General features: G+C 68.9%; 617 protein-coding genes, 7 tRNA genes, 2 pseudogenes and 4 riboswitches. Of the genes and pseudogenes, 253 read left to right on the top strand and 373 right to left on the bottom strand.

Annotated features, from left to right (window positions below; translation table 11 throughout):
- Positions 1-94 precede the first annotated feature (94 nt).
- The 6 genes from rimO to AC1RAD_RS14300 all read right to left on the bottom strand — a co-directional run bounded on the left by rimO (position 95) and on the right by AC1RAD_RS14300 (position 6,121).
- Positions 95-1,501 carry a 30S ribosomal protein S12 methylthiotransferase RimO gene (rimO, locus tag AC1RAD_RS14275; RefSeq protein ID WP_492735508.1) on the bottom strand — a complete coding sequence of 469 codons (1,407 nt, stop codon included), beginning with the start codon at positions 1,499-1,501 and terminating at the stop codon, positions 95-97.
- Between the two features lie 82 nt (positions 1,502-1,583).
- Positions 1,584-2,144: a polyhydroxyalkanoate synthesis repressor PhaR gene (phaR, locus tag AC1RAD_RS14280; RefSeq protein ID WP_062480702.1), complete on the bottom strand. Its 561-nt coding sequence runs from the start codon at positions 2,142-2,144 to the stop codon at positions 1,584-1,586.
- Between the two features lie 69 nt (positions 2,145-2,213).
- Positions 2,214-2,537 carry a hypothetical protein gene (locus AC1RAD_RS14285; protein WP_492735510.1) on the bottom strand — a complete coding sequence of 108 codons (324 nt, stop codon included), beginning with the start codon at positions 2,535-2,537 and terminating at the stop codon, positions 2,214-2,216.
- Positions 2,538-2,804: 267 nt separating this feature from the next.
- A tRNA-Val gene (locus tag AC1RAD_RS14290) sits at positions 2,805-2,881 on the bottom strand.
- 38 nt (positions 2,882-2,919) lie between these two features.
- Complete coding sequence (locus AC1RAD_RS14295; RefSeq protein ID WP_062480706.1) at positions 2,920-5,109, bottom strand: RelA/SpoT family protein; 2,190 nt, start codon at positions 5,107-5,109, stop codon at positions 2,920-2,922.
- A gap of 58 nt (positions 5,110-5,167) precedes the next feature.
- Positions 5,168-6,121, bottom strand: a complete 954-nt coding sequence (locus tag AC1RAD_RS14300; protein ID WP_492735512.1) for an alpha/beta fold hydrolase — start codon at positions 6,119-6,121, stop codon at positions 5,168-5,170.
- 68 nt (positions 6,122-6,189) lie between these two features.
- Between AC1RAD_RS14300 and AC1RAD_RS14305 the strand changes: the two genes are divergently transcribed.
- Positions 6,190-6,960, top strand: coding sequence for a 3-hydroxybutyrate dehydrogenase (locus AC1RAD_RS14305; RefSeq protein ID WP_095747591.1), 771 nt, complete (start codon positions 6,190-6,192; stop codon positions 6,958-6,960).
- Between the two features lie 64 nt (positions 6,961-7,024).
- Here the strand turns inward: AC1RAD_RS14305 and AC1RAD_RS14310 are convergent, their stop codons facing one another.
- Both AC1RAD_RS14310 and AC1RAD_RS14315 read right to left on the bottom strand, forming a co-directional pair.
- Entirely contained in the window at positions 7,025-7,732 is a 708-nt protein-coding gene (locus AC1RAD_RS14310) for an SIMPL domain-containing protein (RefSeq protein WP_062480709.1), read from the bottom strand.
- 54 nt (positions 7,733-7,786) lie between these two features.
- The gene (locus tag AC1RAD_RS14315) at positions 7,787-8,224 is read right to left on the bottom strand and encodes a hypothetical protein (protein WP_223301309.1); all 438 of its coding nucleotides are present in this window, start codon (positions 8,222-8,224) and stop codon (positions 7,787-7,789) included.
- A gap of 95 nt (positions 8,225-8,319) precedes the next feature.
- On the opposite strand from AC1RAD_RS14315, the gene ompR reads away from it, so the two are divergent.
- Both ompR and AC1RAD_RS14325 read left to right on the top strand, forming a co-directional pair.
- The gene (gene ompR, locus AC1RAD_RS14320) at positions 8,320-9,051 is read left to right on the top strand and encodes an osmolarity response regulator transcription factor OmpR (protein ID WP_007837017.1); all 732 of its coding nucleotides are present in this window, start codon (positions 8,320-8,322) and stop codon (positions 9,049-9,051) included.
- A 77-nt stretch (positions 9,052-9,128) separates the two neighbouring features.
- The gene (locus AC1RAD_RS14325; RefSeq protein WP_062480711.1) at positions 9,129-10,550 is read left to right on the top strand and encodes a sensor histidine kinase; all 1,422 of its coding nucleotides are present in this window, start codon (positions 9,129-9,131) and stop codon (positions 10,548-10,550) included.
- 15 nt (positions 10,551-10,565) lie between these two features.
- On the opposite strand, the gene ispF is transcribed toward AC1RAD_RS14325, so the two are convergent.
- Positions 10,566-11,057, bottom strand: coding sequence for a 2-C-methyl-D-erythritol 2,4-cyclodiphosphate synthase (ispF, locus tag AC1RAD_RS14330; protein ID WP_307693747.1), 492 nt, complete (start codon positions 11,055-11,057; stop codon positions 10,566-10,568).
- Positions 11,054-11,767, bottom strand: a complete 714-nt coding sequence (gene ispD / locus AC1RAD_RS14335; RefSeq protein WP_492678801.1) for a 2-C-methyl-D-erythritol 4-phosphate cytidylyltransferase — start codon at positions 11,765-11,767, stop codon at positions 11,054-11,056. The genes ispF and ispD overlap by 4 nt, the downstream gene beginning before the upstream one ends.
- 118 nt (positions 11,768-11,885) lie before the next feature.
- Between ispD and mfd the strand changes: the two genes are divergently transcribed.
- The 3 genes from mfd to AC1RAD_RS14350 are packed head-to-tail and all read left to right on the top strand — an operon-like array spanning position 11,886 to position 17,139.
- A complete protein-coding gene (mfd, locus tag AC1RAD_RS14340; RefSeq protein ID WP_492735515.1) occupies positions 11,886-15,368 on the top strand; it encodes a transcription-repair coupling factor in 3,483 nt (1,160 codons plus the stop codon).
- Complete coding sequence (serB, locus tag AC1RAD_RS14345; protein WP_062480719.1) at positions 15,365-16,078, top strand: phosphoserine phosphatase SerB; 714 nt, start codon at positions 15,365-15,367, stop codon at positions 16,076-16,078. Before mfd ends, serB begins: the two co-directional genes overlap by 4 nt.
- The gene (locus tag AC1RAD_RS14350; RefSeq protein WP_492735517.1) at positions 16,075-17,139 is read left to right on the top strand and encodes an Ldh family oxidoreductase; all 1,065 of its coding nucleotides are present in this window, start codon (positions 16,075-16,077) and stop codon (positions 17,137-17,139) included. Before serB ends, AC1RAD_RS14350 begins: the two co-directional genes overlap by 4 nt.
- Positions 17,140-17,145: 6 nt before the next feature.
- Here the strand turns inward: AC1RAD_RS14350 and AC1RAD_RS14355 are convergent, their stop codons facing one another.
- On the bottom strand, positions 17,146-17,472 hold the full coding sequence (locus tag AC1RAD_RS14355) for a DUF6172 family protein (protein WP_369632675.1): 327 nt from the start codon (positions 17,470-17,472) through the stop codon (positions 17,146-17,148).
- A 57-nt stretch (positions 17,473-17,529) separates the two neighbouring features.
- Here AC1RAD_RS14355 and AC1RAD_RS14360 point away from each other — a divergent pair, with 57 nt between their 5' ends.
- Positions 17,530-17,757 (top strand): hypothetical protein, encoded by a 228-nt coding sequence (locus AC1RAD_RS14360; RefSeq protein WP_013541760.1) that lies wholly within the window; start codon positions 17,530-17,532, stop codon positions 17,755-17,757.
- Between the two features lie 9 nt (positions 17,758-17,766).
- Here AC1RAD_RS14360 and AC1RAD_RS14365 read toward each other — a convergent pair whose 3' ends face one another.
- Positions 17,767-18,954, bottom strand: a complete 1,188-nt coding sequence (locus AC1RAD_RS14365; protein ID WP_062480728.1) for an aminotransferase-like domain-containing protein — start codon at positions 18,952-18,954, stop codon at positions 17,767-17,769.
- Between the two features lie 175 nt (positions 18,955-19,129).
- Between AC1RAD_RS14365 and nth the strand changes: the two genes are divergently transcribed.
- The gene (nth, locus tag AC1RAD_RS14370) at positions 19,130-19,777 is read left to right on the top strand and encodes an endonuclease III (protein WP_095745121.1); all 648 of its coding nucleotides are present in this window, start codon (positions 19,130-19,132) and stop codon (positions 19,775-19,777) included.
- A gap of 21 nt (positions 19,778-19,798) precedes the next feature.
- Positions 19,799-20,656: an Ivy family c-type lysozyme inhibitor gene (locus tag AC1RAD_RS14375; protein WP_492735520.1), complete on the top strand. Its 858-nt coding sequence runs from the start codon at positions 19,799-19,801 to the stop codon at positions 20,654-20,656.
- A gap of 10 nt (positions 20,657-20,666) precedes the next feature.
- Here AC1RAD_RS14375 and AC1RAD_RS14380 read toward each other — a convergent pair whose 3' ends face one another.
- Genes AC1RAD_RS14380 through AC1RAD_RS14395 form a run of 4 tightly spaced genes read right to left on the bottom strand, consistent with a single transcriptional unit; the run spans position 20,667 to position 24,533 of the window.
- Complete coding sequence (locus AC1RAD_RS14380; protein ID WP_492735522.1) at positions 20,667-21,239, bottom strand: histidine phosphatase family protein; 573 nt, start codon at positions 21,237-21,239, stop codon at positions 20,667-20,669.
- A complete protein-coding gene (locus AC1RAD_RS14385; RefSeq protein ID WP_492735524.1) occupies positions 21,236-22,030 on the bottom strand; it encodes an adenosylcobinamide-GDP ribazoletransferase in 795 nt (264 codons plus the stop codon). The genes AC1RAD_RS14380 and AC1RAD_RS14385 overlap by 4 nt, the downstream gene beginning before the upstream one ends.
- Positions 22,027-23,070 (bottom strand): nicotinate-nucleotide--dimethylbenzimidazole phosphoribosyltransferase, encoded by a 1,044-nt coding sequence (cobT, locus tag AC1RAD_RS14390; protein ID WP_159277114.1) that lies wholly within the window; start codon positions 23,068-23,070, stop codon positions 22,027-22,029. Before cobT ends, AC1RAD_RS14385 begins: the two co-directional genes overlap by 4 nt.
- Positions 23,067-24,533, bottom strand: a complete 1,467-nt coding sequence (locus AC1RAD_RS14395; RefSeq protein WP_492735527.1) for a cobyric acid synthase — start codon at positions 24,531-24,533, stop codon at positions 23,067-23,069. Before AC1RAD_RS14395 ends, cobT begins: the two co-directional genes overlap by 4 nt.
- Before the next feature lie 90 nt (positions 24,534-24,623).
- On the opposite strand from AC1RAD_RS14395, the gene AC1RAD_RS14400 reads away from it, so the two are divergent.
- The gene (locus AC1RAD_RS14400; protein ID WP_492735529.1) at positions 24,624-24,863 is read left to right on the top strand and encodes a hypothetical protein; all 240 of its coding nucleotides are present in this window, start codon (positions 24,624-24,626) and stop codon (positions 24,861-24,863) included.
- A gap of 16 nt (positions 24,864-24,879) precedes the next feature.
- On the opposite strand, the gene AC1RAD_RS14405 is transcribed toward AC1RAD_RS14400, so the two are convergent.
- The 4 genes from AC1RAD_RS14405 to AC1RAD_RS14420 form a co-directional block, all read right to left on the bottom strand.
- On the bottom strand, positions 24,880-26,343 hold the full coding sequence (locus tag AC1RAD_RS14405) for an efflux transporter outer membrane subunit (RefSeq protein WP_095947752.1): 1,464 nt from the start codon (positions 26,341-26,343) through the stop codon (positions 24,880-24,882).
- Positions 26,344-26,368: 25 nt separating this feature from the next.
- Positions 26,369-29,641, bottom strand: a complete 3,273-nt coding sequence (locus AC1RAD_RS14410; protein WP_192196552.1) for an efflux RND transporter permease subunit — start codon at positions 29,639-29,641, stop codon at positions 26,369-26,371.
- Positions 29,642-29,681: 40 nt separating this feature from the next.
- Positions 29,682-30,935, bottom strand: a complete 1,254-nt coding sequence (locus AC1RAD_RS14415) for an efflux RND transporter periplasmic adaptor subunit (RefSeq protein ID WP_062479898.1) — start codon at positions 30,933-30,935, stop codon at positions 29,682-29,684.
- A gap of 155 nt (positions 30,936-31,090) precedes the next feature.
- The gene (locus AC1RAD_RS14420; protein ID WP_070060505.1) at positions 31,091-31,972 is read right to left on the bottom strand and encodes an alpha/beta hydrolase fold domain-containing protein; all 882 of its coding nucleotides are present in this window, start codon (positions 31,970-31,972) and stop codon (positions 31,091-31,093) included.
- Between the two features lie 181 nt (positions 31,973-32,153).
- Between AC1RAD_RS14420 and AC1RAD_RS14425 the strand changes: the two genes are divergently transcribed.
- Positions 32,154-33,068, top strand: a complete 915-nt coding sequence (locus AC1RAD_RS14425; RefSeq protein WP_070060504.1) for a LysR family transcriptional regulator — start codon at positions 32,154-32,156, stop codon at positions 33,066-33,068.
- Between the two features lie 205 nt (positions 33,069-33,273).
- On the opposite strand, the pseudogene AC1RAD_RS14430 reads toward AC1RAD_RS14425, so the two are convergent.
- From AC1RAD_RS14430 to AC1RAD_RS14510, 17 genes and pseudogenes are all read right to left on the bottom strand, one after another.
- Positions 33,274-33,381: pseudogene (locus AC1RAD_RS14430) on the bottom strand (FMN-binding negative transcriptional regulator); the annotation flags it as partial.
- Positions 33,382-33,624: 243 nt separating this feature from the next.
- Positions 33,625-34,089, bottom strand: a complete 465-nt coding sequence (locus tag AC1RAD_RS14435) for an OsmC family protein (protein ID WP_492735532.1) — start codon at positions 34,087-34,089, stop codon at positions 33,625-33,627.
- 39 nt (positions 34,090-34,128) lie between these two features.
- Entirely contained in the window at positions 34,129-34,857 is a 729-nt protein-coding gene (locus AC1RAD_RS14440; RefSeq protein ID WP_492735533.1) for an LrgB family protein, read from the bottom strand.
- Positions 34,854-35,207 carry a CidA/LrgA family protein gene (locus tag AC1RAD_RS14445; RefSeq protein ID WP_056581435.1) on the bottom strand — a complete coding sequence of 118 codons (354 nt, stop codon included), beginning with the start codon at positions 35,205-35,207 and terminating at the stop codon, positions 34,854-34,856. The genes AC1RAD_RS14440 and AC1RAD_RS14445 overlap by 4 nt, the downstream gene beginning before the upstream one ends.
- A 54-nt stretch (positions 35,208-35,261) precedes the next feature.
- Positions 35,262-36,278, bottom strand: a complete 1,017-nt coding sequence (locus AC1RAD_RS14450) for an aminotransferase class I/II-fold pyridoxal phosphate-dependent enzyme (RefSeq protein WP_492735535.1) — start codon at positions 36,276-36,278, stop codon at positions 35,262-35,264.
- Positions 36,275-37,255 carry an adenosylcobinamide-phosphate synthase CbiB gene (gene cbiB / locus AC1RAD_RS14455; protein WP_492735537.1) on the bottom strand — a complete coding sequence of 327 codons (981 nt, stop codon included), beginning with the start codon at positions 37,253-37,255 and terminating at the stop codon, positions 36,275-36,277. Before cbiB ends, AC1RAD_RS14450 begins: the two co-directional genes overlap by 4 nt.
- An 18-nt stretch (positions 37,256-37,273) precedes the next feature.
- A complete protein-coding gene (gene cobN / locus AC1RAD_RS14460) occupies positions 37,274-41,269 on the bottom strand; it encodes a cobaltochelatase subunit CobN (RefSeq protein WP_492735539.1) in 3,996 nt (1,331 codons plus the stop codon).
- On the bottom strand, positions 41,266-41,619 hold the full coding sequence (locus tag AC1RAD_RS14465) for a DUF2149 domain-containing protein (RefSeq protein ID WP_062479884.1): 354 nt from the start codon (positions 41,617-41,619) through the stop codon (positions 41,266-41,268). The genes cobN and AC1RAD_RS14465 overlap by 4 nt, the downstream gene beginning before the upstream one ends.
- Positions 41,616-42,089 (bottom strand): MotA/TolQ/ExbB proton channel family protein, encoded by a 474-nt coding sequence (locus tag AC1RAD_RS14470; RefSeq protein ID WP_492735541.1) that lies wholly within the window; start codon positions 42,087-42,089, stop codon positions 41,616-41,618. The genes AC1RAD_RS14465 and AC1RAD_RS14470 overlap by 4 nt, the downstream gene beginning before the upstream one ends.
- Positions 42,089-42,787, bottom strand: coding sequence for a 5,6-dimethylbenzimidazole synthase (gene bluB, locus AC1RAD_RS14475; RefSeq protein ID WP_492735542.1), 699 nt, complete (start codon positions 42,785-42,787; stop codon positions 42,089-42,091). The genes AC1RAD_RS14470 and bluB overlap by 1 nt, the downstream gene beginning before the upstream one ends.
- Positions 42,788-42,792: 5 nt before the next feature.
- On the bottom strand, positions 42,793-43,362 hold the full coding sequence (gene cobO, locus AC1RAD_RS14480) for a cob(I)yrinic acid a,c-diamide adenosyltransferase (protein WP_095745107.1): 570 nt from the start codon (positions 43,360-43,362) through the stop codon (positions 42,793-42,795).
- A 319-nt stretch (positions 43,363-43,681) separates the two neighbouring features.
- Complete coding sequence (locus AC1RAD_RS14485; protein ID WP_492735544.1) at positions 43,682-44,464, bottom strand: ABC transporter ATP-binding protein; 783 nt, start codon at positions 44,462-44,464, stop codon at positions 43,682-43,684.
- A complete protein-coding gene (locus tag AC1RAD_RS14490) occupies positions 44,461-45,471 on the bottom strand; it encodes a FecCD family ABC transporter permease (protein WP_095747588.1) in 1,011 nt (336 codons plus the stop codon). The genes AC1RAD_RS14485 and AC1RAD_RS14490 overlap by 4 nt, the downstream gene beginning before the upstream one ends.
- 5 nt (positions 45,472-45,476) lie before the next feature.
- Entirely contained in the window at positions 45,477-46,343 is an 867-nt protein-coding gene (locus tag AC1RAD_RS14495) for an ABC transporter substrate-binding protein (RefSeq protein ID WP_492736210.1), read from the bottom strand.
- An 11-nt stretch (positions 46,344-46,354) separates the two neighbouring features.
- Positions 46,355-46,936 carry a bifunctional adenosylcobinamide kinase/adenosylcobinamide-phosphate guanylyltransferase gene (locus tag AC1RAD_RS14500; RefSeq protein ID WP_492735546.1) on the bottom strand — a complete coding sequence of 194 codons (582 nt, stop codon included), beginning with the start codon at positions 46,934-46,936 and terminating at the stop codon, positions 46,355-46,357.
- The gene (locus tag AC1RAD_RS14505; protein ID WP_492735548.1) at positions 46,923-48,320 is read right to left on the bottom strand and encodes a cobyrinic acid a,c-diamide synthase CobB; all 1,398 of its coding nucleotides are present in this window, start codon (positions 48,318-48,320) and stop codon (positions 46,923-46,925) included. The genes AC1RAD_RS14500 and AC1RAD_RS14505 overlap by 14 nt, the downstream gene beginning before the upstream one ends.
- Complete coding sequence (locus tag AC1RAD_RS14510; protein WP_492735550.1) at positions 48,305-50,257, bottom strand: TonB-dependent receptor domain-containing protein; 1,953 nt, start codon at positions 50,255-50,257, stop codon at positions 48,305-48,307. Before AC1RAD_RS14510 ends, AC1RAD_RS14505 begins: the two co-directional genes overlap by 16 nt.
- 72 nt (positions 50,258-50,329) lie before the next feature.
- Positions 50,330-50,570: riboswitch (cobalamin riboswitch) on the bottom strand.
- A gap of 131 nt (positions 50,571-50,701) precedes the next feature.
- Between AC1RAD_RS14510 and AC1RAD_RS14515 the strand changes: the two genes are divergently transcribed.
- From AC1RAD_RS14515 to AC1RAD_RS14530, 4 genes are all read left to right on the top strand, one after another.
- Positions 50,702-50,929 (top strand): hypothetical protein, encoded by a 228-nt coding sequence (locus AC1RAD_RS14515; RefSeq protein ID WP_056581479.1) that lies wholly within the window; start codon positions 50,702-50,704, stop codon positions 50,927-50,929.
- The gene (locus AC1RAD_RS14520) at positions 50,926-51,261 is read left to right on the top strand and encodes a cell division protein ZapA (protein WP_062480529.1); all 336 of its coding nucleotides are present in this window, start codon (positions 50,926-50,928) and stop codon (positions 51,259-51,261) included. Before AC1RAD_RS14515 ends, AC1RAD_RS14520 begins: the two co-directional genes overlap by 4 nt.
- A 292-nt stretch (positions 51,262-51,553) precedes the next feature.
- The gene (locus AC1RAD_RS14525; RefSeq protein WP_492735552.1) at positions 51,554-52,381 is read left to right on the top strand and encodes a sulfite exporter TauE/SafE family protein; all 828 of its coding nucleotides are present in this window, start codon (positions 51,554-51,556) and stop codon (positions 52,379-52,381) included.
- Between the two features lie 73 nt (positions 52,382-52,454).
- Positions 52,455-52,880: a universal stress protein gene (locus AC1RAD_RS14530; RefSeq protein WP_062480532.1), complete on the top strand. Its 426-nt coding sequence runs from the start codon at positions 52,455-52,457 to the stop codon at positions 52,878-52,880.
- A 45-nt stretch (positions 52,881-52,925) separates the two neighbouring features.
- Here AC1RAD_RS14530 and AC1RAD_RS14535 read toward each other — a convergent pair whose 3' ends face one another.
- Positions 52,926-53,891, bottom strand: a complete 966-nt coding sequence (locus tag AC1RAD_RS14535) for an AraC-like ligand-binding domain-containing protein (RefSeq protein WP_492685544.1) — start codon at positions 53,889-53,891, stop codon at positions 52,926-52,928.
- Positions 53,892-54,069: 178 nt separating this feature from the next.
- On the opposite strand from AC1RAD_RS14535, the gene AC1RAD_RS14540 reads away from it, so the two are divergent.
- Positions 54,070-55,074 carry a carbon-nitrogen hydrolase family protein gene (locus tag AC1RAD_RS14540; protein WP_369647217.1) on the top strand — a complete coding sequence of 335 codons (1,005 nt, stop codon included), beginning with the start codon at positions 54,070-54,072 and terminating at the stop codon, positions 55,072-55,074.
- Between the two features lie 20 nt (positions 55,075-55,094).
- The gene (locus tag AC1RAD_RS14545) at positions 55,095-56,159 is read left to right on the top strand and encodes a phenylacetaldoxime dehydratase family protein (RefSeq protein ID WP_492735554.1); all 1,065 of its coding nucleotides are present in this window, start codon (positions 55,095-55,097) and stop codon (positions 56,157-56,159) included.
- Positions 56,160-56,180: 21 nt separating this feature from the next.
- On the opposite strand, the gene AC1RAD_RS14550 is transcribed toward AC1RAD_RS14545, so the two are convergent.
- The 8 genes from AC1RAD_RS14550 to AC1RAD_RS14585 form a co-directional block, all read right to left on the bottom strand.
- The gene (locus AC1RAD_RS14550) at positions 56,181-57,725 is read right to left on the bottom strand and encodes a malonate--CoA ligase (RefSeq protein ID WP_492735556.1); all 1,545 of its coding nucleotides are present in this window, start codon (positions 57,723-57,725) and stop codon (positions 56,181-56,183) included.
- Positions 57,726-57,752: 27 nt separating this feature from the next.
- Positions 57,753-58,535 carry an enoyl-CoA hydratase/isomerase family protein gene (locus AC1RAD_RS14555; protein ID WP_492735558.1) on the bottom strand — a complete coding sequence of 261 codons (783 nt, stop codon included), beginning with the start codon at positions 58,533-58,535 and terminating at the stop codon, positions 57,753-57,755.
- The gene (locus tag AC1RAD_RS14560; protein ID WP_062480542.1) at positions 58,532-59,521 is read right to left on the bottom strand and encodes a Bug family tripartite tricarboxylate transporter substrate binding protein; all 990 of its coding nucleotides are present in this window, start codon (positions 59,519-59,521) and stop codon (positions 58,532-58,534) included. The genes AC1RAD_RS14555 and AC1RAD_RS14560 overlap by 4 nt, the downstream gene beginning before the upstream one ends.
- A gap of 93 nt (positions 59,522-59,614) precedes the next feature.
- A complete protein-coding gene (locus tag AC1RAD_RS14565; RefSeq protein WP_492735560.1) occupies positions 59,615-61,081 on the bottom strand; it encodes a malonyl-CoA decarboxylase in 1,467 nt (488 codons plus the stop codon).
- A gap of 40 nt (positions 61,082-61,121) precedes the next feature.
- A complete protein-coding gene (locus AC1RAD_RS14570; RefSeq protein WP_062480546.1) occupies positions 61,122-61,790 on the bottom strand; it encodes a GntR family transcriptional regulator in 669 nt (222 codons plus the stop codon).
- Positions 61,791-61,980: 190 nt separating this feature from the next.
- The gene (gene lgt / locus AC1RAD_RS14575) at positions 61,981-62,811 is read right to left on the bottom strand and encodes a prolipoprotein diacylglyceryl transferase (protein WP_492695958.1); all 831 of its coding nucleotides are present in this window, start codon (positions 62,809-62,811) and stop codon (positions 61,981-61,983) included.
- 57 nt (positions 62,812-62,868) lie between these two features.
- Positions 62,869-63,138, bottom strand: coding sequence for a hypothetical protein (locus tag AC1RAD_RS14580; protein WP_492695956.1), 270 nt, complete (start codon positions 63,136-63,138; stop codon positions 62,869-62,871).
- Between the two features lie 42 nt (positions 63,139-63,180).
- Positions 63,181-63,954, bottom strand: coding sequence for an SDR family oxidoreductase (locus tag AC1RAD_RS14585; protein WP_070060483.1), 774 nt, complete (start codon positions 63,952-63,954; stop codon positions 63,181-63,183).
- Positions 63,955-64,093: 139 nt separating this feature from the next.
- On the opposite strand from AC1RAD_RS14585, the gene AC1RAD_RS14590 reads away from it, so the two are divergent.
- Complete coding sequence (locus AC1RAD_RS14590; protein WP_492735562.1) at positions 64,094-65,032, top strand: LysR family transcriptional regulator; 939 nt, start codon at positions 64,094-64,096, stop codon at positions 65,030-65,032.
- Positions 65,033-65,035: 3 nt separating this feature from the next.
- Here AC1RAD_RS14590 and AC1RAD_RS14595 read toward each other — a convergent pair whose 3' ends face one another.
- Positions 65,036-65,977: a LysR family transcriptional regulator gene (locus tag AC1RAD_RS14595; RefSeq protein WP_099796740.1), complete on the bottom strand. Its 942-nt coding sequence runs from the start codon at positions 65,975-65,977 to the stop codon at positions 65,036-65,038.
- Positions 65,978-66,083: 106 nt separating this feature from the next.
- Here AC1RAD_RS14595 and ilvD (AC1RAD_RS14600) point away from each other — a divergent pair, with 106 nt between their 5' ends.
- On the top strand, positions 66,084-67,778 hold the full coding sequence (gene ilvD / locus AC1RAD_RS14600; RefSeq protein ID WP_369632648.1) for a dihydroxy-acid dehydratase: 1,695 nt from the start codon (positions 66,084-66,086) through the stop codon (positions 67,776-67,778).
- Between the two features lie 7 nt (positions 67,779-67,785).
- Here ilvD (AC1RAD_RS14600) and AC1RAD_RS14605 read toward each other — a convergent pair whose 3' ends face one another.
- Positions 67,786-68,604, bottom strand: coding sequence for a DUF3592 domain-containing protein (locus AC1RAD_RS14605; protein WP_492735565.1), 819 nt, complete (start codon positions 68,602-68,604; stop codon positions 67,786-67,788).
- Between the two features lie 46 nt (positions 68,605-68,650).
- A complete protein-coding gene (locus AC1RAD_RS14610) occupies positions 68,651-68,908 on the bottom strand; it encodes a TIGR04438 family Trp-rich protein (protein WP_062482640.1) in 258 nt (85 codons plus the stop codon).
- Positions 68,909-69,015: 107 nt separating this feature from the next.
- Here AC1RAD_RS14610 and AC1RAD_RS14615 point away from each other — a divergent pair, with 107 nt between their 5' ends.
- Entirely contained in the window at positions 69,016-69,321 is a 306-nt protein-coding gene (locus tag AC1RAD_RS14615; protein ID WP_095745089.1) for a c-type cytochrome, read from the top strand.
- Between the two features lie 36 nt (positions 69,322-69,357).
- Here the strand turns inward: AC1RAD_RS14615 and AC1RAD_RS14620 are convergent, their stop codons facing one another.
- Positions 69,358-69,858, bottom strand: a complete 501-nt coding sequence (locus AC1RAD_RS14620; RefSeq protein WP_062482638.1) for a hypothetical protein — start codon at positions 69,856-69,858, stop codon at positions 69,358-69,360.
- A 198-nt stretch (positions 69,859-70,056) separates the two neighbouring features.
- Positions 70,057-72,054 carry an acetate--CoA ligase gene (gene acs, locus AC1RAD_RS14625; RefSeq protein ID WP_492735567.1) on the bottom strand — a complete coding sequence of 666 codons (1,998 nt, stop codon included), beginning with the start codon at positions 72,052-72,054 and terminating at the stop codon, positions 70,057-70,059.
- A gap of 153 nt (positions 72,055-72,207) precedes the next feature.
- Here acs and AC1RAD_RS14630 point away from each other — a divergent pair, with 153 nt between their 5' ends.
- Positions 72,208-72,843 (top strand): YqhA family protein, encoded by a 636-nt coding sequence (locus AC1RAD_RS14630; protein ID WP_095947778.1) that lies wholly within the window; start codon positions 72,208-72,210, stop codon positions 72,841-72,843.
- Positions 72,844-72,850: 7 nt separating this feature from the next.
- Here the strand turns inward: AC1RAD_RS14630 and AC1RAD_RS14635 are convergent, their stop codons facing one another.
- A complete protein-coding gene (locus tag AC1RAD_RS14635) occupies positions 72,851-73,759 on the bottom strand; it encodes a LysR family transcriptional regulator (protein ID WP_159277143.1) in 909 nt (302 codons plus the stop codon).
- Between the two features lie 107 nt (positions 73,760-73,866).
- Here AC1RAD_RS14635 and AC1RAD_RS14640 point away from each other — a divergent pair, with 107 nt between their 5' ends.
- Positions 73,867-74,484: an NAD(P)-dependent oxidoreductase gene (locus tag AC1RAD_RS14640; RefSeq protein ID WP_492735569.1), complete on the top strand. Its 618-nt coding sequence runs from the start codon at positions 73,867-73,869 to the stop codon at positions 74,482-74,484.
- 65 nt (positions 74,485-74,549) lie between these two features.
- Here AC1RAD_RS14640 and fumC read toward each other — a convergent pair whose 3' ends face one another.
- On the bottom strand, positions 74,550-75,947 hold the full coding sequence (fumC, locus tag AC1RAD_RS14645) for a class II fumarate hydratase (RefSeq protein ID WP_095947781.1): 1,398 nt from the start codon (positions 75,945-75,947) through the stop codon (positions 74,550-74,552).
- Positions 75,948-76,504: 557 nt separating this feature from the next.
- Between fumC and proV the strand changes: the two genes are divergently transcribed.
- The 6 genes from proV to AC1RAD_RS14675 all read left to right on the top strand — a co-directional run bounded on the left by proV (position 76,505) and on the right by AC1RAD_RS14675 (position 83,268).
- Complete coding sequence (gene proV, locus AC1RAD_RS14650) at positions 76,505-77,758, top strand: glycine betaine/L-proline ABC transporter ATP-binding protein ProV (RefSeq protein WP_139703723.1); 1,254 nt, start codon at positions 76,505-76,507, stop codon at positions 77,756-77,758.
- Between the two features lie 21 nt (positions 77,759-77,779).
- Positions 77,780-78,964, top strand: a complete 1,185-nt coding sequence (gene proW / locus AC1RAD_RS14655) for a glycine betaine/L-proline ABC transporter permease ProW (RefSeq protein ID WP_492735571.1) — start codon at positions 77,780-77,782, stop codon at positions 78,962-78,964.
- A gap of 22 nt (positions 78,965-78,986) precedes the next feature.
- Positions 78,987-79,997 carry a glycine betaine/L-proline ABC transporter substrate-binding protein ProX gene (proX, locus tag AC1RAD_RS14660; protein ID WP_492735573.1) on the top strand — a complete coding sequence of 337 codons (1,011 nt, stop codon included), beginning with the start codon at positions 78,987-78,989 and terminating at the stop codon, positions 79,995-79,997.
- A gap of 103 nt (positions 79,998-80,100) precedes the next feature.
- Positions 80,101-81,654 (top strand): fumarate hydratase, encoded by a 1,554-nt coding sequence (locus AC1RAD_RS14665; RefSeq protein ID WP_492735575.1) that lies wholly within the window; start codon positions 80,101-80,103, stop codon positions 81,652-81,654.
- Entirely contained in the window at positions 81,651-82,463 is an 813-nt protein-coding gene (murI, locus tag AC1RAD_RS14670) for a glutamate racemase (RefSeq protein ID WP_492735577.1), read from the top strand. Before AC1RAD_RS14665 ends, murI begins: the two co-directional genes overlap by 4 nt.
- Positions 82,464-82,479: 16 nt before the next feature.
- Positions 82,480-83,268, top strand: a complete 789-nt coding sequence (locus tag AC1RAD_RS14675; RefSeq protein WP_492735579.1) for a PA3715 family protein — start codon at positions 82,480-82,482, stop codon at positions 83,266-83,268.
- A gap of 15 nt (positions 83,269-83,283) precedes the next feature.
- Here the strand turns inward: AC1RAD_RS14675 and AC1RAD_RS14680 are convergent, their stop codons facing one another.
- The 13 genes from AC1RAD_RS14680 to AC1RAD_RS14740 form a co-directional block, all read right to left on the bottom strand.
- A complete protein-coding gene (locus tag AC1RAD_RS14680) occupies positions 83,284-84,600 on the bottom strand; it encodes an MFS transporter (RefSeq protein ID WP_354343524.1) in 1,317 nt (438 codons plus the stop codon).
- 31 nt (positions 84,601-84,631) lie between these two features.
- Positions 84,632-85,270: a DUF6806 family protein gene (locus AC1RAD_RS14685; protein WP_095745079.1), complete on the bottom strand. Its 639-nt coding sequence runs from the start codon at positions 85,268-85,270 to the stop codon at positions 84,632-84,634.
- 23 nt (positions 85,271-85,293) lie between these two features.
- Positions 85,294-85,385 (bottom strand) — tRNA-Leu (locus AC1RAD_RS14690).
- A gap of 98 nt (positions 85,386-85,483) precedes the next feature.
- Positions 85,484-85,557: transfer RNA gene (locus tag AC1RAD_RS14695), tRNA-Cys, on the bottom strand.
- Between the two features lie 63 nt (positions 85,558-85,620).
- A tRNA-Gly gene (locus tag AC1RAD_RS14700) sits at positions 85,621-85,696 on the bottom strand.
- A 61-nt stretch (positions 85,697-85,757) separates the two neighbouring features.
- Positions 85,758-88,199: an endopeptidase La gene (gene lon, locus AC1RAD_RS14705; RefSeq protein WP_139703709.1), complete on the bottom strand. Its 2,442-nt coding sequence runs from the start codon at positions 88,197-88,199 to the stop codon at positions 85,758-85,760.
- Positions 88,200-88,214: 15 nt separating this feature from the next.
- Complete coding sequence (gene clpX, locus AC1RAD_RS14710; protein WP_062475840.1) at positions 88,215-89,483, bottom strand: ATP-dependent Clp protease ATP-binding subunit ClpX; 1,269 nt, start codon at positions 89,481-89,483, stop codon at positions 88,215-88,217.
- Between the two features lie 110 nt (positions 89,484-89,593).
- Positions 89,594-90,202 (bottom strand): ATP-dependent Clp endopeptidase proteolytic subunit ClpP, encoded by a 609-nt coding sequence (clpP, locus tag AC1RAD_RS14715; protein WP_095745077.1) that lies wholly within the window; start codon positions 90,200-90,202, stop codon positions 89,594-89,596.
- Positions 90,203-90,325: 123 nt separating this feature from the next.
- Entirely contained in the window at positions 90,326-91,639 is a 1,314-nt protein-coding gene (gene tig, locus AC1RAD_RS14720) for a trigger factor (RefSeq protein WP_153284507.1), read from the bottom strand.
- Positions 91,640-91,665: 26 nt separating this feature from the next.
- Positions 91,666-91,752 (bottom strand) — tRNA-Leu (locus tag AC1RAD_RS14725).
- 205 nt (positions 91,753-91,957) lie between these two features.
- Complete coding sequence (locus AC1RAD_RS14730; RefSeq protein WP_492735582.1) at positions 91,958-95,137, bottom strand: efflux RND transporter permease subunit; 3,180 nt, start codon at positions 95,135-95,137, stop codon at positions 91,958-91,960.
- On the bottom strand, positions 95,134-96,336 hold the full coding sequence (locus AC1RAD_RS14735; RefSeq protein ID WP_159272046.1) for an efflux RND transporter periplasmic adaptor subunit: 1,203 nt from the start codon (positions 96,334-96,336) through the stop codon (positions 95,134-95,136). Before AC1RAD_RS14735 ends, AC1RAD_RS14730 begins: the two co-directional genes overlap by 4 nt.
- Positions 96,337-96,457: 121 nt before the next feature.
- Positions 96,458-98,380, bottom strand: a complete 1,923-nt coding sequence (locus AC1RAD_RS14740) for a potassium transporter Kup (protein WP_492736212.1) — start codon at positions 98,378-98,380, stop codon at positions 96,458-96,460.
- A gap of 79 nt (positions 98,381-98,459) precedes the next feature.
- On the opposite strand from AC1RAD_RS14740, the gene hpnC reads away from it, so the two are divergent.
- From hpnC to AC1RAD_RS14760, 4 genes are read left to right on the top strand one after another with little or no spacing between them, the layout of a single operon-like run.
- The gene (gene hpnC / locus AC1RAD_RS14745; RefSeq protein WP_492735583.1) at positions 98,460-99,386 is read left to right on the top strand and encodes a squalene synthase HpnC; all 927 of its coding nucleotides are present in this window, start codon (positions 98,460-98,462) and stop codon (positions 99,384-99,386) included.
- The gene (gene hpnD, locus AC1RAD_RS14750) at positions 99,383-100,222 is read left to right on the top strand and encodes a presqualene diphosphate synthase HpnD (RefSeq protein ID WP_492735585.1); all 840 of its coding nucleotides are present in this window, start codon (positions 99,383-99,385) and stop codon (positions 100,220-100,222) included. The genes hpnC and hpnD overlap by 4 nt, the downstream gene beginning before the upstream one ends.
- 19 nt (positions 100,223-100,241) lie before the next feature.
- Positions 100,242-101,507 carry a hydroxysqualene dehydroxylase HpnE gene (hpnE, locus tag AC1RAD_RS14755; RefSeq protein ID WP_492735587.1) on the top strand — a complete coding sequence of 422 codons (1,266 nt, stop codon included), beginning with the start codon at positions 100,242-100,244 and terminating at the stop codon, positions 101,505-101,507.
- A 4-nt stretch (positions 101,508-101,511) separates the two neighbouring features.
- Positions 101,512-101,820, top strand: a complete 309-nt coding sequence (locus AC1RAD_RS14760; RefSeq protein WP_095745072.1) for a hypothetical protein — start codon at positions 101,512-101,514, stop codon at positions 101,818-101,820.
- 18 nt (positions 101,821-101,838) lie between these two features.
- Here the strand turns inward: AC1RAD_RS14760 and AC1RAD_RS14765 are convergent, their stop codons facing one another.
- Entirely contained in the window at positions 101,839-102,480 is a 642-nt protein-coding gene (locus AC1RAD_RS14765) for a LysE family translocator (RefSeq protein ID WP_492735589.1), read from the bottom strand.
- A 108-nt stretch (positions 102,481-102,588) separates the two neighbouring features.
- Here AC1RAD_RS14765 and AC1RAD_RS14770 point away from each other — a divergent pair, with 108 nt between their 5' ends.
- A complete protein-coding gene (locus AC1RAD_RS14770; protein ID WP_062475864.1) occupies positions 102,589-102,894 on the top strand; it encodes an NIPSNAP family protein in 306 nt (101 codons plus the stop codon).
- 3 nt (positions 102,895-102,897) lie between these two features.
- On the opposite strand, the gene AC1RAD_RS14775 is transcribed toward AC1RAD_RS14770, so the two are convergent.
- On the bottom strand, positions 102,898-103,629 hold the full coding sequence (locus AC1RAD_RS14775; protein WP_492735591.1) for an HAD family hydrolase: 732 nt from the start codon (positions 103,627-103,629) through the stop codon (positions 102,898-102,900).
- 15 nt (positions 103,630-103,644) lie between these two features.
- Between AC1RAD_RS14775 and hemH the strand changes: the two genes are divergently transcribed.
- Together hemH and AC1RAD_RS14785 are read left to right on the top strand one after the other, a co-directional pair.
- Positions 103,645-104,676 carry a ferrochelatase gene (gene hemH, locus AC1RAD_RS14780; RefSeq protein ID WP_492735593.1) on the top strand — a complete coding sequence of 344 codons (1,032 nt, stop codon included), beginning with the start codon at positions 103,645-103,647 and terminating at the stop codon, positions 104,674-104,676.
- Entirely contained in the window at positions 104,673-105,524 is an 852-nt protein-coding gene (locus tag AC1RAD_RS14785) for a class I SAM-dependent methyltransferase (RefSeq protein ID WP_492735595.1), read from the top strand. The genes hemH and AC1RAD_RS14785 overlap by 4 nt, the downstream gene beginning before the upstream one ends.
- A 6-nt stretch (positions 105,525-105,530) precedes the next feature.
- Here AC1RAD_RS14785 and AC1RAD_RS14790 read toward each other — a convergent pair whose 3' ends face one another.
- From AC1RAD_RS14790 to AC1RAD_RS14835, 10 genes are all read right to left on the bottom strand, one after another.
- Positions 105,531-106,037, bottom strand: coding sequence for a DUF1993 domain-containing protein (locus AC1RAD_RS14790; RefSeq protein ID WP_489056987.1), 507 nt, complete (start codon positions 106,035-106,037; stop codon positions 105,531-105,533).
- Between the two features lie 52 nt (positions 106,038-106,089).
- Positions 106,090-106,962 carry an alpha/beta fold hydrolase gene (locus AC1RAD_RS14795; protein WP_492736214.1) on the bottom strand — a complete coding sequence of 291 codons (873 nt, stop codon included), beginning with the start codon at positions 106,960-106,962 and terminating at the stop codon, positions 106,090-106,092.
- Positions 106,963-106,985: 23 nt separating this feature from the next.
- On the bottom strand, positions 106,986-108,053 hold the full coding sequence (locus AC1RAD_RS14800) for a branched-chain amino acid ABC transporter permease (protein ID WP_062475876.1): 1,068 nt from the start codon (positions 108,051-108,053) through the stop codon (positions 106,986-106,988).
- Positions 108,054-108,066: 13 nt separating this feature from the next.
- Positions 108,067-109,047, bottom strand: coding sequence for a branched-chain amino acid ABC transporter permease (locus tag AC1RAD_RS14805; RefSeq protein WP_062475880.1), 981 nt, complete (start codon positions 109,045-109,047; stop codon positions 108,067-108,069).
- The gene (locus tag AC1RAD_RS14810) at positions 109,044-109,772 is read right to left on the bottom strand and encodes an ABC transporter ATP-binding protein (RefSeq protein ID WP_070060450.1); all 729 of its coding nucleotides are present in this window, start codon (positions 109,770-109,772) and stop codon (positions 109,044-109,046) included. The genes AC1RAD_RS14805 and AC1RAD_RS14810 overlap by 4 nt, the downstream gene beginning before the upstream one ends.
- Positions 109,769-110,533: an ABC transporter ATP-binding protein gene (locus AC1RAD_RS14815; protein WP_062475886.1), complete on the bottom strand. Its 765-nt coding sequence runs from the start codon at positions 110,531-110,533 to the stop codon at positions 109,769-109,771. The genes AC1RAD_RS14810 and AC1RAD_RS14815 overlap by 4 nt, the downstream gene beginning before the upstream one ends.
- Before the next feature lie 48 nt (positions 110,534-110,581).
- Positions 110,582-112,036, bottom strand: coding sequence for an extracellular catalytic domain type 2 short-chain-length polyhydroxyalkanoate depolymerase (locus AC1RAD_RS14820; protein WP_492735597.1), 1,455 nt, complete (start codon positions 112,034-112,036; stop codon positions 110,582-110,584).
- Between the two features lie 256 nt (positions 112,037-112,292).
- Positions 112,293-113,480 (bottom strand): substrate-binding domain-containing protein, encoded by a 1,188-nt coding sequence (locus AC1RAD_RS14825; RefSeq protein WP_492695916.1) that lies wholly within the window; start codon positions 113,478-113,480, stop codon positions 112,293-112,295.
- 156 nt (positions 113,481-113,636) lie between these two features.
- Positions 113,637-113,903 carry a hypothetical protein gene (locus AC1RAD_RS14830; protein ID WP_492735599.1) on the bottom strand — a complete coding sequence of 89 codons (267 nt, stop codon included), beginning with the start codon at positions 113,901-113,903 and terminating at the stop codon, positions 113,637-113,639.
- Positions 113,900-115,420 (bottom strand): sigma-54 interaction domain-containing protein, encoded by a 1,521-nt coding sequence (locus AC1RAD_RS14835; RefSeq protein WP_492735601.1) that lies wholly within the window; start codon positions 115,418-115,420, stop codon positions 113,900-113,902. The genes AC1RAD_RS14830 and AC1RAD_RS14835 overlap by 4 nt, the downstream gene beginning before the upstream one ends.
- A gap of 217 nt (positions 115,421-115,637) precedes the next feature.
- Between AC1RAD_RS14835 and AC1RAD_RS14840 the strand changes: the two genes are divergently transcribed.
- The 5 genes from AC1RAD_RS14840 (at position 115,638) to AC1RAD_RS14860 (ending at position 124,421) form a co-directional block, all read left to right on the top strand.
- Positions 115,638-117,380, top strand: coding sequence for an AIPR family protein (locus AC1RAD_RS14840; protein WP_492735602.1), 1,743 nt, complete (start codon positions 115,638-115,640; stop codon positions 117,378-117,380).
- A gap of 525 nt (positions 117,381-117,905) precedes the next feature.
- Positions 117,906-118,622 (top strand): TetR/AcrR family transcriptional regulator, encoded by a 717-nt coding sequence (locus tag AC1RAD_RS14845; RefSeq protein ID WP_492735604.1) that lies wholly within the window; start codon positions 117,906-117,908, stop codon positions 118,620-118,622.
- Complete coding sequence (locus AC1RAD_RS14850; protein ID WP_492735606.1) at positions 118,619-120,109, top strand: efflux transporter outer membrane subunit; 1,491 nt, start codon at positions 118,619-118,621, stop codon at positions 120,107-120,109. Before AC1RAD_RS14845 ends, AC1RAD_RS14850 begins: the two co-directional genes overlap by 4 nt.
- Positions 120,106-121,290: an efflux RND transporter periplasmic adaptor subunit gene (locus AC1RAD_RS14855; protein WP_354343500.1), complete on the top strand. Its 1,185-nt coding sequence runs from the start codon at positions 120,106-120,108 to the stop codon at positions 121,288-121,290. The genes AC1RAD_RS14850 and AC1RAD_RS14855 overlap by 4 nt, the downstream gene beginning before the upstream one ends.
- A gap of 20 nt (positions 121,291-121,310) precedes the next feature.
- Positions 121,311-124,421 carry an efflux RND transporter permease subunit gene (locus tag AC1RAD_RS14860; RefSeq protein ID WP_369632618.1) on the top strand — a complete coding sequence of 1,037 codons (3,111 nt, stop codon included), beginning with the start codon at positions 121,311-121,313 and terminating at the stop codon, positions 124,419-124,421.
- Between the two features lie 30 nt (positions 124,422-124,451).
- Here the strand turns inward: AC1RAD_RS14860 and AC1RAD_RS14865 are convergent, their stop codons facing one another.
- The 4 genes from AC1RAD_RS14865 to AC1RAD_RS14880 all read right to left on the bottom strand — a co-directional run bounded on the left by AC1RAD_RS14865 (position 124,452) and on the right by AC1RAD_RS14880 (position 128,188).
- Positions 124,452-124,787 carry a DMT family transporter gene (locus AC1RAD_RS14865; RefSeq protein WP_369632617.1) on the bottom strand — a complete coding sequence of 112 codons (336 nt, stop codon included), beginning with the start codon at positions 124,785-124,787 and terminating at the stop codon, positions 124,452-124,454.
- A 208-nt stretch (positions 124,788-124,995) separates the two neighbouring features.
- On the bottom strand, positions 124,996-126,519 hold the full coding sequence (locus AC1RAD_RS14870) for a tripartite tricarboxylate transporter permease (RefSeq protein WP_492735607.1): 1,524 nt from the start codon (positions 126,517-126,519) through the stop codon (positions 124,996-124,998).
- A 13-nt stretch (positions 126,520-126,532) separates the two neighbouring features.
- Complete coding sequence (locus AC1RAD_RS14875) at positions 126,533-127,084, bottom strand: tripartite tricarboxylate transporter TctB family protein (RefSeq protein WP_492735609.1); 552 nt, start codon at positions 127,082-127,084, stop codon at positions 126,533-126,535.
- Positions 127,085-127,228: 144 nt separating this feature from the next.
- Complete coding sequence (locus AC1RAD_RS14880; protein ID WP_070060440.1) at positions 127,229-128,188, bottom strand: Bug family tripartite tricarboxylate transporter substrate binding protein; 960 nt, start codon at positions 128,186-128,188, stop codon at positions 127,229-127,231.
- A gap of 132 nt (positions 128,189-128,320) precedes the next feature.
- Here AC1RAD_RS14880 and AC1RAD_RS14885 point away from each other — a divergent pair, with 132 nt between their 5' ends.
- The 4 genes from AC1RAD_RS14885 to AC1RAD_RS14900 are packed head-to-tail and all read left to right on the top strand — an operon-like array spanning position 128,321 to position 131,782.
- The gene (locus tag AC1RAD_RS14885) at positions 128,321-129,001 is read left to right on the top strand and encodes a response regulator transcription factor (protein ID WP_062481159.1); all 681 of its coding nucleotides are present in this window, start codon (positions 128,321-128,323) and stop codon (positions 128,999-129,001) included.
- A gap of 20 nt (positions 129,002-129,021) precedes the next feature.
- Positions 129,022-130,440, top strand: coding sequence for a sensor histidine kinase (locus AC1RAD_RS14890; RefSeq protein ID WP_185993577.1), 1,419 nt, complete (start codon positions 129,022-129,024; stop codon positions 130,438-130,440).
- A 19-nt stretch (positions 130,441-130,459) separates the two neighbouring features.
- On the top strand, positions 130,460-130,927 hold the full coding sequence (locus tag AC1RAD_RS14895; protein ID WP_492736216.1) for an RNA-binding S4 domain-containing protein: 468 nt from the start codon (positions 130,460-130,462) through the stop codon (positions 130,925-130,927).
- Positions 130,928-130,975: 48 nt separating this feature from the next.
- The gene (locus AC1RAD_RS14900) at positions 130,976-131,782 is read left to right on the top strand and encodes a polyphosphate kinase 2 family protein (RefSeq protein ID WP_492735611.1); all 807 of its coding nucleotides are present in this window, start codon (positions 130,976-130,978) and stop codon (positions 131,780-131,782) included.
- 16 nt (positions 131,783-131,798) lie between these two features.
- Here the strand turns inward: AC1RAD_RS14900 and AC1RAD_RS14905 are convergent, their stop codons facing one another.
- Complete coding sequence (locus AC1RAD_RS14905) at positions 131,799-132,479, bottom strand: hypothetical protein (RefSeq protein ID WP_369647252.1); 681 nt, start codon at positions 132,477-132,479, stop codon at positions 131,799-131,801.
- Positions 132,480-132,652: 173 nt separating this feature from the next.
- On the opposite strand from AC1RAD_RS14905, the gene AC1RAD_RS14910 reads away from it, so the two are divergent.
- Entirely contained in the window at positions 132,653-133,018 is a 366-nt protein-coding gene (locus AC1RAD_RS14910) for a c-type cytochrome (protein ID WP_139705347.1), read from the top strand.
- Positions 133,019-133,026: 8 nt separating this feature from the next.
- Here the strand turns inward: AC1RAD_RS14910 and AC1RAD_RS14915 are convergent, their stop codons facing one another.
- Both AC1RAD_RS14915 and AC1RAD_RS14920 read right to left on the bottom strand, forming a co-directional pair.
- Positions 133,027-133,815 carry a winged helix-turn-helix transcriptional regulator gene (locus tag AC1RAD_RS14915; RefSeq protein WP_492735614.1) on the bottom strand — a complete coding sequence of 263 codons (789 nt, stop codon included), beginning with the start codon at positions 133,813-133,815 and terminating at the stop codon, positions 133,027-133,029.
- Positions 133,816-134,106: 291 nt separating this feature from the next.
- Entirely contained in the window at positions 134,107-135,132 is a 1,026-nt protein-coding gene (locus AC1RAD_RS14920) for an AraC family transcriptional regulator (RefSeq protein ID WP_492735616.1), read from the bottom strand.
- A gap of 382 nt (positions 135,133-135,514) precedes the next feature.
- Between AC1RAD_RS14920 and AC1RAD_RS14925 the strand changes: the two genes are divergently transcribed.
- From AC1RAD_RS14925 to AC1RAD_RS14935, 3 genes are all read left to right on the top strand, one after another.
- A complete protein-coding gene (locus tag AC1RAD_RS14925; protein WP_354343480.1) occupies positions 135,515-136,168 on the top strand; it encodes a hypothetical protein in 654 nt (217 codons plus the stop codon).
- Positions 136,169-136,326: 158 nt separating this feature from the next.
- Positions 136,327-137,037 carry a Crp/Fnr family transcriptional regulator gene (locus AC1RAD_RS14930; protein WP_095745057.1) on the top strand — a complete coding sequence of 237 codons (711 nt, stop codon included), beginning with the start codon at positions 136,327-136,329 and terminating at the stop codon, positions 137,035-137,037.
- A gap of 42 nt (positions 137,038-137,079) precedes the next feature.
- On the top strand, positions 137,080-137,814 hold the full coding sequence (locus tag AC1RAD_RS14935; RefSeq protein ID WP_492735618.1) for an AP2 domain-containing protein: 735 nt from the start codon (positions 137,080-137,082) through the stop codon (positions 137,812-137,814).
- Positions 137,815-137,905: 91 nt separating this feature from the next.
- Here the strand turns inward: AC1RAD_RS14935 and AC1RAD_RS14940 are convergent, their stop codons facing one another.
- From AC1RAD_RS14940 to AC1RAD_RS14980, 9 genes are all read right to left on the bottom strand, one after another.
- A complete protein-coding gene (locus tag AC1RAD_RS14940) occupies positions 137,906-138,031 on the bottom strand; it encodes a hypothetical protein (protein ID WP_447743699.1) in 126 nt (41 codons plus the stop codon).
- A gap of 223 nt (positions 138,032-138,254) precedes the next feature.
- A complete protein-coding gene (locus tag AC1RAD_RS14945; protein ID WP_492735619.1) occupies positions 138,255-138,866 on the bottom strand; it encodes an alkylhydroperoxidase domain protein in 612 nt (203 codons plus the stop codon).
- A 7-nt stretch (positions 138,867-138,873) separates the two neighbouring features.
- Positions 138,874-139,497: a CMD domain protein gene (locus tag AC1RAD_RS14950; protein WP_492735621.1), complete on the bottom strand. Its 624-nt coding sequence runs from the start codon at positions 139,495-139,497 to the stop codon at positions 138,874-138,876.
- A 12-nt stretch (positions 139,498-139,509) separates the two neighbouring features.
- Positions 139,510-140,580: a putative FMN-dependent luciferase-like monooxygenase gene (locus tag AC1RAD_RS14955; protein WP_492735623.1), complete on the bottom strand. Its 1,071-nt coding sequence runs from the start codon at positions 140,578-140,580 to the stop codon at positions 139,510-139,512.
- A gap of 104 nt (positions 140,581-140,684) precedes the next feature.
- Positions 140,685-141,254, bottom strand: coding sequence for a hypothetical protein (locus tag AC1RAD_RS14960; RefSeq protein WP_492735625.1), 570 nt, complete (start codon positions 141,252-141,254; stop codon positions 140,685-140,687).
- Between the two features lie 38 nt (positions 141,255-141,292).
- On the bottom strand, positions 141,293-142,051 hold the full coding sequence (locus tag AC1RAD_RS14965; protein WP_492735627.1) for a DUF899 domain-containing protein: 759 nt from the start codon (positions 142,049-142,051) through the stop codon (positions 141,293-141,295).
- A gap of 28 nt (positions 142,052-142,079) precedes the next feature.
- Positions 142,080-142,778: a Vgb family protein gene (locus AC1RAD_RS14970; protein ID WP_159272073.1), complete on the bottom strand. Its 699-nt coding sequence runs from the start codon at positions 142,776-142,778 to the stop codon at positions 142,080-142,082.
- 46 nt (positions 142,779-142,824) lie between these two features.
- Complete coding sequence (locus tag AC1RAD_RS14975) at positions 142,825-144,045, bottom strand: helix-turn-helix domain-containing protein (RefSeq protein WP_492735629.1); 1,221 nt, start codon at positions 144,043-144,045, stop codon at positions 142,825-142,827.
- A 61-nt stretch (positions 144,046-144,106) separates the two neighbouring features.
- Positions 144,107-145,102 (bottom strand): Bug family tripartite tricarboxylate transporter substrate binding protein, encoded by a 996-nt coding sequence (locus AC1RAD_RS14980; RefSeq protein WP_492735630.1) that lies wholly within the window; start codon positions 145,100-145,102, stop codon positions 144,107-144,109.
- 104 nt (positions 145,103-145,206) lie between these two features.
- On the opposite strand from AC1RAD_RS14980, the gene AC1RAD_RS14985 reads away from it, so the two are divergent.
- Positions 145,207-146,136, top strand: coding sequence for a LysR family transcriptional regulator (locus tag AC1RAD_RS14985; protein WP_492735632.1), 930 nt, complete (start codon positions 145,207-145,209; stop codon positions 146,134-146,136).
- 18 nt (positions 146,137-146,154) lie between these two features.
- Here AC1RAD_RS14985 and AC1RAD_RS14990 read toward each other — a convergent pair whose 3' ends face one another.
- Together AC1RAD_RS14990 and AC1RAD_RS14995 are read right to left on the bottom strand one after the other, a co-directional pair.
- Positions 146,155-148,002 (bottom strand): sensor histidine kinase, encoded by a 1,848-nt coding sequence (locus tag AC1RAD_RS14990; protein ID WP_492735634.1) that lies wholly within the window; start codon positions 148,000-148,002, stop codon positions 146,155-146,157.
- An 11-nt stretch (positions 148,003-148,013) separates the two neighbouring features.
- On the bottom strand, positions 148,014-148,742 hold the full coding sequence (locus AC1RAD_RS14995) for a LuxR C-terminal-related transcriptional regulator (protein ID WP_492735636.1): 729 nt from the start codon (positions 148,740-148,742) through the stop codon (positions 148,014-148,016).
- Positions 148,743-148,927: 185 nt separating this feature from the next.
- On the opposite strand from AC1RAD_RS14995, the gene AC1RAD_RS15000 reads away from it, so the two are divergent.
- From AC1RAD_RS15000 to AC1RAD_RS15020, 5 genes are all read left to right on the top strand, one after another.
- Positions 148,928-149,137 (top strand): hypothetical protein, encoded by a 210-nt coding sequence (locus AC1RAD_RS15000; RefSeq protein WP_139705507.1) that lies wholly within the window; start codon positions 148,928-148,930, stop codon positions 149,135-149,137.
- A 138-nt stretch (positions 149,138-149,275) separates the two neighbouring features.
- The gene (locus tag AC1RAD_RS15005; RefSeq protein ID WP_492695875.1) at positions 149,276-149,713 is read left to right on the top strand and encodes a hypothetical protein; all 438 of its coding nucleotides are present in this window, start codon (positions 149,276-149,278) and stop codon (positions 149,711-149,713) included.
- A 59-nt stretch (positions 149,714-149,772) separates the two neighbouring features.
- The gene (locus AC1RAD_RS15010; RefSeq protein ID WP_095745045.1) at positions 149,773-150,306 is read left to right on the top strand and encodes a nucleoside 2-deoxyribosyltransferase; all 534 of its coding nucleotides are present in this window, start codon (positions 149,773-149,775) and stop codon (positions 150,304-150,306) included.
- 130 nt (positions 150,307-150,436) lie between these two features.
- The gene (locus AC1RAD_RS15015) at positions 150,437-150,712 is read left to right on the top strand and encodes a hypothetical protein (protein WP_492735638.1); all 276 of its coding nucleotides are present in this window, start codon (positions 150,437-150,439) and stop codon (positions 150,710-150,712) included.
- Between the two features lie 30 nt (positions 150,713-150,742).
- Positions 150,743-150,964, top strand: coding sequence for a hypothetical protein (locus tag AC1RAD_RS15020; RefSeq protein ID WP_492735640.1), 222 nt, complete (start codon positions 150,743-150,745; stop codon positions 150,962-150,964).
- Positions 150,965-151,083: 119 nt separating this feature from the next.
- On the opposite strand, the gene AC1RAD_RS15025 is transcribed toward AC1RAD_RS15020, so the two are convergent.
- From AC1RAD_RS15025 to cysS, 6 genes are all read right to left on the bottom strand, one after another.
- A tRNA-Ser gene (locus tag AC1RAD_RS15025) sits at positions 151,084-151,176 on the bottom strand.
- A 27-nt stretch (positions 151,177-151,203) separates the two neighbouring features.
- Positions 151,204-152,472 carry an aspartate kinase gene (locus AC1RAD_RS15030; protein ID WP_062480939.1) on the bottom strand — a complete coding sequence of 423 codons (1,269 nt, stop codon included), beginning with the start codon at positions 152,470-152,472 and terminating at the stop codon, positions 151,204-151,206.
- Positions 152,473-152,527: 55 nt separating this feature from the next.
- Complete coding sequence (gene tilS, locus AC1RAD_RS15035; RefSeq protein WP_492735642.1) at positions 152,528-153,505, bottom strand: tRNA lysidine(34) synthetase TilS; 978 nt, start codon at positions 153,503-153,505, stop codon at positions 152,528-152,530.
- 20 nt (positions 153,506-153,525) lie between these two features.
- Positions 153,526-154,506 (bottom strand): acetyl-CoA carboxylase carboxyltransferase subunit alpha, encoded by a 981-nt coding sequence (locus AC1RAD_RS15040; RefSeq protein WP_056582036.1) that lies wholly within the window; start codon positions 154,504-154,506, stop codon positions 153,526-153,528.
- Between the two features lie 157 nt (positions 154,507-154,663).
- Complete coding sequence (locus tag AC1RAD_RS15045; protein WP_095947831.1) at positions 154,664-155,335, bottom strand: DNA-3-methyladenine glycosylase family protein; 672 nt, start codon at positions 155,333-155,335, stop codon at positions 154,664-154,666.
- The gene (gene cysS, locus AC1RAD_RS15050; protein ID WP_095947832.1) at positions 155,332-156,708 is read right to left on the bottom strand and encodes a cysteine--tRNA ligase; all 1,377 of its coding nucleotides are present in this window, start codon (positions 156,706-156,708) and stop codon (positions 155,332-155,334) included. The genes AC1RAD_RS15045 and cysS overlap by 4 nt, the downstream gene beginning before the upstream one ends.
- A 196-nt stretch (positions 156,709-156,904) precedes the next feature.
- On the opposite strand from cysS, the gene AC1RAD_RS15055 reads away from it, so the two are divergent.
- The 6 genes from AC1RAD_RS15055 (at position 156,905) to AC1RAD_RS15080 (ending at position 160,870) form a co-directional block, all read left to right on the top strand.
- Positions 156,905-157,495: a tetratricopeptide repeat protein gene (locus AC1RAD_RS15055; RefSeq protein WP_062480948.1), complete on the top strand. Its 591-nt coding sequence runs from the start codon at positions 156,905-156,907 to the stop codon at positions 157,493-157,495.
- 104 nt (positions 157,496-157,599) lie between these two features.
- Positions 157,600-158,196, top strand: coding sequence for a peptidylprolyl isomerase (locus AC1RAD_RS15060; RefSeq protein ID WP_083259100.1), 597 nt, complete (start codon positions 157,600-157,602; stop codon positions 158,194-158,196).
- 27 nt (positions 158,197-158,223) lie between these two features.
- The gene (locus tag AC1RAD_RS15065) at positions 158,224-158,736 is read left to right on the top strand and encodes a peptidylprolyl isomerase (protein WP_070060416.1); all 513 of its coding nucleotides are present in this window, start codon (positions 158,224-158,226) and stop codon (positions 158,734-158,736) included.
- A gap of 25 nt (positions 158,737-158,761) precedes the next feature.
- Positions 158,762-159,538: a UDP-2,3-diacylglucosamine diphosphatase gene (locus tag AC1RAD_RS15070; RefSeq protein WP_390344345.1), complete on the top strand. Its 777-nt coding sequence runs from the start codon at positions 158,762-158,764 to the stop codon at positions 159,536-159,538.
- A 14-nt stretch (positions 159,539-159,552) separates the two neighbouring features.
- On the top strand, positions 159,553-160,344 hold the full coding sequence (locus AC1RAD_RS15075; RefSeq protein ID WP_492735645.1) for a M90 family metallopeptidase: 792 nt from the start codon (positions 159,553-159,555) through the stop codon (positions 160,342-160,344).
- Between the two features lie 232 nt (positions 160,345-160,576).
- Positions 160,577-160,870, top strand: coding sequence for a GYD domain-containing protein (locus tag AC1RAD_RS15080; RefSeq protein WP_095745032.1), 294 nt, complete (start codon positions 160,577-160,579; stop codon positions 160,868-160,870).
- 72 nt (positions 160,871-160,942) lie between these two features.
- Here the strand turns inward: AC1RAD_RS15080 and AC1RAD_RS15085 are convergent, their stop codons facing one another.
- Together AC1RAD_RS15085 and AC1RAD_RS15090 are read right to left on the bottom strand one after the other, a co-directional pair.
- On the bottom strand, positions 160,943-163,783 hold the full coding sequence (locus tag AC1RAD_RS15085; RefSeq protein WP_492735647.1) for a DUF349 domain-containing protein: 2,841 nt from the start codon (positions 163,781-163,783) through the stop codon (positions 160,943-160,945).
- A gap of 189 nt (positions 163,784-163,972) precedes the next feature.
- A complete protein-coding gene (locus AC1RAD_RS15090) occupies positions 163,973-167,794 on the bottom strand; it encodes a DUF748 domain-containing protein (protein ID WP_492735649.1) in 3,822 nt (1,273 codons plus the stop codon).
- A 713-nt stretch (positions 167,795-168,507) separates the two neighbouring features.
- On the opposite strand from AC1RAD_RS15090, the gene AC1RAD_RS15095 reads away from it, so the two are divergent.
- From AC1RAD_RS15095 to AC1RAD_RS15165, 15 genes are all read left to right on the top strand, one after another.
- Complete coding sequence (locus AC1RAD_RS15095; protein WP_062481551.1) at positions 168,508-169,368, top strand: lytic transglycosylase domain-containing protein; 861 nt, start codon at positions 168,508-168,510, stop codon at positions 169,366-169,368.
- A 49-nt stretch (positions 169,369-169,417) separates the two neighbouring features.
- Positions 169,418-169,544: riboswitch (ZMP/ZTP riboswitch) on the top strand.
- A gap of 38 nt (positions 169,545-169,582) precedes the next feature.
- Entirely contained in the window at positions 169,583-170,827 is a 1,245-nt protein-coding gene (gene glyA / locus AC1RAD_RS15100; RefSeq protein WP_139705484.1) for a serine hydroxymethyltransferase, read from the top strand.
- A 33-nt stretch (positions 170,828-170,860) separates the two neighbouring features.
- Complete coding sequence (gene nrdR, locus AC1RAD_RS15105) at positions 170,861-171,304, top strand: transcriptional regulator NrdR (RefSeq protein WP_007836918.1); 444 nt, start codon at positions 170,861-170,863, stop codon at positions 171,302-171,304.
- Between the two features lie 28 nt (positions 171,305-171,332).
- Entirely contained in the window at positions 171,333-172,463 is a 1,131-nt protein-coding gene (gene ribD / locus AC1RAD_RS15110; protein WP_492735651.1) for a bifunctional diaminohydroxyphosphoribosylaminopyrimidine deaminase/5-amino-6-(5-phosphoribosylamino)uracil reductase RibD, read from the top strand.
- 86 nt (positions 172,464-172,549) lie between these two features.
- Positions 172,550-173,221, top strand: a complete 672-nt coding sequence (locus AC1RAD_RS15115; RefSeq protein ID WP_492735653.1) for a riboflavin synthase — start codon at positions 172,550-172,552, stop codon at positions 173,219-173,221.
- Positions 173,218-174,372 carry a bifunctional 3,4-dihydroxy-2-butanone-4-phosphate synthase/GTP cyclohydrolase II gene (gene ribBA, locus AC1RAD_RS15120; RefSeq protein WP_489057039.1) on the top strand — a complete coding sequence of 385 codons (1,155 nt, stop codon included), beginning with the start codon at positions 173,218-173,220 and terminating at the stop codon, positions 174,370-174,372. The genes AC1RAD_RS15115 and ribBA overlap by 4 nt, the downstream gene beginning before the upstream one ends.
- Positions 174,373-174,378: 6 nt before the next feature.
- Positions 174,379-174,840: a 6,7-dimethyl-8-ribityllumazine synthase gene (ribH, locus tag AC1RAD_RS15125; protein ID WP_070060391.1), complete on the top strand. Its 462-nt coding sequence runs from the start codon at positions 174,379-174,381 to the stop codon at positions 174,838-174,840.
- Positions 174,837-175,367, top strand: a complete 531-nt coding sequence (gene nusB, locus AC1RAD_RS15130) for a transcription antitermination factor NusB (protein WP_062481565.1) — start codon at positions 174,837-174,839, stop codon at positions 175,365-175,367. Before ribH ends, nusB begins: the two co-directional genes overlap by 4 nt.
- Complete coding sequence (locus AC1RAD_RS15135) at positions 175,364-176,551, top strand: pyridoxal phosphate-dependent aminotransferase (protein WP_492735655.1); 1,188 nt, start codon at positions 175,364-175,366, stop codon at positions 176,549-176,551. The genes nusB and AC1RAD_RS15135 overlap by 4 nt, the downstream gene beginning before the upstream one ends.
- Positions 176,552-176,612: 61 nt before the next feature.
- Positions 176,613-177,071 carry a tol-pal system-associated acyl-CoA thioesterase gene (gene ybgC, locus AC1RAD_RS15140; RefSeq protein WP_062481580.1) on the top strand — a complete coding sequence of 153 codons (459 nt, stop codon included), beginning with the start codon at positions 176,613-176,615 and terminating at the stop codon, positions 177,069-177,071.
- On the top strand, positions 177,068-177,790 hold the full coding sequence (gene tolQ / locus AC1RAD_RS15145) for a protein TolQ (protein ID WP_070060387.1): 723 nt from the start codon (positions 177,068-177,070) through the stop codon (positions 177,788-177,790). Before ybgC ends, tolQ begins: the two co-directional genes overlap by 4 nt.
- A gap of 36 nt (positions 177,791-177,826) precedes the next feature.
- Complete coding sequence (locus tag AC1RAD_RS15150; RefSeq protein ID WP_070060386.1) at positions 177,827-178,264, top strand: ExbD/TolR family protein; 438 nt, start codon at positions 177,827-177,829, stop codon at positions 178,262-178,264.
- 3 nt (positions 178,265-178,267) lie between these two features.
- Positions 178,268-179,194 (top strand): cell envelope integrity protein TolA, encoded by a 927-nt coding sequence (tolA, locus tag AC1RAD_RS15155; protein WP_159277190.1) that lies wholly within the window; start codon positions 178,268-178,270, stop codon positions 179,192-179,194.
- 92 nt (positions 179,195-179,286) lie between these two features.
- Entirely contained in the window at positions 179,287-180,525 is a 1,239-nt protein-coding gene (locus AC1RAD_RS15160) for a SprT-like domain-containing protein (RefSeq protein ID WP_492735657.1), read from the top strand.
- Positions 180,522-185,741, top strand: a complete 5,220-nt coding sequence (locus tag AC1RAD_RS15165) for an AAA domain-containing protein (RefSeq protein ID WP_492735658.1) — start codon at positions 180,522-180,524, stop codon at positions 185,739-185,741. Before AC1RAD_RS15160 ends, AC1RAD_RS15165 begins: the two co-directional genes overlap by 4 nt.
- On the opposite strand, the gene AC1RAD_RS15170 is transcribed toward AC1RAD_RS15165, so the two are convergent.
- Complete coding sequence (locus tag AC1RAD_RS15170) at positions 185,725-186,096, bottom strand: YgiW/YdeI family stress tolerance OB fold protein (protein WP_492735660.1); 372 nt, start codon at positions 186,094-186,096, stop codon at positions 185,725-185,727. The genes AC1RAD_RS15165 and AC1RAD_RS15170 overlap by 17 nt on opposite strands.
- A gap of 95 nt (positions 186,097-186,191) precedes the next feature.
- Positions 186,192-189,710 (bottom strand): DNA polymerase III subunit alpha, encoded by a 3,519-nt coding sequence (gene dnaE, locus AC1RAD_RS15175; RefSeq protein ID WP_492735662.1) that lies wholly within the window; start codon positions 189,708-189,710, stop codon positions 186,192-186,194.
- A 61-nt stretch (positions 189,711-189,771) separates the two neighbouring features.
- Here dnaE and AC1RAD_RS15180 point away from each other — a divergent pair, with 61 nt between their 5' ends.
- The gene (locus AC1RAD_RS15180; RefSeq protein ID WP_492735664.1) at positions 189,772-190,557 is read left to right on the top strand and encodes a sulfurtransferase; all 786 of its coding nucleotides are present in this window, start codon (positions 189,772-189,774) and stop codon (positions 190,555-190,557) included.
- A gap of 9 nt (positions 190,558-190,566) precedes the next feature.
- On the opposite strand, the gene AC1RAD_RS15185 is transcribed toward AC1RAD_RS15180, so the two are convergent.
- The 4 genes from AC1RAD_RS15185 to AC1RAD_RS15200 form a co-directional block, all read right to left on the bottom strand.
- Complete coding sequence (locus AC1RAD_RS15185) at positions 190,567-191,490, bottom strand: pirin family protein (protein WP_492735666.1); 924 nt, start codon at positions 191,488-191,490, stop codon at positions 190,567-190,569.
- 34 nt (positions 191,491-191,524) lie between these two features.
- Positions 191,525-192,076, bottom strand: a complete 552-nt coding sequence (locus AC1RAD_RS15190; RefSeq protein WP_070060379.1) for a flavodoxin family protein — start codon at positions 192,074-192,076, stop codon at positions 191,525-191,527.
- Between the two features lie 77 nt (positions 192,077-192,153).
- Positions 192,154-192,579 carry a DoxX family protein gene (locus AC1RAD_RS15195; RefSeq protein WP_492735668.1) on the bottom strand — a complete coding sequence of 142 codons (426 nt, stop codon included), beginning with the start codon at positions 192,577-192,579 and terminating at the stop codon, positions 192,154-192,156.
- Positions 192,580-192,635: 56 nt separating this feature from the next.
- A complete protein-coding gene (locus AC1RAD_RS15200; RefSeq protein WP_492735670.1) occupies positions 192,636-193,337 on the bottom strand; it encodes a pirin family protein in 702 nt (233 codons plus the stop codon).
- A 163-nt stretch (positions 193,338-193,500) separates the two neighbouring features.
- Between AC1RAD_RS15200 and AC1RAD_RS15205 the strand changes: the two genes are divergently transcribed.
- From AC1RAD_RS15205 to trmB, 4 genes are all read left to right on the top strand, one after another.
- On the top strand, positions 193,501-194,454 hold the full coding sequence (locus AC1RAD_RS15205; RefSeq protein ID WP_095947849.1) for a LysR family transcriptional regulator: 954 nt from the start codon (positions 193,501-193,503) through the stop codon (positions 194,452-194,454).
- Positions 194,455-194,570: 116 nt separating this feature from the next.
- Complete coding sequence (locus AC1RAD_RS15210; protein ID WP_492735672.1) at positions 194,571-195,653, top strand: NAD(P)/FAD-dependent oxidoreductase; 1,083 nt, start codon at positions 194,571-194,573, stop codon at positions 195,651-195,653.
- Positions 195,654-195,668: 15 nt separating this feature from the next.
- Positions 195,669-196,574, top strand: a complete 906-nt coding sequence (gene gluQRS, locus AC1RAD_RS15215; protein WP_492735674.1) for a tRNA glutamyl-Q(34) synthetase GluQRS — start codon at positions 195,669-195,671, stop codon at positions 196,572-196,574.
- A complete protein-coding gene (gene trmB, locus AC1RAD_RS15220) occupies positions 196,571-197,344 on the top strand; it encodes a tRNA (guanosine(46)-N7)-methyltransferase TrmB (RefSeq protein WP_062478378.1) in 774 nt (257 codons plus the stop codon). The genes gluQRS and trmB overlap by 4 nt, the downstream gene beginning before the upstream one ends.
- A 21-nt stretch (positions 197,345-197,365) precedes the next feature.
- Here trmB and AC1RAD_RS15225 read toward each other — a convergent pair whose 3' ends face one another.
- Positions 197,366-197,929 (bottom strand): energy transducer TonB, encoded by a 564-nt coding sequence (locus AC1RAD_RS15225; protein ID WP_492735676.1) that lies wholly within the window; start codon positions 197,927-197,929, stop codon positions 197,366-197,368.
- An 84-nt stretch (positions 197,930-198,013) separates the two neighbouring features.
- Between AC1RAD_RS15225 and AC1RAD_RS15230 the strand changes: the two genes are divergently transcribed.
- On the top strand, positions 198,014-199,183 hold the full coding sequence (locus AC1RAD_RS15230) for an ABC transporter substrate-binding protein (protein ID WP_492735678.1): 1,170 nt from the start codon (positions 198,014-198,016) through the stop codon (positions 199,181-199,183).
- 6 nt (positions 199,184-199,189) lie between these two features.
- Here AC1RAD_RS15230 and AC1RAD_RS15235 read toward each other — a convergent pair whose 3' ends face one another.
- A complete protein-coding gene (locus AC1RAD_RS15235) occupies positions 199,190-200,068 on the bottom strand; it encodes a LysR family transcriptional regulator (protein WP_070060373.1) in 879 nt (292 codons plus the stop codon).
- A 75-nt stretch (positions 200,069-200,143) separates the two neighbouring features.
- Between AC1RAD_RS15235 and AC1RAD_RS15240 the strand changes: the two genes are divergently transcribed.
- Together AC1RAD_RS15240 and AC1RAD_RS15245 are read left to right on the top strand one after the other, a co-directional pair.
- Complete coding sequence (locus AC1RAD_RS15240; protein WP_492735679.1) at positions 200,144-200,719, top strand: GNAT family N-acetyltransferase; 576 nt, start codon at positions 200,144-200,146, stop codon at positions 200,717-200,719.
- Positions 200,716-202,239, top strand: a complete 1,524-nt coding sequence (locus AC1RAD_RS15245; RefSeq protein ID WP_492735681.1) for an MFS transporter — start codon at positions 200,716-200,718, stop codon at positions 202,237-202,239. Before AC1RAD_RS15240 ends, AC1RAD_RS15245 begins: the two co-directional genes overlap by 4 nt.
- Positions 202,240-202,245: 6 nt before the next feature.
- Here the strand turns inward: AC1RAD_RS15245 and AC1RAD_RS15250 are convergent, their stop codons facing one another.
- Both AC1RAD_RS15250 and AC1RAD_RS15255 read right to left on the bottom strand, forming a co-directional pair.
- The gene (locus tag AC1RAD_RS15250) at positions 202,246-202,938 is read right to left on the bottom strand and encodes an alpha/beta hydrolase (protein ID WP_062478359.1); all 693 of its coding nucleotides are present in this window, start codon (positions 202,936-202,938) and stop codon (positions 202,246-202,248) included.
- Between the two features lie 102 nt (positions 202,939-203,040).
- Positions 203,041-203,763: a Crp/Fnr family transcriptional regulator gene (locus tag AC1RAD_RS15255; RefSeq protein WP_062478356.1), complete on the bottom strand. Its 723-nt coding sequence runs from the start codon at positions 203,761-203,763 to the stop codon at positions 203,041-203,043.
- A 130-nt stretch (positions 203,764-203,893) separates the two neighbouring features.
- Between AC1RAD_RS15255 and AC1RAD_RS15260 the strand changes: the two genes are divergently transcribed.
- The 7 genes from AC1RAD_RS15260 to AC1RAD_RS15290 all read left to right on the top strand — a co-directional run bounded on the left by AC1RAD_RS15260 (position 203,894) and on the right by AC1RAD_RS15290 (position 212,285).
- Positions 203,894-204,484, top strand: coding sequence for an HD domain-containing protein (locus tag AC1RAD_RS15260; RefSeq protein ID WP_390344396.1), 591 nt, complete (start codon positions 203,894-203,896; stop codon positions 204,482-204,484).
- A 22-nt stretch (positions 204,485-204,506) separates the two neighbouring features.
- Complete coding sequence (locus tag AC1RAD_RS15265) at positions 204,507-205,274, top strand: class II aldolase/adducin family protein (protein WP_070060369.1); 768 nt, start codon at positions 204,507-204,509, stop codon at positions 205,272-205,274.
- Positions 205,275-205,374: 100 nt separating this feature from the next.
- Positions 205,375-206,253, top strand: a complete 879-nt coding sequence (locus AC1RAD_RS15270; protein WP_492735684.1) for a bile acid:sodium symporter family protein — start codon at positions 205,375-205,377, stop codon at positions 206,251-206,253.
- Between the two features lie 7 nt (positions 206,254-206,260).
- Positions 206,261-207,187: a LysR family transcriptional regulator gene (locus AC1RAD_RS15275; RefSeq protein WP_492735686.1), complete on the top strand. Its 927-nt coding sequence runs from the start codon at positions 206,261-206,263 to the stop codon at positions 207,185-207,187.
- A 77-nt stretch (positions 207,188-207,264) separates the two neighbouring features.
- A complete protein-coding gene (tcuA, locus tag AC1RAD_RS15280) occupies positions 207,265-208,692 on the top strand; it encodes an FAD-dependent tricarballylate dehydrogenase TcuA (protein WP_492735688.1) in 1,428 nt (475 codons plus the stop codon).
- Positions 208,676-209,905 (top strand): tricarballylate utilization 4Fe-4S protein TcuB, encoded by a 1,230-nt coding sequence (gene tcuB, locus AC1RAD_RS15285; protein WP_492735690.1) that lies wholly within the window; start codon positions 208,676-208,678, stop codon positions 209,903-209,905. The genes tcuA and tcuB overlap by 17 nt, the downstream gene beginning before the upstream one ends.
- A 100-nt stretch (positions 209,906-210,005) precedes the next feature.
- Positions 210,006-212,285 (top strand): glycoside hydrolase family 3 N-terminal domain-containing protein, encoded by a 2,280-nt coding sequence (locus tag AC1RAD_RS15290; RefSeq protein ID WP_492735692.1) that lies wholly within the window; start codon positions 210,006-210,008, stop codon positions 212,283-212,285.
- Between the two features lie 276 nt (positions 212,286-212,561).
- Here the strand turns inward: AC1RAD_RS15290 and AC1RAD_RS15295 are convergent, their stop codons facing one another.
- From AC1RAD_RS15295 to AC1RAD_RS15320, 6 genes are all read right to left on the bottom strand, one after another.
- Positions 212,562-213,977: a YadA family autotransporter adhesin gene (locus AC1RAD_RS15295; protein ID WP_492735694.1), complete on the bottom strand. Its 1,416-nt coding sequence runs from the start codon at positions 213,975-213,977 to the stop codon at positions 212,562-212,564.
- Between the two features lie 5 nt (positions 213,978-213,982).
- Positions 213,983-216,235, bottom strand: a complete 2,253-nt coding sequence (locus tag AC1RAD_RS15300; RefSeq protein ID WP_492735696.1) for a phosphocholine-specific phospholipase C — start codon at positions 216,233-216,235, stop codon at positions 213,983-213,985.
- Between the two features lie 69 nt (positions 216,236-216,304).
- Positions 216,305-216,493, bottom strand: coding sequence for a hypothetical protein (locus tag AC1RAD_RS15305; RefSeq protein ID WP_492735698.1), 189 nt, complete (start codon positions 216,491-216,493; stop codon positions 216,305-216,307).
- Positions 216,494-216,640: 147 nt separating this feature from the next.
- On the bottom strand, positions 216,641-217,639 hold the full coding sequence (phnE, locus tag AC1RAD_RS15310; protein ID WP_492735700.1) for a phosphonate ABC transporter, permease protein PhnE: 999 nt from the start codon (positions 217,637-217,639) through the stop codon (positions 216,641-216,643).
- A complete protein-coding gene (phnC, locus tag AC1RAD_RS15315) occupies positions 217,636-218,436 on the bottom strand; it encodes a phosphonate ABC transporter ATP-binding protein (protein ID WP_139706723.1) in 801 nt (266 codons plus the stop codon). The genes phnE (AC1RAD_RS15310) and phnC (AC1RAD_RS15315) overlap by 4 nt, the downstream gene beginning before the upstream one ends.
- 8 nt (positions 218,437-218,444) lie before the next feature.
- Entirely contained in the window at positions 218,445-219,380 is a 936-nt protein-coding gene (locus AC1RAD_RS15320; RefSeq protein ID WP_492735702.1) for a phosphate/phosphite/phosphonate ABC transporter substrate-binding protein, read from the bottom strand.
- A 188-nt stretch (positions 219,381-219,568) separates the two neighbouring features.
- Between AC1RAD_RS15320 and AC1RAD_RS15325 the strand changes: the two genes are divergently transcribed.
- Positions 219,569-220,435: an HAD-IIA family hydrolase gene (locus AC1RAD_RS15325; protein ID WP_492735704.1), complete on the top strand. Its 867-nt coding sequence runs from the start codon at positions 219,569-219,571 to the stop codon at positions 220,433-220,435.
- Here AC1RAD_RS15325 and AC1RAD_RS15330 read toward each other — a convergent pair.
- A complete protein-coding gene (locus AC1RAD_RS15330) occupies positions 220,372-221,301 on the bottom strand; it encodes a MurR/RpiR family transcriptional regulator (RefSeq protein WP_492678533.1) in 930 nt (309 codons plus the stop codon). The two genes, AC1RAD_RS15325 and AC1RAD_RS15330, sit on opposite strands and share 64 nt — an antisense overlap.
- Before the next feature lie 134 nt (positions 221,302-221,435).
- Between AC1RAD_RS15330 and AC1RAD_RS15335 the strand changes: the two genes are divergently transcribed.
- Together AC1RAD_RS15335 and AC1RAD_RS15340 are read left to right on the top strand one after the other, a co-directional pair.
- Positions 221,436-221,744: a hypothetical protein gene (locus tag AC1RAD_RS15335; RefSeq protein ID WP_492735705.1), complete on the top strand. Its 309-nt coding sequence runs from the start codon at positions 221,436-221,438 to the stop codon at positions 221,742-221,744.
- Positions 221,741-222,094: a VOC family protein gene (locus AC1RAD_RS15340; RefSeq protein WP_492735707.1), complete on the top strand. Its 354-nt coding sequence runs from the start codon at positions 221,741-221,743 to the stop codon at positions 222,092-222,094. Before AC1RAD_RS15335 ends, AC1RAD_RS15340 begins: the two co-directional genes overlap by 4 nt.
- A 90-nt stretch (positions 222,095-222,184) precedes the next feature.
- Here AC1RAD_RS15340 and AC1RAD_RS15345 read toward each other — a convergent pair whose 3' ends face one another.
- The 8 genes from AC1RAD_RS15345 to urtA all read right to left on the bottom strand — a co-directional run bounded on the left by AC1RAD_RS15345 (position 222,185) and on the right by urtA (position 229,374).
- Entirely contained in the window at positions 222,185-222,535 is a 351-nt protein-coding gene (locus AC1RAD_RS15345) for a hypothetical protein (protein WP_056582144.1), read from the bottom strand.
- Between the two features lie 231 nt (positions 222,536-222,766).
- Positions 222,767-223,111, bottom strand: coding sequence for a zinc ribbon domain-containing protein (locus tag AC1RAD_RS15350; RefSeq protein WP_095947570.1), 345 nt, complete (start codon positions 223,109-223,111; stop codon positions 222,767-222,769).
- A 4-nt stretch (positions 223,112-223,115) separates the two neighbouring features.
- Positions 223,116-224,348 carry a formamidase gene (gene fmdA, locus AC1RAD_RS15355; protein ID WP_307693859.1) on the bottom strand — a complete coding sequence of 411 codons (1,233 nt, stop codon included), beginning with the start codon at positions 224,346-224,348 and terminating at the stop codon, positions 223,116-223,118.
- A gap of 24 nt (positions 224,349-224,372) precedes the next feature.
- Positions 224,373-225,062 (bottom strand): urea ABC transporter ATP-binding subunit UrtE, encoded by a 690-nt coding sequence (urtE, locus tag AC1RAD_RS15360; RefSeq protein ID WP_062478384.1) that lies wholly within the window; start codon positions 225,060-225,062, stop codon positions 224,373-224,375.
- A gap of 15 nt (positions 225,063-225,077) precedes the next feature.
- Positions 225,078-225,821 (bottom strand): urea ABC transporter ATP-binding protein UrtD, encoded by a 744-nt coding sequence (urtD, locus tag AC1RAD_RS15365; RefSeq protein ID WP_492735708.1) that lies wholly within the window; start codon positions 225,819-225,821, stop codon positions 225,078-225,080.
- A 20-nt stretch (positions 225,822-225,841) separates the two neighbouring features.
- The gene (urtC, locus tag AC1RAD_RS15370; protein WP_492735710.1) at positions 225,842-227,038 is read right to left on the bottom strand and encodes an urea ABC transporter permease subunit UrtC; all 1,197 of its coding nucleotides are present in this window, start codon (positions 227,036-227,038) and stop codon (positions 225,842-225,844) included.
- Positions 227,039-227,066: 28 nt separating this feature from the next.
- A complete protein-coding gene (urtB, locus tag AC1RAD_RS15375; RefSeq protein WP_139701702.1) occupies positions 227,067-227,981 on the bottom strand; it encodes an urea ABC transporter permease subunit UrtB in 915 nt (304 codons plus the stop codon).
- Positions 227,982-228,105: 124 nt separating this feature from the next.
- Positions 228,106-229,374: an urea ABC transporter substrate-binding protein gene (gene urtA / locus AC1RAD_RS15380; protein ID WP_492735712.1), complete on the bottom strand. Its 1,269-nt coding sequence runs from the start codon at positions 229,372-229,374 to the stop codon at positions 228,106-228,108.
- Positions 229,375-229,618: 244 nt separating this feature from the next.
- Between urtA and AC1RAD_RS15385 the strand changes: the two genes are divergently transcribed.
- From AC1RAD_RS15385 to AC1RAD_RS15415, 7 genes are all read left to right on the top strand, one after another.
- Positions 229,619-233,014 carry a hybrid sensor histidine kinase/response regulator gene (locus AC1RAD_RS15385; protein ID WP_492735714.1) on the top strand — a complete coding sequence of 1,132 codons (3,396 nt, stop codon included), beginning with the start codon at positions 229,619-229,621 and terminating at the stop codon, positions 233,012-233,014.
- Entirely contained in the window at positions 232,986-233,879 is an 894-nt protein-coding gene (locus tag AC1RAD_RS15390) for a response regulator transcription factor (protein ID WP_062474629.1), read from the top strand. Before AC1RAD_RS15385 ends, AC1RAD_RS15390 begins: the two co-directional genes overlap by 29 nt.
- A 91-nt stretch (positions 233,880-233,970) precedes the next feature.
- Positions 233,971-234,741: a TIGR04325 family methyltransferase gene (locus AC1RAD_RS15395; protein WP_492735715.1), complete on the top strand. Its 771-nt coding sequence runs from the start codon at positions 233,971-233,973 to the stop codon at positions 234,739-234,741.
- 99 nt (positions 234,742-234,840) lie between these two features.
- On the top strand, positions 234,841-235,737 hold the full coding sequence (locus AC1RAD_RS15400) for an SPFH domain-containing protein (protein WP_492685444.1): 897 nt from the start codon (positions 234,841-234,843) through the stop codon (positions 235,735-235,737).
- A gap of 45 nt (positions 235,738-235,782) precedes the next feature.
- Entirely contained in the window at positions 235,783-235,989 is a 207-nt protein-coding gene (locus AC1RAD_RS15405; protein WP_492735717.1) for a type II toxin-antitoxin system antitoxin, read from the top strand.
- A gap of 86 nt (positions 235,990-236,075) precedes the next feature.
- Positions 236,076-236,903, top strand: coding sequence for a substrate-binding domain-containing protein (locus tag AC1RAD_RS15410; RefSeq protein ID WP_492735719.1), 828 nt, complete (start codon positions 236,076-236,078; stop codon positions 236,901-236,903).
- Between the two features lie 70 nt (positions 236,904-236,973).
- Positions 236,974-237,708 carry an ABC transporter substrate-binding protein gene (locus tag AC1RAD_RS15415; protein ID WP_492735721.1) on the top strand — a complete coding sequence of 245 codons (735 nt, stop codon included), beginning with the start codon at positions 236,974-236,976 and terminating at the stop codon, positions 237,706-237,708.
- 152 nt (positions 237,709-237,860) lie between these two features.
- On the opposite strand, the gene AC1RAD_RS15420 is transcribed toward AC1RAD_RS15415, so the two are convergent.
- The 22 genes from AC1RAD_RS15420 to alaS form a co-directional block, all read right to left on the bottom strand.
- Entirely contained in the window at positions 237,861-238,268 is a 408-nt protein-coding gene (locus tag AC1RAD_RS15420; protein ID WP_492735723.1) for a hypothetical protein, read from the bottom strand.
- 74 nt (positions 238,269-238,342) lie between these two features.
- The gene (locus AC1RAD_RS15425) at positions 238,343-240,580 is read right to left on the bottom strand and encodes a M1 family metallopeptidase (RefSeq protein ID WP_492735725.1); all 2,238 of its coding nucleotides are present in this window, start codon (positions 240,578-240,580) and stop codon (positions 238,343-238,345) included.
- A 655-nt stretch (positions 240,581-241,235) separates the two neighbouring features.
- Positions 241,236-242,552 (bottom strand): MFS transporter, encoded by a 1,317-nt coding sequence (locus AC1RAD_RS15430; RefSeq protein ID WP_492735727.1) that lies wholly within the window; start codon positions 242,550-242,552, stop codon positions 241,236-241,238.
- Between the two features lie 47 nt (positions 242,553-242,599).
- The gene (locus AC1RAD_RS15435; RefSeq protein ID WP_492695790.1) at positions 242,600-243,706 is read right to left on the bottom strand and encodes a porin; all 1,107 of its coding nucleotides are present in this window, start codon (positions 243,704-243,706) and stop codon (positions 242,600-242,602) included.
- A gap of 55 nt (positions 243,707-243,761) precedes the next feature.
- Positions 243,762-244,730: a PDR/VanB family oxidoreductase gene (locus tag AC1RAD_RS15440; protein WP_159272139.1), complete on the bottom strand. Its 969-nt coding sequence runs from the start codon at positions 244,728-244,730 to the stop codon at positions 243,762-243,764.
- A 23-nt stretch (positions 244,731-244,753) separates the two neighbouring features.
- On the bottom strand, positions 244,754-245,797 hold the full coding sequence (locus tag AC1RAD_RS15445) for a Rieske 2Fe-2S domain-containing protein (RefSeq protein ID WP_492735729.1): 1,044 nt from the start codon (positions 245,795-245,797) through the stop codon (positions 244,754-244,756).
- A gap of 11 nt (positions 245,798-245,808) precedes the next feature.
- Complete coding sequence (locus tag AC1RAD_RS15450) at positions 245,809-246,030, bottom strand: recombinase-like helix-turn-helix domain-containing protein (protein WP_095744981.1); 222 nt, start codon at positions 246,028-246,030, stop codon at positions 245,809-245,811.
- Positions 246,031-246,061: 31 nt separating this feature from the next.
- Positions 246,062-247,234 carry an FAD-dependent monooxygenase gene (locus tag AC1RAD_RS15455; protein WP_492735732.1) on the bottom strand — a complete coding sequence of 391 codons (1,173 nt, stop codon included), beginning with the start codon at positions 247,232-247,234 and terminating at the stop codon, positions 246,062-246,064.
- Positions 247,235-247,266: 32 nt separating this feature from the next.
- The gene (locus AC1RAD_RS15460) at positions 247,267-248,253 is read right to left on the bottom strand and encodes a Bug family tripartite tricarboxylate transporter substrate binding protein (protein ID WP_492735734.1); all 987 of its coding nucleotides are present in this window, start codon (positions 248,251-248,253) and stop codon (positions 247,267-247,269) included.
- 14 nt (positions 248,254-248,267) lie between these two features.
- Positions 248,268-249,239, bottom strand: coding sequence for a VOC family protein (locus AC1RAD_RS15465; protein WP_492735736.1), 972 nt, complete (start codon positions 249,237-249,239; stop codon positions 248,268-248,270).
- A 13-nt stretch (positions 249,240-249,252) separates the two neighbouring features.
- On the bottom strand, positions 249,253-250,728 hold the full coding sequence (locus AC1RAD_RS15470) for an aldehyde dehydrogenase (protein ID WP_095947547.1): 1,476 nt from the start codon (positions 250,726-250,728) through the stop codon (positions 249,253-249,255).
- A gap of 8 nt (positions 250,729-250,736) precedes the next feature.
- Positions 250,737-251,537 (bottom strand): aspartate dehydrogenase, encoded by an 801-nt coding sequence (locus AC1RAD_RS15475; RefSeq protein ID WP_139701716.1) that lies wholly within the window; start codon positions 251,535-251,537, stop codon positions 250,737-250,739.
- 20 nt (positions 251,538-251,557) lie between these two features.
- Positions 251,558-253,255: a thiamine pyrophosphate-binding protein gene (locus tag AC1RAD_RS15480; protein WP_492735739.1), complete on the bottom strand. Its 1,698-nt coding sequence runs from the start codon at positions 253,253-253,255 to the stop codon at positions 251,558-251,560.
- Positions 253,248-254,087 (bottom strand): SDR family oxidoreductase, encoded by an 840-nt coding sequence (locus tag AC1RAD_RS15485; RefSeq protein ID WP_492735740.1) that lies wholly within the window; start codon positions 254,085-254,087, stop codon positions 253,248-253,250. Before AC1RAD_RS15485 ends, AC1RAD_RS15480 begins: the two co-directional genes overlap by 8 nt.
- A 17-nt stretch (positions 254,088-254,104) precedes the next feature.
- On the bottom strand, positions 254,105-254,938 hold the full coding sequence (locus tag AC1RAD_RS15490) for an IclR family transcriptional regulator (protein WP_070060330.1): 834 nt from the start codon (positions 254,936-254,938) through the stop codon (positions 254,105-254,107).
- A gap of 36 nt (positions 254,939-254,974) precedes the next feature.
- Positions 254,975-255,844 carry an alpha/beta fold hydrolase gene (locus tag AC1RAD_RS15495; RefSeq protein ID WP_492735742.1) on the bottom strand — a complete coding sequence of 290 codons (870 nt, stop codon included), beginning with the start codon at positions 255,842-255,844 and terminating at the stop codon, positions 254,975-254,977.
- 31 nt (positions 255,845-255,875) lie between these two features.
- Positions 255,876-256,412 carry a cupin domain-containing protein gene (locus tag AC1RAD_RS15500; protein ID WP_062474577.1) on the bottom strand — a complete coding sequence of 179 codons (537 nt, stop codon included), beginning with the start codon at positions 256,410-256,412 and terminating at the stop codon, positions 255,876-255,878.
- A 29-nt stretch (positions 256,413-256,441) separates the two neighbouring features.
- Entirely contained in the window at positions 256,442-257,257 is an 816-nt protein-coding gene (locus tag AC1RAD_RS15505; protein ID WP_492735744.1) for an SDR family oxidoreductase, read from the bottom strand.
- A 20-nt stretch (positions 257,258-257,277) separates the two neighbouring features.
- Entirely contained in the window at positions 257,278-258,261 is a 984-nt protein-coding gene (locus AC1RAD_RS15510; RefSeq protein WP_095947541.1) for a Bug family tripartite tricarboxylate transporter substrate binding protein, read from the bottom strand.
- 191 nt (positions 258,262-258,452) lie between these two features.
- Positions 258,453-259,712 carry a D-amino acid dehydrogenase gene (locus tag AC1RAD_RS15515; RefSeq protein ID WP_492735746.1) on the bottom strand — a complete coding sequence of 420 codons (1,260 nt, stop codon included), beginning with the start codon at positions 259,710-259,712 and terminating at the stop codon, positions 258,453-258,455.
- A gap of 53 nt (positions 259,713-259,765) precedes the next feature.
- Positions 259,766-260,782 (bottom strand): 2-dehydropantoate 2-reductase, encoded by a 1,017-nt coding sequence (locus tag AC1RAD_RS15520; protein ID WP_492735748.1) that lies wholly within the window; start codon positions 260,780-260,782, stop codon positions 259,766-259,768.
- Positions 260,783-260,815: 33 nt separating this feature from the next.
- The gene (gene alaS / locus AC1RAD_RS15525) at positions 260,816-263,440 is read right to left on the bottom strand and encodes an alanine--tRNA ligase (RefSeq protein WP_492735750.1); all 2,625 of its coding nucleotides are present in this window, start codon (positions 263,438-263,440) and stop codon (positions 260,816-260,818) included.
- 261 nt (positions 263,441-263,701) lie between these two features.
- On the opposite strand from alaS, the gene AC1RAD_RS15530 reads away from it, so the two are divergent.
- The 3 genes from AC1RAD_RS15530 to AC1RAD_RS15540 all read left to right on the top strand — a co-directional run bounded on the left by AC1RAD_RS15530 (position 263,702) and on the right by AC1RAD_RS15540 (position 266,295).
- Positions 263,702-264,523, top strand: a complete 822-nt coding sequence (locus AC1RAD_RS15530) for a ferritin-like domain-containing protein (protein WP_492735751.1) — start codon at positions 263,702-263,704, stop codon at positions 264,521-264,523.
- A gap of 737 nt (positions 264,524-265,260) precedes the next feature.
- Positions 265,261-265,497, top strand: coding sequence for a hypothetical protein (locus AC1RAD_RS15535; RefSeq protein ID WP_095744972.1), 237 nt, complete (start codon positions 265,261-265,263; stop codon positions 265,495-265,497).
- 3 nt (positions 265,498-265,500) lie between these two features.
- The gene (locus AC1RAD_RS15540) at positions 265,501-266,295 is read left to right on the top strand and encodes a winged helix-turn-helix domain-containing protein (protein ID WP_492735753.1); all 795 of its coding nucleotides are present in this window, start codon (positions 265,501-265,503) and stop codon (positions 266,293-266,295) included.
- A gap of 39 nt (positions 266,296-266,334) precedes the next feature.
- Here AC1RAD_RS15540 and AC1RAD_RS15545 read toward each other — a convergent pair whose 3' ends face one another.
- The 4 genes from AC1RAD_RS15545 to AC1RAD_RS15560 are packed head-to-tail and all read right to left on the bottom strand — an operon-like array spanning position 266,335 to position 277,856.
- Positions 266,335-266,772, bottom strand: coding sequence for a hypothetical protein (locus AC1RAD_RS15545; RefSeq protein WP_095744971.1), 438 nt, complete (start codon positions 266,770-266,772; stop codon positions 266,335-266,337).
- A gap of 2 nt (positions 266,773-266,774) precedes the next feature.
- On the bottom strand, positions 266,775-267,635 hold the full coding sequence (locus tag AC1RAD_RS15550) for an OmpA family protein (RefSeq protein WP_492735755.1): 861 nt from the start codon (positions 267,633-267,635) through the stop codon (positions 266,775-266,777).
- 26 nt (positions 267,636-267,661) lie between these two features.
- Positions 267,662-272,356 carry a beta strand repeat-containing protein gene (locus tag AC1RAD_RS15555; protein ID WP_492735757.1) on the bottom strand — a complete coding sequence of 1,565 codons (4,695 nt, stop codon included), beginning with the start codon at positions 272,354-272,356 and terminating at the stop codon, positions 267,662-267,664.
- Complete coding sequence (locus tag AC1RAD_RS15560; protein ID WP_492735759.1) at positions 272,337-277,856, bottom strand: ESPR-type extended signal peptide-containing protein; 5,520 nt, start codon at positions 277,854-277,856, stop codon at positions 272,337-272,339. The genes AC1RAD_RS15555 and AC1RAD_RS15560 overlap by 20 nt, the downstream gene beginning before the upstream one ends.
- Before the next feature lie 313 nt (positions 277,857-278,169).
- Between AC1RAD_RS15560 and AC1RAD_RS15565 the strand changes: the two genes are divergently transcribed.
- The 3 genes from AC1RAD_RS15565 to AC1RAD_RS15575 are packed head-to-tail and all read left to right on the top strand — an operon-like array spanning position 278,170 to position 282,599.
- Positions 278,170-278,916 carry a response regulator transcription factor gene (locus AC1RAD_RS15565; RefSeq protein ID WP_492735761.1) on the top strand — a complete coding sequence of 249 codons (747 nt, stop codon included), beginning with the start codon at positions 278,170-278,172 and terminating at the stop codon, positions 278,914-278,916.
- A complete protein-coding gene (locus tag AC1RAD_RS15570) occupies positions 278,916-280,217 on the top strand; it encodes a FecR family protein (RefSeq protein ID WP_492735763.1) in 1,302 nt (433 codons plus the stop codon). The genes AC1RAD_RS15565 and AC1RAD_RS15570 overlap by 1 nt, the downstream gene beginning before the upstream one ends.
- A gap of 15 nt (positions 280,218-280,232) precedes the next feature.
- A complete protein-coding gene (locus AC1RAD_RS15575; protein ID WP_492735765.1) occupies positions 280,233-282,599 on the top strand; it encodes a CHASE2 domain-containing protein in 2,367 nt (788 codons plus the stop codon).
- Positions 282,600-282,806: 207 nt separating this feature from the next.
- On the opposite strand, the gene AC1RAD_RS15580 is transcribed toward AC1RAD_RS15575, so the two are convergent.
- Both AC1RAD_RS15580 and AC1RAD_RS15585 read right to left on the bottom strand, forming a co-directional pair.
- Entirely contained in the window at positions 282,807-284,036 is a 1,230-nt protein-coding gene (locus AC1RAD_RS15580) for a CaiB/BaiF CoA transferase family protein (RefSeq protein WP_492735767.1), read from the bottom strand.
- Between the two features lie 4 nt (positions 284,037-284,040).
- Positions 284,041-285,012: a Bug family tripartite tricarboxylate transporter substrate binding protein gene (locus AC1RAD_RS15585; protein ID WP_492735769.1), complete on the bottom strand. Its 972-nt coding sequence runs from the start codon at positions 285,010-285,012 to the stop codon at positions 284,041-284,043.
- A 100-nt stretch (positions 285,013-285,112) separates the two neighbouring features.
- Here AC1RAD_RS15585 and AC1RAD_RS15590 point away from each other — a divergent pair, with 100 nt between their 5' ends.
- The 3 genes from AC1RAD_RS15590 (at position 285,113) to AC1RAD_RS15600 (ending at position 287,400) form a co-directional block, all read left to right on the top strand.
- Positions 285,113-286,012, top strand: coding sequence for a LysR family transcriptional regulator (locus AC1RAD_RS15590; protein WP_095947530.1), 900 nt, complete (start codon positions 285,113-285,115; stop codon positions 286,010-286,012).
- A gap of 68 nt (positions 286,013-286,080) precedes the next feature.
- Entirely contained in the window at positions 286,081-286,524 is a 444-nt protein-coding gene (locus AC1RAD_RS15595; RefSeq protein WP_492735771.1) for an SRPBCC family protein, read from the top strand.
- Between the two features lie 48 nt (positions 286,525-286,572).
- Entirely contained in the window at positions 286,573-287,400 is an 828-nt protein-coding gene (locus AC1RAD_RS15600; RefSeq protein ID WP_390344476.1) for a transglutaminase-like domain-containing protein, read from the top strand.
- Positions 287,401-287,432: 32 nt separating this feature from the next.
- Here AC1RAD_RS15600 and AC1RAD_RS15605 read toward each other — a convergent pair whose 3' ends face one another.
- The 3 genes from AC1RAD_RS15605 to AC1RAD_RS15615 are packed head-to-tail and all read right to left on the bottom strand — an operon-like array spanning position 287,433 to position 293,469.
- A complete protein-coding gene (locus AC1RAD_RS15605; protein WP_492735773.1) occupies positions 287,433-290,843 on the bottom strand; it encodes an efflux transporter outer membrane subunit in 3,411 nt (1,136 codons plus the stop codon).
- The gene (locus AC1RAD_RS15610; protein WP_492735775.1) at positions 290,831-292,159 is read right to left on the bottom strand and encodes a hypothetical protein; all 1,329 of its coding nucleotides are present in this window, start codon (positions 292,157-292,159) and stop codon (positions 290,831-290,833) included. Before AC1RAD_RS15610 ends, AC1RAD_RS15605 begins: the two co-directional genes overlap by 13 nt.
- A gap of 32 nt (positions 292,160-292,191) precedes the next feature.
- Complete coding sequence (locus AC1RAD_RS15615) at positions 292,192-293,469, bottom strand: HlyD family secretion protein (RefSeq protein WP_492735777.1); 1,278 nt, start codon at positions 293,467-293,469, stop codon at positions 292,192-292,194.
- Positions 293,470-294,147: 678 nt separating this feature from the next.
- On the opposite strand from AC1RAD_RS15615, the gene AC1RAD_RS15620 reads away from it, so the two are divergent.
- The 3 genes from AC1RAD_RS15620 to AC1RAD_RS15630 all read left to right on the top strand — a co-directional run bounded on the left by AC1RAD_RS15620 (position 294,148) and on the right by AC1RAD_RS15630 (position 295,745).
- On the top strand, positions 294,148-294,573 hold the full coding sequence (locus AC1RAD_RS15620; RefSeq protein ID WP_062480639.1) for a CBS domain-containing protein: 426 nt from the start codon (positions 294,148-294,150) through the stop codon (positions 294,571-294,573).
- A gap of 70 nt (positions 294,574-294,643) precedes the next feature.
- Positions 294,644-295,228 (top strand): BPSL1445 family SYLF domain-containing lipoprotein, encoded by a 585-nt coding sequence (locus AC1RAD_RS15625; protein WP_095744962.1) that lies wholly within the window; start codon positions 294,644-294,646, stop codon positions 295,226-295,228.
- A gap of 61 nt (positions 295,229-295,289) precedes the next feature.
- Positions 295,290-295,745 carry a nuclear transport factor 2 family protein gene (locus AC1RAD_RS15630; protein WP_492735779.1) on the top strand — a complete coding sequence of 152 codons (456 nt, stop codon included), beginning with the start codon at positions 295,290-295,292 and terminating at the stop codon, positions 295,743-295,745.
- A gap of 29 nt (positions 295,746-295,774) precedes the next feature.
- On the opposite strand, the gene AC1RAD_RS15635 is transcribed toward AC1RAD_RS15630, so the two are convergent.
- The 6 genes from AC1RAD_RS15635 to AC1RAD_RS15660 all read right to left on the bottom strand — a co-directional run bounded on the left by AC1RAD_RS15635 (position 295,775) and on the right by AC1RAD_RS15660 (position 298,863).
- Positions 295,775-295,848 (bottom strand) — tRNA-Gly (locus AC1RAD_RS15635).
- Positions 295,849-295,894: 46 nt separating this feature from the next.
- Positions 295,895-296,119 carry a hypothetical protein gene (locus AC1RAD_RS15640; RefSeq protein WP_062472399.1) on the bottom strand — a complete coding sequence of 75 codons (225 nt, stop codon included), beginning with the start codon at positions 296,117-296,119 and terminating at the stop codon, positions 295,895-295,897.
- Between the two features lie 152 nt (positions 296,120-296,271).
- A complete protein-coding gene (locus AC1RAD_RS15645; RefSeq protein WP_492735781.1) occupies positions 296,272-296,547 on the bottom strand; it encodes a hypothetical protein in 276 nt (91 codons plus the stop codon).
- A 112-nt stretch (positions 296,548-296,659) separates the two neighbouring features.
- The gene (locus AC1RAD_RS15650) at positions 296,660-297,436 is read right to left on the bottom strand and encodes an alpha/beta hydrolase family protein (protein WP_159272163.1); all 777 of its coding nucleotides are present in this window, start codon (positions 297,434-297,436) and stop codon (positions 296,660-296,662) included.
- Positions 297,420-298,595: a DUF3182 family protein gene (locus AC1RAD_RS15655; RefSeq protein WP_492735783.1), complete on the bottom strand. Its 1,176-nt coding sequence runs from the start codon at positions 298,593-298,595 to the stop codon at positions 297,420-297,422. Before AC1RAD_RS15655 ends, AC1RAD_RS15650 begins: the two co-directional genes overlap by 17 nt.
- 7 nt (positions 298,596-298,602) lie before the next feature.
- Positions 298,603-298,863: a hypothetical protein gene (locus AC1RAD_RS15660; RefSeq protein ID WP_492735785.1), complete on the bottom strand. Its 261-nt coding sequence runs from the start codon at positions 298,861-298,863 to the stop codon at positions 298,603-298,605.
- 245 nt (positions 298,864-299,108) lie between these two features.
- On the opposite strand from AC1RAD_RS15660, the gene ligD reads away from it, so the two are divergent.
- Positions 299,109-301,637: a DNA ligase D gene (gene ligD, locus AC1RAD_RS15665; protein WP_492735787.1), complete on the top strand. Its 2,529-nt coding sequence runs from the start codon at positions 299,109-299,111 to the stop codon at positions 301,635-301,637.
- Between the two features lie 15 nt (positions 301,638-301,652).
- Complete coding sequence (gene ku, locus AC1RAD_RS15670) at positions 301,653-302,567, top strand: non-homologous end joining protein Ku (protein WP_095947520.1); 915 nt, start codon at positions 301,653-301,655, stop codon at positions 302,565-302,567.
- Between the two features lie 2 nt (positions 302,568-302,569).
- Here ku and AC1RAD_RS15675 read toward each other — a convergent pair whose 3' ends face one another.
- The gene (locus tag AC1RAD_RS15675; RefSeq protein WP_492735789.1) at positions 302,570-303,478 is read right to left on the bottom strand and encodes a LysR family transcriptional regulator; all 909 of its coding nucleotides are present in this window, start codon (positions 303,476-303,478) and stop codon (positions 302,570-302,572) included.
- A gap of 110 nt (positions 303,479-303,588) precedes the next feature.
- On the opposite strand from AC1RAD_RS15675, the gene AC1RAD_RS15680 reads away from it, so the two are divergent.
- From AC1RAD_RS15680 to AC1RAD_RS15695, 4 genes are all read left to right on the top strand, one after another.
- On the top strand, positions 303,589-304,857 hold the full coding sequence (locus AC1RAD_RS15680; protein WP_492735791.1) for an SGNH/GDSL hydrolase family protein: 1,269 nt from the start codon (positions 303,589-303,591) through the stop codon (positions 304,855-304,857).
- Positions 304,858-304,935: 78 nt separating this feature from the next.
- A complete protein-coding gene (locus tag AC1RAD_RS15685) occupies positions 304,936-305,172 on the top strand; it encodes a hypothetical protein (protein WP_070059288.1) in 237 nt (78 codons plus the stop codon).
- A 36-nt stretch (positions 305,173-305,208) separates the two neighbouring features.
- The gene (gene thpR, locus AC1RAD_RS15690) at positions 305,209-305,832 is read left to right on the top strand and encodes an RNA 2',3'-cyclic phosphodiesterase (protein WP_492735793.1); all 624 of its coding nucleotides are present in this window, start codon (positions 305,209-305,211) and stop codon (positions 305,830-305,832) included.
- Positions 305,833-305,979: 147 nt separating this feature from the next.
- The gene (locus AC1RAD_RS15695; protein ID WP_492735795.1) at positions 305,980-306,927 is read left to right on the top strand and encodes a phosphotransferase; all 948 of its coding nucleotides are present in this window, start codon (positions 305,980-305,982) and stop codon (positions 306,925-306,927) included.
- A gap of 19 nt (positions 306,928-306,946) precedes the next feature.
- Here the strand turns inward: AC1RAD_RS15695 and AC1RAD_RS15700 are convergent, their stop codons facing one another.
- The 4 genes from AC1RAD_RS15700 to imuA form a co-directional block, all read right to left on the bottom strand.
- Positions 306,947-307,873, bottom strand: coding sequence for a hypothetical protein (locus tag AC1RAD_RS15700; protein ID WP_492735797.1), 927 nt, complete (start codon positions 307,871-307,873; stop codon positions 306,947-306,949).
- A 70-nt stretch (positions 307,874-307,943) separates the two neighbouring features.
- Positions 307,944-311,294, bottom strand: coding sequence for an error-prone DNA polymerase (locus AC1RAD_RS15705; protein ID WP_492735799.1), 3,351 nt, complete (start codon positions 311,292-311,294; stop codon positions 307,944-307,946).
- A complete protein-coding gene (locus AC1RAD_RS15710; RefSeq protein WP_492735801.1) occupies positions 311,287-312,630 on the bottom strand; it encodes a Y-family DNA polymerase in 1,344 nt (447 codons plus the stop codon). The genes AC1RAD_RS15705 and AC1RAD_RS15710 overlap by 8 nt, the downstream gene beginning before the upstream one ends.
- Positions 312,599-313,399: a translesion DNA synthesis-associated protein ImuA gene (gene imuA / locus AC1RAD_RS15715; RefSeq protein ID WP_492735803.1), complete on the bottom strand. Its 801-nt coding sequence runs from the start codon at positions 313,397-313,399 to the stop codon at positions 312,599-312,601. The genes AC1RAD_RS15710 and imuA overlap by 32 nt, the downstream gene beginning before the upstream one ends.
- 111 nt (positions 313,400-313,510) lie before the next feature.
- On the opposite strand from imuA, the gene AC1RAD_RS15720 reads away from it, so the two are divergent.
- On the top strand, positions 313,511-314,638 hold the full coding sequence (locus tag AC1RAD_RS15720) for an ABC transporter substrate-binding protein (RefSeq protein ID WP_492735805.1): 1,128 nt from the start codon (positions 313,511-313,513) through the stop codon (positions 314,636-314,638).
- 170 nt (positions 314,639-314,808) lie between these two features.
- Positions 314,809-315,636: an aldo/keto reductase gene (locus AC1RAD_RS15725; RefSeq protein ID WP_492735807.1), complete on the top strand. Its 828-nt coding sequence runs from the start codon at positions 314,809-314,811 to the stop codon at positions 315,634-315,636.
- On the opposite strand, the gene AC1RAD_RS15730 is transcribed toward AC1RAD_RS15725, so the two are convergent.
- The 7 genes from AC1RAD_RS15730 to AC1RAD_RS15760 form a co-directional block, all read right to left on the bottom strand.
- Positions 315,623-316,585: a Bug family tripartite tricarboxylate transporter substrate binding protein gene (locus tag AC1RAD_RS15730; protein WP_492735809.1), complete on the bottom strand. Its 963-nt coding sequence runs from the start codon at positions 316,583-316,585 to the stop codon at positions 315,623-315,625. The two genes, AC1RAD_RS15725 and AC1RAD_RS15730, sit on opposite strands and share 14 nt — an antisense overlap.
- Positions 316,586-316,599: 14 nt before the next feature.
- Positions 316,600-317,727: a porin gene (locus AC1RAD_RS15735; protein WP_492735811.1), complete on the bottom strand. Its 1,128-nt coding sequence runs from the start codon at positions 317,725-317,727 to the stop codon at positions 316,600-316,602.
- A gap of 126 nt (positions 317,728-317,853) precedes the next feature.
- Positions 317,854-319,554, bottom strand: coding sequence for a dihydroxy-acid dehydratase (gene ilvD / locus AC1RAD_RS15740; RefSeq protein WP_492735813.1), 1,701 nt, complete (start codon positions 319,552-319,554; stop codon positions 317,854-317,856).
- Positions 319,551-320,012, bottom strand: coding sequence for an aconitase X swivel domain-containing protein (locus AC1RAD_RS15745; protein ID WP_492735815.1), 462 nt, complete (start codon positions 320,010-320,012; stop codon positions 319,551-319,553). Before AC1RAD_RS15745 ends, ilvD (AC1RAD_RS15740) begins: the two co-directional genes overlap by 4 nt.
- Complete coding sequence (locus AC1RAD_RS15750) at positions 320,009-321,304, bottom strand: aconitase X (RefSeq protein ID WP_492735817.1); 1,296 nt, start codon at positions 321,302-321,304, stop codon at positions 320,009-320,011. Before AC1RAD_RS15750 ends, AC1RAD_RS15745 begins: the two co-directional genes overlap by 4 nt.
- Positions 321,305-321,357: 53 nt before the next feature.
- Complete coding sequence (locus AC1RAD_RS15755; RefSeq protein ID WP_492735819.1) at positions 321,358-322,200, bottom strand: IclR family transcriptional regulator; 843 nt, start codon at positions 322,198-322,200, stop codon at positions 321,358-321,360.
- 89 nt (positions 322,201-322,289) lie between these two features.
- Positions 322,290-323,744: an FAD-dependent oxidoreductase gene (locus tag AC1RAD_RS15760; protein ID WP_492735821.1), complete on the bottom strand. Its 1,455-nt coding sequence runs from the start codon at positions 323,742-323,744 to the stop codon at positions 322,290-322,292.
- A gap of 166 nt (positions 323,745-323,910) precedes the next feature.
- Between AC1RAD_RS15760 and AC1RAD_RS15765 the strand changes: the two genes are divergently transcribed.
- Positions 323,911-324,906 carry a Bug family tripartite tricarboxylate transporter substrate binding protein gene (locus AC1RAD_RS15765; RefSeq protein WP_492735823.1) on the top strand — a complete coding sequence of 332 codons (996 nt, stop codon included), beginning with the start codon at positions 323,911-323,913 and terminating at the stop codon, positions 324,904-324,906.
- Positions 324,903-325,907 (top strand): Bug family tripartite tricarboxylate transporter substrate binding protein, encoded by a 1,005-nt coding sequence (locus AC1RAD_RS15770; RefSeq protein ID WP_062475649.1) that lies wholly within the window; start codon positions 324,903-324,905, stop codon positions 325,905-325,907. Before AC1RAD_RS15765 ends, AC1RAD_RS15770 begins: the two co-directional genes overlap by 4 nt.
- A gap of 27 nt (positions 325,908-325,934) precedes the next feature.
- On the opposite strand, the gene AC1RAD_RS15775 is transcribed toward AC1RAD_RS15770, so the two are convergent.
- Entirely contained in the window at positions 325,935-326,813 is an 879-nt protein-coding gene (locus AC1RAD_RS15775) for an alpha/beta fold hydrolase (protein WP_492735825.1), read from the bottom strand.
- Between the two features lie 31 nt (positions 326,814-326,844).
- Positions 326,845-327,672: a DODA-type extradiol aromatic ring-opening family dioxygenase gene (locus tag AC1RAD_RS15780; RefSeq protein WP_369647440.1), complete on the bottom strand. Its 828-nt coding sequence runs from the start codon at positions 327,670-327,672 to the stop codon at positions 326,845-326,847.
- Positions 327,673-327,772: 100 nt separating this feature from the next.
- On the opposite strand from AC1RAD_RS15780, the gene AC1RAD_RS15785 reads away from it, so the two are divergent.
- Together AC1RAD_RS15785 and AC1RAD_RS15790 are read left to right on the top strand one after the other, a co-directional pair.
- On the top strand, positions 327,773-328,708 hold the full coding sequence (locus AC1RAD_RS15785) for a LysR family transcriptional regulator (protein ID WP_492735827.1): 936 nt from the start codon (positions 327,773-327,775) through the stop codon (positions 328,706-328,708).
- Positions 328,709-328,802: 94 nt separating this feature from the next.
- Positions 328,803-330,659 carry an ABC transporter ATP-binding protein gene (locus AC1RAD_RS15790; protein WP_492735829.1) on the top strand — a complete coding sequence of 619 codons (1,857 nt, stop codon included), beginning with the start codon at positions 328,803-328,805 and terminating at the stop codon, positions 330,657-330,659.
- Positions 330,660-330,666: 7 nt separating this feature from the next.
- Here the strand turns inward: AC1RAD_RS15790 and AC1RAD_RS15795 are convergent, their stop codons facing one another.
- Positions 330,667-331,095, bottom strand: coding sequence for a VOC family protein (locus tag AC1RAD_RS15795; protein ID WP_095744943.1), 429 nt, complete (start codon positions 331,093-331,095; stop codon positions 330,667-330,669).
- Between the two features lie 85 nt (positions 331,096-331,180).
- Here AC1RAD_RS15795 and AC1RAD_RS15800 point away from each other — a divergent pair, with 85 nt between their 5' ends.
- Positions 331,181-331,774, top strand: a complete 594-nt coding sequence (locus AC1RAD_RS15800; protein WP_492695684.1) for a TetR/AcrR family transcriptional regulator — start codon at positions 331,181-331,183, stop codon at positions 331,772-331,774.
- Here AC1RAD_RS15800 and tssF read toward each other — a convergent pair.
- On the bottom strand, positions 331,771-333,651 hold the full coding sequence (gene tssF / locus AC1RAD_RS15805; protein WP_095744941.1) for a type VI secretion system baseplate subunit TssF: 1,881 nt from the start codon (positions 333,649-333,651) through the stop codon (positions 331,771-331,773). The two genes, AC1RAD_RS15800 and tssF, sit on opposite strands and share 4 nt — an antisense overlap.
- A gap of 61 nt (positions 333,652-333,712) precedes the next feature.
- A complete protein-coding gene (tssE, locus tag AC1RAD_RS15810; RefSeq protein WP_492735832.1) occupies positions 333,713-334,303 on the bottom strand; it encodes a type VI secretion system baseplate subunit TssE in 591 nt (196 codons plus the stop codon).
- Between the two features lie 438 nt (positions 334,304-334,741).
- Between tssE and AC1RAD_RS15815 the strand changes: the two genes are divergently transcribed.
- Complete coding sequence (locus tag AC1RAD_RS15815) at positions 334,742-336,130, top strand: DUF2868 domain-containing protein (RefSeq protein WP_492735834.1); 1,389 nt, start codon at positions 334,742-334,744, stop codon at positions 336,128-336,130.
- Entirely contained in the window at positions 336,127-337,551 is a 1,425-nt protein-coding gene (locus tag AC1RAD_RS15820) for a GTPase/DUF3482 domain-containing protein (RefSeq protein WP_492735836.1), read from the top strand. Before AC1RAD_RS15815 ends, AC1RAD_RS15820 begins: the two co-directional genes overlap by 4 nt.
- Positions 337,552-337,560: 9 nt before the next feature.
- Here AC1RAD_RS15820 and AC1RAD_RS15825 read toward each other — a convergent pair whose 3' ends face one another.
- Positions 337,561-338,352 (bottom strand): crotonase/enoyl-CoA hydratase family protein, encoded by a 792-nt coding sequence (locus AC1RAD_RS15825; protein ID WP_255221122.1) that lies wholly within the window; start codon positions 338,350-338,352, stop codon positions 337,561-337,563.
- Between the two features lie 140 nt (positions 338,353-338,492).
- Here AC1RAD_RS15825 and AC1RAD_RS15830 point away from each other — a divergent pair, with 140 nt between their 5' ends.
- Positions 338,493-339,512, top strand: coding sequence for an AraC family transcriptional regulator (locus AC1RAD_RS15830; RefSeq protein WP_369632415.1), 1,020 nt, complete (start codon positions 338,493-338,495; stop codon positions 339,510-339,512).
- Here AC1RAD_RS15830 and AC1RAD_RS15835 read toward each other — a convergent pair.
- On the bottom strand, positions 339,509-340,504 hold the full coding sequence (locus tag AC1RAD_RS15835) for a sialic acid TRAP transporter substrate-binding protein SiaP (protein WP_159277331.1): 996 nt from the start codon (positions 340,502-340,504) through the stop codon (positions 339,509-339,511). The genes AC1RAD_RS15830 and AC1RAD_RS15835 overlap by 4 nt on opposite strands.
- A 205-nt stretch (positions 340,505-340,709) precedes the next feature.
- Here AC1RAD_RS15835 and trhA point away from each other — a divergent pair, with 205 nt between their 5' ends.
- A complete protein-coding gene (gene trhA / locus AC1RAD_RS15840; protein WP_447743503.1) occupies positions 340,710-341,333 on the top strand; it encodes a PAQR family membrane homeostasis protein TrhA in 624 nt (207 codons plus the stop codon).
- A gap of 13 nt (positions 341,334-341,346) precedes the next feature.
- On the opposite strand, the gene AC1RAD_RS15845 is transcribed toward trhA, so the two are convergent.
- The 5 genes from AC1RAD_RS15845 to bla all read right to left on the bottom strand — a co-directional run bounded on the left by AC1RAD_RS15845 (position 341,347) and on the right by bla (position 347,282).
- Positions 341,347-342,345, bottom strand: a complete 999-nt coding sequence (locus tag AC1RAD_RS15845; RefSeq protein ID WP_070059306.1) for a tripartite tricarboxylate transporter substrate binding protein — start codon at positions 342,343-342,345, stop codon at positions 341,347-341,349.
- A gap of 34 nt (positions 342,346-342,379) precedes the next feature.
- Entirely contained in the window at positions 342,380-343,618 is a 1,239-nt protein-coding gene (locus AC1RAD_RS15850; RefSeq protein WP_369632412.1) for an acyl-CoA dehydrogenase family protein, read from the bottom strand.
- A 20-nt stretch (positions 343,619-343,638) separates the two neighbouring features.
- Complete coding sequence (locus tag AC1RAD_RS15855) at positions 343,639-345,210, bottom strand: AMP-binding protein (RefSeq protein WP_095744935.1); 1,572 nt, start codon at positions 345,208-345,210, stop codon at positions 343,639-343,641.
- A 141-nt stretch (positions 345,211-345,351) separates the two neighbouring features.
- Positions 345,352-346,347, bottom strand: coding sequence for a LysR family transcriptional regulator (locus tag AC1RAD_RS15860; protein ID WP_159277336.1), 996 nt, complete (start codon positions 346,345-346,347; stop codon positions 345,352-345,354).
- 47 nt (positions 346,348-346,394) lie between these two features.
- On the bottom strand, positions 346,395-347,282 hold the full coding sequence (bla, locus tag AC1RAD_RS15865) for a class A beta-lactamase (protein WP_492735839.1): 888 nt from the start codon (positions 347,280-347,282) through the stop codon (positions 346,395-346,397).
- A 175-nt stretch (positions 347,283-347,457) separates the two neighbouring features.
- Between bla and AC1RAD_RS15870 the strand changes: the two genes are divergently transcribed.
- Both AC1RAD_RS15870 and AC1RAD_RS15875 read left to right on the top strand, forming a co-directional pair.
- Positions 347,458-347,817: an ArsR/SmtB family transcription factor gene (locus AC1RAD_RS15870; RefSeq protein WP_062475607.1), complete on the top strand. Its 360-nt coding sequence runs from the start codon at positions 347,458-347,460 to the stop codon at positions 347,815-347,817.
- A gap of 40 nt (positions 347,818-347,857) precedes the next feature.
- On the top strand, positions 347,858-348,403 hold the full coding sequence (locus AC1RAD_RS15875) for an SRPBCC family protein (RefSeq protein ID WP_390344688.1): 546 nt from the start codon (positions 347,858-347,860) through the stop codon (positions 348,401-348,403).
- Between the two features lie 6 nt (positions 348,404-348,409).
- Here AC1RAD_RS15875 and AC1RAD_RS15880 read toward each other — a convergent pair whose 3' ends face one another.
- From AC1RAD_RS15880 to AC1RAD_RS15895, 4 genes are all read right to left on the bottom strand, one after another.
- Positions 348,410-349,033 carry a hypothetical protein gene (locus tag AC1RAD_RS15880; protein ID WP_492735841.1) on the bottom strand — a complete coding sequence of 208 codons (624 nt, stop codon included), beginning with the start codon at positions 349,031-349,033 and terminating at the stop codon, positions 348,410-348,412.
- A gap of 199 nt (positions 349,034-349,232) precedes the next feature.
- Positions 349,233-351,041, bottom strand: coding sequence for an acyclic terpene utilization AtuA family protein (locus tag AC1RAD_RS15885; RefSeq protein WP_492735843.1), 1,809 nt, complete (start codon positions 351,039-351,041; stop codon positions 349,233-349,235).
- Positions 351,042-351,049: 8 nt separating this feature from the next.
- Positions 351,050-352,018 (bottom strand): Bug family tripartite tricarboxylate transporter substrate binding protein, encoded by a 969-nt coding sequence (locus AC1RAD_RS15890; RefSeq protein WP_070059315.1) that lies wholly within the window; start codon positions 352,016-352,018, stop codon positions 351,050-351,052.
- A 53-nt stretch (positions 352,019-352,071) separates the two neighbouring features.
- Positions 352,072-353,226, bottom strand: coding sequence for a CaiB/BaiF CoA transferase family protein (locus AC1RAD_RS15895; protein ID WP_492735846.1), 1,155 nt, complete (start codon positions 353,224-353,226; stop codon positions 352,072-352,074).
- Positions 353,227-353,370: 144 nt separating this feature from the next.
- On the opposite strand from AC1RAD_RS15895, the gene AC1RAD_RS15900 reads away from it, so the two are divergent.
- The 11 genes from AC1RAD_RS15900 (at position 353,371) to AC1RAD_RS15950 (ending at position 364,603) form a co-directional block, all read left to right on the top strand.
- Positions 353,371-354,273: a LysR family transcriptional regulator gene (locus tag AC1RAD_RS15900; protein ID WP_492735848.1), complete on the top strand. Its 903-nt coding sequence runs from the start codon at positions 353,371-353,373 to the stop codon at positions 354,271-354,273.
- A gap of 34 nt (positions 354,274-354,307) precedes the next feature.
- Positions 354,308-355,054, top strand: coding sequence for a glutamine amidotransferase (locus AC1RAD_RS15905; RefSeq protein ID WP_492735850.1), 747 nt, complete (start codon positions 354,308-354,310; stop codon positions 355,052-355,054).
- Positions 355,055-355,142: 88 nt separating this feature from the next.
- Positions 355,143-355,781: a CDP-alcohol phosphatidyltransferase family protein gene (locus AC1RAD_RS15910; RefSeq protein WP_070059318.1), complete on the top strand. Its 639-nt coding sequence runs from the start codon at positions 355,143-355,145 to the stop codon at positions 355,779-355,781.
- 34 nt (positions 355,782-355,815) lie between these two features.
- A complete protein-coding gene (locus tag AC1RAD_RS15915) occupies positions 355,816-356,397 on the top strand; it encodes a glutathione S-transferase family protein (RefSeq protein ID WP_369632401.1) in 582 nt (193 codons plus the stop codon).
- Between the two features lie 103 nt (positions 356,398-356,500).
- Positions 356,501-358,897 (top strand): penicillin acylase family protein, encoded by a 2,397-nt coding sequence (locus AC1RAD_RS15920; RefSeq protein WP_492735852.1) that lies wholly within the window; start codon positions 356,501-356,503, stop codon positions 358,895-358,897.
- 3 nt (positions 358,898-358,900) lie between these two features.
- The gene (locus AC1RAD_RS15925) at positions 358,901-359,554 is read left to right on the top strand and encodes a histidine phosphatase family protein (protein WP_159277347.1); all 654 of its coding nucleotides are present in this window, start codon (positions 358,901-358,903) and stop codon (positions 359,552-359,554) included.
- 51 nt (positions 359,555-359,605) lie between these two features.
- Positions 359,606-360,568 carry a DnaJ C-terminal domain-containing protein gene (locus AC1RAD_RS15930; RefSeq protein WP_492735855.1) on the top strand — a complete coding sequence of 321 codons (963 nt, stop codon included), beginning with the start codon at positions 359,606-359,608 and terminating at the stop codon, positions 360,566-360,568.
- A 2-nt stretch (positions 360,569-360,570) separates the two neighbouring features.
- The gene (locus AC1RAD_RS15935; protein ID WP_062481866.1) at positions 360,571-360,891 is read left to right on the top strand and encodes a chaperone modulator CbpM; all 321 of its coding nucleotides are present in this window, start codon (positions 360,571-360,573) and stop codon (positions 360,889-360,891) included.
- 195 nt (positions 360,892-361,086) lie between these two features.
- Positions 361,087-362,274, top strand: coding sequence for a serine hydrolase domain-containing protein (locus AC1RAD_RS15940; protein WP_492735857.1), 1,188 nt, complete (start codon positions 361,087-361,089; stop codon positions 362,272-362,274).
- A 51-nt stretch (positions 362,275-362,325) separates the two neighbouring features.
- Entirely contained in the window at positions 362,326-363,345 is a 1,020-nt protein-coding gene (locus AC1RAD_RS15945) for an AraC family transcriptional regulator (protein ID WP_492735859.1), read from the top strand.
- Positions 363,346-363,526: 181 nt separating this feature from the next.
- Complete coding sequence (locus AC1RAD_RS15950; protein WP_492735860.1) at positions 363,527-364,603, top strand: M48 family metalloprotease; 1,077 nt, start codon at positions 363,527-363,529, stop codon at positions 364,601-364,603.
- A gap of 24 nt (positions 364,604-364,627) precedes the next feature.
- On the opposite strand, the gene AC1RAD_RS15955 is transcribed toward AC1RAD_RS15950, so the two are convergent.
- Entirely contained in the window at positions 364,628-366,367 is a 1,740-nt protein-coding gene (locus AC1RAD_RS15955; protein WP_492735862.1) for a dipeptidase, read from the bottom strand.
- A 48-nt stretch (positions 366,368-366,415) separates the two neighbouring features.
- Here AC1RAD_RS15955 and AC1RAD_RS15960 point away from each other — a divergent pair, with 48 nt between their 5' ends.
- Entirely contained in the window at positions 366,416-367,000 is a 585-nt protein-coding gene (locus tag AC1RAD_RS15960; protein WP_095744920.1) for a DNA-3-methyladenine glycosylase I, read from the top strand.
- 98 nt (positions 367,001-367,098) lie between these two features.
- On the opposite strand, the gene AC1RAD_RS15965 is transcribed toward AC1RAD_RS15960, so the two are convergent.
- The 3 genes from AC1RAD_RS15965 to metE all read right to left on the bottom strand — a co-directional run bounded on the left by AC1RAD_RS15965 (position 367,099) and on the right by metE (position 370,869).
- Positions 367,099-367,443, bottom strand: a complete 345-nt coding sequence (locus tag AC1RAD_RS15965; protein ID WP_062481853.1) for a hypothetical protein — start codon at positions 367,441-367,443, stop codon at positions 367,099-367,101.
- 197 nt (positions 367,444-367,640) lie between these two features.
- On the bottom strand, positions 367,641-368,495 hold the full coding sequence (locus AC1RAD_RS15970) for a hypothetical protein (RefSeq protein WP_492735864.1): 855 nt from the start codon (positions 368,493-368,495) through the stop codon (positions 367,641-367,643).
- A gap of 37 nt (positions 368,496-368,532) precedes the next feature.
- Positions 368,533-370,869, bottom strand: a complete 2,337-nt coding sequence (gene metE / locus AC1RAD_RS15975) for a 5-methyltetrahydropteroyltriglutamate--homocysteine S-methyltransferase (protein WP_492735866.1) — start codon at positions 370,867-370,869, stop codon at positions 368,533-368,535.
- Positions 370,870-370,969: 100 nt separating this feature from the next.
- On the opposite strand from metE, the gene AC1RAD_RS15980 reads away from it, so the two are divergent.
- Both AC1RAD_RS15980 and AC1RAD_RS15985 read left to right on the top strand, forming a co-directional pair.
- On the top strand, positions 370,970-371,896 hold the full coding sequence (locus AC1RAD_RS15980) for a LysR family transcriptional regulator (protein ID WP_492735867.1): 927 nt from the start codon (positions 370,970-370,972) through the stop codon (positions 371,894-371,896).
- A 95-nt stretch (positions 371,897-371,991) separates the two neighbouring features.
- Positions 371,992-373,257 (top strand): MFS transporter, encoded by a 1,266-nt coding sequence (locus tag AC1RAD_RS15985; protein ID WP_492735869.1) that lies wholly within the window; start codon positions 371,992-371,994, stop codon positions 373,255-373,257.
- Here AC1RAD_RS15985 and mmsB read toward each other — a convergent pair.
- From mmsB to AC1RAD_RS16010, 5 genes are all read right to left on the bottom strand, one after another.
- Positions 373,242-374,138: a 3-hydroxyisobutyrate dehydrogenase gene (gene mmsB, locus AC1RAD_RS15990; RefSeq protein WP_070059330.1), complete on the bottom strand. Its 897-nt coding sequence runs from the start codon at positions 374,136-374,138 to the stop codon at positions 373,242-373,244. The two genes, AC1RAD_RS15985 and mmsB, sit on opposite strands and share 16 nt — an antisense overlap.
- 40 nt (positions 374,139-374,178) lie before the next feature.
- Entirely contained in the window at positions 374,179-375,297 is a 1,119-nt protein-coding gene (locus tag AC1RAD_RS15995) for an enoyl-CoA hydratase/isomerase family protein (protein ID WP_492735872.1), read from the bottom strand.
- A gap of 137 nt (positions 375,298-375,434) precedes the next feature.
- Positions 375,435-376,589, bottom strand: coding sequence for an acyl-CoA dehydrogenase family protein (locus tag AC1RAD_RS16000; protein ID WP_369647469.1), 1,155 nt, complete (start codon positions 376,587-376,589; stop codon positions 375,435-375,437).
- Entirely contained in the window at positions 376,586-376,984 is a 399-nt protein-coding gene (locus AC1RAD_RS16005; protein WP_492735874.1) for a lysozyme inhibitor LprI family protein, read from the bottom strand. The genes AC1RAD_RS16000 and AC1RAD_RS16005 overlap by 4 nt, the downstream gene beginning before the upstream one ends.
- Positions 376,981-378,504, bottom strand: coding sequence for a CoA-acylating methylmalonate-semialdehyde dehydrogenase (locus AC1RAD_RS16010; protein WP_095947476.1), 1,524 nt, complete (start codon positions 378,502-378,504; stop codon positions 376,981-376,983). The genes AC1RAD_RS16005 and AC1RAD_RS16010 overlap by 4 nt, the downstream gene beginning before the upstream one ends.
- 152 nt (positions 378,505-378,656) lie before the next feature.
- On the opposite strand from AC1RAD_RS16010, the gene AC1RAD_RS16015 reads away from it, so the two are divergent.
- On the top strand, positions 378,657-379,565 hold the full coding sequence (locus tag AC1RAD_RS16015) for a LysR family transcriptional regulator (RefSeq protein ID WP_062476442.1): 909 nt from the start codon (positions 378,657-378,659) through the stop codon (positions 379,563-379,565).
- Between the two features lie 13 nt (positions 379,566-379,578).
- Here the strand turns inward: AC1RAD_RS16015 and AC1RAD_RS16020 are convergent, their stop codons facing one another.
- The 4 genes from AC1RAD_RS16020 to AC1RAD_RS16035 form a co-directional block, all read right to left on the bottom strand.
- On the bottom strand, positions 379,579-380,646 hold the full coding sequence (locus AC1RAD_RS16020) for a DUF4241 domain-containing protein (protein ID WP_492735876.1): 1,068 nt from the start codon (positions 380,644-380,646) through the stop codon (positions 379,579-379,581).
- Between the two features lie 12 nt (positions 380,647-380,658).
- On the bottom strand, positions 380,659-382,056 hold the full coding sequence (locus tag AC1RAD_RS16025; RefSeq protein ID WP_492735878.1) for a CoA transferase: 1,398 nt from the start codon (positions 382,054-382,056) through the stop codon (positions 380,659-380,661).
- A gap of 105 nt (positions 382,057-382,161) precedes the next feature.
- On the bottom strand, positions 382,162-382,800 hold the full coding sequence (locus AC1RAD_RS16030) for a 3-oxoacid CoA-transferase subunit B (RefSeq protein WP_056573812.1): 639 nt from the start codon (positions 382,798-382,800) through the stop codon (positions 382,162-382,164).
- Between the two features lies 1 nt (position 382,801).
- Positions 382,802-383,605, bottom strand: a complete 804-nt coding sequence (locus AC1RAD_RS16035) for a CoA transferase subunit A (protein ID WP_062476435.1) — start codon at positions 383,603-383,605, stop codon at positions 382,802-382,804.
- A 93-nt stretch (positions 383,606-383,698) separates the two neighbouring features.
- On the opposite strand from AC1RAD_RS16035, the gene AC1RAD_RS16040 reads away from it, so the two are divergent.
- Complete coding sequence (locus tag AC1RAD_RS16040; RefSeq protein ID WP_062476432.1) at positions 383,699-384,265, top strand: LuxR C-terminal-related transcriptional regulator; 567 nt, start codon at positions 383,699-383,701, stop codon at positions 384,263-384,265.
- A gap of 139 nt (positions 384,266-384,404) precedes the next feature.
- Here AC1RAD_RS16040 and AC1RAD_RS16045 read toward each other — a convergent pair whose 3' ends face one another.
- Positions 384,405-384,851 (bottom strand): GNAT family N-acetyltransferase, encoded by a 447-nt coding sequence (locus AC1RAD_RS16045; RefSeq protein WP_159272227.1) that lies wholly within the window; start codon positions 384,849-384,851, stop codon positions 384,405-384,407.
- Positions 384,852-385,055: 204 nt separating this feature from the next.
- Here AC1RAD_RS16045 and AC1RAD_RS16050 point away from each other — a divergent pair, with 204 nt between their 5' ends.
- Positions 385,056-385,202: a hypothetical protein gene (locus AC1RAD_RS16050; protein ID WP_172438277.1), complete on the top strand. Its 147-nt coding sequence runs from the start codon at positions 385,056-385,058 to the stop codon at positions 385,200-385,202.
- A 16-nt stretch (positions 385,203-385,218) separates the two neighbouring features.
- Here AC1RAD_RS16050 and AC1RAD_RS16055 read toward each other — a convergent pair whose 3' ends face one another.
- From AC1RAD_RS16055 to AC1RAD_RS16115, 13 genes are all read right to left on the bottom strand, one after another.
- A complete protein-coding gene (locus AC1RAD_RS16055; RefSeq protein WP_492735881.1) occupies positions 385,219-386,184 on the bottom strand; it encodes a Bug family tripartite tricarboxylate transporter substrate binding protein in 966 nt (321 codons plus the stop codon).
- A 48-nt stretch (positions 386,185-386,232) separates the two neighbouring features.
- A complete protein-coding gene (locus tag AC1RAD_RS16060) occupies positions 386,233-386,613 on the bottom strand; it encodes a VOC family protein (protein ID WP_492735883.1) in 381 nt (126 codons plus the stop codon).
- Positions 386,610-387,593 (bottom strand): hydroxymethylglutaryl-CoA lyase, encoded by a 984-nt coding sequence (locus tag AC1RAD_RS16065; protein WP_492735885.1) that lies wholly within the window; start codon positions 387,591-387,593, stop codon positions 386,610-386,612. The genes AC1RAD_RS16060 and AC1RAD_RS16065 overlap by 4 nt, the downstream gene beginning before the upstream one ends.
- Positions 387,590-388,762: a CaiB/BaiF CoA transferase family protein gene (locus tag AC1RAD_RS16070; RefSeq protein WP_492735887.1), complete on the bottom strand. Its 1,173-nt coding sequence runs from the start codon at positions 388,760-388,762 to the stop codon at positions 387,590-387,592. Before AC1RAD_RS16070 ends, AC1RAD_RS16065 begins: the two co-directional genes overlap by 4 nt.
- A 110-nt stretch (positions 388,763-388,872) precedes the next feature.
- On the bottom strand, positions 388,873-389,646 hold the full coding sequence (locus AC1RAD_RS16075) for a hypothetical protein (protein WP_492735889.1): 774 nt from the start codon (positions 389,644-389,646) through the stop codon (positions 388,873-388,875).
- Positions 389,646-390,344: a phospholipase D-like domain-containing protein gene (locus AC1RAD_RS16080; RefSeq protein ID WP_070059346.1), complete on the bottom strand. Its 699-nt coding sequence runs from the start codon at positions 390,342-390,344 to the stop codon at positions 389,646-389,648. Before AC1RAD_RS16080 ends, AC1RAD_RS16075 begins: the two co-directional genes overlap by 1 nt.
- Positions 390,344-395,611: a DNA repair ATPase gene (locus AC1RAD_RS16085; protein WP_492735891.1), complete on the bottom strand. Its 5,268-nt coding sequence runs from the start codon at positions 395,609-395,611 to the stop codon at positions 390,344-390,346. The genes AC1RAD_RS16080 and AC1RAD_RS16085 overlap by 1 nt, the downstream gene beginning before the upstream one ends.
- 12 nt (positions 395,612-395,623) lie before the next feature.
- Complete coding sequence (locus AC1RAD_RS16090; protein ID WP_390344736.1) at positions 395,624-396,169, bottom strand: TFIIB-type zinc ribbon-containing protein; 546 nt, start codon at positions 396,167-396,169, stop codon at positions 395,624-395,626.
- A 14-nt stretch (positions 396,170-396,183) separates the two neighbouring features.
- On the bottom strand, positions 396,184-398,352 hold the full coding sequence (locus tag AC1RAD_RS16095) for a flotillin family protein (protein WP_062476401.1): 2,169 nt from the start codon (positions 398,350-398,352) through the stop codon (positions 396,184-396,186).
- 121 nt (positions 398,353-398,473) lie between these two features.
- A complete protein-coding gene (locus AC1RAD_RS16100; protein ID WP_095744901.1) occupies positions 398,474-399,118 on the bottom strand; it encodes an OB-fold-containig protein in 645 nt (214 codons plus the stop codon).
- A gap of 42 nt (positions 399,119-399,160) precedes the next feature.
- Positions 399,161-399,520 carry a hypothetical protein gene (locus AC1RAD_RS16105; RefSeq protein WP_062476395.1) on the bottom strand — a complete coding sequence of 120 codons (360 nt, stop codon included), beginning with the start codon at positions 399,518-399,520 and terminating at the stop codon, positions 399,161-399,163.
- A 2-nt stretch (positions 399,521-399,522) separates the two neighbouring features.
- Positions 399,523-400,254 (bottom strand): PspA/IM30 family protein, encoded by a 732-nt coding sequence (locus AC1RAD_RS16110; protein WP_492735894.1) that lies wholly within the window; start codon positions 400,252-400,254, stop codon positions 399,523-399,525.
- Between the two features lie 12 nt (positions 400,255-400,266).
- Positions 400,267-400,683, bottom strand: a complete 417-nt coding sequence (locus AC1RAD_RS16115; RefSeq protein WP_307694001.1) for a YjfI family protein — start codon at positions 400,681-400,683, stop codon at positions 400,267-400,269.
- A 141-nt stretch (positions 400,684-400,824) separates the two neighbouring features.
- Here AC1RAD_RS16115 and AC1RAD_RS16120 point away from each other — a divergent pair, with 141 nt between their 5' ends.
- Positions 400,825-401,742, top strand: coding sequence for a LysR family transcriptional regulator (locus tag AC1RAD_RS16120; protein WP_492735896.1), 918 nt, complete (start codon positions 400,825-400,827; stop codon positions 401,740-401,742).
- Between the two features lie 15 nt (positions 401,743-401,757).
- Here the strand turns inward: AC1RAD_RS16120 and AC1RAD_RS16125 are convergent, their stop codons facing one another.
- On the bottom strand, positions 401,758-402,135 hold the full coding sequence (locus AC1RAD_RS16125) for a DUF779 domain-containing protein (RefSeq protein WP_095947459.1): 378 nt from the start codon (positions 402,133-402,135) through the stop codon (positions 401,758-401,760).
- Positions 402,135-403,655, bottom strand: a complete 1,521-nt coding sequence (gene adh / locus AC1RAD_RS16130) for an aldehyde dehydrogenase (RefSeq protein ID WP_492735898.1) — start codon at positions 403,653-403,655, stop codon at positions 402,135-402,137. The genes AC1RAD_RS16125 and adh overlap by 1 nt, the downstream gene beginning before the upstream one ends.
- Before the next feature lie 234 nt (positions 403,656-403,889).
- On the opposite strand from adh, the gene AC1RAD_RS16135 reads away from it, so the two are divergent.
- Together AC1RAD_RS16135 and AC1RAD_RS16140 are read left to right on the top strand one after the other, a co-directional pair.
- Complete coding sequence (locus tag AC1RAD_RS16135; RefSeq protein ID WP_492735900.1) at positions 403,890-405,785, top strand: sigma-54-dependent Fis family transcriptional regulator; 1,896 nt, start codon at positions 403,890-403,892, stop codon at positions 405,783-405,785.
- Positions 405,786-405,841: 56 nt separating this feature from the next.
- Positions 405,842-406,672 (top strand): class I SAM-dependent methyltransferase, encoded by an 831-nt coding sequence (locus tag AC1RAD_RS16140; RefSeq protein ID WP_492735902.1) that lies wholly within the window; start codon positions 405,842-405,844, stop codon positions 406,670-406,672.
- A gap of 7 nt (positions 406,673-406,679) precedes the next feature.
- Here AC1RAD_RS16140 and AC1RAD_RS16145 read toward each other — a convergent pair whose 3' ends face one another.
- Both AC1RAD_RS16145 and AC1RAD_RS16150 read right to left on the bottom strand, forming a co-directional pair.
- Positions 406,680-407,480 (bottom strand): DUF1266 domain-containing protein, encoded by an 801-nt coding sequence (locus AC1RAD_RS16145; protein ID WP_492735904.1) that lies wholly within the window; start codon positions 407,478-407,480, stop codon positions 406,680-406,682.
- A gap of 40 nt (positions 407,481-407,520) precedes the next feature.
- Complete coding sequence (locus AC1RAD_RS16150; RefSeq protein ID WP_492735906.1) at positions 407,521-408,522, bottom strand: hypothetical protein; 1,002 nt, start codon at positions 408,520-408,522, stop codon at positions 407,521-407,523.
- Between the two features lie 330 nt (positions 408,523-408,852).
- Between AC1RAD_RS16150 and AC1RAD_RS16155 the strand changes: the two genes are divergently transcribed.
- The 3 genes from AC1RAD_RS16155 to AC1RAD_RS16165 all read left to right on the top strand — a co-directional run bounded on the left by AC1RAD_RS16155 (position 408,853) and on the right by AC1RAD_RS16165 (position 413,850).
- The gene (locus tag AC1RAD_RS16155; protein WP_492735908.1) at positions 408,853-409,239 is read left to right on the top strand and encodes a DUF4259 domain-containing protein; all 387 of its coding nucleotides are present in this window, start codon (positions 408,853-408,855) and stop codon (positions 409,237-409,239) included.
- A 220-nt stretch (positions 409,240-409,459) separates the two neighbouring features.
- Positions 409,460-412,651, top strand: a complete 3,192-nt coding sequence (locus AC1RAD_RS16160; RefSeq protein ID WP_492735910.1) for a hypothetical protein — start codon at positions 409,460-409,462, stop codon at positions 412,649-412,651.
- A 155-nt stretch (positions 412,652-412,806) separates the two neighbouring features.
- Complete coding sequence (locus tag AC1RAD_RS16165; RefSeq protein ID WP_492735911.1) at positions 412,807-413,850, top strand: RNA methyltransferase; 1,044 nt, start codon at positions 412,807-412,809, stop codon at positions 413,848-413,850.
- Here AC1RAD_RS16165 and AC1RAD_RS16170 read toward each other — a convergent pair.
- Entirely contained in the window at positions 413,843-414,595 is a 753-nt protein-coding gene (locus AC1RAD_RS16170) for an alpha/beta fold hydrolase (protein ID WP_492735913.1), read from the bottom strand. The genes AC1RAD_RS16165 and AC1RAD_RS16170 overlap by 8 nt on opposite strands.
- Before the next feature lie 239 nt (positions 414,596-414,834).
- Between AC1RAD_RS16170 and AC1RAD_RS16175 the strand changes: the two genes are divergently transcribed.
- Entirely contained in the window at positions 414,835-416,433 is a 1,599-nt protein-coding gene (locus AC1RAD_RS16175; RefSeq protein WP_492735915.1) for an OpgD/OpgG family glucan biosynthesis protein, read from the top strand.
- A 25-nt stretch (positions 416,434-416,458) separates the two neighbouring features.
- Here AC1RAD_RS16175 and AC1RAD_RS16180 read toward each other — a convergent pair whose 3' ends face one another.
- The 3 genes from AC1RAD_RS16180 to AC1RAD_RS16190 form a co-directional block, all read right to left on the bottom strand.
- Complete coding sequence (locus AC1RAD_RS16180) at positions 416,459-416,953, bottom strand: pentapeptide repeat-containing protein (protein WP_492735917.1); 495 nt, start codon at positions 416,951-416,953, stop codon at positions 416,459-416,461.
- 134 nt (positions 416,954-417,087) lie between these two features.
- Positions 417,088-417,318, bottom strand: a complete 231-nt coding sequence (locus tag AC1RAD_RS16185) for a hypothetical protein (protein WP_492735919.1) — start codon at positions 417,316-417,318, stop codon at positions 417,088-417,090.
- 170 nt (positions 417,319-417,488) lie between these two features.
- On the bottom strand, positions 417,489-417,902 hold the full coding sequence (locus tag AC1RAD_RS16190) for an FKBP-type peptidyl-prolyl cis-trans isomerase (RefSeq protein WP_492735921.1): 414 nt from the start codon (positions 417,900-417,902) through the stop codon (positions 417,489-417,491).
- Positions 417,903-418,038: 136 nt separating this feature from the next.
- On the opposite strand from AC1RAD_RS16190, the gene eat reads away from it, so the two are divergent.
- The 6 genes from eat (at position 418,039) to AC1RAD_RS16220 (ending at position 423,929) form a co-directional block, all read left to right on the top strand.
- Positions 418,039-419,445: an ethanolamine permease gene (gene eat / locus AC1RAD_RS16195; RefSeq protein WP_492735923.1), complete on the top strand. Its 1,407-nt coding sequence runs from the start codon at positions 418,039-418,041 to the stop codon at positions 419,443-419,445.
- A 9-nt stretch (positions 419,446-419,454) separates the two neighbouring features.
- Positions 419,455-420,849: an ethanolamine ammonia-lyase subunit EutB gene (locus AC1RAD_RS16200; protein WP_492735924.1), complete on the top strand. Its 1,395-nt coding sequence runs from the start codon at positions 419,455-419,457 to the stop codon at positions 420,847-420,849.
- The gene (eutC, locus tag AC1RAD_RS16205; protein ID WP_492735925.1) at positions 420,846-421,637 is read left to right on the top strand and encodes an ethanolamine ammonia-lyase subunit EutC; all 792 of its coding nucleotides are present in this window, start codon (positions 420,846-420,848) and stop codon (positions 421,635-421,637) included. The genes AC1RAD_RS16200 and eutC overlap by 4 nt, the downstream gene beginning before the upstream one ends.
- Before the next feature lie 67 nt (positions 421,638-421,704).
- Positions 421,705-422,049: a helix-turn-helix domain-containing protein gene (locus AC1RAD_RS16210; protein WP_492735927.1), complete on the top strand. Its 345-nt coding sequence runs from the start codon at positions 421,705-421,707 to the stop codon at positions 422,047-422,049.
- Entirely contained in the window at positions 422,039-423,292 is a 1,254-nt protein-coding gene (locus tag AC1RAD_RS16215) for a type II toxin-antitoxin system HipA family toxin (RefSeq protein WP_492735929.1), read from the top strand. Before AC1RAD_RS16210 ends, AC1RAD_RS16215 begins: the two co-directional genes overlap by 11 nt.
- Positions 423,293-423,347: 55 nt before the next feature.
- Positions 423,348-423,929, top strand: a complete 582-nt coding sequence (locus AC1RAD_RS16220) for a peroxidase-related enzyme (protein ID WP_062474448.1) — start codon at positions 423,348-423,350, stop codon at positions 423,927-423,929.
- 22 nt (positions 423,930-423,951) lie between these two features.
- Here AC1RAD_RS16220 and AC1RAD_RS16225 read toward each other — a convergent pair whose 3' ends face one another.
- Genes AC1RAD_RS16225 through AC1RAD_RS16235 form a run of 3 tightly spaced genes read right to left on the bottom strand, consistent with a single transcriptional unit; the run spans position 423,952 to position 427,045 of the window.
- Positions 423,952-425,715 carry a phosphoethanolamine transferase gene (locus tag AC1RAD_RS16225; RefSeq protein WP_492735931.1) on the bottom strand — a complete coding sequence of 588 codons (1,764 nt, stop codon included), beginning with the start codon at positions 425,713-425,715 and terminating at the stop codon, positions 423,952-423,954.
- A gap of 57 nt (positions 425,716-425,772) precedes the next feature.
- Positions 425,773-426,348: a phosphatase PAP2 family protein gene (locus AC1RAD_RS16230; protein WP_070059370.1), complete on the bottom strand. Its 576-nt coding sequence runs from the start codon at positions 426,346-426,348 to the stop codon at positions 425,773-425,775.
- Positions 426,335-427,045 carry a phosphatase PAP2 family protein gene (locus AC1RAD_RS16235; protein ID WP_492735933.1) on the bottom strand — a complete coding sequence of 237 codons (711 nt, stop codon included), beginning with the start codon at positions 427,043-427,045 and terminating at the stop codon, positions 426,335-426,337. Before AC1RAD_RS16235 ends, AC1RAD_RS16230 begins: the two co-directional genes overlap by 14 nt.
- Before the next feature lie 138 nt (positions 427,046-427,183).
- Here AC1RAD_RS16235 and AC1RAD_RS16240 point away from each other — a divergent pair, with 138 nt between their 5' ends.
- Both AC1RAD_RS16240 and AC1RAD_RS16245 read left to right on the top strand, forming a co-directional pair.
- Positions 427,184-427,858: a response regulator gene (locus AC1RAD_RS16240; protein ID WP_062474437.1), complete on the top strand. Its 675-nt coding sequence runs from the start codon at positions 427,184-427,186 to the stop codon at positions 427,856-427,858.
- Positions 427,855-429,213, top strand: coding sequence for a sensor histidine kinase (locus AC1RAD_RS16245; protein WP_492735935.1), 1,359 nt, complete (start codon positions 427,855-427,857; stop codon positions 429,211-429,213). The genes AC1RAD_RS16240 and AC1RAD_RS16245 overlap by 4 nt, the downstream gene beginning before the upstream one ends.
- A 21-nt stretch (positions 429,214-429,234) precedes the next feature.
- On the opposite strand, the gene AC1RAD_RS16250 is transcribed toward AC1RAD_RS16245, so the two are convergent.
- From AC1RAD_RS16250 to AC1RAD_RS16260, 3 genes are all read right to left on the bottom strand, one after another.
- Entirely contained in the window at positions 429,235-429,657 is a 423-nt protein-coding gene (locus AC1RAD_RS16250) for an acyl-CoA thioesterase (RefSeq protein ID WP_307694017.1), read from the bottom strand.
- Positions 429,654-430,490 (bottom strand): DMT family transporter, encoded by an 837-nt coding sequence (locus AC1RAD_RS16255; RefSeq protein WP_240531399.1) that lies wholly within the window; start codon positions 430,488-430,490, stop codon positions 429,654-429,656. The genes AC1RAD_RS16250 and AC1RAD_RS16255 overlap by 4 nt, the downstream gene beginning before the upstream one ends.
- Positions 430,491-430,567: 77 nt before the next feature.
- Positions 430,568-431,350 carry an SDR family oxidoreductase gene (locus tag AC1RAD_RS16260; RefSeq protein WP_369632353.1) on the bottom strand — a complete coding sequence of 261 codons (783 nt, stop codon included), beginning with the start codon at positions 431,348-431,350 and terminating at the stop codon, positions 430,568-430,570.
- Between the two features lie 140 nt (positions 431,351-431,490).
- Here AC1RAD_RS16260 and AC1RAD_RS16265 point away from each other — a divergent pair, with 140 nt between their 5' ends.
- Positions 431,491-433,194 (top strand): electron transfer flavoprotein-ubiquinone oxidoreductase, encoded by a 1,704-nt coding sequence (locus AC1RAD_RS16265; protein ID WP_095947441.1) that lies wholly within the window; start codon positions 431,491-431,493, stop codon positions 433,192-433,194.
- Positions 433,195-433,250: 56 nt separating this feature from the next.
- On the opposite strand, the gene AC1RAD_RS16270 is transcribed toward AC1RAD_RS16265, so the two are convergent.
- The gene (locus AC1RAD_RS16270) at positions 433,251-434,312 is read right to left on the bottom strand and encodes a hypothetical protein (RefSeq protein ID WP_492735939.1); all 1,062 of its coding nucleotides are present in this window, start codon (positions 434,310-434,312) and stop codon (positions 433,251-433,253) included.
- Positions 434,313-434,377: 65 nt separating this feature from the next.
- Here AC1RAD_RS16270 and denD point away from each other — a divergent pair, with 65 nt between their 5' ends.
- The 4 genes from denD to AC1RAD_RS16290 all read left to right on the top strand — a co-directional run bounded on the left by denD (position 434,378) and on the right by AC1RAD_RS16290 (position 438,320).
- On the top strand, positions 434,378-435,394 hold the full coding sequence (gene denD, locus AC1RAD_RS16275; RefSeq protein WP_487847266.1) for a D-erythronate dehydrogenase: 1,017 nt from the start codon (positions 434,378-434,380) through the stop codon (positions 435,392-435,394).
- 55 nt (positions 435,395-435,449) lie between these two features.
- Positions 435,450-436,424 (top strand): TRAP transporter substrate-binding protein, encoded by a 975-nt coding sequence (locus AC1RAD_RS16280; protein WP_095744873.1) that lies wholly within the window; start codon positions 435,450-435,452, stop codon positions 436,422-436,424.
- 80 nt (positions 436,425-436,504) lie between these two features.
- Positions 436,505-437,017, top strand: a complete 513-nt coding sequence (locus AC1RAD_RS16285) for a TRAP transporter small permease (protein WP_062474469.1) — start codon at positions 436,505-436,507, stop codon at positions 437,015-437,017.
- Between the two features lie 10 nt (positions 437,018-437,027).
- On the top strand, positions 437,028-438,320 hold the full coding sequence (locus tag AC1RAD_RS16290) for a TRAP transporter large permease (RefSeq protein WP_062474420.1): 1,293 nt from the start codon (positions 437,028-437,030) through the stop codon (positions 438,318-438,320).
- A 36-nt stretch (positions 438,321-438,356) separates the two neighbouring features.
- On the opposite strand, the gene AC1RAD_RS16295 is transcribed toward AC1RAD_RS16290, so the two are convergent.
- Entirely contained in the window at positions 438,357-439,136 is a 780-nt protein-coding gene (locus AC1RAD_RS16295) for an AraC family transcriptional regulator (protein WP_062474418.1), read from the bottom strand.
- A gap of 108 nt (positions 439,137-439,244) precedes the next feature.
- Between AC1RAD_RS16295 and AC1RAD_RS16300 the strand changes: the two genes are divergently transcribed.
- The 6 genes from AC1RAD_RS16300 to gcvP all read left to right on the top strand — a co-directional run bounded on the left by AC1RAD_RS16300 (position 439,245) and on the right by gcvP (position 446,582).
- Positions 439,245-440,435, top strand: a complete 1,191-nt coding sequence (locus tag AC1RAD_RS16300) for an MFS transporter (protein ID WP_492735941.1) — start codon at positions 439,245-439,247, stop codon at positions 440,433-440,435.
- Positions 440,436-440,597: 162 nt separating this feature from the next.
- Entirely contained in the window at positions 440,598-441,080 is a 483-nt protein-coding gene (locus AC1RAD_RS16305) for a L,D-transpeptidase Cds6 family protein (protein WP_492735943.1), read from the top strand.
- A gap of 96 nt (positions 441,081-441,176) precedes the next feature.
- Positions 441,177-441,713 (top strand): hypothetical protein, encoded by a 537-nt coding sequence (locus tag AC1RAD_RS16310; RefSeq protein WP_062474467.1) that lies wholly within the window; start codon positions 441,177-441,179, stop codon positions 441,711-441,713.
- A 31-nt stretch (positions 441,714-441,744) separates the two neighbouring features.
- Positions 441,745-441,835, top strand: a riboswitch (glycine riboswitch).
- 12 nt (positions 441,836-441,847) lie between these two features.
- Positions 441,848-441,952, top strand: a riboswitch (glycine riboswitch).
- Between the two features lie 47 nt (positions 441,953-441,999).
- Positions 442,000-443,172, top strand: coding sequence for a glycine cleavage system aminomethyltransferase GcvT (gcvT, locus tag AC1RAD_RS16315; RefSeq protein ID WP_492735945.1), 1,173 nt, complete (start codon positions 442,000-442,002; stop codon positions 443,170-443,172).
- A 71-nt stretch (positions 443,173-443,243) separates the two neighbouring features.
- Positions 443,244-443,615, top strand: a complete 372-nt coding sequence (gene gcvH, locus AC1RAD_RS16320) for a glycine cleavage system protein GcvH (RefSeq protein ID WP_062474411.1) — start codon at positions 443,244-443,246, stop codon at positions 443,613-443,615.
- A gap of 57 nt (positions 443,616-443,672) precedes the next feature.
- A complete protein-coding gene (gcvP, locus tag AC1RAD_RS16325) occupies positions 443,673-446,582 on the top strand; it encodes an aminomethyl-transferring glycine dehydrogenase (RefSeq protein WP_492735947.1) in 2,910 nt (969 codons plus the stop codon).
- Between the two features lie 31 nt (positions 446,583-446,613).
- Here the strand turns inward: gcvP and AC1RAD_RS16330 are convergent, their stop codons facing one another.
- The 3 genes from AC1RAD_RS16330 to AC1RAD_RS16340 all read right to left on the bottom strand — a co-directional run bounded on the left by AC1RAD_RS16330 (position 446,614) and on the right by AC1RAD_RS16340 (position 449,143).
- Positions 446,614-446,862, bottom strand: coding sequence for a hypothetical protein (locus AC1RAD_RS16330; protein ID WP_062474407.1), 249 nt, complete (start codon positions 446,860-446,862; stop codon positions 446,614-446,616).
- A gap of 108 nt (positions 446,863-446,970) precedes the next feature.
- Positions 446,971-447,882: a DUF3014 domain-containing protein gene (locus AC1RAD_RS16335; protein ID WP_492735949.1), complete on the bottom strand. Its 912-nt coding sequence runs from the start codon at positions 447,880-447,882 to the stop codon at positions 446,971-446,973.
- Between the two features lie 142 nt (positions 447,883-448,024).
- Positions 448,025-449,143, bottom strand: coding sequence for a DUF2855 family protein (locus AC1RAD_RS16340; protein WP_492735951.1), 1,119 nt, complete (start codon positions 449,141-449,143; stop codon positions 448,025-448,027).
- Between the two features lie 49 nt (positions 449,144-449,192).
- Between AC1RAD_RS16340 and AC1RAD_RS16345 the strand changes: the two genes are divergently transcribed.
- Positions 449,193-449,813: a TetR/AcrR family transcriptional regulator gene (locus AC1RAD_RS16345; RefSeq protein WP_492735953.1), complete on the top strand. Its 621-nt coding sequence runs from the start codon at positions 449,193-449,195 to the stop codon at positions 449,811-449,813.
- Here AC1RAD_RS16345 and AC1RAD_RS16350 read toward each other — a convergent pair.
- The 4 genes from AC1RAD_RS16350 to AC1RAD_RS16365 form a co-directional block, all read right to left on the bottom strand.
- A complete protein-coding gene (locus AC1RAD_RS16350; protein ID WP_070059384.1) occupies positions 449,788-450,465 on the bottom strand; it encodes an alpha/beta hydrolase in 678 nt (225 codons plus the stop codon). The two genes, AC1RAD_RS16345 and AC1RAD_RS16350, sit on opposite strands and share 26 nt — an antisense overlap.
- A gap of 43 nt (positions 450,466-450,508) precedes the next feature.
- Complete coding sequence (locus AC1RAD_RS16355; protein ID WP_492735955.1) at positions 450,509-451,549, bottom strand: NAD(P)H-dependent flavin oxidoreductase; 1,041 nt, start codon at positions 451,547-451,549, stop codon at positions 450,509-450,511.
- A 129-nt stretch (positions 451,550-451,678) separates the two neighbouring features.
- Positions 451,679-452,980, bottom strand: coding sequence for a UDP-N-acetylglucosamine 1-carboxyvinyltransferase (locus tag AC1RAD_RS16360; protein WP_062474398.1), 1,302 nt, complete (start codon positions 452,978-452,980; stop codon positions 451,679-451,681).
- Positions 452,981-453,135: 155 nt separating this feature from the next.
- Positions 453,136-454,053 carry a protein NO VEIN domain-containing protein gene (locus AC1RAD_RS16365; protein WP_095947426.1) on the bottom strand — a complete coding sequence of 306 codons (918 nt, stop codon included), beginning with the start codon at positions 454,051-454,053 and terminating at the stop codon, positions 453,136-453,138.
- A 111-nt stretch (positions 454,054-454,164) separates the two neighbouring features.
- Between AC1RAD_RS16365 and AC1RAD_RS16370 the strand changes: the two genes are divergently transcribed.
- The gene (locus AC1RAD_RS16370; RefSeq protein ID WP_492735957.1) at positions 454,165-454,884 is read left to right on the top strand and encodes a hypothetical protein; all 720 of its coding nucleotides are present in this window, start codon (positions 454,165-454,167) and stop codon (positions 454,882-454,884) included.
- Positions 454,885-454,895: 11 nt separating this feature from the next.
- On the opposite strand, the gene AC1RAD_RS16375 is transcribed toward AC1RAD_RS16370, so the two are convergent.
- Positions 454,896-455,213 carry a hemagglutinin gene (locus tag AC1RAD_RS16375; RefSeq protein ID WP_447743386.1) on the bottom strand — a complete coding sequence of 106 codons (318 nt, stop codon included), beginning with the start codon at positions 455,211-455,213 and terminating at the stop codon, positions 454,896-454,898.
- 109 nt (positions 455,214-455,322) lie between these two features.
- On the opposite strand from AC1RAD_RS16375, the gene AC1RAD_RS16380 reads away from it, so the two are divergent.
- Positions 455,323-455,544 carry a DUF7661 family protein gene (locus tag AC1RAD_RS16380; protein ID WP_143599026.1) on the top strand — a complete coding sequence of 74 codons (222 nt, stop codon included), beginning with the start codon at positions 455,323-455,325 and terminating at the stop codon, positions 455,542-455,544.
- Positions 455,545-455,555: 11 nt separating this feature from the next.
- On the opposite strand, the gene AC1RAD_RS16385 is transcribed toward AC1RAD_RS16380, so the two are convergent.
- Positions 455,556-455,828 (bottom strand): hypothetical protein, encoded by a 273-nt coding sequence (locus tag AC1RAD_RS16385; protein WP_492735959.1) that lies wholly within the window; start codon positions 455,826-455,828, stop codon positions 455,556-455,558.
- A 109-nt stretch (positions 455,829-455,937) separates the two neighbouring features.
- Here AC1RAD_RS16385 and AC1RAD_RS16390 point away from each other — a divergent pair, with 109 nt between their 5' ends.
- The 3 genes from AC1RAD_RS16390 to AC1RAD_RS16400 all read left to right on the top strand — a co-directional run bounded on the left by AC1RAD_RS16390 (position 455,938) and on the right by AC1RAD_RS16400 (position 460,071).
- Positions 455,938-458,034 carry a S8 family serine peptidase gene (locus tag AC1RAD_RS16390; RefSeq protein WP_492735961.1) on the top strand — a complete coding sequence of 699 codons (2,097 nt, stop codon included), beginning with the start codon at positions 455,938-455,940 and terminating at the stop codon, positions 458,032-458,034.
- A gap of 89 nt (positions 458,035-458,123) precedes the next feature.
- Positions 458,124-458,375 carry a cell division protein FtsQ/DivIB gene (locus AC1RAD_RS16395; RefSeq protein ID WP_070095020.1) on the top strand — a complete coding sequence of 84 codons (252 nt, stop codon included), beginning with the start codon at positions 458,124-458,126 and terminating at the stop codon, positions 458,373-458,375.
- Between the two features lie 91 nt (positions 458,376-458,466).
- Positions 458,467-460,071 carry a phospholipase D-like domain-containing protein gene (locus AC1RAD_RS16400; RefSeq protein ID WP_492735963.1) on the top strand — a complete coding sequence of 535 codons (1,605 nt, stop codon included), beginning with the start codon at positions 458,467-458,469 and terminating at the stop codon, positions 460,069-460,071.
- Here AC1RAD_RS16400 and AC1RAD_RS16405 read toward each other — a convergent pair.
- Positions 460,062-461,048 (bottom strand): LysR family transcriptional regulator, encoded by a 987-nt coding sequence (locus AC1RAD_RS16405; protein ID WP_492725989.1) that lies wholly within the window; start codon positions 461,046-461,048, stop codon positions 460,062-460,064. The two genes, AC1RAD_RS16400 and AC1RAD_RS16405, sit on opposite strands and share 10 nt — an antisense overlap.
- 128 nt (positions 461,049-461,176) lie before the next feature.
- On the opposite strand from AC1RAD_RS16405, the gene AC1RAD_RS16410 reads away from it, so the two are divergent.
- Together AC1RAD_RS16410 and AC1RAD_RS16415 are read left to right on the top strand one after the other, a co-directional pair.
- Positions 461,177-462,397, top strand: a complete 1,221-nt coding sequence (locus AC1RAD_RS16410) for a M20 aminoacylase family protein (RefSeq protein ID WP_492735965.1) — start codon at positions 461,177-461,179, stop codon at positions 462,395-462,397.
- A 41-nt stretch (positions 462,398-462,438) separates the two neighbouring features.
- Positions 462,439-463,434: a Bug family tripartite tricarboxylate transporter substrate binding protein gene (locus AC1RAD_RS16415; protein ID WP_492735968.1), complete on the top strand. Its 996-nt coding sequence runs from the start codon at positions 462,439-462,441 to the stop codon at positions 463,432-463,434.
- Positions 463,435-463,449: 15 nt separating this feature from the next.
- Here the strand turns inward: AC1RAD_RS16415 and AC1RAD_RS16420 are convergent, their stop codons facing one another.
- Positions 463,450-463,650, bottom strand: coding sequence for a hypothetical protein (locus tag AC1RAD_RS16420; protein ID WP_062474379.1), 201 nt, complete (start codon positions 463,648-463,650; stop codon positions 463,450-463,452).
- 155 nt (positions 463,651-463,805) lie between these two features.
- On the opposite strand from AC1RAD_RS16420, the gene AC1RAD_RS16425 reads away from it, so the two are divergent.
- Both AC1RAD_RS16425 and AC1RAD_RS16430 read left to right on the top strand, forming a co-directional pair.
- The gene (locus AC1RAD_RS16425; protein WP_062474377.1) at positions 463,806-464,096 is read left to right on the top strand and encodes a hypothetical protein; all 291 of its coding nucleotides are present in this window, start codon (positions 463,806-463,808) and stop codon (positions 464,094-464,096) included.
- Positions 464,097-464,210: 114 nt separating this feature from the next.
- Positions 464,211-465,098 carry an amidohydrolase family protein gene (locus tag AC1RAD_RS16430; RefSeq protein WP_492735970.1) on the top strand — a complete coding sequence of 296 codons (888 nt, stop codon included), beginning with the start codon at positions 464,211-464,213 and terminating at the stop codon, positions 465,096-465,098.
- A gap of 21 nt (positions 465,099-465,119) precedes the next feature.
- On the opposite strand, the gene AC1RAD_RS16435 is transcribed toward AC1RAD_RS16430, so the two are convergent.
- The 13 genes from AC1RAD_RS16435 to AC1RAD_RS16495 form a co-directional block, all read right to left on the bottom strand.
- Positions 465,120-465,878: a tRNA-uridine aminocarboxypropyltransferase gene (locus tag AC1RAD_RS16435; protein ID WP_492735972.1), complete on the bottom strand. Its 759-nt coding sequence runs from the start codon at positions 465,876-465,878 to the stop codon at positions 465,120-465,122.
- 73 nt (positions 465,879-465,951) lie between these two features.
- Entirely contained in the window at positions 465,952-467,313 is a 1,362-nt protein-coding gene (locus AC1RAD_RS16440) for an NHL repeat-containing protein (RefSeq protein ID WP_492735974.1), read from the bottom strand.
- Between the two features lie 250 nt (positions 467,314-467,563).
- Positions 467,564-468,787: a DUF1501 domain-containing protein gene (locus tag AC1RAD_RS16445; RefSeq protein ID WP_492735976.1), complete on the bottom strand. Its 1,224-nt coding sequence runs from the start codon at positions 468,785-468,787 to the stop codon at positions 467,564-467,566.
- Positions 468,788-468,798: 11 nt separating this feature from the next.
- The gene (locus AC1RAD_RS16450) at positions 468,799-470,394 is read right to left on the bottom strand and encodes a DUF1800 domain-containing protein (protein WP_492735978.1); all 1,596 of its coding nucleotides are present in this window, start codon (positions 470,392-470,394) and stop codon (positions 468,799-468,801) included.
- Between the two features lie 116 nt (positions 470,395-470,510).
- Positions 470,511-471,185, bottom strand: coding sequence for a DsbA family oxidoreductase (locus AC1RAD_RS16455; RefSeq protein ID WP_492735980.1), 675 nt, complete (start codon positions 471,183-471,185; stop codon positions 470,511-470,513).
- Positions 471,186-471,232: 47 nt separating this feature from the next.
- Positions 471,233-472,654 (bottom strand): MFS transporter, encoded by a 1,422-nt coding sequence (locus AC1RAD_RS16460; protein WP_095744853.1) that lies wholly within the window; start codon positions 472,652-472,654, stop codon positions 471,233-471,235.
- A 50-nt stretch (positions 472,655-472,704) separates the two neighbouring features.
- Entirely contained in the window at positions 472,705-474,606 is a 1,902-nt protein-coding gene (locus AC1RAD_RS16465; RefSeq protein WP_492735982.1) for a bifunctional sugar phosphate isomerase/epimerase/4-hydroxyphenylpyruvate dioxygenase family protein, read from the bottom strand.
- Between the two features lie 141 nt (positions 474,607-474,747).
- Positions 474,748-475,524: an alpha/beta fold hydrolase gene (locus tag AC1RAD_RS16470; protein WP_492735984.1), complete on the bottom strand. Its 777-nt coding sequence runs from the start codon at positions 475,522-475,524 to the stop codon at positions 474,748-474,750.
- Positions 475,521-476,768, bottom strand: coding sequence for an MFS transporter (locus AC1RAD_RS16475; protein ID WP_492735986.1), 1,248 nt, complete (start codon positions 476,766-476,768; stop codon positions 475,521-475,523). Before AC1RAD_RS16475 ends, AC1RAD_RS16470 begins: the two co-directional genes overlap by 4 nt.
- A complete protein-coding gene (locus tag AC1RAD_RS16480; RefSeq protein ID WP_487847292.1) occupies positions 476,765-477,190 on the bottom strand; it encodes a carboxymuconolactone decarboxylase family protein in 426 nt (141 codons plus the stop codon). The genes AC1RAD_RS16475 and AC1RAD_RS16480 overlap by 4 nt, the downstream gene beginning before the upstream one ends.
- Positions 477,187-478,401 (bottom strand): 3-carboxy-cis,cis-muconate cycloisomerase, encoded by a 1,215-nt coding sequence (gene pcaB, locus AC1RAD_RS16485; protein ID WP_492735989.1) that lies wholly within the window; start codon positions 478,399-478,401, stop codon positions 477,187-477,189. Before pcaB ends, AC1RAD_RS16480 begins: the two co-directional genes overlap by 4 nt.
- A gap of 16 nt (positions 478,402-478,417) precedes the next feature.
- The gene (locus tag AC1RAD_RS16490) at positions 478,418-479,251 is read right to left on the bottom strand and encodes a shikimate dehydrogenase family protein (protein WP_062481274.1); all 834 of its coding nucleotides are present in this window, start codon (positions 479,249-479,251) and stop codon (positions 478,418-478,420) included.
- A gap of 31 nt (positions 479,252-479,282) precedes the next feature.
- The gene (locus AC1RAD_RS16495; RefSeq protein ID WP_095947409.1) at positions 479,283-480,206 is read right to left on the bottom strand and encodes a shikimate dehydrogenase family protein; all 924 of its coding nucleotides are present in this window, start codon (positions 480,204-480,206) and stop codon (positions 479,283-479,285) included.
- A 199-nt stretch (positions 480,207-480,405) separates the two neighbouring features.
- Between AC1RAD_RS16495 and AC1RAD_RS16500 the strand changes: the two genes are divergently transcribed.
- A complete protein-coding gene (locus tag AC1RAD_RS16500; RefSeq protein WP_159272286.1) occupies positions 480,406-481,200 on the top strand; it encodes an IclR family transcriptional regulator domain-containing protein in 795 nt (264 codons plus the stop codon).
- Between the two features lie 91 nt (positions 481,201-481,291).
- On the opposite strand, the gene AC1RAD_RS16505 is transcribed toward AC1RAD_RS16500, so the two are convergent.
- Positions 481,292-488,269 (bottom strand): autotransporter outer membrane beta-barrel domain-containing protein, encoded by a 6,978-nt coding sequence (locus AC1RAD_RS16505; protein ID WP_492735992.1) that lies wholly within the window; start codon positions 488,267-488,269, stop codon positions 481,292-481,294.
- Positions 488,270-488,545: 276 nt separating this feature from the next.
- On the opposite strand from AC1RAD_RS16505, the gene AC1RAD_RS16510 reads away from it, so the two are divergent.
- The 7 genes from AC1RAD_RS16510 (at position 488,546) to map (ending at position 494,242) form a co-directional block, all read left to right on the top strand.
- Positions 488,546-489,553, top strand: coding sequence for a Bug family tripartite tricarboxylate transporter substrate binding protein (locus AC1RAD_RS16510; RefSeq protein ID WP_492725965.1), 1,008 nt, complete (start codon positions 488,546-488,548; stop codon positions 489,551-489,553).
- Between the two features lie 26 nt (positions 489,554-489,579).
- On the top strand, positions 489,580-490,245 hold the full coding sequence (locus tag AC1RAD_RS16515) for a response regulator (protein ID WP_062482520.1): 666 nt from the start codon (positions 489,580-489,582) through the stop codon (positions 490,243-490,245).
- Positions 490,246-491,661, top strand: a complete 1,416-nt coding sequence (locus tag AC1RAD_RS16520; protein WP_492735994.1) for a sensor histidine kinase — start codon at positions 490,246-490,248, stop codon at positions 491,659-491,661.
- A gap of 22 nt (positions 491,662-491,683) precedes the next feature.
- Positions 491,684-492,703: a Bug family tripartite tricarboxylate transporter substrate binding protein gene (locus tag AC1RAD_RS16525; RefSeq protein ID WP_492735996.1), complete on the top strand. Its 1,020-nt coding sequence runs from the start codon at positions 491,684-491,686 to the stop codon at positions 492,701-492,703.
- A gap of 15 nt (positions 492,704-492,718) precedes the next feature.
- Positions 492,719-493,123, top strand: coding sequence for a DUF6194 family protein (locus tag AC1RAD_RS16530; RefSeq protein ID WP_492735998.1), 405 nt, complete (start codon positions 492,719-492,721; stop codon positions 493,121-493,123).
- Between the two features lie 67 nt (positions 493,124-493,190).
- Positions 493,191-493,451, top strand: coding sequence for a ParD-like family protein (locus AC1RAD_RS16535; protein ID WP_062482851.1), 261 nt, complete (start codon positions 493,191-493,193; stop codon positions 493,449-493,451).
- The gene (map, locus tag AC1RAD_RS16540) at positions 493,451-494,242 is read left to right on the top strand and encodes a type I methionyl aminopeptidase (protein ID WP_492725952.1); all 792 of its coding nucleotides are present in this window, start codon (positions 493,451-493,453) and stop codon (positions 494,240-494,242) included. Before AC1RAD_RS16535 ends, map begins: the two co-directional genes overlap by 1 nt.
- A 33-nt stretch (positions 494,243-494,275) precedes the next feature.
- Here the strand turns inward: map and AC1RAD_RS16545 are convergent, their stop codons facing one another.
- The 6 genes from AC1RAD_RS16545 to AC1RAD_RS16570 all read right to left on the bottom strand — a co-directional run bounded on the left by AC1RAD_RS16545 (position 494,276) and on the right by AC1RAD_RS16570 (position 501,207).
- The gene (locus tag AC1RAD_RS16545) at positions 494,276-495,250 is read right to left on the bottom strand and encodes a Csu type fimbrial protein (protein WP_082818355.1); all 975 of its coding nucleotides are present in this window, start codon (positions 495,248-495,250) and stop codon (positions 494,276-494,278) included.
- Complete coding sequence (locus AC1RAD_RS16550) at positions 495,238-497,484, bottom strand: fimbria/pilus outer membrane usher protein (protein ID WP_492736001.1); 2,247 nt, start codon at positions 497,482-497,484, stop codon at positions 495,238-495,240. The genes AC1RAD_RS16545 and AC1RAD_RS16550 overlap by 13 nt, the downstream gene beginning before the upstream one ends.
- 103 nt (positions 497,485-497,587) lie before the next feature.
- Positions 497,588-498,337 carry a fimbrial biogenesis chaperone gene (locus AC1RAD_RS16555; protein WP_492736003.1) on the bottom strand — a complete coding sequence of 250 codons (750 nt, stop codon included), beginning with the start codon at positions 498,335-498,337 and terminating at the stop codon, positions 497,588-497,590.
- Positions 498,338-498,370: 33 nt separating this feature from the next.
- Positions 498,371-498,895: a Csu type fimbrial protein gene (locus AC1RAD_RS16560; protein WP_492736005.1), complete on the bottom strand. Its 525-nt coding sequence runs from the start codon at positions 498,893-498,895 to the stop codon at positions 498,371-498,373.
- A 401-nt stretch (positions 498,896-499,296) separates the two neighbouring features.
- Complete coding sequence (locus tag AC1RAD_RS16565) at positions 499,297-500,421, bottom strand: 3-deoxy-7-phosphoheptulonate synthase (RefSeq protein ID WP_062475698.1); 1,125 nt, start codon at positions 500,419-500,421, stop codon at positions 499,297-499,299.
- Between the two features lie 144 nt (positions 500,422-500,565).
- A complete protein-coding gene (locus tag AC1RAD_RS16570; RefSeq protein WP_492736007.1) occupies positions 500,566-501,207 on the bottom strand; it encodes a hypothetical protein in 642 nt (213 codons plus the stop codon).
- A gap of 199 nt (positions 501,208-501,406) precedes the next feature.
- On the opposite strand from AC1RAD_RS16570, the gene AC1RAD_RS16575 reads away from it, so the two are divergent.
- Both AC1RAD_RS16575 and AC1RAD_RS16580 read left to right on the top strand, forming a co-directional pair.
- Positions 501,407-501,664, top strand: a complete 258-nt coding sequence (locus AC1RAD_RS16575; protein ID WP_492736009.1) for a hypothetical protein — start codon at positions 501,407-501,409, stop codon at positions 501,662-501,664.
- Positions 501,649-502,080: a hypothetical protein gene (locus AC1RAD_RS16580; RefSeq protein WP_492736011.1), complete on the top strand. Its 432-nt coding sequence runs from the start codon at positions 501,649-501,651 to the stop codon at positions 502,078-502,080. The genes AC1RAD_RS16575 and AC1RAD_RS16580 overlap by 16 nt, the downstream gene beginning before the upstream one ends.
- A gap of 13 nt (positions 502,081-502,093) precedes the next feature.
- Here the strand turns inward: AC1RAD_RS16580 and AC1RAD_RS16585 are convergent, their stop codons facing one another.
- Genes AC1RAD_RS16585 through AC1RAD_RS16600 form a run of 4 tightly spaced genes read right to left on the bottom strand, consistent with a single transcriptional unit; the run spans position 502,094 to position 506,115 of the window.
- Positions 502,094-503,323 (bottom strand): ROK family transcriptional regulator, encoded by a 1,230-nt coding sequence (locus AC1RAD_RS16585; RefSeq protein ID WP_492736013.1) that lies wholly within the window; start codon positions 503,321-503,323, stop codon positions 502,094-502,096.
- Complete coding sequence (locus tag AC1RAD_RS16590) at positions 503,316-504,113, bottom strand: ATP-binding cassette domain-containing protein (RefSeq protein WP_095744828.1); 798 nt, start codon at positions 504,111-504,113, stop codon at positions 503,316-503,318. Before AC1RAD_RS16590 ends, AC1RAD_RS16585 begins: the two co-directional genes overlap by 8 nt.
- A complete protein-coding gene (locus tag AC1RAD_RS16595; RefSeq protein WP_062475719.1) occupies positions 504,113-505,072 on the bottom strand; it encodes an ABC transporter permease in 960 nt (319 codons plus the stop codon). The genes AC1RAD_RS16590 and AC1RAD_RS16595 overlap by 1 nt, the downstream gene beginning before the upstream one ends.
- A 29-nt stretch (positions 505,073-505,101) precedes the next feature.
- Positions 505,102-506,115 (bottom strand): sugar ABC transporter substrate-binding protein, encoded by a 1,014-nt coding sequence (locus tag AC1RAD_RS16600; RefSeq protein WP_062475722.1) that lies wholly within the window; start codon positions 506,113-506,115, stop codon positions 505,102-505,104.
- 466 nt (positions 506,116-506,581) lie between these two features.
- Between AC1RAD_RS16600 and aspT (AC1RAD_RS16605) the strand changes: the two genes are divergently transcribed.
- The 5 genes from aspT (AC1RAD_RS16605) to AC1RAD_RS16625 all read left to right on the top strand — a co-directional run bounded on the left by aspT (AC1RAD_RS16605) (position 506,582) and on the right by AC1RAD_RS16625 (position 515,387).
- Positions 506,582-508,270: an aspartate-alanine antiporter gene (gene aspT, locus AC1RAD_RS16605; protein ID WP_492736016.1), complete on the top strand. Its 1,689-nt coding sequence runs from the start codon at positions 506,582-506,584 to the stop codon at positions 508,268-508,270.
- A 73-nt stretch (positions 508,271-508,343) separates the two neighbouring features.
- Positions 508,344-510,032, top strand: coding sequence for an aspartate-alanine antiporter (gene aspT, locus AC1RAD_RS16610; protein WP_062475727.1), 1,689 nt, complete (start codon positions 508,344-508,346; stop codon positions 510,030-510,032).
- Between the two features lie 50 nt (positions 510,033-510,082).
- On the top strand, positions 510,083-511,756 hold the full coding sequence (locus AC1RAD_RS16615) for a bifunctional aspartate transaminase/aspartate 4-decarboxylase (protein WP_492736018.1): 1,674 nt from the start codon (positions 510,083-510,085) through the stop codon (positions 511,754-511,756).
- 87 nt (positions 511,757-511,843) lie between these two features.
- Positions 511,844-513,550: a molecular chaperone HscC gene (locus tag AC1RAD_RS16620; RefSeq protein ID WP_492736020.1), complete on the top strand. Its 1,707-nt coding sequence runs from the start codon at positions 511,844-511,846 to the stop codon at positions 513,548-513,550.
- Positions 513,551-513,569: 19 nt separating this feature from the next.
- Positions 513,570-515,387 (top strand): TonB family protein, encoded by a 1,818-nt coding sequence (locus AC1RAD_RS16625; RefSeq protein ID WP_492736022.1) that lies wholly within the window; start codon positions 513,570-513,572, stop codon positions 515,385-515,387.
- A 222-nt stretch (positions 515,388-515,609) separates the two neighbouring features.
- Here the strand turns inward: AC1RAD_RS16625 and AC1RAD_RS16630 are convergent, their stop codons facing one another.
- The 10 genes and pseudogenes from AC1RAD_RS16630 to AC1RAD_RS16675 all read right to left on the bottom strand — a co-directional run.
- A complete protein-coding gene (locus AC1RAD_RS16630; protein ID WP_492736024.1) occupies positions 515,610-517,664 on the bottom strand; it encodes a LamG-like jellyroll fold domain-containing protein in 2,055 nt (684 codons plus the stop codon).
- A 207-nt stretch (positions 517,665-517,871) separates the two neighbouring features.
- Complete coding sequence (locus AC1RAD_RS16635) at positions 517,872-519,065, bottom strand: MFS transporter (RefSeq protein ID WP_062475736.1); 1,194 nt, start codon at positions 519,063-519,065, stop codon at positions 517,872-517,874.
- Positions 519,065-520,177 (bottom strand): chorismate synthase, encoded by a 1,113-nt coding sequence (aroC, locus tag AC1RAD_RS16640; protein ID WP_095947386.1) that lies wholly within the window; start codon positions 520,175-520,177, stop codon positions 519,065-519,067. Before aroC ends, AC1RAD_RS16635 begins: the two co-directional genes overlap by 1 nt.
- Positions 520,178-520,210: 33 nt before the next feature.
- Positions 520,211-520,396, bottom strand: a complete 186-nt coding sequence (locus AC1RAD_RS16645; protein ID WP_062475744.1) for a hypothetical protein — start codon at positions 520,394-520,396, stop codon at positions 520,211-520,213.
- Positions 520,397-520,450: 54 nt separating this feature from the next.
- On the bottom strand, positions 520,451-522,034 hold the full coding sequence (locus tag AC1RAD_RS16650; RefSeq protein ID WP_492736026.1) for an MFS transporter: 1,584 nt from the start codon (positions 522,032-522,034) through the stop codon (positions 520,451-520,453).
- Positions 522,031-522,399 (bottom strand): YciI family protein, encoded by a 369-nt coding sequence (locus tag AC1RAD_RS16655; RefSeq protein WP_492736028.1) that lies wholly within the window; start codon positions 522,397-522,399, stop codon positions 522,031-522,033. Before AC1RAD_RS16655 ends, AC1RAD_RS16650 begins: the two co-directional genes overlap by 4 nt.
- On the bottom strand, positions 522,396-522,776 hold the full coding sequence (locus AC1RAD_RS16660; protein ID WP_492685284.1) for a YciI family protein: 381 nt from the start codon (positions 522,774-522,776) through the stop codon (positions 522,396-522,398). The genes AC1RAD_RS16655 and AC1RAD_RS16660 overlap by 4 nt, the downstream gene beginning before the upstream one ends.
- Positions 522,777-522,848: 72 nt before the next feature.
- Entirely contained in the window at positions 522,849-524,123 is a 1,275-nt protein-coding gene (locus AC1RAD_RS16665; RefSeq protein WP_492736030.1) for an RNA polymerase sigma factor, read from the bottom strand.
- Complete coding sequence (locus AC1RAD_RS16670; RefSeq protein WP_308789317.1) at positions 524,120-524,602, bottom strand: SRPBCC family protein; 483 nt, start codon at positions 524,600-524,602, stop codon at positions 524,120-524,122. The genes AC1RAD_RS16665 and AC1RAD_RS16670 overlap by 4 nt, the downstream gene beginning before the upstream one ends.
- A 149-nt stretch (positions 524,603-524,751) precedes the next feature.
- Positions 524,752-525,018, bottom strand: a pseudogene (locus AC1RAD_RS16675) (ArsR/SmtB family transcription factor); the annotation flags it as partial.
- A gap of 20 nt (positions 525,019-525,038) precedes the next feature.
- Here AC1RAD_RS16675 and AC1RAD_RS16680 point away from each other — a divergent pair.
- Positions 525,039-525,461, top strand: a complete 423-nt coding sequence (locus AC1RAD_RS16680) for a cupin domain-containing protein (RefSeq protein WP_062475795.1) — start codon at positions 525,039-525,041, stop codon at positions 525,459-525,461.
- Between the two features lie 80 nt (positions 525,462-525,541).
- Positions 525,542-526,459 carry a DUF2167 domain-containing protein gene (locus AC1RAD_RS16685; protein WP_492725922.1) on the top strand — a complete coding sequence of 306 codons (918 nt, stop codon included), beginning with the start codon at positions 525,542-525,544 and terminating at the stop codon, positions 526,457-526,459.
- Between the two features lie 21 nt (positions 526,460-526,480).
- On the opposite strand, the gene AC1RAD_RS16690 is transcribed toward AC1RAD_RS16685, so the two are convergent.
- From AC1RAD_RS16690 to AC1RAD_RS16715, 6 genes are read right to left on the bottom strand one after another with little or no spacing between them, the layout of a single operon-like run.
- A complete protein-coding gene (locus AC1RAD_RS16690; protein WP_492736032.1) occupies positions 526,481-527,281 on the bottom strand; it encodes an enoyl-CoA hydratase/isomerase family protein in 801 nt (266 codons plus the stop codon).
- 1 nt (position 527,282) lies between these two features.
- Positions 527,283-528,113, bottom strand: coding sequence for an SDR family NAD(P)-dependent oxidoreductase (locus AC1RAD_RS16695; protein ID WP_492736034.1), 831 nt, complete (start codon positions 528,111-528,113; stop codon positions 527,283-527,285).
- A gap of 37 nt (positions 528,114-528,150) precedes the next feature.
- A complete protein-coding gene (locus tag AC1RAD_RS16700; RefSeq protein ID WP_492736036.1) occupies positions 528,151-528,567 on the bottom strand; it encodes a MaoC family dehydratase in 417 nt (138 codons plus the stop codon).
- Positions 528,568-528,581: 14 nt separating this feature from the next.
- The gene (locus AC1RAD_RS16705; protein ID WP_070059441.1) at positions 528,582-529,022 is read right to left on the bottom strand and encodes a MaoC family dehydratase N-terminal domain-containing protein; all 441 of its coding nucleotides are present in this window, start codon (positions 529,020-529,022) and stop codon (positions 528,582-528,584) included.
- Positions 529,023-529,036: 14 nt separating this feature from the next.
- On the bottom strand, positions 529,037-530,221 hold the full coding sequence (locus AC1RAD_RS16710) for a lipid-transfer protein (protein ID WP_095947377.1): 1,185 nt from the start codon (positions 530,219-530,221) through the stop codon (positions 529,037-529,039).
- A gap of 51 nt (positions 530,222-530,272) precedes the next feature.
- Positions 530,273-531,832: a long-chain-fatty-acid--CoA ligase gene (locus AC1RAD_RS16715; RefSeq protein WP_492736038.1), complete on the bottom strand. Its 1,560-nt coding sequence runs from the start codon at positions 531,830-531,832 to the stop codon at positions 530,273-530,275.
- A gap of 139 nt (positions 531,833-531,971) precedes the next feature.
- Here AC1RAD_RS16715 and AC1RAD_RS16720 point away from each other — a divergent pair, with 139 nt between their 5' ends.
- A complete protein-coding gene (locus AC1RAD_RS16720; RefSeq protein ID WP_159272324.1) occupies positions 531,972-533,006 on the top strand; it encodes an AraC family transcriptional regulator in 1,035 nt (344 codons plus the stop codon).
- A 10-nt stretch (positions 533,007-533,016) separates the two neighbouring features.
- Here the strand turns inward: AC1RAD_RS16720 and AC1RAD_RS16725 are convergent, their stop codons facing one another.
- Positions 533,017-538,167 (bottom strand): autotransporter outer membrane beta-barrel domain-containing protein, encoded by a 5,151-nt coding sequence (locus tag AC1RAD_RS16725; RefSeq protein ID WP_492736041.1) that lies wholly within the window; start codon positions 538,165-538,167, stop codon positions 533,017-533,019.
- Positions 538,168-538,353: 186 nt separating this feature from the next.
- Here AC1RAD_RS16725 and AC1RAD_RS16730 point away from each other — a divergent pair, with 186 nt between their 5' ends.
- Complete coding sequence (locus AC1RAD_RS16730) at positions 538,354-538,947, top strand: GbsR/MarR family transcriptional regulator (RefSeq protein ID WP_492736043.1); 594 nt, start codon at positions 538,354-538,356, stop codon at positions 538,945-538,947.
- Positions 538,948-538,985: 38 nt separating this feature from the next.
- On the opposite strand, the gene cydX is transcribed toward AC1RAD_RS16730, so the two are convergent.
- The 12 genes from cydX to AC1RAD_RS16790 form a co-directional block, all read right to left on the bottom strand.
- Positions 538,986-539,135: a cytochrome bd-I oxidase subunit CydX gene (gene cydX, locus AC1RAD_RS16735; RefSeq protein WP_095744810.1), complete on the bottom strand. Its 150-nt coding sequence runs from the start codon at positions 539,133-539,135 to the stop codon at positions 538,986-538,988.
- An 18-nt stretch (positions 539,136-539,153) separates the two neighbouring features.
- Positions 539,154-540,308 carry a cytochrome d ubiquinol oxidase subunit II gene (cydB, locus tag AC1RAD_RS16740; RefSeq protein ID WP_159277448.1) on the bottom strand — a complete coding sequence of 385 codons (1,155 nt, stop codon included), beginning with the start codon at positions 540,306-540,308 and terminating at the stop codon, positions 539,154-539,156.
- Positions 540,305-541,924, bottom strand: a complete 1,620-nt coding sequence (locus AC1RAD_RS16745; protein WP_095947372.1) for a cytochrome ubiquinol oxidase subunit I — start codon at positions 541,922-541,924, stop codon at positions 540,305-540,307. The genes cydB and AC1RAD_RS16745 overlap by 4 nt, the downstream gene beginning before the upstream one ends.
- A 51-nt stretch (positions 541,925-541,975) precedes the next feature.
- Positions 541,976-543,688: a thiol reductant ABC exporter subunit CydC gene (gene cydC, locus AC1RAD_RS16750; protein ID WP_492736046.1), complete on the bottom strand. Its 1,713-nt coding sequence runs from the start codon at positions 543,686-543,688 to the stop codon at positions 541,976-541,978.
- Positions 543,685-545,382, bottom strand: a complete 1,698-nt coding sequence (gene cydD, locus AC1RAD_RS16755) for a thiol reductant ABC exporter subunit CydD (protein WP_492736048.1) — start codon at positions 545,380-545,382, stop codon at positions 543,685-543,687. Before cydD ends, cydC begins: the two co-directional genes overlap by 4 nt.
- A gap of 156 nt (positions 545,383-545,538) precedes the next feature.
- Positions 545,539-546,633, bottom strand: a complete 1,095-nt coding sequence (locus AC1RAD_RS16760) for an acyltransferase family protein (protein WP_095947369.1) — start codon at positions 546,631-546,633, stop codon at positions 545,539-545,541.
- A gap of 74 nt (positions 546,634-546,707) precedes the next feature.
- Entirely contained in the window at positions 546,708-547,670 is a 963-nt protein-coding gene (locus AC1RAD_RS16765; RefSeq protein ID WP_062482679.1) for an NAD(P)H-dependent flavin oxidoreductase, read from the bottom strand.
- Positions 547,671-547,750: 80 nt separating this feature from the next.
- Positions 547,751-549,541, bottom strand: coding sequence for an acyl-CoA dehydrogenase (locus AC1RAD_RS16770; RefSeq protein ID WP_492736050.1), 1,791 nt, complete (start codon positions 549,539-549,541; stop codon positions 547,751-547,753).
- Positions 549,542-549,627: 86 nt separating this feature from the next.
- Positions 549,628-550,560, bottom strand: coding sequence for an electron transfer flavoprotein subunit alpha/FixB family protein (locus AC1RAD_RS16775; RefSeq protein ID WP_159277451.1), 933 nt, complete (start codon positions 550,558-550,560; stop codon positions 549,628-549,630).
- Positions 550,561-550,573: 13 nt separating this feature from the next.
- Positions 550,574-551,323, bottom strand: coding sequence for an electron transfer flavoprotein subunit beta/FixA family protein (locus tag AC1RAD_RS16780; protein WP_492736052.1), 750 nt, complete (start codon positions 551,321-551,323; stop codon positions 550,574-550,576).
- A gap of 137 nt (positions 551,324-551,460) precedes the next feature.
- Positions 551,461-552,750, bottom strand: coding sequence for a mechanosensitive ion channel family protein (locus tag AC1RAD_RS16785; RefSeq protein ID WP_159272338.1), 1,290 nt, complete (start codon positions 552,748-552,750; stop codon positions 551,461-551,463).
- 39 nt (positions 552,751-552,789) lie between these two features.
- Complete coding sequence (locus AC1RAD_RS16790; protein ID WP_062482261.1) at positions 552,790-553,743, bottom strand: histone deacetylase family protein; 954 nt, start codon at positions 553,741-553,743, stop codon at positions 552,790-552,792.
- An 89-nt stretch (positions 553,744-553,832) separates the two neighbouring features.
- Between AC1RAD_RS16790 and AC1RAD_RS16795 the strand changes: the two genes are divergently transcribed.
- The 5 genes from AC1RAD_RS16795 to AC1RAD_RS16815 all read left to right on the top strand — a co-directional run bounded on the left by AC1RAD_RS16795 (position 553,833) and on the right by AC1RAD_RS16815 (position 559,568).
- On the top strand, positions 553,833-554,753 hold the full coding sequence (locus tag AC1RAD_RS16795; RefSeq protein WP_062482262.1) for an AAA family ATPase: 921 nt from the start codon (positions 553,833-553,835) through the stop codon (positions 554,751-554,753).
- Entirely contained in the window at positions 554,750-555,730 is a 981-nt protein-coding gene (locus AC1RAD_RS16800) for a DUF58 domain-containing protein (protein ID WP_095947365.1), read from the top strand. The genes AC1RAD_RS16795 and AC1RAD_RS16800 overlap by 4 nt, the downstream gene beginning before the upstream one ends.
- A 13-nt stretch (positions 555,731-555,743) precedes the next feature.
- Complete coding sequence (locus tag AC1RAD_RS16805; protein ID WP_492736056.1) at positions 555,744-557,774, top strand: transglutaminase TgpA family protein; 2,031 nt, start codon at positions 555,744-555,746, stop codon at positions 557,772-557,774.
- Positions 557,775-557,839: 65 nt separating this feature from the next.
- On the top strand, positions 557,840-558,943 hold the full coding sequence (gene mltB, locus AC1RAD_RS16810; protein ID WP_492736058.1) for a lytic murein transglycosylase B: 1,104 nt from the start codon (positions 557,840-557,842) through the stop codon (positions 558,941-558,943).
- 4 nt (positions 558,944-558,947) lie between these two features.
- Entirely contained in the window at positions 558,948-559,568 is a 621-nt protein-coding gene (locus AC1RAD_RS16815; RefSeq protein WP_492736060.1) for an HD domain-containing protein, read from the top strand.
- Here AC1RAD_RS16815 and AC1RAD_RS16820 read toward each other — a convergent pair.
- The 16 genes from AC1RAD_RS16820 to glpD form a co-directional block, all read right to left on the bottom strand.
- A complete protein-coding gene (locus AC1RAD_RS16820; RefSeq protein WP_492736062.1) occupies positions 559,547-560,062 on the bottom strand; it encodes a hypothetical protein in 516 nt (171 codons plus the stop codon). The two genes, AC1RAD_RS16815 and AC1RAD_RS16820, sit on opposite strands and share 22 nt — an antisense overlap.
- Positions 560,059-561,132 carry a beta-ketoacyl synthase N-terminal-like domain-containing protein gene (locus tag AC1RAD_RS16825; protein ID WP_492736064.1) on the bottom strand — a complete coding sequence of 358 codons (1,074 nt, stop codon included), beginning with the start codon at positions 561,130-561,132 and terminating at the stop codon, positions 560,059-560,061. The genes AC1RAD_RS16820 and AC1RAD_RS16825 overlap by 4 nt, the downstream gene beginning before the upstream one ends.
- On the bottom strand, positions 561,129-561,407 hold the full coding sequence (locus AC1RAD_RS16830) for an acyl carrier protein (RefSeq protein ID WP_139706326.1): 279 nt from the start codon (positions 561,405-561,407) through the stop codon (positions 561,129-561,131). Before AC1RAD_RS16830 ends, AC1RAD_RS16825 begins: the two co-directional genes overlap by 4 nt.
- Positions 561,404-562,561: an ABC transporter permease gene (locus AC1RAD_RS16835; RefSeq protein ID WP_492736066.1), complete on the bottom strand. Its 1,158-nt coding sequence runs from the start codon at positions 562,559-562,561 to the stop codon at positions 561,404-561,406. The genes AC1RAD_RS16830 and AC1RAD_RS16835 overlap by 4 nt, the downstream gene beginning before the upstream one ends.
- Positions 562,562-562,570: 9 nt before the next feature.
- Positions 562,571-563,479 (bottom strand): ABC transporter ATP-binding protein, encoded by a 909-nt coding sequence (locus AC1RAD_RS16840; protein WP_492736068.1) that lies wholly within the window; start codon positions 563,477-563,479, stop codon positions 562,571-562,573.
- 91 nt (positions 563,480-563,570) lie between these two features.
- Positions 563,571-564,551: a BtrH-related acyltransferase DarH gene (darH, locus tag AC1RAD_RS16845; protein ID WP_095947357.1), complete on the bottom strand. Its 981-nt coding sequence runs from the start codon at positions 564,549-564,551 to the stop codon at positions 563,571-563,573.
- Entirely contained in the window at positions 564,548-564,943 is a 396-nt protein-coding gene (locus AC1RAD_RS16850) for a DarG family dialkylresorcinol biosynthesis protein (RefSeq protein ID WP_095947356.1), read from the bottom strand. The genes darH and AC1RAD_RS16850 overlap by 4 nt, the downstream gene beginning before the upstream one ends.
- Positions 564,944-564,945: 2 nt before the next feature.
- Entirely contained in the window at positions 564,946-566,082 is a 1,137-nt protein-coding gene (locus AC1RAD_RS16855; protein ID WP_095947355.1) for a beta-ketoacyl-ACP synthase III, read from the bottom strand.
- The gene (locus AC1RAD_RS16860) at positions 566,072-567,076 is read right to left on the bottom strand and encodes a dialkylresorcinol condensing enzyme (protein ID WP_492736071.1); all 1,005 of its coding nucleotides are present in this window, start codon (positions 567,074-567,076) and stop codon (positions 566,072-566,074) included. Before AC1RAD_RS16860 ends, AC1RAD_RS16855 begins: the two co-directional genes overlap by 11 nt.
- Before the next feature lie 168 nt (positions 567,077-567,244).
- Positions 567,245-568,975, bottom strand: coding sequence for an ABC transporter substrate-binding protein (locus AC1RAD_RS16865; protein ID WP_070059465.1), 1,731 nt, complete (start codon positions 568,973-568,975; stop codon positions 567,245-567,247).
- 88 nt (positions 568,976-569,063) lie between these two features.
- On the bottom strand, positions 569,064-569,372 hold the full coding sequence (locus tag AC1RAD_RS16870) for a DUF2160 domain-containing protein (protein WP_095744796.1): 309 nt from the start codon (positions 569,370-569,372) through the stop codon (positions 569,064-569,066).
- 12 nt (positions 569,373-569,384) lie between these two features.
- Positions 569,385-570,197: a carbohydrate ABC transporter permease gene (locus tag AC1RAD_RS16875; RefSeq protein WP_062476734.1), complete on the bottom strand. Its 813-nt coding sequence runs from the start codon at positions 570,195-570,197 to the stop codon at positions 569,385-569,387.
- On the bottom strand, positions 570,194-571,084 hold the full coding sequence (locus tag AC1RAD_RS16880) for a carbohydrate ABC transporter permease (RefSeq protein ID WP_492736074.1): 891 nt from the start codon (positions 571,082-571,084) through the stop codon (positions 570,194-570,196). Before AC1RAD_RS16880 ends, AC1RAD_RS16875 begins: the two co-directional genes overlap by 4 nt.
- Positions 571,081-572,151, bottom strand: a complete 1,071-nt coding sequence (locus AC1RAD_RS16885) for an ABC transporter ATP-binding protein (protein WP_062476739.1) — start codon at positions 572,149-572,151, stop codon at positions 571,081-571,083. Before AC1RAD_RS16885 ends, AC1RAD_RS16880 begins: the two co-directional genes overlap by 4 nt.
- Before the next feature lies 1 nt (position 572,152).
- A complete protein-coding gene (locus AC1RAD_RS16890) occupies positions 572,153-573,226 on the bottom strand; it encodes an ABC transporter ATP-binding protein (protein WP_492736076.1) in 1,074 nt (357 codons plus the stop codon).
- On the bottom strand, positions 573,226-574,902 hold the full coding sequence (glpD, locus tag AC1RAD_RS16895; RefSeq protein ID WP_492736078.1) for a glycerol-3-phosphate dehydrogenase: 1,677 nt from the start codon (positions 574,900-574,902) through the stop codon (positions 573,226-573,228). Before glpD ends, AC1RAD_RS16890 begins: the two co-directional genes overlap by 1 nt.
- A 122-nt stretch (positions 574,903-575,024) precedes the next feature.
- Between glpD and AC1RAD_RS16900 the strand changes: the two genes are divergently transcribed.
- Together AC1RAD_RS16900 and glpK are read left to right on the top strand one after the other, a co-directional pair.
- Complete coding sequence (locus AC1RAD_RS16900; RefSeq protein ID WP_062476748.1) at positions 575,025-575,795, top strand: DeoR/GlpR family DNA-binding transcription regulator; 771 nt, start codon at positions 575,025-575,027, stop codon at positions 575,793-575,795.
- A gap of 19 nt (positions 575,796-575,814) precedes the next feature.
- Positions 575,815-577,311 carry a glycerol kinase GlpK gene (gene glpK / locus AC1RAD_RS16905; RefSeq protein WP_492736080.1) on the top strand — a complete coding sequence of 499 codons (1,497 nt, stop codon included), beginning with the start codon at positions 575,815-575,817 and terminating at the stop codon, positions 577,309-577,311.
- A gap of 12 nt (positions 577,312-577,323) precedes the next feature.
- Here the strand turns inward: glpK and AC1RAD_RS16910 are convergent, their stop codons facing one another.
- Entirely contained in the window at positions 577,324-577,788 is a 465-nt protein-coding gene (locus AC1RAD_RS16910; RefSeq protein ID WP_095947351.1) for an SH3 domain-containing protein, read from the bottom strand.
- Between the two features lie 42 nt (positions 577,789-577,830).
- Here AC1RAD_RS16910 and AC1RAD_RS16915 point away from each other — a divergent pair, with 42 nt between their 5' ends.
- On the top strand, positions 577,831-579,651 hold the full coding sequence (locus tag AC1RAD_RS16915; protein WP_492736082.1) for a sulfatase-like hydrolase/transferase: 1,821 nt from the start codon (positions 577,831-577,833) through the stop codon (positions 579,649-579,651).
- A 7-nt stretch (positions 579,652-579,658) separates the two neighbouring features.
- Here AC1RAD_RS16915 and AC1RAD_RS16920 read toward each other — a convergent pair whose 3' ends face one another.
- From AC1RAD_RS16920 to AC1RAD_RS16935, 4 genes are all read right to left on the bottom strand, one after another.
- Positions 579,659-580,249 carry an Lcl C-terminal domain-containing protein gene (locus AC1RAD_RS16920; protein WP_492736084.1) on the bottom strand — a complete coding sequence of 197 codons (591 nt, stop codon included), beginning with the start codon at positions 580,247-580,249 and terminating at the stop codon, positions 579,659-579,661.
- Between the two features lie 124 nt (positions 580,250-580,373).
- The gene (locus AC1RAD_RS16925) at positions 580,374-581,330 is read right to left on the bottom strand and encodes an alpha-E domain-containing protein (RefSeq protein WP_062476763.1); all 957 of its coding nucleotides are present in this window, start codon (positions 581,328-581,330) and stop codon (positions 580,374-580,376) included.
- A gap of 11 nt (positions 581,331-581,341) precedes the next feature.
- The gene (locus AC1RAD_RS16930; RefSeq protein WP_062476766.1) at positions 581,342-582,838 is read right to left on the bottom strand and encodes a circularly permuted type 2 ATP-grasp protein; all 1,497 of its coding nucleotides are present in this window, start codon (positions 582,836-582,838) and stop codon (positions 581,342-581,344) included.
- A 98-nt stretch (positions 582,839-582,936) separates the two neighbouring features.
- Positions 582,937-585,405: a DNA internalization-related competence protein ComEC/Rec2 gene (locus AC1RAD_RS16935; RefSeq protein WP_492736086.1), complete on the bottom strand. Its 2,469-nt coding sequence runs from the start codon at positions 585,403-585,405 to the stop codon at positions 582,937-582,939.
- A 121-nt stretch (positions 585,406-585,526) separates the two neighbouring features.
- Here AC1RAD_RS16935 and AC1RAD_RS16940 point away from each other — a divergent pair, with 121 nt between their 5' ends.
- The 5 genes from AC1RAD_RS16940 (at position 585,527) to AC1RAD_RS16960 (ending at position 594,175) form a co-directional block, all read left to right on the top strand.
- Positions 585,527-589,027: a transglutaminase family protein gene (locus AC1RAD_RS16940; RefSeq protein ID WP_492685249.1), complete on the top strand. Its 3,501-nt coding sequence runs from the start codon at positions 585,527-585,529 to the stop codon at positions 589,025-589,027.
- Between the two features lie 78 nt (positions 589,028-589,105).
- Entirely contained in the window at positions 589,106-591,850 is a 2,745-nt protein-coding gene (locus AC1RAD_RS16945; protein WP_492736088.1) for a circularly permuted type 2 ATP-grasp protein, read from the top strand.
- A 40-nt stretch (positions 591,851-591,890) separates the two neighbouring features.
- Positions 591,891-592,712 (top strand): basic amino acid ABC transporter substrate-binding protein, encoded by an 822-nt coding sequence (locus AC1RAD_RS16950; RefSeq protein ID WP_390344945.1) that lies wholly within the window; start codon positions 591,891-591,893, stop codon positions 592,710-592,712.
- Positions 592,713-592,727: 15 nt separating this feature from the next.
- The gene (locus AC1RAD_RS16955; RefSeq protein ID WP_492736091.1) at positions 592,728-593,720 is read left to right on the top strand and encodes a transglutaminase family protein; all 993 of its coding nucleotides are present in this window, start codon (positions 592,728-592,730) and stop codon (positions 593,718-593,720) included.
- Complete coding sequence (locus AC1RAD_RS16960; protein WP_492736093.1) at positions 593,717-594,175, top strand: RidA family protein; 459 nt, start codon at positions 593,717-593,719, stop codon at positions 594,173-594,175. Before AC1RAD_RS16955 ends, AC1RAD_RS16960 begins: the two co-directional genes overlap by 4 nt.
- Positions 594,176-594,216: 41 nt before the next feature.
- Here AC1RAD_RS16960 and AC1RAD_RS16965 read toward each other — a convergent pair whose 3' ends face one another.
- Positions 594,217-595,410: an ABC transporter substrate-binding protein gene (locus AC1RAD_RS16965; protein ID WP_492736095.1), complete on the bottom strand. Its 1,194-nt coding sequence runs from the start codon at positions 595,408-595,410 to the stop codon at positions 594,217-594,219.
- 125 nt (positions 595,411-595,535) lie between these two features.
- On the opposite strand from AC1RAD_RS16965, the gene AC1RAD_RS16970 reads away from it, so the two are divergent.
- Positions 595,536-596,600 (top strand): sensor histidine kinase, encoded by a 1,065-nt coding sequence (locus AC1RAD_RS16970; protein ID WP_369647581.1) that lies wholly within the window; start codon positions 595,536-595,538, stop codon positions 596,598-596,600.
- Positions 596,597-597,229, top strand: coding sequence for a response regulator (locus AC1RAD_RS16975; RefSeq protein WP_095744783.1), 633 nt, complete (start codon positions 596,597-596,599; stop codon positions 597,227-597,229). Before AC1RAD_RS16970 ends, AC1RAD_RS16975 begins: the two co-directional genes overlap by 4 nt.
- Before the next feature lie 18 nt (positions 597,230-597,247).
- Here AC1RAD_RS16975 and AC1RAD_RS16980 read toward each other — a convergent pair whose 3' ends face one another.
- The 6 genes from AC1RAD_RS16980 to AC1RAD_RS17005 all read right to left on the bottom strand — a co-directional run bounded on the left by AC1RAD_RS16980 (position 597,248) and on the right by AC1RAD_RS17005 (position 604,156).
- Entirely contained in the window at positions 597,248-599,002 is a 1,755-nt protein-coding gene (locus AC1RAD_RS16980; RefSeq protein WP_492736098.1) for a carboxylesterase/lipase family protein, read from the bottom strand.
- A gap of 166 nt (positions 599,003-599,168) precedes the next feature.
- Positions 599,169-600,173, bottom strand: a complete 1,005-nt coding sequence (locus AC1RAD_RS16985; RefSeq protein WP_492736100.1) for a hypothetical protein — start codon at positions 600,171-600,173, stop codon at positions 599,169-599,171.
- Positions 600,170-600,922: a hypothetical protein gene (locus tag AC1RAD_RS16990; protein ID WP_159272386.1), complete on the bottom strand. Its 753-nt coding sequence runs from the start codon at positions 600,920-600,922 to the stop codon at positions 600,170-600,172. Before AC1RAD_RS16990 ends, AC1RAD_RS16985 begins: the two co-directional genes overlap by 4 nt.
- A gap of 269 nt (positions 600,923-601,191) precedes the next feature.
- Positions 601,192-601,851 (bottom strand): aspartate/glutamate racemase family protein, encoded by a 660-nt coding sequence (locus AC1RAD_RS16995; protein WP_492736102.1) that lies wholly within the window; start codon positions 601,849-601,851, stop codon positions 601,192-601,194.
- 40 nt (positions 601,852-601,891) lie between these two features.
- Entirely contained in the window at positions 601,892-603,346 is a 1,455-nt protein-coding gene (locus AC1RAD_RS17000; RefSeq protein WP_492736104.1) for an MFS transporter, read from the bottom strand.
- A 273-nt stretch (positions 603,347-603,619) separates the two neighbouring features.
- Positions 603,620-604,156 (bottom strand): peroxiredoxin-like family protein, encoded by a 537-nt coding sequence (locus AC1RAD_RS17005; protein WP_095947336.1) that lies wholly within the window; start codon positions 604,154-604,156, stop codon positions 603,620-603,622.
- Between the two features lie 118 nt (positions 604,157-604,274).
- Between AC1RAD_RS17005 and AC1RAD_RS17010 the strand changes: the two genes are divergently transcribed.
- Positions 604,275-604,928 carry a TetR/AcrR family transcriptional regulator gene (locus AC1RAD_RS17010; RefSeq protein ID WP_447743239.1) on the top strand — a complete coding sequence of 218 codons (654 nt, stop codon included), beginning with the start codon at positions 604,275-604,277 and terminating at the stop codon, positions 604,926-604,928.
- Positions 604,929-604,934: 6 nt separating this feature from the next.
- Here AC1RAD_RS17010 and AC1RAD_RS17015 read toward each other — a convergent pair whose 3' ends face one another.
- The 5 genes from AC1RAD_RS17015 to AC1RAD_RS17035 are packed head-to-tail and all read right to left on the bottom strand — an operon-like array spanning position 604,935 to position 611,122.
- Positions 604,935-605,966: an acyl-CoA dehydrogenase family protein gene (locus AC1RAD_RS17015; RefSeq protein WP_492736107.1), complete on the bottom strand. Its 1,032-nt coding sequence runs from the start codon at positions 605,964-605,966 to the stop codon at positions 604,935-604,937.
- A gap of 26 nt (positions 605,967-605,992) precedes the next feature.
- A complete protein-coding gene (locus AC1RAD_RS17020; protein ID WP_492736109.1) occupies positions 605,993-607,183 on the bottom strand; it encodes an acyl-CoA dehydrogenase family protein in 1,191 nt (396 codons plus the stop codon).
- Positions 607,184-607,223: 40 nt separating this feature from the next.
- Positions 607,224-608,192, bottom strand: coding sequence for a tripartite tricarboxylate transporter substrate binding protein (locus AC1RAD_RS17025; RefSeq protein ID WP_492736111.1), 969 nt, complete (start codon positions 608,190-608,192; stop codon positions 607,224-607,226).
- 38 nt (positions 608,193-608,230) lie between these two features.
- Positions 608,231-610,318 (bottom strand): acetate--CoA ligase family protein, encoded by a 2,088-nt coding sequence (locus AC1RAD_RS17030; protein WP_492736114.1) that lies wholly within the window; start codon positions 610,316-610,318, stop codon positions 608,231-608,233.
- 6 nt (positions 610,319-610,324) lie between these two features.
- On the bottom strand, positions 610,325-611,122 hold the full coding sequence (locus AC1RAD_RS17035) for an enoyl-CoA hydratase (RefSeq protein WP_492736116.1): 798 nt from the start codon (positions 611,120-611,122) through the stop codon (positions 610,325-610,327).
- A gap of 90 nt (positions 611,123-611,212) precedes the next feature.
- Between AC1RAD_RS17035 and AC1RAD_RS17040 the strand changes: the two genes are divergently transcribed.
- Positions 611,213-611,974: an IclR family transcriptional regulator gene (locus AC1RAD_RS17040; protein WP_159277484.1), complete on the top strand. Its 762-nt coding sequence runs from the start codon at positions 611,213-611,215 to the stop codon at positions 611,972-611,974.
- A gap of 24 nt (positions 611,975-611,998) precedes the next feature.
- On the opposite strand, the gene AC1RAD_RS17045 is transcribed toward AC1RAD_RS17040, so the two are convergent.
- Complete coding sequence (locus AC1RAD_RS17045; RefSeq protein WP_062480494.1) at positions 611,999-612,835, bottom strand: MurR/RpiR family transcriptional regulator; 837 nt, start codon at positions 612,833-612,835, stop codon at positions 611,999-612,001.
- Positions 612,836-612,994: 159 nt separating this feature from the next.
- On the opposite strand from AC1RAD_RS17045, the gene AC1RAD_RS17050 reads away from it, so the two are divergent.
- On the top strand, positions 612,995-614,740 hold the full coding sequence (locus AC1RAD_RS17050; RefSeq protein ID WP_492736119.1) for an ATP-binding response regulator: 1,746 nt from the start codon (positions 612,995-612,997) through the stop codon (positions 614,738-614,740).
- Here the strand turns inward: AC1RAD_RS17050 and AC1RAD_RS17055 are convergent.
- Positions 614,737-615,804 carry an agmatine deiminase family protein gene (locus tag AC1RAD_RS17055; RefSeq protein ID WP_492736121.1) on the bottom strand — a complete coding sequence of 356 codons (1,068 nt, stop codon included), beginning with the start codon at positions 615,802-615,804 and terminating at the stop codon, positions 614,737-614,739. The two genes, AC1RAD_RS17050 and AC1RAD_RS17055, sit on opposite strands and share 4 nt — an antisense overlap.
- A gap of 98 nt (positions 615,805-615,902) precedes the next feature.
- Between AC1RAD_RS17055 and AC1RAD_RS17060 the strand changes: the two genes are divergently transcribed.
- The 3 genes from AC1RAD_RS17060 to AC1RAD_RS17070 all read left to right on the top strand — a co-directional run bounded on the left by AC1RAD_RS17060 (position 615,903) and on the right by AC1RAD_RS17070 (position 619,172).
- Positions 615,903-616,796: a LysR family transcriptional regulator gene (locus tag AC1RAD_RS17060; RefSeq protein WP_492736123.1), complete on the top strand. Its 894-nt coding sequence runs from the start codon at positions 615,903-615,905 to the stop codon at positions 616,794-616,796.
- A gap of 77 nt (positions 616,797-616,873) precedes the next feature.
- Positions 616,874-618,037, top strand: coding sequence for an agmatine deiminase family protein (locus tag AC1RAD_RS17065; RefSeq protein WP_492736125.1), 1,164 nt, complete (start codon positions 616,874-616,876; stop codon positions 618,035-618,037).
- 34 nt (positions 618,038-618,071) lie between these two features.
- Positions 618,072-619,172 carry an agmatine deiminase family protein gene (locus AC1RAD_RS17070; RefSeq protein WP_492736127.1) on the top strand — a complete coding sequence of 367 codons (1,101 nt, stop codon included), beginning with the start codon at positions 618,072-618,074 and terminating at the stop codon, positions 619,170-619,172.
- A gap of 16 nt (positions 619,173-619,188) precedes the next feature.
- Here the strand turns inward: AC1RAD_RS17070 and AC1RAD_RS17075 are convergent, their stop codons facing one another.
- Entirely contained in the window at positions 619,189-619,836 is a 648-nt protein-coding gene (locus AC1RAD_RS17075) for a response regulator transcription factor (RefSeq protein WP_139703137.1), read from the bottom strand.
- Between the two features lie 77 nt (positions 619,837-619,913).
- Complete coding sequence (locus AC1RAD_RS17080; protein WP_492736129.1) at positions 619,914-620,414, bottom strand: hypothetical protein; 501 nt, start codon at positions 620,412-620,414, stop codon at positions 619,914-619,916.
- A gap of 230 nt (positions 620,415-620,644) precedes the next feature.
- Between AC1RAD_RS17080 and AC1RAD_RS17085 the strand changes: the two genes are divergently transcribed.
- The gene (locus tag AC1RAD_RS17085; RefSeq protein ID WP_492736131.1) at positions 620,645-622,306 is read left to right on the top strand and encodes a GMC family oxidoreductase; all 1,662 of its coding nucleotides are present in this window, start codon (positions 620,645-620,647) and stop codon (positions 622,304-622,306) included.
- Here AC1RAD_RS17085 and AC1RAD_RS17090 read toward each other — a convergent pair.
- The 8 genes from AC1RAD_RS17090 to AC1RAD_RS17125 are packed head-to-tail and all read right to left on the bottom strand — an operon-like array spanning position 622,272 to position 628,982.
- Positions 622,272-623,300, bottom strand: coding sequence for a LacI family DNA-binding transcriptional regulator (locus AC1RAD_RS17090; RefSeq protein WP_159272412.1), 1,029 nt, complete (start codon positions 623,298-623,300; stop codon positions 622,272-622,274). The genes AC1RAD_RS17085 and AC1RAD_RS17090 overlap by 35 nt on opposite strands.
- 1 nt (position 623,301) lies before the next feature.
- Positions 623,302-624,282, bottom strand: a complete 981-nt coding sequence (locus AC1RAD_RS17095; RefSeq protein WP_492736133.1) for a 2-hydroxyacid dehydrogenase — start codon at positions 624,280-624,282, stop codon at positions 623,302-623,304.
- Positions 624,282-625,235, bottom strand: coding sequence for a sugar kinase (locus AC1RAD_RS17100; protein ID WP_492736135.1), 954 nt, complete (start codon positions 625,233-625,235; stop codon positions 624,282-624,284). The genes AC1RAD_RS17095 and AC1RAD_RS17100 overlap by 1 nt, the downstream gene beginning before the upstream one ends.
- A gap of 10 nt (positions 625,236-625,245) precedes the next feature.
- Positions 625,246-625,989 carry a sugar phosphate isomerase/epimerase family protein gene (locus tag AC1RAD_RS17105; RefSeq protein WP_492736137.1) on the bottom strand — a complete coding sequence of 248 codons (744 nt, stop codon included), beginning with the start codon at positions 625,987-625,989 and terminating at the stop codon, positions 625,246-625,248.
- Positions 625,989-626,744 carry an amino acid ABC transporter ATP-binding protein gene (locus tag AC1RAD_RS17110; protein WP_056583293.1) on the bottom strand — a complete coding sequence of 252 codons (756 nt, stop codon included), beginning with the start codon at positions 626,742-626,744 and terminating at the stop codon, positions 625,989-625,991. Before AC1RAD_RS17110 ends, AC1RAD_RS17105 begins: the two co-directional genes overlap by 1 nt.
- A 27-nt stretch (positions 626,745-626,771) precedes the next feature.
- Positions 626,772-627,569 carry a transporter substrate-binding domain-containing protein gene (locus tag AC1RAD_RS17115; protein WP_159277491.1) on the bottom strand — a complete coding sequence of 266 codons (798 nt, stop codon included), beginning with the start codon at positions 627,567-627,569 and terminating at the stop codon, positions 626,772-626,774.
- Between the two features lie 56 nt (positions 627,570-627,625).
- The gene (locus AC1RAD_RS17120; protein ID WP_062474720.1) at positions 627,626-628,279 is read right to left on the bottom strand and encodes an amino acid ABC transporter permease; all 654 of its coding nucleotides are present in this window, start codon (positions 628,277-628,279) and stop codon (positions 627,626-627,628) included.
- Between the two features lie 31 nt (positions 628,280-628,310).
- Positions 628,311-628,982, bottom strand: coding sequence for an amino acid ABC transporter permease (locus tag AC1RAD_RS17125; RefSeq protein ID WP_062474717.1), 672 nt, complete (start codon positions 628,980-628,982; stop codon positions 628,311-628,313).
- Between the two features lie 135 nt (positions 628,983-629,117).
- Between AC1RAD_RS17125 and AC1RAD_RS17130 the strand changes: the two genes are divergently transcribed.
- Together AC1RAD_RS17130 and AC1RAD_RS17135 are read left to right on the top strand one after the other, a co-directional pair.
- Complete coding sequence (locus tag AC1RAD_RS17130) at positions 629,118-630,815, top strand: hypothetical protein (RefSeq protein WP_492736139.1); 1,698 nt, start codon at positions 629,118-629,120, stop codon at positions 630,813-630,815.
- Between the two features lie 299 nt (positions 630,816-631,114).
- Positions 631,115-631,864, top strand: coding sequence for a metallophosphoesterase family protein (locus tag AC1RAD_RS17135; protein WP_492736141.1), 750 nt, complete (start codon positions 631,115-631,117; stop codon positions 631,862-631,864).
- A 7-nt stretch (positions 631,865-631,871) separates the two neighbouring features.
- On the opposite strand, the gene AC1RAD_RS17140 is transcribed toward AC1RAD_RS17135, so the two are convergent.
- Entirely contained in the window at positions 631,872-632,408 is a 537-nt protein-coding gene (locus AC1RAD_RS17140) for a cysteine hydrolase family protein (protein WP_492736143.1), read from the bottom strand.
- A gap of 154 nt (positions 632,409-632,562) precedes the next feature.
- On the opposite strand from AC1RAD_RS17140, the gene AC1RAD_RS17145 reads away from it, so the two are divergent.
- The 3 genes from AC1RAD_RS17145 (at position 632,563) to AC1RAD_RS17155 (ending at position 635,261) form a co-directional block, all read left to right on the top strand.
- Positions 632,563-633,690, top strand: coding sequence for an MBL fold metallo-hydrolase (locus AC1RAD_RS17145; RefSeq protein ID WP_492736145.1), 1,128 nt, complete (start codon positions 632,563-632,565; stop codon positions 633,688-633,690).
- 176 nt (positions 633,691-633,866) lie between these two features.
- Positions 633,867-634,133 (top strand): hypothetical protein, encoded by a 267-nt coding sequence (locus tag AC1RAD_RS17150; RefSeq protein WP_492736147.1) that lies wholly within the window; start codon positions 633,867-633,869, stop codon positions 634,131-634,133.
- 174 nt (positions 634,134-634,307) lie between these two features.
- Complete coding sequence (locus tag AC1RAD_RS17155; RefSeq protein WP_492736149.1) at positions 634,308-635,261, top strand: ABC transporter substrate-binding protein; 954 nt, start codon at positions 634,308-634,310, stop codon at positions 635,259-635,261.
- Between the two features lie 22 nt (positions 635,262-635,283).
- Here AC1RAD_RS17155 and AC1RAD_RS17160 read toward each other — a convergent pair whose 3' ends face one another.
- From AC1RAD_RS17160 to AC1RAD_RS17180, 5 genes are all read right to left on the bottom strand, one after another.
- Positions 635,284-635,481: a hypothetical protein gene (locus AC1RAD_RS17160; protein WP_253252366.1), complete on the bottom strand. Its 198-nt coding sequence runs from the start codon at positions 635,479-635,481 to the stop codon at positions 635,284-635,286.
- Positions 635,481-637,877 (bottom strand): DNA topoisomerase IV subunit A, encoded by a 2,397-nt coding sequence (parC, locus tag AC1RAD_RS17165; RefSeq protein ID WP_492736151.1) that lies wholly within the window; start codon positions 637,875-637,877, stop codon positions 635,481-635,483. The genes AC1RAD_RS17160 and parC overlap by 1 nt, the downstream gene beginning before the upstream one ends.
- Before the next feature lie 87 nt (positions 637,878-637,964).
- Positions 637,965-638,900, bottom strand: coding sequence for a lytic transglycosylase domain-containing protein (locus AC1RAD_RS17170; RefSeq protein WP_492736153.1), 936 nt, complete (start codon positions 638,898-638,900; stop codon positions 637,965-637,967).
- Between the two features lie 29 nt (positions 638,901-638,929).
- Entirely contained in the window at positions 638,930-640,918 is a 1,989-nt protein-coding gene (locus AC1RAD_RS17175; protein ID WP_062474697.1) for a DNA topoisomerase IV subunit B, read from the bottom strand.
- Between the two features lie 74 nt (positions 640,919-640,992).
- Positions 640,993-641,904, bottom strand: a complete 912-nt coding sequence (locus AC1RAD_RS17180) for a LysR family transcriptional regulator (RefSeq protein ID WP_144004432.1) — start codon at positions 641,902-641,904, stop codon at positions 640,993-640,995.
- A gap of 90 nt (positions 641,905-641,994) precedes the next feature.
- On the opposite strand from AC1RAD_RS17180, the gene AC1RAD_RS17185 reads away from it, so the two are divergent.
- From AC1RAD_RS17185 to AC1RAD_RS17220, 8 genes are all read left to right on the top strand, one after another.
- On the top strand, positions 641,995-643,188 hold the full coding sequence (locus tag AC1RAD_RS17185) for a serine hydrolase domain-containing protein (RefSeq protein WP_492736155.1): 1,194 nt from the start codon (positions 641,995-641,997) through the stop codon (positions 643,186-643,188).
- Positions 643,181-644,377, top strand: a complete 1,197-nt coding sequence (locus AC1RAD_RS17190; protein WP_492736157.1) for an MFS transporter — start codon at positions 643,181-643,183, stop codon at positions 644,375-644,377. The genes AC1RAD_RS17185 and AC1RAD_RS17190 overlap by 8 nt, the downstream gene beginning before the upstream one ends.
- A gap of 131 nt (positions 644,378-644,508) precedes the next feature.
- Positions 644,509-645,735, top strand: coding sequence for an MFS transporter (locus AC1RAD_RS17195; RefSeq protein ID WP_492736159.1), 1,227 nt, complete (start codon positions 644,509-644,511; stop codon positions 645,733-645,735).
- 42 nt (positions 645,736-645,777) lie between these two features.
- Entirely contained in the window at positions 645,778-645,921 is a 144-nt protein-coding gene (locus AC1RAD_RS17200) for a hypothetical protein (protein ID WP_167395003.1), read from the top strand.
- A gap of 43 nt (positions 645,922-645,964) precedes the next feature.
- The gene (locus tag AC1RAD_RS17205) at positions 645,965-646,537 is read left to right on the top strand and encodes a class I SAM-dependent methyltransferase (RefSeq protein ID WP_492736161.1); all 573 of its coding nucleotides are present in this window, start codon (positions 645,965-645,967) and stop codon (positions 646,535-646,537) included.
- A gap of 71 nt (positions 646,538-646,608) precedes the next feature.
- Positions 646,609-647,505, top strand: coding sequence for a 4-hydroxy-tetrahydrodipicolinate synthase (dapA, locus tag AC1RAD_RS17210; protein WP_492736218.1), 897 nt, complete (start codon positions 646,609-646,611; stop codon positions 647,503-647,505).
- A gap of 150 nt (positions 647,506-647,655) precedes the next feature.
- Complete coding sequence (gene bamC / locus AC1RAD_RS17215) at positions 647,656-648,732, top strand: NlpB/DapX family lipoprotein (protein ID WP_159272444.1); 1,077 nt, start codon at positions 647,656-647,658, stop codon at positions 648,730-648,732.
- A 5-nt stretch (positions 648,733-648,737) separates the two neighbouring features.
- Entirely contained in the window at positions 648,738-649,517 is a 780-nt protein-coding gene (locus AC1RAD_RS17220; RefSeq protein ID WP_492736163.1) for an MBL fold metallo-hydrolase, read from the top strand.
- Positions 649,518-649,596: 79 nt separating this feature from the next.
- Here the strand turns inward: AC1RAD_RS17220 and AC1RAD_RS17225 are convergent, their stop codons facing one another.
- The 3 genes from AC1RAD_RS17225 to AC1RAD_RS17235 all read right to left on the bottom strand — a co-directional run bounded on the left by AC1RAD_RS17225 (position 649,597) and on the right by AC1RAD_RS17235 (position 651,578).
- On the bottom strand, positions 649,597-649,845 hold the full coding sequence (locus tag AC1RAD_RS17225; protein ID WP_056583267.1) for a hypothetical protein: 249 nt from the start codon (positions 649,843-649,845) through the stop codon (positions 649,597-649,599).
- A 94-nt stretch (positions 649,846-649,939) separates the two neighbouring features.
- Complete coding sequence (locus AC1RAD_RS17230; protein WP_492736165.1) at positions 649,940-650,446, bottom strand: hypothetical protein; 507 nt, start codon at positions 650,444-650,446, stop codon at positions 649,940-649,942.
- A complete protein-coding gene (locus tag AC1RAD_RS17235) occupies positions 650,436-651,578 on the bottom strand; it encodes a JmjC domain-containing protein (RefSeq protein WP_492736167.1) in 1,143 nt (380 codons plus the stop codon). Before AC1RAD_RS17235 ends, AC1RAD_RS17230 begins: the two co-directional genes overlap by 11 nt.
- A 14-nt stretch (positions 651,579-651,592) precedes the next feature.
- Here AC1RAD_RS17235 and AC1RAD_RS17240 point away from each other — a divergent pair, with 14 nt between their 5' ends.
- The gene (locus AC1RAD_RS17240) at positions 651,593-652,117 is read left to right on the top strand and encodes an FKBP-type peptidyl-prolyl cis-trans isomerase (protein WP_159272451.1); all 525 of its coding nucleotides are present in this window, start codon (positions 651,593-651,595) and stop codon (positions 652,115-652,117) included.
- A 70-nt stretch (positions 652,118-652,187) separates the two neighbouring features.
- Here AC1RAD_RS17240 and AC1RAD_RS17245 read toward each other — a convergent pair whose 3' ends face one another.
- The 4 genes from AC1RAD_RS17245 to coaBC form a co-directional block, all read right to left on the bottom strand.
- Complete coding sequence (locus tag AC1RAD_RS17245) at positions 652,188-652,688, bottom strand: glycine zipper 2TM domain-containing protein (protein WP_062474665.1); 501 nt, start codon at positions 652,686-652,688, stop codon at positions 652,188-652,190.
- A 189-nt stretch (positions 652,689-652,877) separates the two neighbouring features.
- A complete protein-coding gene (gene dut / locus AC1RAD_RS17250; RefSeq protein WP_062474662.1) occupies positions 652,878-653,324 on the bottom strand; it encodes a dUTP diphosphatase in 447 nt (148 codons plus the stop codon).
- 16 nt (positions 653,325-653,340) lie between these two features.
- Positions 653,341-653,781 (bottom strand): hypothetical protein, encoded by a 441-nt coding sequence (locus AC1RAD_RS17255; protein WP_492736169.1) that lies wholly within the window; start codon positions 653,779-653,781, stop codon positions 653,341-653,343.
- Positions 653,781-655,004, bottom strand: a complete 1,224-nt coding sequence (gene coaBC / locus AC1RAD_RS17260; RefSeq protein WP_492736171.1) for a bifunctional phosphopantothenoylcysteine decarboxylase/phosphopantothenate--cysteine ligase CoaBC — start codon at positions 655,002-655,004, stop codon at positions 653,781-653,783. Before coaBC ends, AC1RAD_RS17255 begins: the two co-directional genes overlap by 1 nt.
- Before the next feature lie 124 nt (positions 655,005-655,128).
- Between coaBC and pyrG the strand changes: the two genes are divergently transcribed.
- The 8 genes from pyrG to AC1RAD_RS17300 are packed head-to-tail and all read left to right on the top strand — an operon-like array spanning position 655,129 to position 661,947.
- Complete coding sequence (gene pyrG / locus AC1RAD_RS17265; protein WP_070059524.1) at positions 655,129-656,811, top strand: CTP synthase; 1,683 nt, start codon at positions 655,129-655,131, stop codon at positions 656,809-656,811.
- Positions 656,808-657,665, top strand: a complete 858-nt coding sequence (kdsA, locus tag AC1RAD_RS17270) for a 3-deoxy-8-phosphooctulonate synthase (RefSeq protein ID WP_492736173.1) — start codon at positions 656,808-656,810, stop codon at positions 657,663-657,665. The genes pyrG and kdsA overlap by 4 nt, the downstream gene beginning before the upstream one ends.
- Positions 657,662-657,952, top strand: coding sequence for a DUF1330 domain-containing protein (locus tag AC1RAD_RS17275; protein ID WP_062474654.1), 291 nt, complete (start codon positions 657,662-657,664; stop codon positions 657,950-657,952). Before kdsA ends, AC1RAD_RS17275 begins: the two co-directional genes overlap by 4 nt.
- A 52-nt stretch (positions 657,953-658,004) precedes the next feature.
- Positions 658,005-659,288, top strand: coding sequence for a phosphopyruvate hydratase (gene eno / locus AC1RAD_RS17280; protein WP_062474653.1), 1,284 nt, complete (start codon positions 658,005-658,007; stop codon positions 659,286-659,288).
- 15 nt (positions 659,289-659,303) lie between these two features.
- The gene (gene ftsB, locus AC1RAD_RS17285; protein ID WP_070059525.1) at positions 659,304-659,582 is read left to right on the top strand and encodes a cell division protein FtsB; all 279 of its coding nucleotides are present in this window, start codon (positions 659,304-659,306) and stop codon (positions 659,580-659,582) included.
- 22 nt (positions 659,583-659,604) lie between these two features.
- Complete coding sequence (pnuC, locus tag AC1RAD_RS17290) at positions 659,605-660,237, top strand: nicotinamide riboside transporter PnuC (protein WP_101492291.1); 633 nt, start codon at positions 659,605-659,607, stop codon at positions 660,235-660,237.
- Positions 660,234-660,911, top strand: a complete 678-nt coding sequence (locus AC1RAD_RS17295; RefSeq protein ID WP_492685705.1) for an AAA family ATPase — start codon at positions 660,234-660,236, stop codon at positions 660,909-660,911. Before pnuC ends, AC1RAD_RS17295 begins: the two co-directional genes overlap by 4 nt.
- Before the next feature lie 52 nt (positions 660,912-660,963).
- Entirely contained in the window at positions 660,964-661,947 is a 984-nt protein-coding gene (locus AC1RAD_RS17300; RefSeq protein ID WP_492736175.1) for a hypothetical protein, read from the top strand.
- 2 nt (positions 661,948-661,949) lie between these two features.
- Here AC1RAD_RS17300 and AC1RAD_RS17305 read toward each other — a convergent pair whose 3' ends face one another.
- Positions 661,950-662,825 (bottom strand): AraC family transcriptional regulator, encoded by an 876-nt coding sequence (locus AC1RAD_RS17305; RefSeq protein WP_307590465.1) that lies wholly within the window; start codon positions 662,823-662,825, stop codon positions 661,950-661,952.
- 106 nt (positions 662,826-662,931) lie between these two features.
- Between AC1RAD_RS17305 and AC1RAD_RS17310 the strand changes: the two genes are divergently transcribed.
- Both AC1RAD_RS17310 and AC1RAD_RS17315 read left to right on the top strand, forming a co-directional pair.
- Complete coding sequence (locus AC1RAD_RS17310) at positions 662,932-663,711, top strand: SDR family oxidoreductase (RefSeq protein WP_492736178.1); 780 nt, start codon at positions 662,932-662,934, stop codon at positions 663,709-663,711.
- A gap of 25 nt (positions 663,712-663,736) precedes the next feature.
- On the top strand, positions 663,737-664,612 hold the full coding sequence (locus AC1RAD_RS17315) for an NAD(P)-dependent oxidoreductase (protein ID WP_492736180.1): 876 nt from the start codon (positions 663,737-663,739) through the stop codon (positions 664,610-664,612).
- 12 nt (positions 664,613-664,624) lie between these two features.
- Here AC1RAD_RS17315 and hslO read toward each other — a convergent pair whose 3' ends face one another.
- Together hslO and AC1RAD_RS17325 are read right to left on the bottom strand one after the other, a co-directional pair.
- Positions 664,625-665,623 (bottom strand): Hsp33 family molecular chaperone HslO, encoded by a 999-nt coding sequence (gene hslO, locus AC1RAD_RS17320; protein ID WP_307590459.1) that lies wholly within the window; start codon positions 665,621-665,623, stop codon positions 664,625-664,627.
- A gap of 31 nt (positions 665,624-665,654) precedes the next feature.
- Positions 665,655-666,179, bottom strand: coding sequence for a gamma carbonic anhydrase family protein (locus AC1RAD_RS17325; protein ID WP_070059531.1), 525 nt, complete (start codon positions 666,177-666,179; stop codon positions 665,655-665,657).
- Positions 666,180-666,218: 39 nt separating this feature from the next.
- Here AC1RAD_RS17325 and AC1RAD_RS17330 point away from each other — a divergent pair, with 39 nt between their 5' ends.
- Positions 666,219-667,031 (top strand): ferritin-like domain-containing protein, encoded by an 813-nt coding sequence (locus AC1RAD_RS17330; protein WP_492736182.1) that lies wholly within the window; start codon positions 666,219-666,221, stop codon positions 667,029-667,031.
- Between the two features lie 8 nt (positions 667,032-667,039).
- Positions 667,040-667,720 carry a pentapeptide repeat-containing protein gene (locus AC1RAD_RS17335; protein ID WP_492736184.1) on the top strand — a complete coding sequence of 227 codons (681 nt, stop codon included), beginning with the start codon at positions 667,040-667,042 and terminating at the stop codon, positions 667,718-667,720.
- 12 nt (positions 667,721-667,732) lie between these two features.
- Here the strand turns inward: AC1RAD_RS17335 and AC1RAD_RS17340 are convergent, their stop codons facing one another.
- From AC1RAD_RS17340 to phnD, 9 genes are all read right to left on the bottom strand, one after another.
- On the bottom strand, positions 667,733-668,185 hold the full coding sequence (locus AC1RAD_RS17340; RefSeq protein ID WP_062474638.1) for a MaoC family dehydratase: 453 nt from the start codon (positions 668,183-668,185) through the stop codon (positions 667,733-667,735).
- 39 nt (positions 668,186-668,224) lie between these two features.
- On the bottom strand, positions 668,225-669,358 hold the full coding sequence (locus AC1RAD_RS17345; protein WP_492736186.1) for a thiolase family protein: 1,134 nt from the start codon (positions 669,356-669,358) through the stop codon (positions 668,225-668,227).
- A 94-nt stretch (positions 669,359-669,452) separates the two neighbouring features.
- Positions 669,453-670,034, bottom strand: a complete 582-nt coding sequence (locus AC1RAD_RS17350; RefSeq protein WP_095947288.1) for a TetR/AcrR family transcriptional regulator — start codon at positions 670,032-670,034, stop codon at positions 669,453-669,455.
- A 45-nt stretch (positions 670,035-670,079) separates the two neighbouring features.
- The gene (locus tag AC1RAD_RS17355; RefSeq protein ID WP_492736220.1) at positions 670,080-671,072 is read right to left on the bottom strand and encodes a Bug family tripartite tricarboxylate transporter substrate binding protein; all 993 of its coding nucleotides are present in this window, start codon (positions 671,070-671,072) and stop codon (positions 670,080-670,082) included.
- 44 nt (positions 671,073-671,116) lie between these two features.
- On the bottom strand, positions 671,117-672,085 hold the full coding sequence (locus AC1RAD_RS17360) for a Bug family tripartite tricarboxylate transporter substrate binding protein (protein WP_062482231.1): 969 nt from the start codon (positions 672,083-672,085) through the stop codon (positions 671,117-671,119).
- A gap of 72 nt (positions 672,086-672,157) precedes the next feature.
- Positions 672,158-673,261, bottom strand: a complete 1,104-nt coding sequence (psrA, locus tag AC1RAD_RS17365) for an iron-containing alcohol dehydrogenase PsrA (RefSeq protein ID WP_492736187.1) — start codon at positions 673,259-673,261, stop codon at positions 672,158-672,160.
- A 50-nt stretch (positions 673,262-673,311) separates the two neighbouring features.
- Positions 673,312-674,130 carry a phosphonate ABC transporter, permease protein PhnE gene (gene phnE / locus AC1RAD_RS17370; protein ID WP_062482225.1) on the bottom strand — a complete coding sequence of 273 codons (819 nt, stop codon included), beginning with the start codon at positions 674,128-674,130 and terminating at the stop codon, positions 673,312-673,314.
- Positions 674,127-674,984, bottom strand: coding sequence for a phosphonate ABC transporter ATP-binding protein (gene phnC / locus AC1RAD_RS17375; RefSeq protein ID WP_139705637.1), 858 nt, complete (start codon positions 674,982-674,984; stop codon positions 674,127-674,129). The genes phnE (AC1RAD_RS17370) and phnC (AC1RAD_RS17375) overlap by 4 nt, the downstream gene beginning before the upstream one ends.
- The gene (gene phnD, locus AC1RAD_RS17380) at positions 674,981-675,844 is read right to left on the bottom strand and encodes a phosphonate ABC transporter substrate-binding protein (RefSeq protein ID WP_062482233.1); all 864 of its coding nucleotides are present in this window, start codon (positions 675,842-675,844) and stop codon (positions 674,981-674,983) included. Before phnD ends, phnC (AC1RAD_RS17375) begins: the two co-directional genes overlap by 4 nt.
- A 250-nt stretch (positions 675,845-676,094) precedes the next feature.
- On the opposite strand from phnD, the gene AC1RAD_RS17385 reads away from it, so the two are divergent.
- The gene (locus AC1RAD_RS17385; protein ID WP_062482221.1) at positions 676,095-676,979 is read left to right on the top strand and encodes a LysR substrate-binding domain-containing protein; all 885 of its coding nucleotides are present in this window, start codon (positions 676,095-676,097) and stop codon (positions 676,977-676,979) included.
- Positions 676,980-676,993: 14 nt separating this feature from the next.
- Here the strand turns inward: AC1RAD_RS17385 and xerD are convergent, their stop codons facing one another.
- Both xerD and AC1RAD_RS17395 read right to left on the bottom strand, forming a co-directional pair.
- Positions 676,994-677,908, bottom strand: a complete 915-nt coding sequence (xerD, locus tag AC1RAD_RS17390) for a site-specific tyrosine recombinase XerD (RefSeq protein WP_307590446.1) — start codon at positions 677,906-677,908, stop codon at positions 676,994-676,996.
- Between the two features lie 67 nt (positions 677,909-677,975).
- Positions 677,976-678,950 carry a tripartite tricarboxylate transporter substrate binding protein BugE gene (locus AC1RAD_RS17395; protein ID WP_070059541.1) on the bottom strand — a complete coding sequence of 325 codons (975 nt, stop codon included), beginning with the start codon at positions 678,948-678,950 and terminating at the stop codon, positions 677,976-677,978.
- A gap of 116 nt (positions 678,951-679,066) precedes the next feature.
- Between AC1RAD_RS17395 and AC1RAD_RS17400 the strand changes: the two genes are divergently transcribed.
- Complete coding sequence (locus AC1RAD_RS17400; protein WP_492736190.1) at positions 679,067-679,984, top strand: AEC family transporter; 918 nt, start codon at positions 679,067-679,069, stop codon at positions 679,982-679,984.
- Positions 679,985-680,084: the final 100 nt, after the last annotated feature.

Genomic DNA, 680,084 nt, shown 5'->3' on the forward strand with positions numbered 1-680,084 from the left:
CTGGGCACCAAGATTGAACAGACCCTTACCAGGTCTTCTGAAAAAAGCCACCGGCCTCCGGTGGCTTTTTTCTTGGCCGTTTGAATCAGGCGCATCAAACGGGCAACGCGATCAGGTCGTGGCCTTCAGCGCCCACGATGCGTGCACGCGTGAACTCGCCGACCTTCATCGTCTTGCTGATCTTTTCAGGCGGCAACAGGCGAACAGTGCCGTCGATCTCCGGTGCATCGGCGTACGTGCGCCCCACCCCACCCTTGCGGCCCAGCGCCGGCGCTGAATCGACCAGCACCTGCATCGTCGAGCCGATGCGCTTTTGCAGCTTAGCGATCGACACGGCCTCAGCCACCTCCATGAAGCGGGCGCGGCGCGCTTCGCGCTCGGCCTCGGGCAGCATGCCCGGAATGTCGTTGGCGGTGGCGCCCTCGACGGGGCTGTAGGCAAAGCAGCCGGCACGGTCGATCCCCGCCTCGCGAATGAAGTCGAGCAGGTGCTCGAACTCCTGCTCCGTCTCGCCCGGGAAGCCGGCGATGAAGGTGCTGCGGATCACGAGTTCGGGGCAGACCTCGCGCCAGCGCGCGATCCGCTCCAGGTTCTTCTCGCCGCTGGCCGGCCGCTTCATGCGCTTGAGCACGTCGGGGTGGCTGTGCTGCAGCGGCACGTCGAGGTACGGCAGCACCAGGCCGCTCGCCATCAACGGAATGATTTCGTCCACACTCGGATAGGGGTACACGTAGTGCAGGCGCACCCAGGCGCCATACGGCTCGGCAATTTCGCCCAGCGTGCGCACGAGTTCGAGCATGCGGGTCTTGACCGGCTTGCCATCCCAGAAGCCGGTGCGGTACTTCACGTCGACGCCATAGGCCGAGGTGTCCTGGCTGATCACCAGCAGTTCCTTCACGCCGCCCTCGAACAGGGCCTTGGCTTCGCTGAGCACATCACCCACCGGACGCGAGACCAGGTCGCCGCGCATCGAGGGAATGATGCAGAAGGTGCAGCGGTGGTTGCAGCCTTCGCTGATCTTCAGGTAGGCGTAGTGCCGCGGCGTCAGCTTGAGACCGGCCACCCCGAAGGTGTTCGGCACGAGATCGATGAACGGATCGTGCGGCTTCGGCAGGTTGGCGTGCACGGCATCCATCACCTCCTGCGTGGCATGCGGACCGGTGACGGCCAGCACGCTGGGGTGCATCTGGCGCACGAGGTTGCCACCCTGGTCGCCGGTCTTGGCGCCCAGGCAGCCGGTGACGATCACACGGCCGTTCTCGGCGAGCGCTTCGCCGATGGTGTCCAGGCTTTCCTTCACGGCATCGTCGATGAAGCCGCAGGTGTTGACGATGACGAGGTCGGCGCCCTCGAAAGTCTTAGAGGTTTGATAACCCTCGGCGCTCAGCCGGGTCAGGATCAATTCGGAATCGGTCAAGGCCTTGGGGCAACCAAGGCTGACGAAGCCGACCTTGGGGGCGGTCGGCGTAACGGTACGTTCAGGGGAGGCAACTTCGCTCATAGGCCTCTATTGTCCCAGCTATCGGTGACAGCGGGGCATTCATCGGGCAGTCGCCCCATTCGGGCGGGCCGCCGCGCGGCGCTCAGGGGCGCTTGATGCCAAAGGCACCCAGCACCTGCTCGGTGTTTTTCTGCATCTGCTCCTGCATCTGCAGGAAGACGTTCTTCGATTGCTCGACGTAGTTGCCCATCAGTCCCTGGATCATCGGCGACTGCATGGTCATGAAGCGCGACCACATCTCGGGCGTCAGGCCCTCGGCCTTTTCGGCGAGCTGGGCCTGCATCTCGGTCATGGCCTGGATGTTCTTCTCGAGGTAGGGGCCCATGTAGCCCTGCATGGCCTGGCCGTAGAAGCGGATGATGTTGGCCAGCACCTGCTCGGTGAACATCGGCGCGCCGCCGGCCTCTTCTTCCAGGATGATCTGCAGCAGGATGCTGCGCGTGAGGTCGTCGCCGGTCTTGGCGTCGCGCACCACGAACTGCGCGTTCTTGATGACCAGCTGCTTGACCTCGGTCAGCGTGATGTACGTGGATGTCTCCGTGTCGTAGAGCCGTCGGTTGGGGTACTTCTTGATCACACGCTGGACCGGCTTCACCCCGGACTTCTTGCTCTGCACTACAGACTCCTTCACATGGACGCCCATGTCATCGGATGATTCTAGGGAGCGGTTTTGCTGCATCGCGACAAGGTTTACCCTGACCGTGATTCTTCTTCAGGCGTCCGGCGCCGTCGCGTACTCGGCACTGCACGCATGACACGCTGCAGCTTCGGGGCGCTCCGGGGTCGACAGCCTGAATCGCAACGGGATCTTCTGCCCGTAGACCACCCAGCACCGGGGGCAATGCTCCTGCCCCGCCGTCGGAAGGTAGGCGCGTGCGCGCTGCTCGGCGCGCTCCTCGGTCACCGGCATGCCTTGTCGTTGTGCGCGCGCGACTTCGCGTGCGGCCATGGTGTCGGCGCGACCGGCGGCAAGGTCATTGATGCCGTAGACCGCGCGCGCGAATTCAAGAGGGGCTTGCTTGAGCAATGCGGCCACGCGGTGGTCGGCGTGCGCCCGATCAACTGGCGTTGATCGCGTATTCATCAGATCGCTTATCAAGGAAATTCGAGAAGGTTGGCAGACCGCTCAAGGTAGCACAACCACATGGCTCAGGCACCTTGCCTGCACCGCGCGAAGGGCCGCCCGTGAAAGGGGTTTTCGCTTGCGCCGATCACTCAGGACGACCGGGCTGATCCAGAGACAAACACGTCGCCCAAACGACGAACGGGTTGCAGCGAAATCGCTGCAACCCGTGTTTGAATTTGGTAGGCGCGATTGGATTCGAACCAACGACCCCCACCATGTCAAGGTGGTGCTCTAACCAACTGAGCTACGCGCCTAAGAGAAGCATCGAGTATAGCAGGAGAAATGGCCCTTTTCAGCGCCGACGTGCAGATCGCACACCAGTCACTGCAGTCACCACACTCAACACCTGCGTCAAACGCGCGGCATCGGCGATTTCCACGGTGAACGTCATCCACGCCGTGCCCTTGATCGACTGCGTCTGCACGCCGATCACGTTCATCTTCTCGCGCGCAAAGACATCGGAGATATCGCGCAGCAAACCCTGGCGGTCGGCCGCTTCCACTGCCACGTCGACTGCATAGACTGGTGCATCCGCGCCCTTCTTCGGCAGGCCCCATTCGACATCGATCACGCGTTCGCCGTCCTTCGCGGCCATCGTGCGGAAGTTGCTGCAATCCGCGCGATGCACGCTGACGCCATGGCCGCGCGTCACGAAGCCACGGATCGCGTCGGGCGGCGCCGGCTTGCAGCACTTGGCGAGCTGCGTCATCAGCGACGACACGCCCACCACCAGCACGCCGCCCTTGCCCGACTTCTCGCTGCCGCGCGCCTTCTTGATCTGCACGCCATCGTCAGGGTTCAGCGCCGGCTCGGGCGGACGCAGCAGCGTCTCGATGTTGCGCAGCGAAAACTCGTCCTTGCCGACCACCTCGAACAGATGGTCCGCCGACTTGAAGCCGAGTTGCGACGCCAGGTCCTCGAGCCGCATGGCCGTCTTGCCTTCGCGCTGCAGCAGCTTCTCGACGGCTTCGCGTCCTCGCGCCACGGTCTCGTGCGTGATCTGCGCGTTGAACCAGGCGCGCACCTTGGCGCGTGCGCGGTGGCTCGCCAGATAACCGAGCTCCGCATTCAGCCAGTCGCGCGACGGACCGCCTTCCTTGGCCGCCATGATCTCGACCGTCTGCCCGTTCGACAGCGGCGTGTTCAGCGGCACCATCGCGCCATCGACACGCGCACCGCGGCAGCGATGCCCCAGCGTCGTGTGCACCGTGTAGGCGAAGTCGACCGGCGTCGCGCCCTGCGGCAACTCGACGATGGCGGCGTCGGGCGTGAGCACATAGATGCGGTCGTCGAACAGCCCCTGCCCCTGCAGCCCGCCCGACAGGTCGCGCTCCCAGGCCAGCAGCTGGCGCAGCACGGCGATCTTGGCGTCGTACTCGCCGCTGGCCCAGACACCGGCGTAGCCCTTGTGGCCCGCTTCCTTGTAGGCCCAGTGCGCGGCCACCCCATGTTCGGCGTGGTCGTGCATTTCCTCGGTGCGGATCTGGATCTCGATGGGCTTGCCCACCTTGCCGTCGACGATCTCGCGCACCACCGTGTGCAGCGACTGGTAACCGTTGGGCTTGGGCCGCGCGATGTAGTCGTCGAACTCCTCGTCGATGGGCTGGAAGTGCGAGTGCACCCAGGCCAGCGCGGCATAGCAGTCCTTCACGTCCGGCACCACCACGCGCAACGCGAGGATGTCGAAGACCTGCTCGAAGTCGAGCGACTTGCCGCGCATCTTCTTGACGATGCTGTAAATGTTCTTCGGGCGTCCCTGCACCGTGGCCTTGACGCCCTCGGCCTGCAGTTCGTGCTCCAGCTGCGAACGCAACTGCTCGACGTGGCCTTCGCGCTCGATGCGCTTCTCGTCGAGCAGCCGCGCGATCAGCTTGTAGGTCTCGGGCTCGAGAAAGCGGAACGAGAGGTCCTCGATCTCCCACTTCACCTGCCAGATGCCCAGCCGGTTCGCGAGCGGCGCAAACACCTGCAGCGACTCGCGCGCCACGCTTTCTGGCGCGGGCTGCTTGCTGGCCGCCGCGTGCCGCAGCGTCTGCAGGCGCGAGGCCAGCCGCAGCATGACCACGCGCAGGTCGCGCGAAAACGCGAGCAGCATCTTGCGCACGTTCTCGGTCTGCGCGCCGGCGCCTTCGGCGTGGTGCCCTTGCGAGGCGGTGCGCGCCTGCTCCTGCACGCGCACGAGCTTGGTGGTCTCGACCGCGAGCGCCGCGAAGTTGTCGCCGAAAACCTTGGCGATCACTTCCTGCGGACGGTTCAGGTGCTGGCAGGAATACACGAGGTAGCTCGCGGCCTGCATCGCCTCGGAGCCGCCCATCTTCGCAACGATGGCGGCCACGGCATCGGCGTGTGCCAGCGTGTTCTCGCCGGTGTCGAGCTTTTCGTCGGCAATCAGCGGCTCGGCGAACGCGCGGGCGCGCGCCAGCATGTTCTCCATGACCGGCGAGCGGTCGGCCGTGGCGGCCGACAGCGGGTAATCGACCATGACGCCGTCGGACAGGGGTGCCGTCTGAAGGTTCGCAGACTCTCGCTTCACGATGCCCTCAATCAAACAGGAAATTCGTGACGACGACGACCTGTGCGGGATCGACGAAAGTCGGCGCGTGCCCCACGCCCTCGAACTCGACGAGCGTGGCGCGCGGCCCACGCTGCGTCATCGCGGCCGCCGTCTCGGGCGACAGCAGGTCGGACGCCGCGCCGCGCGTGAGCAGCGCGCGCGCGTCGATGGCGTCGTACAGGCTCCACATCACCGCCCCGCCCTGCGCCGCGATCTCGGGCGTGATGGCCCGCAACGGCACGCCGATGGCCGGGTCGTAGTGCAGCACCCAGGCGCCCTCGCCCACCGGGCCGGCACTGGCGGTCTTGGCGGCACCGTCGGCGCTGCGCTCAGAAGCCGGCACCACCATGTGCTGCGACAGCGCGCGCCACTGCTCGGGCGTGTGCGGCCCGAACGTGGTCGACAGGGCCCACATCGCATCGGCCGCGGCCTGCACGCTCGGAAACTGGCCGCTCTTGCCCACATAAGCGCCGATGCGCTGGATGGCGGCGGGCTCGACCGTGGGGCCGACATCGTTCGCGACGAAGCGGCGAATGGGCCGTGGCAGCGGCAGCTCCTTGTGGCCGGCCAGCACGAAGCCGATCAGCCCGCCCATGCTGGTGCCGACGTAGTCGAGCGTGTCGATGGGATGCTCGCCGTGCAACTGCGCGATCAGCGCCACCATGTCGGCGGCGTACACAGGCACTTGATAGAAAGCAGGGTCGCGCAGCCAGTCGCTGCGGCCGCGCCCGACCACGTCGGGACAGACCACACGCACGTCGCCGCCCGCGCGCGCCACAATGGCTTGCGCGAGCACGTCGAAATCGCGCCCCTGCCGGGTCAGCCCGTGCACGCAGATCACGACATGTGCGCTGCGCGCGTCGCCCCATTGCCAATAGGCCATGCGATGACCGCCCTGGGCGTCGTTGCAGGCCACGTCGTGAAGGGTCGGTTCTGTCATGGAAACGGAGGGGTTCGGGTGCGGATAATGGTCTCGTTGCATCCTAATTCATCCGGAGATTGATCTTCATGCTCAAAGGCAAAACCGCGCTTGTCACGGGGTCCACCAGTGGCATTGGCTTCGCCATCGCCAAGGCGCTGGCCCAACAGGGCGCACACATCGTGCTCAACGGTTTCGGCGACGCCGACACCCCAAAGACCCAGATCGAGGCGCTCGGCGTGCGTGCCGAGTACCACGGGGCCGACATGAGCAAGCCCGACCAGATCGAGGACATGATGAAGTTCGCGGCGTCGAAGTTCGGCCGCGTCGACATCCTCGTCAACAACGCCGGCATCCAGCACGTCGCCAAGGTCGAGGACTTCCCGACCGAACGTTGGGACGCGATCCTCGCGATCAACCTCACGAGCGCCTTCCACACGACGCGCCTGGCGATCCCCGCGATGCGCGAGGCCAACTGGGGCCGCATCATCAACGTGGCGTCGGCGCACGGGCTCGTGGCCTCGGCGCAGAAGTCGGCCTATGTCGCAGCCAAGCACGGCATCGTCGGCCTGACCAAGTCGGTGGCGCTCGAAACCGCCACCACCGGCGTCACCTGCAACGCGATCAGCCCGGGCTGGGTGCTCACGGCGCTGGTGCAAAAGCAGATCGACGACCGCGCGGCCCGCGAAGGCATTTCGGCCCTCCAGGCGCAGAACGAACTGCTGGGAGAAAAGCAGCCCTCGCTGCAGTTCACGACGGTCGAGCAACTGGGCGGGCTGGCCGTCTTCCTGAGCTCTCCCGCGGCCGATCAGGTGCGGGGCGTCGCCTGGGCCATGGATGGCGGCTGGACGGCTCAGTAAATAAACAGAGACAACCAAAAAACGCCGGCGGCACTCGACCGCCGGCGCTGCGCTCTTTGTCTTCTTACTTGAGCTGCACCGAGCCGGAGACGTTCACGACCACGCTGGTCTTGCCTGCTTCCACCGGCACGGCCGAATCGGCGGCCGAGAACGACTTGGCCTGCATGGCCATCACGCGCGGGCGGATCGGGCCGCTGTCGTTCGCGTTCACCGACACCTCGCGCAGCGTGTAGCCGCCGAAGCCGAAGCCCTTGGCCAATTCGCCGGCCTTTTGCTTGAAGTTGTCGATGGCGATGTTCTGCGCCTCGGTCTCGGTCTTGGCGCGCTGCTCGCGGCTCAGGCCGAAACCGACGTTGCCCACGCTGAGCGTGCTGATGCGCCCGGCCGTCTGGGTGATGCGCGCGAAGTCGCGGCCTTCGAGCACGAGCTCGGTCGACCCCTGCCAGCCGTTGATCTTGCCGTCCTTGGTGTAGCGCGGCGAAAGGCTGAAGTTGCCGGTGCGCACGTCGAGCTGGCCCGGCTGCGCATTCTTCTTGGCCTCGGCCAGCGCGGCGTCCAGCGCCGTCTTGAGCTGGGTCTGCACGGTGCCCGCCTCGGCGGCGTCGCGCGTGGTGACGAGGGTCATGCTCAGCAGGTCTTGCTGAACTTCGACGGTGCCGGAGGCCGACAGCTGGAGCACGTTTTGTGGAGCAGGCATGACGGCATTCTGGGCCAAGGCGGCCCCGGCAAAGGTCAGCGCGGCGCAGGCCGCGATCAATTGAACAGTCTTCAAGACAGATTTCTCCCTGGTGGATGCGAGGAAAAGCCCTCGCCCGCGCCCTCTTCTTCAGTGGCGCAGGCTGCGCGGCGCGGTTTGCGGACTGGCGACGGGCTGCGGTACCGGCACGATGCGCTCGGCAGGCTGTGATTCTGCCGAATTCAGAAGTACACCCGTTCCCGCGGGCACCCACTGCCCCCGGACCTGCTGCCTCAACTCGAAGAGCTCGCCCGCCGTGAGACGGCGCCCCGCCAGCGCTTCGCCGCGGCGCTGCTCTTCCCGCTGGGCCGCCCGGTGCGCGGCCACGGCATCGCGCACTTCGCTGCGGCGCCCTTCACTGACCCGCAAAAACCCTTCGGAAGCGACGGACGTCGCACCACAGGCGCATGCGAAAAAAAGCAGAGGCAAGGCAGAAAAAGAAGGTCTCATCGCGCAATCGTCATAAGGCAGCACGGACTGTGCCACCGCCGGGCAAAGCCCGGATGACCAGACGGCGAGCGGCCGCAAGTTGTGTAACTTAGTGTCAACCACTACGGAATTCGGCAGCAATGGGGTCCTAACGCCTTCAGAATCGGCGCTGTTACAAATTCAACGTTGTAGAAATGACTCAAGTTCCCGCTCGCACCGACAAGATCGTGATCGTCGACGACGACGCCCGCATCCGCGACCTGCTGCGCCGCTACCTGACGCAGGAAGGATTCGAAGTGATCGTGGCCGAGGACGGCAAGGCGCTCAACCGCATCCTGTTGCGCGACACGGTCGACCTGATCGTGCTCGACCTGATGATGCCCGGCGAAGACGGCCTCTCCGTGTGCCGCCGTCTGCGTGCCGCCAACGACCGCACGCCGATCATCATGCTCACCGCCAAGGGTGAGGACGTGGACCGCATCGTCGGTCTCGAAGTCGGCGCCGACGACTACCTCGGCAAGCCCTTCAACCCGCGCGAACTGCTGGCCCGCGTGCACGCCGTGCTGCGCCGCCGTCCGCCGCTCGAGGCGCCGGGTGCCCCCTCCACCGAGAACGAGACCGTCACTTTCGGCCCGTTCGCCTTCGACCTCGGTTCGCGCACGCTGAAGAAGGACGGCGAGGAACTCTCGCTGACCACCGGCGAGTTCGCGATGCTGAAGGCGCTGGTGCGCCACCCGCGCCAGCCGCTGTCGCGCGAAAAGCTGGCCCAGCTGGCACGCGGACGCGAATTCGAGCCCTTCGACCGCAGCCTGGACGTGCAGATCTCGCGTCTGCGCAAGCTGGTCGAGTCCGACGCCGCGGCGCCGCGCTACATCCAGACCGTCTGGGGCGTGGGCTACGTGTTCGTGCCGGACGGCACGGCCTGACGATCTGCTGAGAGGTGGCCATCGGCCTCCATTCCGCCCGACCTGACCCGGCCCAGGAGGACGGGGCACAGGTCACGATGCCGAGCCCGCTCGAAGCGAGCGCGCAGCGTGACCGCCGCCCCGGCCTCAAGCTGGGTTTCAGCCTTTTCTGGCGCACCTTCTTTCTGCTCGCACTGCTGCTGATCGGCTGCACGGTCGCCTGGCTGCAGACCTTCCGCTCGCTCGAATACGAGCCGCGCGCCATCCAGACCGGGCACCAGATCGCCTCGCTCGTGAACCTCACACGCGCGGCGCTGGTGTACTCGGACGCGATCACGCGGGTCTCGCTGATCAAGACGCTGGCCGACCAGGAAGGCGTGCGCATCCTGCCGCGCGAACCCAACGACCGCTTCCAGCCCTACACCAGCGGCGCACTCGACGAGCGCGTCACCGAAGAGCTGATCGCCCAACTCGGCGAAGGCACCACCGTGGCCAGCCGCGTGAACGACGAGCCGGGCCTATGGATCGGCTTCACCATCGAGAGCGACACCTACTGGCTGCTGCTCGACCCCACGCGCTTCAGCCGCGTGGGCGGGCGCACCTGGCTGGTCTGGCTCAGCACGGCGATGGCGCTGTCGCTGGCCGGTGCGGCGCTGATCACGCGGCTCATCAACCTGCCGCTCAAGCAGCTGTCGCGCGCCACCTTGCAGGTGCGCGAGGGCGAGTACGAGGCGCACCGGCTCGACGAGCGCGCCCGCACCAACGAAATCCGCGCGGTGAACATCGGCTTCAACCGCATGGCCGACCAGCTCGCCAAGATCGAGCAGGACCGCGCCATCATGCTGGCCGGCATCTCGCACGACCTGCGCACGCCGCTCGCGCGGCTGCGGCTCGAGACCGAGATGAGCGTGGCCGACGAAGACGCGCGCGACCACATGGCCGCCGACATCGCGCAGCTCGACGCCATCATCGACAAGTTCCTCGACTACGCCCGCCCCGACCACGTCGACCAGCGCCCCGTGCTGCTGCGCGATGTGATCGACGCCTGCACCTACGCCGTGCAGGACTACGAAGAGATGAACATCCACGTCGACGTGCCCGCCGACCTGAAGGTGATGGGCGACGAGGTGGAGCTCACGCGCGTGATCTCCAACCTGGTCGAGAACGCGCGGCGCTACGGCAAGACGCCGTCGACCGGCGTGGCCGACGTCACGATCCAGGCGCAGGCCAACAACGACGCGGTGCTGATCAAGGTGCGCGACCACGGCGCGGGCGTCGAGCCCGCCCTGCTCGTGCAGCTGACCAAGCCCTTCTTCCGCGGCGACGCGGCGCGCACCTCGGCGGCCGGTGCCGGCCTGGGGCTGTCGATCGTGGCGAAGAACATCGAGCGCATGGGCGGCACGTTCGCGCTCACCAGCACGCCGGGCCGGGGCCTCGCGGCCCACATCCGGATGCCGCGCGCGATGCCGGCGGGCAGCAGCAAGCCCGGCGAGGTGCCGGGCAAGAAACAGGTCGCCTGAAGAAGAACCCTGGGCTCAGCGGTGCAGCAGCACCGCGGCGCGGGCTTCCATCGCCCGCCCCTCGCCCACCGGGCCGAGCTTCTCGGCCGTCTTGGCTTTCACATTGACCTGATCGAGCGCAATACCCAGCGTGTCGGCAATGCGCTGACACATGGCCGGGATGTGCGGCGCCAGCTTGGGCGCCTGCGCGATCACGGTGCTGTCGACATTGCCGATTTCCCAGCCCGTCGCCCGCACGCGGCGCGCCGCCTCGGCCAGCAGCACGGCCGAATCGGCACCGCGAAATTGCGCATCGGTGTCGGGAAAATGCCGGCCGATGTCGCCCAGCCCGGCCCCGCCGAGCAGCGCGTCGGTGATGGCGTGCAGCAGCACGTCGGCGTCCGAATGCCCGAGCAGGCCGGTGGTGTGCGGCACCTCGATGCCACCCAGGATGAGCTTGCGCCCCGCCACCAGCTGGTGAACGTCCCAGCCTTCGCCGATGCGGATGTTGAACGGTGTCGTCGTCATGCCATGGCCTTCTTGCGGCCGAGCAGCACCGCCTCGGCCAGTGCGAAATCTTCGGGGAAGGTGACCTTGAAGTTCTGCGCGCTGCCGGGCACCAGCAGCGGCGCCAGGCCGAGGGTCTCGATGGCGCTGGCCTCGTCGGTCACCACGTCGCCCACGCGCTCCAGCGCGTCGAGCAGCATGCCAATGCGGAACATCTGCGGCGTCTGCGCCAGCCACTTGTCGGCGCGCGGCAGGGTCTGGGTCGCGCGGCTGTCGGTCGACGAGACCTTCAGCGTGTCGGCCAGCCGCTGCGCCAGCAGGCCGCCGACGGCGTCGTGCTCGCAGGCGGCGATGAGCGCCTCGATCTGGCTGGACGTGACCAGGCAGCGCGCCGCGTCGTGCACCAGCACCCAGTCGTGCGGCCCGGCGCCCTTCTGGCGCAGCGCCACCAGGCCGTTGCGCACCGAGGCGGCGCGCGTCAGCCCGCCCACGCGCAGCAGATATTCGCCGGTCGCCGGAAAGCGCGGCAGCGCCGTCTGCACCTCACGGTCGTCGGGCGACACCACCACGGCCACGCCCGCGAAACGCCCGGTCAGCGCGCGAAACGCGTCCACCGTGTGGGCCACCATCGACTGGCCCGCCAGGCGCCGGTACTGCTTGGGCTGCGTGCCGCCGGCACGGTGGCCGGAGCCGGCGCAGGGGATCAGCACGTAGAAACGGGAAGAAGACATGGAGGGTGCGGCACGGGCCAATGGCCGACAAGCGAATAAGGGGCCGCCATTCTAGAATTGACGTTCGCACACCCCTCGCCGTCCGGCGCGGGGTGTCGTGCATTTTTCGAACCGCTCCATGGACCTCCCCCTTCTCCCGGCGGGCAAGCGTTTCACGCTGCCGCGTCCCCCGTTGTCGGCCGATGCGCTGATGCTGGCCCAGCTCGGCATGCGCGAGAAGGCTGCGGGTCGCGCCACCGCGATGTTCACCGCCGACGCGAACGACGCCCAGCGGCTCATCGACGAAATCGCCTTCTTCGCCCCCGAGCTGCGCTGCGCCCTCTTCCCCGACTGGGAAACGCTGCCCTACGACAGCTTCTCGCCGCACCAGGACCTGATCAGCGAGCGCCTGGCCACGCTGTGGCGCATCAGCCAGAAAGAGGCCGACGTGGTGCTGGTGCCCGCCACCACCGCGCTGTACCGGCTGGCGCCGCCGGCCTTCCTGGCGGGCTACACCTTCCAGTTCAAGGCCAAGCAGAAGCTGCAGGAGTCCAAGCTCAAGGCCCAGCTCACGCTGGCCGGCTACAGCCACGTGACGCAGGTCGTGAGCCCGGGCGAGTACGCGGTGCGCGGCGGCCTGATCGACCTGTTCCCGATGGGCTCGCCGGTGCCGTTCCGCGTCGACCTGTTCGACGACGAGATCGACTCCATCCGCACCTTCGACCCCGACACCCAGCGCAGCCTGTATCCCGTGCCCGAGGTGCGCCTGCTGCCGGGCCGCGAGTTCCCGATGGACGACGACGCCCGCGCGCGCTTTCGCAGCCGCTGGCGCGAACTGCTCGAGGGCGACCCGACCAAGAGCCGCATCTACAAGGACATGGGCAACGGCGTGGCCACCGCCGGCATCGAGTACTACCTGCCGCTGTTCTTCGACGAGACGGCCACGGTGTTCGACTACCTCGGGCCCGACGCCACCGTCGTGCTGCACGGCGACCTCGAACCCGCGTTCCAGCACTTCTGGCAGGACACGAACGAGCGCTACCGCCTGGTGCAGGGCGACCCCGAGCGCCCCGCGCTCCCGCCCGACGCGCTGTTCCTCAACGCCGAGCAGTTCTACCAGCGCGCCAAGCCGCATGCGCAGCTCGCCATCCGCGGCGACATCGCCACCGACGCGCCCTACGCAGAGTTCGACAAGCTGCCGCCGTTCGCTGTGGTGCGCGGCGCGGAAGACCCGCTGGTCGGCCTGAAGGCCCACATCGCCGCCACGCCGCACCGCGTGCTGCTGATCGCCGAGAGCGACGGGCGCCGCGAGAGCCTGCTCGACTTCCTGCGCGCCAGCGGCGTGAACCCGCCGGCCTTCGACTCGCTGGCCGAGTTCGAAGCCTCGGGCGACGAGAAGATCGGCATCGCCACCGCCGCGCTGGCCTCGGGCTTCGCGTGGCGCGAACAGGCGATCGACTTCGTCACCGAGACCGAACTGTTCGCCACCGCGCCCACCACGCGCCGGCGCAACAAGAAGCAGGAACAGGTCAGCGACGTCGAAGCGCTGATCAAGGACCTGTCCGAACTCAACGTGGGCGACCCGGTGGTGCACAGCGCGCACGGCATCGGCCGCTACCGCGGCCTGATCCATATGAACCTGGGCCAGGGCACGGGTGCCGACGGCAAGCCGCTGCTGCAGGAAATGCTGCACCTGGAGTACGCCGACAGAGCCACGCTCTACGTGCCCGTGAGCCAGCTGCACCAGATCAGCCGCTACACCGGCGTCAGCGCCGACGAGGCGCCGTTGCACAAGCTGGGCTCCGGCCAATGGGAAAAGGCCAAGCGCAAGGCCGCCGAACAGGTGCGCGACTCGGCCGCCGAGCTGCTCAACATCTACGCCCGCCGAGCCGCGCGCGAAGGCCATGCCTTCCGCTACTCGCCGGCCGACTACGAGGTGTTCGCCAACGACTTCGGCTTCCAGGAAACCGCCGACCAGAAGGCCGCCATCCACGCCGTGGTGCAGGACATGATCTCGCCCCAGCCGATGGACCGCCTCGTGTGCGGCGACGTCGGCTTCGGCAAGACCGAGGTCGCGCTGCGCGCCGCCTTCATCGCCGTCACCGGCGGCAAGCAGGTGGCGTTTCTCGCGCCGACCACGCTGCTGGCCGAGCAGCACTACCAGACGCTGGTCGACCGTTTTGCCAAGTGGCCGGTGAAGGTGGCCGAGATGAGCCGCTTCCGCTCGGCCAAGGAAATCACGGCCGCCGCCAAGGGCCTGGCCGAGGGCCAGGTCGACATCGTGGTGGGCACGCACAAGCTGCTCTCGCAGTCGGTCAAGTTCAAGAACCTGGGCCTGCTCATCATCGATGAGGAGCACCGTTTCGGCGTGCGCCACAAGGAGGCGATGAAGGCGATGCGCGCCGAGGTCGACGTGCTCACGCTCACCGCCACGCCGATTCCGCGCACGCTGGGCATGGCGCTCGAAGGCCTGCGCGACCTGAGCGTGATCGCCACCGCGCCGCAGCGCCGCCTGGCCATCAAGACCTTCGTGCGCAACGAGGGCACGGGCGTGATCCGCGAAGCCGTGCTGCGCGAGCTCAAGCGCGGCGGGCAGGTCTACTTCCTGCACAACGAGGTCGAGACCATCGAGAACCGGCGCCAGAAGCTCGAAGAAATCCTGCCCGAGGCCCGCATCGCCGTGGCCCACGGCCAGATGCCCGAACGCGAGCTGGAGCGCGTGATGCGCGACTTCGTGGCCCAGCGCTACAACATGCTGCTGTGCTCGACCATCATCGAGACCGGCATCGACGTACCCACCGCCAACACCATCGTGATGAGCCGCGCCGACAAGTTCGGCCTGGCGCAGCTGCACCAGCTGCGTGGCCGCGTCGGCCGCTCGCACCATCAAGCCTATGCGTACCTGATGGTGCCGGACACCGAAGGCCTGACCAAGCAGGCCTCGCAACGGCTCGAAGCCATCCAGCAGATGGAAGAACTGGGCTCGGGCTTCTACCTCGCGATGCACGACCTGGAGATTCGCGGCACCGGCGAGGTGCTCGGCGAGAACCAGAGTGGCAACATGATGGAGATCGGCTTCCAGCTCTACAACGAGATGCTCAGCGAAGCCGTGCGCTCGCTGAAGGCCGGACAGGAGCCCGACCTGCTCTCGCCGCTGTCGGTCACGACCGAGATCAACCTGCACGCCCCGGCCCTGCTGCCCGACGATTACTGCGGCGACGTACACCTGCGGCTGTCGTTCTACAAGAAGCTCGCCACCGCGAAGAACCCGGACCAGATCGACACGCTGCTGGAAGAAATCGTCGACCGCTTCGGCAAGCTGCCGCCACAGGCGCAGACCCTGATCGACACGCACCGCCTGCGCGTGCTCGCGCGGCCCTACGGCGTGGTCAAGGTCGACGCGGCGCCGGGCATCATCAACATCACCTTCCGCAAGGACGCGCCGGTGGACGGCATGGCCATCATCCAGCTGATCCAGAAGAACAAGCACATCAAGCTCGCCGGCAACGAGAAGCTGCGCATCGAGCGCGAACTCAAGGAGCCGAAGGACCGCGCCCAGATGGTGCGCGACGTGCTGCGCAGCCTCGGACAACCCCTCGTCAAGGAAACCGCCCCCGCATGAGCGCTACGACTGAAATCTCTCCCGGCCTCGTCCTCCAGCGCGTGAAGCCGCCGCTGAAGCTCGCCGACTTCAAGCTGATCGCGTTCGACATGGACTCGACGCTGATCAACATCGAGTGCATCGACGAGATCGCCGATGCCGTCGGCAAGAAGGCCGAGGTGGCCGCGATCACCGAAGCCACGATGCGCGGCGAGATCAAGGACTTCAAGGAAAGCCTGCGCCGCCGCGTGGCGCTGCTGCAGGGCGTGCCCGTGGCCGCGCTGCAGCAGGTGTACGACGAGCGCCTGAAGCTCAACCCCGGCGCCACCGAGCTGGTCGCAGCCTGCAAGAAGGCGGGCCTCAAGGTGCTGCTGGTGTCGGGCGGCTTCACCTTCTTCGCCAACCGCGTGAAGGACCGCCTGGGCATCGATTTCGCGCGCTCCAACCTGCTCGACGAAGCCGACGGCCAGCTCACCGGCCAGGTCGTGACACAGAGCTGGGGCGACATCTGCGATGGCGCCGAAAAGCGGCGCACGCTGCTCGAAGTGGCGTCGCTCATGGGCATCTCGCCGCAAGAGACCATCGCCGTGGGCGACGGCGCGAACGACCTGCCGATGATGGGCGAGGCCGGGCTGTCGGTGGCCTATCACGCCAAGCCGAAGGTGCGCGAGCAGGCCATGGTCGCGATCAACGAAGGCGGGCTCGACCGCGTGCTGGAAATCCTGAAATGACCGACGCCGCCCCGCTCTACCGCGCCGACGCGCTGCGCGACTACGCCAGCGCCCTGCTGCAGAAGGCGGGGCTCGCGGCCTCGATGGCCGACAGCGTGGCGCGCACGCTGGTCGAAGGCGACCTGCTGGGCCACGACACGCACGGCCTCGCGCTGCTCGCCGGCTATGTGAAAGAAATCGAATCGGGCGGCATGACCCACGACGGCGCCCCCGAGGTGCTGTCCGACCGCCCTGCCGCCGTGCTCTGGGACGGCAAGCGCCTGCCCGGCCCCTGGCTCATGGACCAGGGCATGGACCTGCTGGTGCCGCGTGCGCGCGAACTGGGCACCGCCTCGCTCGTGATCCGCCGCAGCCACCACATCGCCTGCCTCGCGGTCTACATGCTGCGCGCGCTGCAGGAAGACATGCTGATGCTGCTGGCCTGCTCCGACCCCAACACGGCCAGCGTCGCGCCCTTCGGCGGCACGCAGGCGGTGTTCACGCCGAATCCGCTGGCGATGGGCTTTCCGCTCTCGCAGGGCGGCGTGATGGTCGACATCTCGGCCTCGATCACCACCAACGGCATGAGCAACCGCAAGCGCGCGGCCGGTGAGACTTTCGCCGAGGAATGGCTCATCGACGCCTCCGGCCAGCCGTCGGACAACCCGCAGGTGCTGTTCGACCAGCCGCCCGGCACGCTGCTGCCCGTGGGCGGCTTGAGCCACGGCCACAAGGGCTACGGCATGGCGCTGCTGGTCGAGACGCTCACGGCCGGCCTCGCGGGCCACGGCCGCGCCGACCCGCCCGAAGGCTGGGGCGCAACGGTGCACCTCACGCTTCACGACCTGCACGCCTTCGGCGGCAAGGACGCCTTCCTGCGCCAGATGGACCACGTGGCCGAGAAATGCCGCGACAACGCGCCCATCGACCCGGCCAGGCCTGTGCGGCTGCCGGGTGAAGGCGGGTTGAAGCGTCGGGAAGCGCAATCGGCGAACGGGGTGCGGCTGCACCCGTCGATTGCGCGCTCGCTGCAGGAGGCGGAGCAGCGGCATGGCCTGCGGCTGGCGCAGGCGCTGATCTGACGGGGCTTATTCCTCGTCGTCGTTCTCGGCGTGGCCGGGCGCACCCGCGGGCCGCGGCTGGCGCTTGCCGGGCTTGGCCAGGATCTCGATGTAGAACTGCTTGCCGCCCTCTTTCACCACACCGTCGATGAGGCCAGTGATGGCTGTGAGGTGGATGGTTTCGGCGGATTCCTGGGCGCTGCCGAACCGGCAGTCGAAGTCCCAGAAGTCGGCGCCTTCGGGCAGGTCGCGGCGGCGCTCGCGCTTGATGTACTTGCGAATCTCGTGCTTGACGGCTTCGAGGAGACGGTCGGGGTGCTTGCCCTCGACCTGAAGCTGGAAGGTTTTTCTCATGGGTGATGGTAACCCGCTGTGTAAAGTCGGCGGTTCAAATGGAAAGCAGGTGAAGACATGGCACGCGCAAACGACTGGGCAAGCAAGGTGATGGCATTGGTGAACGGCGGCAACGCCCCGGCGGCCATCGCGCAGATCAAGGTCGCGCCGTCGGTCAAGGACCTGAAGGCACTGCAGACCATCATGACGCTCTCCAAAATGAAAGGCCGCTATCCGAACGTGGATGCGGCCATTTCAGACAACCTGGACCTGCTGGCGGCGCCCCGGCTGCACCGGTCCCCCTGAACGTCGGCGTTACAGGGCCTGGCCGAGGCGCTTCACGCCCTCTTCGATCTTCTCGATGTCGGCCGTGGCAAAGCTCAGGCGCAAGGTCGCCACATCGGGCTTCTCGGCGAAGAACGGCGCGCCGGGCACGAAGGCCACCAGCTTCTCGATCGCACGCTTGGCCAGCTCGTTGGCATCGGCCAGCTTGCCGTTGGCGCCCGTCAGGCGCGCCCAGAAGAACAAACCGCCGTTGGGCTGCGTGAAGCTCACCGCATCGCCCAGCTCGCGCTTCAGCGCGGCGCCCATGGCCTGCGCGCGCTGGCCGTAGACCTCGCGCACATGCGCCAGCGTGCCGGGCATGCGGCCACTCTTGAGGTACTGCGCGGCAGTGGCCTGCGCGAAGGTGCTGGTGTGGGCGTCGCTGAACTGCTTGCACATCGTCGCCTTGGCCAGCAGCTCGGGCGGCGCGATCATCCAGCCGATGCGCAGGCCGGGGCTGAGCACCTTGCTCAGGCTGCCGCAGTGCGCGAGCAGCTCACGGCTGCCGGGCACGTCCTTGCTCAGCGACATGATCGACGGCGGCGGTGCTTCGCCGAAGTACAGGTCGCCGTAGGGGTCGTCCTCGACGATCAGCGTCTGGTACTTCACGGCCAGCTCGAGCACCTTCTTGCGGCGCTCCAGGCTCAGCATGGCCCCGCTGGGGTTGCCGAAGGTGGGGATCAGGTAGACGAACTTGGGCTTGTGCTCGGCGATGAGCTTCTCGAGCTCGTCGGTCTTCACGCCGTTGGCGTCGATGGGCGCGCTGATGAGCTGCGCGCCGTACAGGCGGAAGCACTGGATCGTGGCCAGGAAGGTCGGTCCTTCGACAATCACCTTGTCGCCGGGCGAGATCATGGTCTTGCCCAGCAGGTCCAGCGCCTGCTGGCTGCCGGTGGTGACGATCAGGCCGCTCGGGTCCACGTCGACGCCCTTGGTCTTCATGAAGGACGAGAGCTGGTTGCGCAACGGCTCGTAGCCTTCGGTGGCGCCGTACTGCAGGGCCCCGCCGGCCTCTTCTGTGAGCGCCTTCTGGCTCGCCTCCTTCAGGCCCTCGACGTCGAACATGGCGCTGTCGGGAAAGCCGCCCGCAAAACTGATGATGCCGGGCTTGCCCAGCAGCTTGAAGAGTTCGCGGATGGCGGAGGTTTCGACGTTGTCGAGGCGGGAGGCGAATTGCATGGTCAGTCTCACTTTCTGGGCGTCATTGTCGCGAAAGCCCGGGCAGGAAAGCTGCGTAGGGCCATGGCTTTTCGACGATATATTGCATCCATCGCCGCAAACGCCGGTGCTCGCCCTGCCTTGTGCGGCATGCGCCCCGCGAGCCCCTTGCAATGAACGGCGGCCCCCACGACCCATGAAAAAATCCGACATCCCCCTCTTCTTCGCCACCCTGCAAGCCGCCAACCCCGAGCCGCGCACGGAGCTCGAATACACCACGCCCTTCGAGCTGCTGGCCGCCGTGCTGCTGTCGGCGCAGGCCACCGACGTGGGCGTGAACAAGGCGACGCGCCGGCTCTATCCGGTGGCGAACACGCCGCAGGCGATCCTCGACCTCGGGGTGGAAGGGCTGGAGTCGTACATCAAGACGATCGGGCTGTACCGCAGCAAGGCCAAGCACCTGATCGAGGCCTGCCGCATGCTGGTCGAGCTGCATGGCGGCGAGGTGCCGCGCACGCGCGCCGAACTCGAGGCGCTGCCGGGCGTGGGGCGCAAGACGGCCAACGTGGTGCTCAACGTGGCCTTCGGCGAGGAGACCATCGCGGTCGACACGCACATCTTTCGCATCGGCAACCGCACGGGGCTTGCGCCCGGCAAGACGCCGCTGGACGTGGAACTCAAGCTCGAAAAGCGCATCCCACCCGAATTCCGCCTGCACGCGCACCACTGGCTGATCCTGCACGGGCGCTATGTCTGCGTGGCGCGCAAGCCGCGCTGCTGGGAATGCGCGGTCTCCACCTTCTGCTCGTTCAAGCCCAAGACGCCGGCCCCCAAGACCGCCTGAGCGGCACACACCACCTCGCACATGACGACGACAACGACTTTCAAGAAGACGCCTTCCGCCGCCCTCCTCTTTCTCGCAGCGCTGTGCAGCGCGGGCGCCGCCTGGTCGCGCGATGGCGTGCTGCCGCCGGAGACGATGGCGCTCTACGGCGGGCGCTGGTCCGCCAACTGCGCCGACGCAGCGGCACCGACGCTGCAGGTGCGCGAGGACATGCTGATCGCCGAGCGCGGCAAGCGCCGCGTGGTCGGCCGCCAGCCGGACACGGCCCACAGCTTCTTCGGCAATCAGGCGCCGCCGCCGAACTTCGACGTGGCGCTCATGAGCCGCGTGGACAAGGGCGACAACGCGATGATGAATTTCCTGGTCTTTCGCGATGCGCGCGGCCAGTCGATCACGCTGAAGGCCGACAAGCCGGTCATGGGCCAGCTGGGGCCGGAGCTGATGAAGCCGCGCTACTGGCGCTGCGACGGTCCGGCGCGCGCCGCGGCGCCGCCCACCGAACCCGTGACCGCCGCCCCCAAGCCGCCGGCACCCGCCACGGGCAGCCCGGCCGCCCTCGCCCGGGGCCCCGCGATGGACAAGGCCTGGCGCGCCGCGCTGGGCACGCGTGAAACCGAACGCTGGCTGGTGCGCCGCGAAGGCCCGGCGCCCGAGCCGCAATGGGTGACGGTGGACGGCACGCGCTACCTGCTGCACGCCTTCTGCAAGCCGCACGACTGCTACGACCACAACGCGATCGCGCTGTACGACCAGGGCTCGGGCCGGCTCTATGGCCTGGTGCAGCGCAACGGGCAGAACCAGCTCCTGGGCGGGCCTTCGCCGCAGTTCGCGGGGCAGCTCGACCGGCTCTGGCGCGAGCAGTGGCGCGCCAAGAACTGACAGCGCCTCGTCAGCCGACCGGCGCGGCGACCACGCGCCAGTCGCCAAAAGCCGCCGCGTCGTTGGGCCATTGATCGGCCCGCTCGGGGCACGACACGCCCTGCGACAGCAGCTGCACCGCCCGCAGCACGCCTGCATGCGTGACCCACAGCGCGTCGGCGCCGGTCGCCAGCCAGTCGGCGTGCGCCAAAGCCACGCGCTGCATGAAGGCGCGCACGCTCTCGCCGTCGCCTCCGGCCGGGGCGTCGGCGAAACGATTCGTCCAGGCCTCGAATTCCTCACGGGCCACGGCCGACCACAGGCGCCCTTCCCAGGCGCCGAAACTCATCTCGGCCAGTCGCGCATCGCGCCGCACCGACAGATCGGGCCGCAGCGCGACGATGGCATCCGCCAGCAGGACGCAACGCCGTAGCGGCGAACTCCACAGCGCGATGCCGGCCGGCAGCACCGCGGCGATGCGCGCGGCGGCGGCCTGCGTGCCGTCCGCATGGGCATCGAGGTCGGTCGCGCCGTAGCACAGGCCCGCCGGCGCGATCACCGGCGCATGGCGCTGCAGCCAGAGCTGGGCGGTCGCGGCGCTCATGCCTTCCACACCAGCGCGAGGTAGATCGCCAGTTCGCACACCTGCTGCGTCGCGCCGAGCCCGTCGCCCGTGAAGCCCTGCAGCCGACGCACGAAGAGCCGCGCCATCCAGCCGCCCGCGAGCACCAGCGCCACGAGCGCCGCGCCCACATGCACCGCGTCGTGCGCACACAGCAGCAACGCCACGGCGGGCGCGGCCCACAGCACGGCGACGAGCAGCGCGCCGCCGCTGATCGCATCGGCCAGCGGCTTGGCCTTGCTGCCGCTGCTGTCGCCCACGTAGGGCAGCCAACGGATCAGGAACAGCGGCGCCAGCCGCGACAGCACATGCGCGCCGACGATCGACACCGCCGCCACGTCCAGCCCGCGCGCAGCCAGCGCGGCCAGCAGGCCGAACTTCAGGCTCAGCGCCAGCACCAGCGCGACCGCGCCGAAGGCGCCGATGCGCGAGTCCTTCATGATCTCCAGCGCGCGCTCGCGGCTGGCCGAACCGCCGAGGCCGTCGGCCACGTCGGCCAGGCCGTCCTCATGGAAGGCGCCCGTGAGCATCACGGTGGCGACGGTGCTCAGCACCGCCGCGACCAACGCCCCTGCCACGCCCGGCAAACCCGCCCCCACGGCCACGAACACGGCCGCCGCCACCCCACCCGCGATCCAGCCGATGGCCGGCAGGTGCGCCGCGGCGGCGCGCAGCATCTGCGGGCTGAAGCCGACCCAGGCGGCGAGTTTTCCCGTCACCGGCACGCGGGTGAAGAACTGGACGGCCAGCAGGAAATGGCGCACGCCGTTCATTGCTGGCGCGACACGCCCGCCGATTCGAAGCTCGCCATCTCGCGCAGGATGCGGCAGGCCGATTCGAGCAGCGGCCACGCCAGCGCACCGCCCGAGCCCTCGCCCAGGCGCAGGTCGAGGTTCAGCAAGGGCTCGAGCCCGAGGTGCTTCAGCAGCAGCGTGTGCCCGGGCTCCGCCGAGCTGTGCGCCGCCACGCAGCGCTGCGTCACCTGCGGGCGGATCGCCTGGGCGACCAGCACGGCGGCGCTGGCGATGAAGCCGTCCACCACAATCACGCGCCGCTCCTGCGCCGCCTGCAGCACCGCGCCGACCAGCGTCGCCACCTCGAAGCCGCCGAACGCGGCCAGCGCGTCGAGCGGCGCGGTCGCGCCCGCGTGCAGGGCGAGCACCTCGCGCAGCACCTCGCGCTTGCGCGCCAGGCCGTCGGCGTCGAGCCCCGTGCCGGCACCGGTGCACAGGCCGATGTCGAGCCCGGCCAGGCGCGACAGCAGCAGCGCGGCGGACGAGCTGTTGCCGATGCCCATCTCGCCCAGCAGCAGCGCGTTGCCCGGCAGCGCGCGCACCACCTCGCGGCCGTTGGCGATGGCCTGGGCGCATTGTTCGGGCGTCATGGCGGGGCCGGCCGAGGCGTCGGCCGTGCCGGCGGCGATGCGCCGCGACACCAGGCCGGGGCGCGGCTGGAAGTCGCGCCGCACGCCGCAATCGACCACGGTGAGCGCCAGGCCGTGCTGGCGCGCCAGCACGCTGACGGCCGCGCCGCCGGCCAGGAAGTTCTCGACCATCTGCCAGGTCACGTCGCTCGGGTAGGCCGACACGCCGCGCGCCGCCAGCCCGTGGTCGCCCGCGCACACCAGCATCTGCGGTGCGTCGAGCACGGGCTGCTCGGTGCCCAGGATGGTGCCGATGCGCAGCGCAAGCGCTTCGAGGCGGCCCAGCGCGCCGACGGGCTTGGTCTTGTTGTCGAGCGCGGCCTGCAGGCGCGCCGCGAGCGCGGCGTCGGCGATGTCTGGGATGGCGGGAATCAAATCGGTGTCGGTCATGCGATCAAGCCGGCAAGCACGCCGGCGTCGAAGTGGGTGTCGATGAAGTCGGCCAAGCCGTCGAAGGTGGCGTCCAGCGTGGGCGCCGTGGTGCCGAACAGCGCCTGCAGCGCGGCCGGGTCTTCGAACAGGCCGTGCAGATAGAGGCCCAGCACGTTGCCGCGCGTGTTCTGCCAGGCCAGGCCCTCGGGCATCACGGCGCGGCCGTCGTGGGCCAATTGCGGGTGGGCGGCCGTCTGGCCGTGGTGGATTTCGTAGCCGGCGATACGCACGCCCGCCAGCGCGGCCCAGGGGCCGGCCACGAGGTCGCCGGAAAAGGTCGCCTCGCGGTGCCGCACGGTCTTCTCGCGCTCGAACACGGTCACGAGCGGCAGCAGCCCCAGTCCCGGCGCGTTGCCGTCGATGCCGTGCGGATCGACCAGCGCCTCGCCCAGCATCTGCAACCCGCCGCACACGCCCAGCACCGCGCCGCCGCGCCCGGCATGCTCGGCCACCGCGCGGTCCAGCCCCTGCGCGCGCAGCCAGGCCAGGTCGCCGCTCGTGTGCTTGGAGCCGGGCAGCACGATCCAGTCGGCGCCGGCCACGTCGGCCGGCGTGCGGGCCCAGACCAGGCGCACGCCGGGCACGTTCTTCAGTGCCTGGAACTCGTCGAGGTTGCTCAGGCGCGGGTACGCGACCACCGCCACGGTGCGCGTGACCACGCCGCTGGCGCGGCTGCGGTCGTCGAACACGCCGTCTTCCTCGGGCAGGCCGTGCTGCCACCACATGGGCAGCGTGGCCACGGTGGGCACGCCGGTCAGCGCCTGCAGCTGCTGCGGCGCGGGCGCCAGCAGCGACGCATCGCCCCGGAACTTGTTGAGCACGAATCCATGGATGAGCGCCCGGTCGGCCTCGGGCAGCAGCGCCCAGGTGCCGTACAGGTGGGCGAAGGCGCCGCCGCGGTCGATGTCGGTTGCCAGCAGGCAGCGGGCCTGGGCATGGCGGGCGACGCGCAGGTTGACGATGTCGCTGGCCATGAGGTTGATCTCGGCCGGCGAGCCGGCGCCTTCGATCACGACGACGTCGTTCTCGGCGCGCAGTTCGTCGAAGGCCTGCGCGATCTGCGGCCAGACGCGCTCGCTGCGCCCGCGCCACGGCAGGGTCGACAGCGCCTCGCTCACCTGCCCCATCAGCACCACCTGGCTGTGGGTGTCGCGCTCGGGTTTGAGCAGCAGCGGGTTCATGCGCACGTCGGGCACGGCGTTCGCAGCCAGGGCCTGGAAGTACTGGGCGCTGCCGATCTCGCCGCCCTCGACCACGCGGGCGTTGTTGCTCATGTTCTGCGCCTTGAAAGGCGCCACCCGCAGCCCCTGGCGGGCATACCACCGGCACAGCGCGGTGGCCAGCCAGCTCTTGCCGGCACCGCTGGTGGTGCCCAGGACCATGACGCAGCGCGCCGGCCCGCTTGTCGCTCTAGAACTCATCCGGGGATTGTCGTTGAGCGCCGAACTGAAACCGGAAGGCCGACTCAGACGTAATAAGGATGAGGCCTCTCAGGGCCGCACCGGAAAATCATGTCCGCCCTCAACGATCTGGCGCTGACGGTCGAGGAACGCGAGCCGGGCCGGTTCTACTGGCTCCTGCTCGAAGCCGTCCACGACACCGGCAGCACCTCCGACACGCTCGGCTACCGGCCGCTGCGGGTGGCTGCGCGCCCGCAGGCCAGCTATTCGAGTGCGCTCGCGCTGGGCGCGGTGGCGCTGAAACAGGCCGCCGCTACGGCGACGCATCCGGGCCCGGGCGATCGCGCCTGAGCCCGGAAGAGCCCGATCAGCGGGTCGCCACCTTCTCGGCGGCCGGCACTTCCCAGCCGCCGCCGATGGCGCGGATCAGCCCCACCGTCGCCTGGTACTGGGCCGACTTCACCTGCAGCGCCTGGCGCCGGTTGCGCAGCTCGCTGCGGCGCGCGTCGAGCAGGTCGAGCTGGCTCACGTAGCCGTTGCGGTAGCGCGTGTCCGACAGGCTGGTGGCGCGTTGCGCCGAGGTCACGGCCTGCGCCTGCACCACCGACTGCTCCTGCAGGATGCGGATGGCCGCCAGCTGGTCTTCGACCTCCTGGAACGCCACCAGCACCTGCGAGCGGTAGCTGGCTAGTGCGCCGTCGAGCTGGGCGTTGGCGCCCTGCACGCCGGCCTCGCGGCGTCCGCCGTCGAAGATCGGCAGCGACAGCAGCGCGCCCACGCCCCACGAACGGGCCGACCACTTGAAGAGGTCGCCGATCTCGGGCGAGGCGTAGCCGGCCGCGCCGGTCAGCGAGATGTTCGGGAACCACGCGGTCTGCGCCACGCCCACGCGGGCCTGCGCCGCCATGACGGCGCTCTGCGCTGCCGACACGTCGGGCCGGCGCGTGAGCACGGTGGACGGCACGCCCGGCGGGATCACTGGCAGCGCGGTGGCCCAGTCGTCGGGCCGCATGCCGAAGCTGGAGGCCGAATCGCCCACCAGCACGGCCAGTGCGTGTTCCACCTGGGCACGCTGGCGGTCGAGCGCGAGCGCATCCGACTCGGTGGACGACACCTCGGTCTGCACGCGCGCCACGTCGAGCTCGGCGATGTCGCCGGCCTGCTGGCGACGCTGCGTGAGGCGCAGCGTGTCGCGGTAGGCGGCGACCGATTCGCGCACCAGCACGCGCTCGGCGTCGAGCGCGCGCAGCTGCAGGTAGGTCTGCGCCACTTCGGCCTGCACCGCGAGCCGGGTGCTTTGCAGCAGCGCCTCGCGGCCGGCCGCGTCGAGCTTGGCCGCATCGGCCGCGCCCGAGAGGCGCCCGAACAGGTCGACCTCGTACGAGAACGTGGCGCCGATGTTGGTCATGGTGCCGGGCCGGGTGCTGGCCGTGGCCTTGTCCAGGCCCGCGCCGCGGTTGGCGCCGGCGCCCAGGCCGATCTGCGGCAGGCGGTCGGCCTGGGCGCTGCGCGCCAGCGCGCGGGCCTCGGCCAGCCGCGCGGCAGCGGCCTGGATGTTGGTGTTGTCGACCTCGGCGCGCTGGATCAGCGTGTTGAGCACCGGGTCGTTGAATGCCAGCCACCACTCGCCGCGCGGTTGCGCCTCGGCGGGCGTGGCCCGGGTGAAGCCGGCCGGCGCCGTGGCACCCGGCTGTTCCTTGAACTGCGCCGCGGTCGGCACCGTGGGCATGCCCGAAGGCACGCTGGCGCAACCGGCCAGCACCAGGGCCGCCACCAGCGGCAATACGGCGGCGCGCAGCGGGCGCATCAGGGTTGGGATTGCGAATGTCATGGACAACCTTCTTTCTTCTTGTCGATCAGTCATGCGCGCCATGCGAGGGGCGCGGCGAGGCCGGCACCGGGTGCAGACCGCCACCGCCACCACCGTGCGACGGGGCCACGGGGTGGTCAGCCGACACGAAGTCGTCGCCGTGCGGCACTTCGCCATGCAGCTTGAGCGGCCGGTTGCCCGCCAGACGGCGCATCAGCACATAGAACACCGGCGTCAGGAACAGGCCGAAGGCTGTCACGCCGATCATCCCGGCGAACACCGCCACGCCCATCGCCTTGCGCATCTCGGAGCCGGCACCGGTCGAGAGCACGAGGGGCAGCACACCCATGACGAAGGCCAGCGAGGTCATCAAGATGGGGCGCAGACGCAGGCGGCTGGCTTCGATCGCGGCCTGGATGGGCGTGCGTCCGGCGAACTCCAGCTCCCGTGCGAACTCCACGATCAGGATCGCGTTCTTCGCACTCAGCCCCACCAGCACGATCAACCCGATCTGCGTGAAGACGTTGTTGTCGCCTCCCGAGATCCACACGCCCGCCATCGCGGCCATGATGCCCATCGGCACGATCAGGATGATCGCGATCGGCAGCGTCAGGCTTTCGTACTGCGCAGCGAGCACCAGGAACACCAGCAGGATCGCCAGCGGGAACACCAGGAAGGCGGAGTTGCCGGCCAGGATTTCCTGGTAGGTCAGCTCGGTCCACTCGAAGCTCACGCCCTTGGGCAGCGTCTCGGCCGCGATCTTGGTGATCACGTCCTGCGCCTGGCCCGACGAATAGCCGGGGGCCGGGCCGCCGTTGATGTCGGCGGCCAGGTAGCCGTTGTAGCGCATGGCGCGTTCCGGGCCGAAGGTCGAATTGACCTTCATCAGCGCGGCCAGCGGCACCATCTCGCCCGAGGTCGAGCGCACCTTCAGCATGCCCACGTCTTCGGCACGGGCGCGGTACGGCGCATCGGCCTGGACGCGCACGGAGTACGTGCGGCCGAACTTGTTGAAGTCGTTGGCGTACAGGCTACCGAGGTAGATCTGCATCGTGTCGAAGATGTCCGTCACCGGCACGCCGAGCTGGCGCGCCTTGGTGCGGTCGATGTCGGCATACAGCTGCGGCACGTTGACCTGCCAGCTCGTGAACATGCCCGTCAGCTCAGGCGCCGCATAGGCCTTGGCCATGAAGGCCTTCACCGCGACGTCCATCTGGTCGTAGCCGACCGAGGCGCGGTCTTCGATCTGCAGCTTGAAGCCGCCGGTCGTGCCCAGGCCTGCCACCGGTGGCGGCGGGAACATCACGATGAACGCGTCCTGGATGCTCGAGAACGCACCGTTGAGCTGGCCGGCCACCGCACCGCCGCTCTGGTCGGCGCGCTTGCGCTGGTCGAAGGGCTTGAGCGTGGCGAACACGATGCCCGAGTTCGAGCTGTTGGTGAAGCCGTTGATCGACAGGCCCGGGAAGGCAATGGCGTCTTCCACGTTCGGGTTCTTCTTCATGATCTCGCCCATGCGGGTGATCACCTCTTCCGTGCGGTCGAGCGTGGCGCCGTCGGGCAGCTGGGCAAAACCGATGAGGTACTGCTTGTCCTGCGCCGGCACGAAGCCGCTGGGCACCGCCTTGAAGAGGCCGAAGGTCACGCCGACCAGCGCCAGGTAGATCACCAGCATCAGCGTCTTGCGCGAGATCACGCGCTTGACGCCGCCGCTGTAGGCCTCGGAGCCGCGGTGGAAGAACTTGTTGAAGCCGCGGAACAGCCAGCCGAAGGCCTTGTCCATGCCGCGCGTCAGGGCGTCCTTCGGCTGGTCATGGCCGCGCAGCAGCAGTGCAGCGAGGGCCGGCGACAGCGTCAGCGAGTTGATGGCCGAGATCACCGTCGAGATCGCGATGGTCACCGCGAACTGCTTGTAGAACTGGCCCGTGAGACCGCTGATGAAGGCCAGCGGCACGAACACGGCCACGAGCACCAGAGCGATGGCGATGATGGGGCCCGACACTTCGCGCATGGCGCGGTACGTGGCCTCACGCGGCGTGAGCCCCGCCTCGATGTTGCGCTCGACGTTCTCCACCACCACGATGGCGTCGTCCACCACGATGCCGATCGCCAGCACCAGCCCGAAAAGGCTCAGCGCGTTGATCGAGAAACCGAGGACGTGCAGCACCGCGAAGGTACCGATCACCGACACCGGCACGGCCAGCAGCGGAATGATGGAAGCGCGCCACGTTTGCAGGAACAGGATCACCACCAGCACCACCAGCGCGATGGCTTCGAGCAGCGTGTGGATCACCGATTCGATCGATGCGCGCACGAACTGCGTCGGGTCGTAAGCAATGCGGTATTCCAGGCCTTCCGGCATGTTCTTGTTCAGCTCTTCCATCGTCTTGCGCACGTTGGACGAGATGTCGAGCGCATTCGAGCCCGGTGCCTGGAACACGCCCATGCCGACGGCCGGGTCGTTGTTCAGCAGCGAACGCAGCGAGTAGTCGGCGGCGCCCATTTCGAGGCGGCCGATGTCGCGAAGACGCGTGACGGCGCCGTCGGTGCCGCTCTTGACGATGATGTCGCCGAACTCTTCTTCGCTCTGCAGGCGCCCTTGCGCATTGATCGACAGCTGCATGTCCACGCCCGACAGGCCCGGCGATGCGCCGACCACACCGGCCGCGGCCTGCACGTTCTGGCCACGGATCGCGGCCACCACGTCGGAAGCCGACAGGCCGCGCTGCGCGACCTTCTGCGGGTCGAGCCAGACGCGCATCGAGTAGTCGCCGCCGCCGAAGATCTGGACCTGGCCCACGCCTTCGATGCGCGCGAGCGGGTCCTTCACGTTCAGCACCGCGTAGTTGCGCAGGTAGTTGATGTCGTAGCGGTTGTTCGGCGAGACGAGGTGGACCACCATCGTCAGGTCGGGTGCGCTCTTGACGGTCGTGATGCCGAGGCGCCGCACTTCTTCGGGCAGGCGCGGCTCGGCTTGCGAGACGCGGTTCTGCACCAGCTGCTGGGCCTTGTCGGGATCGGTGCCGAGGCGGAAGGTGACCGTGAGCGTCATCACGCCGTCGGTCGTCGCCTGGCTGCCCATGTAGAGCATGCCTTCGACGCCGTTGATCTGCTCTTCGAGCGGCGTGGCCACCGTTTCAGCGATCACCTTCGGGTTGGCGCCGGGGTACGTTGCGCGCACCACCACCGAAGGCGGCGCGACTTCGGGGTACTCCGAGATCGGCAGGCCGCGCAGCGCAATCAGGCCGGCGATCAGCATCAGTAGCGACAGCACGCCGGCGAAGATCGGCCTGTCGATGAAGAATTTTGAGAGATTCATGTTGGTTCTCCGGCGGGCGCCAGGGCGCCCTCCTCCGAAATCAGGACTTCGCGGCCTCGGCCACGCGTTCCGGTTGTTGTTGCTTCGTATCGAGCTTGGCGTCCATCGTCACGGTCTGCGGCACCACCAGCGCACCCGGGCGGATGTGCTGCAGGCCGTTCACCACCACGCGGTCGCCGGCCTTCAGGCCCTTGCTCACCACGCGCAGGCCGTTGATGGGCGCGCCCAGCGTCACCTCGCGGTACATGGCCTTGTTGTCGTCGCCCACGACCATCACGAACTTCTTGTTCTGGTCGGTGCCGATGGCACGCTCGCTCACCAGCAGCGCGGTGTCGTTGCGGGCCTGGCCCATGCGGATGCGGGCGAACTGGCCGGGAATGAGCGCGCCGTCCTTGTTGTCGAACGAGGCGCGCACACGCACGGTGCCGCTGCGGGCGTCGACCTGGTTGTCGATCAGCTGCAGCTTGCCGGTGAAGGGCGTGCCTTCCAGGCCGGCGGTGCCCATCTGCACGGGGATCGTGTCGATCTGGCCGCGGGCGCCGGCGTTGGCCGGCAGGTCCTTCAGCGCGCGGGTGATGACCTGCTCGTCGGCGTCGAAGCTCGCGTAGATCGGGCTCACCGACACCAGCGTGGTCAGCACGGGCGCGCCGGGGCCGGCGGCCACCAGGTTGCCCACGGTCACTTCGAGCTTGCCGATGCGGCCCGACACCGGTGCGCGCACCTGGGTGTAGCCCAGGCTCAGGCGTGCGGTCTGCAGCGAGGCTTGCGCCGCGCGCAGGTTGGCTTCGGCTTCGCGGCCGGCGTTCACGCGCTCGTCCAGTTCACGCTGCGCGATGGCCTGCTCGTCCCACAGGCGGCGGGCACGTTCCTGCTCGCTGCGGCTGAAGGCCTGGCGGGCCTGCGCCGACGCAACCTGCGCTTCGGCGCGCTCCACCTCGGCGGCGTACGGCGCGGGGTCGATGGTGATCAGCAGGTCGCCCTGCTTCACCAGCGCGCCTTCGCGAAAGTGCACCGCCTGCACGGCGCCTGCCACGCGGGAGCGCACATCGACGCGCTGCACGGCTTCGAGGCGGCCCGAGAACTCGTCCCAGGCGTTGATCTCGCTCGACGCCACGGTGGCGACCGACACCGGCGTGCCCTGTTGCGCGGCGACCGGGGCCGTGGCCTCGGCCTTGAAGCTGTACATGCCCACCACCGCGGCGGCCACGGCCAGCACCGCGGTGAGGCCGGTGACGGCGGGCCACAGCCCCTTACGGGTGATGGAAGACAGCGATTGTTCGTTCTTGTTCGACATGATGGTTCGTCCTTCTCGATGACTTTTTCGGGATGCAACAGGCCATCCCGGCGCCGGCGGCGTCAGGAGGCGGAATTCAGAGAACAGAAAGCCCTGCCACCCACCTCTGTGGAGGCGGCGGCTTGGTTCAGGGGGCGGAGCGGACCCTCGCGGGCCTAGCTGGGCTCAGGGACCGCCGGGGGCGGTGTGGTGGCGCTGAAGAACTCGCGGAAGTGCTGCTGCACGCTGGCTTCGCAGGATGCGCATCCCACGGCTTCGGTGTCGTACAGCGCCTTGGGCCAGTTGTCGGCGCCGGTCAGCACGCTGCTCGTGACCTCGATGCCGGCCGACCGCAGCCGGCCTGCGAAGGTCATGGCCTCGTCGCGCATCGCGTCGTCGGGCCCCACCAGCACCAGCGCCGGTGCCAGGGCGGCCAGCCGCAGCGATCCGCTCGGCACCGCATAGGGGTGCGTGGCGTTCGACGGACAGCTCAGGTACTTGGCCCAGCCCGTGGCCCAGCGGCACTCGGCGGCGTCGTTGGTCGCATTGCGCAGCGAGGCGGTGCCGGCGCACGGGTCGAGCATCGGCGACAGCAGGATCTGGCCTGCCAAGGGCGGATGGGCGCGGTCGCGGGCCACCAGGGCCACGCTGGCCGCCAGGTTGCCGCCGGCCTCTTCGCCGGCCAGGTACACCTGGGCGCCCTTGCCGCCGAGCTTCACGCGCTGCTTGTAGAGCCATTCGAGCGCCGCATAGCCCACCTCGACCGGCTCCGGGAACGGGGCCGCCGGGGCCAGCGGGTAATCGAGCGAAACCACCACCGCGCCCGCGCCGGCCAGCAGCCGGGCCACGTTACGGCCGTTGTCCAGGTTGCCGCAGATGAAGGTGCCGCCATGGAAATGCAGCACCAGCGGCACGGTCTCGCCCCGTGGACGCTGACCGTAGACACGGGCAGCCACGGGCTCGCGGCCGGGCAGCTCGATCGACAGATCGGACTCCACGCCTTGCGCCGCGGCAAGCGCAGCAGCTTCAGCGGACCGGGACGATGGACGGGGTGACATGGGCGACCTCAGGGGGATGGGCGATGGTTGAAATATAAGGCGCTACAAGCGCGTTGAAACAGGAAACACAGCCCTACTCTGTTTCCAAACGGAGAACAATCGGGCATACCGTAGGGGCGCATTCCTTGTGTGAGAATCCGCCTCCTTCCGGCATACGCCGGTCTCCCTGAACAGGCATTCGATGGATCAAATCCAGGCAATGCGGATCTTTGTCCGCGTGGTCGAAGCCGGCACCTTCACCCGTGCCGCCGACTCTCTGGCCCTGCCCAAGGGCACCGTCACCAAGCAGATCCAGGCGCTGGAATCGCGCCTGCGCGTGAAGCTGCTCAACCGCACGACCCGGCGCGTCACCGTCACGCCCGACGGCGCCGCCTACTTCGAGCGCGCCGCGCGGCTGCTGAACGACTTCGACGACATGGAAGCCAGCATGACGAACGCGCAGGCCAACCCCACGGGGCGGCTGCGCATCGACGTGGGCACCTCGGTGGCGCAGCAGATCATCCTGCCCAACCTGGCCAGCTTCTGCGACCGCTACCCCGACATCCAGGTCGATTTGGGCGTGAGCGACCGCACCGTCGACCTGATCAGCGACAACGTCGACTGCGTGATCCGCGCCGGCGAGCTCAGCGACCAGTCGCTGGTGGCGCGCCGCATCGGCACCCTGCACTTCGTCACCGTGGCCTCGCCGGCCTACATCAAGCGCTATGGTGCGCCGCAGCATCCGAACGACATCGAGAAGCGCCACCACGTCGTGAGCTACTTCTCGGGGACCACCCGGCGCGTGTACCCGCACGAGTTCAAGAAGGGCGACGAGTACATCGAGCTCAACGGCCCCTACCGCGTGTCGGTCAACGAGAGCAACGCCCACATGACGGCCGTGCTCGCGGGCTTCGGCCTGTCGCAGTGCATCACCTTCACCGCCGAGCCGCTGCTGGAAAGCGGCGAACTCGTCGAGGTGCTGGCCGACTGGCAGCGCGACCCGCTGCCGATCCACGTGGTGTACCCGCCGAACCGCCACCTGAGCGCGAAGGTGCGGGCGTTTGTGGACTGGGCGGCGGATCTGTTTGCGAAGAATCCGCGGTTGCAGCGGCGCTAAGGGGCGCCTTTTCCAGTCTTTTCAGGGCTGGATCAACGCTGCCAGCGCACGCGCTGGGAGCGATTCTTCCCGGGACAGGTGCTCGACCAGGCTGCGCCGGTCGGCCTCGGTGCGCTGCTGCGAAAGGAAGCGCTTGCCGGTCAGCGCGAATGTAGTTCCAGCTCGGCGCCAAGCGCCCGCTGCGCTGGCCGTTGACGTACCAGCGCGGGGAGATGAACGCGTTCGGGCTCTGGAACACGACCGTGACATCACAGCCGTTGCGCGCCTCACTGGTCCACAGCGCATGGCTGCGGGCCACATGACCTGCCAACACACCGTGGGCCCGCGATCGATCACCTCCAGCGGCAGCAGGTTGGCATCGACCGCCCCGCCCGCAACCGTGAAGAGCGTGGCCAGCGGGTAGACGCGCATGAGCCGGTGAAGCTCGTCGCGCGCCTCGATGGCGAAGAGGGGCTGGATGTGCACGGGGGAGGCCTTTCGGGGGATCGATGCGCGTCGAGTATTGCGCCCCCTCCCCTCCATCACAGTCACATGGAGGTCACCCACCCGCCACGGGTCAGTAGACCGGCTCGCAGCGCACGTCCGTCTTCACCGAATTCGCAATGAAACACTCCTCATGCGCCCGATGGTGCAAGTGCGCGATCTGCTCCCGCGTGGGCAGGTTGTCACCCGAAAAACTCACCTGCGGGCGCAGCACGACGACGGTCATCGCCATCTTTCCCTCGGCGTTCTTCTCCATCACACCCGTGGCCGCATCGACATAGCGGTCGACCACGAACTTGCGTTTCACCGCCATGGTGAGGAACCACAGCATGTGGCAGCTGGACAGCGAGGCCACGAACATCTCTTCCGGATCGACCGCCGACGCGTCGGAGAACGGCAACGGCACCACGTGCGGCGACGACGAGCCCGGCACCTGCGCTCCGCCATCGAAGCGCAGCACGTGGTGGCGGCTGTAGGTGTTGGCCAGGAAGTCCTGGTCGCCCCGCTCCCAGACGATCTCGGCGGTGTACTCGGACATGGGTCGTGCTCCTCGATGGATGGAATGAATGATCGAATGTCAGACGCTCATCAGCTTCACGATCAGCGGCACCAGCAGCGCGGTCGCGATGCCGTTCAGCCCCATCGCCAGCGCAGAGAACGCACCCGCGGTCTCGTTCACCTGGATGGCACGCGCGGTGCCGATGCCGTGTGCCGCCATGCCGACGGCAAAGCCGCGCACCGCGGGTTCCTTGATGCGCAGCAGATTCAGCAAGCCCGTGGCCATGATCGCGCCCGAGATGCCGGCGATGGCCGCGGCCACGGCGGCCAGCGACGGCAGGCCGCCGATCTTTTCGGCCACGCCCATCGCGATCGGCATGGTGGCCGACTTGGGCGCGAGCGACATCAGGAGCTCGCGCGAACCGCCGAGCACCCAGCCGATGCCGATGGCCGACACGATGGCGGCCACCGAGCCCACCAGCAGCGCCACGCCGATCGGCAGCCACAGGCGCCGCAGCCGGCCGACCTGGCTGTACAGCGGCACAGCCAGCGCCACGGTGGCCGGGCCGATCAGGAAGTGGACGAACTTCGCGCCCTCGAAGTAGGTGTCGTAAGGCGTGCGCGTGAGCAGCAGCACGCCCACGATGACGATCACCGACACCAGCACCGGGTTGACCATCGGGTTGCGCCCGCTGCGCGCATGCAGCCACAGCGCGCCCAGGTAGGCCAGCAGCGTGAGCGACAGCCACAGCAGCGGCGACTGGGCCAGGAAGACCCAGATTTCAGAGAGCTTGGCGGGCGCGTTCATTCGGCGTCCTTGCCCGTGATGCGGATCATCCAGCGCAGCGTGAGCGCGGTCACCGCCATCGTGAAGGCACCGCCCACGACACCCGCCGCCAGGAACGGCAGCCACTCGCGCCCCACCCGTTCGAAATGCAGCATGACGCCGGTCACCGCCGGAATGAACAGCAGCATCAGGTTGCGCAGCAGATGGCCCGAGGTGTCGGTCAGCTCCTGCGGCACGCCGCCGCGCACCAGCAGGCCGACGAACAGCAGCAGCATGCCGATCAGCGGACCGGGAATCGGCAGCGACAGCCACTGCACGAGCAGTTCGCCGGCAAGCTGGCACAGGAAGAGCGTGGTGATGGCGTAGAGCATGGGCCTGTTCGTTTTCCTTTTCTTGAGACGGCCCTATTGTGGTGCGAGGTGCGTTCAGCCGCTGTGTCGTGCGGCGCTGGCCCTCGCCCACGCGGCCTTCAAGGCCTGCTGGCTGGCCGGCGGCAGCACGCCCAGGCGCAGGTGCCCGGGCAGGCCGAAGGAGGCGCAGTCGCGCAGCTTGATGCCCTCGGCGCGCAGCGCGGCGGCCCGGGGCGGGTATGGCACGTCGGGTTGCGCACCGAAGAAGTTGGCGTCGCCGGGCAGCACCTGCCAGCCCAGCGATTCGCACACGGCGCGCTGCCGCGCCTTCCAGTCGCGCAGGATGTCGAGGCTGCGCGCGAGCCAGCCTTGCGCTTCGTCGCTGGTCCAGGTCGTGAGCAGCGCCACGCCGTGCGTGCCTAGCGGCCACGACGGGGCAAGACGTTCGAATCGTTCCAGCAGCGGACCTGCAACGTCGCTGTTCGCGGGTGCGATGGCGTAGGCGGCGCGGATGCCCGTGAGGCCCATGGCCTTGTTCGGTGTCCACAGCTGCCAGAGGCGGTCGCGCTGCGCGGCGTCGTGCGAGGGCTGGCCTTCGAGGCGCAGCGGCTCGTAGGCCATGTCGAGCACGCAGACGGCATCGCTCGCGGCATGCTGCGCGATGTCGGGCTGCGGCTGGCCGAACGGGCTCGACGGTTCGCAGCACCAGCGCAGCGCGGCGCCGTCGGCCTCCTCGGGTGCGCGCCGCACGCCGAGGCCCCAGGCCAAGGCCGAACGTTCGTAGTCGCCGTAGCTGTGCGCGGGCAGCCAGACTTCTCCGCCACCGCCTTGTGCCACGACCGCGCTGATGCGGTGGATGAATTCGCTCGCGCTCGCAGCGATCGCGATGCGTTCTTCGGACACGCCGTGGAAATCGGCGAGCGCAGCGCGCAGCGCGGTGTAGCGCGGATCGGGATAGTGCGCGGCGTCGGCCTCACGCAGCGCAGCCAGCACCGCGGGACACGAGCCGACCGCGTTGCCGTTGGTCGAGAAGTCGTGCGGCGCGGCACCGGTCTCGTCGGGGCCGCCGTGCACCATGGCGGGGTTCGTCATGCCCACCTCGCCAGCAACGGCGACAGCATCGCCAGCGAAGCGATCACCGCCAGCCCCCACGCCGCCCGTTCGCCGAGCTGTGCGGTGCGCGCGGTGTCGGCCGACGTGACGGCGCGCCCTTCCCCGTTCAGCGCATAGACGCCCGGCTTCGCAAGCCGCACACCCAGCAGCAGCGCCATCGCCCCCATCGGCCAGCCGCTGTTGGGCGACGGCGTGCGGCGCGCCTCGCGGGCCACGCCGTGCGGCCAGCGGCCGGCCGCGAGGGCCAGCAGCAGCACGGTGAGGCGTGCGGGCAGCCACGAGAGCACGTCGTCGGCGCGTGCGGCCCATTTGCCGAACCAGGTCCAGTCGCGTCCGCCGCGTTCGCCGCGGTAGCCCCACATGGCATCGGCGGTGTTGGCGAAGCGGTAGAGCGCCGCGCCCGGCAGGCCGAACAGCACGAACCAGAACACGGGCGCCACCAGCGAGTCGTTGAGGTTCTCGGCCAGCGACTCGATGGCGCTCTCGCGCACCTCGCGCTCGCTCAGCACCGAGACATCGCGGCTCACGAGGCGCGCGAGCCGGGCGCGGCCTGCGTCGAGCGATTCGCCCAGCGCGGCTTCGACCGCCTGCACCTCGTCGCGCAGCATGCGCCACGCGAAGAGCGGCTTGAACGCGAGCCCGAGCACCACGGCCATGCCCCAGACCGGCAGCCATTGCATCGCCAGGCTCTGCACCGCCGACGCGACGGCGAACGCCGCCATCGCGCCCACGCACCAGCCGAGCGCGCCCATCGCGAAGCCCGGCAGGTCGCGCGGCCTGGCGTCGGCGGCGCGCGGCGCGAGGCGGCTGCCGATCCAGTCCAGGTAGCGGCCCATCCACACGACCGGATGCAGTGCGGCGGGCGGCTCGCCCAGCCAGCGGTCGACGGCCAGTGCCAGCCACAAGGCGGCGACCAGCGCGAGGGCGAAGACGGTGAAGGGATCGAGCGCGGGCATGGCAGGCATTCTCGTGAATCAGGCGACGGGCACGGCCCGGCCGCGCCGCCACTGCACCAGCGCACCGACGGCCAGCAGCAAGGCAGCGCCGAAAGCGGCGAGCAGGCGCGGCAGCACGGCGGACGGCGGCGGGGGCGTTGGGGTGTCGGCGACGGGCTTCAGCTGCAGGCCGGCCACCGGTTGCGCGAGGTCCGCTGCGGCGGGCGATTCGGGTGCGGGCTGGGTCGCTGCGACGGGCGCGATGGCGGGTGCGGCGACGACCGGTGCAGGGGCCGTGACAGGCGACGGCGCCAACGCAGCCTGCGCAAACCGCTGCACCGCCTCGTTCCGCTCGCGCAGTCCCGTAGCGCGCACCGCCTCCGTGTAGGCCTGCGCCAGCTCGCGCCGCGTCGCGGCATCGGGCGCCCAGTAGTTCAGCCGCACGGCATCGAGCATGCGTTCCAGCGTCTGCGCGAAGGCGGCGCGGTTCTCGCGCTCCAGCCACTGCCGCGTGCCGAGCTTGTAGGTGTCGCGCACATAGACCTCGTGCAGCGACTGCCAATGGTCCGCGCGCACGGCCGCGGGCGCGGTCGCCTGCCAGCCCCAGAGAAACTGCGCGGTCTTGAGCACCTGCAGCGCGCCGCTGTAGCCCTCGGCCTTCTGCGCTTCGATCCACTGGGGGTGCAGGTAGCGCGTCTGCATCTCGCGTGCGATGGCGCCGGCGGCGGTGTCGGTGCGCACGGCCGCGCCGTCGCGCAGGTTCTGCACGTACAGCGCCGGGTCCTTGCCCGTGAGATGGCGCACGGCGAGCGCGATGCTGCCCAGGTACTGGAACGGGTCGTCGTTGGTCAGCACGCCGTAGAGGTTGGAGGTGCGCGCCATGAGCGCCGCATCGACCTGCGCGAGGTTGCCCGCGAAGGCGCCCGGGCGCGTGGCGCCGTCGAGGCCGCGCCCGTAGGCATGACCCATGCGGTCCATGTAGAGCCCGGCCATCTGCGCGTCGCCGCCGCCGCGCTGCTGGCCCTTCCAGAGCTCGGTGGCGAGCACCGCTTCCTCGAGCCCGGCGCCGTAGCTGCCCTGCTCGTTCGAGAACACGCGCGCGGTCGACCAGCGCCGCGCCTCGGCCGCCGTCGCGCCCCCGGCGCGCAGCGTGCGCGCCATCGCCTCGCTGTGCTGCGCGACGGCGTTGCCGGGCTCGTCGAGCGCGGCCACCTGCTGCACGGCCTCGTCGAGCCAGCGCATCACGTGCGGGAACTGGTCGCGGTAGGAGCCGGTGACGCTGATCAGCACGTCCATGCGCGGCCGCTTCAGCACTGCGGCCGGCACGATCTCGATGCCGACCATGCGCCCGGCCTCGTCCCAACGCGGCTTCACGCCGAGTGCGTGGAAGGCCTGGCTCTCGGTCACGCCCTGGTGGCGCGAGGCCTCGCCGGCCCAGAGCGTGAAGGCGATCTTCTGCGGCGCACGGCCGCCGTGGGTGCGGGCGTGCGCGGCGATCCAGTCGTCCATCGCGGCGACGCCGGTGTCCCAGGCGGCGCGCGTGGGCACGCGGCTGGGGTCGAAGCCGTAGAGGTTGCGCCCGGTCGGCAGGCTGTCGGGGTCGCGCACCGGGTCGCCGCCGTAGCGCGATTTCAGGTAGCGGCCGTCGAGTGCGGTGAGCAGGCCTTCGATTTCCTCGTTGTGGGCCAGCACGGCGTCGAGCGCGCGGGCCCGTGCGGCCAGGGTGCGCAGAGGTTCAGCGTCGGCCGTGTCGTTGCCCGCCAGCACGGCCTCCAGCCAGCGCGCAGGCTTCGACGCTGCGATGCCCTGCGCGTCGGTGAGAAACATCTCGTCAAGGTCTTCGCCCATCGCCTGCGCCACGGGCTTGCCGAGGATCTGCAGGATCGTCTGGCGCCGCCGCTGCACATCGGGCGCCTCGCCGAAGGTGGCCAGGCCCAGCGGCTGCGCGGTCTGCGCGAGTTCGTCGAGGTACGGATGCAGCACGGCGATGAAGCCGGCGAAATCGGCGCGGATGCGCGCGGGTGTCCATTGCAGGTCGCGGTCGTAGTGCAGCGCGACGAAGTCGGCGGTGAGGCGCCGCTCCAGCGCGGTCTTCACCGCGCCGGGCGACAGCGTTTCCCAGTCGTGCAGGCGCTCGTGCATGTCCCGCACGCCAGGGCGGAAGCCCGCGGGCGTGAACATGGGTGTCGAATGACTCACCATGGTCGCGCGGCCGCGACGCTTGGCGGTGGTCGCCTCGCCGAGGTTGTCCATGATGTACGGATAGACGTTGGGCACGTCGCCCAGCGCGAGCAGCGGATCGTCCTGCACCGAGAGCCCGCGTTCCTTGCCCGCCGACCATTCGACCGTGCCGTGCGTGCCCACGTGCACCAGCGCGTCGGCACCGAAGCCGCTGCGCAGCCAGAGGTAGGTGGCGAGGTAGCCGTGGCTCAGCGGCACCGCCGCGCGGTGGTACACCTGCTGCGCCTTGCCGGCCACCTGCGTGCCGGGCTCGAAGCGCGGCGGCTGGCGCAGCACGACCACCTGGCCGAACTGCACGCGCGGCACCACGAAGGCCGGTGCGCCGGCCACGGGCCGCAGCATCGTCGAGGCCTCGGGCGGGCCCCAGTAGGCTTCGATGCGGCGTTGCGTGTCGGTGGGCAACGCGCGAAACCAGGCGAGGTACTGCGACAGTGGCAGCGTGTCGGCCAGGCCCTGGTCGAGCAGCGGCTGCAGCGCGTCGCCGCCCTGCGCAGTCGGGTAGTAGGCCTTCATCGTGGCCTGCACCTGCGCGATGACTTTGTCCGCGCCCGGTGCCTCGGTGCGGTAGCCGGCCGCCTGCATCGCGGACAGCATCCGGTCGACGCTGCGCGGCACGTTGAGGAACGACGCGCCGAAGTTCGCCTCGCCCGGCGGGTAGTTGTAGACCAGCATCGCCACGCGGCGCTCGGCGGCGGGCGTGCGCCGCAGGCGCAGCAGCGCGGCGGCCTTGTCGGCCACGGCGTCGAGCTGCGCGGGCAGCGGCTGCAGGCTGCCGGTGGCGGCGTCGCGCGCGGTGACCAGCATCGGGTCGGTCATGCCTGCGAGTTCGCTCGGGCTGTAGTAGGCCGCGATGTCGGTCTGCGCGAGGCCGTCCTTGCTGCGCGCCCATTGCGCCGCATCCATGGCCAGCGATGGCAGCGTCTGCAGCACGGGCACGCCGATGCGTTCGAGTTCGGCCTTGCGTTCGTTCGGGCTGAACACCAGCGCGGCGTTGACGAGGAGGTCGGCCACGCGGCGTTCGCGCTCACCTTCGCCGGTGTGCGTCATGCGAAAGAACAGGTCCTTCTGCTGGCGCGGGCCGTAGAAGGCGTAGGCGCGCAGGCCGCGCTGCGCGAGCGCGCCGATCAGGCCGTCGAGCCAGGCGGTGTCGTCGCTGGTGAGCGTGGCGCTGTTGACGGCGATGGCGACGGTGCCTTGACCGCCCGGCAGTGCCTCGACGGCCGCGATGCTGCTTTCGACGCGCGGCCAGTCGGGGTGATAGAAGCCCGCGAGCGGCAACGGCACGGGGTCGGGCAACCCGGCGGCATCGCCGATGCGTGCCATCGCCTGCACCGAGGCCTTCAGGTTCGCCTCGCCCGGAAAGCGCCAGTAGGCACGCAGGTGCTGCGCCCAGGCCGCATCGACGCCGCGCTCGGCCGCGAGCGGCGGCACATCGGGCGGTTTCTGCCCCTTTGCCACGAGCGCAAATTCACCGATCTGCACATAGGGAACGGAGGTTCGCGCAATGACATCGCCGAAGCGCGCCGCCGCCGACTGGGCGACGCTGAGGTGCGGCGCATCGATGACCAGCAGGCGCGCACCATCGAGCGCGGCGGCCAGTGCCTCGGGCGCGTCCTGCGCAGCCGACACCACCTGCAGCGGCACGCCGGCCTCGCGCGCCGCCGCTTGCAGCCGCACCACGCGCGCAGGCGACACCAGCGCCGTGCTCAACACCACAACACGCGACCCGGCCGCCACCGCAGGCTGCGCCATCAGGCACAGGAGCCCGAGCCAGAAGACGAAAAGCCGCGTCACTTCCCGCCCGACGCCGGCACCGCGTCCGCCGGCACGTAGATCATCGTGCCGTCCTTCAGGCGCCAGGCGGTGCCGGCCTTTTCGCCGTCGCCCTGCCCCGTTGCGCCGCTGGCCTTGAAGCGCGTGACCTTCCGGCCTTCGCGCGTGATGATCTCCATGTCGGGCTGGCCCTCGTGGCGGATGACCGTCACCTTGTCCTGCGAGAACGGGTTCACCGGGTTGTTGATGACCGCGATCATCAGCATGCCGATGACGACCATGAAGACGTCGATCAGGTTGATGGTCGAGAGCACCGGGTCGTCGTCGTCGCTGTCCAGGCTGCTCAGGATGGAGAACTGCCGACGGCTCATGACAGCCGGTCCCGCGCATCGAGCAGCATCACCAGCTCGCGCATGAGCCAGCGGCGGCGCACCGTGTAGACCACGAAGGTGATCGAGGCCGAAGCCAGCGCCACGATCACGGCCGCGAACGCGGGCGCCAGGCTCTGCGCCACGCCCTGCGATTCGCCCGAGGCCACGGCCACGAGCGCCGGGCCCATGGGGATCATGGTGGCGATCAGCCCCAGCATCGGCGCCACGCGGCTGCACAGGCGCACGCCTTCGAGCTGCTTGAGCACGACCAGCTCCATCTGCTCCTGGCTGGCCTGCGCGTGGCGCTGCAGCACCAGCGCGCGCGACGGATCGCCGCGGCGCTGCCACCACTCGATGCCGAAGGCGCCGAGGCAGTACACCGCATAGACGAAAGACAGCAGCACGCCGAGCGTCACGGGCCAAAGGAACAGGCGCGCGAGTTCGAAGAGAACGGTGTCGAAGGCCAGCATCAGGTGGGCTCCACGCAAGAAGATGAAGTGGAAGAAGGATCGAACAGGTCCGACGGCCGGCCCCAGCTTTCGTCGAACACCAACGAGGCCAGCGGCGCGCGCCGGGCCCAGCGCTCACGCTGCAGCATCGGTTCTTCGTAGAACGCATGCACCGGGCCCAGGCACAGCAAGGCGATCGGCTCCGCGCCTTCGGGCAGGCCGAGCAGCACGCCCAGTTCGGCGGGTTCGAACAGCGACACCCAGCCCATGCCCAGCCCTTCGGCGCGCGCCGCGAGCCAAAGGTTCTGGATAGCGCAGGAGGCCGAAGCCAGGTCCATCTGCGGCAAGGTGCGGCGCCCGAACACATGCTTCTCGCGGCCGTCGGCCAGCGTCACCACCAGCAGCTCGGCCGCGTCGAGCACGCCCTGCACCTTGAGGCGCATGAACTCGTCTTCGCGCTGGCCGAGCGCGCGGGCGGTGAGCACGCGTTCGCGCTCGACCACCTCGTGCAACTGCCGGCGCAGCCCTTCGCCGCGCACGCGGATGAAGCGCCACGGCTGCATGAAGCCGACGCTGGGCGCGTGGTGCGCGGCGTCGAGCAGGCGGCGCAGCACCTCGGGCGCCACCTCGCCGCCAGCAAAGTGGCGCATGTCGCGCCGCTCGTGGATGGCGCGGTACACCGCCTTCGCCTCGTCGGCCGCGAACGCATGCGCCACCATCGGGGTCAGTCCTCGATGCCGCGCTGCGCCGGAATGCCGGCCTTGAACGCGTGCTTGACCATCTGCATCTCGGTGACCGTGTCGGCCAGCTCGATGATTTCGGGCGGGCAGCGGCGGCCAGTGAGCACGACGTGCACGTGCTTCGGGCGCGCGCGCAGGGTTTCGAGCACGCCTTCGAGCGGCAGCCAGCCGTAGATCAGCGGGTAGGTGATCTCGTCGAGCACCACGAGGAAGAAGTCGCCCGACAGGATCGCGGCCTTGGCCTTTTCCCAACCGTCGCGCGCGAGCTGGCCCGAACGTTCGAGGTCCTGGCTCTTCCAGCTGAAGCCATCGCCCAGGCCTTCGATGGGAATGCCGATCTGCTCGAACATGCGGTGCTCGCCGAAGCGCGCCGACGGCACCTTCATGAATTGGTAGATCTTCACGGCCTTGCCGCGGCCGTGTGCGCGCAGGGCCAGGCCGAAGGCTGCCGTGCTCTTGCCCTTGCCGTCGCCGGTGTTGACGATGACGATGCCGCGGCGTTCGCCTTCGGGCTTTTCGTAGGGCTTTTCGCTGGGAGGGGTTTCTATTTGCATGAGGGGTTCCGTTCTTGGGTGTTCTTGTGTCCGTTGTTCAGGGCGTGTGCACAGGCCACCGGGTACTTCCCTCCGCGAATGTCCCCCGGGCTTCGCCCTCCTCCGTGATTTCGCTGCGGGAAGCACCCAGTGTCCTGCGCACCTGGGCACGCTGTCGGTTCGTGGCCGATCAACGACCGCTGCGAACAACGATCACGCTGATGGGGTGCCTTGCGCAGCGAAATCAAGGAGGAGGCCGCAGGCCGGGGGACATTCGCGGAGCAAGGTGCCCCGTCGGCGGGAGCGCGCCCCGAAGCAGCATCGGGAAAGACAGCAGACGTCATCGCGGCAGCGCAATCCATTGGTCTGCCACGCGATGCACGCGAATCCGATGGTCGAACACCTGTTCCAGCGCTGCATGAGTCTTCTGGTCGGAACAGGCACCGTGATGCGTCACCCGCCCCCGATTCATCACCACCAGTTCATCCGCAGCCAGTGCCATCGGCAGTTCGTGCAGCACGCTGACCACGGTGCGGCCTTGCGCGACCAGTTCGCGTGCCGTCTGCATCCAGTCCGCCTGATGCGGTGGATCGAGATTGGCCAGCGGTTCGTCCATCAGCAACAACTCGGCCTCGACCGCCAGCGCACGCGCCAGCAGCACGCGCTGCCGCTCGCCGCCCGACAGCTGCCCCAGCGGACGGTCGCGCCAGTCCCAGGCCTGGGTGCTGCGCAATGCGCGCTCCACCGCATCGCGATCGGCTTCGCTGGGTGCCGCGAGCCAGCGCTGGTGCGGCAGACGGCCCAGCATGGCGACGTCGTAGACCATCAAGTCGTCGGCACTGCCCTCGCCCGTGCCGCTCTGGCCCAGCCACGACAGGCGCCGTGCGCGCACGCGGGCCGGCACGGCGGCTTGCGCCTCACCGAAGAGCCGCACTTCGCCGCGATGTGCGAGCAACCCTGCCAGCGCTTTCAACAGCGTCGACTTGCCGGCGCCGTTCGGTCCGACGATGCTGGTCCAGCGGCCAGCCGCGAGCGACAGGTCGATGCCGTGCAGCACCTCGACCGACCCGAGCGTGGCGCTGAGGCCGTGCGCTTCGAGCGCGGCGGATGGCGTGCGGCTCATAGGCCGCCTCCCTTCGCGCCGCGCCGGTGCATCAGCCACAGCAGGTAGCTGCCGCCGAGCACGGCCGTGAGCACGCCCACTGGCAGCTCCTGCGGCGCAATCAGCCAGCGCGCCAGCAGGTCGGCCGCCATCAGCAGCAGCCCGCCCATCAACGCCGACAGCACGATCAGCCGCGCGTGCGTAGTCTTGACCACCGAGCGCACCAGGTGCGGCGCGGCCAGGCCGACGAAAGCAATGAGGCCGGTCTGCGCGACGGCGGCGCCGGTCGCCAGCGCCAGCACCGCCACCAGCGCGGCGCGCATGGCGCCCAGCGGCAGGCCCAGGCTGCGCGCCGTGGCCTCGCCCAGCGCGAGCCCGTCGAGCACCGGCGCGAGCGCCCAGGCCAGCAGCAGGCAGGCCGCGCCGACCGCCGCCATCACGGCGCAGGCGGCCCAGCCGACCAGGCCGGTGCTGCCGAGGACGAAGCCCTGCAACGCCTGAAGAATGTCGGCCGAGGCGATGGTGATGAGGTCCTTGGCGGCGCCCAGCACCACGCCGACGATCACGCCCGCCAGCAGCAGCCGCAGGGTCTGCTGCACGCCGCGCGCCAGCGTGAGCGTGAGCAGCACCGCGGCCACCGCGCCGACAAAGGCCGCGCCGGTGAGCCCGAGGCGCATCACCCATTGCGTGCTGGTGACGGAGCCGCCGAACAGCATCAGCGCCAGCGCCACGGCGAGCGACGCGCCCGACGCGCTGCCCAGCAGATACGGGTCGGCCAGCGGGTTGCGGAACAGGCCCTGCGCCACCGCGCCCGCGAGCCCGAGCAGCGCGCCCGCGAGCCACGCGCCGAGGGTGCGCGGCAGGCGGATGTCCCACACGATCTGCAGCGCCACCGGATCGTGCCGCGCGGACAGCAGGCTCTGGAAACCGGTGCTGCCGATGCCCAGGCCGAAGAGCAGCAACGCCGCGCCCAGCACCAGCAGGCCGGCACCGAGCAGCAGCACGCGACGCAGGTGCGCGGAATGCATGCCGCTCACCGCCCCTTGTCCGCCAGGCACTGCGCCATCAGGCGCGCGGCCTCGTCCATGCGCGGGCCGGGGCGCACGACCACGTCGGTCTGCTCGGCGTCGAAGCGGCACACGCGGCCTTCGCGCACCGCGCGGATGCCGCCCCAGCCGGGTCGCTGCTCCAGCCCCATCGCGCTGCGCACGCTGACCATGATGAGGTCGGGGTTCGCGCGCACCACGAACTCGGGGTTGAGCTTGGGAAAGGGGCCGAGCGACGCCGGCACGATGTTCTTCACGCCCAACCGCGCGAGCGTCTCGCCGATGAAGGACGAATCGCCCGCCGCGTAGGGGCCGGTGTTGACCTCGAAGTACACGCGCAGGCCCTTGGCGCTGGCGGGCAGCGACTGCGCCGCGGCCGACACGGCCGCATCGATGGCGCGCCACACGGCGGGCGCCTCGTGGGTGCCGAGCACCTGGTCGAGCGCGCCCAGTACACGACGCACATCGGCGTGGCTCCTGGGTTCGAGCACGATCACCTTCAGGCCCAGTGCCTCGAGCCGCTGCGTGACGCGCGACGACCTGGCGAGCAGCACCACGTCGGGCTTGAGCGCGACGATGGCTTCGACGTTCGGATCGATCCCGCCGCCGAGCTGCGGCAGCGCGCGCACCTGCGCGGGCGAGTTGGAATAGCGGTCGACGCCGATCAGGCGGTCGCAGGCGCCGAGCGCGCAGACGCCTTCGGTCAGCGACGGCAGCAGCGAGACGATGCGCTGCGGCGGCTGCGCCAGGTGCACGGTGACGCCCCGCTCATCCACTACATCGACGGCCTGCGCCGCCTGCGCGCCCACCACCAGGGCGAGCCCGAGCAACGACGCGCGCAACCAGGTCTTCATGCAGTCGAAGCTCATGCGCCGGGCGCCTTCAGCGTCAGCGGCAGGCCGGCGACCATCAGCGTCGCGCGGTGGCAGGCGGCCGCCACGTCCTGGTTCAGCCGGCCGAGCACGTCGACGAAGGCACGGGTCTCGCGGCCCAGCGGGATCACGCCCAGGCCGATCTCGTTGCCGACCAGCACCACCGGCCCGCACGCCTCGCGCAGCGCAATGAGCAGCAGCGTGGCGTGCGCCGAGGGCGTGCGTGTGACCACGGCGGCGCCTTCGGTGCGCAGCGGCATCAGCAGGTTGGTGAGCCACAGCGTGAGGCAGTCGACCACCACGAGCGTGTCGGGCGCGCTCTGCGTGACGATGGCGCGGCCCAGCTCGATCGGCTCCTCGAGGGTCTGCAGACCGGGCACGCGCTCGGCGCGGTCGGCCTGGTGGCGCGCGATGCGCTCGCGCATCTCTTCGTCGTGGGCCTGTGCGGTGGCGATCAGCACCGCGCGGCGCGATGCGGGCGCCTGGGCCAGCCAGTCGGCCGCGCGCTGTTCGGCGCGGCGCGACTTGCCGCTTTTCTGGCCGCCGAGGATGAATTCGTGCTCAGTGAGGGGCATCGGGGGGCGCCTGTGCGGCGTGGCTGTCGAGTTCGAGGGGCATGGCGCTGAAGAGCCGCGCGGTCGCTTCCGGGCTGGACGCGAACCACGCATGGAAGTAGCTCGCGCGCACGGGGCCGTGCACGTACAGCGCCTCGCCGCCGCGCGTGCCGACGGTGCGCGCAGCGGGCGCGAGCGGCGTCTCGCAGCGCGAGTAGTGGAAGGTGTGGCCGCGCAGAGCATGCGCGCCCAGGTCGAGCTGCTGCGGGCCGAGGCCGGCCAGCCGCTTCTGCATCACCGCCCGCCCCGGCAGCACGCCCCAGAGGCGGTGCACGTCGGTCGGCTCGGCGTCGTCGCGCGTGGCGAGTTCGTCGAACAGCGCCATCATGCCGCCGCACTCGGCCCAGATCGGCTTGCCGGCCGTGACGTGGTTGGCGAGCGAAAGCCGCAGCCGGTCGCTGGCCGAGAGCACGGCCGCATGCAGTTCGGGGTAGCCGCCGGGCAGCCAGGCCGCATCGCAGGGCGGCAGCGGTTCGTCGGCCAGCGGCGAGAAGAACGCGAGCCGCGCACCGAGGGCTTCGAGCACCTCGAGGTTGGCCGGGTAGATGAACGAGAACGCCGTGTCGCGCGCGATGGCGATGGTGCGTCCGGCCAGCAGCGGCGCGACGGGCGCCGTCGGCGCGGGCTCGAAGCGCACCTGCGGCAGCTGCCCGGGTGCGCGCTGCCCCAGCGGCGTGGCGGCGAGCACGTCGGCCGCGGCATCGAGCCGCACCATCGCGTCGCCGAGTTCGGCGGCGCCGACCAGCCCCAGGTGGCGTTCGGGCAGCGCGAAATCGGCGCTGCGCGGCAAGGCACCGAGCCAGTCGCCGGGCTCGCGCAAGGCGTCCTTCAGCATGTCGGCGTGGCGCTCGCCGGCCACGCGGTTGGCCAGCACGCCGGCCCAGGGCAGGCCCGGGCGGAAGTTCTGCAGGCCGTAGGCCAGCGCGCCGAAGGTGCCGGTCATGGCCTGGGCGTCGATCACGGCCAGCACCGGCAGGCCCAGGCGCTCGGCCAGCTCGGCCGCGCTGGGCGTGCCGTCGAACAGGCCCATCACGCCTTCGACGATCACCAGGTCGGCCTCGCTCGCGGCGGCATGCAGGCGCGCGCGGCAGTCGGCCTCGCCGGTCATCCACAGGTCGAGCGAATGCACCGGCGCGCCGGTGGCCAGCGCGAGCCAGTGCGGATCGAGGAAGTCGGGACCGCACTTGAAGGCCCGCACGCGGCGGCCCTGGCGCACGTGCAGCCGCGCGAGCGCGGCCGCGACCGTGGTCTTGCCCTGCCCCGAGGCCGGCGCGGCCACGAGCACCGCGGCGCAGGTGACGGCTGTGCCGGGCGAGGAGCGACGGGTGTTTACTGCGGAGTCCACTTGAGTCCGACGTACGCGGTGCGGCCCCCGGTGGCGTAGAGCCGTGCGAACTGGTAGTCCTTGTCGCCCACATTGTCCACGCGCGCCACGAGGTTCAGGTCGCGCATGATCTGCTTGCTGGCCGACAGGTTCAGCAGCGTGTAGCCGCCGAGTTTGACGGTGTTGGCCGCGTCGTCATAACGCTTGCCCGAGCTCTGGAGCTCGGCGCCCAGCGTCCAGCCGGCGATGCGCCAGTCGGCGCCCAGCGTGCCGTGGGCCCGCGCGCGGCGTGCCAGCAGGTGGTCGGTGGCGAGGTCGCGCGGGTCCTGGTAGTCGAGCGAGGCGCGCAGCGTGACGTCGCCGATGCGGTGGCCGCCCGTGAGCGTCACGCCCTGGTAGCGCGCGCGCGCCGTGCTGGCGTAGCAGCCGAACGACGACTGGCAGCCCTTGGCGCTGCCGTCGAACACGATCAGGTTCTGCACGCGGTTGCGGTACAGCACGATGCCAGCCTGCGTGGCGCCGGCCGTGTACTGCAGGCCCAGCTCGACGTTGCGGCTCGACTCGGGCTGCAGGCTCGCCAGGCCGTATTCGCTGAAGCGCTGGTACAGCGTGGGCGCGCGGAACGCGGTGCCGGCCGACACGGTGGCGCGCAGGCTCGGCGTAATCGCGTAGCCGTAGGCGGCGCTGCCGGTGGTCTTGCCGCCGAACTCGCTGTCGTCGTCATGGCGCACATGCAGCTGCAGCGAATGCGGGCCCTGCACGTAGCCGTAGCCCAGTGCGGCGGCGTTCTGCGAGCGGTCGCGCGAGAACAGCTTGGCCGAGGTGGTCGGCGCGTTCTCGAGCGCGTCTTCGCGGCGCTCGAGCGTGGCGGTCACCAGGTGCGCGCCGAAACGGAATTCGTTCTGGAACAGGTAGCCGCGCAGGCGGGTTTCGGTGCGATAGAACGAGGGCTGGGTCTTGTAGACGGTCTGCGAATCGGTCACCTGCAGGCGGGTGCTGTAGATGTCGTTCCACTTGGCCGACCAGGTCAGGCCGGCGGTGCGCAGTTCGTTGGTCGACACGTCGTTGCGGAAGGTGATCGGCGGCTTGGTGCGAAAGCTCACCGACGGGTCGTAGGCCGTTTCGGTGTTGCTGGTGAGCAAGGTGGCGTCGATGCGCTGGTCGGGCGTGATCTGGAAACCCAGCTTCAGGTTGCCCGAGGTGCTGCGGTAGCCGTCGCGGTCGGGGTTGGTGAAGCCGTCCTTCGAGGGCGTGCGCTTGGCGATCGGCTGGATGTTGAAGCCCTTGCTTTCCTCGTGCGCCACGCCGAACGAGTAGTCGAGCAGGCCCGACTTGCCGCTCACGCCGCCTTCGATCCGGCGCAGGCCGTGGCTGCCGAAGCCGATGCCGGCGTAGGGCGACACGCCCTCCTCGCCGCGCTTGGTGAAGAGCTGGATCACGCCGCCCACGGCGTCCGAGCCGTACACGGCGGCGGCCGGGCCGCGCAGCACTTCGATGCGGTCGATCTGCGCGAGCGGAATGCCTTCCCAACCGGCGCCGCCGGTCGATTGCGAATCGATGCGCACGCCATCGAGGTAGACCGCGGTGAAGCGCGATTCGGCGCCGCGGATGAACACGCTGGTGGCGTTGCCCACGCCGCCGCTGCGCGAGATCTCCATGCCCGGCAGGCGCGCCAGCACGTCGGCCACGCCGGTCGCGCCGCTGCGCTCGATGGTCTTGCGGTCGACGATGGAGACATCGCCCACCAGGTCCGACAGCGCCTGCGGCGTGCGGTTGGCGGTGACGACGGTCTCGTCGAGCGTGGCAGGTGCTGCTGCGGCGGCTTGCGCCTGCGCGGCCAGCGGCACCAGGGCCAGGCCGCCGAAGGCCGAAGCCAGGGCAAGTGTCAGCGGCAGGCACGCGGGACGGTTGCGGCGCACGCTGGCGCGGCCGCTGGAGAGGGAAACACAGGAAATCATGGGGTGAACCGAACGAACTTCTATGCCCTGGCCGGCTTCCCCGCCGGCGCCATGGGCGTCATGGCTGCCGATGCGGCAGCCGCCTTGTTGGCCGGTATCCGGGCTGGCAGATCGACCCTTTGCCGCCTTCCCAGGCACCTGTTTCAGGGCGCCCAGTGGCTGGATGGAAAGGGGTGACGCGTTGCGGCGTCGTCTGCTTGACCGTTGCGGGGGCAGCGCAGGCGGCTTCGGCCCCGGGGGGCGTCCACTCCTGCTTCCCGTTGAACTGCGCCGTGCGAACCACGCCGCGAGCACCAACGGGCAGGATTTTAGGCCCACGGGGCGGCCACGCCACACCCGGTTTGATCACTGGCGGCGCAGGCCCCAGAATCTCGGCCACGTCCGGCGCGCGCCCGCGCGGTGCGCCGGATGTTCCGAATTCCCGGGAAACTACAATCGCCAACCATGCCCGCCTCCAGCCCCATCGACCAGATCGCCGAGCGTGTGGAACGCCTGCTCGTGCGTCACGAAGAGGTGCAGCGCACCAACGCGCTGCTGCAGGAACAGGTCGATGCGCTCACGCGTGAACGCGACGGCCTGAAGTCGCGGCTCGCCGCGGCCCGCACCCGCCTCGATGCCCTGCTCGAACGGCTGCCGGCCGAACCCCCTTCCGAAGATTCCCATCACGCATGAAGCAGATTGAAGTACAGATCATGGGCCAGAGCTATTTGCTCGGCTGTCCCGACGGCGGCGAAGCGCAACTGCGCGAGGCCGTCGACCGCGTGGACGCGGCCATGTGCAAGATCCGCGACGCGGGCAAGGTGAAGGCCCGCGACCGCATCGCGGTGCTCGCCTCGCTGAACCTGGCTTTCGATCTCGCGGCCCAACAGGCCGCTGCTGCCGCCGCACCGGCCCCCGTCGCGGCCAGCAGCACGGAAGAAACCGCCACCGACACCGACCCGAAGGCGGCCCAGCTCATTCAGAGACTCGATCAGGCCCTGGCGGGCGATGGACATTTGCTCTGAGGGCACGCGGCCCGGCACATCCGGGGCGTAAAATCCGTTTTGTCTGCAGACGTGTCGGGCTTAATATTTCCTTGTTCCAATGCTCTCCGGAGCCGGGCTTGGTACATCGCTTGACGGGCGTGATCATCTCGCGTCAGATGAACCCGAAGTCCTGCTGCCCTCGCCCACCTGAACCCTGGTTCAGGATGCGGGTCCGGCACACCATCTGCAGACACCTTTTCCCGCCACGGCCCCCTGCTTCACCGCACGGGGCCGTTGCTTTTTCAGCCGCTCGTTCTTTCCCCATCCTCCCGTGAACCTCGCCGCCCTGCTCGACCCGCTCCTGATCGCCGAACTCGCCGCGCTCGGCCTGGGCACCGGTTTCCTCGCCGGCCTGCTGGGCATCGGCGGCGGCATGCTGATGGTGCCGTTCATCACGATCATCATGGGTCAGCGCGGCGTGCCGGCCGACTTGGCGGTGAAGATGGCAATCGCGACCTCGATGGCGACGATCATCTTCACGTCGGTGTCCAGCGTGCGCGCGCACCACAAGCGCGGCGCGGTGCGCTGGGACATCGTGCAGCGCCTGGCCCCCGGCATCGTGATCGGCAGCCTCGCGGGCAGCCTGGGCGTGTTCGCGCTGCTCAAGGGCACGGCGCTGGCCATCTTCTTCGCGCTGTTCGTGGGCTTCTCGGCCACGCAGATGTTCCTCGACAAGAAGCCCAAGCCCACGCGCCAGATGCCCGGCACCGGCGGCCAGCTCGCGGCGGGCGGCGTCATCGGCTTCATCTCGGGCCTGGTGGGCGCGGGCGGCGGCTTCATCAGCGTGCCGTTCATGACCTGGTGCAACGTGGCGATCCACAACGCGGTGGCGACCAGCGCGGCGCTGGGCTTTCCCATTGCGGTGGCCAACGTGCTGGGCTACGTGCTCAGCGGCCAGTCGGTGCAGGGCCTGCCGGCCGGCGCCTTCGGCTACATCTGGCTACCCGCGCTCGTGGTGATCGCGGCCTGCAGCGTGTTCACCGCGCCGCTGGGCGCCAGGGCCGCGCACAGCCTGCCGGTGAAGAAGCTCAAGCGCGTGTTCGCGAGCATCCTGTACCTGCTGGCCGCCTACATGCTCTGGAAGGGCCTGCGGGGCTGAGGCATATCAAACACCCCGTGGCTTTCCTGTGCCATCCTATGCGGCACTTGTTCACAGTCGTAGAAGGAAAGCCATGAAAATCCTCATTGCAGTCGACGGCAGCGCCTACACGCAAAAGGCCCTCAACTATCTGCTCGCCAACCGCGCCATGTTCGTGGACGGCCATGAGCTGGTGGTGGTCAATGTCTGCACCGGCATCTCCGGCCACGTGGCACGCCACCTGAGCAAGGAAATCGTCACCGAGTACTACGCCGAGGAAAACGCCAAGGTGCTCGACCCGGTGAAGGCCTGGTTCGCCGAGAAAGGCGTGGCCAACTTCACCGCCGACGCGCGCCACGGCCACGCGGCCGAGGAAATCCTCAAGTCGGCCACCGAATCGAAGGCCGAGCTGATCGTGCTCGGCACGCACGGCCACGGCATCCTGGGCCGCGCGCTGATGGGCTCGGTCGCGACCAAGGTCGTGGCCGAGACCGACATCTCGGTGCTGCTGGTCCAGTAAGAAGACCCGACCGCCCCGGCGACGGCCGCTGCGCCGTGGCCGCGGTCATTGCGGCGAGCGCTGCCGCCGCCATTCGCGCGGCGAACACCCGAAGCGCTCGCGAAACGCGCGGCTGAAATGCGCCGCGTCGTTGAACCCCCTCCCGTACGCGATCTCTCCCACCGGCCGCCCCGCCAGGCGCGGCTCCAGCAGGTCGCGGCTGCATGCGTCGAGCCGGCGCTCCCAGATGTACTGCGAGGGCGTCAGCGGCTCGCTCTTGAACACGCGGTGGATGTGGCTCACCGACATGCCCAGCTGCGCCGCCAGCGTGCCCACCGACAGCGTCGGATCGGCCAGCTGCTCGTCGATGCGTTGCTTCACGCGCGCGAGGTGGTACGCCGTGAGCTTGCTGAGCGCCGGTGCGTGCGCCGCAGGCAGCGTTTGCAGGCCGGCCACGAGGATGTTCTGCACGCCATGGGCCACCGCCAGCGCCGAGGCCGGCTGCAGCGCGTCGAAGTCCTCGCGCAGCGTGCGGATCATGCCCAGCAGCAGGTGCCCCGCGCCCTCGCGCCCTGACACGGTGGTGGCCGTGAGCGCTTCGGTGTCGCGCAGCTCGCTGCGCAGCCGCTCGCCGGGCAGCTTGAGCACGATCTGCTCGAAGGGCTGGTCGAACAGCAGCTGGTAAGGCCGCGTGCTGTCGTACAGCGCGAAGTCGCCGGCGCCGAGCACGGCGTCGCGCCCGTCCTGGCGCACCACGCCCTGCCCGCGCGCCTGGATGCTCACGAGAAAGCAGTCGTCGCTCGACGCCGCGATGTGGCCCGGCGTGCGCATCACCTTCTGCGCCCGCGAGGTCACGACCGACATGCCGAGGCCGGGCAGCGCGTGCTGGCGGATGCTGCCCTCGAAATCGCCGCCGTCGCCGGTGCGCACCGCGTCGCATTCGAGCTGCACGTAGACGTTGCAGATCATGTCGGTCCAGTACGCGAGCCGCTGGTCGCGCGGGACGGCATCGGTGCTGAGCAAGGGGGTCATCGGGGTCCTCGGAAGGCCTTCGCAAGGCACATGCAACGCTGGAACAAGAACGCCGCCAATCCGGGTCAAGGCATTCCGGCGGCGCGAATTTACGCTTCATGCAACCCGCATGCCACCGCGCAAACCCGGTGCGCACAGTGGGGATTCGTTACGTTCATTGCCCCCTGGAGAACACCCCATGCCGACCACCGTCCACCCCCAGCTCCGCGTCGCCGCCGTGCAGGCCGCGCCTGTTTTCCTCGACCTCGACGCCACCATCGACAAGACCATCGACCTCATGGCGCAGGCCGCGAAACAGGGCGTGCAGCTCATCGCCTTTCCCGAGACCTGGGTGCCGGGCTACCCGTGGTGGGTCTGGCTCGATTCGCCGGCCTGGGGCATGCAGTTCGTGCAGCGCTACCACGACAACTCGCTGGTCATCGGCTCGCCCGAGTTCGAACGCCTGCAGGCGGCGGCACGCCAGCACAAGATCTGGCTCTCGCTCGGCTACAGCGAGAAAGCGGCGGGCAGCCTGTACATCGCGCAGGCGCTGATCGACGACCAGGGTCGTACCGTGCAGACGCGCCGCAAGCTCAAGCCCACGCACGTGGAACGCACCGTGTTCGGCGAAGGCGACGGCGCCGACCTGCACGTGGTCCAGACGCCGCTGGGCAACATCGGCTCGCTGTGCTGCTGGGAGCACCTGCAGCCACTGAGCAAGTACGCGATGTACGCGCAGAACGAGCAGATCCATTGCGGCGCATGGCCGAGCTTTTCGCTCTACCGCGGCGCGGCCTACGCGCTGGGCCATGAGGTCAACAACGCCGCGAGCCAGGTGTATGCGGTCGAGGGCGGGTGCTTCGTCATCGCGCCCTGCGCCACGGTGTCGAAGGCCATGAGCGAGCTGATGTGCACCGACGACGGCAAGCGGCAGATGCTGGGCGTCGGCGGCGGGCATGCGCGCATCTACGGCCCGGACGGTTCGCCACTGGGCACGCCGCTGGCCGAAGACGCCGAAGGCCTGGTGGTCGCCGACATCGACCTCGGCATGATCGCGCTCGCCAAGGCGGCGGCCGACCCGAGCGGTCACTATTCGCGGCCCGACGTCACGCAGCTGCTGCTGAACAAGACGCGGCGCACGCCCGTGGTGGTGCAGCTCACGCCGGAGCCCGAGGGCAGCGTGCCCGAGCCGGTCGTGGCCTGAGCCGACCACGGAGCCGCACCATGGAATCGGCCATCCCCGAGCACCTGCGCTGCCCGCGCACCCGCGAGCGCCGCGTGGCAGACGACCACACGCCGCCCTACCCCGGCTGGTCGGCGCGCGCGCCCGTGACGACCACCCAGGTCGTGATGGGCTATTTCGGCGTGCAGTCGCGCGGCCCGGCGATGCAGGGCCGGGCCTGCGCCGCGCTCCTGAAGATCGCCCGCGACTTCGCCTTGCCCGACGGCCCCGGCCACCACGACCTGGCCCACTGCGTCGACGCCGACGGGTACGACAACATGATCGCCATCGCCTACTGGCACGATGCGGCGGCGTTCGCGCGCTGGTGTGCCACGCCCGCCATCGAGGCCTGGTGGAACGCCGACGAGCGCTTGCACGAAGGCCTCGGCTACTTCCGCGAAATCGCCTCCCCGCGTGCTGCGCACTTCGAGACCCTGTTCAGCACGCCCGACCGCCTCGAGGGCATCGGCGTGGTGATGGGCGGGGTGAGCGGCGAACTGCAGGAGCACGGCTACTGGGGGTCGATGCGCGATCGACTCCCGCTCGCGCAGGCCGACGCGCTCGCGCCTTCGGGCACGCGCGCGGTGATCGCCGGCACGCCTGCACCGGGCCAGCGCGTGCGCATCGCGGGCCACACGCACCTCGCGATGATCCGTTCGGGCCAGGAATGGACCGAGACCACCGGCCAGGAACGCCAGCGCTACCTGGAAGACATGGCCCCGGTGCTACGCCAAGGCATGGACTTCCTGCGCGACCAGGGTCTGCCCATCGGCTGCTACAGCAACCGCTTCATGCACCACCTCGACGCGCACGGTGCACCGCTGCAGAAGTCCTTCGGCCTGAGCTACTGGCGCTCGCTGGCCGACATGGAGCGCTGGGCCGAGTCGCACCCGACACACGTCGCGATCTTCGGCAGCTTCATGCGCTATGTACAGGCGCTGAACTTCGAGCTGCGCCTGCGCCTGTACCACGAGGTGTCGGTGCTGAAGGCCGACGAGCAAAGCTACGAGTACATCAATTGCCATGCGCGCAGCGGGCTGATGAACGGGCTCGCGCCCGCCGCCTGAAGCCCGGGCGCACGGCGGGGCTCAGGCGGCGAACAGCCCCTTGTGTTCCGCGCGCAGCAGCGCCTTCTGCACCTTGCCCATCGTGTTGCGCGGCAGCTCCGGCACGACGAAGCAGCGCTTCGGGATCTTGAAGTTCGCCAGCTTGGCCTTGAGCTCGGCCACGATGGCGTCGGCGTCGATCGTGGCGCCGCCCTTGGGGATCACGATGGCCACGCCCACCTCGCCGAAGTCGGGGTGCGGCACGCCGATGACGGCGCTTTCGGCCACGCCGGCCATCTCGTTGATGTAGCCCTCGATCTCGGCCGGGTAGACGTTGTAGCCGCCGCTGATGATCAAATCTTTGCTGCGCCCGACGATGGTGATGTAGCCGCGCCCATCGATCTTGCCCACGTCGCCGGTCTTGAAGAAGCCATCGGCGGTGAACTCTTCCTTCGTCTTCTCGGGCATGCGCCAGTAGCCGGCGAACACGTTGGGGCCCTTCACCTGGATGCCGCCGATCTCGTCCACCGGCAGGTCCTTGCCCTCGTCGTCGCGCACGCGCAGCTGCACGCCAGGCAATGCGAAGCCGACGGTGCCGCCGCGGCGCTCGCCCTTCTTGGCGTCGTACGGGTTGGACGTGAGCATGGCGGTCTCGCTCATGCCGTAGCGTTCCAGGATGGTGTGGCCGGTGCGCTCGCGCCACTCGTCGAAGGTCTCGATGAGCAGCGGCGCCGAGCCCGCGACGAACAGGCGCATGGTGCGCACCGCCTCGCGCGTGAGGCCCGGCTCGGCCAGCAGGCGCACGTAGAGCGTGGGCACGCCCATGAACACGGTGGCCTCGGGCAGCTTGGCGACGATGCGCTTGGGGTCGAACTTCGAGAACCACAGAATCTTGCTGCCGTTGAGCAGTGCACCGTGCAGCGCCACGAACAGGCCGTGCACGTGGAAGATCGGCAGCGCGTGGATCAGCACGTCGCCCTTCGTCCAGCCCCAGTAGGTCTTGAGCACTTCGGCGTTCGACAGCAGGTTGCGGTGCGTGAGCATCGCGCCCTTGCTGCGGCCGGTGGTGCCGCTGGTGTACAGGATGGCGGCGAGGTCGTCGGGCTTCTTGATGGCCACGGTGTGGCGGTCGCTGCAGCGCGCCGCCGCATCGAGCAACGTGCCGGTGCGGTCGTCGTCCAGCGTGAACACATGGCGCGTGCCGGCCGCCTCGGCAATCGGGCGCACCCAGGCCGCGTTGCGGCCGGTGCACACGACCACGGCGGGCTCGGCGTTGCCGATGAAGTACTCGATCTCGGCACTCTGGTAGGCCGTGTTGAGCGGCAAGAACACGTAGCCCGCGCGCAGGGTCGCGAGGTACAGCAACATGGCTTCGACCGATTTCTCGACCTGCACGGCGACGCGTGCGCCCTTCTCGAGCTTCAGGCCGTCGAGCAGGTTGGCGATCATCGCGCTGGCGCGGTCGAGGTCGCGCCACGAATAGTGCAGGCCGTTGTCGGTCTCGACCGCGATGGCGTCGAGATCGGCGGGAAAGGCGGCGCGCAAGGCGGAGAACAGGTTGGCGTTGGGGGAGGACTTCGTCTTCATCATCTTCGTCATCATCGAACGGCAGGCTCAGGAAGAGCGGAAATTCGGAGGGCGCTTGCCCAGGAAGGCATCAATGCCCTCGCGGTGCTCGGCGGTGTCGGCATAGTCATACGCGGTGGCCAGCAGCTGCTGTGCCGCCGCGCCGCCACTCTTCAGTGCGGTGAAGGTGGCCTTGTGCAGGCGCGCGGCCTGCGGCGACAGCGCGGCAATGCGCGCCGCATGCGCCTGCGCGGCAGCGGGCACTTCGGCGTCGGGCAGCACGTGCAGGAGAAAACCGGCGTCGTACAGCCGCTGCGCGCCATGCACGCCGGCGGCCAGCAGCATGTCGCGCGCCAGTACGTCGCCGATGGCGCCATGCACCAGCGCGGCTTCACGCGGCGCCATCGGAAAGCCCAGCTTCGCGATCGGTGCGCCGAACTTCGACGACGCGCCGGCCAGGCGGATGTCGCAGCAGCTGGCGATCTCGACGCCGGCGCCCATGCAGGCGCCTTCGATCTGGGCCACCAGCGGCAGCGGGCAGTCGAGCATCGCCTGCAGCGCGGCCCAGACTTCGTTCTCGTGAAACTCGCGCAGGCTCGCTTCCTCGAAGCGGAACGAGGGGTACTCGGAGATGTCGCCACCCGCGCAGAAGGCACCGCCCTCCCCGCGCACGACGACGCAGCGCAGCGCGGTGTCACTGTGCAGCCCGTCGAACACCGCGCGCAACTCGCGCCACATGGCGCGCGTCATCGCATTGAGACGCCCCGGGTTCGACAGCGTGACGAGCGCCACGGCGCCTTCGCGGCGCAGCGAGACCTGCCGCTCGGTCATTCGAGCTTGGCGCCCGAGGCCTTCACGACGGTCGCCCATCGCTTGATCTCGGCGTTGACGAAGCGGCCGTAGGCGGCGTTCGTGACGTTCGGGATCTCGGAGCCGTTCTGTGCCCAGATGGCCTTCAGCTCGTCGGTGCCCAGCGCCTTCTTCATCGTGTCGATGATCTGCGTCTGCGCTTCGGCCGGCGTGCCCTTGGGCGCCCACAGGCCGTACCAGGTGGTGACGGTGTAGTCGGGCAGGCCGACTTCGGCGGCGCAGGGCACGTCGGGGAACGCGGGGTTGCGCTTGGCGCCGGCCACCATGAGCGCCTTGATGCGGCCGCCCTTGATGTGCTGCGCGGAGGAACCCAGGCCGTCGAACATCAGGTCGACGTTGCCCGCGATCAGGTCGGACAGCGCCGGGCCCGCGCCGCGGTACGGAATGTGGGTGATGAAGGTGCCGGTCTGCAGCTTGAACAGCTCGCCCGCCAGGTGGTGCGAGGTGCCCGAGCCGGCCGAGCCGTAGTTGAGCTTGCCGGGGTTGCGCTTGGCGGTGGCAATGAGCTCCTGGATGGTCGCAGCCTGCACCCGCTTGGGGTTGACCACCACCACCTGCGGCACGTTGGCCAGCAGCATCAGGGGCACGAAGTCTTTCTCGAGGTCGTAGTCGAGCTTGGGGTAGATCGACGGCGCGATCGCGTGGTGCACCGCGCCCATGAAGAGCGAGTAGCCGTCGGCCGGCAGCTTGGCCGCGATGCTCGCGCCCACGGTGCCGCCCGCGCCGCCGCGGTTGTCGATGACCAGCGTCTGGCCCGCCGCGCGGGAGAACTGGGCCGACAGCGGGCGCGCGAAGGCGTCGGTGCCTCCGCCGGCCGGGAACGGCACCACCATGGTCACGGGCTTGGTCGGCCAGCCCTGGGCACGCGCACCGCCGCACAGGGCCACGGCCCCGGCAGCGGCGGCGACGCGCAGCACATCGCGTCGTTGAAAACTCTGTTGCGTCATCTGTCTCGTCTCCTGTCGTCGTCGTTGTGGATGTTGCCGCCCTCCGGCGGTCAAGGTGCGGGCCGCAGCGCTGCCGCGGCAAAGCGAACGGACTCAGCCTTTTTTGAGGAACAGGCCTTCGATGTCTCCCGAAACCGCGATCTTGCCTTCGGCCAGCCAGGTGCGATGCCGGTCCAGGCGCTTGAGGTCGTACAGGTAGTTGACCATGAGGCCGTACGACTGCTTGAGCCCCTTGGCCGACGGGTCGCCGGCCCAGTTGAGCCGCTCGACGCGCGCGCCGTTGCCCAGGTGGAAGCGCGCCACCGGGTCGGCCGGTGTGCCGTCGACCAGCGTGCGGCCCAGGTACTCGGCGGTGGCCTGCAGCAGCCATTGGCGCAGCGGCGATTTCGCGTCGAGTTCTGTTGCTGCATCAACCGCTGCCAGCAGGCGCTCGGCCGTGGGCGGCACCGAGCCGACGAGGCGGCCGAGTTCGGCTTCGCGCTTCTCGTCCAGGCGCGGCAGCAGTTCGCCGGCGTTCTTGGCGAGCCACGCGCGCAGGCCCGGAATGGGCGACAGCGTGGCGAAGGTCTTCAGGCGCGGCAGCTCGTCCTGCAGGGTCTCGACCACGCGCTTGATGAGCGAGTCGCCGAAGCTCACACCGCGCAGGCCGGTCTGCGTGTTGCTGATCGAATAGAAGATCGCGGTGGTCGCCTTGGCCGGCTGCACCGGCACGGCGGCCTCGTCGAGCAGCGGCATGATGCCTTCGCTGATGCGGTCGACCAGCGCCACCTCGACGAAGATGAGCGGCTCGTTCGGCAGGCGCGGATGGAAGAAGCCGTAGCAGCGGCGGTCGCTGTCGTCCAGGCGGTTCTTCACGTCGGACCAGCTCTTGATGTCGTGCACCGCCTCGTAGCGGATGAGCTTCTCGATCAGCGAGGCCGGCGAGTTCCAGTCGATGCGGCGCAGTTCGAGAAAGGCCACGTCGAACCAGGTGGAAAACAGGTGCTCCAACTCGGCCTCGAGCGCGAGCAGGCGCTTGTCGGACTTCAGGCACGGCAGCAGGTCGGCGCGCAGGTCGACCAGAAAGCGCATGCCGCCGGGCTCGACCGCGAAGCGCTGCAGCAGCCGCATGCGCGGCGACACCAGCGCGCGGCGCAGGCGCAGCTCGGCCTGCCCTTCGTCCGGCGTGCCGACGGCGCTCTGGTGCTGGTCGCGCGCGCTCTTGAGCTTGCCCGCGTCGGCGGCGAAATGCTCGCTCATGAGCGCCCAGTAGTCGCGGCGCTCTTCGGGCGAAGCGCCGGCGTAGGCCTGCGCGATGGCATGGGCGCGGCGGCCGCCCTCGACCTCGCTCACGCGCGGATCGATCACGGCCTGCAGCTCGGCCAGCACGCGGCGCAGCGTGCGCGGCGACAGCGCCTCGTCGGCCTTGCGCAGCGTGGCCTGCAGCCGCTCGGCGGTGGTGCGGGCGCTGGGCTTGGGCGTGTGACGGGCCGGGCCTTTCGCGGCGCCGTTGCTCGCCACGGGAACCTTGGACGATTCGCCCATGCGCAGGCGCGCCTGGAACCACTCGGTCGCACTCATCGATCTGCTCCTGTGCCGTTGGCTGGATGGGTGGCGCCTGTCACGGCATCACCCTGGATTTCTGCTGTTGCATCACTTCGCGCAAGGCTTCGCGCTGGCGCGTCATGTGGGTGCGCATGGCGGCATCGGCGCCTTCGCTGTCGCGCGCCTTGAGCGCGGCGAACACGGCCAGGTGCTCCGACAGGCTCTGGTCGAGCCGCCCCGGCGCGTGCAGCTGCTGCAGCCGCGCCAGCTTCAGGATCTTGCGCAGGTCGCCGATCACCTGCGCCAGCCACTTGTTGTCGGCGAGCTTGATGATCGCCTCGTGAATGATGTGGTTGGTGGCGTAGTAGTCGTTGATGCGCCGCGCCTTGGCGTGGCGCACCAGGCGCTCGTGCAGCGCGTCGAGTTCGTTCAGCTCGGCGTCGCTGGCGTTGCGCGCGGCCTCGTAGGCGCAGCGCCCTTCGAGCAACGCGATGACCGGAAAGATTTCGTCGAGATCGCGCTCGGTCACCTCGTTCACGAAGCAGCCGCGGCGCGGCTCGTGGCGCAGCAGGCCTTCGGCCGTGAGCACCTTCAGTGCCTCGCGCAGCGGCGTGCGCGAGATCGACAGCCGCTCGCACAGGGCCACCTCGTCCACGAAGCTGCCGGGCGACAGCGTGCCGTCGAAGATCTGCTCGCGCAGCGTGGCGGCGACTTCGTCGTGGAGGGAATTGGGGACCAGGCGCATGCGTGAAGGACTCGGAAAGTCGGTGGGCGTTTCGCGTAATTTTCTGTAATTATGCATAATTGTGAGTGCATGGTTAACGCAATGCAAGGGCCGCGCCCTGCCCTTGCGGCCCGGAATTACCCTGAGACGGACGAAAAAAAGCGGCGCCCACCCGAAGGTGCTGCGCCGCGTTGTGCGGACGTGCGAAGGGTCAGGCGCGCGCGGTGCTGCCCGTCTTGCCGGCCCGGCCGAACCAGAACCACAGCGCGATGCCACCGATCACCATCGGCACGCTGAGCCACTGCCCCTGGCTCAGGCTGAGCGCGCGCAGGCCCAGGAAATCGTCGGGCTCGCGGAAGTACTCGGCCACGAAGCGCAGCACGCCATAGCCGATGAGGAACACGGCGGCCACCTGGCCCTGCTTGCGCTCCTTGCGCGCATAGAGCCACATCACGACGAACAGCAGCAGCCCTTCGAGCAGGAACTGGTAGACCTGCGACGGATGGCGCGGCAGCATCGAGCCGCTTTGCGGGAACACCATGCCCCAGGGCAGCTCGGGGCTGCTGAAGCGGCCCCACAGCTCGCCATTGATGAAGTTGCCCACGCGGCCCGCGGCCAAGCCGGTCGGCACGCAGGGCGCGACGAAGTCCATCACCTGCCAGAACGGCCGCGCACGCGAGCGCGAGAACCACACCATGGCGCCGACCACGCCGAGCAGGCCGCCATGGAAGCTCATGCCGCCCTGCCACACATAAAGAATCTCGAGCGGGTGCGTGAGGTAGTACTCGGGCTTGTAGAACAGGCAGTAGCCGAGCCGGCCGCCGACGATCACGCCCATGACGCCCAGGAACAGGATGTCCTCGATGTCCTTGCGTTGCCACACGCCGGCCGTGGCCAGCGAGCGGAACGGCTCGTGGTGCAGGCGGCGCGTGCCCAGGAAATAAAACAGCGCGAAGGCCGCCAAGTAGGTCAGGCCGTACCAGTGGATGGCCACCGGCCCCAGCTGCAAGGCGATGGGATTGATCTGCGGATACATGAGCATCCGACGATTGTGCCGTGGCGCAATGACGCCGCGGCCGCGGGGGCATTCAGGGCAATGTCAGCGCCCGAACTTCCACCACAGCAACCCCGCCACCAGGGCCGGCACCGCGAAGATGAACAGGAAGATCGGCAGCTCCTCGGCCACCGAGTACCCGGCCTTGAGCACGCCCACGGCCATGTTGATGCCCGCGCCGACGAACCACGCCGGAATGAACCACTTGGCCGCCGCGGCCAGCGCCATCGTCGAGCCGTCGCCCATGAAGCGGCCGGCCAGAAGAAACACCACCAGCAGCGCGAAGCCGCCCCCCATCACCATGACTGTGTGCATCTGCGTTGTCCTCCTGGGCGCATCTTGCCGGATGTCGGCGGGTCAGCGCGTGGTGTAGCCACCGTTGGCGAAGATGGTCTGGCCCGTGATCCACCAGCCCTCAGTGACCAGGAAGCGCACGATGGGCGCGATGTCCTCGATGTCGGTGAGGCCCTTCTTCGAGTACTTGCTGAGCGCGGCGGCGCTGCTGTGGTACGCCACGGCCTCGGGGCTTTCCTGGCCGTAGAAGAACGGCGTGTCCATCGGGCCCGGGCCGATGGCGTTCACCGAGATGCCGCGGTCGCCGAACTCCTTGGAGGCCGCGCGCGTGTAGTGCTCCACCGCCGCCTTGGCCGCCGGGTAGATGGCATAGAACGGCGTGTAGGCCGCGAGCAGCGAGCTCACCAGCGTCACGATGCTGCCGCCGTCGGCCAGCGTGCGGCCGGCCTGCTGGATGAAGAAGAAGGCCGCCTTGGCATTGGCGTCGAAGCTCTTGTCGTAGTCGGCTTCGGTGATGTCCAGGATCGGCTTCTTGATCACCACGCCCGCCGTGTTGATCGCCAGGTCGACCTGGCCGAAGTGCTTCACGGCCTGGTCGAACAGCTTCACGTTGTTCTCGACCACGGCGAGATCGCCCTGCACCAGCAGCGTGTCGGCGCCCTTGGCCTTCAGCGCGGCGGCCGTCTGCTCGGCCTCGGCGCGCGAACCGTCGCTGTTGTAGTGGATGGCAATGCCGCGGGCGCCGCCGTCGACCAGCTGGTGGGCGATGAGGGCACCGAGGTTCTTGCCACCGCCGGCGATGACGGCGACCTTGTTCGTGAGCGTGCGTGCGGACATGGATGGATTCCTCTGAATGAGTGAAAGACCCGGGACGGGATGTGTGACGAGCCGCCAGTCTATTGATCGCCAAGTTGCAGATAAATCATTCATTCAAGGCTAGACTGTTCTGGAAACCACGAACAATCAGCCCGCCGCCATGGACCGCATCGAACTCCTCCAGGTCTTCCTGCGCGTGGCCGAAACCGGCAGCTTCACGCGCGCCGCCGACCGGCTGGCGCTGCCGCGCGCCACCATCTCGACCGCCATCCAGCAGCTCGAGGCCCGCCTGGGCTCGCGCCTGCTGCATCGCACCACGCGCCGCGTGGGCCTCACGCCCGACGGCGAGGTGCTGCTCGAGCGGGCCCGTGCATTGGTGGCCGACATGGAAGACATGGAGCAGCAGTTCCAGCCCGCGCACAGCAGCGTGAGCGGCCGGCTCAAGGTCGACGTGCCCAGCCGCATCGCGCGGCTGCTGATCGCGCCGGCGCTGCCCGATTTCTTTGCACGCCACCCGGCGGTCGAGCTCGAACTGGGCTCCAGCGACCGCGCCGTCGACCTCGTGCTCGAAGGCGTGGACTGCGCCCTGCGCGTCGGCCCGCTCGCCAGCAGCAGCCTCGTCGCCCGCCCGCTGGGGCACTTCACGCTCATCAACTGCGCCAGCCCCGCCTACCTCGCGCGCCACGGCACGCCGCGCACGCCGGCCGACCTGCCGCAGCACGTGGCGGTCAACTACGCCTCGCCGACCAGCGGCCGGGCCGCGCCCTGGGAGTGGCAAGTGCGCGACGGCGAGACCCAGGTGCTGCGCCTGCGCAGCCAGGTGGCGGCGAACAACGCCGAGACCTACATCGCCTGCGCGCTGGCGGGGCTGGGGCTGATCCAGATCCCGGCCTACGACGTGCGCGAGCACCTCGCGGCCGACGAGCTGGTGGAAGTGCTGCCCGACGCACGCGCCGAGCCGCTGCCGGTGCACCTCGTCTACCCGCACCGACGCAATCTGTCGCGGCGGGTGCAGGCCTTCGCGGGATGGCTCGACACGCTGCTGGCGAACACGCTCGATGCGCCCTCGCCCGCCGGCCGGGCTTCGCGCAGCGCCTGAGTCTTACGCCGGCACGCGCCCCGCCCGCTCGCGCACGAAGGCCACGAAGCGCGCCAGCGCCGGATGCGCGGCTTGCGCGGGCCACACGAGGCTGGTCTCGCACACCGGCAGCGTCACGCGGCGGCGCCCCACGCCCTTGAACTCGTGGACCTGCCGGTAGACCACGCCTGCGCGCCGGAACTGCATCACGCTGTGCGGCACCCAGGCCGCGCCGATGCCGCCCGACACGAGGTTGACGATGGTCTGCATCTGGATCGCCTCCTGCGCCACTTGTGGCGTGCGCCCGGCCGCGTGGTAGAGGTCGAAGATCGCGTCGTGCAGCGAGGGCACGATGCGGCGCGGAAAGATCACCAGCGGCTCGTCCAGCACCTCGGCCAGCGGCACGGGGCGCGCTTCGGCCAGCCGGTGCTGGGCCGGCAGCGCAAGCACCAGCGGCTCCACCTCGACCGGCAGGCAGGCCAGCCCCGGCGGCGCGGCGCCCGGCGAATGCAGCATCAGGCCGGCGTCGATCTCGCCGCGCGCGAAGGCTTCGAGCTGCACGTCGCCGGTGGCCTCGACCAGTTCGAGCGCCACCTCGGGGCACAGCACGCGGAACTCGCGCACCCAGGCCGGCAGTTGCTCGAAGCCGACCGTCGAGACGAAGGCGATGCGCACGCGCCCCACCTGCCCCGCCGCCGCCGCACGCGCACGCGCCGGCAGCGCCTGGGCACGCGCCAGCAGCTCGCGCACATCGGGCAGCAGCGCCTCGCCGGCCGGCGTGAGCGCCACGCGGCGGCGCGTGCGATCGAACAGCACCACGCCCAGCGTTTTCTCGAGCTGGGCAATGGCCTGCGTGACCGGCGGCTGCGTCATGTGCAGGCGCAGGGCGGCGCGACCGAAGTGCAGTTCTTCGGCCACGGCCACGAACTGGCGCCAGGCGCGCAGGTCGATGAGGGCTTCATTCATATGCTGAGCATATTAATCCACGCTTCAAATTGGATTGGAACCAATCAATCAGAAGTCCGATACTTGGCGCTTCCCCTCACGATCTCCCCACGACAGAAGAGACACCATGGACACCAAGACCATCCAGATCAATCGCCGCAGCGCGAACATCACCGAAGGCAAGAGCCGCGCCCCCAACCGCTCGATGTTCTACGCCATGGGCTACGAGGAAGGCGACTTCAAGAAGCCGATGGTCGGCGTCGCCAACGGCCACAGCACCATCACGCCCTGCAACTCGGGCCTGCAGAAGCTGGCCGACGCGGCCATCGCGGGCATCGAAGAAGCCGGCGGCAACGCGCAGGTGTTCGGCACGCCCACCATCTCCGACGGCATGGCCATGGGCACCGAAGGCATGAAGTACTCGCTGGTGAGCCGCGAGGTCATCTCCGACTGCATCGAGACCTGCGTCGGCGGCCAGTGGATGGACGGCGTGCTGGTGGTCGGCGGCTGCGACAAGAACATGCCCGGCGGCCTCATGGGCATGCTGCGCGCCAACGTGCCGGCCATCTACGTCTACGGCGGCACCATCCTGCCGGGCCGCTACAAGGGCCAGGACCTGAACATCGTCAGCGTGTTCGAAGCCGTAGGCCAGAACGCCGCCGGCAACATGAGCGACGAAGACCTGCACGAGATCGAGAAGCGCGCCATTCCCGGCACGGGCTCGTGCGGCGGCATGTACACGGCCAACACCATGTCGAGCGCGTTCGAGGCGCTGGGCATCTCGCTGCCCTACTCGTCGACCATGGCGAACCCGCACGACGAGAAGGCCAACTCGGCCAAGGAATCGGCCAAGGTGCTGATCGAGGCCATCAAGAAAGACCTGAAGCCGCGCGACATCGTGACCAAGAAGGCCATCGAGAACGCCGTGGCGGTCATCATGGCCACCGGCGGCTCGACCAACGCGGTGCTGCACTTCCTGGCCATCGCGCACGCCGCCGGCGTCGAATGGTCCATCGACGACTTCGAGCGCATGCGCAAGAAGGTGCCGGTGATCTGCGACCTGAAGCCCTCGGGCAAGTACCTCGCGGTCGACCTGCACCAGGCCGGCGGCATTCCGCAAGTGATGAAGGTGCTGCTGAAGGCCGGCCTGCTGCACGGCGACTGCATCACCATCAGCGGCCAGACCATCGAAGAAGTGCTCAAGGACGTGCCCGACGTGCCGCGCGCCGACCAGGACGTGATCCGCCCGATCGACAACCCGATGTACGAGGAAGGCCACCTGGCCATCCTGAAGGGCAACCTGTCGCCCGAAGGTGCCGTGGCTAAGATCACCGGCCTGAAGAACCCGGTCATCACCGGCCCGGCGCGCGTGTTCGACGACGAGCAGTCGGCGCTGCAGGCCATCCTGGCCGGCAAGATCGTCGCTGGCGACGTGATGGTGCTGCGCTACCTCGGCCCCAAGGGCGGCCCGGGCATGCCGGAAATGCTGGCCCCCACGGGCGCGCTGATCGGCGCGGGCCTGGGCGAAAGCGTCGGCCTCATCACCGACGGCCGCTTCTCGGGCGGCACCTGGGGCATGGTGGTCGGCCACGTCGCGCCCGAAGCGGCGGCGGGCGGCACCATCGCGTTCGTCAACGAAGGCGACTCGATCACCATCGACGCGCACGAACTGAAGCTCGAACTCAACGTGCCCGAAGCCGAACTCGCCAAGCGCCGCGAAGGCTGGACGCCGCCGGCCCCGCGCTACACGCGCGGCGTGCAGGCCAAGTTCGCGTTCAACGCCTCGAGCGCGAGCTCGGGTGCGGTGCTCGACAAGTTCTGAAGCGGCATCAGCCCATCATCCACGCGCCGTATCCGAAGGCCGCAAAGCCCAGGCCGACGATCGCGAAGATGACCCGGGCTTCGAAATCCATCGCCGGGGGAAAGCTCTGCACGACGAAGTGCAGCAGCGCCCCCGCGCCGATGGTGAGAAAACCCGCACCGAACTGCTTCATCGCGCTGTCGTCGGGATAGAGAAACACCAGCGCGAAGCCGGCCAGGAACACCACGTTCGCCAGCACCGTGCCGCGCGTGCGCCATTTCTTCTGGGTGGGCGTCGGCTCGCGCACCGGCGCCGGCCGGCCCCTGCGGCCCTCCTTGAGCGCCATGCCGGTGAAGAACAGGCCGAACATCGTCGGAAAGCCGCCGAAGAGGCCGAGCCCCCAGACGATGCCCCACATGTTCTGGAAGTCGGCCACCAGCGCCTGGGCCGGGTCGGCGGTGCTGTAGCGCACCTCGACCGCATCGCCCCATTCTTTGTCCGACAGGCTGCCGCCGAGCCCTTTGACGCGGCGTTTCTGCCCGTCGGTGGCGGTGTATTCGACGAGGGGTGCGCGCGTGGTGGTGACGTAGCCCTTGCTGTCCTTGCTGCGCTCTTCCACGAACTCGACCAGGTTGCCTTGCGTGCTGGCCGTGCCCGCGATCGACTGGTAGCGCTGCCAGCCCACCGTGACCGCGCCGTACAGGCCGGCGCAGCCGATCAGCAAGGCGCCAACGCCGGCACCCCAGAAGAAGGTCTTGAAACGCCCGACCAGCGCGCCGACAGCCGGACCGACCAGCAGCGACAGCCCGAAGACCAGCAAGGCGTGGGTGGCGGCTTCGTCGTCCATGGCGCGCGTCCTGTCGGCATGCGGCGCGGGTGACGGAGCCGCGTGGTCAGCGGCGCGGGCGCTGCTGCCCGTTGCTGGTGCGCAGGCCCATGTTGGTCTTCTGGCGGTCGATGCGCGCCTGCTTGCGCCGCTCTTCGCGCTCGATGACCTTGCGCTTGGTATAGCCCGACGAATCGGCCCAGGCCCACCAGGCCAGCGCGAGCGCGAACGGGCTCAGCACGATCCACCAGCTCCAGCCGGCGACCATGCCCACTTCGAAATATTTGAGGGCTACACCGAGCAGGCCCAAGAGCAGAAACCACATCGCGAATACCCTCCGAGTTGGTCGGTATCGCCGCCGGTGCGTGTGCACCGCGCTACCTACAATCGCGTTGGATCGAATGTAACTCAGCCCTTACGAAAACAGTCCCCATGAAAAGAACGATGTTGATGGCAGCCCTGGGCCTCGGCCTCGCGGCGCCCGCCTTTGCCGACCTGGCCCTTGCCACCTCGAAGAACTGCATGAGCTGCCACGCGGTCGAACGCAAGGTGCTCGGGCCGTCGTTCAAGGACATCGCGGCCAAGTACAAGGACGACAAGGGCGCGGCCAACTCGCTGGCCACCAAGATCATCAAGGGCGGCTCGGGCGTGTGGGGCCCGGTGCCGATGCCGGCCAACAACCAGGTCAGCGAAGCCGATGCGAAGAAGCTCGCGGCCTGGGTGTTGTCGACGAAGTAACCGGCAGCAAAACGAAGCGCGCGGCGGCGCGCCCGGTCAGATGCTCGGGTTGATGTCGCTGGGCACCGGACGGCGTTCGATGCGGTCCTCGAGCTGCCCGATGTGCGCCGCCACCGTGTTGTCGGTCTGGTCCGAACGCAGCTTGACCGCGCTTTCCAGCTGATCCATGCGCGCCAGCAGCGCCGTGTGCCGGTCGGCGTTGTGCGACATGTGCTGCTTCTCCTGCGCTTCCAGGAAGTTGCGCAGCTCGGTGAAGCGCGAGGCCTCGGCCTTGTCGGCGAGGTCGCGCTGGGTCTGCATTTCCTTCGTGTGGCGTTTGGTCTCCAGCAGCACCGAGCTGTGCAGATACAGCACGTACACGAGGAAGAAGGCCGCGAGCACGGCCGTGAGCCCCAGCATGATCAGCCCCAGCGGCGCCGATACGCTCATGAAGCCCAGCCACACGTCGGTGGGTGCCGACAACGTGCCCCAGTTCAGCGCGGCAAGCCCCGCGATGAGCAGCACGATGACAAAAAGAAAAGCGGATCTCACGCCCATGTGGCGCCTCCTTGCAAACAACCGATCACGATGACAAAAGCCGCGCGCCTGTCGTGGCGCGCGGTGACGACATCGGTTTTACCTCAGCAAGGAGCCCGCTTTGGTGCACATGGCCGCACAAACGGCCATGTCCTACACCTCTGTACAGCGCGTTCGTGACAACTGTTCCGGATTGGCCGGATTCGGCCAACCCTGGGTTCAGTTCGTCTCGGACAGCTGATCGAGGATCGCCGGATTCTCGAGCGTCGAGGTGTCCTGCGTGATCGCCTCGCCCTTCGCAATGCTGCGCAGCAGGCGCCGCATGATCTTGCCGCTGCGCGTCTTGGGCAGGTTGTCGCCGAAGCGGATGTCCTTGGGCTTGGCGATGGGGCCGATTTCCTTGGCGACCCAGGCGCGCAGCTCGTTGGCGATCTGCTTGGCTTCCTCGCCGGTCGGGCGCGCGCGCTTGAGCACCACGAAGGCGCACACGGCCTCGCCCGTCACGTCGTCGGGGCGGCCCACCACCGCGGCTTCGGCCACGAGGTCGGTCTTGGACACCAGCGCCGATTCGATCTCCATCGTGCCCAGGCGATGGCCCGACACGTTGAGCACGTCGTCGATGCGGCCCGTGATGCGGAAGTAGCCGCGGTCGGCGCTGCGCACCGCGCCGTCGCCGGCCAGGTAGATCGTGCCGCCCATCTCTTCGGGGAAGTAGCTCTTCTTGAAGCGCTCGGGGTCGTTCCAGATGGTGCGGATCATCGAGGGCCACGGCCGCTTGATCACCAGCATGCCGCCGGCGCCGTTGGGCAGGTCCTTGCCCGTCTCGTCGACGATGGCGGCCATGATGCCCGGCAGCGGCAAGGTGCACGAGCCCGGCACCAGCGGCGTGGCGCCCGGCAGCGGCGTGATGACGTGGCCGCCGGTCTCGGTCTGCCAGAAGGTGTCGACGATCGGGCAGCGCTCGCCGCCGATGTTCCGGTGGTACCACATCCACGCTTCGGGATTGATCGGCTCGCCGACCGAACCGAGGATGCGCAGGCTGGTCAGATCCCAGTTCTTCGGGTGCACCTTCTCGTCGCCTTCGGCCGCCTTGATGAGCGAGCGGATGGCGGTGGGCGCGGTATAGAAGATCGAGACCTTGTGCTTCTGGATCATTTCCCAGAAGCGCCCCGCATGCGGGAAGGTCGGGATGCCTTCGAACACGACCTGCGTGGCGCCGGCCGCGAGCGGGCCGTAGGCGACGTAGGTGTGGCCGGTGATCCAGCCGATGTCGGCGGTGCACCAGAACAGGTCTTCGGGACGGATGTCGAAGGTCCAGTCCATCGTGAGCTTGGCCCACAGCAGGTAGCCGCCGGTGGCGTGCTGCACGCCCTTGGGCTTGCCGGTGGAGCCCGAGGTGTAGAGGATGAACAGCGGGTGCTCGGCATTGACCGGCACGGGCGCGCACTCGGTGCTCTGCCCGGCCAGCGCTTCGGTGAAGGTCTTGTCGCGGCCCTCGACGCGGTTCCACGCGGTGGGCGTGCGCTCGTACACGAGCACGGTCTTGAGCGTGTCGCAGCCGCCCAGCGCGATGCCGTCGTCCACGATGGCCTTGAGCGGCAGTTCCTTGCCGCCGCGCAGCTGGTAGTTGGCGGTGATGACGGCCACGGCGCCCGCGTCGATGATGCGCTCCTGCAGCGCCTTGGCCGAGAAGCCGCCGAACACCACGCTGTGGGTGGCGCCGATGCGCGCGCAGGCCTGCATGGCGACCACGCCTTCGATGGTCATCGGCATGTAGATGATGACGCGGTCGCCCTTGCGGATGCCCTGCGCCTTGAGCGCGTTGGCGAACTGGCTCACGCGCGCCAGCAGTTCCTTGTAGGTGACGCGGGTGACGGTGCCGTCGTCGGCTTCGAAGACGATGGCGGTCTTGTTCTCGACCGGGGTGCCGATGTGCTTGTCCAGGCAGTTGGCGCTGGCGTTGAGTTCACCGTCGCCGAACCATTCGTAGAACGGTGCCTTCGATTCGTCCAGGGTGCGGGTGAAGGGCTTCGTCCACTGGAGGTTGTCCTTGGCCAGGCGGGTCCAGAAGCCTTCGAAGTCCTGTTCGGCTTCCTTGCACAGTGCCTCGTAGGCGGCCATGCCGGCAATGCGGGCGCCTTCGGTGGCGCGGGCGTCGGGCGGGAACACGCGGTTCTCGACCAGGACGGATTCAATGTTCTTCGATGCGCTGCTCATGCTCTTGTCTCCTGATTGAATGCGGCCGTAATGTCGGGGCACGCACTTACGGGCCACTGACGGGGTCGATGTTAGTTCGCAGGGTTATCACGAGTGCGTCACTGGGAGACCTCTAGAATCGCCCGACTTTTTACACCTGTCTTCTTACTCCCCATGTCCGCCCCCGATCCTTTCGACGCCCGGAACGCGCCCGTACCAGCGCGCAGTTCCCCGCTGAAGCCCCTGCCCCGGCTCATCTTCGCGAGCCGTTGGCTGCAGCTGCCGCTGTACCTGGGGCTGATCGTGGCGCAGGGTGTGTACGTGGTGCACTTCCTGGTCGAGCTGCTGCACCTGGTCGAAGCCGCCTTCGGCAACAAGGACGCGCTGCAGGCCCTGATCGCGAGCATCGGCTACAAGACCACCGCTCCGGTCGGCTCGCTCAACGAGACGGTGATCATGCTGGTGGTGCTGGCACTGATCGACGTGGTGATGATCTCCAACCTGCTGATCATGGTGATCGTGGGCGGCTACGAGACCTTCGTGAGCCGCATGGACCTCGAAGGCCACCAGGACCAACCCGAGTGGCTGAGCCACGTGAACGCCTCGGTGCTCAAGGTGAAGCTGGCCACCGCCATCATCGGCATCAGCTCGATCCACCTGCTCAAGACCTTCATCAACGCGGACAACTACACCGACAAGGTGCTGATCGCGCAGACCGTGATCCACATCGCGTTCCTGTTCTCGGCCATGGCCATCGCCTACACCGACAAGCTGATGAACGAGGCGGCCGCCGCCAACGCCCACCACTGAGGGCCAGTCAAGCCGCATCCCAGGCCGGCACTTCGGTGAAGCGCTCGGCCAGGAAATCGAGCAAGGTGCGCAGCGCAGACGGCATGTGCTTGCGCGAGGCGTACACCGCATACACCCCCAGCACCTGCGGCTCGTGGTCGGGAAAGAGCGACACCAGCTCGCCCGATTGCAGCAACCCCGACGTCAGATAGGTGGGCAGCATCGCGATGCCCGCCCCGGCCCGCGCCAGCGCCATGAGGCTGGCCGCGTCGTTGGTCGAGAGGTTGCCGGCCACGGCCACCGAGACCGGCAGGCCGTCGGCCTTGCGCGTGAAGTTCCACAGGCTGCGGCCGAAATACGAATGCGTGAGGCAGTTGCGCTGCGCCAGCTCTTCCACGCGCTGCGGCTGGCCGTGCGCCTTCAGGTAATCGGGTGTCGCGCAGACCACCGAGCGACACACCGAGAGCCGGCGTGCGATGAGGTTCGGATCGATCTCGGACGACACGCGGATGGCGAGGTCGATGCGCTCGTCCACCAGATTCACCGCGCGGTCGAGCAGCACCAGGTCGACCGCCACGCCCGGATAGCGCCGCACGTAGTCGGCCACCGCGCCGGCCAGCTGCGCCTGCGCGAACGAGGTGCTGGCGGTGATGCGCAGCTGCCCGCTCGGCGCCTCGGCCGGATGGCGCACCGCCGCCTGCATGTCGCCCGCGAGTTCGAGCACCTGGCGGCAGCGTGGCAGCAGCTCTTCGCCCGCCGCCGTGAGGCTCAGGCGGCGCGTCGTGCGGTGCAGCAGGCGTGCGCCGGTCCATTGCTCCAGTTCGGCCACGTAGCGCGTGACCACCGGGCGCGACAGGTCGAGCTTGTCGGCCGCAGCCGAAAGGCTGCCCGCGTCCACCACGGTCACGAACACCCGCATTGCGTTCAATCGATCCATTCGAACGATTTTAGGAATAAAGAAGCGCGGAATTCGAGGTATTTCTTTCGAAACCAGAAACCTAAGATGCGGTTCATCCCCTTCCCAACTTTTGACTGGAGTCCCTCATGAGCCACATCGCCATCCTCGGCGCCACCGGACGTGCCGGCGGTCGCCTTCTCGAAGAAGCGCTGCGCCGCGGCCACACCGTGACGGCCATCGCCCGCCATGCCAGCGCGAAGCTGGCGGGCCGTGCCAACGTCAAGAGCGTCGATGTCGACGCGCTCGACGCCGCCGCCCTCGAAAGGGCCGTGGCCGGCCATGACGCCGTGTTCAGCGCCGCGCACTTCGCCACCGTGCCGCCCGCGGCCGTCATCGAGCCCGTGAAGCGCGCGGGCGTGAAGCGCCTGCTGGTGGTCGGCGGCGCCGGCAGCCTGTTCGCAGCGCCCGGCCTGAAGGTGATCGACACGCCGAACTTCCCCGATGCCTACCGCGCCGAAGCCACGGCCGGCGGCGTGTTCCTCGATGCGCTGCGCAACGAGAAGGACCTCGACTGGACCTTCCTGTCGCCCTCGGCCGAATTCATCGAAGGCGAGCGCACCGGCAAGTTCCGCCTCGGCAAGGACGACCTGCTGGTGAGCGCCGAAGGCCGCAGCTGGATCAGCTTCGAGGACTACGCGATCGCGTTCATCGACGAGCTCGAGAAGCCTGCGCACTCGCGCCAGCGCTACACGATCGGCTACTGATCGACCGGCCGGCAACGAAAAAGGACCCTCGCGGGTCCTTTTTTCATTGGGGGTTGCAGAGCGGATCAGCGACCCGTCATGTTCTCCGGCACCACCCACGCATCGAACTGCTCGGCCGTCAGGTGCCCCGACGCAATCGCCGCCTCGCGCAGGCTCGTGCCTTCCTTGTGCGCCTTCTTGGCGATGTAGGCCGACTTGTCGTAGCCGATGTGCGTATTCAGCGCCGTCACCAGCATCAGCGAACGCTGCACCAGCTCCGTGATGCGTTCGCGGTTCGGCTCGATGCCCACGGCGCAATGGTCGTTGAAGCTCACCATGCCGTCGGCCAGCAGGCGCACGCTCTGCAGGAAGTTGTGCGCCACCATCGGGCGGAACACGTTCAGCTCGAAGTTGCCCGAGGCCCCGCCGATGTTGATGGCGACATCGTTGCCGAACACCTGCGCGGCCAGCATCGTCACGGCCTCGCTCTGGGTCGGGTTGACCTTGCCCGGCATGATCGACGAGCCCGGTTCGTTCTCGGGAATGCTCAGCTCGCCGATGCCGCTGCGCGGGCCGCTCGCGAGCCAGCGCACGTCGTTGGCGATCTTGTTCATGCTGGCGGCGAGCGTCTTGAGCGCACCGTGCGCGTGCACCAGCGCGTCGACGCTGGCCATGGCTTCGAACTTGTTCGGCGCCGTGACGAACGGCAGGTTCGTGAGCTTCGCGAGTTCGGCCGCGACCTGCTCCGCGTAGCCCTTGGGCGCGTTGAGCCCGGTGCCGACGGCCGTGCCGCCCAGCGCCAGCTCGCACAGGTGCGGCAGCGCGGCGCGCACGTGCGCCTCGCCGTGCGCCAGCTGCGCCACGTAGCCCGAGAACTCCTGGCCCAGCGTGAGCGGCGTGGCGTCCTGCAGGTGGGTGCGGCCGATCTTCACGATGTCGGCGAAGTCTTCGGCCTTCTTCGCCAGCGTGCCGCGCAGCTTGGCGATGGCGGGCAGCAGCTTGTGCGTGATGGCCTCGACGGCCGCCACGTGCATGGCGGTGGGGAACACGTCATTGCTCGACTGGCTGCGGTTCACGTCGTCGTTCGGGTGCACGAGGCGCCCTTCCCCGCGCTCGCCGCCGAGCAGCTCGCTGGCGCGGTTGGCCAGCACCTCGTTGACGTTCATGTTGCTCTGCGTGCCCGAGCCGGTCTGCCAGACCACCAGCGGGAACTCGCCCGGGTGCTTGCCGGCGATGACTTCGTCAGCCGCGGCCACGATGGCGTGGGTCTTCTTTTCGTCCTGCAGGCCCAGCGCGTGATTGACCACGGCCGATGCGCGCTTGACCTGGGCCAGCGCCTTGATGATCTCGCGCGGCTGCTGCTCTCCGGAGATGTCGAAGTTCTGCAGCGAGCGCTGCGTCTGCGCGCCCCACAGCTTGTCGGCCGGCACGTCGATCGGGCCGAAGGTGTCGCGCTCGGCACGGGTCTTGGGAGAAGTCGTCATGAGAAAAATGGCTCCACGGTCTTGGATGGTTGCGCCGCTTGTCGGGCGCGGTGCCGAGTATGGTCTCGATAAGAATGGCTCGCATCTGACGAGGCCTTTCTCCCGGGTCCCACAGACACGATACGCCTGCGGGTTGACTCGCGTCATGCCAAAAAGTTATAATTAGCGGCTTCCGACGACCAACAAGTCATGTTGGTCACCCTTGCACTACTCGCGGATCTGCGAATCCCGTCGCGGTGCAAGGCCCTTCACGCCGGGCCCAGCCCGGCAAACCGGCCGGATCTTTTTTCCGGCCCCATTGCCACGTCACGCTCATCCAGGCGGCGCCCCTCGACCAGGCCCGTTGTCTGCGAATGAAGCATCCGGCGGGCACTGGCTTCGTCGCCAAGTCGTCTTCAGTGCCTGTCGGCAGCCCTCGGGGCTCGCCGGGCCATTGCATGCGCATGCGCAATCTTCATGCGCGCTGTCGGGCAGCTCCCTCATCGGGCTGATGGCGTGGCCGTTGCCGCCCTCCGGGGCGGTGCTGTGTCCACCCTTCACTCAAGGAGCCCCGGCATATGGCCAAAGGAATTCTCATCGACCATGTCTTCAAGGTGTTCGGCGACTCGCCCGAACAAGCCCTCGAGCTGGTCCGCCAAGGTTTTTCCAAGAAGGAAATCCTGGCGAAGACCGGCCAGTCGATCGGCGTGTTCGATGCCACCTTCGAGATCCAGGCCGGCGAGATCTTCGTGATCATGGGCCTGTCGGGCTCGGGCAAGTCGACCCTGGTGCGCCTGTTGAACCGGCTCATCGAACCGACCGCCGGGCGCATCGTGATCGACGGGGCCGACATCAACGAGCACTCCGACAGCAAGCTGCGCGCACTGCGCCGCAAGGACATCAGCATGGTGTTCCAGTCGTTCGCGCTGATGCCGCACATGACGGTGCGCGAGAACACCGCCTTCGGCCTGGAGCTGTCGGGCACGCGCAAGAAAGACCGCCTCGCGCAGGCCGACCTGGCGCTCGCGCAGGTGGGCCTTTCGGGCTGGGGCGACAGCTACCCCGACGAGCTCTCGGGCGGCATGCAGCAGCGCGTGGGCCTGGCGCGCGCGCTGGCGTCCGACCCCTCGATCCTGCTGATGGACGAGGCCTTCTCGGCCCTCGACCCGATCATCCGCACCGAGATGCAGTCGGAGCTGCTGCGGCTGCAGCAGGTGCAGCGGCGCACCATCGTCTTCATCTCGCACGACCTGGACGAAGCCATGCGCATCGGCGACCGCATCGCGATCATGAAGGACGGCCACGTGATCCAGGTCGGCACGCCCGACGAGATTCTGCGCACGCCGGCCGACGACTACGTGCGCAGCTTCGTGCGCGGCGTGGACGCGGCGGCGGTGTTCAAGGCGGCCGACATCGCGCGCAAGTCGCTCACCGTGGTGTGCGAGCACCCCGAGCGCGGCGCACGCGCGGCGCTCAAGCTGCTCGAAGACCAGGACCGCGACTTCGCCTACGTGACCAGCCCGACCAAGCGCTTCCTGGGCGTGGTCTCGGCCGACACGTTGCGCGGCGCGCTCGACGGGCATTCGGGCCCGCTCGGGCTGCAGCACGCCTTCCTCGAGGACCTGCCGCGCATCGACGCCGAAGCCCCCGTGGCCGGCCTCATCGGCCAGCTCGCGCAGGCGCCCTGCGCACTGCCGGTCGTGGCCGGCGACGGCCGCTTCTGCGGCGCGATCAGCAAGACGACGCTGCTCAAGTTCCTCGACCGCGACACGCCGCCGATCGAACCCGTCTCGCCGCACGCCGCCCCCGCACTCGCCGCCGAGCCGCACTGAATTCACGAAGGACCTTGAACGATGAACGACACCACATTGCCTTCCGACCTGAATGCGCCCCTGCTGGACACCCCCGTCCTGGACACGCCCGCCGCGCCCCCCGCTGCCCTCGATCCGTGGGAAGCGATTTCGGCCGCGCCTGACACCTCCACCGCCAGCGCCTGGCTCGACGCGCCGGCGAACGCCGCGCACGCCGTCGCCGGGCAGGCCGACACCGCCACCAACGGCTTCGCGCTGCACCGCCTGTGGGACGGCTCGCTGCCCGTCGAGGCCTGGATCAACCAGGGCCTGGGCTGGGTGGTGGAACACTTCCGCCCCTTCTTCCAGACCGTGCGCCTGCCGATCGACAGCACGCTCAACTCGGTGCAGGGCCTGCTCACCGCCCTGCCCGCGCTGCCGATGATCGCGCTCATCGGCCTGCTCGCCTGGCAGTTCGCCGGGCGCGCGCTGGCCGTCGGCACCGTCGTGTCGCTGATGCTCGTGACCATGCTGGGCATCTGGCCCGAAGCCATGGTCACGCTGTCGCTGGTGCTGACCTCGCTGGTGTTCTGCATGGTCATCGGCCTGCCGCTGGGCGTGCTGCTGGCCAGCAACGACCGGGCCCAGCGCGTGATGCGCCCGGTGCTCGACGCCATGCAGACCACGCCGGCCTTCGTGTACCTCGTGCCGGTGGTGATGCTGTTCGGCATCGGCAACGTGCCGGGCGTGATCGTGACCATCGTCTTCGCGCTCGCCCCGCTGGTGCGCCTGACCAACCTCGGCCTGCGCCAGGTGCGCCCCGACCTCATCGAGGCCGCGCGCGCCTACGGCGCCTCGCCCTGGCAGATGCTCGTGAAGGTGAAGCTGCCGCTGGCCATGCCCTCGATCATGGCGGGCATCAACCAGGCGCTGATGCTGTCGCTGTCGATGGTGGTGATCGCCTCGATGATCGCCGTGGGCGGCCTGGGCCAGATGGTGCTGCGCGGCATCGGCCGGCTCGACATGGGCCTGGCCACCGTCGGCGGCCTGGGCATCGTGCTGCTGGCGATCACGCTGGACCGCCTGACGCAGGCCATGGGCAAGTCGCGCCGCAGCGCCGGCCACCGCTGGTGGCACACCGGCCCGGCCGGCTTCGCGCTGCGCACGCTGCAGCGCCTCGTGGGCACGCCCTGGCGCGGCTCGCACGCCGACGACGCCGTGCCAGCCCTTTCCGCGCAAGCGCACTGACCGTCACGGAGGACAACCACGCATGAAGACCACCCGCCTCTTCTTCGCCCGCAGCCTCCTGGCGCTGGGCCTCGTCGCCATCGGCGCGACCGCGCAGGCCGCCACCGATCTGCCCGGCCAGGGCGTCACCGTGCAGCCGCTGAAAAGCTCGCTCGCCGAGGAAGCCTTCCAGACGCTGCTGGTGATGCGCGCGCTCGAAAAGCTCGGCTACAAGGTCGAGCCGATGAAAGACCTGGAGCCCGCCACCGAGCACCTGGCCATTGCCAATGGCGACGCCACCTTCATGGCCAACCACTGGAGCCTGCTGCACTCCGACTTCTACAAGAACAGCGGCGGCGACGCCAAGCTGTGGCGCCAGGGCACGTACTCCGACGGCGCGGTGCAGGGCTACCTGATCGACCGCAAGACCGCCGAGCAATACAACATCACCAACCTCGCGCAGCTGAAAGACCCGGCCATCGCCAAGCTGTTCGACGCCGACGGCGACGGCAAGGCCGACCTTACCGGCTGCAACCCCGGCTGGGGCTGCGAGCTGGCCATCGAAAACCACCTGAACGCCTACCAGCTGCGCGACAGCGTGACCCACAAACAGGGCAGCTACGCCGCGCTCATGGCCGACACCATCGCGCGCTTCAAGCAGGACAAGCCGATCCTCTACTACACTTGGACGCCGTACTGGGTCAGCGCCGTGCTGCGTCCGGGCGCGGACGTGGTCTGGCTGCAGGTGCCCTTCTCGCCCGCGCAGGCCGGCGCGCAGGTCGACACCCGGCTGCCCAACGGCCGCAACTACGGCTTCCTGGCCAACGAGCAGCGCATCGTCGCCAACCGGGCCTTCATCGAGAAGAACCCCGCCGCCGGCCGCCTGTTCGAGGTGATGAAGCTGCCGATCAGCGACATCAACGCGCAGAACCTGCGCATGAGCGAAGGCGCGAACAGCATGCAGGACGTGACGCGCCACACCGACGGGTGGATTCGGGTGCACCAGGCGACCTTCGACGGGTGGATTGCGCAGGCGCGCGCCGCGACCCGGTAACGCGGCCTCCCCCCGCGCCGGCGCCCTTTCGCCCGGCGCCGGCCTGCGGTATTGGTGGCTGAGATAATCGAGGGCGTTCCCCCTCCCAAGAAGACTCCCCACCATGACGACCACGATCCAGCAGGCCGACCTGATCGAATCGATCAGCGCCGCGCTCCAGTACATCAGCTACTACCACCCCGCGGACTACATTGCCCACTTGGCCAAGGCCTACGAGCGCGAGCAGAGTCCCGCCGCCAAGGACGCCATTGCGCAGATCCTGACCAACAGCAAGATGAGCGCCACGGGCCACCGCCCGATCTGCCAGGACACCGGCATCGTCAACGTGTTCCTCAAGGTGGGCATGGACGTGCGCTGGGGCGGCTTCACCGGTTCGCTGGACGACGCCATCAACGAAGGCGTGCGCCGCGGCTACAACCACCCCGACAACACGCTGCGCGCCTCGGTCGTGGGCGACCCGCAGTTCGATCGCAAGAACACCAAGGACAACACGCCCGCGGTGATCTTCACCGAGATCGTGCCCGGCAACACCGTCGAAGTGACGGTGGCCGCCAAGGGCGGCGGCAGCGAGAACAAGAGCAAGCTGGTCATGCTGAACCCCGGCGACAGCGTGGTCGACTGGGTGCTCAAGACCGTGCCGACCATGGGCGCCGGCTGGTGCCCGCCCGGCATGCTGGGCATCGGCATCGGCGGCACGGCCGAGAAGGCCGCGCTGATGGCCAAGGAAAGCCTGATGGACGACCTGGACATGCACGAGCTGCAGGCCAAGGCCGCCTCGGGCGCCGAGCTCAGCAAGGTCGAGGCGCTGCGCCTCGAACTGTTCGAGAAGGTCAATGCCCTGGGCATCGGCGCGCAGGGCCTGGGCGGCCTGGCGACCGTGCTCGACGTCAAGATCCAGATGTACCCCACGCACGCGGCCAGCAAGCCCGTGGCGATGATCCCCAACTGCGCAGCCACGCGCCACGCGCACTTCGTGATGGACGGCAGCGGCCCGGTTTACCTCGATCCGCCGTCGCTCGACCTGTGGCCCGACGTGAACTGGGCACCCGACGAAAAGAAGAGCAAGCGCGTCGATCTGAACAAACTCACGCCCGCCGAAGTCGCCAGCTGGAAGCCGGGCGACACGATCCTGCTGAACGGCAAGATGCTCACCGGCCGCGACGCCGCGCACAAGCGCATCCAGGACATGCTGGCCAAGGGCGAGAAGCTGCCGGTCGACTTCAAGAACCGCGTCATCTACTACGTCGGCCCGGTCGATCCGGTCGGCAACGAGGCCGTGGGCCCCGCCGGCCCGACCACCGCCACGCGCATGGACGGCTTCACCGAGATGATGCTGGCCGAAACGGGCCTGATCGCCATGATCGGCAAGGCCGAGCGCGGCCCGGTCGCCATCGAGGCGATCAAGAAGCACAAGAGCGCCTACCTCATGGCCGTGGGCGGCGCCGCTTACCTCGTGAGCAAGGCCATCAAGACCGCCAAGGTCGTGGGCTTTGCGGACCTGGGCATGGAAGCCATCTACGAATTCGACGTGGTCGACATGCCCGTGACGGTGGCGGTCGATGCCGGCGGCACCAGCGCGCACATCACCGGCCCGGCCGAGTGGCAAAAGCGCATCGCCAGCGGCGAGTTCAAGACCATTCCGCTGGAAGTCGCTTGAACCCGGTCGGCGTGTTCGACAGCGGCGTCGGGGGGCTGAGCACGCTCGCCGCGCTGCAGGCCGAGCTGCCGACGGAACGCTTCGTCTACTTCGCCGACACCGCGAATGCGCCGTATGGCGAACGCGGCGACGCCTACGTCATCGCGCACTCGCGCCAGGTGGTCGAACACCTGCTGCGTGCGCACGACATCAAGGCGCTGGTGGTGGCCTGCAACACGGCCACCACGGCGGCGATCCATGTGCTGCGCGCCGAATTCCCCGCACTGCCCATCGTGGGCCTGGAACCGGCGCTCAAGCCCGCCGTGGCGACGAGCCGCACGGGCCACATCGCGGTGCTGGCCACGCGCGGCACGCTGGCCAGCGCCAGGTACGCGGCCCTGCGCGATTCCTTTGCAGGCGCGACGACCGTGCGGCCCGTGCCGTGCGACGGCCTCGTGAAGGCCATCGAAGGCTTCGACAGCGCCACCATCGCCGCGCTGTGCGCTCGCTACATGGCGGAGGCCGGGCCCTTCGGCGACGGGCCAGGCGAAGTCGACACCGTGGTGCTCGGCTGCACGCACTACCCGCTCGTGAAAGACGAACTGCAGCGCCACGCACCGTCGACGCTGCGCTTCATCGACACCGGTGCGCCGGTCGCGCAGCAGACGCGTCGCGTGCTGGCGTCGCTCGGCCGGCTGGCCGACGACGGCAGCGAAGGCGCGCTGGTGCTCGAGAGCAGCGGCGACCTGGCGGTGCTCGAAGCCGCTGCAGCGCGCTGGCTGCCCGCACGCGCGCAAGGCGCTTCGGTGCCGGCGGCGAACGCGGCCTGACACCACACCACCAGCAATGCGCGCCCTCTTCTTCCTGCGTCATGCACTGGTCCTGCTGGGCCTGGCCTCGGCCGCCGGCCTGGGCCACGCCGCCTGCGAAAGCGGGCTGGCCGAGCGCATGCACGCCAAGCTCTATCCGAAGCAGCCGCTCGACGAGCGGCTGGCCGCCTGCAAGGTCTGGCCGGCCTTTCCCGGCCGCAGCATCGTGGTGCTGCCCATGCCGCGCGAGACCACGGACAAGGGCGCCAAGGTCTTCGACCTCGCGCTGCTGCTGATCCAGCGGCCCGACAACGGCAACACCGACCGCGACACGGTGATCGGGCGGATCTTCCTGCCCGAGGCGCTCGACGAAGACGCCACCACCGCAATCCAGGAGATTCGCGTCGACACCTCACGCTACGTGCTGTCGCCCGACACGCGCGCCTTTGGCCTGCGCGTGCGCTACCGCGGCAACAGCCCGACCTCGGGCCCGCAGGCCAGCGAGACCGTGCGCCTGTACGTGCAGCGCGGCAACAAGCTGCAGCAGGTGCTGCAGGAGATCGAGCTCGACCACGACAACGGCGGCTGGGACGCCACCTGCACCGGCCACTTCGAGAAGCTGCGCACCATGCTGTCAGTCGCCCGCACCACGAGCAACGGCTTTGCCGATCTGCAGCTGTCACGCACGCTGGTGCAAAGCCGCGCGCAGGAACAGGAAGACCAGGGTTGCGTCGAGAAAGCGCTGCCCGCCAAGTTCAGCACCGTGACGCTGCGCTATGACGGCGAGCGCTACAAGGTGCCGAAGTCGCTGCAGCAGACGCCCTGAGGCACTGACGCGCCGCTATCGCGCAACAGCCTTGTCGTGCAGTGCGGCCTTGCGGCCGCGTTGCATGTCGATCGGCAGCAGCAGCAACAGCCCGCCGACGAACAGCACGGCCGTCGACAGGATCGCGATGCGCTGGTTGCCGCCCGTGGCCCAGGTGATGGCGCCGAAGCTCAGCGGGCCGATGATGCTGGCCAGGCGCGTGGCGAAGGTCCAGAGGCCGAAGAACTCGGCCAGCTGTTGCGGCGGCGCGAGGTAGCCCGTCATCGCGCGCCCGGCCGACTGGCTCGAGCCCATCGCCAGCCCCGCGATGGCGGCGGCCCACCAGAAGCCGCCCTTGGTCGTGACCCACGCGGCAATCACGCACACCGCGATCCACGCGAGCAGCGTGGCGGCCAGCGACACCTTGTGGCCGATGCGATCCTGCACGTAGCCGAAGGCAAAGGCGCCGAGCGCGGCCGCGACGTTGAGCACGAAGATCAGCACCATCGTCTCGCTCGCGACGAAGCCGATCACCTGCTCGGCGTAGATCGCGGCCAGCGTGATCGCGACCGCCACGCCGCCCTGGTAGCAGACGGTGCAGACCAGCAGCCACATGAAGTCGCGGTAGGCGCGCGCCTGCTGGAAGGTGGTGCGCAATTGCTGCCAGGCGCTGTCCTGGCCGCGGCGGGCCTGGGGCACGGCGCGTTCGGGCAGCAGCGCAAAGGTGACGCAGGCGGCCACGCCGTAGATCGCCGCCGTGATCAGCATCGTGACCGGCACGAAGTGCGCCGCCGGCAGCCCCCGCGCCTGCGACCACAGCACGTACGCCAGGCACAACCCCAGCGCCAGCATGCCGCCGACATAGCCGAAGGCCCAGCCCCAGCCGCTCACCTTGCCCATACCTTCGGCCGTCGCCAGCTCGGGCAGGAAGGCGCCCGTCAGCGACTCACCGTAGGAATAGAAAGCATTGGAGACGATCACCAGCGCCATCGCGAGCGCAACGCCCATCGCGCCGCCCGCGAAGCCCGGCGTGAGCGCCAGAGCCGCCGTGGCGAGCACGCAGCCCGTGGTCGTCATGACCAGCACGCGCTTCTTGGCGGCGCGCAGGTCGGCCCAGGCGCCGATGGCGGGCATCGTGAGCATCACGATGGCGTACGAGGTGCTGAGGGCCGCGGTCCACGCGAAGGTGGCCCATGGCGCGCCCTTGGCGATGCCGCCCACGAAGTAGGCGGCGAACACCGCCGTGATCACGACCGTGGTGTAGCCCGAGTTCGCGAAGTCGTACATCGCCCAGCCGAACACCTCGCGCTTGCGCACGCCGGGGCGCAACGCGGAGGCTGGGAACAGGGCCATGCGGCCTTGGGACCGGGCGGTAAGGGAAAGGTCAGTGCAGGTGGCGCGGACGACGGCCACCGCCGTGACCACCACCGCTGCCGCCACCGGCGCCACCGGCACCGCGCGGACGCTTGCCGATTTCGAGCGAGTTCACGAGCGCGTCGAAACGGTCGCTGAAGAGGCGATCGATTTCGGCGACCACGCCGCCCAGCTCGGCGCCGTCGAAGTGGCGCTCCATTAGGTTGACCACGTCTTCGACCAGCAGGTCGCGCTGCACCTGCATGATCGCGGCCGGGTTGGGGCCCACGAACAGCATCAGGAAGTCGTCGCGCGATTCTTCGTCGGGGTCGCCCTCTTCCTCGTCGAAATCGGTGTCGTAGAAGGTGACCTCGATCGCGGCGCCGCGTTCGGAGAGTTCGTTCAGGCCCATGCACATCTCGTCGAGCGCCTGGCGGAAGTCTTCGTCGCCCGGCACGGTCCAGCAGATCTGCAGCGTGTGGTCCTTCTGCTCGAAGCGGATGCCGGGTTCTTCTTCGTAGGTGCTGGTGGCACCGTCGGCCAGCGATTTGGCGCCTGCGTATTTCCAGAGCGGCCGCAGCGCCTCCTGGATCTGCTCGAAGCTCACGTCCGAGCGCAGCGGCACATCGCCATGCACATGGATCTCAAATGGAGCGTTGTAGCGAGGCATCAAATACTCCCTTGTAAATATGGTGGTACCCGGAACGGGGGTCGAACCCGTATGCCCCGATTAAGGAAGCGGCGGATTTTAAGTCCGATGTGTCTACCAATTTCACCATCCGGGCCTCGGGTTGAACATCGACGATAACCCAAATGAAACAAGCCCCGGCAACGTCGGTTGGCGGGGCTTGTGTATCGGAGCCGATCGGTCTTGACGAGAGGGTGGAGGCGCGACCCGGAGTCGAACCGGGCTAGACGGATTTGCAATCCGTTGCATAACCGCTTTGCTATCGCGCCACGCTGAATAACGAAATCGAACTGCGAAAAAAAGGGAAGCTGCTTGCTTCCCTTTTTCAAAACTGGAGCGGGAAAAGAGTCTCGAACTCTCGACCTCAACCTTGGCAAGGTTGCGCTCTACCAACTGAGCTATTCCCGCGTTTCGAGCCTCAAATTATATACCAGTTTTTTGAGGCTTCACAAGTTCTGCAATCAATCGATCAATGTTTGACCGAGCCTTCGACGGCCGGCGCTCCAGCGCGCTGCTTGGCCAGTTCGGCCACCGCAGCAGCCGAAGCGGCCACCTCTTCGTCGGACAGCGGCTCGGGCATCTTCTCGAGCGCAATCTCGAGCACCTTGTCGATCCACTTCACCGGCACGATCTCGAGGCCGTTCTTCACGTTCTCGGGAATGTCCTGCAGGTCCTTGGCGTTCTCTTCGGGGATCAGCACGGTCTTGATGCCGCCGCGCAAGGCGGCCAGCAGCTTTTCCTTCAGGCCACCGATGGCGGTGACTTCGCCGCGCAGCGTGATCTCGCCGGTCATCGCGACGTCGGCACGCACCGGGATGCCCGTGAGCGCCGACACGAAGGCCGTCGTCATCGCCGCGCCCGCGCTCGGGCCGTCCTTGGGCGTGGCGCCGTCGGGCACGTGGATGTGGATGTCACGCTTCTCGAACACCTCGTCCTTGATGCCCAAGCGGCGCGAGCGGCTGCGCACCACGGTGCGTGCGGCCTCGACCGATTCCTTCATCACGTCGCCGAGCGAACCCGTGCGGCTGATCACGCCCTTGCCGGGCATGGTCACGGCCTCGATCGTCAGCAGGTCGCCGCCGACTTCGGTCCACGCAAGGCCGACCACCTGGCCGACCTGGTTCTGCTTCTCAGCCAGGCCGAAGCTGTACTTGCGCACGCCGAGGAACTCGTTGAGGTTCTCGCCGTCGACCGTGACCTTGGGCGTCAGTTGCTTGAGCAGCAGGCCCTTCACCACCTTGCGGCAGATCTTGGACAGCTCGCGCTCGAGCGAGCGCACGCCGGCTTCACGCGTGTAGTAGCGCACGATGTCGCGCACGGCGGCTTCGGTGACGGCCAGTTCGTCGTCCTTCACGCCGTTGTTCTTCATCTGCTTGGGCAGCAGGTACTTGATCGCGATGTTGGTCTTCTCGTCTTCGGTGTAGCCCGAGAGGCGGATGACTTCCATGCGGTCCAGCAGCGCCGGCGGGATGTTCATCGAGTTCGAGGTGGCGACGAACATGACGTCGCTCAGGTCGAAGTCGACTTCCACGTAGTGGTCGCCGAAGGTGTGGTTCTGCTCGGGGTCGAGCACTTCGAGCAGCGCGCTCGACGGGTCACCGCGGAAGTCGGTGCCCAGCTTGTCGATTTCGTCGAGCAGGAACAGCGGGTTGCGCGTGCCGATCTTGCTCAGGCCCTGCAGCACCTTGCCCGGCAGTGCGCCGATGTAGGTGCGGCGGTGGCCGCGGATCTCGGCTTCGTCGCGCATGCCGCCCAGCGCCATGCGGGTGTACTTGCGGCCGGTCGCCTTCGCGATCGACTGCCCCAGCGAGGTCTTGCCGACACCCGGCGGGCCCACGAGGCACAGGATGGGTGCCTTCACCTTGTCGACGCGTTGCTGCACCGCGAGGTACTCAAGGATGCGGTCCTTGACCTTCTCGAGGCCGTAGTGGTCGGCGTTGAGCACGGCCTCGGCATTGGCCAGGTCGTGCTTGATCTTGGTCTTCTTGCTCCACGGCAGGCTGATGAGCACGTCGATGTAGTTGCGCACCACCGTGGCTTCGGCCGACATGGGCGACATGAGCTTGAGCTTCTTGAGCTCGCCCTCGGCCTTCTTCAGGCCTTCCTTGGACATCTTGGCGAGCTTGATCTTCTTCTCGATCTCCTCGATGTCCGCGCCCTCTTCGCCTTCGCCGAGCTCCTTCTGGATGGCCTTGACCTGCTCGTTGAGGTAGAAGTCGCGCTGGTTCTTCTCCATCTGGCGCTTCACGCGGCCACGGATCTTCTTGTCGACATTCAGGATGTCGACTTCGCGCTCGAGCTGGCCGAACAGGTTTTCCAGGCGCGCCTTGACGTCGTCCAGGTCGAGCACGGCCTGCTTGTTGTCGAGCTTGAGCGGCAGGTGGGCAGCGATGGTGTCGGCCAGGCGGCCGGCATCGTCGATGCTCGAGATCGAAGTGAGGATCTCGGGCGGGATCTTCTTGTTCAGTTTGACGTACTGGTCGAACTGCTGCATCACCGCGCGGCGCAGCGCCTCGACCTCGGTGCCCTTCTCGCCGCCTTCGGGCGCCTCGACGGGCGTCACGTTGGCCGAGAAATGCGTTTCGCCGTCATCGATGCGGTTCACGCGGGCGCGCTGCTGGCCTTCGACCAGCACCTTCACGGTGCCGTCGGGCAGCTTGAGCATCTGCAGGATGGTCGAGACGCAGCCGACCTCGAACATGTCCTCGACCGAGGGCTCGTCCTTGGCAGCGGCCTTCTGGGCCACCAGCATGATGCGGCGCTCGGCCTCCATCGCCAGCTCGAGCGCCTTGATGCTCTTCGGGCGACCCACGAAGAGCGGGATCACCATGTGGGGAAACACCACGACGTCGCGCAGCGGCAGCAGCGGCAGGTCGAGGGCTTCGGGGGGCAATGGGGTATGACCAGACATGAGCGTCCTTGTCCTTTAGGCCTTTTTCGCCGTTTCGCGGTACACGAGCAGCGGGGGCTTGTTTTCGTCGATGGTCGATTCCTCGACCACCACCTTGTCGACATTGGTCGCGTTCGGCAATTCGAACATGGTGTCGATCAGCGACTGTTCAAGGATCGAGCGCAGGCCGCGCGCGCCGGTCTTGCGGGCCAGTGCCTTGCGGGCGATCGCCTTGAGCGCCGCGGGACGGATTTCCAAGTCCACGCCTTCCATCTGCAGCAGCTTGGTGAACTGCTTCACCACCGCATTCTTGGGCTCGGTCAGGATCTGCACCAGCGCGTCTTCGCTCAGCTCGGCCAGCGAGGCGACCACGGGCATGCGGCCCACGAGTTCGGGGATCAGGCCGAACTTGATCAGGTCTTCGGGTTCGACTTCGCGGAACACCTCGGTGATGCTGCGCTGGGCCTTGCTCTTCACTGCGGCGCCGAAGCCGATGCCCGAGGCCTCGGTGCGGTTTTCGATGACCTTCTCCAGGCCGGCAAAAGCGCCGCCGCAGATGAACAGGATGTTGGTCGTGTCGATCTGCAGGAAGTCCTGGTTCGGGTGCTTGCGCCCGCCCTGGGGCGGCACGCTGGCCATGGTGCCTTCGATGAGCTTGAGCAGCGCCTGCTGCACGCCCTCGCCCGACACGTCGCGCGTGATCGAGGGGTTGTCGGACTTGCGCGAGATCTTGTCGATTTCGTCGATGTAGACGATACCGCGCTGGGCGCGCTCGACCTCGTAGTTGCAGCTTTGCAGCAGCTTCTGGATGATGTTCTCGACGTCCTCGCCCACATAGCCGGCCTCGGTCAGCGTGGTGGCGTCGGCCATCACGAAGGGCACGTCAAGCATGCGCGCGAGCGTTTGCGCCAGCAGCGTCTTGCCCGAACCCGTGGGGCCGATCAAGAGGATGTTGCTCTTGCTGAGCTCGACCTCGTCGCCCTTGGTGTTCTTTTCCTTGTGGCGCAGGCGCTTGTAGTGGTTGTAAACCGCCACCGACAGCATGCGCTTGGCCGGCTCCTGGCCGATCACGTAGTTGTCGAGGTTGGTCTTGATCTCCAGCGGCGTGGGCAGGTCGCTGCGCGCGTCGCGCGCTTCCTCACCGGCCGGCAGCTCGTCACGGATGATCTCGTTGCACAGGTCGATGCATTCGTCGCAGATGAAGACCGAAGGGCCCGCGATCAGCTTCTTGACCTCATGCTGGCTCTTGCCGCAAAACGAGCAATAAAGCGTTTTTTCGCTGGAGGTGCCTTTTTTTTCGGCCATGGACTTTTGCCTCGTGACAGGGTATGGACAATGATAACTAAACAAAAACGGCGTTTCCCGTGTGGGAAACGCCGTTTTTGCCATTCTGGCGCCCGCAGCGCCGGGCGGCTTTAACCGCGCTGGGCGACGACCTGGTCGACCAGGCCGTAATCCTTGGCCTCGTCGGCAGTCAGGAAATAGTCGCGCTCGGTGTCCGACTTGACCTTTTCCAGTGGCTGGCCAGTGCGTTCGGCCAGGATGCGGTTCATCTGGTCCTTGGTGCGCAGGATGTCGCGCGCATGGATTTCGATGTCGGTGGCCTGGCCGCGTGCGCCGCCGAGCACCTGGTGGATCATGATCTTGGAATTGGGCAGCGAGAAACGCTTGCCCTTCTCGCCGGCCGCCAGCAGGAAGGCGCCCATGCTGGCCGCAAAGCCCAGGCACATGGTCGACACCGACGGCTTGATGAACTGCATCGTGTCGTAGATCGCCATGCCGGCGCTCACGCTGCCGCCCGGGGAGTTGATGTAGAACGAAATGTCCTTGTCCGGGTTCTCGCTCTCGAGGAACAGCAGCTGGGCCACCACGAGGTTGGCGGTCTGGTCGTTGACCTCGCCCACCAGGAAGATGATGCGTTCCTTGAGAAGACGCGAGTAGATGTCATACGACCGCTCGCCGCGGCCCGACTGCTCGACGACCATCGGGATCATGCCGAGGCCTTGAATTTCCTGTGCGCTCATGAATTTGCTCTCCGGAAAATGGATTCGTTCGCTCTGATTGAACTGTACGCCTGAGTGAAATGGGGCTCGTGCCGCAAAGCACAAGCCCCATCGGCGTTGCTGCATGCAGCGACGGAAACCAGCTTACTGCTGCTGCGCCATCAGTTCGTCGAACGACACCGACTTTTCGTTGACCTTGGCCTTGCCCAGCACGAAGTCGGTCACGTTGTTCTCGATGACCACGGCTTCGACTTCCGCCAGGCGGTTGTTGTCGCTGAAGTACCAGCGCACGACGTCTTGCGGCTTCTCGTAGCTGGCGGCCAGCTCGTCGATGTGGGCCTTGATCTGCTCGGGCTTGGCCTGCAGTTCGTTGGCACGCACCAGCTCGGCCACGACCAAGCCCAGGCGCACGCGGCGCTCGGCTTGCGGGCGGAACACTTCCTCGGGGATCGGGGCCTTGTCGGCGTCCTTGATGCCGCGCTGCTTGAGCTCGGCGCGGGCGCCTTCGATCATGCGGGCGACTTCCGACTGCACGCTGGCGTTCGGCAGGTCGAGTTCGGCGTTGGCCACCAGGGCGTCCATCACGGCGTTCTTGTTGCGGGCCAGCAGGCGGAACTTCACTTCGCGCTCGAGGTTGCGCTTGATGTCGGCGCGCAGGCCTTCCACGGTGGCTTCGGCGATGCCGAGCGACTTGGCCAGCTGCTCGTTGACTTCGGGCAGGTGCGAGGCTTCGATCTTCTTCACGGTGACCATGAAGTCGGCTTGCTTGCCGGCCACGTCCTTGCCGTGGTAGTCGGCCGGGAACGACAGCGGGAAGGTGCGGCTGTCGCCGGACTTCATGCCGCGCACGGCGTCTTCGAATTCCTTGAGCATCTGGCCTTCGCCGACGACGAACTGGAAGTCTTCGGCCTTGCCGCCCTGGAAGGGCTCGCCGTCGATCTTGCCTTCGAAGTCGACCGTCACGCGGTCGTTGTCTTCGGCCACGGCGTCTTGGGCGCGCTGGGCGAAGGTGCGGCGCTGCTTGCGCAGGATGTCCAGGGTCTTGTCGATGGCTTCGTCGCCGACTTCGGCCGACAGCTTCTCGACTTCAGCGCCCGACAGGTCGTTGATCTTGACTTCGGGGAACACTTCGAAGACCGCGTCGAAGGCGAGCTGGCCTTCGGGCGACTCTTCCTTCTCGGTGATGCGGGGCTGGCCGGCGACGCGCAGCTTGGCTTCGTTCGCGGCTTGCGAGAAGGCCTCGCCGACCTTGTCGTTCATGACTTCGTAATGCACCGAGTAGCCGTAGCGCTGGGCCACGACGTTCATCGGCACCTTGCCGGGACGGAAGCCGTCCATCTTGACGGTGCGCGCGAGCTTCTTGAGGCGCGAATCGACTTCGTTCTGGATGGTGCCGACCGGCAGGGTCAGCGTGATCTTGCGTTCGAGCTTCTCGAGAGTTTCAACGTTCACGGTCATGGTGTCTTCCTTGTGAGGGGTGTGGCTGGTGCGCGGGGCCGGACTCGAACCGGCACGTTCTTGCGAACGTCAGGACCTAAACCTGGTGCGTCTACCAATTTCGCCACCCGCGCGATGCCAAATTTCAGGTGAATGCAAAGGCGGACGGCCTCGGCGCTGCGGAAAAACCGCTGGCCCAAGACCGTCCGCCTGAAATCGGTCAACCGCGCATTTTAAACGCAAGAATGGGGGCCTTCCGGCTTCCCCCTTTGGGGGATTTCACCCACTCTCGCGCAAGGGATACGGGCCGCGCGACAACGGCCCCTGAAAAGCGCCTTGTCAGGCAGCAGCGGTTTGCGGCTCCCGCTTGATGCGGAAGGCCGCGGCGTACATGGCCGGCAGCGCCAGCAGCGTCAGCACGGTGGCCACGATCAGCCCGCCCATGATGGCCACGGCCATCGGCCCCCAGAACACGCTGCGCGACAGCGGGATCATCGCCAGCACCGCCGCCGCGGCGGTCAGCACGATGGGCCGCAGCCGGCGCACCGCCGACTCGACGATCGCATCCCAGGCCGGCACGCCGGCGGCGCGGTCGAGCTCGATCTGGTCGATCAGGATCACGGCGTTGCGCTGGATCATGCCCATCAGCGCGATCACGCCGAGCAGCGCCACGAAGCCGAAGGGCCGGTTCAGCAGCAGCAGCGCGGCGGCCACGCCGGCGATGCCCATCGGGCCGGTGATGAACACCAGCAGCGAGCGGCTGAAGCTGTGCAGCTGCAGCATCAGCAGTGTGAACACCAGGAACAGCATGATCGGCACGCCCGCCACGATCGAGGCCGAGCCCTTGGAGCTTTCTTCCACAGCGCCCGCCACCTCGATGCGGTAGCCGCCCTGCCCGGCCGCATGCCAGCCGGCTTCCAGCTCGCGCAGTTTCGGCAACAGCTGCTCGGTCACGGTGGCGCCCTGCAGGCCTTCCACCACGTCGCCCTGCACGGTGATCGCGTAGTCGCGGTTCTCGCGCCACATCACGCCGGGCTCCCAGGTGAACACCGGACGGGCGATCTGCGTGAGCGGGATCGAACGGCCCGTGGTCGTCGGAATGTAGGCGTTGCCGATGTCCGAAATCGCCTCGCGCTCGTCGGCCGACTGGCGCAGCACGATGTCGATCAGCAGATCGTTCTCGCGGTACTGGCCGACCGTGGTGCCGCTGAACATCGTGCGCGAGGCCTGGGCGATGGCCTGGCTGGTCACGCCGAGCGCGCGCGCCTTGGCCTGGTCGATTTCGAGGCGGATCACCTTGACCGACTCGTTCCAGTTGTCGTTCACGCCGCGCATGTTGGGGTTCTCACGCAGCACGGCCTTCACCTCGTCGGCGCGGGCGCGCAGCTGGGCGGGCTCGGTGCCGATCACGCGGAACTGCACCGGGTATGGCACCGGCGGGCCGTTGGGCAGCAGCTTGACGCGGCCGCGCACCTCGGGAAATTCCTCGGCCAGCAAGGCGGGCAGGCGCAGGCGCAGCGTTTCGCGCACCTTCAGGTCCTTGGCCAGCACGATGAGCTGCGACACGTTGGTCTGCGGAAACACCTGGTCCAGCGGCAGGTAGAAGCGCGGCACGCCGGAGCCGATCCAGGTGCTGACGGTCTTCACGCCCTCTTCCTTCATCACGCGCTGCTCGACGCGCCTGGCCACCTCTTCGTTGGCGGCGAACGAGGTGCCTTCGGGGAACCAGATGTCCACCATGATCTCGGGCCGGCTCGAATCGGGGAAGAACTGCTGCTGCACCTTGCCCATGCCGACGATGCCCAGTGCAAAGATCAGCACGGTGGCGCCGATGGTCAGCCAGCGGTGCTGCACGCACCAGTTCACGGCGCGGCGGAAGCTGTTGTAGAACGGCGTGTCGAACAGTTCGTGCGGCGGCGCGTCGGGGTCGTGCGGCTTCACCTTGAGCAGCAGCGTGCCCAGGTACGGCACGAAGTACACCGACACGATCCACGACAGCACCAGCGCGATCACCGTCACCGCGAAGATCGCGAAGGTGTACTCGCCCGTCACCGACTTGGCGATGCCGATCGGCAAAAAGCCCGCCGCCGTGATGAGCGTGCCCGTGAGCATCGGCTTGGCCGTGACGTCGTAGGCGAAGGTGGCGGCGCGGACCTTGTCGTAGCCCTCTTCCATCTTCCGCACCATCATCTCGACCGCGATGATTGCGTCGTCGACCAGGAGGCCGAGCGCGATGATCAGCGACCCCAGCGATATCTTGTGCAGCCCGATGCCGAAGTAGTTCATGGCCAGGAAGGTCACGGCCAGCACCAGCGGAATGGTGATGGCCACCACCAGCCCCGGGCGCATGTCGATGTACCAGCCGAAGCGCCCGCCCTTGTGCAGGCCGAGCGCGATGATGCTCACGGCCAGCACGATGGCCACGGCCTCGATGAGCACGCCGACGAACTCGTTGACCGAGCTGGCCACCGACACCGGCTGGTCCTGCACCTGCGCCAGCTTCACGCCGGCCGGCAGGCGCTGGTCGATGGTGGCGGTGGTGGCCTTCAGCGCCTTGCCCAGCGCGATGATGTCGCCGCCCTTGGCCATCGACACACCGAGCGCGATCACTTCCTTGCCCTGGTGGTGCACCTTGACGGCCGGCGGATCGACGTACCCGCGGCGGATCTCGGCGATGTCGCCGAGCTTGATCTGGTTGCCCGAGCTGCCGCGGATCGGCATCTCGCGCAGCTGCTCGACGCTGGTGAACTGGCCGCCCACGCGCACCTGCACCACGTCCAGAGGCGACTGGATCGTGCCGGCGCTTTCGACCGCGTTCTGCGAGCCGAGCTGGGCCAGCACGGCGTTGAAGTCGAGCCCCAGCTGGGCCAGGCGCTTCTGCGAGATCTCGATGAAGACTTTTTCGTCCTGCACGCCGAACTGGTCGACCTTGGCCACATCCTTCACGCGCAGCAATTGCTGGCGCACGTCGTCGGCCAGCGTCTTGAGCTCGGCGTAGCTGAAGCCTTCGCTTTCCAGCGCGTAGATCACGCCGTAGACGTCGCCGAAGTCGTCATTGAAGAACGGCCCCTGCACACCCGCGGGCAAGGTGCCGCGCATGTCGCCGATCTTCTTGCGCACCGTGTACCAGACGTTGGCCACCTCGGCGGCCTTCGACGAGTCCTTGATCTGGAAAATGATCTGCGACTCGCCCGGCTTGGAATAGCTGCGGATCTTGTCGGCGTACGGTGCTTCCTGCAGCGTGCGCTCCAGCTTGTCGGTGACCTGCTCGGCCACCTGCTGCGCCGTGGCGCCGGGCCAGTAGGTGCGCACCACCATGGCGCGGAAGGTGAACGGCGGGTCTTCGTCCTGGCCGAGCTGGAAGTACGCGAAGGCGCCCAGCACCATCAGCACCACCATCAGGTAGCGCGTGAGGGGCGCGTGGTCCAGCGCCCATTTGGAAAGATTGAAGCCGGGCGACTTGTACTCGGACGCCGGAGTTGTCGCAGGGGTTGCGGGGGTCGCAGGGCCTTCCGTCATTTGGCGGCACCCGTTGCGATCTCCTTCTTCGTCGCGGCCACGGCCTCGACGGCCTGCTGCTTCGCCTGCGCCTGCTGCTGGCCATTGGCGGCGGCCGCCATGGCCTCCTTCGACTGGTAGATGGTGACCTTCTGCCCCGGCGACAGCACGTGCACGCCCGCGGCCACGACCATCATCCCGGTCGCCAGGCCCGAACCGATCACGGCTTCATTGCCGTCGGCCGTGACCACCTGCACCGGCTGCGAGCGCACGGTCATGCTGTCCTTGTCAAGCACCCAGACCGCCGAGCCCTTGCCTTCCTGGCGCAGTGCGCTGGTCGGCAGCTTGATCACCGCGACGTCGGTGCGGGCCAGGGCCTGCGGCCTGGCGTAGACGGTGGCGCCGAGCGCCGGCGACGTGGCCGCGTCGATCGACACCTTGACCGAGTAGGTGCGCGTGACCGCGTCGGCACTGGCCGCCACCTCGCGCACCTGGCCCTGCAGCACCTCGCCGCCGGACCAGCCGCGCACCGCGACCGGCGAGCCGGGCTTGATCAGCGCGGCGCGGTCTTCAGGCACCGCGAACACCACGTCGCGCGCGCCGTCCTGGGCGATGCGCACGACCGGCGTGCCGGCCTGCACCACCTGGCCCGGCTCGGCCTCGATGGCCGTGATGATGCCTGCCACGTCGGCCACCAGCGTCGTGTAGCTGGCCTGGTTGCCTTGCGAGGCCAGTTGCGCCTGCGCCTGCTCGAGCTGCGCCTGCGCTGCCTTCCAGGTGGTTTCGCGGCGTTCCAGTTCGGCGCCGCTGATGAAGTTCTGCGATCGCAGTTCGGTATAGCGCTTGAGGTCGGCGGCTGCCAGATCGCGGTTGGTCAGCGCGGCGGCCTGCTGGGCGCGGGCGGCCTCGGCGGCCAGGCGGTAGTCCTGCGGATCGAGCTGAGCCAAGACCTGGCCGGCCTGCACGTGCTGGCCGAGCTCGGCCTGGCGGCGGATGATCTTGCCCGCCACCCGGAAGCCCAGGCGCGATTCGACCCGGGCCCGCACCTCGGCCGAGAACTCGGGCTGGGCGTCGTAGTCGCTGGTGCCGACGGTCACGAACTTGACCGCCCTCACGGGCTCCTGAGCAGGCGGTTTCGGCGAACAGCCGGCCAGAAAGATGGCGGGAAGCAGCAGCCAGGCGGCGCTGCGGGCACGGAGTGAGGCGGCGGAGGCGGTCATGAGACACCCAAGAAGAGAGGAACCGGGTCATTAATGACCCACCGGTTAGTAATCTAGGGTAAACGTTAAACAGTGTCAATGACCCGCGGGTCAGTTGACCATGTCGACAGCAATGTCTGCGCTAGGTTCTCTGCCCCATTTCAACCAGCCGGTTATCAGGAAGCTCGAAGTAATCGGATGCCCGGCCCGCGTTGCGCTGCAGCCAGCCGAACAGCACCCGTCGCACCGGGTTCATGCCCGGCAGGTTCTCCTCGCCCACCGAGGCGCGGGAGACGAAGTACGAGGTCTTCATCGAGTCGATGGCCAGGGTCTTCTGGTAGGCCAGGATGCGGATGAACTCGGGCACGTCGGCCCGCTCCATGAAGCCGTGCCGCGCGGTGACCACCCAGATGCCGTCCATCAGCTGCTCGGCCTCGATGCGCAGGCGCGCGTCCACGCGCGGCGTGTCGCACGAGAGCACGCGCAGCACGATCACCTGCTCGTGCAGCACCTGGTTGTGCTTGAGGTTGTGCAAGAGCGCATGCGGCACCGCCGTGGCGTCGGGGTTCAGGAACACGGCCGTGCCGCTCACCCGGTGCGGCATGTTCAGCGCCAGCGACTCGACGAAGGGGCGCAGCGGCAGGCTGTCGGCCGCCGCCGCTTCCAGGCCCAGGCGCCGGCCCTTGGCCCAGGTGGTGAACAGGACCATCACCCCGGCCGCCACCGCCAGCGTGAGCCAGCCGCCCTCGGCCACCTTCAGGCTGTTGGACACCACGAAGGTCAGGTCGACCGCGGCGAAGGCCGCCACGCCGACCGCCACCGCCACCTTGTTCCAGCGCCACAGGCCCCAGGCCACGATACCGGCCAGCAATGTGGTCGTCACCATCGTGATCGACACCGCAATGCCATACGCTGCCGACAGCGCGCCCGAGCTGCGGAAGCCCAGCACCAGCAGCAGCACGCCGACCATCAGCAACCAGTTGACGGCGGGCACGTAGATCTGCCCGATGGCCGTGCCGGAGGTCTGCACCACGCGCATGCGCGGCAGGTAGCCCATGCGCATCGCCTGCGCGGTGAGCGAGAAGGCGCCCGAGATCACCGCCTGCGACGCGATCACCGTGGCCATGGCGGCCAGCACCACCATCGGCAGCACGCCCCACGACGGAAAGAGCCGGAAGAACGGGTTGTCGATGGCCGCCGGGTTCGCCAGCACCAGCGCGCCCTGCCCGAAGTAGTTGAGCACCAGCCCCGGCAGCGCGATGAAGAGCCACGCGAGACGGATCGGCCTGGCGCCGAAGTGCCCCATGTCGGCATACAGCGCCTCGCCGCCCGTGAACGCCAGGAACACCGCGCCCAGCACGGCCAGCGACTGCGCCCGGTGCACCACCAGGAAGCTCACCGCCCGGCGCGGGTCGAGCGCCGCCAGCACCTGCGGCTGCTGCAGCACCTGCCACAGCCCCGCCACGCCCAGCACCAGGAACCACAGCAGCATCACCGGCCCGAAGATCCTGCCGACCACGCCGGTGCCCTTCTTCTGCACCATGAACAGCCCGACGAGGATCGCCAGCGTGATCGGGATCACCACCCGTTGCAGCACCGGCGCCTGCACCTCCAGGCCCTCGACCGCCGACAGCACCGAGATCGCCGGCGTGATGAGGCTGTCGCCGTAGAACATGGCCGCGCCCACCAGGCCCAGGACCCCGATCCCGCGCCACACCCAGGGCCGGGTCTTCGGGCCGGAAACGGCGTTGCGCGCCAGCGCCTGCAGCGCCAGGATGCCGCCCTCGCCGTCGTGGTCGGCGCGCAGCACGAACACCACGTACTTGAGCGTCACGACGAACATCAGGCCCCAGAAGATCAGCGACAGCAGGCCCAGCACCGCGTCAGGCGAGAACGGCACGCCGTGCTCGGGGTTCATCGTCTCCTTGAAGGCGTACAGCGGCGAGGTGCCGATGTCGCCGAAGACGACGCCCAGCGCCGCGATCATCAGCCCCGGCCCGGCCGGATGTGCGGTGTCGCCCGAAGCGGGAAGCGAAGTCCCGGAAGCCGCGGCAGTTGCTTTCATCGTCATGGGCGAAAGAGAGATGGAAAGTGGCGACGCCACGAGCATAGTGCCCGGACATGACGTCGCCGACAATCGTGGCGTGTCCGCCACTCCTCCTGCCAATCCTCGTCATGCCGCCGCGCCGGCCCATTACGAAAACTTCCCCGTGGCCTCGTGGCTGTGCCCGCCGCACCTGCGCCCGCCGATCGCCGCGATCTACCACTTCGCGCGCACCGCCGACGACATCGCCGACGAGGGCGACGCCTCGCCCGATGCGCGCCTGGCCGAGCTGCGCGCCTACCGCGAGGAACTGGCCGCCGCCGCGCGCGGCGACGCGCTGCCCGACTCGCGCTGGCCCCATGTGTTCGGCCCGCTGGCCTGGGCCATCGCCCAGTACCGCCTGCCCGAAGACCTGCTCGCCGACCTGCTCAGCGCCTTCATGCAGGACATCGAGAAGACCCGCGACCGCGGCACCTACGCCGACCGCGCCGAACTGCTCGACTACTGCCGCCGCTCGGCCAACCCGGTCGGCCGGCTGCTGCTGCACCTGTACGGCGTGACCGACGCGCAGGCGCTGGCCCAGAGCGACGCCATCTGCAGCGCGCTGCAGCTCATCAACTTCTGGCAGGACCCGAGCGTCGACCTGCCGCGCGGGCGCTTCTACTTTCCGCGCACCGACTGCGCGCGGCGCGGGCTGACGTCCGAGCACTTCAAGGTCTTCGCACCGCTGTCTTCCGCGCCGCCGCCGCAGGAAGCTATCAATCTGATAGCGGTGGTGGCCTTCTGGGCGCGCGAGCTCATGACCGAAGGCGCCCCGCTCGTGCACCGCCTGCCGGGCCGCGTGGGCTGGGAGCTGCGCCTGGTCGTGCAGGGTGGCCTGCGCATCCTGGACAAGATCGAGGACCTGGGCTTCGACACCTTCACGCAGCGCCCCACCGTCGGCAAGGCCGACGCGCCCGTGCTGCTCTGGAAGGCATGGCGGATGCGGAGACAATCACGGCCCATGAAAGCAGCGCCTCCCCGATGAATCCCGAGCAATACGTGCAAGACAAGGCCGCCGCTTCGGGCAGCAGTTTCTATTACGCCTTCCTGTTCCTGCCCAAGCCGCGGCGCGCCGCGATCACGGCTTTTTATGCCTTCTGCCGCGAGGTCGACGACGTGGTCGACGAGGTCTCCGACCCCGGCGTGGCCGCCACCAAGCTCGCCTGGTGGCGCACCGAGGTCGCCCAGGCCTTCGCCGGCACGCCGCGCCACCCGGTCATGCAGGCGCTCATGCCGCATGCCTCCACCTACGGCATCGAGGCGCGCCAGCTCAACGAAGTGATCGACGGCTGCCAGATGGACCTGGACCAGACCCGCTACCTCGACTTCCCCGGCCTCGCGCGCTACTGCCACCTCGTGGCCGGCGTGGTCGGCGAGGTGGCCGCGCGCATCTTCGGCCAGACCGATCCGCAGACCACCGCCTACGCCCACAAGCTCGGCCTGGCGCTGCAGCTGACCAACATCCTGCGCGACGTCGGCGAAGACGCGCTGCGCGGTCGCATCTACCTGCCGGTCAACGAGCTGCAGCAGTTCGACGTGAAGGCGCACGAGATCCTGAACCGCGTGCACTCCGACCGTTTTGTCGCGCTCATGAAGTTCCAGGCCCAGCGCGCCCACGCCGCCTACGACGAAGCGCTGGCCCTGCTGCCGCTGGCCGACCGCCGCACGCAGAAGCCCGGCCTGATGATGGCCAGCATCTACCGCACGCTGCTGCGCGAGATCGAGCGCGACGACTTCCAGGTGCTCAACCAGCGCATCAGCCTGACGCCCGTGCGCAAGCTGTGGCTGGCCTGGAAAGTCCAGGCGCTCGGCCGGATATGACGCCCCACCCTTCGTGCCCATGAGGCTCGCCGTCATCGGCGCCGGCTGGGCCGGCCTGGCCTGCGCCGTCGAGGCCACGCGCCTCGGGCATGCCGTCACCCTGTTCGAAGCCGCGCCGATGGCCGGCGGGCGGGCGCGGCGGGTCGATCACATGCACGGCATGGCGCTGGACAACGGCCAGCACATCCTGATCGGCGCCTACACCGCCACGCTGGCGCTCATGCGCGACGTGGGGGTCGATGTCGACACCGCCCTGCAGCGCCTGCCGCTGTCGCTGCGCTTTGCCGACGGCGGCGGGCTGCAGCTGCCCGCGGGCCGGCCGCCGCCGCTCGACCTGCTCATCGGCATCTTCACCGCGCGCGGCTGGACCTGGCGCGACAAGGCCGCGCTGCTGGCCACCGCCGTGCGCTGGCGCCTCGCGGGCTTTCGCTGCGCGCCCGGCACCAGCGTCGCCACGCTGTGCGCCGGCCTCACGCCGCGCGTGATGCACGAACTCATCGAGCCGCTGTGCGTCTCGGCGCTGAACACGCCCGTGCCGCAATCGAGCGGCCAGGTCTTCCTGCGCGTGCTGCACGACGCGCTGTTCGGCGGGCGCGGCGGCGCCGACCTGCTGCTGCCGCGCGTGGACCTCGGCGCCCTGCTGCCCGATGCCGCGCTGGCCTGGCTCGCGCGGCACGGCGCCACCGCGCACATCGGCCACCGCGCGCGCGCCATCGCGCCCGAGGGCGACCGGTGGCGCGTCGATGACGAGGTCTTCGACCAGGCCGTGCTGGCCTGCGCGCCCTGGGACGCCGCGCGCCTCGTGCGCGCCACCGGCCTGCCGGCCGCATCGCGCTGGTGCAACGTCACCGAATCGCTGCGCTTCGAGGCGATCGCCACGGTCTACGTGCGCGGCGCCGCACCGCTGGCCGAGCCGATGCTCGCGCTGCGCAGCCAGCCGGGCAGCGCACCGGCCCAGTTCGTGTTCGACCGCGGCCAGCTCGGTGGACCAGAAGGCGTGCTCGCCTTCGTCGTGAGCGCCAATGAAACGCCGCGCGAGACGCTCGAGAAACAGGTGCTCGCGCAAGCCGGCGCGCAGCTCGGGCAACCGGGGCTCACGCCGATCCAGACTGTGGTCGAAAAGCGCGCCACCTTCGCCTGCACGCCCGGCCTGGCGCGCCCGCCGGCCCCCATCGCGCCGGGGCTGCAGGCCTGCGGCGACTACACCGAAGGCCCCTATCCCGCCACGCTCGAAGGTGCGGTCCTCAACGGACTGGCCGTCGCGCGCGCACTTGCCACGCCGTGACCCCATGACCACGACCCTGCGTTACCTCGATTTCGACTACAGCGAAGACACCGAAGACCACGGCACCTTCGACGCCATGGCCTCGACCCCGCCCGAGCGCACGCCCGAAGTGGAAGCCGAGATCGCGCAGGTGCTGGCCTGGGCCGAGGCCACCTTCCCCGGTGCGCGCGGCGCGCTCGACGACGGTGCGGTGTGGGACTGCGACGTGCAGCGCACGCGGGAAGACAACCCGCGCCTGGACACCCTCACGCTCTCGCTCAGCGGCACCGCCGATTTCTGCGCGGCGCTGCGCGAGCGCTTCGGGCTCGACTGAAGAAAGCCGGCGGCCTTCTCAGGCCGTCTTGTTGCGCAGCCGCAGCAGGCTCAACCCCAGCAGCACGAAGGCGCCGCCCGACACGCGGTTGAAGAGCTGCGCGCGCTTGGGGTTCGCGAACTGCTTCTTCAGCAGGCGCGCCAGCAGCACGTAGGAGCCATGCGCCAGCACCGAGCCGGCCGCGAAGGTCGTGGTGAGCACGGCGAACTGCGTGAGGATCGGCGCATCGTGCGTGAGGAACTGCGGGAACAGCGCCGAGAAGAACAGGATGCCCTTGGGATTCGTCAACGCCACCGTCACGCCGTGCCCGAACAGCCGGCGCGCGGAACGCGAAGGCGTCGGCGCGGCCGACGGCTGCAGCTCGGCGAACACGCTCGTGCGGCTGCGCCACTGCCGGATGCCCAGGTACACGAGGTAGCCCGCACCCGCCACCTTCAACACCATGAAGGCCGTGGCCGAGGTGTTGAGCACCACGCCCAGCCCGCCCATCGCGGCGGCCGAGACCAGGAAGAGCCCGCAGGCGTTGCCCAGCGAGCTGATCATCGCGCGACGCGGGCCGACGGAGATGGCGTTGGAGACCGCGAGCAGCACGGCCGGACCGGGCGTGAAGGCGACGACCAGGGTCACGCCGCAAAAGAGGAGCCAGGTGGAAAGATGCATGGAAGGAAATTCGCGCGAAAGCAATGAAAGGAGGCCGTCGCAAAACTATAGTCCGGGCAGCCGCGCGCCGCTCGGGCCGCGCCGATAGTCCCCTGACGCTCCTCACCCATGATCACCTGCTACCTGCGCTACATCGTCGATCCCTTCAAGCTCAAGGAATTCGAGCACTACGGCAAGCTCTGGATTCCGCTGGTCGAGAAGTTCGGCGGCCAGCACCACGGCTACTTCCTGCCGTCCGAAGGCGCGAACAACGTGGCGCTGGCGATGTTCAGCTTCCCGAGCCTGGCCGCGTACGAAACCTACCGTGCCGATTCGATGCAGGACGCCGACTGCCAGGCCGCCTTCCGCTACGCCGAGGAAACGCGCTGCATCGTCAGCTACGAACGCAGCTTCTTCCGCCCCGTGTTCCGCTGAGGTTCAAGCGCCCAGCGCGATGCACAGCGCGTGCAGGTTGGGCACGATCAGCTGTGGCCGCGCCCCGTGCTCCCACGGGCGCTCGTCGCGCACCAGCCAGGCGGCCTGCATGCCGGCGTTGAGCGCGCCCACCACGTCGAGCGCGGCATCGTCGCCCACGTGCAGCACGTCTTTGGGCAGCAGGCCGACCGAGGCCGCCGCGGCGCGGAAGATCGGCGCGTGCGGCTTGCCGCTGCCGAAGGCGCGTGCATTGAAGGCAGTGCGGAACCACCGGCCGACGCCGGTCTTGTGGATGTCGGCGTTGCCGTTCGACACCGCCACCAGCGGGTAGCGCTCGCTGAGCCACTTCAGCGCCGGCAGTGCGTCGTCGTACAGCGTGACGCGCTGCCGCTCTTCGAAGAAGGCGTCGAAGGCCGGGTCGGCCAGCGCCGGGTCTTCGCCCGCGCGCACGAGCGCCGTGCGGATCGACTCGCGGCGCAGCGCGCTCAGGTCGTGCGCGAGGTCGGAGCGCTCCTTGGCGGTGGCTTCGCGCAGCTCGCGCAGCACGCCCGGCGTGAGCAGCAGCGAGGCCGTCTTGGGCGCCTCGCGCAGCAGCCATTCGTGCAGCACGCGCTCGGCGCGTTCGATAGTCGGCCAGATCGGCCACAGGGTGTCGTCGAGGTCGAGCGAGATCGCCGAGATGCGCGAGATGTCGAGCGGCGTGGCGCCGCCGGGCGCCGGGGAAGCGGAAGTCATGCCCGAGAATATCGCATGCCTCTCGCCCCTGATGACCGCAAGAACGACCGCACCGCCGTGCTCTGGTGCAACCTCGGCTCACCCGATGCCCCCACCGCCGCCGCGGTGCGCCCCTACCTCGCCGACTTCCTGGGCGACCCGCGCGTGGTCGAGATTCCCAGGGCGCTGTGGGCGCTGATCCTGCACGGCATCATCCTGCGCACGCGGCCCGCGAAGTCGGCCGCGAAGTACGCCAGCATCTGGCTGCCCGAGGGCTCGCCGCTCAAGGTCTGGACGCAGAAGCAGGCCACCCTGCTGGCCGGCTGGCTCGGCGAACGCGGCCACCGCGTGACGGTGCGCGACGCGATGCGCTACGCCAACCCGTCGATCGCCGCGCGGCTCGATGCGCTGCAGGCCGAGGGCGCCACGCGCGTGCTGGTGCTGCAGGCCTACCCGCAGTACTCGGCCACCACCACGGCCAGCGTGATCGACGCCGTGAACGCCTGGAGCCGCCGCCAGCGCCACGTGCCCGAGTTCCGTTTCGTCAACCAGTACCACGACGACCCCGCCTACATCGAGGCGCTCGCGCAAGGCATCGAAAAGCACTGGAAGACCGAAGGCCGCGGCGAGCTGCTGGTGATGAGCTTCCACGGCATTCCCGCGCGCAACATCGCGCTGGGCGACCCCTACGAGGCGCAGTGCCTCGAGAGCGCGCGCCTGCTCGCGGCGCGGCTGGGCCTGGCGTCCCCGCAGTACCGCACGACCTTCCAGTCGCGCTTCGGCCGCGCCAAGTGGCTGGAGCCCTACACCGAGCCCACCCTGCGCGAACTCGGCGCCAGCGGTGTGAAGCACGTCGACGTGGTGTGCCCGGGCTTTCCGGCCGACTGCCTCGAAACGCTCGAAGAAATCGCCATGGAAGGCCGCGAAGCCTTCCTGCACGCGGGCGGCGAGCGCTTCGGCTACATCCCCTGCCTCAACGACAGCCCGGCGTGGATCACCGCGCTCACGGGCATCGCCGAACGCCACCTGGCGGGCTGGCCCACCCGCCCCGACACGACCACGCCATGAAGAAAGACCTGCACGAAGCCAACCGCCAGTCGTGGAACGCCGCCACGGTGGCGCACAACAGCCACAAGGGCGACCAGGCCGCCTTCTTCCGCGCGGGCGGCTCCACGTTGTTCCCCGAGGAAAGCGCCCTGCTCGGCGACGTGGACGGCCTGTCGGTGCTGCACCTGCAGTGCAACGCGGGACAGGACAGCCTGAGCATCGCGCGCCGCGGCGCCCGCGTGACCGGCGTCGACATCTCCGACGAAGCCATCGACTTCGCCACCCGGCTCTCGGCCGAGTCGGGCATTGCGGCGCGCTTCGAGCGCGCGGACGTCTACGACTACTTCGAGGCCGCCGCCGCGCGCGGCGAGCGCCACGACCTCGTGTTCTGCTCTTACGGCACGCTGTGCTGGCTGTCCGACATCGGCGCCTGGGCGCGCGGCGTGGCGCAGCTGCTCAAGCCCGGCGGGCGCTTCGTGATCGTCGAGTTCCACCCGTTCGCGCTGGTGTTCGACCCGCAGTGGAAGTTCCACTACGACTACTTCAACGACGCGCCCGTGCCCGAGGAAGGCGTGGGCGACTACGTGGCCGAATCGGGCGACGGCCTCGTGCCCGACGACCGGCCGATGCCCGGCGTGCAGGGCTTTCGCAATCCGCACCCGAGCTTCGAGTTCACCTGGGGCGTGGGCCAGGTGACGACCGCGCTCGCGCAGGCGGGCCTGGCCATCGAGCGCTTCGAGGAGTACCCGTACACCAACGGCTGGAAGCCCTTCGAGGGCATGCGCGAACTCGGCGGACGGCGCATGGCTCCGCCCGAAGGCATGCCGCGCATTCCGCTGATGTACGCGCTGGCGGCCCGCCGCGCCTGAACGGACTCAGAAGCGGCCGAGGTAGTCCAGCTTGCCGATGGGCACGCCCTTGTGGCGCAGCACGTCGTAGGCGGTGGTCACGTGAAAGAAGAAATTCGGCAGCGCGAACTGCAGCAGGTAGCGCTGCGCGGTGAAGTGCGCTTCGCCTTCGCGCGCCTTGATGGTCACGGGGCGTTCTTCGTGGCCGTCGATGAGCGCGCGGTCCACGCCGGCCAGGAAATCCTGCGTCTTCACGATGCGCGCCAGCAGGTCGTCCCAGGTCTTTTCCTCGTCGGGAAAGCTCGGGGCCGTGATGCCCGCGATGCGCGCCGTGCCCAGCTTGGAGGCGTCACTCGCGCGCTGGATCTGGCCGGCCAGTGTGAGCATGTCGGGCGCCAAGCGTGCTTCGACCAGCGTCGCCGGGTCGATGCCCTGGGCCTTGGCGTGCGCGAGGCTCTTGTCGAGCAGGTGGGTGAGTTGCCCCAGTCCGCGGGTGAAAACCGGCACGGACAGGTCGTACATCGAGAGGGCCATGGCGAGGTGGTCTTGGAGTTGAAGTCGGCGCGATTGTGAGCGCGCCGTGCCTTCAACGACCGGCCGCGCGGATAAACCCCTCGATCGGGTCCAGTTGTTCCGGCACGTTGAGCGCAGGCGCATGGCCGCAGCCCTGCACCTCGATCACCTGCAGGCGCCCGGCCGCGCCCGGCCCGCGCCGGTGCATCTCGTCGATCACCTCGGGCAGCACCAGGTCGGACTCGGCGCCGCGCAGGCACAGCACCGGCGCCTCGATCACGTCGTAGTGCGGCCAGATCAGGTAGTCGTTGTCGTGCGCGCTGAACTGCCTGACCATCGCCGGGTCGTAGTGCGGCGTGACGCGGCCGTCAGCCAGGCGGCGCGTGGAGCTTTCGGTCAGGCGGCGCCACTGCGCGTCGCTGAGCCAGCCGTAGGGCTTGTAGACCGTGCGGAAAAAGGCCTCGAGTTCGGCCACCGTGGCGAAGGCCGGCGGGTCGCCGGCGTAAGCACGGATGCGCTCGATGGCGGCCTGCGCGAGCTGCGGCGCGTTGTCGTTCAGCGTAAGGCTGGCGATGCGCGCCTTCATGCGCGGCTCGAACAGGCCCGACGCGCAGACCGTGCCGATCGCGCCGCCCATCGAGGTGCCCACCCAGTGCACGCGGCCCAGCCGCAGCTCGTCGCACAGCGCATTGGCCAGCCGTGCGTAGAACGCAAGCGTGTATTCCTCGTCGGGCGACGGGCTCCACTGGCTCAGGCCGCGCCCGAGGGTGTCGGGGCAGATCACGCGAAAGCCGCGCGCCGCGAAGTGCTGCGCCAGCTCGTCCATGTCGCGGCTGGTGCGCGCCAGGCCGTGCCAGGCGATGACGACGGGGGCGTTGGCGGGGCCCCAATCGAGCCAGTGGATTTCACGGCCTGCGAGTTGCGCGTAGTGCGATGTCGGCGTCATGGTGCTGTTGTTGTTGCCGTCGCTCATTTCGCCGCCCTCGCCCGCAGCTTGCCGACGATGCCGGTCGGGAAGTAGTAGACCGACAGCACGAACAGCACGCCCAGCCACAGCAGCCAGCGGTCGGGCGACAGCAGCGCCGCGAGCCATGGCAGGCCGCTGGCGGCCTCGTTGCCCAGGCGCAGCAGGTCCTGCAGGTAGCTCTGCGCCACCACGAACAGCACCGCACCAATGGCCGCGCCGTAGATCGTGCCCATGCCGCCGATCACGACGATGAGCAGCACGTCGATCATGATCTCGAAGCTCAGCGAGGTGTCGGGCCCGTTGTAGCGCAGCCAGATGGCGAGCATCGCGCCGGCCAGCGTGGCGAACAGCGCCGACAGCACGGCCGCCGTGGTGCGGTACACCACCACGCGGTAGCCGATGGCCTCGGCGCGGAACTCGTTCTCGCGGATGGCCTGCAGCACGCGGCCGAAGGGCGAGTTCACGATGCGCAGCATCGCCAGCACCAGCACCACCGCCGCCACGAACAGCAGGTAGTAGCACAGCAGGCGCCCGTCGAGCGAGACGCCGAGGAAGGGCTCTTCGGCGAACTCGAAGCTCGGCGAGATCAGCTCGGGCAGCTTGAAGGTCAGGCCGTCCTCGCCGCCGGTGAAGTCCGACAGCTGCGAGGCCAGCGTCTGGAACGCCGAGGCCACGGCCAGCGTGATCATCGCGAAGAAGATCGCGCGCACCCGCAGCGAGAACAGGCCGATGGCCAGCGAGAGCACCAGCGAGATCGCGAGCGACGCGCCCAGCCCCACCAGCACCGCGCCCCAGTTGGGCCCCAGCCGCGACGCCGAGATGGCGATGCCGTACGCGCCGATGCCGAAGAACATCGTGTGCGCGAAGCTCACGATGCCGGTGTAGCCCAGGAGCAGGTCGAAGCTCGCGACCAGCACCACGAACACCAGGATCTTGGCCGCAACGCTGAGCGCCTTGACGCCCGGGAACAGGAACGGCGCGAAGGCCAGCGCCAGGAACAGGGCGAGCAGCAGCAGCGCCAGCAGGCGACTGCGTGGCATGTCGTTGGAAAGAAGTCGTTTCAGGAACATGACGGCTTTCTCCTCAACGGTTCGCCACGGGGTACACGCCCTGCGGGCGCCACAGCAGCACGGCCACCATGAGGAAGATGCTCGCGAACTGCGTGAGCGTGGGCAGCAGGAAGCCGATGTAGTTGGTCATGAGCCCCACCAGCAGCGCGCCGAGCAGCGCCCCGCCGGTCGAGCCCAGCCCGCCGATGATGATCACGATGAAGATCAGCACGTTGACCTGCGCGCCCATCTGCGGCACCAGGTTCTGCTGGAACAGCCCCCACATCACGCCGCCCAGGCCGGCCAGCGCGCTGCCCACCACGAACACGCCGACGAACAGGCGCCCAATGCGGTAGCCCAGCGACTCGACCATCTCGCGGTCTTGAACGCCGGCGCGGATCAAGAGGCCGATCTTGGTGCGGCCCAGCGTCCAGGCCAGCACGCCGAACACCACCACGCCCACGGCCACCGCGAGCAGGCGGTACTTGCTGATGGCGGCGTCGCCGATCAGCAGCGAGCCGCGCAGCGCCTCGGGCAGCGGCAGCGGAATCTGCGCCGGGCCCCAGATCACCTTGATGAGCTCCTCGCCGATGATCATGCCGCCCATCGTGATGAGGATCTGCTTCAGGTGCTGGCCGTACACCGGCCGCACGATGAAGCGCTCGAAGGCCAGGCCGATGGCACCGGCCACCGCCATCGCGGCCAGCATGGCCGGGAACACCGCCACGAGGTTGCGCCACAGCTCGCCCGAGCCGGTCCAGTCGCCCATGAGGCCGAGCACGCTGCTGGCCACGAAGGCGCCCAGCGCAATGAACACGCCGTGGCCGAAGTTCAGCACGTCCATCAGGCCGAACACCAGCGTGAGGCCCGAGGCGATGATGAAGATGATCATGCCCATCGCCAGCCCCGCCACCGTGAGCGTGAGCCAGGTCGAGACCGAGCCGGTGAGCGGCAGCGCGACGAGCGCGAGGATGGGGGCAAGAAGCAGTGGCTTCCAGTCGAAGTCGAGTTTCATAGGGCAAGTCCGAGCAGCGATTGCTGCAGTTGCGCATCGGCGGAGAACGCGGCCATCGAGCCGCTGTGCACCACGCGGCCGTTGTCCATCACCGCGACGGTGTCGCCCAGGCGCTGGGCGAAGTGAATGTTCTGTTCGACCAGCAGGATCGTCACGCCGCTCGCCTTGAGCTCGCCGAAGGCCTCGATCATGTTGTTGATCATGACGGGCGCCAGGCCCTTGCTGGGCTCGTCGATGATGAGCAGCTGGCGCGGCTCGACGATGGCGCGCGACACGGCCAGCATCTGCTTCTGTCCGCCCGACAGCTTGCCGGCCGGGTGGTTCCAGAACTTCTCGACCGCGGGAAAGAGCTTGAAGATCCACTTCAGGCGCGTGTCGTCGATGGCGTCGGCGTTCTTGGCGCCGCGCGCGGCCAGCACCATGTTCTCCTTCACCGTGAGGTCGGAGAAGATGCCCATGTTCTCGGGCACGTAGGCCACGCCGAGTTCGGCGATCTGCGGCGTGTGCAGGGCCGTGATGTCCTTGCCGGCGAACTGCACCCTGCCCTGCGACGCATGCCACAGGCCCATGATGGTGCGCAGCGTGGTGGTCTTGCCCGCGCCGTTGCGGCCCAGCAGCATGGTGAGCTGGCCCTTGGGCACGGCCAGGTCGACGCCGTGCAGGATGTGGTACGCCCCGATGTGCGTCTGCACGCCTTCCAGGGTCAACAGGTTGTCGGTGCTCATGCGGCCTCCTTCGCGATGCCCAGGTAGGCCTCCTGCACGACCGGCGAGGCGATCACCTCGGCAGGTTCGCCGTCTGCCACGAGCGTGCCGTTGTGCAGCACGATGATGCGGTCCGCGAGTTCGCGCACCACGTCCATCTTGTGTTCGACCAGCAGGATGGTCTTGGTCTTGTCCTGCTTGAGCTTGCGGATCAGGTCGAGGATGACGGGCGCCTCGGCCGCATGCATGCCGGCCGTGGGCTCGTCGAACATGAAGACCTTGGGTTCGAGCGCCATCAGCAGCGCCACCTCGAGCTTGCGCTGGTCGCCGTGCGGCAGGCTGGCCACCGTGGCGTGGGCGCGCGGCTCCAGGGCCACGTCGGCCAGGATCTGCTCGGCGCGCTCGGTCAGCGCCTTGTGGTCGCTCCAGATGCTCCACAGGTTGAGCCCGTGGCGATGGGCGCCGGCGCGCGTGGCCTGCACCGCGAGCCGCACGTTCTCCAGCACCGTGAGGTTCGGGAACAGGTTGGTGAGCTGGAACGCGCGCCCCAGCCCGGCGTGCGTGCGCGCCGACGGCGACAGGTGCGACAACGGTTGCCCGTCGAGCGACACCGTGCCGGCCGTGGCCTTGAGCTGCCCGGAGATCAGGTTGAAGTAAGTGGTCTTGCCCGCGCCGTTGGGGCCGACGATGGCCGTCAGCGTGCCTGGCGCGAATGCGCAGCTCACGCTGTTGACGGCCACGTGCCCTCCGAAGCGGATGGTCAGATCCCGGGTCTCAAGCATTGTGGAAAGGTCCTTGCGAATCGAAAAATCAGTGCAGGGTGAACGGCCTCAACAGGTGCCGATCACGTAGTAGTTGGTGCCCGTCTGCTTCAGCGTGGTCATGGCGTAGATGTTCCACAGGCCCATCGACTGGCCCGAGCCGTTGGCATAGGTCAGGCCCCACAGCGCATAAGCGCGCCCGGCCATGGTGTGCGCGTAGTTGCTCGCGGTGTAGCACGTGCCTCCGCCGCCCGGGCCCGCCGTGGTCGCGCCCGTGGCGGCCGCCGACATCGCGCCTTCGACGTTGCTCGCGTTCAGCGCGGCCACGGTCCAGCTGTAGCTGGTCGACGCGGCCAGGCCGGTGTCGGTGTAGCTGGTGCCGGCCACCGGCGAGGCGTTGACCTTGCTGCCGCCGCGGTACACGTTGTAGCCCGAAGCGCCCGAGACGCCGGCCCAGCCGATGACCATGCTGCTGCTGGTCGCGCCCGAGGTGCCCACGCCGGTGGGCGCCGGCAACCCGCCGCCGCCGGCCGAACCAGTGACGCGGTCGATCATGGCCTTCATGGCAGCCATCTGCGGGCCCGACTTCTTGGCGTAGTTGGCGCTGTCGTAGCCCCACCAGTCCCAGCAGCTGTTGGTGGCCGCGGTGCTTGTCTGCGGGTAGATCAGGATGATGTTGTTGGTGTCGGCCCAGCGGTTGTAGCCCGTCTTCTTGACGTACTGGTCGCTCACGTCGGTGTAGTTCTGCTTGCAGCCGTGCAGCACCAGGTGCACGCGGCACGAGGTGGTGGTGCAGGCCTGCGGCACGTAGAGCCAGCCGGTGGCGGCCACGCCGTGGCCGGTGACGAACTCCGACTGGTTGAACTCGGTGAAAGTGCCGCCCAGCGCGCCGTTGTTGCGCGGGTTCAGCGGACCGTACAGCTGCGTGAGGATCTCGCCCGCGAGGTCGAAGCCGCAGTTGTTGATGTACGGCGCGGCCGTGGTGCTGCAGGCGCCGCCGTAGTCGTCGGTGACCATCGCGTGGCCCGCGCCGAGGTTGTTCTTGTAGACCGTGTTGGCGGCCGGCACGAAGCTCTGGTAGTACGTCTTCAGGTCGTCCATCACCGGCTGCTTGACGGTGTTGTCCGAGGTGCCCGAGAACAGGTAGACCTTGGAGTTGCTGAGGTTCGACACCGGGTCGATCGCGCCGCTGGCGGCCCAGCTGTTGGTGGTGCTCACGAGCGTCGACACCGGAATGCTGGTGCTGTGCGTCATGCAGCGCCCGGTGGCATTGACCACCGAGCCTTCGGCGCAGTAGTACGGACCGCCGGCGACCACGCCCGCGCCGCGCTTGAAGGTGGCCGAGTAGGCCACGTGCAGCTGCACCGCCATGAAGCCGCCGGCCGACAGGCCGGACACGCTCACCTCCGCCGGGTTGGCGCCCAGTGCAGGCAGCGGCACGGCCGCCGTGGCGGCCTGCGCCGCCGCCGTGATCACCGCTGCTGCGGCAAACCCCTTCCAGTTGTTCCATCGCATCGCTGGCATCGCTGTCTCCTTCTGTTGTGTTTGATCGAACGCTTGCTTGCAGACTGACGAATTGACCGTGGCACACGACAGCTGGCGCGGACGCAGGCTGGCGCTTCGCCCGGCGGCCATCCGGGGCGAAAAGGGAAGCAGCGATTTCTGAGTCGCCGCATGTTCAAGTGAACACCGCGGAACCGGCTTTGCCGGGCCGCTGGTGTTGCCCCCGGTAGGGGGTTGGCGTAGCGACACGAAGTGCGCGCAGCCTGGGGGCGAGCTCTTACCTCTTGTTCTTGATGGGGATGTCCATCTCTTCCGGCTTGATTTCGTGCACCAGCTCCGGCACGCCCCACGCGAACGCGGGGTCGGCCTTGATCTTGAAGTGGTACATCGACTGCATCGCCTGGTGGTCTTCCTTGCGGAAGGTCATCTTGCCCTTGGGCGTGTCGAAGCTCATGCCTTCCATGGTGCTGATGAGCTTGTTGGTGTTGGTGTCGCCGTTGGTCTTCTTCAGCGCCGTCACCACCGCCATCGCGGCCGAGAAGCCGCCGGCCGTGAAGAAGTCCGGCGGCGTCTTGAACTCCTTGTAGTGGGCCGCGACCATCGCCTCGTTCACCGGGTTCTTCGGGATGCCGAAGTAGTAGTAGGCCGCGCCTTCCATGCCCGGCAGCGACTTGTAGGCCGCCATGGCCGGCAGGATGTTGCCGCCGGTGGCGATCTCGATGCCGTAGCGCTTCAGGTCGAGGTCCACGATCTTGAACGGGTTGCCCGCGCCGGCCCAGACGATCCAGATGATCTTGCGGCCCGGCTGGTCCTTGAGCTTGTCGATCAGGCGCTGCGCACCGGCCGTGAAGTCGGTGGTGGCGGGCGGCAGGTACTCCTCGTGCGCCAGCTTGGCTTTCTTCAGCGCGGCGCCGAAGGCCTTCACGCCGTCGCGGCCGAAGGCGTTGTCTTGTGCGAGCGTGGCGACGGTGACGCCGGCCTTGTCGATGGCCACGGCGTTGGAGATCGCGTCCTGGCTCGAGTTGCGGCCGGTGCGGAAGATGTACTTGTTCCACTTGTCGCCGGTGATCGAGTCGGCCACGGCGGGCTCGACGATCAGGATCTTCTTGTACTCCTCGGCCACCGGCAGCATGGCCAGCGCCACGCCCGAAGCGGTCGGGCCGACGGCGAGCGCGGCCTTGTCGTCGGAGTACGCGGCGGCCAGCAGCGACTTGCCCAGGTCGGGCTTGCCCTGGTCGTCCTTCTCGATGACCACGAGCTTCTTGCCGTTGACCATCATCGTGCCGCCGGTGGCGTAGTTCAGGCCCATCATCAGGCCGGTCTGCGTCTGCTTGCCGTAGGCCTCCAGCGCGCCGGTCTTGCTGTAGACGTGGGCGATGCGGATCTCGTTCGATTGGGCCCAGGCGGGCATGGTGGCGGCGGTGGCGCCCAGGGCGGCCAGGGCGATGAGGTGGCGACGGTGCATGTCTTGTCTCCTGATAAAGGTGACTGAATATTGCACAGTTCGTGCCACCCACCTAAGCCATTGATAACAAAGGCTTCCTCATTCGGGAGCAACCGGTTTCGCCTGATTTCAGTGCATTCACGTTGTCTTTATTTCAGACAACTGTCTGCTGATCAGTCAGGGTTTCCCAGCAGAGTCGCGGCGTGCCGCGAGCCAGTTTTCGAACTCGCGCTCTGCCCGCATCCGCAGCTCGTTGCGCGTGTGGTTGCACACCGCATGTGCGAGGCGCCGGTGCTTCTGCTGGCGCACGCCGCCCAGCGTGGCGTCGAGCAGGTGTTCGATGGTGGCCGACTCGGGCCGTCCGTGCGGCTCGTCGAAGTCCATCGGCAGCCCGCACCAATGGCAGTTCGGGCCGAAGGTGGAACGCAATGCCTTCACGCTCATGACAACCCCATTCCCGTCATGCGCTCGTACAGCGTGGCGCGCGAGATGCCCAGCAGCCGCGAGGTCGCGAGCTTGTTGCCGCCGGTGCTTTCGAGCGCGGCGGCGATCGCCTTGCGTTCCAGCTCGGCCACCTGCTGCGACAGCGGGCGCAGCAGCGCGGCCTCCTGATCGACGTCGCGCAGACTGTGCGAGGTGTCGGGCGCCTCGATCTGCTCCAGCCCCGCCTCGCGCAGGATGCGTTCGAGTTGCGCGGCATCGATGCGCTGCGAGTCGCTGCGCATCGTCACCTGCTCCAGCACGTTGCGCAGCTCGCGGATGTTGCCGCGCCAGTGCTGGCCGGCCAGGAGCGCGAGCGCGTCGGGCGTGAGCTCGGGCGGCGCCTCGCCGCTGCGCAGCGCCATGTCCTCGCCCAGCGCCTCGACCAGCGCCGGGATGTCGCTGCGGCGTTCGCGCAGCGGCGGCACGCGCAACGGCAGCACGTTGAGGCGGTAGTACAGGTCTTCACGGAACAGGCCGCGGCGCACCAGCTCGGGCAGATCGCGCGAGGTGGCGGCGATCACGCGGGCGTCGAAAGGAATCAGCTTGTTGGAACCCAGCGGCTCGATCTCGCCTTCCTGCAGCGCGCGCAGCAGCTTGGCCTGCAGGCCCAGCGGCATGTCGCCGATTTCGTCGAGGAACAGGCTGCCGCCGTCGGCCAGCTTGAACTTGCCTTCGCGCCCGCGCTTGTCGGCGCCGGTGAAGGCGCCGGGGGCGAAGCCGAAGAACTCGGCCTCGAGCAGCGTGTCGGGCACGGCCGCGATGTTGACGCTGACGAACTGGCCCTTGGCGCGCGTGGACGACGCATGGATCGCATGCGCCAGCAGCTCCTTGCCGGTGCCGGTCTCGCCCAGCAGCAGCACCGGGCTGGTGGACTGCGCGGCGCGGCGCGCGTGGCGCTTCACCTCCACGGCCGCCGGGCTGCTGCCGATGAAGCTCGCGAAGGTGTACTTGGAACGGCGCTGGCCGTCGGGTGCGTGCTGGTACAGCGGGTTGTTGCGCTGGCTGGCCAGCTCGCGGCGCGCGTCGTCGAGGTCGCGCTGCAGCAGCGCGAACTTGCTGATGAGCGGCTGCAGCGTGGTCTCGGGCTGGTCGAACAGCACGATGCCGATGGCGCCGATGACCTTGCCCAGGCCCTCCCCGTCTTCGCGCTCCTCGCGCAGCGGGATGCGGCTCACGACGAAGGTGCCGGCCTTGTTGGTCAGCAGGTCGATGAGGATCGGCTCGCCGGTTTCGAGCACGCGGCGCATCATGGTGTTGGGGATCACGTCCTCGACCATGTGGCCCATGAACTCGTCGATCGACGAGAAACCCAGCGCCGGCAGGAAGCGGCGGTAGCCCTCGTTCACCCAGACGATGCGCCCGCTGCGGTCGACCAGGAACATGCCCTGGCTGATGCTCGAAAACAGATGAAACATCGAGCGCGCGGCGAGCGCGAGGATGCCTTCGGCGTCCAGGGGAAGGTTTGATCTTGAAGACATTCCAAATCGTAGCTCGATCCCTCAACTGACCGGCCCGCCCCACCCCACCAAGAGCACCGCACAGCATGGCCGCTCTGGGCCCGACCTTCACCCTCTTGGAAAAAATTCGTATTTGTAAAAAAACATGGTGAAACTTCGGTAGACATGCACCCAAAACTCATGTAACCATATGTCAGAAAAAAGCAATCCGCACAGACCCTTCAATCTATCCTTCTCAATGAATCAAATAATCAAATCTTTGCTTTCCGATTTCATTACTGACCACCAATTACCGAGCGATATAGAAGAAGATATCGCATTTGAGCATTTCGCTACAAACCTAACGACGGGAATTTTGATAGACGAGACGCTCAACACCATCAACTGCGTTCTAGGTGAAGATGGGCAGCCCGGGGTTGATAGCATCGCAACAATTATCAACGGTCGGCTTGTACTTGATTCAGATGAAATTGAAACCTTCATCGAGATGAATTCATATCTCGATATTGATTTTGTCTTTGTTCAAGCCAAAACTTCTTCTTCATTTTCCACCTCGGCTCTAGGCGACCTTGCCGATTTTGTCGATCGCATTTTTTCTGACGGCGCATCAAGCGCGGACAACGAAAAGGTGAAGAATTTCGTCAGATTAAAAAATGCAATATACAACAAATCTCGATACTTCAAGAGACGCCGCCCCGTCGCCCATCTCTACTACGTATCAACCGGGCAAAAACCAATTAATGACGTCAACTTCGAAAACAAAGAAAAACTAATAAGGAAGCGACTACTCAGTTCCGGGGACATAGAAGACCTAAAGATAGACCTCATTGGATCAAGCGAACTCCAAAAGAGATCACTTCAAATTCAAAATTCAGTAATCAGGGAAATACTATTTCCCAGGAGGGTCACGCTACCGGATGTCCCCAATGTTGCACAGGCATTTCTTGGCGCCCTTCCAATCGCTGAATTTCTAAAACTCATCAGAGGGGAGAACGACAACCTGCTGAGTTCCATTTTTTACGACAATGTGAGAGACTGGCAGGGCCACAATAGTGTCAACGAAGGAATTCACAGCACATTATCAAAAGCAGACAGCAGAGCCCGCTTTGTTTTGATGAACAACGGAATCACCGTAATCGCGAAGAAGCTTCGCCTAACGGGGGGTGATCGACTAACACTCGAAGACTACCAGATTGTAAACGGCTGCCAGACAACGAACGTTATCTGGGAAAGTAGAGCCGATGCTGCACTTGTTGACGCGACCGTTCCAATAAAAATTGTGGCAACAGACAACGAATCGGTTGTGCAAGACATCATTCGAGCAACAAATAGTCAAACCGAAGTAACGCCCTCTCAATTGCTGGCTGTAACGGATTTTCAGAAAGAGCTCGAATTGTATTTCGGCTCTCAAGGCAGCAACTCGCTTTTCTACGAACGCCGATCAAAACAATTCATAAATAAGCCAATAGATCGAAGCAGAATTGTAACTCCTCTAGGATTGATAAAATCCTATTCCTCCATGTTTTTGGAAGAGCCGCACAAAACAACTCGGGACTTTGGCAGCATCTTGGAAAAAGTTGGATCAGAAATATTTGGGCCCGGCCACAAACATGATCACTACTACTTGGCCGCCATTGCCTTCTATTGGATTCAAACACTTTTACCAAAGATGAATCCAAAACTGGGGGTCGCCAAATATCAGGTGTTAATGTGTGTTCGGCTTCTTTACGAAGACACTCAACCTCCAGCCCCTGGAGCTCGGCAGTCAACAAAATATGCAAGCAAGTTGCTCCCTCTATTCAAAGATTCAAAGACAGCCGAGCGAAATTTGAAGCCAGCAATGGATATTGTTGCCAATTTACTCAGAGGAAAGAATCGTGACGCAGCAAGAACCAGTCCCTTTACGCAAAGCGTCAAGGATGCAGTCAAGCGAGCACGGAAGGCCTCGCGTGTAGCAAAAAAGGTTTTAGTAAAAAAATAGATCAATATTCACCCGCCTTTACGAAGACACGGGTTGTTTAGCCGGCCGAACTCCTGACATTGCAGGAGCGCGGCCGTGCTAGCGAGCTACGGCCGCGGCTGGAACAGCAATGATCTAGTGCGGCTCTTTCCATTTCTGGTTTTCAGAGGTTTCTGAAGAAATTTCGCGATTGCGATTGCGTGACAACGAACAATGCAATCACCTGTATTTCAAGCAGCTTGCCACTCCCACGATCGTCGCAAGATCACCTTACTAACGTGCACGCGCCGATCTTGAGAAGTTAAGCCCGCTTTCGAAGACCAGATCCAGACGCAGGGGATCAGCTAACCAATCCCAACTGCCTAAGACAACACGCACCTTTTTGTTGTCACTGAGATCCATTTCAACGGATGCAACCACGCGTCGTTGCGTTCCAGTTGCAACGTATGAGGCGCACACGCCCCCTCCACACAACCCAAAACAAAAGCCTTCAGCAAGCCTTAAGTAAATCAATCGTTTGATTTCATCCGTGCTCTAATCGCGCCGATGAACGCTAGGCCACCTCTCACGCCAACGCCCGTGCCCTCGCCGCGCCGCGCCCCCCGCAGCGACGGCGCCGAGGCGCGCCACCGCCTGCTGCACACCGCGCTGCGGCTGTTCGCCCAGAACGGTTTCGCCAAGACCTCGATCCGTGAGATCGCGCGCGAGGCCGGGGTGAACGTGTCGGCCATCAGCTACTACTTCGGCGACAAGGAGGGGCTGTACGGCGCCACCTTCAACGAGCCGATGGGCAGCGATTCGAACGACCTCGTGGCCGCCTGCAACGTGCCCGGCCAGTCGCTCGAGGACACGCTGCGCATCTGCATGGCGACCATGATCGATCCGCTCAAGCAAGGAGAGATCGTGCGCCAGTGCATCCAGCTGCACATGCGCGAGATGCTGGAGCCCACCAGCCAGTGGGCCAAGGAACTGGAGCGCGACATCAAGGGCCCGCACCGCGCCATCGTCGAGCTGCTGTGCCGCCACCTGCAGGTGGAGCGCGCCGACGACGACATCCACCGCCTGACCTTCGCGATCACCGGGCTGTCGATGCAGCTGTACGTGAGCCAGGATTTCATCGAGGCCCTGCGCCCGTCGCTGCTGCGCACGCCGCGCGCCATCGACACCTGGGCCGACCGGCTCACGGGCTACGCGATGGCGCTGGTCCAGGCCGAAACCGCACGCCGCCGCCAGGTGGCCGCCGAGCAGAGAAAGAAGCCATGAGACGACTCCGACGGATTGCCCTTGTTCTGAGCCTGCCGCTGGGCCTCGGCCTTGCCGGCTGCGGCCTGACGCGCCCGCCCGCCTCGGTGCAGGCGCCCTTCCCCGCACAGTGGCATGCGCCCCTGCCCCACGGCGGCTCGCTCGCCGCGCTGGCCGAGTGGTGGCGCCAGCTGGACGACCCGCTGCTGGTCGAGTTGATCGCCGCCGCCGAAACCGCCAGCCCCAACCTTGCCAGCGCCGCGGCGCGCGTGGCCGAGGCGCGCTCCACGCGCGTGCAGGCCGGCGCGGCGCTGCTGCCCAGCCTGGACGGCACGGCGTCGGCGAGCCGGGGCGTCTCGGGCTCGTCGTTCGGCGCGGGCGGCTCTTCGAGCAGCAGCAGCGCCTCCACCGCGCCGGTCACCACGCTGCAGGCCGGCCTGCAGTCGAAGTGGGAGATCGACCTGTTCGGCCGCCTGCGCGCCGACCGCGATGCGGCCCAGCAGAAGCTCGACAGCGCCACCGCCAAGTGGCACGACGCCCGTGTCGCCGTGGCGGCCGAAACGGCCAATGCCTACTTCGCCGAGCGCGCCTGTCAGCAGCAGTTGAACGTGTCCGAGTCGGATGCCAAGTCGCGCGGCGAAACAGCGCGGCTTACCGACCTGTCGGCACGCGCCGGCTTCACCGCGCCGGCCGATGCCGCGCTGGCGCGTGCCAGCGCCTCCGACGCCTCAGGCCGACTCACGCAACAGCGCGCCCTGTGCGCGGTGCAGCGCAAGGCGCTGGTGGCGCTCAGCGGGCTCGACGAACCCACGCTCGCGCAGAAGCTCGCGGCCTCGCCCACGCAGCGCGCGCTGCCGGTGGTCGGCGCCATCGCCAGCGTGCCGGCGCAGGCGCTCTCGCAGCGGCCCGACGTGTACGCGGCCGAACTCGGCGTGGCCGCGGCCAGCGCCGAGGTGGGCTCGGCCGAGGCCGAGCGCTATCCCAAGCTCACGCTCTCGGGCTCGATCGGCCGCATGCAGATCCGCACCAGCGGTTTCCGCGAATCGCTCGACACCTGGACGGTCGGGCCGCTGTCGCTCACCGTGCCGCTGCTCGACGGCGGCGCGCGCGCGGCCAACGCCGAGGCGGCCAAGGCGCGCTACACCGAAGCCGTGTCGCTCTACCGCGCCAACGTGCGCCAGGCGGTGCGCGAGGTCGAGGAAGCTCTGGTGAACCTCGACGCCACCACCGCCCGCAGCACCGACGCCGACAGCGCGGTGAAAAACTACCAGGCCTCGTTCGACGCCACCCAGGCCCGCTTCAGCAGCGGCCTGGCCAGCCTGTTCGAGCTCGAGGATTCGCGGCGCACGCTGTTCGCCGCGCAGACCGCGCGCGTCTCGCTTCAGCGTGAGAGCACCGAAGCCTGGGTCTCCCTGTACCGCTCGATGGGCGGCGGATGGAGCCGCCCCGCCGAAGCATCGTCCTCTATGACCACCACCCCGGCCGCCAAGGTCGCGACGTCGCCATGAAAACAATGAAGCGTTCCACCCTTGTCCTCGCGCTGCTGGCGCTCGTCGTCGTTGTCGCCGCAGGCCTGTGGCTCACCCGCAAGCCGGCCGACGACAAGGCTGCACCTGCGGCAAAAGGCCCCGCGCAGCGCCCGGCCCTGACCGTCTCGGTCGCCAAACCCGAAGCCACCGAGCTGACCGTCACGCTGGCCGCCAACGGCAACGTGGCGGCCTGGCAGGAGGCCGTGATCGGCTCCGAATCGAACGGCCTGAAGCTGGCCGAGGTGCGCGTCAACGTGGGCGACACCGTAAAGAAGGGCCAGGTGCTCGCGGTGTTCTCGCCCGAGACGGTGCAGGCCGACATCGCGCAGGCACGCGCCTCGCTGGCCGAGGCCCGCGCCTCGGCCGCCGACGCCGCCGGCAACGCCGCACGCGCCCGCACGCTGCAGGCCACGGGCGCGCTGAGCCAGCAGCAGATCAACCAGTACCAGACCACCGAGCAGACCGCCAAGGCGCGCGCCGAGGCGGCCGAGGCCGTGCTGGCCGCGCAGCAGGTGCGCGGTCGCAACACGCAGGTGCTGGCACCCGACGACGGCGTGATCTCCGCGCGCACCGCCACGGTGGGCAGCGTGGTGGGCGCCGGCACCGAGCTGTTCCGGCTGATCCGCCAGGGCCGGCTCGAATGGCGCGCCGAAGTCACCTCGGCCGAGCTGGGCCGCGTCGCCGTGGGCACGCCGGCCTTCGTGGTCAGCGCCAGCGGCGCGCAGGTGAAGGGCACTGTGCGCAGCATCGCGCCCACGGTCGATCCACAGACGCGCGCGGCGCTGGTCTATGTCGACCTGCCCAACGTGCAGCAGAACACCGGCGTGAAGGCCGGCATGTTCGCGCGCGGCGACTTCGAACTCGGCCGCAGTTCCGCGCCAACCGTGCCGCAAAGCGCGATCGTGCCGCGCGACGGCTTCAACAACGTCTTCACGCTGCTGCCCGACGGCCGCGTGGCGCAGCTCAAGGTGCAGACCGGCCGCCGCCTGAAGGACCGCGTGGAGATCACCAGCGCCCTGCCCGAGGGCGTGCAGATCGTGGTGCAGGGCGCGGGCTTCCTCAACGACGGCGACCTGGTGCGCGTGGTGGATGCCACGCCCGCGGCCGCTTCGTCCGCCACCCCGGCGAAGGCGGGGGCCTCCGCCCCTTCGCCTAAATAAGCCAACACAAGGAACACGCCATGAACGTTTCCGCCTGGTCCATACGCAACCCCATTCCGGCGGTGATGCTGTTCGTGCTGCTCACCTTCGGGGGGCTGCTGTCGTTCAACGCCATGAAGGTGCAGAACTTCCCGGACATCGACCTGCCGACCGTCACCGTCTCGGCCTCGCTGCCGGGCGCCGCGCCCTCGCAGCTGGAGACCGATGTCGCGCGCAAGCTCGAGAACTCCATCGCCACCATCCAGGGCCTGAAGCACATCACGACCAAGGTGCAGGACGGCGCCGCCACGCTGATCGTCGAGTTCCGCCTCGAGAAGCCCGTGCAGGAGGCCGTGGACGACGTGCGCTCGGCCGTGCAGAAGGTGCGCGCCGACCTGCCCGCCGACGTGCGCGACCCGGTCGTCACCAAGCTCGACTTCGCGGCCCAGCCGGTGCTGGCCTTCACCATCGCCTCCTCGCGCATGGACAACGAGGCGCTGAGCTGGTTCGTCGACAACGACATCACCAAGAAGCTGCTCGCGCTGCCCGGCGTGGGCGCCGTGAACCGCGTGGGCGGCGTCACGCGCCAGGTGCACATCGACCTCGACCCGGCCAAGCTGCAGGCGCTGGGCGCCTCGGCGGCCGACATCTCGCGCCAGCTGCGCCAGGTGCAGACCGAAAGCGCGGGCGGACGCATCGACCTGGGCGGCAGCGAACAGCCGGTGCGCACCATGGCCACCGTGCAGTCGGCCGACCAGCTCGCCGACATGCAGATCGCACTGAGCGACGGCCGCCGCATCCGCCTGGACCAGGTGGCGCGCATCAGCGACACCATCGCCGAGCCGCGCGCCGCCGCGCTGCTCAACGGCAAGCCGGTGGTGGGCTTCGAGGTGGCCCGCAGCCGCGGCGCCAGCGAGGTCGAAGTGGGCCGCGCCATCCAGAAGGCGCTGGCCGACCTGCGCGTGCAGCGCCCCGACATCGAGCTGACCGAGGCCTTCAACTTCGTCGACCCGGTGGAAGAAGAGTACGACGGCTCGCTGCACCTGCTGTACGAGGGCGCCATCCTCGCGGTGATCGTGGTGTGGCTCTTTTTGCGCGACTGGCGCGCCACCTTCGTCTCGGCCGTGGCGCTGCCGATGTCGGTGATTCCGGCCTTCGTCGGCATGTACCTGCTGGGCTTCTCGGTCAACGTGATCTCGCTGCTCGCGCTCTCGCTGGTGGTCGGCATATTGGTGGACGACGCCATCGTGGAGGTCGAGAACATCGTGCGCCACCTGCGCATGGGCAAGTCGCCCTACCAGGCGGCCATGGAGGCGGCCGACGAAATCGGCCTGGCCGTGATCGCCACCACCTTCACGCTGATCGCGGTGTTCCTGCCCACGGCCTTCATGAGCGGCGTGGCCGGCAAGTTCTTCAAGCAGTTCGGCTGGACCGCCTCGCTCGCGGTGTTCGCCTCGCTGGTGGTGGCGCGGGTGCTCACGCCAATGATGGCGGCCTACATCCTCAAGCCCATCGTCGGCGCCGAGAAGGAGCCGGGCTGGCTGCGCTGGTACATGCGCGCCGTGGAGTGGAGCACGCACCACCGCTTCAAGACGATGGTGATGGCCACCCTCTTCTTCTTCGGCTCGCTGGCGATGATCCCGCTGCTCAAGACCGGCTTCATTCCGGCCGACGACAACTCGCAGACGCAGGTCTACCTGTCGCTGCCGCCGGGCTCCACGCTGGCGCAGACCACGGCCGCGGCCGAGGAAACGCGCCGCCGCGTGATGAAGATCAACCACGTGAAGAGCGTCTACACCACGGTGGCGGGCGGCAGCGCTGGCGGCGACCCGTTCGCGAACTTCGGCACGCCCGAGACGCGCAAGGCCACGCTGACGATCCAGCTCGACCCGCGCGGCGACCGGCCGCGCAAGCAGGTGATCGAGAAAGAGATCCGCACCGCGCTCGAAACCCTGCCCGGCGTGCGCAGCACCGTGGGCCTGGGCGGCTCGGGCGAGAAGTACATCCTGGTGCTCACGGGCGAAGACCCGGTGGCGCTGTCGGCCGCCGCCGGCGCGGTCGAGAAAGACCTGCGCACCATTCCCGGCCTGGGCAACATCACCTCGACCGCGAGCCTGATCCGTCCCGAGATCGCCGTGCGCCCCGACTTCGCGCGCGCCGCCGACCTGGGCGTGACCAGCTCGGCCATCGCCGAGACGCTGCGCGTGGCCACGCTGGGCGACTACGACCAGGCGCTGGCCAAGCTCAACCTCGCGCAGCGGCAGGTGCCGATCGTGGTGAAGCTCGAAGACTCGGCACGGCAGGACCTCGACCTCATCGGGCGCCTGTCGGTGCCGGGCGCGCGCGGCCCCGTCATGCTGAGCCAGGTGGCCTCGCTCACGATGGAAGGCGGCCCCGCCGTCATCGACCGTTACGACCGTTCGCGCAACGTCAACTTCGAGATCGAGCTGTCGGGCGTGGGCCTGGGCGACGCCAAGACGGCCGTCGAGGCCCTGCCCTCAATCCAGAAGCTGCCGCCGGGCGTGCGCATCGCCGAGGTGGGCGATGCCGAAGTGATGACCGAGCTGTTCGCCAGCTTCGGCCTGGCCATGCTCACGGGCGTGCTGTGCATCTACATCGTGCTGGTGCTGCTGTTCAAGGACTTCCTGCACCCGGTGACCATCTTGTGCGCGCTGCCGCTCGCGCTGGGCGGCGCCTTCGTGGGCTTGCTGATCGGGCAGAAGGCGCTGTCGATGCCCTCGCTGATCGGCCTGATCATGCTGATGGGCATCGCCACGAAGAACTCGATCCTGCTGGTGGAGTACGCCATCGTGGCGCGCCGCGACCACGGCATGAGCCGCTGGGACGCGCTGCGCGACGCCTGCCACAAGCGCGCGCGGCCCATCATCATGACCACGCTCGCCATGGGCGCCGGCATGCTGCCCATTGCCGTGGGCTTCGGCGCCGCCGACTCGAGCTTCCGCTCGCCGATGGCGATGGCGGTGATCGGCGGGCTGATCACCTCCACGGTGCTGAGCCTGCTGGTGGTGCCAGCGGTGTTCACCTACGTGGACGACATCGAGCACTGGATCCGCCGTACCGTGCGCAAGGTGCGCGGGCAGCCGGCCGATCCGCACATCGACGACGACCTGGTCGAGGCGCCGCAGCGCTGAGACCTCCGAGCGCGGGCAGCGGTGAACCCGCTACCGCGCCTCGATGTTCAGCACCACCACGCCTGCCACGATGGCCAGCAGGCCGACCACGCGCGTCAGCGTGACCGCTTCACCGAACCAGACCATGCCGGCGACCGCGATCAGCGCGGTGCCGGCACCGGCCCAGACCGCGTAGCCCAGCCCCACATCCAGTACGCGCACCGCGAGCGACATGAGCCAGATCGCGCCGGCATAGCAGGCAGCGGTGAGCAGCGATGGCAACAGGCGGGTGAAACCTTCGGCATGGCGAAGGGCGATGGTGCCGGCGACTTCCGCCGCCACGCTGGCCGCAAGCAGCAGCCAGGCCAGAGTCTGTGGACTCTTCATGGGAATACCTCGTCACACCCCTGCCGTACCGGGCATGGAATGCGGGCGATGCAAGCGGTACCCCGAACGAAGCCGCCATTCTGGGGACACGCGGCGACGCGGTGATGACTGCGCAGTCAAGCCCCTTGGCGCCACAGGCGCATTCAAAAAAAATGCCGCGGGCGCCAATCGCCCGCGGCATGTGAACCGAAAAAGAAGGTCGGTTGCGTCAGGCGTCCAGCTGCGCCAATCGCTTCAGCTTGCGTTCGCTCATGCGCTTGGCCAGGCGCGGCAGCACCAGCACGGCGACGATGGCGATGATCACCACGATCGACTCGGGGCGCTGGAAGAACACGATCGGGCTGCCCTGCCCCATGGCGATGGCGTTGCGCAGGTTGGCTTCGGCGAGCGGGCCGAGGATCATGCCGACCACCACGGGGGCGGTCGGGAAGTCGAAGCGCCGCATCACCACGCCCAGCAGGCCGATGCCGAACAGCAGGAACAGGTCGAAGGTGTTCTGGCGCATGCCATAGGCACCCACGGTCGCGAAGATCAGGATGCCGGCGTACAGCTGCGGCTTCGGAATCTTGAGCAGCTTGACCCACAGGCCGACCATCGGCAGGTTCAGCACCAGCAGCATCAGGTTGCCGATGTACAGAGAGGCGATCAGCGCCCAGACCAGCGCGGCCGAGGTGGTGAACAGCTGCGGGCCCGGCTGGATGCCGTAGTTCTGGAACGCGCCCAGCATGATGGCCGTGGTGTTCGACGTCGGAATGCCCAGCGTGAGCAGCGGGATCAGCGCGGCGGTCACCGTGGCGTTGTTGGCGGCCTCGGGGCCGGCCACGCCTTCGATGGCGCCGCTGGTGCCGAACTCGGCCTTGGCATCGGCGTCCTTCGCGAGCTTCTTCTCGGTCGCGTAGCTCAGGAAGGTCGGAATCTCGGTGCCGCCGGCCGGAATGCAGCCGAAGGGCGTGCCGATGGCCGCGCCGCGCAGCCAGGCGGGAATGGAACGCTTCCAGTCGCGCGAGGTCATGTGCACGCGGGTCAGCTTGTTCTGGCCCTCGACCACGCGGCCTTCGTACAGCACGGCGTACAGCACTTCGGCCACCGCAAAGAGGCCCACCGCCACCAGCACGATCTCGATGCCGTCGAGCAGCTCGGGCATGTTGCCGGTGTAGCGGCCCTGGCCGGTGATCTGGTCCAGGCCCACGCAGCCGATGGCCAGGCCGACGAACAGCGCCGTCATGCCGCGCAGCGTGCTCTTGCCGAGCACCGCGCTCACCGTGGTGAAGGCCAGCAGCATCAAGAGGAAGTACTCGGGTGCCGCCAGGCGCACGGCGTAGTCGGCCACGAAGGGCGCGAACAGCGTGACGACCACGGTGGCGATGGTGCCGGCCACGAAGGAGCCGATGGCCGCGGTGGCGAGCGCGGCGCCCGCGCGGCCGCTCTTGGCCATCTTGTTGCCTTCCATGGCCGTGACCATGCTGGCGGTTTCGCCGGGCGTGTTCAGCAGGATCGAGGTGGTCGAGCCGCCGTACATGGCGCCGTAGTAGATGCCCGAGAAGAAGATCATCGAGGCCGTGATGTCGACCTTGCCGGTGATCGGCAGCAGCATGGCCACCGCCACGGCGGGGCCGATGCCGGGCAGCACGCCCACGGCCGTGCCCAAGGCACAGCCGATGAGGCACCACAGCAGGTTGATGGGGGTGATCGCGGCCGCGAAGCCGGTCATCAGTGCGTTGAAGATATCCATGGCGTGGCTCCGCTCAGATCCAGCCGGTGCTGGTGAGACCCGGCAGGCTGATGGCCAGGAACTTGGTGAACATCCAGAAGACCGGGGCCGAGATCGCCAGGCCGGTCACCAAGTCGGTGACCCAGGTGGCCGGTGCGTTGACCTTGGCCTGCCCGCCCGCGCGGCGCAGGCCCTGCACGGCCAGCAGGTAGCACAGCGCGCAGCTCAGGATGAAGCCGATGCTGGTGATGAGCGCCGCATTGAGCAGCAGGCCCGCCGCCACCCAGATGAAGCCGGGCCAGTAGGCGGTGTCGGCGCCCGAGGGGGCGTCGAGCTCGCGAAAGCCCCCGCTGAACGCTTCCCAGGTGATCCACGCGCCGCAGACCATCAGGACGATCGAGACCATCCAGGGCAGGAAGTTGGGGCCGACGCCGCCGTAGCCGGCTTCGGAAGAAATGCCGATGGCGCCGAAGGCCAGCGCGGCGCCGGTCAGGAGCACGCCGAGACCGACGACGTATTGCGGCCAGCGGGCCGCGCCGGAGGTGGCCTCAGCGGAATGTGAGACCGAGGATTCTGGAGTTGTCATTTTTTGCTCCCGCAGTCGTGGGGGAAAAGAACTGCCTCCTTCCAGAAACACCGCGGAACTGGCTCTGCCAGGCCGCAGGTGTTGCCCCCGGAAGGGGGTTGGCGCAGCGACACGAAGTGCGCGCAGCCTGGGGGCGAGCCAGATTCAGACCATGCCGGACTTGGCCATGATCGCGCGCAGGCTGGCGAAGTCGTCGTCGACGAACTTGGCGAACGCGTCACCCGACAGCACGGCCGGCGTCCAGTCGTTCTTCTTGAGCGACTCGGCCCACGACGGGCTCTTGAGCGCAGCCAGCACCATGTCGGTCAGGGCCTTGCGCTGCTCGGCCGAGATGCCGGGCGCGCCGTACACGCCGCGCCAGTTGCCGATCTCGACGTCGATGCCCTGTTCCTTCAGGGTCGGCACGTTGATGCCCGGCAGGCGCTGGGCGGAGGTGACAGCAATGGGTTTCATCTTGCCGGCGGCGATGTACTCGGCGAACTCGCTGTAGCCGCTGCCGCCGATGGTGACGTTGCCGCCCAGGATGGCGGCGGTGGCTTCACCGCCTCCGCGGAAGGCCACGTAGTTGATCTTGGACGGATCGGCGCCGACCTTCTGCGCGATCATGGCCGCGGCGATGTGCTCGGTGGAGCCGCGCGAACCGCCGCCCCACTTGACGCTGCCCGGGTCTTTCTTGAGCTGCTCGACCACGTCCTTCATGGTCTTGAAGGGCGAGTTCGACGGCAGCACGAACACGTTGTATTCGGTGGTCAGGCGCGCGATGGGCGTGGCCTGCGACAGGTTGACCGGCGGCTTGCCGGTGATGATGCCGCCCAGCATGACCGAGCCCATGACCATCAGCGCGTTGGCGTCTCCCTTGGAGCCGTTGACGAACTGGGCCAGGCCCAGCGCACCGGCGGCGCCGCCCTTGTTGTCGTAGGCGACGGTGTCGGCCACCTTGGCGTCGGTCAGGGCCTTGCCCAGCGCGCGGCCGGTGGTGTCCCAGCCGCCACCCGGGTTGGCCGGGATCATCATCTTGACGTTGGCGGCGGCGCGCGCCGACAGCGGCAAGGCGCCGGCAGCGGCCAGTGCGGCCAGGGACTTCAAAAAGGTATCGCGACGCATCGTTGGTGTCTCCTGAGAACTTGGGAACGGATGGAACCTGACTTGGACCTGAGCCGCTATCATGCGCCGCCCCGCTGTCAGTTGGCTGTCCACCAGACTGGGGAAAACACCGAAGTACCGACCCCTGCCCGTATGAAGCTGCTGCTCGTCGAAGACGACCCCTCGATGCAAATCACCCTGCAGCGCACCCTCGGGCGACGCCGCATCGACGTGCGCATCTGCGGCGACGGCGCGCAGGCGATCGCGCAGTGGCGCGCCGTCGAGCCCGACGTGGTCGCGCTCGACCTGAGCCTGCCGCACGTCGACGGCCTGCAGGTGCTGGCCCAGGCGCGCGCCGAGGGCCTGCGCACGCCGGTGCTGCTGCTGACCGCGCGTGGCACGGTGGGCGACCGCATCATGGGCCTGAACGCCGGCGCGGACGACTACCTGCCCAAGCCCTTCGACCTGGACGAGCTCGAGGCCCGCATCCGCGCGCTGCGCCGGCGCAGCCTGAGCGCGGGGCCCGACCCGACGCTGAACCCGCTGGAGGTCGGCAGCCTGCGCTTCGAGCCCGACAACGGCGCCGTCTACCACCGCTCGGAACTGCTCGAGCTCACGCCGCGCGAGCTCGCGCTGCTCAAGGCGCTGATGATGAAACCCGGCCACGCGGTCACCAAGGAGCGCCTGTTCGAGCTGGTGTTCCCGGGCGAATCCGAGGTGCAGTACGAGGCCATCGAGGTGGTCGTGTACCGCCTGCGCAAGAAGCTGGTGGGCACCGGCACGGTGCTCATGACGATGCGCGGCCTGGGCTATCTCTTGCGGGCCGAGACTTGAGGGCGGCCCTGCGGCGCACGATGTCGTCCCTGCGCGCGCGGCTCCTGCTCGGCATCCTGGTGCCGGTGGCGGTGTTCGTCGTGATCAACAGCGTGAGCCTGTACCGCCAGAGCCTGGCGGCCGCCACCACCGCCTACGACCGCACGCTGCTGGCCTCGGCCAAGACCATCGGCGAGCAGCTCGACGTGGAAGGCTACGACGACATGGCGCGGCTGCGCGCGATCGTGCCCTACTCCGCGCTCGAGGCCTTCGAGGCCGACAACCGCAGCCGGCTGTTCTATCGGGTGTCGGCGCTCGACGGCGAGATGGTCTCGGGCTTCGCCGAACTGCCGTTCTGGCGCGGGCGCATCCCCGACCGCGGGGCGTATGCGGCACTGGTCGATTTCTACGACGCCGAGTTCCGCGGCCAGCCGGTGCGCGTCGCCGTGATGCTGCAGCCCGTGGCCAGCGCGCGCGGCCGCGGCATGGCCGTGGTGCAGGTCGCCGAAACATTGGAGTTGCGCGAGACGCTGGTGCGCAAGCTGCTGCTCGACATGCTCTGGCGCCAGCTGCTGCTGATGGGCGTGATCGCGCTGGTCACCGTGGTCGTGGTGCAGCGCGCCACACGGCCGGTGCGCGAGCTCGGCGAAGCCATCGAGCGGCGCCCCGAAGACGACCTCTCGCCCATCGACGCGCCCGGCGCCCCGGCCGAGCTGCGCCCGCTGATCGACGCCACCACCGAGGTCATGGGCCGGCTGCAGCGGCTGCTCGATCACCAGAAGCGCTTCGTGCGCGACAGCGCCCACCAGCTGCGCACGCCGCTGGCGGTGCTGAAGGCGCAGGTGCAGTCGGCGCGCCGCGGCGACGTGGCGCCCGAGCAGGCGCTGGTCGAGATCAGCCAGACCGTCGAGCGCGCCACCACGCTGGCCAACCAGATGCTGTCGCTGGCCAAGGTGGAGCAGCTGCGCCAGCAGCCCGAGTCGGCGCTGCTCGACCTGGGCGACGTGGTGCGCCACATCGCGCTCGACCTGTCGCCCCTGGTGGCCGACAAGGCGCTCGACTTCGAGCTGGCCGCCGACGACGCCGTGACCGTGCGCGCGCACCAATGGATGCTGCAGGAGCTCACGCGCAACCTGCTGCACAACGCCATCAAGCACAGCCCCGCGGGCGCGCCGCTCTCGGTGCGCGTGCACGCCGAGGGCGACGAGGCCGTGCTCACCGTGCGCGACGACGGCCCGGGCATTTCCGCCGAGCTGCGCCAGCGCCTGTTCGCGCCCTTCTCGGCCGGCAACACCGCGAGCGGCTCGGGCCTGGGCCTGGCGATCTGCCGCGAGATCGTGTTGGCCCTGGGTGGACGCATCAGCCTCGACAACCGCACGGTACCCAGCCCCGGCGGCACCGACCGCGTGACCGGGCTCGACGCCGTGGTGCGGCTGCCGCTGTCGCGCCACAATGGCTGACCTTTCTTTTCCGACCTTCATGGACCGTCTGCGCATCGACAAGTGGCTCTGGGCCGCCCGCTTCTTCAAGACCCGCTCGCTGGCCGCGGACGAAATCGGCAAGAACCGCATCCAGGTGAACGGCGAGGTCGCCAAGGCCTCGCGCGAGGTCAAGGCCGGCGACACCGTCGCGATGCGCCTGGGCCTGCTCACGCGGACCGTGACCGTGCGCGGCCTCAGCGGCCAGCGCGGCCCGGCGCCCGTGGCCCAGCAGCTCTACGAGGAAACGCCCGAGAGCCTGGCGGCGCAGGCCGCCTTCCGCGAGCAGCGCCGCATGGGCAGCGAGCCGGCCCTGGCCATCGAGCAGGGCCGACCCACCAAGCGCGACCGGCGCGAGATCGACGGCGTGCGCCACCAGGCCGAGTGGGACAACCGCTGGAGCGCGTCGATCGACGAAAGCAACGGCGACGACGACCACCCGCCGCCGCGCGGGCGCCCGCAGCGCTGATTCGCGTACCCTGCGGGCTTCGTTTCTTTTTTGACGGAGCGTCCGCAGATGTCCAAGTTCAAGAAGTACCGCGTCGGCAGCAAGTTCAAGCTCTCGCGCATCGACCCCGACGATTCGCCCTTTCTCACGGGCGACGAGTCGGCCCAGCGCGCCGAGCTCGACACCCTGGCCGTCGAGCTGGACGAACTGCAGGACGTGCTGCACGCCGAAGGCCGGCGCAAGGTGCTGCTGGTGCTGCAGGGCATGGACACCAGCGGCAAGGACGGCACGGTGCGCTGGGTGTTCTCGCGCACCTCGCCGCTGGGCGTGCGGGTGACGGCCTTCAAGGCGCCGAGCGAGGACGAACGCGCGCACGACTACCTCTGGCGCTGCCACGCCGCCGTGCCGCGCACCGGCGAGATCATGGTGTGGAACCGCAGCCACTACGAGGACGTGCTGGTGCCCGTGGTCGAAGGCTGGATCGACGCCGACGAGGCCCGCCGCCGCTATGCGCAGATCAACGACTTCGAGCGGCTGCTCACCGAGACCGGCACGGTCGTCGTCAAGTGCATGCTGCACATCGACAAGGACGAGCAGCGCGAACGACTGCAGGCCCGCATCGACACGCCCGGCAAGCAATGGAAGTTCAGCATGGGCGACCTCGAGGTGCGCACCAAGTGGACCGACTACCAGAAGGCCTATCAGAACGCGCTGGCCGCCACCTCGAGCGAGCACGCGCCGTGGCACGTGATCCCGGCCAACAGCAAGCGGCACCGCAACATGATGATCGCGCAGCTGCTCGTGAAGACGCTGCGCGAGATGAAGCTCAAGCCCCCGCCGCCGGACCCGGCGCTCAAGGGCATGGTCGTGAAGTGAGCCCGGAGGGGCCGGCTCAGGAGCGGCGCACGGGCGCCGTCGGGCGCATCGGCGTCTGCGCCAGCACGCGGCAGTTGCCGAACTCGCAGCGCACGGCCCAGGCCACGCCGGTGGTGCACGGCACGCTGTAGCTCTCGTAGCCCGGGCCCTTGGCCGTCAGCTCGGCGCGCGGCTGCACGTTGCAGCGGCCGGCCTTGGCCAGGCGCTCGACGTTGTAGGTGTCGATGCCCGTGCGGCGCGGCTTGAGGGCGAGCACGGGGTTGAAGGTGTTGCCGTAGAACGTGTCCTGCACGTTCGGGTCGAGGTTGCGGTAGCCGCGCTTGGCCATGCAATGGACGATGGCGATCTGCTGGTGCTCGGCGATCAGCGCGCTGCTGGGGCGGGTGTTCCAGTCGATGACGGCGGCGCTGATGCCGGTGTACGAGGCCGCGGCGACGATGCCCTGGCCGTGCACCGTGATCAGGCCCAGGCCCAGCGCGGCCCACATGGCGTCACCCGACTCGCTGCGCGCGGTGATGCGGGTGGCGGCCGTGCGGCAGTCGGCCACGTCGCTGTCGTAGCGCACCTTGTCCACGCCTTCCATGGCCACCATGGGCACGTACGACATGCCGGTGCCCTGGCCGGGCCCGGTCGGCGGTGCGCTGGCGCATCCGGCCAGAACCACGGTGGCCAATGCAATGCTGAGCGGCAGCTTCATGGGAATCCCTCGTCCTCTTCGCGGTAGTTGCGAGGGATTTAACCATACATATAGTTACTCTTGAATCGACTTGTCGCGAATGAACGACGACCTCCGGCGGGGGCATCGGGGCGGCGATCCGGGGCCTGCGACAGGGCAAGGTACAGTTTTCACCCCTCCCCGGTTTCCCCTCCATGCCCTGTATTCCCCGGCTTTCCGCTCCCCACTTTCTCTCGATCGCACTCGCCGCCGCATCCTTCGGTGCCGCAGCCCAGCAGCCGCAACTTTCCGCTGTTGACCTGGCCCGCAAGAACGCCTGCATGGCCTGCCACGGCTTGGTGCACAAGCAGGTCGGGCCGGGCTTCGCGCAGATCGCCGAGCGCTACCGCGGCGACGCCGCCGCGCCGGCGCGGCTGGCCGAGAAGATCCGCAACGGCAGTGTCGGCACCTGGGGCCGCGTGATCATGCCGCGCCAGTCGCTGGTGTCGGAGGCCGACGCGCAGGTGCTCGCGCGCTGGGTGCTGGCGCAGCCGCAACAGCAGCAGCCACCCGCGCGCTGAATCGCCGCTCAGGTCGACAGCTGCGACGGCGCGGCCGACGCCACCCGGAAATCCGCCGGGAACGTCCAGCTGCCGGGCGCCTCGCGCTTGCCCAGCTGGCTCAATTGATAGCCCATGCCCCACACCGCGTGCAGCGACAGGCCGTGCGGCTGGTCGACATACAACCCGAGCTTGCGGCGCAGCTTCGACACGTTGGCGTCCAGCGTGCGCGAGCCGGCGGCCACGCCGCTTTGCCAGCCGATCATTTCCAGGTGCTCCCGGTCCAGCGGCCGGTTCATGTGGCGGAAGAATTCGGCCGCGAGGTCGAATTCGATCGGCGTCAGGCGAATCTCGGTGCCGGCCACGTCGACCATGTCGAACGGCGACAACAGGCTGAATTCCTGCCAGTCGAGGCTGCGCGGCACCACCGGCCGATTGCGCTGGCGCAGGAAGAATTCGAGCATGAAGTACATCTCCTCGAAGGTCGACGGCTCCGGCAGCACGGCGTCGTCGGGGCCGGCGTGCAACAGCGACAACCCGCGGATCTGCCGCTTGCGCGCGCTCATGATCAATGGCGTGTGGTAGCGCAGCGTTTCCCGCACCTGGCCCACGAGTTTTTGCACGCCGTCGGGCGCCGACGGAATTGAAAGCAGCAGCGCCTCGAAATTTCCGCTTGGCGCCACCTGCGAAATCAATTCGTCGACATGCGCAAATGCGACGGGCGTATAACCCAGCATCTTGACGGCACGACTGGCGTGCCACCGCGTTCGGGGAGAGGGGTCCAACACTGCAATGTGCGGGGAGTTTTGCTCAAACATTGAAAATTACCTTGCACACCGTGGCGTCACAAACTTCTATTTTTGCCCCGTTGGCGGGGAAATCGACTTTCATCATTCAACCCTTCAGGAATAAATTGCTCTGAATTGTTGAAGGCAGACGCATTTTTTTACGAATGCATTTACGGCCGGCGCAATTCCTTGGGAAGTGAATCTATTCCCAAATAAATTTCACAGGTATGAATGAAGAGAACAGAAATATGAGGATCGGGCACGGCGGCCACGCCATGCACCCATCCACCGGCCAGGGCGGCCGGGCCGGCGCCGCCCCGGTCAGCTGACGAGCAACGTGCCGTCTGCCGCGGCCTGCCCCTGCTGCAAGGCAAAGGTGCGCGGCGTGCAGCCGTACTTCTTGCGGAAGACGAGGCCGAAATAGGCCGGGTCCGCAAAGCCGCAGTCGTAGGCGACCTGGGCGACGAACCTGCGTGCGCCCTCGGGGCTGCGCAGCATGCGGGCCGCGGCCTCGAGCCGGTCGTTCTGCAGGGTTTCGAGAAAGGTCATGCCGCGGCCAGCCTTGGCGAACACCTTGTGCACGTAGCGCACCGACACGTTGAAGCTGACGGCCAGCTTCTGCGCGTCGATCTCGGTGTCGGCATGGTGCTCGCGAATCCAGGCCCGCATGCGGGCGTGCAGGTCGCCGTCGCGCGGCGACACGCGCTCGCCCAGCGCGCCCGGCTGCGCCCTCAGCCCGTTCTGTTCCAGCGAGAACGACAGCATCGACATCAGGTGCTCACCGAGCAGCTGGCGCTGCGCGGGGCTCTGGATGCTGCACAGGTGCTCGACGTCCAGCGCCCGCAGATAGCCCGACAGCATCCCGGCCCAGCCCTTGGCGCCGGCCAGCCGCAGGTCGGTGGACTGGTCCGCATGCGGCAGCCAGCGGTTCACCACCGCCTCCGACAGGCCCAGCGTCCATGAGTTGGTGGCCTCGGTCGAGCGCAGGCGCAGCGGCTGCCAGGAGTCGATCAGGACCATGTCGCCCGCAGCCAGTTCGATGCGCTGGCGCTGCTCGCTGATGGCCAGGCCGCCGTCGAGCTTGATCAGCAGGTGATAGGGATAGACCTCGGCGCCCATGAGCTGGCTCGGGCCCGTGCGCTCGATGGTCGCGCCGCTGCCGTGCACGCGCATGAAGGCCATCCCGGCCGTGTCGACGATGGTGAGTTCCTGCTGGAAGTGGCTGCGCTCGGGGCTGTCCAGCCGCCCCACGTGCGGGCCGATCTCGTCGGCCCAGAAGGCGAACCCGTCTTTGCGCGACACCATGCCGGTGTGAAAGCGCTGGATGCGACTGTCGGTGTCGGACATGCGGCACGCCCCTCTTCCTCCATGCAGCCGGCGCCACGCCAGAAGCCGCGGGTCACGAACGGGAACTCCCGATTTTTTCCTGACAGGTCCGCGTGGACCTCGGATAATTTTTACAAACGATAACAGAGATAACAGCCCGGGTGTTCGGGGGGATGACGCACCGCGCCCAACGGCGCAAGCCACGGTTCCAGGCCTTGCCGATCGCCGGTCGGCGGGCCGGTCCGGGCCCGCTTCGCCCTTCGGTCGGCGCTCGCGGCGGCAATTGCATCCGGATGTGACTCGCGACACATCCGCGCCGCGAAAGCGAATGTCAAAAGAGGGCGCGATTCGTAGCATTCCTTCGGATCGAACGTCAACCGGAACTCTCTCTACTGGGGATGAAATGGCTGCCTTGTTTTTCACGGAACTCGAACCTTTCGGCACGCGATGGCGCGCAGCGCTGGCGTCCTGCCTGCCAGCGCTGCGCCGCGACGCCGAAGTGGTGCGGCCTGCTTCTCCCCCGCCGCCGGCGGACCGGGTGTGTGCGCTGGTCTTCATCGCCAACCTCGCGCAGCTTGCCGACTCCGACGGCCCGGAGGTGGCGGCGGGCGTGAGCCGCGAGATCCGGCGCCGGCTCTTCGCGGCCTTCCCGCCGTCGGGCGACACCGACCTGAGCTGCCTGCGCGACGATTGCTTTCTGCTGCGAACCCGCCATGCGCGGCTGGACGACCTGCTGGCCGCGCTCGGGCGCGAGCCGATCCTCGTGAAGGGCATCGCCGCGCAGCCGCAGCTGCATGCCGACTGGATCGCACTGCGCGACAGCGGGCCGATGAGCCCGGCCGAGATCGAACTGGCGCTGTGGGCCGCACAACCGCATCCCGCGCCCACGGCCAGGGGGCGGCCTGCGGGCGACGTCGTGGTGGACGACATCGAGCACGTGTACGACCTGCGCATCGCGCGACAGGGAGATGCCCTGTGGCTGCGCGAGCGCTGTCTGCGAGGCGCCGAGGAACGGGCCCGGATCGACACGCTGTTCGCGCAGCTCCAGCCCGGCTGAGATGGCCTTGCCGTCTTCAGCCCGTCGCAGCCCGGCCCGGCGAAGGGGCGCCCGATGGCGAGTCGCCCCGGGGGCGCCGCACCGTCCTGTTCCTTGACCGCCGCCCGTGGATTCGCCCATGAGAACGAACCGCCGATGGTCTCGCAACCCCCTTGGCCATGTATCTCCATCCCCTGATCGCCAGCGTGCCGCCCGACGAGCGCGCCGCCTTGATTCGCAGCAGCGCGCTGCATTCCTACCGGCGCAACGAGATCGTGCTGCAGGCGGACACGCACACCGACCGCATCTACTGCGTGGCCACGGGCCTGCTGCGCGCGGTCGACAGGGACGTGACGACCGACTTCATCCGCCGGGGCGATTTCTTCCTCGGCCCCTCGCTGGGCGAGAACAGCTACCAGGCCACCTCGACGCTGGTGGCCGCCCTGCCCTCGTCGGTCTACCACCTGCCGGTGGCCGCGGTGCGCCGGCTGTGCGCGCTGTACCCCGAGGTGACCATGGGCCTGCTGGAGATCGCGATGAAGCGCGTCGCCATGGTGCGCGGGCAGTTGCGCCGCATCTCGTCGCTGTCGTCCGAAAGCCTCGTGAGCCGCGTGCTGCACGAGCTGACGCAGCTGGCGCCGGCCGCCACGGGCGGCTACGACAAGCGCATCACGCAGGCGGTGATCGCGTCGTACTCGGGGCTCTCGCGCGAGGTCGTCAACAAGACCATGCGCGACATGGAAAGCCGCGGGCTGGTGCGCCGCGACGACCAGGGCGTGCACGTGCCGCCGACCTTCGCCTCGACCGATTTCGGCAGCCTGCCGCCGGACGCCCACGAGCTCTCCGACGAGCTCTGTGCCTGGAACGGCGACAGCCCCGAAGCGCCATGACACGCCGCCTTCATCGGCCCTGACACAAGGACAGCACCGACGATGCCCAAAGGAATTCCGAACCCCGTCGACATGTATGGCATTTCGCCCCGCCCCTGGGGCTTCGAGGTGTCGCTCGTGCGAAACGGCGTGCGCTACGCGCGCCTCTTCGGCCACGCCAGCTACGGCGGCCCCCAGCAGGCGCTGCGACGCGCCCAGGCCTGGCGCGACACCATCGTGAAGGAGCATCCGCCGGTCGCGCGCAAGGACCGCGCGCAGACCCTGCGCAGCAACAACAAGACGGGCGAGCCCGGCGTCTTCAGCCGCCTGTCCGCGCAAGGCAAGCCGGTGGCCTGGCTGGCCAAGACCTACCTCGGGAACGAGGAAATCCTGCGCGCCGAATTCGACCTGGCCGACTGGGGCCCCGCGGCCCGCGCGCATGCCATCGGCGAGCGGCAACGCCAACTCGGCCGCATGGTCGGCCTCGCGCGGCTGCACCCCGCCGAAGAAGCCATCCGCCGGCGCCCGCCGCCCGACGACGAAGCGGCGCTGCCGCCCAAGCGCTCGAAGTCGGAGATCGTGCGACGCAACAACACGAGCGGCGTCAGCGGCGTGCAGTTCAAGACGCCGCGCGCGGGCCATCCCGGGTACTGGGTGGCGATCACCTACACGGCGGGCAAGGGCAGCGTGAGCAAGTCGTTCTCGGTGCGCACGCTCGGCCACGACGTGGCGCGCGACATGGCGATTGCCGAACGCCAGCAGCAGTTGCAGGCGAAGGCGTCGGACGACGACGCCTGAGCGCCGGCAGCGTCCTGACGAGGATTTGCAACACCGCCCTGGCGTGAAAGGCGCGATTTCATGCGCAGCTATTTGCGGGACACCACACCAGCTAGCGCTGGTTCTGCTGCTCGCTCCTGTGCGCAATGACCGCGTCGCGCACCGCGCGCTTCGGCGCCAGTTGCGGCTTGCCGCAACTGCTGCAGCGATAGAAGCGCAGGCCAGGCAGGAACTTCATCCACGACCGCCGGTGAATGCGTTCCAGGCCAGCCAGTCCGCATCGGCAGCGGACGAAAGGATTGCCGAATGCCGGGCCGGGCGCGCGGCCGTGGCGTGTCGTTGCGTACCCAGGAGCGTCGGTGTGCATGCGGGTCATCGTGCCGACCCACGGGCACGCCGCGCGCCCGACTGTGATCCCGCTCACTTGCCGCCGCAACAAATCTGCGCGCGGTGATCCGCGCCTAGGCGGCAGCGGGCTCCTGCGGCTCGCCCAGCGACAGCATCAACCGGTTGGCCCAGTTGAAGAAGGCCGCCCCATGCACGACGTCGGCAATCGCCAGGTCGTCCAGCCCCTGTGCGCGCAAGGCGTCGACGTGCGCGGGCCCGAAGGTCCACGGCGTGGCCGACAGCGCGACCGAGGCCTGCACGATCGCATTCCAGCGCGCGCCCAGCTCGGCCTGCACGCCCTCGTCGAGCAGGCGCTGCACGTCGTCCGCGCGCTGCGAGAAATGCGAGGCGAAACGCGCGTGCACCGATGCGCAGTAGATGCAGCCGTTGAAGCGCGAGGCCGCGGCGGCCGAGAGCTCGCGCTCGGCGCGTGGCAGGCCGGCGTCGGGGTTGTAGAAGATGTCCTTGTCGGTGCGGGTGCGCGCGCCAAGGATGTCGGGGTCGCGTGCCAGCAGGCGGAAGTACGGCGACTTGGCGCGCGACGCGTCGACGAGGCCTGCGTAGTGGCGCTCGGTCAGTTCGTCCTCGGGCAGCGGTTCGAGCCAGGGCAGCCATTCGAGCTGCGCCTGCGTGAAGGTGCGCGGATGCGTGTTGCCGGGATGGGTCAGTGTCGATTCAGTGCTCATGGGGCGCTCATGCAGAAGGGGTGGCCAGCGCGCGCAGGCCGATGACGACGCGGATCTGGAATGCGAGGAACGCCACCAGCTGCGACAAGGTGACGATCTCGGTGGTGCGCCATCCCGCGTCGAGCAGCGCCTGCAGCGCGGCCGGGCTGGCGTCGCGCGGGTGGAAGACGAGCAGGTGCGCATGCGCGAGGCCGGCCGACAGCCGTTCGCCCAGCACCGCGCGCTGCGCCGCATCGACGGCGTAGACCGGGCCGGCCACGTCCTCCACGCTCAGCGGACCTTCCGGATAACGGCCATACGGCCCTTGCGTGGCACCGCGTGCAACCTCGGCCTCGATGGCCTTTGCCACGCCCTGCCCCGCCAAGGCCTCGGTATAGAAGCGCGCCACCTCGGGTTGCCCGTGCAATCCGGCGACGAAGGCCGCGACGGCGAAACGGTCTGCGATCTCGAAGTGGCCGGCCACGGGCTCGGCCGGCGCGAACAGCGCCAGGTAGCTCTGCTGCGCCTGCGTGCGCGCCTGCTCGCGCTGCGCACGCAGCCGGTCGAGCGCGCTGCCGGGCGCGATACCCACCAGCTGGTCGATCACGTCGACAGCCTCGGGAACGGGAGAAGAAGAAACAACGGCATTCATGGAAGCAACAGCCTAGAGAAGCGCAAGCGATTGAAGGTCCGGCACGCCCGTGTCGCGCGCCCAGCCCAAGGCCGGTGCGACGACCGTGGCGGTCAGTTCGATGGAACGCAGGATGGCCGCGTGCGGCGGATCGACCGAATGCACCTGGCACACGAGGTCGGTCACGCGCGCGAGCGTGCGGTCAGCGCGCAGCGAGGCGATCACGTCGTCGGGCGAACCGACATGCACGTCGTACGCGGCGATCAGCTGGTCGAGCGGCGCATCGGCGCGGACGCGGTCGGCCAGGCCGATCTGCCCCGTGGCGGCGGCCTGCACCACCGCGCGGCGCAGCCCGGTCTCGGCCAGGCGCAACGCCTCCTTGCGGGTGTCCGCCACGAACACGCTGCGCGAACCCACGATGCGCGGCGTGCGCCCCGGCGGCAGTGCGGCCAGGTAGGCGTCGATGATCGGGTCCTGCAGGTCGGCCAGCGATGCATCGGGCGCCTGCGCAGTGCGCGGCTGCGTGCGCGAGAGCATCAGCCCGTCGCCGGCCGTGCCCGCGCGCGTGCCGCCGCCCACCGAGAACGTGGCCTGCCAGAGCCGGCCGAGCAGTTGCGCACCCGCCGGGTACAGCGTGTCGCCGCCGGGCAGCGGCCGGCCGGCCCAGGCCTCGCGCACCGTGGCGAGCTGCCGTTCGAACAGCGCCGCGCGGTCGTCGCTGTCCAGCCCGAAGGCCGCGAAGGACGCCGGCGTGCCGCCCGTGCCGACGCCCACTTCGAGCCGGCCGCCCGAGAGCAGGTCCAGCACGATCGCGTCTTCGGCCGTGCGCACCGCGTTCTCCAGCGGCAGCGTGACGATGCCCGTGCCCAGGCGGATGCGCCGCGTGCGCGAGGCCACATGGGCGAGGAAGACGAAGGGCGACGGCAGGCCGCCCTCGTGTTCATGGAAATGGTGCTGCGCCACCCAGGCGGAATCGAAGCCGAAGGCCTCGGCATGGGCGATCTGCGCAGTGACGAGGCGGTAGCGCTCGGCGGCGGGGGCATCGTCGAGCAGCCGGCTGAAGAAGCCGAGCCGCTTGCGCGGGGAAGTGAAGGTGCCGGGCATTCGAAGGCCTGTGGGGTCGAGAGCCTTCGAGTGTTGCGCCGCAGGCCGCTCGAATGGAACGCCGGTTTTCGCGTTTGCTTATGCGCTTTGCGCGCATCGCGCGTTCAGTGCGGCATCGCAGGTGATCGCCGTGTGAAGCGCCGCAGCCAGCTCACGCCCGCCCCGGCGCCGACGGCCATCAGCCCGGTGGTGGCCAGCATCGCCGCCGTGTGGAGCGCGACGGCGGCGAGCGCCGGCACGAGCGAACCACTCATCGCGCCCTTCGCTGCATCGCCCATGCACAGCGGGATCAGTGCCGGCACCAGCATCAGGCCGGCACCGTGCGCGGTGGACATCATGAAAGACCACAGCGCCAGCCCCGCATGCCCCGCCGGTGCACGTGCCATGGCAGGCAAGCGGCCCGACAGGTGAACAAGCGCGACCACCGCGAACAACCCGCCGGCCAGCCACTGCAGCAGGCCCCGGTCCATCGACAGGCCGAAGGCCACCGCAACGACCACGAGCGCCACCGAGGCGACATGCCCGACACCGATCGGCCACAGCGCCCGCAGCGCCTGCGCCCGGTCGTGCGCGCGCAGGCCCCAGGCGGCGGCGAACATCCAGCCGGTGGTGGGGTTCAGGCCGTGCAGGACGCCCATTCCCGCCACCGCCAGCCAGGGCCAGAGGCTTGCCATGGTGCGGACCGATCGACACGCCAGGTCGCGCGTTTTTCTTACGACTGCGCGTGGCAGCAACCACCCGCCGTCGCAACGGGCGCGGGCTCGTAACGGTCGTGGTGACGGATCCAGTCCATCGCGTAGGACGGGTTGTGCTCGTCGCGGCCCTTGGGCACGAGGTCGAGCATGTTGTAGGTGCCCATCATCACTTCCACGCCGCGACCGTAGGTCGAGTAGGTGTGGAACACGTCGCCGGCGTCGTCCTTGAAGAACACGCTGACGCCGGGCGCCTCCTCGCTCGGGAACGGCTGCTTCACGTAGTTGTAGGCGACCGCGCCGCTGGCCATTTCATCGGGCGTGAAGCTCACGCCGAAGTCGTGGTTGAAGTCGCTGTCGTGCGACGAGACCCAGGCGAACTGCCAGCCCATGCGCCGGCGGAAAGCCTCGATGCGGGCCAGCGGCGCGCGCGACACGGCCACCAGCGTGACGTCGCGGTGCTCGAGGTGCACGCGCATGCCGTCGGAATGGTCGGCCATGAACGAGCAGCTCTGGCAGCCCTGCTCCCAGTCGGGGCCGAACATGAAGTGCTGCACCAGCAGCTGGCGGCGGCCTTCGAACAGGTCGGCGAGCGGGCGGCGGCCCTGGGGCGTGTCGAAGACGTAGGCCTTCTCGACGCGCGTCCACGGCAGCGCGCGGCGCTCCTCGGCGATCCGATCACGCAGCTGGGTCAGTTCCTTCTCGCGCGCCAGCAACGACTTGCGCGCGTCGATCCAGCGCTCGGGGGTCACGACGGGGTGATTCACTGGGGTGTTCATGGTGTGTGCTCCTTGGCTTGTGTGTCGTTCAGGCCGTGGCCGTCTTCGGGCGCCGCACCGCGCGGACCTTGCTGGCCCGGCCGTCGCCGGCGTAGAAGAGCCCCGCGCCGTCGGACTCCAGGCCGCTCACGCCGACGCCGCTGGGCATTTCCAGCCGCGCGATCACGTCGCCGCTGGCGGGGTCGATGCGGCGGATGTCGCTCTGGTCGCCTTCCCAGGTGCCGTGCCAGAGTTCGCCGTCGACCCAGGTCACGCCGGTGACGAAGCGGTTCGACTCGATGGTGCGGCGGATCGCGCCGGTCGCCGGGTCGATCTGGTGGATCTTGCGGTCGCGGTACTCGCCCACCCAGAGGCTGCCTTCGGCCCAGGTGAGGCCCGAATCCGAGCCGTTGCCGGGCGCGGGAATCGAGGCCAGCACCTTGCCGGTGGCGGCGTCGATCTTGTCGATGCGCGCCTCGACGATCTGATAGAAGCAGGTGCCGTCGAAGGCAGTGCCAGCGTCGCAGGCGACGTCGATGCGGCGCGTGGCTTCGCCGCTCGCGGGGTCGAAGGCGACCAGTTGCCCGCCGGTGGCGGCCCACACCTGGTGGCCGTCGTGCGTCACGCCGTGAATGCGCTCCACGCCTTCGAACGGGCCGTATTCGCGCACGATCTGCGCGGCCTGCACCGCGCCTTCGAAACGGTCCTTGCCTGCCTTCTTGCTCTGACTGCTGTTGCTGCTGCTCATGGTGGGCTCCTGTAGGTGCGCCACGGGGTAGCGCATGAGCCCGACTCTATTCAATCGGCAGCGCGGCGGGGAGTAACAAGATCGTCGTGAATCCCGCCAGCGGCGGAGCCAGCCAGCGGCGCGCCCTGGCCTGCCCGATGGCACGCACGCGCCGCTCGGCCTCGAGTTCGGCCAACGCGCGCTGCACGGTGCGCTGGCTTGCGCCCAGCGCCAATGCAAGCGCCGAGGTCGACCAGGCCGCGCCGTCGGACAGCAGCGCCACCAGCGAGGCCTGCTCGCCGTCGATGGGCGGTGCCAGCACCACCACCGGACGCGCATCCAGAGGTTGGAGGATGAAGCCCTGCGGCGTGGCCTCGATGCGCGCCATCGGCTTGACGAGCGCGCGCAGCCGGCCGATCTCGACGCGCAGGCGCGCGCGGTGCGTTTCGTCGGGGTCGCGGGTGCGGAAGGCGTCAGCGATCAGCGCGTCGCGGTCGACATCGCCGGGCCAGGCTGCGGCCAGCGCACGCGCCAGCGAGAACAGCACGGGCCGGCGTGCGAGCGAACGCCAGGTGTCGCCGCCTCCGACGCCGCGGCGGCAGGCATCGACGACGAGCGCATCGGACGCGAGCAGCGCCTCGACCTCATCGAGGCGCAGGGCCTGTTCACCGCCTGCCGCGATGCGCCGGGCGGCGGGACGTTCGAGCGCGGCGCGTGCCTCCGCCACCTCGGCCAGCAGCGCCGGCACGCGCGCACGCAGGGCCGCGTCGTGCGCGCGGTCGAGCGCCGCGCGTGCCGCGGCGGTGCGCAGCGAACGCAAGGCCAGTTCCGCCGATGCCAGCTCGGCCACCGCCGACAGCAACGGCGGCAGGCTGTGCCCGTCGAGCAGCGACAGCGCGGCGGCGGCCTCGTCGAGCCGGCCGAGCAGCAGCAGCCGGCGTGCCGCAATGAGCCGCGCCTGCAGCGCATTGGCCAGGTCGTCGCGCGCCTCGAGCGTGGCCGCCGCCGCGGTCAGCGCGCGCGGCGAGCCGCCCAGGTCGCGCATCGCCAGCGCCACCTCGGCCTCGGCGACGACGCAACGTGCGCGCGCCAGTTCTTCGTGCGCGCCGAAGCCGCTCGCGGCACGCCGCAGCAGCTCGCGCGCACGCGGGTGCTCGCCGAGTTGGGCCATGGCGATGCCGCGCAGCGCGAGCGCCGGCGGGTCGTCGCGCAGGGCCACGCGCTTGAGAGCACCCAGCGCATCGCCGGCAGCGAGCGCGCGCGCGGAAGCGGCGATGAGGGAATCCATGGGGCGACAGGCTACAACACCGCCGGTGCGCCCCGGCCCGCCTCCTCACGAGGCGGCGTCTTCAGTCCAGCGAGATGCCGCGCTCACGGATCAGTGCGTGCCACTTCTTGGTCTCGGCGAAGGCGTAGGTCTTCATCAGCACGCTGTCGCTCGGCACCGGCTCCCAGCCGCCTTCCTGCAGCTTCTTGCGCACGCTCTCGTTGCCCACCGCCGCCTGCATCTCCTTCGAAAGGCGCTCCTGGATGGCGACGGGCGTGCTGGCGGGCACCACCAGCCCTTGCCACGCGTAGGCCTCCGAGTCCTTGAAGCCCTGCTCGCCCACCGTGGGCACGGCGGGCAGGATCGGCAGGCGCTTGGCGCTGAACGTCATCAGCGGAATGACCTTGCCCGACTGGATGGCGCTGAGCCCCGACGAGGTGTCCACCACCATCAACGGCACCTGCCCGCCCATCACGTCCTGCAGCGCGGGCGCGGCGCCGCGGTACGGCACATGCATCGTCGACAGGCCGCTTCGGCTCAGGAACAGCTCCATCGCCAGGTGGTGCGGGCTGCCGTTGCCCGGCGAGGCGTACGACAGCGTGCCCGGCTTGCTCTTGAGCTGCTCCATCAGGGCGCCGATCGTCTTGAGGCTCGTCGAGGGCGCCGCCACCAGCACGAGGGGCGTGCGCGCCATCAGGCCGAGCATCGCGAAGTCGCGGTCGACGGCGTAGGGCAGCTTCTTGTAGAGCGCGGGGTTGTACACGAGCACACCGTTGTCGGCCGTGAACACGGTGTAGCCGTCGCCCGGCGACCGGGCCGTGACCTCGGCGCCGATGATGGCGCCGGCACCGGCCCGGTTGTCGACGATCACCGGCTGGCCGGCCTGGATCGACATCTGCGCGCCGATGGTGCGGGCCAGGAAATCGCTGCCGCCACCGGCGGGGTAGCCGACGATCCACTTGATCGGCTTGGACGGAAAGGCCTGCGCCTGCGCTTGCGCGGGAGCCCCCGCGAAAGCCAGTGCGGCGGCCGCAAGCGAAAGAAAACCGCGGCGCGCAAGGCGATGAGAAACGGGCATGAACGATGTCTCCTGGCAGTGGTTGTTGTGATGGCGCTGCGATTGGATGCGAGCTTCATTCATGGTTCAATCAGATATTTCTTTCCTACTTATCGGACAAACCGATGAATGTCACGTTGCGCCAATTGCGCGCCTTCATCGCGGTGGCCCGCGCCGGCAGCGTGACCGAGGCCGCCCTGCGGCTGCACATCACGCAGTCGGCGCTGAGCGGCCTCATCAAGGACCTGGAATCGAACCTGGGCGTGCAGATGCTTCACCGCACGACGCGCAAGCTGCAGCTGTCCAGCGCGGGCGAGGTCTTCCTGCCGATGGCCGAGCGCATCCTGCAAGACCTGGGCATGGCGCTCGATGCGGTGTCCGACCTGCGCGAGCTGCGCACCGGCACCGTGCGCATCGCAGTGCCGCAGGTGATGGCGTGCACGGTCATGCCGGAAATCACGGCCGCCTTCGCCCGGAAGTACCCCGGCATCCGCGTGCGCCTGCAGGACTCGATGGTCGAAAGCGTGCTGGGCCGGCTCATCAACGGCGACGTGGACCTGGCCATCGGCCCCGAGCGCGACGCGCCGGCCAACGTGGTGACGCGCACGCTCTTCACCCTGCCCTTCCTCGCGGTGCTGCCCCCGGGGCATCCGCTCACCAAGAAGCAGCGGGTCGCCTGGAGCGACCTGGTCCGCTACCCCGTGATCTCGCTGCAGGGCGAGTACACGCAGCTGCTCAGTGCCGAGCTGTATGCATCGCCGGGCCGGCTGGAGTTCAGCCCGACGCATGAAGTCGCCTTCCTGACGACGGCGCTGAGCATGGTCGAGCACGGCCTGGGCGTGACCACCTGCCTGCCGTATGCGGGCGTGCTGCTGCAGCGCCAGCAACTCGAATTCCGTCCGCTCGTCACGCCCGTGCTCAGCCGCAAGTTCCAGGTGTGGCTCAACAAGGACCGGGGGCTCTCGCCGTCGGCGCAGGAGTTTCTGGACTTCCTGCTGCAGCACATCGAAGACCACCCGGCGCCCGAGGTGCGCGCGTTCCGCAAGGCGCGCTGATCACGCGCGCAGCGGGCCTCAGCTGCTGCCAGCGCCTGTCACGGGTGCCTGCACCCTCGCCGCCAGCCGCGTACCGCCATCGTCCGCATCGATCTGCAGCGTGCCGCCGATGCGCGCCATGCGCGCCTGCATGCTGCGCAGGCCCAGCCCGCCGATCGACGAGGCCATGGCCACTGCGTCGAAGCCCACGCCGTCGTCCTCGACGCTCAGCAGCACGCCCGCTTCGCCGTCGGCCATCAGCTGCACGCGCAGGGTCCGCGCGCGGCTGTGCTTCACCACGTTGGCCAGCGCCTCCTCGAGCAGGCGCGTGAGGCCCAGCACCTGGCGCGCAGACAGCGCACAGGGCCAGGCCGCGGGGGTCTGCCAGTGGCTGCGCACGCCCATCTCCTCGAACAGGCGGCCGAAGCGGTGGCGCATCGGCGCCAGCCATTGCGTGGGCGTGGCGGCGACCGGGGCCGCGCCGCCGCTGTGGGTGTCGATGATCTGGCGCAAGTCGTCGCGCAGCGACTTGAACATCGACAGGTACTGCGGCCGCTGCAGCGCCTCGCCCGACTGTTCCACCAGCGCGATCGAGCGCACCAGCGAGCTGCCCAGGCCGTCGTGCAGGTCGTGCGCCACGCTCAGGCGCTCGTGCAGCCGCACGTTGTCGAGCTCCAGGCGATGTTCGCGGCTGAGCGTGTCGGCCAGCTCGGTGCGCGCGCCGCGCACTTCGCGTGCGAGGTCGTCGTTGAAACTCTCGACGCGGCGCAGGCTGCGCGTGAAGCCGCCCGCCAGGATCAGCGACATGCCGATCATGATCAGCGGCGCCGTGACCACGGTGTAGCCGAAGCGGTCGTCGATGACGCGCAGGATCATCAACGCGTCGTGCACCGCGGCCACCAGGAAGCCGAAGGCGCACAGGGCCAGCAGCAGGTGCTCGGTCTTCTTCGTGTCGAGCGCGCGCAGGATGAACTGCACGCACACGGCCATGAAGAGCAGCGAGTACACGACGAACACCGCCAGCGTCGCGACCGACAGCGCAGGCTGCGGCAGCAGCGCGATCGCCGCCACGGCCAGCGCGGCCACGGCCCACAGTGCGCGGCTCAGGCGCGGAAAGCGCTGGCCGCCGAAGTGCCACATGAACATGCAGAAGCAGCTCACGTACAGGACCATCCAGGCCGTGATCCAGCGCGACCAGGCGTCGGTGGAGGCGAACGGCCACGGCAAGGTGCTGACCACCGTGTTGCTCGCGAACACCAGCCAGGCGATGGCGCTGAGCGCATACCAGCCGTAGGCGACCTCTTGCCGGCGCATGAGCCACAGCACGAGGAAGAAGCAACCCAGCGTGATCGAGATGACGAGGTTGACCGCGGGCAGCACGCGCGCGAACAGGCGGCGCTCGTCGTGGTACGCCACCGCCGCGTCCGCCGCGCCGAGCACCACGCGGCCCAGCCCCGAGCCGTACATGCTGCCGCCCACCACCTGCACCCACAGCGTGTTGGTGCCTGGGTTCAGCGCGGCGGCCGGCAGGAAGAAGACGCGCGGCGTGTTCCAGCTGCGGCTCAGCGGCTCGACCAGGCTGGCGTCGCGCCAGAGCAGGTTGTCGTTCAGCGAGATCGCGCCGGCCATGCTCAGGTAGTCGAAGGCCACGCCCAGCTGCGGCGCGTCGTCGCGGCCCGCGCAGGGGCGCTGCCAGTCGATGCGGTACCACACGATGCCCTCGAAGCCGGACCAGCGCGAGGCCCAGTGGTCGGGCAGCGTCACCGGCTGCCAGCCGTCGATGGGCGGCGGTGCTTCAGGCCCCGCGCCGGCGGTGGCGCGCACGGCCCGCACGCTGTCGATGTGCGGCGCGCACGCCTCGGCTGCCCATGCCGTGTGCGCGAACAACCACCACAGGCTCAGGCCAGCAAGCCACGCGAACGCGCTGCGAAAACGGCGCGCGTGCGCGAGGAAACGGTGAGCTTGCGGTAGATGTTCTTGATGTGGCATTCGACGGTGTGCCGCGACAGGAAAATCTGCTCGGCTATCTCGCGGTTGGTCAGGCCTTCGGCAACCAGCTGGAGGATCTGCAGTTCGCGCGCGGTCAGCACATCTTCGCCGACGCGCCCCGGCGTGGCCGGCGGCGCCTGCGTCAGGTCGAGGATGCGGCGCGCGATGAAGGGATCGATCGGCGCCCCGCCGCGCAGCACGCTGCGGATCGACAGCAGCAGCTCCAGGTCGTCGCGCTCCTTGAGCACGTAGCCGGTGGCGCCGGCGCGCAGCGCGTTGAGGATCAGGTCGTCGGTGCTCCAGGCGGAGATCACGAGGATGCCGGGGCCGTCGTCGGCGCTCATTGCCGCACCGGTCGGCGCGCTCATCTGCGCGATCAGCTCCACGCCGTTGCCGTCGGGCAGGCCCAGGTCGACCAGCGCCAGCGCGAACGGCTGGCGCGCGAGTTCGATGCGCGCATCGGCCAGCGTGGCCGCGAGCACCAGCACGTCGTTGCCGTAGCCCAGCTGGTTCAGGATGCCGACGATGCGCCGCTGCATCAGCGCGTCGTCCTCGACGATGAGCACGGGCGCCGGCAGGTCGGGACTGGGCGGCGGCGTCATCGCCGGGCCGTCGGGGTGGGGAGAGAAAGCGGACATCAGGACGGTTCGGACAAGGTGGGAAGCATGCCCGAATCATCACCCAGGCTTCGCGCGCGAGGCTGCAGTGTCCCCTCGCGGCGGCGCTGCGGCCATCACCAGATCTGGGGGTTCTGGTGGCACGGCGCGGCATCGGTCGGCCTTCGCCTACAGACAGGCACCACGCGAGCGGACATGGTGGGGCCATGACACATCCGATCGAACTCATCATCGACGAGCCGGCTCCCGGATCCTTTGTCTGGCGGCTGCTCGAAACCGACACCGACGGTGCGCATCCCACCGTCCTTCGCTGCGCCTTCGACCCGGTCGAGAGCTACGAGCTCGCCCTGGCCTCGGGACAGCGCGCCCTGCGCAGCGAGATGCGCGCGCACGGCACTACGACAGAAGGCCACTGAGCGTCAGCATGCGCTGACGGCGGCTTCGCGAGGCGTCCTACCGCTCTCGCGCCGTCGGTTCCTAGGATGGTTTTCGGGCGCCGGTTCTCTTGCGCTTGTCGCAACGAGGCAACCGCCGGCGCCTTCAAGGAGATGACCATGCAAAGAAAGCTCATGTGGATGTGCGCCGCTGCCGTGTCCTGTCTCACGGCCGTCTCGGCACAAGCGCAAGTGAACCCGCCGCCCGCGGCCACGGTCGATCCGGCGGTCGCCGAATACAAGGCGGCCCGCGACAAGATCTCGGCCGACTACAAGACCGACCGCGCCGCGTGCGATGCCATGAAGGACAACGCCAAGGACGTCTGCGTCGAGGAAGCCAAGGGCAAGGAAAAGATCGCCAAGGCCGAACTCGACCAGAAGATGAAGCCCAGCGACGGCAACGCCCGCAAGGTGGCCGAAGCCAAGGTCGAAGTGGCCTACAGCATCGCCAAGGAAAAATGCGACGACCAGAAGGGCGAGGCCAAGTCGACCTGCGTGAAGCAGGCCAAGGCCGATGAAAGCAAGGGCATGGCCGAAGTCAAGGCGATGAAGAAGTAACCAGCCGGGCCGCAGCCCTTCCCGTTGGCGCTGGCCGGGGGCGGTCGCATACTCGACAGATGCCCTCCTCTTCCACGCGTCCACGGGTCTACCTCGCCGGCCCCGACGTGTTCCGGCCCGACGCCGCGCAGTACTTTGCCGCGCTGGCCCTGGCCTGCGACGCGCTCGGCATGACGGCCGTGCCGCCGTTCGACGGCAAGGCGGCCGGCCCCGACCCCGCGCGCCGGATCTACGAGGAAAACATGAAGCTGCTGCGGTCGGCGGACGGCGTCATTGCCAACCTCGCGCCGTTTCGCGGGCTGGAGCCCGACTCGGGCACGGTGTTCGAGGTCGGCGTGGCCATTGCGCTCGGCCTTCCGGTGGCCGCCTATGGCGTTCCGCCGGGCACCTATGCGCAGCGCGCCGCCACGGCCGGCGTCGTCGGCCGCGACCCGGACGGCAGCCTGCGCGACCCCGAGGGCACGCTGATCGAAGATTTCGGGCTGCCGCTGAACCTGATGCTGGCCTGTTCGGTGCGCTTTGCAGACCTGGCGACCGACGCCTTGCGGGTGCTGGCCGAGGTGTTGGGGTCTGCGCCCGCCCAGCGGCAGTGAGCCGAAATTCGTGAAATAAGTCACAAATCAAAGGCAGGACATCACCAATTCTGGGGAGAAAGCCCCGAGAAGTAAGCCTTTCAGCCTCTTTTTGCGTTGGACACGCCAACGCCCCAAAAAGGAGGCCCGGATGCCCCCCTCAGATCAACAAGCAGTTTTCGAAGCGGCGGGCCGCCTGGGTTCCATGGAGGTCCTGACCACGCAGACCAGCGCCGTCGTCTCGATGCTGCGCGCGCTGTACGCCGCGCACCCCGAGCCGGCCAAGGTCCGGTTCCACTTCGACCGGCTGATCGGACAACTCCTGACCAGCCCCTACCTCAGTCACGACCCGGATCACGCGTTGATCCTCCAGGACACGGCCGCGACCCTCATGCGGCCACCGCTCGAATCCGACCCGGTGCGCTGAGCATCGGATGCACACCCAGGAGACACTGCAATGAGTTTTGAAAAAATCAAGCTTCGGTTCGGCCGGTCGTTCCGTCGCGGCGATCGCGTCGTCTGCGAAGGCCGGCTCGGCACCATCACCGGAGCGACCTATCCGCATGTGCGGGTGCGCTTCGACGGACGGCAGATTGCGGTGCCTTGCGATCCTTGTGAACTGCATCTGGGCGCGGCGCCGATCGCGACGCTGTCCGCGCTCGAACCGCAGCCGTCCTGAAGACATCGCCTCGCCTTTTCGGCGGGCAGCCACGCGTTGCAAGCGGACGCAAAAAAGCCCCGACTGGCGGGGCTCTTTTGGGCTGTTTGATCACTGCAAGGTGATCAGGAAGCCAATCCTGGCGGAACCGGAGGGATTCGAACCCTCGATGAGGCTCTACACCCCATACTCCCTTAGCAGGGGAGCACCTTCGGCCACTCGGTCACAGTTCCTGAAAGCAACCGCAATTATGCCATTACTTAAGCGCTCGGTTGGTCCAGATCGAACGCTTTATGCAGTGCGCGCACTGCCAATTCCATATATTTTTCGTCGATCACGACCGAGGTCTTGATTTCGCTGGTCGAGATCATCTGGATGTTGATGCCCTCTTCGCTCAACACACGGAACATCTTGCTCGCGACACCCACGTGGCTGCGCATGCCGATGCCCACGATGCTGACCTTGCAGATCTTGGTGTCGCCCACGATTTCGGTGGCGCCCAGCGAAGGCATCACCTTCGACTCCAGCAGTTCGACCGTGCGCGCGAACTCGTTGCGATGCACGGTGAAGCTGAAGTCGGTCTTGCCGTCCTTGCTGAGGTTCTGGATGATCACGTCGACCTCGATGTTGGCGTCTGCCACGGCACCGAGGATGTGGTACGCGATGCCCGGCTTGTCGGGCACGCCGAGCACCGAGATCTTGGCTTCGTCGCGATTGAATGCGATGCCGGATACGACGGCTTGTTCCATGTTTTCGTCTTCCTCGAAAGTGATCAGCGTGCCGGACTTGGCCTCTTCATTGATGTCGATGTCCCATGCGGTGAAGCTCGAGAGCACACGCAGCGGCACCTTGTACTTGCCGGCGAATTCCACCGAGCGGATTTGCAGCACCTTGGAGCCCAGGCTGGCCATCTCGAGCATCTCTTCGAAGCTCACGGTGGTCAGGCGGCGCGCGTCGGGCTCGACGCGCGGGTCGGTGGTGTAGACGCCGTCGACGTCGGTGTAGATCAGGCACTCGCTGGCCTTCATGGCCGCCGCGATGGCCACGGCCGAGGTGTCGCTGCCGCCACGGCCCAGCGTGGTGATGTTGCCTTCGTCGTCCACGCCCTGGAAGCCGGTGATGACCACCACGCGACCGGCTGCGAGGTCGGCGCGCACCTTGGCGTCGTCGATGCTCTCGATGCGGGCCTTGGTGTACGAGTTGTCGGTGCGCACCGACACCTGCCAGCCCGCGTAGCTCACCGACTCCACGCCCTCGGCCTGCAGCGCCATGGCCAGCAGTGCCGACGACGCCTGTTCGCCGGTGGAGGCGAGCATGTCGAGTTCGCGGTGATAGGCCACGCCGGGTTTGCCCGGGGAGAGCTCCTTGGCAAGACCGAGCAGGCGGTTGGTTTCGCCGCTCATGGCGCTGGGCACCACGATCATCTGGTGACCCGCACGCGCCCATTTGGCGACGCGCTTGGCGACATTGCGGATGCGCTCGGTCGAGCCCATCGACGTGCCGCCGTATTTGTGAACGATCAATGCCATGGATGAAATCAGAGAAAGATAAAGGGCCGCCTGGAAAGCGGCGCCCTGCAAGCCGTCAGAGCGAAGTCTTCAGCGAGGGCGGGGCATTGTACCAATGCAGCCGCTCTCCCCTGCGCTCGGCGAAGCCCGCGCCCACCTTGAGGTGGATGCGGTGGCCGCGCGTGGTGCAGGCGCGGACCTGGTCCAGCAGCTGGTCGAGCTGCGCCGCGCTCGGTGCGCAGCCGTGTGACTGCATGAGCCAGTGGCGTAGCACGTTGGCTTGCCGCGCGCGGGACAGCGCCTGCAGCGGCCGCAGCTGCGGCGGTTCACCGACCACGGCCAGGTCTTGCGCCGCCAGTTCGCTCAGCAGCTGCTGGGCCTGCGCAGCGTGGCCGATGCTGCGCGCAAAGGTGGCGCGAAACTGGGGAAAAGCTTCTGCCAATGCAGGCAGCAGCACGGCGCGAATGCGGTTGCGGGTGTAGCGCGCGTCGGCGTTGCTCGGGTCTTCGATCCAAGGCAATTGCTGCTGCGCCAGCCAGCTGCGGATGTCGGCCGCCGGCACCGCGAGCAGCGGTCGGTGGATGTTCAATCCGTCGCGCACGGCATGCGCCGGCATGGCCGCCAGGCCCGGCAGGCCAGCGCCGCGGGACAGCGCCAGCAGCAGCGTCTCGACCTGGTCATCGGCATGGTGCCCCAGTGCGATGGACGACACCGCGGGCCGCGCGCCGTCGGCCCGTGCCATGGCCGCATACGCGTCATAACGTGCGCGCCGCGCCGCATCCTCGGGGCTGTCGCCCGGCGCATGCCGCGCATCGACGCGGTGTGTGACCAACGGCACACCGAGCCGCTCGCAGACCTGCGCGCACTGCCGCTCGAAGTCGTCGGCCGCCGCCTGCAGGCCGTGATGCACATGGAAGGCGATCACCTGCCCCGGCCATCGCGCCGCGCAGGCCGCGAGCAAGGCGGTCGAATCCGCGCCGCCGCTGAAGCCGACGGCCAGCGGCAGGCTCGCCGGTTCGAACGCGGCCATGGCGCGTTCGAAGGCTTCGCTCATGATGGAAAAGGGAAAGCCGCTCAGCGGCTGTTGTCGGCCTTGGTGTCGTTGAACCGGCCGTAGCTCTGCAGGCGCTCGTAGCGGCGGTCCAGCAGTTCTTTCGTCTTCAGGTCGCTGACCTGGCGGAAGGCGTCGTTGAGCGCGCGCTTGAGGAACGCGGCCATCTGGCGATGGTCGCGGTGCGCGCCGCCGACGGGTTCGTTGACGATCTTGTCGACCAGGCCCAGCGCCTTCAGGCGGTGCGCCGTGATGCCCAGTGCATCTGCAGCTTCCTGCGCCTTGTCGCTGGTCTTCCAGAGAATGGACGCGCAGCCTTCGGGGCTGATCACCGAGTAGATCGAGTACTGCAGCATCACGAGCTGGTCGCCGACCGAAATGGCCAGCGCGCCGCCCGAGCCGCCTTCACCGATGATGGTGACGATGATGGGTACCTCGAGCTGCGCCATCTCGAAGATGTTGCGGCCGATGGCTTCCGACTGGCCGCGCTCTTCGGCGTCGATGCCGGGGTAGGCGCCGGGCGTGTCCACGAAGGTGAACACCGGCAGCTTGAACTTCTCGGCCGTCTTCATGAGACGCAGCGCCTTGCGGTACCCCTCGGGCTTGCTCATGCCGAAGTTGCGCGCGGTGCGCTCCTTCGTGTCGCGGCCCTTCTGGTGACCGAGCACCATGCAGGGCACGCCGTTGAAGCGCGCCAGGCCACCGACGATCGACAGGTCGTCCGAGAAGTGGCGGTCGCCATGCAGCTCGACGAAGTCCGTGAAGATCTCGTTGACGTAGTCGAGCGTATAAGGGCGCTCCGGATGCCGTGCGATCTTGGTGATCTGCCAGGGCGTCAGGTCGCTGTAGATGTCTTTGGTGAGTTGCTGGCTTTTCTTGCCGAGCTGATCGATTTCTTCCGAGATGTCGACCGCCGATTCAGTCTGTACATAACGCAGTTCTTCGATCTTTGTTTCGAGTTCAGCAATGGGCTGCTCGAAGTCGAGGAAGGTTCGTTTCGCCAACGTCTTCTCCTGTTTATTTCATCAATTGACCGGCCATCCGGCTCTTTTGCATTTATTCCAGAAACACCGAGGAACCGGCTTTGCCGGGCCTGCGGTGTTGCCCCCTCGAAGGGGGTTGGCGAAGCGACACGAAGTGCGCGAAGCCTGGGGGTGATCCTTAGTAAACGACCGGCACGGGGTCCAGCGATCGCCAAATATACCAAGTCGCCACGCTGCAATACGGCGCCCAGGCCACGGCGACATCGCGGGCATCGCTGCGGCTGACCGGGTCGCCCGAAAAATAGTTCACGCTGATGCCGTTGAGCAGGCCCTGATCGTCGACCGGCAGCACGTTCGGGCGCATCAGGTGAAAGATGAGGAACATCTCGGCGGTCCAGCGGCTGATGCCGCGGATGGCCACGAGCTCTTCGATGATGAGCTCGTCCGACATGTCTTTCCAGCGGTCGACGTGCACGGTGCCCGAATCGAAATTCAGGGCCAGGTCAACCAGATATTCGATCTTGCGCGCCGACAGTCCGGCGCCGCGCATGTCGTCGACCTTGAGCTTGAGCACGTTGGCCGGCGTCAGCTTGCGCGGCAGCGCCGCGAACTTGTCCCAGGTCGACTGCGCGGCCTTCACCGAGATCTGCTGGCCCACGATGCTGCGCGCCAGCGTGGTGAAGGCGTCGCCACGCGATTCGAGGCAGGCCTCGCCGAACTTCGGAATGAGCCGCTTCATCACGCGGTCTTTCTTGGCCAGGTGCTTGCAGGCTTCCTCCCAATAGTCCGGCGTGTAGATGCGCACGCTGGTCTGCTGGGTGGCGGGTACGGGGTTCGTCGTTCCGTTCACTGTGCAGCCGCCCAGGTCGTTCCCGTGGGCGAATCCTTGAGCACGATGCCCTGCTCGAGGAGTTCCTGGCGAATGCGATCGGCCTCGGCGAAATTCTTCGCCGCCTTGGCCGCCGCGCGTGCATCGATCTTCGACTGGATGGTGGCTTCGTCGAGCGTGGTGCCGGCTTGCAGGAACGCCTTCGGATCGCCTTGCAGCAAGCCCAGCGTGCCGGCCAGCGCCTTGAGCAGGCCCGCGGTGTCTGCGGATTTCGTGCGATTGACTTCGCCGGCCAGCTCGAACAGCACGGCGATGGCTTCGGGCGTGCCGAAGTCTTCGTCCATCGCCGCCTTGAAACGCGCCGCATGGGGCTGCGTCCAGTCGATGGCCACGGTCGCGGGCGCCACCAGGTCGAGGGCGGTATACAGGCGCTTGAGCGAGTTGCGGGCGTCGTCGAGGTGCGCGTCGCTGTAGTTCAGCGCGCTGCGGTAATGCGTGCGCACGAGGAAGAAACGCAGGCTTTCGGCGTCGTACTTCTGCAGCACTTCGCGGATGGTGAAGAAGTTGCCCAGGCTCTTGGACATCTTCTCGTTGTCCACGCGCACGAAGCCGTTGTGCACCCAGAAGCGCGACAGCGGCTTGCCATTGGCGCCTTCGCTCTGCGCGATTTCGTTCTCGTGGTGCGGGAACTGCAGGTCGGCGCCGCCGCCATGGATGTCGAAAGTCTCGCCGAGCGTGGCGCAGCTCATGGCCGAGCACTCGATGTGCCAGCCCGGACGGCCGGTGCCGAAGGGGCTGTCCCACTTGGCGTCGTCAGGCTCGGTCGGCTTGGCGGATTTCCAGAGCACGAAGTCGAGCGGGTCCTGCTTGCCGTCGAGCACCGCGACGCGTTCGCCGGCGTGCAGTTCGTCGAGCGACTTGCCCGAGAGCTTGCCGTAGCCGGGGAACTTGCGCACGGCGTAGTTCACGTCGCCGTTGTCCGAGCGGTAGGCCAGGCCCTTGCGTTCCAGCGTCTCGATGATGCCGAGCATCTGCGGCACGTATTCGGTGGCGCGCGGCTCGATGGTCGGCGGCTCGATGCGCAGCGCACCGATGTCCTCGTGCATGGCCGCGATCACCTCGTCGGTCAGCGCGCGGATGGTGATGCCGCGCTGGACCGCGCGGGCGATGATCTTGTCGTCGATGTCGGTGATGTTGCGCACGTAGGTCACGGCATAGCCGCTGGCGCGCAGCCAGCGCTGCACCACGTCGAACGCCATCATCATGCGGGCGTGGCCGATGTGGCACAGGTCATAGACGGTCATGCCGCACACGTACATGCGAACCTGTCCAGGTTGCAGGGGGGAGAAATCCTCCAATTCACGCGACAGCGTGTTGTAGATGCGCAGACTCATGGGACTCGGAAAGCGTTGATTCGCGCACGTGCGGTACGGGCGAGCAACGGTGTATTTCAGGGGTGACGGGGGGCGTGGCTACGAGGGGTTCGACGTGGCCCCTCGGCTACAATGCGACGCAGTATAAACGGCTGCCGCCGCGCAGCATCCGGGTGTTCTCCAGGCCCCCGCTCTCCCCCAATCCTGCCGAGGCTTCATGAAGCACGCCGCGTTCTCCAGACTCCCCATCGCCTTTGCACTGCTGTTCGGTCTGTGGGGCTTCGCCGCGCACGCCAACGACTACGACGACGTCAACCTCCTGCTGCGCCAGGGCAAGTCCGCCGAGGCGCTGGCCAAGGCCGACACCTACATCGCCGGCAAGCCGCGCGACCCGCAGATGCGCTTCCTGCGCGGCGTGATCCTCACCGAGCAGAACAAGACCGCCGACGCGATCACCGCGTTCACGCAGCTCACGCAGGACTTCCCCGAACTGCCCGAGCCCTACAACAACCTCGCGGCGCTGTACGCGTCGCAGAGCAAGTTCGACCAGGCCCGCGCCGCGCTCGAAACCGCGCTCAAGCTCAGCCCCAACTACGCCACCGCGCACGAAAACCTCGGCGACGTGTATGCGCGCCTGGCGGCCCAGGAGTACCAGCGCGCCCAGCAGTTCGCGACCACCAATGCGAGCGTCGCGCCCAAGCTCGCGCTGATCCGCCAGATCTTCACGCCCAAGGCCGCGGCCGATGCGGCCGTGCTGCCGGCCGCACCGCCCGAGGTGCGCAAGCCCGTGGGCCGCACGACCAAGTAACGGTCAACAGCCTCTTGCAATCCGGCGGTGCGCACACAGTTGCCTCCCAACCTGCGCCATCGCGGGCCCACCGCCCTCCCCTCCACCCGCACACGGAGCCTCATTTGACGACCTCTGCACTTTCCCGTTTCAGCCGCCGCGGCGCCCTCGCACTGGCCGCGGCCCTGGCCTTCGGCGCCGCCGCCGGCGCGCACGCCCAGCAGGCGGCGCCGCGCGTCAAGCTCGCCACCTCGGCGGGCGACATCGTGGTCGAGCTCGATGCGGCCAAGGCCCCCAAGACGGTCGAAAACTTCCTGCAGTACGTCAAGGACAAGCACTACGACGGCACGGTGTTCCACCGCGTCATCGACGGCTTCATGATCCAGGGCGGCGGCTTCACGGCCGACATGCAGCAAAAGCCCACGCGCCCGCCGATCCCGCTCGAGGCCAACAACGGCCTGAAGAACGACAAGTACACGATCGCGATGGCCCGCACCGGCAACCCCAATTCGGCCACTTCGCAGTTCTTCATCAACGTGAAGAACAACGACTCGCTCAACGCGCCCAACCCCGACGGCTACGGCTACACCGTGTTCGGCAAGGTCGTCGCCGGCACCGACGTGGTCGACAAGATCCGCGCCGTGCAGACCGGCAACAAGGGCGGCATGCAGAACGTGCCCGTCGAAACCCTCACCATCAAGTCCGCCACGCTGGCGAAGTAATCCCGTTTCCGAAGAAGGAGCTAACTCATGAGCAACCCCCAAGTCGAACTGCACATCAAGAACTACGGCGTCATCACGCTCGAACTCGACGGCGTGAAGGCACCGAAGTCGACCGCCAACTTCATCGAGTACGTGAAGAAGGGCCACTACGACAACACGGTGTTCCACCGCGTGATCCCCGGCTTCATGGTGCAAGGCGGCGGTTTCGAGCCCGGCATGAAGCAAAAGCCCACCGGCGCCGAGATCGAGAACGAAGCCAACAACGGCCTCAAGAACGCCAACTACACCGTGGCCATGGCCCGCACGAGCGCACCGCACTCGGCCACCGCCCAGTTCTTCATCAACGTGGCCGACAACGGCTTCCTGAACCACACCGCCCCCTCGGCCCAAGGCTGGGGCTATGCGGTGTTCGGCAAGGTCACGGGCGGCACCGATGTCGTCGACAAGATCAAGGCCGTGAAGACGGGCCGCAAGGGCTTCCATGACGACGTGCCGCTCGAGGACGTCGTGATCGAAAAGGCAGTCGTCACTGTCGAGTGATGCACTTCAGGCACGGCGCAGCGGCATGACCCCGGTGGCGAACCCGGCTTTCTCCGAGCTGGTGGCGCCGCCCGCGTGGCGCACCGTCGACCTGATTTCCGACCTGCACCTGCAGGCCAGCGAGCTGGCCACCTTCGAGGCCTGGCAGGGCTACCTGCAGACCACGCCGGCCGATGCGCTGGTCATCCTCGGCGACCTGTTCGAGGTGTGGGTGGGCGACGATGCCGCCGCCCAGCCCGGCTTCGAGGCGCAGTGCGCCGAACTGCTGCAGCGCACCGCGCAGCGCATGCCGGTGTTCTTCATGCACGGCAACCGCGACTTCCTCGTCGGCAAGGCCTTTGCCGCGCAATGCGGCCTGACGCTGCTCGACGACCCGACGGTGCTGGTGCTGCACGGCGAACGCTGGCTGCTGAGCCATGGCGACGCCCTCTGCCTCGAAGACACCGACTACCTCCAGTTTCGCGCCCAGGTGCGCACGCCCGAATGGCAGGCCGCGTTCCTCGCGCGCCCGCTGGAAGAGCGCCGCGCCCTCGCCCGCGCCATCCGCGCACAGAGCGAAGACCGCAAGCGCGATCCCTCGACCCTCTGGGCCGACGTGGACGCCGACGCTGCCCGCCAATGGCTGCAGCACGCGGGCGCCAGCGCGCTGATCCACGGCCACACCCATCGCCCCGCCGTCCACGACCTGGGCCACGGCCTGCGTCGCATCGTGCTGAGCGACTGGGACGCCGCCGCCCATCCGGCGCGCGCGCAACTGCTGTGCCTGTCGGCCGCCGGCGCGCAGCGCGTCGACCTGCGCTAGCCGCATCGCCACCGATGTTCAAGTGGCTGCGCCGGCTGCGCACCCTGCCCCCGATTCCCGACGCTGCCTGGCGCGCCACGCTCACGCGCTACGCCTTCCTGGGCGCGTTGCCGCCTGCGCAGCAGCAACGGCTGCGCACGCTGGCGGCCGAGTTCCTGCGGGACAAGGAATTCCACGGCACGCAGGGCTTCGTCATCACCGACGAGGTGGCGCTGGCCATTGCGGCGCAGGCCGTGCTGCCGGTGCTGCACCTGAAGGACGGGCTCGACTGGTACGACGATTTCGTCGGCATCGTGGTGCACCCGTCCGAGGTGGTGGCGCCGCGCAAGGTCGTCGATGACGCGCTGGTCGTGCACGAATACGAAGAGGTCGTCGCCGGCGAGGCGATGGACCAGGGCCCCGTGATGCTCAGCTGGCAGGACGTGCTCGCGAGCAGCGTCAGCAGCGAGGGCGGCTACAACGTCGTGATCCACGAGTTCGCCCACAAGATCGACATGCGCAACGGCGTCGCCGACGGCTGCCCGCCGCTGCCGGCCGGCTTCATGGGCCGACGCAGCGCGCGCGATGCGCGTGCGGCCTGGATGGCGGTGCTGCAGCCGGCCTACGACGACTTCCGCGAGAAGACCATCCTTGCCGAACGCTTCGGCGCCGAGCCGCCCTGGCTCGACGATTACGGTGCCACCTCGATCAGCGAGTTCTTCGCGGTGGCCTGCGAGGCCTACTTCGTGAACCGGCCGAACTTCGCGCGGGACTTCCCGGGAGTGCTGGTTCTCTTCGATGCGTTCTTTCGGCCTGCGCAGGCCTGACCCGCCCCTCACATCTGGTTTCCTTGCTTGCGCGCGCAATCGCGGTCCGCCTACCTCGTCCTGAGTAGGCGTTGATCGGGGGCGCCTTGCCTTTGCAAGCCCCAGGCGTAGCATCGCTGCGGCCATCGCCCTCCACAGCATCGCTGCGCGCCCGATGACCTGGAGCGTCGCCATCGGGGGCGGCGTTGCTTCATGTGATTCGCCCCCGCGGATAACAACACAGGAGCAGAAAATGGTGACCTATATCGGCATGCTGAGCTTCACGGACAAGGGCATCCAGAGCGTCAAGGAAACCACCAAACGCGCCGCCGCCGCCAAGGAAACCGCCCAGAAGCTCGGCGTCAACATGCGCGAAATCTTCTGGACCATGGGCGACTGCGATGTGGTCTGCGTGCTGGAGTCCGAGGACGAGCAGGCGCTCTGTGCATTCAGCCTGGCCATCGCCATGCAGGGCAATGTGCGCACGCGGTCCCTGCGCGCCTATACCGCCGGGGAAATGGACAAGATCCTGGCCAAATTGCCTTGAGGCGGGACGGGTCGACACGCATGAAAAAGCCCGCACGCGGCGGGCTCCGTCTCATGAACGCGCGCGGGCGCCTTACTTGCGCAGCAAGGCCTTCAGCGCGTTCTGCAGACGGCGCGCGGTGGCGGCGTCGTGCGCAGCGGCGAGCACCTTGCCGGCGTCCTGACCCCAGGTCTGTGTCGGCGTCGGATCGCCACGCTTCGTCAGCAGCTTGAGCTGCAGCGCGCGGCGTGCGTCGAGTTGCTCGGCGGGCGTCGGCACTTCGGCGGCCATCTCCAGGCGCAGCAGTGCTTCAGCGGCATCGCCCGCGGCGGCCGTCGGTGCGGCGCCCACGGCCTGCGACCACTGGGTGCGCACGGCCGGCGTCACGGCACGGCCGAGTTCCTGCACGCTGGGCAGGCGCGCGGCATCGCGCTGCTCCCAGGCGCCGAGCACCTGCGTGAGCGCTTCGCCGTGGGCCTGCGCGGCCAGCTTGCGCAGCGCCATGTCGGCACGCTCGAGCGCTTCGCGCTGCGCGCGGAAGGCGGCATCGCCCAGGCGCGGGCCGCGGTCTTCGCGCGGCGGACGGTCGCCGAAACGGCCACCGCCCGGCGCGCCGCGATCGCCACCACGGGCATCAGGACGCGGGCCGCCACGGTCGTTCGGACGGCCGGGGCCGCCGGCACCAGGACGGCCACCGTCGCGGCGATCACCGAAGCGACCCGTGCCGCGAGCGGCCGGTGCGGCTTCGGCCTTCTTGCTGCTGGGCCGGTCGTCGCCACGCATGGCGACCACGGGCTTGGGTGCGGGCTTCGGCGGCGCGGCCGGCGCGACGCTTGCGGCTTCACCTGCTTCGTGCGCGGCGCTGTCGCTGCGGGCCGAAGCATCGGCGCCGTCTGCGGGAGCGACCAGGTCGGGCGCGTCGGCCACTGCTGCCGCGGGTGCGGACGGCGTGGCTTCGGCATCGCTCGAACCCGGCGTCTGCTCGGCGCTCTCGCCGAACTCGGCAGCGGCCTGGCCGGGGGCTTCGACACCGGTGGCGCCGACCGAAGGGCCGTCGCTCGTGGTGGCGGGTGCCGGTGCGGGCGCTTCACCACGCAGTGCAGCTTCGAGGCCGGCGATGGCGGCGCGGATCTTCTGTGCGTCGCCGCCGGCATTGGCCGCGTCGAGCGCCTTGGAGGCTTCGAGCACATGGCGGTCGTGCTCGCTCATGGCGGCCGATGCCTTTTCGCGCTCGACCGTCTTGCGGTTGAAGGCTTCGTCGATGGGTGAGCGGAACGCATCCCACAGCTTCTGTTCGTGGCGGCGATCGAGCGGCACGCTCTGTGCCTCGTGCTGCCAGCGCTGCTGCAGCGCCTTCACGGCGTCGATGCGCAGCATCGGCTGGGCACCCAGCTCGGTGGCCTCGGCGATCATGGCCTGGCGGCGTTCGACGCTGGCCTTCTGCGCGGTTTCGAACGGGGCACGGGCAGCACCGAAGGCTTCGTTCCACAGCGGTTGCAGCTCGGCGAACACCTTCTCGCCCACGTGGCCGGCATCGCGCCAGCGGTCGGCAAATTGGTGCAGCGCGCGGTTGTGCGCCTTCAGGTCGGTGGCGCCGGCATGCGCTGCGGCCCAGGCCTTGACCTCTTCGATGAGTGCGACGCGCAGGGCGCGGTGTTCGGCGGCATCGGCGCGCACCTTCTCGAGCCAGGCCTCGACGACCTTGTGGGCTTCGTTGCAGGCTTCGTCGAAACGCTTCCACAGCGCGTGGTTCGGCACGCCGCCCTGGTCGGCCTGCTTCCACTGGTCGCGCAGGGCGCGCAGGGTTTCCTGCATCTTGCGGCCACCGAGGGCCTGGCCTTCGGGGCGCTTGAGCAGGCCTTCGGCCTTGGCGACGAGGTCTTCGCGCACCTTGTCGGCGCTCCAGCGCTGCCAGCCTTCGAGTTCGCCGGCAGCGACCAGTGCGGCATGCACGCGGGCTTCGAGCGGCGCGTCGACCAGCTTGCCGTGTTCCTTGAGCACGGCGCGCAGCGCGGCGGCAGCGCCGGCACTGGCCTTGCCGTGGCCTTCGGCGGTTTCCTGTTCGAGCTTGGCGAGGGCGGCCTGCACGGCGTCTTGCGCCGCGGCGCGCACGGCCGGGTCGACCTTGGGTGCGGCGGGACGGGCGGGCGCGGCGGGCTTGGGCGCCACCACTTCGCCGCGTGCGGCGCGCAGTTCGTCGGCCCAGACGGGCACCGGCGGCAGCGGCGCGGCGGCATCGGCCGCGGCGGCAACGGCCTGCGCCAGCGCGCCGTGGAACGAATCGGACACCACGAGCAGCTGCGACTTGGAAGCTTCGAGCTGGGGGGCGAACTTGGCGTCGAGGCTGTTCCAGTTGGCATCGGCCACGATGTCGGCGGCCTGCTGCTGCCAGTGGGTCACGTCGGCGCGCAGCGATTCCTCGGCGGCCTGGGCGTCCTTCCAGCCCTTGGTGGACAGCACTTCGAAGCGCTGCGCCAGCAGGACGGCGGCTTCGCGGTGGACCTGCGCACGGTGCTGCAGGTCTTCGATGCCCTTGACGCGCTCGGCCAGCTGGGCCTTCAGCCCGGCCAGCGGTTCGCGCGACAGCGGCGCGCCGGCCTTGGCGGCGTCACGCTGCCAGGCCAGTGCGTCGGCGATGTTGAGCTTGGACTGCGCCAGCAGCGTTTCGGCCTTCTGCGCCCATTCGGCGGCGATGGCTTCCTGGCCCTTGGCACGTTTGATTTCGTCGAGCTTTTCGCGCAGCAGGCGCGCGGCGCCCTTGTCGCGGCCGCTCAACTCCTTGAAGACCTCTTGCATCTGCTCGGACGAAGGGTTGCCCGCGAGCCAGTCGCGGATGCGCGCGGCGCGCTCGCCCGAGGTCGGCGCGGTGAAGGCGCCGCCGGTGAGCGTGTCGAGGGCCTGGAGGTCGTGTGGCTTGGAAGAAGTAGAGGTCACTGCGCGAAATCGTTGTCTTGGTAGAGAAAGCGAAGGCGCCGGCAAAGGCCGGCGCACATCGACATTTTCACCCAGTTGGCGAACAGCCCGCCGAATTCCGTGTCGGAACTGCGGCGCGCACCGTTCAGCGGGTTGAAAAGGGCCCGCAAGATATATGGCAAGGCGAGGCGAAAAGCCAGGCCCCGCCGGCTATTTCATGGTCAGGCTCAGCTCGGCGCCGGGCTTCCAGTCGTTGCCGCTGGCCGTGGTGCGCACGGCCCCCAGGAACAGGCGCTCGCTCGGCAGCTTCTGTGCCAGCAGGTAGTCGCGCACCACGGCGCCGCGCTCGACGGCGAGCTGGCGCATCGATTCCTCGTCGACCGGCACGCTGGCCAGCAGCAGGTTTTCCATTTCCTTCACCGGCAGGTCCTTGGCCAGGCCGACCATGTTGCGCGGCTTGGTGATGTCGGAGCGCTTGTAGACGGCCGTGAGCAACTCCGGGTATTCGGCATCGGTCACCGGCGCCACCTCGGTGCCGGTCTGGCCGCCGCGCACGGCGACGCGGCGCTTCTCGGCCTGGGTCAGCTGGCGCAGGCGCTGACGCTGGTAGGCGTCGCGCTCCTTCTCGAGGCTGGAGGTACCCACCACCGTCATCTGCAGCGTCGGCCGCTCGGTCAGGGCCTTCACGACCTTATCCAGGCTTTCCTTGGCGCCGCTGCTGAGCGTGGAACTGCCAGGCTCGAAGGTGATGGCGCTCGAGTCGCCGCTGCCGCCACCGCCGAGGCCGCCGGTCAGCAGGCTGAACGGCGCGGTCACGGCCTTGACGATCAGGTTGACCACCGCCTTGAAGATCAGCGGGCCGATGCTGAACTGCGGGTCGTTGAGCGAGCCGCGCAGCGGCAGGTCGACGTCGATCACGCCGTTGCGGTCGGCCAGCAGGGTCACGGCCAGGCGCACCGGCAGGCTGTTGGGCGCACCGGCCACCTCGTCGCCGAACTTCAGCTGGTTGAGCACCAGCTTGTTGGTGGCGGTGAGCTGGCCGTCGGGCGCGATCTTGTAGTTGACGTCCATGCTCATCTTGCCGCGCTCGATGCCGTGGCCCGCGTAGCGCACCGAGTACGGCGACAGTGGCGCGAGGTCGAGGTCGCGCATCTTGGCCGTGATGTCGAGTTCGAGCGGCTTGGCCAGCGGATTGAGCTTGCCGGTAATTTCCAGCGCCGCGGTCTGCTGCGCCTTGCCGCGCAACTCGAGGTCGGCCAGCGCCGGTCGCCCGCCCTGCCCGTTCGGCGGGTTCGACGAGAAGGAACTGAGCTTGCCGGTCAGCTCGCTCAGGTCGGCCGAGTAGTTGGGCTTGACGAACAGGTCGGTGAAGTCGATCTTGCCGTTGACCAGGCTCATCGGACCGAAGTTGATGACGGGCGTCGGGCCGCTGTCGGCCGCAGGCGCGGCAGCCACGGCCGGTGCGGACGCGGCCGGGGCAGGCTCGGGTGCACCGCCGACCATGGCTTCGGCCGACACCGGCGCACCGCCCGAAGCCCGCTGTGGCGCCGAGGCGGCCGGCGCGCGGGTCGTGGTGGTCGTGCCGCCCGGGCCCTTTTTGGTGCTGGCTTCGGCGGCGGTGGCCGCCGCGGCCTTCGAGGCTTCTTCGCCCTTTTTGGTCAGGCTCAGCAGGTTCAGGCGGCCGGTGGGGTCGACGATCACGCGGGCGAAGAAGTCGGTCAGCGTGGTTTCGCGCACGTCCACCGTCGGGGCCGCGTTGGGCGCGAGGCTGATCTGCAGGCCGCGCAGGCTCAGGGTCTTCCAGCTCAGCAGCTGGCTGTTGCCGCGGTCGAAGCCCGGCGACTGGGTCAGCGAGACGCTGTTGGCGCGGAAGTCGTCCAGCGCGGTGTCGCCGGCCAGCTTCAGGCTCATGCCGGCCGGCGCGCTCGCGTAGCGCACCGTGCCGCGGTAGTTCGCGAAGGCGCGGCGGATGTCGACATTGAGCGCATCGGCGTAATAGGCCTTGAAGGCATGCGCCGGGAACGACGCCACCTCGAGCCGCCCCTCGGCCGCCAGCGGCTTGAGCACGATATTGCCCTTGTAGTCGAAGCGCCCCGGGTCCGCGCGGCGGCCCGCGCCGATGCGGCCCGACACCTGCAGCGGCGAGACGGTGTTGGTGTCGGGTGCGATCTTCTGGGCCAGCAGCTTGAAGGCCGTGATCTCGATCGCCACCGGCGCCGAGCCGGCCTTGTCCGCATAGGACAGGCTGCCGTTGTCGACCGCCAGCGTGCCCAGCGTCAGCGCCCAGGGCTTGGTGTTGGCGCTGTTGGGACGCGCCGCGCCGGCGTCGGCCGGCTTGGGCGCCGCCACCTTGGCACCGCCGGCCGGGGTCTTGAGCCAGCGCTCGAACATCCAGCGCTTCTCGTTGTCGCGCTCGACGCTCACCTTGGGGTTGGTCGCGGTGAATGACGCGATGTTCAAGGTGTGCCTGGTCATGTCGACCTCGGCGTCGACCAGTTCGAAGCGCCCGACGCTGGCCAGCGCGGTCTTGGCCTGGGTCAGCGCCAGGCCGTCGGCGGCCAGGCGGCGCGCCTTGAACTTCAGGTCGGGCTGGGCCCAGGACACGTCGATCTGGCCGCTGAGCTTGCCGTCGAGCGTGGGCTCCAGGCTCTGCGCCAGGTACGGCGCGGCCAGCGACAGCGGCAGCGCTTCGACCTCGGTCTGCACGTCGGCGACCTTGTCGGTGGCGTTGCCCTTGAACTTCAGCGTGGCGCCCGCGACGGCGGTGCTGCCGTCGAACTGCGCAGGCTTTTCCATGGGCCAGGTGACGGCCGTCAGGTTGATGCCGAGGTCGGTGAGGTCGATGGCCGCGGCGGGCTTGACGGTTTCGTCGCGCCAGCCGACACGGCCGCCGTCGAGCGCGATCTTGTCGACCTGCACCTTGAGCTTGGGCTTCTCGGCGGCCGGGTTGCCGCCCGGGGCGCTGGCGGCGGGCGCGGGCAGCGGCGCCGCCTTTTCGGCCGCGCCGGTCGCCGGGTCGGTGGCCATCAGGTTGAGCTGGCCGGCGGCGTCGCGCGCCACCACCAGCTGCGGCTTGGCCAGCGCGACCTCGCTCAGGTGGAACACCGACTCCAGCGGTCGCACGTCGGCCAGCGCCAGCTTGAGCGAGTCGAAGCCCAGCAGGTCGCGCCCGCGCGCGTCGCCCAGCTTGGCGCCATGGGCCTCGACCGTGCCGGTGATCTTCAGGCCAATGGTGCTGGTCTGCTGGAAATCGATCTTCAGGTCGGCATCCAGGCTGCCGGCCTGCAGCTTCACCGGCAGGCCGCCGGGGATGTAGCCCAGGTAGGGCACGAGGTCGAGCCCCTTGAACTGCACGTGGGCGTCGGTCTTGCGGCTTTGCGCGAACGGGGTCGTGAAGGCGGCCGAGTCGAACTGGCTGCCGTTGAGCGCGAAGGCCAGCTTGGGCTCGGTCTTGATCTCGCGCTTGGAGGCGAGGTTGCTCAGGAACGGCACGTTCAGCATGAAGCCGCGCAGCTCGTGCCGGCGCTTGACGGTCTGGTCGTCGAAGTCGACCGCGCCGTCCTTGATCGAGATGTTGTAGATCGCGAAGCGCGCGGGCTCGGCCTTCGGATCGGGCGGCGGGCCCGAGGCCAGCTTGGCCAGGATGTCGTCGATGTCGTACTTGCCGTCGGCCAGGTGCGTGAGCAGCACCGCGGGCGCCTCGACCGTCACCGCGTCGATCACGGGCGCCAGGCGGAACAGCGATTGCAATTCAGCGTCGGCATAGATGCGCTTGATGGCCACCTGCGGCTGCTTGCCGTCGGCGGTGGCGATGCGCAGGTCATTCAGTGCGAGCTCGAGCGTCCAGGGCTTGAAGTCGATCTTGCCGACGGTGACCTGCCGGCCCAGCTTTTCGCTCGCGATCTTCTGGAGCTGGCTCTTGGCAATCGGCGGCACCGCCAGCCACGCGATGACCCACAGGGCCAACACCACCAGCAACGCGACAACCCCACGCCGCACCCATTTGTTCTGTTTGATCGAAGCAGCATCCATCCGCAGAAGTGTGCCGCAAACAGATGCCAACAAAGTCTGCGGAAACGTGAATGCGTTCCCTTTTGGCGAGGCATTGCGATGCCCACGCACCCCTCGACAGGATCGGTAGGCCGAAAGTGTGAGCCCCACAAACAAGAAAGCCCGGTGAGTCGACGAAGTGTCTTGTCACCGGGCTTGATGGCGGGCTCAAAACCCATGCCATCGATTCGCGCGACCGGAAGTAATGGTTCCCGCCGTGCTGGCAGCAAGAGATTGCCGCCGTGGAGTCCTCCATCGTTCGAGTCCTTGACTTGCACCTCGGACTGCCTGACTTCGGAAAAACGCCTGAAACCTCAGGCCCGTCCAGATTAGGCGTCTCACCCTTCCTTTGCAAATCCCTTTTTCCAAGGGATTTCCCGTAGGCCCGCGCCCCCTGGAGCCCCCTCGAACGAGGGGATTTTTCAAGCACTTATTAACATATGAAACCAAATCCTTATGCTTGACCGTGTATTTAGCCACGATAGAATCCCGCCTGCCCTTGCTGCCGGACGCAGCAGGGCCTCCCTGAATCCGCTGCCGAATTCCACCGGCGTGATCAGGCCGCCGCGCTCCCTACCCCACACCCCCTCCATGCGCGGAGCCTGATTCGTACATACCAATCCAAGCGCCGCTGCCTTCATCCACCGCCCTTTCAGGCGCTGCATGCCAGGTGCCGCACAGAAAGGAAAAAAGCGATGAGCAAGGCGTTTGATGCCACAGCCCGCGGGCTACGGACCTTCGTGTCCGATGTGGCAGACGGCTTTTTTGAAATCACCCACAACGGGTTTGCGTTGGTCGGCCTGGCCATCGTGTTCGCGGCCCTCGCCCTCGTGGCGCGCCCCGACCTGCGCAAGACCGGCGAGGAACAACTGATGGGCTGGCTGCAGTCGCGCAAGCCCGCGCCCGAACCCACCGACCTGGAGCCGACCGCCATCGAGCGCACCACGGCCGCGAGCCCCGACGAGCTGCCCAAGCAGCAGGCGGCGGTGGCCTACTGGCTCAGCAAGAAGTACCGCGTCGCGGCCGAACCGCTGAGCGTGCTGGTCTCCGAGGCCTACCAGATCGGCAAGCGCACCAAGCTCGACCCCACGCTGATCCTGGCCATCATGGCCATCGAGTCCAGCTTCAATCCGTTCGCGCAAAGCCACGTCGGTGCCCAGGGCCTGATGCAGGTCATGACGCGCGTGCACGGCGACAAGTACGAAAGCGCGGGCGGCACGCTCACCGCCTTCGACCCCGTGACCAACATGCGCGTCGGTGTGAAGGTGCTGCAGGAATGCATCGCCCGCGCCGGCTCGCTCGAAGGCGGCCTGCGCTACTACGTGGGCGCCGCCAACCTCGACGACGACGGCGGCTATGCCGCCAAGGTGCTGGCCGAGCACGAGCGCCTGCGCCAGGTTGCCGCCGGCCGCGCGCCGTCGACGATGGTCGTGCCGCCGCCGACCACGGCGCGCGCACAGCCGATCCCGGTCGTGGCACCGGCCAAGCCGGCTGGCGAAGAGCCCGCCACCGGCAGCGAGCCGGCCAAGGTCGCCCTGCTCTCCGCAGTTTCCTGAGGCCTTGCCGGCCCTCCCGGCCCGGATGCGTGCGGGCCTGCGCTACACTCGGCCTGTACGCGACTGGCGATAGGCGCAGCACCCTGAAAAAGGTGCCACGCGCTGACGTGGAATACCACTGGGAAGCGTGCCGCCTGACCACAACAGGCGTTCAGCCGTTCGCCTGGGCAGCCCTTGTTTGGTTGAACAAGGACCTCGTCTTCAAAGGACTGCCATGTACCAACGCAATATCCTGGTCGAACAGACCGATCCCGAAATCTGGGCCGCCATTCAAGCCGAAAACGCGCGCCAGGAACATCACATCGAGCTGATCGCCAGCGAGAACTACGCCTCGCCGGCCGTCATGGCCGCCCAGGGCTCGCAGCTCACTAATAAATACGCCGAAGGCTACCCGGGCAAGCGCTACTACGGCGGCTGCGAGCACGTCGACGTGGCCGAGCAACTGGCCATCGACCGCGTCAAGCAGATCTTCGGTGCCGACGCCGCGAACGTGCAGCCGCATTGCGGCGCCTCGGCCAACGAAGCCGTGATGCTCGCCTTCCTGAAGCCCGGCGACACGATCATGGGCATGAGCCTGGCCGAAGGCGGCCACCTGACCCACGGCATGCCTCTCAACATGAGCGGCAAGTGGTTCAACGTGGTGAGCTACGGCCTGGACGCCAACGAAGCCATCGACTACGACGCAATGGAACGCAAGGCGCATGAGCACATGCCCAAGCTGATCATCGCGGGCGCCTCGGCCTACTCGCTGCACATCGACTTCGAGCGTTTCGCCAAGGTCGCCAAGGACGTCGGCGCGATCTTCATGGTCGACATCGCCCACTACGCCGGCCTCGTGGCCGCGGGCGTGTACCCCAACCCGGTGCCGCACGCCGACATCGTCACCTCGACCACGCACAAGAGCCTGCGCGGCCCGCGCGGCGGCATCATCCTGATGAAGTCGCAGCACGAGAAGGCGATCAACAGCGCCATCTTCCCCGGCCTGCAAGGCGGCCCGCTGATGCACGTGATCGCCGCCAAGGCCGTCGCGTTCAAGGAAGCCCTGACGCCCGAGTTCAAGGCCTACCAGCAGCAGGTGGTCAAGAACGCCCAGATCGTGGCCGACACCCTCACCGCGCGCGGCCTGCGCATCGTGAGCGGACGCACCGAAAGCCACGTGATGCTGGTCGACCTGCGTTCGAAGGGCATCACCGGCAAGGAAGCCGAAGCCGTGCTGGGCGCCGCCCACATGACGATCAACAAGAACGCGATCCCCAACGACCCGGAAAAGCCGATGGTCACCAGCGGCGTGCGCATCGGCACCCCCGCCATGACCACGCGCGGCTTCAAGGACGAAGAGGCCCGCATCACGGCGAACCTGGTGGCCGACGTGCTCGAGAACCCGCGCGACGCGGCGAACATCGACGCGGTGCGCGCCAAGGTCCACGCCTTGACGAGCCGCTTCCCTGTCTACCGTTGATTTCGTAAATAGAAGAAGAGAAGCACTGGCCGCATGAAATGCCCTTTTTGCGGTCATCTCGAAACGCAGGTCGTCGAGACCCGCGTTTCGGAAGACGCCGACTTCGTCCGCAGGCGCCGCCAGTGCAGCGCCTGCGACAAGCGCTTCACCACGTATGAGCGCCCCGACGTCAACTTCCCCGTCGTGGTCAAGAAGGACGGCAGCCGCGCCGACTTCGACTCGACCAAGGTCCGCGCCTCGATGATGCTGGCGCTGCGCAAGCGGCCCGTGAGCATCGAGCAGATCGACAACGCCCTGCTGCGCATCGAACAGAAGCTCCTGGCCAGCGGCCTGCGCGAAATCGATTCGACGAAGGTCGGCGAGCTCGTGATGCGCGAACTCAAGAAACTCGACAAGGTCGCCTACGTGCGCTTTGCCTCGGTGTACCGCAGCTTCGAGGACGTGGACGAGTTCCGCCAGTTGCTGCGCGACATCTGACCCCCGAGAAGGCGTGAACGAACCCGGCATGTCCTCTTCCCGACACGACGCCTCCCACATCGCGACCGCTCTGCGGCTCGCCGCCTCCGCGATCCGCCTGACCGACCCGAACCCGCGCGTCGGCTGCGTGCTGTGCGACACCGACGGCCGCGTGATCGGCCAGGGCCACACGCAACAAGCCGGCGGTCCGCATGCCGAGGTGATGGCGCTGCGCGATGCGCAGGCCCAGGGCCATTCGACTGCGGGCGCGACCGCCTACGTCACGCTCGAACCCTGCTCGCACCACGGCCGCACCGGCCCCTGCTGCGACGCGCTCATCGCCGCCGGCGTGCGCCGTGTCGTGGCCTCGCTCGCCGACCCGAACCCGCTCGTGGCAGGACAGGGCTTCGAGCGCCTGCGCGCGGCGGGCGTCGAGGTCGAAGTCGGACCGGGCGCCGACGAATCCCGCGAGCTCAACATCGGCTTCTTCAGCCGCATGATCCGCCAGCAGCCTTGGGTTCGAATGAAGATCGCCGCCTCGATCGACGGCCGCACCGGCCTGCACAACGGCGTGAGCCAGTGGATCACCGGCGAGGCCGCGCGCGCCGACGGCCACGCCTGGCGGGCCCGCACCGGCGCGGTGCTGACCGGCGTCGGCACGCTGCTCGAAGACAACCCGCGCCTGGACGTGCGCCTGGTCGACACGCCGCGCCAGCCCCATCTCGTGGTGGTCGACAGCCACCTCCAGACCTCGCCCGACGCTCACATTTTCATAGCTGGCCGCGCCGTCTGGATCTACGCTGCCAGCCGGCACAACGAAGAAAAGGCGGCCGCACTCGAAGCCCGCGGCGCCACCATCACCTGCCTGCCCAACCTGCACGGCAAGGTCGACCTGCCCGCGATGCTCCAGGACCTCGCGGCACGCGGCGTCAACGAGCTGCACGTCGAATCGGGCCACAAGCTCAACGGCTCGCTGCTGCGCGAAGGCTGCGTGGACGAACTGCTGGTGTACCTGGCGCCCAAGCTGATCGGCAGCGGGCTCGACATCGCCAGCCACCTGCATGCCGAGGGCCCGCTCACCTCGCTGGCGGGCGCGCTGCCGCTCGAATTCAAGTCGGTGGACATGCTGGGGCCCGACCTGCGCATCGTCGCGCGCGTCGCCGGCCGCGACCGCTTCTGAGTCGCCGCCCACGCGGCGCGGCACATTCGCAGCCGCAAACCGGCCCTTCGGGCCGAAGACCCCTCGATGTCTGCGAAAATGTGGAAATGTTCACCGGAATCATCACCGGCGTGGGGCGCATCGCCGCCATCCACGACCTCGGCACCTCCTCCTCCTACGGCAAGCGACTCAGCATCGAGGTGCCCGACGGCTACCTCGACGACGTCGGGCTCGGCGACAGCATCGCGCTCAACGGCGCCTGCATGACGGTCACCACGCTCGCACCTGAACGCGGGCAATTCACCATCGACATTTCCGCGGAGTCCCTCGACAAGACGGCCGGCCTGACCGACGAAGGCAGCCGCATCAACCTCGAGAAGGCCCTGCGCGCGAGCGACCGCCTCGGCGGCCACATCGTCTCGGGCCACGTGGACGGCATCGGCCATGTGAGCTTCTTCGCGCCGGTCGGCGAAAGCTGGGAGCTGCGCGTGGTCGCACCGCCCGCGCTGGCGCGCTTCCTGGCCTACAAGGGCTCGATCACCATCAACGGCGTGAGCCTCACGGTCAACAGCGTGAGCGACATCGCCGGTGGCGCCGAAGTCAGCATCAACCTGATCCCGCACACCGTGGAAAACACCTCCCTCGGCGGCCTGAAGGCCGGCTCGAAGGTCAACCTCGAAATCGACACCGTGGCGCGCTACGTGGAGCGCATGCTTCAAGCCGGCATGCTCACCCCCTCTCTGACGTCTTCCACGTCTCCCAAGGACACTTCGAAATGAACGCCTCCGTCACGCCGATCGGCGCCCCGCGCGCCGACCGTGCACCCGCACCGATCTCCCCGGTCGAAGACATCGTGGCCGAGCTGGCCGCCGGCCGCATGGTCATCCTCGTGGACGAGGAAGACCGCGAGAACGAAGGCGACATCGTCATCGCCGCCGACCACATCACCGCCGAATCCATCAACTTCATGGCCCGCCACGCGCGCGGCCTGATCTGCCTCACGCTCTCGCGCGAGATGTGCGAGCGGCTGCAGCTGCCGCCGATGGTCCAGCGCAACGGCGCCAAGCACTCCACCGCCTTCACCGTCTCCATCGAGGCAGCCGAAGGCGTGACCACCGGCATCTCGGCCGCCGACCGCGCCCGCACCGTGCAGGCCGCCGTGGCGCGCAACGCCGTGGCCGCCGACCTGGTGCAGCCCGGCCACATCTTCCCGCTGCAGGCGGTGGACGGCGGCGTGCTCATGCGCGCCGGCCACACCGAAGCCGGCTGCGACCTGGCCGCCATGGCCGGCTGCTCGCCCGCCTCGGTGATCTGCGAAGTGATGAACGAAGACGGCACGATGGCCCGCCTGCCCGATCTGCAGATCTTCGCGGCCGAGCACGGCATCAAGATTGGCACCATCGCCGCGCTCATCGAGCACCGCAGCCGCGTCGAATCGCTGGTCGAAAAGGTCGGCTGCCGCGAGATCCAGACCAACTGGGGCACCTTCACCGCCCACGCCTTCGTCGACAAGCCCAGCCGCGGCGTGCACCTGGCACTGGTGCGCGGCCAGTGGGCGCCTGAAGACACGGTGTCGGTGCGCGTGCACGAGCCGCTGTCGGTGCTCGACGCGCTCGAAGTCAACCGCCCGATGCACTCCTGGAGCCTGGACGCCAGCCTCTCGCACATCGCGAACGAAGGCAAGGGCGTGGCCGTGCTGCTGAACTGCGGCGAAACCGCGGCCGAGCTGCTCGCGCAGTTCGACGGCACCGCGCGCCCCGCGCAAGCGCCCGAGCGCGGCCGCATGGACCTGCGCAACTACGGCATCGGCGCGCAGATCCTGCGCGAATGCGGCGTGCACAAGATGAACCTGCTCGGCGCGCCGCGTCGCATGCCGAGCATGGCCGCCGGCTTCGGCCTCGAGATCGCCGGTTACCTCACGAAAGACTGAACGACCATGCAAGGTTCCAACAAGGGCGAGATCACGCTCAACGGCAAAGGCCTGCGCATCGGCATCGTGCAGGCGCGCTTCAACGCCGACATCACCGACGCACTGGCCACGGCCTGCCTGTCGGAGCTCGAGGCGCTCGGCGTGGCCGCGTCCGACATCCATCACGTGCAGGTGCCCGGTGCGCTCGAAGTGCCCGTGGCACTGCAGGCGCTCGCCGAGCGCGGCGGCTACCACGCGCTCGTGGCGCTGGGCTGCATCATCCGCGGCGAGACCTACCACTTCGAACTGGTGGCCAACGAATCGGGCGCGAGCGTGAGCCGCGTCGCGCTCGACTACCGCCTGCCCATCGCCAACGCGATCCTCACGACCGAAAACCTCGAACAGGCCGTCGCCCGCCAGACCGACAAGGGCCGCGACGCAGCCCAGGTGGCGGTCGAGATGGCACAACTGCTGGCCACCCTTTCATGACCGAAGACACCTCCAAGTCCGCCAAGCCCCGCCAGTCGCGCACCGGCCTCACCAGCACGGGCGCACGCAAGGCCGCGGCCAAGTCGAACCGCAGCCGCGCGCGCGAGTTCGCGCTGCAGGCGCTCTACCAGCACCTGGTGGGCCGCAACGACCCGACCGACATCGACCACTTCACGCGCGACCTCGCGGGCTTCCACAAGGCCGACGCGGCGCACTACGACGCGCTGCTGCACGGCTCGATCAACGGCGCCGAACAGCTCGACGCGCTGATCCTGCCGCTGCTGGACCGCAAGTTCGCCGAAATCTCGCCCATCGAGCACGCCGTGATGTGGATCGGCGTGTACGAGTTCCAGAACTGCCCCGACGTGCCGTGGCGCGTGGTGCTCAACGAGTGCATCGAGCTTGCCAAGGAATTCGGCGGCACCGACGGCCACAAGTACGTGAACGCCGTGCTCAACGGGCTGGCGCCGCAGCTGCGTCCGCTCGAAGTGGAAGCCGACCGGGCCACCGGCAAGGCGCGCCCATGAGGATCTCGACGCGCGCGCAGCGCATCGAACCGTTCTATGTGATGGAGGTCGCGAAAGCGGCTGGGGTGCTGGCCCGCGAAGTGGCCCACACCGACCGTCCGATGATCTTCCTGAACATCGGCGAGCCCGACTTCACCGCCCCGCCCCTGGTGCAGGAAGCGGCCGCCCGCGCCGTGCGCGCCGGCGCCACGCAGTACACGCAGGCCACCGGCCTGGACCACCTGCGCGAACGCATCAGCGGTTGGTACAAGCAGCGCTTCAACGTCGACGTGCCGGCGCGCCGCATCGTCGTCACGGCCGGTGCCTCGGCCGCGCTGCAGCTGGCCTGCCTCGCGCTGATCGAATCGGGCGACGAGATCCTGATGCCCGACCCAAGCTACCCCTGCAACCGCCACTTCGTGAGCGCAGCAGACGGCAAGGCCGTGCTGGTGCCGACCACGGCCGAGGAGCGCTTCCAGCTCACCGCCGCCAAGGTCGAGGCCGCCTGGACCGACAAGACTCGCGGCGTGCTGCTGGCCTCGCCCTCGAACCCGACCGGCACCTCGATCGCGCCCGACGAGCTGCGCCGCATCCACGAGGTGGTGTCGCAGCGCGGCGGCATCACGCTGATCGACGAGATCTACCTGGGCCTGTCGTACGACGATGCATTCGGGCAGACGGCACTGGCCATCGACGACAACGTCATCAGCATCAACAGCTTCAGCAAGTACTTCAACATGACCGGCTGGCGCCTCGGCTGGCTGGTGGTTCCCGAAGTGCTGGTGCCGGTGGTCGAGCGCCTGGCGCAGAACCTCTTCATCTGCGCGAGCACGGTGTCGCAGTACGCCGCGCTGGCCTGCTTCGAGGCCGAGAGCATCGCCGAGTACGAACGCCGTCGCGCCGAGTTCAAGGCGCGCCGCGACTGGTTCATTCCGCAACTGAACGCGCTGGGCCTGAACGTGCCCGTGGTGCCCGACGGCGCCTTCTACGCCTGCGCCGACTGCACGAGCGTGGCCGACAAGCTCGGCATCTCGGGCAGCTGGGACTTCGCCTTCGAGACCATGAAGCGCGCCCACCTGGCCGTGACGCCGGGCCGCGATTTCGGCACGGCCGAAACCGCGAAGTTCGTGCGCTTTTCCACCGCCAGCTCGATGGCGCACCTGCAGGAATCGGTCGAGCGCCTGCGGGCCATGATCGCCCAATGAGCGTAGCGCCGGGCCGCCCCAAGCAAGCTCGCGCCGCAGTGCGAAGCACGGAGGCATGCAAGTGACTTTCGAGTTTCCGATCCGCGTCTACTGGGAAGACACCGATGCGGGTGGCATCGTGTTCTACGCCAACTACCTGAAGTTCATGGAGCGCGGTCGCACCGAGTGGCTGCGCTCCCTGGGCGTCGAGCAGCGCAAGCTCAAGGAAGCCACCGGCGGCCAGTTCGTGGTGAGCGAAACGCAGCTCAAATACCATCGGCCTTCGCGGCTGGACGACGAACTGCTGGTTACAGCCGAGCTGCGGCAACTGGGCACCGCGTCGTTGATAATCGGTCAGCGCGTGCTATCAAAAACAGAGCAAGAACGCACCGGGGCCGCGGCACCGGTCTTGCTGTGCGAAGGCACGATCCGCATTGGCTGGGTGGACGCCGCCACCTTGCGCCCTGCGCGCATTCCGGCCCAAGTTTCGGGAACCCTCGAGCACTCCAGCGGCTCCATGACTCAACCTTTCAAGCCATGAACCAAGATCTCTCCATCATCAATCTCCTGCTCCACGCCAGCTTCGTGGTGCAACTGGTCGTGCTGCTGCTGGTGATCGTGTCGGTCGCCAGCTGGGCCGCCATCATCCGCAAGTACTTCGCCCTCAAGCGCATCCGCGTGCTCAACGACGATTTCGAGCGCGAGTTCTGGTCGGGCACCAGCCTGAACGAACTGTTCGCCTCGGCGGCACAGAACGCCAAGTTCGCCGGCCCCATGGAGCGCATCTTTGCCTCCGGCATGCGCGAGTACCAGAAGCTGCGCGAGCGCCACGTGACCGACGCGGCCACGCTGCTCGACGGCGCCCGCCGCGCGATGCGCGCGAGCTTCCAGCGCGAACTCGATGCGGCCGAGCAGAACCTGTCGTTCCTGGCCACCGTCGGTTCGGTGTCACCGTACGTGGGCCTCTTCGGCACGGTCTGGGGGATCATGCATGCCTTCACCGGCCTGGCCGCCCTCACGCAGGTGACGCTGGCCACCGTGGCGCCCGGCATTGCCGAAGCGCTGGTGGCCACGGCCATCGGCCTGTTCGCCGCCATTCCCGCGGTGGTCGGCTACAACCGCTTCGCGCGCGAGATCGACAAGATCGCCATCGCCCTGGAGACCTACATCGAAGAGTTCTCCAACATCCTGCAGCGCAACCTCTCGGCCAACCCCGGCGCCGTGACGCCCGCCGCCTCGGTCACCGCCGCGAACCGCTGAAGAGCGGCGCGCACAAGAGACAAAGGACGCGACGACATGCCCGCCGTTTCATCCCGGGGCCGCGGCCGCCGCACGATCAACGAGATCAACATGGTCCCGTTCATCGACGTGATGCTGGTGCTGCTGATCATCTTCATGGTCACGGCCCCGCTCATCACGCCGAGCGTGATCAACCTGCCGACGGTCGATCGGGCCAACAAGCAGCCCGACAAGCCCATCGAGATCGTCATCAAGAGCGACGACGAAGTGCAGATCAAGAAAGACCCGTCCACCGGCACCGGCGGCGCGTCGATCCCCATGACGCAGATCGGCTCGGCGGCCAAGGCCGCGCAAGGCGGCGACGCCCAGCGCCCCGTGGTCATCAGCGCCGACAAGTCGGTGAAGTACGAAACCGTCGTGAAGGCGATGAACCAGCTCAAGCGCAGCGGCATCGAGCGCGTGGGGCTGTCGGTCACGACCACGGGCGGCAAATAAGGCATGTCGCTCGCCCTGGATCGCCCCGAGTTCGCGCCGCCGCCGCAACGCGGCACGCCCCGCGCGGTTGCGCTCGCCCTCATTGCCCATGCGCTGCTGATCGCCGCCCTCACCTGGGGCGTGCGCTGGCGCAGCGAAGCCGACGACGGCGCGGTCGATGCCGAGCTGTGGTCGACCACGGTGATGCAGGCCGCCCCACGCCTGTCGGTGCCGGAGCCACCGGCCCCCGTGCCCGCACCGCCACCGCCTGCACCCGCACCGCCTCCGCCGCCTCCCCCGGCCGTCAAGCCGCCCGAGCCGGCGCCCGCCCCTGCGCCCGACATCGCACTGGAGCGCGAGAAGAAGCTCAAGGAACAGAAGGCGCAGAAGGAGCGCGAGCTCGAGCAGCAGCGCGTGCAGCAGCAAAAGAAGAAGGAGCTCGAGGCCAAGGAGCGCGCCGAGGACGAAGCCGAGCGCAAGAAAGAGCAGCAGAAGAAGCTGGCCGAGCAGAAGAAGCAGCAGGAAGCCGAGGCCAAGCAGGCCGAAGCGAAGAAGGCGGAAGCGGCCGCCAAGCAGGCCGCCGCCGACCGCGCCGCGACGCTCAAGCGCATGCAGGGCCTGGCAGGCGCCAGCGGCAGCGACGATGCCAAGGGCAACGCCCAGCGCTCGTCCGGCCCGTCCAGCGGCTATGCCGGCCGCATTGCCGCCGCCGTGCGCCCGAACATCACCTTCCCCGATGCCGACAGCGTGAACGGCAACCCCGAGGCCGAGTTCGAAGTGCGGCTGGCACCGGACGGCACCATCGTCGGCGTCAAGCTCGCCAAGTCCAGCGGCCTGCCCGCCTGGGACGAAGCCGCCGAACGCGGCCTGCGCAAGACCGACAAGCTGCCGCGCGACACAGACGGACGCATCTTCCCGTCGCTGATCGTCACGCTCAAGCCGAAGCGCTGACAGTTGCGGTCACCCACATCGTGGGTGATTGCAAGCGACACCACCCGCTCGTTTAGGATCGTCGGCAACTCATTGTTGCTGGCGCTCCTGACATGGTCGACTCTTTCCCTGCCGTTCGCCTCCAAGACCTGACGCCGCTGCCCTACCAGCAGGCACTGGCCGCCCACCTCCAGGCGAACGAACCCGAGGCTTGGCGCTGGGCCGCTTCGGCCGAAGCGCGCGAAGAACACACGGCCGCCATGCGTGCCGAATTGCTGCGCAGCGCCTACCGCCTCGACGCCGACGCGCACCCCGACCTGCATGCCGACGCCACCCTGGCTGCGCAGCGCCTGGGCGTCACCGCGCGCATCACGCTCTACCAGGCCCCGTCCGGCGACGGCGCGGCCATGAACGCCGCGATCTACGTCGTGCCGGGCGAGGCGCACATCGTGCTCTCGGGCCCGCTGCTCGAAAAGCTGCAGTCGCCCGAGCGCCAGGCCGTGCTCGGCCACGAGCTGGCGCACTACCTGCTGTGGGAGCGCGACGGCGGCAAGCACCACGTCGTCGACCGCCTGCTGCACGCCACGGCAGCCGACCCGCGCGCCGATGCGAGCCACCTGCAGGCCGCGCGGCGCCATGCGCTGTACACCGAGGCCTTTGCCGACCGCGGCGGCTGCGTGGCCTGCGGCGCGCTCGAGCCCGCCGTGAGCGCGCTCATCAAGATCGAGACCGGCCTCACGCAGGTCAACGTGGCGAGCTACCTCGCGCAGGCCGAAGAAATCTGCTCCGACCCCAACAACAAGGCGCTGCAGACGCGCGGCGTGAGCCACCCCGAGGTGTTCGTGCGCGCCCGCGCGCTGCGCCTGTGGGCCGGCCGCGAGCACGACGCCGACGAATGGCTGGCCGCCGCGCTCGAAGGTCCGCTCGACCTGGGCACGCTCGACATGCTCGGCCAGCAGCGCGTGAGCGCCCTCACGCGCGGCACCCTGGCGCAGCTGCTGCAGCGGCCCGTGTTGCAGTCGGAGTCGCTGCTGGCGCATGCGCGCCGCTTCTTCCCCGACTTCACGCCGCCCACCTCGACGATGCCGCCGCCCGAGCCCGCGCCCGCCGGCCTGCACGACTACCTGGCCAGCGTGCTGGTCGACTTCGTCGCCGCCGATCCCGAGATGGACGACGTCACCCTCGCCGCCGCGCTGGGCCTGGCCGATGCGCTCGGCTGCGACACGCCCTTCGAACAGCGCGTGCTGAAAGACCTGGGTCTTTCCAAGCGCAACTTCACCCGCGTCAAGCGCGACGCCGCCGCCTTGCTCGACAAGGCCGCCACCTCTTCTTCGCAGGCCGCCGCCGCATGACCCTCGCTCCCGCCCCGCTCCTGCAACTCCTCGCCACCGCCGAGGCCCACGGCGGCCTGCAGACCGACGACGTGCTCAAGCTCATGCTGCCGCTGCTGCGCGAGGTCTCGGCCCTGCACGAACTCGGCCACGTCGCCGCACTCGGCAACGCCTTCGCCTACCGCGTGACCGACGCGCCCGCCGAACCCGCGCTGGCACTCGTCCAGCCCGAAGGCACCGCGCCTCGCCGCCACCCCGAGGCCATCGCGCCGCTCGAACAACCCGCCGCCTCCGTGCTGCGCGTGGTCGGCGAAACGCGCCTGACCGTCGATGCCGACGCCGGCGTCGCGCTCGAGAACCTCGCGGTGATGCCCGACGCCGGCCCCGACACCGTGCCCACGCGCCCCGTCTACCTGCCCGGCTACACCGCGTGGGAGCTGCGCCTGGGCCACCACGACGCGCTCGGCGACATCCTGTGCCTGGGCCAGGTGCTGGCCAGCCTGTCGTGCGGGCTCGACTTCACCGACGGCGACGACCTGACCCGCTTTGCCACGCACCGCGGCAACCTGTTCGAGCTGAACCGCCGGCTGCACCCGGTGGTGGCCGCCGTGATCTTCGAGATGACCGCGCTCGACCGCCATGAGCGCGCACGCGACCTGCCCTCGGTCATCCGCCGCCTCGAGACCTACCGCGACCAGCCCGTGGACCTCGGCCTGGACCGCATCGCGCCCGCCCGCGACGGCGCAGGCCAGCGCCGCCAGGCGATCCAGCTGCACCTGCGCGACCGGCTGTTCGACCTGTCGCGGCGCAACCGCCTGCTGTATTTCAAGCCGACGCAGGCCCATGTGAACCTCACCGTCGCCAGCGTGCCGCTGGTGGTCGACCTCAACAGCATCCGCACCGACCAGCTGTGCGTGTGGGACGGCCGCTTTGCCGCCGACATCGCCAGTTGCGACCCCGTGCCGCTAGCGCGCTGGCTGCGCTTCGAAGACCAGCCCTACCTGCCAGGCGCGCTCGACCGCATCCTGCAGGAGGCGCGGCGCGACCGGGCCGAGTACGGCTTCTCGCAGCTGTCGCTGGTGATCGCCTTCCTGCGCTGGCACAACCTCAAGGAGGGCGAGGCCGAACGCGCCGAGCGCATCGCCTCGCCGCTGCTGATGCTGCCGGTGGAGCTCACGCGCAAGAAAGGCGTGCGCGACCAGTACCTGCTCGAAGCCTCGGCCAGCGAGGCCCAGGTGAACCCCACGCTGCGCCATCACCTGCGCCAGCTCTACGGCATCGCGCTGCCCGAGACGGTGGACCTGCGCGAGACCTCGCTCGAGCAATTCCATGCGCAGCTGTCGGCGCAGATCGCGCAGAGCGAACCCGGCGTGCAACTGCGCCTCGTGAAGCAGCCCGAGATCGCCGTGATGCACCAGCGCGCGCGCCAGCGGCTCGAGCAGTTCAAGCGCCGCACCCGCGTACGCTCGCCCTCGGCGGTGCCGGTGGCCTCGCAAGACTTCAGCTACGCGCAGGACGACTTCCGCCCGCGCGGGCTGCAGCTGTTCCATGCGCGCGTGCGCCCCGTGCCGCTGCCGGTGCGCGAGGCCATCGGCGGCGCACCACAGCCGCGCGCGCCGCAGATGGCGGCCACGGCGGTCGACGACACCGAGCGCAAGACCTTCGCGCTGCGCGAGAGCAGCGGCAACCCCTACCAGTGGGACATCGACCTCACGGCCGTGACGCTGGGCAACTTCAACCACCGCAAGATGTCGCTGGTGCGCGACTACTCGGGGCTGGCCGAATCCGACCTGGCGAGCGAGGCCTTCGACCGCGTGTTCTCGCTGCAGCCGCGCCGCGTCGACGGCGAGACGCCGCCCGCGCTGCCGCTGGCCGACCAGTGGCCCGTGGTGCAGGCCGACGCCACGCAGACCGCCGCGGTGGCGCTGGCGCGCACCGGCACCAGCTACATCATCCAGGGCCCGCCGGGCACGGGGAAGTCGCAGACCATCACCAACCTGATCGCCGACTACGTGGGCCGCGGCCAGCGCGTGCTGTTCGTGTGTGAGAAACGCGCCGCCATCGACGTGGTGTTCCACCGCCTGCGCCAGCAGGGGCTGGACGAGCTGTGCTGCATGATCCACGACTCCCAGGGCGACAAGAAGGCCTTCGTGCAGAACCTGCGCAAGACCTACGAGCTGTGGCTCGAGGCGCCCGGCACGCTGGCGCAGGAAAGCACCGAGCGCACCCAGGTGCTCGACGCCATGGACCTCGACCTGCGCGCGCTCGAGCGCTTCGACGCCGCCATGCACGACGTGCCCGAACACATCGCCGTGACACTGCGCGAGCTGCTGTCGCGGCTGGTGGCGCTCAAGGCCGGCGACCCGTCGCTCACGCCGCTGCAGGCCGAGGCGCTGCCCGCCTTCGCGGCTTGGCGCCGGCATGCGGAGCTGGTGTCGCGCCTGCACCTGGCCGTGACCGAAAGCCTGGGCGCGCCCAGCTTCGCGCAGCATGTGTTCGCACAGCTCGCGCCCTCGCTGCTGGCGCAGGAGAAACCGCTGGCACGGCTGGTCGAACGCAGCGAACGCGCCATCGACCTGAGCGCGCCCTGCCGCGATGCGCTGGTCGATGCCTGGCCGCCGCTGGCCGAGGCCGGCGTGCTGTGGCGCGATGCGCTGGCCGTGGTGGCCGATGCGCGCAGCGTCGCCGCGCTGGCCGCGCGCGGCCAGCTGGCGCTGCTCGACGCGGCGCACCCGAGCAGCCTCGCGCTCGGCAACGCCCTCAACGAAAGACGCACGCTGCAGCAGGCGCTCGACGCGCAGCTGCAGCGCACCGCCCACTGGCGCGACAAGCTCTCGCCCGGCGACACTGAAGCCGCGCTCGCGCAGGCCCGCGCGCAGCAGGGCTCGCTGCTGCGCTGGCTGCAGCCCTCGTGGTGGCGCCTGTCGGGCGAACTCAAGCGCCGCTACGACTTCGCCGCCCATGCCGTGCGACCGCAGCCCAGCCAGATCCTCGAAGACCTGCGCGCCGAACAGGCCGCGCGCACCGCGCTCGACCAGCAGGCGGCGCGCCTCGAGGCCGACTACGGCTGCACCGACGCCGAGGCCTTCGCGCAGCAGCTGCAGGCGATGCGCGGCATCGACGCCGGCGCCGGCCTGCGCGCGGCGTTCCAGGCCCACCTGCGCACCGACGCGGGCCGCCGCAGCGTCGAACAGCTCGTCGCCGCCGCGCCGCGCGTCGACACGCTCGACGCCCTCTGGCACGACCTGCTGCACGACGCCGGCGCGCAACCGCTGGACGCGCTCGACGCCCTGGCCCGCACGCTGCGCGACCAGGCCGATGCGCTGCCGTCGGTGCTCCAGCCGCTGCAGGAACTGGCCGATGCCGACCCGGCCGTGGCCGCCGCGCTGCGCACCCTGCCGCTGCCGCCTGAGGCCATCGAGTACGCCGTCGCGCGCGAAGGGCTGGAGCGCGTGTACCGCACCGAGCGCTGGCTGCCGCGCTTCGACGGCGCCACGCTCGCGCGCCATGCGCAGCGCCTGGGCGAAGGCGAACGCAAGCTGCTCGAACGCAACGCGCGCACGCTCGCCGCCGCGGTGCGCCAGCGCTTCCGCGACCATGTGCAAAAGAGCGCCCTGCCCGCCAGCCAGCTCGACGCCGACGGCAAGGTCTTCAAGAAGAGCTACAACGCGGGCCGCCGCGAGCTCGAGCACGAGTTCGGCAAGACCATGCGCTACAAGGCGATCCGCGAACTCGCCAGCGGCGACACCGGCCGCGTGGTGCGCGACATGAAGCCGATCTGGCTCATGAGCCCGCTGTCGGTATCCGACACGCTGCCGCTCGCGGCCGACCTGTTCGACGTGGTGATCTTCGACGAGGCCAGCCAGATTCCAGTGGAAGAAGCCGTGCCCGCGCTGTACCGCGCGCCGCAGATCATCGTGGTGGGCGACGAGATGCAGCTTCCGCCCACGAGCTTCTTCTCGTCGGGCCGCGACGCCGAGGAAGACACCGTATCGGTCGCAGGCGACGATGCAGAAAGCGGCGAGGAAGGCGAACGCATCGCCGTCGTGCTCGACGCCGACAGCCTGCTGAACCAGGGCGCGCGCAACCTGCCGGCCACGCTGCTGGCCTGGCACTACCGCAGCCGCTACGAATCGCTCATCGGCTTTTCGAACGCGGCCTTCTACGCGGGCAACCTGTACACCATTCCCGACCGCAGCCTGCCCGCGCCCGAACGCGGCGAGATCGTGGTGCAGTCGCGCAGCCCGACCGACGAGTCCGTGAAGGCGCAGGTCGACGCCCTGCTCTCGCGCGCCATCAGCTTCCACCGCGTGGCCGACGCCGTGTACGAGAACCGCATCAACGACGGCGAGGCGCGCCACATCGCGCAGCTGGTGCGCGAGCTGCTGCGGCGCGAGACCGGGCGCAGCCTGGGCATCGTGGCGTTCTCCGAGGCGCAGCAGGGCGAGATCGAGGAAGAGCTGAACGCGCTCGGCGCGGTCGATGCCGACTTCGCGGCGCGGCTGGAGGCCGAGTACGTGCGCGAGGAAGACGACCAGTTCTGCGGCCTCTTCATCAAGAACCTGGAGAACGTGCAGGGCGACGAGCGCGACATCATCATCCTGAGCATCTGCTACGGCCCCAACCCCGAGGGCCGCATGCTGATGAACTTCGGTCCCATCAACCAGCGCGGCGGCGAGAAGCGGCTGAACGTGATCTTCAGCCGTGCCAAGCACCACATGGCAGTGGTCTCGACCATCCGCCACGAGGCGATCACCAACGACCACAACGAAGGCGCGGCGGCACTCAAGAACTTCCTGCGCTATGCCGAATGCCTGTCACGCGGCGACGAGGACACGGCGCGGCGCGTGCTCGAAGGCATGAACCCGCTGGCGCGCGGCCACGTGGCGCGGCATGCGCGCACGGACGAGGTCACGGCGCAGATCGCGCAGGCGCTGCGCGCGCGCGGCCATGCGGTGGACGAACAGGTGGGGCAGTCGCGTTTTCGCTGCGACCTCGCGGTGCGCGCATCGGGCCAGGGCCACTATGCGCTGGGACTCCTCGTGGACGGTGCGGCGCAAGAAGGCACGCGCCACAACGTGCTGGAACGCTACGTCTCGCGTCCGCGCATCCTCGACGCTTTCGGCTGGCAGGTGATGCAGGTGCTGGCCAAGGACTGGCTGCACGCCCCCGAGGCCGTGCTCGACCAGGTCGAGCAGGCGCTCGGGAAAAAGGCGGGGGTCAGCGCAGAACGATGATGACGCGCTTGACGTCGAGTTCGGTCTTGCCGGTGAGCCGGTCCTTGTCGAACTCGCCGCTGAGCTCGACGCGCACCTTGTCGTCGATCTTCACGCCCGGCGGGAAGTACTTGGCGTCGATCTCGACCTTCAGGCGCCCCGTGTCGTCGGCAAAGGTGTAGTGCTCGCCGCCGTCGTGCGAGACGATGAAGCCGCGCACCGTGGCGTGCTGGTCGTCCTGGCCGGTCTCGATCAGCTGCTTGACCGTCAGGTTCGGCACCGAGCTCGGGCCGGCGTACTGGGCCCAGGCCGCGGCCATGGGCAGCGCCACGCCGAACGTCAACGCGGTGGTCTTGAGGATCTTCTTGAAATGCATGCGGTCATTCCTCCTGTGAGTGGCCCAAGGCCAGGTTGCAACAGACTGATGGACCGCGCGCAGGCCCCGAGGTTCCCCGGGGCCGCGCGGCCCGATCAATCGTAGACGACCTGCGCCTTGCCCGCTTCGGCCTGCGCGGTCCAGCTCGCAAGCGCCGCATCGGTCGGGAAGAACTTGGCGCGCTCGCCCAACTGCAGCTCGACCTGCGCCCCGCCCCGCGCTATCGACAGGCGCACGGGCAGGCCGTGCACCAGGTCACCGACCTCGGTCTGCTCGGTGCGCGCCGGAAAGTCTTTCAGGAGGCGCGCGATCTCTGGCACCTTGCCGTTGACCGCCACGCGCAGGAACTTGCCGAAGCGGCAGCGCGCCGAGGCCAGGTCCCACACCTGTTGTACCTGGAAGCGCGCTTCGAAACCGCCGCGCGCGGGCTGCAGCTTGCCGCTCACGATGACGAGTTCGTCGTCCTTCAGCGTGTTGCGGTTGGCGTTGATGAGCGCCTCGTCGGCCGTGGCGTCGATGGACTCCGACTTGTCGTCCAGCTTGAAGATCGCCAGCCGGCCGCGCTGGCCGTTGATGACGCGGAAGTCGCTCACGATGCCGGCGATGACCTGCGGGTCGCGGCTGTCGAGCAGGTCGCCGATCTCGCGCTTGCAGAATCGCCGCACCTCGTGCGAGACCTCGTCGAACAGGTGGCCCGACAGGTAGAAGCCCACGGCCGTCTTCTCGAAGGTCAGGCGTTCCTTCACGCCCCAGGGCGTGGCGTCGACCAGGTCGGGCTCCTGCGTGGCCGAGCCGTGCTCGCAGTCGCCGAAGATGTCGGCCTGCGAAGCGTTGGCCGCCGTGGCAATGGCGAACTCGAAGGCGCGGTCGACCGAGGCAATGAGCGATGCGCGGTTCTGCTGGATGGCATCGAACGCGCCAGCCTTGATGAGCGCTTCGACCGTGCGCTTGTTGATGCGCTGGCGGTCGATGCGCACGCAGAAGTCGTACAGGCTCTTGAACGGCCCGCCCTCTTCGCGCGCCCGCACCACGGCCTCGACCGCGAGCTGGCCCGTGCCCTTCACGGCGCCCAAGCCGTAGCGGATGATCCGGTTGGTGACCGGCTCGAAGCGGTAGTTGCCGCGGTTCACGTCCGGCGGCTCGAAGGTGATGTTGAAGTTCTTCTGGGCGTCTTCGAACAAGAGCTTGAGCTTGTCCGTGTCGTCCATTTCCACGGTCATGTTGGCGCAGAAGAACTCGGCCGTGTAGTGGACCTTGAGCCAGCCCGTGTGGTACGCCAGCAGCGAGTAGGCGGCGGCGTGCGACTTGTTGAAGCCGTAGCCCGCGAACTTCTCCATCAAGTCGAAGATTTCGTCGGCCTTGTCCTGCACGATGCCGTGCGTGGCCAAGGCGCCCGCGCGGAACTTCTCGCGATGCTCGGCCATTTCCTCGAGCTTCTTCTTGCCCATCGCGCGGCGCAGCAAGTCGGCGCCGCCGAGCGAGTAGCCGCCCAGGATCTGCGCGGTCTGCATCACCTGCTCCTGGTAGACCATGATCCCGTAGGTCTCGGAGAGCATCTCGGCCACGGCCGGGTGCGGGTACTCCACGTCTTCGCGGCCGTGCTTGCGCGCCACGAAGCTGGGAATCAGGTCCATCGGGCCCGGACGGTACAGCGCGTTCAGCGCGATCAGGTCTTCCAGGCGCGTGGGCCGCGCGTCCTTCAGCATGCCTTGCATGCCGCGGGATTCGAACTGGAACACGGCCTCCGTCTTGCCGTCGGAGAACAGGCGGTAGGTCGGCCCGTCGTTCAGCGGGATGTTCTCGAACGCGAAGTTCTCCTGGCCCTTGTGGCGCTTCATGATGAACTCGCGCGCGATCTCCAGGATCGTGAGCGTGGCCAGGCCCAAGAAGTCGAACTTCACGAGGCCGATGGCTTCGACGTCGTCCTTGTCGTACTGGCTCACGGCCGACTCGCTGCCGGGCTGCTGGTACAGCGGGCAGAAGTCGGTGAGCTTGCCCGGTGCAATGAGCACGCCGCCGGCGTGCATGCCGATGTTGCGGGTCATGCCTTCGAGCTTCTGCGCGAGCTCGACCAGCATGCGGACTTCTTCTTCCTTCTCGATGCGCTCCGCCAGCTGCGGCTCCATCTCGATGGCGTAGTTGTTCTTGTCGCCCTCGATCTTGGTCGCGGGCGGGTACTGCAGCGTCACCGACATGCCCGGCTTGTTCGGAATCAGCTTGCTGATGCCGTCGCAGAACATGTAGCTCATGTCGAGCACACGGCCCACGTCGCGGATGGCCGCGCGCGCGGCCATGGTGCCGAAGGTGGCGATCTGGCTCACGGCGTTGCGGCCGTACTTGTCCTTCACGTAGTCGATCACGCGGTCCCGGTTGCCCTGGCAGAAGTCGATGTCGAAGTCGGGCATCGAGACGCGTTCGGGGTTCAGGAAACGTTCGAACAGCAGCTTGTATTCGAGCGGATCGAGGTCGGTGATCTTCAGGGCGTAGGCCACGAGCGAGCCCGCACCCGAGCCCCGGCCCGGGCCCACGGGGCAGCCGTTTTCCTTGGCCCACTTGATGAAGTCGCCCACGATCAGGAAGTAGCCGGGGAAGCCCATGTTCAGGATCGTGTTGATCTCGAACTCCAGGCGCTCCACGTAGCGTGCCCGTTCGGCCTCGCGCTTGGCTTCGTCGGGGTACAGGTGCTTCAGTCGCACCTCCAGCCCGTCGAACGACTCCTGGCGGAAGAACTCGCCGATCGGCATGCGCACGCCTTCGCTGATGAAGGGCGTGGGAAAGTCCGGCAGCTGCGGCTTGCCGAGCACCAGTGTGAGGTTGCAGCGCTTGGCGATTTCGACCGTGTTGGCCAGCGCGCTGGGCACGTCGGCAAAGAGCGCCTGCATCTCGGCGCTCGACTTGAAGTACTGCTCTTCGGTGAACTTGCGCACGCGGCGCGGGTTGCCAAGAATTTCGCCTTCGGAAATGCACACGCGGGCCTCGTGCGCCTCGTAGTCCTGGCGTTCGGCGAACTGCACCGGGTGCGTGGCGACCACCGGCAGCTTCAGGCGAGCGGCGAGCTTCACGGCGGCGATCACGTGCGGCTCGTCCTCGGGACGGCCGGCGCGCTGCAGCTCGATGTAGAAGCGGTGCGGGAACATGCCCGCCAGTTGCAGCGCCAGTTCGGCGGCGCGCTCTTCCTGGCCCTGCAGCAGCGGCTGGCCCAGCGGCCCGGCCTGTGCGCCCGACAGCGCGATCAGCCCGCCCTGCAGCTCCTGCAGCCATTCGAGCTTGCAGGCCGCCTGCGACTGGCCGCGGCCCACGTTCTGCGTCCAGGCCCGGGCCAGCAGTTCCGACAGGTTGAGGTAGCCCTCCATGTTCTGCACCAGCAGAATGAGGCGGGTCAGCGCGCCGGGCTCCTTGCCCAGCCCGTCGATGAAGATTTCAGCGCCGATGACGGGCTTGACGCCCTTGCCCCGGCCCTGCTTGTAGAACTTGACCGTCCCGAACAGGTTGTTCAGGTCGGTGATGGCCAGCGCGGGCTGCTTGTCGGCAGCGGCGGCCTTGATGACTTCGTCGATTCGATTCGTGCCATCGACGACGGAAAACTCGGTGTGCAGACGCAGGTGAACAAACATCCGTCGATTGTAGGAAGCCGCCCTCCACGATGTGGTGTGGCGATCCCTACAATCCCGCCCCGTGCAAGAGATTTTGAATATCGCCGCCTACAAGTTCGTGGGCATCAACGACAGCCCCGTGCTGCGTGAGACCCTGCGCGAGCGCGCGCAGGCCCTGGGCCTGATGGGCACGATCCTGCTGGCGCCCGAAGGTATCAACCTGTTTCTGGCGGGGACGGCGCAGGCCATCCACGCCTTCCTGGCCGACCTGCGCGCCGACGCGCGCTTTGCCGACCTCGAAACCAAGGAAAGCTGGTCGGCCACGCAGCCTTTCCGGCGCATGCTGGTGAAGCTCAAGCGCGAGATCATCCGCATGGACCACCCCGCGATCCAGCCCGCCGCCGGCCGCGCGCCCGGCGTGGACGCGCCCACGCTCAAGCGCTGGCTCGACCAGGGCCACGACGACGAGGGCCGCGAGATCGTGATGCTGGACACGCGCAACGACTTCGAGGTCGACGAAGGCACCTTCGACGGCGCGATCGACTGGCGCATCACCAAGTTCACCGAATTCCCGCCCGCCCTGAAGGCGCACCGCGCCGACTTCGAGGGCAAGACGGTGGTGAGCTTCTGCACCGGCGGCATCCGCTGCGAGAAGGCGGCCATCCTCATGCGCGAGGAAGGCGTGGAGCACGTGCTGCAGCTCGAAGGCGGCATCCTCAAGTACTTCGAGGACGTGGGCGGCGCACACTACCACGGCGACTGTTTCGTGTTCGACGGCCGACGGGCCCTGGCGCCCGACCTCAGCGCGCGCGCCGCCGACGCCAGCGCCCGGGCCTCGGAAGACCCGGACATCGCCATCAAGCAATAGGCCAGAGGTTCAGACCGGCGTCGTGCCCGTGTCGGGCTCGCGCACGCCGAAGGGCTTGCCCGGCAACGGAATGAACTCGGTCTCGCCGGGCACGTGGCCCATGCGCTGCGCGGCCCAGTCGGCGCCGGCCTCGAGGATGCGCTCGCGCCGGCTCGAGACGAAATTCCAGGTGATGTAGCGCGGGCCGTCCAGCGGCTCGCCGCCGATCACCATCAGGCGCACAGCGGCGGCGGCAGTGAACACCGCGCCCTGCCCGTCGGGCAGCACCGCCATCGTGTGGGCGGGCGCCGGCTCGGCGTTCACGCTCGCATCGCCGTCGACCATGTAGACCGCCAGTTCGGGCGCCAGCGCGGGCAGCTCGAAACGGCCGCCGGCCGGCAGCGCGATATCGAGGTAGACCGTCTGCGCCAGCGTCTTCACCGGCGAGCGCACGCCGAAGGCCTCGCCCACCAGCACGCGCACGGGCACGCCCTGCACCGTCAGCTCGGGAATGGCGTCAGCCGGCGTGTGCTCGAAGCTGGGTTCGACCTCTTCATGGGCCTGTGGCAACGCGGCCCACAGCTGCAGGCCGTGGTTCACGAAAGTGTCGGCCAGCAGGCGCTCGGGCTTGCGCTCAGAGTGCACGATGCCGCGCCCCGCGGTCATCCAGTTGATGGCGCCGGGCAAGATCTCCTGCACGCTGCCCAGGCTGTCGCGGTGCATCATCGCGCCCTCGAACAGGTAGGTGACCGTCGACAGGCCGATGTGCGGGTGCGGGCGCACGTCGTGCGCGTTGCCGGGCTGCTCGGTGGCCGGGCCGAAGTGGTCGAAGAACACGAAGGGCCCGACCGAGCGGCGCTGCGCCGCCGGCAGCACGCGCCGCACGTTGAAGCCACCGCCCAGGTCCTTGTCGTGGGGCCGCAGCAATTGGATTTCGGGGATGGTGTCGGTCATCGTGGTGTCCTTGTGGGCGAAGTTCGGTGGGGCGTTATGCGCGCGATCTTGCCACCGCGCCCACGCGCTCGCCGAAGGCGCGCGCGGTTTCCAGGTCGCCCTTGGGCATCTCGGCCGGGCTCGCGTCCGAGGGCGACTGCGTGAGCAGGCCGCCGTAGCCGCCGACGTAGTTCATGGCGTCGCGCGTGGCCGCCTTGTTGTTGGTCGGCAGGATGCCCATGCTGACCCAGATGCCGCTGTGCTGCATGGCCAGCGTCCACAGGTAGGTCATGGTCGTGACCTTGTCGCCGTTCATCGTGGCGCTGTTGGTGAAGCCGGCGAAGAGCTTGTCTTTCCAGCCTTGCGTGTACCAGACCTTGGACGACGCGTCGGCGAATTTCTTGAACTGCCAGCTCACGCCGCCCATGTAGGTCGGCGAGCCGAAGATGATCGCGTCGGCCGCGGCCAGCGTCTCCCAGCCACCGGCCGGCAGGTTGCCGTCGGCGTCGATGGCGAGCAGCTGCGCGCCCGCCCCGTCGGCCACGGCCTGGGCCACGCGCTGGGTGTGGCCGTAGCCGGAATGGAAGACAACGACGATGTTTGCCATGAAACGGATTTCCTCAAAGAAGCGACGAAGTCAGCAGGCCGCGCCCACGAGGTGTGCGCGGCGTGGGGGGAGCGAGCTTACTTTTTATCGATGCTGAAACGGCCGGCACCGAAGGCGGCGAAAGCCAGCAGGCCGCCTGCGATGGCGATGTTCTTGAAGAACATCAGCTGGTTCACGAAGGCCTTGTCGGCGGGCATGGCCCAGTAGTTGTGGAACATCACGGCCGCGGCCACGGTGAAGATCGCCAGCACGATGGCCGACAGGCGCGTCTTGAAGCCGACCAGCAGCAGCAGGCCGAGCCCCAGCTCCACGACGATCGCGATGACTGCCGCCACCTGCGGCAGCGGCGCGCCCACCGAGGAGATGTACCCCACGGTGCCGGCGAAGCCCATGAGCTTGCCGAAGCCGGCGGGCACGAACAGCGCTGCAAGCAGCACGCGGCCGATGAGTGCCAGGGTGTCCTGGGCAGCGTTGGGGGCGGTGGTTGTTGTGGTAATGGCCATGGTGAAAACTCCTCGTTGGTTGTTGAAGCGAAAGGAACAAAGAAAAGGACGCCGTCTCAGGCCGTCAGGTCGAACACCAGCACTTCGGCATCCTTGCCGGCGCCGAGCGTGAGTTGCGATTCGCCTTCGAGCATCGCGGCGTCGCCGCCCACGAGCTTCTGGCCGTTGACTTCGAGCTCGCCGCGCACCAGGTGCACGTAGCTCTTGCGTTGCGGGTCGAGCGTCAGGCTCGCGGTCTCGTCGCCATCGAACAGGCCTGCGAACAGGCGTGCATCGGCGTTCACCGTCACCGAGCCGTCGTGGCCGTCGGGCGAGGCCACGAGGCGCAGGGTGCCGCGCTTTTCGGCGTCGCTGAACTGCTTCTGCTCGTAGCCGGGGGCAATGCCGCGTTCCTTGGGCTCGATCCAGATCTGCAGGAAGTGCGTGGTCTCGTCGGCCTTGTGGTTGAACTCGCTGTGCATCACGCCACGGCCGGCGCTCATGCGCTGCACGTCGCCCGGCGGAATGGATTCGATGTTGCCCATGCTGTCCTTGTGCGCGAGTTCGCCCGAGAGCACGTAGCTGATGATCTCCATGTCCCGGTGGCCGTGGGTGCCGAAGCCGGCGCCCGCCGCCACGCGATCTTCGTTGATCACCCGCAGGTTGCCGAAGCCCATGTAGGCCGGATCGTAGTACCCCGCGAAGGAAAAGCTGTGGAACGAGCGCAGCCAGCCATGGTCGGCATAACCGCGTTCCTGGGATTTACGCACTTGCAACATATCGAACTCCTTGCTGCCCCACCCGTTTCGGGCGCCGGGGCTTTCGTCGTGGGCCGCGCCGGATGCGCAGCGGATGAGAAGAATTCTGGACCTCCATTCCCCTCTGAAAGACGCCCGGTTTTGATGGCATCATTCAAATTATTTGAATGATGGAGCCCGCCCCATGACGAGCGCCCGAGACGTCCTCACCCCCGACGCCCTGGCCATGCTGCAGACGGTGGCCACCACCGGCAGCTTCGCCGCCGCCGCGCGAGCGCTCGGCCTGGTGCCCAGCGCGCTGAGCTACCGCGTGCGCCAGATCGAGGACGCCCTGGACGTGCTGCTGTTCGACCGCAGCGCGCGCCAGGCCCGCATCACCGAGGCCGGCGCCGAACTGCTGCGCGAGGCCGCGCGCCTGCTCGGCGAGATCGACGCCGTGGCCAACCGCGTGAAGCGCGTGGCCACCGGCTGGGAGCCGATGCTGACCATCGCGGTCGACAGCGTGATCGCGCGCGACCCGCTGCTCGACCTGTGCACCGCCTTCTTCGCGCTTGAGCCGCCCACGCGCCTGAAGCTGCGCGACGAGACGCTGCTCGGCACCATCGAGGCGCTGACCAGCGGCGAGGCCGACCTGGCGATCGGCGCGGTGCTCGATGCCGCGAGCCTGGCCTTCACCGCCACCGGCATCCGCAGCCGGCCGATCGGCGAACTGCGCTTCGTGTTCGCGGTGGCACCGCACCATCCGCTTGCGCGCCTGCCGCAGCCGCTGAGCGACGCGGTGCTGCGCCAGCACCGCGCGGTGGCCGCGGCCGACTCGGTGCGCAGCGGACCGAGCATGACGGTGAACCTCGTCGGCGGGCAGGACGTGCTCACCGTGCCCAGCATGCAGGCCAAGATCGCTGCGCAGCTGCACGGCCTGGGCGGCGGCTTCTTGCCCGAGCCGATGGCGCGGCCCTACATCGAGGCCGGCCACCTCGTCGAACTGCAGACCGAACGCCAGCCGCCGCTGGGCACCATGCACTGCGCGTGGCGCGTGCGCAGCGCGGGCAAGCCGGGGCGCGCGCTCGAATGGTGGCTCGCGCAGTTCGAGCACGAGGGCACGCGCAAGGCGCTGCTCGAACGGCACCGGGGCCGTTGAACGCCACGCGATGAGGGCTGCATAAGGGTCGCCCCCAGCCCGGCGACGCGCGCAGACCGAGTTAGAGTGTGCACGGCCTCCTCAGTCATCACCCTGTCAAAAGAAAAGAGTCCGCCATGCCCAAAGCCAAAGCCCGCGCCACCGCCGACCGCCACCGAACTCCCGCCGCCGCCCGCCACTTCGCCGTGATCGGCGCCGGCATTGCCGGCGTGGCCTGTGCCCGCACGCTGATGCAGGCCGGGCACCGCGTCACGGTGTTCGAACGCGAGGCCACGCCAGGCGGGCGGATGGCGAGCATCGACACCGCCTTCGGCCGCTTCGACAGCGGCGCGCAGTACTTCACCGTGCGCGATCCGCGCTTTGCACAGGTGCTGGCCACCACGCCCGCGCTGTGCCGCCCCTGGAGCGCCAACCTCGTGCGCGTGCTCGACGCCCACGGCCGCGTGGCCGAGGCCGCGCTGCCCTCGCTGGAGCCGCACTGGGTCGCCCAGCCTGGCATGGACGCGCTCGTGGCCCACTGGGCCGCGCCGCTGGGCGAACACCTCGTCACCGGCACCCAGGTCACTCGCATCGAGCCCGACGCGCTCGACGCCACCCGCTGGCAGTTGCGCACCGCCGGCGCCGACGATTCGCAGCACGTGTACTCCGGCTTCGACGCCGTGCTGCTGGCCGTGCCGCCCGCACGCACCCGCGAACTGCTCGCCGGCGGCGACCGCTCGGCCACGCTGAGCCGCAAGATCGAACCCGTGCGCATCGCGCCCTGCTGGACGCTGATGATCGCCTTCCCCCAGGCCAACCAGGCCAACATGTCGCACCTCGGCCCGCAGTGGAACGTGGCGCGCAGCACCCACCACCGCGTGGCGTGGCTGGCGCGCGAATCGTCCAAGCCCGGCCGCGAGCGCGTCGAGCGCTGGACCCTGCAGGCCAGCGCCAAGTGGTCGGAAGAACACCTGCGCGACACGCCCGCACGCATCGAGGCCAAGCTGCTGCGCGCCTTCTCGGAAATCACCGGCATCCACGCCACGCCCAGCCACGCCAAGGCGCGCTGCTGGCCCGAGGCGCAGACGCAGGTGCCCGTGGGCCAGACCCACCTGTGGGACGCCAAGGCCCGCATCGGCATCGCCGGTGACTGGTGCATCGGCCATCGCGTGGAAGACGGTTTCGTTTCGGGCCTCTCGCTGGCCCTGGCCATTCTCTAAGTCCTCCAAGAAAGGATGCGGGCCACCGGCCGCTTCGCCCCCTCGCCCACCGGCCCGCTGCACGCCGGCTCGCTGGTGGCCGCGCTCGCGAGCTGGCTCGACGTGCGTGCGCGCGGCGACCAGGCGCGCTGGCTGGTCCGCATCGAGGACGCCGACACCGAGCGCTGCCTGCCCGGCATGGGCGAGCACATCCTGCGGCAGCTCGCCGACTGCGCGCTGCTCCCCGACGAGCCGCCCAAGTGGCAGACGCAGCGCACCGCGCACTACGAGGCGGCGCTGGCCGCGCTGCAGGCGCGCGGCCTCACCTACCCCTGCGGCTGCTCGCGCAAGGACATCGACCAGGCCCTGGCCCGGCTCGGCCATGCGCACGAGCGCCATGGCGAGCGCGTCTACCCCGGCACCTGCCGCGACGGCCTGCACGGCAAACCCGCACGCGCCTGGCGCTTTGCCGCGCACCACATGCCGGCCGGCGACCTGCACTGGCACGACCGCCGCCTCGGCCCGCAGCAGCAGGACGTGCAGCGCGAGGTCGGCGACTTCGTGCTGCGCCGCGCCGACGGCCCCTGGGCCTACCAGCTGGCCGTGGTGGTCGACGACGCCGAACAGGGCGTGACCGACGTGGTGCGCGGCGAAGACCTGGCCGACAACACGGCGCGCCAGATCCTGCTGCAGCAGGCGCTCGGCCTGCCCACGCCGAGCTACCTGCACACGCCGCTGGTGCGCGGCGCCGACGGCGACAAGCTCTCCAAGCAGAACGGCGCCACGGCCATCGACACCGCCACGCCGCAGGCCGCGCTGGCCGCGCTCGACACCGCCGCGCGCGCGCTCGGCCTGCGCCCCACGGCCGCCGGCCACTGCACCGCCGCCTTGGCCGGCTGGGTGCCCGAATGGCGCGATCTCTACAATTCGCGGCCCTCATGAACATTCCCGACACCGTGTCCAACGACCTCCCGCCCGGCGACGACCTGCCCGCATCCCCCGAAGACGACGCCACCGACGGCAAGCCGCATCCGCTGCACCGCCGCCTCAAGAGCTTCGTGAAGCGCGCCGGCCGCACCACCGACGGCCAGGCCCGCGCCTTCGCCGAGCTGGGCCCGCTGTTCCTCGTGCCCTACACGCCCGAGCGGCTCGACCTCACGGCAGCCTTCGGCGGCCGCGTGGGCCCGACGGTGCTGGAGATCGGCTTCGGCATGGGCGAGGCCACGGCCCACATCGCCACGGTGCTGCCCGAGACCAACTTCCTGTGCTGCGAGGTGCACGAGCCCGGCGTGGGCGCGCTGCTCAAGCGCATCGGCGAGCAGTCGATCTCGAACATCCGCATCTGCGCGCACGACGCGGTCGACGTGATCGACCACATGCTGCAGCCCGGCACGCTGGCCGGCGTGCACGTGTTCTTTCCCGACCCGTGGCACAAGAAGCGCCACAACAAGCGCCGCCTGATCCAGCCCGAGTTCGTGACCAAGCTGGCGCAGCACCTGCGCCCCGGCGGCTACATCCATTGCGCCACCGACTGGCAGCCCTACGCCGAGCAGATGCTCGAAGTGCTGGGCGCCGAGCCGCTGCTGCGCAACACCGCGCCGGACACCGGCTACGCGCCCAAGCCGGCGTACCGCCCGCTCACCAAGTTCGAGAACCGCGGCCTCAAGCTGGGCCACGGCGTGTGGGACCTGGTGTTCGAAAAACGCGCCTGAGCGCGCGTCACCTTCCCCCGCTCACTCGACGAGCTTGAAGCGGAACGGCAGCCGCATGCGGGCGCGCACCGCACGCCCGTCCGCGGTACGCGCCGGGTCGAAGTGCCATCCCTTGAGCGAATCGGTCGCCGCCTGCGACAGCAGCGGGTGCGGCGAGCGTTCGACGCGGATGTCTTCGGGCTTGCCGTCCACGCCGACGAAGAAGGCCGTGACCACCAGGCCCTCGACGCCCTCTTCCACCAGCGCCGACGGGTAGCTGGGATAGCGGCGCTGGCGGATCACCGGCTCCGTCACGACCGCGTCCGCCGCGGCCCGCGGATCGGCGCGCGGCGCCGCCATGAGGGTCGGCCCCGGCGGCAAGGCCATCGGCGGCCCCGCCAGTGGCAGCGGTGGCGGCTCGATCGTCGATGGCGGCGGCAGGGGCGGCGGCTCGATCATCGGTTGCGGCGGCTGCGGCGCCGCCACGGGCACGAAGACCTCCGGCGCGGGCAGCGCCTTTTCCACCACCTTCGATGGGGGCGGCACGACGCAACCGGCGAGCGCCACGCACATCCCTCCCAGAACCCAGGACACAGTTGTTTTCATCAGGGCAATTCTGGAGCACCCGCGCCTTCCGCCCTGGCCTCGAAATTGCTACACTTTTTTACTATTGTTAGCAAAAGGTAGCCAATGAACGCGTCTCGCAGGACATGGCTGGGAAAAGCCTCCGCAATGCTGCTTCTGGGAAGCGGCCTCGGCATCACCCGTCCCTTGCTGGCACAGACGCCACGCCCGGCCGCCGCCGGGGCCCGCGTCGTCCTGCTCGGCCAGTCGGTGCCGCTCACCGGCAGCGCCAACGAGATCGGCAACGCCTTCGCGGCCGGCAGCCGGCTCGCCGTGAGCGACTTCAACACGCGCAACGCCGCCACCGGCCTGCAGCTGAAGCTGCTGCAGCTCGACGACGGCTACGACGCCGCGCGCGCCACCACCAACGCGCGCACGCTGCTGGGCGCGAACAAGGCCGACATGCTGTTCGGCTTTGTCGGCACCGCCAGCAGCGAGGCCGGCGCCAAGGTCGCCACGCAGCAGGGCAGCCTGCTCTTTGCGCCCTTCGCCGCCTCCGACACGCTGCGCGGCCCCGAGCATCCGAACGTGTTCCATGTGCGCCCCGGCATGATCGATGAGGCCCTCAAGATCGTGCGCCAGTGCGCCACCGTGGGGCAACAGCGCATCGCGCTGGTGGGCGACGACGACGCCATGGGCCGCGCCGGCCTGGCCGCCGTGCAGCAGGCCGTCACCGAACTCAAGCTGCCGCCGCTGGTCGCGAGCGCACTGGTGCCCGCGGGCGCCGACAAGCTCGACGCCGCATTGAAGACCGTGCAGCAGCAGACGCCCCAGGCCATCGTGCTGGTGTCGCTCTCGGGCACCACGGCCAGCGCCATCCGCAAGCTGCGCAAGAGCGGCTACACGGGCAACTTCATGGCCTTCTCGATCGTCGGCATCGACCCGCTCTACGCCGAGCTGGGCAAGGACATCGGCGGCATCGTGATCTCGCAGGTGGTGCCCTCGCCGCGCCCCTCGGCCATTCCGATCGTCAAGGAGTACCTCGCGGCGGTCGACAACTCCGACCAGACCGCGTCGTACGAAGGGCTCGAGGGCTTCATCGCCGCCAAGGCCGCGGGCGAGGCCGTGCGCCGCGCGGGCCGCGGCTTCAACACCGCGGCCCTGCAGCGCACGATGACGGCGATGACCGACTACGACGTCGGCGGCTTCCGCATCAACCTGCGCCCCGGCCTGCGCGACAACGTGCGCAGCATCGACCTCATCAGCATCTCCGCCGACGGCCGCGTGCTCCGCTGACGCGCCTCACACGGCGCTGTCGCGCAGCAGCTCGGTGAAGCGCTGCTGCACATACAGCGCCGTCGCGCCGAGCGGGCGCCCCTGCAGCCACAGCATGCGCACCGACAGCCGCGGCAAGGCCAGTGACGGGCACGGCACTTCCTTCAGCGCCTTGCTGAAGCCCTCGTAGCGCGCGATGTTGATGGGCAGCACGGCCCAGCCCAGGTTGTCGGCCACCATCTCGGCCGTGCTGTAGAAGCTGTCGGAACGCCACACGCGCGGGCTGTAGGCCACCTCGTGCACGTCGTCCGCGTGCATCAGCAGCTGGCGTTGCCGCGCCAGGTCCTGGCGCCGCACCGTGCGGCCGTCGGCCAGCGGATGGTCGCTGGCCACGAACACGCCCTGGCGCACGCTGCCGATGTGGCGCTGGTCGAAGCTCGCGCGCACCGGGCCGCGGTCGAAATGAAAGGCCACGCTGGCGCGCTCCTGCTCGACGTAGTCGGCCACCTCGGTCGCGGTGCCATTCAAGAGCGTGAGTTCGAGGCTCGGAAACTTCACCGAGAGCTCGCGCATCAGCGTGCCGATGGCGGTGTACGGCAGGGCTTCGTCCAGCGCCAGCGACAGCGCGGCCTCGTCGCCTTCGTGCAGCGAGCGGGCACGCTGGTCGAGCTGCTCGGCCTGCCGCAGCAGCTCGCGCGCTTCGAGCAGCAGCACCCGGCCTGCGTCCGACAGCTGCGCGTTGCGGCGCGAGCGGTCGAACAGGGCCACGCCGAGGTCGACTTCGAGCAGCCCGATGGCGGTGCTCACGGCCGACTGGGCCTTGCCCAGGTGGCGCGCCGCGGCCGAGAACGAGCCGCACTCGGCGGTCGTCACGAACTGGCGCAATTGGTCGACGGTCCATTCCATTTCGGCCACCTACTCATCTATTTATCAGATGGATTTCATCTTTATTCATTCATTTTAATGGCGCAACATGGCGCCATGACGAATGCAAACAACAAGACGACACCGGCGTTCGAACTGAGCTGGTGCAGCGATCCTTCCCAGGCGCAGGCGTTGACCGCCCTGTTCCTGCAGCAACTTTCCCCTTCCTACATCTCCCACTCGGAACTGCAGGAGCAGCGCGCCGTGGCCCCCGGCGAATGGCGCGCCGACCTGCCCGCCGTCTTCATGGCGCAAGTGCGCGAGACCCTGGCACTGGACCCGGCCACGGCCAACGCCCGCGTGGCCGTCGCGCGAACCGACGGCGCTCTGGCCGGCTTCGCGCTGGTCTCGATCGACGACACCCGCCGCGCCGCGCGCAGCTTCGCGACGCTCGACGACCTCGTCGTCGACGCGCGCTTCCAGGGCCTGGGCCTGGGCGGTCGGCTCTTCGACTGGGTCTGCGCCGAACTGCAGCGCCACGGCATCCAGCGCCTCTTTCTCGAAAGCGGCATCGGCAACGCACGCGCGCACGACTTCTTCCACGCCCGCGGCTGCGAGACGGTCTCGGTGACGATGCTCAAGGAACTGGACGGCACCACCGCACAGCCGCACGACCGGAGGGCCACGCCATGAACGGCTTGAACCCCACCGCCAAGAAATGGATCACGCTCGGCATCGTCTCGATGGCGCTGCTGCTGATCGTGGTCGACATGACCGTGCTCTACACGGCGCTGCCCACGCTCACGCACGACCTGGCCGCCTCGGCCACCGAGAAGCTCTGGATCCTCAACGCGTACACCGTGGTCGTCTCCGGCTTCCTGCTGGGCATGGGCGCGCTGGGCGACCGCGTGGGCTACCGGCGCATGTTCGTCGCGGGCCTGGCCGTGTTCGGCGTGGCCTCGCTGTGCGCGGCTTACGCGCCGAACCCGGCCGTCCTCATCGCCGCGCGGGCCCTCTTGGGCGTGGGCGCGTCGATGATGATGCCGGCCACGCTGGCGATCCTGCGGCTGGTGTTCACCCACGAGCGTGAGCGCGCCGTGGCCATCGGCGTGTGGGCTTCGGTGGCCTCGGGCGGCGCGGCGCTCGGGCCGGTCGTGGGCGGCGTGCTGCTCGAATACTTCTGGTGGGGTTCGGTGTTCCTCATCAACGTGCCCGTGGTGGTGCTCGCCCTGGTGCTGGCCCTGTGGCTGCTGCCGACGCAGAAGAACACCGGCACGCGCCCGTGGGACTTCATCGGCTCGGTGCAGGTGCTCGCGGGGCTGGTCTTCCTGGTGCTGACCATCAAGGAGCTCACCAAGTTCGCGCCCTCGGCCACAACGGCCGCCATCACCGGTGTGCTCGCCGCGGTGGCCATGGCCCTCTTCGTGCGGCGCCAGCGGCGCAGCAGCGCGCCGCTGATCGACTTCCGCCTGTTCCGCAACGCGTACTTCTCAGGCGGTGTGATCGCGGCCATCGTGGCCTCGGTGGCGCTGATCGGTGTCGAGCTGGTGTTCAGCCAGCGGCTGCAGCTGGTGGTCGGCCTCACGCCGCTGCAGGCGGCCCTCACCCTGCTGCCGCTGCCGCTGGCCGCCTTCGTGGCGGGGCCGCTCGCGGGCCTGCTGCTGGCGCGCATCGGCTCGCGCCCCGTCATCCTGGGCGGCCTCGTGACCACGGCGCTGGCGCTGTGCGCGCTGGCACTGGCGGTCGATGCCGCAGGCCTGCTCAAGCCGGCCATCCTCGTGCTGCTGGGGCTGGGCGTGGGCGCGACCATCACGGCAGCGTCCAACGCGGTCATGAACAACGCGCCCGTCGAACACGCCGGCATGGCGGCGTCGATCGAAGAGGTGTCGTACGAACTCGGCGGCGTGCTGGGCATCGCGCTGCTGGGCAGCGTGCTCTCGGCGAGCTACACCGCCGCGCTGGTCATTCCAGACGGCCTGGCCGTACCGGCTTCGGCCAGCGACAGCATCGATGCCGCGCTGCTGGCCGCCGAAACGCTGCCCGCGCCCATCGCCTCGCAGCTCGTGGCGCTCGCGCACACGGCCTTCGACCAGGCCTTCTTCTCGGTGATGGGCGTGGCCGTGGCGATCGTGATTGCAGCGGCCTGCGCCGTGGCGTTCCTCGGCTGGCGGGCCCGCCCGACGGCTGCGCAGCGCACCGAGCGCTGCGCGTAGCCGGCCTCAGGCAGCGCTCGCGGCTTCGTCGATGAGCGCTGCCACGGCCTGCGGCTGCGAGGCCAGCGAGGCGTGGCTGGCCGCCAGCGTGATGACCTTCTTCGCGCCCAGGCGCGCCGACATGCGCTCCTGGTTCACCGGCGAGATCATGCGGTCCTCGCTCGAGATCTGGTACCACGACGGCTTCTTCTTCCAGGCCGGCGCCGTGATGGTGTCGCCGAAGGTGCTGGCCAGCGGCGCCTTCTGCGTGAGGCCCATCACCAGGCCTTCTTCGGCGCTCAGGTCCTGGCAGAAGCTCTCGTGGTATTTCTCGGGTATCACCCACAGGTAGCCGTCGCTGTCGGGTGCCAGGTTGGGCACGGCCACGGGCGGATGCTCCTGCGTGATGCCGCCGGGGCTTTCGCCCGCGTCGGGTGCGAAGGCGGCGATGTAGACCAGCCCCACCACGTTGGGCAGGTCGCCGGCCTGCGTGATCACCGCGCCGCCGTACGAGTGGCCGACCAGCAGCACCGGCCCCTGCACCTGCGCCACCATCTTGCGCGTGCGTTCGGCGTCGTCGGCCAGCGAGGTCAGCGGCAGCTCGACCGCGCGGATGGCCGTGTGGCCCTTGCGCAGCAGTTCCACGATGACGTTGTGCCAGTGCGCCGCACCACCCCAGAAACCATGGACCAGGACGACCGTCGGTTTGTTGTTGCTCATGATTCGCCACCTTCCAGTGAAGAAATAAGACACCGGGCCGCCGGAATGACGGGCCGGGAAAGTCTTATACGCCTGCGCCCTGCCCGCGCTGTGACAAGACCCTCAGCCCGTGCGCACCAACCCCTGCAGTGCCTCGAGCGACAGCAGTTCGATGCGCCCGTAGCCCAGCGACACCACGCCCTCGGTGGCCAGCGCATTGAGCTCCTTGGACAGCGTCTGGCGCGTCACGCCGAGCATCATGGCCAGCGCCTCCTGCGACAGCATGAGCTCGTGCCGCAGGTGCACCGACTGCGTGGCGTCGCCGCGCGCCAGCACCAGCAGCCGGTGCGCCACGCGCGCGCGCAGGCTGCGCAAGGTCGCGTCTTCGGCCAGGCCGTAGAGCATGCGCACGCGCGCGGCCAGCATGGCGGCGATGGCGTTGGAAAACACCACGTCGCGCATCTGCCGCACGAAGGCCTCGGGCGGCACCACCAGCAGGTCGAGCGCTTCGAGCGCGGTGGCGTCGTGCGTGCGCGGCGAGCCGTCGATGAGCGTGATCTCGCCGAACCAGTTGCCCGGCTCCAGCACCGCCAGGATGGCCTCGCGCCCGTCCTGGCGCAGCGACGAGATCTTGATCGTGCCCGCCACCAGCCCGTAGAAGCCGCCGCCCGCCGCATGGATCGGGTCGCCCTGGCGGAACACCATGGTGCCGCGCCGCACATGCAGCAGCTCGGCCGCGCCCAGCAGCGCGTCGCGCTGCGCGCGCGGCATGCTGGTGAACCACGGGTTGCCGTCGAGCGCGGCGCGGTGCGCGGCCGACAGGCGCGGCTTGGTCGAGGTGGCCATGGGGGAAAAGGGAAGAGAAAGGCGCCCGGAGGCGGGTTTACCAGAACCTCGCATTGTCAAATTCTTGACAGTTGAAGGTCAAGCGCAGGTCTACAGTGGCCGCCATCCCCAAGAACGGAGACCCCACACGATGAACGCACGGGCAAGTTTCAAGCGCATGCAGGACAGCACGCGCGAAGACTGGCAACTGATCGGCGGCGAGTTCATGCAGTTCGCGGGCGGCCTGCCCGCGCGCGTGATCAAGCACCTGCAGATCCTCGAAGGCGACTACGGCGGCTTTCCGGTCGACCGCTACACGCACTCGCTGCAGACCGCCACGCGCGCGCTGCGCGACGGCCGCGACGAGGAGTACGTGGTGTGCGCGCTGCTGCACGACATCGGCGACACGCTGGGCAGCTTCAACCACCCCGACATCGCCGCGGCCATCCTCAAGCCCTTCGTGAGCGAGGCCAACCACTGGATGGTGCAGAACCACGGCATCTTCCAGGGCCATTACTTCTTCCACCACATCGGGCTGGACCGCGACATGCGCGACACCTTCAAGGACCACCCGCACTACGAGCGCACGGCCGAGTTCTGCGCGCTCTACGACAACCCGGCCTTCGACCCCAAGGCCGAGACCCTGCCCATCAGCGAGTTCGAACCCATGCTGCGCCGCCTGATGGCGCAGCCCAAGCAGAGCGTCTACAAGACGGTGCTGCAAGAGCCGACCACCGCTTGATCAAGACAAAGGACACCCCCCCATGAACGCCACCTCCGCCTCCGAAATCCAGAAGCTCGTCTCCGCCGAAGAATGGCAGCTGCGCGTCGACCTCGCCGCCTGCTACCGCCTGGTGGCGCTGTACGGCTGGAGCGACCTCGTCTTCACGCACATCAGCGCGCGCGTGCCCGGCCCCGAGCACCACTTCCTGATCAACCCCTATGGCCTGATGTTCGACGAGATCACGGCCTCGAGCCTGGTCAAGGTCGACCAGCAGTGCAACAAGATCATCGATTCACCCTACCCCGTGAACCCGGCCGGCTTCGTGATCCACAGCGCCGTGCATGCCGCGCGCGAGGACATCCAGTGCGTGCTGCACACCCACACCCGGGCCGGCATCGCCGTGAGCGCGCAGAAGAACGGCGTGCTGCCCATCAGCCAGCAGTCGACCTTCGTGCTGGCCTCGCTGGCCTACCACGACTACGAAGGCGTGGCCTTCCGCGACGACGAGAAGCCGCGCCTGCAGGCCGACATGGGCCATGCCAACTTCCTCATGCTGCGCAACCACGGCCTGCTGACCTGCGGCAAGACCATTGCCGACGCCTTCCTTTCGATGTACACCTTCGAGAACACCTGCCAGATCCAGATCGCCGCGCAGGCCGGCGGCGGTGAACTCACGCACGTGGACCCGAGGATCATCGACGGCGTGGGCCAGGCCATGAAGGTGCAAAGCGGCGGCCTGGGCGGCATGTTCGTCTGGCCTTCGCTGATCCGCAAACTCGACCGCATCGACGACAGCTACAAACAATAAGACAGACGTCGATCCCGGTTTCCACGGCTGCCAGCGCCCGCGCGACGGGTGCCGGCAGCCATTTTTTTAAGCAGAAGAACCCAAGAGGAGACACCACCGCATGGACACCACGCTCATCGTGACCCGGTTCCTGTTCGGCGCGCTCGCGCTCGTGATGTTCGGGCTGGGGCTGTCGCTCTCGCTCGAGGACTTCCGGCGTCTGTTCAAGCACCCGAAGGCCGTCACCATCGCGCTCGTGCTGCAGGTCATCGGCCTGCCGCTGGCCTGCTACGCGATCATCGTGGGCTTCGGCCTGTCGCCGGTGTTCGCCATCGGGCTCATGCTGCTGGCGGCCTCGCCGGGCGGCATCTCGGCCAACCTGTTCTCGCACCTGTTCGGCGGCAACGTGGCGATGAACATCTCGCTCACGGCCGTGAACACGCTGCTGTCGATCGTCACGCTACCGCTCATCGCCAACTGGGCCATCGGCCACTTCGCGCAGAGCGGCCAGGTGGTGCCGCTGCAGACGCGCAAGCTGGTCGAGGTGATCGCCATCGTGCTGGTGCCGGTGGCGATCGGCATGGTGGTCGCGTCGCGAAAGCCCGGCTTCGCGGCGCGCATGGAAAAGCCGACCAAGATCTTCAGCGCCGTGGTGCTCGCGGTGGTCACGGTGCTCGCCATTGCCAACGAGTGGAAGAACATCACCACCACCTTTGCCGAGATCGGCGTGCCGGTGCTGCTGTTCAACCTCGTGAGCCTGCTGGCCGGCTACTACCTGAGCCGCGCCGCCGGCCTGGACAAGCCGCTGGCCACCGCCATCAGCTACGAGATCGGCATCCACAACTCCACGCTGGCCATCTTCATCGCGGTGAGCGTGCTGGGGAGCTTTCCGCTCGCGCTGCCGGCCGCCATCTACTCGGTCGTGATGTACATCACCGCCCCACTGTTCGGATGGCTGTTGCTGCGGCGCGGCCAGCCCGCCGCCGTGGCTGCGCCATGATGCGCGGATGGAACTGCGACAACTGCGCTACTTCGTCAAGGTCTGCGAACTGCGCAGCATGGGCCGCGCAGCGGTGGAGCTGGGGGTGGTCACCTCGGCGCTGAGCCAGCAGATCAGCCGGCTCGAAAGCGAACTCTCGACCCGGCTGCTGCGCCGCCACTCGACCGGCGTCATGCCCACCGACGCCGGCCTGGCCTTCCTGCACCAGGCGCAGCTCACCTTGCGCCACGCCGACGATGCCGTGCGCGCGGCGCAGCAGGCACGCCTGTCGGGCCATGTGAGCGTGGGCCTGGCGCCCACCACCGCCACCGTGCTGGGCGTGCCGCTGATGCAGGCCATGCAGGCGCGCTACCCCGAGGTGCGGCTGCACATGGTCGAGGCGCTGTCGGGCCACCTCACGACCATGCTGCACGCGCGCCAGCTCGACCTGGCCGTGCTGTTCCAGACCGACACGCCACGGCGCTGGAGCGTGTCGCCGCTGCTGGCCGAAAAGCTCTTCGTGATCGCGTCGCCCGCACTCACGCCGCGCCCCACGGGCAAGAAGGTGCGCCTGTCGCAGCTGGCCGAGGTGCCGCTGATCCTGCCCAGCGGCAGCCACGGCCTGCGCGCCACGCTGATGGCGGCCTTTGCGCGGGCGCGCGTGGCGCCGCGCATCGTGGCCGAGGTCGACGGCCTGGCGCTGCTGATGGATGCGGTGCGTGCCGGCCACGGCGCCACCATCCAGCCCGGCGCCGCCACCGCGCGGCACGACCGCGACGACCTCGAGCTCACGCAGATTTCGGACGCGCACGTGGGGCGCCGCAACCTGCTCGTGAGCCTGTCGGACGACGAGCTCTCGCCCGCCGCGCTGGCCGCGCGCGTGGTGGTGGCCGAAACGGCGCGCACACTGGTCAGCGAAGGCCGCTGGGCCGGTGCAAGTCTTCTCGAAAGCTGAACACCTGTTGCCTCGATCGGTCTTTCGCGTGAAGGCCGCGCTGCCTAAAGTCTCCTGCATTCCAAGGAGACCCACGAGTGATAGACGTACTGGTTGTCGGTGGCGGCAATGCCGCGCTGTGCGCCGCGCTGATGGCGCGCGAGGCCGGCGCTTCGGTGCTGCTGCTGGAAGCCTCGCCCAAGGAGTGGCGCGGCGGCAATTCGCAGCACACCCGCAACCTGCGCTGCATGCACGACGCGCCGCAGGACGTGCTGGTCGAGGCCTACCCTGAAGAGGAGTACTGGCAAGACCTCTTGAAGGTGACCGGCGGCCTCACCGACGAGCGCCTCGCGCGCCTCGTGATCCGCGCCTCGTCGAACTGCCGCGACTGGATGCGCCGCCACGGCGTGCGCTTCCAGCCGCCGCTGTCGGGTGCACTGCATGTGGCGCGCACCAACGCCTTCTTCATGGGCGGCGGCAAGGCGCTCGTCAACGCCTACTACCGCAGCGCCGAAGCGCTCGGCGTGCAGGTCCGCTACGACACGCCCGTCGCTTCGGTCGAACTCGACGGCGAGCGCTTCGTGGCCGTGCGCACCGAGACTGGCGAGCGCATCGCGGCGAAGAGCTGCGTGCTGGCCTCGGGCGGCTTCGAATCGAACCGCGAATGGCTGCGCGAAGCGTGGGGCCGGAACGAGCGCGGCGAATGGCCGGCCGACAACTTCCTCATCCGCGGCACGCGCTTCAACCAGGGCGTGCTGCTGAAACACATAATCGCCGCGGGCGCCGACCCCATCGGCGATCCGTCGCAGGGCCACATGGTGGCCATCGACGCGCGCGCACCGCTGTACGACGGCGGCATCTGCACGCGCATCGACTGCGTGTCGCTCGGCGTGGTGGTGAACCGCGAGGCGCAGCGCTTCTACGACGAGGGCGAGGACTTCTGGCCCAAGCGCTATGCGATCTGGGGCCGGCTCGTGGCGCAGCAGCCGGGGCAGATCGCGTGGTCGGTCATCGACCAGCAAGCGGTCGGGCGCTTCATGCCGCCGGTGTTTCCCGGCACGCAGGCCGGCTCGCTCGGCGAGCTGGCACAGAAGATCGGGCTGGACGAAGCCACCTTCGTACGCACCGTGCAGGACTACAACGCCGCCTGCCGCGTCGGCCGCTTCGATCACACCGCGCTGGACGACTGCCACACCGAAGGCCTCGCGCCCGCCAAGACGCACTGGGCGCGCCCCATCAACACGGCGCCCTTCCATGCGTATCCGCTGCGCCCCGGCATCACCTTCACCTACCTCGGCCTGAAGGTGGACGAGACCGCCGCCGTGCGCTTCGGCGGACGGCCGAGCCCCAACCTCTTCGTGGCCGGCGAAATGATGGCCGGCAACGTTCTTGGCAAGGGCTACACGGCCGGCGTGGGCATGAGCATCGGCACGGCCTTCGGCCGCATCGCCGGCACGCAGGCAGCGAAGGCCGCCAAGAACATTTCGAAGAATTCCCCGGAGGCCGCCCTTGCAGCAGCTCACTGACCTCGTCGCACGCGCCCGTGCGGATGCCGATGGCATCGGCAGCAACCCGTCGCGCGTCATCCCGATCCAGCCCGCCCTGCCGTTGACCGCCTCCGAAGGCGAAGTCGCGCGCATCCTGCAGATCTGCAACGCCTGCCGCTACTGCGAGGGCTTCTGCGCCGTGTTCCCCGCCATGACGCGCCGGCTCGAGTTCGGCAAGGCCGACACGCACTACCTCGCCAACCTGTGCCACAACTGCGGCGCCTGCCTGCATGCCTGCCAGTACGCACCGCCGCACGAATTCGCCGTGAACGTGCCGCAGGCGATGGCGCAGGTGCGCCTGCAGACCTACCACGACTACGCCTGGCCGCCCGCGATGGGCGCGCTCTACAAGCGGGCCGGGCTCACCGTCGCATTGGCACTGGCGGGCGGGCTCGCGCTGTTCCTCGTGCTGGCCGTGGCGATGTCGGGTTCGCTCGTGCACGCGCCGCTCGCGGGCAACTTCTACGCGATCTTTCCGCATAACTTCCTCGCGCTGGTGTTCGGCGCGGTGTTCCTGTTCGTGATGTTCGCGCTGGCCATGGGCACGCGCCGCTTCTGGCGCGAGGTCTCGCCCGCGAACGATCCCGGCAACGCGCCCGACCTGCCGGGTGTGCGCCGCGCAGCGAGCGCCGAAGCCGCGCACGACGCGCTGCGCCTGAAGTATCTCGATGGCGGCCATGGCGAAGGCTGCAACAACGCCGACGACCGCTTCACGCTCTGGCGCCGGCGCTTCCATCACTTCACCTTCTACGGCTTCATGCTGTGCTTCGCCTCCACCTGCGTGGCAACGCTCTACCACTACCTGTTCGACCTGCACGCGCCCTATGCGCTCACGAGTGCGCCCGTGCTGCTGGGCACCACGGGCGGCATCGGCCTCGTGATCGGCCCCGTCGGCCTGCTGTGGCTCAACCTGCGGCGCCATGCCGCGCACGGCGACGTGGCGCAGCGGCCGATGGACCGCGGCTTCATCGCGCTGCTGTTGCTCACGAGCCTCACGGGCCTGGCCCTGCTCGCGTGGCGCGACACGCGCTTCATGGCGCTGCTGCTGGCGGTTCACCTGGGCGTGGTGATGGCGCTCTTTCTCACGCTGCCCTACGGCAAGTTCGCGCACGGCATCTTCCGCTGCGCGGCGCTCCTGAAGTTCGCGATGGAGAAGCGACTGCCCAGCCGGTTGCGACTGGGCGCGGACTGACCGGCAGGGCCTGAAGGGGCCAAGGTCGGACAAGGCCCTACGCCCAGGGCGGAAACCCGCTGGCCGGGGCCGGCGGGGGTTATCTGCAGAATAGGCGGCCATGCATGTTCGAAAAGCCGCCGTTCTCGCCCTCGTCCTGTCCGCCCTCTCCCTCCCCGCCATCGCGGCGTCCGTTCCGAAAAGCCTCCAGTCCTCCGACGCAGCCGACGCCCGCATCGAATCGCTGATCGCGCGCATGACGCTGCAGGAAAAGGCCGGCCAGCTCAGCCTCTACGGCCCGGCCGACATCAACACGCCGAACAACCCGCAGGCCGGCTGGCGCAACGGGCAGCAGGAGACCGAGGACGTGCGCAACGGGCGGCTCACGGGCCTGTTCAACAACGCCGGCCTCGAGGGCAAGCGGCGGCTGCAGCAGGTGGCGGTGCGCGAGTCGCGGCTGGGCATTCCGCTGATCTTCGGCGCCGACGTGATCCACGGCTTTCGCACGATCTTCCCGATGCCGCTGGCCGAGGCCTCGAGCTGGGAGCCCGCGCTGGCCGAGCGCACCGCGCGCGCGGCGGCGGTCGAGGCCACGGCCGATGGCTTTCGCTGGACCTTCGCGCCCATGGTCGACATCGCGCGCGACGCGCGCTGGGGCCGCGGCCTCGAAGGCGTGGGCGAAGACCCGTACCTCGCACGCCAGTTCGCGGCGGCGCGCGTGCGCGGCTTCCAGGGCAGCAGCCTCGCGAACGCCGATTCGATGCTGGCCACGCCCAAGCACTTCGCGGCCTACGGCGCAGCCGAGGGCGGGCTCGACTACAACACGAGCGAAATCTCCGAGCGCACGCTGCGCGAGGTCTACCTGCCGCCGTTTCGCGCAGCGCTCGATGCGGGCGCGCTGTCGGTCATGAGCGCCTTCAACGAGATCGGCGGCGTGCCTTCGACCGCCAACCCCGCGCTGCTCACCGGCGTGCTGCGCGACGAGTGGAAGTTCAAGGGCTTCGTGGTGTCGGACTACACGGCCGACGAGGAGCTCATCGAACACGGCCACGCCGCCAACGGCCGCGAGGCCGCCAAGCTGGCCTTCATGGCCGGCACCGACGTGAGCATGCAAAGCGGCCTGTACATCCGCCACCTGCCCGACCTCGTGGCCTCGGGCGAGGTGCCGATGGCGCGGCTCGACGAGGCGGTGCGGCGCGTGCTGCGGGTCAAGCTCAAGCTCGGCCTCTTCGACGACCCGATGCGCGGCCTCGACGGCCCGCCGGCCGCGCAGCGCGTGGAGAACCCCGAGTTCATCGCGCTGGCCCGCGAGAGCGCGCGCCGTTCCATCGTGATGCTGAAGAACGAGGGCCAGCTGCTGCCGCTCGCGAAAACCGGCCCGCAGAAGATCGCGCTGATCGGCCCCTTCGCCGAAGGCACGAAGGACCTGATGGGCTCCTGGAGCCTGTTCCCGGGCCAGTCCGCGCCCGTGGGCATCGACGAAGGCCTGCGTGCTGCGCTGGGCACCGAGGCCTCGCGATTGACCGTCACGCGCGGTGCGAACGTCGAGTCGCCGCTGCCCGGCGGCATCGAGGCCGCCGTGGCCGCCGCGCGCGACGCCGACGTGGTGGTGCTGGCCATCGGCGAGAGCCAGAAGATGTCGGGCGAGTCGCGCTCGCGCAGCGACATCGGCCTGCCGCAGGCGCAGCAGGACCTGGCCGAGGCCGTGGCCGCCACGGGCAAGCCGGTGGTCGTGCTGCTGAGCAACGGCCGCGCGATGGCGCTCAAGGGCGCGGTGCGCAATGCGCGCGCCATCCTCGTGACCTGGTTCCTCGGCGTGCAGACCGGCCACGCGATCGCCGACGTGGTGTTCGGCGACGCCAACCCCTCGGGCCGCCTGCCCGTGAGCTTTCCGCAGACTGCGGGCCAGGTGCCCTACTACTACGCCCACAAGCGCACCGGCCGCCCGTCGCCCGAGAGCGCGCCGGGCACGGCCTTCAAGACCCGCTACCTGGACGCGACGAACGAGGCGCTGTACCCCTTCGGTTTCGGCATCGGCTATGCGCCGGTGCGCTACGACCAGGTCGAGCTGAGCACCGACCGCCTCGCCATGGGCCAGACGCTGCGTGTGCGCGCCACCGTCACGAACACGGGGACGCGCGAGGCGGAAGAAGTGGTGCAGCTGTACCTGGCGCAGCGCGCTGCGAGCGTGACGCGGCCGGTGCGCGAGCTGAAGAACTTCCGCAAGGTGCGGATTGCGCCGGGGGCATCGGAGGTGGTCGAGTTCGCGGTCGGCAATGACGATCTGCAGTTTCTGGGGCGGGACATGAAGCCTGTTGTTGAACCGGGTGAGTTCGATCTGTGGGTTGCGCCTTCGGCTGCTGACGGGATTCGCAAGCGCTTCGTGTTGACGCGGGAGTGAGTTTCTTCAGGGCGCGTGCACAGGCCACCGGGTACTTCCCTCCGCGAATGTCCCCCGGGGCTGCGCCCCTCCTCCTTGATTTCGCTGCGGGAAGCACCCAGTGTCCTGCGCACACCGAGCGCGGTCGTGGTGCTGGCCGATCAACGACCGCACTGAGGACGATCACGTCGATGGGGTGCCTTGCGCAGCGAAATCAAGGAGGAGCCCGAAGGGCGGGGGACATTCGCGGAGCAAGGCACCCCATCGGCGGGATCGTCGCCCTGAGCATTCAAAAGCTCAGTCGAACACCCCCGTGAACGCCACCCGGCTAACTACGCCCGAACTGCTCGCACCCACACCCAGCGTCACGCTGTAGCGCCCATCCTGCGAGGTCCGACGGATCGATCCCCCCATCGCGCTTTCGCTTCGGAAATTGCCCAAGCCCACGGCGTAGCTGATCTTCCCAGGCACGACCGGCGCTGCCTCCATGGCGGCAACGCCTGCAATGCCCGCATAGGCACGCCGCGCGTTCTCGTCCATCTGGCTTTGCAGGCGCGCGGCCGTGAAGTCGGTGTAGGCCTTGCCCAGCGGCAGGCCCTGCGCGGCGACGCTGTCGGTGTAGGCGTTGGCGGTGCTCACGCCCTGCTGCACCATGCCTTGCACCTGGCCCACGTTGGTCGCGTCGTCGGGCGCGCTGCCGGGCGCCACGCCGGTGAGCTGGCGGTTGCCGAGCGCCACTTCGCCGGTCGACGACTGCAACCCGCCCATGCCCACGGCCACGTAGTTCGACTGCGCGCCACGCGTGGTCGTGCTGCCCGCACCGAGCGCCACGCTGTTGGCATGCGAGGCCGATGCGTTGCTGCCCAAGGCAATGGCGTTGTCGGCGCTCGCGCGCGCCGCGCTGCCCAGCGAGATCGCCTGGTTCGCGTTGACGTACACGCCGGCGTCGGCACCGATGGCGATGTTGCCGCTGCCCATGACGTTCTGGCCTGCGCCGCTGCCCTGCGCGATGTTGTGGCTGCCCACCACGCCCTGGCCGGCCGCCGTGCCCAGCGCCAGGTTCTGGTTGCCCTGCACGCCGCCGCCCGCAGCCTGGCCCATGGCCACGTTGTTGCTGCCCGCCACCTGCGCGCCGGCCATCTGCCCCGAGGCCTGGTTGCCCGAGCCGGTGACGCCGCTGCCCGCGCCCTGCCCCGTGGCGAGGTTGTTGCTGCCGGTCACGTTGCGGCCCGCATCGCCGCCGTAGGCCTGGTTGGCGTTGCCGGTCACGTTGCGCCCGGCGTTGCTGCCGTAGGCCTCGTTGCCGTTGCCCTTCACGTCGGTGCCGGCCCAGAAGCCGACGGCGTTGTTGTAGTCGCCGGTCACGTTCTGGCCCGCGCTGCGGCCCATCGACTGGTTCCAGCCGCCGACCACGTTGGTGCCCGCGTAGTAGCCGATGGCCTGGTTGGCGTTCTTGCCCGACACGCCGGTGCCAGCGCCCTCGCCGATGGCCAGGTTCCAGTTGGTGCTGACGTTGTTGCCCGCGCCCTTGCCGAAGGCCAGGTCGTTGCTGCCCGTGACGCCGGTGGCGCCGGCCTTGTCGCCGATGCCCAGGTTGCCCTTGGCCGGGTCCCAGGTGATCGGCTGGGCCGCGGCGATGCCCATGCCGGCGGCCGAGCCGAGGGCCACTGCCAGTCCGAGCAGGGTGTGCGTGCTGTTGTTCGTGCGCTTCATGATGCTCAGGCCTTCAGGTGCAGGGCCATGGCCGGATCGCTGACGCCGGGCTTGCCGGTCTCGACGCGGCCCGCGAAGCGGCGCTCGGTGTGCCCGGCCGTGACGGTGAAGTCGTACCAGTAGCCGCTCTTGTCCAGGCTCCAGTGCAGCATGCCGGTGGCGCCCGGCGCGACCTCGAGCGTCCAGGGGCCGTCGTTGCGGTACGCGTTGGCCGTCACCGTGACCTTGCCCGCCGCCTTGCCGCTGTTGTGCACCTTCAGGTAGACCTGCCCGTCGATCGGTTCGTAGCAGACCTGCACCTCGGGCTTGAAGCCGGCGGTGTCGAAGGCCAGTGCATCGCCCTGGAAGCTGCGCACGTAGCCGTTGGTGCTGTAGACCCACAGGTCGTACTTGCCGCTGTCGCTGGCGCCGGTGTTCCAGTAGTCGGCCAGCTGCTTGCCGGCCTCGACCGTGTAGCGGCGCGGAATACGGTCCAGGTGCAGCTTGTCGTACACATGGAACACGGCGCCCTGCGTGCCGGAGTTCGCGAACACCAGTTGCACGAGGCCGCGCGGCTCGACGCGCGCGCTGGTGTGCAGCTCGTAGGGCAGCGCGCGCGAGAAGCGCGTGCCGGTCTCCTGGTACAGCGGCTGCGGCGTGGCGGGGGCGTTCCTCACGGGGGCCGTGGGCAGCAGCCGCTGCGCCGCATTGATCGCGGGGAAGTTGCTCGTGTCGGGCAGCTTGGGAACGACCGGATCGTTCGGGCTCACGAAGTCGAAGCAGGTGGTGAGGTCGCCGCATACGGCACGGTGCCACGGGCTGATCGCGTCCACCGTGATGTCGAAGCGCTTCTCGAGGAAGCGGCCCACCGAGGTGTGGTCGAACACCTGCGAGTTGACCCAGCCGCCCTTGCTCCACGGCGACACCACGTACATCGGCACGCGCGAACTCAGGCCCCAGGGGCGGATCTTGCCGGTGGTGGTGTTGTCGGCGGCGGCCAGGTAGCTGCCCACCGAGGCGTCGAAGTACTCGCCCTCCAGCGGCACGGTCGACTTGCCCATGAGCGTGCCGTTGGCGTCGTACGAAGGCACGGCCGGCATGGCCAGGTGGTCGAAGAAGCCGTCGTTCTCGTCGAAGGTCACGAACAGCGCGGTCTTGCTCCACACCGCCGGGTTGGACGTGAGCGCGTCCAGCACGTCGGCGATGAAGTCGGCCGCGCCGGCCGTGCCTTCGCTGCTGCCGGGGTGCTCGGCCAGCGCCTGCGTGGGCAGCACCCACGAGACGTCCGGCAATTTGCCCGTCATCACGTCCTGCTTGAGCTGGGCCAGGAAGTTGGTGGCGCCGTCGGCCGTGTCGGGGCCACCCGTGAGGCCGTGCTCATAGATCGGCGAGCCCGGCTGCGCGGTGCGGAAGCTCTCGAAGGCCAGGCAGCCGTGCATGGCGCCCGTCCAGTTGTTGTTCATGTTCTGGTAGATGTGCCAGCTGACGCCCTTCTTCTCCAGCAGGTCGGGCAGCGTGTCCCATTTGAAGGCGTTGTTGACGTACTTGTAGTTGTAGTCGCCCGTGATCGGGTCTTTCTGGCCGGAGCCGTCGGCCTCCTGCGGGCGGTTCGCCACCCAGTTGGACGGCTTGGGCCAGCAGCGCGAGTTCACAGGTTCGGAGTCGGTGTCGGTGCTGTTGATGCCCTTCTTGCGCAGCTCCGGGTTGAAGTTGGAGCCCGACCAGAACACGATGCGGTTCGGGTCGGTGCCGGTGAGGATGGAGCAGTGGTAGCCATCGCACACCGTGAAGGCATCGGCCAGCGCGAACTGGAACGGGATGTCCTCGCGCAGGTAGTAGCCCATCGTGGCCTGGTTCTTGAACTGGATCCAGCGGTCCATCTTTCCCTGGTTCCAGGCGGCTTGCTGGTCGGGGAAGTTGTGCGGCGTGCCCGAGCCGATCAGCGCATTGGCGATCGTCGAGTCGCGGCGGAACGGCGGAATCTCCGCGCCGCCCGCGGGGTTCGACTGGAAGTACACCGACTTGCCGTTGGCCAGCGGAATCGGAAAGCGGTCGCCGAAACCGCGCACGCCGCGCAAGGTGCCGAAGTAGTGGTCGAAGCTGCGGTTCTCCTGCATCAGGATCACGACGTGCTTGATGTCCTTGATGGTGCCGGTGTCGACCGCGGCCTCGACGGCGAGCGCCTTGCGGATCGTGGGCGGCAGCAGGGTCAGGGCCGAGGCCGCGCCGACGGCGCCGGCCGACTTGCGGAAGAAATCGCGACGGTTGGAGGGGTTCATGGGGAGTCTTTCAACGCGAGGACAAAAACAGAAGAAATGGAAGGCGTGTGGATGAAGGCGGCGCGCGGCTCAGGGCGCGCACTTCAGCGCCGGCGTCGGGGCGGGTGGCTCCGGCGTGGTGGTCGGGGGCGTGGGGCCGGTGGGCGGCAGCACCGGCAAGCCGCCGCCACCACCGCTTCCGCCGCCGCATGCGGCGAGGCTCAGGCACAGGAGAAAGCCCGCCGCAGCGAGGCCATACCGGGAAGAACGTGAGGTCATGAAGGTGTCCTTTTCTGGATCGAAGGGGCGTGGAAGGAAAAGCAGGGCGAAGCCGGGCCGTGCAGGCCTCGAAGGGCTTGCACCGGAACGGGAAGAAACGGAATGAAGTCGGGTGCCCGAAGTGGGCGCAGGGGTGGGTGTCAGCGCTCAGGCATAGCGGCTGCGCAGCCGGGCTGCGACCCTGTCGAGCACGAGCACCGTGAGGAAGATCGCGATCAGGATCGTTCCGACGTGTGCGTAGTTGTACATGTCGTAGCGGCCCTTCAGCTCCTGGCCGATGCCGCCCGCGCCCACCAGCCCCACCACGGTGGCCATGCGCACGTTGCGGTCGAGGATGTACAGCGTGTAGGCGATGAACTGCGGCATCACCTGCGGCAGCACCGCGAAGCGCATCACCTTCAACTTGCTGGCGCCGATGGCGCGCAGCGCCTCCTGCGGCTTGTCGTCGGCGGTCTCGATGTCTTCGGCGTAGAACTTGCCGAGGAAGCCCGCCGAATGCAGCGCCAGTGCCAGCACGCCGGCGATGGGACCGAAGCCGTAGGCGAGCACCAGGAACAGCGCGCTCACCAGTTCGGGCACCGCGCGGAACATGCCGACCACGCCACGCGCCAGCGTGTAGACGGCGCGGTTCGGCGTGTAGTTCTTCGCGCTGCACCAGGCCAGCGGCGCGCTCAGCACGATGGCCAGCAGCGTCGCCCAGATAGCGATCTCGAAGGTCTCGAGCATCTTCACCGCCACGTGCCAGAGGTAGCCGAAGGGCTCGACCAGCACCTCGCGCCGGTCGACCATCTCTTCCATCTGCAGCGTCTGCGGGTTGAGCTTGGGCTGGCGCGACTCCTCGGTTTCGACATGCGAGAACCACGGCAGCCGCTCGCGGTCGAAGCCCTCGATGCGCGACACCTCGGTGCGCTCCGACACCTGCGGCGGAAAGAGCGACTTGGCGATGGTGCCCAGGCCCGACAGCACCTGCGACTGCTCGCGCAGGCCGACGGCCGCGAGCACGCCCTCGCCCGTGAGCGACAGCATGCGGCCCATTTCGACGCGCTGGCCGGCGAAGAAGCCGACCACCACCACGAGCAGCAGCACGGCGAGGCTGCGGGCGCCGAAGGGGCGCGGCAGGTCCCAGGCGGATGCGGGGCGGCTCATGGCACCAGCTCCAGCGCGCCGGCATGCAGCGGCAACGGCGCTTCGGGCGCGGGCCGCGCGGGCGCCGGCGTGCGGCCATAGACCGCATCGAACACCTTCGGGTCGAAGGCCGCGGGCGCGCCGTCGAACACCACGGCGCCGTGGCGCAGCGCGACGATGCGGTCGGCGAACTCGCAGGCCAGCTCGATCTGGTGCAGGCTGCACAGCACCGTGGTGCCGCGCTCGCGCGCCTGCGTGCGCAGCAGCGACAGCACGTCGTGGCTGGTCTGCGGGTCGAGGCTGGCCACGGGCTCGTCGGCCAGCACCAGCGGCGGCTCGAGCATGAAGGCGCGCGCGATGCCCACGCGCTGCTGCTGTCCGCCCGAGAGCTCGCTCACGCGGCGCAGCAGGTGCTGCTCCTGCAGCCCGACCGATTCGATCAGCGCGCAGGCCTTGGCACGCTGCGCGTCGGTGAACAGCCCGAGCAGCGCGCGCCACGTCGGCACCGCGGGCAGCGCGCCGGCCAGCACGTTGTCGGCCACCGTGGAACGCAGCACCAGGTTGAACTGCTGGTGGATCATGCCGATGCGCGGGCGGATGCGGGCCAGCGAGTGGGCGGCAATCTGCACGCCCTCGACCTGCACCGCGCCCTGCGTGGGTTTGACCAGCCCGTTGGCCATGCGCAGCAGCGTCGACTTGCCCGCGCCCGAGGCGCCCAGCACCACGCAGAACTGCCCCGCCGGCACCTGCAGCGACACGCCGTCGAGCGCGCGCGTGCCGTCGGCGTAGTGCATGGCGACCGATTCGAAATTCAGCATGGCGACGCTCAACGCTCGGCGGACTTGGCGAGGATGCGGCCCTTGAGCTCGTCGGTCAGCAGGCCGAGCTTCTCGGCGGCGACGTTGAACTCGGCTTCCGAGAACTTGGTGTCGTAGCCGTCGATCTTGCCGCCGCCGTAGCCGCGGATCATGTCGGGCGTGACGCCGGGGGCCTTGTTCACGGTCTGGAAGGCGTCCTTGAGCTTCGCCTTCAGCGGCTCGGGCAGCTTCGAGTTGAGCGCCAGCGGCGGGTACGGAATGGGCATGCTGCGCGCCACCACCTTCACCGTCTTCGGGTCGACCACGCCCTGCTTCACGGCCTTCTCGTAGGAGTCGAACGAGAGCGAGGCCACGTCGACCTGGTCCTGCACCAACGCGGCCAGGCTGCTGGCGTGGCTGCCGGTCATGCGGATGGCGCCGAGGTCCTTGGCCGGGTCCATGCCGGCGTCCAGCAGCATCGCGACCTGGAAGGTGAAGCTCGAGGCCGAGTTGACGTCGCCGAAGGCCACGCGCTTGCCCTTGAGGTCCTTGACCGAGGCGATGGGCGCGTTGGCCTTGGCGAACATGCCCGCGTAGTACACCGAGGCGCCCTTCTCCACGCCCACGGCCAGGAGCTGCGCGCAGCCGCGCTTGTTCGCCTGCACGTACGACACGGGGCCGAAGAAGGCGATGTCGGCGAGCTGGTTGCACATGCCCTCCACCACCGCGCCGTACGACTGGCCGACCTTGAGGTCGAAGTTCAGGCCGGTGCTGCGCGTGATGGCGTTGAACACCGGCGCGTAGTCCGCCTTGGTGCCCGACTCGGTGCCGCCGTCGGCCGGGATCAGCAGCACGCGCAGCGGCCGCTCGCGCGAGCCGTCGGTCACCGATTGGGCCTGTGCCGCCAGCGGCAGCGCGGCAGTCAGCGAGAGGGCGGCGGCCGCAAGGGCCAGGAGCTTTTTCATGGTCGGTTCCTTCGTTTGGAAAGCGGTGGGCGTGCGGTTGCAACGCCCCGATGAAGAGAACTTTAGGAGCCGCAGATGACAGGGAAATGAAATAAGCTCATTTTAAAATTCAAATATCACTGAGCAATATTCAATAGAATCCGCCGCCACGGCCGAGCCCCTCAAGACGGCCCCACTCCCGGAGATCCATGAGCACGCATCACACGACAACAGGGACCACGAACGCAGGCGCCGTCCATGCGCTGGCGCAGGCCCGCCACCTGCTGGTCGACCTCGACGGCACGCTGGTGCGCCAGCAGGAAGCCATCGACGGCGCGGCCCGCCTGCTGGCGCACTTTCACGACCGCTACGCCATCGTGTCCAACAACTCCACGCACACGGCACAGGGCCTGTCGGTGCGGCTGCGCAAGCTGGGCCTGCGCGTGCCGCCCGAGCGCATCGTGCTGGCCGGCGAACTCGCGGTGCGCCAGCTGGCACAACAGCATCCGCAGGCGCGCGTGCTGCTGGCCGCCAGCCCTGCCCTGCAGCGCTATGCGCGCGCGCAGGGCTGCAGGCTGGTCTCAGCAGAGGCCGAGGCCGATGTCGTGCTGCTCGCGCTCGACATGCACTTCAGCCACGCGCGCCTGTCGGTCATCGCGAACGCACTGCGGCGCGGTGCCAGGCTGATGGTGACCAACGCCGACGCCACGCACCCGGGCCCGCACGGGCGCGTGGTGCCCGAGACCGGGGCGCTGCTCGCGGCCGTGGTCGCGGCCAGCGGCGTGCAGCCGTGGTGCGTGGTCGGCAAGCCCGCGCCGCTGCTGTTCGAGGAAGGCCTTCGCCGCCTTGGCGCGAGCGCCGGGCGCACGGTGGTGGTCGGCGACAACCCGCTGACCGACGGCGAAGGCGCCGCGCGGCTCGGCCTGGCTTGCGTGCTGGTGGGTGAATCGCCGGGGGCGGTGGCGCCCACGGTGGCCGGACTGCTCGCAGCGCCGCCGATGGAACCCGCGCCTCAGTACCGCTTGAGCGAGAGCACGTCGAAGGTCTGGCGCAGCGTGCGCACCGAGGTGTCGTAGTCCGACAGCGCCAGGCAGGCGATCAGCACGTCGATGATCGCCAGCTGCGCGAGCCGGCTCGTCATCGCCTCGGTGCGGAAGTTGGTTTCGCGCGCCATGGTGAACAGCAGCACGTCGGCAAAGGCCTGGATCGGCGACTTGCCGAAGTTGGTGATGCACACCGTGGCCGCGCCCGCCTCCTTCGCGAGGCGCGTGGCCGTCACCGTCTCGTGCGTGCTGCCCGAATGCGAAATCGTCAGCACCGCCGTCTTCGCATTCGTGAGCGAGGCGCTGATGGCCTGCACGTGCGAATCGACCACCACCTTGGCATTGAGGCCGATGCGCAGCATGCGGTAGTGCGCGTCCTCGGCGATGGTGGCCGAGCTGCCGATGCCGTAGATCTCGATGCGCTCGGCCTTGCGAAACAGCTGCACAGCACGCTCCATCGCCTTGGCGTCGAGCATCGACTGCGTGTCGTGCAGCGTCTGCACGTTGCTCTGGAAGATCTTGCGGATCACCGCGTCGGCCTTGTCCTGCGGGTCGAGGTCTTCGTGGATGAACTGCACCGGCCGCACGATCTCCTGCGCCAGCGCGATCTTGATCTGCTGGAAACCCGTGGCGCCGAGGTTCTTGCACAGGCCGACGATGCTGCCTTCGCTCGACCCGGTGCGCTCCGCCACCTCGCTCACCGACATGTGGACCACCTCGCGCGGGTTCTTCACGATGAAGTCGGCGATGCGCTGGCCCACGGGGCCCAGCGACGACCACAGGGTTTCGATACGCGCCAGCACGGCCGACACCGGAACGTCGGGTGCCTCGGCGGCGGGCGCCGCGGCAGCCTTGCCGCCGGTGGACTTGGACGTGCGGGGAGTGCTGTTGCGCTTCATGGGCCGCGAGCTTACCCGCCCTCGATGGCGGTTTCACGCACGCGGCTGGCCAGGCACGTGCTGGGTCTTCTATATTCGGCCGCTCCTCATTCGGAATTGGCTGCCTTGTGGTGACACCCGCCCCCTCATCTCTCATGACCACCGCCCTCCCCATCGACCGCCGGCTGCAACTCATCTCCGACACCCAGGTCGAGATCTACTGGTTCGCATCGAACGGATTCCTTCGCGCGGTGCTGGGCACGCACGATGGCCCGCAGTGCGCGCCGTCGTTTCGCTACCGGGTGCTTTCTGGCGACAGCATCGAGCTGATCGGCGCCGACGGCATCATCGACACGTGGACCCGCATCCGCATCGAAGGCGACCTGCTCCATGCCGAATCCGGCGGCAAGCCCAAGGCTTTCCGCATCGCACCCGAAGCCGTCGAAGAGAGTTCTAAGCAATGAAAGTCAAACGACTGGTCGCCAACTTCGCGACGCCGGATGTGGCACGCGCACAAGTCTTCTACGCCGACGTGCTCGGCCTCGACCTGCTGATGGACCACGGCTGGATACGCACCTACGGTTCGCAGGCCGAGATGAGCGTGCAGGTCAGCTTTGCGTCTGAAGGCGGTTCGGGCACGCCCGTGCCTGACCTTTCCATCGAAGTCGACGATGTCGACACGGCGCTTGCACGCATGCGGGCTGCCGGCTTTGCCATCGAATACGGCCCGGTCGACGAACCCTGGGGTGTACGCCGTTTCTATGTCCGCGATCCGTTCGGGAAGCTTGTCAACGTCCTTGCACACGCCGCCTGACGCGCGACGTCCCAACGAAAAAACGGGCCCCAAGGGCCCGTTCGTTCTTCAGGCAGCCGATGCAGGCACCGGCTTGCCACAGTCGCCTGATTACAGGCCAGCCTGGCGCGTGAACGACACGCTGGGCTTCTTGTAAGCAGCCGGCACTTCGTCGCGGTAGAACGCACGGCGATCGAGGCTGGCGAGCGGGTCGTGGGCCTTGGCGACGGCTTCAGCGCGGATCGTCGAGCGGTCGGCGGTCGAGGTGAAGGTCTGTGCGCCGGCGGTGGCGCCGTCGCTGTACTCGTTGCCGGCACGGGCGGCGGCCACGGCTTGCGACGCGACTTCCGAACGCGAGAGGGTCGAGTTCACGGTGTGCACGCCGTCATAGGTTTCGGCGTGGGCACCGGCAACAGCCAGGAGCGAGAGCGCAACGGCGGCGAGGGTCTTCGAGGCATTCATTTCAATCTCCTTCAGGTGGTGTGTCGATGGGATGAAGTTTGAGCCTGAAGCGCCCCAAAAAACGGCAGCAAAAGGAATCGCGGCGTTCACGGGATTGAAACAATCGCGCGCCGCCTGCGCATGCGATGCGGCGGCCGGAACCCTCTCCTCCAGAGGGAACGCACGAGAAAGTTCTCGCCTCCGTCATTCCTTGCATGCGTCTAGCGCATGCAAGGAATGCACGCCGAACCCTCAGTGCGAGATCATCCAGGGCCGCCGCGACGGGGCCGATTTCGCCCCGTTCGGCGCGGTCTGCGTGGCACTGCGCCGCGACGATCCCGAGCAGCAACCGCAGCCCGAGGGATGCCGCAGCCGCGCATAGTCGCGCGAGCTCGCGGGCTCGTGGCGCGCGCGTTCGTTGGTGGCCATTGCGTGCCGCGTGTCGGCCGCCATGAGCGCCAGGCGTGGCGCGGCCGTGAACACGCGCGGCGAGGCACTGCCGCAATCGGGGCAGGCGGCGGGCTCGTCGCGCTGGCCCGAAGGCCGCAGCGATTCGAAGCCGCCGCACTGCCCGCAGGCGTAGTCGTAGGTCGGCATGGCTTCAGCGCAGGTCGTGCGACAGCGGCATGTCGATGCTGCCGTCGATGAACTTCACCGGCCCCGACGCGTTCGGGTTGATGTCGAAGTCGAAGATGCCCGTGGGCAGCCACAGCGTGGCGCACGAGTTGGGCACGTCGACCACGCCGCTGATGTGGCCCTGCACAGGTGCCGTGCCCAGGATCGAATAGGCCTGCGCGCCCGAGTAGCCGAACTTCTTCAGGTACTCGATGGCGTTCAGGCACGCCTGGCGGTAGGCCACGTTCACGTCGAGGTAGTGCTGCTTGCCGCTCTCGTCGACCGAGATGCCTTCGAAGATCAGGTAGTCGTTGTACTGCGGCGTGATCGGGCTGGGCTTGAAGATCGGGTTCTTGATGCCGTACTTGGCCATGCCGCCCTTGATGAGCGTGACCTTCATGTGCACCCAGCCGGCCATCTCGATGGCGCCGCAGAAGGTGATCTCGCCGTCGCCCTGGCTGAAGTGCAGGTCGCCCACGCTCAGGCCCGCGCCGTCGACGTACACGGGGAAGAACACCTTGGAGCCGCGCGACAAATCCTTGATGTCGCAGTTGCCGCCGTGCTCACGCGGCGGCACGGTGCGCGCGCCCTCGGCGGCGGCCTTCGCCCTCGCCTCACCGGTCATCTTGCCCATGTGCGCAGTGCCGGCGAACGGCGGGTTGGCCAGGCCGGGCACGCGATCCGGGTCGGTGGCGATGAGCTTGCCTTCGCGCTCGTTCCACATGTCGAGCATGGGCTTGTCGGGCAGGCAGCCGATGAGGCCGGGGTGGATCAGGCCCGCGAAGTTCACGCCCGGGATGTGGCGCGAGCTCGTGAACATGCCCTTGAAATCCCAGATCGATTTCTGCGCTTCGGGAAAGTGATCGGTGAGGAAGCCGCCGCCGTTCTTCTTCGAGAAGAAACCGTTGAAGCCCCACAGGCTGTCCTGCTTGGCACCGATGTCCAGCAGGTCGACCACGAGCAGGTCACCCGGCTCGGCACCCTTCACGCCCACCGGGCCCGAGAGGTAGTGCACCGTGCTCAGGTCGATGTCGCGCACGTCGTCGGCGCTGTCGTTGTTCTTGATGAAGCCGCCGGTCCAGTCGAAGGTCTCGAGGATGAAGTCGTCGCCCGGGTTGACCCAGCAGGCCATCGGAATGTCCGGGTGCCAGCGGTTGTGGATGTTCTCGTTCTCCGTGGGCGGCTTGGTCAGGTCGACCTTGATCAGCGTGTCCGTCATGTGCAGTGGCTCCTGGGGTTGTGGTTAGACAGAGAGATAGGCTTTGATGTGCTCGACATCGGTCTTGTCGCGCGCGGTCTCGTGCACGAGCCGGCCGCCTTCGATGACGAAGAGCCGGTCGGCCACGTCCATCGCGAAGCTCAGCACCTGCTCGGACACGACGATGGTGATGCCGCGCAGCTTGCGGATCTCGTTGAGCGCCTTGGCGATGTCCTTGATGATCGAAGGCTGGATGCCTTCGGTGGGCTCGTCGAGCAGCAGCACCTTGGGGTCGGTGACGAGCGCGCGCGCAATGGCGAGCTGCTGCTGCTGGCCGCCGGAGAGGTTGCCGCCCTTGCGGCTTTTCATGTCCCACAGCACGGGGAAGAGCGCGTAGATTTCTTCGGGGATGCGGCGGGTCTTCGAGTTCTCCAGGCCGGTCTGGATGTTCTCTTCCACCGTCAGCGTCGGGAAGATCATCCGGCCCTGCGGCACGTAGGCAATGCCTTTGGCCACGCGGCGAAAGCTCTCGTCGCGCGACACGTCCTGCCCCGCCACTTCGATGCGCCCGCTCTTGATCGGCAGCACGCCCATGAGGCTCTTGAACAGCGTGGTCTTGCCCATGCCGTTGCGGCCCATGATGGCGATGGTTTCGTTGGCATGGCCCACGAACGAGATGCCGTGCAGCGCCTCGCTCTGGCCGTAGGCGGTGTGCAGGTCGTCGACCTTCAGCATGATGGTGCTCATGGTTCAGTGGCCCAGATAAACGTCGATGACCTTCGGGTCGGCCTGCACCTTCTCCATCGGCCCTTCGGCGAGGATCTTTCCCTGGTGCATCACGGTGACCTTGTGCGCGATCTGCTTGACGAAGGCCATGTCGTGCTCGATGACGATCACGGCGCGGTTGCGGCAGATGCGCTGGAGCAGGTCGGCCGTGAGTTCGCGTTCGCGCGCGCTCATGCCGGCAATGGGCTCGTCGAGCATCAGCAGCTCGGGCTCCTGCACCAGCAGCATGCCGATCTCCAGCCACTGCTTCTGGCCGTGGCTCAGGAGGCCTGCTTCGGTGCCGAGCTTGTCGGCCAGGCCGATCTCCGTGGCGATGGCCTGCACCTTGCCCTTGACCTCGTCGTCGCACTGGAAGGCCAGCGCGCCGAACACCGAGCGGCCCTTCGGAAACGACACCTCCAGGTTCTGGAACACGCTGAGGTTCTCGTAGATCGAGGGCGTCTGGAACTTGCGCCCGATGCCCAGCCGCACGCGCTTGTGCTCGGCCATCTTCGTGAGCTCGGTGTTCTTGAACTTGATGCTGCCGGCGCTGGCGCGCGTCTTGCCGCAGATCAGATCGAGCAGCGTGGTCTTGCCGGCGCCGTTGGGGCCGATGATCACGCGCAGCTCGTTCTTGTCGATGTACAGCGTCAGGTCGTCGATGGCCTTGAAACCGTCGAAGGAGACGCTGAGGTCTTCCACGGCGAGTGCGAAGTCGGTGTTGCTCATGAGGTGGGCTCCGGTGTCGGTCAGGCGCGCTGGCGGCCGATGCCTTCGGGCAGCACGGGCTCGGCCTGCGGCGCGGCGACGGGTGAAGGGGCCGACACGGCGGCGGGCGGTGGCTTCGTCGCGGCGTCGCGCAGGGCCTGGCGGCGCGAGGCCCACCACGGCTTGATCGTGTCTTCCCACAGACCCGCCAAGCCCATCGGGAAGGCCATGGTCACGCCGATGAAGAGCGCGGCCATCAGGAACAGCCACAGGTCAGGAAAGCTCTCGGAGAACAGCGTCTTGCCCGCGTTCACCAGCAGCGCGCCGTACACCGCGCCCACCAGGCTCATGCGGCCGCCGACGGCGCAGAAGATCACCATCTCGATCGAGGGCACGATGCCCACGAAGCTCGGCGACATGAAGCCGACCTGCAGCGCGAACATCGCGCCGCCGATGCCCGAGAGCCCGGCCGCCAGGCAGAAGGTGAAGACCTTGAAGTTCGACACGTCGTAGCCCGAGAAGCGCACGCGGTCTTCCTTATCGCGCATCGCCAGCAGCAGTGTGCCCAGCTTGCTCGTCTGCACCCAGCGGCACAGCAGGATGCTCAAGACCAGCAGGCCGACGCAGACGTAGTACAGGATGTACTTGGCGCCGTCGGTGCGGGTGTCCCAGCCCAGCAGCGTCTTCAGGTCGGTCATGCCGTTCACGCCGCCCGTGTAGCCCTGCTGGCCGATGATGAGCACCGTGCAGATCAGCGCCACCGCCTGCGTGATGATCGCGAAGTACACGCCGCCCACGCGGCGCTTGAACATCGCGAAGCTGATGAGCCAGGCCAGTGCCATCGGCGCCAGCACCACCAGCGCCAGGCTCAGCGGCAGGCTCTTGAACGGCAGCCACAGCGTGGGCAGCTCGGTGATCTGGTTCCAGTCCATGAAGTCCGGAATGCCGGGCGTCGACTGGATCTTGGTGGTGACGGGGTCGGAGGCTTCGAGCTTGAGGAACATCGCCATCGCATACCCGCCGATGCCGAAGAACACGCCCTGCCCCAGGCTCAGCACGCCGCCGTAGCCCCACACCATGACGAGGCCCACGGCCACGAAGGCGTAGCTGAGGTACTTGCCCACGAGGTTCAGGCGAAAGATGTCGAGCGACAGCGGCAGCACCACCGCGAGCAGCAGCACCAGCAGCAGCAGGCTTCCGAGCTGGTAGCGCCGGATCGAGGCCTTGAGGAAATTCATCGGGAGGTTCTCCGGGAAGGAATCGGGTTCAGCGGCGGACCTTGACTGCGAACAGTCCCTGCGGTCGCATCATGAGAATCAGCACGATCAAAGACAGCGTCAGCACCTTGGCCATCGAGCCGGTCATGAAGAACTCCGAGATCGACTGGGTCTGCGCAATGCCGAAGGCCGAGACCACGGTGCCCAGCAGGCTCGCCGCACCGCCGAAGGTGACGACCAGGAAGGCGTCGACGATGTACAGCGACCCCGAGGTCGGCCCTGTCGAGCCGATGGTGGTGAAGGCCGCGCCCGCCACGCCGGCAATGCCGCAGCCGATGGCGAAGGTGAGGCGGTCGGTCTTCTTCGTGTCGATGCCGGTGGCGTTGGCCATGGTGCGGTTGGCCACGGTGGCGCGCACCCGCAGGCCCCAGCGGCTCTTGTGCAAGGCGATGAGCACGCCGCCCGTGACCAGCGCGGTGAGCGCCAGCACGAAGAGCCCGTTGATCGGAATGTCCAGCCCTTCGTGCGGCGTCCACGAGCCCATGAGCCACTCGGGCAGCGTGGGGCTCACTTCCTTCGGGCCGATGAAGGTGCGAAAAATCTGCTGCAGCCCCAGGCTCACGCCCCAGGTGGCGAGCAGCGTGTCGAGCGGCCGCTTGTACAGGTGGCGGATCAGCGCCCACTCCACGAGCCAGCCGGCGATGAAGGCGAACACGAAGGCCAGCCCGATCGCGATCGGAAAGTAGTACGGCATGAGCGAGGGCGCCATGCGCTCCGTCACCTGCGCGGCCAGGAAGATCGAGTAGGCGCCGATGGTCATGAACTCGCCATGCGCCATGTTGATCACGCCCATCTGCCCGAAGATGATCGCGAGCCCGAGGCCCATGAGCAGCAGCACCGCGAAGAGGCTCAGCCCGGCGAAGCCCTGCATCAGGCCGATGTTCATCATGTCCGAGAGGCTCATTGCGCAATATCCGGTAAGGGTCAGGGAACAAGTCGTGAGACACCGCGGAACCGGCTTTGCCGGGCCGCTGGTGTCGCCCCCTTGAGGGGGAGGCGGCTACACGAAGTGAGCCGCTTCGGGGGAGTTACTGATACCCCTTCGGGAACGGATCGGGCTTGATCAGTTCGCCCGACTCCGCAACCACCTTGAAGCTGCCGTCGAGCTGCCCCTGCCCGATGCGCGCCTTGCTCCACAAGTGGTGGTTCGCATCCAGCTTCACGTAGCCCTCCGGCGCCGTCTTCAGCTCGATGCCCGGCGACGCCGCCACCACCTTGTCGATGTCGAAGCTGCCCGCCTTCTCCACCGCGGCCTTCCACAGCCACGGGCCCAGGTAGCCCGCCTGCGTCACGTCGCCGATCACGGCGTCCTTGCCGTACTTGGCCTTGAAGGCGGCCACGAACTTCTTGTTGTTCTCGTTGTCCAGCGTCTGGAAGTACTTCATCGACGAGTAGAAGCCCGCGAAGTTCTCGCCGCCCACGCCGGTCATTTCGTCCTCGGTCACGGCCAGCGTCAGCAGGAACTGCTTGTCGCCGGTGATGCCCGCGGCCTTGAGCTGCTTGTAGAAGGCCACGTTCGAGCCGCCCACCACCGCCGCGAAGATGCAGTCGGGCTTGGCCACCTTGATCTTGTTGATCAGCGAGTTGAAGTTGGTGTGGCCCAGCGGGTAGTACTCCTCGCCCTTGACCGAACCCTTCTGGAAGTTCTCGATGTGCTTGCGCGCGATCTTCATCGAGGTGCGCGGCCAGATGTAGTCGGAGCCGACGAGGAAGAAGGTCTTGGCCTTCTTCTCCTTCGCGCCCCAGTCCAGGCCCCAGATGATCTGCTGCGTGGCCTCCTGGCCCGTGTAGATCACGTTCTTGCTCTGCTCCAGGCCTTCGTAGAAGGTCGGGTAGTACAAGAGGCCGTTCTCTTTCTCGAACACCGGCAGCACGGCCTTGCGCGAGGCGCTGGTCCAGCAGCCGAACACGGCCGCGACCTTGTCGTTGACCAGCAGCTTCTTCGACTTCTCGGCGAAGGTGGGCCAGTCGGAGGCACCGTCTTCCTTGATGACCTTGATCTTGCGGCCCAGGATGCCGCCCATCGCGTTGATCTGGTCGATGGCGAGCTGCTCGGCCTGGATGGAGCCGGTCTCCGAGATGGCCATGGTGCCGGTGGACGAATGCAGCTGGCCCACCGTGACTTCGGTGTCGGTCACCGCGAGCTTGGTGGTGTTGACCTTGGCCGTGGGGAACTGACCCTGGCCGAAGCTCAGGCCGCTCAGGCCCATCACGGGCAGCGCGGCGGCGCCCTGCAGCAGGCGGCGGCGGCGCAGTGCGATGGCATCGAGGGAAGAAGGATCGGAATCACGCGACATCAGGAACTCCAGGCAGGTTGAAAGAAGAGTGAGCCGCGCACCATCGCAGTGCATCGGACGGTGCTGCGAGCACCATGGCTGGTACTTTAGAAATCACTTGCGTACTCGCGAATACGTCATTCAACGTAGCGATGCGCCCCTGCCCGGGCCGCAGACTCGCGAGCAGACAAGGCACGGGACAGCAGGGAGCGCTTCTTGCTGTACTTGCCGCATGCCACCGTTGCCGCCGCCGCGAGAACCCGCCATGACATCCGTCTCCGGACAGAAGATCTTTCGCATCCGCCGCGACTACAACGCCTGGGTCGCGAACGAAACGCTGGAGGACTACGCGCTGCGCTACACGCCGCGCAGCTTTCGCAAGTGGTCGGAGTTCCGCGTGGCCAACGCGGCCTTCGGCGCCACCTCGTTCCTGGCGCTGGAGGCCATTGGCGGCGCCATTGCGCTGAGCTACGGCTTCTCGAACGCGCTGTGGGCGATCCTGGTGGTGGGGCTCATCACCTTCCTCACGGGCCTGCCGATCTCGTACTACGCCGCGCGCCACGGCGTGGACATGGACCTGCTCACGCGCGGCGCGGGCTTCGGCTACCTGGGCTCCACGCTCACCTCGCTGATCTACGCGAGCTTCACCTTCATCTTCTTCGCGCTCGAGGCGGCCATCCTCGCGCTGGCGCTGCAGATGTACCTCGATTGGCCGCTGTGGCTGCTGTACCTGGTGTCGTCCATCGTGATCATTCCGCTGGTGGCGCGCGGCATCACGCTCATCTCGGGGCTGCAGCTGTGGACGCAGCCGATCTGGATCGTGCTGTTCGTCTGCCCCTTCATCGCGGTGATGGTGAAGAAGCCCGAGCTGTACGCCGACTTCACCGGCCTCGTGGGCCGCACCTCGGACAGCAGCGGCTTCGATCCGCTGATGTTCGGCGCTGCCGCCACCGTGGCCTTCTCGCTCGTGGTGCAGATCGGCGAGCAGGTCGACTACCTGCGCTTCCTGCCCGAGAAGACCGCCGCCAACCGCGGGCGCTGGTGGACGGCGGTGCTGGTCGCGGGGCCGGGCTGGATCGTTCCGGGCATGCTGAAGATGATGGGCGGCGCGTTCCTCGCCTTCCTCGCGCTGCAGCACGAGATACCGGCCAACCACGCGATCGAGCCCACGCAGATGTACCTCACGGGCTTTTCGTACGTGCTGCGCGACCCGGCGTGGGTGCTGGGCATCACGGTGCTGTTCGTGGTGGTCTCGCAGATGAAGATCAACCTGACCAACGCCTACGCAGGCTCGCTGGCGTGGTCGAACTTCTTCGCGCGCCTCACGCACAGCCACCCGGGGCGCGTGGTGTGGCTGGTGTTCAACGTGGCCATCGCGATCCTGCTGATGGCGCTGGGCGTGTTCGCGGCGCTGGAGCACGTGCTGGGCTTCTACAGCAACATCGCCATCGCCTGGGTCGGCGCGCTGGTGGCCGACCTGGTCATCAACAAGCCGCTGGGCTGGAGCCCCAAGACCATCGAGTTCAAGCGCGCGCACCTGTACGACATCAACCCCGTGGGCCTGGTCGCGATGCTGGTGGCGGCGGCACTGGCGATGCTGGCCTATTCGGGCGCTCTCGGCCAGTGGGCGCGGGCCTTCTCGCCCTTCATCGCGCTGGCCACGGCCATGGCCGTGTCGCCGCTGCTGGCGTGGCAGACGCGCGGGCGCTACTACCTGGCGCGCACCGACATCGACCGCTGGACGCCGGGCCAGAGCGTGAAGTGCTCGGTGTGTGACAACAGCTTCGAGTCGGAAGACATGGCGCACTGCCCGGCCTACAGCGCACCGATCTGCTCGCTGTGCTGCACCTTGGAGTCACGCTGCCACGACCGCTGCAAGACCGACTCGCGCGCCGCCGAGCAGATGAGCGGCTGGCTGCAGGCGCTGCTGCCGCCCGCGCTGTCGGCGCGGCTGAACTTCCGCGTCGCGCACTACCTGCTGGTCGCCACCTCGCTGATCGCGCTGCTCGCCACCGTGGTCGGCGTGGTCTACGCGCAGGAGGCCATCGCCGGCACCATCGATTCGGCGATGGCGACGGCCTTTTTGAAAGTGTTCGCGCTGCTCTCGGTGATCGCCGCCGTGGCCGCGTGGTGGGTGGTGCTGGGCAGCGAGAGCCGGCAGATGGCGCAGGAAGAATCGAACCGCCACAACAACCTGCTGGCCCTGGAGATCGAAGCGCACCGCCGCACCGATGCCGCGCTGCAGACCGCCAAGGAAGCCGCCGAGGCCGCCAACCAGGCCAAGACGCGCTACGTGGCCGGCATGACGCACGAGCTGCGCACGCCGCTCAACAGCATCCTGGGCTACTCGCAGATCCTGCTCAAGGGCGGCGACGCGGCCCTGCCGCCGCGCGAGGCGGTGCAGACCATCCACCGCAGCGGCGAGCACATGCTGGGCCTCATCGACGGCCTGCTCGACCTGGCGCGCATCGAGGCCGGCCGGCTGCAGCTGGAGCCCTCGCCGCTGGCGCTGCCCGCCTTTCTCGACCAGGTGGTGCAGATGGTGCGCCCGCAGGCCGAGGCCAAGGGCCTGGCGTTCGTCTACACGCATGCGGGCCGGCTGCCGCCGTGGGTGCATGCCGACGTGAAGTGGCTGCGCCAGATTCTCATCAACCTGCTGACCAACGCCGTGCGCTTCACCGACAGCGGCACCGTCACGCTGCATGTGGACGCGCGGCGCGAGGTGCTGCGCTTCGACGTGGTCGACACCGGCATCGGCGTGGCGCCGCAGGACCGCCAGCGCATCTTCCTGCCCTTCGAGCGCGGCGCCGCGGGCCGCCGGCGCGGCGAGCCGGGCACGGGGCTGGGCCTCACGATCACCGGGCTGCTCACCTCGCTGATGGGCGGCGAGCTCAAGCTGGCGTCGACCTCGTCGGCGGGCAGCACCTTCAGCGTGCGCGTGTACCTGCGTGAGGTGGCCGATCCCGGCCCGCAGGCGGGCTCGCGCGAGCCGGTGTCGGGCTACCTGGGGGAGCGCCGCACGCTGCTGGTGGTGGACGACCAGCCGGTGCAGCGCCAGATGCTGGCCGGCATGCTCGCGCCGCTGGGCTTCACGGTGCGCGAGGCGGCCAGCGGCACCGAGTGCCTGGACAGCCTGCGCGAAGAGCTGCCCTCGGCCATCCTGCTGGACCTGACGATGGACGACATGGACGGCTGGCAGACCGCGCGCTCGGTGCGGGCCTCGGGCTTCGCCGAGCTGCCGATCATCATCGTCTCGGCCAACATGTTCGAGAACCAGGCCGACCGGCTGCGCGCCGCGGGCTGCCAGGCCTTCGTGGGCAAGCCGGTGATCGAGTCGGAACTCATCGCCACGCTGGAGCGGCACCTGGGCCTCGAATGGCTGGCGACCGGCGACGCCCTGCCGCCGCCCGCCGACCCTGACCTGGCGCCGCCGCGCCCGCCCCTGCTCGCGCTCGGCGAAGACGACCGCGCCGACCTCATGCGCCTGGTGCAGATGGGCCACGTGCGCGGCCTGCACACCGCGCTCGACCGGCTGGCCGCGGCCTCGCCCGCCGCGGCGGCCACCTGCACCTGGCTGCGCGGCATGGTCGCGCGCTTCGAACTCGACAACCTCCGCAACGCACTGGCAGAAGATGCAGACACTCCCCTCGCCCGGTCATGAATCCGAACGCCCCGTCGTGCTGGTGGTGGACGACGCCCCCAGCAGCCTGGGCATGCTGTGCGACACGCTCGAGGCCAGCGGCTACACCGTGCTGGTGGCGGCCGACGGCGAGGCCGCGCTGCAGCGGCTCGAACTGGTGGTGCCCGACGCGATCCTGCTCGACGGCCTGATGCCCGGCCTCTCGGGCTTCGAGACCTGCCGGCGCATCAAGGCCAACGCGGCGCTGGCGCACATTCCGGTGCTGTTCATGACGGGCCTGTCGGAAACCGCGCACGTGGTCGAGGGCTTCGAGTGCGGCGGCGTCGACTACGTGGTGAAGCCGATCCGCGCGCAGGAGGTGCTGGCGCGGCTGCACACCCACACGCGCAACGCCCGCATCACGCGCATGGCGCGCGACGCGGTCGACGTGGCGGGCATGGGCGTGGTGTTCGTCGACACGCGCGGGCGCATCGCCTGGCGCTCGCCGCAGGCCGCGCTGTGGCTGCATGCGCTCGAAGACCCGGTGGCGCCGGGGCGCCTGCCCGCGTCGGTGGAGCCTGCGCTGGCGCCGGGTGCGTCGATCGCCATCGGCACCGCCACGGGCATGCGCCTGTCGGTGCGCAACCTGGGCGCGGCGGCGCTCGGCGAGACCATGCTGCTGTTCGCCATCCAGCGCGAAGGCCCGGCCGCGCGCCTGGCCGACGCGGCCCTCACGCCGCGCGAGACCGAGGTGCTGTCCTGGCTCGCCAAGGGCAAGACCAACCGCGACATCGGCGAGATCCTGGGCACCAGCCCGCGCACGGTGAACAAGCACCTGGAGCACATCTTCGAGAAGCTGGGGGTGGAGACCCGCGCGGCGGCTGCGGCACTGGCGAGCGGCATGTAAACCCCCACGGGGTAACCGCCCCCGCGGCGCTGGGCTATCGCCCCAAAAGCGCCGGTTGCGCTCAGAATGGGCAGAGCCACAGGAGAGAGAGATGCTTTCAAGCCTGCTGACCTTCCCGCCCCGTGAAAGCGCCTACCGGCGCAAGTTCCTGAACAACACGGACGAGAACCTCTTCATGGGGTCGTTCGAGAGCTTCGAGGCGGCCGAGGCCGGCGCGCCGCCCACCAAGGCCGTCGGCTACGCCAACGCCGACGCGGGCGAGCTCTACAGCCCGCAGATCTATTTCTACGACTATCCCGGCCTCTTCTGGCTGGGCCGCTCCATCGACGCGGGCCTGACGCGCGTGTTCGACCTGGGCGGGCACGTCGGCATCAAGTACTACGCCTTCCGGCGCGTGCTGAGCTACCCCGACACCCTGCGCTGGACGGTGTGCGACGTGCCCGGCGTGGTCGAGAGCGGCCGCGCGATGGCCGTCAAGCGCGAGGCGACCACGCAGCTCGGCTTCACCACCGACTACCGCGACGCGAGCGGCTGCGACGTGCTGTATGTCTCGGGCAGCCTGCAGTACCTGCCGATGCGCATGGACGCGATTCTTTCCGCGCTCGCCGTGAAGCCCCGGCGCATCGTCATGAACACCACGGCCGTGCACCCCGAGCGCACGATCTACACGCTCAACAGCATCGGCGTGGCCGTGTGCGCCTACCGCATCCAGCACCACGACGAGCTGCTGGCCGACCTGGCACGCGCCGGCTACCGCAAGCGCGACGTGTGGCGCAACGAGGGCAAGCCGATCGAGGTGCCCTTCGTCGATGGCGGCGACAAGCCCTACTACGCGGGCTGCTGCTTCGACCTCATCGTTTGATTGCCCGCGGGTACATCGGCCCGGCCCCGGCCGGCGCCGAAAACCGCTTGACGGCCTCCGAAAAGATATTAAAGTGATATCACTTTTAACGGAGGCCCCATGCAAGACACGACCCCCACCCCACCACGCAAGGTCCGCAAGGAGCGCCCCTACCGGTCCGTCAACGGCTACGGCCTCGTGGCCGTGTCGCTCGTGCTGATCGGGCTCGGCGCCTGGGCCCTCGTGCAGCGGATGATGCCGCTGCCCATGAACGTCTTGCTGATCGTCGCGGGCGTGGCGTTGCTGCCAGGGCTGTACATGCTGCAGCCGAACGAGGGCATCATCCTCACGCTGTTCGGCGAGTACCAGGGCACCGACCGCACCGAGGGCCTGCGCTGGACCAACCCGTTCCAGGCCGGCCAGAAGATTTCGCTGCGCGCGCGCAACCTGAACACGCCGCCTTTGAAGGTGAACGACAAGCGCGGCAACCCGGTGGAGATCGGCGCGGCCGTGGTCTGGCGCGTGCACGACACGGCGCAGGCCGTGTTCGAGATCGACGACTACAACAAGTTCGTCGCCATCCAGTCCGAAGCCGCCATCCGCCACCTGGCCACGCTCTACGCCTACGACAGCGGCGACGACCTGCAAAGCGACGAGGTCACGCTGCGCGCCGGGCTCGACGTGGTGGCCGACGCCCTCAAGGCCGAGCTGAACCAGCGCTTTGCCAGCGCCGGCGTCGAGGTGCTCGACGCCAAGCTCACGCACCTGGCCTATGCGCCCGAGATCGCCCAGGTGATGCTGCGGCGCCAGCAGGCGGTGGCCATCGTGAGCGCGCGGCACCAGATCGTGGCGGGCGCGGTGGGCATGGTCGAGGCCGCCCTCAAGGGCCTGTCGGAGCGCAACCTCGTCGTGCTCGACGACGAGCGCAAGGCCTCGATGGTGTCGAACCTGCTGGTGGTACTGTGCTCGGACCGCGAAACCCAGCCCGTGGTCAACACGGGCACGCTCTACACCTGATGCATCCACGGCACCTGTTCACCGCCGCCACGTCGTTGTTCCCTGATGGCCAGTCCCGGTAAGAAGTCCTACCCGCTGCGCATCGATCCGGCCCTGTGGGCTGAGATCGAGCGGCTGGCGGCCCAGGAGCTGCGCAGCGCGAACGCGCAGGTCGAGTTCCTGCTGCGCGAAGGGCTGGCCAAGCGGGGGCGCCTGCCGGCGGGGGGGGCGCCCGCCAAGGACGCGGACCCGCCCAAGCCTTCGCGCGGGTAGCTGGTAGTAACCCCGAATTTCCTGAAGGCCGATTGACAGCCTCGGCCCCTACGATGGCACGGCACGATCTTCAGGAGACACACGCCGTGACCGCCTTCGCCTTCCCCCGTTCCGCCCTGACCCGCCGCGCCGCGCTGGCGCTGGCCGCCTCCTTCGCGCTCGCCGGTTGCACCAACCTCGGTGGTGGCACCCCACCCGCCGCCACGGGCGACATCCACGTCATGACCTCCGGCGGCTTCACCGCTGCCTACAACGAGCTGCGCCCCGGCTTCGAGCGCAGCACCGGCCGCAGCGTGAAGACGGCCTATGGCGCGTCGATGGGCAACGCCACCGACTCGATTCCCAGCCGCCTCGGGCGCAACGAGCCGGCCGACGTCGTGATCCTGGCCCGCCCCGCGCTCGATGCGCTGGTGGCGCAGGGCAAGGTGGTGGCGGGCAGCCAGGTCGACCTGGTGCGTTCGTCGATCGGTTTCGCGGTGCGCAAGGGCGCGCCCAAGCCGGACATCGGCACGGTCGATGCGCTCAAGCGCACGCTGCTCGCGGCGCCGTCGATCGCCTATTCGGCGAGCGCGAGCGGCACCTACTACGAGACCGAGCTGCTCAAGACGCTGGGCATCGAGGACCAGGTCAAGCCCAAGAGCAAGCGCATCCTCAGCGAGCGCGTGGGCACGGTGGTGGCGCGCGGCGACGCGGCCCTCGGCCTGCAGCAGGTGAGCGAGCTGTTGCCCATCGAGGGCATCGACTACATCGGCCCGCTGCCCGCCGAGGTGCAGCGCGTGACGGTGTTCTCGGCCGGCGTGGCCGCGGCCTCGAAGCAGCCGGAGGCGGCGCGCCAGCTGATCCGCTACCTCAACGCGCCGGCCGCGGCGCCGACCATCGCGAAGACGGGGCTGGAGCCCATGTCCGCGCGCTGAACTGCGGCCGCACGGCCCGTAAACTGGCGGCCTTCATCCCCTCCTTCCGCCTTCCCGACGAACGGACGCCATGACCACTTCGCCCTCTTCCGCCCTCGTGACCGCCTTCGCGCCCAGCGGCACGCTGCGCGCCTCGATCAACCTCGGCAACCCGATCCTGGCCAACAAGGACGCCACCACGGGCGAACCGGTCGGCGTGTCGATCGACCTGGCCCGCGAGTTCGCGCGGCGCCTTGGCGTGGGCATCGAGCTGGTGGTGTTCGAGAAGGCCGCGGCCTCGGTGGACGCGGTGAAGAACGAGAAGGCCGACATCGGTTTCTTCGCGGTCGATCCGGCGCGCAGCGAAGGGCTGCGCTTCACGGCGCCGTATGTGCTGATCGAGGGCAGCTACCTCGTGCCCGAATCCTCTGCGCTGACCGACAACGCGCAGGTCGATGCTGCAGGCCACCGTATCTCGGTCGGCTCTGGGAGCGCCTACGACCTGTTTCTCACGCGCGAAATCAAGGCGGCCGAGATCGTGCGTCTTCAGGGCGCTGGCCCTGCGCTCGCGGCATTGCGCGCAGGCGAGGTCGAGGTGGCGGCGGGCATCCGCCAACTGCTCGAAGGCGAAGCGGCCCGCGCACCGGGGGTGCGTGTGCTGCCGGGGCGCTTCATGGTGATCCAGCAGGCGATGGGGACGCCGGCCAGCCGGGGGGCCGATGCGCAGGCGCTGCTCTCGTCCTTTGTCGAAGAGATGAAGGCTTCAGGCTTTGTGGCCGATGCGTTGAAGCGCCATCGCATCGAAGGTGCGATCGTTGCGCCGTAACTGAGCGCTCTTGTTCAGGGCGCGTGCACAGGCCACCGGGTACTTCCCTCCGCGAATGTCCCCCGGGCTTCGCCCTCCTCCTTGATTTCGCTGCGGGAAGCACCCAGTGTCCTGTGCCCGCTGGGTGCTGTCGTGGTGGCGGCGGCGGCCGGTCAGAGCTTGTGCGCCTCCACCGGTCCCTGCGAATAGAACAGGAAGTAGCCCGTCTGCGTCTTGAAGCCGTTCTTCTGCCACCCGGGCGGCACCTTGAAGATGCCGAGCTGGTCGCTCGAGATGCCGACGAAGGACGTGTTCTCCGTGTCGGTGGTGATGCGGCTCCAGCGCTCGCGCGTCACCGGCTGCAGCTGCATCTTGGGCTCGCTCCATTCGGGGGTGCGTACCTTGTCGCGCGTGATGTAGCGGTCGCCGTCGCGCTCGATCTTGACGACCTCCTTGAGCACGCCGTTGCGTTCGACGGCGTAGACACCGACCAATTCGGTCTCGGGCCCGCCGCGCGCGCCGCAGGCCGAGAACAGTGACACGCAGGCCACTGCCAGCAAAGAGTTCAGAAGAGTTTTCATGGAATTCGAATGAAGTGACGCATGCGCCGCCGAGCGGCACATGCGAGGGTTCACGAAAGTGAGTTCAGTTCAACTCAACGCTTCTGGTTCTCGCGCAGCGGCAGCTTGCCCTGGAAGCGCAGCGCGTGCGGGTACTCTTCCTTGCCGCCCGCGTCCACCGCCGCCATCTTCTGCTGGCTCAGCTGCGTCTTGGCGAGCAGCGGTGCCGGCAGGTTCAGCACGCCCTTGATCTGGTCGTACTGCGCCTGCGTGATGCGCCCCACGCCCAGCAGGCGGAAGGCATCGCGCTCGATGTTCAGCAGCAGCGGCTTGTTGCCCGCGAAGTTCTGCACCTTGGCCAGCAGGTTGCTCCACGAGGGTGCGCTGTAGTTGCTCACGTAGTAGTCCTGCCCCGTCGGCCCGGCCAGCACCGCAGTGCAGCCCGGCAGCTCGACCTGCGTGGCGTTGTTCGACATCACGAAGGTCTCGCGCTTCTCCATCGCGTCGCCGTACGCCAGCGTGACGGGAATGGTCCACGTCGAGGCCGGGAACTGGTTCTGGTTGGGGAACGACTCCTGCGTGATGCTGACGTAGGTGCGGTCGCCGGCGCATTGCGCATCGACCGTGAGCAGCGGAATGCCGGTCTGGCGGATGAAGCTGTCGCCGATCTCGCTCACCTTCTTGCCGCCGGCGGCCTTCTCCAGCGAGGTCCACAACCGCGTGGGCGTGACGTTGCCGTACGCATAGTCCTTCAGGTAGATCTGCAGGCCCTTCTGCATCGCCTCTTCGCCAATGTAGTTCTGCACCATCTCCAGCACGTGGCTGCCCTTGTTGTAGACAAAGATCGCCGGGCTGATGAAGCCGAAGGAGCCCGCGTCGTTCAGGTTGCGCTGCACCGGCACGGCGGAGGGCTTCAGGTCGGCCACGATCACGTTGTGCTTGTCCAGCACGTAGTCAGAGAAGCTGTAGTACTCGGGGTGGAACTTGATCGTGGTGCGCCGTTCGAACCAGCGCGCAAACGACTCGTTGAGCCACACGTTGTCCCACCAGTCGAGCGTGACGAGGTCGCCGAACCACTGGTGCGCCACCTCGTGCGTGACCACGGTCACCGAGTACAGCGTGGGCTTGTCGCCGGGCTTGGTGAGCACCGCATCGGCAAACTCGAAGATCGCGCCCCAGTTCTCCATGCCGCCGAAGCCGGTGTTGGGCTTGTTGTCGTAGCTGTCGTTGGCGGCCACGGTGTCGAACTTCTTGAAGGGCAGCGAGATGCCGGTGTACTTGTAGTAGTAGTCCATCGAGACCTTGGTCCACTCCATCGCGAACTTGGCCCAGTCGGAGCGGCCCGGCGGCGTGAACCAGCGCAGCGCCATGTCGCTGCCGTCCAGCGGGTTCTTGAAGGTGTCGGCCAGGATGTCGAACTTGCCGCCGCCGAAGAAGGCCAGGTACATCGGCATCGAAGGCGTCTTCTCGAAGGCCACGCGCTGGTAGCCGTCGGGCAGCTTCACGGCCTCGGTCTGCGCGCCGTTGGACACGGTCTTCCAGTCGCCCGGCACCTCGGCCGAGATCTCGAAGGTGTGGCGGAAGGCCGGTTCGTCCCAGCCCGGGAACCACTGGCGTGCGAAGTTGGTTTCACCCTGCGTCACGATGGCGTCGCTGCTCACGCCCTCGGGCGTCGACAGGCCCACCTTGAAGATGCCCGACGCGGCCGAGCACAGCGGGTTCTTCGCCATCACTTCCGGCGTGCAGTACTCGGCGTCGGAGAACTGGATCTTGCCGTCCCACTCCATGTGCAGCAGGTACTTGCCCTTGGCGATCTGGCCGTCGTTCAGGCGCAGTTGCACGAAGTCGCCGCGCGTCTGCGGCGTGGGAATCAGCGGGATCGCCTCGCCCGGCTTGGACACCTTGCGCAGCGTGGTGCGCCCGCGCGCGAAGTTGAGGTCGTGCGCGGCGACGACGATGGCGTCGACCGGCTTGAGCACGTCGATCTCCACGTCGGCGCGGCCCACGAAAGTCTTGAGCGCCGCATCGGGGCGGAACCACAGCTTGTAGTTCACGGGCCAGACCGTGTCGGGCAGTTCCATCGGCCGGGCCGAACGATCGACCGCGGCCACCGCCGAGTCGGCTGCGGCGGGCACGCCGTCGTCGGGGGTCTTCTTGGTGGTGTCGCCGCTGTCGGCCGCGGGCGCGTTGGCCAGCGACGGCGCGTTCAGGCCGGAGCCGCCGAACGATGCGCCACCGCCGCTGTCTCCGCCGCCGCCACAGGCCGTCAGCGCGGCAAGGGTCACGGCCGTGAGGGCCAGGCAATGAACGACAGGTGTATTCAGTGATTTCATGATCGCCTCTGGGTACTCTTGGTAAGGAACATGCGCCGCACCGCAGGCACCGGCGGATAGCCGGTGATGCACGTGACGCGCGCGGGATGAGTGGAACGACAGATCGACAAAAAATGCGGGCAGCACAGTGCCCTCCCGGCGAACAGACAGTTCGTCAGGAACGCAGGCTCAGGCCGGACCGCACCGCGTGTGCTGCGGAGGTCCCAGAATGCGCGGGGCGAGCGGCGCCATTCCCGTCAAGACGCGGGGTGTGGGGGGAGCGTGTGAACGCGGTGGGGTGTCGCGGGCCGGGCTCAGTGCCCGTGCATCGACGCGATGCGTTCACCCGTCAGGTGAACGGCCGGGGCCATGGCGAAAGCGATGGCGACGGCAAGACTGGCTGCGGCTCTTGTGGTTGATTTCACGCGCATTCCCTCGTCCGTTGAAGTGCACGCAGTTGTAGCTGATCGATGCAATGAGCTCAACGATCCGCGGAACTTTTCTCTCTCCAATTGTTCGCGCGCGATAGGCCGAATGGCGTCATGACATGCAACGCATGCCATGCACTACGAAGATGGTTCTGCGACCGAAACACCTGCTCACGCAGATGACAAAAACACGGGGCCTTCACTGTGACGAAGCGGCCACAGTACGAAGGTTCAAGCCGCGGCGAAGGCTACGAAAGCTGTGAACCAGAGACTGCAGCAGTGCGTTGCGCGCGCTCGCGCCACCACAGCAGAAAGCCGCACGCGAACACGACGACCTGCGTGCCGATGAGCAGTGCAAAGCCCGCGAAGAAACCCGCCGCCGACGAGGCCGCGGTGACCGCTGTGTGCGCTGCGCCACCACCGTGCGACACCGCGGTGATCACGCCGCCCATCAGCGCCGGCATGAAGCCCGCTACGAGGCTGCCCACGCCGTTGGTCACGCCGAAGGCGCTGGCCGTGTGCTCGGGCCGCGAGCAGTGCTGCACGGTGCTCGGAATGGCGGGGCTCTGCAGGCCCCAGAAGAAGTTCGCCGCCACGAGGCAGGTCGCGGCCATGTACGGGTCGCGCGCATTGATCGCCAGCAGCACCGACAGTGCCACGCCCGCGCTCGCGCCCATGAAGATGAAGGGCACGCGGTCGCGCCCCAGCTTGTCGATGAGCACGCCGCCCGTGAACACGGCGAGCACGGTGGCGTACTGCGGCAGCGAGGCGATCCAGCCCATCTCGCGCAGCGAGAAGCCGCGCGCCTCGCGCAGGTAAGTCGGCAGCCAGTTGCTGCTGCCCCAGAGGTAGGCCAGCGCCGCCGAGGTCAGCAGCGTGATGAGGAACAGGTGCCGCGTGTGCAGCGCACCTTTCACGATGCCCGCCACGCGCGATATCGCATCGCCCAGCGACGAGGGCTTGATGCCGTCGCCGTGCCCCGCAGGCATGCGCACGAAGGCCAGCACCAGCGGAATGCCCAGCACGATGTTGAGCACGCCCAGCACGTGGAACGAGCTGTCCCATTCGAACTGCGTGAGCAGGTAGCCCACCAGCGGATAGCCCACCGCCAGGCCCAGGCCCGTGCCCATGTTCACCAGCGCATTGGGCTTGCCGTTCTCGTCGCTCTTGAAGTGCGCCTTGATGTACGACGAAGCCAGCGAGAACAGCGGCCCTTCCGACACGCCCAGCAGCACGCGCGACGCCAGCAGCAGGCCGTAGCTGTTGAACATCGGCGAGGCCCAGGTCACCACGCCCCACAGAATGAGGCCGTAGATCAGGCTGCGCCGCACGCCGAACAGCGCCGAGCAGAACGGCGTGAGCACGAAGGCCGAGATGCCGTAGCCGAGCATGAAGGCCGTGGCCAAGAGGCCCTGGCTCACGCGATCAGAAGCGTCGATGCCCACGTGCTTCAGAAAGGCCGCATCGGTGATCAGCACCGCGATGTTGATGCGGTCGACGTAAGAGATCGCCACGATCACGAACAGCGTGATGACGCCGTACCAACGGAAGTTCTTGCTCTGCATGACCGGGGCTCTCTCTTGCGGGGGTGGTGCGCGCTGTCTTGCCGCGCCTAGAACATATGGCGCATGCCGAACTCGACGCCGCTGGAGGCGCGGTTGGGCCGCGTGATGGCGCCGGCCAAAGCCTGCGTTGCGCCGTTCTTGTTGCTGATGCGGGCAATGGTTCCGTACACCGCCGTGCGCTTCGAAAGGTTGTGCACGTAGCCCAGGGCCAGCTTCGACGTCGTGGGCTCGAGCACCGCATTGAGCGGCTCCAGCTTGTAGCGTGCGTACGAGGCCTTGATCTCGCCCGGCCCGATGGGCAGCTGGAAGCCGACCAGCACGCCCTTGGCGTCGGTGCTGCCCTTCGATTCCTTGTACAGCTCGCTCGTGAGCTTGAGGTTCATGAGCGCCGCATCGAAGGTGTAGGACGCACCCAGGTTGGTCACGCGCAGGTCGCCGGCGGCGTAGCGCGTGCGGCCGGTCGCAATAGCCACGTTGAGGCCGCCGCTCTGGTAGCCGAAGCGCGCGCCGGTGTGCTGGCCGTCGCGCTTGTTCGACACCTGGGTGCCGGGCAGCACCGAGGTCGAATCGTTCTCGCCCATCGCGTACATCACCTGGCCGTAGAAGCCGCCCAGGTTGGCCGGCAGGAAGTAGCCGATGCTGTTCGAGGCGCGCGTGCCGGTGGGTGCCACCAGGCCTCCCAGGCCCGAGAAGTAGATCTGGTTGGCGCCGATGCCGCCGCCGGTGCCGAAGGGGTCGAAGATCGCGGTGTTCCAGAAGGCCGGCACGTAGTCGCGGCCCAGGCGCACTTCGCCGAAGGGGCCGGCCAGGCTCACGGTCGAACGGCGGTTGAAGCTCAGCACGCCAGGCGTGCCGTTGCCGCTGGCCTGGTTGTTGGAGTTCGACGGAAAGCCCGTGCCGCTGTCGTTCTGCAGGCCCATCTCGAGCCAGAAGTTGGCCGAGTAGCCGCCGCCGAGGTCTTCGGTGCCGCGAAAACCGAGGCGGCTGAACATGTTGCCGCTGTTGCCCAGCTGCGTCTTGTGGGCCGATCCGTTGCCGCTGCCGCGCGTGTAGACCACGGAGGCGTCGACGACGCCGAACAGCGTCACGGAAGATTGGGCCAGCGCTCCGCCAGCCGCGGTGGCCGCAGCCATCGCGATCAAGTACTTTTTCATTGAATGTCTCGGTTGGTTTTTCTCTCGGCCGTCTTTTGGGTTGTGGCCTTCTCGTTCAGATGTCCAGCACCAAGCGCTCGCCCTTGCAGCGAGAGACGCAGATCATCATGGTCTTGTTGGACGCACGTTCGATCTTGGTGAGGATGCCGTCGTGGTGATCGACTTCGCCCTCGAGCACCGCCGTTTCGCAGGCGCCGCAGACGCCTTCCTTGCAGCTGTGGTCGGGGTTGAGGCCAGCGTCGATCAGGCTGTCGAGAATCGACTTGCCCGGAGGCACTTCGACACTCTTGCCGCTCTTTGCGCACTGCACCACGCAGGTCTGCGTGGCGCTGGGCGCCTCCACATGCACGGCGGCGAAGCGTTCGATGTGGGCGTTGGCATAACCCAGTTGCTCGCAGCTCTTTTCGAAGGCGTCGAGCATCGGCGTGGGGCCGCAGCAGTAGTAGTGGCTGGTGGCGCCCTTGCCGGCCAGCAGCGAGGCGAGGTCGGGCGGCGCGCCCTTCTCGTCGTCGAAGTGCCAGGTGAGCTGCACCGACTTCTCGGTGGCCAGCGCCTCGATGGCGTCGCAGAAGGCGGCTTCCTTGCGGGTGCGTGCGCAGTAGACGAACTCCACCGGCTTGCCGATGGCGATGAGCCGCTGCAGCATGCACCAGATGGGCGTCACGCCGATGCCGCCGGCCACCAGCACCGAGCGCTCGGCGCCCTCTTCCAGCTTGAAGTTGTTGCGCGGTGCCGAGATGGGCAGCGTCATGCCCACGCGCAGCTGCTGGTGCACGTAGCGCGAGCCGCCGCGGCTCTTGCGGTCGTTGAGCACGCCCACCACGTAGCGCTGGCGGTCGCTCGAGGGGTTGCACAGCGAGTAGCTGCGCACCAGCCCGTTGGGCAGGTGCAGGTCGATGTGGGAGCCGGCCTCGAAGGCGGGAAAGTCCACCGCCGGCGTGGCCGGCCGGAACTCGACGCTGACGATGCCGTCGGCCTCGTAGCGCATGGTGTGCACGAGGGCGTTCAGCGTGGGAGAAGACATGGCGATGCTCGCTTGCTTGCAGTTCAGGCCGTGGCGGCCTCGGCTTGCGCCAGCTGCGCCTGCGCGAGGTTGCGCATGTGGCGACGCAGGCGGACGATGCCCAGGTCGTGCTGGTACAGGTTCTCGTGCTGGTTGGCGTCGGCTTCCATTTCTTCGAGCATCACGCGGTCCTGCTCCAGCACGTGCCAGTGGCGTGCCTCGAGGCGGTTCTTGTAAAGGAAGCGCCAGGTGTCGCGCTCCCAGCCCGGCGACAGCTTGCGTGCGCGCCAGAAGAAGGTGGCGGTCATGCCGTTGGCCATGGGCGAGAAGGCGCCGATGATGATGAAGTTGCCGCCGGGGCCGCCGGTCTTCGGGTACGGGATCTCCAGGCGCATCCAGTGGATGCCGGTGTCGGCCCACTCGGTCCAGTCGAAGTTGACGTTGCGCTGGCCTTCCTTCTCGAACACGAAGCCGATGTCGGTCGGGCGCACGCCGAACTTGGCGCTCGAGTCGCCCTCGGCCATGGAGTGCGACTGCTTGTGCAGGTAGGTGCCGTGCATCGGGTCCATCACGTTGTCCAGCACGTAGCGGTAGTCGCCCTTCCACTCCGTGTAGCACAGGAAGTTCGAGTACTCGGCCTCGTCGGTCAGCTGCTCGGGCAGCACCAGCGGCGGCGGCACGTCGACCGGCTCCTTCGAGTTGTAGAGGAACACGGCACCCGCGCGCTCCTGCACATGGAAGTGGCGCGTGGCGCGCGAGCCTTCGAGCTTGCAGCCCGGGCTGCCGGGCACGCGCGTGACCACGCCGTCATGGCGCACTTCGACGCCGTGGTACGGGCACGAGAGCCGGTCGCCCAGCACCACGCCCTGCGACAGCGGCGCGCCGCGGTGCGGGCAGCGGTCTTCCAGCGCGTGCAGCACGCCTTCGCCGTCGCGCCACAGCGCGATCTTGCGGCCGAGGCGGCGCAGGGAGATCGGGTTCTCCTTGATGAAGTGCGAGGGGCAGATCGGGTACCAGAGGTCCTTCAGGCCGATCTCGAGCAGGTGGTCGACCGGATCGGCGGGAACGGGATGGATGGCGATGGTCATGGTGGTTCTCCTCAGGCGGCCAGCGCGGCCATTTCCTTGCGATACAGCGCCTCGGTCCATGCGAGGCCGCCCGGCGTGGCCAGGCCGCTGTCGTTCAGGCGCTGCACCAGGCCCGGCAGGTCGTGGATGCCGTCGGCGTAGGCGCGTTCGATCACGTCGCCCAGCAGGTCTTCGTAGGTGGTCGCGGGGCGCTGGCGCGCCTGGTGCGGTTGGAGAAAGCGGTCTTGTTGCATCGTGAGCCTCCGTATAGCGAGGAGAAGAATTTCAGGCGGTGGCAGCGGCGACGGCGCCCTGCGCTGGCACGCCCAGCGGCACGGCCCAGGCGTCGTAGGCGTACACCCAGTCGGCGTTGCCGCCTTCGCGCAGCCAGTTGTTGCCGCGCGAGCCGAGCTGCACCTGGCTGGCGCGCTCGATACGCGCGGTCTGGTAGGCCTGCAGCGCAGCGGGAATGCCGGCCATGGCCACGCCGTCGAGGTGGCGCGACAGCACCACGGCGTCTTCGATGGCCATGCCGGCGCCCTGTGCCATGAAGGGCAGCATCGGGTGCGCGGCATCGCCCAGCAACGCCATGCGGCCCTGCGCCCAGGCGGGCATGGGGTCGCGCTCGTACAGCGCGGTCTTGAGCACCGTGTCGCAGGCGTCGAGCAACGCGCGCGCCTCGGGGTGGTAGGCCACGTACTGCTCGCGCAGCTCGTCGACGCTGCCCGGCGCGGTCCACGACTCGAGGTGCCAGGTGTCCTGCGGCGTGGTGGCGAAGATGAAGATGTCCTTGCCGCGGTTCAGCGGGAAGGTGACGATCTGGCTCTGCGGGTTCGGGCCCCACCACTTGGTGAACGCGCCCAGGTTGGGCACGCCGGCCACGCGCTCGGCGGGCACCACGGCGCGGTAGGCGACGATGCCCGTGAAGCGCGGGCTCTCGGCACCGAACATCGCGGTGCGCACGCCCGAGTGGATGCCGTCGGCACCGATCAGCGCGCCCACGCGAGCGCTGGTGCCGTCGCTGAACGACAGGGTCACGCCCTGGCCGTCGGCCGCGATGGTCTCGGCGCGCTTGCCCAGCGCCACGCGCTCGGCGGGGAACATGTCGGCCAGCGCGGCCAGCAGGTCGGCGCGGTGGATGGTGAGCTGCGGCGCGCCGTAGCGCTGCTCGGCCGAGTCGGCCATCTCGAGGCGCGAGGTTTCTTCGCCGCTGTCGTAGGTGCGGCTGATGCGGTGCGACGGGCGGGCCGCCGTCACGCGGGCGGCGTCGCCCACGCCCAGGCCGTCGAGTGCGCGCACGGCGTTCGGCGTGAGGTTGATGTCGGCGCCGACGCGAGCGAACTGCTTCGCCTGCTCGAACACGACCACGTCGTGCCCTGCGCGGCGCAGTGCGATGGCGGCGACCAGGCCGCCGATGCCGGCGCCGACGATGCCGATGGTGGATTCGCTTGTCTGCATGGTCTCTGTCTCTCTTTGTTCTTGCGGGTGGCTCACTCGGCCACGATGTTGCGGGCCTTGATGATCCGGGCCCAGACGGCCGTCTCATCGCGGATATGGGCAGCAAACTCGGCGGGCTTCATGGCCGCGTCGGTCATGCCCTGTGCCTTCAGGCGATCGCGCACGTCGGGCTGGGCCAGCATCTCGGCCGCGTCTTTCGCCAGCTGCTCGACCACGGCCGGCGGCGTGCCCTTGGGGGCCAGCAGGCCATACCACGAGGTCACGGCGACGCCCTGGATGCCCTGCTCCGCCAGCGTGGGGATGTCGGGCGCGGCGGCGCTGCGCTTGGCTTCGGTCACGCCCAGCGCGACGAGCTTGCCGTTCTTGATGAAGGGCATGGTCGCGGGCAGGTTGCTGAACATCAGCGGCACCGAGCCGCCGAGCACGTCGTTGAGCGCGGGCGCCGTGCCCTTGTAGGGCACGTGCAGCAGGTCGATGCCGGCCTGCTGCTTGAACAGCTCGCCCGCCAGGTGCAGGCCGCTGCCCACGCCGGGCGAGGCATACGACAGCGTGTTGGGCTTGGCCTTGGCCATCGCCACCAGTTCCTTCGCGCTCTTGATGCCCGAGGCCGGCGATGCAACCAGCACGTTGGGCGCCTTGGCGAGCATGGTGACGGGCACGAAGTCCTTCTCGATGTTGAACGGGAAGTTCGGCATCAGCGTCGGGTTGATCGTGAGGTTGCCGGCCGGCACCACGAGCAGCGTGTGGCCGTCGCCCTTCGCACGCTTGACCTTGTCGATGCCGATGTTGCCGGCCGCGCCCACCATGTTCTCGACCACGGCTGCCTGGCCGTAGCGCTTGGCCAGGCCGTCCGACAGGATGCGGGCCAGCGTGTCGACCGGGCCGCCGGGCGGGAATGGCGAGACGATGGTGAAGCGGTCGCTCGACAGTTGCTTGTGCGCGTCGCTCTGTGCATGCGCGGGCAAGGCGATGGCCAGCGCGGCGGCGGCCAGCAGGGAGAAAGAAAAACGTCGTTGCATGAGGGTCACCGGGTTCATTTCTTTTCCGTCAGGAAAGCACCTTTCGGGCCCTCCGCGTTCTTCTGGCGACGCGTGTTGCCATCGAGGCCGCCGTCGACCGCCCATTCGGCGAACACGGTCGGGCCGGGTTCGAACTCGCGCGGCTGCCAGTCGGCCGTGAGCTGGTCTTCGTCGGCGTAGTACTCGATGAGGCCGCCGGCCGGGTTCTTGAAGTACCAGAAGTACGCGGACGACACCGGGTGACGGCCCGGGCCCAGTTGCGTGTCCCAGCCGCAGCGCGAGAAATGCAGGCCGCCGCCGAACACCTCGTGGATGTCGCGCACAGTAAAAGCCACGTGGTTGAGCCCGCGCTTGCCCGACGGAATCTGCAGCAGGAACAGGTCGTGGTGGCCACCCTCGGGTGCGCAGCGCATGAAGGCGCCGCGGTTCGGATAACCGTCGGACGACACGAAGCCGAAACGCTGCGCATAGAACGCGCTCGTGCCCTTCACGTCGCTCACGAAGAACACGACATGGCCCACCTCGATCGGCGTGGCGCGTTCGTAGATCGGTGCGGGCTGGTTCACGCGCGGCTTGGCGTTCCAGGTGTTCATGGCGCCGCAGTCGACCTCGACCGCGCGCTTGCGGCTGACCTGCAGGCGCACGGCCAGGCCGTTGGGGTCGGTGCAGCCGATGCGGCGCGCGCCGTCGACCGTGGTGTCGGTGAAGGCCGGGTCTTGCGCGATGGCGGCGGCGTAGCGGTCCAGGTCGGCGTCGCTTTCCACGCCCCACACCACTTCGCGCAGCGTCGGGCCCTCTTCCATCGCGGGCGGCAGGCCGGGCTTGTCCCACGCCGCAACGACCACCTTGCAGCCGTTGAGGCACTCGAAGACGAGTTCATCGGCGGCTTCGGACACGAGTGAAAGGCCCCAGTCCTGGAAGAACTGGCGGCAGGCGGGCAGGTCGTCCGCGCCGTAGGTGATCTGGTCGATGCCAAGTACGCTCATCGTGTGCTCCTGTTCAGTTCGCCCACGGGAGCGGTTGTTCATTGGTGCCCCAGTACATGCTCTTTTGCTCCATGTACTGGAAGATGCCTTCGCGGCCTTTCTCGCGGCCCAGGCCGCTGTCGCGCCAGCCGCCGAACGGCGTCGAGACCGAGAACTGCTTGTAGGTGTTGACCCAGACCGTGCCGGCCTGCACCGCGCGGCCCAGCTTCCAGGCGCGCTTGAAGTCGCGGCTCCACACGCCGGCGGCCAGCGCGTAGACGCTGTCGTTGGCCTGCGCGATCAGTTCTTCTTCGTTGTCGAAGGGCATCGCGACCAGCACCGGGCCGAAGATTTCTTCCTGGCTGATGCGGGCGTTGTTGGTCAGGCCTTCGAGGATGGTCGGCTGGTAGAAGTAGCCCTTGTCGTAGTCGGCGCCGTGCGGACGCACGCCGCCCGTGCGGATGCGCCCGCCCTCGGACACGCCCAGGTCCACATAGCGCTCGATGCCCTCGCGGTGCTTCGCCGTGATGAGCGGCCCCATCTGCGTGCGCTCCGAGGCCGGGTCGCCCACGCGCAGGGCATTGGCGCCTTCGGCCAGCCGCGTCAGGAACTCGTCGTAGATGCCACGCGCCACGAACAGGCGCGAGCCCGCGATGCACGACTCGCCCGACGAACTGAAGATGCCGTACAGCACGCCGTTCACCGCATGGTCGAGGTCGGCGTCATCCAGCACCATGGTGGGCGACTTGCCGCCGAGCTCGAGCGACACCGGCATCATCTTGTCGGCCGCGATGTGGGCGATGTGCTTGCCGGTGGTGGTGCCGCCGGTGAACGACACGCGCTTGACCAGCGGGTGCTTGGTGATCGCGTCGCCGATCACCGAGCCCTTGCCCGGCAGCACGCTCACGATGCCCTTGGGCACGCCGGCCTGCTCGCAGATGCGCGCCAGTTCCAGCGCCATGAGCGGCGTGACTTCAGCGGGCTTCACGACCACCGCGTTGCCGGCGGCCAGCGCGGGCGCCAGCTTCTGCGCTTCGCTCGCGATGGGCGAGTTCCACGGCGTGATGGCCGCGACCACGCCCATGGGCTCGTGCACGCTCATCGTGACGAAGGCACCGCGCGAGGGGGTGATGGTTTCTTCGAGCGTCTCGAGCGCGGCGGCGAAGAACTGGAAGGTGCCCGCGGCGCTGGCCACGAGGTTGCGGGTTTCGCTGATCGGCTTGCCGTTGTCCAGGCGCTGCTTCTGCGCCAGCGACTCGCCCTCTTCGCGGATCAGCTGGGCCACGCGGTGCAGCACCGCGGCGCGCTCGTGCGGCAGGCGCTGGGCCCAGCCGCTGGTGCGAAAGGCGTGGTCGGCGCGCGTGATGGCTTCTTCGACATCGGCCAGGCTCGCGGCCTTCAGGCGCGCGATGGGCTCGCCGGTGGCCGGGTACAGGCTTTCGTAGACGTCGCCGCCGCCCAGGCGCCATTCGCCGGCGATGCAGATCGGAAGGAGTTCGGTGGAGATCATGGGATGGCTCAGATGGCAAGAGGCGCGACGCGGTTGCGCAGCGCGCGCACGGCGCTGTACACGGTCAGGGCCGAGGTCTTGGGATTGGCCGCGAGCGGCTTGTTGCGCATGGTCAGCGCGAAGCTGCCGAAGGCGCCTTCGGCTTCGACGGTGTGCACGTTCTCGGTGGTGGCCGGGTCGGCAATGAGGCGCACCAGCGTCTGGTCCAGGCCCAGGCCCGCGAGCGAGACGGTGGCCGCCACGTTGGCGTTCTTCGGATAGAGCAAGGCGGCTTCGCGCGCGCTGCCTTCGAAGATCACGGTTTCGTGCGCCAGCGTGTCCAGGTTGCGGCCCTGCTCGGCCGGCGTGCCCTTCCAGGCCTGCGGCGGCTTGCGGCCCGTGTAGCGCACGCTGTCCAGGCCGCCGATGCGGGCCGCGGCCAGCGCGTCGATGCCGCCGATGGCGCCGGGAATCAGCTGCACCTGCGTGCGGCCGGCGACGGCGGCGGCTTCGAGCTTCTCGGCGAAGCCCGTGGCCGACAGCGCGCCCACCGACGCCACCACGCAAGGCGTGCCGCGTGCCAGCGCGGGCAGCACGTGCTCCTCGATGGCGGCATGGCCGGCGGTCTCGACCACGAGGTCGATGCCGTCGGCGGGCACGGCGCTACCGACCTGCGCGTCGGGCGCGACCTTCTGTGCGGCGGCAATGCCTTCGGCTGGCACGACGATGGCCACCACCTTCAGGGCGGGATCGCCGCGCAGCAGTTCGAGCACCGAGGTGCCGATGGCTCCGCAGCCGACGAGTGCGATGCGCGTGATGGCAGTGGTCATGCGTGGGGCTCCGCGTTCGCTCACTTGGCCGCGCCGAGCGCGGGAATCTGCGTGACCGTGTTGGTCGGCGGGCCGGCGAAGCTGGTCTTGAAACCGCCGATCGACAGCATGTCGATCTCCAGCAGGAACGGGCCGTCGGCGGCGAGCGCCTGGTCCAGTTGCGCCGGCAGGTCGGCCAGGTCTTTCACGCGGGCGTGCGGCAGCGCGATCGACTTGCACAGCAGGTCGTAGTCGGGCGTGTGCAGCTCGGCGTAGCACTGGCGGCCGCCGTACTGCGCGTCCTGGATGTTCTTGATCACGCCGTAGCTCTTGTCGTTCATGAGCACGATGACCATGGGGGCCTTCTCCTGCACCATGCAGGCCAGCTCGCCCAGGTTCAGGATGAAGCCGCCGTCGCCGGCCAGGCAGAAGGTCTTGCGGCCCGAGCCCGTCACCGCCGCGCCGATGGCCGCGCCGATGGCCATGGGCATGCCCTGGCCGATGCCGCCGCCCGTGGCGTGCACGCCGGCGCTGGGTTCGAACACGCGCAGCTCGCGGTTGCCCCAGGTGCTGTTGGACACGGTGACGTCACGCACCCAGTTGAACTTGCGGCCGGCCACCGACTGCAGCTGGCGCACGAGTTCGGCATACGGGCCGAGGCCGTCGCGCAGCGTGGCCACGGCCTGGTCGTGCGCGGCGCGCAGGTCGACCAGCAGCTGCGGGTTGGCCTGGTACTTCGCGGCTTCGAGGCGGTCGGCCAGGCCGTCGAGGGCCAGCGCGGAATCGCCGCAGACAAAGGCCTCGGATGCGTAGCAGCGGCCTTCGGCGGCGGCATCGGCGTCGATGCGGTACAGCGGGCGCGGCAGCTTCAGTTCGTACTTGAGCGTCTCGTTGCCGCGCAGGCGCGAACCGACCACGAGCATCGCGTCGCAGGTCTGGTAGAAGGCCTCGACCGGCTTCTGGATGTTGTAGGCGCCGAGCGATCCGGCGTCGTCCTCGGGCACCGTGCCGCGGCCCTGCGTGGTCGTGACCACGCCGAAGCCGAGTTTCTGCAGGCGCTGGATCGCGCTGCGTGCATGGCGGGCACCGCCCCCCACCCACAGCAGCGGACGCTTGGCGGTGGCCAGGCGCGCGGCCAGTGCATCGAGGCCGGCGGCCGAAGGCACGGGGCGCTCGATGGGCAGCGGCGACAGGTCGGCCGGCATGGTCGTGAGCGCCGACTGGATGTCGATCGGAATCTCCACGCTCACCGGGCCGGTCGGCGCCGTCATCGCGAGCTGCACCGCGCGCTTGAGCGTGCCCAGCACCGTCTCGACGCTGCGCACGCGCAGCGCGGCCTTCGACACCGCCTTGAGCATGGTGAGCTGGTCGGGCGCTTCGTGGATGTACGACATGCCCTTGTCCAGGTACGGCGTCTCGATCTGGCCGGTGATGTGCAACAGCGGCGCACCGGCCGTCAGTGCCTCGACCATGCTGCCCGCGATGTTGCCCGCGGCCGGGCCGGTGCTGGTGATGCACACGCCCAGGCTGGCGGTGGAGCGCGCATAGGCGTCGGCCATGTTGCCCGCGCCGGCCTCGCCGCGTGCCGAGATGAAGCGCACCGTGCCGCGCTGCGCGAAGGCATCGAGGATCGGCATGTTGTGGATCGAGATCACGCCGAAGGCTGCCTTGACGCCGCACTGCTCGAGGAACGCGGCGACGACGGCGCCGACCGTGACGGTGTTGTTGGGGTTATGCATGGCGGGAATGGCCTCCGGAAATATCGATGTGGCTGCCGGTCGTGTACGACGCGAGCGGTGAAGCAAGGAAAAGGATCGCGCGCGCGGCTTCGGTCGGAAGCCCCAGGCGACCCAGCGGGATGTGTTTGGTGGTGGCGAGCTGGCGGCTCCAGGCGGCCCAGTCCTGCGACTTGTCTTCGCGCGCCTCGAAGCGGCGGCGCCACTGGCCCGACTCGACCAGGCCGATCAGGATGCCGTTGACGCGCACGCCCTGCGGCGCGAACTCGGTGGCCATGGAGCGCACGAGGTTCAGCAGGCCCGCGCGCGCGGCCGAGGTAGCGACCATGTGCGGCTCGGGCTGGCGTGCCAGCAGCGAGTTGGCGCAGACGATGGCGGCATCGCCCAGCACCGAGCGCTGCGCCGTGAGCTGCGGCAGGAAGGCGCGCGTGGGGTGGATGACCGAGAAGAACTTCAGGTTCAGCTCTTGCATCCAGGCCGCGTCGTCGGTGTCGGCGAAGGTGGAGACACGCCCCTGCCCTGCGTTGTTGACCAGCATCGAGGCCGGGCCGAGCGCGGCCTCGCTGGCGGCGGCGAAGGCGCGCACCGAGGCGGCGTCCAACACGTCGCAGGTCTGCGCGAACAGCTTGGCGTCGGGGTACTGGGCACGCAGGCCGGCCACGGCGGCATCGAGCCGTTCGGCGTTGCGCCCGCACAGCGCCACGGCGGCACCGCAGCCGAGCAGCAGCTCGACGGTGGCCAGGCCGATGCCCGACGACCCGCCCGTGACCACGGCCACGCGGCCGGCCAGTGCGTCGGCGGCGAAGAAGGAGGAGGAAGGGGCGGAGGTCGTCATGATCGAAAAAAAGCGTGTCAGGCGCTGCGCAGCGGAACCACCTTGCTGGTGCGCGCGGGCGAGTAATTGAGCAGGCCCGAGATCTCGTCGGCGGTGCCGCGCACGCGCTGCACCATCTCGTCCATGCGGTTCTCGTCGATGTGGCCCGAGGTGATGGTGGCGCCCAGTGCCGCCACGATGTGGCCGCTGTGGTCGCGCACCGGTGCGGCGATGGTCGAGATGTTCGATTCGAAGAAGCCCTCGCCCAGCACATAGCCGCGCTGGCGGTCGGCCTGCACCATGTCGAAGAGTTCGTTCACGGTCTTGGGCGTGCTCGGCGAGAAGGTCTCGAGCTTGTCTTCGGGGTACAGCGCGCGCAGCTGCGGCAGCGTGAGGTCTTCCAGCAGGATGCGGCCCAGCACCGTGGCGTGGGCCGGCAGGCGCGTGCCCACCGTGACCGAGCTGGCGAAGGGCGTGGCCGGTGCCACCTTGGCGACGTAGACGATCGAACGACCGTCGCGCACCACCAGGTTGCAGGGCGTGCGCAGCTCGTCGCACAGGCGGTTGAGCAGCGGCGTGCCCAGCTGCGTGAGCTCCAGCGAGGCCAGGTATTCGAAGCCCAGGCGCAGCACGGCCAGGCCCAGGCGGTAGTCGCGCCCGCCCTCGGCGCGCTCGAGGAAGCCCATGTTCTCCAGCGTGGTGAGCAGGCGGAAGACGGTCGAGCGTGGCAGGTCGAAGCGGCGCGCCAGCTCGGGCGCGGAGAGCGTGCGGCTCTCGCGGCTGAACTCGCACAGCACGCGCAGGCCGCGCTCCAGCGCGGGCACGTTGTAGCGGTCCGCGCCCTCTTCCATCACTTCGTTGTCGGTGGCCATGTCTGGATTCCTCTCGGTTGTCTTGTTCGTGTCGGGTCAGCCGGCGAGCGATTCGCGCAGCAAGGCGGCGACGGCCTGCGGTTGTTCCACATAGCCGGCGTGACCCGCATCGTCCACCAATTCGAGGGGCACGCCGCAGCGGCGCGCGACTTCTTCGCAGGCGGCGGGCGGCGTGACGACGTCGAGCGCACCGCAGGCCACGCGCACGGGCATCGGCGGCGGCAGGTCGGCCAGCAGGTCGGCGTTGCACAGCAGCTCGACGGCCTGGCGGTAGCCGTGGTCGTTCAGGCGCGCCATGTTCCAGCGCACCCACTGGCGGGCGTGCTCGGAGGCACCGTCGGACACGAGCCGGCCCGCACGCTTTGCGGCCATGCCGGCAATGCCGAGGTCGTCGAGCGTGGCCAGGCGTTCGGCGCGCACCTTGGCGCGGGCGTCGATGCGCCCGGCGGCGCCGTAACCGATGGCGGGGCTCACGAGCACGAGGCGGCGGATGCGCTCACTGGCGCTCGCATCGCTGCGGGCGGCCGACGCGGCCACGATGGCGCCCAGCGAATGGCCGACGAGCACGCAGGAGCGGATCGACAGCGCGTCGAGCATTTCTTCAAGGCGTGCGGCGTAGTCGGCGGCGGTCGGCGCGGCCGAGGCCAGCGGCGTCGAGCGGCCATAGCCCGGTGCGTCCCAGGCGATGAGGCAGGCCTGCGGCGCCAGCAGCGCCGCGGTGTCGAGCCACGAGGCCGCGCCCGAACCGATGCCGTGCAGGCACACGATCACGGGGCCCTGCCCGCATTCGCGCACCGACACCACCGCGCCGCCGCCCACCGCGACGTCGCGGGCCGGAAAGCGCGCGTCGAGCCGCGCCAGCTCGGAAGCCGGCAGGGTCTGCGCGGAGATGTCGACGGTGCTCATGGCCTGTTCGCTCGCTTGCTTGCTTGCTCGCTCAGCGCTTGATCTTGGCCAGCGGGTGGTCGGCGGGGTACGTCGGCGTGACCGGCTTCTTGGCGCCGAGCATCACGCACATCAGCGCGTCTTCGTCGCCGATGTTGATCTCTTCGCGGTACACGCCGGGCGGCACCGAGATCAGGTCGCGGTCGGTCATGATGGTTTCGAAGCGCTCGCCGTCCTTCTCGATCACGACCTTGAGCTTGCCGCGGATCAGGAAGAACACCTCTTCCACGTCGGTGTGGATGTGCGGCGGGCCTTCGTGGCCGGCCGGGATCACCATGGTCGAGAAGGTGAAGTGCTCCGAGGGCACGGTGTTGGTGTCGGCCGCGACACCGGTGCCACCGGTGCCCACGTAGCGCATCTGCGCGCGGCGGAACTTGGGGTCGAAGTCGGCCTGGAACTTCAGCGCGTCCCAGTCGTACTTGCGGGTTTCGTAGCGGGCGATGCGGGTGTTCATCCACTCGGCCAGGCTGCTGCCTTCGGGCTGCGCCAGGGTGTTGTTGATCTTCTGCTGTTCGGACAAATCGCTCATGGGTGTACTCCTTGGTCGGGAAAATTCGTTCAGTGCATCGCGAAGCCGCCGTTGACGGCGAGCAGCTGGCCGGTGACGAAGCGCGCCAGGCCGGACAGCAGGAACACGGTCGCGCCGCAGACGTCGGCCGCCTGCTGCTCGCGCGGGATGGCGCGGCCTTCGAGGTACTTCTGGTGGCGCGCCATCGGCACGTACTCGGTGGCCTCGACCAGCGTGAGGCCGGGCGCCACGGCGTTCACCGTGATGTTGTCGCCGCCCCATTCGCGCGCCAGCGAGCGCGTCATGGAGATGACGGCGCCCTTGCTCGACGCATAGGCCAGCAGGTTGGGCGCGCCCCACAGCGCCGTGTCCGACGCGAGGTTGACGATGGCGCCACGGCCGCTGGCCGCCAGCGCGGGGCGGCAGGCGCGGCCCATGAGCCAGCTGCCGCGCACGTTGACGTTCATCACGCGGTCCCACATGTCGATCTCGAGCTGGTGCGCATCGCGCCCGCCCGAGTTGGTGATGGCGGCGTTGTTGACGAGGCCGTCGAGGCCGCCGAGCAGGCGCACCGCCTCGGCGGCGCCCGCCTCGATGGAGGCCGGGTCCGACAGGTCGATCGCCAGCGCGTGCGCCGTGCGACCGGCATCGCGCAGCGCCTTCGCCTCGGTCTCGGCCAGCTCGCCGAGGATGTCGGCCAGCACCACGCTCGCACCCGCCGCGGCCACGCACTGCGCGAACGCCAGGCCAAGGCCGCGCGCACCGCCGGTCACGAGCACGCGGCGGCCGGCCAGCAGGTTGGCGGGCATCTCGGCCAGCAGGGCCTGCAGGCTGGAGGGATCGACGATGGCTTTGAGGTCGGTCATGACGGGCGTCTCCGTGAGGTTCAGTCGGCCTGGATGCCGAGTTCCTTGATGACCTTGCCGAAGCGCGCGAAGTCGGCGGCGTTGGTCTTGGCCAGCACGTCGGCGTCGCCGCCCACGGGCGTGGTGCCCAGCACGGCCATGCGCGCGACGATGTCGGGCATCTTCAGGATCTCGTTGAAGTGGCCGTTGAGCGTCTTCACGATCTCGGGCGGCAGATTGCGCGGGCCCCACAGGCCGTTCCAGGCGGTGAGCTCGACGTCCTTGTAGCCCAGCTCGGCGAAGGTCGGCACCTTGGGCGCGAGCGGCGAACGCTCGCGCGAGGCCACGGCCAGCGGGACCATCTTGCCGTTGGGCATGTAGGGCGCCACGGGGCCCAGCGTGATGAAGGTCACCGGCACGTGGCCGCCGAGCACGTCGTTGACGGCGGGCGCCACGCCCTTGTACGGCACGTGCGCCAGGCTGGTGCCCGAGGCGCGGGCGAACATTTCGCCCAGGATGTGCATCGGCGAACCGCTGCCCGGGCTGGCGTAGCTCAGCGACTTGCCGCCCTTGGCCGCGGCCACCGCGTCCTTCAGGCCGGTGTAGCCCTTGGCGCCGCTGGCCACGAGGAAGAGCGGCAGGCTGCCGGTCTGCACGATCGGCGTGAAGCCGTTGAGCACGTCGTAGCCCGAGGCGCTGCCGGTCTTGAGCACCAGCTGCGCGATCGAGAAGGTGCTGGGCGCGAGCAGCAGCGTGTAGCCGTCGGGCGCGGCCTTGGACACGAAGGCGCTGCCGATGATGCCGCTGGCGCCGGGGCGGTTGTCGACCACCACGGGCTGGCCGACACGGGCCGAGAGCTTCTCGGCATACAGGCGCGCCAGGGCGTCGGTGTCGCCACCCGCCGGATAGGCAACGACCAGCGTGATCGGCTTGCTGGGGTAGGTGTCAGCCCAGGCGAGTCCGGAAGCGCAAGCGGCGGCCAGGGAGACGGCAGCGGCGATGGCGAGGCGGCGAGTGTGTGTCATCGAGGGTCCGTGGAATCGGTGGTTTGTTTCACTAAAGAAACAACGATTTATTAATGGAACACCGCGAGAATACCGACGAAGACAACTTCATGACTAGGTAAAAACCCTAGTTGAGGTGACACCGGGCTGCGCGGCCCACGAAAAAGGGCGGCCGTTTCGGGCCGCCCTTCGAGGGGGAAAGCGGGGTTGGGCTACCCGCCGTAGCGCGCCACGGTCAGGCCTTCCATGTCGATTTCGGGCGCCCTGCCCGCGACCAGGTCGGCCATCACGCGGCCGGTGCCGGCCGCCATGGTCCAGCCGAGCGTGCCGTGGCCCGTGCTCAACAGCAGGTTGGGCACGCGGGTGGCGCCGATCACCGGCGTGCCGTCGGGCGTCATGGGGCGCAGGCCGGTCCAGAAGGACGCATTGCGCACGGGGCCGCCGCGCGGGAACAGGTCGGTCACGACGTGCTCGAGCGTGTCGCGCCGCCGCGCATCGAGCGCCAGGTCGAAGCCCGAGAGCTGCGCCGTGCCGCCCACGCGGATGCGATCGCCCAGGCGCGTGACGGCGACCTTGAAGGTCTCGTCCATCACGGTGGATTCGGGCGCGCCGCTCGCGTCGGTGATGGGCACCGTGATCGAGAAACCCTTGACCGGGTACACCGGCAGGTCGATGCCCAGCGGGCGCACCAGCGCGGGCGAGTAGCTGCCGAGCGCGACCACGTAGCGATCGGCAGTGAAGCTGCCCTGGTCGGTGCGCACCCCGGTCACGCCCTTCCCCGCTTCGTGTTCGAGGGCCTGGATGTTCACGCCGAAGCGAAATTGCACGCCCTCGGCTTCCGCCAGCTTGGCCAGCGCCTGCGTGAACTTGAAGCAGTCGCCGGTCTCGTCGCCCGGCAGGCGCAGGCCGCCGACGAACTTGTCCTTCACGGCGCCGAGCGCGGGCTCATGCAGCACGCAGCCATCGCGGTCGAGCACCTGGTAGGGCACGCCCGACGCCTTCAGCACCTCGACGTCCTTGGCGGTGCCGTCGAGCTGTGCCTGCGTGCGAAAGAGCTGCAGCGTGCCCTGCATGCGCTCGTCGTAGCGGATGCCGGTGTCCGCGCGCAGCGCCTTCAGGCAGTCGCGGCTGTATTCGGCCAGCCGCACCATGCGGCCCTTGTTGAGTTCGTAGCGCGCCTGCGTGCAGTTGCGCAGCATCGACAGGCCCCAGCGCCACATGGCCGGATCGAGCATCGGCTTGATGACCAGCGGGCTGTGCTGCATGAGCATCCACTTGATCGCCTTGACCGGCACGCCGGGCCCGGCCCAGGGCGCCGAGTAGCCGGGCGACACTTCGCCGGCGTTGCCGAAGCTGGTTTCGAGCGCGGGCGCCGGCTGGCGCTCCAGCACCGTCACCGCGTGCCCGGCGCGCGCCAGGTAGTACGCCACCGAGGTGCCGATGACACCGCTGCCGAGAATCAGGACCTGCATGACAACCCCTCCCTCTTGAAAGCCGCCATGGCCTGAGGGTACAGGCTTGGCGCTCAGAGACCCAGCGAGTCCTGCAGTTCGCGTGCCGTCCAGCGCTTCGGCTGTTGCGGCCAGGCCTCGAGCAGCGCGACCATGCGCGCGTTGCGCGGCGCGCTCAGGCCGTGCTCCTGCGCGAGCCGCACCACCTCGCCGCAAAGCGCATCGATCTCGGTGCGGCGGCCCAGCGCCAGGTCGTCCGCCATGCTGGAGCGCGCCTTGGCGTCGATGCGCAGCATGCGCGCCGCGACGATGCGAAACAGCCAGTCGGGCAGCCGCAGCAGTCCGGGCAAGCGCCGCGCCGGCACGGCCGCCACCTGCGCGGGCACGATGCCGCCGGTGCGCAGCACGCCCAGCGTTTCGTCGATCAGCGCCGCGAAGCAGCGGCGGTAGCCGCGCTGCATGAGCTCGTCGCGCAGCGGCAGGCCCGACAGTGCATTGACCGGGTTGTTGAGGTTGAGCAGCAGCTTGCCCCACTGCACCGGCAGCAGGTCGGCATGCAGGTCGAGCGGCACGCCGGCGCGCTCGAACACGGGCAGCCAGTCGCGCAGCGCGGGGTCGTCTTCCGCGGCCAGCCGGCCGGGCGTGCCGCGGTGGAAGGCGCCGTCGTCGATCTCCGCCACGTTGTACGGCACCATGCCGGCGCGGATGTTGAGCGAGGGGCCGGCCTGCCCCGCGGCGGCGCAGTTCGAGATGCCGTTCTGCAGCGAAACCACCGTGGTGCCGGCCGGCAAGGCAAAGGCCAGCTCGCGCGCCGCCTCGGCCGTGGCGCCGCTCTTCACGCACAGCAGCACCAGCGCGGGCCGCGCGCCCACCGGCACCTGCTCGCACAGGCGCAGCGTGGGCGCCGCCAGCTTGTGCCGGGCGCCGTCGAGGTCGGTGAGCGTGAGGCCGTGGCGCGCGAGCTTGTCGAGCACGCGCGGGCGGCCGACGAAGGTGACGGGCACGCCGGCCGCCGCCAGGCTGCCGCCGATGAAGCAACCGATGGTGCCCGCCCCCATCACGAGCACTTCACCGGGGATCGCGTCGGACATGAAGTGCTGTGTGGGAGGTGAGCGGGAAGGACCTCAGGTCCGTTGGGCGACCCAGGCCTGCACCGATTGCAGCGCGGCCGGCAGGCCCGCGGCGTCGGTGCCGCCGGCCATGGCCATGTCGGGCTTGCCGCCGCCCTTGCCGCCGACCTGCTGGGCCACGAAGTTGACCAGCTCGCCGGCCTTGACCTTGGCGATGCTGTCGGCCGTGACGCCGGCCGCGATCTGCACCTTGTCGCCGTCCACGGCGGCCAGCACGATGGCAGCGGTCTTCAGCTTGTCCTTGAGCTTGTCCATGGTGTCGCGCAGCGTCTTGGCGTCGGCGCCGTCAAGCTTGGCCGCGAGCACCTTGATGCCGTTGACGTCCACCGCCTGCGCGATGAGCTCGTCGCCCTTGGACGACGCGAGCTTGCCCTTGAGCGCACCCACTTCGCGTTCGAGCGTCTTGACTTGCTCGAGCACCTGCGAGAGACGGCCCTGCAGCTCGGCGGCCGGCGACTTGAGCGTGGCGGCCACGCTGTGCACGGTCGACTCGAGGTCCTGCAGGTACGACAGCGCATTGGCGCCGGTGACGGCTTCGATGCGGCGCACGCCGGCGGCCACACCGCCTTCGCTCACGATCTTGAACAGGCCGATGTCGCCCGTGCGGCCCACGTGGGTGCCGCCGCACAGTTCGCGGCTGGTGCCGATGTCGAGCACGCGCACGGTCTCGCCGTACTTCTCGCCGAACAGCATCATGGCGCCGGTCTTCTGGGCCGATTCGAGGTCCATCACGCGCGCCTGCGTGGGCGCGTTGTCCAGGATCTCGGCGTTGACGCGCTTTTCGATCTCGAGGATCTGCTCGCGCGTGACCGGGGCGTTGTGCGCGAAGTCGAAGCGCGTCTTGTCGGCGTCGACCAGCGAGCCCTTCTGCTGCACGTGGTCGCCCAGCACTTCGCGCAGGGCCTTGTGCATCAGGTGGGTGACCGAGTGGTTGCGCATGGTGGCGGCGCGGCGCGCAGTGTCGACCGCGGCCTTGACCGCGTCGCCGACCTTCAGCGTGCCTTGCGTCTGCGTGCCGTGGTGGCCGAACACGTCGGCCTTGATCTTCTGCGTGTCGTCGACGCCGAACTGCACGCCTTCGGCCACGAGCACGCCCTGGTCGCCGACCTGGCCGCCGCTCTCCGAGTAGAACGGCGTGGTGTCGAGCACCACGATGCCGCTCTGGCCTTCCTTCAGCTCGTCGACGGCCACGCCTTCGAGGTACAGCGCGACGACCTTGGCGTTTGCTTCCAGGTGGTCGTAGCCGGTGAAGGTGTTGCCCGCGCCGGCGTACTCAACCTTGCGCCTCTGCTGGAAATTACTTCCGCCCCGACCCTTCTCTTTCTGCGCCTCCATTTCCGCCCAGAAGCCGGCCTCGTCGACCGCTACTCCGCGTTCACGGCACACGTCCTGCGTCAAATCGAGCGGGAAACCGAAGGTGTCGTGCAGAGTAAAGGCGATCTTTCCTGCAAGAACAGTCACTCCGTTCTCGAGTTCGCCTTCGAGGATAGACATCCCGTTGGCAATGGTTCGGAAGAAACCTTCTTCCTCGACCTTCAAGGTTTCGATGATCTTCTTCTCGTCGGCCACCAGCTTGGGGTACGCGTCGCCCATGAGCTTCACGAGGTCGGGCACCAGCTTGTGGAAGAAGGGCTTCTTCTGGCCCAGCTTGTAGCCGTGGCGGATGGCGCGGCGCACGATGCGCCGCTGCACGTAGCCGCGGCCTTCGTTCGACGGAATGACGCCGTCGGCCACCAGGAACGAAGTGGCGCGGATGTGGTCGGCGATCACGCGCAGCGAGTTGTTCGACAGGTCCTGCGTGCCCGTTTCGCGGCCGGCGGCCTTGATGAGCGCGTCGAAGATGTCGATCTCGTAGTTGCTGTGCACGTGCTGCAGGATCGCGGCCAGGCGCTCCAGGCCCATGCCGGTGTCGACGCAGGGTGCGGGCAGTTTCTTGACCGAGCCGTCGGGCTGCATGTCGAACTGCATGAACACGTTGTTCCAGATCTCGATGTAGCGGTCGCCGTCTTCATCGGGCGAGCCGGGCGGGCCGCCGGGGATCTCGGGGCCGTGGTCGTAGAAGATTTCGGAGCACGGGCCGCACGGGCCCGTGTCGGCCATCATCCAGAAGTTGTCGGACATGTAGCGCCCGCCCTTGTTGTCGCCGATGCGCACGACGCGCTCGGGCGGCAGGCCGATTTCCTTGGTCCAGATGTCGTAGGCCTCGTCGTCCTCGATGTAGACGGTGGCCCAGAGCTTTTCGGCCGGCAGCTTGTAGACCTGGGTCAGCAGCTCGAAGGCCCACTTCAGCGAGTCGCGCTTGAAGTAGTCGCCGAAGCTCCAGTTGCCCAGCATCTCGAAGAAGGTGTGGTGGCGCGCGGTGTAGCCCACGTTCTCGAGGTCGTTGTGCTTGCCGCCGGCACGCAGGCAGGCCTGCACCGAGGCGGCGCGCACGTAGGGGCGCTTGTCTTCGCCGAGGAACACGTCCTTGAACTGGACCATGCCCGAATTCGTGAACATGAGCGTCGGGTCGTTGCCCGGCACCAGCGAGCTCGAAGGCACCACCGTGTGGCCCTTGGAGGCGAAGAAATCGAGAAAGGTCTTGCGGATGTCCGCGACCGTGAATGTGGGCTGGCTCATCTTTGGATTTCGTCTGCTGTCGGGGGCGGCCTGGCGATGGCGACCCTGCGTCGAAACCACTGCGTTGAACCGGCCTAACTGCTTGATTTGCTTGAACAATCGATTATAGGTTTGCGCATGGTGCCCGGGCCCGCCGCGGGCCTTGCGCACGCGCGATCCGGGAGCCGGGGCTAATATGGACGGCTGAAGCGGTGCGCGCCCTCCCCGGCTGCAGCCTGTTTCTTCCCTGTTTTCATCGGCAACATGAATCAAGGAGCACGCATGGCGGGTCAGGCGTCGGAACACTGGAAGATCGAAGACCTCGATTTCTCCCGCATCGCACGCGAGCAGGTGCGCACGGACGAGAACCTCTTCTACCTGGTGGCGTCGGCCTCCTTCATCGAGAGCGGCTCCGACCTGTACACGCAGAACCTGGTCGATTTCTTCCGGGGTGACGACGAGGTCACCGAGTGGCTGTCGAACCACTGGGAGCAGGAAGAGCTGCAGCACGGCCGGGCCCTGCGCGCCTACGTGGACCACGTCTGGCCCGAATTTCCCTGGGAAACCGCCTACCGCGGCTTCCTCGACGAGTACGCCACGTATTGCAAGGTCGAGCTGCTGGCCCCGACCCGCGCCCTGGAAATGACCGCCCGCTGCGTGGTCGAGACCGGCACCGCCACCTACTACCGGGCCATGGCCCGCAGCACCACCGAGCCGGTGCTGCGCGGCCTGGCCACCCGCATCGCGACCGACGAGGTCAACCACTACAAGCACTTCTACCGGTTCTTTCGCCGCTACCGCGCGCAGGAGCGGCTGAACCGCTTCCGCGTGATGGGCACCATCGGCCGGCGCACGCTGGAGCTGAAAAGCGAGGACGCCGACTGCGCCGTCCGCCACGTGCTGCAGGCCCGCGCCCCGCACCGCGCCGGCGACGCGGCCTACGTGCAGCAGCTGAGCGCGCACATGAACCGCACCATCCGCACCCACCTGAGCCCCGCCGCCACGCTGAAGATGCTGATGCGCCCGCTGGAGCTGCCGGCCCGGGTGCAGACGGTGATCCAGTACCCGATCCGGCAGTTCATGGAGCATGTCTTCCTGCGCTGACGGGCCCAAAACCCCAGAAAACGCCGGAAAACGCGCAAAAAAAACCCAGCACGATGCTGGGCTGAATCTCTGGATTGCTGTCACGCACAGAGAACCCGCACTTGAAGCGAGTCCGCAAAATTTAGGGCCCGGGCCGCCCCCGGCTTGTCGGACAACACCGACAGTTCTGCACGATCGTGCGGACCGAGGGTATCCCCCGAAGCTCGAAAAAGTGCCAAATTCTTCACACTTTTTAACTTGTCCTACGGTTACGACATTTTTCAGCTGACATGCTGGGCGCGCGTCCTCACCGAGGATGCACTTGCTGTCACGCAACAGGGCCGCAAAAGAAGAGCTCTCTGTTTGCCTTAGAGCGCGCCCCTTCGGGGGCCCCTCGAGATACCCGCTCCGGCGGGTATTTTTTTGCCCGCCGCCGGCCCCCCCCCCGTCGCCCTACCACATCGCCATGACGGGTTTTCCCAATCCGGTGGGGACAATGTTGTGGAAAACCGTGTGTGCAGCGCGCGAAACCCTTGCCTGGCGGGGCCTGCAACGCGGTGCCTGCGAAAGAGGCAGTGAAGGTAAAAAACCCGGAAAAATATTTTTCCCGCCCGTTTTCCCCGCCGAGACCCGCCCGCCGCCGTCCCCGAACGGCGCTGAAAGAATTCATCAGACTCCCACCCCGAAGCCCCCGCTAGCATCGAACGACCCGGGCGGCCAGCCTGCGCCGCGCCGGGGACCCAAGGGAGCAAAACATCGTGAAGTGGATCGTGGCTGGCTTTGTGGCGCTGGTTTTCTCAGTGCTGTCGTTCAACGCATTCATTGCCAACGACCTGAGCCGCCAGACCCGCGGCAACCGGCTCATCGCCATGCTGACCGACCTGTACGGCTGGCTGATGGGCACCCTGGGCGCCGTGCCGACGGGCGTGCTGTTCGCGGCGTGCGCCGTGGGCATCGTGGTGCTGGCGGTCCGGGACGGCAAGAAGGCGTCCTGAGCCATGCCGGTGACCACGCGCGTGGCCCTGCTCGACCCGCAAGGCACCACCGGACCGCAGCTGCTGCACAGCCTGCCCCGCCTGGGCTACGACACCCTGCGGTTCTCGAGTGCGGGCGACTTCTTTGCGTTGCTGGACAGCGGCCAGCCGATCGACCTGCTGCTCCTGGTGGTCGAGAACGAGCTGGCTTCGCGCAGCCTCTTCGCCGCCTGCCGGGCGCTGAACATTCCGACGCTGCTCATCGTGCGCGACAGGCGCTGGGAGCAGCTCATGCCCTGGCGCGACGCGCCGGGCTGGGACGACTTCATCGAGCTGCACGGCGCCGGCATCGACGATGCCATCAACGAACTGGCCTGGCGCATGCGCACCCTGCTGCTGCGCGCCCGGCAGGCCGCGCAGACCGCCAGCCTCGGTGCGGCGAGCTGGGGCCCCTACCGCTTTCTCGACATGGCCCACACGGTGCTGCTGCACGAGCGGCGCATCCGCCTGCAGCCGCGCCAGTACGCCTTTGCCGTCACGCTGTTCCGCAACGCCGGGCAGGTGATCACGCGCGAGTGGCTGTGGCAGTCGATCTGGGACAAGACCACGCCCTATGAAGGCACGCGCGTGCTCGACGTGTGCGCGGCCAACATCCGCAAGCGCCTGGACCTGTGCGCCGAGAACGGCTACGAGCTGCGCGCGGTCTACAAGCAGGGCTACCGGCTGGTGTCGGTGTTGCCCGGGCGCGAACCCGTCAAGGAGAGGGAGTTCACGCGAAGAGGCCGGCCACGCCATGCCGCCCTTGCCGTGAATTGCTGACAGGCCCGGCCCCGCAGCGGGCCGGGCCCCGGGCGCGCGTCAGGCGTCCGCCCCCACACGAATCAGACGCGCCGGCTTCAGCCGGCCGTCCAGCGACGCCAGCCAGGCGCCCAGGTCCTCGTTCGACACGGGCGTCAGCAGCAGCTCGAAGGAACGCTGCGCGCGCACCGCGACGGGCACCGACTCCACGCTCTCCAGCTCCGAGCGGTGCGTGAGGTACAGCAGCGGCAGCATCCAGTCGGCCGCCTGGTGCATCGCGGGCACACGCGCCACGGTCTTCTGCGCATCGGCGTGCAGCCCCACGATCACCCCGTCGAAGCGCTGGCCCACCTCCAGCGCCTGGATCAGGTCGGCGATGCGCACGAACGGGATGAAGTCGGCCCCCAGCGCCGTCAGCGAGTTGCCGGTGCAGGCGCGCTGCAAGGCGTCGGAATCGACCAGCGCGATCCGGTACCCCGAGGGAGCAGGCGCGTTCATCGTCACTGCTCCCCTGCGATGTCGAGCTCGACGCGCCGGTTGGGCTGCAGGCACTGCAGCAGCGCCGGCGTGCTGCGGCTGCCTTCGCAGTCGGACACCACCGGCTGGCGCTTGCCCATGCCCGCGGTGCGGATCAGCTTGCGGTCCAGGCCCTGCTGCACCAGCAGGTCGCGCACGGTGTTGGCGCGCTCCAGCGACAGCGCCTCGTTGTAGGCGTCACCGCCCAGCCGGTCGGTGTGGCCCGTCACCACGATGTAGTGCAGCGAGCGGAAGTTGTTGCGCAGCTCGACGGCCAGGTGCTCCAGCCGCGTGCGGCCCGCGGGCTGCAGGTCGGTGAGCGAGGCGCCGTCGAAGCGGAACAGGCCGTCTGCATTGAGCGTGACCTTCTGCGGCGGCGCCAGCTTGGTGCTGGCCGGGATCGGCGTGGCCGCCGGCGGCTGCGCGAGCAAGGCGCAGTCGGGGTTCTTCCACCAGCCGCCGGTCATCAGCTCGCTGCCGTTGAAACGCACCATGTACTGGCAGGTGACGTGCTCGCTGCCCTTGCCCGTGTAGAAGTGGAAGATGTAGTTCCACTCGCGCACGCCCCACAGCCCTTCGCTGAAGTGCGGCCAGCCCAGCAGCTCGCGCAGCTGGTCCTTGCCCATGCCGGGGCGCACGCGCTGGAACTTCTCGGTGCCCGGGAAGGCGCCCTGCTTCCACTTGGCGCTGTCCAGCACCGGAAACTCCTCGGGTCTGGGCGGCGCCGGCTTCTCGGCCGCGGCGCGCGCCTGCGCGTCCTTGTCGATGGCGGCGCCGGGCGAGGCGCAGCCTTGAAGGGCCGCAAGCACCGCCGCCAGGGCGACCGCGGACAGGGTTCGGTTCATCTTGATCATTCTTTTGCTCTCCCGCTTCAATTGAAGACCCACTCGGCACCGACCGTGGCCGCGGCCCCGGCGCGGCTCATGCCCACGCCGCCGGTCACGCTCCAGCCGTTGTTCTCGGCCGTGCGGCGGAAGCTGATGCCCACCGCGCTCTCGCCCTTGAACGTGCCGTAGCCCACGCGCATCACCGTCTTGCCCGGCACCGAGGTGCCCGGCATCTGCACGGCCATGGCGGCGGCCACGCCGGCATACGCGTTCTTCGCCACGTTGCGGATCTCGCCACCCAGCGCGTTGGCACGCGCGTCGGTGTAGGCCATGTTGGCGGCGCCGGCCTGGTTGAGCTGCTGCACGTTGACCGCGTCGGTCGGTGCCACGCCCGGCGCCACGTTCTGCACCGTCACCGGGCCGGTGGAGGCGCCGTTGCCCATGGTCACGCTGTTGTAGTTGACGCTGCCGTCCACGTTCGTGTCGTAGCGCACCGCGCTTTGCTGCACGGCCTGCAGCTGGCGCACGTTCACCGCGTCGGTGGCCTGCGTGCCGCCGGCCACGTTGGTGATCTGGCGTTCGTTGCCGGTCGAGCCGACCGACACCGCGCCCTGCGCCGACTGCACCACGGTGTTCGAGAACATCTCGCGCTGCCCGTTCATGCCCGCGCGGTTGGCCACCGCGCCGTCGCCCAGCGCCACGCTGTTGGCCGTGCTGGCCGTGCTGTTGGCACCCAGCGCGATGCTGCCGGCCGCCTTGGCCTGCGCGTTGTTGCCGGTGGCGATGGCGTTGTTGCCCAGCGCGACCGCGTTCGGGCCGATGGCCACGCTCTCGGCGCCGGCGGCGTTCGAGTCGGCCGCCTTCGAGTTGGCGTGGAAGTACTTGATGCCGCCGCCACCGGTGGTCATGTTGTTGATCGCCTGGTTCGTCGCGTACAGCTGGCTGCCGTTCACCGCGTCGGTGCTGGTGGCGCTGATCTCGCCGGCCGCGACGTTGGTGATCTGGCGCTCGGCATCCTTCGAACCGACGCTGACCACGCCCACCGGCTTGGTGCCGGCGAACTGGTAGGTCGTGCCCTGGAGCGTGACCTCTTCGGTGGGCTTGGCCTCCGCGGTGGTCGAGTCGTTGCCCAGCGCGACGCTGTTCTTCGTGGTGACCACGGCGCCGGTGCCGATGGCCACGCCCTGGTCGGCCTTGACGGCCGCGCCCGAGCCCACCGCCGTGCTGTCGGTGCCCGTGGACGTGGGCGCCACGTAGGTCGTCGGCGACCCGGTGATCCACTTGCTGCCCGCCGCCGCAGCCTGGCTGGCCACCGCCTGCAGCTGCGCCACGTTCACGGCGTCGCTCGGTGCGGAGCCGGCCGCCACGCCGGTGATCTGGCGGAACACGCCGTTGGCGGCGTCGCCCACGCCCACCGCCCCCGTCGTGCTGGTGGTGGCCGCGATGGCATCCGCTTGTGCCGCGGTCGCCTCCGGCGGCACATAGCCCTTCACGCCCGCTGCGCGGTCTGCCACCGAGCCTGCGCCCAGTGCCGCGCCACCGGCCGCGGTGGCCGTGCTGCCTGCGCCCACGGCCACGCTGACGTCGCCGGCGGCGGCGCTCAGCGCGCCCATCGCGACGCTCGCCACGCCCGAGGCGTTCGATGCCATGCCCGCGGCCACGCTGCCATTGCCGCCGGCCCGTGCCCAGGCGCCGAAGGCGGCGCTGTCGATGCCGTCGGCAGTCGAGAAGTAGCCCACCGCCGTGCTGCGGTCGCCCATCGCCCAGGCGGCATTGCCGATCGACGTGGCGCTGACGCCCGCGGCCTGCGCCGCCGTGCCCATCGCCACCGCGTTGACGGCCGTCGCCTGTGCGTCCTTGCCCGCGGCGATCGCGTCGGCGCCCGTGGCACCGTCGTTGTTCTCGTTGCCGCCGCCGGTCGAGTTCACGCTGTAGTACTTGGTCTTGCTCTCGGCGACCGTGTCCTTGAGCTGGCTGACGTTCACCGCGTCGGTGCCGGCCACGCCGGGCGCCACGTTGGTGATCACCTTGCCGCCCGCGTCGACGCCTGCCGTGGTCACGCTCGGACCGCCGACGATGGTCAGGCCGGTGGCACCGAGGGTGACGTTCGGGCCGACGGTCACGCCGGCGTTGTTCATCACCGTGTCGCCGGTGGTCACGCTGTCGAACTTCACGTCCTTGGCTGTGGCCACGGTCAGCGTGTTGCCGTTGCGCGTGACCACCATGTTGTCGCCATTGGCGAAGTTGGCCGTGCCGCCCGGTGCGATGTTCTGCGGCGTCGCCTCGCCGTTCGCGCTCAGGTTCCAGCCCTTGCTGGCCGTGGCGTCGACCAGCTTGAGCTGCTCTTCGGTCGCTGCGCGGCCCACGGTCGCGAAGCTCGGGTCGGTCAGCGTCTTGTTGCTCAGGCCCTGGATGTCGTTGCTGACTCCGCTGAGCTTGACGGTGCCGCTGGTGACGCCGCCGGCGGCGACGGCCGTGGTGGTCGTGCCGTTGTTCACCGTCAGGCCCGTGGTGTTGAGCACGCTCTGGCCGACCGTCACGCTGTTGTTGACTTTCACGTCGTTGGCCAGCTTGAAGTCGAGGTTCGTGCCGGTGCGCGTGATGGCGATGTTGCTGTCCGAGTTGCTGAAGTCGACCTTGCCGCCCGGCGCGACGTTGCCGCCGGTGGCTTCACCGTTGGCCGCGACATTCCAGCCTGCGCTGGCGGTGTCATTGACGATCTTGAGCTGCTCTTCCGTAGCCCCACGGCCCGCCGTCGCAAAGCTCGGATCGGTCAACGTCTTGTTGCTCAAGCCCTGGATGTCGTTCGTCACGCCACTCAGGTTGACGGTTCCGCTGGTCACACCACCGGCGGCAACCACCGTGGTGGTCGTGCCGTTGTTGACCGTCAGGCCGGTGGTGTTGAGCACGCTCTGACCCACGGTCACGCTGTTGTTGACCTTGACGTTGTCAGCCAGCTTGAAGTCGAGGTTCGTGCCGGTGCGCGTGATCGCGATGTTGCTGTCCGAGTTGCTGAAGTCGACCTTGCCGCTTGGAGCGACATTGCCCCCCGTGGCCTCGCCGTTGGCCGCGACATTCCAGCCTGCGCCGGCGGTGTCGTTGACCTTCTTCAGTTGCTCTTCGGTGGCCGCACGGCCCACCGTCGCAAAGCTCGGGTCGGTCAATGTCGTGTTGCTGAGACCCTGGATGTCGTTGGTGACACCGCTGAGGTTCACGCTGCCGCTGGTCACGCCGCCTGCGGCCACTGCGGTGGTCGTGGTGCCGTTGTTCACCGTCAGGCCCGTGGTGTTGAGCACGCTCTGGCCCACCGTCACGCTGTTGTTGACCTTCACGTCGTCCGCCAGCTTGAAATCGAGATTCGTGCCCGTGCGGGTGATCGCGATGTTGCTGTCGGAGTTGCTGAAGTCGACCTTGCCGCCAGGAGCGACATTGCCACCCGTGGCCTCGCCGTTGGCCGCCACGTTCCAGCCTGCGCTCGCCGTGTCGTTGACGATCTTGAGCTGCTCTTCGGTCGCTGCACGGCCCACCGTCGCGAAGCTCGGGTCGGTCAACGTCTTGTTGCTCAAGCCCTGGATGTCGTTCGTCACGCCACTCAGGTTGACCGTTCCACTGGTCACACCGCCGGCAGCCATCGCCGTCGTGGTCGTGCCGTTGGTCACGGTGGTGCCCGTCGCCGACGTCGTCGTGACGTTGCCCGCGCCGTCGTTCACCGTCAGGCCCGTCGTGTTCAGCACGCTCTGGCCCACGGTCACACTGTTGTTGACCTTCACGTCATCTGCCAGCTTGAAGTCGAGGTTCGTACCGCTTCGCGTGATCGCGATGTTGCTGTCCGAATTGCTGAAGTCCACCTTGCCGCCCGGCGCGACGTTGCCTCCCGTGGCTTCGCCGTTCGCCGCCACGTTCCAGCCTGCGCTGGCCGTGTCATTGACAATCTTGAGCTGTTCTTCCGTGGCCCCACGGCCCACGGTCGCGAAGCTCGGGTCGGTCAGCGTCTTGTTGCTCAGGCCCTGGATGTCGTTCGTCACGCCGCTCAGGTTGATCGAGCCACTGGTCACGCCGCCTGCAGCGACCGCGGTGGTGGTCGTTCCGTTGTTGACCGTCAGACCGGTGGTGTTCAGCACGCTCTGGCCCACGGTCACGCTGTTGTTGACCTTCACGTCATCCGCCAGCTTGAAGTCGAGGTTCGTACCGCTGCGGGTGATCGTGACGTTGCTGTCGGAATTGCTGAAGTCGACCTTGCCGCCGGGTGCCACATTGCCACCCGTAGCCTCACCGTTCGCTGCCACGTTCCAGCCCGCGCTGGCTGTGTCGTTGACGATCTTGAGCTGCTCTTCAGTCGCTGCACGGCCCACCGTCGCGAAGCTCGGATCGGTCAGCGTCTTGTTGCTCAGCCCTTGGATGTCGTTGGTCACGCCACTCAGATTGACCGAGCCACTGGTCACGCCACCTGCCGCGACTGCGGTGGTGGTCGTTCCGTTGTTCACCGTCAGGCCCGTGGTGTTGAGCACGCTCTGCCCCACCGTCACGCTGTTGTTGACCTTCACGTCGTCAGCGAGCTTGAAGTCAAGGTTCGTACCGCTGCGGGTGATCGTGACGTTGCTGTCGGAGTTGCTGAAGTCCACCTTGCCGCCCGGCGCGACATTGCCGCCCGTGGCCTCACCGTTCGCTGCCACGTTCCAGCCTGCGCTGGCCGTGTCATTGACGATCTTGAGCTGCTCTTCAGTCGCTGCACGGCCCACCGTCGCGAAGCTCGGATCGGTCAGCGTCTTGTTGCTCCAGCCCCTGGATGTCGTTCGTCACCCCGCTCAGCTTGACCGTCCCGCTGGTCACGCCACCGGCCGCAACGGCCGTGGTGGTCGTTCCATCGTTCACCGTCAGGCCCGTGGTGTTCAGCACGCTCTGGCCCACCGTCACACTGTTGTTGACCTTCACATCGTCAGCCAGCTTGAAGTCGAGATCCGTGCCGGTGCGCGCGATGGCGATGTTGCTGTCCGAGTTGCTGAAGTCGACCTTGCCACCCGGTGCGACGTTGCCGCCCGTGGCTTCGCCGTTGGCCGCCACATTCCATCCCGCGTTGGCGGTCGCATCGACGGCCTTGAGCTGGCTCACGTTCACCGCATCCGTATCGACCGCGCCGGCCGCCACGTTGGTGATGCGCCGCTCGGTGCCCACGCCGCCCACCGACACTTCGCCCACCGGCACCGCACCGGCGACCGACGTTGCGCCCGGCGGCACGTAGGCCGCGTTCGCGTTCAACGTCGCCAGGTCCGTGGCCGTGGTGCTGTTGGCACCGAGCGCCACCGCGTTCGCGTAGGTGGCGCTGGCATCGGTGCCGATGCTGACGCCGCTGTCGCCCGTGGCCTTGGCACGGTTGCCGATGGCGACGGTGTTGCTGGCGCTGATGTTCTCGCCCGCGTTCAAGCCGATCGCGACGTTGGCGCTGCCCTGGACCCCGCCGCCGGAAAGACCGCCCAGCGCCACGTTGAAGGCGCCGTTGGTGCCCTGCCCCGCGGAACTTCCGATGCCCACGTTGGAGAAACCGGTCGTGACCGCCCCGCCATTCACGCCGATGCCAATGTTGGAGTCACCGGTGACGCGGGCGCCCGCGCTCAACCCGAGCGCGGTGTTGTTCCCGCCCGTCACCGACACACCGGCGCTGTTGCCGACGGCCGTGTTGTCCGCTCCCGCAACCTGCCGGCCCGCACCGTACCCGACGAAGGTGTTGTGCGAGTTGCCAGCCGCCGTGCTGCCCGAGCCGGCCAAGTTGCCGACCGCCACGGTGCCCACGCCCGCGGCCACGGCATCCACGCCTGCCGCGATCGCATTGATGCCGGTCGCGCCCTTGTTGTCGTAGTTGCCGCCCTGCGTGCCGTTGTCGTTCACACTGTAGTAGTGCGTCTGCGCGCCCTTGAGCTGGCTCACGTTGACAGAATCGGTATCGTCCGAGCCCGCCGCCACGTTGGTGATGCGCCGCTCCTTGCCCGCGCTGCCCACCGACACCTCGCCCACCGGCGCGGTGCCGGCCACGGCCGTCGCGCCTGCCGGCACATAGGCGTTCTTGAGCGCCAGCGCGGCTGCGTCCTGCGTCGCCTTCGAATCCGCGCCCAGCGCCACACTGTTGACGGCGGCAGCCTGCGCGCCATGGCCGACGGCAACGCCGTCGTCCTTGCTGGCCACGGCGCTGTTGCCGATGCTCACCGTGTTGTTGGCAGTGATGCCGGCAAACGTCGCGGTGTCGACGATGCCTGCCAGGCTGCCGATGGCGATGTTGCTGCTGCCTGTTGTTCCAGCGCCGGCCAGGGCACCGATGCCGATGTTCGCATCGCCGACGACGGAGGAGCCCGACAGGTCGCCCATGGCGATGTTGTCGTTGCCGTTCACGGCCTGGCCCGCACTGCCGCCAACCGCAGTGTTGTAGGTGCCCTTGGTCCCCATGCCGCTGTAAGCACCCATCGCCAGGTTGTAGTCGCCCTGGACACTCTGCCCCGCCGCAATGCCGAACGCAGCGTTCGAGCTGCCCGCCACGTCCTTGCCCGCAGCGGAACCCACCGCAGTGTTGCTGGACCCCACGACACCACCACCCGCTTCGGTGCCGATGCCCACGTTGTTCTGGCCGGCCAGGCCGGCGCTGGCGCCCACGCCGGCCAGATAGCCGATGGACACGCTGCGCTCGCCGTTCGCCTGCGCGCCCACACCCGCCGCCAGTGCATTGATGCCGGTGGCGCCGTCGTTGGCGTAGTTGCCGCCCTGCACGCCGTTGTCGTTCACGCTGTAGTAGTGCGTCTGGCCCGCTTTGAGCTGCGCGACGTTCACCGCATCGGTGGCTTGCGTGCCCGCTGCCACGTTCGTGATCTGGCGTGTCTGCCCGTTGCCGCCCACGCTCACCGCGCCCAACGTGCTCTTCCACGTGGCCGAGGTGTCCGTCGAAGCCAGGCCCGTGGCCGGGTCGAAGCCCGCCACGCCCTTGTCCGTGCTCGCCACCGACTTGCTGCCCAGCGCCACGCCGTCGGCCACGGTCACGCTGGTCGAATCGCCCAGTGCCGTGGCATTGGCCACGTTGACATTGACGTTGTTGCCCAGCACGAAGGTGTTGTTCGCCGCAGCGCCCAGCGTGTTGTTGTTGCCCACGCTGTAGCTGTTGGTGCCGTCGATCACGGTCGGGTCGCCGATGGCGCCGCTGTTGTTGCCGTTGACGACGTTGCCGGTGCCGATGCTGATCGACTGCGTGCCCAGCGCCTGGGCGCCGGTGCCGATCGCGATGGCGCGCTCGGCATTGGCAAATGACTGGGTGCCCAGGGCGATCGTGTCGCTCGCCGTCGTCGGCGTGATGTTCCCGGAGGCCACATCGCCGGCAAGGCCCGCGGCCGAGCCGATCGCCAGGTTGCGGTTGCCGCTCACCAGGGCCCCTGCCGTCTGGCCGAGCGCGATGTTCTCGTTGCCGTCGGCGGCAAGACCGGCGTTCTGGCCCAGCGCCACGTTGCCGTTGCCCTTGGCGATCGAGCCCGCCCCCGCGCCGATGGCGAGATTCGCATCCCCGTGGGTGCCAAGCCCCGCCCCCTGCCCGATCGCGGCATTGCCCGACCCCACGACGCTGGCGCCCGCCGAAGTGCCCATGCCGATGTTGCCGTCGCCCTTCACGAACGCGCCCGCGGCGAAGCCCCATGCGGCATTGTTGTCGCCCTCGGTGTTTGCGCCCGCCAGGTTGCCGAAGGCCGAGTTGGCGGTGCCCTTGGAGAAGATGCCCGCCCCCGCGCCGATGAAGCTGTTCAGGTCGCCCTCCGACGAGCTGCCGGCCGTCGCCCCGATGAAGGTGTTGCTGTTGCCCGACGCCGCCTGCCCTGCGTTGTTGCCGATGGCGGTGATGTCCGCGCCCGCGCTCTTGTTGCCGGCACCGGAGCCGATGAAGGTTCCCGTCAGCACGGTCGAATCCTTGCCCGCGCTTGCGCCGATTGCCACGGTGCCGCCCTTGGCGGCAGAGGCCTGGGTTCCGATCGCCACGCCGTTCGCGCCGGCCGCGTTGGCCTGGTAGCCCTGCGCGATCGCATAGTGGCCGCCGGCCGTCGCGCCATGGCCCATGGCGGTCGCATGGTCCCCGCCGGCCTTGGCATCGACGCCCGAGGCGATGGCGTTGAGGCCCGTGGCGCCCTTGTTGTCGTAGTTGCCGCCCGCAACTCCGTTGTCGTTCACGCTGTAGTAGTGCGTCTGCGCCGCCTTGAGCTGCGCGACGTTCACCGCATCGGTGGCTTGCGTGCCCGCCGCCACGTTCGTGATCTGGCGCGTCTGGCCATTGCCGCCGACGCTCACCGCGCCCAACGTGCTCTTCCACGTGGCCGAGGTGTCCGTCGAGGCCTTGCCCGCGGCCGGGTCGAAGCCCGCCACGCCCTTGTCCGTGCTCGCCACCGACTTGCTGCCCAGCGCAGCGCCGTCAGCCACGGTCACGCTGGTCGAATCGCCCAGCGCAGTCGCGTTGGCCACGTTGACGTTGACGTTGTTGCCCAGCACGAAGGTGTTGTTCGCCGCAGCGCCCAGCGTGTTGTTGTTGCCCACGCTGTAGCTGTTGGCGCCGTCGATCGTGCTCGGGTCGCCGATGGCGCCGCTGTTGTTGCCGTTGACGACGTTGCCGGTGCCGATGCTGATCGACTGCGTGCCGTTGGCCTGGGCACCCTTGCCCATGGCAATGGAGGCTTCGCCCTTCGCAAAGGCGTTGTCGCCCACCGCCACGCTGGACACACCGAAAGCCTTGCTCGCCGTGCCGATGGCCACGGCGGCCTTGTCGCCGGCGACCGCCGACGAGCCCAGCGCCACGGCGTCGTCGCCGGTGGCGCGCGACAGGTGGCCGATGGCCGTCGTGCGGCTGGCGTCGATGCCGGCCACGCCGTTGCGCTGGAACGCCTGGGTGACCGAGGTCTGCAGCTCGGCGGCGGTGACCAGCACGTTGCCGCTGCTGGCCTCGATGACGTTGCCGCTGGCGTCCAGGGTGTAGGTGCCGTCGGCCAGGCCGGCCTCGGTCACGCCGCGCGTGGCCAGAAAGCCCATGTACTCGGTCTGCGCCGCCAGGCTCGCCGCCTGCACGGCGGCCTGGGAGATCGGGGCATTCGGGTCCTGCGCGGCCAGCGCCAGGTTGGCGCTGGCGAGGGTGCCGAGCGCGATGTTGTTGCTGCCCTTGGACTGCAAGCCCGCCATCGTGCCCTGGTTGATGTTCTGGTCGCCCGTCACGAACTGGCCGGCGCGCTGGCCCACCGCGACGTTGCGGTTGCCGGCCGACAGCCCGCCCGCGCCGTAGCCCATGCCGGCGTTCTCGTCGCCCTGCACCGCAAAACCCGCCTGGTTGCCGACGTAGGAATTGCGCGCGCCATTGCCGCTCGCGCCCGAGCCGCTGCCGACGAAGGTGTTGAGCGAATTGCTGAAATCGTTCGGGTCGGTCTTGGCGGGGCGGCCCATGCCCGCGAACGTGCCGATCGCGACGGTGTCGTAGCCGGCTTCTGCGCGCGAACCCAGCGCCGTGCCGCGGCCCTCGGCCTTCGCCGAGCCCCCCAGGGCCACGGAGTTGCCTTCGGTCGCGGAGGCATAGGTGCCCACCGCCACGGAACTCCAGTTCTCGGTCGGTCCGGTGAGGCGGTCGCCGCCGCTTGCAATGGCGGCGCGGCCGATGGCGATGTCGCCGAGCTTGTGTGCCTCGGCGCCATTGCCCATGGCGACGGTGTCGTTCGCGAGCGCCTTGGCGTCGGGGCCGATCGCCACGCTGTTGACGCCGATGGCGCCCGAGTTGGCCTGGGTCGAATTGCCGACCGCCGTCGAGTTCACGTGCAGGTACGGCGTCTCGTCGACGCTCACCCAGCGCCCGCCCTTCCAGGTCACCAGGCCTTGCGTGAGGCCGTTGGTGGTGGTGCCGGGCGTGGTGTTGAAGAGCATCATCCCGTCGGCCGGCACGCCGCCAGGCAGGCCCCAGGTGGTGGCGTCGGTGAGAGCGACGCGCGGCATCATCACGCCGCGGGTGTATGAGTTGATGTCGAGGACGGCACCGGGCACGGGGTCGGGCGACGCGTGCCCCGTGTAGTCGGTGATCGTCGCCTGCGCATTTGCGTTGCCGGCACCGCCCAACAGCGCCGCTCCCATCACCCCGGCCGTGACGGCCGCACGCACCACGCTGCCGCGCTTGCCCCGCGCTCGGGTCGTTTCCGACGCGGCAACCCAAGCGCCCAGCGCCTCATTCCAGATGGATCGATAAGACTTGTTCATTTCCCCTGTTCCTCGGATGCAAGCCAGCCTTACTCCGCAGGATCGCGACATGGCGAGCGGAGATGACCGGAGATGTGGAGTGATCGGAGCGCCGGGTGGCGCTACAGGGGGCGGATGATGTCGACGGCCTTCGAGGGCCGAAGGGCCGGCGTGAGGTTTGGTCAGATTTGCAGCCAGCTTTAGGCTGCATTTGTGAATTTCTTTACTACTTCATAACCATCGCCAACAATGTTGCTAACGTTCACGCTACGGAATTCGTCAGATTTCGGGTGTGGATTCACTGTCAAAATTGCCGCCGCCACCCCTGGAGTCCATGCGCATCGCCATCCTTGAAGACGACCCGAACCAGCTCTCGCATCTCGTGCGGACACTCGAGCAGCTGTTAACAATTGGCGAGACGAATGTGACGTGCATCACGTTTTCGAACGGGTCGACCTTGCAACAGGCACTGCGGCGCGAAAGCTTCGACCTGCTGGTGCTCGACTGGAACGTGCCCGGCCTGGCCGGCGTCGAATTGCTGCAGTGGCTGCGCAAGTGGCAGACCGACAAGGTGCCGGTGCTCATGTTGAGCTCGCGCGCTTCCGAGCACGACGTGGTGCAGGCGCTGAACCTCGGCGCCGACGACTACATCGTCAAACCCTTCCGACCGCTCGAGCTGCGCGCCCGCGTGCAGCGCCTGATGGCCCGGCGCGTGCCGCTCGCGCCGTCCGACGGCGAGCGCTTCGGCCGCTGGGAGTTCGAACGGGTGTCGCAAAGCGTCCTGATCCACCCTGCCCCGGGCGATGACGCCACGCCGCAGCGGCATGCCCTCACCGACCGCGAATTCAAGCTCGCGCTGACACTGTTCCAGCACATGGGCGACACGGTGTCGCGCGCGCATCTGCTCGAAAGCGCCGGCTACAGCAACGAAGAGCTGCCTTCGCGCACGCTGGACAGCCACATCTACCGGCTGCGCAGCAAGCTCGGCCTCGAAGCCGAAAGCGGACTGAGCCTGCGCACGGTGTATGGCCGCGGCTACCGGCTCGAGGCCACGCAACACGCACCACAGGCGGATTCCTGATGGCGACGACGCACGAAACCCCTTTCCGTCTGCGCCGCCCGCACCGCCTCCTGGCCTGCGCCGCGCTGCTCGTCGCCACGGCGGCGGGCGCGCAGTCGCCGCACGTGGTGAAGCCCGGCGAAACCTTGTGGGGCATCTCGGGCCAGCAGCTGGACACGCCGCTGCGCTGGCCCGAAGTGCAGCAACGCAACCAGGTGGGCGAGCCCCGCCTGTTGCAACCGGGCACGGTGCTGTACTTTGCCGACGGCCGGCTCGTGCCCGAAGGCGCGGCGGTGGTCACTGCGGTCGAAGGCCGGGCCTCGCGCAAGCGCGCGGGTGTGCCTGAACAGGTCCTCACGCCCGGCCTGCCGATCCAGGCCGGCGACACGCTCATCACCGGCACCGATGCCTTCGTGACCCTCGGGGTGGCGGGCGGCAGCCGCGTCGTGCTGCCCTCGCGCAGCGCGCTCGAGGTGCTGGCCATCGACGCCAATACCGTGCGGCTGCGGCTCATCGAAGGCCGCGTCGAATCGCAGGTGCACAAGCAGCAGCCGAACCAGCAGTTCGAGATCCGCGCGCGGTCGATGGGCCTGGGCGTGCGCGGCACGCACTTTCGCGTGCGCGACGAAGACGGCGTGCTGACCGGCGAAGTGATTTCGGGTGAAGTGCTGGTGCAGCGCACCGCACAGTCCGAACCGCCGCTCGTGCTGCGCGAAGGCCGCGGCGCGGTGCTGCTGGAGAGCGGCCCGTCGCAAGCGCAGGGCCTGCTGCCAGCGCCCCAGCTGGTGCCCGAAACGACGGCGCGCAACGACCGCACGTTCCGCTTCACGCCCGTTGCGGGCGCGCAAACCTACCGCCTGCAATTGGCGCGCGACGAGCGCTTCCTGCTGCCGGTGCACGAACAACGCGGCCCGGGACCTTCCTTCACGGTGCCGGCGGAACTGCCATCGGGCCTGTACCAGCTGCGCCTCACGGCCTTCGATGCCGCCCGGCTCGAAGGGCTGCCGGGCGACGGCACGGTCTACCTGCCCACGGTCGAAGGCGGCGCGGGCGGCCAGAGCACGTCGACCGCACTGCCCGACGGGCGCGTGGAGGTCCGCTGGCCGGGCATCGCGGGCCAGCGCTACACCTTCGAACTCGCGCGCAGCCCTGACTTCGCCGTGTTGCTGGTCAACGAGCCCGCGGTCTATGCCACCGGCATGACGGTCGGCCCCTTCGCGCTCGGCGGGCGCTACCACTGGCGCGCGCGCCAGGCCACCCCCGACGGTGCTGCGTCCGCAGCGACCGGTTTCGGCGGAAGCTTCGACATCCCGGTGCGCTGAAGCGGGGCCACGCGCATGCGCCTCGTCGTCGAACGCCTGCTGATGGCGCTGCTGCTGCCGCTGGCCATGCTCGGCCTGGCGCACCGCCCGGGCCTGCTGCAGATGGATGCGTACATCCACGACCGCCTGCTGATCCTGGCCTCGCACCGGGCGTCGGCCGACATCCTGATCATCGCCATCGACGAGCACAGCCTGCGCGAACTCGGGCGCTGGCCCTGGAGCCGCGCGACGCACGCGCGCCTGCTCGAGCGGCTCGCGCCGGCGGCGCCGCGCGCGGTGCTGCTCGACCTCTTCCTGACCGAGCCGAGCGCCGACCCGCGCGAAGACGCGCACCTGGCGCGGGCCATGGGCCTGCTGCCCGTGTACCTGCCGCTGCTGCATGCGAGCCCCCTGGCCTTCACGAGCCACGAATGGCCGGGCTTCCTGCCACCGCTGCCGGACTTTGCCACCCAGGCCCGCGGCGTGGGGCATGCCGGCCTCGCGCCCGACACCGATGGCGTGGCGCGCACGCTGTACCTGCTCGAGGGCTATCCGAACCAGCTGCAGCCCTACGTGGGCGCGCTGATGGCACAGCGCGTCCCCTCGCCTGCGATCGACCCCGAGGCCATGTCGACCGACTGGCTTCGCCAGAGCCCGCTGCGCCTGCTGTTCGCCGGCCCGCGCGGCAGCTACCGCACCGTGCCCTACGTGAGCGTGCTGCGCGGCGAAGTGCCCGCCGAACTGCTGCGCGACAAGCTGCTGCTCGTGGGCGCCACCGCGCCCGGCCTCGGCGACCAGACGCTCACGCCCAACGCCGGCATCCGCGGCGTGCTGCCCGGCGTGGAGGTGCATGCCAATGCCATCGACAACCTGATGCACGGCCGCAACGTGAGCGTGTCGCCGCCGCTGTGGCACGCCGCCTGGACGGTGGTGCCGCTGTGGCTCGCGCTGTGGCTGCTGGTCCGGCGGGGCCGGCACGCGCTGCCGATCGCCGCCGGCCTCGCGAGCGCGTGCCTGCTGATCAGCAGCGTCGCCATGCTGGCGTGGCACCACTGGCTGCCGCCTGTCGCGCCGATGCTCGGCCTGGCCATCCTCTACCTGCTGTGGAGCTGGCGCCGTCTCGAATCGCAGTTCGTCTACCTGCGCAAGCGCGCGCAGGTGCTCGACGCCCTCCCCGGCGGCACCTTCGAAGTCATGCCGGCCCGCTCGCCGGCGCCTGCCGATCCGGCGGAGCATCCCAAGCAGGCGCTCGACCGCGCCATTGCACGCCTGCGGCGCATGCAGCAGCTCATGGACAAGGCCATGCAGGCGATGCCGGTGGCCATGCTGATCTGCGACGAAGAGGGGCGCATCGGGTCGGGCAACGCGGCGGCCTTCCGGCTGCTGGGCGCCGGTGCCATGCCATCGCACGACGACGATGGCATTGCACCGCCCGCGCTGCGCGGCGTGCGCCTGCCCGAGCTGATCGCGCCGCTGGCCGTGCCGCCCGCCAGCGGCGCGCCAGCCCGCACGGACGCCGCCCACTGGACCGACCGGCTGCACGGCGAATACACCACCTCCGACGCGCGCGTGTTCCGCCTGGAGGCCGCGGCCTTCAGCGGCGACGCGCCCGAAGACCGGGGCTGGGTCGTGATGCTGCCCGAGCTCACGGCCGAGCGCGAAGCGCAGCGCCAGCGCGACGAGTGGCGCCAGTTCCTGTCGCACGACCTGCGCAGCCCGCAGGTCACGATCCTCAGCATCCTGTCGATGCATCCCACGGCCGATGCCGACATGCGTTCGGCCATCGGCCGCGAAGCCGAGCGCACCCTCGCGATGGCCGAGGGCTTCATGGATTTCGCGCTCGCCGAATCGGACGACTACCGCTTTGCGGACACGCACGTCGGCGCCGTGCTGCTCGATGCCAGAGACCAGGTGTGGCACTACGCGCAGGCCCACGGCGTGCGCGTCGAAGCCCGCATCGACGACGCCGCCGGCGACACGATCCTGCGCGCCGACGGGGCCTTGCTGACCCGCGCCATCGTCAACCTGCTGAACAACGCCATCCGCCACAGCCCGTCCGGCCGCCGCGTGGAATTGGGCATGGCCATCGAACCCGGCGCCGACGGCGCGGATGCGACCAGCGTGCGGATTTCCGTCAGCGACCAGGGCTCGGGCATGACGCCCGGACAGCTCGACGCCCTGCTCCACGCACCGCGCGGACGGCGCGCGCCCACCGCGCCGGAAGCCGCCCCCGGCGAGACCAAGGGCACGGGCACGCGGCGCATGGGCCTGGGCTTTTCCGTCGTGCGCGCGGTGGTCCAGAAACACAACGGCACCCTGGGCGCCGACAGCACCCCCGGTGCCGGCACGACCGTCTGGCTGCGGCTGCCCCTGCCCGGTTCACGCCCTAGCACATCGAAGTGACGGGTTTTCCAATCCCGATGGGGACAATGTTGTGGAAAACCGTGTGCGCAGCGCGCGAAACCCTTGCCTGGCGGGGCCTGCAACACGGTGCCTGCGAAACAGGCAGCGACGCTGAAAAACCTGGAGAAATATTTTTCTCGGCGTTTTCGCCACACTTTCGGCGCTGAATCGGGACGCGCCGCAGCACCGGCGGGACCACCGTGGCGCTCAGTCCGAGGGCTCGCTCGCCGTGCCGTCGGCGAGCATGGCCGCGATGGTCGGCGCCTCCAGCCCGGCTTCGGCCAGGAGGCGGCGTGTGTCCGCGCCGCGACGCACGGGCGCGCGCAGCGAAGGCGTCAGCGGCTCGCTGGACGTGAAGCCGATGCTTGGCACCGGCACCCGCCGCGCGCCGTTCGGCAACGGCAGTTCCACGTGCGGCCAGTCGCGCGCCACTTGTGCCGCCGCCTGCGCGGGGCGCATCACCGGCGTGGCGGGCACGCCGTGGCGGGTCAGCAGCGCATCCCATTCGGCCGTGCTCCTTCCACCCAGTGCCTGCCCCAGCAGCGCCTGCGTGCGCGGCACATCACGCTGCTCGGCGGCTTCGTGCAGTGACGACAGCAGCGAGGCGTCCGTGCCGGTTTCGCGCAGCGCGTTCAGCAGCCCCCTTGCCTGGTCGGCCGCATTGCAGACGATGGCCAGCTGGCCGTCGGCCACCTCGAAGGTGCCCGACAGCGGGCTGCCGGAAAACGCGGTCGATGCGCTGCGCGGCATCTCCATGCCGCTGACCAGCGGCCCCGCGTAGGTGGGCGCCATCAGCGTGAGCGCCGCGCCCATCATCGACACCTGGAGCCATTCGCCGCGCACGCGCGCCTCGCCGTTCGGTCGGTCGCGCCGGTAGAGCGCGCTCATCACCGCCAGCGCCGCCTGCTGGCCCACGGCGTAGTCGACGAGCGGAAAACCCACCCGCTGCGGCTTGCCGTCGCGGTCGGCGTTGGCCGCCATGAGCCCGCTCGCGGCCTGGATCACGTGGTCGTAGGCGCGCCGGTCCGATGCAGGGCCGAAGCCGGTGATCGAGCAGACGACCAGCTGCGGATGGCGCGCGATCAGTTGCTGCGGATCGAAGCCGAGCGCCGCCAGCTTGCCGGGCCGGAAGTTCTCCAGCAGCACGTCCGCGCTGCCGATCAGTTCGGCCAGCGCCTGTTTGGCCCGCGGGTCGCGCGCATCGATGGCCAGCGAGCGCTTGCCCGCGCCCTGCGTCACGAAGGTCTCGCCCAGTCCGAGGGCGGTCAGTTCGGCATCCAGGCCCTTGGCGCGAATCATGTCGTCGCCGTCGGCGCGCTCGATGCGGATCACCTCGGCGCCGAGCAGGCCGAGCTGGTAGCCGGCGAAGGGGCCGGCCAGCACATGGGTCCAATCGATGACGCGCAAGCCGGCCAGGGGTGTGGGGGTCGATGTCATCGCGTCACTCCGGCTTGACGCCACTGTTCTTCACATAACGCGACCAGCGGGCGATCTCTTCCCTGGCGAAGCGGCGGCCCTCTTCCAGATTGAACGCCAGCGGCTGCGTTCCGCTGCTGGCGCGCAGTTGCACCGACTCGGGCGATGCCGACGATTTGCGGATGGCCGCATGCAGCGTCTCGACGATGGGCGCGGGGGTGCCCACGGGCACGAACACGGCGGTCCATCCGGTGATCTCGAAATCGGCAATGCCTTGTTCGCGGAACGTGCCGACATCGGGCGTGGCCGGATAGCGCCGCGCGGCGGCCACGGCCAGCGGCTTCAGCTTGTTCCCGTCGATGAAGACCTTGGCCACCGACGCGTCGGAGAACGCAAAGTCGATGTGCCCGCCGGCCAGGTCCGCCAGCGATTGCGGGTTCGACTTGTAGGGAACCGTGACGGCGTCGATGCCCGCCGACTTGCGAAAGATCTCGCAGGCCACCTGCGTCACCGCGTTGCCGCTGCCGCACCTGAGCGCGTTCGGATGGGCCTTGCCGTAGGCCATCAGGTCGGCCAGGCTGCGCCACTTGGCGTTGGCCGCGACGTACAGCGAGATCGGGCTGGTGCCCAGGCCCGCCACTATCTCGAACGACCCGGGTTCATAGCCGAGCCTGGCCGGGAAGAACGAGAAATTGACGGCGTTGGTCGTGGCCGAGCCGATCAGCAATGTGTACCCGTCGGGCTTCGCGCGCGCGGCCGCCGCCGTTCCCAGCGCACCGTTGGCGCCCTGCCTGTTGTCGACGATGACGGGCGTCTTCAGGATGTCCGTCAGGTCCTTGGCCAGCACGCGCGCGCCGATGTCGGTGCCGCTGCCCGCGGCGAACGGAACCACCAGCGTGATGGGGCGCGAAGGATAGGCCGCCTGTGCGCAGGCCGAGGCAGTCCCCAGGGCCCAGAAGGCGCACAGGGGGCCGAGGAAGAAAGAACTGCGAAGCATGATGGGTGTGTCTCCTGGTGGTGTCCGGGCTGAACGATAGGTTGCCGCCCGGCGCGCAGCAACCTACATTCCGTGGCGACCTTTTCCACTTTGGAAAACCATGAACTTGAACGACCTCCATCTGGCCGTGGTGATCGCGCGCGAAGGCGGGCTGAGCCATGCCTCGGCCTGCCTCGGCATTTCACCGGGCACCCTGAGCAAGGCCGTGACGCGGCTCGAGCGCGCCACCAAGGTCAAGCTGTTCGAACGGCTGGCCCGGGGCATGCGCCCCACCGAGCTGGGCCAGGCCTTCCTGAAGCGAGCGCAGCGCATCGACCTGGACGCCACCGACCTGCATGCGGAACTGCGCGACCTGCGGCAGGCGCGCGCGGGCGTACTGCGCTGCGGCGTCGGCGACGGCATTCCCGACCGCTGGGTGCTGCCGGTGGTGGCTGCGCTCATCGAGCGCGGGATCCGCGTGGACCTGTCGGGTGGCAACTCCGACTCGCTCACGCGGGCCGTCGCCATGGGCGAGCTGGAGTTCGCCCTGACCGGCCTGCACAAGAAACCGGCGGCCGCGCTGGCATGGGAAGGCCTGCGGGACGACCCGCTGCTGCCCATGGCGCCGATCGGCCATCCGCTGGCACGCACCCGGCGCGAGGTGGGCTGGGACCAGCTCGCGCAGGCGCGGTGGATCGTCATGGCGCCCGGCACCTCGACGCACACCGAGTTCGAAGCGAACTTCCGCGCGCACCGGCTCGACCCGCCCGAGCCGGTGGGCACCTCGCGTTCGTCCCAGCGCGAGCTGGCGTTGGTGCGCTCGCTGGGCGCCTTGATGCCGGTGCCGCGTTCGGTGCTGAAAGAGCCACCGGTCGCGGCGCAGTTCGTGCCGGTCAGCCCCGTCGGCGGATGGCGATCGACCCGCCGTGTGGGCATCGTGCGGCGCGCCGGCGGCTACCTCAGTCCCTCGGCGTCGCAGGCGATGGAGGCGCTGGAAGCCATCCTGCGCAAGGAGCGCTGACGACTGGAGGCGCAAGGCATGGTGCGCCGCGTGCGTTAGGCTCCACGATCCCTTCAACCCCTCCTCCCATGCACATCGAAGAACGCATCCACATCGCCGTCCCGCCCCGGGTCATCGACCGCATCTGGAGCGAGGTCGACCGATGGCACCTGTGGGACCCGGACACCAAGGAAGCTCGACTCGACGGCCCCTTCGCCGTGGGCACCAAGGGCCGGATCGTTCCGCAAAAAGGCATGGGCGTTCCGATGGTGGTCACGGAGCGCTCCGAGGGCCAGTCGTTCACCGCGCAGGGCTACATCCCCCTGTTCCGCATGCACTTCAAGCACACGGTGTCCGCAACGGACAGCGGCTCGGACGTGGTGCACCGCGTGTGGTTCACCGGCGCCCTGGCCTTCCTGTTCGGGCCGGGCGTCGCCAAGCAGGTTCGACAGGGGCTGCCCCGGACCATGCGGTCGCTGAAGGCCTATGCCGAGCAGCGCCACGCCACGTCGGGGTCCGGCGACGCCCCCTGAAAGCCGCCGCGCGCTGGCATCGCACCGCGAATTCCCGCACGCCCGCGAATGAAGGCGCATCATGGGCCGATGAACATCCAGCTCGGTTTCGAGATCGCCTACCAGTTTCCCCGGCCGACGCCGATGATCCTGGCCCTCAGCATTCACTACTCGCGCGCCTCGGACCTGCTGCGCCCGGACCATCTGCTCACGAAACCGGCCGTTCCCACCACCGCGTACCGTGACCTGTTCGGGAACTGGTGCACACGCCTGGTCGCCCCCGCGGGCCGCTTCGTGCTGAGCACGGACACCGTGGTCCACGACAGCGGCGCACCCGACATCGTCGTGCCCTCGGCGCCGCAGGTGCCGGTGGAGTACCTGCCCGAGTCCACCCTGCTCTACCTGCTGGGCAGCCGGTACTGCGAAACCGACCTGCTGTCCGACTTCGCCTGGCAGCGCTTCGGCAACGGCCCGACCGGCTGGGGCCGCGTGCAGGCGGTGTGCGACTTCGTGCACCAGCACATCGAGTTCGGCTACGAGCATGCGCGGCGCACCCGCTCGGCGTTCGAAGCCTTCAAGGAAGGGCAAGGCGTGTGCCGCGACTATGCGCACCTGGCCATCACGCTGTGCCGCTGCCTGAACATTCCGGCCCGCTATTGCAGCGGCTACCTCGGCGATGTCGGCACCCCGCCGCCGCACGGCACGATGGACTTCGCGGGCTGGTTCGAGGCCTTCCTGGGCGACCGCTGGTACACCTTCGACGCGCGCAACAACGTGCCCCGCATCGGCCGCGTGCTGATCGCGCAAGGGCGCGACGCCAGCGACGTCGCACTGTCCAACACCTTCGGGCCCAACGAACTGGATGGATTCAGGGTGTGGTGCGACGAGGTGCAGTGAACTGAATCGCCGCTCTTCACCGACGCCCCGCGCTACGCGCTGCCCCAGCCCCCGCCCAGGGCCTTGTACAGGTTCACGGTGTTCACCGCCGCCTTGAGCTGCAGTTCGATCAGCTGCTGCTGCCCGGTGTAGAGCTCGCGCTGCGCGTCCTGGCTGGAGAAGTAGTCTTCCATGCCGCTGCGAAAACGCGTGCGCGAGATGCCAGCCACTTTCTCGAGCACCTGCACGCGCGCCTGCTGCGCCTCCAGCTGCGGTTGCAGGTGGTCGCTGGCGATCAGCGCGTGGGCCACCTCGCGAAAGGCGACCTGCGCCGCCGACTCGTACCCGGCCATCGCGGCGACCAGCCGCTCCTCGCTGGCGCTCACGTTGGCCGACCGGCGGCCCCAGTCGAAGATCGGCAGCGACACGCCCAGCACGCCGGCCCAGCTGCTGTTGCCGCTGCTGAGCAGGGTCGACAGCTCCTTGCTCACACCGCCGGCCAGCGCCGTGAGCGAAATGGTCGGCAGCATCGCGGCCTTGGCCGCGCCCACGCCGGCGTTGGCGGCCTCGACGCGCGCATAGGCCGCGAGCAGATCGGGCCGGCGCTGCAGCAGGCTGGACGGCAGGCCGGCCGCGACCTGCGCGGTGGAACGCTCGGGCCAGGGCCGCGCGCTGCCCGTCTCGGGCGGCACGGGGCGCCCGACCAGCACGTTGAGCCACTGCAGGTCCTGCGCGACACGCATGCGGTATTCCTCCTGCCGCACGCGCGCGGTCTGCAGCAGCGACTGCACGCGGTACACGTCGAGCTGCGCGGCGCCGCCCACGGCGCGGGCGCGACCGATCGTGTCGGCATTGGCGTTCAGCGCGGCCTCGTTGGACTCGGCCAGCGCGAGCAAGGCGCGGTCGGCGCGCAGCGTGAGGTAGGCGTTCGACACCTCGCCCACGAGGTTCATGCGCGCGGCGGCGTGGTCCTTGTCGCCGGCCTCGGCGAGCGCGCCGCTTTGTTGCGCGGTGCTTTGCTGCCGGCCGAAGAAATCCAGCTCGTACGACATCACGCCAGCCTGGACGTCGAAGCTGTTGGACACGCGCCCGTCCGACGGCAGGTTGCCGACCGGGCTGAGCGAGCCCTGCGGCGTGGTCTGCGCGCGCTGGGCATGCGCCGACAGGCCCAGCGCCGGGAACAGCGAAGCGCGGTTGCCCGCATAGTTCGCGCGCGCCTCGCGGGCCTTCGCGGCATAGGCGCGCAGGTCGCGGTTCTGTTCGAGCGCGATGGCGATCAGGCCGCGCAGTTCCTCGTCCTGTACGAAGCTGCGCCAGTCCACGGGCTGCGCGCCCGGCGCCGTGGTGCCCGCCGGCCATTGCGAGGGCACCGACAGGTCGGGGTCCTTGAGCGGCGGCGTGAGGTTGCACCCGGTCGTCACGAGCACGATGCACACCGCCAGCACCGCGAAGAGCAGGCGCAGCGACAGGCGCGCGAAGCCCGCGCCCGGTGCGCGCATGCCCGCGCTCGCGAACAGCGCCGACGCCGCCTGCCAGGGCCGCACCTGCACGGCCACGTGGCTCGGCGGCACGTTGAAGACATGGCGCACGAGGTCTTCGCGCTGCGCCTCGGTGGCGGCGAACTTCAGCTCGGCGCCCGCCCTGCCGCGCGCGGCAAGGTGGGCCGGCAGCCAGCCCACCGGCTCGACATGCACCTCCAGCGGCTGCCCGACGCGCAGGCGCTTGAGCGGCCCCCGGCCTTCGAGCAGCGCGCCGTCGGCCGCGATGTTGACGAAGCGCGACTCGCCCTCGCCCGCCGCCGTGCGCACCCGTGCCCGCGCACGCCAGGGAAAGCGCTCTTCCTGCTGCGGGCGCGGCAGGTCGACGCAGGCCATGAGCGCGCTCAGGCACAGCACCAGCGCGATGCCGGTCCACACGAGGTTGAGCTGGTCGCCCGGCGTGAGCGCCTCGCCGCCCAGGGCCGCCATCGCGGCCGCGCCCTGCAGCGCGACGAGCAGGCCGCCGAAGACGGCCACCAGCTTCCAGTGCACCACGGTGCGCGAGCGGTCCAGCCCCTTGGCCGTCACCTTGAACGGATGGCCGAAGGGCTTCAGCATCGCGCGCGCCAGCGTGCCGCTCACGGCCATCGCCGCCACCAGCTGGCTCACCTCGCTGAACACGGGCAGGCAGCGGCGCTGGCTGACCCAGTAGCTGTAGGCCCAGAACATCACGAGCGACGGCAGGCCGTAGGCCGCAAAGGCCTGCGGCGTGGCATGGAAAGCCGAGACGCCGGCATACCAGTACAGCGCCGGCGCCAGCAGCACCAGCACCATGAAGGGCTTGCCCAGCCAGTGCAGCAGCCCGTGCAGGAAGTGCATCCGCGCCGACAGGCTGTAGCCCGGGCCGCGCAGGGGCCCGTCGGGCAGCAGCGCGAGCTGCACGGTGCCCAGGCACCAGCGGCTGCGCTGGTTGATGTAGTCGATGATGCTCTCGGCCGACAGCCCGTTGGACAGCCGCTCGCCCAGCCAGCGCGTGATGCGGCCGTGGCGCAGCAGCAGGTAGGTGGTGTGGATGTCTTCGCACACGCTGCCCACCGGGAACCCGCCGGCCTCGGTGATCGCGTCGCGCCGCACGATGAACGAGGTGCCCACGCAGAACGCCGAATCGACCGCGTCCTTGGCGGGCTGCAGCACGTCGAAGAACACGCGCTGCTCGTCGACCCAGCTGTCGGTGGCGCGCAGGTTGTGCTGGATGGGGTCGGCGTTGTAATAGAACTGCGGCGTCTGCACCAGCCCCACGCGGCGGTCCTCGAACAGGCCGAGCATGCGGTAGACGATCTGGCGCTGCGGCGCGAAGTCGGCGTCGAGCACGAGGATGAACGGCGCGTCGGTCACGCCCGCGGACAGGCGCATGCCGTTGTTGAGATTGCCGGCCTTGGCATTGCGGTTGTCGGGCCGCCGCGCGTAGTGCACGCCGCGGCGCTCGCAGTACTCGCGCAGCCAGTCGCGCCGCGTGTCGTCGAGCACCCAGACGTTCAGCCGCGGGTAGTCGATGGCCTGCGCGGCGATGATGGTTTTCTCGAGCACGGCCAGCTCTTCGTTGTAGGTGCAGATGAAGACATCGACGGCCGGCACCTCCTCGCCACGCGCATGGCGTTCGCGCAATGCGGCCTCGCCCCGGTCGGCCTGCGCGCGGTTGTCGCGGCGCCGCATGAGCATGTGGATCGACATCAGCGTGTAGACGATGGCCGTGAGCTCGAAGCCCAGGAACACCCAGGCGAACAGGGTTTCGAAGCCCAGGTCCGAGGGCGGCATGGTGGCCACGATGCGCCAGACGGCGTAGCGCAGCAGCAGCAGCGCCGTGAGCGCGCCGAACAGCATGCGGTGGGTGATGCGCTCGACCCTGGCCCAGGTCATGAGGAGCAAGGCGAGCCCCCCGACCAGGGCGTTGAGCTGGAATTCCGGTGTGGCGATCAGGCTGGACATGAGGGGACTTCCGATGCGGCGGTCTTGCCGGTGAAGGGGTTGAAACCCGTGGCGGCCAGGGCGATCCAGGCGGTCGCGCCCAGATGCGGCCAGCGGTAGTAGAAGAAATCGGCACCGGTCGAATCGGGGCCGATAGCCAGGCCGGTGGCGATGCGCGCGCCCGGCGTGGCGTAGTACAGGCCGTTGCCGGCGCGCTGCGAAGCGAGCAGCTGCCACAGCGCCTCGGGCGCCGCGCCCTTGCGGGCCACCAGCGTGGCGGCCGCCTGCGCGCTGCCTTCGGTCCAGATGCCGTCGGGCTCGCGCGAGAAGCCGTAGCCCGCGCCGACGCGGTGGTGCTTCTCGACCCAGTCGAGGCTGCGCACCCAGGCGCAGGAGCCCTCGGGCGCCGCGAGCAAAGGCCACAGCTGCGCATCGAGGCCCGAGCCTTCGGTGGAGACAGTGGCGCCATCTTCCTTGGTGCCGATGTGAAAGCGCTGCTCCGACGGGTTCCACATGCGGCCCACGAAGTCGAGCGCGGTGCGCGCCTGCCTTTGCTCCGCCGCGTCGGGCTGGCCGTCGGCGCGCACGGCCCGTGCGGCCCACGCCGCCGCCACGGCAATGTCCAGGTTGTGCTCGGTCGACTTCCAGGTCTGCGCGCGCTGCGCGTTGTCCCAGCCGTGGCGCCCGCCGTTGTAGCCGTCGGGGCCGTTCCGGGCGCGCGTGTTCTGCTCCGTCCAGGCCAGCAGCCGGCGCGCGGTCGCCAGGTAGGCGGGCGTGGGTTCGGCCTGGTGCAGGTTCAGCAACAGCAGCGCGGCCCAGGCCACATTGCCGGTGGCGGTGCTGACCTGGTAGGCGTCGGCGATCCACTGCTTGCGCCCCGCGTCCCAGCGGCCGGGCAGCGCGGGCTTTTCCTCGGTGACCGGGCCGGCGCGGTAGGCGTTGCGCACGCGCCCGTCGGGCATGGTCTGGTCGTGCGCCACGGCCCGCACCACGGCGTCGCCGATGCGCCGGGCGGCGGCGCGCTCGCCGCACGCCAGCAGTGCGATGCCGGCCAGCGCGTTGTCGTAGGTGAAGCCGGCGCCCGCCAGCGCGGGCTCGAACGGCGGCTCGCCCTGTGCATTCGCCGGGCGGTAGCTGGTCAGGAACAGCGGTCCCGACGTCGCGCCACCCTGGTCGTGCGCGACGGCACGGCGCAGCCCGTCGCAGCTCTCGCGCGCAAGGGCCTTTTGCGTGGCGCCGGGTGAAGGCGAAGGCGCGGCAGCAGCAGCGATGCCGGCGAGCGCCATCGATGCGGCGGCGCACCGTGCCACGGCACGGAAAGAGAAAGGGATCGACATGGCGTTCTCGGTGGGCTGCGCGACATGCTTTCTCACGCCTTGGCGAGGCTGGCCGAGACCACCTTGCCCGGCACGCACAGGGTCTGGCGGCTGCCGTCTTCCGAGGGCGGCGGTTCGGGCGCCTCGATGCGTGCCACCGCATAGATCGAGCCCTGCTCGGCAAAGGGGAAGGGCACGCTGTACGTGCTCTGCAGCGCGTCGGAAGCCACGGGCAGCAGCTGCTCGACGCGCGCCTGCACGTCGACGTTCTGCGCCACCTTCACGTCGAGCTTGGAGCCGACGCTCAGCCGCTTGGCCAGCCGCGCGGGAAACACGGCGACGACGCCGATCCGGCTGCAGTCGGTCACGCGCACCAGCGAGGAGCCCGCCGTGACATACGCGCCCTCGGGCGCCAGCACCGTGTGCACCATGCCGGGCTGGCTCGCCTTGACCTCGTAGGCGGCGAGCTTGTCGACGCGGCGGCGCTCTTCGTCCTCGAGCTGCGTGATCTGCGCGAGCTGCTTGACGATCGCGGTGCCGTCCTGGCGCGCGCGGTCGCTGCTGTTGCGCAGCGCTTCGCGCCGGCTCGCGAGCGTCTGGAACAGGCTGTTGCCGCTGGTGCCCACGAAGGCGCCCTGCCCCGCGCTCGCCACCGTCTGCGCCTGTCCCGCGAAGGCCTGCTCGGCCACCGCTGCATTGGCACGCGCGGTGCTCAGCTGGGCCTCGGACGCGTTCATCACCTGTTCGCTGATGGCGCCTTCTTTGAGCAGCGCTTCGTTGGTGCGCACCTTGTTCTCCTGCTCGGCCACCACGCTGTGCGCCACGTCGCGCTGGCGCTGTGCGATCTCCCAGGCGTCCCAGGTCTGCGCCAGCGAGGCCTGGCGGGTCACCTGCGCCTGCTGGCCGATGGAGCGCATCTCCTGGCTGTCGGACTTGTACTGGTTGCCCAGCTGCGACAGCTGGCTCTGCAGGGCCAGGCGCTGCGTGGTCAGCGTGGTGAGGATCTCCTGGCTGACGGTCGGGTTGCGCACCGTGGCCACCAGCGTGCCGGGCGCCACCGCATCGCGCGTGCGCACCGCCATCTGCGTCACCTCGCCATTGATCGGCGACGTGACGATGCCGACCGGGGCCTGCAACACGGCGCGCGTGGCCTGCGAGGACAGGAGTGGCTCGACCAGCGTGGCCACCATCAGCCACAACACGAAGGCCAGCAGCGCATAGGCCGCCAGCTTGGGAACGAAGGCGCCCCGCTGGCGCCGGGCACTTCCGGCACCCGGGGCGCGCGGTCGGCCCGGTTCCGACGGAAAAGGAATGGGTCTGGACACTCGCATAACCACCTCTTGGAAACATCGACGGCATGCCGGCGAACGGCATGCCGTCTGGTGAAGAAAGAGACTCGAATCAACCTCCCGACCCCTCGGTCCGCGCCTCGATTTGTCGTGCTGCGGTGCAATAAAGGTACGCCCAAAGCGCGGCCGACCCTGCTTCCGGGAGAAACAAGATGTGCGAACTTCACATCTACTTTTCGGCCGCGAACCGGGCGAAGTCCTACATAGGTGTTGCGGCGGTGGGGGTTGACACGGGCTGGGCGTGTCGGCACGCGCGGAACAGCGCGTGATCGCGTTTGTCTCGAAGGCCCACGGGCATCGCACGGGGCAAGGTCCGATGAAGCGGCCCGCCGCGCGCGCGGCATCGAGAACGCGGCTTCGGCGTCGCGTTCAACAGGCCGTAACGATATTGCCGCGATTGGTCACAGCCGCCGCGGGGGCGATGTGGCGGGCACGCATCAGCGACGGTCATCAACCCCGGCGAGCCCCATGCCCTTCGCGACATGGGGCTGCGGCATGCGCGCGTTCTTCCTTTGCACCACCGGCTTTTCGGCGGTTGTCCTACACCTTGGGCCGCGCAGAAGACTAGACCTGTAGCTGCGCCGGCTCAGCGCCGTGCGCACCCCTTTTCCTGCCATGAACCACGGCCGCCCAACTTACTTTTTCTTCAAAGGATTCCAGATGCGAAAAGTCAACGCTGTGATGACCCGCGATGTCGAGGTCATCAGTCCCGACGCCACCCTCGCGGAGGCCGCCAGGCGCATGCGCGACGGCGACTTCGGGATGATGCCGGTGGGCGAGAACGACCGCATGATCGGCGCGATCTCGGACCGCGACATTGCCGTGCGCGGCATCGCCGAAGGACACGACGGCAACGCCAAGGTGCGCGACGTCATGTCGGACGGCATCCGCTGGGCCTACGAGGACGACGCCGTCGATCATGCGGCGCAGCTCATGGCCGAGCACCAGATCCGGCGCCTGCCCATCGTCAACCGCGACAAGCGGCTGGTGGGCATCCTGGCGCTGGCCGATGTCGCGGTGAAGGAGCCCAAGGTCAAGCCGGCCGCCGAGGCGCTGTGTGGCATCTCGCAACCCGTCGAGGCCTGAGAAGGTCTGACCAGGCGAGGTCCTTCACCCCGATTCACTGTCCCTTCCCTTTCTTCCTGGAGGACTTGCCATGCACGTCGCACCTTTCCACCTGCTTGCAGCCGCCGCCATCGCGGCGAGCCTCGCCGTGACCGGTTGCACGGTCACCCGCCCCAGCGGCGCAGCGAACGACATCCCGGCCTCGTCGGCATCGGCCATCGACGCCCAGGTCGACGCATCGCTGGCCCGGCTCTATGACACCGTCGCCGGTTCGCGCGCGCTCGTCGCTGGCGCGCAGGGCGTGCTGGTGTTCCCGTCCGTGGTGGGCGGAAGCTTCGGCATCGGCGCCGACTATGGCCGCGGTGCCCTGCGCAGCGGCGGCCGCACGCAGAGCTACTACAGCACGACCGCCGGCTCCATCGGCTTCCAGGCCGGTGCGCAGTCGAAGGCCGTGTTCTACGTGTTCACCTCCAGGGAGGCGCTGGACAAGTTCCGCCAGAGCCGGGGCTGGACGGTGGGCGTCGACGCGACGGTGGCGCTGGCACGCTACGGTGCCAACGGCGTCGTCGACAGCAGCACCTTCCGGCAACCCGTGGTCGCTTTCGTGATGACCAATGTGGGCCTGGAGGCGGGTGCGTCGGTGCAGGGTGCGAAGGTCACCGAAATTCGACCTTGATACGGGCATGACATGACGGGCATCCGGTCGGAAACGCCATCAACAAGGAGTGCCCGCCATCATGCTCAACGGAGCCGAAGCCCACCCGATCCAATCCGCGACGCGCGCGTTGTTCGACCGCTATGAGCGGGAATTCAATGCAGGGCTGACCGGCGAAGTCGACCTCGAAGCCGTGGCGGCGCTGTACGCCGCGTGCTTCATTGCCGCTTCGCCCGCCGGCGTCTTCACGGGCAAGAACGATGAAGAACTCAGGAGCGTGTCCGCGAAGGGGTTCCAGCATTACCGCGACACCGGTGTGCAGCGGATGACCGTGCGCAACCTGGACATCTCGGCCATCGACGATTTGCACGGGCTCGCCCGCGTGGCGTGGAGAGCGATCTACAAGGTCGAGGGCGCGCAGAAGGTGATCGACTTCACCAATGTCTATCTGGTGCGGCTCGAGGGCGGCATCGCGAAGGTGTTCGGCTGGATCACCGGCGATGAGGCCGAGGTGCTGCGGCAGCACGGCATCGGTTGAGAGGCTGCCGGGCGCCGAGGAATGTTGGCTGGAGCGGGTGAAGGGAATCGAACCCTCGTATGAAGCTTGGGAAGCTGCCGTTCTACCATTGAACTACACCCGCAGCAGGCGCGGATTCTAACGTCAGTTCACTCGCACACGGCGCACGCTCAGGTCTGCAGCGCATCCCTTCGCAACCGCAGCGCCGCACGCCCTTGCGGCGTGATGAGCAGGACGACGGCGACGCGCGGGCCCGTGCCGCTGGCGGCCGGTGGCAGCACGGCTTCGATGAGGTGCGCGGCGACCAGCATCGTCGCGCAGTGGATGTCGGCTTCGTCGCGGACCGCCATCGGGAACGACGCGTCTTCGATGCGCTCCAGAAAGTCCATGGGCATGGGAAGGCTCCTGAGGAAACGAGGCGCAGTCTAGGTCGTTGCGCCCCCGAAATGCGGGTCCAGATAGGTCGCTTTTGTAACCAAATCGACAGGTCGCACGGTGCGAGCGCCGTGCGAGAACTTTCGCCCGACAGCGCCTCGCCACCCGCGTCTCAGCGCGGTGCATGCATCCGCCCGAAATCGCCGCAGGCCAGCACGATGGGCCCGCGCGGATCGGCCCGGAAGCGCGCCACGGCCGCCGCCGAAATCACGTCGAAATGCCGCTTGCAGGCATGCAGCGTGTGCTCGCCGATTTCCTTTGCGCCGAGCGCATCGTGCAGCACGTCTTGCGAAATCTGCGCCAGCACGCGCGCGCCGTCGGGACCGTCGGGGTACACGGCGAAACGCACCGTGGCCGTATCGAAGCAGTAGATGCCTTCGAAGTCCATCTCTTTGTCTCCGTCACCATGGGGTCAGTATTCGGCGCGCGCAACGCGACGCGTGGTGATGGACTGGCGCGCATGTTCGGGAAGGAAGCGGCCTACAGCCTCGGCGCGTGCCTCAGGCCGAGCCGCTAGACACCGGCCTGGTGAGCGTCGACGTCGCCTTGGCGCCCAGCGTCATCTCGGTGATCCACGACACGAGCAGCGCGCCATAGGCCTGGCGCGATTCCAGGCGCGACAGCGCGTGGTCCGCGCCGGACAAGGTGCGGTAGGTCGCCGAGCGCACGCGCTTGAAGGCGGCGAGGTAGTTCTCGATAACGGGGTGCGGCACGGTCTGGTCGTCTTCCGATTCGACGATGAGCACGTCGCCGGCGAAGGCCGCGCAGGCCGCGAGCGCGCGGTTGTCGTCGGGCCCGACGAGCGTACGGCGGTAGGCCACGAGGTCGGAGCGGCTCAGCAGGCCCTTGGGCGTGTCCCACTCGCCGTCGCGGTACAGCGCGGGCGCGCGCAGCGCGAGCCAGCGCACGGGCCGCATCGCGCTCACGAGCGCGGCCAGGTAGCCGCCGTAGCTGCTGCCGACGATGGCGACGGCCGCGGGGTCGACGGTCGGGTGGCCCACCAGCGCGTCGTAGGCGGCGAGCACGTCGCGCAGGTTGTCTTCGCGCGTCACCTGCTGGCGCAGCCCTTCATGGCGCGCATGGCCGCGCAGGTCGAAGGTCAGGCAGACGCAGCCGAGCGCGGCGATCTCCTGCGCGCGCTTGAGGTACTGCTCCTGGCTGCCGTCCCAGCCGTGCACCAGCAGCACGCCCGGCACCATGCTGGACGCAGCGAACAGCGTGCCCTCGATGTGATGGCCGTCCACGGGAATGTCGATGGAACTATGGCGTGTCGGCATGCGGGGTGGTGGTGTTTTCGATCACCGTGTATTTGCACAGCGGCCCGGTCTCGGGGTCGTTGCCCTGGTAGGCCACGATGGCGCCGGCGGGCACGCGGGCGGCCTCGCCGTACACCTCGAAGCAGGACGCGTGCACGCGCTGGCACGCCGGGTCCTGGTGGAAGGCTTCGAGCGCCGCGATCTCCGCGCCCGTGGCGCCACCGACGCGCCACGACTGCTCCAGCACGCCCGAGCGCCAGTCGCCCTGGCCGTCGAGTCCTTGCGCCACGTCGTAGTTCACGCGCGAGGCGAAGAAGCCGGGGTAGCAATCGATCACCGCGCGGTGGTAACGCCGGGCCTGCTCGATCGCGCGGCGCAGCGGCGGCGGCGGATCGACGCGGGCCAGCAGTGCGTCGAAGTCGCCGCGCACCAGCAGCAGGTCGGAGCCGCCGTAGACCTCCTGCCCGGCGTTGTCGCGCGTGAGGCGCTGCTCGCCGCAGTAGCTGACGAGGCGCTGCGCCACGATCAGCTGCCCGACGCTGTAGGTCAGGGGTTGTTCCAGATTGGTTTCGAGCACGAGGCCTTCGGTGGCGATCGCGCGGTCGTCCATCGCATCGAGACAGTGCTCGAGCGCATCGATGCCGTCGACCACCTGCTGGCCGCGCCCGCCGGTCGCCGTCACGGGCTTCAGGCGCACGCGGCCGATGTCGAGCAGCGCCCTCCCCGCAACGCGCGCCTCGTCCAAGCTGAAGCAGGTGAAGCCGGGCAAGGCGGCATCGGCGATCTCCACCGCGATGCGCGCCGACCAGCCCAGGGGCCGCACGGCGTCGGGGCCGATGAGCGGATGGCTGATCGCCTTGGTGGCGACGAAGGCATGCGGCACCACACCGCCGAAGAGGTCGTCCACGCCGGCGATGCCCATGGCGCGCGCCTGGTGCGGATCGGTGAGCGTGTCGCTCGGCACGAAGTAGAGCGGGTCCGGCCCCGGCTGGCTGGCGTCGTAGGCGCCCGCGAACGCCCAGCCCTGGAGCGCCGCCAGGCGCTGCGCAACGTTGGCGCGCGTGGCGTGCTCGTGTTCGCTGCAGTAGCCCTGCGGACGCACGTCCCAGGTGACGACGCGGCGCGTGGCCGGGCCGGTGGCGGGTTCCGGGGCCATGACGGTGTTCAGGCGCAGGTCCATCGGGGCCTCAGGCGTCGGCCTTCTTGTCCTTGTCCGCATCGCCCGATGGCAGCTTGACCTTCGTGACGGTGACCGACACCGGGTCGCTCGCCGGAAAGGACTCTTCCACGCCGCTGTCGAGCGCTTCTTCGCTGGACGGTTGCTCGGTCGGCTTGGCGGCCTCGGTGGGTGGCTTGCCGTGGTTCTCGGACGTGGGAAACGGAAACTTCTCCGGCGGGTTCTTGTCCGGGCTCGCCGGCTTCGGGTCGGGGGTCTGCTTCGAAGTCATGGGGTCTCCTTGGTGCGATGCACACGGGCTCACATGGCTGCCTCCTCCGGGTTGGCGGCTGCAGTGCCTTCATGTTCTGCGGATCGCGCGGCGCGCCGGTCGGAGGGCACAGCGCCTGCGCGTGGGACCCGTCTGGCACCCGCCTGACCGTTGCCCCGTCCTCGCGCGCGCGTGCGGCCTTGGCCCACACGAAGACCGGACACCTGGCCGATGCGGCGCGGCCCGAATGCGGGCACACAGAGGGCATGGCCCGTTCCGACACGCCCCTCGCAACCTACCAGGCGAAGCGCGACTTCGCCGTCACCGACGAACCCGCCGAAGGCGGCAAGGCCCGGCCGCACGCGCCCGCGTTCGTGATCCAGAAGCACGCGGCGCGGCGGCTGCACTACGACTTCCGGCTGGAACTCGACGGCGTGCTGGTGTCATGGGCCGTGCCCAAGGGGCCGAGCCTCGACCCCGCGCACAAGCGCATGGCCGTGCATGTGGAAGACCACCCACTGTCGTACGCCGGCTTCGAGGGCACGATTCCCGAAGGCCACTACGGCGCGGGCGACGTCATCGTGTGGGACCACGGCACCTGGGAGCCCGTGGGCGATCCGCGCAAGGGCCTGGCCGCGGGCAAGCTCGCGTTCCGGCTGCACGGCCAGAAGCTCGAAGGGCTGTGGGAGCTCGTCAGGATCGCCAAGGGCGGCGAGCGGCAGGAGCCCTGGCTGCTGTTCAAGAAGCGCGATGCCTTCGCGCGTTCGCATGCCGAGTACGACGTGGTGTCCGCGCTGCCCGACAGCGTGGCCGGGGCGGGCAAGACCGCCAAGGCCAAGGCCGCGCCCGCCTTGCCCGCAACGGGCGCGGTGAAGGCACGCCTGCCCGCCAGACTTTCACCGCAGCTCGCGACGCTCGCCACCGGCGTGCCCGAAGGCGCGCCCGGCGACTGGATCTTCGAGATCAAGTTCGACGGCTACCGCCTCATGGCGCGCATCGGCAACGGCAAGGCGCGCCTGCTCACGCGCGGCGGCCACGACTGGAGTGCGAAGCTGCCGAAGCTGGTGGCCGAGCTGGAGCGCCTGGGCATCGGCAACGCCTGGCTCGACGGCGAGATCGTCGTGCCCGACCAGAACGGCACGCCCGACTTCAACGCACTGCAGAACGCACTCGACCGCGAACGCGCCGACCCCATCGTGATGTTCCTGTTCGACGTGCCCTTCTTCGAGGGCTTCGACCTGCGCCACACGCCGCTCGCCGAACGCCGCCGCCTGCTCAGGCAGCTGATGGACGCGCGTGCCACGCGCCGCCTGCGCTTCAGCAGCGACTTCGAGGCCGATGTCGACTCGATCCTGCAATCAGCCTGCCGCATGAACCTCGAGGGCGTGATCGCCAAGCGCGCCGACGCGCCGTATGTCTCGCGCCGCAGCGACACCTGGCTCAAGCTCAAGTGCATCCGGCGCCAGGAGTTCGTGGTGTGCGGCTACACGCTGCGCACCGACAGCCCGACGCGCATCGGCAGCCTGATGCTGGGCGTGCACGCGAAGAACGGCCAGCTGGTGTCGGTCGGCGGCGTCGGCACCGGCTGGAACGACCGCGAGGCGCGCGACATCCGCCGCCAGCTCGCCGCGCTGGACACCGACCACGCGCCATTCACCGGCGGCGAGGCCAAGCCCGGCCGCCGCCGGCCGGGCGGCACGCGGCACTGGGTGAAGCCCAGGCTCGTGGCCGAGGTGCGCTTCGCCGCATGGACGCCGGACGGGCAGGTCCGCCACGCGTCCTTCGTGGCGATGCGCGACGACAAGCCGGCGTCGGAGATCGTGCATGAAGAGCCCCGTGACATCGCACTTGTCCCTCGCGAAAAAGGCATGAAGGCCATGAAGACCTCATCGAAGAAATCCGCCTCCACCGTCGGCGGCGTCGCCGTGAGCCACGGCGAGCGCGTGATCGATGCGGCTTCGGGCCGCACCAAGCTCGACCTCGTGCGCTACTACGAATCGGTGGCCGACGACATGCTGCCGCACCTGAAGGGCCGCCCCTGCGCGCTGGTGCGTGGGCCGCAGGGCGTGGGCGGCGAAATCTTCTTCCAGAAGCATGCCGAGAAGGTCCACATCGGCGGCGTGAAGCAGCTCGACCCGGCCCTGTGGCCCGGTCACCCGTCGATGCTCGAGGTCGGCACGCGCGAGGCCTTGCTGAACGCGGCGCAGTTCAACGTGATCGAGTTCCACACCTCGAACGCGACCTCGACGCACTTCGACCGGCCCAACCGCATGATCTTCGACCTCGACCCGGGCGAAGGCACGCCGTGGCCGCATGTACAGGAAGGCGCGCTGCTGATGCGCACGCTGCTCACCGAGCTGGGCCTGGTGTCATGGCTCAAGACCAGCGGCGGCAAGGGCCTGCACGTGGTCGTGCCGCTGCGCATGCATTACGACAACGACACGGTGAAGGCCTTCTCGCGCGCCATCGTGCAGCACATGGCCCACGTGATCCCGTCGAAGTTCGTGGCCAAGAGCGGGCCGTCGAACCGCGTCGGCAAGCTCTTTGCCGATTACCTGCGCAACGGCGTGGGCGCGACCACGGTGGCGGCCTACTCGGCGCGCGCGCGGCCCGGCATGGGCGTGTCGATGCCGGTGAGTTGGGACGACCTCGGCAGCCTGAAAAGTGGCGCGCACTGGACCATCGCCACCGCGCGCGAGCACCTGTCGTTCCAGTCCGAAGACCCCTGGGCCGACTACTGGACCACGCGCCAGCCGCTGGGCGAGGCGATGAAGCGGCTCGGCTTCAAGAAATAACCAAGGAGACACACCATGGCCACGAGAACCCTCTGGAAAGGCGCCATCACCTTCGGGCTGGTCCACATCCCCGTGGGCCTGCACACCGCCAGCACCGAACAGGGCATCGACTTCGACTGGCTCGACAAGCGCAGCATGGACCCCGTGGGCTACAAGCGCATCAACAAGCGCACGGGCAAGGAGATCGCGCGCGAGCAGATCGTGAAGGGCTTCGAGTACGAAGACGGCAAGTACGTCGTGATCTCGCCCAAGGAGATCGAGGCCGTCTACCCGCGCACCACGCAGACCATCGAGATCCAGCGCTTTCTCGACGTCGGCGAGATTCCCTTCGTGTACCTGGAGCGCCCCTACTACCTCGCGCCGATCAACAAGGGCCAGAAGGTCTACGCGCTGCTGCGCGAGGTGCTGGTGAAGACCGGCAAGGTCGGCCTGGCCAAGGTGGTGATCGCGACCAAGCAGCACCTGGCGCTGCTGATTCCCTTCGGCAAGGTGCTGGTGCTCAACCTGCTGCGCTGGGGCGACGAGATCAAGGACGCCGACGGGCTCGACCTGCCGGCCGCCGGCATCAAGGGCGCGAAGCTGTCGGCCGCCGAGATGAAGATGGCCGAGCAACTGGTCGGCGACATGTCGGGTCCGTGGAACCCCGACGAATTCAAGGACGAGTTCAAGCACGCCGTGATGAAGATCGTCGAGAAGAAGGTCAAGGCGGGCGACACGGAGACGGTGGTGCAGCCGGAAGAAGAAGCACCTGAGGGCGGCGCCGAGGTGATCGACCTGACCGAGCTGCTCGCGCGCAGCCTGCGCAGCGGCAAGCGCACGCCGCCTGCGGCGAAGAAGCGTGCGGCGAAATCGACGGCTTCTGCACGCAAGACCGCGCACAAGCCTGCGGCGGCCAAGCGCGCGAAGAGCGTGGCCCGCAAGGCGGCTTAGGCTTAACGCCGCGGCGCTTTCGACGCGCCCGGCAGCGCCGCCACGCGCTGCGCCAGGAAGTCGACCAGCACCTGCACGCGCAGTGGCAGCTGCCGGCGCGGCGCATAGAGCAGGTGCAGCTCCTGCGCCGGCCCCGTGTGCCGCGCGAGCACGCGCACCAGCCGCCCCTGGGCGAGCAGGTCCGCCACCATCCAGGTGGGTTGCAGCGACACGCCCGCGCCGGCGAGCACGCTGTCGAGCAACGCCACGGCGTTGTTGACGCGGTAGCGGCTGCGCACCGGCACGGTCACCGCGCCGTCAGGGCCCGTGAGCAGCACGCCGTCGTCGCCCGCCGCATAGCGCAGGTAGTCGTGCGCCAGCAGGTCCTGCGGCGTGCGCGGCTTGCCGCGTGCGGCCACGTAGTCCGGCGAGGCGACGAGCACGCGCGGCCAGCTTCCGAGGTGGCGCGCGACGAGGTCGGGCGGCAGCGCGCCGCCGACGCGCAGCGAGACGTCGATGCGCTCTTCGCGCGGATCGACGAAGCGGTCGTCGAGCACCAGCTCCAGTTCGATGTCGGGGTACAGCCGCAGGAACTCGACCGCCATCGCGTTGAGATGCCGCTGCCCCAGCGTGACCGGCGCGCTCACGCGCAGCAGGCCGCGCGGCTGCTGCACCTGCGCACGCGCATCGGCCACGGCGTCGCCGTAGTCCTCGAGCATGCGGCGCGCGCGTTCGTGAAAGCGCTGGCCCTCCTCCGTGAGGCTCAGGCCCGTGGCCGCGCGCCGCAGCAGCCGCACGCCCAGCGAACGCTCCAGCCCCGCGACGAGCTTGCTCACGGTGGGCTGCGTGGTGTCGAGCGCGCGGGCCGCGCCCGAGAGGCTGCCGAGTTCGACGCTGTGCACGAAGGCGGAGAGTGCGCGAAGGGTGTCCATGGGGTCATTCGAATCAGGAATGCGATGCATGCCATTCTGCCTCCTACCCCTCGCGATTCGAATAGAAGAAAGTTCGTCCATCGACACTTCTTTCACCTGAGGACATTCACATGACCGCTTCGCGACTCACCTCCCTCCTGCGCCAGGGCGCGCTCGCCCTTTCCCTCGCGGGCGCCGCCACCGTCTCCGTTGCAGCGCCCACCCACTGGAGCCCCAGCTGGATGGCCGCCACCCAGCCGCTGTGGGACCCAAGCTTCGTTCTGCCCGTCGGCATTCCCGCCCGCTTCGAGCGGCAGACGCTGCGCCAGGTGGCGCGCCTGAGCATCGGCGGCACGCGGCTGCGCGTGGTGATCAGCAACGAAGGCGGCACCACGCCGCTGCACATCGGCGCGGCGCGCGTGGCCCGCCATGCGAGCGGCTCGGCGGTCGTCGAAGGCAGCGACCGCGTGCTGCGCTTCGGCGGCCGCAGCGACGTGACGCTGCCGCCCGGCGCGCGCCTCGTGAGCGACCCGGTCGACCTGCCGCTGCCCGCGCTGAGCGAGGTGGCCGTGTCGCTGTACCTGCCGGAGTCCAGCCAGCCCGCGGGCTTTCACTTCGATGCGCGGCAGACGCTGTACATCGCCGACGGCGACCTGAGCGCCACTGCGCGACTGCCGGCCGCCGCCACATCGTGGAGCACGCGCGTCTACGTGAGCGGGCTGATCGTCGAGACGCCGCAAGCGCCCGTCACCGTCGTCGCGCTGGGCGACTCGATCACCGACGGCAACGGCTCGACGCCCGGCGCCCACACGCGCTGGCCCGACGCGCTGGCCGAACGGCTCGCGCCGCGCGGCGTGGGCTTGCTCAACGCCGGCATCTCGGGCGGCCGGCTGCTGAAGGACGGCATGGGCCGCGCGGCGCTCGAACGCGCGGGCCGCGACGTGTTCGCGCAGCCCGGCGTGCGCGCGATGGTCGTGCTGTTGGGCACCAACGACATCGGCTGGCCCGGTGGTCCCTTTGCGCCGCAGGAACCCGCGGTGCGCGCCGAGGCGGTGATCCAGGGCTTTCGCCAGTTGATCGAGATGGCCCATGCCCACAACGTGCGCGTCGTGGGCGCCACCATTCCGCCGAACGAGCGCGCGCTCGAAGGCACGCCGCTGGCCGGCCACCACTCGCCCGAGAAAGACAAGGTGCGCCAAGCCATCAACCGCTGGATCCGCGAAAGCGGTGCCTTCGATGCGGTGGTCGATGTCGACGCACTGCTGCGCGACCCGGCCCGGCCGACACGGCTGAAGGCCGCCATGGATTCGGGCGACCACCTGCATCCCGGCGACGCCGGCTACCGGGCGATGGCGGCGGCCATCGACCTCGACGCCCTGCTCGGCAACGATCTTCGATAGACTGCAAATATACTGTACATAAATACAGTCTTTTCTCTAGAATGGATCGTCTCCAAGAACAACATTCGAGGCGACGCCATGACCACCGCCAACCCGCCTGCGCCCTCGGCGCAGGTGCTTTTTTTCTCCTCGCGACAGCATCCGTTGCAGTCGCGTTCGCGCACCACCGGCAAGACAGGCCGGATTTCGAACTGGCCCTTCCGCGTGACGCGGGAGCACGGCCACGACGACAGCAACGAACAGGATGACATCCGCGTTCAGGCGGCGCGCGTCATCCGGACGACGGCCGCGCACTGGTGGCCGCCGGAGCCCTGAACCGCCTTTTCATCCTTCTTCCCCCGGAGAACTGCAATGGACGACTTCCACCGTGGCGATGCGTTTGCGAACGGGCCCGAACCCGACTGGGACTCCCCCGCTTTCGAGAGGCAACGCCACCTTCTCATCGCGCTGTTTCCCGAGCCCGAGGTGCAAGCGGCGATCGAAGCGCACCGCAAGGAATGGATCTGGCCCAAGGGCCACTACTTTCCTCGCAGCCCGCGACTGCACCTGACGCTCCACTGCTTCGGCGACCAGCCCAAGGAGGTCGAGAAACGCCTGCGCGAAGCGCTCGCCCAGGTTCGGGTGCGGCCCATGAGCCTCGTGCTGGACAGCTCGCGCACATGGCGCAACGACATCGCGGTGCTGCAGCCCGCCGAGCACGGCGCCTTGCGCACCCTGCATGCGGACATCGGCCGTGCCGTCCAGAAGGCGGGCATCGTCACGGAAACGCCGACGTTCACACCGCACATCACCATCGCCCGCCGCACCGAGGGCGCGGCCTACCCGATGCGCCTGCCGCCGATCCCGTGGCGCGTGAGGAAATTCCTGCTCGTGCGCTCGTTCACTTCGCATCCCGTCGAGCACAAAGTGCTGGCCACCTACGAGGCCGACGAAGAAGACAAAGAAGACAAAGAAGACAAAGAAGACGCCGTCTGACAACGGCGGGCCGGCTTTCGTGGCCTTATCGGGTGAGACAATTTTCGGCGCCCATCGAACCCACGCCACGCCCGCCGCATGCTGACACCACCCGATATCGCCCCCGACGCCGTTCAAGCGTGTCTCGCCGAAACCTACGACCTGCAAGTGACACGCGCCGAATTCCTCCCGCTGGGCGCCGACGTCGATTCGGCCGCGTTCCGCATCGAGGCATCGGACGGCCGCACGTACTTCCTCAAGCTGCGCCGAGGCGGCTTCACACCCGCCGTGGTCGACGTGCCGGCCGTGCTGCACCACACCTGTGACATCGACGCCGTGATGGCCCCGCTGCTCACGCGCACGCGGCGGCTCAGCGTGCAGGACCATGGTTTCGACTGGGCGCTCTATCCGTTCTTCGACGGCGCCGACGGCTTCACACGCGCACCGACCAACCGGCAATGGACCTTGCTCGGCACCGCGCTGAACGCCATCCACCGCACCGAACTGCCCGAATCGCTGCTCGCCAACCTTCCGCGCGAAAGCTATTCGCACCACTGGCGCGAAGGCGTGCGCCGCTACCAGCGCCGCTTCATCAACGGCGTGGCGGGCGACGATCTGGTCAAGCGCTTCCTCGCCTTCTGGGACGCGCACGACGAAGAGATCGATTCGATCGTCTACCGCAGCGAACAGCTTGCCTCGATCCTGCTCGAGAAGTCGCTGCCGCAGGTGCTGTGCCATGCCGACCTGCACGCGGGCAACGTGCTGCTGGGCGACAACGACCGCCTGTGCATCGTCGACTGGGACACGCTGATCCTCGCGCCGAAGGAGCGCGACCTGATGTTCATCGGCGGCGGGGTCGGCGGCGTGTGGAACCAGCCGCGCGAAGAAGCGCTGTTCTTCCAGGGCTACGGCACGAGGGAGGCGGTCGACACACTCGCCCTCGCCTACTACCGCCACGAACGCATCGTGCGCGACCTGCTCGAGTTCTGCGACCAGATGTTCGACCCGCAGGCCAGCCGCGAAGACCGCGAGGAAGGCCTGCGCCAGATGGCGAGCCAGTTCGATCCGGGCAACGTGGTCGCCGTCGCGCACCGCGACTACGACGCCATCACCTGAAGCACCTGCAGGGCGCCGCTCAGATCAGCAGGTCCTGCGCGTCGTCCTCGAAGCCCGCCACGGGCTGCGCCTTGGCCAGCGCCAGCCACACCGAAAAAGGAATGCGCTCGAAGGCGCGGAGCACCGCGGCGCGCGCCACCACGAGGCGCTCGCCCTCGAGCACCATCACGCCGCATTCAGCCGGAATCTCGTCGGGCGACGCGATGCAGCGGCCCTTGGCGTCGTTGCCCAGCACGTACCAGCACTCGCCGCCCAGGTCGAGATAAGCCGCGCGCTTGTCGGGCTTGCGCAGGTCGCCCAGCAGGTCGGCGCGGCTGACCTTCACCTCGTGCACGATCGGGTGCGCATAGGCCTCGACGCTGGTGTTGCGGATCGAGAAGACGTCGGGCCGCGCCATGCACCAGCGCGGCTTGCCACCCTCCTCCAGCGGCGGCAGCCGGGCGCGCAGGCCCAGGCCGCGCCAGGCGATGCGGCCGCCGCGCGTCATCTCGCGCGCCACGCGCTCCACCAGCGCCTCGTGCGGCGACAGCGCCGCGCGGTTGACCGTGAGCGTGGTGGCGATGCGTGCAATGCCCGCGTCGGTCACGCGCAGCGTCTCGTGGCCCAGCGCGCCGCGCACGCGTTCAAGAAAACCGCCCGCGAGCAGTTCGACCTCGATGGTGTCGCAGCAGGGCCAGCCGGCCGAACGGTAGATCTCGCGCAGGCGCCGTGCGTGCGGCTTGCCGAAGGGCACGGCCGTCTGCAGGGGCGGCGGGTCGGTCACCGGCGGCGGAAAATCGGGGTCCGTCACCGGGGGCACGACCGGCGGCGGATCGCCTTCGGGCGGCAGCACGGGCGGCGGCGGTGGCGGCATGGGCACATCGGGCGCGGGCGGCGGCGGGCCGATCGGCGTGGCGACGACCTCATCGGCAAGGGCAAATCCGGCGGTTGCGGCGAGTGCGGACATGGGAGGAACAGGTTAGCGAAAAGTGAGGGGCGGCGCGAGGCATGGAACGATCGGTTGCATTCGCAATGCCTCAGTGGAAGTCGCGGCTGGTGTTGCTCTGCGCCAGCCGGCCCAGCAGCGGCGTGAGGTCCTTGAAGCCCGTGGCGATCAGGTGCTGCACCTTGCCGCCGCTGTCGTCGTCGCGCTGCCAGGTGCCCTGCACCGCGAGCAGGTGCGACTTGAGCAGCGGCTCGCGCCAGGCCTCGATGACGTGGCTCCAGACGATCACGTTGACGTTGCCGGTCTCGTCCTCCAGCGTGACGAAGATGGTGCCGTTGGCGGTGCCGGGCCGCTGCCGGCCCTTGACGATGCCGCAGGCGCGCACGGTCTGGCCGCTGCGCGCGGCGCGCAGTTCGACCGCGCTCAGGAGCCGCATGCGCGCGAGGCGCGGGCGCAGCAGCGCGAGCGGATGGCGGCGCAGCGTGAGGCCCAGCGCCGCGTAGTCGCCGACGATTTCCTCGCCCTCGGGCGCGGCCGGCAGGAGCAGCGCCTGTTCGTGGATCGGCACGCCCTTGAGCAGAGCCGACGAGCGATGCTGCGCCGTGGCGTCCCACACCTGCTGGCGCCGATGGCCCGAGAGCGACATCAGCGCATCGGCCGCGGCGAGCGCGGCCATGTCCTTGCCTTCGAGTTCGGCGCGCAGGGCCAGGTCTTCGGTGCTGGTGAAAGGCGCTTGTGCGCGCGCTGCGAGCAAACGCCTGGCGCCGGCTTCGCTGAGGCTCAGGACCCGGTTCAGGCCCAGCCGCACGGCGGGCTGGTTCTCGTTGCCCAGGCGCTCGGCGTAGCGCGTGTCGGTGCCTGGCAGCATGCGCGGCGCATCGGGCGCGCGGGCTTCGAGCGTGGTGTCGATCTCGCTGCACGTGACGTCGACCGGCCGCACCTCGACGCCATGGCGGCGCGCGTCCTGCACCAGCTGCGAGGGGCTGTAGAAGCCCATCGGCTGCGAGTCGAGCAAGGCGGCGAGGAAGCAGGCGGGTTCGTAGTTCTTGAGCCAGCTGCTGATGGTGACCAGCAGCGCGAAGCTCGCGGCGTGGCTTTCGGGGAAGCCGTAGTCGCCGAAGCCCATGACCTGCTTGAAGATGGCTTCTGCAAAGCTGGCCTTGTAGCCGTTGCCAGTCATGCCGTTCACGAGCTTGTCGTGGAACTTCCCGAGACCGCCCTTGCGCTTCCAGGCGGCCATCGCGCGGCGCAGTTGATCGGCTTCGTCGGCCGTGAACTTCGCTGCGATCATCGCGATCTGCATCACTTGCTCCTGGAAGATCGGGATGCCCAGCGTGCGTTCCAGCGCCTCGCGCAACTCGTCTTTCTCGTAGTGGATCGGCAAGCCCTTGAGCACCCGCTCGCGCTGCTTGAGGTACGGATGCACCATCCCGCCCTGGATGGGCCCCGGCCGCACGATCGCCACCTCGATCACCAGGTCTTCATAGGTACGCGGCTTCAGGCGCGGCAGCATCGACATCTGCGCCCGGCTCTCGATCTGGAACACGCCGATGGTGTCGGCGTCGCAGATCATGTCGAACACGTTGGGGTCGTCGTTGGGGATGTGGTGCATCTCCATCGTCGAGTTGCGCCAGCGGTTCATGTGGTCGAGCCCGCGGCGGATGGCGCTGAGCATGCCCAGCGCGAGCACGTCGACCTTGAGCATGCCCATGGCTTCGAGGTCGTCCTTTTCCCACTGGATGACGGAGCGGTCTTTCATCGACGCCTTCTCGACCGGCACCAGCCGCGTGAGCTTGGTGTGCGTGAGCACGAAGCCGCCGACGTGCTGGCTCAGGTGGCGCGGAAAGCCCTTGAGCTTTTGCGTGTGCTCGATCCACTGCATCAGCTTGAGCCGGTCTTCCTTCACGCCGACGCGCGCGGCGGCCTTGTCGAGCTGCTCGCCGAGCACGGTGTCGTCGAACCAGTAGTGGTCCTTGGCGAATTCGTCGACCAGCCGCTCGTCGATGCCGATGGCCTTGCCGACGTCGCGCAAGGCGCTGCGCGAGCGGTAGCAGATGACGACGGCGGCGATGGCGGCGCGCTCGCGGCCGTACTTCTCGTAGATGTACTGGATGACGAGTTCGCGTTTCTGATGCTCGAAGTCGACGTCGATGTCAGGCGGCTCATTGCGATGGCGGCTCAGAAAGCGCTCGAACAGCAAGGTGGCCTTGTCGGGGTTGACGGCGGTGATGCCGAGGCAGTAGCACACCGCCGAGTTGGCCGAAGAGCCGCGCCCCTGGCAGAGGATGTCCTGCGAACGCGCGAAACGCACGATGTCCTCCACCGTGAGAAAGAACATCTCGTACTTGAGCTCGGCGATCAGCACGAGCTCTTTCTCTACCTGCGCGCGCACCTTGTCGGTAATGCCGCCCGGGTAGCGCATTGCCGCCCCTTCCCAGGTCTTGCGCACCAGCGTCTGCAAGGGTGTCTCGCTGTTTCCCACGGTTTCGAGCGGGTACTTGTAGTTGTCGCGAATCACCTTCGGATCGAACCTGCACCGCCCGGCCACCACCAGCGTGTTCGCCAGCATGTCGGGCAGATAAAGCTCTGCCAGCCGCATCCGCTGACGCAGGTGCCGCTCCGCATTCGACTCCAGCGCAAAGCCGCACTCGGCGACGGTCTTGCCCTCGCGCACGGCTGTCAACACGTCGTGCAGCGGCTTGCAGGCACGCACGTGCATGTGCACGTCGCCGGCCGCCACGAGCGGCACGCCCGTCTGCTCGCTCGCCTGCATCAGCGTGACGAACCTGAGGTCGTCGTCGAGCTCGTTGAGCATTTCCACGGCCAGCCAGAGGTTGCCCGCATACAGCGCCTTGGCAGCCAGCAGGTCTTCATGCAGCGTGGCGACATCCATCGCATCACCCGGGCTGCACTGCGGAACGAAGAGCACCTGGCAGTCCTGCAGCGAAGCCACGTCGCTGCCCTCCCAGCTCACGCGGTACTCGCCCTTGGGCAATTCGGTGTTGCGCGCAGCGGTGATGAACTCGCAGAGGTTGCCCCAGCCTTCGGTGTCGTTCGCGATCACCACGAGCTTGAAGCGCTCGAAGTGGAATTCGCTGCCGAACAGCAGGCGGAAGGCGGGGTTGCGCGGGATCGGTGGTTCATCCGGGTGCTCGCGCTCGTACGCGTCGAGCTTCGCAGGCAGATCACGCAATGCGACATAGGCACGCACGATGCCCGCCACCGAGCATTCATCGGTGATCGCCAGCGCCGAGTAGCCCAGGTGATAGGCGCGCTCCACCATGTCCTCGGGCATCGATGCGCCGCGCTGGAAGCTGAAGTTCGTGAGGCAGTGCAGCTCGGCGTAGTCGGGCAACCCCGGCACCGGCTTCTGCCGTTGCGGCAGCACATGCACCTTGGCAGGCTGGCGCTTGCGCTCTTCCTTGCCGCTCAGGTCAGGCATAGAAGCCTTGCAGGTACCAGCGCACCTCGCCCGACGAAAAGCGCGTGGCGGGCCGCTCGCGGAAGATCCACACCAGGCCGGCCTCGGGGCTTTCGGCCACGTAGTAGTCGCGCATCGCGGGCTGGCCGCCGTCTTCTTCTCCGCCCCACCAGCCGGCCTCCACGCGCTGCGGCCCGACCAGCTTGCGCAGCGGCCCGCAGTAGCACGGGCGCTCGCCGTCCATCTCGAGCCGCAAGGGCTCGGGCAGCAGCCAGGGCGGGTAGATCGCATCGGGCTGCGAGGCGGCGTCCTTGCGGGCCTTGTCGGGTGCCGGGGTTTTCTCTTTCTGCAGCGCGGGCCGCCACCGCTGCTGGCGCTCGGGCCGGTGATCGGCCTGCGCGATCGGCACCACCACCTGGTCGGCGCCGAGCCGCACGCTGAGCCGTTCGACCATCTCGTGCAGCTTGTCGCCCTTGCGGTTGTCTTCCGGCAGGAAGCTGGTGCTGGCGCCGGCCAGCGGATCGGTTTCGAGCGTGCGCAGCTTCAGCCAGCTCGCGGGCGCGGCCAGCGTGGTGAGCGCGAGTTTTTCGGACAGCAGGCGGCGCAGGTGCGCCATGTCCTGCGTGGGCTCTGCCGTGCGCACGGTGAGCTGCTGGTGCGGCGGCAGGGTCACGCCGTTGAGGCGCCGCAGGTCGAGCGTCCATTGCAGCTCGAGCGCACGCGCGCCGCGCTGGCGGGCGCGCAGCCAGATCTGCAGCGCCGAGAGCAGGCGGTTGGCCGACCACATGAGTTCGGGCCCGGTCTCGGCCAGCGCGGGCAGTTCGAGCTTCTGCTCGAACACGTCGGGCAGCGTGAGCCAGGCGTGGCTTTCGGGGCGCAGGCCCCAGGCGATGTCGAGCGCCTCGCGCAGCCCGGCACCGAAGCGCCGCGCCAGCCCGCCGCGCGGCAGCGCCGCCACCTCGCCCCAGGTGCGGCAGCCCAGGCGCGCGAGCAGGTCGAGGTGGCCCTGCGCGGCCGTCAGCGTGTCCAGCGGCAGGCCGGCCGGCACCTCGGCGGGCCGGTGCTCGTCGCGTGCGAACAGGCGCAGCCGCGCCAGCGCGATCAGGCTGGTGGCGCCCTGCGCGCCGCGCATGCGCGCGTCGGGCGCGGGGTTGAGGGCCAGCAGCTGGCGCATCAGCGGCGCGCGACCGCCCCACAGGCGTTCGCAGGCCGAGACCTCGAGCATCAGCGCCTCGTCCTGCCAGGCGACGTGCGGCGTGAACTGCAGCGCCCACCAGCCCAGGGCTTCGGGCGGGGGCATGTCGGGGGCGTCGGCTTCTTCGGACTCAGACGACCACTGCAAGGCGATCCAGTGCATCCGGGCCTCCTTTCCATGCGTCGATGCGCACCACCGTGGCCGACGGCGCGGCGGCGGCCGGCGCCACGGGCGGCTGCAGGCGCAGCTGGCGTCGCACGCGGGCGGCGGCCAGCAGCGCGCTCATGCGGGCGTTGCGCGCCGTCACCCGCACCGGCGCGGCCAGCGGCGGCCCCCGGCGCTTGAGCAGATGCAGCGCGATCTGCGCCGGGTCGTCCGGGCAGCGCTCGGCGCGCAGGCGCAGGCGCGCGGGCGAGGCCGACAGCGCCACCGACTCGGGCCGGCACACGAACAGCAGCACCTCGTGCTGCGCGGCCGCCAGCTGCAGCCGCCGCAGCTCGCCCACGCGGGCCTGCGGCAGCCAGGCGACGACGGCGGCGATCTCGGCGCAGCGCAGCGCCTGCTCGCAGGCCCACAGCCGCGCGGCCGGGGCGTCGCTGCGCACGCACATCAGCGCCTCCACCGGCAGCCCCTGCGCCGCCAGCGCGGTGCCGCAGGGTTCGTAAGGCGCGCCGACCAGCACCACCGGCCCGCCGCGCGCTTCCACGGCCTGCGCCAGCGCGGGCAGCAGCAGGCGCCAGACATGGGCCTCGGGCGTGGCCTGCAGCAGCTCCGTCATCGCGCCCACGGGCCAGCCGCCGCCGGGCAGCTCGGCGTCGAGCGCGGCATGCCCGGTGGCCACGACCTGCGCGTCGGCCAGGCCGAGTTCGTCGGCGTGCCAGACGCCGCGGCCCGCGGCGGTGGAAAAGGAGTCGAGGAAAGGGAGGCCCATGATTGCAGTTGTTAACTGTATTTTTATACAGTATTCCCCAGGTCGCAACCAGCGATCGATTTACCTGCGAAGGCCCGCGCCTTAAGATCGGTTTATTAACAATTAGTGACCATGAGACACAAAATGATTCACCTGCGGTTTCTGGCCCTCGCCGCGCTCGTCCTCGCAGGGGCGCCCGCCTCGGCCCAGCCCGCCAAGCCGCTCCTGATCGGCCAGACCTACGTGCAGACCGGCCCGCTCGCGTCGCTGTCGACCGAGCCGCTGGTGGGCATCCGTGCCATGTTCACCGCGCTGAACGCGAGCGGCGGCGTCAACGGCCGCCCGGTCGAGCTGCGCCAGCTCGACGACGCCTACGACCCCGCCAAGGGCGCCGAGAACGTCAAGACCTTCGCGCGCGACGGCGCCATCGGCGTGCTGATGCCCATCGGCACCTCGTCGGCGGTCGGCGCGCTGAAGGCGGCCAACGAGCTGAAGATTCCCGTCGTCGGCCCCTACACGGGCGCGGGCCCGGTGGTGAAGTTCAGCGAGTTCGGTTTTCCGGTGCGCATCAGCTTCGACGAGGAATACAGCCGCATCGTGAACCACCTGTTCACCATCGGCCTGTCGCGCATCGCCTTCGCGCACAACGACAACCCCGGCGCGCGCTCGGCGATGGAGAGCACGCAGAAGTTCATTGCCGAACGCGGCGACAAGATGGTCGGCAGCGTGGCCATCAAGAACGACGGCTCCGACGCGGCCGAACGCGCCGCCGAGCTGGCCAAGCTCAAGCCCAAGGCCGTGGTGCTGTCGGCCACCAACGACGTGGCGGCGAAATTCATCGCGGCCTACCGCGCGACCGGCGGCGAGACGGCCTTCTATTCGTTCTCGTTCCTGAATGGGCAAAAGCTGTTCCAGGACATCAAGAAGGACGCGGCCGGCGTGGTCATCTCGCAGGTCGTGCCCTATCCGTGGAACAGCGCGATGCCGGTGATCGCCGAGTACCAGGCGGCGATGAAGAAGATCGGCATGACCGAGTTCAGCTACGCCAGCCTGGAGGGCTACGTCACGGCCAAGGTCATGGTCGAAGGCCTGAAGCGCGCGGGCGCCAACCCCACGCCCGAGTCGCTGCAGAAGGGCCTGGAGTCATTCAAGACGCTGGACCTCGGCGGCATCGCCGTGTCGTACCGGCCCGGCGAGCACCGCGGGCTGACCTTCTCGGAACTGTCGATGCTCAAGGCCGACGGGCGCTACCTGCGCTGAGCCCTTCCGCCCGCCGGCATGGCGGGCGCAGAATTTCGTTCGTGACGCCCACCACGAACGCGCCCCTCCTCCCAGCCCTCACGCGCGCCCGGTTGTTCCGACTGGGCGCAGCCCTGTGCGCAGGTGCCGCGCTCCCCTCCTTCGCCCAGCAGCCACCCCGCAGGCCCGCGATGCAGATGACCACCCGCCCCATTCCCTCCACGAAGGAAGCCCTGCCGATCGTCGGCTGCGGCACCTGGATCGGCTTCGACCAGCGCCCCGGCACCGACGAATACAGGCGCCTGCCCGGCGTGCTCGACGCGCTCTTCGCGGCCGGCGGCACGGTGATCGACAGCTCGCCGATGTACGGCCGCTCCGAGGAAACCACCGGCGAACTGCTGGCCGCCGCGAAGCCGGGCGCCAGGCCCTTCCTCGCGACCAAGGTCTGGACCTCGGGCCGCGAAGCCGGCATCGCGCAGATGGAGCAGTCGTTCGCGCGGCTGCGCACGAAAGAGATCGACCTGATGCAGGTGCACAACCTCGTCGACTGGCGCACCCATCTCGCCACGCTGCGCGGCTGGAAGGAGAAAGGCCGCGTGCGCTACATCGGCATCACCCACTACACCGCCTCGGCCTACGACGAGGTCGAGGCCGTGCTGCGCGCCGAGACGCTCGACTTTTTGCAGATCAACTACTCGCTCGATGCGCGCGATGCCGAACAGCGCCTGCTGCCGCTCGCGGCCGAGCGCGGCGTGGCGGTGATCGTCAACATGCCCTTCGGCGGCGGTGGCCTGCTGCGCCGCCTGCGCGACAAGCCGCTGCCCGCCTGGGCCGGCGAGATCGGCTGCACGAGCTGGGCGCAGGTGCTGCTGAAGTTCGTGCTGAGCCACCCGGCCGTGACCTGCACGATCCCGGGCACGGGCCGCGCGGAGCACATGGCCGACAACGCCGCGGCCGGCGCCGGCACCTTCCCCGATGCCGCCTTCTGGCGCCGCGAGGCCTCTTCTATTCGAACTTGACGTTGTGCTCCCGCACGGTCGCGCCGAAGGCGTCGTACTGCGTGCGGAAGAACTCGGCGAACTTCGCGGGGCTCATGCCGTAGCCCTCGAAGCCCTGCTGCACCAGTTGCGCATGCACGTCGGGCCGCTTGAGCGTGTTTTGCAGTTCCTGCGAGAGCCTGTCGGTGATCTCCTTCGGCAGCCCCGGCGGCCCGAAGAAGCCGGCCCAGGGCGTGATCGTGAGCTTGCCCAGCCCCAGCTCGCCGCCCGTCGGCACATCGGGCAGCAGGCCGCTGCGCTGCGGCAGCAGCGTGACCAGCGCGCGGATGCGTCCCTCCTTCACGAAGCCTGGCGCCAGCGTGCCGGTGGTGAACATCATCTGGATCTGCCCGCCCAGCAGGTCGGTCATGGCCTGCATGTCGCCCTTGTAGCGCGCGTTGACCACCTTGCGCTCGCCCAGCAACTGCAGCATCGCAAGCTCCGAGGCGCTGTTGCTCGAGGCCGAGTTGAGCGCGCCGGGCTTCGACGCCACGAGCGCCAGCAGCTCGTTCACGCTTTTCACCGGCAAGCTCGACGGCACCACGAGGAACATCGAGAACTGCCCCGCCGAGCTGATCGGCGTGAAGGCCTTGAACGGGTCGTAGGGCGAGGTCGGCCGCAGCGTGGGCGCGGCGACCATCGCGGTGTTGGTGCCCATCAGCAGCGTGTAGCCGTCGGGCTTGGCCGACGAGGTGGCCTGCGCCGCGAGCACGCCGTCGGCGCCGGGTCGGTTCTCCACGATCACCTGCTGGCCGAGCTGTCTCGACAGCCCCTCCGCGATGATCCGCGTGAGCGAATCGGCGCCGCCGCCGGGCGCGAAGCCGACGATCAGCCGCACGGGCTTGTTCGGATAGGCGTCGGCGCTCCAGGCCGCAGCGCCGGGCAGTGCCGTGGCGGCGAGGGCCGCGAGAGTCAAGGTTCTGCGTCGCATGAAAGCCTCCTTGTTCAGAAGAGGTGCCGCACACCGAACTCCCAGCCCGACGAGCGCATTCCGCCCGCCGGCGCGCTGCCGCCGCTCACCACGTAGCGCGCCTGCCCGCTGTTCATCAGCCGCGCGTAGGTGCCGTACAGCGCGGTGCGCCGGGAGAGGTTGTGCACGTAGCCGATGCCGAACTGGCGCGCGTCGTCGCGGTTGCGCGGCATGCCGTTGGCGTTGCGCAGGCTCTCGTCGCTGCGGTCGTCCAGGTAGGCGTAGCTCACGCGGATGCGCCCGACCTCGAAGGCCGGGATGTGCGCGCCGATCTCGACGGTGTTCTTGCGCAGCGTGCCGGCCGCGAGCTTCACCGTCACCTTGTTGTAGAGCGCGAAGAACTTCGCAAAGCCCGCGTCCCACGAACCGCCGATGTTGGCGTGCGTGTAGTTGCCGATGGTGGAGGTGGCGTTGAAGTGCGAGCGCGTCACGGCCGCGGCGATGTCGAACGCGCCCGAGGCGAAACCGAACCGCGCGCCGCCGAAGTTGCCGTCGTCGCGGTTCGGCGCCGTGGAGTTGTTCTCGCCCGAGCCGATCATCGCCATGCCGTAGAAGCCGCCCAGCTTGGCCGGCAGCCAGTAGCTCACCGTGTTGCTGCCGGTGATGGCCGTGGGCAGCGGCCCGGTGCCCGCGCCGGCGAAGGTGAGGTTGCCCGCGCGCGCCACGCCGTTGGCATTGAAGGGGTCGAAGTAGATGCTGTTGTAGTGCGTGGGAATGAAGTCGTGGCCCAGCCGCACTTCGCCCAGCGAATCGTGCGACAGGCTCACGAAGGACATGCGGTCGAAGGTGATCGGTCCCGCCGGGCCCGCCCCGCTCGTCTGGTTGTTGGTGTTGCTCGGCCGGCCGGTGCCCAGGTCGGGGTTCAGGCTGCCTTCGAGCCAGAAGCCCGCGCGCAGGCCCCCGCCCAGGTCTTCGGTGCCGCGAAAGCCGATGCGGCTGGTCGAGAGCCCGCCGTTCGACAGCGCCTTGATCGAACCGCCGCCCTCGCCTTTTGTGTACTGGACGCCGAGGTCCATCACGCCGAACACGGTGACGCTGGATTGCGCGTGCGCCGCGCCGCTGCTGGCCAGGCCAATGGCCGACCACATCAAAAGTCTCTTCATGGTTTCTTGTCTCCTGCTCTTTTCTTGGTTGAAAACTCTGGAATCACTCGGAATGACGCGCAGGGCTGCGCCACCGGGTGCGCACGGGGGTGCGCACCGGTTGGCGAAGGCCGGGGTGAAAAAGGTCTAGCTGGCGGGCTGCGGGCGCTCCGTGCGCACGAGCACTGCCCCCTTGGACAGCGGGCTCACGTTGCGCCGGTACTGCTGCAGCCAACCGGTGTCGAAGGCCGGCGGCGGCGCCTGCCAGTCGGCGCGGCGCGCGGCGAGTTCGGCGTCGGTCAATGCGATGTCGAGGCGGCGCGCGTCGAGGTCGATGGTGATCACGTCGCCGTCGCGCACCAGCCCGAGCGGACCGCCCAGTGCCGCCTCGGGCGACACCTCGGCCACCACGAGCCCCTTGCAGACGAGACCCGAGAGATGCCCGTCGGTCAGCAGCGCGACCTGGTCGCCGAGCCCCGCGCCATCGACCGCGAAGACCACGCGCGATGCGCCGCCGCCCATGGCCGGTCCGCCGCACGCGCCGGCGCCGCGCATCACGACCACCTGGCCGGGGACGATCTCGTTGTTCTTGATCGCGGCGATGGCGGCGTCCGAGGTCCAGAAGCACACGGCCGGCCCGGTGAAGCGCCGCACCTTGCGCTCGGCGATGCCGGTCTTGATGAGGCCCGACTCGGGCGCGAGGTTGCCACGCAGCAGCACGATGGCGGGCAGCGGCGCAACCGGGTGGTCGATGGGGCGGATCACCTCGGCGTCCCTCACTTCGGCGTGGCGCAGGTTGTAGTCGACGGTGCCGCCGGTCACCGTGCGCGCGCCCGTGTCGAGCAAGGGTGCGAGCTGCTTCATCAGCGCGCGGCAACCGCCCGCCGCCTCGAAGGCCTCGATCGAATGCGCGCCGATGGGCCGCACGCCGGCCAGCACCGGCGTCGTCGGGCCGAGGCTTTCGAAGAGGCCGTACACGTCGACGCCGCACTCGCCTTCGGTCGATATCGCCTGCAGGTGCTTGGCCGTGTTGAGCGAGCCGCCAACGGAGAGCACTGCACGCACCGCGTTGGCGAAGGCGCCGGCCGAGAGGATGTCGCGCGGCTTCAGGTCGTCCAGCACCATCTGCACGATGCGCGTGCCGGCCGCGCGCACGTCGTCCATCATCTTCGGGCTCAGCGCGGCGACCGGCGCGCTGCCGGGCAAGGCCATGCCGAGCGCCTCGCACACGATGTGCATCGAGTTCGCCGTGCCCAGGCCCGAGCACACGCCCGGCCCGCGGATCGCCTCGCGGCTCATGCCCACGAGTTCTTCCACGGGCAGGTGGCCGGTGACCGCGTGCATCGCGCCGATGAACACCTCCTCGATGTCCATGTGCTTGCCGCGGTACTCGCCGCTGGGCTGGTAGCCGCAGGGCACGAGCAAGGTCGGGATGTTGAGCCGTGCGGCCGCCATGAGCTGCCCCGGCACCGTCTTGTCGCACGAGGTGAGGCAGACCATGCCGTCGAGCTGCGCGCCTTCGACCGCGACTTCGATGTCATTGGTCACCAGGTCGCGCGCGCCGAGCATGTAGGCGCCGCGCGCGCCCGCGCCGGTGATGAAGTCGCTGGGCGCGGCGGTGCGGATTTCGAACGGCACGCCGCCCGCCGCGCGGATCGCCGCCTTGATCTCCGCCGCCACCTTGTCGAGGTGGCTGAAGCACGCGGCCAGTTCCGAAGAGCTGTTGACGATGGCGATCTTGGGCTTCTCGCAATCCTCTTCGGGAATGCCGAGCGCGCGCCAGTGCGCATTGCGCACCGACCAGAGATAGGAGCCGCGCGGAAAGTTGCTGCGCAGGGGGCGGGTCATGGGCGGTCTCCGGTCTTGTGGTTCTTCTTGGTGATCTCGATCACGCCGCGGTCGGCGTCCACGCGCACCCAGTCGCCGGTCTCGATGCATGCGAGCGGGTCGCGCTCGAAGTCGGTCATCGAGGGCGAGTGCGTCACCACGGCGCCGAGCGCCATCTTGGTCGTCATCTCGTTGAACAGGAACGCCGCGGGCGCGGAGTTCATGAGCCGCGTCATGTGGAACATGGCCGACCAGCCCGACGAGCCCTTGGCGCCCGGAAACACCAGCACCTTGCCCGCGAAGCTCTGGCCGCGCAGTTCGTGCCGCGTCTCGATGACGGTGCCGGTGCGCGGATCGATGCCGCCCCAGCCCGAGATGCGGTCGCGCGTGACCAGCGCCTCGCCTTCCGCGACACCGCCGACCACCTTGCGGCCGCGGATCACGATGGTCTTCTCTTCGGTCATGACGGCGGCGTTCATGCGTAGCCTCCGTTCCAGCGACCGGTGCAAGCGGCGTCGATGCATTCGGCCGTGCTGCCGAACCACGCCTGCACACCGAGGATGGCGGGCAGGTAGTGCGCCTGCTTGGCCGAATCGAGCGCCACGGTCTTCGTGCCCTTGGGCACGGCGCGGCTCATGGCCGAGCAGCTGTCGCTCATGAGGATGCCGCCCGCGTCCTCGATGATCTTCGTGTAGCCGTTGCGGTCGGCCAGCGACTTGATGGCGCGCGGCGTGAAGATCCACAGCTCGCAGTCGGGGTGCACACGGCGCCCTTCGATGAGCTGCGCGGCCTCCCAGATCTGCTCGATGGTGTAGTGCGGGCAGCCGAGCATCACGTACTGGACTTCGCTGTCCTTGCCGGTGACGTTGATCTTTTCGTAGGTGGCGCGGCGCTCGGCCTCGCCATAGCGCAGCACCTCGATGGGCGCCTTGCCGCCGAGCGCCTGCGCCAGCGTCAGCGCCTCGGGCGTCACGCCGGCGATGTGGTACATCTCCACGCCGCCTGAGGACGAGGCGGCCGCGCCGAAGTGCTTGAGCCGCGGCAAGTTCGGCACGCGGCCGATGCCGCGCCGGCTGTGCACCACCGGCACGCGCTCCTGCACGTGCTCGCCGATGTAGTAGCCGAGCAGGCCCCAGTCCTGCACCGACTCGACCTCGATGTCCAGCTCGATCACATGCGTCGCGCGGCGGTTCTCTTCGAGGTGGTAGCCCCAGTAGGGAATGCGCCCGGTGAGCATCGCCGCGCCCGTGCTCTCGCGGCCTTCAGTGTTGGTGCGAGCGCCCAGCACCGAGTTGCAATACACCACCGCCGACGATTCCATCCATGCGCAGTGCTCGCCGCGCGTCGGGATGTTGCCCACCTGGTAGGGCGTGCAGGTGTTCATGATCTGCGCGCCAAGGCCGGCCGCATGGCGCTCGCTCTTGTTGTAGAACTGGACGATCTCCTCGCTCACGCCCATGCGCTCGGGCTGGCCGGGGTCGAAGCCCAGCTGCAGGTGGCTCGTGAAGACCTTGAACTTCGGGATCTCGACCGTCTCCTGGCTGTCGAGGCTGAATTCGGAGAACACCGCGTCCATGCCGCCGCCCTTGGCGAGCGCGAAGTCGCGCTGGAAGGGCGTGGTCGAGGTGATGGTGGCGCAGACGTTGCGCGTCTCGACCAGTCGCTCGGCGCCGAGGGCTTCGCCATAGCGCATCAGCAGGTCCATCGCCTTCTGCACGGCCGGTCCGTCGCGGCCGTCGTACATGGCTTTTTCTTCATCGCTCAGGTGCATGACCTGTGTCTCCGTTCTTCTATGTCGTGGGGGATCGAACCCCGGCCGGGTTGCTAGCCCGGCAAGGGCGTGGGCACATGCCCGCCGATGTCGCGCGCGATAGTGAGCGCGATGTCGTGGAGACGCGGTGCGAGTTCGTTGCGCAATCTGTCTTCGGTGAACACGAAAGCGGCGCCGCCGCCGTTGAGCGCCATCACCTCGCCGTCGGGGCCGATGAGCGGCACCGACACCGAGTTGATCTCGCGGTGGAATTCGCCGAGCGAGAGGCAGTAGCCCAGCCGCTTGGCTTCGCCGATGGCGCGCGTCATGGGCGCGGCAATGCCGTCCCACTCGGGGCCGCGCAGGAGGCGCATCGAATCGACCAGCTGGTTGCGCTGCGCATCGGGCAGCGCCGAGAGGTACGCGCGGCCGAGCGCCGAGTTCGGCAGCGGCGCACGCGAGCCCACGTCCAGCCGCGCCGAGAGCATCGAGGAGCGCGGGCGGCAGGCCTCGATCAGCACCATCTCCATGCCGTCGCGCACCGCGAGGTAGACGGATGCGCCCACCTCCTCCGCCATCGCCTGCATGCTGGGCCGCGCGGCGGCGCGCACATCGAGGCTGCCGAGGAACACGCGCGAGAGCGACACCACGCCCGGCCCGAGCATGAAGCGGTCGGGCGCCTGCGCGGGCTTGAGCATGCCCAGCGAGAGCAGCGTCGCGACCAGCCGGTTGACCGTGGGACGCGGGATGCCGGTGATGCGCGCGACGTCGGCGTGGCCGAGCACCGGGCGGTCTTCGCTGAAGCAGCGCAGCACCGAGATGCCGCGCTCCAGTGCACTCACGGTGTCGGAACGTTCGCCGCGCGACTCGGACGCATCGGCCGCGGAAAGAGAGCTGTCGTTTTTATCGGTGGACATGGAAGGACCCTTTGAACGCTTTGCAAGACTCTGCAATGTAGAGGCTCGCGAAAGGAGGTCGGCCGGGTTCATGGCAAAAAGGGGCCGGCTCAGGCGCTGGCTTCGGCCGCGACGGGGGCCGCGCCCTGCCCGGCTTCGCCCCCGGCCCGCAGGTACACGCCCTGCGCCAGCAGCGCGGACTGCAGCGCGCCGGTGTCGACGAAGCGCGGCGCGATGCCGCCCTGCGACGCCAGCGCCGCCGCCACGCCCGCGGCTTGGCCCGTGATCCAGCACTGCGGAATCTCGCGCATGAAGCCATGCGAGTTGCGGTCGCACGAGATGTGGCGCCCGCACGCCACGAGGCCGTCGAGCTGCTGCGGCACCAGCGCGCCATAGGGGATGGAGATGTTCGGGAATTTCGGCGACACCGCGGGCGTCACGCCGATCTCGTCCGCCAGCGCCACGCCGTCGGGCCACTGGCTGCGCAGCACCGCGCCCACGCCGGTGAGGCGCCGCGCATGGCGCACGCCGATCTGCGGCGCGCTCAGCATCAGGTAGGCGTCCTCGAAGCCGGGCGCGTGCGCCTTGAAGTAATCGAGGTGCGCGGCCATGGCGCGGTGCGAGCGCACTTCGACGGCCGTGAGGTCGTCCACGTCGAGTGCCGAGTAGCCCGACTGGCGCGGCCCCATGAAAAGCGCCACGTCGTTGCGCCACGAGACGAAGGGCCGCTCGAAAAGGCCCAGCTGCTCGCGTCCGCGCGCCATGAAGCCGGCGAAGGCCTCGGGCTGACCGGCCTTGAAGTCGATCCAGCGGTTCATGTCCACGCCGCCGAAAAGCCACGAGGTGTTCATGCAGTGGTGCACGTCGGCTTCTTCGATGTCGTTCACGTAGGCGGCGCCGGCACGGGCGAACAGGTCGCCGTCGCCGGTGGCGTCGACCACCACGTCGGCCATGATGGCCATGCGGCCTTCCTTGCTCTCGAAGACCACGCCCTTGACGGCACCGTCCTGCACGATCGGAATGGCGGCCCACGAGTGGTAGATGAGCTTGACCTTGCGCTCCAGCACGATCTCCTGCGAGAGCAGCTTCAGGCGCTCGGGGTCGATGGTGGGCGACCAGGTGACGATGCCGTGGTAGGCGGCCGTGCGCTGCGACCAGTGCGCGGCCTTGGCCACGTCCTGCGAGCCCCAGTCCTCGCGCTGCGGGCCGGCAATGGCGTCGGCGGGCAGGCGGTCGAACAGCTCTTCGGCGAAGCCGCGGATCACCAGCTTGCCTTCCCAGTCGGTCATGCGGTCGATCCAGATCACGAGGCCGCCGGTCGACAAGCCGCCCAGGTGGTTGTAGCGCTCGAGCAGCGCCACGTCGGCGCCCGCACGAGCGGCAGCCGCGGCTGCGGCGGTGCCCGACGGGCCGCCGCCGACCACCAGCACGCCGCAGCGGTGATAGACCGGAATGTTCTTGCCGGGCTCGGCCCAGCTGCCGTGGTCAGGGCGCTTGACGCGGCTGTCGCGGTCGAAGATGTCGGAGGACAGGATGCGCTCGTCGGTGCGGACGACAGTTTTCATGAGATGGGTGTCTTGGATGGGCTGTTTCGTCGTATTTTGATTTCAATGTTCATTTTGTCAAATACAAAAGCCAGTAAAAGGCGTTTGTTCGGGGTATTCCCTAGTCAATATGGATTTTTATGATTTTCTAAATCAATATTAGGAGAACATTCCAACGGAGACATCGATGAAGAGACTCAACGGCACCCGCCGTGCGTTCGGCACGGCCCTCGGCGCCGCGGCTTTGCTGGGCCTGGCGCCGCTCGCGTTCGCGCAGGACTTTCCGGCGCGCAACAAACCGATCCGCATCGTCGTGGGCTTCACCGCCGGCGGCGGCACCGATGCGCAGGCGCGCATCGTGGCGCAGAAGCTCGGCGAGGTGCTGGGCACCAGCGTGATCGTCGACAACAAGCCCGGCGCGAGCACCATGCTCGCGGCCAACGAGGTCTCGCGCGCCTTGCCCGACGGCTACACGCTGCTGTACGCGCCCTCGTCCACGATGGCGCAGAACCCGCACACCTTCGCGCAGGTGCCCTACGACCCGTTCAAGGACTTCACCGCCATCTCGATGGGCGGGCGCGGGCCACTGGTGCTGTCGGTCAGCACCACCGTGCCCGCCAACAACGTGAAGGAGCTGGTGGCCTACGTGAAGGCCAACCCCGGCAAGGTGAGCTACGCCTCGTTCGGCGCGGGCACCTCGTCGCACATCTACGGCGAGGCCTTCGTGAAGAAGACCGGCGTCGATGCGGTGCACATCCCCTACAAGGGCGGCTCGGACGCGGCCAAGGACCTGATCGGCGGGCGCGTGCAGTACATGTTCGACTCGGCTTCGTCGGCCATCATCACCTCGGCCACGGGCAAGGTGAAGGTGCTGGCCATCGCGGCGAACGCGCGCATCCCGGCGCTGCCCGACGTGCCCACCTTCGCCGAACAAGGCTACGCGGGGCTGGACCTGCCGAGCTGGCTCGGTTTCTACGGGCCGGCGCGCATGCCGGCGCCGGTGGTGGCCAAGCTCAACGCGGCGCTCACGCAGGTGCTGGCGATGCCGCAGGTGCGCGAGTTCTATCGCACGGGCGGCTACGAAGCGGGCGCGACCACGCCGGAAGAATTCGCCGGCATCACGCGCACGACCTACGAGCGCTGGGGCGCGATGGTGCTGCAGGTAGGCTTGGCCAAGCAATGAGCCCTTCTTCTTTCATCACCCGACGCAGCGCGGCCGCATGGCTTGCGCTGGGCGCGATCGCCCTGCCGCTGTCTTCATTCGCAGCCTCACCGGCGGACTTTCCGGTCAAGGGCCGCAGCATCCGCATCGTGCTCGGCCTGGCGGCCGGCGGCGCCTCCGACGCGCAGGCGCGCTTCGTCGCCAACAAGCTCGGCGAGGTGCTGCAGACGCCGGTCATCGTGGAGAACCGCCCGGGCGCGAGCTTCATCCTCGCGACCGAGGAGGTGATTCGCGCGGCGCCCGACGGCTACACCTTCATGTACGCGCCCTCTTCCGTGGTCGCGCAGAACCCGCAGACGCTGGCACAGGTGCGCTACGACCCGTTCAAGGACCTGACGCCGATCTCGCTCGGCGCGCGCGGCCCGCTGGTGCTGACGGTGCACACCAGCGTGCCGGCGCGCAACGTGCAGGAGCTGGTGGCGTACATCAAGGCCAACCCGGGGAAGATGAGCTACGCCTCGTTCGGCACCGGCACCTCGTCGCACATCTACGGCGAAGCTTTCGCACGGCAGGCCGGGCTCGACGTGGTGCACGTGCCCTACAAGGGCGGCGCCGATGCGGCGAAGGACTTCCTCGCGGGCCGCGTGCAGTACTACTTCGACGCGGCGCCCAACGCCATCCAGAACACGGCCACCGGCAAGGTGCGCATGCTCGCGGTGGCGGCGCCCAAACGCAGCGCGATGCTGCCCGACGTGCCCACGATGAGCGAGCAAGGCGTGAGCGGCGTCGACATGGCGAGCTGGCTCGGCTTCTACGGCCCGGCGCGCATGCCGGCACCGGTGGTCGCCAAGCTCAATGCCGCGCTGGCGCAGGTGCTGGCGATGCCGGCCACGCGCGACTTCTTCCGCCAGGGTGCGTACGAGGCCGAATCGTCGACCCCGCAGCAACTGGCCGACCTGACGCGCACGACCTACGACCAGTGGGCCGAGACCATCCGCAAGCTCGGCCTCACGAAGCAGTAACGGAGTAACGGGTCGCGGCTGCGAAGTTCAGCCGAAGAACTTCAGCAGCCGCGCATTGGTCTCGGCGGCGCGCTCGTACTGCACCCAGTGCCCCGCGCCGTCGATCACCACGCCTTCGCGGCCAGGACCTTCGCTGGCCAGTTGCGCCACCAGCGGGCGCGAATCGGCGGTGACGTCGAACTCGCCCCACAACAGCAGCGTCGGCACGCCCAGCGTATCGATCGCGGTCTGCAGCCCGCCCGAGAGCGACACCTCCTTGCTGCGAAAGCGCGTGCCGTGGCACGAGAGGTCGTGGATCTCGAAGGCCAGCGGATCGATGGCGGCGGGCGCGTGCAGCATCAGCGCGCCCAGGTTGTGCATGAGCGCGGCGCGCTCGGTCTCGCGGTCGGGGGCGGCGCGCCAGTTGATCATCTCGACCGTCATGCGGCGCAAGGTGCCGTGGCCGCCGCTGCCCATCAGCGCCAGCCGGCGGATCGCGCCGCGCCGCACCGCGAAGCGCGCGGCGGTGAGCCCGCCGAACGAGAAGCCGCCCAGGTCGATGGGCGTGCCGGCGCCGATGAGCGCGTCGAGCGTGCCGCCGAGCGCGGCCTGGAGCGGCACCAGCGCGTCCTCGCCGGGCGCCACGCGCGGCAGCGCGTCGGAATCGTGAAAGCCGGGCATGTCGGGCAGGAGCAGCGTGCGCTGCGCCGACAGCGCCTCGGCATTGCGCAGCCAGTGCATCCAGCTGCCGTGGCCGCCGTGCAGCAGCACGATGGGCGGCTGCGTCGTGTCGGTGCCGAAGCGGCGCCAGCGCACGCGAATGCCGTCGTGCACCGGGTCGTGCGAGGTGGACAGGGCTTCGATGCGGGCAATCTGGCGCCGGGCTTCGGCGGATTCGTCGGGGGTGGGAAGAGCGGGCGTGGGCATGGCTTCATTCTGCCGCGCGGCCCGCGTGCCTTCAGGCCGCGCCGAAGCGGTAGCTCGACACCACGAGCCCGCCCATGAAGGCGTCCTCGTGGTAGACGCGCTCGCCGACGTCGCCCTCGGCCGCACCCACCGCGACCATCAGCGGAATCAGGTGCTCCTCGCGCGGGTGCGCCATACGCGCCGACGGGGCCGAGGCCCAGTCCTGCAGGCGTTGCACGCGCGCCTGCGGCGTGGCCTGCACGGCCGTCTCGTCGAGCCAGTCGCCGAAGGCCTTGGACACGCCGTGCGCCTGCGGGCCGAAGTTGCGCAGGTTGTGATAGCTCAGGCCGCTGCCGACGATGAGCACGTTCTCGTCGCGCAGTGGCGCGATGGCGCGGCCCAATGCCAGGTGCTCGGCCGGGTCGAGCCCGCGCCGCAGCGACAGCTGCACCACCGGCACGTCGGCGTTCGGGTACATCGCGGCCATCGGCGAGAACATGCCGTGGTCGTAGCCACGCTCGGGGTCGATCTGCGCCGGCAGGCCGGCGGCGGCGATCAGCGACTGCACGCGCTGCGCGAGTTCGGGCGAGCCGGGCGAGGCATAGCGCACCTCGTAGGTGTGGGCCGGAAAGCCGCCGTAGTCGTAGATCATGGGCGGGCGCGGGTTGCCCTGCACCGTGAACACGGGCGACTCCCAGTGCGCCGAGACCATGAGGATGGCGGCCGGCGTGCGGCCGATCTGGCGCGGCATGTCGGCCAGCGAGGCGGCGAGCTGGTCGTAGGTGGCGCCCATCTCCTTCTTCATCCAGGGCCAGGGGCCGCCGCCGTGCGAGATGAAGTACGTGGGCAGGCGGGAAAGCGTGTTGGTGTCGTGGGTCAAGTCGATGCTCCTTGAAGGCGTTGGATCGACTGTAGACATTTCCTTTCAGGAAATCGACAGGCTACGATGCATCGAATCCTTTCTTCACAGGAAATCATCGATGGACCGCATGACCAGCCTGCGCGTGTTCCGCGAGGTCGTCGAGGCCGGCAGTTTCGTGGCGGCGGCCGAGCGCCTGGGCCTGTCGGCGCCGATGGCCAGCAAGCACGTGGCGCAGCTCGAAAAATCGCTGGGCGCGCGGCTGCTGCACCGCTCGAGCCGCCACCTGAGCCTGACCGAGGCCGGCACCGCCTGGTACGAGCAGAGCCGCCGCGCGCTCGACCTGCTCGACGCGGCCGAAGCCGCCATCGGCCAGACCAGCGACGCGCCGCGCGGCCAGCTCAAGGTGAGCGCGCCCGTGTGGTGCGCCACGCCGCGCTTTGCGCGCGTGCTGGCCGACTACCGCGCGGCGTACCCCGAGGTGCTGGTCGACATGCACCTGGAGAACCGCAAGGTCGATCTCGCGGCCGACGGCTACGACCTGGCCTTGCGCGCCACGCAGGAGCCCTCGCCCGCGCTCATCGCGCGGCCGCTGTGCCGCGTGCCCTTTCATCTTGCGGGCACGCCGGCCTACCTGAAGCGCCACGGCGCCCTGCCCGCGGTGCCGGCCGACCTCGCGAAGCTGGGCGCGATCGTGCCCAGCTACGTGAACCTGGACAACCTCGCGCTCAAGGGGCCGGGCGGGCGCATGTTCCCGCTGCGGCTCACGCCCGCAATGCGCTCGGACGACACCACGCTCACGCTGCACGCGGTGCGCGCCGACATGGGCATTGCGTACCTGCCCGTGTGGCTCATCGACGAAGACCTGGCGCAGGGCCGGCTGATGCGGCTGCTGCCCGCGTTCGAGGCCACGCCGGTCACGCTGTTCGCCGTGTACACGAGCCGGCAGTACATGTCGCCCAAGCTGCGAACTTTCATCGACTTCCTGAGCGCGCGGCTGGGGGGCATGGAAACAAAGGCAGCACGGGCCGACGACAGCAAGGTGCGCCGCAGCTGAAGGGTTGCTGAAGGCACCGGCCACGAACGCACCTTTTCGGGGCAAGGTCATGCATGCAGGGCTACATTCGAAGGCTCTGCTGGAGACCGATTCCTTGTTCCGCTTTTTCGAAAAACTCCTTCCCCCGTACCCCGCCGCCGAACCGACGCTGCCGCCCCAGGGCTTCTTTGCCTTCCTGTGGGCCTGCACGCACGGCGTGCGCGGCAAGATCGCCGCGATGGCGGTGCTCACGGCGGTGATGTCGACCTTCGAGGCCGCGCTGTTCGCGATCCTCGGGCGCATCGTCGACTGGCTCGGCGGCCAGGTGCCCTCGCAGCTGTGGGCCGAGCGCGGCGACACGCTGCTGTGGCTGGCCGCGTTCCTGGTGATCAGCATCGGTGTGGTGGCGCTGCAGACCATCGTGAAGCACCAGACGCTCGCGGTGAACCTGCCGATGCGCCTGCGCTGGAACTTCCACCGCTTGATGCTGGGCCAGAGCATGGCCTTCTACCAGGACGAGTTCGCGGGCCGCATCACGGCCAAGGTGATGCAGACCGCGCTGGCCGTGCGCGAAACCGTGTTCGTGCTGGCCGACGTGCTCGTGGCCATGGGCGTGTACGTGGCCACCATGATCATCCTGGTGGGCGTGCTCGACGCGCAGCTGGTGTGGCCCTTCGTCATCTGGCTGGCGCTGTACATCGCCTCGCTGGTGTACTTCGTTCCGCGCCTGGGCAAGGTCGGCAAGGCGCAGGCCGACGCGCGCGCGCTCATGACGGGTCGCGTGACCGACGCCTACACCAACATCGCGACCGTCAAGCTGTTCTCGCACACGCAGCGCGAGGCCGGCTTTGCGCGCGACGCGATGCGCGAGTTCATGAAGACCGGCTACGGCCAGATGCGGCTGGTGAGCGCCTTCGAGATCGTCAACCACACGCTGAGCATGGGCCTCACCGCCGGCATGGCGGGCATGGCGCTGTGGCTGTGGTCGCACGGCACGGTGGGCGTGGGCGCGGTGGCCGCCGCCACGGCGATGGCGCTGCGGCTGCAGGGCATGTCGCACTGGATCATGTGGGAGATGACCAGCCTGTTCGAGAACATCGGCACGGTGCAGGACGGCATGAAGACGCTGTCGCGCCCGCGCACGGTGCTCGACGCGCCCCATGCCACGGTGCTCGACGTGCCGCACGGCGAGGTGCGCTTCGAGCAGGCGAGCTTCCGCTATGGCGATGCGGGCCGCCGCGTGATCGACGACCTGAACCTGGTCGTGAAGCCCGGCGAGAAGATCGGTCTGGTCGGCCGTTCGGGCGCCGGCAAGTCGACGCTGGTGAACCTGCTGCTGCGCTTCCATGACCTGGAAAGCGGCCGCATCCTGATCGACGGGCAGGACATCTCGAAGGTCACGCAGGATTCGCTGCGCATGCACATCGGCATGGTCACACAGGACACGTCGCTCATGCACCGCTCGGTGGCCGACAACATCGCCTACGGTCGGCCCGACGCCACGCTGGCGCAGATCGAAGCGGCCGCGAAGCGTGCCGAGGCGCACGACTTCATCCAGACGCTGGGCGACGCGGGCGGACGGCGCGGCTACGAGGCGCATGTGGGCGAACGCGGCGTGAAGCTCTCGGGCGGCCAGCGCCAGCGCGTGGCGATTGCGCGCGTGATGCTGAAAGATGCGCCGATCCTGCTGCTCGACGAAGCGACGAGCGCGCTCGACTCCGAGGTCGAGGCCGCGATCCAGCAGAGCCTGTACACGCTGATGGAAGGCAAGACCGTGATCGCCATCGCGCACCGGCTCTCGACCATCGCGGCGATGGACCGGCTCATCGTGCTCGACGAAGGCCGCGTCGTCGAAGAAGGCGACCACCGCACGCTGATGGCCCAGGGCGGCCTGTATGCGCGGCTGTGGGCGCACCAGAGCGGCGGCTTCCTGGGCGACGGGCTCGAAGAAGACGAAGCCCTGCGCGCCTGAGCGGGCGTCAGGTCGGCAGCGCGCCGGCTTCGTACAGCTGCACGAACTCCCCGCTCGGCGGGATCGGCTTGATGATGTCGATCAGCACGCCGTTCGGGTCGCGCGTGATGAAGTGGCGCTGGCCGAAGGCCTCGTCGCGCAGCGACAGCAGGATCGGCAGGCCCGCCGCCTTCAGGCGCTCGTGCACCGCGTCGGGGTCTTCCACCTCGAAGTTCAGCAGCAACCCGCCCGCCACCTGCCCGCGCGCCTCGGCGGGAATGGTCGTGTGGCTGCCGTCGAGCACGGCGAGGTTCACCGAGGCATCGTCCGCCAGCTGCAGGTGCACGTACCAGTCGGTCGTGAACAGCGACACGAACCCGAAATGCGCCTGGTAGAAGGCCGCGGTGCCGGCCACGTCGTTGGTCATGATCACCGGGTAATAGCTCGTCACTTTCATGGGATGACTCCTTCGTGGATAAAACGTACAAACTGCATGTAAGTTAAATATTAATCCACAAACAGACTGCATGTAAATTAGGGTCATGGCCAAAACCCCGGCACGCACCAACCGCGAACGCACCGAAACCACCCGCCTCGCCCTGACCGAGGCGGCCCGCACGCTCTTCGTCAGCAAGGGCTACGGTGACACCTCCACGCCCGAGATCGCCATGGCCGCCGGCATCACGCGCGGGGCGCTGTACCACCACTTCAACGACAAGCGCGACCTGTTCCGCCAGGTGCTGCTGCTCGAGGCGCAGGCGGTCGCGGCCGACATCGATGCCGCCACGCCCGACGAGCTCGGCCCGCGCGAGGCCCTGCTCGTGGGCAGCGAGGCCTACCTGAAGGCGATGACGGTGCCGGGGCGCACCCGGCTGCTGCTGATCGACGGGCCCGCCGTGCTGGGCCTGGCGGAAATGATGTCGATGGACGACGCCACCTCGGCGAACTCGCTGCGCCAGGGGCTGGCGCGCGCCGGCATGGGCCGCGGCGAGGTGTCGCTCGACGCCCTCGCCCGCCTGCTGTCGGCCGCCTTCGACCGCGCGGCCCTGGAGATCGACGCCGGCGCCGATGCCGCCAAGGTGCGGGCGGCCATGCTGTGGCTGCTGGAGCAGGCCCTTCCGCCGAAGAGAAACTAGACCGCCCCTCGCCCGCCCATGCGCACGGGCCATTTCGCGACGGTGCCGCGCTGCATCGATTCGAGCGTGGTCTGCGTGAACACGTTGATGCTCACGTGCCGCGCGAGGTAGTGCTCCAGCACCAGCCCCAGCAGGTACGGGCTCGTGCCCGAGAACCCTTCTTCATCGACGCTCAGCGTGCACTGCACGCCGCGCCCGTAGATCAGCGGCCCCGCGCCCGGCAGGCGCCGCGTCACGGGCTCGATGCGCGAGCCGACGAGGCAATCGATCTGCCGGCGCAGCACGTCGTTGTCGGCGGTGACGAACAGCCGCAGCATGTCGCGCAGCGCCTGTGCGCCCTCGCGGTGCGGCATGTCGGCCAGCGGCAGGTGGTTGAAGCCCAGCTGGCGGATCAGCCGCCACGCGATCTCGCGCTGCGCGAACGGCGACTTGGGCGTGCTCGGCGCACGGATGAGGCCCACGGCCGACACCGGGATCGAATCGGCCACCGCGAGGTCGGCCTGCCCGTTGCGCGGCACGAGGCACGGCAGGTCGCGGTTGGTGAGCATCGCCTTCACCGACAGGTAGCGCAGGCTCTCGGGGTACGGCGCCTCCTGCTGGTCGACCAGCGACAGGAACACCTCGGTGCCGATGTACGGCGTGCGGGTGCCGTACTTGCGCGCCGTTTCGGACACCAGCCGCGGCTCGCGCCGCACCGAGAAGTAGCGGCCGTGGTTGCCTTCGTCTTCGTTGAGCGTCTGGTAGAGCGGGCGGAAGTCGATCTCGGCCGTGGTGCGCGCCTGCTGGCCGGCGATGCGCTGCACCGAATACACCTCGAAGTCCATTGGCCGCGAGCGGTCGGGCACGAGGTGGAACTCGGTCTGCGCGCTGTCGAGCTCGATGCGGTCGGTGCGCCGCTCGAACAGGTTGACCACCGGCGTGCTGAACAGCGCGAACTGCGCCGCATCGACCAGCGCCCCCAGCGCGCCGGGCGGCTTGCTCAGCAGCACGACGATCTCGACCTCCTTGCCGGGAATGCGCGCCAGCCCCGGCGCGAGCTGCGTGAGCGTGAAGAAGTAGAAACGCTCGGGGCACGCGAAGTACTCGTGCAGCAGGTTGTGGCCGTGGAAGGTGTTCCAGGCCAGCGGCAGCAGGCCTTCGCCCGGCCCCAGCCCTTCGTGCACCAGCGCGCCTTCGGTCACGACGTGCGGCCGGTCCATCAGCTGACCGGGCTCGCCGACAAAGGTCGCGACCGCCGAGGTGTGCAGCAGCTCGAACAGGTGCGACGCCACCTGCTCGTTGCCGCGCAGGTAGATCGGCAGCCGGTCGAGCCCCGACAGTGCCGAGAAGCCCATCTCGCCCACGATGCGCAGCCGCAGGCGCAGCGCGCCCGTCACCTGCACGTGCGGCGGCACGTAGCGCTCCAGCGCCGGGATGTCGGGCGGCGCGCCGGTGAGCCGCGCCTCGGCGATCTCGAAGGGCCACAGCGTCACGTCCTGGCTGGAGCGGAACTCGCACGGCGTCTGCTCGCCCGCGGGCACGCGCGCATGGAAGGCCGTGCCGCGCGGCACCACGAAGCCGCGCGTGAAGTCGCCCTCCTTCACGCTGGGATGCAGCTGCGCCACGGCCATCGACGGCGTGGGGCTCAGGTAGTTGGGGTACAGCACCTCGAGCAGGCGCTGCGTGAAGCGCGGAAATTCGGCGTCGAGCTTGATCTGCATGCGCGCCGACATGAAGCTGAACGACTCGATGAGCCGTTCCACGTACGGATCGGCCACCTCGATGCCGTGCATGCCCAGGCGGCGCGCGATCTTGGGGTGCGAGGCGGCGAACTCGCTCGCCGCCTCGCGCATGTAGACGAGTTCCCGGTTGTAGTACTCGAGGAGTTGCGGGTCCATGACGGTGAGCCTTCCCTGGCGTGGTTGAAGTAAAGGAGAAATGAAAAGAGACAGACAGGCTTCAGTCCGCCGCGCCGACGATGCGCATGCGGTTGGTCTCGAGGTCGACCGCGCTTTGCACCGTGAACGCCAGCGGGTACGGCTTCAGATGAATGAGCGCGCGGATCTCGAACAGCAGCACGTTGTAGGCCTCGGCCGCGCCGTCTTCCTTCATGAGCGGCACCACCTGCACGCTGTCGGGGATCAGGCGCGGCTCGTAGTCGCGGATCGCGCGGCGGATGATGCGTTCGATGTCCGCCCACTTGCGCTCCGACAGGTAGCTGCCGGCCAGCGGCGGCACGCCGTAGTTGACGGTGGAAGACGCCGCGTCGGCATGGCGCGTGCGGTCGATCAGGTCTTCGGCGTTGGTGGTGTTGAACAGCAGGGCCAGGTCGCGCTGGATGATCTCGCGCATCCGGGCCGGCGTGGCCGTGTACTCCGACGGCAGCTCGGCGCTGCGGCCGGGCGCCTCGTCGCGCAGGCGGTCGAACAGCGTGGGCAGCAGCTGCGCGTTGACGCGTGGCGCGGCGGGTGCATCGGGCCCGCGGGGCGCGCGGGCGCCGGGGTGCGCGGGGTGGGAACCTGTGAACGGGCATTGCTCGGTGAGCCGCATGACCTGGCCTTTTCTGGAAGGGGCAGAGTCTTGCGTGGATGCCCGCCGCTCATTGCAAACAATGGTCACACAGCGGGCCGGTCGCGCACGCCCACACCCATCTCGGGCATTTGTCGCCGTGTGCGCGCTTCGCGAGTCCTACAGCACGCACCGTCCCTCGCCGACACCCGCGCGCCGGCGGGCGCCCGATGCTGGGTCATCGCCAACCACAAGGAGCCTTCGCGTGAATTCCATCATCTACATCGTCGGCCTGGTCGTGGTCGTCGTCGCCGTGCTGTCGTTCTTCGGCCTGCGCTGAATCCGCAAGCGCAGCGCCACGGGGCCGTTCGCGGCCCCGTTTCTCTTGGGCAGGCCTTCTGCATGCGCCGGGCATAATTTGCGCGCCCCGCCGCCGCTTTGCTGCGCCGGGGCGTCATTGGCGAAGAAGAAGGGACCCTGTTGATCACCACCACCGCGCTGCGCGCACCTGCTTTTCCGGATGCGGTGATCACCGAGGCGGTCCGATGGACCGAACAGAACGGCCCGCTCGACGACGCGTCGGCCCTTCGCACCGCGGCCTCGCGCGCAGCCGACGGCCCCACCCGCATCGTTGAACGCGCCCGCCAGCTCGGCGAGCGCATGGGCCTGCAGGCCGAACTCGCGCGCGGCCGGCAATGGGCGCCGTGGGTGCTGCTGGCGCTGGTGGCGCTGGTCGTGATCGCGGGGCTGGGCCTCGCCGGTCAGGTGGTCGGCGGCAGCGACCGCCACATCAACGTGATCGTCGCGCTCGTCAGCTTGCTGGGCCTGCATGCGCTCACGCTGCTCTTGTGGCTGGCCGGCCTGTGGCTGCCGTCGGGCACCTTCGGCACGGCTTCGCTGGGCTGGCTGTGGCTGTCGCTCACGGCGCGCGTGGCGGGCGGCCAGCGCGGCCAGGCGCCGCAGCTGGTGCGCGCGGCCACCGGGCTGCTCACGCGTGCGCGCCTGCTGCCCTGGGCCTTCGGGCTCGTGAGCCACGGCATCTGGGCGCTGTCGTTCGCCGTGGTGCTGGCGGCGATGCTGTTCGCCCTCGCCTTTCGCAGCTACACGCTGAGCTGGGAAACCACCATCCTCGAACCCGACTTCTTCGTGCGCGTGGTGCAGGCGCTGGGCTGGCTGCCGGCGCAGTTCGGATTTCCCGTGCCCGATGCGGCCACCGTGCAATCGGCCACCCCCGTCGCTGCGGCCCAGCGCACCTGGGCGCTGTGGCTCACCGGCTGCATCGCGGTGTACGGCCTGCTGCCGCGCCTGGCGCTGGTGCTGCTGAGCGCCGCCGTCTGCCGCCAGCGTCGCCCCGCCTTGCAGCCCGACTGGCAGGCGCCCTACTACCGCAAGCTGCTGGCCCGCTTCGCCGCGCTGGCGCCACCCGCCATCGTCGATGCCGACCCGGGCCGTGCGCACCCCGCCGCACCCACGGGCCTGCCGGCCTCCGAGCAGCACGACGGCCTGTTCGTCGTCGGCTTCGAGCTGCCGCCCGACCTGCCCTGGCCGCCCGCCGGCTTGCCCGCATCGGCGGTCCGCATCGACGGCAGCGCCCCGGCGCGCCGCGCGCTGCTCGACCAGCTCGCGCAGGTCCACCCGCGCACCGTGCTGCTGGTCTGCCATGCGGCCTCGAGCCCCGACCGTGGCACCGAGCGTTTCCTGCGCGAGGTGCTGACGCATTGCGGCGAATGCCGCCTCTGGCTGGCCGACGCGCCCCACGCCGCCGCCACGCAGCGATGGCGCGACTGGCTGCGCGACGCCGGGCTGGCCCACGTGGTCGCCAGCGACCGGCTCGATGCCGTCTTCACGGAAGGCACCGCCACCGCATGACCTCCCCGACTCCGATCCGCATTGCCGTCGTCGGCCACACCAACGCGGGCAAGACCTCGCTGCTGCGCACGCTCACGCGGCGCGTGAACTTCGGCGAGGTGTCGCAGCGCCCGGGCACCACGCGCCATGTCGAGTCGGTCGATCTCGAGGTGAACGGCCAGCCGGCCGTGCGCTTCCTCGACACGCCGGGCCTGGAAGACGCGGTCGCGCTGCGCGAGCACCTGGCCGGCCTCGACGCCGCCGCGCAAGCCACGCCGCCCGAGCGCATCCGTCGTTTTCTGCAGGGCCCCGAGGCGCAGGGCGTGTTCGAGCAGGAGGCCAAGGTGCTGCGCGCGATGCTCGACATCGACGCCGCCTTTCTCGTGATCGACGTGCGCGAACCGGTGCTGCCCAAGTTCCGCGACGAGATCGAACTGCTGAACTCCTGCGCGCGCCCGGTGCTGCCGGTGCTCAACTTCGTGCGCGACGTCGCCAGCCGCGAGCCGGCCTGGAAAGAACTGCTCTCGGCCTACGGCCTGCACGTGCAGGTGCGCTTCGATGCGGCGGCGCCTTTCGTGGGCGCCGAGCACGACCTCTACAACGACCTGGCCACCCTGCTGCGCGACCGCCGCGACGCGCTGCGCGGCGTGGTCGACGCGCTCGACGCCGAGGCCGACGCGCGCCGCCAGTCGGCCTGCACGCGCATCGCGGACCTGCTGGTCGATGCCGCGGCCGTCCGCCGCACCGTGCCGGCCGCCGAGTTCGCCGACGCCACGCGCCGCCAGGCGCTGGTCGCCAGCGTGCAGAAGGACGTGTTTGACAAGGCCCAGCGCTGCACCGACGACCTGCTCGCGCTCTACGGCTTTCGCCAGGGCGATGCCGACGAAGCGCCGCTGCCGATCATCGAAGGCCGCTGGACGCTCGACTTCTTCAACCCCGAGGCGATGAAGGACGCGGGCCTGCGCCTGGGCAAGGGCGCGGTCATCGGCGCCGCCGTGGGCGTGGTCGCCGACCTCGCGGTGGCCGGGTTGTCGCTGGGCGCGGGCGCGGCGCTGGGCGGCGCCATCGGCGGCGCGGTGTCGCAGGGCTGGGGGCCGCTCGGGCGCAAGCTGGCCAACAAGCTGCGCGACATGCACGAGCTCACGGTGGAAGACAGCGTGCTGTTCACGCTCGCGGCGTGGCAGCTGCAGCTGGCGCAGGCGCTGGAACGGCGCGGCCATGCGGCCGTCGAGCGCATCCGGGCCGAGGCCCCGTCGGCTGACGAGGACGACACGCTCATGCGTGCCGCCGCCGGCGCGGTGCGTGCGGTGCAGCCGGCGCGCAGCCATCCCGAGTGGGAATCGACCGGCGCCCTCACGCGCAGCTTCTGGCGCCCCGCGCCGCAGCGCGAGGCGCTGGCGGGCACGCTGTCGATCGAACTGCGGCGCGCCTTCGACGCCTGAGGCCTCGCCTCAGCCCGCGACCTGTTCGGGCGTCACTTTGGCCAGCGACTTGTCGACGAACGCCCCCAACCGCGTCTGCACTTCCCCGCCGGTCTGCACCACCGCCGCCATCAGCGACTCGGCGAACATGCCGTCGGTGGCCGACATGTCGGCGATGCGGCTGATCGACGTCACCATCGCGTAGTTCGACAGCGCCGCGTTCTTCGCCACGCGCTTGGCCAGCACCATCGCGGCGCGCAGGCTCTCGCCGGGTGCGGCGATCTCGTGCGCCAGGCCCAGCGTCTTGCCGGCGCGGGCGTCGAGCACGCGGCCGGTGAGCATCATCTCGACCATGCGGCCCGGCGTGATGATGCGCGCCACGCGCACCGTCGCGCCGCCGCCGGTGAAGATGCCCTTCTGTCCCTCGGGCAGCGCGAAGTAAGTCGACGGGTCGGCCACGCGCACGTGCGTGGCCGCCGCCAGTTCGAGCCCGCCACCGACCACCGCGCCATGCAGCGCCGCGACCACCGGGATGCCGCCGTACTGGATCTTGTCGAAGGTGCTGTGCCAGCGCTGGCACACGCGCATGAAGTCGACCGCGGTGCGTTCCTTGTCGTGGTGCTCCTTGAGGTCGAGCCCGGCACAGAAATGCGGCCCCGCGCCGGTCAGCACCACGGCCTTGGCCTCGCGCGGCAGCGCACTGAACACGGCGTCCAGCGCGGCCAGCGTGGCCTCGTCGATGGCGTTGCGCTTGGCGGGACGGTTCAGGGTCACGACGGCGACCTCTTCGTCCATGTGCAGGGTGACGTTCCGTTCGATCACGGCAGGGCTCCTTGGGTTGTTGCGGGTTCCGCCACCGGAATGGGGCGCTTCAGGGCTACGATAGCCCTGGGCGTCGCGCCATTGCTTGCAGATCACGCCCATTCATTTGCAAATTCCGCCAACCGTCTTTTGAGCCCGCCATGCCGCCAGAGCGCGCCACCGTCGCCGTCAGCTTCCTGCAGCACCTGCTGAGCGGTGCGCGCCGCCAGCTGAGCCCGCGCGACATCGACATGCTGGCCGCGCAGGCCGGCCTCTCGCCCCAGCTGCTGCGCCAGGACGGCGCACGCGTCACGCGCGAGCAGTTCGTTCGCATGTACGAGTGCGTGTCGCTCTTCATGGGCGACGAGATGCTGGGCCTGTGGTCGCGCCCGATCCGTGCGGGCGCGCTCAAGTACCTCGGGCTCAGCCTGCTCGACGCGCCCTCGCTCATGGTCGCCATGTACCGCTTCACGCGCTTCTGGAACCTGCTGCTGGACGACCACCGCCTGCGCATGACGCGTGCCCACGGCGTGGCCACGATCGCCATCGCACCGCACCCCGAAGCCGCCGCGCGACCCACCACGCCCTTCGGCCATGCGCTGATGGTCAAGCTGATCCACGGCGTGGCCTCATGGCTCATGGGACGGCAGCTGCCGGTGCTGGGCGTCGGCTTTGCCTTTCCGCGACCGGCGCGCTTCGACGAGTACGCCAACCTGTTCCCCGGCCCGTTGCAGTTCGAGCAGGACACGTCTTCGGTGCGCTTTGCCGAGCCGGTGCTGCGCCAGACCTTCCAGCGCACGCGCGCCGAGCTGCTCGACTTCGTGCGCCGCGCGCCCGACGACTGGATCTTCGTCACCTTCGACCACGACACCACCAGCGCCACGGTGCGCGAGTTCGTCGCCGCACACCTCGCCTCGGACGCCACGCTGGGCGCGGCGGCGCGCGCGGTGCACATGTCGGAGCGCGCGCTGTCGCGCCAGCTCGCGGCCGAGGGCACCAGCTTTCGCGCACTGAAGGAAGAGGTGCGGCGCGACCTCGCGATCCAGCGCCTCGTGAAGACGCGCGAGCCCATCGACCGCATCGCCGCCTCGGTCGGCTTCGACAACACGCCGGCCTTCCACCGTGCCTTTCGCACGTGGACCGGCAGCACGCCGCGCGGCTACCGGCAGCGAGCCGGTTAGTTCGCCGCGCCGGCCAGCGCCTGCAGCTTGGCGAAGTCGCCCGGCCGCGCGCCCATCTGCTCGGGCGTGGAGCGCTTCGTCACGCGCTCCAGCAGCGGCAGGCGGTTGACCGGCTGCACCGTCATGCCCTTGCCGCGCAGGAACTGCTCGTCTTCGAGCTCGCTGGCGATCACGCCGACGTTGGTCCACTTGGCCGTGTCGGCCAGCGTCTTCTCCACCATCGCCTGCTGCGCCGGCGTGAGCCGGGCCCAGGCCGCCTTGCCGATGACGATGCCCAGCGTGTCGTAGATGTGGCCCGTGAGCTGCACGTACTTCTGCACCTCGTACAGCTGCTTGGCGCGCACCGTGCCCAGCGGATGCTCCTGCGCCTCGACCTCGTTCTTCTTGAGCGCGCCGTACAGGCTGTTGAAGGGCAGCGACACGGGCTTGGCGTCGAGCGCGGTGGCGAAGAGCTGGTAGGCCGCGGCGTCGGGTACGTACAGGCGCAGGTCGCGAAAGTCCTCGGGGCGCTGCAGCGGCTTGCCCGAGGTCACCTGCCGCGCGCCGTAGTAGACCGACGCGACCATGCGGTTGCCGCTGCGTTCGTTGTAGCCCTTCATCAGGTCCGCGAGCAGCGGGCTCGCGAGGTACTTGCGCACGTGGTCCAGGTCCTTGAAGGCGAAGGGGTAGCTGCCCAGGCCCAGCGGCGGGTAGCCCTCGGCCAGCGTGGCCTGGCCGACGTAGGCGATCTGCATGGAGTCGTTGGCAAGCATCAGCGCGTAGTCGCGCTCCTGCCCCAGCTTCGAGGCGGGCACCACCTCGATCTTGATCTTGCCCTCGGACTGCTCGGCGATCTTGCGCGCCGCCAGTTCGGCCTGCTGGTGAAAGATGCTCGCGGGCTCGTAGATGTGGCCCCACTTGAACTGCTGCACCTGCGCACAAGCGACAGCGGCGCTCCCCATGGCGACGCACAGGACAGCAGCCCGGCGCCACGACATCAAACGTTTTTTCATCGGCAGTCCCTCACGGTGAGAAGGCCCGCCGGCGCGGGTGCGCCAAAGCACGCGGCGGGTGTCGGGAACGCATCCCGGCCGCTGAATGTAAACATTTGCAACCAGAATCCAGACAGGGTTTGCCCGGTCACGGGGCAGTCATGGCCCTTGCCTAGCATCCGCGTGCGCCCGACGCGCCCACTTTCTCACCGCACCTCAGCACCTCATGTACCCCGGCGAACGACTCAACGGCTACAGCCACCTGTTCGGCCTGCTGCTCGCGCTGCCGGCCGCCGCGTTGCTGCTCGCCAAGACGCTGCCCACGGGCGACCCGGCGCGCATCGCGGGCGGGCTGGTGTTCTCGCTCTCGGCCGTGGCGCTGTACGCGGCCTCCACGCTCTTTCACAGCACGCGCGGCCGCAGCAAGCGCCTGTGGGAGCGCGCCGACCACTGCGCGATCTTTTTGCTCATCGCGGGCACCTACACGCCCTTCGCGCTCGTCACGCTGCAAGGCCCCTGGGGCTGGCTGCTGCTCGCGGCGATCTGGAGCGCGGCGTGCTTCGGCATCTGGCGTGAACTGAAACCCGCTTCGGCCGACGCGGCGAAGAAGCCTTCGCTGCCGCTGTACATCGGCATGGGCTGGCTCGGCGTGCTGGCCGCCGCGCCGCTGGCGGCGAAGCTGCACGCCACGGGCCTGGCCTGGCTGGTCGCGGGCGGCGTGCTCTACACGGTGGGCACGGTGTTCTATCGCAACCGGCGGGGGCTGCGCCACGCGCACGGCGCCTGGCACCTGTTCGTGCTGGCCGGCACCACGAGCCACTACGTGGCCGTGGGGTGGTTCGTGCTCTGACGCAGCCTGCTTCTTACAACGGCTGCAGCTTCGCGGTCTTCATCATCCGCTCGGTCAGTTCCATCTCGCTCGCGAAGCCCTGCACGTAGGCCTCGGTCGTCGACGGGCTCACCTCGCTGCCCAGCTCCGTCAGCGCGGCGATCACCGCCGGCTGCTTCAGCGCCTGCCCGAACACCTCGTAGATGCGCGCAGCGATCGCGTCAGGCGTGCCTGCCGGCACCGAGACGCCGCCCCACGACGTGAGCTCGACGCCGCGCAGCCCCAGCTCGGCCAGCGTCGGCACCTGCGGCAAGGCCGCGTTGCGCTTGGCGCCGGCCACGCCGAGCGCGCGCAGCTTGCCGCCCTGCACGTGCGGCAGCGCCACCGAGAAGATCGGCATGCCGAAGTTCACCTGGTTGCCCAGCACCGCGTTGACGATTTCCGAGGCGCCCTTGTACGGCACGTGCGTGGCCTGCACGCCCGCCGCCTGCAGGAACAGCTCCACGCCCAGGTGCGAGGGCGTGCCGACGCCGCCCGAGGCGTAGTCGAGCTTGCCGGGGTTGGCGCGCGCACGTGCCACGAGTTCCTGCAGGGTCTGGATGCCCGAGCCCGCATTCACCACCAGCAGCACATCGGAGGTGGTGAGCCGCATGATGTGGCGGAAGTCCTTGAGCGCGTCGTAGCCCGGGTTCTGCTGCATGCGCATGTTGGCGGCCATGGGCGCGCTGGAGTAGATCCAGGTGTAGCCGTCGGGCGCGGCCCGTGCGACCTGGCGCGCGCCGATGTTGCCGGCCGCGCCGCCCCGGTTCTCGATGACGACCGGCTGCCCCAGCAAGGGCCCGAGCGCTTCCGCGAGGATGCGCGCGCCGTTGTCCGGGCCGGTGCCGGCCAGGTACGGCACGACCCACTTGACCGGGCGGGTCGGCCGCCAGGCGGAGGCGTTCGCGCCCGCTGCGCGAGCAACGGCCGGCAGCAGCGCCGAGGCCGCGATCGCGCCGCACAGCGCGCGGCGATGGGCATTGATGAGAGTCATGGCTTGTGGTGTCTCCTGATTGTCTGGTCCGGCCTCAGGCCGCATCGCCGATCAGCTCGCGCGCGATGATGTTCTTCTGGATCTCGCTCGTGCCCGTGAGCACGCGGTACATGCGCAGCATGCGGAACAGGAACTCCACGCGCCGCCCCTGCACGATGCCTTCGCCGCCGTGGATCTGCACCGCCGCGTCGGCCACGCGGAACGCGGCCTCCGAGCAGAACAGCTTGGCCATCGAGGCCTCGGCGCGCGGGTCGCCGCCGGCGTCGATCTGCCGTGCGGTCGACAGCATCAGCGCACGCGCCGCGCACAGCTGCGTCGCCATGTCGGCCAGCGAATGCTGGATCGCCTGGAACTGCGCGATGGCGCGGCCGAACTGGCGGCGTGTGCGCGCGTAGTCGCGCGCGTCCTTCAGTGCCACGGTCGCCAGCCCCACCATGCCCGGGCAGTGCAGCAGCCGGTTGACGGTGATGCGCCCCAGCGCCAGCGCCAGCCCCTTGCCGGGTTCGCCGATGAGGTTCGCGGCCGGCACGCGGCAATCGGTGAGCACGATGTCGCCCGTGGTCGACTGGCCCGCCATGGTCTTGTAGCCCGCCTGCACCTGGACGCCCGGCTGCGTCAGGTCGACGAAGAACGCCGTCACCTCGCGGCGCGCCGGATCGTCCGAGGTGGACGCCATGAGCACCGCGAGATCGGCAAAGGGCGAGCCCGAGATGAAGCGCTTGCGCCCGTTCAGCACATACACGTCGCCCTCGCGCCGCGCCTGCGTCTGCACCGCGCCGGCATCGGAGCCGGCCTCGGCCTCGGTGAGCGCGAAGCAGATCGCCTTCTCGGCCTGCGCCACGGGACGGATGAATTTCGCCATCTGCTCCGGTGTCGCGAACTTGGCCAATGCGCCGACGCGCGGCGGCCCGCTGAGTTCGCCGAACACGTGCGGCGCGAGCGGCGAGCCGCTGGCGTAGATCGATTCCTTCACCAGCACATGGTCGAGCAGCGACAGGCCCAGGCCACCCATCGCCGGCGGCAGCGTCATGCCGTAGAAGCCCATCGCGTGCGAGCGGCGCCAGACGTGGCGCAGCGTCTCCCTGTCGGGGCCGTGCTCGTGGTCGATGCCTTTCTCGCGCACCAGGTCGGCCAGCTCGCCGTTCAGGAAGTCGCCGATGCGGGCGATCAACTCGGCCGCACGCGGCGAGCCCTCGAAGGGGCCGTCGAACAGCGGCGCGCGGATGGCCGAAGCCTCGGTGGGTGCGGCGGAAGGGGTCAGCGTGGTGTCCATGTCGTTCTCTCCGCTCTTGTTCAATTGACGCGCCGCGCGTGGCCGGCCCAGTACGGCGTCTGGATCGCCTTGCGCGCGACCTTGCCGTTGGCGTTCTTCAGCAGCGACTCGACGAACTCGATGCGGCGCGGCCGTTTGAAGCCCGCCAGCCGCGCGGCGCAGAAATCGTCGAGCCCGGCCGTGTCGGGCGAGGCGCCCGGCTTCAGCACGATGTGCGCGGCCACCGCCTCGCCCCACTTGTCGTCGGGCACGCTGAACACGCAGGCCTCGGCCACCGCCGCGTGCTGGTACAGCACGGCCTCGACCTCCGAGGGGTACACGTTGAAGCCGCCGCTGATGACCATGTCCTTCTTGCGGTCGACGATGTAGATGTAGCCCTCGTCGTCGGCGCGCGCGAGGTCGCCCGTGTGGTAGCGGCCCTCTTTGAGCACCTCGGCCGTGAGCTCGGGCGCGCGCCAGTAGCCGGCGAAGATGTCCTCGCCGCTCACCACGATCTCGCCCACCTCGCCGGGCGCCACCGGCTGGCCTTCGTCGTCGACGATCTCCACCAGCGATTCGAGGAACGGCCGCCCGCACGAGGCCAGCCGCTCGGGCATGGCGGCGCGCGCGAACAGGTGGTCTTCCACCGAGAGGCCGCACACGCCCGAGGTGGTCTCGCCCGCGCCGTAGCCCTGCGACAGCACGGGGCCGAACACGTCCATCGCCTGCATGATCCGCGCGGGCGCCATCGGCGCGGCGCCGTAGCCCAGGCGCTGCAGGTCGGGCAGCGGCCGGTAGCGGCCCTGCAGCTCGGCCAGCAGCATGTTGATCATGGTGGGCACCATGAAGGTGTGGGTCACGCGCTCCTTCTTCATGTCGTCCAGGAAGCGCGCGGGCTCGAAGCCCGTGAACAGGCGGATGGTCGCGCCGCTGCACAGCGCCGGCACGATCTGCATGCCCGAGGCGTGCGTGATCGGCCCCACCAGCCCCAGCAGGTCGCCGGGGCGCAGGCCTTCGCTGCGCGAGAGGAACTTGCGCAACTGGGCCAGCCGGTTGCCGAAGGTCTGCATCGCGGCCTTGAGCACGCCGCTGGAACCCGAGGTGTAGTGCAGCACGGCCAGCTCGTCGGCGCGCACGCGCTCGCAGGTGAAGGCGTCGCTCGCGCGTGCCAGCTGGCCTTCGTAGGAGGCAGGCGTGCCTTCGGCCGCGTCGAGCAGCAGCAGCTTCGGGGCCGCGCCTTTCAGCAGCGGCAGGAAGGTCTCGGCGCGTGCGGCGGTGGTGACGATCAGCGCGGCGTCGCTGTTCTCGATGACCTCGGCCACCTCGACCGGCGCGAGCCGCGCGTTCATCGGCGCCTTCACCAGGGCGGCCTTGTAGCAGGCCAGCTCCAGCTCGACGATCTCAACGCAGTTGGGCAGGTACACGCCCACGCGGTCGCCGCGCTGCAGGCCGAGCCCGCGCAGGGCATTGGCCAGGCGGTTGGCGCGCCGGTCGAGCTGTTCGTAGGTGCAGGCGCGCTGCGGGCTGGTCACGGCGATCTGCCGCGCATGCAGGCGGGCAGCGCGGGATGCGAGTTCGCCGACGTTGGCGACCTCGGGCGAAAGTGAGGGCAAGTTGTCTCCTTGAGGCCGGTGCCTGTGCACCGTGGGGAGAACTTTCGCAAACAACGCCGCTGCACAACAAATACCGATTGCTGATGCGCGGCCATCACAAAAGATGATGGCCCCGGCGCACGGCACCGCCGTGCGCGATGGCTACGCCTTGCCGTCGCCCAGGAACTGCGCGTCCCAGCGGCCCGAGGCGATCATCGAGCGCGCCTCGTCGGCCAGCGCCTGCCTCACGACCTGCGTGGCCGCATCGGGCGCCTTGCCCGCTGGCGTGGCCAGGTGGTACGTGCGCGCCAGCTCGGGCTCGACGATGCGTGCGATCAACCAGTTCGGCTGATCGCCCGGGCCGTCCGCAAGTGCACAGGCGGGCGTGACCGTGAAGCCCGCGCCCGCCAGGTACAGCGAGCGCAGCACGCGCGCCGAGTCGTGCTCGTGCACCACGTTGAGTTCCACGCCCACCGCCTCGGCCGCCGCCTCGACGCGCTGGCGGATGCTGAAGCGGCGCGACTGCAGCACCAGCGGCAGGTTCGCGGCGCGTGCGAAAGGCACCGTGGGACGCGCGGGCGCACCCTTCTTCGCGCGCCCACCCTTCGCACTTTTTCCGAGCAACGCCGCCACCTCGCCCTTCGCATCGAAGCCGCAGAGGAACATGCCTTCGCGCACGAAGGGGCGCACGTCCAGCCCCTCGACGCTCGGGGTGTCGACGAGCAGGCCGATGTCGGCGCGGCGATCGACCATGGCCTTGCGCACCATCAGGCTCAGGTCGTCGATCACGAACACGCGGATGCGCGGGTGCGACTGCTTCAGCCGCGCCAGCACCGGCCCGAGCAGCAGCGAAGCCAGCAGGAACGGCACCGCCACCGTGACCGAGCCCTCGGGCCCGTCGGGCGCGCGCTGCAACCGCTCGCGCATGGCCGCGGCATCCGACAGCAGGCGCCGCGCGTCCTGGTACAGCTGCAGCCCCGCGGCCGTGGGCGTGACGCCGACGTGCGAGCGGTCGAACAGCTGCGTGCCGAGTTCGGCCTCGAGCTTCTTGATCTGCGCGGTCAGCGCGGGCTGCGCCACGTACAGCGACGCCGCCGCGCGCGACAGGCTGCCGGCTTCGAGCACCGCGATGAAATAGCGAAGAGACCTCAGGTCCATGGGGCGACGGGGAAAGATGGGGCGCCCATTGTGGCCCCGTCGCCGACTCAGCCTGCCAGGGCTTTGACGGCGATGCGCGTGGCCGAGGCGACCACATCGTTGCGGCCCTTCGCGTCCTTGTCGGGGAAGGTCAGGTAGACCGACAGCACCAGCGGCGCGCCCGACGGCGGCCACAGCACGCCGACGTCGTTGGTGCTGCCGTAAGAACCCGCACCGGTCTTGTCGCCCACACGCCAGCCTTTGGGCACGCCGGCCAGGAAGCGCTCGGTGCTGGTGGTGTTGCCGAGCAGCCATTCGCGCATCTGCTCGCGCTGCGGCGCGCCGAGCGCGTCGCCCAGCGCCAGCCGCTGCACCGTGTCGGACATGGCCGCGGGTGTGGTCGTGTCGCGCGGATCGCCGGGGATGGCGGTGTTCAGCTCGGGCTCGGTGCGGTCGAGGCGGAAGGTGGTGTCGCCGATGCGCCGCGCGAACGCGGTGACGGCGGCCGGCCCGCCCAGCACCTTCAGCAGCAGGTTGGCGGCGGCGTTGTCGCTGTACTGCATGGTGGCAGCGCACATCTCGTTCACGGTCATGCCGGTGGCGAGGTGCTTCTCGGCGACCGGCGAGTGCGACACCAGGTCGCTCTTGCCGACACTGACGCGGCGCCCGAGCAGGCTGGCGTCGGTCGCGCTGCGTTCGAGCACGGCCGCGGCGAGCACCAGCTTGAAGGTGCTGCACAGCGGAAAGCGCTCGTGCGCACGGTGCTGCAGGCGCGCGCCGCTGCCGGTGTGGAAGCCCGACACGCCCAGGCGCCCGCCGCAGGCGCGCTCGAGTTCGGCGAGCTGCGTTTCGGCGTCCGACTGCGCGCCCTTCTTCGGCCATGCGCTGCAGGCGCCGGCGAGCGGGGTCACGGCGGTGGCGAGCAACAGGGTGCGGCGCTGGATCAGAGGGTTCATGTGCGTGCGTCTTTCTTTTCGCGAGTGGATGGAATGAAAGGCATCGTAGGAGCGCCGCCCTCGCGCTTCCAGCGCCCGGGGCGCGCACGGCGTCCCGGGTGTATCAGGTGTAACGCCATTTCATCATTCAACCTTCGGGTTGAATTTTCTTCGCGACCGATCTATATTCAACTTCATGGTTGAACTTGAAATCGAAGACGAACGGCTCGACGCCGTGTTCCACGCCCTGGCCGACAGCACGCGGCGCACCATGCTGCAGCTGCTCGCGCAGGGCGAATGCAGCGTGGGCGAGCTGGGTGCGCCGTTTCGCATGTCCTTCGCGGGCGCCTCCAAGCACGTCAAGACGCTGGAGCGCGCGGGGCTGGTGTCGCGCACCGTGCAGGGCCGCGCGCACGTGTGCCGGCTGGAGCCGGCGGCGCTCGCCACGGCCGATGCGTGGCTGCGTGCGTACGAAGTCTTCTGGAACCACCGCCTGGACGCCCTGGCGGATGCGCTGCGGCGCGATGCCCACGACGACGGCCACAGCCGCGCGTGAGCGCCTTCTCTCCCCTCATTCACCCAAGGAGCACCGACCCATGACCACGACCTTGAAGCACAGCCTGGGCACGCAGACCGAGCCCGGCACCCTGCGCATCGAGCGCACCCTGCCCGGCCCCATCGACCGCGTGTGGACCTACCTCGTCGACCCGGAGAAGCGCCGCAGCTGGCTGGCCGGCGGCACCATGGCGCAGGCGCCGGGTGCGGTGTTCGAGCTGCGCTTCCAGCACACCGAGCTGTCGGGCGAGGTCGCGCCCGAGCGCTTCGCAGCCTACCGCGAAACCCATGTGCAGCACTCGCGCGTGCTGCGCATCGAGCCGCCGACCCTGCTGGTCATCAGCTGGGGCAGCGAGCGCGAGGACGCGTCCGAGGTCAGCTTCGAACTGTCGCCGCAGGGCGCGCAAACAACGCACCTGGTGCTCACGCACCGCCGCCTGCCCGACCGCAAGGAAACGCTGAGCGTGGCCAGCGGCTGGCACGCGCACCTGGGCGTGCTCGACGAGGTGCTGCACGGGCGCGCACCGCAAGGCTTCTGGACGCAGCTGGAGGCCGCCGAGGCGGCCTACGCGACGCACATCCGCTGAAGGGCGTCAGGCCCGGCGGGCGGGCTGCGAAGGCGCGCGGCAGGGCTGCACGCGGACCGCGCGGCTGATCACCTGGCGCTGCTCGCGCGCGCTCTTGAGCAGGCGCTCGGCCGCGACCCTGCCGTGGGGCACCGGCGCGCCCTCGCCCATCTCCGACACGGCCACGAACACCGTCTGCCCGCCTTCGAGCACAGCCTGCGTCTTCGGTTGCGACTTGCCCGCGTACAGCGGCGCATCGTCGATGTAGGCCTCCAGCGAGTGCGCGCCCGGCGCCACGCACAGGCGCGTGAAGCCGTTGGGCATCAGCGCGGCGTGGAACTCGCCATCGACATACACATGCGCCGCGCCCATGCTGGGCGTGGACGTGGCGCGGCGGAAGAACACGACCTGCGCCAGCTCGGGCACCACCGCGGGCGCGGGCCGGTACACGGCCCCCTTGCGCGCGGTCGTGGCCGACACCGCGACAGGCACGGCCATGTTCATCGGTTCGGAAGGCGGCGGCATCGGCGGCAGGGGCACGTACGGCGTGACCGCGACGGGGCCGCAGCCCGCGACCAGCGTGGAGGCGGCAAGCAGCCAGCGGCCCGCGCGCAGGCGGGGATGGAAGGAAAGGAATCTGGACAAGGACATGGCGTGCTTCGAGCGCCTTCAAGAAAAAAGGCGGCCATCTGACGAAGAAAAGGAAGAGCGGGCCGGCCGGAAAACGGCCAGCGCTCAGGGAACGAAGCACTCTAGGAAAAACCGTCGCGGCAGGCCATCGGACGAATCCGAAAGCGATGCGCGATGGCGTGGGCCCGCGCTGAAAACGCGGGCCCGGCGGCGCGTCGGCTCAGGCCGCGCGCAGCTGGCGGGCCGCGATGCGCACCGGCATCGACAACAGGATCTGCGCCATGCTCTTGCCCAGCGGGTCGGTGCGCAGCGAGGCCATGCCGCCGCCGCCCAGCGCTGCTTCGCAGACGAAGTTGAAGGCGCCGATGCCGGGCAGCTCGTAGCGCGTCACCTCGCCTTCGACCAGGTGCGCCATGTAGGCGCGCACGGCCTGCGCGGTGAGCTGCTCGCGCAGCACGGGCAGGTAGCGCGGCTCGCGCGCGAGGATGCCGATGTTCGAGACGTCGCCCTTGTCGCCGCTGCGGCCATAGGCCAGGCGGATCAGCGGCACCTCGAGCCATTCGTCGTCCGTGTCCGGGTCGGTGGCGTCTGCCTGCGGCGCCACCTCATCGGCCATGGCGACCTGCGCCGCCTGCGCCCTCACGGCCACGGGCCACGACTCGCCGGCCATCTCGACCACGGGCGTGAACAGCGCCTTGTCCACGAGCAGCGGAAACTGCCGGATCGACAACGCCACCGACGGCCGCCCGCCGCCCAGGCCGGTGGTGCCGGGCGCCCACGAGGTGCCGGCCGCCGAGATCTCGCGCGCGAAGAGTTCGAGCGGCGCCTTGTCCGCGTGCGTCACGGCCACGCGCAGCACCGCCTGGCGCGGCGGCTGGGCGGTGGCGTGCGGGCCGTAGCACTGCTCGGCGCCCAGCACGTCGATGTGGGTGGCCGAGAAGTCGGCCCAGCCGCGCTGCGCGAACAGGTCGCGCGTGCGGCGCAACATGGCTTCGCCGCTGCGCTGCGCCTTGGCGGCGGCGTCGAAGCCGACGATCAGCAGCTCGGCGTTGCAGCGGTAGCCCGCGGCGTAGGTGGCCGTGACCTTGTAGCGACCCGAGGGCGCACGTCCTCTCGCGCCCGAGACGCGCACCCGGTCCACTCCCACGGCCTCGATCTGCACGGTGCGAAAGTCGCAGGTCACGTCGGGCAGCAGGTAGGCCGCGGGGTCGCCGATCTCGTACAGCAGCTGCTCGCCCACGGTGGCTCGGCTCACCAGCCCGCCGGTGCCCGGCGGCTTGCCGACGACGAAGCTGCCGTCGGCCGCGCATTCGACCACCGGGTAGCCGATGTGGGCCCAGTCGGGCACCTGCTCCCAGTCGGTGTGCAGGCCGCCAGTGGCCTGCGCGCCGCATTCGATGATGTGGCCGGCCAGGCTGCCGCCCGCGAGGCGGTCCCAGTCGTCGTCGGCCCAGCCGAATTCGTGCATCAGCGCGCCGAGCGTGACGGCGCTGTCGACGCAGCGGCCGGTGATGACGATCTGCGCGCCGGCATCGAGCGCCCGCGCGATCGGCACGGCGCCCAGGTAGGCATTGGCGCTCACGAGGCGCTCGGGCAGCGGCGCACCCGTGCCCATGTGGCCGATGCCCTGCGCGCGCAGCGCTTCGGCGTGCGGCAGCGCGTCGTCGCCGGTGACCACGGCGATGCGCGGCGCGAGCCCCATGCCGGCCGCCAGTTGCGTGAGCGCGGCGGCGCAGGCGCGCGGGTTCACGCCGCCGGCGTTGGCGATCACGCGGATGCCCTGGCGCATCACGTCGGGCAGCACGGCGGCCATGGCGGTGGTGACGAAGTCGGTGGCGTAGCCGGCGTCGGGGCTCTTCAGCTTCGCGCCGGCCAGCAGCGACATCGTGAGTTCGGCCAGGTAGTCGAACACGAGGTAGTCGATGCCGCCGTGCGCCACCAGCTGCGGCGCGCCGGTGCTGCTGTCGCCCCAGAAGCCCGAGGCGCCGCCGATGCGCACGGTCTTCTGCTGCGTGTGGGAGCTGTTCATCGCGCGGCTCATTCGGGCTCGATGCCGGCGGCGCGGATCACGCGGCCCCACTTCTGCGACTCGGCGGCCTGGAACTTCGCGAGCGCCTCGGGCGTGCCGGTGGCGGCCTCGCCGCTGGAGATGGCCTGGTAGGCGACGATGGCCGGCGAGGCCGACACCTTCACCAGCATCTCGTTGAGCTTGCGCGTGACGGCCGCGGGTGCGCCCGGCGGCAGGTAGACCGCCGTCCAGTACGACATGTCGTAGCCCTTCACGCCCGCCTCGGCCACGGTCGGCAGCGCGGGCACGGCGGCCAGGCGCTTGTCGCCGCTCACGGCCAGCGCGCGCAGCTTGCCGCTCTTGACGTGCGGCAGCGCGGTGGGCGCGTCGGCGAACATGAAGTCGACCTGCCCGCCCAGCAGGTCGGTGATGGCCATCGGGTTGCTCTTGTAGGGCACGTTCACCATGTCGATGCCCGCCATCTGCTTGAGCAGCTCGCTCGCCACGCGGCTGGACGAGCTGCCGCTGCCGAAGTTGAGCTTGCCCGGCGACTTCTTCGCCGCCGCCACGAGGTCGGCCACCGACTTGATCGGCGAATCGGCCCCCACCAGCAGCAGCATGTGGCCCTTGGACAGCAGCCCGACCGGCGTGAAGTCTTTCACCGGGTCGTAGGGCAGCTTCTTGTACAGGTGCTCGTTGGCGGCGTGCGTGGTGTTGGTGGTCATCAGCAACGTGTAGCCGTCGGGCGCGGCCTTGGCGACGTACTGCGCAGCCAGGAAACCGCTGGCGCCCGCGCGGTTCTCCACGATCACCGGCACCTTGTATTCGACGGTCAGGGCCTGCGCGAAGCTGCGCGCCTGCTGGTCGGTGCCGCTGCCGGCCGCAAAGGGCACGACGACGGTGAGCGGCTTGGCGGGGTAGTCCTGCGCGTGGGCAGGTGCCGCCGCCGCGACCGCGAAGGCCAGGACCGCGCCGAGGCGGAAGATGGAAGTGCGCATGGGTGATGTCTCCGGTGGGATGTAGTTCTTGAGAAGGGAAAGGGTGCGGTCGCTCAGGCGCCGTCGCGCTGCGGCACCGGCGGCGCGCCGAGCGCCGCGTTGTGCTCGCCCAGCCGGGGCGCGACCGCGCGGTGCGCGGGCCGCACGCCGTCGATGGACATCGGCAGCGCCGTGAGGCGGAAGTCTTCGCCCGGCACCGGCTGCAGCATGCCCAGTGCCTCCACCTGCGGATGCGCGACGGCCTCGGGCACGGTGTGCACCGGCGCGCAGGGCACGCCAGCGGCGGTGAAGCGCGCCATCCAGTCGGCGCGGGTGCGCGCGCGCAGCAGCGGGCCGATCTCGTCGAAGAGCGCCGCCTTGTGCTGCAGCCGCTGCCGGTTGCCGGCAAAGCGCGCGTCGGTGGTCCAGTCGTCGCGCCCGAGTTCGTGCGCGAACTTGGCGAAGAGCCGATCGTTGCCGCAGCAGATCAGGAGCGGCGCATCGGCGGTATCGAAAGATTCGTAAGGTACGAAGCCCGGATGGCCCGAGCGGTGGCGCTCGGGCAGCCGGCCTTCGTTGACGTAGGCGTCGGCCTTCTGGCCGGTCCAGACCAGCGCGGTCTCCAGCAGCGAGGTGCTGACCACGCCGCCCCGGCCCGTGAGGTGGCGGCGCTGCAGCAGCGCCAGCGCGCCGATCACGGCCCACATGCCGGTGCCCTGGTCGCAGACCGAGGCGCCGGTGCGCATGGGCGGATCGTCGGGCCCGCCGTTGATGCTCGACAGCCCGCTGAAGGCCTGGATCAGCGGCTCGTAGCCCGGCTGCATGCGCAGCGGGCCGGTGTGGCCGAAGGCCGAGATTTCGCAGTAGATGAGCCGCGGATGGCGCGCGCACAGCGACGGGCCGTCGATGCCCATCGACTGGGTGACGCCCGGGCGCAGGTTGTGGATGAGGATGTCGGCGCCGGCCGCCAGGGTCTCGAAGGCCGCCATGCCGTCTTCGCTCTTCAGGTCGATGGCGACCGAGCGCTTGCCGCGGTTGAAGACGTGGAAGTTGAGCGCGTCGCCGTGGCGAAACGCCGGGCCCATGTGGCGCGCGTCGTCGCCGCCCTCGACGCGCTCGAGCTTCACGACGTCGGCGCCGAGGTCCGCCAGGATCGCGCCCGCGAAGGGCCCCGCCAGCACCTGTCCGAGCTCGAGCACCCGGATGCCTTCCAGAATTTTGGTGTCCATGTCACGGGGGCGCGTGGGCCCCTTGTCTCCGTGTATCGAATGCGCCAGTCTCGGCGTCGCGCATTGATCTGTGAAGAACAATATTCCTATATCTGTGATAACTTGGATGGATCAATCCACAGCCACTCCGAGGGAGCCGCATCCGTGCGAGTCGACATCACGCTGCAGCAGCTCGAGGCCTTCGTCGAAGTCGCGAAGACCACCAACTTCCGCGCCGCCGCGCAAGCGCTGCATGTGTCGCAGCCGGCGCTGAGCCGCACGGTGCGCATCGTCGAAGACCTGGTGGGCGCGCGCCTGTTCGACCGCGACACGCGGCACGTCGAGCTCACGCCGGCGGGGCGCGAGCTGCTGCCGATCGCGCTGCGCATCCTGGAGAACTTCAACAGCTCGTTCAGCGAGCTGTCGCAGTTCCTCGAAGGCCGCAGCGGCCACCTCACCATCGCGGCGCTGCCCTCGACCGGCGTGGCGCTGCTGCCCGGCGCCATCGCCGAGTTCCGCCAGCAGCATCCGCAGGTGCAGTTTTCGCTGATCGAAGGGCCGGCCGAGGCGGTGCGCGCCGCGGTGGACGAAGGCCGCGCCGACTTCGGCCTCAGCGTGCGCCCCGGCACGCACGAGCCCCTGCTGTACCGCCACCTGCGCGACGACCCCTTCGTGCTGCTGTGCCGGCGCGACGACCCGCTGGCCGCGCGGGCCTCGGTGTCGTGGTCGGTGTTCACGACGCGGCCCTTCATTGCGAGCAGCTTCCAGAGCAGCATCCGGCCGATCACCGACGCCGCCTTCCTGCAGCGCGGCCTGCAGGTGCAGCCCGCGCTCGAATACCCGAGCGTGGCCGTGGCGGGCGCGCTGGTGGCGGCCGGGCTGGGGCTCACCGCCCTGCCCCGGCTCGCGCTGCAGCTGTCGCAGAACGACGAGCTGGCCACCGTGCCGCTGCAGCGCCCGCTGATGTCGCGGCCCATCGGGCTGGTCACGCGCGCGGGGCGCTCGCCCTCGCCCGTGGGCCGTGCCTTCATGGACCTGCTGCACCGTCGGGAATCCTCCCGGCGCTGACCGGCGCACGGTGCGCTGCGGCATGATCGACGCCATGCACAGCACGCCCCCGTATCCCCTGGTCATCGTCAAGGTCGGTGACACCCATGACGCGCTGCGCGAAGGCCGCGGCGACTTCGAGCATTGGATCGCCGACGGCCTCGGCACGCAGACCCTGCCCCTGGTGGTGGTCGACCCGCGCCGCGGCGACACGTTGCCCGCGCCCGGCCAGGTCGCGGGCGTGGTCGTCACCGGCTCGCACGCGATGGTGTCGCACCGCGAGCCCTGGAGCGAAACCACCGCCGCCTGGCTCGCCGAACTGGTCGCGCGCGACACGCCCGTGCTCGGCATCTGCTACGGCCACCAGCTGCTCGCGCACGCGCTCGGCGGCGAGGCCGGGCACCACCCGCAAGGGCCCGAGGTCGGCACGGTCACCGTCACGCTCGACGCGGCCGCCGCCGGCGACGCCCTGCTGGGCGACCTGCCCGCGCAGTTCCCGGCGCAGGCGATCCACTGGCAGAGCGCGCTGCGCCTGCCCGAAGGCGCGGTGAAGCTGGCCCACAGCGCGCACGAACCCGTGCACGCCTTCCGCGTGGGCGCGCAGGCCTGGGGCTTGCAGTTCCACCCCGAGTTCGACGCCCGGACCATGGGCGGCTACATCGAGCTGCTGGCCCGCGACCTGGCCGCCGACGGGCTCGATGCCGCGGCGCTGCGCGAAGGCGTGCGCCCCACCGACGCGGCGGCGGGCCTGCTCGGGCGCTTCGCACGGATCGTCGAGGCCAAGGCGCAGCCAACCGTCTGAGGGCGCCGATGGGGCGTCGGCGCGCGACTACAAAAAGCGGGCCCCGCTTGGGTTAAGGTGCGGTTCCTTTCGCAGCTTTCCCCGCCTCATGACCACGCCTTCGTCCCCGCCGGCCCGCAAGCACTTCTCGATGATCCGCGGCTTTCACCTGGCCGATGTGTTCACGCTCGGCAACGCGGCCTGCGGCGTCGGGGCGGTGTTCTTCGCGATGGCCTTCATGCGCAGCCAGTCGCTCGTGCACTTCTACTGGGCCGCGGCGCTCGCCCCGGCCGCCTTCATCTTCGACGTGCTCGACGGCCGCATCGCGCGCTGGCGCCAGACCCAGTCGGCGCTCGGGCGCGAACTCGACTCGCTGGCCGACGTGATCTCGTTCGGCGTGCTGCCCGCCGCGCTCGGCTTCGCCGCCGGCCTGGACGGCGGCTGGGACTGCGCCGTGCTCATCTATTTCGTCGGCTGCGGCGTGAGCCGGCTCGCGCGCTACAACGTGACGGCCGAGGCGCTCTCGGCCGGCGCCGACAAGGTGAAGTACTTCGAAGGCACGCCGATCCCGACCAGCGTGGTGCTGGTGGGCGTGCTGGCCTACGCGGCCTCGAAGGGCGCCCTCGGCGCCAACGTGTGGGGCGGCGCCTGGACGCTCGGCCCCTGGCAGCTGCACCCGCTGGTGCTGCTGTTCGCGCTCTCGGGCACGCTGATGATCAGCAAGACCCTGCGCATTCCCAAGTTCTGACCGCAGCTCTGCCCCGCTCACCAAGGAGACCCGCATGACGATGAAGCTGTATTTCGACCCGCGCAGCCGTGCGCAGGTCGCCAAGTGGATGCTCGACGAGGCCGAGGTCGACTACGAGATCGTGCCCACCCTCATCCGGGAGGGCGCCCACAAGCGCCCCGAGTTCCTGAAGATCAACCCCGCCGGCAAGCTGCCCGCGCTGGTCGACGGCCGCACCCGCATCTTCGAGAACGCGGCCATCTGCATGTACATCGCCGAGAAGTACCCCGGCAAGCGCCTGGCACCGGCCGTGGGCACGCCCGAGCGCGGGCGCTACCTGTCGCTCATGGTCTATTCGACCGCGCAGCTCGAACCCTCGATGGGCGACAGCCTGCTGAAGATCAAGAGCAACAACAGCGCGCGCGGCTGGACCGATTTCGAGCAGGCCAAGGACGCCGTCGAACGCGAGCTCGGCGACGGTCCCTACCTGTTCGGCGCCCAGTTCACGGCCGCCGACGTGATGATCGGCTCGATGCTCATCTGGCACCGCGCCTTCGGCGGGCGCACCAACCGGCCCAAGCTCGACGCCTACATCCACAGGCTGCAGGCACGGCCCAAGGGCATGAAGTTCGGCTGAGGTAAGTGGCAAGGCGTGCCGCGCTGGCGACAGTGCGCGGCGGAGGTTCATCCTCTAATCGGTCCCTCTTTTTCGACCCTTTTCTCCACCTCACGCCCGCCCCATGACTTCGAACACCTCGCGCTCCCGGTTCTCGTTGACGGCCCTCTCCCTGGGCCTGGTCGCCCTGCTCGGGGCCTGCGCCAGCACGCCGCCGCCCGGCAGCCGCAGCGTGAGCATCGAGCGCACCACCTTCGGCATCGCGCACATCACGGCGCCCGACTACGAAGGCCTGGCCTACGGCACCGCCTACGCGCATGCGCAGGACAACGTCTGCCAGACCGCCGAGCACCTGCTGACGCTGCGCGGCGACCGCGCGCAGTTCCTCGGGGCGCAGAACACCGGCGACTTCGGCCTGGGCCGCATGCCCAACGCGCAGATCGACCTGTTCGTGCGCTACCACATGGACGACGCGGCGCTGGCCCGCGCGGCGGCCACCACCAACGACGAGGTGAAGGCCGCGCTGCGCGGCTACGTGGCGGGCTACAACCGCTACCTGCAGGACGCGGGCCCCAATGGCCTGCCCGAGGCCTGCCGCGGCAAGCCCTGGGTGCGCCCGATGACGGCCTCCGACCTGGCGCGCGCCACCGAGCAATCGATGATCCAGGGCGGCCTGGGCGCGCTGGCCGGCGCGGTGCTGGCCGCCGTGCCGCCGGCCCCGGGCGTCAAGACCGGTGCGGCGCCGGTCGCGCTCGAGCAGGCGGTGGCCGAAATCGGCCGCCACAGCTTCAACGCCAACCCCGAAGGCGGCGAGCTGGGCTCCAACGGCTGGGCCTTCGGGCGCAACGCCACGCCCGACGGCAAGGGCCTGCTGCTGGGCAACCCGCATTTCCCCTGGAACGGCACCAACCGCTTCTGGCAGATGCACCTGACCATTCCCGGCCAGCTCGACGTGATGGGTGCCACCGGCGGCCTGAGCCCGGTGGTGTCGATCGGCTTCAACAAGGACGTGGCTTGGACCCACACCGTGTCGACCGGCAAGCGCTTCACGCTGTACGAACTCAAGCTCGACCCCAACGACCCGACCGTGTACTGGGTCGACGGCCAGCCGAAGAAGATGGTCGCGCGCACCGTCGCACTGCCGGCCGCCGCCACGGCGGGCGGCGCGCCCGTGCAGCACACCTTCTACGCCACCGACTGGGGCCCCGTGGTGTCGCTGCCGCGCGCCGGCCTGGGCTGGACCGCCCAGAAGGCCTATGCGATCCGCGACGCCAACACGCTCAACGTGCGCTCCGCCGAAAGCTGGATGAAGATGGGCCGGGCCCGCAACGTCGCCGAGCTGCGCGCCGCCATGGGCAACCAGGGCATCCCGTGGATCAACACCCTGGCGGCCGACCGCGAGGGCAACGCGATGTACGCCGACCTGTCGGTGGTGCCCGACGTGTCGGCCGAGATGCTCAAGGCCTGCGCGCCCTCGCCGGCCGCCGCCGCGCTGCTCAACGCCGCCGGCCTGCCCGTGCTCGACGGCTCGCGCAGCGCCTGCGCCTGGCACCGCGACCCCAGCGCCGCTGCGCCCGGCATCATCGCGCCGGCCCGCATGCCGGTCGTCGTCACGCCCGACTGGGTGCAGAACAGCAACGACAGCTTCTGGCTCAGCAACCCGCGCGTGCCGCCGATGGCCGGCGTGTCGCCACTGGTCGGCTCCGTCGGCGTGCCGCAGCGGCTGCGCACGCGCAGCGGCATCATGGAAATCGAAGGCCGCTTGGCCGGCACCGACGGCCTGCCGGGCAACCGCATGGGCGCGGCCGAGCTGCGCAGCGTGATCTTCCGCGACAGGAACCTCGCCGGCATGCTGGTGATGGACGACCTGAAGGCCGCGTGCACCGCCACCGGCGCCGCGCTGAGCGCCGACCAGGCCCTGGGCTGCCGCGTGCTCTCCGCCTGGGACCGCACCAGCAACGCCGAGTCGAAGGGCGCCGCGCTGTTCCGCGAGTTCTGGCGCAAGGCCAAGGACCTGCCGAAGGTCTGGCGCGTGCCCTTCGACCCGGCGCAGCCCGTGACCACGCCCACCGGTCTGGACATGGCCACGCCCGCCACGCGCGAGGCGGTGTTCAAGGCGCTGGGCGACGCGGTCGGCATCGTGCGCACCGCCGGCTTCGCGGCCGACGTGGCGCTGGGCGTGCCGCAGTCGCGCACCGTGCGCGGCCAGAAGATCGCACTGCCCGGCGGCGACGAATTCGAAGGCGTGCTCAACAAGCTCGAATCGCAGGGCCAGCCGCTGATCGACCCGAAGGGCTACGCCATCAACTACGGCAGCAGCTACATGCAGATCGTGACCTTCGACGCGCGCGGCCCCGTGGCGCAAGGCCTGCTCACCTACGGCCAGAGCAGCGACCCGGCCTCGCCGCGCGCCTACGACCAGCTGCCGCTGTTCGCGGCCAAGCAGTGGCATCCGCTGCCCTTCCACCCGGCCGACGTGCAGGCGCAGCGCGAAGGCAAGCCGCTGCAGCTGGCGTACTGAACCATGTCCTCGAGCCCCGTTCCCTTTCCCGCCCACGCCGCCACAGGCATCGACCTGCTGAACCGGCTGGCCGCCGAGCAGCCGCTCGCCCCGGCCTGCGACCACTTCTACTTCCTGCGCCACGGCCAGACCGGGCGCAACGCGCTGCGCGTCTTCCAGGCGCCCGACGAGCCCCTGAGCGCGCTCGGCGAGCAGCAGGCGGTGCAGGCGGCCGAGCTGCTGGCCGGCGAGCCGATCGGCGCCATCGTGTGCAGCGACGCGCGCCGCGCCTTCGACACCGCCCACACCGTGGCGCGCGCGCTGGGCCTCGTGCCCTCCGCGCACGAGAACCTGCGCGAGCGCAACTTCGGCGCGCTCATCGGCACCTCGTCGGCGAACATCGACTGGGCCTGCGAGCCCGAGGGCGGCGAGACGCTGGCCCAGTTCGTCGACCGCAAGCGCCAGGCGCTGGCCGCCGCACTCGCCGCGCAGCCCGCGCCGGTGCTGGTGGTGGCCCACGGCGGCACGCTCTACGCGCTGGCCGCGCTGCTGGGCGTGGCGGTCGATGCGAGCATCTTCGGCAACGCGCAACCCTTGCGCTTCACACGTGCCGGCCCCACATGGGCCGTGACGCCGCTGCAACAGCGGCAAGCCGACGGCGGAGCAGCCCTGGCCTGACCTGGCTCCCGGTTGATCTGTACGCCGTCCTGAAAGGAATCACCACCCACCATGGAATTCAAGGACTACTACAGCGCACTGGGCGTCGAACGCACCGCGTCCGACGACGAGGTGCGCAAGGCCTACCGCAAGCTCGCCCGCAAGTACCACCCCGACGTCAGCAAGGAGCCTGACGCCGAGCAGCGCATGCGCGACATCAACGAGGCCAAGGACGTGCTCGGCGACAAGGACAAGCGCGCCGCCTACGACGCGCTGGCCGACCGTGTCGCGCGCGGCGGCCGCCCCGACGGCAGCTTCGAGCCGCCGCCCGGCTGGGACACCGGCTACGAGTTTCACCGCGGCCCGCGCCAGGGCCCGGCCGACCACGCCGACTTCAGCGAATTCTTCTCCTCGATGTTCGGCGACGCCGAGCGCCGCGGCGCCACACGCCAGAACTACCGCGCGCGCGGCGAAGACCACCATGCGGCCATCGAGATCACGCTCGAGGACGCGCTGAACGGCGCCGAGCGCGAACTCACGCTGCGCGCCCAGACACTCGACACGCAGGGCCACCCGCAGTGGGAGAACCGCACGCTCGCCGTGAAGATCCCGCCCGGCGTACACCCCGGCCAGTTCATCCGCCTCGCGGGCCAGGGCATGCCCGGCCACGGCGGCGAGCCGGCCGGCGACCTGTACCTCGAGGTGCGCATCGCGCCGCACAAGCTGTACCGCGTGGAAGAGCGCGACCTGTACATGACGCTGCCCATCACCCCCGCCGAAGCCGCGCTGGGCGCGCAAGTGCAGGTGCCCACGCCCACCGGCGGCGTGGTCGAGGTCACCGTGCCGCCCAACGCGCGCGGCGGCATGAAGCTGCGGCTCAAGGGCCGCGGCTTCGCGGGCAAGACGCCCGGCGACCTGTACCTGCTGCTCGAGATCGCACTGCCGCCCGCCGACAGCGAGGCCGCACGCAACGCTTACGCGCAACTCGCGCAGGCGACCTCCTCGTTCAACCCCCGCCAGCACCTGGGAGTCTGAGCATGGCGAACTTTTCTTCCGTGACCACCACCACGGCCATCGGCGTCTCGCACCCGCTGGCCGCCAACGAACTGGCGCACGCCTGCGGCGCCGACACCGCCTGGGTCGTGCAGCTGGTCGAGGTGGGCATCGTGCAGGTCACCACGACCGACGCACCGCCCGAGCGCTGGGAGTTCTCCAGCACCGACCTGCAGCACGCGCTCGAAGCGCGCCGGCTCGAACGCGACTTCGGCGTGAACCTGGACGCCGCCGCGCTGATCCTCGATCTGCAGCATGAGGTGCGGCGGCTGAAGGCGGTGCTGCAGGCGCACGGCGTGGGCTGAATCACGCCGCACGCGCGTCGCGGGTCACGCGCGTGCAATGACTGCCAGACCTGGACAGCCGCCCGCCATTTGCGAACAGGATTGGTGAGCCTGCGGCCCTAGATTGCCGCTGCCTGCGGAATTTCGCATGGCAGGCCGGCGCGCAGGCAACCCTTCACACACCGCCCGGCCTCCTCACACAGGAGACAAGAAGGCATGACCTCGCACAGGCTGAAGACCGCACTCGACGCAACGCTGCACCAGACCGTTCACCGCCACGGCGGCGCCCCCGGCGTCGTCGCGATGGCGACCGACCGCACGGGCAATTTCTACGAAGGCGCCGCCGGCACGCGCGAACTCGGGCTCGACCGGCCGATGGCCACCGACAGCGTGTTCGCCATCTTCTCGACCACCAAGGCGATCACGGGCACCTGCGTGATGCAGCTGATCGAGGAAGGCAAGATTTCGCTCACCGACCCGGCCGGCGCCTACGTGCCCGAGCTCGACGAACTGCAGGTGCTCGACGGCTTCGACGCCGACGGCCGGCCGCGCACGCGCGCGCCGCGCCGTCGCATCACGGTCAACGACCTGATGCTGCACACCTCGGGCCTGGGCTACGAGTTCTTCAGCGAAGACGACCTGAAGTACCGCGCCGCGCTGAACATTCCCACGGTGGTGTCGGGCAGCTTCGAATCGATCCGCACCGTGCTGCTGCACGAGCCGGGCGCGGCCTGGACCTACGGCGCCAACATCGACTGGCTGGGCCGCATCGTCGAGCAGCAGCGCGGCAAGCGCCTGGGCGAGGTGATGAAGGAGCGCGTCTTCGAGCCGCTGGGCATGCAGGACATCGGCTTCGGCATGTCCGAGTCGATGAAGGCGCGCCGCGTCACCATCCACGACCGCGCGGCCGACGGCCGGCTCACGCCGCTGCCCGAGCTGGTGCTGCCCGAGCCGCCGCCGATGGACATGGGCGGCCACGGCCTGTATGCCACGGTGGGCGAGTACATGAAGTTCATCCGCATGGTGCTGAACGACGGCGCCGGGCCGCACGGGCGCGTGCTGAAGGCCGACACGGTGCAGCGCATGGCGCAGGACGGCCTGGCCGCGATGGACCTGTCGGTGGGCGGCTGGCGCACGTCGGTGCCCGCGCTGAGCAACACGGGCGAGTTCCTGCCCGGCACCGACAAGGGCTGGGCCTACACCTTCATGACCAACCGCGAGCGCGCGCCCACGGGCCGCCCGGCGAACTCGCTGATGTGGGCGGGCCTGGCCAACAGCTTCTTCTGGATCGACCGCGAGAGCGGCATCGGCGGCTACTGGGCGACGCAGATCCTGCCGTTCCAGGACTGCGCGAGCTACCCGGGCTTCGTGGCTTTCGAGACCGCGGTTTACCATCACCGCTGAGCCGTTGCCCCCGGGGCGCGGCGCCTTCTTCTCCTTGAACCGAGGTGCGCGATGGATGCGATCCGCAACGTGCTGGTCACCGACGCCCGCGGGCAGCCGAGCGAGCGCCACCGCCTGGTGGCCTCGCACGACTGGGACGACATCCGGCGCTGGTCGGACCGCATCTACATGCCCTACCGCGTCACGCCCATCGGGCGGGCGCGCACGCCCGACTCGGTGCTGGACGCCACGCGCATCGGGCACTTCACGCTGAGCCGCTTCCACTACGGCATTCCGGTGAACATCAAGGACTTCTCGCCCGACAGCGGCGTCGGCATGGTGCTGACGACCGTGCGCGGCACGGGCCGCCACTGGTCCGAAGCCAACGCCTATGCCGACACCGGCGTGGGCGACGCCTTCGTGGTCGACACCTCGCGCACGCACTACTGGGTCGACTTCGACGCCAATCACCTGCAGGTGAACCTCAGCTTCTCTCACGACGCGCTGGCCGCGCTGCACGCGCGCTGGTTCGGCGCTCCCGCCGACGAGCGGCTGTGGACGCGCAAGTTCAAGTTCGGCGGCGCCCATTCGAGCTGGATCGCGCTGCTGTCGTATGCCTGCCGCTGCGTGACCGAACTGCCCGAGGCGGTCGACACCGGCCCGCTGGGGCGGCACCTCGAGGAGATGATCGGCGTGCACGTGCTGACCCAGTGGCGCGCGCAGCTGGAGCACCCGGCCGAAGCCGTGCAGCACCGCATGGCGCCGCGGCATGTGCTGGCGGCCGAGCGCCACATCCGCGAGCACGCCCAGCACGCGCCCACGCTCGGCGAACTGGCGAGCGTGGCGGGTGTCAGCGTGCGCACGCTGAACAGCGCCTTTCGCGAATACCGCCAGGCCACGCCGATGCGCGCGCTGCGCGAACAGCGCCTGCAGGGCGTGCGCGCCGAACTGCTGATGGCCGACGCCGGCGCAACGGTGCGCTCGGTGGCGCAGGCATGGGGCTACGCCAACTTCGGCCTGTTCGCCGCGGCCTACCAGCAGCGCTTCGGCGAGCTGCCCTCGGCCACGCTGCGTTCACGCAAGACGGGCTGAGCCTTCATCTGATCTTCAGCTTGGAGCGCGCTCGCGCTCCCACAATGCCAAGCGGGCGCGGCACCTCGCCTTGCCTGGAACGCCCGGTCGCCATCGCCACCGGGCAACTCCCCTTCCCTCGATGGCATCTGGCATCGCGTCTGCGCCTGGATGCGACCGATGCCGAGCACCTCTTGAGCGAATGAACACACCTCGCCCGTCCTTCTTCCCGGCCTGCGCGTCGATCGCGGCCACCTTTGTCCTCACGGCCTGCGCCGCCTCCATCCGGCCGGCCAGCGACGACCCCGACGTCGTGCAGGAGCAGGCCCTGCAGCAGTCGCTGTCGCTGAACCACCGCATGACGCTGCAGCGCCGGCTCGACGACGTGGCGATCCCGCTCCTGGAGCACAGCGCGCCGTTCTGCGGTGGCGACGTGCGGGCCAGCCTGGGCGCGCACATCGCCAGCCTGTGGAGCTTCGAGAAGGAAGAACGCGCGGCGGTGAAACAGACCCTGCTCCTGGACGACCGGCTGACCGTGCTGTGGACACTCGACCGGCAGCAGGCGCCGGCCACACCGCTGCGCGCCGGGGACGTGCTGCTGTCCGTCGGCGGCAAGCCGCTGCCCGCCGGCGAGAAAGGGATCGATCGGCTCAACGACGTGCTGGTCGACGCCGCGCGCGCCAAGCCCGCGAAACGCGAGGGCTGGCTGGAGGCCGTGGTGCAGCGCGAGGGGCAGTCGACGGCGCTGCGCCTGCCGTACACCACGGCGTGCAACTACACCGCCGTCACGCGCATGAAGAACGAGGTCCATGCGGAGAACGACGGGCACGAGATCGTCGTCAACTCGGCGTTGATGCGCTTCTTTCCCGACAACCGCGACCTCGCGATCGTGCTGGGGCACGAGCTGGCCAACGGCGTGCTGTCGCATGGCGGCAAGACGCGCGCGGTGGGCATCGCGGCCGGCATCGTGGATGGCGCGCTGGGCGGCACCGGGCTGGCGCAAGAGGCGCTGTCGTCGCCGTTCTCGCAGCAGTTCGACGCCGAGGCCGACTACCTCGGCCTCTACATGGTGGCCGCGGCGGGCTACGACATCGACGGCGCCGAACGGATCTGGCGCGAGCTCGGCGTGCACACGGCCGGCACAAGAAAGAAGGGCTTCATGAGCCCCCCGCCGAGCTCCGCCAAACGCTTCGTCGCGATGCGGCGCACCATCGCGGAAATCCAGGCCAAGACGAAGAACGGGGCACCGCTGGTGCCCCTGGCGACATCGAAGTCCTGACGCGCCGCGCCCCGGCGCCGGCCGCTACTGCATCTGCTGCAGGTTGCCGATGCGCACCAGCATCTCGGTGAACATCTGCATGTCGGCGTCGAGGTCGGGCACTTCCTTGTATTCCTTGGCGTTGTGCGCCGTGTACTTCTTGCCGGGCATCGCGGGGCCGAAGTTGATGGCGTTGGGCATCAGCTTGGCCGTGGTGCTGCCGGCGGTGGGCACGGGCTTGGCTTCGAGGCCAGTGGTGTCGCCGAAGATGTTGAGCAGGGTCGAGAGCCATGCGCCCTTCGGGTCGCGCGCCATCCAGTTGCCCTGGTCGTAGGCCAGCTCCAGCTTCACCTGGCTGGCCGTGGCCCAGCCGTTGACCTTGGCCGCCACCTGCGCCTTCAGTTCGTCGGGCGTGCGGCCGCGCGGCATGCGCACGTTGGCCGTCACCTCAAGGCGGCCGTCGGCGCCCATGCGCACCAGCGTGGGCGACATCGTGAGCGGACCCATGAAGTCGTCCTGGTAGCCCAGCCCCATCTTCTCGCCGAGGTAGCCGGTGCCGTAGAGCGCGTCGATGTACTGCACGGCGCGCAGGTAGGGGTTGGCGGCCAGCGGCACGCCGGACTCCTTCAGGAACAGCGCCAGGCGCGGCACGGGGTTCACGCCCTCTTCGGGCCGCGAGCCGTGGGCCGAGGTTCCCGTGACCTTCAGCTCGACGGCCTCGGCGCTACGCGCGATGTCGATCGCGAACTTGCCGCCCTGGCCCTCGTACTTGCGCACGAAGGCGGCCTTGGCGGCCTCGAGCTTCGCGGCCACGGCCGCGAGGTCGCCGCCCTTGAGCGTGGCGGTCGCGGTCTGCGGAATGGCGTTGGCCGAAGCGGCGCCGCTCATCGCGGTGATGGCGGTCGCGGCGGGGTCGGCCGCTTCCGCGGGGAAGAACACCTTGAGCGCGCCCGAGCCCTTCTCGGCCACGACCGCGGGATACTTGCTGTCGAGCACGATGTTGTAGGCCGGCAGCGGCGTCTTGTCGCGGTAGTACTGCATCGCGTCGCCGCCGGTTTCCTCGGTGGTCTCGATCATCAGGCGCACGCCGCGCTCCACCGGCAGGCCGCTGTCCTTCACGGCCTTCATGGCGTAGAGCACGGCGGCGATGGAGCCCTTGTCGTCGATGGTGCCGCGCCCGTAGAGGAAGTCGCCCACGCGCGTCATCGCGAAGGGGTCCAGGCGCGTGCCGTCGTCGAGCACCCATTCGGACAGCACGGCCGGCACCACGTCGGCGTGCGTGAGGATGCCGAACTCTTCGCTGCCGCGGCCCTTCAGGCTCACTTCGAAGACGCGGCCGTCGACGTTGCGGTAGCCCAGCCCGAAGTCCTTCGCCATCTTCTCGACCAGCTGGCCGAACGCGACCATCGGCGGGCTCTCGTGCGGCGGCACCTGCACGTTGCGCACGGTGGGCAAGGCCACCATGGTGCCGATGCTGGCGATCACGGCCTGCTGGTTCTGCAGCCGGTTGTACAGGCCGAGCAGGCGCGCGATGTTGACGAGGTCGTCGCCCGCCAGCGCCTTGCCGCCGGTGTAGGCCGCCACGCTGGCCTGCAGCGCGGGCTGGGCCTGCGCGGCCTGGGCCAGGAAAGCCTTGAAATCGGGCGCCGTGCGGCCGCCCTTCCAGGCGGCGGCGAGCTGGTCGAGCGCGGGCTTCTTGAGGGTCTCGGCACCGGCCGGGACAGCGACGGCGAGCGCCATGAGAGCCAGCGAAAGCGCCGACAATGAAAGACGAGACTGCTGCATCAGGGTCACCCCCTCATTCCGAAAACATTCCCCGACGATAGCCGAGCCATGCCTCACGACGACAGCCAATCTTCGCCCCAGCGATGCGCCTGGGCCCGCACCGATCCGCTGCTGGCCAGCTACCACGACGCCGAATGGGGCGTGCCCGAACGCGACAGCCGCGCGCTGTGGGAAAAGCTGATGCTCGACGGCTTCCAAGCCGGCCTGTCGTGGCTCACCATCCTGCGCAAGCGCGACGCCTTCCGTGCGGCCTTCGAGGGTTTCGTGCCCGAGACCGTGGCGCGCTTCACGCCGGCCGACGTCGAACGCCTCATGCAGGACGCGGGCATCGTGCGCTCGCGCGCCAAGATCGAGGCCGCCATCGGCAACGCGAAGGCCTACCTCGCGATGCAGGCGGCGGGGGAAGACTTCTCCGATTTCGTCTGGGGTCTGGCGGGCGGCCAGCCGGTCGTCAACACCACGGGCACGGTGCCCACGCAGACGCCGCTGTCCGAAACGATGTCGAAGGCGCTGAAGCAGCGCGGCTTCAAGTTCGTCGGACCGGTGATCGTCTACGCCTGGATGCAGGCCACGGGCATCGTCGACGACCACGCGCCCGACTGCCATTGCCACCGCAGCCATCGGCGCGCCTGAGCACAGCACAGACGTGAAAAAACCGGACGGTGCTGTCGCACGGTCCGGTTCTTTCGGGTGGTGGTCTTGCTAACCGAGGCGGCTTGCGCCGCCGTCGATCACAGGCCAGCCTGGCGCGTGAAGCTGCGTGCCTGCGAGGGGATCACGCTGCCGGCGAAGGATTCGCGGCGCAGGTTCTGGCCGGGAGCGTGGGCGGCTGCCACGGCTTCGGCGCGGACCGAGGCGCGGTCCACCGACGAGGCCAGCACGGGGGCCACGCTGGCCGACACGGCGTCGCTGTATTCGTTGCCGGCACGGGCGGCGGCCACGGCTTGCGGTGCCACGTCGGCACGGCTGTAGCCGGAGGTCACGGCGTGAACGCCTTCGTAGGTCTCTGCGTGGGCGGCGCCAGCGGCGGCGAGCAGGGAGAGAGCGGCGGCGGCGAGGATGTTCGAGGTCTTCATTTCAATTCCTTCTTGATCGGGCTTTGGATGCCCTGAAGTGTGCGCCAAATTCCTAGGGTAAACCCCAGTCAATCTGAATCGCAGTGTTCACGGAATTGAAACAATCACGGGGAACTTTCCGACATGCGGGGTTCGCGTGAAACTTTTTCGTACAAACGCCCCCGAGTTTGCAAACTTTGGCGCGCTTTCGTCAAGTCTCAGGGCCGCCCCCAGCTGCGCACCAGCGTGCGGATCGCGACCGCGCCGCTGCCCTTGACCTCGGCGCGGTAGCTGCCGAGCAGCGCCTCGCGCTCGGCGGCGGCCTGCGGTTCGTTGCGCCAGGCGAGCAAGGCGGCCACGTCGGCGTCGGGCAGCGCCAGGAGCAGCGCCTGCGTGACCAGCTTTTCGAACTCGCGCGCCACGGTCATCAGGTTGCGCGGTCGCGGCGACGTCACGCCGCGCGACCACAGCGAATCGAGCGCGGTGTCGAGCGTGCGGTCGGGCAGCGAACTGAACTGCCCAGCATTCCCGCGCGCCAGCTGCTTGACCACCGCGCTCATGAGCAGTTGGCTCGAGAAATCGATCTCGCGCGCCTCGGCCACCGTCATGCGCGACAGCAGTTCGACGCGCGCCGGGTCGGCCGGCCGCGCGTGCTGCTGGTGGAAGAAGGTCACCTTGCCGGGCTCGTCCATCGCGGCGTAGTCGGCGCGCAGCTTCGCCAGGCGCGCCACGGCCTCCAGCACGGGGGGCGCCGGCGCGGCGGCGCCCTGCCCGGCCGCCGCCACGTCCTGACGGATCGCGGCCACCGAGGCGTTCACGTCGAAGGCGCGACCGGCCGCCACGTCGAGCGACTGCAGGGCCTTGTCGGCAATGGCAAGGTCGGGCGGCTCCAGCAGCTCGCGCGCGCCGCGCGACACGGCGCCGGGGCCGTAGGCGTTCTGGTAGCGCGCCTGCACGCCCTCGAACTGGAGCAGGGCCTGCGCGCGGTCCTGCGTCCACCCCGTCAAGGGGGCGAGGAGCAACGACAGCAACAAGAGGCAACGGGGCGACGACAGGCGGGACAGCAAGGACATCCCGCATTATTGGCACACCGCGATCCCGCGCCCTTCGTCAGGCCTGCGCCAGCTCCCCGCGCAGCAGCTTCGCGGCCGCCACCATGTTCGACAGCGCCGCCTCGGTCTCAGGCCAGCCGCGGGTCTTGAGCCCGCAGTCGGGGTTGATCCAGAGGTTCTCGCCCGGCACCACCTGCGCGGCCTTGCGCATGAGGCGCACGATCTCGTCGACCGAGGGCACGCGCGGCGAGTGGATGTCGTACACGCCGGGGCCGATCTCGTTCGGATAGCGAAAGCCGCCCTCGCCGCCGAAGCCGCGCAGCAGCTCCATGTCCGAGCGGCTGGTCTCGATGGTGATCACGTCGGCGTCCATCGCGGCGATCTCCGGCAGGATGTCGTTGAACTCCGAATAGCACATGTGCGTGTGGATCTGCGTCTGGTCGCGCACGCCCGAGGCGCTGATGCGGAAGGCGTGCGTGGCCGCCTTCAGGTAGGCCGGCCAGCCCGCGCGGCGCAGCGGCAGGCCCTCGCGGATGGCGGGTTCGTCGATCTGGATGATGCCGATGCCCGCGCCCTCGAGGTCGTTCACCTCGTCGCGGATCGCCCAGGCGATCTGCTCGCAGGTGGTGGCGCGCGGCTGGTCGTCGCGCACGAAGGACCACTGCAGAATGGTCACGGGGCCGGTCAGCATGCCCTTCATCGGCAACTTGGTGAGGCTCTGCGCATAGGCGGTCCACTCGACCGTCATCGCGGCCGGGCGCGCCACGTCGCCGAAGATCACCGGCGGCTTCACGCAGCGCGAGCCGTACGACTGCACCCAGCCGTTGGCCGTGAAGGCAAAGCCGTCGAGCTGCTCGCCGAAGTACTCGACCATGTCGTTGCGCTCGGCCTCGCCATGCACCAGCACGTCGATGCCGAGCTCTTCCTGCTTGCGCACGGCCAGTGCGATCTCGGCGCGCATCTTCTCGCGATAGCCGGGGGCATCGAGCTCGCCGCGCTTGAAGGCGGCGCGGGCCGCGCGGATCTCGGCGGTCTGCGGGAACGAGCCGATGGTGGTGGTCGGCAGCGCGGGCAATGCGAAGCGCGTGCGCTGCAGCTGCTGGCGCTGCGGGAAAGCGGACGCGCGGCGGTCGTCGCCGGCCACGCTGCGCGCCAGGCGCAACGCCACGTCGGCGCGGTGCACGCGCGGGCTGGCGCGGCGCGCGGCCACGGCGGCACGGGCGGCCGTGAGTTCGGCGGCCACCGAGGCTTCGTTGCCCTCGACAGCGGCGCGCAGCACGCGCAGCTCGTCGAGCTTCTCGATCGCGAAGGCGAGCCACGACTTCAGTTCGGTGTCGAGCTTCGTCTCGGCCGCGAGGCTGAACGGCACGTGCAGCAGCGAGCACGACGGCGCGATCCACAACTCGCCCTGGTGCTTCTCGGCCACGGGCTTGAGCTTGCCCAACGCCACATCGACGTCGGTGCGCCAGATGTTGCGACCGTCGACCACGCCGACCGACAGCACCTTGTGCGCCGGCAGCCAGTCGGCCACGCCGGTCAACTCCTGCGGCGCGCGCACGGCATCGACGTGCAGGCCGGCCACGGGCAGCTGGCAGGCCAGGCGCAGGTTCTCGGACAGCGGCGAGAAGTAGCTCGCCAGCAGCAGCTTCGGCGCATTGCGCGCGATCTGCCAGTACACGCGTTCGAAAGCATTGCGCCAGGCCTCGGGCAGGTCGAGGCCCAGGATCGGCTCGTCGATCTGCACCCATTCCACGCCCTGCTGCTTGAGCCGGCCGAGCACCTGCTCGTACACGGGCAGGAGCGATTCGAGCAGCGAGAAGCGGTCGAAGCCGGCCGCCTTCTCCTTGCCCAGGTACAGGAAGCTCAGCGGCCCGAGCAGCACGGCCTTGACCGCGTGGCCGGCCTGCTGCGCCTGCGCGACCTCGTCGAACAGGCGCGTCGATGCCAGCCTGAACTGCGTGGCCGCATCGAACTCGGGCACGAGGTAGTGGTAGTTGGTGTCGAACCACTTGGTCATCTCGAGCGCGAAGGTGCCTTCGGCGCCGTGGTTGCAGCTGTCGTCGTGCACATGGCCCGCTTCGTCTTCCACGCCGCGCGCCATCTTGAAATAGCGCGACAGCTCGGGCTCGTCGCCGCTGAAGCCGAAGCGCGCCGGCTCGCAGCCCAGCAGCTGGATGTGGTTGGCCACGTGGTCGTAGAAAGCGAAGTCGCCCACGGTCACGAAGTCGAGCCCCGCGTCGCGCTGCGCCTGCCAGTGGCGCGCGCGCAGCGCCTCGCCGACGGCCTCGAGCGCCGCGTGGCCGGTCTCGCCGCGCCAGTGCTTCTCGAGGGCGAACTTGAGTTCCCGGTGGGCGCCCATGCGCGGAAAGCCGAGGATGTGGGTACGGGTGATCATTGCAGGTAGTCCGGTCGCTGGTCTTGGAAACCGGTGATGGTCGGCGTTTGGCGCATATGATTCAAACGAAACCTTTTGCCTGTTCGCTTGAATCATTTTCATGATGCAGTCCATCCTCGAGATCCGTCACCTGCGCACGCTGGCCGCGTTGCGCGACACCGGCAGCCTGGTGCGCGCGGCGCAGCTGCTCAACCTCACGCAGTCGGCGCTGTCGCACCAGATCAAGCTGCTCGAAGAGCGCTACGGCGCGCAGCTGTTCGAGCGCAAGTCGGTGCCGCCGCAGTTCAGCACCACGGGGCTGCGGCTGCTGCAGCTGGCCGACACCGCGCTGCCGCTCGTCGAAGAGGCCGAGCGCGACGTGGCGCGGCTCGCGCTGGGGCGCAGCGGGCAACTGCGCATCGTGGTCGAGTGCCACACCTGCTTCGACTGGCTGATGCCCGCGATGGACGCCTTTCGCCAGCGCTGGCCCGAGATCGAGCTGGACATCGTCTCGGGCTTTCACCCCGACCCGATCGCACTCGTGATGCAGAACCGCGCCGAGGTGGCGATCGTCTCCGAGCAGGACCCCGATGAAACGGTCGACTACCACGCGCTCTTCCGCTTCGAGATCGTCGCGCTGCTGGCCAACGACCATGCGCTGACGGCCAAGGCGCACCTCACGGCCCGGCACTTCGCCGACCAGACGCTCATCACCTACCCCGTGCCCGACGAGATGCTCGACATCGTGCGCCAGGTGCTGGCACCCGCCGGCGTCGAGCCCGCGCACCGGCGCACCACCGAGCTCACGGTGGCGATGCTGCAGCTGGTGGCCAGCGGGCGCGGCGTGGCCACGCTGCCGCTGTGGGCGGTGCAGAATTACCTCGACCGCGGCTACGTCACGGCACGCCGCGTGGGCGCCAAGGGCCTGACGGGGCGGCTCTACATGGCCTGCACGCAAGCGACCTCGGCGCGGCCCTGGCTGGACGACTTCGTGCGCGTCACGCGCGAGAGCTGCTTCAAGAGCCTGCCGGGGATCGAATTGCTGTGAGCCCTGTGAGCCCGATGGCGGGAGGATCACGTCCGAATCCGGCCAGTGCGTGGTGGTGCACGGCCTGAAGATCGACCACCACCACGGACCGCCCCATGACCCCTCCGAAGACACTCGACACCCCTGCCATTCCACGCCCCCGCTTCTTCCACGGCTGGCTCGTGGTCGCCGGCGCCTTCGCCGTCATGTTCGTGGGCTTCGGCTGCGCATACACCTTCAGCGCGTTCCTCGATGCGCTGCAGCGCGACTTCGGCGCCTCGCGCGGCGAGGTGTCGCTGGTGTTCTCGCTCGCGGGCTTCCTGTACTTCGGGCTCGGCGTGTTCAGCGGCCCGCTCGCCGACCGCTGGGGCGCGCGGCGGCTCGCCGTCGCGGGCATGGTGCTGGTCGGCCTCGGGCTGGTGCTCGCGGGGCAGGCGCGCAGCCTGACGCAGATCTTCTGGGCCTACGGGCTCGGGGTGGGTCTCGGCGTGGGGGCCTCGTACGTGCCCGTGCTCGGCGCGGTGCAGCGCTGGTTCGTGCGCCAGCGCGGCTTCGCCTCGGGGCTGGCTGTGAGCGGCATCGGCGTGGGCACGCTGGCGATGCCGCCGCTGGCCTCGTGGTTCATCGACACGCTGGGCTGGCGCGATGCCTACCTGGCGCTCGGCGTGCTCGCGGCCGTGGTGGGCGTGGGCATGGCGCTCCTGGTCGAGAACGATCCGCGCGCACGCGGCCTCGGGCCCGATGGCGATCCGCCGCAGGCGCAGGCCGCCACCGCGCTACCGCCCGGCGCCTCGGTGCGCGAGGCCGTGGGCTCAGGCCGTTTCGCAGGGCTGTACGCGGCCTGCCTCATCAGCTCGTTCGGTTTGTTCGTGCCCTTCGTGCACCTGGTGCCCTACGCGCTCGACCACGGCGTGGCCGCATCGTCGGCGGTGCTGCTGCTCGGCGCGATCGGCGTGGGCAGCACGGCGGGCCGCTTCTTCCTGGGCGGGCTGGCCGACCGCATGGGCCGGGACCATGCGCTGCCGCTGATGTCGGCCGGCATGGCACTGTCGCTGGTGGTGTGGGCCGTGTCGGGCGGGTTCTGGGGGCTGGCCCTGTTCGCCTTCGCCTACGGCGTGTTCTACGGCGGCTTCGTGGCGCTGCTGCCCGCGCTGGTGATGGACTGGTTCGGCGGGCGCCACATCGGCGCGATCATCGGCATCCTGTACACCAGCGTGGCCATCGGCACGCTCATCGGGCCGAGCGCCGCGGGCTTCGCCTTCGACCTCACGCGCAGCTACCTGCTGCCGATCCTCGTGGCGATCGGCGCCAACCTCGTGGCGGCCGGCCTGCTGCTCGCGATGGCGCGGCGCGGTCGGCGCGCCGTTCAGCCGGCTTTCTGAACCAGCTTCAGCACGCTCGAGAAATCGAGCGCGCCGTGGCCCGCGAGGCTGTGCGCCGCGTACAGGCTGCGCGCCAGACCGCCCAGCGGCGTGGCCGCGCGCACGGCGGTGGCGTTTTCCTGCGCCAGGCCCAGGTCCTTGAGCATCAGGTCAGTGCCGAAGCCGCCCGCGTAGTTCTTCGAGGCCGGCGCGGCTTCCATCACGCCGGGCACGGGGTTGTACTTCTCGAGCGCCCAGTTGCCGCCCGAGCTGCGGCGCATGATTTCGGACAGCACCTTCGGGTCGAGCCCGTTGGCCACGCCCAGCGCGAGCGCTTCCGAGGTGCCGATCATCAGGATGCCGAGCAGCATGTTGTTGCAGATCTTGGCCGTCTGCCCCGCACCGGCCGCGCCGGCGTGGAAGATGTTGGCGCCCATCTTCTCGAGCACCGGGCGCGCGCGCTCCAGGTCCTTGGTGTCGCCGCCGACCATGAAGGTCAGCGTGCCGGCAATGGCGCCGCCGGTGCCACCCGACACGGGCGCGTCGATCATCGCGACGCCCTTGGCAGCGGCGGCCTCGGCCACCTTGCGCGAGGTGGCGGCGGCGATGGTGCTGCTGTCGATCACGAGCGTGCCGGCCTGGATGCTGTCGAGCAGGCCGGGCTTGCCGGCGCCGCCGAGGAACAGGCCCTCGACGTGCGCGCTGGCGGGCAGCATGCTGATCACCACCTCGGCGCCGGCCACGGTCTCGGCCGCCGACTTGGCGATCGGCAGGCCTTCGGCAGCGAACTTCTTGCAGGCTTCGGCCGAGAGGTCGAAGGCGCTGAGCGTATGGCCTGCCTTGTGCAGGTTCAGGGCCATCGGGCCGCCCATGTTGCCCAGGCCGATGAATGCGATCTTCATGTGTCTTGTCTCCGTTGTTCTGTGCAGGGAATGGGGCCGATCAGGTCAGCGAGGCCAGTTCCGCCGGCATCTCGCCACGCGGACGCAGGTGGTCTTCGACGAAGGCCGGCGTGATCTCTTCGAGCGTGGCGGGGTTCCAGCGCGGGTTGCGGTCCTTGTCGACCAGCACGGCGCGGATGCCTTCGGCGAAATCCTTGTTCGCGCAGAAGCCCAGCGAGGCCCAGTACTCGAGACGGAACACCTCGGCCAGCGACATGCGCGGCACGCGCTGCCAGAGCTCGAAGCTCAGCGCGATGGAGCTCGGCGCGCCCTTGGCGAAGGTCTTCGATGCGGTCTGCAGCCAGGCGTCGTCGCTTTGCACGTCGCGCAGGCGCCTGGCGATGTCGAGCAGGTCGTCGCCGGCCATCAGCGCGTTGATGGTGTCGTAGTGCTCGCGCACCTTCGAGGCGGGCATCTCGGCGCCCTCGCCCGCCTGGGCCAGGATGCGCGACAGCGTGGCGCGGTCGGCCTTGGCGTCGCCGCCGGCCCACTGCGTGGACGCGATGGCCTCGATCACCGCGCCCTTGCGCTCGTGCGGCACCAGCACGTCGGCGAGGCCGCAGAAGATGGTGTCGTGCGCGTTGATGTTGGCGGCCGTGAGCGCCAGGAACAGGCCCGTGCGACCCGGCGTGCGGCGCAGGAACCAGCTGCCGCCCACGTCGGGGTACAGGCCGATGTTGATCTCGGGCATGGCGATGCGGCTTTGCAGCGTCATCACGCGGTGCGAGGCGCCCGCCAGCAGGCCCACGCCGCCGCCCATCACGATGCCGTGGCCCCAGCACAGGAAGGGCTTGGGGAAGGTGTGGATCAGGTGGTCGAGCTCGTACTCCTCGCGGAAGAAGTCTTCGGCGTAGGTGTTGCGCGCGGGGCCGCAGTCGAGCAGCGTCTGGTACAGCTGGCGCAGGTCGCCGCCGGCGCAGAAGGCCTTCTCGCCCGCCGCGTCGAGCAGCACGCCGACGATGCCGGCGTCGGCCGCCCATTCGCGCAGCTTGGGCGTGAGCAGGCGCACCATGTCCACGGACAGCGCGTTGAGCGAGGCCGGCGCGTTGAGCGTGGCCACGGCAAAACGCTGGCCGCCGGCGGTCTTGATTTCGTTGAAGAGAACTACGTTGTCTGTCATGTCATTCACGGAAAAGAAAACCCCAAAGGATACGTGCGCGGAATACCGCGGAACCGGCTTTGCCGGGCCGCTGGTATTGCCCCCTGCAAGGGGGTTGGAGGCCACACGAAGTGGGCAAGCCTGGGGGTGTGCCTTGTTTATCGGATGTCGCTGTCGCCTTCCAGCAATTTTCGCGCAACGATGACGCGCATGATTTCGTTGGTGCCTTCGAGGATCTGGTGCACGCGCGTGTCGCGCACCAGGCGCTCGAGCGGGAACTCGCTCAGGTAGCCGTAGCCGCCGTGCAGCTGCAGCGCGTCGTTGCAGACGTTGAAGCCCGCATCGGTCGCGAAGCGCTTGGCCATCGCGCAATAGGTGCTCGCATCCACGTGGCCCGCATCGAGCTTGCTGGCGGCCAGCCGCACCATCTGCCGCGCGGCGACCAGCTCGGTCGCCATGTCGGCCAGCTTGAACTGCAGCGCCTGGAAGCTCGCGATCGGTTTGCCGAACTGCTGGCGCTCGTGCAGGTAACGGCGCGCCGCGTCGAGCGCGCCCTGCGCCGCGCCCACCGAGCAGGTCGCGATGTTGATGCGCCCGCCATCGAGGCCCTTCATGGCGATGCGAAAGCCCTCGCCTTCCTTGCCCAGCAGGTTCTGCGCGGGCACGCGCACGTTGTCGAAGTTGATGGTGCGCGTGGGCTGGCTGTTCCAGCCCATCTTGTGCTCCTTCTTGCCGTAGCTCACGCCCGGCGCGTCGGCCGGCACCGCGAAGGCCGAGATGCCGCTGGCGCCCGCGCCGCCCGTGCGGGCCATGAGCACCAGCACGTCGGTCGAGCCGGCGCCGGAGATGAAGGCCTTGCCGCCATTGATGACGTACTCGGCGCCCTGCAGTTCGGCGCGCGTCTTCAGCGACCCCGCGTCGGAGCCCGCACCCGGTTCGGTCAGGCAGTACGACGCCAGCTTGCGCCCGCTCGTGAGGTCTTCGCCCCACTGCTGCGCCACCGCGTCGGTGGCCCAGGTGCCGAGCATCCACGTCGCCATGTTGTGGATCGTGATGAAGGCCGTGGTCGACGGGTCGACCGCGGCCATTTCCTCGAACACCAGCGCCGAGTCGAGCCGCGGCAGGCCCAGGCCGCCGATGCGCTCGGGCGCGTACAGGCCGCAAAAGCCCAGCTCGCCGGCCTTGGCGATGGCCTCGCGCGGAAAGACCGCCTCGGCGTCCCACTGCGCGGCATGCGGGGCGAACTCGGCCTGCGCGAAATCGCGCGCGGTCTGCGCAAAGGCGTTCTGTTCTTCGGACAGTTCGAAATTCATGGTTGACGACCCTTCCAGAGGTCCAGTTCGGCGGCGCGTTTGCGGGTCGATTTTTCCAGGCACGCGTTGAACACCAGCGGCCAGATCGAGCCGCCTTCGTTCGCCTTCGCGGCCCGCTTGCACCCCGGGTCGCGGCCCTTGAGCCAGGCCCGCTGCTCGGTGCGCAGCGCGACGCGCATCTGCGGCGAAAGCGTCTTCATCACCTCGCCGTAGCGGATGTTGAGCTCGGCGTCGGCCGCGCGGAAATCGCGCAGCGCGCAGTCGTTCATCTGCTGCTGGTTGCCGTTGGGGTTGCAGTCGACCGGCTCGTCGGAGCCGGCCGCCTGCGCCCCGCCGGCCAGCAGGGCAAGCGCCGCCGCGACGGCCCAGGCTGCGACGCGAAGCCCCTGCCTCACTTGAGGCTGATCGTCGTGTTGACGCCGTGCGAGACGGTGCTGTCGTCGAACCAGCGTGCCGTCACGGTCTTGGTCTGCGTGTAGAACATGATGACCTGCTTGCCGTACGGGCCCAGGTCGCCGAGCTTGGAAGCGCGCGAACCGGTGAACGAGAACATCGGGACCGGCACCGGGATCGGCACGTTGATGCCGACCTGGCCCACGTCGATGTCTTCCTGGAAGCGACGCGCCGCGGCGCCCGACTGCGTGAAGATCGCTGTGCCGTTGCCGTTCGGGTTGCTGTTGATCAGGTCGATGGCTTCGTCGATCGTCTCGGCGTCGGCGATGCACAGCACGGGGCCGAACACTTCCTGTTCGTAGATCGTCATGCCGGGCTTCACGCCGGTGAAGATCGTCGGGCCGACGAAGTTGCCCTTCTCGTAGCCGGGCACGGTCGGCTTGCGGCCGTCGAGCACCAGCTTGGCGCCGTCGGCTTCGCCGCGTTCAATGAGGCTGTTCACGCGGTCGTACGCTGCGCAAGACACCAGCGGGCCCACGTCCACGCCCTTTTCAGTGCCCGCGCCGATCTTCAGCGTCTTGGCCTTCTCGATGAGCTCGGGCACCCAGTTGCGCGCCTCGCCCACCAGCACCGCGACCGACACGGCCATGCAGCGCTGACCGGCTGCACCGAAGCTCGCGCCGGCCAGTGCGTTGAGCGTCTGCTCCTTGTTGGCGTCGGGCATCACGATGGCGTGGTTCTTCGCGCCCATCATGCATTGCGCGCGCTTGCCGGCCAGCGTGGCGCGGTTGTAGACGTGCGTGCCGACCTTGGTCGAGCCGACGAAGCTGATCGCCTTGATGTCCTTGTGGTCGCAGATGCCGTTGACGACGGCTTCGCCGCCGTGCACCACGTTCAGCACGCCGGGCGGCACGCCGGCTTCGAGCGCGAGTTCGCACAGGCGCATCGTGACCATCGGGTCCTGCTCGGAGGGCTTGAGCACGAAGGTGTTGCCGGTGACGATGGCCATCGGGAACATCCACAGCGGGATCATGGCCGGGAAGTTGAACGGCGTGATGCCGGCGCACACGCCCAGCGGCTGCAGCAGCGTGTAGGTGTCGACGCCGTTGGCCACGTTGTTGGCCAGTTCGCCCAGTTGCAGGTTGCCGATGTTCGAGGCGTGCTCGACCACTTCGAGGCCGCGGAACACGTCGCCTTCGGCGTCCGGCAGCGTCTTGCCCTGTTCGGCCGTGAGGATCGCGGCCAACTCGCCCATGTTCTCGCGGATGAGCTGCTGCAGCTTCAGGAAGATGCGGGCGCGCGCGCCGAGGGGCGTCTTGCGCCAGGTCTTGAAGGCTTCCTTGGCGGAGGCCACGGCGGCGTCGAGCTCGGCTTGCGTGGCGAAGGGCACGCGGGCCAGCACCTGCTGCGTGGCCGGGTTGACGACGTCGCGCCATTCGGTGGTCTTCGATTCGACGAACTTGCCGCCGATGAGCAGCTTGACGGTGGCGACCTGCGTCGAGGGGGTGGTGGTGGCGTCCATGGGGGTTTGTCTCCTGTGAATACGGGACCGGTTCGAACCGGTGCAGCCTGCATCCTAGCTTTGCAGATTTGCCATGACAATAGACAAATATGCGTCATCGCTTTGCAAAAATGCAAAGCACCGCACGCCACCCCGCACGAGGCCGCACGCACATGGACTGGGACAACCTGCGCTACTTTCTCGAACTCGCCCGCTCGGGCACGCTGATGAGCGCGGCGCGCCGGCTGGAGGTCGACCACACCACCGTCGCGCGGCGCATCCAGGCGCTCGAAAAGGAGGTGGGCGCGCCGCTGTTTTCGCGCGAGGCCGGCGGTCATCGGCTCACCGAGGCAGGCCGCCGGCTGCAGCCCCAGGTCGAGGCGATGGAGAGCGCGTTCCAGGCCGTGGAGAGCACCGCGCCGGCGTCGCAGGAAGGCTTGTCGGGGCTGGTGCGCATCGGCGCCACCGAGGGCTTCGGCACCGTGGTGCTGGCGCCGCAGCTGGCACTGTTCGCGGTGCAGCACCCGAAGCTCACCATCGACCTGCTCGCGATGCCCCGGCTGGTGCACCTGTCGCGGCGCGAGGCCGACATCGTGATCTCGCTCGAGCGGCCCGCGCGCGGGCCGGTGGTGGTGACCAAGCTCACCGACTACACGCTGCGGCTTTACGCCTCCAAGCAGTATCTGGCCGCACACAAGCCCATCAAGACCCGCGAAGACCTGCGCGGCCACACCTTCATCAGCTACGTGGACGACCTGCTGTTCAGCAAGGAGCTGCAGTACCTCGATGAACTTCACCGCCCCGACAGCTTCGCGCTGCGCAGCACCAGCGTGCTGGCGCAGCACCGGGCGGTGGCGGCGGGTGCGGGGATTGCGGTGCTGCCGGCGTTCATCGCGCAGGACGACCGCGCGCTCAAGCCGGTGCTGCCGGATGCGGCGAACTTCACGCGGACCTTCTGGATGTCGATGCCGGCGGAAACGAAGCACCTGGCGCGCATGCAGACCGTGTGGGAGTTCCTGCGCGCGACGGCCACGGCGCAACAGCAGGTGCTGTTGCCTGACAGCGCGGCGAACGCCAGGTGACCGGCTCGCGCGCTCAGGAAAACAGGCGCTTCAGGAACCCAGGCTTGGCCGCCAGCGCCGGCATCGCCGCCTTTTCGAGCAGCGCGATCAGCCCCTCCACGCGCGGCTTCTTGAGCCGGCGCGCGTAGTCGATGTAGCTCTCTTCCTCGTCCATGCGATAGAACTGCGGCGGCATCGGCAGTTGGCCCGGCAGCGCCGCCAGCAGCACGCGCAGCGCGTCCAGCTGGTTCATGCGGATGGCGCTCATGATCGCGGTCTCGCCGAGCGAAGGGACGATCTCGTTGGGCTGTGCGAGCCCGCCGTCGAGCAGGGGCTGGACCGCCGTCGCATCGCCTGCGACCGCTGCCGCGCCCAGTGCCTCGAGCGCCGCCAGTTTCTCGGGCGAGAGGCTGGCCACATAGGCGTCGCTGCGCTTGTCGTCCTCGTCGCGCGCGTCGCCGCCCTGCATGACCATGAAGTCGGTCACGAGCGCCACGGGTTCGCCCGCCGCGTCGAGCGCCCAGAAGCTCGGGTAGCTGCCGTCGCCCCAGCCGGCGCTGAAGATCAGCACGTTGTTCGCGCTGCCCGCGCCCAGCGGGTAGTGGTCGGCGATGTCGGCCGAGGCGAGGTCGGCGCCGAGCACGTCGTCGTAGTAGCTCACGTACTCGGGGTTGGTGGCGGACTCGCGCGCCTCGCGCTCGGCCATGGCCTTGGCGCCGTCGGCATCCATGAAGCAGCCGACGCCGGCATCGACCGGGTAGCCGTAGAACTCATCGCTGCCGAGTTCGTCCTGCGATTGCCCTTCGAGCAACGCCGCCTCCCAGTGCAACTCGCTCGCCTGCAGGCTGCCGCGCTCACGCAGCCACAGCACGGCCAGCGCATGGCGGCCGCCGCCTTGCAGCACCTCGACGGGGAATGCGCCCCGCCCGCTCACGCTGCGAACGAAAGGCTCGCGCTCGGGTTGCACCAGCGGATCGCAGGCCACGATGCGGCCGCTCGTGATGTTCAGGGCTCCGCAAGGCTGGCGCTGCAGATGCCGTGCGCGCAGCGCCTCGTCGTCAAGAAAAATGCTCTGGAGGTTGTCGATGTCTAGATAGGCCATGCGCCCAGTTTCTCATTCCCCGGCAACGGCAGGCCACACGGGCGGATGGCTGCCCAGCGGCATCGACGGCCGCGGCCAGGCGGCCGGCGTGCGCGACAGCTGCGCGCTGTGGCGCACCGCCGCCAGTTCGCCGAAGCCCGAGGCAGACGTCTCTACGTACGGCGCGACATCGGCCCGCGCGATCGACAGCCCGCCGTCCACGCGGCCCAGCCCGCGCAGCCACTGCCCTGTCTGCGCCAGCGACACCTGCACATGCCAGCTGCCGCCCTCCTGCTGCTGTCGCCACAGCGCCGCGGCGGCACCGAGGGCGATCAGATAGCCGCTGGCTTCGTCGAGGATCTGCATCGGCATCGGGCGCGGCTTGCCGTCACCCGCGGCCTCGCCCTCGGCATGGTTGAAGCCCATGGCGGTCTGCACCAGCGAATCGAAGCCGCGCCGATCGGCCCACGGCCCCTGCGTGCCATAGGCCGTGAGCGAGACGCAGACGATGCCCGGCCGCTCGCGCGCCAGCGCCTCGGGGCCGAAGCCCAGCGCCGCGATGCCGCCGGGGCGGTAGCCCTGCACGAAGACATGCGCATCGGCGACGAGGCCGTGCAGCACCGCGCGACCTTCGTCCGTGCACAGGTCCACGTGCGTCGAGAGCTTGCCGCGGCTGGTGTCGGCGATCGATTCGATGTTCGGCAGGTTCGGCGAATTGACCAGCATCACGTCGGCGCCGTACGCCGCCAGCGCCCGGCCGCCGACCGGTCCCGCGAGGATGCGCGTCAGGTCGAGCACGCGCAGGCCTTCGAGCGGGCGCTGGTCATCGCGCAGCGGCGGCAGCGCGCGCGGTGGTGCGTCGCCGATGCGCTCGATGGTGAAGAGCGGCTGGGCCGCGACCGCCTGCCCCTGCGGCGTGACGTCCCACTCATCGAAGCGGCGCAGCGCGGTCGCCACCAGGCCTTGCGCGGCGGCGGCCGTTTCGAAATCGATCGCGCGCCAGCCGGCCATCGCGGCCTCGGCGTCGGCGCGCGTGGCGTTGGCCGGGTCCAGCTTCATGAGGCGCAGCGCGCCTTCGCGGTGGTGCCTGAAGTTGGCGTGGATGCGCACCCAGCCATCGGCGCAGCGGTACACGCCCGAGAAGGTGTCCCACAGATCGGGCACGCGGCCGTCGAGGCTGAACCAGCCCGTGCAGTCGAGTGCGGCGTGCAGCGTGTCGACCGCCACCTCTTGCCGCGCCACGCCGCGCCGGTGTCCCAGTTCGCAGGCCGCGAGCGCGGCGGCCGCGATGCTGGCCTGCGCCGCGAGGCCGACCGCGAAGGACGACGGCAGCACCGGGTCGGCGCCCGTGAGCCGCGCGAAAGCCAGCGCCTCGGCGGGCAACCCCGCCAGTTGCCAGAGACCGGCCAGGACTTCTTCACTCGTTGCCATGCGTCGCCCCTTCAGGGAAGGAAAAAAGAAATGAAAAAGGCAGGGTCCGCTTGCGCGGCCCTGCCCTTGTTGCTGTCGTTGCGTTCGCGACCTTGTGCGGGTTGCTTACTGGATCAGCTTCGCACCGGTCTTGGCCTGCAGCGCGTCGAAGCTCACGCCCGGCGCCAGCTCGATCACCTTGAGGCCTTCAGGCACGACGTCCATCACGGCCAGGTCGGTGATGATGCGGTCGACCACGCCCACGCCGGTCAGCGGCAGCGAGCATTGCTCGAGGATCTTCAGGTCTTCGGTGCCGTCCTTCTTCTTGGCCACGTGTTCCATCAGCACGATCACGCGCTTCACGCCGGCCACGAGGTCCATGGCGCCGCCCATGCCCTTGACCATCTTGCCGGGGATCATCCAGTTGGCGAGGTCGCCCTTGGCGCTGACCTGCATCGCACCGAGGATCGACAGGTTGATCTTGCCGCCGCGGATCATCGCGAAGCTGTCATGGCTGCCGAAGATGGCCGAGCCGGGCAGCGTGGTGACGGTCTGCTTGCCGGCGTTGATGAGGTCGGCGTCGACGTTGTCTTCGGTCGGGAACGGGCCGATGCCGAGCATGCCGTTTTCGCTTTGCAGCCAGACTTCCTTGGTGCCGGTGTGGTTGGCCACCAGGGTCGGAATGCCGATGCCGAGGTTGACGTAGAAGCCGTCTTCGAGTTCTTGCGCGGCACGGGCCGCCATCTGGTCTTGGGTCCAGGGCATCTCAGGCTCCTTCTTTCTTGTTGACGGCCTTCACGGCCGATTCGCTGCCGGCGGCGGCGGCCTGGGCGATGGCGGTCTGGGCCTCGACCTTGGCGGCGGCGGCATCGACCGAGGCGCTCACGGTGCGCTTCTCGATGCGCTTCTCGGGCGTGGCGTTGAGCACCAGGCGGTGCACGTAGATGCCCGGCAGGTGGATGTCGTCGGGGGCCAGTTCGCCCACTTCGACGATCTTCTCGACCTCGACGATGCAGACCTTGCCGGCCATGGCGGCGGCGGGGTTGAAGTTGCGTGCCGTGAGACGGAAGCGCAGGTTGCCGGCCTTGTCGGCCACGTCGGCCTTGACCAGTGCCACGTCGGGCACCAGCGAGTGCTCCATGACGTAGGTCTCGCCGCCGAACTCGCGCAGTTCCTTGCCTTCGGCCACTTGCGTGCCCACGCCGGTCTTCGTGAAGAAGGCCGGAATGCCCGCGCCGCCGGCGCGCAGCTTCTCGGCCAGCGTGCCCTGGGGCGTGAATTCGAGGGCCAGTTCACCGGCCAGGTACTGGCGCTCGAACTCCTTGTTCTCGCCCACGTACGACGCAATCATCTTCTTGATCTGGCGCGTCTCGAGCAGTTTGCCGAGGCCGAAGCCGTCGACGCCCGCGTTGTTCGAGATGACGGTGAGGTTCTGCACGCCGGAATCCTTCAGCGCGTCGATGAGCGCTTCGGGAATGCCGCACAGGCCGAAGCCGCCGACCGCGAGCGTCTGCCCGTCGGCCACGACCCCCTTGAGTGCCGCGTCTGCGGAGGGATAAATCTTGTTCACTCGGGCTCCTTGATGGGTGGTGGAGAGTGGGTGGGAAAGGCTTCAACGATACTACCTACTCGTATACGTAGTATTTCGTAATGGTGACACCCGATGCCCGAGATCGATTACCGGCTGGCTTTTGAACATGCACCCGTCGGCATGGTGGTCTCGAGCAACCGCACCATCGTCGCCTGCAATCAGCGTGTGTGCGAAATTTTCGGCGCGGAGCCCTCTGCCTTGGTCGGGCATTCGTTCAGCATCCTGTACCCCAGCGTGGCGGAGTTCGAGCGCATCGGCAAGCGCATGGAGCCCTTTCTGAACGCCAGCGGCCACTATGCCGACAACCGCATGATGAAGCGCCTGGGCGGGCTGCACGGCGCACTGGCCGGCGAGACTTTCTGGTGCCACGTCACCGGCCACGCGATGAACCGCGCGGCGCCGCACGAGGCCGGCATCTGGACCTTCGAGGACCTGGGCTCGCGCCGCGCGGTGAAGGCCGAGCTCACGCCGCGCGAGCGGGAGGTGGCGGCGCAGGTGATGCGCGGGCTGACGTCGAAGGAGATCGGGAAGGCGCTGGGCATCAGCCATCGCACCGTTGAATTGCATCGGGCGCGGTTGATGCGCAAGTACGCGGCGGCGACGACTGCGGAGCTGGTGCAGAAGCTCATCGCGGGGTGATGCTTTTCAGGGCGCGTGCACAGGCCACCGGGTACTTCCCTCCGCGAATGTCCCCCGGCCTTCGGCCTCCTCCTTGATTTCGCTGCGGGAAGCACCCAGTGTCCTGCGCACACTGAGTGCGGTCGTGGTGCGGGGCGCGCTAGAGCACCATCTCCATGCGGACCAGATCCCGCAGCGGAATGCCGTTCTGCTTCGTCGCCTTGCCCCAGCGGCGCACGAAGTAGTCGACGTCGACTCCAACGATGCGAAAGCCGAAGCGCTGGTAGAAGGCCAGCTCGCGCAGGCTGCTGTTGCCTGTGCCGACTTCGAGCCGGTGCGCGCCGCGCTGCCTGGCAAGAGCTTTCGCCTTCTTCAGCATCGCGGTGCCGATGCCCTGGCCCTTGTGCGCTTCGGCCACGGCGATGTTCATGATCTCCCAGGTGTCGACGCGCGTGGCCATGAGCACCATCTGGCCGACGACCTCGCCCGCCTGTTCGGCCAGCCATTGCTCGCCGCGCAGCAGGTACTTTTCGATCTCGGGGCGCGGGCCGTCCGCGTCGAACAGGAGCGGCCAGGGCACCGCATCCGCCGGGGTGGCCCTGCGCATCGTCAAACCCTTCAGGTGTGTGTTTCGTGCGTTCCGTTGCATGACCCTATTCTGAGTTCTGAGCAGAAGTTCCCTGCCAGAGCCCCCGGATCGTTGCGAAAACGGAAACGCCGTGTCGACAAAACCCGTGCGCCATCGCCAGTTGAGAGGCCTATCGTGGAACCCACGCGAACACACCGTTCGCCCCACACAGGAGCAGACACCATGTCCACACCCCTTCATTCGGAAAAGAACCTCCTTCAGCAGACGAAGCTGTCCGTGGCCCAGGCCCGCGCGCTGGCCGGGCACCAGGTGCCCGTGGCGCTCGGCCTCGCGGCGGTGATCCTGTCGGTGCTGGGCGTCAAGCCCTGAACCTGGCCGGGGGCGTTCACTCCGGCTTGATGTCGGCGCCCTTGATCACCTTCGACCAGGCCGCGAGTTCCTGGTCGACAAACTTGCCCAGCGTCGCGGGGTCCATGTAGGTCGCGAAGGCGCCCTGCTCGTCCACCTTCTTGCGGAAGGCCTCGCTCTCGACGATCTTCCTGATCTCGGCGCTGAGCTTGTTCACCACCTCGGGCGGCGTCTTCGCCGGCGCGAACACCGCGAACCACGACTCGACCTCGTAGCCCGGCAACCCGGCCTCGGCCGAGGTCGGCACGTTCGGCATCGACGCGTGCCGCTTGCTGCCCGTGTACGCCAGCGCCTTGATGCGCCCGCCCGCGAAGTGGCCGATGACCGAGGGCGGCGTGGTGATGAAGATGTCGACATTGCCCGCCACCAGGTCGTTGATGGCCGGCCCCGAGCCCTTGTAGGGCACGTGCGTGGCCGGCTGCTTCGTCTGGCGCGACAGCAGCTCGCCGGCGATGTGCTGGATCGAGCCGTTGCCCGACGAGGCGTAGAACAGGCCGCCCTCCTTCTTCCTGCCGTACTCGATGAGTTCCTTCATCGTGGTCACCGGCAGCTTGCCGCTCACCGCGACCACGTGCGGCGCGCGCATCACCATCGCCACCGGCACGAAGTCCTTGCTCGGGCTCCAGCGCAGGTTCGGGTACAGCGACGGGTTGCCGACGTGGTAGCCCGAGTACTGCAGCAGCAGCGTGTAGCCGTCGGGCGCGGCGCGGGCCACGAACTCGGTGCCGATGTTGCCGCTGGCGCCGGGCTTGTTGTCGACCACCACCGGCTGGCCCAGCGCGCGCTGCAGCGGGTCGGCGACCAGCCGCGCCATGATGTCGGTGGAGCCCGCGGGTGCCGTGGGCACCACGAAGGTCAGGGGTTTGGAAGGCCAGGTGTCGGCGTGCGAGGCGGCGGCGGCCAGCGCGAGGCCGACCGCGAGCAGACGGTGAGCGGGGTTCATGGGTTTGTCTCCGGTGGTTTTTTTGGGGCTGTCTTCAGGCTGCGCGCGTCAGGGCGCCAGCTCCGAAATCTCGATGAGATTCAGGTCGGGGTCGCGCACGTATACCGAGCGGATGCGCGCAGTGGCGCCCGTGCGCATCACAGGGCCCTCGAGGATCGGCACGCCCCGCGCCTGCAGCCGCGCGATGACTTCTTCGAGCGGCACGCTGGCGATGAAGCACAGGTCGAGCGAACCGGGCGTGGGAAGCTCGGCCTTCGGCTCGAACTCGTGGCCCTTCACGTGCAGGTTGATTTTCTGGTGGCCGAAGCGAAAGGCCTTGCGGCCGGCGCCGAAGGTTTCCAGCGTCATGCCCAGCACCTCGACGTAGAAGCGCACACAGGCTTCTTCGTTGGCGGTCGTGAGCACCAGGTGATCCAGGTGGTCGATCATGCGTTCTCCTTCTTGATGGGGCGCGCCTTTGCGCGTTCGACGATGGCGTTGAAATCGGCCGGCGGCGCATGGCGCGTCAGCCGGTGGCCGGCGCGCGAGACCTGGCCAGGCAGTTCGTGCTGCACCAGCGATTCGAGTTCAGCCGCAGTGCTGATCAGGCCCTCAAGGTCCATGCCGGTGTCGTAGCCCATGCACTGCAGCATGTGGACCACGTCCTCGGTCGCGACGTTGCCAGTGGCTCCGGGCGCGTAGGGGCAACCGCCGATGCCGCCGAGCGACATGTCGAGCCGATCGATGCCCGCTTCGACCGCAGCGATGGTGTTCGCCAGGCCCATGCCCCTTGTGTTGTGGAAGTGCGCGGTCCATTCCAGCGCCGGGTGCCGCGCGCGCACGGCCTCGCACACGGCTTGCACCTGCGTGGGATAGGCCATGCCGGTGGTGTCGCACAGCGTGAGGCCCTGCACGCCCAGCGCTGCAAAGCGGTCGGTCCAGCCGAGCACCGTGGCCAGCGGCACCTCGCCTTCCATCGGGCAGCCGAACACGCAGGAGAGCGACACGTTCACCGGCACCTTCGCCTGCTTCGCCAGCGCGATCACCTCAGCCAGCTGGGCGAACGACTGCTCGCGCGTCATCCGCAGGTTGCTGAGGTTGTGCGTCTCGCTGACCGACATGACGACGTTGAATTCGTCGATGCGGCTTTCGAGCGCGCGCTCGGCGCCGCGCACGTTGGGCACGAGCGCGGTGTAGACCACGCCCGGCCAGCGCGCGATGCGCTGCATCACTTCTTCGCCGTCGCGCAGCGCGGGAATGGCCTGGGCCGAAGTGAACGAGGTGACCTCGATCTTGGCGTAGCCGAGCGTGCCGAGCCGGTCGATCAACGCGATCTTGTCGTCCGTGGGGATGAAGCGGCTTTCCATCTGGAAGCCGTCGCGCGTGGCGACCTCGTTGATGAACAGCCGCGTGCCGTTGCCGGTTTTCATAGGGCCTCGCTTTCCGCGCTGCGCACCGGCCAGCCCGCGCCCTGCAGGTCCGCCGTGTGTTCACCCAGGCGCGGCGCCGCGTGCGCGATGCGCCCCGGCGTGGCGCTGAGCTTGGGCACCACGCCCGGCACCTTGAGCAGCGCGCCGTCGGAGCCACGCGTTTGCACGATCATTTCGCGTGCCAGGTACTGCGGATCGGTCGCGATGTCGGCCACCGTGTAGATGCGACCGACCGGCACGCCCGCCGCGTCGAGCACGGCCAGCACCTCGTCACGGCTGCGCTGCAGGGTCCAGGCTTCGATGGCCGCATCGATCTCTTCCACGCGCAGCACGCGGCCGTCGTTGTGCACGAGGCCGGGGTCGTTCTCCAGGTCCGCGCGGTCGATGGCGCGCATCAGCCGGCGGAAGATGCTGTCGCCGTTGCCCGCCACCAGCACGTAGTGGCCGTCGCTGCAGCGGTAGGCGTTGGTCGGCGCGATGCCCGGCAAGGCGCTGCCGGCCCGCTCGCGCACGGCACCGAAGGCGTCGTACTCGGGCAGCAGGCTTTCCATCACGTTGAAGACCGATTCGTACAGCGCCACGTCGATGAACTGGCCCTCGCCGCCGTGGGCGGTGCGGTGGTGCAGCGCCGTGAGCACGCCGATCACGCCGTGCAGCGCGGCCAGCGTGTCGCCCAGCGAGACGCCCACGCGCACCGGCACCCGGCCGGGCTCGCCGCTGAGGTAACGCAACCCGCCCATCGATTCGCCGAGCACGCCGAAGCCCGGCTTGTCGCGGTAGGGGCCGGTCTGCCCGTAGCCCGAGATGCGCAGCATGATGAGCCGCGGGTTCAAGGCATGCAGCTGCTCCCAGCCCAGGCCCCAGCCTTCGAGCGTGCCGGGCTTGAAGTTCTCGATGAGCACGTCGGCCTCGAGCGCCAGCGCGCGCACGGCCTCCTGCCCTTCGGCGCTGCGCAGATCGAGGCACACCGAGCGCTTGTTGCGCGACTGCACCTCCCACCACACCGAGGTGCCATCGCGCAGCAGCCGCCACTTGCGCAGCGGATCGCCGACGCCGGCGGGCTCGACCTTGATCACGTCGGCGCCGAACTCGGCGAGCGTCTTGCCGGCGAACGGGCCGGCGATGAGCTGGCCGAGCTCCAGCACCTTCAGGCCTTCGAGTGCGTTCATCTTTCTCTGTCTCCAGGTGGGTTGCCCCGACTCTAGGAACAGATGGCGATGAACGGAATTGCTCGGATGGCAGCAGGCCTTCGCGAAACGCGAAGACCCGGCGGTGCGCCCTACTTTTTCTTCAGCGTGGACGCTGGCCTGGCAACCACCGGCGGCTCGGCCGGCGTCTTCACCCAGCCGCGCAGCATCACGCCCAGGCAGATGCCGGCCGCGAAGATGAGCCAGTACACCCACGACGGCAGGTTCTCCACGCCGCTGTGCAGGTTCATGCCGAAGGCCGCGCCGATGGCCATGAGCGGAAAGGTCAGTGCGGCGATGGTGTTGAGCTTGTGCTGCGCACGGCTCATCTCGAGGGCCGAGTGCGCCTGCGCCTCGGCCGCTCGTGCAAGCCGGTAGTCGAGCGACATGCGCGTGTCGGCCAGCAGCAGCTCGAAGCCGCGTGCGATCTCCACTGCGAGGTCGCGCTGGTCGATGAGCATCAGGTCGCCCTTGACCGCATCGCGCGCGGCCTGCAGGGTGTCCTGCATGTTCCGCGCGGCGCGGGTGAGCGGGATCAGCGGGCCGAGGATCTGGAACAGGTCTTCCGAGGTCTCGGCGGCCTGGTGGCGGATCTCGAAGGTGCTGAACGCCGCGCGATAGCTTTCGAGCAGCTTGGCGAGCGCGCGCTCGCCGGGGTTGTTGCCCTTGTGCAGCCACGCGCCGTCCGGCTTGCGCAGGAACACGATGGGCTTGCGTTCGGCGCCGGTGCCCAAGGGCGGCTCGTGCAGGATCACCATCAGGTGCTCCTGCTCATGGATGATGCGCTGCGCGCCGTAGGTACTGCCGCCCAGCCGCTGCTGCATGGCAGCGGGCAGTTCCCAGTCGTAGTCGATTCGTCTTGGCATCAGGGGGCCTGCAGTTCTTTCCACAAGGTGTCGAATTCGTCCGCGAAGCGGCGCACCAGTGGCGGGTCGTTGCTCAGCACCAGGTTCTCCTCGTTGTACTCGCAGGCGCTGCGGGTCCAGTTGTAGCTGCCATTGAGCAGCCGCGCGCCGTCGAAGATCGCGAACTTGTGGTGCATGTGGGCCTCGGTGCGGTCCACCGCCACCGGAATGCCGGCCGCGCGCAGTTGGCCGACGTCGCTGCCGCGGTCGTACTCCTTGTCGTTGTCGGTGATGAAGCGCACCGTCACGCCGCGCCGGTGCGCGGCCAGCACCTCGGCGGTGATGCGGTCGTCCGAGAGCGTGAACACGCACAGGTCGACCGCGCGCTTCGCCGTTCGCAGTTGCTGGTTGATCGCCTGCAGGCAGGCCGTGCCGGGGCTGAAGTAGGCCTGCGATCGCACCGTGACGCTGTCGGGTGAACGGCCGGTGTCGATCGCGCGCACCACGCCTTCGAGCCACTTGAGCAGCGACAGCTGCTCGGGGTCGGCGGTGCGCGAACGCACGAGGTCGAAGGCGCGGTTGCGCAGCTGGCGCAGGCCGTCTTCGGGGGGCGAGGCCTCGCGCAGAGTGTGGACCAGCACGCGGCGCTCGTCGTCGCTCAGGCGCGTGTCGGCCAGGGTGGCGTCGAGTTGGGCCAGCAGTTCGGGCAATGCGGACATCAGTGATCCTTGTCGGCTTTGGGCGGAGATGGTGGCGGTGGCACGCGCTTGGGCGCGGCCCGCGTGGCCTGCACCTCGGCGGCGAGGCGCTCCATGTCCTGCTTGATCGAGCGGTCGAGTTCGAGCCGGCGCTCGGTCGCCGTCACCAGCGGCAGGATCAGCTCGCGGTAGGTCACGGCGATCTGCAGCATGGCGTCGGCCAGGCGCTGGCTCTCGTTCGGTCCCTCTGCGGCAGGCTTGGGCTCGGGCTTGAGCGCGTCGACCGCGCGCGCCACATCGAGCATGCTGCTCGCGATGCGCTGGCTGCCGTCGACGTCGGCGCCGCCGAGCTTGCGCTGGCGCACGAACTCGTCGCAGATGGCGCTCCAGCGCGCGCTTTCCTCCGGCGTCGGACTGCCGAGCAGTTGCGCGAGGCGCAGCAGGTTTTCTTCCGCGCCGGTGGTCAGCGTCTGGGCCTCGCCGCGGTAGTGGTCGCGCAGCAAGGCGTCGAGCTCGTCGTCGCGCATCAGCGCGGTGATCTTACCGGCGAGCTTGGTCATGTTGCGGTAGCTGCCCTGCAGCTTGAACGGCGGCGCGACACGGTAGGTCTCTTGTTGCGCGGCCGATTCGATGTACGCGAGGTTCACCTTCAGCAGCAGGTCGCGCGCCCGGAACAGGCGCTGCAGCAGCGCCTTGATCTCTTCCAGCTCGACCGAACTGTAGGCGTGCGAGAGCGCGCTGCTCGGCACGTCGTGACCCTGCGCCATCTTCACCAGCAGCTGCACGTCCTTCGGATCGCGCGAGGCCAGCGGCATCAGCGTGGGGTTGGAGGTCAGGCTGTTCTCGATGTACGAGAGCGCGAACGCCGCCTCGCGGCCCGAGAGCACGTCGCCCAGGTTGTAGATGTCGGCGCGGTTGGCCAGCATGTCGGGGATCTTGAACACGTCGCCCGACTCGGTGTACGGGTTGCCCGCCATCACGATCGCGAAGCGCTTGCCACGCATGTCGTAGCTGCGCGGCTCGCCGTTCCACACGCCCTCGATGCGGCGCGTGCCGTCGGCCAGCGCGATGAACTTCTGCAAAAACTCGGGGCTGGTGTGCTGGATGTCGTCCAGGTACAGCATCACGTTGCTGCCCATCGCCAGGCCCAGGTTGAGCTTTTCCAGCTCCTGGCGCGCCGCACTGTTGGGCGCGTTCGCCGGGTCGATGGCCGTCACGCCGTGGCCCAACGCCGGGCAGTTGATGCGCACGAAGATCAGGCCGAGGCGGTCGGCCACGTACTCCATGAGCGTCGTCTTGCCGTAGCCGGGCGGCGAGATCAGCAGCAGCAGGCCCATGCGGTCGGTGCGGCTGCCCTCGCCCGCCGAGCCGATCTGCTTGGCCAGGTTGTCGCCGATGATGGGCAGGTACAGCTCGTCGATCAGCTGGTTGCGCACGAAGGTCGACAGCGGCTTGGCCTGGAACTGGCTCAGCTTGAGCCGCGCCTTCTCGCGCTCGAGCAGTTCGTGGCGCAGGCTGTGCAGCGCCTCGTAGCCCGGCACCGCGTGCATCGTGTGGAACAGGAAGCGGCGCCAGAAGTCGTTGAGGTTCAGCGTCAGGCGCCCTTCGGCGACGCGCGGGTGCTCGCCACGCAGACCCTCGACGGTGCGGTCGAGCGCGGCATTGACGCGGGTGCGCTGCAACGGCATGGCCAGCACGCTGGCCGCGTCGTCGGTCCAGTCGACCGATTGCGGGGCCTGGTGCGCCGCGTAGGCGCGTACCCAGTCGCGCGCCAGGCGCCAGCGCTCGGCCGGCGGTGCGGCATCGAGGTCGTGCTGCCACGCGTCGCGCCGGCCGCCGCGCTCCAGCTCGCGCAGCAGCGCCGCCGCAAGGTCTTCGCCTGCACCCGACACGGCCCAGGTCTCGCCGCCATGTGGGCCGGCAAGTTCGCGCACGAGGTATGCGGCGGCCTGGTCGCACAGGGTGGTCACGCGGCCGTCGTGCGCGTCGCGTGTTTCGTCGTTTGCGGTGTCGGCCACGGGCAGCAGGTCGGGCACCACGTCGCGGGCGAAGTGGTTCAATGCGCGCGCGATGTCGGCTTCGAGCTGCTCCAGCGCATCGCGCCGGCCGAAGAGCGCCAGCATCTGCATCGCGGCACGCGCGCGGCGCAGCATCGATTCGCGGTGCGCGATCAGATGGCCGTGCTGCCAGTAGAGCAAGGCCAGCGCGCGTTCCGTCGGCCCCCAGGCGAGCAGGCCCGCCTGGTCCTGCATGCCGACGAGCGCGCCCAGCAGGCGCATCGCGTCGTCGTCATGGATGCCCTTCTGGTAGCCCTCTTGATACCGCGCCGCAGCGAAGCGGCGAACCATGTCGAGCAGCTGCGGATGCAGCGGGTCTTCGGCCAGCAGCGTGAGCACTTCGGCCCACGCGCGCTCGGCCTTGCCGTCGAGCAGCGCCTCCAGCAGCCGGCCGGCGAGGTATTCGGCGCGCGACAGCTCGGGCGTCTCGGACACCAGCGACTGGTTCCAGTAGCGCTGCAGCGGCAGCAGCCGGGGCTCGTCGACCGGGCTCTGGTAGTCGGTGCCCGTCACCTGGTAGGCCATGCCTTCGTCGCGGGCCACGAGCGTCAGGTCGACCGGCTGGCGGTGCACGGTGAAGGCGTGGCGGCCCAGGCGCAGCGTGTCGCCGCCCTCGCTCACCAACTCGCGCTTGTCGCGGATGGAGCGCAGGGCCTGGTCGCGCGCGGTCTTCAGGCGCGTGTCGAGCTCGTCGGCCGGCACCGCAGCGCCCAGCGTGCGCAGGTCGGCGATCAGCGCGTGCAGCTTGCCGATCATCGGGTCGGCCGCGAAGTAGCTGTGCACCTGCGTCAGGTCGCCGAACTGCGCGATGCGGCGCGGAATGCCGTCGAGGATGCGCCCTGCCGCGTCGACCACGCCCTGCGCACGGCGCTGGCGCGCGTCGACCAGGCTCTGGCGGCGCGCGGACAGCGCCTCATACACGGTCTCGCGCTTTTCGGCGATGTCGGCCAGGAAGTCTTCCTGCTCGGCGAAGCGGCCTTCGATCTCTTCCAGCTGGGCCAGCAGGCGCGTGAGCGCGTCGTCGCACTTCTCGGGCGTGTCGGCGAACTCCAGCGCGTTCTCGACCGCCTGGCTGAAGAGCTTGAACTGCGCGCCGAATTCGGCACGCGCCTCGGTGGCTCCGAGCGACTTGCGCCGCGCGCGTGCATCGGCGCGCATGCGGTTGATGTCGGCGTAGATCAGCGAGATGCGGTCCAGGATCGACGTGCGAATGACCGCGTCGCCGCCCGGCAGGCTGCCCAGCTGTTCGGTCAGCAGGTCGAGGCCGGCCGCCTGCTCGTCGAGCGTGGCCAGCATCTGGCCGAGCGCGGGCGAGGTGGCCAGGTTCGGCAGTTCGAGCGCGAGCTTGTCCAGCGCCTGGCGCTGGCCGTGGAAGGCCGTGTCGGCCGCCAGGAACTGCATCGCGCGCTCGCCGATGCGCTGCTGCTCGACCTCGAGCGCGGCGTCCATCGCGGCGATGCGCGGCAGGTCGGCATAGCGCAACTCCTTGAGCATCTGCAGCGCGCCGCGCCGCTCGCGCAGCCGGCTCAGCGCCTTCACGAAATCGTCGGGCGCGCGCCAGAGGGTGCTGGCAATGTCGACCAGCAGCGCGTGCTGCTCGTCTTCCGCGCGGGCCAGCGCACGCGCGGTTTCGCGGCGGATGGTGTCAACCTTTTCGAACTCGGCCAGCGTGCTGCGCGCCACCTCGGCGATGCTGCGCAGCTCGGCCATGAGGCCGGCGGCCTCGGGCGCGTCGAGCCAGAAGTAGGCGTCGCTCACGCGGGTGCACTGGCGGATCAGGTCTTCGTAGGCGGCGCGCGTGGGCGCCTGCTCGCGCACCGCGCGGGCGATGCCCATGAGGTCGCTCACGCCGCGCACCAGCTCGGCGTTGCCGATCTTGCCGAAGAAGCCGGTAGCGGGCGGCTGCGCGCTCACGTGCTCTTCGCTGGCGAAAGGCGTTTGCCACAGCTGCATCGGGTGCACGCGCGTGGGCTCGACGTCGTCGCCGTTGAACACCAGCATGCGGCCGTCGGCACAGCGCGCGTAGCCGTTGGCGATGATCGGCGTGGCGAGCTTCTTGTCGATCAGGTTGTAGTTGAAGAGCGCATAGCGCCCGGGCTTCGGGTCGTAGAACACATAGGCCACGTCTTCGCCGTTGGGCGAGCGCAGCATGCGCTTGAAGCGCAGGTTTTCCACCACCTCGGCCGGCAGGTCGAAGCGTTTGTACTCGCCCGACTGCAGGTAGTAGCCGCCCGGAAAAATGATGCCGTGGTCTTCGGGCAGCTGCACGCAGGAGCCGCCGATGGCGTCGATGCGCTCGACCTGCTGCGTGCGGATGTTGAACACCAGGTAGCGCGTGACCTGCTCGCGGTAGGGCTTCACGCGCAGCAGGATCAGCATGCCGAGCTTGGCCCATGCGATCTCGGCGTCGGTGAGCGACTGGCTCTTGTCCTCCACCGGCTCGCTGTAGATGCCCAGGCCGGTCTCGGTGTTGTTCTCGATCTTGACCGTGAGGTCGCCGCCCAGCGTCTCGACGAACACGGTGTCGAGCACGTTCACGTGCGGATGCTTGCCGCCCACGTGGTCTTCGCGCGTGGCCACGGTCCACTCGAAGTCGTGGCTCGCGGGCAAGGCGATGTCGCGCTCGCCGCGGTTGTCGATGTAGTTGATGCTGCCGTTGCGCTCGATGGCCCAGCGGAACACGCGCACGTCGTGCAGCTGCTGGCCGATCTGGAACGAGGCGAGCAGCTTGTCCTGCGTCACGCGCAGCTGCAGCAGCGTGGCCTGCTTGTAGTAGGCGTAGAGCTCGCGGAAGTCGGAGGCAAAACGCGCGTCTTCCAGGAAGGTGCCGGCCAGCGGCACGGGCTGCAGTTCGTCGTTCTCGGTGGCGGCTTCGCCCGGCGATGCGAGCCGGTACAGGCCGAACACGTCGCCCACGGCCGTTTCCTTGCGCAGGCCGATGAAGACGTTGTAGCCGAACAGCAGCAGGTCGCCGATGCGCACGATGTCGCGCGCCACGGCGTTGTTCTCGGTGCGCGCGCGGGTGCGCAAAATCAGCGCCTGGTCGGAGCGGCCGAACTCGGCCAGCCGCTGCTCGTTGAGCGCCTGCGTCTTCTTGAGCAGGCCCTCGCCCTGGGTTTCGAGCCGCTTCTTCAGCAGGTCGTAGCTGCCGCTGCCGGAGACCAGCGCTTCGGTGGGGTCGATGGGGGCCTGGGCGCCGGGCGGCGCTGCGGTGTCGTCGGTGGGTTGCATGGATCGGCGCGGTCAGTCCGCGCGCAGCAGTGCGAGCAATTCGTCGCGGTGAGGCTGGGTGTCGAGCCAGGCGCGGATGCGGTCCAGCTCGTCGATGCAGTCGTCGCCGTAGCGGCGGCGCAGCGCGGCCAGGCGCGCCTCGCGCACCTCCTCGGTCTGCAGCCTGCGCTGCCAGCCGTCGGACAGCAGCTCGTCGAGCCGGCCGGCCAGGCCGCGGCTCACGAGGGCGCGCCATTCGCCCTGGTCGAACCAGAGGTTCTGGCAGGCCACGCAGCGGTCGATGCGAAAGTCAGGCCCGGCGCTCACGCGCAGGCGCTGCATCAGGCGATCGCATTCCGGGCAGTGGCGCACGGCGGCGATGTCGAACACCTCGATCACCTCGTCGTCGACCTCATGCGGCACGCGCTTCGGGTCGGCGGCCTTCCAGCTGCGCCAGTCGTCCATGTCCATCACCATGCCGTGGCAGTCGCCGCACTGCACGCCGAGCAAGGCTTCGGCGAGCGCGACGGGCTGCATCGCGGCATGGGCGGCGCAACTGCACTTCAGGTTCGGGTTCATCGCGCGCCCCCGGCTCAGTTGCGGAAGGAGGAGATCAGGTTCTGCAGCGCCGACTTCTGGCTTTCGGTGCCGTCGTTGGCGATCTTGCTCATCAGCGATGCGACGCTGAGATTCTGGATTTCGCCCGACGAGTTGCCCAGCGCGCCGACGATGTCGCGCAGGTCCTTCACCACGTCGCGCTCGCCCGAGAGCTGTTCCTTGAAGGCGACCTGCACCGCCTGGCTCTTGGAAATGACGCCGTCGATGCCCTTGCCCACGGAGAGCGAGCGCACGAAGCTGTCGAAGTAGTCGCCCGAGCCGCCCACGATGTCGATCTTGGCGTTGGCGAGCGCGGTGCCCAGCACGTCGGCCTGTTCCTTGGCGATGGACGTCTGCGCGTCGATGCCCTTCATGGTTTCGATGTGCGACTTTTCCAGGCGCATGCGGAACTCTTCGTGGTCGCGGGTTTCGGGGCTCATGGACTTCATGGCCTCGAACTTCTCGTGCAGGCCCTTCGCCTCGGCGTTGAAGCGCGCTTCGATGACCTGTGCATCGGCCTGGCCCGACTTGAGCGTGGCCTCGGCGTCGGCCGTGCGCACGTTGACTTCGGCGAGGCCCAGCTTTTCCTTGCCCGACGCCTCGGCCTCGAACTTGGCACGCATGCCGGCCGCTTCGGCCTGCGAACGGGCTTCGATGACCTGCGCATCGGCCTGGCCGGCCTTGAGGATCGCATCGGCATCGGCCTGGCGCACATGCACGTCGGCCAGGCCCAGCTTTTCCTTGCCCGACGCCTCGGCTTCGAAGCTTGCGAGCTTGGCCTGGGCCGTGGCGATTTCGACCTTGGCGGCGGCCAGGCCCGGTGCGGCGGAAATGGCTTCCACGCCTTCGGCTTCGCGCTTCTTCGATTCGGCGTCGCGTTCGGCCACCTTGAGCTTGGCGTCGGCCAGCGTGAGTTCTTCGGCGGCCTTGTGGCGGGCGCGCTTCTCTTGCGTTTCGGCGGCCTTCACGTCGAGCACCATCTTCTCTTCGGCCTGGCCCTCGGCCATGATCACGACCGACTTCTTGGTGCGCTCAGCCTCGGCGACCACGCGCAGTTCCTTGATGGCTTCTTCCTGTTCGGCCACGGTGCGCTCGACCACGATGCGCTCGCGGATCACGTCGGCAATGGCCTTCTTCTGCACTTCGACGGCCTTGTCCTTCTCGATGCGCTGCAGGGTCACTTCCTTCTCACGATCGACGATCTCGAGGTCGCGGGCACGCGTGACCTTTTCTTCCTCGATGGCCACCGCGCGCTTGCGGTTGTTCTCGGCCACTTCCTTCTCGCGCTGCACGTTCTCCTGCTGCACCGAGACCGACTGCTCGGCCATGAGGCGCGCGGTTTCGGACTTGGTGCGCTCTTCGGACTGGATCTTGGAGGTCTCGGCTTCTTCGCGGGCGCGCACGCTGGCAATTTCGCGCTGCTGGCGCGCGGTGGCGTCGGCCTGCTGGCGCTCGAGCTCGAGCAGCGCTTCTTGCGTCTCGACGTTCTTCTTCTTGATCTGCATTTCCTCGTTGCGGCGCAGCTCGTTGGTGCGCACGTGCTCGACCGCCGTCAGCTCGGTGATCTTCTTGATGCCCTGCGCATCGAGGATGTTGTTGGCGTCGAGTTCCGACAGCGGGGTCTGCTCGAGGTAGTCGATGGCGGCGTCTTCGAGCACGTAGCCCGAGAGGTCGTTGCCGATCTGGCTGATGATCTCGTCGCGGAAGCCGTCGCGCGCCTGATAAAGGTCGACGAAGTCCATCGACTTGCCCACGGTCTTGAGCGCTTCGGAGAACTTGGCGGAGAACAGCTCTTCGAGCGTCTCGTGGTTGGAGGCCCGCGCGCAGCCGATGCCTTGCGCCACCTTCAGCACGTCGTCGGCGGTCTTGTTCACGCGCACGAAGAACTTCACCTTGATGTCCGCGCGGATGTTGTCGCGGCAGATGAGGCCCTCATTGCCCGAGCGGTCGATCTCGATGGTCTTGACCGAGATGTCCATCAGCTCGGCCTTGTGGATGATCGGGTAGACCATGCGGCCGGTGAAGGTCACCTCGGGCTCGGCGCGCAGCGTGTTCACGATGAGGGCGTGGCCCTGTTCGATCTTGCGATAGAACTTGGCGAACATCGCGAACAGGCCGAGGATGACGACGGCCAGTATGACCACGGCGAAGATGATGGGCTCCATTTTTTCTCCAGATGCTTTAAGAGCGAGCGAACGAACTTGGGTGAGGGATGCGCGCGGGCAGAAGGTGTGAGTGAATCCGGCGTGGCCGATGAACGGACATGGCGGGTTCGTTCACGCCTTCTCAGACGATGTCTTCGTGCGCCGCGATGAGGTAGCGCGCGGCCACCTCGTCGTATTCGAGGATGAGCGCGTGCGAGCCGCGCTTGAGGGCGTTGGGCGTGGGCGCCCAGACGCGGATGTTGAGGCTGGCGCCGCGGCGCGCCACTTCGGCGCGGCCGTCCTTCTCGTTCACCACGCCGGTGACGACGCGGCAGACCTGGCCCACCAGCGCCGCGTTGCTCACGGCCGTGTGGCTCACGAAGAGGCCCTTGAGCGGGCGGATGGCCACCGCCGTCACCGGGATGGCAAGGGCTGCACTGGCCACCAGCAGCACCGTGCCGGCCACCAGCTTGAGCACCATCGTCGGCACCAGCGGCAGCAGCCACTCGCCGCCCAGGCACGAGAGCGTCCAGGCCACGAGCACCAGCAGGCTCACGGCCACCGAGAACGGCACGCCGTTCAGGCCGAAGGCGACCACGTAGCTCGCGATCTGGCCCATGTCGCTGGTGTCGCCGTCGGCATGCGTCTGCAGGTCGACGTCGATCCCGCTGCTCTCGAAGTCGACCATGCCGACCACCGCGAGCACCCAATAGATCACCACGACGCCGAGCAGCACCGTGTAGATCGCGGTGGGGTACCCCGTCACCGCTCCCATGAAATCGCCCATTGATCCTCCCGCGTGCGGGTTGGTTGTTGTTCTCTTTTCTTCTTACCTGCCGCCCGGCTTCTTCGTGCCGGTGTTCTTCTTGTTCGCCTTGCCTGCAAAGGCAATCAGTTCGCGCGTGGCCCTCTCCTTGATGGCCAGGCGGTCGTCAGGTGACAGACCATACCGCGCCGCCAGAAATTCGTAGTCGGCCGTGTTCAACGACACCGTGAGACGCGGCCGCTTCGGCTTCGAGGTGGTCGCCAGCCCCAGCACCTGCCGGATCTGGTCGGGCGTGGACACATGCTGCTCGAACGCCGCGGTGCGCACGGCCTCGAGCACGGCTTCTTCCACGTCGAAGGCCACCTGGACCGCGCGGATCGCCTCGTCCGAGCCCTGCCAGCGTACCGGCTTGACCCGCACCATCGTCACTCCGACGCCGGTTCGGACGGCTTGGGCGGTTCGGACGGCTTGGCCTGCCGGGCGCGGATGCGCTCCATCACCTTGCCGGTGCGGTCGACGTCGTTGCCGATGCCTGCCGCGGCCAGCTTCTTCTCGAGCGCGCTGTGGCCGAGCTCGTCTTCGAGCTGCTGGCCTGCCGCCATGCGATCAGACAGATCCTCGTGGCGCGAGCGGATGCGTTCCAGCGACTCGCGCGCGCTGGCCAGGCGCGAGCCGCCGCTGCCGATGTTCTCGGAGATCGACTGCGTGGCGCGGTAGACGCTCTCGGTGGTCTTGGCGATGCCGATCTCGCGCTCGTGCTCGCGGATGCGCGCCTCGGCCGACTTGATCAGGTCCTTGAGCCGCGACACCTGCAGCGCATACGAGGCGTGGGCCTTGGCCTGCTCCTCGAGCTCCTGCTCGAGCGTGCCGACCTTGGCGGCCACGTCGAGCGCCAAGCCTTCCTGGGTCTTGTTGAGGGCTTCGAGCGCCAGGCCTTCGTAGCGCGCGACCTCGCCCTTCAGGCGTTCGATCTCGCGGGCCGACTGCATCTCCTTGGCCATCACGCCCGTGAGGTCGCCCTTGGCCTTTTCGATGCTGTGCTTGGCGTCGATGATTTCCTGCTCGTAGATGCGCGTGGCGTTGCTGTCGATCACGCTCTCGCCGATTTCGCGGGCGCTGCCGCGCAGCAAGGTGACCAGCTTCTTGATGACTGTCATGATGATCTCCGCTTAATTCAGGAATTCGGACAAGGCGTCGAGCGCATCGAGCGCGTTGTCGCTGAGCACGGCCACTTCGCGTGCGATGTCTTCCACGCTCGCGTTGCGCCCCAGCGCCCCCGTGAGCACGTAGCGCCCGCCCACGCGCCCGAAGGACGACAGCGGGACCGAGGGATTGAGGTCGAGCAGCGATTCGAGCAGCTCGGTGCGCCGCGCGGGTTTCACTTCTTCCTCGGTCCAGAGGTAGCAGATGCAGATGATCTGCATGTCGGAACTCGTGACGAAGATCGGCAGCTCATCGCGCCCTTCGATGCTCACCTGGACCACGGGCGTGCTGCCCGGAATCGGCTGCAGCTGAACAGACAGCCCGCCCATCGCAGCACCGGCCAGCACATCGAGGCCTTCGAGTTGATCCAGCAGTGATTGCATACCTCTCCTTTGGGTTGTCTACCGTGGGAAGCGCGCGATGCTTCGATGGATTCACTATAGGTGCAGCGACATAACATGTCAAAAATTCTTTTAACCCGTGCGCATGACTTTCGGCACTGGCGCGCTCTCTAGAATCCGCCGATGGCCAGCACCATCAACCCCGCGCGTGTCGATTTCGTGACGCTGCGCCTGTTCTGCGCCGTGGCGCAGTCGGGCAGCATCACCAAGGGCGCGGAAGCGTGTCACCTCGCGCTCTCGGCGGCGAGTCGGCGCCTGTCCGAGTTCGAAGCCGCCACCGGCTCCAAGCTGCTCGAACGCAGCGCCCAGGGCATCGCGCTCACGCCCGCCGGGCATGTGGCGATGCAGCATGCGATGCGCCTCTTCCAGGGCTTCGAGCAGTTCAGCAACGAGCTGGGCGACTACGCCAGCGGCGTGCGCGGCCACGTACGGCTGTGGGCCAATATGTCGGCGCTGACGGAGTTCCTGCCGACCACGCTGGCGGCCTTCCTCGGACAGCATCCCGATATTCGCGTCGAGGTCGAGGAACAGCTGAGCGGCGACATCGTGCGCGCGCTGGTCGATGGCCTCGCCGACGTGGGCGTGTTCGCCGAGAACACGCCCGCCTACGGCCTCGACGTCGCGCCCTTCCAGACCGACGAGCTCGTGGTGCTGTGTGCCAAGCCACATCCGCTAGCCCGACTGCGCGCAAAGCAGGTCGATTTCAAGACCTGCCTGGCGCACGAATTCGTGGGGTTGAACCGCAGCAGTTCGCTGCTCGAGCTGACTTCGCGCGCCGCTGAACAGGCCGGCATTCCGATGCGGCTGCGCGTGCAGGTGCGCAGCTTCGATGCGATGTGCCACATGATCGCGGCCAACCTCGGCATCGGCGTGGTGCCGCTGGCCGCCTGCAAGGCGCAGGTGGCCGCGCTCGACCTGAAGGTGGTGCACCTGAAGGACGCGTGGGCCACGCGGCGCCTGCTGATGGCGACGAAGACGGGCGCGGCGCTGACGCCGGCTACGCAGCTGCTGGTGCGGCAGCTGCTCGCTTCGTCGAACTGACGACCGGCCCGGGCCCTACTCCGCCCCCTCGGCCTCGAGCACCGCCCACTCCGCCTCCGTGAACAGCCGCGAGCGCGTCAGGAAGCGCACGCCCAGCGGCCCTTCCAGCGAGAACATCCCGCCGCGCCCCGGCACCACGTCGATGATCAGCTGCGTGTGCTGCCAGTACTCGAACTGCGGCCCGCTGATGTAGAACGGCATGCCGCCGATGCGGCCCAGCAGCCGGTCGTAGTCGCCCACGATGAACTCGCCCTGCGCGTAGCACATGGGCGCGCTGCCGTCGCAGCAGCCGCCCGACTGATGGAACATCAGCGGGCCGTGCCGTGCGGCGAGGTCGTCGATGAGCGCGAGCGCCGCGTCGGTCGCGGTGACGCGCAGGACCTCGCCGGTCATCAGAAGAAGCCCAGCTTGTTCTCGCTGTAGCTCACGAGCAGGTTCTTGGTCTGCTGGTAGTGGTCGAGCATCATCTTGTGGTTCTCGCGCCCGATGCCCGACTGCTTGTAGCCACCGAAAGCCGCATGCGCCGGGTACTGGTGGTAGCAGTTGGTCCACACGCGGCCGGCCTGGATGCCGCGGCCCATGCGGAAGGCGCGGTTCATGTCGCGGCTCCACACGCCGGCGCCCAGGCCGTAGAGCGTGTCGTTGGCAATCGCCAGCGCTTCTTCCTCGTCCTTGAACGTGGTGACCGACACGACCGGGCCGAAGATCTCTTCCTGGAAGATGCGCATCTTGTTGTGGCCGCGGAACACGGTCGGCTTCACGTAGTAACCGTCGGCCAGGTCGCCGTCGAGCTGCTGGCGCTCGCCGCCGATGAGCACCTGCGCGCCCTCCTGCCGGCCGATGTCCAGGTACGACAGGATCTTTTCCAGCTGCTCGCTCGAGGCCTGCGCGCCGATCATGGTGGCCGCGTCGAGCGGGCTGCCTTGCTTGATGGCGGCCACGCGCTTCAGTGCACGCTCCATGAAGCGGTCGTAGATCGACTCCTGAATCAGCGCGCGGCTCGGGCAGGTGCAGACCTCGCCCTGGTTCAGCGCGAACATCGTGAAGCCTTCGAGCGCCTTGTCGAAGAAGGCGTCGTCGCGCTCCATCACGTCGGCAAAGAAGATGTTGGGTGACTTGCCGCCCAACTCCAGCGTCACCGGAATGAGGTTCTGGCTCGCGTATTGCGAGATCAGCCGGCCGGTGGTGGTCTCGCCGGTGAAGGCGATCTTGCCGATGCGGTTGCTCGACGCCAGCGGCTTGCCCGCCTCCACGCCGAAGCCGTTGACCACGTTGAGCACGCCCGGCGGCAGCAGGTCGCCGATGACCTCCATCAGCACCAGGATCGACACCGGCGTCTGCTCGGCGGGCTTGAGCACCACGCAGTTGCCGGCCGCCAGCGCGGGCGCGAGCTTCCACACGGCCATGAGAATCGGGAAGTTCCACGGAATGATCTGGCCGACCACGCCGATGGGCTCGTGAAAGTGGTACGCGAAGGTCTCGTGGTCGATCTCGCTGATGCCGCCTTCCTGCGAGCGGATGCACGAGGCGAAGTAGCGGAAGTGGTCGATGGCCAGCGGCAGGTCGGCGGCCATGGTCTCGCGGATCGGCTTGCCGTTGTCCCAGGTCTCGGCGGCGGCCAGCATGGCCAGGTTTTCCTGCATGCGGTCGGCGATGCGGTTCAGGATGTTGGCGCGCTCGGTGGTCGAGGTGCGGCCCCAGGCGCCCTTGGCCTTGTGGGCGGCGTCGAGTGCGCGCTCGATGTCGGCGACGCTGGAGCGCGGCACTTCGCAGAAGACCTTGCCGGTGACGGGCGTGATGTTGCCGAAATACTGGTTCTCCACCGGCGCGACCCATTCGCCGCCGATGTAGTTGCCGTAGCGCGCCTTGAAAGGCACCGCGGTACCGAATTTGCCCGGTTCGAGCATGTCCATGGGTTGTCTCCGTTGGGTAAGGTGTGAACGGGCGCCACGACATGCGGCGGCCCGCACAGGCACCGCAAGCGGCATACCCGCGCGGATCGGGACAATCCCCAAGCCCCGCGCCACAGGGGCGCGGCCCGCGCAGAGGGTTTCCATTCGCAATCTGCGACAGATGGGCGCGACGGCGGCGACTACGATGTCGCACAAGGCGAATCGCCGGCAATCCCGCCCACGGAGTTCCGCAAGATGAGTGAAGCTTCCGCCCCCTCGGTCAGCGTCGCACAGGCCCGCGAGCTGTTCTTCGCGCAAGGCCGCGACCCGGCGCCGTGGATCGCGCCGCACATCTCGCGCTCGTGGCAGCGCAGCCGGCCGGTCGATCCGCATTGCATCGACCCGACGCCGATGGCGCCTTCGCTGCTCAACGAGCGGCGCGAGCAGGCGATGCGCCTGCTCAGCTGCGCGCAGCCCGAACTCGACGGGCTCGCCGAGCATGCGGTGGGCAACGGCTGCATCGTCGCGCTGTCGGACGCCAGTGGCCTGATCCTCGAGGAGATCGGCAGCCCCGACTTCCTGCCCAAGGCCCAGCGCGTGGCGCTGCAGCCCGGCGTGGAATGGTCGGAGAGCCACCGCGGCACCAACGCCATCGGCACCGCGCTGGCCGAGCGTGTGGCGCTGATGGTGCTTGGCGGCGAGCACTACCTGGCGCAGAACGGCCGGCTGGGCTGCGCGGCGGCGCCCATCTTCAACGGGCGCGGCGAACTGGCCGGCGCGCTCGACATCTCGGGCGAGACCGCGCGCGTGAACCACCACGCCCTGGGCCTGGTGCGCATGGCGGCACAACAAGTGGAGCACCGCATGCTGCTGGCCGAGGCCTCGGGCCATGTGCTGCGCTTCCACGCGCGGCCCGCGCTGATCGGCACCGCGCGCGAAGGGCTGATGGTGATCGAGGGCGGGCGCATCGTGGCGGCCAACCGCGTGGCGCTCGACCTCTTCGGGCGCACGTGGGAGGGCCTGCTCGACCTCGACGCCGAAGAATTCCTGGGTGCGCAGTGGCCGCGCATGGAGCACCGGCGCAGCCTGCTCACGCTGCCGGGCGGACGGCAGATCGCGACCGTCATGGAGCGCACGGGCACGGCGAACAGCGGCACGGGCCGCTCCGGTGGTGCGCGGCAGGTGATGGCCGCGAACACAGCGCCCGTCGACAACGACGACGTGGTGCGCCCATTGCTGGCGCGCGCCGTGCGCGTGCTCAACGAAGGCGTGCCGGTGCTCGTGAACGGCGAGACCGGCAGCGGCAAGGAGGTGTTCTCACGCCGCCTGCACGCCGCCAGCCGCCGCAGCGCAGGCCCCTTCGTGGCGGTCGATTGCGCCTCGCTGCCCGAGACGCTGATCGAGGCCGAGCTGTTCGGCTACGAAGAAGGCGCCTTCACCGGCGCGCGCCGCAAGGGCATGCCGGGGCGCATCCGCGAAGCGCACGGCGGCGTGCTCTTTCTCGACGAAATCGCCGAGATCCCGCTCGCGCTGCAGACGCGCCTGCTGCGCGTGCTCGAAGGCCGCGTGGTCACGCCGCTGGGCGGTGGCCAGGGCGTGGCGGTCGATTTCGATTTGATTTGCGCCACACACGCCGGCCTGCCCGCGCTGGTCGAGGCCGGGCGCTTTCGCGCCGACCTGATGTACCGCGTGGCCGGCTTCACCGTCGCTCTGCCCGCGCTGCACGAGCGTGCCGACAGGCGCGCGCTGATCGCGCGGCTGTTCCTCGAATCGGGCGGCGCCGCCAAGCACCTCTGCCTGGAGAACGACGCGCTCGAACGCCTGGCCGCCTACCGCTGGCCCGGCAACGTGCGCGAGCTGCGCAGCGTGCTGCGCGCGCTGGTGGCGCTGGCCGACCCGGGCGATGCCGTGACGGCCGATGCGCTGCCCGCGCACCTGCAAGACGCCGCACCCCTTGCCGACTTCAGCGAAGCCACACTGTCGCAACCCGACGCGCCCCTGCAGACCATCACGCGCCACGCCATCGACGAAGCGCTGCGCGCCTGCGACCACGATGTGGCGCGCGCGGCACGCCGGCTCGGCGTTCACCGCAGCACCGTGTACCGCCACCTCGCGCGCCAGCGCCCGCCCGCGGGCAACACCAAAGACTGACTTGCCCGCACGCGCGGGAGCGGCCAGACTTTGCGCATGGCCCTGCCCCCGCATTCATGACCACCGGCAAATCCGCGCGCAAGCTCTCGGCCGTGCCGTCCACCTTGCGAATTCCGCTGGCCGCGCGGGCCTCGGGCGATGCGCTCTTTCCGCAGATGGCCGTGCGCGACGCCTACGCCGCCGGCATCCTCGAGCAGATCCGCGACGACGACCATGCCCTGCCCGACGACCGCACGACCATCTACGGCATCCTGGCGCGCACGCGGCGCTTTCGCAGCCTGGCGCAGGACTTCCTCAAGCTGCACCCGGGCGCGCGCGTCGTGAACATGGGCTGCGGCCTGAGCCATTACTTCCAATGGCTGGACGACGGCAAGTCGCGCATGACCGACGCCGACCTGCCCGAGGTGCTGGCCCTGCGCCGCGAGCTGCTGCCCGAAACCCATCCGCGCCACGACCTGCGCGAACTCGACCTCACGGCGCCCGACTGGTGGGAGCAGCTCGGCCTGCCGCGCAAGCGCCAGGCGCAGCCGGTCTTCCTGTTCACCGAGGGCGTGCTGATGTACCTCACGCCCGAGCAGGTGAACGCCGTGTTCGCCACCTTCGGCGAACGCGCGCCTGCGGGCTCGGTGCTGGCCTTCGATGCGATGTGCTGGCTGGCCGTGGGCCGCGCGCGCCAGCATCCTTCGGTGCGAGCGACCGGTGCGGAGTTCCAGTGGGGCCTGCGCCGGTACGAAGACCTCACGCAGCCCCATCCGCGGCTGCACCTGGACGGTACCTACCGCGTGATGGAAGGCATCGGCTGGCCCTACACGCTGTTCGCGCCGATGGTGCTGTTCTTTCTCGGCGTGCCGATCTACGCGGTATACGCGCTGAGGGCGAAGGACTAGGACCTCTTCAGGCGAACGGCACGCTGCGCCACGGGCTGCGCGTGTCGCTCAGCAGCAGGCGGTTGGTGCGCAGCAGATGCTCTTCACGCGCATCGGAGTACTGCCAGATCAGGCCCGCCGCGATGTACGCGGCGCTCACCTGCGACCAGTTGGCATAGGCCGCGCGCACCTGCGATGCCAGGCCGCCCGCAAAGTCCGCGAACTCCGCGCGGTCGATGAAGCCCAACTGCACGGCCCAGCGCGACAGGTTGGCCAGGCGCACCGCGTCCCAGGCCACCAGGTTCGTCAGCTGATCCGGCGCCACGCCGAAGTGCTTGCGCAGGGCGCCGACCCAGCTCTGGCTGCCCGTCATCAGCTGGCTCAGCTCGGCGCTCGAGTGCCCGGTCTGCGCGGACAGCGCCCGCATGTCCAGGTGCTCGCGCGCCTTGATCTGGAAGAACGCGGGAAACCACGCGTCCATGACCAGGCGCAGCACGCCGGGCGTGGACTGCACCGCCGCATCGATCGCGCCGATGGCCTTCCAGGCCGGCAGGTACTTCGCGCGCTGCCCTTCCTCGGTCAGCCAGCGCGCGGTCTGCTCGAAGCTCGCGCGGTCGCTCACATTCCACACCTGCGCGATGCCTTCGCGCAGGGTGTCGTTGTCCTTGCCGGTGAGCACCGCGTTCACGCAGTCGCCGTTGAAGGCCGACAGCGGCGTGCTCAGCGTGACCAACCATTGCTCCTGCGCGGAAAGCGCGGGCGCTGCGGCGTCGAACTTGAGCTTGTCGTTGTCGAGCATCGCGTGCGCGAGCGTGTCCTTGAACCCCATTAAAACTCCTCCGAATCTTGTTGAATGGCGCGCGGGCGGATCAGGCCTTCGATTGCAGGCGCACAACCTCCTGCTGCAGAAACGCGAGGAAGGGTGCGCGCAGCGATTCCTTCATGTGCGCGGGCAGCGCCATCGGCGGGGTCGAGCCCGTCAGCAGCTGGTCGCCCTTCTCCCCGATCTGCAGCGCACGCACCTCCACCCGCTCCAGCGCGATGCGCAGCGGCGACTCCATCAGGTCCTTGCCGTACAGCGCCTGCGCGGTGAGCGCCACGCCGTAGGGGCCGCCGAAGAGCGGAAAGTCGGCCAGCGCGAACTGCAGCGTCTCGCCCGCGGGAATCTGGAACTTGTCCGTCACCTTGCCCAGCTTCTTGGCCAGCTTCGGGTTGGCGGGGTCGAGCAAGGTGTCGACTGCACCGTGGTCGGCCACCAGCTCGGCCAGCGTCCAGACGCGCTGCTGCGCCTGCCGCTGGCTGCCGTTTTCCGCGTGGTACGCGAGCACCGCCGCGACCGTCGGTGCCAGCAGTTCGCCGCAGCGTTTGAGCAGCACCGGCTCGGGCGCGTCGGCCACGCCGGACCAGTCTTTCCATGCCTTGTAGCGCGCCAGCAGCGTCGAGACGAACGAAGGTGCATCGTCCGCGCGCGCAGGCAAGGCATGGCCCTGCGCCGGTGGCGGTGCGGCCGACAGCACGGTGAAGTCGTCCTGCACGTACACCGCCTGGTCGGTCAGCAGCAGCCCTTGCGAGGTGCGCTTGCCGCTGAGCCGGTTCATCGCGTGGTAGCCGAGGAAGAACAGCGGAATTTCGTCGCCCAGCCACGGCCTGGGCAGGTACATCTGCTCGACCGCCTGCGCGAACACCTGCGGCGCGTCTTCGTGGTCGGGGTGGTCCGCCTGGTCGGGCAGGAAGGAAAAGGCCGACAGGTCGGCATGCAACGGCGCCTGCACCTGTTGCTGCACGCGTGCGCGCAAGGCATCGCCGTGGCGCGCGCGTTCGGGCGGCAATGCGCCCAGGTGGTCGGTGAACGACGAAAAAACGAATGACATGCTGAATCTCTCCCTGAAACCGTGGTTGTGAATGGGTAAGCGGCCCGGCATCTGCTTCCGTGGGCCATGCACGGCAGATCGGCCGTGACCGCGGCGTGTCCTGGAAGGACACCGCCGCAACGCCGGCCCAAGGGAAGTGTTCCCCGGCGGCTCACGGACTGGATGATCACGCGCCCCCATGTCAGGAGCGCGGCCATGCTACTGGGAAGCGTCGCCTGGCATTCTGACGAATTCTGCGAGGCCGCGCGATCACGAGATTCGCGCCGCTAGCATCACCGCATCTTCAAACCGTGGCCGCACCGCGACACGCCACACACGGGAGTCAAACGAATGGGTACATGGTCGACAGCAGGCTTCGGCAACGACGAGGCGCTCGATTGGCTGGCGGAACTGCAGGAAGCCGATGACGCGCTCGCCTTCATCCGCGAGACGCTGGATTCAGGTTCGACCGAAGGCACCGTCGCCGCGGCCGAAGTGCTGGCACTGCTCGCCGGACACGGCAGCGCCGACGTGCACCCGGACGCCGTCGACTGGTGCGCCGGCAAGGCCGCGCCGCCGGCCGACTTGCGCCATGCCGCCGCCGACGCGCTGCAGGCCATCCTCGACGACCCCGACGCGGACGGGCACGACACCTGGGCCGAGCTGGGCGAGGACGACGAGGACTACCTTGCGTGGCTGACCAACCTGAAGAGCCTGCAGGTCCGGCTGCGCGGCTGAACCGCGCTGAACGCGCCCGGCGTTCCGGCCAAAGCGTGCGCCGTGTTACGTAACGAGTGGCGACAGCTGCCCGTTTTGCACCATTGGCCTGACAGGGCCATTTGCACAAAAATCGTTTCGAATCAAAGAGATACGGCGTTTCCGGTCCGTCGTTGACGGCCGAAGTCGAAGGCGGCACGCATGTTGCCCTCTGTAGTCATTTATTTGACGAGGAGGCCGCATGACCACCACCGTATCGCCGATCGCTTCGATCCCCGCCGCCGCCGAAAGCGGCGCTCCCGTGGTGCTTGCACAGGCCAGCGTCACGCCCCTAGGCCCTGTCGGGTCGAGCACTCCCATGGCCGCGCCCGCCGGGCCGACCAGCCTGGGCACCCTGTCCAACGCCACGCCCGGCACGGTCGTCATGCGCGACGGATTTCGCATGCCGGTGGACGGCAACCAGACCCTCATCGCCGGCGACCGCGTGATCGTGCCCGACGGCGGCCAGGCCAACGTGCTCTTCCCCGGCTCGGCCACCAACAAGGCGCCGCTGGCCGGTGTGTTCGCGGGTGGCACCGACGCCACCATCACCTCGACCAAGCTGTCCAGCGGCCTGGAGCAGGTGAACGTCGACGTGGCCGCGGGCAACCTCGATGTCACCTCGCCCGACAGCGACGCGGAAGCCGCGGCGCTCGCCGTGAGCAAGAAGACCGCAGCCGGCAGCGGCATCGGCCTGGGCGAATTCGCACTCGGCGCGCTGGGCGCCATCGGCCTGGGCGCCGCGCTGAGCGGCGGTGGTGGCGGCGACGGCGGCGGGTTCCCGCTGTTCGTGTCGGGCATCGGGGACAGCGACGCGGATGCCGATTCGGATGCCGATGCAGACGCCGACGCCGACTCGGATGCAGACGCCGATGCCGATGCCGATTCGGACGCCGACGCGGATTCGGATGCAGACGCCGACGCTGATGCGGACGCCGATTCGGACGCGGATGCCGATGCCGACGCAGACCACCTGCTCGATCCGGGCGACGGCCTCGCCGGGCACCTGCTGGGCGCCCTCGACAACGCGCTCGGCCTGGGCGGCGGTGCGACCAACGTGCGCAGCGCCTCCGGCTCGTCGGGCACGCTGGCCTCGCTGATGCCGGTGGCCGACGGCCTCACCGACCTCGTCGACGACCTGCTCTCGCCGGTCACCGGCGAGGAGTTCAAGCCCAACGATCCCAACGAGTTCGAGCCGGTGGACAACGCGGTCGAAAACATTGCCGTTCACGTGGGCGGCGTGCTGACCCCCGTGGTCGACGGCCTGCTCGGCGATGGCCTGACCGACGCCCTCGTCGGCTCGCTGATCGGCCAGGTCGACTACCTGACCGACGCGCTGGGCAATGCGCTGGAGAACGTGCTGGGCAGCGAAGGCCTGCTCGGCGGCATCACCACCCCGCTGGGCCTGGACGGCCTCGTGGACGACCTGCTCGGCACGGACGGTGTCGTCGGCCAGGTGCTCGAGGGGCTGCTGGGTGACGGCAGCCTGCTGGGCAGCGTGCTCGGCGAAGACGGATTGATCGGGCAGTTGCTGGGCGATGACGGGCTGCTCGGTGGCGTGCTGGGCGATGGCGGTTTGCTGGGCGGCGTGCTCGGTGGCGAAGGCGGCCTGCTGGGCGGTGTGCTGGGTGACGACGGCCTGCTGGGCGGTTTGCTCGGCGGTGAAGGCGGCTTGCTTGGCGGTGTGCTGGGCGATGACGGCCTGCTGGGTGGTGTCCTCGGCGGTGAAGGCGGCTTGCTCGGTGGTGTGCTGGGTGACAACGGCCTGTTGGGCGGCTTGCTCGGTGGCGATGGGGGTCTGCTCGGCGGCGTGCTGGGCGACGACGGCCTGCTGGGCGGCGTCCTCGGCGGTGAAGGCGGCTTGCTTGGCGGTGTGCTGGGCGACGATGGCCTGCTGGGTGGCGTCCTCGGCGGCGAAAGCGGCCTGCTCGGCGGCGTGCTGGGCGACGACGGCCTGGTCAACGGCCTCCTCGGCGACGAAGGCATCCTGGGCGGCGTGCTCGGCGGCGACGGCGCCCTGTCCGGCCTGCTCGGCAGCGAAGGCCTCACCGGCGGACTGCTCGGTGGCGACGGGCTCGTGGACAGCCTGCTCGGCCCCGACGGCGCAGTCGGCTCCCTGCTGAACGCGACCCCGCTGGCCGGCCTGCTCGGCGGCAAAGACGGCTTGCTCAGCGGCCTGCTGGGCGATGACGGACTCCTGGGTGGCGTCCTCGGTGACGACGGCCTGCTGGGCGGCGTGCTGGGCGACGACGGCATCCTCGGTGCCGAAGGCCCGGTCGGCGGCCTGTTGAATGGCGTCCTTGGCGGCGACGGCGGCGGCCTGCTCGGCGGTGTGCTGGGTGACGATGGTTTGTTGGGCGGACTGCTCGGCGGTGACGGCGGCCTGCTGGGTGGCTTGCTCGGCGACGACGGCATCTTGGGCGGCGTCCTCGGTGGCGACGGTGGCCTGCTCGGCGGTGTGCTGGGTGACGACGGCCTGCTGGGTGGCGTCCTCGGCGGCGAGGGAGGCCTGCTCGGCGGCTTGCTGGGTGACGAAGGCCTTCTGGGCAGCCTGCTCGGCGGCGGCGACGGCGGATTGCTTGGCGGCGTGCTGGGTGATGACGGCTTGCTGGGCGGTGTCCTCGGCGGCGACGGTGGTCTGCTCGGTGGATTGCTGGGCGACGACGGCCTGCTGGGTGGCGTCCTTGGTGGTGACGGCGGTTTGCTTGGTGGCGTGCTCGGTGACGACGGCCTCCTGGGTGGTGTCCTCGGCGGTGACGGCGGTCTGCTCGGTGGTGTGCTCGGTGACGACGGCCTCCTCGGTGGTGTCCTCGGCGGAGACGGCGGTCTGATCGGCGGCGTGCTCGGTGACGACGGCCTGCTGGGTGGTGTCCTCGGCGGTGACGGCGGTCTGCTCGGTGGTGTGCTCGGTGACGACGGCCTCCTGGGTGGCGTCCTCGGCGGCGACGGCGGTCTGCTCGGTGGCGTGCTGGGCGACGACGGCCTGCTGGGCGGCGTCCTCGGTGGCGGCGAAGGCGGCTTGCTCGGCGGCATCGTCGGCGAAGACGGCCTCGTGGGCAGCCTGCTCGGCGGCCTGCTCGGAGGCAAGGCCCCCGTCGCGGACATCCTGGAGCCGGTGTCGTCGGTGCTCTGCCATGCAAGCGACGCCGTGGCACCGGTCGTGGCCGAGGCCACGCAAGCCGCATCCGGCGCCGCGGTGCCCGCGGCCGACATCCTGGCCGGCGCCAGCTCGGCGGTCGCCCCAGTGGTCGCGGAAGTGGTGAACACCGTCGAGCACGCGGTCACGCCGCTGGTGTGTGAGGTCGTGGCCCCGATCACCAGCCTGCTTGACCACAGCGGCACGGGCTCTGCGCTGGCGCCCGTGACGAACATCCTGCACGGCCTGCTGGGCTGACCGAAGGGAGGGAGAGGCCGGCAACGGCCCTCCCCTTTGTTCCAATTCGCGCACACGAAGGCGCAGCGCACCGTTTCTGGCGCGCTGCGCCTTCGCACGCCTGCCGTGCACAATCGGCGCTCCCGAGACCAGAGCCCCCTTGCCCCACGCCGCGCATGCGAATCCACGAACTGAAACGACGACTCCGCGAGGCCGGGGCCGGTCCCAGCCACGAGCAGCGCATCCTGCGGCTGTGGTCGCATGCGCTGCCGCGCAACAGCGGCAGGCGCCTGCCGGCCACCTTCTTCCCGTCGTCGCTGATGGAGGCCTTGCCGGCCATCGAGGCCGAGCTTGCGGGCCTGGCGCGCATCCACGCGGTTCATCCCGGTGCCGACGGCTCCGAGCGGCTGCTCGTCGCGCTGGCCGATGGCCAGACCGTCGAGAGCGTGCTGCTGCCGCGCGACGGCCTGTGCGTGTCGTCGCAGGTCGGCTGCGCCGTCGGGTGCCAGTTCTGCATGACGGGCCGCGACGGCCTGCTGCGCCAGGTCGAGAGCGCCGAGATCGTTGCGCAGGTCGCGCTCGCGCGCCTGCGCCGGCCGGTGCGCAAGGTGGTGTTCATGGGCATGGGCGAACCGGCCCACAACCTCGACAACGTGATCGAGGCCATCGAGCTGCTCGGCACGGTCGGCAACATCGGCCACAAGAACCTGGTGTTCTCCACCGTCGGCGACCCGCGCGTGTTCGAGCGGCTGCTGCAGGCGCGCGTGCGGCCCGCGCTGGCGCTCTCATTGCACACGACCAATGCCGAGTTGCGTCGCAAGCTCCTGCCGCGCGCACCGAACCTGACGCCCGAAGCCCTCATCGACGCAGGCGAGCACTACGCCCGCGCCACCGGCTACCCCATCCAGTACCAGTGGACGCTGCTCGAAGGCGTGAACGACGGGCCCGAGGAAGTCGAGGGCATCGTGCGGCTGCTGTCGGGCAAGTACGGCGTGCTGAACATGATCCCGTTCAACACGGTGGAGGGCGTGGACTTCGGCCGCCCGTCGCGCGCGCGCTGCGAGCAGATGGCCCGCACGCTGCACGAGCGCGGCATCCTCACGAAGCTGCGCTACTCGGCCGGCCAGGACGTCGATGGCGGCTGCGGCCAGTTGCGGGCGCGCGCGGCCGAGGTGCGGGTGACGGTGCCGATCCGCCGCGCCGACGAGCGGCTCAGCTGAGCGAGGCCATCCAGTCCCACACCGCTGCGGGCGCCTCGACCATCACGTTGTGGCCGTGCGGGCCCAGGTCGCGGGCTTCGGGGTCGAGGGAGCGGGTCTGTTCCATCGTTACCAGCGCATCGTGGCGGCCCTGGCCGAGATGGACGGGGCAGCGCGCCAGACTGACCAGTTCGGACAGCGGCGGCTTGCCCACGGCGTTGGCGCGCGGGTCCATCGCGAGGCGCCAACCCTCCTCATCTTTCGTCACGCCGCGCGCCACGACGGGCGCCGTCGCATCGGCGATCGCGGCCAGGCCGGAGACCTTCAGGTAGCGGTCCCACGCCTCTTCTTCCGTTGCAAAACGCTTGGCGGGCTGCGTCGCCAGCATCTCCATGCGGCGGACCTCTTCATCGCTCCATGCGACCTTGATGCCCGCCGCGAAGACCACGTGCGGTACGACGCCGAACCATCCCGTCGCAAGAGCGAGGCCGATCACCCCGCCCAGTGAATGGCCGAGCACCACGAGGCGGCCTTCGGGCTGCAGATGCGGCAGCACTGCGCGCGCCACGGTGGCGGCGTGCTGGCCGATGGCGTAGGAGGCCTGCCGGTCCGATGCGCCGTGCCCGGGCAGGTCGAGCGCAAGCCAACGGCCGCGCCATCGCGCATCCGCCTGCGCACACAGCGGCGACCACACCGCGCTTGTCGCGCCCATACCGTGCAGCAGCACCAGCAGGTCCGGGCCTTCGCCGCCTTGTTCCGTGTACATGTCCTTTGTCTCCTGGCACTTTCGATGGCGCGAGAATACCCGCCGACGCCCCGAAAAGGGCCCGATCGGCACCCGCTGCCGCAAGACAGCGCGGGGCCTTGTCCGGCCCCGTTTGCGCGGAATGGCTGACGCGCCGTACCCTGTGGTCCGGGGCATGCTTGGCGTTGTTTTTCCCCCGTCTCCCCGACGCTTCTCTTTTCCCTTCTCCTCCAAAGGCTTTCGCCGCCCCTCAAGAACCCATGCTTGATCGCCGATCCTTCCTCGCCGCCGGCAGTGCCGCCGCCGCACTCGCCGCCCTGGGACTGCCCGAAGAGGCGCTGGCCGCCAACGGCCTGCAACTGAGCCAGCCGGCGCCCTTCTCCTTCGATGCGCTCGTCGCGCAGGCCAAGCGCCTCGCGGCCCGCCCCTACACCGCCGCCGCGCCGCTGGCGCCGCAGGTGCTGGAGCGCATCGACTACGACGCGCACGGCAAGATCCGCTTCGACCCCGCCAACGCCCTCTTCCGCGACGGGCCCGGCGCGTTTCCCGTCACCTTCTTCCACCTCGGCCGCTTCTTCCAGACCCCGGTGCGCATGCACGTGCTGGAGACCGCCGGCGGCGACAGCTTTGCGCGCGAGGTGCTCTACAGCCCCACGTACTTCTCGATGCCCCCCGACAGCCCCGCGCGCGCGCTGCCCGAGGGCGCCGGGTTCGCAGGCTTCCGCCTGCAGGAAAGCCGCTTGGGCGATCAAAGCAAGCTCGACTGGCAGAAGAACGACTGGGTCGCCTTTCTTGGCGCCTCGTACTTCCGCGCCATCGGCGAGCTCTACCAATACGGCCTGTCGGCGCGCGGCATCGCACTCGACGTCGCGGTGCCCGACAAGCCCGAGGAGTTTCCGAACTTCACGCGCTTCTATTTCGAGACGCCCGCCGCGGGCAACACCACCACGATGACCGTCTACGCGCTGCTCGAGGGGCCGAGCGTCACGGGCGTGTTCAAGTTCGTCATGCAGCGCGGCAAGGCCGTGATCATGGACATCGACGCGCGCGTGTTCTTGCGCCGCGACGTGTCGCGCCTGGGCCTGGTGCCGCTCACGTCGATGTACTGGTACTCGGAAACCATCAAGCCCACCGCCATCGACTGGCGCCCCGAGGTGCACGACTCCGACGGCCTCGCGATCTGGAACGGCGCGGGCGAGCGCATCTGGCGACCGCTCAACAACCCCACGCAGACCCGCGCCTCCGCGTTCGCCGACACCCGGCCGCGCGGCTTCGGCCTGCTGCAGCGCGACCGCAACTTCGACCACTACCAGGACGGCGTCAACTACGAGAAGCGCCCCAGCCTGTGGATCGAACCGCTGGGCGACTGGGGTGAAGGCTCGGTCCAGCTCATCGAGATCCCGACCGACGACGAGATCCACGACAACACCGTCGCCTTCTGGGTGCCGAAGGCCGATGCAAAAGCCGGGGCAAGCTACAGCCTGCAATACCGGCTGCACTGGACCGACCAGGAGCCCTTTCCGTCACCGCTCGCGCGCTGCGTCGCCACCCGCATCGGCCGCGGCGGCCAGCCCGGCCAGCCGCGCCCGCAGGGCGTGCGCAAGTTCATGGTGGAATTCATCGGACAGCCGCTCACCACGGTGCCCTTCGGCGTGAAGCCCGAACTGGTGCTCACCGCGCCACGCGGCAAGTTCTCCTACGTCTTCGCCGAAGCCGTGCCCAACGGCGTGCCGGGCCACTGGCGCGCGCAGTTCGACTTCACGCCCGAGGGCACGGAGCCGGTCGACATGCGGCTGTATCTGAAGAACGGGGATCAGACGTTGACGGAGACCTGGCTGTATCAGTATCAGCCGGGGTGAGTGGGAGCGACTGCATCCTGCAGCCTCAGTTAATGCGCGCGTTGGTCAGCTGCATGTTTTCGAACTGACTTCCCGTGAAGTCGACCTGCTCGCCCTGCAGGTTGGTCGCACTCACTTGCGTGCCTCGGCATTCGAGCAGCTTCAAACGCGACCACTGGCTCGCATCGAAATTGAGTGCGGTCCAGTTGCACCGGGTGAAGGTGCAGTCGCTGAGCGTGCTGGCTTTCAACTGTGAGGCGCTGAAAGTGCAGTCGACGAAGGTGCATCCGCTGATCGCGATGCGCTGCATGTCGCACTGGCTGAAAGAGCAACCGCTGAACTGGCATGCGGTCCAGACGGCGTCCTGAAAAGTGGTCGATGTGAAGCTGCTGCCGCTGAAGGCGCTGGACGAGAAGGTGATCAAGTTCAGGTCCAAGCCAGCGTAGGCATTGCCGTCGCTCTGGCCAGAAAGACCCGCTGGCGCACCGCCTGCGCCTTTTCGCCACTTGTCGTGGTCCTCAATGATTTGTTTGGCGCTCATGGTGCCCTCAACCTATCCGACCGCACATGACGAAACACACGAACGCCCAATAGAGCCCGCAAAGCACGACGAGGAGCGCAAGAACCGCCCACAGGATGGTTCCAGCCACCGATCCTGGCTTTTTCTTTTCCTGCTTAGCCATGTTGGACAACTCCCTGCGCATCGCGGCCGAGATCGGCAGCCTCGCTCGCGCCAAGGTTGAGTGCGTCGGGGCTCTTGAGCAGCAGCTCGTACTCGAACAAGCGGTTGACGCCTTCGCGCCCATACAACCGAACCGGCTCGAGCGCCGGACGCCCCAGAAACACCGGAATGGCGGTGCTGTTGATGTCGAGCGTGCGCGTTGGCGCAGCACGGAGTGCGGACATGTATTCCTCCCTGAAGCCGCTCCTGTGGATCAGGAGTCAGGCCGCGGATTGTGGGAGGCCCATGCGCGCAAAAACGAGAGGAAAGAATCGGGCAACTATTGCGAAGCGAGCAGCGTGACGGACTGCACGCACCGCTCATTGCCCAGGCCGGTCCTGACCGGCCTCAGCCGCTATCGCTTCGTGACCGACACCAGCTCGACTTCGAAATTCAGCGTCGCATTCGGCGGAATCAGGCCGTTGCCCGCACCGCGCGCACCGTAAGCAATCGACGCCGGGCAGGTCAGCTTGGCCTTGCCGCCCGGCTTCATCTTCTGCACGCCTTCGGTCCAGCACGGGATCACACCGTTGAGCGGGAACTCGGTGGGTTCGCCGCGCTTGTAGGAGCTGTCGAACTCCTTGCCGCTGTCGGGGAAGGTGCCGCGGTAGTGCACCTTGACCACGTCGGTGGCGGCGGGCGATGCGCCGGTGCCTTCCTTGAGCGACTGGTAGATCAGGCCGCTGGGCGTGGTCACGGCGGCGGATTGCGCAAAGGCTGCGGGGATGGCAAAGACGGACACGAGCGCGGCACAGACAAATGACTTCACGAAACACCTCGGTGGTTGAAAAGCTGCCGATTATGGACAGCCCCCGTGAAGCCGCCTGTACGCCGATGTATCCGATGGAACGGCCCTTGCTTTGGGAGGGGTGCACTGTCACCATCCGCCCAGAGAGGAAGCCCCCATGCGCGCCAACGACGCTCCGCCGGCCCCCGTCGCCGGCACCGGTCATCTCAAGAAAGTCCTCGGTCCCGTTCAGTTGTGGGGCATCGCGGTCGGCCTCGTCATTTCGGGTGAGTACTTTGGTTGGAGCTACGGCTGGAACACGGCCGGCACGCTCGGCTTCCTGGTCGCCACGGTGCTGGTGGCGACGATGTACACGACCTTCATCTTCAGCTTCACCGAGCTCTCGACCGCCATCCCGCACGCGGGCGGCCCCTTCGCCTATGCGCGGCGCGCCTTCGGGCCGTGCGGCGGTTTCGTGGCGGGCTTCGCGACGCTGATCGAATTCGTCTTCGCGCCGCCGGCCATCGCGCTGGCGATCGGCGCCTATCTCAACGTGCAGTTCCCTGGCATCAACCCGAAGTGGTTCGCGGTGGGCGCGTACGTGATCTTCATCGGGCTGAACTGGATCGGCATCGGCATCGCGGCGGCGTTCGAGCTGTTCGTCACGGTGCTCGCGATCTTCGAACTGCTGGTGTTCATGGGCGTGGTCGCGCCGGGCTGGTCGATGGCGAACTTCGTGGCCCACGGATGGGCAGGCGGCAATGTGCTGAACGGCGCGGCGGTGTCGGGCATCTTCGCGTCGATCCCGTTCGCGATCTGGTTCTTCCTGGCCATCGAGGGCGCGGCCATGGCGGCCGAAGAGGCGCGCGATCCGCACCGCACGATTCCGCTGGCCTACACCAGCGGCATCGTCACGCTGGTGCTGCTGGCCTTCGGCGTGATGATCTTCGCGGGCGGCGTGGGCGACTGGCGCCAGCTCGCGAACATCAACGACCCGCTGCCGCAGGCCATGAAGGCGGTGGTGGGCGCCAACAGCGGCTGGCTGCACATGCTGGTGTGGATCGGCCTGTTCGGCTTGGTCGCCTCGTTCCACGGCATCCTCATGGGCTACTCGCGCCAGATCTTCGCGCTCGCGCGCGCCGGCTACCTGCCGGCCTACTTCGCCGGCCTGAGCCCGCGTTTCGACACGCCGCACCGCGCGCTGCTGGCCGGCGGCGTGGTCGGCATCGCCGCCATCTTCAGCGACGAGTGGGTGCAGTTCGGCGGGCAGACGCTCACGGCCAACATCGTGACCATGGCCGTGCTCGGCGCGATCGTGATGTACCTGATCTCGATGGCCGCGCTGTTCAAGCTGCGGCGCACCGAACCCGACCTGCTGCGCACCTACCGCGCGCCCTTCTATCCCGTGTTCCCGGCCATCGCGCTCGGGCTCGGTCTGGTGTGCCTGGGCGCGATGGTCTGGTTCAACCCGATGCTCACGGTGCTGTTCCTCGTGCTGATGGCGGCCGCCTACGGCTACTTCCTGCTCACCTCGGCGCAGCGCGACGCCGCCGCGCCGGACGCGATGCTGTCTTCCACGCCCTGACAAACAAAGATGCGCTACCGCACCACCATTGCCGGCCAGGGCTTCGCCTTCGACGATCTGCGGCAGGTGCTCGCCTGCGCCAGCCCCGCGCGCTCGGGCGACTACCTCGCGGGCCTCGGCGCGGCGACCGCGCAGCAGCGCATGGCGGCGCGCCACGTGCTGGCCGATACGCCGCTGAAGCAGTTCCTCACCGAGGCGCTGATTCCCTACGAGCAGGACAACATCACGCGGCTGATCATCGACACGCACGACGTGCAGGCCTTCGCGCCGGTCGCGCATCTCACGGTCGGCGACTTCCGCAACTGGCTGCTGTCGGAACAAGCCACCATAGAGGCACTCGCCGCGCTGGCACCGGGCCTCACGCCCGAGATGGTGGCGGCCGTATCCAAGCTCATGCGCAACCAGGACCTGGTCGCGGTCGCGAAGAAGTGCCATGTCGTCACGCGCTTTCGCGACACCATCGGCCTGCCCGGCCACCTGGCCGTGCGCCTGCAGCCCAACCACCCCACCGACGACCTGCGCGGCGTGGCTGCCTCCACGCTCGACGGCCTGCTCTACGGTGCGGGCGACGCGGTGATCGGCATCAACCCCGTGTCCGACAGCCTGCCGGTGCTCGGGCGCCTGCTGCACATGCTGGACGAGGTGATCCAGCGTTTCGAGATCCCCACGCAAAGCTGCGTGCTCACGCACGTGACCAACACGCTGAAGCTCGCGGAGGCCGGCGCGCCGGTCGACCTCGTCTTTCAGTCGATCGCGGGCACCGAGAAAGCGAACCTCTCGTTCGGCGTGACGCCCGCTTTGCTCGACGAGGCCCATGCCGCGGCGCAGTCGCTTGCGCGCGGCACCGTCGGCAAAAACCTCATGTACTTCGAGACCGGCCAGGGCAGCGCGCTCTCGGCCAACGCCCACTTCGGCGTCGACCAGCAGACCTGCGAGGTGCGCGCCTATGCGCTGGCTCGGCGCTACCAGCCGCTGCTCATCAACACCGTGGTCGGCTTCATCGGCCCCGAGTACCTGTACGACGGCAAGCAGATCATCCGCGCCGGGCTCGAAGACCACTTCAGCGGCAAGCTGATGGGCCTGCCGATCGGCTGCGACATCTGCTACACCAACCACGCCGAAGCCGACCAGGACGACATGGACACGCTGCTCGTGCTGCTGGGCACGGCGGGCATCAACTTCATCATGGGCATCCCGGGCGCGGACGACGTGATGCTCAACTACCAGAGCACCTCGTTCCACGACGCCCTCTTCCTGCGCGAAACGCTGGGCCTGAAGCGCGCGCCCGAGTTCGAGGCCTGGCTGCAGCGCATGCAGATCACCGACACCACCGGCCGGCTCGCACCGCCCACCGCCAACCGGCTGCTCAGCGACATGGGGGGGCTCTCCGCGCTGGCGCCATGAGCGATTCACCCGTCACCCCCAACCCCTGGGCGCAATGGCGCGCCGCCACGCCCGCACGGCTCGCACTCGGCCGTGCCGGTGCCGGCATGCCCACCGACGAAACGCTGCGCTTCGGCTGGGCCCACGCGATGGCGCGCGACGCGATCCATGCGGCGCTCGATGTCGACGCGCTCGACGCCGCACTGCGTGCCGACCAATGGCACGTGAACCGTGTGCGCAGCCGCGCCCCCGACCGCACCACCTACCTGCGCCGTCCCGACCTGGGCCGCCAGCTCGACGCCGAAGACGCCGCGCACCTGCGCGACGATCGACCCGTGGGCGGCTGCGACCTCTGCCTGGTGATCGGCGACGGCCTCTCCTCGCTCGCCGTCGCCCGCCACGCCGTGCCGCTGCTCGCGGCGCTGCGCCCGCAGTTGCCGCCCGGCACCCGCCTGTCGCCTGTGTTCATCGCCACCCAGGCGCGCGTGGCACTGGCCGACGAACTGGGCGAAGCGGTGGGCGCGGCGCTGTCGGTCATGCTCATCGGCGAACGCCCGGGCCTGAGCTCGCCCGACAGCCTCGGCATCTACCTGACCCATTCGCCACGCCGCGGCCGGCACGACGCCGAACGCAACTGCATCTCGAACGTGCGGCCCGAGGGGCTGTCGTACGCGCAGGCCGCCTTCAAGCTCGCGTGGCTGGTGCGCGAATCGCTGCGTCGGGGGCTGAGCGGTGTGGGGCTCAAGGATGAGAGTGACCTGGCGGTGCTGGAGCCACCCGAAGCAAAGCCCCCGGGGTTGACCGCATAGGCTCGCTTCCAAAATCCAAAAATACGCAATAAAATGACTTTTAAGCCGTTTAACAGTCACTTTATTGATGCCAAAGAGCAGCCGAAGCCTTTCATCCCTGCCGTCGCAGACCATCAAGCCCCTTGAGGGCCTTGGCCTGCGCCTGCGCGCGCACCGGGTGCACCGAGCATGGACGGTCGCTGAAATGGCCGAGCGCCTGATGTGCTCGCCCAACACGCTGCGAGCCCTCGAGTCCGGCAAGCCCGGCACCAGCATCGGCCTGCTTGCCCATGCGCTGTGGCTGCTGGGCCAGATCGATTCGCTCGACGGCGTGGCGCCGGCTCCCGCGGAATTGGCGGCGAAGCGCCGTGTGCGCCGATCGGCCGCACACGGCACTGCGGGTGTGATCGCGGAGGGCGAACGTGACTTCTGACTCGCTCGACGCCGAGCGGCGCATCTACGTCGGCCTCGCACACCGCACGGGCGAGCCGGTGCAGCCGGCCGGCCTGATGAAGGTGGTCCGCCGCGGGGTCGTGGAATCCGGCGAGTTCGCTTACGGCCGGCGCTACCTCGAAGACCCGGCGGCCACACCGCTGAACCCCGAGACCCTGCCGCTGCGAGACGCGGCGTTCGTGCTGGCCGAGCAACGAATCCGCGACGGCGGCGCCATGCCGCTCACGCTGCGCGATGCACTGCCCGACAGCTGGGGCCGCAAGGTGCTCGAAATACGCCAGGGGCAGCCTCTGTCCGACATTGACGCGCTGCTGCTGACCAACGAGGACCGTGTTGGTGCCATGGTGTTCGCCGACGCATTGCCCATCCGCAGCGACGAGCCGCCCGTCACGCTCTGGTCGCTGCAGGAGCTTGCCGAGGCTTCGCGCCGGATCGAGGACGGCATGGAAATCGGACCCGACATGCACCTGCTGCTGCGCGGCGGGAGCCTGGGCGGTGCGCGTCCCAAGGCTGCCTTCGTGCATGAAGGCCGTCGCTGCATCGCCAAGTTCGCCTCGCGCGGCGACGACCATGACGTGGAAGTGATCGAAGCGGCCACGCTCTGGCTGGCCGATGCCTGCGGCATCGCGGTGCCGCCTTTCCTGCTGCAACCTCTCGCCGCCGGGCACGCCTTGCTGGTCGAGCGCTTCGACCGGTCCGGGCCGGTGACCGACGAGCGGCGCTTTCACTATCTCTCGGCCTCGGCACTGCTCGACGCTCCTTACGAGTCCAGCCGGGGCAGCTACGTCGAACTGGCGCAGCTGCTGCGCCGTATCTCGCGGCAACCGCAGGAAGACCTGGCAGAGCTGTTCCGGCGCCTGGTGTTCAACCTGGCGGTAGGCAACAGCGACGATCACGTCAAGAACCATGGCGCGCTGCGGGGCGACGACGGTCTCTGGCAGCTGGCACCGGCCTTCGATCTCGTCATGCAACTGGGCGTCCACACTGGCTACCAGGAACTCGCCATCCTTCCGGGACAGCACGCGTCAAGCCTGGCATTGGCACGCGCCGCAGCGCCCCATTTCGGCCTGTCGACGGTGCAGGCGGATGAAGTCATCCACACCATCGAAGAAATCGTCGGCGTGCAAGCCGCAGCAAGTGTCGAGGCCGCTGGGGGCAACCACGACCTGGTGCGCCGGGTGGCGATGTTCATCGCGCAGCAGCACGAGCGCATCCGCACCTAGGCGAAGGGGCGAACGCTTGCCTATGATCTTGTCATTCCACCCAGGAGACAAGCAGATGAACGCCCCTCGCTACCCCCTCGCCGAACTGAAAGACCTGCCCGACGACATCCGCACCGCGATCCTTGCCGTGCAGGAAAAGGCCGGCTTCGTGCCCAACGTGTTCCTCGGCCTTGCGCGCCGCCCCGCCGAGTGGCGGGCCTTCTTCGCGTACCACGACGCGCTGATGCTCAAGGAAGAAGGCTCGCTCACCAAGGGCGACCGCGAGATGATCGTCACCGCCACCAGCGCGGTCAACCAATGCCTGTACTGCGTGGTGGCGCACGGCGCGCTGCTGCGCATCTACGAGAAGAAGCCGCTGGTGGCCGACCAGGTGGCGGTGAACTACCGCAAGGCCGACATCACGCAGCGCCAGCGTGCGATGCTCGACTTTGCGATGAAGGTCTGCGAACGCTCGCACGAGATCGATGACCGCGACTTCGGGCCGCTGCACGCGCACGGCTTCGACGACGAGGACATCTGGGACATCGCGGCCATCACCGCCTTCTTCGGCCTGAGCAACCGCCTGGCCAGCTTCAGCGGCATGCAGCCGAACCCGGAGTTCTTCCTGATGGGCCGGCTGCCGCGCGAAAAGAAGTAAGAAGCCGAAGCTGCGGGCGGGCTCAGGCCTTGCCGCGGCACGAGGCCAGCGCATCGAGCGCGGGCTTGTAGGTGGGCGTGGTCACGTCCATGAGGCCCAGCACCGTGTGATACAGGTTGTCGTGCGTGAGCGGCGCATCCAGGCCTGCCTCCATGCACGAGCGCGAGAGCTTGCGGCGCTCGCTCATGCCGTCGCCGAACCAGGTGACCATGGGCACGTGCTTCTGCGCATCGGGCGCGAAGCTGTAGGGCACGCCGTGCAGGAACAGGCCGTACTCGCCCAGCGACTCGCCGTGGTCACTCATGTACAGCAGCGCCGTGTCGTACTGCTTGGATTGGGTCTGGAGCCAGTCGATGGTCTGGCCGAGGAAGTGGTCGGTCTGCGCAATCGAGTTGTCGTAGACGTTCATCAGCTCGGCATGCGCGCACTCGGCCAGCGCGTTGGTCTTGCACTCGGGCGTGAAGCGCTTCAGCTCGGGCGCAGAGCGCTTGTAGTAGGCCGGGCCGTGGCTGCCCATCTGGTGCATCACGAGCACGACGCCCTTGGCGCGGCGCTCGGCGGGCAGCGCGGCGATGCGTTCATCGAGCCCCTTGAGCATCACGTTGTCGAGGCACTCCTCGCCGTCGCACAGGGCCTTCTTGGTGGCCGCATCGAGCCCGTCGAAGGCCGAGGCGTTCGGGATGCGCGCGCACACGCCCTTGCAGCCGGCCTGGTTGTCGAGCCAGAACACGGCCAGGCCCGAGGCCTGCAGCACGTCCATGAGGTTCTCGTACTCGTCCTTGCGCGACTCGTAGCCGGTCTTGCCCAGGGGCGAGAACATGCAGGGCACCGAGGCTAGCGTGTTGGTGCCGCACGAGCGCACCTCGCGGTAGCTCAGCACGTTGCGCTTCGCAAGCTCGGGCGTGGTGTCGCGGGCGTAGCCGTTCAAGCCGAAGTGGTCGGAACGCGCGGTCTCGCCCACCACCACGACGAACAGCGGCGGGCGCTTCTGCGCCGCATAGCTCGCGCCCAGCGCCGTGCCTGCAGTGATCGGGATCAGCTTGCTGCTGCGCTTGAACATCGGCTTGAGCACCACGGCGCCGGCCGAGTACAGGCTGGCGATCGGGTTCATCATGTAGCGCAGGTGCACGTTGTTGCGCATCAGCGGCGCGAGCTGCCGGTTCATGGCCACGGCCGTGACCACCGCCACGACGGCGGCCAGCACCAGCAGCAGCGCGTTGCGCCAGACGTGCGACAGCAGCCCCATCGGCACGATGCGCACGCGCCAGATCGCCCAGGCCGCCGGCAGAACGACCACGAGCACGTTGAAGGCCATGCGCCCGCTCAGCAGGTCGCGCGCTTCGTTGGGGTCGGTCTGGAACGCGTTCGCGATCATGCTCGGGTCCATCACCACGCGGTACTGGAGCATGTAGTGCTGCGCCACCGCGGCGATCACGACCACGAGCAGCCACAACGGCTTCATCCAGCGCGACCAGGCCGTGAGCGACAGCATCGCCACGGTGCCGCAGAAGGTGAGCATCCCCAGCGCGGCGATGGTCGGCATGTAGGTGCTGGGCGCACCGCCCAGGCGGGCCAGGTCGTTCAGCAGCGGCCAGTTGGCGGTGAGGCCGAGGTACAGGCTGAGCCAGACGATCACCTGCCGCGTCGAGCGGGGCTGCGAGATCCAGCGGTCGATGCGTTGCCAGAAAGTGCCGGCGGCGCCCGCATCCGACAGCGGCGCGGGACGGGATTCAGATCGGCTGGGAGCACGCGCCAGGAGCGCGGAGTCGAGACGCGAAACAGACATGCCGCCAATGTAGGCAGCGTGCCTGAAGAGAGCCTGAACAGTTCATTCAGAGCGCATTCAGGCTCGGCCGATGCGCGCGCGGCGCAGCAGCCGCAGGCGCGGGCTGCGCGACACCGCACGGCCGGCGGGGCGGCTGATGCCACGCTCCACCACGATCGAGACCAGCGCCGCCAGGATCGCGGCGGCCGTCACGTCGGTCGGGAAATGCAGGCCCAGGTACAGCCGGCTCCAGGCCACCACCACCGCCGCCACCAGCGCCAGCCGCATGGGCGTGCGCCACGGCAGGCACCACAGCGAGAAGGCCGCGGCAAACGTGCCGGCCGCATGCAGGCTGGGGAAGCCCGGGCGCGCACCCTGCGGCACCCACTGGATGCCCAGGCCGTAGAACGCGGGCCGAGGGAACGGCAGCACCGAGCGGAACACGTTCACCACCAGCCACACGACGAGCACGCTGACCAGCGCGGTGAAGAAGGCGTGGCGCCAGCGGCGATCGAAGGCCGCGGCGGCCGCGATGGACAGCGCCAGCAGTGTCGGCAGCACGTCGGACGCGAACATCGCGAAGCGCAGGCTCCACGCCGGCGCGGAGGCCGAGGCGTTGATCCAGCTGAACAGGGCGAAATCAAGGGCTTGCATGCAGGGGCGCGGTGCGCTCGATGGGAGGGGACGTGCGGCGGCGCGTCGCCACCAGCTCGATGAGGAAGCCGACCGTCCAGCAGACCCAGGCGGTCCACAGCGTGTGGCTCATGTAGTGCGCGCCGCGCATCTGCTGCGCCACGCCGAGCACGAAGCCGGCGGCCAGCGCCACGCACAGCCACACGATGGCGCCACGCGGCGCCACATGCCGCAGCACGAAATACCCGCCGAGGTAGGCAAAGGCGGCCGAGGCATGGCCGGCCGGGAAACAGCCGCCCGGCCCGCCGTCGTCCTGGCCCCAGGCCCAATGCGACACATAGCGCGCCACGCCGCCGAACGCCTTCAGGTCCCAGGGGCAGCTGGTGTCGCTCGCGTGCTTGATCAGGCTCACGGCCAGCACCGAGGCCAGCACCGTCAGCGCCAGCTGCACGCGGGCGCCCGTGTCCAGGCGCCGCAGCACGCCCACGGGCCAGCGGATGGCGGCGAACAGGCCGATCACCAGCAGCCAGCTGAGGTTTCTCGCGCCCTCGTGCATCACGTGCACCAGGAAGGGGTTCTCGCGCCAGGGAAAGCCCATCGGCGTGCCGGCCAGGCGGGCCAGCGGCAGGTCGCCGCCAAGGGCGTCCCAGATCATCAGCAGGGCCAGGGCAAGCAAGGTCAGGGCTCCGAGACGGAGATGCGGGGTACGACGGGTCATGAAGAAAAACAGGCCTCGGAACAGACTGGCGCGAGCCTACGCACGCGGGATGAACCCAGTCTGAAGCGACCTGAACGATTCCTGACGCGATCGCCAGAGGGGCGGCGCTAGACTTCGAGTTTTTGTAAGGGCCACCGCGTGCGAATCTTGCTGGTCGAAGATGACAGTTCGTTGGCAGACGCGGTCTGCAGCTACCTGGTCGCCAAGGCGTTCGTCGTCGACGTGGCCCCCAGCCTGGCCGAGGCGCGCGGCGCCCTGCTCTCGGTGCAGTACGCGGCGGTGCTGCTCGACCTGCACCTGGGCGACGGCGACGGCCTCTCTTTGCTGCCGCAGGTGCGCGCGCTGCGCGAGCCGCCCATCGTCATCGTGCTCACGGCGCGCGACCAGGTCACCGACCGCATCCGAGGCCTCGATGCCGGCGCCGACGACTACCTCATCAAGCCGTACGACCCGGCCGAGCTGCTCGCGCGGCTGCGCGCCGTGGAGCGCCGGCGCAGCGCCAATACCTCGCCGGTGCTGCAGCTGGGCACGCTGGAGATCGACCTGGCCCACGACCGCGTGCGCAAGGACGGCGTGCCCGTCGTGCTCACGCAGAAGGAATGGGCCCTGCTGCGCGTGATGGCCACGCGGCCCGAGCGCATCCACACGCGCGACAACCTGGCCGACGCGCTGTACGGCTTCGGCGACGAGGCCGACAGCAACACGCTCGAGGTGTTCATCAGCCGGCTGCGGCGCAAGCTCGGGCGCAGCCACATCCAGACGCTGCGCGGCTTGGGCTACCGGCTGTCGTTCTCCGCGGACGACGAGGAATGAGCGGCTCTCTGCTGCGCGACCGCCGCGATTCGCTCGCCGGACGCCTCACCCGCACGCTGATCCTGTGGGTCGGCGGCGTGTGGCTTCTGTGTGTGTTCGCCGTGGTCTGGTACGTGGACCGCGAGATCAACCACAACTTCGACAACGAGCTGGTGGAGGTGTCGCACCGCATGTTCGACATGGCGGTGCAGGAGCTCGAGAAGCTGCGCCTGCGCCATGAAAGCGGCAAGCAGGACACGCCGTTGATCGCGCCCAAGCAGCTGTTCTCCGAAGACGCCGTGATGTACCAGGTGGTCGACGTGCACGAGCATGTGCTGCTGCGCTCGGCCGAAGCCCCCGACGACGCCTTCGACGTGCCGCTGGCCGCCGGCTTCGCCAACAACCAGACCTGGCGCATCTACACCGTGCGCCACCCCACGCTGGGCCTGTACTTCCAGGTGGCCGACCCGCTCGACGAGCGCCGCCGCGCGCTGAACCGCACGCTGTTCGGCCTCATCATCCCGCTCGGCGCGGTGCTGCCGCTGCTGGCGCTGGTGCTGCGCCGGGTGGCGCGAACCGAGCTGCGCGTGCTGCAGCAGCTGGCCGCCGAGATCGAGAAGCGCAACGGCGCGGACCTGCGCCCCATCACCCTGCCCGGTCTGCCGCAGGAGTTGCGCGCGGTGGGCGACCATGTCAACCGGCTGCTGCAGCGGCTGTCGCAGTCGCTCGACGTAGAGCGCGCGCTGGCCGCCAATGCCGCGCACGAACTGCGCACGCCCCTGGCCGCCGCGCGCCTGCGGTTGCAGACCGCGCTCGACCACGACCTGAAGCGCACCGACGTCGAAGGCGCGCTGCAGGCGCTGCAGATGCTGAGCCACCGCGCCGAAAAGCTGCTGCAGCTGTCGCGCGCCGAATCGGGCGCCTCGCTCACACGGGCGCGGGTCGACCTGGTGCAGCTGGCGGGCACGGTGGCACAGGAGTTCTGGCAAGACCCGCAGATCAACGAACGACTGAAGCTCAAGGTGCCCGACAGCGCGGCGCCGGTGGCCTTCGGCGACGTCGATGCGCTGGCGATCGCGTTGCGCAACCTCGTGGAGAACGCGCTGCGCTACAGCGGTGACGGCCGCGTGACGATCGAGGTGGCCGCGCCGTGCGTGCTGGTGGTGCGCGATGCCGGCCCCGGTGTCAGCGCCGAACAGCTGCAGTCGCTGCACCAGCGCCATGTGCGCCACGGCTCGGACCGCGCCGGCTACGGCCTGGGCATGTCGATCGTGGGCACCATCGTCGAGAAGCACAACGCGACGCTGGAGCTGGCCTCGCCGCCGCCCGGCATGGCACGCGGCTTCGAAGCGCGCATCGTGCTGCGGCCGGCCTGAGCTTTTTTCGTCAGCGCGTCTTCAGTCGCTGACGATCTCGCGCAGCCAGTCGGGCAGCGCCAGCGCCTTCTGCTTCGGAAAATCGACCCAGATGGTGGTGGCGCCGCCGGCCGCACAGAGCACGTCGGGCGCGTCCTCGCGGACCATGGTGGCCCAGCTTTCGAAGGTGGTGCGCCCCGGGTCGCTCACGTACATCTGGATCCGCACGTTGCCCGGGTACTCGATCTGGCGGTAGAAATTGCAGAAGGCGTTGACGATCACCATGCCCTCGCCGCCCGGCGTGGGCTCCACGCCGAGCGAGCGGATCCAGTCGATGCGCGCCGTTTCGAGGTAGCGGAAGTAGGTGCCGTTGTTCAGGTGACCCATGGCGTCCATGTCGCCCCAGCGGATGGGGATCGACATCTCGTACACGAGCTTCTTCTTTTCGGGGATTTCGATTCTCATCGGTGGGCCTTGATGGATGCGAGGATGCCCAGGACGAACAGCGCCGCCGCCACCCATTCGGTGGCCTGCGGCCAGCGGCCGTCCCAGAGGAAGGAATAGAGCAAGGCGAACAGCGTCTCGCTCACGATGAGCTGGCCGCACAGGCTGGCCGAAAGGCGCTGGCTCGCGACGTTCCAGAGAATGGTCGCGAGCCACGACGAGCCGAAGCCGCTCGCCAGCGCGATCCAGATGAAGAGCATGCCGTCGGGCTGCGACCGCAGCGTGGCGACATCGCTGCCCGCCACCGCCCACAGCAGCAAGGCCCCGAGGCCGGTGGCGATGCCCAGCCAGTTGGCCCAGTCGGCCGCATGCACCTCGCGGTGCCGTTGCAGCCAGGCGGCGTTGAGCAGGCCGTAGACCGTCCAGCTCACCATCGAGCACAGCGCCAGCGCAATGCCCCAGCCGAAGCGCGCGCCGCCGCCACCACCACCCGCGCCGTGCTGCGCCGACCACGCGCCCCAGATCATCAGTGCGATGCCCGCGCCCGTGAGCAGCAGGCCGGGCAGCAAGGCCCGCATGTGCAGGCCCGCGGGCCGGCCCAGCAGCATCATCCAGACGGGAATGGTGCCGATGATGAGGCTGGGCACCTCGGTGCCCGCCGCAGCGATGCCGAAGGCCAGCAGCAGGTAGTAGCCGCTGAAGCCCAGCACGCTCAGGCCGAGCGCCGCCAGCGCCTGCCGGCCCGTGGGCCAGCGCACGGCCGCGGGCCGCGCGAACACCGCCAGCGCCGACACCGCGCCGAACACCGCGAAGCGCGCCGCCGTGATGTCGACCATGCCGAAGTGGCCCACCATGCGCGGCGCCACGAACACCAGGCCCCAGAGCGCGCCCGCGCCCAGGCCGGCGACGATGCCGATCCAGGCCCGGGGGCTCAGATCGCGAACCCGTCGTCGGCGGCGATGACCGCGCCGTTCACGAAATGGCTCTCGCCACTGGCCAGCAGCACGATCAGGCCATCGAGGTCTTCGGGCTTGCCCACGCGCTTGCGCGGCAGCATGCTGACCAGCTTGGCACCACCTTCGGTGCTCCAGTGCTCCTCGTTGAGCTCGGTCGTGATGTAGCCCGGGCACAGCGCGTTCACGTTGATGCCGAAGCGGCCCCATTCGAGCGCCATGGCCTTGGTCATCTGCACCACGGTGGCCTTGCTCATGCAGTAGGTGCCGATCTGCGGCATGACCTTCAGCGCCGCTGACGACGCGATGTTGATGATGCGTCCGCCGATGTAGGTGCCCGGCGCCTTGCCCTGGGCGCGCGCCAGCATGCGCTTCCCGACCTCCTGCGCGACGAAGAAGGAGCCCTTCACGTTGGTGTCGAAGATGTAGTCGTAGTCCTCGGGCGTGACGTCCTGCAGGCGCTGCGTGGCGCTCACGCCCGAGTTGTTGACCAAGATGTCGATGGGCCCCACCTCGGTTTCGGCGCGCGCCACGGCGGCCTTGATGCTGCCGATGTCGGTCACGTCGAGCTCGACCACGTGGGCGTCATGGCCCTCGCCTTCGATGCGCGCGCGCAGCTCCTTGAGCTTCTCGACGCGGCGGCTGGCCAGCACCACGGCGGCGCCGGCACGGGCCAGTGTCTTGGCGAACTGGGCGCCCAGTCCGCTGGAGGCGCCGGTGACGAAAGCCACGCGGCCGGAGAGATCGATGCTGTAAGCCATGAGCTGAATCCTGTGGAGTCGCGCAGGTGACGCAAGGCGCCTCGCCTGCCGGCGACAAGGCCTCCGCCGGACGCCGCATAAAATGCCCGGCGAACCGGGACGCCCCCGCGCCTCTAAAAATCATTATCGACCCAACCCACATGACGCACGACGAAATCCTCGCCCAGTTCGGCCCTCGCGAAGCCATGGAATACGACGTGGTCGTGGTCGGCGGCGGCCCCGCCGGCCTCTCGACCGCGATCCGCCTCAAGCAGCTCGCCGCCCAGCAGGAGAAGGAAATCTCCGTCGTGGTGCTCGAGAAGGGTTCCGAGCCCGGCGCGCACATCCTGTCGGGCGCCATCATGGACCCGCGCGCGCTCAACGAATTGCTGCCCGACTGGGAGGAACTCGGCGCCCCGCTGAACCAGCCCGTGACCGACGACGCCATGGTGTTCCTGAGCGAAAAGTCGGGCCTGCGCACGCCCAACGCCTTCCTGCCGGCCTGTTTCCAGAACCACGGCAACTACATCATCAGCCTGGGCGCCTTCACCAAGTGGCTGGCGCAGCAGGCCGAGAACCTGGGCGTGGAAATCTTCCCGGGCTTCCCGGCCGCCGAAGTGCTCTACAACGAGAACGGTTCGGTGCGCGGCGTGGCCACCGGCAACATGGGCGTCGGCAAGGACGGCGAACCCACCGAGAACTTCCAGCTCGGCATGGAACTGCTGGGCAAGTACACGGTGTTCGCCGAAGGCGCGCGCGGCCACCTGGGCCGCCAGCTCATCGCCAGGTTCAAGCTCGACGAAGGCCGCGACCCTCAGACCTACGGCCTGGGCGTCAAGGAAGTCTGGGAAATCGATCCCAAGCGCCACCAGCCCGGCTTCGTACTGCACACGGCCGGCTGGCCGATGGACAACAACACCTATGGCGGCGCGTTCCTCTATCACATGGAGGACAACAAGGTCACGATGGGCTTCATCACGGGCCTGGACTACAGCAACCCGTACCTGAGCCCGTTCGAGGAAATGCAGCGCTGGAAGCTGCACCCCAACATCCGCTGGTACCTCGAGGGCGACGAAGCCAAGGGCATCAAGCCCGCCAAGCGCATCGGCTACGGCGCGCGCGCCATCACGGCCGGCGGCCTGATGTCGCTGCCCAAGACGGTGTTCCCGGGCGGCGCGCTGGTCGGCTGCGAGGCCGGCTACCTGAACGTGAGCCGCATCAAGGGCAGCCACGCCGCCATCAAGACCGGCATGCTGTGCGCCGAGGCCGCCTTCGACGCGGTCATGGCCGGCCGCCAGCACGACGAACTCACGGCCTACCCCGCCGCGTTCGAGAAGAGCTGGCTCTACACCGAGCTGAACAAGGCGCGCAACTTCAAGGCCTGGTTCAAGAAGGGCCTGGGCATCGCCACGGTCATGAACGGCGTCGAGCAGTGGCTGCTCAAGGGCCACATCCCATGGACCCTGCGCCGCAACAAGCCCGACCACCAGTACCTGAAGCCGGCCGCCGAGTGCAAGCCCATCGTCTATCCGAAGCCCGACGGCAAGCTCACCTTCGACCGCCTCTCCAGCGTATTCATCAGCAACACGAACCATGAAGAGCAGCAACCCGCCCACCTGACGCTGAAGGACGCGTCGGTGCCGGTCAACGTCAACCTCGCCAAGTTCGCCGGCCCCGAAAGCCGCTACTGCCCGGCCGGCGTGTACGAGTTCGTGCCCGACGAAGCCAGCGCCGGCAAGGAACGCCTGCAGATAAACGCGCAGAACTGCGTGCACTGCAAGACCTGCGACATCAAGGACCCGACGCAGAACATCGTCTGGGTCACGCCCGAAGGCGGCGGCGGGCCGAACTACGTGGGCATGTAAGGCGCCCCTCAAGACACATCAGAAAGCCCTCCTCGGAGGGCTTTTTTCATGGCGCTTCAGGCGAGGTACGCGGCGACCTCGTCGGGCGTGAGGAAGTGCACCAGCGACACCTGCGGGTTCTGCTCGGCGTGCAGCACGTGGGTGAATCCGGTCCAGCCGCGCGCGGGCTTGTCGTCCGTCTCCAGCGCGACGAGCACCGGCCGCCCCTGCCGGCGCGCGTTCTCGCGCAGCGTGCCTTCGCCCCAGGACCACGCCATGCGGTCCACCAGCTCGCCCTGGGCGAAGGCCGTCGCCTGCAGCCAGAGGAAGGCGGCGGCATCGCTGTCCGCGTCGCGGCGCGCGCGCGGCGGCTGCCGGATGCCCAGCGTCTGAGCGTGCGTTTCCATCAGGTCCTGCAGCAGCGAGAAGGCGTGGAAGTTGTTGTTGATGCCCTGGGCGCGAACGACCATGCCCGCGCGCGACGTCGGCAGCAGAACCACCAGCTCGTCCTCGTACGACAGCTGGGCCGCGGCGCGCAGGAAGTGCAAGGCCTCGAAGGGCAGCGAGTCGTTGGCGTACATCGCCTCGATGTGCGCGAGCAGGCCTGCGTCCGCCACCAGCGACTGGTGGTTGCGCACATCGCGCACCACCATGGTCATGAGCGGCAGCACCAGCAGGTCGACCGCGCGCTGCAGCGCATCGACCTCGAAACGGGCCTGCGGCGACAGCGCCGCGAGCGCCGCTTCGGCGGCCTGCCAGGCGGCGAGTTCCGCCTCGTCCTGCGGTTCTTCGTCGTCCTCATCGGGTTCGTACGGCTGCGCCGCGCAGTAAGGCGCCAACGACGCCAGCAGGCGCCCCGCCAGCTGCCGCACGGCGTCGAACATGAGCTGCGGATCGGCGCCGTTCTCGACCAGCGCACCGCAGAACACCGCCAGCAACGCGGCCCGGTGCGGATGCAGCTCGCCGAGCCGCGCGATGGCGGCCCGCAGCACCTCGTCCTTCGCCGAGCCCTCCACCACCTCGAAGTAGAGCGCACGGACCTCCGGCCGCTGGAAGAAGGAAGCCTGGGTGTCGAGGTCGGCGTCCTGCAGCACAGGCAGTCGCAGGGTGGCGAGGAGATCGGGAGGCAACATGGGCATGCGCAAATTGTGCGATACCACCGACGCTATCCTCGCGACACAAGGACACAAGGAGACAGGACCCCATGCACATCGTCATCACTGGCGGCGCCGGCTTTCTCGGCGCGCGCCTGGCGCGCACCCTCCTGGCGCTGGGCCAGCTCTCGCTCGCCGGTGCGCCCGCCCGCGACATCGCCCGCATCACGCTGGTCGACCGCGCCCCGCCGCCGCCCGACCTCGCGGCCAACCCGCGCATCGCGGCCGCCACCGGCGACCTCAACGCCCAGCTGGCCGACGACGGCGCCACCTTCTGGCGCGAGGCCGACGCGGTGTTCCACCTGGCGGCGGCCGTCAGCGGCGAATGCGAGGCCGACTTCGACCTGGGCATGCGCAGCAACTTCGCCGCCACGCACGGCCTGCTCGAGAAGCTGCGCGCGCTCGGCACGCGGCCGGTGCTGGTGTTCTCCAGCTCGCTCGCCGTGTTCGGCGATTCGCCCGAACAGCCGCTGCCCGCGCTCATCGACGACCACACGCTGCCCACGCCGCAGACCAGCTACGGCATCCAGAAATTCATCGGCGAGCAGCTGGTGGCCGACTACACGCGCAAGGGCTTCGTGCAGGGGCGCAGCGTGCGCCTCATGACGGTGAGCGTGCGCCCCGGCCAACCGAACGGCGCGGCCTCGGGCTTCTTCAGCGGCATGATCCGCGAGCCGCTCGCCGGCCTGCGCGCGGCCTGCCCGGTGCCCGACGAGACGCCCGTGGCCATCGCCTCGCCGGCCCGGACCATCGAAGGCATCGTGCGCGCCGCCGAAGCGAGCGACGCCGACTGGGGTCCGCGCACCGCGCTCAACCTGCCCTCGCTGGCCACCACCGTGGGCGAAATGGCCGCCGCGCTCGAACGCGTGGCCGGCCGCGCCGCCACCGACCTGCTCGACCGCACGCCCGACGCCGCCATCCGCCGCATCGTCAAAACCTGGCCCGGGCGCTTCGACACGCCGCGCGCGCGGGCCCTCGGTCTCACGGCCGACGAGAGCTTCGATGCGGTGATCCGCGCCTACGTCCGTGAAAGTCCCGACGCGGTCAAACTGGTTATTGGTGCATAGTCATTTCCTGACCTGCGCCTGACGCGCTTTCGACCCCCAACTCCCCGGAGACACCATGAAATTCGGCCACATCGCCGCCGCCTGCCTTTCGCTCGCCCTGGGCACCGCCGCCCTCGCGCAGCAACCCACCGTTCTCAAGATCGGCTATGCGACGTCCAAGGAATCGCATTACGGCGTGGGCTCCACCGTGTTCTGCGAAGAGGTCGAGAAGAACACCCAGAACCGCTTCAAGTGCCAGCACTTCGCCAACTCGGCGCTGGGCGGCGAGCGCGAGCAGATCGAAGCGATCCAGCTCGGCACGCAAGACCTGCTGAACACCTCGACCGGCCCCGTGGGCAACTTCGTGCCCGAGGTCAAGATCGTCGACATCCCCTTCCTGTTCCGCGACTACGACCACGCCCGCAAGGTCATGGACGGCCCCATCGGCCAGGACATCCTGACCAAGTTCCCGAGCAAGGGCATCATCGCGCTGGCCTGGACCGAAAACGGCTTTCGCCACATGACGAACAGCAAGCGCGACATCGTCAAGCCCACCGACGCGGCCGGCCTGAAGATGCGCACCATGGAAAACAAGGTGCACATGGACGGCTACCGCACCTTCGGCATCCTGCCCACGCCGATGGCCTTCCCGGAACTGTTCGGCGCGCTGCAGCAAGGCACGGTCGACGGCCAGGAAAACCCGATTCCGGTGATCCTGTCCTCGAAGTTCTCGCAAGTGCAAAAGCACCTGTCGCTCACCGGCCACGTCTACTCGCCGGCGCTGCTGCTGCTGTCGCCCAAGGTGTGGAACAAGCTCTCGGACGCCGACAAGAAGGTGTTCACCGAAGCGGCGAAGAAGGCCTCGATCGCGCAGCGCAAGAAGGTCAACGACGACGAGAACAACGGCATCGCCCAGCTTGAGAAAGACGGCATGAAGGTCACGCGCACCGTCGACGGCGCGGCCTTCCGCGAAGCCCTGAAGCCGGCCTATGTGGGCTACGCCAAGGAATTCGGCGCCGACAACATCAAGAAGATCACGGACGTCAAGTAAGACTGCTCCGCCCCGACCGCGCCCGGCCCGCCTCAGTGTGCCGGGCGCTTCGCATTTCCGACACCACAGAGAACCACAACGTGCAAGCCTTCGAGCGCTACTTCCTCGCCGCCAACCGGTGGGCGCTGATCCTCCTGCTGGCGGCCATGTCCGTCATCATCTTCACCAACGTCGTGCTGCGCTACACCACGAACCAGTCGATCGAATGGGCCGAAGAGGTGTCGCGCCACATGATGATCTGGCTCACCTTCCTGGGCGCCGGGCCCGTGCTGCGCTACGGCGGCCACATCGCCGTCGAGAACCTGCAGGACGCCCTGCCCCGGCCCGCGGCCGTGGCGGTGCGCATCGTGGTGGCCGGGCTGCTGTTCGCCTTCTTCGGCTTCATGGTCTGGTACGGCTGGCTCTACATGGAACGCACGATGTTCCAGCTCACGGCCGTGACGCAGATTCCGTTCGCCTACATCTACAGCGCGATGCTGATCGGCGGCGTGCTGCTGATCGTGCACTGGCTGCTGGTGGTGCGCGGCTACGTGCTGAACCGCGAGTTCGCGTCCGACGCGCATTTCGACGCCAACGCGTCGGCCTCGCTGTAAGGAGAAGACCATGGATGCCAGCATTGTCCTGATCGTCTCCGCCTGCGTGTTCCTGGCCATCGGCGTGCCCGTGGCCTTCGCGCTCGGCCTGGCCACGGCCGCCACCCTGATCCTCGCGGAAAGCTACCCGCTGATGGTGCTGCTGAAGGAAACCTTCACCGGCATCGACAGCTTTCCGCTGATGGCCGTGCCCTTCTTCATCCTGGCCGCCGAACTGATGAGCGGCGGCTCGCTCACCGAGGTGCTGCTGCGCTTCGCGGGCCAGTTCGTCGGCCACCGGCGCGGCGGGCTGGGCTACACCAACGTGGTGTCGCTGACCTTCTTCTCGGGCATCTCGGGCTCGGCGCTGGCCGATGCGGCCGGCCCCGGCTCGATGCTCATCAAGATGATGGACAAGGCCGGCTACGACCGCTCGTATGCGGCGGCGCTGACGGCCTCCACGGCCATCGTGGGGCCGATCATTCCGCCCTCGATCATCATGATCATCTACGCGCTGCAGGACGAGACCGTGTCGGTCGGCCAGCTGTTCGTGGCCGGCATCGTGCCGGGCATCCTGATCGCGGTGGCGATGTGCGTGGTGAACTTCTACGTCTCGAAGAAGCGCAACTACAAGGGCGACGGCCAGACGCCGCCGCTGCGCGAGATCCTCATCACGACGTGGAAGGCGATTCCCGCCATCCTGCTGCCGGTGGTGATCCTGGGCGGCATGCGCGCCGGCTGGTTCACGCCCACCGAAGCCTCGGTGGTGGCGGTGTTCTACGCGCTGGTGTGCGGCAAGTTCATCTACCGCACGCTCGAGTGGAAGATGCTGCCCGACATCCTGTCGCGCTCGGCCCTGCTGTCGGCGTCGGTGCTGATCATCATCGGGCTGTCGGCCTCGTTCGCCTGGGTGCTGACCATCGAGGGCATTCCGCAGCAGATGGCCGAATGGCTCATCAGCATGAACCTCTCGCCGTGGATGTTCCTGATCATCGTCAACGTGTTCCTGCTCCTGTTCGGCATCTTCATCGAGCCGCTGCCGGGCGTGATGGTGCTGGCGCCGATCCTTGCGCCGGTGGCGATCAAGCTGGGCGTCGACCCGGTGCACTTCGCGATGATCGTGATCTTCAACCTCACGCTGGGCATGATCACGCCGCCGGTGGGCGGGCTGCTGTTCGTGACCTGCAACGTGTCGAAGGTGCCGATGTCGGCACTGGTGAAAGAGCTGGTGCCCTTCCTGTGGGCGCACGGCGCGGTGCTGATGCTGCTGACCTTCGTGCCGATGCTCAGCACCTGGCTGCCGCGCGCGCTCGGGTTCAAGTAGCGGCGCAGGCCGCTCCCGCCCACGCCTTCACCCGCCTCAGGCCGGCGGGTGCAGGTACTGGCTCGGCGGCACGCCGAGCGTGCGGCGGAACATCGCGGTGAAGGCGCTCGGGCTCTCGTAGCCGTGCGCCAGTGCCACCTCCAGGATCGACGCGCCCGCGGCCAGCCGCGGCAGGCTCAGCAGCAGCCGCGCCTGCCGGCACCACGCACCGAAGGTCATGCCGGTCTCGCGCTCGAACAGCCTCGCCAGCGTGCGCGCATTCATGTGCAGCCGCGCGGCCCAGCCGTCGAGCGTGGCGGGCTGCGCGGGGTCGCGGATCAGCGCCTCGCACAGCGCGGCCAGGCGTGCGTGGCGCGGCATCGGCACATGCAGCGACAGCGCGGGCGCGGCCTCGATCTCGTCGAGGATCAGCTCCATCACGCGCTCGTCGCGCCCGCCCGGCGGGTAGTCCAGCGGCAGCGACACGGCCGCCACGATCAGCTCGCGCAACAGCGCCCCCACGTGGATCACGCGGCACTCGGCGCCCAGGTCGGCGCGCGTGCCGGGCTCGACGAAGACGGTGCGCATCTTCACCTCGCCCGCCATGCGGATCTGGTGCGTCATGCCCGGCGGCACCCAGACGCCGCGCCCCGGCGGCACCACCCAGCTGCCGGCCGCCGCGCCGACCATCATCACGCCCGAGATCGCATGAATGAGCTGCCCGCGCCGGTGCGCATGCGGCGGAATGAAGGCGTCGCCCGCCGGATCGGTGGCCAGCACGGCGACCGCGCGCGGGGTCGATTCGCCCTCGTCGGGGCGCAGATTCAGTTTGTCCATTTCACGACGATGTTTGCACATTCGTAGCGAGAACATCTTTCCGTGTCTTCCTACGATGGCTTTTCCTCCCTTTTTCTCAAACCGGACATCGAAGAAAGAAGCCATCGCATGAACACGCGCCGACTCGGGCTGCTCACCGGCACCCACGCCGTCAACGACCTCTACCAGGGCCTCGTGCCCGCGCTGCTGCCCTTCATGGTGCTGGAGCGCGGCTACAGCTACACGGCCGTGAGCGGCCTGATGCTGGCGGCCACCGGGCTGTCGAGCGTGGTGCAGCCGCTGTTCGGCCTGTACGCCGACCGCCACCCGCGCGCCTGGCTGGTGCCCGTGGGCTTCCTGGTGGCGGCGCTGGGCGTGGTGCTGGCGGGCCTGAGCCAGAGCTACCTGCTGACCTGGATCGCGGTCGCGCTGTGCGGGCTGGGCATCGCGGCCTACCACCCGCCCGCCACCGTGGCCGCGCGCGCGGCCGGCGGCGCCTCGCAGAAGGCGATGAGCGTGTTCTCGGTGGGCGGCACCATCGGCGCCTCGTTCGCGCCCGTGCTGGCGGCCACGGTCGTCGGCGGCGGCAGCCTGTCGCGCAGCTACCTGCTGGGCATTCCCGCGCTGGCGATGGGCGTGGTGTGGGTCGCGGCGAACGCACGACGCAGCGCGGCCGCCCAGCACGCGGCAACGGCAGCGCGCGCAGCGCAGGCCCGCGCCCAGGTGCTCAAACCGCACAACGACTGGCGCGCCTTCAGCCTGCTGGTGGCGACCATCGTGGGCTGGTCGATCCCGTATGTCACCGTGCTGTCGATGCTCTCGCTGCGCATCACGCGCGACCTGCACGGCAGCACCTTCCAGGGCGCCGCGGCGCTCACCGCCTTCACCGCCGCAGGGGCCGTGGGCACGCTGGCCGGCGGCTGGCTCGGCGACCGTATCGGGCGCATGGGCACGATCCGCTGCGGCTACCTGCTCGCGCTGCCGGCGATGGCAGGCCTCGTGCTCGCCTCGACGCCTGCCGCGGCGCTGGCCTGCACCGCATGGCTCGGCATGAGCATGTTCCTGCCCTTCGCCGCGCAGGTGACGCTCGCGCAGGACTACCTGCCGCGCAACCCGGCCACCGCCAGCGGCATCACGCTCGGTCTCGCGCTCTCGGTCGGCGGACTGGTGTCGCCCCTGTTCGGCCTGCTGTCGGATGCGCGCGGACTCGGCGTCACGCTCACGGTGGTGTTGTGCGTGCTGTGCGTCGCAACCGTGCTGGCCTTGCGGCTTCGCAATCGGACGGTGCAGGTGATGGCGGGCGAGGCTGCGGCGGCCTGAGCCCTGCCCCGCGCTCCCGGTGTCCTATGGACGCGCCCTGAACCACGGACCACCGAAATCCGTGGGCGATTCAACGCCGCACGCCTCCTCTTTCACTGCCAGAATCGACGCAAGCTTCGACGTCGAGCCTGACAGACAAGAAGAAGGAAAGAGAAGGACGCCATGCACCGAATCGTCGCCCAGGGCAGCAGCCTTGTCGCTGCCGGCTTGCTGGCCACCGCCGGTATCGCGGCCACGCCGGCCGCCGCGCCCGTTGCAGCCGTTGCACCAGCAGCCGCCCCCGCCAACCCCATCAATCCCGTCACCCACCTCGCCGAAGTAGAAACCGCCGTGCGCGCCTGGGCCGCCGCCTGGTCCGCGCGCGACGTCGAGCGCTACCTCGCCGCCTACGCGAGCGACTTCACCCCCGCGCGCGGCCAGACCCGCGAGCGCTGGGAGGCCGACCGGCGCGCCCGCATCACGGGCAAGTCGCGCATCAGCGTGGGCATCGAGGGGCTGGTGATCAGCGTTCAGGGCACCTCGGCCAGCGCGCAGTTCCGGCAGATTTACAGCGCCGACGCACTCACCGAGACCGACCGCAAGACGCTCGAGCTGCAGCGCGTGGGCACGCGCTGGCTGATCCGCAAGGAGAGCGCGGGCAACTGACGCGCGCCGCCTTGTCCCTGTAAGGCAAATGGTTCACGAAGATGTCACCACTTGCAACGATGCTGCAGCCTTCGACCTCCGAAAGCTGTGGCCGCCATGTTCCCCACCAAGACCGAGAAGGCACGCGACGAACTCCAGGCCGGGCAGCGCACGCTCAGCCAGCGTGAGCGCGCCCTGCTGCTCATGGCCGACGGCCGGCGCTCGCTGACCGACTTCAGCCCGCTGTTCCCCAGCCGCGTCGAGGCCGAGCAGGCGATCCAGGGGCTGATGCAGCGCGGCTACCTGCAGGTCGCACGACCGGTCGCGCCACCGCCCGCACCGGCCCCCACGCCCGTCCCCGCCGCCGAGCCGATCCAGGTCGCCACCTCGGCCGACAGCTTCGACGGCAAGCGCTCGCTGGCCACCACGCGCATGTTCCTGTTCGACATCTGCGAGCGCATGTTCGTGCGCCGCGACCCGCGCTTCGCCAACCAGATGCGCGACGCCTTGCGCGAGGCCCGCGACCGCGAGGCCATGCTGACCATCGCCGCGCTGATGCTCTCCGAGATCGAGAAAGCCGCCGGCCCCGAGCGCGCCGACTCGCTGCGCGAGCGCATCGACAAGCTGCTGCCGCCGGCCGAAACCGTGCACTGAGCCGCCAGCCCCGGCCCCGCGATCCACTACACTCGCCGGGTCAGGAGAGAGCCCCGCGCGACGGGGCCGCCGAAGGCGCAGGGGTTCCCCGAACGCTCAGGCAAAAGGACTGACAAGACGCCGGCAACCACCGGCGTTTCCTTGCTGGAGAGAGGCCGTGGCATTGCACGCGGCCCACCGAAGGAGCAAACCCCGATCGTGGGGCGAATCTCTCAGGTAAAGCGGACAGCAGGGGTGGCCCGTGGCGTTGCAGCCATGGATTTCGACTGCCCCTTTGGAGTGCCCCGTGGCCGCTTCCTCCGCTTCCGACGCCCAACTTCTCAAGACCCCGCTGTACGACCTCCACGTGGAGCTCGGCGCCCGAATGGTGCCCTTCGCCGGCTATTCCATGCCCGTGCAGTACCCGGCCGGCCTGATGGCCGAGCACAAGCACACGCGCGATGCGGCCGGCCTGTTCGACATCTCGCACATGGGCCAGCTGCGCCTCGTCGGCCCCGATGCCGCCGCCGCCTTCGAAACCCTGATGCCCGTCGACGTGATCGACCTGCCCGCCGGCAAGCAGCGCTACGGCCTGCTGCTGAACGACGAGGGCGGCATCCTCGACGACCTGATGTTCTTCAACGAAGGCAACGGTTCGATCTTCGTGATCGTGAACGGCGCCTGCAAGGTGGCCGACATCGCCCACATCCAGGCCAGGATCGGCGCGCGCTGCCAGGTGCAGCCACTGCCCGACCACGCCCTGCTCGCACTGCAAGGCCCTCAGGCCGCGGCCACGCTGGCGCGGCTGTCGCCCGGCATCGAGCGCTTCGTGTTCATGACCGGCGGCGCGGTGCAGATCGGCGGCATCGCCGCCTTCGTCACCCGCAGCGGCTACACCGGTGAAGACGGCTTCGAAATCTCGGTGGCTGGCAAGGACGCCGACGCCCTCGCCCGCCTGCTGCTGGCCCAGCCCGAAGTGAAGCCCGTCGGCCTGGGCGCGCGCAACTCGCTGCGGCTCGAAGCCGGCCTGTGCCTGTACGGCAACGACATCGACACCACCACCACCCCGGTCGAAGCCTCGCTCAACTGGGCGATCCAGAAGGTGCGCCGCGCCGGCGGTGCGCGCGAAGGCGGCTTCCCGGGCGCGGCCAAGGTGCTGGCCCAGCTGACCGCCGTCGCCTCGGGCGCGGCCGGGCACACCGACCACAAGACGCTCACGCGCAAGCGCGTCGGCCTCGTGGCGCTCGAACGCATTCCGGTGCGCGACGGCACGCTGCTGCAGTCGCTCGAAGGCCACGACATCGGCACCGTCACCAGCGGCCTGCTCGGCCCCACGGCCGACCGCTGCGTGGCCATGGGCTACGTGGCCGCCGCCTTCGCCGAGCCCGGCACGCGCGTGCAGGCCATCGTGCGCGGCAAGCCGGTGCCGATGGAGGTGTCGACGATGCCTTTCGTGCCGACGCGCTACTACCGCGGCTGACCGACACTGAACACCGCAGACCCGGCTAGGCTCTGCATCCCGATTCCACTTTTTCCACGAGGAGTTTTTTCATGAGCATCAAATACACCAAGGACCACGAATGGGTGGCGGCCGAAGGCGGCGCCGCCACCGTCGGCATCACCGTGCATGCGCAGGACGCGCTGGGCGACGTGGTGTTCGTCGACCTGCCTGAAGTGGGCAAGACCTTCGCGCAAGGCGAGGTCGCCGGTGTGGTCGAGTCGGTGAAGGCCGCCGCCGATGTGTTCATGCCCGTGTCGGGCGAGATCACCGAAGTGAACGAAGCGCTGCGCGCCGACCCGTCGCTGGCCAACAGCGACCCGCTGGCCGCCGGCTGGTTCTTCAAGGTCAAGCTGAGCGAACCCGCGCAGCTCGACGCCCTGCTCGACGCCGCCAGCTACGACAAGTTCGCCGCCGAATCCTGATCCGCTGAACAGCAGCTTCCTCGCACCTTCGTTCCTTCTCCCCGAGCCTTCACCGCCATGCCGATTCCCGCCCTTCCCTCTTTGCAAGAACTAGAGAACGCCGAAGAATTCCTCGCCCGCCACATCGGCATCGATGCAGCGGACGAGGCGCGCATGCTGCCGGTGATCGGCTCGGAAACGCGCGCGGAGCTCATCGACGGCATCGTGCCGGCGGCCATCCGCCGCGCCCGGCCGATGCGCCTGCCCGCGCCGGTCACCGAGGCCGACGCGCTGGCCGAGCTGAAGACGCTGGCGTCGAAGAACAAGGTGTTCAGGAGCTTCATCGGCCAGGGCTACTACGGCACGCACACGCCGGGCGTGATCCTGCGCAACATCCTGGAGAACCCCGCCTGGTACACCGCCTACACGCCCTACCAGGCCGAGATCTCGCAGGGCCGCATGGAAGCCCTGCTCAACTTCCAGACGATGGTGTGCGACCTCACGGGCATGGCCATCGCCAACGCCTCGATGCTCGACGAGGCCACGGCCGCCGCCGAAGCCATGACGCTCGCCAAGCGCAGCGTGAAGAGCAAGAGCAACGTGTTCCTCGTGTCGGGTGACTGCCACCCGCAGACCATCGAAGTCATCAAGACGCGCGCCGCGCCGCTGGGCATCGAGGTGAAGGTGAGCACCGTGTCGGAAACGCTGCCGCACCTGATGGTGAGCGGCGAGTTCTTCGGCGTGCTCGCGCAGTACCCCGCCACCACCGGCCACGTGCACGACCTGCGCCCGCTCGCGGGCCACGCGCACCAGTGCGACGCCGCCTTCATCGTCGCGGCCGACCTGCTGGCGCTCACATTGCTGGTCGCCCCCGGCGAGTTCGACGCCGACATCGTCTGCGGCACCACGCAGCGCTTCGGCATGCCGCTGTGCAACGGCGGCCCGCATGCTGCCTACCTGGCCTGCCGCGATTCGTTCAAGCGCTCGCTGCCCGGCCGCCTCGTCGGCGTCAGCGTCGACACGCACGGCCAGCCCGCCTACCGCCTCGCGCTGCAGACGCGCGAGCAGCACATCCGCCGCGAGAAGGCCACCTCGAACATCTGCACCGCGCAGGTGCTGCCGGCCGTGGTCGCCAGCATGTACGCCGTGTACCACGGCCCCGACGGCCTCACGCGCATCGCGCAGCGCGTGGCCGTGCTCACCGCCATCCTCGCCAAGGGCCTGTCGCAGATGGGCCGCGAGCCGGTGAACACCACCGCCTTCGATTCGCTCACGATCCGCACCGGCGACGACACCGCCGCGATCATCGAGCGCGCGCAGGCCGGCGGCGTCAACCTGCGCCAGCGCCTGCAGCAGCACCTGGGCATCTCGCTCGACGAAACCACGACGCGCGCCGACATCGAAACCCTGTGGGCGCTGTTCGTGCCCGCCGGCACCGCGATGCCGCGCTTCGACGAGCTGGCCGCCAACACCACGCCGCTGATTCCCGAGGACCTGCGCCGCACCAGCGCCTTCCTCACGCACCCGGTGTTCAACACCCACAAGAGCGAAACGGCGATGCTGCGCTACATCCGCAGCCTGTCGGACAAGGACCTGGCGCTCGACCGCAGCATGATCCCGCTGGGCAGCTGCACCATGAAGCTCAACGCGACCAGCGAGATGATCCCCATCACCTGGCCCGAGTTCGCCAACATCCACCCCTTCGCGCCCGCCGACCAGCTGCAGGGCTACGCCCAGCTCGACGCGCAGCTGCGCGCCTGGCTGTGCGAAGCGACCGGCTACGCGGGCATCAGCCTGCAGCCCAACGCGGGCTCGCAGGGCGAGTACGCGGGCCTGCTGGCCATCAAGTCCTTCCATGAAGCCAAGGGCCAGGGCCATCGCAACATCTGCCTGATTCCCTCGTCGGCCCACGGCACCAACCCGGCCAGCGCCCAGATGGTGGGCCTGCAGGTGGTGGTGACGGCCTGCGACGCGCAGGGCAACGTCGACATGGACGACCTGAAGCGCGCCTGCGAAAAGCACAGCGCCCACCTGGCCGCCGTGATGATCACCTACCCCAGTACGCACGGCGTGTTCGAAACCCGCGTGAAGGAACTGTGCGAGCTCGTGCATGAACACGGCGGCCGCGTGTACGTCGACGGCGCCAACATGAACGCGCTGGTCGGCGTGGCGGCACCGGGCGAGTTCGGCGGCGACGTGAGCCACCTGAACCTGCACAAGACCTTCTGCATCCCGCACGGCGGCGGCGGCCCGGGCGTCGGTCCGGTCTGCGTGGTCGAGGACCTCGTGCCCTACCTGCCGGGCCACGCCACGGCCGGCGTGCCTTCGAATGGCGTGGGCGCCGTGTCGGCCGCGCCGCTGGGCAATGCGGCCGTTCTGCCGATCAGCTGGATGTACTGCCGCATGATGGGCGCCAAGGGCCTGCAGGCCGCGACCGAAACGGCCATCCTCAGCGCCAACTACATCAGCGCCCGCCTGAAGGACCACTACCCCACGCTGTACGCGAGCCCCAACGGCCACGTCGCGCACGAGTGCATCCTGGACCTGCGCCCACTCAAGGACACCAGCGGCGTCACCGCCGAGGACGTGGCCAAGCGCCTCATCGACTACGGCTTCCACGCGCCCACGCTGAGCTTCCCCGTGCCCGGCACGCTGATGGTGGAGCCCACCGAAAGCGAACCGCTGGCCGAGCTCGACCGCTTCGTCGACGCGATGATCACCATCCGCGGCGAGATCCGCCGCGTGGAAGAAGGCGTCTGGTCGAAGGACGACAACCCGCTCAAGCACGCGCCGCACACCGCCGCCAGTCTGCTGGGCACGGAGTGGAGCCACCCGTACTCGCGCGAACTCGGCGCGTTCCCGCTGGCCGAACTCAAGCAGGCCAAGTACTGGCCGCCGATCGGGCGCGTCGACAACGTCTACGGCGACCGCAACCTGTTCTGCAGCTGCGTGCCGGTGGGCGAGTACCAGGAAACCGAAGAGGCCTGACGAAGGCGCGGCGGCGCAGGCCGCCCGCCGTTCAGCCTTCGCGCCGGTACATCGCCCACTTCACGGTGAGCAGGTCCGCGGCGATCTTCGCGGCGTTCACGCCCGCGTAGGTTTCGGACGGATCGAACGCGAAGGCCGCCTGGTAGCGCTTGATGTGCGCGTAGTCCCGATCGAAGGTCATCGGGCCCATGAGTTCGGTCGGGTCGGTGCCGGCGGGAAGCGCCAGGAATTTCCCGGGGTCGGTGGTGCTCTGGTAAAGATCGACGCTCATCAGGTTCATGGCTTGCCCTCGAAGTCGTAGGCGCAAATCATCTCGGCCCTTCGCGCCGCATGCAATCGGCCCGCGCCTACAGGGCGTGCAGGCGGGGCGCTGTCAGTGCACCGCGCCTCAGGGCTGCTTCTTCTTCGCGATCTCGCCGGTGGCGATCTGCGCGCGCAGCCCGCGCAGGCTGGCCTTCATCTTGCGCTCGTTCTCGGGGCCCATGCGCACCAGGATCTTCTGGCCGGCCGAGAGCGTTTCGAGCTTCGGATCGGCGTACTCGTAGCGCACCCAGGGCCGCTGCGAGGGAATGTCGCCCTTCACCTCGACCAGCTTCACCTGCACCGGCCCGGTGGGCTCGGGCGCCTGCAGCAGGTGGTCGATCACGGCGATGAAGCGGTCATTGAAATAGCGGCCCGGATAGCCCAGCTCTTCGTACGCCTGCTGGAACAGCGGGTACAGCCGCGCATACACCGCCGCCGCCTTGGCCGGATCGACCGCCCCGGCCAGCATCACGATGCCGTTGTAGCGCGCAGCGTTGTTCGCCGCGATGGTCTGCACGCCGCCCTGCTGCGGCCCCTCGGTGATGAAGCGCTGCGGCGCGGGCTGCACGGGCCACTTGCTCGCGGGCGCCTGCTCGCGCGGCAGGTTGTCGACCGTGGCGACGAAGCGCCGGACCACGCCGTCGGACTGCAGGTAGGCCGCGACGGCCTTGCCGCCCAGCAGCTCGGTGAGCGCCTTCATCACGCGCGCGTCGGAACTGGCCAGCGCGGGCAGTGCGGCATCGGGCGGGGCCAGCGCCTCGACCGGGTTCTGCGGGCCCTTCGGCTCTTCGGCCTTGGGCGGCTCGGGGGGCGCGTCGTTCGGGGCGACGGCCACGGGCGCGGTCGGCAACGGCGCCAGTTGCTGCTGCTGGTACCAGCGCCAGCCGAAATAAGCCGCCACCAGCACCACCAGCGCCAGGCCGACGATGGTGCCCATCGGCGCTTCCTTGCGGGGTCGGAATTCAGGGGTGTCGCGGGGGGAGTCGGCGTCGGACATGGGCGGTTTCCTTTTGCGGGATGGCAGTGGGGAGACGAAAGGCAATGGTGCACCAGGATGGCCTGCACGGCCCGCACGATCGCCACGTTCTCGTAACCCCCTGTGACGCCCCACCCGCGCCGAAGTTCAGTCGGTCAGCGCGTCACGCGCCGCCGATGCGCACCACATGCGCCTCGCGCGGATCGACGCGGCCCGCGTGCAGGTCGGCGATCACCGCCTGCGCATGCGCGAAGCCACGGCCTTGCGCGAGCGTCATCCAGCGGTTGCCCGGGCGGCTCAGCTCGGCGATGAAGCGGCCCTGCGCGTCGTTGAAGCGGCGGTTGACCTCCTGCGGGCCCCAGTCGGCATTGCGCTTGCGGATCTGCACGGGCGCGAAGTAGAGCTTCGGCGTGGGGCCGGGCAGCGCGCTGGTGTCGCCCAGGAATTCGGTCTTCTGCGCCGAGCCCGCATAGCAGTCGTACATCAGCGACTCGCCGAAGTGGTGGTGCACGGTGGCGCGCAACGCGTCGTGGCCCGCGAAGTCGACATACAGCGTGGGCACGTCGGCCGCCAGCGTGGCGATCTCGCCGTAGGCCACCGTGCGGTCGTAGCAGCCCAGCGCCTCGACGAAGGCGCGGTTGCCTTCCGACGTGGCCGCGATCAGCTGCAGGCCCTCGCGGCGGCCGAGGCAGAAGGCCGTGCCGAACGCCGTCTTGCTCGATGCGCTCGACACCACCACCTGCGTCGCACCGAAGAAGCCGTTGTCTTCTAGGAAGTCGGCCAGCATGAACGAGGTGATGAACAGCGGGCGCACCAGCATCTGGTAGTCCTCCAGCGCGGCGACGTAGCCCGCGTCGTGGCTGCAGCGCATGTACTGGTTGTAGGCCGACACCAGTTCGCTGCGGTGCGCCGCGCCGTCGTAGAAGCCGCGCGGCGTCACGCGCACCGGCTGCATGCGCAGGTGGCTCGCAATGGGAAAGTAGCCGTAGAAGCGCTCGCCCACCGCCACGCCTTCCACGTTCGACGCCACCACGTCGGCAAAGCCCCAGGCCGGCATGTGGCCCCAGTCGGCGTCGCCGGTGGGAAAGAACTGCCAGTACTTCATCACCGCATCGCCGAAGGCCGCGTAGGTGATGTTGTTGGTGGTGAGCGAGAAGCGCTCGATCTGCATCAGCACCTCGCCCGGCTGCAGGCTACCGTCGTCTTCCGAAGTGACGATGCGGGTGGTTCCGAGTGCGTTCTTGCGCGTTTCGAGGCGGGTTAAAGTGAATGCGTTGTTCATTCGCAAACTGTAGGACGGCCCGCTTCGCTGCGGGTTCGGAAAACCGTCGATGCCCGCCGCACCCCGCTCCAAGCCCCTGAAACGCCCCACGCAGGCGCGCGGCAAGTTCACCGTGCAGGCCATCTACGACGCCTTTGTTCGGATTTGGCGCACACAGGGCTGGGAGGGCGTGACCACGCGCGCCGTGGCGCTCGAAACCGGCATCGCGATCGGCACCTTCTACGACTACTTTCCCGACAAGGAAGCCCTGCTCTCGGGCTATGTGCGCCACTGCGTCGAGGCGCTGCTCGCGCGGCTCGACCAAGACGTGATCGCACCACCGGATATCGACTGGCGCGAACGCACGCAGCGCCTCGTGCGCCTCACCTGCGACACGCGCATCGACGGACTGCCCGCCTTCGACCACGAGATGCTGATGCTCGAACACCGCGTGGCGGAGCCCAAGCACCACCGGCGCGTGTACGACGAGCTGCTCGCGCGCTGGACGCAGGCCTTCGCCGCCTGCCGCGACCTGCAGCCGGCGCCCTCGCCCGCCACCGTGCAGGCGCTGCTGACCGCGGCCTGGGGCGGGCGCCGCTACCGGCTGCTGGTGCAGCCCGACGACGCGACGGGCGATGCGTGGGTCGACGAGATGGAAGCGATGGTCACGGCGCGGCTGTTGGCGCGCTGAGCGCCTGCAGCCACGCCAGCGTGCCCTGCAGCTCGGCCGGGCGGATCTCGTGCGCGCCCGGGAAGTCCGAGCCCGACAGCGCCAGCGGCAGCCCGCGCGCCAGCTCGCGCGTGGCCTGCGCGGCGCTCGGCGGGATCACGTTGTCGGCGCTGCCGTGGCTCACCCACAGCGCCTTGCCCGCGAAGGCCTCGGGCGGCGCGATGTGCGGCACCACCTCGGGCAGCAGCCGGCTGTGCCACACCAGCGCGGCGCGCAGCTTCTCGGGCTGCGTGAGCAGCAGCGACAGCGACATGATCCCGCCCTGGCTGAAGCCGCCGACCACCACGCGCTCGGGCGGGATGCCCAGCTGCTGCGACGCCGACGTGACCATTTCGCCGATGAGGAAGCGGCTTTCGCGCTCCTGTTCTTCGTCGATGCGGCGCCCGCCGTCGGCCAGCACCTGGAACTCGAACCACGCGTAGGAACCGGGCGACAGCACATACGGCGCGCGCAGGCTCAGCACGTGGAACTGCGGCGGCATCATGCGCGCCAGGCCGAACAGGTCCTGCTCGTTGCTGCCCACGCCGTGCATCAGCACGAGCAGCCAGGGTTCAGGGCCGCCCGAGGGTGCGGGGTGGTGCAGGAACTGCAGGGGCAGATGGAGCGATGTCATGGGGCGGAAGGGTTTCGAAAAAATGACGGACGAATGACGCGGCTCAGCGAAAGCCCTTGGCCAGCGCCCGCGTGACCTCGGCCGAGGACACCTCGCGGCAGCCGGTGGCGTTCTGCCCCGACCACAGCGGAGAGAAGTCGCCACTGCCCTGCGCCTCGGCCTTGGCGCGCAGCGGCGCGATGCCCGAGGTGGCGAGCGGAAATTCCGGCGCCGGGCCGATGGGCCCCAGCTCGCGCATCACGCGGTTGACGATGCCGCGTGCCGGCCGGCCGGTGAACAGGTTGGTGAGCGCCGTGTGGCGCGCGGCCTCGCTCTTCAGTGCCGCGCGGTGCAGCGCGCTGGTCATGGCCTCGGGCGTCAGCAGGTAGGCCGTGCCGACCTGCACGCCGGCGGCGCCCAGCGCCATGGCCGCGGCCACGCCGTCGGCATCCGCGATGCCGCCGGCGGCGATCACCGGCACCTTCAATGCGTGCACCAGCTGCGGCAGCAGCGCGAAGGTGCCCAGCTGCTTCGTCAGGTCGTGCGACAGGAAATGGCCGCGGTGCCCGCCGGCCTCCAGCCCCTGCGCGATGACCGCGTCGACGCCCTTCGCCTCGAGCCACAGCGCCTCGTCGACGGTGGTGGCCGAAACCAGCACCTTCGCGCCCCAGCCGCGCACCTTGGCCAGCAGCGGCTCGGGCGGCAGCCCGAAATGGAAGCTCACCACCGGCGGCTTGAACTCGGCCAGCAGGTCGGCCACCTCGGCGCTGAAGGGGTTGCGCCCGGGGCCAGTCGGGATGCCCGCGGGGTCGATGCCGAACTCGGCGTAGTACGGCCCCAGCGCGGCGCGCCAGGCGGCCTCGCGTGCCTCGTCCGGCGTGGGCGGTGTGTGGGCGAAGAAATTGACGTTGTAGGGCTTGTCGGTGCCCGCGCGGATCGCCGCGAGTTCGCTGCGCATCGCATCGGGGCCGAGCATCGCGCACGGCAGCGACCCCAGCGCGCCTTCGTTGCACACCGCGATCGCCATCGCGCTGGCCTGCGCGCCGGCCATCGGCGCCTGGATCAATGGAAGTTCGGTGCCGAGGATCTGTTGCAACGTCGTCATTCGGGGTGCGCTCCTGTGTCCGTGTGTCGAATGCACGGCATTGTCCGGCCAAGCCGTTGAGCGCGGCGCCCGCGGGGTCATCGGGCAGCGGGACAGGTCAGCAGGAGTAGCGCGCAGCCTGCCGCAGGCTCACTCCTCGCTGGTCCACTCCACCTGCACGCCCAGGCTGCGCAGGTTTTCCACGAAGCGCGGATGCGCGCGCCGGATCGGCGTGGCGTTGCGGATCTCGGACTTGCCCTCGATGCTCGCGGCCACCATGAACAGCGCGATCGCCACGCGGATGATGTAGGGGCTCTCGACCACCGCCGGCGTGAGCGCATGGCCGCCGAAGGTGATGAGCCGGTGCGGGTCGGACGAGAACACATGCGCGCCGAACTTGGACAGCTCGCCGGTCCAGCCCAGCGCACCGTCGTACACCTTGTTCCAGAACATTGCGTTGCCCTGCGCGCGCACGCCCAGCGCAATGAAGATCGGCAACAGGTCGACCGGGAAGTACGGCCACGGCGCGGCCTCCACCTTGGTGAGCACGTTGCTCGTGAACGGCGTCTGCACCTTCAGCGGGCCGCTGCGGATGGCGCGCGACCAGCCGTCGGCATGCTCGATCTGCACGCCGAATTTGGCAAAGGTGCGGTCGATGAGCGGAAAGTTGCCCGGCGCGCTGTTGCGCACCACGACGTCGCCGCCGGTGATCGCGCCCAGCGCCAGGAAGGTGGTGATCTCGTGGAAGTCTTCGTCGAAGCGGAACTCGCCGCCGCCCAGCGCGCCGCCGCCATGCACCGTGAGCCGCGAGGTGCCCATGCCCTCGATGCGCACGCCGATCATCGCCATGAAGCGGCAGAACTCCTGCACGTGCGGCTCCGAGGCCGCGTTGGTGAGCGTCGAGGTCCCGCCCGCGGCGGCCGCGCACAGCACGAAGTTCTCGGTGGTCGTCACCGAGGCGTAGTCGAGCCAGTGGTCGGTGGGCGTGAGCCGGCCGGGGGCATACACCAGCAGCGAGCCCTCGGTGCGCTCCACCTGGCCGCCGAAGCGCTGGAACACCTCGACGTGCGGATCGATCTCGCGCACGCCCAGCGTGCAGCCCTTGACGTTGTCTTCCAGCCGCGCCACGCCGAAGCGCGCCAGCAGCGGCGGCACCAGCATGATCGACGAGCGCATTTCCTCGGGCAGGCGGTGGAGCGCCGCATCGAAGGTGGTGGCGCGGTGGTGCAGTTCGAGCGTGCCGCTCTCGTGGTCCATGCGGACCTCGCTGCCCAGCGTGCGGAAGATGTCGAGGATCTTGCGCACGTCGGTGATGTCGGGCACCCCGTGCAGCCGCAGCGGTTCGCCGGTGAGCAAGGTGGCGCACAGCACCGGCAGCACCGCGTTCTTGTTGGCGGAGGGAATGATGCGGCCGCGAAGGGGCGTACCGCCGTGCACGATGAGGTTGGACATGAAGGGGGCGAACAGAGGGGGCGAAGGCACGAACTGTTCGCGCCGGACGGCGGAACTTTACCGTTGGAAACGACGGGTTTCCGGGGGCTCAGTTGTAAGAATTTGGAAACGCCCGCGGCGCGCCGGTGCAGCCGCGGCGTTGCCAGGGAGGCCGGTCAGGCCTTGCGCTGGAAGCCCGGCGCCTGGTCGACTTCGGTCGGCTTGTAGATCTTGTGCGCCGCCGTCGCGCTGCCCGCGTCGGCCACCACCAGCAGGCGCCACAGCGGCTCGCGCACGGCGCACAGGCTTTCCTCGGGCGTGAGCGCGAAGGTCGGTAGCGCCGGGGCGGTGCCCTTCACGACCACCTTGAGCAGCATCGCGCCCTTGGCGTTCGACACCTCGATGTCGTAGCCCAGCGCCTTGCTGGTGACGTCTTCCGCGTTGTAGCCGTAGCCCTTGAAGTGGCCCATGACATAGGCCATGGCGGCGGCCTGCACGGCGTCGGTCGTGGTCGGGCCGGCCGGGGCCGCGTCGGCGTCATCGGCCGCCGGCACGCCGCCACGGGCCTTGGCGGCCGTGATGTCGGCCTCGGTCGGCACCCAGCCGCGCGCACCGCGCACCAGCACGGCGAGCTGTTGTTCAGGCTCCCAGCTCGCGACGTGCCATTCGGCGTCGTCGCGCACGCGGGTCGACACCTTGGCGCTCTTGTTGCTCTCGAGCTCGGCGATGGCGACGCGGTTGGTCTGCAGCACGGCGCGGAATCCCTGGCCGGCGTCGAAGGTGCGCTTGAGCAGGGCCAGGCGGTCCTTGGCGCGCTGCGCCTGCTGGGCGCTGCGCACGCCGCCGCCGGGGCGGCGCTGGGCGTCGAGCGATTCCAGGTAGAACCAGCGGCCACCGGCCGCCACGCTCACGTACTCGCCCCAGATGGTGGCGATGACGTTGTCGCCCGTGGCGAGCCAGGCGTGCTCGAACGGCTTGTCGCGTGCGTCGAACACCCCCATCTTGGCGACGATTTCGACCGGCGTGAGGCGCGGTCCGGAGAGCCGCATCTCATCGATGGCGGCGAGCACGGAGGGGTCGACTTCCTTGTCCATTCAGCGGAATTCTGGCGAGTTGGGAGGGGGTGGGAGTATGCCGCATCGGCCGTCGCTTCCCGGTGCCCGGCGCCGCGCCGCGTGTACCCTCCGTGCCTTGAAAGCCCCCGCATGCACGACCTGCTGACCTCCTACTTCTGGCACGGCGACACGCTGCGCAGCCGCAGCGTGAGCGGCATCGTGCATGCGGCCCAGCTCGACGTGCCCGAGCCCCCGGCCCGCCTCGTGGCCGACTGGCAGCGGGAGATCGCCACGAACGTGCCGCTCGAACCCGGCGACGTCGAGCCCATGCCGCTGGCCCGCGCGCGCACGCGCTGGCCCGACTACGCGCAGTGCGTGCAGGCGATGTCCGGCTGGCTGGGCACGTTGGGCCTGCCCGCGTCACTGCTGGCCGCCAGCGACGTCGCCCTGATGGCCTGCCGCGGCGCCCGCTACCACCACGACGGTGCGCAGTACGGCGGCGCGGCCTTCTGCAACCTGTTCCTCAGCGAGGACAAGGGCCTGGACGTGCACTTTCCCGTCACCGGCCACCGCATCCCGCTCACGCGGGGCACGGCCCTGCTGTTCGACACGGGCCAGCCGCACGCGGTCGTGCCGCGCGGCACCGACCACGGCTTCGATGCGGCCGACTTCCCGTCTTCGCTCGATCGCACGCAGCTGTTCCTGACCTGGGAACTGTCGATCGAAGACGCGCAGGTGGCGCGCCTGCTCGGCGTCGGCTTCGATGTCGATCCGGTCACCGCGTCGCAGCTCGATGAAGAACAGGTCCGGGTGAACGGCGAACAGGCCGAGGTCTGCGCGAACTCCGGCCGCTGGCTCAGCGACACGTAGCGAACGAACGATCAATCGCCCTGGCGGTAGTGAGTCCCCGGCCGCGCCGCCGAATCGATGATGTCCCGCCACGACTTTCCCGCGCTGCGCAGTTGCTCGATCGACGGGCCCAGCGTGTTGCCGTAGCGGCTGTGCGACCGGGCTTCGAGGGCCTGCAGCTCGTGCGAGGGCGTCAGCGCGCGGTAGTGCAGCTTGAGATCGTCCCGCTGCGCGAAGATCCAGCGCGCCACCTGTTCTTCACTCACACCGTCGGCCAGCATCCGCGCAGCGGCAGGCCCCAGCTCGGCCACGGCCGCTTCGTAGGTCTTGCGTACGTTGAGGTCTGCCATGCGGACTCTGGAGTGGATGTGACGGGCGATTCGGCCCATTGTGCATACGACGAGGGCGCTACAGTGGCGGTCCCCTCATCTCTTTTCGTGCATGCCCGGAGCCCCGACGATGCGCCATCTCTTCAACGTGTTCGGCCGCACCCTGCGCGTCGAAATGACCGATGCCCGCTGGCGCAGCCACTGGGTCGGTGCCGACGGGAAACTGGGCCTCGCCCAGCTTGCGATCCCGCCGGACGTGGCGCCGGCCGACCTCGCGCAGTACCTCTACGACATCTACCACGAGAACGCGACGCCGACGAACGGCGATGTCTTCGAGATCGGGGCGAAGTGAGTCCGGCGCGGCTACTGCTTCGTAGCCGCCTTCGCTGAGCGGCGAAACACCAGCCAGGCCACGCCGCCAAACGCCAACACAAAGACAAGCAGCGGCAACACCTCCCTAGCCCTGAAGCCCTGGCTCGCCAAGTTGCCAAGCAAGGTCCACGGCACCAGCGGAAACGCGAGCAGCACCACCACCGCGGGCACATGCGCGTGCAGCGGAAAAAGAACCAGCGCAAGACCCGTCGACAGCAGGCTCGCCACCAGGTACGCGAACAGAAGCTTGAACACCACTTTCATGCGGCGATTCTGACCGCCCTCTTTTGCCCACGCCGGGGTGACAGATGACACGGCAATCTGCTACACCTCGCGGTACCCACCCGTCCCCCTGCGCAAGGAGAACCGACCGATGGCCCCAGCCAAGAAGCGCGTCGCCGCGAAGAAGCCCTCGCCCGCTGATACGAAAGTCCCCAGGATGCCGCACGGGGTGCTGACGCCGGCGCTGTCGTCCGGCAGCGTGCGGCTCCACGTAACCGGCCAGATCAAGCTCCTCAACAGCTGGGTCGACCTTCCGCCGGAGATGGCCGCCGCGATGGTGGCGCAGTCGACGCAGGCCGATGCGCCCGCCGCGGGCCACCTGCCGGGCGAAGCCTCCCCCGCCCTCACCGCCGCGCTCGCCGGCACGGCCGACGCGCTGTGCACGCGGCTCTCGCCGGTGTCGACCTTCGGGCTCGCACAGCTGCAACGCCTGCCGATGGATGTCGAAACCTCGATGGACCCGCGCCTGCAGTTGGCGGTGATGAACCGCCGCGCGGGCAAGCAGAGCATGCCCATCTCGTCCGCCGACGGCGACTCGGTGCCGGTGGTGGCGCGCGTGACCAGCCATGCCGAATGGGCCGACATTCCCGACGTCGATGCGGGCTCCGACATCGGCACCGCGGACGACGGCACGGCGCTCGTCACGGGCCGCATTCCGCTGGGCAAGGCCGAGGCCATCCGCCAGCATCCGGCCGTGCTCAGCATGAAGGCCTCGCAGCCCGTGCTGCCGGCGCTGAACAACACCATCGCGTCGATGGGCGTGCAGGCCGACAACCCCGCGCTCGCCGGCACGGCGGGCGGCGCCGGCGTGGTGATCGGCGTGGTCGACTCGGGCGGCGACTTCGCGCACCAGAACTTCCTGAAGGCCAACGGCAAGACGCGCCTGCTGGCGCTGTGGCAGCAAGGCGCGCCGGCCAAGGCCAACAGCCCCTACGGCTACGGCCGGCTCTTCGAGGCGGCGGACATCGACAAGGCGCTGAAGAAGGCAGACCCGTACAAGGCGCTGGGCTACGACCCCGGCGCGGGCATGCCGGGCAGCCCGGGTTCGCACGGCACGCATGTGATGGACATCGCCGGCGGCAACGGCCGGGGCTCACTGCAACCTGGCGTGGCGCCGAAGGCCGACCTGATCTTCGTCGAGATGTCGGCCCGCGACATCGCCTGGACCGGCCACAACGCGGTGTTCAGCTCCTTCGGCGATTCGGTGCAGATGCTCGAGGCGGTGAAGTTCATCTTCGACCGCGCGGGCGACAGGCCCTGCGTCGTCAACCTGAGCCTGGGCACGAACGGCGGACCGCACGACGGCACCTCGCTGGTCGAGCAGGGCTTCGACGCGCTCGTGTCGCAAAAGTCCAACCGCGCGATCGTGCTGGCGGCCGGCAATTCGCAGGAAGACAACACGCACACGGCGGGCACGGTGCCCGGCAACGGGCACCTCGACGTGTCGTGGACCCTGGTCAATGGCAAGGGCGGCGAGTTCGAGCTCTGGTACGGCGGCAGCCAGCGCCTGCGCGCCGAGCTGCTGGGCCCCGACGGCGAGGTGCTGGCCAGCGTCGCACCGGGCGAAAACTTTCCGCTCGGCGCGGGCAACGGCGAGATCGCCGCGTTCCTCAGCAGCCGCATCACCGACCCGAACAACAAGGACAACGTGATCGGCATCTGGCTCGCACCCAACTGGCCCGATGGCGAGTTCAAGGTGCGGCTGCATGCCCTGGCCGCCGACGACGTGCCGTTCCACGCCTGGCTCGAACGCCTGGACAGCGGCCAGTCGTACTTCGGCCAGCCGGTGAAGTCGCACCTGCTGGGCTCGCTGTCGACAGGAAAACTGTCGATCGTGGTCGGCGCGTACGACGCCCGCAAGACGGGCGAGCCCGCCGCCAGCTTCTCGAGCGCGGGCCCGACGCGCGACGGCCGGCCCAAGCCCGAGGTCAGCGCACCCGGCGTACAGGTGAAGGCCGCGCAGTCGCGCACGAAGGACGGCATGGTGAAGAAGTCGGGCACCAGCATGGCGGCGCCGGCGGTGACGGGGCTGGTCGCGCTGATGCTGGCCAAGGCCCACAAAGCGGGCAAGAAGCTGACCATCGCCGACATCCGCGCCAGGCTGAAGGCGGGCGTCAAGCCCGGCGCCGGGCCGGCCGGCTGGGACCCGCAGCGCGGCGACGGCCGGGCCGGCAGCGGCGCGATCTGACGATCCAGCCATGACCCCCACGCCCGGTGCGGTTGTGCCGAACCCGAGCGGGGGGTGTAATCTGTGTTCTGGCCCCCATCTGCCCTCTCATGCCCATCGATTTGCGCTCGCTCAAGAAGCTCGACTTTTCGGCCGCCCCCGCGCCGGTGTCGGGCGAGCGCGTCGTCGTGCTGGTCAAGCTGTGCGAGGGCGCCGAGCGCCCGGACTACATCGCCGCGCGCGCCGACATCTCGCCGGGCCTGTTCTCGGCCGAGATTCCGCTGGACAAGCTCCAGCAGCTCGAAGCCGACCCGGCCGTCGAGTCGGTCGAGCTGTCGCGCCGGCTGCCCAACATCTCCTGACACGCGACCCACCCGGGTCGCTGCCTTCGCGCATGCCATGCCGGCAGGCGCCCGCACACGCGTGCCCCACAACCCCTCCCAAGGAACACCCATGAAAGTGCTCGACGATGCCGCGCGCGCGGCGGTCCGGTCGGTGATCGCCACCCACCAGGCGCAGTTGGCCGCCCTGCCCGGCTACGTGGCGGCGGAGCCGGGCTTTCCGCTGGTCGATGGCCGCTTCCTGCGCGAGCCCGCGGTGATCGTGCTGGTCGACCGCAAGCGGCCCTTGTCGGAGGTGCCCGTGGCCGAGCGCGCGCCCCGGCAGCTCGGCCCGTACCGCGTCTGCGTGATGCAGGCCGACCCCGCGCGGCAGCTGACCGCCAGCGCGGACTTCGAGGACACGGTGAACGCGCTCGCCGAAGCCGCCGTCGGCCTCGTCTACGAGCCGCCTGCGGGCCAGCCCATCGACAAGGTCTACAACGTGAAGCAGCCCTTCCTGTGCCACGTCGGCCCCGACGCGGGGTGGCCGGTGCTGCGGCCCTTTCTCGAAGGCACGACGCGTTCGCTGTCGGTGGCGATGTACGACTTCAACGCCGACCACATCGCCCAGGTCTTCATCGACCTCGTGCGCAACGGCGGCATCGCGGCGGCGCTGAGCTGGGACGACGGCATGACGAAAGAAGAACAGGTCATCCGCAAGAAGCTGCGCAAGCTGCAGCAGGAGGCCGACTTCAGGGCCTGGCTCGTGCAGTGCGGCAAGGGCCGCCGCTTCGCCAGCGCGTACCACGAGAAAGTGGCAGTGCGCGACGGCAAGGCCTTCTGGTTGTCGAGCGGCAACTGGAGCAAACGCAGCCAGCCCGACATCGACCCCGTGGCCACGCCCGCGCAGGCCAAGGGCATGTTCAGCAAGGGCAACCGCGAGTGGCATGTGATCTGCAACGACGCCGCGCTCTCGAAGGTCTTCGAGAAGTACATCCTGCACGACCTCAAGGCCTCCGAGAAGGAAGAAGCCGACGGCGCGGCCGACGCGGCGCTGGACGTCGCGCCCAAGCTCACATTGCCCGACGTGTTCGTTCCACTCGACCACCTGCTGGAACAGGCCGTAGCCTTCGCGGGGCTGGTGGTGCCCGTCGAGCCTGCGCGGCTGCCGGCGGTGAAGACCACGGTGAAAGTCCAGCCCGTGCTCACGCCGGACAACTACCTGCCGCACATCAACGCGCTCATCGACAGCGCACAGGTCTCGCTGTACCTGCAGTTCGCCTACATCACCTGGAGCGATGCCGACAAGGACGCGGACTTTCGCGCGCTGCTGCGCAAGCTCGCGCAGCGCAGCACCGAGCCGGACCTCGACCTGCGCATCATCCTGGGCAGCACCAGCGCGGCCGACAACATCCGCAAGCTGGTCGAGGCGGGCTGCAACCAGGACGTCTTCCGCGTCCAGGGCAGCATCCACAACAAGGGCATCATCGTGGACGGCCAGGCGGTGCTGGTGAGCAGCACCAACTGGTCGGGTGACGGCGTGCTGCGCAACCGCGACGCCGGGCTGATCATCCACAACGAAGAGGTGGCGCAGTACTACCAGCAGGTCTTTCTCGACGACTGGGATTCACGCGCCAAAAGCCGCGTGGACGACGATCCGCCGGTGACGCTGGCCTCAGCCGGCGCGCCCACGCCGCCGGGCATGGTGCGCATGTCGTGGAGCGACTATCACGGGTGAGGCAACGGGGCGTCCGGTGCCGCCTCGATGAAATCCACCGAGTGCAGCACCCGCCGCAGCTCCGGATCGTCCGAGGCCTGCCACGCCGGCAGCTGCGCCAGGAAGTGCGCGATGAAACGCGCCGCCGCGTGCGACGGCGCCTCCTGCGCGCGGCGCACGATGCCCACGACATTGCTGTGGAAGCGCTCGCGCAGCTGCAAGGTCACGAGCGCATGGCGCAGGCTCTCGGTTTCCACCAGCGGCCAGGGGCAGAAGGTGAGCATGTCGGTCTTGCGCACGAGGCCCAGCATCATCGACGGCGAATGCGCCAGCTGGATGCGCTGCACGGGCGCGGCCAGGCCGTGCTGGCGGAACAGGTTGTCGAGAAAGCTCGCGCCCTCGCCCGGCGTGAAGTTGAGCACCCAGTCGTCCTGCAGCAACTCGGCCATCGACTGCGCGCCGGCCCGCGGATGGCCGCGGCGCGCCACCACCGTCATGTCGTAGCGGAACAGCGGTTGCGCCTGCAGCCCCTGCATGGCCTCGTCGGGTCCGATGCGGCCGATCAGCAGGTCGAGGCTGCCTTCGCGCAGCCGCGGGTAGCTGAGCGCCGACAGGCCGTCGAACATCTCGAGCTGCACGTGCGGCAGCTCCTCGCGGAACAGCGACACCACGCGCGGCAGCAGGGTCTGCGTGATCCAGGGCGTGATGGCCACGGTCAGGCGCTGCTGCGCGCCGGTGTCGCGGTGGCGTGAGAGCGTGTCTTCGGCCTGGCGCAGCTGGGCCAGCACGCGCTGCGCATGCTCCAGCAGTTCCAGGCCGGCCGGCGTGAAGGCGATGCCGCCGCCGTGGCGCGTGAACAGCGCCACCTGCGCATGCGCCTCGAGTTCGCGCAGGCCCTGCGTGACCGTGGCCTGCGTGACGCCCAGTGCCCGCGCGGCGGCGCGGATGCTGCCTTCGGAGGCGACGGCGGCGAGATAGCGGAGCTGGTGCAGCTTCATGACGGCCGATTATCCGCAGCCGTCCGCAGCGACAGGCAGCGCCCGCCCCTGCATGGCGGCGCCTGTCTGCCCCCGCAGGCAGCGAATTCCTAGACTCGCCGCAAGACAGCAAGGAGACAGATTCCCCCATGACGACCTACACCGTCGACAACGCCGCCGCCCTCGAGAGCGTGCTGCCCGCCGTGCGCGAGGTCGCGCCCGAGATGGTCGGCCTGCGCCACCGCATCCACGCCCACCCCGAGCTGGCCTACGAAGAGCACGTCACCAGCGAACTGGTGGCCACCCGCCTGGCCGACTGGGGCTACGAGGTGCACCGCGGCCTGGCCGGCACCGGCGTGGTCGCCACGCTGCAATGCGGCACGGGCACGCGGCGCCTGGGCCTGCGCGCCGACATGGACGCACTGCCGATCCAGGAAGCCACCGGCCTGCCCTATGCCAGTCAGGTGCCCGGCAAGATGCACGCCTGCGGTCACGACGGCCACACCAGCATCCTGCTGGCCGCCGCGCGCGTCATCGCGCAGGAGCGCAACTTCGACGGCACGCTGCACCTGATCTTCCAGCCGGCCGAGGAAGGCCTGGGCGGCGGGCGCCGCATGGTGGAAGAAGGCCTGTTCGAGCGCTTTCCCTGCGACGCCATCTTCGCGCTGCACAACATGCCCGGCTTTCCGGCGGGCAAGTTCGGCTTCAAGGAAGGCTCGTTCATGGCCTCTTCCGACTCGGTGACGATCACGGTGACGGGACGCGGCGGGCACGGCTCGGCGCCGCACCTGTCGGCCGACCCGGTGGTGGCGGCGGCGCACATCGTCGTGGCGCTGCAGACCATCGTGTCACGCAACGTCGACCCGCGCGAGATGGCGGTGGTGTCAGTGGGCGCGATCCACGGCGGCGACGCGCCCAACGTGATTGCCGACAGCGTGCAGATGCGCCTCACGGTGCGCGCCTACCGGCCCGAGATCCGCGCCATGCTGCGCGAGCGCATCACCGAGCTGGCGCAGGCGCAGGCCGTCACGCTCGGCGTGAAGGCCGAGGTGGACTACCACTGGCGCTACCCCGCACTCGTCAACGACGAGGAATCCACGCGCTTCGCACGGCAGGTCGCGCGCGACTGGCTGGGCGACGACGGCCTGCTGCCGCCGCTGGCGCCGCTCACGGGCAGCGAGGACTTCTCCTTCATGCTCGAGCGCTGCCCCGGCAGCTACCTGATCGTGGGCAACGGCGAAGGCGAGCACCACCGCACCGGCGGCTGCATGGTCCACAACCCCGGCTACGACTTCAACGACGCGATCCTGCCGATCGCGGCCAGCTACTGGGTGCAGCTGGTACGCCGCTTCCTCGCCGCACAGGCCTGAGCGGGCCTTCTCCTTTCCCACTCTTTCGTACTGGAACCGCGATGACCCGTCTTGCTTCTTCTTCCGTTTCGCGCCGCGTGGTCTTGAGCGCGATCGGCGCCGCCGCCTTCTGTGCCGCCGCCCCCGCCTTCGCGCAGGGTACCTACCCCGCCAAGCCCATCAAGCTGCTGGTCGGCTACGCGCCGGGTGGCTCGGTCGACATGGCCGCGCGCGTGGCGGCGGACATTCTTTCGGCCAAGCTCGGCGCGACGGTGGTGGTCGAAAACGTGACCGGCGCGGCGGGCGTGGTCGCGGCGCAGCGCGCGGTGAGCAGCCCGGCCGACGGCTACACGCTGCTGGCCGGCTCCAGCAACGAAATGGCAGCCACGGTGCTGGTGAACCCCGCACAGCGCTACGACCCGGTGAAAGACCTGACCCCGGTCAGCCTGCTCGCCGTCGCGCCCGTGCTGCTGGTGGCGAGTCCGAAGGTGGGCGTGAAGAACCTCGACGAGTTCATCGCCCTGGCCAAGCGCAACCCCGGCAAGTTCAGCTACGGCAGCTCGGGGGTGGGCTCGACGCTGCACTTCGTGGGTGAGCAGATCAAGCAGCGCGCGGGCCTGTTCCTCACGCACATTCCCTACCGCGGCACCGCCCCGCTCACGAGCGACCTGGTCGGCGGCACGCTCGACTTCGCGATCGTGTCGCCCACCGCCGCGGCGCCCTTCCTGCAGGGCGGGCGGATCGTGCCGCTGGGTGTCTCGTCGGCCAAGCGCTTTCCCGGCCTGCCGCAGGTGCCGGCGCTCGGCGAGCATCCGCAGCTGAAGGGCTATGAGCTGAGCGGCTGGTTCGCGCTCGCGGGCCCGAAGGACCTGCCCGCGCCCATCGTGCAGAGCCTGCGCGCGGCGCTGCAGGCCGGCCTGGCCGACCCGGCGATCCGCCGACGGCTGGAAGAAGGCGGCTCCATTCCCGCCACGGGCAAGGAAGACCTCGGGCAGATCATGCGCGAGGACACGGCGAAGTACGCAACGCTGGTGAAGTTCGCGAACATGCGCGACTGAGGCCCGCTGGCCGTTTCAGCGCGGGGCGTCGCCGCCCTGGCGCTCCTCCACCCACCACTTCGCCTGCGCGGCATTCATCGCGCGCGCGTTGACAATCATTTCCTCGATCTGCGCACGCGTGGCCGGTGAATCGACCATCCACGCGGTCTGCACGGCATGCGCGGGCCCGCCTTCGGCGAGCCGGTATTCCAGACAAAAACGAACCTCATTGCTCATCGGTGATCGAACCCTCTCTCTGCCACCGATTCTGTCTGACTCAAGTGAAACAGAACGCTTCTTCGATGCGTCGCAGCCACAGGAAGCGATGGCGTTTTGAGGCCATTCGTTCACAATGATTGCACCGTTGTTGCAGCGGAAAGGAGTGTGAAATCATGTTCGACTTCTTGTTTCGGCCCACCCACACGGCCTATTTGAAACGTGCCTCGGCACTGCTCGAAGAGGCCCAGATGGCGCGCATCGAACACCAGGCTGCCGCAGAGCATCACAGCGCCCTCGCCCGCATGTACGCGGAACGTGCCCGGCGGCTCGAGAACGAGCTGTACCGGCAACCGCGCGCCGCGGAGCACGGCACCGAGGCAGTGGCGGTCGCGGTGGAAGACCGCCCGCAGCTGTACTCGCTGGATGGCAGCCGCAAGGCGACGACGCACCCGGCCGGCAGCTGACGCCGGCCCGCGCGATCGCCTCGAGGTCGCGCCCGGCGACAAGGGCGCGGCTGTGCCGATGCGGTGATCCGGGGTGATGTAATCCGGCTCCCCGGCCCTCACCGCGAGAACCCCATGCGCTTCATTGCCTGCATCGCCGCCTGCGCGGCCCTGGCCCTGCCCCAAGCCCACGGGCAAGCCGCCGCGCCTTACGACGGCCCGCTGTTCGACACCCACCTGCACTACAACCAGGAAGCCTGGGACGGCAATGCCGGCCCCTTCCCGCCCACCGAGGCGCTCGCGCGCATGCAGCGCAACCAGGTGAAGGCCATCATCGCCAACTCGCGGCCCAACGCCGGCACGCAGACCCTGGCCGCCGCGCGCGAGACCCGCGCCGCCGGCGTCACCGTGGTGCCTTTCGTGCGCCTGTACCGCAACCGCGACGACTACAACAACTGGTTCCGCGACGAAAGCATTCACGAGATGGTGCTGGCCGAGCTGGCGCGCGGCACCGCCAGCGGCCCCTACCGCGGGCTCGGCGAGTTCCACCTGTACGAGAGCGCCAACGCCAACGGCCCGGTGGCCAAGAAACTGATCGCGCTGGCCGAAGAGAAAAAGCTCGCGGTGCTCGCGCACGTGGACGACGTGGCCGTCGACCTGCTGATGGCGAACGCGCCGTCGAAGGGCCGTGCGCTGCGCCTCATCTGGGCCCACACCGGCATCGGCGGCACGCCGGTCGAACGCGTGCAGGCGATGCTGGAGCGCTACCCGCTGCTGATGGGCGAACTCTCGTACCGCCCCGGCCTGACCTGCGAAGGCGGTCGCCTGTGCCCCGAATGGCGCGCGCTGATCCTCAAGCACCCCGACCGCTTCATGGTCGGCTCCGACACCTGGGTCAACCAGCGCTGGAGCGCCTACGACGAGATCATGCGCGGCTACCGCACCTGGCTGGGCGACCTGCCGCCCGCCGTGGCGCAGCGCATCGCCTGGGGCAACGCGGCGGCGCTGTTCGACCTGCGCTGAGGCCCACCCGCGCAGACGGTCTCAGGCAGCCTGATCGCGCCGCGCGGCCACCTCGCGCAGCCGCTGGTGCGCGGCGCCGTCCCACGCCACCGGCTGCTGGTTCTTCGCGCACAGGTAGTGGTGCGTGAACACGCCCAGGTAGGCGTCCAGCGTCTGCTGCGCGGCCTGCTCGCCGGCCAGGTCCATGCACATCGCCGCCACCTCGCTGGTACAGAAGTGGTCGCCGCGGCCGGAGTTGCGCAGCTTGTACTGCGTGATCTGCTCGGGCTGCAGGCTCAGCACCGGCAGCCGGTCGAGGTAAGGGCTGCGGCGAAACATCTTGCGGGCCTCGCCCCAGGTGGCGTCGAACAGGATAAAGAGCGGACGTTTCGCAGCGCCGCCACCGGCCGGGTCAGGCGACGAAGGAATGACGCTCAGCACCACGCGCTCGGGCGCCGCGTACTGCCCCGGGAATACCACATACGGTTGCCATTGCGGGTCGCTCAACAGCGCCAGCAACGCGGGATCGGTCTCGGTGCGGGCCCAGCCGAAGGCGAAGGTGTCGGCCACCACATCGGCCACCAGCCACCCGGTGTTGGTCGGCTTGAGCGGCTCGATGTCGGCCATGAGCAGGCACACCCCCGCGCGCGTGGCCACCGGAGGACGCACGGCGCACATGCAATGGCTGGGCACCAGCCGGCAGCCCGCACAGCGCTCGCGCTTGAAGCCGCCACGGGCAAGAAAAGGCTTGGCGCTGCGCGCCAGGCGCGCGGCGCGAAGGAGGGAGACGGCGTGAGGCATGCGCCGATTCTCGGTGGCGTGGCCGTCGCATGGCGGCCCCTGCCCTCACCGAGGCTGACGCGATGCCTCGGTATCAGGGCGTGCGAACCGGCGTGACCTTGCGGATCAGGTTGTTGAAGGTGTCGGCCACGTACAGATTGCCAGCGGCATCGACCGTCACCCCATAAGGCTGCTTGAACGTGGCTGCCGTGCCGATGCCGTTCTGCGCGCCCAGCACACCAGGCTGGCCGGCGATCGTGGAGACCACGCCCGCCGGCGTGATCTTGCGCAGCAGGCTGTTGCCCGTGTCGGCCACGTAGATGATGCCGTCGCTGTCCACCGTCAGGCCGCTCGGCTGGTGGAAAGATGCCGAGTTGCCGGCCCCGTCGGCCGCCCCGGCCTGGCCCGAACCCGCCAGCGTCGTGACCACGCCACCGGGCGTGATCTTGCGGATGCGGTTGTTGCCGCCATCGGCAACGTAGACGGTCCCGCCCGCGTCGACCGCGATGCCATAGGCCATATTGAAAGACGCCGCGCTCCCGGTGCCGTCGGCGAAACCCAGCGCACCCGAACCGGCCAGCGTGGTGACGTCGCCAGCAGGCGTGATCTTGCGAATGACGGCGCCGAAGAGTTCGGTCACGTAGAGGTTGCCGGCGGCATCTGTAGCGACCGACGCAGGTGCATTGAACGTGGCGGAAGTGCCATGACCATCGAGCGAACTGCTGTTGCCGTTCCCGGCGAACGTGGTCACGTCAGCTGCCGGCGTGATCTTGCGGATGCGGTTGCCGTTGAATTCCGTTGCATAGGCATTGCCCGCAGCATCCAGCACAAGACCGGCCAGCCCCGCGAACGATGCGGCCGTGCCGTTGCCATCCCCCGAGCCACCACCGGCACCGCCGCCCGCAAAGATCGAGACATCGCCGGCAGGCGAGATCTTTCGCACGAGATTGGTTCCTACGTCGGACACGAGCAGGCCGCCGCTCTTGCCGACGACCACGCTGTACGGGAGGTAGAACGATGCGGCGGTCCCGTTGCCATCGACCGAGCCGGTGGTACCCGATCCGGCGAACGTGGACACTTGCGCCTGCACCGCCGAGCACGCGACCGCCACGTCACCGACGTCGGCCGCCGCCTTGCCGCTGCCCTTGCTGACGGTGCAGAACTGCCACAGAGGCTGGGTGCGTACGCTGACCTCGTAGGCCGCACCTTCGACGAGCGCTGCGGTGAAGGTGAACTTGCCATCGGCCGTGAGCTTCAGGTCGTCGCCCGCATTGTTCTGGAGCACCAGGCTGCCGGCGAGGCCAGTGACGGTGCCACCGACCGTGTGGGTCACGACCACGGGAGGCGCCGGCTCGGGCTGCGGCTGTGCCGGCGCGACGATCGGCAGGAAACCCGCGCCACCGCCGCCGCCCCCACCACCGCCACAGGCCGCCAGCAGCACGATCACACCGGCCATGGCGCTGCAGCGCCCGTAAGAACTCACTCGCTTGGAAAGCATCCGACGCCTTTTTGGAGAAACCCGCTCTCCGGCTGGAGCGCCCAATTGTTTCTGAATGTCTATTTTTGTAATTAACCTGCGCCAAAGCCATCCCCGAAATTGGGTAAACGCAGCGGCGCATGCCTGTGCGGCCTCAAGGCGAAGGGGCGGACACAAGGTCCAAAAGGAGATCGTGAAAGAGACGGTGCGGCCCGCCCTCGTGGGGCCATCAGACCAGCCGCAGGTCCTTCACCGCCGCACCGCCAAACACCCGCGCCACCTGCGCCGGCGACAGCCCGTACATCCGCTGGAACAACCCGCCCAGCACCGCCCGGTACTCGTTGAGCACCGCGTGGTCGCGGTTCTGGAACAGCGTGGCCTGCGTCAGCGGCTGCTGCTCGCCCACGACGCGCCCGCCCGCCTGTGCGGCCAGGCCGCCGCCGAGCACCCAGTACACGGTGCCGTGCCCGTGGTCGGTGCCACGGTTGCCGTTCTCGCGGAAGGTGCGGCCGAACTCGCTGACGACGACCACCACGGTCTGGCGCCAGGCGGACTCGCCCATCTCCTGCGCGAAGCCGGCCACGCCGCGGCCCAGTTCTTCGAAACGGTTGGCCAGGTAGCCCTTGGCCGCGCCCTGCCCCACGTGGGTGTCCCAGCCGCCGACGTCGACAAAGCCGATGTCGTAGCGCTCGCGCATCAACAGCGCCATGCGCCGCGCGACCTGCTCGAAGCCCTTGGGGCTCATGGCGTTGCGGCTGGCGGCGTCCATCTCGGCCTGCATGGCGCGCACCACCTCGTCGCGCACCTGGAAGCCCTCGGCCACGGGCTGCGCGAGCGCGGTGTTGCGGTACATCGACGCGATGATCTGGCTCTGCCGCGCATCGAGGGCCTGCCGCGCCACGCCCGCGAGCGCCATGTTGGCGGCCTTGGCGTCGTCGCCGCGCAGCACGATGGGCAGCTGGTCGGTGAAGGCGATGGGCGACACGTCGGCCAGCGGCCCGGCGCCGAGCACGCCGGCCAGCCGGTTGAGAAAGCCCGAGCGGTAGTCGCGCCGTGCGTTGTCGGGCGCCACGCCAAGCTCGATGGCGTCCTGCGTCTCGAAGTGGCTGCGTGTGAGGTCGTCGGTGCCCGCGAAGGCAATGAAGGCCGCCTGCTTGCGCTGGTACAGCGGCAGCACGCTCTGCGCGAGCGCGGGGTGCAGGCCCCAGTCGCCACCGTCCAGCGGCAACGCACCGTCGGGCGTGCCGGGCCGGGGGATGGCGATGTTGGGCCGCGAGGCGTAATAGAAGTCGCTGTTCGCGGTGGGCACCAGCAGGCTGGTGCTGTCGTAGGCGCCACGCAGGAACACGATGAGCAGCTTGGTGCCCTCGGCCGCGGGCGCGGCGACCACGCGCGCGGCGGCGCCGGCCAGCGGCGTGGCGGCGATGAATTGCAGCAGGTGTCGACGTTGCATGACTGAGCCTTTCAACGCCGCATCAGCTCGGGCGATGCGAGCAGGAAGGTGTTCCACTCCGGCGGGTTCTTCGCCTGTGCGAGCGCCTGCTGCGTGTCGGCGCTCAGGCCGGGTTGCAGCGCATGCACGGCGCGCGATTCGGCCAGTGGCGGAAACGGCGGCTTCTCGAGCGGCGCCTTGTCGTCGGTGCGGAACAGCACGGCGCCGCCGGTGCCGATGGCGCGCGCGATCTCGAAGCGGGTGTTCATCTGGCCCGCGCTGGCCCAGGCGGCCTCGTTGAGCGGGTAGCCGTCGGGCGTCTCGTGGGCGTACAGGGTCTCGCCCATGCGGTTGATCCAGCCGATCATCGGCGTGGTGTTGAGCACCACGCGCTCGTCGTAGGCCAGCCGCACGCCCGCCAGCACGTAGTGCACGGGGTCGCGGAACTTGCGGCCCAACGAGGCCGCGAACTCGCGCGATTCGAACAGCGTCTGCAAGGTGGCGGCGATGTCGCCGTCGCTGCGCGTGAAGGTGGCGGCCATGCGCTCGACCAGCGCGGGCGGCGGCTCGTCGGCCACGAAGTACACGGCGAGCTTGCGCGAGATGAAGCGCGCGGTGGCCGGCGCGCGCGCCAGGCGGTCGAGCGCCTCGTCGGTCTCGGCCAGGCCGCGCGCCTGGATGGGCTGGCCCAGGAAGGTCTTCGGGCCGTAGTCGTGCCGGTTCGGGTGGAACTCGAACAGGCCCTGGCGCACGTAGTCGGCGCGCACGGCCGGGCGCACCGCGGGCGGCGCCGCGTCGGGCGGCTGCACGCTGACGCCCACGCCGGTCAGCACGCGCGCCAGTTCCTGCACGTCGGCCTGCGTGTAGCCGCCGCCCACGCCGAGCGTGTGCAGCTCCATGAGCTCGCGTGCGTAGTTCTCGTTGATGCGGTTGGCGGCGTTCTGCGCGTTGTCGAGGTAGCGCAGCATGGCCGGATGCCGCGCGGTGGCGCCCAGCAGGTCGCGGAACTTGCCGAGCGCGTGCGGGCGGATGGCGTTCTCTTCGTAGTCGCCGACCATCGCGCGCACCAGGTCCTTGCGGATGCTGACGCTGAAGTGGTTCATCCAGAACCAGGTCATCTGCTCCTGCAGCTGGTTGGGCGAGTACAACGCGCGCAGCAGGAAGCGCTGCTGCGCCTCGCGCGCGAGGGTGTTGAGTTCCTGCTGGTAGGCCGTGCGTGCGGCCTTCTTCGCTTCTTCGTCGGGCAAGGCGTCGGCGGCCTTGCGCCGGGCATCGAGCGCGAAGACGAGCTGGTCGAGCGGCGTGCGCGAGATGGCCATGGCGTCGATCTGGGCCTGCGCCGCCGCGGGCAGCAGGCGCGGCGCGGGACGCAGCTGGCGGCCCATCCAGCGCGGCAGGCCGTCGCGCGCCAGTTCGGCCTGGCTGCCGGCGTTGGCGCCCCAGCTCACACGGTCGAGCCAGCGCAGTTGCGCGGCGGGCGTGTCGGCGGCATGGCCCAGCGCCGTGAGCGGCGGGCCCTCGGGGCGCAGCAGGCCGGTGGAACAGGCGGTGAGCGCCAGCACGGCGGCCAGCGTCACGGCGATCGCGCGCGAACGGTGCAGCTTCGGAAACGGCATGCGGTCGATCATGCGCCCTTCAACCGCTACGCGATGTAGGCGGTTGACCGACCTCGGGCCGCGCTCAGGTAAAGCTGAAAGTCAGCTTCGTTTCAAGGCGAAACGAACGGGGCTGCTGCCCCGCGCGCTCAGGCCGTGGCGGTACGGCTGGGCTCCGCGCCCGCAATCTGCCGCAGCGCGCGCTCGAACACCTCGACCGGCTGGCCGCCGGAGATCAGGTGCTGGTCGTTGATGATGATCGCGGGCACCGAATGGATGCCGGCGTCGGTGTACAGGCGCTCGCGTTCGCGGGTTTCCTGCGCGAACTCGTCGCCGGCCAAAATCTCGCGGGCCCGCGCCGCGTCGAGTCCCGCCTCGGTCGCCGCGCGCACCAGCACCTCGATGTCCGAAGGGTTCTGGCTGTCGGTGAAGTAGGCCTTCAGCAGCAGCTTCTTGAGCGCCACCTGCTTGGCCGGGTCTTCCAGTTCGGCCCAGTGCAGCAGGCGGTGGGCGTTGAAGGTGTTGTACACGCGGGGCCGGCCCCCGGCGCTGAACTCGAAGCCGACGGCCGCGCCGCGCTGGCGGATCGCCTCGCGGGCCTGCGCCTGCTGCTCGAGCGACGAGCCGTACTTCTGGTTCAGGTGCTCGAAGGTGTCCTGGCCTTCGGGCGGCATCTGCGGGTTCAGCTCGAAGGGCTGGAAATGCAGTTCGGCCGTGACCTCCGGCGCCACCCGTTTCAGGGCGGCCTCGAGCGAGCCGAGGCCCACGGCGCACCAGGGGCAGGACACATCGGAAACGAAATCGATCTTGAGATGGGCGGTCATGGCGCCATTCTTCATGGCGCCACAACCCCTTTGTGCGCGCGGGGTCTTCAGGCCATGGCCTTGCGGCGTTCGCGCTCCGTGCGGGCGCTGGCCAGCGTTTCTTCGCGCAGCCGGTCGTACTCGGCCTTGTCGACCGGCACGGCGTTCGGGTTGCCCAGGTCGTGCATGTGGACGCGGTAGGTCTCGCGGGCGCTCATGGCGGCCAGCGCGGCCAGCACGGTCACGGCGAAGGTGATGGCCCCCACGGTGAACCAGATGTTGGTCGAGCCCGGGGGCGCCACGGCAGCGAACAGCGCGGGCAGCAGCGCGGTGAAGGTGGTGCCGATGTTCTGCGAGATGGCCATGGCCGACACGCGGTTGCGGGTGCGGAACAGCTCCGGGTAGAAGCTCGGGAAGGTCGCGTTGTAGCCTTGGTACACGATGCCCCACATCAAGAGCGACATGCAGATGGCCAGCGGCACGTTCTTGATGCTGATGGCGTACAGGTACACGAACGACAGCAGGCCCGAGGCGAGTGCGCCCACGATGATCGGCGGCTTGCGGCCGATGCGGTCCGACAGGTTGCCCACGAACGGGATCACCAGCACCGCCAGGATGTTGCCCAGCACGGGAATCCACAGGTACACGTCTTTCTGGAAGCCGATGCCGTAGGCGGCCTGCACTGCGTAGGCCGCGCCGAACACGGTGGCGACCACGGGAATCACGTTCATCAGCGCCATGCAGATCACGCGCAGCATGTCGCCCCAGCTGTCGGTCAGCGCCTGGACGATCGGCGCCTTGGCCACTTCGCCCTTCTGGTCGACTTCGGCGAAGGCCGGCGTCTCGTCGACCTCGCGGCGGATGATGTAGCCGGCCACGATCACGATGAAGCTCAGCAGGAACGGAATGCGCCAGCCCCACGAGTTGAAGGACTCTTCAGGCATGTAGTGCGCCAGCGGCAGGAACACGGCGGCCGCCAGGATCTGGCCGGCCTGCACGCCCTGCAAGGTGAAGCTCGCGAAGAAGCCGCGGCGCCCGAACGGTGCGTGCTCCAGGATCATCGAGCTTGCGCCCGAGATTTCGCCGGCCACGGCGAAGCCCTGCACCAGGCGCAGGAACACCAGCAGCGCCGGGGCCAGCAGGCCGACCTGGTCGTAGGTCGGCAGCAGGCCCACGGCCACGGTCGAGAAGCCCATCAGGAACATGCACAGCACCAGCACCTGCTTGCGCCCGTGCGTGTCGCCCCAGTGGCCGAGCACGAAGGCGCCGATGGGGCGCGCGACATAGCCCACGCCGTAGGTCGCGAGCGACGCGATGATGGCCGTGGTCGGGTCGCCCTTGGGAAAGAAGATCTGCGGAAAGATCAGCGCCGCGGCGGTGGCGTAGATGAAGAAGTCGTAGTACTCCAGCGCCGAGCCGATCCAGCCGCTGGCGGCGGCTTTCCTCGACTGGTGCTTGCCTTGCGGCTCTTTGGCGGATGGGTGGGCCATGGGTTGTCTCCAGTGGTGTGACGAAGGTGTCGGATGCGAGGGGAAAAAAATCAGTCTTGTTGTTGGGGCTGCTGCGCCTGCGACGCCATGCGCGCGGGTGCGTTGAGCGCGCCGTAGGCGTCGTAGCCGCCCACGCGCTGCGCGACCTCGAAGAAGAGGCCGCCGTCGAAACTCTCGGTGTAGATGTGCAGGTAGTCGCCGGCCGCCGAGCGGTCGAACAGCACGCCGGCGTCGCGCATGCGCGCCAGCAGTTCGGGCGCCACGTCGATGCGCGTGGCCAGGTCGTCGTAGTAGTTGTCCGAGATCGGCACGAAGCGCGTGCCGTTGGCCCGCAGCCGGGCCACGGTGTCGAAGATGTCGTCGCAATCGAGCGCGATGTGGTGCACTGCGCCGCCGCCGGTCACGCTCAGCGTGCGCGCGGTGCGCGTGCGCTGGCTCAGCGACACGTTCAGCACCAGGCGCAGGCTGCGGTCGGCATTGGCCACGCCGCGGCTGCGAATCAGGCCGAAGGGGTCGGCCAGTTCCAGGCTCTCGCCGGGCTCCAGGCCGAGCACGGCGCGCGTGAACAGCACCCAGGTGTCGAGCTGGTCGAGCGCCAGGCCCAGCGCGACGTGGTCGATGCGCGTGAGGCCCGCATCGCTGTCGCCCGGCCCCGCGGCCTCGAGGATGAAGTCGGTCTCGTACAGCCCGTTGGCGCCCAGCGCCTCGGGCACGAAATGGATCAGGTTGCCGCCCGGCGCCACGATGGCCGGCACGCGCAGCTCGTTCGGCCCCACCGGGCTGTCGTGGCGCTGCGAGCGCATGGCGCTGGCGCGGCCCACGGCCGCGAGCGGGTCGGCGCAGCGCACGCCCAGCGCGCAGACCGAGGTGCCGTGCGCCTCGAAACGCCGGCGCGCGAACGAATCGGGCTGCGCGTTGACGATGAAGTGGATGCCGCCCTGGCGGTACAGCGTGACGGCCTTGGAGCGATGGCGCCCCACACGGCGAAAGCCCAGCTGCCCGAGCAGCGCGCCGAGCGTGACGGCCGAGGCCTCGTCGGCCGCGAACTCGATGAACGACAGGCCCGAGAGCGCGGGCGCGGGCGGCGGGTTGAACAGCTCCACGCGCTGTGGCTGCACGGGTGCATTCCCGTGGGCGAGGCGCTCGCGCGTTTCGCTTTCGAGGTACAGCAGCGAGCGCATCGCATCGACCGCGGTGCGGCGGTTCGGCGTCTCGCGGAAGATGTCGTTGAAGATCTCCAGAGACAGCGGCCCGGTGTAGCCCGCGCGCAGCACCTGCTCGAAGAAGCCGACCACGTCGAAGTCGCCCTGCCCCGGGAACGAGCGGTGGTGGCGCGCCCACTGCAGCACGTCCATCGACAGGAGCGGCGCATCGGCCATCTGCACGAAGAAGATCTTCTCGCCCGGAATCGCGGCGATGCCCGCCGGGTCGTCCTTCAGCGACAGCGTGTGGAAGCTGTCGAGGATCAGCCCGAGGTGCGGATGGTCGGCGCGCTGCACGATGTCCCAGGCCTGGGCGTAGCGCGAGGTGTGGCGGCCCCAGGCCAGCGCCTCGAAGCCCACGCGCAGGTTGCGGCGCGCGGCGCGCTCGGCCAGCTCGTGCAGCTGGGCGGCGGCGCGCGCCGGGTCGTTCACCGACAGCGGCGAGGTGTTGGAGCAGCACAGCACCAGCGGCGCGCCCATGGCTTCCATGAGGTCGAACTTGCGTTCGGCGCGCTCCAGGCTGCGGTGGAACTGCGCTTCGGGCATGCCTTCGAAGTCGCGGAAGGGCTGGTACAGGTCGATAGCCAGGCCCAGGTCGGCCACGATGCGGCGCAGCTCGGCGGCGGTGCCGCGGAAGTTGACGAAATCGGCTTCGAACAGCTCGATGCCGTCGAAGCCCGCGGCCGCGATGGCTTCGAGCTTCTGGCGGAGGGTGCCGCTGAGCGAGACGGTGGCAATGGCGCGGTGCATGGGGATGGACTGTAGAAAGAGCCCGGGCGCGCCACAACGCAAATCAGCCCCTTCTGATCGATGATCGCACGCCACCGATCATCATTCGCACGAAATAGGGGTTACACCTAGCCCACACGGGGGTGCGGGCCGGGCGTTTTTTCAGAGGCTGCGCCAGTAATCGATCAGCATCTGCGCGAACTCGACCGGGCGCTCCACCGCGCTCAGGTGCGCGGCATCGATGGTCGCCAGCCGCGCGCCCGGGATCTGCGCCACCATGGCCTCGGACATGGCCAGGGGCGTGGCCTCGTCCTGCAGCCCGCCGATCACCAGCGTGGGCGTGGCGATGCGGCGGTTGCTGTCGCGGAAGTCGATGGCGGCCACGGCGTTGCAGCTCTCGATGTAGCCCTGCGCGTCGGTGCGCACCAGCGTGTCGTGCAAGGTGCGCGCGGCCACCGCGCCCTCGGGCGTGGCGGCATAGGCCGGCGTGAGCCAGCGCGCCACGGCGCCCGGGGCGATGGCGGCCACGCCCTTGGCGGCCACGGTTTCCGCGCGCAGGCGCCAGGGGGCCTGGTCGGGGTAGTGCGCGGCCGAATTGGCGATCACCACGGTCTTGAGTTGCACGGCGTGCCGCACCGCCAGCGCCTGTGCGGTCATGCCGCCCATCGACAGGCCCACGAAGTGCACGGGCTCGCCGCCCGTCTCGCGCGCGATCAGCTCGGACGCGTCCTGCGCCAGCGTTTCCACGCGCAGCACGCCGGGCACCACCTCGGAGTCGCCGTGGTTGCGGTGGTCGTAGCGGATCACCGTGTGGGCGCGCGCGAGCTGCGCGGCCACGCCGTCCCACATGTGCAGGTCGCAGCCGAGCGCATGGCTGAGCACGACGAAGGGGCCGTCGCCTTCGCGCACGACATTCAGGCGGGGAGAGGAAGTGGTCATGGGGTGGAGTCCTTCTTTGGGGAGGATGGAGAAGCAGGTTGCGGGAGACGCGGCAGCCACAGGAACGCGATGGCCAGCAGCACGGTGCCGGCCATCAGCATCGGCACCACCATCGGCCAGGCGCCATACGAAAAGCTCGTGTCGACGAACAGCGCGGCGACCTGCCCCACGCAGAACGCGACCATCATCATGCCGAAACCGGACCACGACACGGCCCGCCCCGCCAGGTGCGGCAGGTCGCCCACGGCGCCGGCCTGCCCGCAGGGCTGGTGGATGCCGTGGCCGAGGCAGTACACGGCGTGGCCCGCCAGCAGCGGCACCGCGCTGTGCGGCATCAGCCAGCAGCCCAGCGCCTGGATCACGGCGCCGGTGATGCTCAGCACTGCACCCAGGCGCACGGTGCGCATCGGCCCGAAGCGGCGCAGCAGGCTGCGGCACATCGTGGTGCTGAAGATGTAGACCAGCGAGCCGCCGGCCGGAATCCAGCCGTACCACGCAGGCGACCAGCCGAGGTAGCCGATGTAGACCATCGGCGAAAGCAGCAAGAAGCAGAACAGCCCGCCGTAGGTGGCGGCCGCCACCGAGGCCCAGGCGCGGAAGGCGCGGCTCGCGAACACGGCGCGCGTGCTGCCGCGCGGCGCGGACGATTCGCCCTCGCCCCACGGCCGGCGGGTTTCGCCGAACGAGCGCCAGCACAGCGCGAACAGCACCACGGCATAGAGCGCCATCGCCACCATCACCCAGCGCCAGCCCGCACCCTGCACCAGCCAGGCGCCGAGCAGCGGCGCCATGAGGCCGACCACGCCCAGCCCCGTGAGGCCGCGCGCCATCACGTGCGGGCCTTCGTGCGCCGGGTACAGGTCGCGCACCGCGGCACGCGCGCACACGAGGATCGCCGCCATCGAGAAGCCCTGCAGCGTGCGCCAGCCCGCGAGCACCGCCACGCTGCCGGCGAACGCGCCGCCGAAGGCCGCGATGGCGTAGCAGCCCAGGCCCGCGAGCAGCACCGGCCGGCGACCGAAGCGGTCGGCCAGCGGGCCGCACAGCAGCTGCGCAAAGCCGAAGGCCAGCACGAACAGCGTGAGGCTGGTGCTGGCCGAACCGAGTTCGCCCGCGATGGCGGGCAGCGCCGGCAGGTAGCTGTCGGTCGCCACGGGCTGCGCCGCGAGCAGCAGCGGCAACAGCAAGGTGAAGCCGACATCGAAGCGGCCCGTGCCGCCCTGCCGGCCTTCCGTCGCGCTCACTGCGCCGCCACTGGCGGCAGCAGGCCCTTCTCGCGCAGGATGTTCGTCGCGATGCCGAAGGCGTGGTTGGCCACCGGCACGCCGCAGTAGATCGCGGCCATCATGATCACTTCCTTGATCTCGTCGGGCGTGAGGCGCGACTCGGGCGGGCCGTCGAGCGCGGCGCGCACGTGCATGGCGAACTCTTCGTACGCATGGATGCCCAGCATCATCGACAGCACCATGAAGCGGCGCGTCTTGTCGCCCAGCGCGGGGCGGCCCCAGATGTCGTTCCACGCATGGCGCGTGATGAGCTCCTGGAACTCGGCGTTGAAGCCGTTGCGGTTGGCGAGCGACTTGTCGACCCACGCGTCGCCGAGCACGCGGCGGCGGTTGACGAGGCCGTCTTCGTAAGGGTTGCTCGGGGTTTCGGGGGCGGTCATTGCGAGAGTTCCTTGTCGGATGAGAGTTGGGCTTGCAGGGCTTTCACCTCTGCCACAGCGATCTGCCCCGCATTCACGGCGAGTGCGGGGTCGAACCATTCGTCGGCTGCGTCGCGCGGCAACTCGGCGCGCAGCCGGTCGATGTTGGCGCGCATGCGCGCGGCATCGACCTGCAGGCCAGGCAAGGCGCCGGCCATGGCGCGCACGCTGCCGTGCGCCGACATCAACAGCTGCGGCCATTCGGCCAGCTCGGCCTGCCAGGCGCCGAGCGCGCGCTCATGCTGCTGCGGCATGGCACCGAGCAAGGCGGCCACGCGCTGCGGCGCGCGGTGCGCGGCGGCGATAGCGACCATCGAGGCCACGGGGTTGCGCTTGTGCGGCATCGCCGAGGAGCCGCCGCGCCCGGGTTCGCTGGGCTCGGCGACCTCGGCCACTTCGTACTGGCCGAGCAGCGAGATGTCGACCGCGACCTTGCCCAGGCTGCCCGTGAGCAGGCCGAGTTCGCAACCGAGCGCGACCCATTCGTCGCGCTGCGTGTGCCATGTGGCGCCGGGGTCGCCCAGGCCGAGTTCCTTGGCCATGCGCTGGCGCACCGCGGCGCCCTGCCCCTTCATCTGCGCCAGCGTGCCGACGGCGCCGCCGAGCTGCAGCTGCAGCGCGTGCTTCGCGGCGGCGCGCAGGCGGGTGCGGCTGCGCACCAGCGGCGCGGCCCAGCCGGCGCACTTGAAGCCGAAGCTGGTGACCGAGGCCGGCTGCATCAGCGTGCGCGCGAGCATCGGCGTGTCGGCATGCTGCACCGCCAGGCGCAGCAGCGCATCGGCGGCCTTGGCCAGGTCGGCCTCGACGAGCGCGACGGCTTCGCGTGTGACCAGCGCCATCGCGCTGTCGATCACGTCCTGGCTGGTGCTGCCGAAGTGCACGAAGGGCGCGGCCTCGGCATTGAACAGGCCCACGGCCTCGCGCAGCGCCTTCACCAGCGGGATGGCGACGCTGCCGGCGCGTCCGCTCTCGCGCACGATCTTGGCCACGTCGAACAGCTCGACCTTGCAGCTGCCGACGATCGAATGCGCGGCGCTCTCGGGAATCAGCCCTTCGGCCGCCTGCGCGCGCGCGAGCGCGGCCTCGAAGCGCAGCATGGCGTCGACGAAGGCGCGGTCGCTGAAGGCGCCCAGCGTTTCGGAGGTGGAGAGAAAGCCTTCAAAAATGCTCATGCGTGTTCCGATGTTTTCAGTATTTCAATTGCGCCACAGCGCGAAGCTCTTCAGGCGAGGCGGTGCCGAAGCCGAAGAACTCGAGGTAAGCGGGAATCATCTCGAACAGCATGTCGGTGCCCACCTGCACCTGGCAGCCCTTGGCCTTGGCGGCCTGCAGCAACGGCGTGTATTCGGTCTTCATGACGACCTCGCCGACGAAGGTCTCGGGCGCGATGCGGTCCACGTCGAAGGGCAGCGGGTCGGTGTCCTTCATGCCCAGCGGCGTGGCGTTGACGACGATGTCGAAGCCGGCCGGGTCCTTCGAGCCGGTGGCGACCTTCATCTGCGGATAGTGTTCGCGCAGCCGCGCGGCCAAGGCCTGCGCGGAGGCGTCGCTCATGTCGAACAGCATCAGCTCGGCCGCGCCGGCCGCCGCGATCGACGCAGCAATGGCCGACCCGACGCCGCCCGTGCCCGACACCAGCACGCGCGTGCCCTTGAACAGGCGCCCCTTGCGCTCCACGCCGCGCACGAAGCCCGCGCCGTCGAACTGGTCGCCCAGCAGGCTGCCGTCGGGCCGCTTGAGCACGGCGTTGCAGGCGCCCGCGACGCGCGCGGTGGGCGTGACCTCGTCGACCAGCGACATCGTCGTGACCTTGTGCGGCATCGTGACCAACGCGCCGCGCAGGTTCGAGAACTTGAAGATCTGCGCGAGCGACACCGCGTAGTCCTCGGGCTTCACGCCCATCGGCACGACGACCGCGTCGATGCCCTGCTTGTCGAACCAGGGGTTGTAGATCATCGGCGCCTTGAAGGCCTCGGTGGGGTAGCCGATGTGGGCGATGAGCGTGGTCTTGCCGGAGATCATGGGAAGTCGTCTTGTTCAGGAAGGAGCGGGATCAGGCCACGCTCGGGGATTGGTAGCGCAACGGGGTTGCGATCTCGGCGTGCATCGCCGGCGGATAGATGAGCTCGCGCAAAAAGTCGGCGTCGGCCTGCATCGCATCGGCCGCGTCGATGTGGCCGAAGTAGCGGAAGTAGTGCGGCATCTGCTGCACCAGCATCTCGAAGCCGGCCTGCGCATTCAGCCCGCGCGCGCGGGCCGCGCGCACCAGCGGCGTGGGCTGGTTGCGCAGCAGGATGTCGAACAGCGCCGCGTGCGGCTCCATGCGCGCCACGTCCAGCGGCAGCGCGTCGTCTTCGGCCAGGCCCAGCGGCGTGGCGTTGATGACAAGGTCGTAGCCCTCGGGCGCGTTGCTGTCGACCGCGACCACGGTCGCGTCGAAGAAAGCGTCGAGCTTGGCGGCCACGCCCGCGGCCTTGCCGGAGGCGGTGTCGAAGAAGGCGATGTGCTCGGCGCCGTTCACCGTGCCGCCCTCGGCCAGCGCCACGCCGATGGCGGCGGCGCTCACGCCCGCGCCGAGGATCAGCACGCGCTTGCCGCGAAACGGCACGTTGCAGCGATCGAGCGCGCCGATCAGGCCCTCGCCGTCGAACAGGTCGCCCTCGAGCTGATCGCCCTCGGTGCGGCGCACCACGTTGACCGAGCCGGCCACGCGGCCGAACAGGCCGCAGCCGTCGAGCAGGTCGACCACGCGCGGCTTGTGCGGCGGCGCGATCACCATGCCGCGCACGTTGCGCGCCAGGAAGGCCGACTTCATGAACACCGCGAAATCGCGCACCGGCACCTGCATGGGCACCAGCACCGCGTCGATGCCGTAGCGCGCAAAGGCCGCGTTGAACATGCGCGGCAGCCGCACGTTGCGGACCGGGTCGCCGGGGATGAGGTAGGCCTGGGTGCTGCCGGTGATGATGGGGCTCATGGGCGTGCTTCCGTTCGTCAATCGCTCGTTTCGGGGCGGAACAGCGGGCTTTATAGTCCCTTCGCGCGCGGCCTGCTGGCATATGGACAGTCAAGCGTTCGATGATCGATCTTTCAAGTTCGTCAATCGATCAAATTGCGGGTTTTTACTTAGTCATTCGGACTCCGCCGCCGTGCCGGACGCGGGCACACTTCCGCCCATGAACAGCACCAGCCCCGACGACTCGACGCCGCCCGCCGGCCTGGACAAGCGCGACTGGATCGCCGGGCTGGAGCGCGGCGTGAGCATCATCGAGGCCTTCGACGACGCCAACCCGCGCCTCACGGCCAGCCAGGCCGGCCAGCGCACGAACATGACGCGCACCGCCGCGCGGCGCTACCTGCTCACCCTACAGCACATGGGTTATGTGGCCAGCGACGGCAAGCTCTTCTGGCTCACGCCGCGCGTGCTGCGCCTGGGGCAGTCGTACCTCGAATCGGCCCGCCTGCCGCGCGTGGTGCAGCCTTTTCTGCAGCGCGTGGCGGCCGGCACCAACGAGATCGCCTACTTGAGCGTGATGGACGGCGACGAAGTGGTCTACATCGCGCGCAACGGCCCCAACCGCAGCATGAGCACCGGCTATGTGCTCGGCGCGCGCGTGCCTGCGCAGGTGACGGCCTCGGGCATGCTGATGCTGGCGCTGCGCAGTGACGCCGAGCTGAACGAATGGCTGGCCACGCGCCAGCTCACGGTGTTCACCTCGCACACCATCGCGAGCATGGAGCGCATGAAGCTCGAGCTGGCGCGCATCCGCGCCCAGGGCTGGGCGCTGTCGGAGCAGCAGCTCGACCTGAACTCCCGCGGCATCGCCGTGCCGCTGCGCGACCGCCACGGCACGCTGGTGGGCGCGCTGAACATCACGATGCCGATGGGGCACGAGAGTTCGGAAGACGCGGTGGCCCGCGTGCTGCCGGTGCTGCGCGAGACGGCGCAGGCGATGCGCAACCTGATCTGAGCCGAACCGGTGGCGCGCGTCGGTCATGCCGACGCTTTCTTTCGAAGCGGTCGCGACAGGCAGTTCCGCCGCGCCGCCTCACGTCACCTGCTCACCACTTCACTCGCACGCCCGCCGCCGCATTGATGGAGCTGCCCACCCGCGCCCCGCCACCCGTGGCCCACTGCTTGCCGAGTTCGCCGTAGAGGCTCGTGCGCTGGCTCACCGCCAGCGTGAAGCCCGCAGCCAGCTCGGTGCTGGTGCCACCAATCGGCGCGCCGACAGGCGTGATGGCCGCCGGGTTCACGAAGCGAGCAACGTCGTTGCCCTTGGCGCTGCGATAGACATTCAGGCGCGCATAGGGCTGCAGCGTGCCGGCGCCGGTCGCGAAGCTGCCCTTGATGCGAACGCCCGCGCGGCCGATCCAGCCGCGGTCCGCGTCCTGCTGCACGAGTGCGCCCGGGATGGACACGTCGTCAAGCCGCAGCCGTTGATGGATCAGCTGCAGTTGCGGCTCCACCGACCAGCCGCTCGCGCCGATCGCGAAGGCCTTGCCTACTTCGATCGATGCCAGGAAGCTGTTGCCCTTGCCCGAGACGCCCGCACTCAGGAGCGGCTGCACCGTGTAGCGGTGGCGGCCGGCCTGCAGCACCGCATCGGCATAGAAGCCATCCTCGGTGGTGAAGGTGCCGTAGAGACCCAGGTATTGGCTGCGCAGATCGTTGCTGCCTGCGGCGGTGTTCAGAAGGCCGCCGCTGAAGCCGCTCGTGCGGGTGTTGCCGTCGAGCTGGCCCACGTAGATGCCAGCGCGCCAATCCGGGTTGGCCCACAGGTCGGTGCCGGCCTGCAGTCCGGTCAGACGGCCCTCGCTGTGCGGCGAGACGGTGCCGCCCTGGCGGATGTCCATGTCGGTGGAGATCAGCCGGCCCCAGGCGCGACGGTTGTTGCCGTCGGTGCCCGGCGTTGCTCCCGCACCGCCGCGCACGTCGTCGTCGCCGACGCGTTGGCTGCGGCTCGCGAGCATGCCCAGGTTGCCCTGGCGCAGCTGATTGGGCAGCGCCGCGAACAGCGAAGCCTCGGCGCGGTAGGTCGGCAGCCCGGCACCGCCGGAAGTGCCTGGAACGCCCGGCGTGCCCGGTTCGGCCTCGGTGCGCAGATACCAGTTCTCGCCACCGCCGCTGGCGTCGCCTGCGTACAGCCGGTACTCGAAGGCCCCGGCATCGACATGGCCGCCCGAGAGCACGAAGGCGTCCTTGGTGGTCTGCGCGGTGGTGGTCGCGCCGTTGCGTGCACTGATCAGCTCGATACCCGCGCCGCTGGTGCGTGCGCCCAGGCCGCCGAGGTTGGACACCTGCACCGTCGTGCGACCACTCGCGCTGGCGGCAGCACCGTCGAGCACGAGGCGGTCGGCGGTGCCGGGGTTGTCCAGCTTCGTGGCCAGGCGCAGCACGCCGTTGCTGCCGACGTAGGGCCCGGTCAGCGTGAGCGTGGTGCCGGGCGTGCTGCCCAGCAGCGAGACGGTGCCTGCGTTGTTCAGGCCTGCCATCTGCTGGCTGAAGCCCGCCAGGTCGAGCGTGGCGCCGCTGGCCACCACGCCGCTCGACGCAGCGCTGAAGGCGTTGGCCGCGCCGGCCTTGAGCATGCCTGCGACCACGCGGGTCTCGCCGCTGTAGCTGGCCGTGCCTGCGAGCGTGAGCGTGCCTGCACCCACCTTGACCAGCGAACCGCCGGCGCCGCTGATGGCGCCCGAGATCGTGTTGTCGCTGCCGACTGCGCCGGTGGTCAGCGCTTTCGCGCCGAGCACCACGTCGCCCGCGCCGCCGAGCGAGCCGATGCTCGCACCGGTGGTGGCCAGGTCGATGTGCACTTGCGCGCCGGCCGCATTGGTCACCGTGGCGCTGGCGGCATTCGCGCCGTCCTGCAGCCGCAGCGTGCCCTGGTTGACGATGGTGAGCATGCCCGCATCGGCCTTGCCGCCGAACTGCAGCGCCGCGCCCGGGGCGATGCTGACCGCGCCCGTGCCCAGCGCACCGCTGGTGTCGGTGGCGAGCGTGCCTGCATCGACCAGCGTGCCGCCGCTGTAGCTGCTGACACTGGCCAGCGTCAGCGTGCCCGTGCCGATCTTGCGCAGCTTGCCGGTGCCGCTCATCGCGCCGGCGTAGGTGCCAGCAGTCTTGTCCTGGTCGAACGCGACCTCGGCGTTGTTGACGATATTGCCCTGCAGGCTGGTGGCGCTGCCCTGCAGCACGCCGCCCTTGACGGTGGTGCCACCGGTGTAGGTGTTGATACCCCCGAGGATCAGCCGGCCCGCATCCTCTTTGGAGATGCCGCCCGCGCCCGAGAGCGCGACATTCATCGTCGCGGTCATGTTCGCGCCCGCGGCCGTGTTGTCGCCCACACGCACCACCGAGTTGGCGTTGTCCAGCGTGAGGCCGGCGCCCTGCACCACGTAGCCGTCGACCGCGAACTGCGCGCCCGCGATGCGCACCGCGCCACCGGCCCCATCGACCGTCACGGTGCCGCCCTTGCCGCCGAACACCGCGAATTGGCTCTGCGCCCAGTTGGCGTTGAGCTTGCCGTCCATGTCGGTCCAGCCGTCCTGCGAGGGCTGTGGGTTGCCCACGCGCCAGGTGCCGCTGCCGCCGGCCACCTGGTTGTCGTGGTACTTGGTGCTGTCGCCGCCGTCCCAGAATCTCAGCTCAAGGCCCGCGCGGTTGACCAGGTTGACCTGGTTCGCCACCGAGGTCTGCACCTGCAGGTCGGCCAGCTTGGTGCCGGCCGGTGCGGTGCCGATGTCCAGGCCGAAGTCGGTCAGCGTGCCGCCGTAGCTCATGAGGCGATACAACCCTGGCCCGAAAGTGCCGCCGGCCGACTGCGCGACGTTCAGCGTGCCATTCAACTGCAGGTTGCCCGTGACATTGATCAGGTCGTTGAGCGCGCCGCCGGGCACGCCGGCCTGGCCGAGTTCGTAGTTCAGCGTGGCGCCACCGCCCAGTGCGAGCGCACCGAGCGTCAGCGTGCCGGGGCTGTTGCCCGCGGCGAGGATGCCGCCGTCGGCAACGAAGACCGTGCCCGCGATGGTGCCGCTGCCCGCGAGCGTGGCGCCCGTTTGCACCTGCACGCTGCCCGTGCCCGTGGCACTGCCGCTCTTGTTGTTCACGCTCAACGTGCCGCCAGTTACCTGGGTGCCGCCGGTGTAGGTGTTGGCGCCCGACAGCGTGAGCGTGCCGCCGCCCACCTTGACGATCGAGCCCCCGGCACCGCCGGTGCCGCTGATCGTGCCCGACAAGGTGTTGTCGCCACCGCTGCCGCCGAGCGTGAGTGCGCTGCCGCCGAGCACCAGATCGCCCGCGCCGCTGAGCGAACCGAAGCTCACGCCGATGACCGCCTGGTCGATGCGCACCTGCGCGCCGGCCTGGTTGATCACCGTGGCCTTGTCGGCCGAGGCGTAGTCGGCAAAGTCCAGCACCCCGCCCGCGGCGTTGGTGATGGTCGACGTGCCGGCGCTTGCCTTTGTCTGGAAGCGCACCGAGCCCTGGTTGTAGATGGCCGCGCCGCCCGCATCGGCGGTGATGCCGAACAGCAGCCTGCCGGGGGCCGCGACGCTCACCGGGCCGCTGCCCAGGGCGCCGGTGACATCGGTGGAGAGCAAGCCGCCATCGACGAAGGTGCCGCCCGTGTAGCTGTTCGCGCTGCCCAGCAGCAGAATGCCGCCGCCGATCTTGCGCAGCCGGCCGCTGCCGCTCATCGCACCGTTATAGGAACCGACGACGAACAGGTTCGGGTCGAAGACGACCTCCGCGTTGTTGACGATGTTGCCTCGCAGGCTCAGCGTGTCGCCCACCAGCACGCCGGCCTTGACGGTGGTGCCGCCGGTGTAGCTGCTGGTGCCGCGCAGCACCAGCGTGCCCACGTCGTCCTTGACCAGGCCGCCCGTGCCGGTGAGCGCGACATTCATCGTCGCGCTGCGCGCGGTGTCGGTGCCCGAGCCATCGCCCACGCGCACCACCGTGCCCGAGGCGCCGAGTTCGATCGCATCGCCCTGCACCACATAGCCATCGGCCGCGAACTGCGCGCCGATGATGCGCACCGTGCCGCCCGCGTTGCTGACATTGACGGTGCCGCCCGTGCCGCCGAACACCGCGACCTGGTCCTGTGCCCACGCCGCGTTGATCTTGCCGTCGGTGCCGGTCCAGCCGTCGCCGGGCACGCCCACGCGCCAGGTGCCCGCGCCGCCGGCGATCTTGCCGTCGTTGTACTTGCCGGCGTCGCCGCCGTCCCAGAATTTCAGCTCGAGGCCCGCGCGGTTGACCAGGTTGACCTGCTGGGCCACCGAGGTCTGCACCTGAAGGTCTGTGGCCGCAACCGGCACGCTGCCGATGTCCAAGCCGTTGTTGGTGAGCGTGCCGGTGTAGTCGATCAGGCGGTAAATGCCCGCACCGAACTGGCCGCCCTTGGACTGCGCCACGTTGAGCGTGCCGTCCAGCAGCAGGTTGCCGTTGACCTTGACCAGGTCGTTGAGCGAACCGCCGTCAGTGCCGGCCTGGCCGAGGTCGTAGTTGAGCACCGCGCCCTCGAAGAGGCTCAGGCTGCCAAGCGTCAGCGTGCCGGCACCACCATTGCCGGCCGACAGCACGCCGGCCTTGGAGATGGTGACCGCGCCCGCGATGCTGCCGTTGCCCGCCAGCGTCCCGCCGCCGAACACTCGCACCGCGCCGCTGCCGGTCGCACTGCCGCTCACGTTGTTCACGTTCAGCGTGCCGGCTGCGATGGTGGTGCCGCCGGTATAGGTATTGGCGCCGCTCAACGTGAGCGTGCCTGCGCCCACCTTGACGATCGAGCCGCCCGTGCCCGAACCCGGCTGCGAGAAGATGCTGCCCTTGTCGCTGACGGTGCCCGAGATCGTGTCGTTGCGGCCCAGACCGCCGAGCGCGAGCTGCGTGGCGCCCAGGACGACGGCGCCGCCACCCGAAACCGCACCGAGTTCAAGCGGGGGCCTGCCCGTCGCGCCCGACACGTCGAGCGTGGCGCCTGTGGCGTTGGCGACCGAGGCACTCGTGCCCGTCGCGGCATCGACGAAGCGCACCAGCCCGCCGGCCGTGTTGACGATCTGCGCACTGCCGGCCGTGGACGTCTGGCCGAAGGCCAACAGGCTGTTGCCTCCGTTGGTGATCGTCGCCGTCCCGGCGCTGGCGCTCTCGAAGAAGTTGATCGCCCCGCCCGCGTTGGTGATGGTCGATGCATCGGCACTCGAATTGCCGCCGAACTGCAACGCGTTCGCGCCGGCCATCTGCCAGGTCGCGCCATTGAGCGTGATCTTCGAGGAAGCGGCCGTGGCACTTTGGGCGAACGACAGCGTGTTGCTGCTGTCCCCGCCTGCGGCGCGGCCCACCGTGTACGCGTTACCGCCGGCGCTCGCCTTGTCACTGAAAATCAACTGCGAGCCGACGCCCTGCTGCTGCACCGCGCCGCTGCCGAACACGCCGCTCACGGTGGTGAAGATGCTCACGCGGTCCTGCAGCACCGTGCCGCCGCTGTAGTTGTTGGCCCCCATGAGGCTCAGGGAGCCGCCCTTGCCAGTGACGGTGAGCGAACCGTTGCCGGTGATGACGCCGGCCACGCCGAAGAAGTTGTCGCCCAGATCGATCGTGCCGCCGCCGGAGCCGAGCGCGACGTTGCGCATGCTGAAGGACGGCGCGGAACCCGCGGCGATGCGCAGGGTGCCACCATCCAGCGCCAGGCCCGTGCCGAACGCGCCGAGGTTGGCGTCGCCCGATATCTGCAGGATGCCGCCCTTGATCGTCGTGCCGCCGAAGAAGTTGTTGTTGCCCCTCAGCGTGAGCGTGCCGGCGCCGTTCTTGATGAGGCCACCGATGCCGCTGACGGTGCCGCCCAACGTGAAGTTGTTGTTGCCCTGCACGGTCAGGCTGCCGACAAGGTTCACGTTCTGGGCCAGCGTGAGGCCGTTCGCCGCGGCCTGGATCGCGCCGCCGTTGCCCATCAGCGTGCCGGTGCCGAAGGCGCCTGCGTCATCGAAGATCGCGACGCCGCCGTTGAGCAGGGCGCTGCCGCTGACCACCGGGCCGTTCAGGGTCCAGGTGCCGCTGTTGACCTGGAGGTTCTCGAAGTTCAGGTACTGCGCGGCCTTGATCTCGCCCGAGCCAGCACCACCGCCGGCGTTGCGCAGCACCAACGTGTCGGTGCCACCAACGCCCGCATCGACCGTGCCGGCGGCCGCGAAGTTCAGCGTGCCGCCCGACGGCGCCGCCACCGCAGTGGCCGGCACCAGGCTCGGTCCGCCGTTGATGGACGAGCCGGTGGCCGCGATGAAGGTGTCGTTGCGCGCCCCGGTGCCGAGCGAAACGCTGCCGTTGATCGTGCCCGCGTTGGTGAAACTGTTGCCGCTGGAAGTCGGGCTCTCGAACGCGATGCGGCCGGTGATCGTGCCGGTGTTCACCATGTTGATCTGGCCGCCACCATAGACGGCGACCGCCGCTGCATCGGCCTCGGCCAGTGTCGCTTTGGCGATAGCCCCGGTGGTCATCGTTCCGTTGTTGGTGATCGTCGTGATGCCGCCGCCGTTCTGCAGCGCGAGCGCCAGGCCGGCCAGGCCGACGGACGCATCCCTGGTGCCACTGATCGTCCCGTTGTTGATGACGGTGGCCGTACTGGCCCCGCCGTTGCCCATCACGACGCCCGTGGACAGGTTCGCGGTGCCGTTGCCGAACAGCAGCGGATCGATCTGGCCGTTGTTCGTGAGCTTGATGTCGGAGCCCGTCAGCGTCATTGCGCTGCCGCTTCCACCCGGCAGCACGCCGACGGTCGCCCCGGCGTTCACCGTGACGTTCAGGTTGCTGGCGCCGTTCGCATAGTCCGGCGCCAGCAGGGGGGCGGCACCGTCGCAGGTCACGTCGTTGAATGCAACCGTGCACACCGCCTGCGCCGGAAAGAAGCTGGTCGCCAAAAACGCGAGCGCAGCGCCCGCCACTGTCGCCGTGCCGCTGCCCTTGCCGCAGCCCTTCGCCAGTTCCGATGCAACGCGAAACCGGCCCAGACGACGGTCGAAGATCACGCGGTAGATGTGGTTCACAAGTCTCTCCTCCAATTTTGTAAACCGATGTTATCTAGCCGATGAACTCGAGGTCCCGTGAACGCGAGAAATCAGTGAGGGACCGAATGGAAGGCGAGGAAGTGTCTTGAAGCCACAACATTCCGAAGCCCGCGCCATTGAGTGCGAGTTCGCGCCGGCAGCGCGACGCCATCCCGTTCGGCCACCGGGCTCCATCCAGAGAGGCACTGACAGCATTCCGACAGCATCCGCCCGGCAGGATGCGGGCTTCCATCCAAAAAACACTGGAGACAAGCCATGTCCGACCGCTTCCCCACCGACGTCCCCCTGAGCCGCCGCCACTGGCTGCAAGCCGGCGGCGCCCTCACCCTCGGCGGCCTGCTGCCTTCGATGGCTTCGGCGCAAGACGCCTGGCCCAGCAAGTCGATCCGCTTCGTCGTGCCTTTCGCGCCGGGCGGCAGCTCGGAGATCGTGGCGCGTTCCACCGCCGCCGAGCTGTCGCGCACGCTGGGCCAGAGCGTGTTCGTGGACAACAAGCCCGGCGCGGCCGGCAACATCGCCATGAGCGAAGTGGCGCGCGCCACCGACCAGCACACGCTGATCCTCGGCCACATCGGCACGCTGGCCGTGAACCCCTACATCTTCGCCAAGCTGCCCTACGACGCGAACAAGGACTTCAAGCCCGTGAGCCTGCTGGCCAAGGTGCCCAGCCTGTACGTGGTGCACCCCGACGTGCCGGCGAAGAATCTCAAGGAATTCATCGCCTACGCCAAGAGCAAGCCCGGCAAGCTGAGCTACGGCTCGGCCGGCAACGGCAGCGCCGGTCACCTGGCCTTCGAGTACCTGAAGATGACCGCCGACGTGTTCATGCTGCACGTGCCCTACCGCGGCACCGGCCCGATGGTGACCGATCTGCTCTCGGGCCGGCTCGACGCCTCGGCCATCGGCGCGGCGGCGATCATTCCGTTCATCAAGGCCGGCAAGGTGCGCTGCATCGCCACCGGCTCGGCCAAGCGCCTGGCGCAGCTGCCCGACGTGCCGACCGTGGCCGAGCAAGGCTTCCCCGGCTTCGAGATGACGCAGTGGTACGGCATGCTGGCACCGGCCAGCATCACGCCCGCGCAGATGGCCAAGCTGTCGGCCGAGACCATGAAGGCCGTGAAGTCGCCCGACTCGATGCAGCGGCTCACGGCCGATGCGGCCGAGGCCGTGGGCGGCACGCCGGAACAGTTCGCGCAGTTCATCACCGCCGAACAGAACCGCTGGCAGAAGGTCATCGCAAGGGCAAACATCAAGCCGGACTGAGCATCCGAGGCTCTAGCATCGGCGCCATGCGCATCCTGCTGGCCGAAGACGAACACACCCTGGGCACCTGGCTCTGCAAGGCGCTGGAGCATGCGGGCATCCAGGTCGAATGGGTGGACGACGGCCGGCTGGCCGACCGGGCGCTGCAGCAGCGCGACCACGACGCGCTGGTGCTCGACCTGGGCCTGCCTGGCATGGACGGTCACACGGTGCTGCAGCGGCTGCGCGAACGCGACCAGCGGCTGCCGGCGCTGATCCTCACGGCGCGCGATTCGCTGGACGAGCGCGTCGCCTCCCTCAACGCGGGCGCCGACGACTTCCTCGCCAAGCCCTTCGCCTTGGCCGAGCTGGAAGCGCGGCTGCACGCGCTGGTGCGCCGCGCGCGCGGCGTGGAGCATCCGCGCCTGGCCTGCGGACCGCTGGTGTACGACGGCGCACGCCGGCAGTTCACGCTGGGCGGCGAGGCGCTCGCCCTGTCGCCGCGCGAACAGGCGGTGCTGCGCGCGCTGGTGCAGCGCAGCGGCGAGCCGCTGTCGAAGCAGCAGATCCTCGACCGCGTGTTCTCCGACGACGACGAGGTGCACCTCGAAGCCATCGAGGTGCTGGTGTACCGGCTGCGCAAGCGGCTCGATGGCAGCGGCGTGCGCATCGTCACGCTGCGCGGTCTTGGCTACGTGCTGGAAGCGGACTGAGTGAGCGCGCTGCGCCGCTTCACCGACCGCCTGCGCCGCACCAGCCTGTGGCAGCGGCTCGCGCTGCTGCTGTTCCCCGCCCTGCTGCTGGTGACGGGCATCGAGCTGTGGATGACGCGGCACGACGCGCTGGCCGCCGCCAACGCCGCGTACGACCGCTCGCTGCTGGGCGCGCTCAAGTCGATCGACGCGAACATCTCCACGGCCTCGGGCGGGCTGTCGGTCGAGCTGCCGTACACGATGTTCGAGTTCTTCGAGCTCACGGCCAGCGGGCAGGTGTTCTTTCGCATCGCGACCTCCGACGGGCTGGTGGAGCTGGGCAGCGCCGACCTGCCCGCGCCACCCGTCGAGCCGGCGATGGGCGTGCCGGCCTTCTACGACGCCACCTACTTCGGCGAGGCCGTGCGGCTCGCGGCCTACCGGCGCGACCTGGACCGCGCGCCGGCCGGCAGCACCGGGCGCAGCGTGCTGATCCAGGTCGGCGAAAGCACGCGCTCGCGCCAGGAGTTCACCAGCCGCTTCGTGCGCAGCGCCGCGCTGCGCGACGGGCTGATCCTTGCGATGCTGCTGTGCGGCACCGCGCTGGCGCTGGCGGCGGCGCTGCGCCCGCTCTCGCGGCTGGCGCGCGAGGTGCAGGCACGCACGCCCGACGACCTCACGCGCATCGCCGAGACCGACCTGCCCGCCGAGGTGCGTCCGCTGGTCGCCGCCGTGAACCAGCAGATGGCGCGCACGCAGGAACTGGTCGCACAACAACGGCAATTTCTCGACGATGCCTCACACCAGCTGCGCACGCACCTGACCACGCTGCAGATGCAGGCCGACTACGCACGCCGCGAGGACGACCCCGTGCAGGTGCGCGCCGCGCTCGACGCGCTGGGCGCCGAGATCGGCCGCGCCACGCGCAGCGCGCAGCAGCTGCTGGCGCTGGGCCGCAGCGACACCGTGGCCGTGGCGCCGGCCGAGTTCGACACCGCCGAGCTGTTGCGCGAAGTGGCGGTCGACCTGCTGCCACTGGCGCGCGCCAAGCGCATCGACCTGGGCATCCATGCGCCCTCTCCCGAGCTGCACGCGGTGGGCGACCGCGGCCTGCTGCGCGAGGCGCTGAGCAACCTCGTGGCCAACGCCATCGCCTACACGCCGGCGGCCGGCACGATCACGCTCTTCGCGGCCGGCGACGCCGCGGGCTGGAGCCTCAACGTGGAGGACGACGGCCCCGGCCTGAGCGAGGACGAGCGCGCCACCTTGGGGCAACGCTTCCGGCGTGGCGCGCGCGCGGACCAGGGCGGCTTCGGACTCGGCCTGGCGATCGTGCGTTCCATCGCGCAGCGGCACCGTGGCGATTTGCGGCTCGAAGCGCGCGGCGCGGGGCCGGGCCTGCATGCCATCATCTGGTGGCCCCGTCCCGCGGGGTGAACCACCGCCCTCCTTCCCTTCGATGCCACGCCCCTTCGCCTTCACCCGTCGCCATGTGCTGCGTGCGCTGTCCGCGTGGCTCGCGCCTGTCGCGCTGCAGGCGACGGCGGCCGCAGGCGATGCGTCCGAAGGCCCGGCGGAATGCGTGATTCCCGCCAAGGCCGGCGGCGGCTTCGCGCTGACCTGCGCGCTGGCGCGCGATGCGCTGCAGGCCGTGCGCCCCGCGCGCACGCCGCTCGCGCAGCGCTACCTGCCGGGCGGCATCGGCGCGGTGGCCTTCGACCGCATCGCGAGCGGCCAGCTCGGCGGGCCGGGCACACTGGTCGCGTTCTCCAGCGGCTCGCTGCTCAACCTCGCGCAGGGCCGCTTCGGGCCGCACCCGCCTTCGGCCGTGCGCTGGATCGCCACGCTGGGCACCGACTACGGCGTGGTCGCCGTGCACCGCGACTCGCCCTACCGCCGTTTGCAGGACCTGATCGCCGCGCTGCGCCAGGACCCGTCGCGCGTGGTCTTCGGCGCGGGCGGCACGGTCGGCAGCCAGGACTGGGTGAAGGCCGCGCTGCTGGTGCGCGCGGCCGGCGGCGCACCGAAGGCGATGCGCTTCGTGTCCTTCGAAGGCGGCGGCGATGCGCTGGGCGCGCTGCAGGGCAAGCACGTCGATGCGTTCCCGGGCGACGCCGCCGAGGCGCTGCAGGCCATCGCCGGCGGTGCGCCGCTGCGCCTGCTCGCGGTGCTGTCCGAAGCGCGGCTGGGCGGTGCGCTCACGGGCGTGCCCACCGCGCGCGAGCAAGGCGCGGACATCGTCTGGCCGACCGTGCGCGGCGTCTACCTGAGCGCCAACGTGCCCGACGCCGCCGTGCGCGCCTGGACCGCAGCCTTCGCCGAGGCCACCGCAGCGCCGGGCTACGCGGCGCTGCGCGAGCGGCACGGCCTTTATCCTTTCGCGCTCACCGGCGCCGCACTCGACGACTACGTGCAGGCGCGCATCAAGGCCTACCAGGCACTGGCCGACGAGCTCGGCCTGCGGCGCTGGAAGCCTTGACCTCATCCAATCTCCATGACCGAAGACGACATCACCCAACACCTCATCGACATGCTCGGCGGCGGCCATTTCGAAGTGGCCGACGACAACACCTTCTTCTTCCATGGCGCGGACAACAAGTTCCCCTTTGCCACGATCGTGACGAAGGACAACGACTTCGACAGCGCCTCGAAGCTGAACCGGCCCGGCGTGTTCCGCCTCAACGTCGGCGTGGGCAAGGAGACCTTTCGCGCGCTGTTCGGCGAGCAGCCACCAGTCGACATCGACTACACCGCGCTCGACCGGCTGATGCCGCACCCGGTGTACGCCAAGATGCACTGGGTCAGCGTGATCAACCCGAGCGCCGCGACCTTCGAGACCGTGAAGCCGCTCCTGGTTGAAGCGCGCAACCTGTTGATCGCGCGGGACAAGAGCGCATAGACCGGCCCCCAACACCCGGCCACATGAAACGCATACAATCCATATACGTTTCATACAGAGGTGACCCATGGGCATCGTCAAGATTTCAGACCTGATGCACGAGAACTTGCGCGTGGCGGGCAACGCCCTCAGCCGGTCGATCAATGCGCAGGCAGAGCACTGGATGCGGGTCGGCATGCTGACCGAGATGCATCCCGACCTCGACTACCGGGAGGTCTGTCAGCTGCTGATCCAGGCCGAGCTTTCAGGCGGGCTGGACATTGCCGCGACAGTCACTGCGGCGCCACCCGGCAAGCCCCGCGCCCCCGCGAACGGCAAGCAGCACTGATGGCACACGACGTTCCACTCAAGTCCGCCGAAGAGCTGGTGATGGCGCGGCGCGCCGCACAGCTGGCCGCCGAGGTCCTGGCCATGATCGAGCCCCACGTCGTGCCCGGCGTGAGCACCGAAGCGCTCGACCGCCTCTGCCACGAACACATCGTGAAGGTGCAAGGCGCCATTCCCGCCAACGTGGGCTACCTGGGCTATCCGAAGACCATCCTCACCTCGGTGAACCAGGTGGTGTGCCACGGCATTCCCTCGGCCGACAAGATCTTGAAGGCGGGCGACATCGTCAACATCGACGTCGCCGTCAACAAGGACGGCTGGTTCGGCGACACCAGCCGCATGTTCTTCGTCGGTGCGCCCAGCGTGCTGGCGCGCCGGCTGGTGGAGACGACCTACGAAGCCCTGTGCGCCGGCATCCGCCAGGTGAAGCCCGGCGCGACGCTGGGCGACGTGGGCCACGCCATCCAGTCGGTCGCACAGCGCGAGCACTTCAGCGTGGTGCGCGAATACTGCGGGCACGGCATCGGCCGCATCTACCACGACGAGCCTCAGGTGCTGCACTTCGGGCGGCGCGGAGCGGGCCTCGTGCTCGAGCCGGGCATGGTCTTCACCATCGAGCCGATGCTCAATGCGGGCCGCGCCGAAACGAAGCAGCTGGCCGACGGCTGGACCGTCGTGACCAAGGACCGCTCGCTGTCCGCGCAGTGGGAGCACATGGTGGCGGTCACGGCCGACGGCTACGAGGTGCTGACGGCCTGGCCGGGCGGCACGGGGACGTACGCGCCGATCTGATGCGCAGCCCGGCCCCGGGGCGATGGCGATTCTTCAGTAGGTCACGGTGACGGTGATCGTGTCGCTGTAGCTGCCCGGCGTCACATTGGTCTGGGCCGGCACCCGCCCATAGACCGGAATGCTGCTGCCGGGATTGCCGCTGCCGTCGACCGTGTCCGTGCCGACGGTGTTGCCCCAACGCAGCGAGCGCGCAGCATCGCGGTACAGCTCGTACTGGATGTAGTCACCGGTGCCGCCCGCCATGCGCCGCTGCGTCCCTGCCACGTTCACGCCATTGCTCAGCCCCACCTTCCAGGCGGTGCTGGGCGGGCAGGCCATCGTGATGGCGGCCGTGCCGTTGACCGCGGCGCTGAGCGAGCTGGCACTGCCGAAGTCCAGGTCGGTGGCCGCTACGCTGACGGTGCAGGCGTTGGAATAGAGCGCCGTGACCTGCGTGTAGAAGTTCGTCCTGCCAACGTACTTGGCCGAACTCGCGGTGCAGCTGTCGGGCGCGTTGCCGCTCTTCATGCCCCAGACGACCTCGGAGTTGTAGATGTTGGCCTGATAGCTGCCCGCCGCCAGCGATTGCCCGGACGGCACGCGGCCGTACAGCGGGATGTTCAACGCGACGTTGCCGCCGCTGGCCGGCAGCACGAAGGTGCCACCCGCGCTGGCGTAGGTACCGCCGCCCGGCGGCGGGCCGACGATGCCGCTGCGGGCCGCGTCGGCATAGATGTTGTAGGCCATCTGCGAGCCGTTCCAGTTGGTCATGTAGCGCGGGGCGTAGCCGGCGATCTCGTTGCCCTGGGAGACGTACACGCAGTAGCTCAAGTACATGGTCTGGCCGGTGTCGTTCTGGCACGCGAAGCCGACCGTGGCGGTGGTGTCCGTCGCCGCCGACGCCGTGACGGTGCCGAAGGCGAAGCTCGGCTGGCTGGCGACCCAGCAGCTCGGGTCGGCATGCGCCGCGCCCATGCCCAGCAGGCACGAGAAGGCCAGCGCCAGTTTCACGAATCTCAACGTCCACATGTCAACCGCTCTTTCTGCAAACCACCGCCCTCGGGACGCCGCCAGTCGAACTGCGCCCGGCACACCGCACCGTCGGGCGTGCGCACGGCCAGCGTGTTGCGCACGTCCAGCGTGTCCAGGTACACCCAGCCGTCATAGCCCATCACCGCGCCGCCACCGCCTTGGCCGTTCACCTGCACGCGGCTGCCCAGCGGCAAGGGCTGGCCCTGCGCGTCGGTCAGTGCCACGTGGGCAGCCCGCACGGGCGTGATGCCGAAATGCGCCCGCGCGCCCGACCGGCCGGCCGGGGTGATGAGGCTCTCGGCGCGTTCGATGCGCACGTCGGCGGGCAGGTCCATCGGGTCGATCGCGAGCTTGTTGTTCTGGTAGGCGTTCACCGGCACGACCAGCAGCAGCCCGCGCGAGTTGGTCTGCCCCACCGGTCGATTCTCGAGCTTCACGGGCACGCCGGCCACGCCGTCGGTGTCCACCACCGCAAAGGCGTCGTCGATGCGCCGCGCGGCCAGCACCCCGCCGCCCATCAGCACCAGCGCACCGCTGGCACCGGCGTAGGCGTAGCGGCTGGCCCGGCCGCCGCCCATCTCGCTCACGCCGGCCTGCACGCGGCCGTAGGGACCCAGGTAGTTGATTTCGGCCTGCCCGCCGCTCGTGCCGCCGCCCGTGCGCGCGGTGGCGCGCCAGCCCCAGCCGCCGTCACCGAGGGGGGAGTGCTGCGCGCTGACGGTGCCCACGGTGCCCTGGTCGCCGCTGCGCTGCACGCCGGCGCTCACGCTGGTCTGCGCGTCCCACGACCAGCTCAGGCCGACGAAGATGCCGCGGTCGCTGCGCTTGTCCAGGTTCTGGTTCATGCCCACCGAGACCGAGGTCGTGCGCCCGATCGAACGGAACCAGTTCACGCTGGCGTAGCGCGACGCGTTCTGACCGACCGGGCGCAGGTAGAGGTAGCTGACGCTGACGTTGCCCAGGCCACCCATGTCATAGCCCACGCTCGCGCTGGCGCTGCCCTTGGCCGGTGCCGAGCCGTAGGCCGTGGCCACGTCGCGGTAGTCGCCCTGGGTCCGGCTGCCGTTCAGGCCCACCGACAGGCGCTCCTGCCGCCACAGGTAGCCCAGGCTGGTCTGCGTGCCGCTGCGGCTGCCGCCCGGGGTGTCTGCGTCGTGCCGGCTGCCCGCCAGCGCCGCCGACAGCGTGCCCGCGGCGCCCAGCTGCCACACGCCGCCCGCACCGGCCAGCGCCAGGCCGCGCGTCACTTCGCCATGTGCTTCCACCGTGAAGCTGTCGCTGAGGCCCCGGCGCCAGGTGCCGGTCAGCACCGGCTGCTTGCCGTAATCGAAGGAGCGCAGGCCGTAGTTGCGGCGCACCACGCCCAGGTCCACCGTCCAGTCGCTCAGCCCGGGCGCCAGCAGGCGGCTGCTGTCGAAGAGCGAAAAGCTCAGCGTGGCGGCGCGCCCCAGCGCGTCGGTCACCACCACCTGCGCCGTGCCCGTGCTGTTGATGCGCGGCAGCGCGTTGAGCTGGAAGGGCCCCGCCGGCACCTGGCCGCTGTACTGGCGGATGCCGTCGATGAACAGCTCCACGTCCGAGGGCATCGTGGCCGAGCCGATGAAGCTGGGCAGCGGCGCGGTCTGACGGTAGGGCTGCAGGCCGAAGTCGCGCGACAGCTGGATGCCGCCGATGCGCGTGGCGCGCGACCAGGGCACGGCGCCGGTGAGCGTGTCGCCCACGCGCAGGGTGAGCATCCTGTCGGGGAAGGCCATGCTCCAGGTGCTGTCCATGCGCACGGACTGGTCCTTCCAGCCCTGGGTGTCGTGCGTGCGCTGCATCAACCAGGTGGTGCTGAGCACGCTGGCGCCGCGGAAGGCGCGCAGCTCGCCGAAGGCGCTCAGGCTGGCGCTGCCACCCCTGCCCTGGGTGCCGTAGAGGTCGTAGTTCAGCAGCAGGCCGGTGGACGTGCTCAGGGGCTGGGCGGTGACTGCCGCCTGCCCCACCGTGGCCGTGGGCAGCTGCAGCATCGCCAGCGGCGCGGTCAGGCTCAACTGCTGGCGCGCGGCGTCGTAGTCGGCCACGAGCCCGGGCAGGTCGCGCAGGGGCAGCCATTCGGCGCCGTTGTCGGGCAGGAGGAAACTCAGTTCGCGCAGCACCGCGCGGGAGGCCGACAAGGCCCCGGCCTGCAGGCAAAACGGGTGCAGCCCGCGCGCCATGCCGTTGAGGCTGACCTCCAGATACAGCGTCATGGCCCCCGGCACAGACTGCGCGGCGGGCGCTGCGTGGGCGGGGAGCGTGGTCAGGGCCAGTGCAAACGGAGCCAGCAAGGCCCTCGCAGCGAACCCGGCCCGCTCAGCGCGCCAGCGGCGCGAGGTTGGCGTCCGTCGTTCTGCCATCGATCATGACCTGCCAGCGACCCGCGCCGGCCAGGGCGGCGGGCGACGTCTTCAGCGGCCAGCGCATGGTGGCGCCGGGCAGCACGTAGCCCAGCAAGCCGGTGTAGGCGGCGACGGCGCGGCCGTCCGCGCCGGTGAACACGAGGTCCGCCAGCTGGGCATGCACCCCGCCGCTGTTGCTGACTTCCAGCACGGCCTTGCCGTCCTCGCGCCGCAGGCTCCAGCGCAACTGCGCGGGGGCCGGCTCCGCGCCCGCCGGGGACACGAAGATGGGCAGCGAGTGCCGCATCACGAAGTTCAGGTTGCTCTTCTTGCCATCCGCCACCGCGCCCGCCGCCTGGGGTACGGGCAGCTCATCCACCAGCACGCGGTAGGCCTCTTCCGCCGGGCCCGCGGGCGGCGGGCCGTTGCGGATCACGCGCACCAGTTGCCGCCCGTCGGTGGGCAGTTGCAGCATGGGCGGGCTGACGACCAGTCCGTCCGCCGGCTCCATGCGGTCCTGTCCGTCCACCTGCGTCCAGCGGAAGACGCGGATCTGCGCGTCCAGCGGCGCGGCTCCCGTGTTGCTCAGCCAGAGCCCGTCGCCCTGCCGTGTCGGCGCCAGCGTCAGGGTGACGGGCGAGACCTGCAGGCCGGCCGCCTGGACCGCACCGCCGCCAAGCAGGCATGCGCCCCACAGTCCGAGGATGGCAAGTGCACGTCTCACGATTCAGCTCTGGCTCGGTGATTCAGCTCTGGCTCAGTACGTGACCGTCACCGTCACGGTGTCGGCGTAGCTGTCCGGGGTGAAGTTGGCGTTGGTGTTCTTGGCGTAGACCGTGTGCGTGATCGCCGCACCGGTGCCCGTGCCGCCGACCACATTGGCGCCGGTGCCGATGGTGTTGCCCCACACGATGGTGTTGCCCGCGTTGGAGTACAGCGCGTAGGGCACCTTGTCGGTGTTGGTGGCCGAGTTGGCGACGGACGACATGGCACCCGTGCCGTCGGTGGTGCCGCCGTTGGAGGACGAAGGCAGCAGGCCGACGGTGTAGGGCGTGGTCTTGGAGCAGGTGACCGAGATGGTGTTGTTGCCCGTCTGGTTGGTGGCGGTGGGCTGCACGGAGGTGCCCAGGCTGATGTCGGAGGCGTTGCCGGCGGTCACCGAGCAGCTGCGGACGATGGTCATCTTGACCTGGAAGCTGGCACCGGCGGTGTCAGCCAGGGCCGAACCGGATGCGAAAACGAGGGTGGCGGTGGCCGCCGCGGCGACTGCGAGCTTGAGCATGAAGGCACTCCAAATGTAATCAATAAGACCTGACAGGTCGGTATTTTGTAATCATTTTGCATACGTTTTGACTACAAAGTGGCGCAAGGATGCCCCACAACCGGCCCGTTTGCCCTCGGATTCACGGCGCCTCGGCTCAAGTTTCGTGATCTAGTTCTCGTAACAATTGGAAAACTGTTTGCATTGTTTACATTTCCACCACAGTCAAAGCGCCCCCTGCCTCCGCGAAGTGGAGGCCTTGGTGCGGTCGATAGCGGGTGGGAAAGTGGTCGCAACAAGCGCAGGGCTTGGTGGCGCCCGAGGCTGCCCAGCCTCAGGAAGTCGATGCGGGCCGGCTCAAAGCGTTGCCCGGACCCGCCCGGGCGCAGACGGCAGGGAATCGCCCTGCCCCCTCGCCAGCCTCAGCCCTTGGCCAACCGCCGCCGCGCCTTCACCGCCGACGCCAGCCCCTCGAGCACCGGCACCGTCTGCGCAAAACCGATGCACGCATCGGTGATCGACACGCCGTGCTTCAGCGGCACACCGGGCTTCAGGTCCTGCCGGCCTTCCTCGAGGTGGCTCTCGATCATGATCCCGGTGATGCGCCGCTCGCCGGCCGCGATCTGCGCGGCCACGTCCTCGGCCACCACGATCTGGCGCTGGTGCTGCTTGCTGCTGTTGCCGTGCGAGACGTCGATCATCACCTGGGGGCGCAGGCCGTTGGCCAGCAGCGCCTCGCAGCTGGACGCCACATCCGCCGCCGAATAGTTGGGCGCCTTGCCGCCACGCAGGATCACGTGGCAGTCGTCGTTGCCGCGCGTCTCGAAGATCGCGGCCATGCCCATCTTGGTCATGCCCATGAAGGCATGCGGCGCACGCGCCGCGAGGATGGCGTCGGCCGCCACCTTCACGCTGCCGTCGGTGCCGTTCTTGAAGCCGACCGGGCAGCTCAGGCCCGACGCGAGCTGGCGATGGCTCTGGCTCTCGGTGGTGCGCGCGCCGATGGCGCCCCAGGCGATCAGGTCGGCGATGAACTGCGGACTCAGCAGGTCGAGGAACTCGGTGCCGGTCGGCAGGCCCAGCGTGGTCAGCTCCAGCAGCAGGCGCCGCGCACGCTCCAGGCCTTCGTTGATGGCGAAGCTGCCGTCCAGGTGCGGGTCGTTGATGTAGCCCTTCCAGCCGACGGTGGTGCGCGGCTTCTCGAAGTAGGCGCGCATCACGATGAGCAGGTCGTCCTGCAGCGAATCGGCCACCTTCTTCAGACGCTGCGCGTACTCGATGGCCTGGTCGTGGTCGTGGATGGAGCACGGGCCGACCACGACCACCAAGCGGTCGTCGCGCCCGTGCAGCACGTCGGCGATGGCGGCGCGGCTGCCTTCGACCAGCGCGAGCGTGTTGTCGCGCACGGGCACGCGCTCCTGCAGCAGCGCGGGGGTCATGAGGGGGCGCACGGCGCCGATGCGCACGTCGTCGATGCGGGTGGTGTCGAGGGTGCTGTCGCGGGAGCCGACTTCGGCGTCGTGGCGGGGGTCGTCGAGGCGAGACATGGTCGTGGGAGTGGGTTGCGAAAGGGTTTCTTCGATTCTCCCCCAGCACGCCCACCCCACCCTGTTCAGGCCGCCTTCAGGAACCCGTCGGGGTCCGTCGCGGCCTGCATCGGCGGCTGGCCTCACGGGACCCAAGCCAGGCGATCACGCCGACGAACGCGACAGCGTCGCCAACTTCTTCCTCGCACTCTGCAAGAGGCCGACCTTCTCGACGGGCAGCGGCGCCTTCGTATCCCCGAGCTTGATGATCTCGAGCGCCGCGGGTTTCGGCATGAGCGCATCGCGCGGCGTGAGGCCGTTGAACTTCGCGTTCGAGATGACGTGCACCTTCAGGTGACGGTGGATGTTCTTCGAGAGCTTTCGGCAGGCGGCCGCCAGGGTGGCTTCGTCGGGCATCGACTGGCCGTGCACGACGAGCAGCTCCAGGGTGCCGTCTTCGTCCTCCGCGAGCACGAAGGCGCGCACGACCGAGGCCTTGAACTTGCCGCGCAGCATCGCGCGAACCGGCTCGGCCGCGGCGAACGACTTGAGCGCGATGTTGCGCAGTTCGTCGTGGAAGATGAACGCGCGGTCGATCGAGAAGGTCTCGGCCTCCTCGGCCTTCGGCTTTTGCTTCTTCAGGATGCCGCTGCCGACGAGGTGCGCCAGGGTGCGCTCCGCATCGGCCGTGTCGAGCTTCGAGCGATGGGCCAGCTCGCTGGAAGACAAGGGTTGGTCGGGCGCCGCGTAGGCGACCATCAAGAGCTTTTGCACCTCGGGTGCGAAAAGAAAATCTGCTGCACTCATTTCGCGGTTCTCTAGTTCTCTGCTTCTGTGGGGTTCTCTACAAGCGGGTTGCATTATCGAGAGCGCCCCGCTTCCCGTGCGATGCGGCTTTCTCCACGGCGTTTTCGCGGCGGATTCCGTCACCGCGCATGGCGCCGGCCTACAGCGGAACCCGGCGCCCACCGGTAAGAACGGCTGAACACGACAAGGAGCTTCAGCCATGGACCTGGAACAGACGATCGACAAGATCAAGCAGGTGGATGCCACACGCGCCGACTACCCCGGCGAACACCTCGTCGTGCTCGGCGCCGGCGTGCTGCTGTTGCTGGCCGCTGGCCGCAGCCGGTCGTTCCTGATGCGGATCGTCGCGGGCGCCGCCGGCGGCGCGCTGATCGGCCGGGCGGCAAGCGGCACCGGCGGCATCGCGAAGCTGGCCGGCGTGTTGCAGAACGGAGGCCTGGCATGGCCGCGGCGTTGACCTCACGGGCCGGCGATCCCCGGCGGTACTGGGCCCCGTGCCTGGGCGTGGCGCTGGTGGCGATGTCGCTCTTCTATGTGACCTTGAAAGACCTGGTGCACGAGAGCGCGGCGCGTGCTGCGCTCTTGACCACGGCAGTCGTTCCGGTCGAGGCCGAGCCCGACAGATCGGCCGCCCGCGAAACGTTCCCGGATGCGGTGACCCGCGCATCCAAGGAACCTGCAACGCTGACGAACACACACTTCGAGCCCCCGGTGATCGCCCCCGCAGCCAAGACCGTGCCTGCCGTCGTCGAGGTGTACAAGTGCGTCATGCCCGAGGGCGATGCGGCCTACTCCGACGGGCCGTGCCCCGCAGGCGCACGCGCGAGCACGCTGCGATTGCCGCGCGACCTGCACGCCTCGGCGAGTCTCTGAGCTCTTGAGCGGCTCACCCCGCCTTCAGAAACACATCGTGGTCCGGCGCAAAGTTGGCGTGCAGCGGCAGCATCGCGCCGCCGAGCGCGCAGGCCTGCGCCCCCGCCCTGCCCCCATGCAGCTGCGGCGCCCACAGGCCTTCCCAGTTGCATTGCGCGAGCGCCGCGCGGGTCTGCACCAGCAGCGCGTCGAGCAGCGGGCGCGACATCGAGCCATCCATCACCACGTCGGCCAGGTCGAGCACCGCGGTGCTGCTGACGATGGCATGCGCCAGCGCGCGTGACGCGCTGCCGAGCCAGGCCTGCGTGGCCGCGGCGAACGGCGCTTCGAGCGCACGGTCGTCGTAGGCCGCCGTGGCGTCGAGGCCTTCGGCGCGCAGGCGCTGCTCGAGCTCCCACAGCGACGCCTCGGCCACCACCTGCGTCGACAGGCCTTCGGAGGGCTTTTCGGTGCGCATCGGAATCGACGCGAGCGCGCCCGCATTGCCGTGCGCACCGGTGTGCAGGTGCGAGTTGATGACCAGCCCGCCGCCCACGAAGGTGTCGACGAAGATGTAGAGAAAGCTCTTGAGGTCGTGCCCGCGCCCCGTCACCAGCTCGGCCACGCAGGCCGCCACGGTGTCGCGCGCAAAGCCCACGGGCACGTCGGTGCGCGCGCGCACCTCGGCCAGCAGGTCCATCTGGTTCCACTCGTCCGACTGCGCCTTCGACAGCCCCAGCGTGCGATGCCAGCCGCCGAGCTGGAACGGCGCCGCCAGCCCTGCGCCCACATTGCGCGCAGCCAGCGGCCCGAGCCCGTCGCGCAGCCGGTGGATGTGCTCGGCGATCACGGGCAGGAGCGCTCCGGCGTCCGGGAACTCGTAGCGGATCGCGTGGTGCTCGCGCACCCGCGCCGCAAAGTCGATCAGCAGCCACTCGGCCCCGCGCCGCCCGAGCTTCACGCCGATGGCAAAGGCGCCGTCGGGGTTCAGCGCCAGCGGCACCGAGGGCTGGCCGATGCGCCCGCGCACGCGGCTTTGCTTGACGATGAGGCCGTCGTCCTCGAGCCGCGCGGTGATGAGGCCGATGGTCTGCGCGCTCAGGCCCGTGAGCCGCGCGAGGTCGGCCTTGGGCAGGCTGGTGTGCACGCGCAGCGCCTGCAGCACCACGCGCTCGTTGAACTGGCGCATGCCCACCTGGTTGGAGCCGCGCGGACGCAGCAAGGCCGAAGGGCGTTCAACGATGTCGATGTCGGTGTCAGGCATGCGCCTCCGCGGGCAACTGGTCGGCGGTCATGGCGCCGGTCATCACGGCCACGGTGTCGCTCATGCTGATCTTCTTCGGATTGAGCACGGCCGCGCGCCTGCCCAGGCGCGCCACGTGGATGCGGTCGGCCACCTCGAACACGTGCGGCATGTTGTGGCTGATGAGCACCACGGGCAGGCCACGCTCGCGCACGCGGCGGATCAGCTCGAGCACCATGTTGCCTTCCTTCACGCCGAGCGCGGCGGTGGGCTCGTCCATGATGACCACGTGCCGCGCGAAGGCCGCGCTGCGCGCCACGGCCACGCACTGGCGCTGGCCGCCCGAGAGCGTTTCGACGGCCTGCGTCATCGACTGGATGCCGACCTTCAGGTCGGCCATGCGCGCCGTGCTTTCGAGCAGCATCTTCTTCTTGTCGAGCATGCGCAGCACATTGCCCAGGAAGCCGGGGCGGCGCAGTTCGCGGCCGAGAAAGAGGTTCTCGTAGATGGTCATCGCGGGCGCGACGGCGAGATCCTGGTAGACCGTCTCGATGCCGGCGCGGCGCGCGTCCAGCGGGTTGCGGAAATGCACCGGCGCGCCGTCGAGCAGGATCTGGCCTTCGTCGGGCACGATCGCGCCCGACAGCGCCTTGATGAGCGACGACTTGCCCGCGCCGTTGTCTCCGATCACCGCGAGGATCTCGCCTTCGCGCAGCTCGAAGTCGACGCCGTCGAGCGCCGTGACCTGGCCGTAGCGCTTCACCAGGCCCTTGGCCTGCATCACGATCTTGGGATTGGCCACGGTGTTCATCAGCGGGCTCCCTTGCGCGAGAGTTGATCGGCCGCCACCGCCAGGATCACGAGCACGCCCGTCACCAGCACCTGGTAGATCGACGACACGCCCATCAGCGTGAGCCCGTTGCGGAACACGCCCACGATGAGCACGCCGATGAGCGAACCCAGCACGATGCCACGCCCGCCGAAGAGGCTGGTGCCGCCGAGCACCACGGCCGTGATGGCGTCCAGGTTCTCGGTCTGGCCAGCGTTCGGGTCGCCCACGCCGGTGCGCGCCACCGACAGCAGCGAGGCGATGCCGTAGAACACGCCCGCCGCCACGTACACCGCGAGCAGCACGCGCTGCGTGGGAATGCCCACCAGCCGCGTGGCCTCGGCGTTGTTGCCGATCGCGTAGACATGCCGGCCGGCCGCCGTCTCGCGCAGCACGAACCACGCGAGCGCATAGAGCGCCAGCATGAGCACCGAGCCCCACGCCACCTCGGCGCTGCCGATGGTGAAGGTGGTGCCCAGGCCCGTGAGGCCGGCGGGCAGATCGGTGATCGTCTGCGACGACGAGTACAGCTGCGTGATCGCGAACGCGATGTTCAGCGTGCCCAGCGTCACGATGAACGGCGGCAGCTTGATGCGCGTGACCAGCAGGCCGTTGAGCAGGCCGAACAGCGTCGTCACGCCGATGCCGCACAGGATGGCCACCGGCACCGGCATGCCGAGTTCGGTGGCGAACTTCGTCATGATGATCCCGCCCAGCGCCATCACCATGCCGCACGACAGGTCGATGCCGGCCGTGAGGATGATCAGCGTCTGGCCGATGGCGATCACGCCCACCACCATCACCTGCTGCAGGATCAGCGACAGGTTGCCGCCCGTGAGAAAACGCTCGGACTGCGTCGCAAAGAAGATGCATGCGCCGAGCAGGGCCAGCCACGGCCCGAGGGCGCCCCACGGGATGTGGTGCGTCGGAGATTTCGCCATCGATGTGCCTCCCTATAGACCGGGGCCGTTTACTTCTTGCCCCAGCACAGCTCGGTGCCGGTCTTGGTGTCCTTGCTGTCGACGCCGGCCACGCTCTTGCCGGCGATGAGCGTCACGCCGGTGTCGACGTAGCCCGAGGCCTTCTTGCCGGTCTTGGCGAATTCGACGCCCGCAGCCACGCCCATGGCGGCCATCTTCAGCGGGTACTGCTGCGAGGTCGCGGCGATGATGCCGGCGGCCGTGTCCTTGATGCCCTGGCAGCCGCCGTCCACCGAGACGATCATCACGCCCTTTTCCTTGCCCGCGCGCTTGAGCGCGTTGTAGGCACCGGCCGCGGCGGGCTCGTTGATGGTGTAGACCAGGTTCACGTCGGGCGCCTTCTGCAGGCAGTTCTCCATCACGGTCTGCGCCTTGGCCTGGTCGCCGAAGCTGTCGGCCATGCAGACGATCTCGGGCGACTTCGACAGCTCGTTCGACTTGGCGTCGTTGGCCGGCAGGCCGAAGCCCTTCATGAAGCCGTTGTGGCGCTGCGCGCCCACGGGGTGGCCCGGCAGCAGGTCGAGCGCGACGATCTTGGGCGTCTTGCCGGCCATCGCGGCCTTGGCGTATTCGCCGATGAGCACGCCGGCCGTGTAGTTGTTGGTGGCGAAGAGCGCGTCGGTGGCGTCCGGCGGATCGGCCGGGCTGTCGAGCGCGATCACCTGCACGCCCTTGTCGCGCGCCTTCTTGATCGCCGGCACGATGGCCTTGGCGTCGCTGGGCGTGATGAGGATGGTCTTGGCGCCGGCGGCGATCATGTTTTCCATCGCGGTGATCTGACCCGCGTTGTCGCCGTCGGCCTTGCCCGCGCCCGAGAGCAGCTTGGCGCCGAGCTTCTTGGCCTCCTCCTGCGCGCCCTCTTTCATCTTCACGAAGAAGGGGTTGGTCTCGGTCTTGGTGACCAGGCCGATGACGGGCGGGTCGGCGGCCAGGGCCGTGGACGTGGCCGATGCGGCAAGGGCCAGGACGGCCAGGGCGGGAACGAAGCGCGGGCTGATGAACATGAGGTTGTCTCCTTCAGGGGGCGGGCGCACAGCGCCTGCCGTGCTTGCTATGGAACCGGATGACCACCCGCCAACGAGCGGAAAGGCATTCGGACGAGGGGGACTATCGAGCAGTCGACCGACTAAATCAAGCAACTTGAGTTATCGAAAACCCGAGGCCGGAGAGGTTCGTGCGGTCAGAGCTGACTGCGACGGAGGATTCCGTGCAGCGCGTAATTTGTAATTCAAACGGCCTCGTTTCTATTGCCGCTCGCTCAATTCTTTTCTGATTTTGACAATTGTCATGGATGTTGATTTATCGTCATCGAAGATGCAAAGAATCGGCAATTCGCAAAACGAAAAATAAAGTTTTCGCTGGAGCCCCACCATTCGCCAGCCGTTGATGCCAATGGATGCAGTGCTCCTTTTTTCGTTGCGATCCGCCGACCCGCTCGAATGAACAAATAACCCGGAGGGATCGCGGCAGATGTTCGGCCACCTTGTGGAAATACTCAGAAACAGTCCGGAGATCGCATTGTTTCTGGTGCTGTGCATTGGCTACGCGGTGGGCCAGATCCGTTTCGGCCCGATCCAGCTGGGCGGCATCTGCGGCACGCTGATTGCCGCGCTGGTGGTCGGCCAACTGGGCATCCGGCTCGACGACAGCGTGAAGAACGTGTTCTTCATGCTCTTCATCTTTGCGCTCGGCTACGCGGGCGGTCCGCAGTTCTTTGCCAACCTCGACGCCAAGGGCCTGCGGCTGGGCCTGCTGTGCCTGGTCGAGGTGGTGGTGGTGCTCGCGCTGGTGCTCGGCGCCACGGTGCTGCTGTCGCTCGACCGCGGCACGGCCGCCGGGCTGATGGCGGGCGCGGCCACCGAATCGGCCGTGGTGGGCACGGCGACCGACGCGATCTCGAAGCTCTCGCTCCCCGCCGCCGAGATCGCGCAGCTGCAGGCCAACGTGGTCACGGCCTACTCCATCACCTACGTGTTCGGGCTGATCGCCATCGTGGTGGTCACGAGCCAGGTGTTTCCGCTGCTGCTGCGCGTGAACCTGCGCGCCGAAGCCGACAAGCTCTGGAAGACCATGGGCGGCGGCGCAGACGACCCGGACGCCGCCAGCGCCACGCCCGAGATGGTCGGGCGCGTGTTCCGCGTCACCGTGGGCCGCGGCCGCTCGGTCGGCGAGCTCACTTCGATCCTCGGGCGGCAGGCCAGCATCGAGCGCGTGGTGCGCGACGGTCAGAGCCTCGCGGTCGAGCCCGACTTGCACCTGCGCGTGGGCGACCAGGTGCTGGCCATCGGCCGGCGCAGCGCGCTCGTCAACGTGGGCGAGCTGCTGGGCCGCGAGTTCGCCGACACCACCGCCTTCGACACCGTGGTCGAGACCACCGAGGTCGTCGCCAACCGCCGCGAGTGGTTCGGTCGCGGACTGCGCATGCTGGAAAACGAGTTGCCGTCCGCTGTGCAGGTGATCGGCGTGGCGCGCGACGGCCACGCCATGCCGCTCGTGAACGACCTCATGCTGCAGCGCGGCGACGTGCTCCAGCTCTACGGCCCCGCGCCCGAGGTGGCGAGCGCCATCGCGCAGGTCGGCGACCGCGTGATGGCCTCCACGCGCAGCAACATCAGCTTCGCCGCCGCGGGCATCTTGCTGGGCGTGTTCATCGGCAGCTTCAGCGCGAAGCTCGGCGGCATTCCGTTTTCGCTCGGCACCGGCGGCGGTGCGCTGCTCACGGGGCTGGCCTTCGGCTGGTACCAGTCGAAGCACCCGCACCGCCTGAGCGTGCCGGCCGACGCGCTGGCGCTCATGAAGGACCTGGGCCTGGCCACCTTCATCGCCTGCGTGGGCCTGGCCTCGGGGCCGCAGGCGCTGGCGCTGGTCCAGAAGTTCGGCGTTGCGCTGCCGCTGGTGGGCATCGCCGTCGCGGTGGTGCCGGCCAGCATCTCGCTGTTCGTCGGCCACCGCCTGCTCAAGCTCGAGGCGCCGGTGCTGCTGGGCGCCATCGCCGGCCAGCAGTGCAGCACGCCCGCGCTCAGCGCCGTGCAGAACGCCGCGGGCAACGCCACGCCGCTGCTGGGCTACACGATCACCTACGCCATCTCGAACGTCGTGCTGCCGCTGATGGGCCCGCTGATCGTGGCCCTGGCCGGCCTGGTGCAGCACGCGAAATAAGACAACGACCCGAGACGCTCCACGCCCTTCTCTTCTCTCTTCTTCTCATTGATGCCCTGAAAGGACTTCCTCTATGGAATGGCTGCATGAACTCTTCAAGAAGTCGCCCGAAATGGCGCTGTTTCTCTCACTGGCTGTCGGCTACTGGATCGGCAAGATCAAGTTCGGCAAGTTCCAGCTCGGCGGCGTCGCCGGCTCGCTGCTGGTGGCGGTGATCGTCAGCCAGGTCGGCGTGCAGATCGACGGCGGCGTGAAGGCCGTGCTGTTCGCGCTGTTCATCTACGCCGTGGGCTTCGAGAGCGGGCCGCAGTTCTTCAGCTCGCTGGGCAAGCAGTCGATCAAGGAGATCATCCTGGCCGCCGTGATGGCGGCCACCGGCCTGGCGACCGTGGTGGTCATGGCCAAATTGTTCGGGCTCGACAAGGGCCTGGCGGCGGGCGTGGCGGCCGGCGGCCTCACGCAGAGCGCCATCATCGGCACCGCGGGCGACGCCATCGGCAAGCTCGGCCTTGCCGCGGCCGAGACGGCGCGGCTGCAGGGCAACGTGGCCATCGGCTACGCCGTGACCTACGTGTTCGGCTCGTTCGGCGCGATCATCGTGTGCGTCAACATCCTGCCCAAGCTCATGGGCCGCAGCATCCGCGACGACGCGATCGCAGCCGAGACCGCGATGCAGGCCGGCGTGAAGGTGCTCGGCCCCGACCAGGAAGAAGCCGCGCCCTCGCTGGTCGGGCGCATCTACCAGCTCACGAGCGACCCGCAGCGCACGGTGGCCGACATCGAGAACGCCAACCCGGCCACCACCATCACCATCGAGCGCGTGAAGCGCGACGGCAAGTTCGTCGAAGTCAGCCCCACGCTCGTGCTGCGCCAGGGCGACTACGTGCTCACCGTCGGCCGGCGCGATGCCGTGGTGGCGAGCGCGCCGCTGCTGGGCAAGGAGGTCGACGCGGTCGACGGCATGGAGCTGACGCTGAACAAGCGCGAGATCGTGCTCACCAACAAGGACTTCGGCGGCAAGACCGTCGACCAGATCCGCCAGGCCACCGCCGGCGGCGTGCGCCACGGCATCTTCGTGGTGCAGCTCAGCCGCATGGGCCAGGTGCTGCCGATGAAGCCCGACACCGTGGTGCAGGTGGGCGACCTGGTGTCGATCTTCGGCGCCGAGCAGGACGTGAAGCGCGTCGCGTCCCTCGTCGGCGACGTGATCGTGCCCAGCGCCAAGACCGACTTCGTGTACCTGGGCGCGGGCCTGGTGGTGGGCCTCTTGGTCGGCCTGCTGAGCGTGAAGATCGGCGCCATTCCGCTGACGCTCGGCGCCGGTGGCGGCGCGCTGCTGTCGGGCCTGCTGTTCGGCTGGTACCGCGCGAAGAAGCAGACCTTCGGCGCGCTGCCGCCCAGTGCGGTGCAGCTGCTGAAAGACCTGGGCCTGGCGGGCTTCGTGGTCGTGGTCGGCCTCACGTCGGGCCTGCAGGCCGTGCAGACCATCAAGGAGCTGGGCCTGACCATCTTCGGCGTCGGCGTGGTCGTCACGCTCGTGCCGATGATCCTCACGATGCTGTTCGGGCGCTACGTGCTGCGCTACGACAACACGGCCGTCTTCGCGGGTGCGCTGAGCGGCTCGCGCAGCGCCAACCCGGCTTTCGGCGAAGTGCTGGGCAAGGCCGAGAACGCCATTCCCACCGTGCCCTTCGCCATCACCTACGCGCTGGCCAATGTGTTCCTCACGCTGCTGGGGCCGCTGATCGTGGCGCTGGTCTGAGCACCGCGCTTTTCCTCTTCTTTCATTTTTTATCAACCAAGGAGTACTCCATGGATTTCGGCGACGTGAAAAAGCTGGGCGGCCTGAGCCCGTTCGAACTGAAGGATGCGCTGATCCAGGTCGCACGACAGAGTGACCGGCTCATGCTCAACGCCGGCCGCGGCAACCCGAACTTCCTGGCCACCACCCCGCGCCACGGCTTCTTCCAGTTCGGCCTGTTCGCCATGACCGAGGCCGAGCGCTCGTACATCTACATGGCCGACGTGGGCGGCTTTCCGCAGCGCGAGGGCATCGAGGCGCGCTTCGAGCTCTTCGCCAAGTCGCACGAGGGCGAGCCCGGCGTGCGCTTCATCGAGGCCGCCGTGTCTTACGTGCGCGACCAGCTGGGCCTGTCGGCCGGCGACTTCATCTACGAGATGTGCGAGGCCATCCTGGGCTGCAACTACCCGGTGCCCGACCGCATGCTGCGCCTGACCGAGATCGTCGTGGGCCAGTACATCCACAAGGAAATGATCGGCACCCACCCCTTCGTGGGCAAGTTCGACATGTACGCGGTGGAAGGCGGCACCGCCGCCATGACCTACCTGTTCAACAGCCTGCGTGAGAACCACCTGCTGTCGCCCGGCGACACCATCGCGCTGGGCATGCCGATCTTCACGCCCTACATCGAGATCCCGCACCTGAACGACTACCAGCTCATCGAGGCGCTGATCGACGCGCCGCCCGAGAACAACTGGCAGTTCACCAAGAAGGAGCTGCAGAAGCTGCTCGACCCGAAGGTCAAGGCCTTCTTCCTGTGCAACCCGAGCAACCCGCCCTCGGTGAAGATCAGCGACGAGGTGCTGGGCTACATCGCCGACATCGTGAAGCAGCGGCCCGACCTCATCATCCTCACGGACGACGTGTACGGCACCTTCGCCGACAACTTCCTGTCGCTGTTCGCGATCTGCCCGCAGAACACCATCCTGGTGTATTCGTTCTCGAAGTACTTCGGCGCCACCGGCTGGCGCATGGGCGTGGTCGCCACGCACGAGGACAACATCCTCGACCGCAAGATCGCCGCCCTGCCCGAGGCCAAGCGCCGGGAACTCGACGCGCGCTACAGCTCCATCACCACCGAGCCACGCAAGCTGAAGTTCATCGACCGCCTCGTGGCCGACAGCCGCACCGTCGCGCTGAACCACACAGCCGGCCTGTCGACCCCGGTGCAGGCGCAGATGGTGATGTTCTCGCTGTTCTGCCTCATGGACGAGGGCGAGACCTACAAGAAGTCGATGAAGCACATCGTCTCGCGGCGCAAGGAAGCGCTGTACCGCGAGCTCGGCCTGCCCCTGCCGCCCGACCCGAACTCGGTGAGCTACTACCACCTGCTCGACCTGCAGGACATCGCCACGCAGATGCACGGCGAGCGCTTCGGCAAGTGGATTCTCACCAAGCTGCAGCCGAACGAGGCGCTGTTCCGCATCGCCGCCGAAACCAGCATCGTGCTGCTGCCCGGTCGCGGCTTCGGCGGCAAGCACCCCTCGGGGCGCGTGTCGCTGGCCAACCTCAACGAGTACGACTACGCGAACATCGGGCGCTCGCTGCGCAAGATGGCTTCGGAGTACTTTGCGATGTTCGAGAAGGAGGTGGGGGGCGGCAAGGTGGACAACGCGGGAAAGGCGGCCAAGGGCGGCGTAGGCAAGACCACTGTCGTTAAACCCGCAAAACGCGGCAAAAAGTAGCCTCGTTCCGCCCCTTGCGCGGCCCCGAAATGTATGCCTTTGACATACGATCAAAGGCATAAAAGAGGGATCGCAAAGGGGCGAGAAATGATCGTAGGCATTGACCTGGGCACGACCAACAGCCTGGTGGCGGTGTGGCGGGAAGGAAAGTCCGTTCTGATTCCCAACGGACTGGGCGAATACCTGACGCCGTCATGCGTCAGCCTCGACGAGGACGACACCGTGCTCGTCGGCAAGGCCGCCAGGGAACGGCTTCAGACGCATCCGGACCGCACCGCCGCCGTCTTCAAGCGCTACATGGGCAGCAACAAGACGGTGCGCCTGGGCAAGCGCAGCTTCAGGCCCGAGGAGCTCTCGGCACTCGTGCTGCGTTCACTCAAGGCCGATGCCGAGGCCATGCTGGGCGTACCAGTTCATGAAGCCGTCATCACCGTGCCCGCGTACTTTTCGGATGCGCAACGCAAAGCCACCCGTGCGGCGGGCGAACTCGCCGGCCTGAAGGTCGACCGGCTGCTGAACGAGCCCACTGCTGCTGCACTCGCCTACGGCATGCACGACATGGGCGCCGAAACGCGCTTTCTGGTGTTCGACCTCGGCGGTGGCACTTTCGACGTATCGATCCTCGAAATGTTCGAGGGTGTGATGGAGGTGCGTGCGTCGGCCGGCGACAACTTCCTGGGCGGCGAAGACTTCGTCGAATCGCTGATCACCCTGTTCTTCGAACGCAACGCTCTGCCGGCGAGCCTGCGCAACAACGCCCAGTTCATGCAACGACTGGCCGCACAAGCCGAAGCGGCCAAGCGCCTCCTCAGCACCGAGCCCAGTGCCGAAATCAACGTGGCGCACGAGTCGGTGCAGCACCGCCTGCAGATCGATGAAACCACGCTCGAACAGGCCTGCGCGCACTTGCTCAAGCGCCTGCGCACACCGGTGGAACGCGCGCTGCGCGACGCCAACCTGCGTGCCGGCGAACTCGATGCAGTGGTGCTCGCAGGGGGTGCCACGCGCATGCCCGCGATCCGGCGGCTGGTGACCACGATGTTCGGTCGTTTCCCGTCGATCGACTTCAACCCGGACGAAGTCGTTGCACTGGGCGCGGCAGTGCAGGCGGGATTGAAGGCGCGGGACGCGGCGCTCAAGGAAGTGGTCATGACCGATGTCGCGCCCTATTCGCTCGGCGTGGCAGTGAGCCGCTGGCTCAGCGAGACCACCGCCACGCATGGGCATTTCGACCCCATCATCGAACGCAACAGCACCGTGCCTGTGAGCCGCTCCAAGAGCTACGTCCCCAACTCCGCCACCCAGACCTCGGTCGACCTGCACGTGTTCCAGGGAGAGTCGCGGATGGTGCGGGACAACGTGCACCTGGGAACGCTGCACGTGCCGCTGCCGCAGGGACCGGTGTCCGAGGCGGCGGTCGAAGTGCGCTTCACCTATGACGTCAACGGCCTGCTGCAGATCGAGGCCACGGTCCAGAAGACCCAGGAGACCTTCAGCCTACTGATCGAAGGCAACCCGGGGCTGTTGAGCGAGACCGAGATCAAGGAGCGCCTGATGGCCTTGAGCGAACTCAAGATCCATCCGCGCGACCGCATGGAAAACCGCACGCTGCTGGCGCGCGGGGAGCGCATCTACCAGCAGCTGCGCGGCGACGTGCGGGAATGGCTCGGCATGTGCATTTCGGAGTTCGAGCGTGCGCTCGCCACGCAGGACAAGCGCGTCATCGCCCCAGCGCACCGCCAATTCCAGGAGCAGTTGCAGCAGATCGAACGCGACAGCCATCTGGCCGACTGAGCTGGGGAGCGACGACACCATGACCGAAGTCCCAGGCTTCCTGCTCGAACTCGGGCTGCGCCCGGATGCCGACGAGCGTGCGGTCCGGCGCGCCTATGCGGTCGAACTGAAGAAGATCGACCAGGAGACGCAAGCGGAGCGGTTCCAGCGGCTGCGAGAGGCATATGAAGCGGCGTTGTACTGGGCCCGGCATGTGCGGGAGGCAGAAGCAGCGCAGGAAATCCAGGCGGCGACGGCGAACGCACAGACGAGCGGGGGCGTCGCGCAACCACAGCCCCAGCCTGTCACCGTCCCCGCTCCCGCGACGCACGACGAACACGCGCCCTCGCTGCCACCGGCCGCTGACGCCGATCGCACAGTGCCGCGCCATGACAGCGTGCGCGACATCATGGTCGCACTCGACACCCGGCTGCAGGAGGACCCGCTGCAGACGGTTCGAGAAGCCACCGTGTTGCTGGAAGCCACGCTCGAAGACCCTCGCCTGCTCGACATGGACGCCCGCGTTCTCTTCGAGGCCAATATCGCCCACCTGCTCGCCTGCGGCTGGCGGCCGGGCCACGAGTACCTGTTCGAGGCGGCGCTCGTGGTCTTCGATTGGCGTACCGATTCGGCCAGGCTGCTGCGCTTGGGACAGGCCGGCCACCTGGTCGACCGCGCCATCGTCGAGCAAGACGCGCAGGCCCAGCAATCGCCAGCCGATCGCGATACGCAACGTCAATACCTGGAGCTGCTGCGCCACACCGCCGACCCCGGGCCGCAAGCCCTGGCGTTGGGCCTGGGGCGTGTAATGCACGCTGCCCATACCTATCCGACGTGGCTACGGCTGACGATGGACACGGCCAACATCGAACATTGGCGTGAACGCAATGCCGACCTCGCGCGCTCGACAGTGCAGAACCAGCCATCGATGGCGAGCGCGCACAGCGGTTCAATCACCGCTTCACAGATGACGGCATGGTTCGTGGCCTTCTGTGGGGCGGTGATACTGATCTTTCTGCTGAGGACAGTGGCCACCGGCGAGGGGAACCAGGGCACCGCGACAGCAAATGCGGCAGCAGCCCGCGCGGGGGCGGCGGCGATGGCGGAAGCGATACGCAAGCTGCCAACTTCGCAGTCTTCGCCGCCATCGCTCTCCGGGCTGCCGGACTCCAGCGCGAACGACGCAACAGCCCGTTGGCCAGCCCTGCAAGCACCCGTTAACGGGAAAACCGGCACCAATGCCCCGAGCGCTCAACGCCCGGCAACCGAGCCCGACCCGCCGGTGGCGCAATACACCAAGCAGCCTCATGTCGCCTACCCGACCATGTCCAAGCGGCTCGGCGAACAGGGCCGCGTGGTGCTCAAGGTCATGGTCCAGCCTACGGGGTCGGTCAGCGATGCCACCGTGTTGCAAAGCTCCGGATTCGCGCGGCTCGATGCTGCGGCCATCGATGCCGTGCGAGGGGCCCAAGTCGTTCCCATGAAGAGCATGAACGGGCGCACCGTGGCGGCTTGGTACAAGGCCTCGATCAATTTCGTGTTGAGCGACGTCGCGTCGGGGTCAGCCACTTCAACGAGACCCGAGAGCAAGCGGAACTACGGCGACGCCGTGACCGCCGCCGTGAGACCCAACATCCTGTTCACCAAGGAGGTTCCAGGAAATCCGCTGGTCGAGTACACGCTGGACCTTGCGGCCGACGGCAAGATCCTTGCAGCGAACATCTCCAGGGCCAGCGGCGTGCCCGAATGGGATGCCGCCGCGCTGCGTGCCATCCACAAGACTGGCCACATGCCGCTGACCGAGCAAGGCACGGTGCCGCCGAAGATGGTGCTGGGGCTGCGGCCCAAGGTTCAATGACACGCATCGCGCCGGGCATATCGCCCTCAACCCGCCGTACACCGTGAAATCGGCTTGCGCGTGCTGCGCAGGAAACTGGCCGAACCAGGCTTGCCGACCGGTCCTGGCCATCTGTTCGCTGCAGCGGTGGTTGCGCTGGGCGTTCGCGTCATCTGACGACGGCTGCCGACCGTCGCCGTTGAGACGCGCTTCCCGTGCCAACGGCGCGGGAAGCCAAGAAACTCAAGCCGCCCTGCGCGCCGTCAACCACTGCGACGGCGCCAGGGCCGCCGCCACCACGCGCACTTCGCCGATGTGGCCGAAGAAACCGTCGGCGCGCGCACCGTCCCACGAGCCGCCGCCCACCACCCAGGGGGCGGTGGCCTTCAGCGTGGCCAGGCCCGGCACGGCCGCCGAGTTGCGCAGCACCGGGGCGCCCTCGACGTACATCGTGGTGTCGTGCGACACCGGGTCGTTGACGATGGCGATATGCACCCAGCGGTCGGCGAGCACCTCGCCCGACCAGTTGGCCTTGGCCGAACGCGTGCCCGTCGTGTTCGGCACCACCTCCCACTGCACCTCGCGCAGGCTCGAGATGGCAAAGAGCATCGGCGGCGATTCGCCGTCACCGCCGGTGTAGCCCGCGAGTTCGCCGCGGCGGCCGTCGCGCGTCATGATGTTCATCCACGCGTGCAGCTTGCTGGTCCAGCTCTTGTCGATCTTGACGAAGGCCTCGACGGTGTAGCCGTTGTCCAGCGTCTGCGCATTGATCGGCGCCGAGGCCTCGGTGAGGAAGTAGCTCATCCGCGCCTTGTTGGTGTTCAGGAAGCGCACCGAGCCCGGCGCGGCCGAGAGGCGGTGGCGGTCGTCGGTCCACACGACGTCGCCGTCGGCCGCGCCCACCACGCCGTTCTGGTTCAGGGCATCGCGGCGCAGCGGGTTCGCGCCCGTCACGTCCGCAATCACGGTGCCCGGCGGCACCGGCTGGTTCACCGTGCCGCCGACGAAACGCCAATGGGCCAGCGTGTTCGCGACCTTGGGGTAATCCTCCGCATCGGCGGCGGGCCGCTGCACGGTGGCTTCGGGGTCCTTGTAGTTGGCCAGGATCAGCGCCTTCGCCTGCTCGACCAGCGACTGCTCGACCGTGGCCTCGCCCGTGGCAAAGCCCTTGTTGAAGCCGGCGAAGCGCTGCGCGAAATCCATCTCGATGGTGAAAGCCTCGTTGGGCGTGGTGAGCACGGCCTGGTCGAAGGCGTTCAGCGTGGCAGCGGGCTTTTGCGGCACCCAGGGCGAGAACGACAGCACCTTGATCTGCTTGTTCGTCAGGTCGAACTCGTACAGGCGCATCAGGCCGTTGCCGCCCTGGTAGGCCATCTGGTAGTCGACCACCATCTCCTCGACCTTGTGGCCGAAGTCGTTGGTCTTCGTGAGGTGCGCGGCGCCGTGGTGGTGGCCGTTGAGCGTCATGAAGATCTGGTCGTTGTCCCGGATCAGCTTCTCCCACAGCATCTTGCCGTAGTCGGTTTCCAGCGGGCTGGTGCCGTCGGGCGCGATGTTCAGCAGCTGGTGGTTGACCAGGATCACGGGCAGCGTGGGGTTCTTCGCGATCACCTGCCGCGCCCACGCGATGCCCGCGTCGGACACGCGCCACGACAGCGACAGCACCATGAACTTCTGGCCCTGCGCCTCGAACACGTGGTACTCATGGAAGCCGCTGGTGTCGCGCGCGCCGAAGGTGGCCTGCTTCTTCGCGCGCTCGGTGCCAAACCACTGCAGGTAAGGCTCGGCGGCCAGGTTGCGGGCGGCGTCGGTGCCGTTGACGGGGTCGACACCGTAGTCGACATCGCTCAGCACGTCATGGTTGCCGGCCAGCACGCTGTAGGGCAGCTTCGCGTCTTCGAGCACCTTCATGGCGGCATCGGCCACCTTCCATTGGTCGGGCTTGCCGACCTGGTCGACCACGTCGCCGAGGTGGATGGTGAAGGGAATGTGCAGCGCCTTGGCGTTGGCGGCGATCCACTTCGTCTGCGCCGCGAAGGGCGCACTGCCGAAGCGCTTGTCGTACTGGTCGCTCTCGGCGGCGGTGGCGTAGCGCGCGTAGAACTGGGTGTCGGGCATCACGGCCAGCGCGAAGCTCGAACGCTTGCTCACGACGGGTTCCGGCGCGGGCGGGTTGGGCGCCGGTGCGGGAGCGGGCAACGGGCCGAAGCCCGCGCTGCCGCCGCCACCACCGCCGCAGGCGGCGATGAGGGCGCTGCTGCCGCCGACGGTGAGCAGGGAGGCGCCTAGCTTGAGCATCTGCCGGCGTTGCGGGACGCGTTCGGTGTCGGGAGCGGAGGGGGAAGGGAAAGAAGAAAGCGGAAGCGCGCGTGCGCCGCGCGGATCGACGGAATCGGACATGACAAGAGAAAACGTTGGGAAGCACCCAGCGTAGGTCGCGGCCGTGACTCGGTCATGTACGGCCCATGACACTTCGCCCCCGAAGCGCCCTCCCCTGAACCCGGCTCAGGCCTTGGCCGCGCGCCCCGACGGTTCGAGCACCACCATCCGCCACGCGCACAACGTGCCGGCCACCGCCAGCAGCGCCGCCAGCGCGAACATCGTGCGATAGCCCAGCTCCTGTGCCACCGCCCCGCCGAGCAGCACGCCCAGCACGCCGCCGAAGCCGTAGCCGATCACCGTGAACAGCGCCTGCCCGCGTCCGCGCAGGTGGCCGGGGAAGCGGCGCGACACCACGGCGATGCAGGCCGTGTGGTGCGCCGCGAAGCTCAGTGCATGCAGCCACTGCGCGATGACCAGCGCCGCGATGAAGCCGCCGAGCCCGGCCGTGAGCCCGAGCCGCGCCACGCCTGCAATGCCGCACACCAGCATCCAGCGTGGCATCGGCAACAGGCCGATGAGCCGGCCCTGCAGGAAGAACCAAACGATCTCGGCCACCACCGACAGCGCCCACAGCAGGCCGATGGTGCTCTTGCCGTAGCCGATCGAATCGAGGTACAGCGAGAAGAACGCGTACACCGAGAAGTGCGACATCACCTGGAAGAACAGCGACGCAAAGAACCAGCGCACGGCGGGGATGCGCAGCACGGGGCCGATGGGCTCCTTCACGGCGTCGTGCGCGGCCGGCGGTTCGCGCAGGTCGGGCAGCTTCATGGTCGCGAGCAGCACCACGGCCAGCGTGCCGGCGGCCCAGTACGGAAAGTGCTTCATGCCGAAGCGCTCGAACCACTCGCCCGCGACGAACACGGTGACCAGGAAGCCGGCCGAGCCGCACAGGCGGATGCGCCCGTAGCGCCCCCAGTCGCCCGCGACGATCTGCGCCATGGCCGCTTCGGTGAGCGACATCATCGAGCTGGTGTGCGTGAACATCACGAGCAGCACCAGCGCGAGCCACCAGGCGCCGCCGTGCCACCACAGCCCGAAGGAGCTGGCCAGCGCCACCGCGGCGCTGAAGCGCAGCAACTTCACGCGCTGGCCGGTGTGGTCGCTGAGCGCGCCCCAGGCGTAGGGCGCGAAGACGCGCGTGATCGATTGCACCGAGGCCAGCAGGCTGATCGTGAAGATCGGCAGGCCCAGGTCCTTGAGCCACAGAGGCAGGTAAGGATTGAAGAAACCGATGTGCGCGAAGTAGCTGGCCGACAGGCCAGCGAACGCCAACAGGTGGCCGCGTCCGGCGGCCACAGGTGGCGCGGCAGACACTACAGGAAAGACGACTGCGGCGACGCAGCTTCGCTCTTCTCGACGGGCGGGTTCACGTCGCCGCACTGCGCGCGGTTGCGCAGCACGTGTTCCATCACCACCAGCGCGAGCATCGCTTCGGCGATGGGCGTGGCGCGGATGCCCACGCAGGGGTCGTGGCGACCCTTGGTGATGACTTCGACGGGGTTGTTGTTCACGTCGATGGACTGGCGCGGGCTGATGATCGAGCTGGTGGGCTTGATCGCGATGCTCACCTCGAGGTCCTGCCCCGAGCTGATGCCGCCCAGGATGCCGCCCGCGTTGTTGCTGAGGAAGCCGGTCGGCGTGATCGAGTCGCCGTGCGTGGTGCCGCGCTGCGTGACGCTGTCGAAGCCGGCGCCGATTTCCACGGCCTTCACGGCGTTGATGCCCATCATGGCGTAGGCGATCTCGGCGTCGAGCTTGTCAAAGAGCGGCTCGCCCAGGCCCACGGGCACGTTCGTGGCGGTGACGCGGATGCGCGCGCCACACGAGTCGCCCGCTTTGCGCAAACGGTCCATGTAGTCCTCCAGCGCGCTCACGTCGGCGATGGGGGCAAAGAAGGGGTTGTTCGGGACATGGTCCCAGCTCTCGAAGGGAATGGCGATCTCGCCGATCTGCGTCATGCATCCGCGGAACACCATCCCGTATTTTTCGGCCAGCCACTTCTTGGCGACGGCGCCGGCCGCGACCATGGGCGCGGTGAGGCGTGCCGAAGAACGCCCGCCGCCGCGCGGATCGCGGATGCCGTATTTCTTCCAGTAGGTGAAGTCGGCGTGGCCGGGGCGGAACTGCTGGGCGATCTGCCCGTAGTCCTTGCTGCGCTGGTCGGTGTTCTGGATCAGCAGCGCGATGGGCGTGCCGGTGGTCTTGCCCTCGTACACGCCGGACAGGATCTGCACCGCGTCGGGCTCGTTGCGCTGGGTGACGTGGCGGCTGGTGCCAGGGCGCCGGCGGTCGAGGTCGCCTTGGATGTCGGCCTCGCTCAGGGCCATGCCGGGGGGGCAGCCGTCGATCACGCAGCCGATGGCTGGGCCGTGTGACTCGCCGAAATTGGTGACCGCGAAGAGAGTTCCGAAGGTGTTGCCGCTCATGCCGGGGATTATCCCCACAAAGCAGCAGCCGACTCAGTCGGTGGTGTTTTCCATGCGCTTGGCGAGCGCGCCGAGCTGCAGCTCGATGCTGAACAACCGCTCGTTCAGCACCGCCGTCTGCAGCCGGATCGCCTCGACGATGGCCTTGGTCTGCGGGTCGGAGGTGCTGTCGGACAGTTCCGCCAGGTCATGCAGCTTCTTGCGCAGTTCGTTGCTCATGGGGCCTCCGTTCGGTCGTGGGGTGCGTCGTGGAAGCCCCAGTATGGAGGCTCGTCAACGCTCCGGCAATGCGGCGCCGCCCGGGGGTACGGCGCCCTCTTGCGCATGCGACGCGCCCACCCCGCGCAGCCGCACCGCCACCAGCACGCCGACGAACAGCAGCACCACGGCGCACAGGCCGGCCACCAGCCGCAGGGCGCGCAGCAGCGCGTCGCGCCCACTGTCGAGCAGCGCGGCGCCGGTGGTACCGGGCAGTTCCCCAGCCAGCGCGACCGCTCCGCCCAGCGTGCTGCGGGCGGCTTCGACCGCCGCCGCATCGGCCAGGCCGGCGGGTACGGCGTCGGCCATGGTTGCGCGGTAGATCGCCGCACCGACGCTGCCGAGGATGGCGATGCCCAGCGCCCCGCCGAACTCGGAGCTGGTCTCCGAGATGGCCGAGGCCACGCCCGCGCGCTCGGGCGGCGCGCTGCCCACGACCAGGTCGGTGGCCAGGGTGAACACCGGCGCCAGGCCGAGCGAAGAGATGACCGCACTCGTCACCATCCAGGCCAGCCCGCCCTGCGCCGGCAGCAGCACCAGCATGCCGAAGCCCAGCGCCGCCACGCCCAGCCCGCCGCCCATCACGTAGGCCGGGCACAGGCGCCGCGTGAGCGCGGGCACGATCATCGAACCGACGATGAAAGCGCCGGCGCCCGGCATGCTCCACAGGCCCGCCGCCAGCGGCGGCAGGCCGAGCACCAGCTGCAGGTACTGCGCGTTGTACAGAAAGAGCCCGAACATCACGAAGCAGGCCAGCATGTAGGCCCCCAGCGAGACGCTGAAGGCCGGCAGCTTGAACAGGCGCAGGTCGATCATCGGATTCGCCAGCCGCCCCTGCCGGCGCGCGAACAGCCAGCCCAGCAGCGCACCGGCCGCGATGGCCAGCAGCGACACCGCGTCAGGCCCGTGCTCGGCCACCTGCTTGATGCCGTAGATGGCCGCCAGCACCGCGCCGAGCGAGAGCGCCACGCTGGCCAGATCGAGCGCGCCCGCGTCAGGGTCGCGGTACTCGGGCAAGAGCCACGGCCCGAGCGCCAGCAGCAGCACCATCACCGGCACGCCGATGAGGAACACCGAGCCCCACGGAAAGAACTGCAGCAGCACGCCGCCCAGCACCGGGCCGATGACCGCGCCAGCCGAGTAACTGGAGATCCACACGCCGATGGCCACGGTGCGCTGCGCCGGGTCGAGGAACATGTTGCGGATCAGCGAGAGCGTGGACGGCGCCAGCGTCGCCCCCGCCACGCCCAGCAGCGCGCGCGTGGCGATCAGCATGTTGGCGCTGGTCGAGAAGGCCGCGAGCACCGAGGCCACGCCGAACGCCACCGCGCCGATCAGCAGAAGCCGGCGCCGCCCGATGCGGTCGCCCAGCGTGCCCATGGTGACCAGCAGGCCGGCCACGAAGAAGCCGTAGATGTCGACGATCCACAGCAGCTGCGAGGCGGTCGGCTTGAGGTCTTCGCTGATCGACGGGATCGCCAGGTTCAGCACCGTGAGGTCCATCGAATAGAGCATGCAGGGCAGCGCGATGACGGCCAGCCCCGTCCATTCGCGCGCCGTGGCGCGGGCGGGTGCCGCCCGGTCGAGTGCGCCGCTCATGGGCCGGCTCCGCTGTCGCTTGCCGACCAGGCCTTGCGCACCTCGATGCTGCTCAAGCGCGCCGAGGGAATGCCGGACGCGAGCTGCAGCGCTTCTTCTTCGCTGTCGGCCTCGACCAGGTAGAAGCCGCCCAGCTGCTCGCTGGTTTCGGCGAACGGCCCGTCGGTGACCGAGAGTTTTTCGTTGCGCATGCGCACCGTGACCGCCGTGCCGGCCGGCTGCAGGGCCTCGGCCACGACGAGCTTGCCGAGCGCCTGCAGGTGGGCGTCGTAGTCGATGTGTTCGTTGATGTAGTGGTCCATGTCCTGCGCCGAGAAGTGGCTCGTCTGCGCGTCGGTTCCGTAGATCAGGCAAAGGTATCTCATGCGGCATTCCCCTCGGGGTTTTCGATCATTTCCATGACGTCGATGGGACGCACCTCGATGGCGCCATAGCGCGCCATCGGAATGCGGCCCGCCAGCTGGATCGCGGCGTTCAGGTCGCGCGCCTCGACCAGGATGAAGCCGCACAGCTGCTCGCGGGCTTCGGCGTACGGGCCGTCGACGTGCGAGCGCTGGCCCTGGCGCACCTGCACGACCTTGGCGGCGCGCACCGGGCTCAGCGCCTCGGCGGCGATGAAATGGCCAGCGGCTTCGAGCACGCGGTCGTAGGCCATCGAGTCGGCATTGAGCGCACGGCGCTCGTCGGGCGGCAGCGCGCGAAGCACCGCTTCGTCGCAGTGAACGAGGCAGAGGTATTTCATGCGGAATCTCCTTGCAGATGTGAGTGGGGACACCACTGGTCGAACGGCGACGGCCGGAATCGACAAGGGGCGTCAAAAATTTTTCGTGTCCGGCAGTGAGGCCAGCTGCCGCTCCAGGAATTGCCGCTCGGGCTGCTGGCGCACCAGCGACAGCGCCTGCAGATAAGCCTCACGCGCGTCGTCGGTGCGGCCCAGGCGCCGGCACAGTTCGGCGCGCGCGCCGTGCGCCAGGTGGTAGCGGGCCAGCTCGCCGCGCGCGAGCAGCGCGTCGATCAGCGCCAGCCCGGCCGCCGGCCCGTCGCGCATCGCCACGGCCGCCGCGCGGTTGAGCTCGGCCACGGGCGAGGGGTCGAGCCGCAACAGCACGTCGTACAGGCCGACGATCTGCGGCCAGTCGGTGGCGGCGGCCTCGGCGGCTTCGGCATGCACTGCGGCAATGGCGGCCTGCAAGGTGTACGGGCCGAAGCGGCGCGACAGCAGCGCACGCTCGACCAGCGCCGCGCCCTCCCCGATCTGCCCGCGGTGCCACAGGCTGTGGTCCTGCGCGTCGAGCAGCACGAGCTCGCCCTGCGCCGAGGTGCGCGCGGCGCGGCGCGCGTCGTGCAGCAGCATCAGCGCGAGCAGGCCCAGCGCCTCAGGGTCGGGCAGCAGTTCGGCCACCAAGCGCCCGAGCCGGATCGCCTCGGCCGAGAGGTCGGCGCGCGTCACGCTCTGGCCCGACGAGGCCGCGTAGCCTTCGTTGAACACGAGGTACACCACGCGCAGCACGGCATCGAGCCGTTCGGGCAATTCGGCCAGGCCCGGCACCTGGTACGGAATGCCCGCGTCGCGGATGCGCGCCTTGGCCCGCACGATGCGCTGCGCGATGGTGGGCGCGGGCACGAGGAAGGCGCGCGCGATCTCCTCGGTCGCCAGCCCGCAGACCTCGCGCAGCGTGAGCGCCACCTGGGCGTCGGGCGCGAGCGCGGGGTGGCAGCAGGTGAAGACCAGGCGCAGGCGGTCGTCCTCGAGCGCGTCGGCATCGGGGTCGGCCTCGTGCCAGGCGGGCGCGGGGTCGGCCAGCGTATCGGTGTGGGCGGTGGCGTCGTCCCACGCCGTGAAGCGCGCCTGCCGGCGGATGCCGTCGATGGACTTGAAGCGCCCCGCCGACACCAGCCAGGCGCGCGGGTTGGCCGGCACACCTTCGCGCGGCCATTGCTCGAGCGCGGCGCGAAAGGCGTCGTGCAGGGCTTCTTCGGCCAGGTCGAAATCGCCCAGCAGGCGCACCAGCGTGGCGAAGATGCGGCGCGACTCGGTGCGGTAGATCGCGTCCAGCGCGTCGGCGATTGCCGTCGGTTGTTCGGTCACCCGGTGTCGCCGCCGGCCAGCCAACTTTCGAGCTTGACGAGCGAGCCGGTCCAGCCATGGTTGTGGCCGTCGCGCGCCGCTTCATCGAAGAACTGCTGGTGCATGAGCACGAGCTCGCAGCCGCCCGCATCGGGTTCGAGTTGCACGGTGACGCGCGACTCGCGCTCGGGCGTGCTGCGCCAGGCCCAGCTGAAGACCAGCCGGCGTTCGGGCACGACCTCGAGGTAGGTGCCGCTCACGTCGTGCGTCTCGCCGTCGGCCGCCAGCATGGTCACGCGAAAGCGCCCGCCCACGCGCAGGTCGACCTCGGCCAGCGGCACGTCGACGATCTCCTCGGGGCCGAACCAGTGCTTCAGCGCTTGCGGGTCGGTCCACGCGCGCCAGACTTTGGCGGGGCTGACGCGGAAGTGCCGGCGGAGCGTGAGCGAGGGGCGATCGGTGCCGGGGCCGGCGGTGGGGCCGGGGGAAGGTTTCGCCATTCGGTGTCCTCCTGGTGGTAGAGAAAGCGCGCCAGGGCATCGAGGCGGCCGGTCCAGAACTTCTCGTAGCGCGAGAGCCACACGGCGGCCTCCTGCATCGGGCCCGGCGACAGCTCGCAGCGCACGACGCGGCCCGCCTTCTTGCGCGAGATGAGGCCGGCGCCTTCGAGCACGCGCAGGTGCTTCATGAAGCCGGTCAGCGACATGCCGTGCGGTTCGGCGAGCTCGGTCACGCTGAGGCCGCCCTCACCCAGCGCTTCGAGCACGCTGCGGCGGGTCGGGTCGGACAGGGCCGCAAACACGGCGTCCAGGGCATCTGAGTGAACCATGCGGTTGAGTATCTGGAGCGACCCGCGGGCCGTCAAGCCATGGGCCTCGCTCAGGAACGGTTTATGCATGCTGCGCCGCAGCATCATCCCCCCGCGAAGGAGCGCCCATGCTGGACCGAACCGCCACCCAGTTCTCCCACGTCAAGCCCGGTGACACCGAGTACGTCTCGGGCGGGTTGCGAGACTTCTTCCTGTACCGCGACCTCGGCATCGCGGCCGCCACCCACGGCAAGGTGATCGCGCACCTGGTCAAGGCCAACATGGCACCGGAAGCGGGCACCGGCTGGCACCGCCACGAGGCGGACTTCCAGATCGTCATCATGCTCAAGGGCTGGGCGCGCTTCATGTACGAGGACAAGGAGACACGCGTCGAGGCCGGCGACGTGGTGCACCAGCGCCCCGGCATCCGCCACTTTCTCTTCGACTACTCGCCCGACATGGAGTACCTGGAAATCGTCTCACCGGCCGACTTCAAGAGCATTGACGTCGAGCCAGTCTGCGAGATTCCGCCGCCCACGCCCTGGCCCTGAAACCCACGGCCGGCGCGGCTTCGCGCGCCGATAAACTCCTCGCGTCTCACCAGAAACGACAACAACCGAGGAGAGAGAACTTGCGTATTCATACTGCCCGCCTGACGGCCGGCTTGCTGTTCGCGTGCGCCCTGACGGCCACCAACCTCAGCAACGCCGCATCCCCCACCACCGCTTCCACAGCCTCGACCGCGAGCTCGCTCGAAGCCGAGCAGGAAGCCGCCTTCAAGGCCGCCAAGGCCGTGCAGAAAGCCGGCCCCGCCGACATCACGCTGCGCGACCAGGCCCACCTGAAGCTGCCCGCCGGCTACGTCTGGGTGCCGACGCCCGCCGCCGCGCAGCTCATGCGCAGCATGGGCAACCGCACCGACGACACCTTCATCGGCGCGATCTTCCCCGCCGACGACGGCGACTGGATGGCGGTCGTGAAGTTCGTGAAAGAGGGCTACATCAAGGACGACGACGCCAAGGACTGGAACGCCGACGAACTGCTCACGAGCCTGAAGGAAGGCACCGAGGCCGCGAACGAGGAACGCGCCAAGCGCGGCATCCCGGGCATCGAGGTCACGGGCTGGGCGCAGAAGCCGCAGTACGACGCCGCGACGCACCGGCTGGTGTGGTCGGCCCTCTCGAAGAAGAAGGGCAGCGACGGCGGCAACCCCGGCGTCAACTACAACACCTACGCGCTGGGCCGCGAGGGCTACCTGAGCCTGAACCTCATCACCAACGCGAACGACCTCGAGAAGTACAAGCCCGACGCCACCAAGCTGCTCGGCGCGCTGCAGTACGACGACGGCAAGAAGTACGCGGACTTCAACGCATCGACCGACAAGGTCGCCGCCTACGGCCTGGCCGCGCTGGTGGCCGGCGCAGCCGCGAAGAAGCTGGGCCTGTTCGCGGTCGCCCTCGCCTTCCTGGCCAAGTTCGCGAAGGTCGCCGTGGTGGCGGGCGGCGCGGCGCTGTGGGGCCTCACGAAGCTCTTCAAGAAGAAGAGCTGAGCCTGCAGCAGCCCGCCGCGCTCAGCGGCCCGAGAAGCGCGGCGCGCGCTTCTCGGTGAAGGCCTTCACGCCTTCGCGCCCATCCGCGCTGCCCGCGCGTCGGCGCAGCAGGCGGTGTTCCATCTCGAAGTGTTCTTCGATCGGGCGCGCGGTGGCACCACCGCACAGCGCCTTGATGCCCGCGAACGATGCGGTGGCACCGTTCGCCAGCCGCGTCACCAGCGCTTCGGCAGCCGCCGCCAGTTCGGCGTCCGGGTACAGCGCATCGACCGCACCCGACGCCAGGCAGCGCGCGCTGTCGATCGCGTCGCTCAGCATCAGCCACTGCTGCGCGCGCACCGGCCCGATGCGCCGCGACAGGAAATACGAACTCCCCGCGTCCGGCGACAGCCCGATGGCCGCGTAGCCGGTGCGCAGCTTCATCGACTCGGTGGCGAGCACGAAGTCGCCGCACAGCGCCAGCCCCACGCCGGCGCCGCCCACCGTGCCGTTCACCGCCACCACCAGCGGCGCCGGGTTCTGGGCCAGCCGCAGCAGCGCGGGATGCAGCCGGTCGAGGATGGCGTCGACCAGTTCGGGCAGCTTGTCGCCCGCCGCCACGAAGCTGTCGATGTCGCCGCCCGCGCAGAACACGCGGCCCTCGCCTGTCAGCAGGATGGCGCGCGGTGCCGCTTCGAGCACTTCGTCGATGGCCCGCGCCAGCGCGTGGCTGCTTGCGAGCGACACCGAGTTGGCGCGTTCGGGCCGCTTCAGCACGATGCGCCCGACGCCGTCCTGCACGCCCCAGGCAATGCCTTCTTCTTCGAATTGCGTGCCGGCCATCTCAGATCCCCGTCAGCCCGCCAGTGCACATGAGCGTCTGGCCGCTCACGTAGTCCGACTCGGGCGCGCACAGCAGGTACACCGCACCAGCCGCCTCTTCGGGCGTGCCGCCGCGGCCCAGCGGAATCGACTGTTCCATCATCGCCAGCAGGCCGGGGTTGACGCCGACCTTGATCTCGCGCCCTTCGATGTTCGCGGTGGTGGCCTCGGCCGTGCTGGCCGTGAGCCGCGTCTGGATGAAGCCGAAGGCCACGCAGTTCACCGTGACGTTCATGCGGCCCCACTCCTTGGCCAGCGTCTGCGTCATGCCGACGATGCCGGCCTTGGCGGTCGAATAGTTGGCCTGCCCCGCATTGCCGAAGAGCCCGGCCACCGACGAGATGTTGACCACCTTGCGCACCACGCGCCGGCCCGCGTCGCCCTCGGCCTTGGCCAGCGCGCGGATCACGGGCTGCGCGGCGCGCAGGATGCGAAACGGCGCCGTCAGGTGCACGTCGATCATGGCGTACCACTGCTCGTCGGTCATCTTCTGCACCACGCTGTCCCAGGTGTAGCCAGCGTTGTTGACGATGATGTCCAGGCCCTTGAACTCGTTCACCGCCGTGCCCACGAAGCGCTCGGCGAAGTCCGGCGCCGACACGCTGCCGACGCAGGCCACGGCCTGCCCGCCCGCGGCGCGGATGGCCTGCACGGTCTCCTCGGCCGGTGCGGCGTCGAGGTCGTTGACGACGACGCGCGCGCCTTCCGACGCGAGCTTGAGCGCGATCGCGCGGCCGATGCCGCGGCCCGAGCCGGTGATGAGGGCGACCTTGCCTTCGAGTTTGGGTGTCATGTCTCTTCTCTCTTCTTTCTTTCGTTCGTTCAAGGGGTCAGCGCAGCGCCACCAGCGCCTCGCCCGCGATGCGCGTCTGGCCGTGCTGGTTGGCGCTGAGCACTTCCACGCGCACGCAGCGCTCACCGTTGTGTTCCAGCTTCTCGACCACGCGACCGGTGCAGCGCACGGCATGGCCCAGGTGCGTGATGCCCTGGAAGCGCACGTCGAAGCGGCGCAGCTGCGCCTGCGGCACCCATTGCGTGAGCAGCCGGCCGAGCCAGGCCATGCCCAGCATGCCCTGCGCGAACACGTCGGGCATGCCGGCCTTGCGCGCGAAGTCGGTGTCGATGTGGATCGGGTTGTGGTCGCCCGAGGCGCCCGCGAAGAGCGCGAGCGTGGTGCGGTTCACCGGCGGGAGTTGCAGCGCGGGAAGTTCGTCGCCGACCTGGACGGTGTCGTAGCAAAGGGTCATCGCAGGTTCCTTCTTCAGTGGCGGCAGACGATCACCGTGCGCAGCTCGGCCACGAGTTCGTCGCGCTGGTTGGTGGCGCGCGAGGTCTTCACGACGAATTCGAGCGCGCCGTTCTTCTTGTCGTAGATGTCGCTGATGGTGGAACGCACCGTCACGGTGTCGCCCACGCAGGCGGGGCGGTGGTAGCTGAAGCTCTGTTCGCCGTGCAGCAGCTTGGACAGCGGAATCTGCAGGTCGGTCAGCAGCTGGTCCGAAGCGCCCGAGTCCAGCTCGGCGGCGAACAGGAAGGTGGGCGGTGCCGGCAGGTCGGGGTAGCCGGCATCGCGCGCGGCGGCGGCATCGGTGTAGACCGGATCGGTCTCGCCGATGGCCTTGGCGAAGAACTGCAGCCGGCTGCGCTCGATGGGCAGCACCGACGCGGGCAGCTCGTGGCCGATCCATTTCTTGTCGATCATGGGTGGCCCTGCCCTCAGACGCGTTCGTACAGCGTGACCACGCAGGCGCCGCCCAATCCGAGGTTGTGCTGCAGCGCCATCCGCGCGCCTTCGACCTGGCGCTTCTCGGCCGTGCCGCGCAGCTGCTGGACCAGCTCCGTGCATTGCGCGAGCCCCGTCGCGCCGAGCGGGTGGCCCTTCGACAACAGGCCGCCCGACGGATTGGTGACGACCTTGCCGCCGTAGGTGTTGTCGCCATCGACCACGAACTTCTCCGCGCCACCGACCGGGCACAGGCCCAGCGCCTCGTAGCTGATGAGTTCGTTGTGCGCAAAGCAGTCGTGCAGCTCGACCACGTCGATGTCCTGCGGGCCGACACCGGCCGCGTCGTAGACCTTCTGCGCGGCTTCCTGCGCCATGCTGAAGCCCACCACCTCGCGCATGTCGCGCGCCTCGAAGGTGATGGCGCGGTCGGTCGTCATGGCCTGGGCCTTGATGCGCACGCTGCGGTCCAGCCCGTGGCGCTCGGCGAAACGCGGCGAGCAGACGATGGCGGCCGCGGCGCCGCAGGTCGGCGGGCAGGCCATGAGCCGCGTCATCACACCGGGCCACATGACGGGCGCAGCCATCACTTCGTCTTCGGTGACGACGGTGCGGAACAGCGCCACCGGGTTGTTCGATGCATGGCGGCTGGCCTTGGCGCGGATCTTCGCGAAGGTCGACATCTGCGTGCCGTACTGCTGCATGTGCGCCAGGCCGGCGCCGCCGAAGTAGCGCAGCGCCAGCGGCACCTGCTCGTTGCCGACCAGCTCGTCGGTGATCGACTCGAAATGATCGAACGGACTCGGGCGGTCGTTGAACACCGCACCCAGCGCGCCGGGGCTCATGTGCTCGAAGCCCAGCGCCAGCACGCAGTCGGCCGCGCCGCTGGCCACGGCCTGGCGCGCGAGGAACAGCGCGGTCGAGCCGGTAGAACAGTTGTTGTTGACGTTGACGACCGGGATGCCGGTCATGCCCACCTCATACAGCGCGCGCTGGCCGGCGGTGGAGTCGCCGTACACGTAGCCGACGTAGGCCTGCTGCACCAGCTCGTAGCCGATGCCGGCATCTTTCAAGGCGGCGTTGGTCGCGTGCGCGGCCATCTGCGGGTAGGGCTGGTTCGCGCCCGGCTTGGTGAAGGGGATCATGCCGACACCGACGACGTAGACATCCTGGCTCATGAGGGGCTCCTGAAATGAATGAATGGGAAGGAAGAGAGAGTTCGAAAACCGTCAGGCTACGCTTCGTTGGCGCCCTTGCCAAAACGGTTCGCGCAGCCGGGTCTTGAGCACCTTGCCAGCGCCCGACAGCGGCAGCGCCTCGACCACCGCCACGCTGCGCGGGCATTTGTAGTTCGCGATCAGCGCCTTGCAATGCGCGATGAGCGCGTCGGCCGCCAGTTGCTGGCCCGGCTTGAGCACGAGCACCGCATGCACGGCCTCGCCCCACTCCTCGCTGGGGATGCCGATGACCGCGCAGGCCGCCACGGCCGGGTGCTGGTTGATGGCGTTCTCGACCTCGGCCGAATAGATGTTCTCGCCGCCGCTGATGATCATGTCCTTCAGGCGGTCGACCACGAAGATGTAGCCGTCGTCGTCCATGTAGGCGCCGTCGCCCGTGTGCATCCAGCCGCCGCGCACGGCCGCGGCGGTCTGCGCGGGCTGGTTCCAGTAGCCCTGCATCACGTTGGGGCCGCGCACCGCGACCTCGCCCACGGTGCCGCGCGGCACCTCGATGCCCTCGCTGTCGACGATGCGCACCTCGGTGCAGTAGCTGGCACGGCCGGCCGAGCGCAGCTTGCCCCGCCGCTGGCCTTCGGCCGTGTGGTTGCGCGCGGGGTTGACGGTGGCCAGCGGCGACAGCTCGGTCATGCCGTAGGCCTGCACGAAGTCCACGCCCGGGAAAGCCGCCATCGCGCGGGTCAGCACCGCCTCCGAGATCGGCGAGGCGCCGTAGGTGATGCACTTCAGGCTGCTGAGGTCGCGCGGCTCGCGCATCGCCGGATGGTCGACCAGCATCTGGATCATGGTGGGCACCAGCAGCGCGTGCGTGACGCGGTCTTGCTCGATGGCGTTCAGCACCGCTTCAGGGCTGAAGGCCGGAATGATCGCGTGCGTGTTGCCCTCCAGCCAGTGCGGCGCGGCCAGGCCCATGTCGGCCAGGTGGAACATCGGCGCGGCATGCAGGTAGCAGCCCTCGGGCGCGGCCAGGCCCTCGGCATGCAGGGCCAGCCCCGAGCTGCCCATGTTGGTGTGGCTCAGCATCACGCCCTTGGGAAAGCCCGTGGTGCCGCCGGTGTAGAAGATGCCCGCCAGGTCGTCGTCGCAACGGCCCGCGTCAGGCACGGGCGAGGCGGCCTCCAGCAGCGCCTCGTAGCCGTGCATGCCGGGCGGCGTCGGGCCGTCGCCGCAGTAGATCACCTCGCGCAGGCTGGTCGCCTGCCCGCGCATCTGCTCGACCACCGCGCGGAAGGTGTCGTCCACCAGCAGCAGCGAGGAGCCCGAGTCCTCGAGCGAATACAGGATTTCGGCCGCCGACCAGCGGATGTTGCAGGGGTTGAGCACGCCGCCGCCCCAGGGCACGGCCATCTGGTATTCGAGGTAGCGCGCCGAATTGAGCGCCAGCATGGCGACGCGGTCGCCCGGCTGCATGCCGAGCCCCTGCAGGGCGCCCGCCAGGCGCGCGACCCGCTCGGCATAGGCGCGAAAGCTCAGGGTGCGGCCGGCGGCGCGCACGGCGATCCGGTCGGGGTGCTGCTGCACGCTGCGGTGCAGCGACTGGGTCAGGTACATGGCGGTTGTCTCCGTTCGGTTCTTGTGTAGGCGCATGGTAGAAACCGCGCCGTGCCGCGGCGATTGCGCATCGCATCGCCCGCATGGCAGAAAACCTCAATCGACACCCGCGCCGCCGTCAGGTCTGATCCGCTCACGCATGCTGCAACCGCCCGTCACCATCCCGATCGTGTTCGTCCAGGGCATGCTCTCGGGCGTGCGCGCGCGCGGCGACAACGCGCCCATCTGCATCGACACCGCGCTGCAGGACGCCGGCATCGCCCCCGCCCTGCTCGACGCGCCGGGCGCGCGCGTCACGGCCGAGCAGTACGTGGCGTTGTTCGCGCTGCTGATGGAGCGGCTGGACGACGAGGCCCTGTGCTTCCTGTCGCGCCGCCTGCGCTGCGGCAGCTTCGCGCTCATGACCCGCGCCACGATGGGCGCGCCCACGCTCGAAGTGGCGCTGCGGCGCGTGGCCCGCACCTTCAGCCTGCTGCAGGACGACCTCGAGATGGTGCTGCTGCACGAAGGGCCGCTTGCGGGCTTCGGCCTGCGGGTGCAGGGCATGCCGAGCGCGCCGCTGAACTTCCTGCACGAGCTGATGCTGCGCGTGTACTGGCGGCTCTTTGCCTGGCTGCACGGCGGCCGACTGACGGCGCGCCGCTTCGACTTCGGCTTCGAGCAGCCGCCCTACGCGGCGCGCTACAACAAGGTGTTTCCCGCGCCGCTGCAGTTCGGCCAGCCGCTGTCGGCCGTGTGGTTCGACGCCAGCGCGCTGGCCACGCCGATCCGCCGCGACGCGCGGGCCATGCGCGACTTTCTGGCCGCCGCGCCGGCCCACGTGATCCTGCCGCCGCTGGGCGAACTGGCCGTGAGCGCGCGCGTGCGCACCGTGCTGCAACAGCACCGCCCGGCCTGGGCCGACCTGGCCACGGCCGCGCGCAGCCTGCACATGTCGGTGAGCACCCTGCAGCGCCACCTGGCCACCGAGGGCACCTCGTTCCAGTCGCTCAAGGACCAGCTGCGGCGCGACGTGGCCATCGTGCGCCTGAACACCAGCACCGTGCCACTGGCGGCACTGGCCGAGGAGCTGGGCTTCTCGGACAGCGCGGCATTCCAGCGCGCCTTCAAGACCTGGACCGGTGGGGCGCCGGGGTCGTACCGGCGGCGTCCTGGACCCGACCCCGAGGCCTGAAGCTACCCGCCTACCACTTGACTCGCACGCCGAGCGATCCGTTGACCGAGCTCTTCACCTTGGCATCGCCGCCCGACGACCACAGCTTGCCGACTTCGCCGTACAGGCTCGTCGCCTGGCTCAGGGCCAGCGTGAAACCGCCTGCGAGTTCGGTGCTGGTGCCGCCGGTCGGTGCCGCGATGTCGGTCGTGGTGGCGCCGTTCACGAAGCGCGCGATGTCGGTGCCGCTCGAGGTCTTGTAGACGTTGACGCGGCCGTAGGGCTGCAGCACGCCCAGGCCGGTGTCGAGCTGGCCCTTGACCCGCACGCCTGCGCGGGCGATCCAGCTGCTGTCGGCTTGGGGTTGCGCGATGGCACCGACGATGGCCGAGTTGCCCAGGTCCATGTGGTGGTGGATCAGCTGCAGCTGCGGCTCGATGCGCCAGCCGCTGCCGCCGATCGCGAAGGCCTGCCCCACTTCGATCGAGCCCAGCAAGCTGTTCCCCTTGCCGCCCACGCCCGCGCCAAGCATCGGCTCGACCGTGTAGCGGTGACGACCCGACTGCACCAAGGCATCGGCATAGAAGCCGCTGTCGGCGGTGTAGGTGCTGTACACGCCGACGTACTGGCTGCGCAGGTCGTTGCGGCCCACCGCGAGATGACGGATGCCGCTGGCAAAGCCGCTCACGCGGGCATCGCCGTCGAGCTGGCCGACGTACAGGCCGGCGCGCCAGTTCGGCGTGGCGAGCAGGTCGGTGCCCGCCTGGAAGCCGGTGAGGCGGCCCTTGCTGGTGGGCGAGACAGTGCCGCCCTGCTGGATGTCGATGTCGGTGGAGAGCACGCGGGCCCAGGCGCGGCGGTCCGATCCCGTCGGTGTGCTCGCGGCGCCCTTCACATCGTCGTCGCCCACGCGCTTGCGCACATCGCCCAACATCGCGAGGTTGCCCTGGCGAAGCTGGCCCGGCAGCGCGGCGTACAGCGCGGCCTCCGGACGGTAGGTGACGACGGGCACGCCCACCGGTTGGCCCGGCGCCACCGCGTCGGTGGTGGAGCGCAGGTACCAGCTCTCGCCTGCGCCCTTCGCGTCGGCGGCATGCAGGCGGTACTCGTAGGCGCCTGCGTCGACGTGGCCGCCGGCCAGCGAGAAGGCGTCCTTGGTGGTCTGCGCGGTGGTGGTCGCGCCGTTCTGTGCGGTGATGACCTCGATCCCGTTGCCGCTCGTGAGTGCGCCCAGGCCGCCAAGGTTGCTGATCTGCACCTGGGTCTTGCCGCTGGCAATTGCCGTGGGGCCGTCGAGCACGAGGCGGTCCGAGGGGCCGGTGCCGTTGAGCGTCGTGCTCAGCTTGAGCACGCCGTTGTTGCCAACGTAGGCGCCCTTGACGGTCAGCGTCGTACCTGCGGTCACACCGGCCAGGAACACGGTGCCGCTGTTCGTCAGCGACGCGACGGTCTGATTGAAGCCCGCAAGATCGAGCGTGGCACCTGTGGCCACGCTGTGCGCCGAAGCGGCGCTCAGCGTGTTCACCGCGCCGGCCTTCAACGTGCCCTGCGCCACGTTCGTCGCACCGGTGTAGGTGTTGGCGCCCGACAGCGTCAGCGTGCCCGTGCCCTGCTTGGTGATGAAGCTGCCGCCGCTGATCGCACCGCTCAGCGTGCCGCTGAACGCACCGGTGTCGATGACCGGGTCGTTGTTGCCCGTCAGCTTGATGGTGTTGGCGATCGTCAGGCCGTTCGCGCTGAAGCCCAGCGTGGTGTCGTCGTCCATCGACAGCGTGCCGGTGCCCAATGCCTGGCTGTGGCCCACGTTCAGGCGGCCCTGGCGCAGTGCCGTGCCGCCGGTGTGGGTGTTCTCGCCTGACAACGTGAGCGCGCCCGTGCCGACCTTGACGAGCGAGCCACCGACGCCGGAGATCACGCCCGAGATTTCGGTGTCGGTGTTGAGAGCGCCCGTCGTCAGCGCCTTTGCGCCGAGCAGCACGCGGCCGGCGCCTTCGAGCGAACCGATGGTGATGCCGGGTGTGCCGAGCTTGGACAGGAAGACCGTGCCACCCGCCTTGTTCACCACGCTCGCCTGCGCGGCCGTTGCGTTGTCGCGAATGTCCAGCACGCCGTCGCGCTCATTGACGATGGTCGCCCGCTCGGCGGAAGCGTCGCCCCAGAGGTAGGTCGTGCCACCAGCGAAGTTGGTGACGTGGGTCTTGCCTGCGTTGGCGTTGAACCAGACCATGACCTCGCCACCGCGGTTCTCGATGGTGGCATTGCCGGCCGTCGCGTTGCCACGGAAGTCGATCGAGCCGCCGGCATGCGCGGTCAAGGTCGCGTGGCCGGCCGAGGCGTTGTCCTGGAACTGGACGAAGCCGCCGTTGCCCGACTGGGCGGCGCCTGCCGTGATCTTTAGGCTTTCCGCATCCGCACTGCCGCTGAAGATCAAGGCCGCGCCACTGCTCACGCCCACCGGACCGGTACCCACCGCGCCTGTCACGCCCACATTCAAGGTGCCGCCATCGACCTGCGTGCCGCCCTTGTAGCTGTTGGCCGCCGTGAGCAGCAGCTCGCCGCTGCCGCTCTTGCGCAGGCTGCCCGTGCCGCTCATCGTGCCCGCGAAGCTGCCGCTGGCCACCTGGTCGAAGACCACCTGGGCGTCGTTGACGATGTTGCCGCGCAGGCTGGTGGTGTCGCCCTGCAGCGTGCCGGCGCGCACGAGTGTCCCGCCGGTGTAGGTGTTGGCGCCCCTGAGGATCAGCGTGCCCAGGTCGTCCTTCGTGAGGCCGCCCGCGCCGGTCAGCACCGACGCGATGGTGGCCTGCATCTGCGCTCCCGACGCCGTGCCGTCGCCGACCTTGATGACGGTGTTGGCGTTGCCCAGCGTCAGCGCGTCGCCGGTGACGACATAGCCGCTGGTGGAGAACTGCGCGCCATCGATGCTGATCGCGCCGCCGGTGTTGTCCACCCGGACCGTGCCGGCCGCGCCGCCGAACAGCGCGAACTGGTTCTGCTGCCAGCCGGTGTTGGTCTTGCCGTTGGCGCCGGTCCAGCTGTCGGACGGGTCGTTGAGGGTGGAGTTGCCGAGGCGCCAGATGCCGGAGCCGCCGCTGATCGTGCCATCGTTGTAGGTGGAAGCATCGCCGCCCGCACCGTCCCAGAAGCCGAGCGACACGCCCTTGCTGTTGATCAGGTTGATCTCGCCGAGCACGGACGACTGCACGTGCAGGTCGCCGGCTGTCGTGCCCGCGGGCGCGGTGCCGATGTTCAGGCCGTTGTCGACCAGCGAACCGGTGTAGCTGATCAAGCGGTACAGCCCGGGCCCGAAGGTGCCGCCGGGCGCCTGCGCCACGTTGAGCGTGCCGTCGAGCACGAGGCCGCCGTTGACCTTGACGAGGTCGTTGAGCGGGCCGCCTACCGTGCCCGCCTGGCCCAGCTCGTAGCTCAGGAAGGCACCGGGGTCGAAGCGCAGCATGCCGGTGGTCAGCGTGCCGAGGTTGCTGCCCGGTGCGAGCGTCGCGCCGTTGGCGATGGTGACCTGGCCCGCGATGCTGCCGCCGCCGCTGAGCGTGGCGCCGTTCTTGACCTGCACCGTGCTCGTGCCCGTGGCGCTGCCGGTGGTGTTGTTCACGCGCAGCGTGCCGGCGTTGACCTCGGTCGCGCCGCTGTAGGTGCTGGCGCCCGTCAGTTCCAGCACGCCCACGCCGTTCTTGGACAGGGTGCCGGAGCCGCTGATGACGCCTGCGTAGCTCAGGCTGTCCGCGCGGTCGAAGACCAGGTCGCCGTCGTTGCTGATGTTCCCCGTGATGCTGCCGGTGGTGCCACCCGCGCCGATCTGCAGGATGTTGCCGGCCACGACGGTGGTGGTGCCCGTGAAGGTGTTATCGCCGGTCAGGGTCAGCTTGCGCGCGCCCTTCTGCAGAAGGCTGCCGGTGCCGCTGATGTTGCCGGCGAAGGTGGTGTCGGCACTGCGGTTGAACACCAGCGCGGCGTTGTTGGCGATGTTGCCGACGATGCTCCCGCTGTCGCGGATCTCCAGGGTGCCGGCGTTGAGGGTCGTGCCGCCGGTGTAGGTATTGGCAACCTCAAGGCTCAGCGTGCCCGCGCCCTCCTTGACCAGGGTTCCTCCACCCGTGATTTCCGCGCGCACCGCCAGCGTGGCGGCCTGGGCGTCGAACACGTTGTTGCCAGCACCCAGGCCGATCTTGTAGCCCGCGCCAGGCGTGAGGGTCAGCTGGCTGCCGCTCGCACCACCGCGGTAGGTGACACCGGCAACGGTGACGTTGTCGCCCAAGGTCACGGTGTAGCTGCCAGTGGCATCGCTGCCCGCCGCGAACACGGCGCTCGAGCCGTCGATCCACGCCACGGTCGGGCCAACTCCGCCCGCGTCGACGTTCCAGAAGCGCTGCGCATTCGTACGGCCCCACACGCCCGATGGCGCGCTGCCGCCCGCGCCAGCCGATGTGCCGTCGAGGTCCCAGTAGTAGGTGCCGGCAGCCAAGGTTACCGGCGTCAGGCGCAGGGTCGTGTTGCCATCAGACGGGAGGCCACTCGAGTACCCAGCCACGTACGACGTGTAGCCCCCGAGCGCGCTCGCCAGGCTTCCGCCCCAGGCGACTTGGCCGCCTTGCCCCGCCAGGATGGCGGCCAAGCCCGCGTCATTGAGCGCCACGGTCAGCGCGCTGGAATTCGGCGTCGAAGGCGACACCTCGGCTTGGCCGATGGCGAGGCCGCTTCCCAGTTCGTCGAACCTCGCGAGGTCGACGCCGGGAGAGGAGAGCCCTGGAATGTCGCCCGTGTACCGGTGGAATTGCAGCACCGTGCCTGCGGCCGGTATGCCACCCAGGCTGAAGGCATTGAACTGAAACGCCGCCGTGATCACCTGGTCCGGCGCCAGGGACAGGTTCGGTACGTTGAAGACAAAGTACGACCGGTAATTTCTGCAGGCAGAAGTGCAATCCGAGCCCGTGACGTAGTTGTAGTTCCCCACCACATGAGGATCGACATCGCTCTGCCACCCCCGGTCGGACGTGTTGAGCATGATGTCCGGCACTGCGGCTGCGGCGCCCACCCCGGCCAGCAGTCCCGCCGCCGCCAGCACAACACCGCCCGCGAGCTTGCCGCGTGCGCGCGTGAGTTCGGAAACAGCCACCCAGGCCCCCAACGACGAGTTCCAGAGGCTGCGATGTGCTTTGTTCATGGGGAGAAAAACCTTGAAATGGGAGGCCGGATGCACCAGAAATGGGCAAACCGTCAGTAAACGTTTATTTTTGTAAATAATTTGTTTCTCACCCATCACCGAAACTAGTTATTCATGCACCCCGCCGCCTTGCTGGGTTTTCGGAAACTTCCGAACGTCCAGCAATCCGGCGCGACAATCCGCCGCATGGCTTCCGCACCCGACCTCCCTCCCCTCAACCGCCAGTTCGTCGCCCACTTCGGCGAAATGGGCAGCAAGTGGGGCATCAACCGCACCGTCGGCCAGATCTACGCGCTGATCTTCCTGTCGGAGCGCGCGCTCAATGCCGACGAGATCGCCGAGATGCTGGAGTTCTCGCGCTCCAACGTGAGCATGGGTTTGAAGGAGTTGCAGGCCTGGCGCCTCGTGCACCTGCGCCACCACGCGGGCGACCGCCGCGAGTATTTCGAGGCGCCGAAGGACGTGTGGGAAATCTTCCGCGTGCTGGCCGAGGAACGCCGGCGCCGCGAGATCGAGCCCACGCTCTCGATGCTGCGCAACGCGCTGCTCGAATCGCCCACCAGCGACGCCGAGCGCCACGCGCAGGCCCGCATGCGCGAGATGCACGACCTGATCGACCGGCTGATGAAATGGTTCGACGACGTGCAGCGCCTGGCGCCCGAGACTGCGATGCAGCTCATGGGCATGGGCGCGACGGTGACGAAGGTGCTGACGCTCAAGGACCGCCTCACGGGCGGTGCGTCGAAGAAGAGCAGCAAAGGCCCCGCGGGCGACAGCTGAGTCGCCGCGGGGCTGGATGAACGGCTATCCGCTGCGCGTCAGAGCCGTTCCTGCCCCTGCGGGGCTTCCGGCGTGCCGAGCTTTTCCTTGCGGATGGCCTCGTCGTCCATCAGCTCGTACCACATGGCGTTGAGCACGGCGAAGGCGGCGGCCAGCGGCAGGCCGAGGATCCAGGCGAAGTACCACATGTCTTTTTCCTTCCCGTTTCAGTAGGCGTGTCCGCTCTCGTCGCGGATGGCTTGCTCGTCGACCTTGCCCCACAGCACGTGGTAGACCCAGGTGGTGTAGGCCACGATGATCGGGATGAAGATCGCGGTGACCACCAGCATGATGAACAGCGTCAGGTGGCTCGACGACGAATCCCACACCGTGAGGCTGGCGCGCGGGTCGATCGACGAGGGCAGGATGAACGGGAACATCGACGCGCCCACGCTCAGGATGATGCCGGCGATGCCCAGCGCCGCGGCCAGCAGCGCGAATCCCGGCCGGCGCAGCACCAGCCCCAGCAGCGCGCCCAGCGTGCCGACGAAGCCCGCTGCCGGCGCGGCGATGGTCCAGGGGTGCGCCGCGTAGTTGCCCATCCAGGCGCCGGCATGCAGCTCGACAGTCTTCAGCATCGGGTTCGACGGGCCCACCGCGTCGACCACGCTGCTGATGCGAAAGCCCCCGATGCCCATCGCCAGCCACACGCCGGCCAACGCGTAGAACACGAGCGTGAGCACCGCCGCGACCATGCCGTAGCTGCGCGCGCGCTCGGCCACCGGGCCGGCGGTCTTGAGCAGCAGCCAGGCCGCGCCGTGCATCACCAGCATCGCCACCGACACCAGCCCGCAGAGGATGGCGAAGGGGTTCAGCAGGCCGAAGAAGCTGCCGTCGTAGAAGATGTGCATGTCGGCGCCGAAGCGGAACGGCACGCCCTGCAGCACGTTGCCCACGGCCACGCCGCAGATCAGCGCGGGCACGAAGCCGCTGAAGAACAGCACGCCGTCCCAGCGCGCGCGCCACTGCGGCGACTCGCGCTTGCTGCGGAACTTGAAGGCCACCGGCCGCAGGATCAGCGCCGACAGGATCACGAACATCGCCAGGTAGAAGCCCGAGAACGACACGGCGTACAGCTGCGGCCAGGCCGCGAAGACGGCGCCGCCGCCCAGGATGAGCCACACCTGGTTGCCCTCCCACACCGGGCCCACGCTGTTGATGACCACACGACGCTCGATGTCGTTGCGCGCCGCAAAGGGCAGCAGCATGCCGGCGCCCAGGTCGAAGCCGTCGGTCACCGCGAAGCCGACCAGCAGCACGCCGATCAGCAGCCACCAGATGAAGCGCAGGGTGTCGTAGTCGAGGAGTGTGTGGAGGATCATGCGGCGCTCCCGGTCGAGGCAGAAGAGGAAGACGTGGCGGCACGCGCCGGCGGAATGTGCGAGCGCGCATCGCCCTCGGTGGGCGCATGCTCGACCTCGGGCCCCTTGCGGATGGCCTTGAGCATCAGCTTCATCTCGATGATGAGCAGCGTGGTGTAGATCGCGATGAAGCCCGCGAGCGTGATCAGCAAGGTCGTCACGCCCAGGTTCGACACGGCCACCGCGGTCGGCAGCACGCCCTCGATCACCCAGGGCTGGCGGCCGAACTCCGCCACCAGCCAGCCGGATTCGATGGCGATCCACGGCAGCGGAATCGCCCACACCGCGACCTTCAGCAGCCAGCGGTGGCGGTCGAGCGCGCGGCGCGCCGACAGCACGAAGAAGGTGCCCGTCAGCAGGATCAGCAGCATGCCGATGCCCACCATCACGCGGAACAGCCAGAACAGCGGCGCCACCTGCGGCACGGTGTCCCACGCGGCCTTGGCGATCTGTTCGTCGGTGGCCTGGCGCGGATCGTCCACGTAGCGCTTGAGCAGCAGCGCGTAGCCCATGTTGATGCCGTTGTCCTCGAAGTCGCCGCGCACGCCCTGCGTGACCTTGTCGGCGCCGCCGGCCTCGCGGATCTTCTGCAGCGCGTCGTAGGCCTTCAGGCCCTCGCGGATGCGGGCCTCGGCGCGCTTCACGAGCTCGTCGATGCCCGGCATCACGGTGTTGAGCGAGCGCGTGCCGATCAGGCCCATCACCGCCGGGATGTGGATCGCGTAGTGCGTCTCGCGCGCCTTCTGGTCGGGGAAGCCGATCACGGTGAAGGCGGCGGGCGCGGGCTGCGTCTCCCACATGCCTTCGATGGCGGCCAGCTTCATCTTCTGGTGTTCGCCCGAGAGGTAGCCGCTCTCGTCGCCGAGCACCGCCACCGACAGCGCGGCGGCCAGGCCGAACGACGCGGCCACGGTCATCGAGCGCTTGGCCAGTTCGATGTGGCGGCCCTTGAGCAGGTACCACGCCGACACGCCGAGCACGAACACCGCGGCGCACACATAGCCGGCCGACACGGTGTGCACGAACTTGGCCTGCGCCACGGGGTTGGTCAGCACGGCGGCGAAGTCGGTCACCTCCATGCGCATGGTCGCGGGGTTGAAGGCCGCGCCCACGGGGTTCTGCATCCAGCCGTTGGCAATGAGGATCCACAGCGCCGAGAAGTTGGAGCCGATGGCCACGGCCCAGGTGGCCGTGAGGTGGCCCACCTTGGAGAGCTTGTCCCAGCCGAAGAAGAACAGGCCCACGAAGGTCGCTTCCATGAAGAAGGCCATGAGCCCTTCGATGGCCAGCGGCGCACCGAAGATGTCGCCGACGTAGTGGCTGTAGTAGCTCCAGTTCATGCCGAACTGGAACTCCATCACGATGCCGGTGGCCACGCCCATCGCGAAGTTGATGCCGAACAGCACGCCCCAGAACTTGGTCATGTCGCGCCAGATGACGCGCCCGGTCATCACGTAGACCGTCTCCATGATGGCCAGGATGATCGACAGTCCGAGCGTGAGCGGCACGAACAGGAAGTGGTACAGCGCCGTCACGGCGAACTGCAGGCGCGAGAGCGCGACGATGTCAAGGTCCATGGGGCTTCCTTTATGTGTTCTGTTCGTTCGTTCGGTCGGTCGATCAACTCATCAATCGGGGCGCAGGCCGCGCAGCGCGGCCTCGAAGGCATCGGTGCCGCGGCGCAGGTCGGCGACGATGCGGCCCTGCGCCATGCACACGAGGCGGTCGGCCAGCGCGGCTTCGCGGCGCAGGTGCGTGGCGATCAGCAGCGTGCGCGGGCCGGCCTCTTGCGCCAGGCGCTGCAGCACGTCCTGCGCGGTGGCGGCGTCGAGCGCCTCGGTCGGTTCGTCGAGCAGCCACAGCGGCACGGGCCGCAGCAGCAGCCGCGCGAGCGCGAGCCGGCGCGACTGTCCGCCCGAGAGGCCGAGGCCGCCTTCGCCCAGGCGCGTGTCGAGGCCGGTGGCCAGCGCGCGCACGTCGGCGTCGAGGCCGGCGGCGTGCAACACGGCCCACAGGCGCTCGTCGCTGGCTTGCGGATCGGCCAGGCGCAGGTTGTCGCGCAGGCTGTCCTGGAAGAGTTCGGTGCGCTGGGTCAGCAGGCAGGCCGGCTGCGCCTGCACCTGGCCGGCACGCGGCGTGAGGTCGCCGGCGATCACGGAGAGCAGCGTGGACTTGCCTGCGCCGCTGGCACCGATCAGCGCGACGCGTTCGCCGGCGTTCAGGTTCAGCGACACGCCGCTGAGCACTTCGACGAGGCTGCCGGGGTGCATGACGGTGAGCTGGTCGACCTGCACGGCTGCCGTCTGTACGTTGCGAGAGGGGCGTGCGCCCTCTTCCACTGAAGGGTCGAGCCGTGGTGCCAGCCGGCGCACGGCCAGCCACGTGCGCCCCGCGTCGAGCGCGCCACGCCGCAGCGCCGCGAACGGCTCGGTGGCAGTGAGCGCGATCAGCAACGCGAGCGCCGCGCCGGGGGCGCCGATGACACCTTCGCTCACCAGCGCGCCCACGGCCAGCAGCACGCCGACCAACGTCAAGGTGCCCGCGCTGCCGTAGGCGAAACCAGCAGCGGCTTCGAGCTTGTTCAGCGCGAGGTCGGCCTGCGCGAGGTGCGCGTCGGCATTCATCAGCGCGGCGCGCTGGGCGTCGAGCCGGCCCGCCATCGCGAGGTCGGCCTGGCCTGCGACCAGGTCGACGGCCCGCGCGCGCAGCGCTTCCACGGCATGGGCGCGCTGGCGCGCCGGTTGCCGCGCACGCCGCGCGATGAGGAGCGCCAGCCCCCAGCCGACGGCGCAGAGCCAGAGCGCGATCGCCACGCCCATCCCGACGTGCATGAAGCCGAGCACGATGCCCGCCAGCAGCGCCGCGCCCAGCGCCGCGGCGGCGGGCACGAACAGGCGCAGGTAGAGCGACTCGAGCGCATCGATGTCGGCCGTGAGGCGGAACAAGAGCCGCGCCGGCCGCATCAGCAGGTCACGTGCGGCCTCGGGGCGGGCCCAGCCGCGGAACAGCCGCACGCGCAGTTCGGCAAGCACGGCGAAAGTGGCATCGTGCGTGACCAGCCGCTCGCCGTAGCGCGACCCCGTGCGCCCGAGCGCCAGCAACCGGATGCCGGCCGAGGGCATGAAGACATCGAAGGTGAAGGCCGTGGCCGCATGCAGGCCGGCGAGCGCGGTCGCGGTGATGAACCAGCCCGACAGGCCCAGAAGCGCCATGCCCGCGAGCACGGTGACAGCGGCCAGCAGGCAGCCCAGCAGCAAGGCGCGCGGCTGGGTCGCGAGGAAGGGACGCAGCACGAGGCGCAGGTCGCGCCAGCGCGGGGAATGGGTCGCGTGGCGGCTCATGCGGCCTTCTCCACCGGCGGCTCGGGGCCGAGGCTCACCGTGCGGTCCATGCGCGCGGCCAGCACCGGGTCGTGGGTCGAGACGATCAAGGTCCGGCCACGGGCGAGCGCCACCAGTGCGTCGGCCACGCGCGCGGCGGTGGCGGTGTCCAGGTGGGCCGTGGGCTCGTCGGCCAGGATCAGGTCGGCACGCGGATGCACCGCGACGCGCGCCAGCGCCAGCCGCACGGCCTCGCCGCCCGACAGGCCGCTGCCGCCCTCGCCCAGCGCGGTGCCGGGATGGGCCTGCGCCACGTCCTCGAGCGCCGCGAAACGCATCGCCTCGGCGACCTCGGGCGCGCCGATGTCGGCACGGCCCAGCGCCACGTTGGCTTCGACCGAGCCGGCGAAGACGTGGGGCTTCTGTCCCATCCACGCCGTGCGCTGGCGCAGTGCGGCAGCCGTGTGCTCGGTGAGCGGCACGCCGCCGATGGCGATCTCGCCGCGCGTGGCCGGCATCAGCCCGGCCAGCAGCGAAAGCAGCGCGGTCTTGCCCGATCCGCTGGGGCCGGCCAGCGCGACATGTTCGCCGGCGCCGATGCGCAGTTCATATCCGTCGAAGAGCGGCGTCGACTCGCCGGGCCAGGAGAAATGCAGCCCATGGACCGTCACCGCAGGCGCGACCCCTGCCCCGGCGGCGCCAGTCGCTGCGCGCGTGACCGCGACGCCCGCGCCGGGCAACGGCAGCGTGCCGCCTTGCAGGTCGTCGAGCGCCTGCAGCGCCGCCTCGCCCGCCGCGCGGTCGTGCCAGACCGCCGACAGCTCGCGCAGTGGCTCGAAGAAGGCCGGCGCCAGCAACAGCACGAACAGGCCTTCGCCCAGGCTGAGCTGCTGGCCCCAGGCGCCGAAGCCGAGCGAGCCCAGCAGGTGGAAACCGATGTAGACCGCGACCAGCGCCACGCCCAGCGCGGAGAACAGCTCCAGCACGGCCGACGACAGGAACGCGATGCGCAGCACCGCCATCGTGCGCTGGCGCAGCGACTGGGCGGAGGCGCCGAGCCGGTCGGCCGTGGCGTCGACCGCGTCGAGCGCGCGCAGCGTGGCCAGGCCGCGCAGGCGGTCGAGCAGGAAGGCGTTCATGCCGCCCATCTCGACCATCTGCGCCTCGCTGGCCGCCTTGGCGCGCCAGCCGACGATGGCCATGAAGATCGGGATCAGCGGCGCCGCCACCAGCAGCACCAGCGCCGCAGCCCACGAGAACCAGGCCACGGCCGCGAGCAGGAAGAGCGGCACCACCGTCGCGCGCCAGCGCGCGGGCTGGTAGCGCACGAGGTACGGCACCAGCGCCTCGGCCTGTTCGGCGAGCACGCTGGCCGCGAGACCGGAGGGCGCGCGTTCGCGGTCGAGCGGCGAACCGGCCGCCAATGCGGCTGCGGTCTGCGCGCGCAAGGCCGTCAGCTGCGCCCGCGCGCGTCCGAAGGTGCGGCGCACGCCCCAGGCTTCGCAGCCCGCGCGCAGCAGGCCGAGCAAGAGGATGCCCGCCGCCGGCCACAGCACGGCCGCCATGCCCTCGCCGTTGGCCAGGCCCTGGACCGCCATCGCCAGCAGCGCCGCCTGCGGCAGCCACGCGAGCGCCGCGACGCCTTGCACCACGCTGCCGATGTCGGGCGACGTGAAAGCCTTCAACGGCGATCGTGGCGGCGATGGTTCTGTCATTCCTTGAGTTTGTGTATTTTCAGTATTTACTGAAAGATTCACAATCATACACAACAGGGGCAGTTCGCGCAGACTGCCCGCTCTGAAGCCCGAAGGCAACAGATTTGCAAAGGAATGGGAAGAAAAAGGGCCGCACCGCAGCGGGTGCGGCGCGCTTCAGTACGACACGATGAGGCCGCTGACGAGCAATGCGGCAAAAAGTGTGCAGACGCTGCGCAGCGAGGCCGGCCGGGCTTCGACCCCGCGGTACAGCAGCACCGCAGCGCCCACCGACAGGCCGAAGGTCGCGACCATGCCCAGCAGGTCGACCCATGGCCCATGCGGCCCCAGGCCCGCCACCAGCGCGTTCACGGCGAGCAGCACCGGGAAATGGATCAGGAACAGCGAATACGAAATGCGCCCCAGCTGCTGCAGCGGCACGGCCGCCGCGGGCCAGTGCGCGGGCGACAACCACTGCCGGCGCTGCGCCACCGCGATCAGCAGCGCGGTCACCAACGCGATAGCGATGCGGCTGCGCCAGTCGATGGCGAGCGCGCCCGCCCCCACCAGCGCTAGCAGCGCAACGGCGCTGCACCAGGTGCTGGTGCGCGTGGCGCGGCCGACCCAGAAGGCCAGCATGCCGAGCCCGTAGGCGCCGAAGAAATAGAACGCCGTTTCGTCCAGCCGCGCCTGCCGGTTGAAGAGCGCGAGCGACGCCACGGCCACGATGAACACCAGCGCCACCGGCGCCCAGCGCGCGGCCGAAGTGGGTTGTCGCAGCACGGCGGGCAGCCCGACCAGTGCGAGCGCCAGCGCGAAGAGCTGGAAGTCGATCGCCACGTACCAGACACCGGTCGACAACGACTCGTAGTTCAGCAGGTCCTGCAGCAGCAACCCGTGCGCCAGCAGCTGACCGAGGCTCGGCTCTGCCGGCACCACCTCTTCACCCAGCCATGGCCGCGCCACCTCGGCCACCAGCACGCAGACCGTGAGCGCCGCCAGGTACGGCATGACCAGCCGGCCATAGCGCTGGAAGATCCGCGAGAACGGCCGGTCCACGCGCAGCACGCCGTCGGGCGCCAGGCTCGCCGTGGCGAGAAAGCCGGCGATCACGAGAAAGACCTGCACCGCGAGCCGGCCGTCGTTCGCGAGCCAGCCGAAGAAATCGGGCGCCAGCACCTGCGCGCCGGCCGGCATCGGGCCGTAGCGCGCGAGGTGGTGCCCGACGATCAACGCACAGGCCAGGCCCTTGACCACGTCGAGCAGCGGCATGCGCCCCTGCCGCGCAGGCACGGCCCCGCCGCCACCGCTCGCAGCGGAGGTCGATGCCGGTGCGTGCGAACCGTTCAAAGTGCCAATCGCTGTCGTGCTTCCTGGTACTCGCGCTTGAGCTTCTCGATGAAGGCGCCCGCGCTCGCCACTTCGGTGATGGCGCCGATGCCCTGGCCCGAGCCCCAGATGTCTTTCCAGGCCTTGGCCTTGCTGCCTTCGCCGCCGCCGAAGTTCATGGTCGTCACGTCGCCTTCGGGCAGGTTGGCCGGGTCCATGCCGGCCTTGACGATGCTGGGCGCCAGGTAGTTGCCGTGCACGCCGGTGAACAGGCTCGAGTAGACGATGTCGTCCGAGTTGCCGTCCACGATGGCCTGCTTGTACTCCTCGCTCGCGCGCGCCTCTTCGGTCGCGATGAAGGCGGTGCCGATGTAGGCGAAGTCGGCGCCCATGGCCTGCGCCGCGAGCACCGCGCCGCCGGAGGCGATGGAGCCCGACAGCGCGATCGGGCCGTCGAACCACTGACGGATTTCCTGCACCAGCGCGAACGGGCTCTTCACGCCCGCATGGCCGCCGGCACCGGCCGCCACGGCGATGATGCCGTCGGCGCCCTTCTCGATCGCCTTCTGCGCGAACTTGTTGTTGATGATGTCGTGCAAGGTCACGCCGCCGTAGCTGTGCACCGCGTCGTTCACGTCGGTGCGCGCGCCCAGCGAGGTGATCACGATCGGCACCTTGTACTTCACGACCATCTCCATGTCGTGCTCCAGGCGGTCGTTGCTCTTGTGCACGATCTGGTTGATGGCGAAGGGCGCGGCCGGCTTGTCCGGGTTGGCCTTGTTGTAGGCCGCCAGCTCCTCGGTGATCTCGATCAGCCACTCTTCGAGCTGGGCGGCCGGGCGGGCGTTGAGCGCCGGCATCGAGCCGACCACGCCGGCCTTGCATTGCGCGATCACGAGCTTGGGGTTGCTGATGATGAACAGCGGCGAGCCGATGATCGGCAGCGGGAGGTTCGCGAGAACAGAAGGCAGCTTGGACATGTCGTCTCCGGGAAGGGGTTCGGTTTTATAAGAGCAAGGGGCCGCTGCCGCCCGTCAGATCGGCGACAGCGGCGGGTGCGTCAGAACGCCTCGAGCGCCAGCGCCGTGACGCTCTCGGCGCCTTCGACGATGCTGTCGCGGATGCCCGGCGCCTTGTTCAGGATGTGCTCGGCGTAGAAGCGCGCGGTGGCAATCTTGGCCTGCATGAAGGCGACGTCGACGTTGTGCGAGGCCTGGTCCTGCGCCACGATCAGCGAACGCGCCAGCTGCCAGCCGGCCACGAGGTTGCCCGCGAGCATGAGGTACGGCACGCTGCCCGAGAACACGGCGTTCGGCGAGGCCTTGGTCTGGCCGGCCACGAAATCGACCACGTCGATGAAGGCCAGGCGCGCGGCGGTCAGGCGCTTGAGGACGGCTGCGGCCGCGGCGCTGTCGCTCTTAGCGAGTTCGGCCTCGGTCTTCTCGATCTGCGCGGCGATCGCCTTCGCGGTCTGGCCGCCGTCGCGCGCGGTCTTGCGGCCCACGAGGTCGTTGGCCTGGATCGCGGTGGTGCCTTCGTAGATCGTGAGGATCTTCGCGTCGCGGTAGTACTGCGCCGCGCCGGTCTCCTCGATGAAGCCCATGCCGCCGTGCACCTGCACGCCCAGCGAGGTCACTTCGAGGCTCATCTCGGTGCTGTAGCCCTTCACGAGCGGCACCATGAATTCGTAGAAGGCCTGGTTCTGCTTGCGCGCGTCGGCATCGGGATGGTGGTGCGCGGCGTCGTAGGCGGCCGCGGCCACCGAGGCCATCGCGCGGCAGCCTTCGGTATACGCGCGCATCGTCATCAGCATGCGCTTCACGTCCGGATGGTGAATGATGGGCGCGCTGGCGTTGATGGAGCCATCGACCGGGCGGCTCTGCACGCGGTCCTTGGCGTAGGCCACGGCGTGCTGGTAGGCGCGCTCGGCGATCGCGATGCCCTGCATGCCCACGGCGTAGCGGGCCGAGTTCATCATGATGAACATGTACTCGAGGCCACGGTTCTCCTGGCCGACGAGGTAGCCCACCGCGCCGCCGTGGTCGCCGTACTGCAGCACGGCGGTCGGCGATGCCTTGATGCCCATCTTGTGCTCGATGCTCACGCAGTGCACGTCGTTGCGCGCACCCAGCGAACCGTCGGCGTTGACCATGAACTTCGGCACCACGAACAGGCTGATGCCCTTCACGCCTTCGGGCGCGCCGGTCACGCGGGCCAGCACGAGGTGCACGATGTTCTCGGCCATGTCGTGCTCACCGTAGGTGATGAAGATCTTGGTGCCGAACACCTTGTAGGTGCCGTCGGGCTGCGGCTCGGCGCGGCTGCGCACCATGGCCAGGTCGCTGCCGGCCTGCGGCTCGGTGAGGTTCATCGTGCCGGTCCACTGGCCGCTCACGAGCTTCTCGAGGTACACGGCCTTGAGCTCGTCGGAGCCGGCGGTGAGCAGCGCCTCGATGGCGCCGTCGCTCAGGAGCGGGCACAGCGCGAAGCTCATGTTGGCCGAGTTGAGCATTTCGCCGCAGGCCGCGCCGATGGTCTTGGGCAGGCCCTGGCCGCCGAAGTCCGCCGGATGCTGCAGGCCCTGCCAGCCGCCCGACACGTACTGCGCGAAGGCGTCCTTGAAGCCCTTGCTGGTGGTGACTTCGCCGTCCTTGAACGACGAGGGGTTGCGGTCGCCTTCGACGTTCAGCGGCGCCACCACGTCCTGGTTGAAGCGCGCGCACTCTTCGAGCACGGCCTGCGCGGTTTCGAGGCCGGCGTCTTCGAAGCCGGGCAGCTTGGCGATCTCGCCGATGTTGGCCAGATGTTCGATGTCGAACAGCATGTCCTTGAGGGGGGCGGTGTAGCTCATGTCTTCTCTCCAGGGGCCGCGGTGGGGGCGGCAGATGTAAAAAAGGCATCGCGAACGATGCCTTCTGGCTCAATGCGTTGAAGCGATCAGAGCGCCTTCACGAGTTCCGGCACGGCCGTGAACAGGTCGGCCACGAGGCCGTAGTCGGCCACCGAGAAGATCGGGGCTTCTTCGTCCTTGTTGATCGCGACGATGACCTTCGAGTCCTTCATGCCGGCCAGATGCTGGATCGCGCCCGAGATGCCCGCGGCGATGTACAGCTGTGGCGCGACGATCTTGCCGGTCTGGCCCACTTGCCAGTCGTTCGGGGCGTAGCCTGCATCCACGGCGGCGCGGCTGGCACCCAGGCCGGCGTTGAGCTTGTCGGCCAGCGGCGTCATCACTTCATTGAACTTCTCGGCGCTGCCCAGCGCGCGGCCACCGGAGACGATGATCTTGGCGGCGGTCAGTTCGGGGCGGTCGCTCTTCGTGACTTCACGGCCCACGAAGGCGCTCTTGCCGCTGTCGGCCACGCCTTCAGCCGTTTCGATCGCTGCGCTGCCGCCGGTGGCGGCTGCGGCGTCGAAGCCGGTCGTGCGCACGGTGATCACCTTGGTGGCGTCGGTGCTCTGCACGGTGGCGATGGCGTTGCCGGCGTAGATCGGACGCTCGAAGGTGTCGGGGCTGTCGACCTTGGTGATGTCGCTGATCTGCGCCACGTCGAGCTTGGCTGCCACGCGGGGAGCCACGTTCTTGCCGTTGGCGGTCGAGGGGAAGAGGATGTGGCTGTAGTTGCCGGCGATCGCCAGCACTTGCGCTGCGACGTTCTCGGCGAGGTTCTCGGCCAGCGATGCGCTGTCGGCAGCGATGACCTTGGACACGCCGGCGATCTGCGCGGCAGCCTTGGCGGCTTCCGCTGCGTTGGCACCGGCCACGAGGACGTGGACGTCGCCACCGCAAGCCAGGGCGGCGGTCACGGTGTTGAGGGTGGCCGGCTTGATGCTGGCGTGGTCGTGTTCGGCAATGACGAGTGCGGTCATGTTCGTTTCTTCCTCAGATCACTTTGGCTTCGTTCTTGAGCTTGTCCACCAGGGTGGCGACGTCGGGCACCTTGATGCCGGCGCCACGCTTCGGCGGCTCGCTGACCTTCAGGGTCTTCAGGCGGGGCTTCACGTCCACGCCCAGGTCTTCCGGCTTGAAGGTGTCCAGCTGCTTCTTCTTGGCCTTCATGATGTTGGGCAGCGTCACGTAGCGCGGCTCGTTCAGGCGCAGGTCGGTCGTGATGACCGCGGGCAGCGTGAGCGTCAGCGTTTCCATGCCGCCGTCGACTTCGCGTGCGACGGTGACCTTGTCGCCGGCCAGGTCGACCTTCGAGGCGAAGGTGGCTTGGGGCAGGTCGGCCAAGGCAGCCAGCATCTGGCCCGTTTGATTCGCGTCGTCATCGATGGCTTGCTTGCCCAGGATGATCAGCTGGGGCTGTTCCTTGTCGACCAGTGCCTTGAGCAGCTTGGCAACCGCGAGGGGTTGCAGCTCTTCAGCGGTCTCGACCAGGATGCCGCGGTCGGCACCGATGGCCATCGCGGTGCGCAGGGTTTCCTGGCACTTGGCATCACCGCAGGAGACGGCGATCACTTCCGTGACCAGGCCCTTTTCCTTCAGCCGAACCGCTTCTTCGACAGCGATCTCGTCGAAGGGGTTCATGCTCATCTTGACGTTGGCAATGTCCACCCCGGTGCCGTCGCTCTTGACGCGCACCTTCACGTTGTAATCGACGACCCGTTTGACAGGCACAAGAACCTTCATTGACTTGACTCCATTGGATTGCAAAAAGGGGGGCTTCGAGAGCAGCCGGCCATTTTAGGACGCCGGCCTTGGCTGCCTCTCCATTCTTCTCGTCGGCCTCGAGGGCTCAAAAAAAGAACGATCGTGCTTTTCCGTGATTATAAAACAGCGGGAGGCGCTGCGGCCACTCCCGCCGGCAAAGATTCCACTCGCAGCACCCGCTGCGGATAGGGAATGTCAATGCGGGCGGCCCGCAGCCCTTCGAGGATGGCGATGTTGATGGCCGAGCGCACGTTGTCCTTGCCCTTGTCAGGGTCGGCAACCCAGAAGTTCAGGCTGAACTCCAGGCCGTCGGGCGCGAAGGTGACGAGGTAGGCGATGGGCGCCGGGTCGGTCATGACGCGCGGCTGGGCCTTGGCGGCGTCGCACAGGATGCCCTGCACCTGCGCCACGTCGCTCTCGTAACCGACCACGATGTTGGTCGTGATGTTGAACTTGCGGTCGGCCAGCGACAGGTTTTCGACCCGGCCGGTGATGAGCGACTCGTTCGGCACGATGGCCTCGCGCCCGTTGCCCGCGCGGATGAGCGTGTAGCGCGTCTTGATGTCGGTGATGCGGCCTTCGAAGGTGTCGACCTTCACGTTGTCGCCGATGCGGATCGAGCGCTCCAGCAGGATCACGAAGCCGCTCACGTAGTTGGCCGCCAGCTTCTGCAGGCCGAAGCCCAGGCCCACGCCGAGCGCGCCGCCCAGCACCGACAGCGCCGTGAGGTCGACCCCCACCGCCGACAGCGCGAACAGCAGGCCGATCAGCAGCAGGAAGGCGCGCACCGCGTTCGACGCCACCTTGCGCATCGACAGGTCGCTCACGGCCTCGCGCAGGATGCGTTTTTCGATGGTGCTGGAGATCCACAGCGCGATCATCAGCACCAGCCCCGCCGACAGCGCGCCCTGGATGATGGTCTGCAGGCTCACGCGGGTCTTGCCGAAGGCCAGCGTGATGTCGTCCAGCTCGGCCAGCACCGGCGGCAGCAGCCCGACGATCCACAGCACGGCGGCGATCCAGGCCAGCCACGAGATGGTGCGCTCGATCAGCCGCACCAGGCTGGAGGTCGGAAACACGGCCCGCAGCACCCGCGCGAACAGCCGGATGACCGCCAGCGACAGGAACACCGGCACGGCGATGCGCAGCACCAGCACCACGGGCAGCACATCGAGCGCCACGCGGCGCGCGATGCCGGTGAGCACCAGCGCGAGCAGCGGGAACAGCAGGCCGTCGAAGGTGCGCTCGCCGAACCAGATCGAATCTTTGGGCTGGTCGCGCCCGAACCATTTGCATACCGCCCATGCCACGGCCACGCAGGTCACGAGCACGGTGAGTTCGATGCCCAGGCCGTGCGCGTCGACCTGTCGCAGGCGCTGGAGGAAGTCGTCGAAATTGAAATTCATCGATGAAAGAAACAGGGCGCCTCGCGGGCGCCAACCGGGTTACAGGTCCGCCAGCACGCGGATGTGCGCTTCCACGCTGCGCGCCAGGGCGTCCAGGTGGTAGCCGCCCTCGAGCAGCGAGACGATGCGCCCGCGCGCATGGCGCTTGGCGACATCGCGCACGCGGCCGGTGATCCAGGCGAAGTCGTTTTCGTTGAGGCCGAGCTGGCCCAGCTCGTCCTCGCGGTGGGCGTCGAAACCGGCGCTGATGAACACCATCTGCGGCTTGAAGGCCTCGAGCCGGGGCATCCAGATCGCCTCGACCAGCTCGCGCACGTCCATGCCCTTGGTGTAGGCCGGGATCGGCAGGTTCAGCATGTTCGAGGCCGGGTGCTCGGTGCCGCTGTACGGATAGAACGGGTGCTGGAAGAACCCGACCATCAGCACGCGCGGGTCGTTCGACAGGATGTTCTCGGTGCCGTTGCCGTGGTGCACGTCGAAATCGACGATGGCCACGCGGTCCAGGCCGTGCACCTCGAGCGCGTGCCGCGCGGCGATGGCCACGTTGTTGAAGAAGCAGAAGCCCATGGCCTGCTCCCGGCAGGCATGGTGGCCCGGCGGGCGCACGGGGCAGAAGGCGTTCTCGATCTCGCCGGCCATCACGGCATCGGTGGCCGCCACGGCGGCGCCCGCGGCGCGGCGCGCGGCCAGCAGGGTGAAGCGGGTGAGCACGGTGTCGGGGTCGACCTGCGCATGGTCGGGGCCGCCGGCGGGTGCGTCGGCCACGAGGCGCTGCTGCAGCTCCTCGAGGTGTTCGACATGCGCGTGGCTGTGGGCCCGGGTGATCTGTTCCAGCGTGGCCAGGGGCACTTCGCCCCGCGCCAGCGCGTCGCCGACGCCGGTCAACAGCAGCCGGTCTTCGATGGCATCCAGCCGCTCGGGGCATTCGGGATGCCCGTTGCCCATGTCGTGCTTCCAGAAGTCGCGATGCGTGAAGTAGCCTGTCTTGCCCATCTCTCGCCGTGTCTCGTGTCGTCGCGTCTAGACCTCACGCAGCATGGGGCCGCAAGGTCTTACGGTATCGTTTGCATATGGATACAAATATGGACGTTGCTGCGAAGCTAGCCACTTTGCTGAGTCAGCTTAACACGGTGATTGTTGGCAAAGAGGCCCAGGTGCGCGACTGCGTGGCCTGTCTGCTGGCGGGCGGGCACCTGCTGATCGAGGACGTGCCGGGGGTCGGCAAGACCACCCTGGCCCATGCGCTCTCGCACACCTTCGGCCTGCAGTTCTCGCGCGTGCAGTTCACGGCCGACCTGATGCCGGGCGACCTGTCGGGCGTGGCGATCTACGACCGGGGCCAGCAGGCCTTCGTGTTCCACCCCGGGCCTATCTTCGCGCAGGTGCTGCTGGCCGACGAGATCAACCGCGCCAGCCCCAAGACCCAGAGCGCGCTGCTCGAGGCGATGGAAGAAAAGCAGGTCACCGTCGAGGGCGAGACCCGCCCCCTGCCCTCGCCCTTCTTCGTGATCGCCACGCAGAACCCGCAGGACCAGCTCGGCACCTTCGCCCTGCCCGAATCGCAGCTCGACCGCTTCCTGATGCGCATCTCGCTGGGCTACCCCGACCGCGCGGCCGAGCGCCAGCTGCTGGCCGGCGCCGACCGCCGCGAGATGCTCGCCGGCCTGCCCGCGATGCTGACCGCCGGCGAACTCACCGCCCTGCAGCAGCGCGTGCAGCAGGTGCATGCGGCCGAGCCGCTGCTGAACTACCTGCAGGACCTGATCGCCGCGACCCGCTCGGGCCGCTGGTTCCTGCAGGGCCTGTCGCCGCGCGCCGGCATCGCCGTGCTGCGCGCCGCCAAGGCGCAGGCGCTGCTGGCCAACCGGAACTACGTGGCGCCCGACGACGTGCAGGCCGTGCTGCCGCAGACCATCGCGCACCGCCTCACGCCCGTGGGCGATGCCGGCCGCGGCGCCGTCGAACAGGTGCGCGCCATGATCGCCGAGGTGCCGCTGCCGTGAGCCCTGTCGGCGTCCTGCGCTCGCGCATCGACGGCTGGTTCCTCTCGCGCCGGGCCCCGTCGGACACGCTCGAACTCACCCAGCGCAACGTCTACATCGTGCCCACGCGCGCCGGCTGGACGCTGGCGGCCACGCTGCTGGTGCTGCTGGTCGCGTCGATCAACTACCAGCTCAACCTGGGCTACCTGCTGACCTTCCTGCTGGCCGGCAGCGTCGCGGTGGGCATGCATGTGTGCCACGCCACGCTGCGCGGGCTGGCGCTGCGCATGGTGCCGCCCGAGGCGCAGTTCGCGGGCGCCGCGGCGGTGCTGCGCGTGGTGCTGCACAACGAACGGCGCAGCGTGCGCTACGGCATCGGCATGGCGGTGCGCGGCAGCGGCCAGTGGGCATGGACCGACGTGCCGGCCGAAGGCACGGCCACGGTGGAGATCGCCTTCCAGCCCGAGCGGCGCGGCCTGCACCCGGTGCCGCCGCTGACCGCCGAGACGCGCTTTCCGCTCGGCACCTTCCGCGTCTGGACCGTCTGGCGGCCGGCCGCGCAGCTGCTCGTGTACCCGACGCCCGAAGCCCATCCGCCGCCGCTGCCGGCGGGCGAGCCGCTCTCGGGGCCCGCCGCCGCATCGGCCGCGGTGCGGGCGCAGAACGCCGGCGAATACGACGGTGTGCGGGCCTACCGGCGCGGCGATCCGCTCAAGCTCGTGGTCTGGAAGAAGGCCGCCCGCGCGCAGGCCAACGGCTCCGAAGACCTGGTGAGCCGCGACACGCAGCACACGCAGCGCGAAGAGCTCTGGCTCGACGCGCACGCCGCCGCGCTGCCCGACATCGAGGCCCGCCTGTCGCGCCTGTGCGCCTGGGTGCTGATGGCCGACCGGCTCGGCGTGGACTACGGCGTGCGCGTCGCCGGCCGCACGGTGAAACCGTCGCAGGGCGAAGCGCACCGGCGCGCCTGCCTCGAGGCGCTGGCGCTGTGCGCATGAACGAGGTCGCCGCATGAACCGGGTCGTACGCGAACTCACCGCACTGCCGAGGGACGCACGGGACACGCTGTTCCTGCTCTGCGTCATCGGCCTCATCCTGCTGCCGCAGGTGAACGAGCTGCCCTGGTGGTGCTCGGCCATCACCGCCATGGTGCTGCTGTGGCGCGCCTCGCTGGCGGTGCAGGCGCGCCCGCTGCCCAGCAAGTGGTGGCGCCTCGCGCTGCTGGCGCTGGCGCTGGCCGGCACCTACGCCACCCACCGCACGCTGCTGGGCCGCGACGCGGGTGTCACGCTGGTCGTGTGCCTGCTGGCGCTCAAGACGCTGGAGCTGCGCGCCCGGCGCGACGCCTTCGTGGTCTTCTTCCTGGGCTTCTTCGCGATGCTCACGAACTTCTTCTATTCGCAGTCGCTGCTCACCGCCTTCACCATGCTGCTGGCACTGCTGGGCCTGCTGACGGCGCTGGTCAACGCCCACATGCCGGTGGGCCGGCCGCCGCTGATGCAGGCCGCGCGCATGGCCGGCTGGATGGCACTGGCGGGCGCGCCGGTGATGCTCGCGCTGTTCCTGCTGTTCCCGCGCTTCGCGCCGCTGTGGGGCACCCCCAGCGACGCCATGGCCGGGCGCAGCGGCCTGTCGAACACGATGCGGGTCGGCACCATCGCCGAACTGGCGCTCGACGACAGCATCGCCGCGCGCATCAAGTTCGACGACAACCGCGCGCCGCCGCAGAGCCAGCTGTACTTCCGCGGCCCCGTGCTGGCGCAGTTCGACGGCCGCGAATGGACGGCGCTGCCGACCTGGGCGCGCAGCGGGCAGTCGGTGTCGAACCTGCGCACGCGCGGCGAGCCGGTGCGCTACGAGGTCACGCTCGAGGCCAGCCAGCGCCCGTGGCTGCTCACGCTCGACGCCGCGCCGCGCGCGCCCGAGGTGCCCGGCTACGAGGTCACCGGCACACCCGACCTGCAGTGGTTCGTGAACCGGCCGATCATGGACCTCGTGCGCTACCGCGCCGAGAGCCACCCGCAGTTCCAGAGCGGCCCGATCGTGCGCACCGGCGGCCGGCTGCAGCCCTACCTGGCGCTGCCGCCCGGCAGCAACCCGCGCACCGCCGCCCTCGCCGCCCAGATGCGTGCCGACCCCGCGCTGGCCGGCGCCGATGCACAGGCCTTCGTGCAGGCCGCGCTGCAACGTCTGCGCACCGGCGGCTACACCTACACGCTGGAGCCCGGCGTGTACGGCAACGAGACCGCCGACGAGTTCTGGTTCGACCGCAAGGAAGGCTTCTGCGAACACATCGCCTCGGCCTTCGTGGTTCTGATGCGCCACCTGCAGATTCCGGCACGCATCGTCACCGGCTACCAGGGCGGCGAGCTCAACAACGTCGACAACTACTGGGTGGTGCGCCAGAGCGACGCCCACGCCTGGGCCGAGGTGTGGCAAGAGGGCGCGGGCTGGGTGCGCGTCGACCCGACCGGCTCGGTCGCGCCGGGACGCATCGGGCAGTTCCAGCGCCTCACGCCGCAGCCCGGCCTGCTGGCCGGCGCCATCGGCGTCATGAGCCCGACGCTGGTACAGAACCTGCGCGCCGCCTGGGAGGCCGTGAACAACGGCTGGAACCAGTGGGTGCTCAACTACACGCAGAGCCGCCAGCTCGACCTGCTCAAGACCCTCGGCTTCAACGCCCCGAGCCTGGAAGACCTGGGCTACGTGCTGCTGTACCTGCTGGTGGCCGCGAGCCTGGCCGGCGCCGGCTGGACGCTGTGGGAGCGCAGCCGGCACGACCCGTGGCTGCGCCTGCTGGGCCGCGCCCGCGCGCGTCTGGCCAAGGCCGGCCTGCCGCTGCCCGAGACGGCGCCGCCGCGCCAGATGGCCCAGGCCGCCGACGCCCGCTTCGGGCCCGCCGCGCAGGCCGTGCGCGACTGGCTGCTGAAGCTCGAAGCCCAGCGCTACGCGCCCGCCGCATCCGGCCCATCGGCCTCGCTCGCCGCGCTGCGCGCCGAGTTCCGCCGGCTGCCCTGGCCGCCCACGCCGCCGCGCGCCTGAAGCGCGGCTGCAACCACATGTGTCGCCCGAAAGTGCGCATGCGCACGGGCGGCACAATCGTGCCCATGTCACACGCCTTTCCCACGCCCTTGCGCGCCGCAGTGGCCGCCACCGCCCTCCTCGCCGCCTGCGTCGCCTGGCCCACGGGCGCCCTGGCCCAAAAGCCCCAGGCCAATGGCCGCCCCGCCGTCACGCCGGTGCGCGGCAGCACTCCGTACGCCACGCGCGACGACGCCATGGCGTTCGCCGACGACGTCGCCCAGCGCCGCAACCTCGACCGCGACTGGGTGCGCGCCACCATCGGCGCCGCGCGCTTCCTGCCCAATGTGCCGCGCCTCATGCTGCCGGGCCCGGTCGGCACGGTGAAGAACTGGCAGACCTACCGCAGCCGCTTCATCGATCCGGTGCGCATCGCGGCCGGCGTGCGCTTCTGGCGCGCCAACGCCGACACGCTCGCGCGCGCCGAAGCGACCTACGGCGTGCCGCCGGAAATCATCGTCGGCATCGTCGGCGTCGAGACCATCTACGGCCGCAACATGGGCAACTTCCGCGTGATCGATGCGCTGGCCACGCTGTCCTTCGACTTCCCGCAGGGCCACCCGCGCGCCGCCGAGCGCGTCGCCTTTTTCCGCGGCGAGCTCGAGAGCTTCCTGAGCACCGAAAGCCGCACCGCCGACGACCCGCTCACGCCCGTGGGCAGCTACGCCGGCGCCATGGGCATGCCGCAGTTCATGCCCAGCAGCATCGCCAAGTACGCGGTCGACTTCGATGGCGACGGTCGCATCGACCTCGTGAACAACCCGGTCGACGTGATCGGCTCGGTCGCAAGCTACTTCAAGGGCTTCGGCTGGACGCCGGGCATGCCGTCGATCTATCCGGTGCATTTCGAGGAAGCGCGCCTGAAGAAGGCGCTGCTGCTGGCACCCGACATCCTGCCGACCTTCAGCGCCGACAGCTTCGTGGCGGCCGGTGCCGTGCCCGAGGGCGAAGGCCTGAAGCACAAGGGCCTGCTCGCGCTCATCGAGCTGCAGAACGGCCTCGACGCGCCGCCGACCTACGTCGCCGGCACGCGCAACTTCTACGTGATCACGCGCTACAACTGGAGCAGCTACTACGCGATGTCGGTGCTCGACCTCGGCCAGGAGGTCAAGGCCGCGATGGAGCAATAGCCCCATGACACCGCAGGCGCTGCACGCGAACTGGACCACCGCCTGGCAGGCGCTGGGCGTGGCCGCGCCCGACGACGCGCTGCGGCTCGAACTGCAACGCTGCTACGGCGAACCGCAGCGCAACTACCACACGATGCAGCACCTCGGCGAATGCCTCGCATGGTTCGACCGGGAACAGGCGCTCGCCGAACACCCCGGCGAAGTGGCGCTGGCGCTGTGGTTCCACGACGCGATCTACGACGTGCATGCGCACGACAACGAAGCCCGCAGCGCCGACTGGGCGCGGCAGGCGCTGCAGGCCGCCGGTGCGAGCGATGCGTCGGCCGAGCGCGTCCACGCGCTCGTCATGGCCACGCGCCACGACGCCGTGCCCGAGGGCCGCGACGCCGAACTGCTGATCGACATCGACCTGTCGATCCTCGGCGCCGAGCGCGCGCGCTTCGACGAGTACGAGCGTCAGGTGCATGCGGAATACGGTTTCGTTCCCGAGGAGATTCGCCTGCCGCGCCGGCGCGCGATCCTCCAGCGCTTTCTCGACCGCCCGGCGATCTACGCCACGCCGCGCCTGCACGCACTGCTCGAAGCGCGGGCGCGCGAGAACCTTCAGCGCTCGATCGCGGGCTGAACCGTCGGCACCAGCCGCCACCATTCGGAGCGCGGCGGCACGTCGCCGAACGTCTCCTCCACCACGCCGAACAGCAGCCCGTCGCGCCCCGCGCCCAGCTGCGACAGCGCCAGCGGCCGCGCGAGATCGCGGCACAGCATGAAGCTCGCGTCGCCCTGCCAGTCGAGGCTGCGGCCGACCTCGGCCAGCATCAGCGCGGGCTGGCCTTGCATGAAGGTGAAGGGCATCGGCAAGCCCGCGTCGAGCTGCGCCAGCCCCGCGCGCGTGGCCTCCCACGCGCCGCGCCGGCTGGTCACGCGCAGGCGCGCGCCCGCCGGCAGCGCGGCTTCGCCGGCCGCGTCGAGGCAGCGCAGCGCGCCGTACATCGCCAGCTCGGTCCACAGACCGACGCGGCGCGGCCGGCGGCCCAGGCGGGTCGCGAGCGCGTCGCGCCAGTCGTCGGGCGGCGGATGCGCCACGACGTGCGCGACAGTGCGCCAAGTCGGTGTGGTCATGCGGCGTCGCAATCCTTGAGCACCAGCGACGCATGCCCGCCGCCGAAGCCCACCACGTTGAGCAGGATGTGACGCAGCCGCGCCGGCGGCCCGTCGCTCAGCGCGATGCCCAGCGTCTCGTCCAGCGCGTAGCCGACCGACGGCCAGGCGCCGCCTTCGATGCAGCCGACCAGCAGGGCCAGCTCCGCCGCCCCGGCCGCGCCGAGCGTGTGGCCGATCGCCGACTTGAGCGACACCAGCGGCGGCAGCGGGTCGAACACCTGCCGCAGCGCCTCGACCTCGATCGCGTCGTTGACCGAACTGCCCGCGGCCTGCACCTTGATGAGGTCGATGTCCGTGGGCTGCAGGCCACTGCGCGCCAGCGTGTCGCGGCACATCGCGCGCACCGCGCTCGCCTCGGTGCCCGAGGGGTTGCGGCCGTCGACCACGTTGGCGCCGCCCAGCAGCGCCCAGCGCGCGGGTTGCGATCCGAGCCGCAGCGCCGCCACCGCTTCGCCGAGCACCAGCCCCTGGCGCCCCGCGCCGAAGGGCCGCGCGCTGTCGGGCGCCAGCAGCTGCATCGCGCCGAAGCCAGCCACGGTGAAGCGGTTGTCGAGTTCGGCGCCGATCACCAGCGCCTCGCGCGCCTCGCCCGCGCGCACCATGTCGGCCGCCGCCAGCATCGCGTTGAGCGCCGAGGTGCAGGCGGTCGAGACGGTGAAGACCGGGCCTTGCCAGTCGAGCGCGGCGGCGGCGATGTCGGCGAAATCCTGCAGGTCGCCGCTGAGCCGCGCGTCGTGCTGCGCATGTTCCATGGCCCCGATGTCGAGCGACGACGAGGCCACGAACAACGGCCCTTGCCGGTCCAGTCCCTCGCCTGTCTGCGCGACCACGCGGCGCACCGTGTGCTGCACGCGCTGCGCCCAGTCGCCGGGCGGCACCGCCAGCGTGTAGACCGGCCACTGCAGGCCCTCGGCCACCGTCACCGGCGTGGGCGGCACGCCGCCGCGCCGCAGCGCCGCGAGCGCGGACGGCACATCGTCGCCGAGCACGCAGGCCAGGCCCATGCCGGCCAGGTACACCGGACTCATGCCTTGCCCGCTTGCACCAGGTGTTCCGCCAAGTGCGCGATCGACGTCATGGCACGCCGCGTGTCCTTGCTGTCGGGCATGCGCAGGCCGAAGTGCTGCTGGATCGCCATCGACACCTGCAGCGCATCGAGCGAGTCGAGGTCCAGGCGCGCCTCGGGGCCGAACAGCGGCTCGTCGTCGCCGAGGCCGCCGGGCGGCGCGTCTTTTTCGACGGCCTCGAGCACGAGGGCCTTGAGGCGGGCGATGAATTCAGGAGAAGAAACGGTGCTCGTCACGGTGCGCGCCTGCGAAACAGAAAGACAGCCACGAAGAACATGAGGGCCGCGAACGCCACCAGCCGACCGACCTGCGGCAGCACCTCGGCCACACCGCCGCCGCGCAGCAGCACGGTGAGCAGCGCTTCGAGCCCCCAGTTCATGGGAGAGATTTCGACCATGCGCTGCATGAAGCCCGGCATGACGAACTTGGGCACCATGATGCCGCCCGCCGCCGCCATCAGCACATTCACCATCGGCCCGAGCGTGGCGGCCTGCGCATGGCTCTTGACGAGGCAGGCCACCGCCAGCGACAGGCTCACCGCCGCCAGGCTCACGGCCGCCAGCGACAGCAGCAGGCCGCCCCAGTGGATGCCCGCGAGCGAGAGCGCATCGCCGCCGATCAACGGCATGAACCAGATGCCCGCCGCCAGCATCAGCAGCGCCTGCAGCGCGTTCACGCCGAGGTAGGGCAAGGCCTTGGAGGCCAGCAGCATCGAACGCGACACGCCCAGGCTCTGCAGCCGGCCGAGCGCGCCCGAGCCGCGCTCCTGCACGAACAGGCTGGACAGCGAGGCCACCACGAAGAACATGCCGAACACCAGCCAGGCCGGCACGTTCTGCTGCACCGACGTGGGCCGCGGGCCGGCGGTGGCGAAGCGCTCGGCCTGCACCATCGCCTGGATGGACGCGTCGGGCGCGGGGCTGGCCGTGCCGGGTACCGCCAGCGCGAGCCGCGCCTTGAGTTCGCCCGAGGCACCGATGAGTTCGGCGCGCAGCGCGTTGAACAGGTTGGCGTCGATGCCGGGTTCAGCCAGCAGGCGGATGTGGGCGCGCGTGGAGAGCGCGGCCGATTCCAGCTCGTCCGACAGGCCGGGCTCCAGCACGATCACGTACTTGAGCGTGCCGCTGCGCAGCCGCGCCTGCCAGTCGCTGCCCAGCGGCTGCGGCGCGCCGTGGCTGCGCCGCCAGATTTGCAGCAGCCATTTGGCGGGCGTGCCGCTGTCGCGCGCATCGACCGCGTAGCTCAGTTCGGCCAGCGGCGGGCGGTAGATGTCCTTCAGCGTGAGCGACATCAGCACGATGAACACCATCGGCATCACGAACAGCACGGCCAGCCCGTGCATGTCGCGCACGAGGGCCAGCAGTTCCTTCTTGATGAGCGCAAAGAGCATGGCGTTCGGTCAGTCGCGCAGCGAACGGTGCGTGAGCGCCATGAAGAGCTGCTCGAGGTCGTGCCGGCCGAACTCGGCCTGGCGCACCTCGATGCCTTCGGCTTCGAGCGCGGCCAGCACGGGGCCGGGGCCGGTGCCTGCGTTCAGGTGGATGCGCCAGTGCGCCGCGCCCTGCTCCACCGTGCCGAAGCGCGAGAGCCTTTGCGCGTCGAGCCCGTCGGCGGCCAGGGTCAGCAGCATCGCGCTTTGCGACAGCAGCGCGTCGAGCGGACCTTCGCGCAGCACGCGGCCCTGGTCGAGGATGGCCACGCGGTCGGCGATGGCCTCGATCTCTTCCATGTAGTGCGAGGCGTAGATCACCGCCGCGCCGGCCTGCGCCAGGCTCTTGATCGCATCGAGGATGAAGGCGCGCGACTGCGGATCGACACCCACCGTCGGCTCGTCGAACAGCATCAGCTCAGGCTCGGGCAGCAAGGCGATCGCGAGGTTGAGCCGGCGCTTCAGGCCACCCGAGAGCCGCTCGGCGCGCACGCCCGCGAACTGTTCGAGCTGTGCGAACTGCGTGCAGGTGTCGATGCGCGCCTTCTTGCGCGCCCCCGAAAGTCTGCCAGCCGCGGCGAAGCAGGCCAGGTTCTCAGCCACGGTGAGCATCGGATAGAAGGCCTGGTCCTGCGGCGCCACGGCGATGCGCGTGGGCGCCTTGGCGCGCACCTGCTGCAACGGCTGGCCGTCGATGCGGATGTCGCCCGACTGCACCGCGAGCGCGCCCGACAGGTGCGAGATCAGCGTGGTCTTGCCGGCACCATTCGGCCCCAGCAGGCCCAGCACGCAACCGCGCGGCACGGCGAGCGACACGTCGGCCAGCGCGGCCTTGTCAGCGTGCGGGTAGCGGTAGCCGAGCTGGTGAAGCTCGAGCATCGGCCCGCCGCCGGGCCGCCCCAAGGCGGGCCGAGCCTCCCCCTCGGGGGGTGGCGAAGCACACGCAGTGGCAAGCCGGGGGGCTCCCATCTCAAGCGACGGCGGCCTTGAGGTCGCGGAAGAAGGTTTCCTCTTGCTGCGCCTGCTCGCGCAGCTTGCCGGCGAGCGCAACGGGATCGACCGGCTCGCGCCCTTTCACCATGCGCGCCGCCTTGAGCGCGAACGCACGCCAGCCGTCGCCGATGGCGATCAGGCGCTCGGACATCTGCGTCAGCTGCGGCTTGTCGAGCAGCTGCGCCGCCTCCTGCAGGAAGCCCGCGTAGATGAAGCGAAATCCCGCCCCGCCCGTGCCGATTTCTTCCTGCATGCGCACGAGATGGCCGATGAAGTCGACGCTGCGCGGATCGCTGGGCGACAGCTTCTGCATGCGTTTGGCCAACGTGCGCATGCCGCGCACGCCGACGATGGGCACGGGCGCGAGCATGTTGCGCACGGTCTTGCGGATGGCCTGGGTCACCGAGGCGGCGTCGACCGCCTTGCGCTCGATGGCCTGCGGGTAGTACATGAGGCCCTTGGGCGCGAGCACGCCCTTGGCGAAACGGGCGCGCGACAGGTCTTCGCTGGCGCAGCGCACGGGCTCCTCGAACACCGGGTCGCTGATCAGGTAGTCGTCGCCGTCCTTGCCGTAGACCAGCAGGTTGTGCGCGTTGAAGTGAAAGCGCATGTTCGGCGGAAAGTACGGCAGCCAGTAGACCGAGGTCTGCAGGCCCACGAGCTGGCCGTCGGCCAGCAGCGCGTCCAGCCGCTGCTGCCCGGCCTGCGGGCTGCGGAAGGTCTCGAAGCGAAAGCGCGCGGCCATCGGCGCCAAAAGGCCCTTGATGATGGCCTTGGGCGGCATGCGGTACGAGATGAGCGGCAGGCCCGACAGCTTGATGAACGGCAGGTAGGCGAACGACAGCGCCGACGACAACCCCAGCGCCATCGCCTCGCTCATCGGCGCGCCGTGGTGGCGCATGAGGCTGGAGATGACGCCGCTTTCGCAGTGCGCCGCCTGTTGGTGTTGGAAGTTCACGGCAGGCCTTGCAGGGTGGAAACGGGCAGCCCCAGCGCCTGGCCGTAGCGGGCGAGCTGGGCCGGCGACAGCGCGGCGAAATGGCGCGGCTGCAGGTGGCGGCGCACGCGCCACTGCCAGAAGCCGCTGGTCTGCGAGAGCAGCGCCACGTCCATGCGGCGCTCGTACATCCAGTACTCGAGCGGCGAGGCCAGCCCGGCCTTCACGCGCGCCTTGGCCTCCTGCGCCTGCTCGATGAGCACATCGACCGCGTGGCTGGTGACGATCTCTTCCGCCTCCCAGCCCTTCGAGGTGGTGGTGACGACGCGGCCTTGCGCGTCGCGGGCGTACATCAGCTTGGAATGGCCGGCGAGGGTCGCGTTGCCCTCTTGGGGCACGGCATCGAGGTCCATGGCTACACCGCCTCCAGGTAGATGAAGCCGCTGGAGAAGCGGCCGCTTTCCGGGACAAACATCAGGAGCTTCTGGCCCGGCTTGATACGCCCCGAGCGGAACAGCTCGTCGAGCATGATGTACGGCGAGGCCGAGCCCGTGTTGCCCTTGGTCGCGAGGTTGCTGAACCAGCGCTCGCGCGGAATCGGCAGGCCCAGCGCGACCAGGCTCGCGGCCACGGGCTCGACGAAATAGTGCGACGACAGGTGCGGCAGGAACCAGTCGATGTCGTCGGTCTTGAGCCCGCGGCGTTCGATGATGGCGGCCAGCGGCTCGGCCAGCGTGGCGCGCACTATGTTGTCGTTGAGCAGGCGCACGTCCTGCTTGACGGCGAAGGTCGAGTCGCGCTGCCAGTCGGCCGGCGAAGTGCGGGCCCAGCCGTCGAGGCCGCCCTGCTCGTTCTTGTCGGCGCCGGCGTACATGCACACCGGCAGCTCGTGCGCCGCCGACGACAGCTCGATCCATTCGACACGCAGCGACAGCGGCCCGCGCGGCTCGCGCTCCAGCAGCACCGCGCCGGCGCCGTCGGACAGCATCCAGCGCAGGAAGTCTTTCTCGAAGGCGATCTCGGGGCGCGCTTCGAGCGCTTCGAGCTTGTGCTCGAGCTCGGCCTCGAAGTTGATGCCGCGCATCACGGCCGAGGCCAGCTCGGAGCCCGTGGCGACCGCGCGGCGGGCGTCACCCGCGCGCACCGACAGCCACGCGTGCTTGAGCGCCGCCGCGCCGGCCAGGCAGATGCCGGCGCAGGCCACCACTTCGAGCCGGGGCCAGCCCAGTTCGCCGTGCACCATCACCGCGTGGTTGGGCATGAGCTGGTCGGGCAGCGAGGTGCCGGTGGCCAGGCAGTCGACCGGGCCGATGTCGTCGCCCAGCGCGCGGATGGCCGCGGCGGTGAGCTGCGCGTTGGTCATGGCCAGCTGGCCGGTGGCGCGGTCGATGGCGTAGTGGCGCGACTGGATGCCGTTGCTGCGCAGGATGAGGCGTCGCGCACGCGACACCTTGCCGCCGATGCGGCCCAACACTTCTTCGATGTCTTCGTTGCTGACCGGAGAAAAAGGCAGGAACGCGGCGGTGCGGGTCAGGAAAACATCAGTCGTCATAGAGAGGGAGCCGGTCCGTGGCAGAGCCCGACGGGCGCTCGAATTGAGCCGTCATTTTAGTCAGCCACCCTCGGAACAACGGCCGCAGCAGGGCCTGCAGCGTCAGGCTCACCGGCACGACGGTGACGATCAGTGCCAGCAGAAACAGCACGTACAGCAAGAGCAGCGGCTTGCGCACCGCCGCGCCCGGCCCGCCGGCCGCCATGATCAGCTTGCCCCACAGGTAGAAGCTGCGCGTGCCGGCCTTCTCGCTGATGAGCAGCCGCGCCTGGGCGCGCACTGCGCCCAGCCCGGCCAGCAGGGGCGCATCGCCCTGCTCGCGGCCTGCGTGCAGCGCGTCGCGCAAGGCCCGGCCGAAGCGGCCGCAGCCGCGGATCTGCTCCTCGCTCAGGCCCGCGTCGGGCATGCCCCAGAAGCCGCGCTTGCGGCCCCAGATGAGCCAGGCCGGCGTGGTGAAGAAGGTGGCGAGCGTGGGGCCGGGGTCGGTGAGCACCACGTTGTCGATCAGGCGCGCGCCGGTGGCGGCGAGCAGGCCCTTGAGCTTTTCATGGGCCAGCAGCCACATGTTGCGGCAGGCAATGACCGTGACCACGGGTTTTCCCTTGAGCAGCCGCGCCGCCACGGGGTGCTGCAGGAAGGCCACGACCGGCTGCGCAGGCGCCAGGAACCAGACCTGGTACGGCAGGATGACGAGGTCGAAGTCTTCGTCGCCCGTGAGCGCGAGCGGCGCCAGCGGGCCCGGCTTCAGGTGGGCCGACTCGGGGAACGCGTCGAAGAAGGTCAGGAACGGCCAGGGAAAGGGAAAGCGCTGCAGCGGCCGCAGCGTCTCCACGCGCAGTTCGATGCCCGCGTCGGCGCGCAGCGGCGCGGCGATCTGCCCGGCCACGCGGTCGAGTTGCCCGGTCTGCGAGTACTGGATCAGCAGGACGCGTTTGACACGCGCGCTCGGGGTGGCAGGAGGGCTGGCGGTGGGGCTGGAAGAACTTGGATTCACTGGCGGGCCGTGGCGGGGGCCGTCGAATGTAAGCGAACCTTTTCAAAGGTGCATCTGCCATAGGTCATGGCGTCGCGTGAATCCGACGAACCAGGGCGCCAGAAAGCGAAAAAGGGCCGCACCTCGCGGCGCGGCCCTTGTTTGCAATTGCTGCTGGCGACGCGCCGGTCAGCGCACCTTGCCGGCCTTCCAGGCGCTCAGCAGCTTGTTGTAGTCGATGGTCTCGCCCTTGGGCTTCTCGTTGGCCAGCTTCTTCCACGGGGCGTGCTGGTCGCTGAGCCACTTGTTCGGATCGCCCTTGGCGTTGAGCTTGGGCGCGCAGTGGGCCATGCCGGCGCGTTGCAGGCGGCCCATCACGTTGTCCATCTCGTCGGCCAGGTTGTCCATGGCCTTCTGCGGGGTCTTCTCGCCCGTGACGGCCTCGGCCACGTTCTTCCACCACAGCTGCGCCAGCTTGGGGTAGTCGGGCACGTTGGTGCCGGTGGGCGTCCATGCCACGCGGGCCGGGCTGCGGTAGAACTCGACCAGGCCGCCCAGCTTGGGCGCCATGTCGGTCATGGCCTTGCTCTGGATGTCCGATTCGCGGATCGGGGTCAGGCCCACGATGGTCTTCTTGAGCGAGACGCTCTTGGAGGTCACGAACTGGGCGTAGAGCCAGGCGGCGGCGGTCTTGTTGGCGTCATGGCCGTTGAAGAACGACCACGAACCCACGTCCTGGTAGCCGTTCTGCATGCCCTGCTTCCAGTACGGGCCGTTCGGGCCGGGCGCCATGCGCCACTTGGGCGTGCCGTCCTCATTCACCACGGGCAGGCCCTTCTTGGTCATGTCGGCGGTGAAGGCCGTGTACCAGAAGATCTGCTGGGCGATCTGGCCCTGCGCGGGCACCGGGCCGGCTTCGCCGAAGGTCATGCCCATGGCTTCCTTGGGCGCGTACTTCTTCATCCAGTCGATGTACTTGGTGAGCGCGTACACGGCGGCCGGCGAGTTGGTCGCACCGCCGCGCGACACGGCCGCGCCCACGGGCGTGCACTTGTCGTCGGCCACGCGGATGCCCCACTCGTCGATCGGCATGCCGTTGGGGGTGCCGATGTCGGCGGTGCCGGCCATCGAGAGCCACGCATCGGTGAAGCGCCAGCCCAGCGACGGGTCCTTCTTGCCGTAGTCCATGTGGCCGTAGATCGGCTTGCCGTCGATGGTCTTCACGTCGACGCTGAAGAACTCGGCGATGTCCTCGTAGGCGCTCCAGTTCAGCGGCACGCCCAGGTCGTAGCCGTACTTGGCCTTGAACTTGTCCTTCAGGTCCTTGCGATCGAACAGGTCGGCGCGGAACCAGTACAGGTTGGCGAACTGCTGGTCGGGCAGCTGGTAGAGCTTGCCGTCGGGCGCGGTGGTGAACTTGGTGCCGATGAAGTCCTTGAGGTCGAGCCCGGGGTTGGTGTACTCCTTGCCCGCACCGGCCATGTAGTCGGTGAGGTTCATCATCTTGCCGTAGCGGTAGTGCGTGCCGATGAGGTCGGAGTCGGAAATCCAGCCGTCGTAGATCGACTTGCCCGACTGCATTGAGGTCTGCAGCTTCTCGACCACGTCGCCTTCCTGGATCAGGTCGTGCTTGACCTTGATGCCGGTGATTTCCTCGAAGGCCTTGGCCAGCGTCTTCGATTCGTATTCATGCGTGGTGATGGTCTCCGACACCACCGAGATTTCCTTGACGCCCTTGGCCTGCAGCTTCTTGGCCGCGTCGATGAACCACTTCATCTCGGCCGCCTGCTGGTCCTTGCTCAGGGTCGACGGCTGGAACTCGCTGTCGATCCATTTCTTGGCTTCGGGCTCTGCGGCCCATGCGCCGTGCGCGGCGACCATCGCCGCCGCCATTGCCAATGCCGTGTAGCGCATCTTCATGAATGTGTCTCCTCGGTTGTGCTTCCCCGGTTTTTTCATCGCGGCTCCGGGGAGGCGGAGAGCCGGACGCGTTGACGAAATCGGTGGGCTAGCCTTTGCGCATCACGAGCGCCAGCACGAGCATCGACAGCACGAAGCCGATCCAGATCGAGGGCTCGGCCTCCAGGCTCAGCCACTCCTGCACCTTGCCGGCCAGGCCGACGAAGATCAGGTTGACGTAGGCAGCGGACAAGAGGCCGATGAAGAGCCGGTCGCCGCGCGTGGTGGCAATAGGCAGCCAGCCACGGCGCATCGTGGTGGGCGACTTGAATTCCCACACCGTCATGCCGACCAGCATGAGCGCGATGCAGCTGAAGAAAACGGCCACCGGGGTGGTCCAGACCATCCAGTCGAACATGTCTCGGTCTCCTTAGACGCGGCCCATCGCGAAACCCTTCGCGATGTAGTGGCGGACAAACCAGATCACGATCGCGCCCGGCACGATGGTGAGCACACCGGCCGCGGCCAGCGTCGCCCAGTCCATGCCCGAGGCGCTCACCGTGCGCGTCATCGTCGCGACGATGGGCTTGGCGTTCACGCTCGTGAGCGTGCGCGCCAGCAGCAGCTCGACCCAGCTGAACATGAAGCAGAAGAACGCCGCCACGCCCACGCCGGCCTTGATGAGCGGCAGGAAGATGGTGAGGAAGAAGCGCGGGAACGAATAGCCGTCGATGTACGCCGTCTCGTCGATCTCACGCGGGATGCCGCTCATGAAGCCTTCGAGAATCCACACCGCCAGGGGCACGTTGAACAGCAGGTGCGCCAGCGCCACCCCCAGGTGCGTGTCCATGAGGCCGACGGTGCTGTACAGCTGGAAGAACGGCAGCAGGAACACCGCGGGCGGCGTCATGCGGTTGGTCAGCAGCCAGAAGAACACGTGCTTGTCGCCCAGGAACGAATAGCGCGAGAACGCATAGGCCGCCGGCAGCGCCACGGTGAGCGAGATCACCGTGTTGATCGCCACGTAGATCAGGCTGTTGATGTAGCCCGAGTACCACGACTCGTCGGTGAAGATGCGCGCGTAGTTGGCCCAGGTGAGCTGCTGCGGGAAGAACGAGAAGCTCGACAGGATCTCCTCGTTCGTCTTGAAGCTCATGTTGACCATCCAGTAGATGGGCAACAGCGCGAACAGGATGTACAGCAGCAAAAAGATGCTGCGCTTGTGGAAGCGTTTTTCGTTCATTGTTCTTTCTCCACTTCCTGTGTACCGACCCGCTGCATCCAGTTGTAGAGCACGAAGCAGAACAGCAGGATGATCAGGAAATAGATCAGCGAGAACGCCGCCGCCGGCCCGAGGTCGAACTGCCCCACCGCCTTCTGCGTGAGGTACTGGCTCAGGAAGGTGGTCGCGTTGCCCGGCCCGCCGCCCGTCAGCACGAAGGGCTCGGTGTAGATCATGAAACTGTCCATGAAGCGCAGCAGCACCGCGATCATCAGCACGCCACGCATCTTGGGCAGCTGGATGTAGCGGAACACCGCGAACTTGCTGGCGCCGTCGATGCGCGCGGCCTGGTAGTAGGCGTCGGGAATCGAGCGCAGGCCGGCATAGCAGAGCAAGGCCACCAGCGGCGTCCAGTGCCACACATCCATCACCAGCACCGTGAGCCAGGCGTCGGTCGCGCTGCCGGTGTAGTTGTATTCGATGCTCATGACCTGCAGCGCGTGGCCCAGGAGGCCGATGTCGGCACGGCCGTAAATCTGCCAGATGGTGCCCACCACGTTCCATGGAATGAGCAGCGACAGCGCCACCACCACCAGCACCGCCGACGACTTCCAGCCCGTGGCCGGCATCGACAGCGCGAGTGCGATGCCCAGCGGAATCTCCACCAGCAGCACCGACAGCGAGAAGCCCAGCTGGCGCCACAGCGCCTGGTGCAGCTCGTCGTCGCGCATCACGGCGGCGAACCATTCGGTGCCGACGAACACGCGCCGGTCGGGCGAGATAATGTCCTGCACCGAGTAATTGACCACCGTCATCAGCGGCACGATGGCCGAAAAGGCCACGCAGATCAGCACCGGCAGCACGAGCCACCACGCCTTCTGGTTGATCGGCTTGTTGGTGGGGTTCATGCGACCAGTTCCTCGTCCTTGTAATAGCAGGTGTGGGTGTCGAGCACCCGCAGCCACACCGTGTCGCCCACCGAGGGCGGCTGTTCGTCCGAATGCATGCGCACCTTGACCACGCCGCCGTCGACTTCGGCGCTGAGCATCGCGTGCGTGCCGACGTCCTGCACCTGCTTCACCACCGCTGGCACGGCACCTGCCGCCCCCGCGTTCGACAGGCGCAGGTACTCGGGCCGGATGCCGATCTTGAGCGCGCCGGGCGGCAGCTCGCGCGTGGGCACCAGCGGCGTGCCCGCCACTTCGAGTGCGCCGTTGGCGCTGTGGGCCGACAAGAAGTTCATGCCCGGCGAGCCGATGAAATGGCCGACGAAGGTGTGGGCCGGACGCTCGAACAGCGCCTCGGCGCTGCCCACCTGCACGGCCTTGCCGCGCGTCATGACCACCACCTCTTCGGCGAAGGTGAGCGCCTCGACCTGATCGTGCGTCACGTAGATCAGCGTGAGCTTGAGCTCGCGGTGGATCTGCTTGAGCTTGCGGCGCAGCTGCCACTTCAGGTGCGGGTCGATCACGGTGAGCGGTTCGTCGAACAGCACCGCCGACACGTCGCTGCGCACCAGGCCGCGGCCCAGCGAGATCTTCTGCTTGGCATCGGCCGCCAGGCCCGCGGCGCGCTGGTTGAGCTGGCCGCTCATGTCGAGCATCTCGGCGATCTCGCCGACGCGCTTCTTGATCTGGTCTTCAGGCACCTTGCGGTTGCGCAGCGGGAACGCGAGGTTCTCGGCCACGGTCATGGTGTCGTAGATCACCGGGAACTGGAACACCTGCGCGATGTTGCGTTCCTGCGGCGTGGCGCGCGTCATGTCGCGGCCGTCGAAGCTCACGCTGCCCTGCGAAGGCACGAGCAGGCCCGAGATGATGTTGAGCATGGTCGTCTTGCCGCAGCCCGAGGGGCCGAGCAAGGCGTACGCGCCACCGTCGCGGAAGCTCATTTTCAGCGGGAGCAGCGCGTAATCGCTGTCCTGCGTGGGGTTGGCGCGGTAGGCGTGGGCCAGGTCGAGATCGATGCGTGCCATCTCAGTTTCCTTTGCGCCATGCCGGCGCGAGCGCCAGCTTTTCGCTGGCATCGAACACATAGGCTTGCGATGCGCTGAAGTACAGCGTGATCGAAGCGCCCAGCTCGAAGCGGTGCACACCGGTGAGCTGCGCCACCAGTTCGCCCACCGCCGTGTCGACGTGCACGAAGGTGTCGGAGCCCGAAATTTCGGCCAGCTCCACCTTGCCGGGCAAGGCGATGTCGCCCTCCCCCGCGTTCACGTTCAAGGCACTCGCGCGCAGGCCGACCGTGACCGTGCCCGACACGCTTTCCGGCAGGGCCAGCGTCAGCGCGGGCCCGCCCGCGAGCTGCACGCGGGCGGCCGCGGCCGTGCCCGCCAGCAGGTTCATCGGCGGATCGCTGAAGGCGCGCGCCACGCGCAGCGACTGCGGCGCATGGAACACTTCGGCGGTCGGGCCGTACTGCAGCAGCTCGCCGGCGTCCATCACGGCCGTGTAGCCGCCCAGCAGCAGCGCTTCGCCGGGCTCGGTGGTGGCGTAGATGACGGTCGAGTCGCCGGTGGCGAAGAGCTGCGTGAGTTCTTCGCGCAGGCCTTCGCGCAGCTTGTAGTCCAGGTTGACCAGCGGCTCGTCGAGCAGCATGAGCGGTGCGTTCTTGGCGAGCGCACGCGCCAGCGCCACGCGCTGCTGCTGGCCGCCGGACAGCTCCTGCGGGTAGCGGTCGAGGAACATGCCGATGTGCAGCTTGTCGGCCAGCGCCTTCACCCGCGCGTCGATGTTCGACTCGCCGCGCAGCTTCAGCGGCGAGGCAATGTTGTCGGCCACCTTGAGCGAGGGGTAGTTGATGAACTGCTGGTAGACCATCGCGACATTGCGCTCGCGCACCGGCGTGCCGGTGACGTCCTTGCCGTCGACCAGCACACGCCCGGTGCTCGGCGTGTCGAGCCCGGCCATGAGGCGCATCAGGCTGGTCTTGCCGGCCTGCGTGGCGCCGAGCAGCACGGTCACCGCGCCGCTTTGGGGCGCGATGCTCTGCTCGTAGAGCCAGGTTTGCGCGCCGACCTTCTTGGTGACGCGCTCCAGAGTCAGCTGCATCAGCTCACCTCCACTTCCACGGTGTCGTTGTTGTTCTTTGCGTTGGCCTGCAGCCAGATCGCCACCTGCTCGCGCTCGGCGGGCGTGTAGTGCAGGCCGAGCTTGGTGCGGCGCCAGAGCACGTCGTCCGAGCTCACGGCCCATTCGCGCGCCTGCAAGAAGCGCAGCTCGCGTTCGTACAGGCCGGGCGCCACCTCGGCGCCCATGTCGGCCAGCGATTGCGCCTCGCCGATCAGTTCGGCCACGCGCGCGCCGTAGCCGCGCGCCAGCCGCAGCGCGACCTGGGCGTCGAGCCAGGGGTACCTGGCCTGCACGGCGGCCACGAAGCGGGCGAAGTCGTCGTCGGGGCGCTTGGGCGCGCCGATCCAGGCCGACAGGTCGCCGCCGGCCAGGAAGGCGCCGTCGGTCCAGGCCGGGCGCTGGGCACTCGACTGGCCGAGCATCTTGCCGACCTCGTCGGCCGCATCCTCGGCCAGCTTGCGGAAGGTGGTGATCTTGCCGCCCCACACCGACAGCAGCGGCGCGGCGGTGGTGTTCGACTCGAGCAGGTAGTCGCGCGTGACGGCCGAGGGGTCGCCCGAGGCGTCGTCCAGCAGCGGGCGCACGCCCGAGTAGGTCCAGACCACGTCGGCCGGCACGATGGCCTTGTCGAAGTAGCGGCTGGCCTGGGTGCACAGGTAGTCGATTTCTTCCTGCGCGATGCGCGCGGCGCCGGGGTCGTCGCCGCTGATCTCGATGTCGGTGGTGCCGATCAGCGTGAACGCGCCCTGGTAGGGAATGGCGAAGATGATCCGCTTGTCGGGGTTCTGGAAGATGTAGGCGTGGTCGTGGTCGAACAGGCGCGGCACGATGATGTGGCTGCCCTTCACGAGCCGCAGGCTCTTGGTGGCCAGCGCCTCGCCGCGCGCCGACTGGGCCACGCCGCGCAGGAAGGATTCGGCCCACGGGCCCGCCGCATTCACCACGGCGCGCGCACGCACGGTGCGGTGCGCGCCATCGGGGCCTTCGAGCGTCGCGACCCAGCCGTCGGCGCCGCGCTGCGCATGGATGCAGCGCGTGCGCGTGAGCACTTCGGCGCCCTTCGAGCGCGCATCGATGGCATTGAGCACCACCAGCCGCGCGTCGTCGACCCAGCCGTCGGAGTACACGAAACCGCGCTTGTACTGCGCCTTGAGCGGCGCGCCGGCCGGATGCTGGCGCAGGTCGATGCCGCGCGACGGCGGCAGCACCTCGCGCCTGGCGAGGTGGTCGTACATGAACAGGCCGATGCGGATCATCCAGGCCGGGCGCATCGAGGGGTCGTGCGGCATCACGAAGCGCAGCGGCCACATGATGTGCGGCGCGCTCTTGAGCAGCACCTCGCGCTCCTGCAGCGCCTTGCGCACCAGCGAGAACTCGTAGTACTCGAGGTAGCGCAGCCCGCCGTGGATCAGCTTGGTGGAAGAAGACGACGTGTGCGAGGCCAGGTCGTCCTTCTCGCACAGGACCACGCGCCAGCCCCGGCCGGCCAGGTCGCGCGCAATGCCGCAGCCGTTGATGCCACCGCCGACGATCAGCACATCGCAATCGGTGGCGGGCTCGGCCGCTGGAGAGGAGAAATCGGTCACAGGCTGGAGGTCCGTAGGTTCGTGACTTTTGTCAGCAAAGGCCGAGATTGTATTTTCGCGTTTTTTCATTTGGATTCCTTTTGGCGCGATTTTCCTCCGAGTTTTCCCTTACTCGGCTTCGTTTTCTTTCGTTTTAAAGTGACGCGGCCTGTACCCTCGACCCCAGTCTTTCCGCTTTCCACGACGCCTCTGTGAACTCCAACCCGCGCCAGATCAACCTCCTCGACACCGTGCGCGCGCGCGGTTCGGTCACCGTCGAACAGCTCGCCGACATGCTGGGCGTCACGCTGCAGACCGTGCGGCGCGACGTGCAGCGGCTGGCCGATGCGGGTTTGCTCACGCGTTTCCACGGCGGCGTGCGCGTGCCCAGCTCGACCACCGAGAACATCGGCTACCAGCAGCGCGAAACGCTCAACGCCGACGGCAAAGCGCGCATCGCGCGCCGCGTGGCCGAGCTGGTGCCCAACGACTGCTCGCTGATCCTGAACATCGGCACCACCACCGAGGCCATCGCCAAGGCGCTGATGCGCCACACGGGCCTGCGCGTGATCACCAACAACCTGAACGTGGCGACCATCCTGAGCGGCAACACGGCCTGCGAGGTGATCGTGGCCGGCGGCTCGGTGCGCCCACGCGACCGCGCCGTGGTGGGCGAGGCCACCATCGACTTCATCCGCCAGTTCAAGGTCGACATCGCGCTCATCGGCGTGTCGAGCATCGAGGCCGACGGCTCGCTGCGCGACTTCGACCTGCGCGAGGTGAAGGTCGCGCAGACCATCATTGCCCAGGCGCGCGAGGTGTGGCTGGCGGCCGACGCGAGCAAGTTCAACCGGCCGGCCATGATCCAGCTGGGCACGCTCTCGCAGATCGACCGCCTGTTCACCGACGCCGCGCCGCCGCCGCCCTTCCCCGACCTGCTGCATGCCGCGCAGGTGCGCCTCGAGATCGCGCGCGACAACTGAACCCCATCAGACTCATCGAATGACCACCTACCTGCTTGCCCTGGACCAGGGCACCTCCAGCTCGCGCAGCATCGTGTTCGACCGCGAAGGCCGCATCGTCGCCATCGCGCAAAAGGAACTCACGCAGATCTACCCGCAGCCGGGCTGGGTCGAGCACGACCCGATGGAAATCTGGCGCAGCCAGCTGGCGACCGCGCGCGAGGTGCTGGCCAAGGCGAAGCTGCAGCCCGCCGACATCCACGCCATCGGCATCACCAACCAGCGCGAGACCACCGTGCTGTGGAACCGCACCACCGGCCAGCCGGTGCACCACGCCATCGTCTGGCAGGACCGCCGCGCCGAGCCGCTGTGCGCGCAGCTGCGCGAGCAGGGCCTGAGCGACACCATCCGCGAAAAGACCGGGCTGGTGATCGACGCGTATTTCTCGGGCACCAAGCTGCGCTGGCTGCTCGACAACGTGCCCGGCGCGCGCGCCCAGGCCGAACGCGGCGAGCTGGCCTTCGGCACGGTCGACAGCTGGCTCATGTGGCAGCTCACCGGCGGCAAGGTGCACGTGACCGACGTGAGCAACGCCTCGCGCACCATGCTCTTCAACGTGCACACGAACGACTGGGACGCCGACCTGCTGAAGGCGCTGGACATCCCCGCCGCGCTGATGCCGAAGGTGCAGCCGTCCAGTTCGCACTTTGCCGACACCGACGCCGCGCTGCTGGGCCACGCGCTGCCCATCGGCGGCGTGGCCGGCGACCAACAGAGCGCCCTCTTCGGCCAGGCCTGCTTCGAGGCCGGCATGGCCAAGAACACCTACGGCACCGGCTGCTTCCTGCTGATGCACACGGGCGGCGCGTTCCAGCCCTCGCACAACGGCCTGCTCGTGACCAGCGCCGCGCAGACCGACGCCACCCCGCAGTACGCGATGGAAGGCAGCGTGTTCGTCGGCGGTGCCGTGGTGCAGTGGCTGCGCGACGGCCTCAAGGCCATCAAGGGCAGCGCCGAAGTGCAGTCGCTCGCCGAGAGCGTGCCCGACGCGGGCGGCGTGATGATGGTGCCGGCCTTCACCGGCCTGGGTGCGCCCTACTGGGACGCGGACGCGCGCGGCACGATCACCGGGCTCACGCGCGGCACCACGGTCGCGCACATTGCGCGCGCCGCGCTGGAAAGCATCGCCTACCAAAGCGCCGCGCTGCTGCAGGCCATGAGCCGCGACGCCGTGGCCGCGGGCGGCAAGCCCGTGGCCGAGCTGCGCGTGGACGGCGGCGCGAGCGTGAACGACCTGCTGATGCAGTTCCAGGCCGACCTGCTGGGCATCCCGGTGGTGCGGCCCGAGGTGGTGGAGACCACTGCGCTGGGCGCGGCCTACCTGGCGGGGCTGTCGACCGGCGTCTACACCGACGCGCGCCAGCTCTCGAAGCTGTGGAAGGTGGAGCGCCGCTTCATGCCGACCATGGGCCGCGCGCAGGCCGAGGAATCGATGGCGCGCTGGGAGCGCGCGGTGCGCCAGGCCACCGCGACCTGAGCGGGCGCGGGCTTACCAACCCCAGAGGGAGCGCTTCAGCACCCAGCCGGTGGCGCCGCCTTCGTGGCGCACCTTCACCCAGTCGCCGCGGCGCTCGAGGGTACGCAGCACGTCGCCGTACACGGCCTTCTTCACGACCGGGCTGCGCGCGCCGGGTGCGCGGCGCAACTGCGCGGTCTTTGCCTTCACGACGTGGTGCGGCGTCTTGCTCGTCATCGAGCGGAAGACCCAGGCCTTGTCGTTCTCGAAGTCGGTGACCCGCAGCCAGTCGCCCTTGCGGCCGATCACGCGCAGCGGATAGCCCCGGCTCACGGTCCAGTGCGCCTCGGCGCGCTGGCTGGGGGCGGTGCGCATGTTCAGGGTCTTGACCGCGACACTGACCATCTGCGGCTGCGCGGCAAAAGCGGACGGCAGCAGCATCCACGAGAAGAAGAATGCGAGCAGGAGCGCGGGCAGTCGGCGGCTGAATCGGGCCATGGGGCGAGGGTTCCTTTCGAGAAGACACGGGAGGTCCGGCAAATGCCGGTCGAAGCCCCCTCTGGGACGCTGAGCGCCGATAAGTTCCGCGGGGATATCCCTGAGCCGCGCTCCAAAGACCCCGCGAGGGTCGGGACACTGGCCGTGTCGCGGCAGGGTGCGGGGCAGAATTCGCCCGCCCCCGACTCCCCCGCGCCGCGCTTGACACATCCCGCCATCGACGCCCCGCGTCCTCCCTCCAGCGCCCTGCTGGCCTGCGGCGTGGTCGGCGCGACGCTGCTGGCGCTGATCGCGCTGGGCCACGACGGCCGCCGCATCGCCCAGCTCGCGGTGCTCGCCGCGCCGCCCGTGCTCTGGCTGCTGTGGCCGCTGCACAGCGCACGCCTGCGGCGCTGGCGCACGGCGCTGGTGTGGCTCTGGGTCATGGGCTTCGGCCTGGACGCCGTGGTCCGCGCCTACCTGCTCGACACCTACCAGGCCGCGCCCGACAGCGCCATGGTGCTGGGCGCCGCGGCCAACACCAACGCGCGGGAAAGCGCCGAGTACCTGCGCATGCACTGGCGCTCCGCCGTCGTCTGGTCGGCCGCACTCGTGGCAGCGGGCCTGCTGGCGGGCCTGTTCGCGCAACGCGGTGCCACGGCGCCGCGTGCGCGGCGGCCGTTCTGGGCGCGCTCGCTGCTGCTGCTCATCCTGCTGGCCGCCTGCGTCGCCTACGTGAGCAAACCCTGGCGCCGGCTGCACCCGGTCGTCTTCTGGACCCAGTGGTCGCAATCGCTGCAGGACCAGCGCGCCGCCTGGGCCGACCAGGAAAAGACCCGCGATGCGCAGATGGCCCAGGCCCGGCAGATCGCCCCGGTGATCACGCGCGAGGGACCGTCCACGGTCGTGCTCGTCATCACCGACAGCATCAACCGCGACAACATGGGCCTGTACGGCTACGGCCGCCCGACCACGCCGCGCCTGCAGGCGCACAAGGCGCAGGAAGGCGACCGCATGGCCGTGCTGCGCAACGCCTGGTCGGTGGACGCGAGCACCCTGCCCGCGCTGCGCAACATGTTCCATTTCGGCGAGCCCGCGAATGGAAACGACGGGAACCGCGGGAACGGCGACAGCCCGCCCCACCTGCTGGCCCTGGCGCGCGCCGCCGGCTACAAGGTCTGGTGGATCAGCAACCACGACGACCTGGCCATCGAGCAGCAGCACGCGCGCTACGCCGACGTGGTCGACATGGTGAACCGCACGCCGGGCCGCGCCAGCGCCTCGCTCGACGGCGAGATCCTCGACTGCGTGCAGGAGGCCTTTGCCGACACCAGCACCGAGCGCAAGCTCATCGTGGTCCACCTGATGGGCGCGCACCCGCACTACAGCCTGCGCTTTCCCGAGAACGCCAACCCCTTCGACGACAGCGTCGACGCGGTCGAGAACGGCCTCGTGAAGGACGGCCGCTCGGCCTGGGTGCGCCACTTCCGCCAGGAGTACGACGCGGCCCTGCTGTACCACGACTTCGTGGTGTCGGAGCTGCTGCAGCAGACCCGCAGCACCGGCAAGCCGGACGACTACCGCGCCTGGATGTACCTGTCGGACCACGGCCAGGAAGTCGGCCACGGCAGCGACCGCGCAGGCCACAGCCCCGCGACCGCCTCGGGCTACCGCATCCCGGCCGTCGTCTGGCGCAACCGCGAGCCGCTGCCCACCGGCGCCGCCACGCAGCAGCCCTTTCGCGCGGACTGGGCCGGCTGGAGCCTGATAGACCTGCTGGGCATCCGCTGGAGCGGGCAGAAGGCCGAGCGCAATGTGCTGGGCGACAGCTACCGGTGGCAGGCGCCGGAGATTCCGGTGGTGGTGGAGTCGTTCTCGAAGTAGCGGGAGGTCAGCGGTCGGCCACCGGCCGCACGGCGTGGATGGCCTCGGCCGCCTCGTTCTGGCCGATCCATGCGTTGCTGAAGTCCACGGCATAGAAGTGCTGCGCGGCCTCGCTGCCCGAGCCCGACCAGAACTTGCGCAGCGGCGTATCGGGAAAGCGTGCGCTGTCGATGGTGGGAACGGAGGTTTCGCGGGCGCACCACCGGGGCACGGTGACGGGCTCCCGTTCGGGGCTCAGCTCGAGCGTGAAGGTCTCGTCGACCAGGCCATGGTCGCAACGCCGCAGCGCCGCCAGCTCCACGATGGTCGGCAGCCGCCATTGCGAGATGCCTTCATGGCCCTTGGCGTTGAGCGCCTGCACGCGCTCCTGCGCGTCCATCAGGCTCAGGGCTTCGGCCTCGCCGACGCAACGCCCGCCCTGCCAGGTCTGCCCCAGCGCGCAGCGCAGCCAGCGCAATCCGGTGGCGGCGTCGAGGACGACGGCCGTCGATGCCTGCGCGGAGGCTTGTTCTTTCGGTGAGGCGGTCTGGTCGCAGCCGGCAAGCAAGGCGACAGCCGCCAAGGCGGCGGCCTTCCACTTGCCATCACGGGCAAGCATTGATTTCTTCATGAGAACTCCCTGCGGTCAGCAACTTGGATCGAGATCGAACTCGAATCCTACCGCCGGGTGCGCGAGGTCCTGGGGCCTGCCTGGGCCCGCAGGACATCGACTCGATGCGCCGTCAGTGCGCCGGCACCAGGAAGTCCTGGCTGATGCGCCCGCCCAGCTCGTTCACCCGATCGAGGAACTGCGTGAGGTAGGCATGCAAACCCGTCGCCAGGATCTCGTCGACGCGTGCGTACTGCAGGTCGGCCAGCAGCTTGCCGGCACGGCGTTGCGTTTCGGCGCTCTGCTCGTTCTGCACCTTGGCGAGGTTGTTGACCACCTCGACCAGGCTGGCGTGCAGCGAGCGCGGCATGTCGGCGCGAAGAATGAGCAGCTCGGCCACGCGCTCGGGCTTGATCACGTCGCGGTACACCTTGCGGTACACCTCGAAGGCCGAGACGCTGCGCAGGATCGCGCTCCAGTGATAGAAGTCGTACTCTTGGTCTTCCTCGGTGGCGGCGCCGAAGAACTCGCTGTTGAGCGCGTGGAACTTCACATCGACCAGGCGCGCCGTGTTGTCGGCACGCTCCAAAAAGGTGCCAAGGCGCGAGAAGTAGAACGCCTCATCCTGGAGCATGGTGCCCAGCGTGACGCCGCGCGACAGGTGCGAGCGGAACTTGACCCACTCGAAGAACTGCCCCGGGTCGCGCTCGAAGTCGCCGGCGCGCAGCATGCGGTTCACTTCGAGCCAGGTGGTGTTCTGCGTTTCCCAGGCTTCGGTGGTGAGCGCGCCGCGCACGGCACGCGCGTTCTCGCGCGCCGCCTTCAGGCAGGAGACGATCGACGACGGATTGCTCTCGTCCTTGACCATGAACTCCATGACTTCGTTGGGCGTGATCTGGTCGTACTTCTTGCTGTACCAGGGCAGCAATTCGCTGATCGAGAGCACGCCCTGCCAGCCGTACTTGGCAACCTCGGCCGACTGCGGCAGCAGCGAGGTCTGGTAGTTGACGTCGAGCATGCGCGCCGTGTTCTCGGCGCGCTCGGTGTAGCGCGACATCCAGTAGAGGTGGTCTGCGGTGCGGGACAGCATCGTGGGTGCTCCTACTGCGATTGGCTTTGCGACTGCGTGGCCGCCTTCGGCTTGGCCGTGCGGTCCGCTTCGAGAATCCAGGTGTCCTTGGTGCCGCCGCCCTGCGACGAGTTGACCACCAGCGACCCTTCCTTGAGCGCCACGCGCGTGAGGCCGCCGGGCACCATCTGCACTTCGCTGCCCGAGAGCACGAAGGGACGCAGGTCGATGTGGCGCGGCGCGATGCCGGCGTCGACAAAGGTCGGCGAGGTCGACAGGCTCAGCGTGGGCTGGGCGATGTAGCCGTCGGGCTTGGCGATGACGGCCTTCTTGAAGTCCTCGATCTCGGCCTGCGTCGCGGCCGGGCCGATGAGCATGCCGTAGCCGCCGGCGCCGTGCACCTCCTTGACGACCAGGTCCTTCATGTTGTCGAGCGTGTACTGCAGCTCGTCCTTGTTGCGGCACATGTAGGTGGGCACGTTCTTCAGGATCGGCTTCTCGCCGAGGTAGAACTCGACCATCTTCGGCACGTACGGGTAGATCGACTTGTCGTCGGCCACGCCGGTGCCCACGGCATTGCAGATCACGACGTTGCCCTGGCGGTAGGCGCGCATGAGGCCCGCGCAGCCGAGGGTGGAGGTCGGGCGGAACACCTCGGGGTCGAGGAAGTCGTCGTCGACGCGGCGGTAGATCACGTCGACCCGCACCGGGCCGCGCGTGGTGCGCATGTAGACGAAGTCGTCCTTGACGAACAGGTCTTGTCCCTCGACCAGCTCCACGCCCATCTGCTGGGCCAGGAAGGCATGCTCGAAGTAGGCGCTGTTGTACATGCCGGGCGTGAGCACCACCACCGTGGGCTCGGCCGTGGCCGGCGGCGCGCTGGCGCGCAGGGTTTCGAGCAGCAGGTCGGGGTAATGGGCGACCGGCGCGATGCGGTTCTGGTTGAAGAGCTCCGGGAAGAGCCGCATCATCATCTTGCGGTTCTCGAGCATGTAGCTCACGCCGCTGGGCACGCGCAGGTTGTCTTCGAGCACGTAGTACTCGCCGTTGCCCTGGGCATCGGGGGCGCGCACGATGTCGATGCCCGAGATGTTCGAGTAGACGTTGTGCGGCACGTTCACGCCCATCATCTCGGGGCGGAACTGGGCGTTGTTCAGGATCTGCTCGGCCGGGATGATGCCGGCCTTGATGATTTCCTGGTCGTGGTACACGTCGTACAGGAAGCGGTTGAGCGCCGTGACACGTTGCACCAGCCCCTTTTCCATGCTCTCCCACTCGTGGGAGGGAATGATCCGGGGCAGCAGGTCGAACGGGATCAGCCGCTCGGTGCCGGAGCCGTCCTCGTCCTTGGCGCCGTACACCGCGAAGGTGATGCCGACCCGGCGGAAAATCATTTCCGCCTCTTCACGCCGCGATCGCATCACCTCACCGGGTTGCTTCGCAAGCCATTGGTCGTAGCGCTTGTAGTGCTGTCGGATTGCAGCGCCCGCATAGGGGAGCTGCTCATACATCTCGTCGAATTTGTGCATGGAACGACCAATCTCCTTGAGCCATAGCTTAGCAAGTTCGAGGCCAGTAGAAGCCCTAGGTTTGGGCCCGATGCGAGGGCATTTCGCGTTTCGGACCGTCATGGCATGCGGTGGCGCCAGTAGCGCAGGTCGTGCGCGCGTTCACACTTCAGCTCGGCCGGCGCCGGGCTCGCCCAGTGGGCGGCGCCGCAGCGCGGGCTGTCGACCACCTGCACGCCGCGTTCGACATAGCGCGCCACCACCTCGGGCGCGGGGTGGCCGAAGCGGCTGCGGTAGCCGGCCTGCACGAGCGCGATGCGCGGGCGCACGGCATCCAGAAAAAGCTCGCTCGACGAGGTCTTGCTGCCGTGGTGCGGCACCAGCAGCACGTCGGCCGACAGCCCGGGCGTGCGCGACACCAGCGCGGCCTCCTGCAGCCGTTCGATGTCGCCGGCCAGCAGCGCCGTGGCGCGGCCGTTGCCGATGCGCAGCACGCACGACACGGCGTTGGGCCGCGTGAAGCCGAGATAGTCGCTGTCATAGGGAAACAGCACCTCGAAGTCGACCCCGTCCCAGGTCCAGCGCTGCCCGGCCTCGCAGCGGCGCGCGGGGCGCAGTGCCTGCAGCGGGTGCCCGGCCTCGATGGAGCTCAGCAGCGCCGCCTGCGGCTGCATGGCGAGCACGGCGGGCGCGCCGCCGGTGTGGTCGATGTCGCGGTGGCTCAGCAGCAGCAGGTCGAGCCGCTCGCCGCGTGCGCGCAGCAGGGGCACGAGCACGCGGTGGCCCGCGTCGCTGTCGAGCCCGTAGCGCGGCCCGGCGTCGTACAGCAGGCTGTGCGTGGCGGTGCGCACGAGCACCGCGTTGCCCTGCCCGATGTCGGCGGCGAGCAGGTCGAACTCGCCCACCGCAGGTCGCGCTGGCTGCCACAGCAGCACCGGCAACAGCAGCGGCAGGCCGAGCGCGCGCATCGACCACGGCAGGCGCATCGCCAGCAGCACGCCGCCTGCCACGCCACCCGCAGCCAGCCACGCGGGTAGCGCGGCCATCGACAGCGTGGCGAACGGCAGGCCGGCGAGCGCCTGCAGCAGCAGCGCGAACAGCTTCACGGCGCCGGCCGCCACGTCCCACAACGGCGGCACCGCCACGCCGAGCATCGCCAGCGGCGTGATCACCAGCGTCACCCACGGGATCGCGAGCGCGTTGGCCACCAGCCCGACCGCCGACACCTGCTGGAACAGCAGCAGGCTCAGCGGCGTGAGCGCCAGCGTGATCGTCCATTGCTCGCGAAAGAAGCGGCCCAGGCGCGTGAGCGCGCCCACCCGCCCTTCGCCCGGCACGGCCGTGGCGGAGGCGAACAGCACCGCCACCGCCACGAAGCTGAGCCAGAAGCCAGCCTGCAGCAGCGCCCACGGATCGGCGCCCACCACGACCGCCGCCGTCAGCAGCCAGACGTGCGGCCACGGCCAGCGCCGGCCGGTCAGGCGCAGCAGCGCCACGGCCGCGAGCATCCAGACCGTGCGCTGCGAGGGCACGCCCCATCCGCTGAAGAGCGCGTAGAGCGCGGCCAGCAGCACGCCGCCCGCGAGCGCGGCCTGTTGCGCGGGCAGCCGCAGCATGAGCCGGCTGCTGCGCCGCCAGAGCGCGCCCACGACGTGCGCCGCGAACCACGCGAACAAGGTGATGTGCAGGCCCGAGATCGACATCAGGTGCGCCACGCCGGTGGCGCGGAACACATCCCAGTCGGCGCGGTCGATGGCGCCCTGGTCGCCGGTGACCAGCGCGGCGATCACGCCGGCCTGACGCCGGTCGTCCACGCGGGCGAAGACGGCATCGCGCACGGCCTCGCGCGCCCGCTCGATCGGGTGCCGCCACGTCGTGCCCAGCAGGCGCGGCGCGGGGTCGCGCGCCCCGGCGCGGACATGGCCCTGCGCATGCACGCCCTGCTCCCACGCCCACAGCTCGCTGTCGAAGCCATGCGGATTGAGGTTGCCGTGCGGCGCGCGCAGGCGCACGGTCAGTTGCCAGCGCTGGCCGGCATGCACCTCGCCCACGGTGCGCGCGACGGAGGCACGCCGCTCGGCGGGCTGCTCCCACATCCCGCCGTAGTCGCCGTACCAGGCGAGTGCGATGCGCGACGGCACCTTCGGCGGCGCATCGCCGCGCGAGGCCTCGGCCCACTGCGCCGTCTCCACATCGAAACGGAAGCGCGTTCCGATCTCGCCGGGCTGCGGCATCTGCGAGACCACGCCCGTGAGCCTCAGGTCGCGCCCTTCGAGTGACGGGTTCAGCGCCCCCTGCGCATAGGCCGTGGCGCGCGATCCGGCGAGCCCCGCGCCGGCCATCGCACCGCAGGCCAGCGACAGCATCAGCACGAACAGCCGAGGCCCACGCCACCGCCACAACAGCCATCCACCGCCGAGCCCCACGAGCAGCAACGCGGCGTAGATACCGGCCGTCCACAGCAGCGGCTGGCGCAGCTGCACCGCCGCGCCGAGCAGCGTGCCGCCCAGCGCAACGAAGGCCCCCGACCCACCCGCGACAGCGTCGGACGCACGCCGCGACTGCCCTCCCCACACCCCGGAATCCATGATGCAAACCCTCCCCCAACCCACGCTCGATGGCGCGTTAATTGCTTGGCAACTGGGCTAGTATGCGTCTCACCAGAGACATCTTTTCGATGCAACCTCGCTGCACTGCACGCCCCTACGCATGTCCATCCACGCCGCACTCCACCACGTCACCCACTACACATACGACCGCCTGGTGCAGTTGGGCCCGCAAGTCGTGCGACTGCGCCCCGCGCCCCATTGCCGCAGCAATGTGATCTCGTACTCGCTGCGGGTCGAACCGGCCGAGCACTTCGTCAACTGGATGCAGGACCCGTTCGCCAACTACCAGGCGCGGCTCGTGTTCCCCGAGAAGACGCGCGAGTTCAAGGTCACGGTCGACCTCGTGGTCGAGATGGCGGTCTACAACCCCTTCGACTTCTTTCTCGAGCCGCAGGCCGAGAACTTCCCCTTCAAGTACACGGCCTCGCAGGCCGAAGAGCTGGCGCCCTACCTCGTCACCGAGAAGCCCACGCCGCTGCTGCAGGCCTACCTCGACAAGATCGAGCGCAAGGAACAGCGCACCATCGACTTCCTGGTCGGCATCAACCAGCAGGTGCAAAAGGACGTCAGCTACCTCATCCGCATGGAGCCCGGCGTGCAGACGCCGGAAGAAACGCTGAGCAACGGCAGCGGCTCCTGCCGCGACTCGGGCTGGCTGCTGGTGCAGCTGCTGCGCCACTGCGGCCTGGCCGCGCGCTTCGTGTCGGGCTACCTGATCCAGCTCACGCCCGACGTGAAGGCGCTCGACGGCCCCAGCGGCACCACGGTCGACTTCACCGACCTGCATGCCTGGTGCGAAGTGTTCCTGCCGGGCGCCGGCTGGATCGGCCTCGATGCCACCTCGGGCCTGCTGGCCGGCGAAGGCCACATCCCGCTGGCCTGCACGCCCACGCCGTCGAGCGCCGCGCCCATCGAAGGCGGCGTCGACGAGTCCGAGGTCGAGTTCAGCCACGAGATGAAGGTCACGCGCATCTACGAATCGCCGCGCGTCACCAAGCCCTACACCGAAGAGCAATGGGCCGAGGTGCTCGCGCTCGGCGACGCGGTCGATGCGCGCCTTGTCGCCGGCGACGTGCGCCTGACCATGGGCGGCGAGCCCACCTACGTGGCCACCAGCGACCGCGACGCGCCCGAATGGAACACCGACGCGCTCGGCCCCACCAAGCGCGGCTACGCCACAGAGCTCGTGCACAAGCTGCGCGCCGAGTACGGCCAGGGCGGCTTCCTGCATTTCGGCCAGGGCAAGTGGTACCCGGGCGAACAACTGCCGCGCTGGGCGCTGTCGATCTTCTGGCGCGCCGACGGCCAGACGCTGTGGCACGACCCCGAGCTGTTCGCCGACGAGCGCTTTCCCACGCACTACACGAGCGAGGACGCGCGCCGCTTCACCACCGTGCTGGCGCACAAGCTGGGCCTCACCGAGCGCTACATCCAGCCCGGCTACGAAGACACCTACTACTACCTGTGGCGCGAACGCCGCCTGCCGGTGAACGTCGACCCCTTCGACTCCAAGCTCGACGACGAACTCGAACGCGTGCGCCTGCGCCGCGTGTTCACGCAGAAGCTCGACGCGGTGATCGGCTACATGCTGCCCATCGAGCCCGGCAACGCCAACAGCGACACGCCCGCGCTCGCCGGCCCCGGCTGGAAGACCGGCCCCTGGTTCCTGCGCGACGACCGCCTGTTCCTGATCCCGGGCGACTCACCCATGGGCTACCGCCTGCCGCTCGACTCGCAGCCGTGGGCCAGCAAGGGCGACTACCCCTACCTCATCGAGCGCGATCCGACCGCGCCGCGCGCCGCCTTGCCCAGCGCGTCCGACTACCGCGCGCGCTATGCCACCGCCACCCCGGTCGCCGGCGCCGACCTGGGCGAGGTGCCCTACACCTTCGGCGCGCCGCCCGTGGTGGCCGCGTCGCTGCGCATGCAAAGCCCCGGCGATGCGGCGAAGGGCGATGCGGCAGCTGCTGCGGATGCCGCCACGCCCGCCACGCGCCAGCCGCTGCGCGGCGAATCGGCCCACTGGGTCACACGCACCGCGCTGTGCGTCGAGGTGCGCGACCCGCGCCGCGCCAACGGCCCCGCAGCCGAAAAGAAAGGCAGCGCCTCGGGCGTGCTCTACGTCTTCATGCCGCCGCTGGCGCGCCTGGAGGACTACCTCGACCTCGTCGCCGCCGTCGAAGCCACCGCGCAGCAACTGGGCGTGCGCATCGTGATGGAAGGCTATCCGCCGCCGCGCGATCCGCGCCTGAAGATGCTGGCCGTGACGCCCGACCCGGGCGTGATCGAAGTCAACATCCACCCGGCCCACAACTGGAAGGAACTGGTCGACCACACCGAGTTCCTGTACAACGCCGCGTTCGAGACGCGCCTGTCGGCCGAGAAGTTCATGACCGACGGCCGCCACACCGGCACCGGCGGCGGCAACCACTTCGTGATGGGCGGCGCCACGCCGGCCGACAGCCCCTTCCTGCGCCGGCCCGAGCTGCTGGCCAGCCTGCTGCTGTACTGGCACAACCACCCGTCGCTGAGCTACCTCTTCTCGGGCATGTTCATCGGCCCGACCAGCCAGGCGCCGCGCGTGGACGAGGCGCGCAACGACCAGGTCTACGAGCTTGAAATTGCGCTGAAGGAAATCGCCAAGAACCGCGAGATCTACGGCCAGAACATGCCCGCGTGGCTGGTCGACCGCACGCTGCGCAACATCCTGATCGACGTGTCGGGCAACACGCACCGCAGCGAGTTCTGCATCGACAAGCTCTACTCGCCCGACTCCAGCACCGGCCGCCTCGGCCTCCTGGAACTGCGCGCCTTCGAGATGCCGCCGCATGCGCGCATGAGCATCGCGCAGCAGCTGCTGATCCGCGCGCTGGTCGCCCGCTTCTGGGACGCGCCCTACCAGGCGCCCGTGACCCGCTGGGGCACCGAGCTGCACGACCGCTTCCTGCTGCCGACCTTCGTCAAGATGGACTTCGACGACGTCATCAGCGAGATGCGCCAGGCCGGCTTTGCCTTCGATGCCGACTGGTTCGCGCCGCACTTCGAGTTCCGCTTCCCGCTCGTGGGCCAGATGCAGTCGATGGGCGTGGAGCTGTCGCTGCGCAACGCGCTCGAACCGTGGCACGTGATGGGCGAGGAAGGCTCGGCCGGCGGCACGGTGCGCTATGTCGATTCGTCGCTGGAGCGCATCGAGGTGCGCGTGACCGGCCTGAACGAAAGCCGCCACGTCGTCACCGTCAACGGCAAGGTGCTGCCGCTGCAGCCCACCGGCGTCACCGGCGAATTCGTGGCCGGCGTGCGCTACAAGGCGTGGAACCCGCCCTCGGCGCTGCACCCGAGCATCCCGGCCCACGCGCCGCTGACCTTCGACCTCGTCGATACCTGGATGAAGCGTTCGCTGGGCGGCTGCCAGTACTTCGTCGCCCACCCGGGCGGTCGCAACTACGACACCTTCCCGGTCAACGCCTACGAAGCCGAGAGCCGTCGCCACTCGCGCTTCACGCGCACCGGCCACACGCCGGGCCTGCTGCGCACGCCGCCGGCCACCATCGAGCTGCCGGGCAGCCGGGAGTTTCCGTTCACGCTGGACCTGCGGCGCTGACCGGCCCGAGGACTCAGGGGGAACCCTGTCGCACCGCCGGATCGGCCCCGGTGACGGTGATGTGACAATCTCCCCCCTGTGGAACCCCTGAACGAATCCCTGTTCGACGCCCAGGCCCCGGAGCATCCGGCGGCGCTGGCGTCTTCGCTCGCGCCGGCGGCCCTGCCTGGGCATTTCGACGAATTGCGGGGACAGGCGACGCCCGCGGCGCCCTCGCGGCCCGTGTCGGGCGGGGCCCCGGCGCCCGCCGCGGCCCCGCTGCTGTACGACGCCGCCGAGGAGCGACCGGCTCCGTCGCAATCGCAGTCCCAGTCACAGTCCTCCTCGCAATCGCAGGCACAGGAACCTTCACCGTCCAGCGACCAGCCCCCGCTCACCCCCGCCTGGAACGCCTTCTTCGAACAGCTCGGCCCCGGCGGCATCAACGACCTGCCGCGGCGCGCGGTCAGCCTGGAGCGGCAGATCCGCGACAACGGCGTCACCTACAACGTGTACGCCGACGCCAACGGCCCGCAGCGGCCGTGGTCGCTCGACCTGTTCCCGCTGATCGTCTCGCCCGAGAGCTGGGCCCAGATCGAGGCCGGCGTGCAGCAGCGCGTGCGCGTGCTCGACCGCGTGATGGCCGACGCCTACGGACCGCAACAGCTGCTGGCCGAAGGCCTGCTGCCGCCGGCGCTGGTGCGCGGTCACCCGGGCTACCTGCGCGCGCTGCACGGCGTGAAGCCGGCGGGCGACACCTGGCTGCACATCGCTGCCTTCGACCTCGCGCGCGGCCCCGACGGCAACTGGTGGGTGGTCTCGCAGCGCACGCAGGCGCCTTCGGGCCTGGGCTACCTGCTGGAGAACCGCCTCGCGATCACGCGGCAGTTTCCGCAGGCCTTCGAGGCGCTGCAGGTGCAGCGGCTGGCCGCCACCTACAGCGCCATGATGGAAGGCCTGCAGCGCATGTGCCCCTCGGGCTCGCCGCCGCACATCGCACTGCTCACGCCGGGCCCGTACAACGAGACCTACTTCGAGCACGCCTACCTGGCGCGCTACCTCGGCCTGACGCTGGTCGAGGGCAGCGACCTCACGGTGCGCGACCAGCGCCTGTACCTGAAGACGCTGCAGGGCCTGCGCCCGGTGCACGGCCTCATCAAGCGGCTCGACGACCAGTTCCTCGACCCGCTGGAGCTGCGCCCCGACTCCACGCTCGGCGTGCCCGGCCTGCTGCAGGCGATCCGCGCGGGCAACCTGCTGGTGGCCAACATGCCGGGCTCGGCGTTCCTCGAATCGCCGGCGCTGCTGGGCTTTTTGCCGGGACTGGCGCTGCGGCTCATCGGTGAAAAACTCAAGCTGCCGGCGCTGCCGACCTGGTGGTGCGGCGAGCGCGCCGCGCTCGAGGCGGTGCTGCCGCAGCTGGGCGAAAGCGCCATCAAGCCGACCTACCCCGGCTTCCAGGGGCGCTCCAGCTTCGACGCCGTGTTCGGCAGCCAGCTCGGCCGCCGCGAAATCGACGAATGGGCCGGCCGCATCGTGCGCGAGGGCGACGTCCACACGGTGCAGGGCTACCTGCCGCTGTCACAGATGCCGACCTGGGCCAGCGACCTCGGCCCCGGCCACATCGCGCCGCGCGCGCTGATGCTGCGCGTGTTCGCGGTGAGCGACGGCCCGCAGTCGTGGCGCGTGCTGCCCGGCGGCCTGGCGCGCCTGGCGGGCCCCGATGCGCAGATCGCCTCCATGCAACGCGGCGGCAGCAGTGCCGACGTCTGGGTGCAGACGCACGGCGAGGTCGACCGCACCACGCTGCTGCAGCCACACGCCACGCCGGCCTCGCTCGCGCGGCACCGCGCGCCGGTCACCAGCCGCGCGGCCGAGAACATGTTCTGGCTCGGCCGCTACACCGAGCGCGCCGAGAACGCGGTGCGCCTGGCGCGCCTCACGCTCAATCTGCTGGGCAGCGAAGACCAGTCCTCGCGCCCGCTGCTCGAATGGCTGCACCGCATGGCGGTGCGCAATGCGCTCGTGCCGGCCGAAGCGCCGAGCGCGCCGCAGTCACGCCGCGTGTTCGAACGCGCGCTCATCGCCGAGCTGGGCGACGTCGACCACGGTGGCAGCGTCGGCTACAGCCTGCGCAGCATCCGGCAGGCCGCGGCGGCCGTGCGCGAACGGCTGTCGCAGGACAACTGGAACCAGATCGTGCGCGCCGAAAGCGACTTCCTGCGGCGCGCGGCCGAGCAGGCCGGCGAAGGCAGCTTTGCCGCCAGCGCCGCCCTGCGCGCACTCGAATCCGCCAGCACCGCGCTGGCCGCCATGACCGGCGCGCAGACCGACCGCATGACGCGCGACGACGCCTGGCGGCTGCTGTCGATCGGCCGCCACATCGAGCGGCTGGGCTTTCTCTCGAGCGCGCTCGAGGCCGGCTTCGCCAACGGCGCCGTGCACGAGGTGAGTGGCTTCGAGGCGATGGTGGCGCTGTTCGACAGCACCATCACCTTCCATGCGCGCTACCAGCAGCGCCGCGACGTCGCCACGCTGGTCGACCTGCTGGTGCTCGACGCCGAGAACCCACGTTCGCTGGCCTGGGTCACGCAGACCCTGCGCGGTCGCATCGCGCGGCTCGCAGGCAGCGCACCAGGCAAGCTCACCGCCCTGTCGTACGAGCTGCCCGACCCCGCCACCTGGACGCTCGAACACCTGTGCGCGGCCGGCCCCGGCGCCGACTACCCCGCGCTGGTCGAACTGCTCGCCACCTGCGAGACCGCGGCGTACCACGTGTCGGACGCCATCGGCACGCGCTACTTCACGCTCACATCCGAATCGCTGCGCTCCGTCGGCGCCTGATTCCATACCTACACAACGATATTTCGAAGGAGGCATTTCCATGTCCGGCATCGCTCTCAACCGCCGTCTCACCCTGACCGCCGCCAGCCTCCTGGTCGGCCTCGCGCTCGCCGGTTGCGGCAAGCAGGAACCCGCCGCGCCCGCGGCCGCTTCGGCGCCGCCACCCGCTGCCGCACCGCGCGTGCTGGTCGTGGGCACCGACGCGGCCTACACGCCCTTCGAATCGCAGAACGAAAAAGGCGAAGTCGTGGGCTTCGACATCGACGTGGTGAAGGCCATCGCGCAGAAGGCCGGCATCGAGGTGAAGTTCGTCAACACGCCGTGGGAAGGCATCTTCAACACGCTCGAACTGGGCGACCGCGACCTGCTGGTGTCGGCCATCACGATCACGCCCGAACGCCGCCAGACGATGGACTTCTCGCAGCCCTACTTCGAGGCCCGCCAGCTCATCGCCGTGAAGAGCGATTCGACGGTCACGAAGTTCGACGACATCAAGAAGCTCAAGGTCGGCGTGCAGAACGGCACCACCGGCGACGAGGTGGTGGGCAAGCTGCTGGGCAAGTCGAGCACCGACATCAAGCGCTTCGAGTCGACACCGCTGGCGCTCAAGGAGCTCGAAGCCGGCGGCGTGCAGGCCGTGGTGGCCGACAACGGCGTGGTGGCGCACTACCTGGCCAACAACCCGGGCGGCGGCTTCAAGACCGTGAGCGACGCCGGTTTCTCGACCGAGCAGTACGGCATCGCCGTGAAGAAGGGCAACGCCGAGCTGCTGGCGAAGATCGACAAGGGCCTGGCCGACATCAAGGCCGACGGCACCTACGCGAAGATCTACGCCTCGCACTTCGGCGCCGAGTCCAAGTAACCAGCGAGCCGCGCGATGCTGCTGCACGTCACCCACGAAACGCGCTACGCGTACGCGCCGGCGGTCGAGACGGCGCAGCACCTGGCGCACCTGCGCCCGCTGGCCACCGCCTCGCAGGAGCTCGTGAGCCACCAGCTCACGATCGACCCCGCGCCCGCACAACGCAACGAGGTGCCCGACCTGTACGGCAACACGCGCGCCTTCTTCGCGCTCGAAAGCACGCACGACCACCTCATCGTCACGGCCGAGAGCGTGGTGAAAACGTCGGCGCCCGTGCTCTCGCCCGCCGTGGCGCGCGAGCTGCCCTGGGAGACCGTGCGCGAGCGCTTCCGCTTTCGCAAGGACGCGCCCTTCGACCCCGCGTCGGAGTTCGTGTTTCCCTCGCCGTACGTGCCGCGCCACGACGACTTCGTGGCCTACGCGCGCGCCAGCTTCGTGCCCGAGCGCCCCACCTTCGACGTGGCGATGGACCTCACCGAGCGCATGTACCGCGACTTCGCCTACGACGCCGACAGCACCGAGATCAACACCCCCGCCGTCGAGGCCCTGGCGCAGCGCAAGGGCGTGTGCCAGGACTTCGCCCACATCCTCATCGCGTGCTTTCGCGCCATGGGCCTGCCGGCGCGCTACGTGAGCGGCTACCTGCTCACGCAGCCGCCGCCGGGCCAGCCGCGCCTGGTGGGCGCCGACGCCTCGCATGCGTGGGTGTCGGTGTATTTGCCCGGCGAGGGCGAAGGCCCCGAGAGCGTGGGTGACTGGGCCGACTTCGACCCCACCAACGGCCGCCAGCCCGGCGAGGACTACGTCACGCTCGCCATCGGACGCGACTATTCCGACGTCTCGCCGATGCGCGGCGTGCTGCATGGCGGCGCGCGCCACACGCTGCATGTGGGCGTGACCGTGCAACCCGTGGGGGAAGTGGTGCAGCTGCCCGCGTCGCCGGCGCAAACACAGACACAATCACCCCCGTCATCGTCATCACCATCCCCAGATCAGGAGTCTCCATGAGCGTTTACGACAAGCTTTCCAGCCTCGGCATTTCCCTGCCCCCGGTTGCCGCCCCCGCCGCGGCCTACGTGCCCTTCGTGCAGACCGGCAACCTCGTGTTCCTGTCGGGCCACATCGCCAAGAAGGACGGCAAGGTCTGGGTCGGCCAGCTCGGCGCCAACATCGGCACCGACGAAGGCAAGCAGGCCGCACGCGCCATCGCCATCGACCTGCTCGGCACGCTGCACGCGGCCGTGGGCGACCTGAACAAGGTCAAGCGCATCGTCAAGGTGATGAGCCTCGTGAACTCGGTCGGCACCTTCACCGAACAGCACCTGGTGACCAACGGCGCCAGCGAGTTCTTCGCCGAAGTGTTCGGCCCCGAAAAGGGCGCGCATGCACGCAGCGCCTTCGGCGTGGCGCAGATCCCGATGGGCGCTTGCGTCGAGATCGAGCTGATCGCCGAGATCGGCTGATCTTTTTTCGTTCCCGCCCGCTTCCGCCGGGCGGCTCATCTTTAGTGAATGAGCCGTCCGCCGTTGCCGATCATCGACAACGTCACAGGATGCGGACGCACCCCGGGATCGTCGCCACTCGACACCGGAATCCCCTCGATCTCGCGCCGCAGCATCAGCTTCATGGCGTCCTGCATCGAGCGGCGCGGTGAAGCGGCCAGCGCCGAGCGCGCCGCCTCCACCGTCACCATCGCCACCACGTACCCTTCCAGCGAGAAATAGCTGAACTCGTCGCGACCCATGTGGCTGCGCATGTCCTGCTGGTAGCGCTGCACCAGCGGCGAGGTCGCCAGCCGCGGGTTGGGCATGACCTGCGAGATCACGGTGCCGCGCGCCGCCGGCCCCACGCTCTTGGCGAGCACTTCGCCGTTGACGATCGAGAGCATGTACGGCGTCGGCCGTGCCACGCCGCTCTCCGACGCCAGCCCCGACAGCAGCTTCACCCCGCACGGCGTCACGCACAGCGCGAAGAGCGCATCGGGCTTGGCCGCGCGCACGCTCGCGGCCAGCGCGGCGCCGTCCATCTGCGCCAGCGCCACGCCCTGCTGTCCCACCAGCTCGATGCCCGCGCCGCGCAGCGCGGTCTCCAGCGCGGCAAACGCATCGCGCCCCAACCCGTCGTCCTGCCAGACCGCGAACACGCGCCGCTGCCGCACCGACACCGCCTGCGCGACCAGCTGGCGCACCTCGTCGGCGTAGCTCGCGCGCAGGTGGTAGATGAGCGCGCGCTGCGCGCCGTGCAGCGCCGAGGCACCGGTCATCGCGCCGATCAGCGGCGTGCCCGCCTCGCGCATCGTCGGGTAGGCCGCGTCGATGTGCGAGGTGCCGGCCGACAGGCCCAGCGCATCGACCTTGTCCTGCACCACGAGCTGGCGAATGTTCTGCGTGTGGCGCTCCACCGAGTAGCCGTCGTCCAGCGCGCGCCACACCAGCTTGTGGCGCCCGAGCAGGCCCTCGCGCTGCACGCGCGCCAGGTAGGCGTCGATGCCGTCCTTCACGTTGCGCCCGGCCTCGCCGAGCGGCCCGCTCAGCGGCAGCGACTGCCCCACCACGATCTCGTCGGCGCGGCCCGGCAGGCCCAGGCACAGGAGGAGCAGAGGCGCAAGCCAGCGGTAGACCATCGTCGTGTCGTCCTTGCCGGCGTCGCCGGCCGTGGGGCAGCCTGAAGCAGGCGGACCCCGATCTTGGCGGCGCACCGCATGCGGCGGCCATCGGACATTTCCGGCCGGCGCTACGGGGAACCCTGCTGCTCGCAAACCCTCGGGCACGGCCGTGCGGCACGGCCCGCGACCTATCATGCAGCGCGCCACCGCCCGCCCCCATGACAGCACCCGCCCGCGAGAGCCTGCAGGACATGCCCTTCGACACCATCGTCGAACAGGCGGTGGCGGGCATCTACGTGATCCAGGACGACCGCTTCGTCTACTGCAACGCGACCTGGGCCGCCATCGTGGGCTACACCGCAGAGGAAATGACCGGCATGTCGCTGGCCGAGATCGTGCCGCCCGACTTCGTGGAAGTCGTGCGCTCGCGCATCCGCATCCGGCTGGCGGGCAATCCGCCGAGCATGCACTTCATCACGCGCGGCCTGCACCGCGACGGGCGCGTGCGCTTCGTCGAAGTCCACGGCTCGCGCATCGAGCATCGGGGCCGCCCGGCGGTGATGGGCGTGGGCGTGGACGTGACCGACCGCGTGCGCAACGAGGAAGAGCGCCAGCGCTCGCGCGAGCAGCTGCAGGCCCTGGCGGCCTACACCGCCAACAAGCTCGAGGAGCAGCGGCTGGCGCTGTCGCGCGACGTGCACGACGTGCTCGGCGGCATGCTGACCTCGATCAAGATGGACGCCACGCGCATCCAGCGCCGCGCCGACAACCCCGAGGTGCAGGCGCTCACGCAGGGCCTGATCGCGCTCACGCAGCAGACCATCGACACGGTCAAGCAGATCTCGGAGGCGCTGCGCCCCAGCGCGCTCGACCACCTGGACCTGTCGGTGGCGCTGGCCCACGAGCTGCAGGCCTTCACGCGCCGCTCGGGCGTGCTGCATTCGCTGGACACCGACGCACCCGCGCTGCGGCTCGCGCCCAAGCAGGCCACCGCGGTCTACCGCATCTTCCAGGAAGGCCTGACGAACGTCCTGCGCCACGCGAAGGCGCAGCGCGTGGACGTGCGGCTGCGCGTGGACGGCGAGCGCCTGCGGCTCGCACTGCACGACGACGGCTGCGGCTTCGACCCCGATGCGCCCGAGGGCAGCGCGCTGGGCCTTCTGAGCATGCGCGAACGCGCGCGCGAAATCGGCGGCGAGCTGCACATCCACGCGGCGCCCGGCGCGGGCACGCGGCTGGCGCTGAGCGTGCCGCTGCTGCAGCCGGAGAGCGGCCCCCCATGATCGACATCCTGATGGTCGACGACCACACGATCTTCCGCTCGGGCCTGCAGCGGCTGCTGCTCGACGAGAGCGATCTACGCACCACGGCCGAGGCCGGCAACGGCGCCGAGGCGCTCGAGCTGGTGCGCCAGCGCCGCTTCGACGTGGTGCTGCTGGACATCAACATGGAAGGCCGCAACGGCCTGGAGGTGCTGGCCTCGATCCGCGCGCTGCAGCCCGCGCTGCCGGTGCTCATGCTGTCGATGTACGCCGAGGAGCAGTACGCGCTGGTCGCCATCCAGGCCGGCGCGCGCGGCTACATCGCTAAAGACGCGGAGCCCGCCGAGCTGGTGCGCGCGATCCGCTGCGTGGCGGCCGGCGGCCAGTACCTGAGCGCGCGCGCCGCCTCGCAGGTCAGCGGCCAGCTCGAAGGCCGCGACGACCGCCCCGCGCACCAGCGGCTCACGGTGCGCGAGCACCAGATCATGCTCATGATGCTCAAGGGCCTGTCGCTCACCGCCATCGGCGACGAGATGCTCATCAGCGTGAAGACCGTGAGCACGCACCGCAGCAACATCCTCGACAAGCTCGGCGTGGCCAGCACGGCGGAGCTGGTGCTCTATGCCGTGCGCCACGGGATCATCCAGTAGCTCGATCGCCTCAGAAACTCAGCGTGTGCCGTTGCGCAAGGGGTCGATCGAATCGGGCAGCGCGTTGAAGTCGATCTGCTGGAACAGGAACTCGCGCTGCTGCGGCGACAACAGCGAATAGCGCGGCCAGAAGAACAGGTAGTCGTCGGCCGACATGCGCGGCTGGTTGTCGAAGACCATGCGCTTGCTGCACAGCAGGCACACGAAGTTGGTCCAGTTGTTCCAGGTCGTCTGGCCGTCGAACATGCGGCTCGGTGCACCGTAGCGGGCAAAGCTCGCCGCGTGACCGATGAACTTGTCCGACAGCGCCTTGCGGCTGCTTGCGTTCGCGGAGCTCCAGGCAAAGCGCATGAAGTTCGGCTCGTCGGTCACGAAGTTGCCGAAGAGCGCCGCCACGTCGATGCCGTGGAACGCGCCGAAGGTGTCCTTCCAGGGCTGCGGCGTGTCGTCCCAGTTGTAGTTGTAGCGGTAGATGTCGCCGTTCTGCAGGCGCAGCACGCGGATCACGTTGTCGATCACGTTGTCCAGCGCGTAGCTGATCACTTCATGCGTCTGCGTGTAGATCGGCCGGAACTCGGGCTTGATCAGCTGGTTGAAGGTGACGCTGCCGGGCGCCGCGTAGTTGGTCAGGTTCCACAGCTCCTGCTGCGAGGGCTGGCCCATGCCGAACAGGAAGGCGAAGTACGAGCCCTCGTCGTGCGTGGAGCCGATCATCAGCGGCATCTTGTTGTAGTTGCCCGCGAGCAGGCCGGGCAGCCCGCTCGCGCGGATCACGGTGCCGTCGGTGAAGTGGCCCGGCACCACGGGGCTGGGCGTGAACTTCATGATCTGCGCCGCGCTCGCGCCGCGCAGCAAGGCGGCGATGTCGGCGGCGCTCATGGTCACGCGCTGCGCCGCGGCCTGCAGCGTGGTCGAGGCGCGGCCGGTGTCGACCAGCAGGTTGTCGATCAGCGAGTCGGCCGCCAGCGTGCCCACCACCGGCGGGTACGCATTGGGCACGCCCGACATGCACAGCGCGCGGTGGAACTTGCCGTCGGCCAACGGCGACTGCAGCAGGCCCCAGGTGTTGATGCAGCCGGCCGACTGGCCCGCCACCGTCACCTGCCCCGGGTTGCCGCCGAAGGCGCGCGCGTTGGCCTTCACCCAGTCGAGCGCGCGCACGAGGTCCAGCGTGGTGAAGTTGCCCGAATCGTCCAGCGCGTTGCCGGTCTTCATGGCCGGGTGGTTCAGCCAGCCCAGCATGCCCATGCGGTACTGCACGGTGACCACCACCATGTTGGCCTTCTGCGCCAGGTAGGCGCCGTCATAGGCCGGCTCGCGCGCCGAGCCCTTGGTGTTGCTGCCGCCGTGGATCCAGAAGAACACCGGCAGGTTCTCGGCGCTGGAGTTCGGCCGCCACACGTTCAGGTACAGGCAGTCTTCGGTGCCCACGGGCTGGCCGAAGGTGGCCGGGTCGGGCTCGCCGAAGGGGTTGCCGACCTGCGCGCACATGCCGGCCAGCGTGGTCGCGGCGCGCGCGCCGCTCCACGGCTGCGGTGGCTGCGGGGCGCGCCAGCGCAGGTTGCCGACAGGCGGCTGCGCGAAGGGAATGCCCAGGAAGGCGTGCGTGTTGTTGGCCGCGACCTTGCCGTAGATCTGGCCGGCGTCCAGCGTGCGCGTGAGGCTCTGGTTGTAGGCGGCCAGCGCGGGCGCCGCGAGCATCGCGAGCGCCCACAGGACCGTGGTGCGAAGCAGCAGGCGAACGAGGCCTGCAAGAGGACGGGAGCGGTGCATGGTGGTTGTCTCCTCGAGGTGGATGCGGCGGGCTCTGACGGCCTCGGTCATGCATCGATTCTCGTGAGCACCCTGCCCCGCCCGCCTCGGTGTCATCGCAGGGGGGCGGCAAGAATCCTCCGATTGACATCCGCCCCGCAAAGGGCCATGCAACGCTTGACGACTGCTACTTGCGCTTCCAGCTCGCCACAGTGATGTACACGCCGGTTTCCTTCGCGTCGCGCAGGCGCACGCTGTAGCGGCCCGCGCCGTCGGTGCCGTTGAAGACGACCTCGCGGCCCTCTTCGTCCAGCGTCGCGCCCTTGGCGAGTTCGCGGTACGCGTCGACCAGCTTGGCGATCGGCTCGTAGCTGCGCAGCGTGACCTCGGCATCGGGCAACCGCGCCTCGGGGCGCTGGGCGCTCTGGTAGGCCGTGCGCATCGGCAGGCCGGCCAGCCCCTTGGGCAGCACGATCTTGCCGGCGCTGGCGGTGCTGTTCACCTCGGCCGTCTGCACCAGCAGCGGATGCAACGACGCCGGGAAGCCCGGCGGCAGCTGCTCGGCGCGCCAGCCCGGCACGCCCGGCTGGCCGGTGATGTACTCGACGCTGGCGATCTTCTGCGCGGCGGCCACATCCGCCGGATCGTCGCTGTCGGCCATGGCCGCGAGGTACGACGGCAGCTGCTTGCTCCAGGCCACCAGCGGCGCGGCGTCGGCCTGGCTGGCACCGGCACGCTGGAAGACCGACAGCACGGTCTGCGGCAAGGGGTTGCACACCTTGGGGTCGTCGCGCTTGGCAGCCGCGCGGCAGTGGCCGTTGACCAGCCCCACCGCCTGCACGCGGCCATCGGCGTCGATCAGCAGTGCCGCGCGCTCTTCGCCGTGGCCGCCGCCGCTGACCGACGCGATCACCTGGCGGCCGTCGGGCCACACGGTGCGCGTGACGTCGAACTTCGAGCGCATGCCTTCGAGCAGCTGCTGCGCGATCAGCGTGTCGGGCTCGGTGTAGCTGCCGCGCGCGTAGCCGACCAGGCCGATCACGGCGCTGCGGATGCGCGTCTGCTCGCTGAGGCGCAGCGTGGGCGGCGGCAGTTCGGTCGTGACGGGGCCGGCCGTGTCTTGTGCATGGGCTGCGAACGCGCAGGCGAACACCAGCGACGCGAGCGCCGCCGGAATCAACTTCTTCTTCATTCGGAAATTTCCACTTCGATGTTCGTGATCGCGGGCATGTCGCGCGGGACCGTCGTGCTGACGGAGAAGCTCAGGCCGTTGCGGCTGCCGGCGATGAAGCCGTCGCTGGACTCGATGTCCTTCAGCGGCGGCGACAGCTGCTTGTAGAACGCCAGCACCTGCTGTGGCGTGTCGACGGTCTGCAGGCGCAGCACGCGCTTGGCCTTGGCGTCGCTCAGCGCGTCTTGCGCGGTGCCGTAGATCAATGCCTTGGGGTACAGCGGCACCTGCGCGGAGAAGGCCTTGTTGGGCCGCACGATGGGCCGTGCCGTGGTGCGCGCGGCGTCCATCGTGACGTACTCGGTCGTGGCGATCTTCTCGCCCACGCCCTCACCGCCCTGCATGCGGTCGGGAACCTGCTGGCTCCATGCGACCAGCGGTTGCGCCTTGGTGCGGTCGAAGCCGGGACGCAAGAAGATCGAGAGCACGGCATGCTGGTCGTCGAGGCAACCGCTCGACGACGAGTCCTTGCCGCAGCTGCGATGCACAAGTGCGGCGGCCAGCACGTCACCGCTGCGGTCGTCGACCAGCACGGCCGCGCGCTCGCCGCCGTCGTAGGGCCGGCGATACGACGAAAGCAGTCGTTGGCCGTCAGGCAGCGCCTGCTGCTTACGGTCGGGGCGCGAGGCCAGGCCCGAGATCAGCTGCTCGGCCAGCAGGCCTTCGGGCCAGTAGTACGAGCCCGACGCCATGCCCGCGAAGCGCGTCACGGCAAGGTCGAGTGCGGGGGCCTGGGATGTTTCCGGGGCGCGCTCGTGATGCGGCACGAGGACCAGCTGGGGTGTCGCGGTTTGTGCGACGGCGCCGAAGGAAGAGAGAAGAAGAAAAGCGAGGAAAGCGGAACGCGGTCGAAGGTGAGGCATGCAAAAAAGAAAACGAACGATGCGGCTTGCCCGATGTTTGCGGACAAGTGTGTCGTTTCATTCTAGAAGGCGTTCATTGCCAAAACGCCTCGCCTCTCATCGCCGCGACGAACGTCTCACGGTGTGACCGCGAGCTTCGAACACAGCAGCCGCATCGCCGCACCGATCGGTGCGATCACCGGCACCTCGAAGCGCGGCGCGAGCGCGAGCGCGGCCTGCCCGAGCGGACCGCCGCCGATGATCACGGCCTGCGCGCCGTCGTCGTCGATGCAGCGCTGCACGGCCTGCGCCAGCGCCTCTTCGAGCGCCTTCGCATCGGCCGCGAGCGCACGCGGATCGCCCTGCGTGAGGCGGATGCCACTGAACTGCGCGCCCAGCCCGAGCGCGGTGGCGCGCGCTTCGATGGGCGCCACCAGGTCGGGCGTGACGGTCGCGATGCCGAAGCGGCGGCCGCCCTCGCCCGCCGCGAGCATCGAGGCTTCGGCGATGCCGACCACGGGCACGCCGGCCTCGCGCCGCAGCAGCGCCACGCCGGGGTCGCCGAAGGCGCTGACGATCACGCCGTCCCAGCCCTCGCCCGCCGCCGCGCGCCACACCTTCAGCACCTCGTGCGCGGCCGCGTTCAGCTCGTCTTCGTTGACGATCATCGGCGGGCCCTGCACCGCCGTGCGGCCGGTCACGCGGCAACCGGCGGGCGCTTCGGCGGACGCGATGCCGACCATCATGTCGGTGGTGGCGACGGAGGCGTTGGGGTTGATGAGGAGGATGTCGGGCATGCGGAAAAGCGCTTTCTTTGGAGATCGTTCGGTGCGCGGTTCAGTTCGAGCGGGCCAGCGTCGCGCCCGGTGCGCGGTCTTCGGCCTCGGCTTCGCCGGGCAGTGGCAGCGCATCGGGCGACTGGCCGTAGGTCTCGGGCACGCACTGCACGCTGGCCACGAACACCGCGTACATCGCGGCGGCCAGGCCGAACACGCCGACCAGCCCGAAGCTGTCGAACAGGCGGCCGGCCACCAGCGGCATCAGCGCGCCGGCCGCCGTGCCCGTGGCCAGGATGAAGGCCGTGCCGAAGGCGCGCACGCGCGTCGGGTACAGCTCGGGCGCGAAGATCCAGATGGTGGTGTTCAGCAGCAGCACGAAGAACTGGAACACCGCGCCCGCGATGAGGATCACGACGATGCTCTTGGCCACGAAACCGATGGTCAGCGCCGCGAGGCAGGCGCACACAGCGCCGGCCGTCAGCACGCGCTTGCGCGGAAAGTGAAAGCCCAGCAGCGAGGCCGCGATGGCGCCCAGCAGGCTGCCGCCCTGCATCACCATCGTGAACAGCAGGCTCTTGGACATGCTGTAGCCCAGCGTCACGAGGATGGTCGGCATCAGCGTGAGCACCGAGATCTGCGCGCCATAGGTCATCCAGATCGTGATGCACAGCGGCACCGTGCGCCGCGCCAGCGCGCCGCGGAAGATCTCGGTCACACGCACCTTCGGCCGTGCGGCCTGCGCGAGCGTGCCGTCGTCGGTGATGTAGGGGTGCGGCGCCGCCGGCTTGCCTGACAGCCGTCCCGAGGCGAGGCGCGACAGCACGGCATTCGTTTCTTTCACGCGGCCCTGCGACAGCAGGAAACGCGGCGTCTCGGGGATGTAGCGGCGGTAGAAAGCGCCGAGCAGCGCCGGCACCATGAGGCAGGCGAACAGCCAGCGCCAGGCGTTGTCGCCCGGGAACATCCAGAACACCAGCAGGCCAAAGCCCGGTGCGAGGAAGTTGCCGAGCCCGCCCGCGCCCACGTTGACCAGCCCCACCGCCGTGCCGCGGAACTTGGTCGAGCAGAACTCGGCCAGCATGGTCACGGCAATGGCAATCTCGCCGCCCAACCCGAAGCCCACCACCGCGCGGCCCAGCGCCATCACCGTGAAGTTGGGCGCCATCGCGCAGATGCCCGCGCCGAGCGTGAACAGCAGCAGGTCGATCGACAGCATCACGCGGCGGCCGTAGCGGTCGGCGATGAAGCCCGAAATGATCCGCCCGATGGCCGCGCAGGCAAAGGTGACGGTGTTCAGGAAGCCGATGTCGGAGGCGCTCAGCCCCCACTGCTCGCGCAGCATCGGGCCGACGATGCCGACCGCGTTCTGCTCGAAGGCATCGAACAGGCAGCCGATGAGGATCAGGAAAATGATCGTGTGGTGCGAGCGCGTGACGCCGATGGTGTCGAGCGCGCGATCGAGCTCCGCGACTCGGGGCGAGTCGGGCCCGGAGGAGAGTGCAGGTCCAGCCATGGAAAAACCCCTTGAGAAGGAATGAAGTGCTTGCTTGCGCGGTGCAGCCCGGTGTCGCGGATCGCATCGTAGGCCGCATCGCGCCTGAGTGGCATATGGATTTCACCTACTTTGAATAGTTGAAATTTGAATTTCATTCAGTTGCGAGCGTTTGCAAGCTTCATGCCGGGTGGTTTTCAGGCCTGGAAGACGGGTTCTCCGGGGTTGGGCTGAAAAGCGGCGCCCGAGCGCACCTGCAGCGTGCGCTTGCGCACCGAGGGCGTGCACCTCTGCCTAGGAACTCGCAGCGCCGGCCAGTGCCAGCAGCTCGTCGACCTCCCAATGGTCGTCCGCGTGCCCGCCGTACTTGACGGCGACCACGGTGCCCCGCGCGTCGATGAGCACGTCGGCCGGCAAGCCCGTGATGCCGTTCTCCGCCCGCTTGTAGAAGCGGCCCGTCGCGAGCACCCAGCGCAGGCCGCTCCAGAAGACGCGCGGATGCAGGAACGCCAGCCGCGAGGTTTCCACGCCGAAGCGCCGGTAGTGCGCCTTGGCGGGGTCGGCCACGCAGTCGAACGGCAGCTGCGCCTGGTACTTGCGCATCTCCTGCGCGGACGAGTGAAAGAGCACGACCTCGCGGATGCCCGCCGCCGCCAGCTCGCCCTGCCTTCGGGCGAAGGTCAGCAGATGGAAGTTGCAAACCGGGCAGCCCGCGAAGCGGCGAAACTGCAGGTGGACCCAGCGCGAACCGGCGTCCGGCAGCTGCAAGGGCTTTCCGTGGATCGTTTCCAGGGCCGTGGCGGGCACCACATCGCCGGGCGAGAACTTCATCGATGATCCTTCAAGAGGGTTGCGAAGACGCCGGGCCGGGTGGCTGGAAAGCGTCTTCCGATTTTTAAGTACACTGTACGTTTATTACTCTACAACCTCTTCAAGAACGGAGTCAAGCGTGGGACGTCCCGCCAAATTCACCCGTGAACAGCTCCAGCAGGCCGCGCTGGCGCTGGTCGATGCGGACGGCCTCTCCGGCCTGACCATGCGCGCGCTCGCGAGCCGGCTCGAAACCGGCGCGATGACGCTCTACAACTACGTGTCGCAACGCGAAGAGCTGGAGATGCTGGTGGTCGAGGCGGTGCTGGGCAAGGTGCGCTGGGAGACCGACGACCGCCTGCCTTGGCATGAAGCACTGGAGGACATCGCGATCGCGCTGTGGCGCGTGATCCGCGACCATCCCCATGTGATTCCGCTGATCCTCACGAAGCGCAGCCGCTCGCCCGCGGTGTTCGAAGTGACCGAAGCCCTGCTGCGCACGCTGGCCCAGAGCGGCCGCAGCGGCGCGCGCCTGCTCGTGGGTTTCCGCGCCGTGTCCGCGCTCATCATGGGCGCCGCACAGGCGGAGCTGGCCGGGCCGCTCACGCTGCAGGCCGACGAATCGCCCGACGACACCATCGCACGCTTCCAGGCGCTGCCGCCGGACCGGTTCCCGCACCTGATCGAGATCGCCACCGCCGCCACGGCCAGCGATGCGGAGACCGAGTTTCGGGCGAGCCTGTCCCTTCTCATCGATGGCCTGCGCGCAGACGCTCCTGCGGCGCAGGCCTGAAGCCGCTCAGGCCAGGGCCAGCGCTTCGACCTGGTCCAGCGCGCGCGACGCACCGCCCAGGCGCGTCGCCAGGTGCTGCGCGCGCTTGAGGTACAGGTGCACGTCGTGCTCCCAGGTGAAGCCCATGCCGCCATGCACCTGGATCGCCGTGCGCGTGGCCTGCTGCGCGCCTTCGATGGCCGTGAACTCGGCGGCGGCACAGGCAAAACGCCAGTCCGGCAGGCCGCCGTCGAGTGCGGCAGCGGCATAGCGCACGGCCAGGCGCGCGTTGTCCACGCCCATCCAGGCGTTGGCGAGCTGGTGCTTGATGGCCTGGTAGCTGCCGATGGGCTTGCCGAACTGCACGCGCTCGCGGGCGTAGGCGCTGGCGAGGTCGAGTGCGGCCTGCGCGACGCCGACGAGTTCCGCCGACAGCGCGACGCGGTGGGCGGCGCGCACGCGGGCACGTGCTTCGGGGGCGATGGGCAGCGTCTCCCATGCCAGTGACGACTCAGGAGCCGCCGGCGCTTGCCGCAACGTGGGATCGAGCGCATCGGACACAGCGCCCTCGGGCATCGGCCGCAGCGCCACGCGCAGCGGCACGGCGTCGTCATGCCAGCCCTGCACCACCACGAGATCCGAAGCCTGCCCCGCATGGTCGAGCCAGCCATCACCCTGCGCGATGCAATGGAAGGCGCGCTCGCCCGCCATCGCCGCACGCACCCAGTCACTCAACGCATCGGGCGGTGCCTCACCACACGCCTGCAACCACAGCGGCAATAGCACGGCGCTGCCAGCCAGCGGCAGGTTCAGCAGCTGCTGGCCTGCGGCCTCGGCCACGATGCAGGCCTCGCTCATGCCGAGCCCCAGGCCGTCGTGCGCCTCGGGCAGCAGCAGTGCCATCCAGCCCATGCCGGCCATGTCGGCCCACAGCGACTGCTGCGTGGCATCGGTCCAGGGCAAGGCGCGCCGTGCGCGCACGAGCGGGTGGTGGTCGGCGAAGAAGCGGTGGGCCGACGCGTGCAGCATCTGCTGCTCGTCGTTCAATGCGAAATCCATGGCGGTCGTCGTGTCGTCGTCGTCAATCAGTTCTTGGGCAGGCCCAGCATCTGCTCGGCCAGGATGTTGCGCTGCACTTCGGAGGTGCCCGCCAGGATGGTTTCGGCGCGCGTCCACAGGAAGTCGCGCACCCAGGCCGCAGCCTGCGGGTCGGCGCCCGTGGGCTCGGGGCCGGCCAGCGCGCGCTCGCCGAGCACTTCCATGGCCGTGGCGAGCAGCTTCTGGTGCGACTCGCTCCAGTGCAGCTTGGTCGACGAGCCCTCGGGCCCCGGCGGGCCGCCGCGCATCGCGTGCGTGAGCGCGCGGTACGACTTGAGCTTGAGCACGTGGCTGTCGACCGCCAGCCGCGCGAGGTCGCGCCGCAGGTGCGGGCAGTCGAGCGCGGGGCGTCCGCCCCTTTGCACGCTGGCCGCCAGCCGCGTGAGCGCGCCCAGCTCCTGCGTGAAGCGCACCTGGCGCGGAATGAAGTAGGTGCCGCGCTCGAAGCTCGCGGCGGCCATCGCCAGGCGCCAGCCGCCGTTCTCCTCGCCCACCAGCGCGTCGAGCGGCACCTTCACGTCCTCGAAGAAGACCTCGTTGAAGTCCGACTCGCCCGTGATCTGGCGGATGGGTTCCACGCGCACGCCGGGGCTCTTCATGTCGACCAGCAGGAAGCTGATGCCCTTGTGGCGCGCGGCCGCGGCGTCGGTGCGTGCGAGCACGAAGCAGTGGTCGGCAATGTGTGCGAACGAGGTCCACACCTTGTGGCCGTTGAGCACGTAGTGGTCGCCGCGCCGCTCGGCCCGCGTGGACAACGCCGCAAGGTCGGAGCCCGCGCCGGGCTCGGAATAGCCCTGGCACCAGATCTCGCGGTTGCTCAGGATGCCGGGCAGGTAGCGGGCCTTCTGCGCCTCGCTCGCGAAGTGGATCAGCGTGGGCGCCAGGATGCCGTGGCCGATGATGTTCACGCCCAGCGGCGCGCCGATGCGGGCCTGCTCCTCGTGGAAGATGGCCTGCCGCGTGAGCGGCCAGGCCTTGCCCCCGTGTTCCTCGGGCCAGCCCAGGCCCGCCCAGCCGGCCTGGCACACGTGGTCTTCCCAGGCGCGGCGCCAGGTCAGCTCGTTGGCGTCGGGCGCGCCGCCGGGCCAGGCCGCGACGAAGCGCGGATAGTGCGTCTCGAACCAGTCGCGCAACGTGAGGCGGAAGGCTTCATCTTCCGCCGAGTAACCCACTTGCATGCTTGTCTGCTTTCTCGTTCTTGCTGATGGTTCGCGGGTGTCAGTCGGCCTTTGCGCCGGAGTCTTTAATGACCTTGGCCCACTTGACGATGTCCTTGCGCAGGAACGCGGCGAACTCGTCGGGCTTGTTGCCGATGATGTCCAGGCCCAGGCTGCGGAACTTGTCCTTCACCTCGGGTTCCTTGAGCACTTCCTGCAGCTCGTCGTGCAGCTTGGTCACGACCGCCGGGGGCGTCTTGGCCGGCGCGACCACGCCCAGCCACGGCATGGCTTCGTAGCCGGGCAGGCCCGACTCGGCGACGGTGGGCGTGTCGGGCAGCGACTGCGAGCGCTGCGCCGTGGTCACGGCCAAGAGGCGCACCTTGCCGTCCTTGATGAAGGGGCCCGAGGACGCGTACGCGTCGAACATCACCTGCAGCTGGCCGCCGATCATGTCGGTGAGCGCGGGCGCGCTGCCCTTGTAGGGGATGTGCTGCATCTTCACGCCGGCCACGCTGTTGAAGAGCTCGGCCTCCAGGTGCGTCGACGTGCCCGCGCCCACTGAGCCGTAGTTGGCCTTGTTGGGGTTGGCCTTGAGCCAGCTCACGAGCTCGCCCACGTTCTTCGCCGGAATGCTCGGATGCACCACCAGCACGTGCACCACCGAGGCCACCTGCGAGACCGGCGCGAAGTCTTTCACCGGGTCGTAGTTGACCTTGCTGTACAGGCTGGGCGCGATGCCCAGTGACGAGGCCGCGAGCAGCAGCGTGTGGCCGTCGGGCGCGGCCTTGGCCACGTACTCCGACGCGATCATGGTGCCGGCGCCGGGCTTGTTCTCCACCAGCACGGGCTGGCCCAGGCGCTTGTGCAGCCGCTCGGCGAGCAGGCGCGACATGATGTCGGCCGCGCCGCCGGGCGAGAACGGCACGACGAGCGTGACGGGCTTGGTCGGGTAGGTCTGTGCCGCGGCAGTGCCGCCCACCAGAGCGGCGGCGGCCAGGGCCACGCAGGCCAGTGCTTTCTTGAACATGGGATGTCTCCTGTCTCTGTCGATGGTTGTGGTTGTGTCTACGAAGCCAGGACCAGCGCGTCGAGCGCGCGCACGCCCTGGCCCTGTTCCTTCACGAGCAGCGGGTTGACCTCGACCTCGTCTGCCTGTTCCTGCAGCGCCAGCACGGCGCGTGAAAATCCGGCGATGGCGCGGCACGCGGCCTCGACGTCGCCCAGCGGCCGACCCCGGTACCCCGTGAGCAGCGGAAAGGCCTTGAGCTCGCCCAGCATGTCGCGCGCCATGGCCTCGTCGACGGGCAGCACGCGGTGGCTCACGTCCTTGTACAGCTCGGTGAGCACGCCGCCCAGGCCCACGGTCAGCGTCATGCCGAACACCGGGTCGCGCGTGGCGCCGAGGATGAGTTCGGCCTGCCCCGCTTCCATCTTCTGCAGCAGCGCGCCGTCGATCTGCGCCGTGGGCGCGTAGGCGCGCGCCGAGGCCATCACTTCGTCGAAGGCCTTGCGCACCTCCTGCGCATTGCCCAGGCGCAGGCGCACGCCGCCGGCCTCGGTCTTGTGCGCGATGTCGGCGCTGAGCACCTTGAGCACGACCGGAAAACCCAGTCGCCCGGCCACGGCCGCGGCTTCGTCTGCCGTGCGCGCCACGGCCTCGTCGACCGGCTCCACGCCGAACTCGGCGAGATAGCGCTTGGTGCTGTGCTCGTCGGCGCGGCCCGCCAGCGTGGCGCGCGCGGGCGCGGGCTGGCTGCGCACCTGCAGCCAAGGGTTGTGCTTGCGCCGCTCCTGCCACAGCAGGAAGGGCGACAGCGCCGACACCGCCACGCCGATGTCCTCGAACACGGGCACGCCGCCCGCGCGCAGCTGCTCGCGCGTCTTGGCCGCGCCAGTGTCGATGGCGACGATCAGGCGCGGGTGTTTTTCAGCCACGGCACACAGGTCGTCGGCCATGCGGTCGAGCATGTAGCCCGGCGCGTAGACCACGATGGCGTCGATGGCGTCGGACACCGCCAGCGCTTCCATCGCGGTGCGCACGAAGCCGGGGTCGTTCACCACGTTGCCCGTCACGTCGACCGGGTTGGAGACCATGCCGTAGTCGGGAATGCCGGCGCGCAACTGGTCCTGCAGCGGCTGCGGCAGCGTGGGCACGTCGAGCCCCTGGCCGATGAACTTGTCCGCCAGGATCGCGCCCAGCGCGCCCGAGATGGTGATGATCGCCACGCGCTTGCCCGCACTGCGGTGCCGGTAGCCGGCCAGGTGCGCGAGCTGCGCCATCTGCGCGAAGTCGTGGCTCTGGATGATGTTGAGCTGGCGAAACGCCGCCTGGTAGATCTGCTGGTCGCCCGCCAGCGCCGAGGTGTGCGAGCGCACGGCCTCGGAGCCCTTCTCGGTCTCGCCGGCCTTGTAGAGGATGAGCAGCTTGTCGCGCCGCACGAACTCGGCCGCGGCCTCCATGAAGCGCGGGCCGTCGCGCAGCTCCTCGATGTAGCCGATGCCCACTTCGGTGGCGTCGTCCTGCGCCAGGTATTCGAGGTACTGCGCGAAGTCCACGCAGGCCTCGTTGCCGGTGTTGATGAAGTGGCTGAAGTCCACGCCCAGCCGGCGCGCAATGGCGTACACCGCGGCGCAGACGTTGCCGCTTTGCGTGAGCAGGCTCACGCGGCCCGGGCCCTGCTGCATCGGCGCGGTGTTGAACACCGAGGCGAAGTTGGTGTGGGCCTGCGTGTTGAGGTTGGCAAAGCCCATGGCGTTCGGGCCCGCCACCACCATGTCGGTGGTGGCGACGAAGGCTTCCAGCTCGGCCTGCAACGCGGCGCCCGCGTCACCCGCTTCGGCAAAGCCCGCGGCATACACGATGACCGCGCGCACGCCGCGCGCCTGGCAGCGCTTGAGCATCGGCGTGACCTCGGCCGCGGCCAGTGCCAGCACCACCAGGTCGGGCGCGGCGGGCAGCGCTTCGAGATCGGGCCAGCAGCGCAGGCCGAAGACTTCTTCGTACTTCGGATTGATCGGGTAGATCGCACCGGCGTAGCCAAATTTCGTGAGGTGCGCGAGCGGCATGCCGCCGATGCGCGCGGCATTGCCGCTGGCGCCGACCACGGCGATCGAGGCCGGGTTCAGCAGGGGTTCGAGACGGTGCAAAGTCATCTTCGTTCAGGCGGAGGCGGGGTTCTTCTGGATGGCCGAAGCCAGGCCACGGTCGCGGGCCGTGAGAAAGCCCTCGCTCAGGTGCGAGAGCTGGTGCGTGTCGAAGTGCGCGGCCAGCGCGGTGCGCAGGCCCTGCGCGTCGAGCGTGCGGTTGATCGAGCGCTTGATCAGCCGCAGCCCGAACGGCGGCGCCTTGGCGATCTGCTGCGCCAGCGCCAGCGCGGCGTCGGCCAGTTCGACATCAGGCACGACGCGGTTCACCATGCCGATCGCATGCGCCTCCTGCGCCGACAGCTTGCCGCCGGTGTAGAGCATTTCCTTGGCCTTGCGCGCGCCCATCACCCACGGGTGGATCAGCACCTCGGTGGCCGCCGCGCCCAGCGTGTGGCCCACGGGGTCGCTGAAGAAGGCCGACTCGCCCGCGACCACCAGGTCACACATGTTGGCGATCATGAAACCGCCCGCCACGCAGGCGCCCTGCACCTGCGCGATGGTGGGCTTGGGAAAGTCCCAGATCCGCATCGAGTAGTCGAAGTAGCGCAGCTCTTCGTAGGCCCAGCGCTCTTCAACGGTGAAGTTGGCGCGCTCGGCCTGCGCCTGCTTGAGGTCGTGGCCGGCCGAGAAGTGCGCTCCCTTGCCGCCGAGCACCACGGCGTTCACCGTGTCGTCGCGCGCGGCGTCGTCGAAGGCGGCCATGAGCTCGTCCAGCATCTGCTGGCTCTGGGCGTTGCGCTGGGCGTCGCGGGCCAGCAGGATGCGGCGCACGGCGCCGTGGTGTTCGATTTCGAGGGTGTCGTACGCCATCGTGTGTCTCCGGGTCTGTGTCTGGGGCGGGGGCAGTTTAGACTTCGAAATTCCTGCATCCCAAACACTAAATCCAATTTTTCCCACTATATGGACGAACCCAGAGAGACCGCCGGCGCCCAGAGCCTGCGGCGCGCCCTGCAGTTGCTGCGCCTGCTGGCCGAGCACCACGAGGAAGGCATCAAGCTCACCGAGGTGATCGCCGCCTCGGGGCTGGAGCGCTCCACCGTGCACCGCCTGCTGTCGTGCCTGGCCGAGGAGCAGTTCGCCGAACGCGACCCCGACGGCAAGGCCTACCGCCTGGGCATCGACGCCATGCAGCTGGGCTTTGCCTCGATGCGGCGCGTGCCGCTGGTGGACTCGTGCCGCGCGCTCATGCAAAAGCTCGCGCGCATGTCGGGCGACACCGTGTTCCTCGTGATCCGCCAGGGCGACTACTGCGTGTGCCTGCACCGCGAGGAAGGGCACTTTCCGGTGAAGGTGTTCACCACCGACGTCGGCGGGCGCCGCCTCCTAGGCTTGGGCGCGGGCGGGCTGGCGCTGATGGCCGCGCTGTCCGATGCCGAGATCGACCGCATCCTCGAGCGCCACACCGCCGAGTACGCGCAGGCCGGCTTCACCCGCGAGCGCATGAAGCAGGCTGTGAAGCGCACGCGCGCGGCGGGCCATGCGGACATCGTGGACACGCTCACCGAAGGGGTGTCGGGCGTGGGGCGCACGTTTGCGGCGTCAGCCACGACGCTGGCGGCGATCAGCTTCGGCGCGATCACGCCGCGGCTGCCGCCGGCGCGCAAGAAGGAGATGGCGTTGTTGTTGAAGGCGCAGTTGCCGCGCAGCGAAGCGGCAAAGTAGACAGCGCGGGAGCCGCGCGGTCTCTCAGAGCTCGCCGTTTTCCTCGTGCCCCAGCTCGATCGCCGCCAGCCGCTTGCGCCCGGCCGAGCCGGCGGCCTCGATCACCATCGTGGCGATCAGGTCGCACACGCCCATCACGGCCGCGTGGTTGTCGAGCAACCCCGGGCCGCGGCAGTCGCATTGCAGCGACCACGTGGCGCCCGCGAAATCGGGTGAGGCGCGGTCGCTGATGTAGACGATCTTCGCGCCGACGCGCTGCGCGCCCGCCAGCAGGGTGTCGAGCTGGCGCGTCTGGCGGCGCGTGCCGAACACGATCACGCAGTCGCGCTCGCCCAGCCCCGCCAGGTGCTCGGCCAGCGTCTCGCCGGGGCCAGGAATGGCGGTGACGCGCGGCACCACCTGGATGATCTGCCAGCGCAGGTACAGCGCGAACGCGTGGCTGCTGCGCGTGCCGAAGATCAGCACCTGCCCCGCGCCGATGATCGCCTTCACGATCTCGGCCATCTGCTTGTCGCTCAGGCGTTCGAAGGTGCTCGCCAGGTTGGCCTGCGACTGCTGGAAGTGCGTGGCCACGAGGTGGCCGCGCTTGGAGGCTTCGGTGGCGTTCTGGAACAGCGGCGAGCCGGTCTGCTTTTCTTCGCGCACCTGGCGCCGCGCCTCTTCGTAGTTCTCGTAGCCGATGCGCCGGATGAAGCGGCTCACCGTGGAGGGCGACACGCCCGCCAGCTCCGCCAGTTCGTTGCCCGCATAGCTGGCCAGCTCGCCGGGAAACTCCAGGACGAAATCGGCAAGCTGGCGTTCGGTTGCGGACAACTGGTCGAGCTGGCTGCGAACGCGGCGGACGAAGGAATCGGCGGACATGGGTAGGTGGTGGAAAGCGGCGCACGATGATGCCATGCGCCTGCGGCACCCCGGGCAAACGCACGCATTGGACTAAAGTCCCATGACGCCCCCCACGCCACGCGTTACCTTGGGATCGCCACCTTCGGCGATCCCACCTCCCCCACCCGCCACACACCGATGAGCGCCACCCCACCCACGACGCCCGCCGACCCCGTCTTTGCCGCGCGCATGGCTGCCTTGCGACGCAACTTTCCGTTCTCGCTGCTCGGCGTGATGCTCACGGCGGGGCTGGTGGTCGCGGCGCTGTGGGGCGCGGTTGCACACGAGCAGCTGCTGGCCTGGGTGGGCGCCAACGCGGTGCTGACGGCAGCGCGCGCCTGGCAGGTGGCGCGCTACCGGCAGGCCGAGCACGACCCGGGCGCGCTGCGGCGCTGGCGGCGCGGCGCGATGGTGGGCGCGGTGCTCGGCGGGTTGTTGTGGGGGCTGCCGCTCGCGGGGTGGATGCTGCAGGTGTCGCTGCCGCAGCAGATGTTCATCGTGGTGGCGATGCTCACCATGGGCACGGGCGCGATCTACGCTTACTGCATCGACCTGGGGCTGCTCTACGGTTTCCAGGTGACGTACTTCGCGCCCGCGATCCTCGCGATGGCCACGCTCGACGACGTGCTGCTGCGCGTGATGTCGGCGGCCGGCGTGCTCTACCTGTTCGTCACGCTGGCCTTCGCGCAGCGCATGTACCGCACGCAGGTCGACTCGCTCGAGCTGCGTTTCGAAAACCTCTACCTGCTGCGCCAGCTGCGCCTGGAGAAAGACGCGGCCGAGCGCAGCGACCTCGCCAAGTCGCGCTTCCTTGCCGCGGCCAGCCACGACCTGCGCCAGCCGGTGCATGCGCTGAGCCTGTTCGTGGGCGTGCTGCGCGGGCAGGCGCTGCCGGCGGCGAGCCGGCACGTGGTCGACAGCATCGGCCGCGCCGCCGCGGCGATGGGGCTGCTGTTCGAAGGCCTGCTCAACATCTCGCGGCTCGACGCGGGCGTGGTGCGCGTGAAGGCGCGGCCGTTTGCGCTGGCGCGCCTGCTCGACCAGATCCAGCTGGAGTTCGCGCCGCAGGCGGCGGGCAAGGCACTGTCGCTGCGCTTGCGCGCGGGCGATGCCGTGGTGCACTCCGACCCCGCGCTGCTCGACCGCGTGCTGCGCAACCTGGTGGAGAACGCGATCCGCTACACGGCGCGCGGCGGCGTGCTCATCGGCTGCCGCCGCGCGGGTGCCGACGCGCTGCGCATCGAGGTGTGGGACACCGGCCCCGGCATTCCTCCCACCGAGCAGGAGCAGGTGTTCTGGGAGTTCCACCAGCTCGGCAACCCCGAGCGCGACCGCACCAAGGGGCTGGGCCTGGGCCTGGCCATCGTGCGCCGCACGGCCGCGCTGCTGGGCCATCCGCTGGCGCTGCGCTCGCGCGTCGGCCGGGGCACGGTGTTCTCGATGACGGTGCCGCTGGCGCGCCAGGCGCTGCCCGCGCCCGAGGCACCGCCCGCGCCGCTGCCGGCCGACACCGGCCGCCTCGTGCTCGTGGCGGAGGACGACGGCGAAAGCCGCCTGGGCCTGCAGCTGCTGCTCGAAAGCTGGGGCCTGCGCGTGATCGCGGCCGAAGGCGGCGACGAGCTGCTGGCGCTCGCTGCGCGCCAGCCCGGCAAGCCGGCGCTCATCGTCAGCGACTACCGCCTGCGCGCGGGCGAGACCGGCATCGACGTGGTCGACCGCCTGCACGAGGAGTACAACGACGACGCCATTCCCGCGCTGATCGTGAGCGGCGACACCGATCCGCGCCGCCTGAGCGACGTGGCGGCGCGCGGCTGGCAGATGCTGCACAAGCCGGTGGACCCGGCGCAGCTGCAGGCGACGGTGTCGCAACTGATCGCGCCCTAGAAACCGCGCACGGCCAGGCGACTCCCCCACATCGGCTGTTGCTGCGTCGAGCAGTGCACGGCGCCGCCGCCCAGCGAGATCGCATCGATGGGCAGCAGCTCGACGCGGCGGCCCGGGAACGCACGCGCGAACACCTCGCGCGCCTGCGCATCGCGCGGCACGCCGAAGGCGGTCGAGATCACCGCGCCGTTGACGAGGATGTAGTTCGAATAGAGGTCGCAGAAGCGCGCGCTGCCGTAGCTGTGCACGTCGCGCGGCACGGGCAGATCGAGGATCTCGAAGCGACGGCCCCGCGCATCGGTCGCCAGTTCGAGCGCGCGGCGGTTCTCCTGCATCGCGCGAAAGTAGTCGCCCTGGTCGGGGTCGGCCGCATTGAAAAGAATGCGGGCCGGCGCAGTGAACGACGCGATGCCGTCGATGTGGCCATCGGTCTCCACCTCGGCCGCGTGGCCCGGCAGCCAGACGATTTTCTGCACGCCCAGCATGCGCCGCAGCTCGGCCTCGATCTCCGTCTGGCGCAGGCCCGGGTTGCGGTTCGGGTGCAGCAGGCAGCTCTCGGTGGTGAGCAGCGTGCCCTGCCCGTCCACGTAGAAGGCGCCGCCTTCGAGCACCATGTCCGAACGCACCAGCGGCACGCCGGCCAGCGCGGCGATGTCCGCGGCGGCGCGCTGGCAGCCGTCATGCGGGTGGTACTTCTCGCCCCACGCGTTGAAGCGGAAGCCCACCGCGGTCTGGCTCACGTGGTGCTCGTCGACGAGGAAGATCGGGCCGCAGTCGCGCAGCCAGTTGTCTTCGGCCGCGATGGGCACCACGCGCACCTGCGGGCCGCAGGCCGCGCGAGCCGCGTCGGCCAGCGGTGCGTGCGCGGCCACGATGCAGCGCTGGTAGCGCGCGATGGTGCGCGCCAGCAGGCCGAACGCGCGGCAGACCGCGTCGTAGTGCGCGCCCCACAGGGCTTCGCGGTGGTCGAGCACCGGCCAGCCCAGCCAGGTGGCGGCCATCGGCTCCCATTCGGCGGGCATGCGCAGGCCGGCGCGGCGAGCGTCGAAATCGTTGGAAATCAAAGGGTCCTTCAGAAGAAATTGCAGGGACGCTCACTCTGACTTGAATTCCTTCGATGAAAAAGCGACATTTCTTGGCTGAATTCATCGACCCCATTCATATGTCCAACACCCGGCTGCCCTCTTTCAAGTTCCTCATCGGCTTCGAGGCGGCGGCTCGCCTGGGCAACTACTCGCGCGCGGCGGAAGAGCTGTTCGTCTCGCAGTCCGCCGTCAGCCACCAGATCTCGCAGCTGGAGCAGCAGGTCGGCCAGCCGCTGTTCCGGCGCAAGGGGCGCGGCGTGGAGCTGACGGTGGCGGGCAGCCTGCTGCTGGACAGCGTGGGCAAGTCGCTCGAGCACATCCGCAACGGGCTGGCCCGCATCGAGACCTACATGGACGACCGGCTCGTCACGCTGGTGTGTCCCGCGCCCGTGGCCACCGGCTGGCTGCAGCCGCGGGTCGACCGGCTGCTGCAGGCGCACCCCGACCTGTGCCCGATCATTTCGGTCGACGAGAGCGCGCGCTTCATCGACGAGCTCGACGTGGACATCGCCATCACCCGCGCGCCGCTGCGGCAAGAGGGCGTGTTCGAGGTGCCGCTGCTCACCGACGAACTCGTGGCCGTCGGCCCGCCCGCTCAGAACGAAGACGCCAACCTGGGCCTGCTGTGCCTCGAAGAAGACCTCACGAGCGACCGCATCGGCCCCTTCATCCGCGCGCATTTCGGCGGCCTGCGCAAGGCCGCGATCTACGACGACCCGCGCCTGGTGCTCGACGCGGCCTTGCGCGGCCGGGGCATCGCGCTGGTGTCGCGGCTGCTGGCCGACGACGCCTTGCGCACGGGGCAACTACGGCGGCTGGCGGACAGCCCGAGCCTGCCGCTGGGCACCCTCTGGATCGCGTGCGCCGAAGGCCCCTCACGCCTGCCGCTGGTGCGGGAGGTGTTCGACAGCCTGCGGCGGTTTGCGCAGGACGACGCTGGCGATATGAGCCATATCGATCAATCCCTTTAAAAGACATCAATTGTGTAGATAGATAGGCGTCGACAGAATTCGGGGCTTCCTAGAACTTAGTAATAACCCTGATTCCAATGACAACGCGACGCACTCTCCTGGGCCTGGGCGGCCTGGGCCTTTTCGGTGGACTCGTGACCGCCTGTGGCGGCGGCGGTGGTGGGAGCGGCAGCGGCATGCTGCCGCCCTTCCCCGTGCCCATGCCGACCCCTTCGCCTGCCCCGGCCCCGGCGCCCGCGTCCGGCTGGCGCATGCCCGACGAAGGCGACGCCCACCGGGCCGTGTGGATGGCTTTCGCGGCGCGCGAATCCATCTGGACGGCCGAGATGCGCCAGCCGGTGTTCCAGGCGCTGGCGCGCATCGCCAATGCCATCAGCGTCTACGAACCGGTCAAGATGCTGGTGAACCCCGCGGATGCTTCCACGGCCCGCCAACTGTGCGGCTCCAACGTGCACCTGATCGAACACGCCATCGACGACCTCTGGATGCGCGACACCGGCTGCGTCTTCGTGCGCAACGCCCGTGGCGAGCGCGCCGCCGTGAACTTCAACTTCAACGGCTGGGGCAACCAGCAGGCCCATGCACGCGACGCCACGGTGGCCGCGCGCATGGCCGACCTCACGGGCGTGCCGCTGCTGCGCAGCAGCCTCGTGATGGAAGGCGGCGGCATCGAGGTCGATGGCCAGGGCACGGCGATCATCACGGAGAGCTGCGTGCTCAACAAGAACCGCAACCCGGGCGTCAGCAAGGCCGACGCGGAGGCCGAGCTCAAGCGCATGCTGGGGCTGGACAAGATCATCTGGCTGCCGGGCATCGCGGGCCGCGACATCACCGACGGCCACACCGACTTCTATGCGCGCTTTCTCAAGCCCGGCGTGGTCGTGGCGGCGCTGGACACCGACCCGAAATCGTACGACCACGCCGTGACACACCGCCACCTGGAACTGCTGACCGGCGCCACCGACGCGCGCGGGCGCCCCCTGCAGATCGTCACGCTGAAGACGCCGAGCCAGGTGCGCCCCACCTTTGCGCGCAAGGAGTTCGCGGCCGGCTACGTCAACTTCTTCCTCACCGACAAGGCGGTGTTCCTGCCCGAGTTCGGCGACGCCGTGGCCGACAGCGCAGCCCGCGCGGCGCTGGCCGCGCACCTGCCCAGCCACCAGATCGTGCAGCTGGACATCGACGCCATCGCCGCGGGCGGCGGCGGCATCCACTGCACGACGCAACAGGAACCGGCGTGATGCCGCGCCCCCTCCCCTGATTCCGGAGACCGACATGCACCTTCCCCTGACCCGCCGCCGCCTGCTGCACAGCATGGGCCTGGCGCCCCTGGCCTCGTTGGGCCTGGTCGCCACGGCCACCGCCGCGGCGCCCGACACCTGGCACATGCCCGACGAGGGCGACGCGCACCGCGCCACCTGGATGTCCTTCGGCCCCAGCGAACGCGTCTGGGGGCGGCGCCTGCTGAAGCCGGCGCGCGAGCACCTGGCGCAGATCGCCCGCACCATCGCCGCCTTCGAGCCCGTGCACCTGCTGGTGCGCGAGCAGGAGCATGACCTGGCCGCGCGCCTGTGCGGCAACCGCGTGACGCTCGAGGTGCAGCCGGTCGACGACCTCTGGATGCGCGACACCGGCCCCGTGTTCGTGCGCAACGGCGCGGGCGAATGGGCCGGCGTCGATTTCAACTTCAACGGCTGGGGCAACAAGCAGTCGCATGCGCGCGACGCCGAAGTGGCCGAGTACGTGACCGACGCCGCCGAGGTGCAGCGCCTGCGCACGCGGCTCGTGCTCGAAGGCGGCGGCATCGAGGTCGACGGCGCGGGCACGGCGATCATCACCGAGAGCTGCGTGCTCAACGCCAACCGCAACCCGGGCCTGCGCAAGGAGGCCTGCGAGGCCGAGCTCAAGCGCCTGCTGGGCCTGCGCAAGATCATCTGGCTGCCCGGCATCGCGGGCCGCGACATCACCGACGGCCACACCGATTTCTATGCGCGCTTTGCCGCGCCGGGCGTGGTGGTCGCGGGCCTGGACGACGACCCCGACTCCTACGACCACGCCGTGACCCGGCGCCACCTGGAGATCCTGCGCCAGGCCACCGATGCACGCGGCCAGCGCCTGCGCGTGGAAGTGCTGCGCGGCCCGGAGACGGTGCGCAGCACCTACGAGTCGGACGAGTTCGCGGCGGGCTACATCAACTTCTATGTCTGCAACGGCGCCGTCATTGCACCGCAGTTCGGCGATGCGCGCGCCGACGGCAACGCCCGCGCGCTGCTGCGCGAGCTGTTCCCCAAGCGCGAGGTGGTGCAGCTCGACATCGACGCCATTGCCGCCGGCGGCGGCGGCATCCACTGCACGACGCAGCAGCAGCCGCGCTGATGCGTTGCGGCGCTGACTAGCGCGGCCGCCCGAGCATCCCCGCGCGGCGCGCCGCGATCACGGCCTGCGTGCGGCTGGTCACGCCGAGCGCGCCGAAGATCGCCGAGATGTGCGCCTTGATCGTCTTCTCGCTGGTGGCCAGGCGCAGCGCGATCTCGGCGTTGCGCAGCCCTTCGCACAGCAGCTGCAGCACCTCGGCCTGCCGCGCCGTGAGCGTGCTCAGCACGTCGGTGGGCGTCGACAGCACGGGCAGCGACGCACCGCCCGCCGGCGAGGCCTGCACCACGTTCTGCTCGCCCGCCATGACGCGGCGCAGCGCGTCCATGAGCTGCTGGCTGTCGGCCGACTTGTGCACGAAGCCCTGCGCGCCGGCATCGAGTGCGGTGTCGATGTCCTGCGGATCTTCGGAGGCCGACAGCACCAGGATGCGCAAGCCGCCGCGCCGCCGGTGCAGCTCGGCCAGCAGCGCCGCGCCGCCGAGGTCGGGCAGGTAGTAGTCGGTCATCACCGCATCGAGCCGGGGCAAGGTGGCGAGCGCCTCGAGCGCTTCGGCGCCGTTGCGGGCCGTGGCGACAGTCATCGTCGGCTCGGCTTCGCGCAGCGCGAGGAACAGGCCTTCGCGAAACATCGCGTGGTCGTCGATCAACAGGATGGTGGCGGGCATCCTTCGATTCTGGCGGCAACCGGCGTCGAACCCCACGGTTCCCCGTGGGCGCCGGAGGAAACCCGCCGGGCATCCCCTCAGCGGTCCGCGGGCGGACGGCGCGCCGCCGCCGTGCGCGAGCCCGGCCGGGGCGACATGCGCGATGCCACGCGACGGTGGCGCAGCACGCGCGAACCCCGGCGCTCTGGCGGTGCTGGCGTCGGTGCTTGCCGGTGGGCCTCGAAGCGCGCTTCCTTCTGCTTCAGGTAATGCATGAGCACGTGCGACACCATGTTCAGCCCGATGGTGCCGAACGCCGCCGGAAAGATGTACAGCGCGATCGACAGCTCCGACGAGAAGACGAGGTCGTCCGCCAGCGAGGGCGTGGCCTGCGCCAGCCGCGCCAGCGCGCGCAGCAGGAAGATGTCCGCGCCCGCCAGCGCGATCAGCAGCAGGCCGAAGGCCAGCACGGTGGTCTTGGAGAACTCGCGCCGCACGAACAGCGTGACGAAGATCGCGGCGGGCAGCACCAGCGAGCACAGCACCAGCCCCCAGAAGCGGACCTCGGTGAATATCGTCGCGTCTGAAAGCAGGTGCATGGGCAGAGCGTTGAAGGGCGGGCGCAGGGTCGAGCGCTCCGAAGGCGCATTGGGCCACGGGCGGCGCGTTGCAATTTGTCCACCGGGTGAAGCAGCGGTAAAGCCCCCAAGGCGCACCGACGGCAGGGGAAACCCGCTGGGTCCGAACCCGGGGTCGCTGGCCACAATGCCGGTGCACGCATCGGCGCCTCGGCGCCCCCAACATCCAACGACAAGAAGGACCAGATGCCATGGCGGAATTCGACTACGTGATCGTGGGCGGCGGCTCGGGCGGCGCCACGCTGGCCTCGCGCCTGAGCGAGGACCCGTCGGTGACGGTCTGCCTCATCGAGGCCGGCGGCGACGGACGCGGCATCCTCGTGCGGGCGCCGGCCGCCGTGGTGGCGATGCTCCCGGGCCGTCCGCGCATCAACAACTACGCCTACCAGACCGTGCCGCAGCCCGGCCTCAACGGGCGACGCGGCTACCAGCCGCGCGGGCGCTGCCTGGGCGGCTCCAGCGCGATCAACGCCATGCTCTACGTGCGCGGTCACCGCGAGGACTACGACGACTGGGCGCGTTCAGGCTGCGCCGGCTGGAGCTTCGACGAGGTGCTGCCGCACTTCCTGCGCGCCGAGGGCAACCAGCGCGGCGCCAGCGCGCTGCACGGCGCCGACGGACCGCTGCAGGTGTCGGAACAGCAAAGCCCGCGCGCCATCAGCGAGGCCTTCGTGCGCGCCGCCGCCGAATGCGGCATTGCGCGCAACGACGACTTCAACGGCCCCGAGCAGGAAGGCGCGGGGCTCTACCAGGTGACGCAGTTCCACGGCGGTGCGAAGAACGGCGAGCGCTGCTCGGCCGCCGCGGCCTACCTGCACCCGGTGATGGACCAGCGCCCCAACCTCTCGGTGATGACCGGCACGCAGGCCCTGGGCGTGGTGCTCGAAGACCGGCGCGCGGTGGGCGTCGAGGTGCGGCGCGGCGGCAACGTCGAAACCATTCGCGCGCGCCGCGAGGTCGCGCTGTGCGGCGGCGCCTTCAACTCGCCGCAGCTGCTGATGCTCTCGGGCATCGGCGACCCCGACGAGCTCGCGCGCCACGGCATCGCCGTGCGGCACGCGCTGCGCGGCGTGGGGCAGAACCTGCAGGACCACTGCGACTTCATCGTCGCCTACAAGTCCAAGCAGACCGACATGTTCGGCATCGGTCCGGTCGGCGGGCTGCACCTGCTGAAGGCCATCAACCAGTGGCGCCGCGACGGCACGGGCCTGGTCGCCACGCCGTTCGCGGAAGGCGGCGCCTTCATCAAGTCGTCGCCCGAATTGCGCCGGCCCGACCTGCAACTGCACTTCGTGATCGCGATCACCGACGACCATGCGCGCAAGCTGCATGCGGGCTTCGGCTTCTCGTGCCATGTGTGCGTGCTGCGCCCCAAGGGCCGGGGCGACGTGCGGCTGAACGACGCCAGCCCCGACTCCGCGCCGCGCATCGACCCGTGCTTCCTGGCCGACCCGGAAGACATGGCACTGCTGCTGCAGGGCGTGAAGAAGACGCGCGAGATCATGCGCGCGCCCGCGCTCGAAAAATACCGCCACCGCGAGGTCTACACCGCCGACGCCCACACCGACGCGCAGCTCGAAGCGCACATCCGCGCGCGCGCCGACACCATCTACCACCCGGTGGGCACCTGCAAGATGGGCGTGGATGCGATGGCGGTGGTCGATCCGCAACTGCGCGTGCACGGCATCGCGGGCCTGCGCGTGGTCGATGCCTCGGTGATGCCGACGCTGATCGGCGGCAACACCAACGCGCCGACGATCATGATCGCGGAGCGCGCGGCCGGCTGGATGCGCGGGCCTGCCTCCTTCGCGGAACCCGCTACGGCAGTGCCGTCGATGAGCCTCGCACCATGAGTTCGCCGGGCAGCAGCAGCTGACGCGGCGCCGCGTCGAGCCCGCGCAGGCGCTCGATGAGGCAGGTGGCCGCCGCGCGGCCGATCTCGTCGGTCGGCTGTGCCACGGTGCTCAGGCCCGGCCCGATGAGCGAGGCCCATTCGGGATCGTCGAAGCCCACGAAGCCCAGGTCGGCGCCGAAGCGCCAGTCGAGCCGCGCCATGGCCTGCGCCACGCGCAGCGTGACCACGGCATTGCCCGCGACCACCGCGGCGCGGCGGCCGCGCTTGGCGCGCTGGCGCAATGCGCGCAAGGCGTCGTCGAGCGCGTCGTTCTCGCCTTCGACCGATTCGAAGACCTCGCCCGCCACGCGCGGCTCGTGCGCGGCCACGCAGGCGCCGAACGCGGCCGTGCGCTCGCGCCGCGAGCTCACGCCCTTCTGCGGCTCGGTGACGTACAGCAGCTCGCGGTAGCCGCCCTCGACCAGGTGGCCGCAGGTGTCGCGCATGGCAGCGTGGTTGTCGAGCGAGACGAAGTCGGTGTGCATGCCCGTGTGCCGGCGGTCGACCAGCACCGCCGGCTTGCCGTGCAGCGTGACCGCATCGACCACGTTGCTGCCGCGCCCCAGCGTGTTGAGGATGAAGCCGTCGACCTGGTAGCCCGCCAGCGCATTGATGGCCTCGCGCTCGCGTTCGCTCTCGTTGCCGAGGTTGAACAGCATCACGAGGTAGCCGGCGTCCTGGCAGGCCTTCTCGGCGCCGCGCAGCACGGCCACCGAGTACGGGTTGGTGATGTCGGCCACGATCAGGCCGATGAGCCGCGAGCGGCCGTGGCTCAGCGCCTGCGCCATCGGGCTGGGCGAGTACGCCAGCTTGGCGATGGCGGCCTCGACGCGCGCGGCGATGTCGGGGCTCAGCAGGCGCTCGCGGTGGTTCAGGAAGCGCGAGACGGTGGCCTTGGAGACGCCCGCGGCTTCGGCGACGTCGGCGATGGTGGCGCGGCCTGTGGGCTTCATGTCAGGCGGCGGCGGTGTCGTAGGGTGCCGTGGGCTTCTGCCCGGCCAGCACCTGCAGCAGGTTGGTCGTGGCCAGCTCGGCCATCGCGTGGCGCGTCTCGTGCGTGGCCGAGCCGATGTGCGGCAGCGGCGTGACGCGCGGGTGCGTGCGCAGCGGCGAGTCGGCCGGCAGCGGCTCCTTCGCGAACACGTCGAGGCCGGCGGCGCGCAAGGTGCCATGGTCCAGCGCGTCGAGCAGCTCGGCTTCGTTCACGGTGGCGCCACGGCCGCCGTTGATGAACGACGCGCCCGGCTTCATGCGCGCGAAGAAGGCGGCGTCGATCATGCCGCGCGTGGCGTCGGTCAGCGGCAGCATCGCGAGCACGATGTCGGCGCGCGCGAGCAAATCATCGAGCGGCGTGTGCGTGGCGCGGCCCTGCAGCTCGGGCGCCTGCGTGGCCAGGTCGACCGCGCGACGCGAGTGATAGAGCACCGGCATGCCGAAGCCCAGCGCGGCACGGCGCGCCACGGCCTGGCCGATGCGGCCGAAACCGAGGATGCCCAGCGTCTTGCCGTGCACGTCGGTGCCGAAGAATTCCTCGCCGATGTTCTTCGTCCAGCGGCCTTCGCGCACCATCGTCGACAGCTCGACCACGCGCCGCTGCGTGGCCATGAGGATCGCGAACACCGTGTCGGCCACCGTCTCGGTGAGCACGTCGGGCGTGTGGCACAGCACGATGTGGCGCTTGTGCAGCTCGGCCAGCGGGTAGTTGTCGACGCCGACCGACACGCTCGAAATCACTTCGAGCTGCGGCGCCGCATCCAGCAGCGCAGCGTCGACGTTGTAGCTCGAACCGATCAGCCCGTGCGCAGTGGCAAGCGCAGCGGCAAAGGCCTCGGGCGCCTTGCGCGGATCGGCCACGGTGACGTGGTGCACGGCCTGCAGGCGCGCGAGCTGGTCTTCGGGCAGGGCCCGGAACACCAGCACATTCTTCTTGGTCATCACAGTCCCGCTTCTTCGAGTTGCGCCCGCGTCGGCAGGCCTTCGGTGTCGCCGAGCACCTGCACGGCGCGCGCGCCGATCCAGGCGCCGCGGCGCACCGCGTCGGGCACGCTGCGGCCTTCGAGCAATGCGCTCACCACGCCGGCCGCAAAGCCGTCGCCCGCGCCCACGGTGTCGACCACTTCCTTCACCGGGAAGCCGTCGACGTGGCCGGTGCCGGCCACGTCGCTGTCGTAGTAGGCGCCGGCCGCGCCGAGCTTGACGACGACCAGCTTCGCGCCGCGCTCGCGGTAGAACTTCGCCACGTCTTCGGGCTTGTCGTGGCCGGTGAGCAGCAGGCCCTCTTCGATGCCGGGCAGCACCCAGTCGGCCCGTGACGCGAGTTCGTTCACCCAGTGGCGCATCGTCTCGGTCGACGACCACAGCGTGGGCCGCAGGTTGGTGTCGAACGAGATGGTGCGGCCGGCCGCACGCATCACGTCCATGGTCTTGAGCGCCGCCTGCAGGCTGGTCTCCGAGATGGCGGCGAACACGCCGGTGGCGTGCAGGTGGCGCGCCGAGCGCAGCCAGGCTTCGTCGACATCGGCCGGGCCCATGTGGCTCGCGGCCGAGCCCTTGCGGTGGTATTCGATCGGCGGGTCGCTGCCGTCGGTGACGCGGCCCTTGAACTGGAAGCCGGTGCGCTGCGTCGCGTCGGTGATCACGTGCGAGCAGTCGATGCCCTCGGCGCGCATCGCGGCCAGCAGTGCGCGGCCCATGGAGTCGGTGCCCAGGCGGCTGGCCCAGCCGACCTTCAGGCCCAGGCGCGACAGGCCGATGGCCACGTTGGTCTCGGCACCGGCGGTGCGCTTGTGGAACGACTGGGCGTCTTCCAGCGGGCCGGGCCGGTCGGCCACGAGCAGCAGCATGGCTTCGCCGAACAGCGCGACGTCGAAGGCGGTGGGTTGCGTCATGTGTGTGTTCCTACGCCCGTGCGGCGCGGATGAAGTCGATCTGCGTGCGGGTGACGGCCAGCAGGTCGTCGCCCACCAGAGGGTATTCGATGGCGTGGGGCACGTCGGCCGGCAGTGCGCGCAGCACCGCGCGCCACGGCGCGACCGAGTCGCCCAGCCGCACCGCCACCCACTTGTGCGGCAGGCGCTGCGCGCCCTTGCAATGCACGTAGCGCACGCGGTGGCCGAGCGCCTGCGCGGCCTGCAGCGGGCACTCGCCGAGCCAGTGCCAGTTGCCCATGTCGAAGGTCATGCCCAGCGGCACGCCGGCGCGGTCGGCCACGTCGAAGAAGGCCTGCAGCGCGGCCAGCGTGCCGGCGCGCACCGTCTGGTCGTTCTCGATCAGCAGCTCGACGCGGGTTTCGGCCAGCGCCACCTTCAGGCCCCAGAGCGAACCGTGCGACGAAGCCTGGAAGTCGCCGATGGACATCTTGAGCCGCTTCGCGCCCACGCGCGTGGCGGCGGCGATGCCGCGTTGCAGCGCGGCGCTGTCGAGCCAGCCGCCTTCGGCCCACAGGCCCTCGGGGCTGGAGTAAACGGTAGCCAGGCCATTGAGCGCGGGCAGTTCGGTGTCGGCATCGCGCAGCATCTCGCCGCGCACTTCCACCGCATCGGCACCGGCCGCGCGCGAAAGTTGCGAGCACCAGAGCTGGCCGTGCCGCCCCACCTCGGCCGCACCGAAGGACGACAGAGAAATCAGGACTTCGAAGGCCATCAGTGGGCTTGGTGCGAGCTGAGGATTTGCCCGAGGAACTGGCGCGTGCGCTCGTCCTTGGGGTTGCCGAAGAACTCCTGCGGCGGTGCCTGCTCGACGATCTTGCCGTCGGCCATGAAGATCACGCGGTCGGCCACGCTGCGGGCAAAGCCCATTTCGTGCGTCACGCACAGCATGGTCATGCCGTCTTCGGCCAGACCGATCATGGTGTCGAGCACTTCCTTGACCATCTCGGGGTCGAGCGCCGAGGTGGGCTCGTCGAACAGCATGATCTTGGGCGACATGCACAGCGCGCGCGCAATGGCCACGCGCTGCTGCTGGCCGCCCGAGAGCTGGCTCGGGTACTTCTTCGCCTGCTCTGGAATGCGCACGCGCGTGAGGTACTTCATGGCCACCTCTTCCGCCTGCGCCTTGGTCATGCCGCGCGAGCGCATCGGCGCCAGCGTGCAGTTCTCCAGGATGGTGAGGTGCGGGAACAGGTTGAACTGCTGGAACACCATGCCGACTTCGGCACGCACCGCGTCCACGTTCTTGCCGCCGGCCGTGAGGTCGATGCCGTCGACCACGATGCGGCCTTTTTGCACCGTCTCGAGCCGGTTGATGCAGCGGATGAGCGTGGACTTGCCCGAGCCCGAGGGCCCGCAGATCACGATGCGCTCGCCCTGGCGCACCGACAGGTCGATGCCGGTCAACACCTGGAATTCACCGTACCACTTGTTGACCGCTTCCATGCGGATGATCGATTCCGTCGTCATGCCAGGATTCCCTTCAAGCGCTTTCGCTTATTGCATCTTCGGCAGGTCGGCCTGCAGCCACTTTTGATAGAGCTTGTTCAGCTCGCCATTGGCGGTGTTCTTCTGAACGAATTCATTCACCGCCTTGTGCAGCTCTTCCTGGCCCGGGCGCATCGCGATGCCCATCGACTGCTGCACCAGCGTGAACTTGTTTTCGAAGGTGTTGGCCGGCACGCGCTTGGCGATCTGCGCCGCCACGGTGACCGAGCAGCCGATCGCATCGACCTGGCCCGAGATCAGCGCCTGCATGGCCGAGGCGTCGTCGTCGAAGCGGCGGATCTCGGTGCCTTCGGGTGCGGCCTTGGTCACGGCCACGTCTTGCGTCGAGGCGCGGGCCACGCCCACGCGCAGGCCCTTCAGGTCGCCTGCGGCCTTGATGGAGGTTTTGGTCGCGCCGTACAGCACGATGGTCGCGGCCGCGTAGGGCTGCGAGAACTGCACCTGCTTGGCGCGCTCGGGCGTGACGGCCAGCGAAGCCACCAGCAGGTCGACCTTGTTGGTCAACAGGAACGGAATGCGGTTCGGGCCGGTGACCGGCACGATGTTGGCCTTGACGCCCCAGTCTTTCGCCAGCAGCTTGGCCACGTCGGCGTCGTAGCCGTCGGGCTGGTTCTTCGCGTCGGTGGTGCCGTAGGGCGGGAAGTCGACCAGCATGCCGATGGTGATCTCGCCCTTCTTCTTGATGTCGGCCATGCTTTGTGCCGAAGCGAAGGGAGCGAACACGGTCAGCGCGGCGCCGAGGCCCAGGGCTGCGATGGCAGCGCGGCGGGTGGTGGTAACGGTCATTGGATGTGTCTCCTGAATAAAGAAAGGAAGCGACGAGAAAGGAAAAGCGAAAAGGGTCAACGTGCGAGCGCCTGGGCGCGCTTGCGCTCCATGCGGGCTGCCAGCAATGACAGCGGCCAGCAGATCACGAAGTAGATGGCGGCCACCACCGAGAACACGATGAGCGGCTGGAAGGTGGCGTTGTTGACGATCTGACCGGCGCGCGTGACCTCGACGAAGCCGATGATGGCCGCGAGCGACGTGCCCTTGATGATCTGCACCAGGTAGCCCACCGTGGGCGCCAGCGCGATCTTGAAGGCCTGCGGCAGCACCACGTCGCGCATGCGTGCCACGTAGTGCAGGTTCAGCGCCTGCGCCGCCTCCCACTGGCCGCGCGGAATGGCCTGGATGCAGCCGCGCCAGATTTCGCCCAGGAAGGCCGCGCTGTTCAGCACCAGCGCCACGCCCGCGGCGACCCACGGGTTGATGTCCAGCCCCAGCACCGGCGCGCCGAAGAACACCAGGAACAGCTGCAGCAGCAGCGGCGTGCCCTGGAAGATCTGGATGAAGGTGGTCGACACGGCGCGCGCCCACGTCGATTCCGACGTGCGCATGAGCGCGATGAGCAGCCCCAGGATGGCGCCGCCCACGAAGGCGATGGCCGACAGCGCCAGCGTCCACTGGGCCGCTTCGAGGATGAAAAGGAATTCGGGAAAACCGAAGGTGCGCATGGTGTGTGCTCCGTCCGTCGTGGTCAGTCAGTTACCGGCGGTCCGGGTAGTTGAGCGTGCGCTTGTAGATCAGCTTGAACATGGCCGAGAAGGCCAGTGCCAGCGCGAGGTAGATGGCCGCGACCACGATGTAGATCTCGAAGCTGCGGAAGGTCTGCGACTGCAGGTTGGCGGCCACCGAGGTCAGGTCGTCGGCCGAGATGACCGAGACCACCGCCGAGCTCAGCATCAGCAAAATGAACTGGCTCGTGAGCGCCGGGTAGATCGCCTTCAGCGCGGGCTTGATGATCACGAAGCGGAAGATCTCCCACGGCTTGAGGTTGAGCGCGCGGCCCGCCTCGATCTGGCCCTTGGGAATCGACTCGATGCCCGCGCGGATGATCTCCGTGGCGTAGGCGCCCAGGTTCACCACCATCGCCACCAGCGCGGCCGTCTGCGGCGACCAGCGCAGGCCGATGGCCGGCAGCGCGAAGAAGAAGAAAAACAGCTGCACGAGGAACGGCGTGTTGCGGATCACCTCGATGTAGGCATTGACGATGAAGCGCAGCCAGCCCGGCCCCGAGGTCTTGCCCCAGGCACAGAAGATGGCCACCACCAGCCCCAGCAAGGTGGCGGTGAGCGAGAGCTGCACCGTGATCCACGTGCCCTTGAGCAGCAGCGGCCAGGCGGCAAAGACGGCGTCGAATTGGAACTGGTAGTTCATGGCGGAGCGTGCACGGCCAGGCCGTGCGCAGACCCTGAAAGGAATGCTTGCAGCTTAAATGAAACCGGTTTCAGGCCTAGCTAGGGATTCCCCTAGGTGGGCGTTTTGCCCTACCCGCCTGCCTACACTGGCGCGATGCCGAACCCCCACGCGGACCCCACTTCTTCCCCGGCAGGCACCCCGGCCACCGGCCCCGTCGTGCAGCATTTCCGGCAGGCGCTGCTCTGGCCCTTGCGCCTCGTGCCGGCGCCCGGCGCGGCGCCCACGCACCACGGCCCCTGGCATGTGCTGCGCGACCTGGGCGAGGCCTCGCCCTGGCGCGAGGAAGTCGACGAATACACCGGCGACAGCGGCCGCTTCCACGAGCGCCACTACAACGAGTTCGTGAGCTTCCTGCCCTACGTGCAACGCTTTTTGTACGGCGAAGGCCGATCGCGCGGCAGCACCAGCGACGGCACAGGCAGCGACGGCGATTCGCCGATGCGCGTGTTCCGCCGCCGCGACATCGCGTCCGTGCGGCTGGTGGCGCACCCCGGCGAGGCGCCCATCACGCTCGACGTGATTCACTGCGACCTGTACTTCTTCTTCGACATCGATGTGGTGCTGCTCAACCTCGAGGTCGGCACCGACCACCTGAGCCTGGCGCAGGCGCAGGACATCCTCTACCGCTTCGGCCGCGCCTACCCTTCGGGCTGGGAGCCCGACGGCGCCGCCCTGCACTGCATGGCCAGCGTCGAGTGGCTGGACGCCGACGGCCGCGTGCTCGCCGCCTCCGACGCGCAGCAGCGCGACGCCTTCCTGTCGCACGTGGCCCAGCACCGCGCACCGCGCATCGCCGCGCACTGGGCCTACCTGATGCAGCCGCTGGTGAGCGACCATTCGGACGACCCCGGCGTGCTGCGCTACCGCCAGATCGAGTACTACCGCATGCCGGTGATGGCCTACCTGTCGCTGGACGACCCGCGCCGCCTCACGCGCGACGACTTCGTGCGGCTCGCGTTGGTCACCGGCGCGGGCGGGGCCGACGCCCACCTGCCCTATGCCGAGCACCACCTGGCCGACTTCGAGCACAAGTACTGCTACGACCGCTTCTGGGTGAACACGGGCGCGGCGCCCAACACGCGCTACCTGTGCAACGGCCACGCCCTCGTCGTGGTGGGCGACGCGCGCTCCGAGTTCTTCTGCTGCCGCGACCGCGGCGTGCTCGCGCAGTTCAGGCACCAGCACTTCCTGCTGTTCCTCATCGCGCATTTCCAGAAGGCCTCGCTGCTGATGTTCTCGGACCAACTGGTCGAGGCACTGAAGAAGCTCGACATCCGCAGCACGCCGAGCGTGAAGCAGTTCAAGCGCGCCATCCGCGCGAGCTTCGAGCGCTTTCTGCGCTTCACGCACCGCTACTGGTTCCACGAGATTTCGGAGCAGGCGCAGGTGCGCGCCCTCTCGCACATGTGCGCCGCGCACCTTGGGCTCGACCCGCTGTACGACGAGGTCAAGGCGCGCATCGCCGACATGAACACCTACCTCGATGCCGACAGCCTGCGCCGGCAGGCCAGCACCGTGGTGCGGCTCACGGTGGTCACGCTGTTCGGCCTCATCGGCACCGTCACCACCGGCTTCCTCGGCATGAACCTGCTGGCCGAAGCCGACGCGCCGCTGTGGCGCAAGGCGATCTGGTTCGGCGTGGTGTTCGTGTTCACCACCTGGCTCACGATCTACACGATGGTGAAGTCGCAGCGGCTGTCGGACTTCATCGATGCGCTGTCGAACGACAGGCTGAGTTTTCGGGGCAAGCTGGCTGCGCTCGCGCGGGTATGGCGGGCGGGGGCGGACTGAAGGTTTTTGTTCATGGCGACGCTCACGCCGACGCGGTACCTTGCTCCGCGAATGTCCCCCGCCCTTCGGGCTCCTCCTTGATTTCGCTGCGCAAGGCACCGCATCGACGTGAGCGTTTTCAGTGCACTTGTTGATCGGCCAGCGCCACGACCGCGCCTCCCGTGCGCAGGACACTGGGTGCTTCCCGCAGCGAAATCAAGGAGGAGGCCGAAGGCCGGGGGACATTCGCGGAGGGAAGTACCCGGTGGCCTGTGCACGCACCCCGAACTAAGATCACCGCCCTCACAAAGAAGCCACGCATGCGCATCGCCCTCGTCTCCGACATCCACGGAAACCTCCCCGCACTGAAAGCCGTCGTCGAAGACATCGCACGCCGCAACGTGGATGCCACCGTCAACCTCGGCGACAGCCTCTCAGGCCCACTGATGCCGCTGGAGACTGCGCAGTTCCTGATGGCGCAGGACTGGGTCCAGCTCGCCGGCAACCACGAACGGCAACTGCTCACGTTGCCAACCTCCGGCCAGCGCGGCGAGTCCGACGCCTTCGCACACGCCCGACTCGGCGAGGCAGAGTTCGCATGGATCGCCTCGCTCACGCCGTGCCTGCGCTTGAGCCCCGAGGTGCTGCTGTGCCACGGCACGCCGGAGAGCGACCTCACCTACTTCCTCGAAACGGTCGAGCCCACGCAACTGCGAATGGCCACCGCAGCAGAGGTCGATGCGCGTCTCGGCACTGTGGAAGCCGGCACGGAACTGGTCGCCTGCGGCCACACGCACCTGCCGCGCGTGATGCACACATCCGATGGCATCTTGATCGTCAACCCGGGCAGCGTCGGCCTGCAGGCCTATGGCGACGCGCATCCGTACCCGCACCACGTGGAGACCGGCTCACCCGATGCGCGCTACGCGCTGGTCGAACGGCACGACCACGGGCAGTGGACCTGCACGCTGGTCACCGTGCCCTACGACCACGCGGCCACGGCGGCCCTGGCCGCTGCCAATGGGCGACCCGACTGGGCCCACGCACTGGCCGCCGGGCGCATGCCCTAGCGCCAGATCAATCGCCGAATGCGATGTCCGCGCTGTCGACCGCGCGGATCGGCACGCCGAAGCTCGTGATGTCCGACAGCGTCGCGTTGTGGTGTGCGCGGATGAAGGCGCCCTTGGCGTGCGGCTTGTCGTGCGAGGTGTGGGCGTCGGCCGCCAGCACCACCTCGTAGCCCAGCGCTGCGGCGCGGCGCACGGTGGTGTCCACGCAGAACTCCGACGAATAGCCGCAGGCCACCACGCGCCGCACGCCCTGCCCCGACAGCCAGGCTTCGAGCGGCGTACGCAGGAACGAATCCGGTGTGGTCTTGCGCAGGCGCGCGTCCGCCGGCGTCACCTGCAAGGCATCGGCCAGCTGCCAGCGCTCGGAATCGAACTCCAGGTCGATGGCGTTCTCGTGCTGGATGAAGGCCACCGGCACGCCGGCCGCGCGGGCCCGTGCCGTGAGCGCGTTGATGCGGCCGATGACCGCTTCGGCCTCGTACGGCCGGGGCGGATCGTCGCAAAGGCCGCGCTGCATGTCGATGACGAGGATGGCAGTTTTCATGGCGATGAAGGGCTGTGGACGTGGATCGCCGCAGTATGCCGCCGCCCCGCGGATTGCCCCCGCTCGCCGAATGTTTCTGTCGCTGAAACCATTGAAAAGCCAACTCCCGCTAGTCTCGCGCCTCAAGACCAACACACACGCAGAGGGCTTTCCCATGGCTGACGAATCGGATTCGCAAGGCGCTTATTTACCCCGGCTGCTGCGCCGCAGCGCGGTGCTCGCCACGGCGGGCTGCGCGTTCGTGGCCGGCTGCAGCAGCGCCGGCGGCGGGGAAACGCGCTACGACAACTCGCCGCAGTTCAAGGGCGGCGTGTTCCAGAACATGCCCAACCCCGAGCTGCAACCCGCTGCCAGCACCTGGCGCATCTGGTCGCGCTTCATCGTCGGCAGCAAGGTCGACACCGTGCCGGTCGACCCCATTCCGGTGCGCGCCCTGACGCCCCAGGCGCTCGATGCACTCGCGGCCGACGCCAACCACGTGGTGCGCCTGGGCCACTCGTCGCACCTGCTGAAGCTCAAGGGCAAGTACTGGCTCATCGACCCCGTGTTCAGCGAGCGCGTCTCGCCCTTCACCTGGGTCGGGCCGAAGCGTTTTCACAAGCCGCCGATCCAGCTGGAGCAGCTGCCGCCGATCGAGGCCGTGATCCTCTCGCACGACCACTACGACCACCTCGACGTCGCCACCATCGAGTACCTGGCCACGCGCGTGCAGCGCTACTTCGTGCCGCTGGGCGTGCGCGCCCGGCTCGTCGAGATGGGCGTGCCCGCCGAGCGCGTCACCGAGCTCGACTGGTGGCAAGGCGGCGAGCATGCGGGCGTGAAGCTCACTGCCACGCCCGCGCAGCATTTCTCGGGCCGCGCGGTCACGCTGACCGACCGCGACCGCACGCTGTGGGCCTCGTGGGTGGTGCAAAGCGGCGACCAGCGCATCTTCTACAGCGGCGACTCGGGCTACTTCCCCGGCTTCAAGCAGATCGGCGAACGCTTCGGCGGCTTCGACCTGGCACTGATGGAAAACGGCGCCTACGACGCCTACTGGCCCGGCGTGCACATGACGCCCGAGCAGAGCGTGCAGGCCTTCGAAGACCTGCGCGGCAAGGTGCTCTATTCGGTGCACAACAGCACCTTCGACCTGGCCTTCCACACCTGGCACGACCCGCTGGACCGCATCGCCAACCTGGCGCAGGCGAAGAAGATCGACCTGGCCACGCCGGTGATCGGCGAAGTGCTCACGGTGGGCCAGGCGCGCACCAACGTGCGTTGGTGGGCCGGGCTGAAGTAAGGAGCGCACCGTCCACGCGGCGGTGTGTATTTCAAATGTTGCTCGCCACTTTTGGAAGGTTTACAGACAGTTAACCAGCGGCCGGTTCAATCGCCGTGTCGCCGCGACGAATCCCTCACCGGACGCCGATCGCGGACGACACCGTCATCTGCAAGGCAGCAGCCACAGGGAGCAAGGTGATCACAAGAAGAACCGGCAAGAAAGGAGGCGGCATTCCCGCCATCTCGACGCGCGCCCCGAGGCGCCGCCTGGCGCGCATCGCCAGGGGTTTCGCCACGGGGCGCGTGCTGGCATCGATCGCGGGCGCACGGGCCGTCGTTCTCCTGGGCACGGGCGATGCGGCCGCAGGGCCGCAGGGCCAAAGCGAACGGGGCGCCCCCGATGCGCCGCACATCGGGCTGATCGTCAGCGACCTGCGCAACCCCTTCTTCCTCCAGGTCTGACGCTGCCGCCGCCCACTCTGCCGACCCGCGACAACATCGGCACCGACCGGGGCCGGCAGGTTCGTCCATTCCCCCACGCTTGCCCCCCGCAGATCGCGGATGCGAGGCGCTGCGGAACATGTCATCATCCCCACCCCTTCACCGGCCCCCTCTCGCAACGAGGCCCTCGCACCCATGCCCATGAAACGTCCCTGGCGCACCTGGCTGCTGGCCCTCCTCCTCGCCGTGGGCCCCGTGGGCAGCGCGCTCGCGACACATGCCAACCATGGCAAGGGCCCGCGCGTCGGCGTGCTCGTGAGCGACCTGCGCAACCCCTTCTTTGCCTACATCGCGCGCGCAGTAGAAAGCACGCTGGCCACAGACAGTCGCAACGCGGCGCACATCACGGTCGTGTCGAGCGGGTTCGATCCGCAGCGGCAGGACGAGCAGCTCAAGGAAATGATCCGCCAGCGCGTGCAGCTGGTGATCGTGACGCCGGTCGATTCGACCACCCTGCACGCCCGCGTCACGGAGGCGCGCGCCGCCGGCATCAAGGTGGTGGCGGTCGATGCGCTCGTGCAAGGTGCGGACGCGGCCGTGGTGACCGACAGCCGCGCGGCCGGCAGGCTCTCTTGCGAACACCTGGTGCGCACGCTCGGCGGCAAAGGCGAAGTGGCGATCATCGACGGCCCGCCGAACACGGCCGCGGTGGGCCGCGTCAACGGCTGCCGCGAGGCATTGAACGCCGCACCCGGCGTGCGCGTCGTGTCGATGGCGCTCAATGGCGGCGCCACCAAGGACGGCGGCGTCGAACAGATGACGCGGCTGCTCGCGCGCCATCCGAAGCTGTCGGGCGTGTTCGCGATCAACGACCTGTGCGGCATCGGCGCGGAACTGGCGGCCCAGGTCGCGGGCCGGCGCGACATCGTCATCACGGCGATGGACGGTTCGCCGGAGGTGGCGCAGCGGCTGCAAGACCCGACCACCTTGATCGTCGGCAGCGCGACGCAGTCGCCCACCTTGATGGGCCAGCGGGCGGCCCAGATCGGGCTGAAGCTCCTGAAGGGCCAGCCCCCCCAGCAGCGCGTGCTGCTGTTGCCATCGAAGCTGGTGACGCGCGAGAACGTCGACGGCTACGGGGGCTGGTGAGCCAGCCCCTCGGTCTGCCTGTTTACTTGCCTTCCTGCTCGCGCCGCTCGCGCGCGCGCCGCACCTGACGCGTCTCGTTGGCCTGCGCGGCGGCGCGGTCTTTCGCGCGCCGCTTGCCCTGGCGCTTCTCGCGCATGCGGCGCCCCAGGATGTAGCTGCCGAAGCCCGTGACCACGGCGAGGATCACGCCGAGGATGCTGATGTCGATGCCGCCCAGCATCAGAGCACCCGCACCACGCTCGCCGGCGTGAACCCAAGGTCGGCCACCTTGCCCTTGCGCCCCCGAGTGCCCATCGCGTTGTTGAGCGAGCGGATCTCAAGCGTTTCTTCGCGCTCCTTGCCGCCGCGGGCGACGCCTTCGATCCGCACGCTGCGCGTGTAGGCCACCGCACCGGCCAGCGATTCCTTGGCCTCCAGGTCGATCAGCATCAGGCCGCGTCCACCCTTGGGCAGGCTCTTGAGCTCGGCGATGTCGAAGGTCAGGATGCGCTTGCCGCTCGAGGCGCAGGCCACGTGCGTCGCGGCCGGCATCGGCTCGGCACCGCTCGCGCCGCCCACCAGCGACGGCCGGCACAGCTGCTCGCCCTCGCCCACGTCGATGAAGGCCTTGCCGCCGCGCTGGCGCGACATCATGTTCTCGATGGTGGCCATGAAACCGTAGCCGCCCGTGTTGGCCAGCAGCAGGCAGGCGCCCACCGGGCCCGCGAAGAAATGCGTGACGTGCGTGCCGGCATCGAGTTCGATGAGCGTGGTGACGGGCTGGCCGTCGCCGCGCGCGCCGGGCAGCGAGGCCACGGGCACGGTGTAGACGCGCACGCTCTTGTCCTTGGCGCTGCCGAAGACCAGCAGCGTGTCGACGCTGCGGCATTCGAAGGCGCCGTAGAGCGTGTCGCCCGACTTGAAGCTGTACTCGGGCGCGGTGCCCCCGTTGCCGGCAGCCTTCTCGCTGGCCCAGCCCTTCTGCGCGCGCACCCAGCCCTTCTGCGACACGATCACGGTGACGGGCTCGTCGACCACCTTCACCTCGGCCACGGCGCGCTTCTCGGCCTGGATGAGCGTGCGGCGCGGATCTTCGAAGGTCTTGGCGTCGGCTTCGATTTCCTTCACCAGCAGGCGGCGCAGCGTGGCCGGGCTGGAGAGGATGTCTTCGAGCTTCTTCTGCTCGTCGCGCAGGCCGGCCAGTTCCTGCTCGATCTTGATGGCCTCGAGCCGCGCGAGTTGGCGCAGCCGGATTTCAAGGATGTCCTCGGCCTGGCGTTCGCTGAGGTTGAAGCGCGCGATGAGCGCCGCCTTCGGGTCTTCCGCCGCGCGGATGATGGCGATCACCTCGTCGATGTTCAGCAGCACCAGCTGCCGGCCTTCGAGGATGTGGATGCGGTCCTGCACCTTGTCCAGGCGATGGCGCGAGCGCCGCTCGACGGTGATCTCGCGGAACGCGATCCACTCGTTGAGCATCTGGCGCAGCGACTTCTGCGTCGGCTTGCCGTCGATGCCGACCATCGTGAGGTTGATCGACGACGAGGTCTCGAGCGAGGTCTGCGCCAGCAGCGTGGTCACGAACTCGTCCTGGCTGATGCGCGAGGTCTTGGGCTCGAACACCAGGCGCACGGCGGCGTCCTTGCTCGACTCGTCGCGCACCACGTCGAGCACCGACAGCATCGCGGCCTTGAGCTGGGTCTGGTCGGCGCTCAGGGCCTTCTTGCCGGCCTTGACCTTCGGGTTGGTGATTTCCTCGATTTCTTCGAGCACCTTCTGCGTGCTCACGCCCGGCGGCAGTTCGTTGACCACGAGCTGCCACTGGCCGCGCGCGAGGTCTTCGATCTTCCAGCGCGCGCGCACCTTGAGCGAGCCGCGGCCGGTGCGGTAGGCGTCGGCGATGTCGCTGGCGCTGCTGATGATCTGCGCGCCGCCCGGGTAGTCGGGGCCGGGCACGAGGGCGAAGAGTTCTTCTTCGCTGAGCTTGCCGTTGGACTTGATCAGCGCCACGCAGGCGTCGGCGATCTCGCGCAGGTTGTGGCTCGGGATTTCGGTGGCCAGGCCCACGGCAATGCCGCTGGCGCCGTTGAGCAGCGTGAACGGCAGCCGCGCGGGCAGCAGGCGCGGCTCTTCGGTGCTGCCGTCGTAGTTGGGAATGAAGTCGACCGTGCCTTCGTCGATCTCGTCGAGCAGCAGGCTGGTGATGCGCGCCAGGCGCGCTTCGGTGTAGCGCATGGCCGCGGCGCCGTCGCCGTCGCGGCTGCCGAAGTTGCCCTGCCCGTCGACCAGCGGATAGCGCTGCGAAAAATCTTGCGCCATGCGCACCAGCGCGTCGTACGCGGCCTGGTCGCTGTGCGGGTGGAAGCGGCCGAGCACGTCGCCGACGACGCGCGCGCTCTTCACGGGCTTGGCGCCCACGGTGCCGTTGGTGCCGCCGAAGCCCAGGCCCATGCGCGACATCGAGTACAGGATGCGCCGCTGCACCGGCTTCTGGCCGTCGGACACATCGGGCAGCGCGCGGCCCTTGACCACGCTCAGGGCGTATTCGAGGTAGGCGGTCTGCGCGTAGTCGGCCAGCGTGAGGGTGGTGTCGCCGTCGGTGGGGCCTGCAAGGTCGAGCGGAGGTTGAGAGTCGTCCATGAAGAAGAGAGAAAGAAAAACAGTGACGGGCGGCGTGCGTTCGCGCTCAGCCCAAAATGAAAGTGGGGTGCATGGCGGCCTGCGGGATCACGACAGCGGCGACGGCGGCGAAGCGTCGCCCGGCTCCACCGCGCTGGTCGGCACGTCGGACGGCTCGGGAATATCGGGCATGGTCGGCACGTTGCGCGGCGACTCGGACGGCATGTTGCCGCGCCCGATCGCGCCGCCCTTGGGCACCGACATTTCCATGCGGATGCGCCCGGGCGTCCTGCCACCACTGCTACCGCTTCCGCTGCGCAGGTTGCCGCCCACGGTCACGGCCGAGGGCTTGAGGTACGCATACAGCTGCAGCACGGTCTGCACGTAGTTCTGCGTTTCCTTGTAGTTCGGGATCTTGTTGCCCGCACGCTGCACCGCGCCCTCGCCCGCGTTGTAGGCGGCCAGCGCGAGCTCGATCTGGCCCGGGAACATCGCGATCAGGTCGCGCAGGTAGCGCGAGCCGGCGGCGATGTTGATGTGCGGATCGAAGAGCTTCTTCTCGATCGTGCCGCGCTTGTCCGTCGCCACGCCGTAGCGCTGCGCGGTGGCCGGCATGAGCTGCATGAGCCCCATCGCGCCCTTGGGCGAGACGGCCTTCGCATCGAAGCCCGACTCGGTGGCGACCAGCGCCTGCAGCAGCTCGTAGTCGATGGCGTGCTTGCTCGACGCGTCGCGCAGCGCCGCCTTGGCGGTCTTGTAGCCGGGCGAGGCCTCGAACATGGCGAGCAGGTTCTGCGACGCCGGCGACACCCTGCCGTCGAGCCGGCGGTTGATGCTGCCGCGGCCCAGCGGCGACAGGCCCTTGGCGGTGTCGAAGCTCTGGCCGCCCTGGAAGAAGAGCTTGTAGCGCTCGTCGACCTTCTCGGCCGCGAAGTGGGCCACGCCGTTGCTGTCGATGTAGCCATAGATGTCGGTCGCGTGCGCGAGCCCCTGCTGCATGCACAGCAGAAGGGCCAACCACAGCGAACGCTTGAAAACCGACATGGCGTGTGAGAAGAAAGAAAAGGGAAAGGTCAGACGTCGATATCGACGTCGTCTGCGCGCAATTCCATGAGCTCGCGCCGCGCCGCCGCTTCGCCCTTGCCCATCAGCTTGGTGATCTCGCCCTGGGTGGACGAAAAATCGAACCGCCCCAATTGGACCTTCATCAGGCGACGGGTGTCCGGATTGAGCGTGGTTTCCCACAATTGTTCCGCGCTCATTTCGCCCAGCCCCTTGAAGCGGCTGATGCTCCAGGCGCCTTCGCGCACGCCATCTTTACGCAATTTGTCGAGCGTGGCGGTCAGTTCGCCCTCGTCCAGCGCATAGACCTTGGAGGCCGGCTTCTTGCCGCGCGCGGGCGCATCGACCCGGAACAATGGCGGCTTTGCGACATACACGTGGCCGGCTTCGATGAGCTTGGGAAAGTGCCGGAAGAACAGCGTGAGCAGCAGCACCTGGATGTGCGAGCCGTCCACGTCGGCATCGGACAGGATGCAGATCTTGCCGTAGCGCAGCCCGCTCATGTCGGGCGTGTCGGCGGGGCCGTGCGGGTCGACGCCCACGGCCACCGAGATGTCGTGGATTTCGGTGTTGGCGAACAGGCGGTCGCGCTCGACCTCCCAGGTGTTGAGCACCTTGCCGCGCAGCGGCAGGATGGCCTGGCTTTCCTTGTCGCGGCCCATCTTGGCGCTGCCGCCGGCGGAGTCGCCCTCGACCAGGAAGACTTCGTTGTGGCTGATGTCCTTGCTCTCGCAGTCGGTCAGCTTGCCGGGCAGCACGGCCACGCCCGAGCCCTTGCGCTTCTCGACCTTCTGGCCGGCGCGCTGGCGCGTCTGGGCGGCCTTGATGGCCAGCTCGGCCAGCTTCTTGCCGTAGTCGACGTGCTGGTTGAGCCACAGCTCGAGCGTGGGGCGCACGAAGCTGGACACCAGGCGCACCGCGTCGCGCGAATTCAGGCGCTCCTTGATCTGGCCCTGGAACTGCGGGTCGAGCACCTTGGCGCTGAGCACGTACGAGGCGCGCGCGAACACGTCCTCGGGCAGGAGCTTCACGCCCTTGGGCAGCAGCGAGTGCAGCTCGATGAAGCTCTTCACCGCGTTGAACAGGCCGTCGCGCAGGCCGCTTTCGTGCGTGCCGCCGGCGCTGGTGGGAATCAGGTTGACATAGCTCTCGCGCACCGGCTGGCCGTCTTCGGTGAAGGCCACGCACCAGTCGGCGCCCTCGCCCTCGGCGAAGTTGTCGGCGTTCTTGTCGGCATGGCCGCTGCCTTCGAACAGCGGAATGACCGGGTCGCCGTTGAGCGTCTGCATCAGGTAGTCGCTCAGGCCGCCCTTGTAGAGCCACTGCTGGCTTTCGCCGGTCTTCTCGACGGCCAGCGTGACGCTCACGCCGGGCATCAGCACGGCCTTGCTGCGCAGCAGGTGGGTGAGTTCGCCCATGGGCAGCGCGGCGGTCTCGAAGTACTTGGCGTCGGGCCAGGCGCGCACGGTGGTGCCCTGCTTGCGTTCGCCGGCCTCGAGCTTGCGGATTTCGAGCGCCTCGATCACGTCGCCGGCGCTGAAAGCCAGCTTGGCGACCGAGCCTTCACGGTGCGAGCTGACTTCGAGGCGCTTGGACAGCGCGTTGGTCACCGACACGCCCACGCCGTGCAGGCCGCCCGAGAAGCTGTAGGCGCCGCCCGAGCCCTTGTCGAACTTGCCGCCGGCGTGCAGCCGGGTGTAGACCAGCTCGATCACGGGGGCCTTCTCTTCGGGGTGCAGGCCGAAGGGAATGCCGCGGCCGTCGTCCTCGACGCTGACCGAGCCGTCGGTGTGCAGCGTGACCTTGATCTTCTTGCCGTAGCCCGCCAGCGCTTCGTCGGCGGCGTTGTCGAGCACTTCCTGGATGATGTGCAGGGGGTTGTCGGTCCGGGTGTACATGCCCGGGCGCTGCTTCACGGGCTCGAGGCCCTTGAGCACGCGGATGGAGCCTTCCGAATAGCCGGAAGCGGAGTCTGAAGATGTCTTGGGGGAAGTCGCCATGGGGGCGGATTGTAGTCAGTTGGGTTGAAATGACTGGATACCCATACAGGCACCGGCTTCGGTCTTTTCGCACATCAGGCGGGAGTTTCTGCGGGCGGACCGAACATCCGCGCGCCCAGGAAATCGATGAACGCCCGCAGCTTGGGCGACGGATGGCGCCCCGACGGCCACAGCACGCGGAACGCGATGGTACGGGGCCGGCGCAGGTGGTCGGCCAGCACGGGCTGCAGCGCCCCCTCGGCCAGCGCGGCGCGCACGCTGAAGTCGGGCAGGCAGGCGATGCCGCGCCCGCGCAGGGCGAAGCACAGCCGGGTCTCGATGTTGTTGCAGATCATCGAGACCGGCGGGCGCACCTCGCTGCCGTCGGGCCCGGGCGCGAGCGGCCAGACCTCGACCTTGCCGGTCGCCGGGTAGCGGTAGTGCAGGCAGGCGTGGCGGGCCAGGTCGTCCGGCGAGGCCGGCGTGCCGTGGCGCGCCAGGTACGCGGGCGAGGCCACCAGCAGCTGCGAGAACTCGCCCAGCTGGCGCGACGACAGCCGTGAATCCGCCGGCTCGCCGGTGCGCACCACGGCGTCGAAGCCTTCCTCGATGACGTCCACGAGGCGGTCGCTGAAGTCGAGGTCGAGCTCGATCGCAGGGTAGGCGGCCATGAAGTCGGCCAGCACCGGCAGCACCAGCGAGCTGACCAGCGGCAGGCTCACGCGCAGCCGCCCGCGCGGCGCCTCGGCGGCGTGCGACAGCTCCTGCTCGGCGGCCTCGATCTCGGCCAGCACGCGGCGGCTGCGCGCCAGGAACAGCGCGCCCTCGGCGGTGAGCGTGATGCTGCGCGTGCTGCGGTGGAACAGGCGCACGCCCAGCCGCTCCTCGAGCCGCGCCACGCGCTTGCCCACGGCCGAGGCCGACACGCCGAGCGCGCGCCCGGCGGCCACGAAGCTGCGGGTCTCGGCGACCTGAACGAAGACGGCAAAGCCGCTGAGGCTGTCCATGGGGAATCTCCATTGCGGACCTACACGTCCGCATTGAGCGGAACTGTAGCCGTCTTTATCCGAAGTCGGCTTCTTCCTATCGTTGGTCGCATGACCTTTCTCCCCGACATTTCCCCCACTTTCACCCCTGCGTGGCAGGGCCCGGACCCGTCGCGCATCGACGCGGCCATCGACCGTGCGCTGGCCGAAGAGCGGTTGGTTGGCGCCGTGGTGCTGGTGAGCCACGACGGGCACCTCATCCATCGGCGCGCCGCCGGCCTGGCCGACCGCGAGGCCGGCCGGCCGATGCGCGAGGACGCGCTGTTCCGGCTGGCCTCGGTGTCCAAGCCCATCGTCTCGACCGCCGCGATGGTGCTCGTGGACCAGGGCCGGCTTGACCTGGACGCCCCGGTGACGCGCTGGCTGCCGGACTTCCGCCCGCGCCTTCCCGATGGCGGCGAAGCTGTCATCACGCTGCGGCAGCTGCTGACCCACACGGCCGGCCTGGGCTACCGCTTCCTCGAAAGTTCGGACGACGGCCCGTACGCGCGCGCCGGCGTGTCGGACGGCATGGACCGCGACGACGGCCTCACGCTGGCCGGCAACCTGCAACGCCTGGCCGGCGTGCCGCTGCTGTACCCGCCGGGCACGGGCTGGCTCTATTCGCTGGCCATCGACGTGATCGGCGCGGTGGTCGAGGCGGCCAGCGGCCTGCCGCTGCCCGAAGCGGTGCGCACGCTGGTGACCGGGCCGCTGCAGATGCACGACACGGGCTTCGCCGCCGCACCCGGCGACCCGCGGCTGGCCACGCCCTATGTGAACGGCCCCGGCGCGACGCCGCCGCAGCGCATGGACGGCCCGGTTGTCGCCACGCCGTTCGAGGGCGCCGTCGGCATCCGCTTCGACCCGGCGCGCGCTTTCGACGCCAACGCCTGGCCCTCGGCCGGTGCTGGCATGGTCGGCAGCGCGGACGACTTCCTGCGCCTGCTCGACACGCTGCGCACCGGCGGCGCCCCGCTGCTGGGCGCCGCCACCGTCGACGCCATGGGCCGCAACCACACGGGCGCCTGGGGCCCCGCGGACGCGCCGGGCTGGGGCTTCGGCCTGGGCTTTTCGGTGCTGCACGACCCGCAGCCCACGCAGACGCCCGAATCGCCCGGCACCTGGCGTTGGGGCGGCGCCTACGGCCACGCCTGGTTCGTCGACCGGGCGCGCGGGCTCAGCGTGGTGGCCTTCACGAACACGCTCTACGAAGGCATGTCGGGCCGCTTCGTCACCGAACTGAGGGACGCCGTCTATGCGTGACACGACCTCTTCGTCACCGCTGCCCCTCTCAGGCCTGCTGGCGCTGGCGGCCGGCGGCTTCATCACCATCCTCACCGAGGCGATGCCGGCCGGCCTGCTGCCGCAGATCGGCGCCGACTTGGGCGTTGCGCCCGCGCTGGTCGGCCAGCTCGTCACCGTGTACGCGATCGGCTCGCTGGTGGCGGCCATTCCGCTGGTGGCCTTCACGCGCGGCTGGCGGCGCCGGCCGCTGCTGATGGGCGCGATCGGCGGCTTCGCGGTGGTCAACACGGTGACGGCGCTGTCGCACGACTACACGCTGACGCTGGTCGCGCGCTTCTTCGCCGGCGTGTTCGCGGGCCTGCTGTGGGCGCTGCTGGCCGGGCATGCCGCGCGCATGGTGGCGCCGTCGCAGCAGGGCCGGGCCATCGCCGTGGCGATGCTGGGCGCGCCGCTGGCGCTGTCGCTGGGCATTCCGGCAGGCACGCTGCTGGGCGCGAGCGTCGGCTGGCGGCCGGCCTTTTTGATCATGTCGGCGCTGTCGGTGCTGCTGCTCGGCTGGGTGCGCTGGCAGGTGCCCGACTTCCCGGGCCAGGACGCCGGGCGCCAGCAAAGCGTGCGCCGCGTGTTCCTGCTGCCGGGCGTGCGGCCGGTGCTGGCCGTGATGTTCGCCTTCGTGCTGGCGCACAACATCCTCTACACCTACATCGCGCCCTTCCTGGCGCACGCCGGGCTCGAGGCGCAGGTCGGGCGGGTGCTGCTGGTGTTCGGCGCGGCGTCGCTGGGCGGCATCTGGCTCACGGGTGTGCTGATCGACCGCTGGCTGCGCACGCTGGTGCTGGCCGGCACGGCGGTCTTCGCGCTGGCGGCGCTGATGCTCGCCGCGGCGGGCGGATCGGCGGCGGGCGTGTACCTCGCGGTCGCGGTCTGGGGCCTGGCCTTCGGCGGCGCGGCAACGCTGTTCCAGACCGCCTCGGCCCAGGCGGCCGGCGATGCGGCGGACGTGGCGCAGTCGATGGTCGTGACCACCTGGAACCTCGCCATCGCGGGCGGCGGGCTGGTGGGCGGCCTGCTGCTGCAGGGCGGCGGCGCGGGCAGCCTGCCCTGGTCGCTGCTGGCGTTGCTGGTGCCGGGACTGATGCTGGCGTGGCGGGCCTGCGAGCACGGTTTTCCGGGCGCGCGTGGCGCGGCAGCGGCACCAGCGCGCTGACCCCGAAGGCAGGCCACGCGCCTGCCTTCTTTCTTTGATGCGGTCCACGCATCGAAACCGCGCCCACAAATCATCAATGGCCATGGCCACCGCGCCACCTGCCACAGCAGGCATTTCGCTACATTCGAAGGATGCAAGCCTCCCCCGCTCCCACCCTTTCGATCAAGCAGGTGCTGTTCTGCGGCGCCATGATCGTCACGCTCTCGATGGGCATCCGCCACGGCTTCGGCCTCTGGCTGCAGCCCATCACGCAGGCACAGGATTGGAATCGACAGACCTTCTCGTTCGCGCTGGCGGTACAGAACCTGTCGTGGGGCATCTTCGGCGTGTTCGCGGGCATGCTGGCCGACCGCTTCGGCGCGTTCCGCGTGCTGATCGGCGGCTCGCTGCTGTACGCGGCAGGCCTCTTCGGCATGGCACATTCGCCGACGCCGCTGCTGTTCACCCTGAGCGCGGGCGTGCTGATCGGCGCGGCGCAGGCGGGCTCGACCTACGCCGTGATCTACGGCGTGATCGGCCGGCAGATTCCGGCCGAGCGCCGCTCGTGGGCGATGGGCGTGGCCGCGGCGGCCGGCTCGTTCGGCCAGTTCCTGATGGCGCCCATCGAAGGCCGCCTGATCGGGGCCTTCGGCTGGCAGACGGCGCTGGCCGTGGTGGCGGTGCTGGTGCTCGTGATCGTGCCGCTGGCCTTCGGCCTGCGCGAACCCAAGACCTCGGCCCTGGCCGGCCACCGTGACCAATCGGTGCTGCAGGCCGTGGGCGAGGCCTTCCGCTACCCGAGCTTCGGCTTGCTGATGGCGGGCTACTTCGTCTGCGGCTTCCAGCTGGCCTTCATCGGCATCCACATGCCGACCTACCTGCGCGACAAGAACCTGTCGCCCGAAGTGGCGGGCTACGCGCTGGCGCTGATCGGGCTGTTCAACGTGTTCGGCACCTACACGGTCGGCCTGCTGGGGCAGAAGCTGTCCAAGCCCAAGATTCTTGCTGCCATCTACTTTGCACGGGCGGTGTCGATCGCCCTCTTCCTGCTGGCGCCGATCTCGCCGCTCAGCGTGTACGTCTTCTCGGCGGCCATGGGCTTCCTGTGGTTGTCGACGGTGCCGGCCACCAACGCCATCGTGGCGGGCATCTTCGGCGTGGCCCACCTGTCGATGCTCAGCGGCTTCGTGTTCCTGAGCCACCAGGTGGGCTCGTTCCTGGGCGTGTGGCTGGGCGGCTTCCTGTATGACACGACGGGCAGCTACAACATCGTCTGGTACATCTCGATCGCGCTGGGCGTGTTCGCGGCGCTGATCAACCTGCCGGTCAAGGAAAGCGCCATTGCGCGCGCGGTCCGGCCGGTCGCCGTGGCGGGCTGACGGCCCGCGCTTTTCTTCTCTTGTTTGCAAGGAGCCATCGCCATGACGCCCCGCACACGCAACCACTACCTGGCCCAGGCCGCCTGGCTCGCCGCCGTGCTGGCGGCGCTGGGCGGCGTGTTCGCGCTGTACGTGCATCCGACGTTCCTGGTCACGCTGGTCGATCAGGTGTGGTCCTGTTTCTGAACGACTTCGCCCCGAAACGCCCGCTTGCCGGGCCCAGGCCACTATGAAAGATGTAGCAATTCCCGTGCATGCGAGCACGGCGCCCTCCGAATGGATCGTGCGCTGGTCGCACCTGCTTGCGCCGAACGCCACGGTGCTCGACGTGGCCTGCGGGTCCGGGCGGCACATGCAGTGGTTCGCCGGGCGCGGGCATGCGGCGATCGGCGTCGACCGGTCGCCCGAGGCCGTCGAGGCGGCCGGCGCCTTCGGCCGCGTGGTGGCGGCCGACATCGAGTCGGGCCCCTGGCCCTTTGCGGCCCAGCGCTTCGGTGCGGTGGTCGTCACCAACTACCTCTGGCGCCCGCGCATGGCCGACATCGTGGCCGCCGTGGCGCCGGGCGGCGTGCTGCTGTACGAGACCTTCGCGGCCGGCAACGAGACCATCGGCAAGCCCTCGCGGCCCGATTTCCTGCTGCAGCCGGGCGAACTGCTCGGGGCCTGCGCCAGCCTGCAGGTGATCGCCTATGAAGACGGCTTCCTGCCGGAGCCGGCGCGCTTCGTCCAGCGCATCGCCGCCGTGCGGCCCGGCGAAGCGGCCGCGGGCGCCCCGCCGCGCCACTTCCTGAAGGCCAGCTGAGCTGGCCGACACAACTGTCTCCGGCCCGGCCGGAGTCAGTAGAATGGCCGCTTTCGTCCACCGACAAAGAGATTCCCTTGGAGCAACTGACAGGCAGCATCGTCGCGCTCGTCACGCCGATGCACGACGACGGCAGTGTCGACTACCCCGCCCTGCGGCGGCTCATCGACTGGCACATTGACGAAGGCACCGACTGCCTTGGCGTGGTCGGCACCACCGGCGAATCGCCGACGGTCGATGTGGAAGAGCACTGCGAAATCATCCGCGTATCCGTCGAGCAGGCCCGGGGCCGCGTGCCCGTGATGGCCGGCTGCGGCGCGAACTCGACCAAGGAAGCCATCGAGCTCGCCAAGTTCGCCAAGGGCGTCGGCGCCGACTCGCAGCTGCAGGTCGTTCCCTACTACAACAAGCCCACGCAAGAGGGCCAGTACCAGCACTTCAAGGCCATCGCCGAAGCCGCCGGCGACCTGCCCGTGGTGCTGTACAACGTGCCCGGCCGCACCGTCGCCGATATGGCGCACGACACCGTGCTGCGCCTGGCGCAGGTGCCCGGCATCATCGGCATCAAGGAAGCCACCGGCAACATCGAGCGTGCCCAGTGGCTCATCCGCGACCTGCCGAAGAGCTTTGCCGTCTACTCCGGCGACGACCCGACCGCGGTCGCGCTCATGCTGTGCGGCGGCCAGGGCAACATCAGCGTCACGGCCAACGTGGCGCCGCGCAAGATGCACGAGCTGTGCGTGGCCGCGCTGGCCGGCGACGTCAAGCGCGCCATGCAGCTGCAGTTCGAACTGATGCCGCTGCACCGCAACCTGTTCGTCGAACCCAACCCGATCCCGCTCAAGTGGGCCATGGCCCGCCTGGGTCTGTGCGGCGGCGCCCTGCGGCTGCCGCTCACGGAACTCGGCGAAGCGAGCCGCCCGGCGGTCGAGGGCGCCCTGCGCGCCACCGGCCTGCTCAAGGACTGACCGAGCTTCCCACCGATCACACCGGTTCCCGCCTGCCCTTTCCCCCTGTTCGCAGCAAGGTCAAGCAACCTTTTGCCGCAACAGTGCTCAGAGAGGGCGGGGCGCTGGGGCCCATCGATTGACCGAACCATTCCACCAAGGAAGACGACGTTGAAGAACATTTCGCGACTTGCACTGCTGGCCCTCGTTGCCAGCCTCGCCGCCTGCTCCGTCCTCGAGAGCGACAAGATCGACTACAAGAGCGCCGGCAAGGCCCCGACGCTCGAAGTCCCACCCGACCTGTCCCAGCTCTCGCGCGACAACCGCTATGCAGTGCCGGGCGGCGCCGTCACCGCCAACGCCTACCAGGCCGGCATCGCGAACGCACCGGGCATCCCCACCGCCGTGGCCAACATCGGCGACGTGCGCATGGAACGCTCGGGCACGCAGCGTTGGATCGTCGTCAATCGCACGCCGGACCAGCTCTGGGAGCCGGTGAAAGACTTCTGGCAGGAAAGCGGCTTCCTGCTGACCACCGACCAGCGCAACCTGGGCATCATGGAAACCGACTGGGCCGAGAACCGCGCCAAGCTGCCGCAGGACATCATCCGCGGCACGCTGGGCAAGCTGGTCGACTCGGTCTACTCGACCGGCGAACTCGACCGCTTCCGCACCCGCCTGGAGCGCAGCACCAACGGCACCGAGATCTTCGTCAGCCACCGCGGCATGCAGGAGGTCTACAACAACTCCCGCCAGGACCAGACCGTGTGGCAGCCCCGCCCGAGCGATCCTGAGCTCGAGACCGAATTCCTGCGCCGCCTGATGGTCAAGCTCGGCGTCTCGCAAGAGCAGTCGAAGATCCTCGCCGCGACCACCGCAGCGCCCAAGACCGCCACCGTGGCCACCGTCGGCAACCAGCCGGTCGTGCAGATCAGCGAAGGCTTCGACCGCGCATGGCGCCGCGTCGGCCTGGCCCTGGACCGCACCGGCTTCACCGTCGAAGACCGCGATCGCAGCGCCGGCACCTACTACGTGCGCTACGTGACGCCGAACCCCGACAAGAAGGACGATGGCTTCTTCGGCAAGCTGTTCAGCTCCAAGAAGGACGAAGCGCCGATCAAGTTCCGCATCTCGGTCAAGAGCCAGGGCGAAGCCACCACGGTCTCGGTCCTGAACGACGCCGGCGCGCCCGAAACCTCGGCCAACGCGCAGCGCATCGTCAAGGTCATCGCCGACGACCTGAAGTAAGCCCCATGCTCCGCTTCCGAAGCCTCGGCAGCGGCAGCACGGGCAATGCCGCGCTGGTCGAAGCAACGACCAGCGCCGGCCGCACCACCCGCCTCCTCGTCGACTGCGGCTTCGGCATCCGCCAGCTCGACCGGCGCCTGGCCCAGGCGGGCCTGGTTGCAACGGACCTCGACGCCGTCTTCATCACCCACGAGCATGGCGACCACATCGGTTGCGCCCATACCCTGTCGCTGCGCGACCGCATTCCGGTCTGGATGAGCGAAGGCACGTGGCTTGCCACCGGCGGCCGCGACTACGAAGGCCGCCTGCACCTGGCGCGCGACGACGCCGAGTTCACGGTCGGCGACCTCTGCCTGCAGCCCTTCACCGTGCCCCACGACGCCCGCGAGCCGCTGCAGCTGCGCTGCACCGACGGCAACCGCACGCTGGGCGTGCTGACCGACCTGGGCCACGCCACCAGCCACGTGCTGGCCCGGCTGCGCGGCGCGCACGCGCTGCTGCTGGAGTTCAACCACGACAGCGACCTGCTCGCCGGCTCGGCCTACCCGTCGTTCCTGAAGCAGCGCGTGGGCGGCAACTACGGCCACCTGTCGAACACCGCGGCCGCCGAGATCGCGCGTGCCGTGCTTCACGACGGGCTGCGCCACGTGGTCGCGGCGCACCTGAGCGAGCAGAACAACCGGCCCGAGATCGTGCGGCGCCTGATGGCCGAAGCGCTGGGTGGCGACGAGGCCGAGATGCTCACGGCCACCGCCGCCGAGGGCTCGCCCTGGCTCGACGTCTGAGCAGGCGGGGCATCGCCCTCCCCCAATGAAAAAGCCGCCCGAGGGCGGCTTTTTGCATGGTGCGGACCTGGCAGCGGAATTACTGCTTCGGTGCCTCGCCCTTCTTGGCGGCCTCGGTCGCGGCGTTGGCGGCGTCCAGGGCCGACGAAGCGGCAGCCGACGGTGCCGATGCAGGCGCGGCGGCCGGCGGTGCGGCGGGTGCGGGTTCGGTCACGGGAGCGGGCGGCGGGGTCACGACCGCGGGGGCGGCGTCCTCTTTCTTTCCGCAGGCCACCAGGGCGGCAGCGGCGATCAGCGAGGCAATCAGGACGGACGACGACTTCTTCATGAGGACTCCTTTGGCAATGAAGGTCTGGAACCAAAAAATTCTAGACCGCCAACCCCGCCCGGATATGTCGCGGGGGTGTATTTGCGGCATTGGCTTACAAGCCGAGCGTGGAGGCGGGAAAGGCCGGCCGGCCCTGGCGCCAGCGCTCGTCGAGGCTTTCGCGCAGGTCGCGCCGTGCACGCGCGTCGCCGCTGCAGACGCCGCGACTGCGCTCGGGATCGACGCGGTGCAGGCACCAGGTGGGCGTCCAGAAGGCACTAGGCACCTCCTCTGCCGTGCCTGAGCGGCCTGCCGCGCGGCATTCGACGATGTGGTCCCAGGTGCGGCGCCACGTCACGAAGCGCGCGTGGCCGCGCTCGATCAGGTCGAAGCGCCCTGCCAGCAGCAACAGGCGGCGCCCGCTGGCCGACCACGCCTGAAGCGCCTCGATGCTCGCGCGCTCGCCCAGCGGCCAGTCGGCGAAGTCGGGGTCGCTGAAGACGATCTCGTTCCAGCCCTGGTGCGCAGCGGCGGACAAGGCCCCACGAACGAGGTCGGCAAACGCCTCGCGGCCGTCGAATCGGCCTTCGCTCAGGACCGGCTCGACGCCTTCATTCGGCATGCAGCCAGCCCGCCTCGCACCACTCGCCCAACAACGCCCGCGCGCCCTCACTGGCGCGGGCCAACTCGCGCGCACCGAGCGCGCGCTGGTCGGCCAGCCGCCGCATCAGCGTGGCGTCGGCCCCACCGGCGCGGAAACTCTCGCCGTTGATGTAGACGTGCCGCGCGTCATAGAGCATGCGCGTGCGGCGGTCGAGCGCGACTTCGCGCAGCACCTCGGGCACTTCGTTGCCTTCGCCGAACCAGACGTTGGCCTTCGGCTCGGTGAGCGATTCGCCCAGCGCGCGGTCGATGGCGTCGGGGTCGCGCAGCGCGGCCTCGACGGCCTTGCGCGCGAAGTCCTGCAGCGCGGCCGGCATCGCGGCCGGGGCTTCCACGGCAGGCTGCGACGGATCGCGGTAACGCGCCAGTTCGGCCGGGCCCGCGTCTTCCAGGTCTTCGGCATACGCCTGCGCCACGCGCGCCAGCAGGTCCGCGCCCAGCTCGCCCACGGCGGACGAGCGCAGCCCGATGGAGTACGTCATGCAGTCGTCGCCCACCGCCACACCGTCGTGGGCGTACTTGGGCGGCAGGTACAGCATGTCGCCGGGCTCGAGCACGAAGGTCTGCTCGGGCTCGAAGTGCTCGAGCACCTTGAGCGGCACGTCGGGCTGCAGCCGCAGGTCGGACTGCTTGCCGATGGACCAGCGGCGCTGGCCCTGCGCCTGCAGCAGGAACACGTCGTAGCTGTCGAAATGCGGGCCGACGCCGCCGGTGTCGCTCGCGTAGCTGATCATCAGGTCGTCCAGGCGCGCGTCGGGCAGGAAGCGGAACTGCCGCAGCAGGCCGTGCACGCCGTCGTGGTGCAGGTCGACGCCCTGCACCAGCATCGTCCAGCCCGGCTGCTTCAGCGGCGGCAGCGCTCGGCGGGTCAGCGGGCCGTGCTTGAGCGACCAGCCGGCCTTCCCATGCCGGATCAGGCGCGACTCAACCCCCTCGCGCTCCGCCAGCGCGAAGAGCGCTTGACGGTCGATCGGTGGCACCATCGAGGGAACGGCCTGCCGGATCAGCAGGGGTTTCTTTTGCCAGTACCGGCGCATGAACTGCGCGGGACTCAGGCCGCCAAGCAAGGGCAGCGGTTGATTGATCTCCATGGGAGAATTCTGCAATGGAAATCTCTGAACAATGCGTGGTCGGCCTGACCTGGACCATGAAAGACACGCTCGGCGATGTGCTGGACGTGCTCGACGAGCCGGTGGAATTCATGGTGGGCGGCGACGACCTCTTCGACGTGATCGAGGCCGCCCTGCAGGGCCATGAGCCCGGCGCGCGCGTGCAACTGCAGATCGAGCCCGAGCAGGGCTTCGGCGACTTCAACGACCAGCTGCTCTTCCTGGAGCCGCGTTCGCTGTTCCCCGAAGGCACCGAGGAAGGCATGACCTTCGACGGCTCCGCCCTGCCCAAGGGCGTGAGCGACGGCATCCCCAAGGACGCGATCTACACCGTGGCCGAGATCTACCCCGACCACCTCGTGCTCGACGGCAACCACCCACTGGCAGGCATCGCGATCCGCCTGGACATCACGGTGCGTTCGGTGCGCGAAGCCACCGAAGAAGAAGTCGGCCGCGGCACGGCAGGCACCGCCTTCTTCAAGGTCCCGCCGATGGCGCCGGGCGGCCAGATGCTGCACTGACACTCAGCCATCCCACAAAGCAAAAGCCGGGCAGTGCCCGGCTTTTTTCTTTGCGCGCGCGGCCGACCGCTTACATGCGCGAGATGTGCCCGTTGTCGATGCGCACGCGGTCGCCGATGCGCAGGTCGCCCGGGTTTTGCACGTCGAAGGCGCGGTAGCCGCCGCGGTCGGTCTGAACCGAGACGCGGTAGCTCTCGTAGGCGCGCGGGCCGTTCTGCTGGGCCTCGATGGTGTTGCCCAGCAAGGCGCCGCCCACGAGGCCGAGCGCAGTGGCTGCGGCACGGCCGTTGCCGCGTCCGAACTGGTTGCCCACCACGCCGCCGATGAGGCCGCCCGCGATGGCACCGCCACCCGTGGTGCCCACGCCCGCGGTTTCGCTGCGCAGCACCTCGATGTTGGCGACGTGGCCGTACTCGACGTAGGCCGCTTCCTGGTACTGGATCGCCCGCGGCGGGGCCTGGTAGGGGTAGCGCGAGGTCTGGTAGACCGGGGCCGGCGCGACACAGGCCGTGAGCGTGGCCAGTGCGAGCACGGACGCCGTGACGGAAATGAAGCGCATTGAGATGTTCATGAAAGAGGCTCCTCGAAGAAAACAGCACGCGCCCGGACGGGCTGCATGCCTGCCTGTGTCTAACGTTTCAGCCGAAGCCGCGATGACGAAAGACACACGCTGAAACCTTCGAGACGAACCACGCGCCGGCGGTTCCGTTCTTTACGCCTTGGATACTCAGGTGCCCTTCAGCTTTGCCGGAGCAAAGGCTCAGTGCTTGCCGGTCGAGCCGTAGCCGCCCTCGCCGCGTTGCGAGGCCTCGAACTCGGCGACCACGCGAAACTGCGCCTGCACCACCGGCACGATCACCAGCTGCGCGAGCCGCTCCATCGGCTGCAGCACGAAGGGCGTGTTGCTGCGGTTCCAGGCGCTGACCTTCAGCTCGCCCTGGTAGTCGCTGTCGATCAGGCCGACGAGGTTGCCCAGCACGATGCCGTGCTTGTGGCCCAGGCCCGAGCGCGGCAGGATCAACGCGGCATAGGCCGGATCGGCCAGGTGGATCGCGATGCCGGTGCCCACCAGTTGCCAGGCATTGGGTTCGAGCGTGACCGGGGCATCGAGGCAGGCCCGCAGGTCGAGGCCGGCGCTTCCGGGGGTGGCATACGCGGGCAATTGATCCACCATGCGCGGATCGAGGATTCGGACGTCTACTTTCACTGACTTGCTGCCTTGTTTATTTCTGTTGCTGTTCTTTTTGCCTGCGCGCGGCCTCTTCGAGCACCTGCTGCCACTTGGCGACCCCGGGCCTCAGGTTGAGCCCCTTGAGAAAACGCTTGCCGAACCAGGCCGCCGCGGCGGCGCCCAGGACGAGCACGGAGAGCGGCACGCCGATGGCCCACAGCACCAGGAACACCATCGCCCCCATGCCGGCCAGCACCTTGAGCGTGCCCGGGGGGATGGCCTTGCTGCCGTCAGCCTTCGCGGCCTCGCCAGCCGGCGATTCACGCCGTGCGACGGTGGTCCCCTGCGCACCGGGTGAAGGCGTCATGCCGACGTCCAACCCGTGCTCGGATTCCTTGCCCGGGACACGGACGGACTGGCCGGCCCGCGCCGACAGCTGCTCCACGTAACGGGCGAAGTCGCCGTTGGGGGGTGTGTTCGATTCGGTGTTCATCAGGCCCTCCAATCGGGAAGTCGCGCGGCAATTTCCGTCATCAGTTCGCGCGCCAGCCGCAGCTTGGGCGCGCGGGGCAGCTCGCGCACGCCCTTGGCATCCACCAGCAGCAGCGCGTTGTCGTCCTGCCCGAAGGTCAGCGGGCCGATGTTGCCCACCAGCAGCGGAATGCCCTTGCGCTCGCGCTTGGCCTTGGCGTGCTCGGCGAGGTTCTCGCTCTCGGCGGCGAAGCCCACGCAGAACAGTTTTTTGGTCTGCGCGCGCTCGCTCTTGGCCACGGTGAGCAGGATGTCGGGGTTCTCGACGAAGTGCAGCACCGGCGTCTGGCCGCTGCCGTCCTTCTTGATCTTCTGGTCGCTGTGCGTCGCCGGACGCCAGTCGGCCACGGCGGCTGTTGCTACAAAAATGCTAGCTGCCTGCGCCGCACGGGTGGTGGCTTCGAGCATCTCCTGCGCCGACAGCACGTCGATGCGGCTCACGCCGCGCGGCGTCGGCAGGTGCACCGGGCCGGCCACCAGCGTGACCTCGGCACCGGCCTCGCGCGCCGCACGGGCGATGGCAAAACCCATCTTGCCGGACGAATGGTTGGTGATGCCGCGGATCGGGTCCAGCGCCTCGAAGGTCGGGCCGGCCGTGACCAGCACCTTCTGCCCTGCCAGCAGCTTGGGCTGGAAGAAGGCCGTGATGTCCTCGAGCAGTTGCGCCGGTTCGAGCATGCGCCCGTCGCCGGTTTCGCCGCAGGCCTGCCAGCCGCTGCCCACGCCCAGCACGGTCGCGCCGTCGGCCGACACCTGCATCAAATTGCGCTGCGTGGCCGGATGGGCCCACATCTCGCGGTTCATGGCCGGGGCGATCAACAGCGGCACGCGGTCGGTCGGGCGTGCCAGGCATAGCAGGCTCAGCAGCTCGTCGGAACGGCCCTGCACCAGCCGCGCGATGAAGTCGGCGCTGCAGGGCGCCAGCACGATCGCATCGGCCTCGCGGCTCAGGTTGATGTGCGGCATGTTGTTGGGCTCGCGGGCGTCCCACTGCGAGGTGTAGACGGTGCGCCCCGAGAGCGCCTGCATGGTGACCGGCGTCATGAACTGCTCGGCCGCCTCGGTCATCACGACCTGGACAGTGGCGCCCGCCTTCACGAGCAGGCGGCACAGCTCGGCCGATTTGTAGCAGGCGATGCCCCCTGTGAGTCCGAGGACGATGTGTTTGCCGGCGAGATCTTGCATGGGACATATTGTTGCTCACATACCGACAAGATCAGGAATGGGATGGCCTTCGGCCGTGGAGGCACAAAGGGGACACCTATAATCGCAATTTCCCACTGCCCGGATTCACGCGTCCGGAACTGGCATGACCAAATTTGTCTTCGTCACCGGTGGTGTCGTATCTTCCCTTGGCAAGGGAATCGCCTCCGCCTCGCTCGCCGCGATCCTCGAATCGCGCGGCCTCCAAGTCACCCTCATCAAGCTCGATCCGTACATCAACGTCGACCCCGGCACGATGTCACCGTTCCAGCATGGCGAAGTGTTCGTCACCGATGACGGCGCCGAGACCGACCTCGACCTCGGCCACTACGAGCGCTTCATCAACACGCGGATGCGCAAGGCCAACAACTTCACGACCGGCCAGATCTACAAGACCGTGCTCGAGAAGGAACGCCGCGGCGACTACCTCGGCAAGACCGTCCAGGTCATTCCGCACATCACCAACGAGATCCAGGAATACATCAAGCGCGGCGCCGGCATCGGCACGGCGCATGAAGTGGACGTGGCCATCGTCGAAATCGGCGGCACCGTGGGCGACATCGAGTCGCTGCCCTTCCTGGAAGCCGTGCGCCAGATGAGCCTGCGCATGGGCCCGAACAACTCGGCCTTCGTGCACCTGAGCTACGTGCCCTGGATCGCCGCTGCCGGCGAGCTCAAGACCAAGCCCACGCAGCACACCGCCAAGGAACTGCGCGCCATCGGCATCCAGGCCGACGCCCTGCTGTGCCGCGCCGACCGCCCGATCCCCGACGACGAGCGCGCCAAGATCTCGCTGTTCTCGAACGTGCCCGAATGGGGCGTCATTTCGATGTGGGACGTGGACACCATCTACAAGGTGCCCCGCATGCTGCACGAACAGGGCCTGGACGGCCTGATCTGCGACAAGCTGCGCATCAACACCCCGCCGGCCAAGCTCACGCGCTGGGACGAGCTGGTGTACGAGGTCGAGCATCCGCAACAGGAAGTGTCGATCGCCATGGTCGGCAAGTACGTCGACCTGTCGGACAGCTACAAGTCGCTCAACGAGGCGCTGCGCCACGCCGGCATGAAGAACCATGCGCGCGTGAAGATCGACTACATCGACTCCGAGACCATCTCGGCGCAAGACGTGTCGCGCCTGGCCAAGTACGACGCCATCCTGGTGCCCGGCGGCTTCGGCCAGCGCGGCGTGGAAGGCAAGATCTCGGCCGCCCGCTTCGCCCGCGAATCGAAGGTGCCCTACCTGGGCATCTGCCTGGGCATGCAGGTCGCCACCATCGAGTACGCCCGCCACGTGGCCGGCCTGAAGAACGCCAACAGCACCGAGTTCGACCCGGAAACGCCCACCCCCGTGATCGCGCTGATCACCGAGTGGAAGGACCGCGACGGCACCGTGAAGACGCGCGACGAGAAGTCCGACCTCGGCGGCACCATGCGCCTGGGCGCGCAAAGCTCCGACGTCTCGCCGGGCACGCTGGCGCACAGCATCTACGGCGACGTGGTCACCGAGCGCCATCGCCACCGCTACGAAGCCAACGTCAACTACCTGGACGAGCTGCGCAACGCCGGCCTCGTGATCTCGGCGCTCACGCAGCGCGAGCACCTGACCGAGATCGTCGAGCTGCCGCAGAACGTGCACCCGTGGTTCATGGGCGTGCAGTTCCACCCTGAGTTCAAGTCAACGCCGTGGGGCGGCCATCCGTTGTTCAACGCCTTCATCAAGGCGGCGCTCGACCACAAGGACAAGGGCGCGGGCAGCACCAACAAGACGCTCAAGGCAGTGGCATGAAGCTTTGCGGATTCGACATCGGGCTGGACCAGCCTTTCTTCCTGATCGCCGGCCCGTGCGTGGTCGAATCCGAGCAGCTGCAGATGGACACGGCCGGCACGTTGAAGGAAATCACCGCGTCGCTGGGCATCCCGTTCATCTTCAAGAGCAGCTTCGACAAGGCCAACCGCTCCTCGGGCACGAGCTTTCGCGGCCCGGGTCGCGACAAGGGCCTCGAAATTTTGGCCAAGGTGAAGCGCGAACTCGGCCTGCCCGTGCTGACCGACGTGCACAACCATGAAGACATCACCGAGGCCGCCAAGGTGGTCGACGTGCTGCAGACGCCTGCCTTCCTGTGCCGCCAGACCGACTTCATCCACGCCGCGGCGCAGTCGGGCAAGCCGGTGAACATCAAGAAGGGCCAGTTCCTCGCACCGCACGACATGAAGAACGTGATCGACAAGGCCCGCGCTGCCGCCAGGGAAGCCGGCCTGGACGAAGACAGCTTCATGGCCTGCGAGCGCGGCGCCAGCTTCGGCTACAACAACCTCGTCTCGGACATGCGTTCGCTCGCGATCATGCGCGAGACAAAAGCGCCCGTGGTGTTCGACGCCACGCACTCGGTGCAGCTGCCCGGCGGCCAGGGCACCAGCTCGGGCGGCCAGCGCGAGATGGTGCCGGTGCTCTCGCGCGCGGCCGTGGCCGTGGGCGTGGCCGGTCTCTTCATGGAGACGCACCCCGACCCGAACAAAGCCCTGAGCGACGGCCCCAACGCCGTGCCGCTCAAGCACATGAAGGCCCTGCTCGAGACGCTCGTCGCGCTCGACCGGGTCACCAAGAAAAACGCTTTCCTCGAGGACAGTTTTCAAGCATGAGCAGCGGTTACGTCATCGCCCACGTCGAAGTCACCAACCCGACGCAGTACGAGGAATACAAGAAGTGGTCGAGCGTCGCGATGCAGGCGCACGGCGCCGAAGTCTGCGTGCGCGGCGGCCAGGTGCAGCCGCTCGAAGGCGACTGGAAGCCCACCCGCGTCGTCGTGCTCAAATTCCCCAGCTTCGAGAAGGCCAAGGCCTTCTACGAGACGCCCGAATACCTGAAGGCGCGTGAAGCGCGTGCCGGCGCCGCCATCATGAACATGATCGCGGTCGAAGGCCTTTGATTCCGTTTTTTGCCAGTCCACTCCACCAAGAGACCCAGAGAAAGAGATAGAGATGAGTGCAATCGTTGACATCGTCGGCCGCGAAATTCTCGACAGCCGAGGCAACCCCACCGTCGAGTGCGACGTGCTGCTCGAGTCGGGCACCATGGGCCGTGCGGCCGTGCCCTCGGGCGCTTCGACCGGTTCGCGCGAGGCCATCGAGCTGCGCGACGGCGACAAGAGCCGCTACCTCGGCAAGGGCGTGCTGAAGGCCGTCGAGAACATCAACACCGAGATCTCGGAAGCCGTGCTGGGCCTGGACGCCAGCGAACAGGCCTTCCTCGATCGCACGATGATCGACCTGGACGGCACCGACAACAAGGCCCGCCTGGGCGCCAACGCCACCCTCGCCGTCTCGATGGCCGTGGCCCGCGCCGCGGCCGAAGAGTCGGGCCTGCCCCTGTACCGCTACTTCGGCGGCATGGGCGGCATGCAGCTGCCGGTGCCGATGATGAACGTCATCAACGGCGGCGCGCACGCCAACAACAGCCTGGACCTGCAAGAGTTCATGATCATCCCCGTGGGCGCCAAGAGCTTCCGCGAGGCCGTGCGTTACGGCGCCGAGGTGTTCCACGCCCTGAAGAAGATCCTGGGCGACCGCGGCATCAGCACCGCCGTGGGCGACGAAGGCGGCTTCGCCCCCAGCGTCGAGAGCCACGAAGCGGCCATCCAGCTGATCCTGGAAGCCATCGACAAGGCCGGCTACACCGCCGGCGAACAGATCGCCCTGGGCCTGGACTGCGCGGCCAGCGAGTTCTACAAGGACGGCAAGTACGTGCTGTCGGGCGAAAACCTGTCGCTCACGGCCGAGAGCTGGACCGACATGCTCGCGACCTGGGTCGACAAGTACCCGATCATCAGCATCGAAGACGGCATGCACGAAGGCGACTGGGACGGCTGGAAGCACCTGACCGAACGCCTGGGCAAGCGCGTGCAGCTGGTGGGCGACGACCTGTTCGTCACCAACACCAAGATCCTGCAAGAAGGCATCGACAAGGGCATCGCCAACTCGATCCTGATCAAGATCAACCAGATCGGCACGCTGACCGAAACCTTCGCCGCCATCGAGATGGCCAAGCGCGCGGGCTACACGGCCGTCATTTCGCACCGTTCGGGCGAAACCGAAGACAGCACCATCGCCGACATCGCCGTGGGCACCAACGCCGGCCAGATCAAGACCGGCTCGCTGTCGCGCTCGGACCGCATCGCCAAGTACAACCAGCTGCTGCGCATCGAAGAAGACCTCGGCGACATCGCCGTCTACCCGGGCCGCGGCGCGTTCTACAACCTCAAGTAGCGCCTCGCAGCCTGCATGCGCGCGCGCTTCGTCCCTCCTCTCATCCTGGTGCTGCTGCTGGTCATCCTGCAGTGGCAGCTGTGGAACGGGCGCGGCAGCGTGCGCGAGGTCGCCCAGCTGAGAACCCAGCTGGCCGACCAGAAGGACGCCAACGCCAAGGCCGCCCTCAACAACGAGCGGCTCGCGTCCGAAGTCAATGACCTGAAAGACGGCCTCGAGATGGTCGAGGAACGCGCGCGCGCGGAACTCGGCATGGTCAAACCGAACGAAGTCTTCGTGCAGATCGCGCACTGATCCTTTCCTTCGCCGCTTCTCGATGCCAGAGCTTCTCTCGGCCTCCGCCTTTGCGCTGTGGGGTTCTCCCGTCACCTGGCTCGAGCTCGTCGCCGCCGTGCTCGCGCTCGCGATGGTCGGCTGCAACATGCGCGAAATCCACTGGGGCTGGCCGCTGGCGATCGTCAGCTCGCTGCTCTACGTGGTGGTGTTCGCCAACGCACGCATCTACGGCGACGCCTCCCTCCAAGTCTTCTTCGCTGTCGTCGCCCTGTGGGGCTGGGCCCAATGGCTGCGCGGCTTTCGCGCCGACGGCAGCGCCTTGCGGGTCAGCCGGCTGTCGCCGCGCGGCACCGCATACGCCCTCGTGGCCTGCGCCATTGCGTGGCCCGTGGTCGCCCTCTTCCTGCGCCGCTTCACCAACACCGACGTGCCCTGGTGGGACGGCTTTGTCACCGGCCTGAGCCTGGTCGGGCAGTTTTTGCTCGGACGCAAGTTCATCGAGAACTGGCTCATCTGGCTGGCCGTGAACGTGGTCAGCGTGGGCCTGTTCATCCACAAGGGCCTGTGGCTCACGACAGCGCTGTACGCGGTGTTCGCCGTGCTCAGCGTGGCCGGCTTCCTGGCATGGCAGCGACGCCTGCCGAAGGCCGCCGCGAAGGCGGTGCCCGCATGACACCGAACCTGCCGACCGGCTGCGTCATCGCGCTCGTGGGCGCCGAGAGCACGGGCAAGACCGAGCTCTCGCGCGCCATCGCACAGCGCCTGCAGGACCGCGGCACGCCCGTCACGCTGGTGGGCGAGTACCTGCGCGAATGGTGCGAGCGCGAGGGCCGCACGCCCCGCCCCGACGAGCAGCAGGCCATCGCTGACGAACAGATGCGCCGCATCGACGCCGCTGCGGCCACGGGCGTGGTGGTGGCCGACACCACGGCACTCATGACAGCGGTCTACAGCGAGCAGCTGTTCGCCGACACCTCGCTCTACGACAGCGCGCTGGCCGCGCAGCGGCGCTATGCCATCACGCTGCTCACCGCGCTCGACCTGCCCTGGGTGGCCGACGACATGCGCGACGGCCCGCATGCGCGCCAGCCGACCGACACGCTGGTGCGCGCCGCGCTCACGCGCGCCGGGCTCTCGTATTCGGTCGTGCACGGTAGCGGCGGCGAACGGCTTGCGAACGCCTGGAACGCGATCAACACCATCGCCGGCAACGAAGGCCGTGCCCGCACGCGCACCCGCCGCGATGCCAAGCCCGCCTCGTGGACATGGCCTTGCGAGAAGTGTTCCGACCCGGAATGCGAACATAAGCTCTTCAGCGACCTGATGGCGCGCCGCGACCCGCCCTGAGCCTTCCGGCTCCTGCGCGTTCGCGCGCCCTCTCCCCTTCACCGGAGACACGATGCCCGTTTCGATTGCTGCGCGCCCTGCCTCGCGCGCTCCCGCCGCCGCTTTCCTCGCCCTGCTGCTGACCGCCGGCACGGCTTCTGCGGCCCCCGCGGCCGCCACCGTCGAGAACGCCACCACCCCGACCGCCTGCGCCGAGGAAGACAACGTGTCGATGGTGCTGCGCGGCGACGGCATCCGCCGCCTGCGCATCGAAGCGCTGCAGCCCAGCTACCTCGGCACCATCGGCAACGACGTCACCGCGCCCGATTTCTCGGGCTGCAATTTCGACGGCGGCGCCCACCCCACCGACCCGGCGCACCGCTTCAGGAAGCGCACCGTCGTGCTGCTCGACAACGCACAGTGGCGCATCGTCGGCATGACGCTGCCGACCTTCTGGCGTCCGGCGCGCGTGCCGGTGCAGGTCGGCGCGCGCCACGACCGCGGCTTTCACCTGCTGCAGGTGTTCAAGAAGGAGAACGGCAAGGCGCTCGAGGCCATCGTGCTCTACCCCTCCGACGGCTACTGGCGCCTCAAGCCGCTGCCCGAGGCGCGCTTCGGCGACGGCGTGTACGGCTCGTCGTTCCTGCTCGGCCCGGTCGTGCAGGCCGGGCGGCCGGTGGTGGACATCGCATCGATCCGCGTCGTACCGAAACCGCTGGCCATCCACCTGCGCTTCGCCGACGGCGGCAGCGCCGTGGCGCGCGTGACCGAGATCAGCCGCACCCGCACTGCGCTCGACGTGACGCTCTCCAAGCCCACAGCCAGCGCCAAGCAGCCCTTCGCGGTGCTGCGCTCGATGTACGTGGCGCCCGACAACGCCGACATGAGCGAGGTGCGCTGGCAGGCTTCGCCGAAGGCGGCCGAGCAGGCGTTGCCGCTGCCCGAGGTGAAGACGCTGAATGCCACGCAGGTGCGCTTCGGCCGCAGCCTGCCCTCCAAGCACAACACGAGCGCGCCCGACATCGCATTCGGCGCCTTCGACGACGCAGCGCGTTGAGCTCAGGCCGCGCGCCGCACCTCGCCGGGCGTGAGGCCCAGCACGCGGCGCATGCAGCGCGCCATGTGGCTCTGGTGCGAGAAGCCGCTCTCGAGCGCCACGAGACTGGCGGGCAGCTCGCTGTTCAGCAGCAGGCTGCGCGCGCGGTCGACGCGGCGATGCACCACGTAGGCATGCACCGCCTGGCCGGTGGAGCGCTTGAACTGCGTCTTCAGGTGCGAGGCGCTCAGGCCCGCAACCTCGGCCAGCGCGGCCAGCGACAGGTCGCCGTCCAGGTGCGCCTCGATGAACTCCGTGACGCGTTTCAGCTGCAGCCGCGTCAGCCCCTGCGCGGGTGACGGCGCCACCTGCGGGCCGGCCGCGATCAGTTGCACCGCGAGCGCGGTGCCCAGGCTGTCGGTGTAGAGCCGGCCATTGGGAAAGCCCGCGCGCCGTTCGGCGTCGAGCGCCCAGGCGATGTGCTCGATCTGCGGGTCGCGGAACTGGTGGCGTTCGCCGAGCACCGCGCGCTCGGCCGGCAGGCCCATCTCGTCGGCCGTGCGCACCAGCAGCGCGGGCGCCATGCGCACCACGACCGAGGTGCTCGGCGACTCTTCATGCCAGATGTCGGTGCTGCCGGCCGGCAGGATGTCGAGGTCGCCGCGCGTGTAGAGAAAGCGGTGGAACTGGCAGGCGCCCGCCACCGGCGCGCCCGCGTGCAGCTTGAGGCGGTGGTCGGGCAGCGCCTCGTAGCCGACCACGCCGCCGGGGGTCTGGCGCACGTCGACGCGCAGGCTGTCGGTGGCGGGCGGCGCGACGAAGCTGTCGGCCGACAGCGCCACCTCGGACGCCGCACCACCGTGCCCGTGCAGATCGGTGTCCAGATCGGTATCGCTCATCGAAACATTATGGGCCGCGGGCGGCGTGCATGCCGTCGGCCGTTTGTGCTCCCCCACGGCTGAACGTGCGCGACCGCAAGCCGTGCGATCCGGATCATCGACGGCCATGAACACCACACCCCACACCCCCTACGCAGGCAAGAAGGCCGTCATCACCGGCGGCACCCTCGGCATGGGCCTGGCCACCGCGCAGGCGCTGCTCGACGGCGGCGCCGACGTGCTCGTGACCGGACGCAACCCGCAGAACCTGGAGGCCGTGCGCCGCGTGCTCGGCCCGCGCGCACATGTACTGGCATCTGACACGGCCTCGCTGGCCGACATCGACACCCTCGCCGCCACCGTGCGCGAGTGCTTCGGCCGCATCGACCTGCTGCACATCAACGCAGGCATCTCGTCGCTCGAACCCTTCGAGCAGGTGACCGAGGCCGGCTACGACCGCGCCTTCGCCGTCAACACCAAGGGCCCGTTCTTCACCGTGCAGCGCCTGGCGCCGCTGATGCCGGCGGGCAGCGCCATCGTCTTCACCTCGTCCATCGCGGACGAAGGCGGCATGCATGGCATGAGCGTCTACAGCGCCACCAAGGCCGCGCTGCGCTCGATGGCCTCGGGCTTCGCGGCGGAGCTGGTGACACGCGGCATCCGCGTGAACGTGGTGAGCCCCGGCTTCATCGACACACCCACGCTCGGCGTGACCGACGCGAGCGCCGAGGAGCGCGCCGAGTTCATGCGCCTGGGCGACCAGATCACGCCGATGCGGCGCCACGGCACCTCGGCCGAAGTGGCGCGCGCAGTGCTGTTCTTCGCCTTCGAGGCGACCTTCACGACGGGCGCCCGACTCACCGTCGATGGCGGGCTGGGCCAGGGCCTGACGCCGGCGGCCGCCTGATCCGATCTCTCACCAAGGACCTCACATGACCGACGTTTCCCTCATCGGCCTCGGCCCCATGGGCATCGCCCTCGCGCGCGCCCTTCAATCGTCGAAGTTCACGCTGACGGTGTGGAACCGCACCGCCGAGCGCGCCACGCCCCTCCTGAACCAGGGCACGGTGCTCGCACCGACGGCCCTGGCCGCAGTGCAGGCCAGCCCCGTGGTGCTGGTCTGCGTGGCCGACTACCCGGCGTCGCGCGCCATCCTCGCCACGCCCGGCGTTCACGACGCACTGCGCGGCAAGGTGCTGGTGCAGCTGAGCACCGGCACGCCGCAGGACGCGCGCGACGACTGGGCCGCGCTCAGCGGCGTGGCGTACCTCGACGGCGCCCTGCTCGCCACGCCGGGCCAGATCGGCCGGCCCGACACGCCGCTCTTCATCTCCGGCGAAGCACGCGCCCTCGCCGCCTGCCGGCCGCTGCTCGAAGCCATCGCCGGCAACATCCAGCACATGGGCGAGCCGATCGGCAACGCTGCGGCCTGGGACCTGGCCACGCTCTCGTGCATGTTCGGAGCGATGAGCGGCTTCTTCCACGGCGTGCGCATCTGCGAAGCCGAAGGGCTGCCGGTGGACGGGTTCTCTCAGATGATCGGCGCGATCTCGCCGGTGCTCGGCGAAATGATCCAGGCCGAGGGCGAGGCCATCCACACCGGCCAGTACGGCGAGCCCGAGAGTTCGATGGCCACCTGCGCGGGCTCGGGTCGGCTCTTCGTGAAGCAGGCGCGCGAGGCGCAACTCGACGCGGGCTTTCCGGATTTCCTGAAGGGGCAGTTCGAGCGCGCGCTGCGCGCGGGCCTGGGCAACGAGCGCCTGGCCGCGATGGTCAAGGTGCTGCGGCAACCGCCGCAGCCCGCTTGAACCGCGTCGCGCTTACTGGACGACCGGGCTGCCCGGCAGCTGGTCGCCCAGCGGCTTGAACAGCTGCGCGGTGTCGACCGCATCGAAGCGGTACTGCTTGCCGCAGAAGTCGCAGCCGACCTCGATGTCGCCGCGCTCGGCGAGGATTTCCTCGGCCTCTTCCACGCCCAGCCCGCGGATCATCTGCGCCACGCGCTCGCGGCCGCAGGTGCACGCGAAGTGCGGGCCCAGCAGGCCGGCCTGCGGTTCGAAGCGCAGCAGCTTCTCTTCCCAGAACAGGCGGCGCAGGATGGTCTCGACGTCGAGCGTGAGCAGCTCGTCGCGCGTGAGGCTCGACGCCAGGATCGAGATGCGGTTGTATTCCTCGTTGCGGCCGATCTGGTCCTGGTGCGCCTCGTCGTGCACCTGCTGCGAGGAGCCTTCGAGGTTGCCCTCGCCCTTGATGGGCAGGCGCTGGATCAGCAGGCCGGCCGCCACCTTGTCGTCGGCGGCGAGCACCAGCGTGGTGTCGAGCTGTTCGCTTTGCAGCATGTAGTGCTGCAGCACGTCGCTGAGCTTGCCCAGCTTCTGGCCGTCGTCGCCGAACAGCGGCACGACGCCCTGGTACGGCGTGGTGCCGGGCAGCTTGTCTTTCGGGTCGAGCGTGATGGCGCAGCGGCCCTTGTTGTTCACGTTGACCATGTCGGGCAGGCGCGCGTCGGCCGGCAGGTCGCCGATCACCTTGGCGGTGGCGCGCAGGCTCAGGTCGGGCTTGGCCTCGGCCACGGCCACCTTCACGGGGCCGTCGCCGAAGATCTGCAGGATGAGTGCGCCGTTGAACTTGATGTTGGCCTGCATCAGCGTGGCCGCGGCCGTCATCTCGCCCAGCAGCTCGGCCACCGGCGGCGGGTAGGCGCCGGTGGCGGTGTTGGAGGCGCGCCGCGCAAGAATCTCCTGCCACGCATCCGTCAGGCGCACGATCATGCCGCGCACCGGCAGGCCATCGAACAGGAATTTGTGCAGCTCGCTCAAAACGGAATCTTTCTCTCTGTGCCTGCGCGGGTCAGGCGATTTTTTTCAGGCCCTTCGCGAAGCGATGGGCGTTTTCTACATAGTGCTCGGCGCTTTGCCGCAGCTTGGCGGCGGCGGCATCGTCGAGCGTGCGCACCACCTTGGCGGGCGAGCCGATGATGAGGGAGTTGTCGGGAAACTCCTTGCCCTCGGTCACGACGCTGCCGGCGCCAACGATCGAATTGCGGCCGATCTTCGCGTTATTCAAGACCACCGCCTGGATGCCGATCAGCGAGTTGTCGCCGATGGTGCAGCCGTGCAGCATCACCTGGTGCCCCACCGTCACGTTGTCGCCGATGGTCAGCGGGCAGCCGATGTCGGCGTGCAGCACCGACAGGTCCTGGATGTTGCTGTTGCGCCCGATGGTCAGCACCTCGGTGTCGCCGCGCAGCACGGCGCCGAACCAGACGCTCGCGTTCTCGGCCAGTTCGACATTGCCCATGACCTGGGCGCTGTCCGCGACCCATGCGCCTTCGCCAAGGCGCGGGGCAATGCCATCCAATTCGTAAATCGCCATCGTGGTTGTCTCCGGAGGGGCAAAACTAGAATTGTAGGGATGCACCCCCGATTGAGCGCGCTGGCCGCGCTGCGCCTGACAGACCCCGACGACAAGGTGGCCGCCACGCGCGCCACGGCTGCACAGGCAGCTACCATTTCCATAGCACTCGAGCCCCTGCGCACGCCCGGCGACGACGACGGCGTGCCCGGCCGCCCCGAGCGCCCGCTGCGCGTGGCCGCCACCGCCGTGCAGAAGCGCTCGCCCTTCACGCCCGAAGGCCGCGCCGCGCTGATCCATTCGATCTGCCACATCGAGTTCAACGCCATCAACCTCGCGCTGGACGCCGTGTGGCGCTACGACGGCATGCCCGAGGCCTACTACCGCGACTGGCTGCGCGTGGCCGACGAGGAGGCGCAGCACTTCACGCTGCTGCACACGCACCTGCAGGCCATGGGCTGGCGCTACGGCGACTTTCCGGGCCACGACGGCCTGTGGAACATGTGCGAAAAGACGAAGGACGACGTGCTCGCACGCATGGCGCTGGTGCCGCGCACGCTCGAGGCGCGCGGGCTCGACGCCACGCCGCTGATCCAGTCCAAGCTCAAGCGCGTGAACACGCCCGACGCGCTGCGTGCGGTCGAGATCCTCGACATCATCCTGCGCGACGAAGTGGGCCACGTGGCCATCGGCAACCACTGGTACCGCTGGCTGTGCGAGCGCGCAGGGCTCGACGCCGAAGCCAACTACCCGGCCTTGGTCGCGCGCTACGACGCGCCGCGCCACAAGCCACCTTTCAACCTCGAAGCACGCGGCCGGGCGGGCTTCAGCCCCGCAGAACTGCGCGCGCTGACCGACTCCCGCCCCGAATAATTCTCGTGATGACCGATGTGATTTTCGACCAGACCTGGTCACGCGCCGAGCTGCAAGCCTGCCTGCAAGGCCGCGACACGCCGCCGCATTTCGAACGCTGCCATTTCGACGAGGCCGACCTGTCGCGCCTCGATCTGCGCGGCGCGCAGTTCACGCTGTGCAGCTTCGCCGAAACCTCGTTCGACCGCGCGCAGCTGGCCGACACGCGCTGGACCGGTTGCCGTGCGCGCCAGGCCGACTTCGGCCTGGCCGACCTCACGAACGCGCGCTTCCAGGACTGCGACCTCAACAACACGCAATGGGCGCGCGCCAAGCTGCCCTCGGCGCTCTTCACGGGCGTGAAGCTCACGGGCGCGCACCTCGGCGAGGTGTCGGCGATGGGCGTGGTGTTCAAGGACTCGCTGCTGGTCGACGCGCACCTGCGCGGCCTGTCGTTCCGCAAGCAGACGCTCGCGCAGCTCGACCTGTCGGAAGCCGACCTGTCGGGCTGCGATTTCCGCGAGGCCATCTTCGAAGGCGGCAGCCTGCGCAACGCGCACCTGAAGCTGGCTCGCTTCGAAGGCGCCGACCTGCGCGACGTGGACCTGGGTGGCCTGCGGCTGGCCAACGCCGCGCCGTTCAAGGGCGCGACCATCTCCCACCGCCAGGCCGCCGCGCTGGTCGAGGAACTGGGCCTGCGCGTCGTCTGAATCGCCCGAGGATCAGGACGTCGCGGTGCGGCTGTGCACCACCAGCTTGGGCGTGAAGTACTGCAGCACCTCGCCGCGCTGGTTGCGCGTCTGGCAGCGCATCGAAACCATCGCGCGGCCGGGCTTGGAGCGCGAGGGCGTGATGTCGACCACCTCGCTCACCACATGCAGCACGTCGCCGGGCCGCGTCGGCTTGGGCCATTGCAGTTCGCCGCCCGAGCCGATGATGCCGTCGGCCAGCGGGATGCCGCTGTCGACCAGCAGCTTCATGGTGAGCGCCGCCGTGTGCCAGCCGCTCGCGGCCAGCCCGCCGAAGAAGGTGTTCTTGGCGGCCTCTTCGTCGGTGTGGAAGGGCTGCGGGTCGAACTGCTGCGCGAAGGCCTTGATCTGTGCCGCGTCGAGCAGGTGTTCGCCGCTCTGGAAACGGTCGCCGACCTTCAGGTCTTCGAGATACAGCTTGTCCATGGGAGTCTCCTTGTTGCGTTGCCCGTCATTCTCGGGCGATCAGACACGCTCGAGGATGGTGGCAATGCCCTGCCCGCCGCCGATGCATTGCGTGGCGAGCGCATAGCGACCGTTCTCGCGCGCCAGCAGCGCCGCCGCCTTGCCCGTGATGCGCGCGCCGGTGGCGCCCAGCGGGTGGCCGATGGCCAGACCGCCGCCGTCGAGGTTGACGGTGGCCGGGTCGAGCCCGAGGTCGCGGATGCAGGCCAGCGCCTGCGACGAGAAGGCCTCGTTGATCTCGACCACGTCGAGGTCGGCCACGCTCAGGCCTGCGCGTGCCAGCGCCTTGCGCGTGGCAGGAATCGGGCCGATGCCCATGACGGCCGGGTCGACGCCCACGGTCGCGAACGAGCGGATGCGCGCCAGCGGCTTCAGGCCGTGCTTGGCGGCGAAGGCGTCGCTGGTGACGAGCACGGCCGCCGCGCCGTCGGTCAGCGGCGACGAGGTGCCGGCCGTCACCACGCCGTCGGGACGGAACGCGGGCTTGAGGTTGGCCAGCGCCTCGGCCGAGGTCGAGGGGCGGATGCAGCCGTCGGCATCGACCACCTCGCCGGAGGGCAGGCGCACCGGCACGATCTCGCCGGCGAGGCGGCCCTGCGCACGCGCCTCGGCCGCCTTGCGGTGCGACTCGACGGCCAGCGCCTCCTGGTCGGCGCGGCTCACGTTCCAGCGCTGCGCGACGTTCTCGGCCGTCTCGCCCATCGAGATGTAGGCATCAGTGTTCGCCAGCAGCTCGGGACTGGGCGAGAAGTTGAAGCCGCCCTGCGGCACCATCGTCATCGACTCCACGCCCACGCACAGAAAGGCGTCGCCCATGCCCGCCTCGATCTGCGCGGCGGCGATGTGCACGGCCTGCATCGACGAGCCGCAGAAGCGGTTCACCGTCATGCCGCCCACCTCGTGCGGCAGCCCGGCCAGCAGGCCGACGATGCGCGCGAGGTTGTTGCCCTGCGACGCCTCGGGGTAGGCGCAGCCCAGGATGATGTCTTCGAGCAGCGCGGGGTCGAGGTCGGTGCGCTGCAGCAGGCCCTGCACCACGCCGGCGGCGAGCGTGTCGGGGCGCACTTCGGCCAGCGCGCCCTTCTTGGCGAAGTGGAACGGGGAACGGGCGTAGGCGGAAATCACGGCTTTCATGGGAATACTCCTTGGAGAAAAACTACCTTCCAATCGGTAGGCTTCGGGGTTCAAAAAAAGGCACGTCCAGCGTGCCCGTGGTGAAACGGATCGGTCAGTCCAGCGGCAGCGCGCGCCGCAGTTGGGCGATGGCGTCGTCGAAGTCTTCGACGCGCCCCGTCATGCGCGACGCGAGCAGCGCACCCTGGCACGACGAGAACACGAAGGCCGCGAGCGAGGCCACGGGGTTGTCTTTCTGCGCCTGCGCCGGCACCAGCGCGCCGAGCACGCCGGTGAGCCACATCACCTGGGTGTTGCGCAGGGCCTGCACGGCCTGGCGCAGATCTTCGTTGATGCAGTCCCAGCCCGGCGCCAGCGCGCCCGCCGGGCACAGGCCCGAGCCGGCCTTCAGCGTGTTGCGGTACATGCGGAAATAGGATTCGAGCGCGTCCTTGGGCTCGCGCGCGCGCGCCGCCACCCAGTCCTTGAAGCCCTGCGTGGCGCCCTGGATCACCGCGATGCCCAGCGCTTCCTTGGTGGGAAAGTGGTGGTAGAGGCTGGCCTTGCGCACGCCCACCGCGTTGGCCACGTCCTGGAAGCTGAAGCCCAGGTAGGAACGGGTTTCGATGAGCCCACGCGCCACCGCGAGGATCTGATCGCGGGTGCCGCCGGGGGCCAGGGTGGAAGCGTCGTGCATCTACCTACTATAAGGTAGGGAAATCAACCCCTGCAAGCGCCGGGGTCAATCGGCCTTGATGCCCGCGGCCTTCACGATGCGGCCGTTGCTCTCGAACTCGTTGGCGATTTCCTTGGCGAAGGCGGCCGGCGTGCCCGGGGCGGGCACGTTGTCGGTGGCCGTGAGCTTGGCGCGCAGCTCGGGGCTGGCGAGCGCCTTGTTGATCTCGGCGTTGTACTTCGCGACCAGCGCCGCCGGCGTGCCCGCGGGCGCGAACACGCCGAACAGCGAATGGATGTTGGCCGCGCTGTAGCCCAGCTCGGCCAGCGTGGGCACCTGCGGCAGGCTCTCGAGCCGCGCGGGTGCGCCGGCCGCCAGCGGGCGCAGCTTGCCCGACTGGATGTGCGCCGACAGCGTCGGGCTGGCGTTGGTCGACAAAATTTCGAACTGCCCGCTCAGCGCATCGTTGAGCTGCTGGCCGCCGCCCTTGTACGGCACGTGCGTGATGTCCACGCCGGCCGTTGCGCGCACCTGCTCGAGCACGATGTGCCCGAGCGAGGCCGGCCCCGACGTGGCCCAGCGCACCGCGCCGGGCTGCGCCTTGGCTTCGGCGATCAGTGCGCGAAAGTCCTTCGCCTTGCTGGCCGGCGTGGCCACCAGCAGCACGGGCGAATACATCACGCTGGCCACCGGCACGATGTCCTTCAGCGGGTCGAACGGCAACTTGCCCAGGTGCGGGCTCAGCACCAGCGGGCTGATGGCCGAGAAGCCCAGCGTCGCGCCGTCGGGCGCGGCCTTGGCCACGGCGTCCATGCCGATGGCACCGCTGGCGCCCGCGCGGTTGTCGACGATCACCGTGGTTCCCAGCTGCACGGCGAGCCGGTCGCCGAGCGCGCGGGCGACCACGTCGCTCACGCCGCCCGCCGGGTAGGCCACGATGAGCCGCACGGTGCGCGGCACGGCCTGCGCATGCGCGCCGCTGGCCGCGCACAGCGCCGCGGCGGCGAGCAGCCGGGTCGTGGTGCGGCGCGAAGGCTTGGAGGCGGCGAGGAAGTTCATGGTGTCGATGAAAGGCATGCGTCGAAGAGAAGAAGAAAGATCGGTCAGTCCAGCTGCAGCTTGCGCTCGCGGATCAGCTTGGACCATTTCTCATTGTCCGCCTTGACGAAAGCCGCGAACGCCGCCGGGCCGAGCGGATGCACCTCGGCGCCGGCCGTCGCGAACTTGGCCTTGATCTCGGGTGTCGCCAGTGCCTTCGCGAGTTCACCCGACAGGCGATCGACCACCTCCTTGGGCATGTTGGCCGGGCCGACCAGCCCCTGGAAGCCGACTGCTTCCATGCCTGCGAGGCCCAGCTCCTTCACCGTCGGCACGTCGGGCAGTTGCGGGTCACGCACGGGGCCGGTCACGGCCAGCGCCTTGAGCTTGCCGCCCTTCACCTGCGGCAGCAGCACGCTGCCCGCGTCGATGAGGATCTGCGTCTGCCCGCCGAGCAGGTCCTGCACGGCCGGCGCGCTGCCCTTGTACGGCACGTGCGTCATGTCCAGGCCCGTCACCTGGTTCATGAGCTCGCCGTTCAGATGCGTCGAGGTGCCGTTGCCGCCCGAGGCGAAGTTGACCTTGCCGGGCTGGCCCTTGGCCCACGCCACGAACTCCTTGAGGTTCTTGGCCGGATGGTCGGGCCGCGTCACGGCGATGTAGCTGCCCTGGCTGATCTGGCCGATGTAGGTGAACTGCTTGATCGGGTCGTACGGCGGCTTGCTCTGCAGGTACGGCGCGATGGCGAAGGGGCCGGTGTTGGCCAGCAGCAGCGTGTAGCCGTCGGCCGGCTGGCGCGTGAGTTCGGTCGCCGCGATCATGCCGCTGGCGCCCGGCTTGTAGTCGACCACCAGCTGCTGCTTGAGCGCCTCTTGCAGCGGCACCTGCACCGTGCGCGCCGCGAAGTCGATGCCGCCGCCGGGCGGGTAGCCGACGATCAGGCGGATGGGCTTGGCGGTGGGAAAGCCCTGGGCGATGGCCAAGCCGGCGGTCGTGGCCAGTGCGAGGCCGGTGCAGAGTCTGCGAAGGTTCATGGATGTCTCTCGATGTCTCTTGAATAAGAGCGTCCATTTTGAAACATCGCCGGACCTCCGGCTCGCACCTGCTCAGGCTTCCTGCGCCTCCACGTCGTTGCCGATGAAGTTGCGCCCGCGCGCCCCGCCCTGCGCATGGCGCAGCATCTCGCGCGCCTCGTCCTCGCCCACGCCGTAGTCGGCGAAGCGCGTCTTCACGCCCAGCGATTCGATGAAGGCCGCGAGCTGCGCCGGCGCGTCGGCCAGCGGCATGCGCAGCGCCTGCGCCAGCACCGCGTCGCGGTCGGGCCGGCGGCCGATGGCCCGCGCCAGCACCATCGGCAGCGGGAACGAACAGGCGATGCCGTGCGGCAGGCCGTAGCGCAGCGTCATCTCGTACGAGATGGAGTGCGCGAGCGCGGTCTTGGTGTTGGAAAACGCCATGCCCGCCTTCAGCGCTGCCAGCGCCATGCGTCCGCGCAGTTCGACGTCGTCGAGCCGGGCCATGAGCTGCGGCAGCACCTCCAGCGTGTCCTGCACGGCCGCCACGGCGAAGGTGTCGGACAGCGGATTGGCGTTGACGTTCCAGATGGCTTCGAGCGCGTGCGACAGCGCGTCGAGCCCGCTCTGCAGCGTGACCGCCGCGGGCAGCGACAGCATCAGCTCAGGGTCGATGACGGCATAGGTCGGCCAGGTCTGCGGCAGGTGCAGCGAATACTTCTTCTGCCGCTCGCGATCCCAGATGGTGGCCCACGGCGTGACCTCGCTGCCGGTGCCGGCCGTGGTGGGCACGGCGATGAGCGTCTTGTGGCGCGTGGCGACGAAGGGCCGCTCGCCCGCGAGCCCCGCCACCAGGTCCGCGAAGCGCCCGTGGTCGTCGGCCACCATCAGCGCCTTCGCGGTGTCGATGGCGCTGCCGCCGCCGACCGCGACGATCACCTCCACGTCGGCGTGCGTGCGCCAGAACCATTCGTAGGTCTCGGCCAATTCCGCCACGTCGGGGTTGGGCCGCGTCTGGTCGAGCGTGCAGGCCAGCGCGTCGCCGAGCACCGACGCCAGCCGGTCCAGCAAGCCCAGCGCACGCGCCTCGGGAAAGGTCACCAGCGCGGCGCGCCGGCCTTCGAGCAGCGTCGGCAGGGACAGCAGGGCCCCTGCCCCGTACACGCTGTGCACGGGGTTGTGGTAGTTGGCGCTCATGGGAAAGTGGCTTCAGGAGGCGGCAAGAGCCGCAGGGAGGGAGCGGGCCATCAGCGCGCGCCCTGCTGAATCCAGCCGCGCAGCCGGGTCGAGAGGTAATCGGCCGTCATGACCATCACGACGATCACCAGGATGCAGGTGGCCGTGTCCTGGTACTGGAACAGCTTCATGCTGCCCACGAGCTCGAAGCCGATGCCGCCCGCGCCCACCATGCCCAGCACGGTGGCCTGGCGCAGGTTGGTCTCGAAGCGGTAGACGATCACGCCGATCCACGCGGTGACCACCTGCGGAATCACGCCGAAGATGATGGTCTGGATCGGCCCCGCGCCGGTGGCGCGCAACGCTTCGATCGGGCCCTGGTCGATCTCCTCGATCGACTCGGCGAAGAACTTGCCGAGCATGCCCGCGCCATGCAGCGCCAGCGCCAGCACGCCGGGGAACGGACCGAGGCCGACGGCCGCCACGAAGATCAGCGCCAGGATGATCTCGTTGATGCCGCGCGTGATGTTCAGCACCTGCCGCATCGCGTGGAACACGGCGACGTTCGGCGAGATGTTGCGCGCCGCGAAGAAGCACAGCGGCACCGCGAGGATCACCGCCAGCAGCGTGCCCCACAGCGCGATCTGCACGGTCTCGATGGCCGGCTTCACGAGCTTGCCCATGAACTCCCAGTTGGGCGGCAGCATGCGCCCGAGGAAGTCGGCGATCCAGGGCATGCCCTTGCCGAGTTCGCTGAAGCTCACCTGGCTGCCGATGGCCGCCCACCAGAACACGCCGATGCCGGCGAGCACGGCCACGGCGTATTTCCACCAGCCGGGGTTGCCGGCGCTTCGGGCGATCAGCAGGTTGTAGCGTCCGAGGGCGATCATGATTGCTCCATGGCGAGTTGCGGGGCGGTGCGCACCGGCGCCGCATGAAGGGCGGCGGCGGGCACGCTCGGCGTTGCGGTGTCAGGCTCTGCGCCCGCAACGGCGGCCTCGGTGCCCTCTTCCACACCGCCCGGATAGATGAGGTGCAGCACCTCGTCGGTCAGTTCGTCGGGCCGGCCTTCGAACACGATGCGTCCGGCCGCCACGCCGATCACGCGCTGCGCGAACTCGCGCGCGTAGTCGACCTGGTGCAGGTTGCAGATCACCGTGATGCCGTCCTGCCGGCTGGCCTGCTTCAGGTAGTTGAGCACCTTGCGCGAGGTCTTCGGGTCGAGGCTGGCCACGGGCTCGTCGGCCAGGATCACCTTGGGCTTTTGCGCCAGTGCGCGTGCAATGCCCACGCGCTGCTTCTGCCCGCCCGAGAGCGTGTCGGTGCGCAGGTCGGCCTTGGGGTCGAGCTCGACGCGGCGCAGGCATTCGCGGGCGATGGCGATGTCCTTCGCGGGGAACACCTGGAACCACGACAGGAGCGCGGGCATGGAACCCAGCCGCCCCGTCAGCACGTTCTTGAGCACCGACAGGCGCGGCACCACGTTGTAGTGCTGGAAGATCATCGCCACGTCACGGCGCACCTTGCGCAGGCCGGCGCGGTCGCCGCGCGAGCGCTCGCCGTCCACGTGGATCTCGCCTTCGCTCGGCTCGGCCAGGTGGTTGATGCAACGCAGCAGCGTCGACTTGCCCGCACCCGACGCACCGAGGATGACGACGAACTCGCCCTTGGCCACCGTGAGGTCCACACGGTGGAGCGCGGTGAAGTCGCCGTAGCGCTTGCACAGCCCGCGGATCTCGATCATTTCATCTTCCTCAGGTCGAGGTTCAGCACCTTGGCCGTGTCGCGGATGATGTTGTAGGCCGCGTCGTTGGTCGGGTGGAAACCGTTGAGCAGGCCCTGGTCGGACCAGGGGATGTCCTTCACCTGCAGGAAAGCGGCCTGCACGCGCGTCTTCAGGTCGGCGGGCAGGTCCTTGCGCCACACGGTGGGCGACTCGGGGATCGGGTCCGACTTCCAGACCTCGACCAGGTCCTCGCGCTTGACCAGGCCCTTGGACACCGCAGCGTCGAGGATGCGGTCGGCGATGGCCGCGGCATCGACCTTCTTGTTCTGCACCGCGATCGCGCTCGAGTCGTGCGAGCCCGAGAAGATCACGCGGCCGAAATCCTTGTCAGGGTTGAAGCCCGCCTTCAGCAGGCCGGCCTTCGGGAACAGATGGCCCGAGGTGGAGCTCGGGTCGACGAAGGCGAAGGTCTTGCCCTTGAGGTCGGCCACCGTCTTGATGCCGGTGTCCTTGTGGGTCACGATCTGGCTGTGGTACGAGGTGCGCCCGGCCTTCTTGGTCTCGGCCACCGCGAAGGCCTCGATGTCGGCCACCGTGGTGCCCAGCACATACGAGAACGGGCCGAGGTAGGCCACGTCGAGCCGCTTGGAACGCAGCGCTTCGATCACGCCGTTGTAGTCGGCTGCCACGAAGGGCTTGACCGCGAAACCGAGGGCCTTGGACAGCATGTCCATCATGGCCTGGCTGTTGGCAATCATGGCGCGCGAGTCCTCGGAAGGAATCAGCCCGACAGTGAGAACCTGCTGTGCCCGTGCCATCGGCACGAAGGCGGACGCTGTCACGGCGGCAGTGCCGAGCAGCAGCTTTCTACGCTTCATCATGGTTGTCTCCAGTGGTCTGCGTTGCATGGAATCCTCAGGTCGTTTCGAAGGGCAAAAGTACCCGTCTCGAGTCTTCCAGTCGTGCGTGTCATGGTCATGACAACGCGAGGATTCGGGACGTCCGGCGTGTTTCTGTCGAGGCCTGGTCCGTCTTGAGCGCGAGTACATCACTGGTACTCATATCGATCAAATTCAAATTTTTTCGATGATCTATATACTGAACCTATAGATCAGAAAGGCTCCCGCGATGCGCCTCACCCAGCTGCGTTCCTTCTATGCCGTGGCCCGCGAAGGCAGCTTCACGCGGGCCGCCGAGCACCTGCACGTGAGCCAGCCCACCATCACCACGCAGGTGCGCTTTCTCGAAGAGGCCTACCAGGTCGAGCTCTTTCACCGGCGCGGCCGGCGCGTGCAACTCACAGAGATCGGCGAACAGCTGATGCAGCTCGCGCAGCAGATCTTCAGCCTCGAAGGCGATGCGGTGGCGCTGCTCGGCGACGCCGGCAAGCTGCGCACCGGCCACCTGCGCGTGGCGGCCGTGGGCCCGTACCACGTGACCAAGATGCTGGTCGACTTCAGCCTGCGCTACCCCGACGTGAAGGTCACGGTGAGCACCGGCAATTCACAGGACGTGCTCGACCGCCTGCTCGACTACAGCGCCGACGTCGGCGTGCTCGCGCAGCTGGTGCGCGACGACCGCTTTCTGTCGGTGCCCTTCAGCCAGCACCCGGTCGTGATGTTCGTGCCCTCCACGCACCGCTTCGCGAAGCGTCGCAACATCCGGCTCGCCGAGCTGCAGGGCGAACGGCTCATCCTGCGCGAGCAAGGGTCCACCACACGCAAGGCGCTCGAACTGGCGCTGGCCAAGGCCAAGGTCGAGGTCGACGTGGTGATGGAGATCAGCAGCCGCGAAGTGATCCGCGAAGCCGTGGCGCAAGGCCTGGGCATCGCGGCCGTGTCGGGCGTGGAGTTCGTGCCGGGGCCCAACCTGCACATGGTCGGCTTCAGCGACACCGAAATTTTTACCTACGCCCACGTGCTGTGCCTGGCCGAGCGACGCGAGATGCGCATGGTCAGCGCCTTCTACGACACGCTGGTGCCGGCCATCGAGGCGCGCAAGCGCAAGAGCTGAGAACGAACGCAGCCTCAGCCGCGCGGATGGTGCTGCGCGTGCAGCTGCTTCAGGCGCTCGCGCGCCACGTGCGTGTAGATGGTGGTGGTCGAAATGTCGGCATGGCCCAGCAGCAGCTGCACCGCGCGCAGGTCGACGCCATGGTTCAGCAGATGCGTGGCGAACGCATGGCGCAGCGTGTGCGGCGACAGCGGCACATGGATGCCTGCCGCGGCCGCCTGCTTCTTCACGATGACCCAGAACATCACGCGCGTCATGCCCGCGCCGCGTGCGGTCACGAACAGGTCGGGTGTCTGCTGGCCGTCGAGGATCACGGGACGCGACTCGTCGAGGTAGCGCTCGATCCAGCGCCGCGCCTCGCCGCCGAAGGGCACGAGGCGCTCCTTGTTGCCCTTGCCGAGCACGCGCAGCACGCCGTCGTTCAGGCTCATGTCGATGGCCTTCAGGGCGACCAGCTCGCTCACGCGCAGGCCGCTCGCGTACATCAGCTCCAGCATGGCGCGGTCGCGCAGGCCGAGCGGGCTCTCGACATCGGGCGCGGCCAGCAGGTCGTCGACCTGCTTCTCGGACAGCGTCTTGATGGCGCGCGGCATCTGGCGCGCGGGCATGAGGCGGATGCTCGGGTCGGCCGTGATGCGCCGCTCGCGCAGCGCCCAGCGGTAGTAGCGCTTGAACACCGTGAGCCGGCGGTTCGCCGACGTCGCCTTGCCCTTGGTGGACAGGCGCACGCCCATGTAGGCCTGCAGGTCGGTCTCGCGCGCGGCGTCGAGCCCCATGCCGCCGCGCTGTTCGCGCAGCCACTGCGCGAACAGCGCGAGGTCGCGGCGGTAGGCGGCCAGCGTGTTCTTCGACAGCCCGTCTTCGAGCCAGAGGGCGTCGATGAAGGTGTCGATGTCGGCGGTGGGGGGAGCGGCGGCGGCCTCGGTCATGCGGTGCAAGATAACAAAAGAAAAAGCCGCCCGGAACGCGGGCGGCTTTTGTGGGAAGCGAAGCCGATCAGTCGAGCTTGAGGTTCTGCTTCTTCACGACCTGCTTGTACACGTCGAACTCGGCCTTGATCTGCGCGGCGAACTGGTCGGGCGTGTTGGCCACGATCAGCGATCCGGTGTCCTCGATGCGCTTCTTCACGGCCGGATCTTCCACCGCCTTCTTCACGCCCGCGTTGATCTTGTCGACCACTTCCTTCGGCAGGCCCTTGGGGCCGAGGATGCCGTAGTAGGCCATGCGGTTGACCGGCTCCAGGCCGACTTCCTTGAAGGTCGGCACGTTCGGCAGGCCGGCCACGCGCGTCGGCGCCGACACCACGATCGGCACCAGGCGGCCGCTCTGGATGAAGGGCATCGCCGAGGGCAGGTTGTCGAAGATGATCGGCACCTGGCCGGCCACCACGTCGTTCAGCGCCGGGCCCGCACCGCGGTACGGGATGTGCGTGACGAAGGTGGTGGTCAGGCTCTTGTACAGCTCCATCAGCAGGTGGCCGATGCCGCCCGTGCCCGACGAGGCGTACGAATACTTGCCCGGATTCTTCTTCAGCTCGGCCACGAACTCGGCGTAGTTCTTGGCCGGGAAGCTCGGGTTCACGGCGATCACGTTCGGCGTGGCCGCGATGTTGATGATCGGCGTGAAGTCGGTGATCGGGTCGTACGGCGTCTTCGGGTTGATGGCCGGGTTGGCCGCCGTGCTCGACACCGTGGCCACGCCCAGCTTGTAGCCGTCGGCCGGTGCGCGCGCGGTTTCAGCCGCACCCACGATGCCGCCGCCACCGGCGCGGTTGATCACCACCACGGGCTGACCCAGCACCTTGCCCAGCGGGTCGGCGATCACGCGCGCCACGATGTCCGTCGTGCCGCCGGGTGCGAACGGCACGCTCAGTTCGACCGGCTTGGTGGGATAGCCCTGCGCGAAACTCTGACCTGCCACTGTGACCAGCGCGGCAGCGCCCACGAACGCGCTCCATTGACGACGTTGCATCGATAACTCCTTGACTTGACGGAACCGGCCGGGGCGGCCGGAAAAAAGCGAAGCCCGGATGCTAGCGGGTCGGGGCTTTCCGTCATGCTGTGGAATACCCACGGTTGTGCCGGTTTATGCTCGAAGCGGTGAACTACGCGCAGCTGCTCTTCCCCGATTTCTCCCTCATCGCCATCGGCTGGCTCCTGTGCCGCTACACCGCGCTCGACCGCCGTGTGTGGGACCAGGTCGAGAGCCTTGTGTATTACTTTCTATTTCCCGTCCTGTTGTTCCATTCGATCGTGCGCAGCCCGCTCGACTTCGGTGCGACCTCGAGCCTGCTGACCGCGGGCGTGGGCGTCGGGCTGGCCGGCATCGCGATGGCCTACGCCCTGCCCTTCGTGCCGGGCCTGCGCTCGCACATCGACCGGCACGACCATGCCGCGAGCGCGCAGATCGCGTTCCGCTTCAACTCCTTCATCTGCCTGGCGCTGGCCGAGCGGCTGGCCGGGCCCGAGGGCCTGCTGCTGATCGCGGTGCTGATCGGCGTGTGCGTGCCGATGTTCAACATCGCCGCTGTTTGGCCGATGACGCGGCATGCGCAGACGGGCTTCGTGCGGCAGCTGGTGCGCAATCCGCTGATCGTGGCGACGCTGGCGGGGCTGCTGGCCAATGTACTGGGGCTCACGGTGCCTGGCTGGTTGACGCCGACGCTCACGCGGATCGGGGCTGCGTCGCTGGCGTTGGGGCTGCTGGCGGCGGGGGCGGGGATGCAGTTCGCGACGTTGGGGAGGGGGAAGGTGTTGGCGATGTCTGTGCTGGCGATACGGCATTTCTTCTTGCCGCTCGTGGCTTGGGGGTTGTCGCTTGCACTAAAGCTGGACGCTACGCAGGCTTCGGTGTTGATGGCTTTTTCTGCTGTGCCGACCGCTTCGAGTGCTTATGTGTTGGCGGCTCGGATGGGATACAACGGGCCTTATGTGGCTGGGCTGGTGACGCTGTCTACGATCTTGGGGGTGGTTAGCTTGCCGTTTGCGTTGGCTCTGCCTCGGTAGTTTCAGCATCCCTGTGGGTTTGCTTCCCGGGGCCGGGTCTCGGCCCGGCGGCCGACCTACTTTTCTTTGCTTCGCCAAAGAAACGTAGGCAAAAGAAAGG

It is taken from the genome of Variovorax sp. GW823-FHT04B03, assembly GCF_058796495.1.

What these genes read in the sequence shown, in the direction of transcription:
- AC1RAD_RS14450 (WP_492735535.1), bottom strand. Translation starts at nt 36,278, where the DNA reads ATGACGAACCCCGCCATGGTGCACGGCGGCCCCGACGAGACCGGTGCC.
- AC1RAD_RS14760 (WP_095745072.1), top strand. Translation starts at nt 101,512, where the DNA reads ATGACCACGACCCTGCGTTACCTCGATTTCGACTACAGCGAAGACACC.
- AC1RAD_RS16480 (WP_487847292.1), bottom strand. Translation starts at nt 477,190, where the DNA reads ATGACCGCCCCCGAAACCCCGAGCAACCCTTACGAAGACGGCCTCGTC.
- AC1RAD_RS17325 (WP_070059531.1), bottom strand. Translation starts at nt 666,179, where the DNA reads ATGGCGATTTACGAATTGGATGGCATTGCCCCGCGCCTTGGCGAAGGC.
- AC1RAD_RS16875 (WP_062476734.1), bottom strand. Translation starts at nt 570,197, where the DNA reads ATGAACGAAAAACGCTTCCACAAGCGCAGCATCTTTTTGCTGCTGTAC.
- AC1RAD_RS14965 (WP_492735627.1), bottom strand. Translation starts at nt 142,051, where the DNA reads ATGAACACCCCAGTGAATCACCCCGTCGTGACCCCCGAGCGCTGGATC.
- AC1RAD_RS16405 (WP_492725989.1), bottom strand. Translation starts at nt 461,048, where the DNA reads ATGAAGCTGCACCAGCTCCGCTATCTCGCCGCCGTCGCCTCCGAAGGC.
- AC1RAD_RS15700 (WP_492735797.1), bottom strand. Translation starts at nt 307,873, where the DNA reads ATGTCCGCACTCGCCGCAACCGCCGGATTTGCCCTTGCCGATGAGGTC.
- AC1RAD_RS16730 (WP_492736043.1), top strand. Translation starts at nt 538,354, where the DNA reads ATGGCTTCCGCACCCGACCTCCCTCCCCTCAACCGCCAGTTCGTCGCC.
- AC1RAD_RS17235 (WP_492736167.1), bottom strand. Translation starts at nt 651,578, where the DNA reads ATGGAGATCAATCAACCGCTGCCCTTGCTTGGCGGCCTGAGTCCCGCG.
- AC1RAD_RS14415 (WP_062479898.1), bottom strand. Translation starts at nt 30,935, where the DNA reads ATGTCGAACAAGAACGAACAATCGCTGTCTTCCATCACCCGTAAGGGG.
- AC1RAD_RS14355 (WP_369632675.1), bottom strand. Translation starts at nt 17,472, where the DNA reads ATGAGAAAAACCTTCCAGCTTCAGGTCGAGGGCAAGCACCCCGACCGT.
- AC1RAD_RS15615 (WP_492735777.1), bottom strand. Translation starts at nt 293,469, where the DNA reads ATGCGAGTGTCCAGACCCATTCCTTTTCCGTCGGAACCGGGCCGACCG.
- AC1RAD_RS15170 (WP_492735660.1), bottom strand. Translation starts at nt 186,096, where the DNA reads ATGCATTTCAAGAAGATCCTCAAGACCACCGCGTTGACGTTCGGCGTG.
- AC1RAD_RS16910 (WP_095947351.1), bottom strand. Translation starts at nt 577,788, where the DNA reads ATGGCCCGATTCAGCCGCCGACTGCCCGCGCTCCTGCTCGCATTCTTC.
- ilvD (WP_492735813.1), bottom strand. Translation starts at nt 319,554, where the DNA reads ATGACCCGCCCCCTGCGCAGCAACTTTCCGCGCGGCTCCTATCTCTGG.
- AC1RAD_RS15165 (WP_492735658.1), top strand. Translation starts at nt 180,522, where the DNA reads ATGACCCTCGCTCCCGCCCCGCTCCTGCAACTCCTCGCCACCGCCGAG.
- AC1RAD_RS15580 (WP_492735767.1), bottom strand. Translation starts at nt 284,036, where the DNA reads ATGACATCGACCCCCACACCCCTGGCCGGCTTGCGCGTCATCGATTGG.
- AC1RAD_RS16715 (WP_492736038.1), bottom strand. Translation starts at nt 531,832, where the DNA reads ATGTACCTGACCCAGTCGCTGCACCGCAGCGTGCAGCAGCACCCCGAC.
- AC1RAD_RS15905 (WP_492735850.1), top strand. Translation starts at nt 354,308, where the DNA reads ATGCACAGCACGCCCCCGTATCCCCTGGTCATCGTCAAGGTCGGTGAC.
- nrdR (WP_007836918.1), top strand. Translation starts at nt 170,861, where the DNA reads ATGAAATGCCCTTTTTGCGGTCATCTCGAAACGCAGGTCGTCGAGACC.
- AC1RAD_RS16425 (WP_062474377.1), top strand. Translation starts at nt 463,806, where the DNA reads ATGTTCGACTTCTTGTTTCGGCCCACCCACACGGCCTATTTGAAACGT.
- AC1RAD_RS15305 (WP_492735698.1), bottom strand. Translation starts at nt 216,493, where the DNA reads ATGACCTCACGTTCTTCCCGGTATGGCCTCGCTGCGGCGGGCTTTCTC.
- AC1RAD_RS16370 (WP_492735957.1), top strand. Translation starts at nt 454,165, where the DNA reads ATGCACGACCTGCTGACCTCCTACTTCTGGCACGGCGACACGCTGCGC.
- AC1RAD_RS15000 (WP_139705507.1), top strand. Translation starts at nt 148,928, where the DNA reads ATGACACATCCGATCGAACTCATCATCGACGAGCCGGCTCCCGGATCC.
- AC1RAD_RS16890 (WP_492736076.1), bottom strand. Translation starts at nt 573,226, where the DNA reads ATGCAGCTGACTCTGGAGCGCGTCACCAAGAAGGTCGGCGCGCAAACC.
- AC1RAD_RS14545 (WP_492735554.1), top strand. Translation starts at nt 55,095, where the DNA reads ATGGAATCGGCCATCCCCGAGCACCTGCGCTGCCCGCGCACCCGCGAG.
- AC1RAD_RS15185 (WP_492735666.1), bottom strand. Translation starts at nt 191,490, where the DNA reads ATGACCGACACCATCCCCGAAATCCAATTGCTGCGGCCCCACGACAAG.
- AC1RAD_RS14360 (WP_013541760.1), top strand. Translation starts at nt 17,530, where the DNA reads ATGGCACGCGCAAACGACTGGGCAAGCAAGGTGATGGCATTGGTGAAC.
- AC1RAD_RS16025 (WP_492735878.1), bottom strand. Translation starts at nt 382,056, where the DNA reads ATGGCAACGAGTGAAGAAGTCCTGGCCGGTCTCTGGCAACTGGCGGGG.
- lgt (WP_492695958.1), bottom strand. Translation starts at nt 62,811, where the DNA reads ATGCTCATGTATCCGCAGATCAATCCCATCGCCTTGCAGCTGGGGCCG.
- AC1RAD_RS17090 (WP_159272412.1), bottom strand. Translation starts at nt 623,300, where the DNA reads ATGAAGCCCACAGGCCGCGCCACCATCGCCGACGTCGCCGAAGCCGCG.
- AC1RAD_RS15955 (WP_492735862.1), bottom strand. Translation starts at nt 366,367, where the DNA reads ATGCAGCAGTCTCGTCTTTCATTGTCGGCGCTTTCGCTGGCTCTCATG.
- adh (WP_492735898.1), bottom strand. Translation starts at nt 403,655, where the DNA reads ATGGACATGCTCGAACCGGGCAAATTCGGTACCGCGGTGCCTTTCAAG.
- AC1RAD_RS17305 (WP_307590465.1), bottom strand. Translation starts at nt 662,825, where the DNA reads ATGAGCGATACCGATCTGGACACCGATCTGCACGGGCACGGTGGTGCG.
- AC1RAD_RS14685 (WP_095745079.1), bottom strand. Translation starts at nt 85,270, where the DNA reads ATGCCTCGCTACAACGCTCCATTTGAGATCCATGTGCATGGCGATGTG.
- AC1RAD_RS16295 (WP_062474418.1), bottom strand. Translation starts at nt 439,136, where the DNA reads ATGGACAAACTGAATCTGCGCCCCGACGAGGGCGAATCGACCCCGCGC.
- AC1RAD_RS15880 (WP_492735841.1), bottom strand. Translation starts at nt 349,033, where the DNA reads ATGTCCTTGTCCAGATTCCTTTCCTTCCATCCCCGCCTGCGCGCGGGC.
- bluB (WP_492735542.1), bottom strand. Translation starts at nt 42,787, where the DNA reads ATGGTGGCGCATGCGTTCGCGGCCGACGAGGCGAAGGCGGTGTACCGC.
- AC1RAD_RS16525 (WP_492735996.1), top strand. Translation starts at nt 491,684, where the DNA reads ATGCCACGCCCCTTCGCCTTCACCCGTCGCCATGTGCTGCGTGCGCTG.
- cydB (WP_159277448.1), bottom strand. Translation starts at nt 540,308, where the DNA reads ATGATCCTCCACACACTCCTCGACTACGACACCCTGCGCTTCATCTGG.
- AC1RAD_RS16935 (WP_492736086.1), bottom strand. Translation starts at nt 585,405, where the DNA reads ATGGATTCCGGGGTGTGGGGAGGGCAGTCGCGGCGTGCGTCCGACGCT.
- AC1RAD_RS14550 (WP_492735556.1), bottom strand. Translation starts at nt 57,725, where the DNA reads ATGAAGACGAAGTCCTCCCCCAACGCCAACCTGTTCTCCGCCTTGCGC.
- AC1RAD_RS17045 (WP_062480494.1), bottom strand. Translation starts at nt 612,835, where the DNA reads ATGTCCGCCGATTCCTTCGTCCGCCGCGTTCGCAGCCAGCTCGACCAG.
- AC1RAD_RS16925 (WP_062476763.1), bottom strand. Translation starts at nt 581,330, where the DNA reads ATGCTGTCCCGCACCGCAGACCACCTCTACTGGATGTCGCGCTACACC.
- AC1RAD_RS17225 (WP_056583267.1), bottom strand. Translation starts at nt 649,845, where the DNA reads ATGAAGAAGTCGTCGTCCGTCCTGATTGCCTCGCTGATCGCCGCTGCC.
- nusB (WP_062481565.1), top strand. Translation starts at nt 174,837, where the DNA reads ATGACCGAAGACACCTCCAAGTCCGCCAAGCCCCGCCAGTCGCGCACC.
- AC1RAD_RS15820 (WP_492735836.1), top strand. Translation starts at nt 336,127, where the DNA reads ATGACCTCCCCGACTCCGATCCGCATTGCCGTCGTCGGCCACACCAAC.
- AC1RAD_RS17095 (WP_492736133.1), bottom strand. Translation starts at nt 624,282, where the DNA reads ATGACCAAGAAGAATGTGCTGGTGTTCCGGGCCCTGCCCGAAGACCAG.
- AC1RAD_RS15655 (WP_492735783.1), bottom strand. Translation starts at nt 298,595, where the DNA reads ATGGACCTGCGCCTGAACACCGTCATGGCCCCGGAACCCGCCACCGGC.
- AC1RAD_RS15400 (WP_492685444.1), top strand. Translation starts at nt 234,841, where the DNA reads ATGCAAGACACGACCCCCACCCCACCACGCAAGGTCCGCAAGGAGCGC.
- AC1RAD_RS14785 (WP_492735595.1), top strand. Translation starts at nt 104,673, where the DNA reads ATGAAGAAAGACCTGCACGAAGCCAACCGCCAGTCGTGGAACGCCGCC.
- AC1RAD_RS16690 (WP_492736032.1), bottom strand. Translation starts at nt 527,281, where the DNA reads ATGGCCGGCACGCAATTCGAAGAAGAAGGCATTGCCTGGGGCGTGCAG.
- AC1RAD_RS15595 (WP_492735771.1), top strand. Translation starts at nt 286,081, where the DNA reads ATGCACATCGAAGAACGCATCCACATCGCCGTCCCGCCCCGGGTCATC.
- AC1RAD_RS17240 (WP_159272451.1), top strand. Translation starts at nt 651,593, where the DNA reads ATGGAAATCTCTGAACAATGCGTGGTCGGCCTGACCTGGACCATGAAA.
- AC1RAD_RS15610 (WP_492735775.1), bottom strand. Translation starts at nt 292,159, where the DNA reads ATGTCGATCCCTTTCTCTTTCCGTGCCGTGGCACGGTGCGCCGCCGCA.
- eno (WP_062474653.1), top strand. Translation starts at nt 658,005, where the DNA reads ATGAGTGCAATCGTTGACATCGTCGGCCGCGAAATTCTCGACAGCCGA.
- AC1RAD_RS15845 (WP_070059306.1), bottom strand. Translation starts at nt 342,345, where the DNA reads ATGACTCTCATCAATGCCCATCGCCGCGCGCTGTGCGGCGCGATCGCG.
- AC1RAD_RS17200 (WP_167395003.1), top strand. Translation starts at nt 645,778, where the DNA reads ATGACGCCCCGCACACGCAACCACTACCTGGCCCAGGCCGCCTGGCTC.
- phnE (WP_492735700.1), bottom strand. Translation starts at nt 217,639, where the DNA reads ATGAGCCGCCCCGCATCCGCCTGGGACCTGCCGCGCCCCTTCGGCGCC.
- AC1RAD_RS16045 (WP_159272227.1), bottom strand. Translation starts at nt 384,851, where the DNA reads ATGCGCAGGGCCACCCCGGCGGATGCGGTGCCCTGGCCGCTCCTGTTC.
- AC1RAD_RS16565 (WP_062475698.1), bottom strand. Translation starts at nt 500,421, where the DNA reads ATGTCTCGCCTCGACGACCCCCGCCACGACGCCGAAGTCGGCTCCCGC.
- AC1RAD_RS15255 (WP_062478356.1), bottom strand. Translation starts at nt 203,763, where the DNA reads ATGGCCACCTCGACCAAGCCGCGCCTGTCGGCCGCGCACCGCGCCGCG.
- AC1RAD_RS15920 (WP_492735852.1), top strand. Translation starts at nt 356,501, where the DNA reads ATGACTTCGAACACCTCGCGCTCCCGGTTCTCGTTGACGGCCCTCTCC.
- AC1RAD_RS16950 (WP_390344945.1), top strand. Translation starts at nt 591,891, where the DNA reads ATGTCCGGCATCGCTCTCAACCGCCGTCTCACCCTGACCGCCGCCAGC.
- AC1RAD_RS15795 (WP_095744943.1), bottom strand. Translation starts at nt 331,095, where the DNA reads ATGAAAGTGACGAGCTATTACCCGGTGATCATGACCAACGACGTGGCC.
- AC1RAD_RS14995 (WP_492735636.1), bottom strand. Translation starts at nt 148,742, where the DNA reads ATGTCCGCTTTCTCTCCCCACCCCGACGGCCCGGCGATGACGCCGCCG.
- AC1RAD_RS16710 (WP_095947377.1), bottom strand. Translation starts at nt 530,221, where the DNA reads ATGAGCCAGGATGTCTACGTCGTCGGTGTCGGCATGATCCCCTTCACC.
- AC1RAD_RS15765 (WP_492735823.1), top strand. Translation starts at nt 323,911, where the DNA reads ATGAAGAGACTCAACGGCACCCGCCGTGCGTTCGGCACGGCCCTCGGC.
- AC1RAD_RS16805 (WP_492736056.1), top strand. Translation starts at nt 555,744, where the DNA reads ATGAACCGGGTCGTACGCGAACTCACCGCACTGCCGAGGGACGCACGG.
- fmdA (WP_307693859.1), bottom strand. Translation starts at nt 224,348, where the DNA reads ATGACGGACACGCTGATCAAGGTCGACCTGACCAAGCCGCCCACGGAG.
- AC1RAD_RS15720 (WP_492735805.1), top strand. Translation starts at nt 313,511, where the DNA reads ATGAGACACAAAATGATTCACCTGCGGTTTCTGGCCCTCGCCGCGCTC.
- AC1RAD_RS17035 (WP_492736116.1), bottom strand. Translation starts at nt 611,122, where the DNA reads ATGGCGTACGACACCCTCGAAATCGAACACCACGGCGCCGTGCGCCGC.
- AC1RAD_RS14615 (WP_095745089.1), top strand. Translation starts at nt 69,016, where the DNA reads ATGAAAAGAACGATGTTGATGGCAGCCCTGGGCCTCGGCCTCGCGGCG.
- AC1RAD_RS17360 (WP_062482231.1), bottom strand. Translation starts at nt 672,085, where the DNA reads ATGAACCTTCGCAGACTCTGCACCGGCCTCGCACTGGCCACGACCGCC.
- AC1RAD_RS15335 (WP_492735705.1), top strand. Translation starts at nt 221,436, where the DNA reads ATGACCACCGCCCTCCCCATCGACCGCCGGCTGCAACTCATCTCCGAC.
- AC1RAD_RS16490 (WP_062481274.1), bottom strand. Translation starts at nt 479,251, where the DNA reads ATGATCTCCGGCAAGACCACGCTCATCGCCCACATCGGCTACCCCACC.
- cobT (WP_159277114.1), bottom strand. Translation starts at nt 23,070, where the DNA reads ATGACCGACACCGATTTGATTCCCGCCATCCCAGACATCGCCGACGCC.
- ispF (WP_307693747.1), bottom strand. Translation starts at nt 11,057, where the DNA reads ATGACGACGACACCGTTCAACATCCGCATCGGCGAAGGCTGGGACGTT.
- AC1RAD_RS16365 (WP_095947426.1), bottom strand. Translation starts at nt 454,053, where the DNA reads ATGGACAAGGAAGTCGACCCCTCCGTGCTCGCCGCCATCGATGAGATG.
- AC1RAD_RS15605 (WP_492735773.1), bottom strand. Translation starts at nt 290,843, where the DNA reads ATGTCCAGCCTGATCGCCACACCGGAATTCCAGCTCAACGCCCTGGTC.
- psrA (WP_492736187.1), bottom strand. Translation starts at nt 673,261, where the DNA reads ATGAGCGCCAACTACCACAACCCCGTGCACAGCGTGTACGGGGCAGGG.
- trmB (WP_062478378.1), top strand. Translation starts at nt 196,571, where the DNA reads ATGAACATTCCCGACACCGTGTCCAACGACCTCCCGCCCGGCGACGAC.
- urtC (WP_492735710.1), bottom strand. Translation starts at nt 227,038, where the DNA reads ATGAATTTCCTCAAGGCCTCGATCCGGCGCTACCAGCTCGGAAGCCTG.
- AC1RAD_RS15710 (WP_492735801.1), bottom strand. Translation starts at nt 312,630, where the DNA reads ATGCACTGGATCGCCTTGCAGTGGTCGTCTGAGTCCGAAGAAGCCGAC.
- AC1RAD_RS17025 (WP_492736111.1), bottom strand. Translation starts at nt 608,192, where the DNA reads ATGTTCAAGAAAGCACTGGCCTGCGTGGCCCTGGCCGCCGCCGCTCTG.
- AC1RAD_RS15895 (WP_492735846.1), bottom strand. Translation starts at nt 353,226, where the DNA reads ATGGACACCAAAATTCTGGAAGGCATCCGGGTGCTCGAGCTCGGACAG.
- ligD (WP_492735787.1), top strand. Translation starts at nt 299,109, where the DNA reads ATGGCCCGTTCCGACACGCCCCTCGCAACCTACCAGGCGAAGCGCGAC.
- AC1RAD_RS16065 (WP_492735885.1), bottom strand. Translation starts at nt 387,593, where the DNA reads ATGAAAACCGGCAACGGCACGCGGCTGTTCATCAACGAGGTCGCCACG.
- aroC (WP_095947386.1), bottom strand. Translation starts at nt 520,177, where the DNA reads ATGAGCGGCAACACCTTCGGAACTCTCTTCGCGGTCACCAATTTCGGC.
- AC1RAD_RS14400 (WP_492735529.1), top strand. Translation starts at nt 24,624, where the DNA reads ATGTCCGCCCTCAACGATCTGGCGCTGACGGTCGAGGAACGCGAGCCG.
- AC1RAD_RS16975 (WP_095744783.1), top strand. Translation starts at nt 596,597, where the DNA reads ATGATCGACATCCTGATGGTCGACGACCACACGATCTTCCGCTCGGGC.
- AC1RAD_RS14380 (WP_492735522.1), bottom strand. Translation starts at nt 21,239, where the DNA reads ATGAGCGCCGCGACCGCCCAGCTCTGGCTGCAGCGCCATGCGCCGGTG.
- AC1RAD_RS15730 (WP_492735809.1), bottom strand. Translation starts at nt 316,585, where the DNA reads ATGCGACGCAGAACCTTGACTCTCGCGGCCCTCGCCGCCACGGCACTG.
- AC1RAD_RS14960 (WP_492735625.1), bottom strand. Translation starts at nt 141,254, where the DNA reads ATGGCAAGCCTCTGGCCCTGGCTGGCGGTGGCGGGAATGGGCGTCCTG.
- AC1RAD_RS14385 (WP_492735524.1), bottom strand. Translation starts at nt 22,030, where the DNA reads ATGAACGGCGTGCGCCATTTCCTGCTGGCCGTCCAGTTCTTCACCCGC.
- AC1RAD_RS16235 (WP_492735933.1), bottom strand. Translation starts at nt 427,045, where the DNA reads ATGACCCGTCGTACCCCGCATCTCCGTCTCGGAGCCCTGACCTTGCTT.
- parC (WP_492736151.1), bottom strand. Translation starts at nt 637,877, where the DNA reads ATGGACGACTCTCAACCTCCGCTCGACCTTGCAGGCCCCACCGACGGC.
- AC1RAD_RS17060 (WP_492736123.1), top strand. Translation starts at nt 615,903, where the DNA reads ATGTCCAACACCCGGCTGCCCTCTTTCAAGTTCCTCATCGGCTTCGAG.
- AC1RAD_RS15275 (WP_492735686.1), top strand. Translation starts at nt 206,261, where the DNA reads ATGGAACTGCGACAACTGCGCTACTTCGTCAAGGTCTGCGAACTGCGC.
- AC1RAD_RS16450 (WP_492735978.1), bottom strand. Translation starts at nt 470,394, where the DNA reads ATGATCGACCGCATGCCGTTTCCGAAGCTGCACCGTTCGCGCGCGATC.
- AC1RAD_RS15835 (WP_159277331.1), bottom strand. Translation starts at nt 340,504, where the DNA reads ATGAAAAAACGTTTGATGTCGTGGCGCCGGGCTGCTGTCCTGTGCGTC.
- AC1RAD_RS16125 (WP_095947459.1), bottom strand. Translation starts at nt 402,135, where the DNA reads ATGACCGGCGAGGTCCTGCGCGTCACCGCGACCGACGCGGCGCTCGCG.
- AC1RAD_RS16595 (WP_062475719.1), bottom strand. Translation starts at nt 505,072, where the DNA reads ATGGCGAAATCTCCGACGCACCACATCCCGTGGGGCGCCCTCGGGCCG.
- AC1RAD_RS15345 (WP_056582144.1), bottom strand. Translation starts at nt 222,535, where the DNA reads ATGAATGCCTCGAAGACCCTCGCCGCCGTTGCGCTCTCGCTCCTGGCT.
- AC1RAD_RS16430 (WP_492735970.1), top strand. Translation starts at nt 464,211, where the DNA reads ATGCGCTTCATTGCCTGCATCGCCGCCTGCGCGGCCCTGGCCCTGCCC.
- denD (WP_487847266.1), top strand. Translation starts at nt 434,378, where the DNA reads ATGCACATCGTCATCACTGGCGGCGCCGGCTTTCTCGGCGCGCGCCTG.
- AC1RAD_RS17065 (WP_492736125.1), top strand. Translation starts at nt 616,874, where the DNA reads ATGACAACGCGACGCACTCTCCTGGGCCTGGGCGGCCTGGGCCTTTTC.
- AC1RAD_RS16250 (WP_307694017.1), bottom strand. Translation starts at nt 429,657, where the DNA reads ATGAGAATCGAAATCCCCGAAAAGAAGAAGCTCGTGTACGAGATGTCG.
- AC1RAD_RS15340 (WP_492735707.1), top strand. Translation starts at nt 221,741, where the DNA reads ATGAAAGTCAAACGACTGGTCGCCAACTTCGCGACGCCGGATGTGGCA.
- AC1RAD_RS15980 (WP_492735867.1), top strand. Translation starts at nt 370,970, where the DNA reads ATGATGCAGTCCATCCTCGAGATCCGTCACCTGCGCACGCTGGCCGCG.
- AC1RAD_RS15755 (WP_492735819.1), bottom strand. Translation starts at nt 322,200, where the DNA reads ATGTCCACCGATAAAAACGACAGCTCTCTTTCCGCGGCCGATGCGTCC.
- AC1RAD_RS17130 (WP_492736139.1), top strand. Translation starts at nt 629,118, where the DNA reads ATGCCGAACCCCCACGCGGACCCCACTTCTTCCCCGGCAGGCACCCCG.
- phaR (WP_062480702.1), bottom strand. Translation starts at nt 2,144, where the DNA reads ATGGGCGTCCATGTGAAGGAGTCTGTAGTGCAGAGCAAGAAGTCCGGG.
- AC1RAD_RS15440 (WP_159272139.1), bottom strand. Translation starts at nt 244,730, where the DNA reads ATGTCTTCTCCCACGCTGAACGCCCTCGTGCACACCATGCGCTACGAG.
- AC1RAD_RS16995 (WP_492736102.1), bottom strand. Translation starts at nt 601,851, where the DNA reads ATGCCCGACATCCTCCTCATCAACCCCAACGCCTCCGTCGCCACCACC.
- AC1RAD_RS14940 (WP_447743699.1), bottom strand. Translation starts at nt 138,031, where the DNA reads ATGAAGTTCCTGCCTGGCCTGCGCTTCTATCGCTGCAGCAGTTGCGGC.
- mfd (WP_492735515.1), top strand. Translation starts at nt 11,886, where the DNA reads ATGGACCTCCCCCTTCTCCCGGCGGGCAAGCGTTTCACGCTGCCGCGT.
- phnE (WP_062482225.1), bottom strand. Translation starts at nt 674,130, where the DNA reads ATGATCGCCCTCGGACGCTACAACCTGCTGATCGCCCGAAGCGCCGGC.
- AC1RAD_RS15965 (WP_062481853.1), bottom strand. Translation starts at nt 367,443, where the DNA reads ATGAAGACCTCGAACATCCTCGCCGCCGCCGCTCTCTCCCTGCTCGCC.
- AC1RAD_RS14590 (WP_492735562.1), top strand. Translation starts at nt 64,094, where the DNA reads ATGGACCGCATCGAACTCCTCCAGGTCTTCCTGCGCGTGGCCGAAACC.
- AC1RAD_RS15510 (WP_095947541.1), bottom strand. Translation starts at nt 258,261, where the DNA reads ATGACACACACTCGCCGCCTCGCCATCGCCGCTGCCGTCTCCCTGGCC.
- AC1RAD_RS16415 (WP_492735968.1), top strand. Translation starts at nt 462,439, where the DNA reads ATGACCCGTCTTGCTTCTTCTTCCGTTTCGCGCCGCGTGGTCTTGAGC.
- AC1RAD_RS16645 (WP_062475744.1), bottom strand. Translation starts at nt 520,396, where the DNA reads ATGAGCAACGAACTGCGCAAGAAGCTGCATGACCTGGCGGAACTGTCC.
- AC1RAD_RS16780 (WP_492736052.1), bottom strand. Translation starts at nt 551,323, where the DNA reads ATGAAGGTTCTTGTGCCTGTCAAACGGGTCGTCGATTACAACGTGAAG.
- AC1RAD_RS15475 (WP_139701716.1), bottom strand. Translation starts at nt 251,537, where the DNA reads ATGACCACTGCCATCACGCGCATCGCACTCGTCGGCTGCGGAGCCATC.
- tssF (WP_095744941.1), bottom strand. Translation starts at nt 333,651, where the DNA reads ATGGACCCGCAACTCCTCGAGTACTACAACCGGGAACTCGTCTACATG.
- AC1RAD_RS16160 (WP_492735910.1), top strand. Translation starts at nt 409,460, where the DNA reads ATGACCACCACCGTATCGCCGATCGCTTCGATCCCCGCCGCCGCCGAA.
- clpX (WP_062475840.1), bottom strand. Translation starts at nt 89,483, where the DNA reads ATGGCCGAAAAAAAAGGCACCTCCAGCGAAAAAACGCTTTATTGCTCG.
- AC1RAD_RS15995 (WP_492735872.1), bottom strand. Translation starts at nt 375,297, where the DNA reads ATGACAGACAACGTAGTTCTCTTCAACGAAATCAAGACCGCCGGCGGC.
- AC1RAD_RS15195 (WP_492735668.1), bottom strand. Translation starts at nt 192,579, where the DNA reads ATGGCCATTACCACAACAACCACCGCCCCCAACGCTGCCCAGGACACC.
- AC1RAD_RS17070 (WP_492736127.1), top strand. Translation starts at nt 618,072, where the DNA reads ATGCACCTTCCCCTGACCCGCCGCCGCCTGCTGCACAGCATGGGCCTG.
- AC1RAD_RS16085 (WP_492735891.1), bottom strand. Translation starts at nt 395,611, where the DNA reads ATGCAACCCACCGACGACACCGCAGCGCCGCCCGGCGCCCAGGCCCCC.
- AC1RAD_RS16500 (WP_159272286.1), top strand. Translation starts at nt 480,406, where the DNA reads ATGAACAGCACCAGCCCCGACGACTCGACGCCGCCCGCCGGCCTGGAC.
- AC1RAD_RS15005 (WP_492695875.1), top strand. Translation starts at nt 149,276, where the DNA reads ATGCAAAGAAAGCTCATGTGGATGTGCGCCGCTGCCGTGTCCTGTCTC.
- AC1RAD_RS17005 (WP_095947336.1), bottom strand. Translation starts at nt 604,156, where the DNA reads ATGAAGTTCTCGCCCGGCGATGTGGTGCCCGCCACGGCCCTGGAAACG.
- AC1RAD_RS17085 (WP_492736131.1), top strand. Translation starts at nt 620,645, where the DNA reads ATGGCGGAATTCGACTACGTGATCGTGGGCGGCGGCTCGGGCGGCGCC.
- AC1RAD_RS15495 (WP_492735742.1), bottom strand. Translation starts at nt 255,844, where the DNA reads ATGAGCACCGTCGACATCTCCGCGCAGACCCTGCCGGCTTCCGAGCTG.
- cydC (WP_492736046.1), bottom strand. Translation starts at nt 543,688, where the DNA reads ATGAGCCGCCACGCGACCCATTCCCCGCGCTGGCGCGACCTGCGCCTC.
- AC1RAD_RS15570 (WP_492735763.1), top strand. Translation starts at nt 278,916, where the DNA reads ATGGCGACGACGCACGAAACCCCTTTCCGTCTGCGCCGCCCGCACCGC.
- AC1RAD_RS14445 (WP_056581435.1), bottom strand. Translation starts at nt 35,207, where the DNA reads ATGCTCTACGCCATCACCACGCTCTTCCTGTGCCAGCTTGCCGGCGAA.
- AC1RAD_RS14845 (WP_492735604.1), top strand. Translation starts at nt 117,906, where the DNA reads ATGAACGCTAGGCCACCTCTCACGCCAACGCCCGTGCCCTCGCCGCGC.
- AC1RAD_RS14405 (WP_095947752.1), bottom strand. Translation starts at nt 26,343, where the DNA reads ATGACATTCGCAATCCCAACCCTGATGCGCCCGCTGCGCGCCGCCGTA.
- AC1RAD_RS14675 (WP_492735579.1), top strand. Translation starts at nt 82,480, where the DNA reads ATGCGCGCCCTCTTCTTCCTGCGTCATGCACTGGTCCTGCTGGGCCTG.
- AC1RAD_RS14620 (WP_062482638.1), bottom strand. Translation starts at nt 69,858, where the DNA reads ATGGGCGTGAGATCCGCTTTTCTTTTTGTCATCGTGCTGCTCATCGCG.
- AC1RAD_RS15575 (WP_492735765.1), top strand. Translation starts at nt 280,233, where the DNA reads ATGCGCCTCGTCGTCGAACGCCTGCTGATGGCGCTGCTGCTGCCGCTG.
- AC1RAD_RS16660 (WP_492685284.1), bottom strand. Translation starts at nt 522,776, where the DNA reads ATGAAATACCTCTGCCTCGTTCACTGCGACGAAGCGGTGCTTCGCGCG.
- AC1RAD_RS15070 (WP_390344345.1), top strand. Translation starts at nt 158,762, where the DNA reads ATGACCCCGGTGGCGAACCCGGCTTTCTCCGAGCTGGTGGCGCCGCCC.
- AC1RAD_RS15910 (WP_070059318.1), top strand. Translation starts at nt 355,143, where the DNA reads ATGACCACGCCTTCGTCCCCGCCGGCCCGCAAGCACTTCTCGATGATC.
- ompR (WP_007837017.1), top strand. Translation starts at nt 8,320, where the DNA reads ATGACTCAAGTTCCCGCTCGCACCGACAAGATCGTGATCGTCGACGAC.
- AC1RAD_RS14570 (WP_062480546.1), bottom strand. Translation starts at nt 61,790, where the DNA reads ATGCGCCTGGTCCCCAATTCCCTCCACGACGAAGTCGCCGCCACGCTG.
- AC1RAD_RS17335 (WP_492736184.1), top strand. Translation starts at nt 667,040, where the DNA reads ATGACCGATGTGATTTTCGACCAGACCTGGTCACGCGCCGAGCTGCAA.
- AC1RAD_RS14595 (WP_099796740.1), bottom strand. Translation starts at nt 65,977, where the DNA reads ATGAATGAAGCCCTCATCGACCTGCGCGCCTGGCGCCAGTTCGTGGCC.
- AC1RAD_RS14970 (WP_159272073.1), bottom strand. Translation starts at nt 142,778, where the DNA reads ATGAGCAGCAGCAACAGCAGTCAGAGCAAGAAGGCAGGCAAGGACCGT.
- AC1RAD_RS16040 (WP_062476432.1), top strand. Translation starts at nt 383,699, where the DNA reads ATGCCCGAGATCGATTACCGGCTGGCTTTTGAACATGCACCCGTCGGC.
- tilS (WP_492735642.1), bottom strand. Translation starts at nt 153,505, where the DNA reads ATGAGCGAAGCCTTCGAACGCGCCATGGCCGCGTTCGAACCGGCGAGC.
- AC1RAD_RS15875 (WP_390344688.1), top strand. Translation starts at nt 347,858, where the DNA reads ATGACCACGACCTTGAAGCACAGCCTGGGCACGCAGACCGAGCCCGGC.
- AC1RAD_RS14795 (WP_492736214.1), bottom strand. Translation starts at nt 106,962, where the DNA reads ATGACGCCGACATCGCACTACGCGCAACTCGCAGGCCGTGAAATCCAC.
- AC1RAD_RS14840 (WP_492735602.1), top strand. Translation starts at nt 115,638, where the DNA reads ATGAATCAAATAATCAAATCTTTGCTTTCCGATTTCATTACTGACCAC.
- AC1RAD_RS16110 (WP_492735894.1), bottom strand. Translation starts at nt 400,254, where the DNA reads ATGACAGTCATCAAGAAGCTGGTCACCTTGCTGCGCGGCAGCGCCCGC.
- AC1RAD_RS16200 (WP_492735924.1), top strand. Translation starts at nt 419,455, where the DNA reads ATGCGCTACCGCACCACCATTGCCGGCCAGGGCTTCGCCTTCGACGAT.
- AC1RAD_RS15065 (WP_070060416.1), top strand. Translation starts at nt 158,224, where the DNA reads ATGAGCAACCCCCAAGTCGAACTGCACATCAAGAACTACGGCGTCATC.
- AC1RAD_RS15230 (WP_492735678.1), top strand. Translation starts at nt 198,014, where the DNA reads ATGAACGCGTCTCGCAGGACATGGCTGGGAAAAGCCTCCGCAATGCTG.
- AC1RAD_RS14885 (WP_062481159.1), top strand. Translation starts at nt 128,321, where the DNA reads ATGAAGCTGCTGCTCGTCGAAGACGACCCCTCGATGCAAATCACCCTG.
- urtE (WP_062478384.1), bottom strand. Translation starts at nt 225,062, where the DNA reads ATGCTGAAGGTCGACGACCTGCACACCGCCTACGGCCAGAGCGAGGCG.
- AC1RAD_RS14520 (WP_062480529.1), top strand. Translation starts at nt 50,926, where the DNA reads ATGAAGCAGATTGAAGTACAGATCATGGGCCAGAGCTATTTGCTCGGC.
- AC1RAD_RS15290 (WP_492735692.1), top strand. Translation starts at nt 210,006, where the DNA reads ATGCATGTTCGAAAAGCCGCCGTTCTCGCCCTCGTCCTGTCCGCCCTC.
- AC1RAD_RS14800 (WP_062475876.1), bottom strand. Translation starts at nt 108,053, where the DNA reads ATGTTCCTGAAACGACTTCTTTCCAACGACATGCCACGCAGTCGCCTG.
- ribBA (WP_489057039.1), top strand. Translation starts at nt 173,218, where the DNA reads ATGAACGCCTCCGTCACGCCGATCGGCGCCCCGCGCGCCGACCGTGCA.
- AC1RAD_RS15530 (WP_492735751.1), top strand. Translation starts at nt 263,702, where the DNA reads ATGGCGGGTCAGGCGTCGGAACACTGGAAGATCGAAGACCTCGATTTC.
- AC1RAD_RS15210 (WP_492735672.1), top strand. Translation starts at nt 194,571, where the DNA reads ATGCCCAAAGCCAAAGCCCGCGCCACCGCCGACCGCCACCGAACTCCC.
- AC1RAD_RS15935 (WP_062481866.1), top strand. Translation starts at nt 360,571, where the DNA reads ATGGCGAACTTTTCTTCCGTGACCACCACCACGGCCATCGGCGTCTCG.
- AC1RAD_RS17275 (WP_062474654.1), top strand. Translation starts at nt 657,662, where the DNA reads ATGAGCAGCGGTTACGTCATCGCCCACGTCGAAGTCACCAACCCGACG.
- AC1RAD_RS16170 (WP_492735913.1), bottom strand. Translation starts at nt 414,595, where the DNA reads ATGTACACGGAACAAGGCGGCGAAGGCCCGGACCTGCTGGTGCTGCTG.
- AC1RAD_RS16655 (WP_492736028.1), bottom strand. Translation starts at nt 522,399, where the DNA reads ATGAGATACCTTTGCCTGATCTACGGAACCGACGCGCAGACGAGCCAC.
- AC1RAD_RS16360 (WP_062474398.1), bottom strand. Translation starts at nt 452,980, where the DNA reads ATGTCCAACCTCATCGTGCACGGCGGTACGCCCCTTCGCGGCCGCATC.
- AC1RAD_RS17140 (WP_492736143.1), bottom strand. Translation starts at nt 632,408, where the DNA reads ATGAAAACTGCCATCCTCGTCATCGACATGCAGCGCGGCCTTTGCGAC.
- AC1RAD_RS15010 (WP_095745045.1), top strand. Translation starts at nt 149,773, where the DNA reads ATGCCCTCCTCTTCCACGCGTCCACGGGTCTACCTCGCCGGCCCCGAC.
- AC1RAD_RS14955 (WP_492735623.1), bottom strand. Translation starts at nt 140,580, where the DNA reads ATGCCCGGCACCTTCACTTCCCCGCGCAAGCGGCTCGGCTTCTTCAGC.
- AC1RAD_RS15115 (WP_492735653.1), top strand. Translation starts at nt 172,550, where the DNA reads ATGTTCACCGGAATCATCACCGGCGTGGGGCGCATCGCCGCCATCCAC.
- AC1RAD_RS14530 (WP_062480532.1), top strand. Translation starts at nt 52,455, where the DNA reads ATGAAAATCCTCATTGCAGTCGACGGCAGCGCCTACACGCAAAAGGCC.
- AC1RAD_RS14890 (WP_185993577.1), top strand. Translation starts at nt 129,022, where the DNA reads ATGTCGTCCCTGCGCGCGCGGCTCCTGCTCGGCATCCTGGTGCCGGTG.
- AC1RAD_RS15325 (WP_492735704.1), top strand. Translation starts at nt 219,569, where the DNA reads ATGAGCACGCATCACACGACAACAGGGACCACGAACGCAGGCGCCGTC.
- AC1RAD_RS15625 (WP_095744962.1), top strand. Translation starts at nt 294,644, where the DNA reads ATGCACGTCGCACCTTTCCACCTGCTTGCAGCCGCCGCCATCGCGGCG.
- AC1RAD_RS16870 (WP_095744796.1), bottom strand. Translation starts at nt 569,372, where the DNA reads ATGTTCGACTGGATGGTCTGGACCACCCCGGTGGCCGTTTTCTTCAGC.
- AC1RAD_RS16620 (WP_492736020.1), top strand. Translation starts at nt 511,844, where the DNA reads ATGATCGTAGGCATTGACCTGGGCACGACCAACAGCCTGGTGGCGGTG.
- fumC (WP_095947781.1), bottom strand. Translation starts at nt 75,947, where the DNA reads ATGACGACTTCTCCCAAGACCCGTGCCGAGCGCGACACCTTCGGCCCG.
- AC1RAD_RS16835 (WP_492736066.1), bottom strand. Translation starts at nt 562,561, where the DNA reads ATGCTCTTTGCGCTCATCAAGAAGGAACTGCTGGCCCTCGTGCGCGAC.
- AC1RAD_RS16855 (WP_095947355.1), bottom strand. Translation starts at nt 566,082, where the DNA reads ATGACGACTGATGTTTTCCTGACCCGCACCGCCGCGTTCCTGCCTTTT.
- AC1RAD_RS17255 (WP_492736169.1), bottom strand. Translation starts at nt 653,781, where the DNA reads ATGAACACCGAATCGAACACACCCCCCAACGGCGACTTCGCCCGTTAC.
- AC1RAD_RS15385 (WP_492735714.1), top strand. Translation starts at nt 229,619, where the DNA reads ATGACATCCGTCTCCGGACAGAAGATCTTTCGCATCCGCCGCGACTAC.
- AC1RAD_RS14820 (WP_492735597.1), bottom strand. Translation starts at nt 112,036, where the DNA reads ATGCCAGCGATGCGATGGAACAACTGGAAGGGGTTTGCCGCAGCAGCG.
- AC1RAD_RS15205 (WP_095947849.1), top strand. Translation starts at nt 193,501, where the DNA reads ATGACGAGCGCCCGAGACGTCCTCACCCCCGACGCCCTGGCCATGCTG.
- AC1RAD_RS16625 (WP_492736022.1), top strand. Translation starts at nt 513,570, where the DNA reads ATGACCGAAGTCCCAGGCTTCCTGCTCGAACTCGGGCTGCGCCCGGAT.
- AC1RAD_RS15680 (WP_492735791.1), top strand. Translation starts at nt 303,589, where the DNA reads ATGACCGCTTCGCGACTCACCTCCCTCCTGCGCCAGGGCGCGCTCGCC.
- AC1RAD_RS14810 (WP_070060450.1), bottom strand. Translation starts at nt 109,772, where the DNA reads ATGAGCACCGACAACCTGTTGACCCTGGAAGGCGTGCAGACGCACATC.
- AC1RAD_RS16820 (WP_492736062.1), bottom strand. Translation starts at nt 560,062, where the DNA reads ATGACCACACCGACTTGGCGCACTGTCGCGCACGTCGTGGCGCATCCG.
- AC1RAD_RS14495 (WP_492736210.1), bottom strand. Translation starts at nt 46,343, where the DNA reads ATGAAGACCTGGTTGCGCGCGTCGTTGCTCGGGCTCGCCCTGGTGGTG.
- eutC (WP_492735925.1), top strand. Translation starts at nt 420,846, where the DNA reads ATGAGCGATTCACCCGTCACCCCCAACCCCTGGGCGCAATGGCGCGCC.
- AC1RAD_RS16785 (WP_159272338.1), bottom strand. Translation starts at nt 552,750, where the DNA reads ATGAATTTCAATTTCGACGACTTCCTCCAGCGCCTGCGACAGGTCGAC.
- AC1RAD_RS16080 (WP_070059346.1), bottom strand. Translation starts at nt 390,344, where the DNA reads ATGTCCGCATTGCCCGAACTGCTGGCCCAACTCGACGCCACCCTGGCC.
- AC1RAD_RS16150 (WP_492735906.1), bottom strand. Translation starts at nt 408,522, where the DNA reads ATGTCATTCGTTTTTTCGTCGTTCACCGACCACCTGGGCGCATTGCCG.
- AC1RAD_RS14850 (WP_492735606.1), top strand. Translation starts at nt 118,619, where the DNA reads ATGAGACGACTCCGACGGATTGCCCTTGTTCTGAGCCTGCCGCTGGGC.
- AC1RAD_RS15925 (WP_159277347.1), top strand. Translation starts at nt 358,901, where the DNA reads ATGTCCTCGAGCCCCGTTCCCTTTCCCGCCCACGCCGCCACAGGCATC.
- AC1RAD_RS16940 (WP_492685249.1), top strand. Translation starts at nt 585,527, where the DNA reads ATGTCCATCCACGCCGCACTCCACCACGTCACCCACTACACATACGAC.
- AC1RAD_RS15650 (WP_159272163.1), bottom strand. Translation starts at nt 297,436, where the DNA reads ATGCCGACACGCCATAGTTCCATCGACATTCCCGTGGACGGCCATCAC.
- AC1RAD_RS14300 (WP_492735512.1), bottom strand. Translation starts at nt 6,121, where the DNA reads ATGACAGAACCGACCCTTCACGACGTGGCCTGCAACGACGCCCAGGGC.
- AC1RAD_RS15600 (WP_390344476.1), top strand. Translation starts at nt 286,573, where the DNA reads ATGAAGGCGCATCATGGGCCGATGAACATCCAGCTCGGTTTCGAGATC.
- AC1RAD_RS16915 (WP_492736082.1), top strand. Translation starts at nt 577,831, where the DNA reads ATGCCGGTCGAAGCCCCCTCTGGGACGCTGAGCGCCGATAAGTTCCGC.
- AC1RAD_RS14860 (WP_369632618.1), top strand. Translation starts at nt 121,311, where the DNA reads ATGAACGTTTCCGCCTGGTCCATACGCAACCCCATTCCGGCGGTGATG.
- bla (WP_492735839.1), bottom strand. Translation starts at nt 347,282, where the DNA reads ATGAACCCTCTGATCCAGCGCCGCACCCTGTTGCTCGCCACCGCCGTG.
- glyA (WP_139705484.1), top strand. Translation starts at nt 169,583, where the DNA reads ATGTACCAACGCAATATCCTGGTCGAACAGACCGATCCCGAAATCTGG.
- AC1RAD_RS17315 (WP_492736180.1), top strand. Translation starts at nt 663,737, where the DNA reads ATGACCGACGTTTCCCTCATCGGCCTCGGCCCCATGGGCATCGCCCTC.
- AC1RAD_RS14375 (WP_492735520.1), top strand. Translation starts at nt 19,799, where the DNA reads ATGACGACGACAACGACTTTCAAGAAGACGCCTTCCGCCGCCCTCCTC.
- AC1RAD_RS15970 (WP_492735864.1), bottom strand. Translation starts at nt 368,495, where the DNA reads ATGTCCTTGCTGTCCCGCCTGTCGTCGCCCCGTTGCCTCTTGTTGCTG.
- AC1RAD_RS15460 (WP_492735734.1), bottom strand. Translation starts at nt 248,253, where the DNA reads ATGCAACGACGTTTTTCTTTCTCCCTGCTGGCCGCCGCCGCGCTGGCC.
- AC1RAD_RS14735 (WP_159272046.1), bottom strand. Translation starts at nt 96,336, where the DNA reads ATGACCGCCTCCGCCGCCTCACTCCGTGCCCGCAGCGCCGCCTGGCTG.
- AC1RAD_RS16105 (WP_062476395.1), bottom strand. Translation starts at nt 399,520, where the DNA reads ATGGTGCGGGTCAAGCCGGTACGCTGGCAGGGCTCGGACGAGGCGATC.
- AC1RAD_RS16470 (WP_492735984.1), bottom strand. Translation starts at nt 475,524, where the DNA reads ATGACCACTTCCTCTCCCCGCCTGAATGTCGTGCGCGAAGGCGACGGC.
- AC1RAD_RS16300 (WP_492735941.1), top strand. Translation starts at nt 439,245, where the DNA reads ATGAACACGCGCCGACTCGGGCTGCTCACCGGCACCCACGCCGTCAAC.
- AC1RAD_RS14730 (WP_492735582.1), bottom strand. Translation starts at nt 95,137, where the DNA reads ATGACGGAAGGCCCTGCGACCCCCGCAACCCCTGCGACAACTCCGGCG.
- cbiB (WP_492735537.1), bottom strand. Translation starts at nt 37,255, where the DNA reads ATGCCCGCGCTCGATCCCTTCACCGTCTTCGCCCTCGCGCTGGTCGCC.
- AC1RAD_RS14420 (WP_070060505.1), bottom strand. Translation starts at nt 31,972, where the DNA reads ATGTCACCCCGTCCATCGTCCCGGTCCGCTGAAGCTGCTGCGCTTGCC.
- AC1RAD_RS15090 (WP_492735649.1), bottom strand. Translation starts at nt 167,794, where the DNA reads ATGGATGCTGCTTCGATCAAACAGAACAAATGGGTGCGGCGTGGGGTT.
- AC1RAD_RS16760 (WP_095947369.1), bottom strand. Translation starts at nt 546,633, where the DNA reads ATGCCGCTGCTCGACGTGGTCAAGGGCCTGGCCTGTGCGTTGATCGTC.
- AC1RAD_RS15200 (WP_492735670.1), bottom strand. Translation starts at nt 193,337, where the DNA reads ATGTTGCAAGTGCGTAAATCCCAGGAACGCGGTTATGCCGACCATGGC.
- AC1RAD_RS16440 (WP_492735974.1), bottom strand. Translation starts at nt 467,313, where the DNA reads ATGGCCGGTGTGATCGTGCTGCTGGCGGCCTGTGGCGGTGGTGGGGGC.
- AC1RAD_RS15520 (WP_492735748.1), bottom strand. Translation starts at nt 260,782, where the DNA reads ATGTCCGACGCGATCCCCGGTGAAGTGCTCGTGATGGGGGCGGGCACC.
- AC1RAD_RS15800 (WP_492695684.1), top strand. Translation starts at nt 331,181, where the DNA reads ATGGCCAAAACCCCGGCACGCACCAACCGCGAACGCACCGAAACCACC.
- AC1RAD_RS14945 (WP_492735619.1), bottom strand. Translation starts at nt 138,866, where the DNA reads ATGAGCACTGAATCGACACTGACCCATCCCGGCAACACGCATCCGCGC.
- AC1RAD_RS16585 (WP_492736013.1), bottom strand. Translation starts at nt 503,323, where the DNA reads ATGCCTGACACCGACATCGACATCGTTGAACGCCCTTCGGCCTTGCTG.
- AC1RAD_RS17175 (WP_062474697.1), bottom strand. Translation starts at nt 640,918, where the DNA reads ATGGCGACTTCCCCCAAGACATCTTCAGACTCCGCTTCCGGCTATTCG.
- ispD (WP_492678801.1), bottom strand. Translation starts at nt 11,767, where the DNA reads ATGTCTTCTTCCCGTTTCTACGTGCTGATCCCCTGCGCCGGCTCCGGC.
- AC1RAD_RS15420 (WP_492735723.1), bottom strand. Translation starts at nt 238,268, where the DNA reads ATGAAAACTCTTCTGAACTCTTTGCTGGCAGTGGCCTGCGTGTCACTG.
- cobO (WP_095745107.1), bottom strand. Translation starts at nt 43,362, where the DNA reads ATGCAAATAGAAACCCCTCCCAGCGAAAAGCCCTACGAAAAGCCCGAA.
- AC1RAD_RS16600 (WP_062475722.1), bottom strand. Translation starts at nt 506,115, where the DNA reads ATGTTCATCAGCCCGCGCTTCGTTCCCGCCCTGGCCGTCCTGGCCCTT.
- AC1RAD_RS16700 (WP_492736036.1), bottom strand. Translation starts at nt 528,567, where the DNA reads ATGACCCTTTGCTACGACACCGTCCAGGTCGGCGACGAACTTCCCGCG.
- AC1RAD_RS15685 (WP_070059288.1), top strand. Translation starts at nt 304,936, where the DNA reads ATGACCACCGCCAACCCGCCTGCGCCCTCGGCGCAGGTGCTTTTTTTC.
- AC1RAD_RS16345 (WP_492735953.1), top strand. Translation starts at nt 449,193, where the DNA reads ATGCCCGCCGCACCCCGCTCCAAGCCCCTGAAACGCCCCACGCAGGCG.
- AC1RAD_RS17340 (WP_062474638.1), bottom strand. Translation starts at nt 668,185, where the DNA reads ATGGACAAGCTGTATCTCGAAGACCTGAAGGTCGGCGACCGTTTCCAG.
- AC1RAD_RS16135 (WP_492735900.1), top strand. Translation starts at nt 403,890, where the DNA reads ATGAGTGAAGCTTCCGCCCCCTCGGTCAGCGTCGCACAGGCCCGCGAG.
- gcvH (WP_062474411.1), top strand. Translation starts at nt 443,244, where the DNA reads ATGAGCATCAAATACACCAAGGACCACGAATGGGTGGCGGCCGAAGGC.
- AC1RAD_RS17155 (WP_492736149.1), top strand. Translation starts at nt 634,308, where the DNA reads ATGCCCATGAAACGTCCCTGGCGCACCTGGCTGCTGGCCCTCCTCCTC.
- AC1RAD_RS17015 (WP_492736107.1), bottom strand. Translation starts at nt 605,966, where the DNA reads ATGGATTTCGCATTGAACGACGAGCAGCAGATGCTGCACGCGTCGGCC.
- AC1RAD_RS16705 (WP_070059441.1), bottom strand. Translation starts at nt 529,022, where the DNA reads ATGATCGACAAGAAATGGATCGGCCACGAGCTGCCCGCGTCGGTGCTG.
- AC1RAD_RS16390 (WP_492735961.1), top strand. Translation starts at nt 455,938, where the DNA reads ATGGCCCCAGCCAAGAAGCGCGTCGCCGCGAAGAAGCCCTCGCCCGCT.
- AC1RAD_RS17075 (WP_139703137.1), bottom strand. Translation starts at nt 619,836, where the DNA reads ATGCCCGCCACCATCCTGTTGATCGACGACCACGCGATGTTTCGCGAA.
- ilvD (WP_369632648.1), top strand. Translation starts at nt 66,084, where the DNA reads ATGGACACCAAGACCATCCAGATCAATCGCCGCAGCGCGAACATCACC.
- AC1RAD_RS15455 (WP_492735732.1), bottom strand. Translation starts at nt 247,234, where the DNA reads ATGCAGACAAGCGAATCCACCATCGGCATCGTCGGCGCCGGCATCGGC.
- glpD (WP_492736078.1), bottom strand. Translation starts at nt 574,902, where the DNA reads ATGAAAAAACGCGAAAATACAATCTCGGCCTTTGCTGACAAAAGTCAC.
- AC1RAD_RS17030 (WP_492736114.1), bottom strand. Translation starts at nt 610,318, where the DNA reads ATGACTTTGCACCGTCTCGAACCCCTGCTGAACCCGGCCTCGATCGCC.
- thpR (WP_492735793.1), top strand. Translation starts at nt 305,209, where the DNA reads ATGGACGACTTCCACCGTGGCGATGCGTTTGCGAACGGGCCCGAACCC.
- AC1RAD_RS15485 (WP_492735740.1), bottom strand. Translation starts at nt 254,087, where the DNA reads ATGACGACCTCCGCCCCTTCCTCCTCCTTCTTCGCCGCCGACGCACTG.
- cysS (WP_095947832.1), bottom strand. Translation starts at nt 156,708, where the DNA reads ATGAGTCTGCGCATCTACAACACGCTGTCGCGTGAATTGGAGGATTTC.
- metE (WP_492735866.1), bottom strand. Translation starts at nt 370,869, where the DNA reads ATGATCACCCGTACCCACATCCTCGGCTTTCCGCGCATGGGCGCCCAC.
- AC1RAD_RS16050 (WP_172438277.1), top strand. Translation starts at nt 385,056, where the DNA reads ATGTCCACACCCCTTCATTCGGAAAAGAACCTCCTTCAGCAGACGAAG.
- AC1RAD_RS15735 (WP_492735811.1), bottom strand. Translation starts at nt 317,727, where the DNA reads ATGAAGAGACTTTTGATGTGGTCGGCCATTGGCCTGGCCAGCAGCGGC.
- AC1RAD_RS16680 (WP_062475795.1), top strand. Translation starts at nt 525,039, where the DNA reads ATGCTGGACCGAACCGCCACCCAGTTCTCCCACGTCAAGCCCGGTGAC.
- AC1RAD_RS14440 (WP_492735533.1), bottom strand. Translation starts at nt 34,857, where the DNA reads ATGAACGCGCCCGCCAAGCTCTCTGAAATCTGGGTCTTCCTGGCCCAG.
- AC1RAD_RS16165 (WP_492735911.1), top strand. Translation starts at nt 412,807, where the DNA reads ATGCGAATCCACGAACTGAAACGACGACTCCGCGAGGCCGGGGCCGGT.
- eat (WP_492735923.1), top strand. Translation starts at nt 418,039, where the DNA reads ATGCGCGCCAACGACGCTCCGCCGGCCCCCGTCGCCGGCACCGGTCAT.
- AC1RAD_RS14950 (WP_492735621.1), bottom strand. Translation starts at nt 139,497, where the DNA reads ATGAATGCCGTTGTTTCTTCTTCTCCCGTTCCCGAGGCTGTCGACGTG.
- AC1RAD_RS17400 (WP_492736190.1), top strand. Translation starts at nt 679,067, where the DNA reads ATGCTCGAAGCGGTGAACTACGCGCAGCTGCTCTTCCCCGATTTCTCC.
- AC1RAD_RS15850 (WP_369632412.1), bottom strand. Translation starts at nt 343,618, where the DNA reads ATGGACACCACGCTGACCCCTTCCGCCGCACCCACCGAGGCTTCGGCC.
- AC1RAD_RS16960 (WP_492736093.1), top strand. Translation starts at nt 593,717, where the DNA reads ATGAGCGTTTACGACAAGCTTTCCAGCCTCGGCATTTCCCTGCCCCCG.
- AC1RAD_RS15565 (WP_492735761.1), top strand. Translation starts at nt 278,170, where the DNA reads ATGCGCATCGCCATCCTTGAAGACGACCCGAACCAGCTCTCGCATCTC.
- AC1RAD_RS16885 (WP_062476739.1), bottom strand. Translation starts at nt 572,151, where the DNA reads ATGGCACGCATCGATCTCGACCTGGCCCACGCCTACCGCGCCAACCCC.
- AC1RAD_RS14485 (WP_492735544.1), bottom strand. Translation starts at nt 44,464, where the DNA reads ATGAGCCGCACGCCATCCGCCGCGCTCGAAGCGCACGGCCTCAGCGCC.
- AC1RAD_RS15465 (WP_492735736.1), bottom strand. Translation starts at nt 249,239, where the DNA reads ATGAGCGTACTTGGCATCGACCAGATCACCTACGGCGCGGACGACCTG.
- AC1RAD_RS16245 (WP_492735935.1), top strand. Translation starts at nt 427,855, where the DNA reads ATGAGCGGCTCTCTGCTGCGCGACCGCCGCGATTCGCTCGCCGGACGC.
- AC1RAD_RS16290 (WP_062474420.1), top strand. Translation starts at nt 437,028, where the DNA reads ATGGATGCCAGCATTGTCCTGATCGTCTCCGCCTGCGTGTTCCTGGCC.
- AC1RAD_RS16140 (WP_492735902.1), top strand. Translation starts at nt 405,842, where the DNA reads ATGACCACCGGCAAATCCGCGCGCAAGCTCTCGGCCGTGCCGTCCACC.
- AC1RAD_RS15860 (WP_159277336.1), bottom strand. Translation starts at nt 346,347, where the DNA reads ATGGACCTGAGGTCTCTTCGCTATTTCATCGCGGTGCTCGAAGCCGGC.
- AC1RAD_RS14935 (WP_492735618.1), top strand. Translation starts at nt 137,080, where the DNA reads ATGCCCAAAGGAATTCCGAACCCCGTCGACATGTATGGCATTTCGCCC.
- AC1RAD_RS16100 (WP_095744901.1), bottom strand. Translation starts at nt 399,118, where the DNA reads ATGGGCGATTTCATGGGAGCGGTGACGGGGTACCCCACCGCGATCTAC.
- AC1RAD_RS16575 (WP_492736009.1), top strand. Translation starts at nt 501,407, where the DNA reads ATGGACCTGGAACAGACGATCGACAAGATCAAGCAGGTGGATGCCACA.
- AC1RAD_RS15750 (WP_492735817.1), bottom strand. Translation starts at nt 321,304, where the DNA reads ATGCACCTGAGCGATGAAGAAAAAGCCATGTACGACGGCCGCGACGGA.
- AC1RAD_RS17145 (WP_492736145.1), top strand. Translation starts at nt 632,563, where the DNA reads ATGGCTGACGAATCGGATTCGCAAGGCGCTTATTTACCCCGGCTGCTG.
- AC1RAD_RS17345 (WP_492736186.1), bottom strand. Translation starts at nt 669,358, where the DNA reads ATGAAAGCCGTGATTTCCGCCTACGCCCGTTCCCCGTTCCACTTCGCC.
- AC1RAD_RS14490 (WP_095747588.1), bottom strand. Translation starts at nt 45,471, where the DNA reads ATGCATTCCGCGCACCTGCGTCGCGTGCTGCTGCTCGGTGCCGGCCTG.
- AC1RAD_RS14425 (WP_070060504.1), top strand. Translation starts at nt 32,154, where the DNA reads ATGGATCAAATCCAGGCAATGCGGATCTTTGTCCGCGTGGTCGAAGCC.
- AC1RAD_RS17160 (WP_253252366.1), bottom strand. Translation starts at nt 635,481, where the DNA reads ATGCTGGGCGGCATCGACATCAGCATCCTCGGCGTGATCCTCGCCGTG.
- AC1RAD_RS14740 (WP_492736212.1), bottom strand. Translation starts at nt 98,380, where the DNA reads ATGAAAGCAACTGCCGCGGCTTCCGGGACTTCGCTTCCCGCTTCGGGC.
- AC1RAD_RS16145 (WP_492735904.1), bottom strand. Translation starts at nt 407,480, where the DNA reads ATGGGGTTCAAGGACACGCTCGCGCACGCGATGCTCGACAACGACAAG.
- AC1RAD_RS14770 (WP_062475864.1), top strand. Translation starts at nt 102,589, where the DNA reads ATGATCACCTGCTACCTGCGCTACATCGTCGATCCCTTCAAGCTCAAG.
- AC1RAD_RS16970 (WP_369647581.1), top strand. Translation starts at nt 595,536, where the DNA reads ATGACAGCACCCGCCCGCGAGAGCCTGCAGGACATGCCCTTCGACACC.
- AC1RAD_RS16530 (WP_492735998.1), top strand. Translation starts at nt 492,719, where the DNA reads ATGACCGAAGACGACATCACCCAACACCTCATCGACATGCTCGGCGGC.
- AC1RAD_RS17000 (WP_492736104.1), bottom strand. Translation starts at nt 603,346, where the DNA reads ATGGCTGGACCTGCACTCTCCTCCGGGCCCGACTCGCCCCGAGTCGCG.
- AC1RAD_RS16210 (WP_492735927.1), top strand. Translation starts at nt 421,705, where the DNA reads ATGCCAAAGAGCAGCCGAAGCCTTTCATCCCTGCCGTCGCAGACCATC.
- AC1RAD_RS16840 (WP_492736068.1), bottom strand. Translation starts at nt 563,479, where the DNA reads ATGCTCGAGCTTCACCAGCTCGGCTACCGCTACCCGCACGCTGACAAG.
- AC1RAD_RS17135 (WP_492736141.1), top strand. Translation starts at nt 631,115, where the DNA reads ATGCGCATCGCCCTCGTCTCCGACATCCACGGAAACCTCCCCGCACTG.
- hemH (WP_492735593.1), top strand. Translation starts at nt 103,645, where the DNA reads ATGCCTCTCGCCCCTGATGACCGCAAGAACGACCGCACCGCCGTGCTC.
- AC1RAD_RS17190 (WP_492736157.1), top strand. Translation starts at nt 643,181, where the DNA reads ATGCGTGACACGACCTCTTCGTCACCGCTGCCCCTCTCAGGCCTGCTG.
- AC1RAD_RS15055 (WP_062480948.1), top strand. Translation starts at nt 156,905, where the DNA reads ATGAAGCACGCCGCGTTCTCCAGACTCCCCATCGCCTTTGCACTGCTG.
- AC1RAD_RS15770 (WP_062475649.1), top strand. Translation starts at nt 324,903, where the DNA reads ATGAGCCCTTCTTCTTTCATCACCCGACGCAGCGCGGCCGCATGGCTT.
- AC1RAD_RS16075 (WP_492735889.1), bottom strand. Translation starts at nt 389,646, where the DNA reads ATGCCAAGACGAATCGACTACGACTGGGAACTGCCCGCTGCCATGCAG.
- AC1RAD_RS16850 (WP_095947356.1), bottom strand. Translation starts at nt 564,943, where the DNA reads ATGGACCTCGATGCCGTGCCCCAAGAGGGCAACGCGACCCTCGCCGGC.
- AC1RAD_RS16865 (WP_070059465.1), bottom strand. Translation starts at nt 568,975, where the DNA reads ATGAAGATGCGCTACACGGCATTGGCAATGGCGGCGGCGATGGTCGCC.
- AC1RAD_RS14805 (WP_062475880.1), bottom strand. Translation starts at nt 109,047, where the DNA reads ATGAAACTCGACTTCGACTGGAAGCCACTGCTTCTTGCCCCCATCCTC.
- AC1RAD_RS15940 (WP_492735857.1), top strand. Translation starts at nt 361,087, where the DNA reads ATGACCTCGCACAGGCTGAAGACCGCACTCGACGCAACGCTGCACCAG.
- AC1RAD_RS15545 (WP_095744971.1), bottom strand. Translation starts at nt 266,772, where the DNA reads ATGAACGCGCCTGCTCCCTCGGGGTACCGGATCGCGCTGGTCGATTCC.
- AC1RAD_RS14535 (WP_492685544.1), bottom strand. Translation starts at nt 53,891, where the DNA reads ATGACCCCCTTGCTCAGCACCGATGCCGTCCCGCGCGACCAGCGGCTC.
- AC1RAD_RS14905 (WP_369647252.1), bottom strand. Translation starts at nt 132,479, where the DNA reads ATGAAGCTGCCGCTCAGCATTGCATTGGCCACCGTGGTTCTGGCCGGA.
- AC1RAD_RS14540 (WP_369647217.1), top strand. Translation starts at nt 54,070, where the DNA reads ATGCCGACCACCGTCCACCCCCAGCTCCGCGTCGCCGCCGTGCAGGCC.
- AC1RAD_RS14925 (WP_354343480.1), top strand. Translation starts at nt 135,515, where the DNA reads ATGGCTGCCTTGTTTTTCACGGAACTCGAACCTTTCGGCACGCGATGG.
- AC1RAD_RS14365 (WP_062480728.1), bottom strand. Translation starts at nt 18,954, where the DNA reads ATGCAATTCGCCTCCCGCCTCGACAACGTCGAAACCTCCGCCATCCGC.
- imuA (WP_492735803.1), bottom strand. Translation starts at nt 313,399, where the DNA reads ATGGGCCTCCCTTTCCTCGACTCCTTTTCCACCGCCGCGGGCCGCGGC.
- AC1RAD_RS16560 (WP_492736005.1), bottom strand. Translation starts at nt 498,895, where the DNA reads ATGCTCAAGCTCGCAGTCGCCGCGGCGGCCACCGCCACCCTCGTTTTC.
- AC1RAD_RS15640 (WP_062472399.1), bottom strand. Translation starts at nt 296,119, where the DNA reads ATGCCCATGGACTTTCTGGAGCGCATCGAAGACGCGTCGTTCCCGATG.
- AC1RAD_RS17040 (WP_159277484.1), top strand. Translation starts at nt 611,213, where the DNA reads ATGGACGAACCCAGAGAGACCGCCGGCGCCCAGAGCCTGCGGCGCGCC.
- AC1RAD_RS14295 (WP_062480706.1), bottom strand. Translation starts at nt 5,109, where the DNA reads ATGGTCGATTACCCGCTGTCGGCCGCCACGGCCGACCGCTCGCCGGTC.
- AC1RAD_RS14855 (WP_354343500.1), top strand. Translation starts at nt 120,106, where the DNA reads ATGAAAACAATGAAGCGTTCCACCCTTGTCCTCGCGCTGCTGGCGCTC.
- AC1RAD_RS15015 (WP_492735638.1), top strand. Translation starts at nt 150,437, where the DNA reads ATGCCCCCCTCAGATCAACAAGCAGTTTTCGAAGCGGCGGGCCGCCTG.
- AC1RAD_RS17115 (WP_159277491.1), bottom strand. Translation starts at nt 627,569, where the DNA reads ATGACCGTTACCACCACCCGCCGCGCTGCCATCGCAGCCCTGGGCCTC.
- AC1RAD_RS16335 (WP_492735949.1), bottom strand. Translation starts at nt 447,882, where the DNA reads ATGTCCGACGCCGACTCCCCCCGCGACACCCCTGAATTCCGACCCCGC.
- kdsA (WP_492736173.1), top strand. Translation starts at nt 656,808, where the DNA reads ATGAAGCTTTGCGGATTCGACATCGGGCTGGACCAGCCTTTCTTCCTG.
- rimO (WP_492735508.1), bottom strand. Translation starts at nt 1,501, where the DNA reads ATGAGCGAAGTTGCCTCCCCTGAACGTACCGTTACGCCGACCGCCCCC.
- AC1RAD_RS15620 (WP_062480639.1), top strand. Translation starts at nt 294,148, where the DNA reads ATGCGAAAAGTCAACGCTGTGATGACCCGCGATGTCGAGGTCATCAGT.
- coaBC (WP_492736171.1), bottom strand. Translation starts at nt 655,004, where the DNA reads ATGCAAGATCTCGCCGGCAAACACATCGTCCTCGGACTCACAGGGGGC.
- AC1RAD_RS15885 (WP_492735843.1), bottom strand. Translation starts at nt 351,041, where the DNA reads ATGAACAGCTCCCACACGCAGCAGAAGACCGTGCGCATCGGCGGCGCC.
- AC1RAD_RS16455 (WP_492735980.1), bottom strand. Translation starts at nt 471,185, where the DNA reads ATGACCGCCCATCTCAAGATCGATTTCGTTTCCGATGTGTCCTGCCCC.
- AC1RAD_RS15785 (WP_492735827.1), top strand. Translation starts at nt 327,773, where the DNA reads ATGGACCGCATGACCAGCCTGCGCGTGTTCCGCGAGGTCGTCGAGGCC.
- AC1RAD_RS15480 (WP_492735739.1), bottom strand. Translation starts at nt 253,255, where the DNA reads ATGCATAACCCCAACAACACCGTCACGGTCGGCGCCGTCGTCGCCGCG.
- AC1RAD_RS14325 (WP_062480711.1), top strand. Translation starts at nt 9,129, where the DNA reads ATGCCGAGCCCGCTCGAAGCGAGCGCGCAGCGTGACCGCCGCCCCGGC.
- pnuC (WP_101492291.1), top strand. Translation starts at nt 659,605, where the DNA reads ATGCCAGAGCTTCTCTCGGCCTCCGCCTTTGCGCTGTGGGGTTCTCCC.
- AC1RAD_RS14765 (WP_492735589.1), bottom strand. Translation starts at nt 102,480, where the DNA reads ATGCATCTTTCCACCTGGCTCCTCTTTTGCGGCGTGACCCTGGTCGTC.
- AC1RAD_RS14775 (WP_492735591.1), bottom strand. Translation starts at nt 103,629, where the DNA reads ATGACTTCCGCTTCCCCGGCGCCCGGCGGCGCCACGCCGCTCGACATC.
- AC1RAD_RS16120 (WP_492735896.1), top strand. Translation starts at nt 400,825, where the DNA reads ATGGCCAGCACCATCAACCCCGCGCGTGTCGATTTCGTGACGCTGCGC.
- AC1RAD_RS14640 (WP_492735569.1), top strand. Translation starts at nt 73,867, where the DNA reads ATGAGCCACATCGCCATCCTCGGCGCCACCGGACGTGCCGGCGGTCGC.
- gluQRS (WP_492735674.1), top strand. Translation starts at nt 195,669, where the DNA reads ATGCGGGCCACCGGCCGCTTCGCCCCCTCGCCCACCGGCCCGCTGCAC.
- AC1RAD_RS16725 (WP_492736041.1), bottom strand. Translation starts at nt 538,167, where the DNA reads ATGAACAAAGCACATCGCAGCCTCTGGAACTCGTCGTTGGGGGCCTGG.
- AC1RAD_RS15760 (WP_492735821.1), bottom strand. Translation starts at nt 323,744, where the DNA reads ATGAAAACTGTCGTCCGCACCGACGAGCGCATCCTGTCCTCCGACATC.
- AC1RAD_RS16400 (WP_492735963.1), top strand. Translation starts at nt 458,467, where the DNA reads ATGAAAGTGCTCGACGATGCCGCGCGCGCGGCGGTCCGGTCGGTGATC.
- AC1RAD_RS15430 (WP_492735727.1), bottom strand. Translation starts at nt 242,552, where the DNA reads ATGCAGAGCAAGAACTTCCGTTGGTACGGCGTCATCACGCTGTTCGTG.
- AC1RAD_RS15320 (WP_492735702.1), bottom strand. Translation starts at nt 219,380, where the DNA reads ATGAAAAAGCTCCTGGCCCTTGCGGCCGCCGCCCTCTCGCTGACTGCC.
- AC1RAD_RS16305 (WP_492735943.1), top strand. Translation starts at nt 440,598, where the DNA reads ATGCACCGAATCGTCGCCCAGGGCAGCAGCCTTGTCGCTGCCGGCTTG.
- tig (WP_153284507.1), bottom strand. Translation starts at nt 91,639, where the DNA reads ATGACCGTGAACGTTGAAACTCTCGAGAAGCTCGAACGCAAGATCACG.
- AC1RAD_RS14435 (WP_492735532.1), bottom strand. Translation starts at nt 34,089, where the DNA reads ATGTCCGAGTACACCGCCGAGATCGTCTGGGAGCGGGGCGACCAGGAC.
- AC1RAD_RS15425 (WP_492735725.1), bottom strand. Translation starts at nt 240,580, where the DNA reads ATGAAATCACTGAATACACCTGTCGTTCATTGCCTGGCCCTCACGGCC.
- AC1RAD_RS15450 (WP_095744981.1), bottom strand. Translation starts at nt 246,030, where the DNA reads ATGCAACAAGACCGCTTTCTCCAACCGCACCAGGCGCGCCAGCGCCCC.
- AC1RAD_RS14465 (WP_062479884.1), bottom strand. Translation starts at nt 41,619, where the DNA reads ATGAGCCGTCGGCAGTTCTCCATCCTGAGCAGCCTGGACAGCGACGAC.
- AC1RAD_RS16985 (WP_492736100.1), bottom strand. Translation starts at nt 600,173, where the DNA reads ATGAAGAAGAAGTTGATTCCGGCGGCGCTCGCGTCGCTGGTGTTCGCC.
- AC1RAD_RS15725 (WP_492735807.1), top strand. Translation starts at nt 314,809, where the DNA reads ATGCAGATGACCACCCGCCCCATTCCCTCCACGAAGGAAGCCCTGCCG.
- AC1RAD_RS17110 (WP_056583293.1), bottom strand. Translation starts at nt 626,744, where the DNA reads ATGACGACGGAATCGATCATCCGCATGGAAGCGGTCAACAAGTGGTAC.
- AC1RAD_RS15080 (WP_095745032.1), top strand. Translation starts at nt 160,577, where the DNA reads ATGGTGACCTATATCGGCATGCTGAGCTTCACGGACAAGGGCATCCAG.
- AC1RAD_RS15240 (WP_492735679.1), top strand. Translation starts at nt 200,144, where the DNA reads ATGACGAATGCAAACAACAAGACGACACCGGCGTTCGAACTGAGCTGG.
- AC1RAD_RS16155 (WP_492735908.1), top strand. Translation starts at nt 408,853, where the DNA reads ATGGGTACATGGTCGACAGCAGGCTTCGGCAACGACGAGGCGCTCGAT.
- AC1RAD_RS16570 (WP_492736007.1), bottom strand. Translation starts at nt 501,207, where the DNA reads ATGAGTGCAGCAGATTTTCTTTTCGCACCCGAGGTGCAAAAGCTCTTG.
- AC1RAD_RS16095 (WP_062476401.1), bottom strand. Translation starts at nt 398,352, where the DNA reads ATGGAGCCCATCATCTTCGCCGTGGTCATACTGGCCGTCGTCATCCTC.
- AC1RAD_RS14350 (WP_492735517.1), top strand. Translation starts at nt 16,075, where the DNA reads ATGACCGACGCCGCCCCGCTCTACCGCGCCGACGCGCTGCGCGACTAC.
- ku (WP_095947520.1), top strand. Translation starts at nt 301,653, where the DNA reads ATGGCCACGAGAACCCTCTGGAAAGGCGCCATCACCTTCGGGCTGGTC.
- aspT (WP_492736016.1), top strand. Translation starts at nt 506,582, where the DNA reads ATGTTCGGCCACCTTGTGGAAATACTCAGAAACAGTCCGGAGATCGCA.
- AC1RAD_RS14870 (WP_492735607.1), bottom strand. Translation starts at nt 126,519, where the DNA reads ATGGATATCTTCAACGCACTGATGACCGGCTTCGCGGCCGCGATCACC.
- AC1RAD_RS14980 (WP_492735630.1), bottom strand. Translation starts at nt 145,102, where the DNA reads ATGCCCGTTTCTCATCGCCTTGCGCGCCGCGGTTTTCTTTCGCTTGCG.
- trhA (WP_447743503.1), top strand. Translation starts at nt 340,710, where the DNA reads ATGTACCCCGGCGAACGACTCAACGGCTACAGCCACCTGTTCGGCCTG.
- AC1RAD_RS17120 (WP_062474720.1), bottom strand. Translation starts at nt 628,279, where the DNA reads ATGCGCACCTTCGGTTTTCCCGAATTCCTTTTCATCCTCGAAGCGGCC.
- AC1RAD_RS16185 (WP_492735919.1), bottom strand. Translation starts at nt 417,318, where the DNA reads ATGTCCGCACTCCGTGCTGCGCCAACGCGCACGCTCGACATCAACAGC.
- hpnE (WP_492735587.1), top strand. Translation starts at nt 100,242, where the DNA reads ATGAGGCTCGCCGTCATCGGCGCCGGCTGGGCCGGCCTGGCCTGCGCC.
- AC1RAD_RS15945 (WP_492735859.1), top strand. Translation starts at nt 362,326, where the DNA reads ATGGATGCGATCCGCAACGTGCTGGTCACCGACGCCCGCGGGCAGCCG.
- AC1RAD_RS16630 (WP_492736024.1), bottom strand. Translation starts at nt 517,664, where the DNA reads ATGCTCAAGCTAGGCGCCTCCCTGCTCACCGTCGGCGGCAGCAGCGCC.
- AC1RAD_RS17125 (WP_062474717.1), bottom strand. Translation starts at nt 628,982, where the DNA reads ATGAACTACCAGTTCCAATTCGACGCCGTCTTTGCCGCCTGGCCGCTG.
- urtB (WP_139701702.1), bottom strand. Translation starts at nt 227,981, where the DNA reads ATGAGCCTCTCGGACATGATGAACATCGGCCTGATGCAGGGCTTCGCC.
- hpnD (WP_492735585.1), top strand. Translation starts at nt 99,383, where the DNA reads ATGAATCCCGAGCAATACGTGCAAGACAAGGCCGCCGCTTCGGGCAGC.
- AC1RAD_RS16060 (WP_492735883.1), bottom strand. Translation starts at nt 386,613, where the DNA reads ATGATCGACCACCTGGATCACCTGGTGCTCACGACCGCCAACGAAGAA.
- AC1RAD_RS14565 (WP_492735560.1), bottom strand. Translation starts at nt 61,081, where the DNA reads ATGAGTGCGACCGAGTGGTTCCAGGCGCGCCTGCGCATGGGCGAATCG.
- AC1RAD_RS16175 (WP_492735915.1), top strand. Translation starts at nt 414,835, where the DNA reads ATGCTTGATCGCCGATCCTTCCTCGCCGCCGGCAGTGCCGCCGCCGCA.
- proX (WP_492735573.1), top strand. Translation starts at nt 78,987, where the DNA reads ATGAAGACCACCCGCCTCTTCTTCGCCCGCAGCCTCCTGGCGCTGGGC.
- AC1RAD_RS14665 (WP_492735575.1), top strand. Translation starts at nt 80,101, where the DNA reads ATGACGACCACGATCCAGCAGGCCGACCTGATCGAATCGATCAGCGCC.
- AC1RAD_RS16010 (WP_095947476.1), bottom strand. Translation starts at nt 378,504, where the DNA reads ATGGACGCCACCACCACCCCCTCGACGCAGGTCGCCACCGTCAAGCTG.
- AC1RAD_RS17310 (WP_492736178.1), top strand. Translation starts at nt 662,932, where the DNA reads ATGAACACCACACCCCACACCCCCTACGCAGGCAAGAAGGCCGTCATC.
- AC1RAD_RS15675 (WP_492735789.1), bottom strand. Translation starts at nt 303,478, where the DNA reads ATGGACACCCTTCGCGCACTCTCCGCCTTCGTGCACAGCGTCGAACTC.
- AC1RAD_RS15235 (WP_070060373.1), bottom strand. Translation starts at nt 200,068, where the DNA reads ATGGAATGGACCGTCGACCAATTGCGCCAGTTCGTGACGACCGCCGAG.
- AC1RAD_RS15830 (WP_369632415.1), top strand. Translation starts at nt 338,493, where the DNA reads ATGCCGCCAGAGCGCGCCACCGTCGCCGTCAGCTTCCTGCAGCACCTG.
- AC1RAD_RS15260 (WP_390344396.1), top strand. Translation starts at nt 203,894, where the DNA reads ATGAACGCACGGGCAAGTTTCAAGCGCATGCAGGACAGCACGCGCGAA.
- AC1RAD_RS17295 (WP_492685705.1), top strand. Translation starts at nt 660,234, where the DNA reads ATGACACCGAACCTGCCGACCGGCTGCGTCATCGCGCTCGTGGGCGCC.
- ribH (WP_070060391.1), top strand. Translation starts at nt 174,379, where the DNA reads ATGCAAGGTTCCAACAAGGGCGAGATCACGCTCAACGGCAAAGGCCTG.
- AC1RAD_RS17330 (WP_492736182.1), top strand. Translation starts at nt 666,219, where the DNA reads ATGCACCCCCGATTGAGCGCGCTGGCCGCGCTGCGCCTGACAGACCCC.
- AC1RAD_RS15515 (WP_492735746.1), bottom strand. Translation starts at nt 259,712, where the DNA reads ATGCAGGTCCTGATTCTCGGCAGCGGTGTCATCGGCACCTCGGTGGCG.
- AC1RAD_RS17300 (WP_492736175.1), top strand. Translation starts at nt 660,964, where the DNA reads ATGCCCGTTTCGATTGCTGCGCGCCCTGCCTCGCGCGCTCCCGCCGCC.
- AC1RAD_RS16385 (WP_492735959.1), bottom strand. Translation starts at nt 455,828, where the DNA reads ATGAAAGTGGTGTTCAAGCTTCTGTTCGCGTACCTGGTGGCGAGCCTG.
- AC1RAD_RS15395 (WP_492735715.1), top strand. Translation starts at nt 233,971, where the DNA reads ATGCTTTCAAGCCTGCTGACCTTCCCGCCCCGTGAAAGCGCCTACCGG.
- AC1RAD_RS15160 (WP_492735657.1), top strand. Translation starts at nt 179,287, where the DNA reads ATGGTCGACTCTTTCCCTGCCGTTCGCCTCCAAGACCTGACGCCGCTG.
- proV (WP_139703723.1), top strand. Translation starts at nt 76,505, where the DNA reads ATGGCCAAAGGAATTCTCATCGACCATGTCTTCAAGGTGTTCGGCGAC.
- AC1RAD_RS14470 (WP_492735541.1), bottom strand. Translation starts at nt 42,089, where the DNA reads ATGCTGGCCTTCGACACCGTTCTCTTCGAACTCGCGCGCCTGTTCCTT.
- AC1RAD_RS15660 (WP_492735785.1), bottom strand. Translation starts at nt 298,863, where the DNA reads ATGACTTCGAAGCAGACCCCCGACCCGAAGCCGGCGAGCCCGGACAAG.
- AC1RAD_RS15470 (WP_095947547.1), bottom strand. Translation starts at nt 250,728, where the DNA reads ATGATCTCCACCGAACTCCTTCCGATCTGCATCGCCGGCGAATGGCGC.
- AC1RAD_RS15950 (WP_492735860.1), top strand. Translation starts at nt 363,527, where the DNA reads ATGAACACACCTCGCCCGTCCTTCTTCCCGGCCTGCGCGTCGATCGCG.
- AC1RAD_RS16815 (WP_492736060.1), top strand. Translation starts at nt 558,948, where the DNA reads ATGACACCGCAGGCGCTGCACGCGAACTGGACCACCGCCTGGCAGGCG.
- AC1RAD_RS15265 (WP_070060369.1), top strand. Translation starts at nt 204,507, where the DNA reads ATGAACGCCACCTCCGCCTCCGAAATCCAGAAGCTCGTCTCCGCCGAA.
- AC1RAD_RS17385 (WP_062482221.1), top strand. Translation starts at nt 676,095, where the DNA reads ATGCGCCTCACCCAGCTGCGTTCCTTCTATGCCGTGGCCCGCGAAGGC.
- AC1RAD_RS14790 (WP_489056987.1), bottom strand. Translation starts at nt 106,037, where the DNA reads ATGGCCCTCTCGATGTACGACCTGTCCGTGCCGGTTTTCACCCGCGGA.
- AC1RAD_RS14910 (WP_139705347.1), top strand. Translation starts at nt 132,653, where the DNA reads ATGCCCTGTATTCCCCGGCTTTCCGCTCCCCACTTTCTCTCGATCGCA.
- AC1RAD_RS16180 (WP_492735917.1), bottom strand. Translation starts at nt 416,953, where the DNA reads ATGAGCGCCAAACAAATCATTGAGGACCACGACAAGTGGCGAAAAGGC.
- AC1RAD_RS15505 (WP_492735744.1), bottom strand. Translation starts at nt 257,257, where the DNA reads ATGACCGACCTCAAAGCCATCGTCGATCCCTCCAGCCTGCAGGCCCTG.
- AC1RAD_RS15500 (WP_062474577.1), bottom strand. Translation starts at nt 256,412, where the DNA reads ATGAGCGATTTGTCCGAACAGCAGAAGATCAACAACACCCTGGCGCAG.
- AC1RAD_RS16000 (WP_369647469.1), bottom strand. Translation starts at nt 376,589, where the DNA reads ATGAATTTCGAACTGTCCGAAGAACAGAACGCCTTTGCGCAGACCGCG.
- serB (WP_062480719.1), top strand. Translation starts at nt 15,365, where the DNA reads ATGAGCGCTACGACTGAAATCTCTCCCGGCCTCGTCCTCCAGCGCGTG.
- AC1RAD_RS17195 (WP_492736159.1), top strand. Translation starts at nt 644,509, where the DNA reads ATGCAAGCCTCCCCCGCTCCCACCCTTTCGATCAAGCAGGTGCTGTTC.
- tolA (WP_159277190.1), top strand. Translation starts at nt 178,268, where the DNA reads ATGTCGCTCGCCCTGGATCGCCCCGAGTTCGCGCCGCCGCCGCAACGC.
- acs (WP_492735567.1), bottom strand. Translation starts at nt 72,054, where the DNA reads ATGAGCAGCGCATCGAAGAACATTGAATCCGTCCTGGTCGAGAACCGC.
- AC1RAD_RS15135 (WP_492735655.1), top strand. Translation starts at nt 175,364, where the DNA reads ATGAGGATCTCGACGCGCGCGCAGCGCATCGAACCGTTCTATGTGATG.
- AC1RAD_RS17170 (WP_492736153.1), bottom strand. Translation starts at nt 638,900, where the DNA reads ATGTCGGTTTTCAAGCGTTCGCTGTGGTTGGCCCTTCTGCTGTGCATG.
- AC1RAD_RS15435 (WP_492695790.1), bottom strand. Translation starts at nt 243,706, where the DNA reads ATGAAAAAGTACTTGATCGCGATGGCTGCGGCCACCGCGGCTGGCGGA.
- map (WP_492725952.1), top strand. Translation starts at nt 493,451, where the DNA reads ATGGCACACGACGTTCCACTCAAGTCCGCCGAAGAGCTGGTGATGGCG.
- pcaB (WP_492735989.1), bottom strand. Translation starts at nt 478,401, where the DNA reads ATGAGCATTTTTGAAGGCTTTCTCTCCACCTCCGAAACGCTGGGCGCC.
- AC1RAD_RS14815 (WP_062475886.1), bottom strand. Translation starts at nt 110,533, where the DNA reads ATGCTTGAGACCCGGGATCTGACCATCCGCTTCGGAGGGCACGTGGCC.
- proW (WP_492735571.1), top strand. Translation starts at nt 77,780, where the DNA reads ATGAACGACACCACATTGCCTTCCGACCTGAATGCGCCCCTGCTGGAC.
- AC1RAD_RS14610 (WP_062482640.1), bottom strand. Translation starts at nt 68,908, where the DNA reads ATGTGGTTTCTGCTCTTGGGCCTGCTCGGTGTAGCCCTCAAATATTTC.
- AC1RAD_RS15705 (WP_492735799.1), bottom strand. Translation starts at nt 311,294, where the DNA reads ATGCCTGACCTGAGCGGCAAGGAAGAGCGCAAGCGCCAGCCTGCCAAG.
- AC1RAD_RS16055 (WP_492735881.1), bottom strand. Translation starts at nt 386,184, where the DNA reads ATGAACCCCGCTCACCGTCTGCTCGCGGTCGGCCTCGCGCTGGCCGCC.
- AC1RAD_RS14560 (WP_062480542.1), bottom strand. Translation starts at nt 59,521, where the DNA reads ATGACGCAACAGAGTTTTCAACGACGCGATGTGCTGCGCGTCGCCGCC.
- AC1RAD_RS15245 (WP_492735681.1), top strand. Translation starts at nt 200,716, where the DNA reads ATGAACGGCTTGAACCCCACCGCCAAGAAATGGATCACGCTCGGCATC.
- AC1RAD_RS16030 (WP_056573812.1), bottom strand. Translation starts at nt 382,800, where the DNA reads ATGCCCTGGACCCAAGACCAGATGGCGGCCCGTGCCGCGCAAGAACTC.
- AC1RAD_RS15590 (WP_095947530.1), top strand. Translation starts at nt 285,113, where the DNA reads ATGAACTTGAACGACCTCCATCTGGCCGTGGTGATCGCGCGCGAAGGC.
- AC1RAD_RS16090 (WP_390344736.1), bottom strand. Translation starts at nt 396,169, where the DNA reads ATGAACCCGAACCTGAAGTGCAGTTGCGCCGCCCATGCCGCGATGCAG.
- AC1RAD_RS16340 (WP_492735951.1), bottom strand. Translation starts at nt 449,143, where the DNA reads ATGAACAACGCATTCACTTTAACCCGCCTCGAAACGCGCAAGAACGCA.
- nth (WP_095745121.1), top strand. Translation starts at nt 19,130, where the DNA reads ATGAAAAAATCCGACATCCCCCTCTTCTTCGCCACCCTGCAAGCCGCC.
- urtA (WP_492735712.1), bottom strand. Translation starts at nt 229,374, where the DNA reads ATGTCGCGTGATTCCGATCCTTCTTCCCTCGATGCCATCGCACTGCGC.
- AC1RAD_RS15415 (WP_492735721.1), top strand. Translation starts at nt 236,974, where the DNA reads ATGACCACTTCGCCCTCTTCCGCCCTCGTGACCGCCTTCGCGCCCAGC.
- AC1RAD_RS16920 (WP_492736084.1), bottom strand. Translation starts at nt 580,249, where the DNA reads ATGCTTGCCCGTGATGGCAAGTGGAAGGCCGCCGCCTTGGCGGCTGTC.
- AC1RAD_RS14930 (WP_095745057.1), top strand. Translation starts at nt 136,327, where the DNA reads ATGTATCTCCATCCCCTGATCGCCAGCGTGCCGCCCGACGAGCGCGCC.
- cydD (WP_492736048.1), bottom strand. Translation starts at nt 545,382, where the DNA reads ATGACAGAACCATCGCCGCCACGATCGCCGTTGAAGGCTTTCACGTCG.
- gcvP (WP_492735947.1), top strand. Translation starts at nt 443,673, where the DNA reads ATGCCGATTCCCGCCCTTCCCTCTTTGCAAGAACTAGAGAACGCCGAA.
- AC1RAD_RS14900 (WP_492735611.1), top strand. Translation starts at nt 130,976, where the DNA reads ATGTCCAAGTTCAAGAAGTACCGCGTCGGCAGCAAGTTCAAGCTCTCG.
- phnC (WP_139705637.1), bottom strand. Translation starts at nt 674,984, where the DNA reads ATGATCGAGATCCGCGGGCTGTGCAAGCGCTACGGCGACTTCACCGCG.
- AC1RAD_RS16650 (WP_492736026.1), bottom strand. Translation starts at nt 522,034, where the DNA reads ATGAGCGGCGCACTCGACCGGGCGGCACCCGCCCGCGCCACGGCGCGC.
- AC1RAD_RS16880 (WP_492736074.1), bottom strand. Translation starts at nt 571,084, where the DNA reads ATGAACCCCACCAACAAGCCGATCAACCAGAAGGCGTGGTGGCTCGTG.
- AC1RAD_RS16765 (WP_062482679.1), bottom strand. Translation starts at nt 547,670, where the DNA reads ATGTCCAAGCTGCCTTCTGTTCTCGCGAACCTCCCGCTGCCGATCATC.
- AC1RAD_RS14555 (WP_492735558.1), bottom strand. Translation starts at nt 58,535, where the DNA reads ATGACCGAGCGGCAGGTCTCGCTGCGCCGCGAAGGCGCCGTGGCGCTC.
- AC1RAD_RS14875 (WP_492735609.1), bottom strand. Translation starts at nt 127,084, where the DNA reads ATGACAACTCCAGAATCCTCGGTCTCACATTCCGCTGAGGCCACCTCC.
- AC1RAD_RS14835 (WP_492735601.1), bottom strand. Translation starts at nt 115,420, where the DNA reads ATGTCTTCAAGATCAAACCTTCCCCTGGACGCCGAAGGCATCCTCGCG.
- AC1RAD_RS15390 (WP_062474629.1), top strand. Translation starts at nt 232,986, where the DNA reads ATGCAGACACTCCCCTCGCCCGGTCATGAATCCGAACGCCCCGTCGTG.
- mmsB (WP_070059330.1), bottom strand. Translation starts at nt 374,138, where the DNA reads ATGAAGATCGCATTCATCGGCCTGGGCAACATGGGCGGCCCGATGGCC.
- tolQ (WP_070060387.1), top strand. Translation starts at nt 177,068, where the DNA reads ATGAACCAAGATCTCTCCATCATCAATCTCCTGCTCCACGCCAGCTTC.
- AC1RAD_RS16545 (WP_082818355.1), bottom strand. Translation starts at nt 495,250, where the DNA reads ATGTGGACGTTGAGATTCGTGAAACTGGCGCTGGCCTTCTCGTGCCTG.
- AC1RAD_RS14515 (WP_056581479.1), top strand. Translation starts at nt 50,702, where the DNA reads ATGCCCGCCTCCAGCCCCATCGACCAGATCGCCGAGCGTGTGGAACGC.
- AC1RAD_RS16420 (WP_062474379.1), bottom strand. Translation starts at nt 463,650, where the DNA reads ATGAGCAATGAGGTTCGTTTTTGTCTGGAATACCGGCTCGCCGAAGGC.
- AC1RAD_RS17220 (WP_492736163.1), top strand. Translation starts at nt 648,738, where the DNA reads ATGCTCCGCTTCCGAAGCCTCGGCAGCGGCAGCACGGGCAATGCCGCG.
- AC1RAD_RS16230 (WP_070059370.1), bottom strand. Translation starts at nt 426,348, where the DNA reads ATGCAAGCCCTTGATTTCGCCCTGTTCAGCTGGATCAACGCCTCGGCC.
- AC1RAD_RS16375 (WP_447743386.1), bottom strand. Translation starts at nt 455,213, where the DNA reads ATGGCAGACCTCAACGTACGCAAGACCTACGAAGCGGCCGTGGCCGAG.
- clpP (WP_095745077.1), bottom strand. Translation starts at nt 90,202, where the DNA reads ATGAGCGCACAGGAAATTCAAGGCCTCGGCATGATCCCGATGGTCGTC.
- AC1RAD_RS14865 (WP_369632617.1), bottom strand. Translation starts at nt 124,787, where the DNA reads ATGAAGAGTCCACAGACTCTGGCCTGGCTGCTGCTTGCGGCCAGCGTG.
- AC1RAD_RS17050 (WP_492736119.1), top strand. Translation starts at nt 612,995, where the DNA reads ATGAGCGCCACCCCACCCACGACGCCCGCCGACCCCGTCTTTGCCGCG.
- AC1RAD_RS14500 (WP_492735546.1), bottom strand. Translation starts at nt 46,936, where the DNA reads ATGCCCCTCACTGAGCACGAATTCATCCTCGGCGGCCAGAAAAGCGGC.
- AC1RAD_RS14830 (WP_492735599.1), bottom strand. Translation starts at nt 113,903, where the DNA reads ATGAGCGTGAAGGCATTGCGTTCCACCTTCGGCCCGAACTGCCATTGG.
- AC1RAD_RS15295 (WP_492735694.1), bottom strand. Translation starts at nt 213,977, where the DNA reads ATGAAGCGCACGAACAACAGCACGCACACCCTGCTCGGACTGGCAGTG.
- AC1RAD_RS16445 (WP_492735976.1), bottom strand. Translation starts at nt 468,787, where the DNA reads ATGCAACGTCGACACCTGCTGCAATTCATCGCCGCCACGCCGCTGGCC.
- AC1RAD_RS16330 (WP_062474407.1), bottom strand. Translation starts at nt 446,862, where the DNA reads ATGAACCTGATGAGCGTCGATCTTTACCAGAGCACCACCGACCCCGGG.
- AC1RAD_RS16775 (WP_159277451.1), bottom strand. Translation starts at nt 550,560, where the DNA reads ATGACCGCACTCGTCATTGCCGAACACGACCACGCCAGCATCAAGCCG.
- AC1RAD_RS15350 (WP_095947570.1), bottom strand. Translation starts at nt 223,111, where the DNA reads ATGCCGACCTACGACTACGCCTGCGGGCAGTGCGGCGGCTTCGAATCG.
- urtD (WP_492735708.1), bottom strand. Translation starts at nt 225,821, where the DNA reads ATGAGCAACACCGACTTCGCACTCGCCGTGGAAGACCTCAGCGTCTCC.
- dnaE (WP_492735662.1), bottom strand. Translation starts at nt 189,710, where the DNA reads ATGTTTGTTCACCTGCGTCTGCACACCGAGTTTTCCGTCGTCGATGGC.
- AC1RAD_RS15150 (WP_070060386.1), top strand. Translation starts at nt 177,827, where the DNA reads ATGCCCGCCGTTTCATCCCGGGGCCGCGGCCGCCGCACGATCAACGAG.
- AC1RAD_RS14605 (WP_492735565.1), bottom strand. Translation starts at nt 68,604, where the DNA reads ATGGACGACGAAGCCGCCACCCACGCCTTGCTGGTCTTCGGGCTGTCG.
- AC1RAD_RS15270 (WP_492735684.1), top strand. Translation starts at nt 205,375, where the DNA reads ATGGACACCACGCTCATCGTGACCCGGTTCCTGTTCGGCGCGCTCGCG.
- AC1RAD_RS16410 (WP_492735965.1), top strand. Translation starts at nt 461,177, where the DNA reads ATGACGACCTACACCGTCGACAACGCCGCCGCCCTCGAGAGCGTGCTG.
- AC1RAD_RS15775 (WP_492735825.1), bottom strand. Translation starts at nt 326,813, where the DNA reads ATGCCCACGCCCGCTCTTCCCACCCCCGACGAATCCGCCGAAGCCCGG.
- AC1RAD_RS15630 (WP_492735779.1), top strand. Translation starts at nt 295,290, where the DNA reads ATGCTCAACGGAGCCGAAGCCCACCCGATCCAATCCGCGACGCGCGCG.
- phnD (WP_062482233.1), bottom strand. Translation starts at nt 675,844, where the DNA reads ATGAAGCGTAGAAAGCTGCTGCTCGGCACTGCCGCCGTGACAGCGTCC.
- AC1RAD_RS16825 (WP_492736064.1), bottom strand. Translation starts at nt 561,132, where the DNA reads ATGAGTCCGGTGTACCTGGCCGGCATGGGCCTGGCCTGCGTGCTCGGC.
- AC1RAD_RS15095 (WP_062481551.1), top strand. Translation starts at nt 168,508, where the DNA reads ATGAGCAAGGCGTTTGATGCCACAGCCCGCGGGCTACGGACCTTCGTG.
- AC1RAD_RS16350 (WP_070059384.1), bottom strand. Translation starts at nt 450,465, where the DNA reads ATGACATCGCTCCATCTGCCCCTGCAGTTCCTGCACCACCCCGCACCC.
- AC1RAD_RS17100 (WP_492736135.1), bottom strand. Translation starts at nt 625,235, where the DNA reads ATGACGCAACCCACCGCCTTCGACGTCGCGCTGTTCGGCGAAGCCATG.
- AC1RAD_RS15030 (WP_062480939.1), bottom strand. Translation starts at nt 152,472, where the DNA reads ATGGCATTGATCGTTCACAAATACGGCGGCACGTCGATGGGCTCGACC.
- AC1RAD_RS15490 (WP_070060330.1), bottom strand. Translation starts at nt 254,938, where the DNA reads ATGGCCACCGACAACGAAGTGATGGAAGAGGGCGCGGACCGCTACAAC.
- AC1RAD_RS16270 (WP_492735939.1), bottom strand. Translation starts at nt 434,312, where the DNA reads ATGCCCATGTTGCCTCCCGATCTCCTCGCCACCCTGCGACTGCCTGTG.
- AC1RAD_RS16435 (WP_492735972.1), bottom strand. Translation starts at nt 465,878, where the DNA reads ATGCCTCACGCCGTCTCCCTCCTTCGCGCCGCGCGCCTGGCGCGCAGC.
- AC1RAD_RS17105 (WP_492736137.1), bottom strand. Translation starts at nt 625,989, where the DNA reads ATGGCCTTCGAAGTCCTGATTTCTCTGTCGTCCTTCGGTGCGGCCGAG.
- AC1RAD_RS15915 (WP_369632401.1), top strand. Translation starts at nt 355,816, where the DNA reads ATGACGATGAAGCTGTATTTCGACCCGCGCAGCCGTGCGCAGGTCGCC.
- AC1RAD_RS15870 (WP_062475607.1), top strand. Translation starts at nt 347,458, where the DNA reads ATGGTTGAACTTGAAATCGAAGACGAACGGCTCGACGCCGTGTTCCAC.
- AC1RAD_RS16980 (WP_492736098.1), bottom strand. Translation starts at nt 599,002, where the DNA reads ATGCACCGCTCCCGTCCTCTTGCAGGCCTCGTTCGCCTGCTGCTTCGC.
- AC1RAD_RS17350 (WP_095947288.1), bottom strand. Translation starts at nt 670,034, where the DNA reads ATGCACGACGCTTCCACCCTGGCCCCCGGCGGCACCCGCGATCAGATC.
- AC1RAD_RS16380 (WP_143599026.1), top strand. Translation starts at nt 455,323, where the DNA reads ATGCGCCATCTCTTCAACGTGTTCGGCCGCACCCTGCGCGTCGAAATG.
- AC1RAD_RS15890 (WP_070059315.1), bottom strand. Translation starts at nt 352,018, where the DNA reads ATGCGCACTTCCATCTTCCGCCTCGGCGCGGTCCTGGCCTTCGCGGTC.
- AC1RAD_RS17395 (WP_070059541.1), bottom strand. Translation starts at nt 678,950, where the DNA reads ATGCAACGTCGTCAATGGAGCGCGTTCGTGGGCGCTGCCGCGCTGGTC.
- AC1RAD_RS15985 (WP_492735869.1), top strand. Translation starts at nt 371,992, where the DNA reads ATGACCCCTCCGAAGACACTCGACACCCCTGCCATTCCACGCCCCCGC.
- AC1RAD_RS16930 (WP_062476766.1), bottom strand. Translation starts at nt 582,838, where the DNA reads ATGCACAAATTCGACGAGATGTATGAGCAGCTCCCCTATGCGGGCGCT.
- AC1RAD_RS15540 (WP_492735753.1), top strand. Translation starts at nt 265,501, where the DNA reads ATGCCGGTGACCACGCGCGTGGCCCTGCTCGACCCGCAAGGCACCACC.
- AC1RAD_RS14880 (WP_070060440.1), bottom strand. Translation starts at nt 128,188, where the DNA reads ATGCGTCGCGATACCTTTTTGAAGTCCCTGGCCGCACTGGCCGCTGCC.
- AC1RAD_RS16580 (WP_492736011.1), top strand. Translation starts at nt 501,649, where the DNA reads ATGGCCGCGGCGTTGACCTCACGGGCCGGCGATCCCCGGCGGTACTGG.
- AC1RAD_RS16670 (WP_308789317.1), bottom strand. Translation starts at nt 524,602, where the DNA reads ATGGCGAAACCTTCCCCCGGCCCCACCGCCGGCCCCGGCACCGATCGC.
- AC1RAD_RS17080 (WP_492736129.1), bottom strand. Translation starts at nt 620,414, where the DNA reads ATGCACCTGCTTTCAGACGCGACGATATTCACCGAGGTCCGCTTCTGG.
- AC1RAD_RS16510 (WP_492725965.1), top strand. Translation starts at nt 488,546, where the DNA reads ATGTCCGACCGCTTCCCCACCGACGTCCCCCTGAGCCGCCGCCACTGG.
- AC1RAD_RS16310 (WP_062474467.1), top strand. Translation starts at nt 441,177, where the DNA reads ATGTTCCCCACCAAGACCGAGAAGGCACGCGACGAACTCCAGGCCGGG.
- AC1RAD_RS14510 (WP_492735550.1), bottom strand. Translation starts at nt 50,257, where the DNA reads ATGATTTCCTGTGTTTCCCTCTCCAGCGGCCGCGCCAGCGTGCGCCGC.
- AC1RAD_RS16115 (WP_307694001.1), bottom strand. Translation starts at nt 400,683, where the DNA reads ATGCAATCACTGCTGGATCAACTCGAAGGCCTCGATGTGCTGGCCGGT.
- AC1RAD_RS16615 (WP_492736018.1), top strand. Translation starts at nt 510,083, where the DNA reads ATGGATTTCGGCGACGTGAAAAAGCTGGGCGGCCTGAGCCCGTTCGAA.
- AC1RAD_RS17355 (WP_492736220.1), bottom strand. Translation starts at nt 671,072, where the DNA reads ATGAACTTCCTCGCCGCCTCCAAGCCTTCGCGCCGCACCACGACCCGG.
- AC1RAD_RS15190 (WP_070060379.1), bottom strand. Translation starts at nt 192,076, where the DNA reads ATGGCAAACATCGTCGTTGTCTTCCATTCCGGCTACGGCCACACCCAG.
- AC1RAD_RS16550 (WP_492736001.1), bottom strand. Translation starts at nt 497,484, where the DNA reads ATGACGCTGTATCTGGAGGTCAGCCTCAACGGCATGGCGCGCGGGCTG.
- AC1RAD_RS14635 (WP_159277143.1), bottom strand. Translation starts at nt 73,759, where the DNA reads ATGGATCGATTGAACGCAATGCGGGTGTTCGTGACCGTGGTGGACGCG.
- AC1RAD_RS16955 (WP_492736091.1), top strand. Translation starts at nt 592,728, where the DNA reads ATGCTGCTGCACGTCACCCACGAAACGCGCTACGCGTACGCGCCGGCG.
- AC1RAD_RS16495 (WP_095947409.1), bottom strand. Translation starts at nt 480,206, where the DNA reads ATGAGCCCCATCATCACCGGCAGCACCCAGGCCTACCTCATCCCCGGC.
- ribD (WP_492735651.1), top strand. Translation starts at nt 171,333, where the DNA reads ATGTCCTCTTCCCGACACGACGCCTCCCACATCGCGACCGCTCTGCGG.
- aspT (WP_062475727.1), top strand. Translation starts at nt 508,344, where the DNA reads ATGGAATGGCTGCATGAACTCTTCAAGAAGTCGCCCGAAATGGCGCTG.
- AC1RAD_RS17230 (WP_492736165.1), bottom strand. Translation starts at nt 650,446, where the DNA reads ATGCCGAATGAAGGCGTCGAGCCGGTCCTGAGCGAAGGCCGATTCGAC.
- AC1RAD_RS17180 (WP_144004432.1), bottom strand. Translation starts at nt 641,904, where the DNA reads ATGGACAGCCTCAGCGGCTTTGCCGTCTTCGTTCAGGTCGCCGAGACC.
- AC1RAD_RS14975 (WP_492735629.1), bottom strand. Translation starts at nt 144,045, where the DNA reads ATGGATTCCCTCATCGCCGCTTCCGCGCGCGCGCTCGCTGCCGGCGAT.
- AC1RAD_RS15405 (WP_492735717.1), top strand. Translation starts at nt 235,783, where the DNA reads ATGGCCAGTCCCGGTAAGAAGTCCTACCCGCTGCGCATCGATCCGGCC.
- AC1RAD_RS16790 (WP_062482261.1), bottom strand. Translation starts at nt 553,743, where the DNA reads ATGGGCAAGACAGGCTACTTCACGCATCGCGACTTCTGGAAGCACGAC.
- AC1RAD_RS16355 (WP_492735955.1), bottom strand. Translation starts at nt 451,549, where the DNA reads ATGACGACGTTGCAACAGATCCTCGGCACCGAACTTCCATTGATCCAG.
- AC1RAD_RS16395 (WP_070095020.1), top strand. Translation starts at nt 458,124, where the DNA reads ATGCCCATCGATTTGCGCTCGCTCAAGAAGCTCGACTTTTCGGCCGCC.
- AC1RAD_RS16220 (WP_062474448.1), top strand. Translation starts at nt 423,348, where the DNA reads ATGAACGCCCCTCGCTACCCCCTCGCCGAACTGAAAGACCTGCCCGAC.
- AC1RAD_RS14630 (WP_095947778.1), top strand. Translation starts at nt 72,208, where the DNA reads ATGTCCGCCCCCGATCCTTTCGACGCCCGGAACGCGCCCGTACCAGCG.
- AC1RAD_RS14920 (WP_492735616.1), bottom strand. Translation starts at nt 135,132, where the DNA reads ATGTCCGACACCGACAGTCGCATCCAGCGCTTTCACACCGGCATGGTG.
- cydX (WP_095744810.1), bottom strand. Translation starts at nt 539,135, where the DNA reads ATGTGGTACTTCGCCTGGATCCTCGGCCTGCCGCTGGCCGCCGCCTTC.
- AC1RAD_RS16265 (WP_095947441.1), top strand. Translation starts at nt 431,491, where the DNA reads ATGACGCACGACGAAATCCTCGCCCAGTTCGGCCCTCGCGAAGCCATG.
- ftsB (WP_070059525.1), top strand. Translation starts at nt 659,304, where the DNA reads ATGCGCGCGCGCTTCGTCCCTCCTCTCATCCTGGTGCTGCTGCTGGTC.
- phnC (WP_139706723.1), bottom strand. Translation starts at nt 218,436, where the DNA reads ATGCTGAATTTCGAATCGGTCGCCATGCACTACGCCGACGGCACGCGC.
- AC1RAD_RS16515 (WP_062482520.1), top strand. Translation starts at nt 489,580, where the DNA reads ATGCGCATCCTGCTGGCCGAAGACGAACACACCCTGGGCACCTGGCTC.
- AC1RAD_RS15020 (WP_492735640.1), top strand. Translation starts at nt 150,743, where the DNA reads ATGAGTTTTGAAAAAATCAAGCTTCGGTTCGGCCGGTCGTTCCGTCGC.
- AC1RAD_RS16070 (WP_492735887.1), bottom strand. Translation starts at nt 388,762, where the DNA reads ATGAACGCACTCGAAGGCCTGAAGGTGCTGGAGCTCGGCCAGCTCATC.
- AC1RAD_RS17205 (WP_492736161.1), top strand. Translation starts at nt 645,965, where the DNA reads ATGAAAGATGTAGCAATTCCCGTGCATGCGAGCACGGCGCCCTCCGAA.
- AC1RAD_RS16260 (WP_369632353.1), bottom strand. Translation starts at nt 431,350, where the DNA reads ATGGCTTACAGCATCGATCTCTCCGGCCGCGTGGCTTTCGTCACCGGC.
- AC1RAD_RS14825 (WP_492695916.1), bottom strand. Translation starts at nt 113,480, where the DNA reads ATGCACCGTCGCCACCTCATCGCCCTGGCCGCCCTGGGCGCCACCGCC.
- AC1RAD_RS14895 (WP_492736216.1), top strand. Translation starts at nt 130,460, where the DNA reads ATGGACCGTCTGCGCATCGACAAGTGGCTCTGGGCCGCCCGCTTCTTC.
- AC1RAD_RS16745 (WP_095947372.1), bottom strand. Translation starts at nt 541,924, where the DNA reads ATGGACCTTGACATCGTCGCGCTCTCGCGCCTGCAGTTCGCCGTGACG.
- AC1RAD_RS16015 (WP_062476442.1), top strand. Translation starts at nt 378,657, where the DNA reads ATGGACTGGGACAACCTGCGCTACTTTCTCGAACTCGCCCGCTCGGGC.
- AC1RAD_RS16280 (WP_095744873.1), top strand. Translation starts at nt 435,450, where the DNA reads ATGAAATTCGGCCACATCGCCGCCGCCTGCCTTTCGCTCGCCCTGGGC.
- AC1RAD_RS16720 (WP_159272324.1), top strand. Translation starts at nt 531,972, where the DNA reads ATGCTGCAACCGCCCGTCACCATCCCGATCGTGTTCGTCCAGGGCATG.
- AC1RAD_RS14305 (WP_095747591.1), top strand. Translation starts at nt 6,190, where the DNA reads ATGCTCAAAGGCAAAACCGCGCTTGTCACGGGGTCCACCAGTGGCATT.
- AC1RAD_RS16770 (WP_492736050.1), bottom strand. Translation starts at nt 549,541, where the DNA reads ATGAGCTACACCGCCCCCCTCAAGGACATGCTGTTCGACATCGAACAT.
- AC1RAD_RS14915 (WP_492735614.1), bottom strand. Translation starts at nt 133,815, where the DNA reads ATGTTTGAGCAAAACTCCCCGCACATTGCAGTGTTGGACCCCTCTCCC.
- glpK (WP_492736080.1), top strand. Translation starts at nt 575,815, where the DNA reads ATGACCACCTACCTGCTTGCCCTGGACCAGGGCACCTCCAGCTCGCGC.
- AC1RAD_RS14410 (WP_192196552.1), bottom strand. Translation starts at nt 29,641, where the DNA reads ATGAATCTCTCAAAATTCTTCATCGACAGGCCGATCTTCGCCGGCGTG.
- AC1RAD_RS15745 (WP_492735815.1), bottom strand. Translation starts at nt 320,012, where the DNA reads ATGAACGCCGCCGTCATGACCGAAGAGAAGACCATCGTGATCCGCGGC.
- AC1RAD_RS17245 (WP_062474665.1), bottom strand. Translation starts at nt 652,688, where the DNA reads ATGAACATCTCAATGCGCTTCATTTCCGTCACGGCGTCCGTGCTCGCA.
- mltB (WP_492736058.1), top strand. Translation starts at nt 557,840, where the DNA reads ATGTCACACGCCTTTCCCACGCCCTTGCGCGCCGCAGTGGCCGCCACC.
- alaS (WP_492735750.1), bottom strand. Translation starts at nt 263,440, where the DNA reads ATGAGCCAGCCCACATTCACGGTCGCGGACATCCGCAAGACCTTTCTC.
- AC1RAD_RS16020 (WP_492735876.1), bottom strand. Translation starts at nt 380,646, where the DNA reads ATGGCCTATCTAGACATCGACAACCTCCAGAGCATTTTTCTTGACGAC.
- tssE (WP_492735832.1), bottom strand. Translation starts at nt 334,303, where the DNA reads ATGCGGCTCACCGAGCAATGCCCGTTCACAGGTTCCCACCCCGCGCAC.
- AC1RAD_RS15075 (WP_492735645.1), top strand. Translation starts at nt 159,553, where the DNA reads ATGTTCAAGTGGCTGCGCCGGCTGCGCACCCTGCCCCCGATTCCCGAC.
- AC1RAD_RS16225 (WP_492735931.1), bottom strand. Translation starts at nt 425,715, where the DNA reads ATGTCTGTTTCGCGTCTCGACTCCGCGCTCCTGGCGCGTGCTCCCAGC.
- AC1RAD_RS15445 (WP_492735729.1), bottom strand. Translation starts at nt 245,797, where the DNA reads ATGACCATCGCCATCCATCCCGTTCCCGCCGATCCGGTCGACCACCTG.
- AC1RAD_RS14680 (WP_354343524.1), bottom strand. Translation starts at nt 84,600, where the DNA reads ATGGCCCTGTTCCCAGCCTCCGCGTTGCGCCCCGGCGTGCGCAAGCGC.
- AC1RAD_RS15225 (WP_492735676.1), bottom strand. Translation starts at nt 197,929, where the DNA reads ATGAAAACAACTGTGTCCTGGGTTCTGGGAGGGATGTGCGTGGCGCTC.
- AC1RAD_RS16535 (WP_062482851.1), top strand. Translation starts at nt 493,191, where the DNA reads ATGGGCATCGTCAAGATTTCAGACCTGATGCACGAGAACTTGCGCGTG.
- AC1RAD_RS16695 (WP_492736034.1), bottom strand. Translation starts at nt 528,113, where the DNA reads ATGACACCCAAACTCGAAGGCAAGGTCGCCCTCATCACCGGCTCGGGC.
- AC1RAD_RS17185 (WP_492736155.1), top strand. Translation starts at nt 641,995, where the DNA reads ATGACCTTTCTCCCCGACATTTCCCCCACTTTCACCCCTGCGTGGCAG.
- xerD (WP_307590446.1), bottom strand. Translation starts at nt 677,908, where the DNA reads ATGACCGAGGCCGCCGCCGCTCCCCCCACCGCCGACATCGACACCTTC.
- AC1RAD_RS14585 (WP_070060483.1), bottom strand. Translation starts at nt 63,954, where the DNA reads ATGTCCGCACGCACGCTCACGAACAAGGTCGCCGTCATCGCCGGCGGT.
- AC1RAD_RS15560 (WP_492735759.1), bottom strand. Translation starts at nt 277,856, where the DNA reads ATGAACAAGTCTTATCGATCCATCTGGAATGAGGCGCTGGGCGCTTGG.
- AC1RAD_RS15960 (WP_095744920.1), top strand. Translation starts at nt 366,416, where the DNA reads ATGCCTCACGACGACAGCCAATCTTCGCCCCAGCGATGCGCCTGGGCC.
- AC1RAD_RS15930 (WP_492735855.1), top strand. Translation starts at nt 359,606, where the DNA reads ATGGAATTCAAGGACTACTACAGCGCACTGGGCGTCGAACGCACCGCG.
- AC1RAD_RS15550 (WP_492735755.1), bottom strand. Translation starts at nt 267,635, where the DNA reads ATGAACCGAACCCTGTCCGCGGTCGCCCTGGCGGCGGTGCTTGCGGCC.
- AC1RAD_RS17020 (WP_492736109.1), bottom strand. Translation starts at nt 607,183, where the DNA reads ATGCAAGTGGGTTACTCGGCGGAAGATGAAGCCTTCCGCCTCACGTTG.
- AC1RAD_RS15300 (WP_492735696.1), bottom strand. Translation starts at nt 216,235, where the DNA reads ATGAACCCCTCCAACCGTCGCGATTTCTTCCGCAAGTCGGCCGGCGCC.
- AC1RAD_RS15250 (WP_062478359.1), bottom strand. Translation starts at nt 202,938, where the DNA reads ATGAGCAACAACAAACCGACGGTCGTCCTGGTCCATGGTTTCTGGGGT.
- AC1RAD_RS15645 (WP_492735781.1), bottom strand. Translation starts at nt 296,547, where the DNA reads ATGGACTTCGAAGGCATCTACTGCTTCGATACGGCCACGGTGCGTTTC.
- AC1RAD_RS16590 (WP_095744828.1), bottom strand. Translation starts at nt 504,113, where the DNA reads ATGAACACCGTGGCCAATCCCAAGATCGTGATGCAGGCCAAGGGCCTG.
- AC1RAD_RS14580 (WP_492695956.1), bottom strand. Translation starts at nt 63,138, where the DNA reads ATGCACACAGTCATGGTGATGGGGGGCGGCTTCGCGCTGCTGGTGGTG.
- AC1RAD_RS14985 (WP_492735632.1), top strand. Translation starts at nt 145,207, where the DNA reads ATGAATGTCACGTTGCGCCAATTGCGCGCCTTCATCGCGGTGGCCCGC.
- lon (WP_139703709.1), bottom strand. Translation starts at nt 88,199, where the DNA reads ATGTCTGGTCATACCCCATTGCCCCCCGAAGCCCTCGACCTGCCGCTG.
- AC1RAD_RS16255 (WP_240531399.1), bottom strand. Translation starts at nt 430,490, where the DNA reads ATGGTGGGCCACTTCGGCATGGTCGACATCACGGCGGCGCGCTTCGCG.
- AC1RAD_RS15330 (WP_492678533.1), bottom strand. Translation starts at nt 221,301, where the DNA reads ATGAAGCGCAACAGCACTCCCCGCACGTCCAAGTCCACCGGCGGCAAG.
- AC1RAD_RS16460 (WP_095744853.1), bottom strand. Translation starts at nt 472,654, where the DNA reads ATGGCCCACCCATCCGCCAAAGAGCCGCAAGGCAAGCACCAGTCGAGG.
- AC1RAD_RS16465 (WP_492735982.1), bottom strand. Translation starts at nt 474,606, where the DNA reads ATGCACCGCGCCATTGCCACCGTCTCGCTCAGCGGCACCCTCCGCCAG.
- pyrG (WP_070059524.1), top strand. Translation starts at nt 655,129, where the DNA reads ATGACCAAATTTGTCTTCGTCACCGGTGGTGTCGTATCTTCCCTTGGC.
- AC1RAD_RS16795 (WP_062482262.1), top strand. Translation starts at nt 553,833, where the DNA reads ATGGACGTTGCTGCGAAGCTAGCCACTTTGCTGAGTCAGCTTAACACG.
- AC1RAD_RS14395 (WP_492735527.1), bottom strand. Translation starts at nt 24,533, where the DNA reads ATGAGTTCTAGAGCGACAAGCGGGCCGGCGCGCTGCGTCATGGTCCTG.
- AC1RAD_RS15585 (WP_492735769.1), bottom strand. Translation starts at nt 285,012, where the DNA reads ATGCTTCGCAGTTCTTTCTTCCTCGGCCCCCTGTGCGCCTTCTGGGCC.